A 922746-nucleotide genomic window follows, 5' to 3' on the forward strand; every position below is an offset into this window, starting at 1 on the left:
GCAGAGCAGATTCCGTTAACCATCGCAATCAGGGCGATAAAACCAATCAGCATCGCAGAAACGATAATCGCAACTTTAAACCCAGCAAGAATATATTCACCCAGCATTTCGAAGAAGCTTTGACCTTCATGCAGGCTGCGCATTTGGATCTCTTTTTCCCCTTCTGGTGGGTACGGGTTGATCAGCGATAACACCACGAATGTACCAAACATGTTTAAGACCAAAGCGGCAACCACATATTTTGGATCTAACATGGTCATGTATGCACCCACGATGGACATTGAAACGGTAGACATCGCCGTTGCCGCCATGGTGTACATTCTTCTTTCTGACATGCTGCCTAATTGGTCTTTATAGGCAATAAAGTTTTCTGACTGACCCAACAGTAATGAACTTACTGCGTTGAATGACTCAAGTTTACCCATGCCGTTTACTTTCGACAGCACCGTACCGATGATGCGGATAACGAAAGGCAGGACTTTAATGTGCTGTAAAATACCAATCAGTGCAGAGATAAAGATAATTGGACACAATACTTGTAGGAAGAAGAATGCTAAGTTGCCTTCAATCATTCCGCCAAAGATAAATTTGGTCCCTTCTGCCGCATAACCCAATAAATGGGTAAATACGCCAGCAACACCAAGAACGAAAGACTCACCGATACCTGATTTTAAGAACAGGTAAGCGAGTGCAATTTGGATCACAAGTAATTGAATAACATAGCGAGGGCGGATCCCTCTACGGTTACTACTCGCTAAAATAGCGAGAGCGCCGATGATGACGATGGATAAAATAAAGTGCAGGATCGAGGTCATATTTGACTCCAACAAAGTTACGAATCAGTCTATGCGCATATTCTATGTAATAGACAACATTTAAATGAGATTAACGTCACATTAATATGAAAACTGACTCAGCCTATCTTTCAAAAGTCACGACCAGATCACGTTTCACGAGTAACACATTAATAACAACTGTAAAAATGTTAGCCAGAAAATAAGAAATGCCATTATCACGACGGACGATAATGGCATTGCGCATTAAATATAGGTCACGATTAGATATTCAGCAAACGAATTAATTCTTCTTCATCAATGACTTTTATCCCCAATTCTGTCGCTTTCGCTAACTTTGAACCCGCCGCTTCACCGGCAATCACCAAGTCAGTTTTTTTCGATACACTACCCGCGACTTTCGCGCCTAAGGCAATCAATCTATCCTTAGCTTCATCGCGAGAAAGCGTTGACATCGATCCAGTAAGTACGATTGTTTTTCCAGCAAATGGGCTATCGATATCAGCACTGTTAATCACTTTCACTTCAGGCCAGTGGATGTTCGCGATGGTCAGTAAATCATGAATAACTTGGCGATTGTGCTCTTCGCGGAAGAAATGCACCACATGCTTTGCCACCACTTCACCAATATCTTGAACGGTTTTCAGTGATTCTTCATCCGCCGCCATCACCGCATCTAATGATGCATAATGTGCTGCGAGGTTCGCCGCTGTCGCCTCACCCACTTCACGGATCCCTAATGCATAGATAAAGCGAGCCAGTGTCGTTTGTTTGGATTTTTCGAGCGCATCAATGAGTTTTTGTGCAGATTTCGGTCCCATTCGTTCTAGGCCGGTTAATTTACCCGCTGATAATTGATAGAGCTGCGCCGCATTTTTCACATATTCCGCGTCGACCAGCTGCTCAATAATTTTATCCCCCATCCCATCGACATCCATCGCACGGCGAGAAACAAAGTGTTTCAGTGATTCTTTTAATTGAGCGCCACAGGTTAACCCACCTGTACAGCGAGCCACCGCTTCCCCTTCGATACGCTCAATATCTGAATTACAGACTGGGCAATGGGTTGGAAACAGAATTTCACGACTATCCGCAGGGCGTTTATCCAGCACGACACTCACGATTTGAGGAATAACATCCCCTGCTCGGCGGATCACGACAGTATCCCCAATGCGAACACCCAAACGGTCAATTTCATCCGCGTTATGGAGTGTGGCATTACTCACCACAACACCCGCAACTTGCACTGGCTCTAATCGAGCCACGGGCGTAATCGCCCCTGTGCGCCCCACTTGGAACTCGACATCTTTTAGTAATGTGATTTGCTCTTGAGCTGGAAATTTAAACGCCGTTGCCCAGCGTGGTGCCCGGGAAACAAAACCTAATTCTTCTTGAGTGGCAATATCATTCACTTTAATCACGACACCATCGATATCAAAACCGAGCGTCGGGCGAATTTTTTCAACATGGTGATAGAAATCGAGCACTTGCTGGCAACCAACACGTAGCTGTACATGCTCACTCACTGGCAGCCCCCACGCTTTAAATTGCATCAAGCGCTCGTAATGGGTATCTGGCAATGTTTTGCCTTCCACCAGCCCTACACCATAGCAGTAGAAGGTTAATGGGCGTTTAGCGGTAATACGCGGGTCTAACTGGCGAAGGGAACCCGCCGCCGCATTGCGTGGGTTAGCAAAAATCTTACCATCCGTTTTACGCGCTTCTTCGTTCATGGCCTCAAAGCCTTTTTGAGGCATAAAAACTTCACCACGAATTTCAACACGGGCAGGAATATTATCCCCCCGTAAACGCAGCGGAATCGCTTTGATCGTGCGTACGTTAGCCGTGATATTTTCACCAACAGTACCATCACCACGGGTAGCTGCTTGAACTAACTCACCATTTTCATACAGCAAGCTGACGGCTAAACCATCTAATTTGAGTTCGCAGCAAAATGTTAATTCAGTGTGGTTATGCAGTCGGTCTTTCACGCGTTTATCAAATGCGAGATAGCTTTCTTCATCAAACACGTTATCTAAAGAGAGCATGGGAATTTCATGGCGAACTGTATCGAATGCAGCTAATGGTGCTGCACCCACACGCTGGGTTGGGGAATCTGTGGTGATCAGTTCTGGATGCTGCGCTTCGAGGCTTTTAAGTTCCTGCATCAGTTTGTCATATTCCACATCAGGAATTTCTGGCGCATCCATAACATGATAGAGGTATTCGTGATGGCGCAATTGTTGTTTTAGCGCGTCTATTTTTTGCGTGAGTGCGTCTGGGGTTTGTTTCGTCGTCATGTTTCACCAATAGATATAAAAAACCCCCTGAATCGGGGGTTTTAATTAACTTAATGTATTTCGAATTCTTGCATGATACACCTCTATTTTTTGAGGTGTCAGTATTTTTCGTTCATCATCCAACACAACACCACCTGCATCTGATGCAATACGTTGTGCCGCTTGGAGCATTAATTTAAAGTTCTGGCTAGCTTCACCATAAGACGGCACCATCATAAAGATAGAGACGCCCGGTGTGGTGAAATCAGACATAGCTTCTGGGTCAAATGATCCTGGTTTCACCATGTTTGCCAGACTAAATAATACTGGACCCGATCCCGCTGGATGAACGTGACGGTGGAAGATATTCATGGCACCGAACTGGAAGCCCGCTTGAAGAATACTTTGCAGTAATGCTTCACCTTCAAGAACCTGCCCGTGATGCGCTGCAACATGCAGTACCAGAACAATTTCTTTTTCACTTGCAACTGCCGCTTTTTCTACTGATGCACTTGGTGCTTCGTGCTCTACTTCACTATGAGGTTGAGCCACAGGTTGTACCGCTTCTTGATGAGCAGAGACTTGTGGTGCAGACTCTGGCTGTGCAGAAACATGGATTTTCGGCTCTGTATGAATGCGTACAGGTTCTGAAACATGCTCTTGTAAATCAGCTTCATCTGCCATATTAATCGTCAATTGCTCAGGGGCATGGCGATTATCAACATGTGGAGCAAACACAGGCTCAGAAGCTGTTGGTTTAACTGGCTTTGAAGCAGGCTGTGGTGAGTGCTCCGCAGTTAAATTAAACTCAGGCTCAGCGTCACGTTGAATTGTATGGGGTTGAGAGACAGGCTCAGCACGCGGCTCCTCTTTCACCATATAGATAGGCTGATCTTCAACAGCGGCTTTTTGTACCGGTTGATTTTCAGTAAACAGAGCAGAATCATCATATTCTGATGAACTTTCCTGCGTGTCATTCTTTCTACGTTTTACAGGTCTGTCGCGAAATAACTTAGAGCGCTCTTTACGGCTGGTCCATAAACCATGCAGTAATAAAGCGACAATGGCTATCGCACCTACGACCACTAATATTAGACGCAAATCCTGCATCGCTGCTATCTCTAGTTGATGAATAATGATGCCATCACGGCGGAAACTACCTTAAGATTATTTCTCAATTGCTCTAAGTGCAACCCTCAGAACGATTTTCTTACAAGAAAGAGAATATTCCGCCTTCGTTTGCTGCTTTTTTAAACAAAATTATCACTAGTCAGTGTAATTTCATACCTATATGATACATGCTCACCCGCAAAGGAGATAATAAGAAGTATGACCCAATCGACATTTTCGCCACAAAAAAATCACTCTGGTTTTTATTACTTTTCACAAGGGTGGCGACTAATCACTCGTCCTGGCATTAAGCGTTTTGTTATTTTACCCCTATTAGCAAACATTCTGCTGCTTGGTGGCGCTTTTTGGTGGTTATACAGCAAGCTTGGCGGATGGATTGAGCAGGTTATGAGCTACATCCCTAGCTGGCTACAATGGCTTGACTATCTGATTTGGCCTGTTGCCGTCATTTCTATCTTACTGATTTTCAGCTATTTCTTTAGCACGATTGCCAACATCATCGCGGCTCCGTTTAACGGCTGGCTATCAGAGCATTTAGAAGCTGAATTGACCGGTAAGCCTGCACCTGATACGGGAATGGCAGAATTGCTAAAAGATGTACCGCGCATGATTAAACGCGAATTTGTGCGAATTGCTTACTATTTGCCACGAGCCATCGTGTTATTGGTGCTGTTCTTTATTCCCGGTATTGGACAAACTGTTGCACCCGTTTTATGGTTCCTGTTCGGCGCTTGGATGATGTCTATTCAATATTGCGATTACCCATTTGATAACCATCGAGTTGGGTTTAACGACATGAAGCAAGCACTCTCAAAAGACCGAGTGAATAATGTTCAATTTGGTGGTGCCGTCAGCTTATTAATGATGATCCCAATTTTGAATTTAGTCATCATGCCGGTTGCAGTTTGTGGCGCAACCTTAATGTGGGTTGACCGTTATCGCGCTCGTTATGCTCGCTATTAGCCCTCATCAAAACTAACGCTTTCTAGGGATATGCAGGTACCTATCTGCATATCCTTCTCCACTGCTCCTACTCTCAAATTCGCCCGATATCAAACATTCCATCTTAGTTATAATAATGCAATTTTAAATAACCCATGGTTATATTCTAGCGTTAAATCATATTTGCAATAATCAGATGTTCGAGTATGTTGAATTCATATTCAATTTTGAAAACACACCTAATTCTTGGCTAACCGTTAATTTTAAGGATGTCCCATGAGCAAAATTTATGAAGATAATTCGTTGACCATTGGAAATACTCCATTAGTGCGTTTACAGCATTTTGGCAACGGTAATATTTTGGCAAAAGTGGAATCTCGTAACCCAAGCTTCAGCGTGAAATGCCGTGTGGGCGCGAACATGATTTGGGATGCAGAGAAAAAAGGCATCCTGACAAAAGATAAAGAACTGGTTGAGCCAACAAGCGGAAATACGGGGATTGCCCTCGCCTACGTGGCCGCGGCTCGTGGTTATAAACTAACGCTGACCATGCCAGAAACAATGAGCGTAGAACGCCGTAAACTTCTAAAAGCCCTTGGCGCTAATTTAATCCTGACTGAAGGCGCCAAAGGTATGAAAGGCGCTATTGCGAAAGCGGAAGAAATCGTCAACAGCAACCCAAGTAAGTATCTGCTATTACAGCAATTTAGTAACCCAGCCAACCCAGCCATTCACGAGAAAACGACCGGGCCTGAAATATGGAATGATACTGATGGCAACGTGGATGTCGTTGTTTCTGGTGTTGGAACTGGCGGGACTATCACAGGTATTGGACGCTATTTAAAGCAGACAAAAGGGAAAAAAGATGTGGTGATGGTTGCCGTTGAACCCGCAACTTCCCCAGTAATCACTCAAGCTCTTGCGGGTGAAGAAATTAAGCCGGGCCCCCATAAAATCCAAGGAATCGGTGCTGGTTTTATCCCTGGCAACTTAGACCTTTCTATTATTGATAAAGTCCTGCAAATTACTGATGACGAAGCAATTTCAACCGCTCGTGAGTTAATGGAAAAAGAAGGTATTCTGGCGGGTATTTCTTCGGGTGCTGCGATTGCGGCAGCCGCTAAACTTGCTGCACTACCAGAATATAAAGACAAAAATATTGTGGTCATTCTTCCGTCTTCAGGAGAGCGTTACTTATCCACCGCACTGTTTGCAGATATTAATGCCGAATAATGATTGTTAGGTTAACATTACGTTAAAAAAGCACCAATTAGGTGCTTTTTTTGTGGGTGAGATCATAGATTAGCACGGATTGGGATGATTTATTATCCGGCATTTAGTATTAAACATAGTAATTATTTCACACCTCGAAATTAATCATTTTTTAGTCACTCATCTATTGAATGGCAAAATACCCACTAAAAGCGTTGTGTGAAATTTAAGCTAAATAAATGATAATTTGGTTGATACCAAACAAAGTAGAAAACCAAATGAATCGTTGATAATCTAAATTATACGCATGCTCAGCATATTTCATCTACAATAGGCTGTGTCATCATAAAAATCTTAAAATCACTGAGGAAATATTATGTTCCAGCAAGAAGTTACTATTACAGCACCTAACGGTTTACATACTCGTCCTGCGGCTCAATTCGTTAAAGAAGCAAAAGCGTTCACTTCAGACATTACTCTGAGTTCAGGCGGCAAGTCAGCTAGCGCAAAAAGCCTGTTCAAACTACAAACATTAGGTTTAACCCAAGGCACCGTAGTCACCATTTCTGCTGAAGGTGAAGATGAGCAACAAGCAGTTGAATTTTTAGTTAAACTGATGGGCGAATTAGAATAACGTTTCACTTTGCCATCTTGTTTTAACGTAATAATTCCCTGTCCCTGAATAATTTATTCGGGGACACCTGCTTAATCACTTATATCTACTGTTGTCTCTGCAACATCAAATCTCCTATCAGTAGTAAGGTAATATTATGATTTCAGGAATTTTAGTATCCCCAGGTTTTGCTTTTGGTCAGGCTCTCATCCTCAAAGAAGATCCTATTGTTGTCAGCACCCGTAAAATCACTGACGAGCAAATTGATAAAGAGATCCAAAACTTCATTGATGGACGTAACAAATCAGCTGAGCAGCTTAGCCTTATCAAAGATAAAGCAGAAAAAAATCTTGGTGCGGAAAAAGCTGAGATTTTTGAAGGTCATATCATGCTGCTGGAAGATGAAGAATTAGAGCAAGAAATTATTTCTCTCATCAAAGGCGATAAAAAAACCGCGGATGCGGCGGTTTACTCAGTCATTGAAGACCAAGCTCAAGCATTAGAAGCATTAGATGACGAATATCTGAAAGAGCGTGCCGCTGACGTACGTGACATTGGTAAACGCCTGCTCAGAAATATTCTTAATATGCCGATTGTCGATTTAAGCGCAATCACCGAAGAAGTTATTTTAGTTGCCCCTGATTTGACTCCATCCGAAACTGCTCAGTTAAACTTAGACAAAGTATTAGGTTTTATCACTGACCTCGGTGGTCGTACTTCCCATACCTCTATCATGGCTCGTTCACTGGAAATTCCTGCGATTGTCGGTACCACCGATGCGACCAGCAAAGTGAAAAGCGGTGATTTTATTGTATTAGATGGCGTGAACAACACCATTTACCTCAATCCATCTGAAAGCGAAATTGATAAGCTGAAAGCCTTCAGAAATGAATACCTACAAGAAAAAGAAGATCTGGCGAAATTAAAAGATTTACCAGCAATGACCTTAGACGGTCATCAAGTTGAAGTCTGTGCAAACATCGGTACTGTGCGTGATGTCGCAGGTGCTGAGCGTAATGGCGCAGAAGGTGTAGGTCTATACCGCACTGAATTCTTATTCATGGACAGAGACGCTCTGCCAACAGAAGAAGAGCAATTCCAAGCGTATAAAGCTGTAGCAGAAGCCATGGGCAGCCAAGCAGTGATTGTACGTACAATGGATATTGGTGGTGATAAAGACTTACCTTACATGAACTTACCGAAGGAAGAGAACCCATTCCTTGGCTGGCGTGCAATTCGTATTTGTCTTGACCGCAAAGAAATTCTACACTCTCAATTAAGAGCTATTTTAAGGGCGTCTAAATTTGGTAAACTGCGTATCATGTTCCCGATGGTTATTTCTGTCGAAGAAGTTCGAGAACTGAAAGCAGAACTTGAGATGCTTAAAGAGCAGCTACGAAAAGAAGGCAAAGCCTTTGATGAAGCGATTGAAGTCGGTATTATGGTGGAAACGCCAGCTGCGGCAGTCATTGCACATCATTTGGCGAAGGAAGTTGATTTCTTTAGTATTGGGACGAATGATCTCACTCAATACACTTTAGCGGTTGACCGTGGTAATGAGCTGATTTCACACCTTTATAATCCGATGTCTCCAGCCGTCTTGAACTTGATTAAACAAGTGATTGACGCTTCTCACGCGGAAGGTAAATGGACGGGTATGTGTGGTGAATTAGCAGGTGATGAACGTGCGACCTTATTGCTGTTAGGCATGGGTCTGGACGAATTTAGTATGAGCGCAATCTCAATTCCTCGTATCAAAAAGCTTATTCGTAATGCGAATTTTGCAGATACTCAAGCGCTAGCGGAACAAGCACTTGCTCAACCAACAGCCGATGAATTGATGAAACTTGTCGATACCTTTATCCAAGAAAAAACGTTATGCTAACAGCAGCACATTAGTTCGGTCCCATATAAAACGATTAGGAGAAGGTCCATGGGTCTGTTTGACAAACTGAAATCACTAGTTTCGGAAGACAAAAGTAGCAGTGGCAATATTGAAATCATCGCGCCATTATCAGGCGAGATAGTCAATATTGAAGATGTACCAGACGTTGTGTTCGCAGAAAAAATTGTTGGTGACGGTATTGCTATCAAGCCTTCTGGCAACAAAATTGTGGCTCCGGTTGATGGTACAATCGGTAAAATTTTTGAAACTAACCATGCGTTTTCTATTGAATCTGATGATGGTATCGAACTGTTTGTTCACTTCGGTATTGATACTGTTGAACTCAAAGGCGAAGGCTTTAAACGTATCGCAGAAGAAGGTCAATCTGTGAAAAAAGGCGACGTTATCATTGAGTTTGACTTAGCCCTGTTAGAAGAAAAAGCAAAATCAGTTCTGACTCCAGTTGTTATTTCAAATATGGACGAGATCAAAGAGCTGAATAAATTAAGCGGTACCGTGACTGTGGGTGAAACAGTCATTATGCGTATTAAGAAATAATTGCGCTAAACCTTAAAAAGCAGCTTAATAACAAACCACCAGCGACATTTTTGCCCTGGTGGTTTTTTGTTGGGTTCTATTTTCTAGACGTTCTATCAACAAACGTTTATTTATCAAAAACACCTGTCGACAAATAGCGGTCACCACGATCACAAATAATCGCCACAATCACGGCATGAGGGTTCTCTTTTGCTACTCGTAACGCACCCGCTACCGCACCACCTGAACTTACACCACAAAAAATACCTTCACGTTTTGCTAAAGCGCGCATCGCGTCTTCAGCTTCTTGCTGATTAATATCGAGTACAGTATCCACTAATTCGCTGTCAAAAATCCCCGGTAAATATTCTGGAGACCAACGGCGAATCCCTGGGATTTGGCTCTTTTCAGCGGGTTGTAAGCCCACAATTTCCACATCTTGTGATTGGCTTTTTAAGTAACGACTCACGCCAGTGATGGTGCCTGTTGTCCCCATACTAGACACAAAATGGGTAATTCGCCCTGCTGTTTGTTGCCAGATCTCGGGTCCTGTAGTTTTAAAATGGGCTAAAGGATTATCAGGGTTATTAAATTGGTCTAAAACCTTCCCTTCGCCTCGCTTTGCCATCTCTTGAGCTAAGTCCCTCGCCCCTTCCATTCCTACTGTCGTACTCACTAAAATAAGTTCTGCATCATAAGCTTGCATAGACGCTTTACGCTCTTGGCTCATGTTATCCGGCATTAACAGCTTCAGTTTGTAACCTTTCACCGCAGCAATCATCGCTAAAGCGATCCCTGTATTGCCACTGGTGGCTTCAATAAGCGTATCTCCCGGTTTGATCTCCCCGCGTTTTTCGGCTTCGTTGATCATCGAAAATGCCGCTCTATCTTTTACTGAACCGGCAGGGTTATTTCCTTCAAGCTTTACCCAGATTTCAGCATCCAAACCTTCCGTTAGACGTTGCAAGCGAACCAACGGCGTATGACCAATAAACTGTTCCAACGTTGACACTGTGTTTTTCCTTATAATAATTTTTTATTGATTGATAATATAATTAACAATTAATTCTAAAATCAATCATCCCTTATTAATCTACGCGCTTTTAGCTAGAGAGGGGAAAAATAATGGCTCTTTACCCTGATAAATTTGTGTTTGTTGGCTGCCGAGGTAGTAATTTTCGCCCCTTGTAGGAACAGTACGCGCATCCTGCCATACCACGGACAAGGTTTCCTCACTCCAACCTAAAGGTTGCACCGTTAATTGCCAAAAATGGCCGCGAGGGCCCGATTCAATGATCCTTACTGGCAATTGGTGTTGTTCATCCCTTTCTTTCTGCAAACGAATATCCCAAGGGCGAATAAATACATCGACCTCCCCTTGCTGAGCACTAACCTGCGCGAGTGGGAAGGTAAAGTTCGCTATCTGCAACTGTGAACCGCGGATCTGTCCAGGGATTTTGTTAACCTCCCCCATGAATTCAAGCACAAAACGCGTTTCCGGTGATTGCCAAATTTCATTTGGAGTACCGACTTGTTCAATATGCCCTTGGCTCATCACGACTATGCGATCTGCAACTTCCATCGCTTCCTCTTGGTCATGAGTCACGAATACACTCGTGAATTTCAACTCTTCATGAAGCTGACGCAACCAACGACGTAATTCAATACGCACTTGCGCGTCTAGTGCACCAAACGGTTCGTCTAACAGCAAAATTTGCGGCTCTACCGCTAATGCTCTTGCCAATGCTACCCGCTGTTTTTGTCCACCAGAAAGCTGAGAAGGAAAACGCTCAGCCAAATGGGCTAATTGCACCATCTCAAGCAGCGCCATTGCTTTTTGCTTAATCGCTGCTTTTGAGGGTCGCTGTTTTCGAGGTAATACCGTCAAACCAAACGCCACATTCTCGAATACCGTCATGTGGCGAAATAGCGCATAATGCTGGAAAACGAAACCGACATGCCTATCTTTCGCATGGACTTGGCTTACATCTTGACCATGGAAACGTAACGAACCGTGGCTTTGTTGCTCTAGCCCCGCAATAATCCGCAACAAGGTGGTTTTCCCAGAGCCAGATGGCCCCAACAATGCCACCATTTCCCCTGAGCCGATATCCAATGAGATATTGTTCAGCACTGATGTTTTACCAAACAATTTACCAACATGATTAATTTCAATACTCATAATTAATGGACTCCTGACTCAGTTTGCTGCCGGCTTAAATGCCATTGCAAAGCACTTTTCACAATCAAGGTAATAATCGCTAATAACGCTAAAATAGCCGCAGCCGTGAACGCACCTACCGTATTGTAATCTTGATGAAGCAACTCAACTTGCAGAGGCAATGTGTAAGTTTCACCACGAATAGCGCCCGATACCACAGACACCGCACCAAATTCGCCAATGGCACGAGCATTGGTTAATACCACGCCATAAAGCAGCGCCCAGCGAATATTTGGCAGAGTGACTCGCCAAAACATTTTCCAACCTGACGCACCCAATAATGTTGCTGCTTCGTCCTCTTGGCTTCCCTGACTTAGCATCAATGGCACTAGCTCCCTGACGACAAATGGGCATGTCACAAAAATAGTCACTAACGCCATTCCCGGCCATGAAAACATCACCTGAATATCAAAGCCTTCTAACCAGCCACCAAACCAACTATTCGAACCGTAAAAGAGTAAATAGAGTAGCCCTGCCACGACCGGCGAAACCGCAAAAGGAATATCAACTAAGGTCAATAACAACTGGCGCCCTGGAAACTGAAAACGCGTCACCAACCACGCCAACATCACGCCAAAAACCAAGTTAACAGGCACTGTGATCAACGCGATAAGAATCGTTAACCCGATGGCATGGAGCATGTCTGGGTTGCTTAAGTTGACGAGTACTTCACCTAATCCCTTCTCAAATGCCGTGATAAAAATCCAGATAATTGGCACCACCAGCAGCAATACCGAGAAAAATAGCCCAATTCCAATGAGTGCCCATTTTCTCCAGTTGATATTTCTGCGTTGAGTGACTGGAAATGGTGTGACTTGTCCCATTAATGCCCTCCTAAGCGTTTACCAAAGCGGCTTTGGATTACATTCACCGTGAATAAAAGAAGCAGTGATACCGCTAAAATTACCGAGGCAATCGCACTAGCGGCAGGGTAATCAAACTGCTGCAATTGGCTGAAAATCATTAAGGAGACCACCTCCGTTTGCCACGCAATGTTTCCGGCGATAAAAATAATCGCCCCAAATTCACCAAGGCTGCGTGTAAAAGATAAAACGGTTCCCGCTATTAGTGCAGGAGAAACTTCAGGTAATACAACACGGCGGAACGTTTGCCAGCGTGTTGCACCTAGCGTTTGTGCAGCTTCTTCGTATTCAGGCCCTAACTCTTCCAGTACAGGCTGAACCGTTCTGACCACAAAAGGAATGCTGGTAAAAGCCATCGCGACGGCGATACCTAACCAAGTATTTACCACTTTGATATCGAACTGATGCAGATACTGTCCATACCAGCCCGATGTGGCAAATAAGGTCGCAAGAGTCAGCCCAGCGACCGCAGTAGGAAGCGCGAAAGGTAAATCCACCAATCCATCTAGGAACAAGCGACCAGGAAAGCGATAACGCGTTAAAATCCATGCCAGCAACATGCCAAAAACCGCATTAAATAGGCTTGCGACCAGAGCCGCCAATAAAGTTACTTTATAAGCAGCAACCACTTGAGGGTAACTGATCACAGCCCAATACTGCTGCCATGTCATATCGGAAAGCTGCACCACGAGAGCGCTTAAAGGCAATAACAAAATCAAACAAACGAAAAACAAGCTACTACCTAACGTCAGTCCGAAACCGGGTAAAAACCGCTTTCCTGATTTACGCATTAACGACGACCTTGTTCCATAAGTTGATCAAATTCCCCTCCCGTCGAAAAGTGGTCATTCATCACATTGTTCCAATTGCCAAATTGTGATTCCACCGTAAACAGCTGAGTTGACGGGAATTTGCTTTTATTCGCTTCCATCACCTGTTTGTCATTCACGCGGTAATTAAAGCGAGTAATAATATTTTGTGCCTCGGGGGTGTAGAGGTAATTTAAGTAAGCTTTTGCCGCTTTTTCTGTGCCATTTTTTTGCACATTTTTGTCAATCCACGCGACTGGGAATTCCGCCAAAATATCGACCGGAGGCACAATCACTTCGTAGTCGGATTCGCCATATTGGCTACGAATGTTATTCACTTCAGACTCAAAGCTAATTAAAACATCCCCTAACCCTCGCTCGATGAATGAGGTTGTTGCACCACGACCGCCCGTATCAAACACTTCAACGTTTTTCAGGAATTGCTGCATTTTTTCGCGTGTTTTAGGGCTATCTTTACCATTTTCTTGGTTAAATGCTCCCCATGCCGCAAGGTAGGTATAGCGACCATTTCCCGACGTTTTGGGGTTTGGAAATACCAGTTTCACGTCACTGCGTGCAAGGTCGTCCCACGTTTTAATGCCTTTCGGATTGCCCTTACGAACTAAAAACGCCATTGTCGAATAATAAGGGGAGCTATTATTCGGTAAACGCGCTTGCCAATCTGCCGGGATTAATTGCCCTTTATCGTGGAGAATTTGCACATCAGTCACTTGGTTAAACGTCACCACATCCGCTTTTAGCCCTTGCAAAATGGCCAACGCTTGCTTCGATGAGCCCGCGTGAGACTGCTTGATTGTCAGTGGATCATTAGGGTTTTCCTGCGCCCACTGCTTTTCAAATTCAGGGTTTAACGCCGCAAATAGCTCTCTTGAAATATCATAGGAACTATTCAGTAATTCAGCCGCCGTCAGGGATGCGCTACTCATTAACGAAAACATCGCCAAACTCGCTAAGCCTGTATTTTTAAAAATTGATTTTTTCATATGATCCCTACTCGTGACTAAACCCAAACATAATCTAAAAAACAATGTATATGTTTTGGTTATAACTTTGTAGTTATCAATCATCTTTTGATATATCAAGTTGGAATAACAAAGAGGTTATAGCAATAAGCCATAAAATTCAGAGGAAATTTAAGACGTTAATGTAATGAGGAAGGTTCATTTAAGCCTAGAATAAAACGTTAAGAATAAACATGCATACTTGCCAAACCTAATTATAGTGTGTATCGTGTGTATATCAGTTGGCGAGATGGAGGGATCTTAAAAAGTTCGGAGCTGATAAATATGTTAGAAAATAATGGATGGAAATTAGAGCGAGTTAAAGGGAGTCATCACCAATTTTCTCATCCAGACTTTTCAATTGTTATCACAATCCCGCATCCTCGAAAGGATTTAAAGATAGGTACACTTAATCAAATCCTTAAAGCGGCTAAACTGAAACATTAATTAAAGACGCGCTCTTTTAACACGCTCCGAGCGCTATCTTTATGGAGACAAAACATGCTATACCCAGCCTTTATTGAAATTGATCATGATGGTAGTGCGAGTGGTTGGTTTCCAGATATTGAAGGTTGTACTTTTGCTGGCGACAATATTGAAAATGCTTACACTGATGCAAAATCAGCACTCGATGCCCACTTTGAATTATTAAGTGAAAAGGGGTTTGAAATTCCTGAGCCAAAATCTCAGCAAGAGCATCTAAATCGTACAAAAGATGAATATCAAAATGGTCTTTGGTTATTCGTTGATATCGACATGGATAAATATGATGGACGTGCAGAAAGGATTAATATTACGCTACCTCATCGCTTACTGCATCGTATTGATACGCTAGTTAAAGCCAATCCCGAGTATGGAAGCCGTAGTGGATTCATTGCTGCCGCAGCACGTAAAGAACTCCAAAAAACCGATCAGTAAACACTTTCAAGCTGCCGCTATCTGCGACAGCTTGAATTGTCTCGATAAGATTATAGGGATAATAATCTTTCAATTGATGGCGCGTAGTAATAGCTACCAGAAACGGCTTTCGTCATACGCAGCAGATCATCATATTTACCATCAGTTTCACCAAACATGCTCAGCAATTGTTGTTCAATATTATGGATGGTTGCGCAGTAGGCAATAAAGAATAAACCATGTTTACCGCTTGCTGTGCCGTATGGCAGGCTATGGCGCATCACAGAAAGCTCTTCGCCCTCTTCTTCAATCACTACGCGAGAAACGTGAGATGTTTTATTACGTGCATCTTCGTCTAATTCAACGCTATCGTGTTTAGTACGACCAATCATTTTCTCTTGTTCATGCTCAGAGAAACGAGACCATTTTTTCAGGTCATGCTCATAGCGTTGTACCATGACATAGCTACCACCAATGTCATCGCCTTGATTAATCAACGTCACTTCAGCAATTTCTTCGCCTTGAGGGTTTTCTGTACCATCAATGAAACCGCTTAAATCTCTATCTTCAACCCAACGGAAACCATGAATTTCTTCAACCACTTCAATGGATGAACCAAATGCTTTTAGCGCGGCTTGCGCCAGAGAAAAGTTAATATCATGACGTAATGATTGAATATGAATAAACATATCGCGCTGAGTCGCAGGCGCTAGTCCTTTGCCGAGCGTGCGAAATGGCTTTAATTCTGGTGAAACAGCTGAGTGTCCGAGCTGCTTCCAAACATCTGAACCAAATGCAATCACTGCACCAAGACGATCATCAGGGAATTTTGCTTGTAGTTTGGTTAATTCATCAACAAAAATCTTGCACCCTGATTTCACCTCTTCGAGCGACCCGGTCACCATGGCTTCAATAAAAATACCAAAACGACTATGTTCCTTCAAAATACCACTTTGGGAATGAGACATGCATAAACCCCTTAGAATGAATAAATTACACAAACCTATACTTTAAATTAGTTTATCGCATTAATAATGATTTTCACCTTGTTTTAACGCAAGAGTTGGCCAGTCTAGGAAATATTAGAAGGGTCTGACGAGAGAAAAGAATAAATAGCAATATTATCAGTAGATTAGAACCGTAAGTTATTGCCTATTAAATCGAATAACTTACGGCCTTTTGTCCAAAATTTTAGCTAAGTAACTTATTTATGCCAAATAATTTGCGACACTTTCCATGTTTTCAACACTTCATCGGCCGGCATTAAATTCTCAGGACCTTGCCATTTTCCGCTGAATTTATAAACCACTTTGCTACTTTGCGGTGCAACACACAGTACCGTCGGTACATTATCAACCGCTTCCCCTAAGGAACATGATCCGTAGGCCTTCTGGTAAATGTCGCTAAACTCAGTACCAATTTGGGTATCCCATTCAGTGAGCATATCAGGATCATTCACGACAATACGAGATACGGTGCCTTTTTCAGGACCAAAGACTTCGACTTCAACGTCTAAATCTTTCATAGCTTGAAACACCGAAACCATTTCTCCATTTTCAAGCTGCATGCCACCACGTATGGCATAGCGGTCATCAAGTTGATTATTAATCACATCACGTTCCATTGGGGTCAGACTTGTGATTGCCCCCACGCCCGCTTCTGAAATCATTAGAGGGCTATGAAACCATGTGGATGGTGAAAATAGGCTTTTACCAGCACAACCCGATAGCATCACCGCGCCACCAAGTAGAGAAACTTTAAATAGGGTTACGAATACGTTTTGGGACATATCATCCTCTTTAGCGGGTCATATAATGCATACTGAGACCGTCCATTTCATAAAAGATTCACGCTGTTTAGCCAAACCTTCAAGAAAATAATCACCAGCAGTTTAGAAATCCACTTCGTGAGTCAATCTTTTTGAATAGATCAAACGCTCAGCTTGCTCTTCTTCATACAACATTTTTTCAAACATGCAGATTGCCGAATCAGACTCTTCGTTGACCAACAATTCGATTCTGCCACAACCACGGGCAATCAATTTTTTCTCTAAACGACTCACTAACGCATTAGCAATACCGCGCCCGCGAAATTCAGGATGTACAGCTAAATACACAGCGGTACCACGAATTCCATCGTAGCCCCCCATAATGGTTCCGACCACTTCACCCGATACCTCGGCGACAAGGAAAAGATCGGCACCGCACTGTAGTTTACGCTCAATATCTAATTCAGGATCACCTGAAATTTCATTCAATTGACAGCGTTCCCACAGCGTAAGCACCTCTTCATAATCATTTTGGCGAAATATGCGTATTTCCATCATCTTGTCCGTTTGAGCTAAACTGTCTGCCATTATCACTGCTTTTGATACACAATCAATAATCAATATGCCTTTTTTACCTCAACGGGGTATACTTTACCCAATTTATTTCTCCCGACGGTTCTATTAAAAAACAATGAATTACCCAGATATTGAACGCATAAAAGCCTATTTGCAAAGCTTGCAAGATACCATCTGCCAAAAAATCACAGAATTAGATGGTAAAGAAACCTTCCTTGAACAAACTTGGGAACGTGCTGAAGGCGGTGGTGGACGCAGCCGAGTTTTAACCCACGGCGCACTTTTTGAACAAGCTGGCGTGAATTTCTCACATATCAAAGGTGAAAAAATGCCTGCTTCAGCGACAGCACATCGCCCGGAGTTAGCAGGACGTAGCTACCAAGCCATGGGCGTTTCATTAGTTATCCACCCTCTCAACCCTTATGTACCGACCACACATGCCAATGTGCGCTTTTTCATTGCTGAAAAAGAAGGTGCCGACCCCGTGTGGTGGTTTGGTGGTGGTTTCGATTTGACCCCCTATTATGGATTTGAAGAGGATGCTGTCCATTGGCATACCGTCGCTAATGAACTTTGTACGCCTTACGGAACGGAGGTTTACCCTAAATACAAGCAGTGGTGTGATGACTATTTCTTCTTAAAACATCGCAATGAGCCTCGTGGCATCGGCGGATTATTTTACGATGACCTTAACCAATGGGACTCTGAGTCTTGTTTTGCATTCACGCAAGATGTCGGCAATGGCTTTTTACAAGCTTATGTACCCATTGTCGAAAAACGTCGAGAAATCCCATGGGGTGAGCGTGAACGCCAATTCCAACTTTATCGTCGCGGACGCTATGTAGAATTTAACCTTGTTTGGGATAGAGGCACACTCTTTGGCTTGCAAAGTGGCGGGCGCACAGAGTCCATTTTGATGTCTATGCCGCCATTAGTACGTTGGGAATATGACTACCATCCAGAAGCCGGTAGCCCAGAAGCTAAGCTGTATACCGACTTTTTGATCACTGGTAAAGATTGGCTCACACACAATAAATAGTACAAACTTCTGTAATTAATCAGATTTCTATCTGCTAGTTTTGATAATAAAAATTAGCAGATATTGATTTAATTGCTTAATTATCATGTAGTTACAATAAAATCACAACCGTTTATGATTCCATTTCGTCAAACAAAATGGAGTTATAAATGAATCAGATACTTGGTCGTTCACTATTATCACCTAGCTTAATCTCTCACTTCTATCAAGAAAGCCAATGCAATGATTTAAAATCAACCTTATTTCATATCAATGACATCATGAGCCGCACTTACACAGAAGAAGATGCGAACTATCAACGTCAATTACTGGCTAGCACTTGTAGCATCGCCGGCGGCACCTACAACCGAGTCATCCGTGATGCCCAACAACGTGTAGAAAATTACACTCACAACCACTCTAGCCTGCCGATTTGTCGCCGCGAAGAAATGCCAGTTGATGAGCATATGGCGCATAACGATTTCGCCGTTATTATGCGAGAAGAAGATAAAGTGGCACCGACTGAACCAGCACATCGCGTGTTCGCTGCTATTGGATTGATCCGCTCATTCCTTAAGGAGAAACTCAATATTGATCAGATGTTTGGTTGTGATGCTGATATCAATGCGGTTATCCATTATGACAAAAACTATTCCAATGCATTTTGGAATTCTCAAGCTATTTTCTTTGGGGATGGTGATGGAACTATTTTTGGCCCGTTCTACAACGATATTGACATAATCGCTCACGAACTCGCTCATGGATACATTAGCTCACAAGCTGATTTTGACTATGTCGATCAATCTGGTGCATTAAATGAATCTGTTGCTGACGTATTAGGCATCATGGTGAAGCAATATGTTCAAAAGCAAACTGCGACACAGTCCAACTGGTTACTGGGCGAAAACTTATTTATTGATAAGAGAAAGGGACCTGCATTACGTTCAATGAAAAATCCGGGTACAGCATACTATTTCACTAAATCAAATAATGACCCGCAAGTGGGACATATGGATCAATATCGCGATTTACCTCGCTATGTCGATAATGGCGGTGTGCATATTAACTCAGGCATTCCAAACAAAGCCTTCTATTTACTGGCAACAAAAATAGGTGGTTATTCTTGGGAAATAGCAGGGAAAATCTGGGTTGCAGCGGTGTCAGATCCGAGCGTCTCGAATACGGCGACGTTTATTGAATTTGCTCAGGCAACAATTCGCTCAGCAAAAAATCTGTTTGGTGATCAAATTGAATTGGCAACTCGCCAATGCTGGCTAGATGTTGGGTTACGTGTTCAATAAAAATGAAGTGTAATAAGTAATTATTACGCCCTTGTCGGCCCACAAAGAGGCTGACTTTTATCTAAGACTTTGATCGAAAATCATAATAAAAAGGCCAAGTACACATGAGTTTTAGGTCACTCATCCTCAGCCTTTTCTCACTTCAATATCTTTTGCTTCATTCTTGCCCAATTAACGTTTTTTCTTTTTACGTCCTGGCTGGGTAAATTTCTTTTTCGGTGGTTCTGCATTAGCTTTCGGCTTTTGGCTACCCGCACCTTGCTTTCCTACTGCTTTCCCGCTACTGCTACGCGCTTGAGATTTTGCCGCTTTTTTAGGTTTAACATCGGACTCTGATTTTTCAATCAAATTAAACAACTCGATAAGCTCATCATCGGTTAAGTCGCGCCACTCCCCCACAGGAATGCCCGTGAGCCTCACATTCATAATCCGCACACGTTCTAACTTCGTAACTTCGTAGCCAAAATGTTCGGTCATACGACGAATTTGGCGGTTTAACCCCTGAACCAGCGTAATACGGAAAACAAACGGAGCCTCTTTTTTGACTTTACATTTCTTCGTCATGGTACCGAGAATTGGTACCCCCGCGCCCATGCCACGAATAAACTCATCGGTCACAGGCTTGTTCACGGTGACAATGTACTCTTTCTCGTGATCATTACCTGCACGTAAGATTTTATTCACTAAGTCGCCATGGTTCGTCAGGAAGATCAATCCTTGGGAATCTTTATCTAAACGACCAATAGGGAAAATACGGGTACTGTGATTCACATAGTCCACAATATTATCTTTTTCGCCACTTTCGGTGGTACTGACAATCCCAACAGGCTTATTCAACGCGATCAAGACTAAATCTTCTTCATTGCGCGGTTCAATTAACTGACCATTGACCTTGACCACGTCTCCCGCGGAAACTTGGTCGCCAATGCCTGCGCGTTTACCGTTAATGAACACATTGCCTTGCTCGATATAACGATCAGCCTCACGTCTAGAGCAGATACCGCTCTCGCTAATGTATTTATTCAGGCGTGTGGTTGAATTGATTTCCATGGTTTTCCTCAGTCATTAAAACAACTTAAATTTTAGGGCTGTGGCGAGCTAATAAATAATAGTAAAAAGCCGTAACAACCTAATTGGGTTACGGCTTTAGTCTGTTTATCGCGCTAACAGTTGGCGATTAGCGTTTTTTCAAGTGCTGCATCAGACGCTTACGTTTACGTAACTGGGTTGGCGTCAGTTTATTTTTCTTATCTGCATATGGGTTTTCACCCTCTTTAAACAGAATACGAATTGGCGTTCCCATTACATTTAATGAACGACGGAAATAGTTCATTAAATAACGTTTATAGCTATCTGGTAAATCAGAAACTTGGTTACCGTGGATCACAACGATTGGTGGGTTATGACCACCAGCATGCGCGTATTTCATCTTCACGCGGCGACCACGGATCAATGGTGGCTGATGTTCATCTTCCGCCATTTTCATAATACGTGTTAACAGTGCAGTACCAACCCGGCGAGTCGCTGATTCATACGCTTCTTGCACAGATTCAAACAAGTTACCCACGCCGCTACCATGTAGCGCAGAGATAAAGTGAATACGGGCAAAATCTACAAAGCCAAGACGAAGTTCCAGCATATCTTTGACATGCTCGCGATCTTCAGGCTTCATGCCATCCCATTTATTCACTGCAATCACTAATGAACGGCCTGCGTTCAAAATGAATCCTAGTAACGATAAATCTTGGTCAGAGATACCTTCACGAGCATCGATAACCAGCAAGACCACGTTAGCATCTTCAATCGCTTGCAGCGTTTTGATCACTGAGAATTTCTCTACAGTTTCAGTCACTTTACCGCGCTTACGTACCCCAGCGGTATCGATGAGAATATATTCACGCTCATCACGCTCCATTGGGATATAAATACTGTCACGGGTGGTACCCGGCATATCAAAGACGACCACACGGTCTTCACCGAGAATACGGTTAGTTAAGGTAGATTTGCCCACATTTGGGCGCCCTACGATAGCCAGCTTTATTGGCAATGTACTCGGGTCAAAATCATCTTCTTCGTCTTCGGAGAATTCACCTTCTGCTTCCAGCTCAGCCCAATACGCAGCATTCGCTTCTTCGTCAGTAAGTTCGATTTCTTCGTCTTCAACCTCAATAAAAGGTTTTAAAGAGTGTTCAATTAACTGAGTGACACCACGACCATGAGAGGCAGCAATAGGGTAAATTTCCCCAAGACCCAGTGAATAGAAATCACCAACAACGATATTGGCATCAATACCATCAGTTTTGTTGGCAACTAAATACGTTTTTTTCTTGCGGCTGCGTAAGTGCTTAGCGATGCCTTCATCCGCTGGCATTAAGCCTGCTCTTGCATCTACCATGAAAAGAACAACGTCAGCTTCTTCAATCGCTTGAAGCGACTGAGCCGCCATATGGGTTTCTACGCCCTCTTCAGTACCATCGATACCACCAGTGTCGATAATAATAAATTCGTGCCCTTCAACTTCTGCACGACCATATTTACGATCACGGGTCAGACCGGGAAAGTCCGCTACAAGTGCGTCACGGGTACGGGTTAATCGGTTAAATAACGTGGATTTTCCTACGTTTGGACGCCCAACCAGCGCTACGACGGGTATCATTCTTCAGTGCCTCACAACTTTAATTAACTAATAGAATTCTGAGGCTAAACTCAGAAAACAAAAAACGAAACGGCCCCTGTATTCAGGAACCGTTTATTTTATCGATAAATTGTCTGCTTGTCAGAAAATTAACGTGTTAACAGGTAAACTGTTCCGTTTCTTGTCTGAACCATCAGTTTATCACTCGCAATGACTGGGCGGCTGTGGATCCCTGAACTGTTCAGTTTATTTTGAGCCACAAAGCCACCTGTGCTGGTATCTAACCAGTGCAGATAACCTTCTTTGTCACCCACAACAATATAGCCGTTATAGACTTCTGGCGCAGATAATCCACGGTTTAGTAACTGATCTTGAGTCCATAATGTCACGCCGTCGCTCTTACGAACAGCCAGCACGCGGTCAGTTTGGTCAACTAAATACAGGTTATCACCCGATAACACCATGTCATTGATGGAGCCTAAATCACGCTTCCATAACATTTGACCTGAACGCATGTCCAGTGCCGCCAATGTGCCGTTATAAGCAATCGCGTACACTTTGCCATCATCAATCACAGGCGTCATATCTACATCGTTCAGACGACCAATTTCTGTTGAACTGGTGACTAAAGAGATGCGTTGTTGCCAAATTAATTGACCTTGAGACAGCAGGACGGCACTCACTCGACCATTATCACCACCAACGATAGCCGCACCAAATGCAACCGCAGGCGCAGACTCACCGCGTAATGACAGTGATGGGGTATCCATATTCACTGTCCACTTAATCGCGCCTGTCGCTGTATCCAGCGCTTGTAATTGACCATTGCTCGTGTGGATGACCACCATGTCGCCACTCACGACAGGCTTGGACAAGGCTTCGCCTGCCACTTCCACATCCCACAACACTTCACCATTTTCTTTATTTAGCGCGATAACTGTACCACGCTCAGTACCGATGAAAATTTTGTCATCAGAAATGGTCAAGCCACCAGACAGTAACGCAGATAAATTGGCAGAAAGAAAACCAGTACGTTTTGATAAATCGACAGACCACAGTTCTTTACCGCTATCAAGTTCTAGCGCTTTAACTAAGCCTTTACGATCCGCAGCGTAAATTGCTGAACCATCCCAAACAGGAGAAAGTTCAGAATAGAACTGCTCAACACCATTACCGACGGATTTATCCCAAACAATAGAAGGTGTAAATTGATTCTCAACCTGTGGTAATGGCGCCATCACAATAGAATCAGTTTCGCTGGAACAACCGGCAAGTAAAGCTGAAGCAACCAGGCCTACCAAAAGAGTTTTGCGCAACTGCATAGTGTGTCGTTTCCTTTCTTCTTATGAATTAGATACGTTGTTCAATTTCAGAGTCAAAATACCTCTGAGTGATTGAGAACCTTCACTTTCTAACCCCTGAGTGTATGCCGCTTTAGCGCCGGATTTATCACCCTTATGGAGTAAAGCATCCCCACGGACATCCTGTGCCGTAGCTTGCCATGACTTACCTTGGATCTTAGCAACAGAGGCGATAGCCGCATCCGCATTACCGAGTGCAAGTTGGATACGCGCTAAACGCAGGTTAATCACATCTTGCAAATCAGCGGTTTTTGCTTTCGCTAATGCGTCAGTCAATGCTTTCTCAGCACCTGCTAAATCGCCTTTATCAGCAAAAACTTGCGCCAGTTCCAGCCCAGTCATTGAACTGTAAACGTCGTTAGTTTCTGCTGCAAATTTTTGTGCAGCTTGAATACCTTCCGCTGAACCTGAACGTAACTGAGTATTGACGGCCTCGTATTTTGCTGCACTTTCTTGCAACACATTCGACTTGTGTGATTGCCAATAGTTCCAACCAAATACACCACCGACACCAATAACCAGTCCAACCACTAAAGCAACGCCGTTGTTAGCGAAAAAACGTTTGATCGCCTCAACTTGATCTTGTTCGTTTGTATAGACTTCCACTTGTCTCTCCTTAACCTAACAGCGTGGCGATACGCGATGCCATTAGTTGCTGTGAAATAGTTTCTTGCTCACCAGTACGTAAATCTTTCAACGTCACTTGGCTATTATTGATTTCGTCTTCACCTAAGATCAGAGCAATTTTAGCCCCTTGCTTATCGGCACGCGCGAGCTGCTTCTTAAAGTTACCACCGCCGTGGTTAGTCATTAAACGCAGAGTTGGCAGTTCATCACGTACTTTTTCTGCAACTAACAATGCAGCTTGTTGGCTATTTTCACCAAAAGAAGCCAGATACACATCGGCAACGGAGGTATCTGCGATGAACTCTGGGTTCACTTCTTGAACCAGCAGAACCATACGTTCCATACCCATTGCAAAGCCAACTGCAGGTGTTGCACGACCGCCCAGTTGTTCTACTAGACCATCATAACGTCCACCCGCACAGACCGTACCTTGGGAACCTAGCGCAGTTGTCACCCACTCAAACACAGTGCGGTTATAGTAGTCTAAACCACGCACCAAGCGTTGGTTAACACGGTATTTAATACCCGCGTTATCTAATAATTTGCACAGTCCATCAAAATGCTCGCGAGATTCCGCATCCAGATAATCAAACAGCGCTGGCGCATCATTTAATAATGCTTGAACGTCTTGATTTTTAGAATCCAGCACACGCAGAGGATTGCTATACATACGACGTTTGCAATCTTCATCCAGCTTATCTTTGTGCTGTTCCAGGAAAGCGACTAACGCATCACGGTAGTTTGCGCGAGCTTCTAATGAACCGATTGAGTTGAGTTCCAGCGTAACATGCTCGCTGATCCCAAGTGCACGCCACCAGCGCGCAGTCATTAAGATCACTTCCGCATCAATATCAGGACCTGCCAGACCAAACACCTCAGCACCTAGCTGATGGAATTGGCGATAGCGACCTTTCTGTGGACGCTCATAACGGAACATTGGCCCTAAATACCATAAGCGCTGTTCCTGATTGTACAGCAAACCATGCTCAATACCGGCGCGGACACAACCTGCGGTATTTTCTGGGCGCAGTGTGAGGCTCTCTTCGTTACGGTCGTTGAAGGTATACATCTCTTTTTCAACAACGTCAGTCACTTCACCAATCGCCCGTTTAAATAACGGGGTCTGCTCTACAATCGGGGTACGAATTTCGCTAAAACCATAACCCTGTAAAATATTCTTCAATGTTGCTTCGATTTTTTGCCACACTCGAGTATCTGCTGGCAAGTAGTCATTCATGCCTCGGATGGCTTGGATATTTTTTCCCACTTTATTTCTCTATTTTCAGAATTACATAAGGTCGATTATAAGAGCGAAATGTCATCAGGTTCAATCAACAAACTGCAAAACCACCGTGGAATCGGGAATTATCTGTTGATTTTGGTCGCTATGGCGTAATTTTAAGAAAAAATGACCGCGATTAACACTGCTAATCACGGTGATAAATAAAAAACTGACTCATGATGAGCCAGTTTCTAAATATTATTTATCTATCTGATTAACATTTATTCGCATGCTTTCGTCTAGCATTGCCGCTTTGGCTCGAATTTTAGCTTCTAGCTGATCAATAATGTTGTCATTATCAAAGCGCTCTTTTTGACGAATACCATCTTCGTAGAATCCACTCTTGGTTTTCGCACCCGCGACACCCAATGTGGACACTTCAGCTTCACCAGGACCATTCACTACACAACCGATGATAGACACATCCATTGGCGTGATAATGTCTTCAAGTCGCTGCTCTAACGCGTTCACCGTGCCAATCACGTCAAACTCTTGGCGTGAACATGTTGGACAAGCAATAAAGTTGATACCACGGGAACGAATACGCAGTGACTTCAGAATATCAAAGCCTACTTTCACTTCTTCAACAGGATCGGCAGCAAGCGAAATACGCAGTGTATCCCCGATACCTTCAGAGAGCAGCATACCTAAACCGATAGCTGACTTCACAGAACCTGAGCGCGCACCGCCCGCTTCAGTAATACCTAGATGAAGTGGTTGGTCAATTTTTTGAGCAAGCAGACGATATGAGCCCACAGCAAGGAATACATCAGAGGCTTTCACACTGACTTTAAATTGATCAAAGTTCAATCTATCCAAAATATCCACATGGCGCATGGCTGATTCAACCAACGCTTCTGGTGTCGGTTCACCGTATTTTTCTTGAATATCTTTTTCCAGCGAGCCGCCATTCACCCCAATTCGAATAGGAATATTGTAATGACGAGCGCAGTCAACCACTTGGCGAATTCGCTCTTCACTACCGATATTTCCCGGGTTGATACGCAAGCAATCAACACCATATTCTGCCACTTTTAAGGCAATACGGTAGTCAAAGTGAATATCAGCGACCAGAGGGACATCAACTTGCTGTTTGATTAATTTAAAGGCTTCTGCGGCATCCATCGTGGGTACTGATACGCGCACAATATCTACCCCAACACGTTCAAGGGCTTTAATTTGGCGAACAGTGGCTTCGACATCGGTTGTACGGGTATTGGTCATTGATTGAACAGCGATAGGTGCGCCGTCGCCAACAGGAACATTACCGACATAAATACGGGTGGATTTGCGTCTTTTGATTGGTGATTCGTTATGCATTTTTGTTTAATTCTCCGAACATCCATGTGCTCATTTTAATACCATGGCGCTCTTTAATATCATGGCATAGTGTATGGTCATTGCTTTAACGCGCCCCACTATACACAAGAAAGCAAACTATAAACTATCACAAAGAGTGTTTTAGGATATAGTTTGCTTCTTTAATTTCGTAATATTTTTATGCTTCTGGCAACTTAAATTTCGCGGAACGTTTCGCTTTGATAAAGCGGCTTAAATCAACGTTTTTACCTTGGAATTGCACCGTCACATTGGCTGGCGCACCGATATTTAAACGATAAGGTTGTGCACCATCCAGCTCTAATTTATCGCCGCCATTTTTCATGCCGCTAAATAAAACTTTATTGTTTGCGTCACGAATTTCTAACCAGCATTGACCAGAGAAACTTAACGTTAAACCATTACCTGTTGCGGCTGGCATATCCGTTGTTTGAGAAACATCTGCTTGGGCTCTGTCAACAGAAGGTGTTGTTTGCGGCGCATTTGGCAGCGGGATCGTTCTCACCCCTTCTGCATCTGTATTCGTTGCTGTTTGGGTATTCGTTGCTGTTTGGGTGTCCGTCAATACTGGTGCAGGATCGACCAGCGGGTCGGTTTGTACAGTGCTATTGTCAGTCGCAAGTGGCATATCAACCGCAATATTGTTTACGGGTTCACTAGTATCTTGTTGAACCAAGGCTTCATTTTGGTTAGCCATCGACAACAAATCTTTCTGTTGAGCATTATGATCTTGCCACCACCAAACGCCAATCATCGCAATTAAAACAATCACGATCAGCCACGTCAATTTCATTAGCCAACCTTCGCGTTTTTTACGCTTTTTGCCTAATGAGTAGCTTTGCATTGGGGAAACATTCGGGGACTGTGCGGGAACATCACTTTTTAACAGAGACGTAATTTCATTTTCAGGGATACCAACCATTCGTGCATACAAACGAATGTAACCACGTAAAAACGTAGGCTCTACGCCCGCAGGATGAATATCTTGTTCTATTTCCTTTACCGTACTCACTTTAAGACACAGTCGCTCCGCAACTGTTTCTTGCGTTAGTCCCATACGCTCGCGAGCGCGGGATAATAATTGCCCTACAGTGATAGAAGTTTGTTCGGTATTATTTTCGATAGTCATTAGCTGGCAACACTATTTCCAAGTTTAATAAATATAAAGCAGATTTCACGCTACTTTACCCGTCTGAGTACGTCATAGTTTCCAACAACAATAGAGAAGATATGCCGCTTTAATTATTGTAGGCGAACCAGGGCGTTTTGCCTAACCATAAAACGCCCCGAATTATAACCTAACTCACTGATTAGATATTATCTATATATCAGACTGATTTTACCTGGATAGGTTCCCCAGCAAGGCGTTTTTTCAAGGTACGTTTCGTCCTATCAATAACATCCCCTGCTAGTTGCCCACATGCAGCATCAATATCATCACCACGAGTCTTGCGAACTATAGTCGTAAAACCGTATTCCATCAATACCTTAGAGAATCTATCAATTCGGCTGTTGGAACTGCGACCATATGGCGCTCCTGGGAACGGGTTCCATGGGATCAAGTTGATTTTGCTTGGTGTGTTTTTCAAACATTCCGCGAGTTGGTGAGCTTGTTCAACACTATCGTTAATATGATCAAGCATCACATATTCAACCGTGACACGTCCCGCATTCGCATTGGATTTCGTTAAATAACGATTCACGCTAGCTAAGAATGTTTCGATATTATATTTCTTATTGATTGGTACGATGTCATCACGCACATCGTCCGTTGGTGCATGCAGAGAAATAGCCAGCGCAACATCAATCATATCGCCTAACTTATCCAGTGCAGGAACCACGCCTGAGGTGGAAATTGTTACGCGGCGTTTTGATAGGCCGAAACCAAAATCATCTAACATGATTTCCATCGCAGGAACCACGTTATTTAAGTTTAATAACGGCTCCCCCATCCCCATCATCACCACGTTAGTGATAGGACGGCGGCCGCTAGACTTCAACGAACCGATGATTTTAGCCGCACGCCAAACCTGTCCGATGATTTCGGAAACACGCAAGTTACGGTTAAAACCTTGCTGGGCTGTAGAACAGAATTTACATTCCAGTGCACAGCCAACTTGAGAAGAAACACACAGTGTTGCGCGATCAGCTTCAGGGATATACACCGTTTCAACCAGTTGATCACCGACTTTGATAGCCCACTTAATCGTGCCATCGGATGAACGTTGTTCATCAGCCACTTCAGGTGCTCGGATCTCAGCGACTTCTGTTAATTTCGCGCGTAGCACCTTGTTGATATCGGTCATTAGCTCGAAATCATCGTAGCAATAGTGGTAAATCCACTTCATCACTTGGTCTGCACGGAACGGTTTTTCGCCGAGCTCAGCAAAAAATTCGCGCATCTGCTTGCGGTTTAAATCGAGCAGGTTAATTTTTTGACCGCTTTTTTCTGGCTGCCCATTTTTTTCTGGCATAGCAGATACAGCAGAAGGAGTTGCACATTGTGCATTGGTAGTCATATCAGACATTGAGTTTGCCTCGTTATTACACTTTCGGCAGTGCGAAAAGCACGACGTAAATTGGGATTGCGATTAGTCGGGACGACTAAAAAATAAATCACCCTGTTAACGCGATGATTAACAGGGCGACATATTGTACAAATATTATAACAATAATGCTAATGCATTATTGAGAACGCCTTAGCGTGGGCAGATTTCGTCAGCAGTGAAGAAATATGCGATTTCACGTGCAGCAGACTCTTCTGAATCTGAACCGTGAGTTGCGTTTTCAGTGAAGCTGTCCGCGTAGTCAGCACGTAAAGTACCTGCTAATGCGTTGTCTGGGTTAGTTGCGCCCATCAGGTCACGGTGACGTTGGATTGCGTTTTCGCCTTCTAACACTTGTAACATGATTGGACCAGAAGTCATGAATTCAACCAGACCATCAAAGAAAGGACGACCTTTGTGCTCAGCGTAGAAGCCTTCAGCTTGTTCACGAGTCAGGTGCATCATTTTAGCAGCAACGATTTTGAAGCCTGCGCTTTCAAAACGGTTGTAAATTGCACCGATGACGTTTTTCTTAACTGCGTTTGGTTTGATGATAGAAAATGTACGTTGAACAGCCATAAATAACCTCTTAGCGATTGACTTGACTTTTACTCTTTATTCTCTGCTTTGTTTCTCTTATTTAACCCAATGTTTCCACTAGAATTTCAAGAGGGGCATATGAAGAACCAAGAATATGTGCCTGTTGTAGTTTTTTATATTGTTTCTATTCCTGATGTTAGGAAGCAGAAAAATAGGGCGTTGATTATAGGGGCTTGGATTACAATTTCCTACAGTCACATCAACATTTTGTTAATCTTTTCATAGCAAAAAATGCTAGATTTTTAATTAAGTCGTCGTTTTATGCTATTACTTCACCTTAAAGTTGATAGCGGTGACCTGTCCGCTCATATCTAAGACAGATATTTGGTAGTTTCCACTTTTTTCGAGCGTCAGCAAAATTGCCCCATTTTGCTCGGTATTGTTCACTTGCTCGCCGTTTAAAAACCACCATTTTTGCCCTTGTCCACCTTGAGTGAGTAAACGCAGGTCTAAACTGGTTTTTCCGGGTAAACGTTGGAGAACCTCCCCTTCGCGGATACCTGAAATTAATAATGGTGGCATTTCAAGATTTAACGGCGGACAAACGGCATCCGGCTTAGGCAGTCGATTTATTCGTTTTTCACTTACAGGCAACCACGACTCTACGGTAATCGGCCATAAATGGATCTCTTTTTCTTGGGCATTTGGGCAATCTGGCGCAACTTGTAGCCCCTGCTCATTCACCCACACTTTTTGTCTGAGTCCAAGAGAGGATTCTTGATCCCGTGCCATTAGCGTTGGTGGAATCGTATTATCTAAAATCCAGCTCAAACGGCGCTGGCGACAATTACTATCTTCTTTCAGTAATGAGGTTCCCCCTGGCCAGCAGATCACGGCTTGGCTAACGCTCGCGGGTCTTGAATCTTTCGGAAGCACTTCTCGAGATTGATAAATTCGCGTCAGCAGCATGTTATTTACTTGGTTCATAATTGGAATTGCTGTGGCGTAGCCAAGCTGCCCTGCAACTGGCGTTGCATCAGGACGCCCAACCCAAACACCAATCGTATAACGTGGGTTCACACCAATAGCCCAAGCATCGCGGTATCCGTAACTAGTCCCTGTTTTCCATGCAAGATTTGGCTGTCCCGATAAATTAGCATCAGGGACTGGGCGGGCTTCTCCTGCCATAATCCGGCGAACAATCCACGCGGCCCCCGGAGACATTAACTTGCGGTCGCGGATAACATCTGTCGGTCGATAACGCAGTGGAGAAACTTCTCCTTGGCGAGCAAATGCACTGTAAGCTGACACTAAGTCTTCCATTCGTGCCGCCGTTCCCCCGAGGATCAACGACAAGTTAGGTTCTCCGCCAACGGGGAAACGCAGTTCTGTGCCCACATTACGTAATTGCGCCGCAAAACGCTTACTGCCATAGACATCCAGCAGTTGCACAACGGGCAAGTTTAATGAGCGCACCAACGCATCACTCACACTGACAGGACCATTAAAGCCGCTATCAAAGTTACCGGGACGATAATCATTAAATCGACGAGGCACATCCTGCAACAGTGATTCGGCGTGGATCAAACCATCATCCATTGCCAGCGCATATAAAAATGGCTTGAGTGTTGATCCCGGTGAGCGCCACGCACTGATCATATCTACGTGACCAAAACGATTATTATCCTGAAAATCAATCGATCCGATGTAAGCTTTCACGCTCATATCCGTATGATCAACCACCAGCAATCCTAAGGAAGTTTGCTTAGGTAATTGGTTTTTCCAGTTCATCGCCATATCTTCAAGCTGCTTTTGCAGGCTAGCATCAATGGTAGTTTCCACGATGGATTCTTGGGAATCTTTGACCATCCGACGCGCCAGTAATGGTGCTAAATGCGGATTTTTACGTGGGGCAAGCCAGATTTGCTCTTGCTTGATTTCATTGACTTTTTCAGTGCTCCAAACTTGGTATTCAGCCAGTCTGTCGAGTACTTTATCTCGTGCTGCTTGCGCCCGTTCTGGGTATCTGTCAGGTCTTAAACGGCTTGGCGCTTGTGGTAAAACCGCAAACAATGCCGCTTCACTTGCGGTCAATTTTGCAGGGGATTTATTCAAATAGACCCAGCTGGCAGCACCTATTCCCTCAATCGTACCCCCATAAGGTGCTCGGTTAAGATACATTTCGAGGATTTCATCTTTAGAATAGTGATATTCCAGCTGTGCAGTACGCCATAACTGTTTGAGTTTGCCACCAAACGTGCGCTCATGTGGGTCAATCAGCCTTGCCACCTGCATTGAGATGGTACTGCCCCCAGAGACAATGCGTCCTGAGCTCACTAACTGCCCTGCCGCCCGCATTAACGAAAATGGGTTAACCCCCGGATGCTGGTAAAAATGGCGATCTTCATAGGTTAATAACGCGTCAATATATTCCGGCGAAACCTCGTCCAACTTAACAGGGAAACGCCAAATTCCTTCTTTATCGGCAAAACGCCATAACGGAGTCCCATCCCCCGCGACGACCGTGCGTGCCATTTCAATCTGCTTGATTGGCAAAGGCCAAATTTTATCTGCTGCTAAAAAGGCCAGTGGCAATACCACGACCAAAACCAGTAGCGTCCACCCAATGCGACGTAGCCATCTCTTCATTCGTCAATATACCGAGAGTTATTATTTGTTTTTATGATACTAAAAAAGAGGGAAACAAACGTTTCCCTCTCAGACCATTAACAAACCCATCAGGTTTGGAAATGGCTCTTTTGGGTTGTAAAATTAACAAGGAAAATCAATTTATTGATTTTCGCCTGATAACACAAAGAGGGAAACACACGCTTCCCTCTTTATCTTCATCTAATTCAATGATTCTCTAATTTAATATGAATTAACGAACCACTTCCAACTGACCATCGGAGTAACCCGTTGCACGCCATTCTGGCACATACATGGATTCCACCTGTGGCACTGGTTTGTTATACACACCCGGCGTAACCGCGCGCGCTAAGTAAACCAGTGTGGTTGGACGATATTGCTGAACTTCCACTGCCGCCACAAAACGGTCATCACGGTATTCCATGTGACGAATTTGCGATTGCTGCATATCATCAATCATCTCTTGCAGATTTGGCGCTGATTCACTGAGGTTAGCGCTGCTATTGGCTAAGTTTTGGTTTTCCAACTCTAAGCCCGCAGGTAATAAATCCACCACCAATGCATCAGGGACAGTTTGGTTGGCATTCACTTCCAACTTCACCACTACCATTTCGCCGCTTCTTAATCTATCGATTGAAATACGGTTGCCTTTCATATCGTAGTAACTGCGTTTGATATCCAGCACATTTGAATATGGCTTCGGTGAACGCATCGGATAGCCGACAACATTCAAACGAGTATACAGTGTGCTGGTACCGCTGTTTTCAACACTATAACCATTCACTAGCTGTTGTTTAGTTAAGAACTCACTCACTGGTTTATCTGAAACCAATGGAGGCTCTTGACCATTCACTAGCGCTTTCCATGGTGTTTCTGTCTCATTGGCATAGAAACGACCCGCTAAGTACAGGGCATTGCTCTCTTGAGTCGAGAAATACTTCTGCGAAGTCAGATTGTTAGACAGCGTTTGCAATTTTTGGTCACGAGATTTTGGCATTAAGTTATATTCATTCAGTAATGCCACGATCATCGCATCATCACGGATAGCTGAGCCGTAATCACCAATACTGCTGTAACGTGCACTTTGTTTCTTCATACCATCAATAATGGCACTTTCACCACGCGCTTTATCACCCATCAGGTTTAATGCAACACCCAGTTGAACTAACGCTAAACCGCTAGTCGCATTGTTAGCTTGACCATAGATTTGACGCAGTGCCCCTAATGGTGCTTTTTGCTGAGTTGCTAGCACTAAGCCCGCATAGGCTTGGATCGCAAAACGGGATGCGTCTGGCTGATCCGTGTACGGATAACTCACTTGGCTACCATCTTGCAGGTAACTTAACAGGCGTGCGTTAGCGTTATTCAATGCACTTTGCGGTACAGAGAAACCACGTTGGTTCGCTTTGTTTAAGAAATCCGTCGCATACGCAGTTAACCAATACTCTTCACGCCCCATTTTATCCCATAGAGAGAAGCTACCGTCATCACGCTGCATGCTCAGTAAGTGCGGGATGCCTAACTCAATCGCTTTATGGCGATCTGCGTCAGTTTGTGAATTAATACCCAGTTTTTGCAGTTCAGCTTGTGTCGAGAACAGTGATGGATACAGCCCGCTCACTGTTTGTTCTAAACAGCCGTATGGATACGCAAACAGCTCACGAATATAGCGTGCAATTTGCAGCGGCGGACGGCTCGTTAACAGCACTTGCCCTTCCAGCGTATCTTGCTGTAAATAAGCAAAATCGTTGGTTGGTAATGACCAAATTTCACCCGGTTCGATCGCGGTAGCAAATGCCACGGTTTCGGCTGGTTGTGCTGGACGCACGCCAACTTTCCAACTGTTTTTGTACTCTTTCTCCGCTTCCCCTTCGACTTTTACGCCGTTGATAGTCATGAATACTTCGCCTTCACCAAAGCCATAATCAGCACTGACTGGCAATGTCACTGTGGTACGTTTGCCTTTGGTCAGTTCAATATCACGAGTTGGTGCACCGTCTAATTTCACCATGCCCGACGCTTTAAATGTGACGGTCACATTCTGCGTGTTGTCGGTCATATTGGTAAGATCTAACGCGAAGTAAGATTTATCGCCACCCGCCATAAATCGAGGCATCGACATTTGCGTCACTAATGGTGCCGCAACAACGACCTTACTGTCTGCATGACCAAAATCTTTTTGGTTCCATGCTTGTGCCATTAAACGCAATTCGCCATTAAAATCAGGAATTGCCAGCGTAATTTCGCCTTCGCCATTTTTGTCTAAGATGACAGGTTGCGCTTGTTCCGCAATGATTTGTACCTCTGTCAGAGGCTTCATGCCACCACGCTCCAGCGCTGCATCTTCACCATCACCACCAAAGCGCAGGTTGGCTAACTTACCTTGACCTTCAATTAAGTGACCATACACATCATATTGGTCAACGCTGTAGCGTTTACGCCCAAAGAAAGCATCGTATGGGTCTGGTGTTTTGAAATCGGTGATATTCAGGACGCCCGTATCCACCGCAGACAGCAACACGTTCACTTTTTCAGGCAGTGGCTTGCCATCTTGAGCAGTAGCTTTGATCTTCACTTTCAGATCTTCATTTGGACGCATTTTTGTCGGTGCGTTCAGCGCCAGTGAAATCTTACGATTTTCATCAGCTAGCGGCAGATGCAATACCCCAACAGCGCGTTTAACGGTCGCCTCTTTGGAGTCATCTCCTGGGCGAACAACCACCGCAGAGATATATAAATCATGGCGCGCCCACTCTTTATTCACCGGCACTTCCACATCTAACCCGCCCGCTGGAACATCAATTTCCTGCCACCATAATGGCGCGCTGCTCGATTCAAGCAGAATGTAACCTTTACCTGCTTTTGGCGCTTCGATACGGACTTTGGCTTTTTCACCCGGTAAGTATGCTGGCTTGTTCAAGCTTAATTTCACTTGGTCAGGGCGAACGGAACCGCTGCCTCCGGTATTATCTTGCCAAGAGAAGCCTGCCCAGAATTGAATGCTGCTGACTAACTCATTTTCAGGGTTGGTAATTTCTAAACGGAATGAGCCCCAATCCACTGGGAATGAGATCTTCGCGGTGCCATCTTTGGCGATAGAAATATTTTCATTCGCCACCACGAGATCTTTCTGATCGTAGTTAGAAACCCAACCACCGCTTTCTGACCAGCTCCAGTAGTAATCGCGACGCTCATACACTAAACGCGCAGTCAGGTTTTCCGCTGCCAGTTTGTGCCCTGCCATATCTGACATGACAATTTCAAACTCAGCTAATGAATTTTCATCGACGTTATAACGCTTCGCGTAGCGGTCTGTACGGTAATCGTAGATCTCTTTTTTCTCAAAGAGAGGACGAATACCCACTAATTTTTTCGCTGGCCAAATCGCTTGCTCAGCACGGCGAGTCACAGGACGACCGCCTGCTTCTAATAAGCTAGCTTGCAGAACTGCTGTAATTGGAGAGCGCGTTGATTCCCAGTTGCTTTGCGGTAAGGAGATCACGGTTTCACCGCTACCATCTAAGGTTAAGTCAAACTCATCCAGCTTACGCGGTAAGCCTTCTTCATTCGTCGCACCGAATTCAAAGCCTGGCAATTTCGCAACCGCTTCACGATTAGCTTTCAGCAACACTTGACCTTGCAACTGATTATCCGCTGCTGGGGCGCCGTAGAGGTAACGACCTTTAATGTCAAAGTCAACGGGCTGCGAACTTAATACTGGCTTTTCACTACCTGTAATATCCAGCGCCATACGCTCTGGCATAAAATCTTCAACATTGAATTTGTAATAACGCAGTGGTGAACCATCACCTAAATCAAAACGCAGCGACCAACCACCCGTTTCAGCATTTTTCGGGATCTCTAGCTGATACTGATACAAACCATCTTGTTTTTCATCCCCTTGCCATACAAAGCTCTTGTAGACCTGACCATCCGTCTTTAAGACATCCACTTTGACTGGCTGAGATTTCACTGGCTGACCATCACCATCACGCAGTAAACCATTCACTAGCAGTAATTCGCCCGGACGATATAAATCACGAGGACCGAACACAAAGAACTGTTTTGCATAGCCTGAAGGACCTGAAATATCAAACTCAGACAGGTCTAATGCGGGTTGAGTCAAGTCAATCATACTGGTTTGCCCTTCGTGGGTTGCCAGTAATAATTTGCCGCCAGCCAGTTTGTCTAACTGAGCATGACCGTCACCATCAGTCGTGCCTTTGGTCACTAATTGACCTTTTTCATCCAAAATCCGCAGCTCGACGCCTTTAATCGCCGAACCTTTGGCTAATGATTGGGTGAAAATATCCACACGATCATGGTAGCTATGTAATGACACGCCGATATCACTAAGCGTAAAGACTGTCGCAGGGAATTGATAACTGTAGCTACCCGCTTTTTGCATGATCGCTAAATAAACGCCATCTTGTTGCAACTCTTTGATATCTTTTAATGGCAACAGAATGGATTGGCGGGTGTTTTTATCTGGGTTTAAATCGAAACGCCCGGTATAGGCTAATTCGACTTTGTCGAGGAATTCATCGGAATACCAATATTCATAGTTACTGCGGTATTGCCACATCGCGAGGAATTGCGGTAATTGTTTTTCATCGACACGGAAGAAATTTACGTCGATTTTATCCACGTTCAGCGCGATGACAGGCAAGCCTTGGGCAACTTTGCTTGGCAGTAAAGAGCCTTTACTTGCGAACCCAACGGTTGGAATAATTTGCGCCGTTTGGAATTTCTTCTCAAAGCTGTTGTTGATGGTACGTTCGTTGACCGCTTTCACTCCCGGATTAACCGAAAGGTTTAATTCTTTCGATGGCGGTAAATGGCGGAAACGTAATTCCATCTGGTTATCAGATAACTCCCAATCTCCATCCAGCTTGCCTGATTTCACATCCACCAGATTCAAATATTGACCAAAGTTTTGATTTGGTTGTAAAGGCACCGAGAATGTCACGACCATGGCGCTTGCACCATCTAGCTGCAATTCCGAGGCATCCAAAATTTCCAGATCTTTCCCGGCATATTTCTTCGCTAACTCGTCATTGGAAAGCTTAGGCGCAGCCTGTTTTTGTTCTGCAACGGGCGCCGTTTTGGTACTCGTTTCTGCCGCTGAGGTTGAGACATTACCCTCTTTTTTCGTGGTATCGTCAGTATTATCGCAGCCCGCTAATGCCATAACGGACGCTAAGGCTAATGCTACATAACGCTTTTTCGTTTTTAGACCCGCCAATGAAGTCCAACTTGATTGTTGTTTCATTACCGCCCCATCCCTTATTAAGTTAATTTATTATGTTCATGAAGCCCAAGAAAATCCTTGAACTTAAATACGTTGCGATGATTGAGCTTAGTGTGTAATCCGCAATAATAAGTATGCGCATTAATTGAATACATAATTTAACAGAATGTAACACCAACACCTATCAGACAAAACGGAAAAAACAGCATGAAAAAATAAAGACGCGGAGAAGTCCGGTCTTTATTTTGAGTAAGGAGAGAATTAGGTATTTTTGATGGGAATACTGTCGCGCAAAAAGCTGCCTAAGCGGCGTTGATAAAATGGCGCAACGTGCTGGGTAATAAAGTGGCTTAACCCTTTTTCGTCTTCGTTAACGATGCAAAAATCAATGGATTCATCCTCATCGATATATTCGCATGCGGTTGCGCCAGCTTCTTGAATAATTTCATCGATATTTTCTGCGCCTGGAACAAATTCCAACGCTATCATCAAAATATCATCAAATTGTTCATCTTCTGCTTCTTGGACCGAAACAATAAACGCGCGTCGTACGACTTTATGTTGTTTAAAAAATTCACTGAGCGCCGCTGTCAATTCTTCAGGTTCTTGTTCGAGAACGCTTAATTTTAATGAAGAGCCTTCTGGCACCGTGAGTTCAGTAAACTGAACATCGGATTGCGAGTCTGTTGTTAGGTTTTGGGATTGTTGCGTCATTCAATATCCTCTACAACCAAAAATAATATCGTCTAAATTCAAAAACCATTCATGTTAAAGAAAAAATCGCAGGCTGCATTGACTGCACCACTGCGATTTCATTATAACGTGAATTATTTTGATTTTTTGAGAAGTAAGTTAGCTAATGTTCTCACACCAATACCGGTTGCCCCTTCAGCCCATAAGCTCACTGGCGATTTACGGTAAGTTGCTGAACAATCGATATGTACCCAGTTTTGACGATAATTTTCAACAAAGTGAGACAAGAAGGCTGCCGCAGTGCTTGCACCCGCAGTATGCGAAGGCGCTGCAATATTGTTCAGGTCAGCAAAACCAGAAGGCAGTTGTTGACGATGGAATTCAGCTAATGGTAAGCGCCAGAATAACTCGAACTCTTCATCTGATGCTGACATTAATTCTGCCACTAATTTGTCATCAAAGCTCAGTACCGAGTGGTAGTCATTACCCACAGCTGTTTTCGCAGCCCCAGTTAAGGTTGCCGCATCGATTAATAACGTTGGTTTCTCTTTGCTTGCATCAATTAAACCATCCGCTAAGACTAAACGCCCTTCAGCATCTGTGTTCATGATTTCAACAGATTTGCCATTACGATAACGGATAATATCCCCTAATTTAAAGGCATTGCCGCTAACCATGTTGTCTGCGATACACAGGAATAATTTTACGCGTTTGTTTAAACCACGCGTGATCGCCAGCGCTAAAGAACCCACTAATGTTGCTGCGCCGCCCATATCTGCTTTCATTGAGTTCATTGAAGCAGATGGCTTAATGCTATAACCCCCTGAATCGAAGGTAATGCCTTTACCGACTAAACAGGCGAATACAGGCGCTTTCTCATCTTTACCTGGGTTGTAATCCAATGCCAGCAATACTGGAGGACGGCTAGACCCACGACCCACAGTATGAATACCTGCATAACCTTGCTCTAATAGGTCATCGCCTTTGACAATGCGGTAGCTGATATCTTGAGCTCCTACTTTGCACAGTAAATCGATTGAACGTTGAGCCAGTTGCTCTGGACCTAATTCTTCTGCTGGCGCATTGATAATATCGCGAACCCAATCAATGGTATTGATGCGCTGTTCTAATTCTTTGCGATCCGCTTCTTGCAATGCTGGCCATTCGATAGTTCTCGCCCCTTTTGGTGCGCGGAAACCTTGCCAAAATGCCCAACTTTTTTCTAAGTCCCAACCTTCGCCCGTTAATGAAACATTGCGAATGCCTTGGCTATCTAACTTACGACCAGCACTTTGTACAGCACACAGCTTACCCGGATGCTTAAGGTGGATAGTCATGCCTTTATCGTTTGAACTTAATAGAGCGCCTTCACCCCAGCATGGTGCCGCAGCTTCGCATGTAATCATGACTGGCATAATTTGTTTGGTCATTATTCTTCTCACTTTATCCACTAAGTTGATTATTGCGGGATCTTGAATTTAGCTTATCACTTTCTGCTATCAATCTTTGCTAATTCGCCAACTATACCCTAAAAATGGCAACGTTATTGAGTTTAGTTTCTATCAGACTAATAGGTTCTTTTGAATCATTTTAATTTCTTATGCAGTCTGTTACAGACGAAAAAAAAACCGGATGCAACCTATTCAGCGCTATCCGGTTTTTTATCCACGAAACTTATTCGTACTCGTCCAGCCAGACTAATAGAATAGCTTCGAGGATTTTTTCGTTAGATTTTTGCGGGTCATCCTCAAAATCTTCTAAGTCGCAGATCCATTGATGCATATCCGTGAAACGCACGGTTTTTGGGTCTGTATCCGGGTAAGCATCATAGAGCGCTTCACCGATTTCACGACTGTTTGTCCATTTTAGGCTCATATTTTTTCCAAATTATACAAAGTCAGTTTTTGGGATTATACCGCTCTAAATAGTTCGTGCTGTAGCTAGGCGGCAAAATAGTTAATCCCTAGGAGCATACACAAGTATGTGACTAGGGTTAACGAATGCAGCTAACAACGCTACAGTGCGAAATATGACGAGCATCAGTGCTCGCGAGCATGGTTAATCGTATACTTCGGAATATCCACAACGAGGTCTTCATCCGCAACACGTGCTTGACAGCTTAAACGGCTTTCTGGCTCTAGGCCCCAGGCTTTGTCTAGCATGTCATCTTCGAGTTCGCTGCTTTCTTCGAGAGAGTCAAAGCCTTCACGAACGATGCAGTGACAGGTTGTACATGCACAGGATTTTTCGCAGGCATGGTCGATTTCAATTCCATTGCGCAGTGCTACGTCTAAAATAGATTCGCCCTCTTGTGCTTCGACTACAGCACCTTCCGGACATAACGTACTATGAGGTAAAAAAACGATTTTAGGCATAATTATATCTCATCCACAGAATGGCCTGACAGCGCCTGACGAATAGATGCATCCATTCGGCGAGCGGCAAATTCTTGGGATTTCTTATCCAGTTGTTTAATTGCATTTTCAATAACAGTAGGGTCTGTACCTTCTACTGCTTGGATTAACTCATTGACCGCATTATCAATTTCTGACTCTTCGGTTGGAGTCAGTAAATGTGCATCTTGCTCTAATGCGCTCGTTAAACTTTCAAGCACTCTTGCCGCTTCAACTTTTTGCTCCGCTAGGCGGCGCGCATTTAAATCATCTTGCGCGTTAGTCATTGAATCTTTAATCATGGTTGAAATTTCGGTGTCAGTTAAACCGTAGGATGGCTTAACTTGAATCGATGCGGCAACACCCGTGGATTTTTCCATGGCACTCACACTGAGTAAACCATCTGCATCCACTTGGAATGTGACACGAATATGTGCGCCACCTGCCGCCATTGGCGGAATGTCACGCAGCGTAAAGCGCGCTAATGAACGGCAATCCGAAACCATTTCACGCTCACCTTGTACAACGTGAACGCTCATGGCGGTTTGTCCATCTTTAAATGTTGTGAACTCTTGCGCACGAGCGACAGGGATGGTGGTATTTCGTGGGATCACTTTTTCCACCAAACCGCCCATGGTTTCCAAACCTAATGATAGCGGGATAACATCCAATAGCAGCATGTCGCTGTCTGGTTTATTACCCACTAAAATATCCGCTTGAATTGCAGCGCCGATAGCCACGACTTTATCTGGGTCGATGGAGGTTAATGGTGTACGACCAAAAAACTCACCCACTTTTTCACGAACTAATGGTACGCGAGTCGAACCACCGACCATCACCACATTTAAGACATCGTCATGTTCTACGCCAGCATCTTTTAAGGCACGGCGACATGCCATTAATGTGCGTTTAATATGGGTTTCAATCAGCGATTCAAACGTTTCACGGCTCACTGTACCCTGCCAATTTGGCAAAGTGATTGTCGCGGAATCAGCGTCACTTAATGCGATTTTTGTTTCGGTGGCAATGTTCAATAATTGGCGCGTTAAATGGTGATCACCCTGAATGGAAAGCCCCGCTTGCTGTGCAATCCACTGCGCTAATACGTGGTCAAAATCATCGCCACCCAACGCCGTGTCACCACCTGTTGCCAACACTTCAAAGACACCGCGGCTCAGGCGTAAAATCGACACGTCAAATGTGCCGCCACCTAAATCATAAACGGCGATAACCCCTTCTTGACCGGAATCTAAGCCATAAGCAATCGCGGCGGCAGTAGGTTCATTCAGTAAACGCAAAACATGCAAGCCCGCCAAACGAGCTGCATCTTTGGTGCCTTGACGCTGGGCATCGTCGAAGTAAGCTGGAACCGTGATCACCACGCCATCCATTTCACCGCCAAGAGTTTGCTCTGCGCGTTTTGCCAACGTTTTTAAAATGTCAGCAGAAACTTGAATAGGATCCACTTGCCCTGCTGCCGTTTGAATAAATGGTAAACCATTTTCGCTAGCAGTTAGCTGATAAGGTAAATCAGGGTAACGTTTTTGAATATCCGCTAATGAACGCCCCATCATGCGTTTCACCGAAATCACGGTGTTGACAGGATCTTGTTCGGATAATTGTTTCGCTTCCCAACCCACAATGCGGTTATCTGCTTGATAATTGACTACAGAAGGAAGCAAATAGCGCCCTTTTTCATCGGGCAATGCAGCAGCTTCACCACTACGAACAGTGGCAATCAGAGAGTGTGTTGTACCAAGATCGATCCCTGCAGCCAACTTGCGTTGGTGCGGCGCGGCAGTCATTCCTGGTTCGCTAATTTGCAATAAAGACATAATCGTTTTCTCTTAAAAGTCGTCTAGTAACCGTTCTTCGAGTTGCTCAGCTTGTTGCTGTAACTTATCGAGAAAACGCAATTTTCGGACGGTATCAGCGGCTTTTTCCCACTGCATCGCATCGAGTTCTGAAACCATCAAAGCGCTGCGCGTCTGCTGCATTTGTTTGACATTTTTCATAAAGGCAGACACCCGTTCAAGGGCTTGTGGGCTATTTTCGATGTTATCTAACTCTTCGCGTAATTCGAGTTGCTCCATCAGAAATGCGGTGTCATGCATGGTATGTTGTTCGTTATTTATATCAAAACCATGTAGTAACAGCATATATTCCGCACGTTTCAGCGGATGACGAAGGGATTGATATGCCGCATTGATAGTTGCAGCATGTTGTAGTGCTTGCATTTTTTCCTGTTCTGAACAGGTTGCAAAGCGATCGGGATGATATTGTCGCTGTAATTCTTGAAAGCGATGTGTGAGTTGCTCACTATCAATCGCGTAATTAGGGGTTAGCCCAAAAAGAGTAAAGTAATCCATAAGTGCTCAGTTTCTCGAACCGGGTACCAATGTAGCTAAGCTTAGCTAAAGATCATGTGGTCATTAACGCCACGTTAGTTACATTGGTCAAAGTCATGCTCATTTGAAGACATTATACGTGAAAACTTTCACCGCATCCGCATTCACTGTTAACGTTAGGGTTATTAAATTTAAACCCTTCGTTTAAGCCTTCTTTTACGAAATCCAGCTCAGTGCCGTCTAAATAAACCATGCTTTTGCCATCGACGATGACTTTAACACCTTTGTCTTCAAAAACGGTGTCTTCTTCATTAATTACATCAGCGAATTCAAGCACGTATGCCATTCCCGAGCAACCTGAAGTTCTTACACCCAAACGCAAGCCTTCGCCTTTACCACGATTATTCAAAAAAGATTGAATTCGTTGCGCTGCACTTTCAGTAAGAGAAATCGACATTGCAAACCTCACTTTAGAAACAAACAAGGCAGATGCTAGAAATTATTAGCATCCGCCTTCAAATCATCGGTACAACTCATTATATTTAAAGTTGCATAATAAATACATCTTTAATTAATTTGAGTTTAACTATCAGTCGTGGGCTGTCTATTTTTGTTGTTTATATGCTCTAAGGTACAGCCCTTACTAACTGATATTTATCTATTATTTGCCTTGGCGTTTGCTTTTGTAATCAGCAATAGCAGCTTTAATTGCATCTTCAGCCAGAATTGAGCAGTGAATTTTCACTGGCGGTAATTCTAACTCTTCTGCGATCGCTGTATTTTTGATTGACTCAGCTTCGTCTAAGCTTTTGCCTTTCATCCACTCAGTTACCAGTGAACTTGATGCAATTGCAGAGCCGCAACCATAGGTTTTAAAGCGTGCATCTTCGATGATACCGTCATCATTTACTTTGATTTGTAACTTCATAACGTCACCACAAGCAGGTGCACCTACCATACCGCTACCCACGCTTGGATCATTGTTATCAAATGAACCGACGTTACGTGGATTTTCATAATGATCGATAACTTTTTCGCTGTAAGCCATTTTTAAACTCCTGAAACTGTCTGATTAATGGTGAGACCATTCGATGCTGTTGAGATCTACGCCTGCTTTAAACATATCCCATAAAGGAGACAGCTCACGTAAGTGGCCGATCGCACCATGAATTTGTTTAATTGCATAGTCAATTTCTTCTTCAGTCGTAAAACGACCGAAAGAGAAGCGAATTGAGCTATGAGCCAGTTCGTCATTCATACCTAAAGCACGCAGCACGTATGAAGGTTCTAAGCTTGCAGAAGTACATGCTGAACCAGAGGAAACTGCTAAATCTTTCAGCGACATCATTAATGACTCACCTTCAACATAGTTGAAGCTGACGTTCAGAATGTGCGGCGCACCATTTTCTAAGTCACCGTTCAGGTAAACTTCTTCGATATCTTTAATACCGTTCCATAAACGTAAGCGTAAACCACGCAGACGTTCAGATTCTTGAGCCATTTCTTCTTTAGCGATACGGTAAGCTTCGCCCATGCCCACGATTTGGTGAACAGGTAAAGTCCCTGAACGCATACCACGTTCATGACCACCACCGTGCTGCTGTGCTTCCAAACGAATGCGTGGTTTACGACGAACATACAGTGCGCCAATACCCATTGGTCCGTACAGTTTGTGTGCAGAGAATGACATCAGGTCAACTTTTAACGTTGACAGGTCGATAGGTAATTTACCAACACTTTGAGTGGCATCAACGTGGAATACGATACCACGGCTACGGCATAATTCGCCGATTGTAGCGATGTCCTGAACAATACCGATTTCGTTATTCACGTGCATGATTGACACTAAAATGGTGTCTTCGCGCATTGCCGCTTCTAACTCTTTCAGGTCAATTAAACCGTTGCTTTGAGGTGCTAAGTAAGTCACTTCAAAACCTTCACGCTCTAATTGACGGCATGTATCCAGAACTGCTTTATGTTCTGTCTTACAAGTAATGACGTGCTTGCCTTTTTTCTGATAGAACTGGGCAGCGCCTTTGATAGCTAAGTTATCAGATTCTGTTGCACCTGATGTGAAGACGATTTCACGAGGATCAGCATTCACTAATTCAGCGATTTGATTACGAGCAATATCTACCGCCTCTTCAGCTTGCCAGCCGAAACGGTGTGAACGAGATGCTGGGTTACCAAAATTCCCATCCATTGTTAGACATTGCATCATTTTTTCAGCAACGCGCGGATCGACAGGCGTAGTTGCTGAATAATCTAGATAAATCGGTAATTTCATTGCTCACATACTCCAAAGGACAAGACAACTTTGCCTTTAATTTTTTAATGATCCCAATGGTGCAAGCCGCTATAGGTTGGGCTTTTTCACCATTTGGTGATCGACTGCAATTTATAATCTATTTTAGGCACGAACATTGATAATGGATTCTGGCGTAATGCCGTTCGGCATTGTTTTACGCTTTTCATTATCTTGCCTATCAGCAACATCCAGAACTTCTTGATTCTTAACCAGCTCATCTAGGCTGATGCTGCTGAGAAAACTGGTGATTCTATCACTTAGGTCACGCCATAATGCGTGAGTTAAGCAGCGGTCGCCATTTTGACAACCTTCTTTATTACCCTGACAACGGGTTGCATCTACGGATTCATCAACCGCAGCAATTACTTCAGCAACAAAGATTTGGTCAGCATCACGCCCAAGCAGATAACCGCCACCAGGACCGCGAACACTAGAAACTAAATCGTTTTTACGTAAACGAGAGAAGAGTTGCTCAAGATAAGAGAGGGAAATTCCCTGACGTTCAGAAATGTCAGCTAAAGGTACTGGACCTGTCTGAGAGTGTAACGCGACATCTAGCATCGCAGTTACTGCGTAACGCCCTTTGGAAGTGAGTCTCATAACATAAATACTCCGTGGTAAAATATGCAGCAATTGTGACATACCCGAGTAATTTGGTCAACTATTTACCTGACTAATTTACTCAAGTATTATGCTCACTTTACCACGGCATTAACCTCATTTTTTCGCCCATTTTTCCATTGATGTCAAAATGCCGCGAAGAATGTGCAACTCTTGGGTTTCAACATGGGCACGGGTAAATAAACGTCGCAGTTTATTCATAATTAACCCTGGATGCGCCTTGCGAATAAAGCCCGATTCATTCAATACGCTTTCAAGATGAACATAGAAACGTTCTAAATCTTCAGCCGGTGGGTATTCTACCTCATCATCGGTCGATGTTTGCGTATTTTTTTCAGCAATTGCCAAATACGCCATGCGGATCTCGTAGCTAACTAATTGAACCGCCATTGCCAAATTCAACGAACCATATTCTGGATTGGTCGGAATATACAAATGGTAATTACATTTTTGCAATTCTTCGTTGGTTAAACCGACGCGCTCACGACCAAAAACAATCGCGACGGGTGACTCTTTTGATTGTTCAACAGATTTCACGCCACATTCACGAGGCTCGACCATTGGCCAAGAAAGTGTACGAGAACGTGCGCTGGTACCAATGACTAATTTGCACCCTTCTAATGCTTCATCGAGAGATTTTACGATTTTTGCATTACCAATCACATCACTTGCCCCCGCGGATAACGCGATAGCATGAGAATCAGGTTCGACGAGTGGATTAACTAGATAGAGATTTGAAAGCCCCATGGTTTTCATTGCGCGAGCGGTTGAGCCCATATTGCCAGTGTGTGAGGTTTCAACAAGAACGATACGAATATTTTCTAGCATGGTTTATACGTTGTCATGAAAAATTAATCGCAAGAGTCTAACACAAAATTGCTTATTGTGACGAACATCTATATACTTTGCGTCTCTTGATTTTCGTTCTTTAACATCCCAGTGGAAAATACCCATGCATCCGATGCTTAACATCGCCATACGTGCTGCACGTAAGGCTGGTAATTACATAGCTAAAAACTATGAAGATCCTCAGAACGTAACAGTAACCCAAAAGGGTGCTAACGATTTCGTCACTAACGTTGACCGTGACGCTGAACAAATCATCGTTGATATTATTCGTAAATCTTACCCAGACCACACTATCATCACTGAAGAAAGTGGTGAGTTATTAGGTAAAGATGATGATATTCAATGGGTAATTGATCCACTGGATGGCACCACCAACTTCACAAAACGTTTCCCTCACTTCTCAGTTTCTATCGCTGTGCGCGTAAAAGGTCGTACAGAGGTTGCTGCTGTCTATGACCCAATGCGTAACGAATTATTTACTGCAGTACGTGGTCAAGGCGCTCAAATGAACGGCTACCGTTTACGTATGGCTGAGAAGCGCGACCTTGAAGGCGCAGTTGTCGCAACAGGCTTCCCATTCAAACATAAGCAACACGCTTCTATCTACATGAACATCATGGGCAAAATGTTTGACCAATGTGCAGATTTCCGTCGCACAGGTTCAGCAGCTCTGGATTTATGTTACGTGGCGGCAGGTCGTGTAGATGCATACTTTGAAATCGGTTTAAAACCATGGGATTTCTTAGGCGGTGAACTGATCATGCGTGAAGCTGGCGGGATCATGACTGACTTCGTAGGTGGTCATAACTATTTAGCATCGGGTAACTTAGTCGCAGGCAGCCCACGCGTTGTTCGCGATATTCTGGCTGCAATGAAAGATGAATTATCTGAAGCATTAAAACGTTAATTTAACCCTCGTTAAATTTGCTAAAAAGGGCGCTAGTGAAAACTAAGCGCCCTTTTTATTATTGCGTTGCGACAACTTCAACCTAAGACTGAGCCGTCACTTTTGGTCGAATAAACAGCGCAGGCACAGCCAAGAGCGCCATCAAATAGAACACAACGCCATGTTGTTCAGGCATACGTTCATAAATATAACCGACCATAATCGTGATCACCGCAAGCCCTCCCCCAGTCGCTAATGCAGAATAAGCGCCTTGTAGCGGAATGATTTCATTTTCTTTACGCGCACTAATAAAGCGCATTGCCGCTAAGTGGCAAACGGTGAAGGTTCCGCTATGTAAGATTTGAACAATAATTAAAACTGGTAATGCGGTAAATGCCCCCATCATTCCCCAACGGACAATCCCACAAACAGCGGATAATAAGAGTAAATTACGTGCGCTCCAACGTCGGAATAATCGATGGCTCAGCATAAAGACAATCACTTCTGCCACCACACCCAGTGACCATAAATTACCGATCACTAAATCGGAATAACCCGCTTCTTTCCAGAACAGTGAAGCAAATCCATAATACGCAGCATGAGCACCTTGCAATAACGTTACACAAATTAAAAACAACAGCACGTTTTTATCGGCAATCAGCTGTTTGAAGGAGACCTTATTTGCGCCATCTATTTTTGCCACACCTGCGGGCATAATTGCTGGTTTTAGCATCGCCCCCAGTAATAAAGCGGCGCAGCTTACCACCAACGCTACCATGATAGAGGTATGTCCCCACACGCCAGCGAAATAGCCCATCGACGATGAGCCAATAATAAAGGCGATGGAGCCCCAAACACGGATTTTGCCATAATCAAAAGTAAACTGTTTTTGCCATGTTCCTGCCAGTGAATCCCCTAATGGCACCATAGGCGCAAAAAAGAGGTTAAACCCTATCATGACAAACATCAGCCACGCCCAATGGGAGCCGAACGAAAATCCAATGGAGAAAATAAGGGAAAGCGCCGCCAGTAATCGTAATGCATTAATCAGCTTGGAAGGCTCTTTGACTTGGGGGGTGATAAACATAGCACCGAGAAAACGCGCCGCAAGCCCGATACCTAACAACAGCCCTATCATTTCTGCATCTATTCCCTCACCTTGTAGCCACACTGACCAAAATGGTAAGAAAATACTGTAGGCAAAAAAGTAGGTAAAATAATCAATCGCTAGCCAACGCGTTGATGGAATAACCATCACTCCTCCCTTATTTTCATATCACCCTCTCGATGAAGGGGTTTACAACTGACAACAAAAAACCCGCTTTTACAAAGTGTAGAAGCGGGTTTATCGTGCTAATTCAGCTTACTTTATGGGCATATCGCCATTATGCATAAACTGGGTATTTTTTGCAGATAGCTAATACTTTCTGTTTAACAGCTTCAATGGTCGCTTCGTCATTGAGGTTATCCAGAATATCACACATCCAGCCAGCTAGCTCGCGTGCATCTGCTTCATTGAAGCCACGACGTGTAATTGCAGGAGAACCGATACGTACACCAGAAGTCACAAATGGGCTCTTCGGATCATTAGGTACGCTGTTTTTGTTTACAGTAATATTTGCGCGACCCAGTGCAGCGTCAGCGTCTTTACCTGTGATATCTTTGTCAACTAAGTCAACCAAGAACAGGTGGTTTTCAGTACCGCCAGATACCACTTTAAAGCCACGTTTTTGGAAAACTTCCACCATTGCTTTCGCATTTTTAGCGACTTGCTGCTGGTAAGTTTTGAACGCAGGTTCCATCGCTTCTTTCAGTGCTACCGCTTTACCTGCGATAACGTGCATCAGAGGACCACCTTGCGAACCTGGGAATACCGCAGAGTTCAAACGCTTGTACAGGTCTTCGTCGCCGCCTTTAGCTAAAATCAGACCACCACGTGGACCCGCTAATGTTTTATGCGTAGTTGTAGTAACTACGTGAGCATGTGGAACTGGGTTAGGATAAACACCCGCTGCTACTAGACCCGCAACGTGAGCCATATCAACGAACAGGTAAGCACCGATGCTGTCTGCGATTTCACGCATTTTAGCCCAATCAACCACACCAGAATATGCGGAGAAGCCGCCGATGATCATTTTAGGTTGATGTTTTTTCGCTTGAGCCGCGATATCGTCGTAATCGATTTTACCGCTTTCATCGATACCGTAAGGAACGATGTTATACAGTTTACCGGAGAAGTTTACTGGGGAACCGTGAGTTAAGTGACCGCCGTGTGCAAGGTTCATACCTAATACTGTGTCACCTGGTTGCAGCAGCGCCATATAGACGGCAGCGTTAGCTTGTGAACCTGAGTGTGGCTGTACGTTTGCGTAGTCAGCACCAAATAACTCTTTTGCGCGGTCGATAGCTAATTGTTCAACCACATCAACGAATTCACAACCACCATAATAACGTTTAGTTGGATAACCTTCCGCATACTTATTGGTCAGCTGAGAGCCTTGAGCCTGCATAACTCGTGGGCTGGTATAGTTTTCAGAAGCAATTAATTCAATGTGTTCTTCTTGACGTTGTACTTCTTTTTCCATTGCTTCCCACAGTTGTGGGTCGTAATCTGCAATATTCATTTCACGCTTTAACATTCGCTTCTCCTGCCTCAGCAATTCAATAAGGTAACAATCAATTCAACTTAATGACTGACAGTGTAAACTCTTTTTCGTCGTTGAGATAGCCCCTAAGAAAAAATATACGCAAACGATTGCATTAATTTTTTTGCTTTCAGATACCTTTAAACAACACAAAATATAATAGCGCACATTTCAATAATACCGAGACGAATATCTAACTTTGCTAGCTACTTCTAATTTTGCGGTGAATTCCCCCACTTTTTGATGCGTTAATTATTTACATTTCCCGCTAAATACTATAAGTTGCATACAAAATACATGTTTATAGATTTATAATATTATGAAAATAATTCAGGAGTACCTGTATGCTTGATCAACAAACTATCGCCACAATTAAATCCACCATCCCTGCCATCGCAGCAACTGGCCCTAAATTAACCGCTCACTTTTATGACAGAATGTTCAAACAACATCCTGAGCTAAAAGGTATTTTCAATATGAGAAATCAAACGAATGGCGATCAGCGTGAAGCCCTATTCAACGCTATTTGTGCCTATGCCATCCATATTGAAACCCCTGAAGCATTAATTGGTGCAGTGGAGAAAATTGCGCAAAAACACGCCAGCTTAAATATCAAACCAGAACATTATCCAATTGTCGGGGAAAACCTGCTTGCTGCGATTGATGAGCTACTGAGCCCGGGTCAGGAAGTATTGGACGCATGGGGAAGAGCTTATGGCGTACTGGCGGATATTTTCATTAACCGTGAAAGCGCGATTTACCATGAAAATGCGGAAAAATCTGGCGGATGGGAAGGTTTACGTGAATTTAAAGTCACTAAAAAACAGCCTCAAAGTGCCGTTATCACCAGTTTTGAACTCACTCCAATAGATGGTAAAGCGGTGGCGGATTATCGTCCAGGGCAATATATTACTGTGTATCTGAATGAAAATAGTTTTGAAAATCAAGAGATTCGCCAGTATTCACTCACTACTGCGCCAAATGGGAAAACCTACCGTATTGCGGTGAAACGTGAAGAGCAAGGCATCGTTTCAGGCTTCTTACATCAAAATCTCAATGAGGGTGATATTGTTCGTTTAGCGCCACCTTGCGGTGACTTTTACCTTGATGTAGAACCGAAAACGCCAGTGACTTTAATCTCTGCTGGCGTCGGTTTAACACCAATGCTCAGCATGCTTAACCACCTCACTATGCACCAACATCAAGCACCTGTGAATTGGTTGCACGCCGCTGAAAATGGGGATGTACACGCTTTTAATCAAGAAGTTAGCCAGTTGATGTCACAGCATACCCAAGGTCATTCAGCGGTCTGGTTTAATCAACCAGCACCACAAGATCAACAGGGTAAAGATTACCAATACCGTGGATTACTGGATTTAACGCAAGTCAAAGAGAAAGTGCTTCAGCCAAATATGCAATTCTATTTCTGTGGACCAGTTGGCTTTATGCAGCATGTTGGAAAACAGCTAATTGAAATGGGTGTCACTGCCGATAATATTCATTATGAGTGTTTTGGTCCTCATAAAGTATTACCATTAAATTAATCGCAGTTATTCATTATAGTGAATTGTTTTTAAAGATTTAGTTTATATAAATTTTTAATTTTTGCGGTAACGGATTCGCATATAAATATATTATCATCCCATGTAAGATATATTTATCCCGTTACCGCATTTTTCATTCTAGTTAACTTGCTAGCCCAAAAGCTAACCGCCAACTAGAACAAAATTAAATCGCTTCTTCGTCCTGCTCACCTGTACGAATACGAATGACGCGAGCAACATCATACACAAAGATTTTTCCATCACCGATTTTGCCGGTTTGCGCCGTTTGCATAATGGTTTCTACACAGCTTTCTACAATATCGTCCGGCACAACGATTTCAATTTTTACCTTTGGTAAAAAATCCACCATATATTCTGCACCGCGATACAGTTCAGTGTGACCTTTTTGGCGACCAAAACCTTTAACTTCAGTCACCGTCATACCGGTGATCCCCACTTCGGCTAACGCTTCGCGCACATCATCAAGTTTGAATGGCTTTATAATTGCATCAATTTTTTTCATTTTCAGTTCCTGTTATGACCAGTTTTTGCGGCCAAAACCTGAGGTAATCGGATAACGACGATCTTTACCGAAATTACGCATTGTGATCCGCGGTCCAACAGGAGCCTGACGGCGTTTATATTCGTTAATATCGACAAGACGCACAACTTTGCGAACAATTTCTCTATCAAATCCGAGCTTGATAAGGTCAGCCACAGATAAATCTTTTTCTACATAACCGTCTAAGATGGCATCTAACACATCGTATGGCGGTAAACTATCTTGGTCTAATTGCCCTGGAGCCAGCTCCGCTGAAGGTGGTCTATCAATCACGCGCTGCGGAATTGCTGGCGATATTGTATTACGATATTTAGCCAGTTCAAAGACCAGCGTTTTTGGCACATCTTTCAGGACATCAAAGCCCCCTGCCATATCGCCATACAACGTTGAATACCCAACTGCAGATTCACTTTTATTGCTAGTCGTCAGCACTAAACGGCGGCGCTTATTGGACATCGCCATTAAGATCACGGCGCGACAACGGGCTTGTAAATTCTCTTCCGTGGTATCCGGTTGAGTCCCTTCAAACATCGGCTGCAATTGTGCCATAAAGGCATCAAACATCGGTTCGATGGAAACGATATCAAACTCAACACCCAGTAATTCCGCCTGCTCTTTAGCATCATGAATGCTCATTTCAGAAGTGTAACGGAACGGCATCATGACCGCTTGAACGCGATCTTTACCGATAGCATCCGCCGCAATCGCCACAGTTAATCCTGAATCTATCCCGCCAGATAATCCTAAAATCGCGCCATTAAAGCCATTTTTGTTGATGTAATCGCGGGTTGCTAGAACTAATGCTTGATACACCTGCGCGATTTGAGACGCTTCAGGTTGCTTCGGCTGCTCAGTCACTAGTTTTACATCTTCAAATGTAACTGTTGCCACTTGCTCTGCAAATTCAGCCATTTGGTAGACTTGCTTGCCTTTATTTGCCAGCACTTTCGAGCCGCCATCAAACACGAGCTCGTCCTGTCCACCCACTTGGTTAAGATAAACAATCGGCAAACCGGTACGCTGAGCATGTTCCACCAGCAAGTCACTGCGAATGTGTTCTTTATTTAAATCATATGGTGAGGCATTGATGGTAAGCACCAATTCAGCCCCCGCCCCTTTCACCGCATCAATCGGCTCGTCATACCAAATATCTTCGCAAATCAGTAAACCGAGCTGATAACCTTTGAATTCCACCACGCAGGTTTTTTCCGCCGCAGTGAAATAACGAGGCTCATCAAAAACACCGTAATTAGGTAGTTCTTGCTTAAAGTAACGGGCTAATAGCTTGCCTTGGTAGAAAAATGATAATGCGTTATAAATTTCATTCTCTTCGTACCACGGATGACCCACGATAATCCCGCATTGGCCGCTAGCTTGTTGTAAACGTTTTAATTGTGTGGTGCATCGCTCTTCAAAATCGTGGCGGAAGAGTAAATCTTCAGGGGAGTACCCTGTTAGAGCCAACTCAGAAAACATGACGATATCAGTATGTTCAGCCTGTTCTTCAACAGTTTGCAACATACGATCGCAGTTGCCTTCGATGTCGCCAACCAGCCAGTTAAGTTGTGCCAGTGAGATATTAAGCTTACGGCTCATAACGTGTTTGTTCTCCCTTAATCCTTTAGGCTAAAAAGGTTTTATTCTTTAAAATCATTCGCTTCTAAATCGTGACGCCCAAGTAATTTATAAAACTCGGTACGGTTGCGTCCCGCCATGCGCGCAGCTTGGGTCACGTTGCCTTTGGTCATCTGCAATAGCTTACGCAGATAATTTAATTCGAATTGGTTACGCGCCTCAACAAAAGTCGGTAGCGCCGTATTTTCTCCTTCCAGCGCTTGGCTAACGAGAGCTTCGCTGATCACTGGAGAGGTCGTCAATGCGACACACTGCTCAATCACGTTCACCAACTGGCGTACGTTTCCGGGCCAGCTTGCGGTCATCAAGCACTTCATCGCATCACTCGAAAAACTACGAACAAATGGTTTATGGCGGCTAGCAGCTTCACGTAATAAATGATTAGCTAATAATGGAATATCTTCCGCGCGTTCATTCAATGCAGGGATCCGCAGGTTCACTACATTCAAGCGATAATAGAGATCCTCACGGAACTCGTTTTTTTCCATCGCTTTCGGTAGGTTACGGTGGGTCGCAGAAATAATGCGGACATCAATATCTAAATCGCGGTTACTACCTAGCGGGCGAACCTTACGTTCTTGCAAAACACGCAGTAATTTGACTTGCAGCGGCATTGGCATATCACCAATTTCGTCTAAAAAGAGCGTTCCACCGCTGGCAGCAAAAAATAGCCCTTCACGGCTACTGACTGCACCGGTAAACGCACCTTTAGCATGCCCAAACAGTTCAGACTCAAGTAATTGTTCAGGTAATGCGCCACAGTTAATTGCGATAAACGGTTTATGAGCACGTGGGCTCACTTTATGAATCGCTTGCGCTAATACTTCTTTACCCGTACCACTTTGCCCATTAATCAGCACGCTCACATCCGATTGTGCCACCATATGAGCCTGTTCAAGCAAACGGATCATTAGCGGGCTACGCGTGACAATGCCAGCGCTCCACTCTTCATCACTAATCGGTGTGGAAGATAATGCTAATGCTTCATCAATGGCTTTATAAAGCGCGTCTTTATCAACGGGTTTGGTTAAGAAACTAAATACCCCGCGCTGCGTTGCCGCAACCGCATCAGGAATCGAACCATGAGCAGTGAGAATAATCACCGGAAGATTAGGATGGGCTTTTTGCACTTCATCAAACAGCGCCATGCCATCCATTTCATCCATTCGTAAATCACTAATCACGAGATCGACTTTTTCTTTCTGGAGTAATTTTAGTGCTTCAGGTCCACTTTCCGCTGTAGAGACTTTAAAACCTTCACTACTCAAACGCATACCAAGCAGTTTTAGCAGGCTAGGGTCATCATCCACCAAAAGTAAGTTAGCTGACTTACGACCGGTCATTGTGCTTTATTCTCCGAGGAATTCTGTTCGGCTGAAGCTGGCTTCGTTTCTGTTGGCGCAGCAACAGCGGCTTCATCTTCTTTTTCAACTTCATTCGCATTTTTCTTACGAGAAGAGAGCTGTCGCTCAATATCCGTTAAGTTTTCTAACTTGCGGGAAGTATTATTAAGCTCAAAACGCAACTTGGCATTATCTTCTTTTAGGCGGTCAAGCTTTGCATCCATCTCTTGCTGCATACGTTTATAACGTGCATTCGCATCTGCAAGGTTGATCGCTTGAACCTGCTGTTCGCGCCACAATTGCAATAATGGGCGAATTGGCGTTGGGAAGCTCAAACTATAGGTGTTGATGCTATCGAGCATTTGGCGACGTTCAGCGATTGTAGGCTCCGCTGAACCTAATAGAATGTTTTTAGTAAATGAAGTAGACCAATCATTCACTTCAATCTTTTTCGCTTCAGCACGCGCTTTGTCAGCATCCATTCTGTCCACACAGCCCATCATGCGTAACCAATAGAGGGCATTTTCCTGTGAGACAGGTTCTTGATTTTCCCAAATTGATTCGCAAGAAGCGTAACGGTAATCCGTGGTTTTCACTTCTGGGATAACAACTTTGGCTAGAGTTTCTAATGGTGATTGACCGTTCTTCGCCACACATCCTGTTAAAATGAGCGAGAATAGAATTATTCCCAAAGGAGTACCAACGCGGGAAGACTTAATACCTGCCCCACGGCGAATTGAGATTGTTTTTGTCTTCGACAGTACTGCATTACACAATACCACCAAGAAATCTGTAGACCTGTTTTGCATTATTATTCGTTCTCTGCGGTTAAAGGCAGTTCAATTCGGAAGCAAACATCCGCTGATTTATGTGGCACTAATGATAATTCACCACCCATCTGCTTAATACAATCTTGCGCGATGCTAAGCCCTAACCCACTTCCTTTGACGGCGCCTTTTCTTTGGAGGCTGCCTTGATAGAAAGGTTCAAAAATCATATTTTGCTCAGACTCAGGGATAGGCGTGCCCGTATTGGCAACCTCAATGAGTAATTTATTCCCTGTTCTGCGACTTGAGATCCAAATATTACCTGATTCGCCACCATAGTGCACCGCATTGGAGTAGATATTATCAATAACCCTTCCGAGTAAGGTCGGTTCTGCAAGGCAACTGTCCACTTTTAAGCGAATATCAGTGGTAATATCTTTCGCTCTTGCGGGTAAATTATGTGCATTAACAATATCTTCAATAAGCTTTTTCAAATCGACTTGCTGGGCAACGGGCGGCTCATCGACTAATTTCCGATTATAGTCAAGAAGCTGTTCAATAAGTTGCTGAAGATGCTTACTACTCTGATCAAGAATATCAACCACCTCTTTTTGCGAGCTAGTTAACGGGCCTGCAACCTCATCTGCCAATAATTCCGTTCCTTCTCGCATACTGGCTAATGGCGTTTTCAACTCATGGGAAATATGACGTAAAAACTCATGGCGCTGGGATTCTAACCAAGCCAACCGCTCACTTAACCATATAATTCGCTGAGCAATGATCCTCAGCTCTCTCGGGCCTTTAAAGCGATCAGTATCATTTTCCAGAGTCAGCCCCGTCCCTAAACGGTTAATCATACGCTCAATGATTTTAACCGGACCGATAATCATACGAGTAAATAAGGTCACCAACAGCGCGCTCAGCAAGAAGAGGATCAGTGTTTGCCAACCAAATAATTGTCCTTTATTGGCAATGGCTTTTTGAAGCTGTTCACCGCGGCTAAAAATCACCTCTCGAGTTTGCTGAACGACAGCCGTATTTTGCGCGGAGAATTGCTCTAACACTTTGGTCGTGGCTTCCATCGGCTCATTATTTTCACAACTAATCGCTTTTAGCTTTTGCAGCCCAGTAAAAAGCCCCAGCACTTCAGGAGTCTCTGGCAAAATAGTTTTTTGACGTTCCAGCATCTGTTCATAATCAGCAAACTGCTTTTGATACTGCGTCTGTAAGGCTTTGTCTTGCAATACACAATACTGGCGATAACTGCGCTCCATTTCCAGTGCGAGGCTACTCATCGCTTCACTGCGCCGAGCATCAAGCAGCGTAGTTTTATTGATATCTGCCGCTTGGTTGCTCAATTGTTCTAGACTTTGATAAGCCTGATAAGCCAGTACCAGTAATGGCAAAAGGACTAACCAAAAAGCCATGACCACTAGCTGCCGCAATGAGCGCGGAAAAAGGCGCAATTTACTCAACGCATTCATCTCTTACCTATTTATATGTAATTCAATGGTAGCAGAACTCCCATTAATGCGAAAAGTGCTGTTTACATTGATGATAGATAAACCAATAGACAGATAGATAGCAATGAACATGCCAAGAAAGTGAGCTAAACGTGAATGATTTCAGATAAATAGATTAAATATACTATGATTGAATGGAAGGATTAATTCGATAGAAAGAATAAACTTGATAGAAAGGAATATTGATGCCCCAGAAATGGGAAGGCGGAGGGAAGAATTGCTTCTCACCTCCGCCAGCGATACTCGGCATTACGCTTGAATGTCGATTTTTTTCATATGACTATGTCTTTCATTAAAGATAATCATATAGGTGGTGCCTCACTCCACGTGTCGCCCTGTGTTTGATAAAGCTCGAAAGCGAATATCGATGATTTGGACGGTAGGCACCTTACTTTGGCATCATTCGGGTTTTATGTGGTATGTTCCCATTTGCTAGGTTTCCCCAAGCTTGGACCTACATAAGCAATTGAATGAGCAACTGATGGATATTATGCACAACCCGTGCCAACTTTTCAATGAGATTTTTATCTAACTGATTTTCATATAAATTTATTTTCTTACTTGTTCATATCATTTTTGAATTGTTATGAGTGATGAAAAATACCACTGACTCACCATGAATCTGTCTCCAATTTAAGACAGTGAATTCCATCATTTTTAAATCACTTGTTTATCAATAAGATAAATGTCTCCTTTTGGAGACACTAGCAAACCCTATTTGTCGCGAATAGTAGACACTCCAGAAAATTTACCTATTTTCTATTATTTATATTCTCTTTAAACCTATCTATTTAGCGTTGAATGGACGGTATATATCGATTCTTGAAGCCCAAATAAAATATTGCCATCCTATTTATTATCGCTATGATCCTGCGCGTTTCATTTCTGATGTACGTCAGAATTTTATGTTATTCCGCTAGCTTATCCATCCCTATATTGATATAAGACTGGCAAATGGTCTCCTACTTACTCTTGACACTATCGTTTCAAAACTACAATGATAAAAATAGCCCTTATTGATGACCATATTGTTGTTCGCTCCGGTTTTGCCCAATTACTGACGTTAGAACCTGACATTAGTATTGTGGGGCAATATGCGAGTGCGCAAGAAGCATGGCCGCACCTAATTAGCCTCGATATTGACGTGGCAATTATGGATATTTCAATGCCAGATGAGAGCGGTTTACAACTGCTAACCCGTTTACGTAAAAAAAAGCCCGACTTTCGTACTATTATTTTAAGCATCTATGACACTCCTGCTTTCGTGCAAAGTGCACTCGATGCAGGAGCCAGCGCCTATCTCACCAAATGCTGCGGACCTGAAGAATTAGTCCAGGCGGTACGCTCTGTTTACCAAGGTGGATGCTACCTGTGCGCTGATGCAATGCGAGCCTTACGCCAAACACCGCAGCAAAAACAAGGTGTTCAAGAGCTTACTAACCGTGAGCGCGAAGTCTTTGATTTACTGGTAGCAGGTCTCAGTGTGAAAGTCATTGCGGAACAATTAAACCTCAGCCATAAAACAGTGCATGTACATCGCGCAAATGTTCTCGGGAAATTGCAATGCGAAAACACCATTGATTTAGTGCACTATGCCTTAGAACACAACATCATTTCTCGATAGACAGACTTTCTTTCCAGTCAGGTAACGCCCTAACAAGGTAAATAGTAATGAACAAAGCGGCTCGTTTAGGATTACAGTCTCTATTCCTATTATTTACCTACTCACTGATTTGGGTGGGATTATGGATCATCGGCTTTTACCTTAGCCAAAATAGCTTCCAAGCCACCCTATTTCTACCACAAGCCTTACGCCTCACCTTGATGATCTTATTATGGCGACGCTACTGGCCAACTGTTTTACTCGCTGAAGGCCTGCTGACTTACTGGCTTGCGCAAGAACAATTACTCACTCAACCTATTTTGCTGTTATCCCCAATATTGAGCCTGCTGGTTGCGATGGTTATCCAAAATATTTGGTGGCGATATACACTTTATTGGCAACGACTTATTTTGTTATTGGCAGGCGTCGCCGCCAACAGCATACTCAATGCCTTGCTGTTTGGGCTGTTATCTCAATATTCCATTAGCCAATTATTCTTAACGACATTTACAGGCGGAATTCTCCTCTCCCCCTTTGTTTATCTTATCTATGAATACTTGCACGAGCAGCACTATCATATGCTGCTCGACTACGGAACCACGGATAAGCAATTACGTACTTCATTGATTATTTGGTGTTTTCTCTTCTGCCTCGTCGGCTTAAGTGCTCAAATTTTCTTTGCCCCAGAAATTGAGCAACTGATTGTTTTGCTGGTCTTTATTCCCAATATTTTCATGGCATATCGTTATGGTTGGCAAGGCGGCGTGTTATCCGCATTACTTGGAAGCCTAATCATCACCTTCGCAAGACAGTTCCAAGGTGCCTTTGATGATCTCCAAGAGCTACAGCTCTTTTTAAGCTCTCAAGCCCTGATTGGTATTGGATTAGGTATCGCTATCAGCCGCCAAAAGCAACTCTCAAGTAACTTACAACGCTACCGCCAGCGATTAGAAGAAGAGCTTCACGCCCGCCGAGACTTGATGCGCCAATTAGTGCACACCGAAGAAGATGTGAAGAAAGATATCGCCCGTGAACTTCATGATGAAATTGGACAAAATATTACCGCGATCCAAATCCAATCGATGCTGGTGAAGAAAACCGCGGCTAACGATTTAAGCTATAACGCCGCTAGCCAAATCAACGAATTGGCACTACAGATCCACCAAGCCACCCGCCATCTATTGCGCCAATTACGTCCGCCCGTGCTCGATGAAATGTCCCTCGAAAGCGCACTCACCCATTTAATCGGTGAATTTGCTTTCAAGGAAAATAATATTCAATGTGACTTTCATTACGGATTAACTGAAACTCCAGCCAATGAAACGGTGTTATTCACACTTTACCGTTTGGTTCAAGAGCTACTGAACAATATCAGTAAGCACGCCAAAGCCACAAAAATCCACATCTCACTAAATCAACAAGGTGACTCGATACAGCTAATTGTTGATGATAATGGTGTGGGCATTCCTTTTAGCAAACGCACATCAGGCTTTGGTTTGCGTGGAATTGAGGAGCGAGTCAGAGCCTTAGGTGGCGACTGGACGCTAACAACCCAAAGTGGTACCAAAATAATTGTTAACTTGCCCACATTTTGAAATGAAATAGTGAAAAACTAGGAATAATTCTTAGCCTCCTAATACCTTATCTCATCCTTTTATTTAAAAACTTCATTACATTCTGCCAAACGGGAGAAACACAATCATGACGGGTACAAGCAAACTGGATCTGGATAACAATTACCGTTTCTGGCGTCGCCGCCTGATGTTTTCCATGATCATCGGTTATGCCGCTTTTTACCTTACCCGTAAAAGCTTTAATTTTGTGATGCCCGTTATGCAGGCAGAACTGTTTTTAGACAAAAGTGATATTGGTTGGATCGCCTCAGCATTTTACCTTGCGTATGGTCTATCCAAATTTATATCCGGTATTTTCCATGACATTACAGGCTACCGTTGGTTTATGGGGGTTGGTCTCGTAATGACAGGGATCCTCAATATCATTTTTGCCTACTGTTTATCGTTCCCTGCACTGTTAGTCGTTTGGACATTAAACGGATTTTTCCAAGGTTGGGGTTGGCCGCCCTGTGCGCGTATTCTCACTCATTGGTACTCACGGAACGAGCGGGGCTTTTGGTGGGGACTGTGGAATATCTCCATCAATCTCGGGGGAATGGCGCTACCGCTGTTAACGGCGCTGTTGGCGACCCATTACAGTTGGCAAATAGCGCTGATCGTTCCCGGAATTATTGGGGTTATTTTAGGATTATGGCTATGTCGCCAGCTTCGGGGTACGCCCAAAGAAGAACATTTACCCACCGTGGGGCAGTGGCGACATGATGCATTAGAGTTACGCCAAGAGCAGCTTTCTCCCCCGCAATCCATGTGGGTGATTTTAAAACAAACTATTGTGTTTAACCCAATGATTTGGCTGCTCGGTTTCACCTACATTTTGGTTTATCTCATCCGTATTGGGATAAACGATTGGGGAAATTTATGGCTAACCGAAACACACGGAAGCAATTTATTAAGCGCCAATGCCACGTTAGCTCTGTTTGAATTAGGTGGTTTATTAGGTGCATTGTGCGCAGGTTGGGGTTCCGACCTCCTGTTTCGAGGACAACGCGCACCGATGATTTTGCTGTTTTCCTTAGGCCTATTCGTTTCTGTGAATGCCCTATGGTTAATACCAATTCATCACTACGGGCTATTAGCTGCATGCTTCTTAGCCAACGGTTTCTTTGTATTTGGACCACAGATGTTAGTCGGTCTAGCTGCTACAGAATATTGTCATAAAAAGGCAGCTGGAACGGTAACAGGTTATCTTGGGTTGTACGCTTATCTAGGGGCTGCAATCGCAGGATGGCCGCTCTCTCAAGTGATTGCCAATTATGGTTGGTCAGGGATGTTTACCTTACTCGCCAGTGCAGCTGCTTTGATGGGGCTACTACTGATGCCTCTTTTAATTGCCAATGTCAGTAAAAGAGAGCATTTAGCCGGTGCAGTTTCACCGACACATAATAATAGTTAATCCGAAAACGTGAATAAAGGACTGACAATGAAACTTAAGACTCTCTCTACACTTGTTGCAGCAGGTTTATCCCTTGCCGCTATTACGACCACTGCAAACGCAGCTGGCCGTTTAGTGGTTTACTGTAGTGCCACCAACGCGATGTGTGAAGCGGAAACACAAGCATTCGCCAAGAAATACGACGTTAAAACCACGTTCGTTCGCAACGGTTCAGGCAGTACTTTAGCAAAAATCGAAGCTGAAAAACGTAACCCACAAGCAGACGTTTGGTATGGCGGAACCTTAGATCCACATTCACAAGCCGGTGAAATGGATCTGCTAGAGCCGTACAAATCCCCTAACCTGTCTCAAATCATGCCGCAATTCCAAGATCCAGCTAAACGCAAAGGTAACTACTCTTCTGCGGTTTATATCGGTATCTTAGGTTTTGGTGTGAATAAAGATCGTTTAAAAGAGAAAGGATTACCAATTCCTACTTGCTGGAAAGATCTGACTAAGCCTGAATATAAAGGCGAAATTCAAATCGCAGATCCACAAAGTTCAGGTACTGCTTACACTGCATTGGCAACCTTTGACCAACTTTGGGGTAACGAGCAAGCTTTTGATTACCTGAAAAAACTGAACTCTAACATCTCCCAATACACCAAATCAGGTATTGCCCCAGCACGTAACGCAGCTCGCGGCGAATCTGCTATCGGTATCGGCTTCCTGCATGACTACTCTTTAGAAGTTGAAAATGGTGCACCATTGGAGTTAATCGCGCCATGTGAAGGGACAGGCTATGAAATCGGCGGGATCAGTATTCTGAAAAACGCACGTAACATGGACAACGCAAAACTGTTCGTGGATTTCGTTCTGTCTAAAGAAGCCCAAGAACTGAGCTGGAAACAAGGTCAGTCTTACCAAATCCTGACCAACACCACCGCAGAGTCTTCTCCACTGTCTCTGAAACTCAAAGACTTAAACTTAATCAACTATGATATGGATAAATACGGCGACGCTGAAGTCCGTAAGAATCTGATCAACAAGTGGGTTACTGAAGTTAAAATGAGTAAATAAGATGTTGGGTGCGGCGCCTGTCGCCGCACTTTACCTGATTGACTCACGTATGACTCGCGAACTTCGCGATTTAGTGTATTAGCTACTTACTATAAAAAATGATGCCAAATAAAAGAGTGTCTGCGCTACGCAGACGGCTCCAGTCTGGCTCACTCATTAGAACGATAATATTAATTAAGTTTAAAATTATTTTCGTTATAAATCATGAAATTAAACCAATGGTTAATTAACTCAATAATAATAAACTTAGGGGAAAAACAATGCCTCAGACCTTAACCCTAACAGCCTCGAAGAAAAAGGACAGTATCTTCCTTTGGATTCTGATAGCTTGGCTGGGCTTCGCTCTGCTACCCTCATGGAGCCTCGACTACGGCTTATTCGACTCAACGCAAGATGAGATCTTAGCTGCCTATGGCTGGAGCAGTGTCAATATTAGTTGGCTATGGTATTTATTGCCGTCTATTTTACTGTTAAGACCAATCACGCCAGCCGATCGTAATCAAAAAACCCGTCACTATCTTGATATCGCGGTTGCCGCCATCACGGCAATTCTCGTGATTATTACTGCTTATTTAGAGGGTAAGGGATTAGGCTATTCCGCCATCACCTTATTTATCGCCCTTGGTATGATAATGACCCACGCCTTGACTCGTTTAGAGTGGCTGGGTGGCGACCAATTTGTTATTGGCTCCCTTATCACCGTCGTCGCACTGATTGCACTATTTATCATCTTTCCCAGTGTGGCAATTTTTATTCCAATGTTTACTGACGGGAACGGAGATTTTGCACCATTTGCATTTGTGGCTATTTTAACCCAGTCGCATATTGTTCAGGTCATCATCAACTCCATATTCCTCTCACTAGCAGTGGGTGTTGGGTGTACCTTCTTTGGTTTAATCCTGGCGATTTACACTACTCGAATTGCTAAGCGCTCCGCTATTATTGGTCGCGTATTCTCGATTTTACCGATTGTGACCCCGCCGTTTGTTGTCGGTTTAGGCGTCACCTTAATGATGGGTCGCTCAGGCTATATTACTGAGTTTTTAGCTACCTATATGGGGCTAGAAAATACTAACTGGTTATACGGCTTTACCGGTATTTGGTTAGCACAAGTTCTCGCGTTCACCCCGATGTCCTTTATGATCCTTGATGGTGCGATTAAAACTATCCATCCATCACTGGAAGAAGCGTCATACACCTTGCGCGCTAACCGCTACCAGACATTCTTCAACGTGTTTATGCCACTGTTGAAACCGGCACTGGCGAACGCCTTTTTAATCGTGATTGTGCAATCCCTTGCCGACTTCAGTAACCCATTAGTATTAGGGGGTAACTTCGACGTTCTGGCGACACAAATCTATTTCTATATCACCGGTTCCCAGCTTGATTACCAAGCGGCCAGTACGTTAGGCGCTTCCTTACTTGTCTTCTCATTGCTAGTTTTCTGTGTGCAATACATGTGGATTGGTAAACGTTCCTACGTCACCGTTTCCGGTAAGTCATACCGTGGCGATGTTCAACCGCTGCCAGTTTCTCTTGTTGCAACAGTGACAACAATTCTCGGTATTTGGGTCGCGTTTAACGTCTTACTGTACGGCAGCATCTTCTACGGAAGCTTCACGGTGAACTGGGGTGTGGACTACACCTTAACACTGGACAACTTTATCAAACTGTTTGGTCAAGGTTTTGATGATGGTGCATGGCCGTCACTGTTAGACACCCTGTTATATGCGGGTATCGCTGCGCCAATCACCGCGATTTTAGGTCTGCTTATCGCGTATATAGTGGTTCGCCAAGATTTCCGTGGAAAGAAAACCATCGAATTTTCCACCATGTTGTGCTTTGCCGTACCGGGTACTGTGGCTGGGGTTTCTTACATCCTCGCCTTTAACGATACACCGTTCTATTTAACGGGTACCGCGGCGATTGTGATTATCTCCATGACCATGCGTAACGTACCAGTCGGTATTCGTGCAGGTATCGCAGGATTGGGGCAAATTGACAAATCGTTAGATGAGGCTTCCCTCAGCTTACGTGCAGGTTCAATGCGGACAATTTTCCATATCCTGCTGCCATTATTACGCCCTGCGATTTTATCTGCGCTGATCTACAGCTTTGTCCGTGCGATCACCACCGTAAGCGCCATTGTATTCTTGGTAACACCAGACACCCGCGTTGCGACAGCGTATATCTTGAACCGTGTTGAAGATGGTGAATACGGTGTGGCGATTGCTTACGGTTCTATTCTGATCGTGGTCATGCTCGCGATTATCTTCTTATTTGACTATTTAATTGGCGAAGCCCGTGTTTCACGTTCCAAAGCCAAAAATGCACAGTAATCATGGAGTCACTGACATGACACAGAAAAGTTTCGTTGAATTAAAAAATATAACTAAGCGCTTTGGCGACAATACGGTCATTGACGATTTAAGCCTTTCCATCCCACAAGGGAGTATGGTCACCCTATTAGGGCCATCTGGCTGCGGTAAAACCACCGTACTGCGCTTAGTCGCTGGTTTAGAAAAGCCTACTGAAGGGCGTATGTTTATCGATGGCGAAGATGTCACCGACCGCTCTATTCAACAGCGCGATATTTGTATGGTATTCCAATCCTATGCCCTCTTCCCGCATATGTCGTTAGGGGATAACGTGGGATATGGATTGAAAATGCTTGGCTTGCCAAAGGCTGAAATAAAAAAACGTGTAGAAGAAGCGCTGGAACTGGTGGACTTAGCGGGCTTTGCAGACCGTTTCGTTGACCAAATTTCCGGTGGACAGCAGCAGCGTGTTGCACTAGCACGTGCCTTGATTTTAAAACCAAAGGTACTGTTATTTGATGAGCCATTAAGTAACTTGGATGCTAACTTACGCCGTAGCATGCGTGAAAAAATCCGTGAACTGCAACAGCAATTTAATATTACCTCACTGTACGTGACTCACGACCAGAGTGAAGCTTTTGCGGTTTCGGATATGGTTCTGGTAATGAACAAAGGTAAAATCATGCAGTTAGGTTCACCTCAAGAACTGTACCGCCAACCTGCTTCCAAGTTTATGGCGAGCTTTATGGGTGATGCGAACATTTTCCCTGCTACACTCAGCAGCGATTCCGTGGATATCTTTAATTACCGTTTACCGCGCCCTGCGCTGTTTTCAACAGATAAAACTCAAGTCACTGTCGGTGTTCGCCCTGAAGCCATCACATTAAGCAAACAAGGTGAAGATAGCCAACGCTGTACCATCACTCATGTGGCTTATATGGGACCGCAATATGAGGTCACGGTAGATTGGCACGGCCAATCAATGCTATTACAGATCAATGCGACTCAATTGCAACCGTCTGTGGGTGAAGATCTTTACCTGCAAATCCACCCATACGGGATGTTTATTTTAGAATAATATTCTCTGTTTTAGATGCATCTTAACCGCCCGATTGGGCGGTTTTTTTATGGATAACAGATAAAAAAACACCCTATAAATCAGGAGATCTATAGGGTGTTTAGTTTTTAGCGCTAAATTAAAACAGACGTTTTAATCTCAGCCTAATTGCTTACGTGCATTACGGAAAATGCGCATCCATGGGCTATCTTCACCCCAGTTTTCTGGGTGCCAAGAGTTGCTTACCGTACGGAAGACACGCTCAGGGTGCGGCATCATAATCGTCGCGCGACCATCCGTTGATGTCACTGCCGTAATCCCATTCACAGAACCATTCGGGTTCGCTGGGTATTGCTCAGTCACTTGACCGTAATTATTCACAAAACGCATTGCCACCAGCGCGTTATTTTCTAACTGCGTTAAATGAGTTGGCGCACGAGTTTCTACTTGGCCTTCACCGTGAGAAACCGCAATCGGCATACGTGATCCCGCCATATCTTGCAGCAGTAATGATGGGCTATTTGCAATTTCAACTAAGCTGAAGCGTGCTTCAAAACGCTCTGAACGGTTACGGACAAAACGTGGCCAATATTCAGCACCAGGGATCAGGTCATGCAAGTTAGACATCATCTGACAACCATTACATACACCTAATGATAAGGTGTCTGGACGATTGAAGAAGGTCGCAAACTCATCACGAACACGGTTATTGAACAGAATGGACTTCGCCCAACCTTCACCAGCGCCTAATACGTCACCGTATGAGAAACCACCGCATGCCACTAGTGCTTGGAACTGCTCCAGAGACAAGTTGCCCGCCAGTAAATCACTCATGTGGACGTCGATAGCATCAAAGCCTGCACGATCCCATGCCGCTGCCATTTCAACGTGGGAGTTAACCCCTTGCTCGCGCAGCACTGCCACTTTAGGACGAACACCCGATGCGATATACGGAGCAGCAATATCCTCTGCGATATCGTAAGTCAGCTTCACATTCAGACCTGGGTCTTGATTGTCTTTCTTCGCGTCATGCTCTTGATCTGCGCACTCTTCGTTATCACGTAAGCGCTGCATCTGCCATGTAGTTTCAGCCCAGCACTCACGTAGAGCACTACGAGAACCATTGTAAACGACAGTATCACGGCTATTAATAATCACCGCATCGTCATGAGTTGCAGAACCAAGATAGTGAACACAGCCTGCCAAGCCAGCATCGGCAAAACACTGCTCTACATATTGGCGTTCGGCACCTTGGATTTGGATCACTGCGCCCAGCTCTTCATTAAACAGTGCCGCTAAGGTGTCTTCATCAAATGAACTGATATCCACGTTAATACCGCAATGACCCGCAAATGCCATTTCCACTAACGTGACAAACAGCCCGCCATCAGAACGGTCATGGTAAGCCAGTAGTTTTTGCTCAGATAACAGTTTTTGGATGGTATTAAAGAAGCCTAACAACAGCGCTGGGTCACGAACATCTGGCGCTTTATTACCTAATTGACGGTAAACTTGCGCCAATGCAGAGCCACCAAGCGCATTGTGACCTTGACCAAGGTCGATTAATAACAAGCCGTTATCTACCGTAGTTTTCAGCTCTGGCGTCACCGTTAAACGAACATCTTCAACACGACCAAATGCACTGATAATCAATGATAATGGCGACGTCATTTCACGCTCTTCACCATTTTGCTGCCAGCGAGTCTTCATTGACATTGAGTCTTTACCCACTGGGATTGTCAGACCTAATGCCGGACACAATTCTTCACCGACCGCTTTAACTGCTTCGTACAGACCTGCGTCTTCCCCTGGGTGACCCGCTGCAGACATCCAGTTAGCAGATAGCTTCACGCGCTTAAGGTCTTGTACATAAGAGCATGCTAAGTTGGTTAGTGCTTCACCCACTGCCATACGCGCAGAAGCGGCAAAATCCAATAATGCCACAGGCGTTCTTTCGCCAATAGACATTGATTCACCATAATAGCTATCCAAACTTGCGGTTGTCACCGCGCAGTCAGCGACTGGGATTTGCCATGGACCAACCATTTGGTCACGAGCAACCATTCCCGTCACAGTGCGGTCACCAATAGTGATTAAGAAGGTTTTTTCTGCCACAGCCGGTAAATGCAGAACACGCTTAACAGCTTCAGTTAAATCGATGGCGGTTCTATCCAGCGATTCAGGCTCGGCTTTCAGTGTTGTCACATCACGCAACATTTTCGGCGTTTTGCCCAACAATACATCCAGTGGCATGTCAATTGGTTGGTTATCAAAATGCTCATCATTAAGGGTTAAATGACGCTCTTCCGTTGCTTCACCGATCACAGCAAACGGCGCGCGTTCACGCTCACAAATTTCAGTGAATAATGCCAGTTGTTCTGGAGCAACCGCCATCACATAGCGCTCTTGGGATTCGTTACACCACACTTCCAGTGGGCTCATTCCTGGTTCATCATTAAGAATTTTACGCAGTTCAAAACGACCACCACGACCGCCATCGCTCACCAGTTCAGGCATTGCGTTGGATAATCCCCCCGCACCAACATCATGGATAAACAGAATTGGGTTTTTATCACCTAGCTGCCAGCATTTGTCGATCACTTCTTGGCAACGACGCTCCATTTCGGCGTTATCACGTTGAACAGAAGCAAAATCAAGATCCGCCGCAGATTGACCGGATGTCATGGATGATGCAGCTCCGCCTCCTAGACCGATATTCATCGAAGGGCCACCCAAAACGATGAGCTTAGCGCCAACGGTAATTTCACCTTTTTGAACGTGATCCGCACGGATGTTACCAATACCACCCGCTAACATAATTGGCTTATGGTAACCACGTAATTCTTCACCATTGTGGCTATTCACTTTCTCTTCATAGGTACGGAAATAACCTAATAATGCGGGACGCCCAAATTCGTTGTTAAATGCCGCCCCGCCTAAAGGACCTTCCGTCATAATATCGAGTGCAGTCACAATACGTTCAGGCTTGCCGAAATCTTCTTCCCAAGGTTGTTCAAAACCCGGAATACGTAAGTTTGAAACGGAGAAGCCCACTAAACCTGCTTTTGGTTTTGCACCGCGACCTGTTGCGCCTTCATCACGAATTTCACCACCAGAACCAGTTGCAGCCCCCGGCCATGGAGAGATTGCCGTTGGGTGGTTATGGGTTTCCACTTTCATCAAAATATGTGCATCTTCTTGATGATAACGATAAGTACGTCCATCTGGCTCAGGGAAGAAACGACCTACTGAGGAACCTTCCATTACTGCCGCATTATCTTTATAAGCAGACAAGACGTGATCTGGCGTTTTTTCAAAGGTGTTTTTGATCATTTTAAACAGGGATTTTGGCTGTGTTTCCCCGTCAATAATCCAATCCGCATTGAAAATTTTATGGCGGCAATGTTCTGAGTTTGCTTGCGCAAACATATATAGCTCAACATCCGTTGGATTACGTTTTAACCCTGTGAATGCCTCTAATAGATAATCAATTTCATCGTCAGCTAACGCTAAGCCCATCTCTTTGTTAGCTGTGTCTAGTGCTTGGCGCCCGCCAGCGATGATATCAATCACTTTCATTGGGGCAGGCTGTTGCTGAATAAATAGTGCCTCAGCTTGTTCAAAAGAGGCAAAGACCGTTTCCATCATTCGGTCATGTAACAGGCTGATAACCAAATCCCACTGCTCGCTTGTCAGTGAATCGGCTTGAATATAGTAGGCAACGCCGCGTTCAATACGTTTAACCTGTGTTAGGCCACAGTTATGTGCGATATCCGTTGCTTTAGAAGACCAAGGAGAGATAGTTCCTGGGCGTGGGGTGACTAAAATCAGTTTTCCAAATGGCTCATGCTCTGCCAGAGAAGGACCATATTTTAATAAACTACTCAGTTTACCTTGCTCACTGCCACTTAATGGGGCTGATAGCTCAGCAAAATGCATATATTCAGCATAGATATCCGTTACTGGGAGCTGTTTTTCAGCAAACAGCGCCAAAAGGCGGGTAATACGAAATGCTGATAGTGCCGGTGAGCCACGCAAAATTTCCATAGTCTTAAATTCTCTCTTTTAAACGCCAGCCCTGATCACGAAAGCAGGGAAACCGGAGTCCATTATAGAGCAATGTTCATCAATACGAAACCGTTTGCGTGACTAAAAATAGAGCGATTAGTTAAATATTAATATGTGCTAAATACGATAATATTAGTTGCACCGATCATCATTGTTAGAGCAAAATACGAAACCACTGGATTTATAACCATGATTAAACAGTTTTTATTAAGCGCACAACACCAGTTCCTGCACGAGAAATAATTATTTGAATAACCTAAAAGTTAACTATTTTATTATCGTGGTCATCGCTTTACTTGCCACCATGATCATTGGCTTCAATGTCCGATGGTCTAATACGCAAAACACCCAAGTCGACAAAATTATCTCTCGGGGTGAGTTACGTATTAGCGCAGTAAGTTCACCACTCATTTATATTGATGAGCAGCGTCAGCTACGTGGCTTTGACTACGAGCTTGCTCAAGGCTTTGCCACGTACCTAGGTATTAAACTCAAAATTATTATTCGCCCGACTATTGAACAGATTTTCGAAGATCTCGATAACGACGATGCCGACATCGCTGTGGCGGGGCTGCTGTATAATAAAGACCGTTTGGAAACCATGAAAACGGGTCCAAGCTATTTGAGTGTTACTCAGCAATTGGTTTACCGTAAAGGTACTACGCGCCCAAAAACCTTTAATGACCTGAAAGGGAAATTAATGGTTATCGCGGGGAGCACTCATGCAAGCACGTTAAAAGCACTTTCAGCGCAATATCCTAATCTTAAGTGGGAAGAAAGCAGCAACTATACACCAAGTCAATTATTAGAAATGGTGGCCGAAGGTGAAATTGATTACACCCTTGAAGATTCTATTGCGGTCTCTTTGCAGCAACGTATTCATCCTAAAGTCGCCGTGGCATTTGATTTGCGCGATGACCATGCCATTACATGGTATTTAAGCCGCCAACATGACAACAGCCTAGATGCCGCCCTGCTCGATTTTTTTAATCTCAGCAATCAGAACGATCTTCTTGCTCGCTTGATTGAAAAGCATTTCAGCCATGTGGAATCCTTCGATTATTTCGATACCATAACGTTTATTAGCGCCATAAATAATAAACTGCCGGATTATCAACCTCTCTTTGAGAAATATGCTGAGACCGTTGAGAGCATCGATTGGAAATTACTTGCTGCAATAGCTTGGCAAGAATCTCACTGGAATCCTCTTGCAACCTCACCGACTGGCGTTCGTGGGATCATGATGCTCACCAAACCAACGGCTGCAACTATGGGAATTGAAGACAGGTTAGATCCAGAGGGGAGCATTAAAGGTGGGGCTGCGTATTTAGCCTATATTATGAAACGCTTACCCGATTCTATCGCTGAAGATGATCGCATTTGGTTTACCCTTGCTGCCTATAATATGGGTTATGGGCATATGCTGGATGTGCGAAAACTAACGCAAAGACTTGGCGGTAATCCTGACCGCTGGCTTGATGTTAAAGCAAATTTACCCTTGCTAACTCAGCAAAAATATTATTCCCAACTCACTTATGGTTATGCCCGAGGACACGAAGCTTATCGCTATGTAGAAAATATTCGTCGCTATCATCAAAGCTTAGTGGGTTATTTGCAAAGTCAGGAGAAAAAGCAGAAAACACTCGAAATTGCCAAGAAATCTCACGTTTACGTTGTAGTGCCAAATGAGAACTCGCCGCTTTCCTCTTATGTGATGCCTGATGTGGTGTCAGCAAAAGTGGATATCACGCCCAAAGCGTCAGCAAATCTCGGTGTGTTTAATGCCAAGGAAAATACTCGTGCACCAAACGACTCTCTAGGGAAATATATTTTGGCAAAACCAACACGTTCGAGTTCCACCGATAATAACGTAGCCTTACAAAAGGAAACATCAATTGAAGACTAGCTTTCGGGATTTTGAGCCTGCTTTTCTTGACGTCTCTGCTCTTTAATTTGTGCTCTGCGCATTCTAAAAAAATCGCTGAGCATGGATGAGCAAGTTTCTTCAAGTACACCACTCGTCACTTCAACATAGTGGTTTAAACCTGGCTGCGACATGATATTAATGAAGGAGCCACATGCCCCCGTTTTAAAATCGTTCGCGCCGTACACCACTCGACCGATGCGGCTATGGATCATCGCCCCTGCACACATAATGCAAGGTTCTAAAGTGACATACAGCGTTGTGTCTAATAAACGGTAATTCTGTAGTGCGGTGCCCGCTTTTTGTAAGGTAATAATTTCGGCATGGGCGGTAGGGTCGTGATTTTCAATGGAGTGGTTCCAGCCTTCTGCTACTAGTTGGTTATCTTTGACCAGTAACGCACCGACAGGAATTTCCCCTGCATCTTGAGCTTTTTTTGCTAGCTCAAGAGCTTGAGCCATCCAATACTCGTCGATTTCTAATTGCGTCACTCTAGCCTCTCATTCATCCACACTCGAAAAGTTGATTATTACGAAATGTTAAAATGACTGCAAATTGAATCTGATATTAATCAACAACTAATTACTAAAAATGGCAAGTTTTGCTGCGAACCCCATAAAGAATGCACCGACAGTGCAATTTCCCAATTTCGCCAAAATCTGCTTTTCCCGTAAAAAGCGCGCTATCAAGTAGCCACTGAATATCAATAAGCTTAGATACAAGAAGCTAACCGTCTCTAAGATAACCGCTAATACCATGTACGGCACCCAAGCATGGCTATAATTGAAGTCGATAAATTGAATAAAGAACGAGATATAGAACAAAATTGCTTTCGGATTCGTTAAGCTAAGTACCAACGCGCGAGTGAAGTAATTTTCTTTTCTTACTTCAATCTGCTCAACCCCTGCTGATAACGATTTTTTCTGCCAAAAAGTTGCATATAAGATTTTGCACCCTAAGTACAAAAGATAAGCTGCCCCTAAGTATCTTACGATGGTAAACAGCGTTGGAGAGGCTTTGATCACCGAGGCAACACCAATGAATGAAAGAAAAATCAGTATTGCATCGCCAGTGAAAACACCGATTGCAGCGCGATATCCCGCTTTAGTCCCATGTGAAGTACTTGATTTTAATACATACAGTGAGTTCGGACCAGGAACAATGATGATAAGCACCAATCCCGCTAAGTAAGTCCAAAAATTCAATACCCCTAGATTTTCAAACATGACTACTTCCTAATTGTTTTTTCTTATTACTATCACAGTTGCGATCCATTGTGAATATTCTACTTTTATTAATTTTTAAATCATTTGAATATATAAAACGAACTAATAATTAACATTATTTTTAAAATCTCTCTCATTAAATATGATTAACCCGCACTTAAGTTTTCATAGTTTAAATAAGAGGAATAAACATGGCTTTTATTAGAAGAACCGTGCAATCAAGTATCTTTGAAGAGTTTTACCCAACAACGCTTGCATTCAGCGCTGCTAAGAAAAATTACTTCTTAGGGCATTCAAAAGATAAATCCTACATGATCTATAACATGACAGATGCCGGAAAAATTGAACCTACCGTTGTCGTACAAAAAGGTAAATTAAAAACCTATCTGCAAAATATTCAAGCTTTCTACGATCCAACACAGAACAAACAGTATCTGTACGGTTATAATCTCGATGAGAAAGTTATCGATGTTTATCAAATCGCTGATAATGCCAGCATCGTGCTAATGTATTCTGAGGAGTTCAACGTTGAAGACTCTATAAAATCAGCGACCTTCTTTATCATTAATGGTGTACTGTGCTTCTATACGCAATCTGATAAAACTAAGAGCTGGTATATCTATAACTTAATTAATTATTAATTTAATATTTGCTATTAACTATTAATTGCTTTCTTCCATAAGAGCTTAAATTAAGCTCTTATTCTATTTGTATAAATAGAGCCTTTTTATATTATTAATTCGACTTTATTTACAAACTATCCACTTTAAATAATACTTAGAACTTTCAATTATTCTGCTTGTTTATCACTGTTTTTTAGTTGGTCATCTCCGTTCACTCGCACATAATTCAGTGTCTAATTGATTTACTTCAGTGTAAAATGACGTTCGAAGACGTATACTACTGGTTTAAATCTGATATAACTAATTGAAATGGCACTATTAATTACTAAAAAATGCATTAACTGCGATATGTGATTCATAGTCTTATATTTCATTTAAAATCAATTAGATAAAACCAAGTGTTACTCATTGTGTTTCAGAGTTTTTGTGTTGCTTCCTCATGATTTGATCTTCTATAACACAAAACCACCTTTCCCTTATTGCAATCTATAAATTTACTGTATATAAATACTGTATAAATAAACAGTGAAATAAGGTTGTATATATGCCGCGTATAGAGATCCTCTTTGATAAAGAATCAAAGCAAAAGCCTAACGATAGAACCCGTGATGCCCTGCAAGAGCAAATCATAAAAAGAATTGGTGAGCGATTTGGTCCATTGAGTTTACGTGTCGCCATGAGTTCGTCACAGTCACTGACTATCAGTGAAACTAAAACAGATGACGAGAAAGAAGAGATAGGTCAAATTTTGGAAGAGATCTGGCAAGATGATTCGTGGGTACCGGCATGAAAAAAGACGAGTATGTAGAACTTGAAGCTGATAACGCAGAATTCATTCCAAAGCTAGAAAAAGCTCAGTTGTCTATTGATAACCCGCCCGGCTTTGTGTTCATGAAATTTGTATTTTCTGATCCTATGTTCAATGAAGAAACTCGAGAAATGCAAAATATAGAAAGGGAGCCGGTGCAATCATTTATGGCAGAAAGTGTCGCTAAAGAATTACTAACCCAATTGGAGAGGCATTTTTACGGTAACTCAAAAGCGGAAAAATTTGAGTCTAAAAAATACCTAATGTGATGAAAAGCCGCGATATGCGGCTTTATTCTTTCCGTAAATATCGTCATTTGATAACATACATATAATCAATGATACTCGCAGCGATGTAAAATAGGCATCTTTATGAAAACAAAAATATTACTATCAGTCATAATCCCTTGCTTCAATAATGGAGAGTATGTATATGACTGCCTGAACTCCTTACCTATATCAGCTACAGATCTAATTGAAGTAATTGTTGTCAATGATGGATCAACAGATAACTCGGAATCGGAAATAGAACGCTTTAAATATTCGCATGAAAATATATCTTCTAATGTTCTTCTGATAAACCAAAAAAATCAAGGCGTATCTATTGCAAGAAATAATGGGATAAAGCATGCGAACGGAAAATATATTGCATTTTTAGATGCTGATGACCTTTGGACACCATCATTATGGGAAACGATTAAACCTGTGATGTTAGATCACAAACCAGATATGATCATATTTAATGCATCTAGATTCTACAATGATAATCCAAAAGAAACATACCCTCTATCAGTAACGAATCTAGATAACGGCTATCACATAGTCAATCAATTAACTGATTTATCAGGGATATTTGAGAAAAACAGTTGGTTTTCATGGTGCCGAGTCTATAAAAAAGAACTATTCGATGATATTAAGTTTCCTTGTGGTCGTGAATATGAAGATTTAGCAATAATTCCAGTTATTACTGCGAAGATAAAAAATATTTTTAGTATTTCTGCCCCATTGGTTTTATATAGAACTAGGTCTACAAGCATAACTGGAAGCCCAAAAGAAAAGCACATTGATGATGTGATGTATGCTATGGAGTCTTTATATTCGATATATTCAAATTCTAATAAGTCCGATAGTGTCATCAATATGTTGGCTAAAACAATGGAGCATGAATACAGCTTACTTAGAAGCATTAATAAAAAAGTACGCGGATATTGTCATTTCAATAATACTCAGATTAAGAATATAAAATCCCTACTAAAACCATTTCAAAATGAATTTAAGTTAAGCATGAAACTTAAAACCAAATTCATTTGGCTTTACAGTAAAATAGAAGAAATAAAAAACCATTAATATGATAATAATATCGCCCATTAGTTGTGGGCGACTATTCTTATACTGGCAACGTCAGAGATTTAATATCATGTAGAGTTGAAGCTCGATTTAGAGAAATCCGATACTCTTTCAATGCTATCAATTTTTCAATTTCCTCACTAGTCGCAACTCCCATATCAAAAGAATCCTGAAGCGGGTCTATAAGACTCGACACTTCATTCATTAGTTGTTTTTTCTTAAGATCAATTTGGGAACGGTTGTAGTTATCTAATGATTGATACTCATATAGTTTTCCATCTTTAATCTTATGAATATCAATATTGACATGGGTATTAGCATCAAGCTCACATATATATGCACCGTCGGGATAAAGCATTGAGACATCATGATGCATTGAAATAATGAATCCATCGTCATCATACAAAACCTTCAATGAGTTATTTGCGAAATTTGATTGCTGTTTGTACCAATCCCCATCGATATTACGCAAATAAATAACATTAGAATAATGATCTTCTTCTGGAATATATCGTTCAAACTTTTTAGTTAGTGACATTTACCCACACTCCATTGACCAATATTTGCAAAGTAGCGGTTCTTATACGGTCACACCAGACATCTCCTGGTCCTCCATTTTTGTTCCTCATGCCAACGATAAATTGGTTAGCTGGAGATGTAGACCAGCCACTATATCCCATTGCAGTTTCAGTATAAGCTGAGATCCTAAAGTTTTTACTGTTAAGGGTACCTCCTATTTTGGAGTCAACTTCTGACTTATTGTATGTTTCTGATTTAGTGTAACTATCTCCATTTAATGCATAATTCCCCGTAGGTTGATAATTTCCCTTCGGTTGATAGCGCCCATCGCCTTCTGCCTTGGTATAGCTTTCCCCTTTGAGTGCATAATTACCTGTCGGCTGATAATTACCTTTCGGTTGATATCTTCCATCTGATTCTGATTTTGAGTAGCTATACCCAGCAGCTTGATAGCTTCCTTTGGGTTGAAATCGACCATCTTCTTCCGCTTTAGTATAGCTTTCACCTTTTACCGCGTAGTTTCCTGCTGGCTGATAACTACCTTTTGGCTGGTATCGACCATCGCCCTCTGCTTTCGTGTAGCTATCACCTTTCATTGCATAGTTAGCAGCAGGAGCATAGTTGCCTTTCGGTTGATAGTTTGTATCAGATTCTGATTTTGAGTAACTATACCCTGCAACCTGATAATTCCCCAAAGGCTGGTATCGCTTATCCGACTCCGTCTTGTTATAAACGTTGATGTCGCCAGCGGTTAAGTCCGCTTTTAATTCAGCCCACTGAGCACCAGCAACCGGCTCTATTTCATTATTCTCAACTTTGGACTGCCACACTTTGTTTTTATGATAAACAATGGCTCGAATAGGATAAGGCTTGCCCTCTTCTGCCCATTTAGGAAAACCGTAATTTTGGATCTCACCCACCGCTTCAGTAATATCGTGAAATATGCCATTCATTTTTTCACGTTCGATATCTTTAGCTGCAGGGTCTGATACTTGATCGCGCTCATAATCATATCCATAGCCTTGCGTGTAAGACACGGCGCCATCGGATTGCACTTCATTGGGAATAGAAGTTCGATCCCCTTGTGTTGCAAAGGGAACTTTAAAGATTTTAGTCATTGTGTTTATGCTCCGAAATTACTGCTCAGGAAGTTTTTGCGGAATTTTCCGTGACCGAAGGATTTCTTCGTCACAATACGATATTTGACGCCAACGCCAGATGGGCGAGGCATGAGATCGAAGTTTTCTAGCAAAAGCCTTAGGCGTTCGTCAGGGTTGTAGTTGAAGACGTAGTACATGTAAGTCATGTCTAGCGGATCTAACACAAAGACTTTGCTGTCTTCTTGCCAGAAAAATCGACGCAGAAACTCATTAATATTGGTCACTGTGGGGCTTTGAGTGAGATTGAAATAACGCATACGGATGATCAGCCGCTTTTGCTCTACCGTCAGTGACAATGTGTAATCTGAATTACGCCGAAAGTTAGCTTTAAAATTGGCTTTCTTTTTACCAAAACCAAGCCCCACTTTCGTTTTATCGCTGGGAGGAACGTCAATCCCTAACGGTACATCGAGGATGCGTGACCAGATATTGAGCCCAAATTCATTTGCCGTGTCGATATTAAAAACATCGCGGTACCAGTTACGCCAAAATTCTATGGTGGAACGCTCAAAGTAATCTGACTTGTATTTTGCTAGTGCCTTGAGGTTTTCAGCCTCTTCATATTGCCAAAGAATGGCTTTTAATAAATCCGAATGAAAATCAAATGATTGTACTGATTTCATACAATCACCACTTGTACAGCACTGCCTTTTATACGAGCCACTTCATTCAGCTTTATCGTGAAGTTATCAGAGGACCACGCTTTACCATCTGTTGAAAGCTCTACGCGAGTAATAAACAGTCTTGGCTCTACGGTATTAATACCGGCTGAAATTTCAAATGGAGAAACATCACGACCAACCACTAAACCACCGTCGCCCTCTACATCACCATTCGCCCAAGACTCGACCGCCTTGGGTATAATAGTTTGCGCATCCACCGTGGCTTTTTTTACCGTTACCCGGCAAAACAACACAATTTCTTTTGCTCTATCGAATTTCACGGGGTACGTTTGACCGCTGATTTTCTCAAGTACCTCAACTTCTTCACTGCCGTTAAAGGCCGCGCCGAGTGTTTTTGTTCTCAGTAAGGATTGGGCAATTTGATTCTTATCTCCCCCTTCAACACAAACGTAAACGCTATGTGGTACCAAAGTGATCCCATCAAAAATAATCGGTGTGTCGCCATAGTTCTCTCTATAAGCTAAAGAGCGTACCCCTTCCAGCTCATAGAGTGCTGATGTGATCGCCTCCCCAACACTCACCGTATTTCGCGCGAGTGTTTGCTTACGCCTGCGTCTCGCGTGCAAATCGGACTCTTCAATCCGCCCTAACGTCGCAGATGTCGGGTTACTGACAGTTTCCCAGCCAAGCACTGAACTGGCTACTTTATCCAACTGACCAACGCCACACTCGATAGCACCAGTCTCAATGGAACGCATATCCCCCGTAGCCGTACCATCTTTACCAAGAATTAATACCTTTGTTGTTTCAAAGATATCGCCTCCCCGTGTCGTTGCCTGTGAACCTTTGGGGATAATGGTACCGGCAACGCCGCTAAACTTAACCTGCGTCAGAAATGAGTGTGTCGCATCAAAGCGCTGACCACCCATCAATGCCCAGATTGCATCAAGAAAAATGCCGCCGGCCAAATCGGGGTTAATTTGATTGGCTAATTCGGCATTGTTACGAGCGACAGCATCTCGGTTCTCCACTTCCATGGTGATCAGAGCGCCCTGCGGCGTTTCGGGGTTAACATCTAAGTCCTGACCAAACACGCCTCTATACTCGTTTTCAACGTCTTCACGTAACTTGCTGGTATCGGGAATAATCACCCCTTGCGATGTAATAAATTGATAATCAGCCATTGAGCGTTATCTCCCCATAAATCGTTTGTATCACTGCAGTGTATTTCAGCGTGTTATCTGTGATTAATGCCGAGAATGACACGACCGATATCACATCATCCAGCTCACGCATACGGTCGCGGAACGCAGATTCAAACAGCGGGATATCAGCCTGTCGTCCAAATGTGGTTTTCCAATACGGAATACCCAAGTCCAACTTATGCAACATCTCTCCGCGCAGTGCCTTCGCGTAATGTTCGCAACGTTTTTCGGATGCCCGTTCACCACTCACAATCGACAAATTTCCATCATTGCCAATGTGGATGTCGTTATTACTGTTGACGTTAAATGTCCTCATACGGGTTCTCCTGTATTACTGTCACCTCTTTGGACTTTGTCATGTTTATGTGTAGACCCGATATCTTTGCCGTTGTGCTTCATCGTGCCGCCATTTGAGTCACTGTTACCATTAACCTCATGATTACCATTGATAATCACATTGCCGTTAAACTCATTTTCTGGGGCATTAGAGATAAATTTTGGTGCATCTAAAACCGCCTTATCTTCATGCAATGATAAGCACACAGAGCCATCCATAGATTGGATCACTAAAGCATCGGCATTTTTTCCATCAATCAGCCAGCCTTTGAGCGTATCGGGATAAAACATGGCATCACTAAAAGTATGCAAACGCGCGGTATTGGGTTCATCTTCTAAGCCGCCACGCTGAAAAATCAAACTGACGTCTCGGTCATTGGCTTTGAGCCAGCCAAAATCCCCCGGCTTAATTGGCATGCGGATAAAAAAGCCACCACCGCCAAAACGAAAAACAGGGATATTCGGTACTGCAGCTCGCCCCATTTTTTGTCCTTCAGTAGAAACCATCATGACTAGCGGTTTAATAACGGCGCGATTGGTATCGTCGTCATAACTCACTACCGTTGCCGGAAGCATGTCATCAATATTCATCAGGAAATTGCGAAATGCAGCCGAGAGCTGCCCTGCCAAGCTGCCTTCGCTAGCAATATCACTATTGGGCTGGTTCATTTCTTACCTTTAAATTAGAGAGAATCGACGGACTAAAAACCGGGAGTAAAAATCCAATTAGTCACAATGAAAACTAATAATTTGATATCAAAGTAGTTTTTAATTACTTAAGCTGGACTAAATTGACTTAAGCACGCTTACAGGTCGCTTGATAGAAAAAAGGATCGTCGTGAGAAGCAATATCGAACTTCAACTGCTCAATAATGTAATCGCCGTTAAGTGCGGGATTAAACTTACTCTCAAGGCGCAGCATGCCGCCGAGCGACGACTCCGCATCAATGAGATAAGTGACATCAACGCCTTTTTCAGTGGCTTTGGGGATGCCTACCATGCCGGATTTTTGGTTTAAAATACGCAGTCGACCCGACAATGCTTTATCCTGGTCTTTGACATACAACACATCATCGTCAATAAACGCTTTTACCTTGCCAGCCTCTTGAAGTTTTTCGACTTGCTTGAGTGCCGACCCGCAAAAATACCAGTTCGCAATGTTCTTATCAGTGGCTTGAAAGTCGAGTTTTACATGACAATCTTGGGCGATATTCTTCGCGATATCACTCAGCTTGTTCATTGCCGAACCGGACGTTGATACCATTTCCCGCGCAGTGGCGTTGTTGGTTTTAGCTTTCAACGTCAGTGTGACATCCGGTGGGGATGCTATTTCAGCACTAACAATATCACCCACATAAATCCGAAATACCCCCGTACTGGCGCGACCGGCTTCAACAATTAACCGGTGTGGCGTTTTACTTTTTGCATATGGACTGGTTTCCGTTAACAGCATATTGCGCGTATCCGCATTTAAACCGTCAATGTTGACCGTACACTCATTCTGTAATGGGTTGGCGTACTTGGTGCCATTGGCTTTTATACGCAAGCCCTCATACCACTGCAGTCGCCCATTTACCTCAATGCCGACTCTAATGCGGCGTAAATCAATCATCGTCACCCCACCACACAAGATAGTGAGCCTTTCCGAACTGCTCCCACCACGGTAACTCATCGTTGTCTGTGATGAATGCAAAATTACCGGTACCGGATAAATAGCGATAGGGGATCAATGGTTGGTTCGGCATCACACGAACGCCCTGTATTAACATGTCGTTATTGCGCTTGATATCACAGAACATGACATTACGCGCCACTTTTATCGTGAGTTCCCACTCATCATCGACAAGGCTCACCCGCAATCGTTGGTTGGGGACTGCATTTAATGGAATCTCTTGCATTACCATCCCCCTAGTGTAAATTCGCCATCAGCAACCTTAGCGGCTGCAGATTTTTTCTTCTTCTCCGGTACCGTCGAAGTTTGAACTTTACCGCGATTCACAGTGCTTGATTGCTCTTTTTTGACAACCTTGCGTGGCGGTAAGTCACCATATTCCGGATCGACCGTTCGCCACTCAGTGAAACGTAATGACAACTTAATCGCGTCTGACATTTCAGGAATTTCATCATGATAGAAATTCACTAACAACATAGGTTGATAGGTTTTAACGCGCGTTTGAATGCCGACTAATTGGTGTTTGTCATACGCTTGCTGCATAAGCTCAAACGCATTTTTCATCTCGCCAGAGAGAATTAAGTCCATACCAATTTCAACCGGTTGAACAACGACATGATCGCTACGCGTCTCGCCTGATTCAACAGCAAACTGCGTCGCTTTATGCTCGTCACGGACATTGATTTGAATCGGGCTTGCGCTTTCAAATAACGTCGTAAAATTATCCACATTGAATATTTTAACTTCGGTGATCATTTGCTTACCCCCGAGCTAGTCTGGTGCCCTAAATCTTGCAACTGTGATTGAAGTGCATCTTTTATACCGTTAGCCATGCCCTGCGCATCCGTCGCTTGTGTTTCAACCTTTATTTCACCAATTGAAAGATTGGTTTCGTTAGTCGTGCTGGACTGATTACTGATTGCTTGGCTAGTGACAGGATTCATCGGGTTAGTCGACATGCCCGTTATTTGTTGGTTAAGCCCTTTCACAAGCAAGGCGGTATCATCTTCAGATAACTTTGGCGTTTCAGGTATAGTGTGCTCAATTGTTCCATCTGCAGAGACTTTACGCTCAACCGTCTGAGTCACTTCCGCATCTTCAAAGCCAAACCAGCCTTTAACCGTACTCCAGCCGTTTTTAATCGCGTCCAGTCCATCATTGATCCAGCCGAGATATTGCTGTATTTGCGCCCACAGCCATTTAAAAATGCCGACGACAGCATCCGATACGGTGTTAAAGACACCCTTGAAATCATTCCCCCAACTGACAATTGAGTTGATACTTACCACTAACCAGTCAATAAACTGATTTAACGCATTGTTCATCGAGTTATAGGCGTTGACGACAATATCGGCGACAAACTTCACCGCAACCATCAGATACTCAAACAGAATTTTAAACGTTTGCCAGAGTCGTAGGATGACTTCTTTTAACTCAGGGTATTCGTCAAGAATACGACCAATCATCGAATCGTTGCCGTCGATGAAATTCATAATGTCGTCATAGACAAACGCAAATGCGGCAGCAAGTAAGGCAATAACAGCAACAATTGCCAATATGGGCCACGTTGCCGCAAGCGTAGCAGTTGCCGCTGCTATCATTGAAGGAACATAGAAAATCGCGACTGCAGAGCCTATCGCAATGAAGAAACCAACCATTAATTGTTTGTTATCTTTGCAGAAACCAACAAACTTATTAATCCATTCCAATCCTTTGGTTAAAACAGGGATCACCATTTCAAGAAAGCTGTTTTTCAGCAAGCCGGAAGACTGCTTAAAACCCTGCATGGCGTTATTGAACTTGATAGATTGCTCAATACTTTCTTTATTGATGCCCGAGTATTCTTTTTGAATACCCATCATCCGTTCAAGCTCTTTACGCCCCTTCATCATGAGTTCGACAGTTTTATCATCGGTCACACCCAGCGCAGATAAAGTCGCCTTGGCTTTATCGAACTTCATTCCCTGCACTTTATCAGCCGTTTTCAGGACTTTTTCCATCGAGTTTTTCGCAAACCCAAAGGATTTTGCCATAGCGGATAAATCGGCTTGAGCCGCATCTCGCGTCCCACCAAGCTCTGCCATTGAGCCTGCAAATGCGTCCACATCGGCTGTGGCTACATTAATTTTTTTACCTAGCTTATCAAGTGATTCAATCTCAGCGGAGCGCGTGACAGATTCGCTCACCATCGCAGTCGCACCCATCAACAAGCCCACAGCACCTAATGCCTTTTTCGCAAAAGAGACGATCGTGTTGCCTGTTTTTTGGTATTTAGCGTTGGTGTTATCTAAGTTTTTTTGAACTTCACCTTGTGCTTTAACTTCGCTATTTGCCGCCTCAATTCCCTTGACTCGCATTTCGTCAACAATACGGATCAGCTCTTGATAATTGCCTTGTAAGGCTTGAATTATCGCGTTAGCTAAACGTTTAGTGGCTACACTTTGACTTTCTGTGTGTTCAAGTTCAGTCATGCCCGTAGATAATTGAGCAATATCACCGTGTAATAATTGGTAATGCTCATCCAGCTCACCCAATGTCGACTGAGTTTCACTCCAACCGGCATCTGTAGCCTCACGCTGCTCATCCAAAGCCACTAAAGCAGTACTCACAGAATCCAATTGTGACTTAACCGCGTCAGTCTGTGCGTTGACCTCTTCGGCATTAGTCGAAAAATCAATGGAGTGTTCACCCGATAGCCCTTGGAGCGATTGCCATAACTCGTTCATCACACTACCGAACGTGAGTGAGCTCTGCTCTGCCGCTTCTTGGGTTTTCTTCATGCCCTCGATAATGTCGTCCGTAGAACGCTGGACTTTGTCAAAGGCTTTATCGGCTTGCCGGGTGTCAAATTCAAAGACCTGAACAAACGTATCCATTAACGACATTATCTATCCTTTGAAGCGGCTAAGGCTTCGTTGTAGCGATTAATGATAGCGATTTCCCACAAGTCCATCGCTTCTTCTAAATCTATTGAGGTTTTGAGCTCTGAGAGGGTGGCGAGGTCTTCGCTGAGGATGACTGCAAAGAACCCATCAGCGTTTTTATAATCGACGGGAGTGAACCGCTTACCTTGCTGAGCAGGTAATGGAGGAAGCCTGAGTTCCCGTCGCCCCCGAAAAAACTGGTGTTATATTTCAGCATTTCCAGTTCTAAGCGGATCAACGATTCACCATCCGGCACGTGGTTATCAATCAAGGTTTGCGTTTTGAGTGGAATTTCATCCCCATCAACCACAACACAGACATACGCCATCATTTTCAGCATGGCTTCTTTACTGACATCGTAATCACCTATTTTCGGTGCGTTAGACAGTGGATATTTAGCCAAAATTTCACGCCCAACCGTTGCTGGCAGTCGGCTGATCACAAATAGCTTTTCGTCACCATCAACGTCTTTGATAGCGACTTCTTTGGGTTTAATTAACATGATGTGAACCTATAAAAAAGGCGGGTAGCCCCGCCATAGTTGGAAGTGAATTAACGGACTCGCGTGCTGTCGAAGTCTTGGAAAACAAAGGTGTATTGCTTCGCTTTCAACTTACCTGCGGATGCCGCTGAATTACCGCGACTACCATTGGTCATTTTTCCGTTACGCGCTGTGACTGTAGAACCATCTCCGTACGATGCTACCATGGTGATCATATCACCGGCATGACGACGCCCTTTTTTCGCTGTATTTGCCTCGAGCAAAATCGACAGGTTTTGGTCTTCTTCGCTACCGGCTAAAACGTTAATTGTCACCGTCTGCGGCGTCGGTGTTGACCAGCTCACCAAATTACCGTTAATGTCCATGCCAGTCTGCGCAATATCTACTGCAGGTAAATCCAGTGGATCGGCATCATCAGCAAATGTGGTGATTAAGATACCGGCTGGAAAAGTTTTAGAGGCTTGAATCGTTAAACTCAAGCCTGTTGCTGAAATGTCGCTCATTATCTATTCCTTACACTAAATTATGTGAGCCTTCGACCTTACGCACCCAGTCGCCTTTTCCGTAAATTAATACGTACTTCATGACATACTCAGGCAATCCACTCTCGCCAGTGCTTTCAAAGATTTGGGCATTGTACCAATAGCCCTTGTCCTGCACGTCATGCCAAGCGAGGTCATCACCGGAAGCATCGGCAATCGCCAGTTTTTGAACTTCAGTAATTGTCTTACCGGCTAAAATCGTGCCGTTACCCAATGCTTTGGTCACTGCGCCAGCAATCACCATGAGCGCACGGGCTTCCCCGTCTTTATTCGCTGGAACACCACGCGTGGAAAGCAATACACTGAACCACTGTTGCGCGATATAGGCTTTTAACCACTGCTCGTTAGCATGGACGCTCATGTCCAATGGATTCGATGGACCACCACACAAGAACCCGCGCTGATAAAAGCGAATCTGCGAACCGGCAACCGCTGTTTCACCGTAGTAGTTCACTCGATATTTATCGTAGAGGTTGGCATCCTGGTCAGTAGTAACCTGTGCCGGGAACGTCACGCTAAATTGACGGAACATATAGTTCGTCGTTGCATTAGTGCGGTCGTAATCTGTTGCGGCCATGATCGCCATTGGCAACGCTTGGACGTAATAGAGGTTTTCTTTTTTAAGATTAAGTCCCACAGAGGCAGTACCGATTAATGCGGCGCTAAAATCTTCAACCTTGCCTTTACTCACACTCAAATGAAGTTGGTACTTCACGTTTTCACCGGCGACATACTGCGCCAGTGGCACCGCTTGCTCTAACGACATTTCATCTAAGAATGTCGCGCTACCAAAGGAATCGGAAACTTGCTCAGCAACCATAAACGCTTCAAGTGGTGTTTGTGCTGGGTTACCTTCAGATGTGGTACCGGATGATAATCCCATCGCATTCGACAGCACGGAATAAGCCACACTGATAGAAGCGCGTTCCTGAACGCCACCACTTAACTCAAAGGCACTATTCAATGAGTTAAACGTCAAATAGCTGTTTGAGAACTGAGGCTCAGGCTCTGCATTCAGTTTCGCTTGGATCATCGATGCAATATCGGCATACGATTTCACCTCGGATAAATCCAAGTCTTTGTAATCTTTGGTGATGGAACCGATAGTGACGGACAAAGTACTATCCGCAATCATTTTTAAATCTGCTAACGCCGCTGCCTTGGTACCAAACAACGTAGGCGCTCGTCCTACTGGCTCATAAGACGCGATTTGCAGCGCTTTAGGCTTGCTAACCGGTGCTGGACTGACATAGCTGAAATACTGACGCGCAAAGTGCGCCTCGGGTGAATCCGCGCCTAACAGTTCATCAACTTGACCACTGGCGAACTCTAAAACTTTACCAGCGGGAATTTTAGGGTTGGTTGAAAATAAGCGACCGATTAGTTTACGCATCGGAACAGCAGACGCGCCAATAACCGCCGATGCGATATCAACGTATCGATTTTGTTTAATTGGCATAGTAAAACCTTATATGCGGTGAATGTCAGGATAGAGCGCACTAACAGCCGCTGTATCGGGAAGTAATGTTCGGGTGAATGAAACAGTAAGGTCGAACGAGGGATTTTGTTCGTAGTTACCATGATCATTAAGAAAATAAGGTCTACGAATGGTGCTTGCGCGTTGAATACCAATACCTTGCTTTCGTAATGCTTCAACAAACGGCAAAGAGTTGGTGATCATTCTGACAGTAGCGGTAATGTCTCCTGCTGTATAATGCTCAGAATCAGTGATTAGAGCTTGAAACTGGTATGTTTTCTCAGATAACTGGCTTTCTTGGTGATTCGCCTTTTCACCTTGAACGTTGTATTTTCTCCCCTGCCATCCGTGGCCATGCTCATCAATAGGGAAAAACATCACCATGTTTTCTTCACGACCTTGCTTCGTCGATTGAAAACCTGCTTTCACTGGGATATCAATTCCTGCCTCTTTAAGTTGAAAAATAAGCTGCTTACGAAGAGCAATATCAACATTGTTATCCGTCATAAGCACCTACCTCAATACAAATCACCGATTTCCAGCCGTCCTGCTCATACCAATCCGCATCGCCCATCACGTCGAATTTCTTGCCATTAAAAACAAGGAAATCGGGAGACGTTCCGCGCTGAATGCTTTTGATATCGTGAGAGGTATAGAAGCGACGATAAACCGTGTTTGAATCAAATCCCATACTTTGAGCATCTTGGGTATCTACCGCTTGCCAACTCCCGCGGATCTCAACCGGTTCATGGTACTGATTTTGGTCGTGCCCTAAATCATCGGGCTCACGGCTTTTGAAGCGAAACCACAAGGCTTTTTGCTGTGGGATATAACGAGAAGCGATACGATGCAAATTACCAAACATTATTTGTCCTCCACGGCACATGACACAGATTGAAGCATTAAACCTTCATTTACCAGCGGCTTAAGACTGACACCAGAAATATCTACCGTTTTATCTTTCTTGCTTCGAGGACCGATAAAATTAGCATCACGATATGCCTGACCAACTGCTTTACCACCGGTCTTAAAGCCTTCTTGCTTACGTCGTTTTCTTAGCAATAGCGTTACCATCGAAAGTGGGGGTGTCTGAATAGAGCGAATAGTCATCTGAATATCACCTACCGCCTTTTCACCAACCTGCTTTAATCCCTCACTTACCGTAATGTTACCTTTTACGGCTGCTTTGGCTGCTCTGCCAATAAGTTGACTGTATTCTTGGCGATGTTCAGACATTGTCGGTCGCATAAACGATCTAGGTGGGATAGCTCCGTGACCTAACTCCTGAATAGCGGCAACATACGCAATGGGCGTACCGTCAGGGTATTTGGAATGCTCAAAGAAACCGACCTTCAGCTGTTTCTTACCCAATTCATCGTAGACTTTTTTCAACTGAGCTAATTTTGCCATTAACGCAACCGACCTCCTCGTGTAAATCGACCACCAACGCCCCTAAATGCCGAGCGCTCACCCGCACCACCAAAGTATTGAGGTACACTGCAGCGTTTAATTAGCGCTAAGAACTGCTGCCCGTAGGTCGTCATTTTGAACCAGTGCGACCAATCAGAACCGGCAGGGGGCGCGGAATATGACACGCTGATTTTGTCCATGGTAACACTGGTGACAACCCCTGTTGGCGCAGCACCCTCGGCGATTTGTTGGTTCAAATCCAACATGTGAGCAACAACCAACATCCACAATTCATTGGTACAAACACCACGACAAGGCGAGAAGTAATTCAACGCAGATTGGGCGATAACATAAACATCATCATTAGGCACCCCGTTGAACTGAGGACGGAGCACACGAAATGATTGAAGGGGAAATGTGCTCGCATCCATGATTATTTCGCCTTTTTGTTGGTTTTCGGGACTTCCTGCTTAGCCGCTTCCAGTGATTCAGCTGTTTCAGGTGCTGAGTTGTCACTGGCTTCCATATTTGTCGCTACCTTGTCTGGATCTTCTTTACGATTTTCCACACTGATAAACCCGTTTTCTTTATGCAACTGAAATACATGGTTATCTTTGAGTTGTGAGTATTGTTCATCACTGATTTCTGTCACACGCCCGCGCGGGGTATACATGTGCTTAGTCATTATGTTGGCTTGACCCGCAATAAACACTTTACCGTCTTTAACGGAGTAGTTTTGGTCGTTTGATAACGTGCAATAAACATAGAGAGACATGGCTTTCTCCAATAAAAAAGCCCTCAAATGAGGGCGTAAAAAAGGAAGTGGTTCGGTTAGATGCCCGTTAGACGGGTGATCGCCCAAGGTCGCGTGACAAAGACACCTGCGGTTGCGTTGGTCGCATCTTCTAAATACCCCTTGATTTGAGCTTGTGAGCCCAGCAATTGGTACTTAACTGGCACGACTTGCAAAATTGTCGCGCTGGTTGCGGTTGAACCATCATCCACAGTATCTGCGAACATATACGCCACATCAGCCCCACCATTCGCCCCGACAAATTCAGGCGAGAACACAAAGCGCATGTTTGGATAGTTCTCTTTCACCCACTGATAAACGGTTTCACCACGCGCCACAGGGTTAGCGACATTTAGCGTTGAACGGTAGCCCAACGGCAACGTCAAGGTGATATTGATGTCATCTTTGATAATACCGCCCGAGGTGATCTCAATGCGTGAGAACATGTCCGTAATATCTTTGGTGATATCCGCAAACGTACCGCCTTTCCACTTTTTCGATGCGGTTTCATAAGCTGGTAAATTAGGCTCATTTAACATACCGAAAACACGGGTTTCGGGGGCATTAAAACCGTAATAACCAATGAGCTCACGACCTTGCTCTAAGGACTCAGCCGCCGCATTACGTTTCTCCGCTGCTGATTCAAACCCTGCTGCAGATTGGCGCGCTTCTTCCAGCTTACCGACTTGGAAACCTTGCTCAAAACGAACAATACCACGACGCTCTTGGTCTTGAATGTAAGACGCTAACGGCACGTTGGTATGATCGCCGTAAAGCTCCGCTTTAGCGGATGGTGTTGCCACGTTTAAGATGATTTCTTCATCGTGCCATTCACCGGCATTCAATACACCGGTGATTTCATCCAACACACGAACACGGGTTGCAGTACGAATCAGACCAGGGAGAACATGTTGCAACATTTCACGCTGAATTAACCCACCCTGCATGGCGGCACCGCTAATCGCGGAGTCCATCGAGGATAAACCACCAAAGCCGATTTGTTCGAGTTCGCGATACGTCCACTTCTGCTCAGGTTGGATATTCAGTTGACCATGCTTGCGAATATCACGACCGGACATATAAAACTTTTGCTTGCTAACTGGCATTATTCACCTTCCTTTACTGCCACTGGGTATGGGATTTCCGTTAAGCGAATAACGCTCAAATGGGCTGATTCACTGGATTCAACGTGACGACTAACAAAACCAATCACGCGGTCGCCAGCTGCTGGAACAAGCTTGGAGGAAAGTGAGCCGTCCGTTTCATCAAAGATAACTGGCGCATTGATCTTACCAACCCCTTCTTCAAGTTCGACATAGGCTTCGCCCATTGCCAAAAACTCACCTTGGGTACCGTTACGCGCGTAACCCACTTCAACGCGATACGCCTTCGGGTTAATCATGATCCCCGCAAACGCCCCCTTACCACCCACTTGGACAGATTCAACGGAATCATCTTTGTAGGTGTAGGCACGACCGAAAATGTTTTGCTTCTCATCCTCTGAACTGAGGATCGCCGCTACTGCTCGAATCGGACCAGCATGACTGATTTCACCTACTACTCCAGACGTTAAGCCATGCGCTACTGATTTAGGAATTGCCATTATTTAGCTCCCCATTTGTCCATAATTGATTTATTGCTAACCGCAGAGTCCATCGTTGATGTGGCTTTCTGAGAATCCGGTACGCGCCCTTGCATCCAAGCATCAAGCGCAATCGCTTCATTGCCTTTACCGCATTGGATTCCGAGCTTATCAACGCCATACTCCGCCACTTGCTGCTTAGTCATCGCTGCATGGTCGAATACGCCAAGAAATGGGGTCAGCTTATGTGCTAATGAATCACGCTCACCGATTTGCTTTAACAGTGCGCCAGTGTCCATGGTCGGTTTGGCTTTTTCTAAGCGGCTCATTTTGCGCTTAAGGGATGCCATTTCATCCATCGTTGTGATGCCACGTTTCAAGCGTTTGATGCGGCGATTTAAGCTGTCAGTCGTTGCTTGGTCTAGCTCTTCCTTAGCTTCTTCCAGCGCTTCTTCAGCCGCTTCAATCGCAACCTCGGCGGCTTCGACGGCTTCGGGGTCTCCCGATTCCGCTTTTTCCGCTTCAACTTCAGCATCTTCAACCGCTTTTTCGACTTCAGCTTCGGTATCTTCCGTTTTCTTTTCGGGATCGGGGTCTTCGTCTGAGGTGTCTTTCTTTTCAGGATCTTCATCTGAGGTTGACTTACCTGCTGCGATTGCCTCAGCGATAATAGTTTTCAGTGCAGCGAGTTGTTCTGGGGTAAACGTCCCCTCATCTTTCGTCTGCTTTTCTTTGTCATCTTCTGGATTCATACGAATAAATTCCTTTGTGTCGATAGTGATAACGAGGTGATCTTGCACAGCAACATCAGGACCGGTTCGTCCTTCATCCACTAATGCGAGGTGATTTCCACGTAGGTGACGCTGAATTGCGTCATAAGGCTGCCCTTCATAAATACCGGAGGTGAATTCATACTTACTGCGGTAGCCGGGTGAAAGGTCGATTTTGCCGCTGTCGATATTGCTAAGTGCGACATCCGAAAAGATTTTGATATTGGCTCTAAGATACGGTGGGTCAAAATACACATTCTCACCAATCACACCTTGAATACCTTTCTTCTCCGCAGGGGTGGCATATTTACCCAGCATTTCATGCTCAATAATGAACGGGGTTAACTTGAAAGAGTTGATAGTTTCTTCGCTCGCCAGCTCTTCTGGCGGACGCAGTACGCGATAGATTTTGTCAGGTATCGGCGCACCAATTTCAGCCCCCAAATAATCAAAAACCCCAACTTTAGAGATGGGGTTATCTTTTACTTCGAGCCAGCCGTTGTTGTCATAGGTTCGTTTTGTCATGTCTCCTCACCAAAATCGATAACGGGTGACCAAAAGCACTTACAATTAGGTAATTGCCCCGGCAATCCGCGTTCGCCCGTTTTTGGGTCAATGATGGGTGGGTTATCTAAATCAAAGACTTTACCATCTAGCTGTAGATGCCACTCTCTAGGTTCAGCGCTGCCACCAGAGTGATGCCAAATAGCCTTGCGTATCCCCGCTGATTTCATGCGTTCATAGTTTGCCGCAGTCGTGATTTTTCGTGTTTGGTCAACGGCGATAAAATTCGCTCGGCTTTCCGTGACGCCTCCAATATCCCGTATTTCATCCAATAACGTTTTAGCCCCCTCTCCGCTTTGTGAGATAGAGCGCAACGCCGCACTTTCGATACGTTGATGAAATTGGCTAGGAATGGATTTAATCAGGGAAACATTTTCAGCCGTGGCGGCAATCATTTTATCTTTTAACGCTTCAGGCATTGCCGGGGTTTTGATTGTGATACCACCAGAAAGCTGTTTAAGGGAATCGTCTAAATTACGATGAGCACCTATGTCGACTTGGGAAACAAACTTATCGGCCATGGCGCTCGATTGCGTCGTAAAGATTTTATCCCACTTGCGCTTTAATCGGTTGAGCCAAATACGCGTTTGACTCGCGATACTGGCGTCCATTGTGGCGCCATCAAAATCATCACTCAGCTCACTAAACACTTTTTCATAGTCTTTAATCATTGAGTTGATTAACTGTGACATGTCACGCTGGTAACGGCTGGACGGTGCTGCTGAATACTGCAGGGGATTGCCCTTCAATACCGCTTGTCGGGAGGCTGCCCACCTTGCCTTTTTCGTTCTGACTCGTATTCGCCTCGACATAATCGCCCTCGTTTACATCAATGCCGTAATAGCTCGAATCTTTATCGACTGCGAGTTTTTTACGAATATCTAACCCATCAATGGCGCCAGTAGCCGCTAAAGCCGCATCCGTTTGAGCAGACTTCAACTCAATATCTGCACTCTCTGCCGCCGTTGGGCTATCGAGTGGCGCCCACGTGACCGATATTTCAGCCAGTGGTAGCTCTTCGCTTCGCATCAACATGTCGTAATGGCGCTGTAAAAGTTCGTCTAAATCGTTTGATTGGACACTTTCTAGCTCTTCACGGTAATTCGACTCTTCATACTCACCAGTGGCATTAAAGCCCTTTGGTGTGGTACCCAGTAACTTAGTGGCGGGTACATTTGCCGCCGCTGCGACTAGCTGGTATTGAGTCATAATAGTGGCATCTAAATCCGCTAGCGAGGTATCGAACTGCTGTGCAACGTCCTCTTTTCCCATCACCTGCACGCCGTAGTTATCGCGCATCTCCATAAAATAAAGCATGTTTTCCTGAATAGTGTTCTTATCTGCACCTTCAGGGTCTGCCATACCGATAGTTAATAACCGTTTGGTCATAGCCAGTTGTGGCGCTTCATTGGCTGTCCGTTCTGATGCATAGACACGCTCATAAATACGCTCTGGTACCGAGACACCAAAGTAGTTATAAAGCGGCTTCAGCACATTAGGCACAGGGAACGGCACAAACTTAACAAAGTGCGATTTATGGTATTTACGACCACCAATCACATAATAAGTGGGGTCGTAAAAATCCATGCTAGCAGGGTCTTGGATATTGGAGTCGGTTAAATCAGGCGTTACCCATTGCGGGTCAATTTGCTTGATCCCCTTGTACATCCCTTTGGTCACACCGTCGATATTAAAGGGATTTTCGTACCATTCTTTCGGATTGGAGGTTTCCACTACGAATAGCGCTAATCGACCGCCATACACGCGCCCAAAGTGAATCAACTCTTTCATATGATGCTGTATGCGATACTTTTTATCACGCTTACGTAACTTTTTACTGATTGCTCTGTCGTCATCGTTATCACAATCAACATCATAACCCTGACGAATAGCATCACGCGCAGGCATGTTACAAGCTTTATCAACTAGCCAATGCTTAGCGATAATCGCGCACATGTTATTGCCAATAAACATTTGCGAGGCATACCAAGCCGCCTGTGACTCGGGTACACCGTAAACTTGCTCACCTTTAAATGACGGCACGGAAGTATCAATACTGTCCATCCCCACACCGCTAATCACCGGCTGAGGCAAATCTATCCCTTTAAATCCCTTCTCTTTTGCTAGCGCAGGATACAAATCTGTTGTAAAAGCCGACCGCTTTGGCGGTGCAATCTGCTCTGCAATTTTTCGCCTTTTAAACGGCCACATAGAATTACCTCTTGGTTGTAAAGAAACCGCCTTTCTTTTTCTGGAACAGATAACGCAATGCCTGTGTCATGGCATCCACAGTGTCATCATGACCAGCAAACGGGAACGTTGTGATTTCATCCACCGTTTCAGTGATCCACGGTGCAATAGCTTTGTGTGGTAGCCAGACGTTTCCGGCTTCCCATTCTGCTGTACAGGCGTGTGCGCGGGCGATTTTGCTACCATCTGGTTCAATCGGAACAAGACCTGAAATAATGGATTTTAGTGAATCAATGACCGCAGGACCGTTAGCTTTATCCTCTACTAGCTTTCTCCTCGCCTGTGGATATTTCTCAACCAATAGCTTCACGGCTTTGAGTGTTTCCGTGAAGCTCATACGCTTACGAATCTGATACAACAAATACGCATTCGCCCCCTTCTTACCCCAGACTTGTCCTACTACATAGTCGGTACCATCGCTATCTTTAAAGGTCATATCCCAGCTGTGAATAATTTCATCAAAGGACTCAGGCAGATCTTTTGGCAAGTAATAGCGCGCAAACTCTTCATGGAAGATTTGACCATCACCCGGCTTAGGTTTTTGTTGATACATGGCAGACCAAAAATAATCACCAAGGATTGCTTTAGTCTCTAGAAGTTTGTCAATTGGGTGCAATTCAGGAACTAGGGCTTCCCCATCGTCATTAATAGCTGGAAATTCTAATACTATCGCCTTTTTGTTATTTTCGATTACACGACCCGATAAATCATCGGTTGCCCATCGTGTAGCCATAATGATCTCGCCACTATTTTTCGATAAGCGGGTTTTAAATGTGGACACATACCAGTTCCAGACTGACTGCTTGGTCGTTGGGCTTAATGCTTCTTTGGCGTTTTTTATGGGGTCATCGATAATACCAAGATCAACTTTTTTACCTGTTAATGGACCACCGACACCCTGACTGATATATGTCCCTTTTCTACCCACAATTTCGAACGTTTCTGAGTTACGCTTTGCTTCTACCTCGATGGTAACAACGCGCTTGGCATTCAAACATGACAAAGGGAACAGCGCAGCGTATTCGTCGCTCATCATGATCCGCTGCACATCACGGTTCATATCACTGGCTAGGTCTTTGCCGTACGACAAACCCGCTATACGCAGATCGGGATATTTACCAAAGATGTAAGCAGGTAAGTAGCGAGAAACAATATCGGACTTACCGTGCTGAGGGGGAGCGCCTAAAATAATCACCGGTCGCTCACCATTCATCATCTTAATGATAAACCTATCGAGCGCATCACACACCGTTTGAGAGAAATGGCTCGTGATGTATTCAGGGTTTATATACTGAATGAATTCATGCAAACTACGGCGTGCTATCTCCCTTTCGATCTCTTCATCAAATAAGCTGAAATCGATATCCATAGCCATACCTAAAATGTAAGAAATAGCCACTTCACTTCAAAAGGACAGTGAAACGGAAAATGAGTTTTTGATAACAAATTAGCAACAAATAAAAAGCCCAAATTCAAAGAGAAGATTTAGGCTTTTATCGGTTTAGAGTGACATTTTAATTGAGTTGAAAAGTCGCAGGGCATGTAAGCACCATTATGTTAAATTAAATCAACTTTTCGATTTTTTTCTCAACTGCATGAGTTGCTCAAAACTTAAGTGGCTTAGGTCGATTCCTGTTGATTGAATAGGACCACCATCTGCACCAGTTACTTCAGTTCTGTTTTTCACCATGCCTAAATGCTGCGCAACCATTTTAAGCGCATCATCTTGATTACGAGTGATCACCTCAACACCAAACTTACCCTCTTTCACGCCGGCGAATAAACGACGAGCTGCGCCGGCTAAATCGCGCGTATCATGAAAATGCGCACGACCAATTCCAGTGCCATTACATCGAGGGCAATCGGGATTAGGATCTAACGTATCATCGTAACCGTAGCCGCCAACATCTTGCGGAGGTGGTTTATTTGCTGCCATGTTTTTTTTCACAGCATCGTCATATTCGACCGCATCACGCCACTGATAATTGAAACCAAAGCCCCAACAATGACGACAACATAATCGGCGATATTCCGTTAGCTCGTTAACGTCTGCAGTCGCAATATCCCACCACATTTTTAATACGGCATCTTGGGTGATTTGAGTTCTGCGTTCACGAGCTGTCAGGGCATCACGAATTGCTCGATTTACCGATACATTCCGATACAAGCGCCTAGCTGCCGCCGCTCCTGTTTCGCCTTGGCTTTTATATCCTGCTCGTTGATATGCTGCGGTCTTATCCATATCGATAAGATACTCAATAACAAACCTCGCCTGCAGTTCGGTAAGTCCGTATTCATCGGGGTTTAGATGCCAATCATCATCGTGCGCATTATCTTGTTCACTACTCTGCGCAGTTGGTATTGTGCTATTACATATAGGCTCTTTTGCGCATTCTTTTTCGTGCGCAGTGCGCAATTTCTTGTGCGCAGTTTTTTGCGCAGATTGCGCATTTGATATCTTGATATATCGACGTGCAGTTGCGTAATTAAGTCCCTGGTTCTCACACCACTCTTTCGGGGATATTCCTGATTCGGCATGAGCGGTGAGGAACTGTTGCTGTAGCGTCCCCCAATCCGGTTTAGCCATCGTGTTTATCTCCTGTATAAATCTCTATCAACGCCACTCTATGAATGACGTTTGTAGATGTTCATAAGTTGTATCCATTAAAAAGCCATCAGTGATTAGCTGATGGCTATTGAGAGTTAAATTATTTAAATTGTTCTTTTAGCTTGGATTAACTATTTTGAATTTAATAGAAATAGCGGAATAGTCATCGACCGGAGGACCTTTCTCGATTCTTTTTTTCAAGCTAGATATGAATCGCGATGGCTCTTCCATGGTGTTTTTAGAGAACCTAGGTCTTTTCTCCCAAAACGAATGCGCTCCATCTGACATTATACAGAGCAATATATCCCCATTTTCATCCATTACATCTTCAATATTTAGTTTAAATATATCGAACATTAACTCACCTTTATTTGAAATAGCTGTAGTAAGTATGTTCTTTCCCTTAGCGTTTTTCAGCTCCCTTGCTGTAAATATTCCTTCATCGATATATGCTTGGTGCTGAGTATGATCTTTTGTTAACTGCTTCAATTTTAGTCCATTCTTTGAATATAATCGGCAGTCACCTATATGTCCAATGAGAACACTGTCATGCTTTACATAACACAGAGTTAGTGTACTAGCAGCTCTAATAAAATCTCTATTTATTTCGCTTAATTTTTGAACATCTTTTTTAAGTCTAGGAAACAAATCAGCTAGTTCATTAGATAACTCACGAGTAAAGTACTCTTCTAAATAAGTGATTACACTTTGCGCGGCCTCTCCGCCACCTTGATAGCCCCCAACACCATCAGCTATAGCAAAAAGATAACCACCCCCCACTCTTTTGGGGGGTAAAATACTATCTTGGTTTATCTGTTCTAATGATTTTGAACTAGAAAACAAAGAGGATGAAAGTAAATTTAACATGCTTATGATGCTCCTCTTATCGTTTCAATGTCAGCAATAAGTTGCTCTACATTAAGATATCTTTTGCCTAATCTTCTATCCGTACATTTATCGATCACATCATCAAAACCATCAATATTTAATTCTTCAATTATAATTCCTACAGAAAAAATATCAGATTGTTTTGAATACCCATGTAAAACAACACTATGTGCGTCAAAATATTTGGGTGTTCTTGGAAATGCTCCTACTTGAGTTAGAATTCTACTAGCATTAGATGGATCCATGTGCCTAGCAATCCCAAAATCAGAAATTTTGTAAGTACCATCTGAAAACTTCAACACATTTAACGGTTTAATATCACGATGATAATATCCTTTTGAATGTATATGCGCCAACCCTTTAGCAATCATTAAAATGATATCTATCTTTTTATTTCTATCCGTTAATGTTTCCGCTTCAATTTCATGGTGAAGAGTGGTTTCGGCTAGCTCCATTACAAACCAAGCTGGGTTTGTTTGCATACTACAAATAAATATCTGAACAACATTCTTATGTAAACATTCATCTTGATACTTAACTTCTCTGATAAATCTGGCTAATAAATCAGGATCTTCTTGCTGATCCATTAAAATTTTTCTTGCATAAAAGCCACATTCAACATCTTGAGTATTTAGAACCCTTACTTTCTCAACATTTCCAAAGCTACCTTCCCCTAAAAAACCAACAGCCTCTATTTTATAGCTTCCATGTAAAATCATATAAACCTCAATAGCCATTCTTTTACTTATAGTAAATATTTATAAGTAACGTGACCAGTGGTATACATCAATAATATTTAATTATTTTAAATTTGCATGGTTGAATCTATTAACCTCAATCTCTCGAATGGCTTTCTTGTCCAAGTTGCACTTTGCTATTGAGTTCATGGCATCAACGAGCAATTGTGGCATATCACCCCAATCAACGTTCTCAGGGATATCGGGTTGCTCACAGTCAGCGGTTAGATGTGCCGGTATCGGTGTCGGCTGAACGGGAATCAATACCTCTTTTGTACTTCCGCAGCTCACTAACAACATCATCGGGCACAGCAGTATTAGCGCACTCATTGTCTTTGAGCACTGTTTTGATAACTGTCTTAACTGTGACATGTTCTGAGTCCTCTAATTGCTTTGCTTTGATGTTATCGAGTGAAACTTGATAGTGAAGAGCGATAGCAGATTGGGTTACTTTATTTAGTAGCTGGCTTACTGAAAGTTCACTAGACTTTTGGTCATATTTAGCCTGCAACTTATCAAAGTCACTCGCTATCCACCAAAGCCAGAATAGTAAAATTGCGCAAGCACTCAGTAACACCTTGGTTAACGTACTTAATTGCTGCCCCATCGCGCTTTATACCCTCTCACATCGATATGTGTGAATGTCTTATAGCGACCAATGCCATAGCTATCAAGGAACTGAGATTCAAGATAATCAGCGACCATTTTCGGCGCTACATCTTTAACCTTGATATCTGCCGCCGTACCTAATAAGTGCTGAGATTTAGGAGCACCACCTACTTTACTATTGTGATTAGTGCAACGACGACCGCTTACAATAATTACTGGCTTGCCGAAATGGGCGCGAACGCCTTCAAGAATTTCAACCAACTTTGGTTCGACTTGATTTGCTCCGCATCCATCTTTACATGCAAATTCATTACTATCGAAATGCTCACTTAATTTCATTTTTTCACCTTGAAAGTAAAAGGTCGCATCATCAGCAACCCGATTGATTTAACTTTTTCTATAAGTTTGCTGATAACAACAATGGACATAATGTTGCCACCAGCAGAGAAAATAACGAGGAAGATGACGCCATCAAAAAGCACATCTGATGGAGCAGAGATACGCTCACCAACTAAGGTCTCGTATATTTGATAAACCCAGCAAATAAACAATGCGGTACCAACAATAGAGTCACGATGTTTGGCATACCGACAAAGAAACACTGTTATTGCAGACGCCAGCAAAAGAAAAACATCGACAGTTTCTAGTGGGTGACTGTCTACCCATAGCGAAATACTATTTAAGTAATTAAGGACGGTACTCATTAGCTACCTCCTTTATTTCGCCAATCTTTAATGGCTTGTGTGATACTGTTGAAGTTTTTATCTATCGAGGTAAATGTACGGCTAAATAATTTTTTGAGGTTATCTCTATTTGCTGCAAGAACGAGAACAGGGATAAGTAATGCCGAAATAACAATTGCCATTATTTTGGGGCTAATATCCCAACTCCATATCTGCGAAATAACATCGGAAGCCTCTTTAGCGATAAGGATCCCCGCACCAAGAGCTAAAATAAAATGAAGTATCTTTCTCCGGTTATTATCTCTGGATGCAATAACTGAGGCTGATGCTCCGATAATAGCTCCTAGCACGACGCCATAGTCGGCACCAATAAGGAACCCACCCATAGCACCGCCACCAGCAGCACCGAGGGTTATCCCTATTGATGTGCTCATAAATTATTTGTTCTCTATGGAATTTAGATAATAAAAAAGCTACGCATTGCGCAGCTTAGAATAAGTGCCAGTTGAGCGACTGGCAGCGCTTTTCCTTATCTGATCATTTCAAATCAAAAACATTCTGTAGGCTCAGAACTACCGTAGGCTGCATTGCTATATTTATCCATACGCATGACCTCTCCCGACGATTGCCTGTATTATATTTACTCAATGAATGACGAGCCAAAAACTAATAATTCCTGTTCTTTTGACAATCTCAATATAAAGACTTTAAATACCTATGAATTATAACTAAGGAAATCATATGAATAAAAAAGCTTTGTACTTCATAGGGGCAGTTATTGCTCTTAGTGGATGTAGTTATAAAAATGAATTTTCTGGCGTAGACAAATCTCACTGCGATACTATTTATAATGAATTTAAAACATCTTTTGATTCCGCAGATGCTTGTATTGATGAGAATTTATCTAAGCTGTATAACGCAGGAACAAATCAGGAGCTTCTCGAAGTTATCTATCACAAATGCAGAAAAGATCTGAACACATCGAATAAAGCGTATCTACATTCTATCTATTGTAAGATGGCGCAGGATAATAACGAATCTTATTTTACAATAAATGAGAGTATTTCTGAGCAAACAGAATACGAGTATTTAAATAGGATAGAGCAAGATACAAAACACGAAATTCTTGAAAAAATAATGAAGTACCGTTCTGAAAAATAAACAAAAAACCCAGCACATTGGCTGGGTTAATTCGTCACGGTTACTAAAACGGCAACTTATACGTAAATAGTGGATCATTGGCTCAAAGAAGTCAACACGTTCTTGCTATTATTTTTCTTTTTCAACTCATTTTCGCGTATTTTAAACGCATCATAGAGATGTGGGTATATTAAATACTCCGCATAAGCAATGATTTCTTTCGATTCACGTCTGCATGTAGACATTGAGGGTCTTCTATATTCAATTGTTCGATTTCTACGGACCATTTGCCGTGGTTGAGAGATACCATAATAATAACGGGCGATAGCACGATCAGAACTCACAAAAGCATAACGTAATAACAGCAATGTAAATGCGACCCTGTCTATATGATAAATTTTATCGACTACTTTGGTAATTAACATTCCGTCATCGTCATTACACATTTCTCTTTCTGGATAGTCGCGTCTTTCGACTGTTGCCATAAATTCAGCGATGATACTACTCTGCCGTTTTTCTAATCTACCGCTGTAAACCCAAGCGCCGAATTTGGATAGCCAACCTTGCAACCAAGCTTCTTGCTCAGCATCAAGTACAAGCCCATCAGAAATATTTTTTATACTCGACATGCTCGCAGCTCCATGACTTCTCTTTTGGTTTGTTCTAATAACTCGATTTCGGTACCGTGAATTTCTTGCCATGTTTTTGGCGCTGCATGAAAACCAGTATCGTAACTAGGTCTGTGATGAGGCGGGCATAACGGTAAAACATCTTTATGGCTAGCTCGCTGCGCCATTCCCTGCCCCGTTCTTACATGATGGATTTCCGCGGGGCTTGCTCCATACCCCATATTACGGCAGCAAATGCAGCCAAGTTCTGCTACATCCGATAGCCACTGTTTATCTTCTTTGGTCTTTGATTTTTTGGTCATTGGTCTTGCCTCTAGGTAAAATCTAATAACTGAGCCGCGGCATTTTCAGCAGCTTTTTGAGTGGGGAATTTACGGAATAGAATGAAGTTCCAAAGCACGTCGAGCGTGGCTTTGTAGAGTTCGCCAAAGGCTAGGTCATCCATTTTGGCAAAGCTGATTGATTTAGCAACGCGGCGTAGGCTGCCATCTGGCATTTCAAAAGTTTCATAGTGACCAGATTGCTCAACGACCCAGTAGCGAAAGGCATCAAAGGATTTAGCGGCTGAAATATTGCGAGCGCGTTTTTTTGCTATATCATCGAGATAAACATCTGCGGTAGATTGGAGGGCATCATCATTATCGGTGTAGTAAGCGAGGAATTTAACGTAACCACGAACTAACTCTTTTTCTTCAGGCGAAATAGTGCCACCGGTTGGTTCCCAATATTCATACCCTAGGTTGAGTAAAGCGAAGTATTTACGGTGGAATCGTGGGTTTCGTGCCTTCTTAAAATCAGCATAAAGCACATCACCACATTTGATTTTTGAATGCAGAAAATCTCTCGCAGCTGGATTAGCAGGTACAAGAGTGTCGTTAGACATTTTGATAAAGCCATGCTGTGCCATAGTTTTTCTCTCAGTAGGCACAGCAAGTGTTAAAATTGGGTGTTCAGACCAATGGTATCTATTCTACTTTCTGACTCAAGAAAAATCCATCAACCAATTATAGTTACCTTGCCTAATTTTCATATTACACACAACGAAATGATCAATAATAAAAAATATATTTAAATGACTTTTATTGCCATTATTATCTCTACGAGATAAATTTTTCATAATTAGATAAAATTCAAACTTTATCTAACTATGAAAATAATTCTATTAGTTTGCCAATATACATACCAACAACAGGAAGAACAGTGACACTATTTGCAGCTATGCTCGAAATTTTTGCCACTTTCTCAAGCCCTTCTTGTCTGTCCTTTACTTGTTTTATGGACTCCACATGAGAAATTAAGCAATCAATCACCTCACAATCTTTCCCTTGCCTTTTTAAATCTATCAATTCATGAACTAACTTATCTACCAGCTCATTAGATTGGACTTGTAAGTTTTGAGTGAAGTTCTCTCCGCTATTCGCTATATTTGCATTACCATTAATAATATTATTAAAAACTTGAGTAACTACTTTCTCATCTAATTTAGACAATTTAACCTCCTCAATATCTGGTAATTTATTTTCCAATTCCAAAACAATGCTCAGCACTTTAGTTTTAACACTATCCAGAATGCCAGACATTAAATGAATAGCTGTTTCATTCCATGCTTCAATACAATACATTCCTTGATATATTTTATCACTGACAAGTCTAGTAGCTTCAGCATTCCAATTACTTTTAACAATTTGAGATTCTGAGGTTTGTAGTAACCCCTCTATAGATGCAACTGTATTAGTAACAACCATTTTACCAAATAATTCAGTATACTCTTCTGGTAGTATACTTAAATCAATTGGAAGGTTTTTTAGTATACCACCATATCGCGAGAAGCTTCCTTTCGAGTGGCATGAAATAATACGGTAATCAGGAACATCGTCATAACTTGGATATCCATCCAGTTCATGTAAAACCCAATTTTTAAAATCATCACTACCAGTTTTACTAGCTAGAAATAAACACTTGCGTAATAAGTCAGCGACTCTTACTTCTGGGTTGATCGCATCATGCTGTATCTCAGCTAAAATAGACATACTAATCCCTCTTTAAATAATTTATATTTTATTCTACCTTCAATTTTAATCCGTGCCACCCATTGGTTAACCAGCATTTAGAATCACCATCAAGGCAACATTCCGTCACTGGTAGACGTTCACCACATTTACCACAACAACGATTGGATAATTCCGCAATCTCGCGCTGAAGTCTTGTATCATCATTCCGTATGAGCATCTGAATATATTCACTCTCATCATAGGAATCACGTCCTGGTCTACGCAATGCACAATTACGCTTAATCATTTCATGTTCTTCTGATTCAACTTGCCACTGCGGGGTAACAAAGCCAGCTTCACGCTGGCGTTTGCGTTGGGCAGCCTTGCGCTCTGCTGCTGATTTAGCCATTGGTCTTGCCTCTTCATATCAATTTGGTTAATGCACTGAGCAATAACGCTCAATAGATAACTCATCTACTCTAGCGCCATTTAGATTTGCCCAAAATGCTATTGTTGAAAGTACATCTTTTTCACTTGAAGCGACGAAAAGAGTTATGAAAGATTTTTCGTCCCATAAACCACTTGCTTTATAAACCGATTTTTTCATTTTCACTCCAACTAACTACATTTAATAACCTTATGACAAGACGGTCTTATATCCGCTATAAAATGTTTAGTTATATGATGGGAGTAATTTTATTTTTTCCAAGTGTGTATGCTTCATACCTGCATTAATTGACGCCAATAGTTCAACCTATCTCTAAAAAACTCTCGATGTACCTCTGGCGCCTTTTCGATTTCCACCAGCACTCGCTCTCTGTTTATTTTTCGATTTTTCAGTTGCCGAATTAGCCGGCTAGCGAATAAATCAAGTTGCTCCAGTTCGCGATATTCTTCTGACCACAAAGTACGATTGTGAGGCAGTCCATCAGGCAAGTAACTTGATTGCCCAGACATTACTACCTCGGCTTTTGTTGTTTCAAAATTTGCTGATATGGCGCCTTAGTTCTTGCTCGCGCAGCTGATTGAATACGCTCAATGTGGCATGGTGTATGATCCAAGCCATCATCAGGTAATATGGGATGGTTACACCGAACGAGTGATTCGCCGGTGATTGGGTCTTTAATTGTCATGGTCTTGCCTCAATAAGTTTTTAAAATGCCTTTTCTGCGTATTTGCGTGGTTTAGCACTCTGTGATTGCTGTTGCATTCTGGACACTTCCGTTGCCGTAATTTGGTCGGTCGGCATGTAATGTCCGTGTTTAAACTCTTGGTAAATGGTACCCGTTTCACCGTGTCGGTTTTTATCCACAATAACTTCAGCATAGTTTTTAGCTGGGCTGTTCGGGTTATAAACCACATCGCGGTAAGTGAATAAGATGTAGTCTGCATCCTGCTCTAAACTACCAGAATCACGTAAATCAGCGGCAACGGGGCGACGTTGATTTAATGGGCGTTTATCAACGTCACGTGATAACTGGCTTAGGGCGATTGTTGGTGTATGAAGTCGTTTTGCCAGCCCTTTCAATGCGGCTGAAATTGCTGCTATAGCCAAGTCGTTACGCTCTGCCTTCGGCTTTTTGATGAGACCTAAATAATCAACGAAGACCCCTTTTAAGTTTGGATACTGCCGCTTATGGTTCTCACTAATTGCGCATATTTGCTCTACTGTTAAGTTACTAGCATCGATGATGTGAATATCTCGATCCATTAAATGCGCTAAGCCAGAACTCAATCTTGCCCAGTCTTCATCATGTAATTGCCCTTTTCTTAGTGTTGATACAGGTAACTGTGATGAACCTGCGATCATGCGTTCCGCTATTTGTTGATTCGCCATTTCCATGGAAAATAGTAAGGCTCCACCGCCATCACGGGTCATACCCTCAATCATGGTTAAAGCAAGTTCAGTTTTCCCCATCCCCGGACGACCACCAATGAAAACTAAATCAGTCGGGTTAAACCCTCCGATTTTATCATCTAATGCTTCTATGCCCGTCTTAATCATTCCACTAATATCTTCACCTAAGTTTCTACGTTCGAGGACTTCGACATATCCTTCAATCAGAGTATTTAGATGAACGGGTAACAAGTTTTGGCTACCGGCAGTGAGCTGACCAATCTGATTTGCGAACTGACCAATCAACTCTTCAGCTTGCTCATGATTACCTGCTTCCGTGATAACAGTTTGATATTTAGCCATCAACTGAATGACTTGGCGAACACGGAAGTAACTATGAACTTTGGATGCGTACCCTTTCAGATTAGCTTTCCATACCGGCGATTTGGCAAGCTCCAGTAAATTGGCTAAATCGCCCTTATCACCTAAAGCATCCGCAATAAAAAACGGGTCAATTAACGAACTCGTTAGTGCTTGTTTTTTTATCTCTCGATAAACACGCTGATAATAACTTGAGCTAAATGCCTCTTCAGGTAATGTAGCCAATACCTCATAAGCATCTTGAGAAGCACCACCAGCAAGAAAACCGCTAATCACAGCCCCCTCTAAATCGCGCTCATCCATCATAAGTGATTACCTCTGCGGTATGTTGCCCAATTGAATGTCAGTACGGTACCACCCTGTAATAATCGGTCTACTACACGTTCACCAAGCATTTCTTCCAGCTCATTCAACGGTAAATTGCTAACTAAAATAGTCGGCAATAAACTTTCGTAACGATCATTAATCACTTCGAACAAAATATTTCGTTCCGAGTCAGTACCGTACTGGACACCGATTTCATCAATTATCAACAGCTCGGGATCACAATATTTTGCTAGCACATCCAGTTCACTAAATTCTGAATTTCCTGACCACGTTCTACGAAATGCGCGAATGATACGCGCCGCTGTGGTGATAAATACCGATTCCTGTAAACCTCCAGCAATCTCACGGGCGATCGATACTGCAAGGTGGGTTTTACCTGTTCCGGGCATTCCGCAAAGTACAAGCCCCTCTCCTGCATTTTTCCTGTCATTCCATGTTGTAACGTACTGTTTGCAGATCATGAGATTATGTTTAGCCGGTTGCGTAGTTGCTTTGAATGTTTCAAAAGTTGCACTAGCAAAACGCGGAGGAATATTCACACTAACCAATAAATCTTGTTCAGGCATTTTTACCTCCAACAAACCAGTGTGGATCCTGAGACTCATAGTGCTTGTCACCAAACCCAGTATGCGAATTAGGTTTGTTAACCTTGGTTATGGATTTCTCTGGAAATATTCCCTGCCAACCATTAGCAATCGAATTACAAATCACAGCATCCGCATCAGAACATCCTGCTAATTTTTTTGCTTGCTGCTTGCACATGGTTTCCGTCAGTGGTTTTTTAATCTCCTTGCGGAAATTAATCCAATCTGACCAAACTTCGTCACTCACGTTTTTTGGTTTCGCCAATTTTGCATCGAATGATTTTTTCGATTTTTTCGGCTCAACCTGAACTGATGGATCCTCTTTTGAATTTACTGATGGATCATGTTTTGAATTTACTGATGGATCGCCTCCAGATTCTGGAGGGTGAAAACCACCTTGAACGCCAGAAACTGGAGGGTCAAACCTCACTTTTTCATTGTTTTCTGTACGGTCAAAATCTGAACGTTCAGAATCTGGATGGTGAAATTTAGATGTTTTTTCGCGCAATTTTCTTAGTTTTGCATTTTCCTCAAGTGCTATCTTTTCCAACTTATCAACATTCAAAAAATACAAATTTGATGCATTTCTATTTCCATTTCTGCGCATCTTTTTAACTAACCAACCATCTTGCTCAAGCTCATTACAAGCGCTACGAATAGTGCTGACACCAGCCCCAATTTGTCGGCTAATCGTTTCTACACTAGGGTAACTAACCCCCTCATCACTCGAGTAGTCTGCCAAGCGAACCATGATCATTAATTTGGTTCCCTTAACGCCAGAAACAGCGCAAGCATCCCAAACATAACCTTGAATTTTATTGCTCACTTCACACCCCCAGCGCTTTAGCTATATCACGGCAGGCGTTCTGGTACTGTTCCGGCGTGAGTTTCTTTGAAAGCAGCTTTTGTTTTTGTTGTTCGTACTGTTCCCAAACGCTTAGCGCAGCAGCTCTTCTACCCTCGAAAACGTCTTCGATTTTCTCTCTATCCGCTGGTTCTCCGTTCAACAAAAAACCATTGCGATAGGTTATCTTCTCAATTGTTCTTAGCATTGGTCTTGCCTCTTGAATTAATGCACGCTGGTCTGACGTGGTATCGCATTAAGCGCATTAACAGCATTATTAATCTGGCGTGACATGTCACGACCCTCTAATAAAATTTCTGTCATTGCTTCAGCAAAGCGCTGTATCGCAATTGACGTTAGATAATTCATCGTGTCGCCACGAATCCTAGCCAACCTTGTGGCTGGTAATGCAATTTCAATCGCCGGCATCAACTCTGCAAACTTTCTGATCGATGCGTTGGAATCACCACGCAGCCAACGAAATATCTGCTGTCGATTGTTATTAATCGCTTTCCAATCTGCATGACCGTACTCATCTTCAATCATATGTAGGCGCACGTTAGTTCTATCTCTAACTAATCGCATATATGCACGACTGATTTCTATTGCTACATGTTCCTGACCTGTTTCTGCTGCCCAGTCCTCAACCTCGGTGCGGACAATGTTGATATCAAAGTTCATATGCTGCGTCTCCTGTCGCTAAAAATTGATTATGAATAATCAGTTTTTTAACTTGATACCTGAAATACTTGAGTTTCATTTGGCAACCCATCGAAGGGGTTAGGGTAATCAATTGGATTTAACTCATGAGGAGTGACTAACCAATTTGTCTTGGATGCCCATTCAATGGCTTTTCTCCCTCTTGGGACATAATTTCCAGCGATTACTTGACTAACAAAACCCTGAGTAACGCCAACCATTCGAGCAAACTCGGATTGGCTAATCTTCTGATTTTTTAAATATAAACTTAGATTCATCTGTTCTCTCCTTTTGAATAAGGACAATATTAGCAATGCTAATTTAATAAATCAATAGCAATGCTATTAGAAAAATATTAGCAATACAAATAAACTAATGCTTATGACTAGAAAAATATCTGATGTCGACAAGAATGCCGCTCATAATCTAAAAACGATTTGGGAGGCAAAAAGGGATACTCTCGGCTTAACACAAGAGAAAGCTGCGGAGGCTTTAGGCTTTTCCACGCAAGGTGCTGTAAGTCAATATCTTAACGGAAGAACTGCATTGAATACCGATACAACCCTAAAGTTTGCGGCTCTTCTGCAAGTACAGCCAGAAGATATAAACCCTGAGTTAAAGGCGCTTTTAGACTATGTTCGTTCTAATAAACAAGCTAGTGTTGCTGAGCATTCCCCTTTAATTACCCGCAATGAGCACAATACGCTAAGATTACTTGATATCTATGCAAAAGCTGGACCTAGTGGGTTTATGAATAACGAGTTTCCAGACACCATAAGATCAATTGAATTTTCGTCAGAGAAGGTATTTGAATTGTTTGGTCGTAAAAGTCTCAAGGGTATAGAAATGATTAATATCAGTGGTGATAGTATGTCCCCCGCAATCAATCCTAGAGATGTTGTTTTTGTTGATACTCATAATGAATACTTTGATGGTGACGGTGTTTATGTGTTTAGCTTTGAAAATGCCTTATTTATAAAAAGATTACAAAGGGTTAAAGGGAAAAAATTAGCTGTTAAATCTGATAATTCTGCATATGAAACCTTTTATATTGAAGAGTCAGAAATGCATGACCTTAAAATTATCGGTAAAGTCATAAAATCTCTCCCGATCAAAATGATTGACTTTGCTTAGTAAAATCAAGTAATTAAATAAAGCCGCATATATATGCGGTTTTTTTTCGCTCAAAATAATTAGCAACGCTATTGACATTAAAAATAGCATTGCTAATATTCACTCCATCAAGACAAACAACACAGCAAGTGTTTAGTCAGGTGTTCAAACCAAATTTAGTTTTGCTGTTATGTCGGAGGAAAACCAAAGCTCTCATCGCGACCTTTCATGATTACCACGACATAACAGTGAATTTTTGCAGTACCAGGGAATTTAATTAGTTACCGACCAAAGCTACAAGGCAAGACCTGACAGCTCGGAAAGACGGGCATTGATTTACAGACGTAAAAAAACCCACCGAAGTGGGTTCCTTTACCTCGGGTCGCCGACCAAAGCTAACCGAGAGTTCTACTAGCGCGACCAAACGCTAGAAGAGGCAAGACCAATGATAAATCACTGATCACAGTTATTTTAAAGGAGCTGCTATGAAAGCACAACCTAAAACCCTAAGTGTCACCCTTTACATTCATGCACAAAAGCAATTCGACGGTTCATATCGATACCGACCACTCCCATTCAAATACGATATGGAGTCAGGTTTAGGTTTCGTTGTATCTGAGCATACCGTTGAAATTCCATTTCAAGAGCTAAGTACTGAACAGTTAGTGAATGCTGAGATTGAGTCCTTACGCGCAGAACAAAACAAAATACTTGCTGATGCGCAAGTGAAGTCCAGCTTACTGGAAGACCAGATCCAAATGCTGCTTTGTTTAGAAGGCAAGCCAATTTCTAAAATTGACGAAGAAATCCCCTATTAAGAGGCAAGACCAATGAAAACTTTTATTTGTGTATTTGAGCCAACGACCGAGGCTCGCTCCAATGGAGCAGTACCATTAACTATCGCTTTAAATGCAACTAACGAAAAGCTAGCTAGCGCATCAGCAATGATCAAGCTTTCAGAATCTTATCCGGAAGCCATGGATAATTTCAACACTGACGAACCTATCGTTTGTGAAGATGCTATGGGCTCCCCTCGCCCTGCTATCGGTGAGTTTGACGAAGTATTTGCAATTGAAAATGAATTTGACGGAACTTGTTGGAAACCGGCAAAACTAGAAGAGTTTAGCAAAATAAATACGACCATCCGTATCGCTGCAATCTTATTGTTTGGTAAGACTCAATTTACTCGCACTGATGTCAGCAAAGCCATTAGCTTTATGAATGAAAGTTCAGAGCAACCAAAAATCCGTAATATCGCTCAAGGCTTGGGAAGAATAAAAGCTCTCGATTCTATGGATGCGAAACAAACATCTGAGATGGCTCATGCTATTTTCGAATATGCTGATGATAATGTTTCCCTCATCGATGCAATCGGTTTAGGTAACAGTTGGTTGAAAGAAGAGCCTAAGGTGGAATTAACCTCTGCAACAAAAAGCGAAGAGGATACGCCAACTCTTAAGCGTGACTATGCCATGCTTGATATGGAAATCGCCCTTGCACTGATTGGTGACGTTGATTTTGACGGCATTCGTAGCGCTGATATCCGTAAAGCTAAAGAATTAATGGCAGCTGAAGATAAAGCATGGAAACGTTTATCAATGGACTTGCGCACACTCCCTAGCGTTCTCGATATCCCTCGCGAAAACATCTTCGCATTAGTGACTGAGGCACGAGAGAAGCCTGAATTATTTGATGATGCCAATGCCCGTAAAGCGTTTATCGATACCAAACTTGGTACCGAAAATCCGAAAGTAACCTCCTTAGGTAATGGTCGTTTTTCGGTTGATAACTTAGGCACTAAACCTGCTAATGATGAAACACCTGAGCAACCGGCTAAAACAGAAAAACCAAAGCGCACCAGCAAGAAGAAAGACACACCGGCTAAAGTAGAAAAAGAACCTGAACCAGTTGTGATTGAAACATCTGTTATTTCTGCGCCAATTGCCAATGAACAAGATGACTTTGAACAACGCGCATCAGTGATTGATGAAGTCATCGACAGTAATAATGATCACCTCAATATTTGGAAACGCGTACAACGCACTGATGCCAGATTTACTAAACCTTTAGAGGGTATGGGCTTTGTTGGTACCAGCATAAACAGTAATTATATGTTTATGCGTGCCACTGAAATATTCGGCCCTATCGGTGAGGGGTGGGGCTATGAAGTACTTGAAGAGAAGCTTATCGATGGTAAGCCAATTATGGAACCGATTCTTGATGAACGTAATAAGCAAGTGGCCACACGATTTTTACGCGATGGGGACGGCTCTTTATTCTGCGAACAAAACCACTCAATCAAGATCCGTTTTTGGTACACCATCGAGTGTGAAACGCGTGGTGAATTTGAAAGTTATGGCGCGACACCATACCGCTATCAAACTAACTATGGAATGAAAGTTGATGGTGAGGCTATTAAAAAATCACTCACTGACGCAATCAAAAAAGCCTTATCCATGCTTGGCTTTAGTGCTGATGTATTCATGGGTATGCATGATAATCCTGAATATGTTGCCAACAACAAGCTCGAATATGAAATCAAAGCTGCGACGGATAACGCCGAAGATGCGACACGCATTCGTAAAGAGCTAGATGAGAAGTTCACGCGGCACACTGAAACCATGCGCAGCGCAGTAACTGCAAACGAACTACGGGGGATCACATCCACTCTCACCCGTGAAATCTCAACCCACGCTAAATTAGCTAAACAACGTGGTGATAGTGAATATGAAAAATATTTAAACGGCCGTTTACGCCGGTTAAATGAAATTGAAAAAGAGTGTTTAGACCAACTTAATCAGAAAGAAGAGGCAATCTAATGACCAAGACAACTGCTATTGCAATGGCTGCTGACTACAGCAAATTACAACAACTCGTCGAAACTGGCGAGTTTACCGCCGAAGATATCGCCGATACGTTGGTCGGTATCGAAGGTGAGCTAGGCGATAAGCTTGATGCAATTATGCTTCATGCCCGTAATTTAGAAGGTCAAGCCAAAACATTGGATGAAGAATCCAAACGTCTGGCAGACCGTAAAAAGTCATTCGAAAATCAGGTTAAGAGCCTGAAAAAATATGCCTTGGATTGCTTGTTAACTTCGGGCTTGGACAAGTTGAAAACAACTAAAAATACATTCACGGCTCGCGCCGGTGTTGTTCGAGTCATCATTGATAATGAAGATGCACTGCCTAATGAGTTAGTCGATGTTCAAACCATTACGGCACCCGACAAAAAAGCCATTAAAGAGGCTATCGAAAACGGCATCGACGTTCCTGGTGCTCACTTAGAAGTTGGTGACCGTTCATTGATGGTTCGTTAAATACTTTAGCGCCCAGCAATGGGCGCATATCAGGAGATATTTTTATGGCCATGAAATTAGAAGTCATCATTACTCATGATGAAACCAGCAATAAATGCAGTGTTGAGTGGTCCACTGATACAACTGAACATGTGACAACCCAAGAAGAACGTACTCTGGCGATGGTAAAAAAAGCTGTTTTACTTCAACTGGGTTACCCAACACAAGCCGTTGTTATTCATTAGTGTGACATGTCACGGGGTATAGATTATGAAAAACAACCTAGAAGATTTACATAACTATTTATTCATGCAATTGGAAAGGCTGTCTGATGAAGATCTTAAAGGTGAGGAACTTAAAGAAGAGATTGGACGCGCAAAAGCTTTATCTGTCGTTGCTTCTCAAATTGTCAATAATGGGCAGTTAGCTATCAGCGTTAAGCGTATGTCTAGCGAAGGGCGCATTAAAGACGCCCCTAACTATCTGGAAGTTAAAAAATGAGTCGGTTTTCTTATAGCGAAGAAATGTGTGATTGGATGCGTCAAAACTATTTATTACCACTTCCTCAACTCACCGCTAACTTTAATGACCGATTTGGTACCACTCGCACAAAAGACATGATCAACGGATTACGCAAAAGCCTTAAATTGAGAACTGGTAGGTCTGGAATTTTCACTAAAGGTCATGTTCCAGCAAATAAGGGCATCAAAGGATTGAAAGGGGCAAATTCAGGATCTTTTAAAAAGAACCATGTTCCTCACAACCGACATGATGTTGGTACAGAGGTGGTTACCACAGAAGGTTATATCAAAGTAAAAACTGGTTTACCTAGCAAATGGAAATTTAAACATATTTTGCTATGGGAGGAGATTAACGGAAAGGTACCAAAAGGTCATGTAATCAAGTTCATTGATGATAACCCATTGAATTGTGTCATTGAGAACTTAATGATGATCACCAAACCAGAACATGGGGTGATAAATCGCTTCTTTTCCGGTGCTCCAGCGGAACATAAACCGACCGTGTTGCAATTGGCCAAAATCAAAATTGCGATCAGAAGCAAAGAAACCAAGAGGCAAGACCAATGCTAAGACATTTTCATAGTAACCAGAGACCAACCGTAAAATTGACCATGCCTGACGGTTCTGTAGGGTTTATAACGACAAATGACCGTTGTTATGTCGTTTATGATTTACCTAAAAATATCAAGATTGAGCCAGTAAAAGAACCTCAATCCAAAGGGAACAAATCATGATATATGCTTTGTTTTTGTTAATTTGTAGTGGTGCTGATTGTTTGTATAAACCATACGGCTATACGTACCCCGATGAACAGAATTGCTTGATGGATAAACATACGCTAACCCAACAAGGTATTCTGTCTGAGTGTTACCCGGTTGACTCGGTTATACCGGCTAAAAATTGATTAAGCTTAATCAGTTTTGTTCTTTAGTAATAATTAATATGGCGGTTTATTCAATAATGAGTAGCCGCCATGAAACAACCGCAATTAACCCCTTGGAAAACTGGGGAACAGTTATTAACTGAATTCGATATCAAACTAGGCAAGTTAGCTTCTAGTGTAAAAAACAGACCATGTACTGAAGCTGAAATAAAACATGCTTGCGACACTACAGATCAAATTATTTCATCAATTATGAGGCAAGACCAAGATGGCAACAGAAAGCGCTTGCGTAGAACGCAAAACAAAAAAAGAAGAGATGAATACCCCTAAAAAATACCATGACGATGATTTATTAAGTATTCAAGAGGTATGTGTTCTCATTGGTGGCATTAGACCTAAAACTTTAGCTGATTGGAATAACAATCATAAACATAGAAAAATACTCGCACCTATTTGTTTTACCGAAAAAGTCGTTAGGTACGAGTATAAAAATGTTAAAGCATTTATTGAAAAATGCCGCAAAGTTTACTAACCCATTTTCCTACGTAATAGCGCTACTTGAGTCAAAATACTATTTTCATGGGCCTCAAATGCCTGACGCTTTAGCGCTATTTCTTCCTGCAGTATCTCATCAGAAAAATCATAGTGTTCGGCCATGCGGTCTTCGCTTCTGTCAGAATGATGTAGACACAAAATACTTATCTCTTTTGTGTCTGAACGTGAGTACCCTTTCTGACGCATTTGAGCAATGATGTTACTTTTGAAAAATTTCCGGCACATCGTATTGAATGCACCAGATTTTCCCTTCACCGTTCCTTCATGCACAACACCTTTCACTGCACCTTTAGGGCTATATGTTTTCACCAACTTATCTAAGGAACGCTTTGAAAATGGCAATAACGGATCCCTTGGTTGTAGAAATACATAATCACGATTGCAATTAACTGCGGATTCACGCCACGATAGCTGCTCCTCAAGTAAAGCCTTCATAGCCTTAGTAATCGGGAACTTAAATTCTTTCTGCGTTTTCATGGCCCCGCGCATGCCCGTTAGCCCTGCGGGATAAGTAATTTCTAGATTATCCAAATCAACATAATCCCAACGCAAATTTGCAATGTTTATCGGTCTAACGCCAGTTAAGATCATATACCTAACCGCATTTTTTTGATGAACGGAAGTGCATGACGCAACGTTAATCCAGAGCGACGAAATGGATTCTATATCCGTATACCGCTTAGTTGGTAAAGGCTTTTGTACTCGAGAAGAAACGTAGTCATCTGGGATGCTCGCTGCAATGTTCATCCCATTGCAATAAATTGGTGCCGCAAACTTCCAAAATCGACGTAATTCCGCAAATAATTCTAGAGCTTGGTTATTGGACTTTGTCTGGATCCATGAATCAATGACTTCAATCAGTCGTGGATATTTCATATCACTGAAAACTTCTCTAGCGCTAAAAGACTCTTTTAACTGCTTTGTTCTGCAACAGTATGTTGAATAGCTATTTTCGCTTAACTTTGCTCGAGCTACTTTACCAGCAAGATCTTGTTCGTATAGTGTAATAAGTTGATGGACAGATTCAGCTCGTAGACCTTGCTCACCGAGTTCCTTGGCTTTTTCTCTGGCAATAGGTAACGATAGTTCCGGCCATTCACCTAATCTTTGACCTTTCACCTCCATATGCTTAGGAAATTCAGCGTATACTGTCACCTTTCCTGCTTTGCTAAAATCAATGCGTAGATAATGCTCTTTTTCGTATTTAGATCGACGGGGCTTATTGATGTGTTTTAAAATGATTTTGGCCGCAGTAACACAGACTTTCATGTGTGTACTTGTGTAAGGGGGCTTGCATGACTCCCAACGCTGTAATGCGTCAGTATATTCATCAGAATTAGTGTTTTCAGGCTTTTGTGTTGTTACTTTCGACATTGAAATACCTCAGTATATCAACACATTAAATTTAAAGCTCACACACTAGGTATTTTTAGAGCAGTAAAATGGGTATGTGTTGCTGTTTTGTGTTACGAATCTAAGTATTCCAATGTAAAACATACTGTATAAAAACACAATAGCCAGACGAAAGTAACGAATACGGAAAGTGATTAAGTTACTGATTATTAACCTTATTGAACGTGAATTATTGATATGTCTTTATTAATTACAAAACGCTGTATCAATTGCGATATGTGTGAACCTGAATGTCCAAATGATGCGATCTTCATGGGGGCGGAAATCTATGAAATAGATTCAAACCTGTGTACTGAATGCGTTGGGCACTATGATAAACCCACTTGCCAATCAGTTTGCCCTATCACTAATACAATTATTACAGATCCTGAACATATTGAATCCCAGGAACAGCTTTGGGATAAATTTGTCATGATCCATCACGCCGATAAAATCTAATTTCATAAAGATGCTGAACAGACTTGTTGAAACGACGATGGTTGAACTCTGCGTTATTTAGCTTTGTTTTACTAAAAACCCATCCGTTGAAGTGCTCTTTCATTAAAAGACTTTTTCATTGAGCTACTATTTCATTGAAACATTGCCGACTGCAGATAAGCCGGCAATGAATAATGACTACAGACTTTCAATAATCACCGTTGCAGCCGCATAGTGTCGTTCATCAGTAATTGAAACATGAAAATGCGTGGCTTTTAAGCTATTGGCTAATTTTAACGCTTCACCGCTCAGTGACAGTAATGGCTTGCCTAGCTCATCGTTTGTGACTTCAAACTGATTAAAAGCCAAACCATTACGGATCCCCGTACCTAATGCCTTAGCCGCCGCTTCTTTCACTGCAAATCGCTTAGCAAGAAAACGCGCAGGCTTAGTTTGTTGCTGGTATTGCGCATATTCATGCTCTGTTAAAATACGCTTCGCTAAGCTATCTGCGGAGCGCTCGATAACAGATTCAATACGCGTAATCTCAACAATATCTGTACCTAAACCTACAATAGCCATTATTTACGTGCTTCTGTGAGTAAGTTTTTCATGTCAGACACTGCTTGAGCTAAACCGCTAAACAGTGCACGCCCAATAATCGCGTGACCGATATTCAGCTCATAAATTTCAGGCAGCGCTGCGATACGTTGAACATTATGGTAAGTCAGTCCATGCCCCGCATTCACTTTAATACCTTTACCTGCAGCATAACTTACGCCATCACGAATACGGCGGAACTCAAGCTCTTGCTCTTGTTCAGTTTTGGCATCCGCATATGCGCCTGTGTGAATTTCAATAAATGGCGCTCCACACTCTTGAGCAGCATCAATTTGTTCATGATCCGCATCGATAAATAAAGAAACTAAAATACCTGCTTCGGCCAGCCGTTTTACTGCGGATGCGACTTTTTGTTTTTGCCCTGCGACATCAAGTCCGCCTTCAGTGGTCACTTCCTCGCGCTTTTCAGGAACCAAACAGCAATAAGTCGGCTTAATACGACAAGCAATGTCAATCATCTCATCTGTGACTGCCATTTCAAGGTTCATACGCGTTTGAATGGTTTGGTTGAGCAGTTCAACGTCTCTATCGGTAATATGACGGCGATCTTCACGTAAGTGGATAGTGATCCCGTCGGCTCCAGCTTGCTCAGCAACAAATGCCGCTTGAACAGGGTCAGGATATTGTGTTCCTCTTGCATTTCTAACAGTTGCAATGTGGTCAATGTTAACGCCCAATAACAGCTCAGCCATGTTTAACTCCCTATGAATAAACAGTCACTTATTTCTTGTCTGCCATATCCTACTGCAATTTATGGAATTGGGGGAAAAAATATCTCTTTCTTCCTTACTGATTCCAAACTAATAATAATATTTCATCAATTACATTCATTTTTTGGGAAGCGCCTCGAAGAAAGTAAATAGCGCAAAAAAATTTGTCTCGCTCACCTTCCGTTTTATGGTTACAACAGTTTGGATGACAGCCATTTGCAATTACAACAGATAAAAATAGCGCCATAAAACAAAATCGAATAATTTCTATGACTTAGTCATGTTCTGAGAAGGGGTAGTAAATTGCCTGAAAAGTTCACGGCTTTTAAGAGGTTTACCACCTAGGTAAGGTTTTAGTGCCATGCGGGTAAACCGTTTAGCAGCTTTTAAGGTGTCGGCATCTGGGAATTCTCGGTCGGCTAACGCTCTTAATTGCTTACCCGTGAACGTGAGTTGGTCAACAACTAGGCTGCCGATAAACCCTTTTTCTTCACGGTAACGGTAGGTCATGGTGTCTGAAACTGGCTCACCACTGCCCGCACAATGTAAAAAATCTACGCCATAACCGAGATAAGACAGCAAAGCGAGCTCGAACTGGCGTAATGCAGATTCAGGCGTGTGTTCACTCCCTGCTAAAACTTGCAAACAATTGAGGTAATCAAAAAATAGAGATGAATAAGGTGTACCGAACTCAATAACCCGAGCGGTAAGTTCATTAAGATATAAACCGCTATATAGAACAGTGCCACTGAGAGGGAGAGCAAGAGAGACAGGGTCAGCATTGATAAGAGTTTTGATTTCACCTTTGCCACTCCAACGGATCAACAAAGGTGTAAAAGGCTGTAAACAGCCTTTTAATGGTGAGCGGTTGCGTCTCGCACCCTTTGCTAGCAAACGAATTTTACCTTCCCCTTCCGTGAAAAAGTCAATTAATAGACTTGTTTCACTGTAAGGACGGGAATGGAGCACAAACGCGCGTTGCCAACCACTCACGGTGTCACCGATTATTTTAAATCGTCAACATAGCCCAGACTGCGCAGTGCTCTTTCGTCATCTGCCCAACCGGATTTAACTTTAACCCAAAGCTCTAAGTGAACTTTCGTTTCAAACAGGCGTTCCATATCAATACGAGCTTCTGTACCAATGGTTTTCAGCTTGCTACCTTTATTACCGATAACCATTTTTTTCTGGCCTTCACGCTCAACTAAAATCAGACCGTTGATATGGTAGCCGCCTTTATCCATCTCTTTAAACTGTTCAATTTCAACAGTCACAGAGTACGGTAACTCATCACCTAAGAAACGCATCAGTTTTTCACGGATAATTTCAGAAGCCATAAAACGCTGAGAGCGGTCTGTAATATAGTCTTCAGGGAAGTGGTGAATAGCTTCAGGGATATGCTGTTTCACAATCTTCGCGATGGTATCAACACCAGTGCCTTTTTCTGCACTGATTGGTACGACATCCAAGAAATTCATTTTTTGGCTGATCATACCGATGTGTGGCAGTAAGCTGGTTTTATCCACCACATTATCAATTTTGTTGATCGCCAAAATAACTGGGCAACGTAAGCTAGATAGCTTGTTCAGCACCATTTCATCATCTGGTGTCCAGTGGGTACCTTCAACCACAAAAATAACCAATTCAACATCGCCAATAGAGCTAGATGCTGCGCGGTTCATCAAACGGTTAATCGCTCTTTTTTCTTCGATGTGAAGACCAGGGGTATCGACATAGATAATTTGGTAATTATCTTCTGTGTGGATCCCCATAATACGGTGGCGAGTTGTCTGAGGCTTTCTCGATGTGATCGAGACTTTTTGCCCCAGTAACTGGTTTAACAGTGTTGATTTCCCAACATTTGGTCGTCCAACTATGGCAACAAAACCACAGTGGGATTGTAATTCACTCATTCAATCTCCAAGATTTTCAATGCTTGTTCTGCTGCGGCTTGCTCCGCTTTACGACGGCTTGAACCTATGCCGTTAATCGGCTCTTCAATGCCGCTCACTTGGCAATGGATCGTAAATTCTTGATCATGAGCTTCACCTTTCACATGTACCACTAAATAGTTCGGCAGTGGAAGATGACGTCCTTGCAGATATTCTTGTAGCCGCGTTTTCGGGTCTTTTTGTTTATCACCCGGACTAATTTCATCCAATCTTACTTTGTACCATGCCAGAATGATCTCTTCGATAGTTTGAATATTACTGTCGAGGAAAATCCCACCAATTAAGGCTTCAACGGTATCAGCTAAGATTGATTCTCGGCGGAAACCGCCACTTTTTAATTCACCCGGGCCTAAACGTAAACATTCACCGAGTTCAAATTCACGGGCAATTTCCGCCAGTGTATTTCCACGCACTAACGTTGCGCGCATACGGCTCATATCACCTTCATCCACCTTAGGAAAACGATGATAGAGATCGTTAGCAATCACAAAACTGAGAATTGAATCACCCAAAAATTCCAGTCTTTCATTATGTTTGCTGCTAGCACTTCTATGAGTTAATGCCTGAATTAATAAATCATTTTGCTGGAATGTATATCCCAGCTTACGCTGTAATTTTTCTAACAAAGAGGGGTTCATGTGCGCCCAACCATTCTACGTTTAATAAAAAAGCACACGCAACAGACCTGTAAAATCAGCTATTTTACAAAACTGTTGCGTTTGCACTGACTTCCGTCGACCATCACTCGTAAGTAATTGATATTCGAAAAAATAACTTTTATGAATTATCGGAATTTAACGAGGATAGTTAATAATTAGGAAGTCAATAATGTTTAAAACAACATTATTGTACACTGGGTAAAATAATAATGCTTATGATAATGCGAGTTTTCTAATGAAAACCCGCATTGTCTGAAATGAATTATAGAGGACCAATTCGGCTAAAGCGAATACCTGTAGGCCATTCGTTCTCTTGTTTATCTAAACTTAACCAAATAAACACTGCACGCCCCACTAAATTTTGCTCAGGAACAAAGCCCCACATACGGCTATCAGAGCTGTTGTCTCTATTATCCCCCATCATGAAATAGTGTTTCTCAGGCACAATCCACTCATTAAGCGGTAAACCTGGTTGTACATATTTTGATTGAGTAATGTAGTTATTAATCGTCAAAATTTGGTGCGTAACGGTATCTAATTTCTCACTTCGACCATATTGGCGTAGTGAGTTATTTGGTAACGCTTGGTCTACTGGGATTTGATAATTACCATATTGATTATCAACCACAGAGCTATTTTCAAATACCATTGTCCATTCACTTGGTTCTAATGGACCATAAGTGACCGGCAATTTTTCTGTGCATTTATTGTCTGCGCAGTTAGGGTAAATGGTCAGCTCTTTCGCTTCTGGGTTATAAATGATTTTATCCCCCGGCAAACCAATAACGCGTTTCACGAAGTCTACATTTGGCTCTTTCGGATATTTAAATACCGCAATATCTCCACGATTAGGCTTACCCGTTTCGATTAATGTGGTTTGAGTAATAGGATCTTTCAATCCATAAGAAAACTTCTCAACCAGCATAAAATCACCAACTAAGAGCGTTGGCATCATCGAACCTGATGGGATTTGGAACGGCTCATAAATAAACGAACGAACAATCAAAACAATGGCTAACACAGGAAAAATTGAGGTTCCCGTTTCCAGCCACGACGGACGACGAACCGCTTTCGCAAGTTCATCTTCGTTCATTGAGCCGTTTGTTACTTCCCGCAATTTTTTAAGTTTCGCTTTACGTGCTGGCGCAAACTTAAATTTATCTAAGCACCAAATAATCCCTGTCACCAGTGTTGCCAGTGTGAGGATCAGGGCAAATGTGTTAGCCATTAAGACTCCTTGTAAACTTAGCTGTCTTTACCAACGTGCAATATAGCAAGGAACGCTTCTTGTGGGAGTTCAACGTTACCCACTTGCTTCATACGTTTCTTACCGTCCTTTTGCTTCTGTAACAGTTTCTTCTTACGGCTAACGTCACCGCCATAACATTTGGCAAGAACGTTTTTGCGCAGCTGTTTCACTGTAGAACGAGCAATAATGTGGTTACCAATTGCTGCTTGGATAGCAATATCAAACTGTTGACGTGGAATAAGCTCTTTCATTTTTTCCACTAACTCACGTCCGCGGTACTGCGAGTTGCCACGGTGAGTGATCAGCGCTAAAGCGTCGACACGTTCGTTGTTGATTAACACATCCACACGCACCATGTCTGACGTTTGGAAACGCTTGAATGAATAATCTAAAGAAGCATAACCACGAGAGGTTGATTTTAAACGGTCAAAGAAATCCAGAACCACTTCTGACATCGGAATTTCGTAGGTTAGAGAAACCTGATTCCCGTGGTAAACCATGTTGGTTTGTACGCCACGTTTTTCAATACACAGAGTGATAACGTTACCTAAATACTCTTTAGGCATCAGCATATGGCACTCAGCGATAGGCTCTCTTAACTCTTCGATGTTATTCAGCGGTGGTAATTTCGACGGACTATCCACATAAACAATCTCGCCGTTAGTTTGCTGAACTTCATAAACTACCGTTGGTGCCGTGGTGATCAGATCAAGATCGTATTCGCGTTCTAAACGCTCTTGAATGATTTCCATGTGCAGTAAGCCAAGGAAACCACAACGGAAACCGAATCCTAATGCTGTTGACGTTTCTGGTTCATAGAACAAAGAAGCATCGTTCAGGCTTAATTTACCCAATGCATCGCGGAAGGCTTCATAGTCATCAGAGCTAACAGGGAACAAACCCGCATAGACTTGAGGTTTAACTTTTTTGAAGCCTGGTAATGCTTTATCTGCTGGGTTACGAGCACCAGTTAAAGTATCCCCGACAGGTGCGCCAGTGATGTCTTTAATCGCACACACTAACCAGCCTACTTCACCGCAGTTAAGCACATCACGGTCAATTTGTTTTGGTGTGAAAATACCGAGGCGATCCGCGTTATACACGTTGCCCGTACTCATCACTTTAACTTTGTCACCTTTTTTCAATGTTCCGCTTTTAATACGGATCAGAGAAACAACGCCTAAATAGTTATCGAACCAAGAGTCGATAATTAGCGCTTGTAACGGTGCATCGCCATCACCTTCTGGCGGTGGGATTTCTTTTACTAAACGTTCGATAACATCTTGGACACCGATACCGGTTTTCGCAGAACAACGAACAGCATCATGGGCATCAAGACCCACAATGTCTTCAATCTCATCAGCAACACGCTCAGGATCAGCGGCTGGTAAATCAATCTTGTTAAGGACTGGAACGACTTCCAAGTCCATTTCAATTGCGGTATAGCAGTTCGCCAAGGTTTGAGCTTCAACACCTTGCCCTGCATCCACAACTAATAATGCGCCTTCACACGCCGCCAATGAACGAGAAACTTCATAGGAGAAGTCCACGTGTCCTGGAGTGTCGATAAAGTTCAGTTGGTAAGTTTCACCATCCGCTGCTTTATAATCGAGCGTTACGCTTTGTGCTTTAATGGTGATACCACGTTCACGTTCCAGATCCATAGAGTCTAAAACCTGAGCCGCCATTTCACGGTCAGTTAAGCCACCACAGATTTGAATAATACGATCTGACAACGTGGATTTTCCGTGGTCGATATGTGCAATGATCGAAAAGTTTCTAATGTTTTTGATTTTCAAGGTAATATCTTCTTTTAAATTGCCTTACAAAATCAGTTTTGAGCAAATTTTGCCACAAAACTAAAATGCTATGATTATCACAAGATTGCTAATTAGCAGCATTTTACATACAAGAACCCACTAACACAAAGATTCAATGTAAAACAACTGTAAACTAGCCAAAGTTGAATGAGTTACTTATTTCATTTTTCTTCATTTTTGAACGACCAAAAACAAAATCGCCTGTAGTAAAAAGCTTATGTCGTGAAAGCTTAGCTACAGGCGATGATGTGAGACAATGGCATTCAACCATGTGTTTGAACGCTGATTTCGCCGGGGGGCAGCCCTATTTGTAAAACGATAGGCTGAAAATCGATTTTATTGCGCCAACGTGAAGCCATTTCTCTCGCAGTGAAAAAGCCAGCAAACCCACCGAAAATGCCTGCTAATGCAACCCATACCTGCTCAAATTCAGCTAATTGAGCCAATGCGGCAAATATAAACAATCCAACCAATGGCGTTAAATAGACTAACATAGCAGAACGTAGCAAGCTTCCTTCAGGAATACCTACTTCAATTTTTTGTCCAACAACCAAAGGCTGTTCAACTTCAATTTCCAATTCATGCTCTGTGTTAGGTCCTATTTTGTTTAAAGCATATGAACCGCAAGCCGCACGAGCGCTGCAACTTCCACATCCGGCTGAAGAGCCATAACGCAATAACGCTCGTCCTTTCTGCCACCTAACTACCGTTGCCCATTCTTTTACCATGATTTACTCCCGAAACTGAATGCTACTCGCAATTAACTGGGATGTTGATAGCGGTAGCTCCCCTATTATCGTAATCACATTTTGCTTTTGAGTCATGGTGTAAATTGTGCGGCGACCATTTTGTAGCGGCTGATCCAGTAAAGGACCTTTCGATGTTTTTGTCACATTAACCGAAAAGGTGAATAACCCATCGCTGAACATCGCTGTTTCAATGATGTCATCATCACTCAATTTTCGCGTAGAGCGAGACACTTCCTCAAAGCCTGGAGGCAGCATTCCCACCCGCCATTTAAATGATGGGTTTTCATTTTTTGGCGATACCAATAATGGTGGTAAATTCACATTACTGAGGGATTTCAATGAATCTTGTACATTTTTGCTATCTAAAACAGTCGAAATTACCCGGAACTGTTCCAGTGTTTGATTATTGTTGTCGAGCAAATCAACACGCAGTGGCAATTTAGTTTCTTCATCGATTAGTAACACATAATTAAATCGAGAATTATCTTTTGAAATAATACGGATGACTAATGCGGGTCTATCACCAATATGCGTACGGCCAGCATCAATAAAATTATAATAAGGCTGAATTTTTTGGTAATCAGCAAAAAGTACCGTAGGTAAGTTATCAATGATATGTTCGCCATTCAGGCTAAACGCATCGAATCCCGGTTCAAAATAACTAATTCGGTTGCCATTTTGTACTATTTCTCGGCGAGATGAATCCATTTGGATCATTTGAGAAATAGGAACACCATTGATAATCGCATGGCGATAGCGCACTGGAACGATATTTTGCGGATTGAATGTCATAAACGACATTTCATATGACAGGTTCTGGGCAGCCGTTCCCATTTCTTTGAAAAGAACATCGGCATCCGTAGATGATGCCGACGCTTGATTAGATATAATCAGGCTGCCCGTCAGGCAGAGGACGGATAACCATTTATTCATTATTGCAGTTTAACCCCTGCTGATGCGGTATTTTTATCACTGTCTTGATGTGGCTGATTCAGCATCGAACGTCTTTCAATTTCATACTGTTGCAGCATGGCATTGATACGTTGATTCTGTTGTTCGATTTGCTGAGACTGTTGCTCAGTGCCAAACAATTGGCTATCTGAAATATTTAAGCTAACTGGCGCACCACGTCCGACAGGAACAGTATTAAATACAGGATCATCCACAGTAGAATCGACGCTATTGCTTTGATTGTATTGTTGAACACCCACAATTACAGCGAGTGATACACATGCAGCCACACCGATTTGCGTAATTTGGCTAGCCCATGGACGAATTTTGTTCCAAAACGGGAAACCACTCCAGCTTGCAGGTTCTGGTTGTGATTCAACAACTGCTTGAGGATTAATTCGCACCGGTTCATTTTCCAGCGCTGCCGCAACTTTACTTGCAATATCAAAATGAATGACATCGCCTGTATCATTACGCAGAGTATCACGAACAAGATGATAGCTCTCCCAACGTTGCTTTAACGTTGAATCACATGAAATGGTGTTAATAAGTTCTAAATCTAGAGCTTCACCATCCATCATTGCGGAAAGTTTCTCTCTTTGCATGCCCAATTACCTTCAGTTAATTGCTCACAGTTAAATGGTAACTCGCGACCCAACCAATTAATGTTGTTGGATCAACGGCTGAACTTTTTCATCAATTGCTTCCCTTGCTCTAAAGATCCGTGATCGAACGGTACCCACAGGGCAATCCATCACTTCGGCTATCTCTTCGTAGCTTAAGCCATCAAGTTCACGTAGCGTGATTGCCATTCGGAGATCTTCTGGCAGTGACTCAATGGTACGGAAAACAACTCGCTTTAATTCATCAGACAACATTAAGTTCTCTGGGTTCGAAATTTCTTTTAATGCGCCGGCTGATTCGAAGTTTTCTGCGTCGCTTGCTTCTAGATCTGACGCGGGAGGACGTCTATCTTGCGCGACTAAGTAGTTCTTTGCCGTGTTGACAGCAATTCGATAAAGCCAAGTATAAAAGGCACTGTCGCCACGGAACGAGCCGATTGCACGATAAGCCTTAATAAACGACTCTTGTGCAACATCAGGCACATCCGCTTGCGGTACATAACGAGAAACGAGACTTGCAACCTTATGCTGGTATTTAATCACCAGTAAATTGAAAGCTTGTTGATCGCCTTTTTGTACTTTCTCAACCAATATTTGGTCTGTCAGCTGCTCGCTCATTCCAGGAACCATCTCCTGAACACAGATTGATAATGACTTAACTTGTTCATCTTCTCCCTTCCTTAAGCAAGCCTAACTTCGAGTAATAAAAACTGATGAAGTTCAATTTATTCCAAAAATAATCGAAAATAATTTCAAAAAATGGGATCGATGTTTCTTAATCGATCTCATTGATCCTTGTGAGCACTACCTAATAGTATACACAAAACAGGCATATCTACGGCATGATTACGTGGAATTTATTCATTCACATTGGCACTTTTCATTTAGCCAATAGTTTTTTCCAAAATAAATGATGATTTTCCAAATAAACTAAAGTGTAGCTAAATAATATAGTTCTTTAAGAACTCAAAATGCGATTAATACATAGTCACAAGCAGCTCGATAGGCTAACATAAAATTCTCTATAGAAACACAACACACAAACACTTATGAACGCATCCACACAGCATGACACTGATATTTTAATCATTGGAAGTGGTGTCGCAGGATTATCAGCCGCACTCCGGCTTGCACCCTTTCATCAAGTTACTATTCTCAGCAAAAGCACCCTCAGTGATGGTGCATCTTATTACGCTCAGGGCGGAATAGCCGCCGTTTTCGATGACACCGACAGCATAGAATCCCATGTTAATGACACGCTTGTGGCTGGCGCGGGGATCTGCGAAAAGAGCGCCGTAGAGTTTATTGCATCAAACGCCAAACATTGTGTTCAATGGCTGATTGACCAAGGGGTTTTATTTGATACCGAAGTCAACGAAACAGGGGAAACTCAGTATCACCTCACCCGAGAAGGCGGACACAGTCATCGCCGTATTTTGCATCATGCAGATGCCACCGGAAAAGAGGTTGAAACCACCCTTGTTAATCTTGCTTTCGAACACCCGAATATCCAGATCAAAGAACGCTACAATGCGGTTGATCTGATCCTCGAAGATAAAACCCAACAAAATACCCGCTCCCGTATTGTCGGTGCCTATGTTTGGAATCGCCAAAAAGAGCAAGTCGAAACTATACGAGCAAAAACTATCGTCTTAGCCACAGGTGGCGCTGCGAAGGTTTATCAATACACCACCAACCCTGATATCTCATCCGGTGATGGTATTGCCATGGCATGGCGGGCAGGCTGCCGCGTAGCTAATTTGGAATTTAACCAGTTTCATCCAACCTGTTTATTCCACCCTCAAGCACGTAATTTCCTACTCACCGAAGCTTTACGAGGTGAAGGCGCTCACTTAAAACGCCCTGATGGTAGCCGATTCATGCCAGATTATGACGCGCGTTGTGAATTAGCACCGCGGGATATTGTCGCCAGAGCTATCGACCATGAAATGAAACGCCTCGGGGCAGACTGCATGTATCTGGACATCAGCCACAAATCCCCTGAGTTTATTCAGCACCACTTCCCCACCATTTATGCCAAATTACTCACCTTAGGTTTAGATTTAACCCAAGAGCCGATCCCGATAGTTCCCGCAGCACACTATACCTGCGGCGGCGTTGTTGTTGACCCGACAGGCATGACAGATGTGCCGAATCTTTATGCTATTGGTGAAGTGAGTTATACCGGGCTACATGGTGCCAATCGCATGGCGTCCAACTCATTACTTGAATGTCTAGTTTATGGGTGGGCTGCCGCAGAAAATATCATCAAAACGATCAACCAGATCCCTGAGGTTTCTGAACTCCCTGAATGGGATGAAAGCCGAGTCCATAACTCTGACGAACAAGTTGTCATTCAGCATAACTGGCATGAGTTACGCTTATTTATGTGGGATTACATGGGGATAGTAAGAACCACAAAACGCCTTGAACGCGCTTTGCGTCGTATTCATTTACTTCAACAAGAAATTAATGATTACTATGCTAATTTCCGCATCTCCAATAACTTACTGGAACTACGCAACTTAGTCCAAGTTGCAGAACTAATGGTGCGCTGCGCCTTAGAACGTAAAGAGAGTCGCGGTTTGCACTATACCTTAGACTACCCTGAACTTTTACCCGATTCTGGTCCAACCGTTTTAACCCGCTAATATTCACCGCCTATCTGTGCATTAGCCGCAGATAGGCTTTTAATACTTAAGATAAAATGGCTGGATCAACGAGATAAACTCATCCGTATAGCTATCATCTGGTTGTTTCAATGTTAAAGACGAAATAACCGGTTCCATCATCTTAATCGTCAACCCTAATAGCATCCGATGATATGGTGTATGGGCTTTATCCTGAACTTGCGCGCGATAGGCTAAATACCAACCACTCGCCATTGCCATCGCTTCGACTTTCTGCCCTACATCATAAGGCAATACCAAACAAAAAATCCCGTCTGGTGCCAAGCATCGTTTCGCGCTATCTAATAATACTTGGTGAGTAAGTGTTCCGGTATAGCGAGCTTGATCGCGTTTTTCATCCCGACACGCTACCGCGGGCTCAAAATAAGGAGGATTACTCACGATTAATTCATACTGATGGTTAGGCTGTTCGCTAAACGTAATAATGTCCTGATGGAACACTCGCAGCCGTTCAGACCATGGAGATTCATCAAAATTTTCCTGTGCTTGTAACGCCGCAGCGTCATCAAGTTCAACCGCATCAACCTGCACTTGCTCACTACGCTGAGCCAGCATTAAGGCAATTAATCCGCTCCCGCTGCCTATGTCCAACGCGTATTTTGTCGAATTAAGAGGCGCCCACGCACCGAGTAATACCCCGTCAGTACCGACCTTCATCGCGCAACGATCATGAGCAACAAAAAATTGCTTGAAGGTAAACCCGCCTTTTCGATAACTCTTTTTTTGTTCGCTCATACTGCCACTCTGGTTTAAATAGGATTTGCGTGAATATTCTCAATTTCAACCCACAAATCTGCAAATTTAATCTAATTCTAATAATATTATTCTCGCATAATGAGAATGTGATTTGTTAGTGATTTTTTTTACTGCTAAGTTCGAGAAAAAGGAGATGCCATGAACAGTATTAATAGAACACTAGATATCTTATCGTTTGTCACGACTTGCGCGTCTCCAATCACACCGCAAACCATTTCCAAAGAGTTAGATATTCCTCTCTCAACGGTTTATCGGCTTTTAACTATTCTCATAAACTGGGAATTTATAACTTACTCTAAGCAATATGGCACTTATACCGTTGGTGCGCAGAGTATCAAAACTCAAGAAAAATACTATCACCACAGTTTGTTGATGACCTCGTCAAAATCAGAGCTGCATGCATTAGCGAAAAAGACCCAAGAAACTGCGGCAATTATCACCGCCAACCTACGGGAAACCATCTGTGTCGATAAAATTGATAGTGAACAAGCCGTACGCTGCTCTTTTATTGTGGGACATGGCAATACCGTGATCCGCGGCGCTAGTGCAAAAACCCTCTTAGCTTACCGTGATGAACAATACCAAGAATTGGTCTTCGAAACTCACGCCAAGCAGCTACACAAAGATAACTATTTACAGAAATTAAAACAGGATCTAATCCAAATCCGTCAACAGGGCTATGGCATTTCTGTTGGTGAAATTGATGCTGGTGTTTTTGGCGCATCGGCACCTGTTTTTAAAGGCAATGATATTTTAGCTGTCGTCTCTGTCATGGCACCCGAATTTCGTGCCGTCAACCGTGTCGATGAGCTGATTAAAGCCACATGCCAAACGGCCCAAAATATAACAAAACTGATTAACTTGGAGTAACTATGACACAACCTTTTCAATGGCAGGGTCGTACTGATGGTGAAACACAGGAACATTTACGCATTCACCAAGTCATCAACCAACATTCACCTGCGGAGTTTGCCATTATCGGCTTCGCTTCGGACGAAGGTGTTCGCCGCAATAAAGGCCGCCAAGGCGCTAAATCTGGTCCTGATACTATCCGTCGTCAACTTGCTGGCCTGCCTATCCACCAGCCACTGGCTATTCGTGATGTGGGAACAGTAAGTTGTGATGATGGCGATCTGGAAGCGGCTCAACGCCGCCTATCCGATGAGATAATCTCAGTGTTAGAACTGCGCCAAAAACCCATTGTTTTAGGCGGTGGGCACGAAGTTGGCTTTGCGAGCTTCCAAGGTGTTTTCGATTTTGTTCAAAAACATCAACCAGAAAAAACCATTGGGATCATCAATTTTGATGCGCACTTTGATTTACGCGAAGCCCCAGAAGCCACATCTGGCACGCCATTTTTACAATCGTCACAACTGTGCGCTAAGCACCAGCGCCCTTTCAATTACCTATGTTTAGGCATCGCAGATCACGGTAATACCAAGGTGTTATTTGATACAGCGGATCGCTTAGGTTGCCACTATATTCGCGATAAAGCTTTAACCGCAAGCTTATTACCCCAAGCAATTGAACAGATTAAACAATTTATAAATTCAGTGGATTACCTGTATGTCACTGTGGATTTGGATGTGTTCTCTGCAGGTATCGCACCGGGAGTCAGCGCGCCAGCCGCTCGAGGGATTTCTACTGAAACATTTGATGAATTATTTAGTGTCATCAAATCTAGCGGCAAGATTGCACTGTTTGATATCGCTGAGTGCAATCCTGAATTTGATATTGATAACCACACATCAAAACTAGCAGCTTACTTGGTTTACCAATATTTATTCTAAAAACAACAAACACAATAAAACGACTGATAAACAACTTTACCTTGTCTTTCAAAATATAAATAAAAGCTTAGTCAACTAAGCAACTAGTTAAAAATAAACAGCATTGTGCCCCTAAAGCTGTAGCACGAAAAACAATTTTATCGTGTCTTTAACAAGACATTTATACCCTTGGATTTCGAGTTACAGCTAGGCGGTGAACGAAGGTAGCCCTAGGAACATACACAAGTATGTGACTAGGGGACCTGAGAGAAACCAACAACGCTGTAGCACGAAAGACAAAGTATAAATAAAGGGAAAAATATGACATTCCAAATCGACACACTCACCACCCTCTTCCTGACTGTAGTTTGCCTACTGATGGGTGTTCACCTCAAAAAACGCATTGAATGGCTGCAACGTTTCTGTATTCCCTCACCGGTCATTGGTGGTTTTTTAGTCAGCTTGCTTATTTGGGGATTAAAGTCTTTCGATTTAGCTGAAATTACTTTCGATACCAGCTTACAGTCATTCTTAATGGTGGCATTCTTTACAACTGTTGGTATTGATGGCAGCTTCCGCGTATTAAAAAGCGGTGGACGCTTACTCATTACTTACCTATTAATTTGCTGGACATTGGTTATTTTCCAAGACACCTTTGGTGCTGGTCTGGCGCATTTATTAGGTATCGACCCGGTTATCGGGATCATGGCTGGCGGTGTTTCCTTAACAGGTGGACACGGTGGTGCGGCTGCCTTTGGTGGTATGGCTGAAGGTCTTGGCGTACAGTCTGCAACTGTTGCGGCTATTGCAGCAGCAACGTTTGGTCTGATTTCAGGAAGCTTATTAGGTGGCCCTATCGCGAGCTATTTAATTAAAAAACACAAAGTCACTATTCAAACCGAAGAACACATTGAAAGCGTGAAAGTTGAAGAGAAATTGGCTGGCAAAATCGATTCTATCGATGCCCATGCATTCTTAAAAATGTTAGCGCTTATTTTAGGTGTAATGGTTGTCGGTCAATTTGCTTCTGCGCAATTTACTAAAGCCACGGGATTCTCTTTACCAAGCTATGTCGGTGCAATGATTATCGCGATTATTGTGCGTAACATTAACGACCAAGTTGAAATTGTTCGTATTAACCAAAAATCCATCAACCTAATTTCAGATGTTTCACTGGGCTTATTCTTAACCATGGCGATGATGTCGCTTAAGATTTGGGAATTGAAAGTCATCGCCCTGCCATTATTCATCATCTTACTGGCGCAAACTATTGCCATCATCCTGTTCGTTGTTTTCGTCGTCTTCAGGCTGTTAGGCAAAAACTACGATGCTGCAGTAATGTGTTCAGGCATGATGGGACATGGTTTAGGGGCGACACCGAACGCAATGGCAAACATGTCATCAGTCTGTGAGCGCTACAAACAAGTTTCTATGAAAGCGTTTATGATTGTGCCATTAAGCGGTGCTGTACTTATCGACCTCGTTGGAATTCCTTACCACACTTGGTTAATTAACATGCTCAGCTAATTCCACTTCATCCCTCTTACCAACCATACGACAGAGTTTGGTAAGAGGGAGCATTACCAGTAAGCCACTTCCTTGTATACCCCCCGCCAACAAAAACAGGTAAACTCTGCACAAAGCTGATTTTTGTGGTGAACAATTTTGCTAACCTGTTTATAATCAGCGCCCCAAATAGAGGTATATCATGACTGCATCCACTTTTTCTGAACTTGAGCTTGATGAGAGCCTGATCACCGCGCTGACCAATAAAGGTTACGAGCGCCCGACGGCCATCCAAGAAGCGGCAATCCCTCCTGCAATGGATGGACGCGACGTTTTAGGTTCAGCCCCAACCGGAACAGGTAAAACTGCGGCGTTCTTATTGCCAGCCATTCAACATTTACTTGATTTCCCAAGAAAAAAATCAGGTCCGCCTCGCGTTCTGATTTTAACACCAACTCGCGAACTCGCTATGCAAGTCGCTGATCAAGCTAAAGAGTTGTGTGCACATAATCATTTAGACGTTGCCACCATTACAGGCGGCGTTGCGTATATGAACCACGCTGAGGTTTTCAGCGAAAACCAAGATATCGTCGTAGCAACCACCGGACGTTTGCTGCAATACATTAAAGAAGAAAACTTCGATTGCCGCGCCGTAGAAATTTTGATCCTCGATGAAGCTGACCGTATGCTGGATATGGGCTTTGCGCACGATATAGAAACTATCGCAGGCGAAACCCGCTGGCGCAAGCAAACCATGTTGTTCTCTGCCACTCTTGAAGGTGAAGCAATTCGTGATTTTGCTGAGCGTCTACTCGAAGATCCTATCGAAATTGAAGCAGATCCTTCACGCCGTGAACGCAAGAAAATCCAACAATTTTACTATCGCGCTGACACGTTAGAGCATAAAACTGCGCTGCTGTGTCACCTTATCAAGCAAGAAGACGTCACCAAATCGATAGTCTTTGTGCGTAAGCGTGAACGCGTTCGTGAAGTTGTCCAATGGCTGCGTGAGGCAGGGATTGAACCTTGCTATATCGAAGGTGAAATGGTGCAAGCGAAGCGTAACGAAGCTGTTCGCCGCTTAGTGACTGGACAAGTTAAAGTCCTCGTTGCAACAGACGTGGCTTCTCGTGGATTAGACATTGAAAACGTCAGCCATGTTTTTAACTTTGACTTACCGCGCACCGCGGATGTCTATTTGCACCGTATCGGTCGTACCGGTCGTGCTGGACGCAAAGGAACTGCTCTGTCTTTAGTTGAAGCACACGATTTCCCTCTACTGGGTAAAATCACTCGCTACATCGAAGACCCAATTAAGATGCGAGTGGTAGATTCATTACGCCCAACAACCAAAGCGCCTTCTGAAGCGATGCTGAATAAGCCAAAACCCTCTAAGAAAGTGCTGGCTAAGCGTAAAGAGAAGAAAAAAGAAGAGCAAAGCAAGAAAAAAGAAAAAGTACGCCATCGCGATAAGAAAAATATCGGTAAACGTCGCACTCCAGCTATATCATCTACAACTACGCCATCTGCAACTGCGTCTGCGCCATCTAAAGCTGCACCGTCTGCAAGCGCAGCAGATAGCAATAAAACCAAGTAAAACTCAATCGAGTGATACTGACAAAAGCGGGCTTCGGCCCGTTTTTCATTTATTAACTTAAGTTCATTAACTTATAAACCTTCTCTCTCATAACCCGACTTTCATTGGTTAACGCTTCTGCTTTTATCATATGATTATCTAAAATATCTCGGCAGTTATAACCCTGATTATTTTCCATTCGCCAATCTGCGCCATTTGATAATAATAATTCAGCAACATCTAAAGAGTGGCTATTTAAAGCGTCATGCAACGGGGTATTTCCCAAATTATCTCTCACGTTGACCATTAAACCATTACTCAGCAAAATTTCTGATTGAGCCACTCTCCCGCTTTGAGCTGCTAAATGTAAAACTGTTTTTTGCTGAGCTAGCTGCATTTTTTTAATTCCCTGCCCGTATGGAGATTCCAATAATACTTTTATAAATTGGCTATTACCTGCACGAACAGATTGCATTGCCAGTTTATCAATATCACAGTGCTTATTTTTCATTGAAAGTAGCACTTTAAATTCACTAATATTTTCTTTCTTAATTGAATTTTTACAACTTTCTTGCCAATTAAAACTTTGGTTTTGCTCTACGTTAGGAAATTCATTCAACATAGAATCCGCTGTTTTATCAAATTCACCTGTAATCGCATTCCAATTATTCCATGGTTTATGTTTGCACATCATCCTAATAATCTTAACCATTGAATGTGCAATAAAGCTCCTGGTCAACAAACGGTGTGGTAACCAGTCTTTCCAAGAATTATGTTCGCTGTAAGCCATTTTGATACGGTTTCCCAACGCAGAAGGGATTGGTAACGTGTTTTGAAGTGCATCAAGCCAATCATATTGAACAGTATAAAAGCGTATCAAACCTTCATCTGCTTGTTGCTTAGCAATGTTATAATCCATTCCAATTTTATGTACTGTATTTTGTGCAAGCCCTGAAGGACTAAATGAAATACAAGGTGATTGACTCGCCAATGCGGCTATTGATGCAAGACCGCCCCCTAGAGAGTGCCCTGTACAGATAATATTACCTTTCACGGCTCGATATAGAATATTAGTTAACCCTACCGCCTGAAAGAATTGAGGTTCGTAATATCCTAGCCCTTGCCGAATATTGGCATAAAAATCGACAATATCATTCGTTCCCGCAAAGCAAATAATATACAGACCATTAAAACAACAAATATTCGATTGAAAACCTGTAAATTCATTATTTAAAAGTTCTGCATCTATGCCTAATTCATTAATTTTTGACGTGCTGAGTTTTTCTACTCCTTGAATATCACGCCAATTACTATGATAAGCACCTTGTGATAGTAACGCTAAAAGATAATCTTTATTCTGTGCATCTCTTCCTAGAAACTCCTCTCTCGTAACATTTTTAGACCATTTATCACGAGGGCTACATAATGAATCCGAAAATGTATTTTGTTGATATAAATTTAAACCTTCTTCAACAAAAGAAAGTTCGTCCTTACTTACTGTCTGCTGTATTGCTGTACTGAATGGCATAAATTCTCCCTAACAAATGCTGTATGCTGGAAGAATATTGAAATATAAATAACCAAGGGGGGAAATAATCAACTTTGTTAGGGGCAAATAAAAAAGCCATTGAGAACAATGGCTTTTAGAATTTATTAAGATAAGAGATCTATTGACCCCTTAATGTTTATTACAGGCTTTCAGTGAAAGTACGAGTAATAACGTCACGCTGTTGTTCAGGTGTTAATGAATTAAAACGCACTGCATAACCAGAAACACGGATAGTTAATTGCGGATATTTCTCTGGGTTTTTAACTGCATCTTCTAATGTTTCACGGCTTAATACGTTAACATTTAAGTGCTGGCCACCTTCTACGCGAACAGTTGGTTTCATTTCCAAAGGAACTTCGCGGCTCTCAAAAGCACCCAATTCATCTTTAGGAACAACCTGACCTTCGCTATAATCTGCTTTCGCACACACGCAACGAGCTTCATTTGTCTCGCTATCGATTAACCAGAAAGAGTTCAGCAGTGCTGCATTGTCACTTTTAGTAATTTGAATACCAGTAATCATCTCGACCTCCACGTTCGAATCAGATTTTGATCAATCTTTGCTAACTGTTTTTAATCGCTGTTGATTGGATAATTGGTCTAACCAACCTGTTTATCTAATATATACCAGCTAGAACCCCCAGATTCTTTGATATTTATCAAATGTTTCGTATGGTAATTAACCAGAGCGGTGCATCTTTATGATTTAAATCAATATTCATATTTAGACTTTTTAATTATTTTTTGTAAATTTTCAAATTAATTTGAAGTGCTTTTAGGGAGTTAGCGCGGAACAACACTTTATCTATGCGTCATGAACCAGTAAGCTACGAACTATAAAATACATCACTATGGGATCATTCATGTCAAATACGATGACTTGGCACGACGTAATTGGTGCGGAAAAATCACAAACCTATTTCAAAGAGACTCTCGCGTTTGTCGCAAAAGAAAGAGAAAGTGGAAAAGTAATCTACCCACCGCAAGAAGATGTTTTCAATGCGTTTCGCTATACCGAATTAGCGGACATCAAAATCGTGATCTTGGGGCAAGACCCTTATCATGGACCAGGACAAGCACACGGATTATCCTTTTCTGTACGTCCGGGAATTAAAGCACCGCCTTCACTCGTCAATATGTATAAAGAGCTTGAAAAAGATATTCCTGGGTTCGTCCGCCCGGGACATGGGTACTTGCTTAGCTGGGCGCAACAAGGGGTTTTACTCCTCAATACAGTATTAACTGTAGAACAAGGCAATGCGCACTCACATGCACATCTAGGCTGGGAAACGTTTACAGATAAAGTGATTCAGGCGATTAATGACCATACTGAGGGCGTGATTTTTCTTTTATGGGGCTCTCATGCACAGAAGAAAGGTCGCATTATCGATACTAAACGCCACCATGTGCTTAAAGCACCTCACCCATCACCACTTTCTGCGCATCGAGGCTTCTTAGGATGTGGTCATTTCTCGAAAGCTAATCAATTGCTTGAACAGCAAGACCGCGCACCTATTGATTGGTATCCGGTTATTCCTGAATAGATGCATTCTATAGCGATAAAATGCATTGGTGATAAAGTTCGTAGAAGTTCGCAATAGAAAAATGGGATGCTCAGCATCCCATTCTCGTTATATACCCTAAAACTATTTATGCTCTAAACTTATTTAGAAACAATGACCATTGCAGGACGCAACAGACGGTTATTCAAGGTATAACCCTTTTGCATCACGTTAATCACTTGACCTGCACTATGATCTGGGGATTCAATCATGGTCATTGCTTGGTGAACTTCCGGGTTGAATGGCACATTTGCCGCATCAACAGGCTCAATACCAAACTTAGAAACGGCATCTAAGAACGTTTTCAACGTAAGATCTAGGCCTTCTAGCATCGCTTTGGACTCTTCGTTGTCACGATCAGCTGCCTCAATTGCACGCTCTAAGTTATCAATAACAGGCAACAATTCATTGGAAAACTTCTCAAGCGCAAACTTGTGGGCTTTTTCAATATCTTGTTCTGTACGACGACGAATATTTTCGATTTCAGCGTGAGCACGTAACATCGCTTCGCGTTCAGTTTTACGGGAAGCTTCAAGTTGCTGTTCAAGCTCAGCAATACGCGCTGCTAACGCTTGTTCTTCGGCTTGTAAATCAGCTTGTTGAGTATCAACTTCTTGCTCTGCTTGCACTTTTTGTGTTTCATTTTGCTCAGAAGCTTGCTCATCATGCATGTTTTGTTCTTTACTACTCATGAATATCTCCGCGTATTTAGCAATAATTCTATCTATGGGAGTATTATGGGGATCTAATACAGGGATTCAAGGGAAGTCATACAACGAGGAGTTAAAAAAGTATGCAAAAGGCTAAGATGACACCATCTTCACAATTTAAAACTATCGGTATTGTCGGACACCCAAGGCACCCTGAAGCACTGGCGACCCATGAACTTATCTATCATTGGCTGATTTCAAAAAATTACCACGCAATAATTGATAAACAAGTGGCTAAGGATTTGAAATTAAAAGATGCCAATACAGGAACTTTAACAGAAATCGGTCAACAAGCCGATTTAGTCGTTGTGGTTGGCGGCGATGGCAACATGCTTGGGGCCGCGCGAATTTTATCCCGCTATAACAATAAAGTTATTGGCGTAAACCGCGGTAACTTGGGTTTTTTAACCGACCTAGACCCCGACAATGCCCTTCAACAACTGTCCTGTGTTCTTGATGGGGAATATCATGAAGAGCAGCGCTTTTTATTAGAAGCTCAAGTAATCAAGGCAAATCAAAAAGCCCGTAAAAGTAGCGCCATCAACGAAGTGGTTCTGCACCCAGGTAAAGTCGCTCATATGATTGAGTTTGAAGTTTACATTGATGAAAAATTTGCGTTTTCACAACGCTCAGATGGCTTAATTATTGCGACCCCGACAGGCTCAACAGCCTACTCTTTATCCGCTGGGGGACCTATCCTTACACCAAATCTAGACGCTATTGTACTCGTGCCGATGTTCCCACACACCCTATCGTCTCGCCCATTAGTTATCAGCAGCGACAGCAGTATCCGCTTAAAATTTTTACGAACCAATATTGATTATGAAGTGAGTTGCGACAGTCAAATTATGCTACCTATACAGGATGGCGAAGAGGTGATTATAAAGCGCAGCTCGAAGAGTCTGAATTTAGTTCACCCAAAAGATTACAATTATTTCAATACATTAAGTTCAAAACTCGGTTGGTCTAAAAAAACTTTTTAAATTTTTTGCACTGCCTCTTTACTGTATAAAAAAACAGGTTAAACTGTACAAAAACACAGATGTGTATTTAAACAGGAGAGCGCAGATGCTAACCCAACTAACCATCAATAATTTTGCTATCGTTCGTGAGTTAGAAATCGATTTTCGTAGCGGTATGACGACAATTACAGGTGAAACCGGTGCGGGTAAATCCATTGCTATCGATGCTCTTGGTTTATGTTTAGGTAACCGAGGTGAAGCCAACATGGTTCGCCCTGGTGCTCAACGTGCCGACTTATGTGCTCGCTTTTCACTGTCTGACGCTCAAATGGCAGCAAATTGGCTCATTGAGCATCAACTTGATAATCAAAATGAATGCTTACTGCGCCGCACCATCGCAACCGATGGGCGCTCTCGAGGCTTTATTAACGGTGTCTCCGTTCCCCTATCACAATTACGTGAACTTGGCGCATTACTGATCCAAATTCATGGTCAACATGCTCACCAGCTATTATTGGATAATGATCATCAACAATCCCTACTTGATGCCTATGCTAATCAGCAAGAATTACTCGCTCAAATGAAGCAAACGTGGCAAAAGTGGCATGAGTCTTGTCAGCAATTAGCTATTTTTCAAAAACAGATGCAAGAGCGTGAATCTCGCCAGCAATTGCTTGATTATCATTTAAAAGAGTTAAATGAGTTCCTACCCGTTCAAGGGGAGTTTGAGGAAATTGATCAAGAATATAAACAACTTGCTAATCACGGGCAATTTTTAACTATTGGGCAAACAACAGCACAAATTCTGACAGAAAGTGACGATGCGAACGTTATCAGCCTTCTCAATATGGCAAAAAATGAGCTTTCTGATTTAGTCGCTCTGAATCCTAAATTTTCAGGGTTATTGGATATGCTAGAAGAAGCGGCCATCCAAGTTAGTGAAGTCAGTGACGAAATTAAACATTACTGCGATCAATATGAATTAGACCCAAATCGTTTATTCGAATTAGAGCAGCGAATTTCCAAACAAATTAGTTTGGCACGTAAGCATCACGTCACACCTGAAGCCCTACCTGAACTTTTTCAACAATTAGTTGAAGAACAAAATCAGATAGCTAACCAAAATGAAGATTGTGAAGCTTTAAATGCGCAGGTCATTGCTGACCACCAAAAAGCGTTAGAATGTGCAGAACGTTTACATCATGTACGTCTGCATTATGCACAAGAGCTCAGCCAGCTAATTACCAGCAGTATGCACCAACTTTCAATGCCTCATGGCCTCTTCACGATTGATGTAAAATTTGTTCCTGAACATTTACAAATTGATGGCGCCTGCAAAGTCGAATTCAATGTCACCACTAACCCAGGACAGCCACATCAAGCATTAGCGAAAGTCGCATCAGGTGGTGAGTTATCTCGCATCGCTTTAGCCATTCAAGTGATCACCGCGAAAAAAATGGATACTCCAGCTTTAATTTTTGATGAAGTGGACGTGGGGATCAGTGGTCCAACCGCCGCTATCGTCGGGAAATTACTCCGTGAACTTGGTGAGTCCACCCAAGTTATGTGTGTAACTCACTTGCCTCAAGTTGCAGGCTGCGGTCATCACCATTTTTATGTTAGTAAAGAAACGAACGGTGTGGAAACCGAGACTCATATGCAGTTACTGGATAAAAAATCCAGATTACAAGAACTTGCACGGTTACTCGCTGGTTCAGAGGTAACAAAAAATACATTGGCTAATGCAAAAGAGTTGCTCGCAGCTTAAATTTCGACAACTTTTTTTATCTCCTGTTGTCTTAGAGTCGATCTGGAAGGTTTTAAATTGTATCAATGTCGATTATCATTGATGTTCTGACTCCAAAAGGAATGAGATATCCATGCGTTATAAATTGTTAACTGCTGCAGCACTATCATTCGCATTAATGTCCACGGGCTGTTCAATGATGGAACGTCTTGTCTATCATCCGGATATTAACCAAGGTAACTACCTAACGGCGAAAGATGTTGCGAAGATTAAAAAAGGAATGACACAGCAACAGGTTGCTTATGCTTTAGGCACGCCAATGATGACTGACCCGTTTGGTTCTCAGACTTGGTTTTATGTTTTCCGCCAAGAGCTGGGGCATGACCCAGTGAAGCAAGAAACATTGACGCTGACGTTTGATCGCAACGGTATCCTGACAGATATCAAAAACGAAAAAAACCTTGAAGCACAACAAGCCATGGAAGCTGGTGAAGTTAAAGCATCAGAACCAAAAGCAGCGGAATAACACCCTATATAGCGTAATGCTTGAGCGTGTATAATTTGAGTATATAAGTAACTACCTGCCCAATTATATGATGGGATAACAAACAGGTAGTTACTTTAGTGCTTTTATTTATCCCTTTATAGCTTCTCGCCAATACTCCTCTACGTTCTAGCCTATCAATCGACGCATCCATCGCACCCGCAAAGAAAAAACCTATATATTTGAAACAAAAAAACCGAGCTTTCACTCGGCTTCATATCATATAGATGCGTTCACTACGCAATATCTTATTTATTATTCTCTTTCGATTTTTCAGCTCGCTTGCGGCGTAACTCTTTCGGGTCGGCAATCAATGGGCGATAAATTTCGATTCTATCCCCTTCTTGAACGACATCACCCAATTTCGCAGGCCGACTATAAATGCCCACTTTATTTTTCTTTAAATCGATATCTGAACGCAACGTTAAAATACCCGATGCAATAATTGCATCTTCAATCGTGGTTCCTTCTGCAACTTTTACAGGAAGCAAAAATTGCTTTTCAGGTAATGCGTAAGTCACTTCAATATTGATGTCAGACACGGTAAACGACCTTAGCACGAGATGTAAATGCTTGAACCATATTGTTGGCCAGCTCTTTGAATATTTTACCGAATGCCAACTCAATCAGCTTATTCGTAAATTCAAAATCAAGATGAAACTCAATTTTACAGGCGTCAGCACTCAAAGGAATAAACTGCCATCCCCCAGATAGAGTTCTAAAAGGACCTTCAACTAACTGCATTTGGATACGTTTATTATCTTCCAGCGCATTTTTAGTAATGAAGGTTTTGCTAATTCCCGCCTTTGAAACCTCAACTGATGCCGTCATTTCTTCTGAATTTTGGCTAATGATTCGGCTTCCAACGCATCCTGGTAAAAAACTTGGATATGAAATCACATCATTCACAAGTTTATACATTTGTTCTGCGCTAAAAGGGACTAACGCAGAGCGACTAATCTGTGGCATATCAATTCCTATCCCCAAAAACTGCGCATATAATAGCACCATTGATGGGTTACTCAAAAAACAAAACCCGTGCAGGGCAAGAAATGCACAATCGCAAAAATATCAGTGTTGAACGATTTCATTCAACGCATCTTAACGTATAATGAATGAACTATGACAAAGAAAAAACCATATAAACCCGGTTCAGCAACAATTGCTATGAACAAACGTGCTCGCCACGAATATTCTATCGAAGAGGAGTTCGAGGCGGGTTTATCCCTACAGGGTTGGGAAGTTAAATCATTACGTGCGGGCAAAGCCAACATTGGCGATAGCTACGTTTTACTGCGCGATGGTGAAGCCTATCTGTTTGGTGCCAACTTTACACCACTGACAGTCGCATCATCCCATGTTGTCTGCGACCCAACCCGCAGTAGAAAACTACTTCTTAATCAACGTGAATTAGATACCCTTTACGGTAAAGTTAACCGCGAAGGCTATACTGTCATCGCTCTTTCCTTATATTGGAAAAACGCGTGGTGCAAAGTGAAAATTGGCGTCGCCAAAGGTAAAAAAGCCCACGACAAGCGTTCTGATATCAAAGATAGAGAGTGGCAATTAGATAAAGCACGTATAATGAAACATTCTAATCGCTAAGTCCTAGCTTTATAGAGTTATTTTCTGTTATACTGCACTCACAACTTGGGGCTGATTCTGGATTCGACGGGATTTGCGAAACCCAAGGTGCATGCCGAGGGGCGGTTGGCCTCGTAAAAAGCCGCAAAAAAATAGTCGCAAACGACGAAAACTACGCACTAGCAGCTTAATAACCTGCTTAGAGCCTTCTCTCCCTAGCCTCCGCTCTTAGGACGGGGATCAAGAGAAGTCAAACCCAAAAGAGATCGCGTGGATACCTTGCCTGGGGTTGAAGCGTTAAACTTAATCAGGATAGTTTGTTGGTGGCGTGTCTGTCCGCAGCTGGCAAATGAAATTAAAGACTAGACTAAGCATGTAGTACCGAGGATGTAGAAATTTCGGACGCGGGTTCAACTCCCGCCAGCTCCACCAAATTATCTTCCAAGAACGTCCAAAAAAGACTGAAAAGCCCGCTAACTCAATAAGTTGCGGGCTTTTTTATATCCTACACTGTCCTATTTTATCCCACCCAAGCTAATTCCTTTAGGCCCATTGATAGGCCCAACGAAAAGAACTAACATCTTTGTTGGGCCTAAACGCATGGAGATTTTTCATGGCAAGAAAAACTAAGCCATTAACTGATACCGAAATCAAAGCAGCTAAACCGCAGGACAAGGACTATCAGCTGTATGATGGTGATGGACTCACACTGCTAATCAAATCTAGCGGAAGCAAGTTATGGCAATTCCGTTACTACCGCCCTTATACAAAACAAAGGACCAAACAAAGTTTTGGAGCCTACCCAGCTGTCACACTTTCGGATGCTAGAAAACTTAGAGCGGAGTCTCGCTCATTACTGGCAAAAGATATTGACCCTCAAGAATATCAGAAAAATCAAATAAGAAACTCTCAAGAAGCTAAAACCAATACCTTTCAACTTGTTGCTGAACGTTGGTGGGAAGTGAAGAAGTCCACCGTCACAGAGGACTATGGTAATGATATCTGGCGTTCACTTGAACGAGATGTGTTTCCCGCCATAGGCGATATCAGCGTCACCGATATCAAAGCTCACATATTGGTTCAAGCGATACAACCGGTACAAGCCAGAGGCGCGCTAGAAACCGTTCGCCGTCTTTGTCAGCGCATTAACGAAGTCATGATCTATGCTCAAAATACTGGCTTAATTGATGCCGTTCCAAGTATCAACATTGGTAAAGCTTTTGAAAAACCAAAGAAAAAAAATATGCCAAGTATTCGTCCAGAGCAGTTACCGCAACTGATGCAAACAATGCGTACAGCTAATATTATTTTGCCTACCAGATGTTTGTTTATGTGGCAGCTACTTACCATATCCCGCCCTGCCGAAGCAGCTGAAGCCCGTTGGGATGAAATCAACTTTGAAACCAAGGAATGGAAAATACCCGCTGCCAGAATGAAGATGAACCGAGAACATACAGTTCCGTTATCTGACGCTGCTTTAGCTATTTTAGAGCTAATGAAACCACTCAGTGGTAACCGTGAGTTTATCTTTCCTAGCCGTATCAAGCCTACCCAACCAATGAACAGTCAAACCGTCAATGCGGCTTTAAAACGTGCCGGATTCGGTGGCGTATTGGTTTCACACGGTCTACGCTCAATTGCTAGTACGGCACTCAATGAGCAAGGATTTCCACCTGACGTTATCGAAGCCGCCCTAGCCCACGTTGATAAAAACGAAGTTAGACGCGCCTATAATCGCAGTGACTACCTAGAGCAAAGACGCCCCATGATGCAATGGTGGGCTGATTTTATTGAGGAAGCAGATAGGGGGAGTATTATTGAAGGCGGGATAAGAGGGATATCGCTAGTTGGGTAATTTGTGTGTACCCGCTCTAATCTGAGCGGGTACTATAACAACACAGAGCTATACATCATCCAAACGTCGGCTCTGTGACAAAAGCAGACGTTTAAATATCCTATCCTATTGTAAGTTATAAAAAAGCGATGTAGTGTTCTACACATTAAATTTACAAAGGCCGAAAAGTCCGTGTTTAAAAACGGTTCTTTCCGCAGAATAAGTGTAGTGATGTGATGGACGTCCCTCTATGTAAGTTTTGCCATACTTATGTTGAGCGATTTTATTCACAGAGGTACTACATCATGAACGAAATTAAAGTTATCGGTATCGATCTGGCAAAATCTGTCTTTCAGGTTTGTTCTGCACAACAAAGGACAGTGCTAGTCAGCGCTTGAGCTGTTGCGAAGAGAATTTGCTTACGAATAGTTCTTAGTTGATTAGTTAAAATAGCCTTATTGATATCTATATAAGTAATAAAAAAGTATTTTAAATAATCAATTAGTTTGAAAATAAACAAAATTCTACGTTCAAAACATAACATAGGGTTCACCTACAATCTGTAACCATCTATTAGTGAAGTAAACCCCCATATATTGACAATACTCTACCACCCCCAACGAAGTTTATCATACATTGCAGCTAATTTTCTGTAGCTACTTGCATAAGTCGATATTGAATAATCAAACTTAGATTGATTATCTATTAAAAATTTTTTTAATAGTGTTAAATTAATTTTACTAACAGATAAAAATGGAATATATGCGCAAGCATTTTCAGGAGTGCATAAATCAATTATTTGCTCCATACCCATATGCCTATAAGTTCTAAAAAATGTTTTTTGGTAACTTTTAGATCTAAATGATGTAATTTCTCTATTTACCACTTTATCCAATTTATATGTGCTACCATCGTAATCTGATTGATTTTTTATACCTAATTTATTTAAATAAGTAAATACTGGAACATATGGGGTGTACCTTGATTCAGCTGGCGCTACATGTAAGAGTATTTGTTCGGGGTCAAATGTATTTTCTTCATCTAAAAGATTTCTAAATAAGTCTAGTACTTTTATAGTTTCATAACCTTTTGAAGCTAATCCATTGTGTTCTTGGTGGGCCACCCCAACACCAACAAGAAACTCAACATCTTCTTTTGAATCAATTTGATCAATATCTACAACACATATCTTTTTTTCTGGCTCAGATGATTGAACGAGCTCATATAGCTGTTCTTTACAATATCGTAAAACCCTCGCTGGAATTTTACGCTTTGTTGAATCAATCGCTCTATATACCTCAGAATAGTCATTTGTTTTTACTAAAACCAATGGAATCTGAATGCCGTCAATAGTTAGATAAGTATCTGATACATTGGGTTCTTCGCCCTCTGAAAGGCGCTGTATGAATATTAAGTTTTTCCTTAGTTGTTCTACATTATCTCGCCCTATACATGCAGAAATAGCTGATAACAAACTACTGATATTTTCATCAGATATTGAATAACCTATAAATACAATTGGGTGCTCAACAAATAAAGTGATCAACTTTGCTGCTAAATATGTATTTTTCTCATTAAATGATTGGTAATCAGAACTAGTTAAAATTAATGAGTCTGGTTTTGTAGCACAGCCATGAATTTTATATATCTCACCAATTTCTTGTGGATTAGAAAATAATAGTTCTTCTTGGCCAATATATGTTTTATATTCAGGAAATAGCTGTTCTATGAATAAATCCCAGTTAGTAGTAATAACTCCATCAACATTTAGATTAGCTAATAATGTGATTTCATCAGCATGTTCAGATTTTATCGCTTTTGATTGATCTAACGTTTTAAGGTAGTTTGTTATTTCTATTCTCAGCGCAGAAGTTTCATCTAAAATTTTGGATTTATATCTTTCTACACTATTTGAATATTCACTTGATGACCACCAGTATTCATTAAAATCTTTAGCTAGTAACGATGCTATCTTAGGGTAGTTACCATTTGCCGAGGCTAAATAGTATTCAAAAGGCTTTCCTGCAACACAAAACTTGCTCAGCAAGCCTCTCCAATCCTCTAGCCCTAGATATCTCCTAGAGAATCCAGACCCGAGAAAAAGAAATGGCCCAGCAGTGCGACTACTAAATATTTCTATTAATTTCTGTTCTATCGTCATATCAAGCCCTCAAATAATAAATATTTTAGATATCATATCTGATATAGCAGTTAAGAAAAAATATGTAATATCAAAATCTTTTATTAAATTATAACAAGAATGACATTTGAGCCATTACTTAGCGGTATATTTTTTCCTTTTTGATTTCTTTTATAGCATTTAGTTACTCATACGCTTTTGTTAGTGCTGGCAGCAGAGAATCAATCCGTAGTACTGAAACTGGTGGTAGCTAACACTGGCTCTGTTAATGTTTTGGGTATCAGCGTACATTACCCGTAGTTCGTGGATATACTTAAGCAACCCACCAACAATAGGCTGAGGCACAAAAAATCACAAGTAGGTTCCTTTTTAAAAATCGCTCCGTTTTCAATGAGTTTCCTCTGTAATTAGGCCTTTATTTGAATGCCATAGTGATAGGCAATAATTGCGATTTGATTAAATCGATTTAATTGAAATGACTGAGCCGTAATGATTTGGCTCTTATTGCTATTATCCTCTTTCAGCAACTAATTATTTTTATGTTCAGAAACAGCCAGCCTACAAGCCTAGGAACACAATCATTAAGAAGAACTAGAATGAGTTATCTATTTTCATAACTTCACCTGCTCTTCCTTGTAATAATTAATGGCGCTCTGGCATCATTTTCCTAAGTTGGCTTATCACTGCCACATGTGTTAATTGTCATACAGTAAGCACCGCGAGCAAGTATTGATATCGAAAGTAGCATAAAGAAAATTATAGCAACTATCGGTTTCTATAACATATAACAGCCTCCGCTTCTCCGCGATTAACTAATCCACGCGAGACCTTTCCACCTACATAAACCCATTTTTTATTTTTTCAAAAGCACCATATTGCTCGTCAGTGTTTAGCTTTTTAAGCATTCTAGAATTTCGTCCAAAAAATCAGTTTCACCTCATCTGAATGGCAAAGTTGAACGTTCCCAAAAGACAGATAACGCTGACTTTTATGCTGCCATAAACATCCCAACTGAAGGTCTGAATGAGCTGTTGGCAGCATTATTATAATTGGGAACAGTCTCGCTCCTCGCTCAGACCAGCCGGTCAGGCTTAGTTATGTTCTACCCAACAAAACCTGTTAGTTCAAGTCTGAGCTAATACCTCTCAATTAAACCTGACTGGTTCCAAAGTTTCTAAAGTCAGTAATGAGCTCCTTGGTATTCATTTTAGCCAGATACGTCATGCGTAATAGGAAATCAAAATAATTAGAATGACGGGCCAGAGCATCTCGTCTATCAAATCGAAATACGGGGTTCTCTGGAAAGTTAACTAATGGTGCATAGTCTGGGTACGCTAAGCCAATGGCGCTACACCATGCCCGTTGTATTCTAGTCGCCATATTATTGGCATCATCTTGTAAATAGTTGCCTAAATAGCCGTATATATCACGATTAAATAACAAAACTAAATGGTAGTGAGGATATTCACTTTCATTACGTTCTCTTACCCAAGCATAATAAGGGAGTGCTGGTGTACCTGAACGCCCCGTACGATGATGTGCGGCTCTCAGTTGGCTTTTCAGTGACTCGATAAAACGGGTAATGGCTCGCTCATCTGTGCGTTGAAAACATATAGGCATATCTGGGGCATCAGGACTACTATCCTGAGCGAATCGTAAATCAACTCGGATTGCAAATACTCGGTTATGGTGTTCTAGTGTATTCTCAACCACTGCCAGTAATCGACGAAGGATATAATACGATATCGAGGAATCATAGCGATCACTCGCGATAGTTATCAGTTGATCCAATTCTGTTTCAGTTAATGCATAATCTGACATTTTTATTACCTTACTATCATAGAAATAGCGATATCTGTATTCGTGTTTAAGTACCTATCGCATCCATAACACAGTGAGTTATAGACACAATAGGTACGGTGATTAAATAAACATTGATTTGTTGATTGATAGGTGTTACTGTTATAAATTAGTATTGTATTTAGTAAGATGTTATATATTACCTATACCGACATCATTCCATTTAATAAAAGACAGACTCAACCCTCCCTAAAGCCGCAATAACCCTAGCTTGGTGATATAATCCTACTCACTGATATTATTAAAAATAACTCTGAAGTTATCCTTATCTTGGTGAGTTATTGAGTATGAATACTCCTCTGCTACTCAACGGAATATTCAATCGTTCGGCTAGCTCTTCAGGTGCCATTCTTGCCCCCGTAAACTTGACATAGTTAATCCCATTTTTTTCGAATAATTGAACTTTAGCTTCCTGCTGTAGTTTTTCTAATGCAGGCCGCAAACGGTCAGAGCGTCTCAGTGAATAGGGACCATTTTTAATGATGTCATTTCGCCTAAAATCATAAGATTTATTACTGACAAGATGCTCCTCCAACCATAACAGGAGTTTTTCAGCATCACTGACTTCCTTAAAATTATCTATTTTTTTGATAAAATGATTAAGATGCCACTGAGTAATATAGACTGCCGACTCCAGCGTTTCCAACGTAACAACAGTGGAATCGGGTGTCATAAACATTTGCATCACCCCAGCAATTCGTGAAGCATGCTCCATAAAGCGCGATGCGTAATCATCATAAGCATGTAATTCCCCGCCGGGCTCCATCATCTTTTTAACAGCTTGATAATAGCCATTCCACGCCCCTTGGGCATCATGTGCTAAAGTAATACAATGGCGTTCTTCATCATTTTCCCGACGTTTTATTCCTTTTTGTAAATGGTTTATCAACGTAGCCGATAAATCTGCTAAACTTAATTCAGTTGAATGTGAAACATTTTTTATCTCACATAATTGCTGAATTTGATCTAGATCCACTAATAAGCTGCGAGCTAAAAAACCTGAACTCTTTGCTTTCTTTCCTTTTTTATCCATAAAGCTGTCAAATAACGCTGGCTGGACCATAAGTAACAGACTAAAACGGCAATCTTTGATGACATAGTTATCTCTAGATGCTCGGCTTACCGATTTCCCCTCTGCGCACCAAAGCGAATTTAGTAATGGTGTTTTTCGCAATAAACTACTTTCAAACAATTCACCCGCCTCATCTGACATCAGCGACAATACGGGATATCCATCCCCCAACTCCTGAGCCAGACCTTCACTTGTTGAATCATTGATTACTAAACGTTTTTTTATTGGTGCTACTGGTTTTTGAACAAGGCACTCTTCTAAATTCAATAAAGCTTCATTCACTTTTATTCCCTGATTCAGCGCTTTTTGATAGCATTTATTCAATGCGCTAAATTTTATATTCCATAGCACCAGACTCCGCTCATAATTATCTTTTTCAATATAGAAATCCTGTTCGAGTTGTTGCTCAAATTCTGAAATTGCTTTTGTGAGCAGTTTATAAACAGTAGATTTTCGGCACCCCGACCTCGCCAAAACAACATGATAAAGTGACAGTGGATATTTTCGTCCACTTATCGGTTCAATATCAAAGCTATCCTGACACGACAGGGACATCACACTTAACAGAGTAGGCAAAATAATTTCAGCCGCCGCTCCTGTTTTTATATGTACTTGCTCAATCATGCGTTGAAAATAATCTGGTAATTTCTCTATGTTTAAATATAACTCTTCATTTTTTTGTGACATTTCATCCGCCTTATTGATTAAACCATTCTTGAAGTTAACCATTTTTCAACTGAAGCGTATTGCCAGCCAACTGATGATGCACCAAGTTTGATCGGTTTAGGAAAATCTGGATCGTAGTACTTAGAGCGAGGGTTCAATTTTTCATAAATGCTCGATCTGGATATCCCTAGCATTACCGTTAACTCTGTCATACGTAAAATACGTATAGGCAAATTATTCTGATTCATATTTTCGTTTAGATGATGCATTTGATTCTCCATTGATTCACGTTCTTAAGAGATATTCATTTTCCACATCATCTGGCAATATGTCCTCGTAGAAAATTGGAAACCAACTGGAGAATGTCATGTACACCCATATTTTTGCTAATATCATGTTAACAGCCTACGATATAACAGTTTTAAATAAGGAAAGAATAGAAAAAACCAACACAAAAGAAAGAAAAAATAAAAATAAAAAATATAAAGCGCTAAATCTAGCTAACCAGAGAAAAATTGAAAATTTTTCATTACATCAAGATTTTTTTGCAAAAACAGGTAATCTGAAAACGCAGGAATATGGTGATGACAACATCAATACTAAAGAAACTTATCAAAAATTGATTAATATCATCGATAGCAAAGCAGTCTTTACTCAGACAGAAAGACAGATGTTTTTCTATAAATATGAGCAACTGTATAACGCATTGATTGCTCAATACGTTGTGTCTAATTTAGAAAAAAAAGAAATATTAAGAAAATATACAAAAGCCACCATACCGGCCATTGTGGCATTAGATATGTATAAAACGCTGAGTCTTTCCGTCGATAAAGAACAATTACATTTTTACAGTCATATCCATCATTTTATACTGAGTGAATACTACGACAATCATCACAATAATCTCGAATCGCTCTGTAAGGGGGTGAGAGCCTATCTCAAATACTACATCAAGACATTAGCGTTCAACCCCATTGTTAATCTTTTTGAAATTACAACCTCAATTAACAATATAAGAACCTCATCATTCACAACAATTTGTAACATCGATACGATTATTGATGCTTGCAAAAAAGAAGCGAGCGAGATAGGTAAACCACACGATACCCAATTTGAGCAATTGAGAGTTGCTTATACTTCTCTTAGTGTCCTGCTCGCCTTTCAAAAAATCACTCACCTACTGACGCCACTTGTATCAAATTATAAAAAATTACTTGAAGATAAACTTGAAGCGCCAGATCCCCTCTTCTTTTTAGAACAGTATCTTTACCAAAATGTTGAAAATGATCCTATTTTTTTGGGGGAAAATGCACTGTATGAGTATATCGAGGTGTTAATTTCTCACGAGAAAATAGATATCTCTAGTTGTGAAGACGACTATGATTGCGGCCAAGGCTCTGAATGTGAGTGTCAATGTATCCCTAGTTATTGTTACGGTATTCTTACTATTTTAGAAAACTTTATATTTGAAAATAAATCTCATCTGCCTTTACCTACTCTTGTGCCTTCCATAAAATTATCTAAGTTTTCCCCCCCAAAAAAAATAAGCATTTTTGAATTATCATCACACTTAGATGAGCTCTGTGACGAAGTGCCATCTCTTAAATTATACAAAGAAATCCCTTATATTCTTGAGCTACTTTACGCTAACGAGTTAGATAACATAAGAGAGGTTATTAACGAAATCTCATTTGAAGAATTCCCATTAGGTTTTTTTACATCTACACTTGCTATTATCAATCTCGCATTAAAAATAAAGTTTGAACCAAAATCGATTCGATACGGATCATTGCTCTCCTATATCAATCCTATTTTAACAAATCAAGGTGTATATAATGAATATATCATTGTTACCCCCGATATTAAAAACACCACTCAGTCAGTTTCTAATATAGAAAACCCTGTAATTAATGATCCCAACAACCAAACAGTTCTGCATTCAATCATGATATATAATAGAATGATAAAAAAAATGATTATTTATGATAATGATCACTCCGAGCTCATTGCCCCACAATCCGTTTATGGGCTTCTTGATTCGGTTGAGCTCGCCCTTAAAAAATTAAGGGAAGCTTTTTTTCAGGGGAAAATGTTGCATACAGATAAAGAACTGGCAAGCCTTATCATTCAAAATAAAGTATTAACGAAACACGAAACCAATGATAATCTGATAGGTATACTCAATGAGGCTACATTATATAATTGCCTTGGTTGCCTTTCTTATTTATATAAAAACCTAGCGGGTTATGGCGAATCACTTCCAAACATATTATCATTCGTAGGGATATCAAAAGATGAAAATGAAGAAAGAGAAACATTACGTCGTGCATTACGCATCGTAAAAGAAAAACAGACTAATAAAGATAACTAATCTTATTCATGTCAATCAATGCACCTGCAACAGCTGCTACATGTAGCAGCTGTTGCAGGGTATACCTTCTATTTTAAATTTTATTGGCTAGTGGGCGGCCCGTTAACTTGTTATTAATTCGTTTTATGATTTTTAAGTTGGGCAATACCTACTTGATGGCAGGGAGGAATATTATAGAGCAAAAAAATATCATAGAGTTACGCAACTTATCTTATCAATTTGAATTATTGCATTAGCTAATTCCTGAGTATGTTTTGTATCGAGTTGATGGAGGGATTGGACGCGTTCTTGATAATCTTCATTGACTTTGACTTGTTCGGTCAGCTCAACAAGCAATTCGGAATTCTTAGTGTTTAACTCACCTATCCTTTCGTGTTGTTTCCACATTCCCCATATGGCTAGGCTATAGTCAGTACTAGAAGCTGCTTAGGCAGGTAGTGGGCGCGATCTGCCTTTTAAAAGGGTTCCACTGATAGCCGCCATCTTCGTCTGTTAGGGACTAGTCTGATACGAGCTTACCAATATCATGGAACAAAACGCCGAAGGCCACTGAAACACGCCACACGCCACCTTGGTTCAAGCTCTTTTATCTCAACAGGTGTGCCACTGGTGTCAATGATCTTCAAAAAATCACCAAATCAATTTCCACATACTGAGCTCGTATCAGGCACTATTCATGATTTGAGTTTTTGACAAACGTATCCTGGTGTTTGTGAAGAAACGAGTTCACTTGGGACTTATCCAGCCCCAGCTCCTTGGCAATTTGACGTCCTTTCAGGCCTGGTGCCCCACCTAATAACTCTGAGACTGCCTTCAGCAAACCATCACTCCTTTCTACCTACCTACCATTCGTTGCATACTTTGCGTCCACGAGGCTTTAAATGCTGAATCTCCTGCGAACAACTTGTAGAGCTCAAGTTCATCTTTACGGCGTTGCAGCATGATTTCCTTGAGCATTTTTTCGAAGGCCAAATCTCGATTATGGGGATCTGGGTTGTTTTTGTATTTCGATTCGAAGTCAGGGTGATTGCGGATACTTTCAGCGATGTTCACGAACTTAACCTTTTGCTCTTCAGGTGTGGCACTCCAGCCCTGGAACCATCGCTCATTAAATGTGCGAATGATTTCATCCAGCGGGTCAGTTTCTTTTTCACCGCCATGCGCCCCACGTGGGTTCGGATTTTGAGGATCAAGCTCCGCTTCTTGGTCACTAAGTTTAATGCTGTGGTTAAGCTTCACACGTTGCAAACCGTATGAACTCAGATCAACAGAATCGAGAAGCTCATCAATAGCATCAGCATCGGGATCTTCCACTTTCAATTTCGGTATTAAAAACTTCAGGAACCAAAACAGTTTTTCCCAGCTGACCATTTCATAAGGCATGATAGAAGCCATCTGCCCATAGATTTTAACGAACTGTTTGGCTTTAATCTTAAAGTCCACTTTAGCTTCAGCTTCAAGATCTAGTTCATGGTCAAACCGCGCTGCGGCAATATCAATGATTGGACTGAGTGTTTGGGCGTCTTCATTCTTGAAATAACGCGTCACAAAGTCTTCAACTTCATACCACTCGTACACACCGACATCGTCCATTTCATCTTTCAACTCGTGCAGCACGTTTATATCTGTAGCCTGGGACAATGACGTTGCTGTGTAGAAAGGATCGAATGCTGACTGAATATCTTCAACTGAGTTAAAAAAATCCAGGATAAACAAGTCTTCTGTTTTCTTCCCTAGCTTAGGTGCACTGCGATTGAGCCTAGATAGCGCCTGAACACACAAGACACTGGCGAGCTTCTTATCTACATACATGGCGCAAAGTTTAGGCTGATCAAACCCAGTCAGATACTTGTTCGCAACCACTAAAAGTCGATACTCATCGGTATCAAACATATCTTTGGTATCTGACTCGGCAAAACCATTAATATCTGCTTCGGTATATTCAATACCATCAACTTCTTTGGTTCCTGAGAAAGCAATGGCAACTTTAAAGGGGTTCCCTTGCTCCTCAAGTATTCGCCTTATCGCTTTGTAGTATCGAATGGCCGTCTCAATATTTTGAGTGACCACCATTCCTTTACCTTTACCTTTGAGCTTTTTCGTATTCACGACATGCGGAACAAAATGCTCCAGCATAATCTCTGCCTTGGTATCAATTGTTTGCTGGCTTCGTTCTACATAAGCTCTGAGTTTTTTCTGCGCCTTTTTGGTATCAAACTCAGGGTTATCAGTAATTGATTTCTCAATCTCATAATAACTTTTGTACGTCGTATAATTTGCCAGCACATCCAAGATGAAGCCTTCTTCAATGGCTTGTTTCATCGAATACAAGTGAAACGGCTTGTAAGAGCCATCTTCTTGGCGTTGACCAAATTTCTCCAAAGTGCTGTTTTTGGGTGTCGCTGTAAATGCCAGGTACGACGCATTCCCGCGCATCTTGCGTGATTTCATCGCCTGAAGGATTTTATCCTGAGCATCTTCTGCCTCTTCGACTTCAGACTTGCCCATCGCTCGGTTCATATTGTCATGCGCCGAACCAGACTGTGAGCTGTGTGCTTCATCGATGATCACCGCAAAGCGCTTGTCACTAAGATCGGCGATACCATCAATAATGAACGGAAATTTCTGAATCGTCGTTATAATGATCTTTTTGCCATTCTCCAGCGCCTGCTTAAGCTCAGAAGACTTGTTCGCCGGGGCAATAATGTTCTTTACTTCAGAAAACTCTTTAATGTTATCCCGCAGCTGCTTGTCCAATAGGCGTCTATCGGTAACCACAATTACAGAGTCAAATAACGGCTGCTCCAAGCTTTTTCCGCCTGCTACATCAGACGAAGCAGGATAGGTTTCAATTAGCTGATAAGCTGCCCAGGTAATCGAGTTAGACTTACCTGAACCGGCAGAGTGTTGAATTAAGTAAGTCTGACCGACACCGTGCTGGGCGGCATGGTCTACTAATTTTCTCACCACATCCAATTGGTGGTATCGAGGAAAAAACAGGGTTCGCTTTGGTAATGGATCTTTGCTTGACCCATCCAGACGCACAAAATGCTGAATAATATTCGCCAAGCTTTCTTTAGTGAATACTTCTTGCCATAGGTATGCCGTTTTATGGCCAGATGGATTCGGCGGGTTGCCTTGCCCAAGATTGTGACCTTTATTGAACGGCAAGAAGAATGTACTGCTACCTGATAACTTGGTGGTCATATACACTTCGTCGGTATCGACCGCCATATGCACTAGGCAGCGGGCAAAGGTCAGCAATGGCTGAGTTGCATCCCGATCATCTCGATACTGCTTTTGGCCGTGATAACGTGCTGTTTGCCCGGTCCATGCGTTCTTCAACTCCAGCGTTATCAATGGTATTCCATTGATAAACAATACCATGTCTATTTCTTGTAGGGGATTTACCATGGAATAGCGCACTTGGCGAGTACAACTAAACACGTTATCTGCAAAGTTTTGCTTTACCTTCTCACTACTACTTGCCAAAGGGGCTGGATAGAGCAAATTGAAATGAGCATCGTCTACGCTTAGCCCTTTCTTAAGTAAATGAAGAATGCCATGCTTCTTAATCAGTCGGTCAAATCGTTCGAGTAACTTACGTTGCCAATCTGAGGGGTTGTTCTTTTGCAGTTTGGCCAACTCTACTTCTTGTGTCTTTTGCAGAAATTGCCAGAAAAAACGTTCATCAATGGCATATTTTATATTGAAATCAGATGGGGAGCCTGATGAGTAGCCGCAATGGCTCACTCTATATGGCATAACAAGACCATCAGAAATGCCTGTTTTTTGATCTTCAAGGCAATGACCAGTGAGTGCTCTTTCAATACTAGCCTCTAACGCCTGCTCGTTAGTGTTACTAACCATTGATAACTCCTTGCATGTAATGTTTTTCTAATAATTTCAACATCCTCTGCTGATGTTTATCTATTTCGATAGCAGACCATTGGTTATTTGATTGTGTGTACGTCTCAAAAATATCTTTCAGCTTCAACGCGTCGTAACGCGGCTTAGAATCAAAATCTGCTTTTTTCTTTGCTACCGTTTGGTTGCTATACGAAGAGTTTTCACCTGGACTTAGAAGCACTAAATTTCCAAAAGAATTTAGTGGGCTATTTTCTAGCTCACGATGGTACTCTTCTTTTTGAGGGTGAACATGTTCAACCGAATTTTTCGAAGTAATCCGATAACGTTTTAACTTATCATCATTGGCTTTTTCACTGTTTTTCCAGAGCAAGTATTCCAGCTTCTGAAACCAATAATGCTCGAATCGAGTTCCTAAAGGGCTTTTAAGATATGTGGCTTGTTCTTCCCAGGGTATCGTTTGTGGCGATATGTCTGATGCAAGTTTAAAGCTGGCTTCTTTTTGCGTTTCCCTAGCAAGTGACATTTTGTTATCGATGCTCTCCAATAGCGTAACTACGTCTTCATCTTTCACTTTCGGATCAGCAACCAATCGACTTAGAAACGCAGTTAACCAATACTGGGCTGAGTGATCACCGGTAAAGTTACGTACGGCTTGCAATTGTGCCAGTAAACCAAGTTCTTTGGCTTTACGGTTGATATAGGTTTTATTCTTGCTAATCGAGGTTAAACGTAACTGAGCATCTTCTCTATCATCATGCTCTACCCATTTCACAACCCAAGTGTCGAACTGATACCGAACCTGCCATAACAACTCGATAAACGATTTAATGGTTCGTTCATCTTGTTGTAGTAACCTTTCAAAACACGACATCAAATTACTAGCACGGATACGAGGAGCAAGATCATCCCACGATTTTTGGGTGCAAAAAATTCTGAGCGTATGAATCAATAGCAACTCAAAACTGATTATTGAACGACAATAAACGGTCTCATCATCAAAATCATCACTTTGATTTTGAGTTTGTTCGGGGTCGACATCAAAGTCTTGTAAACCTGATGCTATCTCAGCAATTGATTTACCGACTCGTTGAATATAGTGACTAGAACCGACTAGAGGAAATAGCCCTGCCTGATATTTGGCAAGATCTGAATACTCCAGCGTTTGCCAGTCGGCATTTTTGAATATCTGCCTCAGATTGCGTTCAAAATAGTTGTCTGTATGTTCACAGGCTTGCCAAATACTACTATAAACGTCCTTATCTGTTATTATGTGTTTGAACAACTTTGCCTTCAATAAATCGACCGGTTCTAGCTGTATGCCACCCGTATTAAAACTCGAAAACATCCGGTTCAGATCCATCGATGCTGGAACAATATTGTTGACCCATTGCACTTGCTCAAAAATATATTTAGCAAAATCATAAATATCGAAGTGTGGCTGTTTTGCTAACTTATCAACTTGCTGCTTCAAAATGGTGAGGTTAGCTTCTAGATGTACTAAGTACTCATCTTTGCGAATATCTTCTTCACCAGGTTTCGTAATCTTTTCCAGTCCCGCATAACTGCCAAGTAAGTTGCGAACCGACTCTCTAATTTCAAACGTTAACCTCGGATTTTCACCTTTGATACTCACATGAGCCAACTGAGTCTCGATCCCTACCGACTTGAAAGCAAGTGATAACAACATCAATGTTGTGGTTCTTTGCTGCCCATCGATCAACTCATATTCGCTTTTATCACCATTTAACGCACTCAAAACACTACCAATAAAGTAATGGGGCTCTTTAGCTAAATAAGCATCACGAATATCGTCAAATAACTTGATAACTTCTTCTTCACGCCAAACGTAAGGACGCTGATAGCAAGGAATAACGAAGCCCAAATCTTTTGACGCAATAGCTCGTAATGAGAGCAGCTCCGTTTCAACTTTTGAACTCATGTTTTCTCCGTCATTTTGGTGATATTGAAGGTTAATAAGTTAGCAAATGAAGTCGCGTACTGTTCTGGCGACAAAGCCAGTTGGAAATGCTTACTTACTTCTGTAATAAAGCGCTTCTTAACACTATTGGTATCTGAATCTAAATTGCTAGGATCGACGGCCAAATCAAAAGCATCAAAAAAAACAAAGCACTGCTTAGGCGTATAGCTCAAGGCAATCCAATCCAAGACGGGATAGTCCTTCACAAACCTTGAAATTGAATTTTCTCTCACTGCTTTCTGATTACTCACTCTGCGTGAGTAAACGACTCTGAATATTTTTTTCGCGGCCAACTCCAACTGATATTCACCAAACTGGCTGATATACATCATCAGACATGCTTCATATAAACCTTGTAGATAACCACATCCTTCCAACCCCTTAAGCCAGCAAACAAAACGGTTGTAGCCTTCTTGATGGGGCAAAGTTGGATGAACCCAGTATCGCTGATACAGGTTTTGAAAATACGCCAGATAACGAATAGTGTTGACACCAGCATTAAGCGGTTGTCTGATTTCGTATCCTTGTTGCGCGGCTTTTTGAACAACATCCCCACCAATCCCGGTTAACCGCAGTACTTGTCCATAAGCAATGTCGTCACCATCAGTCGTTTGTTCACCTAGTTCGGAGACAATTTGATCCCTTACCACTTTTGTCTGCTGATGTGGTGCAAGATCTCGCATATTCAACAGTTGCCAATATCGTCCTTTCAAAAGAAATTTTACGGAGTTATCTAAATTACCCAATCCTTCCCATTGGAGCGCAAATCTTGATTGATGAACCTTAGGAACAGCTCTTAAGTGATGAGCTTTGATAATGTCGGGACCACCAAGTCTCACACCGCCAGTATTTTGCGTTTCAAAAAAGCGGTATGCATCATCTTCTGACTCAGTAACCACCAATGAAAATTGAATACGCTCAAAATTGATAAGCTTCGCCCATTTCGCCTTATGATTTTCTAACCAATTAAGATTTGTCTTGATTTGTTGTTGACTACGGGGAGACTCAAAACGTAGATCAAGCTGTTGGTGTTGTTGAGATAGAAAACTGAATAAAGCTAATGTCGTAATACGCTGTTGACCATCGATAATTTTCAGCTGTTGTTCATCGTGGTGAAGAATAAGGCTACCCAAATAATACGATAGCTCATTATGCTTGCGAAAATGTGCATCTAAATCTTCTAGCAAGCTATCAATTTGCTGGCTTTGCCAACAATATGGCCGCTGATACTCAGGAATAACTAACTCTCCAGTAATCTGTTTGCCATTATTTCCCTGTATTTTCTTGCCTTCAAAAAGTTGTTGCACTGAGCAGGTTGCGACACTTACCGTCATTTCATTTCCTTATGTTTTAATCTGTTAGAAGATTGCAGCAGTGGTGCCTTAACCACAGTGCGGTGCTGGCCACTTCTTTGCGAAAGTTTGCCGCAATTAATATGATGCGCTGGCTATTTCTTCGGTTGAGTTTTAACTTATCCAGGTCAGGCGTATCCAAAAACTCACATATTCTCGCCGAGGCACTTGCAGGGGCATTTAACAGGTCAACCTCTCCTGTTACAGGCTCATAGCGGTCTAAATACTGTTGGTAAATGTCAACTATTTGCGCTTTGGTTAAACTGGCACAGTACGAGGCATATTTAAGCGCTTGCCACACCACATCTCGACCACTGTCGTCCAGCTTGTTTTCAATAATGACCAAGTTGCCATCTTTATCCAGTACCAGTAAATCTAAACGTTCACGGGTGTCATCAAAGCCATCGAACTCCTTTTGAATAATCAGTAGCTCTTCACCCAGTGCGGAAGGCTCGTGTGCCAACCATTCCTGAAGATTTTTGCGCTCAGTAAAGCCCAACTCACTGAATCTCTTCGTCTTAACCGGACTAATCCTGTTGGTCTGATGATTTACCGTGAACATATTCGCTTCCTATTGCTCAACCATTTCTGGGGTGATCTTGATTTTTCCTGTCACGGCGCTGTTGATCAGGGTGGTTTTGTATTCTTTAAGCCTTTCGATTTGTTGCAGTTGGATCTCAATGGTCTTTTCGAATTTTAACGTTTCAATTCTGAGAAACCCAACTATCCTATCTTGTTCAATTTTTGATGGGCACGGCAATAAAAAATGTTTAAAAAATTCATTATTCAATATCGGCAAAGTAGTATAATTTGCCACTTTAAGCATTACGCTTGAATACATACTAATCAGATAATACATGAACTCTGCGTTTTCATGGCGTGAACTAAAACCCGTTATTTGTTGGTTAAATGCCGAAGAACTCTTGAGGTAAGCAGTCTTACCACAAGTTGCACCTATACCAACAATCAAGACTGAATCACCTGGAAATATCTTTGCTTGACCATGTTTAATTGCAAGTTCAGATATAGTCTTTTCTGACTTATCAAGATAACCAGCATTTAAATCTTTGGGATTATACCAATCAACATCTCCATCGAAATATTTTGGCTCAGAAGTTACCGGGGTCGTACCAGTCTGAATAGAGTCAAAAATGAATTTCATTTTTTTTACTTCCCAATGCGCTGGAATCTTACCAATCCAATCCACACCGGAGTCTTTCATTGGCACATTGGGATCAAGCCCTTGGGTCACCGCCTGTTGGATGATGATCTGCTTACGCTCTTTTAACAGATTAATTTGCTTTTCTTTGATCGAAATCGCTTCGTCGATTAGAGCGGTTTTCTTGTCAAGAAAGGCGGCTATTAGGGATTGTTCTTCTAGAGGTGGAAATACCAGCAAGCTATTCGCAATATGGTTAAAACTAATTGTTTGTCGTACCCCTGAACCCAACAGCTTCATATAAGCAACATCATATCTGTGCAAAAGATATTTGAAATACTGCTTTTGCAGTTCTTCCTTTTCTCTAATGACGATATATCCTGCACTAACAACCACATCGACTTCTGAAAGAGCAATTCTCAAACTGATCAAGTCATAATTTAGATTTAACGGATTTATTAAAAACTCACCAGATAATACCTCCTGATAAGAGGCTTTAGTGCTTAGTAAAATCTTTTCATCATCTTTTGTAACCACTTTTCCAAAACTAATAGCACCGCAATTCAAGCTCATATTTGGCCTATGCTTCTTTTCATAAAAGAGATGCTTTAACTTTCTAATATCCCAGTGTTCCGGTACATCACCAATCCAGCCCTCGGTAGAGTCCTTGTAAGTTTGATATTTAGGCATTTCAGAAATCTTCATCATAACGACTTACCCCTGAACCTTTTTTACTTCCGCACCAAGAATCTGCGCAATCAAACCTTCGGCTTTTTGTTCTAGGTTGATGATGTCGGTTGCGACCTCTTCTAAACTACGCAGCGGTTTATGACGGTAGAAATACTTATTGAAGCTGATTTCATAGCCAATTTTTACCGTATCTAGGTTTATCCATGCTTCATCGACATGAGGCTTCACTTCATCTAGGAAGTACTGGTAAATGCTTTGCTTTAATGGAACAGATTCTGTATCTCGCAGGTCTGAATTGGTCTCGTAAGTGATATACTCGCCTTTTTTACCGCCTTCTGCTGAAGGAACGGGGTAATAACCAAAATCTGGCAAGTCAGCGACTTCACACTCATAGCGCTCCAGCAGGTCGTTTAATTTATCACCCGTTAATTTAACTACCTTTTTAACCACTTTCTTGGCGGTTTCGTCATACCAGCTCACCGCGTGAAGAATGGCATTTTTCTCAGGTGCTGAAAGCTTAATAGCATGGGCTTTTAGCGATTTATCAACTTGGGTTTTAAAGCTATTGAAGTCATCAAATTCAATGCTACCGATGTCAGCCATCAGCGTTTGTGCAGTTTCAAGCAATGCTTTTAGCGCCAGCCAGTGTTTCACATCAAGCAGTTTGGCCTTAGCCTTAGCATTGAGACTGATGTCGTTATCTTCACACCAAGAAAGAATGTCTTTCTCGATGGATTTTAAGAAGCTCTTTTTCTGATCTGACCCGTAGCCAGTTTTTTCGTAAACACGTTCGCCGTGCTCTGCGTACACGTACTCCATCACTTCACTAAGTTGCTTATCAAAACGCAGTGGGGCTATGGCATCTTGAGTAAACTTGGCTTTGCGGCGATCTGGGCGCTCGATAGTGACTTTGTAGTAGCCAAAATCGTCATTGCTGAATACCTTACTGGCGATGCCAACAGGATCATTGTTTGCATCCAGTGCTCTTTCAACATCCTTACACGCGAGGTAAGTATCGGTAATTTCCGTGATGTGCTCAGGCGCAAATTCGCAGTTTTTGTTACCTAAGTTCTTGCGCAACTTACGGTAGAGCAAGCTGGCATCAATTAATTGCACCTTACCTTTACGCGCCTCAGGTTTATTGTTGTTCAACACCCAAATGTAAGTGGTAATGCCAGTGTTATAGAACAGGTTATTAGGTAACTGAACGATGGCATCTAGCATGTCGTTTTCAATGATGAAGCGACGAATATTACTTTCGCCACCGCCCGCATCACCGGTAAAGAGCGATGAGCCGTTATGAACAGAGGCAATCCGGCTGCCTAATGGACTTACGCTCGGATCTTTCATCTTGTTGACCATCTCCATTAAGAAAAGCAGCTGGCCATCACTCGAACGTGGCGTGGCATCCACCACTTCGAGATTTCCCCAATAGTCTTTCAGGCTAACCTTAAAACGCGGGTCAATCACATCACTGCCGTCTTTAATATACTTCTGTTCAGACGCCCAACTCTTACCGTATGGCGGGTTAGACAACATAAAGTCAAAGCGTGAAGCCGCAAACTCGTCGGTAGACAAGGTTGAGCCTACTTTGATGTTCTCAGGGTTGTTACCTTTGATCATCATGTCCGATTTACAAATCGCGTAGGTCTCGTCATTGATCTCTTTGCCGTAAAGATACACATCACGGTTATTACCAAGACTTGGATATTTTTCTTCAATAAATTTCTGAGATTCAGTCAACATACCTCCGCTACCACACGCAGGGTCGTAAACGGTCATGGTCAATGGTAGCTGCTCTTTCACTGGGTCAAAAACCAAGTGTGTCATCAGCTCAATCACTTCCCTAGGTGTAAAGTGCTCACCGGCTTCTTCGTTGTTTTCTTCGTTGAACTTACGGATCAACTCTTCGAACACGTACCCCATACCCAGGTTAGTAAGAGCTGGCATCTTGTTGCCATCTGGGTCTTCGACCGTTTCATGAGTTAAGTTGATGTAAGGGGAAACAAACTTTTCGACGACATCAAGAAGGACTTGCTTTGAGGCCATGTGACGAATTTGCGACTTGAGGTTAAAGCATTCAATGATTTCTTTAACATTATCGCTAAAGCCAAGCAGGTACTCTTCAAAGTTGGCGAGTAATATCTGTTGGTTATTCGTTGCGGTGTTGAACAGGGATTTCAGGGTCCATTTAGATGTATTGTAAAAAACATAACCACTAGCCGCCTTCAATGGTTCATCATCAAGCTCCGTGGCTTGCATCTCTTCTTTTTGGAACTTGACCTCTTCAAGCACGGCTTCTTTGGTGGGTTCAAGTAACGTATCTAAACGTCGTAATACCACCATAGGTAAAATCACATCGCGGTACTTACCGCGAACGTACACATCACGTAAACAGTCGTCGGCAATGTTCCAAATAAATGAGATGAGCTTGTTATGTACACTATGATCCATTTTCTTTTCCTGTTCAGTGTTGGTTGCACCCCACAAAGTTGCTGCAACGGCTTCACTATAAATTTAAAATTCTGTTCTTTCTGTAACGCCTAAATGGCCGCTACATCGTTCGATTAACTTGTTCTACCCGGCGCTAGATTTAAGTTTATGACACCATAAAGTGCCTGGCTGTTACGCAACCAAAGCTGATACTCAAAGCCCATTAATGAGTGTTCTGTAGAACAATCCACATGCCATTGGCGAAGCAAATAGCCAGCGGTAGCCGCTCTAATCTCAACTTTCATCACGCCACCCGTCATGCCATAGTCTAGCTCAATCGCTTCGCTGTGCTCAATACGAGGATGCGGCACTAACTCTAGCTCTACAAATCGGTTCCATTGCCGGTCTTGGGGTTCGAGCTCCGTTTCAGACAGCGTGGAATCGTCAAGCACAATAGCTGCTTTAATTCGAGTCAGTACAAAGTCTCTGAACTCACTATGCTCGCGGTCAAAACCACGAACATGCCAACGCAGGCCATTGTCCACCAGCGTATGCGGCACAATTTCACGTATTGTTTCACCGCTCGATAACGACACATAGGTGATACGCAAGGCTTTGCCTTTATGGATGGCCTCGGTAACTTTCGCCACTATCGATAAACTCGGCTTGTTAAGGTGATAAGGCGCTTCACACGCAAAAGGCGGTTTTATCTTGCCAGTAAAGCCATCTCCGAATCCTTGGCTAATCGTCGCCAATGTTCGAACGACGTCGTAGTCGAACAAGGGCTCAAATGCTTCACCTCGCTTATGCAGCTTGAGCTTTTGGTCATACTCAATGTTACCTGGTGCAAGCACTCTGTATAGAGTGAAATCTTTCGTTGCTTGTGTAGCAGCTATGCTGAAGCGATTGACTAAATCTGCCCGTACCGCTTCACCCTTAAACAATAAGGTGAAATCGATGTGAGCAATGCGATCCCGGATTGCTTGTGGCAACTGTGCTATCTCCGAAAGCCTATCTGACTTCGCCCCTACCGTTTGTTTCAGCCCATCATTTGTCATGCGTCTTGTTTATCCCATTCAAGCAATGTCTTAATACTCTGTTTATCAAGTCATGACTGGCATCGCATAATAACATTAAACTGATCCGCTCAACGCGGTTATTCATCCACAATGACTCAATCATCTCTACGGGCTGAAGCTAGACTGAGGGATATAAAACACGGAATAGGCTCCAACCTAATTAATTTTATTAGGCATTATCCTATCATAAATTATTTTGTAAGGAAGACTAAAAACCTACCGCAGAAGGGATTGTCAGAATGTCGTAACGGGCAATTTCTGAAGGTGAAAATATGACAGGTAGCAGATTACGGATCAGCGATGAACTCTGAAAAAAATAGCACTGCTTATTCCTGAGCACAAAACTAATCATCCGCTCGGCACTCACCGTAAACGAGTTGATAACCGTGCTGCCATGAATGCCATATTCTTTGTGCTCAGGACTAGCGACTAGAGGAACGCCCTGAATGCCACGGGATATGTTCTTCGAGGTCTACACATCGGCGCTTCCTTGAATGACGTGATACCGGTGTCTTTGAACGCTTTTGGCAGAACGGTTTGCTTGCATGTAAACAGCTGGACGGTAGGCTCTAAGTATATGCTACAGCTGCTACATGTAGCAGCTGTAGCAGGTTACCAATTTTTATTTCACAAGCATCAATGAAAAAATTTATTCATCATCAATCTTATTTACTATATTCAAATCCCCCCCCACAATTTGGTGATATATTCAATCTGTTGAGTAACCTTAGTTAAGCGTATACCCCCCATCGCTGACTATCTTCATTGAGCAAGCAGGAGTATTGATTATTCCATTTGATAAAGAATTAGGTAGCTAAAGAGATCCCTGATAGAAAGAACATGTAGATAATCTAGTGTAAGCGACTCATGATATATTTAATAAGAGCAACTCAGTATTACAAAAAATCTCAGATATATATTATCTCCTTGAATAGCTATCATTTTCTTTTATTTCAAGGAGTAATATGCATCAGAACGCTCACTTTAAAACCCTCCTATCGACTCTACCGACTTCATTCCAAACCTCTTTTTTCAACCAACTCAGTCACCTAATCAACTACTCTCCCATCATCGGTTTGATGGGTAAAACGGGAGCGGGAAAATCCAGTCTGATCAATGCACTGTTTCAATCGTCATTATCACCTGTGAGTGATGTTTCAGGCTGCACACGCCAAGCCCAACGCTTCAGCATGACGATGAACAACCATACTCTCACTTTTGTAGATTTACCCGGCGTGGGGGAAAGCCTTGAGCGGGATAAAGAGTACCACCAGCTCTATCGCAACTTATTACTAGAATTCGATTTAATCATTTGGGTACTCAAGGCCGATGACCGAGCATGGTCTTCTGATGAACAGTGCTATCGCTTTCTCACGCAGAAATGCGGTTACCAACCTAATCAATTTCTATTTGTCTTGAACCAAGCCGATAAAATAGAGCCTTGTCGCCAGTGGGATGAATACAAGCATCAACCATCCTCAGAGCAGGCCTATAACTTAAAATTAAAGCAACAAGCCGTCATAACCGCCTTTAAGCCGCATCACCCTGTGATGACGGTTTCTGCGACAGAAGGTTTTCAACTCACTGAATTAGCTGAGCAACTCATACAGGCGTTACCGGCGCAAGCCAGTAGCGGAGTAGCTAGGCAACTGAACACCCCTTACCGGACGCAATCGGTGGAGAACGCCGCCCGTAACGATTTTGGTCAATGTGTCAGTGATATTGTGGATACCTTAATCAATATCATTCCCTTGCCACCATTGATAAGAAGTACGATTAGCACCGTTAAAAACAGTATCGTATCCGTCGCTAAATCCCTGTGGAGCCTGTTCTTTTAACCTCTTACATTACCCCATTAATTATCACTCTCAGCGTCAGTCCTTAACAGGATTGGCGCTTTTTTATTTCTTTTTCTTGGAGTATCAACTGATGAATAATTCAACTGAATGTGCAATTACAATGACACTCGTTCCCGATGAGCAACGCCTGGATTTTTGGAGCAACCACTTCGGGAGCGTGAAAGGCTGGACCACCTTTGAAGTGGTCATATTTACCACTATGGGACAGTTTTGTGAGGACTACCACGGCGGGTATTGGGAATATTGTACCTTATCCAATGGTGGCGCCTTTATTTATCCCGATTTACCTCAAGAGACACTGACGCTGTTCAACCCACATAACGGTAACGAAGCCAACGTCAGTTGTGAAGCCGCAGGCATTGCCGTGTGTTTGATGATGTACAGTTTATGGTCATTTCAAACGGAAAGTGACATCCTCGTCGATCGCTTTTATCAATTGCGTGATTATGCGGCGCAACACCCAGAACGTTCCGCCATATTCCATCTAATCGATTAACCACGTCCTTATTTACGCCTTCGTATTATCTGATTCATTATAAAAGCATTATCAGACTAACCCATTAATTAACTTACATTTATTTTTATATCTATATTATTTTAGTGAATCAATCATCAGAATGAGTCACTAAAAATGATACTCAATATACCTATCATTTCTAGAAAGCTCTGCACCGCAAGGTGTAGGGCTTTTTTGCTTATTACTGTCTATCAATATCGACTGAATTGGAGTTCTATTATGTTTACCTTACAAGAGCAAGAATCAACTGTTATCAAAACCAACCTCGTCAATTCCCGTGGTCGTAGTACCTTCTGGCGTTTCTATTTCAGCACAGTACCTGATTGGCAGCGTTTAGAAGGCGATATCTTTAATCTGATGGATAAGATGTGTGAGGTCTATCATGGAGCCTTCTGGGAGTTCAGTATGCTGTCTAATGGCGGCGCATTTATCTGGCCTGATATGCTCGAACCCTCCCTGCAAATGTTTAACCCGCATAACGGAAATGAAGCCGAGTTAAGCCCGGAGGCAGCTGGTATTGCAGTCTGTCTAATGGTGTATAGCATCTGGTCGTTTAAAACCGAGAGTTCTGTGCTGGTAGAGTATTTTTACCAACTTCGTGACTATGCGATGCAACATCCCGAGCAAGCACAAATCTTTCACCTAATTGACTAAGTTAGTGATAACGCTTTAATACAGCGTCCACCAGCTTATCACCTCACTTATTTCCTTTATCTTATTTTAATTTATCAGTGTTATCACTGAGGAGAACCCCTATGTCTCGTTTAGCTTCTCGCTTTGGTGCGGCAAATAGCATTCGCCGTGACCGCCCGTTAACCATTGAAGAGTTATTTCGCACCGTACCCAGTGTGTTTTCAGAAGAAAAGCATGAATCTCGTAGCGAAAAGTACACGTATATTCCTACGATTACCTTACTCGATAGTTTACAGAAAGAAGGTTTTTATCCGTTCTTTGCATGCCAAACTCGTGTGCGAGATGACAGCCGTCGTGATCATACTAAGCATATGTTACGGCTCCGACGTCATGACCAAATTACGGGTAGCCAAGTGCCTGAAATCATCTTACTTAATAGCCATGATGGCTCATCGAGTTATCAGATGTTACCGGGGATGTTCCGATTCGTTTGTCAGAATGGCTTAATTTGCGGACAAACCTTTGGTGAGGTGCGTGTACCGCATAAAGGTGATGTGGTGGAAAAAGTGATTGAAGGAGCTTATGAAGTGTTAGGGCTATTTGAACGCATGGATGAGCAACGTGATGCCATGCAGTCCCTATTATTACCGCCACCAGCCCAACACATCTTTGCTCAATCTGCTCTCACATATCGTTATGGTGAAGCGCATCAACCTGTGACCGAAGCGCAAGTATTACAGCCACGCCGTGTAGAAGATAAGAAGGACGATCTTTGGACGGTGTACCAACGTTTGCAAGAAAATTTAATTAAAGGGGGATTATCAGGCAGAAATGCGAAAGGTAAACGCGCTCGCACGCGTTCAGTGAATGGGATTGATGGTGATGTGAAGCTTAACCGAGCCTTGTGGGTGATGGCTGAAAATATGCTTCAACTAGCCTCGTAATGATGGAGATATTAACGATGGAGAGTATCAATACTTATACGAATACCTTAACACTGCTTCCTAATGAACAACGTACTATCAAACGTGCGTTGAGCATACTGGATAAGTATCTGCGTGAACCGGGTATTGCTTTTACATCAACGCAAAATGTGAGGGATTGGTTACGGCTAAAAATGTCAGCATTAGAGCGTGAAGCGTTTATTGTGCTCTACTTGAATCAACAAAATCAGTTGATAAGCAGTGAAACCCTGTTTGCTGGCTCGATTAGCAGCACACAAGTTTATCCTCGTGAAGTCGTCAAACGAGCACTTCATTTTAATGCTGCTGCCGTTATCTTTGCACACAACCATCCGTCAGGCGATATCACGCCAAGCCAAGCGGATAAATCTATCACGCAACAATTAATAAAAGCATTGCAGCTAATTGAAGTACGAGTACTTGACCATCTGAGCATCGGTGGTCAGCAAATCTTCTCTTTCGCTGAGCATGGCTTAGTATGAGGTGAACCATGAATATCATCCGTAAATCCGCAGCAATGAAGATCCATCAGCAACATTTAGGCTCTCGCCTTGCTCGTTATTGTGCAGGAAAGTATAAATGGGTTGGTAATAGCGAGCATTATATTGGTAAGGAGGTGCCAGATTGTCGTGGCGTGTTAGCTGTTTACGTTGAACGTCGCCAAGACAGAGATGGCCCTTATGCGTGTGTCATGTGTGTGACATTGAATTGAATAAGTACTGATCACTTTGAGTTTATCCTATATTGGATGGATAAATTAAGCCTACTTCCACTTTGATTAGTATTTTTATAAAAAATGGGTCACGCATCCAAAGGGTTGATGGCATTTCAAACGTAATACTCTCGCTCAATGAAAGTCCCAATGATCTTGTCATGCATGCCAGATGATTTTGAATACCCTAACGTCTTGCGATTAAGTCGTTTCAATCGGTTACGCAACGTCAGATTTTCACGCTCGATTCGCTGGAGAAAAAAGACTGGATTCGATGGAATACATCAAACCATTGGGTCTTAACGGAGTTCGGTTTTCATATCGATAACATGAGTAAACGGCGTTGCTTATAAAGCGTTAGCGCTAACATAAAGACTTATCCCGTATTTTGGTACTTGATAATATCGAGCATACCAACCTATTCAATAAAGGAGAGCATTCTTTAAACATCATTTTATTCCTGTCCATTTTGACTCACTCTCTCATCAACGCTTTTTCTTATTTAAGCACCAAAACAACAATTGATCGATTACGCCGATCGATAACCGTTTATTGATAGTTATGATCGATATTACCGATCGTATTTTAATTATTGATAGGTAAAACAGATCGATTAAGTTAAACTGTCTCACGCTAAATTATCTTTATGTCAGTGATATTAAGGTGATTGAGTCAAATCTTTCATGCCTTCCACTGACATAACGCGATTCAACCATACTTAATGTGATATTGATTAAAAGGAAATCAATCATGAAAAAAGCGTTTATTGTTCCCGCCCTGATGGGGTGCATTTCATTACCGGCATTCGCGAATACGGATGACAGTAAAACGGGGCTTTATGTCACGGGTAAAATGGGCGCATCCATTGTGCAAATGTCTGGTCAGCAGTTTGTCTACAGCGGCTATGCTGATGCCGGTGATAATGGTACAAAAAATGGAGATAGCCATCGTACTGGCGTATTTGGCGGTGGACTTGCGTTAGGTTATGACTTTTCCAATCAGTTTGATATCCCTGTTCGCGCTGAATTGGAATTTATGGCGCGTGATAAAGCGAATTCAACCTACAACATCCGCGACCGTGTGCGTAATGGCGTACATCAAACTCGTGATATTAAAAACCAAATCAAACTCAATACGTTAATGGTCAATGGGTACTACGACATTAAAAATAGCTCAAATTTCACGCCGTATATCTCTGTAGGGCTAGGCTATGCGGCCGTGGATTTTAAAACCACCCGTGCTGATGCTTATACCCCAGGACTCTCTCTGCATGATACTCACACGCATACCGCCAATAACTTTGCCTGGAGTATCGGTGCGGGGGTGAACTATGCCATCAATGACGATTGGGATATGGGGCTAAGTTATCGCTATTTAGATGCTGGAAAAGCCGACATCACGACAGCGGTAGGCGATGGGGAAAACACCTCAAAAATCAAAGTGAAGGCCAATGACATCATGCTTGGTTTGACTTACCGATTCTAATACCTGGCATTCAGCCTTATAGATTACCCTCAACTTACCTAGCCAACATGCCTTTTTGATGTTGGCTATTTTACATCCTAAAAAGGCGGTTACATGAACTCATCTTATTTTATTAAATACCTGCTAATTGCTTTTGTCATTAGCGCAATTGTCGTTGTTTATAATTGGATTTCGCCTACCGGTCATATCTACGGTATTTGGGCGGGGATTAAGTTTTTCGTTGTCATGGGATTAGGCACCGGAGTGGGCATGTTTATCGGTAATGCTATACGACTCGCGATTATGCCAGATTACATCACAACACGCGAAGGTGCGATAGGGCTGATACAAGCCAAGCTCTTTTGGGCTATCGGCCCTCAAATCATTGGCTGGTTTGTCGGGCTGATCCCTGTGTACTCTTTCTTTTATGGCTGAATATCCAATGAAAAATCGCAACCTATTTCGTTTATATCTGCTTATTGTAAGCTTATTCCTGATAACCAGTTGTTCAGAGTCGCCCAAAGAGGTTTTTATGCATCAATGTGTTAACAACAGTAATACCTTTAATAAACAGGAATGTGAATGCGCATTCACTCTTCTGACTAAAAAATTCCCTGAAGACAAACTCGCCCAATTTATGACATCAAAAATCAATACGGCACAATCATTAACGGAAGAACAACGCCAATATCTCGGTTATTCCGCCAAAGCGCTTCAATATTGTTCTCGATATCGTAGAGGTTAAATGATGATGAAAAAAATACTATTAGCCTGTGTTCTCATGAGCGGCTCACTAAGTGCATTCGCTATCCCCAATTATTGGTCGGCAACCTTCGCACAAGGCTATATGGAGTACGGCATCAGTAATGATAAACATCTCAGTGTTATTCTTGCCTGTAATATTGCTGCTGATGAGGAATATGATAATGGCGTTTATCTTTATCAAGATGGACATCCTATCGATACAAACAATCTCGCCTTTGTTATTGACGATGAAGTCTATTACATTCCGGAGGAAACCAAAACGCGTAGTGAAGGTAATGCCTGGACTCTCTTTACGCAAGCGATAACAAAAGCGGACTCATTTGCAGTGTACGCCAATGATAAACCGATTGGTCAGTTTACCCCCAATCCCAAAAACAGGGCAAAAATTTTTGCCGACTTTGATTGTAATGCCGTATTTTATCGCGATATTGCCCGCTGATCCCCCTTCTATTTTGTTTATCGGCCCATCAAAATTGGGCCATTTTTCATTGATATCAATCATCTCGTTCATTATTATTTCAAGAGTTCAAATAAACAGGTCTCCATATGGATCCCTGTCCTTTTCGAGATCATATTCTCAAAAAAGAGACCATTTTGGTGCTCGGCAAATACCATTTTAAAAGCTGAGGGCACAATTGAGGGTATAAATTAAACAGAACTAAATTAATCACTTTAACTATATGATGTTATGATGAAAAGTCGATTCCCAATCCGCCACCTTTATTTCTACAGTGGCATCCTCAAGTCAAATAAACTCCTTTATATTCCTTGTATTATCACTCATATAACTTCACCGAACTCAGCACCTGACAGATACAGACTTCCAAACCTAAAGACAAAGAGTATAAGCTCTCTGATGAGCGAAGACTTTACCTTTTCGTTAAACATAATGGCACTCGTTAGTGACGAATGAAATATCACTTCGCAGGTAGAAAGTGTTCAGAATTCTGTGTCACTTTATTTTAATAATTTACGATCTATTTGTATTTGCCCCTATATTTCCAGACATTTCATATCAATCTCTTTTACTTAAAGAAAAATAGCTCTCTTTCTCAAAATATCCCCATCAATTAAACTCAATACATCAATAATAGGACATGAATATGCACATGACAGCAACGGCTTCCCCATGCCTAAAATCAGGGATTATCTCTGTTTTTATTACGAATTTAGGAAAATATAACGAAGGCGAACTGGTCGGTGAGTGGCTTGAGCTTCCGGCAACATCAAAAGAAATAGAACACTGTTTAATGCGGATTGGCATTGATGGTATTCACTATGAAGAGTATTTCTTGACCGACTATGAATCCTCAATTGATGACCTTTCGTCCTACATTTCAGAATATAGCCTTTTAGATGAGTTAAACGAGTTAGCCACACAATTAGCCATGTTATCGCCTGATGAAATTGACCTTTATCAGGCGGCAATTGAAATCGGAGCTTCAGCGAGTTCAATTCATGATTTAATTCATTTAGCGGATAACTTGGATTCTTTCCAGCAATTAGCGGGGGTCAATAATGAATATGACTTAGGTTATTACTGGATAGAAGAAAGTGGTTGTTATGATTTAGCACAACTTGGGCATTTATCCCATTACTTTGACTATGAACGCTATGGACGTAATGTTTGCCTTGAACAAGGAGGAATTTTTCACAGTGGAGGATATGTTTATCATATAAGTGGGTAGATAGGGTAACAGAATGAGAGTCAAGCTGCTTTCATCCCTTAAGGCGGGAAATAAAGAATGTCGTGGTACCCCAATGAAATCCATAAGCTAGAACGTTAATCAAACTAAACTCTATTTTAAGCCATCTTTACGGATATCCGTGAAGATGGCTATTATGGTATTCTTTTTTTATTTAATTCAAACCATTACATGGATATTTATCTTACTGTGATGACAAATGCACTAGTAGAAGCAAGATAGCCACATATTGGCTTTCAACATAACACCCTATGCACCATACCCCTTGGCGTAAGTAGAATGGACAAGTGTTAATCAGGTGGCCTTGCGCACATTGCAGTTTCAGCTTTTGGTTGTCCTCTTCCGGGTTAAGCCATACACCACCCTAGACCGCCACGATTTGGGCTATTTTGGCCTTAAGCTATTCAGAATAGGCTTGGATACTTTGCCCCACATTACTGGGCCAATGCACAATCACAGCAAGAAAAGCATGCTGTTGTTCCGGCGGCGCATGACGCAGAGCAAAACCCGCTTTTTCGGGTAATTTAATGAATGTCATTAGTTACCTGCTAATCATATCATCGTGACTCGTTATCTTATTAGTCAACTTAACCGATATTTTCATTATTGGCCGACGTTTGATGTTAAGTCGTTGGTTGAAAATATTGTGTATAAATTAACATTGTCTTCTCTTTTAAAACACCGTGAGTCACCTCCGGCTTAAAAGGACTTTTAGCGAAAATCTCACCACTGCATAACATGATGTTAAACCCCGCAATCTCAGCTAGCTCATCATGAGAAAGGCAATAAACCATCCGACCTGATTGACTCCATACCATCGCACCGGAGCACATACAACAGAGCTCACAACTGGTATACAGCGTGTACTCAGATAAATTCATGATTTTATGTAATGAACGCATCCCATCTAACTTGACTAGGTGCACAAAAGATGAGCAGTAAGGTGCGGAGCCTCATAGATTTCCGGCATCATAGTGCCCGATACGGGATGCATAAAGCTCCCTCAGACTGGAAACTCCACAACATGAAATATACACCGATTGGCGTTGATATCGCAAAGCATTTGATCCAAGTTCACTTCATTAATGAATATACAGGTGAAGTGTTTGATAAACAGATCCGTTGTCAGGATTTTCTGACGTTCTTTAGTAACCGGGAACCTTGCCTGATTGGCATGAAGGCCCGTGGAGGCTCACAGCACTGGGTGCGTGAGTTGAAAAAACAGGGTCATGAAGTGCGATTATTGCAAGGCCGTTTTGTAAAAGCATTCGTCATGTGTCACCGATCATATCAGTATCAGACCCTATTAATCGCTGATACTGATAAACATTAACGCTTAAAAAAGGGTGAATACTGAAAGGTTGCTCTGGTGGCCAGCGTGATGACAAAGACAGGTAAAACCGGGACTCATTAAACCTGAATGATTTTTTGAGCTTGAAGCTCGCAGAGGAAATGAGGTGTGAGTCAGCGAATTACATAGGGGCTCGCAGCTTTATGGCTGCAAAAAATCGGATATAAAGCTGCAACCTACCCGTCAATGTCAAAACAATGAATGCTGTTGCAAACGGGATGCGTTCATATAATAAATCATGATTAAATACGTATTCATTTTCATGACTTTTTGCCTCAATTTTACCGCGAGCGCCTTTAACACGAATGTATTTGATACCGCCATCGATAAAAGTGGTTTTACACCAATGTGTAATAACCAAGCGATTGCCGATAAGGATTGTCGTGTTGATGATTACCTCGAGGGACGTTATGTCGTCACGAGCACAGTGAATCTGGGCGCTAAATGCGCCTTTGTGATTGCCGAAGTGATTGATAGTCAAACCAACTATTTAGTACATCAACTGGCGATTGTGAAGACGGCCCTCTCGATACCTATTACCGCTTATCCCGTATTAACAAAAAAGTGTGGCTGGATGCTTACAGTCAAGGAAAACACATTGACCATGTGGAGGTTATCTTTCAATGAAAAATCGCACATTAAACAGCCTTCCTTTCGTGGGAATTATTGCTGTCGTCACGTTGGGAATTTATTACGGCGAACAAACTAAACCAACTTATCGAGATTGTGTTGAGCTCAGCTCATCTCCTGCCAATATGCTTCAGATTTATGAGCAACCTGATAGAACGTCCAAGTCTATCAACTATCAGCCCTCATCAGGAAAAGAACGATTCTGGGTCGCTGAATGAACAGCTGATGAACAATGGATGCTATTGGATGATCTCCATTCATGAAAATACCCACTCACTATTACATATGTAAATTATCAGCACCTGATGATTCCAACTAAAAAAATCACTCATTCTCTATCAGACATACACAAATTAAATATTGTCGACATTGAAATTAATTGTTTTTTTAATATTTTATATATTGTATAATTTTATTATGCATTAACATTCACTATAATCACTTTATCAATCGAGGGTGTCACATGGACATTCATTGTTTTATTGGAATCAAGATAAAAGCAAGGCGAAAAGAATTAGGACTCTCGGGTGCTAATTTAGCCAAAATATTAAATATTAGCCAACAGCAAATATCTCGCTATGAAAAAGGAATCAACAAAATACCTTTAAATAATCTAGTTAGTATAGCTGTCGCCTTAAAGTGCCCTATAGACTGGTTCTTTCAAGACTATATTTCTGATGAGTATCATTCAATTCAAGATACTAATATGGATATCAAAAATCAAGAGTTAAAATATACAGCAGAAAGCATTATCGTCCATAATAAAATATAATTTAATATTTCATTTAAAATTATCATGGTTTTCATTACTCTTTTTGCACCATACAGTCATACCCTCAAAATTTGAAATAAAATATAAAAATAACATAGCAAATTGAACGCTATGTTATTTTTATATTTTATTTTATTATCTAACAATAAAAAACACTCCTAACTATACATTAGAAGTGTTTTATTTATTTTAAATGAAATATTTTTAATTATACTGTACTTCATAAGTGGCATAACTTGCCATTAAACCTGTTGTCACCGTTTTAGGGGATCCTGTTGTATACCCGATATAATATTCAAATATAGCATCCTTATTATCGGAAACTTTAGGAATGACTTTAAGCTGAGCAGGATCAGCAGGCACAATCTTATTATCTGCATCTAACGTTGTATTATTATTAATCGATAGTGCAAAATTAATATTTTGAGCTCCATCTGCTAACATATTTTTTAGCAACCCTGATGTTTCAAAATTAGTTTTAGGTACCAAGTAACCATTTGACCACGCTACACTAATTTTATTTAAATCAGCATCAACGACTTCACCATTATGACTAATCGATTGGCACTGTGATAGTTTAATGGTAAACATTTTAGACTTCATATAAGCCCCGCCTTCACTATTATGAATTTCAAATAATGAAATGGGAGCTAGATAAATATTCGCATCACTACCTTGATCGTTAACTGAAATCTCACAAGAAATATCAACGACTTTCCCTGCGAAATTGACCAGACCTTCATCATAATTTGCTTCCAACGCAGCCGTAGCATTTGCACAGCTCAACACAGACAGGAGCATTATTAGTAACCAGTTTTTCATTAGGTATCCCCTGTTAGTCATAAGTAATATTGAATAACATTTTAGCTTCGACTTCACCGGCAGAAATTTTTGAGCCAAACTGATAATAACGAGCGATATAATTCATACGAATTTCTTTATTTTGCGCGCTAGTTAACTCACCGACCTTATAAATTTTGCCCCATTCTAGCTCTTTGTTCTTATCCGTTAGTACTTGAACACCAATCCCCTGAGCCATCGAATTTTTTGCCGCATTATCTAATACACCTTTATTTATTGGGGTATTAGGTGCTTTGGTTCCATCAAAGGTCATATTCACGGCAATAGAATCAGGGGAAATGCTGATCCCACCATTGCAAAGTAAATTAATTGGGAATTGTTTTTCACCAGTCGTTGTTCCTACACCTCTAAACTCTGTACGGTTCACCGGCGGTAAGATCACATCTTGATTTTTACCTGTGGTAATTTTACAAGAGGGTGACACGATGGTAATAGCATCCGCTGATAAATAGGTAATGATTGCAGGCTCAACCGTTTTAGGGTTATACCCATAACGGGTGTACTCCCCTTGAGTTATGCGCCCTGAGCCCGTATTTTCTGCCGTTTTGATAATTTCTAAACTAAAGGTTGAACCTGCTAAATATACGTTTACTTGGTCCTTACTATTTCCTTTAACTTTAAATTTATCAGGATAGGTCATTGATACTGCTCCCATCCTTTTAAAACGTAATCCAATACCAGGAACGTTAGTGTTATAAACTTTATCAGCCCCTTCCGTTACTCCTGATGCCGTCACTACCGCATCAAGAAGAGTTCCGCCATAACATTTAGCCCAATATTTACCCGTTTCTTCCATTGACCAAGTTTTTGATTGGATCACGCTACCAACATCTAAATCCGGAGAAACAACTACACGGCCAAACTGCATGTCAATACGCTCTGCGGCAACACTCATGTTTCTTGTACAGGTTGCATATGCAGGTATACTTGATAGCACTGCCGCCAGCGCTATCCCATTACGTAAAATCACATTTATCGACATATACTATCCTTACTGGTTCCGGCTTCCAGAGAAAATACGCACTGACCGTTATCCCATTTCACATAAGCATTTTTTGCTTCTTCATTACTAATAAATACTGTACCGCCTTGTCCAACTACACCAATTGATTCGCCTTGCTGGTTAGTCACTTCAGCGCCGAATGGCATTGGTTTTTTATCGAGACGTACAACATTAAAGGTACGATTGCGCTCAACTTTTGTGCCAAATTTTACTTTAACAATACTGCCTTCATATGGAACCACTTGTTCGGAGGTATTATTAAACACAATATCTTCAGGGCTCCCTTTAGGGTCAATTTCAATATTGTTGATGCGATAAGGTCTAACATAAGGTGCTAAAGCATAACCCCCCTTATTCACCCGCACACCCGGCGCACTTGTAATTGATGCCCCTTCAGCCCCTTCGGCTTCAATCAAAGCCATCGTCACAGACGTATTTGGTGTAAGAACCACACCGCCCGAATGTATAACGACAGAGCCGTTAGCGCCTAAGCCATATTGCCTATAGCCTTCGCCTTGGCTGTAGTTAGCATTGGTATTAACATACGGTGAACGATAACCAGTGTTCATTGCAACACTATACTCACCACCATTTGCTGCCGCAGTGTTGAGCCCGTAAGTCCAGTTATTTTCGTCATCAAATGCACCATTAACCCCAAGCTGAGTAGAGCCAAATTTTTCGTTATTAAACGTTGTATTTGATGTTAGTGTCGTGCTTCGGCTATCGCCATAATAAAGGGGAAGATTAATATTTAAGCTAATACGGTCATCTTTCTTTCCATTATTATTGTCCGAATAAACACGCATAAAGTTAATAGAATAAGAAACTCGTTGAAATTGATTGTTGTAGCTAAATTGATATTGCTTTTCCGTTCCTGAACGTTCCCAATAACTAGAGATACGCCCAGTAAAATAAAGTCCCCCAAACCCTTCAGGCAGATTTTGGTTTACCGTATAGCTAAAACCATTCTTTTCGCGCCATCTGTTATTTGCAATACCACGTTTATCATAATCAATTGCATATAATGCATCGTTTACGTTGAAGTAATCTTTCGTTGAATAACGATATGCAGCTAGCGAGATATTCGTATCTGTTTCAGTAATTAAACGGTTAAACGTTACTCGGTAACTTTGACCATTATCAGTACGGTGTTTTAATGCTGTTCGTGATTGTGTAACGTCAACTGCAACAGCACCAATACCCGTATTTACACCCGTCCCAATTAAATAGGCTTGATAATCATCAAACGCAGTCACACCACCATAGAGTGAAAAGGTATTATTTAAGCCATGTTGAATTGTTCCCTGCACAATATACGGGCGATTATGCAAACCATCAGTATCTGATTTCCCCGCAGCGACTTGGTAACGAGTAAACCCTGGACGTAACAGTTGTGCTAACGATGAATAAGGCACGCGAAAGCTACTTTCACTACCATCTGCTTCTTTCACCGTAACATTTAAATCATTACCGTAACCCGATGGATAAACATCGTTCAATACAAATGGTCCGGGTGGTACTGAGGTTTGATAAATAATGGAACCGTTCTGACTAACAGTCACCAATGCATTACTTTGTGCGACACCACGAATTTCGGGTGCATATGATGTCATTCCATCTGGATACATGCTGTCATCAGTAGCAATTCTTGCCCCGCGTAACCCAATACTGTCAAAAAGATCACCATCCGTATAAAACTGGCCGGCAGTCACTTTTGATTTGATATCAGCAATCGGCTTTTGCAGATAGGTTTGGTTACTGTTCCAACTCGTACTTCCTGAACGCTGCCAACTTAAATTACCAATATGTTTTAGTAACCAGCCATCAACCGATAAACCTGCATTAAGTCCTAAATAAGCACTGGCATCATTTTGACCTTGAGAACCGCTAGTATGGCTATCATAATAATTAGCCATATACGCTAAATTTAACGCAGGAATACCTTTTTCCCAAAATTGCGGAGCGACATAACCACGAGATAAACGCTGCTCGTAAATTTGTGGAACTGAAATATCTAGACGTAGGTTCGAAGAACTGAAAGTATCGTTTACGTCCTTCATTGCATTCCACTCATTCAACGAGGAACAAGTAGACTCTTGCGTATTCAATTGCGGATTTAATTTTTCTGAATTAACGCCAAAATTACTCAACATAGCGGGTGTATAACAGACACCTAATTTGCCATCTTTTTGTTGAACAACATTTAAATCATAGCGACCTTTCCAATTTCCGTTAGTATATACATCAACAGAGTACTTACCTTCACTGATTGCAGTCGTGTTGAAGCGTTCTAAATCAACATTATCTTTACTGCCTACTATGAACCCACTATTAAATTCGTAGGTTGTGCCTTCAGCACTCCATGCATAAAATGTTGGCATCATACATACGGTGACGAAGCAGGTCACAGAGAGTGTATTGCTATATTTATTTATTAACTCTCGCTGTTTCATTTTTCTATCCTATTTAGCAGTCGTTTTTACTGCTATATCCGCACCGTAATCATTGATATTGTTCAAAACAACACTTTCACCTGCTCTAATTGCTTTTTTCAATACCACTGACGTTTGACTTTTAGGTGCTAACATTACCGCCTTATCCGTTAATCCATTTTTGCCATCGGTTGAAATTTTTGTAATGGTAATAAAAAATGGCGTAGGATTATTAATAGTCAGATTATTGCCATTAGCATTCACAACTAATTGTTCTGGTGCTAATTCGCGACTACCTAACCCAACAGGGCGATATATAAATTTAAATCGAGAACGAATTGCTAGCTGTAAGAAGTTTTGATCTTCCTTTCCTGCTGTTTTTACTGTTGGTGGAATATCTAAGATATTCAGCCACCATAAACTTTCCTTATCTTGTGGGATCCCATTTTTATCCATCAATTTAATGCGTAGTGTTTGACCACCTTTTGCATCCAGACGAGATATTGGAGGTGTAATTTGAAATGGTGTTTTTATTGTATCTGGAGTTTCCGATGCATCACCGGTATCTAACCATGCTTGTGCGACCGCTGGCCTATCCGCCGTATTATTTAATTGCACGGTAATTTCTTTTTCATTTCCAGGATAAATAAATCGCGTGCCGTTAACAATAATATTATTCGCTAATGAAGATGCACTGAAAACGAAGCAGAAGAATAAAACAATTGCTTTCATTTGAACCTCTAAATAAAAGCGGCAGTAATCACTACCGCTTAGATAAATACTACTTTTGAAATAAATATTATTCGTAAGTAATTTCGTAAGTTGCATAACTTTCTACGATACCAGATGTAACATCTTTAGGCGTTGAAGTTGCATATCCTACGAAATAAGTGAAACGGCTACCGTCAGTAATTTCAGTTGTTGTTGCTTTAGGTTGCTTTGCACTATTAGGATCGATTTTATTTTCTAACTTAGAGCTAGCATCTGTTGCTAAAACTAATTGTATATTTTCAGCTCCGTCCGCAGCACCAGTAACAGTGTTAGCTAAATAACCAGCATTAATACCTGAAGCACCATTTAATACGTTACCACCAGTCCAGTTAACCTTTAAAACGGTATCATCGTTAACACCTTGACATTGTGTTACATCAATAACAAATGGTTTTGCTTTTAAATAAGTATTTGCACCTGCTTCTTGAACTTCTTTTACTGAAACTGGCGCCAAATAAACTTTAGCATCACTACCTTGACCATCAACTGAAACAGTACAAGAAACGTCTGTCACTTTACCATAAAAATTAACTTGACCACCACCTGCATTTTCAGTTGCAGCGTAAGCAGATGATGCACCAATAATTGTAGTAGCAACTGCTGTCAATAATACTTTTTTCATTGTCATTTCCTAGTATGAAGGTTTTATTATTACATTTAAAAGAACTTATTTAATATCGCACTATTATTTAATAAATAATTAACATGGGGTTCCGACCATATATTAAATATGGTTATACAAAATCATTCGACATAATTTAATATCTGGTAATAGTTTAATTAATCATATTGCTTTATCTCAATGAGTCCATTTTTGAATTAATAATCATAACGTGATCTATATGATTTCGAACAAAGAATACATCAAAACTTAAATCAAATTAAATCGTTTTTTTCTCAGATGCTAAGCTTTTTGATAGCTAAAAACTATCAAGAGCTTAGTTTATACAATATTACTGATTAGTTAAATTCACCAAATTACACGAATTGAGACAATATATTAAATTAATAATTTAATATCTACATCAAGGGAAGGATTAATATTTAAAAAAAAACTTAATTTGATATATTATAAAAAGCAAACCCACCAATATAACTCCAAATAAGAGCATCAAAATATTACATAGATACACTAAATTTATATATTCACCATAAATACCAGTCTAATTCGTACAGTAACGAATTAATTAACATAAATTTATTTTATGATTTTACCAATTTAAGATTAGTGATGCTTATCAATTCATTTATTATATAATGTATGCACATCACATTTTGACTCATGGCGCGCAAAAGGAGTATTCTTGCACTTGTAGATGCAAAAACAATGCTTGCAGAGAAAATAACCATTCTAAATGCTACAATTAGAATTTAACCTTCGCTATATCCAACTAAATAGCAGAATTATTGATTTTAAAAATACGCCATTTCAAAAATTATTTTTAACCCACAATTTTATCTCTTGCTATGCGTAAAAATGCTTTATTTAAAATAATCATTTTCTACTCTTTTTGTTAGTAAACATTATCAATTAATTTAACTAGCCTTCAGTTTTACTTGATTGGATTTTATTTATTCAAATTAATTTGAAAGTGTAACTATTTGATTACTAATATTAAAAAATAATTTAATTCTAGAGTATGAGCAACTAACTGTAATACGCCAGACAACTTTAAGAATATTCCTAAAACTCACATAATGAGCATAAACCGCGTATTATTTCACCAAACAAAATAGACATTCAAAAAAAGATTGAGCAGCATAAACAAATTATAATCTATCTAAAAATGTAGTCGTTAATTGTCAGAATAGCCATATAAAATACATTTAATTTAGGCCATAACATAAAATACACGTCACATCTTGATCATCCATAATCTCCAAAAATGAGAGCAAGGCCTCTTACCGTTTTATGTATAGTTTATTCTGTAACCAAACCTATGATCTGCTTTAATCAAACAGGACACTTTAATAATGGAATATAATCCAATTATTGAGGTGTTAAATGAAAAAACGAACAAATAGGTTTTATACCGCAGAACAACTTAGTCTGTACCGTAAAGCCAAAGCCATCTTTGGAGAGAGTCGAAATAGCTTAGGTTACAGAACGTTACGTAAACGGTTATGTTAAGAGGGCTTTAGCGTGAGTGCTTATGGCATTCAAAAGCTAATGGCTCAGATTGGCCTAGTTGTCACTCAGCGCGTTGCTTACAAAGTCACCACAAAACGCAAACACAGTGATGCCGTAGCCGATAATTTGCTCAATCAAAATTTTAATCCTCACGCACACTAACGAAGTGTGGGCAGGTGATGTGACCTATTTAAAAAGAGGGGAAGGATGGATGTATTTAGCCATCGTGATGAACTTATACTCATGCCGTATTGTGGGTTGGCACATCGATAAACGAATGACGGCAGATTTAGTTAGTAAAGCCTTGATGAAAGCGTATAACTTACACCATCCCGAAAAAGGCTTAGTCTTTCATAGTGATAGAGGCTCTCAATATACGAGTAAGCGATATAGCCGCTTGCTAACAAGCTATGGTATTCGAGCTAGCATGGGCGATGTTGGAGCCTGTTAGGATAACGCCGTTGTAGATCGATTTTTTGGCAGTTTAAAACACAATTGGGTACTGAAAACCCCACAACCGACTCGGAAACAGATGAAAAAAGATGTTACCGCGTATATGCCCTATTCCAACCTAGAAAGGCTTCATACTACCAACGGTGATCTGTCCCCCATTGAGTATGAACAAAATTCTTTAAGAAAAGTGTCCTGATTTTGTTGTGCAGAACACAAACCGATGACTTGATTAACCCATACAAACACTGAGATAGCAAATTTAATTTTCACTCTCACCATAAAAGCGTTGATTTCGCTTAAGACACCACACATTCATCATCAATAACTTTTCTAAATAAATAATATTGATAGCCAATTTATTATCAATCCAATTATTTTTGCAATAGTATTGATTTGATTAACTGAGGTTGCATATGAAAAATCCTCGCTAGGTGACTTATGTAAATATGGATGATTTCGTTTATCCCGACAGTTATACGCTCACATAGCTTTTAGGTTCAATATTCATATGACTGGAAGAACCAATCATATGAATAACTTTGAAATTCTAGGCATTATTTTTAATATCATAACCCATATCGCAGTCTTAATGACTGAGGATAAGGATGGAAATATTTTTGATTATTCAAATAGTTATCAGGATACTCAGATAAATAGTGCGTAATTAATGTTAATGGAGCCAATAAAGGCTGTGTTCCTTGGCGGTATTCGAGGATTAACTTACTCAATGCTTGCCTTTGGTTTGATGTCAGATAGCGTTTAAAGTAACCTTGGATATGCATAAGCACATTAGTGTGATTGCGCCTAGTCGCTTGGTGTTGTAATAAATTCATAAACTTATTTCGATACTCATCAAAATAAGAGTCGATTGAATCCCATTCATTGTTACTAGCAACAAAACGACCAAGTTCTCGATAAAGAGGTTGTGAATGCGCCAATAAAAGGAGCTTATATCGAGTATGAAAGTCGATTAATGAGTGACGATGGAAGGCGTTTTTCTTTAGTTCATTTAGCTCATGAAGAGCAAATACCCGTATAATAAAATTTTCGCGAATATGAGGATCGCTTAACCTGCCATCTTCCTCAACAGGCAACCAAGGCATTGCTTTGAGTAATTGTTCAGTAAAAAGCCCCATTCCAGACTTTTTATTACCATTGCCAACAGAATCATACACTCGAACCCTTTCTAAACCACAGCTAGGTGAGTTTTTACATACAATATAACCACTTAAATCTGAAAGCCTACTCAAATAGTCAGTCGAAAACTGAACCATTTCTTCAGTTAAATCGCCTTCCCGACCATCACTGAATTTGAGTCTAACGTTATTTTCTTCAGATTTAACTAGCCTCAATGCGGGTCTAGGTGTTGGTAAGCCAATTGCCATCTCTGGGCATGCTTGTTGGTATTCGAAATAATCTGATAACTCATCTACAGCAAAATGAAAGCGCTTATGACCACCATCAAATCTAACGCTATCACCCAATAAGCATGAACTAATACCTACAGTGATTTTTTTACCTAATGTATTGGTCATATCACTAGAGGTAAGAAGATTAACCATCATTGCCACCTTATATGAAATCACTTATATACGAAATTGATTTATAATAATAACTGAATTCATATTAGTAACATTGCACTTTATTTACTAGCTTTATAAATCACTACTCCACACTCTAATAAAACAAACAAAAAAGCCCCACTGAAGTGAGACTCATAAACTGCTGACGTTGTAGTCATTCTTAGGCTATTCTAGTGCTAATGAAACCACTCAGTAGTCATCGGGAGTTTATCTTCCCAAGCCGTATCAAGCCTACCCAACCAATGAACAGTCAAACCGTCAATGCGGCTTTAAAGCGTGCCGAATTCGGTGGTGTGTTGGTAGACAGGAGATCTAAGTGGCCAGTCTAAAAAGTAACCGATCGGGAATATAAATAATAATATTCTTATCATCAAAAACTTAGCGCCTATTGTGTATCTCATTTTCTCTGCTCTACCTGAATAGAAAATATTAAATCGAGTGAACATCCCGCTGATAATCTGAAAACAAATATCAGTCGAACCAATATTCAAAGATAATCTTTTTCTGACGGAAATAGAGTAACCATTAACTCTTTTGGCGATATATCCAACACCTCGCAATAACGAAGTATTGTTTCAATTGAAAGACAGCATCCCCCTCTTTCATATCGGGATATTTGTTGTTGGCTGACGCTCATTTTTTTCGCAACTTCTATTCCCGTCAATGATTCAGAAATACGTTTACTCCTAAAAAACTCACCTAATACAGCATTAATATTTCTCATATCATTTAAACCTATCTATATGACATTAAATGTTTTATGTATATTTTAAATTACCAAGGTTATTTTTGATTGTGACTTTCAGTCTGTATGATAGCATGGCACACATTTTAGGTGTGCCATTAATTGCAAATAAGGTGTATCAACTCGGACTATTCCAACCCAATAACCGCTTAAAAATGGCAACCCGCAATGATCTCTAACAAAACAAATAATTTTTTTGAAAGCCCTTTTAAGGGGATCCCTTTAGACAAACAATAACCAATAAAAATATCATCGTTGGTCGATACAGTTATTACTCCGGTTACTACCACGCCCATGACTTCAATGATTGTATTCGCTATCTGATGGCTGATACCGAAGTGGATAAATTAATCATAGTCAGTTTTTGCTCTATTGGATCGTGAGCTTCTTTTATCATGGCGGGAAACCAAGGTCATCGGCATGATTGGGTAAGCACATTCCCTTTTAACTGGCTAGAGGGTTATCCTGAGTTTGAATCTGCGAATAATGTTTACATCCCCTCTGGAGATACTGTCATCGGCAAGGATGTTTGGATAGTTACGGAATCGATGATAATGCTGGGTGTACATATCGGTGATGGTGCAATCATTGGTAGTAGGGCACTTATCACACACGATGTTCTGATCTGCTTTAATCAAACAGGACACTCTAATAATGGAATATAATCCAATTATTGAGGTGCTAAATGAAAAAACGAACAAAATACATCTATTGCATTACCTGTGGGAAGTAATTTACCTGTTTTACAACCTGCGGAATTTAGGAACGTCAAACCAATTGGAGCAGCTACCCCCGGCACACCATCAATTTGGGTATCCCCTTCATAAGTCACTTTGAAATCAGGAGTCTGAACTTCAACATTAACTAATGTTCCAGTATTGAGATTCCGAATACGCACTGTCGTAACTGGATTTTTCGGAGCAATTAGCCCCTTTTCAATAGCGAATGGACCAACTGCACATAACATATTTCCACAATTTGGAGTTGTATCGCCCCTTCGTTCTTTCACCATAACCTGAGCAAAAAGATAATCAATATCAGCATCAGGGCTATCTGAAAGACTCACAATGGCTACTTTACTGGATTACGGGCTACCTCCACCGATACCATCAATTTCAAGATCATGGCCTGAGCACATCAAAGCTAGCAAAACGGCATCTCGTTCCTGAATATCATCTGGTAAATCAGTCGATAGAATAACTGGCCCTTTAGAAGTGCCACCGCGTATCAGAACACAGGGTATGCTGAACATACTTTTTCTCTTCCTACAGATTAAATGATACGTTAAGCATCCCATATGCGGATAAATAACTCTAATGCAAAGAAACAAAAGATTAATGCATTTTACACATTAATAAGACTTCAGTTATTATGGTTTAATTTCTCTATAAGCCTGAGGGTTGAAAAATGCAGCAAGAATTACAGGGTATCCAATCTTTCGTAAAAGTTGCGGAAATGGGATGTTTTACAAAAGCATCTCATTTTTTACACATCTCTCAACCCGCATTGACGAGACGAATAAAAAACTTGAGGATAGTTTAGGTACAGCACTATTTGAACGCTCAACAAGACGAGTAAAATTGACTGCTGTAGGGAGAGATTTTCTACCTCATGCAAAAAATCTCATCGATTTTTATGAAAGCTCGATACTCAGTATTAAAGAAATGGCAACACATCAAACAGGGACAGTGACTTTATCTTGTTTACCTACAGCAGCCTTCTATTTTTTACCTTCCGTTATTCGTGATTATAACGAACATTACCCGAATATACGTATCCGAATACTTGAACATAGTGCTATCGACTGCCTTGAGGCGGTACTTAATGGGGATGCAGATTGTGAATAAATATGATTAACATCACACATTCTAATATAGAGTTCACACCTCTGGTTAATGAGCCTTTCGTTCTTGCCTGTAAACGCGACCATGAGCTTGCCAAAAAAAATCTCGTGATGTGGGAAGATCTTGCCGGACTCAAACTTATTGGAGTCCGAAAATCGAGTGGTAATCGATATCTAATTGATCAGGCTTTAGAAAGATTTAACTGGAAACCAAACTGGTTTTACGAAGTAAGACACCTATCCACATCACTCGGGATGGTTGAAGCTGGGCTTGGTGTTGCTGTTGTACCAAGTCTGGCAATGCCTACGGATGAGCACCATATACTGGTTAGTCGACCACTTATAGAGCCTGTGATCAGGAGAACACTTGGATTAGTGTTTAGAAAGGATGATACCTTAAGCCCTGCAGCCGATAAATTTCGTGAAGTATTGATGAAGCTTTGGTCTCAGGACAATACCAGCCCTTGGGTCAGTAGATTCAGCCGCTAGTTACACCATCTATATGTCAGCTCTGTGCCCAGACTGTGTAAAAACCATGATCTTACCCAAGAAATACCAATTTGAGTTGCATTTAAGCACTCGAATAGCTCTCATTTCATTCATAATATTCTGTTCAAGATTGGTGATTTGTAATATGGAGTCTTTTAAAAGCAGCGTGTCTTGAACGTTAGGGGGCAAATTTTGATGAAACTAAGCGACTTTATCACTTAGTCTAGATTGATGGCTGTCATCAAACCTGCAATTCCCAGTATGGTCATCATACGTTTCAGGTTGTAAGCAAGAACACTAAGACTGATTTCAGTGCTCACATTTTTGAGGCGTTTAGTCAAAAAGTGAGTCGCTCCCATCCACATTTTTATCGTGCCAAATGGGTGCTCAACACTCTGTTTCCTTATCTCTGGGAATTCAGGGTTTTCGTCCAACCGTCTTTGCATATCATCAATAATCGATTCATGTATCCATCGTCTTATACGCCGTGGCTCTTTCTTTGATGTCGTACATTGAGATCGGATTGAACATTCATTACACGCTAAATTGTTAAAGTAAACATTCAGTTCAACGCCTTTCTCTATAACCTTCATTCGCTTTTGTAAACCTTTACCCGCAGGGCAAATGTATAAATCACTGTCGTTATCGTACTTGAAGAGAGACTTGTTAAAAATGCCTTTACTTTCTGAGCCTGAAGTATCAGTTTGCGGCACATTCACCGTGATACCTTGATCATATGCGTCTTTGATGTCATTTCGACTGAAATAACCTTTATCAGCTAACACTGTAATCAGTTTTTTTCCCCAAAACCTTTTGGACTTGCTCGGCAACTAATGTCAGTTGACCTCGGTCTATTGTCATGACGATATCGTGATAAACGATGAGATGGTGCTTTGTATCGACTGCTGTTTGCACGTTATAGCAGACTTGTCTTTCCATGTGGTGTGTTTTCATCAAGCGGGCATCAGGATCTGTCTGTGATATCTGTTTGTCTGGATGCTCATTAACTTGTTTTTCGAGTGCTTTTAGCTCAACTAAGCGCTACTTTAACCAAGCTAATTTCGATGCTGAGACGGTGGAACCAGACTCTTTTTCGTTCTCATCCTTGGCATCCATCTGGCTTAAATATTTCTCGATGCTTTTTTCAACTCGCTCGATATGAAACTGTACTTTACTGGGAGTATAATTTTTGGATTTATTATTGACTGCTTTGAATTTACTCCCATCGATAGCGAACACGGCATCTTCAAACATGTTGAGTTGTCTGCATAACTCGACGAATTTACGGCAAACGTTTTTAATTCCCTTGGCATTATCCTTTCTGAAGTTTGCAATCGTTTTGAAGTCAGGAGATAAACGTTCAAGTAGCCACATTAACTCGACATTGCGGTTGCATTCCTTCTCTAACCGCCGCGATGATTGAATTCGATTTAAATAACCGTAAATATAGAGCTTGAGCATCATGGCAGGATGATAACTAGGGCGGCCAGTTGACTTGGGGGTCACGTTTTCAAAACCTAAGTCGAGTAAATCGAGGTGTTCAACAAAGACATCAATAACTCGCACTGGATTATCTTCGCTAACAAAGTCGTCCATGATTTCTGGAAAGAGTGTGGATTAATGCCTTGATTGACCTGTAATATGGTGAGACATGCGAGAATCTCCATGATTATGCTTACCAATCCGATAATACTGGATTTTGCTTTGAAATTGGATCGGTAGCTAAGACCAATTATTCATAAGTACATCGCACTTAGGCCAAAAGGTGATCAAGAGTTTTTACACAGTCTGTGGCAGGAGCGGACGTCACATACGCTACGGTACGTTAGGTCAGATATCTAACAGCACATAGTCCACTTAGGTGAGATATTTACAGTAAAATTCCTTGCTTGTTGTATTGCTGTTCCAATGACTAGAAATCGAAAATGTCATTTTCTCTCAACCCAAGCCACTTTTCGAGATATCTAAGCAGCGTTCGCAGGGCCTCTTCATGCTCAGGGAACTGGGCAGGATTAATCGCATCACACTTAGCCTTCGCCACATCAATGCCAATAAAGTCGTCAATTGTCTCTTTATTGAAACTGTTGTACTGCGTGGAGACGCGATCACCATAAGTATTGCTCGTACCTCGGATCATTAGGCGTGTGACCATGGTTGCGAAGCCCAAGTCGGTTTGAATTGCTTTCCTCACCCACTCTCGGGGTTCGTCCATGGAATCTGTATATTTTTTCCAGCTATAGAGCAGTGATATGAGATCCGGTTCAGCAATCATCGCGTGGTCTGCTGCGTGGATCCTTATCAACCGTAGCCATTCAGTCTTCATTGCCACAACGGTATTGAGATCTAACGCTGGGTCGAACGCTCCACTCTCGCCCTCATTCAGATCGGTGGGATCGCTGAGATGGATCAGGATTGAGGCAACGGATAGAGCTTCAGTTTTACGAAGTGCTTCGAGAACCAAACCGCCTCGAATATTCTCAGGAATCCGCTTCAGATACCAACTTGTCGCTCGCCATGCTGCTACATATGATGAGTCGAAAGAGCCGCTGTTAGTGTCTGCGAGTTTTTCAGCAAGTCGGAACATCCCTGGGAGCAGAACAGCAGCGTTCTCGATTGGTAATCGGTCAACGGATTCGTCGAGCCTCGCAACGAGTGAATTCAGCATCCCGTCAGCTTCGACGGCTGCGATTTCAGCAAAGAGCTCGTCCTCTGTCGCTGTTGCATCGAGAAAATCAACGAAACGGTGCTCAGATATTTCTCCGACCGTCGTCTGGAGTTCAAAGTAACGAGGGAAATAGCGCGAAGTGCATACTCGTTTCTCCGTCAACCACCGGCGATGGAAGCCGTCTGCATAGTTTGTCCCCCCATACGCCCATTCTAGGGGAGGAAATAAGTCTTTAAGCGCATCACAAATGATATTGCGGCGCTTCTCTGAGACGATCTCCAGAAGTTCCTTAGCAGCTGCTTGGTCCACATCCTGTCGACCATCACGGGAGAAGCGTCCTTCCTGGAGAACCAATCCTCTCTCACGGAACAATGCATCGTGGAGATCAGGTTCGAAGACCCGGAGTGTTTCCAGAAGCAGGAAGTCTACAATGTTCACCTCGAACACGTCGCCGACCACATGCAGGGGCATGTGTACAGCAATGGATGAGATGAGACGACGCGCATCGCGCATGTTGCGAAGCAGGGGCTGAATGCAGCCAATGCAAGCGTTACCCCAGCGTCTCTGAGAGAACCCGTTGGCTTCAGTTGCGTATGGGCCCGCTATTTCAGAGAGTTCTTCCTCGAACATACGATGCACGAAAGATGTCGGTACGGCTGGTAAATCAAAGTTAGTCTGCACTATCTTTTCAAGAAAGGCTCGACCGTCGTTGTCGGCAACCGGATCTAGCGCTCGTTCTACGATACTGGGCTGGAATAGGAGCACAAAAACAATATTCGGTAGATTAGCATTCGCCTTTACCTGCCGAAGCAACATCCTGATCTGCTCAGGTTCAAGCCGGTCAAAATAGCCGACGCGATCGTTATAACCGAGGCATTTGTGAGAACTGTCGATATTAGAAAGCCTGAACTCACAGCCTCTTTAAGAGGCTTACTAGCCCCGGTAAGGATCGCTCCGTAACGTCGAAATGCTTGGGCTCGGTCGAGTGCTGCCTTCGAATGCTCGCCTCCCAAACGATCTGCTATCTGGCCAAATAGCGCGCGGGCGATTGAGTCACCATCACCCCATTGCCATGGGTTAAAGTCGAGCCAGTCCGCTCCACTGCTCTTAGCATCGAGCCGTTCGGTAATTAGGTTTTTCAGTGATGATTTGCCAAAACCCCATCCCCCACGAATAGCGAACACTCGGCCTTCGCGCAAGCTAAGCTCCGAAAGTACGTCGGCTATACGAGCCGCGAATCCAGCCCTTCTAAGGCGATCTTCGGATGCTGCCCGAATTGGAGCCTCAGCCCCAATCCCTCCGTCTGGCCGTTCGTTCCTTATCATGTCAGCATTATGCTTCGCGCGACGACGAGCGCGCCATGTCGCCAGACGGAAAAATAGCTTACTCATCGCACACCATCCCTAAAGAACGCATGTATCAATTCAAATTGCCCTTTTTCTAGAAGCTTCATTGGTTAAATTTTGTTTATGCTAGCTAACTGAAGAGAGTTCTCAGCTACAATTGTGGGACAGTATAGCAGTTTTGGCTTTTCAACGTGTAATGGAACTCGGGCAACTAAATCAACTGAGTGGACTGACCCCACGCCCGCAGACAAATTCTGTCCTCACGATGAAGCCTGTTCAAAGGCCTCTGGATTGACGCCACCGAGATGACTGTAGTGCCGGACCCGATTGTAGAATGTTTCAATGTAATCGAAGATATCAGCCACGCCATCCTGTTATTTAAAAAGCAACGATTTAAGTATTGCTTTTATCAAACTGTGGACTTCCGCTCCTCGCTCAAAGCAGCCCACCAAATCTTATTGCTCACTTCACTAATCAACCATGTTAGAATAGCAAACAACTTTTTAGCTCACATCTCAAAAATATCAAAATAAACTTTAGGCCCAACAATAGGCCCAAACTAAAACTTGAATTGCACTTTGTCACTTAAAAATCAATAAAATAAAAGCCTAGTTCAGACTCCGCCAGCCCGCCAATTCATCATTAGCGGGCTTTTTTTATATCCTACGCAGCCTAATATAACCTAACTACCACAACCACTTTAGACTGCCTCCAACAACCCATCAATGATGCATCATTTCATGCACAATATCCTTACCGCTCATAGAATATGGATAATACGTTGGCCAATTATCTAATTGAGTCAATAAAACCTCTTGAGATTCATTTCCCATATAGAGATGAAAATGCCCAGCTTTTTCTGGCGCAATAATATGATCACTAAATTGAATAAACTTAGGGGCTTGGCTATCTTTATCCTTACACTCAAATAAATAACGGACGCCCTTCTTACCTGAAGAATAATTTAAAACTCGGTAACCCGCGTAATCATATTGGCACTGAGAGACTTTATCCCCTCGGTGAAATTCAATAATATTATTCTCAATGCCAATCATATCCACATCAGTTTTATACCCTTTGGCATAATAATCTCGATATTCTTGCGCTGTTTTATCCTTATTCTTTGCAGCCTTATTCTGCATTACGGGATCTAACGTTCCATTAGCAAGATAAGGCTCCAAAGATTGCCAAACACCGTCCCAATCACTCAATTGACGGTCTTTAACATCACTATTATCAAAAATACCTTTTGCAGCATTGCGTTGTGCTTCCGTTTGCGGCTTATCATGATGATGTTCATGCGCCATCGCTGTGTAACTGAATAAACTAGTAAGCACAAGCAATGAAAGAATATTTTTTACCATCATTTTTCTTCTCTCGTTTGAACAAAATTCCCAAAACGCTTATTAAAGCGAGCAACATTCCCTTCCTGTGAATGGGTTTTCTGTTTCCCTGTATAAAACGGGTGTGAATGAGAGGACACATCGAGAAGAACATATGGATAACTTTGCCCTTCAAACTCAACAGTTCTCTCTGTTTTTATCGTCGACCCAACTTTGAAATACACATCAGCAGCGGTATCGTGAAAAATCACTGTCCGATAATCCGGATGAATATTCGGCTTCATAGCCTCTCCAATTGTTATGTTATAATATAACAATAATATTTTTTTTCATCGTTGACTACTCTTTTTTAGCCTTAATATTTGTATGGTTTATTCAGTTTATTGTTGGCTGATGATTAAAAATACCAAACAGTACGATCGGAAAGCCAAACGAGGACGATGAAACAAATCCAAAGTTGATGGTAAAAATTGCAGTCAATGATGAGTAATGAAAGCGTTTAATGATCAATAGCAATTCATTTTTATAAGAAGAGAATTAAGGTAGAAGCAATTCTAAACTCTCGATTTTGATAACAATTAATACTCCGCTATCGCCCTACCCATAGAAAATTCACCGTTCCAAACATCATGTTAACTATATATTTCTCATCAAGGGCTCCAACTTGACAGTATTTAATCCGACATAACTACTATTAAGTTACTATTTAGATAAAACAACTGTATTTTTGAATTGGTAAGGATAAACATCCGTATTTTATCGTATCGTTTACCTGAAAAATGACGCCCTGCTCTATGATTGTTTCATTAAATTTAATATAAGAATAAAGAAATAACCTAATTTAGTCTGAACTAAACAATTTTAATAAAAAAAACTAATGATTATTTTTATATCTTACTCGTCTACGCATTTGAGGTTTTATACTTATTTAATTAGAATTTTTGCCTATTGATGTTAAGCACTACTCAAACTTATATGTCATGAAGGAAATGAAAATGACAGGAAAATATCCTATTGCCAAAATAGTGGGGAGCAGAATAAAGAAACTTAGAAAAGAATACGGATTAACAGGAACAGAAGTAGCAGCGTATCTCAATGTGAGTCAACAACAGTATTCTCGTTATGAGCGTGGTATCAATAGAATTGATATAGATTCGCTCGTTATAATAGCTGACTTCTTCAAAATAAGTATACATTACTTCTTTGAAGACATCTCCATCGCACAAGTAAATAACAGAGCGGTGCAAGCAGAAATATATTAATAATGAATACCTGCATTCGAAGTTACGCTCTAAATTTTAAGGATCTCCTTATATTTATCCTATCATTTAACGAATAATCTATGCTCATATTTTCGGGCACTATAATTCATTAGAGTTAATGAACATTACGCTTCCATTAAATTACTGTGGTATCAATATATTGATATCACGTTATTAACCTGCTAAGGCACAGTCTTAGCCTATTAAAATTAGTATTACATAAAGGATTTAAAAATGAAAAAGACATTATTAACCACTTCAATTATCGCATTAACTTTAGGTGCGGCGTCGACTGCATTTGCAGCTGATGTAGGAAGCGGCACAATTGAATTTAATGGCACAGTGAATACCGGTGCTTGTACTATTGCACCTTCTTCAGTAAATAAAGAAGTTCAATTAGGTTCTGTACCAGTAGCATCATTGAAAACAGCCGGAGCACAAGGTCCAAACGTTGACTTCACATTAGAATTATCTGACTGCGTATTAGATCCAACTGAAAGTGAGACAGATTATTCTAAAGTTAAAGTAAGCTTTACTGGCCAAATGGATACCGCTGGTAACTTATGGGCGAGTACAGGTACGGCACAAAACGTAGGTGTCTTATTCCAAAATGATGCTGGTCAAAGCATCAAAACTGGCGACACTATTACTCAAAATCTGAACGCAGGTGCAAATACAATTCACTTATCTGCACGCATGCAAGCATTAGGTCAAGCAACTTCAGGTTCTGTTAAATCAACTGTTGCATACGTTTTAGATTATCAATAATTTTTAATATTACTATTCATTGTAATAAACTTTAATTAGTAATTAATTTACTGGATATGCTACGCCTAAAATTCATAGCATATCCAGTTATTATTTAAATAAAAACCTATAACAATAATACTTTTTATATAATATTCCGGTCAATTAAAATGAACAAATTTAAACAAAACATAGTGACGAGTTTAATATCTAGCTTATTTTTATATTCAAACTATGTAAATGCAGACTCTGTTCAATTTAATCAGGATGCTTTATCTATTTCTGGCGATACAAATATTGACTTGAGTTCATTTGAAAAAAATCACTCACAGGAAGGCGCTTATTTTTCTAACGTATCAATTAACGGTAGAAGGACAAACTTTTTTGATAAAATTGACTTCTTTAATAAAGAAGGATCTATACAACCCTGCATTTCACAAAAAATAATAGACGTTATTGGCTTAAAAGAAGAGTTCATCAATAAAATACCAACATGGTCAGATGGCCAGTGCTATGATTTATCAGCACAGGACGATAATATTTCATCACTCTTTGATGATGAAAAGCAAGAACTTTCATTATCAATACCGCAAGCTTATTTCCTATACTCAGATGAAAACTGGGTGCCGCCTATGCAACGTGAAGTAGGCATTAATGCACTAGTATTTGACTATAATATAGTAGAAAACTACATAAAATATAAGAATGCTCAAGATACAAATAACTTAAGCTCATTTGGTGCTATTGGTACAAATATGGGACGTTGGAGATTCCGTAGTAACTATCAATTCCAAAAAGATTTTAATAATAGCAACAATGATAGTTTTAAATGGGTTCAAACCTATCTTTTTACTGATTTACCTGACTTATCAGCTAAGTTCTTTGTAGGAAAATATTATACAGCTAGCCAGATTTTTGATTCTGTACGCTTTAATGGCGTAAGTGTTTTCACTGACGACAATATGCTGCCATCAATTCTAAGAGGTTATGCACCAAATATAACCGGTACAGCAACCAGTAACGCGACTGTCGTTATTTCTCAGAATGGACGTATATTAAGCCAAGTAAAGGTTGCTCCGGGACCTTTTTCTATTGATAACTTGAGTTCTGCTTTATCGGGTACCTTAGACGTCAAAATTACGGAAGAAGATGGTTCTGTTAGAGAGTACCAAATATCATCAACTAACATTCCATTTTTAACTCGACCAGGTATGTTTCAATATAAATTAAATGCCGGTCGATTAGCACCAATGGGTGAAAATAATGTTGATAATGATTTTATTTCAACCGAATTTTCTTGGGGATTATTTAATAACTTATCCGTTTTTGGTGGTTTATTTTCAACATCAGATAGTGAATATATTGCTTATAATGCGGGTCTAGGTATAAACATGGAGCGCTTAGGTGCAATATCATTTGATATTACACAGTCTAAAAATCGCTTACATACTACAAATTCAAGTACAGGTGAAAGCTATAGAATCAATTATGCAAAACGATTCTCTAACTCCAGTCGACTCGATTTAACTGGATATCAGTTCTCAAATGAAGGATTCATGTCCGTTAATAATTTTATTTATACGAAAGGTAATCCATCGAACCATCATTTTCGCCAGAAAAATGTTTTTACAACATCATTTACTCAGCAAATACCTGATTTCAATGCTGATGTAAGCTTAAGTTATTCAAGAGAAAGTTATTGGAATGAACCTAAAAACAACGATACTTTAAGTGTATCGTTTAATAAAACAATTAAAAATGACTTTTTTGATAATGCGCTTTTATCATTATCAGTCAGTGAAAGTAGTTATGTGAGAGGAAGTAAATCTAAGCAGGCTTATCTTTCATTAAGTATTCCTTTTGTTGGCGAAAAGAATTCGCGATTACAATATTTTAGTTCATACAATGACCAAGATAAAAAATACAGTAATAATGTTAATTACCATACAAAAATCGATAGCAATAATCTAAGCCTGGGACTTTCGACAAGAGACTTTTTTGAAAATACAACGATAAACGCATCTGCATCTCGTGATACCCAATATGGGACAGCACAGATAACGGGTTCATTTGGTGATGATTATCGTACATTAAGCGGAACGCTAGATGGCTCATTAACGATTACAAGCCAAGGTCCTGTTTTACATAGAAGAGTCTATGACAATCAAGCAAGAATGGTGATTGATACCGATAATGCTAAAGATGTTTCAATCAATCAAAACGAGTCAATTACAAATAGATTTGGCTTAGCGGCAATTAGTAATGTGCCGACATATTACAAATCAACTCAATATGTTGATCTGAATAATATACCTGAAAATGTCAGTGTGGATGATAGCGTCATTGAATCAACTTTAACTGATGGTGCCGTCGGTTATGCAAAACTCAATACGATTATTGGCGAAAAAGCATTAATTACCATCAAGTTTCCTGATGGAAAAACACCACCGTTTGGAGCTTTAGTTTATGACTCAGCAAAAGATACCGTATTAGGTATGGTTGCTGAGAATGGTCAAGTTTATTTAACCGGAATTCAACCGAACCAAAAATTAATCGTTAAATGGAATGGTGGGCAATCATGTCAGTTAGTGACGGATAGCCAGATCATTCAAAATATCAATAATGTGATTTGTAATAAAGAATAAAATATTATGAAAAAATTTAAATTAATTATCAGTAGCTTATTACTAGTTAGTGCATATACACATGCATCAATTTCAGCAGACCGTACACGAGTCATTTATAATGAAGCCAGCAAAGGCGTTAGCATTGTTGTAGAAAATACTGACAGTAAAGACCCTTTTTTAGTTCAATCTTGGATTGAAGATGAAAATAGCCATAAAATTTCTGATCCATTAATAGCATTGCCATTATTGCAGCGTATTGAGCCCAATCAAAAGAAGCAAGTCAGGATCAGCACTACGAAAAATAATTTGAAAGCTCCAAGTGATAAAGAATCATTATTCTATTTTAATGTACTAGGAATACCGCCAAAAAGTGAACTAGAGAATGCGGTTGAAATTGTTATTCAATCTAGATTTAAACTTTTTTATCGACCAACAGGATTGAAAAAATACCCTGATAATAACTGGCAAAAAGAATTAAAAATTGAAAAAAGTGGTAATTCATTAAAGTTAACAAATCCAACTCCTTACCATGTTGTGATTATTAACATTAATGATAATGCGAGTAAAGTTGAAAATTTCCAAGAAATAGTTATTAAACCAAATAGTAATGCCAGCTACTCCTTGAATGATAAAAAAATAAAGTCATCCAACATGGTATTAACGTATATTGATGATTATGGAACACCAAAACTATTAAATTACACCTGCCAAAGTGCAACATGTTCATTAGTTAATGAAAAATAGGAAGAGATCATGAAACCCTATTTTAATAAAGTAGTATCAATTATTATAATTTCGCTTTCGTTTTTAAGCTTTAATGCACTTGGAGCCGTAGCAAACTGCAAACCCGCGGCTGGTGGAACATCGATACAACAAGATATTAAATTTGATATTACAAGCAATAGTAGCGCTATAACAACCGGAACACAATTAGCGACTGCATTATCTTCTTTTATGTCTTTACAATGTGATTTTACAGGAAGCGTAGCTACACCTAATCACGTTTATTTTAAAAATGTTGTTCCTCAACAAACTAAAACACTATTAATAAATAGCGGCGTTACCGTTACTCAGCAAAGCGCAATTGGTGGGGGTACAATTGCAACAATTACCAACGCCAGCGTACCTAATATTGACTTAGGATATTGGAGCCAACCTTCAGTAGGCACTGCTGTAAATATTGGTATCATGTATAATTTTGCCGTCCTAAAAGGTAGTAATGCATTAAAACCATTTGATACAGGTAATTTTTTATTAGGTTATCATGAAGATTATCAAGGTAAATATATTGGTGCTCCTGTATATGCACATATCATTGGTAATTTAACGTTACTCTGCCCTACTCCTGAAGTCAGTGTGACTACATCAAATGGAGGAACTGTTGGCTTTGGTACTATTTCGCCAAAACAAATGAATGCTGGGGAAGTTGTCAGCCGTACATTTAATATAGACATGTCAGTTCCACAAAATTGTGAAACAGGGTTAAATGTATCTGTTCGATTTGAACCAAATAATAATTCTATATTGGGAAATAAATACCTTGATATGGGAAATGGATTACAGACCGTAATTAAAAGTAATTCAACCGAACTCGAATTTAACCAAAATTATGCTATTGGCGAAATTAAACCGCAATCACCTGTAAATGTGCCATACACTGCAACCTTAAGTCAAATTAGCGGGCGCTCAATTACGTCTGGTCCATTTTCTAAAACAATACGTGTCGTAGTTTCTTATTAGTAATTCGAGGCATCTGTGATAACTGCGTTTTTATCATTAATGCCTTTCTTTAAAAATAGCCCTAAATAGACGATCGTTATTTGACATTTTTTGGGTGTTGCTGTACTAAGTACAAGTACACATAATAAGGAGTAACTTAGATGAAAAAGTTAACCTTAGCCTTAGTTGATGACCACCCGATTGTCTTATCAGGCTTAAAAGAAACACTATCCCAATCACACAACTTATCCATCGAAGGTGCATTTACCAGCGATGCTGAGTTGTTTTCTTTTTTAAATCACCATACTGTTGATGTCATTGTTACTGACTATATGATGCCCAATAACACGCAATCAAGTGATGGGCAAAATTATATCCAATTTCTACAGCGTAAATACCCAAATACAGCGTTAGTGGTATTAACGATGATATCTAACCCCATGATTATTCAAACGTTATACGATAACAATGTCAATGCGGTTGTCTCGAAGGAAGCGCCACTACCAGAGCTAATCAAAGCCATTACCTTAGCGGGTCAAGGAAAACAATACCGTCAACCTATTGCAGATTTAACGACAACAATAAAAAGCCGTAAAGCTTCGACCCTTGATGAAAGAGTGAAAACACTCTCGCCTCGAGAGTTAGAAGTATTGCGCTTATTTGTTCAGGGAAAACCGATTGTTGAAATCGCCAAATTGCTCAATAGAAGTGATAAAACCATTAGTCTGCAAAAAAATGCAGCCATGCGTAAATTAGGTGTTGAAAATAACCAAGCTCTAATCAGTTATTGCATTACACACCATTTGTTTGACTAAGCTTATTTAGCCAAAACGTTAATTCATCGCAAATCACTTTATAGGTATCGGCTATGTTTAAGTTTGGTTTTTCCATATTCAACAACTCTTCAAGCACGTGAAGTCTACTAGCAAGTTCACGCTGTTCCACGCTCACTAATGCGCCCCGAATACGATGTGACAGCTGTTTTACTGCCTCTATGTTATTATTTTTCACCGCTTCGCAAAGATCATGAATATCAACAGTAAAATGTTGAATAATATTATCTCGGTCATTGCTATCAAGTGGGTTAATAAATACCATAGTGGCAGAATCAGAGAGAAGCGTAGAAGAATAGGTAGGGAAGAAACGGTTGAATAATTGCGCTAAAGTATCTAGTTCAATTGGCTTAACTAACCAGGTATCCATCCCTGCGGCTAAACAGCGTTCTTCTTCATCCTTCAAACCATTTGCCGTAACACCAACAATCGGGCAAGTTTCACCTTCACTCCGCAGCTGTTTAGTTAACTCATACCCATTACGGTAAGGCATATTGACGTCAGTTAAAACAATATCAATGACTTCATTATCCCAAATAACTAAGGCCTCTTCGCCATCGCTAGCCATAAAGACTTCGCAACCAAGTAATTCTAACTGCTCTTGCAGTATAACCTGATTTATTGGGTTATCTTCTGCAACTAAAACACGCAATGAGTATTCATTCGCATAAGATGGTGTCTGTTGAATTGGACAGCTTAAAGGCAATATTGAATTTTCATCATTTTGCAGTAAAAAAAGCTGTTGATTTAATTCAGATAAACGGAAGCTTGCTTCATCACTTATCCATATTTTCCCTTGCCAATTTTTAGGTAATGAAAAGTTCTCGATTAAAATACTTACGGCAATGACCAATGATGAGTCTTCAGGCAACTCAGCCTCTGTGAAATAGACTTTTGCTCCCCAACGAGTTAGCCAATCATACACATTGTTGGTTAGTAGAGGATCTATTGTCCGCAGCCAAATATGTGAACCCGTTAAACTCTTCCAATGTATATTGTTGTGATCTAGTTCTAACGGCAATGTCACTTTAAAAGAGCTACCATGCATCAGCTCGCTTGCTACGCTGATTTCGCCCCCCATCAGCTTGACTAATTTTGAGCAGATAAATAAACCTAAGCCTGTTCCTCCGTAGGTATGGTCTCCAGAGTGTGCTTGATAGAAAGGTTCAAATAACTTTTCTTGTTCTTCTTTACTAATTCCAACGCCAGTATCGTTTACAAACAATATGATATTGTTATTGTCACCATTTTTTAATTCAATCGTCACTTTACCATGATGTGTAAACTTAATAGCGTTACTGACTAGGTTACCAAATATTTGTTGTAATCGTGCTGAGTCACCAATTCTAATGGCATAGATATTAGGATCAATAATGGCAAATAACTGAAGTTTCTTCTGTTGAGCTAGGCCTTGATATAACTGAACGGTTTGCTGTATTAAATCGAGTAGGTCAAATGACTGGTGTTGAATATGAATTTGATTGGCTTCTATTTTACTGATATCAAGAATATCCCCGATAAGATGCATTAATAAATGCGATGTTGTAGACATTCTATCAAGAAAATGTTTTTGCTTAGGAGTTAATGCTGTATTTTCTAATAATTCTAATGTCCCAATAATACCATAAAGCGGAGTTCGTATTTCATGGCTCATCGTGGCTAAAAAGGTTGATTTAGCTTGGTTAGCTTCTTCAGCTAAACGCTTAGCATGATTAAGCTGTGCTTCTGTTTCTGCTTGTATAGTGATATCAGTAAATGCACATAAAATAACTGGGCGTTGCTGATAATGGGTTGCAGTGCTAACAATATAGATAGCGTGCTTCCCTGATTTTAAAACAGTCGTAACCTGCTTCTGATCAGAAATAACACGGCGAAGTAATTCATTATATTCAATAGAATCATAAGGATGAGAAGTATCTGGAATTTTTAACCAGTGCTGAGCTAGTTCATTAGCAAAACGAAGTCCTAGTGTTTCTTTATCAATAACACAAAGCCCTATCGGTGTGGTTGCAATCAATGTTTGATTGAACTCTTCACTTTCTAAAATAACTTGTTGTGAATGTACCGCAGGCTGTAATATTTTTTTATGGTACCAATGTTTATAACCCCAGCCGCAGAAAATACTAAACAGAAGAGATATAACAAGGCTAATTGGCAACCATAAGTTATCTTCAAAAAATGCGGCATAACTAATTCGGTAATAGCCCACCCAATCTGTATTTTCAAAACTTAATTTCATCACCAAGCCATTTTGTGTATAAAAAATACCTTCTAATGGCTCAACAGGAACAGCTGACTCTCCCAATAATAGGCCAAAATCTTCATGCAAAAGCCAGAGTTCATGCCTCAATGTTGGGTTTAACATTTTCTCTAGCATACTAAGATGATCTTTACTTAACAGAGAAACTGCATAAATATCTTTTGGTGAAAGATGAGCACTTTGCCACAAATCAGCATTGAAGCCTGCTGGAACAATGCCCATTAAATTATTTTTAAAATTTTCTGCTTTTAGCCAAATAACTGGGGGTTCTTGCTCGTCTTGTTTTATATCAGCAAACTGCTTATTTATTAATGATAAATTTTTTCTAACACTATCGGTTACTGAGCGAAATAATTCAGGCGAAATAGCCTCTCCCCCCATTAAAGTACCAACTGATGGAACGCTAATGCTAATATAGTCATGCTCGTTAACAAAAAATACAGCTGCGGCTGGATAGTATGAGCGCCCCCAAAATGTGGAGTAAAAATCTGCTAAATAAGCCCCTAATGAAAATAAAATACTCGGAACTCTGGAGCACTCTAAATTGGTTCCACAAGCTAAAGTGAATGGCATAGCAACGATAGACTCTTTACCTTCTAATAGTCTTAATGGCCATTCTTTCGGTAAAAATTGATCATTGATGGAGTAAGTTCGACTTTCAAGCAGTTCAGATAAATCTTGATTCTGTTTATTTAGTGCTTTTAAAAAAGTTTCTTGTTCAATCAAATAACCAATAAAAGATTTGAATTCAACTTCTAAACGCCTGGTTTCTTGCTGAACAATCCTATCAGCACTCCAAAATAATGTTGTGATTAATACAAATAAAAGAGGCAGAGTAACTGTTAATATACTATTAGTACGCCCAGAACTGCGCGTTATACGAGAAAAAGCAGTTGGTGATTTATTTGGCATCGTACTATTCTCTGCTATGATAGGGACAATCCAATATATCTATCATAATATAAAATAAGCCAAGTAAACAGAAAAGTTTTTACTTTAATATTTATACAATTGCAGATGTATAATAATCTTTTAAGTCATCTAGTTCCCAACCAAAACCATTTAAACCTGAAATATACATAGATAATTTAGGATGACGCCCAATTATATAGAATAACCGATTATAAAACTCAGGAAAATTAACTTCAATAATTAATAGATATTTGAATAACACATCAACTGTAAGCGCATTTTCACCACGCTCATATCTTGATAATTGTTGTTGACTAATACCTAACTTTTTTGCAACACATTCCCCACTAATACCTTTTTCAATGCGATACTTTTGCATACACTTTCCTACCAGTTGACTGATATAATATAGTTTTTCTTTTTTCATGATAGATAACAACCTTAATGTCATAAATTAAATCTACTGCCTAGCGCCAAATTATACTAGGTTAGAATCCCTATAATATAAGGTATTCCTTATTTGATGATCGACAAAGATAATGAATTGAAAACTAAGAATTTTATATTAATCAATTAAACAATATCATTACAAAAGCACAGTTCACCCTTTACTTATAAAGTATAGTAAATACGTAAGGCGAATATTAATGAAAAGTTTCAATCTTTCATACAACACTATATTTTATTTAAATATTCGTTAAGTACAACAACATATCATAAAAAATAATATTCTGTTTTTTTTAATTAAAAACCCTGCTTGCTTGTATATAAAAAATCACTTTTATATACATAAATAAAATAAGTCACTCAACCAAACACCAATAAAGAGTGATGATAAGTATTATTCTTACGCTTACAACGCTGAACTTTAGACTAAAAATACACCGGTATAGCTTTAAGCATTAAAATATAAACTAAATCAAGAGATAAAGCTGATGGTGTTCCAAAAAAGACTTTTATATGAATTTAATAAATAAAATTTACATATCACACCATAAAAACATAGCTAGGTAAAAAAACCATTTTGACAAAAAGTGCGAAAGATTCCTTCACTATTTTCGTACCATAGTAAATACAATAGCTTAATTAATTATCAAAATAAAAAACTTCATATTACAATCATATTTTACTAGTAAAAGATTCAAAGTAGCAGACTAGAACATTAAGAATTCAATATTATTTAAATATAAAACTAATATTTTTGCCATCTGATCAGCTCAAAAAATGAATTGCATTAAATCGTCAACAAGCACATAGAGTCAAAGTGAAACCCATCTATTTACCTCCCCTCATCATGAAATTTCTTCATGTTCGAAGTGAAATTAAGTCGCTTTAACTCCCTGCCTCGCTCTGGCATAAATTAAACATATTAACTTACTGGCTACATAAAATTGATGAATGAGAAAACGTGCAACATCTCTGTAATCAAGAAATAAACGCCGTTTTCCTATTAGAGCTAGGATGCAAAAATCATGAATACAGAATTTACCTTTAATATTACGCGCAGCATTTTTGATGAAAATTACAACCCATCGGAAAACACGCGGATTACTACCAACTTTGCAAATTTAGCCAGAGGCAAAAGCCGCCAGGAAAATCTGCGTAACGCATTGTCGATGATCAACAACCGCTTCAATTCATTGGCGTATTGGGATAACCCTAAAAACGATCGCTATGCTGTTGAGTTGGAAATTATCTCTGTCGAGATGAATATCGAAGAAAAAGATAGCGCCTTCCCTGTCATTGAAATATTAAAAACCAGCATCATCGATAAAAAAACGCAGCAACGTATTGAAGGGATTGTAGGGAATAATTTTTCTTCCTACGTGCGGGACTATGATTTTAGCGTTTTACTTTTGGAACATAACAAAGACCAAACAGAGTTTAGTATTCCTACTAAATTTGGCTGCCTGCATGGCAATATTTTTAAATCGTTTATTAATTCCAAAGAGTACAAAGCGAACTTTAATAAATCACCGGTGATCTGTTTAAGTGTCTCAAATAGAGATACCTACCATCGCACTGGGAATCAACACCCTATATTAGGTATTGAATATCAGCCAAGTAACGCTTCTTTAACGGAGCAATACTTCGCAAAAATGGGCTTACAGGTTCGTTACTTTATGCCAAAAAATAGCGTTGCTCCTTTGGCCTTTTATTTTACGGGAGACTTGCTGAGCGACTACAGCAACCTTGAGTTAATCAGCACTATTAGCACCATGGAAACGTTCCAAAAAATTTATCGTCCTGAAATTTATAATGCCAACACGGTAGCGGGTGAATGTTATCAACCGAGCTTAAATCAGCAGGATTACTCATTAACAAAAATTGTTTATGACCGTGAAGAGCGCAGCCAACTTGCCATTGAACAAGGTAAATTTACTGAAGAGCACTTCATTAAGCCTTACCAAACGATCCTTGAAAAATGGTCTGCAAGCTATTCCGTTTAATAAAAATCGGTCAATTTAATAAAATCGCGTATTTATAAAAAATAAAATAAAAGGTCACCTGCAATGAAAATATTATTACCTACTTCCACAGCCGGTAGCTTACCGAAACCATCTTGGTTAGCTGAACCAGAAAAGCTTTGGTCCCCATGGAAACTGAACAACGAAGAACTTATCACCGGCAAACAAGATGCCCTGCGTTTATCACTGGACGATCAATTACGTGCGGGTATCGACATCGTGAGCGATGGCGAACAAACTCGCCAACACTTTGTGACCACCTTTATTGAACACTTGAGTGGTGTGGATTTTGAAAAACGCCAAGTGGTAAAAATTCGTGACCGTTACGATGCCAGCGTACCAACCGTTGTGGGCGCTGTTGCTCGCCAAAAGCCAGTATTTGTGGATGATGCTAAGTATCTTCGTCAACTCACTGACAAACCGATTAAATGGGCATTACCGGGTCCAATGACCATGATCGACACGCTCTATGATAACCACTATAAAAGCCGTGAAAAATTGGCGTGGGAGTTTGCTAAAATTCTTAACCAAGAAGCCAGAGAGTTAGAAGCCGCAGGTGTCGATATTATCCAATTTGATGAACCCGCATTTAACGTATTTTTTGATGAAGTCAATGACTGGGGGATCGCTGCCCTCGAAAGAGCCATTGAAGGACTGAAATGCGAAACTGCAGTACATATCTGTTATGGTTATGGCATTAAAGCCAACACCGATTGGAAGAAAACATTAGGTTCTGAGTGGCGACAATACGAAGAAGCTTTCCCGAAACTGCAAAGCTCAAATATCGATATCGTTTCACTGGAATGCCACAACTCCAATGTCCCGATGGACTTGATTGAGCTTATCCGTGGTAAAAAAGTGATGGTCGGTGCAATTGACGTGGCAACCAACACTGTCGAAACTCCGGAAGAAGTCGCCAATACATTGCGAAAAGCCCTACAATTTGTTGATGCAGACAAACTTTACCCATCAACTAACTGTGGCATGGCGCCATTATCTCGCGATGTTGCCAGAGGGAAACTCAACGCGTTAAGCGCAGGCGCAGAGATCATCCGAAAAGAACTTGGCGCAAAATAAATTACCCCAGATTTGGCGATCTCATCCATCGCCAAATCTCATCATTTTTAAACCCTTCATCGCCACTCACACCCTTTATTCGTATTTACTGAAAATCTCTGAAATTCTTTCAGCCATTATCACAGAAACCCTCTATCAATGTTGCTGTCTAGACATTTTCCCTCCTATACTTTTTTTGCTCAAAAAGTGACTAATAACAAAATAACTGGAAGGAAATAATCATGAAATTATCTCTACTAGGATGTTTATTGGCAGCTTCATTTTCTTTGCACGCTTATGCCGCAAGCGAGCCACCAATCCGATTAGTGATCCACGGGGGAGCCGGTACTATTACCAAAGACACCATTACTCCAGCACAAGAAAAAGAGTATCAAGAAAAACTGACCGAAGCCTTAGAAGCAGGCTATGCGGTACTCAATAAAGGCGGTAGTAGCCTTGATGCGGTACAAGCCTCTATTAATGTGATGGAAGATTCCCCGCTATTTAACGCAGGAAAAGGCGCCGTTTTTACCCACGAAGGCAAAAATGAAATGGATGCGTCGATTATGGATGGCAGCAACCGTAAAGCAGGGGCTGTGGCAGGTGTCACCAACATTAAAAACCCGATTAATGCCGCTTATGCCGTCATGACCAAAAGCCCTCATGTCATGATGGTTTCTAAAGGTGCTGAGCAATTCGCCGCAGAACAAGGTCTTGAAATCGTTGACCCATCCTATTTCCGCACTGACTTCCGTTGGCAGCAACTTCAAAAAGCCAAAGAAAAAGAAAAAGTGGTACTCGACCATGACGGTAAAACTGCCGCTCTCTTTATTGATCCAATGATGTATGACTACAAATATGGCACTGTTGGCGCGGTCGCTCTCGATAAAAACGGTAATATCGCCGCAGGGACATCCACAGGTGGCATGACCAACAAACGCTTCGGTCGCGTCGGTGACTCCCCTATCATTGGTGCAGGGAACTACGCTGACAACAATACCGTCGCCGTTTCAGCCACAGGCTCTGGCGAAATGTTCATCCGTACCGCAACCGCCCACAATATCGCTGCTCAAGTCAAATACAACAAAACGCCTATCGACCAAGCAGCCCGTAATGCACTGGATGAAGTCAAAGAGCTAAACGGAAGTGGCGGTGTGATTGTGTTGGATAAAACCGGTAACTACGCGATGGAGTTTAATTCAGAAGGGATGTACCGCGGAACAATCGGTAATGATGGTAAACCGCAAGTCGCGATTTATAAAAACGATTAAGTTCCTAGTATTTAAATTTGCTACACCATAAAAATACAAAAGCCCACCAATGTGGGCTTTATAAACGATATCTCTATAAGCTCGTCTCTATAAACCATGCCTATATAGACAACAGCTTTCAGCCTAATGACTTTTCAACTGCGCCACTGGCCAAATACCCTTTATGGAACGCAGCTTGCCTTGGAGAGATACGCGCAACCGCCTCTGCTGAGCAAGAGGCATCCACCAGTACAAAACTGGCATCATCCCCTTTTGCTGGCCACACTTGCTTGCCCTTTTCATCCAGTGGCAATACATTGCCCGTGGCGATAGCAAGGGAGCGAGATAATGCCAACTCATCAGGGCGCGTGTACAACTGCGCATATAGATTGGCTTTTTCTAACATGTCCCCGAGACCAAATGGCGACCAGTGATCAATCACACTGTCAGTCCCTGTCATCACAAACACACCATTTTTATTCAGCGTTTTTAATGGCATATGTAATGTACCGATAGGCACTGTCGACGCTATCGTAATCTGCTGCTCAGCCAACCGTTTTGCCATCACATCGGCATCTTCAGGATTTAACATAGCTAACGCAAATGCATGGCTAATCGTCACCTTGCCACGCAAGCTGCGGTTTTCATCCACCGTTTTTATCATATAGTTGATAGCAGCAAGTCCTGCCGGGCTTGTCTCATGCAGATGGATATCAACCCCTTTGTTGTAATCCAGCGCAATCTGGAACATCGCATCAAGGGATTTTTCCATCGCACCATCCACATTGGTCGGATCTAACCCTCCCACATAGTGTGCACCCGCTTGCATCGCTTCTCGCATCAAAGGGACTGATTTTGACAGCAACAAGCCATGTTGAGGGAATGCCACAATTTCACACGTGAGATCTTGCTGACGTTTATCCAACACTTTTTGCAGTGCTTCAAGGTTTTTTAATCCAGAAACAGGCTCAATATTGCAATGGCTGCGCGCGATGGTCGACCCGTGAGATTGAATCAAATCAATCAGCGCATGCGCTCTTTCTTGCGTGAAAGGCTGCAATTCAGGCAACATTTTCTGTTCAAGGGCTATCATATCCATAATGGTTTTACCTTCACGGGACTGTGGCGCTTGCCATGCTCCTCCGTAAAAGGTTTTATCCAGATGAATATGCATATCTCGAAATGCAGGAAGCATCAATTTGCCTTGCGCACTGTACGCATTCAGAACGGTATTTGGATGCTGTTTATTGGGTAACACCGCCACGATTTTACCATCATTAATTTCGATAGTTTTTAGCTCAGTTTGTGTCCCCATTACCGTACTATCACGGAAATTAAAACCTGTTTCGAGTAACGCATCATCAAGATAATAATGTTTATCTGTGATACGAGAAACACCAGACTGCGGTACGCTTTGCACCGCCGCCCCCGCAGATACTGAACCTAATAATGTACAAGCCGCCACCACTTTTGCGCTTGTCGTCAGAAACTCTCTGCGACCAGATAACTGTTCTGTATTCATAGCAACTCCTTATCATCGAGAGTTCGACCTTATCGTATGAGGCCGAACGAGTGAGACTTAGCCTTGAATAATATGGGTTCCCGTCTCGCCACGTAATGCTGCTGGCAGAGCTTCAGGCGTCGTGATAATCACGCGCTTACCGCCATTAGCGATAAACGATAAACTGGCTTCGATTTTCGGTAGCATGCTTCCTGCTGGGAAGTGCCCCTCTGCCATATAGCGTTTCATATCCGTCGTTGAAGTTTCACCAAGGGCTTTTTGTTCCGGTTTGCCAAAGTGAATACACACCTTTTCAACGCCCGTGGTGATGATTAAAATGTCCGCATTGAGCTCTTTCGCCAGTAGCGTAGTCGATAAATCTTTATCAATAACAGCATCCACACTTTGATAACCGCCCTGTCCATTATTCACAACAGGGATCCCACCGCCGCCAGCCGCAACAACCACATAATCATGTTCGGTCAATGTACGAATTGCTGCTGACTCAATGACTCGTTTAGGTTCAGGGGATGCCACCACGCGGCGATATCCGCGTCCTGAATCTTCAACAAAGTGCCAATCAGGGTTTTCCTGCTGCAATACATCAGCTTGTTCTTTACTGAAAAATGCGCCAATCGGCTTAGTCGGAGCCGCAAAGTTCGGGTCATTTTTATCAACTTCCACTTGGGTCACTACCGTTACTGCTTGGCGATGTTGCTGTTTCGCTAATACGTTAGTAAGTGCTTGCTGGACTAAATAGCCAATCCCCCCTTGAGTATCCGCCACACAGTTAGCCAGCGGTGTCAGTGGTAATCCTTCCGTCACATGAGCAATTTCAGCGCGACGTAAATCCAACCCCACCTGCGGTCCATTGCCGTGAGTCAGCACAATATTGTAATTACCTTTAAGCATATCGCTGATGTGCTGAGCCACTTCCTGAACCGCTTTTTCTTGAGCTTCAATGGATTGGCTGCTGTTATCTTTAATAATACTGTTGCCCCCGATGGCAACAACCACGAGTTCTTTCATGATTAAGGATCCTGATACCGAATATTTAGCAGATAGTGGGTGTATCGCGTACACCCACTATAAAGATTGGCTTATTACGCTGATTTACTAAGCTTTTCAGCTTTTTCAGCTTGTTGCTGCTCCACTGATTGGCGACCATCTAAAAAGTGTTTGATAACAAACAAAGCCGCCATCATGAGGTATGCGTAGACAAACATCAATGCCGAACCTGTTGCAATACCCACAGCCGGAGAATGGATGATGCCAAAGAAGACCAATACTGCACCCACTGCCGCCGCAATCGCGCCACGTAACGGCTTGTTTAAGATAGCGAAGATAGCGATACAGCCCCATAACATACTTGCCAACGGTGCACCGTTACCTAAGTGAACCAGACCTTGATAGTAAACGCCTTTATGTAACAGAACTTCCGTACCAATCGCGCTTGCAGACGTACCTGCCGCTCCCATGACACTGTTAACCATCGTCAATGCCCAGTTCGCAATCCATGGGAATAGACAGATGAAAATCACAGGTACTTCGACTTTCGGTGTTTCTCGCACCACTTGGTTAGCGGTCACTACACCGATAAACACTAAGATAGGGACAATGGCCGTCATTGGGATCACTGCGAGCATAAATGCGCCAATACCAAATAACGGGACGATAAACATGGTGATACCGGATGCTAAGGTATAACCCACACTCGCGCCCATCGCTTTCCAACCCGCATGACCCACATACACTGTCACAGGGAATGGATTACCCAGCACAACACCCACGGTTGAAGATAAACCGTTTGCCAGCATCACTTTACGTGTGTTGTATTCATCACCCGCTGCGTGAGCACTTTCAATATTTTCAAGGTCAAAGATGTAGTTCGCTAAACCTAAAGGTACCGCTGAGGCTAAGTACGGCAGTGCATGAGGTAAACCTTGGAAGAAGCTATCCACATGGATGCTTGGCGGGTTAAAACCAAATGACGCCATGGATGCCGTAATCGCTTCTGGGCTTTGTAAACCCGAAATCCATGCTAAGGCAGAACCCGCGATAAGCAGCAGCAACCCTGTAGGAATACGTGCAAAGATAGGCTTTTTACCAAACCAGTTGATGAAAATTAACAGTAGGACAATAAACGATACCGTTGGTGCTTCAAATGCTTGCAGCATCGGGTTCATTGCCAGTAACAATAATCCGAGACCCGATAAACACGATAATAATACGGTACGCGGGATCATCTTACGGATGGTTTCACCAAGGAAAGAGCCCCCCACTAAAATCATTGATTCCACAAAACACCAGACCAACGCAATTTGCAGAGCAAATTCAGGATCTTTGGTGGTTTGGTAAACCGGCATGATCACTAAGAAGGTCACGGTGAAGATAGAAGGCGCACTTGGACCTGATGGTAGTGCCGTAACGTCATTTCGTCCTGTTTGCTTGATCATCTGCTGACCAAAGTAAGCGTAACTTACACTGGCAAGCAATACAGCAAAACCAAACGCTGGCGCGATACGACCATAAACAATTTCCGCTGGGATGCCGACAACAAAAATCAGTAAGCCCATCATGGTGAGTAGGTTCGTGAGGTTATTTGTCATCAAACCAAAATAGGCCGCCAAATCACCACGTTTCCATTTAATATTTAATAGACTCATATTCTTACTCCCATTCCCCTCACACCTTAGCAGCACGTTGTTGACGGTCTATCTCTTATGCCACTGAATAATTCAGGGAATGCGTTGCTTTATTTTTATCGCCCGACCGAAGCCGGGCATTATTTTTTGCTTAGTGAGTTTTGGGCTCAATACCACTATGCATAGTGTTTCGCGTAAGAAAGCATCGCTTTTTCGAAGCAATCAAACGGAGGATGTACAATCCCTGCCCCAATCATTCCAATACCTGCATCTTTATGCGCAATCGCCGTGTTAATCACCGGAAGAATGCCACTAGCTGCAACTTTCGTGATATCAATCGCTGTCGGAATTCCCATGAAACCTAGCAATGGAATGGTGACGTTCGGGTTCTCACCAAGGGTGATTTCACGCATTTGGCGAGAGAAATCCACCGCTTCTTCAACGGTTCCCCCAACGAGCGCCACGATAGCCGGTGCTGTTGCCATCGCAAATCCACCAATCCCGTAAGTTTCTGTGATAGCCGAGTCACCAATATCTAAACCTGAATCTTCCGGTTTATAACCCGCGAACATTGGACCAATAACTTGCTGAGAAGGACCTGTAAACCACTGCCCCGGTAACCCGCTAATGCGTAAACCAAACTCATAACCATTACGTGCCATGGTAGTCACGACAGTACTGTATTCAATGCCGTGCGCCGCATCCATTGAGGCTTTACACATTGCCATCCATGTAGGACCCGAGAAATAGTCGCTACTTGCCACGAAATCAAACACTTCTTTTTGCTGTGCAACCGTAAAATTGGTTTGAATAATTCCCGTGGTCAGCGCTTGGATCAGCAATGTTGTTCCCGCATTGTTACGGTTATGGCATTCATCACCCATATGTAACGCTTGTGCCAACATTAAGCGCAGGTCGATTTCACCGACGATTTTCATGGCGTCACGCAGCATTGGACCCAGCACATCACGCATCCAATTCAAGCGGTCAATAACGCTTTGGTCATTGGCACCCATGCGCAAGATTTTTGCCATCTGCTCACTCAAGTTAGTGAATGCGCGGTTGCCGTAAGTTTTGTTTTCGACAATGTGCATAAACATCGATGCCGATGTCACGCCCGCCATTGACCCTACGCAATCATGTTCATGGCATGGGGAAAAGATAATTTCACCCGAAGCTGCAACACGTTCCGCATCCGCTAAGTCTTTCGCCAATCCTTCAAAAACTAAAGCACCTGTCACCGCGCCTTTCATCGCGCCACACATATCTTTCCATGCCACTGGTGGACCGGCATGTAGAATGGTGTTTTTCGTCATGCCCGGTACCACATTAATGGCTTGGTCATAACCCACGAGCACAGGCTGGGACTGAATAATACGCTCAAGCGCTTGTGCGTTCGCCACTGCAATTTTTTCTTGTAACGCCGCGTTGCCTTCAATTTGGTCAAGCGCGCGGATCACAGCAACGTTACCTTGCCCCGGCGGCGTCCAATTCAGCTGAGTCACCGGAACGTGCTGTTTTTTCAGATCATCACTGAACATCTCAATGCCGATATTGATAACGTTCAATGGTTGTTTAAATAATGAAGTCATTACGCTTTCTCCCCTTTCCAGACAAACTCACGTCCTAATAAACCTGTATTGGTACTGCTACTCGCCCAAATCACACCTGCGTCAGTGAGCATCTTGACCTGTGCATCCATCGATGGCGTATCTTGGTCAGTACCCAACACATAGCCAAGGATCACCAGTTCACGTCCTTCTTGTTTCGCTATCGCTTTTGCTGTTTTGATAGCGTCAATCATCACGCCGACCGGATCTTCATGAGAGCCAAAGCCAAGCACGAAATCCATCATGATCACACCAACTTCCGGGTCACGAGCTTCTTGCAGTAAACGCTCTATTCGGTTTGTTGGATCAATCATTGGGTGTGGCTTACCATTGGTAAAATCATCATCACCAAAGTCGAGGAAGGTATGGGCGACACTTTTATTGATATCTTTCAGACGGTAGTCAGGGTTAGGTTGAATATTGCTGTAGACGTCATCGTATTTTTCCAGCGCTGCAAACATGGCTTCATCACACAATGTGCCGCCACAGAAAAGACCACGAATGTATTTTTGTTCCGGTTTAAGTAACGCTCTAACTTCATCAATTAAAGGTAAGTTGAGAGGATGAAGGTCTAAATCCTCTTTACGAATACCTGTCAGTAAAACCGCTTTCAGAGCAGCTTCTTTGGTGCCTTGGGCAAAGGTTAAGCCGGGTTTATCATCCGGTAACGGTTGACTTCCTAAGAAACAAACCACCACTGGCTTATGGCATTTTTCAGCTTGTTCTAACACTTTTTTGGCAACCATAGGTGCTGGTGGCTTAGAAATGAGTGCAATGACTTGGGTTTCATCATCCGCATCCAGCATTTTGAGTGCATCAATCATCATGATGCCGCCAATTTTTTCACTTAGGTCACGACCACCCGTACCGATTAGCTGAGAAACTCCAGCACCAAATTCATGGATTCGCACGCTCAGTTCTTGGCTCCCCGTACCGGATGCCCCAATAATTCCGATACTACCGCGACGAACATTGTTACCAAAACACAAGGCTGTCCCATTGATGATCGCTGTCCCGCAGTCTGGTCCCATCATCAACAACCCTTTTTGGCTCGCCAACTGTTTCAGTGCCAGCTCATCGTCTATCGAGACGTTATCGGAGAACAGCATCACGTTGAGATCATTTTCCAGTGCAATACGCGCTTCACGAGCCGCAAATTGCCCATTAACCGAAATAACCGCTAAGTTGGCATCAGGAATGTGCGTTTTTGCAGAGTTGATTGTGGCGTATTTGGCTTCATGCTGCCCACCGCCTTGATTTTTCTTATTAAACAGCTCTTCGATAGCAATCAATGTCGCATCATTGGCTTCATCGCTAGATCCTTTAATCACTATCATTAAATCGCCGTTTTTGGCTTCTTCTAATTCTGGTGTTAATAAACCTAAGTTTCTTAATACGCCTTTATTCATTTCTGTTGCCATTGCCACAAAGGCTTGCTCAACATTTTCAAGTTGGTTGGCTTTGGTGGAAATAGACATCAATGACACGGAATCAAAATAGGTATTCTTTTTTATGACCACTTTAGTCGACATGTGTTTCTCCGAAATAATGAGTCAGAAACAGCGCATCGCGAATGCCAAATAGCATGTCGCAACCTGAACTAGACCCGATATTTAAAATCTCTAAAATTTGTGGATAAATATTTGTTTCTCGCCCATCAACTAAACATTGGATCAGTTGATGCATATTTTCGCGATACTCTTGGTTTAATGCTTTTTCTAACGTGATGGCACTGATGGGTGTTGTATTCGCCTTGCTTTGAGAAATCCCTTGATAAAAGCTCGGATAGCAGGAATTCGCAGGGTGATGTTTCAACAACAAAAAAGCCATTAGTCCCACTAAATAATCATCTCCCGAAGGTGTTAACCCAATTCCTAACCCAACAAACTGGCTCACAATATGAGTTAATGCTTGGTACCGTTTATTGATTAATAAATTAATTAAGCTAGAGCGTAATTCATTTAATTTTTTTGATGATTCAAGATAAAAACAATTATCCCCTTGGTAGTTAAACAGAGAGTGTGTTTTATCATTTAAAATAGAATCAATTTCGTTAATTTTAGACTGAAGAAAATAACGGTACTTTTCTTCTGTTAATTTTTCATTAATAAAATAAACCGTTGGTGGGTTCCATTTCTTACATAATAAAAATGAAATAGTATATTTCTCACTAATATGGATTTCATTATTTAAAATATAAACAGAATCCCCCGCAGTAATATTTAATGGTGAAAAATCCTTATTAATAATTCGGCAGCTATTAGGAGCATTATCCGTTTGCGAGCCAAGCAAGGTATAAAGTTGATTATCAATTGAAAAATTAATGGCTTTATTAAAAACCTGCTCTATATTCCCTGTTAATGATGGCTGATGCAAAAGATGCAAGAAATGTGCATCAGCCGTTAATCCATAAATGCTTTGCCGCTGAGATTGGTGTCTGTTCACAATCCCCCTTATGGGTGGTTACGCACCCGCTGCAATCAGTAACTCAGCAATTTCGTGATAGCCTTTTTCCTGTGCCAGCTCTAACGGCTTTTTACCGTATTTATCTGTCATATGTGGGTTGGCACCATGATCTAACAGCATTTTTACGATTTGCTGCTGTTTTACGCCACCATCATTCAGCACAATCGCTTCTAGCAACGGAGTCCAGCCGACAAAGTTGGTGTGATTAACATTAATGTCCGTGTTTTCCAGTAATTCACGCACAATTTCCACATGCCCTTTTTCACTCGCTGGCGTGATCCCAACACCACCAAAACGGGTTAGTAAATCTAAATTAGGCTTAGCAGGTAATACTAAACGTAATAATGTTAAATCATTATTTAGGCAACTTAATAAAAATGGGTTAAAACACGTTTGGTCTTGTTTATTAATATCAGCACCCGCATGAATAAGAAAATCAACGCACTCATAGTGCTGATTTAAACTGGCATTCACAATAGCAGTGCGACCTTGTCGATTGGTACTATTAATATCAACACCTTTTTCAAGGCAATTTTTTAAAATAGCTAATTGACCTTGTTCTGCTGCTTTAAGAAAATCTTGAACGAGTGTGTTTTCTGTCATAATGCTCTCCACATTTAGCTATTTAAATTTCCTGATAGCCAAATTAAATATGAATTAAAGATTATTTAGCATGGTTAGAGCATAACAATTGCCATTAATAAATAGAATCCATTTAAATTTAATTCATCAATCTGCCACCTTATTATTGATTTAAATTCAACAATCGAGCATTTTTGTGCGTGAAAGCATCCTTCACTGACCTTTATCGATGTTTTTTCGTCTATTTTATATGCAATTTGACCAAATAATTTTGTTAATCTTTTTGCCAATTTTTTCTTTCTTCAATTTTGTGACAGCCATCAAATCAAAGGTTTTAGAATTGTTAATATTGTGATTTTTTTGTTTATGAACTCGATATCCCCTAATGGCTATTTTTTCATTTAATTCAATAATATTAATTAGTTTGAATGTAAACATGCGTTTCATTAGTTGCTTTTTTGAGTGACATAAATTAAATACTATTTATTGTACAGAATAGATAAATATCCCCGAAGAGGGCTATTAAAAACAATCGATAAAAAGCCTGTTTTTTAAGCTATTGAATTGTATTCACAGAAAACGTTATTTAGGCTAATTTTCACGCACTTTGGGACACGACACATGAACTCTATTTTTACTGAAGAAAATTTATTGACCTATACCACCGCGGCTAAATTTGCCAGTTTCAGTAAAGCAGCCGAAGAACTTGGGATTACCACCTCCGCGGTGAGCTACACCATAAAACGTATCGAAACTTATTTAGATGTCGCACTGTTTATTCGCGATACCCGTAATATTGAACTGACCGAAGCGGGATACTATTTTTATCGCAAAGCCACAGACCTTCTGAATAATTTTCATCTCATCAAAAAAAGTATCGACTCCATTGAACAAGGGATTGAAGCCCGTGTTCGCATCTGTATCAATCAGTTGATCTACACCCCTTACCATACGGCGAAGTTGCTACAAATCTTGAAAAAGCAATTTGGTACCTGCCAGATCACTGTGACCACAGAAGTGTATAACGGTGTTTGGGATGCCATTATCAATAACCATGCGGATATTGCGATTGGGGCGCCGGGTACACTCATGGATGGCGGCGGGATTGATTACACAGAAATTGGTGCCATACACTGGCAGTTTGCCATAGCATCTAGCCACCCTTTAGCCTTAATGCCTGAGCCAATTGCCGAAAGCCAGCTTCGCCTCTACCCAAATATCATGGTGGAAGATACGGCGCATACCATCAATAAACGTGTTGGATGGCTACTGCACGGGCAAGAGGCGATTCAAGTGCCTGATTTCAACACCAAATGTCAGTGCCAAATTTTAGGTGAAGGGATCGGATTCCTACCCGACTATATGGTCAAAGAACATGTAAAAACCGGAGTCCTAGTCACTAAGCAAATACAAAACCCAAGGCAGGATTCTCACATGTTATTAGCTACTCAACACTCTGCGACAGGGCTAGTCACCCAATGGATCAGAAAAGAGTTTATGGCAAATGGGATCTTAACGGAACTTTACAGTGATTTGCTCAAGCCCATTGCCAATTAACGCGGTTCTAATTGATGAGCTAACTGCTCCGCCAATACCGAAACCATCTCCGATGATTCTTTGTGAAAATGCATCGCCAGTTCCATCTCTTGGGCAGGAGGGAAACCCTCTTCTGCTGTCAAGATTCGATGCTGGGATAATTTCGCACGTACGGGTAACAGGCTAACGCCTAATCCGTCGGTAATCGCACTTTGGATACCTGCCAGACTAGTGCAAGTATAAGTAATGTGCCAAGGGCGTTGTTCATTATCTAACAACCTAAACATATCATTCCGGTACAGCCCATTCTCTGGAAAAACAATCAGAGGAACAGAATCTGTGGGAAGAACATGTTGCTGGCGACTCGCTAGCCAGCAAAGAGGCTCTGACCAATGATAATCACTATGAAACTCCCCTTTTCGTTGTTTCACAATGATCAAATCCAACTCACCATGTTGATAGCGTTGCTGTAGTTGGCGACTCAACCCGCTAGTCACCTCTAATCGGACATTAGGATGCGCTTGCATAAATGCCGCCAATGTTGGTGTCACTAATCCCGACGTCAAATCTTCAGGAAACCCTAATCGCAGAGTTTGAATAATCGCATTGCCTGTTATTTTCATAAAAAACGTATCGTTAAGTGCCAGAATATTTTTCGCGTACCCAAGCAACACTTCCCCTGTTTCTGTCAGGGTTAACATCCGATGCCCCCTTACAAACAACGGCTGTCCAATAAGACTTTCTAATCGCTGAACTTGCTGACTTAACGTCGATTGCGTTGAATTTAATTGTTGTGAAGCCACCGTAAAATTTCCCGTTTCTGCGACGGTAACGAATGTTTTCAATAATACAAAATTAAGCAACGAATTCATTTTTTTAATACCTGAGATTTAATTATTTAATTTTTAAATATCACAGTTTTTGATTAGATTGAAGGGAACAACGCATTTGATGGACATTACTGAAATGACACCATGTCAACTCATCAGTAATCTTATTAGAATACTCGATAAATCAGGAGCACAAACCATGCTCGATAAACAATTTTTACAACATGCAATCACCCTCGCCGCTGACAATGTTGCCGCAGGTGGGCGTCCATTTGGTGCAGTGGTCGTCAAAAATGAGCAAATTATTGCCACTGGCGTGAATCAAATGTTGGAGCGACACGACCCTACCGCACACGCTGAATTACTCGCATTACGCCAAGCAGGAGAGGTGCTAAATAGCGTCAGACTCGATGATTGCACCGTTTATGCTAGCGGTCAGCCTTGTCCTATGTGCCTTGCTGCGATCCGCATGTCTGGCATTAAACGTGTTGTTTATGCCTATTCGAACCAAGATGCTGAACCTTTTGGATTATCAACAGAGGCGATAGCTGAGGCATTAAGAGTCTCTCCTGACCAACAAAGTGGTTTGCAATTTATCCAATTAAAACCGAAGGATGAGACGCAATCCATGCTGTATCAAACTTGGTGGCAACAGCATCACGCGTAAACATGAAAAAACCACTTTCTGCCTCTTTTGGCTTGATTCTGACGATTGCCCTTGTCGGTATTAATTTACGCCCCTTTATGACAGGACCTGGGCCAGTCATCGAAAATATCATTAAAACCACCGGAATGAGCTACCAGAGCGTTTCACTGTTAACGCTGATCCCCATGTTACTCATGGGTTTTGGAGCTTTGGTCGTCCCCGCATTAAATCAAAAATTAGGTGATAAGTGGGGTATCAGCCTCGCGATGCTACTGCTGCTGATAGGCTCTTTCTGCCGATTATTTGTTTCTGATGCGAACGCACTGTTAATGACCGCATTTTTGTGTGGAATGGGAGCGGCTTATATTCAAGCGGTTTTCCCCGGTTTGATAAAATTTTCGTTTCCACAAAAAATGGCCGCCATGACGGGATTATATTCAGCTACCTTGATGGTCGGTGGCGCGCTGGGAGCGCAATTAACACCGCTAATTACCCACCTTTCAGGGAATTGGCAAAGTGGGCTAGCATGGCTTGCATTTCCAGCACTGATCGCCCTGATTGCCGTCTTCATGAATATTCGCTCTTCGAACACGAAAAATACGCCAGCTCAGCTGAGTGTATTAACTTATCTTAAGCTGCCCAGAGCATGGCTATTAATGGCGGGATTTGGTTTAGTGAATGCGGGTTATGCAACTGCCGTGACATGGCTGGCACCTTTCTTTCAACAACAAGGATTTAGTGCTACAGAAAGCGGTTCTCTGGTGGCGATTTTAACCGTTTTTCAAGCTGCTGCGGCACTGATGATCCCGGTATTAGCATCCCATAATATTGACCGTCGCTTTTGGCTCACTGTCACGCTGGTGAGCCAAGCATTGGGATTTGCCGGGTTAATCCTGTTTCCTAATACACTACCGTTGCTGTGGGTAGGTCTGCTGGGCTGCGGACTGGGTGGCTGCTTCGCCTTAACCATTATTACCTCTTTAGATCATATCCCTCATCCTGCTAGCGCGGGGATCCTGACTGCCTTAATGCAAGCAGGCGGTTTTATCATCGCCGCTTTTGGACCTTTGGTTGCGGCAGCATTACAGCAATTTAGTCACAGTTTTACCCCTGTTTGGTTGCTGCATTGTGTCCTAGTTATGATGACATTACTGCTATTTTTGCGTTTAAATCCTAAAAGATATCACCAGATTTTTAGCGTGAAATAAGCTTAGTTACCAAGGAGATGGCCTCATTGCCATCTCCTTCACGCTACGCAGTGGTTTTTTCTTGCGCCAATGCAGATTTTGGTAACCCAAAAATTTTGTCAAATGCCCAGTTAAAGAAAAAAGTATAAATCGGGATAAAGATAATCAGGGCAAAATCTAAAATAAGTGCCTGCCAGAGCGATATTGATAACCACCATGCAATCAATGGGATCAAAAATACCACCAGCGTTAGCTGGAATAACACCGCATGAGCAAAACGACGTCTAAACGTTCTAATCCTTGATTTCTGCTTTGATTCCCAATATTCAAATACCACATTGAAAATAAAATTCCATGTCACCGCAATCGTGGTGATCACCAGTGCTAAAGGTCCTGTGGTTCCCGCGGAATTCCCCGAAAGAAAAGCCAGTGCCAACGATGAAATCATCCAGCCAATAACTTCGTAGCTCGTAATAAAAACCACTTTACGTTTAATACCTTGCATTTTTTATCTCATATTCTGTTTGCCGAAGGCTGGTAAATTAAATCAATATTAATGATAATAAAAGTCAGCTACTATCAACAAAACTGAAAGGTCTAAGATGCCATTTAATAGTGAAAACCTGATGATTTTCTTAACTGTGCTCGATAAAGGCTCTTTTTCCGCAGCGGCAAGAGCACTTCATCGAGTCCCTTCCGCGATTAGCATGGCAATTGCCAACCTTGAAGCAGAGCTTGGTTTTTCGCTGTTTGAGCGCCATACGCGAGAACCCAAACCTACGGAACAAGCGCTTTCCCTCGCCCCCTATGCACGAAATATTGTGGATAACTTACGTCAGTTGAATGTTTTCTCACGAGAACTCACTCAGGGGGTGGAGAGTACACTCACAATCGGGGTCGCCGAAGGGGTTAATCCCAATGTGTTAGTTGATACATTGCACGCTCTGAGCCAACGTTATCCGTTGATGCATGTGGAGCTGATCACCGCTCCTCAAGATGATATTTTGCCACTATTGCACAGTGAGCGCGTTCAATTGGCTATCGCTTTTGGTGGGTTATATGTCAATGCTCAGGAACAGTTCGAATGTATTGGTTATGAATCATTAACAGCGACCATCAGCGCCGATTATCCCTCTAATAAACCGAATAATGCGCTGTATATCGAAGATCTTGTTCAAACACGCCAGATTATTGTCGCTAGCCCTCACCACCCTATCAGTGATTTCCGCTCTATTGTTTCTAGCCATTATTGGCGTACGGATAGCTTCACGATGGCGTTAGAATTAGTTAAAAAAGGGATGGGTTGGGGAAATTTACCGGCTTCATTAATCAAAACTGATTTAGAGGCAGGTTTACTCAAGCGTTTAGAATTTAAAAACACCCCGAATGGCTTAGTACTTCCTGTCCATGTGGTCTGTTTAAAAGGTCAAGTACTCAAACGCGGCGCCCAAGAGTGTATCGAGCTTTTAAAAACAAATATGTACTAACAAATCTCAGTAATTTCAGGATCGGCTCAATCCCCCTCCAAAAGTTAGGTAAATCCCCATTTACATCATAAAGGTAGCCCGTATCCGCGATACGGCTCTTTTGTTGGTAAACAGTGTTTGTTGATCAATTGTGAAAATCACTTGATATTGCCAATGCTTTTAAAGATAATAATTATCAATATCATTCTTATTGACAACAAAATTTCTGTGGTGAACAACATGACCAAGCCACTTTCTGACATTATTGAAGAAACCACAAAATCAACCTCACTGACTGATTTTGCTGCTAAAAATGGGCTTATTGAAAGCCAAAAATTATTAGGTGCATCAGGCAAAATTGCCATTGAACACCGCGGTGAAATTTATCAATTGCGCCAAACTCGCACAGGTAAATTAATTCTGACCAAATAGTTTTTAGTCTTCACAACGCAGTTTGCTTTAAAAGTACTGTTTGTTTCAAAAATACAATTAGCTTTAAAAACACAATATATCTCGCAAGCCACCTAAGTCGTCATACTAGGCAGCCAGCTTAACTCTATACATCAGGACACAGTTTCTTATGGTGTTTATTACGGGCTTTGCTGCTGTAAATCTGGATAACCTCAAGGCGAACTTTCGAACCCTATCATCACTTGTTGGGTTCAAATACCCCTTTTCCCCTATTCCGTTGAAAGCGTCTTTGTCTCAACACCCTATAAACACGCCATAACGCTCTGATGATAAGTCAGTTTTTAACGGTGCATCGCACTCATCAAAGAGTTAACAATTTTTAGGGAGTATCACCTGTATGTCTCAAGTATTACGCTTATCTGTGCTGGCGAGTGCCTTGCTGCCTCTAATGGCAACCGCACAGACTGAAAAATCTCCAACTAACAATAACCATTTAACTAACAGTCACCACGATGTGATGACTGTTTATGCCACGGGTAATGAGCGAGATAGCTTTAATACGCCGATGATGGTTACCGTCATTAAAAATGATTCACCAGAAACCAAAACAGCCAATAATGCTAACGATATTTTGCGGAAAGTGCCGGGCATTGCACTGACAGGAACTAGCCGTACTAACGGTCAAGATATCAGCATGCGCGGATTTGACCGTCGTGGAATTTTGACGTTAGTCGATGGCGTTCGCCAAGGTACGGATACTGGGCACATTAACGGAACATTTCTTGATCCCGCGCTTATCAAACAAGTGGAAATCATTCGCGGTCCATCAGCGCTTTTATATGGCAGCGGCGCGATGGGTGGCGTGATTGCTTGGGAAACCGTGAATGCGAAAGATTTACTGCGTGAAGGTCAAAGCCAAGGTTTCCGCGTTTTCACTCAAGGCGCTACCGGGGATCACAGCTTTGGCTTTGGCGGCTCCGCTTTTGGTAAAACCGATGACTTTGACGGGCTATTCAGCTTTGTGACGAAAGAAAGCGGTGATGTTCGTCTTGGCGGCGGCGAGAAAATGGATAACAAAGAAACCATTGCCAATATGCTCGGTAAAGGCACATGGCAACTGGATGATGCGCAAACCCTGTCGGGACAAATTCGTTATTACAATAATGATGCTTATGAGCCAAAAGACCCGCAACAGCTCGCCACCAGCAACGATAATAAGAAGGTTAACCGCACAACGCGTCAGCGTGACTTGCAAGCAACCTATCAGTTAAATCCAGACGATAATTCATGGCTCAATTTAAAAGCGACTCCGTATTACTCTGATGTGAATATCACCTCCAAAGGGAAAGAGTCTAACTACGAAGGGCGCAGCCAAAAAACGTATGGTATCAAATTGGATAACCGCTCCGATATCTATGAGTTACCACTCGCTGCACACAACTTTACCTACGGTACTGAAGCGTATCGTCAAAAACAGACCCCTTACGCTGGAACCACTCAGTTCCCTGATGCAGAGATCACCTTTGCGGCTGGCTTTATTCAGGATGAGATTACCTTAAAAGATTTGCCTGTTTCCTTCATTTTGGGAACTCGCTATGACAACTACAAGTCCACCGCCAAGGGCAATAAAGATGTCAAAGAAGATCAATGGTCATCAAAAGCGGCAGTGAGCATCACCCCAACCGATTGGTCAATGCTGTTTGCGTCATACTCTGAAGCTTTCCGTGCTCCAACAATGATGGAAATGTACAACGATTCCCTGCATTTCCAACAAGGCCCAATGACTAACTACTGGCGCCCTAATCCAGACTTAAAACCTGAGTCCACGCGTACTGCAGAATATGGTTTTGGTTTACGTTTTGATGACTTACTTATGGCTCGCGATAACCTGCGCTTCAAAGCCAGCTATTTCGATACAAAAGCCAAAGATTATATTGATACTCATGTCAATTTTGACCGCTTTAACCTGAAAAATAACTACACCACATCCATCAATACCAAGCGTGCCAAAATTTGGGGAACGGATGTGTCATTGGATTACACCACCGACTACTTTGCGTGGGGTCTAGCTTATAACCACACCGTCGGCGTCAATGAATATACAGGCAAAGCCATTGAATCCATTAAACCGGATTCACTCACCAGTAACCTCTCCATTCCAGTTGCAGACAGCGGTTTCTCTGTGGGCTGGTTAGGTGAGTTCACTACTCATACCGATTTCGATAAAACATCCAAATTGAAGCAACAACCGGGCTACGCCGTTCATGATTTCTATCTAAATTATCAAGGAGATGGAAGTCTTAAAGGGTTAGATACCAGTGTTGTTTTAGGAAATGCTTTTGACAAAGAGTATTACTCCTCTCAGGGGATTCCCCAAGATGGTCGTAATGCTAAGCTGCTCGTCAGCTTCCAATGGTAATTCACACTATATTGGTAATTCACACTACATAAAGGAGAAACCTGTGAATTCAGCACTTTTCGAACGTTATCAACAAGCCAAAGCAGATAATAAAGCTAGGTATGCGAGAGACCTCGCTGCTTATCTGAATGTTTCTGAAGGGGAATTACTGCATAGCCGCGTTGGGCGCGATAAGGCTAAACGCCTGAGCATTGATGCGCCAACGTTATTAACTGCTTTGGAGGCTGTCGGTCCAGTCAAGGCTATTACCCGTAATGAGTATGTGGTCCATGAGCAAGTCGGGCGCTATGAGAATGCTAAATTTAGCCCTCACGGTGGTTTAATTCTTAATCCACGCGCACTGGATTTGCGTATGTTTTTCTCTCATTGGGACAGCATTTTTACGCTCTCTGAAGAGGCTAAACGAGGTGAGCGTCATAGTATCCAATTCTTTGATAAACATGGCGATGCACTGCACAAAGTGTATACCACCGATGAAACCGATATGGATGCATGGAATGCGCTTATCGAAAAATACGTAACCACCGAAAACCCACTATTATCCGTTGAAAAAGTGCAGCCACACCACGCTCAGCCAATTAGCGATGAGCTAAAACAACAGCTTGACCAAGAGTGGCGCAATATGACGGATGTTCACCAATTTTTCATCTTATTGAAGAAAAATAACTTAAGCCGTCAACAAGTGTTCCGCGCTGTCAGTGATGATTTAGCTTGGCAGGTGCCAAATGATTCATTCAATCAGCTGGTTAATACAGCTTTCGCTGATCAAAACGAAATTATGATTTTCGTAGGTAACCGTGGATGTGTGCAAATTTTCACAGGCAAAATCAAACGCTTGATGCCACACCAAACTGAAGGTTCTGACATCAAATGGCTGAATATTTTCAACCCTGATTTCACGCTGCATATGATTGAAAATGGTGTTGCAGAGTGTTGGGTCACTCGTAAACCAACGGAAGATGGTTTTGTGACAAGCCTGGAAGTGTTTGATGACCAAGGCAATCAAATCGCACAAATGTACGGACAACGCACTGAAGGGACGCCAGAGCAAGAACACTGGCGCCAGCAAGTCATGTCCCTGCCAAGAATCTAACACAGGTATTTGACGATGAAACAATGGCTTCTAATGGTAATCACACTGGCAACCTCATTGGTTGCCCATGGCGCTGACCGTTTAGTGACACTCGGTGGCGATGTAACTGAAATTGTCTATGCGCTCGGCGCACAAGATAGTCTGGTTGGGCGCGACAGTAGCAGTTTACATCCCGAGCAAGCAACTAAGTTGCCCGATGTCGGCTATATGCGAACACTGAACCCAGAAGGCGTGCTCTCTTTGCGTCCAACGTTGGTGCTCGCCAGTGAGCTTTCCCAACCTTCAATTTCATTAACCCAAATAGAAAAAAGCGGCGTTAAAGTGATTAAAGTGACAGGAAAACCGAAATTAGAAGCCATTCCTGAGAAAATCACCACTATCGCGCAGGCAGTGGGATTACCCGAAAAAGGGAAAATATTAGTCGAACAATTTAATGCCGAGCTACTCGCCATCCCCACTAGCCCTCTGAATAAAAAAGTGGTTTTCTTAATGAGCCATGGTGGAATACAACCGATGGCAGCTGGGCAAAAAACGGCAGCCGATAGCATGATCAAGGCCGTTGGTGCACAAAATGCCATGCAAAACTTCTCTAGCTATCGTCCGCTATCTCAAGAAGGTCTTATTTACAGCCAGCCAGACATCGTCGTGATCTCTGAGCAAGGTGTGAAATCCTTAGGTGGCGTTGACAAAGTTTGGGAATTACCGGGGTTAGCACTCACTCCTGCAGGAAAAAATCGTGCTCTTTTAGTCGTGGATGATACTGGTATGTTGAGCTTCAGCTTAAGCACCCCCAAAGTCATGCAGCAGTTAAGAGAGGCGTTAGAAAAAAGCGAATGAGCCGTTTTAAGCACCCTTTATTTAAAATTTTGATGTTATTGGTGTTACTGGGAGCAGTCACTTTGGCTGCCTCTACCGCTGGTGCAATTAACTTACCGTTAAAAGTGCTTTGGTTTGCACCATCCACCGATCCTGACTGGCAAATTTGGCTCACCATTCGTCTACCAAGAGTGTTACTCGCCATTTTAGTGGGATTGGCTTTAGCGGTTTCCGGTGGGATGATGCAAGGGTTATTTCGCAACCCTCTCGCTGACCCCAGTTTATTAGGGGTAAGCAGTGGTGCCGCATTGTGTGTGGCAGCATTCATCATTTTACCGTTCTCCTTACCCACATTAATGCTCAATTACGGTCATCTTGGCGCAGCATTCGTTGGCAGCTTAGCGGTTTCACTGATCATTTTTAGCCTCAATCGTATGTCTAATGGCAATTTGGCACGGCTGCTATTAGCAGGAATTGCCATCAATGCCCTATGTATGTCACTAATTGGGGTACTGAGCTATATGAGTAATGACCAACAGTTACGCACATTTAGCTTGTGGATGATGGGGTCATTAGGCAATGTGAATTGGACATCGCTAGCGATTGCCGCCAGTGTGATTATCCCCACTTGCTTACTCTGCTTTTGGCAAGGCAATACATTGAATATTCTGCAATTAGGGGATGAAGATGCACACTATTTAGGGATAAATGTTGAACGCAGTAAGTTTGTTTTATTATTCCTAAGCGCCCTATTAATTGGCTGCGCCGTTGCTATGAGTGGTGTGATTGGCTTTATCGGGCTCGTTGTTCCTCACTTAATACGTATGACATTGGGACCCGATCATCGTTGGCTTATTCCTGGTTCTGCCATTGTGGGTGCTTGCTTACTCTTAGTTGCCGATACCCTTGCTCGCACTTTAGCCGTTCCCGCAGAAATCCCCGTGGGCTTATTAACGGGTTTGATTGGCGGACCTTACTTTTTATGGCTAATACTGCGCCAACCTGCCGGAAGGATCTAACCGATGCCCAATTTACTCGATGCTAAAAACCTCAGTTATCGTATTAATAATCGAACATTAATCGATGATATCAGTTTGTCTATACAGCAAAATCAAATGGTGGTGATTATTGGTCCTAATGGTGCGGGAAAATCCAGTTTATTGAAATTGCTCACAGGCTACACCTCCCCCTCTCAAGGTGAGTGCCAGCTAGAAGGTCGCCCATTACCTGAATGGGAACCTCAAAGCCTCGCTAAAAAACGTGCCGTGATGAAACAGCATAGCCATTTACAGTTTGCGTTCAGTGTTGAGGATGTTGTGGCGATGGGAAGAACTCCTTATGGTTCTGAACATAAGCAACGAGCCATTGATATTGCTATGGAGCAAACCCACTGCACCCCACTACGCCATCACGATTATCGCCAATTATCCGGTGGTGAACAGCAGCGTGTTCAGCTTGCGCGAGTGTTAGCTCAATTATGGCAACCGGAACCAACACCAGCCTGTTTATTCCTTGATGAGCCTACTTCTGCCCTTGATTTATACCATCAACAGCACAGTTTGCGGCTATTACATCAGCTTACCCGTGAAAGACCGCTAGGCGTTTGTTGTGTGTTGCATGATTTGAACCTCACCGCACTCTATGCCGATAAAGTGTATCTTATTCATCAAGGGAAATTAGTTGTGGCTGGAACACCACAAGAAGTGTTAACTACCAAGAATTTAACCCAGTGGTATCAAGCGGATTTAGGGGTACAGCCGCATCCGGAAACGGCAACCCCTCATGTGTATCTACGCCATTAATGGCTAGCCGCGGTCTATTTTTCATAGCCAATATTATGTAGCTCAATATTACATAGCTCAATATTGCATAGTGAAAGCCGCGGCTTAGAATCATAATAAATTGAAGTATTTATTTGGCTTCGGTGGTGGTGGTAACTGCTTAGCATCAATCATATCAAGAGCATTGCGTTCAAGCCCGTTACATAATGCATTCAGTGGCAAGCTGTTGTCCAGCACATCGAATGGGTCTTCCAATTGTTCCGCTAATGCATCCCACGCCAAGAACGTATAGGAAACAAACACTGAAACCAAAGGCGTCATGTAATGTAAATCCCCCACTAACGCAAACGGTAATAATGTACAAAATAAATAGACCGTACGTTGCAGGATCAATGTATAAGCGAAGGGGATCGGCGTATTCGAAATACGTTCACAGCCGCCTAAAACTTCAGATAACCCGTTCACATCTTTATTGATAGACTGAAACAGCACATCGCTGATCAGATTGTTATCTCGCAATGCCCCGACACTCAAACCAATATGCATAAGAATTCGGCTGGTGGGAAAAGGGCTTCTAATAACATCTAAAAAAACATCTCGCGGCAATAAACGATACAAATCTATATTTGGGTTAGTACGTCTAAGTTCGTGATTTAAGCTCCAACTAAACGCAATCAACAAATTAGCAAATGTGCGATGCGCTTCAGGATCATTCGGCAATAATCCTTTTATGTTTCTTAAAATATTACGTTGGTTGGTTAATATTGCGCCCCAAAGCGTTCTTGCTTCAACTAAGCGGCTGTAGCAGGCGTTATTACGGAACCCCAAAAAGATAGCTATTGCTATCCCTAATAAGCTAAATGGGGCTATTGTCAGATGGATCCCTAATTGCTCGTACCATTGATAGATTAAAATAGCGACAATGGACATCATAATATTAAGCGATAATCTAAAGGTGATTTTAGACAGCACGGAACCGTGCCAGTCGAACAACCTAAAGAACCAGTGTTGATGCGGGCGAATGACCATAAATTAATAATAATTGAAAGGATAGTTATGTGTGATGATTATCACATAAATTATTTTGGCAATCCATATTTTGATGATCTCATCAGTTTACTCATCTTAAGCTAAATAGTTTAGTAATAAACTATTTAATTGTTTATCTATTCTATCATCTATTTATTATTTTTCATTTTTTAAGATTTCAGGTATTGACTCAGATTAATTTATAATTAATTTAACCTAGGCAATACTAGCATTTGAAATGCTTATTTAATTTAAAATTAATAACCAAGTAAATTAAACAATTTATATACAGCACGCAAATATAATCAATTGATTAATTTTTGGTTATATTTTGATTAAATATCAAATAGCTAGCATTGTATTAAGTTAAATTCTTAAGGAACTCTTAATATTAGCGTCAATATTACCGTTATCATTTAATCATCATTTAAAAAATGATTAATATAATTCCAATTATAAAAAAATTAATAAAATTTTAATTTATTAAGAATGGTTGTTTGTTTATGAAAAAAACAGAATATTTTCTAAAAAAATTCCGTGCGCTAATCATGAGTGACAAAAGTTATCTCACGAATAAATTTATTAAAAAATTAGGGTATTACCCTAACTTTAATGCGCCGAAAAGCTTTAATGAAAAAGTGAATTTCCGTATGATCCATGACCGAAATCCACTGCATAGTCAATTCGCCGATAAACTCGCGGTGCGTGACTATGTTACGCAGACTATCGGGCAAGAACATATCGTTCCTATTCTCGCCACTTATCAACATGTGGATGAAATTGATATTACGAAACTGCCCCAGCGCTTTGTATTGAAATGCACCCACGACAGCGGCAGCAGTATTATTTGCACCGATAAATCACAGTTTGATTTACAAAAAGCCAAAGACAAGCTGTCATTCCATTTACTCAAAAATCTCTATTACATTACTCGTGAACGCCATTATAAAAATATTCCTGCGCAGATTATTTGCGAGGAATATATCGATTTGTTTGAGCAGAAAAAGAGAAAGCTAGTACCCGAAACCTGCCGCATTCATTGTTTCTCGGGTAAACCCGTTTACGCAGAAATCGATTATACCGACGAAGATGGCACCGAGTTTATCAACCTTTATGATACGGAATGGCAATTGCAGCCGGTCAGTTTTGGTTATCCTCAAATGCTAGAACCGGTCAGTGAACCAACACAATTTAGAGAGATGCTAAGATTAGCTGAAATTTTAGTGACGCCATTCGATTATTGCCGAGCTGACTTTTTAATGGCAGAAAACAAACTCTATTTTAGTGAACTTACCTTCGCACCCAATGCGGGACGTACCGTGATCAGCCCACTCTCTTGGGACTTTAAACTTGGAGAGTTATGGGAGCAGAAAATCACAACGCCAAACATGCTTCATTCACGCAAACCTGAGCTCGTACTCGCCAACCTCAATAAGAAAAAATAGCCATAAAAAAACGCGCTACTCATTCAAGATAGCGCGTTTTTTTTCATTACTAGTGGCGAGCAATTTATCAAGCACGGTCAGTTTGCCAATACACTTGCCTTACGACGTAAACTTGCAATCAGCATATAAATTGCCGTCACTAACAGCACAATAAAGAAGAAATTCGTTAACCCGCTATGTTGTTCTAACATTGTTCCCGCTGCGATAGGTCCCATCGCAGAGCCTACACTATAACTAAATAACATCACTTGGGTCGCTGCCACAATAAATGACGAATCCAAGTTATCACACGCTAAAGTGATCGCTATCGGATACAAGGCAAATGATGACATTCCCAGCAGGGCGAGCGCTACAATCATCACCACATAATCTGATGAGATGTAAATCATGCCCATCGCAAAAACACCTAATAATGAAACCATAGCTAATAATAAGGTTTTGCTCATCATTACTGACAATTTACTGATCACTGGCTGAATTAACATGCCACCCAAAATAATGGATGCCATCAAAACACCAACTTGATCCGTCGTAAAATTATCTTTTTTCAGGGATAGCGGCATTAGCCCATAAATGGTTCCCATCACGATACCGGATACCATGCAGCCCATAATGGCTGGCTTACTTAAACGAGTGATCTGCTTAAATGATAATTTTTGATGCAAGCCACTTGCTGGTTGCCCTTGGCGTACCAATAAAGGCGGTAAAACTGCCACTAGCAGTAAGCCGAGTACCACAATAAAAGGAACAACGCCCTGAGTACCAATCACACCAATAGCAAGCTGCCCGAGTGTTGTTCCCCCATATAATGAGGTCATATAGAAACTCAGTCGTTTTGCTCGCTCTTTTGGGTTATCGCCAATCAGTAACCAAGATTCCACCACGACAAAAATTCCTGCTACCGCAATACCTGCAATTAAACGGTTTGGTAGCCAAGCTTCAATTGTCGGTGTCCATGGCAGTAAAACAACCGTTGCTGCCAACATTAATAAGAAACTAATAAAGGAGAGACGGTGACCAATTTTTGCGATCACAGGCTCAATCATCATTGAGCCAATTAATAAACCAATATAGTAGGCACTCGCTAACCAGCCTGCATATTGCGTATCAATGTCAAAGCTACCCATTGATAACGGGATCAAGCTCATCAAGTAACCTGAAGCAATAGCAAATAGTGTTAAGCCTGCAACAGGTACAAAGGTATTGTCGCCTTTACGCATTAACATGGTGGACATTTTCACGTCCTACTCTCCAAAAATAAGATAAATATTGTGCGCTGCAGACGTCGATAATCACGGCAAAATCATTCATAAAAATGAATATATTTTAGCGACTGGTGCAGTGATGAAATTAAATAGATGAGGCTAATTTGAGCGCAATATAGATCTTTCAAGACCGGAATGACAATGAGAAAAACTAATGATGACTAGTAAATTTATTTATGTGAGAAAAATCACGTTTTTTTATGCAGTAAAACCCCCTAGAAAATCGCCATAAAAACAAACAATTAATTTAATATCAATATCATAAAAAGAAAACCGAAAAATCCCTATCGTTACTTTTTGAAACAAAACTTCCCACTTCTATCCTCTCTTTCAAAATATATTTATCACTTTTCTTAAAAAGAAATCTATTCAAAACTATTTTTGCTAATTAATTAGCCTCAGGCTTATCAATATACTTAATTAGTGGTATTTATTACTCAAACACCCATTTTTATAAATTATTATTATCTTGTTTTAATAATTGCCCTCTAACTTCGAGTTGTCTTCTAACTAGTTTTTGCTGTGGCAAGGCGGTAAGCATCAGTTAGCCTGGGGAGCATACATAAGTATGTGACTCAGGTAACTTATGCGAAACCAACACAGCCACAGTGAAAACTAGGACGAAGACAAGCGTCGCCATAAAGTTGTCCGACTGATACCGAGAAACTCCGCCACCGCCTTACGATCCCCATTAAGCCTTGCCATCACTTCCTCTAGCGTCTCGGTTCCTTCCTGCGTCTTTGCCGGATTTACCTTTGTTTTCCTTTCTGGCGATAGCATCTTGAGCATGTCTGGATTGATGCTTTTATCCGCATAGGCACTACAATAGAGCGCGACACGCTCCATTAAGTTACGTAATTCTCGTACATTGCCTGGCCATGAATAGGAGAGAAAAAAGTCTCGACAACTGAGAAGTTGCTTAACTCTAAAGGCTGGAAGAGGCAGTTGTAATCCGGCAAAAGCAAGTTTCAATAATCGTTCTGCAAGCGTGAAAATATCCTCATTACGCTCTGATAATGCGGGAACTTTCATGCGAAGAACACCTAGGCGATAGAAAAGATCGCCACGGAATTTGCCTTGCGCTACCCATTCATCAAGGTCGCAGTGGGTCGCACAGATAACACGAACGTTAACCTGTAGCGGTCGATACCCTCCTACTCGTACCACGGAACGCTCTTCTAACACCCGCAATAACCGAGTTTGTAACGCTATTGGCATCTCGCCGATTTCATCAAGAAAAAGGGTTCCCCCATTCGCTAGTTCAAACAACCCTGCTCGACCGCCTCTACGCGAGCCAGTAAATGCGCCTTCTTCGTAACCAAACAGTTCCGCTTCCAGTAATGTTTCAGGAATGGCACCACAGTTGACGGCCACAAATGGCATTTGCTGTTTACTGCGTTTTTGCTGATTAAACAAACTGTATTCGTGATGAATAGCTTGGGCCACCATCTCTTTCCCCGTGCCACTTTCACCTTGTATTAACACCGTGGCATCTGAACGGGCATACAACATAATGGTTTGACGAACTCGCTCCATTGCAGGCGACAAACCAATCAGATCATTAATCGTGTGTCTAACTTTTGCTGTATTCAGCTGAGGATAACGTGATTGCTCAGTCACATGGCGATGGGACATTCTGCTGAGCTCAATCGCATCAGAAAAGGCTTGTCGAATGGTCTGTGTCGAGTAGATAAAAATCCCTGTCATACCCATTTCTTCAGCAAGATCGGTAATTAATCCCGCTCCCACAATGACTTTTACCCCCATGGCTTTTAGTGCTTTTAGTTGTGCTCGAGCATCTTCGGCAGTGACATAGCTGCGCTGTTCAATCTGTAATCCAAAATTATGTTGAAACTGCTCTAATGCAGGGATAATTTTTTGATAACTAATAATGCCAACTTTATCGCTAATTTCCCGAGCCTTCGCTAATGCTTGCATCACATCAAAGCCGTTAATATTCACAATAATAACGGGAACCGAAACATGACTTTTTAAATATGCCCCATTAGAGCCTGCGCTGATAATCGCGTCACAATGCCCCTCCTTTAAACGGCGTCGAACTTCTTCCGCGGCTTGCTCAAAACCGATATTCAGTGGAGTGATGTCAGCTTGTGCACTAAATTCAGGGCTAATATCACGAAATAGCGTGTAAAGACGAGATACTGACACCGTCCAAATAATGGGTTTATCCATTGTTCTCCTCCACAGGGTTTACTTCTACGCGGGGTTTGCTTCGCGCTGTGATGTTTCACTTTTGTTTCATGAAACAATATATCGACTCAATGAAACATGCTAACCAATTGGTTAAAAAATGGCTTTCTTGTCACATAAAAATAAAAGCTTTTATCTTATTGATATTTAAAACTTAATAATAACCTCACGCTTTCCTTCTGAACTGGCACGTCAATTGCTACCTAACTATAGTTAGTAAAAGTCATATCGTTAGTAAAAGTCATTTACACATGATTAACCAACTCCGAGGTGTTTATGTCTAGCCGTTCCGCAGGTCAAAAATTTCGAGATGCCGTTAACAGCGAATCCCCTCTTCAATTGGTCGGTACTATCAATGCAAACCATGCTCTTCTTGCTCAACAAGCTGGCTATAAAGCCATTTATTTGTCTGGCGGCGGCGTGGCGGCTGGTTCATTAGGGATCCCAGATTTAGGCATTTCTACACTGGATGATGTGCTGATTGATATTCGTCGCATTACTGATGTCTGTGATTTACCGTTAATGGTGGATGCGGATATTGGTTTTGGTCCTTCCGCATTTAACGTAGCCCGTACCGTCAAGTCGATGGTGAAAGCGGGTGCTGCTGGGCTGCACTTGGAAGACCAAGTTGGCGCGAAACGTTGTGGTCATCGCCCTAATAAAGAAATTGTGTCCACTCAAGAAATGGTTGACCGAATCAAAGCTGCTGTCGATGCAAGAACAGATGAAAATTTTGTCATCATGGCACGCACTGATGCGCTGGCCGTTGAAGGGCTTGAGGCAGCTTTAGAGCGAGCAAGTGCTTACATCGAGGCGGGTGCCGATATGCTGTTTCCCGAAGCGATTACTGAGTTAGGCATGTATCAGCAATTTACTCAACATACGCAAGTGCCTGTATTAGCTAACTTAACTGAATTTGGTCAAACTCCGCTGTTTACTTTAGATGAGTTACGAAGTGTCGGCATTGCCATCGCCTTGTATCCACTTTCCGCTTTTCGTGCCATGAATAAAGCCGCTGAGCAGGTATATAACACCTTACGCCAGCAAGGCACCCAGAAAAATGTCGTGTCACTTATGCAGACTCGTGAAGAGCTCTATAAATCCATTAATTACTATCAGTATGAAGAAAAACTGGATGCGTTATTTTCACAAAATAAAAAACGCTAATTTCTTTTCTTGCAGCACATAAACCGTGAATCGAGCAAGTTGTAATCTCTTCTGCCCCCTACAAGGAATCAATGATGAATGAGCAACTTAAAAGTACTGGTTTCAAACCCAAAAAATCAGTCGCCTTATCAGGCGTAACCGCTGGCAATACGGCACTTTGTACCGTAGGTCGAAATGGTAATGACCTCCACTATCGGGGCTATGATATCCACGATTTAGCCACTCAGTGTGAATATGAAGAAGTCGCCTATTTACTTATCCACGATAAACTCCCTAACCGCACTGAATTGTCAGCGTACAAAGAAAAACTTAAACCTCTAAGGGGTTTGCCGACAAATGTAAAGCAAACATTAGAGTCCATCCCTGCCAATACGCATCCGATGGATGTCATTCGCACTGGCGTTTCGATGATGGGCTGTGTATTACCAGAAAAAGATGTGCATACCGTCGCTGGCGCTAAAGATATTGCCGACCGATTACTTGCATCTCTGGGTTCCATTTTGCTGTATTGGTACCACTTTAGCCACCATGGTCGCCGTATTGAAACCATGACTGATGATGACTCCATTGGCGCCCATTTTTTGCATCTGTTACACGGTAAAAAACCGTCTGCTCAGTGGGAAAAATTCATGCATATTGCCTCTATTTTATATGCAGAACATGAGTTTAACGCCTCAACATTTGCAGCTCGTGTGATTGCTGGAACGGGCACCGATTTTTACTCAGCAATTACAGGTGCCATTGCGGCGTTAAGGGGACCGAAGCATGGTGGCGCCAATGAAGTTTCATTAGAAATTCAGCAACGCTATGCCTCTATTGAGGAGGCGGAACAAGACATCGTGGCTCGAATTAAAAACTCAGAAGTTATTATTGGCTTTGGTCACCCCGTTTATACCTTGGCTGATCCCCGCCATCCAATCATCAAATCCGTCGCCTTACAGCTTTCAGAACAAAGTATGAATCGGCATTTGTACACCATTGCAGATCATATTGAATCCGTTATGAAACGTGAAAAAAACATGTTTCCTAATCTAGATTGGTTCTCTGCGGTGGTTTATCACTTAATGGGCGTTCCTACGGCAATGTACACCCCATTGTTTGCCATCGCACGGATTGCGGGATGGTCAGCTCATGTGATTGAACAACGCCAAGATAATAAAATTATTCGTCCTTCAGCAAACTACACTGGCCCAGAAAATAAACTCTTTGTTCCCATTGAACAGCGCTAATTAAGGTAAAAATAATGACCACGCAAACTCAAATGACCCCACATGTTCAATTTGATAAAGTGATGACGGATATTGTCGATTATGTTATTGATTTTCCTATCACTTCAACGTTAGCTTACGATACCGCCTATTACTGTTTACTGGACACACTAGGCTGTGGAATGGAATCACTTGAATATCCGGCTTGCAAAAAGTTATTAGGCCCTATCGTCCCTGGTACACACGTCCCAAATGGCACAAAAGTTCCCGGAACACAATTTCAATTAGACCCTGTTCAAGCTGCATTTAATATTGGAACCTTATGCCGCTGGTTAGACTTCAACGACACTTGGCTAGCCGCGGAATGGGGACACCCTTCCGATAACCTAGGTGGTATTTTAGCCACCGCGGATTGGCTTTCTCGTGAAAATCTCGCTAGAGGCAAAAAGCCGTTAGTGATCCGAGACGTCCTCACAGCCATGATCAAAGCTCATGAAATTCAAGGCTGTATCGCTCTCGAAAACGCGTTTAATAAAGTCGGTCTTGACCATGTCATTCTGGTCAAAGTGGCATCAACCGCCGTCGTGGCTCAAATGCTAGGACTCTCCCGTGAGCAAATTCTCAATGCTGTTTCCCTTGCATGGGTTGATGGTCATAGCTTACGTACCTATCGACACACTCCAAACACAGGCTCCCGCAAGTCATGGGCAGCAGGTGATGCCACCTCGCGCGCAGTTCGCTTGGCACTCATGGCGCAAAAAGGAGAAATGGGCTATCCAACTGCATTAACTGCCAAAACATGGGGCTTTTATGACTCTCTGTTCCGTGGTCAGCCGTTTAAATTCCAGCGACCTTATGGCTCTTATGTAATGGAAAATGTATTGTTCAAAATTTCTTTTCCGGCAGAATTTCACGCTCAAACCGCAGTTGAAGCCGCTTTACAATTGCATGAACAACTTAGTTCAATGGGAAAAACCGCTGACGATATCGAGTCTATATCAATTCGTACCCATGAAGCTTGTGTGCGCATTATTGATAAACAAGGACCATTACAGAACCCGGCAGACCGCGATCATTGCATTCAATATATGGTAGCAATTACGCTTATTTTTGGTCGCCTTACCGCATCTGACTATGAGGATAGTATCGCTCAAGATAGCCGAATTGATACGCTGCGTGCCAAAATGCATTGTCATGAAGACCCTGAGTTTACACAGGATTATCATGATCCTGACAAGCGCTCTATCACCAACGGTCTGACTATCACATTAAAAGATGGGCAAACCTTGAGTGAAGTCGTTATCGAATACCCTGTTGGTCACAAACGCCGTCGTCCAGAAGGTATGCCTCTATTACTTAAAAAGTTCAGAACCAACTTAGCGCGTCAATTCCCAGAAGCTCAACAACTGAGAATTTTATCTGCATCATTGGACAAGCCATTGTTTGAGAATATGCCTGTTAATGAATTTCTCGATTTATGGGTGATTTAGTTTTGTTATTTTTTTTGATTTACAGACAGTCAAAGGCTCCGCTCCATCGAATACCGTTGACTGTCTGCTCATCACAAATACCCCGGTTTATGGCATTTGTGGCACAAGTGTAGAAGTATCATCTTGTCCCGTGGCAATATTTTCCGCTGGTCCTAATGACGCCATCACTTCTTCCCTTAACTTTTCGACCTCTTCATCAATTTCTTGACGCATTTCTGGTGAACATTTTTCTAGTAACTCGCTTAACGTACCCATAATCCCTCCGGTCTCACTAAGTGAGATGCATATTCCGCATCTGCTGATTTAATCAACTTGATATAAAATTGACTCTCGTCACAACCCTTTTTATTACCTGCACATAACACAATTCCACAACTTCTTGGATCAAACGCAAAACAAACTCGAATGGGTACCCCCGAAACTGGGATCCTGAGTTCTTTCATATGAATAAATTTAGAAAGTTTTAATCTATCTGCATAAGGGCGCCCTAAATGAGGTCCATATTCAGAAAGAATCAAAAGCATCGAAAGTACTTTCTTTTTTACTTGATAGTTTTGAATCTCTAACCAATCGTCAAACAAAATCCTCGTTCTTATCGTCCATGTCAACAAATTAAACTTCCTTACTTTGAGAAAAAAATTCAACTCTCTGGTTATTAAGAAAAACTCATTTTCTAAAAAAACAGAAATCAAATAACCGATTAAATACGGGGTATTGCTGTTATAACGAAAAAATTAAGTAGATTAAATAAAAAAAGAAACTCGATAAAATGAATGGAATGCGCTTCGCAGAAATCGCGGCAAGAATAAAACAGGCGAAATAATATCAAAGTAAATTATTAAGTTTTATTTGCTTATTTTGATTATGATAGAAACAAAAAAGCCCCAGTTTACTCAACTAGGGCTTCAAAAATGTCAGTCTAGGAATTTACTTTAGCAATCTCGCTCTCACTGATTTGCCTTTGATTTTACCTTGCTGTAATTGCTTCCACGCTTTGTTCGCCACTGATTTTTTAATAGCGACATAGGCATGCATGGGGTGAATCGCAATTTTACCAATATCATCCCCTTCTAGACCAACCTCTCCAGTTAATGCGCCCAGAATATCCCCAGGACGTATTTTGGCTTTTTTACCGCCATCTAGGCATAAGGTTGCCCATTGGGCTTCTAATGGTGTAATGCGCAATCCTGTTGGCTCTGGCAGCCAATTCAGCTTCATGTTAAGCATCTCTTCGAGCACGTTTGCGCGTTGAGCTTCTTCAGGTGAGCATAGGCTTATTGCTAAGCCGCTTTGTCCTGCACGAGCTGTACGACCAATGCGATGAACATGCACTTCAGGATCCCAAGACAATTCAAAGTTAATCACCATTTCCAGTGCTTTAATGTCTAAACCTCGAGACGCCACATCCGTCGCGACCAAGACTCGGCTACTACCATTTGCAAATTGGACTAAGGTTTGGTCGCGATCGCGCTGTTCCATATCACCATGCAAGACTAGGACACTTTGACGGCTATCCATTAAAGCATCATAAACCGCCTGGCAATCCTTTTTCGTGTTACAGAACACGACACAAGAAGCTGGCTGTTCACGGCTTAACAGCTTTTGCAGTAAGTCAATTTTGTCATGTCGAGACACTTCATAAAACTGCTGCTCCACGTCAGGTAATTCGTTAACCGAATTAATTTCAATGGTTTGTGGATTATTTTGGATACGTCGGCTAATTGCTGCAATGCTATCCGGCCATGTTGCTGAGAATAAAAGTGTTTGTCTATCTTCTGGCGCGAAAGAGATTACTGCGTCAATATCATCCGCAAACCCCATATCTAACATTCGGTCGGCTTCATCAAGTACCAGTGTCTGTAAATGATCTAACCGCACCGTTTCTTTATGTAAGTGGTCAAGCAAACGCCCTGGTGTTGCCACCAAAATATGTGCTGCATGCACTAAAGAATCACGCTGAACACTAAAAGGTACACCGCCACATAAAGTTAAAATTTTGAGATTAGGAATATAACGCGCTAAACGGCGTAATTCATTCGCGACTTGATCCGCTAATTCTCTTGTTGGGCATAAAACGAGGGATTGGGTATTAAAGTTTTTTGCATCAATACGTTGTAATAGCCCTAGACCAAAAGCAGCTGTTTTTCCACTCCCCGTCTTAGCTTGAGCTCGCACATCTTTGCCAGCAAGGATAGCGGGTAATGCCGCTTCTTGAATTGGGGTCATGGTTAGAAAACCCAATTCATTGAGATTGGAGAGCTGCTCCGCAGGAAGCGCATTTAGTTCAGCAAATGAAGTCACAGTTAACATTCCGAATAAAATAAAAGAGATCATCACGAGGGATCATAGCCCCTCGTACATGATACTAAAAAATAAATTGATAGCGAGTTTGACTGGTATAAATATGATTAGCTTTGGCAATGATAGGGTTTGCGCCATCTGATTCATCATGCCCTAAACCATCAAATGGGTATTGCGGAGCCAACACTATTCCAGAAAATGGCGTATAGGTTTTACTTTTACCTAAAACGGAGACTAAATGGTTCCCCGTATACAGATGGATTGCAGGTGATGTACTCATCATATTCATTTGTACATCACCATTGGGAGAACCCAGTGTCGCCACAATTTGTTGCCCGTCGACTACTGGCTCATCAAACACAAAAGTATGATCGTATCCACCTACCGCTTGTTGCTCTTCGTCTTGTAAAAAGTCACAACCAATGCGTTTCTTTTGCCTAAAGTCGAAATAAGTGTCAGTAACTTCACGCCACTCTCCCGTTGGAAGCCCTTCATTATCTTGTGGCAAGAAATACGCAGCCTGCATTTGGAGATCATGCTCAAATGCAGTACGATCTGATTGTTCACCCGCAAGATTAAAATAGGTGTAATTAGTCAGGTTAACCGGGCAATCTTGGTTACATTGATATCGGTAGTTAATGACTACTTGGTTATCATCAGTGAGCTCATAATGCACTTCAACTTTTAATTCCCCCGGAAAACCTTGGTCACCATCAGAAGATACAAGGGTAAAAATCGCTTGCTGTTGGTCAGGTTGAGCGATTGACCACACTCGATAACTAAAGTTATCACGCCCACCATGCAAACAATGTGCACCTTGATTATGTGCAAGTTGATACTTACGACCTTCAAGATCAAAAGTGGAATTTGCAATACGATTTGCGACTCGTCCTACCGTTGCGCCAAAATAGACTCGCTGCTCCATTTGAGCGGCCATATTAGGCGATCCTAAAATGATATCGCGTTTACCACTCGCCAACGGTAATATACAACTCACCCAGCTGGCGCCTAAACTACTCAAAATAATTTTCATTTCCTGTTTATTTGTGAGTGCTACGACCTTCGGTGTGCGCAGAGTGTGACGTTGTTGCTTGGTAAACTGCATTTTTCCCTAATATCCCTTATATTTCCACTTATCGTGTAACCAACATAATTTAACAATAATAAAACGAATTCTCGATGACGTAAAAAGAAAAAAGCTGAGCGCATAATACGTCAGCTTTTTCAAAAGTGCTTAATGATTAAATAAGAATTAATGCAAACAATCTTTATCATAAGGGTCTAAGTGGGTCATAACATCCAGTACTTGTGGGTTTTTCATTAATTGTTTCCTTACGTTTACCGCTATATCATGCCCTTCTAGAATTGTCATTTGACCATCTAACTCTAAATGAACATCCACAAGGAAAAAGTCGCCAGATTTGCGTGTCTTCAAATCGTGGAATCCTTTAACTCCCGGAATACCTCGAAGAACATCGCTCAATTGTTCAAGCGTTTCTTCATCAGCCCCTTTATCCATTAAGTCTTGCATAGATTGATAAGTGAATTTGAATCCCATTCGGAAGACAAATGTCCCCACAATTAAAGCAGCAATAGGGTCAAGAATGCGGATACCGCATAAACTACCAATAATCCCGATAGCGACGACTAATGAAGAGGCTGCATCAGAACGCGCATGCCAAGCATTCGCCACTAACATGCTAGAATTAACTTTATTTGCTACATGCAGCATGTAGCGGAATAAGCCTTCTTTCGCAACCAAAGCCGTTAATGCAGCAACTAATGCAATCGTATGAACTTCTGGGATTAAATCTGGGTTAATCATTTTTTCGACCGCAGACCACCCCATTCCCACACCCACGATCAACAAAATAATCCCTAAAATAAGGGATGCACCATTTTCATAACGGAAATGACCATATGGGTGATCAGCATCTGGCTTCTTATGGCTTTTTTTATTCGCAATAAGGACAACAAAGTCTGCAACTAAATCCGAAAGTGTATGAATACCATCAGCAATTAAGCCTGAAGAGTGGGAAAATATCCCAACAATAATTTGCCAAATAGACAATAGAGTATTCACCGCCACACTGATCAAAGTGCTTTTTTTTGCGGCTTTAAATTTCTCTTGTTGCAATTCGAATTCATTTTTCCCGGAAGCTGGGATTTCATGTTTATGCATAGTTTATTTTCTTAATGAAAAACAAAACAATTATCATTTAAATATAGTTTATTTTCAATGACTTAATCAAGCTCAATGATATTCTCATATTGTTTGTTAAATGTCTCATAATAAATTGTAAATAATTGATTATATTGATTGAGAATGGTTATTCTTTATTTTTCTATCCTTGATAAGATAAAAAGCCATAATCAGATAAAAGCTATAAAGGAAGATATTCATAACTAACCTATCCTCTATTATAGATAGAGTGTAGGTTCATCTTTATTAGATAGCCATGTTACTGTGAATTCAATATCACAAAATCATAAGTGTAATATGACTTATAAAATGATAGGTATATAATCAAATTAAAATAACAAATGAAGAGGTGGCTATGTATAAGAAAATATTGGTTCCTATTGATCTGTTAGAAGATGATTTAAATTCAAACATCATCAAACATGTGGAAGATTTGGCAACGTTGGGGAAGCCTGAGATTCACTTTTTCTCGGTGATCCCAAGTGTAGAACTATTTTTTGGTATTGAAGTCGCTATCTTACCTGAAAGCCATAAAAACTCGGCTGAGCGTGCAACACTCGCAATGCGGGCATTAGAAGAAGTGATCAAAGATACTAAAATTCCAAGTTCTCAAATTACATGTCAAGTGAGTATTGGTTCAGCAAAAGACGAAATTTTAGATTACTCAAAAACCATTAATGCCGACCTAATTGTCGTCGGTTCTCATCATCCAAGCACATCCACTTATTTATTAGGTTCGACTGCATCCGCCATTGTGCGTCATGCGCAAACATCAGTGTTTGTCGTTCGTTAATCTAAAGCTTACAAAATAAAAATGCCGCATCATAGAAAACTGACGCGGCATTTTAATGCATTATTTCTTAACAGAGTTCATTAATTTATCGTCTGTCGACCAAATGCGGTATTTCACTTCCATATCTTTTGGCGCATAAACAACAATTGGAAGTTTGCTGTTATAACGAACAAATGCTTCATCACCTAATTGAGTGGTAATAAAGCGGTCTTTTGCAGGTTCGCTACAAGCCATCATTGTTGAGGCAGGTCCTTTGACTTCGTCTAATTTGTAGTAGTTATATCCCCAACCCTCTAAGGTTTTTTCTTCTAAGTCACCCATAAACCATTGGCGATTACAATCTGCTTTAATGGTTTTTCCGATAACCAGCTCAACCATGTAGTCATATTCATTTTGCTGAGTATCAAGCTGGATCACATGACGAGTCATACCAGATTCTGCTTTCGGGTAAGGCGCGATCTTTCCTAAATCTTCAGTCGCCATTGCACAAGAAGACACTGCTACCGCAGCCATTACAGACAAAATCGCTTTTTTCATCATAAAATTCCTATTGGTAAAAAAATAACAACATTAAAAACTAGGGTTTGATACATAGTAGGTCAATTCAACCACTTTAATCACTATAGATGATTCTTAATTACAAAAATATAGATAACTCATTAATCCTTTAGTGATAATACTTAATATTAGTATAAGGATCATAAAATTAATAAAAATTATGTAAATCCGCCCCATCAATATGTACATAAAACAATCAATGGTTATACTGAAAGTGAGGCTTAATTCATTATGAGGAGGTAGTATGTTATCTGCTGATCAAGATTTAGTTTCACAATTAATCTCCACACACCCCCGCTTTCAATCTCTCTATGAGAAGCATCACCAATTAGATAAAGAAATTAGCAAGCTTGAAGGACCTTCAGGTGCCGGCTATAACGAACAGGTTGCCAAACTTAAAAAAGAAAAATTGCATCTAAAAGATGAAATGCAGAGAATAATGCAAACCAGTCGATAAGGTGCCTTTAAACTGCAGCTAATCTTACTTTATCAAATACATTGGGGTCTTAGCTTCAATGCATTAGGCTCCAATAAGTTAGCTACAACACAATTGGCGATAATACAGTGTTAATGGCATAAGAAATTTCTCTTATGCCATTTTTGCTATTAATGGGGGGAAAATGCTTTTATATTGATTTAAGCGCCTATAAATAGTTGCTATAAAGATATATATTAAATATATCTTTATTTGAGGAGAAGCGATGATGGTGGGTAAAAGAATATCGAGGGAAATCGTAACGATAGAAAAAATGATAAAAATCTATGAAAAGGCACATCCTGCTCCTGAAGACAACCCAGAACATTACCAAATACTTTTTTCCTATGCCGTAAAACGCCTAAATAAATGTCGTTATGGTGAAGAAAAACCAGCCTGTAAACAATGCCCTATACATTGCTACCAACCAAAGCAACGTGAACAAATGAAAATCATTATGCGTTGGGCCGGCCCTAAAATGCTATATCACCATCCTATTTTAGCAATTCGTCATCTCATTGATGATAAAAAACCTGTCCCGGAGCTACCTAGTCGGGAACGTACTACATCCAACCTGAAAAAATGATCTTATCAACAGAATATTTCACCACACCAATTCGGAATTACATCACTGAGAAAAACAAATTTATCGGTGTAAATGTTAAATATATTTAACGACAACTTGTTCGTTAGCCTCGTGTGTTTTTTTTCACTATCTTATTGGTTTTTTATCAGTTTTTAAACTCACTCACGTTATCTTCTCAATTTTCATCGAATCTCGATAAAATGACTTTAGCTCTCTATCATGTTTCTATTTCCAGAAATGACGTTCATATAAAAATTAGTAACCGAACATAATTAATAATCAAAACCCATGCTTATGAAAAATACAAAAATGATAACACTGCTCAATTAATACTAAAAATGAGATATACATCTCAATATTTAGCTTAAAACGCATGTTTTGATAAAAAACAAAAATCAATATGATTTAATAATTTTATCAATAATGTCATTAACAATTTTATACATTAGATAAATTTATTATTGATACTTTTAACGAATATACCCTAAATAATTTGCATCACTATTATTTATGATAAGACACAAATAATGACTACTTACCTTTAAAAGATAAAAAAACAATGAAAAAGCGTAAAAAAACACAAAATATTAAAATCTAAAAAATATCGAAAAACTGGAATTTAAAACCACATTTACCGGTAACTTGTAGAATAAGTGAATAGAACACCAAATAGGTTACTCGGAAAAACCGATCAGTTTTCCTATAAGCATCGTAAAAAGCATATTTCGAAACATTTATTAATACTTTAATTTACGATATGACATATAAAAAAACAGCTCATATAATTTCAATCATCAAGGTTATAGTGATTTTTTATATCAATAGAATTTAAAAACTTGATATTTGATTTCGACTATTACTTAAAGAGCTAATTTTAATAAAGGTGCTACCATGAACAGTCAATTAAGTCATCAGGTGATAAAAAAAGTACGCATAGATAAAAGTAACCCACATGCGATACTCGATTTAACCTCTAAGGGTCTTATCATAATAGAAAAAGGGTCAATATTGCTGGAAACTCCAGCCGCAAATGAGAGCCTACATGAAGGTGATATTCTCTACCATAAACAGGGGTCATATTCGTTTAAAACAGAGAACAATACACTAGATGGTGAATTCTTATGGATCTCATTGGATGATAAGTTTTTACGTGAGTATTTATCTCATTACGGATCACAATTAAGTGAGATTGAGCGAGCTGACAATGTCGCTAATGACATCATCAAGTTTACAACAAGCCCATTGATTAATGAGTTAAAAAATAGCTTAGAATCATTTATTCAAACTCAATATCCTGAAATGATCCTTAAATTAAGGATTAATGAGCTACTCTTGTTATTATCTTATAGTGAGCAAGGTGCAACTCTGTTGTCCAATTTACGACAACTCAGTAATCGTCAAGCTGAGCGTTTGCAGACATTCATGGAAAATAATTATTTAAAAGAGTGGAAGTTAAATGAGTTTGCCAGAACGTTTGGCATGGGCTTAACAACATTCAAAGAGCTATTTCATACTGTTTATGCAACATCACCTCGTTCTTGGATCAGTGAGAAGCGCATCATGTATGCACACCAATTATTGATAAATACGTCGATGAGTATTGTAGAAGTTTCTATGGAAGCCGGCTTTTCAAGTCAGTCTTACTTTACTCAAAGCTATCATAAGCGCTTTGGTTATACCCCCAGTAGGTCGCGTAAAGCCGCCTAGTACCTTCCTCACGTTATATGCCCTGTCAGTATAGGATTAATGTCTTAGCTACACTGACAGAAAGGCAACCCCGCAATAAATCATATCGTTGAAAATAAAAAAAGAGCCTACTATTTAAGTAAGCCCCTTCTTTTTATTTAGAACCTTATTAATCAGTTCGCTTGAATCACTTTCAAATCAATAATTGACATTGAGTTTGGCGGCACTTCACCGGGAATACCTTCTGGGCCATAACCACCTTCAGGCTCAATATAAATTTTGACCATTCCGCCAACACCCACTTTCTCTACGAACGAGTTCATGGGTGGTGGAAGTTGATCATAAGGTAACACCATTGGATTTTTTTCTGTATGCATAACGGTCACCTTGCCATCGGTAAGTTGTTCTCGCATGATCAATGTGATTTTTTTGTCTTTCACATTTGTAATTGGTGTACCTTTTTGTAAAACCTTATAATAAGTATAATTATCTAACTTACTGTATTTCTGCTGTTTTATATCCTGCAGGATCTTCTGATTCCGCTTTTCATTCTCTTTGGCAATAGTCGTATTATCCGCAGATGGGATTTGGATAATGGTCGGCGCTTTACCTGTAGGTGACTTTTTGCTCGTTCTTAATGCATCATTCTCTTCACGTAACTGAGTCACGCGCTGATTAAGATCCCTAATTTGCGCTTTCAGTCCCTCATCTGTTGAAAATGATTTCAAGGATGCCAACTCATCTTTTGCTTTCTTCAAACTATCTTGAACACTAGCAAGCTCCAGCTTAGATTTGTTATCCGCAGCTGTTTTTTCATCGAGCTGCTTCTTGAGTTGAAGCAATTCCTGATCTTTTTTCGAGAGATTCTCGGCATTAAATTTTTCAGCATCTAACTTTAACGCATTCAATTGTTTGTTCGCATCTAGCAGCTTTTGCTCGATGTCTGCTTGCTGTTTGTTGCGATTGGCAATGTCACCTTCAAGCTTAGCAATCAATGCTTCTTTTTCTTTGGCTTGTGACATCAATTGAGTATTTTGAGACTCTAGCTGCTGTTTATCAGACAGTTGCGCTTTTAACGAATCTTGAATGCCTTTATTCTCTTGATCTAACTTTGTTAAAGCTTCTTCTCGGCCTTTGAGTAAGCTAATTTGCTTATTCAATTCCGCAGTTAATTCTTTGACTTGTAGGTCAGTATCTTTGCCTGCAAGTTCAGTCTGTTTTTCTAATTCAGCACGCAGTTTTTGCACTTCAGTATTTGCTTGTGCTAACTGTTTTTTCGCATCCGCATAGCTTTGCTCATTCGATGTTAGCTGCGCTTGTAACTGTGCGTACTGATTTTGGCTATCCGCCAGTTGCTTAGCTATTTTTTCATGGGCATTTTGCTGAGTAACCTGTTGTTTCTTCGCTTCTGCTAACTCAACATCCAGTGCATTTTTTTGCACTAACTTAGCGGTTTGCTCAACTAATGTTGCTTGAATTTTATCGTTCTGCTGTGATTTTTCAGCGAGTTGAGTCAAAAGCTTCTGGTTTTGCTCAGATAAAGCTTTAACTTGTTTGTCGCTAGCTTGAGCCATCAACGCGGCTTTATTTTCCAGCTCTTGCTTCACGTTTTGCAAGTCTGTACTAGCCTTAGCTAGCAGCTGCTTAGATGTAGCTAATTCAGCTTCTACCACAGATTTTTGTTTTACTTTATCTGCCAGTTGCTGATTTTGTTGTTCAAGCTGCTTAACCGCGTCTTGCTGTTGTTTCAGTGCTAATTGGACATCATTTTTTTGCGCTTGAGCCTGCTTTAGCTCATCTTCACGCTGTTTCAGTAAGGCTTGTTGCTGTACTAAGTTGGCACTTACAGACTTCAGCTGTTCATCAGTATTACCAGATGACTGCAATTGCTGCTTCGCGTCAGATTGCAATTTGGTAATCTCGGAGGTTAATTGCTCGATGCGCTGATGAGCATCCGTGACTTGTTTGTCTTTGTCAGCCAACTGCTGCTTCATTTGCGCGGTCAGTTGCTGATTCTGTTGTTCAAGCAGCTTAACCGCATCTTGCTGTTGCTTGAGTGCTAATTGGACATCATTTTTTTGCGCTTGAGCCTGCTTTAGCTCATCTTCACGCTGTTTCAGTAAGGCTTCTTGCTGTACTAAGTTGGTACTCACAGACTTCAGCTGTTCATCCGTATTGCCGGATGACTGCAATTGCTGCTTCGCGTCAGATTGTAGTTTGGCAATCTCGGAGGTTAATTGCTCGATGCGCTGATGAGCATCCGTGACTTGCTTGTCTTTGTCGGCAAGTTGTTTTTTCGCATTTGTCGCTTCAATCACACCATCACTCAGCTGTTTTTCCAACTGTTTGATAGTGTCTAATGACTGGCTATTTTGTTTGGTAAGGTTATCCAGATTAGCTTGTTTTTCAGCAATCACTTTCTGCGATTTAGCTAATTCACTATTCAGCCCATCGATAACAGCTTTATTATCAACAGATTTTACAACACTTTGTAATTGCTCAATTTGCAACTTACTTGCTGCAATGTCGCCACTGAGTTTAGCTATCGTCGTTTGCTTTTCAGTAATGATGCGATTTAATTCAGCAATGTCTTTATTGTAGTTAGTCAGTTTAGTGACTAACTGACCATCAGTTAGCAGCTTATTGTACGAAATCAGCTCACCAACACCTTGAGCAACGCCAAAGCGATACAGATTTTTTAATTGCTGTTGCTCAATGAGCTTTGCCAACTGAGCCAGATTGACTGAGTTTTCAGTCCCTGCTTTCTTCGTGAAATTCGAAGAATATAAGCCAAGAGGATCAATAATGACTTGGTATTTGGCAAAATCCTTCGCCAAATACTTAGGATTCCATTGATTACCTTGTAGCAAATAGGAAGATGCAGGCTGGTAAGATTGAGACTCAGAAGGCAACAAACAGACGTCGATAGCAGGTTTGATATCTGTGTCTGCTACTTGAGCTGGTTCTGCTACTTGAACAGGTGTTTTAGGCTCAATAGGTGTTGATGCCGATGCTTTTGTATTTTGAGATTCAGATGACGTCACCGCATTCGATGATCGCTGAGCCACCTTTTTCTCTTTAGTATTCTTTACTTTACCCGCCGTAACTTGACGGTTTTCTTTCGGCACAGGAACTGGCGAAAGAGAGGATAAGACATCATAACCTTGGGCTTGTGATTTAACACTCAGTGGTACTTCGACAGGTCGAGGCTTTGGTTTTTGACCTTCATTTTCAGATTGAAGGTAAGTATCAAAGTCATCGATGACATTGTTAAAACGCTCCGCGTAGGAAGCTGTTGAAAAACATGTCGAAAAAAGTGCCAGAGAGACACAAAGCCTTAGGTTAAGTCTCATAATCCATTAATTTTCTGCAAAGTTGATTCCGTTGATAGCACTGCGTTGTAACGCACCTTAGCACAAAGAACTTTTGTTTTAGATTCAATAGCCATTTGCAATAGCTCAATGGTATCTGGGCTAGCAGTTGCTTCGATTTGTTTGTATAGCTGATTAATTTCACTCACTTCTTTAAATGAGCCTACCAGACGGTTGTAACTTTCTGGTGATAGCGTTTTCAATGAACTGAGTTCTTTAATACAAGTATTTAGTGGCGCAACACCCTGCTGCTCAACAGCATTTGGTGAACGATCTAAAGCATTATTTAAAACGTTCTGAGATTCAGGGTAAGAATCATCAGCCTTACTATTTTGCTGTGAATTATTCGTTGCTGCTGTGGTGGTTTGAGAATCAGCTAATGCCGTCTTTTGCGCATTTGGACCAGTGACACAGCCAGAAAGTAAAGCCGTGCTTACCGCAAGCAAAGACGCGACATAAAATTTATTTTTTAAAAACATATATTTACCTTACCAGTACTTTTCTTCGCTATTATTATGATGTCCTAGAAACCTAGTGTAAGCTAAAAACTCGCTATTTTCTATATAGCCGAATAGAGAAATAGAGACTTCTCATAAATCTTATGCATTTTTATTTTGTGCCAATTTAGTTTTACAACCACGGAATTGTTATTTTAGTACATTAATACTCATATCTCTCTAAATAAGATATCGCATACCTGTGTATATTGATTATTCTTGCACATTAATTAACATCAAAAACACATTTTATTAGTAATAAATCAAAACAAGCGTTGCTCGCTCATCCTATCCCTCAAGTTTTTATCAACTTAATCTAATTAATTAAATTAAAATCATGATATTACAAGCAGGTACATTTACTCAGTCAAAAATTGAAAATACTCATATTTTGAAATGTCTCAATGAAATGATAAAGATCACTTCGATAACAAAGCTAGGTATTGAATAAAATAAAATCCTACACTTATTAAATCAGCCAATGAATAGCAGTTATCTTAAAAAGATATTGAGCTTAAATTAACGCATAACGTGATGTAACGCAGATTTTTATTTTAATACTGGAAAGGTACAACAAATTAATTGTGGGTTTGAATGAGAGAATTAAATAAAAATGCCATGATTAATTGAGAAGATTCATGCCCAGTTATTAACTGGGCATGAAAAACAAAACTTAAGCTTTGCTAGGACGTAATGCAGGGAATAGGATTACATCACGAATAGTATGGCTATTAGTAAATAGCATGACCATACGGTCAATACCAATACCTAAACCTGCTGTTGGTGGTAACCCGTGCTCTAATGCGGTCACGTAATCTTCGTCGTAGAACATCGCTTCATCATCACCTTCGTCTTTCTGACGAACTTGTTCAGCAAAACGTTCTGCTTGGTCTTCTGCGTCATTTAACTCAGAGAAACCGTTACCAATTTCACGACCACCAATGAAGAATTCGAAGCGATCAGTAATGAATGGGTTATCATCATTACGGCGCGCTAATGGAGAAACTTCAGCCGGATATTCTGTAATAAAGGTTGGTTGAATTAAGTGGCTTTCAGCAACTTCTTCAAAGATTTCGCACTGAACACGACCTAAACCCCAGCTCTTCTCAATCTTGATTCCGATAGACTGCGCGATCGCAACCGCTTTATCCATATCATCCAGGTCAGCAACGTTAGTTTCTGGACGGTATTTGCAGATAGCTTCTTTCATCGTCATTTTGGTAAATGGTTTACCAAAATCGAACTCTTGTTCACCATATTTAACAACGGTATTACCTAATACTTTCTGCGTTAAAATACGGAATAAGTCTTCAGTCAGCACAATCAGGTCACGGTAATCGGCATACGCCATATACAGTTCCATCATCGTGAATTCTGGGTTATGACGAGGAGATAAACCTTCGTTACGGAAGTTACGGTTGATTTCGAATACGCGTTCAAAACCACCGACAACTAAACGCTTCAGATACAGTTCCGGCGCAATACGCAGATACATATCAATATCTAATGCATTATGGTGAGTCACAAATGGACGTGCAGAAGCACCACCCGGAATAACTTGCATCATCGGAGTTTCTACTTCCATAAATCCATGTTCGACCATGAAGTTACGAACTTCCGCTAAGATCTTAGAACGGATGATGAAAGTGTTACGAGATTCATCGTTAGCAATCAGGTCAAGGTAACGTTGACGGTAACGTGTCTCTTGGTCTGATAAACCGTGGAATTTATCTGGTAATGGACGCAGAGCTTTAGTCAGCAAACGAACTTCATGACAGTGAACGGTCAATTCGCCAGTTTTAGTTTTAAATAAACGACCTTTAGCACCTAAAATGTCACCTAAGTCCCATTTTTTGAACTGTTCGTTGTAGATACCTTCTGGCAGATCATCGCGTGAGACGTAGATCTGAATACGGCCACCAACATCTTGTAATGTTGCAAATGACGCTTTACCCATGATACGACGAGTCATCATACGACCCGCAATAGTCACTTCAATGTTCAGGTCTTCCAGCTCTTCTGCAGATTTTTCACCAAATTCAGCGTGAAGCTTATCAGAGACATTTTCACGACGAAAATCATTTGGGAATGGAATACCCTGTTCGCGCAGCGCAACCAGTTTTTCTTTACGGGCTTTGAGTTCGTTATTTAAATCGGGAGCTTGTTCTGCACCCTGTTGCTCTTGAGACATTTTTTCCTCACAGGCCAGCTTTTAAACTAGCTTCAATGAATTTATCCAAATCACCATCCAGCACGGCTTGCGTGTTACGCGTTTCCACACCAGTACGTAAGTCTTTAATGCGTGCATCATCAAGGACGTAAGAACGAATTTGGCTTCCCCAGCCAATGTCCGATTTATTCTCTTCCATCGCTTGCTTATCTGCGTTCTTCTTCTGCATTTCCAGTTCGTATAATTTCGCTTTTAACTGGCGCATGGCTTGATCTTTGTTTTTATGCTGTGAACGGTCGTTCTGGCACTGAGTCACAATGTTGGTCGGTATATGGGTGATACGCACCGCAGACTCAGTTTTGTTAACGTGCTGACCACCGGCACCCGAGGCTCGGTATACGTCGATACGTAAATCAGCAGGGTTAATTTCGATATCAATATCATCATCAACTTCAGGATAGATAAACGCTGAACTAAATGAAGTATGACGACGACCGCCGGAGTCAAATGGGCTTTTGCGCACTAAACGGTGAACACCCGTTTCTGTTCTTAACCAGCCATAGGCATAATCACCGATGATTTTAATTGTTGCAGATTTTAAACCCGCCACATCACCATCTGACTCTTCGATAATTTCTGTTTTGAAGCCTTTTGACTCAGCCCAACGCAGATACATACGCATGAGCATACTTGCCCAATCTTGCGCTTCTGTACCGCCAGAACCTGCTTGTAAGTCGATATAGCAGTCAGCGCTGTCATATTCACCGGAGAACATTCGGCGGAATTCAAGTTGCTCTAACTTGCCTTGCAGTGCTTCTAACTCAGCGCCCGCTTCGTTGAACGTTTCTTCATCATCAGCTTCTACCGCCAATTCCAATAAACCTTCTACGTCTTCAATACCTTGGGTCAGTTGGTCAATTGTCTCAACAATCGCCTCAAGGGAAGAGCGTTCTTTGCCAAGTGCTTGAGCGCGTTCTGGTTCATTCCAGACATCCGGCTGCTCAAGTTCTGCATTCACTTCTTCTAAGCGTTCTTTCTTGGCATCATAGTCAAAGATACCCCCTCAGAACCGTTGTCCGTTCAGACAGGTCCTGAATTTTGCTTTTTACTGGGTTTATTTCAAACGTCATTTTCACTATCTTATAGTTGATCAATAAAGATAAATATTTTCATTCACGAACCGTTTAGTATAACGGAATTCCTGTCAGGTTTATAGGGCATCAATCCTCTATTTCTGAACGAACTTTTACCGTGGTTTTAATCGGGCCAAATGTGTTCAATCATCAATTGCACATTTTTATTTCCGCGAAACTCGTTCACATCTAACTTAAACGCGATTTTCGCTTTTTTGACGCTATTATCTGGCCATCTACGGACATCAATATTGAACATAATGCCATCCAACATCGGCCCTCCATTCACGGGTTCTAACATCAATTTTAAATGTTTCTCGCCCACCAACTTTTGTTGCAATAACTGGAAATGCCCATCAAATACAGGTTCAGGAAAAGACTGCCCCCACGGACCGCTTTCGCGAAGTAATTCCGCCGTCTCTAATGACAGTTGATTACGCAATAATTCGCCGTCACTCCAAATAACGCCCGATAATTGCTCAGGTTGAATAAGTTCTCCCATCAGCATTTCGAAATGGTATTTGAATGCGTCAAATTTGCTCTCTTCAAGCGACAGACCCGCAGCCATGGCGTGTCCACCAAACTTTTGCATTAACCCCGGTTGCAGCGTATTTAATCGCTCTAATGCATCGCGCATATGAACGCCCTGCACTGAACGACCAGAGCCTTTTAATAACCCATCTCCGGCAGGCGCGAACGCAATAACGGGGCGATGGAATTGCTCTTTAATTCGTGAAGCTAAAATCCCAACCACCCCTTGATGCCATTCGGGATGATATAGCGCTAAACCATTCGGTAACTGATTTTCGCTGTATTCGATTTTGTTAAATAGCACCAATGCTTCTTGCTGCATACCCGCTTCAATTTCACGGCGGGTCTGATTTAAACCATCTAACTCATTGGCTAGCTGGCGTGCATGTGCCATATCATCCGTCAACAGTAATTCAATACTGACAGACATATCATCCAGCCGACCAGCCGCATTAAGTCTTGGTCCCAGCGCAAAGCCAAAATCATTCGCGACCAGACGAGAGGCATCTCGCTTAGATACCTCAATTAACGCTTTGATCCCAGCACAGCAGCGCCCTGCTCTCACTCGATTCAACCCTTGATGTACCAGAATGCGGTTGTTCGTATCCAATGGCACCACGTCTGCTACGGTACCCAGCGCGACTAAATCAAGGTATTCCGCTAAATTAGGCTCGCTGATCCCTTGCTTTTCAAACCACTGCTGTTGGCGTAAATGGGCTCTTAACGCTGACATTAAATAAAACGTTACCCCAACACCAGCCAGTGATTTCGATGCAAATTGGCAATCATTAAGATTCGGATTGATGATAGCATCCGCCGTCGGTAGCGTTTCTCCCGGTAAATGGTGGTCGGTAATAATTACCTTCATCCCATACTCGTGAGCAGTCACCACGCCATCATGAGAAGAGATACCGTTATCTACCGTAATAATCAGATCCGTTCCCTGCTTATAGGCTTCGTCCACCACCAATGGCGTTAAACCGTAGCCATTTTCAAAACGGTTTGGAACGATATAGTTTAAATTCCTATACCCCATCGCTTTAAGCGCACGGATAGCTAATGCTGTACTCGTTGCACCATCAGCATCAAAATCCCCAACAATAGTGATTTTTTGGTGCTCCACCAGCGCCAAATAGAGCAGCGTTAGTGCATTTTCAACCCCTGATAGCGAACGGTAATCAAGCAAATTAGACGCTTTACGCTCCAATTGAGCGAGAGAAGTTATCCCTCTAGAGGCATAAATGCGCTGCAAAAGTTCAGGAACATTAGGTAATGCCGCGGCATTACCTGTTAATTCTCGTTGACGTAAAAAAGTTTCGACATTCACAATGATGATTATTTCTGTTCAAGTATTTGGAGTAATTCGTCAGGTTTTAAAAAGCCAGGGAGTACTTGTCCGCTTGGTAAAATAATGGCAGGCGTTCCTGTAACTTTAAATAATTGACCTAATTTCAAATGATTGCCTAAATCGATTTTACAGTCATCAATCATGGCAACTTCGTCACCTTTGAACGCTTTAGTCAACGCATCTTTTGGTAATGCATTACACCAGATTGATGCCATCTGTTTTGCTGTGTCGCTCTTCATCCCTTGACGCGGGAAGGCTAAGTAGCGCACAGTCACCCCTTTGCTGTTTAACTCACCCACTGTTTCGTGTAATTTCTTACAGTAACCACAGCTAATATCAGTAAAGACCGTTATCGCATATTTTTCATTGGGTGCTTTGAAGATGATCATCTCGTTTTTCAACGCTTCCATCTTCTTCAACAAAGGCTGGTTACTGATGTTCACCGGAACTTTTCCGCTGAGATCATAAATTGGGCCTTGTAACAGGTATTTACCATCGTCCGTCACATAAATTACGCCATTATCCGTTTCCACCGTATTTAATCCCACAATTGGGGAAGGCTTAATGGATTCCACTTGCATATTATAATGTGCCAGTTTTTCGATAATCAGTTTTTCTTCCGTTGCGCCATAAACCGATGCCGTTAATGACGCGATACAGGCGGCTAAAACAAGTAGTTTGCGTTTCATATTTATCCTTTCACCCATCACCCTCTCGGATGATGCTGCTCATGTAAAGCACGTAGCCGCTCAGTAGCGACATGTGTGTAAATTTGGGTTGTGGATAGGTCGCTATGACCTAACAACATTTGTACAACGCGTAAGTCCGCGCCGTGATTCAATAAATGGGTTGCAAATGCATGCCTTAATACGTGAGGAGATAACGCATCCCCATCAATATTAGCAAGTACGGCATAATATTTTATTCGGTGCCAAAATGTCTGGCGGGTCATCTTTGTACCACGTTTGCTTGGAAATAAAACATCGCTAGTTTTCCCATTCAGTAAATCTGGGCGCCCTTGCGCTATATATTTTTCCAGCCAGTAAATCGCCTCTTCTCCCAGAGGGATCAAACGCTCTTTATCACCTTTACCAACGACCCGAACGACGCCTTGACGCAAGCTGATATCCGAAAATGTCAGCCCTGTCAGCTCAGAAACCCGTAAGCCACAAGCATACAATACTTCCAACATGGCTTTGTCCCGTAACTCGAGCGAGTCTTCAGTCGCAGGTGCATTAAGCAAATCTTCAACTTGTTTTTCACTGAGATCTTTGGGTAATCGCTGCGGAATTTTTGGTGCTGCGATTACCGCGGAAGGATCATCCGCTCTTATCTTTTCGCGATAAAAATATTGAAATAACCGGCGAATCGAACTTAATAAACGCGCAGAACTTGCAGCTTTGTATCCGCCATCAATACGTTCCGCGAGAAAAGATTGTAAATCAATCGACTGAACACTTTCCAAATGCAATTGCTGTGCATCCAGCCATCTATCTAACGATTGGAGGTCATTACGATAAGATGCCAAAGTGTTTTCAGCAAGATCTTGCTCCAACCAAATTGTATCAAGAAACTGTTCAATTAACGGATTCAGTTGTTTACTTTCCACGCCAGATCCTATGCCTCTTTATTATTACAGTGCAATCTATTATGCCTGATTGTAGCACCATCTGTTACAATACGTCCCTCGTGATAAAAACCAGCGCTGGATATAGTAATAATATATATGAAAATAGGTCTTTTTTACGGTTCAAGTACCTGCTACACCGAAATGGTCGCAGAAAAAATACGTGACATTCTTGGTGATGATTTCATTACCCTCCATAACGTCAAAGATACACCGCCAGAATTAATGGAACAGTACGATGCTCTTATTTTGGGTATCCCTACGTGGGATTTCGGTGAAATTCAGGAAGATTGGCTAGAAATTTGGGAAGCGCTTCCCAAACTTAACCTTGCGGATAAAATGGTCGCAATGTATGGCATGGGTGACCAAGTTGACTATAGCGAATGGTTTTTAGATGCACTTGGCATGCTCTATCACCAGCTTAAACCGACTGGCGCACAGTTTATTGGCTTTTGGCCGACTGAAGGTTATGAATTTGAAAGCCCGAAACCGCTCACGGAAGATGGTGAGATGTTTGTGGGTCTTGCATTAGATGATGTGAACCAGTTTGAACAAACCGATGAGCGAGTCGCACAATGGTGTGAGCAGATCCTACAAGAAATTGAAGCTGCTCTTTAAGCGCCAAAGACAACTAACTGCAATATCAAATATCAGGGTATTGCAGTAGTAATTGATTGAGATTGCGCCAATTCTCTTCGGAAACAGAATCCTTTGCAATCCACAAGCGAAGCTTCTGAGGCTTACCTTGCAACGCATTAAGCGTTAATAAAATACCAAAACGGCTACACCATGGCGCTTTGATAATTTCCCACTCATTCTTTTTCCATTGAAGCTTGTTGCCATTCACCAATACAGCCACACCTTTGACTTTAGCGATATTTTTTTGGCTTTTTGCCCAACTAGCTACCAACACCACTAATAATGGCAGCCAAATCATTGAATTACCTGGAGCCCATGGTGCAACAAGCAAAATAATGCCCGTTACCCCATGAAGACAGGTGGAAAAAAGCTGAGTTTTCCATGAAATGGAAAGATTAGATTTCCACAGGACCACGATTTTTATTTCTTTCTTGAATGAGTTTAATCATAGAGAACAGTTCTTCGTCCTCCGGACGCCCGTGATTCATCAACCAATTGAACAAATCTGGGTCTGGACATTCGAGCAGGCGCACAAAAACACGCTTATCGTGGTCTGTTAGCTCGTCATATTCATATTCAAAAAATGGCATGATAGAAATATCAAGCTCACGCATGCCTCTCCTGCACGCCCAATGAATTCGCGCCTTGTTATTGATATCGATTTGACTTTGCCCGCTAGGCATTCCATTATCCATTTCACTACGACCTTTTGTTGCAGTTGACTGATAAGATTGATTATTTTAAATACTCTATCAGATAATCTGTCAATAAAACATGTCACACTCTACATAGTTCACATTTTAGGTTGTAAAATACCGTTTTTCTACAAACTATTTACCCTCTTATGCTGAATAATAGGTTAATGGCACTTTAGTTCGGTTTGAGGCTTGCAATGTGACCTAGCTATTTTACCATTAAGCACCATTATCAAATAAAGAACAACAGGTGAAATCATGACTTCCCATGTAGACAACGCACAACAGTTTCCCCTCGATTCTCAGTCTTTACCCCTTGTTTTGATTTCACTGGAAAACTGGGAACTTATCCACCTACACGGCGCTGATGCAGAAAAATATCTGCAAGGACAAGTCACCGCCGATATCAGCACACTTGAGCATGCACATACACTAACCGCTCATTGCGATCCAAAAGGAAAAATGTGGAGTGACCTACGTTTATTCCATCACTTAGCCGGTTATTCTTATATTGAAAGACGCAGTGTTGCTGATGCCCAACTCGCAGAGTTAAAAAAATACGCTGTTTTCTCTAAAGTCACTTTTGAAAAGAAACCAGAACTGAAATTACTGGGTGTGGCAGGCCAAGGCGCACGAGAAGCGCTTTCATCTGTGTTCGCCACACTACCCGATACCCAAAACCAAGTCATCGCAGAAGGCAACAGTACCCTTCTACATTTTGACCTTCCCGCAGAGCGATTTTTAATTATTACAGACGAAACGACTGCTCAAAACATCACCGAGACCTTAAATGCGACATTGGTTTCTGACCAACAATGGTTAGCATTAGAAATTGCGGCGGGCTTTGCCGTTATCGACCAAGAAAACAGTGCCCAACATCTGCCACAAGCTGCAAATTTACAAGCCATCCCTTACGGAATTAGCTTTAAAAAAGGCTGCTATACCGGGCAAGAAATGGTCGCTCGCGCCAAGTTCCGTGGTGCCAATAAACGCGCTATGTATTGGCTAACGGGCACAGGCTCCTCACTTCCAACTATCGGAGATGGTGTTGAGTGGCAACTGGGTGAAAACTGGCGCCGCACCGGAACAGTACTTGCCACCGTGCGTTTAGGGAATGGAGAACTCAGCATCCAAATCATCATGAACAACGATATGGAAGCTGATAGCGTGTTTCGCGTTATGGGTGACGAGCAAAGTCGCCTGACCATTGCACCACTGCCTTATTCATTAGAAGAAGATAAATAATTGGGGTTTTTATGTCATCTGCAATAAGTAATAAGCCACTCGACGTTTTGAATTTTGGGGCTTTTACTGAAGTCGTCCAATTTTTGATGGAGCTCGATAAACTGAAAAGCGTTTATCGCAAAAATAAGTTATTAAACCGCGAAAGACACGAAAACACCGCCGAACATAGCTGGCAATTTGCGGTTGCTGCGATGGCTTTTGCTCCTTATGTGCCAGGTGTTAACCTCGAACGCGCTATTAAACTTGCGCTCGTTCATGATATCGTTGAAATCGATGCAGGTGACGTTTTGGTGTTTGATAATGCCGCTCGTGAAGCCATTCATGATGACGAGGTCAAAGCAGCTAACCGCCTGTTTAATCTACTGCCAAGTCCGCAAAACGCTGAGTTCTTAGCATTATGGAATGAGTATGATGCCGTCGAGACATTGGAATCGAAATATGCCAATGCCATTGATAGAGCTATGCCGATGTTATTGAACTTGCATAATCAGGGTCAAAGCTGGGTTGAAAACCATATTCGTCATGAGCAGGTCGTCAGTAAATGTGACTATATTCAGGAGATCCTCCCTGAATTTTGGTTGCAGCTTAAACAGCAATTAGAGCAAGCCCACCAAAAAGGCTGGCTGCTGTAGTAAAAAAATAAAACAAAAAACGCCAGATAAATATCTGGCGTTTTCGTATTAAAAAGCTAGAAAATTAATTACATATACTCATCGATAGGCACACAAGAGCAATGTAAATGGCGGTCGCCATAAACATCATCAAGGCGTTTTACCGCTGGCCAGTACTTATTCACTCGTGTTGCGTGAGATGGGAATACCGCCAATTCACGGCTATAACCATGATCCCACTCTTCCGCCAACTCAGTTTGAACGTGTGGCGCATTGACTAACGGGTTATCTTCCAGCGGCCATTTACCTTGAACCACTTGGTCAATCTCATCGCGGATAGCCAGCATTGCATCGATAAAGCGATCGATTTCCACAATACTTTCTGACTCAGTAGGTTCGATCATCAACGTACCTGCCACTGGGAATGACATGGTTGGCGCATGGAAACCATAGTCAATCAAGCGCTTAGCAATATCCAGCTCACTGATGCCTGTATCTTTCTTGATTGGACGCAGATCCACGATACATTCATGAGCTACATAACCTTCTTGTCCGGTATAGAGGATCTCATAGCGACTCGCTAAACGCTTCGCAATATAGTTCGCGTTTAAGATTGCCACTTGGCTGGCTTTTCTCAGCCCATGAGAGCCCATCATTCGGATATACATCCAGCTAATTGGCAGAATAGAAGCGCTACCAAATGGCGCAGCAGAAACCGCACCTTGTTCGGTTAGCATTTCTTGAGTGACGACAGAGTGCCCTGGTACAAACGGTGCTAAATGTTTCTTCACACCGATAGGTCCCATACCTGGGCCGCCACCGCCATGAGGAATACAGAAGGTTTTATGTAAGTTCAAGTGAGACACATCCGCGCCGATAAAGCCCGGTGTTGTCAGCCCCACTTGTGCGTTCATATTCGCGCCATCTAAGTAAACTTGCCCGCCATATTGGTGGATAATTTCACACACTTCGCGAATGCTCTCTTCATACACACCGTGAGTTGACGGGTAAGTCACCATCACGCATGAGAGCGCTGTACTGTGCTCCTGCGCTTTTTCTCGCAGGTCAGCAAGGTCAATGTTACCTTCATCATCACAGCGTACCACCACCACTTCCATACCCGCCATGTGAGCAGAGGCTGGGTTAGTTCCGTGAGCAGAGGCTGGGATCAAACAAATATTACGTGCGCCTTCATTGCGGCTTTCATGGTAACGACGGATTGCTAACAGACCCGCATATTCCCCTTGAGCCCCTGAGTTAGGCTGCATACAGACAGCATCATATCCCGTCAATTGCACTAGCCAGTGGGAAAGCTGCTCAATCATTTGATGATAACCTTGCGCCTGCTCCGGTGGACAGAACGGGTGTAACTCACCAAATTCAGGCCACGTAATTGGCAGCATTTCCGCAGCAGCGTTAAGTTTCATAGTGCAAGAACCTAATGGGATCATCGCTTGGTTCAACGCTAAATCCTTACGCTCTAAGCTGTGCATGTAGCGCATCATTTCCGTTTCGCTATGATAACGATGGAAATTTGGATGGGATAAAATCACGTCATCACGCAACATGGCTGCTGGAATTGCACTTTCACTTTCCGAAACTTGCTTATCTAATTTTTCGAAATCCAGTTTTTGGTCAGTACCCGTGATCACAAAGAACAGTTCGTTGAGATCTTGGCGAGTGGTAATTTCACTGAACGTAACACCCACTGCACCGTGAATATCTGTCCGTAAGTTTATTTTTGCTTTTTCAGCGCGCGCTAAAACCGCCGCTTTGTCTGCTACTTCGATAGCCAGAGTATCGAACCACGTTTTATGGCGCAGAGCGATGCCTGACTCTGTAAGCGCTTTCGCAAAAATTGAGCTAAAGCGATGAATGCGCTGAGCAATCATTTTCAAGCCTTCAGGCCCATGATACACCGCATACATCGCGGCAATATTGGCCAGTAAAACTTGGGAAGTACAAATGTTGGAGTTCGCTTTTTCACGGCGGATATGCTGTTCACGAGTTTGCATCGCCATACGTAGCGCAGTATGACCTGCAGCATCACGAGAGACCCCGATAATGCGTCCCGGCATCGCACGTTTGAATTCATCTTTACACGCAAAGAATGCAGCATGAGGGCCACCATAACCCATTGGTACACCAAAACGCTGCGCTGAGCCGAAAACAATGTCAGCCCCTTGTTTTGCAGGTGCTGTCAATAACACTAATGCCATCATATCGGCAGCCACACAGCTGACAATATTCTTCGCTTTTAGTTTGGTAAATAACTCGCTGTAATCATGAATATTCCCTGTGGTGCCAACTTGTTGCAGTAATGCACCAAACACACCTTCGTGTTCCAGCACTTTTTCCGCACTGTCGACAATCACTTCAAAGCCAAATGTGCCTGCACGAGTCCGCACAACATCAAGGGTTTGAGGATGGACGTCATCCGCAACGAAAAAGCGTTCTGCATTTTTCAATTTACTGATGCGTTTTGCCATCGCCATGGCTTCTGCTGCCGCTGTCGCTTCATCCAGCAAAGAAGCTGATGCTAAATCTAAGCCCGTTAAATCAATCGTTAATTGCTGGAAATTCAGCAGTGACTCAAGACGACCTTGGGAAACTTCGGGCTGATAAGGGGTATAAGCCGTATACCAGCCTGGGTTTTCGAGCAAATTACGTAAGATAACAGGAGGAAGGATCACTGGGGCATAGCCCATGCCGATATAACTTTTATAACGTTTATTTAGGGAAGCAATCCCTTTTAATTCTGCGAGCGCTTCTTGCTCAGTTGCACCACCGCCGACTCTTGGTGGCTCAGGCAGTAAAATGGCTTTCGGGACAATTTTGTCCATTAAATTATCGAGGGAAGTCGCGCCAACAGTACCTAACATGGTTTTTATTTGTTGTTCTGATGACCCTATATGGCGCGAGATAAATTCTGAACGGTTTTCTAGTTGACTCAGTGACATCGACATATCTGTGTTCCCATCCTTTTTGCTATGCGTAGCGTAGGTTATAAGACTCTAGCGATGATAAAACCTATTGATAAACTGCGAGATAAGTAGACTAGTTCAAACTAACCTTGGTTAAAAATATTCATTATGTTCTTGATATTTCGCACTGTAGCAAGCGATCACACTACAGTGCGAAACATGATGCTGTGGATTACTCTTCCGCAGCGATCATGCTCAGATAACCTTGAGCATCGATAAGGTCAGCTAACTGAGAGTCATCGCTCATCTTAATACGGAAAATCCAGCCTTCTTGATATGGCGATTCGTTCACCAGCTCTGGAGAGTCGCTGAGTGCACTGTTAACTGCAATAATTTCACCACTAATCGGTGCATAAATATCGGATGCTGCTTTCACAGATTCAACGACAGCACAGTCGTCCCCTGCGCTCACTACATCACCCACATCGGGTAAATCAACAAACACCATGTCGCCTAAAGTTTCTTGCGCATGTTCAGTAATACCCACAGTGAACTCACCGTTTCCTTCATCACGCAGCCATTCGTGTTCGCGGGTATATCTTAATTCTTTAGGTGCATTGCTCATTTCTAGCCTCTCTTTTGATTCTGACCATATGTTCTTGAGAAAAAGTTTTTGAGAAAACGTTTTAAAATCAATTTGTATTAGAAAATATCTAATTACACTAATGCCTTACCTTCACGGACAAATCCTGGTTTTACCACTTCAACCGGCATTTCCCGCTGACGAATTTCAACGATGGCGTGATTTTTAATGTCACCCGGTACACGCGCTAGCGCGATACTGAAACCTAACGTTGGAGAGAATGAACCACTAGTGATCACTCCCTCATGCAATTTACCTGATTCATCCGTAAAGCGCACAACCTGTTCAGCACGTAAAATGCCTTTTTCGCGCATCACAATACCCACCAGCTTATCGGTACCTTTCGCTCGCTGTTTTTCCAACGCTTCACGGCCAATAAAGTTTCTGTCTTGCGGCTCCCAAGCAATTGTCCACCCCATATTGGCCGCTAATGGAGAAATAGACTCATCCATATCTTGCCCATAGAGATTCATACCCGCTTCAAGACGCAGAGTATCACGAGCGCCTAAACCTGCTGGATGAACGCCTGCCTTCAGTAATTTATGCCAGAAATCCACGATATGCTGTTTCGGCATCGCAATTTCATACCCTTTTTCACCGGTGTAGCCTGTGGTCGCAATAAACAGATCGCCAGTTTGAACACCATAAAAAGGCTTCATATCTTTGATGGCAGCACGTTGTTCTTCAGTCAGCAACGTGTGAACTTTTTCTTGAGATTTCGGACCTTGAACGGCAACTAATGCCAAATCATCACGTACAGTAATCGCGACCGCATAATCTTTCGCGTGCTGCTCAATCCATGCTATGTCTTTGTCTCGCGTCGCAGAGTTAACCACAAGGCGGTAGAAATCATCTTCAAGGTAATAAACAATCAGGTCATCAATCACACCACCTGATGCATTCAGCATACCTGTATACAGTGCGCGACCTTTGATGGTGAGCTTAGCAATATCATTGGCGAGAAGATAACGAAGAAAATCGCGGCAACCTTCGCCATGTAGGTCAACAATCGTCATGTGGGAAACATCAAACATTCCTGCATCAGTTCGAACAATATTATGTTCGTTGATTTGTGAACCATAGTGCAGTGGCATCATCCAGCCATGAAAATCCACCATTTTTGCGCCGCAGGCTATATGCTCATCATATAGAGTCGTTTGCTTTACCATGAATACCCTCTTTACATTACTGTGTCTGATGGGGTGATTGCGTAATGAACGGCATAAATTTTTTTCTGTGAACCCCGTTTCATCAAAACGCAAATCATCGGATTTGATTCAAAACCGCTAACATTCAAAATTGGATGCTATAAATAAAAATAGGGTGATGTACTCTCTGTATTACTGATTGCGCCCTCACATTACCAGTGGTTTTTGTTAAATAATTGAGAACGATCACTCAATCCCTTCATATTTGGCTTATTAGTGCGCAAAAAATCATCGTAATTGAGACTTAACCCAAAAATGTGGACAAATTCAGAAAAACACATAAATTAGAAAAACTAATCCGAAATTATGAGTAAATTAGTTTTTCTCAGCTATTGCTAGGCAAGACTAGTTGCGAACAAAATGGAAAGAGAAATAAAAAACCTGAGTATTTAAAATTAAACACTCAGGTTATTTGGAAGAGAAAATTCAGGCGGAATTAAGCGTTATTAGTCGGTAGTTGCTTTAGCCATTTTGGCATATCCGATAAGCCCATCGCGTGGTTTAGTAGTTGAGGCTTAACACCCGGTAAACTGTCAGCTAAAACAAGACCAATATCTCGCAGCAATTTCTTCGCAGGGTTGTTGCCATCAAACAGTTCACGGAAACCTTGCATTCCCGCTAACATCACCGCTGCGCTGTGCTTGCGGCTACGTTCATAATCACGCAAATAGAAATATTGACCAAAATCTTTGCCTTCACGATGTAGCCTTCTGATTTCACCAATCAGCATAGCGACGTCCATAAAACCAAGATTCACCCCTTGGCCCGCCAAAGGATGAATGGTGTGAGCCGCATCCCCGAGTAGCGCTAAACGCTGCGCCGCAAACTGACGCGCATAACGTCCGGTTAATGGGATAGTTAAACGGTCGCTTTCTAATTGGCAAAAACCTAAATTAACATCAAATGCAACGGTCAATTCTTTCTCAAATTCTAACTTATCTAAATCTTGACGACGCGCAGCGGCTAAGTTTGGCTGAGACCAAACAATCGAACATAAGTGCGGGTCGCTTAGCGGTAAGAACGCGAGGATGCCTTCCCCATTAAAAGCCTGGCGAGCAATACCTTCATGGGAACGTTCGGTTCGAATAGTTGCTACCAGTGCGGTATGTTCATAATCCCAGAAAGTGAGCGGAATATCTGCATGACTACGCAGCCATGAATTTGCGCCGTCAGCCCCGACTATCAAGCGAGCCGTCAGCATATTTTCATCATCTAACGTGATGAAAACGTCATTTTCTCCCCATACCACCTTCTTGATGGTTGCAGGGGCCAGTAAAGTTACATCACGCAATTGGCTGGCTTTTTGCCATAAGGCATCGCGCACCACATTGTTTTCAACGATATGACCTAAATGCGAGAGATTTTGGTCTTTAGCAGAAAAAGCAATACGACCGAAACTGTGGTTATCCCACACTTCCATCCCGCTATAGGCGGCAGCACGCATCCCTTTGATTGCTGACCATACATCTAAATGAGTCAATAATTTTTCACTGGCGGCATTGATTGCCGACACGCGTAGCGCATGGGGATCGTTAGCAGAGAATGGCGTTTTAGGTGGATGGTTTTCAACGACCGCCACACGTAAACCACTGCCTTCGAGTCCACATGCCAGTGCGAGTCCAACCATACCACCACCGGCGATAACCACATCAAACGATTGCATATTTTTATTCCTCTTAGTTTTGTGGTTATTTATGTGCGACCCAGCCAAGGGTTTGGCGGGCTAAAACATCACGAACAGGCGGCAACATCTCCATCGCCATCAGACCTAAATTACGCCCCACAATTAATGGGAAGCAACGATTAGCAAATAAGCGCACCAGACCATCGGTCATGGTGACTGTTTTTTCTCGATCGGCTAATCGGGTTTGTTGGTACTGACTTAGCAATGAATAACTGCCAATATCTTGCTGATTATCATGAGCATTAACGACTAACTCAGCTAATTGCATGACATCGCGGATCCCAAGGTTGAAACCTTGCCCCGCAATTGGGTGTAATGTTTGCGCTGCATTTCCCACCAGCGCAACACGGTGACTGACAGAATTCACCGCTTTTCTTAACACTAATGGGTAACAATTACGTTTACCAGCTTGGGTTATTTCCCCTAAACGCCAGCCAAATGCTTGCTGTAATTTGCGAATAAAGGTTTCATCATCCCACGCATTAATATCGTCAGCATGTTCTTGGCGATGACACCAAACTAACGAGCTACGCCCTTCAGACATAGGTAATAATGCCAAAGGACCAAATTCAGTAAAGCGTTCGAAGGCACGCCCTGCGGGGTCAATCGATGTTTTCACATTAGCAATAATTGCCACTTGTCCATAATCATCTTGCTGCCATTGCATATTGCAAGCTTGACCAATCGCAGAACGGCTACCATCCGCCGCCACTAATAAACTGCCCGTGATTTGCTCACCGCTGTCTAACGTGACAGTCACGTTGTCCACTGTACGCTCAACATGCTCCACTTTAGCAGGACAATAAAGTGTAACGCCGGGTGCTTTACGTAACAGTGAAAATAAACGAGCACCTGCTTCATGCAATTCGATCACATTACCCAATTCAGTGATTTGGTGATCTTCAGCATGAATATTAACAAACCCTGCATGCCCTCTATCGGACACATGAACGTGATTAATGGGGGTAACGCAATCAGCAAATGCAGACCAAACACCTATCGACGATAGGTATTGGCAAGTGCCGTGCGCTAACGCAATCGCTCGTGCATCAAAGCCCGGATGCTGGTTATCCGGTTGAGATGCTTCGATTAGTGATACCGAAACACGTCCTCGACTGAGTGATGAAATTGCCAGTGCCAATGTCGCGCCAGCCATTCCTCCCCCAACAATAATCACATTCATAGGTTGTTAATTACCTTCTATTATTACTTTTTACTGCTTAACCTAAGCGTTTTTTAGCCGCCGCCATTAACGCTTCAATTTCATCAGGATCTTTGACGACCAAGGCCGTTAAGTTTTCATTCCCATCTTCAGTGATAAGAATGTCGTCTTCGATACGTACGCCGATACCACGGTATTGAGGCGGTACGTCAGCATCTGGCGCAATATATAATCCTGGTTCAATGGTCAGCACCATGCCCGGCTCTAAAATGCGGTCTCTTTCTACACCGTAAAAACCGACATCATGAACATCTAAGCCCAGCCAATGGCTTAAACCATGCATAAAAAATGGATGATACGCTTTGTTTTCGATCAATTGTTCGACGTCACCCTGCAAAATGCCTAATTTCACTAAGCCTTCTGTTTTAATGCGAACAATTTGACGAGTCACTTCGTGGATACTGGTGCCTGGGCGGTAAAGTTCTAATGCGGTGTTAATAGATTGAAGCACGATATCGTAAATTTCACGCTGTTCTTTGGTGAATTTTCCGTTCACAGGGAAAGTTCGGGTGATATCCCCTGCGTAACCTTCTAACTCTGCACCGGCATCAATTAGGACTAAGTCCCCATCTTTCATCGCACATTCATTTTCTGTGTAGTGCAAAATGCAGGCGTTTTCGCCACTACCGACGATGGTGTTATAAGATGGGAAACGCGCACCATGGCGAGTAAATTCATACTCAATCTCACCACAAAGCTGGTATTCATACATATTTGGGCGGCAAGTTTCCATCGCACGAATGTGGGCTAATGCTGAGATTTCACCCGCTTTGCGCATGACTGCCATTTCTGCATCCGACTTAAATAGGCGCATTTCGTGCACCATTGGACGCCAATCAATGAGCGTGCGAGGAGCTTTTAAGTTGCGACGGCTTCCTCGGCGCAGGACATCCAATGCACCGAAAACCAGTTTATCCGCGTAATCAAATTCACCTTGAGCGTGATAAACCACATCGAGACCATTGAGTAATTGATAAAGCTGGTCAACGATTTCATCGAATGGCAGCGCTTTATCAATACCTAATTTTTCTGGTGCAGCATCTTGTCCTAAGCGACGCCCAAACCAAATTTCTGCGGTGAGATCGCGAACACGGTTGAATAGCACGGTGTGGCTATGTTTCTCGTCACTTTTTATTAAAACTAAAACCGCTTCTGGCTCACTAAATCCAGTCAGATATAGAAAATCACTGTGCTGGCGATACGGATATTCGCAATCCGCATTACGTTGTGCTTCAGGTGCTGAAAAAATAATAGCAGCACTTGCTGGCGCCATTTGAGCCAATAATGCATTACGACGAGAAATAAATTCCTGCTTATTCATACCGTTATTGCCTTATTATTTGGGTTTTAGATTGGTTGCTTGTTTGATAATTAGCTAAAAATCAAACGGCAATCAGTTCAAATTAGGTAAATCCGTTCCTTAACCGTAGGTGACTGACAATGCAGAAAGCCTACAGTTAGTGGGTCGCTACCTAATATTATAGATTAGTGAAGAACGGGCTTGATATTCTCAACAGCGGTTGGGCCTTTTTTCGGCTCAGCCAATGCGATATAACACAGTTGAACGGCAACTCTCACATATTCAACAACTTCTTCTAATGCTTGCTCTAACTCTTCTTGGTCTTCTTCTTCATCATAACCAAGCATACCGATGTTACGTAGATCGGTAATTACTTCACTAATCTCTTTTTTATCAGTCAGTTTAGGTTGAGCAACACCAATGCCAAGTAAGAAGTGGTTAACCCAGCCAGCTAGTGCATCCGCATGGTCAAACACAGAAGCGTCTTCATCCGGAAATAGCATATTGAATGCAAATTCGGTGTCATCTAATGCTTCAAATGTGAGGTCATACAGTTCACGCAGCGGTTGTGAAACGGTTTGCGGAAACGCAAGTCCGTCATTTGCTAGATCATGAACAAGGGTTTGCCAACCGAGGTCACGGCTTCCTCCACAAATCAGTCCGGTTATTAAACCATGGATCTCGGCGGCAGTGAGTGCGATTGAGTGCTGTTGGAGTAAGTTGTCCAACGATTCATAGTTAGGTAAAGATTTTTGTATAGACATCTGAATTCGTCATGTTAGCTTGGGATTCGTGATATGCTACCACCAAGGATAGCCGCTAGACCAGTCTGCTTTTTTTGTCTGAGTTATTATTAGCTTATTTTTATTCTAAACTAGTAATATATCGCCAATGCCTATCTAAGCATAAGCTATGCAAAAATTAACAACATTTACGCCAAATGTCCTACTTTTATTGGCGAAAAAGATTTTAGTATGGAGGTATCATGTCCGCACAACCCGTTGATATTCAGATTTTTGGGCGCTCTATGCGCGTTAATTGCCCAATAGAACAAAAAGAAGCGCTCTTAGAGTCAGCAAAAGAATTAGAAGAACGCTTAAAAACGTTAAAAGACCGAAGCGGTGTCACTAACACTGAACAACTTATTTTCATTGTCGCATTGAACGTCTGTCACGAATTAGCACAAGAAAAGACAAAAACGCGCGATTATGCTTATAATATGGAAGAGAAAATAAAAGTATTGCAGCAGACGATTGAACAAGCGTTGCACGATCAGGTGAAAATCACTGAGAGGCAGGTATTGCCCCTAGAGTAAATATGCTTATTAATCAATCACTAGTAAAATAATAAAACGAAAAATTAGGTTGCATTTACACTCTAATTTCGTACAATGAAGTCACTGAGTAACGAAAGTTCTCAAAACAAATTTCTCTGAGATGCGCGTCAGTGGGTAAGTCCCCTGAGCCGATATTTCATACCAAACAGAATGTGGTTATTGCGCTGGTGAGCATGCCTGATTCGCTCAGGAAGCCTAAAGGTTGCTAAACTGCGTTCACCTTGAACCAAGGGTTCAAGGGTTACAGCCTACAACGGCATCTTGGAGACCTCCCTTCTATTTAGTCTGCGCTGTATTCTTTGCACAAAATCTCAAACCCACACTAAAAATTACGTATTCCTATTCCTTGCGATATACTGTTTTGTAAATTTTTCCACGAGTTATCAACTTGATATTAGGAATATGATTTATGGAAACGGTTATGTCAGATACGCTATCTTCACTACGTCAGCAAATCCGTAAATCTATTCGAGCTACCAGACGGGAACTGACGCCTGAAGTTCAAGATGATGCGGCACAACGCATTATCGCCCACACACTTAATCACCCAAAAGTCGCACAGGCTAAAACTATCGCCCTATTTCTTTCGTTCGATGGTGAAATTAATACACGTCCATTAATCCAAGCCCTTTGGGATCACGGTAAACAAGTTTATCTTCCCGTTATTCACCCTTTTGATCCTCACCACCTATTATTTTTGCACTACACGCCGAAGACTACCTTAGTAAAAAATAAATTTAATATTGAAGAGCCACAATTGAATGTATTAGATGTATTACCTATCGAGCGACTGGATATTATGATGATCCCGCTGGTAGCTTTTGATAGCCAAGGGCAACGGTTAGGAATGGGAGGCGGATTTTATGATAGAACATTGGCAAATTGGCAACAAACTGGCTTTTATCCTATTGGACTCGCCCATGATTGTCAGTTAGTTGAAGATTTACCTGTCGCGCACTGGGATATTCCATTACCAGAAATTATTACTCCGAAAAAAATATGGCGCTGGTAGATACCAACGCCACTGTGCTTTTAATGAAATGTTTTTAATGCATCGACTGATTAGAACAGCAGACGAGCGCGGATGGTGCCTGGTAGAGATTTTAATTTCAGTAATACTTCATCCGCTTGGCTTGGTGACTGCGTCAACACATCAATAACCACATAGCCCACATTCCCTGAGGTTCGCAAGTATTGCCCAACCACGTTAATGTTATTTTCAGTAAACACTTGGTTGATACTGTTCATGATACCAGGGCGGTTTTCATGAATGTGCAGTAAACGGTTAGTATCATCCATATGCACTGGCAGCGAAACTTCAGGGAAGTTAACCGCAGATAATGTTGAACCGTTATCTGAGTATTTTGCCAGTTTACTTGCCACTTCTAAGCCGATATTTTCTTGCGCTTCTTCCGTTGAACCACCGATATGTGGAGTCAGGATAACGTTATCGAATTTAATCAACTCAGAAATAAATGGGTCATTAGGATCGTTGTTTGCTGCTGGTTCCGTTGGGAAAACGTCAACCGCTGCACCTGATAATTTCTTGCTTTCTAACGCTGAACTTAATGCAGGAATATCAACAACAGTACCGCGTGATGCGTTGATGAAAATCGCACCTTGCTTCATTTGCTCAAACTGCACTTCGCCAAACATGTTTTTCGTGCTGGCCGTTTCAGGCACATGTAAGCTCACCACATCGCTCATTTTTAATAATTCTGGTAATGAACGAACTTGAGTTGCGTTACCTAATGGCAATTTGTTTTCGATATCATAGAAGTAAACATCCATACCGATACCTTCAGCTAAGATCCCTAACTGTGTACCGATATGACCATAACCGACAATACCTAAGCGTTTGCCACGAGCTTCAAAGCAGCCTTTCGCTTGTTTTTCCCAGATCCCGCGGTGTGCTTGCATATTCGCTTCAGGAATACGACGTAACAGAAGTAATAACTGACCTAATACCATTTCCGCCACGGAACGGGTGTTGGAGAATGGTGCATTAAAGACAGGAATACCGCGCTTCGCTGCAGCATCGAGATCAACTTGGTTGGTTCCAATACAGAAACATCCCACAGCCACCAATTTTTCTGCTGCGGCAAAGATCTCTTCCGTCAAATGAGTACGGGAGCGGATCCCCACAAAACGTGCATCTTTAATCGCTTCTTTTAATTCTTCGTCCGACAGCGCACTTTTGTGATATTCGATATTGGTGTAACCCGCTGCTTTGAGGTTATCCACAGCACTTTGGTGAACACCTTCAAGCAGTAAAAATTTAATTTTGTCTTTCTGCAAAGATACCTTGACCATTTACCCTACCCTATCGTACTTAATTTTTGACCGATGAATTTCGTATGAACTCAAAATAATTCGAGATGCACGCCATGAAATTAAGGCACTCCAGCCCCCTCACATGCACCTTGAAATAAAACGAGAATACCAACATAGCAAAATTCAGCGCAGTAGCAATACAAACGATTGCTTAGACTCTGCTAAAAAGTGTGATGAAAAAGAAGTTATGTGGTGGAAAATCTAGAGCGGTAACACAAAATAAGCATTTTGCCCACCCAATGGGCATTTGTGTGAGATATATCACCAAAATAACGGAAGGTAAAAAAAATTTAAATAATTTTCATGTTGATGATATTTACAAAAGTCATTAACCATCAAACTATTTAGTTAAAAACACGCTAATCAAAAACAAAATAAGCCAGTGAACTCAAAAAGCCACTGGCTTATCATTACATTCTGATTAATTACAACTTAATGGTTTTTACGCCATCAGCCGTTCCCATCAGCACAACATCCGCACCACGGTTAGCAAATAACCCGACTGTTACGACACCAGCAATGCCATTGATTTTATTTTCTAATGCGACTGGGTCGAGAATTTCTAAATTGTGAACATCTAAAATAACGTTGCCGTTATCCGTCACCACGTTTTCACGGTAAACCGGCTGACCACCCAGTTTGACTAGCTCACGAGCCACATAGCTACGCGCCATTGGGATCACTTCCACTGGTAGAGGGAATTTGCCCAGTACGCCCACCAGCTTAGATTGGTCTACGATACACACGAATGTTTTAGCAATGGCAGACACGATTTTTTCACGGGTTAACGCTGCACCACCGCCTTTGATCATGTTCATATTACCGTCAACTTCGTCAGCACCATCAACATAAACATCTAATGAATCCACGCTATTACAGTCAAAAACGGGAATACCCAAGGATTTTAATTTTTGCGTTGATGCTTCAGAGCTAGAGACTGCGCCTTCGATTTGCCCCTTCATTGTTGCTAATGCATCAATAAAATGAGAGGCAGTAGACCCCGTACCAACACCAACAATGGTGCCTGGTCTAACATATTCTAATGCTGCCCAACCTACTGCTTTTTTTAATTCATCCTGAGTCATGCGAGAGCCTTATACTGAAATAATGAGTCATTAAGTAGATGCTCAATAGTATATACCGGACACCCAGCAAGTTGCAGTATTGTTATTAGGGATTGTGCACTACTTCTTATGAAAAATACCCTTTAGGAATATTTGCAAGTGTTATCCCTAAAAATATGGCATAGTGATTGGCAGAATAACAAGAAGGAGAGTTTTTGATGAAGCGCCCTGATTATCGCGCCTTGCAAGCACTGGATGCCGTCATTCGTGAACGCGGATTTGAACGAGCAGCACAAAAATTGTGTATCACCCAATCTGCGGTTTCTCAACGAATCAAACAGTTAGAAAACCTTTTTGGTCAGCCTTTACTCGTGCGCACCGTTCCGCCACATCCGACTGAACAAGGTCAAAAACTGCTAGCGCTGCTTCATCAAGTAGAATTACTCGAAGAACAGTGGCTTGGAGATGAAAACAGCGGCTCTACCCCATTATTGCTCTCCTTAGCGGTCAACGCCGATAGCTTGGCAACCTGGTTCTTACCTGCATTGAATCCAGTTCTGGGCAACACCCCTATTCGCTTGAATATTCAAGTGGAAGATGAAACTCGTACCCAGGAACGTTTAAGACGCGGTGAAGTAGTCGGTGCTATCAGTATTCAGCCACAAGCGCTACCGGGCTGTTTAGTCGATAAACTGGGTGCTCTGGACTATATTTTCGTGGCATCTCCTGGCTTTGCGGCTAAATATTTCCCTGAAGGTGTAACTCGCGCATCGCTACTAAAAGCACCTGCCGTGGCTTTTGACCACTTAGATGATATGCACCAAGCCTTTGTACAACAAAACTTTGGTCTATCGCCAGGTAGTGTCCCTTGCCATATCGTTAACTCATCGGAAGCGTTTGTGCAGCTAGCAAAACAGGGCTCAACATGCTGTATGATCCCACACTTGCAGATTGCCAGCGAATTAGAAAATGGTGAACTAATCGATTTAACACCGGGGTTATGCCAGCGCCGTATGCTTTATTGGCATCGTTTTGCGCCAGAAAGCCGCACAATGAAGAAAGTGACTGACGCCCTGCTAAAAACAGGACGCCAGATGCTAAAACAAGATGATGAAATTGCGGCTGAAATTAACGCTTAATTTCAAAAACCACATCGACTTGGTCATTAAAATCAATACTTTGTTGCTCATAGGTCTCATCAACATTGAGATCTTGAGCAGCGGCTTTCAATGAACCGCCACGGCTACGCATCGCCATTGGGTATGGCACATCTGATGGAGCATTGTAATTAATGCTGTAAATCGGTCCTAACTGCGCATTAAACCCTTTCGCCAACGCTTCAGCCTGCTGTTGAGCATTCTTCATTGCTTGGTCACGCGCAGCATTACGATATTTCTGCGGATCATTCACGCCAAATTGGACTGAATTAATTTCATTCAATCCTGCCGCTAATGCACCATCGAGTAGAACATTCAGTTGATCCAGTTTTCTCACTTTCACTTCAACAGTTCTTGTCGCGGTATAGCCTTTTAAGGATGCTTTCGCAGACGAACTATAATCATAATTTGGTTGCGTACGCACATTGGCAGCTTCAATATCTTGCTTTTCAATGCCATTTTTCTTTAGGAATTCATAGTATTCAGCAACACGCTTATCAACGGCGGTTTTCGCAGCAGCGGCATCTTTATTGGTTACTTGCACATTAATGCTCAGCGTGGCCATATCTGGCGCCACTTTCACAGCACCACTTGCTGATGTCGAAATATGCGGCCCCTCTGGTGCGGCGCTTGCCAATGACATGGTTGGTACCGCAAGACCTGCCAGCAGGGCAGCAACAACGATAGATTTCAATTTCACAGAACCTCCCAATGGTATTTTTCTCTACAAGAAAAAGGAAGTTCATCATAAACTTCCTTTGATTAAGGTTCACATTATCATATTCAGCGCAAACTGCGATTCAGAATAATGCTAATTAATAACCCAGACCATGCATCGCGAGTTTAAATGCAATAAACCACATGACACAACCGACAAACAGGTTAATAAAACGCTGAGAGCGTGGTTTATTCAGTATAGGAGAAAACCAAGCGGCTAACATGGCTAATAAGAAAAACCACACGAATGAAGCCGTTAAGGCCCCTGCTGTAAACCATGGGCGTAATTGGCTTTCTAATTGCCCACCCACACTACCTAACACCACAAACGTATCTAAATACACATGAGGGTTAAGCCAAGTGACCGCAAATAAAGTCACAATCACTTTCCAGCGTGTCATCGTTTTGCTTTCTAGCTGTAAGACCTCATCATCTGGGGTCATGGCGGTACGAAACGCACCATAGCCATACCACGCTAGGAAAGCGACCCCAGTCCATGTAATTAATGCCATCAATAACTCAGACTGGCTTAATAGCGCACTACCGCCAAATACACCAGCAATAATTAAAATCGTGTCACTTAGCGCGCATAATAATGCACTCATTAAATGAAACTGTTTGCGACTACCTTGTTGCAACACAAACGCATTTTGTGGCCCCAAGGGCAATATCATTGCAGCCCCAAGCAGAGCCCCCTGAAAATAAATTGTAAACATGCAATTTTTCCTAATAATTATTCAGATTATCTGCAAAGAATGATATCCAGAAAAAATTATTAGTGAAAACGATTAACTCTAATGGACCATAAGTAGGGCTAATCAGGATTGGCAATAACGAAATGATGAAAAGTCAGGATGAAGTTAAGGACAAAGTGCAAATAAAAATGGCGCAACTTTTAGATCGCGCCATTTTTAAAGATAAATACGTTAATACTTATTCAGCAGAAATATTTTTTGCGCTGGTATTAACTTGGTGAAGATGAACATCCATTTGCGGGAATGGAATACCAATATTGTGCTTATCAAGAGCACGCTTAAAGTTTTCCATTAAATCCCAATAAACTGGCCAAGTATCGCCATTCGTTGTCCAGAAACGCACTAAATAGTTTAATGAAGATGGTGCCATTTCATTTAAACGGATAGTCACGCCTTTATCGTGCAGAATGCGCGAGTCAGCAGCAACGATATCACCCAATACTTTTTTAACCACATCAATATCAGAATTGTAAGCAACACCGACCATAATATCTTGGCGACGAAGCGGCTCACGAGTCACGTTAATGATGCTGTCACCAATAATTTTACCGTTTGGGATCACCACAATACGGTCATCTGCCGTTCTCAATGTAGTTGAGAAAATTTGCACGCTTTGTACTGTACCGTCAATCGCACCAATCTTAACAAACTCACCCGCTTTTAATGGTCTGAATACCACCAGCAGAACGCCCGCAGCAAAGTTACCTAATGAATTTTGTAATGCTAAACCAACCGCTAAACCGGCGGCACCCATTACCGCGATGACAGAGGCAGTTTGTACGCCAATTTTGCCCAGCACAGCAATTAGGGTAAATGCCACAATGGTATAGCGAGCAATAGCAGATAAGAATTCGCTAACAGTGGAGTCAATTCCTCTCATTGTCATCACGCGATTCAAACCACGGCTAACCCATTTAGCAATCATCAAACCCACAATTAAAATAACAAGTGCGGAAACGATATTGACGACATACTGGACTAGCAGATCCTGATTTGCCACAAACCAATTTGTTGCATCATTCAATGCGCCTGTAACATCATCAGTATTCATATGTATATCCTTTTCGATCAAATTTAGACTAGGAAAACTCGCTCAATTCAATTAATAACCTTGGAAACTATTAGTAAATAATTGAATAACACGCTTAAAATAATAGCTATAAATTATCAAAATATAAAATTAATCGATAAATAAAATGCTATTTATCGATTTTCGATAACAAACTCACGGTAGTCATCCAACATGTCGAAAAAGTCATTTACACCGCAAAAGGCAATACTTTCATTATCATAGTAACTCATGCCTTCTTCTAACCCATCCGTCTCAAAAGCTAATTGGTTCGCACGGATCATCACTTCCTCATCATCAAGAATAAGTGTGTATTCGTGACCAATAAACTCCCATTGCTTTTCACTGCCTTTAATCAGTTCATAATTTTCTGCGATGGTATCCAGTAAACTGAGATCATTTTTGATTTCCTCATTTAACCAGTAACCGATAGCTTCATGATCCATTGAAAATTTAGCGGTAATACTTCCTGTAATATCCTTTAAAAATTGGTAGTCCATATGCAATACCTCACACTTTGCGTCTTTGAATTAAGTATAACGCGAGTCAAGCGGGTTTGCTTAGCGCTATTACGGACTGTCAGAAAAAATTAATGGTCGTGACTATTACGCTGCATAAATATATTTATTCGATTAAGATTGATACACACTCCCCAACTCGGTAATAGGAACGTTAATGATTAATCGATTAGACCATTTAGTCTTAACCACCACAGATCTTGATGCCTGCCTTGATTTTTACCAACGTATTTTAAAGATGTCTGTGATCACCTTCGGTGAACAACGTTTTGCCCTGCAATTTGGTCAGCAAAAGATAAACATTCACCAATATGGGAAAGAGTTTGAACCTAAGGCACATTTGCCTGTTCCAGGATCGTTAGATCTCTGCTTTATCAGTGATATGCCACTAATAGCAGTTCAAAAGCACATTGAGCAGCAAGGTGTGAAAATTATAGAGGGTCCAGTACAACGAACTGGTGCTATCGGTAAGATTATCTCTTTGTATATCAGAGATCCTGATTTGAATTTGATTGAAATTTCACAATATCTTTAACGCTCACCTAGCTATATTCGTATTCTTTGCTAAAAGCAAGATAGAAAAAACCCCAAAAATTGAATTCTCAATTCTTGGGGTTAAGTCAGTATGATTCTATCTACTGCTGATTAAACAGCAGTTTGGAAAATCACACCATCGGCTTTTTCAGTGTACTGATCCAGTCGGTCAAAGTTCAGATAGCGGTATGTATCTTCCGCAGTCTCGTCGACTTTATTCATAAACTGTTGGTACTCAGCTGGCGTTGGTAAGCGACCTAACAGAGAAGCAACTGCGGCTAACTCTGCGGATGCCAGATACACATTCGCCCCTGTACCTAAACGGTTAGGGAAGTTACGAGTCGATGTAGAAACGACTGTCGCACCATCAGCCACGCGTGCTTGGTTACCCATACACAGTGAACAACCTGGGACTTCGATACGCGCTCCGCTCTTACCAAATACGCTGTAATAACCTTCTTCAGTTAATTGCGCTGCATCCATCTTGGTTGGTGGCGCAACCCACAGGCGAGTTGGTAATTGACCTTTATGGGAATCCAGCAGCTTACCTGCCGCACGGAAATGACCAATGTTAGTCATGCAAGAACCAATGAATACTTCATCGATTTTTTCATTCTGAACATCAGACAGTAAGCGCGCATCATCTGGGTCATTTGGTGCACACAGAATTGGTTCCTTGATCTCATTAAGATCAATTTCAATCACTGCGGCATATTCTGCATCGGCATCGCCTTCAAGTAACTCAGGGTTCGCTAACCAGTTTTCCATACCTTTGATACGACGCTCAATGGTACGACGGTCGCCGTAACCTTCTGCGATCATCCATTTCAATAGGACGATGTTAGATTGCAGGTATTCGATGATTGGCGCTTTGTCCAGTTTGATAGTACAGCCCGCTGCAGAACGCTCGGCTGATGCATCCGCTAATTCAAATGCTTGCTCAACTTTCAGCTCAGGAAGGCCTTCAATTTCCAGAATACGACCAGAGAAAATGTTTTTCTTACCTTTTTTCTCAACAGTCAGTAAGCCATCTTTAATCGCATACAGTGGAATAGCATGAACAAGGTCACGTAATGTGATACCCGGCTGCATTTGTCCTTTGAAGCGAACTAATACAGATTCTGGCATATCTAGAGGCATAACACCGGTTGCTGCGGCAAAAGCCACTAAACCAGAACCTGCTGGGAATGAGATACCAATTGGGAAACGGGTATGTGAGTCACCACCAGTACCAACAGTATCTGGCAATAGCATACGGTTTAACCAAGAGTGAATGATACCGTCGCCCGGACGTAGAGAAACCCCACCACGATTCATAATAAAATCAGGCAGCGTATGGTGCGTGGTAACATCGACAGGTTTTGGATAAGCTGCCGTGTGACAGAATGACTGCATGACTAAATCTGCAGAGAATCCTAAACACGCTAAGTCTTTCAGCTCATCACGCGTCATTGGACCCGTAGTATCTTGAGAACCGACAGACGTCATTTTAGGTTCACAGTATTCGCCTGGGCGAATACCTTGGCGACCGCATGCACGACCGACCATTTTTTGTGCTAATGAATAACCACGATTGCTTTGTGCAACAGGTTTTGCAAGACGGAACATATCCGTTGCACCTAAACCTAATGCTTCGCGTGCTTTTGTGGTTAAGCCACGACCGATAATCAGAGGAATACGACCACCAGCACGAACTTCGTCGATTAACACATCCGTTTTTAATTCGAATGTTTCTAACAATTCGTTAGTTTCGTGATTACGAACTTCACCTTTATATGGATAGATATCAATCACATCGCCCATATTCAGCTTTGATACATCCACTTCAATTGGCAGTGCACCCGCATCTTCCATTGTGTTAAAGAAGATAGGGGCAATTTTACCGCCCAGCACCACACCGCCGCCACGTTTGTTAGGCACGAATGGAATATCATCGCCCATAAACCATAAAACAGAGTTTGTTGCTGATTTACGAGAAGAACCCGTACCGACAACGTCACCCACATAAGCCAGCGGGAAACCTTTTTTATTCAGTTCTTCGATCTGTTTAATTGGACCTACGCTACCTGCTTCATCAGGAACGATACCATCACGCGCGTTTTTCAGCATTGCTAAAGCATGCAGAGGGATATCTGGACGTGACCATGCATCTGGTGCAGGAGATAAATCATCTGTGTTTGTTTCGCCAGTCACTTTAAATACAGTCACTGTCATTTTTTCAGCTAATTCAGGACGTTCGTTGAACCAATCGGCATTCGCCCATGATTCAATCACTTGCTTAGCATGTGCATTTCCCGCTTTCGCTTTTTCTTCGACATCGTAGAAGTTATCGAACATGAGTAAAGTATGGGAAAGTGCTTTCGCTGCGATGGCTGCCAATTTGGCATCATCAAGAGCTTCGATTAGTGCGTGAATATTGTATCCGCCCTGCATGGTACCAAGCAGTTCAATAGCTTTTTCAGGGGAGATCAGAGGGGAGGATGTTTCGCCTTTTGCGATCGCGGCTAAAAATCCAGCTTTAACGTACGCTGCTTCATCGACGCCCGGTGGAACACGGTTGGTCAGCAGGTCTAACAAGAAATCTTCTTCACCTTTGGGTGGGTTTTTCAGTAACTCGACTAGTGCAGCTACTTGTGACGCATCTAATGGCTTAGGGACAATCCCTTGAGCGGCACGCTCGGCTACGTGCTTACGGTATTCTTCTAGCACGACGTTCTCCTCGCTTCTTTGTTATTTATATACCCGGCTGTCTGCACCATCCTGAAAAAAATTATCATCCGGTGCCAGGTCAGAGGAATTTGCTCACATAATCTCAATGGCGATAAAATTATGTCCAGCTTCGGGCAATCAGCATAGCAGAATTTAAACGTAATGTTAATTCATTCACAAGAAAGTAACATTCTTCTGCTAACTTAACCCATTAACAAACTTTATAGGGCAATTTTTAAGCTTGAAACATCATAATCCATTATAAACATCCATTAAGACCCTACTTTTTATAATCCATTTCATGGCTGAAAGCACTCTAATTAGTGCCTTTTTTCATCCCTTATCACAAATTATATTTAATAACTCATTTTTACTTATCTGACTAATTGATAAGGCAAATCATTGCGATTGGTTTAAAATTTTTTAACGGATTTTATGGGGTTTATTGGTCTTTTTAGTTCAACCAGATTACTGAGGGGAGGCAATAAAAAAGAGCCTATGAAAATCTAGGCTCTGGGTCAGAAATAGATAATGTGAATTAGTTAGATTCTTTTTCAGCTAAGTAGCGAAGAATCGCTGAGATATTTTTTAAATTGTAGCGGACTAAAATGTCTTTTTCTTTAGCCTCGCATAGCATCTTATAGTCATCTTCTAGTTGCCCTATATCTAGCTGCTGTGGGTCATTATAAATGTTATAAAGAGATTCAGATGGTACGTTCCAATAAAAATCAGAATCTAGCTTAATGCTCTCGATTCCATGCTTTTTCATTTCATCGAAGATTGTATTGATTGCATCCTTAAGTACATTGAGGTCGATATTCATAAATTATCCTTTTTTAATTTTATCTATATTTTCTTTAAATATTTTAATTTCGTGCTCTAAATGTCTAATCCGACCATTAATAATTTTTTGTCTAGCTATGATATTTGGAGCATTTTTTAAGTAACCTAGATTATCAAATGCGTCAGGATTACGCCTGTAGGCTGCCAATTTCTCTTCATGTAATCTAACTTGCTCCCTAAGCGAATGAATAGATCGATTATCAGAAATACTCAATTTCTTGCCGCTAATGTTAGCACCATCTGGATCCCATTCGGGAGGTGTACCTGAACCAGTACCACCTAATTCTACTTTATCTGAATTTGAAAGTTCTTTTCCAAGATTGGGATTTTTAGCTGCCTTATCCAAATCCGATGCACAAGCAAGTCCAAAGGTACATTCAAATGTTTCTGCTAGTTTATCGCCAGCCGCATTAAGTTTGTTTTCAATTGTTTGAGCAAAATTTGCATCCATCCTTGTTTTTTCATCAGATACGGAGTTTCCATTGTGTACAGGGATTATCGGTGTTGGCATTGTTAAAATACTGCTTTTTTCAATGCTAATTTTAATGTTTCTTAATTCATTTTCATTAGACTGAATTTCTTTTGTTAATTGAGTATGTCTTTCCTGAGTTTCTAGCAGATGATTTCTTGCTGATAATTCTGCGTTTCTCTCAATAGCATTATAAAAAGGTTGAGGATCAAAAAAATTTAATTTTGGTATATCTACAGGGCTATCACCAAAATCATCCGAAAGTAAGCGTTCTCTATCTTGTATTGAACTAAATTTAACATTTGCAGTGATATTAAGATCTGGTGATTTAAAAACCCATTGATAATTACATGGGTATTTCTCCGGATCAGTCAAAAACTTCCATTCATAACTTTTTTTCTAAATTACTTTTTTCTTCTTTTAGCACCTTTATTCTATTTGAGATCTCCTGATGATTTAATTCTAGTTTTTCTTGAGGAGACAGTTCCTGTGGTGATGGTAATGGCATGTTTACTGCCTCCTCTGATGCTACCTTTTCTCGATTTACATCTCTATCTCTAGATATCTCCGGTTTATAATTATCATTCTCTATAATTCTTGTAATAGTTTTCAAATGGTCATATTGCTCATTTATACTATTATTATTAAAAGCATAATCACCATTAAAAAAATCATCATTCGTTACATCAGTAAAATTAAAAGGGACTGGATTAGCATAAACAGTCATTGTATCTATATAGAGCATAATTAACATCCTTGTTGTTATTTAAAAACAGCAAAGAAACTAAATTTAAAATTTTTTATAGTCAACTAATTGTAAATATAAAAACTATAGCCATTATAATATTTATATAATTAATAAAATAAGCTAATACTATTTGTTAATTGAAATAAAAAAGACCAAAACATTTCTGCTTTGGTCTTCAATTCGCTTATTTTTTGCTAAAAAAGAAAATTATTTTTTCTTTTTCGCTTTAGCGTTTGGTAAGTCAGTAATGCTACCTTCGTAGATCTCTGCCGCCATACCAATTGATTCATACAGTGTCGGGTGAGCATGGATGGTTAATGCTAAATCTTCAGCATCACAGCCCATTTCGATTGCCAGACCGATTTCGCCCAGTAATTCACCACCGTTAACACCAACAACCGCACCACCGATAATACGGTTAGATTGCTTGTCAAAAATCAGCTTAGTCATACCTTCAGAACAGTCAGATGCGATTGCACGACCTGATGCAGCCCATGGGAATGTTGCTGTTTCGTAGCTGATGTTTTTCTCTTTCGCTTCTTTCTCAGTTAAACCAACCCAAGCAACTTCTGGCTCAGTATAAGCGATTGATGGAATCACTTTAGGATCGAAGTAGTGTTTCAGACCAGAGATAACTTCTGCTGCAACGTGACCTTCGTGAACACCTTTGTGAGCCAGCATTGGTTGACCAACGATGTCACCGATAGCAAAGATGTGCGGTACGTTTGTACGCATTTGTTTATCAACATGGATGAAACCACGATCATCAACTTCAACGCCAGCTTTACCTGCGTCTAAGTTCTTACCGTTAGGTACGCGACCGATAGCAACTAACACAGCGTCATAACGTTGTGGTTCAGCCGGTGCTTTTTTACCTTCCATTGAAACGTAGATACCATCCTCTTTCGCTTCAACAGCAGTCACTTTAGTTTCTAACAGTAAGTTGAATTTCTTGCTGATTTGCTTAGTGAATACTTTAACCACGTCTTTATCCGCAGCTGGGATAACTTGGTCAAACATTTCAACCACATCAATTTGTGAACCCAGTGCATGGTATACAGTACCCATCTCAAGACCGATGATACCACCACCCATTACCAGTAGACGCTCTGGAACTTCTTGCAGTTCTAATGCATCTGTTGAATCCCAAATACGTGGATCTTCATGAGGAATAAATGGTAACTGAATTGGACGTGAACCCGCAGCAATGATCGCATTATCAAAGTTGATAGTGGTGCTGCCGTTTTCGCCTTCAACAACCAGTGTATTCGCACCAGTAAATTTACCCAGACCGTTAACTACGTTAACTTTACGACCTTTCGCCATACCCGCTAAGCCGCCAGTCAATTGAGTAATCACTTTTTCTTTCCACAGACGAACTTTGGAAATGTCAGTTTTTGGCTCGCCAAATACGATACCATGTTCAGCTAATGCTTTAGCTTCTTCGATAACTTTAGCAACGTGCAGTAATGCTTTAGAAGGGATACAACCAACGTTTAAACAAACTCCACCAAGAGTTGAGTAACGTTCTACCAAAACAGTTTCTAAACCTAAGTCAGCGCAACGGAATGCCGCAGAATAACCTGCTGGGCCTGCACCAAGCACAACGACTTGGGCTTTAATTTCAGTACTCATCATGACCTCTTTTTGTTTTGTCCAGCGGGGCCGCCGAATAAACGAATTTTCCACTGGTAAAGTACACACCGCAAGCAGTTTACAGAATTGTTAACATCCTGAAAAGGCTGAATACGTGACGTAACTCCCAACCTTTCGTTGCAACAGCGAAAAACTCTGCCCCAGCCTAAATAAAACAGACCGGTCAATTGACCGGTCTTATTAGTTACATTACCAGGCGGCGAATATCGCTCATCAGTTGTCCAACTAAAGTGATGAAGCGCGCACCATCAGCACCATCAATCACACGGTGGTCAAATGACAGAGACATAGGCAGCATTAGGCGTGGAACAAACTCGCTACCATTCCAAACTGGTTTGATAGAAGAGCGAGATAGACCCATAATTGCCACTTCTGGTGCATTCACAATCGGTGCAAAACCGGTAGTTCCGATACCACCTAAGCTAGAAATAGTGAAGCAACCACCTTGCATGTCAGCGGCGGTCAGTTTGCCTGCACGTGCTTTCTTAGACACTTCACCCAGCTCACGAGATAACTCCATAATGCCTTTTTTGTTCACATCTTTGAAAACAGGAACAACTAAGCCATTTGGTGTATCTACAGCGATACCGATGTTGATATATTTTTTCAGGAACAGACGCTGTGCATCTTCTGAAATAGAGCTGTTGAAGCGTGGCATTTCTTCCAAAGCACGAGCAACTGCTTTCATCACGAAGACCAGTGGCGTGATTTTCACATCCAGTTTTTTCTTCTCAGCTTCTTTGTTCTGCTGTTTACGGAACTCTTCAACTTCAGTGGTATCCACTTCTTCCATCAGAGTTACGTGCGGGATCATGACCCAGTTACGGCTCAGGTTAGCGCCAGAAATTTTCTGGATGCGACCCAGCTCAACTTCTTCAACTTCACCAAATTTGCTGTAATCAATTTTCGGCCATGGAAGCATACCCGGTAAACCACCGCCAGCTGCTGCTGGTGCTTCTGCACGTTTAATTGCATCTTTAACGTAAGCTTGAACGTCTTCACGTAAGATACGACCTTTACGGCCTGTACCTTTCACTTTCGCTAAGTTCACGCCAAATTCGCGAGCTAAACGACGAATTACTGGTGTTGCGTGAATATACGCATCGTTCTCAACAAATTCATTTTTGCTATCAGCTGCTTTAGCTGGCGCAGAGGCTACTGGCGCGGCTGCTGGAGCTGCAACTGGTACAGAAGCAGGAGCTGCTGTAGGTGCAGGTGCTGCACCCGCAACTTCAAAAGTCATAATCAGGGAGCCAGTTTTGACTTTATCGCCAGTCGCAATCTTAATCTCTTTAACTGTACCTGCGAATGGTGCCGGTACTTCCATTGATGCTTTGTCGCCTTCAACGGTGATTAAAGATTGTTCAGCAGTTACGGTGTCGCCAACTTTTACCATTACTTCGGTAACTTCAACTTCATCACCACCGATATCTGGTACGTTAACGTCTTTGATTGCCGCTGCTGCTGGTGCCACAGCGGATGCTGCTGGAGCAGAAACCGCTGCCGCAGGCGCTGCGCCTGCAACTTCGAATACCATGATCAGCGAGCCAGTTTTCACTTTATCGCCAGTCGCAATCTTAATCTCTTTAACTGTACCTGCGAATGGTGCCGGTACTTCCATTGACGCTTTATCGCCTTCAACGGTAATCAGAGATTGTTCAGCCGTGATTGCATCACCTACTTTAACCATGATCTCAGTGACTTCAACTTCATCACCACCGATGTCTGGTACAGCAACTTCTTTCAGTGCTGCAGTAGCAGGAGCAGCTGGTGCCGCCACTGGAGCCGCAGGCGCTGCTGCTGGTGCAGATGCACCTTCTGCTGAATCAAAAATCATGATTAATTTACCAGTAGTAACTTTGTCACCCACTGCAATTTTAATCTCTTTAACCACACCCGCTTGTGGAGATGGGACTTCCATAGAAGCTTTATCACCTTCAACAGTGATGAGCGATTGCTCTGCTTCTACTTTATCACCAACTTTTACCATTACTTCGGTGACTTCAACTTCATCAGCACCGATATCTGGCACTTGGATTTCAATAGACATTGATTATTACCTCTTATGCCAAACGTGGGTTAACTTTATCTGGGTTGATGTTGTATTTTTTAATCGCTTCTTCAACGACTTTAACATCAATCTCACCACGTTTAGCCAATTCACCTAACGCTGCAACGATGACATACGTTGTATCCACTTCGAAGTGGTGACGTAGGTTCTCACGGCTATCAGAACGACCGAAACCGTCAGTACCTAATACACGGTACTCACTGGCTGGAACATAAGTACGGATTTGCTCAGCAAACAGTTTCATGTAGTCAGTCGATGCAACAGCTGGTGCATCATTCATAACTTGCGCTACATAAGGTACACGTGGCGTTGCTGATGGGTGCAGCATGTTCCAACGCTCACAGTCTTGACCATCACGCGCCAATTCAGTGAATGAGGTTACGCTGTATACGTCAGAACCAATTCCGTATTCCGCAGCCAAGATATCGGCAGCTTCACGAACGTGGCGCATCATAGAACCAGAACCTAATAACTGCACTTTACCTTTGCTGCCTTCAACTGAAGCCAGTTTATAGATACCTTTACGGATACCTTCTTCAACGCCTTCCGGCATTGCGTGCATGTGATAGTTTTCGTTCAGAGTCGTGATGTAATAGTACACGTTCTCTTGTTTCTCACCATACATACGCTCTAAACCGTCTTGCATGATAACCGCAACTTCGTAAGCGTAAGCTGGGTCATAAGAAATACAGTTAGGGATAGTCAGTGATTGAATATGGCTATGACCATCTTCGTGCTGTAAGCCTTCACCGTTTAGTGTTGTACGACCAGAAGTACCACCAATCAGGAAGCCACGAGCTTGTTGGTCACCTGCTGCCCACATTAAGTCACCAATACGTTGGAAACCAAACATAGAGTAGTAGATATAGAATGGGATCATAGGCAGGTTGTTAGTGCTGTATGATGTTGCAGCCGCTAACCATGAAGAACCTGCGCCCAGTTCGTTGATACCTTCTTGCAGGATCTGACCTTTAGAGTCTTCTTTATAGTAAGCAACTTGCTCACGATCTTGCGGTGTATATTGCTGACCTTTCGGGCTATAGATACCAATTTGACGGAATAGACCTTCCATACCGAAAGTACGTGCTTCGTCAGCGATAATTGGTACTAAACGCTCTTTGATTGAGTTGTTTTTCAACATGACATTCAGTGCGCGAACGAATGCAATTGTTGTTGAAATCTCTTTAGATTGTTCTTCCAGTAATTGACTAAAATCTGACAGAGCTGGAATTTCCAGTTTTTCATCAAATTTAGCGCGACGAGCTGGTAAGTAACCGCCCAGAGCTTGGCGACGTTCGTGCAGATATTTGTATTCTTCAGAATCTTTATCGAAAGTGATTAATGGCAGTTTTTCGATTTGATCATCAGCAACTGGCACATTGAACTGATCACGGAAGTGGCGAACGCCGTCCATGTTCATTTTCTTAACTTGGTGAGCAATGTTTTTACCTTCTGCTGTTTCACCCATACCATAGCCTTTGATGGTTTGAGCTAAAATAACAGTTGGTTTGCCCTTGGTTTCTTGTGCTTTTTTAAATGCTGCATATACTTTCTTCGGATCGTGACCACCACGGTTCAGCGCCCAAATTTCGTCATCAGTCATATCTTTCACTAATGCAGCCGTTTCTGGATAACGGTTGAAGAAGTGTTCACGTACGTATGCACCATCGCGTGATTTAAATGTTTGATAGTCACCGTCAAGGGTTTCGTTCATCAATTGAACCAGTTTGCCGGTTGTATCTTTACGCAGCAGTTCATCCCAACGGTCACCCCACATAACTTTGATAACTTGCCAGCCAGCACCACTGAAGATGCCTTCTAATTCGTTAACGATTTTACCGTTACCTGTTACTGGGCCATCAAGACGTTGCAGGTTACAGTTAATAACGAAGACTAAGTTATCTAACTTATCGCGAGTTGCGATAGTAATTGCACCTTTAGATTCTGGCTCATCCATCTCACCATCACCTAAGAACGCATAAACACGCTGTGCTGAAGTATCTTTCAGACCGCGGTTATCCAAATATTTTAAGAATTTAGCTTGGTAGATAGCATTGATTGGCCCCAGACCCATCGATACGGTTGGGAACTGCCAGAAGTCAGGCATTAATTTAGGGTGCGGATAAGAAGACAGGCCATTGCCACCAATTTCTTGACGGAAGTTATTCATCTGCTCTTCAGTTAAGCGGCCTTCTAAGAATGCACGCGCATAGATACCAGGGGAGATATGTCCTTGGAAGAAGACTAAGTCACCACCGTCATTATTGTTATGAGCACGGAAGAAGTGGTTGAAGCAAACTTCATATAAAGTTGCGGAAGACTGGAATGATGCCATATGGCCACCCAGTTCTAAATCCTTTTTAGATGCACGCAGAACGGTCATTACAGCGTTCCAGCGAATTGCAGAACGGATACGGCGTTCTAAATCCATGTTACCAGGGTATGCAGGTTCATCTTCAACAGCAATTGTGTTGATGTAATCAGAACTACCAGATGCACCAGCGGCAATGTTAACACCGCCTTTACGTGCTTCGCTTAATACCTGTTCGATAATAAACTGTGCACGATCAACACCTTCTTCACGGATGACCGATTCAATCGCCTGTAGCCAGTCGCGAGTTTCAATCGGATCCACGTCATTTTTTAACATATCTGACATGGTGTATTCCTTATCTGTTATCTATTTTATATGGTTATGTGGAGCCTATCTTTCTGCCATTTTCTTCATGTTAATGAAAACAGCAGGAAGATAGGCCCTAATGTAGTTGCCGCTTTATCTCTAATTAAGAGTACTCACAGTAATGTAGACGCAGCAGTCAGGATCTACACTACCAATTTTAAATCTGGTCTAGCTTTGAAGCTGATCTAGATCTGGATGTTGCTGTAAGCGACGTAATGAACGCTCTCGGCGAGTTTGCTCACGTCCAATGTCCAGTAGCAAATCTTCAATAAAAGCAAGATGTCGATGAGACGCTTCTCTCGCTTTTTCCGGTTCCCTTGCGACAATAGCAGAAAAAATCTGTTCTCTATGCTCGCTTACTGCGTTGTACATCTCTTTTCGGGTATATAGGAACTCAAAATTCTGGCGGATATTTTGCTCTAACATAGGGATCATGCAGCGTAGCAAATGTAACAGCACTACATTATGAGCAGCTTCCGTTACAATCAGTTGATACTGTAATACCGCATCTGATTCCGCGTTAAGATCACCACTTTTCTGAGCTGATTTAATCAATTCATAGCTTTGGCGAATACGCTCTAAATCTTCTTCCGTACCACGTAATGCCGCATAGTAAGCAGCAATGCCTTCTAATGCATGGCGCGTTTCAAGAAGATCTAATTGAGATTCTGGGTTACCAGCAAGTAATTCGGTCAATGGGTCACTAAAACTTTGCCACATCTGTTTTTGTACAAATGTGCCACCACCTTGACGACGAGATAGAAGACCTTTGGCCTCTAAGGTTTGAATAGCTTCACGCACTGATGGTCTTGAGACATCAAATTGCTTAGCAAGTTCACGTTCAGGAGGCAGCTTTTCGCCGGGGCGTAAAGTCCCCTCGAATATGAGATGCTCAAGCCGCTGCTCGATTACATCTGATAACTTTGGTTGGCGAATTTTACCGTAAGTCATAATCTGCCATTTTTATAGTGAGTAATTATTGATTATCTAGTACCCAGTGTTAATTGGTCATACCAATTATTTTATGGCTTAATAAAGTAACAAAGTATTCACTATCTGTCCATAAAGACCTTGAGCTAAATCATAAAATCCTGCAAGTTTTAACGGTTTATTTTAAAAAAAGCATTAATTAATAACCAAGCCTTGATTAAACAACACACAAATTTAACAAAAAATATGACTTTTTATGCCAATGAAACCAAAACTGAACCGTTACAGCTTACCAATTTTAGAATAAAAAATCACAATAATTGAATAACCACCCAAAAAGTAAACATTGCGTACATTTTTACAAAAAAATGCCCTGAACATGGTTAATAATTTGTTAAATTCATAATTAACAAAAATACACTTACGCAATCAATCAAATGAAAACTTCATACCAATGGTAAAAAAGTATTCCGTAAATATTCAGTGCAATTCAATAATCATGAAAGAGTGTTCAAAATATAATCGCTATCTATATAGTCATTCATTTTTAGGGGGGAGATGTATAATCTATCCCCCTTATCTTTGTAGCCTCTCGGTCTAGCAGCCTAAATTAGCTCAGACTAGCTTTCAGGTTCAATGAATCGCATTGAGAGATCTAATGCCTGAATGTGTTTCGTCAATGCGCCTACTGAGATGAAATCAATACCTGTCAATGCAAACTCTCTAATCGTTTTATCTGTCACATTTCCTGATACTTCTAAAGCAGCCTTGCCATCCGTGAGAACAACGGCATCTTTCATCATGTCAGTCGTAAAGTTATCAAGCATAATAATATCCGCTTGAGCTTTGAGAGCTTGTAGCAGCTCTTCTAGATTTTCGACCTCTACTTCGATAGGAACATCTGGGTGTGCTTGGCGAGCAAGCGATACTGCTTGGGAAACAGAACCTGCCGAAATAATATGATTTTCTTTGATTAGATAAGCATCAGACAAACCTAATCGGTGATTATATCCGCCCCCCATGAGCACTGCATACTTTAATGCGCTCCGCAAACCAGGGATAGTTTTGCGAGTATCTAATAACTTAGTTCGAGTACCTTCAAGAAAAGCCACATACTTTGCAGTCACAGTGGAAACCGAAGATAGAGTTTGTACAAAATTCAACGCTGTTCTTTCACCAGTGAGTAGAATTTGAGAAGGTCCTCGCATCTCGCATAATACTTGGTTTGGTGAAACCTTATCGCCATCTTGAACCTTCCAATTCACCTTAACTTTATTACCGAGTTGGTAAAAAACTTCTTCTAGCCATTTTTGCCCGCAAAAAACCCCCTCTTCACGAGTAATAATTCGAGCTGTAGCTTGGGAATCTTCATTTAATAGCTGCCCTGTAACATCCCTTTTATAATCAACGATCTGGCCGAGATCTTCTTTTAGAGCAACACTGACCATAAAAGGAATATCGGTAATCAATCTTGCCATTAACAGTTTGCGTCTTTCTTGTTCATCATAGCGTCGTGTAGTCATTATTTACTCCAAAATATGCACCCGTATGGATCTCAACTATGCTAATCTTTCTTAATTACGGGTACTTACAAAAAAGAAAAGAGCATACTATGGATACTGATATGAAAATACATGATGGTTGGCTAAATAATGTGACTCATATCCCTTCCCCACATCATGATGACCGCCCAGAGGACGAAGAACCTTCACTTCTCGTCATTCATAATATCAGCCTTCCACCAGGGCAGTTTGGTGGTCCATATATTAACCAACTATTTACCGGTACTTTAAATCCCGAAGAACACCCTTTTTTTGAAGAAATTAAACATCTACGTGTTTCAGCCCATTGCCTCATCCGTCGTGATGGAGAGATTATTCAATATGTTCCTTTCAACAAGCGCGCATGGCATGCAGGGCAATCTAATTATCAAGGGAGAGAAAAATGTAACGACTTTTCTATTGGTATTGAACTTGAAGGTACGGATTATCAAGCTTTCACCGAAGCTCAATATATAACGTTGGCCAAGCTCACTAAGTTACTGATAGCTGAATTCCCTCAGATCAAACAGAATATTACAGGTCATAGCGATATTGCTCCCCATCGAAAAACTGACCCAGGCCCTTATTTTGATTGGCAGCACTATAAAAACGCACTCTAAACTTTGCCAATTGATAATTTTACGAATCATCCGCCTATTATCTTAGCTAATGAGGGTAACCACCCCATTAGCCCTCTTTCTGATATGCCTCTATTTATATCAACCTGACAAACTCATTTTTATTAGAAAAAATATTCTTGATATATTTTTGCGAGAGCGCTCGAAATAAAATGAGACAACCCACCATTTGCAAGATCACTTTACAAAGCCACTCGTAACCTAAATTTTCAATTCGTATTTTCACTAAAAATGTCTTTTATGATGGAACCTCACACTATCAGAGAGGTTTTACTTATGGATCAGAAAGGATTTTCCTTAATCGAAATAATGGTTGTTATCGCAATAATTTCAATACTCAGTGCCGTTGCTATACCGGGCTATCAAAGCTATATGCAAAAAGCAGCCATGACCGATGTACTACAAACTATCTTGCCTTATAAAAACAGTGTAGAACTGTGCAGCTTTAACCAAGGCCTTTTAGCTAAATGTAATTCAGGAAAAGAAGATATACCGAGCAATATAAAAGGAAAGTATCTAAAACAAATTGATGCAAAAGCAGGCGTCATTACCTTTGTTGGTGACAAAACCTTAACTGGTCTTACGGGTATATTGACACCCACCAGCTCAACAGCCACATCGCCATTTTCATGGGGTATCAGTTGCCAAGCTGATACTAATGCAGATCTAAAAAAACTTTGTGAAAAAACACTGAGCTTCTAATTAAGGGATTAACATGCGCACATCTAGGGAAAGCCATTATATTTTCAAAGAACTCAAAGTGCTTTGTGACAAAAACTATATCGTGATTATCGATTACAACGAAAAAAGGTTATCTATCGCCACCATAGAAAAACCCAATGATAATTTAATATCCACATTACGTTTTATTGCCAGCGTACCAGTTTGTTATGAAATATGGGCTAAAGAAAAAATTGATCATTATTTCAATCGCCATACTTTAGAAATCAATGAAGATGAAAATGCTTATCCGACTAACACTATTGAACCTATCAACGTACCATCTCCTGCCGTTGATTTTGTCGATGATTTATTAAAGATGGCTGTAAGAAAGCGAGCATCTGATATTCACCTTGAACCAACCAAGCATAGCCTAAAAATTCGCCTTAGAGTGGATGGGAAACTCTACGTTATTCCTTCACCACCACATGAAATAAACAATGAGGTTATTGCTCGAATAAAAATATTGTCAAAAATGAATATTGCGGAAAAAAGAATACCGCAGGATGGGCAAATGAACTGGAGCTTTGAGCGTAAGAACTTTAGCATCCGCCTTTCCAGCATGCCCACACTTCATGGTGAGAAATTAGTTCTGAGATTATTAAATACACAGTTGAAATACTCTCTCGAACAAATTGGAATGTGCCCGACTTTATTACCCCTACTAAAAAGCACATTACAAAAACCGCAAGGATTGATTCTCGTGACAGGTCCCACAGGTAGCGGTAAAACTGTCACACTTTATAGTGCGCTGGAATACCTTAATCAAACATCAAGAAATATATCCACCATTGAAGACCCTATTGAGATCCCCCTAGGGGGGATCAATCAAACACAGGTACACGAAAAATATTCACTTACTTTTGCTTTTATTCTTCGTGCACTACTTCGACAAGACCCTGATGTTATTATGATTGGTGAAATTAGAGACGAAGAAACGGCTCAAATAGCTGCTAGAGCTGCACAAACAGGTCATCTTGTTCTCTCAACACTCCATACCAATTGTACCGTTAGCGCCATTACACGTATGGAACAGCTAGGCGTTAACAGAAACCAGCTTCAATCCTGTTTAAAAATGGTTATCGCTCAGCGATTAGTTAGAAAACTTTGTACGTACTGTAAACAAGAAACGGCACGCATTACACCGATAAACTCAATACAGAATATTAACGAATATCACTCTACAGGGTGCGAACACTGTTTTTCAGGATTTATGGGGCGTACCGCAATTTATGAACACCTTGATCAAACACAACTCGACTTTCTATTAAAAGATAATGGTAAATTAACTGATAATTTCAAAAGTCTATTTCAGGCAAGCCTTGAGCGAGTTGAAGCTGGAGAAACAACATTACAAGAAGTTTATTCTGTTATAGGACAAGGAGAGTAAATTAATGTTTGTATATCATTACACTTCACTTGAAAATAATTCGTATATAACTGATAGCTTAGTAGCAAAAAACAAGCAACAAGCTTTCTTAGAGATAATCAAACGAGGTCAAACGCCAATATCAATAAAATTGAAATCTATATTTATATTGGATATGGAAAATTTAAACTACAGAATTCATTTTTTTCATCAGCTAAATATACTATCTTCCTCAGGAATTAGTTTATTAAAATGCTTTCAATTACTTCAACTTAATTGTCATTTACCTTTTTGGAAGAATCTCATTAACCAAGCGATCAATGATCTAGAAAAAGGTATTAACTTTATTAAAAACCTAGAAAAGCATCCGCATGTTTTTAACAGTACAATAATTAGCTTAATCGTAATCGCCGAAAAGACAGGAAAATATGATGAAAGCTTTTTGATTATCAAAAATATGCTTGAACATAACCAGAAAACATCAATCTTAATAAAAAAAGCCCTACGTTATCCAGTTACCCTCGTAGGGTTTTCAAGCCTATTACTTATCATCATGCTAGTTTTCGTCATCCCTCAGTTCATTGAAATTTACGAAAGCTTTCAACAGGAATTACCCTCTATAACAAAGGTAGTCATTATAATATCGAATACTTTGATTGAGAATATTCAATGGATACTGTTAACACTGTCCTCAACCATATTTTTATTTATTAAATATAAATCCTTTGCATCCAAAAAACTGAGTCAGTTAATGCAATATTTTCCTTATATCAATAACATCATCAAAGCCAAAAATTTGAACATCTACTTTTTAACATTATCTTCAACATTAAAATCAGGACTGCCTCTCTTGGAATGCCTTGATTGCTCAACTAAAACGATAGTGCATCATAAATACAAGAAAGAATGCCATGAAATATATCACGCTATCCTTAGAGGAGCCTCACTATCTGATGCAATGAAAAATACACAATTTTTTCCAAAATTAGCAATTCAGTTAATTTCTTTGGCAGAGGAATCTGGCAAGCTAGAATATTTTACATTATATTTATTTAAGTATTACTCACAGCAATATAAGACTATTACAGAGCATCACCTTAAGAACCTTGAACCTATATTGCTCTTATTTATAGCTATCATTATCTGCCTAATAATGTTTGCAATGTATTTACCAATATTTAAATTAGGCTCAGTCATCTCTGGAATGTAACTTATTGCCTAAAGAAAGTAGTTTAATTTAGATAGTAAAAATAGATTGGAATCACACATATATCCATAACATGATAACTTGACTCAATTGTATACAGACAAATTAAAACTTTCAGTGTAACCTGACTTATTTCCCGTGAACTAATGAATCATTTATGTCTTATATAGTTGCCCTCACTGGGGGGATAGGAAGCGGTAAAACAACCGTTGCCAACGAATTTGCTAAACTTGGGGTACCCCTTGTTGATGCTGATATCATCGCACGCCAAGTGGTTGAACCTAATACCCCTGCATTGATCAGCATTCAACAGCACTTTGGTCAAAATGTGTTAAACCATGATGGCACCTTAAATAGAGGCTTTTTACGGTCAGTTGTTTTTTCCGAACCAAAAGAAAAAGCGTGGCTAAATGCGCTGCTTCATCCTTTGATACAACAAGAAACGCAGAAACAACTTCAGCAGATTAACTATCCTTATGTTTTATGGGTAGTCCCCCTGCTTATTGAAAATAAAATTTCGCATTTAGCAGATCGTGTTCTTGTCGTAGATGTAACAAGAGAAGAGCAAATAGAGAGAACCATCAAACGCGATGATACTAACCTAGAGCATGTTATTAATATATTAAATGCTCAAGCATCTCGAGAAGAAAGGTTGTCGTATGCTGACGACACCATCACTAATCATACAAATAATACTGAGCTGCCAAATAGAGTTGCAGAACTACACAAACAATACCTAGCACTTGCAGCACAAAAAGAATAGGAATGAGCATGAGCGAAAAAATCGAAACGACTTTGGTTACTTATGAATATCCAATGAATGAAAAAATTCGTTCTTGGCTGCGGCTTGAAACATTATTAATGCAAATCTATGAACAGAGCCATATAACTTCCTACTCTTCTGGAATCGCCTTTTTCCGTTCTGTTTCTGAACTGATTGAAATTTTAGATAGAGGTGAAGTTCGCTCTGATCTTATCAAAGAACTCGAAAAACAAAAAAGTAGGCTACTCAGTTGGGCCGATGCCCCAAATGTTGATAAAACATTAATCACCTCTCTTTTAAATGACCTAACGCCGAAAATAAGCAGTTTAATGTCCGCACCTCGATTTGGTCATCAGCTACGTAACGATAAAATTATTAGTATGGTTCGCCAACGCCTCAGTATTCCCGGTGGATGCTGTAGCTTTGATTTGCCCACCCTTCAACTGTGGCTAAATATTCCCCAATCAGATAGAGATAATGAAATCAAAAACTGGCTAAATAGTTTAGATCCACTGCATGATGCCTTACAAACCGTGTTATCACTAATCCGTCAAAATGGAAGTTTTGAATCTGCCGAATCTCACAATGGTTTCTTTCAAGGTAATGTCGAAGGAAAAGAGCTTTTACGTATTAGGTTATCGCCAGAGCATTTGATATACCCTCAAATTTCAGGACATAAAACGCGCTTTGCCTTACGTTTTCTTCATATCGATAGCGAGAATGGTATACTCCCAGACGTAATTCGTTTTCAGTTAGCCTGTTGTTAGTTTGAGAGTCCATGTATGAATGAAATTATTGAAGTCAATTGTCCGACTTGCCAAAAAGTCGTGACTTGGAATGAATCCAGCCCTTTCCGCCCATTTTGCAGTAAGAGATGTCAACTGATTGATTTAGGCGAGTGGGCCGCAGAAGAAAAACGCATTGAAAGCCAAGGTGATATCTCCGATAGCGATAATTGGAGTGAAACACCTGAGCACTAATTTCACTTTATCTGTGTTGATAATGAAAATAGCCAAATCGCTGCATTAGGCTATTTTCATCTTCATTACTGACGACTTGCTGTTATGCATCCTTGGTCAGCATATCAACAATCACGCGATTAGCTGGTGGAAACTCATCAGCGATTAAGCTTTGCTGCTCAATCCAACGTGATTTTTGCCCTTCTTTTCCATAGGGATCATTATCCCAGCCTGAAACCATAAAGAAGTAGAGCGTAATAAATCTATCGTCAAATTCATGATCAACTTGATGGAATAAATCACAGTCAATCACCGCAATACCCACTTCTTCTTCCAATTCTCGGATCAGTGCGTCCTTGGGGTCTTCCCCTTTTTCTAGCTTCCCACCAGGAAATTCCCAAAACCCGGCCATGTGTGTGCCTTCAGGTCGCTGAGTAATAAAAATATGTTTCTGAGCATTACGAATGATCCCAGCGGCAATATGCAGATGTTTTTTTTCCATAATTTCTTCACTAAAAAGGCGGGTTTCCCCGCCTTTATTGATTATTTATTGAATTCTAAATTAGTTTAAGCGGCCGTGGCACTGCTTGTATTTTTTACCGGAACCACAAGGGCATGGATCATTACGACCAATTTTATTACCTTGGGTTGCAATCTTCGCTTCTGCTTCTGTCATTAAAGATTCAGCTTCAGCTTCATGGCTTAAATGCTGTTTCTTCGCCAGACGTTCAGCTTCTTCACGACGTTGTTGCTCTAACGCTTCAACTTCTTCCGGTAAACGTACTTGTACTTTTGACAAGGTACTGATCACTTCATATTTCAATGCTTCCAACATATTGGCAAACATACTGAAGGATTCACGTTTGTATTCTTGTTTTGGATCTTTTTGTGCATAGCCACGTAAATGGATACCTTGACGTAAATAGTCCATGGAAGCCAAATGCTCTTTCCATAATGTATCCAGCGTTTGCAACATAACGCCTTTTTCAAAATTACGCATTGCTTCAGAGCTAACGATCTCTTCTTTACGCTGGTAAATTTCAATCGCTTTTTCCATGATACGTTCGCGCAAAGTTTCTTCGTGAAGTTCAGGCTCTTTGTCTAACCACTCTTGAATTGGTAAGTCGAGGTCAAAATCGTTCACTAAACGTTTTTGCAGACCATCAATGTCCCACATTTCTTCCAGTGATTGAGGCGGAATATACGCATCAATAATAGTGGTAAAGACATCCTCACGAATACTGTCTACGGTTTCTTTAATATCGCCGCCATCCAGCAATTCATTACGCTGAGTATAGATAGCGCGACGTTGGTCACTTGCTACATCATCATACTCAAGTAATTGTTTACGAATATCAAAGTTACGGCTTTCAACTTTACGCTGTGCGTTAGCAATTGCTTTTGTGACCCAAGGGTGTTCGATAGCTTCGCCCGGTTTCATACCCAGTTTTTTCATCATCCCCGTTACACGGTCTGATGCGAAGATACGCATTAAAGCATCTTCCATTGACAGATAGAAACGTGATGAACCAGCATCACCTTGACGTCCCGCACGACCACGTAACTGGTTATCGATACGGCGAGATTCATGGCGCTCTGTACCGATGATATGTAAACCACCAGCTGCTAACACTTCATCGTGACGAATTTTCCAGTTCGCTTTGATTTCGTCAATTTGTTCTTGCGTTGGGTTCTCTAACGCAGCCACTTCTGACTGCCAGCTTCCCCCTAACATGATATCGGTACCACGACCCGCCATGTTAGTTGCGATGGTTACAGCGCTTTTTTGCCCCGCGTTAGCAATAATGTCAGCTTCCATTGCGTGGAATTTCGCATTCAAGACGTTATGAGCAATTTTTGCTTTAGTCAGCGCATGAGAAATTAATTCAGATTTTTCAATCGAAATAGTACCAACCAGAACTGGCTGACCTTTGGCGGTTTTATCACGGATATCTTCAATAATTGCTTCAAATTTGTCTGCTTCAGTCATATAGACTAAGTCAGGCATGTCTTTACGAACCATTGGACGGTTAGTTGGGATAACAATCGTGTCCAGCTTATAAATTGAGCTAAATTCGAATGCTTCGGTATCCGCAGTACCGGTCATACCAGCTAGTTTTTCGTATAAGCGGAAATAGTTCTGGAAAGTAATCGATGCCAATGTTTGGTTTTCATTATGGATCTCAACACCTTCTTTTGCTTCAACAGCTTGGTGCAGACCATCAGACCAACGACGCCCTTCCATTGTACGGCCAGTATGCTCGTCGACAATGATAACTTGGTTATCTTTAACAATATAATCAACATCACGAGTAAACAGCGCGTGGGCACGTAAACCGGCCATGACGTGGTGCATCAGCATGATGTTTGATGGTGAATAAAGCGATTCACCTTCATCCATTAAACCTGCTTTTGCTAGTAATTCTTCAACGAGAACTAAACCGCGCTCTGTGATTGTTACCTGACGAGATTTTTCATCAACCGAGAAGTGACCTTCGCCTTGGAAAGTGTCCGAGTCTTCTTTTTCTTGGCGAACTAATTTCGGGATCAGTTTATCCACTTTAATATACAGGTCTGAGCTATCTTCCGCAGGACCAGAAATGATCAGTGGCGTACGTGCTTCATCGATAAGAATGGAGTCCACCTCATCCACTAATGCATAATGCAATTTACGTTGAACGCGATCTTCAGGGCTAAATGCCATGTTGTCACGTAGATAGTCGAAACCAAACTCATTGTTGGTACCGTAAGTAATATCTTCCGCATAAGCTTGGCGCTTAGCAGGCGGAGCCATACCCGATAAGTTAATACCAACGGTTAAGCCTAAAAACTCGAATAATGGACGGTTATTTTCCGCATCTCGTTTTGCTAGGTAGTCGTTCACCGTAACAACGTGAACCCCTTTGCCTGATAATGCGTTAATGTATGCTGGTAGCGTTGCAGTTAGTGTTTTACCTTCACCTGTACGCATTTCTGCGATGCAGCGCTCGTTCAGTACCATACCACCGATTAACTGAACGTCGAAGTGACGCATACCAAAGACACGCTTACTTGCTTCACGCACTGTCGCAAACGCTTCAGGGATCATATTTTCAATACTTTCGCCTTGTTTTAAACGCTCACGAAATTCTACGGTTTTGGCTTTCAGCTCGTCATCCGATAATTTCTCAAACTCAGGCTCTAGCTTGTTAATTTTTTCCACTTCTTTACGCAGACGGCGCAGAGTACGGTCATTACGGCTACCAAATACTTTGGTTAATAATTTAGTTAACATATTTTTTCTCAGGTAAATCAATTAATTATTTGAATCGATGATTTTTGACACGATGAGAAACGACCCAATGGTAGGCTTAACATCGTTAAATGGATTTAAGCAAAAAAGGGTCCAGCCCGAATGCCGTGTACCTGAGCAACCCAAATCGCGGGCTGATAAACAGTAAAGAGAGGGTAGATATGTTCGCTAGCTTGAGTCGTTGCCACATCCCATTGTAAAGATCGCTGCGCCAACATCGCGTACAGCGTATCTAACATTAATTGAGGGGCAAATAGCGTCTCTTTTTGTAGCTTACTTTTGTCAATATCTTCATCTTCTGTCGCTGAAAAGGCAAAAGTCAGTTGGCGGATAACATTACGTACCGCATGCTGCTGCCAGTAATTGACGGAGTAAGAAGATGAGGATGAAGAGCGTTGAGAATTCTGCTGAGCAAATAAGTTATCGAAAGCATTTACAGCTTGGCTTTGTCGATTGGCTGGCGCAGAATTAACTTGAGCCTGCTGAGATTCTGATAAGGCATTTAAAATTGTAGGCAAGCCAACACCCGTAGCCACAACACCTAATAACAGGTGGGACCAAAAGTATCGTCTACCTAAATGTCGCCAAAAATTTAAAATGCCCATCAAACTCTTATATAATTTATAGATTAAAGTATGATTCCCAATTATGTTCTGACATCTTTAGCAATCGCGTAAAATGAGAGTTCACAATGAGAGATAGTCATCCACAAGCACTTTTCGATGTTCTCGAAGAGTCTCTGGCAAAAACATCAAACACTTTACAAACTATTCAGCGAAATGCAAAAGCTATTCTAAAATTGAATCGTGTTGTAAAAAGTTTGCTGCCAGCGGAAATTAAACCCATGTGTCGAGTGGCAAACTACCGTAATAACATTATGGTTATCGAAGTGGCTAATGCCAGTTGGATGACTCGCCTTAACTATGAAAAAATAAACCTTCTTTCTGCATTAAGGTCGTCTATTCTACCATCTTTATCTTCCATCGACATCAGAATCAACCCCGATCTTATACGAAAATCTAAGCAAAATAGCTCATTGAATAAGCAATCAGTGAATCAAAAAGAAAATCGCAATCAAAGAAAGATTAGTACGCAAACCGCAGAGCAGTTATTAAGATTAGCGAAAAAGAGTCCGAAGGGATTAAAAGAGAAGTTTGAGCGGCTGGCTGCATTAGCCGGAGAGAGTACTAATGCAACCAACAGAAAAGACTAACTCTGACTGGCAGAGATAGCCACATAATAGAAACTATTATGCGAATACAGTCGAAGGCGCTTTGAATGCCAGAGGTAATTCAGCTTCGTCTTCAAAGGTGACCAGATCCCAAGCAGATTCTTTAGCCAGAACCGCTTGCAGCAATTTGTTATTCAGTGCGTGACCCGATTTGAATGCAGTGAATGCACCAATAATGTTATGTCCACACATGAATAAGTCACCAATTGCATCGAGCATTTTGTGACGAACGAATTCATCTTCAAAGCGTAAACCATCTTCGTTGAGTACTTTATAGTCATCAACGACGATAGCACAGTCAAAACTACCGCCTAAGCATAGGCCTTTCGATTGCAGATATTCAATGTCACGCATGAAACCGAAAGTGCGCGCGCGGCTAATTTGGTTTACAAAAGATTCCGCAGAGAAATCCATTGCATAGCGTTGCGTGCTGCTATCAATTGCAGGGTGTTGAAAATCAATAGTGAAATCAAGGCTAAAGCCATTGTATGGAGACATTTCTGCCCACTTATCACCATCTTCAACACGTACAGTTTCTTTAATGCGTAAGAATTTCTTCGCACAATTTAATTCTTCAATACCGCCATCTAGCAGTAAGAAAACAAACGGTGCAGCACTGCCATCCATAATCGGGATTTCAGGCGCATTGACTTCAATAACAATGTTATCGATGCCTAATCCTGCTAAAGCAGCATTCAAATGTTCAACCGTCGAAATACGTACGTTATCTTCGTTGACTAAGCAAGTACATAACATCGTATCGCGAACTGATTTCGCATCTGCCGGAAAATCTACCGGTGGATTAAGGTCAGTACGACGGTAGATGACCCCGGTATTGGCCGGTGCCGGACGTAAAGTAAGCGTAACTTTCTTGCCGGTATGTAAACCAACACCAGTCGCTTTAATAATACGTTTAAGTGTCCGTTGTTTGATCATCGTATTTTCTCGCAATGTTATAAGTCCTACTGGCTATCTTAATTGATAACCAGTAGAAAATTTTAGCACAAAAAGCGGAAAAACCAATCTAATTAAAAATTAATCGGCCTGTTTACGCAAGAAAGCTGGGATATCTAAGTAATCCGGCTCTTTATTTACTTGTGTATTTTGGTCGTTAACGGCTTTTGCAGCTGGTTTTTCATCATTTAATGAAGACATGCTATTTTGCATTTGCTGATAGCGTTGCTCCATAGAAGCTTGTTGAGACATTTTATTGCTCACTAAAGTAATTTCTGGACGTTTGTCCATACCAATACCAGTAGCAACAACAGTCACGCGCAATTCTTCATGCATTTCTGGGTCTAAAGAGGTACCGATTACGACAGTCGCATTATCTGATGCGAATGCACGAATGGTATTACCCACTGTTTCAAACTCATCCAAGCGCAGGTCAAAACCAGCAGTGATGTTGACCAGAACACCGCGCGCACCAGACAGGTCGATATCTTCCAGAAGTGGGCTAGAAATTGCCATTTCAGCAGCTTCTTCCGCTCTATCTTCGCCACGAGCGACACCTGAACCCATCATCGCGTAGCCCATTTCTGACATCACAGTACGTACGTCAGCAAAGTCCACGTTCATTAAGCCTGGGCGAGTGATCAGCTCAGCGATACCTTGAACTGCACCTTTTAATACGTCGTTAGCCGCACCAAAAGCATCCAGTAAAGAGATACCACGACCAAGTACTTTCAGTAACTTGTCGTTAGGGATAGTGATCAGCGAGTCAACGTGCTTAGACAGCTCAGTGATACCCGCTTCCGCGAATGCCATACGCTTTTTGCCTTCGAAATTGAATGGCTTAGTCACGACAGCAACGGTTAGGATACCTAATTCTTTAGCCACTTCAGCAACGACTGGCGCTGCACCCGTACCAGTACCACCACCCATGCCTGCAGCGATGAACACCATATCTGCGCCATCAAGAGCATTGCGCAGTGCTTCACGGTCTTCTTCTGCCGCATTACGGCCGACTTCTGGGTTTGCACCCGCACCCAGACCTTTAGTAATACCGGTACCGATCTGAATGGTTTGTCCGACTGCGGTTTTACGCAGGGCTTGTGCGTCGGTGTTGACTGCGAAGAATTCAACACCCTCGATGCGCTCGCGTACCATGTGTTCAACGGCATTTCCGCCGCCGCCGCCAACGCCGATGACTTTAATCACCGCATCGTTGGTTAGCTCCATTGGTTCAAACATAATGTCTCTCCGTTTTGTGCTTACTATTGAAGCTAATAATATGCTTCTAAATAAAAATTAAAATTCTTTTCTCAGCCAGCTGGTGAGCTTACTAAACCACCCACTAACTGAAGCACGTTTTTCCGTCTCGGTATCATCGCCAAGGTGGCTTTCTTTACCGTAATGCAGAAGCCCTACCGCTGTGGAGTAGTACGGCTCCTGAGCATAATCCGTTAATCCTGTTATATTAAGTGGGGTACCGATTCTGACCTGTGTATGGAACACTTTTTGAGCGCATTCAACTAGCCCGTCAATCTGTGCTGCCCCACCCGTCAAAACTATCCCTGCCGCTAAGTGGTGTTTGACACCTTGCTGGCGTAACTGTTCCTGTAAATTTAAAATTTCTTCATTCACTAAATTTAACAGCTCAGTATACCGTGGCTCAATCACTTCCGCTAAGGTTTGACGCTGTAAACTTCTCGGTGGACGACCGCCAACACTCGGTACTTCCACCGTTTCATCTTTACTCACAATCGAACCGACTGCACAACCGTGACGCACTTTAATCGCTTCGGCATCTGTTGGCGGCGTACCAAATGCGTAAGCGATATCACTTGTCACCACATTACCTGCATATGGGATCACTTTGGTATGACGCAAAGCACCACCCGTATATACTGCCATGTCCATTGTGCCGCCACCGACATCAACAACACAGACACCTAATTCGCGCTCATCTTCAGTCAACACACTGTAGCTTGCAGCAAGACCGGCAAAAATAAGCTGATCAACTTTTAACCCGCAACGCTCAACAGCTTTCACAATGTTCTTTGCCATATCGTTATGGCAAGTGATCAGATGAACTTTAGCTTGCATACGAACACCAGAAAGACCGACTGGATTTTTAATGCCTTCTTGGTAGTCAATCGCGAATTCTTGCGGGATAACATGCAAAATTCGGTGTTCGTCTTTAACTCGGACAGATTTCGCCGTATGAACGACGCTGTCTACGTCTTCTTGTGTCACTTCTTCTTCTGAAATTGGCACCATACCAATTTCATTTTGGCAGCTCACATGTTTACCTGATAATGCAAGGTAAACAGAAGAAATTTGGCAATCTGCCATTAATTCAGCTTGGTCAATCGCTCTTTGGACGCATTTAACAACCGACTCAAGATCGTTAACGCCACCTTTGTCCATTCCGCGAGATGGACAGCTTCCCACCCCAATAATATTAACCATACCATCGGGCAGAATTTCTCCTACAAGGGCTGACACCTTGGAAGTTCCAATTTCAAGGCCTACCACTAATTTTCTGTCCGTTGCTTTAATCATTTGCTTCTGCCTATCTGCCTAATTTGAGTTATTAGCAATTTGTCTTATTGGAAGCCTTGCGGTGCGTCAACTAATAGAGGAGCCCACCCCACCGCTGCCCCACTGGTATAACGCAAATCAACATAGTCGACGCGTTTATCAGTCGTTTGCTGTAAGAGCGGATAAAGCTCGAGAAAACGGTTTAACCGCTCTAACACATCTTTTTTCCCAAGTTCGACTCTTACATCATTATCTAAAATAATCTGCCATGCATGGCGCGCTGTCATAGAAACGGATTTTAGTTTCAAGTTATTTTTCGCCAAAATACCACTTAGCACAGCAAATTCTTTCAAAACCTCTGTTTGGCTTCCTTGCGGACCATACAGCAACACATAATCGCCTTTACCATTTTGACTTGGTGGAAGGGTAAATACGCGCCCTTCTTGGTCGACCATGTTTTGGTCATTCCATCTTGCGTAGGGTTTGTACTCCGCAATATGGATTTTTAATTCATCCGGCCACTGTTTACGCACTGTCACTTGGCGTATCCACGGCATCATACTGATTTGGTTTTGAATCGCATTCACATCCACCGTCATAAAGGTTCCCGGCTGACCTAATGACAAAATTGCCTTTCGCACATCGTCATTGGTGGTGTAGTTACGCTCTCCCGTTAATATCAGTTTGGACATTGGCAGCCTATCGGCATCCTTCATCCAGTTCATCACAGTCCAGCCGCTCCACACAATGGTGCCGACAACCATCAGGAAGAAAATCAATCCGCCCAGAAAAGCCCCATTACTTGGTCTTGAGCGCGGATCTTCATCTTGCTGACCGCTATTGTGATTATGATGCCTTACGTTTAACGCTGCCTGTGACATATCAACTAGCCAATTCCAAAATACGTACCACTAACTGCGAAAAATCCAAACCTGCTTGACGCGCAGCCATTGGAACTAAACTGTGACTGGTCATTCCTGGCGAAGTATTTACTTCGAGCAAATAGAATTCCCCGTCACTATCTTGCATCACATCAACCCGTCCCCAGCCACGACAGCCTACCGCTTGATAAGCTTGCATTGCGATATCTGCCAGTTTCGCTTCAAGGTCGCTTGTTAAACCACTTGGGCAGAAATATTGAGTCTCATCGGACAAATATTTTGCTTCATAATCATAGAAAATACCCGGTGGCTGAATACGAATCGAAGGCAAAACTTCGTCCCCCAGTACCGCTACCGTATACTCAGGACCACTTAACCACTTTTCAATCAACAACGTATCGTCAAACTGGAAAGCAAGCTCAATGGCTTCTGGCAGTGCATCTAGAGCGTCAACTTTGCTCATTCCAACACTGGAACCTTCCAAACTCGGTTTAACGATAAGTGGCAGTCCTAAGTGCTTAACTTGCTGAGCTAACTGCTCTTTTTTAATATTAGTATATTTCTGCTTGTTAAGTGAAATATATGGAGAAACACTTAGTCCAGCACCTTGCCAAAGTTGTTTGGTGCGTAGTTTATCCATACTCAGTGCAGATGCCATTACGCCACTGCCGGTGTATGGAAGCCCCAGAAACTCAAGCATTCCTTGGATCGTACCGTCTTCCCCGCCACGACCATGTAAGGCGATAAACGCTTTATCAAACCCAGCTTCTTTTAATGTCACAACAGGAAAATCTTGGGTATCAATTGGATGCGCATCAACGCCCGCTTGGCGTAATCCCGCCAATACAGCATTGCCAGACTGAAGTGACACTTCACGTTCAGCAGATGTGCCGCCAAAGAGAACCGCGATTTTTTCTGTCATGCTTATTCCTCAACCATCGGTGGCTGTAATTTCGTTTCTGCTAGGTTTTTGGCTATTTTACCAATATTTCCTGCGCCTTGAACTAAAATTAAGTCGTTATCATCAAGAACTTGTGCCAGCATATGTGAAACTTGTTCAGGTTCTGCCACAAAAATAGGGTCAACCTGCCCACGACCGCGGATTGTACGACATAATGAGCGGCTATCAGCTCCTGGAACTGGCTTCTCACCCGCAGAATAAACTTCCAGCATTAGCAAGACATCTACCTGCCCTAGCACGTTTGCGAAATCATCGTATAAGTCACGAGTACGCGTATAACGATGAGGCTGGAAAACCATAACGATACGTTTATCTGGCCAGCCTGCTCGAGCGGCTTTAATCGTGGCATCCACTTCTGTTGGATGGTGACCATAGTCATCCACCAGCATCACTTCGCCTTCTTTACCATTCACATTACGCAGCGCGTAGTTACCTAGGAAATCGAAACGACGACCTGTCCCTTGGAATTCCACGAGTGCGGACAGAATGTGTAAATCGTCGATGCCTTCTTCGGTTGCTACCGCAACAGCTGCCGTTGCATTGAGCGCATTGTGGCGACCAGGTGCATTTAGCACAACAGTTAATTCTGGCATGCCTTCACGAGCAATCGTGAAAAAGCCTTGATTCCCTTTTTGCTCGTACTTGGTGATACGAACATCCGCATCGTCACTAAAGCCGTAAGTGGTAATGTAACGACCGATTTTTGGTAATAATGAGCGGATCACTGGGTCATCGATACACATCACTGCACGGCCATAGAATGGCAAGTTATGCAGGAAGTTGATGAAGGTATCTGTCAGGTTTTCAAAATTGCCCTGATAGGTATCCATGTGATCAGCTTCAATATTTGTCACAACTGCAACAAGTGGCTGTAAATGCAAAAATGATGCATCACTTTCGTCCGCTTCAGCGATTAAATAACGGCTGCTACCTAAGCGAGCATGGGTTCCCGCTGATTTCACTAATCCGCCATTCACAAATGTTGGGTCTAAGCCTGCTTGAGCGTAAATCCCAGAAATCATTGCCGTTGTCGTTGTTTTACCGTGAGTTCCCGCCACTGCGATACCATGACGGTAACGCATTAATTCAGCCAGCATTTCAGCACGGCGAATCACTGGGATACGCAGCTCTTTTGCAGCTTGAATTTCAGGGTTCTCTGCAGAAATAGCCGTAGAAACGACTACCACACTTGCGTTTTCAACGTTTTCAGGACGATGGTTAAAATAGATAGTAGCGCCTAACTCAGTCAGTTGCTGAGTCACTGCATTAGGTGCTAAATCTGAACCACTAATTTCATAACCTTCGTTAGCCAACACTTCAGCGATACCACCCATGCCAGCACCACCGATGCCGACAAAATGAATGTGCCGTACTCTACGCATTTCTGGCACCGATGTTCTTAATTTCGCTAACTGTTGTGTATTCACTGTATTTCGCTTCTCTATAAATTCTGTCTACATTCTATTTTGTATGGTCAGGCTATTTCGCAACATCGCAAATAACCGCCGCAACACGTTCGGTTGCATCCGTGATGGCACAGCTATAGGCTTTATCTGCCATCGACAATAATTCGGCTCTATCCCACTTGTTGAGTAACTCAACAACAGCTTCGGGTGTAAATTGCGGTTGTTCAATAATCTTCGCAGCCCCTGCTTGTTCTAAAGGCAGTGCATTCCAATATTGTTGGCGGTCTTTATGCTGGAAAGGAACAAAAATCGCAGGTAAACCTGCCGCAGCTATCTCACTGACAGTTAATGCACCTGAACGACAAACCACAATATCAGCCCATGCGTAAGCTTGCGCCATATCATCAATAAATTCAGTCACTTTAAACTCAGAATTGCCTGAATTTTGCAAGCAATCATTATACAGTGCTTCTGTCGATTCCTTACTGCCTTTTCCAGCCTGATGCCAGATATTTAACTGTTTGCTCACATTTCCAGCGACTACAGGCATGACTTGATTTAAAATTCGTGCCCCTTGGCTACCACCTACAACTAATACGCGTATCGCGCCTTCACGACCAGCTAAGCGCTCTTGTGGCGCCGGCAATGCCAATACATCTTCACGCACAGGGTTACCTACAACGGGTGCCTCAGGGAATGCGCCAGGGAAAGCTTGTAAAACACGTTTAGCGATTTTTGATAACCATTTATTGGTTAATCCCGCGATCCCATTTTGTTCATGGAGAACAACAGGGACGCCACATTGCCAAGCCGCGATACCGCCGGGGCCAGATACATAGCCGCCCATACCAAGAACGGCATCAGGTTGATAGCGCTGAATAATCGCTTTCGCTTGGCGAATGGCTTTATAGATACGCCAAGGTGCACCAATTAATGCACCAATGCCTTTGCCTCTTAAACCCGAGATCTGAATAAACTCAATATCAATACCGTGTTTCGGTACTAAGGTGGCTTCCATGCGATCCGCAGTACCTAACCAGCGAATTTCCCAACCTTGAGCCTGCAAATAATGCGCCACAGCTAAGCCGGGAAAAACGTGTCCCCCAGTTCCGCCTGCCATAACGAGTAATTTTTTTGCCTGACTCATTTGGAACTCCTTACAAACGCCTGAGCTTTCTCAAGTCGTGTTTCATAATCAATTCTAAGTAACACAGCGATCGCCGCTGACATCACTAATAAACTCGACCCCCCGTAACTGATTAACGGGAGTGTTAAACCTTTCGTTGGCAACATGCCTGCCGCAGCTCCCACGTTAACCAATGCTTGGAAGGTAAACCAAATACCGATGGCACACGCGAGATATCCACCAAATAATTGCTTTGTCAGTAGCGCTCTACGTCCTACCATCATCGCTCTAAACGCCAGCATGAATACCATCAGTAACACCAGAACCACACCTACATAACCCAGCTCTTCAGCTAGTACGGAGAAAATAAAGTCAGTGTGTGCTTCCGGTAAATATTCTAATTTCTGTACTGAGTTGCCCAGACCTTGACCAAGTAGCTCGCCTCGACCAAACGCCATCAAAGATTGCGTTAACTGATAGCCACTACCAAACGGGTCATCCCACGGGTTTAAGAAGGATGTCACGCGGCGCAAACGATACGGTTCAAAGACAATCAAAGCCAGTACGCCTACACCACAAGCCGCGATACCGATGATAAACGGCGCTAAACGCGCACCGGCTAAAAACAGCAACCCTAACGTAGTCACAACCAGTACAACTACCGTTCCTAAGTCTGGCTGCAACAGCAGCAATAACGCCATCATGATCAAAATACACATCGGTTTTACGAAGCCGAAAAACTTGGTGCGCACTTCATCTGACTTACGAACTAAATAGCTGGAAACGTAACAAAACAACGCGAATTTCGAAATTTCTGCGGGCTGAATTTTTACAATACCGATGTCAATCCAACGTGATGCCCCGTTGACGGAACTACCAGCCACCAGCACCACTGCCAGCATGCCCAATGCGCCCATCAGCAAAATAAAACTGTATTTTTCCCATGTTGCCATCGAGACCCGCATTACCCCTAAAACCAGAAGAAATGCGACGACCAAATACACCACGTCACGCTTAGCAAAATAGAATGGGTCATCCGTTAATCGTTGTCCTACAGGCATCGATGCGGAGGTAACCATAATGAAGCCGATTGCCGCCAGACCGAATGCTAACCAAACCAATGTACGGTCGTAGAGCGTCGTGCCTGAAATCACGCCATTCTTTTCACCGATGATCCAGTTTTTTAAACGCAAAGCACCCGGTATGGTCATTAACCTAACTCCTTAGCGAGTTGAGCAAAAACATCACCTCGCTGCTCAAAACTTTTGAACTGATCTAAGCTGGCACATGCAGGGGATAACAGCACCATGTCGCCCGATTTTAACAACGGCGCAATTTGGCGCATACTCTGTTCCATCGTATCTGTCAGCACAGATTTTTCTGGTGCGAGTTCCGCTAATTGCTGACCGTCACGACCAAAACAATATAAACGGTAGTTATCTGCCGAAATGTATTCTTTGAGCGGAGAAAAATCAGCTGACTTGCCATCACCACCCAACAATAAGTAAATGTTACCATCCACATGTAACCCATTGAGTGCAGCTTCTGTACTGCCCACATTGGTCGCCTTCGAGTCGTTGATCCAACGCACACCTCGGTTGAAAAAGACCAACTGGAAGCGATGAACTAAACCGGCATACTCTTTTAAGACTTTAAGGCTCGCATCACGCGGGATTGCCACGGTATCAGCTAAGGCTAATGCAGCCAGTGCATTCATATAGTTATGCTGCCCAGTCAGATGCATTTGCGCCACATCCAACACCTCTTCACCTTGAGCAACTAAGACACGTTTTTGCGTATCAAAGTAGTAATCACCGCTATTTAAACCAAAACTGGTGTATTGGCTAACACTCTGGTCATGTGGGAGCGTTAGCGGGTCTTGCGCGTTCACAATACAGTGTTGCGCATTATCATAAATACGTAATTTTGCTGCGCGATATTGCTCAAGCCCCAATGGATAGCGATCCATATGATCTTCAGTCACATTCAACACGGTAGCAGCTGCTGCACGTAGGCTAGACGTAGTTTCCAATTGGAAGCTAGACAGTTCCAACACAAACAAGCTATGCCCTTGATTGAGCAAAGAAACTGCAGGAATACCAATATTCCCGCCCACACCAACGGAAATTCCAGCTGCTTTCGCCATTTCTCCCACAAGGGAAGTTACCGTGCTTTTACCATTAGAACCTGTGATTGCGACAATCGGCGCATCCGCCTCACGGCAGAACAGCTCAATATCTCCCACAATTTCAATACCGTTGCTTGCAGCTTCCTGTAACTGTGGCGTTGCTAACGCAATGCCTGGGCTGGCAACAATCAGATCCGCTTGTTGCAGCCATTCATTATTTAAGCTGCCACTATGACAAACAACATTCTCAGGCAGTTTATCAACACCAGGTGGCACAGCGCGGGTATCCATCACGCGAGGAACAACCCCACGAGCAAGGAAAAAGTCAACGCAGGAAAGACCGGTTAAACCTAAGCCGATAATCACTACGTTTTTACCCTGATACTGCTGAGCCTGTGAACCAATCATCTTAACGCACCTTCAATGTTGCTAGTCCAATCAGAACTAACATGAGAGAGATAATCCAGAAACGCACGATAACGCGTGGTTCCGGCCAACCTTTCAATTCATAGTGATGGTGAATTGGTGCCATACGGAAAATTCGTTGACCACGTAATTTGAAGGAGCCAACTTGTAAAATCACCGACAGTGTTTCAACCACAAACACACCGCCCATGATCACTAATAAGAATTCTTGGCGCAGTAAAACAGCGATAGTTCCTAATGCTCCACCTAATGCCAAAGAGCCTACATCACCCATAAATACTTGTGCTGGGTAGGTGTTGAACCATAAGAAGCCTAAACCTGCCCCAACAATCGCCGTACACACAATCACTAATTCCCCCGCGTGCGGTAAGAATGGAATGTGTAAATAGTTAGCAAAGTTAACGTTACCCGTTGCCCATGCGACTAACGCAAAACCTGCGGCAACAAACACGGTTGGCATAATCGCTAAACCGTCTAACCCATCGGTTAAGTTAACGGCGTTACTGGTTCCAACGATAACGAAGTAAGCCAGTAAAATGTACAGCACACCTAATTGCGGCATCACATCTTTAAAGAATGGAACCACTAACTGAGTTGCTGGTGTATCTTTACCAATCGCATACATAGAGAATGCAACAACGAGCGCCAATACTGATTGCCAGAAGTATTTCCAACGTGCAATCAAACCACGGGTGTCTTTTCGAACGACTTTGCGGTAATCATCAACAAAACCAACAATACCGTAGCCCACTAAAACCAGCAGCACACACCAGACGTATGGATTATCCAAACGCGCCCATAACAGCACTGACATGCAGATAGAAAATAGGATTAAAATCCCACCCATCGTTGGCGTGCCACGTTTACTAAAGTGAGATTCAGGGCCCTCGTTACGTACCACTTGCCCAATTTGCATTTTTTGCAAATAAGCTATCAGGTGCGGCCCCATCCACAGAGCAATAACTAATGCTGTCAGCAAACCGACAATGGCTCTGAACGTCAAATAGGAGAAGACGTTAAAAGCAGAAAATTTATGAACCAATAATTCGGCTAACCAGACTAACATTCGAAGCACTCCTTCAATGCATTCACGACATCTTCCATCGCGGAGCTGCGTGAACCTTTAACTAAAATAGAAACAACATCATTCTGCTGTGCTAGCGGAATTAGTCGGGTTAATAAATCTTGTTTCGCGGTAAAATGCTCACCACGTTCGCTAGATTGGCTAATGATTTCGCTTAACTGTCCAACACTAAGAACTTTATCCAAACCCGCTTGCTTCGCGGCTAAACCAACACGTTCGTGGCACTCATGGGCATAATCACCAAGCTCCCCCATGTCACCGACAACCAAAATGCGATAGCCCGGCATTTTCGCCAGCACATTAATCGCTGCAATCATCGAACCATCATTGGCATTATAGGTATCGTCCAGTACGACTTTCGTTTCACTTAAACTCACTGGGAATAAACGCCCAGGTACCGCTTTCGTGGTAGCTATACCTTGTTTGATATCTTCTAAGGTTGCTCCCACAGAAATGGCTAATGCACTTGCCGCTAAAACATTGGCAATGTTATGTACACCCGGTAATGGCAATGTGATCTCAACCTGCCCTACCGGCGTATGTAGCGTAAAATCGGTTGTCAGCTGTTTGATTTGAATATCTGAAGGATAGAAATCCGCTTTTTCAGTCAGCGAGTAATACCAAATGGTTTGACGAGGGTTAAATTGCCACTTATCCGAGTAGCTATCTAAGTTCACAATCGCCGTGCCTTCATCTGGCAGACCTTGGTAGATTTCACCTTTGGCTTTAGCAACGCCTTCTGGGGAACCAAAACCAGCAAGATGCGCACCAAATAAGTTATTCACTAATGCAGTTTCTGGCTTAACGATATTGGTTGTGTATTCAATTTCATGTGGGTGATTAGCCCCCATTTCGATCACGGCAAATTGGTATTCATCCGTTAAACGGAACAGCGTCAGTGGAACACCAATATCATTATTCAAGTTACCTGCGGTATATAAGGTTTTACCGCGTTGCGCCAGAATCGAGGCAGTCATCTCTTTCACAGATGTTTTGCCGGAAGAGCCAGTCAACCCAACCACTCTCGCTTTAGATTGTTGGCGAACCCAAGCGGCGATTTGCCCCATCGCGATACGCGTATCTTCAACAATCACCTGTGGGCAGCTCACTTCCAGTTGATGGTCAACTAACAGTGCTGCGGCACCCGCATCCACCACTTGAGCGGCAAAATCATGGGCATCAAAACGCTCGCCTTTTAAGGCAATAAACAGGCAGCTAGCGTCGATTTTACGGCTATCGGTACTCACGTTTAATAACGCTAATTCGTTATTGCTCGCTTTTTCAATACGACCGTGAGTGATTTGTGCCAGCTGGGTTAAGGTCATCGGGATCATGCCATCACCCCCAACAATCTTGCGACAGTCAAGCGGTCTGAATAATCTAAACGGCGAGAACCAATAATTTGATAATCTTCATGACCTTTACCCGCCACTAAAATCACATCATCAGGTTGTGCTTGTAAGATAGTGTTGGTAACGGCTTCTGGGCGCCCTGGGATCGCAAATACGCGGCTAGAATCCAAAATACCCGCCATGATGTCGTTGATAATATCCAGCGGATCTTCGCTGCGAGGGTTATCGTCGGTGATCACGACTTTATCAGCGTATTGTTCAGCAGAAGCACCCATCAGAGGGCGTTTGCCTTTATCTCTATCACCGCCACAACCAAAGACACACCACAGCTTGCCTTTACAATGTAAACGCGCAGCCGCTAACGCTTTTTCTAATGCGTCAGGGGTATGAGCATAATCCACAACCACAGTTGGTTTGCCTGCAACGCTGAAAACTTCCATACGGCCACAGACTGGCATTAATGCGCCGGTTGTCGCTAAAAGCTTCTCTAATGGATAATCCATCATCAATAGCGTCGCCATCGCCAGCAATAAGTTGCTTACGTTAAACGCCCCCATTAATGGGCTTTCAAACGAACCTTCACCCCAACTTGACATGAAATGAATAGTTGCGCCTTTATCGTGATAATCCACGTCGGTGGCTTTTAACCATGGGCCTTGCCAGTTAGCTGGAATACGATTCTCCATCGTCACCGCACAAGCTTGCGGCAAACGCTGCAACCACTTCAGCCCGACTTCATCATCAGCATTAATAATTTGAGTTTTGGTTTGATGAGTAGAAAACAGTAACCATTTAGCGGCTTCATAGTTAGCCATATCACCATGATAATCAAGATGATCACGGCTTAAGTTAGTGAACACTGCCGCATCAAATTGCAGCGCAGCAACACGACCTTGCACCAAGCCATGAGAAGAAACTTCCATCGCCGTCAACGTCGCTTTTTTATTCAGTAATTGAGTCAGTTCTAATTGGATATCAACAGCGGAGCCTGTGGTGTTCTCGCTTGGAGAAACTTGCCCCAGTAGCCCATTACCTACCGTTCCCATCACTGCTGATGTTTCGCCTAATCCTTTTGCCCATTGCGCAATTAATTGCGTGGTGGTGGTCTTACCATTGGTCCCCGTCACACCCACTAATTTCATTTGGGATGAAGGTTGGTGGTAAAACTCACCCGCTAATGCGGATAAACGATTGTTTAGGTCGTTAAGATAAATGACAGGCACACCATGAATAAAGCGAATTTCGCCTTCTTCTGCTTCGCCTTGTGCTTCTGCGATAACCGCAGAAACCCCTTGTGCGATAGCTTGAGGAATATAGTGTCTACCATCTGACTGATGGCCTTTTATAGCAATAAACAGATCGCCCGCGGCAGCCTTTCGACTGTCTAGCGTCATCTCTCGTAAAGAGATATTTGTTGTACTCACACCAAATGGGGCGAGGAGTTCACAAAGATTACGATCTGCCACTTTTAACCTCTTTTTGACTGTTCACGATTTCACTTTTATCGTCTGTTTGCAATGCATCAGGCTCGACGTTCATGAGACGTAAAACCCCGCCCATGATAGAACCAAAGATAGGTGCAGATACTGCACCTCCGTAGTACTTACCGGCTTTTGGATCGTTGATTAACACAACGAGGGCATAGCGCGGGTTGCTTGCGGGAGCAACCCCTGCGGTATAAGCGATATATTCATTGATATAGCGCCCTTCAGGTCCGACTTTTTTCGCGGTACCTGTTTTAATTGCAATACGATAGCCTTTAATTGCGGCACGTGTTCCCCCGCCACCTGGCAGAGCAACACTTTCCATCATATGCACAACGGTGCGCATTATTGGCTCAGGAAACACTCGCGTCCCCGGAACAGGCGGGTCGACTTTAGTAATCGATAACGGGCGATATATCCCAAAACTACCGATCGTTGCATAGGCACGCGCAAGTTGTAATGGAGTCACCATCTGCCCGTACCCGAAAGAAAAGGTGGCCCTTTCTAAATCTGACCACCGTGTTTTTTTACTTGGAAAGATGCCACTACTTTCCCCGACTAACCCCAGATTAGTCGGCTTGCCAAACCCAAAGCGGCTATACACGTCCACCAGCTCTGTAGCAGGCATCGCTAACGCTAATTTTGAAACACCAACGTTACTCGACTTCTGTAAAATACCCGTAATGGATAACTCTGCGTAACGCGCAACGTCTTTGATTTCATGACCATTAACGCGGTACGGATAGGTATTTAATACGGTATTTTCTTTTATAATTTTGTTTTGTAGCGCACTCATGACGACAAGTGGCTTCACGGTTGAACCCGGTTCAAAAATATCCGTGATAGCACGGTTACGCATGAAATCCATCGGCGTACCCGCGAGATTATTTGGGTTATAGGATGGACTGTTTGCCATCGCTAAAATTTCCCCAGTATTCACATCCACCAGGATTGCCACACCGGACTCAGCTTTGTTCTCTTGAACGCCTTTCGTCAGCTCGCGATACACAATAGATTGAATACGCTCATCAATACTGAGCATCAAATTATGTGCTGCTTGGCTATCGACGGAAGAGACGGTCTCAATCACGCGTCCATTACGATCTTTACGTACCGTACGTTCACCCGGAGAGCCTTTTAACCAACGGTTAAAGCTTTTTTCCACCCCTTCAATGCCTTCACCATCGATATTTGTTACGCCTAATAAGTGGGCTGTAACCGGACCTGATGGGTAATATCGGCGAGATTCTTTACGTAAATAGATCCCCGGAACTTTTAGTTTGCGGACATATTCACCGATGGAGGGATTAACTTGACGAGCGAGGTAAACAAAGCGCCCTTTCGGGTTAGCAGAAATTTTGGTGGTGATTTGCTCAAGAGGAATATCTAATGCATCGGCGAGCGCTTTCCAGTGTTCATCGTTACTGACGCCGCCTTTTTCAAAAACTTCTTTAGGATCAGCCCAGATAGCGTTAACCGGAACACTGACTGCTAATTGGCGACCTTCACGGTCACTGATCATTCCTCGAGCCGTTGATACTTCTTGAACGCGAAGGGAGCGCATATCTCCCTCTTTAACCAGTTTTTCAGGGGCAATAATTTGTAGGTACGCAACGCGAGTCAACAACCCTGCTAGTGCCAACCCAATACATCCACACAACAAAACAAAACGCCAGCGAACAAAGCTGGTGACTTCTTCTGTTTTCTTGTTCTTAGCGGGTTTGGTTGCTTTCATTCTTAACCTTCGTTATTGCTTGGAAACAATAATGTTTTCTTGGGATGGCTCCACATGAACCATTTGTAATTTCTCAACAGATAAACGCTCAACACGGCTGTGACTGGCTAACGCATTCTCTTCAAGAATCAAGTTTCGCCATTCGATATCGAGAAAATCTTTTTCTTCGTACAACTTATCTTTGGCGGCGGTCAGCAGTCGTGTTTCATGAGCGGTGGTCACCACAAACACAGCGCTAATCACTATCGCGGCTAGCAAAATCATCGGAATAATTCCGTAACGAAATAAATCGCGACCGATGACTCTGGCTAAACTGTGTCTTTCTGGTGTCATTACTCTACCGCTCTCTCTGCAAAACGTAACACCGAGCTACGTGCTCGTGGGTTTTCGTCAACTTCAATCTCGGAAGGCTTCATTTTGCCTAATGCGCGTAATTTAGCGGCACCTAGCTCTTTGATTTGCGCTTCTGTCAGCGGGATCCCCGCAGGAACAGAAGGTCCGGTACTGTTTTGACGAATAAAGCGTTTTACTAATCTGTCTTCCAATGAATGGAAACTGATCACGGATAAACGCCCTTCAGGTGCTAAAACAGACATCGCACCATTTAATGCTTTCTCAATCTCTTCCAGCTCGCTATTGATATAAATACGAATCGCTTGGAAGCTGCGGGTTGCTGGGTGCTTATGTCGGTCTTTAATTGGACTGACTTTGGCAATCAGCTCGGCCAAATGACGCGTACGCGTTAGCGGCTCTTCTTCTGGATTATGGTTACGCTCAACGATGGCTCTTGCGATGCGCTTTGCAAAACGCTCTTCACCAAATGTTTTTAATACCCATGCGATGTCGTCAGCTTCTGCCGTCATCAGCCATTGCTGCGCTGATTGACCACGCGTTGGGTCCATTCGCATATCCAGTGGTCCATCACGCATAAATGAGAATCCACGCTCTGGGTCATCTAACTGCGGCGAAGAGACACCGAGATCCAGCAACACACCATCAATCTTGCCCACTAAGCCTTCTTCTTCCACATAATCTGCAATTGCTGAAAATGGGCCATGCTTAATCATAAAACGTGGGTCATCAATTCCTTGAGCGGCTTTAATCGCCTCTGGGTCACGGTCAATGGCAATCAAGCGACCTTGCTCTCCCAGTTGGCTTAAAATCAAGCGAGAGTGTCCACCGCGACCAAATGTGCCATCAATATAGATACCATTTGGTTTAAGATTTAAGCCGTTCACTGCTTCATCGAGCAGTACTGTTACATGTTTAAATTGCTGCTGTGTCATTGTTATAGTGACAAATCCTGTAGACGGGCGGACAGCGGTTCGTCGGCTAGACGCTCAGCAGCGATGTCATTTTCCACTTGCTGGTACCACATCTGTTCATCCCAAATTTCAAATTTATTTATTTGGCCCACCAACATGACCTCTTTTGTTAGCCCTGCGTGTTGACGCAGCGTGCTAGCTAGCAAAAGACGTCCTGCATTGTCTATCTGACATTCACTGGCATGACCAAGTAAAAGGCGCTGTACTCGACGTTCTGCGGGATTCATGGTGGATAACTTAGATAGTTTTTCCTCAATGATTTCCCATTCGGGTAAGGTATAAAGCAGCAGGCATGGCTGGTGAAGGTCAATGGTACATACCATTTGCCCTTTCGATTCCTCGCTCAGCATTCCTCGATAACGAGTAGGCACGGTTAGCCGCCCTTTGCTGTCGAGATTAACCAGTGTAGCCCCACGAAACATACCTGATTTTTCCCCTTTATTTCCAACTGCCCCACTTTACCCCACAATTCTCCACTTATAAAGTTTACGAATGGTATGAAAACGTTGTCAAGCCAGCCGCACGTAGCTTTAGCTTTATTTACAGAACGTTTTAGAAAAGAAAAAGTGGGAAAAAATCTTACTTGGAAAGAAAAAGAGAAATAACGAGTTGATATAATTCACTTATTTATAAAACGCAGGTAAAACATATTTAAATCTATTTCATTGCTGCAAAATCATACAAATTTGAGTAAATGATATATACGTCTCATTTTTAATCAGTTTATTTCGTGTCTATTTTTTACCTTTTGATCATCATTTATTGATGATTATTTAAACAAAACTACCAAATAATACGTATTTCAATATAAAATCATTATATTTCAACACATTAAATAACTGTTTTAATTCACAGTGTTATTTTGCTGACAATAATTTGCTCATTGTATTTATCGGTTTTTTTATGGGTAAAAAAAAATTAATTTGTCAAAAAAACAATCGATGCAAAATAATCAAAAAAAGTATTAGGAAAACTCCTAAAGTGAAATATTTACAGGATAACGCAATAAAAAAAATCGCAATCACCCATAAATTTCACCAAAAAAAAGCCCCTAATAGATAGGGGCGGATATATTACTAAGAATCTTGGTTAACATCACTAACTATTAAACTGGTTTTTCACCATTGGGTAAGGTTTATCCACTACTGTTTGCGACCTAAACTACCACGGCGACATAAGTCCCTGCGAATTCGACGAATTCCAGTTTCTGGCTTCTGCTTCTCATCTAGGCTGGCTAATACCAATTCTAAAATACGCTCTGCGATATCGCGGTGACGCTGAGCAAGAGACAGCACAGGGCAACCGAGGAAATCCAGCAATTCGTTATCACCAAAAGTACTGATAACCATATTTTCGGGTAACCGACCATTGCGTTTCAATGCCACATCCAACACGCCTTGCAGCAAAGAAAATGACGTTGTAAATAACGCATCCGGCATCGCGTTACCGCTATCTAGCCAATGAGAGAAAACATCTGCTGCAGCATCGCGCTCATAACTATTGGCGTAGAGATAATTGACTTCACGAGAGTCCCCTTCCCATGCCTTACGGAAACCTTGCTCACGTAAATAGCTAACAGAAAGTTCAGGTAATGCCCCGAGATACAAGACCGATTCAGCTGAGAATTTTCGTAATTCTTTAGAGATCATCAGCGCATCTTCTTGGTCATCACCGACCACGCTAATGAAATGCTCTTTTTCTAATGCTCTATCCAGCGCGATGATAGGTAGTGAACGGTTTGCCCAACGCTGATAAAACGGATGTTCAGGAGGTAACGCGGTAGACACAATAATCGCGTCAACTTGGCGCTGAAGCAAATGTTCCACGCAACGAATTTCGTTGTCAGGTTGGTCTTCTGAACACGCAATTAAAAGCTGATATCCGCGCTGACGAGCCTGTCTCTCCAGATAATTGGCTATACGGGTATAGCTCGTATTTTCAAGATCAGGGATCACCAACCCGATAGAGCGAGTGCGACCTGCGCGTAACCCTGCAGCGACTGCGTTTGGATGGTAATTGTGCTCTCTGACGACTGCCATCACTTTTTCTACAGTTTTATCGCTGACTCGATACTGCTTGGCCTTGCCGTTGATCACATAACTAGCCGTTGTGCGGGAAACACCCGCTAGACGGGCTATCTCATCCAGTTTCACGTTAACCTCTTTGCAATTTGGGAAACAGCCCCGAGTCATTCGGGGCTTTAATCCGCTCTATTCTACCTGCGGCGGATAAATTTTTCATCGCATAATTTTATCGCCACGAGAAACGCCAACGATCCCTGAGCGTGCAACTTCAACAATTTCAGCAACACCACGCACAGCTTCAAGAAATGCATCTAGTTTATCGCTTGTTCCCGCGAGCTGAACGGTGTACAGCGTTGGTGTCACATCCACAATTTGCCCACGGAAAATATCGGCACTTCGCTTAATTTCATCACGTCCATAACCGGAGGCTTGCAGCTTCACTAGCATGATTTCACGCTCGATATGGGCTGACGCAGTCAGCTCGCTCACTCGCAGCACATCCACCAGTTTATGTAGCTGCTTTTCAATCTGCTCTAGCACCTTGGCATCCCCTTTTGTCTGGATGGTCATCCGTGACAATGTCGGATCGTCGGTCGGTGCTACGGTCAAGCTTTCGATGTTATAACCGCGCTGTGAAAAAAGCCCAATCACGCGAGATAGTGCCCCTGATTCATTCTCTAATAACACTGATAAGATACGACGCATGATCAAGTCCTCTCCGTTTTACTTAACCACATTTCATCCATTGCTCCACCACGGATTTGCATTGGGTAAACATGCTCAGTTTCATCAATATTAATATCTACAAACACCAGACGCTGGTTTTCATTCACTTCGACTAGCGCTTGTTTCAGCTTATCTTCAAGTTCATCTGGGGATGCGACTGAAATACCCACATGCCCGTAAGCCTCAGCTAATTTTGTGAAATTCGGCAATGACTGCATATAGGATTGCGAGTGACGACCTTGATAAATCATGTCCTGCCACTGTTTTACCATGCCAAGGAAACCGTTATTCAGGTTCAAAATCAACACCGGCAAACCATATTGCAGCGCGGTCGAAAGCTCTTGGATGTTCATCTGAATACTGCCGTCGCCAGTCACGCATACCACGGTGGATTTCGGGTGAGCCAGTTTCACCCCCAAGGCTGCAGGTAAACCAAAGCCCATGGTGCCTAAGCCCCCTGAGTTAATCCAATGACGCGGTTTATCAAACGGATAATAAAGCGCAGCGAACATTTGGTGTTGCCCCACATCTGACGTCACATAGGCTTCACCGTTGGTTAAGCGGTAAATAGCCTCAATGGCTTGTTGTGGCTTCACTTTGTTTGGATTTAATGCATATTTTAGACACTGTTTTTCGCGCCAAATACCGATTTCCTTCCACCATGCTTGTAGTGCCGCAGTATCTTGCTCGGCAGCTGCATGGTCTAGTTGAGCAATCATCTGTTCTAACGTGAGTTTTGCATCACCAACAATAGGAATATCCGCTTTGACTGTTTTCGAAATTGAGGTTGGATCCACATCAATTTGAATCACAGTGGCATTCGGACAATATTTTTCTAAGTTATTGGTTGTACGGTCGTCAAAGCGAACACCAACAGCAAAAATCACATCAGAATGATGCATCACTTTATTGGCTTCGTAGGTACCATGCATGCCGAGCATACCCACAGATTGTTGGTGAGTTTCAGGGAATGCGCCTAGCCCCATCAATGTTGATACCACGGGTAACTGAAGTTTTTCAGCTAATGTCATTAGCTCCGCAGAGCAATTGGCATTGATCGTACCGCCACCGATATACATCACGGGCTTCTTCGCTGCGACTAATTTGGTCAGCGCTTTCTTAATTTGACCTTTGTGCCCCTGTAAGGTCGGATTGTATGAGCGCAGTGAGACGGATTCAGGATAGCGATAAGGGAATTTAGCGGCAGGATTCACCGTATCCTTTGGAAAGTCGATCACCACAGGTCCTGGGCGCCCACTCGCCGCAATATAAAACGCTTTTTTGATGGTTTCAGGGATCTCTTTCGCGTGTTTAATGAGAAAACTATGCTTCACGATTGGGCGCGAAATACCCACCATATCGCACTCTTGGAATGCATCGTTCCCAATCAATGAGCTGGCAACCTGCCCCGATAAAACCACCATGGGTACGGAGTCCATATATGCGGTAGCAATACCTGTTATCGCGTTGGTTGCGCCAGGTCCTGACGTTACCAACACCACGCCGACATCCCCTGTTGAGCGCGCATAGCCATCTGCCATATGCACCGCAGCTTGTTCGTGACGCACTAAAATATGCTCTACGCCACCCACGGTATGCAGTGCATCATAAATATCGAGAACTGCGCCCCCCGGATAGCCAAATACGTGCTTAACTCCTTGGTCAATCAATGATTTGACGACCATTTCTGCTCCCGACAACATCTCCATGAGTTTGCCCTCAGACTATTTGCAAGTTAACAGAGAGCCGTACGACCCTCTTTAATTTTTATTAAGTTAGTCATAAATTCAGCTATTAACATATCCCTACCATTTGTGGGACGCAAATTTGATTTCACAGAGAAATTAAGGAAGATTTCATTTTGTCTTGAACATGAAAATTCGGCAGATTCATTGACTAGTTTTCAATCAAAATAGAGCGGAAATAACTAAAAGGTAAGCAAAAATAGTGGCAACGCGATTTTACATAAATAGCAGGTAAAACAAAGCCCTTCAGGGATAACTCCTGAAGGGCTTGGAAAATATGATTAAATATCAAATTACTCTTGATACATGGATTCAATTTCTAATCGGTAGCGCTCTGAAATAATTTTACGGCGTAATTTCAGTGTAGGCGTTAATTCCCCTTTCTCCATTGAGAAGTTGCTTGGTAACAGTGTAAAACGCTTCACTTGATGGAAGTTTTCCAGATTTTTTTGCAGCTCTTTGAGGCGACCTTCAAACAACGCGACAATTTTAGAATCTTTTAACAGTTCCAAACGATCACGGTATTTTAAGTTAATTGAATTTGCATACTCTTCAAGGCTGTCATAGCAAGGCACAATCAGCGCAGAGACAAATTTACGTGCATCGGCAATGACGGCAATGTGCTCAATAAAACGATCTTGACCTAAAACACCTTCGATAACCTGTGGCGCAATATATTTTCCGTTAGACGTTTTCATTAAATCTTTTAGTCTATCCGTAATATATAAGTTGCCCTGCTCATCGATTTTTCCGGCATCCCCTGTACGTAACCAGCCATCAGCCGTGAATGTATCTATCGTTTCTTGTGGGCGATTATAGTAGCCTTTCATAACGACAGGGCCTTTAACTTGGATCTCGTCATTTGCTCCAATACGCACAGAAATGGCAGAAAGCGGCGTACCAATAGAGCCTAATGGGTATTTATTCGCTTCCCAACACGAAACTGTCGCGCAGGTTTCACTCATCCCATAGCCATATTTAATATCCACACCCGCAGATAAAAAAAATGCAATCACATCATCATCGAGACGCGCGCCCGCCGCTGGCATAAAACGAATACGACCACCGAGCCCTTGGCGAATTTTGCTCAGAACCAGCTTATCTGCCAATGCATATAAGCGGTTGTTGATAAATGAAAGTGATTTACCTTTTGCCATCGCCTTCACTTTTTGTTTCCCTATCGCAATCGCCCATTTGAAAATTGCACGACGCATGAAAGGCGATTGCGATACTTTACTTTGTACTGCACTGTAAACTTTCTCATAGAAACGCGGTACGGCACACATCACCGTTGGTTTAACATCAGTAAGAGCCTCTTTCACCAAATTAGTATTGGTTAAATAGACATTGCGCGCGCCGCTGTGCATGACATAAAAACTCCATGCGCGTTCAAAAACGTGGGAAAGTGGTAGGAAACATAATGAAACATCGTCTTTGGACAGTTCTAAACGGTTGTCATGAAGATAAAGCTGGGCTGCCATATTGTAGTAATCCAGCATCACCCCTTTCGGTTCACCCGTGGTGCCCGAGGTATAAATAATGGTGAATAAATCACTTAAATTTTGAGCCGCAATTCGCGCATCTAATTCAGCTTGATATTGAGGCTGAGCGAGGGACATAAATGTCGATAAGTGCATGCTGTTAGCCACTTGCCCATCTAATGCAACATTATCGTCTAATGCAATGATAGCGGAGAGCTGTGGGCAATGTGTGAGTAATTGGCAAGCAACTTGGTATTGTTCTTGAGCACCAACAAAGAGGATCTTAATGTTGGCGTCATTAATGATATAGGCGGCTTGATCAATGCTGCTTGTGGCATAGAGAGGTACCGTCACGGCTTTGATTTGTAGTGCCGCGATATCGACCAAAGACCAATTCATACTATTATGAGCAAAAAGCCCAATATTCTCTTGCGGGGCAACGTTCATCGCCAAAAGCTGACGGGCAATCGCGGTGGTTTTAGTGTCTACTTCCGCCCAAGTCAATTCTGATTGATGTCCGTTGTCCCATTGACTGAAAGCTATCCGATCCGCTGACTCGCTCGCGTCCATTCTGGAACGTATGCGGTTAACAATATGATATGGATATAGATTTTCAGTAATCAAAGTGTATTCCCTATAGGTCATTAGAATTTTAAGTCATTCGGCAAACTCACAAACAACCTAATCTTAATACTTTTTATTATTTCAGCTTACATCTGTTAGCTGAATATTTTGAGTGTATAGCGGAAAGATAAACGAGGAAAGGAATAAAGTGTAAATTTTTTGCAAATGCTACAGACACAACAAAACTCGCCATTTTTTTCATCATGGCGAGTTAGTATTTAGGGGAATATGCTAAGGTTGCCTTAGAATGAATTGAGCCAATTTAGCTTACAGCTGTTCTATCATTTGGCAAAACTGCGCTTTCATCCATTGATGGCCTTTATCTCGCGCCGTCGATTCATGCCACGTTAAATAACATGGGCGAGAACTCTCTTCCCAAGGCAATGATAAGGTACGCAGTTGCAGCTGACTTGCATGATGTTCCACTAACCATTTGGGGGCAATAGCCACTAAATCTGTTTGTGCCACAATGTTCAATACACTGTTTAAGTCAGTTCCTTGATAACTGACAGTGTGGGAAAGTTCCGTATTATGGTAATATAGTTTGCTAAATGACCCAATATTATCCATTGCCATAATAGCGTGTCTTTCACTCACTAACATTTCTTGATTAATAGTATCTTCAATTCTTGGATGTTGATTAGCGACAACTAAAACCAATTCATCATTAAATAAAACCTGATGTTGATACTCGGGTTTTTCGAATTGATTATATCCCAAGAAAAAATCTATCTCTTGGTATTTTAATTGATGCGCTATGTTATTTCCTAAAAAAGAATGAATAAAAACTTGAACATTTGGCGACGCAATTTTAAATTTATCAACAATTGTTGCCGCTAAGCGAATATCTAATGGAGAGCAAATAGATAAGCTAAATGCTCTTTCGCTTTGCTTAGGATCAAACCCTGCCCCCGGTAATTCATTATGCACCAATTGAAGAGCTTGCCTTACTGGTCCAAATAATTGTTTTGCGCGCGAAGTCGGTTGAATTCCACGCCCATAGCGAACAAATAATTCGTCATTGAACATGGATTTCAAGCGGGATACGGCGTTACTTACTGCAGGCTGAGACATACCGAGAACTTGCGCTGCACGAGTGACATTTTGCATTTGCATCACAACATCAAAAACAGTTAATAAGTTCAAATCAACATTGCGCAGATGAATATCGCTACTTTCTTTTTTTGCTGTTGAGATCGTATCAAAATCAGTCATTTTTAACTCCACTAAATATATTTATCATTTTTAATTAATGAACATGATCCATCAAAGCAATATTGACGAAAAATATAAAATCATTAAATATTATTTTTAAAACAACTTATACATGATAAGTTATTTCGCTTTCCCTGCATTTATTAAAACGACGCTTCTATTCTTTTTGCCCATAAATTAGAATCGAGGTATAGATATCATCATAAAATGCAAATATTCATCAGTGTAATGGGTACATGTAACTTATTAAAGTCAGCATCATTCCGATAAAAATAATAAAACAATTTCAAGAATAAATCATAATAAATCTCTTCTATAAACGCGTTTGAATCTCATTATCAGATTAATTTTTAATTATTTATTTATTAGATAATTAACCTTATTTGAAGCATAGCCACGATCAATACCAATGAAGTCTGATATCTAACCTCTGCATACTTTCATTACATAAACATAATAAAAATCATTACGTTATAGAAATATAGTTATGCTACTAATTTTTAGGTGAAATTTTAGCCTGCTTTTTACTCCCTTATATAGGCAAAAACATCATGAAAATTATAAATATCAGACGTAAATTCCAATAATCAGTAACAACGCACTTCCAAGCATTTAACGCTCAAAAAATTAAGTTTGACATTATTATTGGAATCACGTATCAATAAATACAGATTATTTGAAATCCAAAGAGAGACAGTTAACCATGACATCTTCTATCCGCCTACTAAGCCTACTACTACTCGCAACCAATTTGCGCGGTATGCTTATGGATGGAAAGTAAAACAAATACTGTCCACAAACATAAAGAAGCCCGCGCAACCAGCGGGTTTTTTTATGCCTGCGGCTAGATGGGAATCCAACAAACAGAATTAAAAACAACAAAATTTAGTCTATGAGGAACGCATTATGAGCAACCAAGTTATCATCTTCGACACAACCTTACGTGATGGCGAACAAGCCTTGCAGGCCAGCTTATCAGTTAAAGAAAAATTACAAATTGCTTTTGCATTAGAGCGCTTAGGTGTCGATGTTATTGAAGCTGGGTTCCCTGTCTCATCCCCGGGTGATTTTGAGTCTGTTCAAACTATCGCCCGTGAAATTAAAAATAGCCGTATCTGTGCATTAGCACGCTGTGTTGAAAATGATATTGATGTTGCAGCAGAATCGTTGAAAGTGGCTGAAGCATTCCGTATTCATGTTTTCTTAGCGACATCCAATTTGCATATGCAGAAAAAGTTAAACAAAACGTTTGATGGCGTGATGGACATGGCAATTAACTCTATTAAACGAGCGCGCCGCTACACTGATGATGTGGAATTTTCATGTGAAGACGCGGGTCGTACAGATATTGATAACTTATGTCGCATTATCGAAGCTGCCATCGGCGCAGGCGCAACCACCATTAATATCCCAGACACTGTCGGCTACACTACCCCATATCAATTCGGTGGCATTATCTCTTCTTTATATGATCGCGTACCTAACATTGATAAAGCCATCATCTCCGTTCATTGCCATGATGACTTAGGCATGTCAGTCGCTAACTCCATCAGCGCCGTTCAAGCTGGAGCTCGACAAGTGGAAGGTACCATTAATGGATTAGGCGAACGCGCAGGAAATACCGCATTAGAAGAAGTGATCATGGCGATTAAATTACGTGAACAGATGTTAGGTGTGCACACCAATATCAATCACAAAGAAATTTACCGTACCAGCCAGTTAGTTAGCCAATTATGCAATACCCCAATCCCTGCTAATAAAGCGGTTGTGGGCAGCAACGCATTCGCGCACTCATCAGGGATCCACCAAGATGGCGTGTTAAAGAATCGCGAAACTTACGAGATTATGACCCCTGAATCCATCGGCTTAAAAGAGCAACAATTAAACTTAACGTCCCGTTCAGGTCGCGCCGCCGTTAAACACCGTATGGAAGAGATGGGCTATAGCGAAGGTAAAGATTTTAATTTAGATGAGCTGTATACCGCATTCTTGAACTTAGCGGATAAAAAAGGGCAAGTATTTGATTATGACTTAGAAGCTTTAGCCTTTTTCGCGAAACAGCAAGACGAAACTGACCACTTTGTCATGGATTACTTTAGTACACAGTCAGGTTCAAGCATTGTTGCCACTGCGACCGTCAAAATGCAGTGTGGTGAAACAGAAAAATCAGAGGCGGCAACCGGAAATGGTCCTGTTGATGCTATCTATCAAGCGATTAGCAAAATCACAAACTACCCAATGAAATTGGTTTCTTACCAATTGTCCGCAAAAGGTCAGGGTGAAAATGCCTTAGGACAAGTGGATATCGTCGCTGAATGCTTTGGTCGTCGTTTCCACGGTATGGGATTAGCAACGGATATCGTTGAATCATCCGCAAAAGCCATGGTGCACGTATTAAATAGTATTTGGCGTGCAGAACAAGTCGAAAAAGAAAAACAAAAAATCTCAGACCAAGAATTACAAATTAATACAAAGGAAGCGGTGTAAACATGTCTACGAATTTTAATATTGCGGTATTAGCGGGCGATGGAATCGGCCCCGAAGTGATGGCTCAAGCTCATAAAGTCTTGAACTCAATTAGCAAGCGCTTTGCTATCACAATTTCAACCAAAGCCTATGATGTGGGTGGCGCCGCCATTGATAATCACGGCGAGCCATTACCGCAAGCAACAGTCAAAGGTTGTGAAGAAGCTGATGCCGTGTTATTCGGCTCAGTCGGTGGTCCAAAATGGGAACATTTGCCACCGGACAGCCAGCCTGAACGTGGTGCATTATTACCATTGCGTAAACATTTTAAATTATTCAGTAATTTACGCCCTGCTCGTTTATATCAAGCATTAGAAGCATTTTGCCCATTACGCGCCGATATTGCCGCTCAAGGGTTTGATATTTTATGTGTCCGTGAATTAACTGGCGGGATCTATTTTGGTCAGCCAAAAGGACGTAAAGGTGAAGGCGCTGAAGAATATGCTTTCGATACCGAAGTTTATCACCGCTATGAAATTGAACGCATTGCCCGTATTGCCTTTGAATCTGCGCGTAAACGTAGCCATAAAGTGACATCTATTGATAAAGCTAACGTTTTACAAAGCTCCGTATTATGGCGCGAAGTGGTTAACCAAATTGCCAAAGAGTACCCAGACGTTGAAGTGAACCATATGTATATCGATAACGCGGCGATGCAAATGATCAAAGCCCCTTCTCAGTTTGATGTGGTGCTGTGCTCGAACTTATTCGGTGACATTATTTCCGATGAGTGCGCCATGATCACAGGATCAATGGGTATGCTGCCTTCCGCCAGCTTAAATGCTGATGGCTTTGGCTTGTACGAGCCTGCTGGCGGTTCAGCGCCAGATATCGCAGGCAAAAATATTGCCAACCCAATCGCACAAATTTTATCAGCATCCATGTTATTACGCTTCAGTTTGAACCAAACGGAAGCGGCAGATGCTATCGAAAGAGCCGTGAATAAAGCATTAGAAAATGGCTATCGCACTGCGGATTTAGCAGGCAATGGTCAATCAATCAGTACCAGTGAGATGGGTGACATTATCGCCCGTTATATTGAAGAAGGGGTTTAACATGTCGAAGACTTTATACCAAAAATTATATGACGCTCACGTTGTCCGTGAAGTTGAAAACGAAATCCCTTTAATTTATATCGATCGCCATCTGGTACATGAAGTGACTTCACCGCAAGCGTTTGATGGTTTAAGAACCAAAAACCGCCCGTTACATCAACCAAGCAAAACATTTGCAACCATGGATCATAACGTGTCAACGCAGACTAAAGACATCAATGCCTGCGGCGATATGGCGCGAATTCAAATGCAAGAGTTGATGAAAAACTGCGAAGAGTTCGGCGTAACTTTATACGATTTAAACCATCCATATCAAGGTATTGTCCATGTTATGGGACCAGAGCAAGGTATCACTTTACCGGGTACAACCATCGTGTGTGGTGACTCTCATACTGCCACTCACGGCGCATTCGGCGCATTAGCTTTTGGGATTGGAACATCCGAAGTTGAACACGTCATGGCGACTCAAACTTTGAAACAAGCGCGAGCCAAAACCATGAAAATTGAAGTGGTGGGTAAAGCGCCTGCTGGGATCACGGCAAAAGATATCGTCTTAGCTATCATTGGTACAACAGGTAGCGCAGGTGGAACAGGCTACATTGTCGAATTCTGCGGTGACGCGATTGAAGATTTGAGCATGGAAGGTCGCATGACCGTCTGTAATATGGCGATTGAATTAGGCGCTAAAGCCGGCATTATCGCTCCCGATGAAACCACCTTTAATTATATGAAAGGTCGCCAATTTGCACCGAAAGGCCAAGATTGGGATGATGCTGTCGCGTATTGGAAAACGTTAAAAACCGATGATGATGCGAAATTTGACAAAGTGATCACCATCCAAGCCGAGACGATTGCCCCGCAAGTCACTTGGGGTACCAACCCAGGGCAAGTGATCGCTATTAACCAACCGATCCCTGCTCCAGAATCGTTTGCCGACCCCGTCGAACGCGCTTCTGCGGAAAAAGCCTTGGCGTACATGGGATTGGAATCAGGTATTAAGTTATCCGACGTGAAGATTGATAAAGTTTTTATTGGCTCTTGCACTAACTCACGTATTGAAGATTTACGCGCTGCGGCTGCCATTGCTAAAGGTAAAAAAGTCGCATCTGGCGTACAAGCCATTGTGGTACCGGGTTCAGGCCCCGTCAAAGCCCAAGCGGAACAGGAAGGCTTGGATAAAATCTTTATCGATGCGGGCTTCGAATGGCGCTTACCGGGCTGTTCAATGTGCTTAGCGATGAACAACGACCGCTTGAATCCGGGTGAACGCTGCGCATCCACCAGCAACCGTAACTTTGAAGGTCGCCAAGGTCGAGCGGGTCGAACCCACTTAGTCAGCCCTGCAATGGCTGCTGCCGCAGCGATTAACGGTCATTTTGCTGATGTTCGTGACATTCAAATCTAAAGGAGAAAACCATGGATAAGTTTATTAAGCATGTTGGGATTGTCGCCCCTTTAGATGCCGCAAACGTCGACACCGATGCCATTATTCCAAAACAATTTTTGCAGAAAGTGACGCGCACAGGCTTTGGTCAGCACTTATTTAATGACTGGCGTTTTTTAGATGATAAAGGTCAGCAACCTAACCCTGATTTTGTCTTGAACAAACCGGTATTTAAAGGCGCTAGCATTCTGTTAGCCCGTGAAAACTTTGGTTGTGGTTCATCTCGCGAACACGCGCCGTGGGCATTAACCGATTTCGGTATCCAAGTGGTTATTGCACCAAGTTTCGCCGATATTTTTTACGGTAACTCGTTTAACAATCAGCTGTTGCCAATCAAATTAAGCGAACAGCAAGTGGATGAGATGTTCAGTTATGTGAACAGCCACGAAGGTTGCCAGTTTACTGTCGATTTAGAAGCGCAAACCGTCACAGCCGGCGAGAAAGTGTATACTTTCGAGATTGACAGCTTCCGCCGTCATTGCATGATGAATGGCTTAGACAGCATCGGCTTGACGTTACAGCACGTTGACCAAATCAAGGATTACGAGCAAAAGCTCCCTGCCTTTATGAATTAATCCCCAGCCCACTTCGGTGGGCTTTTTCTTGCCTATTTGTATTCATAAAAGTAGAACTCAACTCCAATAAACCGTACCAACCAATAAATCCTTCCCCATTAATTCCTAATATGCAATTATTCAATTAATTGCCTTTTTATATTTTTCAAAATAGTTCGCGTTGTGGCAAGGCGGCAAAATGAGGATATCTTGGGGAGCATACTTTAGTATGTGACCTGAGTAGCCGAGTGAAGCCAACGCAGTCACAGCGTGAAATATGAAGAAAAAAGAAAAAAAGCCGATATGCATTCACATACCGGCTGGTAAAAATACCATTACTCAATAAAAGGGGGAGTAAACCTGCAACAGACAGGTCAATAGAGCTACTTACTGCCCCCTATTATCTACGGAATATAGGATATTAAAATTGATGCAATTTATTCTGGAGTTCCTCTTTTATGTCTAATTCTCGATTACAAACGCAATTTGTACGCTTGTGGCAGCATTTTCAGGGAAAAAACAGTGAAACCACATTGCAAGATATTGCCGATATTTTGTTTTGCTCTCGCCGTCATGTTCGCACCCTGCTCAATAATATGCAGTCCCATGGCTGGCTCAGTTGGCAAGCAGAATCAGGACGAGGAAAACGCTCCACATTAATTTTTCATATCAATGGATTAGAGCTACAACAAGCACAGGCTGAGCAGCTTTTAAAAGAAGAAAGTATTGAAAAACTCGTGGCGCTCGTTGGCGATAAAGAGACTATCCGCCAAATGGTCTTATCTGAGCTTGAGCGAAGTTATCGACAAGGTAAAAACTTACTGCGCATCATTTATTACCGTGATTTTCCTAACTTACTTCCTGGCACCCCAATGCGCCGCTCTGAAATCCACTTAATGAGCCAGATATTTAATGGATTAACTCACTTAAATGAGGAAAAAGGGGAAGTGGAAGATGGTATTGCTCACCACTGGCAAGCCATTAACGAACAACATTGGCGCTTTTATTTACGTCCAGCTATCTATTTCCATCATGGACGTGAAATGCAAGTCGAGGATATTATCCACTCGTTATTACGATTAAAGCAATGCTGGCCGTTATTCTCACATATTCACTCGGTCACTTCTTCGCAGCCTTATGTGATTGACGTCCATCTGAGCCATCCTGATACACAATTTCCGTGGTTACTGGGTAGCCCACATGCCGCCATTCTCCCGAAAGAGTGGGAAACAATCAGCGGCTTTAGTCAGCGCCCTATTGGTACGGGTCCTTATGAAGTCGAAACCAATATCCCGCAGAAACTCACCATCAGCGCTTTTGACCGCTATTTTGGTTATCGCGCATTGTTAGATGAAGTGACCATTTGGGTTGTTCCCGAACTTTCTGAGCAGATGGTATGTACCACATTAAAAATGGATGGAGATAAGCGCCACAATGACTCCCTTGAAAGCCGCATGGAGGAAGGTTGCTATTTTCTGTTATTCGACCAACGCTCCGACATTTCTCAACGGGAAGATGTGCGTAAATGGCTGTGCAGCTTTTTAACTCCCGTCAACCTACTGGCGCACTGTGAATCCTTCTATCAGCGCCACTGGGCGCCTGCTTACGGGTTATTGCTTCATTGGCATCACAGTAAAATGCTTTCCCAGCGAACCAAACCTGAAGATTTAACTGAACTAACTGTCACTTTTTATCGCCATCATCATGAATTCTATGCCATTAGCCAAATCATGAAGCGAGTATTAGAAACTCAGGGCGTGACGCTTAAAATTAATATCGTTGATTATGATGATTGGTTTAATGGAGATGCTAAAAGCGATATCTGGCTCTCCACCGCCAACTTTTATAAGCCTCTTGAATTTTCTATCTTCGCTACGTTGTACGAGATGCCGCTATTGCGTCAATGTTTGGGGAAAAACCTCGATGAAGAGTTACAACTTTGGCGCCAGCAAAAATTGGATGTGGAATCTTGGTGTGAGGGCTTGATTAATTCCCAAATCTTCCACCCAATTTTTCATCACTGGTTAGAGCTACAAGGGCAAAGAACGATGCGGGGGGTTCGTATGAATACTTTTGGCTGGTTTGACTTTAAATCAGCTTGGTTTAAGCCAACTGAGGATAATGCACAGAATTGGTGATAGTTATAAACAGTTAGAGTGAGCAAAATGGATTTTATTCACTTTTTCTGTGGATATCCATGTGAACAACCAGATAGTAATCAGGGTATATCCCAACTGTTCATTTCTAACAAAAAACCACACTAAAAAATAAAACATTATAAATCATAGTAATAAATGAATTTCACACCAGATATCCACTGTGAGTTTTTCCGTGTTTTTTTGTTAGGAGTTCAACTGAGCAAAGATCAATCAATGCATGTTTTATCCACAAGGAATGTACTTAACTTACTCGCTTTTTGTGACGAGCTTCAATAAATGACATTAGTCAAGGCTGTAAATGCACACAGTAATCGCAGTTTTTCACAGTTATCCAGAAATCCTGTGGATAACCTAGTGCATGATCCTGTGATTATCTTGGGATGAAGTTGAATAACCTTAAATATTCATAATCCCGTCTGTGATTATTATCTAATATCCATATATATATCATGAAGTTAAATACGGTGACTAAAAAGTGTTATACTCACCCTATCTTGTGACCATTTTCTTGGTTATTTTTTAAACACAATGAAGTTCAGTCGACTATGTCTTTTATACCGCCTTCACCACCAGAAAATGAAACCGTCTTATTAGCGCGAGCCCAAGCCCTTGCTGGCTATACGCTTGGTGAGCTAGCAACTATTGCAGGTATCCCAATTCCCCCCGATCTTAAACGAGATAAAGGCTGGGTCGGGACATTGTTAGAGTTTTTTTTAGGTGCGACCGCAGGCAGTAAAGCCGAACAGGATTTTGCAGATATTGGCGTGGAGCTTAAAACAATCCCAATCGATCGCCATGGAGCACCATTAGAAACGACATTTGTCTCTGTCGCACCACTCACGGGCAATAGCGGTCTAACATGGGAAAATAGCCATGTACGCCGCAAATTATCTCGCATTTTGTGGTTTCCGATTGAAGGTGAGCGTCAAATACCACTTGCCCAGCGACGTATTGCCAACCCTCTGATTTGGAGCCCTTCTGCGCTTGAAGAACAACTTTTACGCCAAGATTGGGAAGAGTTAATGGATTTAATTGTGCTGGGAAAAGTCGAAACCATCACGGCTCGTCACGGACAAGTTTTACAGATTCGCCCCAAAGCGGCGAATAATAGAGCACTAACCGAAGGTATAGGAGAATTTGGACAGCCTATAATGACATTACCGAGAGGTTTCTATTTAAAAAAAGATTTTACGGGTCCATTATTAGCGCGGCACTTTAACCTCGGTTAATTGATCAAGGCATCGCCTGTGCCAAACAGACGATTTTTTATTCCATTTTTAAGGCAATAAGATGTTTGAGTGGTTCTTAGATCCCCATGCTTGGATGGCATTGGCAACATTAACAATTTTGGAAGTCGTACTGGGTATCGACAATATAATTTTCTTAAGTATTGTCGTCAGCAAATTGCCCGCCCATCAACAAAATAGCGCCAGACGTATTGGGTTAATCGCGGCAATGGGAATGCGTTTGGCACTACTAGCATCTATTGCTTGGCTAGCTCGCCTCACCACGCCACTCTTCACATTAGCTGAACATACCGTTTCCGCCCGCGATTTAATTTTGTGTGCAGGTGGCTTATTCCTCATTTGGAAATCGAGTCAGGAGATTTTCGATACCATTGAAGGGGAAGACGATGAGGGGATAGCCCAGAAAAAAGTCACTTCATTCTGGGGAGCCATTATGCAAATCGCAATTTTAGATATTATCTTCAGTTTAGATTCGGTGATCACTGCCGTGGGGCTATCTGACCATCTGTTTATTATGATGGCAGCAGTGATTATGGCGGTCATGATCATGATGTTCGCCGCGAAACCTATTGGTGATTTTGTGGAGCGCTATCCTTCCGTCAAAATCCTCGCACTCTCTTTCTTGATCCTTGTGGGCTTCACTTTGTTACTTGAAAGTGTTCAGGTACATGTATCAAAAGGCTATATCTATTTTGCTATGTTCTTCTCCATGTCAGTGCAAATGCTTAATATTCTGCGCAGCAAAAAGTGGAAAATGAAAAACAAGCAATAAATGAAAAATAAATAGTCATAGCCAAGTTAGCGTAAGGCGTCCTTTGCTGCTGCAATAGCGCCTTCCACCGCTTTTTTAGCTTGAGGGCTGTTTTTCCAACAACTTGACCCCGTTAGTGCAGCACCCGAAATTAAAATTTCATCGTAAGAAGCTTCACTTAACTGCGCTAAAGACGAAAACCCCATTTGTTCTAATCGGCTAATGACCGTTGATCCAACACCCTTCACTGCTAATAGAATTTGCTTTTCTGAGTCTGAAAATGGCATAAATCATCCTTTTGGCTGTAAAACAGCCGTAATTGAGCGTATATTTTGTAATTAACCTATTTCTTAATCTAAAATTCTGAGCGGTCTATAACAGGTTGAGTTACCTGCCCTATATATCTGTTTTAGCAAATAGGAAATAACAACGGTAAAGTCATTGACGACTCGCGATAGAAACTAACATGTCGCACTAAAAATTCTATCTTGTAGGTATTTATTATGTATAGCAACAAAATATCCAATACTCGCCATATGTCGATGACATTATCTGATGGGCGCCTTTTGTGTTGGTATGAATCTGGCCCTGAACAGGGGTTCCCCGTGATTTTTTGTACTGGCGCAGGGATGAGCGGTACACTGGGCTTTGGTATTGACCGTCTTGATGAGCTAAATATTCGCTTAATCACCCCTGAACGTGCCGGGCTGGGTCAATCCACCTTTGATGAGCATAAATCCCTACAACGCTTTGCTCAAGATATTCAAGAACTTCTGAATGCTCAAAAATTGCCGTCATTTTCCGTTATCGGTTTCTCTCAAGGTGCCGTTTTCGCCATGGCACTCGCCCGCTACGCTTCCCCTGTTTCATTATCACTTGTGTCAGGGCAAGACCAATTTGAGTTTCCTGCAATCCGAGCGCAATTAAAGCAAGATGTCATTAATATGCAGGAACAAGCCATTCATACCCCCGAGGCTTTATCAGAATGGTTGATGCGCAATGTGACTTCACAATGGTTACTGGCGTTTATTCTTAACTGTAGCGCAGAGGTAGACCAGCAGGTTTATAGCGAAGAGAGCTTCTTAGCCGCCTACAGTGACTGTATGGAACGTGCATTTATGCAAGGTAACCAAGGCTATGTTCAAGATCTCTTAATCGCCTTACAGTCTTGGCAGTTCAATCCTGAAGATATCCGTTGCCCTGTCGCCCTGTGGTATGGCGAACAAGATGTGAGTTCTGTGCACTCCCCTGATTTTGGCAAAACACTGGCTCAGCGCTTTCCTGATAGCGAACACTTTTTGTTCTCACATGAAGGCGGCTCAGTTCTGTGGACACAAGCCTATTCCATTCTTGCCCAATTGAAAGAACACCGCTTTTAAGTATGAAACATTGCTTTTAGGCATAAAAAAAGGTGCCCAATGAAACATTAGGCACCTTAAATAACGGATTAAAACTTATTTCTTAGACGCTTGGATATACAACAGTTCCAATGCAATCGTTGCTGCGGCTAATGCCGTAATTTCTGATTGGTCATAGGCTGGTGCGACTTCCACCACATCCATCCCAACAATATTCAGTGACTTAATGCCACGCAGTAGTTTTAACGCTTTATCAGATGTTAACCCACCAATCACTGGCGTACCGGTTCCTGGTGCAAAGGCAGGATCCAGACAGTCAATATCAAACGTCAGATAAACGGGCATATCACCCACGATCTGTTTGATTTGAGCAACCATGTCATCAACACCACGGTCATTCGCTTGAGCGGCATCCAATACCGTGAAACCGTTGTCAGTATCATGTTCAGTACGAATACCAATCTGCACAGAATGATTTGGATCGATCAGACCTTCTTTTGGCGCATGATAGAACATGGTGCCGTGGTCATACAGACTGCCATTACCGTATGTGTCAGTGTGCGCATCAAAATGCACTAACGCCATTTTACCGAAATGCTTCGCGTGGGCGCGCAGTAATGGCAATGTCACAAAGTGATCGCCACCAAACGTTAAGCAACGTTTACCGGATTCCAACAGCTTTTCAGTGTGAGCTTGCAGTTTATCGCACATATCTTGCGCGTCACCAAATGCAAACACCACATCACCGCAGTCAACCACGTTGAGTTTGTTTTTTAATTTAAAATCCCACGGCCAACGGTGGCTTTCCCACGCAAGGTTCGTGGAAACCTGACGAATAGCAGCAGGTCCATGACGGCTACCCGCACGTCCTGAGGTTGCCATATCAAATGGAACACCCGTGATCACCCAATCAGCATCGGAGCTGTATGGTTGGAAATTTAACGGAAAACGTAAAAAACCAAATGCGTTTGAAACCAGTGAATTATCAACCTGATTTCCTAATGTGCTATTAATCATCACTGTTCCTTAATCATTCATCTTCTAAGTAAGTGTAACCGTACAACCCACTTTCAAACTCGTTCACAAAATCTTTTTGCAGCTCGTCACTCAGCCCAGTGCCTTTCACTTGCTCAATAAAGCTTTCTAACAGCACTTCAGGAACCAGCTTCACGTATTGCAGCATATCGGCAACTGAATCGCCCTCTTCACTTTGCAAGTAACGAATGCTGCCTTGGCTATCAACCCACACATCAATGGCGGCAGTATCGCCGAATAAGTTGTGCATGTTGCCTAAAATTTCTTGGTATGCCCCAATCATAAAGAAGCCAATCATCGGTGGATTTTCTGGATCATACGCTGGCATTGGCATGGTGGTTTCCACTCCATCACCGTCAACATAATGATCAATAATACCATCTGAGTCACAAGTGATATCTAATAATACCGCGCGTCTGTCTAACGGTTTATCTAAACCTTCAATTGGCAAGACTGGGAACACTTGGTCAATACCCCAAGCATCAGGGAGCGATTGGAACAGCGAGAAATTCACATAGAATTTATCCGCCATACGCTCTTGCAGCTCATCAATAATTGGGCGATGGGCGCGGTTGCTAGGGTCTAAATCTTGCTGAATACGGCGACAGATATTTAAGTATAGCTCTTCTGCCCATGCGCGTTGTGTTAAGTCCAACACGCCATGCGCATACTGGGTATGTGCTTCTTGCAAGTCAAACTGGCTATCGTGCAACCATTCACGCAGAGAACGGCTATTGCCTTGATGCTGCATGGATTCCCACGTTTCCCATAACGAAACCAGTGAACGTGGTGCGTCTTCGCTCGGAGGTGTGGTTTTGGTGAATTCGTTACGCTCAACCCCAATCACGTTAGAGACTAGCACGGTATGGTGAGCGGTCAATGCACGCCCAGACTCCGTGATCACTGTTGGGTGTGGCAAGTTAAATTCTTCACACGCATCGCCAATCGCCCAAATCACGTTGTTCGCGTATTCGTTCAAGCCATAGTTAACCGAACAATCTGACTGAGAACGCGTACCTTCATAGTCAACGCCTAAACCACCGCCCACGTCAAAGCACTGAATGTTGACACCTAATTGATGCAACTCGACGTAGAAACGGGCTGACTCACGAACACCTGTCGCGATATCACGAATATTCGCCATTTGAGAGCCTAAATGGAAGTGCAATAATTGCAGGCTATCCAAACGGTTCGCATTACGTAAAATTTCGACTAATTGCAGAACTTGTGTTGCTGCCAATCCAAATTTAGATTTTTCACCGCCACTCGCCTGCCATTTACCTGAACCTTGGGATGCTAAACGAGCACGAACACCTAAGCGAGGCGTCACTTCCAGCTTCTGGGCTTCTTCAAGTACCATCTCGATTTCAGACATTTTTTCGATAACCAGGTACACTTTGTGACCCAATTTTTCGCCAATTAGTGCCAGACGAATATATTCGCGATCTTTATAACCGTTACACACAATCACAGTGCGAGTGCGACCTGCGTTGGCTAATACAGCCATTAACTCCGCTTTTGAACCCGCTTCTAACCCTAAAGGCTCGCCAGAATTCACTAGAGATTCAATCACACGGCGTTGTTGGTTAACTTTAATTGGGTAAACTAAAAAATAGTCGCCCTTATAACCATAAGATTCGCGCGCACGTTGAAACGCTGCGTTAATTGAACGCAAACGGTGTTGCAAAATTTGAGGGAAACAGAACAGTGCAGGTAAACGTAAATGTTCCTGTTCTTCTTTAACTTGGTAGACTAAATCAGCTAAATCAACAAAGGTGTCAGGGTTTTCAGGATTCGGGCAAACACAGACATTTCCGCGCTCATTCACCTGATAGTAACCACCGCCCCAATACGCAATATTGTAAGTTTGGCGCATCTTGCGAGCGATATTATCATTCATAATAAACTCCTAGTATGGAGGGGTGAGTGATGCGTTCTCCTTCCAGACAAGCAGCGACCAAGCGCATGATGCAACTGGGCAGTAATGTCAGGGAAACAGCGATACTCAGATTGTAATTAAAAGTGCTTAGAACTTCTAAACGGTGACAATATATATCCACAGACTTAGCAGATTACTCTTTGAGATTACTGACTAAGCATTAAGGATCTATGATAGGTATGACGGTAACTTCGCGATGAAGTCAACATAGACAGGAAAGTAAAAGCCAATGTCACACGGCGATCCGCGTAAGACGGTTGGATACTGTTATTCAGCAGATTATGGATCATCGCCCATTAACCCCCAATATAACTGTTTTCCCCTTAAAAATTTTAATTAATATTAAAATTCAACCGGTTATAAACATTCCTGATAGAAAGCAGACTCATGGCTGACCTGCTGGTATATAGCGGGAAATTACAACCATCCGCTACGGTCGCAGTTTATACCTCGAATAGCCCCAAAATGCAAAAGCAAATTATCTAAAATTTCACATTTACAATAAAACTAACTGAATTAACCATTTATGCGCTTATCATTTTAGGCTTAAAAACAGGTAGAAATTATTCATTGAAAAGTCTAGAATAGCCGTCTAGATGTTAAAACATCCAACTATAATGTTCTTTGAATTCTTAAGGTATTAATCTCATGTCTACACACCTCTTTACTTCTGAGTCCGTATCAGAAGGGCATCCTGATAAAATTGCAGACCAAATTTCTGATGCGGTCCTTGATGCTATTCTTGAACAAGACCCAAAAGCGCGCGTAGCTTGCGAAACCTATGTCAAAACCGGCATGGTCATGGTTGGTGGTGAAATCACTACCAGTGCATGGGTCGATATTGAAGAAATTACGCGTAAAACCGTTCGTGAAATCGGTTATACCAGTTCAGACATGGGCTTTGATGCCAACTCTTGCGCAGTATTAAGCGCAATTGGTAAACAATCACCAGACATCAACCAAGGTGTTGACCGTGCAGATCCTTTAGAACAAGGTGCTGGCGACCAAGGTCTCATGTTTGGTTATGCAACTAACGAAACTGACGTATTAATGCCAGCACCGGTGACTTATGCACACCGTTTAGTGCAGCGCCAAGCTGAAGTCCGCAAAAATGGCACACTGCCATGGTTACGCCCTGATGCGAAAAGCCAAGTTACCTTCCAATACGATGACAACAAAATTGTCGGTATTGACGCGGTAGTTCTGTCCACACAGCACTCAGAAGATATTGACCAAAAAGCTTTACACGAAGCTGTAATGGAAGAGATCATCAAACCAGTTCTGCCTGCTGAATGGTTATCTCCAGCCACTAAATACTTCATCAACCCAACAGGTCGTTTCGTTATCGGCGGACCAATGGGTGACTGCGGTTTAACGGGTCGTAAAATTATCGTTGATACTTACGGCGGTATGGCTCGTCACGGTGGTGGTGCATTCTCTGGTAAGGATCCATCAAAAGTTGACCGTTCTGCTGCCTATGCTGCGCGTTATGTTGCAAAAAACATCGTTGCTGCTGGTCTAGCTGACCGTTGTGAAATCCAAGTTTCTTATGCTATCGGTGTCGCAGAGCCTACCTCTATCATGGTAGAAACTTTCGGTACTGGTAAAGTTGACGAAGCATTGCTAGTGAAATTAGTCCGCGAATTCTTTGATTTACGTCCTTACGGCCTGATTCAAATGCTGGATTTATTACACCCAATGTACCAACAAACAGCTTCTTACGGTCACTTTGGTCGCCCACAATTCCCGTGGGAAAAAACCGACAAAGCGGCACAACTGCGCGAAGCTGCTGGTCTATAATTTTCGCTAACGGTCACTGACGCTAAGCGTAAAAATCAGCTTAAAAAACCCATCTTAATGATGGGTTTTTTTTGTATCTAAAATTGCTCACTGATGTGATGAGTTAAATAACTTTTCTATTCGCCTCATATTTTGGGTCGAATAATCCCATTAATTGACTCATTCATCTTGATTGCTTTTCGGTGCATTGAAACTTACTTTTCAGTACGTTGAAATAACTGGAAAATGGCCATTCCTGCTATCATTGCCAACGCAAACAAAATACCTTGAGTCAGCCCCATACCGGTTAATAAAATGGCAGGTCCCGGGCAAATTCCCCCAAGCCCCCAACCTAAACCGAACAACACGCTGCCTATCACTAATTTTTTATCAATAACTTTACTGGTTGGGATCTGCAATGGGCAATTCAGTACACTCGTTTTGCGCTTTTTCACTAACTGGAATGCGATACCGCTTATCACCATTGCCACTGCCATGGTAACCAACAAAGAGGGATCCCAATTCCCCGTGATATCCAGAAATGCCAAAATTTTTGCGGGATTACCCATACCAGCTAGTAGTAAGCCCAGTCCAAATAAAATACCGGAAACTAACGCGATAATAATTGGCATTACTTTATCCCCTTAACCCAAAGTGGTTAATCACAGCGACCGTGATAAATGCCACCAGCATAAAAATAACGACCGCCACCATGGAACGACGGGAAAATCTCGCCATGCCACAAATGCCATGCCCACTGGTACAACCGCTACCTAATCGTGTCCCAAAGCCCACTAACAACCCCGCAGCTATCAGTAATGGCGTGCTCGTTGCGATAGTGACTTCTGGCGTATACACAAAGGTAATAAACAGCAATGGCGCAACTAAGATCCCGACAATAAACGCCAGTTTCCATGCTGTGTCTCCTTTAGTGGGTTTAAGGACTCCCGCTAAAATCCCGCTGATCCCTGCAATTCGCCCATTAAAAATCAATAATATTGCCACCGCTAAACCAATCAACACACCGCCAATCGCCGCAGAGCCTGGCGTAAAATGCGCCCAATCAATCGTCATTTTAATTCCCCTTCACAGGACAATAGAGTTGATACAACGTATTGAGTAAGGTGAATAATTTCTCATCCGCAATAGAGTAATAGATTCGCTTACCTTCTCGACGCGTCGCGACTAATCCTTCATTTCTTAATACGGTTAACTGCTGGGATAACGTCGGCTGCACAATCCCTAACGAGGCTTCTAAATCACTCACACAAGCCTCGCCTTGTGTTAACTGGCACAGCAATAATAATCGGTCTGGATTCCCGAGTGTTTTTAATAATGACGCAGTTTGCGTTGCTGCTTGAGTCATTGCTAAAAGCAGCTGTTCTGAGTTTGGTTGTTCACTCTTTGACATCATTGGATCTCTTGTTACTATGTATAATATTATACTATTTAATAATATATGTTTTGATATATTGAATGTCAATTATCACTTGTTGTTACTATATGACTTCACGTATTCTTGAGGACATGAAAACAATCCGAGTACCCATTCTGCTTCAACAGCGAGTGATGAAAACCCTACGTGAAAAGCTCGCGTTAGCTGAAGAAAAACTGGAACAGAAATTTCCAGAGCCCGCTATCAACTATAAACAGCGTGGAACCACCGCGGGCAGCGCCTATTTAAAAGATTGGGAAATTCGCGTTAATCCTACGTTGTTAATTGAAAATCCAGACAATTTTGTGGACGAAGTGATCCCCCATGAGCTCGCCCACTTGCTGGTTTACCGTGTATTTGGACGTAAAGGGGTCGCCCCTCATGGCAATGAGTGGAAATGGATGATGCAGACTGTTTTAGGGGTAACGGCGAAACGGACTCACAACTTTGCGGTGACCAGCGTCAAAAGCCAAACTTTTCGTTATCTTTGTGGTTGCGACACAATTCATGAACTTACCATTAGAAGACATAACAAAGTTGAGCGCGGGGAGAATCAGTATTTATGTCGAAAATGCGGGGAAATTCTCAAGCGAGAAATTGAGCCAGCGGCAGAGTGTTAATTCCCTGCCGCATCAAGAGGTAGAACCGAACTTAAGCGAACTCCGTCATCACTAATTTCGCGATTTCAAAGTAAATAATCAAGCCAGTACCATCAATAAATGTCGCGATAAATGGCGCAGAAACCACCGCTGGGTCAACCTTCAGCTTCTTCAGAACCATTGGAATAATAGAAGAAACAATCGCGCTCCACACGGTAATAGCCACAATCGTTAAGCTCACCACGATAGTCACTTCATGACCCACACCTAAGATCCAAGCACGAATTAACGCCGCGCCACCAATGGTGACAGCCACTAAGAACGAGGTTGACACTTCTTTTTTCAATACCGCACCGAGGTTACGTAAACTCACCTCCCCCAACGCCATCGCTCTCACGAGGGTCGATGTGATCTGAGTTCCGCTGTTTCCGCCGGTACCAATCAATAATGGAATAAAGAACGCCAGTGAAATAGCGGCTTCAAGTTGCTCTTCGAACGCTTTTAGCACGGTTCCAGTATAGGCTTCCGCCACAAACAACATTAATAACCACACAACACGCTTACGCCATAAAGTGACTGGACTGGTGGTTAAATACGGCTCTTCGAGTGGCGTAGTAGCCCCCTGCAATTGTGCATCGAGGGTATTTTCGTCTTCAATAAGTTCTGCGATATCTTGAGGACGTAATACACCCATTAACTTGCCGAACTGAACAACAGGGATCATATCCAAACCACTATGATTAATTAAATCATAAACATCATGGCGTGATTGTTCAGGGGAAACAGAGAAATAATTGTGGCGCATAATATCCGACACTAATAAATCTTCTGCTGAGGCAAGTAATGATTTAACGGACAGAATTCCATTTAAATAGTTTTCACTATCTACGACAAATAAATACGTTGGAATTTGTTCGCCTTCGAGATGTTCAATAAGACTTTTCTTCACACATGCCACAGAGTCGGCAACCGATACTGGCAAATATGATTGGCTCATATAAGCGTGAACAGTTGAATCATCAATTTTAGTTGGCTGTGATTGATTAGACTTTTGACGAGCGTCTTTCATCGCGGACTGTGCAATAGCTACTGCACCCGCTTTGTTCTGGGTAGAAAATGACATTTTTTTAGTCCCTATTACTGTTGTTTACTCAAACAGTACTCACATAGGGGCGAAACCAGATGAGAGAATGCGATTGCTATCTCTTCGTCTCGGTTTTAGCACTATACAACGTATCCTGAATCAATCAGGAAGTTACATGGGGATATACCTTCGGTCGATATATCCTGTCCTAATCTTGGGCGTCTCTCGACGTCGTCAGATCAGTAACCTATGTTTGTATAGGAGCCTCGCCTAACGAGTTACTGCACTTTGGATGCGGCGCGAATTATACCCACTGAGTGTTCAATTACCACCCTTTTACCCCTCTCTTTTTTTAATAGCCCACCCTCGTTTAAGTTTTGTTTAAGTTAATGTATATCAAGAATTCACCGTGTAACCATTTGTAACTTTAATAGAAACTTATATTATTCATAATACATAAAGTCATAATCACGCTATAAATTACTTTATTATTTTTTGATTATCTTTTGCCGCTAAAATACATGGATTAATAAACAAAAAAGCCACCTTATTTATATTCATAATAAGATGGCAATTAATGAGGCATTTAATTTTATATTATCGAAAATCGATTAAGCGATTTCTGTGTCGCCTTGTAATTGGCAACTGCACGCTAAAACATAGCCATTAGCAATTTCGTCTGCGGTTAATGTCATGGTGCTACTGGTTGTATAATTCCCCGAAAGCACTTTGGTTTTACAGCTACCACATACCCCTGCGCGACACGCGGCAATCACCGGTTGTTTATTCTGTTCTAACGCAGACAAAAGCGATGTTCCCACCGGTACAGTGAAATTCGCTAAACGGTGACGAATTTTTAAGTTCAGTACCTCTTCACTCACGGCTTCATCACCACCAGTAGTAAAGCGCTCCATAAAGAAGTGATCCGCTGGCACGCCTAGTGCCTTAGAAAATTCCTGCACATTTTTCATATATGGAACAGGCCCGCAAGTCATTACCACTCGCCCATGAATATCCGGTACTAACTCCAGCAATTTTTCTTGGCTTAAACGACCTTGTGCAACACCGCCGTTATCAGGTGTTTCAGGCATGATGCACAGTTGCAAACGTTGCGGATATTGCTGCACCAATTTTTGCCACTCATTGGCAAAAATAACCTGCTTTTCATCTCGCACATTAAACAGCACTTTGACATCCGTTTCCGGGCGATTCGCCATCAACCAACGGGTCATCGACATAATCGGCGTGACACCACAACCCGCTGCTAGCATTAAATATTGGTGGCTTTGAACATTGGCACAAGTAAACTCCCCTTGCGCCTCAGACAACCAAAGATAATCCCCTGGTTTTACTGCTCCAGTCAACCAACAAGAGCCTGTCCCCTCGTCTAATCGTCTCACTGTAATGGAGATAAAACGGCTTTGCCCCGGCGATGAAGACAAGGTGTAAGCACGCATCACGTCATCACTGTTTTTGATACTCACCAGCGCATACTGTCCTGGTTCATATTGGTAAAAATCATGATTAATCAGATTAATAGTCCAAACATCTGGGGTTTCCTGCACAATCGAGTGAATTTGCATTCTGTTCGGACATAGGCTTGTTGGCATGGTCATGGGTTACTCCTTGCAAGGGGGAAAGCCGCTTCCCCCTTGGTTTCCATCAAATTACGCAGGCAGGATTTCCGCCAGATCTTGTTCAACCGTGGTAATGCTGCGCATACCGAATTTTTCATTCAGAATGTTTAGCAGATTTTCGGTTAAGAAGCCCGGAGCCGTTGGACCGGTGTAAATGTTTTTCACACCCAGAGCAAGCAGGGTTAACAAGATCACAATGGCTTTTTGCTCGAACCAAGAGAGAATCAGGCTCAGCGGTAAGTCATTTACACCACAACCTAATTTCTCCGCTAAGTTCACCGCTAACATAATGGCAGAATAGGCATCGTTACATTGACCCACATCCAGTAAACGCGGTAAGCCTTCTAAGGTACCAAAGTCCAATTTGTTGAAACGGTATTTACCACAAGCTAGCGTTAAAATCAGGCAGTCTTTCGGTACGCTGCGAGCGAAATCCGTGTAGTAACTGCGCTCACCACGGCTACCGTCACAACCACCGACTAAAAATACGTGGCGTAATTTTTTCTGAGCAACAAGATCAATCACCGCATCCGCAGCGCCCAGCAGGGTTTGACGACCAAAACCGACGGTAATTTTGTGTTCGATTTCAGTGTATGGGAAGCCCGCCATTTCCTGCGCTTGCGCTATCATTTCCGCAAAACTGTCGCCTGTAATGTGTTTCACACCCGGCCAACCCACAATGCTGCGAGTCCAGATACGTGCTTTATACTCACCCACATCAGGGTCGATAATGCAGTTAGAGGTCATTAAAACAGGGCCCGGGAACTTAGCAAATTCCACTTGCTGATTCTGCCAGCCACTGCCGTAGTTACCCACTAAATGAGGGTATTTTTTCAGTTCAGGATAACCATGAGCAGGCAGCATTTCACCGTGAGTGTAAATATTAATGCCTGTGCCTTCGGTCTGTTCTAACAACATTTTTAAATCTTTCAGGTCGTGACCTGAAATCAAAATACATTTACCGGCAACTGGGCGCACGTTAACTTCCGTTGGAACTGGATGACCAAATTCTCCGGTTTCACCTGCATCCAGAATTTCCATGATTTTGAAGTTCATCATGCCGATAGCCATTGCATTGTCGAGCAGCTCATTCATATCCGCTGGCAATGTGCCTAACCACGCCATAATTTCATGGTATTGAGCATAAATCTGGTTATCAAACTGACCTAAAACGTGGGCATGCTCCATATACGCCGCCGCACCCTTCAAGCCATACAGGCACAGCATACGTAAACCATGAATATCATCGCCAATTTGCGCTTTATCGACATCTAACGCAAATTGTGCCGCTTGCTGTTGCAGAGTCGCAATATCCTGCCCTGCTAATTGCAGGTTGATTAGCGGGTGATTAAATGCCACTGCGCTATTCACTGACAGGCAGTGTTTGATTAATTTATCACGCAGATAAATGGCTTCACGGGCATAACCGATAATACGTTCAGAATCGAAGTTAACGTTGGTCAATGTAGAGAAGAAAGCGCGCGGTGCGAAACTGTCCACATCATGATCAATAATGCCCAGTTCACGAGCCACCACCGCACTTGCAGATAAGCTTTGCAGGACAGCAACTAATAAATCTTGCAGGTCTGAAGTTTCAGCGGTTTTACCGCACATACCTTGCGAATAAGCGCAGCCATTGGTTGCTGGAGTTCTAATTGTTTGTTCACATTGCACACAATACATGGAGGAAACCTCTTTAAGTTGCATTTCATATACAACATTAAGATTACCCCTTTTAAATAAATAGAAAAGCACCTTAAAATTCTATTTGCAGGTTTGTTGATCTACATTAACTTTCACTATAAATAAGAATTATTCAATGTTGTAAAATAGGCAGTTTCACTAAGCCCAGTTGATTTTTTGCTGGGGTTTCAAAGCAGTATTGCTATACTATGTTTATCATTCATACTTCATAAGTTATTGTTGTTAAATCATTTTAAGAGAATCAAAAAGCGATGATGCAGGCTAATTCGACTCCAAAATCAGACAACAAAACCCATTTTAGTTTTTTACGTCACGTGAAAGAATCCGATAAAACACCACTCAAAGTGCTTGTTTTAGCGGCTATTATTGGTGCCGTCGTTGGGCTGATAGGCTCCCTGTTTATGCTAGGGACTGAGTGGGTCAGCAATATTCGTATCGCATCTGTTAACCAATATGTCACCAACAAATGGTTGGTGATTCCTTCCATGTTTGTGGCTTCCGCCCTATTAGCCATGCTTGGCTACTATTTGGTTAAACGCTTTTCACCTGAAGCGGGAGGCTCTGGGATCCCAGAAATCGAAGGGGCACTGCAAGATTTGCGCCCTGTCCGTTGGTGGCGAGTGATCCCAGTGAAATTTATCGGTGGGTTAGGTACGTTAGGCTCCGGCATGGTGCTCGGTCGTGAAGGTCCCACCGTGCAACTGGGGGCGAACATTAGCCAAATGTTTTATGACCTATTTCGCCTCAAAGATAATGAATCTCGCCATACATTATTGGCTGCGGGTGCCGCTGCAGGCCTTTCTACCGCCTTTAATGCCCCATTAGCGGGGATACTGTTTATCATCGAAGAGATGCGCCCACAATTTAAATACAGCCTTATTTCCATCAAAGCCGTGTTTATTGGCGCCGTCAGTGCCACCATTGTCTTTCGCCTAATTAATGGCGAAGCCGCGGTATTAAACATTGGGCAATTCTCCTCTGCCCCCATGGAAACCCTGTGGTTATATCTGATTTTAGGCATGTTATTTGGAATTGTGGGCATTGGCTTTAACCGCTTCTTGCTCTATCTGCAAAGCCTATTTTTAGCTTTCTACCAAAATAAAGTATCACGGTTTGTTTTGATGGGTGGTTTGATTGGGGGTAGCTGTGGCGCTATCGGTGTATTTGCGCCAGAAGTTGTGGGTGGCGGCTATAGCGTGATCCATCAAATGGTCGCCAATAGCTTTACTATCACCATGCTGATGGTCTTTTTTGCCCTGCGCTTTTTAACCTCAACCATCAGCTTTAGTTCTGGTGCGCCAGGTGGGATTTTCTCGCCGTTATTAGCCCTTGGCACGCTATTTGGAGGCATTTATGGTTATGCGGCACTGGAGCTGTTCCCAAATTATTCGATTGAAGTCGGTACCTTTGCAATAGCCGGCATGGGAGCGTTGTTTGCCGCGACAGTGCGTGCGCCATTAACGGGCATTGTCTTAGTGTTGGAAATGACCAATAACTATCAATTGATTTTACCGATGATTATTACCTGTATTGGCGCAACAATGGTGGCGCAATTCTTAGGGGGTCGACCACTTTATTCTGTGCTGCTCGAAAAAATCTTAGAGCGCAGCGAAAAACAAGCAGCAGCGTCCAAGCCCTAAAATTCATTTTTTCCCTAACCATAGAACGCATAATGGGTTGCCTAGGCAACCCATTATGTTGATGACAAAGAGGGATAAAAGCGTGGTTTTTCCCTCTTTGTGTTATCAGGCGAAAATCAATAAATTGATTTTCCTCGTTAATTTTACAACCTATTATCTTCGCTATCGCAGGTTATTTTTTCTTAGCAATCAGCGTCGCAAAGTTCAGTTTAATCCGGTTACCTTGCGCATCCGTTCTGTGCAAGTGTCCTGGGTTTTCATTGTATTTGAGGATTTCCCAGTCTTGATAATATTGCTGTAATTCACCCGGTTTTAAGAAGCACTTAAATGGCACCATATCCAGTGGCGCATCTGGCGTTTCTACCGCGCATACCACAATATTAATTCCACCCTCTACAGTGTGTGATTGCATATCCGCGATAATGTCAGCAATTTTATCCCGTTGTAAGAACATCAACACGACGGTAGAAATAATCAAATCATAGTCACCTTGGATTTGGTGACTATTAATGTCATACAGCGCGGTATGGATGTTCTCTATGCCCGATTGCTGCTTAACAGTTTCGATGGCTTGAATATGGTTTTGGTTAATATCCACTGCCGTCACATCATACCCTTGCTGGGCAAGGTAGAAGCTATTACGCCCACGACCTGAACCTAAATCCAATACTTTGCAAGGTTTTGCTAAGTTATTCTCGCAAAGATAGCGCACTTCAGAGTGAGGCACGCTGAGATCATACCGCTTATAAAACTCAATTTCAGGGCGGCATAAAAAAGAGAGTTGGCAACGCATATCATCGCTGCAATCAGCAATACGATGCCAGACTTGAGGCTCAATCACGGGTGGTTGGTTTTGCGTATCAAACGTAAATTTTTGCTCGCTACCGTCTTCATCAAAAATAATAAAATCGAGGGAGCCTTGTAACACTTTCAATTGGGCGAATGTATCTTCTTTGGTGTTATGGCGGTCTTGGAACATTAATGGAACCGAAGCCTTATCCCAAACAGGCATGGTTTTGTAGCACACTAATTCAGTCATGGGGTCACCTTTAAGTTGCATATTAAATACATCTTATGCCGTTCATCTTAATAGTGCAACGTTTTCATAGATAAAGAATGAATGAGTTGATGTGCATCAACCTCCTGCTGTACAGGAGGTTAAACTCGGGATCTTGGACTTAGTAGCCCAGCTGCTCTGCACTCAGTCCCAAAAATTCAAACGGTTTGGTATCAACATATTGCGCGGTCGCATCACCCGAATAAATATGGCTTTGCTCTTCACCGAGATCTAATTTTTTCACTTTTCCGGTCTCATTGGAAAAATCAATTTTCTTTAGATCCGTCCAAAAAATATTTGGCGTTAAAGCAGACTCAAAGAAATAGAGTTGACGCTTACTATCAACCAGTGTGCGCCAACGGGTAGATGAAATCTCAGGGGACGTTTCAGACGTTAAACCGTATGGAACAGACACATTACGAATAACCCCAAACACACTGGCAACCGCTTTATTTGGCGTTGTTTTTTGTGGAATAGCATTAATGTAGAACTGCGCTCGAGCGAAACGATCCGCTGAGCGGTTGGTCCCTGGTAGCATTACCGTGCCACCAATACCTTGCCAATACTCTTGCATTGCTAACTGCTTTTCATAAGCCGGAGAGTTAGTCATGACTTGGTATTTACGGCTATGGTGAATGACTTGTTTGCCATCGATATATTCGATAATCGCGCTATCACCACTCGCATCGGAAAGCGACAAGTGCAAAGTCGCTAAGCGATTTTGTCCCGGAACCTTATCAGTCGCGACTATCAGAGGCGTTTTTTCTAATGCGGCAACCGCTTCTTCAACCGTGGCATAGTTATCCAACATATATTGCGCCCATAGTGAAATAGACAATGCGGGCTTTTTATTATCTAACTCAGGGTATTTCGATTCGGCCAGCCAGAGTAAGTTTGCTACTAGCCCTTTTTCATTAACACCATCCGTCGTAGAAATATCGTAACCTGACGCTATCACGCTACCGTATTTGGATTTCCATTTGAGTGATTGTGGTCCTGCTGCCCCACTTCGCTCCATTCCTCGTGGAAAAATCCATAAATTGGTACCCACATCATATTTCCAATCCATGGTTCTACCGGTCATAATTTGTTGGTCTTCCCCGAGATAAACAACGCGGGTACAAGCCTGAGAAACCATGGCAGGAACATAAATTGCAGCGATGGTTAAGAGCGTTACAATGCTTTTCTTCACAAATCGCATCTTGCCTCCAAATGGTATTGAATGAGTAGCGCAGATAAGCCACGCGAATAAATAACCACTATTTATATTAGACAGTATATCGTTTTCAGCGTGTTATTAGAGGATAGATATTGAAACAAAATGCAACAAGGATTAACTCACTCGATCAAACCGTTGACGTTTTCCAGTGAGTTAATCCTATTAAAAGATGGAATGGATTAGCCGGCGCTATTATTTTTTCTTTGCAGAAAACCATGAGCGCAATAATGCTGCTTTTTTCTGATTGTCAGGAATATTTAGCGCGGAGTCATACAAGCTAATTGAAATTTGGCAAACTGTTGCAGGTGATTTTTTCCCAGCCTTTACATCAATCAGCATGGTAACGTCATTTCCGTATTTTTCCGTTAATCCGATTCTCAGGGAGTCCATCAATGCCTGATACTCTTCTTCAGATAACGTTGTACGCTTCTCGCTTGTTTCGCTAGAAATCAACAAGGCATTGATTGCACTCACTTGTTTTAATAAGACATCTTGGCTTTTTTGTGGCGGAATGACATCCTCAGGATCCCTTAACTGTGGGAATAACGCGTCATAACACATTTTCCCGGATGGGTCTTGCTCTAACAATGATTTGATATTGTCGTTCACTTTAGCGACAAAATTAATTACTGTTTCATCGGAGGCATAAGGCATGCGCTCAACGACCAGATTCATTGATTGGCTAACAACCTGATCCAATAATTGACGACGTAAGTCTTCGTTAGCAGGATCATATTGAGACATTAAAGGCTCAAAGCTCTGGTAAGTGACAGGGCTTAATTTTTTGATAGTGACTAAAATCGGCAGTTCTTTTTCAACTTGAGCAATGGCCTCTGAATGAATTTCGCTATTACTTTCCGTCGATAGTACGTTGTTGTCTTTACTTAACCAGTAAAAACCCAGCGCAAAGATAATAAAAATGATGCTAACGACTACTGCGATTTTGCGTGAACTGTTTGTATTCAAAGTGAATCTGCCTTTTAACAATCTGTCTTTTAACAATTTGTTGTTAACAACAAAAGCCAAAAAACCAATACTCAATAATAAACTCTTATTATTATTCTAGTCGTGAATGCGACCATATCGCTATAGGAATAGGAGTAAATGCGAAGAAAAAAGTAGAAAATTAACAGTTCTAATCAGAATTAAGAATGAAAAAACCGCAGACACTTATTTCAGTCCCTGCGGCTTTGATAAATTGAAGGAAACGCATTTCAAAAATACGAATTACTTAACTTGAACACCTTCAACAGACAGCATTAACTCAACTTCTTGAGATTTAGGACCTAAATCAGATTTGATATTAAACTCTTTCAGTTTAATGTTCCCTTTTGCTTCGAAGCCTGCACGGTAGCCACCCCAAGGATCTTTACCTTCACCCGTTAATTTCGCATCTAAAGTGATTGGTTTTGTCACACCGTTTAAGGTGAAGTCTCCTGTTACGAGGTATTTGTCACCCTCTTTTTTCACTTCTGTGGAGACAAATTTCGCTTCTGGGAATTTTGCTGCATTTAAGAAATCTGGGCTACGTAAATGCTTATCACGCTCTGCGTGGTTAGTGTCGATGCTGCCAGTTTTAATTGTCACTTCAACTTTATCTTTTGCAGGATCTTTCGCATCGTAAGTAAAGTTACCATCAAAATCTTTAAAGCTACCGTATAACCAGCTGTAACCTAAATGCTGGATACGAAATTCAATAAAACCGTGTTGACCTTGTTTATCAAATTGATAATTTTCTGCCAATGCAGATCCTGCCGATAATAATAAAGTACCCGCAGCAAGACCTAAAATAGATTTCTTCAACATAACTCTCTCCACGTTATTTATCGGGATTAAAACCCAACATTCTTTTTAAAGTAATATCACCATCAAAGAAATGGTGTTTTAAAGCTGCAAATGCATGCAGAACAGATAACAAAACAACAGCCCAAGCTAAATAAAGATGAATTTCACCTGCTGTATCCGCTTGTTCTGCTGCACCTGTAAATAATGCTGGCACTTCAAACCAACCAAATACGCTTATTGCTTGTCCATCCGCAGTTGAAATTAAATAACCGCTGATCAAAATAGAGAATAAAATAATATAAATTAAAAGCTGAACCGTAATGGAGGCAAATTTCGTTAATTTGCTATAGCTCGATAACGGCTTAGGTGGTGGAGAAATAAATCGCCAAACCACACGAAAAAGCATGATAAAGAATAGCAACATTCCTATGCTTTTATGTATTTCAGGAGCTTGATGATACCAGGTGTCATAGTAGCCTAATGACACCATCCATAAGCCTAATGCAAACATTCCATATACGACAATTGCGACCAACCAATGAATGAGCAGCGAAAGATGCCCATAACGAGTGGCGTTATTTTTCCATTGCATAATTTAAAAACCATATAGTTTTAAAGGTAATTACTTGTTTTACCAAGTAGGAATAATCATAAGGTTAATCTGGCTTTATTCCTATCCCAAAGTTAAACAAATATTTTGTCGAAGATATTCAAATAGTATCATCATCATGATGAAAAATAGATGAATTCTATTTTTCTTATTACAAGCGTAAACCTTTAATAAAGAATCTTCTATTTATGTAAATAAATTACATCTAATAGCGCCTAAGATTATTTAATCTGCTGATTTTCTTATTGCCAATCATAATATGATAGATGAATTTGTTATAAATATAGTTCAGCTTTTCTAAAATAGGTAGGTGAAATTTTTATTTCCATAAATAAATTAATCTAATTTTCTCTATTCCTGCTAAATTGGTACTCTGTCTATGGGTTGTTTTTTCTTTATTCTTAGAGGCTAGCGTATGTATACATTATGGATTGCCAACAAAAATTACTCTTCATGGTCTCTAAGACCTTGGATCCTGTTAAAAGCATTACAAATCCCTTTTGAAGAGAATATTTGCTTCTTCGAAAATGGCAAAAGTAGCCATGAAAAATTTAGCCGTTTTTCACCTTCAGGCTTAGTACCATGCCTGATTGATGGCGATAAGACCATTTGGGACTCTTTGGCAATTTGTGAATATGTTGCCGAAGATTTCCCTCAAGTTTGGCCCACTGAAAAATCAGCGAGAGCCTGGGCTCGCAGCGCGAGTGCTGAAATGCATGCTGGTTTTACCGCACTACGCCAACAGTGCCCGATGAATGTGACAAGAAATGAGCCTCTCACTGAAATTTCACATGAACTGCAAGGAAACCTAAATCGCATTCAGCAATTATGGCAGGAAGGTTTTGATAAATTTGAAGGACCTTGGTTAGCAGGAAAACACTTTACTGCCGTCGATGCATTTTTTGCACCTGTAGCATTTCGTATTCAAAGCTACCAATTAAAAGTCAATGAGCAGGTTCAACAATGGATTGAGCGCATTATTGCATTACCAGCGATGCAAGAGTGGAAGCATGCCGCAGAAATCGAGCCGTCTATCGAGCACTAAAAAAACACCTGTACGAGCATCAAAATTAATTTTTGAGCAGTTTGAGTAATAAGCAGACCCAAACTGCTCATTTTAATCACAAATCACCTAGAGGCTTTCATCCCAAGGATCGGCAGTCATCACATCCCCCGTTGGGGTATGCAGCGTTACTTGGTCATTTTTAAACCATTCCGCTAAAGAAAACCCACCTTTCGGTGTTTCCACATGAATATCAATTGGGCAATATGGCGTATTGGCTTTGATTGCAAACTGCGCAAAGTCTTCTTTTTGCTGGCGAGTTGGGCATCGGATCACCACATCAAGGTCGCAATCTGTCAGCATACTTTGAATATCCGTCGCCAGTGTATAAGCGCAGCTACCCGTCACTCCCCACTTCCAAGGCCAATTGTGCTGAGAAATTAGCAATAAAACTTGGATAGGCGGTAACGCAATAAACATCGAACGTTGCAGTTCAATGGAATTCGACACTAAAGATTCCACATTCATGATGTGCGTAATGGCCGATTTTGAAATTTGGGTCGTCACACGCTGATGGGGCTTAATACCACGAATAGCCACGGTGAGTTGGTTTTCATCAGCTTTTTCTCGGTGCACAATAAGGGGTAGTTTACTGTTCCACTGCGTTTGAACCCATTCCGGCAGAGTATCAAGAGGGACATCGCTATTACTACCAACCCAAACAAAATCATGGGGATTAATTATTTGCATTTATTCTTCCTTATCATGACGACAAATTGCTCTCGCTCTGCGCTATTATGCATTTTTTCAGGTAGATGAATACATTCACTCATAATCAACATCTTTATTTGTACCATTAAAAACAAAGGTTAATATGTTATTAAAGGGGAAATTTGTCTTCAAATAGCAATATGTTATCATAGAATACTCTTAATAATTAAAGAGTTAGACTACGAATTTTGAGCATCATAATATGAAGAAAATCCCTGCTATCCATGACGGAATTCTGTTCAGCAGCTGCTTAGTTTTAAGCGCTCTCACAGCATTTGCACTGATCGACGTTCAGGCCGCCATGTGGGCAGCATTTTCAACGCTCTACTCATTTAACCTATTTAATGCCGCTAAAGAATATAAAAATTACCTCTATACTGCTTTTTGGCTATCCATGATTCTAGTCGCCATCTATATTGGCGATACGCTACGCTTAGGCACTGGGTTTTATATTTATCTGGCGATATTCTCATTTATCTATTATCAGCTCTATGGCACAGATCCGATCATGGACTTAACCATGAAATTCATGATTATCATGTCCACCATTGGCACAATCTTGCCTGAAGTATCAAAAAGCCTGACCTTAGGCTTTTTAATTGGCAGTGGTGTTACCTTGCTCACCTATTATTTTCTCAGCCACAAAATGACTCGCCATTCCATTATTACGCCACTTACTGTGGAAAAAAATCTATTTACCCTACGTAAAAATATTATCCCGCGGTCAATGACCTATACCATTGGATTACTATTAACTTTGGCTATCCCTCGGATGGTAGATTTAGGGCATTTCTATTGGACATTGCTGACTTTTGTTTTTGTATTACACCCAAAATCTGAAAGCATTGTACGCATTACACTGCAACGGGTGGCGGGTAGCTTAATTTCCGTGTTATTCCTATTTCTATTATTTAATACCCCGTTGATGCCTTATATTGGGTTAGTGGCGATTTTGGTTTTCGCCTTTTTGCTGCCAATGAGCTTTCATCACGGCTATACCTTTATGACTTTTGTCGTCACCAGCCTAATCCTCTCCGTTCTTGAGCAAGTGGTTTATTGGCGTCATCCTGTTTATACATTATTGTTTGATCGCGTTCTTGAAACTGCATTAGGTGGGGCTATCGCTATCATTACCAGTATTATCTTGAAATTATTTAGAGAAAAAAGCCCGGAAAGCTAACACTATTCGGAGGTATAGCGCTAACCATCCAGACTTTGTTTATAGATTAATTAGGTTGATATCTCGCTGAAGCTCTACCCGACTTCACCATGGTAATGACGCATTTTCCCCATTCGCGTGCTCGCCGTAATACAATGACGGCAAGAAACGAGACAAATAGGTAAATTCGTTATAACAGTGGCGCATTAGCTCTAGTCCAATTTCATCGGACAGCTGTGTGCGCGGATCCTCAAGAGATGCGCCTAGCAAGAAACGGCTACGTAATACACAACCAAACTCAGTATCACGGGCTAGATGCATCATTTTCCCATCAATAGGATACCCCTTGGCATCTATTTCAATATGCTCACCAAAGCCAATCGAAGAGCAAACTGCACCGGAAATATGCCCCTCTTTGATGGCTTTTTCATAAGCTGAAGCCTCAAAGAAATCCGTTGGTTCTCTAAATTTTAACTTCGCAGCAACAGGCGGGATCGCACCGAGAGATTCAACCGCATGGATGGAAGCGCCAATAAAACTTTGCCCTTTTTGCCATTTATCATCCCAGCCGTGATGAGCAACATGGTCATGGGGATGCCACCAGCGGATATGTTGCGTGGTTTCAAAAAAGGTAAACCACCACGTTAACATTCGGCCTTTACAACCATGCAAATCGGTACGAACTGCGACTGTTAATAACCCATTTTCATCACGCTCAATACCCATTTCCATACGTAACGGATGTGGAAGTAACAACTGATTTATGTCGTCAACTGCCCATGTTTGATTTGTTTTCATGATGACCTACCTATCTCGATTTATTAGGAAACTTATTTTGTCTCCTAATTAGTTTTGAGCTAAAATGAAAAAAAGTCAAGATAGCAAAATGAGGTAAGCCATTTATGTCAAACAACAGCGAGAAGAAGCCAACTCGAGGTCGCCCAAGTATTCCTGAGGCGCTTCTCAAAGAAAAAATCATGAATGCAGCGCTGAATTCACTACTTGAAGATGGATACCAACTCACCAGTATTGATAATGTGGCAAAACGTGCAGGCGTAGCTAAAAAAACCATTTATCGGTTTATGGAAAATCGTGAAGAACTCGTGGAAAGAGTCGTACTCAATTGGACGGATAGCTTTGTACCCTTGTTTGAACATAAAGCCACGACCCGCGATGAGCTATTTAGCCTATTGCAGAATAATTTAGAAATTGTCGCAAAAACTGTTCTTTCCCAAGAAGCTGTTGGGCTGTATCGCTTATTGCAGACAGATTTTGTGCACAAAGAATTGCTATTAGAAAAATACCAACAAAACGGTATTGAGCGCAGTCGCCAATTACTCAATCAATGGTTAACCCGCCATGCGCAAGACGAAATTATCCAACAGCATGATTTTGCCATTATCAGCGATTTGATCCTCTCTATGACGATAGCTGAACCATTACGACAAATTTCATTAGGGCTTTCCCCGGCTGGGCTGACACCCGAGTTTCAGCAAAGGATCACCCATGTGATTGATTTTTGTCGCTCTAGAGTTTAGAGAAAAAACAACCAAATACATTTTCATGCTCTATACTTTCATTAACATTCATCAAGCCTGACAAATGAAAGGCAGCTGGAGCTAAACATGAAAATATCGATCCTAGGAGCTACGGGTTTTGTCGGTAAAGCGTTGGTTTCTGAAGCCTTAATGCGTCATCATCAAGTTACTGCAATTTCTCGTCACAGCAATCAGCTCGCCCAACATGCTCATTTAATTGCTGAATCAGGAGATATTACGGATGTGGCATGGCTAACATCCCGGCTTAAAGGTCAAGATGTGGTGCTTAGCGCATTTAATGGAGGATGGAGTAACCCTAATCTGTACCGCGATACGGTTGCAGGTAACCAAGCAATCTTAGATGCCGTAAAAAGGGCGGGTATAAAACGATTTATTGTAGTTGGTGGTGCCGGCAGTTTAGAAATCGCCCCTGGTGTTCTATTGCTCGACTCCCCCGATTTTCCAGCCAATATTTGGCCTGGAGCCCAAGCTGTCAAAGAATTTAAAACGACGTTGGAATCTATCGATAGCTTAGATTGGACATTTGTTTCTCCTGCCGCGATGCTTGAAGATGGCGCTCGGACAGAAACATTTCGCCTTGGTGGAAAACAGCTATTAATGAATGGCAATACCCCCGCAAAAATATCCGTTCAGGATTTAGCGGTAGCGATATTAGATGAGGTAGAGCGACCACAATTTATTCGTCAGCAGTTTACAGCTGCATATTAATAACAAATGGATTCCGAGTAAATCATGACTAAATGTATCTGTTTATTTGTTTAACATAAAAAGTAATACAATCATTAACGTTTAATGAATATTCGTATATTCCCGTATAAAAATATGATTACTCACTTATAAATAATTAAATTAAGATTATCATCATTTAAATAAAGTTAAGTTTAGCTATCAATATAATTTAAACTTGTGCGTTATTAATTCATATTGAGACTAGAGTTTTATTTTATTTTTAGGTGCGATGATTTTGATGAGCTTTATGAGATTATTCATAATAGGCAGTTATTGTATGCAGATATAATCTAAAAGCAGAGTATTAAGCCGGAAGAAACAACCTATAATAGTAAAACAGATAATCTCTTCCGGTCAGACGATTAAATTCATGGAGTCCCTTTTATCAAAGCAGGGTCGAAAATAGAGAATTTTTGCTTTCCTAGTGATAGCTAACTATTAAAAATAAAGAAAAAACATAACATACTGATATTTTTAATGAAGTGTACTACGAGCGCCACTATTTATGTTCACAACACCATATAAGAATGATGCGGGTTCCAAGTTAAATAAATAGGCAAATTGAAAAAGTGAATCAACATCAATGCAGCTTTCTCCACTCTCGAAACGATTCATTTCATCTTCAGAAACACCAATTAAATCGGCCGCTTGCTGAATACTCATTTTATGACTTTCTCTTTGCATACGGATCTTAATCCCTAGCTTTTTCGCAATTTCATTTTCATTCATAAATGCTCCTTTTACTATTAGATTGAATACCAATTATGAGGGAAGCTAAATTATCATCACACCAAGTTTAATTAATTGACTTATGTTAATAAAATACGACATACATCACATTATTTAGTGACACTCATAAATAGATATTTTTCACTTAAAACTGCAATTGGTTGATTTAAATTACAAATAAAACCAATAATCCATGTAATATAAAAATAAAAGCGTGATAGCAATCACATAAAATTCAGATTAATACCTGTGTATATTTACTTATTATGCCCATCAAATAATGATGCAAAAATTTAATTACTCATTTAATGATGATCTGCAGCATATGGCTATATTACAAAATCACAAAAACAATGATCAAGGATTATCTTAACTTTTTTCAAATAATGATAGCTTACGTTTATATACTTAAATTTATTCTTATATTTTAAATCATCTACTAATGACATATTCACTTAAACAACATGCAATATCATAATAATAACTGACTAAATCATCTATCACTATCAGAATAATTTTTTATCATTTATTTAACTTTTCTCAAATAACTTATTTTGTCATACAAAATATGAATATTAATGAATGATGATTGAATTATATTCACACCAACTGAATCGAGTAACCTATTGAATATTTGCTTTAATTCGATTCATTTGTTAAACGCTTTAATTCTATTTATATGAATAGCATTTTCTTTGCATAAAGACTGAGTTAACAAAAAATGCGTTGTAGACTATCAAAAAATTCAGCGTATTCCTAATACGTTACCTCTGTTTAATAGCCTAACCAACCATCATTTCGAGTGTAAAAACCCAATTAAAACTTACCTAACTTCACATTGCATATAAAAAAATTGCCAGTAGACATGCTATCCTATGTTCAATTACGATGAGTTTTATCTAACTTTAATGCTCAGATTTGGCGCTTACTTAAAAATAACGCCTGTTGTAAAAGTAACAGGAAAGGTAACCATGCTACAAGAAAGTGTTATCAGGGAAATTATTCTCTGGATCGAACAAAATTTAGAGTCACGGCTCTCCCTTGATACCGTGGCTGATAAATCTGGATACACTAAATGGCACTTTCAACGATTATTTAAAGCCCAAACAGGTCTTGCGTTAGGTGCTTATATTCGCGCTCGTCGTTTATCCTGCTCTGCGGTTGCTTTACGCTTGACGAGTGATAGCATCATGGATATTTCACTACGCTATCGATTTGATTCACAACAAACTTTTTGCCGTGCATTCAAGAAACAATTTGGTGTAACGCCTTCAGAATATCGTAAACGCTCAGGCTGGCATATTGAAGGGTTCTGCCTTCCTCTGCGTGAAAGTAAAGAGCTCGAAGCTCATGTGGAATTAGTTGAGTTGAAAGAGATCCACTTAGTAGGAATGACTCATCGCTACACACAAGGCATTAACGAGTGGAACTTAAAAACTGAAGAGTTACGACGCCAGTATTGGAAAAGCTTTTTAGATAAAAACAAGATTGTTGCCAAAAACTTATATGCTATCCACGGGGTTGATAAAAGCTCCGATGAAGAAGGCCGCTTCCTCTATTCCACTGCATTTGATGAAAACGATCTTGATGTTATGCCACCATTTACTAAAAAATTGATGGTGCCTGCCGGCAATTATTTGCAAATTAAATTTATCGGTAACTTACAAGGTACTGACTATAACGACATTATTTATACCGTTTATGGAAAGGTGCTCGCCGAGATGGATATTGCTCGCGGCTTAGGCGCTGATATAGAACATTATGTTTTAAAATCAACGCCAACTTATGAGGATTTTACTAGTCACCCTCATACTTACATCCAAGAGCTGAATTACTATATTCCTGTGATTACATAAAAACTAACAACCCGCTTTTACACGGGTTGTTAGCTTCATTCAGTACTGAATAAATTAGAACGTGACGTTCAGTTTACCCCAGAATGTTCGACCTGGCTCATTTACAGGGCTATTGGACGAATAACCAAATCCACTGTTACCCGCTAAGTTCAAGTGCTCACTGTAGGTTTTATCAAACAAGTTATCAACACCCGCACTCAGTTTTACACTTTCATTAATACGGTATGCAGTATTCATCGAAAATACCGTAAAACCTGCACTTTCGCTGAAGTCTTTTCCAACCACGTTACCTTCGTTGATTGCTACGCGATCTTGACGACTCACCATGCGCACCAACCCCGTCGTTGTCCAATCGCCTTTTTCCCACATTAAACCTAAACGGCTTTCCAATGGCGGCATTTGAGGCAGTGCACGTCCATCAGTTCTATTTTTCCCCCAAGAATACGCAAGGCTTGCATCAGCTTTCCACTCATCGCTGAGTTGATAAGCGACGCCCATTTCACCGCCCATGATCATCGCATTGACGTTTTCAACTTGGCTCATTCTGGCGTTAGTTGGGCTATAGCGGAATAAAATAAAATCATCAACGCGCCCTACATAAGCAGAAATCCATGCATTGGCTTTATCATCATTGTATTTCGCACCAATATCTAACTGTGTCGTTTTCTCGGTTTTCACATTGTCGAAAACATTTTTGCTGCCATTCGGACCCATTTTTGGCGAGAATAACTCCCAATAATCTGGGAATCTTTCTGTATACCCTACCCCTGCGTATAACATCACTGGCGTTTCAGGTAATGCATGTTCATAGCGAACGAATCCTGCTGGCATGACTGTGTTACGACCGGAAGACCCTACATCGGTGTAATTATCCACCAATACGCGGTCTAAACGTCCACCACCAATCACCTTACCTTGCTCGCTCGCAGTCCAAGTGACCTCACTGAATACGCCATAATCTTGAAATTCTGCATCTTTTTTCCAGCTATTATTGCTGTTTTTACGGTGCTTATTGGTCTGCATATCTGCACCAGTACGCAGCTCATAATCACTCCATAACCACGTCCCCATGACTCGACCGCCCATCGTCTCGCGGTCAACACGCATTTTCATTGGCATATTCATCATCATACCGTGCCCGCCATGGCCACCGCCCATATGCCCACCGCCAGATCCCATTGTGCTCGTTGGGCTACGCAGTGAATAGTTATCCATAATATGGTCGGCGTAGTTGTAGTAAACATTCCCTTCGATTTTATCGAATACCTCACCGATATTGCTTTTCTCGAAACGTAATCCTAAGCTTTCACGCTTGAATTGAGAGCCATCCATTCCTCGCCCTGCATATCGCGCTTCACCATCACCTTTCCCTGCGGAAAGCTCGAGTAATGTGTATTCATCCGGCGTCCAGCCCACTGCAACATCCGCATTCCATTTATCCCATTTAGACGGTACTTTGTTCCCGTTTCCATCTTTATAGTCATTAGAGTGAGATTTATTGCCAGTCAGGCGTACATAGCCTTTCTCATTGCCCAAGCTCACATCCGCATTAGCATCCCAACGCTGGTTCGATGCCGTCAATGCACTCGCATTACCTTGAATGCCCCCCTCCGTAAAGACAGGTTTTTCACGCTCAAAACGCACCGTTCCCGCCGAGTTTCCAGGTCCCCATAATACGGTTTGAGGACCTTTCACCATGGTGAGCAAGTCAAAGTTTTCCGGTGAAATATAGGATGTCGGCGCATCCATACGGGAAGGACACGCTCCCAACATTTCACTGTCATTCGTCATGATCTTAAGACGAGAACCAAACATGCCACGAAAAACAGGGTCGCCATTTGTTCCACCGTTACGGATTTGGGAAAAACCGGGGATCGTTTTCAAGTAATCAGAGCCATCACTCGCAGGTACTGGCTGTCTTGGGGTTTTAGGCGATGTTGAAATAGTTAACGGCGAGTCCACTGGCGCGGTGACAATCATCACTGAGCTATCGGTGATTGAGCTTTGATTTTCTTCTTTGGCGAAAGTGGATGTTGACGCGATAGCCGAAATCACCAGCGCAGTCATAGGTGCAAATTTAAAATTAATTGAGTTCATTTTTAGCCTATTTTTATCTGTTTCTTACTGCTATTAACTCAAGGAGTTAATGACCACTCAGCTTCTTTTGAAAAACAGCCTAGCCTCCTGAAAATGAAGCTAAATTTCAGGATAAGCGAAGTGGTTTTGTCCATTGAAGACAAAATGCAGTTTTAAATTACGTTAAATAAAGAAATAAGAATCAATAGGATGTCGGTGGTGCTCGAGCTAGCTGTAATGACCAAGGACGGAAAATTCGTAATTGAATACAACGTTCGAAAGGAACAAAGATAGCGAGGGTTGCTAATTGGCGGATCACCGCAGCAACAAATAAAATCAAAAATGGGAAGTGAACAAGTAGTTGGCAGTAACCACACGCGATGTCTTCCATCGGTGATTGCCCGATTCCCGTCATCAGCATATGGTTCATCGCACCGCCATCTTCGCAATGTTCAGACAATGGCATTTCGTGATGCTGCTGCATCGAATGCTCCGCCATTTCCCCATGCCCCATCGAGCAGTTGTTCATATGTGACATTGATTTTGAAATCAATGGCGCAACGAACAGCATCGCAACAGCGAGTAAGGCAAGGTAAGCGGCAAATTGTCGAATCGCGTGACGTAAATGCAACGGTTTTCCGGTGTTTCATAACCTATAGATGGGCGCAGATTGTATCTTAATAAGAGGCTTATTGTTATTGTTTTTTGGCATTATTGTTAAGGCAAAATGCAGCTCGCAAGCCTGACAAAAAAACTAACTAACTTGGGTTAAGCAATACAGAGTTAATTAATATTGGTAAAATGTACCCGTTAGTTTTTCTTCTTCAAAAAGACTAAAGCGACACTAGTAAAAATCAAAACCATTCCAATCAACATATTCACGTTTATTGCTTCACCTAAGTAGTAATACGAAATAAGCACACTCATCATCGGTGAAATAAGAATCGAATAAGACGATAGTTCAGCCCCGCCATTATCAATCATGTAAAACCATAAAATGTAAACTAATACCCCATTTGCTACACCGATAAAAATCACGGGAATCAGCAATTCCGTCATCAATCTATGGTAACTCAATCCATAGCTTGTCAGATCTAAATTGACAGATAGAAACATCGTAAAAATCAATATAATCAAAAATGAAGTGATATTTTGATAAAGCACCTTTGAAAAAACATCAACGCTGACGGCAACGTGTCCTGATAGAAAGGTTCCTAGCGCCCATGCAAATGCACTCAACAATATAATCACTTCACCATAGCTCATCGCATCAAATGAGGTAAAAAACAGAATTCCAAGCCCACAAAGTACCGAGACAACCAACGAGTTCAAGATTATCTTCCGCTGGCTTATCATCACAAAGCAAGACGTTATCGCTGGCATGGTATAGACCAATACCGATGCCTTAACGGAGTCCGTAAATTGGAGCGCAATGTTGTTTAATATTGGCACGAGGAACATATTTAAAATGCCAAGAGGAATGCAACGAATAAAATGACTCACTATAAATTGCTTTTTGTATATAAAGAAAAATACAAATAACAGCACCAGCAAAGCTATCAATGCGGAATAGAATCGGAATACCCATGCCCCAACAATTCCAATACCGATTTTCGAGATCGGAAACCCCATCCCCCACAGTATAGATATTATCGCTGCAAATATAATGACCGTATTTTTATGCGTCATATCGAGCAACCACCGCCATTCTTTTAGAGCCTCTAACACCTACCGAACTCACCATTGAGACAAAATGGGGAATGCTTTTTTCTCCCGTATCAATAATTAATGTACTCAAATACGTTGGTACTAATGCTTCTATGATGTTTTCTTTCTGTTTATCCAAAATAAAAGTCAAGCCACCATGGTTATGTTCCCAACCTTTCGTAAAGTTAATGACAATATTAATGCAGAAACCTGAATCGCAGTGTGTGGTTAGGAAATCCCCTAAATCAAACCAGCTTAAATAACATAGCAATAATGTATTGATACTTTTTTTCGTTATTTCAGACAGAAAGGATTTGAATTCTGTGCTATCTAAAAAGGTCTTAATCGCTAAAAAAGATGACACTGACTTTCTTTGTTGGTTATCAGTTATTCGCCTAAATGAATAGCAAAAATTCCCTTGGTGATATTCTTGTAGTGCTTTTTCTCTTTCTTGTTCTATCTCAAGCTTAGAGTGCTTATTTTTATAGTAATCCACTGGAGCAAATTTATTTTTTATAATAAATGACCATTCAGCATCATTAATATCAAGAAAATCATCATAAAATTTATCTAACTCTGAAAAGTATTGTTCCATAGGAAACTGAACATATCCTTTGTTATTAAAACTATTAGTTAACTTATGAATTTCCCTCACAAAAGCTCCTCAGTCATTTTAAAGTCTCTTAGCGAAAAGAATATTTTCCTATTTTTCAATACCATATCATCATAGCCAGTAATTAACTTAACAATTTGGTCTGTTACTAATCCTGACATGACCGCAAGAGATGGCGTACTTTGCCAAGCGTTTACTTTTCTCTTGCCATTTAAAAACTGGTGTTTCATTCTTGCTAATTGAAATTTTTCAACTTCATGATTCTGGCTATAGAATTTATTTCTAATATTATTTTTTACCGCATGATAGCCTGAATTGTACCCATCATTTAAATAAATAGGTCCAACTGAAATGTCTAAAGGATCTCCCCCCAATTCAATTACCGGTATTTCTTTTTCATGGGCGATATCATGAATAACACCTTCAACTGTATTTTTTCTAAAATAACCTAAACTAGCCCATGCAATTAAAATGACATCTACGCCATCTAAAACTTCCATCAACCGATCTCTATCTATCGTTGCAAACTCATTGTACTTCTCAACCTTGGTATATCTATTATGCCGTTTAATACCTATTTCAGCAGCTTCAACTTTTGCGCTTCCAATATCATCAAAAGTATAAAGAACTTGTCTATTTAAGTTAGAAAGCTCAACCACATCACCGTCTACCAACCTCAATGTACCTATACCTAACATAGCTAACTGCATTGCGCATTGCGCATTGCGCACCACGTACCCCATCCTCCCATACCTAGAATCAAAACTCGGCTATTTTTGAGTTTTTCTTGATACTTTAAACCACCTACTTTTTGACTATCAATTAACGAAAATTGTAATAACTGCCTATCATATAAATTTATTTCTTGTTGACTAAGAATATCCGAATAAGTATCTGAAATTTCAATGACGCCTAACTGATTAAGCTTATTAATAAACTCAATAATACATTCTTTATCAACGTTAAATCCTAAAGATTTCAATTCCTTTACTATTCTGGGAATAGTATGCTCTCCATCAAGTTTGGGTAATAACGATAGTACCCACCCTTCCGGACTTTTAATAATACAACCCTTTTGAGGTATTTCCCCTATGCAAATATCGCCATCATCAGATATTAAAATATGATGTGAGCATTTAATTAATGGTTTTAGTAACGAAAAATCCATATTTAGCCTCCATTAAGAAAAGCCGCAATTAGCGGCTATTCAATATAACTTATTATTCTAATTCGATAGATTCATCTTCGTTGTACATCGCATTTTCTTCATTAATAGCAGAAACACGTTCATTAAGAATGACAAATTCCATAAAGATCACCTCATGTGTTATTTAAGATAAAGTTTCAACAAACTACGCATTAAAATTAATTAACAAAATAGCATGCTGTCAACATTTATTTAAGAAATGAAAAACATAGATATATAAACATCTATTTATATATAGAATCATTTATATCAGTCACTCTAGTAAATTACTTAATGCTTTGATAATAAATAGATTTAAATAACAATCATAATAAATCAATAAAATACAGACGCTTTTTTATAATAGAACATCTAAATAATATAATTTTAAAAAACCATTTAGTTTTAAAAGAACGCCAATACTACATTGCATCCTTATATCAAAAATAAAGGGAGCCTAAGCTCCCTTTATTCAATCACATTAATGCCAGATGCCCCGAAAAGCGTTATTTACCTTCCGGTGTCTCTTTCTTCTCATGCAGCATCATCAGCGATTGCTCGACACTGCGCTCAATAATCGCTCTGCGCTGATCATTCTCAGGCAACAGCTTTAACATCATCTGCCAAGCCGAAATTGCTTCGGGATAACGCCCTTGTTCGAACGCATTAAACGCAAATATACTGAGCGCTTTAACGTTAGTTCGGTTCTTCGCAATCAGCTTTTTGAGTAGCTCATTACCTTCTTGGTTATCACTTGGGTCTGACGAACGGGTTAATACTTCCGCATAGCCTAATGCGACCGCATCATCGTCAGGGGATAAGCGGTAAGCACGACCATAAGCATCGGTTGCCATGGTGGCGTTCCCTAATACCATCCCAATGCGACCAAGCATCACCCAGCCATCAATATTCTGTGGATCCTCTTGAAGGCGAGTACGTAAACCTAAAGCCAAGTTCTCCATCTCTTCATTATTCAGTGGAAGCTCATTGGCATTCAGCGCTCTATCTAACAATGCTGGCGCTTGCTGATAAGCCACATTCCAATCTTTCACTTTGCTGTAGCTACCCACTTCATAATACGCAGCACCTGCGACACCCAACGCTATCACAATGCCAGGAACATACACCCAAGCACTCACACGGCTCGCTTCAGGCAACGGCTCGTCATCATCGTTTTGAGCGACTTGGCTGGCTCTGACACGTTTTTTAGAACGGGCGTAAATCAACCATCCCCCAACGGCGATAGCCACAAATGGCATCCCCCATAACATTACGGTCAGCGGCGTTAATGGCGGGTTATACGTCACGAAATAACCATATCTCGCCACCATATAATCGACGATTTCATCGCGGCTTTTTCCCTCTTGCATCAGCTCATACACTTTCTGGCGCAAATCGAGAGCGATCATCGAGTTGGAATCAGCAATACTGTTGTTTTGGCATTTCGGGCAACGTAACTCTTCCGTTAATTTACGAAATTGCTGCTCTTGCTGTTCATTTTCAAACGTGAAAACTTCCGTGGAAGCCAAGCTTACACCTGCACTGAGCGCCCACATCATCAAGGCAATCACATATTTCATTGATTGGCCTCCTTGCTATAACGATCCCACAGCGGCTTCAGCTCGTTTTGCCAAACTCGCTCATCAACCGCACCGGCGTGGCGATAACGAATAATCCCTTGCCCATCAATTAAGAAGGTTTCAGGCGCGCCATACACACCGAGATCAAGTCCCAGCATGCCTTGTCCATCGAATAAACTTAATGCGTATGGATTACCCAATTCGCGCAGCCAGCCGATCGCTTTTTGGCGATCATCTTTATAGTTCATTCCCACAACGCGGATCCCTTGCGATGCTAACTGATTCAAATATTGGTGCTCAGCACGGCAAGTCGGGCACCATGTCGCCCAGACATTCAATAAAATTGGCTGCCCTTGGATCAGTACCTTGGTGTCATATTCCTGCCCCGGATTTTCCAAGGATTCCAAACGGAAAACAGGCACTGGCTTACCAATCAAGGCAGACTCTAGCAAGCGGGGATCATCCCCTTCCGCATTACGTACCAATTGCCATAACAGCACGGCAGCAATCGCCGCAAAGATAACAAAAGGAATTAAAAAGACTTTGCGATTCATACAGCTTCCCCTTGTAGCTTGCGACGACGATAACGCGAATCAAACAAGCAGCATAACGCGCCTACTGCCATAAATACGCCACCCGCCCATATCCAGCGGACAAACGGTTTATAGTACAAACGCAGTGTCCACACATTTGGGGAGATCTCCTCACCCAGAGCCGCGTATAAATCACGGGTGATCCCGCCATCAATAGCGGCTTCTGTCATCACTGCACGGCTGGTGCTATAAAAACGTTTTTCTGGATGCAACGTGGTGAGCACCTTGTCATTCTCTTTCACCGTGATAGTACCAATCACCCCTTGATAGTTTGGACCATCTGCTTCATGTACCCCATTAAATACAAAGGTATATCCACGAATAGCAATGCTATCATCCGGCTTCATTTTCACATCACGTTCAATACTGTAATTCTGGCTAAAGGCGATCCCCACGATAGTCACCGCCAAACCAAGGTGAGCCAGTACCATTCCCCAATAGCTTGAGGTCAGTTTGATTTTTTTACTGATGCGCACCTTCATTTCAGCGAAGGCCAAAATAACAATCCAGCACGCCATCATTAAGCCCAGCACTGTCAGCGCTTCAACTCGGTCTTGCATTAGCCAAGGCAGCAAGAAAGAGAGAATGAGTGTCAGCACTAACGCCATCAGCAGCAATTTGCGGATAGCCGCAGGACGATCACGTCCCCAGCGCACTAGCGGTCCAATACCTAGTAACAGCGCAAAAGGTACCATCAAGGCGATAAACATAGTGTTGAAGAACGGCTCACCAATCGAAATCGTTCCCAAACCAATTTGTTTATGGATAAGCGGCAGCAATGTGCCTAACAACACCACCAACATGGCGGCGGTTAAAATCACGTTATTCCCTAATAGCAGGGATTCCCGTGACCATAATGCGTTGTTCACCTTAGAACGTACTTTATGGCCACGTATCGCAAAGACAAGCAGCGAGCCGCCGATCACCAACACCATAAAGGCAAGAATAAATAGCCCTCGAGCGGGGTCAGAAGCAAAGGCGTGCACCGAAACCAATACGCCTGAACGGACTAAGAATGTACCCAATAAGCACAATGAGAAGGCAAATATCGACAATAATAGCGACCATGCTTTGAAGGTGGCGCGCTGCTCAGTGACTGATAATGAGTGGATTAAGGCAGTTCCCACTAACCACGGCATAAAGGAGGCATTTTCTACCGGATCCCAGAACCACCAGCCCCCCCAGCCTAATTCGTAGTATGCCCACGCCGACCCTAACATAATTCCCAGTGTTAAGAAGAACCATGCTGCTAGCGTCCAAGGGCGTGCAAAACGGGTAAAGGAGCTATCTAAGCGCCCACTGAGTAATGCAGCGATGGCGAAGGCGAAGGCCACCGAGAAGCCCACATAGCCCATGTACAGTAATGGCGGGTGGAAAATCAGTCCTGGATCTTGCAGCAGTGGGTTCAAGTCACGACCTTCAATCGGGAAGGAGGGCAAGGTGCGAGAGAATGGGTTTGAGGTAAAAATGATAAACAGCAAAAAACCGACGCTCACCATACCCATTACCGCGAGCACTCGCGCCACAATATCCAGAGGCATACGATAACTGAATAACGCCACCGCAAATGTCCAGCCGCTCATGAGCAGTACCCACAGCAATAGAGACCCTTCATGAGCGCCCCATGTTGCCGCCACACGGTACCAAATCGGTAATTGCGTGTTGGAGTTATTTGCCACGTAAGTGACGGAGAAATCATTTACCACAAAGGCATTAATTAAGACTAAAAATGCCCCTGCGATAAACAGGAAAAGCAGCCAAGCTAGTGGTCTAGATGCCGCCATCAGGCGGGCATCATTACGTGCCACACCCCACAGAGGATAAAAAGAGAGTAATACAGAGACCCCTAATGCTAAACACAGAAGGATATTACCAATCTCAGGGATCATGATGCATTGTCCTTATACATTGCAGCAGGACGTTTATGGTTTTCTTGCATCGCTTGCTCAATTTCTGGTGGCGTGTAGTTTTCATCATGTTTGGCTAACACTTCTTTCGCCATCACATGGTTATTTGGTTCTAATTCCCCTTGCACCACCACACCCTGCCCCTCTTTGAATAAATCAGGCAAGATACCGTCATAGCTCACGTCAATTTCGGCTTCCGCATCATAAACGGTAAAAGTCACTTTCAGCGAGTCTGGGTCGCGCACAACGGAGCCAGGCATCACCATGCCACCCACGCGTAAACGCTGCCCGACTTCAGGTACTTTTTGCGTTTCTCGCTTCCCGTAAATCACTTCACCAGGGGTATAAAACAGGTCGATACTGGAACTTAAGGCGTATAGCACCAATGAAAAAGTCAGCCCAACACCTAAAATAATGGATGAAACCAACCACAGTCGGTTACGGCGACGAATATTCACATCCCCTCCCTGCGCGCTCTAGCGGCTTTTTGTCTTGCTTCTCGCGCTTGTTGCTGAACAATCGCGCTAAAAATCATTTTTCGTTGAATATAGGTATGGATACACAATGCTGCTAATGGCAAAAGGGTTAGCGCAACAGCTAACCAAACATAAAATCCATATCCACCCATGGCGATGAAGTCACTCCAAGAGGCAAATGCACTATTCATTATGATTTCCTCTCATGGCTATTTTCTCGCTTAGTCATCAGTTCCAGTACCCAAGGTCGGTTACGCTCTAACATTAACAGTTGGTTACGCAGACGAATTAGTGTCAACGAAATAAACAGGAATAAATACCCCAAAATAGCTAAACGTAATGGTGTACGCATCGCTGGGTTAATGCTTTCTTGCATACGTGTTGATGGTTGATGCAGAGTTTGCCACCACTCAACTGAGTAGTGAATAATCGGCAAATTGATCACCCCAATTAACACTAAAATGGCAGCCGCTTTTCCTGCTGTACGGCGGTCATCAAATGCGTGCCACAGGGCAATGATCCCAACATATAAGAATAACAGGATCAATTCAGATGTCAGGCGCGCATCCCATACCCACCAAGCTCCCCACATTGGTTTACCCCATGTGGCGCCGGTGACAAGCGCGATAAAGGTGAATACAGCGCCGACGGGTGCCATTGCAGCAATAGCTAACTCAGAAATTTTCATCTGCCACACAAGACCGATGAACGCCGTGATAGCCATAGTGGCATAAATCCCCATCGACCACATGGCCGCGGGGACGTGAATATAAATGATCCGGTAGCTATCACTCTGTGTTTTATCGGTTGGTGCAAAACCAAAGCCCCAAACCCAGCCCACCGCCAGAAAGATCACACTTAACACAATGAACCATGGAGCCAGTCGCCCACATATTCTATATAAGTTCATTGGAATTGCTAATTGGTGAAGCTTTTTCCACATAGTTAATAGCCCCGATTTATCTCACAAAATGCTGTGCATTAATAATAGCTACAATACACAAAAACCACGTAATTTTATTGATTTATCACAAATACAACTTAGGCTAGCTGACTCAATTAGCCAGCTAGCCTATTTCTTAGAAGCCTGGTTCCACTTCTCGCATATCTGGTAACTTATGCGCAATACCTTTATGGCAATCAATACAGGTTTTTCCGTCTTTTAACGCTTGGTCATGCATTTTTGCAGCGACACTTTTTTGAGCGGTAAAATCCATATAGTCGAAGTTGTGGCAGTTACGACACTCTTGGGAGTTATTATCCTTCATCCGCCGCCACTCGTTCTGCGCCATTTCTAGACGATGAGCTTCAAATTTTTGTGGTGTATCAATCACGCCAAAAATCTTACCGTATAACTCTTTACTGGCTTTGATTTTTCTCACCATTTTTGGCACAAACTCATGAGGTACGTGGCAATCAGGGCATGTCGCTCTCACCCCACTACGGTTAGTATAGTGAATGGTATCCATATACTCTTCGTAGACGTTTTCACGCATTTCATGGCAGCTAATACAGAACTCTTCCGTGTTCGCTTTTTCCATTCCGGTATTGAAACCGCCCCAGAAAATAACACCGCCAACGAAACCGATAATCAACAACGTTCCCAACGCTAAACGGCTTGGGCGCCACCACCACTGCCAAACTCGGCGAATGATCCCCGGTTTATCACTTTTATTAGTCATATCCGCCCCTTATTTCCCGAAGCCTTTAGATGGGGTAAAGGTATTATCGATAATCGGCGCAGTATCAGATTGAGGAACATGACACTGTAAGCAGAAATAACGATTTGGTGCCACTTCACCTAATACTTTACCAGTTGCATCCATAAAGTGTGTTGGGCTAATACGTGGTGCGCCAGTGGTACGATAATTTTCCACACCATGGCACTGCAAACAACGGTTTGTGTTCGTGGTAATTTGATACCCTTCAACACTGTGAGGGATCATCGGTGGCTGGTTAACGTAGTTCAGTGCCATTTTTTCCTGCTCTTTAGGAATATGAATGCCACTTTCTGGTGTGCCTGACACTTCTGGTGATTGAGCCAGATCGACGCCATTCGCCGACCATGCAAAACTGCTCACGACAACGGCCATACCCGCTATCCAACGGCTTAAAGTTCTTTTCAGGACAGGGTTTTTCATGATTTAGCTCCCGAACTCCATTTTAGTGTTATTTTAAAAACGTCCTCAGAACAGACATCAATACAGCGACCACACGTCGTGCAATCTTTCGCCGTGATCTGTGCTGGGGCTTGTTTATCAAGAACCGGAACGCGCAAAACTTGCGGCTCAGGACAAACGTGGAAACAATCCATACAGCGATTACACTGCTCTTTTTTATGGGCGGTCACGACTAAAGCCCCTTTACACCCCGCGACACCATACAGTGCGCCGAGTGGGCATAAGTGACCACACCAACCATGTTCCACGACCAATAAATCGAATAAAAAAAGTGCAACTAAAACTAAAGCGCCGCTACCAAAACCAAAAATCAAGCTACGTCCCATCAGAGAAACGGGGTTAATCCATTCCCAAAGCAACGTACCTGTTAATGCCGATCCCAACAAAATGACACCCAGCAAAACATAGCGGATGTAACGTGGGATCGTGGCGGATTGATTGAATTCGAATTTTCGACGTAGCCATGCCGCCGCATCCGTGACCGGATTAACAGGGCACACCCAACTACAGAAAACCCGTTTTCCTAACAGGGCATACACCCCCAAAACAATCCCGGCACCGATTAACGCGGAGATCCCCGGTAAGTAACCACTTGCTAAGCTTTCAAGAGTAATTAGCGGATCCGTCAATGGGATCGTATCCAGCAATAAACTGCTACTGTAATTACCATGTAAGATCCACACGCCTAACCATGGACCACTCAAAAACATGGCTAACACTAACAACTGACTGGTACGTCTTAATACCAACCATTTATGGCTTCCCCACCACCCTTTTTTCGCCAGAGCCTCACGTCCGGCATCGTGCTTACGATTTGCCATTGTTTCCCTCCAGCCAACCAAAACGGTAATGGTGACCTAATTCCCCTTTCGCCAGCGAACGTGGCAATACTTTAATTGCTGATTCCTCAAGCACACACGCTTGTTCGCATTTACCGCACCCCGTACAGTAATTACTGTTCACAGTCGGCAAGAAACGCGCGTGTTTACCGGTTCGATGGTTTTGTTCAAGTTCCAGTGTGATAGCTTCGTCAATCACAGGGCAAACTCGGTAGCACACATCGCATCGTAACCCTTGAAAGTTCAAGCAGTTCTCTTGGTCGAGTAACACTGCTAGCCCCATACGAGCATCATTGATAGAAGCAATATCCTTATCCAACGCACCACTTGGGCACACTTTGGCGCAAGGAATGTCTTCACACATTTCGCACGGGTTTTCGCGAGCAATAAAATACGGTGTACCCGCTGCCATGCCAGACGCCAACGTAGCAAGCTTCAACATGTCGTAAGGACACGCTTGCACACATTGACCACAGCGTACACAGGCACTTGCAAAGGCACTTTCGTCTAAGGCACCCGGCGGGCGAAGATGCACTCCGCTCGCTCGGGAGGTTTGTTGCTGAAGCCCCAGTACCACACCAACAGCCGCCAGTCCACCCGCTGCGCGAGCAACATCACGCAAAAAACGGCGGCGACTATTCTGGGAACTCGGTTTCTGGGACATACGCAATTACACCTTTTCCAATTTAACTGCACATTTCTTGTAATCCGTCTCTTTCGATAGCGGATCCGTTGCATCCAGAGTGAGGTTATTCACTAACTGAGATGCATCGAAGAATGCCATATAAATCAAACCTTTTGGTGGGCGGTTACGACCACGAGTTTCCACGGTTGAGAGCACTTCCCCACGGCGAGAAAGCACTTTCACTTTATCCCCACGGCGCAAGTCTTTCGCTTTTGCATCCAGCGGGTTCATAAACACCACGGACTCAGGGAATGCACGGTGCAACTCAGGCACGCGGCGAGTCATACTGCCGGTATGCCAATGCTCAAGAACACGTCCGGTGGATAACCATAAATCGTATTCAGCATCTGGCGCTTCTGCGGCTGGTTCAAATGGCAGTGCGAAAATCACCGCTTTACCATCTGGCTTGCCGTAGAATTGGAAACCTTGTCCAGCTTTTACGTAAGGGTCATTACCTTCGCTGTAGCGCCATTGGGTCTCTTTACCATCCACAACTGGCCAGCGGATACCGCGAGCTTTGTGGTATGCATCGAAATCCGCTAAGTCATGACCATGACCACGACCGAAACTTGCGTACTCCTCAAACAGCCCTTTTTGCAGGTAGAAGCCGAGTTCACGAGATTCATCATTCAGCTGGTCAGCCGCCAGTTCTGTAATTGGGAATTTGGTCACTGATTCGTTAGCAAACAGAATGTCGTATAACGTTTTTCCGCGATATTCTGGTTTCTTCGCTAATAACTCTTCCGGCCAAACGTCTTCCGCTTTGAAGCGACGAGAGAACAGCACCATCTGCATTAAGTCAGATTTTGCTTCGCCCGGTGCTGGCACTTGTTGACGCCAGAATTGTGTACGACGCTCTGCGTTACCGTATGCCCCTTCTTTTTCTACCCACATCGCTGTCGGTAAAATCAGGTCAGCAGACAGTGCGCTGACAGTTGGGTATGGGTCTGAAACCACAATAAAGTTGCGTGGGTCGCGCCAACCTGGCATACGCTCTTCATTAATATTTGGACCCGCCTGCATATTGTTATTGCACATCACCCAATAGAAATTGAGCTTGCCATCTTTTAATGCGCGGTCTTGAGCAACAGCGTGTAATCCCACTTTTTCTGGGATAGTTCCCGCTGGTAATTTCCACACGTTTTCCACTTTTTCACGGTGTTTTTCGTTGGTGACCACCATGTCGGCTGGTAAACGGTGAGAGAACGTCCCCACTTCACGCGCAGTACCACAGGCTGACGGTTGACCTGTTAAGGAGAACGGTCCACAACCTGGTTGAGAAATTTTACCGGTCAATAAGTGCAGGTTGTATGCCAAGTTATTCGCCCAGACGCCACGCGTGTGCTGGTTGAAGCCCATTGTCCAGTAGGAAACGACTTTCACGTTAGGATCTGCATACAGCTTAGCTAGCGCTTCTAACTGATCTTTCGGAACACCCGTCATTTCAGCGGTTTTGTCGAGGGTATATTCCGCAACAAACGCTTTGTAATCTTCGAATGTCATTGGCTCAGAGGCATCCGAACCTGGGTTTTTCGCCTTTTGCTCTAAAGGATGCGTTGGACGTAAACCATAACCAATATCAGTAACCCCACGACGTAAATTAACGTGTTTATCAAGGAAGTCCTGATTCACCGCATTGTTTTGAATAATGTAGTTAGCGATGTAGTTGAGGATCACTAAGTCTGATTGCGGCGTAAAGACAATGCCGTTATCCGCTAATTCGAAGCTACGGTGTTTAAATGTAGACAGTACAGCGACACGAACATCAGGGTTAGATAGACGACGGTTGGTGATACGCGACCATAAAATTGGGTGCATTTCCGCCATGTTCGAACCCCACAGCACGAAAGCATCTGCATGTTCGATATCATCGTAACAGCCCATCGGTTCATCCATACCAAAGGTACGCATAAAGCCTACAACCGCTGATGCCATACAGTGACGTGCATTTGGGTCTAAGTTATTTGAACGGAAGCCACCTTTAAATAGTTTGGATGCAGCATAACCTTCCCAAACCGTCCACTGACCGGAACCAAACATTCCGATACCTTCAGGACCTTTCTCTTTGAGGGTGGTTTTGACTTTCTCTTCCATCACATCAAAGGCTTTTTCCCATGTAATTGGGGTAAATTCACCGTTTTTATCGTACTCACCGTCTTTCATACGCAAAAGCGGTTGAGTTAAACGGTCTTTTCCGTACATGATTTTTGGTAGGAAATAGCCTTTGATGCAGTTCAGACCACGGTTTACAGGAGCTTCAGGGTCACCTTGGCTCGCAACGATACGTCCGTTTTGCGTTCCAACTAAAACCCCACAGCCTGTACCGCAGAAACGGCAAGGTGCTTTATCCCATTTAATGCTTTCTTGCTGACCAACCACTGCTTTCGCAATACTTGGTACGCCAACGCCTGCCGCCGCAGCAGCGGCCGCTATCGCATTGGCTTTCATAAAGCTACGACGACTGAGTTTCATACTTTTTCCTCACATTGCTCATCCTGCTGGTGATAAACCAGTGAAACATCCAATACACCATCGATATCACGGATAAAATCGATAGTATCTAAAAGCGTTTTGCTGTCTTCCCCTTCCACAACCACAATTAACTTGCCATTTTCAGGGGAGGAAATAGCCACTTCGCAGTTGGGTTCTTGATGTAATTCATCTGTCACAGCTGGAATGCGTTCACTTTTGACTTGAACAATCAAACTGCAAACTTGCCAGTTATTGTGCATCTTCATGCTCCATGGTAATGGCTGATACAGGACATCCTGCGACACATGCGCCACAACCTGTACAACCCTGCATATCAATGTTTGGCTGGTAAATACCGGCCAGTGATGGACGAAAGGCGATCACTTGAGGCTCACAACTGTCTTCACAACGACGACATTCAATCGATTTGTACGCCAGACAGTGTTGCCCAATGGCAATCTTGATATTCCAAGGCTGGGTATTTTGAGGAAGGAATATAGGCTCAGGACAGGCCTCTGCACATGCATAACAGAATGTGCATTCACCACGCTGAAAATCGACCATGGGATAGCCACCAGGACCTGGTTGCAAAATTGCCGTTTCACAACTCTTGATACACTGGTTACAACGAGTGCACTGTTCAATAAAACGTGCTTCGCTACCACTCCATGGTGGTCGAATTACGGGTGCAGCATTACGCCAAGCCCCCGTTAAAACTCCCCTACGGGTGATATCAACCATGTTTATTTCCTTTACATTGCCCAACCAAAAACTGCTAAAAGAGACTGATAAACCGTACTTTTTATATGATTATTTATTGTGAATATTAATTAGCTAACTATCAAAAATACATACTACCTAGTAGGTAAACTAACTTTTGGCGTTATTATGAAGAAAATAGTCATTCTTTGACGTTTCACATCGAAGACACTGTACAAATATCGAGAAAGGCAGATTTGAGGTCGTTTTATAATTATTCATTAACATTTAATAAATATGATTTGCGAATTTAAACCTTATTTTTAATAGTCAAATTTATAATTAATGAAAATATATACCACTAAAGTAGTATATCATGAGCACTTTTACAAAAAACTATATTTACTTTTTTTGATTTTACGCACGTTTTAATTCAAAAATTAACCAACTTATTAATCCATTGTATTAGTAAAAATATAATTAATTATAAATATCAGCATGATAATGAAAAACTCAAAGTGTAAATAACAATCATTATTATTTAATGATTTAATCCATACTCTGCGTTAAAAAATAAAATTTAATATTTTTTTATTTATTCAATTTTCTCCATTTTTATTATTTTTCATCGATTAAAAAGTAAACTCATTTTAATTATTGATCAAAGACAATATTTTTTGTGTGGTTTTTTGCTAATTATATAAGTTGGCAATTGTCTGATAGCAATAGTGCGATTGTTATCAAATATAAAAATAAATACAGCTAATGGGATGGCTGGCTTAAAAACACTCGAGGCCCTTATGGCAAAGATAAGAAATAATGCACTGTACCTACTGAGTGTGCTTGCAGGGATATTTCTATTTACCTCTGTACAGGCACAAACTCCAACAAAAGATTCCACATCAACCATCAACGCTCGAAACGAAACGTTTGAAGCGGCACACCCTGATCAATACCATTCATGGCGAGCAACTTCAGAACAATCACAACGAGAAGATGCACTGGCTGAAGATCCTCGCCTCGTCATCTTATGGGCAGGTTATCCTTTCTCTCGTGACTACAATAAACCTCGTGGTCACGCCTATGCGATTATCGATGTTCGTGAAACACTGCGGACTGGCGCGCCAAAAAATGCTGAAGATGGTCCTCTTCCTATGGCATGTTGGAGCTGTAAAAGCCCTGACGTTGCTCGATTAATTCAGGAACATGGGGAAGATGGCTACTTCAAAGGCAAATGGGCAAAAGGAGGCCCTGAAATCGTCAACGTATTGGGCTGTGCAGATTGCCACAAAACAGACTCACCTGAGTTTGCCAAAGGTAAGCCTGAACTCACTCTTTCTCGCCCATACGCAGAACGTGCCATGGAAGCTATCGGTAAACCATTCGATAAAGCGAGCCGCTTCGACCAACAATCTATGGTATGCGGTCAATGCCACGTTGAATATTATTTCTCTGGCGAAACTAAAGCCGTGAAATTCCCTTGGGATAACGGCACCAAAGTCGAAGACATGGAAGTGTACTACGACAACATTGCCTTCTCTGATTGGACAAACTCCCTGTCTAAAGCCCCAATGCTCAAAGCCCAACACCCTGAGTATGAAACTTGGAGCGCAGGTATCCACGGCAAAAACAATGTGACCTGTATTGACTGCCACATGCCAAAACTGCAAAACGAAAAAGGGGAACTGTATACCAGCCATAAAATCGGTAATCCATTCGATAACTTTGAACAAACCTGTAGTAGCTGTCATACCCAAAGCAAAGAGCAACTTCAGAGTATCGTTGCTGAGCGTAAAAAAGCTATCCAAGAGATGAAAATCAAAGTGGAAGATCAGTTAGTACGCGCTCACTTTGAAGCTAAAGCAGCTTGGGATGCAGGCGCAACCGATGCTGAAATGAAAGATATCCTTGCTGATATCCGTCATGCGCAGTGGCGTTGGGATTTAGCTATCGCGTCACACGGTATCCACATGCATGCACCAGATGAAGGGTTACGTATGCTTGGTGGGGCAATGGATAAAGCCGCAGATGCCCGAGCCAAACTGGCGCGTTTACTGGGTTCAAAAGGCATTACTCATGAAATCGCGATCCCAGATATCTCCACCAAAGATAAAGCGCAACAAGCCATCGGCTTGGATATGCAGAAAATTAATGCCGAAAAACAAGAGTTTTTAAAGACTGTGGTACCTGAATGGGATGCACAAGCTCGTAAAAACGACCTGTTAGCCAAATAACCACTCACCCCAGTTCGCTGGGGTGCGATAACCAATGGAGTGAATATGAGCGTACTACGTTCGTTATTAACTGCTGGGGTGCTGGCGTCAGGCTTGTTATGGGCGATATCCGCGTCGGCAACACCACAAATGGCTGAAGAAGCTAACAAAGACGGTCGTTGGCAAGTTACGCAGCAGCGTAATCCAGACAATGCTTGCCTTGATTGCCATAAACCCGATAAAGAAGGGATGCATGGCACTCATGCTGAGGTCATTAACCCGAATAATAATTTGCCGGTGACGTGCACCAATTGTCACGGCAAACCGGGTCCCAATCACCGTGAAGGCGTCAAAGACGTCATGCGGTTTAATGATCCAATGTACAGCGTGGAACAACAAAATAGCGTCTGTTTATCTTGCCACTTACCTGAACAACTGCAAAAAGCGTTTTGGCCCCACGATGTTCACGTGACCAAAGTGGCTTGCGCGAGTTGTCATGACCTCCATCCTAAGCAAGACACCATGAAAGTGCTGAACGATAAAGGTAAGGTCAAAATCTGCGTGGATTGTCACTCAGATCAGCGAGATAACCCGAACTTTAACCCCGCTGCGGTGAATGTTCTTAAGGAGCAGCCATGAGTTGTTCTCGTCGTCAATTCATAATCTATTCAGGCGCACTGGCGGCGGTAGGCGGTGTGGCGGGGCATTCTCTCGCCAATACCATGAAAGTTGACGGGGTGCGATATGGCATGATCCACGATGAAACACTGTGTATCGGCTGTACCGCCTGTATGGATGCATGTCGGGAAGTCAACCAAGTTCCAGAAGGCGTATCACGCCTAACGATTATTCGTAGTGAACCCATCGGCCAATTTCCTGACGTCAAATATCGGTTCTTCCGCCACTCTTGCCAACATTGCGAACATGCCCCTTGTGTCGATGTCTGTCCTACAGGGGCTTCATTCATCGATAAAACCACGGGGATTGTGGACGTAAACCCTGACCTATGTGTTGGTTGTCAATACTGTATTGCCGCCTGCCCTTACCGCGTCAGATTTATTCATCCCATCAGCAAAACCGCCGATAAATGCGATTTTTGCCGTAAAACCAATCTCAAAAAAGGGAAGCAACCAGCTTGTGTCGAAGCCTGCCCAACCAAAGCGTTGGTGTTTGGTAATTTAGATGATCCAAACAGTGCGGTATCACTAATGCTCCATGAAAAACCGACCTATCGATTCAAAATTGCACTGGGAACGAAACCCAAAATGTACCGAGTTCCCTTTAAATATGGGGAGGTTAGCCAATGACAACCACTTCAGCTTTTCATTTTGAGTCGTTAGTCTGGGACTGGCCTATCGCCGTTTACCTGTTTTTGATTGGTATCTCTGCGGGGTTAGTGGTTCTGGCAGTATTGATGCGCCAATATGTACCCAATGCTGCCACCAGCAATAGTACTATCATGCGTACAACGCTAATTTTAGCGCCGACCACCATTATTCTTGGTCTACTGATCCTCATTTTCCACTTAACCCGTCCATGGACGTTCTGGAAATTGATGTTTCACTACAGCCCAACTTCTGTGATGTCCATGGGGGTAATGCTGTTCCAAGTTTACATGGCGGTGTTAGTGGTTTGGCTGGCTAAAATTTATGAGCAAGAACTCGTTGGGCTACAACAAAAATGGCTACCTAAGCTAACGATAGTGCCTCGCATTTTAGGCTGGCTAAGTCACATCATGCGCGGGTTAGATATTGCTATGCTAGTCTTAGCCGTATTACTGGGCGCTTATACGGGATTCTTGTTATCAGCCCTCAAATCCTATCCGTTCTTAAACAACCCAATATTACCGGCTCTATTTCTCTTTTCGGGAATTTCGTCGGGACTGGCGGTGAGTTTACTGGCAATTGCCCTACGCTATCGCAAGAATGTTCATAACCCTGAAACGGTCTTTTTACACCGCGTAGAAAGCTTCGTTGTCTGGTTAGAGATATTTTTGCTAGCGGCCTTCTTTGTGGGGCTAGCGCTCGGTGATGATGGCAAACTGCGTTCATTAATTGCGGCATTAGGCGGAGGTTTCTGGACGTGGTGGTTCTGGCTTGGCGTCGTGGGGATTGGTTTTGTTATTCCCCTCCTGTTGAAAAAATGGCAACAACAAGGTAGCCAAGCTTTTCGGGTTATTGTGGTCAGTGGCGCAAGCTTAATTGGCGTGTTTTTCCTGCGTTTTTTCGTCCTGTACGCAGGGCAACTGACAGTCGCATAACCGACTTAAAATAAAGGTGATACTTGGAAATTTTCCTTCCCGAAATAGGGTTTATCAGCTTGCTACTGGCGCTGTGTATCACCGGCTATCATACCCTATTGGGGTTTATCGGCGTTTTCAGGCACGTCCCGAGGCAAATGTCTCAGGGCGTGCTCTGGACGTCTTTGCAATTCACTTTTTTATTAACTGCGTTTCTCTGTTTAACCGCCAGCTTTGTATTCAGTGATTTTTCCGTTATTTATGTGGCTCAGCATAGCCACAGTTTATCCCCCCTAGTGATTAAAATTGCTGCCGTTTGGGGAGGGCACGAAGGTTCGCTGCTGCTGTGGGTTCTGTTTTTCTCTGGCTGGACTACCTTATTTGCATGGCGTTATCGCCGCCAAAATAGCCCATTTTTCCCTTTAACGTTGTGTGTACTGGCTGCTATATGCACGACGTTATTGCTGTTTGTTGTGTTCTATTCCAACCCATTTGAACGCCTGTTTCCGCCTGCAATTGAAGGTCGCGACCTCAACCCGATGCTGCAACATTGGGGACTAATTTTACACCCGCCGCTACTTTACCTTGGTTACAGCGGATTGATGCTAGTGGCAGCGTTAGTGCTCGCATCATTAATGGCGACACCTACCCTACTTCCCGAAAATTTCAGCCAGACTATTGCTCAGTTGTGTTGGCGATTTGCGGTACCAAGTTGGTGCATACTCACTAGCGGTATCATCCTCGGTTCTTGGTGGGCATACAGTGAATTAGGCTGGGGAGGATGGTGGTTTTGGGATCCTGTTGAAAACGCCTCTTTACTTCCTTGGCTTTCTGCCACGGCATTACTACACAGCTTATCTATCTATATCGCCACTGGAGCCTGTTGCTGGCGATTATCACATTAATTTTAGCGCTGCTCGGTACACTGATTGTCCGCTCTGGGATCTTAGTGTCCGTTCATGCATTTGCCTTAGATAACGTGCGTGCCGTTCCGCTATTTTTACTCTTTAGCGTTTTAAGCCTTGGTGCTCTGTTTATTTATGGTTGGAAGGCGAAATTTCCCCCTCAAGAGCCTCGGCGCAAAACATCGCGAGAAATCTATTTATTACTGACTTTGATTTTGTTTACCGCGGTTTTATGTATCGTACTGACTGGCACCTTATACCCGATGCTCTATGGTTTATTAGGGTTAGGTAAGATCTCGGTGGGGGCTCCCTATTTCAATCAGACATTACTGCCATTTGGCCTGTTGATGCTGGTGGTAATAGCGCTTGCCACGCTCAAATATCGCGATATTGCCAAGAACGGAAATCACAAACTACATCAGCGACTGTCGATGATTGTTCAGCAAAAATTCCCTGCTATTGTCGCCCACGCTGGGGTTGTGATGTTCGCTATGGGAATTGCCCTTTCCTCAACACAGAAATCAGAAATCAGCCAAAATATCGCCGTCGGGCAATCAATCTCAGTTGGCGGATATCAATTCCAATTTCAACAATTACAACTGGCAGCTGAATCTAACTACACCACCGAGAAAGCGCTGATCCACGTCAGTCAAAATGCAGGTCAAAATGGCTTTGATCTTATCACTGAACGCCGCCTGTATATGGCTCGCCAGCAACTGATGATAGAACCGGGGATCCACTGGGGATGGTTGCGATCTTGGTATGTGGTGCTGGGAGAAAAAACGGGCACTGAGCGCTATGCGATGCGTTTTTATGTACAAGAAGGCATTCAATGGATTTGGGGTGGTGGATTTGTGATGTGCTTAGGTGCGCTGATGAGTTGGTTTAGGGGGCGGAAGCATGATTAAAAAAATCGTTATGCTGTTTCTGCTCTTGTGCTCCTTGAATGTTCACGCCCAAATAGTGGATACATGGGCATTTAATTCCAATGAGGAGCAGGAATTATCCTTGCAGATTGCTTCACAACTACGTTGCCCGCAATGCCAAAACCAAAATTTATTAGAATCTAATGCACCTACCGCGGTCAGCATGCGCCATCAAGTCTTTAAAATGGTTTCTGAAGGAAAAAGTGAATCTCAGATTAAACGCTATATGACCGAGCGTTATGGTGACTTTGTTTTATATAATCCCCCATTAACGCTTAGTACCCTACTATTATGGTTACTTCCCGTATTTGCTGTTCTTTGTATTATCTTTATTTTATGGAAAACATTAAAAGTAAAAAATAAAATTAATCAGCCCATTATTTTATTAGATAATGCGATTCCATTAATAGAAAAATACAACCAGACTCACTCTGACATACAGTTATTACCGGCTATCAATAATGAAAAAACACTTCAGCATTCTCATTGGAATAAGATAAGTAACACCCTTATTCTCATCATAATCTGCATTATGATAGCGGGATATTTTTTATTACCGCGATTCCATTCAACACTTGATTTATATCAAAGACAAAATGACCCTATCTTGCTATTCACACCATTGGAGCGTGAAACGCAGGATCTACAACGTTTACAAGCAGATATTCGACAATCCCCTGAAAACAGTGAGCTTTGGGCTGTTTTAGGTGAATACTATCTTTATCAAAATAGCTATGAAAATGCCTTAATTGCCTATGGCTACGCACTCAAATATCGCGGAGAGAATGCCCAACTCTATGCCGCAATTGCCACGGTGATGTATTACCAAGCCGGACAAGTGGTTACAAATGACACACAAAAAATGATAGACAAAGCATTAAGTCTAGATAAGAATGAAGTCACCGCATTGATGTTATTAGCCTCAGATGCCTTTATCAATGCCAATTACACAACGGCGATTAATATCTGGCAAAACCTACTTGATAGTAATAATCCTAGAGTCAATCGCGCTCAAATTATTGAAGCCATTCACATGGCTAAATTAATGGAAAATAGTGGGAAACAGTGAATACAAATAATAAAGGCTCCTGAACCTTTATTACCTCGCGGTATCCATAATTGATAAAAAATAATAATAAGTTTATTTATTAAATATAATAATCTAGAAAAATATCATGACGAATAAGATGCTTTCTATCTTAGTGATTATTCTTATCGCAGGAGGATCATTTCTTGCAGGAGTAATGGCTAACTACACACCTGATTTAGATGTTATCAAGAAATCAGAGCGGGCTGTGGAAGACCTGCTGAGTTTCCCTAAAACCGTCGAATTTAAAGATGTGAAATACCATGTCATCAGAGAGACCTCTGATCGCGGTATGCTAGGCTATGTTTGTGGTCAAGTTCTGGTATTTGATGCAAAAAATAGCTATAGCTACAAACGTTTTATGGTGAAAACGTATCTAAATGAAGATGGTAGAAATGTCGTTTCTATTCCACTATTGGATAGAGACGAAATGGAGTTTCCGATCGAGGAATTTAATTATTTGTGGCGTAAAAATTGTCAGAATAGATAATTATACTTAATTGAATATTATCTATCCCCTACGAAATTAATGATTTTTCTCGGTACTTTATTTACAGCAACATGAAGGCTTGCCTGTTAATTCTGCTTCTTGGATTGGCGGGCATTTCACTGTGCCATAAGAACAAAATACGCAGCAATCCCCTTCTAATGGCTTTAATAAGACGCCGCAACCTGTACATTCATAAAACCACTGACAAGCATTGGTTGGCATCTCTTCCATTTTCAAACACCCACATTCTGGGCATGTAATTTCAGACATCAATTCAATTTTGGCTTGACTCATTTGATACTCGATAGGGTCTTTCACAATAAATAATACTATTTATCTTACAAAATCATGTTGCTCTTATCCTTGCGCCAAATTAGGTTTCCCACACAAAATAAAAATGCAGTTCCAATAGCATTTCCCGCAAGGTTGATATACAGTTTTCCACTTTTTTTAAAGCACCCTAGATTTTGGAGGCGAAATGTTTATTGGTTTTGACTACGGAACATCTAACTGCTCCGTCGCAATCATGAAAGATGGTAAACCGCAATTGTTACCCCTTGAAGGCAGCAATTTTTATATTCCATCAACCTTGTGTGCGCCGACAAGAGAATCGGTTTCAGAGCACTTATTTCGCCATCTGAATATTTCTCCGACAGACTCAGTTGGTCAGCAAATCCTCCGACGCTCTATTGCGTTTAATCAGGATGAAGGCATTGAACTGGAGCCGGAAGATATTGTTTTCGGGCAAGCTGCGCTGGACTTATATTTAAGCGATCCTCGTGATGTCTACTATGTAAAATCACCTAAGTCTTTTTTAGGTGCATCAGGCTTACACGAAACCCAAGTCAGTTTCTTCGAAGATTTAGTGTGCGCCATGATGGCAAATATCAAGCATACTGCCGAAGCAAGTACCCAACAAACCATCACTGACACCGTGATTGGTCGCCCAATTAACTTCCATGGACGTGGTGGCGAGCTAGCGAATCAGCAAGCGGAAGCTATCTTATTAAAAGCCGCTAAACGTGCTGGATTTCAGAATATTGCGTTCCAGTTTGAGCCCGTTGCCGCAGGGTTAGAGTATGAATCCACCCTCACCAAAGATCAGACCATTTTAGTGGTGGATATTGGTGGGGGAACCACCGACTGCTCACTGATCCAAATGGGGCCTAGTTACAAAGATAGCCACGATCGTACAAGTTCTTTGCTAGCACATACAGGTCAACGTGTTGGCGGAAACGATCTGGATATTTTCATTGCCTTAAAACAGTTAATGCAGCTTTTTGGTATGGAAAGCCAATATCAATCGGGAATCAAAATGCCTCTATTGCAGTTTTGGAACCCGATTGCCATTAATAATGTGGAAGCGCAAAAAGAGTTTTATTCTCGCGCGAACCTCAATGCATTAACCCGCTTACAACAAGATGCTCAAGAGCCAGCCTTGCTGGCACGTTTGCTCGAGGTTTATCACCAAACGCTGGGTTACAGCATAGTACGCAAAGCGGAAGAGGCGAAAATCGCACTCTCTGATGAGCAAAATTACTTGGCGAAAATTGCATTATCAAAAGAGCTGCTTGAAGTGAATATTGGACGTGATCAGTTAATTGATGCGATTGAATCACCAAAAAGCAAAATGATTGAGTTGGTGAAAGAAGCCGTTGTACAAGGAGGCGTTCAACCGGACGCTATTTTTGTCACCGGGGGTAGCGCTCGCTCGCCTATCTTACATCAAGCGATTCAAGAGCAACTGCCGAACATTCCTATTGTTCGTGGTGATGACTTTGGCTCGGTTACCGCTGGATTAGCCCGCTGGGCGCAAACCTGCTTTAAATAATCGACTTCCCAATGCCGTTTGTGCGGCATTGGGTTTTCACGATCCTCAACTATTCCTCGAGTAAACGCCCCTCTTTTAAGTAGCTGATTTTATTTGCCATTAACTGAGCTTCATCTTCACTATGAGTTACCAACAGTGCTGTTTGCCCCGCCGCACGTAAAATATCCCGCACTTCTTGCCCTAAGCGTTTTCGGCTATCTGGATCAAGGCTAGAAAGCGGTTCATCCAGCAACAGAACCGCTGGCTGTGGCGCTAACGCTCGTGCTAATGCAATACGCTGCTGCTGACCACCCGACATTTCGTGAGGATAGCGTTCCGCTAAACCGCTCAATTCAACCAAGGTTAATAGTTGTTGAACGCGAGCGTGTTGCTGCTCTTTAGGCTGTTTTCTTAGCCCAAATGCCACGTTCTGCGCCGCCGTTAAATGAGGAAACAAGGCATAATCTTGGAAAACCATCCCAACATTACGCTGCTCAGGCGGCAAATGAAGGTTTGGACCCGCAACACAGCGCCCACCCACGTAGATGGTTCCTTGCTCTACCTGCTCAAACCCAGCAATCGCTCTCAAGGCAGTGGTTTTTCCGCATCCTGAAGCCCCAAGTAAACAGCCAATTTCCCCAGCATCAATATGCAAAGAGAAACCATTAAGTACATGGTTACGTTGATGTTTGCTGCCATAAGAAACATGGACATTGTCAAGAACTAAGGTTGAATCAGACACCGAAGACATTCCTTAACATAATCATTTTTATTGAGACGACCGTTTTGATTGAGATGATGTCAGCTGACTGCGCGCTAGGAGGATCACAGGCAATGTCCCTGCCAGCACAATTAATAGTGCCGCAATCGCGCCCTCTTCATAGGTTCCTCGCGCTGCCTCTGCATATAATGAGGTTGCTAACGTCTCAAAATTCACCGGACGTAAAAGTAATGTGGTCGGCAACTCTTTCATCGCATCCGCAAAAACCAATAAAGCACTGGTGACAAGTGCCGGACGTAATAGCGGAAGGTGCACTCGAAAGAACGTTCGCAGCTCGCTTTCCCCTAACAGCCTTGAGGCTTGTTCCATACTCGGCGGAATACGGGTTAACCCAGCATCAATCGCCCCAATGGAGATCGCCATAAATCGAATTGAGCAGCAGATAACCAATAAAATTCCCGTAGATAACAGCGGTAATCCTCGAAAATCCAATAGCTCCGCCAGAAAATTATCCAGCGCCATACCCGGTGTTAACAAACCAATCGCTAATACCGTTCCTGGTACTGCATAACCCAGCGACGCAATTTTCATTAAGGCTCGTCGCCATTCTTGAGATGAACCAGAAATTGCACTCGCTCTGGCATACCACGCTACCACAATGCTCACCAACGTCACCACGACGGTGACACCCGCCGCTAGCAATAATGAGTTTTGTAGTGATTGCAACAGGCTGCTTGAGATTGTCATGCTGTCACTGATGCGTTTAAGGCTTTCCCATCCCAAAAAAAGTGCCGGTGCTAAAAAGCCTAACACCACCGGTAGCGCGGTGACACACGTGGCTAATATAGCTCGCCATCCAGTTAAACGCGATGGCAAGATCCCACGCATTTGCCGCCCAGTACTGTAACGCTGATTTTTTCGACCGTAATATTCTAACGCTAACAGCAAGATAATCACTGTTAACATCGAGCAGGCAATTTGCGCCGCAGCGGGTAGATCAGAGCGAGTCACCCATGTGGTGTACACCGTCACGGTCAATGTATTCACACCTAAAAATTCCGATGCGCCGATATCATTGAGGGTTTCCAGCAGAGCGAGGCTAGTACCCACTACTAAAGCAGGGCGCGCCATGGGTAACGCCACTCGGAAAAATGTTCCCGTGGAACTGAGCCCAAGGGTTCGAGCCGCTTCCAGCAAATGGGCTGGCTGGCTCATAAACATGGCTCGCATGGTCAAGTAAACATAGGGATAAAGCACCAGTCCAAGCAACAAAATGGCGCCCGTCATTGAACGAAGATCAGGGAGGCGGAATTGGCGCGGCGAGTCGTACCCTAACACGCTACGAATAAATTCTTGAATCGGTCCAATAGGATGCAGTAAATCTAACCATGCAAACGCCACAATATAGGTTGGCATCGCAAGGGGCAGTAGCAGCGCCCAGCTAAACAGCTTTCGACCAGGAAAATCAAACGCGGTCACCAGCCAGGCACACCCCGCCCCAATGGTCATCACCATGGCACCAACACCCAGCAGTAAAATTAAGGTATTTAAGGTGGCATCGGGAAGCACATAGCGCATCAAATGTTCCCAATGGCTGAATCCAGAGCTTGCGGCCAGACCCAATAAAAACAACAAAGGGGTCAGAACGCCAAGCGTAATGACCACCACGGAAAGAGTTAATGGCGAGAAACCGACGCGCGGCAGCCCGAAAGCCCCGCGCGTAGAGGTTAAGCCAGTTTTATTGATCGAATCCAACTTTATCTACCAACTGACTCGCTTGTTTACGGTATTTCACAATTTCAGTAAGTGGGAGGGTATCCACATTGATTTCCCCAATTGCGTTATTGATAGTGGCATCCAGTGGAACGCCTTTGCGAATTGGGTATTCATAGTTTGCTTGCGCGTACAGCTGTTGTGCAGGAACAGAAACCAGATATTCCATCAACTTAACCGCTTCTGCTTTATGAGGAGCATGGCGCGCAACGGCTGCACCAGTGATGTTGACGTGCGTACCGCCATCGGTAAAGGTTGGCTGAACCACTTTGATAGCATCTCCCCATTTACGTGCGTCAGTGCCCTCTTTGGCATTTTTCATGTGACCCACATAGTAAGAGTTCGCTAAACCGACATCGCAGATACCGCCAAGGATATCACGAGCGACATCACGGTCTCCGCCCGTTGCTTTACGTGCTAAGTTAGCTTTCACACCGCGTAACCACGCTTCCGTTTTCGCTTCACCGTCGTGGGCAATCATTGCTGCCACTAACGCTGTGTTATACGGGTGCTGGCCTGCGCGGATACAAATTTTGTCTTTCCATTTAGGGTCGGCTAAATCTTCATACGTGATGCTAGTTAACGGTAAATCTTTTTCCGCATACAGCACTCGAGCACGCATCGATAAACCAAACCATTGGTTATCTTTGTCGCGTAATGAAGCTGGAATAGCATCAGTTAATACTTTTGAATCAACAGGCTGCGTAACACCTGCTTCAACTAAATCGATGAGGTTACCCGCATCCACCGTCATTAATAAGTCTGCGGGAGAGTTTTTACCTTCCGCTTTGACGCGCTCTAACATGCCGTCTTTGACATAGACAGTGTTGACGTCAATGGCAGTTTCTTTGGTAAAGGCATCCAGCAGTGGCTGGATCAGCCCCGGCTCACGAGTGGTATATAACGTTAGGGAATCTTTTGCCATGGCAGGCAATGCGCAGGTAACAATAAGCGATGAGGCCAACGTAATTAAACGCGTTTTATTACGTAAAAAATACATTTTTTTCAACATGTTGCTATCTTCTCCAAGGTGAAGTGATGCTTAAACTAGTATATTGAGTATTTTTAACTGGTCGAAAAAAGTATATTGATAACCAATCTCGTTTGCAAATTATTTTCATCTGTTAATAATACGCATTAATGATTATTAAAATTTATTTATAATTTATTATTTGGCATTTATTCTTTTTTGAAGGATTTTTTGTGGGTGGTCTGGGGTCTGTATTCAGAGTTTGTAAAATAAAATCCAAGATTACCAAAACGATAATAATGACCATATTCTACAATAATATTAATAGGTTGAGGTCTCTGTGATGGGAAAATGATAAAAGATCTACTGCTCCCCTATCACAACGGATCATCCGAATTTCTGCTGAGCATATGAATCTTTATTTAACGCAAAAAGGCTCAAGATATTTCTTCTTGAGCCTTTTCATCTATCTAATTCAATTCACTAATCGTACATAAATGTCACGCCAATCACCGACTGCACTTTCCCTGCCGTCACCTGACCTTGGGTTCTTGAATATCGCGCGCTTAGTCCTAAGTTCACCGCTGAACTTCCTACTCGACCTAACTGAACGTTTTGGTTTGCTGGAATTGCATTACCATTGCGAACCATTTGGATCCCTACTCCTTTTGCGGCATTAGCACCAGACAGTGTATTAGCAAAAATATTGCTGCTCGTATCGGTTGTTCCCGTTAAATAGTAGGAGATATTTTGGCTCGAAGCACAATAGATAGATAACGGTACCGGCTGAGCGCTTCCTGGATATTCCGGTAAGTTAACGACCACATTACGCGAAGAAACATCACAACCACCAATAGGTACCACAACATCATTGTTGGCATACAAATTCCATGTAAAGGTCGATGTATTGACGTTACCGCCCCCTACTATGTTAGAACCAACTTGGTACATTACCAATGTCGCAAAGTGGGTTCCTCGGTTAACCACTACACCACCCGCCGCAGAAATTGGAGTTAAATACAATTGGGTATTCCATGCTGTGTAATTGCCCGATGGAAAATCTTGCTGGTGAGTTGGGTTAGTCAAAGGGAACGTATAGCTTGAGCCATAATACCGTAATGAGCCTCGAAAGTTATTCAATACTCCACCATAAGCGGAACCACGTATCATGTTCACTTGGTCACGTCGCGCTGATGGGTCATCGTTCTTACAAAATATTGAATTCGACAAATCGACCACTAAGTTTTGACCAGCTTGAACACTTGGCTGCAAATTAACATACGCATTAGCAGTCACTGGGCTTTGTGTGTAGCTTAAAACGTTTCCTGTTGAGTCGTAACAGGTAAAAGCATACACCGAAGAAACACCGGCAAAATAGATAAATGTGTTAACAAAGATTAATTTAACTAGCTGTTTTATATTCATAATATTGCTCACAGATACGTGTAGGTGACATCAATTGCCGCTTGGATGGTGCCTTGTGTCGCCCCGCCTCTCACCGATATTGCCCTTACCTGTAAAGGAAAACTGGTTGAAAGCGTTGCATCGCTGACTGGCATGCGTTTTTGTGCGCCGTTATTTAAATTATTGCCCGATGAATCTTGAAGTTGCAGCTGAATATTGCCTGCCGTACCTTGGTTTTTGTAGTATCCCACCGAATCAGCGACACCTTTAAAAGTCGCCATAACCACTGATGTACCAACAGGACAATTGGTCAAATCCAGCGACACCGTATGCCAATCCGATGCTGATCCCGGAGAGGTTAAATTGAACGTGTAAAGATCACCCAGATCCACATTAGCTGTCTTGGTTGATACCGTACAAGGCTTCGCAACAACGCTCCCATTAACCGTCACGGTTACGTCAGCCGCGTGTGTGGAGGTTATTGATGAAGATAACAGCCCCAAAAATAAAGCTGTCATCATTGTTGATTTATACGTCATTCATCGCATCCTCTATTTACTGGAATTCAAGCGTAAATGTGGCGGTTGCTCGAATATGCCCTGCCGTAACGGGCAATTTTGACGCCATTAAACGTGCATTGAAATTGAGCGTATTGGCTTTTCCTGCCACTAAAGGCGTCCATACAATATTATTTGAGTCCGCATTGAGGACTAATGGATTTTTAGCACTGTCTAAAATCTGAATGCCTGCCCCTGTCGCATTTGCACTACCGGGTTCTAATGCCAGCAAGGTTTTGTTACTCGAGTCTGCAATACCGACAAACCCAACCTTGACCGCCGTTACCGCAGAACCGCAAGGTGTTAGCTCAATACGAAACGGCACTGTTGGCGTCACTTCCCCCACTGAGTGCAGCTGTTTCACCGCATTCAGGAGCAAATCCACCACTTGATTTTGTGAACCAGGAGCCACGGCACAAGTGTTATCTCGTACATTGCCTGTAATGTTAATGGTGCTATCCGCCGCCAATGCATTGGAACACAAGCACAAAGAGGTCAACATTGAGGCAAAGAAAATATTCGATTTATCAAACACTATGGGCTCCTTAGAGGCACTCGGCACTATACTTACTGAGGATTTCATATTGGCTTTCTGCTGGCAGTGTGTAATTGACCTTACACTGAGCATCCGCTCCATCTCCCCAACGTGCGATTAATTGTCCGGTTAACGGCAAACCAGTTAAGTAAACTTGCCCATCTTCCGCCACAATGTTGCCACCACTATTTTCACCAAAAGAAACAACCGAACCGAATGGCACTGGTTTTCCATGGCGAGTTAATGTCATCAGAACTTTGACCCCAACTTTCGGTTGGAAATCAGCGCGAACGACAGCACCACGAGTTGGCACCACATTCAAGACAGGATCATCCAGATCCACGTTGTTCGCCAACGTATTGGTATTCAAAGCAATACGGTTTTCACGATATTCAGTGGCATAAGGTAATACCGCATAGCCCCGCCAGTCAGTCTCAACCCCTGTTTGGTTTTCGACTTTCACATGTCCCGCACCTGGCGCTTTCACTAATACCACGGTATCGTTCATTGGCTGGCTCAGCGTTAATCCATTTTCATGAGCTAAGACGCCCCCACTCACACCGTAGTAAACTTGGCGAATGTTATCGGCATAGCTATAACCGACGTTGGCATTTCCATAAGCCCCGCGATAGTTCAGTGACGTATAGCCTGTCCCCGAAGAGTTACCTTGACCACCACCAGCATACCCGGCTTGAACGCTATAACTTAAGTTATTGTCTTCCAATAACGTTCCGTATAAACCGGCGGTGTTGTTTACGCGACCTTTGAGATCGTGAGAAACGTTGTAACTTGCGCTGGCATTACGCCAGATAGACTGACTGTCCGAACGTAACCAATGGCTAAAAGGAATGTTGACGTTCAATGCCAGCATTTGGTCGTTGCCATCCTGCCATGAGTTTTTGGACAGACTGTAACTTAATCCCCAACTAATCCCTTTAATCAGTGTGTTAATCCCTACCTGTAATTGCTTATCCGCTTTACTGGTATTCCAATACGTTTCATGACTTCCCGTCACATACATAGTGGATTGCTCACCCAACTGCTGGGTTAGAGTTAACTGAATTTTTTCGCGCTTGTTATAAGCTAAGTTGTAATAGTCAGAAAACTTAGGTGTCACTTGGATAATGCCGTCTTGCGTCGCAAGGTTATACCCTGACATCCGTTTGTACGTCGTATCCGCAAATGAGTAGTAACCCTTTGTTGAATACCGATAACCCGCCAGCTGAATAATCGTGCCCGTTTCATTCAGAGATTTGTTATATAAGAAACGAATTGACTGACCTTGATGGTTGCTGTCATCCGGTAATTTGGCATTGGCATGGGTAATATCGATAGATAGCGCCCCAAAGACACCGATATTTTTACCTATCCCTGCGTTAAAAGCTTGGTAACGATTGGCTAACTGAGTTCCACCATAGAGCGTCCAGCCATATGACAAACCGTGCAGTAACGTGGTTTGTAAGAATGTCGGTTTTTCCTGATTGCCGCTTCCCGAACGGTAATCCCCTACAGTGACGGCATATTGAGTATGCCCTTCACGTTGGAGCAACGGAACGGATGAATATGGCACGGTGAAGCTCTGTACGGATCCATCCGCTTCCGTGATCGTCACATGCAAATCACCACTATTCCCCGCAGAATAGAGATCGTTAATCACAAACGGTCCCGGTGGGAATGTGTTGCGATAGATCTCATAACCATTTTGCTTAACAGAGACATCCGCTGTACCGCGAGCGATCCCTCGGATCACGGGCGCAAATCCTTTTTGGCTTTCAGGCAGCATATTATCGTCCGAGGCTAATTGAATGCCTCGGAAGTTAACACTGTCGAAAATTTCTCCCGGAGTGTAGCTATCACCCAGTGTTAAACGAGAGCGGATCACATTGATGCCACGCTCTAAATAGGTATTGATATGCTCCCAGCGAGTTTCGCTATTTGCTGTGCCTGTGCTGTGGCTCCATGTGGAGTTATCCCGTAAGCGCCACGCACCAAAGTTTAAACCACTTTGTAGATTCAAATAGTTATAGCTACTGTGCTTTCCGTCTTGATTACGTGCGCTGCTTCCCGTCAGGCTATAGTTTAAAATCCCTGCCGTGATCCCTGAATCCCAAAGCTCTGGAGGAATAAAACCTCGCGCTTTGTCTTTCATAAACAGTTGTGGAACGGTGATATATAACCGTTGCAAGCCCACATCAAATCTCGCCGTTGAATCCTTCACGGTGGATGATAATGGTTCACAGGTATCTTTGGGCTTCGTCTGTAATTCTGGCAGCGCTAATGTATTGATCCCCATCTTGGCCAATTCATTAGGCGTCAAACAAGGGGACAGCTGTTTATCATTTTTATCCAGAACAAAATTCACATCCCGGGTGAGTAAATAGCCATCATTAAGATAAACATCAACACGATAAGTCCCTTCAGGAACTTCTTGCCCTTGTTCAAACGCAGATAAATCTGCGACTGCTGAAGGATCATCCGCTAAGAAACGAGGGTTAAAATATAACTCTGCCGTCGCCCATGTTGGATAAAGGCATGCGCCTATCAAGAATGCCAGCGGAACCAAAGGAAAATGGCGTTCGAATCTGCATCCCAAAAATGATCCTTTTTTTGAAATTAATAGCCCTTTTTCAGATGTCAGATGTGACATGTCCCCTCCGCTCAACAATGTTGCTCAGCAAATTTCCAATTTGGAATGATGTTTAATTATTTTCGAGAAATAAAAACGTAAGTTTTTACTGCATTTTTCCTGTCATTTTCGGCGTTAGTGCGCCGTAATCATTAATGGTTTGGTAGCTAATAGCACCATTTCCATTGGAAGGAACATTCACTGACGCATCACCAAATGGAGGAACAAGCACGTTATCCAATTTTGCTGCACCGATTTTTAAATCTGTAACTGTGGCAAAATAAGGCGTTGGGTTAACCACAATCAGTGAGCTACCTTGGCGCTTAAAGCGTAATTCTTCAGCCACTTTATCCGGCGCAATAGAGAGACCTGTAGGACGGTAATACAATTTAATGCGGCTAATAATCGCTAACTGCAACGTATTCTCGCTCATGTTCGCTTTGTCCATTGCTGGAATCGCTTTCACATTCAGCCAAAACAGCGTTTCTCTATCTTTCGGTAATTGGTTATTGGTCGCATCAATAATGCGCAATGTATTTTCTTTAACGCCTTTCATCGTAAAAAGAGGCGGAGTGATCGCAAATTGGCTATCTTTTTGACCATTGGCATTTTCAACCCACGATTGGATCAGAAAAACGCCCTTTTCATCATTATTGGTCACGGCAAGTTGAACCTGCTTTTGATCCGCAGGATAAATCACTCGCGTTGCACCTAATGCAACACCTGCATAAACCTGAGTGGATACGGTCGAACAGAGTAAAAGTAATAAGGCGGTAATGAACTTATATGTTTTTCTGGTTTTCATGTTTACATCTGTCCTTTTTTTACTAAAAAATGAAATAAATATGTCACTGTCTTTTTCGATATTTTTATTCATAAGTCAGTGAGAATAGTGCTTGAGCATTCGCTTTTCCGCCCATGATGTTCTCGCTTGTCGAGCGATACTTAGCAACAAAGTGCAATGTCATATCCCCATCACGCAGATTCGCCACTTTACGTGGAGCACTATTCACCGGAATTAAGGTATTTTTTGAATCAAAAATGGCAACTCCCACACCTTTCGCGGTGTTAGGCCCATCACCGATGGAAAAAATATCTGGGTTCCTTTCATTAGCCACACCGTTGAAGGTAATGGATACATACTCGCTAACTGCATTGCTACACTCTCGGAGGTGAAGATCAAACGCAGTCGGTGCTGAATCTTGACCTGGAGCCTTGAATGCATTGGTGCGCACTTGTCCCATATTCACTACCAAATTACGGTCTGAAGTTTCAACAGTGCAGCCTTCTGCAATTAATTCCCCTTGAAAGCGCATCCCACCACCAGGAAGTTGAACTTTCCATTTATTCCCAGCGTGCAAAAATGGAGAAAACAGAAGGAGTGAAACTGCCAGCAGCTCTCTCATAAACTTCCACCTTTTGGTTCGTGAATAAAAGCCATCCTTGGCTTATCAAATGGGATATCCCTAATCCTTTTTAGTGATTACTCGTATTGAACAGCGAAGGTTGCATCTGCGTTAGCAACACCAGCAGTTGTTGCACCAAGTGCGAAGTAACGAGCTTGGAATGGCAGAACGTTTGCACCGTCATTCAGAGTGATAGGGTTACTGAATGTTGCACCATCCAGACCCAGAGGCGCGCTCTTACCATCTAAAATTTGGATACCAACGTTAGTCGCTGCACCTGAAGCTGAAGAAGCTATAGATAAAACAGTTGGGTTAGTTGCATTTGCAGCAACACCGGCAAAGGCAACTTTTGCAGAAGTAGCAACTGTTGTATCACAGTCGTTTAATTGGATGTTGAAACCAACAGAACCACTGGTATCGCCCAATTTAGCTAATTTAGCTGTACGAACTTGACCTAAACGAACAGTTTGCTCTACAGAACCAGCATCAACAGCACACGCTGCATTCACTAGCTCACCTTTAAAGTGTACCTGGCCGCCGTTTACGGTTGTTGTTGCAGCCATTGCAGCGACTGAACCTAAAGATAAAGCTGAAATAACAACAAGTGCTAGTGATTTAACTTTCATAATATTTCCTTATGTATATTTATTAAGTACAACTTGATAGAAAAAAACAAATACAGACTTCATGACACCATAATTAAAACGACCGAATTTAATTAAATTGCCTAAAACAATTTAATTAAATTTGAATGATTTTAAAAAATAAGGGCCTGTCACTCTATTTTCGAGTGTTTGTATACACTAGAATCAAACAGATACTTCATTTTTTCGAAGAAAACATCAATATCTCGACTACTCATCTCAAGTGCATTAAATAGTATGATAAGCTTGTCAAATGATATATTATTCACACCGTTTTCATATCGAGATATTTGCTGTTGGCTTACATTAATACGCTTTGCCAATTCACTTCCTGTTAATCCTGTGCGCCTACGGTAGTCTTTTAACATCCTGCCAATATTATTTGATAATGGTTCATAGTCTCGCATTTCAAACCTCTCAGATCATATTTCGCTGATTATTTTTTTATATTATCGATATAGGAAAATACGCTTCAGCTGTTATTAAGTTATAGAATTAAAACTGTAGTTAAAAATTGTTTTTTTCGATCGAAAAAGAGCTATTTGATATACGCAGGCTATCAATCATAAATATTAATTCATTTAAATCAATAAATAATCAAATATGAGTAAAATAATAAAACATAAAAATCAACACTTTATGAGAATCTAAAAATACCAAAATAAATAATTGAAGATATTTCTTTAAATGAAATAAGGCGCGCATAACACGATATACATGTTAAATAGACACAATAATTTACAATAAGGACCATTATATAAAAATAAAACCGTTAATTAATGAAAAGCAATAACCACAAAATTACAATTAATTCGCAAAGATAAAAATAAAAACAAATCAAAAAAAGATAATCAATATTAGAATATCAAATAATTTATAATAAAACAGCATAAAATACCAATAACCCCAAACCCCAAACCCCAAACCCCAAACCCCAATTACGAGTTGAAAACAACTTTCAATAAAAACAAAAAACTGAATTCATTATAGCTGCATATAAGAATAATCCTAGTAAGAGTTAAATAAATATGTAAGTAATTATTACATCCACTATTTCACCTTTATTTCGTGTTTTTGATTATATTATTTAAATTAAATTTAATAATTTTATAACCTTGTGTGTTAAATAACCAAGAACACATAAAAAAACATCAAAAAAACCTATTCATTAATTAAAAACTATTTATTTAATGATTTATTTCACTCGAGTCATTGAACTAAACGAACAAGATACACATTAAAGATAGTTTAGAAATAGTAATACAATTGATCAGTATAAATACTAGGTAATATTGAATGAATTATTTATAGAGCTCCTAGGAACGCTGGCTCGCCAATGTTGTGTGAGTTGAGCCGATAGGATTAGAAAATGATTGGATAAGAAAAGCAGTAAAGATACTCGGAATAACAGAAGGGAAATCGGTGTTATTTAGAAATGTCGTTGATATGCCTTTAGAGGATCAAATAAACCACCCACATAGGGGTGGTTAGAATTTAAAACAATTAGGATACTGCACTTACCTTCTCTAAAATTACTGGAATATTTTTATACGCAGGAATACCACATTGAGGGTCAAAGTTATCAAGTGCTATCAAATTATTTGCTTCAGGAAAATAAGTGGCAACACAGCGATCAGCCATATCATAGATAACCACTTTTAGGTTATCTAAACGACGTTTAGTCCTATTTTGCCGATTATCTAAGGCAATAACATTGACTCTATCACCAGCAGATAATTTTTGTTTTTTTGCCTGAGCTTCACTGATAAAAATGACGTCTCTCTGTCCAAAAACACCACGATAGCGGTCATTCATTCCATAAATAGTTGTATTGTACTGGTCATGACTACGTATAGTTGCCAAAACTAATTCGCTATGTGTCGCAGACTCTGGATCTTCAATGACACCTTCAGTTGTTATAAAGTTTGCTTTACCTGATTGAGTTAACCACTTACGCTGAGCCGCTGCATTTGTTAAATGAAAGCCTCCAGGAATTCGGATTCTTTTATTGTAATCTTCAAAACCTGGTAATACAGCTTCCATTGCATCACGAATTTTATCGTAATCATCAATGAAATCATCCCATTCAACTTTTGAGTTAGGAATCGTCGCTTTGGCAAGACCAGCAACAATTGCACATTCCGATTTTAAATATGGGCTAGCAGGTTTTAGCTTGCCATGTGAAGCATGTACCATTGACATAGAATCCTCAACAGTAATGCTTTGCGGACCTGATTTTTGAATATCTACTTCTGTACGACCTAATACAGGAAATAAAAATGTATTCTTTGCCGTCAACAAATGTGATCGATTAAGTTTGGTCCCAATATGAACAGCCATATCAAGTTTTTTCATTCCGCTGTAGCATGCATCTTTATCTGGCATAGCAACTGCAAGGTTTCCCCCCATACAAATCAATGCGTTTACTTTGCCTTCAGAGATTGCTTGCATGCTAGCCACGGCTGCATGACCAAAAGCGATAGGAGGCTTAAAACCAAAGCGTTGCTCAATTTTGTCGATAAAAGATTGGCTTGGTTTTTCGGTTATTCCAACAGTACGATCGCCTTGCACATTAGAATGCCCTCTCAATGGGCAAATTCCCGCACCATCTCGACCAATATTACCTTTCAATAATAAAAGATTGATTAGTTGCTGAATATTTTGAGTACCATGCTGGTGCTGCGTAATTCCCATGCCATAACAGATAATGGTATTTTTTGCCTCGATATAAAGTTGAGCAATTTGTTCTATTTCATCACGAGTCATGCCACTCACCGATAAAATATCATCCCAAGAAGTAGTGAGCACATCTTGCTTAAGGTTATCAAAACCAACGGTATGAGTACTTATAAATTCACTATCTAATATAGGCGCTTGACCTCTTGCTATAGCCGCATCGTGGTACTCAATAATAATGCGAATGACACCTTTAATTAATGCAGTATCTCCACCGATTCTAACTTTATAGTAATATCCTGCGAGAGGCGTGGACTCTAGCGTCAACATTTCAATTGGATCTTGCGGATAAGCAAATCGTTCTAATCCTCTTTCTTTTAAAGGGTTAATTGCGATAATTTTGGCACCTCGTTTTGATACTTCACGAAGTGAGCTGAGCATTCGAGGATGATTAGTTCCTGGATTATGTCCAATACAAATTACTAAATCAGCCTTGTCAAAATCATCAAGTAATACCGTACCTTTACCCACACCTATTGAGGCTGCAAGACCGACACTTGTCGGCTCATGGCACATATTTGAACAATCCGGAAAATTGTTAGTTCCATACTCTCTGGCAAAAAGCTGATATAAAAACGCAGCTTCATTTGAAGTTCGACCTGAAGTATAAAATTCAACCGAATTAGGATCTGAGTAATTTGATAACCGCTGACCTATTTGAGCAAAAGCATCGTTCCATTCAATTTTTTCATAGCGATCTGTTTGCTCATTATATTTCATTGGGTGAGTTAGACGACCTTCATTTTCCAAGTCATAGTCATCCCACGTTAACAATTCACTAACGGTATGTTTCGCAAAGAACTCAAGTGTTGCTCTCTTTGCCGTGGCTTCCCATGCCATCGCTTTTGCACCATTTTCACAGACATCAAACGATGCACTATGTTTAGGGTCAGGCCATGCACAACCGGGGCAGTCAAAACCTTGAGGCTTATTCATTTCAAACATAGTAATAATATCGGGTACAATATCCATCTGCTCGCGTATAGCTTCAGCGACAGCTTTAACTGCTCCCCAGCCTGCCGCAGGTCCAGTGTAATTTTCGATTTTTTCTTTCATTTTCATTACTCTTTTAAATTTAAATGTAACAAGAAATAAACGTTATTTTATTACAGTGTAATTATGATTAATGTGGAGTGACGAATACCGACTTATCTTTTTTTGAATATAATTCAAAAATAAAATGTTATTTCATAGATAACATATCAAATAGGATTATTAATAATAAGGAATTATCTTCCATTAATAACTTTTATTTTATTGGCTATAGATTAAAACTCTAATGAATTAAAAAAACATAACATTATCAAATGAATACGGGATTTTATATACATAATCTTGCTCTATTTTAAACAAAAAGGACGTTTTTCAATATAATATAATTCAATTAATGAAGTGTTAAATAACAAAATTAACAGTTAAATATTATATGGTTTAGTTTGAGCAGAAAGCACCATATTCATCACCTAACAAGGATATCAACATCCAAAACCCACAACTATTTTAGGTATTAATGATGAATTACCTTATAGTTGAATAGGTAGACGTTAATTGAACGAAGAAAGGCTAAAATCAGCTGATTCAATGAATTTCAGGCATAAAAAAAGACATCCTGTGATGTCTATTGATATGCGCTTGCTTGAGAATGGTACGCCCTACAGGATTCGAACCTGTGACCTACGGCTTAGAAGGCCGTTGCTCTATCCAACTGAGCTAAGGGCGCATTGTGTGCGCAAACAGCCTATCTGGCTGATGGCGTTGAATTATACGGTTGCTGAGCGCCGAGTCAATGGCTTTTCACTACTTAAATAACGATATGCTTACTTTATCTATCAGATAGACCTGACATTGCTAGCAAGTTCTGACAAAATAGAGGCATCCCCCGTGTCTCATATATGGATTAAGTTACAGATGTTAGCAAAAATTATTGATGGGAAAACGATTGCGCAAGCAATTAGACAGGAAGTTGCTCAAAAAGTACAAACTCGTATTGCCAATGGTAAACGAGCTCCCGGGCTTGCCGTTATTCTCGTAGGCGCTAACCCCGCTTCTCAAATTTATGTTGGCAGTAAGCGACGTGCTTGCGAAGAAGTTGGCTTTATTTCTCGCTCCTATGATTTACCAGACACGACGACTGAAGCTGAACTACTCAAGCTTATTGATGACCTTAACCAAGATAATGAAATTGATGGCATCTTAGTTCAGTTACCATTACCTGCTGGCATTGATAACGTCAAAGTGATTGAACGCATTCATCCCGATAAAGACGTCGATGGTTTTCACCCTTATAACGTCGGTCGTTTATGCCAACGTGCGCCTCGCCTGCGTCCTTGCACCCCAAGAGGGATTGTTACCTTACTTGAGCGTTATGACATTAATACTTATGGTTTAAACGCCGTTATCATTGGCGCATCAAATATTGTTGGTCGTCCGATGAGCCTTGAATTATTATTAGCGGGCTGCACCACCACCGTTACTCATCGCTTTACCAAAGATCTCGAACAGCATGTCCGTAATGCGGATTTACTAGTCGTGGCTGTGGGTAAACCTAACTTTATTCCAGGCGAATGGATCAAACCGGGCGCTATCGTTATCGATGTCGGTATTAACCGCTTAGAAAATGGCAAAGTGACTGGAGATGTTGATTTCGATGAAGCGTCAAAACGCGCTGCATGGATCACGCCAGTTCCGGGCGGTGTTGGGCCAATGACCGTGGCTACACTGATTCAAAACACGCTACAGGCGTGCGAAGAGTACCACGATATTTAATGTAATTTGGAGTCACAATGGATATTTTTCATCTTGATGGTCATCCCCATATCGAGTTATGCGACCTGCTAAAAATTGAAGGTTGGGCAGAAAGTGGCGCGATGGCAAAATCAATGATTGCTGATGGCTTAGTGCAAGTTGATGGTGTTGTTGAAACACGCAAACGCTGCAAAATTGTCGCAGGCAAAGTCGTTTCTATGGGAAGCGAACAAATCAAGGTACAAGAGTAGTTCTCACTGCATCCTTGATAGAGGTAAGCTGAGCCCTATTCAGCTTACCTTTTGTTACTCAATCAAAAAGCCCACTTACCGATGGTTCTTGTTGGGGATAATGGCACATTTGTGAATTCTTGTAATTGCCGATATTGCGCTTCATTTTGGACCATATTCGGGCTTCCTGTCTCCCGCAATGCTAATACGATATTTTCCATCGATAGTTTATTTCCTGCCTTTCTCCACTGCATGCATGCCGCTAATACCCCTGTTCGACCAATGCCAGCTTTGCAATGAATAACGGGAAGCGGTTTATTTCTTCCTTCTATATCTACTCCTTGATTTTTATAGAGTTCAAATAAGCTACCTTCATTGATGACTCTAATAAGCTGGTTTAATTTAACTAACTCCTCCGTTGTTACCGTTCCCCCATCATTCCAATTAGTCACGTGGATCACAGGGATTGAATGCTTTTTATGACCATTAGAAATCTCCATTTTATATTGGCTAAATTCCAACGGGTTCGCCCCTGTGCTTGTTTTTTTAGGTTCTACTTTATAGTTCTTTTTTTCTTGTTCAAAAGTGACTTCAATGGCGCCATATTTTTGATTACTCATAAAGTAAGGTGGGAGCTTCTCTCCTTGCAAGATAGAATTATCAATCTCTTGTTTTGATGCTAAGACAACTAATATCGGAGTTTTGTTTGCTATAAGCATAGACAAATGATTTTCAATGGCTTGGTCATTATCTTTGGGGTATTGGCAGCGGATGGCTAAATTTTCTCCCCCCACTTGGAGCCGATTGGCAGCTAAGGTGACAAGAGATTTGCAAGAGTTTTGTATTGAAATTTGAGTCTGTTTTGCACTACCAATATTGGGATATCTCTGCCCCCTACTCTCTGTATCGTATTCAATGTTTTTCACCAGTAACTGTGTTTTTTCAGCCAATTTATCGAATGCCGTAGCTTTAGTAGCGACTCCTATATTTAGTTTTAGCTTTAACCTATTTCTTTTGACGGGAGTTGTTTCAGCCAAATGTGGGCTAAGTTCGGAGATATTTTGGATAGACTTAATACGTTCAGGGAGATGGCTTGTATTTGATGATACTGGAAATTCTGTCAATGGCGATACAGTTAGTCGATTAGTGTTTATTGGAAACATATTTATCCTTACCTATGTTTTCATTGTGAGTGAATTCACCGTTTTGGTGACCCAATGTTAAATTCCACTGTCTATATTTCACTGGGTAGTATCGACAACTGTCATCATCCTCGCTTGCAAATTTAGCCACTGCAGCCATAAAAAAACCCACCAAAAATAGATCCTTTTTAGTGGGTTTTATTCTTATTTGTTAAGCTAGTTAAGCTAGTTAAGCTAGTTAAGCTAGTTAAGCTAGTTAAGCTAGTTAAGCTAAATTCTCTAAATTATTCGAATTGTAAGCAAACCGGTATTACGTGAAAAACGATAAAGGACAATATTCTAAATAGTTCGTGTTGTGACTAGGCGGCTAGCAAGGATATCTCGGGGAGCATACATGAGTATGTGACCCGAGTAGCCGAGTGACGCCAACAACGCCACAGCGCGAAATATGGCGAATATTATTTGCGACGCCATGTCGTACCGGCAGACGAATCCTCCAACACAACCCCCATCGCCGCTAACGCATCACGCGCCTGATCCGCCAGAGCCCAATCCTTACTTTGACGCGCATCATTACGCTGTTTAATCAACCCTTCGATTTTCGCGACTTCCGCATCATCTTCGCCTTGTGCTCCAGCTTGCAGGAAAGTTTCAGGATCTTGCTCTAACAGTCCCAGCACTTTTGCCAGTTCACGTAATTGAGCCGCTATGCCGTTCGCTGCATCCATATTTTCAGTTTTCAGGCGGTTTAATTCACGCGCCATATCAAACAACACAGAATAAGCTTCTGGTGTATTGAAGTCGTCATTCATCGCTTCACAGAAACGATTCTTATACTCTTCGCCGCCTGCTGGTACAGCCGATTTATCCGTGCCGCGCAGCGCTGTATATAAGCGTTCTAACGCGGTACGCGCTTGCTTTAAGTTCTCTTCGGTATAGTTCAATTGGCTACGATAGTGACCTGAAAGCAGGAAGTAGCGTACAGTTTCCGCATCGTAGTACTCTAATACATCACGGATGGTAAAGAAGTTGTTGAGAGATTTAGACATTTTTTCTCTATCAACCATCACCATACCGGAATGCATCCAGTAATTAACATAGGGACCATCATGGGCGCAGGTAGATTGCGCAATTTCATTTTCATGATGCGGGAACATTAAGTCAGAGCCGCCGCCATGAATATCAAAATGGTTGCCTAACTCTTTACTGTTCATTGCCGAACATTCGATATGCCAACCTGGGCGACCTAATCCCCACGGAGATTCCCAGCTTGGTTCACCCTCTTTGGACATTTTCCATAAAACGAAGTCCATTGGATTACGTTTTACATCAGCCACTTCAACACGGGCACCCGCTTGAAGTTGGTCTAAGTCTTGGCGAGATAATAAGCCGTAGTTTGGATCAGTTTTGACTTCAAACATCACATCGCCATTATCAGCAACATAAGCATGACCGCGCTCAATCAAGCTTTCAGTTAGCTCAATGATTTCATGAATATGGCGAGTGGCACGCGGTTCGCTGTCTGGACGTAGGATATTTAATGCATCAAAATCTTTATGCATTTCCGCTAACATGCGCGTAGTTAATTCTTCCACGCTTTCATTATTTTCAGCGGCACGTTTAATGATTTTGTCATCAATATCTGTCACGTTACGCACATAATTCAGGTCATAGCCTAAATAGCGTAAATAGCGGCTAATTGCATCGAAAGCCACAAAGGTACGACCGTGACCAATATGACACAAATCGTAAATGGTGATGCCACACACGTACATCCCAATCTTTCCAGCATGGATGGGTTTAAATTCTTCTTTTTGACGACTCAGTGTATTGAAAATCTGCAGCATCTTTTTATTTCCATTTTATTAGTACGTGTATATTTATCATACATCAGATTATCGCGATGTTGAGGATAAAATATCCAGATTCAACCTTACGAAAATAGCACGGTATTGAATCGCGATCACCCGAAGAAAGCAAGGTTAGCGCCTGACTTTATCGCCTGATTTATTAGGTCACTGTTATGGGATAACCTATTTTGCAAACACACTGTCGCTTCAAGTCAGGTTTTATCTGTGATATAAACTTGCTGATCTCAACGCTTTCGCAAGTTAGCGCATAAAAAACAATTATTCAGGATAGCTATTATGGTTACATTTCATACCAATCACGGTGACATCGTTATCAAAACTTTCGCAGACAAAGCACCTGTCACTGTCGAAAACTTTTTAACTTACTGCCGCGAAGGTTTCTACAATAATACCATTTTCCACCGTGTTATTAACGGCTTCATGATCCAAGGCGGTGGTTTTGAGCCAGGCATGAACCAAAAAGACACTAAAGCGCCTATCAAGAACGAAGCTAATAACGGACTGAAAAACAGCCGCGGTACATTAGCAATGGCTCGTACTAACGATCCACACTCAGCAACAGCACAATTCTTTATCAACGTCGCTGACAATGACTTCTTAAACTTCCGTTCAGAGCGCCCAGATGGTTGGGGTTACTGCGTATTTGCTGAAGTAGTTGAAGGTATGGACGTTGTTGACAAAATCAAAGGCGTTTCTACTGGTCGCAGTGGCTTCCACCAAGACGTACCTCGCGAAGATGTTGTGATTGAAAAAGTGACTGTCAGCGAGTAATCCCTGAATTTATGTCCACTTATATCATTGCAGATTTGCATTTAAGTGAAGATGAACCGGCGATCACCGCCGGTTTTCTTACATTTATTGAACAGCAAGCCATCCACGCCGACAGCCTGTATATTCTCGGTGACTTTTTCAATTATTGGATTGGCGACGATGATAATACCCTCTTGCATCAGCAAGTGGCTCAGGCTCTAAAACAGCTGAGTGAACGCGGTATCCCTTGCTATTTCATTCATGGCAATCGCGATTTTTTATTGGGTCAACGTTATGCAAAACAGTGCGGAATGACCATTTTGCCCCAAGAAACCCTACTTGAACTATATGATAAGCGTATTTTAATTATGCACGGTGATACCTTATGCACCGACGATGCTGCTTATCAGAACTACCGTAAAAAGGTCCATACTCCTTGGATCCAACGGGTATTTTTACTGCTACCGCTCTTTATTCGCCGTCGCATCGCACAAAAAATGCGTCACAATAGCCAATATGCCAGCAGTATGAAATCCGAAGCCATTATGGACGTCAATTCCGACGCGGTAGTTGATGCCTTAAACCGCCATCAAGCACAATGGATGATCCACGGACACACGCATCGCCCTGCTATCCACGAGATTAATCTCGGTGGTCAACTTCATTTTCGTGGAGTTTTAGGCGCATGGCACAGCGAAGGCTCAGCCTTTGTGATCAACGAAAACGGCGTTGAGCTTATTTTCTTTCCTTTTTAACATTCCTATCTTGATAAAGACACGCAGATAAATTGTTGGTCGTCAGTATGACTGTTTGCTTATTTTATAATCACGCAAACGTTTTCCTTACCTAATTACCGTGATATGATCGGGGCAATTCACATTCCCACCCTTAGGGTGATATTTTTCAATACAGGGATCACACCAAATGACTGCCCAAGTTCCTGCTCAATCTGCGGCAAAAATCGCCATTGTTATGGGTTCTAAAAGTGATTGGACAACCATGCAGCATGCCGCTGACGTGCTGACCGAACTGCAACTGCCTTTCCATGTTGAGATTGTTTCCGCACATCGCACGCCAGACAAACTATTTTCCTTTGCTGAAAATGCTAAACAAAATGGTTTTGATGTGATTATCGCTGGTGCCGGTGGTGCCGCCCATTTACCTGGAATGTTAGCCGCAAAAACGCTGGTTCCCGTCCTTGGTGTCCCTGTACAGAGCGCTGCATTAAGTGGTGTCGATAGCCTGTATTCTATCGTTCAGATGCCAAAAGGCATTCCTGTTGGCACACTTGCCATTGGGAAAGCGGGCTCAGCTAACGCCGCACTGCTAGCAGCACAAATTTTAGCCAATCATGACAGCGAGCTATTCAATCGCTTATCCACATGGCGTGAAGCACAAACCAACGACGTATTAAATAACCCAGATCCGAGGGAAGCGTAATGAAACCGGTTTGTGTCCTTGGTAACGGTCAATTAGGTCGCATGCTGCGCCAAGCAGGTGAACCGCTGGGCATTTCTGTTTTTCCTGTTGGATTAGATGCAGAGCCTGAAGCCGTTCCTTATCAGCAAAGTGTGATCACCGCTGAAATTGAACGTTGGCCTGAAACCCCATTAACCAAAGAGTTAGCGCGTCATAATGCGTTTATTAACCGTGATATTTTTCCACGTTTAGCTGACCGCTTCCCACAAAAAAGCCTGTTCGACTCATTAAATTTATCGACGGCACCTTGGGCGCGATTAGAATCGCCAGACCAGTGGCCAGAATTGTTCGCCACTCTGGGTGATTTTTTAATCGTCAAGCGTAGAACCGGTGGCTACGACGGTCGTGGTCAATGGCGTGTTCGCCCTGGTGATGAACAAGCACTCCCTGCGGAAATTTACGGTGAATGCATCGTCGAGCAAGGGATCCCATTTGACGCTGAAGTCTCCGTGATTGGAGCCCGTAGCCAATCCGGTGAATCTGTGTTCTACCCAATCACCCATAATCTTCACCAAGAAGGGATTTTACGCACCAGCGTGGCTTTTCCTGATGCAAACTCTGTCCAGCAGCAACAAGCACAGACGATGCTCAGTGCCGTGATGGATGAGTTAGGATATATCGGTGTGATGGCAATGGAGTGTTTTGTGGTTGGCGATAAACTGCTGATCAACGAAATCGCCCCTCGCGTTCATAATAGTGGGCATTGGACTCAAAATGGCGCTTCCATTAGCCAATTTGAGCTTCATTTACGCGCGATTTTAAATTTACCGATGCCGACACCAGAAGTTTTCAGCCCTGCGGTGATGGTCAATTTAATTGGAACTGATATTAACCAAGAATGGTTAAATCTGCCTTTAGTCCACTTACATTGGTATGAGAAAGAAGTGCGCCCTGTACGTAAAGTGGGTCACTTAAATCTGACTCATAGCGATATTCATCAACTCGAAAATACCCTCGATAGTTTGATCCCAATGCTGCCAAATGAGTATAAAAGTGGCATTGAGTGGGCAAAAACAAAATTAGGCTGGTACTCTCGCCAAAAATAGGGAAAATAGCGCTATTCGTGCCCGAGAGTGATATTTCGGGCATTGTGCTATTTTTGCCCTACTTTTATAGTGATTACTTGTGAGTGATGACTAACTCACTAGGGCGCCACTGGAGTGCATATGCCAGAAACACAAGCCTCACCGTTTAGTCCGTTATACCAATGGTCAATTCTTATTCTCCTCGGACTGGTTTATTTCCTTGCTACCGCCACCACATTTACCTCATTAGGCGTAGTATTACCAAGCATGATCGGCGAATTAAAATGGAGTTGGACTGAGGCAGGCTTTGGTTTTACTTTACTCGGTTTAACCTGCGGTTTAGCGAGCTTTCTACCCTCATTGCTGATACGTAAAGTCGGTGTTCGTCTCACGCTACTTTTAGGCATGCTCGTATTCTGTTCTGGCTTTTATAGCCTCTATTCCACCGAAGCTATCAGCACCTATTTCTTAGGTACCGCTTTGATTGGTATTGGATTTACGCTATTAGCGACCGTTCCGGGTACCTATGTACTTTCTCGCCTATTTGAAAAACAATCTCTGGCATTTGGATTGTATTTCACGATTGGCGGATTAGGGGGTGTTGCAGGTCCTTGGATTTACTTCTACGCATCGAATCAATTAGGCTCTTGGCGGATGCACTGGGTATTATGTGCAGTTTATCTTAGCATCGTCACCATCATCACTATCTTGGCATTACGTGAAGGGAAAAAAGAACAAGACCACGCCAAAAAAGTAATGCAAAAACAAATCAGTCATGCGAATAAGCCTATTTATCGTACCGCTGAAGTTTGGACAGTTCGCCGCGCATTACGTACTTGGCAATTCTATTTAATTGCCGCGACTTATACCTCTTTTTTATGGTGCGGTATTACAGTAAACAGTTTTGCAGTGGCGCACATTGAAGAGCGTGGATTTGGTATGACCATCGCGGTTTCTCTGCTAAGTACCATGGCGTTTGTAAATGCATTTTCGCGCTTCTTAGGCGGCGCGGCGGGTGAATGGTTGGAGCCGAAACGTTTACTGATTGGTAGCCTAATTATTATGGTGCTTGGCGTAGTGGCACTGAGTATCTCCACATCATGGTTCTGGCTGATTTTGTTCGTGATTTGCGTGGGTGTTGGCTACGGTATGACCTTCTTAGCGTCCAGTGTTTTACTGTCCAATTATTTTGGTCGCGGACCTTATTTAGAGTTGTTCTCCGTCGTCAATTTAATCTCAACCATTGCCTGTTTAGCGCCATTTATCGCAGGTGCAATTAAGGATATTACAGGCAGTTTTACCCCTGCATTTTTAACCATCGCAGCTCCTGTTATCGTGATCCTATTCTTTACTTTAATGATGAAGCCCCCTGCTTTAGAAGTAAAAAAAGATTAACCCCTAAAAAGAAAAACGCTCGGGGATAACCCGAGCAAATATCAAACCAAGGGAAAAACAAGGATCCATTTACACGTTCTACTTCTTATCGGCATAACCGATTACGCATTACTTCAATAACTCTGGTACTTTCAGCAAGATAAATTCATTATCATCCGCTTGATTAGGTTCACGACTGGAAGAGAATGGGTAGTTATTATCGTTACCGACAATAATATGTTCATTATCCACCACATCCACGTTTTCAATCGTAAAGAATGGGAAGGTAAATACCCCATCATTTAGCGGTTTTCTGGCTAGCTTGTTAGGGTCTTGGATGTTCATTAAGTCAACATAGGCTTGTTTATCCACGGCTCCGCCTGCATTGTTATCCGAAAATTCAATGCGATAAATACGTTTGAATTTTGCTAAGTTGCTAAAGCAGTTTTCTTTGTTTTTTTCGCCTTCAGCGCACGCTTTATCCGCGGTGCCTTCCCCATTATCACGTTCGATAATCAAACCGTGAGTGTCATCAATCAGGTTAAAATCACCGATGGCATTTTGATTATCTTCAAAAACATATAACCAACTGCGCCCAGTCCAATCTTGCTTTTTCACATCAAATTCAAGAATACGTACCGCTTTTTTGCCGTTCACATTCTCATAGTCTTGTTTATCTTCTTGCCACAAAGCCCCTTCCAACATCGGATAAAGTTTGGAGCCATCCGGCGATGATGCCATTCCCTCAAAACCTTTTGAGCGATTGACTTGGAAAATCACTTTATCCGCAGGTTTACCCGGCGTTGTCAGTGTGTAGTGGTCAGGGGAAACGACTTTCTTGCCTTCAACTTGTGTTTCAAATAGCGCCAACACCTTGCCATTTAAATCCATTTTGATGAGATAAGGCCCAAATTCATCACCCACCCATAAGGCACCATCGGCAAATTGAAAACTTTCTGGATCAAAGTCACTTCCCGTCAAATAACGCTTTTCACTGCTTTCGTTAATAATATGAAAAGGAATAATTTTGTTGGGATCGTGGAAGAAAATTGTTTTCAACGGGTTGGCTTTCCCCGTTTTAAAATCAATATCATACTGAGTTAAATACAGCATAGAGTCAGGGGAATTCATTTTATTCCCAAAACCGTTATCTGTGAGCACCCAGTAGGTACCATCAGCCATACGCTTGATACCTGAATGACCTTGTAACGGTTGCCCCTTGATTGGAACAAACTTACCTGTTGGGCGCCCATCGGATTTTCCCTCCACTTTATTCAGTGTATCAACGCGGGTTCCTGTAGTGTATTTGCCACTATGTTGCATATCCGAAGGTGCATTTTCCGGCGTTGGTACTGTCGCATCCACCGATAAAATGGCATGCCCAGCAAGTGTGGCTGGCACTTGTTTCTGTGAAATTTGTTGAGCAACCCCTGCGGTGCTAAATGAGAGTAAACCAATTAATAAAGAAAGGGATGTTAGTTTGAAAGTTATTGGTGTAAGGCGAACCATTGTTATTTTCCTATTTCATACCATCAATAATTGATGGCGGAATCATAACCGTGGCGAATGAAGGTTTTGTGAAGGATTAGAGACAGTTCGTTTAACCAATCACACTAACAAAATAATATTTATTTGATGTCGGATACATCAACTTAAAAAATCTATACAGCGAAGCTCAAGCATCCGATTTTCATTTTTAAGTAGAATAGCCACCTTCGTGACTATTCTACTTTTTATACATTTAACCGTTCGATAATCGACGATGCTGATTGCCAGTGCCGATTAACCTCAGCCCCAGCCAACTGCCACACACCGATAACAAGAACCCAGCACAGAGCGGCAATAACACCCACAGGCGCCATTCTGGCTGCCACGGGAAATCAAAGACCTTAGTTTGCAGTAACCATAGTGCCACTTCAGCTCCAAATGCCGCGGCAAGCCCTGCCATTCCGCCGAGTAAGGCAAATTCACTCCATAAAGTACGGCGCATCAGTTTTTTGCTCGCACCTAGGGTACGATACACCACCAACTCACGCTCTCGTTGGCTCATACCCACTTGAATCTGTGCGAGTAACAATAATACGCCACAGAAAATCACCAAAACCACCATCACTTCTAAAGCTTGGCTTACCTGCTGTAAAATCTGCTGAATTTGCGTGATGATAGCGCCCGTATCCAACACATTAATAGTTGGGTACTGATGACTCAGCTGTGTTAACAACTGCCCATCGCCATCATAATGGAAGCTACTCAACCATGTTTCTGGCATTGGCGATAATGTTTCTTCCGCAAAAATAAAGTAGAAATTTGGGCGCAAACTTTCCCAATCCACTTTACGAATACTGCTCACTTTAGCCGTGAAAATCTGCGAGCCAGCATTGAACGTCAATTTATCGCCGATTTTTAGTCCTAACTCTTTAACGACAGTTTGCTCAATGGAAACTTCCCCCGCTTTTGGTGGCCAGCTCCCTTGCTCTAACTCGTTTGCAGGCGGCAATGTTGATTGCCACGTTAAGCTTAGCTCTCGCCTAACCGTATTATTATTGGGATCGCGAGCATCCGCCCACTCAATCGCAGACTGGTCATTAATTTCCGATAAACGCGCTAACACAACTGGATTAAACTCCGTTGGTGTAACCTCGTACTGTTTCAACAGCTGCGTAACAGGATCAAGCTGAGACTGAGTCATATTAATCAGAAAATAATTCGGGCTATCCGCCGGTAGCTGCTGTTGCCAGCGATCTAAAAGATCCCCTCGAACCAAAATCAACAATGCCAATAACATAAATGACAATGAAAATGCGCTCATCTGGGTAATAGTTTGCAATGGCTGACGCAATAAGCGGCTCACTGATAAACGCAGACTGAGCTGGCGAAACTGTACTTTTCTCAGCAACCACAACCCTAGCCAACCAATCAACGCAAGGAGCACCGCAACCACAACAATTCCCAGCAAGATTGACCATAATAGTGGGTTTACCCCTGCAAACAGGAATAACCCGCCGACCACTATCAACGTAACCACAGGCAGATAATAATACAGTGGCCAAATTGGTGATTTGGCATCTTCCCGTAATACACGAGAAGGTTGAGTACCCATCAATTGATAGTAAGGACGGATCCCCACAATAATCGCGATAATAAACAGCGTTGCCACCGCCCAGATCCACGGCCAAAAACTGGCGCTCGGCAAGGCTTTAGGTAACATTGCCGACAATATCTGCATTAAAATGCCTTCAAAAGCCAGCCCCAGCAAAGACCCTAATAATGCCGCTGCCACTAAAATCACTAACCACTGACCAATGATCCACTTACGTAGCGCACCTCGGTCTGCCCCCAAGGTCTTCAATACCGCTATCAGTTGGTGACGGCTTCGACAATAATGAGTCATCGACACCACCACCGCAGCAATCGCCAATAACAGCGTTAGCAGCACCGATAGCAGCAAAAACTGCTGAGCGCGCTTAAAGGTTTTCCCGACCGCACCGCTGTCATCATCCAAGGTATACCAGCGCTGATCGCTACGTAACTGAGCATCATATTTCTCTTTAAATGCATCAATCCCTTGGCGAGAACCCGCAAACATATCGCGATACGTTAAACGGCTTCCCACTTGAATAGCCCCAGTTAATGGCGCATCTTCAATCGAGATCAACACCCTTGGCGCAATTTGAAAGGGGTTAAAACCACTATCAGGTTCCTGAATTAACGTTCCTGAAATCGTAAACGTCCCATCGCCGATATCAATCTGTTCGCCAACCTTTAAGTTCAGTAATTCCAATAATCTCGGGGCGACGAGAATATGCCCTTTAGTGGGTTTTAACCCCGCAGGCTCGGTCACTAAGTCACCGTATAGTGGATAACTCGCATCCGCCGCTTTCACTAACACTAACTGCGGGCGCCCTTCTTCATCAGCGGTAGAATACGCCATAGTTGAAAATGAAATTTGCTGGCTCAATGTCAGGCCTGCTTGCTGCGCTGCGGCAAGCCATGTTGGCTCACTCGGATGGGAAGAACGCAGCACCAAATCTCCCGCGAGTAGCTCTTGGCTCTGATAGCTCATGCTATTTTCAATGCGATCGCTGATCCGCCCTAACGCCAGCACACAGGCGACTGCCAAGGTTAATGCTAACCACACAATCAACAAAGACGGCGTTTTCCATTCACGCCAAAACCAGCGCCAAATCATGACTCTTCCCTCAATTGCCCATCAACTAACCGTAATCGACGTTGGCAACGGGCGGCTAACTCATTGTCATGGGTAACCAAAATCAGCGTAGTACCGTGCTCTTTATTCATCGCAAATAACAAATCGGCGATTTTATCTCCCGTATGGCGGTCAAGATTTCCTGTAGGTTCATCAGCAAATAAGATTTGAGGCTGACCATTAAACGCCCGAGCCAATGCCACACGCTGCTGCTCACCGCCTGAAAGCTGAGCTGGCATATGTTTTAAGCGATTTCCTAACCCTAAATCCGTCAGTAAGCTCACCGCCTGCTGATGACTCTTGGTTTCTGATTCACCGCGCAGTAAAGAAGGCAATTGGACATTTTCAAGGGCGTTCAGCGTTGGAATTAACATAAAAGATTGGAAAACAAAGCCGACACTTTGCGCCCGTAATCGCGCCCGAGCTTCTTCGTCCATGGTCGTTAAGTCTTGATCAAGCAACTTCACGGTGCCGCTAGAGCCATCATCCAACCCAGCAATAATGCCTAATAAGGTGGACTTTCCTGAACCTGACTCACCAATTAAAGCAATTGTCTGGCCAGACTCGACAATTAGCTCGACTCCTTGCAATATAGTCAGTTCATGTTCACCTTGACCAACACGTTTAATGAGATGATGAACTTCAAGAATATTTTGCGCCGACATATATTGGTTTTTCTCCTGTTAGTTACCGCTAGTGGACAAACACTCGCTGCAACGAAACTATTGATCCTCGGCGATAGTCTTAGTGCAGGCTATCGAATACCCGCCGAGCAAGCTTGGGCAACATTACTTGCCGAACGTTGGCAAAAAAAGTCGCCACCGATTTTAGTTATTAATGGCAGTATTAGTGGAAATACCGCCTCTCAAGGGTTAGAACGTCTCCCCACTCTTCTAGCCCAGCACAAACCTGACTGGGTGCTGATTGAGCTGGGAGCTAATGATGGTTTGCAAGGGCTATCTGTTGAACAGTTAGGTATAACATTACAACAGATTATCGACCAAATAGAGCAAAATGGTGCTAAACCGCTCTTAATGCAAATTCGTATCCCGCCAAACTATGGTAAACGCTACACATCCAGCTTCGAAAAAGTGTACCCAACGCTGGCTGAAAAAAATAACCTTTCGCTGATCCCATTTTTTATGGAAAGCGTGATCACCAAACCGGAATGGATCCAACCTGATGGTATTCATCCCACTGAGCAAGCCCAGCCAACGATTGCAGATTTTATGGAAAAACAGCTATCGCCCTATTTATTAACCAAATAATGTTATTAACCAAATAAAGTTATTAGCCAAATAAAGTTATTAGCCAAATAAATTTGCTAGGTAAATAAATTATAATGAACCAATATGATAGCGAACATTTAGCCCAGAGTAGGTAAAGTTATGCAAAAAACGGTATTAGTGACAGGGGCGTCAAGTGGCATAGGGTTGTGCGCTGCGCAGACTTTAAAACAGCGTGGTTATCATGTGATAGCCACCTGTCGAAAACAGGCTGATATTGAACGATTACAATCACTTGGCTTCGAAACCGTGACGTTAGATTTAGATGACCCGGTAAGTGTTGAGACCGCTGCTCAGCAGGTTCTGACGCTCTGTAATGGAAAACTTTTCGGATTATTCAATAACGCCGGATTCGGGGTATATGGCCCATTGAACACCGTGAGCCGCCAGCAATTGGAATCCCAATTCTCCAGTAATTTTTTCGGAGTTCACCAATTGACCTTCCTGCTGCTTCCCGCCATGCTGCCACACCATGAAGGTCGTATTGTGCAAACTAGCTCCGTGATGGGCATTATCTCAACGCCAGGTCGTGGAGCCTATGCCGCCAGTAAATACGCGTTGGAAGCTTGGTCAGATGCATTGCGTTTGGAATTACAAGGCTCTGGTATTCACGTCAGCTTAATTGAGCCCGGTCCCATCCACAGTGCCTTTACCCAAAATGTGGCGCAAACTCAGCAAGATAAGCCAGTTAAAAATCCGGGGATTGCCGCAAAATTTACGTTATATCCTGAAGATGTGGTCAAAAAATTGATTTTGGCATTAGAGAGTCCGCGTCCACGTGTACGCTACTCTGTCACATTATTAACGGTTTTTGTGCGTATACTAAAACGTGTATTACCCGATAAGCTAATGGACAAAGTCCTCGCGGGTCAGGGCAAGAAAGATTGAAAAAACAGAACTAAGCCCCCATTTCATTGACATGATTAATAACGAATTTTAAAGAGACTGTTTATGTTAGCTAACGCACAAATTATTGATATTAACGAGACCAACCTACACCAGACCATCGAACAATCCATGAACATGCCTGTCATGTTCTACTTTTGGTCACCACGCAGCCCTCAAAGCTTAGAATTCACCAGCATGTTAGAGCGTATTGCTCAAGACTACGCAGGGCTATTTATCCTCGCAAAAGTTAACTGCGATGAAGAACAAATGATCGCCAGCCAGTTTGGCTTAAAAGGCGTTCCAACGGTTTATGTGCTGCAAAATGGTCGCCCAGTTGATGGCTTCGAAGGTCCACAGCCTGAAGAAGCTGTGCTGCAAATACTCTCTCGCGTATTACCAAGCCCAGAAGAGTTAAAAGCTGCGCAAGCCGCTGAATTAGTGGCGGAAGGCAAACTTCAAGAGGCTCTGCCATTACTGAAAGAAGCCAACCAACTTGCGCCTAAAAACAGCGATATCACGTTCTTATTAGCTGAAGTGCAAATTGGTCTACATTTAATTGATGATGCAGAAGCCTTGTTAGCTACCGTGCCAATGCAAGATAAAGACAGCCGTTATCAAGGATTAGTGGCTCAAATCGAATTAACCAAGCAAGCTGCGGATACCCCAGAAATTCAGCAGCTGATAAAAGAATTCAATCAAGATCAAGAAAATACTACGTTAGCCGTTCAACTGGCGTTAAAGCTTCACGAAGTCAATCGCAATGAAGAAGCGTTAGACATGCTGCTCACCTTCTTACGCAAAGACTTAAACGCAGGGGATGGCGCAATCAAAAAAACCATGATGGATATCATGTCAGCAATGGGAACAGGTGATGCACTTGCGAGCAAGTTCCGTCGCCAAGTTTATTCATTACTTTACTAGTTAAGGATTACCTATGGATTTGTTCGCGTCTGGTGCACTACCAGTTGTTATTCTTGTCATTATTGCTGTTGTTATCGTTACCACCTGCGTAAAAACGGTACCGCAAGGCTTCCAGTGGACAGTTGAGCGCTTTGGGCGTTATACCCGCACTTTACAGCCGGGTTTACACCTTTTAGTGCCATTTATGGATAAAATTGGGCGCCGTATCAATATGATGGAACAAGTCCTTGATATTCCATCCCAAGAAGTTATCTCTCGTGATAATGCCAACGTGACCATTGATGCAGTCTGCTTTATTCAAGTGATTGACCCAGTGCGTGCGGCGTATGAAGTCAGCAATTTAGAATTATCCGTTCTGAACCTGATCATGACTAACATCCGTACGGTTCTTGGGGCGATGGAGCTGGATGAAATGCTCTCCCAGCGTGATTCTATCAATGGTCGCTTACTGCACGTAGTGGATGAAGCCACCAACCCGTGGGGCGTAAAAATCACCCGTATTGAAATTCGTGATGTCAAACCGCCAAAAGAACTGGTCAGTGCGATGAACGCCCAGATGAAAGCAGAACGAACCAAACGTGCCGATATTCTGGAAGCGGAAGGTATTCGTCAAGCGGCTATCTTAAAAGCGGAAGGTGAAAAGCAGTCGCAAATTTTGAAAGCGGAAGGTGAACGTCAATCTGCCTTCTTACAAGCAGAAGCGCGTGAGCGAGCGGCTGAAGCAGAAGCCAAAGCGACTCAAATGGTTTCTGAGGCGATCGCCGCCGGTGATATGCAGGCTATCAACTACTTTGTGGCACAAAAATACACTGACGCCCTTACTAGCATTGGCTCGGCAGAAAATAGCAAAGTGATCATGATGCCATTAGAAGCCAGCAACTTAATGGGCGCGATTGGTGGGATCACTGAACTCATTGGCGAAAGCAAAAAAATGGGTGCAAGCAAAAAGCAGGCTAAAGAATGATAGAATTTATCAGCACTCAACCCGTCTGGTTTTGGCTATGTCTTGGGGGATTACTGCTGATTGCTGAACTTCTTGGTACAGGTGGCTACCTACTTTGGTCCGGCATTGCCGCCGTCACCGTTGGGGTGCTCACCTTTGCATTGCCATTCCTCAGTTGGGAATGGCAAGGTATCTTATTTGCGGTATTTACCGTCGTTTCTGCGATTTTATGGCGAAAATGGCTCAGCCACCGCAAAGCCAGCCGTGCCGATGATGTCAACCAAATCAGCCACCAGCTGGTTGGTGTTAGGGCACGCTTGCTAACTGATACCGAAGAGGGGTTTAGCCGCGTGCGCCTCGCCGATGGCAGTTGGCGCATATACAGCGACGTCCCATTAAAAGCGGAAGCTGAAGTGGAAGTAACCGCCGTAGACGGAAACACCCTAAAAGTTAAGCCTTACCATGGTGACAACAGCCACGCGCCAGATGATCAATAATCGGGCAGTCTGCCCCTTCATCACCGGGGCAGACATCCACTAATTCTTGTAACGTATCCCGAATAGCCGACAGCTTTAAAATCGTCTGCTGAATTTCATCAATTTTCGCTATCGTCGCACTTTTCACATCCGCACTGTGGCGGCTTGGATTACGAAACAATCCCAGCAACTCCCCGCACTCGTCCAGCGTAAACCCCACATCTTTAGCTTGTTTTAAAAGCATCAGCTCATCGAGATGTCTGGCTTGATAATAGCGATAACTATTATCCCCGCGTTCCGGTGGTGTGATCAGCCCTTTATCTTCATAAAAGCGAATTGCTTTGGCAGTCAGACCGGTTTTTTTGGCAATTTCACTAATATTCATAATTCCCCTTGACCTTCCCCTTGTGGGAAGGTTTAACCTTAATTACATAGCGGATTATAGACTGATTTTGTGTACAAATTATAGCCCCTCGTTATGAGAAGGCCCGGAGAATCAAAAATGAAAATAATTCTATCCTTACAAGGTTTGAGCTGCATGCATTGCGTCGGCTCCGTGACAAAAGCACTGCAAGCACGCCCTGATGTTGAATCAGTCAACGTCACGATTGATTACGCGGTGATTGAAAGCAGCGCTAGCGTCGAATCCCTCATTCAAACCATTGTCGATGCAGGCTATGAAGCCACTGAAGCAACTGCGCCAAATGTAGAGTTACAACTCTCTGGCTTAAACTGTATGAAATGCGCAGGGAAAACTCAGCAAGCATTAGAAGCTGTTGAAGGCGTTGCTGCCGCGGTAGTAGATACTCAACAGGCTAAAGTTTATGGCACTGCCTCTACAACCGATTTAATCGCCGCGGTAGAAGGCGCAGGATTCCACGCAGAACTTGCCCAAGAAGGTGCTAGCTCCCCAAAAACTGAGCCGCTGAAAACATCAATTGAACAGCCGGAAACGGGTTCAGCGGCAGTTTGTGATATTCCGGCACAAGAGTCTGACCTTGGCGAACAGCCTGACATTGCCGTGACCGATGACAGCATTCAATTATTACTCGATGGCATGACCTGCGCCAGCTGCGTCAGTAAAGTGCAAAAGGCACTTAATAGCGTACCTGGCGTGGAAAATGCACGAGTGAACTTAGCGGAACGCAGTGCGTTAGTCACTGGAACCGCGAAGCCCGATGACCTCGTCGAAGCGGTCGTAAAAGCAGGTTATGGCGCTGAAATCATCCAAGATGAAGCTAAGCGTCGTGAACGCCAGCAAGAAGTGGCTCAAGCGAATATGCGCCGCTTCCGTTGGCAATCTGCGCTAGCCCTTGCTTTAGGTGTGCCCGTGATGATTTGGGGGATGATCGGCGACAACATGATGTTAAGCGCTGATAACCACAACATTTGGCTCACTATCGGGGTATTAACGCTGCTGGTGATGATTTTTGCCGGTGGGCATTTTTATCGCAGTGCATGGCAAAGCTTAAAAAATGGCAGTGCCACCATGGATACCTTGGTTGCCTTAGGTACTGGGGCAGCTTGGCTCTATTCGATTGTCGTCAATATTTGGCCTGAGATGTTCCCAGAACAAGCTCGCCATCTTTATTACGAAGCCAGCGCCATGATCATCGGTCTGATCAACTTAGGTCATGCCCTTGAGCAGCGCGCACGCCAGCGTTCCTCCAAAGCCTTAGAGCGATTATTGGATTTAACGCCGCCAACGGCCCGCGTTGTCACCGAGCAAGGGGAAGTTGATATGCCCCTTGCTCAAGTGAAACAAGGCATGGTTTTACGCTTAACCACAGGGGATCGTGTCCCTGTCGATGGCGAAATCATTGAAGGCGAAGTGTGGCTGGATGAAGCGATGCTAACGGGTGAGCCTATCCCGCAGCAAAAAAGCCGTGGCGATGCAGTACACGCAGGAACCGTTGTGCAAGACGGTACCGTGTTATTCCGCGCCGCCGCAGTGGGTAGCCAAACCACGTTAGCGCGTATTATTTACTTAGTACGCCAAGCGCAAAGCAGTAAACCGCAAATCGGGCAATTGGCTGACCGAATTTCGGCGGTGTTTGTCCCGGTGGTAGTGGCTATTGCAGTGATTTCAGGGGCAATTTGGTATTTCGTGGGTCCCGCTCCACAAATTACCTACGCGCTGGTTATCACGACCACGGTACTGATTATTGCCTGTCCGTGTGCCTTAGGTCTTGCAACACCGATGTCGATTATATCCGGTGTCGGTCGCGCCGCAGAGTTTGGGGTATTGGTGCGTGATGCCGATGCCTTACAGCAAGCTAGCGAGCTCGATACCATCGTCTTTGACAAAACAGGTACCTTAACTGAGGGCATGCCACAAGTTACTGATATTCATCTGTTCAACGGTTTTAATGAGTCACAAGCTCTGCAATTTGCGGCGTCCCTCGAAAGTGGTTCTAACCACCCGCTGGCTCGTGCAATTGTTAGCCGTGCAAAAGGGCTGGATATTGTTGCCAATCAGCAATTTAGAACTTTGGCTGGATTAGGAGTCACCGCGGTTGTTGAAGGTAAAACAGTTTTACTTGGCAATCAAAAACTGCTGACTGAAAACCAAATTGATACCCGTGAAATCGATGAAACGCTCCATCAGCAAGCGTCTCTTGGGGTCACACCAGTGCTATTGGCGGTTGATGGTCAGATTGCAGCACTGCTGTCTATTCGCGACCCATTACGTGAAGACAGTGTCAGCGCCCTCGCCCGTCTGCATAAACAAGGCTTCCGCTTAGTAATGTTAACCGGGGATAACCCAGTCACAGCCAAAGCGATCGCCAAAGAGGCTGGCATTGACGAAGTGATTGCGGGAGTGATGCCAGACGGAAAATCTGCGGCGATTGAAGCTTTGCAAGCCAAAGGTCATAAAGTAGCAATGGTGGGTGATGGTATCAACGATGCTCCTGCTCTCGCTCGTGCTGATGTCGGGATTGCCATGGGGGGCGGCAGTGATATTGCGATTGAAACTGCGTCAATTACCTTAATGCGCCAAAGCCTACACGGCGTTGCCGATGCAGTGTCTATCTCCAAAGGGACTCTGCGTAATATGAAACAGAACTTGTTTGGAGCCTTCGTGTATAACTCGCTAGGTATTCCGATTGCCGCTGGTATTTTATACCCAATTACTGGCACGTTATTGAACCCTGTAGTGGCAGGAGCCGCCATGGCGCTCTCTTCCATTACCGTGGTCAGCAACGCCAACCGTTTATTACGTTTCAAACCTGAAAAATAGCCTTATCAAGCCACCTTTACACCTTAAAGGTGGCTTTTCCAACATTTTGACTCAACGCAATAAATCGCCCGAATACCTCAGTGCCTTCATCATTCCTGTTCTATAATTAAGTGATTCTAATTATTTTCACTGTTTGAGGGTTCCATGTTAAATATTAATCGCGAAAAGCTCACCAACTTAGCCAATGGTGACGTGAAAAAGCAACGTAATATTTTGGCGGTTCTCGCCGTGTTATTACTGCTAGGTGGTATCGCCTGTTTAGCTAATCCAGTTGCCTCTGGTATTGCCGTCAGTGCTATTGTGGGCGTGCTATTAATCTTAAGTGGCGTCGGTGCCATTGTGAGCATCCTGAGCACCACTATCTATACGGGCTGGTCTCGCCTCTTTGGGTTTGTCATCGGGATTATTTACTGCATCGTCGGTTATGCATTTATCAAAGAGCCTTTACAGGGCTTAATCGCCATGGCAATGGTGATTGCGGCGCTGTTTATTATTGGCGGGGTAATGCGCCTATATGCCGGTATCCAACAAATTAAATCTGCAGGTGGTTGGATGCAGATTATCATCGGGGTTCTGGACTTCTTTATTGCTTACTTATTAATTGGCAATGGTCCTATTACCTCGATTGCGCTGTTAACCGCATTAATCGGTATCGAATTAATTTTCAGTGCGTTTGGTTTATTTTCTCTATTAAGCCTATTAAAGCGCAAAGACTAATTTGCATAATGACTCACGCAATATAATTAATAGCGCCTGATGATGAGGCGCTATTTTTTATCTGCAATTCTTCTGTTTAGTAATAGGCAATATTTTAGTAATAGACCGTATCGTGCGGTGTGATTCGCAAATTCCTACAAGATTGTTTACTCTGTTTATCTCAGTCGTTAAATCAGGATAAATATCAGATGGGAAAACTACTCGAAAACTTAAAAAGTTGGCTGCACCGGGGAGTGGCTCCGAATTATCCTTATCCTGCTGTTGATGTTCGCTTACCTAATAATATAAAGCTGCACATTGTCGGCAGTATTCATATGGGAACAGAAAATATGTTTCCCTTATCCGCAACCTTGCTCGATAAAATCAACCACGCAGATGGGCTGATTGTTGAGGCGGATATCACGCAAGCAAACTCACCTTTCCCAACATCTACAGCCTTGATAGCACCGGTTTCCCATAGATTAACGGACGCTGAATTTGCCCTGTTTTTACAATACTGCCAAGAGATACGTCAATCCCCCACTCAGTTTGACCATCTTCCCTCTTGGCAAGTCGCCCTGACGATGCAAGCCACACAAGCGCAGTTATTGGGTTTACGAGGTCACTATGGAATTGACTACCAACTGATCCATAACGCACTAGCCCAAAATAAGCCCATTATTGAGCTAGAAGGTGTAGACTCCCAAGTGCAATTACTGCTCGATTTACCCGATGATGGTTTGCCATTATTGCAAGATACCCTAATTCATTGGCGCGCCAATGCCCGCTCCTTGCAAACCATGATTAGCTGGTGGCTGGATTTTCAACCGGAAAATTGCGTTACATTACCGAATACCTTCAGCGAAGGGGTTTATAATGTGCTGATGACTCAACGCAATCAGGAATGGGCGAGAAAACTGAAAACCTTGCCTGCGGGTAATTATGTGGTCGCCGTAGGCGCACTGCACTTGTTTGGTGAACAGAGCTTAATTGATTATTTACGAAACGATAATTGATCAAATCCAGTCATTGAAAAAGAAAAGGAATAATTATGACTCCGGCAGTAAAATTACTGGAAAAACAAAAAATTAAATTCACGCTACACCCTTATGATCACGACCCCAATGAGAGTAATTTTGGTGATGAAGCCGTCCAAAAATTAGGCTTAGATGCCAAGCAAGTCTTCAAAACCTTATTAGTCGCGCTTAATGGCGATCAAAAAACCTTAGCGGTGGCTGTCACTCCAGTTTCTGGGCAGCTCGACCTCAAATCTGTTGCTAAGGTATTTAAAGTCAAAAAAGTCGAAATGGCCGATCCGCAAATTGCCCAAAAAACCACGGGGTATTTGCTAGGAGGGATCAGCCCATTAGGTCAGAAAAAACGCCTTCCGACCGTGATTGACAGCCAAGCTCAAGAATTTACGACTATGTTTATTTCCGGTGGCAAGCGCGGTTTGGATTTAGAACTCGCCCCAAGCGATCTGGCAAGTGTACTAAATGCCAGCTTTGCGGATATTAAAAAAGAATCGTAAAAAACAAAAAGCCCCAATTAAGGGGCTTTTTCACACTCATTACCGATTATTTATTTTTATAAACAATCTCGCCTTTTGGCTCGTAATCAGCGGCTTTTAATGGAGAATGTTTCTCAATATAGCCTTTGAGCACTTCCGCATCCACAAAACCGGTGTTGACGTAGTTTGGATGATTATCGATAGCTGGATAACCGTCACCGCCAATCGCGTTAAAGTTTAATGTCGCCATACGGTAAGTTTTGTTCTTATCGACCGGTTTGCCATCAATCTTCACATCGCTGATTGTGCCGTCGGCATTCAGAGTCAGGCTCACATTATAGAACTGACCGTAAGCACCTGAGTCAGGTTTCATGTTAGCGACCGCTTGCAGATACGGCAGAACCTCTTCGCCTTTAAAGTCCACATAGACTAATTCGTTAGCAAATGGCTGAACTTTCAGGACATCTTTATAGGTAATATCGCCGCTTTCGATGGAATCACGCACGCCGCCGCCGCTCATGATGGCAAAATCAGCCCCTGCACGCTCTTTTTGAGCCGCCAGTAGTAAATGCCCCATATTGGTTTGCTCAAAGCGCACTTTATTACGGTCACCCACCAGCTTGCCTTCCACTGAACCGACTTTCACGCCTAATTGCTGGTCGCCTTTATCTTGATAAGGGGTTAGCAATTTTGTCATTTCAGGGTTATGCGCAATTTCCTGTGTGTAGTAGACGTAATCCGATGAACCGTCGTCTTTCTTCACTTTTTTCTTCAGGTTAATTGGGATCAGCTGATAGTGTTTTAAGGTGAATTTACCGTTTTTGAATTCAAAGTCGGCACGACCTACATATTTACCCCACTCATGGGCTTGAACAATCCAGGTGCCATTTTGGTTGTCTGGCGCACATGGGGTTCCTGGCACATAGTCTTCTTGTTTGTAGTTTTTGTTCTCTTGAGACATACAAACAGGGTCTTGTGAGTGACCACCCACTATCATATCTAAATAGCCCGCAGGTAAGCTGCGCGCCATTTCCACATCCCCCGGTGCGTTAGAACCGTGGTTGCCATCATCATAGTGTCCCATATGGGTTGCCGCGATAATAATGTCTGGTTTCTCAGTCGCACGTAGCTCTTCCACCACTTTTTTGGCTTCAGCAGCAGGGACGCGGAATTCAACATCAGGGAAGTTCGCAGGGTTACCGATTTTCGCGGTATCGTCAGTTGTTAAGCCTAAAACAGCAATTTTTACACCTTGCTTATCAAAGACTTGATAAGGTTTAAAGAGACGTTTACCTGTGCTGGTTTGATAAATGTTGGCAGATAAGAATGGGAACGTTGCCCACTTTTCTTGCTGCTTGAGGACTTCTAGCGGGTTATCAAATTCGTGGTTACCGAGCGCCATCGCATCGTAGCCCACCAAATTCATCCCTTTAAAATCAGGCTCAGCATCTTGCAAATCAGACTCTGGTACACCAGTATTAATATCCCCACCAGAGAGTAATAAAACACTGCCGCCTTGCTTCGCCACTTCGTCACGAATTTCATCAACCACGGTTTTTTGTGCCGCTAATCCATACTCACCTTTTTCATTGTGCCAAAAATGACCATGATGATCGTTAGTATGCAAAATAGTGATGTTGTAGGTTTTATCTTTTTCCCACGCATTTGCCATCGCTGCGGGTAACAGCGCTAACGAGACAGTTAATGCGCATGCGGATGCCTTAAATGTCAGTTTCATACATTCTCCCTGCTGGTATAGAAATCTCTACCGATTACGTAGTTTTTTATGCGTAATAAGCTTATGAGTTAATAAGCCATGTGTTAATAGACTCAGTCTTATAGCATAAAAATGACGGCAAGATCTGAGCGGCTATGCACAAACAGAACGCTGTTACAAAGAAATGAGATCTGGATCGACTAATATTTTCCATCAATTTACCCATGCCACTCATATTGCCATTTAAATAATTTCTATATTAGTTATATTGGTTACAATTACGCAACAAACTAAAGTGATGATCATGAGTGAGCAAACAGCAGCGAATGGCGGCGCCAAACCCGCCAATAAAACGGGAAAAACCGTTTTCAGTATCCTGACGGCAATCAGTGTCTCTCATTTACTCAATGACATGATTCAGTCGCTAATATTAGCGATTTATCCCTTATTACAATCTGATTTTTCCCTTAGCTTCGCTCAAATTGGGATGATCACCCTCACTTACCAAGTCACGGCATCACTTTTACAGCCGATTATTGGTTATTACACGGATAAACACCCTCAACCCTATTCCTTACCGATAGGCATGAGCTTTACCTTGTCGGGTCTATTGCTATTAGCCATGGCAGAAACCTTCCCAACCATCTTAATCGCTGCCGCGTTAGTGGGGACTGGCTCTTCTGTCTTCCATCCTGAATCATCAAGAGTCGCACGGATGGCATCTGGTGGACGCCATGGTTTAGCCCAATCCTTTTTCCAAGTGGGCGGCAACCTCGGAGCATCATTAGGTCCTCTACTTGCCGCACTGATCATTGAACCTTATGGTAAAGGCAACATCGGTTGGTTCTCGTTCGCGGCACTACTCGCCATTATTATTCTTTTGCAAGTTAGCAGTTGGTATAAACAGCAGCATCGCGCTGCAAAGAAAAAGCCCGTCATTCACGGAGAAGTTAAAGTGCTGCCTCGCAAAGTCGTGGTTGGCTCACTCAGCGTTTTGTTAGTTTTAATTTTCTCAAAATATTTCTATTTAGCGAGCATTAGCAGTTACTACACTTTCTATTTAATCGATAAGTTTGGTGTTTCGGTACAAAACGCCCAAATTCACTTGTTTGTATTTTTATTCGCCGTTGCGGCGGGAACCATGATTGGTGGTCCTATTGGCGATAAAATTGGGCGTAAGTATGTTATCTGGTTTTCTATCCTTGGCGTTGCCCCATTTACGTTGATTTTACCTCACGCGTCACTCTTCTGGACGGGTGTCCTGACGGTGATTATCGGGATGATTTTAGCCTCAGCATTCTCGGCTATTTTGGTATACGCACAAGAATTGATCCCAGGTAAAACAGGGATGGTTTCAGGGCTATTCTTTGGTTTAGCCTTTGGTATGGGGGGCGTTGGTGCTGCTGTCTTGGGTCATATTGCAGACCAAACCAGCATTGAGCAAGTTTATCAATATTGTGCCTTTCTACCATTATTGGGTATTTTTACTGTATTGTTACCAAATATAAACAATAAATAGGCTTATTACCTTATTTTATCCATACTTATGTTTTTATAAGTATGGATAACCCTTCCTTTATTTCACAAAAGACTTCCATAAAAACGACTAAAATAAAAAGCTTGTAACGATTTAGCCCTATCAGCTCGATTTTTTTTTAGAAACTAGGCAATTTTTTAAAGAAATTTGTTTTCAAAACCGCTAAAATAGATAAACACGCAATTTGTATTTCAAAATGGTGATTAACGTCATCAACATTTTGAAAGCCAAAGGCATGTACCCACCTTTTTATTCATAAACAAACCAGAGGAGACTTAATGGAGCATTCAACGCCCTTAATTACAACCATTGTTGGTGGTCTCGCCCTTGCATATATATTAGGCATGCTCGCGCAGCGCTTAAAAATTTCGCCACTTGTCGGTTATCTTGCCGCGGGTGTATTAGCGGGTCCTTTTACCCCCGGTTTTGTTGCAGACACCACCCTAGCCCCTGAACTCGCTGAAATCGGGGTTATTCTTTTGATGTTTGGTGTTGGTCTACATTTCTCATTGAAAGATTTATTAGCCGTAAAAGCAATTGCCATCCCCGGCGCCATCGCTCAAATAGCCGTCGCGACTTTATTAGGTCTTGGCTTATCGATGTTATTCGGTTGGGGCGTATTTACGGGAATTGTCTTTGGTCTCTGTCTGTCAACAGCAAGTACCGTTGTATTACTACGTGCACTTGAAGAGCGGCAACTCATTGAAAGTCAACGCGGGCAAATCGCTATTGGCTGGTTAATCGTTGAAGATTTAGCCATGGTTCTCGCCTTAGTACTGTTACCTGCTGCCGCAGGGATCATGGATAGTAATGAAGCCAGTTTTGGCGAATTAGCCATGAGCCTTGGATGGACAATAGGTAAAGTCGTTGCCTTTATCGTCATTATGATTGTCATCGGGCGAAAAGTTATCCCATGGATTTTATCTCGCACAGCATCAACAGGTTCTCGTGAACTGTTTACGCTTGCGGTTTTAGCGCTTGCATTAGGTATCGCCTATGCTGCTGTCGCGATTTTTGACGCTTCCTTCGCATTAGGCGCATTCTTCGCAGGCATGGTGCTGAATGAATCAGAGCTGAGCCATCGTGCGGCTCAGGACACTTTACCGCTACGCGATGCGTTTGCAGTACTGTTCTTCGTGTCTGTCGGGATGTTATTCGACCCAGTGGTTCTCATTGAGCAACCGTTAGGGATCATCGCTGTTCTCGGTATCATTATTATTGGTAAATCTGCCGCCGCGCTGGTGCTCGTACGCATGTTTGGGCACTCACGCCGTACAGCATTAACCATTTCTGTCAGCTTGGCTCAAATTGGTGAGTTTGCCTTTATTTTGGCGGGAATGGGTCTGGCACTCGGGGTAATGGATAAAGACGCTCAAAACTTGGTATTAGCCGGTGCGATTGTCTCTATCATGCTAAACCCAGTGTTATTCAGCCTGTTGGATAAATATCTGGAAAAAACCGAGACCATCGAAGAGCAGCTTCTGGAAGAAACACTGGAAGAAGAGACTCAGATCCCAGTGGATATTTGTGGTCATGCAGTGATAGTTGGTTACGGTCGCGTTGGTGGCATGCTGGCTGATAAACTGCGTCGTCGTGAAATCCCACTGGTTGTGGTTGAAGATACCCGTGCACGCTTTGAAGAGCTGGCTGAAAATGGTTTCAGTGCCATCTTAGGTAATGGTGCCAGTAAAGATATCCTAAGCCTTGCCCGTATTGAATGTGCAAAATCCCTGTTACTAACCATTCCAAACGGTTATGAAGCAGGTGAAATTGTGGCTACCGCCAAAGAGCTGAATCCGAATATCACCGTGGTCGTACGCGCCCACTATGATGATGAAGTCAGCTTTATTAGAGAACGCGGTGCAGACCACATTATTATTGGTGAACATGAGATTGCAAAATCTATCACCACGTTAATGTGCAATGATGTGGCTGAATTTGGTTGTGCTATCCCAGATGATAAGGATAAAGATAATCACAACCCAGATGGCAAAAATTTGGATGAGTATCTAAAACCGAGCCACTAAGTTCAGTGTCAATTAAGTTCATTTTTAATTGAAAACAAAAAAGCCGTAACTGATTAACGTTACGGCTTTTTTTATTATGAATTCAGCATTTGTTCAGCAAATTCACTGTCAGTCCACACAGGTAAACCTTTATCTTTGAAGAATTGAATTTCTGCGGCAACACCGCCACTTTTTTCCCATCCCGCCAGCGTCAGAACAATCAAACCATCGCAACGCTTTAAAAATTCCATATCAATCGCTGACCATGCCACTTTTTGCCCTTGCGAAGCTAAGTACTGATTGATCGGGTGAGTCATGGTAATTTGGCTATAGGTTGCAATTCCTTTAAGCGCTAATTCCGCTGCATATTGGGTACAAGCTTGAAAACGCATTTCCACAACATTGCTATCAGGATCAGAATATGGGCACGCAATAAAATAAAGTTTCATTTTAATTCCTAGTGTCGTATTTAACGAATTTTGAACAAAGTAATCCTATGAAAAATAAATGAATTATTTTCCATAGGGTATAAATTAAATGGGTAATGCTTTGATTTTTATGGCTTACAGAATATCTGCAATAATAATTTTGGTTTTCGGGCGTTTTTTATTTTCAGCTAATTTAAAGTCTTTAGTGGTAGTAATGAGATAATCAATATTATCCCACCCAGCCACAAAGTTAATCGCATGCTTATGGGCTTTTGTTCCATCAGCTAACACCATCAGCTTATCGCTGTTTTCCTGCATTTTTTGTGCAATGGCAGCCTCATCAACGTGTTGATCCATCACACCATGCTGAGGATGAAAAGCGCCAGCGCCGATAACCGCATAATCTGCGAAAAATTCCGTAATATTCTTTAATGCGATTGCGCCTAAGCAGGCATTTTGTGCCGCATTAAATTGCCCACCAATCAAAATCGTTTCGATGGTAGGGTTTTCCTGCAATGTGCTAGCTAATAACGGTGAGTTTGTTATCACCGTTATATTATCAATCGACTTAATGCGTTGGCTAAACTCGAAGGTCGTCGTGCCAAAATCAATAAACAGTGTGTCTCCAGGCTTAATTAACTCCGCCGCTTTTGCTGCTATCGCTTTCTTTTCATCAACAGCCGCTTGCGCTCGTTCTGTAAAATTACGCTCAAATTTGGACTGAACATTGACAGCCCCACCGTGAACTTTCTTTAATAATTTTTGAGTTTCAAGCTTGCTCAGATCACGGCGAATAGTTTCTTGCGCCACATTAAAATGCGTTGCAAGCTCCTGTACATACACCTGACCTTGAGTCGATAACATCTCAATGATGGTTTGGTGTCGTACTTTTGAGGAGCGTCCCTCACACATAGTTTAATCCTTCTGACCATTTAACATTTCCAGCACTATACAACAGTGACAGTAATTTCAGTAGCACTCGCTTGGATTTTTGTTAAATCGATATTTTTCAGCAAAATACGACGAGTCGGTAAGCAGCGACGACGCTTTTCATATAGCACGGTATTACCTGCCATCACACGGATTGTTCCCGTTATCGCCGTGTTGACTTGAATGTTGAAATCCGCATTTTTCGCCGTATTTTCGGACATATTGATACATGCAGGTACTGTAAAACGAATTGGCTCAGCAAATCGAATCGGCAATCTATTCCCTTGCTGTACATCCGTTTGATGGTGATTGGCTAATAAATCATCTGCAATATATCCGCCGGTGATCTCACCTTCTTGGTAGCACTGATCCCCCATATCCGCAGGGTGCAGCATGTTACCCGCCGCGTAATAGCAGACATCAGAACAGCGGCTACGTTGGTCAGTGACGGGTTTGCCTGTACTAGCCTCAAAACTCAAGTGGCTTTTACGAATTAACGTATTTTCACCCACAAAGCCCCCGGTAAAAATCACAGAGTCGCACTCAATTTTGCGTATTTGCCCTGCGGTTTCCACCATCACATATTCGACTCTTTCTAAGCCGCCAATTTCCGTGATTTTGCTATTCACATACACCGGGGTTCCCATGGCTTTAGCAAACAATGAAGCTGGTTTGAATGCCAGAATTCGTTCGCCACTTTCAATCATGGCTTTCGCTTTTACGCCCGCATTTTTTAATGTCCATAATGCAGAGAAACTGACTAACTCACTGCCAACGATCACTGGGTTCAAACACGGTTTTTGCCCTTTTAAATAGACAAATTGCTGTAGCGCACCCGCAGTTAAAATACCTTGAGGACGCAAGCCAGAAACTAAGCGTGGGTGACGTGGTGTTTCGCGAACGCCTGTTGCAATCAAAATGCGTTTACCGCGCATCTCAACCACGCCATCAGGAGTTGTGACTGTTAAAGTGCCATTAGGTTGTAATTGCGTCACAGTACAACGCGTTAGTATTGGTGTATCCCCTAAATTATTAACAATTTTTTCCGCAAACTGGTTGCCTTTCATTGGGCGTTTAAACACTAACAAACCGAAAGTGGGATGTTGGCAATGACGAGGAACACCACCTGCATGGGCTTCACGCTCTAAAATCGCAATATTATGAATACCACGGCGACGTAATGTTTGTGCTGCCGCGATACCCGCCGGCCCTGAGCCAATAATGATCACATCGTAATTTAAGCTCATTTCACTGCCTCCACCGATAAGGTATTGTCAAAGCGACCGTTAATAATTTCAGCGACCTGACTACTACAATAAAAACCGTTACAACGCCCCATCATGACGCGAGTTCGGCGACGAAGTGCGCCTAAACATTCTGGTGGAATGTCAGAATCAAACGCGGCTTCAATTTCTCGTTGAGTCACTAATTCACAATGGCACACAATGCCGCCATTATTTTTACATTGGTAATCACGTTCATCATATTCAGAGAGCATCGGCATCTTAGGCCAAATTAATTCAGTTGGCGGTGATAGCTCAAATAATGCGTCAAAATTCTCTTGGTAAAGTTTCCCTAAGTGATTGGCGACCCCCAACGCTGCCGTTAAGCCCGTTGAGCGAATTCCCCCAGCACATATCCACTGCTTTTCGGGGTAATCATTAATTCGATAATATTTTTCTTCCGTGGCTGGGCGTAATCCAGCATAGGTGGCCGTCACACTGTAATTATGCAGTGATGGCAACATGCGAGAACCTTGGTCGATTAAATCTTGCAAGACTTCTTGCTTCACTTCCGCTTTCCAGCGGTCTTGTTGTTCTTCCGCTGTCGGGCCTAACAATAAGTTACCGAAAATGGTTTTCGATAGCAGAACACCTTTCGTAATCGCGGTGGGTACTGGCAAAATGATCGCATTGATATCTGCCGCTGCTGCTTTGTCGTATACCAAAAATTGACCTTTACGCGGTTTAATCTCAAATGGTGATGGGTGGCAGATAGATTCCACGATATCCCCATTAATCCCGGCACAGTTAATCACTAATCGGGCAGAAAATTCACCTTTTGATGTGGATAATGTCCAAATTCCCGCATTTAGCTCACCCTCAGTCACTTCACAATGAAATTGGTACTCTGCACCGTGTTTTACGGCTTGAGTTAAATACGCCAGTGGCGTGCTCCATGGATCAATCACCGATTCACCCGGAACTTCAACCGCTGCCAGCGCACCCTCCGCTAAATGAGGTTCTCGACGATAAAGCTCTTCTTTATCTATTATTCCCACATCCATGACGTTGTTAGTGTGTGCTTGCTCTACAATACCCGGCAGCTTATTGAGCTGCTCTTCGTTCCAAGCCACGACTAACGCGCCTGTTTTGAGTAACGGTAAATTCATTTTTTCTCTAATATCAATGAATTCCTGATACCCATCTTGCATGCATTCCAATTCTAATGTCCCTGGTGTGGCATCAAAACCGGTATGTAACAACGCGCTATTTGCTTTACTTGCTCCTGATAAAATATCGCCACCACGCTCTAACAGCAGTGTTTTAGCGCCCATCAATGTGAATTTTCGGGTCACTGCACAGCCAATGACACCCCCACCGATGACAATGACATCCCACATTTTTTTATTATTAGCATTCATGGCTGAAATCCTTAATATAAAACTTGGACACATAAAACCACATAATCCCCACAACCTCAACATATAAAACAACACAAATCACAATAACACTCCAAAAACTTCCCACATTGTTATCTTATTGTGACAGTTCTCACATTCACAGAAGTTATTGTGAGTTTTTTGTGGATTTTATTTCCGATTAAACGATAGTAAGCAAAAAAACAAACCTATTTACAACATTTATAACACTGGGAAATTCAGCGATGCTCAATCAACGTTATGCCGCTATCGATCAGGGAACAACGGGAACCCGGGTCGTCGTCTTTGAAGAAGGCGGCCATTACCATTCCCCGATGAGTATTCCACACAAGCAAATCACCTTAAACAGTGGTTGGGTTGAGCACGATCCTGAAGAGATCCTAACGAACATCATCAAGTGTCTGAATAGTTGTGAAGTTGTTGATGCTATTGGTATTTGTCATCAAGGCGAAAGTATTGTTGCGTGGGATGCTCAGACCAAGCGCCCCCTTTATAACGCGATTGTTTGGCAAGATCTGCGTACTGAAAAAACCATCCAGCAACTTAAAGATGCGGGGCTTGAGCCGCTTGTCCAATCTAAATCGGGACTGCCCTTAGATCCTTATTTCTCAGCCAGTAAAATGGGATGGATTCTGGAGAATGTGGTGGGTGCCAAATCTCTTGCGGATAAAAACCGCCTACGCATAGGCACTATGGATGCATTTTTCCTTGACCGTTTATGCGATGTTTTTGTGACGGATTATAACTCCGCATCACGTACCTCTTTACTCAACATTCATACCCTCGAGTGGGATCCACAGCTGTGTGAGATTTTTGGGGTGCCGATCCACTGCTTGCCGCCGCTGCGCGACAATATCGGTGACTTTGGCGCCGTCAATCTCGACGGACATCTCACGCCAGTCACCGCCATTATTGTCGACCAATTTGCGGGAACATTTGGTCATGGTTGCCGCCAAAAAGGGGATGCCAAAATTACCTTTGGTACTGGCGCTTTCTTGCAAGCCTTGACGGGGAGCGATATCCCACAAACTCATCAAAGCGGGTTGTTACCCACACTTTGCTGGAAATTCCCGGGTGAAGCCCCTGTTTTCGGCTTAGATGGTGGCGTGTATAACGCTGCCTCAGCAATCAACTGGGCACGTAAAATCGGCCTATTTGAGGATTTTGATGAACTTTCAGATTTTCGTGATGAACCCGCGATTAAACGTGGTTTAGCGTTTGTACCTGCACTCTCAGGTTTAGGCTGTCCTTATTGGGATCGCAGCGCTGCCGGCTTATGGGCGGGACTCTCATTAGATACCGATAAGAAAGATATGATGCAATCGGTCTTAGAAGGAATAGCCGCCCGCTCCGCCGAAGTTATTTTCGCAATGGAGAAAATCTCTCCATTAGGTCAGTCCATTTCAGTCGATGGAGGGTTATCGTCAAATCAGTACTTTAAGCAGTTTTTAGCCAATTTATTACAAAAAAATATTGAAGCACCAGCAAATCGTGAAGTCACAGCACTCGGGGCTGCCTTGCTTGCTCGTAAAGGTTTGGGAATAAGCCATGAAATGGCGATACGACGCAACACCAGTGTCACGCGCCCAGACGGCACCAACATGCAAGGCGTAATGGAACAGTATCGCGACATTATTGCCCGTTCTCGCCAGCTAAGAAATTAATTCTTCCAACAATAAAAAAGAAAGGAAACCCTACTATGGCCGAATTCGGAAACTATATTATCTACTTAATCATGTGCGGCGCCGTGATTGGCGCTGTTGCATCGATTGTCAGACCTGCCAGCGACCTCGGAAAAGAGTTTGTAAACGGTATTTTTTCTATTGGTCCCGTGTTTCTCGCTCAAGCAGGGATCATGGCTGCCGTTCCGCTACTTTCACAATTGATATCTTACATCTTAGGACCAGTATTTAGCTCTGTTGGCTCTGATGTTTCTATCGCAGCACTATCCATTATCGCGGTAGATATGGGCGGATATCAGTTAGCAGACGCCTTAACGACGAATCGCGATATGTGGATCACTGCGATGTTGATCGGTTATACATCTGGGGCAACCATTGTGTATCTGATCCCCGTTGGTTTAACGATGTTAAATCGTAAAGATCACAAATATTTAGCCTTAGGGGCAATGGCAGGATTGATCTCAATCCCATTCGGGGTATTGGCTTCATTGCTGTTGATCACACTGAATAATATCCCTGTTCGCGATATTATTTCGACGAACTCCCCAGCGACTCATCAACTCACTCTTGATTTCTTGACGATGCTGCAATATTTAATGCCGCTATTCGTTTTATGTTTCTTGCTGGCTGCGGGATTAAAATATCGTCCAATGCTAATGGTTACGGGCTTTCTGATCTTCGGTAAGATCATGGATGCATTCGTGAAATTAGTATTAGCCTTCTCCATTGTGGAACATTTTACCGGCGTATTTAGTAAAGTCTTTGGGGCTTGGGGATTCGATCCACTATTTGCCGATCAAAATGAGTTATTCCGTGCGATCGAGATTGCAGGTTATATCGGGATCATGCTCGCAGGTACATTCCCTATCTGTTACCTGTTCCAACGTTACTGCAAGCCACTAGTCAGCGCACTCAGCCGCCGATTAAAACTGAGCGATACAGGTTCTCTGGGTTTCATCATGGTGATGGCAAATATCATTGCAACTTACCACTTATTCAAAGAAATGCGTGCAAGGGATAAAGTGTTGTGCGTAGCCTTTGGGGTCTGTGCTCAAGCGACGATTGGCGACCACTTAGCCTTTACCGCAAACTTCCAACCCACATTGGTGCTACCAATTCTGTTAGGTAAATTAGTGGGCGGTTTCTTAGCGGTATTTATTGCGATTAAAATCTCTGTTCCACAAGCGATGCGCTATGAACAAGAAGATGAGAAAGCGGTTGAGGCGGTTAAAGCTGAGCACCCTGCGGGGATCGCCAAAGAAGCGTAATAGTTAGCATCATGATAAAAACAAAAACACCTCATTCGAGGTGTTTTTTTATTTCAGCATTACTTATTCCAAGTTAGCGATCCCAATAGGACTCTTCTAAGCTATCTTCTTTTTCTGGTAGCCCGCGAGTTAAGCGCGGTGAATGCTGAGAAAGCACTTGATAACTTACACGGTTCGCATACTTACACACCTGTGCCAGTGAGGAATAAGTGAGATATTGACGCTCGTGCTTACTGGAATTAGGTACATTTGAACGGTGATATGAATTCGCCGTAATATCATGCAGTAACGCAGATAATGCACCATCACCCGCACCATTGGTATTCATGATTTTTTCGGGACCGCCCATATACGGCTCAATATGGGAGAAGATACGACGAGGTTGTTTACAATCTTGCATGCGCATCGCGCGGCTAAATTCATACAGGTTAAATTCAGCAATTGCTCCCGGCAGTAATGGGTGCTGAGTTTTACGTTTATATTCTTCTTCCGTAAAGCCTGCCATATACAGCCCTGAAGGTCCTGCTGTACACAGAACAAGGTCAACCCAATCCAGCGCCATATTAGATGCCAATAGGGGATCGCTAAAGCCAGTTAATTCCAAGGCTTCATCTTCGTTCATGGCGACTACTGATACATGATCTTTAAGGAAATCACGCCAGAATTGCGGATCTTGAGCGATAACAAACTTGGTTCCCAATGTCAGTACCACGGGAACATTATGTTTTTTCGCATAATGGATAGCTTGCATCGTCGCATCCGGCATCGTTTCCCCCGGCTTACAACGCACTAAATAAGCCGTTAATACCAACGCTGATGCGCCTGCAATAATCTCTTCAGGTATGCTATCAGGGTGCAAGCGGTTCATATGTCCAGGGCTAATTGCAAACGTACGTTCACCGTTATCAGTGACGAGCGTAAAACAGCGCCCAATAGGACCATCTACCCCTTGTAGGTAGTTTAGATCCATACGGCTTGAAGTATGGCAGAGGTAGCGATAAGCATAACTACCAATCTGAATATTGTTGCACATCGTGCCCAATAAGACGGAGCGGTCATCGGCTAAGACAGAGTAATTGTGAAGCGTATTTCCTATCGTACCGCCTGCAAATTCATGGGTGATCAGTTTCTTATCGGTGAGCTCTTTGTAGAGCGCTTCAGCCGCATCATCTTCGATGACTAAAGAGTGACCTTTACTTAATTGATAACGTTCAATAAATTCATCATCAATTTTGGCTTCGATATCGACGAGTGTTTGGTCGATACCCACAATATACGATTTGCAGTTTTCATCATCAGAGAGCATCTCTTTCATCGGTTGTAAAAGAGGATCTCTGAGGGAGACGGGAAAGTAATGTTTAGATTTGCGTTGACCGGGGAATTTCATATTGGGAACATTAAAAAAGGAACATTTCCGTATTCTAACACGATAAAACAAAACCAGCACCCTTCGATAAAAAGGTGCCGGTTAGGTATTTATAATGCTTTAGAGTGATTACTTACGGCGAGTATTTTGCTGATTATAGTTACGGTACAGGTCACGACCTAGTACAAACGCACAGCTCATAATAAAGCCAAGAATAGCGCCTAATGCCACGATAAGCATCGATTTAGGGGAATCTTTAGTAATCGGTAAATCTGGAGTCAGAATAAATCTGATAGGCTCAAAATCTAATTCTTTAGTTGTGAGTGAGTTTAAGTTTTCAATATAGACTTTTGCATTTTGCAGTTTTTCACTGATCAGCGCTAAGTCGCGGTTCTTTAACTCAATCCCCAATTTTTCTTCTAACGCTTCTGAACCTAATGCAATTGGATAATCAGGGTCATCATTAATGGCCACTGAATCTCTTGCGATAGGACGCGTAATTCCAGCGGCTTTCGCGATAGTAATAGCGCGTTTTAAACGCTCAATTTTAACGTCATAAGAAATCTGGATTTTGTTGGTATCTTGTTTTAATGCTTCAACGCTATAAATCAGTTGGCGTGAAATTGCATTATCCACTTCTGTTTTCATTCTTTTACGGACAATACTCGCTGTATAACGAATATACCCATCCATTAAATCTTGCGCTTCAACCGCTGTTGGCGCGGTAAATGACAGAACGATATCGCTATCATCACTGTCTTTTTCTTTACCGTTGTATTTAAGTTTAATCGAATCCGCAATAATGCGATTCACTAAGCGTTGAACCTCAAGCGGATCATTTTTATTCTCAAGCTTATCAAGCAGTGTTTTAAAATAATCGGTGCTTTTAACGAAGGCTTCTTGGTTAACTTTAGAGCGGTATTGAACAATAAATTCGTTGTAAATACGCTGAGAACTTAAGTCGACTTCCATGCCTAATGCATTTAAGCGCGCTGAAAATTCATTAGCTTCTTTTACCTCTTCAGACGTTGGCGGGATAATAATCGCTTCACTCGTCCACTTCTGAGGTAACATTTTGACAACCCCAATACTCAGTGCGGTAACAATGACTGTTGCAATAATAATCAATAATTTATTCTTGAACAGAACCGCTATCAACGCCATGAGATCTATTTCATCATTGTGCTGCAATTTATATTGCGGATCTTGCTCTAGCTGTTTTTTTAATTCTGGAGATAAATTAGTTTTTTCAGTCATGTTAATTCCAAACAACGCACTCTAAATTGTACCATTGAATATTGAGGTCATAATTATAGTCAAAATTTAAGTTTTGGATATAACCATTAACCTTCTTTATGAAATTAGCTATAAAATCACTCTTTCTAAGTGATTTTTCAGAATTAACTGAATCATATTAATGCTGATATCGCTGTCATTCAGTGCAGGAATATAACGATATTGCTCACCACCATTATGTAAGAAAAATTCTTTATTTTGCTCGCTAATTTCTTCTAATGTTTCTAAACAGTCCACCGAAAACCCTGGGCAAACCACTTGCACTGACTTAACCCCCTCTGACGGTAGCTTTTTCATCGTCTGATCCGTGTATGGGCTTAACCATGGTTCACGACCAAATCGAGATTGGTAAGTAATTAACACTCGGTCACTTGGGAATTTCAGGGCTTGCTTTAATAATTCGGTGGTTTGCTCACACTCTTTATCATAAATATCCCCTGAGTCGCAGTAACGCTGCGGGATACCGTGGAAAGAGAGGATCAACCTATCTGGTTCACCGTGTTTAGCAAAACTGGCTTCGATGGATTCCGCTAAGGCTTGAATATACGCTGGATGAGTGGCGTAACTACGGATAAATTGCACCGACGGGATAGTCCGCATAGGTTTAAAAGCGCGAGTGATAGCCTCATAGACGGCAGCCGTCGTGGTGCAGGAATATTGTGGATACAGCGGTAAAACCACTAATTCCGTCACATCTTGCGCAATCAAGCTGTCGATAGCACTCTTTATTGACGGCGAGCCGTAAGTCATTCCCAGCTCAATCGGTGTATTAGGAAAAAATGCAGATAATTTTTCTTTTTGACGCTGTGAATAAACTAATAATGGCGAGCCTTCATCCATCCAAATTGAGCCATAAAGTTTTGCCACTTTGGAAGCGCGGATTGGCAAAATAGCACCATATAAAATAGGCTTCCAAATCAATGGGGAAACATCAATAACACGCGGGTCAGTTAAGAATTCAGCTAAATAGCGTTTAACGGCTGTTGTTGTTGGGGCATCGGGCGTTCCCAAATTTACCAATAGAATTCCATATTTTTTTTCTAACATTAGAACAGCTCCTAATTGATAATTATTCCCAACAATAACAGATTTTAATAACTAATTTTGCCAACTTGTGGCACAAAAAGAAAGGCAGCGATTAACGCTGCCTTTTTATATGATGCGTTAAAAATTAGCCTAAAATTTTTGCTAACTCTGCGCTCACTTCAGTCACTTTACGAGTACCGTCTAACTTGAAGTACTGAGTGCTGCTCGCTTTCGCTTCATTTTGATAGTAAGCGATTAATGGCGCAGTCAGTGCATGATATTCAACTAAACGTTTACGAACCGTGTCTTCTTGGTCGTCTTTACGGATAGTTAATTCATCGCCAGTTACGTCATCTTTGTTTTCAACTTTAGGTGGGTTGAAAGTGACGTGGTAAACACGACCTGAAGGTGCGTGAACACGGCGACCAATGATACGCTCAACAATGATTTCGTCAGGAACATCAAATTCTAAAACGTAATCAACGTTGATGCCTGCTTCTTTCATTGCATCCGCCTGAGGAATGGTACGCGGGAACCCATCCAACAAGAAGCCATTGCGACAGTCATCTTGTTTGATGCGCTCTTTCACTAATGCGATAACCAGTTCATCAGTCACTAATTTGCCGTTATCCATCAGCTCTTTAGCTTGTAAACCTAATTCGCTCCCTGATTTTACCGCGGCACGTAACATGTCGCCGGTTGAAATCTGAGGGATCCCAAACTTCTCCATAATAAATTGAGCTTGAGTGCCCTTACCAGCGCCTGGAGCGCCAAGCAGAATGATACGCATTGCGTAAACCCCTTGCTATTTAGTTTTTTATAATTTGAAAAGAAAACGCTCTACCATACCATTAGCATGGCATCTGACTCAAGAAGACACGTAAACGTTTTCCCATTTATCTTTTTTCGCAAAAGAAAAAAACCACGCAAAAAATCGCTTTTTTACGTGGTTTATGTTCGAAAACGAAAATACCTTAATGGACTACTTTAAAAGTAATTCGTTGATTTTTTTGATGAATAAGTTTGGATCTTCCAGCGTACCACGCTCTGCCAGTAGGGCTTGGTCTAGTAGAACATCCACCCAATCTGCAAACACGCTTTCATCTTCCACTTCAGATGCTTTTTTCACCAATGCATGGGTCGGGTTCAGCTCGAAGTTATATTTAACTTCCGGCGCCGCTTGACCCGCAGCAGCGAATAATTTCGCCATTTGGGTACTCATTTCATCCGCATCGGTGGTCACAATGGCTGGCGTATCAGTTAAGCGATGAGTCAGTTTCACCTCTTTCACACGGTCGCCCAAGAAGGTTTTCACGCGCTCAACAAACGGCTCTAACTGCTTCTCTGCTTCTTCTTGCTCTGCTTTGTTTTCATCCGCTAACTTATCTAATGACTCGTCGGCTTTGCTCACAGATTGGAACTGTTTACCATCAAACTCAGAGAGATAGTTCATCATCCATTCGTCAATGCGATCAGATAACAGCAGAACCTCGATGCCTTTCTTACGGAACAGCTCTAAATGCGGGCTGCTTTTCGCAGCGGCGTAACTATCGGCAGTAATAAAGTAAATCTTATCCTGACCTTCCACCATGCGGCTTACGTAGTCTTCCAGTGAAACATTTTGTACGCTACTGTCGTTATGGGTGGTCGCAAAGCGCAGCAGTTTTGCAATCGCTTCACCGTTCCCCATATCTTCCGCAGGACCTTCTTTCATGACCAGACCGAATTGCTGCCAGAAAGTTTGGTATTTCTCTGCATCGTTTTTCGCCAGTTTTTCCAGTGTTTGCAGAACACGTTTTGTCAGTGCACTGCGCAAGTTACGCGTCAGAGCGCTGTCTTGCAGAATTTCACGGGAAACGTTCAACGGTAAATCGTTAGAATCCAATACCCCACGAACGAAACGCAGGTAATTAGGCATAAATTGCTCAGCATCATCCATAATAAAGACGCGTTGAACATACAGTTTTAAACCATGGCGCTGGTCGCGGTTCCACATATCAAATGGCGCTTGAGATGGAATATACAGCAGGCTGGTATATTCTTGCTTCCCTTCCACACGGTTATGCGCCCAAGTTAGTGGGTCTGCGTAGTCGTGGGAGATATGCTTGTAGAATTCCACATATTCTTCATCCGAAATTTCAGATTTACTGCGAGTCCACAGCGCTTTTGCTTGGTTAATTTTTTCCCAAGTAACCGTGCCGTCTTCTTCGTTTTTCTCTTCGATTTCAACGGGCAGTGCAATATGGTCAGAATACTTGCTGATAACAGAACGTAAGCGCCAGTTATCTAAAAACTCTTTTTCGTCATCACGTAGATGTAAGGTGATTTCGGTTCCGCGATCGGCTTTTTCGATATCTGCGATAGTGTATTCACCTTCGCCAGCAGATTCCCAGAATACCCCTTCGCTCGCTTCAGCACCTGCGGCGCGGCTACGAACGGTGACTTTATCCGCGACAATAAACGCAGAATAGAAACCCACACCAAACTGACCGATCATTTGGCTATCTTTAACTTGGTCGCTGCCTAATGATTCTAAAAATGATTTAGTGCCTGATTTAGCGATGGTTCCTAAGTTTTCAATCACTTCTTCACGGCTCATACCGATGCCGTTGTCACTGATAGTGAGAGTACCTTTGTCTTTGTCTGCGCTAATACGCACACGCAGTTCGCCATCATTTTCATACAGTTCAGGCTTAGATAATGCACGAAAACGCAGTTTATCCGCCGCATCGGATGCGTTGGAAATTAGCTCACGCAGAAAAATTTCTTTGTTTGAGTAAAGAGAGTGGATCATCAACTGGAGCAGTTGTTTGACTTCTGATTGAAACCCACGAGTTTCTTGTCCTTTCATACTCATTAATCGCCTCTATATCATCAATCTAATAGTTAGTTTTGACTTATCGATGGAAACTAATTTGGGGACAAAAAAATAGAATTCAACCACTAACCACAAATTAGCAGCCAAATTAATATGAACAAAAGGAAATGACCAAAAACTACGATGCTTTTGCTTGGAAGGTTTTGCTTTAATATTTTTGCTTTGAGGGGTTTGCCTTTAAATTTTAAAAACAACTCCCCACCATCATCCTCTAAATAGTTCAAAGTTGTAGGTAGGCGGCAAGCAAGCTTATCCCTAGGAGCATACTGAAGTATGTGACTAGGGTGAGGTTGTGCAGCCAACACCCCCTACAATTTGAAATATGACGAGGATGCTACAATTTCGAGCGGCCTGACAACGAATGAGAAAGCGTCGTGCTGTCGACCATTTCTAACTCACCGCCGACAGGCACCCCATGCGCAATCCGGCTCGCCGCCACCCCATACTGCGCACACATCTGCCCAATATAGTTCGCCGTCGCCTCCCCTTCTACTGTCGGGTTGGTCGCCAAAATCACTTCAGTGATGTTTTCCGATGCCAGTCGTTCTTCGAGCCTATCCAGCCCGATATCCATCGGTCCAATGCCGTCTAATGGCGACAAATGCCCCATGAGTACGAAATAGCGCCCCGAGAATTGCCCGGTTTGCTCGATAGCGTAGATATCTGCGGGACTTTCCACTACGCAAATCAGCCCATTTTGCTGACGACGCGGGTTATCGCAGATATTGCAGGTGTCTTGCTCAGTAAATGTGCGGCAGTCGCGGCAATGCCCGATTTCGGACATTGCACGAGTCAGCGACTGAGCCAAACGCATTCCGCCACTACGGTCACGTTGCAGAAGTTGGAAAGCCATTCGCTGCGCTGACTTGGGTCCCACACCGGGGAGACAGCGCAGCGCTTCCATCAATGATTCAAGAAGCGGACTCGTTTGCATTAGAATGGCATCTTAAAGCCTGGTGGCAGTTGCATACCGCTAGATACGCTAGCCATTTTTTCTTTTTGCGTTTCTTCGATACGACGAGCTGCGTCGTTGAATGCCGCAGCAATCAAGTCTTCCAGCATATCTTTGTCGTCTTCTAACAGGCTAGGATCGATTTCAACACGGCGGCAGTTATGTGAACCATTGATGGTCACTTTGACTAAGCCAGCACCAGATTCGCCAGTAGCTTCGAGTTGAGCGATTTCTTCCTGAACTTTCTGCATTTTATCTTGCATTTGCTGGGCCTGTTTCATCAGGTTACCCAATCCACCTTTACCAAACATAGTTTTCTCTCACAACTGAGGCTACAGATTCGCAACTGTAGCGTTAAACGGGGCGAATACTCTCTTCATCCAACTGCGCATCAAACATGGCACGCAATTTTTGAATTGTTTTATCCGCAATAATAGACTGACGGGCTTGCGCCAGTTTCTCTTCATAAATCGCCTGACGCCATTCCAACGGCGTTTTCACCGCCGTATTATCATCGTGAACGATTTTCAGTTCAACAGGGCGACCATAATGTTCACTCAACGCATCTTGTAACGCTTTTAGAGCGCTAGGTTTATCAAGATGGCGTTGAGCGGAGCGCAAGTGCAATACAATTTGCGACTCGTTCAATTCTTCTTTATATGAATTCAAAGCCAATTGTTCAACTAGCTTCGGAATATTTAATTGCGCGATTTCCCCCGACCAACTATCACGTTCACGCCCTTCTTCGGTGATTTTTATTGCTAATTCAGGGGTTTTTTCATATTCCAACGCCTCTTTGATCTCAGTAGGCGTCGTCACTGCGTCTTTTGCGTCGAGAACCTCACCATTTTGAGGCTTCCACTGGTATGGCTTCGGCTTCGCAGGCTTTGTTTTCTGTGACGCTTTTTCCATCACATTTTGCTGATGTTTGCTGGTTACCGCGGCCAGCCGCTCAAGTGCTGAAACCGCCGGCTTAGCCCTTTCGGACGTCACCGGATGAGTCTTTTTTGGACTCGGATCCTCACTTTGTGGCGTTTGTAGTGCCTGTCTGGCTTTCAATAGCTGCAATGTTGGGCTATTTTCTGGTAAGTTCTCTGCGCTCGCCGGTTGCGGGGCTGGGCGCCTTACCGTTGATGGTGCAGGTTCCGGCTGAAAAGCAGGAGCTGGCACGCTTGAAACTAATTTCGGCGGCAATTCCACTTCTTCAATAATGCTCTTTGGATGGAAGGCTAACGCTCTTAATAATGCCATTTCCACGCCCATGCGTCTTTCAGGCGCGAATGTCAGTTCTTTGCGCCCCACCAGCAAGGTTTGATAAAAAAGTTGAAGATCCGCTGGGGAAATTAATCGTGCCACTTGTCTTAGGCGCCCTTCCGTAGAGGAAGGATCCGTTTCTTGTTCCGCGGGCAGCAGCTGGATCATCGCGATACGATGAAGCTGAGAGAGTATTTCAACCAGTAGGTTTTCCCAATCAGCGCCACGGGAAGCGGCTTGATCCACTTGAGCCATCACGCCAAGACCATCTGCACGAACGAGGGCTTCAATAATGGCAAGAGGCTGCTCATCGTCAAGCGTGCCCAACATTTGGCTCACGATATCCGCAGTGACCTTACCTTGCCCCATAGCAATCGCTTGGTCAGTCAAGCTCAGCGCATCACGCAAACTGCCGTCAGCGGCGCGGGCAATCAACTGACGAGCACGAGTATCGTGCTCAATATTTTCCGCATTCAGGATCAACTCGAGCTGTTCACTGATTTGTGGGACATCCAGCGCTTTCAGGTGGAACTGTAAACAGCGGGATAAAATCGTGACAGGCAGTTTTTGCGGATCGGTCGTGGCAAGTAAAAATTTGACGTGTTCCGGTGGCTCTTCGAGTGTTTTAAGCAGCGCATTGAAACTGTGGCGCGACAACATGTGAACTTCGTCTATTAGGTAGACTTTAAAGCGACCACGCGCTGGCGCATACTGGACGTTATCCAGTAACTCTCGCGTATCTTCGACTTTAGTGCGTGATGCCGCATCAATCTCAATCAGGTCAACAAATCGCCCCTGTTCAATTTCCAAACAGTTGGCGCATTTTCCGCAAGGCGTTGCCGTGATCCCCGTTTCGCAGTTTAACCCTTTGGCAAACAAACGGGCGATCGTGGTTTTCCCGACACCGCGGGTACCCGAGAAAAGATAAGCGTGATGAAGCCGTTGGTGCTCAAGCCCATTAGCAAGTGCAGTCAACACATGCTGCTGACCAACAACGTCTGAAAATTTTTGGGGGCGCCACTTACGGGCAAGTACCTGATAGCTCATGGATTCCACTGTTATTCAACATGGGACATTGATAAATATAATAATAGTACCATGCTACCACAGCCTCAACCCATTGGGCGAGACTGCAGTAAAAATAGTAAGAAGAGTGCGGAGCAGATTAGTGGCCTGGGAACTCAACAAGACTGTAGGACGTAACGCCTTCTTTAGCTAAACGCTCAACACCGCCTAAATCTGGCAGTCCGATAACGAAAGCAGCATCCACCACTTTTGCGCCTAGCTGTTTGATCATTTTCACGGTTGCTTCGACAGTACCACCGGTTGCTAATAGGTCATCTACCACCAGTACGTTGTCTTGTGCGGTAATGCTGTCTTTGTGGATTTCCAGTGTGTCGGTGCCGTATTCCAGATCATACGTCATACTTAAAACTTCACGCGGTAATTTGCCTTTTTTACGCACAGGCACAAAACCTACGCCTAAGCGTAATGCAACAGGAGCGCCGAACAAGAAACCACGGGCTTCAGTACCAACAATTTTGGTCACACCTTTGTTTTGATAATGCTCAACCAGCATATCGATTGTCGCTTGATAAGCCGCCGGGTCATTTAACAGTGTGGTAATATCGCGAAACAGCACACCCTCTTTTGGATAGTTAGGGATAGTCGCGATACTTTCTTTAATCAATTGCAGTTGTTGCTCTTTAGCGGTCATAATAAAAACCAATATAGTAAATACGAAAGGGTAGAATCTATGCAAACTACCATCAAAATGCAATAAGAAGCCGTCTATTTGCTGTAAGTTTTATTGTTGGATATCAATATTCCGCCACTTTTCACATTTATTGAGAATAAAAAATGAAAACACAGGCTCTGTTAGAGGCATTGAAAAAGCAGATTGATGAATTAGCGGAGCGCGTGGCTCCCATCAAAGACCATGAGTTTTCACACTCCCGATTTGATATGCAGCTATTTAGCCATAAATCCACCAAGTTAGGGGATTGCCAGAAAGAGCTCAATACCTTGTATCAGCAATTGTGTAATAGCGTTGCCCTTAACCATGCCCAGCAAGTGAATTTTTTAACCGAAAAAATCGTGCATCAAATGCAAGCTATCTCCCGAGAACTGTCTACACAAGGGCTACGGGAAAAAGAAGATTCTTTTCGGTCGAAAAAGGAACAGGTTGATTTATATGAACGTTTATCACAACATCAAGATTATGAACGCCGTTTACAAGCAATGGTGAGCGAAAAAGAGCTCTATTTAAGTGGCTTAACTGACTCACATTTACAGCACCAGTGCCAAAAAGAACTCGCCGCGTTGGCTGGTCGTTTATATCGCTGTAGACAAGCATTAATGCGTATTGAAAAAGCCATCGAACACCAAGAAAACCAATTTTTTGATTAAAGGATCGCGAATGGAAACACTGGACACTGCACCACTCGAAACCCAACTCGCGGTAGATTTAATTTACTTGTTAGAATCGGCTGAAGTTGATACCAACACAGTCCTAAAAGCATTAGAGATGGTTAAGCAGGATTATCTCAACAAACAGGCCGCCGAAGCAGCCTGTCAGAATGATAATTAACGCAGGTTATTTTTAATCGCCATTTTTATCATTATCTTTATCTTTGATAATCTTGGTCACTTCCTGCACTTCATCCCCTTGATTGTTATGCAAATGCACTTCCAATTGATTGAAGGCGATATTGATATCGTTTTCACGACATAACCGGTCAATTTCACGGTTCACTTCATCACTGGTGATAGTACGCTCACCGATTTGGCGCACATAAAAACGTAATTCGTGATCCAATGTGCTGGCACCAAAACTTAAGAAATATGCCGCTGGCGCAGGATCCGTCATCACTTTACTGTTAGAGGTGGCTGCTTGCAGTAATACGCGCTTCACTTTTTCCAAATCTGAACCATACGCGACACCTAAAGAGATCGTAATTCGCGTGACCGTGTCTGAGAGCGACCAGTTGATTAAACGCTCAGTAACGAATGCTTTGTTCGGAATGATCACCTCTTTGCGATCGAAATCCACAATCGTGGTAGCACGAATACGGATCTTACTGATTGTTCCCGAGTAAGTCCCGATGGTGACGGTATCCCCAATGCGAATCGGTCTTTCGAACAGTAAAATAATCCCCGAAACGAAGTTCGCAAAAATTTCCTGTAAACCAAAACCGAGACCAACGGTTAAGGCAGCAGCTAACCATTGCAACTGATTCCACGTGACCCCTATCATCCCAAGGGATGCAATTGCCCCGATACTGACAATCACGTAGGTCAGCATGGTGGTGATGGCATAGGTGGAACCTTGGCGCAGTTTGAGCCGCGATAATACCAACACTTCCAGTAACCCTGGTAGGTTGCGTGTCATGATCCACGCCACTACCACAATCACCACCGCTAAAATCAAGTTCGCTAAGGTCACATGCTGCATGATATTCGCCCCTTCCGCTGATGTGGCGGTATAGCTCCAGAGTTGGACACTATCGAGGAAGGAGAAAATCGTAATAAAATCAGACCAAATGGCGTAAAACGCAAACGCAAAAATAATAAACAGCACCATTGTGGTTAAGCGCAGAGACTGCTGGCTAATCAACTCAATGGTCATTGGTGGCTCTTTGATAGGCTCGTTTTCAGTATCTTCTTGCTGTTTTGACTGCGCTCGGCGCTCAAGCGCACGCTTATACGCCAGTTTTCTTGCGCCTAAACTTAACCCACGTAAACAAACATTATATGTGATGTACCAAAGCACCAGCAGGTACAAGCTATCTAACCAACGGTTGGCTAAACGGAGTGTGGTGTAATAGTATCCCGCAATCATCAAGCCGATTAAAATCAGCGGAGAGAATGTCAGTAACGTAATCAAAATCGAGCGAGTTAAGTGGCTCCCCGTTTCCTTCCACACCTGTTTACAGAACGGGATAGTAAAAATACACAATAATAATAAACAGATAGAAACCACTAGCTGCCCAATCACATCCTCAGACACCTTCAGCGGGTTAATCATTCCATAAGTGGAAAAGAAGATAAGCGGGATCAGCGGTACTGATAAACGCACCATTCGACGGCGCATACGCTGAGCATTTTCATGTTCAATATTAAAATGTTTCTCTGCAATACCTTGAGGTTTTAACACCCTGAACGTTAATTCAAATAGCGCCCAGAAAATAGCGAGTTGCAAGAAATAAGACCAAATAAACTCCCCTTGCAGGTTACCGGTTTTTAAGAACCAGTAACCAATGGCGATAACCACTAATGAGATTGGGATGGTTTGTAGCAACGTGAGAAACAGCGCCAACGGTGTATTCAATACGCTGTCGTTACGCAGACTGGATAAACGCAGGTCAATATCATGTAGACGTTGGGTGATTTTTCGATTCAACCAGATAAAGATCAGTGCCGCCAATAATAAAGGGATCGTCACCCACAGCGAGCTCAGCAAGCCTTTTTTCAGGCTAGAGAATGAAAAATCAAAATCGAGGTGAGTTAATTGATTTGTGGCCGCTTCTGGAAACGCTTTTAACCACTCGATATCCATCGGTTTATTACTGTTTACCCAGAAAATCTGCTGAGCCAAAGTATGCTCAAGCGAGCTGACCACACTCAATAATTGGTTTTGATCCAGTTGCAAATTAATGGCTTGGGAAATTTGCCCACCTAGCTGTAAATTCAATTCATCCAATAATTCACGGCGAACATCCAAGATTTTTACCAGTGCCGCTTTATCTTCTGGGGTAAACAAGCGAGCATTTTCTTGCTCTCCAACCTTAACCGCTTGCTCATGCTCCAGAGTATTAATGTAGTCAGTAGGTTGGTATAACGCATCACGCTGCTGGTTAATATCAAATTGCTCCAAACGCAGGTCGGCGATGGTGACAGGTAAGTTTTTGGTTAAGATATCAGCGGGTAAATCAATTTGTTGCTGAAAAAGAATTCGCGATAGCAGCAAACTTCCGCGTAATACGTTGATTTGCTCTTTTAAGTTTCGTTCTGACTGTGTGGCACGTTCTAACCAAGTTTTTACTCGGATGCCATTTTGCACCATTTTGTTGCCGTCTTGAGTCACTTCAATCAAGCGGTTGCTCAGTTTGTTATTGATCTCCACCTCTTTTTGAATAATCGGATTTTGCTGTACGGTATCATCCGTAGAGGTGTTTTGTGCTTCACGGACTGTCGATTGGGAATCACTGAGACGCTCTTTGCTAATCGCTTCTTGGATCACCTGAATTCGCGCATCGAGTTGCTCAATGTACGCCGCCGTGTAATCACGCTGTTTCTGTAAAACATCTTGGAGTTGCGTATTGGCTTGAAGAACGCGCTTTTGAAATTCGTTTTGCTGCTGTAGAAGGTATTGCTCCAGTTGCAGCATATTCACTTGTGAGGGGCGAAGCTTGTTGGAGTCAGTCAATGTGCTGTTAAGCTCATTGCGGATCTCTTGCAGCCTTCTCGCATTATCCAACATGATAGCTTGGGCGCGCTCAGGTTGAGTTTGCAAACCGATCAGTTGGCTGTTGTACGTGGCGAGATCATTTTGCTCCGCTTGCAGGTTATCCAAATGGGTTGCCAACATGGACTCTAATTGTTGTAGGCTGCTATTTTCAATTTGATGCTGAAAGTTAATATCAGGATTTTCATTCTGATTTTTTATTTGCAATAAACCTTGAACCGCTTTTTTTGACTCTTCACCGGAGTGACTTAATTTTTTTTGCAGTTCGTCTGAACGCTGATCGAGTTTTTCCAGCTCATCATAATAATTTAATGACTTTTCCAAATCGGCAATAGTGAATTTATCTTCTTGCCCCGCATTGTTTTTTTTATTTAGCGAATTGAGCTCTGTTTTTATCTCGTTTTTGCTGGGAAGGTTATTAATTGTTGCAGCGGAAATTTGAAAAGAGAAAAAGGTGATGGCAAATGCCAAAAATATTCTGATTGAATATAACCACACTTTTCTATATTGCATCAGTGAGCCCATGATATCTCGTTGTCATCCTACTATTATTTAGCACTTAAATTGTTTAGCGCTAATACCAATTAGTTCTAACTTGCTATTTGAGCTGCAATTTTGGCAAACCGCAGCTCAATTCTCAAAAAGCTTTTTTAATCAATAGCGATAAAATTAAAAGGTGAGAACTTTTTCGGCGTCTAATGTCCACGCAGCTAAATCAACCAGTGTACCGATTTCGACGCCATCAATTAATGGCAGCTCACTGATACCACGAGCATCAGTACAGGTCTTGCATAATTTAACAGGTACGTTTTGCGCGGTTAAAATCTCTAACATTTGCTGAAGGTTATACCCTTCTTTCGGTTTTTGTGCAGTGATCCCTGCAGTGACGGCATCGGACATTAGGAAAATTTTCAGGTCGGTTTGAGGGTGTTGCTCTTTTATTGTGATAGCTAAGCGCAGAGAGTTAAACAACATTTCACTTCCGTAAGGTGCGCCATTCGCAATGATCAAAATGGATGACATGGTTTTCTCCGATTATTCGTTTGGCGTCGGTTTGACTCGCAGCGAAACGCTATTTTTGAGCGTTTCTAATAGAGTATCAACTAACGTCGTTGTATGTGCGTCTATAATAAAACGCTCTGGCTGTAATAACCAGTTTTCAAGTAAGCCCGACATCAGTGCGCGGATCATAACCGCACTACACGCTAAATCTAAATCGGCAGGAAGTTGCCCTGCATCCACACAGTCACGTAAATTCTTAATAATCCGCTGTTCGCTTGCCAGATAATTTTCACGTTTAAAATCAACGACAGAAGCCATTTCTCCGACGAGCTCACATTTTAAGAAAAAGATTTCCATTAACGCGCGGTTTTTAGGAGTACTAATAAAATCGGTAAGAATATATATTAGCAATTCTCTTAGTATTAAAAGTGGATCATTGGTATATTTCGAACGATAATAATCCTCAGCTTGAGTAATTTGATTATCGCTAAATTCGCAGGCTTGATGGAACAGATCCACCTTATTTTTAAAATGCCAATATATAGCTCCACGGGTAACGCCCGCAGCTTTGGCTATATCGGCTAATGATGTGGCTGTTACTCCTCGTTCAGAAAATGTTTTGATGGCTGCATCTAATATTTCCTGACGGGTTTCTTCAGCCTGTTGTTTAGTTTTTCGTGCCATTGACGCTCGTTTTTATCGAAAGCTGATTTACATACATTAGTGTATGTTTGTACTATAGCATAGTGATAAATCATATAATTTGCTTTTTTTCTTAATTTTGTTTTGAACTCATATCGATTAATTGAGGTTAACTTATGCGAAAAAACAGAGGGGTGTTACCTCTGGCTCTGTTGGTCCTTTCAGGCGGCTTAGCGTTATCTGGTTGTAACGAAGAACAGAAAGGTGGCGGTGAACGCCCGGCGCCTGATGTAGGAATTGTTACGCTGAAAGCTGAACCTCTGACCATTAAGACCGAACTCCCAGGCCGTACATCTGCATTTCGTATTGCAGAGGTTCGCCCACAAGTAAGTGGCATCATCCTAAAACGTAACTACAAAGAAGGTAGCGATGTTGAGGCTGGCGTATCGTTATATCAAATCGACCCGGCACCTTTCCAAGCAACCTACAATAGTGCTAAAGCAGAATTAGCCAAAGCGCAAGCAAATGCTAATCTCGCCGCATTAACTGTTAAACGTTATAAGCCACTGCTTGGCACGAATTACATTAGCCGACAAGAATACGATCAAGCGAACTCAACGTATGCTCAATCACTGGCTGCAGTAAAAGCGGCTGAAGCGGCAGTTGAAACAGCACGTATTAATTTGAATTACACCAAAGTCACTGCCCCTATCAGTGGACGTACTGGTAAATCCAACGTGACTGAAGGTGCTTTAGTTTCAGCTGGTCAAGCAACTGAACTGATGCGCGTTCAACAGTTAGATCCTATCTACGTGGATGTCACTCAGTCGAGCGAAGATTTCTTACGTTTAAAAGCTGAAATCGAAAATGGTGCTCTGCAAAAAGAACCGGGTAAAGCGCCTGTTAGCTTAGTCATTAATGGCGGGCAAGAATACGCGCAGAAAGGGCAATTAGAGTTTTCTGACGTTACTGTCGATGAAACCACAGGTTCCATCACGATGCGTGCAGTATTCCCTAACCCGAACAAAGAGCTGATGCCGGGTATGTTTGTTCGCGCTATTTTAGAAGATGGTGTGAAAGAAAACGCGATTTTAGTCCCACAACAAGGTGTTGCACGTACTCCGCAAGGTGATGCGCAAGTGATGGTTGTTGGCGCTGAAAACAAAGTTGAAGTACGCAAAGTACAAGTCGCACAAGCGATTGGCAACAACTGGTTAGTAACTGAAGGCATGAAAGATGGCGACCGTGTCATTGTGATTGGCTTACAGAAAATCAAACCAGGTATGGTTGTTGTGCCGAAGCAAGCAAACTTAGAAACCCAATCCATTGTAGACACTCAGGCAAAACCTGAAACCGCGTCTAAATAAGGGAGCGATTGATTAATGCCTAAGTTTTTTATAGATAGACCAATTTTTGCGTGGGTAATTGCGATTATCACCATGCTTGCGGGTCTGCTGGCAATTATCAAGTTACCTGTCGCTCAGTATCCGACGATTGCACCGCCGGCTGTTTCCATTTCAGCTAACTACCCAGGGGCGGATGCGTCAACGGTACAAAATACGGTGACCCAAGTTATCGAACAGAATATGAACGGTATCGATAACTTGGTGTATATGTCATCAACCAGTGATTCATCAGGTTCAGCAAGTATTACGCTGACTTTTGAAGCGGGTACTGATGGCGATATCGCCCAAGTACAGGTACAGAATAAGCTGCAATTGGCTATGCCACTTTTACCTCAAGAAGTACAGCAACAAGGTATTAGTGTGGATAAGTCAACCAGCTCATTCTTAATGGTTGCAGGCTTTATTTCTAAAGACGGTTCAATGGGTCAATACGACATTGCCGACTACGTAGGTTCGAATATTAAAGACCCTCTTAGTCGTGTTAATGGTGTTGGTGAAACCCAGCTGTTTGGTACCCAATATGCAATGCGTATTTGGTTAAAACCAGAGCAACTTGTTAAGTACAACATGGCAACTTCGGATGTCATTAATGCGATTCGTGTACAGAACAACCAAGTTGCAGCCGGTCAATTAGGGGGAACTCCTCCTGTTGGCGGCCAGCGTTTGAACGTATCAATTATTGCTCAAACTCGCTTAAGCAACGTTGAAGAGTTTTCTAACATCTTATTACGCGTGAACCAAGATGGTTCTCAAGTTCGTTTGAAAGATGTCGCTACTGTTCAATTAGGTGCGGAAAACTACAGTACAATTGCTCGTTTTAACGGCATGCCAGCTGCGGGTATTGGTATTAAACTCGCAACGGGCGCAAACGCACTGGATACGGCAAATAACGTCCGTGCAGCATTAGCTGATATGGAACCGTTCTTCCCTGAAGGGTTAGAAGTTGTTTACCCGTACGATACAACGCCATTCGTTAAGATTTCAATTAACGAAGTAGTTAAAACGCTGGTCGAAGCAATTATGTTGGTTGTTGTGGTTATGTATCTGTTCTTGCAGAACATCCGTGCAACATTGATCCCAACAATCGCGGTACCAGTGGTGCTGTTAGGTACCTTTGCTATCTTGTCAGCCTTTGGCTACTCGATAAACACCTTAACCATGTTCGCGATGGTACTTGCCATCGGTCTTCTCGTGGATGACGCCATCGTTGTGGTTGAAAACGTTGAGCGTGTAATGCAAGAAGAAGGTCTGCCACCAAAAGAGGCGACCAAAAAATCTATGGGGCAAATTCAAGGTGCTCTGGTCGGTATTGCAATGGTGCTGTCTGCGGTATTTATCCCAATGGCCTTCTTCGGCGGGTCTACAGGGGCAATTTACCGTCAGTTCTCTATCACCATCGTTTCATCGATGCTGCTATCAGTATTAGTTGCGATGATCCTGACCCCTGCACTGTGTGCAACTATGTTGAAGCCAATTGAAAAAGGCAGCCATGGTTCCACAAAAGGGTTCTTTGGATGGTTTAACCGCGTATTTGAAAAGCAAGCTCACCATTACACAGACAGCGTAAGCCGTATGTTGAATGGTACAGGTCGTTACCTTGTGATCTACGTTTTACTGGTAGTGGGTATGGCATTTATGTTCGTTCGTCTGCCATCATCATTCTTACCAGCAGAAGACCAAGGGGTGTTCTTATCCATGGTGCAGTTACCACCAGGATCAACTCAAGAGCAAACCGAGGTCATCTTGGATGAAGTGAGTAATTACTTCAGAGTAGATGAAGGTAAAAACGTTGAGTCTGTATTTACTGTTGGTGGCTTTAGCTTTGCAGGTGCAGGGCAAAACATGGGTCTTGCGTTCGTCGTTCTGAAAAACTGGGATGAGCGTAAAGGTGACGAAAACCATGTGGATGCGATTGTTGCACGTGCAAACGCAGCACTATCCAAAAAACAAGGCGCCTTCATTTATGCCTTTAACTTACCAGCAATCGTCGAATTAGGAACATCAAACGGTTTTGACTTTGAGTTGGTAGATAAAGCAGGTTTAGGTCATGAAAAACTGATGGAAGCACGTAATCAGTTACTTGGACTAGCCGCTCAGCACCCTGAAATTTTGCAAGGTGTACGCCCGAATGGTCAAGATGATACCTCACAGTATCGAATCTACATTGACCAGCAAAAAGCACAGGCGCAAGGCGTTGCGATCAGCGATATCAACGCAACTCTCAGCTCCGTGTTTGGTGGATCGTACGTCAATGACTTTATCGACCGTGGTCGTGTGAAGAAAGTTTACGTACAAGGTGACGCGGAAAGCCGTATGTTGCCGTCAGATATCAGCAACCTGTATGTTCGTAATAACCAAGGAAAAATGGTGCCATTCTCGGCATTCTTAGATACATCTAAAGATCCTTGGAAATACGGTTCACCACGTTTAGAACGTTATAACGGTGTTCCAGCGATGAACATTCAAGGTCAAGCAACAGAAGGTCAAAGTACCGGTGCTGCAATGTTGATGATGGAAAAACTGACCACCGAAAACCTACCTGCGGGTATCGGTTATGAGTGGACAGGTATGTCGTATCAAGAGCGTTTGTCTGGTAACCAGGCACCTGCCCTGTATGCGATTTCCCTGATTGTTGTATTCCTGTGTCTGGCTGCACTGTATGAAAGCTGGTCTGTACCGTTCTCGGTTATGTTAGTGGTTCCACTTGGGGTTATCGGTGCGTTACTCTTCACCTCAGTCCGAGGCTTAGATAACGACGTTTACTTCAAAGTAGGTCTGTTAACCACCATTGGGTTATCGGCGAAGAACGCAATCTTGATTGTTGAATTCGCCAAAGACTTGATGGAGAAAGAAGGTAAAGGATTGATTGAAGCAACATTAGATGCAGTTAAAATGCGTCTAAGACCAATCCTGATGACATCACTGGCATTTATGTTGGGTGTTATCCCTCTGGTATTCAGTAATGGTGCAGGTTCTGCAGCACAGAACTCCGTCGGTACAGGCGTACTAGGTGGTATGTTCGCAGCAACATCATTAGCTATCTTCTTCGTTCCGGTATTCTTTGTGGTGATCCGTCGCCGCTTTGCAAAGGCACCAGAACACGTTGATAACAATCAGCCACCAGCAGCTCATTAATCGCTAGTGCGTTAAAAAAGCCCCCTTAATTGGGGGCTTTTTATTTATATGACTGCCATCAATAGCATTTAATGTGTTTTATATTGAATCATATCTATAGAAGAAATCTCTGGGCCTCGCGTATTCATCTGTACATTATCATATTGTAAATAACTAAAATCTTTGTTTAATGTTATTTGGCTACAACTTTCAGCTAAAAAAGCCAGCTCTTCATTACATCGTGGCTTCTCTTCAAAATAGCTTAATAAATACATGGCACCACGATGATCGGTAACCGTTTCTGCAAGTTCACTGATATTTAAAATGCCATCATTAAAATGAATCATTAAATGTCGGCTATTTGATGAATTATCTCCATAAATATTATGCAAAATTAGTGAAGTCTGATTAATGGAGTCCGTAAAAATTAAATCATTATTCAGTCGATTAACAAAAATTGCATTGTTCTTCGCATTGATTGGTATAGCAAGATAATCCATTTGCTTATCTTGTGATTGATTATCAATAACAATAGTCTCATGGTTTTGCCAATCTTCTATTTTCAAGTGATAAATATCTTTACCTTCCCCACCACTCAATATTAATGTCTTAACCGTATTTAACTGTCTTGGTGCAAGAATATCATCATTATTTGTTCCTTTAATAATAAAGGATGAGCCTAATGGTTCACTTTTTGATAATGGATGAAAAATAATTTGGCGTTCTCGAGAAGATAACATTAACCCCCCATTTATTTTCTGAACATGTTCAAGAGAGACATCTGGATATAATTCAATATATTCTGGTAAATGTTCCGAAGGCTTTAAAGATTTATCATCATCAAACATAGTCGCTAGCAGCACACTAGAGATTGCCTTTTGTTGATATAATTTTTTGGCTTGTGTATCAAAAATAATTCCACTGTCATTATGTAAGTCAAAACCCAAAAACTGTAATGTATTTTCAGATGGTAAAGACTCACTAACAATCACTTTGCCTTTGAAATACCACGCTGATAAAGATTGTTTTCCATCTTTTACTTTTAAACCAAACAGTGTGATTGGATGAGGCTCATTAATAAAACCGCTTAAATTTTCCCAATTAAAGGATTCATTTTCAAACCAGTTTTTATTTATTGCAACAGTATCTGCACTACCATTAACATTAAGTTGTTTCACCACTCCGCTTTTTTGGATAACTAATAAATTACCATGCCAATCAAAAACTGTTTCTATTTCATCAAAGCTTAATCGCTTAGCGGTTGGATTCTTAAGATCAATATCCTTTTGCCCTAGCCCTTCTTGACGAAAAATTGTATCTGACTCTTTGCTATAAAAGAAAAAGACCTCGCCTCCATTATCATCAAATAGACTACCTACCAATGTGAGATCGGTTGGCGGTTTCCAGTTCCAAGTATCCGTGAGCGGATCAAATTTTTCAAAGCATGCCCCCACTATTTTTAATAATGTAGGCTCTGTATTTGCCACCCTAAATCGCTCTTCAACACCTAACAATATCCATTTGTTTGTAAAACCAGCATAAGTAGGATCTAATACATCCTTGAAAGGTTCACCATTTGCAAGCCTACGATTCATATAAGCTAATTCGTCAGGGTTAGTAGAAAACCAGTGCATTGTTTGAGATATGTTATCAATTTCCTTTTGATCATGATCATCTGGTCTGGCTAAATTAGGTTTTATTAATACGCCGTCACGAGTACGTAGCCAATAAACAGACTGGAAACCTAAATAGTTTGTATTTTTTATCATCACAGTTGGAGCGAGGTTTGGCGAAGGGGCTGTTATTAATGATGTTATTTGTGATGCATTTTTATCCTCCTTACTCGCTCTAATATAGTTATCATTAACTAAATAATCATGATTTAAAAAATATTTTTTCTGCTGTGGTGACATTACTGGATTTATTTTGGCTAATTTTTCCATTAAAATAAAGTCATTTGAAATATTCGCCAATTTCAATTTATTATCCACTAAATAATAAACGACATTCACTTCACTACGTCTATTTCTATTTTTTAACTCAACAATAATCACATTATTTTTTATCGATATATTTTCAACGCTTGAGTTATTACCTAAAATATCAAAAAAATCAAATCTCCCATATAACTCGCCATTATTAGCGTTAGTTGACCAGATTATATTCTCAGCTTTAGAATAAAAATATGCCGTGTCATCAATAATCGTAATCAACATTGCAGATTGGTTTTCTTTATTAGATGAGTTGGTATGTAGCATGCGCTGGTTAGCGACATCATAAAATGCCCTGCCAACATTCATTCCGTTAACTTGATAATTATCGATAATGACATATTGTTTATGTAACTGATTTTTATTATCTAAATCATCAAGATAGGATTTAATGCTGCTTTTTTCCGAATCCCACAGCTTACCATTCAGACGAACGATATCTATAGTTTTATTATTAAAATCAACTTCTCTGATCTCATGCTGACTATTTATAATCTGAAATTTATTGGACTTAGCCGTACCATCAATATAAATAACTGTATTGCCAATTTTAATATCATTATCATTAATTTTAATTGGCAGAGCTTTATTACCATCAATATAACTAGTATCAATAATCCACGTAGACTGGCCAGTCGTAAGAGGAGATTGTTTCAGTCTTAAAGAAGCGCCTTGATTTATTGTAATCCGATATTCCCCTCCGCTCCCTGTAATTGCATGCTCTATATAGCCATGCCAAGATTCTGGAAGCATAGGAACAATTAAATGTTTATTTTTAGAATCTAAAAAAACTGAAATAGGCGTAAAAACATACTCAGGTCTTAATTCTGATATAGCAGATTCTAGAGCACAATAAAAATAGTCAAAATAAAACTGATAATCCTCCTCTATTTTTCTAAGAACCGAAAAACCATAGTCGTTACGACTTGTAACACCCAAAAAAGAGGAATACTTGTAACTTAAATAGCATTCTGGTATTACAGGTAATACCAGAATATTCGATTGAAAGGGATTAAATTCCACCTCATTTTGCGAAACACCAACTGCTTCTCTAATATTGATCGCTTCATCTTTATTGATATCAGCTCGTGGACGTGATTGAAAATCGTGTAAAACACTATGTCCAAAAATCCATGTTCTTTTTTCACCTCGATAAATATAGTGACTACCTAGCGTAAAGCTCCCATCAAGAAAGTTAATTTCCTTAATAACAATGCCTTCTGTTGGAATTAATAATTTTTTCTCCTCATCATAACTGATAGCTGCATTCTGATAGTGATCTTTATATTGAGCAAAAATAATCCCAACTTCTAGCGTTTCTTGTGCATGACGCTCATTAATTTTGACTAATTCAGTGATACCAATTCCAAGACCCGTTAAAGGCACAGCTAATGGCATAGCGACACCAGCAGCAGTTTCAGCTCCCAATAGCGAAGCCCCATACCCCATAACGCTTGTCGCCAGCGCTGCAGAATCAAATGCCAACTGAGTCCCAATAATAGTTTTCTGAGGTTCATTTTCTGCATTTGCAAGTTCATAAATATCAAACCCGACCATTACCCCTTGAAAAACCGTACCAACCCCTTCATTTGCTGTTCGTAAAATTGATGATGAAAAGCTATTCATTTCTGTTTTTACAACCTCAGCCCCCTCTTTCCAAAGTGCCCCCGCTAAACGCACAACCCGTGATACATCATTTAGCGCCCCATGAGCCATCATTGTATAACTCACATATGCATGGATTTTCAAAGCACTTTCTAAGTTAGAAGGATTACCCGAAGCAACCGACTGACGATTGCGATTTGCTGACCATTCAATCAATGCCTTAATACCAATGGCTGAATTAAGCCCATCCACATGTTCAGTACCAGAAAGACACTCTTCATGTTGTAACTCTAAATCATTAAATGTGTAATGATCACTAAAATAACGCATTGATTCATAAGAATATTGTTTAAATTCAAAAAACGTTTTGTCATAGGTTTCAATCCAACGGGAAGATTCTTCGTTGTCTTTATGAACAAACTGAATTTGATACCGCCCATCCTCTAATTTATCCGTGCTAGCAAAAACAGGTAGCCAGTGTTCATCTAATTGATGCTCTTGCGTGATTTTATCAAGTGATGATTCTAAGCGGCCTCCCCATTGCTCCGCTTTTAAAATACTCAAAGACGATTTTATTTGCCTATCTTTTGCCAATAACCTTTGATTTTCAATAAAGTTTATTGTTTCTTGGCGCCTCGGAATAACCTCAGATAACTCAGAGGAAGACACTAAATCTTCGACTTTTAACCCTGAGCCAACATCTACGTTTGCCATTTGCTCTACATCAATCGATACGAGATCAAAAACAGGCACAGACTCTTCCATTAACACATCGTATTGATATACCATTTTTTCTTTGATCAAAAAGTTATTTAATGAATTAAATAATTTTTTAGGGTTATCAAAAACGTAAAGACCAAAATTTGGATCATAAAAATAGTAATGAGTTTTACCATTATAATTTTTTTTCCCTATTAGCATTGAATGGCTTCGGGTATTTAAGGCATACATCTGAGTCCCATTAGATTCAATGAATAGTTTTTTTATCTCCTTTAAATTAAGTAGACCAATTGAAGAGGAAGCTCCTACAGCTTGCGTATTAAAATGTAAGTTTTGCAGTGATGATCTCAATAAAACTGAGTTTCTATCTTCCGGTGATGCCGCTGCAGTAAATAGCTTATTGAAAAGTTCATCAGAACCATAAGTACCATCATGTAGCGCTAATGCAACAGACATGGATCTAACGAGAGGATAGCAGCGCCCTCCTTCATCATCCCCCATTAATTGTAAATAGAAATCTTGAGGAGCAAGGCGCTGATAAATGCTTCCTCCATCCTGAAATAGGGTATTTGTTTTTAATGTGAAATTTAAAACATTTTCTATGTATTCAGACTCTTCCTTTATTTTAATATATTGAGATAGAGCACCACGCTCATTAGCATTTAACCCACCCTTAATATAAAGCTCTCGCATTTCTGATGAAGACATTTTATCATCGAAACCGCGGATACTTTCTTTTTCATATTGTTGAATCCCATTATTAAAATCACTATTATTTTTCCATATATCATTACTTAATAGGACATTATATTTTTTTCTATCTCTGGTGTTTTCAGATTGAACACCTGATTTAATAGTCGCTTGATTTACGTTAATCACAGTATTTTCACCATGATTGTTTTTTATTTGCAACCATAGCCAACTACGTTCTACAGATAAACTTTCAGATAGAATAGAGTTATACTTTTGCTTATAATATTCTTTCAACCTCTGATTAAATTCAATGATTTTATTTAATTCATCTATTCTAACTTTATCTTCATGAGTGATTTCTGTTTGATTTAACTCGGTTCTTTTATTTTGTAAGCTACTAAGTTCCTTTTTTGCATCCTCTATTTTTACATCTATTTTTTCTCTCTCAATATTGAGATGTTTTTTTATTTCATTTCGAAGATTTACCCAAGGAAGAATCGCAGGATGTTGTGATGAAAAGTCACCGCCCTCATAAACACCATCTTCAATATGCCCCGTATCAATATTAAAATCCCGAGCAAGATTCACTAATTCTTGGTGAGTATCACTACGGTATCGATTAAATTTCTCTAGATTTGATTGAGATAATTCTTCATCTGGATATAACTGACTTATTGTTTCACCTTGTGTTCGTCGTTGTGGTGTGGGAATGCCATTAATAACCTCATATTGCTGACGCTGTAAAATTAACTCCCATTGACCTTCATTAAACCGCATATAAACCATTGCCAAACCTTCATCTGTCCCGGCAACTTGGTAATCAATAAAATCAAATGCCATGACCACATTGTCATATAATATCGAGCTATTAACTCTTCCATCATGGTACACACGATACGTCGTATCATTATGTTTTGTAACGATAACTGAGCATCCCGTTAAAGACCCAGTAAAGAGAAAGCTTTCTTCCGCTGCCTGTATAGGTATATCAACATAAGCTGGTTTTGTACTTGATTGATTAGCGCCGTTATACCCTAAAAAGTAAGCATTAACGATTAGCTCTGGGCTAAGATTTGAAGCACTGGAGATGGGTTCAATGGTGTAAGTATTTGGTGATTTCTGCGTCAATTTCACAAAACCTTGTGAGGGGAGTTTCCCCGCTCTTGTCATGCTATCAGCACTAATTGTATTGGTATTAGAGAACGATATCGCATTCTCCTTAAATAGCTTAATATCTTGACTTGCAGAAGTTTCTTGAGCTGATCTATTCCACCAAAAAGGTGATCGTAACGCCAAATCACGTAATGCCTGAGATATGATTCTAGGGTTAATGTTATTTTTTTTAGAATAAAAAGCAGATGAACAATGAAAATCAATTTTCATTTCTATAACTCCATTTATTTAATAAAAAAATGTAATAATTAAAAAATTATTCTAATTTTAATTATTGCACAATAGTTTTAAATAAATAACAAAATCCATCTGTGAAATTAAATTTAAGATCAAATATAAAACCATACCAATTCATTTTCATTAAAAATAGAGGTATTAAATAGCATTGGTGTTTTTAATAGCTCTCTCTTATTTTTTGATAACGTCAGAATAGAAAATTAGCGTTATAGTCATCTGCGTTAAGGACATTTAATAGCAAGGAACTTATAACAGATGATTCACACAATAATGCTAACGAACCCCTTTCTGCTCAGTTGGAACATTCTTTCAACAATAGTCATTGAGCATAATTTTTTCTTGAGTAATGAGAATCATGGTCAGCGGAGTTTGACCATTCAAATCGCCAAGATGATGTGGGCGAAAATACCCAAAATGGAGAACCACTTTCCAAAACAACGAGTCATAAAGCTAGTTAATTCAAGTTCATCTAGCCAATCTTCATTATCCTCATCTTTTCAATTAGCAAAACCTGTCTTGTTTGCTAATCGCTTCAGTCATCAAAACACCCCTTTTATCACTTCTTCGAAACAACACAACTTCAATCCATCAAACACTCTATTCACTCCCCTTCATGACGGTATTTTGAGTGCAGCTCGTTATATGAAAATCGAGACTTTTCATCAACAAGCACACCATCTTGTGACAGACAAGGACGTCACGATTTTCGGTAATATCCGCCCTCTTGAAAGCCATCAAACATTATGCAAAGCATGTCTTCTTTGCCCGCAAAATATAATTGATATTAAAGGATTCACTCAAACTAGAAATTCCTTACTACGTGGAAATAGTGAGATTTCAATATTCAGAACAGGAGACTTTCAGCTAGGGAAGAATCAATAGATGCATGTCATATCAACAGCATCAGAAAATAAAAACGGCCTCATTCTCTGAGGCCGTACTATTATTACGTTGCTATTTACGGTATTGCGCTTTATTAACAACGTCTATTTTGTTGAATTTTCCGGGGGCTATTACAGCCAGAAGAACCAAGCAAATAAAGAGATGACAATGATACATGCCACGTTCAATACAGCACCTACACGTACCATTTCAATTTGTCGAATATAACCCGAACCAAATACAATCGCATTCGGTGGTGTCGCGACAGGTAACATAAAGGCACAAGATGCACCGATACCGATAATCATGGTTAACGCCATAACAGGCATACCTAATGCTTCCGCAACCGTTGCAAAGATTGGAACCAACAGCGCCGCACTGGCTGTATTACTGGTAAATTCCGTCAGGATGATAATAAAAGTCGTCACCGCAAGAATGATTACAAACCAATGACTTTCACCAAATGTCATTTGCATCCAATCTGCCATGATTTTACTTGCACCAGATGAGCTTAAAATCGCGCTCAGTGTCAAGCCACCACCAAACAGCATCAATACGCCCCACTCGGTATTTTTCTGGATTTGTGACCAACTCGCCACCCCCGTAATACCGATTAATACTGCCGCGCTCAATGCAATGATGGTATCTAAATCTTTCACACCACCAAGAGCATCACTAATAAATGTACTAGTGATCCAGCAAACAACTGCCAATAAGAAGATACTCATCGCAGTAATACGCTTGCCATTCCATTCAACTTTTTCTAATTCAATTTCAAAACGGTGTTTTAAGTTTGGACGCAGCATCATATACATCAAAACAAACATCATTGGCAGTAAAACTACCATGATTGGAATACCGTATTTCATCCATGATAGGAAATCTAAGCCAAGAGCAGAAGCTGCAATTGCGTTCGGTGGGCTACCTACGATGGTTCCTAAGCCACCAATACTGGCACTATAAGCCACACCCAATAATACGAATACAAACGTATTGCGCTCATGGCGAACATCAAGGTTAGAAAGAATACCTAAAACCAGTGGTAACATCATTGCGGCAGTTGCCGTATTACTGATCCACATCGATAACCCTGCGGTCACCCCGAACAACAAAATCACTGCAACAGATAAGCGTCCACGTGCTGCCATCAGCAGGCGGTTAGCAATCAGGCGGTCAAGACCTTGAATATGCAATGCAGTTGCTAGTGCAAATCCACCAAAGAATAAGAAGATAATTGGGTTTGCGAATGCTTTTAAAGCATCCCCTGTTCCCATTAATCCGAGACCTACTGCCAATAATGGGATACAAAGTGCGGTAATGGTCACGTGAATAGCCTCTGTCAGCCAAAGCACACCGACAAAAACCATTAAGGCCAGCCCAGCGTTTGCTTTGTCATCAAAAGGCAAATATTTCAACAGTAAAATCAGTAATACAACATCAACAGCTAAAATTATCCAACCACGCTTATTAGAAGGGGTTGGAGGAACTGCTGGTGTCAAAGATTCAGAAGCATCCATGTTTACTCCATAGCTCGGAAGCAATTTAAGTTTTCAAGTAATTTTTGTTAATCATTTTTTACAGGAGGTAAAATATAGAGTTAATTTAATGAGATGGAAATGTAGATAACCTAAAACTGCGATCTGAGCCGCGCAATTTATTTGCTTTATAGCTAAAATCTTAAAAATCTCGCTAGCGATTCACAAAAATCGCAATTTAATTACCGAAAACAAGGTATAGGCAAGCATAACTCACTACCTTCCCTTCTATAAATTATTCTCTTTAAAAATATATAACAATTTGATAGTTCAGATAAATCGTCCTATATTCATTTTGTGAACTGTAAGCCAGCTAATTGTGTAACTTAGACTGGCTTACATTTTTCTTTGTTATCTTAGGAAGGGGAATTTAACAGGCTATAATATAGTCTCTTTTGAGGCAGCTGCTCAGTCTGCATTCCTGATACCCCTAAAGATTCTTTTTGTTCAAGACTGGATGTGTACCCTGACAATAGTGATATATCCACGTCACTCTCTATATCACTGTAGTTTGGTATGCTAATGTTTGTTTCTACCAAGTCGTCAGTCATTATGAGCAGATGCTGACTCATAAATTCCTCAAGAGGAATACTATTTGGCTGGTTAATAAAACGTAATTGCAAATGTTGATGAGACGCTTTCTGATCCCCAAAAACCTGACGTAAAACCAGTACAGTATTTTGGCTAACATCCGTAATCAATAAATCATCCCCATGTTGATTCACGAGTAGCTCATCTATGTTTTCAATGGGTAATATCAATGTATCCAACTTTAAGTCATGTGAATTATTATCAATGATAATTCCATGATAGTGCTGCCAAACTTCTTGTGAAATCCAGTAAGTGTCCTCACCCTCACCTGCGCTTAATACGATATTTTTGACATTCTTAATGGTCGATGGAGACAATACATCATTCTCTCTTCCACCACGTATGACTAGCGAAGAACCTATATGCATTCCATTATTTTCTAGTATATCGATATAGATAATCTCACCGCTCACCGCTGAAAGTAATAGCCCGTGACCAATCTGTTTAATATTTGAAAATTGCAAATTGGGATAAATATCCTCAGCAGAAGGTAGATCCTCATGCTTTAAAAGTGTTGAGCCTTGCGCAAACGCCAATCGTAATTGGCGTTCACTCACCACAGGCTGCCTATACAATTTTTTTGTCGTAGAATCGAAAAGTAAAGCACTTGATTTCTGTTCATCAAAACCCAAAAATTTAATCTCATTTTTCAGTGATAATTCGTGTGCTATCACAATTTCAACATTAACAAACCAACCGGGAAAGGAGTCTTGACCTGTCGAATCCTGTAATCCAATTAACATAATAGGCTGACAGCAGTAGTAATCACCTAATGCTTTCCACCATTCCGCTCGTTGATTAAACCAAGTTTCATTGATTGCAACCACATGGAATTTCCCTTCTGCATCAATCCGGCTGACAATTCCATCCGCATCAGACATAAAAATTTTCCCCTGTAAGAACACCACATTTTGTAAACTAAAAGGGGTATTTAAGAACCATGCGGTCGGTTTAATCACATTAAGTACATCTTGTCCTGGCCCTTCTTGGCGATAAACTTCCTTATTCTTCTTGCTATAAAAATAGAAAATCTCAGTACCTTGTTTATCGAACAAACTACCAACTAATGTGAGGTCAGATGGAATAGGCCAATGACTTTGGTGTAATCGAATATTTGTCGGTGTTTCTCCATAGCCTAAAGAAGGGGATAAATTAGGTTTGATAAGTAAACCATCCGTTTTTCTCAACCAATAGCGGTGCAATGCTTGATTGCCATCGACGCCTGAGATAGTAACTGTTTGACCTAAAATCGCATCCATATGTTGTACTTGTTGACCATGTAATTTATAGGTACTGCTAAGCATATAACTCTGTAGAAATGAGTGAGGGGATTGTGATGAAGATTGAGTCTGCGTTTCTGCAAGACGCATTAATAATCTTGAATCTGCATTTAAACCCAATAATTCGACTTGATTTTCCTTAAGCTGAAAATTGGCAACTTCATAAGTATCAGAATAACGGCACGAAAAATAAATATGTCCATCACCTTTCCATAATTGTAGTATTTCAAAATTCCGATTATTTTTATTTTCTAATTGGTATTCAGCATTAATCACACCTGTAGCAATATCAACTTCCCATATCTTTTTCTGTTCCGGCAAGTAAAAATAAGCATTTTGACCAACAGTTGTGCTAAAAACTGCATTTTGTTTATTTTCATTCGTACTACTAATAAAAATATAGCGCTGAGAACTGACTTCATAGAACGCCCGCCCAACATTTTCATTATTATATTGATGATTTTCTATCACAACATATTGCCCATGATTTTGATTCTGTTCAGCGTAATGTTGTAAATGTTGAGTTAAACCTTGTGGCCCCTCTTTCCATTTTTTTTCATCTTCACTAAGGATACTCATTTGTTGTGATGAGAAAGTAACTTTTTGTATTTCATTATTTTTATCAATAAATAGTATCATTCCTTGAATACTACTGGAATCGACATCAATAATGATTCCATCTACTATCAACTGACCATTTTTTATCTCAACATAATTACTTCCTAACTGACTAATATCAATAATCCACTTAGAATGTTGATTATTAGATGAATCATCAGTTAGCTTAATTTTGACACCTTTATTCAACGTTAATTTATATGTACCGCCATAGCCTTGTATATGATACTCAATCTTTCCATACCATTCCGATGCTAATTGAGGTATAACTAAATTACGGTCCTTTTTATCAAGAACAATATTTATAGATGTATCTACATATTCATGAAAAATTTGGGTAATCGTATTTTCACTTGGGAATATGTAAAAGTCATAATCAAAGTTATCTTTTTTCTCTAAACGCCTAATAACATTAAAGCCACTATCATTACGCGATGTACAACCGGGCCATAAGTTATAACTGTATTTTATATAAGACTTAGGTATAACTGGAAGGATTATTGTGTCCACATGTTGAAAATCAATATCACGCTCTTTGTTTTCATAACCAATTCCTTGACGAATATTTATGGCTTTAGATTTATCCAATAGCATCGAGGGAAAATTACCAGCCCAAAAGATATAATTTTTCCGTCCACCTCCTGCTGAATTCGGTTTTGTACGATATATATACTGACTATCAAATTCAATTTTACTATCTCTAAGAGAGATAGTACTAAATACCGCACCAAATTTTGGAATGAGCATATTTTTATCTGAAATATAATCAAAACCATTACCTTTATAAGCTTCATCTAGTGTGTAAAAATAGCGTCCAACTGCCTTTGCATCCTCACCAATGATTGCAAAATTACGTGCTAATCCAACAAATCCGATACCTAACCCTGCCACAAGAACACTAGCGCTCCCTAAAGCACTTGCGGCCCCTGTACATCCAGCAATACCTAATCCTATTCCTCCAGAGCCTGCTGCAAAACTAGCAGAGTCAAAAGCAAGTTGAGTGCCAAATATAATACGTTCAGGATCATTTTCCGCATTTGATAATTCATAAGCATCAAAACCAACTAAGGCCCCACTAAAAATAACTGTCATTCCTTCATTCGCTGTTTTTGTCATTGATGAAAAGAAAAAATTCATTCCTTTCCCTGCTATTTCATTTTCTTGGGCTAGCTCTAATTTAACAATATCATTGATTTTTACTATGTCATTCATTGCACCATGTGCCATCATTGAGTAATTAACATAGCTATGAATTTTTAATGCTAAATATAAATTTGATGATATTTTTCCTTTTGATACATTATTATGATTCTTTTCTTCTGCCCATTGAATTATTGATTGGATTGCAATACCTGCATTTAATCCATCAAATGATGAAGAACTTGCTTCACCAAACTTTTCACGTAGATGGTTTTCTTCAAATGTGTAATATTGTCTGAAGATTCCCATTTGTTCTAAGGAATGGCGCTGAAATCGCATAAAAACACTATCTTTAGTTTCAACCCAACAAGTTAACTTTGAGTCCTTAATATTAACGAACTGAATTTTGTAATTTTCATTACCCAATGACTCTACTGACGAAAATAATGGTATCCAGTTTTCATCCAATTTATTTTCTGTTGTTAATATTGTTAGCGATTGATCGATATTTTCAGCCCATTGCTCCGCATCTAAAATCACTAAGGATGTTTTCAATTGAGTGTCATGGGTAATTTCATTTTGTTGATGGAATAAATCCTCGATTTCCTTTTCTCTTAATGACTTTATTGATAATTCTTCAGATGAAACTAAGTCATTTACAGTCAAATGATTACCGATAGGAACATCTTTCATACGACCGACATCAATAAAGACTAACTCAAATGCAGGATTATTATTACGCTCAAAAGCGCTATAATAACTTACCATTTTCTTATCAATAAAAAAAATCTTTAAGGCTGCAAATAATCGTTTACTATTTTTGAAGGAAAATAAACCAAAATTAGGATCGTAAAAATAATATGTACTTTTCCCATTTTCTACAACCTTCCCAACTAGCATCGAATGGCTTTTACTGTTCATTGCAAACATTTTTGTTTCTTCATTGATATCTAGTAATGTCTGTATTTTCTTCAATTCCATCACGCCATGAGAAAAGGAGGATTCAACCGCACTAACATTGGAATGAAGATTTTTGAGTGACGATTGTAATAATAGCGCATCCTTACTTTCAGGCGCTGCCGCTGCCATATATAGCTTATCAATAAATCTATCAGCACCTGTATGTCCATTAAGAGCTAATGCTACAGACATCGTTCTCACTAAAGGGTAACAGCGACCACCTGAATCACTTCTTATTAATGATAAATAAAAATCTTGTGGTATTAACCGATTTGTTTTGCTGCCTAAAGAAGAAAATAACTCACTAATCTTCCCTGTTTGATTTAAAACCTTTGAAATATATTCAGAATAACTTACATCTTGAATTTGGCGATATAGTGCACCTCTTTCTTTTGCTGTATATTCTCCAGTAACATACAATTTCTTTAATTTATTTGAATTCATTGATACATCAAAACCAGGAATATTAATCTCTTTATAATTTTCAACACCTAGATTAAATTCATTTTTAAATCGTAGGTTTCGAGTTAACTTATGTAAATAAATTAAATTTTCATAGCGTTCATTAATAGTAAGGTGGTATTCGGAGCTGGCATTTACTTCTATATTTTCATCATAATCAATTGTTTGAATAACAGCATCTGCCCCATGTTTTTCTTTAGTACTGATCCATATCCAACTCCGTTCCACCTCTCGTAAAGCATAAAGTAAATTCCCGTATTTTCTTTTATTCAATGAAACAATCGTTTTATTCGTTTTAATAATACTTTCTAGATACTGTCTTTTATTGCTATCGGTTGTATTGGAAAGTTCAAATTCTAAGAATTTACATTTTTCATTTAGCTTATTATTTTGGATATCTAATTTTAATTTTACACACTCACCTATATCCAACCAAGTGTTTACTGATGCACTTTGCTCTAATGGCTCTTGCAACATATCTTCACTTTCAGGTATATCACTAAATGTAATATTTAGATTACTAGCCAAATCTTTCAGTTCTTGATGTATTTTATTTCTATAAATATAAAAATCATGCATTCTTTGCTTTCTTGAGTAATCTCCAGGCTTTTGCCTTATAACCATATTACTTTCTGGATTTAATGAACTATCGTTTCTTTGCGGCTGAAAAATAAGGCTCCACTCTCCATCATTATAATGCATAAATACGCTAGCTTTAGTAATATTATGTTCTTTAATATTGTAATCTCGCTCATCAATAGCCATCACGACATTATCATATAATAAAGATGCATCACTTCGATTATCCCTATATACTCGATATGTTTCACTATTCAATTCTGTAACAATAATAGAACCACCACGCAATTGCCCTGTAAATAAAAATTGTATTTCCGAATTTTTTTTAGGGATATCTACATATTCAACTTGTTTACTATCTTTACTTCTCATTTTTGATTCTAAAAAATAGCAATCAATAGAATTAAAGTCATCATTTCTATAACTATCATCTACATACTCAATAAAATAACCGTGACCAATCTTTTTATTAAAAATAACTTTGCCTTCCGATGGTAACTGTAAAATTGTATTCAATTCTTTCGCATTCAATATATACTGCTGAGAAAAATTTATAGGATCCTGTTTAAAAATATTAATATCTTTACTGGGTAATACCTCTACCCCATGATTGCTGCCAGCTAAACTAATATCATGACTAGCCTCGCGAACGGATTGAGAGATCAATGCTGGATTTTCAACTGAATAACCATAGATACTTAGCTGATGGTCAAGACACTCCTCTACAGGCGTCCCTGTTAATAATGACTCGGACACAGCTTTAGCCATTATCTCTGCTCTTACTTCTCCATGGCTGCTCGATTGATTTTTCAAGGTTTCAGAATAAGAGATTCCCTTATCAATACGGTGCATCCCTATAGGTACATGTTCAACAAATGCATCTTCAGGTAATAGTTCCTTTAATTCATTCGCAATCTCAATTGCATCTTGTAAATTTGCATTGGGAAAATAAATAACAGCTTGATCTGTTAAGTTACCTAATTTTTTAGGTCCCATAATCTTTGACTGCATAATTTTATTATGAGGATCTCGTTCATACAAATAGACTAGTGCTTCAGCTAATGAAAAGTAATGCTCTTTTTTCACATTAATTGTTAATCGTGACATTAACATCGAATTATTTTTATATCGCCCATTGAAGTCCTTGGGTAAAAGACGATAAGCATCACCATCTAAGAGATCACTATCCGATAAGTGACTAAAATAGTCTTCATTTTTTCCTTGAATTCTAATTTCAATATTTGGATTATTTTCAGCTAATAATTTAAACTTATCCAAATATTCTTTTTGCTCTTCACTAGTTAAGCTGCTTGCATCTATAGGCTTATTTGAACTGTATTTTTTATATATAAAATTTGAAAGATTTGATTCTATTATTTTTAGTTTTTTAACTGAAGATGAACTCCAAGATCCATTATTTTTATATTCTGTCTTTATCTCCATCACTAATTTCTTAATAGCCGTATTACTATTGGCATATTGATAAAGATGTTTTGTTTCAGTTAACAATGAATTACGACTATTTGTCGGCATAATTATATCCCTATTTAGTATTCATATTAGTTAATACAACAATCCTATTAGATTGTTATCCTATTACTAACACAAACTTTCAAAATGACTAAATAGAGTTAATCTGTATTATTTATAGATTTTAAATACTTTCAAAAGCATTTTTTTTAAATAAAAAAAAGGGACGATTTCTCGTCCCTTTTCTCAATTTAATCTAAGCGAATATAAATTACGCTTGACCTTTAACTTCTTTCAGGCCGTTGAATGGTGCGCTGTTACCCAGAGCTTCTTCGATACGGATCAGTTGGTTATACTTAGCAACACGGTCAGAACGGCTCATAGAACCGGTTTTGATTTGACCTGCAGCAGTACCAACCGCCAAATCAGCAATAGTTGCGTCTTCAGTTTCACCTGAACGGTGAGAGATAACGGCAGTATAGCCAGCATCTTTCGCCATTTTAATCGCAGCTAATGTTTCAGTCAGAGAACCAATTTGGTTGAATTTGATCAGGATTGAGTTAGCGATGCCTTTCTCGATACCTTCTTTTAAGATCTTAGTGTTAGTTACGAATAAATCGTCACCAACTAATTGGATTTTGTCACCAAGAACTTTAGTTTGGTATGCGAAACCATCCCAGTCAGATTCGTTTAAACCATCTTCGATAGAAACGATTGGGTATTGTTTAGTCAGTTCTTCTAAGTAATGAGTGAACTCTTGTGAAGTGAAGGTTTTACCTTCGCCTTTCAGTTCATAGTTGCCAGTTTCTTTGTTGTAGAACTCAGAAGCTGCGCAGTCCATCGCCAGAGTCACATCTTTACCCAGAACATAACCCGCTTGCTCAACCGCTTCTTTAATAGCAGCCAGTGCAGCAGCGTTAGATTCTAAGTTAGGTGCATAACCACCTTCATCACCAACAGCCGTATTCATACCTTTAGATTTCAGTACTTTTGCTAAGTGATGGAAAATTTCAGAACCCATACGTACCGCTTCTTTCAGAGTCGGTGCGCCAACAGGTTGGATCATGAATTCTTGGATATCAACGTTGTTATCTGCGTGCTCACCACCATTGATGATGTTCATCATTGGCAGAGGCATAGAGTATTGACCGTGAGTACCATTCAGATCAGAAATATGCTCATACAGAGGCATACCTTTTGCCGCAGCTGCTGCTTTTGCGTTTGCTAAAGAAACTGCCAGAATTGCGTTTGCACCGAATTTAGATTTGTTTTCAGTACCATCTAAGTCAATCATGATTTTATCGATATTTGCTTGATCTTTAGCATCTTTACCGATAACTGCTTGAGCGATTGGACCGTTAACAGCGGCAACAGCTTTCAGAACACCTTTACCCAGAAAACGTGATTTATCACCATCACGCAGTTCCAGTGCTTCACGAGAACCTGTAGATGCGCCTGATGGAGCCGCAGCTAAACCAACAAAACCACCTTCTAAATGTACTTCAGCTTCAACAGTTGGGTTACCACGAGAATCAATGATTTCACGACCGATCACTTTAACAATTTTGGACATTAGGTTTTCCTCAGTACAAGTTAAATTTCGGGAAGTTGGCGAAAATTGCCGACTTCCCCGTATCTTATTTCAACTCACCTTTCTGGTACTTACCAGCGGCTTTAACAAAACCTGCAAACAACGGATGACCATCTCTTGGGGTCGAAGTGAATTCAGGGTGGAACTGGCAAGCCACAAACCATGGGTGGTTTGGATTTTCAATGATTTCAACCAGTTTATTATCCACGGAACGACCTGCAATGTTCAGACCCGCATCTTCGATACGTTTCAACAGCAGATTATTCACTTCGTAACGGTGACGGTGACGTTCAACAATTGTTTCTGCGCCATACATACCGCGTACTAAACTGCCATCGGTTAAATGACATTGCTGACCACCAACACGCATTGTACCGCCAAGGTCGCTCTCTTCAGAACGCACTTCAACGTTGCCATCTTCATCACGCCATTCAGTAATCAGCGCAACAACTGGGAATTTGCAATCTGCATCAAACTCAGTGGAGTTCGCGTCTTTCATATTCGCAACATTACGTGCAAATTCAATGAGAGCGACTTGCATTCCCAGACAAATACCTAAATAAGGAATTTTATTCTCACGGGCATATTGTGCCGTCAGAATTTTGCCTTCAATACCACGAGAACCAAAACCGCCAGGAACTAAAATCGCATCCAGACCTTTGAGTAACTCAACGCCACGGGTTTCGATATCTTGAGAATCAATCAGCTTAATATTCACTGTTAAGCGATTTTTCAGACCCGCATGTTTCAGTGCTTCGATAACTGATTTGTATGCATCTGGTAATTCTACATATTTACCCACCATACCAATGGTAACTTCACCTGCTGGATTGGCTTCTTCGTAAATAACTTGTTCCCACTCAGATAAATCAGCTTCTTTGCAGTCAAGACGGAAGCGATTACAGATGTATTCATCTAAACCTTGCGCCTTCAGCATGCCAGGGATTTTATAGATTGAATCTGCGTCTTTCAGAGAGATAACCGCTTTTTCTGGAACATTACAGAATAGGGCAATCTTCGCGCGCTCATTCGCAGGAATGACGCGATCTGAACGACAGATCAGCACATCTGGCTGAATACCAATTGACAGTAGCTCTTTCACAGAGTGCTGTGTTGGTTTTGTTTTCACTTCGCCCGCAGCCGCTAAGTATGGCACCAAGGTTAAGTGCATATACAGTGTGCGCTCACGGCCCACTTCCGCAGCCATTTGACGAATAGCTTCTAGGAATGGCAGAGACTCGATATCACCGACTGTACCGCCGATTTCGACTAATACAACGTCATGACCTTCACCACCACGGATGATGCGATCTTTGATTTCATTAGTGATATGAGGAATAACTTGGATGGTCGCGCCTAAGTAGTCGCCACGACGCTCTTTGCGCAGGACTTCAGAATAAACACGTCCAGTCGTAAAGTTGTTGCGACGTGTCATTTTGGTACGAATAAAACGCTCATAATGACCTAAATCCAAGTCAGTTTCAGCGCCGTCTTCTGTAACGAAAACTTCCCCGTGTTGGGTTGGGCTCATTGTGCCTGGATCTACGTTAATGTAGGGATCCAGTTTCATAATGGTCACATTGAGTCCACGGGCTTCGAGTATAGCCGCCAAGGAGGCTGCGGCAATGCCTTTACCCAGAGAGGATACGACCCCGCCGGTCACAAAAATATAATTAGTTTTCATGCTGAACCTGAACGTTTAGGTTTAAAAGATGATGGATATAACAGGACGGGAAAACAGTATACCCGAACCTTAAATCTCCTACAAATGTTCTAAGCGCAATAAGGCTAGTTTTCATTAATACCTTAAATAAATCAGCAAGTTAAAAATAAAAATATTTATCGTTTGATAAATAGTCACTTTCTAGGGTGCTATTCAACTGTTTTGCAAGATTAACACATTTTTGTGTAAATGCTAAATCCTTTCAGCTTAATCTATCACTGAAAAAACATCATTTTGCCGATTGTTTGATTTTGAATAACTATTTCAATCCGTGACTATCATTATCGACGAGCATTCTTTGCAAAATTTAGCTGTCTGAATTGGGTTATTCATTTAATTTGATAGACACCCACAATGCTTCCATCTCATCAAGTGTAGCAGTTTCTGTCGATTTGCCAGTTTTTGCTAATCGTCTTTCGATTTCACGAAAACGGCGTTCAAACTTACTGCACGCTTTTTGTAAGGCAAGCTCAGGTTTGTGCCCTAAATGGCGGGATAAATTCACTGTCGCAAACAGTAAATCACCAATTTCTTCTTCAAGATGCTGTTCATCCACTACTGCTTGAGTGGCTTCTTCCATCACTTCCGCTAGCTCTTCGGTGACTTTACCAGCCACAGGACCCAGTGTATCCCAATCAAAGCCTACTGAGGCACAACGTTTTTGAATTTTATAGGCTTTCATTAAGGCAGGAAGTGCATTCGGGATATCATCCAACACTGAGTATTGGTCTTTCTCTGCTCGCTCTTTGGCTTTACGATGCTCCCAACCTGCAATGGCTTCTTGGCTGCTGAGTTGGTTGTTTTCGTCGAAAATATGAGGATGGCGGCGTTCAAGTTTGTCGCTGACAGCTTGGCAAATATCATCAAAATCAAATAGATTTTGCTCTTGTGCCATTTGCGCGTAGAACACCACTTGAAAGAGAAGATCCCCCAACTCGCCTTTTAAGTCGGTAAAATCTTCTCGTTCAATGGCGTCTAGAACTTCATAGGTTTCTTCAAGGGTATAAGGGGCAATGGTTTTAAATGTCTGTTGCGTATCCCACGGACAGCCATTTTGCGGGTCTCGCAAACGCGCCATAATAGTGAGTAACCGTTCAATTTGTTTATTGCCCTGCTGCATATTTAACCCTTATCAAAAAATAATTACATGGTGTTTTAATGAGGGTTATACCTTAACCAAATTGAATTGAATACGCTAAATTTTCAGATTTTTATTAACTAAACAACGAAAAAACTCTTTTCAAGATCATACCCAAATATACCGAAAGTAGATTTTCAAAATAGTTTGGATGTGCAGCTAGGCGGCAAGTAAGCAAGACCCTAGGAGCATACATAAGTATGTGACTAGGGCGAGCGCGCGCAGCCAACAACGCTGCGCGCCAAAATATGAAGAAAATTAGGAAGAGTGGCGTTTCGCCTCGATAACATCCGGCAACTGATTCAGTTTCGAAAGCACCCTTCCCAACACCTCGATATTATACAGCTCGATGGTCATATCGATAGTGGCGAGCTGCTGCTTCACATCGCTGCGGCTGCTTACCCCTAGCACGTTGACTTTTTCGTTCGCGAGGATTGTCGTAATGTCGCGCAGCAATCCACTGCGGTCATTGGCTATCACTCTTACCACCAACGAGTAACCACTCGAGTAGTTTTCACCCCAAACTGCATCAATTACACGCTCTGGCGCGTGGCTTTGCAGCTCGGCAAGCTGTTCACAATCCGCACTGTGAATCGAAATTCCACGACCTTTGGTAATAAAGCCGACGATTTCATCACCCGGAATTGGTTGGCAGCAACGAGCAATATGGTGCATCAAGTTGCCGACCCCTTCGACCACCACACGCCCACTACCGTGGGATGGTGCTCTTGGGACACCGGATTTATTCTCCAGCGACTTCATCGCAGCGCGATCTTCTTCCTCTGCCGTCGCTTTATTAAACTTAGCTTGTAGGAAGTTAACCAATTGGTTGATACGAATATCACCGCCGCCAATTCCCGCTAACACTTCATCCAGTGAGTGCACGTTATAGCGGGCAATCAACTGTTTTTCTGCGTCTCGTAAACTAATATCTAGATGAGATAATTCGCTGTCGAGAATTTGACGTCCCGCCAGAATATTTTTATCGCGGTCTTGTTTACGGAACCAGTTTTGAATTTTCGCCCGTCCACGGCTGGTTGTCACATAACCGAGGTTAGGATTGAGCCAGTCGCGACTCGGGTTTGGGTGCTTCTGGGTGATAATTTCAATCTGATCGCCCATTTGCAATTGGTAGCTAAATGGCACGATACGGCCACCAATTTTCGCTCCAATACAGCGGTGTCCGACATCACTGTGAATATGGTAAGCAAAATCGAGCGGCGTTGAACCTGTTGGTAAATCCACCACATCGCCTTTTGGCGTAAACACATACACTCGGTCATCAAACACTTGGCTACGTACTTCATCCAGCATTTCACCAGAATCTGCCATCTCTTCTTGCCACGAGATGAGTTTACGCAGCCATGCAATGCGGTTTTCGTAGCTGCTGCCCTTACCTACGCCACTTGCACCTTCTTTATATTTCCAGTGCGCAGCAACGCCCAGCTCTGCATCTTCATGCATTTGGCGGGTACGGATTTGGATCTCTAGTGTTTTACCATTTGGACCTAAAACCACTGTATGGATCGACTGATAGCCATTTGGCTTTGGGTTCGCTACATAGTCGTCGAACTCATCGGGTAAATGACGGAAATGAGTATGCACAATCCCCAGTGCCGCATAGCAATCTTGTAGGCGTTCAACCACGATACGTACCGCACGCACATCGTATAACTCGCCAAATGCTAAGGATTTCTTCTGCATTTTGCGCCAAATACTGTAAATGTGTTTTGGTCGGCCATACACTTCAGCTTGAATTTGCTCTTTGAGCATATATTTGCGCAGTGTGCTAACAAAATTGTCGATGTATTCTTCACGATCAATACGGCGCTCGTGCAGCAATTTCGCAATTTTTTTGTATTCCTCAGGGTGCAAATAACGGAAACAGAAATCTTCTAATTCCCATTTTAATTGCCCGATCCCTAAGCGGTTTGCCAACGGTGCATAAATGTTGGAACACTCTTTCGCTGCTAAGACGCGCTCATCTTCGCTGGCATCTTTGACTTCACGTAAATGAGCGATACGCTCGGCGAGTTTAATGACCACGCAGCGGAAGTCTTCTACCATCGACAACAGCATACGGCGGATGTTATCCACCTGTACGGAACTGGTTTCGTTAGATTGAGTAGCTTTAAGTTCGCGGATGGCATCCATCTCAATCACGCCTTTTACCAGCGCATGAATGGATTGACCGAAATCATCAATAACGGATTGTTCGTCGAGTTTTCCCTCTTCAACTAAAGGGAACAGCAACGCAGCTTGTAAGCTACCAATATCCATGCTGAGCGTGGATAGAATTTCGGTCATTTCAATGCCGCGCCACAGTAGCAGAGGCGCAATATCCTGCCCCGATAATTTATCGTGACAATACTGCCAGGTATGGATGAGTTTTTCTTCTGATTGTTTATTATTCAAACCCAAATCATTAACCCATTTTTCGGGGGCAAATTCACCTGCTGGGGTTAAATGCGCACTTCTTACTGCAACCATATATTCTCCCTACCTGTTACACCTCTGGGCTACGAACAAATAGCGCCATGGATTCCAGATGACTAGTTTGCGGAAACATATCCAACATCCGCAATTGAGATAACTGATACCCGCCTTCAAGCAAAACTTTACTGTCTCTTGCTAACGTTGTTGGATTACAAGAAACATAGACAATTTTTTCTGGCATCAGTTTAATTAAATGTTCCATTACACCAGCGGCGCCTGCTCGAGCAGGATCTAGCAGCACTTTATTGAAACCTTCTTGCGCCCACGGCTGAGTGTGAATCTGTTCTTCCAAGTTTTCATTATAGAACGCCGCATTCTCAATTGAGTTGCGCTGGGCGTTATTTCTGGCTTGATTGACTAAATTTTCAACACCTTCAACGCCTACCGCCATTTTTGTTAAGCGGGCAATTGGCAGCGTAAAGTTACCCATCCCACAGAAAAGATCCAATACCCTATCTTCTGGGCTTAGATCTAACCATGCTAAGGCTTGTGCCACCATATGCTGGTTAATTTCACCATTCACTTGAATAAAATTGGCAGGGCTAAATTGTAAGGTTTCACCCGCCACCTGATATTCAGGTAAAATGGAGCCAGCCTCAAGCGGGACTAACTGACCTTCATTCCCTGCTAACCAAATACTAAGTCCATGAGACTTGGCAAATTCTAGCAAGTGTTTTCTATCAGATGCGTCAACAGGGGTTAAATGGCGTAGTAGGATAAGATTGCCGTTATCCCCGTGAATCAGCTCTACATGCCCTAATTTGCTGGCAATCGATAGCTGATTTAAACAGATGGACAATGGCGCTAACAGTGCATCAAGTTCTGCGTGCAATACTGAGCAACTTTTAATGTCCACCAGCGTGTTGGTTTGCGTTTGGCGAAATCCCATCATTAAGTGATTAGATTTATTTTGATATTGCAGCCCCAAACGCGCGCGGCGGCGATAACCATATTCTTCACCGCCAATCACCGAAATAGGTGGCAGTACAGAGCCAGTCTCCCGCCCCATTAAATGTTGTAAAGCCTGCGCCTTGCTTTCGCGTTGAAGCCCAATCTCTACATGCTGCTGTTGGCAGCCACCACATTGATTAAAATAACGGCAGCGGGGTTTCACTCGTTGCGGGCTAGTGCTAAGGCGTTTAATGACTTTGGCTTTGGCAAAATGACGTTTATCTTCCGTCAGTTCGACTTGCGCCTCTTCCCCTGGTAATAAACCAGTGATAAATATGGCTTTGCCATCATGACGAGCTACGCCTTGCCCAGCAGCATCTAAACTATCGACATGAACCGTGATTTGACGGCGTTGGGTGGTGCGGCGATTTGGCGAGTAAAATTGGGCCATAAGTAGTCACTAAACGGAGTTAAATAAATTCTATTTCAAGCCACAGGTGGTAAGCCCATAATTACTTTATAACGGCTTACTTTATCACTGCGACTGCCTGATAATTGGGTAGACAAATTAGCGGGCTATCATAGCATTTTTTTACCAAAATTAGTGACCACTTAGTTTTTTTGTCACGCTATATACTGACTTTTTTTATCAGCGTTAATTCGTCACCATAAATTTTCGATACTCTTCATAAGCATAATGGTCAGTCATTCCGCTAATGTAGTCTTGGAGCAGTCTGGCTCGATAATAAAACTCTAGCATCGATTTATCCGCATCGCTGGTGACTGAAATTTTTTCCAAGGCTTCGTTATAGGAGAGTCGATGTTTATTCGATAACTTATGAAATAGGCGAGTTTCGATAAAAAAGTGTTTATGGTAATTTTGTGCCACTAATGCCGCAAAATCCTCTCTATCCATCATCAATAGTGGGCTGTAAACATCTAACAACCCGCTAATAATTCGGTAGCCTTGTAGCTCTAACTCTTCCACTTCATGGTGATTAAACACATGCTTAAACGCCACTGTTTTTAAAGCTTTTAAGAGGCGATGCTCTTGGCTTTTATCCTCAAGTAACGCGCTGTTAAAGCTGCCGTGATAAATTTCAGGCAGGTTTTGAATAAAGCGCTGAGCACTGTAATGGGCGAGTTTTCCTGTAATATTGACACGCAAATACATAAAAAACTGATCTTGCTGAATGCGCCTTGTGTGGTTATCGCTGATATTATTGAATGCCCGCAAAATAGTTTGGTCGAAGAGATCCCCAGATTTTACCTCGCCCCACTCCGCTTTTAGGTATTCAATTAGCTGCTCAACGGTATAAATGCCCTTTTCTGCTGCATCGTCTAAATCCGCGATACAGTAAGAAATATCATCCGCAGCTTCCATGATATAAGAGAGCGGAAAACGGCAATATTTACCCATTTCCAATTTTTTACTTAACTCGCTGACAAAATCCGCTTCAGACCAGTAATAGCCCGGTTTTTTCATTAAATAATCAAATTCTGGCGGGATAGGCTCAAGGTCATAAGCGCCGCGAGTGTATTTCAAAATAGAGCCAATTTGGGCGTAGGTTAAATTCAGCTTGAGCAGGCGATGCGCCATGCGCAGCCCTTGAGCGTTCCCTTCAAACGAGCATAAATCACGCTTAAGCTGACGACGAAATAGATCCTGTTTTTCATTACCAGTCAGTTGTAACGCTTTAATTTTGCAAGGGTCTGTCGTTTCTGGCGTGAAGAGATAATCTGGCGATAACAATTTACTGAACCAGCGTTGAATAGCCGCTTCACCGAAATGCCCAAACGGCGGGTTGCCAATATCGTGCATCAAACACGCCATTTCCACCAGGCTTTCAAAGGCATCACAACGGTCCGTTAACCCATATTCATCAAGCATTTTTTTCTTTTTCAGCTCACCCAACACCGTTTTACTGATGTAGCGCCCAACTTGTTGGACTTCAAGAGAATGGGTTAAACGGCTGCGTACGGCGGAGTTTTGTTCAAGGGGAAAAACTTGGGTTTTCTGTTGTAAACGACGAATCGCAGCGGAGTTGATAATCCGCCCACGGTCACTTTCAAAGAGACGGTTTACGGCATCTTCATCATCGGGTGAGACTTTTTGATTTTTCGCACTGCTCATATAGTTACGCTGGAAACTCAGTTTTTTAACAAAATTAATCTTTTTTCCCGCCATGCTAGCCTCTATGCCTTACCGTTTTATTCCTGAATCTCCAAAGAAAAGGCAGAGGAAAACCCACCTTTCGATGTTACACTTTAGCCATCTACGACATAAGTGTCTAATTAATCAACAGTGAGTATGACATAATGAAAATCGGTATCATAGGTGCGATGGAGCAAGAAGTTGCGACCCTGCGCGAAAAAATTGAAGGTTGCCAAACATTGAGCCTTGCTGGCTGTGAAATTTATACAGGGAAAATAAACGGCGTTGACGTCGCTTTATTAAAATCGGGCATCGGTAAAGTCGCAGCGGCAATCGGTACCACATTATTGTTAGAACACTGCAAGCCTGATGTTATCATCAATACAGGTTCTGCGGGCGGTTTAGATCCACGTTTAAATGTAGGTGATATCGTCGTATCTACCGAAGTGCGCTACCACGATGCGGATGTCACCGCATTTGGTTATGAGCCTGGTCAAATGGCACAGTGCCCACCGGCATTTATTGCTGATGCAAAACTCATTGAAACTACCGAACAGTGCGTGAAAGCGTTAGATATGAACGCCGTTCGCGGTTTGATTTGCAGTGGTGATGCTTTCATCAACGGAGCTGAGCCTTTAGCGCGTATCAAAGCGACATTCCCAACCGTTGCTGCCGTTGAAATGGAAGCCGCGGCTATCGGTCATGTCTGCTACCAGTTTAAGGTACCTTTTGTGGTGGTTCGTGCAATTTCAGATGTGGCAGATAAAGAGTCCCACACTAGCTTTGACGAGTTTTTACCTGTCGCTGCACGCCAATCATCCTTTATGGTTGCTGCGATTGTCACAGCATTAGCGTAATTTATTTCTCACTTTCTAAGGCATAACTGACCTTCATTTATGCCTTTTCTAATACCTCTTTGTGAAGTAATGCTATGAATCTAACGACCAAACTCATGCGCTCACTGATTGGTTTTCTATTTTTCTTAACCCTAACCAATAGTGCATTCGCCACCCCCAAATCCCGAGTCATTAGTTTATCACCTGCCAATACGGAGCTGGCTTATGCCGTAGGGTTGGGAGATAGCTTAATTGCCGTAAGCGCCTATTCCGATTACCCAGAATCTGCCAAAAAACTTGAGCAAGTAGCGGATTGGCAAGGGTTAAATGTGGAACGAATTATTGCCTTAAAGCCGGATTTGATCTTGGCGTGGCGAGGCGGTAACCCGCAGCGACCTCTGGATCAGCTTGCATCGTTAGGGATTCCAATTGTCTATTTTGATCCGCAAAGCATTGATGGGGTTATCGCCTCACTAGAGGAGCTTGCACAATACAGCCCTCACCCAGAAGTGGCAGAGAAAAATATCACCCAATTGCGCAGTACGTTAAAGATGCAAAAAGATAAATTAGATAGTAATAAAAAACCTAAGCAATTATTTATCCAACTCGGCACGCAGCCATTATTTAGCACAGGAGATAATACTCTTCAAAATGATGTCGTTAAGACTTGCGGCGCTCAGAATATTTTTGAAAACAGCGCTGTCCAATGGCCTCAAGTCAGCCGTGAGCAAGTCCTCGCTCGCAAACCTGATGCCATCATTATGACCGGTTCCCCCGAGCAAGAAAAAGCCGTCAAAGCCTTCTGGAGTACTCAACTCAATGTCCCTATTATTCGCTTAAATGAGGATTGGTTCCACCGCGCCGGCCCCCGCATCATCAATGCCACCGAGCAGCTATGCAATCAGCTAAACGCTCTACCAAACTAAGAAAAGAAATTAAGAATCTAAGAATCTAAGAATCTAAGAATCTAAGAATCTAAGATTACAGCAGGATTTTTTGAGCAGAATTAATACAACAGGACAATAATATAATCGAACTAATTTTTTTCGTTTAAAATCTCACGAAAAAAGATTTTTCTAAATAGTTCGAGTTGTAGCAAGGCAGCAAGAGAACGAGGCCCTAGGAGCATACACAAGTATGTGACTAGGGCGAGAGAGCGTAGCTAACGAAGCTACGGCTTGAAATATGACGAAAAAAGATTTTTCTAAATAGTTCGAGGTGTGACAAGGCGGCAAATGAGGAAATCCCTAGGAGCATACACAAGTATGTGACTAGGGTTGACGAATGAAGCCAACACAGTCACAACTTGAACTATGACGAAAAATCAGACGCTGAAGGAAGAACCGCACCCACACGTAGATTTCGCATTCGGATTCGTCACAATAAAGCGCGATCCTTCTAACCCTTCAGTGTAATCCACACTTCCACCCACTAAATATTGCAGGCTCATTGGGTCTACAACCAGTGCGACACCTTGTTTTTCGATGGTCATATCCCCTTCGTTGATTTGATCATCAAAGGTAAAGCCATATTGGAAGCCGCTGCAACCACCGCCCGTAATATAGACGCGCAGACGCAGGTTTGGGTTATTTTCATCGGCAACTAAGTCTTTTACTTTGGTTGCAGCTGCATCGGTAAATTGCAGAGGCAGAGCTACATCATCACTCATTTATTACTCCAGACCGGTGACCGGTAAATTCATAGGTAAGGCAAAGCCTACTTAGATCAATTTCTCAATTATCCGTCACCTGACTCATTGGTTCAAGTGTTGTTACACAATTGAGCACAGAGTTGCTATTCATCCTTATGATTGATCCATCATTGTGATTGATAGCATTGGTTTAATCGTCCTTGTGCTTTAGAATAGCGGCAACTTTTTATTTAGTCTCTTTTCAGGAGCCCTGCAATGCACCATTCCGAAGAATTATATAATGAAGCCCAACAGCTGATCCCTGGCGGTGTTAACTCCCCTGTTCGCGCCTTTAATGGTGTGGGTGGTACCCCGTTATTTATCGAGCGCGCTGATGGCGCTTACATTTATGATGTCGATGGCAAAGCTTACATTGATTATGTGGGCTCTTGGGGTCCAATGGTATTGGGTCACAACCATCCCGCTATCCGCGATGCTGTGATCAAAGCCGTCAATAAAGGCTTAAGCTTTGGTGCACCAACCGCTGCTGAAGTGGAAATGGCAAAACTGGTGTGCGAATTAGTCCCATCTATCGATATGATCCGTATGGTCAACTCCGGTACTGAAGCCACTATGAGCGCGATTCGCCTTGCTCGTGGTTATACTGGCCGCGATAAAATTATTAAGTTCGAAGGTTGCTACCACGGTCACGCTGACTGCCTATTAGTGAAAGCCGGTTCCGGTGCACTGACCATGGGCGAGCCTAACTCTCCGGGCGTACCTGAAGATTTCGTTAAGCACACATTGACCTGCACATACAACGATTTAGCCTCTGTTCGCCAAGCTTTCGAAAACTACCCAGAAGAAGTGGCATGTGTGATTGTTGAACCTGTCGCGGGTAACATGAACTGCGTTCCACCAACCGCAGAATTCCTGCCTGGTCTGCGTGCATTATGTGATGAATTCAACGCACTGCTGATCATCGATGAAGTGATGACAGGCTTCCGTGTTGCACTCGGTGGTGCTCAAGATCACTACAACGTACAACCGGATTTAACCTGTTTAGGTAAAATCATCGGTGGCGGTATGCCTGTGGGTGCATTTGGCGGTCGCTATGAAGTGATGGAAAAATTAGCGCCTATCGGCCCTGTTTACCAAGCGGGTACACTTTCTGGTAACCCTGTTGCCATGGCGGCGGGTTTAGCTTGCTTAAATGAAGTGTCTCAGCCGGGTGTTCATGCGCGTTTAACGGAGCTGACCGATAAACTGGCTCGTGGCTTAACCCGTGTTTCTAAAGAGCAAGGCGTGCCTATGGTTATCAACCATGTGGGCGGGATGTTTGGTCTATTCTTCACTGACGCCGAATCAGTAACGTGCTACCAAGACGTGATGAAGTGCGATGTGACTCGCTTTAAGAAGTTCTTCCACTACATGTTAGAAGAAGGCGTTTACTTAGCACCATCTGCATTCGAAGCGGGCTTTATGTCTGTCGCCCACAGCGATGAAGATATCCAGCGCACCATAGATGCCGCGGAAATTGCACTGGCAAAAATCAAAGCCGAATAATCCCCGCAATAATCCGCTCAAAAAAATAGGCGCCATCTACATAAGACGGCGCCTATTTTTTTATCTATTTTTTGGTCTTTTTTCGTTTTCAATCAAACAAATTATTCTCCTAAATCCCGTGCGCTGTAGCTAGGCGGCAAGTGAGCTAAGCCCTAGGAGCATACACAAGTATGTGACTAGGGTTAGCGAGCGCAGCCAACAACGCTACGGCGTGCGGGATGACGGAGAATCGCCAAACATATCCTTCACCCAGTCAGGAGCTGCTCCATCTTCTTGCGGCGCCTCACCATTCCCATTCAAATTCCACGCTGGATCTTGCGATGCTGATCCTTGGCACAGGCTTTGCGGGTCTTCAGTCCAGACTGGTAACATTCTGCCGCCACCTAAATCAGAGCAGCTAAATTGCCCATCCATCATGACACGCATATCGGTTATCCCTTCTGGTGCTCGATTGATCAGTGTCAGTGGCGTTTGGTTATCTAAATAGCGCTGATAAACACGTAATGCCCCTGTTGAGCCTGTTAACTGTGTTGGTCCGTTGTTATCGCGACCGACCCAGACAATAGCCACTTCCTTACCGTCAATACCCGCGTACCAGCTATCACGCAGGTCGTTGGTGGTACCCGTTTTACCCGCCAGATTGTATTTACCATATTTATTCAGTAATACGCGCCCAGTCCCTTGCAGCACTACTTGCTGCATACCAAATAGCGTTAAATAAGCGGCTTGAGATGGTACGGCACGCTCTGCGGATGGGTAACTTTGATACAGCTCTTTACCATCACCATCAATCACGGAACGTAATGCCGATAATTTTGCGCGATTACCTTCGCCACCAATGGTTTGGTACACTTGCGCCACTTCAGCTGGCGTTAAGTTCACCGCACCTAACAACATCGCAGGTACTTTTTCCATCGCACTTTCTGGCGCGCCTAAACGGATAAACGTATTCATCACTTGGTCGAGACCAATTTCCATCCCTAAGTTTACGGTTGGAATATTTTGTGATTTCGCTAATGCATCCACCAGCATCATACGACCATTGAAGTTACGGCTATAGTTTCGTGGGCTCCAACTTTGATTACCGACCTTGATGGTCAACGGTTCATCGGATAGCCACGTATTTAAGCGGAAACGGTCCGGCTCACTTAATGCCGTTAAATACACCGGTGGTTTTGCTAAAGAACCAATGCTGCGACGGGCATTTAGCGCTCGGTTAAAGCCTGAGAATTGTGGATCAGAGCCACCGACCATCGCACGAACTTCACCGTTAATACGGTCGACAACCACCATGGCACCTTCGATATCATCCAATTTACGTGCTTTACGTAAATCAGCCACGCCGAACTCGACTGCATTTTCCGCCGCCGTTTGCGCTACCGGATCTAAGGTGGTAAAGATTTTCGCACCCGAGAGATCTTTAACTTTATCCCCAAGCTTCTCGCTCAGTTCTTGTCTCACCATCTGCATAAATGCGGGTTGAGATGCGACTAACCCTTCTTTGTTTTTCACACCGAGCGGTCGAGCACTTAGAACTTGGTACATCTCATTATCGATAACACCACGGGTTTCAAGGATTTTAAGCACAATATTACGGCGTTTAATCGCATTTTGTGGCTTAGTCCACGGGTTAAAGGTTGATGCACCTTGCACCATTCCCACCAGCAATGCTTGTTGGTCAAAGCTTAACTCATTGATTGGTCGACCAAAGTAATACAAACTCGCCAGCGGGAAGCCACGAATTTCATCATTACCATTTTGCCCTAAATAGACCTCATTCAAATACAGTTCAAGAATGCGTTCTTTGCTGTAGTTATAGTCTAAAATCAATGCCATAAAGGCTTCATTAGCTTTACGTTTCAGAGTTCTTTCGTTGGTTAAAAATAGGTTTTTCACCAACTGCTGCGTTAAGGTACTTCCCCCTTGTACGGAACGACCTGCAGTGACGTTCGCTACCACCGCACGACCGATAGAATATAAGCTAACACCATCATGCTCATAAAAATTTCTATCTTCCGTTTCGAGGAGGATTTTTACCAGGGATTCAGGGAAGTCCGCCATTGGCAGCACTAAACGCTGTTCATTATTCGCAGATTGCATCATGGTGATCAGTTTCGGATCTAAACGGAAGAAACCGAACGAGCGCCCATTTTCAATATTTTCAATCTTGCTCAACATGCCATTTTCAAACACCAGACGCGCGAGGACTTGCCCCTCTTTTTGGTCTGGAAAATTAAATGGACGACGCAAAATTTCAATGGTATTGCCTTTCACCACAAACTCACCAGATGTGGTGATTTTGCTGACTTTACGGTACTGCATTCCTTCGAGCAGGTTGGTCATTTCAGCTTGGCTGTAATCCATACCGGGCTCAAGGTTTACCATGCGTCCATATACCGCCGCAGGCAAGTCCCACACCTTACCATCAAGGCGTTCTTTAATTTGTTGGTTTAGATAAAAACCGTAAGCCGCCAGTATGACTGCAAGTACTAGCATTAATTTAACTAGCAGCCAGAACCAGCGCCATTTACTCTTGCGAGGTTTGTTCTTTTTTGAGCCTTTTTTGGTCATTTGCTCTTCTTCATCGTCTTCATCATCAAGATATTCATCATCAATATCTTCATCATCGTAGAGATCTTCATCATAATCATCGCGGCGTCTACGGCGGCGTGAAGAGGATGACGATTTCTCAGCAGCGCGTCTTTTACGTCTGCCAATGGGTTCAAAATCTTTACCGGACATGGTCGCTCCATATCTCCTATACCTAAATAGGCATTAAAATCTAACTATACATACACAAGTACAACTACAGATACGTAGGTGTAACATAAGGCTAATTTTGGCTCATAATTCAAGGAATTTCACGGAAGAAAGCTCCTAATTACACTTCCTTACGCTGCCTATTGGGCGCCATTGCCTAATTTACAGCCCGTTATTAGAGCACAAAATTAGGTTATTTCGCACTCATCATCGCTTTTTTTGTTTGTCGCGTTGGTTCGGCATTCGCAGGGTCATCTGGCCAAGGATGTTTTGGATAACGCCCTTTCATCTCTTTTTGTACCTCTTTATAGCTCCCTTGCCAAAATGCACCGAGATCTTGAGTTATCTGAATAGGGCGCCTTGCCGGCGAAAGTAGCGATAATGTTAGCGTCACTTTACCATTTGCCACGGTTGGATTGGCTTTTTCACCAAACACTTCTTGCAAGCGAATTTCAACCACTGGCGGCTTGTCTAGCGCGTAGTGAATACTTACCTCGCTCCCAGAAGGAGCGATATAGGTCACAGGGAACGTGCTGTCGAGCCATTGACGCTGCTGCCAATCCAATCGATTCAATAATAAATTCATTAAATCAATTTCTTGCAGCTTTTTCTTGCTTGTCACACCATTAAGATAAGGGGCTAACCATTCATCAAGCGTCTCGAGTAAAGTCTCATCATCCATTGCAGGCAATGGCGAGTCAGGAAAATAACGCGCCGCTAACTCACAACGAATGCGCAACTGTAGGGTATTTTCTTGCCAATTTAACTGTTGCAAACCATTTTGCTGAAGCCAGTACACCAGTGCATTTTTAATCTCTTCCAGCTCTGGATTAGTCAGCCGTTGAGATTTGACAACTAACTGCCCGCATTGTAAGCGCCGCCATGCCAGTAAGCTCCCCCGCTGCTCATCCCATTCAACTGTCTCTTGAGTGTCAAAAAGATGCGGGCAATCCTGTTGAAGCTTTTCAATTTCAATAGGATACGCCAGTGAGATACGCGCATCCGCCGAGGTTTCTGACTGCCATAATGCCGCCACCATCAGCCATTCACTCCCCATTAACGGGTCATTGTCGTTCAGTGTTGCCCCTAACCCACTGGCTAATTGATAACGAGCTTGATGGTCACGGGATTTCGCTATGTAGTCTGGAAACCCTGCGGCAAGTAATGTTGGTAACCACTCACTAATCAACCCAGTGGCTTTCCCTAAAGAATGGGTAACCTTGTCACCACTTAAGATAGAGGCACGTTTGCACCAGTTCTCCGTCGGACGTTCTAAATGGGTATGTAGGTCGATCACTCCGCCACGGGGAGGTTCTTCAATAATTGCAGTTAATAATGCAGCAAGTTGAATAACGGGTTTATTTTGAGTTTGCTGTGCGTGATACAGCATGGCGGCAGTACGCACTGACATTCCCGTTCCCGCCATTTTATTGCCCATCGACGTGAGTTTCCCTTGGGCATTGGTGACACCCAATTTGAATAACAGGGTTTTCGCTGCTGATAATGCCGCCTCAGGGGGAACATCTAACCATTGGAGTTGAGAAATATCGTGACAGCCCCATTGAAGGAGCGCTAACCATAACCCGCTTAAATCACTATTATTGATTTCTGCTTCACTAAATTGTGCTGCTCGTTCGGCTTGTTCAGCACTCATTAGATGCCAGCACACACCCGCTTCTAAACGCCCTGCTCGCCCCGCACGTTGGGTCATTGAAGCTTGGCTAATGCGTTTTTTAATTAGCTTTGTCAGCCCACTTCTCGGGTTAAATTGTCCCACGCGCTCAAAGCCGCTATCCACCACTAAACGGATCCCCTCGATGGTGAGACTGGTTTCCGCAATGTTGGTCGCCAGCACGACCTTACGTTTTCCTTCAGGGGCAGGCAGAATCGCTTGTTGCTGAGCTTGAATTGATAGCGCGCCATACATTGGGCATAACATCACATCGTCAGTCACTAACCCTTCTAACTCGCTTTTCGTCCGCTCAATTTCGCCCACTCCCGGTAAAAAGAGTAACAAAGAGCCACCTTGTTGCTGCATCAGTTGCCAAACCGCGCTCGCGACTTCTTGATGAAACGGTTTATTCGGATTGATGGGCTTATATTCCCGTTGAACAGGGAATGTCCGTCCTTGTGAACTGATCACCGGCGCATCAGAAAATAGCTGGCTAAGCCCTTGATCATCCAGCGTAGCGGACATTAGCAAAATTTTTAAATCATCCCGCAGTGCTTGCTGAGAATCCAACAACAGCGCTAACCCTAAATCAGCCTGTAAATTACGTTCATGAAATTCATCCAAAATGACCAATCCGACACCTTCAAGCATCGGGTCATTTTGTAATTGGCGAGTGAGAACCCCTTCCGTCACCACTTCCAAACGCGTTTTTGCGCTCACTCTGCTTTCTGAGCGCATACGCAAACCAATGGTTTCCCCTACCGATTCCCCTAACTGCTGCGCTAAGCGAGCGGCGACTGAGCGTGCTGCAATACGCCGCGGCTCTAACATAATAATCCGCCCATCTATCTGCCCACTTTTGAGGATTTCTAACGGCAGTACCGTTGATTTCCCTGCCCCCGTCGGCGCATGCAACAGAACTTGAGAGGATTTCGCTAGAGCAGCGAGTAAGTCATCACTTACTTCTAAGATAGGGAACACTAAGGGGTAACTCCATGAGGTTTAACTTTCTATGTGAAGCATTGTAGCATTAACAAATTGTAGCATTAACGAATATGACGCATTAATACTGTCTATGAGCTAACACCATATATAGGATGGTGTAATGTTATGTCACGAACAACGCGGTAAACGGAGAAAACATGGAATTTATCCCCCCTTTAAAATCAGCCACATTAATTAAACGCTATAAACGTTTTTTAGCGGATGTCGTCACACCCGAGGGAGAGGAAATGACGATACACTGCGCAAACACGGGGGCGATGACAGGCTGTGCAACTCCAGGGGATACCGTGTGGTACTCCACTTCGGATAACCCAAAACGAAAATATCCGTACAGTTGGGAGTTAACGCAAACCAAAAACAACCATCTAATTTGTATTAACACGCTACGAGCTAATCAATTAGTGGCAGAAGCGTTGGCAAAAAAGCATATTCCAGAATTATCTGACTACAGTATAGTGACCCCTGAAGTGAAGTATGGAAGTGAAAACAGCCGGATTGATTTTTTACTCACTCAAGAGGGCTTAACTGATTGTTTTATTGAAGTTAAATCAGTGACTTTGTTGGAAAACAACCATGGCTATTTCCCTGATACTCAGACAATACGAGGACAAAAGCACCTTAGAGAGCTGACTTTGATTGCTAAAGAAGGAAAACGCGCCATACTTATGTTTGTCATTTTACATAGCGGTATCCACGTAGTATCCGCTGCTGCACATATTGATCCTAAATATGCAGCGTTGTTAGAACAGGCTATAACCAATGGCGTCGAAGTTCTGTGTTATCAAGTGGATATATCTAAACAAAAAATGCAAATAGGGACATCAATTCGCTTCACCCCGACTAAGTCATTTTAGTTTAGTCGATATTTAAACAAGGTCATCGAGTTATGAGTGCTTGTGAAGGGAAGAAACACGCTTGTCTTCACAGCATTACAAAACTCATCACATGAACGATTGCCAAGACGGCTGTCTTCTGATATTTATAGCGACCTTAAATTTTCCCCCTTGGGGTTTTTGTAAAATTTGCGTGTGTAGGAGAAGCATTATGCAAGAAGGGCAAAAACGTAAGACATCGTCCTTAAGCATTCTCGCCATTGCCGGGGTTGAGCCCTATCATGAGAAGGCTGGCGAAGAGTACATGAACGAAGCCCAATTGGCGCATTTTAAGCTCATTCTCGAAGCATGGCGCAATCAACTCAGAGATGAAGTGGACCGGACTGTTACTCATATGCAAGATGAGGCAGCTAACTTTCCAGACCCCGTTGATAGAGCCGCTCAGGAAGAGGAATTCAGCCTCGAATTACGTAACCGCGACCGCGAACGTAAATTGATCAAGAAGATCGAAAAGACGCTGAAGAAAGTTGAAGATGAAGATTTTGGCTACTGCGAATCTTGTGGTGTGGAAATTGGCATCCGTCGTTTGGAAGCGCGTCCAACAGCAGATTTGTGCATCGACTGTAAAACATTAGCAGAAATCCGCGAAAAGCAGATGGCTGGCTAATTGTTGTTTTGGGAGTCCTCAACGGCGCATTAACCCTGCGCCGTTATAAGGATTCGCACCCTCAAAAAAGTTTAAACTCCCCTTTACCTCATCTTTATTTCTCTCATTTTCTCTCATTTGTTATCGTTTGCGTCTCGCGCAAAAAGCTACAATTTGTATAATATTCACTGGTTTAATTGATATAAAAAATAATTAGCCATGACTTTTATTCGTTTAACCATTCTCAAAGAAACTTCAGTGAGCTATGATTAGCCGCTTATTTTGTTTAATGAATCTATGTAATGACATCGAGGTGTACTATTTTTAACCGAGTAGCAAATTTCTGCCGCAATATTTTATCTCGCAATGAACCAGCATCGTCCGCAGAACAGGACTCGATGCCAAAGCGTGGTGCGCGAGACACACAGGCAGCCGGTGAAAGGCCAGTCACTCCTTCTGCATCAGAGAAAAAATCTGAGAGGAAAACTCGGCATGAGCAGAATACTAGACATGACCAGAATACGAGACAAACAAAGAAAACGGTTCGTCCCTCTAAACGTTCCGATGCTCAAACACAGAAGCGAACATCCGTGACGAAACAAGAATCGATTACCGTTATTCCACGCGCTCAACACATAATTTCGCGTGATGACATTAGTGAAAACGCACTAAAAGTATTGTACCGCCTTAATAAAAATGGCTACGAAGCCTATTTAGTTGGCGGTGGTGTGCGTGATTTGTTATTAGGTCAAAAGCCAAAAGATTTCGATATCACCACCAATGCAACCCCAGAACAAATTCGCAAGCTATTTCGTAATTGTCGACTGGTTGGTCGTCGATTCCGCCTTGCGCACATTATGTTTGGTCCAGAAATTATTGAAGTCGCCACCTTCCGCGGTCACCACGACCAAGAAGTCGATGATAAAAACCTGTCATCTCAAGCGCAAAATGGCATGCTGCTTCGCGACAATATTTTCGGTTCCATTGAAGAAGATGCTATCCGCCGTGACTTCACTGTCAACAGCCTGTATTACAACATTGATGATTTCTCCGTACGCGATTATGTCAATGGATTACAAGACTTAAAAGAAGGCGTCATTCGTCTGATTGGCGACCCAGAAACACGCTACCGTGAAGATCCCGTTCGGATGATCCGCGCCGTGCGTTTCGCCTGTAAGCTGAATATGCGTATCGAGCCAAATACCGCAGAGCCGATTCATCGCTTAGCCCCATTGCTGCGTGAAATCCCTTCTGCGCGACTGTTTGAAGAGTCATTAAAATTACTTCAAGCCGGCTATGGCTACGCCACCTATAAAATGCTGAATCAGTACCATCTGTTTGAACAACTGTTCCCTGTGATTGCGAGCCGCTTCACTGAGAATGGTGATTCACCAATGGAAAAAGTCATTGAACAAGTGTTAAAAAACACCGATTTCAGACTAAAAAATGATAAGCGCGTCAATCCTGCATTTTTATTTGCAGCCATGTTATGGTATCCCGTCACTGAACACGCAGAAAAACTATCACAGGAAGGCGGTCTTGCTTACTATGATGCCTTTGCGCTGGCAATGAATGATGTACTGGATGAACAGTGCCGCTCTATTGCAATCCCAAAACGTATCACCACCACCATGCGTGATATCTGGATGTTGCAATTACGCTTACCTCGTCGCCAAGGGCGTCGGGCGAATAAATTGATGGAGCACCCGAAATTCCGTGCTGCCTTTGATTTATTAGAGCTTAGAGCCAATGTGGAACACCGTAATGAGCTACAAGAACTCGCTTTATGGTGGAATGACTTCCAACAAGCCAATGCCCAGAAACAGCGTGAAATGATCTCGGAGCTCGGTAGTGCGCCAACTCGTCGCCGCCAGCGTCCGCATCGTTCATCACAATCCGGTAATAGAAAACCGAATAAATCATAATGGTATTCATCACAGCGGCTTAAGCGGTCGCTGCGATCACCATAGAGAGATTAAGATAGAGAGATAAAGAGATGGAGCAAGTGTACATTGCCATTGGCAGCAACTTAGGCGAGCCACTGAAGCAAGCACAACAAGCGATTGCCGCATTAGATGCGATTCCAAGCACTCGCGTTGTGAGCACTTCCTCTATTTATCGAACTAAACCCCTCGGCCCACAGGATCAACCTGATTTTCTCAATCTGGCAGTTTTGCTGGAAACCGAACTTGAGCCTGAAGACTTACTCAATCATACCCAAAAAATTGAATTGGATTTAGGACGCGTTCGCAAAGATGAGCGCTGGGGACCGAGAACATTAGATCTCGATATCATGCTGTTTGGCAATCGAGTGATCCACACCGAACGCTTAACCGTTCCACACTATGGGCTAAAAGAGCGTGAATTTATGCTGTACCCGCTCAGTGACATTACCCCTTCCCTGATTTTTCCTGATGGTGAAAAACTGTCAGAAAGACTTACACACGTCCCTCAAAATGGCCTAATGCTTTGGGAATAAATTCCTAATGTGTTTAACCTCGTTCAGGTATGGTCATAAGAGAAATCATTTCCGGAGGTTATTTTAATGAAACCCATTTCTCTCGCTGATTTGTGTCAATATAAAAAAGAGAAACACAAATTCGCTACCATTACAGCCTACGATGCCAGTTTTGCTCAACTGTTTGCTGAGCAAGGTATCCAAGTGATGCTGGTTGGTGATTCCTTAGGTATGACTATCCAAGGCGAAACCAGTACCCTTCCTGTCACTGTCGAGCAGATTGCTTACCACACTCGCTGCGTACGTAAAGGCGCCCCTAACGCATTTATCATCGCCGACATGCCTTTTATGAGTTATGCCACGCCTGAGCAAGCCTGTGCCAATGCCGCTATTTTGATGCAAGCTGGTGCGAATATGGTGAAAATCGAAGGTGGCAGCTGGCTATGTGAAACCGTCAAAATGCTGTGTGAACGTTCCGTACCAGTCTGCGGCCACTTAGGCTTAACGCCACAAGCGGTAAATGTACTTGGGGGCTATAAAGTCCAAGGTCGTGATGAAGTCACTGCCAATCAGCTTATCAAAGATGCGATTGCCCTCGAGAATGCAGGCATTCAGCTGTTGGTTCTTGAATGCGTACCAACATCCCTTGCTAACCAAGTCACTGAAGAATTACTGTTACCTGTCATTGGAATTGGTGCCGGTAATGGCACTGACGGGCAAATTCTCGTGATGCATGATGCGTTAGGGATCACCGCCAAACCGCCAAAATTTGCGAAAAACTTTTTGGCTGAAGCAGGCAATATTCACGATGCTATTCGCCTATATATTCAAGAAGTTGAGCAAGAAATTTACCCGAGTGACGCTCACTCATTTTCGTAATTCTGTATGAAATATAACGATAAGGATGGGAAGTATGCGGATCGTTGAAACATCGCCAATCTTGCGCCGTGAAATTCGTCGCTGGAAACAAGAAGGCAAACGTATTGCGTTTGTCCCAACGATGGGCAATTTACATGATGGGCACCTGACACTGATTGACCAAGCTAAACAGCAAGCCGACATTGTCATTGCCAGCATTTTTGTCAATCCAATGCAGTTTGACCGTCAATCCGATTTAGCCAATTACCCTCGTACCTTGCAGGAAGATTGCGAAAAATTGAAACGTAAAAGTGTCGATTTAGTTTTCGCACCGTCTGCCGCCGAGTTTTACCCTGAAGGTATGGACAACCAAAGTTACGTTGAAGTACCTGAAATTTCTACCATGTTAGAAGGTGCTAGCCGCCCAGGGCATTTTCGTGGCGTTGCGACAGTACTGACCAAGCTGTTTAATCTCGTGCAGCCTGATATTGCATTATTTGGTGAAAAAGATTATCAGCAGCTTCAGTTAGTGCGTAAATTGGTGACTGACCTTTCTTTCGATATTCAGGTTGTCGGTGTCCCTATCGTTCGCGCTAAGAATGGCTTAGCCCTGAGTTCACGCAATAATAATCTGTCTGCCGATGAGCTAAAAATCGCCCCTCAGCTGTTTGCGATTATGCAAAAAGCAGGTGAGAAGCTCGCGGACTCTCCCGCGGCAGCAACCGGTTTAATTAGTGAAATGGAAGAATCTTTGCGCCAAGCAGGATTTACCCCTGACGAACTCTTTATTCGCGATGCCGATAACCTCGGCGAACTGACGGTTTCCAGCCGCCGCGCCGTGATTTTAATGGCTGCATGGTTAGGTCAAACCCGTTTAATCGACAATCTGCAAGTCGAGTTACCGCTCGATATCGCTTAAAAACAAAATACTTTAGATTCAAGTTACCTAATATTTATTCAAACTCATTGCTGTCACAGCTAGGCGGCAAGTAAACGCGACCCTAGGAGCATACATAAGTATGTGACTAGGGCAAGAGAGCGCAGCCAACAACGCTGTGGCATACAATGAGGAAGAATAAATGTGACTAGGTAAGAGCACACAGCTAACAACGCTGTGGCAGCAATGAGGAAGAATAAGGAAGAAGAAATGCAAAGAAAAATGCTATTAGGCAAACTTCACCGTGCCACCGTCACTCAAGCTGATCTTCACTATGAAGGTTCTTGCGCCATCGATCAGGATTTTTTAGATGCCGTTGGCATTTTAGAATACGAAGCTATCGATATTTATAATGTGGATAATGGCGAACGTTTTTCAACCTATGCGATTGCAGGGGAACGCGGTTCTAAAATTATCTCTGTCAATGGTGCTGCTGCACGCCGTGCGGCGGTTGGTGATAAGCTGATTATTTGTACTTACGGTATGTTACCTGATGAAGAAGCCCGCCAGCATCACCCCAAAGTGGCTTACTTTGATGCGAACAACACCATGAGCCGGATTGCTAAAGCGGTACCGGTACAAGTCGCCTAATTTAATATAGAAATGCCCCTATTAGGGGCATTACGTTGATGACAAAGAGGGATAAAAGCGTGGTTTTTCCCTCTTTGTGTTATCAGGCGAAAATCAATAAATTGATTTTCCTTTAGGGACATTTATTCCAACCTCAGCTCAGCCGATTTGCTAGGTTAACTTCTTAACCCGCGACCTTGTTCAATTAAATACCATGTCAAAGCATAGAAGATAATTAAAAACACCATTAATACGCTCAAAGTCACGACGATGGACACATCCGCAATGCCTAAAAAGCCATATCTAAAGCCGCTTATCATATACACAATCGGGTTGAGTTTAGAGACAGCCTGCCAGAATGGCGGCAGTAAAGATAACGAATAAAAAACCCCACCCAGATAGGTCAGTGGCGTTAAAACGAATGTTGGAACAATGCTGATATCATCGAAGGTTTTAGCAAAAATCGCATTTAACAGACCCGCAAGGGAGAACACAATCGCTGTTAATAACAGCGTGATCACCACCATTGACCATGAATGAACCTGCAATGGGATAAAGAACAGAGATACGATAGTCACCAAGAATCCGACTAAAATCCCACGCGCAACCCCACCGCCAACAAAACCGGCGATAATCACGTGAGTCGGTACGGGAGCAACGAGCAACTCTTCAATATTTTTCTGGAATTTAGAACCAAAAAATGACGAACAGACGTTGGAGTATGAGTTAGTGATCACCGCCATCATAATAAGACCAGGGACAATAAACTGCATATAGTCTACACCGCCCATATCGCCAATTCGTGAACCAATTAAATTTCCGAAAATCACAAAATAGAGCGACATGGTGATTACAGGTGGCAGCAACGTTTGCACCCAGATACGACCAAAGCGAGTGACCTCTTTGATCCAAATCGTTTTTAAGGCAACCCAATATAGCGAGATCATTGCGCACCTTCCTGCTCTGAAACTTGGCTATCTTTCTTCACTAAACTGACAAACAGCTCTTCAAGGCGGTTAGCCTTATTGCGCATACTCAAAATTTGAATTCCTTGGTCACTTAACTGGCTGAAGACACCATTGAGCCCTTGCTCACGCTTCACATCCACTTCGAGAGTTGACGTATCTACTAAACGGGATTCATACCCCGTTAAGCTTGGAATTGGGCTTTTTGGCATTAAATCGAAAATAAACGTTTCTGACTCTAGCTGGCTTAAAAGCTGCTTCATGCTGGTATTTTCCACCAGCTCACCATGCTGAATGATCCCGATATTACGGCACAGCATTTCCGCTTCTTCCAGATAGTGAGTGGTCAAAATAATGGTGGTACCCTGCGCATTCAGCTTTTTCAGGAACGTCCACATAGAACGACGCAGTTCAATATCAACACCGGCTGTCGGCTCATCGAGGATCAACAGTTTTGGTTGATGCATCAAGGCGCGAGCTATCATCAGGCGGCGTTTCATCCCACCGGATAAATTACGCGCACGCTCATTACGTTTCTCCCACAAATCTAACTGAGTAAGATATTGCTCAGCGCGCTGGTTTGCCACATTACGAGGAACACCATAATAACCCGCTTGGTTTAAAACAATCTGTAAGACCGTTTCAAACGGGTTAAAGTTGAACTCTTGAGGCACTAACCCAAGTTGCTGTTTAGCCAGTACAACTTGCTTATCTAAGTCATAGCCAAACACTTTCACTGAGCCACTGGTTTTGTTGACCAATGAACTAATAATGCCAATCGTTGTTGATTTTCCTGCACCATTCGGTCCAAGTAAGGCATAGAAATCACCATCTTCCACGCTTAAATCAATGCCACGCAACGCTTTCACGCCACCTGCATAGGTTTTGGTCAGCTGCGATAGTTCGAGTGCGTAAGTCATATATTAAAAATACCTTTATTCTTGGGGCTGTTTGGAGGCAATATAGATTAATGATGCCACTTTTTCCTGTCGGATGTTATGCAGAAAAGTGATAATAATTTAACAATATATTATTCAACATCCCCCTTAATGAGGGTTGTCATGTATAAATGAGTGGTTCATCATAGATGTGAAATTAGTATAACTAATTATTATTTAATCAATAAATGCTGTATAAGATTTTATCGCAAAGTCACACAACTAGGCTATAAGTCATGATGAGAAAAATTGAAGAGCTGTTTGCTAATAACGAAGCATGGTCAGCGTCTGTAAAAGAAAAAGATCCTGAATTCTTTAAAGAATTATCAAAAGCTCAAAAACCAAGATTTCTATGGATCGGCTGTTCAGACAGTCGAGTGCCTGCCGAAAAACTGATCAACGCAGCCCCTGGGGATCTCTTCGTTCACCGTAATGTGGCGAACTTAGTTATCCATACGGACTTAAACTGTTTATCAGTTATTCAGTATGCGGTTGATGTTCTGGAAGTCGAACACATTATTATCTGTGGTCACTATGGATGTGGTGGTATTGAAGCAGCGGTGGATAACACCGAATTGGGCCTGATCAATAACTGGTTATTACACATTCGAGATATCTGGTATCGCCATAGCTCTATGTTAGGTGAACTGAAACCGTGCGAGCGCTTAGATCGTCTTTGCGAATTAAACGTGGTTGAGCAAGTGTATAACTTAGGTCACTCCACTATCATGCAATCCGCATGGAAACGTGGTCAGAAAATCATGATCCACGGCTGGGTTTACGGTATCAATAATGGTCGCTTACACGACTTACACATTACCTCAGATAGCCGCGAGAAGTTAGAGTTAGGTTATCGTGAGGCTATCTCTAAGCTCACACAGAAAAAATAATCTTTCGAAAATAAAATAGCAAAAGAGCAGCCTAGGCTGCTCTTTTTATTGCTAAGAATACAGTTTAAAAAACTTACTCTTCCAGCAGAGTGACATGCCCAATGTACGGCAGATGGCGATACTGCTGCGCGTAGTCGATACCATAACCGACAACGAATTTATCTTCGATTGAATAACCAATCCACTCAACCGGTACATCCACTTCACGGCGAGAAGGCTTATCCAACAGAGTACAGATTGCCACAGATGCAGGCTCACGCAGGCCAAAAATTTCACGGACTTTATTTAACGTGTTGCCTGAGTCAATGATATCTTCAACGATCAGCACATGCTTACCGCGAATATCTTCATCTAAGTCTTTCACGATTTTCACATCACGGCTTGATGTCATTGCATTGCCGTAGCTTGATACGGTCATGAAATCAACTTCATGAGGTACGGTGATTTTACGGCATAGATCTGCCATAAAAATGAAGGAGCCTTTTAACAGACCAACCAGCACTAAATCACCTTGTTTGTCTTGGTAATGAGCACTAATGCTGTCTGCTAATTCACTGATTCTTTGAGCAATCTCTTCTTCAGAGATCATTACATCCAGAGTATGTTTCATCATCTATTACGCATGTATGGGAAAGGAAAGCGCGTAATTTTAACATAAGCCACACAAAGACGCGACGACAAAACAAATGGCAGTGACCACATCGCCACTGCCAATTTCGATGACCTTAACCTACGGTAAAGCCCATCATCATGCCAGTATCTTCATGCTCCAGTAAGTGACAATGTGCCATATAAGGGTGCTGTGGCGTCGCAGTATGTTTAAATTCCACTAAGACTTCGCTCACTTGCCCTTCCACTTTCACAATGTCTTTCCAGCCTTGGCGATGCGGTTCAACCGGGCGACCATTTTCTTTAAGGATCCTAAAACGCGTTCCGTGAACATGGAATGGGTGCAGCATCATATCACCACGCCCTGAAATCACCCAAACCTCTTGCTGATTTAGCGGCGCATTAAACGCAGGGTGTGTCATTGAGAAAACTTGTCCATTGATGGTATTCGCATTATGAATATCCAGATCACCTGTGCCCATACCGCAATGACCGCCAGTACTTTGCGTACCGGCTGCCATATTGCCATGACCCATATTGCTGTTATTCATATTGCCATGGTTCATGTTTCCACTTCCCATATTGCTACCATTCATATTGGAATGATCCATATTCCCCATCATACCGCCATGCCCCCCCATGTTCCCCATCGCCTGCGGACCATATTTTTCGCGCAGCATCATCATGCCTTGCATATCCAAGCGCATATCCATCATCAAATGGAATTTACGGCGATTTAGCCCCGTCAGTGAAGGAATGGCAGCAATCGTTGCTAATTGCTCAGGTAATTTTCCAGCTCCCGCACTCAAGGTAGTTTCAATGCGTAAAACAGGCAGTGGCTGATCAAATGGCGCGATGGTCATTCCCATTTGCCCAACAGGTAAAGTGACAAGGTCGAAGGAACGACCGTCAGAGGCATCAATCAATACTTCAAAGCGTTCGCCCATTAAAATCGGTAATTCAGTTAATGCGATAGGTTCAGCCAGTAATCCTCCATCACTGCCCACCACATACATTTTACGCCCATCACTGGTCGATACATTCAAGCTACGTGCGTTACAACCGTTGAGTAAACGCAGGCGGATCCAACCTTTCGGCGCAACATGTTTAGGATAAACCGCTCCGTTGGTTAGCATCATATCCCCAAACCAGCCCACGGCAGCACTCATGACGTCTAATTGATAATCAATTTGTCCGTCATCTTTTAAGCGCTTATCTTGCAGAATAACGGGAATATCATCGACGCCCCACTCGCTCGGTAAGCTATGTTTTTGGCTGTCTTCATCTTTAACAAGCACTAATCCCGCTAGTCCCATCGCCACTTGGTAACCAGTTTTTCCGTGAGTATGAGGATGGAACCAGCAAGTGGCTTCAGGTTGGTTGAGAGTGAACTTGACTTTACGGCTAGCACCGGGAGCGATAATCGCTTGAGGTCCGCCATCTTGCTCGCCGGAAATTTCCAATCCATGCCAGTGTACGGTTGTCTCTTCAGGTAATTGGTTGGTGATATTAATGTTTACTGACTGCCCATTTTTCAGGCTAAGTGCTGGACCCAATAAATCGCCGTTATATCCCCACGTTGTAGTTTTCTTGCCCGGTACAAACTGTGAAATACCTTGCTTGATAGCGATTTGAATATTCCCTTGTGCATCCGGTTCTACAAGTGGTGGAATAGCCAATGTGGGATAATTCCCAGCAGCAACAGCCATGCGGCTCCAAACTGGCAGTGCGCTCGCAGCATAAGCGATAGCACTCAGCTTCAGAAAATCACGACGTAACATAGATAACCTTCCTTTTATTTATCAAAATCAACAATCAGTGAGCACGGTATGACAAGTCTGAAATTGCCCTTGCCAAGCAAAACGTGGTTTAATGATTGGGATGATAAAGCTTCCCCTTACAGGAAGGTCAATAAACCCATGCATCTAATATGGGTTTATTACATAGATTTAAGAAAGTTAGAATTGACTAACGAATCTATACACAAAATAATCTAAAGTGCTTAGTATCTATAGAGTACATCGTAGTCATAAAGAAATCAGGCAACTTGATGTAATGCGAGTATGTTCTTATGCTAATGTTACTTGACATAAAAACCAGATGAATATCGAATGCAAAAATTTATATTGATGTCATGCTTAATGATGCTTTTGGGGCTAACCAATACCGCCAAAGCACTCTCTACCAATGAAGCTGAAGACCTCGCTGATCTGACCGCTGTATTTATTTATTTAAAATATGATTGCGGCTATTCCCAAATTCCTGACAGAGAAATTGAACGCGCCATTGTTTACTTTGCGAAAAGTAATAAATGGGATTTGGGAAATTACAACTCCGATAAAATGAGTAAGCTGAATAAAGAAAGCTACGATGATTTAAAAGGTATTCCATTGACTCAAGAGTTTAAATGCCAATCTTTGGCAAGAGACTCTTTAGGGCTATTTGCTTACGTAAAATAAGCCTAAAATCCCAGCGGAAACATGTCGATGCCCTTTATAATCCACATCGATACATGTTTCCTCCTTATCCCTCTTTCTTCCCTTTTCGCTCCTGCCAAAACAGTACTACCGATGGAATCGTTTGGATAATCACCATCCGAATAATATGGTTGGACATGACAAAGCCAGCATCCAAATTCATCGTTATTGCCGCGAAAGTCATGGCTTCCATACTTCCCGGAGCCCAAGCCAACAATAACACCGCAATATCATATCCCGTGATCCACGCAGCAAACACCGTGATCAAAAAGGTCAAAATAATATTGATGATCACCACTTGGGCTGAAGAGTAGATATTTTTTATCAGCGCGGATAGCGGGAATACAATGAAATGATTACCAATATTCATCCCAATTAAAACCATACTCAGTTCAGTCAGCATCAATGGGAAATGGAGCTGAACATCAATCCAACCTTGAATTAACGTTGCCGCACCAAGGGACGTTAACATAAAAGGCGCCGGTACTCGCAGGCGTTGCAAAAACATCCCGACTACCACACCCACCGTCACAATCACCAATAACCAGAACGTGGATTCAAGCGTTAACGTTGGCCATTCAATTAGTGGCTGAGGATCGCCCTCACTTCCTACCACTAAACCTGCCAATAAAATAAGGATGATTAAACGGATAGTATGGGAGATAACAATTTTTTGCGGCGGCGTATGGGTGTGATCCGTTAAGGCAAGGATGGCCGCCATCGCTCCAGGCACTGAGCCCAACATCGCTTCTTGTTTTGTCCACCCGACCTTGCGGTGAAACCAAAAAAAACTAAATGAAAACTGCACGGCTAAACAGACCACCAACATCAATAACAGTAGCAATAAGTTATCTGCATCCTTCAGCGACACTTGATTAAACATCAGACCTACAGAGGTTCCGAGCGTCACTTGAACAAAAGTAATAGTGTGTTTAGGAGTGGGGAATGAGAAACCAAAACGATGGAAAATAATAATGGCGATAATCGGACCGAACATCAACGCTAAGGGAATGCCGATATAAGTGAGTGAGCCGCCAACAATGGCACAAAGAATGATCCCAACACTCATTTTTATCAGCTTTATCATCGGACAGTAACCATTGATATAATTAATCATGAGATTAAGTTATATCACAATCATTCAAGCTCATGAGGCTAAGAATGCTGAAATGAGCGTCATGCCTGTTTTTCGTGAAGGTTTAACCGATAATCCTACGAAGTGCATAAAATCCCCCTATAGACAGGAGGATATTAGGCGAATTTGAGAGGGGGGAAATGTCTATGGTTTTTCAATCTGCTGCTTATCCGCAGTAGCTTGATTAATAATCGCTTTTGCCATCCATTGAGCGATTTCAGTTACCTGATCATTATCCAGTTTCCAGATATCTTTTAATACCAAGAAAATTTCCGAACCGTAGATCACGGAAAACGCTTTGATGACTTTATCAATCACTTCATTCGGGAACTCAGATTTCATCGGTGATGTCACCATCGCCAAAATATCTTTACGATTACCACGCTCTAATCGTTTCTCTTCAGGTTCTGGTGAAGGTGATGAACGCCCAAGCGCCCACTGTTGAAGTGATGTTTGTAACGCCGCACGCAAAACCCCTTCGTGAGCAAACATACGCGGGAATGCATAGCGTAACAGTTCATCAATTCGCTCTTCTGTTTTTTCGCTTTGCGGCTTCCACGTCAAAATAGGACCGAGGCTAACATTCACCGTCGCGGCAATCAGGTCACTTTGCGTTGGAAAATAACGATACGCAGTCGCACGCGAAACGCCCGCTTCCATTGCTAACTCAGATACTGACGGCATTGCCCCTTTTTCAAATAGCTCAACTGCCGTTGACACGAGTAAGTTATAGGTACGTTTGCGCGTTCCTTTATAGTCTGGCATAAGATGGCTCAGTGGCATGTCTTTATCCTTAAAATCGCCTTTCTATGAGTGTAGACAATATCTTTCACAGTACATATTCGCCGATAAGCATTCTTAATCATCTGACGAGTATATCGTGTGCTCGCTTTCGAAATTACGCTATAAATACAGCACGGTAAATCATTATATTTAAATATTCAGGGACAAAAACCATTACTCTGATTTAACTATTTTATGATAACCACTCTATTTATAATGTTTTATCAACAAGATACAAGTCATCGTCTAAAGAACCAAGCAGATAACGCCAATAATGAGACTACAGTCTCATTATTGACTTATCGCAAATGATACTATAGTCTCATTGAGATGAAAAATTCAACACACCCTACACATATTAAGTAACCAAACAACGTTACATAAAAAAACAAAGGATTTTTCTATGCCAAAGCATCAGGGTTTTATTTATGTTGCAAGTACCCTAGACACCAAAAGCGCTGAACTTTTTTATGTCAGTGACTTAATTAAAAATGCAGGGCTTGCTGTACGTACCGTTGACTTGAGTACTCAGCCATCATTATTAGAAAAAAATGCGGATGTCACCGCCGAAATGGTTGCCAGTTTCCACCCTCAAGGCGCTGGTGCCATTTTCTGCGGGGATCGCGGAAAAGCGATAGAGGCGATGGCACAAGCCTTCAGCCTCTATCTTGCTGCACAAACTGACGTCGCCGCAATACTTGGGCTAGGCGGCTCAGGGGGGACGGCACTGATTACACCAGCAATGCAAATTTTACCTGTCGGTGTGCCAAAACTCATGGTCTCCACCATGGCCTCGGGAGATATTTCCGGGTATATCGGCGCAAGTGATATCTCCATGATGTACTCCGTCACGGATGTTTCTGGACTCAATGTTATTTCACGTAAAGTCCTGAAAAATGCGGCCAACCAAATTGCCGGCGCAGTCTGGTTTGATAACGGTGAAGGCGATACCGCTGAAAATAAACCCGCTATTGCCTTAACCATGTTTGGTGTCACCACCCCTTGCGTCCAGCAATTAACGGCAAAATTAGAACACGACCATGACTGCCTAGTATTCCATGCAACGGGAAGTGGCGGCAAAGCCATGGAAAAATTGATTGATAGCCGCTTATTAGATTCTGTTTTGGATATCACCACCACGGAAGTGTGCGACTACCTGTTTGGTGGCGTATTGGCGTGCGATGAAGACCGCTTTGGTGCCATCGCGCGAACCCAAACACCTTGCGTATTATCTTGCGGTGCGTTGGATATGGTGAACTTTGGTCGCCCTTCCACCGTGCCAGAACAGTATAAAGATAGACAGTTTTATCACCATAATGCCCAAGTCACACTGATGAGAACCACCGTAGAAGAGAACCGTCAGATGGGACATTGGATTGCAGAAAAGCTGAATGCTTGTGAAGGCGAAATTCGCTTTATTATCCCAACAGCCGGTTTTTCCGCATTAGATATCGACGGAGCGCCATTTTGGGATCCGCAGGCAGATCAAGCCTTTATCGACGCATTAACACAGCACTTAGTCACGACAGAAAAACGACAATTAATATTAAGCCCGCATCACATTAATTCACCTGAATTCTGTGAGCAGGTAATTGAATTACACCAGAAAATAGTAAACAAGTAGAGGTTCATCAATGAAACATAACCGCGAAGACTTACTGAAAAATTTCAGAGAGATGATTGCTCGTGGAGAACCCATCATTGGCGGTGGCGCAGGTACTGGTCTGTCCGCTAAATGTGAAGAAGCCGGTGGCATCGACTTAATCGTTATTTATAATTCAGGTCGTTACCGTATGGCAGGACGCGGCTCTCTCGCCGGCCTGCTGGCTTATGGTAATGCCAACGAAATCGTGATGGATATGGCGAAAGAAGTTCTCCCAGTCGTGAAGCACACCCCTGTGCTTGCTGGAGTTAACGGTACAGACCCATTCTGTCAGTTCGATAAATTTCTTGATGATATCAAGGCGACTGGCTTTGCTGGGGTACAAAACTTCCCAACCGTCGGGCTGATTGACGGTAACTTCCGTGCCAATTTAGAAGAAACAGGCATGGGTTACGGTTTAGAAGTCGATATGATCCGCATGGCGCATGAAAAAGGGTTATTAACCACGCCATACGTCTTTAGCCGTGAAGATGCCATTGCAATGGCACAGGCAGGTGCGGATATTATTGTGCCACACATGGGTCTAACCACTGGTGGTAACATCGGTGCGGAAACCGCTGTCACACTGGCGGATTGCGTTGAACTTATCAATGATTGGGCGAAAGCCGCAAAATCTGTGCGTGATGATGTGATTATTCTGTGCCACGGTGGTCCTATCGCCACGCCGGAAGATGCAGAATATATTTTAGCGCACTGCCCTGATTGCCATGGCTTCTACGGTGCAAGTTCTATGGAACGCTTACCGACAGAAGTGGCATTGAAAGAGACCACACAGCAATTTAAATCAATAACTCGCTAATTTTCATTCTGTATTTTTTGTTTTACTTTATTTTTGCCAACACCAGGACGCCTACTTCGGTAGGCGTTTTTCTTTCTATTTTTTATTCAACTTATTGGCTATCCACATCGGTCATTTGGTCTTTTTTCTTTTTGCGTAAACTCATTAGCCCAAATAATGCTGGCAAAACAACAGGCAACGAAAAATAGAGCACGCCAAACGCAAACGCCACATGCGGCTTTTCAGGGAACTCCCCGCCCGTACCAATAGAATCTAAATAATGAATGGATTCAAGATACTCTGGAGTAAGCCCTCCATACGGCACCATCCACGATAACAACAGCGCAGTAAAGATACTAAACATAAAGTTCATTGCCATTAAGGCGGAATAACCCATATTTTCTTGGCGTTCTTGGTCGGTTCGACTGGTTAATCCAAACAGCATCCGGTTTACCACCGTCGCACTGTAGAGATATAAAATGACAGGAGAATCTCCCAGAACTGACATATTAATGGCCAGTGCAAAAAGACCATAAACCAAGGCAAATCCTAATATCACAAAAAAATTCTTAAATACCGACATAAATACGCCGGAGTGCACCAGAATAAACTCGAATATAAGGATCAGCGTGAGGTTATAAATAATCTCGATACTGTAATTTTCAGGAAAAAACCAAACTGAAATAATAAAACCCACATAGAATATTGAAAATCCATAATTTATCATTTTTGAAAAAGCACGAATGACACTAAATGAATTTTGGGTCTCTTTGACGCTTTTTACCCCTTTATTTTTAGGGAAAAAGCTTGCCGCTGAGGATTGGCGCCCTTTATTTTTATTCGTAACCGGTTTCTTTTCCTTTGGTGTTTCCATTCCATTTCTCCGCTGACACTCTTATATGCTTATGTCGTACCAATCGTAAATAATGGCGTTATTCTGAAGGGGAATAAAATAAAAAGCGAGGAGAGAAAATGGTACGCGGTAGCAATGCTATTTATTATGCTGCGCACCATTAATCAGTGATTAAAGCATTTAAAAATTAAACCAGCTTAGCGATTAAACTATCTAAATCACCTTGCAGGAAATTCACTGGTGGGATTTCAATAACGGTATAAGCTCCCGCAGGCTGTTTCATGGTTGCACGTGCGGCAGATACCATAAACTGCGATGTTAATGCAGGGTTATTGATGCGCATTGAGTATTCGAATAACTGATTATGCGTCGCACCGGAAACCCCTTTATGGGTCATTTGAACGCCGTGCCCCACATCTTTTAAGGCATCAATGCTATCTACTTGGCGAATATGGGTTTCATCGGAAGAGAAATAACTATCTAGCTTGATCCCACGCACCACATCATCAAAACTTGCACCCGCTTCCAACTCAACATACACCATACGGCGATGGACACCAGTGCCTAGAGGGATGGTGACTGAAAGCGCATCTTTCACGCCATCAACCGCTTTCGCAGCTACACTGTGCCCCATGCTCATGCCTGGTCCAAAGTTCGTGTAAGTCACCCCTTTTGGTGCCATTGCCAGCATCAAGGTACGCATGATGGAGTCAGAACCAGGATCCCAGCCTGCCGATACAATTGACACACTGTTATGTTTCTTCGCGACACTATCAAGCTGGTGTTTTAATGCCACGATATCCGAATGTACATCGAAGCTATCTACAGTATTAATCCCTAGGCTTAAGATTTTCTCTGCTAAAGTTCCGATAGCGCGTGTAGGGGAACAAAGTAACGCAACATCCACACCATCTAATTTTTCGATGTCATCAACCACTTTATATCCGGCTAATTCCGCTGGAATATCTTGGGTATTACGGCGTACAATTCCGACTAATTCGAAATCATCAGCGGCTTGAACAGCTTCTAGTGCATAACGACCTATATTGCCGTAACCCACTATTGCTGTTTTAATTTTTGTCATTGTGACTCCTCGGTCATTCTGATGTCATATTTCAAATACAAGACACATATCAATAACAAATTTATATAGATTAAACAAAGCCTAATTATCTAAAAAGTTCCGACTTTTATTACTAGGTTACTTTATCAATTAGAGGTAGAATCCGAGCAAATCTCGTTCTTTTCTCTAATTTCAACGAATACAAAGGTTCTTAATGCATCAGCCCGATGTCACTGAGAGGTCACTCTATTCCCTCAGTTGGCCAATCTTTATTGATATTTTCCTTCATTTGGCCACCTTATTAATTAATACCTACATGGTGAGCCATGTATCGACTGCCTACCTCGCCGCAATGGGGGTCGGGAATCAGGTCTTTGACCTATTTATTACTATTTTTAACTTTATTAGCGTAGGGTGTAGCGTCGTTATCGCTCAATATTTGGGTGCAGGTCGCCGTGATAAAGCCAGCCAAGCTATTCATATTTCCATCGCCTTTAACTTTATATTAGGTTTCTCCAGCGCCTTAATTGCACTCTTTTTTGGCTACAAAATTCTGACCATTATGAATACTCCATCCCATTTAATGGATGATGGGTACGCGTATTTGCACATTTTGGGTATCTGTTTAATTCCAGAGGCGATCTCCATCATTCTCGCGGCTTGTTTACGCGTTTATGGTAAAGCTCAGCCGGCGATGTGGGTCACGTTGATTGCCAACATCATTACCGTGATTGGTAATATGATTGTGCTGTATGGCTTCTTTGGTTTACCACAATACGGTCTGGAAGGCGTTGCATGGTCAACGGTGGTTGGGCGCGTTGTAGCGGTCATTTTACTGTTCTGCCTACTATTCTATGGTTTAAGGATCAAGTTTACCCCGATGATGCTGATCCGCTGGTCCAGCAAAATGCTCAGTAAAATCCTGCATATTGGTTTACCAGCAGCAGGCGAAAACTTGGTGTGGATCCTGCACTTTATGACCGCATCCGCCTTTATCGGCTTAATGGGTGAAACTGCCCTTGCGGCGCAAACCCTCTACTTCCAGCTTTCCCTATTTATTATGCTGTTTGGAATTTCCATCAGTATTGGTAATGAGATTATGGTTGGGCATTTGGTGGGCGCTAAGCGCTTTGAAGATGCCTATCGTCGTGCGTTTAAGAGCTTGAAATGGGGCTTTTACGTCACTATCGGCGTGGTGTTTGTGTTCTGGTTATTCCGCGCGCCAATCCTCGATAGCTTAACGGACGATCAAGGCATCATTCAGCTATTACTGCCAATTTTCTTATTATCCGTGTTCTTAGAGCCGGGGCGTACTATCAACATCGTCATGGTAAACGCCCTTCGTGCCTCTGGTGATGCGAAGTTCCCATTATTGACCGCCGTGCTCTTTATGTGGGGGATCGCCATTCCATTGGGCTACTTCCTTGGCATAAAAATGGAAATGGGGTTAATCGGTATCTGGATTGGATTCTTTGTCGATGAGTGGGTTCGCGGGCTCACCAATGCGTGGCGCTGGCGTTCACGTAAATGGCAAAGCAAACGCCTCGATTTAGAAAGCTAAGCTTACGGTATCCTACCTATGAAAATAGGTAGGATTTTTGTGATCGGCATCATATTTGAAAATATTTACCCCCACTAAACCATATTAGAGATAAATTTTCTCTCTTATCCCCATTTATCCATAAACATTGTGAAGTTTTTCTCCGTCCTCTTCATTAAAATAATTCCATCACCACATGACTTTTAGGGATATAACCATGGCAACGCAAACTGAAGAACTTCTCTGGCAATATTTTATCAATGCCGTCAAACAAGACGTTAAACCTGCACTGGGCTGTACTGAACCCATTTCCCTTGCTTATGCAGCGGCAAAAGCAGCGTCTTATTTGTCATCGCCAGTGATCCGCGTTGCCGCATTTGTTTCCCCAAATCTCATGAAAAATGGTATGGGTGTCACCGTTCCGGGAACAGGAATGGTGGGATTACCGATTGCTGCGGCGCTAGGTGCTGTGGGTGGTGATGCTGATGCTGGGTTAGAAGTATTAAAATCCGCGTCGCCTGAAGCGATTGCACGCAGTAAAGCGATGCTCGCGGACGGTTCCATCACCGTTGATATTAAATCCCCTTGTGATGATGTTATCTATTCAGAAGCAACAGCCTACAGCGACAATGATTCTGCCACGGTGATCATCGCAGGCTCTCACACTCATATTGTCAAAATTATCCACGGTGATCGGGTTCTATTCGATATTACTGAGAATAAAACAGAAACTCGGGATCCCGTTGATTGTGGTACCGATGTCAGCTTACCGAAAGTCACCGCTAAGGCGGTTTATGAGTTCGCAACTCAAGCACCATTAGACGATATTCGTTTCATTCTTGAAGCCGCACACTTAAATGATGCGTTATCTCAAGAAGGTTTGCGTAATAGCTATGGTCTGCATATTGGTAAAACATTGCAGGCTCAACGTGACCGCGGTTTATTGTCCAAAGATTTATTATCCGAAATTATGATCCGCACAACGGCAGCCTCCGATGCACGTATGGGCGGTGCGGTATTGCCCGCCATGAGTAATTCCGGTTCCGGTAACCAAGGTATTGCAGCCACCATGCCAGTTGTTGTCACCGCAGATTACCTGCAATCTACCGAAGAACAGTTAGCTCGCGCGCTAATGCTCTCCCATTTAATGGCCATTTATATTCATAACCAACTGCCTGCACTTTCTGCATTATGTGCGGCAACCACCGCAGCAATGGGTGCTGCCGCTGGGATTGCATGGTTATTAGAAGCTCGCTATGACGTGGTCGCAATGGCAATCTCAAGCATGATCGGCGACGTCAGTGGCATGATCTGTGATGGCGCATCAAACAGCTGTGCAATGAAAGTCTCCACCAGCGCAAGTGCGGCATACAAAGCCGTATTGATGGCGTTAGATAATAGCTGTGTAAGAGGCTCGGACGGAATTGTGTCGGATGATGTGGATCAGTCGATTGCGAACTTGTGTTCGTTGGCGGCGGGTTCTATGCGGCATACAGACATTCAAATAATCGAAATAATGTCCTCCAAAGCTCGCTAATTCTTCGCTCTTCGAGCTGTCGCTGTGTTGGCTGCACTCATTAAGGCTAGTCACATACTTATGTATGCTCCTAGCCCTTAACTCGATTACCGCCTTGCGACAACTCGAATATCTTTGAATTAGAATCTTCTGTTAGCTTCTTCTTTGTTTTTATTGAGTTTCTAGTGCGGCGAATTTTTCGCGAATTTCGACTTCGGGAAGATCCATGCCGATGAAAACGAGGACGCTGCTGCGCGGTTCATCTTCGCCCCAATCTCTATCCCAATCGGCACTATAAAGGCGCTGAACACCTTGGAATAATAGGCGTTTTGGCTCGTCGACAATGGATAAAATTCCCTTATAGCGTAATAAATTATCTGCAAAACCGAGTAGTAAATCTTCCATCACTTGGGAGACGGCCATCAGCTCAACCGGATAATCAAACTCCAGCACAATCGACCCCACCTCATTTTGCTGCTTAGGGGCAAAACGGAACGTCGGTTGCTTAACATTGAGCTTTGAATCCAGCAAAAAGCCTTCAATATCTAACAGCAAATCTAAATTAATATCCCCATGAACCACTGGATAAATTGGTGCTCGGGCATTAATACGCTGCAAACGCTCAATCAGCGCATCGGTATTTGGCTCAATGTCGGTTTTGGTAAGAAGAATTCTGTCAGCATAGCCAATTTGCGCTTGAGCAATGGCGAAATCATTAAGTTGCTTATCGGCGTGAACCGCATCCACCAAGGTAATAATGCCATCCAATAAATAACGCTCGCACAGTACTTCATGGGAGAAAAATGTTTGTGTAATCGGACCTGGATCTGCCATTCCCGTGCACTCAATCACTAAACGCTCAAAATCGAGTTTGCCGCTGTCTAAACCGTCCAATAAATCCAACAACGCATTTTCTAACTCATTAGAACGGCTGCAACAAATACAACCATTACTTAAGGTGGTAATTTGCGTGGCACGGTCACCAATCAACGCATTATCGATAGGAACTTCGCCGAACTCATTTTCGATCACGGCAATTTTATGACCATGATCCGCGTTGAGAATGTGGCTCAATAGCGTGGTTTTTCCTGCACCCAAAAAGCCCGTTAAAATCGTTACATTGATTGGTTTCATTATTGCCCTCATCATGCCATTCATTGATAAGAAAGTTGGTTAACAGCAGCGAAATCCGCCTTTACCACTGCCGCCGTAGCGAGCATCTTGTCGTTCACGGAAAAACTCTTTATAGGTCATCACAGGTTTATCGGGGTGATTATCTTTCATATGCTGCACATAGGTATCGTAATCGGGGATCCCCACCAGCATACGCGCCGCCTGCCCTAAATATTTACCGGTTTTACCCAAGTTTCCAAACATAACCATCTCCAAAGGCAAAATGCCCGACATTGTTTTTTCGTACAATGTCGGGCTTCCCTTACTGTTTCGAGTGAAACTCAACTCGACGCATTATTCTGCTCTTAGTGTGAAGATGACACTTTCACACCCTCTTTAGGAACAGGAACATAGGGGGTTTCTTTATCTGTACGATTTGGGTTTTTATGGGCTTTCATTCCCACTCGAATACCGTAGAAGATAATACCGTAAACCACCACTAAGAACAGAATACTCAGACCCGCGTTAGTGTAGTTATTAATAATAATGTGATTCATATTAGTAATTTCTTGTGCCGTTAACTCAGCACCACCCGCGGCGATTTTCTCTTTGTAAGATTTCGCTAAGTATAAGAAACCTTCCAGTTGAGGATTATCACTGAATAATTTCAGTCCTAGTGCCCATGTAGTACAGATTAATAACCATACCGCTGGCAACACAGTCACTAAGATGTATTTACTGCGTTTCATCTTAATTAATACAACCGTACTCAGGACTAACGCTACCGCTGCCAGCATCTGGTTGGAGATACCGAACAGTGGCCACAAGCTCTTAACGCCGCCCAGTGGGTCAACAACGCCTTGATACAGTAAGTAACCCCACAAACCTACACATCCTGCTGTACCAATGATCCCTGCAAACAGAGAATCGGTTTTCTTCAGGAATGGCACGAAGTTACCCAGTAAATCTTGCAGCATAAAGCGACCAGAACGGGTACCCGCATCCAGAGCCGTTAAGATAAACAGTGCTTCAAACAGAATACCGAAGTGATACCAGAAGCCCATGTTGGCAGCTGGCATAATTTCGTGGAATACAAACGCAATACCGACAGCTAAGGTTGGCGCACCACCTGCACGGTTTAGAATCGAAGGCTCACCAATGTCTTTTGCTGTTTGCATGATTTGTTCTGGGGAAATGACAAAGCCCCATGAACTGACCGTTGCTGCCGCATGAACAGACACATCTTTCAGTTGCGCCATAATTGCAGCGCCATCTGGACCACCCAGCTCATGCAGGTTAGGCATAGTGATACCTAATGCTGATGGTGGGGTGTTCATTGCAAAATACAGACCTGGCTCGATGATAGAAGCTGCGACTAACGCCATGATAGCGACGAAAGATTCCATTAACATCGCACCGTAGCCGATGTAACGAGCGTCTTTTTCGTTCGCTAACAGTTTTGGCGTCGTACCGGAAGAGATCAAGGCATGGAAACCGGATACCGCACCACACGCAATGGTGATGAACAAGAATGGGAACAGTGTACCTTTCCAAACTGGACCAGAACCATCAACAAACTGTGTCACCGCTGGCATTTTCAGCTCAGGGTTCAGGATAACAATACCTACAGCCAAACCAACGATAACCCCAATTTTCAGGAATGTCGCTAAGTAGTCGCGAGGCGCCAAAATCAACCATACTGGCAGTAACGCGGAAACAAACGCATAACCGACTAATGCATAAGTAATCGTCGTATCTTTAAAGGTCAGTGCTGGACCCCAGTAAGGGTCATGAGCAATCACACCACCAAACCAAATAGAAGCGACTAACAGTGCAATACCGATAACGGCAATTTCACCCACACGCCCTGGTCGGATATAGCGCATATATATCCCCATAAAGAGCGCAATCGGCACAGTGGAGCAAACTGTGAACACACCCCATGGGCTTTCTGCCAGTGCCTTAACCACGATCAGCGCCAATACTGCGAGGATGATGATCATAATTAAGAAGCAGCCAAACAGTGCTAGCGTACCTGGGATTGGACCCAATTCTTCTTTAACTATCTCACCAAGAGATGCACCGTTACGGCGTGAGGAGATAAACAGCACCATAAAGTCCTGTACCGCACCCGCAAGAACAACCCCAGCCAATAGCCACAATGTTCCTGGTAAGTAACCCACCTGAGCCGCTAATACTGGCCCAACTAATGGACCCGCCCCTGCGATAGCCGCAAAGTGGTGACCAAACAGAACGTTTTTATTGGTTGGAACATAGTTTAAGCCGTCATTATTAATGACCGCCGGTGTAGCACGCGTTTCGTCCAACTTCATCACTTTTTTAGCGATATATAAGCTGTAGTAACGATAAGCAATCAAGTACACCGCCACAGATGCGACGACGATCCACAATGCACTAATGTGCTCGCCGCGTCTTAGCGCGACAACCCCTAAACAGATTGCACCGATGATCCCGAGGATCATCCATGGAATGTGTTTTAAAATACCATTTTTGTTCATAGAACACCCTTCTGAGGTAGAACGAACATGCCATTAATACGTAATTACCGTTTATTAAACTGCGAAAACGTTGTTTTTAATCGTTTTCGATGAATAACAAATGATTTTTTAATAGGCAGTGGTTGAATGATTTTGAATGTAAAAAATTGAGTTCTGCCATAGTGGGTATGGTAAAAAATTACTATCAGGAAAAGCGAAAAGTTACCTTGAGTGGTGGCATACAGAATTAAGCGGTTAGTTTTTTGCGGTGAATGGTTTTCAAGAGTCGCTAAACCCTCAAAAAATGTGATCTGAGTAACAAATATTTTTCATTTCAATAAGTTAAGTAACTTTTAAAATCATATTTAGATTGTGACTTTTGTTAAATTCCTGAGGTTAATGCATGAATAAAACGCTAATTTTCCCTACTCAGTGGATTAACAATTTCTTGCCATTCGCCCCCAACCCACCAGCTATGTTCTCCGTCGGTTTGTCGCTCACACTTCTTGCCTACCTTGGCTTTACTGTTTTCAAATGGATATGCACAATCATAAATCGGCTCAATCACAATCTCTCCGGTTTGGGCGTTGGCATAACCTATTTTTTCCCCCTGACGAATTCGGTATAGCCCTTCACTCGCAGGGTCGAGACCATTATCAAAATAGTAAAATTGATACACTTCATTACCCTGCTTATCTACGAGCCTGATACCACCTTTTTTGTATACGCTTCCTTTAAGGCAATACAAGAAAGGTGAAGAAGGTTCAAAGCAGCGGATTTTTTCGCTTTCATCTTCCGCCATTAACTGAAACTGTTCTTCGAGTGGCATGGCAGCTGCCATCGTCGTCAACACACAACCCATCAGCATGCTTTTTATTAGTATCGCTTTCATTCGTAAAGATGCCTCTCATTTTATTAGGCGTTCAGCATCCCTTAAAGCATTCCCAATGAGTATCAGATAATCACGCAATTTTTTTCTATGCATCTTTTTCGTTCGCACTATTTTTCACTAAGAATAAACCAATTAATAAAGCATTAACTTATTAATGAAATTAAAAATAAGACTAAAAAGTTATGAGATTAATATTTTCCTTTTAAATAACAATAATTAGAGAAAATTAAAAAATAGTTACTTAGGAAATTATTTTTGAAGCGAATCACACTAACAGAACATTATTTATACATTAATAACCTAAAGGCGTTATTGTTAAAGAAATGATGATTGAATGTTAATTTCAACAGGGAAATAAAATGAGCACACAAAAATATGACTATATTATTGTCGGTGCAGGCTCCGCAGGTTGTGTTCTCGCCGCACGTCTGATCCAAGAAACCCAAGCTCGCGTGCTGCTTATTGAAGCGGGCGGTAGCGATAACCATATGTTTATCCGTATGCCTGCTGGTGTCGCTAAAATTATTGCCCAAAAAAGCTGGCCATATGAAACCGAACCTGAACCTCATGCCAACAACCGCAAAATGCAAATTGCTCAAGGTCGCGTGCTGGGGGGCAGTAGTTCAGTCAATGGCATGATCTACATTCGCGGGCAAAAACAGGATTATGATAACTGGGCACACAAGTACGGATGCGAAGGCTGGGGTTACCAAGATGTTCTACCGTGGTTTAAAAAAGCCGAGCGCAATGAAAGCTTAACCGGAGAATACCACGGCACGGAAGGACCTCTTCCCGTCAGTGAAAACCGTTATCGCCATCCACTTTCTATGGCATTCATTCAAGCGGCTCAAGAACATGGTTTACCATACGTTAATGACCTTAATGGAGAGAGCCAGCAAGGAACCAGTTTCTATCAAACCACAACTCACAACGGGGAAAGAGCCAGTACATCCAAAACCTATTTGAAATCAGTAGCAAATAGCGACCGTTTAACCCTCAAGCTCAATACCCAAGTTAACCGCATTATTATTCGCGATGGACAAGCAGTCGGCGTGGCTTACCAAGGTAAAAATGGTCACGAAATCGAAGCCCTAGCGCGTGAAGAAGTGTTGGTTTGCTCCGGTGCAATGGGGTCAGCGAAGTTGTTGATGCTCTCTGGTATCGGACCTGAAGAACACCTTTCCTCTTTAGGGATCAAAACCGTGGCAAATTTACCGGTGGGCAAAAACTTTCACGATCATTTGCATATGTCTATCAACGTCACCACCAAAGAGCCAATCAGCTTATTTGGTGCCGACCAAGGCTTTGCCGCTATCAAACATGGTTTTGAGTGGATGGCATTTCGCAGTGGGCTACTCGCTTCTAACGTTTTAGAAGGCGCTGCCTTTAAAGACAGCTGCAACCAAGGTCGCCCAGATGTGCAAATTCACTTTTTGCCTATTTTAGATAGCTGGGATGATGTACCGGGGGAGCCGCTACCCGCCGCTCACGGTTTTTCACTGAAAGTCGGTTACTTACAGCCTAAATCACGCGGGGAAATTTTACTGCGTAGCCAAAACCCGCAAGATCCGTTAAGAATTCACGCCAATTACTTGGCTGAACCAGAAGATATGGAAGGTTGTAAACGTGCGGTGAAATTCGGTTTAGAGGTATTAAGCCAGCCATCATTGCAAGCTGTCAGTAAAAATACATTAATGCCGCCAGCCCAAGTTCAGCATGATGAGGGGCAATTAGAAGAGTTTGTGCGTAATTTCTGTAAAACAGTTTATCACCCCGTTGGCACCTGCCGTATGGGTACCGATACCGCAAATTCCGTCACTGATTTACGTCTTCGCGTTCATGGGATCAACAAACTACGAGTGGTGGATTGTTCGGTGATGCCAGAAATTCCAAGTGGCAATACCAATGCGCCAACCATCATGATTGCGGAGCGTGCAGCCGCGATGATTATTGAAGATAAACAATAATCCCCCTAAAAAGCCCCCCGCCAGAACCTAACAGGCGGGGGATAATCACTATCCTGTTACTTTCACTCGAGCCGCCGCTGTTTTTGCCATCTCTAGGGCTTGCTCAATCGAATCTCCGACCGCAAGCGCTACACCCAAACGGCGAGTTCCCGCAATTTCCGGTTTGCCAAATAAACGCAATTGAATATCAGAACCGAGTGCCTCGTGAATGCCCGAAAAAACCACATTCCGACTATGCAGCTCAGGTAAAATCACAGCCGATGCGCTGGCACCATACTGACGAATAGTGCCAATCGGTAAGCCTAAGAAAGCACGAACATGTAATGCGAATTCAGACAGGTTTTGAGAAATCAACGTCACCATGCCGGTATCATGAGGGCGAGGAGAAACTTCGTTGAAAATGATCTCATCACCACAGACAAACAGCTCCACACCGAATAAGCCGTATCCCCCTAAAGCGGTGACAATTTTCTTCGCTACGTCCTGTGCTTTTTGCAAAGCAGCATCACTCATCGCTTGCGGCTGCCAAGATTCGCGATAATCACCTTTTTCTTGGCGATGCCCAACTGGTGCACAGAAATGCACACCGTCTGCCGCGCTAATGGTTAGTAATGTAATTTCAAAATCGAAATTCACCATTTTTTCAACAATCACGCGCCCTTGACCTGTACGCCCGCCTTCTTGGGAATAATTCCACGCACTATCAAGCTGCTCCGCTGAGCGAATGATGCTCTGCCCTTTCCCCGATGAGCTCATGACTGGTTTTACAATGCAGGGAAAGCCAATTTCATGGGCTGCGGCTTCAAAATCCGCTTTCGTTTCCACGAAGCGGTATTCCGACGTCGGCAGTTGTAGCTCTTCGGCAGCTAAACGACGGATCCCTTCACGGTTCATGGTTAGGTAAACCGCATTGGCAGATGGCACGACTTTTTGACCTTGCTTTTCGAGTTCCACCAACGTTTTGGTGGCAATCGCTTCAATCTCAGGAACGATAAAATCTGGTTTCTCACTTTCAACAAGTTGGCGTAGTGCCTCACCATCCAACATATTGATGGTGTAGCTGCGATTAGCAACATGCATCGCAGGTGCATTGTCATAGCGATCCACCGCAATCACTTCAATACCCAAACGCTGGCACTCAATCGCCACTTCTTTACCTAACTCCCCCGAACCGAGAAGCATAACTTTTGTCGCGCTAGAACAAAGTGCAGTACCTAATTGGCTCATGATAATGACCTTATATCCCCAGAGATAAATGCAGCTACATAAAAGATAATGTCTAAAAAGATGGCAGGATTATATACGCAATCGTTTGCTTTGACTATGATAGAAGCATAGCCCGTTAATAGTATTATCTGTAAAACAGGCTAACCCATTAAAATTAAAAGTTAAATTTTGGGAGATTCATCCCGCCCAGTCACATACGGTTGATGGCGGGCACCTTTGCCATAGCGTTTATGGAGTAGCGCTAATACACAAAACAGTAAGCCAATCCAAATCAAGGTAAAACTGACACCTTTGACCCAATCGAAAATTTCATTAAACAGGAAAACCGCTAACAAGAATTGAATTGTTGGCTCGATATATTGCGCTAAACCAATCACCGTTAATGTGGTGCGTTTAATGGCTGCCGTGAAAAAGAGTAATGGAATGATAGTCACAGGCGCCGCCAACATGTACAGCATTTTGGTTTGCCAATCACCATTTTCTACCGCGCTCATTCCATGTGCGGATAACCACCATGTAATACCTATCGCCAAGGGTAATAACCAAAGCGCCTCTAAAAACAGCGAGGTGATAACATCAAAACGAATAAATTTACGGATCAAACCATAAACTGCAAAAGCGCTCCCCATCACTAACGCTAAAACGGGCAATTCCCCATATTGTATGATTTGGTAGGCAACACCTGAAAAAATAAACACAACCGCCAGTTTTTCAGCAAAGACTAAACGCTCTCGCAAGAAAATCACACCTAGCAAGATTGAAAACAGCGGGTTAATAAAATACCCCAAGCTCGCAGCCAGTACTTGCCCATGAGTTAACGCATAGGTGAAGGTTGTCCACGATACCGCCATAATCGAGGAACTAAAAAAACATAACACAATTGAACGTTTATCCGCCCACACTTGCTTCCACAGGGATTTATTCTTGATAAGCAACCGAATGAAAAATAAGAACGGAAGAGACCAAATCAATCGTTGCGCCAGTAATTCCATGGCTTGTGCATCAGGAAGTAACCGATAAAACAGCGGGGTTATCCCCCAAAGAATATAAGAAAAGATAGCTAATGCTACCCCGGAACGCAGCAACATAATTTATCCGTATGAAAGTGTGGTTGATTTTTCTTCTCTATAATACGCCAATAACGGAAAGATAATAGGTTGAAGTGCAAACTATCACTAAGGTTATCGATCAATTTATTCACACTAAACACTTTTATTAATCATACGAAAACCTATAGTGCAATATCTTTTAAGGAAATCATTACGTGTATTCACTCACTTTTTTAGAGTACTTTGCAATTTTACTGAGATAATTTTAATGACTTAACCACAAAACTTAAAAACAGAAAAAAATTATCAAGGAGGATGATTAATTAAATTTCATAAAATTGCTAATAGTGCTTTTTATGACTACCATTTTGCGATATTATTACTTAGCTAAATAACATTATTTTCATGTTATCTAGAAAACATAATAATCGTAAGACAAGCTTAAAACTCTATCTTGTTACAAAACATTAAACAGATGTTACGTTTTGACACATACTTTAACCTTTGTTTCTTTTTTATATTAAAATTAGGCAAGTACTTTTTTTAATATCATTTACGTTCAGCAATAATCTATAAAAAAGAATAGTTGAAAATATATTACCATTTCCATCGGTGAATTATTCTCATTCTATTAAACTACGTTAATTTGAATGTCAAATCCGTTTAACAGGAGTTTGGTGATGAATAGCGCCATTCATGTAATCGTTGAAAACGATAATGTCTTTAAGAATAAACTGAAATCAAAGATGGAATCTTTTGATTTTATATTTAAATTCTATAATGACGAAGAGGTATTTATTAGTACTTATACTTACCCTAAAGAAGATAATGCAAAGGATTGTGTTTTATTATTCGTAGGCAATAACTCCAGTCATATTAATAAATTAAAAAACCTTACTCAATCTTTAGCCGTTGTTCCTGTTATCGTCATCGCAGAAGAACCTTCTGCTGCACTATGCAGAGACTACTTCAAGGCTGGAGCCTTTGATTTCTACGCATTTCCATTTGATGACAGAGTGTTTCTAAGCGCTATTCAGGGAGCTAATGAACACTTCGATAAACAAAATGAAAATCATAAAAAATATATCTATTTAACCAATAAATTCGACCGTCTCTCAGCTAGAGAGCGTGAAATTATGGACATGATTTTAGACGGAAACACCAGCCGAGAAACGGCCGAAAAACTGTCATTATCACCAAGAACCGTAGAAGTGCACCGTTCAAATATTTATACAAAACTAGGAATAAAATCACTACCTCAATTAATCCAAGAGTATGAATATATTAATACTTATTCTGCAAACGCTTAATTCTCTTTATTCACCAGACACCCCCTCTGCCTAATGGTTTATCAAAAAACCATTAGGCATTTTCCGTTCGCAAAATCACCCAGAAAAATATAATTAAATTTAGATTTTTATTTAGATAACTATTTAATTTAATCATTTAACTTAACTATTCACTTAACTATTCGGTTAACTATTTTTCACTATCAAACTTAGCATAATGATTATGCTTTCTATTCCTCTTTATTAATCTATCATCCTAAAATAACTATTTTTTAAGCAATAGTGGAAAATCAAATAAATTGCACTATCATTTTTATACAGGAAAACTGTTACTCTAGTTATTAATGATAAAAATCGCATTTATGGCTAAATATAAAATTAATATATTTAGTTTAAAATAAAATATAAACCTATATATATCCCCGCAACCATTTACTCCAACTGTGAGTATGTGAGTTCACTGAAATAAAAATCTATAACATCAAATTAAAACCAATTCCTAAAAAAAAGCGTACTGAGATCAACATACTTAACAACAAGATAGGTTGATAATCTTAGCTCTTTTTCATTTCTTCTCTTTCGTTTCGCTGAAAGGCGTGACTGAGCCCGCAATCAATATGCATTGATATGTTGGGCTTAGTGATTACCGTAAGGCTGTGTGATTTGAATGCTTCGAACGTTTTCAGCATTGCTGCAGAAAATCAGTAGAAGCTTTTTTTATTGGCAGGGCTGTTTTTATTGGCGGACTATTTTTATTAACTGGACTATAGCTTGTATTCGCGAATATCAATCTGATATTGCTTCAGCTTGCGCCACAGTGTAGTACGCCCCATGTTTAATGCTTGATGCATCTCCTGAATTTTTCCACCGTACGCCAACGCGGCTTCGATGATTAGCGCTTTTTCCACTTCATGAATGTTCAAGTCGTGGAATAGATTATGTCCGTGTGTTTTCTCTGAAAGTTTTTGCCAGTAAAAGTGACACTTTAGCTTTTCACTAATTTCTCGCCCTAGGGTAAGAGTGAGAGCTAACAGTATATTACTGCTGGTTGACTCCCCACGTAACACCAACGTGGCTAACAAGCGCGTTTCATCATAAATAGGGGCGAAATAGTAAGTATGTCCTTGTGAGTTAATTGGCTGGTCATCTAGAGAAGTGACCTGTATTTGAGAGAATATCCAAGATGGCAACATGGCGCTGCAGTCTGATTTACGGTTAGACCATAAAGTTTGACCGTATTTATCCAACAACATTCCTTCAATGTCGAAATCATGGATAGGTGATAAACCATTTGTGATGGCTTCACTTGCCAGTTGTATCAATAACTCCGGATCAATGGAGCATGATGATTTTTCTGTAAGCTGTGCGAGTTTGGGAATTGTAAAATCAATAGTCATAATCAGCCTTATTCTTCGATAAGTATTCTCCCTGATTATGTCAAGTTATCAGTTAAGTTTTATATCCTAGATCAAGTTATGATTTGATAGATTTTGGCGGGATGATATAGATCAAGTATTTGAAATATAGAAAAAACCCCAAATAGTGGGTTATATCGAAAAAAGCCTGCGAAAATGATTCGCAGGCTAAATTTTGAGCCAGATGATAGCCTATTTTTTATTCGCTAACAACGGTACCCCACAGGTCATATTCATCAGCATGCTCAATCAGCACTTTAACGATATCCCCTGCCTTCACATCAAACTCGCCATTGAGGTACACCATACCATCAATTTCTGGCGCATCGGCCATACTACGACCCACTGCACCTTCGTCATCGACTTCATCGATAATAACTAAAAGCTCGCGACCCACTTTCTCTTGTAAGCGCTGAGTGGAGATCTCTTGCTGAAGCTGCATAAAACGATGATAACGCTCTTCTTTAATCTCTTCAGGTACTTGGTCAGCCAGTTCATTCGCTTTTGCGCCTTCAACTGGGCTGTATTTAAAGCAACCAACTCTATCTAATCGCGCTTCTTGTAAGAAATCCAACAGCATTTGGAAATCTTCTTCTGTTTCACCAGGGAAACCAACAATAAACGTCGAACGTAATGTCAGCTCAGGGCAAATTTCACGCCAGCGCTTAATACGCTCTAACGTTCTTTCTACCGCTCCTGGACGTTTCATCAGTTTTAAAATTTTCGGACTGGCGTGCTGTAATGGAATATCCAAGTAAGGTAACACTTTACCTTCTGCCATTAATGGGATCACATCATCAACATGTGGGTATGGGTAAACGTAATGCAGACGAACCCAAACACCCATAGAAGCTAGCTGCTCACATAATCCAACCATGCTGGTTTTCACCGGCTGACCATCCCAGAACCCCGTACGGTGTTTAACATCCACACCATAAGCAGACGTATCTTGAGAAATCACCAGTAACTCTTTAACGCCTGATTCCACTAAACGCTTAGCTTCATTTAATACATCACCAATAGCACGGCTATCTAAGTCACCACGCATAGAAGGGATGATGCAAAAAGTGCAACGGTGGTTACAACCTTCCGATATTTTTAAGTAAGCGTAATGTTTTGGCGTTAATTTTACGCCTTGCTCTGGGACTAAACTAAAGAACGGATCATGCTCTGGTTTTGGCACATAGTGGTGCACGTGATTTAACACTTGTTCATAACTATGTGGACCCGTAATTTCTAATACCTTCGGGTGAACTTCACGGATTTGGTTCTCTTTTGCGCCCAGGCATCCTGTCACAATCACTTTACCATTTTCGTTCAATGCTTCGCCGATAGCTTCTAACGACTCTTGAACGGCACTATCAATAAAGCCACAAGTATTCACGATAACCAAATCGGCATCGTCATAGCTAGGAACGACTTGGTAACCATCAGTACGCAGCTCCGTTAAAATACGCTCTGAGTCAACGAGGTTTTTTGGGCAGCCAAGTGAAACAAAGCCAATCTTTGGCACTGAATTCGTATTTTGCGACATAGCTCACTTCTTTATTATGTTATAGATATTGTTTTAAAAAATGGGCTGGATTTTACCTGAAGTATAGCGGGAATTGTATATTTTTTTAGCGATGAAAATGATATTTCGAGCGAAATTCCCGCACCATTTCGAGCCCGGGAATTTCACTCAGAAAAACAGCAAAGATTAGCGGTTAATTGAGCGGGCGATACGGGAATAGGTGTGTCTAACACCGCGGATCACAATACTGTAATTCAAGATATTCTCCGGTAAGGCAATGCCGTTATAACCTGAGTCACCAATATGATGTAAATCTGTTCCTGCCATTTTGCACATTAACGCAATCTGGCGGATGGTTTGTAGGTCAGCCCCTTCTTGGGATGTGCCAATCGCGGTCATGGTCATCACTCGCTGAGAATGGCAATAACCCACCATTCTTTGCACAAATTCCGAGGATATGCCCGGAACGGTACCCGGTGCTGGCAATAAAATAATATCCGCACCACTCTTAATAAAGGAATGAATATCCTCTTCGGTAATTAACTGCTCAGCAGACGCATTGAGGACTCCCGCCGCATGCATTTTTCCCGTAATAAGAACAATCTCTTCCCCCACCACCGCTTTGAGTTCTTTGAGGCTTTGGTTGATTTCTTGATTAGTGACACCATTGCCCGGATTCCCAGTCAGGACAATAATATCTGCCCCCATCTGCTTTAATTTCAGGGCATTTTTGACAGTGGCCAAGCGCCCTTCAGAAATTTGCCACTGTTTATCTTGATGGGGATTATTAAATCCTGCTGGCACTGGTTCCAAATTCACGCCAATCGCGCGTCCTGTTAAGTGCTTTAAGGTACGGATAATGTCATCGGGTGCAATGCCTTCTGGTAAACCTTGCATCACCGGATTATTCACATCAAAAACATTCAATAGCAAAATATCTGCGCCTTGGCTTGCTGCCAGTTCCGCATTAGTGACATTCATCAAGACTGGCTGAATAGTCCCGATAGTTTCACTCACCAGTAATCGCCCTTCGCTGGCTTTAATCGCTTCCAGTAAGCTTTTCTTATTCATTTTCGCAATTTCAGAAGCGGAACAATCCAAATAACGTTTTTGCATCTCCAGTACCTCGACTTTATACCTAATAAATACCGTTCAACGTTTCGACTATAGCATGTGAAACCGACTACAGTGTCTGAAGCAAATCACCTTTCTAATACTTATTTTTTATCACTAAAAAAGAAAGTATTAACACTTTGATTAATATTAAATTTAAATATATTCATAGTAAGGATTGGATATAAGCCTAAAACATTCTGCTTGTTTTTGATTAATAGTAATGATTATCATTATGCTTCTAACTTCATTCAGGTAAGGATGTCACAATGAAATTCGCTTATCAGGCAGCCGTTTCGGGCTTAGCCTTATTCTCTCTATCCGCCTTTGCTCAAGAGTATCCTCTCGGTCACCCAGTCATTAAAAACGGCATGGAAATCCAAGGTGTTTATTTACAGCCTATCACCATGGACACCGAAGAAGGCCACCACAAGATGGCTCACCTGCCAGCGGATAAAGCCGACGTTCACTTAGAAGCCGACATCCACGCAGTAGAAGATAACCCGAACGGCTTTGCAGAAGGTGATTGGATGCCTTACTTAACCGTCGAATATACCGTCACCAAACTGGGCGATAAGCCACAGACTCAATCAGGCACCTTTATGCCGATGGTAGCAAGCGATGGTCCTCACTACGGTGAAAATATTAAACTGGACGGCAATGGTAAATATCGCGTTACCTACAAAATTTACCCACCTTCACACAATCAACAAGCCGCTTTCGGTCGTCACATTGATAAAGAAACTGGGGTTGCCCCTTGGTTTGAACCGTTTGAAGTCTCTTGGGATTTTGACTATGCCGGCATAGGTCGCAAAGGCAGTTACTAATTTTTCAATGATGCGCTGAGGGCTTTCGCGGGGGTAATATTCCGCGCGAGCCCTTTTTCGCTAGTAAGGAACTCTCAATTTTCAATAAGTTTGAGCCAACAATGAAAACATTACTCAGCTTTTTACTGGTTTTTATTTGTGCATTACTTCCGCAATCAGCCTTAAGCGCCGAAAAATATACCGTTGAATTAGAAATGAAAAATGGGGATTTAATCCCTCGCGTTCTGGAAGTGCCAGCGAAAACCATTATTCGTATCAAAATTACCAATACCGGCACTGAACCCGCAGAGTTTGAAAGTTTGCAACTGCGCAAAGAAAAAGTATTAGCACCCGGCGCCAGTTCCGTGGTGGTCATTGCACCGTTAAAACCAGGTAGTTACACATTTTTCGACGATTTCCATCTGTCACATCCAAAAGGCGAGATCATCGCTAAAGAGTAGGACTCAACATGGGACAAGTTCTCTTTGTAGTTTGGCGCGAAAGTTTTGAAGCGCTGTTAGTTATCGGCATCATTTATGCGTGGATCAAACGCCACCCTGACGCTCGCAATGGAATGAAATACCTGTGGGGCGGTGTTGGGCTGGGTATCGCCACGTCCATCTTACTCGCACTGCTGATTTACGGCGTATTCAATGTCCTTGATGACACTGGGCAATCTATTTTCATGATAGTCATGGAGATCCTCGCCTGTATCTTGATTGTTCAAATGGTCTATTGGATGAACAAAAGCGGCGGCTCGATGAAAAAAGAGCTGGAATCAGGTATCAATCGTAATGCAGAACACCATAGTTGGTGGGGTGCAACCTTGATTATCGCTATCGCGATTGCCCGTGAAGGTAGCGAAATTGTCGTTTTCCTTTCCAGTTTTATCATGTCGTTGACCGCTGAAAATGCCAACGAATTTATCTTTGAAGTTGCAGCGGGTGTCGTTATTGCGGGTATGACGCTATATGCCTTCTTATTAACTAACCGAATTATTTCATGGAAAATTTTCTTTAAAGTCACTGGCGTGATTTTACTGTTCCTTGCCCTCTCCTTGCTGCTTCGAGGCGTTGAAGAAATTTCAAACTTAATGATTGAGTTTGACTATCCAATTCCGGAATTTTTAATCTACCCAGCATGGGATACCAGCGCATTACTGGATGATTCTGGTGTAGCTGGCAACTTTATATCATCATTCTTTGCATATCGTTCACAGCCAATTTGGCTCAGTGTTATCACCTTTGTTGTCTATTGGATTGTGATCCTCGCACTGTTTGTTTGGAGCAAAAAACATGCCGCTAAACGGAACTTACAAAATGCGTAAAATCACCCACTTAGCCATTAGCGTAATCGTTGCTTCACTCGTGGCATCTACCGCCTATGGAAAAGCCCTACGCTCCCCTGTGCAAACAGGGGACAACATCATTATTGCTAAGGGGGATATTCCCACCCCTGAAAAATATCAGCCTGCCATTCAAGAATACTTATCCTTCGTCAACAAGGAGTTAAGTGAAATGGTGGAGCAATTAGAAAAACTCAATCAAAGTGTGCAAAAAGGTCAATTAGCGCAGGCGAAAGCGGCCTATATTCAAGCCCACCAGCACTATGAAACCGTGCGTCCGATCATTGTTTTGTTTGGTAATACCGACCGAACCATCAACCCTCGTGCGGATTATTTTCTGGATAAAGAAAAAGACTACCGCTTCGTGGGATTTCACTTGGTTGAATACCTTTTATTTGCCAAGCAAGATCTCAAAGCAGCGCTGCCAGCATCTGATGAGCTGTTATTAAAAGGAAAAGATTTACAAAAGCGTGTCTTAACCGAAACCATTGAGATTCCGAAATTGGTGCAAGCCTCCGCAGATTTTATGGAGATGATCCTAGAAACAAAACTGTCGGGACAAGAGAATATTTATAGTCTCTCTGACCTGTCAGATATGGCGGCTAATGCCAAAGGTTCTCAAGCCATCATCGAGGTGATCAGTCCGTTTATTGAATCCAAGACCCTCGATCAGATAAAAGAAAATGATCAGAAAATTAATAAAATAGTGCGGTCATATCAATTAGTTAAAGGCCAATACAAGCCTTACAGCCAACTAAAACAACAAGACAAAATGGCGCTCTATTCCCTGTTAACGCAACAAGCCGAACTGCTCGCGACATTGCGCGCTCAGTTAGATGTTGATGTTTACTATAAATATTAAGGCATAAATTTATGCAAGCTAAACTAAAAAGCGAGTCACAACCTTTGGGGTTTTCTCAATCTAAAGTTTCTCGCCGCCATGCGCTAAAAACCTTAGTCATGGGAGGTGCAATCCTCGCCGCCCCCGCCCTCAGCGCAAAAGCATCCATTGCGGATTGCGAACTGACTTATGATAAAAGCATCAATTATTTAGGTTCACACCAAGCGGGTGTGTTAACCCCAGAACAGAAAAATGCCTCGTTTATCGCTTTTCGAATCACGTCAACGACCCTTGATGAGCTGCAAGCGCTGTTCTCGGTATTAACTCAACGCATTGCTTTTCTGACCCAAGTACAAAAATCCACGCCAAATCAGAATGATAAAATGCCTCCCGCTGAGTCTGGGATTTTAGGCACGCTCATTCAACCTGACGCCCTGAGTGTCACGGTTTCCTTGGGAGATAGCTTATTTGATTCACGCTTTGGATTAGAAAAGCTTAAACCGAGTCAATTGGTGGAAATGACCAGCTTCCCGAACGACCGTTTAGAAGACAAATGGTGTGGTGGTGATGTGGTGCTGCAAATTTGTGCCAATAGCCAAGAAAGCGTGATTTATGCGCTGCGCGATATTCTCCGCCACACTTCACCTTATTGGTTCCCGCTATGGAAAATCGATGGGTTCTTACCATCACGGGATATCGATAGACGCTCTACCCCAATTAATTTATTTGGCTTTAAAGATGGCACTGGTAATGCACCAGCCGACGATAGCAAATTAATGGATGAGCTGATTTGGGTGACTGAGGATAACAAAGAGCCATCATGGTGTGTCGGCGGTACCTACCAAGCGGTTCGCCTAATTCGTTTTAATCTCGAATTTTGGGATAGAACACCGCTGGAAGACCAAGAAAATGACTTTGGGCGCCATAAAGCAACAGGTGCCCCCATGGGGATGAAGCACGAAATGGATGACCCTGCATTCGACAAAGATCCGCATGGTGACCGCGTGTTATTTGACTCCCATATGCGCCGTGCCGAACCAAGAAATCCAACGCGCCACACCGCCAAGTTACGTCGCCGTAGTTACAGCTACTCTCTTGGCTTAACTGATAACGGCGCTCTGGATATGGGACTGATTTTCGTTTCATACCAAAAGAACTTAAAAACCGGCTTTATTGATACTCAAAAACGGTTAAATGGCGAACCACTAGAGCGCTATATTAAACCGTTTGGTGGGGGTTACTATTTCGTTTTACCCGGCATTCAATCAGAGCAAGACCAACTTGCTAAAGGGTTATTTGCCGCGCTGAAAGACACTAAATAGCACCATAAAAAAGCCCCGAATATTATTTCGGGGCTTCTAGCTCGTTCATTTACAGACTGATTTTATTATCTTCTTATTTTTTGCGATCCTTCGCGTCTTGCTCAACTTCCTGTTTCCATTCCTCTGATATTGGTGCAGCATTCTGTTTGGCTTCTACGGCTTTATTGACTGCTTTATATGCCTTATCGTAACCCGTGCCATCTTGAACATAACCTGTAGCATTCGAACTCTTAATACCGATATTATCCGCAGCCGTAATCGCATCAATATTGGCACCTAAGAAAATAAAGTCCCACTTATCTTCAACTTCTGCAGATTTAATCATAGATTTAATCTTAGCCTGACTATATTTGGTGCTACTGTTCTCTTCACCGTCAGTAATAATCACAAACAAAATATTATTGTTCTTGGTGATTTTTCTATTCTCACGCATTTTCACCATGGTATCGCCAATGGCATCTAATAATGCGGTGTTTCCACCGACAGAATAGTCATCTAGCGTGAGGTTTTTCACTTTATCAATAGGTTCTCTGTTGTGTAATAAACTGGTTTTATTATTAAACAACACCGTGGTAATAAAGGTTTTACCCGCTTTATTTCTATTTTCTGTCAGCACGCTGTTATATCCACCAACAGTGTCAGATTCAAATCCTGACATTGAACCGCTTTTATCCAAGATAAACACCAAATCTAATACTTCAGAATCTTTAGCGGGTTCAACAATGGATTTAGCGCCAGAAACGCTAGAAAAAAAGAGTAGGAATACAGCAGATATTGCAGTAAAAAATGAAGTCTTAAATAAATTCATCACTGAGCCTCTTTATAATATTATCCTGACGAAACTACCTTTTAGTTTCCGTGTTTCAGCGGGATATCACATAAGATTACTCTGCTTAATTTATAAGCAAATTCTTAATTATAAAGACACTCAGATAAACTTAATGGAATATACTTACCTTACCCACACACCATAATTTCTGAGTTTGTTAATTTCTTTAATAAACCCATTAAGTTTTATATATTCCTCAGCCATATTGCTCGAAGGACTTTCAGTATACGTTTCCACTAACTGAACAGTTAATTGATGATATTGTTTATTTAAGTCTTGATGAATATCGACTTTGTTCGCATTTTTCAGCGTTTCTGTTAACGCTATAATCTCATTCGCCACCGATTGAACCTGTGGATCACGGAAGGCCGCTTGAGGAACTTGATAACTTAAGTGCTGGCTAATTGAATTATTTTCTTCATTTTGCGGTGAATTAGGTACTAAATTTTGATCGTGTTCGTTCGCAAAATATTCAATTAACTCAGATTGATCAAAACATTTTGATTTAATATCTTCTTGCTTGTACTGCTTATTCTCTGCCCCCGGCAACGCTTTGCCAATTGGGTAAGTACAACGGAATAAATTGCCATCAATCACCACGGCATCACTGCTTTTGATAGGTAAGCTTAATTCATGCCCATAAATAGTGACATTTCGCGGCGCGGGTTGATACCCCTTTTTATCTTGCTCGGTATACACTTCAGAAAATGTGTAATACACCCCATGATTAGGGTTTAGGATCCCGCCTGAGTTATGTTCAAACACCATAAATTTGGTGACATGACCTGTATTATCTTCAAGTGTATGTTCACCACTGGCTAATGATACTGATCCATACTGACTAGGCTCGACCAGATAATCTTTACCATCCACTTTAAAGGAAATCGTGTTTTCTGTTGGATTGCTATAATAGAACTTTCCTTTATTTCCCATAATATCGAGATCACCACAGGCAGTAATCAATAGCATTACTGTTGTGAGCAGGCTGACTTTCAATATAGCTTTCATGTATATCCTCAACATATTACACATCAAAAAAATAGACCAAAAAACAAACAGTCAAGGGTAGTAATCTTATTCATCCCAATAAAAATAGTTTTACGATTAGTGCTTAACACTTCTTACTTGTTGAAAATCAATCAATAATGACGAACTATAAAAAATTAGATATAGAAAAGCGCTGTAAAACTAAGATTGATGAGTGGGCGTACGACGTAATGCTTTAAATAATAGCTGGAAAACAGATTCCATTGTCGGTGTTAGCGTTTGGTTATTACGCATTAAGGATATTGAACGCGTTAATGCGGGTTGTTGTAACTGTAAAACTTTTAACTCAGGATCCCGTAAATGCACCGTATATAACTGAGGCAAAATGCCAATCGCTAATTTCGACCTGACTAAACCATATAAGGTTTCAATATAATCGACTTGATAACGCGGATTAATATTAAAGCGATTACTTTCAATTGTAGCGCTCACTAATCGATTAATATTTCCTTTCGAAAACATAGCAATGTCACGGTTATTTAAGAACTTCCACGGTAGATGAAATGCATTATCTGAAATAAATTCATCACGGTGGATTACTGCAACAAATGGGTCATCTTGCAAAGGATATAAAGTTAACTCTTCAGGAACCGAGCTATCCAATACACCTACCCCAAAATCAATTTCGTTATTCACTAATTTATTCACTAGTGTATCATTCGTTTGGTCATAAAATTCCACATTCAGTTTAGGAAAATGTTGCTGTAATTGTTCAGGAATAATCGGGAATAATAACGAACTGACAGAAGGAACCAATCCAATGCGTAATGTGCCATCACCGCCCTCTTCGATAATTTTTTGAATATCACTGAAGCCTCGGTGGGAGACACTTAAAATACGCTCTGCATGAGGTAAGATTGCGGCGCCTAGCTCCGTCAATGTTACTGACGCTGCCGTACGGTTAATCAACTTACCGCCAATTACGGTTTCAATCTGCCGTATCGCACTGCTCAATGCAGGCTGACTCACCGCTAAGCGATTTGCGGTTTCAGTAAAATGACGCAGATGTGCAAGAGTCACAAAATATTGCAACTGCTTTAGAGTTAATGCCGGAAGGCGCTGCCATGGCTCAGTCATTGTATTTCCTCGCAAATTGGATCGTCATTCTTATCATGATGCGCTTCATTATAACCTCTCTTTATGATTCGATAAATTTTATCATCTTGGCAAACGTTTGCCTTGCTCATAAAGTAGCGACATAAATCTTTGAGATGGTGTTTTATGAAGCTAACAAATCAAACTCGACGTCGAGCCGTACAAGCCGCAAAAGGCGAAGTACCTTTTGACCTTTTACTCACCAATGCCAATATTATTGATATGGTCACTGGGGAAATTCGATCTGCGGATATCGGTATCATTGAAGGGCTGATTGCCAGCGTACACCCAACAGGAAGTCGTACTGATAGCCATGAAACCCATAATTTATCAGGAAAATTTATTTCCCCAGGTTTTATTGATACCCACGTTCATTTAGAAAGCTCCCATCTTCCCCCTGCTCGTTATGCTGAAATTGTCCTCACACAAGGCACCACCGCCGTATTTTGGGATCCCCATGAACTTGCAAACGTATTGGGATTAGATGGCGTACGCTATGCCATTGATGCTAGCCGTAATTTGCCCCTTGATGTGATGGTTGCAGCCCCTTCTTCTGTGCCTTCAACACCAGGATTGGAAATGTCAGGTGCAGACTTCGCAGGACAAGAGATGTCCACGATGTTGAGCTGGCCGGAAGTACGTGGTGTGGCAGAAGTGATGGATATGTTCGGCGTGCTAAATGGCAGCGAACGCATGGAAGAGATCCTCGACGCCGGATTAAGCTCAGGAAAAATCATTGAAGGTCATGCCCGCGGATTAAAAGGTGCTGATTTACAAGCTTACCTCGCTGCTGGCGTTACCTCCGACCATGAACTCACTTCCGCAGAAGACGCCCTCGAAAAATTACGAGCGGGGCTAACACTGGAAATCCGTGGTTCTCACCCTTACCTGCTACCTGAAATTGTGGCGGCATTGCAAACACTGCCGCATTTATCCTCACAAATCACGGTATGCACAGACGATGTTCCGCCAGACATATTGATTGAAAAAGGCGGCGTGATTGCGCTGCTGAATTTATTAATTGAGCACGGAATGAAAGCCACTGATGTGTTGCGCTTTGCGACATTCAATGGCGCAATTCGCTTACAGCGCAATGACTTAGGTTTGATAGCCGCAGGTCGTCGCGCCAACTTAGTGGTTCTTGATTCTCTCGATACCTTAAAAGCTCAGCAAGTTTATGTCGATGGCAAAAAAGTGGCAGAGAATGGGCAACTTTTTTCGCCGATTGCCACTGAAAATACGATTTTACCGCCACGCGATACCATGCACCTAGCGCCAATCTCGGCTCAAGATTGCCAGCTTCAATTAGCTGACTTGCAAAATGGTACTGCGCGTTTACGTCATATTAGCGGTGCCCGCTTTACTCAGTGGGGAGAGGTCGATGTTCAAGTCGAAAATGGCATCGTGCAACTGCCTGATGAATTTAGTTTGATCCGCGTACAACATCGCCATGGACGCCATAACGCCAAACCACAAATTGCCTTACTAAAAGGATGGGGAGAATTACGCGGCGCCATTGCCACCAGCTACTCCCATGATTCCCATAACCTTGTAGTGCTCGGACGTGATGCCAACGATATGGCAATGGCAGCCAACCTGCTGATTGAAAGCGGTGGCGGTATGGCGTTAGTTCAAGATGGTAAAATCCTTGCTCATGTGGCGATGCCCATTGCAGGTATGCTCTCGGAATTACCTGCACCTGAGCTGGCAGAACAATTTCGCCAACTCAGAGAATTGAGCAGCCAAATTGCTGACTGGGAACCCCCATATCGTGTATTCAAAGCCATCGAAGGCACTTGTCTTGCCTGCAATGCTGGCCCACATTTAACCGATTTAGGACTGACTTGCGGTACCACTCGCCAGATAGTTGATGCCGTCTTAGAACGTGCTGAAAGTAATAGCGGTATTAAAAACACTCATCCAATAAAAAATAATGATAGGAGCGCCAATTAATGGCTAACGATTCTCTTCATCAGCCAACATCAGGGAGTTGGTTAGAAAGGCGTTTTGCGCTGCGTGAACGTGGCAGTTCAATCAGAACAGAATGCCTCGCCGGAGCCACTGGGTTCCTTGCAGCAGCCTATTTGCTCGTAGTTATTCCCGGACTGTTAGCCGCAGGCGGCATGGATAAAGGCGCAGCGACCACAGGCACTATAATCGTGTTTGTACTCGCTAGCCTATTAATGGCGTTCTACGCTAACTTGCCTTTTATTGTGGGTCCCGGTATTGGTGGCTCGGTATTAGTGGGGATTACCCTTGCAGGCAGTGAAGGAATTGATTGGCAAATCGGTTTAGGCATCGCCTGCTGGTCTGGAATTTTATTTTTCCTGCTCACCAAATTCGGTTTACGTGAGGTTGTGACTCGCTCCGTACCACAATCCATCAAATTAGGCTTAACAGCATCTATCGGTCTGTTTGTGGCAGTGTTGGGCTTTCGTAATGCAGGCTTAGTATTAGCCAATCCAAAAACCAACGCATTAATGCTGGGGGATTTTCTCTCTCCGGGTGCCTTAGTCGCTCTTGCGGGCTTCTTTGTGGCTATCGCATTGCAAGCTCGCCGCATTCCCGGTGGGATCTTATGGGCGATTTTGTTCGCCACCGTGTTAGGCATTCCGTTCGGCGTCACAAAGTTACCAGAAAGCTTTATTGGCATGCCGCATTCTATTGCGCCAGTTTTAGGTCAGGTGGATTTAATCGGCGCCTTAAATATCGCCTTCTTGCCTTTCTTATTTGTGTTCTTCGCCGCGGAGTTTTTCTCTACTATGGGAACCACATTAGCCGTCGGTGGCGAAGCCGGATTGCTGGATAAAGAAGGCAACATGCCAAATATCAACCGCCCGTTTATTGTCGACTCCATCGCCGCGGCGTTAGGTCCAATGGTCGGTATTCCAGCGGCAACCGCATTAATTGAATCTTCAGCAGCCGCTGAAGCAGGCGGTAAAACCGGTATGACAGCATTAGCGGCGGCGTTCATGTTCCTGCTTATGTTACTGTTTACCCCAATCGCACTAATGATCCCGGCACAAGCTACCGCTCCTGCATTAATTTTAATTGGCTTAAATATGTTCAGCGGATTACGTAAAGTGGACTTAGCGAACTTTACCGACGGTCTGCCAGTATTAATGATGGTGATGATCACTTTAATCGCGAACAGCTTTGGTACAGGGATTGCAGGTGGGTTACTGTTTTATATCTTAATTAAAGCGGTGGCAGGCAAGTGGCGTGAAATTCCAATCAGTCTGTGGATCCTCGCTGTGCCATTAGTGTATTACTTCTCAACGTTAGTGAAGCACTAAGCCTGCTCATCCCTATTTTTTTCTAACTGAGCCGGATTATTTCGGCTCAATGTCTCAAATGACTTTTTACTAAATATGACATCATCGGCTTCATAGATTGTGATCTTTGAGGCCACCTTAGTTCCATTCTTGATGTTAATAGCTTCTATTAGCGAAGCTTTTAATTCATTGAAAAAATTCATTTTATTCTCAAAAAATAAAGAGAATACAAAACATACACTAAAGAGACAATCTTGGTAATAAAAATAGCCTCTATTTGAGGCTATTTTTCTATTTGCATCTTATTTAAATCTGCATATTAAATCAGTGGGGGAATTTGAGGCTGAATTGGCACTTCGATCACCGTTGGGCCTTGACGCTTAAATGCCTCACGGCAAGCCGCTTTGACCTCATCTACCGTCGTGGCTTTTAACGCCGTGCAACCATAACCTTTACCCAGCGCCACAATATCCAAGTTTGGAATATCCAGCCCCGGAACTCCTGGCGTTTCTTCTAACACCGCGAAGGATTTCAAAATGGCGTACTCGCTATTTCGTGGGATCACAAACACAATCGGTAAATTATGTTGTGCCGCACTCCATAGCCCTTGAATCGAATATTGCATCGAGCCATCACCAATAATCGACATCACAGGGCGGTGTCGACCACTGTCTTTTTCCGCTAAAGCGATTCCCACGCTTGCTGGTAAGTTCCAACCTAATGATCCACTGGCAAAGGTATAGAACGAATCCGGTGCATCAATTGGCCATTCACGATGTAATTCGCCGAGGTTTGACGGCGATTCTTCCACCAAGATAGTCTCTTTCGGGGAGACTTCTCTCAGCGCTTTAAACAGCTGCGCTGCACTTAATACCGTTGAATCCCCCTTCACCCCTGGTGCGGCAGGGTGTGGAGCCATACCATGGGACTGTTTCTCAACCTTATTTTTCGCTGCCGTTCTGGCGTTCACTAACGGAGTCAGCCCTTCAATCGCGAGTACCGCATCACTGAGTAAGCTATCACCAACCGGTGCTCTTCCTACCTCAATAGGGTCATCGGTAATGTGCAGTAAACGCATGCCATCTGGCAAATAACTCCCTGCTACATAAGGATAATAACGGAAAACAGGCGCCCCGATAATCAACGCCAAATCATACCCTTTTAGCTTATCGGACAGCGGTCCCATCGCGAAAGGCAACCCGCCAGCATACAGAGGATGCGTTTCAGGGAATGGCGGACGTTCCGATGCTGGCGCCGCCCAAACAGGTACATTCAATTTTTCGGCTAACGCAATGCCCGCGTCCCAGCCTTCCCCCCGCGCAATGGCGGAGCCATAAATCAGCACTGGATTTTTGGCAGAATTCAGCGCATCCGCAAATGCTTGTAAACGAACAGGATCATAACCAATGCGCTGGGAAACTTCACGCACAACCGCCTCTTGGGCAACGGCAGGTTTATCCCAATCATCAAGGGGGATTGATAAGAAAACGGGTCCCGCTGGTGGCTGAAGTGCCATCGCATATGCTCGCATAAATGCCGCTGGCACATCTTCCGCACGCTCCGGCTGGTAACTCCATTTGACCCATGGTTTTGGTAAGGTTTCAGGCTCAATATTGGTTAGCCAAGGTTCCATCAGCAACATTTCACGGGTTTGGTTACCCGCCGTGATAATCAGTGGCGTACGGTTCATATAGGCGGTGAGAATATTACTCATCCCATTACTTAGCCCCGCGGAAGTATGCAAGTTGACCATTGCCACTTTGCGCATTCCCTGAGCATAACCGTCAGCTGCTGCTACAGCAGATGCTTCATGTAATGTTTGGATATAACGAAAATCACTCGGAAAATCTTTTAAGAATGTCTCTTCAGTTGAACCAGGGTTACCGAAAATGGTCGTAATATTCAATTGGCGTAGTAAATCAAAAGTCACTTGGCGAATGGTTTTCTTCATTTAAAATACCCTAATTAAGATACCTGAATTAATCCCCATCATAACCAATCCCCCCAATGAAAAACATTTTCCTCTCAGAGAATTAATCTTATTTAAAACCTAAAGATTGCTTTTTATTTTATTTAAATACAATCAGTTAAATAAACATCTTGTTTCGATGATAACAATCCAATGGGAATAAATACTGCACTCTAAGATTTAATCCATATAAAGCATGAAAGATGCTTAAGAATATTGGTCTTTATACTAATTTCAGCTTCAATTTGACGCGTAAAAAGCAGATTAATCGCCAACAAAACTGACTAAAACGTGAGTTATGTAGCAATTTTTTAACATTCATTAACAATATAGCGGCTTTTATGTCACCCATCACATTTCCAACAATTACCACGACTTAGCGCCAGCGCTAATACACCAAAAGAGATGATGAAATCACGTTATTTTCCCACCAGATAAGAGAAATTAAAATGCCTAATAAAATCAATTTGTTATTTTATTATTATTTATTTCTTTGATTAAATCCTCCTCTAGTAATGACTTAAACCAATCAATGAAAGTACTTTTTTCATACGATTTACTTAACTAAAAGTTATATCAACCTCAACAAAACTCATTGTTAAACAAAAGTTAAGCAAAGTAACTTTATTTAACACTAATGTTAAATCGCAAAAGTGAATGCTCTGGTAAACAAATGTGAGGTAAAAATAATGACACTAGATGCCAGCTATACGCTATTGTTTGCATGCTTAGCGCTGCTTATTGGGATGATTGTGGTGAAAATCAGCCCTTTTCTACAGAAAAACCATATTCCTGATGCTGTTGTCGGTGGATTTATTGTTGCTATCGTTTTATTAATTGTTGATAAAGCAGCAGGCTATACTTTCTCGTTTGATACCTCATTACAAAGCACATTGATGATCGCTTTCTTCTCATCAATTGGTTTAAGTTCAGATTTTTCGCGATTAATAAAAGGCGGGAAGCCTCTCGTTATTTTAACACTCGCAGTTACCATTTTAATTGTGATCCAAAATGCTGTGGGCATGGGTATGGCTGTCATGCTAAATGAAAGTCCATTTATCGGTCTGATTGCAGGTTCAATCACATTAACAGGCGGTCACGGTAACGCTGGTGCTTGGGGTCCTATCCTTGCCGATAAATATGGTGTAACAGGGGCTGTTGAGCTGGCGATGGCGTGTGCGACTATGGGCCTGGTTCTTGGTGGGCTTGTCGGTGGGCCAGTAGCACGCCACTTACTAAAAAAAGTGACCATCCCAAAAGCAACTGAGCAAGAAAAAGAGACCATCCTTGAAGCATTTGAGCAACCAACGGTAAAAAGAAAAATCAACGCCAATAACATCATTGAAACCATTTCAATGCTGATTATCTGTATCGTTGCGGGTAGCTATATCAGTGAGTTAGTAAAAGATACGCCAATGCACTTACCAACTTTCGTTTGGTGTCTGTTTGTCGGTATCATCATTCGTAACGTCTTAACCCACGTGTTTAAACATGAAGTTTTCGAACCAACCGTTGACGTTTTAGGTAGCGTGGCACTCTCGTTATTCCTTGCTATTGCGCTAATGTCATTGAAGTTTGGTCAATTAGCTAGCATGGCGGGTCCAGTATTAATCATTATCGCAGTACAAACCGTTGTGATGGTGTTATTCGCCTGCTTTGTCACATTCAAAATGATGGGCAGTGACTATGATGCTGTCGTTATCAGTGCGGGTCACTGTGGATTCGGAATGGGGGCAACGCCAACGGCAATCGCCAACATGCAAACCATTACTCGTGCATTCAGCCCATCACACAAAGCCTTCTTAGTAGTACCAATGGTCGGTGCTTTCCTGGTGGATATCACCAACAGTATCATCATCAAGCTATATATTGAATTAGGCGCAGCCATCGCATAATCCTCAATAGCATATGCCGGCTCATAACCAAAAGTATATGAGCCGGCATTTTTCATTTCTGGTAAGTGACCCCGATATCGGATCCATGACACCTTTTTCTGTAGAATAAGAAAAAATGCAAAGTATTACCTAGTTCTAACCATGGACGACCAATAATGAAGTTAAGGCACCTTGATATCTTTTATGCTGTGATGACCTGCGGTTCACTCACTCGAGCAGCAGAAGTTCTGCATATTTCCCAGCCAGCGGCGAGTAAAGCACTCAAGCATGCTGAACAGCAATTGGGACTCGTTTTATTCCAACGGATCCGAGGGAAATTACTGCCAACAGATGAAGCCAATTTATTATTTGAAGAGGCAAAAGAGGTTTATCAGAATTTAGATAGACTCAGAATTTTGGCACAGAATTTATCTAGAAACCCACAAGGTAAGTTGGCTATTGGGTGTTTACCTAGCCTAGGGCTTAACTTAGTGCCTGAAGTCACCGCACTGTTTATTAAAAAGCATCCAAATATCAAACTCACTATTGGTACCCATCACACCACAGATATTTTGCAATTATTAACTCAACAAGATCTCGATATTGGTATCGCATTTAATTTGGCCATTGAAGGTGGGATCACCGTATTGCCTGTTGCTGATATACCTCTCGTCTATGTGGATAGTCAGGCTCCCGCGAAATCTCCCGTCTCACTGGTGGATATCGACCAAGACCGCTGGATCCACCCAGGCTCCGACTCCCTCTCTCAACTGCTACAGCAGAGGCATGAGTTCCAAGAATCCAATATTAGCGTGCACACTTACCACATGGCTGCGGAGTTTGTTCGTGCAGGCCTAGGTTGCAGTATTACTGACATTTTTTCTGCAGAACATACGCTGCCAGAATCAATGATCTATCCGCTTAAAGAAAATTTGCATTTAGCCGTATCCGTTTTCCATCGAGCAGATAGACCGCTCACGAAAGCCGCACAAAATTATGTAAACACCTTGTCGCTAATACTAAAAAAACGCAACGCAGTAGTTAACCAAAAGTTATACTCCGGTGATGAAAACTCAATTGTTTAGTCTGACTATTCGCCGTTAAATGATAACTCCTAAGTTATTATTGGTTGCGGAATATTATGACTAAACATGTGGTAGTGATTGGTGCTGGAGTGATTGGATTAAGTACCGCATATGCTTTAATTAAAGCGGGTCAAACAGTCACATTAATTGAATCTGATTCTGGCGTTGGCATGGAAACCAGCTTTGCCAATGGCGGACAATTAAGTTATCGCTATGTTTCGCCGCTTGCAGATGCAGGCGTTCCATTACAAGGCTTACGCTGGATGGGTAAAAATGATTCCCCATTAAATTTAAGAATCGATTTTACATTACAGCAGCTTTCTTGGATGACCCAATTCACCTTAGCCTGTAACCGCACCACCAATAAAATTAATGGCGCTCATTTATTACGATTATCGCTACTCAGTCAAAATGTCATGAATACGTGGCGTACGAATGGTGATATTTCCGATTTTGCTTGGGAAAAATCAGGAAAATTAATTATCCATCGCGAACAATCTAGCTTTAAAAAAGCCAGTGAAACCGTGGATAAGGAATTTCAAAAGGTTTTGAATGCCGATGAAATCGTTGAGTTAGAGCCTGCATTAAAAAATATTCAATCACAGTTAGTAGGTGCGATTTACGCTCCCGATGATGAAACCGCTGATTGTTATTTATTCTGCAAAAATATTCTGGCTTATTTATCAACACAGCCGCAATTTACATTATGCCTTGAGCACTCGGTCAAATCCTTTATTAAACTTGGCAATACCATTACGGGTGTAGAAACAAATCAAGGCTCAATTCAAGCAGACGATGTGGTAATTTGCGCAGGTAATGGTAGCCGTGAGTTATTAAAACCCCTTGGCATTGATGTGCCAATTCTCGGTTTAAAAGGCTATAGCCTCAGTGTGGAATATCCACAAATGGCACATATCGTTCCTAAACTTAGCGTGACCGACTACGGCAATAAAATTGTCTACGCCAAACTAAATGATCAATTACGCATCGCTGCTATGGTCGATATTGGTTATGACAAATTTGGATTACGAGAAAACAGAATTTCTGCATTAAAAAATATTATTAAAAAAACATTCCCGGATTTACCTAAAATTGATAAAGCTGAAACATGGTGCGGTTTACGTCCGTCAACACCAAAGGGACCACCAATGTTAGGCAAAACTACACACAGCAACTTATGGCTCAATGTGGGTCACGGCAGTTTAGGTTTTACATTAGCAGCGGGTAGCGCAGAGATATTAACTCAGCTCATTACCCAGCAACGCTCCCCTATTTCATTAGAAGGATTAACGAGGTAATTAATGTCCATTAAACGTAATAACCCAAAACCACGCTTAGCAGACAGCGTTGAATATGCTGGATTAGTTTACTTATCTGGACAAGTGCCTACAGATTTAACCGGAGATATTACCGCTCAAACCCAAGATATATTAAACAAAATTGACACATTATTAGCTGCTAGCAATAGCGATAAAACCCGTATTTTATCAGCTCAAGTGTGGGTAAAAGACATGAAGCGTGATTTTGCTGACTTTAATACCGTTTGGGAAAATTGGATGCCAGCTGAATTTAGCCCTGCTCGTGCCGCTGTTGAAGCGAATATGGCTCGAGATCAAGTACTCGTTGAAATCATGGTGACCGCAGCACAACGCTAATTTTAATTTACTCTATGGCATTCAAAAGACTAAATTTATTCTCTTGAATGCCTTTTTTATGCCTTTTATCATCTTTTTTATCCAATTTCCCTCTTAATAACTCTTTTTATTATCACTTCTAATAAAAAAAATGCTCTCCTCTTGGTTATTCCATCTACTATTATCTATATATATTGAAATAATTGTTTGAAAAATAAAAATAAAACCAATGATTATCGGTTAGTTTTATACCAACGTGGAGAAATTACATGATCCAAACCGTCATTGAGCATGTTTTATCCAGATTACAGTCTCTCGGCATTAATGATATTTTTGGTGTTGCAGGTGATTATGCCTTTCCTATTAATGATGCCGTCTGCGCCTCCCCAAATTTACGTTGGATAGGAAACTGTAATGAATTAAATGCCGCCTATGCTGCAGATGGCTATGCCCGTTTAAAAGGCGCCGCAGCGCTTGCCACTACTTTCGCCGTTGGAGAGCTCAGTGCATTAAATGGCATTGCAGGGGCTTATGCAGAAAGATTACCTATTTTTCATTTAGTCGGTATGCCGGCCAGCCATATCCAAGAAAATCAGGCTATTATGCACCACACTTTAGGCGATGGTGATTTCGAGGTATTTTACAAAGTCGCTCAATCCTTTTCGTGTGCTCACGCGATTTTGACACCAGAAAACTGTGTCAGTGAAATGACCCGTTTAATAACTCAAGCTTTTGCGCAAAGACGCCCAGTTTATATTGGCATTCCGGCTGATCAAGCAATAAAACGCATCGTTGTACAGAACATCAGACCGCTCACATTACCCAGTAGTCGTCCTGATAACTTAAAAAAAGTCATCAGTTTGATAGTCAATAAACTCAGCCACAGCGAATCTCCATGCGCCTTACTGGGTTCACTCATATCACGGTTTGATTTAGTCAAAGAAGCAGAAGCATTTATTAAAGTCACTCAATTACCTTATGCCACCATGTTTATGGATAAAGGCGTTTTAAATGAAACCCACTCACAATATATAGGCATGTACAGTGGGCATTTAATGAATCCTACCATTGCTGAGTTTATTGATAGCTGCGATTGTATTATAAATATTGGCGCAGTAATGAGTGATGTGAATACAGGGTTTTTCACCGCAGATCTTCACGCCAATAATATGATCCATATAATGGATAATTATGTGGTTATAGATTCAACGGTCTATTCTGATGTCTATATCTATGAGCTACTTTCTGAGCTAAAAGATATCCTGACATTTATTCCGAGTAACTCAATAAAAGTTCACGGCTTAGGCGAACCAACCAGCAATGATAACGGAAAAATAACTAGTCATTACTTATACCCGCGATTTGAAAAATTCATTAAGCAAAATGACATCGTGATAGCGGATACTGGGACATTTTCCATGGGGCTAGGCTTTGCACTTCTTCCTAAAGAAGTTTCTTTTCAAACTCAATCCCTATGGGCGTCGATTGGTTGGGCAACCCCTGCGGCACTAGGAGCAGCACTTGCCGCACCTCACCGGCGAGTGATCTTGGCTACCGGCGAAGGCTCCCATCAATTGACAGCGCAAGAAATTAGTTTATTTGCCCGCTGGGGGCTGAAACCACTGATTTTTGTTCTCAATAATGATGGTTATTTAATTGAGCGCCTTTTCTGCCATGAACCCGAGACCTATTACAACGATGTCCACCCCTGGAACTATGCCCAGCTTCCCGCTGCTCTTGGATGCAAAAATTGGTATTGCCAGAAAGTTACCACTTGCGATGAACTCAACCGAGTTCTCAATACACTCGAAAGAATAGATACTGCGGCTTATATTGAAATCATCACGGATAGATATGAAGCCTCAGATTTACTGCGAGCAATGGGAAAAATGATCAAGGCTGAGATACCAAAACATCTAAAATAATGACGCTTAGCCCCCTAGGCTACGGAGGCTCACAATCATAAACGGAGAGATCCTCAGCGTCGCCTCCTGCGGATCCACCAAACTCCAACAATCACCAATACAATAATAGCTAGCCAAGAGAAATGCGGGTGAAATGGGAGCGCAAAGATAAGAGAGCTAACAAAGTAACCGATAGAAACAATCAAGCATCCCCAAATGGCGCCGCCAAGGATATTTAATGCAAAAAATCTGAGTGGATTTACCTTGCTGGCACCAATAATAATCGGTCCAACAGTTCTCATTCCATACGCAAAGCGGATCCCAATAATAATCCAATTTTCATGGCGTTGTATTAACTGCTGAACCCGTACAATCTTACTCTGATGTTTTTGAAATTTAGGCAATACCCGAGCACCAGCATAACGCCCGACAAAAAAAAGCACATTGTCACTGACGACACCACCAAGCGCGGCAAATAACATCGTCAAAGGATAAGAGAGTAATTGATTATGTGCGGCCACTCCCGATAGAAAAGCAGCCGTTTCCCCTTCGAGCATCGCGCCAAGAAATACGGCCCAATAGCCATATTCCATTAACCACTGAGTTAATACTTCAGACATAAGACCGAGATCCCTTCCTGAACAGCTGATAATGGATATCTTTAGCTAAAATCTTAACACAGATAAAATTAAATTTTTGCTTGTATTCTTGGTCATTCAATAAGGTGGGAGCCTTACGGCTAAAACGAATGGCACATAAAAAAACTGCACTTAACGACAACTTAAGTGCAGGGGATCACGACGCATAAAATATAAATATAGACTATTTATTGTATAAGCTAGCATTGATTGAAATATCGTTACCTTCACCTTCAGAGTTCACTGAGGTAATAATAAAGTATTTTGCGCCCGCTTCATCCGCTTTTTGTGAAACCGCATTAACATAATCCGTTGTGGTCGCTGCATTCATTACGATATTAATATTGCCAACTAATTTCATTTCCATGGACTGAACATAATTAATCTCAGTTGCACTCATCGCAAATGGACTTAAAAACATCAAAGAAACCAATGCAATTTTTAATTTATTCATCAACATCACCTTTTATTAAAATAACGCCTTCATTTAATTACATTCTTTTTTAGAGAATGAAATTATGAGCATCGTTAAAAGAATATTAATTTCCTGATAATATAAGACTATATTTACCTATTAAAATAAAGAATGTAGCGATGAATATCAAATTTAATATCGTGTGAAACTTAGCATAAATTGCTTTTATTTATGCGATTTCTGACGTTTTAAATCAGTACTAAAAATATGTCCCAGTCTGATGCTAAAACGAATATAACGATGCCACTGACTTACCTAATTTTTTGGCCAGATCAGAAGAGGCATACCTATCCATGACTATCTCAATATAGGCTGCTGAATCCGCGACTTCCGCTTGTTTAATGACAGCATCTAACTCATCGCAAGTGGTGACTTTTTGACAATACCAATCAGTGCAACCTAATGCAGCTGGCAATTGTGCATAATTCCACTGCGGTAAGTCGTTATAGTATGCTTCAGGCTCTTTACATAATAATCGCTCAATTAAATAACCATCATTATTGAGTACAAAAACAATCGGCTTTAATCCAAAACGTGCAAACTGACTAATTTCTTGCGCTGTTAATTGGTGTGAACCTTCCCCCGTCACTAAGATCACGCGCTTATTGGGTGCTGCTATTGCTGCACCAAATGCCGCTGGCGTTGCCCAACCAATTGAACCCCATAATGTTTGGTTATGAAACTGAGCATCTTTAGGCAGTAAAGCAAAACCTAAACCCATTGATGCAGTTCCTGTTTCGGCCATCACAATATCCTGTTCCTTGAACATTTTCTCTAAACGCGGATACAGATATTGTGCGGTAATTTGACCATTATCGCCTTGTCGAGGCTCACCCAATCCTTGAGCTGCAATACCTTGATGTTTTAACGAAGGTGCTAATGTTTGCAATTTATCCAATACCTCTTTCATCATCACATTTGGGTAAACCGCAGAACCTACTTTCACCTGATCCGCTAAAATATTAATACGTTGCTCAGTAGAGATAGATGCCGTAAAACTGCCGGAGTTAAAGTCAGTTAATACCGCGCCAATGCCTAAAATACAGTCGCAACTTTCAACAAACTCCCCAACTTGAGCATTCATTAATTTGCCATTATAGATTCCCATATACGTCGGGTTAGATTCACTCACAATACTTTTATCCATAAACATCGTGGCATACGGCAGGCCTGTCTTATCAATAATTGCCTGCACATCATCCGAATACCCTAAGCGCGCTGTCAGAATCCCCGGAATAATACAGGCTTTTTGGCTGGCATTAAGTTTATCTAAAATGGCATTCACTGCTGCATTGAGTGACTGCATATCACTTTTCTGTGGCTCAATTTTTTTATGTTTTCCATTGTCAATGACAGGCATCACTGCGTAATCAGATGGGAATCCCATATAGACAGGACGACGCTCTTTTAGGGCTGTTGCAATTAATCGCTCGGTTTCATCAATGCAATTTTCTGGCGTCAATATCGCATGGGCGCAGCTCAAATGTTGGCTCATTTGATAAAACACATCAAAATCACCGTTGCCTAAAGTGTGGTGAACAAGGCGATGATTTTTCTGGACGCCACTCGCAGGCATGCCCACTAGATGAAAGACGGGCAAATGCTCAGCATAAGACCCCGCAAGACCATTCAATGCGCTGAGTTCACCCACACCAAAGGTTGTCGAAAGTGCGGCAACACCTTTGATTCTTGCATAACCATCTGCGGCATAAGCGGCATTTAACTCATTACAATTACCAATCCAACGCAATGAGTCACTTTCACAAACCGCATCTTCAATAGGAAAAGCGTAGTCCCCCGCAACCCCAAAAATTTCGTTGATACCCAGCGCTTGCAAACGTTCAAGAACATATTCGATAACAGTTTTCATAATATCATTCCCAATAATAATTTATGCTGATTGTTCAGCCTTGTATTATTACTAGTCCTAATATTGCATTAGCGGAAATTATTTATAATCATTATTGCTATAACAAAATGTAATAGAGGTCACGATGGATATTCGAGGGTTACGCTATTTTGTCGAAGTGGTACAAGAAAATAACTTTAGCCGAGCGGCGGATAAATTATGCGTCACCCAGCCTGCAATCAGCCGCAGCATTCAAAAGTTAGAGCAAGAACTTGAAGTAACCTTACTGATCCGAGAAACCGATGGCGTCAAACTAACCGATGATGGTGAGATTTTATTCCGTCATGCGCAGCAAATTTTGGCGCAGTTCGACACTCTTAATAACGCACTAAAAGACAAATCGGGTCCACTCACTGGAGTTTTGAAAGTTGGTTTACCACCTGTAATCGCCTCAACCTATTTTGCCGATATCATCATGGCATTTAGTCAGAAATATCCTCAGGTTGAGTTGCAGATCATCGAATTAAGTTCAAACCATATGATGAATGCCATGCTCAAAGGAGATGTAGAAACGGCAGCGGTAATGTCACCATTTGATGAGCAACGATTTAATTTATACCGCTTTGCTACCGACCGATTGATGCTATTAGCGAGCGATAAACATCCATTAGCCACCCAAAATAGCGTTAAATTTGCAGAACTTCTGAATGAGCCTTTTATCTTTTTTCAAGATAGCTTCCGAATTAATGAATTAGTTGTGAGTGCTTGCGGGATCTATGGCAAAAAACCGATTATTGCAGGACGTAGTGGGCATTTAGATCTCGTGATGGCGATGGTGCGCGCAGGTGTCGGTATTACCTTACTCCCTGAAAGTATGTGGAAAAAGAACCATATTGAGGGGCTTTCCATTATTCCAATCACAGAGCCTATTCTTGCCTATGAGCTAGCACTGGCAACATTAAAAGAGTCCCATCAAAGCCGCCGAGCAATAGCATGGAATGAGTTAGCGTTAAAAATGCTGAATACACGCCCATAATTATGAACTATTACAATGGATTATAACTGACAGACACCGACTTGATAGATACCTTTAAGTTAGACAAGCTCGTTTTAGGAAGACATATTGAGAATAACGCGACATGTAGAAATTGAAAGAAAAATGCGAGATTTTATCGGTGCCGGTTAAATAACCGACACCAGAGAAATTAACACCAGCGTTCTGCCGCCCATTCGGCCTGCTGTTGCGCGTCGTGGAATGTCCAGGCCACGAAGCGACTGATTTTTTGCCCTTGCGCCATTTCAATGGTGCGAACTTCGGCCGCACCCACTTGCTTCAACGCGTGATAAATCGAAGGCAACGTCGCGCTTTTAGAAATCAACGAGGTGAACCACAGGCAGTTTTGCGCCAGGCTCACGCTCTCCTCTACCATTTTACGTACAAAGGCTTCTTCACCGCCTTCACACCATAGCTCTTTATTTTTTCCACCAAAGTTCTGTACTGGCGTGCCGGCCTCCTCGCCTTTACCCAGCTTTTGCAGTTTGCGGCGGGTACTGGCTTGCGCTTCCTGTTCAGAGCTATGGAACGGAGGATTACACATTGTGGCATCAAATTTCTCCGCCACGCCGATGATGCCGTTCAAAATAAATTCAGGTTGTTTTTGCAAACGCAGACGCACGCCGTTTCTCAGCGTCGGATTCATCTGCACGATCATTTTGGCCGCATTGAGTGATACTGGTTCAACCTCCGAACCGGTAAAACGCCAGCCGTATTCACGCAGACCAATGATCGGATAAATACAGTTGGCGCCAACACCCACATCAAGGATAGCCACGCCTTTACCGCGCGGGATCTCACCGCCGTTGCTGGTCGCCAGCAGGTCAGCCAGATGGTGTAAATAATCGGCACGCCCGGGGATCGGTGGACACAGATAACCGGCGGGAATGTCCCAATGTTCGATGCCATAAAAATGTTGCAGCAACGCACGGTTAAGCATTTTAACCGCCGTAGGATCGGCAAAATCTACCGAGGTGTCACCCCAAGCGTTCGGTTTGACGAACGGCTCCAGTGCCGGGCAACTGGCGATCAGTGCTGGGAAATCATAGCGCGAGCGATGACGGTTACGCGGGTGTAAGCCGCTTTTCTGCTGCGGGAAGGTTTTCTTTTTTTCCACCGTGACGGGCTCTCTTAAAGGTATTTCTGACGCGTACGATACCATATACCCTAGAGCTTTCAAGTTGCAGCTAACAGCTTGGATGAAACCATATTAAGCCTGCATTAAAAGAATCCCATCCAAGTCGTCGGGCTACGACATGGATCGAGTTAGCGTTGGAAATATTGGATACACGCTCATCATTATGAACCATAATAATGGGTTATAACATTCATCATGAGTTCAATTAAGTTTCGCCCACCTGTAATGCGATTAACATTTCTAGGGATGACAAGCCCACAGAAGAATCTTTTTTAAAGAGGAGCCTTTTCATAATAGCCTCTCAAATTTAAAGGAAAGTGAGTGCCATGAAGTTCTCATTTTATTAGAATTTAATTCAACATCCCGTTTTATACATTTAGTTAAAATTAATTCAATCGATTAATTAATTCATCAACGTATGAGAAGAAACCTTCGAAGTCTCAAAAAAAAACACTTATTTGAAATTAAATTAATTTAATTTATTCCTCATGAAAAAATTTAAATACAATCTAGTTTAATTAATCGCAGCAATAAACACCTCATGTCAATTCAATTAAATATTTATTAACTTCAGAGTTGACATTCAATGTGAAAGTCACATATAACTAATATTCAATTAACGCACCCCCCCATTTCAATCAACATACTGATATATATATGATCTTCATTAATAGAAATAATAAATTCCCTTTTGACTTTAGTTTTGATGTATCAAAAGTACAGATTAACATTGATTCTTTAATAAATATTTCCTTTGATAAACTAAATGCTTTGGTTGATTGTTTGAACCAATATGGATTTACCATTGTTGACTTTGGTGAAAATAAAATTCAACTAGACGAATTCCTACATCTTAAATTTTTATTTGGTAATCCAAAATCACACCCTAGAGCAGATTCTAATGGCGTTGTTCCTATAAATTCATTTAATCCGTTAAAAGGGCATCTTGATTCTACAAATTCAGAACATCTGCTACACACAGATGGTTCTTTTTCATCATCTCCTGGGAATATTCTAGCTCTTCAATGTAATATCGCATCTAAAGTTGGCGGCTTATCGATTATTGCTAGTGCGCAGGCTGCTTACATACATATAAAAGAAAAATTTCCAGATACATATCATTTGGTTCATTCTAAAGATGCGATTGAAATTAAAAGAAATTCACAAAAAACATTAGCACCGATTTATGATCTACATAACGGTAGATCTAAAATTAGATTCCGATTTCCAGATGGTGCAGCAGAGATAACACCAAGCGAGGAAGTGGCACCTATATATAAAGAATTATGTGAATTTTTTAAAAATAATAATAATGTAGTGACATTCCAGCTTCATAACAATCAAATGTTAATTGCTGACAATGGTTCTATTGTCCACGGAAGAACTAAATATCCAGAATCTGAACTAAGGGACCTAAGAAGGCTTAATTTGGATGGTAATGGAATGTTGAATGGAAAAGTTCAATACGGAATAAAATTAGATTAAATAATAAGAGATGAATTATGGAAAATATTATAAAAATAGTTATTACCGGATCAGCTGGTAAAATCGGGTCAAGTATTGCATTTAGAATAGCTGCTGGAGAATTATATGGCTCGGAACAAAAAATAGATTTACATCTTTTAGAAACATCAAAAGGAATGGAAGCTTTAAAAGGTATTGTAATTGAATTAGAAGATTCAGCTTTCCCATTACTAAACAAAATCGTGGCGACGGATGTAAATGATATAGCATTTACTGATGCAGATATAGCACTATTAATAGGCTCGCCCCCTAGAAAAAAAGGAATGGAAAGAGGAGACTTACTTGAAGAAAATGCAGCCATCTTTAGGGAGCAAGGAAAATCTATAAATAAGTGTGCCAAAAAATCAGTGAAAGTTGTCGTTGTAGGAAATCCAGCGAATACTAATGCTTTCATTACCTATAATAATGCAAAAGGTATAAATCCAAAACAATTTACAGCTCTTATGCGTCTCGACCATAATAGAGCGGTATCTCAATTAGCACTAAAAACTAATTCAAGAATTGAAGACATTAATGGTGTAATTGTTTGGGGGAATCATTCTTCAACCCAATATCCTGATCTAAGATTTGCTACTATAAAAGATCAGTTAGCATATTCGATTTTAGATAATAACTGGGTAAAACATACCTATATTAAAAAGTGGCTAATCGTGGTGCTGAAATTCTAGAAACCAGACCTTATTCAGCTGTGCATGGTGCTGTCTCCGCCACTTTAGATCATATGCGTGATTGGATATTCGGTTCGAATGGGAGATGGCGAACTATGGCCGTTATTTCCAACGGTGAATATGGTGTTCCTGCTGGATTAATATTTGGAATGCCTGTGGTTTGTCATAATGGTGACTATCAAATAGTTGATAATATTATCATTGACTCGTTTAGTAAGAATAAAATTGAAGAGTCAATTCAAGAGCTGCAATCAGAAAATTTTCGAGTATCAAATTATTTATAAAGATAAGGTAAAATCAAATGAAATATTCAGTAAAAGCCATATTAATGAGAAGTGGTGTTGCTAGAGGTATTTTTTTTAATGAAAGCGATTTACCTCAAAGCACTGAAGAAAGAAATTCATTTTTTCTATCAGCTTTTTCCTCCCCATTAGACTGCCAAAATGATGGAATAGGGGGAGGTAGCCTTACATCGAATAGGATTGCCATTATAAAAAAATCAAATAATAATGCAGATATTGATTTTACTTTTGCACAAGTGCTACCCAATGAAAATAAAGTTGATTACTCATCAAATTGTGGAAATATGTTAGCTGCTGCAGGGCCATATGCAATAGAGGCTAAAATCATAGTTCCAAAAATAAATAATGATAAAATTAAATTAAAGATTTACAATAAAAATACAGGTTCATCTGTTAATTCAACATTCTGCATTGAGAATGGAACAGTTAAATATGCCGGCGATACTTTATTAGATGGTATTCAACGTAAATATTCACCTATAGAATTAGACTTTGGAAATGCTATTGGATTAGCTACCGGAAAGGTATTCCCAACAGGTTCAAAAATAGACACAATCTGCGGGATAGATACTACATGCATTGATGCCGCAATGCCGATTATTATAATACGCTCAATAGATTTAGGCCTTACTGGCCTAGAATCAAAGCAAGAAATAGATGATAACATAGATTTAAAAAGCAAACTTTTGAAAATACGCCTTCAAGCAGGGATATTAATGGGATTTGATAACGTCAAAGATATGGCTATACCAAAAATTTGTATTTTTACACATCCAAGCGATGGTGGTACCGTTGCTGCCAGATATATTGATCCTATATTCTGTCATCCACAGTTTGGAATCACAGCAGGACTAGCTTTGGCTACTGCTGCTAAAATACCAGGAACTAATATAAATGAATATCTTAAACCAGATAATAATATTGAGAAATTTATAATAGAACACCCAAGTGGTACCCTGCCATTAACACTAAATATAAAAATTGATAATGATGCTATATTTCTAAATAAAGCAGCAAACATCACAACAGCAAAGAAGATATTTAATGGTATTTTATATGCTGAATAGTATTTCATCAGTATTACCACCAGAACTTAGCATTTGGATTATATTCTCTATCATTTTAGTTATTGCGTTATCTTCATTCATTCATGGCTTAATAGGTGTTGGGTTCCCTTTAATATCCACCCCTTTAATCGCTGCTTTGACTGATATAAAAACTGCTGTGATTATAACTATAGTGCCAAATATAATTTTGAATTTGATAATTATTTTCCGAAAGAGTGATTGGAGGAAAACAATAAATAAATTCATCTTCATTGCGACTTGTGTTACCGCTGGCACTATGTTGGGCAGTAAAATTTTGATTCATTCAAGTGAAATATTTTTAAAAGGGATACTTGTTTTCATGTTGGTAATGGCAGTGTTGACAACCAATAAAAAATTTTTTCAATTAAAGCAATATAACTTATCAGGTAAACTTTCACAGTTTCTATTTGGATTTACCGCTGGAATAATGGGTGGGGCAGTAAATATATCCGTTCCTTTTTTAACAATATACTTTACTAATACCGAGTACTCTCCAGCTGTAATGTCTCAAGCATTTAATGTGTGCTTTATATTTAGTAAGATCAGCCAAGCATTTATCCTTGGAATCGATGGAAATTTTGGGTTGTTAGAGATACTGATTGGTATATTCTTAAGCTTGGTAGCAATAAAATCACAAAAACCAGGACTAAAATTACAGGATCGTATTAGCAAAGAGGTTTATAAAAAATATTTAAATATTTTTACTATTTTAATAACACTCTTTGTCTCCATTGATTTTATATATTCAGTCGTTAATCTGTGAACTAGATTTTTGCATTAGCATTATGAAATGAGTTTTTAATCTTCATGGTCCTAGCCCTTTATAAGGGGCCAGGGCCATGCCACTAAAATAGAAAAGTGACTTCTTTAGTACTGTGTAACCTGTAATAGAGAGGAATTTATCATGGAATATTCATAGCCAAAGTCTATGTAAGCTGCATATTTTATTGTCCTCCCCCACCACTCAATAACATTTTGAGGTAAATTCCCCGTTATTAGCAGTACAAGTTTTCCCTTAACTGGGCTACTATGAGGGTCGCAAACGCCCTTTCAACTTTCCGCGAATTCACCCTAACAACAAGATAAAATAGCGTTTACGCCGAAAGTCAAAAGCCCATAAATACATCAAATATTCAACAAGTTAAAAACATGACAGAAAACCAAAGTTTCGAATCCCATACGCCGATGATGCAGCAGTACTTAAAACTCAAAGCACAACATCCCGATATTTTGCTGTTTTATCGTATGGGGGATTTTTACGAACTGTTCTTTGATGATGCTAAAAAAGCCTCTCAGTTACTGGATATCTCTCTCACCAAGCGTGGTCAATCTGCAGGTCAACCTATCCCGATGGCGGGCGTTCCTCACCATGCAGCCGAAAACTATTTAGCGCGATTGGTACAGATGGGAGAATCTGTCGCCATTTGTGAGCAAATTGGTGATCCTGCCACCAGCAAAGGTCCTGTTGAGCGCCAAGTGGTGCGCATTGTGACACCGGGTACCATCACCGATGAAGCCTTACTTAATGAACGCCAAGACAACTTACTGGCAGCCGTATGGCAAGAGTCTCAAGGGTATGGCTTTGCGACCTTAGATATCGCATCCGGTCGTTTTATCATCAGTGAAATTGATGATGAAGAGTCATTAAAAGCCGAGCTTCAGCGTACCCGTCCAGCAGAATTACTTTATCCTGAAGATTTCGCTAGCATGTCATTGATTGAACTTAATAAAGGCTTACGCCGTCGCCCATTATGGGAATATGAATTAGACACTGCAAAACAGCAATTAAACCTGCAATTTGGTACCAAAGACTTAATCGGATTTGGCGTCGAAAATGCGCATAAAGCCTTACGGGCTGCCGGTTGTTTGCTGCAATATGTGAAAGATACTCAGCGAACTGCACTGCCGCACATTCGTAGCATTATCATGGAAAAACAACAAGATAATGTGATTTTAGATGCCGCAACTCGCCGAAATTTAGAGCTAACCCAAAACCTTGCGGGGGGAACCGAAAATACCCTTGCCGCGATTTTGGACAAGTGTGTCACCCCAATGGGGAGCCGTATGCTAAAACGCTGGCTTCATACCCCATTGCGTAACCTCACTGTGTTGAATAACCGCCAGCAAGCCATTGGCGCACTGCAACAATACGACTTTGAGTTACAGCCGTTCCTTCGCCAAATTGGTGATTTAGAACGCGTGCTCGCTCGCCTCGCATTACGCTCAGCGCGTCCTCGTGACTTAACGCGTATGCGCCATGCATTCCAGCAATATCATGATATTCACCAAATTCTGGCGCAATCCGATTGCGACTACCTCGGTGCGTTAACGCAACGTATTGGTCAATTCGATGAGCTTCAAAGCTTGCTCGAAAAAGCAATTGTTGATGCCCCTCCGGTTTTAGTTCGTGATGGCGGTGTCATTGCCCCAGGTTACAACGGCGAACTCGATGAATGGCGAGCGCTGGCAGACGGTGCAACAGATTACCTCGACCGTTTAGAAATTCGTGAGCGTGAAAAACTGGGTATTGATACCCTAAAAGTGGGCTATAACGCGGTACACGGTTACTACATTCAAGTAAGTCGTGGACAAAGCCACCTCACGCCAATTCATTATGTTCGTCGCCAAACGCTGAAAAACGCGGAGCGCTACATTATCCCTGAATTGAAAGAGTATGAAGATAAAGTCCTGACATCAAAAGGCAAAGCGCTAGCTATCGAAAAAGCCTTGTATGATGAACTGTTTGATATGCTGCTGCCACATTTAGCCGCGTTACAAACCAGTGCCGAAGCGCTGGCTGAGTTGGATGTCCTTTCCACCCTCGCAGAGCGTGCAGACACCCTTGGTTACGCCTGTCCTCAATTAACAGATAAACCTGGAATTCAAATTACTGAAGGTCGTCATCCGGTTGTCGAGCAAGTGCTTAGTGAGCCTTTTATTTCTAACCCGCTATCCCTTTCTCCCCAACGCCGCTTGCTGATCATTACTGGTCCCAATATGGGCGGTAAAAGTACCTATATGCGCCAGACTGCACTGATCACCTTACTGGCTTATATCGGCAGTTTTGTGCCAGCCAGTAAAGCCGTTATTGGGCCAATTGACCGTATTTTCACACGCGTCGGAGCCTCTGATGACCTCGCATCTGGGCGTTCAACCTTTATGGTAGAGATGACCGAAACGGCGAATATTCTGCACAATGCCACTGAACACAGCTTAGTATTGATGGATGAGATTGGTCGCGGTACATCTACCTATGATGGGCTTTCTTTAGCGTGGGCATGTGCTGAAAACTTAGTTAATCGCATCAAAGCAATGACCTTATTTGCAACTCACTATTTTGAATTAACCACCTTACCGGAAAAGCTGGAAGGTGCGGTCAATATTCACCTCGATGCGATTGAACACGGTGATACCATCGCCTTTATGCATAATGTGCAAGATGGCGCGGCAAGTAAGAGTTATGGTTTAGCCGTGGCTTCACTGGCTGGCGTTCCAAAAGAAGTGATCAAACGCGCGAAGCAAAAACTCAAAGAACTGGAAGTTATCTCCAATAATGCCAATGCGAGTCATGTAGATAGCGCTCAGCTGAGCTTCTTAGGGAGTGTGGAAGAGGAACCATCTCCAGTATTAGCCGCTTTAGAGGAAATCGACCCTGACAAGCTAACGCCACGCCAAGCCCTTGATTGGCTATATCGTTTAAAGGAAATGGATAAGTAGCATGGATGAGTACGCTGAATTATTAGCGCCAATTAAGCAATTTTTGCAGTGTGAAACTCCCGATGCGTGGATCCACAAAGCCAGTCAGCCTGAAAATTTACCGACGATTTTGAAGGATCATCTGCTGTGTGAATTAAAAGCGGCGCAAAGTGCCATGTTTTTAATTCGCAAATATGCAGTGGATAAAGAAAGTGCGGCGATTTTATTAGAGTGGTTCAAACCCTATGAAGCCTTTGCATATGATCGCATTGGTGATGTTCACACATTGAAGAATAAGAACCAAATTTCAAAACAGATCCTAGCAAAAAAACAGTCTCCGTATAGCCAAGATTTGATAGATAAAATGGTGTTGTTAATCAAAGAGGAATTGCACCATTTTTACCAAGTGCTAGAAATTATGCATCAGCGAGACATTGCGTATGATGGCATCACCGCAGGGCGTTACGCAAAAGGGTTATTCAACCATTTAGATCCTCATGATCCGAAAACCTTGGTGGATAAGCTTATTATTGGAGCTTACATTGAAGCGCGATCTTGCGAGCGGTTTGCCAAATTAGCGCCGCACTTGGATGAACAACTTGCCAATTTTTATACCTCATTACTACGTTCAGAAGCGCGCCATTATCAGGATTACCTACAACTTGCCCAGTTGATTAGTAAAACAGATATTACTGAGCGTGTACGTTTTTATGGAGAAGTTGAAGCGCAGTTGATTTCAACGCCAGATGATAATTTTAAATTCCATAGCGGCGTACCGATTGATTAACTCCACCGACTAAAAAGAAAAGCCTCTGTTATCAATGACAACAGAGGCTTCATGTGTTTTAACACGGCAGATTACATATTGAATAACGCTTCCAGCGTTAAATCTTCGCCTTGTAAAATATCTTTTAGACGTCTTAAACCTTCAACCTGAATTTGACGAACTCTTTCACGAGTGAGCCCAATTTCGCGCCCAACCTCTTCCAGAGTTTCCGCTTCATATCCCAACAAACCAAAACGACGCGCTAAGACTTCACGTTGCTTAGGATTGAGTTCATATAACCACTTAACGATATTCTCTTTTAAGTTGTTATCTTGGATAGTGTTTTCAGGCCCTGAATCATTATCATCCGATAATACTTCCAGCAATGACTTCTCAGAATCCCCTGCGATAGGCGTATCAACCGATGTAATGCGCTCATTTAAACGTAGCATTCGGCTGACATCTTCAACAGGTTTATCTAATTGTTCAGCTATCTCTTCAGGACTTGGCTCGTGATCGAGCTTTTGAGCAAGTTCACGGGCTGTACGAAGGTAAATATTGAGTTCTTTGACGATATGAATCGGTAGACGGATTGTTCGGGTTTGATTCATGATGGCACGTTCAATCGTTTGACGGATCCACCAAGTCGCATATGTTGAAAAACGGAAGCCTTTTTCAGGATCAAACTTTTCAACTGCACGAATCAACCCAAGATTTCCTTCTTCGATCAGATCGAGTAAGGCAAGACCTCGGTTGTTATAACGGCGAGATATTTTTACCACTAAGCGAAGGTTGCTTTCTATCATGCGCTGACGCGATGCCACATCCCCCCGAAGGGCTCTGCGGGCATAGAAAACTTCTTCCTCTGCGGTGAGGAGTGGAGAGAATCCAATTTCACTGAGATAAATTTGGGTTGCATCCAAAACACGTTGACTCGCGCTTTGGAGTAACTCCGTGTCTTCATCCAGTTCTGAAACTAGATCCTCTTCTTTGAATTGACTCTCATCAAATGCTTCATCCATCGCATTTTCATCGAGGTCATTATACAACTCGTTAACTTTCAGCGAACTTTGGCTCATCAGTGACTCCGACCCAAGATAATGAGGACGGAATGTGTCACTCCGCCCAGTTTATCGCTGCGGTAAATAACGCAACGGGTTTACTGATTTTCCCTTATAACGAATTTCAAAATGCAAACGAACAGAACTTGTTCCGGTGCTACCCATAGTGGCTATCTTCTGACCTTCAGCAACATCCTGTTGGTCACGCACAAGTAACGTATCGTTATGTGCGTAGGCACTTAAGTAGTCATCGTTATGTTTTATTATTATGAGATTTCCATATCCGCGCAGTGCATTGCCAGCATAGACGACTTTACCAGGAGCAGCTGCAATAACAGATTGACCGCGAGAACCAGCAATATCAACACCTTTGTTTCCACCTTGCGCATCAGAGAAGCCTTCAATCATCTTCCCATCAGCAGGCCAACGCCATTTAATTGACGAATTGTTGGTGCTACTTCCTGTTGTTGCTGTTGCAGTCGTAGTGGTTGGGCTCGCTGTTGTCGTTGAAACCGTTGAGGCTGGTTTCTTGTTATTCGGCAACATCTTACCTGAATTCTGCCCGCTACTATTTTCAGGATACCCATTAGTTGGTTGAATATCAACCGGGCGCTGTTGACTATTTGACGCCGTTTGTGTGATCGAGCTCACATTTGCATTACCAATATTTATCACCTGACCTACATCCAAGCTGTATGGTTCAGAAATATTGTTTTTCGATGCTAACTCACGGAAATCATTACCCGTTATATAGGCGATATAAAACAGAGTATCGCCGCGCTGAACGGTGTAGGTGTTGCCGTTATAACTGCCTTTAGAAATGCGGCCGTAGTCTCGATTATAAACAATACGTCCATCGCTGCTGGTTGAAACAGGTCTAGAAGTATTATTTCCCATCGAACTATTAGACGACAAATTAGGTCTGTCTGAAGGCATCGCCGTACTCATTCCAGTATTGGACGGAGGATTAGGCACCGTTCTTGGTGCAGATTGTTGGCTAGATGAACCTCCATCATTCACACTCGAAATCGGTGCTGCGGGATGATAAGGCGTTGAGCATCCTGCTAATAAAGCACCGCTAAATGAAAAGATAACCGCCCATCGAATTCTGTTTATTGGGCTAACAATTTTCATATTTCTTCTCCCGTGAAGAAAAATCTGACCTGATACTAAAGGGTTAGAATGCAATTAATGCTTATTGAATATTAGTATCTTAAAATATTTCGCTTATTAAAGCAGAAATATAAAATAATGGACAAGTTAAATGTATCAAAAGTATAACAAATTGAGATTATCACTTAACAGTTTGAGCGAAATAACCCATTAATTCCAAATAACTTAAAGGGCTATTAGCTCAAATCACCGGCAACAAGAGGGACAAAACGTACTTTTTCAATCACATTGGTGTGATAGTCATTACCGCGACGGGTAATTAATTTCAGAGCCTGATCTTTGTCACCGACAGGGAGCACTAGGCGCCCTCCATCTTTTAACTGCTTAAGTAACAATGACGGAATTTCGCTAGGTGCGGCAGTGACAATGATCCCATCAAAAGGACCTTTTGATTGCCAGCCTTCCCAGCCATCACCGTGGCGAGTAGAAATATTGTGTAAATCTAACAACTTGAAGCGACGTTTTGCCGTCCACTGCAAGCTTTTGACTCTTTCGACTGAATACACATGCTCACAAAGATGAGCCAAAACCGCCGTCTGATACCCAGATCCCGTGCCAATTTCCAGCACATGGTCCGTCGGTTTAACCGCCAATAAGGCGGTCATTTTTGCCACAATATACGGCTGTGAAATGGTCTGCCCATGACCAATTGGTAATGGGATATTATCGTAGGCTTGATGAGAGAGCGCTTCGTCAACAAACCGTTCGCGAGGAACTAGCGCGAGCGCGTCTAATAGGCGCTCATCGTGAATTCCCTGTTGGCGCAACTGTGCCAGCAGTTCTTTCATGAGCCCGATTTTCATTTTGCCTTCACTCCTGACTTATCTAGCCACTCTTCTAATACTGACTGAGTTTTATAAGACGTTAAATCCACTTGCAATGGCGTTATTGAAACATAGCCATTTTGTACGGCTTCAAAATCCGTGCCCGGACCTGCATCACGAATTTCCCCAACCGGTCCTAACCAATAAAGCATATTACCGCGAGGATCTTCCAAATTATAAACTTCAGATGCCGCATGACGGCTGCCACAGCGGGTAACTTTAATCCCTTTTAACTCATCATAAGGAATATCTGGCACATTGATATTCAAGATATTTCCCGCACGTAATGGATTTTTTTGCAGCATAGTGAGGATATCGCACGTTACCTTGGCCGCCGTTTCATAATGCACATCGCCATCCAATGAAACCGCAATAGAAGGCAAACCTAAGTGACGCCCTTCTGTCGCCGCTGCAACGGTACCAGAATAAATCACATCGTCCCCAAGATTTGGACCACAGTTAATTCCAGAGACCACAATATCAGGGCGAGGACGCACAACTTTATTCACCCCAATATACACGCAATCCGTCGGTGTACCTTCTTGAACAGCAAGGTCACCATTACTTAATGTTTGGATTTTTAATGGTCTATCCAACGTTAGTGCGTTTGAAGCACCACTACGGTTGCGATCGGGTGCAATCACCTGCACATGATAATGTTGGCGTAATGCCGCCGCCAAAGTTTGAATCCCCGGCGCAGTCACCCCATCATCGTTACTCAATAATATATTCAGCATCCACACAATCCTGATTAATAATTTCGCGTACTACACTCGTGGCAAAACTGCCTGAATTTAGGAAAAAACACAGCTTCACGGTTGACGAGTCTAGCCACTGCCATTGCAGATTTTGCGGCTTAACCAGTACAGCCCGTCTCGCTGGAGACACTCGCTCACTTTTCATTAGTGCCATAAATGGCTGATAATCTTGTAGACAGTGAGTCTCGAAAGCAAGGGCATCATCTTGGGTGCCTAAATCACCATCCCCAGGAAGCGGCGCTGTCACACTTAGCTCAGCAGATTGTAAACGAACTTGCAGAGAGTCTAACTCTTCTGCTGTCGCCACAAACCAGCTACCACGCCCGGTTAATTGCAGTGCATCCCCTAACATTGCGTGTTGCTGTGTCTGATTTGCAATTCGCGCACTGGCGATATCATTAAACATAGCACTTCGCGCGGCAGAGAGATAAAAACTGCGTTTATTTCGTTCACGTACTGTAATTTCTTGATTTGCCCAGCGGCGAGCTTGAACCAAGTTTTGCCCATCCCGACCAAAACGTTGTTCGCCAAAATAGTTCGGAACACCTAAATCAGCCACTTTTTGTAGGCGTTGTTCTACATCATCGGTGTCCGTAATATCCCGCAATGTCACTTCGAATTGATTCCCTTTTAGGGAACCAATACGTAATTTGCGTTTCTGACGAGTGACCGCTAATACACGGCACCCTTCAAGCTGCCAAGCAGAAAAATCGGGCGTGTCTTTACCCGGCATTTGCAGACAGAACCACTGCTCTGTCACCGCATGTCTATCTTTTAATCCCGCGTAACTGACTGCTCTGGCTGAGATTTTAGCAAATTTTGCCAGTTGCTCCGCAACAAATAATGTATTGCAGCCTGTTTTTTCGACGCGAACCATAACGTGCTCGCCTTCGCCATCAAGCTCAAAACCTAAATCTTCTTTCACCACGAAATCTTCAGGAATACTTTTTAGTGTCCCTGAAGAGAGGGGTTTACCATGCAGGTACTGAACATTCATAACTTTCATTACTATTATCTTTGATAAGTAAAACCACAGCGGCGCAAGCAATCCCTTCTTTTCGCCCCACAAAACCCAATTGTTCTGTGGTGGTTGCTTTCACATTGACGTCGTCCATGTGGCATTCGAGATCTTCGGCAATATTCACGCGCATTTGTGGGATATGCGGCAACATTTTGGGCGCTTGTGCCATGATAGTGACGTCGATATTGCCAATCAAATAACCTTTTTTACGTACTTGGCAAAAGGCTTCTCTGAGTAATACTCGGCTATCTGCGCCTTTATATGCCGGGTCAGTATCTGGGAATAATTTTCCGATATCCCCGAGTGCCGCAGCACCTAAAATGGCGTCTGTCAGCGCGTGTAAAACCACATCACCATCCGAATGTGCGATAAGACCTTGTTCGTAAGGAATGCGAACGCCACCAATAACGATAGGGCCTTCACCACCAAACTTATGCACATCAAAACCGTGTCCGATTCTCATTTTTTTTCCTTATGATTTCATTCTTGAAAGATAAAATTCCGCTAGCGCCAAGTCCTCTGGTCGCGTCACCTTAAGGTTATCAGCTCGCCCTGATACTAATATCGGTTGATAACCGCAATGCTCAAGTGCGGAAGCCTCATCCGTGATTACTGCATTTTCTTTCAATGCTTTATCTAAACAGTCACGTAGTAATACTAATGGGAAAAACTGCGGTGTTAAGGCATGCCAGAGCGCTTCTCGCTCAACAGTATGGGAAATACTTTGCGTTCCCTCCACGCCCCGTTTCATCGTATCCCGAACCGGAGCCGCCAGTATCCCCCCACAACAATCATTCTGAGTGGCTAACTGAACGATAGTATTTAAATCATCTAAATGCAGACACGGACGCGCCGCATCATGCACCAATACCCAAGCATCATCATACTCAGGTTGCGAAACCAGATAGTTTAATCCTGATAATACTGAATTTGCACGCTCTTTCCCCCCGATAACCGTGACAACGCGAGGATCTTTGGCAATATCGAGGTGATGGAAATAATCATCTTCAGCGCTTAATGCAACCACGATTTTTTGTACGTCTCCACTGCGCAATAAGGCATCAATGGTGTGTTCAATAATGGTTTTCCCTGCGATCGACAAATATTGCTTTGGGCAATCTGCATTCATACGACTGCCCACTCCGGCAGCGGGGATCAACGCAACAATCGGTGCTGCGCTGGATGTTCTTGGATTTATCATGATTCGAATCTTACATCAGAAATTATCAGGCTCTTGGGTGTGGTCGACCCTACACGATGATTATTGAGATGACGGTGGATTATTACGCTCTTTGACCATTCGATAGAATGATTCCCCAGGTTTTAACATACCTAGCTCGCTACGTGCGCGTTCTTCAATTGCATCCTGACCATCATTCAAGTCATTGATTTCTGCAAATAGCTGCTCATTACGCTGTTTTAAACGCGTATTCACAATTTCCTGCGCAGCAACATCATCCTTGACTTTGACATAGTCATGGATGCCATTTTTGCCTAACCATAAGGAATATTGTAACCAAGCTAATATCGCAATTAATAGTAGCGTTAATTTACCCATCTTGCCCCCTGAAATGATTTGCTAATCATCCCATAACTAAGCGCATGACGCTACTGCGATGCAAATATTGTCTAAAAAAGTCAGAATTGTTCGCGCTAGAAGAGATTAAATATCACCCAATTCCCTATAAATGTAGAAAAGGATGATATTTATGTAAAATCAATTTGCTATAGAAATGATATTTCGCTGTTGCAGCAGTTGAATCACCTGCGCTAAAGAATCATGAATAGGACGCAGGCCATCAAGGTGCAGTTCTGGATTTTGTGGTGGTTGATAAGGCGAATCAATCCCCGTGAAATGAGATATTTTCCCTGCTCGCGCTTGCTGATATAACCCTTTGGGATCTCGCTTTTCACAAACTTCAATGGGCGTATCCACATACAACTCATAGAACTGATCAGGTTCAAACAATTCGCGAACTCGCTGTCTATCTTCTTGATAGGGAGAAATAAACGCCGTCGCCACAATCAGCCCCGCATCCACCATTAACTTTGCAACTTCGCCAATTCGTCGAATATTTTCCTGCCGATCCCCATCACCAAATCCAAGGTCACGACATAATCCATGGCGAACATTATCTCCATCTAGAAGATAGGTTTTGATCCCCAAATTCGCCAATTGTGTCTCTATCGCCCCCGCCAACGTGGACTTTCCTGATCCCGATAAGCCCGTCAACCACAGCACTGCGCCTTTGTGACCATTGTGCTGCTCTCGCCATTGCCGAGTCACATTATGGGAATGCCAAACAATATTCTCCGACCGACCATTTTCCAATGTATCCATAACGTTACTTCCCACCTAACACATCGCGGGCACCCCAATGAGGGAAGTGGCGGCGGATCAGTTGGTTAAGCTCAATTTCGAATTGGCTAAATTCACCACGGTGTACCGTTTCTTCTGGCTGCGCTTCTCGAACTAGCCCTGCCCCCACCGTCACGTTTGTTAGCCTATCAATCAAAATCATCCCACCGGTATCCCCATTATTTTGGTAATTTTCCAGTAGTAACGGTTCATCGAATGAAAACTCCACCAAACCGATGCCGTTCAATGGCAGTTCAGTGGCCACTTTCTGAGTTAAGTTATTCACATCCACTTGATACTGAATGTTTTCAACTTTGCCTCGGCTTCGCTTGCCTGCCACTTTAATATCCACTTGTTGACCTTGCACCAGCGGCTGTTCTGACATCCACACCACATCCACTAATGCATGCTGACTCGCAAGCAGCTCCTCATTTTCAGCGACAATTAAATCGCCGCGGCTGATATCAATTTCATCGTTCAGTACTAGCGTAATCGCCTCACCCGCAATGGCTGAAGGCGGGTTGCCGGAAAATGTCACAATCTCTTTGATGGTTGAAACGCTTCCCGAAGGCAGCACTTTCACTCGTTGCCCTACCTGAACAACCCCCGATGACACCGTGCCACTGTAGCCACGAAAATCTAAGTTTGGGCGATTCACATATTGCACAGGGAAGCGCAATGGCTGTTCAGCGACCGTCTGAGTGACTTGCACCGTTTCCAGCAACGACAATAACGTTTCCCCTTGATACCATGGCAAATTCTCGCTTGGCGATACGATGTTATCCCCATCCAGTGCAGAAATCGGCACAAACCAGACGTTTAAATCCACCGGAAGTTGCTGCGCAAATTGCTGATAATCTTGCTGGATTTTATCAAACACGGACTGACTATAATCCACCAGATCCATCTTATTCACCGCGACGATCAAATGGCGGATCCCCAATAACGTACTAATAAAACTGTGGCGTCGCGTTTGCTCTTGAATGCCTTTTCGAGCATCGATCAACAGAATAGAGAGTGAGCACGTTGATGCGCCTGTCGCCATATTGCGGGTATATTGTTCATGTCCGGGGGTATCCGCGATGATAAACTTGCGTTTTTCCGTCGAAAAATAGCGATATGCCACATCGATGGTGATCCCCTGTTCGCGTTCAGCCGCTAATCCATCCACCAGCAATGCCAGATCCAATTTCTCGCCTTGAGTCCCTATCCGCTTACTGTCGCTTTGTAAAACTGACAATTGATCTTGGTAGATTTGTTGAGTGTCATGCAGCAAGCGTCCAATCAAGGTACTTTTCCCATCATCCACATTGCCACAGGTAAGAAATCGCAATAATCCCTTATGTTGCTGAGCCAGCAAGTAAGCTTCTACGCCACCTTGCTGTTGAATTTGATGCGCCATTGCGTCGTTATACGCTAATTCAGCCATGATGTTGCTCTCCTCACCGATTGATTAAAAATAGCCTTGGCGCTTTTTCAGCTCCATAGAGGCGGATTGGTCACTATCAATCAAACGCCCTTGGCGTTCACTGGTGGTGGATAGCAACATCTCTTCGATAATTTCAGGTAGTGTGCTGGCATTCGACGGCACAGCCCCCGTCAATGGCCAGCAGCCTAATGTCCGAAAACGTACTTTTTTCTTGGCGATGACCTCTCCCGCTTTTAGCTCTATACGCCCATCATCCACCATGATTAAGGTGCCATCACGCTCAATCACAGGACGTTCATCCGCAAAATAGAGTGGGACAATATCGATGTTTTCTAAGTAGATATATTGCCAAATATCCAGCTCAGTCCAATTGGATAATGGGAAGACGCGGATACTTTCCCCTTTATTAATTTGCCCGTTGTAATTGTGCCAAAGCTCCGGTCTTTGGTTTTTCGGATCCCAGCGATGCGAGCGATCACGGAATGAATAAATTCGTTCTTTTGCGCGTGATTTTTCTTCATCACGCCTAGCACCACCGAACGCGGCATCAAAGCCATATTTATCTAGCGCCTGCTTTAAACCCTCGGTTTTCATGATATCTGTATGCTTAGCGCTACCATGAACAAACGGATTGATACCGAGACGCTCCCCTTCAGGATTTCGGTGAATCAATAATTCAAAACCGTATTTTTTCGCCGTCTCATCACGGAACTGGTACATTTCACGAAATTTCCATCCGGTATCCACATGCAGCAAAGGGAAAGGGATAGTCCCAGGGTAAAATGCTTTTCGAGCCAAATGCAGCATCACGGATGAGTCTTTACCAATGGAATAGAGCATCACAGGGTTAGCAAATTCCGCCGCCACTTCACGAATAATATGAATACTTTCCGCTTCTAATTGCTGTAAGTGGGTTAATTTTTTTTCGTTCACGATTTACTCCTCGATTAAGCCAATTCCAGCACGGCTGAGCGCCATTGAATGGTTTCGGATTGCTGACCAAACCACGCCAGCTGCTGATGTAATGCCGCCACTTCACCAATGACGATTAATGCAGGTGCTGGCGCTTGCTGAGCCAATGACTCCAATTCATGCAACGCTCCCACAATCACTTTTTGATTTTGCCGAGTCCCACAACCAATCACGGCTACGGGGGTATCTCGATGACGTCCATATTGAATAAGCTGCTGGCGAATATTGGCGGCTGTCACAGTGCCCATGTAGATAGCCAGTGTTTGGTGACCGCGAGCTAATGCTTGCCAGTCCAACTCCGCTCCTTCTTGTCGGCAATGTCCGGTAATAAACGTGATACTCTGCGCGTGTTCTCTGTGGGTCAGTGGGATCCCCGCATAAGCTGCCGCACCAATAGCGGCAGTGATACCAGGTACGACTTGAAAAGGGATGTTAGCCTCGGCAGCAACTTGCAACTCTTCACCGCCACGCCCAAAAATAAACGGATCCCCACCTTTTAAGCGCACCACCTTTTTGCCTTGCTGGGCATAGTTGACGATCAATCGATTAGTTTCCTCTTGGGAAACGCTATGATTTCCTGCTCGCTTACCCACACAGACTTTGTCTGCATCACGGCGAACAAGATCCAGGATTTCCGTGCTCACCAGATGGTCATACAGCACCACATCCGCATTTTGCAGAACTCTCAAGCCTTTAAGTGTTAACAGTCCCGCATCACCCGGTCCTGCTCCCACTAAGGTCAGTTCCCCTTGGTTATCCGGCTTCGCTAGCTGTTGCTCCAGCTGCTTTTCGGCATCATCCAGTTGCCCGCTTTCCACCAAAGAGGCAAAGCGCCCGCTAAAACTCAATTCCCAAAAACGTTTACGCTCACTGAGCTTAGTCAGATTCTGTTTTACGCGCTCACGCCAGCGCCCTGCAATCTCCGCCATTTTTCCCAACGATGTTGGCAGCAAGGTTTCCAGTTTTTCCCGTAATAATTTTGCTAACACAGGCGCAGTGCCACCCGATGAAATCGCCACCATAATGGGAGAACGGTCGATAATCGAGGGAACAATAAAGGAACAGAGGGGCTGGTCATCCACCACATTGACAAAAATATGTCTCTGCTGTGCATCATGAAAAACTTTCTCATTGAGCGCTTGGTCATCCGTGGCAGCAATCACCAAGTAAGCATCATCAAGGTGATAAGCTTGATAAGGTTGCTGTACCCAGTGCAATTGTTTTTGTTGATAAGCCAACTGCAAGCTTTCGCAAAGTTCAGGGGAAATCACCACCAGCGAGGCATGGGCTTTCAATAATAATTCGGCTTTACGTGCGGCGACCACACCGCCGCCAATCAAGACAACTTGTCTTTCTCGCACACTCACAAATAAGGGTAGGTAATCCATAAATCGCTTCCATCCAACATTTTAATTATAAGAGCAATGAAATTGACTATATGGCGTGAATTGGTCACTTTGAAATGACAAAAAAGCATGAATAGGAACAGAAAGGCATAAGCTAAATAAAGAGGGGAAAACCCAGTAAATTAAGCCTATCTTCCGCGATTTGACATAAATAAAAAATAAAGGGACACCCTTATTTTAGATAAAGGCATCCCTTTGTTATTACACAAATAAATTAACTTTCTACTTATTAGTAATGTAAGTAATTAATTATTTAAACGAAGTCTTTAGTTTTTTAAAAAAACATTAATTTTCATGTAGCCCGCATTCACGCTTTAAACCAAAGAAACGAGTTTGCTCTTCACTCATACCGGGTTCCCATGGACGACTGGTATGAGTATCTCCCACCGATAAATACCCTTTTTCCCATAATGGATGGTAGGGTAAATTATGTTTGGTCAAATACTGATAAACTTCTTTATTATTCCAATCAATCACTGGCAGAATTTTAAAAATCCCGCGTCCAATACTCAGCACTGGTAACGCTGCTCGGCTCGCCGATTGTTCTCGTCTTAGTCCTGAAAACCAACTTTGCGCCTGCAATTCATGCAGCGCCCGCGTCATAGGCTCTACTTTGTTCAATTGGTTATAACGCTCAATTCCTTCAACCCCTTGAGTCCACAACTGCCCATGAATGGCTTCTTGCCATGCAGGGCTGGTTTCCGCTCGGTACACTTTCAAGTTTAAGTTTAACCGTTCCGTTAACTGTTCAATAAACTGGTAAGTTTCAGGAAACAAATAACCCGTATCCGTTAAAATCACAGGAATATTGGGGACCACTTGCGTGACTAAGTGCAGCGCCAAAGCACCTTGGATGCCAAAGCTTGATGACAACACGAATTCAGCAGGAAGATGTTCAACCGCCCATTCAACGCGAGCTAGCGCAGTCATTTCTTCAAGTTTCGCGTTGAATTCCGCTAAATAAGCAACTTGAGCCTGTTTATCTAACGGCTGAACTTGCGCTAATTGAAGTCGGCTCATACCGCCTCCTTGACCTCGTAAAAGTCGATAGCTGAGTTGAGTACTGGCTTCACGACGTTAGCGCGGATCAGGTAATCACCAAAACCTTCATTCGGTTGACGTTCAGCCGCCCAGCGACCAATCAGCTCATTCATGATGGCTAAAATCTCTGCGCTGCTGATATTTTCCTTATACATTCTCGGAATACGCGTACCGATGCGATTTCCACCTAAATGTAAGTTATAACGGTCGAGGGCTTTCCCCACCAGCCCGACTTCTGCCAGCATCGCGCGACCACAACCATTTGGGCAGCCCGTAACGCGTAAAACAATATGTTCATTCGCCACGTGATGCGCCGCCATGATGTTTTCAACTTGCGTGACGAACTCCGGCAAAAAGCGCTCCGCTTCTGCCATCGCTAGCGGACAGGTTGGGAAAGAGACACAGGCCATCGAGTTTTCACGCTGGCGCGTCACTTCATTGCTCATCAAACCGTGCTCAATGGCAATTTTCTCTATTGCCGCTTTGTCTTCTTCCTCAATCCCCGCCACAATTAAGTTTTGGTTGGCCGTCAGGCGAAAGTCCCCTTTATGGATTTTCGCGATCTCGGCGACGCCGGTTTTTAACGGTTTGTCCGCTAAGTCGATTAAGCGCCCATTCTCCACAAATAAGGTTAAATGCCAGCGATTATCAATGCCTTTTAACCAACCAATTTGGTCGCCACGCTCCGTAAATTGGTAAGGACGAATAGCGTCAAACTGCACACCAGCTCGTTTTTCCACTTCCGCTTTAAACACCTCTATCCCAACTCGCTCAAGGGTGTATTTGGTTTTGGCATTTTTACGATCAGTCCGGTTTCCCCAATCACGCTGCGTAGTGACAATCGCTTCAGCAATTGCCAAGGTTTTATCTAAGGGAATAAAACCAAATTCACTGGCAAGACGTGGGAACGTGTTGGTATCGCCGTGGGTCATCGCTAAACCGCCGCCCACCAGCACGTTGAAACCGATCAATTGCCCTTTTTCAGCAATCGCCACAAAGTTCATATCATTAGCATGGAGATCCACATCATTTAGCGGCGGGATCACCACGGTAGTTTTAAATTTCCGAGGAAGATAGGTTTGCCCTAGAATAGGCTCTTCATCGGTGGTCACAATCTTTTCTTTATCCAACCAAATCTCAGCATACGCACTGGTGCGAGGTAGCAAATGCTCAGAGATTTTTTTCGCCCATTCATAGGCTTGCTGATGCAGTTCAGACTGCACAGGGTTAGACGTACACAGTACGTTACGGTTTACGTCATTGGCGGTAGCTAACGCATCCAGCCCCACATGGCTGAGCATTTGGTGCGCCGGCTTCACATCCCCTTTGAGAATACCGTGAAACTGGAATGTTTGACGGTTGGTAATACGAATGCTGCCGTATAACGTGTGCTCAGAGGCAAATTTATCAATATCGAGCCACTGTTTCGGGGTAATGATGCCTCCCGGTAAGCGACAACGCAGCATCATGGCATGACGCGGTTCTAACTTCTGCTCTGCTCGCTCTGCGCGAATATCTCTGTCATCTTGTTGATACATTCCGTGAAAACGGATCAGCAAGAAATTATCTCCGTCAAAACCGCCTGTTAAGCCGTTTTTGAGATCGTCTTTGATAGTGCCTCGTAAATAGTTACTTTGCTGCTTCATCCGCTCGCTGTCAGCGAGCTTTCCTTCAACCACTAAGGCCGGCTGAGGTGCAACTTTTTGATGTTCATTGCTCATTAATAAACGTCCCTCTGATAACGGCGCATCACACGCAGCTCACTTAAAAAGTCATCCGCTTGCTCTTCATCCATGTGCCCGTGCTCGCTGATGACATCCAATAATGCTTGTTCCACATCTTTCGCCATGCGATTTGCATCCCCACACACATAAATATGTGCGCCTTGTTGGATCCAGTCCCACACTTCGCTACCTTGTTCGCGCAATTTGTCTTGCACATACACTTTTTCAGCCTGATCCCGCGACCACGCTAATGAAATATGGGTCAGCAAACCGTCTTTGACATAACGCTGCCATTCGACTTGATATAAGAAGTCGTCAACAAAGTGCGGATTGCCAAAAAACAGCCAGTTTTTACCTTCGCTACCGTCGTTATCACGTTGTTGTAAGAAAGCGCGGAATGGGGCAATTCCCGTTCCCGGACCAATCATAATCACGGGAGTATTTGAGTCTGCGGGTAGGCGGAAATTATCATTATGTTCAATAAACACCCGCAGTTCGTCACCTTCATTGAGACGATCCGCTAAGAAGCCAGAAGCACCGCCTGTTCTTGGACGTCCATCAATCTCATAGCGTACAACCCCGACGGTAGCATGGACTTCATCCGTCGCTTCTGCCTGTGAAGAAGAAATGGAATACAAGCGTGGCGTTAATGGGCGCAGTAAATCCACAAACTCTTGCGCACTTGGTTGAGCCGCCGCTTGGCGTACCATATCAACGATAGGCGTGGTTTGTGCATACTGCATAATGGCTGGCTTATCACTGATCAAGCCTAATAAGCTATCGTCTTTGGATAACTGAGCGTATTTTTCGACGATCAAATGGGTATTTTGGGTCAGTTCCAGCTGGTAAGTTAACGCATCACGCAGCGAATGGCGCTGTTGACCAATAAATACGTCTTCATCCCCTTGTAGCCATAACAGGCTAATCAGCTCATCCACTAACGCAGGGTCATTATCAAACCACACGCCTAGTGCATCTCCCGGCTGATAGCGTAAACCAGAATTCCCCAAATCAATCTCAATATGGCGCACATCTTTGTCCGATCCGCGCCCCGTGATCTTTTGGTTACTCAACAGCGAGGCGGTTAATGGCGCCGTTTTGGTGTATGGGGAAGAATCGAGCTGATTCACACTGCCAGATTGAGTATTGATGAGCTGGCTATCTGACTGAGCAGGTACTCGCGCTTTTAAAATCTGCGTCAAAGAGCTTACCCACTCGTCTGCCAATGCCTGATATTCAACATCCGCATCGACCCGAGGAAGCAACGCACTCGCCCCGAGTTTCTCAAACTGGCTATCGAAATCTTTTCCTGCTTGGCAAAAATGCTCATAAGAAGAATCGCCAAGCGCAAAAACTGCATAATGGGCGGATGAAAGATCGGGTGCTTTCTTCGAATTCAAATACTTATGTAATGCAACAGCCTCTTCGGCTGGCTCCCCTTCACCTTGGGTGGATGCCACAACGATCACCACTTTCTCTTGGTTGATCTGCTTAAACTTGTAATCACCAGCATTGACTAAATTGGCACTGATTTTCTCACTCAGTAGCTTTTCTCGAAGCTGCTCAGCTAAACGACGGGCATTACCCGTTTGGGAGGCTGAAATAATGGTCACGGTTTCTTGAGGCGCATTGCTTGCAGGAACAGATTCACTTTGCGCACTGTTTTGATTCACCATTCCCCACAAATAGCCAGATAGCCAAGCCAGTTGATGGGATGAATAATCCCCCACTGCGGTTTGTAAGCGCCCTAATTGCTCCGTCGAAATCGGTAATGCTGATAATGGAGGTTGCTTGTTTTGCATTATTTTGTCACTCCAACGTGATCCATCATTGAATAGTCAATAAAACGTTATATATGCCATTCTCTATCCCAAATGAAGATAAAGGTTATAACAGCCATAACTAGGAAGATAAGAAACTATAGCCATAACTAATAGCTAAAAATCCTAAAGAAAATATTCGATGATGAATATCGAATAAAAAGATTAGCCAGAAATCGATAAATAACGACATTTTGAGTAAAAATAACAGTAGAATACGCTACTAAACATTAGTAAGGAGAAATTTATGAGCACAACCATCTACAAAGATTTTCACTTTGAAGCAGCCCACCGCCTTCCTCATGTACCCGAGGGGCATAAATGTGGTCGCCTGCATGGGCACTCTTTCATGGTGCGCTTAGAAATCACGGGTGAAATTGATGCGCATACGGGATGGATCATGGATTTTGCTGATGTGAAAAGCGCCTTTAAACCTATCTATGAGCGTCTAGACCATCACTATTTAAATGAGATTGAAGGGTTAGAAAACCCAACCAGTGAAGTACTTGCTCGCTGGATTTGGCAGCAAACCAAGCCACTGTTACCACTATTAAGTGCCATTACGGTTAAAGAAACCTGCAATGCAGGCTGTGTATATCGCGGAGAAGCCTAAGTCAAATAGGTGCTGAGCTGTAAGTTATCACCTACAGCTCAAAGACATAATGATTACTGAATATTTAAATATTTATGGGTTTGAATGGATAGCCGCCAGTTGCGTTGGATGCAGGTATCAATACATAGCTTCGTCGCTGACATTTTTTGGCTAATAGGCTGAAGCGCCACAATCGGTGACTCCCCTTGAGTTCGCAAAGATAATAGCTGATCAAGGGCTTCAATATCCTTTTCACGCGCTACAGGATGCTTGATTTCATTGGCTCGATTAATCGCCTGTTCGAGTACTTGCAATCCACCTTTCATACCCACTTTCGGCGAGACAGTGACCCAGGTATTTTCAGTGCAGATGATTGGGTAAGTGCCGCTGGTTTCAATCTGGCATTGAAACCCATTCGCTTCAAGGGATTGCGTTAAGTTCGTTAAATCATAAATGCACGGCTCTCCACCCGTTATCACAATGTGTTTTGCGGTATAGCCGTTTTGTTGCATCAGTTGGATTAAGCTTTCGGCATCGGACATTGCCCATAAATCACTGTCTTGTGTTTTTAATGCAATATCACCCAATGTGGATTCCTTCGCGGGCTCTTTGTCCCAGGTCTGTTTGGTATCGCACCAACTACAGCCCACTGGACAGCCTTGCAAACGAATAAAAACAGCAGGGACGCCAGTAAAAACACCTTCCCCCTGTAAAGTTTGGAAGATTTCATTAATTGGGTATTTCATATTGCTCCTAGAAGATTCCATTTGGCGCATATTATATTGCAGATATCTATCTCGCGGGCAATGCACTTTGTGATAATGTAGTCACCCTGCGTTCAGGAAAGTACGTCAACTCAAACAACGAAACCGAAACAATATTCGGTACAATATTTCGAAATAAAGTCAATGACAGGAAAAGACATGCAAAGTAGTGAACAAAATCAACTCAGAAAGGGGCTGAGTGTCCGGCACATTCGCTTTATGGCCTTAGGGTCAGCGATTGGTACTGGGCTATTCTACGGTTCTGCGTCTGCGATTCAGGCAGCAGGTCCTGCGGTGTTACTTGCCTACATGTTAGGTGGTGCCGCTGTATTTATGGTGATGCGTGCCCTCGGCGAAATGGCGGTTCATCATCCAGTCCCTGGTTCATTCTCTCACTACGCAAGCCATTATATGGGTCCTCTAGCGGGTTTTTTAACAGGTTGGAACTACGTATTTGAAATGCTGGTAGTCTGTTTAGCCGATATTACGGCCTTCGGGATGTATATGGGCTTCTGGTTCCCGCATGTCGACCAATGGGTATGGGTATTGAGTATCGTGCTATTTATTAGCGCCCTCAATCTTTGCCACGTTAAGATTTTCGGTGAGATGGAATTCTGGCTATCGATTATTAAAGTTAGTGCCATTATTGCCATGATTGTCGGCGGTGCCTTCTTGATGATCTACGGTTTTGGTCAAGAAACTAACCATGAAGTGGGTATCCAAAACTTGTGGGAGCATGGCGGCTTTATGCCAAATGGCATTGAAGGGGTGATAGCCTCTCTAGCCATCGTTATGTTTGCTTTTGGTGGTATTGAGGTAATTGGTATCACGGCAAGTGAAGCGCAAAATCCTGAAAAAACCATACCTAAAGCTATCAATGCGGTGCCTATCCGTATTCTATTATTCTATGGATTAACGCTGTTTATCCTGATGTGTATCTACCCATGGAATCAAATCGGTCAAAACGGTAGTCCGTTTGTCCAAATCTTCGATAGCTTAGGTATTCAATCCGCAGCCAATATCCTGAATATCGTGGTGATCACAGCTGCAATTTCCGCTATCAACAGTGATATTTTTGGCGCAGGTCGCATGATGTATGGTATGGCTCAAGATGGGCAAGCACCGAAAGTCTTTACTAAACTGACCAAAAGCGGTGTGCCATGGGTAACAGTGCTGGTGATGTCCGTTGTGATGTTATTAGGGGTTTATCTGAACTACCTGTTACCAGAAAAAATCTTTGTGATCATCGCGTCAATCGCGACCTTCGCAACGGTGTGGGTCTGGTTAATGATTTTACTGTCACAAGTGGCAATGCGCCGCAAGATGAGCCAAGAAGAAATCAAAAAACTGAAATTCCCTGTACCGTTCTGGCCTGTAGGTCCAGCAATCACCATCGCATTTATGGTGTTTGTTATCGCTTTATTAGGCTTCTTTAAAGATACGCAAGTGGCGCTGATCGTAGGCTTTGTGTGGGTGGCTTTACTCAGTATCACTTTCTTTGCGATGCGTTATTACCAAAAACGTTGATCCCTTTTCATTAAGAGATCAATAAAACAGCCCTACATCGAACAGATCTAGGGCTGTTTTTTTAATGATTTTTGATTTTATGGAACCGTTAGTTCTACTACATCACGCTGACGCAAGCGCCTGTTCAATATCTGCAATTAACTCATCGACATTTTCTAAACCAATAGATAGTCGAATCAGCCCATCACTAATGCCATATTGCAGCCTTTCTTCCGGTGTATAGGTCGAATGAGTCATACTGGCAGGATGCTGCGCCAATGACTCGCAATCTCCCAAACTCACCGCCCTAGAGAACAGCGTTAAATGGTTTAAGAACCGCTTGCCTGCTTCCAGCCCCCCTTTTAGCTCAAATGCAATCATGCCTCCGGCTAATTTCATCTGCTTTTGAGCTAAATGGTACTGCTCAAAACTCGGCAAACCCGGGTACATAATGGTAGCGACTTTTGGGTTCACTTCTAAATATTCAGCAATTTTCTGTGTGCTTTGGACTATCCTATCCATACGAACAGACAAGGTTTTCATTCCTCGAATAATCAGGTTAGCGTCATGAGGAGATAAGCATGCCCCCGTCATATCCTTCAACCCCACTAATCGAATTAGTTTTGCGTACTCTGCCGTTGTGGCTACCGCTCCCCCCATAGCATCCCCATGACCATTCATGTACTTGGTCAACGAGTGCAGCACAATATCCGCCCCCAATGTCAGTGGTGTTTGAATATACGGCGTGCAATAGGTGTTATCGACTACCACTAAGATATTATGTCGATGAGCAATCTCACTCACCGCAGCAATATCCACCAAACGCATGTTCGGGTTAGCGGGTGACTCAAAGAATATCATGCGCGTTTTTTTCGTAATGGCTTGAGCGACACTCTCTGGATCACTCATATCAATGTGCTTAATTTTCACACCAAATCGAGCCAACCCATGATGAAAAAAGGCATAAGTACAGCCATAAACTGTTAAGTCCACTAACAGTTCATCACCCGGATTTAATAATGTCCAAAATGTAGCCGTGATTGCGCCCATACCTGACGAGAACACAATTGCCGCCTCTCCCTCTTCAAGAGAGGCAATTCTATTTTCCAATAGATTTAATGTTGGGTTATTAATTCGGGTATAAATATAGCCATCTTTTTCACCACTAAAACAGGCTGCGCCCTCTTCGACACTTTTAAATACATAAGTCGATGTTTGATAAATTGGCGATGCCAATGAACCTAAATGATCTTGTGCATTATAGTGACTATGAATTGCCCGTGTTTCGAAAGAACGTTTTATATCTAAACTCATACCACCTCCGAAAAATTACCCTCCTTGGGATTGAGATAATCGAGAACCGACAATTTGCATTGTTCGCAAAAGCGTCGTAATTCCACGCAATGTATTTGGATCTTTTAATAATCCATACACTGAGCGAAAGTTAGGATTTTTACTATCATGTATTCCTTCCATTTTTGCCATATTGTAGGCAGTACCTAATTCCCATACAGGCACTAAAGTATCTTCAAAAGAATTTGATAATCGTTCTACTGTACTGTTATCTAATATATCAACAAGGTCAGATACTAGTGAAAGCAGATCCACAATATTGTCTAAGCGATTTAAGTGTAATAACGGTGCTAATTTTTCAGCAAGATGATTACCAGATTCGGAACTTAATAGTTCAACCAATTTACTTTGATTTTCATTATTCGACATTTTTAATTCCTTATTAAACTAAGCCACGGATTGCTGCCCAATAAATACCTCTATTGAAGCCATTTCTTAGTAATCCACCGAGCTTTGTTGGCGGAGTTGGAATAACATCGTGCTTGTAATCGTATTGCAAAGGCATACCCGCCGTTAATCCCATTTGAGCAACAGCTTGTACTCGACCATCATAAATAGCCGCTGGGTAACCATAAATTAACTCACCACAAATATTATCAGCAATAATTGCAGCTTGGTTATGGCAGCTCCCCCCCGCTTTACTAATTGGTAAATCAACTGTATCACCAATAACATAAACACCTTCAACACCATAGACTTGCATTGTTTCATGGTCTGTTGGTAACCAACCTTCACCATTATTGTGTTCACTTAATCCGGTATTTACGACCGCCTCTACTGCGGTAATAGGTGGAGTGCTAATTAATAAATCGAAAGGCTGCTCATCACCTTCTTTGGAATAAGCTAATTTCTTATCTGGGTCGACTTTATTTAAAGTAAACCCTCTTTGAGCTTTAATATTTCGAGCTACAAACACTTCAGGAATGACTTCGCAAACCGGCTGTTGCATGAATAAACAATTACGCAGTAATTGTGCAACCGTTGGATAGGTATAAACAATTTCAATATTATCTCTAACTCGACGTTTACGTAAAAACTCATCAATCATGAGTGTTGTTTCCATCGGCGCTATACCACACTGATGGGGAACGTTTGGTGTTTCAGGAAATGAAACGGTAATAAAAATACGACCTTTTTCAATCTTAGATAATTGGTCGGCTAATTTACGCGAGGCATCATAAGCATAAAAATGGTTACCTATTTCCTTTAATCCTTCAATACGCTCAGGTCTAGGGATACACCCTGTGGCAACGACTAAATAGTCATAGTGATATTTTTTATTATTTCTTGAGTATAATTCTTTATTTTTAAAATCAAATGAGTCAACTTTATCAATGACTAATTCAATTTCTGGTCTTAATAATTCACGCTCAGGTCGGCTTAGTTCTTCTTTAAAGAACATATTAAAAGCCACATACATAAATGCAGGTTTATAATAATGTATCGGATTATCTGTTATTAACGTTATTTTTATTCTTTGAGAAAAAATGTCTTTATTAAGTTTTCTAGCCAAAATATTAGCTAACATGGTACCGCCAGTACCACCACCCACAATAACTATATTTTTCATGATTTAAAATCCTTAAGAAATAAAACAGCCCGATAAATAAAACCTGCTCATCGCCGTGCTTTACACTTAATAAATATAGTTTAATGCCAATAACAACCAATACAATAAATTGCATATAATTCGAGAATCAACAAAAAAAACTAATCACTTTGAGATATTAAAACGCTTTCTCTGGTAAAAGAAAAGTGAAGCATTCATAAGTGATAAAATTAAATTTCATTGCAGCTCATTGAAAGAAAAAGATTAATATGAATAATGTCCAACTATCTTCCATTTAAATAAGACATCCTCAGTAACTTGTCCATATCCAATATTGTGCATCACTAAGTAATATCGACTATTCGATGCTTTGATGGATGTCACAATTCCTATATGTGGACGGCCGTTATCTAAACGCCATGAAACGATATCACCGGGTAAATAATCCTCCCCTTTTACCGTAATAGGTTTAACAGTACCTTTTCGAGCAAAAAAGGTTTCTAAGTTAGGTACTCGCCGATGATCAATATTGGTATCAGGCTTACGAAGCCCCCACATTTTTTGACTTGGATACTGGCTAAAGTTTTTTTTAATATCTTCATGAAGCTGTTTTTGAAGATCAATACCCAACTTACGATAACTGCGTATCACAACATCAGAACAGACACCATAATGGCTGGGAACATCCCCATTAGGGTAATCCATCTGGCGATAAGATGAATCATAAACAACAAGGCGAGGTAATTGTTCGGCTTGTTTTGCCAACTCAAGGTTACTTTTTCCTAATGCATAGGGCATGCAAAATAGTAAAGCGATAGATAGTAATCGTTTCAAGGTATGAATCCCCATAAAATAGAGAATAAAATCTACAATAATTACAGGGATAAATAAGGTGGGATAATCTTAAAAAGGTATTACTTAGTTAATTTAAATTGGGTAATGATAGGGTTATGATCTGACGCATCAGTCTGTAATACGTGGCTTTCCTTCAGTTTTAAGCCGCGGTAAAACATAAAGTCTAATGGACGACCAAAAGCTTTTGTTCGTAAATCTAAATCGTAGAGAACTTCCTTCAAGCCAACTGAACGAATAAAGCGTTTCAATGCATTTACTCGCTGACGGCTCCATGCATTAAAGTCCCCCGCGAGAATAACGGGACCGACATGTTTGCTAATATGAGAACCTAACTTACTCAATTGCTTTCTATACACATCAACACCAAAACTAAAGTTAATGGCATGTACGTTAGCAACCATTAAATGCTTACCATTAGGCAATGGATAAACCGTGATCAAAGCCGATTTCGCTAAACGTAATAGCGGCTCTTTTTCTCGTAATGGACAACAATAAATAGGGTGAGCTGTCGCGAGAGTCATTACCCCTGATGGATGAGGAGAAAAAGGTAAGGCAGGGACTTGGTCTGCTACCAATTGATGTGAAGCAGCAAAAGAAACCAATTCTGGTGACATTTGTGCTTCCTGGAGCAATAACAGTTTTTTCTCTTTAACGAGCTCTGCTAACGTAGATTTCCAATTTGGTCGCTGCTGCTTATAAATATTCCACGTAACCACATCCAGCATTTCACCCGCAGGAAACAGAGGAAGACCAATAGGAAGAGAATCACCTAGCATATGAATTGGCATAGGCTGAATACGTTTTGCAGGCTCGCCAGCAATGTACCGAACAGAATAGGTTCTTTTAGCCACGTACCGGATTCCCTACGAAATTGATAACAACAGTATTATTGGTAGCAACAGTATTGCTGCCAACTATGCTAGTTTAGCATTGGTTTGACTGACTCGCGTACAGTATATCAAATATCTTACCGGTAATCTTAAGGAACTTATTATTCCTTTTTGTGACCTTTCTAAGTCAGTCTGACTATCTCCATCAAATTCTCTATCATTCACCGTGATAAATATTCTAAATAACGGCTTAACAAAAGAAAAAAGTGCGTGTAATGGAGGCATTTTTTGCTGTTTGGTTAGGATATAAAGTAGATAGGGCTCATATGACGGTCGATTTTCACTCAATATGTAGGATAACTTCATTACTGATAATGGTTATTGACAATGAAAGCTCCGTTTATAAGGCGGGAAGCCAGAGCGATATTAGGTCTTTTGGGTAGTTAGCGAGTTACCATCCCCCCGATTTTACTAGTGATAAGTCAATTTATGAAATACCTTTCTGCTATTTTCATTTCCCCTAACGCAAAAAAGCCACCCATTGGGTGGCTTCTCGGCTAATTTAATGTCTGGCAGTTCCCTACTCTCACATGGGGAGACCCCACACTACCATCGGCGCTACGGCGTTTCACTACTGAGTTCGGCATGGGGTCAGGTGGGACCACCGCGCTATTGCCGCCAGACAAATTCTGTTTATTCCCGTCTAAGTTTTCTCTTAAACCAGAACTTCAATCTTGAACAAGCTGTGTCTCCACCTTCCGGCTTCTCACTTTCTTTGAAAATCAACTTAATCTCTCATCTCGAAAACACCTTCGGTGTTGTCAGGTTAAGCCTCACGGTTCATTAGTATTGGTTAGCTCAACGTATCGCTACGCTTACACACCCAACCTATCAACGTCTTAGTCTTAAACGTTCCTTTAGGACCCTTAAAGGGTCAGGGAAGACTCATCTCAAGGCAAGTTTCCCGCTTAGATGCTTTCAGCGGTTATCTCTTCCGCACTTAGCTACCGGGCAATGCCATTGGCATGACAACCCGAACACCAGTGGTGCGTCCACTCCGGTCCTCTCGTACTAGGAGCAGCCCCTTTCAATCTTCCAACGCCCACGGCAGATAGGGACCGAACTGTCTCACGACGTTCTAAACCCAGCTCGCGTACCACTTTAAACGGCGAACAGCCGTACCCTTGGGACCTACTTCAGCCCCAGGATGTGATGAGCCGACATCGAGGTGCCAAACACCGCCGTCGATATGAACTCTTGGGCGGTATCAGCCTGTTATCCCCGGAGTACCTTTTATCCGTTGAGCGATGGCCCTTCCATACAGAACCACCGGATCACTAAGACCTACTTTCGTACCTGCTCGAGCCGTCACTCTCGCAGTCAAGCTGGCTTATGCCTTTGCACTAACCGCATGATGTCCGACCATGCTTAGCCAACCTTCGTGCTCCTCCGTTACTCTTTGGGAGGAGACCGCCCCAGTCAAACTACCCACCAGACACTGTCCGCACCCCGGATTACGGGGCTACGTTAGAACATCAAACATTAAAGGGTGGTATTTCAAGGTTGGCTCCACGCAGACTGGCGTCCACGCTTCAAAGCCTCCCACCTATCCTACACATCAAGGCTCAATGTTCAGTGTCAAGCTATAGTAAAGGTTCACGGGGTCTTTCCGTCTTGCCGCGGGTACACTGCATCTTCACAGCGAGTTCAATTTCACTGAGTCTCGGGTGGAGACAGCCTGGCCATCATTACGCCATTCGTGCAGGTCGGAACTTACCCGACAAGGAATTTCGCTACCTTAGGACCGTTATAGTTACGGCCGCCGTTTACTGGGGCTTCGATCAAGAGCTTCTCCTTACGGATAACCCCATCAATTAACCTTCCAGCACCGGGCAGGCGTCACACCGTATACGTCCACTTTCGTGTTTGCACAGTGCTGTGTTTTTAATAAACAGTTGCAGCCAGCTGGTATCTGCGACTGGCTTCAGCTCCATGAGTAAATCACTTCACCTAATGCCAGCGTGCCTTCTCCCGAAGTTACGGCACCATTTTGCCTAGTTCCTTCACCCGAGTTCTCTCAAGCGCCTGAGTATTCTCTACCTGACCACCTGTGTCGGTTTGGGGTACGATTAATGATAATCTAGAGCTTAGAGGCTTTTCCTGGAAGCGGGGTATGAGCTACTTCGCCACCGTAGTGACTCGTCATCAGACCTCAGCATATAGTGAACCGGATTTGCCTAATTCACCTGCCTACATCCTTAAACCGGGACAACCGTCGCCCGGCCAGCCTAACCTTCTCCGTCCCCCCATCGCAATTATCACCAGTACGGGAATATTAACCCGTTTCCCATCGACTACGCATTTCTGCCTCGCCTTAGGGGTCGACTCACCCTGCCCCGATTAACGTTGGACAGGAACCCTTGGTCTTCCGGCGTGCGGGTTTTTCACCCGCATTATCGTTACTTATGTCAGCATTCGCACTTCTGATACCTCCAGCAACCCTCACAGGTCACCTTCACAGGCTTACAGAACGCTCCCCTACCCAACAATATTTACATATCGCTGCCGCAGCTTCGGTGCATAGTTTAGCCCCGTTACATCTTCCGCGCAGGCCGACTCGACCAGTGAGCTATTACGCTTTCTTTAAATGATGGCTGCTTCTAAGCCAACATCCTGGCTGTCTGAGCCTTCCCACTTCGTTTCCCACTTAACTATGACTTTGGGACCTTAGCTGGCGGTCTGGGTTGTTTCCCTCTTCACGACGAACGTTAGCACCCGCCGTGTGTCTCCCGTGATAACATTCTTCGGTATTCGTAGTTTGCATCGAGTTGGTAAGTCGGGATGACCCCCTAGTCGAAACAGTGCTCTACCCCCGAAGATGAGTTCACGAGGCGCTACCTAAATAGCTTTCGGGGAGAACCAGCTATCTCCCGGTTTGATTGGCCTTTCACCCCCAGCCACAAGTCATCCGCTAATTTTTCAACATTAGTCGGTTCGGTCCTCCAGTTAGTGTTACCCAACCTTCAACCTGCCCATGGCTAGATCACCGGGTTTCGGGTCTATACCCTGCAACTCATTCGCCCAGTTAAGACTCGGTTTCCCTACGGCTCCCCTATACGGTTAACCTTGCTACAGAATATAAGTCGCTGACCCATTATACAAAAGGTACGCAGTCACACCATAAAGGTGCTCCCACTGCTTGTACGTACACGGTTTCAGGTTCTATTTCACTCCCCTCGCCGGGGTTCTTTTCGCCTTTCCCTCACGGTACTGGTTCACTATCGGTCAATCAGGAGTATTTAGCCTTGGAGGATGGTCCCCCCATATTCAGACAGGATAACACGTGTCCCGCCCTACTCGTCGAGTTCACAACACCAACACCTTCGGATACGGGGCTATCACCCTTTACTGCCGGCCTTTCCAGACCGTTCTCCTGATGCTAATGCTGATTAAGACTCTGGGCTGCTCCCCGTTCGCTCGCCGCTACTAGGGGAATCTCGGTTGATTTCTTTTCCTCGAGGTACTGAGATGTTTCAGTTCCCTCGGTTCGCTTCGTTTGACTATGTATTCATCAAACGATAGTGCAACGAATTGCACTGGGTTTCCCCATTCGGAAATCGTCGGTTATAACGGTTCATATCACCTTACCGACGCTTATCGCAGATTAGCACGTCCTTCATCGCCTCTGATTGCCTAGGCATCCACCGTGTACGCTTAGTCGCTTAACCTCACAACCCGAAGGTGTCTTTACCAACTGACCCGACGGCCAGTTGAACACATTCAAGTTGAGATTTTTGAGAGACTCTCACATTGTTTAAGCGATAAACAATGTGCGTTGTTTTCAATTTTCAGCTTGTTCCAGATTGTTAAAGAGCATAATTATTCGCAATAGACTATTTCTAATCTATTCTGAATAATCAGAAAGTTTATGGTGGAGCTAAGCGGGATCGAACCGCTGACCTCCTGCGTGCAAGGCAGGCGCTCTCCCAGCTGAGCTATAGCCCCATAAAGGTAATTCCAGTATCGATTCTCTCACTAAGAAAGAATTTTGAGTTAAATCGAATTTAAGCAAGGCATAACTTGGCGACGTTTACGTCTGGTAAACGAGCTGAGTTATAACGAAGCATCAATTCGATTTTGGTAGGCCTGAGTGGACTTGAACCACCGACCTCACCCTTATCAGGGGTGCGCTCTAACCACCTGAGCTACAAGCCTATCGATACCGTTACTCTATTTCATCAGACAATCTGTGTGAGCACTTCACAAAAACACTTCAATGGTAAGGAGGTGATCCAACCGCAGGTTCCCCTACGGTTACCTTGTTACGACTTCACCCCAGTCATGAATCACAAAGTGGTAAGCGCCCTCCCGAAGGTTAAGCTACCTACTTCTTTTGCAACCCACTCCCATGGTGTGACGGGCGGTGTGTACAAGGCCCGGGAACGTATTCACCGTAGCATTCTGATCTACGATTACTAGCGATTCCGACTTCATGGAGTCGAGTTGCAGACTCCAATCCGGACTACGACGTACTTTATGAGTTCCGCTTGCTCTCGCGAGGTCGCTTCTCTTTGTATACGCCATTGTAGCACGTGTGTAGCCCTACTCGTAAGGGCCATGATGACTTGACGTCATCCCCACCTTCCTCCGGTTTATCACCGGCAGTCTCCTTTGAGTTCCCGACCGAATCGCTGGCAACAAAGGATAAGGGTTGCGCTCGTTGCGGGACTTAACCCAACATTTCACAACACGAGCTGACGACAGCCATGCAGCACCTGTCTCAGAGTTCCCGAAGGCACTAAAGCATCTCTGCTAAATTCTCTGGATGTCAAGAGTAGGTAAGGTTCTTCGCGTTGCATCGAATTAAACCACATGCTCCACCGCTTGTGCGGGCCCCCGTCAATTCATTTGAGTTTTAACCTTGCGGCCGTACTCCCCAGGCGGTCGATTTAACGCGTTAGCTCCGGAAGCCACTCCTCTAGGGAACAACCTCCAAATCGACATCGTTTACAGCGTGGACTACCAGGGTATCTAATCCTGTTTGCTCCCCACGCTTTCGCACCTGAGCGTCAGTCTTTGTCCAGGGGGCCGCCTTCGCCACCGGTATTCCTCCACATCTCTACGCATTTCACCGCTACACATGGAATTCTACCCCCCTCTACAAGACTCTAGCTGACCAGTCTTAGATGCCATTCCCAGGTTAAGCCCGGGGATTTCACATCTAACTTAATCAACCGCCTGCGTGCGCTTTACGCCCAGTAATTCCGATTAACGCTTGCACCCTCCGTATTACCGCGGCTGCTGGCACGGAGTTAGCCGGTGCTTCTTCTGTTGGTAACGTCAATCGCTGATGATATTAGCATCAACGCCTTCCTCCCAACTGAAAGTACTTTACAACCCTAAGGCCTTCTTCATACACGCGGCATGGCTGCATCAGGCTTGCGCCCATTGTGCAATATTCCCCACTGCTGCCTCCCGTAGGAGTCTGGGCCGTGTCTCAGTCCCAGTGTGGCTGATCATCCTCTCAGACCAGCTAGGGATCGTCGCCTTGGTGAGCCATTACCTCACCAACTAGCTAATCCCATATGGGTTCATCCGATAGCGCAAGGACCGAAGTTCCCCTGCTTTGCTCCTGAGAGATTATGCGGTATTAGCTACCGTTTCCAGTAGTTATCCCCCTCTATCGGGCAGATCCCCATACATTACTCACCCGTCCGCCGCTCGTCAGCGAGAAGCAAGCTTCCCCTGTTACCGCTCGACTTGCATGTGTTAGGCCTGCCGCCAGCGTTCAATCTGAGCCATGATCAAACTCTTCAATTAAAAAGCTTGATGCTCAAAGAATGTTACTGTCGTTTGATTTCCGAAGAAACCAAATTACCTATTAGTTCATATATATGAATTAACGTGTTAGTCACTCTTCAAGACTTAAAATCAAATATTTTTTGATAGTGTCCTGTGAGTGCCCACACAGATTGTCTGATAAATTGTTAAAGAGCGGTGCGACTTAATCTTTCGATTATCGACTTTAGGTCGTTGTCGCGAGGTGTCGTATACTACGTTTTTTATTTAGAAAGTCAAGCGATTATTTTCAACTATTTTCTTTCTTCACCTCTGTTATCACGGGGGCTTCGAGGTTTTCTTCGAGCCGGTTTGTCGTGACAACGGATGCGCATTATAGGGAGCTCGAAAAATCTCGCAAGTGTTTTTTTTAAAATAATTTCCAATTGCTGATTTATCACCCAAAATAGTTACTTTGTGATGCTTTTTAAGGCTTTTGGCAGGTCTGCAAGACTATTAATCACCAAATCTGCACTCGCAATAGCGTCATCTGTAACAGGTTCGCCACTTTTTACTAACACATTTGTACCCACAAGAGCCGCTTTACCCGCTTGCATATCTGCAAGTTTGTCGCCAACCATAATAGAAGAAGTCATATCAATGTTTAAAAATTGCTGGGCATCTAAAAGCATTCCCGGTTTTGGTTTGCGGCAATTACATTCTTGCTTATATTCTTCTACTGTTGCATCTGGGTGATGAGGACAGAAGTAGATACCATCTAAATCAACACCGCGGTCAGCTAGAGACCAATCCATCCACTCAGTCAGTGTCATAAACTGGTCTTCGGTATAAATACCACGACCGATACCAGATTGATTAGTCACGACAACTAATGCATATCCCATCTTTTTGAGTTCAATCATGGCTTCAATTGAGCCTTCGATGAATTCGAAGTCATCAATTTGATGTACATAACCATGGTCGATATTAATTGTGCCATCTCTATCTAGAAAGATTGCTGGAATGCCTTTGCTCACTGCTTTACTCCTCAAACTGAAATGGTTTTTAGTATCTCATGAAAAGAAATGAAATGAGAATAGAATAAATCCATCAAACTTTATTGACTTAGACGTCTAGACGCCTTAACATCCAATACAAGTTAGATACAGTATCTTGAATATAATTCGTCAGAGAATAGAAGATAGAATGATAAAGCTCTCAAATATTAATAAAGTGTTCCAGCAAGGAAACCGCAATATACAGGCGCTGACTGATATCAGCCTGCATGTTCCTGCTGGTCAAATATATGGTGTCATTGGTGCATCCGGCGCAGGTAAAAGTACCTTAATTCGTTGTGTGAATATGCTGGAGCGTCCAACATCAGGGCAAGTCATTGTTGATGGACAAGATTTAACGTCTCTGCCAGAGAAAGAAGTCACAAAAGCACGCCGTAGAATTGGCATGATCTTTCAGCACTTTAACTTATTATCTTCACGCACTGTGTTTGATAACGTGTCGTTGCCATTAGAATTAGACAACACACCGAAAGAGACCATTAAACAGCGCGTTGATGAATTATTAGAGTTAGTCGGTTTATCTGAAAAGAAAGATGCTTATCCAGCAAACCTTTCTGGTGGTCAAAAACAGCGTGTGGCTATTGCCCGTGCCTTAGCAAACTCACCAAAAGTATTACTGTGTGATGAAGCAACAAGTGCATTAGATCCAGCAACGACGCGCTCTATTTTAGAATTATTGAAAGATATCAACCGTCGCTTAGGTTTAACCATCTTATTGATCACCCATGAGATGGATGTCGTGAAACGCATTTGTGACCAAGTGGCAGTAATCAGTGGCGGTCAGCTTATTGAGCAAGATAAAGTGAGTGAAGTTTTCTCTCACCCTAAAACACCCGTTGCTCAAGCATTTATTAAGTCAACGTTAGTTATTGATATTCCTGATGACTATAAAGAACGTTTGCAGCCAGAGTCAGGTAAAGATCTCTCCCCGTTATTGAAACTGGAATTCACAGGGCAATCGGTGGATGCGCCATTAATCTCAATGGCTGTACGTAAATTTGATATCGATATTAATATCTTAAGCTCTCAGATTGATTATGCCGGTGGCGTTAAATTCGGTGTGATGCTGGCTGAATTACACGGCTTAGAAAATGGCATTGAGTCCACTATTACATTTTTGAAAGAGCACCATGTGAAAGTTGAGGTTTTAGGTTATGTCTGAGGGAATGATTTCACTGCTTATTTCAGGAACGATTGATACCATTATCATGACTTTCGTTTCTGCAATTTTAGGTTTTATTTTAGGTATCCCGACAGGCGTCCTACTTTATGTCACTCGTCGTGGGCAAGTCATGGAAAATACCGTTCTATATAGCGTTATTTCTGCTGTTGTGAACGTATTCCGCTCAATACCGTTTATTATTTTATTAGTCTGGATAAGCCCTTTTACCAAATTCATCGTGGGCTCTGCAATTGGTATCGAAGGGGCGATTGTTCCATTGACTGTTGGCGCAATTCCGTTTATTGCTCGCATGGTTGAAAACGCATTATTAGAAGTGCCGAATGGTTTAATTGAAGCATCACGCGCTATGGGTGCAACTCCGTTACAGATTATTCGCAAAGTATTACTGCCAGAATCTTTACCGGGGTTAATTAACGCAGCAACCATTACATTAATTATGTTAGTCGGTTATTCCGCAATGGGTGGTGCAGTGGGTTCCGGTGGATTAGGACAAATTGCAATGCAATATGGGTACTATACTTATAATCCATTAGTTATGAATACCGTTCTGGTTCTATTGATTGTCTTAGTATTCATCATTCAGTTTACGGGTGAATATCTAATGAAAAAAGTGTCGCATAAATAGTCCGTAATCTAGATAGTCAGAAACAATAGCAGCGCCAAAAAACGCTACACAGTAGTTAAGGTGCTATAAATAGTGTCTAAAGGGGTAAATTATGTCTATTAAGTTAAAATCAATTGCAGTAGTTGGCGCGCTGTTAGGAACATTAGCTCTCGCTGGCTGTGGTGAAAAACAAAAAGATCCAAATAGCATCAAAGTCGGTGTGATCATGGGCAAAGAGTTTGAAGTTGCTGAAGTTGCACAAAAAGTTGCTAAAGAAAAATATGGTCTGAATGTTGAATTAGTCTCTTTCAATGACTTCGTACTACCAAACGAAGCATTAAGCAAAGGTGATATTGATGCTAACGCATTCCAGCATAAACCTTATTTGGATCAGCAAATTAAAGACCGTAACTACAAATTAGTTCCTGTTGGAAATACCTTCATTTATCCAATTGCAGGATATTCTAAACAAATTAAATCCATTGATGAATTGGCTGACGGTTCACAAGTTGCACTGCCAAATGACCCAACTAACTTAGGTCGTTCATTACTGTTACTGCAAAAACAAGGTTTAATTAAATTAAAAGATGGCACAGGTTTAATGCCTACTGTGTTGGATGTTGTTGAGAATCCAAAAGGCTTAAAATTTGTTGAATTAGAAGCGCCACAGTTACCACGTGCTCTGGATGATCAAAAAATTGCATTGGCTATCATCAACACAACTTGGGCGAGCAGTGCAACACCAAAACTGACTCCAGCAAAAGATGGTCTGTTTGTTGAAGATAAAGATTCTCCATATGTGAACATTATTGTGGCTCGTGAAGATAATAAAGATAGCGAGAATGTGAAGAAGTTTATTCAAGCATATCAATCTAATGAAGTGGCAGAAAAGGCCAACGAAGTTTTCGATGGTGGAGCAGTTAAAGGCTGGTAAGCTTTTCTCTTAAAAAAAATGTGTATAAAATGCTAGGTGACTTTATGTCACCTAGTTTTTTTGTATCATACCGACAAGCATTAAACCGATTTGTTTCAAATAAATTAGCTTTAAACCGATTACATAATTAATGCGCTAGCGCAGATAATAAAAAGGTAATATTTATGAGATTGTTTTTGCTCGCCCTCGCTACATTTGTTTTAGCTGGGTGCGGAATTAATCAATACACCAGTCCAAGCATGAATAAAGGGTTTTCGAGCATGAAATTATCGAAACCTTTACCTGTCGAAACTGAAGAAGATGTCAGCGCAGAAAACATTAAATTAATGAACAGCCCTGAAGAATTATTAGGAATGCCATTTCGTGACTTAGGTATTGTATCTGGTGAGTCATGCAGAAAAAATGCAAAGAGTCCCCCGATTAACCTTGATTCAGCTAAAAACAGTATGTTGACGCAAGCCGCTTATATCGCTGCAGATGCAGTGTTATTACATCAGTGCCAAACCAAATCAGCACCGGGTTGTTACCAAGCAACGGTATGTGAAGGTAGCGCACTTAAAATTGTTGAATAATCAACTTATGCAATCTTTTCAATTTAATGTTATCGGGCATATCGAATCCCCTTATAAAGAAAAGTTTGCTATTCCTCGCCAGCCTGGGCTGGTTCAAAACGGCTTTGGGCGTTTGCATTTACATCCGCCATACAATGACCCCAATGCCGTTAGAGGATTAACTCAATTTAGCCATATTTGGGTGTTGTTTGTTTTTCACCAAACGATGGAAGGTGGCTGGAAATCGCTAGTACGCCCTCCCCGCTTAGGTGGTAACGATAAAATGGGTGTGTTTGCCACTCGTTCAACATTTCGACCAAACCCGATTGGGATGTCGTTAGTTGAATTAAAAGATGTGACTATCGAAAACAACCAAGTCATCCTTGAACTCGGTAGCCTAGATTTAGTTGATGGCACACCAGTGATAGATATCAAACCGTATCTACCTTTTGCTGAAGCTATCACAACCGCCAAAGCAGGTTATGCTCAAGAGGCACCCTCAGAAGATATGCAGGTTATATTTAGCACGCAAGCTCAGCTCGAATGTGATAAATACCAATCTCACTATCCTGGATTAGCGTCTTTTATTGAGCAAGTATTAAAGCAAGACCCACGTCCTGCCTATAAGAAACAATCCAATGAAGCCCGTGATTATGCGGTTCATTTATTAGATTTCAATGTGCGCTGGCGAGTGACTAATAATATCACTGAAGTGTTTGCCATCGAACGTAATGAAAAATCGCGTTAACCTCTTTTGACAAAGCATCGTCACTGGTAGACTAGCTGTTTATTCCGCTGCTTAGCAGCTTTAAATTATTGGGTAGGCATAAGCCCTACCATAATTTGTTGTTCTAATGGAACCTATACAATGCGTACTAGCAAATATCTGCTCTCAACTCTAAAAGAGACCCCTGCGGATGCAGAAGTTATCAGCCACAAGCTGATGCTGCGTGCAGGGATGATCCGTAAACTTGCTTCTGGTCTGTATGACTGGTTACCCACTGGCGTGCGTGTTCTGCGTAAAGTAGAAAACATCGTTCGTGAAGAAATGGAAAATGCAGGCGCTATCGAGGTATCTTTACCCGTCGTTCAACCTGCTGACTTATGGCAAGAAAGTGGACGTTGGGAACAATATGGCCCTGAGTTGCTGCGCTTTGTAGATCGTGGTGAACGTCCTTTTGTTTTAGGTCCAACCCACGAAGAAGTTATCACTGATTTAGTGCGTAACGAGATCACTTCATACAAACAATTACCATTGAATTTATTCCAAATTCAAACCAAATTCCGTGATGAAGTTCGTCCTCGCTTCGGCGTAATGCGTTCTCGTGAATTTATCATGAAAGATGCATACTCGTTCCACACAAGCCAAGAGTCATTGCAAGAAACTTACGATGCAATGTACCAAGCTTATAGCAAAATTTTCACCCGTATTGGCTTTGATTTCCGTGCAGTACAGGCAGACACCGGTTCTATCGGTGGTAACGCTTCTCACGAATTCCAAGTCTTAGCACAAAGCGGCGAAGATGATGTTGTCTTCTCCACTGAATCTGATTTTGCAGCCAATATCGAATTTGCTGAAGCGGTTGCGCCAAGTGTTCAACGTGCAGCGCCAAGCCAAGAGATGCATTTAGTTGATACACCAAATGCAAAAACGATTGCTGAATTAGTTGAACAGTTCAATCTGCCAATCGAGAAAACAGTTAAGACTCTGATTGTCCATGCCGAGAAAGACTCTGGTCATACTTTAGTTGCTCTGTTAATTCGTGGCGACCATGAACTTAATGAAATTAAAGCAGAAAAACACCCATTAGTCGCAAGCCCACTGCAATTTGCATCAGAAGAAGAGATCCGTAAAGCTGTTAACGCAGGTCCTGGCTCTTTAGGTCCTGTGAAAATGCCAATGCCAATCGTCATTGACCGCAGCGTTGCGGTGATGAGTGACTTTGGTGCAGGTGCTAATATTGATGGTAAACACTACTTTGGCATCAACTGGGAACGTGATCTCCCACTGCCGGAAGTTTACGACCTGCGTAATGTGGTAGCGGGTGACCCAAGTCCAGATGGTAAAGGTACCCTGTTAATCAAACGCGGTATCGAAGTGGGCCATATCTTCCAGTTAGGCACAAAATATTCTGAAGCAATGAAAGCCTCTGTGCAGAATGAAGAAGGTCATAACCAAATCGTGACAATGGGTTGCTATGGTATTGGTGTAACACGTATTGTTGCAGCTGCGATTGAGCAAAGCCACGATGAGCGCGGTATTGTATGGCCTGACGCTATCGCACCGTTCCACGTTGCTATCCTGCCAATGAACATGCATAAGTCTTATCGCGTTAAAGAAGTTGCTGAAAAACTGTATGCAGACCTGAAAGCACAAGGCATCGATGTTATTTTTGATGACCGTAAAGAGCGTCCGGGTGTGATGTTTGCCGATATGGAACTGATTGGTGTTCCGTACACTATCGTCATTGGTGATCGTAATTTAGATACTAACCAAGTTGAATATAAATCACGCCGCAGTGATGACAAACAACTAGTTGGTTTAGATAACGTAGTTAGCTTCCTAAAAGAAAAATTAGCTAAATAACCGTTACGTTAGCCTAAATAAAAAGCTCAGAGTTCAGTTTTACTGTCTCTGAGCTTTTTTATTACCACTAAGCCTTTTTACAATATAACCAAAACGAATTCAGGTTATTTGCAGGAGCGGGTTTTATCAAACTGAATATTCCCTGTAGGAATAAATGCAGAATCAAATTGACCGTCTTCCATTGATGGGCGAATTGAATAGAAACCATCCACTTCTAAATACACTGGCGTACCGCCATCCACATCGGTATCACTATAGGCTTTCTCTAGCTCAATACCTGACGTTGCATATTTACGCCCAGAACCACATTCAGTAAATACAGCGGCATCCGCCATATAACGATATTCGCCACGCTTTTTACTTGGAGTGACCTGTTTTAAGGTATGGTTCATTGAGCTCTCAATCGCCTTGCCTTCTAAATCTAGCAGTGTGATTGACTGGTTATCAGGAGATTGTGCAAAGTATGTACGTTCTGCTTTTGAGTTAGTTAATGTTAATACATTTTCCGTGCTAGACCAGTTCCCTGTTTCATGGAACATTTGGTTTCCTTCACGGGTTTCTAAATAAAGCAGTTGCTCAACATAGCTACCATCTGGATTAACTAATAGTGTTGCTTCAATTCCCGAACAATCCGCACAAGGAAGTACACCACTATAAACATGGTCTACAGGCGCAAAATTTGCTTCATTGACACTACTTTGACAGCCGGATAATGCCACAGCACCCGCTGAAATAAGAGCTAATAAAAGTACTTTCTTCATTATAATTCCCTTCAGATCATTCAATTATCACTGTTTCGCTTATTAAGACATCATAACATCTCAACCAATAAAAAAATAAGGTATGCAAAAGTTTACAATCGGATAAATAACCAGCTAAAGATATCAGTTTAGTGAATAAGAATTTTCCTTTTCCCTCGTCACTGATTATAGTTATTAAATTACTATGCTATTATCGAGCCAAGCACTTTTGATTTAGCTTTTTATTTCATCGGTAAATGCTTAGCCGATAATGCTTAGTCGATAAATGCTAGTGTTTTTAGATAATACAAACATGTTCAAGGCGGCAATAACCGCCACTAACACAGTGGTGAGGGAATATGTCTACAGATAATGAATATCAACCAATCAATTGTGATGATTACGAATATCTAGAAATCGCATGCCAGCGTCAATTAAAGCTGCAAATTAAGCTTAATGACGGCGAGAATATTGAAGGGCAAGCCAGTAATTTGCTCCTACGAAAAAAAATTGAGTACCTCGTCCTGATCACACAGGAAGGCACTAAGGAGCTACGACTGGATATTATCTCATCCTTCAGTCATCCTGAAATCGGCACTATCGTTGTCGACCACTCCCACTAATACTCGTTTTTCTGAGTTTCTTCTATGCCCCTTATGATAGTCACAGTCATAAGGGGTTTCTACTTTTTGGATAGTCTATGCAGCTTATTCGCAGGAAAACTCATTGGTATTTATCCAATGTTCGGAATTTTGCCAATCAATAGCAATCCCAACATTGTCTTCTCCCACAAATCCATCAGGAGTAATAAAACATCCCACGGCACAAATTAGTGTTTCGTTATAGTAAATCAGCGGGGTTCTTTCTCGCATCCATGGAGCAACACCCAATTCTTGCCAAATCTTTTTACTACTGCGTGAATGATGGCGACCAACAATATTTAGTGAGCCTTGCAATCCAAAGCGAATTGTCACTTTTTCCGTTTCTTGTGGTGGGCGGATCTGCCCTTCTCCATCCATCACAACCAGTGTTCCCAGTGATTCAGGTAAGAGATAAGCCTCTGGATAATTCCACTGATACTGTTTTCCCATCAGGCTATTAATGCGCTTAACCACCCACAGAGCCCCTTGATAACGGCGAATTTCCACATCACCCAAGCGACAGATAGGTTCTGCATCCTGCCGGGCAAGTGCCACTTCCTGCCAAATTCGTTCTAATTGATTAAATGGCGGCATAGCAAGTTGGTGAAGACCAATCCATCTGCGGATCAAGGCGTTACGCTTGGCTACTGAACAATGGATAAGCCCATCGATGTATAATCCACCGCGATAATCAATAATGTCATCAAGGGAATCTTGTAGCAGTTCATCCAGTAATGCTTCTTGTTCTGCGCATAATAATGCGCTTCGGGAAACTGCATTCGCAAAATGAGGCCAGCGTTCAGATAATCTTGGCATAATATTCAAACGCAAGAAGTTACGATCATATCGGTCATCTTGATTACTATCATCTTCAACCCAAGGAAGTTGATGTTCCGTTCGATAGTTTTCTAATTCATGGCGAGAAATAGAAAGCAAAGGACGTAATAGAACTGTTTTTCCACTTTTTGCTTGAAAAGAAAGTGATTCCGGCATCGCGGAAAGCCCTGCGGGGCCGCTTCCGCGTTTAAGTGCCAGCATAAAGGTTTCTGCTTGGTCATCAAGATGCTGAGCCGTCACCAAAATTTCATCTTCGAGTAGCTCATCACGATATGCCTGATAACGTTCAGTTCTTGCAGCCGCTTCAACACCAATCTGAGCGCTATCTACGGTTACATGCTGGCAAATAAACGGAATATCCCATTGTTGGCATAATGATGCACAATGAGTTTCCCATTTGTTCGCTTGAATATTTAAGCCATGATGAATATGAAAGGCACGGATTTGGAGTAGGGGATTTATACTATTTTTGATTTGGTAAAGGGCATGCAACAGTACGGTAGAATCAATGCCCCCACTGAATCCAACCAGTATTTTTTGAAATCCTTTTATTTTACTGTAAACGTGCTCAACAATACTTGCTGATTGCTCGGCCATTAATCTGCCCATCCCCATTATTTTTACGATTTTTTCTAGCACTGAAACATAATATACCGAACATAATCACAAGCAAAATCAGCATCAAAATTTAAGAGCGTTTGGACTAGAGTGAGATAAAAAGCAAAATATACTTTGTGAGAAAGAAAAACCCCGCCGAAGCGGGGAAGAAAAATTAACGTGACCACTACAATGAAACATCATCCCTTCAGTTCTATATCAGGCGATGTACCGCCTATCGTGTTTCCGTTTTCAAACTCAATGACGATATAAATAGAAATAGTGTCTCCAATACTGCTAACTGCATTAGTCCCAAACTTAATCGAACTGCCATCATCAGTTACTGGTGAATAAGTCCCAGTTTGACCACCAATATAATAACGCTTTGAGTGATGTAAATTACCCTTACCTTTACGGTATTCATTGGTGCTTATTGACTTAGGCTGACCATAACCAAGGTGCGCATAATCTATCTCCATATTATATCCATATCCGGAACGCATCCCTATTTGGTTACCATTAAATATTCCTATTTTCGATGACTCCAGTGTTTTCTTTATTGTGACTTTATTCGATTGAGCTTCCACCCCCGTATTCGGCGCACCACTTAGTGCGCGAGGAGTGACGTTAAAAGAAATGGTGCACCCTACATCGGCATCTTTTATGGTATAGGTTTTAGTCGTCGCCAGAATTTGTGTATTGCTGCTGCGGGAACAGAGCCACTTAAAGCTAGTACCACCGTTAGTTGAAGTATTCTCGAGGTCGCTCGAACCATCCGCATCGTGGTAGTCATACATTCCACTCAGCACCTGCCCTACCTCTGGTGTGCCATCAATTTTCACATCACGAGCCTCTGGTGCCAGCCCTTTAGTGGTAATGGTTGATGACGTAAACGTGGCGCCTATTGCAGGCTCAGTGATTTTCGGATCTGTCTGCGGTGTTACCACCACAGACAGCGTCTTTCCGTTACCATCGCCCGGTACCAGTGTATAGCTTCTTTGCGTAGCGCCTGAAATATCAACACCATCCAATTTCCACTGATACTTTGTGGCTTCCGTCGAGTCATTATCCATATCGGTAATGGTTGGGATAGCTGTTACCTTATCATTGACAGTAGGTTCAGTTTTATCAAATTTAACCTCACTGACTACGGGTTCATGCCCGATGACAGGCAGTGTTTTTGCAGCAACCTCGACCACAGAAGCAAACACGCCTTCTCCGATGACCAGCCCTGCAGTCAACGTTATCAAACGAATAAGAAAGTTAATTTTTGTCCTAACCGCCATTTCATGCATATCCTCTTCTGTTGTCGCAAAAACACCGCAACGGAATTATTCCGCTGCGGTTCATAATGATTATTTGTTAGAAACAACAACTTTAATTTTTCGTTTTTGCTCAGTACCCTTAACGGTGTACTCCTGCGCAGTTGCTGACGCGATATCTTCATATGTACCCGAATTCACAGACTTCTCAATCTGCCACTGGTAAGTCAGATTGCTATCACAGGTACCGTGACAGGTGACATCAGCCTTCAGCTTATCACCGACTAGTGGTCGAGCCCCCGATAGACCTGAGATGGTGACCGATTTCACAATGTTGCCACCCACGGTTGGGATCCCTTGACCGCCAGATACTGGGGTGTTATTGATATCGATGTAAGTTGCCGCTGCCACGGGTATACTCACTGATGGCTCAGTAATCGCAGAATCAGTATTTGTAACCGCTTTAACCGTGATAGTTTTCCCCAGCAATGCAGCTGTCAGTGTCAGCGAATCACCCGTCGTGCCTCTAATGGCATTATTACCGTCAAACCATTCATAGACAGTAGTTGTCTGCTTATCGCCATCCGCATCGCTGAAGTTAAAACCTGATGCCGTCAATTTATCTCCCTCTCCTAACACACCGTCACCATTAACGTCAGTCGCTTTAACAGAACCGGCTGACAGTACTGGTGCATGACCGATAACTGATTGCGTCTCAGAGGAGGTAATTGAGGCAGCGAGGGCTGACGTACTGACAGCCATGCTCAGAACTGCGCCAGTAATCAGAATAGATAATTGGCCTTGGCGGATCATTGGGATTGTTTGCTTATTGTTACTCATCAAATTGTTACCTTTTATTTTAAAAATACCCTATGGGTGTATTTATTGTGCTGTTACGCGCAACTTGCGCTTTTGCATATCTGCTGTAACGGTGTATGTCATGGCGGTAGCGCCGTTTATTGCTTGATACTGTCCTGACCCTTGAGTTGTCTCCACTTCCCACTGCCAAGCAGTCGGTAGAATGCAGTTAACTCGGCAATCAGGCGTTGCTGTCAGTACATCGCCAACCACTGGACTCCCTTTCATGGCAGTGCCGTTACGAAAGATTTGTATTCCCACTGGTGCAGCCATCACTTCTACCACCATCGGAGCCATACTGATCCCCTCTACCTGTGGATTAAAAGTGAGGGTCCCGGGAAGATTTCCGGCGGTTATTGCAGTGGTGTAAACTCCGGGTGCAGTTTCTTTCAATGCAGCCAACTTAACGCCACTTTGTGAAGATGGCAGGGATGGTCCGCCTTTGTGCGTCGTAAAAGTAAATGGCAGCTGAATAGCTGAAGCCAATCCCGTCATTGGTGCGTTTTGGTCATCTCGCACTGTCAAAGTCAATGTGTCAGACTCAGAAACATTCAGTGTGCCTGCACCTACCGTCAGGCTGGAGTGGCGGGTAGAAAGTCCTGCATCTACAATGACCTTTACATAGACCAGTTTTGACGCATTCCCCTTTCCATCCCATGCTCTCGCGCTCAAGGTATAAGTATTGGTAGAACCCGCTTGCCAAGCAGGTAAGCGCATCTGCCAAGCAGTCAAGTTTTTGCCAACAGACTGCGTTTTCCCACCTTTGGCTGAAAATTCTGTCAGCATTCCCCATTCCACGCGATCAGCACCGTATTTTGCTTTCAAAATCGCGTTCACTAACTGTAGGCTTGCACCACGACCGCGGATGACTTGCGGCAGAATGAGGCTGATAAGCTCTTGTTTTTGATACTCAAGTACGATGTGGTTATTACGCTCAACCAGTGCCATCCGGTTGCTCGGGAGTGTACGCAGGTTCGCCACCGCAGCGGATGTGATTTGTTCCTTCCATGGCACGCCGAATGAATAGTTAAGCTGCGCCTGAAGCTGAAGTTCATTCATTCCCTTTCCTTTGCGCCAATCAGCACCGAAAGTCACTAATGGGAAAGGCGTATAATTCACTCCCATCGTCATCGCTTTTGGCGCCTTACTGCGGCTATCTTTGCCTTTCAGTGCCACTTCATCGCCAAAATATTGTTCATATTTCAGCTTGCCGCCGAGCTGTGGATAAGACGGTAACCAGCCACTGGCGGCGATATCAAACCCGTTGGCAGGTCGTTCATCGTAGTCAGCAAAGTCCCGTGACTGATGCCAGCTATTGAGTCGCAGATAACCATTGGCAGATAAATGCAGGTAATCGGACCATAACTCTCCCCCAATACCCGCTCGACGATTATTACCGGTAACATCAATGTCGTAAAAAGTGTTTACTCCATACATCCATTGGTCACTGAATCGACGAACCCCAGCACCTAAGTTCAGGGTGGTACGATCATCAAGGTTTCGACCACCGAATTGGGCAAATACTAGCCAGTCAGGACTCTGATATAGAGGCAACAACATGTCAGCGGATACGGAGATCTGTGATAACTTATCTCCCGGCTGTACGCCAATCTGGGCTGTACCAAACTGATTCAGCCAACTTTCCACTGCGGATGAGGCCTCGCTAACTGCCATATTCTTGGCTTGTCTGGAAAGGTACGATTCGGCACTTTCTGTATTCATAGCCACAAAAAAGTTAGGGGCGGTACGAGACAACCAATTCTGTATCTGGCTATCCTGTTCGTCAGTCAACCTGTTTCCAGTCGTATTTTTGTCTGCTGTCTTTACAGAGTGTGTACTCGAAATATCAATTTCATCTTCTGTAAGTAGGTTTTCAAAAGCACTATGAGATGTACGCGTTTGATTTAGTTTTTTTCGTTCCTCCTTACTCGTCAATCCGGTAGCAAATACTGAGCCGACTGGCATGATGGATGCGGGTAGTAAAATGGAAAGTAATAAACGCATCCGAAATGATTTGATGCTGTAGCGGTTAATACCAAAAAACATTGTTCTATCCTTTATGCTTTCCTTTAAGGTGTTTTTTCATAATGGGTATATTTCCATTGTTAATAGCAGACGAATAAATACTGGTCATCTAAATTAAACAGTGTAGTTACCCTGTGATTTAAATAACGAAAGAAGCACCATAATCATTATTGCTATTTTGTTTCGGGATAGAATTTATATGTCTAGATTAATAATAAAAACGGATTTATTGGGATTAAATATGAAGTAACAAAGAGTAAAGTTAATTAAGGAACGATAATTTATTACCTACTGGGATAGATTACACTGGTTTGTTCCATCAAACTGAGCGTTACTGGTGATATGCGCTGGTAGCATACCCTCGCGACTTACGCATGAAAGCTCTTACTGGCGTATTCAGATAACGTTTTCTTTGTGGAATATTTTGGAATGAAAGATTTATCACGACGGATATTTATATTATTAGAATATTAAATTAATAAAATTAAATGAATAACGTTAAAAATAGAAGTGAGGGAAATATTTTGAATATTGAAGTTTAAAAATCAAATAAGCGAGGTATTAAAAAACATTCTATTTTTTAATACTGATTTTTGAATATAGCACTTTGGATAATTAAGGTTATGAACATTGATTAATAAAAATGAAAACTAAAGTATGAGCCATAAAAAACGGGAGCTGGCTAAACCGACTCCCGTTTCAAAATAGGCTGGATTACACTTAATAGGTTAGCTAATTAGCAGTAACCATATCCCATCAGACGTTGATAACGACGATTTTTCAATGCTTCTTCATCCAGAGTTTCTAACTCATTCAAGTCTTGCGTGATTTGTGCTTTCAGAGATTCCGCAATTTCATCGTAATTACGATGAGCGCCGCCCAGAGGTTCAGGGATCACGCTATCAATCAGCTTCAGCTCTTTTAAGCGAGGTGCTGTAATGCCCATTGCGTCAGCCGCTAATGGTGCTTTATCAGCACTTTTCCACAGAATAGATGCACAACCTTCTGGTGAGATAACGGAATAAGTGCTGTATTGCAGCATATTCACTTTATCACCCACACCAATCGCTAATGCGCCACCTGAACCGCCTTCACCGATCACGGTACAGATCACCGGAACGGATAAGCGAGACATTTCACGTAAGTTACGCGCAATCGCTTCGGATTGACCGCGCTCTTCTGCACCAACACCCGGATATGCACCCGGTGTATCGATAAACGTAATAATTGGCAGGTTAAAACGCTCAGCCATTTCCATCAGACGCAGTGCTTTACGGTAGCCTTCTGGTGCTGGCATACCAAAGTTGCGGCGAATTTTCTCTTTCGTTTCACGACCTTTTTGATGACCAATAACCATCACAGGGCGCCCATCTAAACGAGCTAAACCACCAATAATCGCTTTGTCATCGGCATACGCACGATCACCCGCTAATTCTTGGTAATCTGTAAAAATGCGAGAAATGTAATCCAAAGAGTATGGACGACGTGGGTGACGAGCGAGTTTAGCAATTTGCCAAGCCCCCAGATCAGAGAAAATCTTACGTGTCAGTTCAACACTTTTTTCACGTAAACGAGCAACCTCTTCATCCAGGTTGACTTCTAAGTTGTTATCTTGACGGCTAACTGCAGTTAGGGAATCGATTTTCGCCTCTAATTCAGCAATCGGCTGTTCAAAATCAAGAAAGTCCAGACTCATAATATTCCTATTTTAGTCAAATTCTAATTCTACCTGCTCACTACCCAGCAGAGTTCGAAGGTCGTTCAGAAGGGGATCCACGGGTGTTACACGCCAAACAACGCCAAACTTAAGCTTAGCTCTGGCATCATCCTTCTGATAATACAAGTGAACCGGTATCGTGCCTGAACGGTGAGGTTCAAGCGCATTACGAAGCCGATTCAGTAATTGATCGTTAATCTGTTTATCGGACAGTGAAATTGCAAGGCCGCGCGCATACTTTTCCCTTGCTTCTCCGATATCCATCAATTCGCGCACTGTCATTTTATTACCACCATTGAAATCATCAAAGCTGACCTGACCGGTGGCAATTAAAATATTGTCTTTTTCCAACATATGTTGGTATTTATCCAGCGCATCTGAAAATAACATAATATCCAGACGACCGGAACGATCATCGAGCGTGCAAATCCCAATTCGGTTTCCACGTTTGGTTGTGATCACTTTGGCAGAGAGCACTAAACCTACCACAGTTGTCACTTGACCACGAGGGGTTGGGTTCACATCTTTCAATCTCAAACCATTTGTATAACGCTCTATCTCACTTAAGTATCGCGTTATTGGGTGGCCTGTCAAATAGAGACCCAAAGTTTCGCGCTCACCTTCTAGCACGACTTGCTCAGGCCACTTCGGCACACTCGCGTAAGAACTTTCAACCTGCTCAGGGGCTTCAGCAAGCACTCCAAACATATCCCCTTGCCCGATAGCTTCTGCTTTCGCATGCTGATCCGCCGCTTTTAATGCGTCTTCAAGGGATGACATCAGTGCCGCTCGGTGAGGACCTAAATGATCGAATGCCCCTGCCATGATCAGCTTTTCCATCACACGGCGGTTAATCTTTTTAATATCCACTCGAGCACACAGATCGAAAATTTCTTTAAAGATCCCGCCTTGTTGGCGAGCTTCAATAATCGCTTCGATTGGGCCTTCACCAACGCCTTTAATTGCGCCGATGCCGTAAACTATCTCACCTTCATCATTCACATGGAAGTGATATAACCCACTATTGATATCTGGTGGCAATACTTTCAAGCCCATACGCCAACATTCATCTACCAGCCCGACTACTTTTTCCGTGTTATCCATATCCGCAGTCATTACTGCAGCCATAAATTCAGACGGATAGTGGGCTTTTAGCCATAGTGTTTGGTACGAGACCAGCGCGTAGGCTGCGGAGTGTGATTTGTTAAATCCATAACCGGCGAATTTTTCCACCAAGTCAAAGATTTTCATCGACAACTCACCATCTACCCCGTTTTTGATGGAACCTTCCTCAAAAACGGAGCGCTGTTTTGCCATTTCTTCAGGTTTCTTTTTACCCATCGCACGACGCAACATATCCGCGCCACCGAGGGTATAACCGGCTAAAACCTGAGCAATCTGCATAACCTGTTCTTGGTATAGGATAATACCATAAGTTGGCTCTAGAACAGGTTTTAATGATTCGTGCTGCCAATTTACATCAGGATATGAGATCTCTTCACGACCATGTTTACGGTCGATAAAGTTATCTACCATCCCCGATTGCAGCGGACCTGGGCGGAATAACGCCACCAGAGCGATCATATCTTCAAAACAGTCAGGTTGCAGGCGTTTAATCAGATCCTTCATTCCTCGGGATTCTAATTGGAATACCGCCGTGGTTTCCGAACGCTGCAACATGTCGAAGCTTTTCTTATCCTGTAAAGGAATAGCTGCAATATCAATCGGCTCTAAATTTTTCTTGGCTCGACGGGCATTGATCATCTCCAATGCCCAGTTAATAATGGTCAGCGTACGCAGACCAAGGAAGTCGAATTTTACCAAGCCAGCATATTCGACATCGTTTTTATCGAATTGTGTAACGGGGTTATTACCTTCAGCATCGCAATAGAGCGGTGCAAAATCCGTAATTTTAGTTGGTGCAATAACTACCCCACCGGCGTGCTTACCGGCGTTACGTGTTACCCCTTCAAGCTTACGCGCCATATCGATTAGCGCTTTAACCTCTTCATCTGCCTCATAAATTTCAGGCAGCTGCGGTTCTGCTTCAAAAGCTTTTTCAAGGGTCATTCCCGGGTCAGGGGGAACCAGTTTAGAAATTCGGTCAACGAAACCATAAGGGTGCCCCAGTACGCGTCCCACGTCACGAATAACGGCTTTTGCTGCCATCGTACCAAAGGTAATGATCTGGGATACCGCGTCCCGACCATACATTTGAGCAACGTGATCAATAACTTGGTCACGTTTTTCCATGCAGAAGTCAACGTCGAAGTCTGGCATTGAAACCCGCTCAGGGTTCAAGAAACGCTCAAACAGCAGGTCAAGTTCAAGTGGGTCTAAGTCAGTGATTTTTAGTGCATAAGCCACTAAAGAGCCCGCACCTGAGCCTCGCCCTGGACCAACAGGAACACCGTTATCTTTCGACCACTGGATAAACTCCATTACGATCAAGAAGTAGCCAGGGAATCCCATTTGGTTGATAACGTTGAGTTCGATTTCTAAACGTTCATCATATTCAGGGCGTCTTTCTGCTCGGACTTTTTCATCTGGGAATAGGAATTTGAGGCGCTCTTCCAGACCTTCTTTTGAACGCATGACCAGAAAGTCTTCCGTTTCCATATCCCCTGTCGGGAATTTCGGTAGAAAATATTCACCAAGACGAATAGTGACGTTACAGCGCTTAGCAATCTCTACACTATTTTCTAATGCTTCAGGGATGTCGGCAAACAGCTCGCACATCTCTTCTTCAGTACGTAAGTATTGCTGAGGACTATAATTTTTTGGACGCTTCGGATCGGCTAACGTGAATCCATCATGAATAGCGACACGAATTTCATGGGCATCAAAATCGCTGCTTTCAATGAAACAGACATCGTTGGTAGCCACTACAGGCAGACCACGCTGAGTTGCTAATTCGACAGCAGCATGTAGGTAGCTCTCTTCATCAGGTCGCCCAGTACGAATAAGCTCAAGATAGTAAGCATCAGGAAAGTGGGTTTGGTAGAACGCTAAACTTTCATCCACTAGTGCTTGGTTACCGCGGAGTAAAAACTGCCCCACATCCCCTTTTCGACCGCCTGATAGCAGGAGCAAACCCTCTTTATGTTTGACGAGCCAGTCACGATGAATCGTGGGACCAATTGCGCCATAACCTTTTTGGTAAGCTTCGGAGATGAGTAAGGTGAGGTTTTGATAGCCTTCGTTGTTGCGAGCCAGAACCGTTAAGTGAGCAACCTCATCACCAAGTTGCTCACTTTCCATATAAAAATCAGCCCCAATGATCGGCTTGATACCTGCACCATGAGCCGCACCATAAAACTTCACTAACCCACAAAGGTTAGTAAAATCCGTGATGGCAAATGCAGGCATGCCCATGGCGGCGACTTTTTTCACTAATGGAGCGGTTTTCGCCAGCCCATCAATCATGGAGTAGTCACTGTGAACACGTAGATGAATAAAACGAGGAGAAGCCATTAACTTTATACCTATTTTTCTTATGCCGACTATTTAATGTCTAACGCACGTCTTACAGGCGCGAAGCTTTTACGGTGAAATTCGGTAGCGCCAAACTCAGCTAATTTTTCTAAATGATACGCTGTAGGGTAGCCTTTGTGTTTCGCAAAACCATATTCAGGGAAAGCTTTATCAAGCTCGACCATTTCTCTATCTCGAATCACTTTAGCCAGAATTGATGCAGCGCTGATCTCTTGGACTAAACTATCACCTTTGACAACAGCCTGTGATGGCATGGTCAATTTAGGGCAGCGGTTGCCATCCACTAAGACGAATTCTGGTTGAATTGAAAGGCCTTCTACCGCTCTTTGCATTGCCAACATAGTCGCATGCAATATGTTGAGTTGGTCAATTTCCTCAGGTTCTGCACGGCCAATGCACCAACACAGTGCTTTTTCTTTGATCTCATCGAACAACTTTTCACGCTTTTTTTCGCTAAGTTTTTTCGAGTCAGCAAGTCCTGCTATTGGGTTATTAGGATCTAAAATAACCGCTGCAGTCACTACAGCGCCCACTAAAGGTCCACGCCCCACTTCATCAACGCCAGCAATTAAGTTGGCTTTCGGGTATATAAATTCCATTATTTTCTAACCAAATCTAATACAGCATCAGCGGCTTGTTGGTCTGCATCACAACGAATCAGTTGATGCAATTGTAAGAAAGTTTCCTTCAGCGCGTCTACTTGCTCTCCGCCTTCCAACAATGGAAGTAACTGGTCTGCAAGCTGCTGTGGCTGGCACTCTTCTTGGAGTAATTCTTTCACGATTTCTTTCCCTGCCAATAAATTTGGCAAAGAAACATAAGGCGTTTTGACTAAGCGCTTGGCAAGCCAGAATGTGAAAGGCTTCATGCGATAACCCACTACCATTGGGCATTTGGTTAGCATACATTCTAAGGCCGCGGTGCCAGAAGCAAGTAATGTCGCATCTGCTGCGGTCATTGCATCGCGAGCCTGTCCATCCAAAATATGGACATTCAACTCTGGAGCAACCTGTTGTTTTATTTCATCGAATTGCTGGCGGCGTTTCTGATTTACCAGAGGCACGACAATATGTAGATCGGCAAAGTGGCTACTTAATAGTGTAGCGGTTTTTAAGAAATCAGCGCTAAGCATTTCGACTTCAGAATGGCGACTTCCTGGTAACAATGCTAAACATTTTGCAGTTACGGGGATATTTAAACGTTCACGCGCAGCCTGTTTATCAGGGTTTAAGGGGATTGAATCCGCCATGGTGTGCCCAATAAAACGGCAAGGGACATCAAAACGGTCATAAAATGCTTTCTCAAATGGGAGAAATGCTAAGACTAAATTTGTGGAACGACCAATTTTGAATACGCGCTTTTGGCGCCATGCCCAAACAGATGGGCTGACATAATGAATGGTTTTAATGCCTTTTGATTTTAAGCGACCTTCAAGGGTGATATTGAAATCAGGCGCATCAATGCCAACAAACACATCAGGTTGTAACTCAGTAAAACGCTGAGTTAAATCTTTACGGATGGATAATAAACGAGGTAAACGACCAAGGACTTCAACAATCCCCATGACGGCGAGCTCTTCCATTTCATACCAAGCTTCACAACCTTCTGCTTGCATGAGAGGACCTGCAACACCGACAAAACGGGCATTGGGGACTTGTTGTTTTAAGGCGCGGATAAGTCCTGCGCCTAAGATATCACCAGAGGTTTCTCCGGCAACAAGGCCAATAGTAAGTGGGCGGTTGCTATTCACCAAAATTCGCTCCTTATTAAAGGCCTTTTCTTGTATTCATCTGCAGCAGCAAAAATTAACGAATAATTCCGCGCTTAGATTGTGCTGAGTCTTCTAAGAAATCACTAAATACTTTGACGTGTTCGTCAGTTTTTGCCATTTCAGCAATTTCTTCACGTGCTTCTTCCAAAGACTTCCCTGAGCGGTATAACGTTTTGTAGGCGTTACGAATAGCGTGCAGAGATTCTTTTTCAAAACCACGGCGTTTTAAACCTTCAAGGTTTAAACCAAATGGAGTTGCATGGTTGCCCTGTGCAATAACGTATGGAGGTACGTCTTGTGCAACACCAGAGCATCCACCGACCATTACGTGCGCACCAATCTGACAGAATTGATGCACCGCGGTCATGCCACCAATAATAGCGAAATCACCAAGAGTGACGTGACCACCTAACGTTCCGTTATTCGCGATAATACAGCGGTTACCAATGATGCAGTCATGCGCAATATGGACGTTAACCATCAGTAAGTTATCATTACCAATTTTAGTTAGGTCACCGCCTTGTGTGGTTCCACGGTGGATAGTCACACTTTCACGGATGCGGTTACGGTCGCCAATCTCAACGCGAGTTGGCTCACCTTGGTATTTCAGGTCTTGGTTAATTTCACCAATCGAAGCAAATTGAAAAATAACGTTGTCACGACCAATTTTCGTGTGTCCGTTTACAACAACGTGAGATTTCAGCTCAGTACCTTCACCAATTTCAACATTAGCGCCGATATAGCAAAAAGGACCAATGCGTACATTGGCACCAATAACAGCTCCATCTTCTACAATAGATGAGGGATGAACATAGGCAGTTTTGTCAATCATATCAGACCTCACGACGACGGGCGCACATCATTTCTGCTTCGCAGGCCACTTCTCCATCAACTTTTGCTACACCTTTAAAACGTGCAACACCGCGACGTTCTTTGATAAATTCAACTTCCAGGATCATTTGATCTCCTGGCAGAACTGGACGTTTAAAGCGTGCGTTATCAATCGCTGCAAAATAATACAGCTCGCCAGGTTCAAGTTTGCCTACGCTTTTAAATGCAAGGATACCCGTAGCCTGAGCCATTGCTTCTAAAATTAAAACACCTGGGAAAATTGGTTTGCTAGGGAAATGTCCCTGAAAGAATGGCTCGTTAAAAGAGACGTTCTTTACCGCGCGCAAAGATTTACCTTCTTCAAAATCCAATACACGGTCAACCAAAAGGAATGGGTAACGGTGCGGAAGTAGTTCTAAGATTTCTTCTATATTCAGAGTATGATTATCACTCATCGAAATACTCTTCCTGTCTATTAATACTATTTAATTAATGAATCGGCCCGCTTTAACTCAATAGCGAGTTAACAGGCAGGCCGGAAAAAATGTAACTCAAGAAACTATTTTAGCTTGAATTACCAAATAATTACTGATTTTTTTGATTTTGGCTATCTAATTCACGTTCAAGTGTTTTTAGACGCTTATTCATCTCATTGATGCTTAAGACTAAAGCTGCGGTTTTACGCCATGCTTTATTCGGCTGTAAAGGAATACCGGAAGAGTAAACTCCTGGCTCAGTAATTGGTCGCATGACCATTCCCATACCTGTTACGGTAACCTTGTCACAGATTTCCATATGACCATTGATAACACTGGCTCCGCCAATCATACAATAGCGACCGATTTTTAAACTACCAGCCATAATGACGCCACCCGCAACTGCGGTATTATCGCCTATTGTTACATTGTGCGCAATTTGGCATTGGTTATCGATGATAACGCCATTGCCAATGACTGTGTTATCTAATGCGCCACGGTCAATTGTTGTACACGCACCGATCTCAACACGAGATCCGATGATCACGGTACCTAATTGTGGGATCTTGATCCAATTACCACGATCATTGGCATAACCAAAGCCATCAGAACCGATCACTGTGCCTGACTGGATTAAGCAACTTTCCCCAATCTCAACATGATGGTAAACACTGACATTCGCCCATAAACGGGTGCCTGCACCAATGCGGGTATTTTTACCAATAAAACAACCTGCACCAATCACAACGTTATCACCTAGCACAACGCCACTTTCGATAACGGCATTCGCGCCAATTGCGACATTCTGACCAAGCTGGGCATCATCAGCAATGACCGCTGACGCATGGATATTCTCAGCAGGGGCTGGAGTGGTATCCATAATTTGCGCCATGTGCGCATAAGCAAGGTAAGGATTATCTACAACCAGTGCAGCAACCTTACAAGCACTCAGATCTTTTTCAGTTAATACCACAGCAGCAGCTTGGCAATCTGCCAACTTATCGCTGTAACGGCTATCAGATAAAAAAGTAATCTGCTGATTATTCGCTGAATACATCGGTGCAATACCGGTGATGACGATATCGCCATCACCGTGTAACTGTGCATTCAACTGCTGAGCAAGGTCAGCTAATCGAATTGAAGACATCTATTATTTAACCTGTTTTTGAACCTGACTGGTGATATCGATACCATCTTTTGCATACGCAACTGCGTTTGCATCGATAACAACATCATAGCCTTCTTTCGCTGCAACAGATTTAATAGAATCTTGGATACGGCTCAGGATTTTATTACGCTCTTCAGCTTGACGACGACGATTGTCTTCTTCAAATTTCTGAGCTTTCTCAGCGAACTGGTCACGTTTAGTGATTAATTCTTTTTCCTGCTTTTCACGATCGCTAGTGCTCATAGTCGCGCCGTCACGACGCAGTTTTTCTACGCGTGATTGCAGATCTTTTTCCAGATTCTGCAGTTCAGTAGCACGGCTTTTGAATTCACTCTCAAGCTGTTTAGCAACGGCTTCACGAGCAGGCATGTTCTGGAAAACTTCGCCAACATTAACGATAGCGATTTTTTCAGCATACGCACCCGCAGACATTGCTAAAGCAATACTTACACCCGCTGCACACAACAATTTTTTCACACTAAACTCCTTAACCCATTCTTATGGCTGGAAATTTTGGTAGCCCTCATTATTTTATGAGGGCTGATTTCGATAGAGACTGAATTATTACCAAGTTCTACCAATATTAAATTGGAACTGTTCTGATTTGTCGCCTTCGTAATCCTTGATAGGTTGCGCATAGGAGAAGACCAGAGGCCCAAGTGGCGAAATCCACTGTAAAGCAATACCCGTAGAAACACGGACGTTAGTTGCTGTACCGTAGTCAGGCATACCTGCACGCCATGCTGGGTTAATACTGTTCCAGTTGGTATCCCATACGGTTCCCGCATCTACAAACAGAGATGTACGGATCGTATTCGCATACTTCTCATCGATAAATGGCGTTGGTGTAATCAGCTCAAATGAACCTGCATACATCGCGTTACCACCAACCGCATCGCTGGATGGACTACCTGCTTCAGGTTTTCCTTTTCCAGTAACAGGATCTTTTACAAGATAAACTGCCTTTGGACCAATGTTGTTAGAACGGAAACCACGGATAGTGCTAGAACCCCCTGCATAGAAGTTCTCATAGAATGGCATTTGTTTGCTACCAATACCATCACCATAGCCCGCCTGCGCGCGACCTAACACAACCCATGTTTCATCATCATTCAATGGGAGGTATTGGGCAGTATCAAAACGCAGTTTGTAGTATTCGTTATCAGAACCTGGGACAGTAATTTTACCTGAAACGCTGGTTTTGTTACCCGATGTTGGGAAGAAACCACGGTTTAAGGAGTTATACGTCCAACCTAAGTTCAGTGTAAAGTCATCTGCTCTGAAGCTTTCTTTGTTACGACCATTTTTGGTAATTTCTGGATGTTCACCCATAGAATCCAAATAGTCCCACATTGCAGCTTGCGCACGCATGTCAGACAGGTCGTTATGAACATAACCCGCACCAATACGGAAGGAGTTATTTTCATTGAATGGGAAGCTTAATGTGCTATCTAAACCATACGTTTTGTTGTTATAGCCAGATAAGTCCGCATCTTTCGCACTAAAGTCGTTATAGAAAATACGTCCACCCAGACTCACACCGTTTACAGTGAAGTAAGGGTCTGTCATTGAAAACTCTACGTTTGTTGAGTAGTCATTTCGGCTCGCGTTAATACCAACCGCATTACCTGTACCCAACCAGTTATCCTGAGTTACACCAACTTGGAAGCTAACGCCACTTTCAGTACCGAAACCAACACCAAAGTTCATTGAACCAGTGTTACGTTCTTTAACCTTATAGATAACATCAACTTGGTCTGGGCTACCCGGAATGCGCTGAGTTTCAACATCAACAGTTTCGAAGAAACCAGTACGGTTCAGACGCTCTTTACCTAATTCAACTAAATCGTTACCTAACCAAGCACCTTCCATTTGGCGCATTTCACGGCGTAAAACGGAATCTTTACTGGTATCATTGCCTTGGAAACGAATTTGGCGAACATAGAAACGGTTACCTGCATCAACGTTAACATGCAGCTTAACTGTCTTATCAGCGTCATTAATTTCAGGCTGAGTCATTACGCGCGGATAAGCGTAACCATAACGACCAAACAGGTCTTTAATTTGGTTTTCCATCTGAGTCACTTGCGCACCATTGTATAACTCACCTGGTGTAATAGTGATCAGCTCTTGGATATCCGCTAAATGCTCTGCCGTATTACCATTAACGTCCACGCCAGAAATCTTATATTGATCTCCTTCAGTGACATTAATCGTAATGTAGATATCTTTCTTGTCCGGTGTCAGACTCACTTGCGTTGAGTCGATATTGAAACGTGCATAACCACGATCAAGGTAGAAACTGCGCAGGGTTTCTAAGTCACCCGCCAATTTTTGTTTTTGATATTTTTGGTCAGCCGCCAGGTTCCACCATGGCACATCGTCACGTAATTGGAGCTTATTCACCAATTCCGCTGTTGAGTAGTTTTTATTACCCACAATGTTGATCTGCTGGATTTTTGCAGACACGCCTTCAGAGAACACAAATTTTAAATCCACGCGGTTACGTGGTAATGGCGTGACCACCGCTTTTACTGTCGCGTTGTATTTACCAACACTGTAATAAAAGTCCTCTAAACCTTTTTCAATATTCGCAATTTTAGTGCGGTCTAATGCTTCACCCACACGGACATTGGATGCTTCCAAGTTCTGCTTTAGCATGTCATCTTTTACAGATTTGTTACCTGTAAAAGTGATACTCGCGATGGTTGGTCGTTCTTTAACTTGAACGATCAGCGTATTTCCATCACGCAGGACCCTAACATCTTCGAAGTTACCTGTAGAGAATAGCGAACGAATCGAACGACTGATATCTTCGTTATCGATTGAATCCCCGACCCTGACAGGCATGTTCAATAATGCTGCACCAACGGCGACGCGTTGTAGACCTTCGAAACGAATGTCTTTAACTACGAATCCGTCTGAACCGTATGCAGTGGCGCTACCTAAAAGCAGCGACGCTATGAGCAACTTTTTCATCGCCATCGTTGTTATGCGTATTCCTTACTGGTCCCAAGCTTACAAAATTAGAAGCGAGAGAAATCATTAAAAAGTGCAAGTCCCATTAACAGAATCAATGCCATTGCACCAATTCGAAAACTAAAGTCTTGTACTCGCTCAGACACTGGACTCCCTTTAATTTTTTCAATTAATAAGAAGAGTAAGTGCCCCCCATCTAACACAGGCAATGGAAATAGATTGATGATGCCTAAGTTCACGCTAATCAGCGCAATAAACATCAGATAATATACCAAGCCTGACTCCGCCGAAACCCCCGCACCTTTTGCGATAGATACCGGCCCGCTCAAGTTATTGAGTTTGACATCCCCAACAACCAGTTTACCCATCATATTGACTGTCAGTTTCATCAACTGCCAAGTCTTGTCGCTAGCTTGAAACAGTGCAGATACAGGGTTGTATTGCTGCACCATTTTATATTCATCAGCTAACGGTAATACAGTTAGTTCGACACCTGCAACGCCAAAACGCTCACCTTTTTTACCTTCCTGAACATCAGGAACCAAGGTTAAATCAATCAATGTCGAATCACGTTGCACGGCTAATTTTAATGGTGTCCCCGGATTATTTCGGATTATTCTCGTCACTGGATTCCAAGTATCCAGTAGCTCTCCGTTGACACTAATAATTCTATCTCCCGGTTTTAAACCGGCGCGCTCGCCCGCTAAGCCTTCCGTCACTTTATGGATGACAGGGTCAACCTTCGCAGACACTGGCATAATCCCTATTGATAAAATAGGATCCTGCTTTTCAGGGTCAAACTGCCATGCGCTTAAATCCACTGTTTTAGAAACCGGTTCATTATATCCTTGAGGTAAAACTTGTGCAGTAAATTCCCTATCACCAATTTTACTCACTAGCGCTAAACGAACTGAATTCCAATCAGGTGTTTCGATACCGTCTATCGATTTTAGTTCCATCTGAGGCTCAAAATTTGCCTCAGCAGCAATGGAATTTGGCTTAATGCTATCAATGACTGGGCGAACAGATGGAATCCCAATCATAAAGACAATCCAGTAGACAACAATAGCAAGCAAAAAGTTCGCAAGAGGCCCCGCGCTAATAATGGCGGCACGTTGTCCAACAGTCTTATTATTGAAAGCTAAATGACGGCGTTCTGGGCTTACTTCACCAACACGCTCATCGAGCATTTTGACGTAGCCACCAAGCGGGATCAGCGCTAAAACAAACTCTGTCCCATGTTTATCGACTTTACGCCATAGCGTTTTACCAAACCCTATAGAGAACTTTTCAACATAAACACCGCAACGGCGCGCGACCCAATAATGCCCAAATTCGTGCACCGTAATCAGCACACCAATCGCAATAATAAACGCCGCTAAGCTCCAAATAAATCCCATTAATCTTCCTAAAGACCAAAACCGTTAAAAACTAACAAATTCAGCCCTGCAAATACAGGGATTGCCGCAGTTAGGCTATCAATTCTATCGAGTATTCCACCGTGACCTGGAATTAAATGACTACTGTCTTTAATACCGGATTGGCGCTTAAACATACTCTCTGTTAAGTCACCAAACACAGATACTACAACAACAATAATTGAAGTCACTAGTAAATAATCTGGCATTGCTGGGATTGGCGCATATAAGCTAAATAACCATGAGATAATTCCAGCGGTAATTAAACCACCGATTAACCCTTCCCATGTTTTACCTGGAGAAACTTTTGGTGCCATTTTATTGCGACCAATAGTACGTCCAAACGCATAAGCACCGGAGTCTGCACCCCATACCAATAACATAACGTAGAGCAGCCACCATGCCCCTACAGAGGTATCTGCTTGGTAACCAATGGTTCTTAATACCATCATGCCGCTATAGAAAGGCACGATAGTTAATACACCAAACAGTAAGCGAATGATGACCGATTTACCCCATGAGGCAGAGGCTGGGTATGTCACAACCAATAAAATGGCGGCAATCCACCAGATTAAACCCGCCCATAGGCTATATAAAATAAACGGAGAACTTGAAAGAGCGGTCATGTCTGGTAAAGAGAATTGAATTGCGAGTAATACCGCCGCAAATACAACCGCTAAACCGATGCGTTTAGTTTGTGAATGCCATCCAGCAAATTGAGCCCATTCCCATGCGCCCAACGCACAGACAGCTATCACCACTAAACCGAAATTTGCTGGGGACAGTAAAAAAAGTGCAGCAATAACAATTGGAATTAAAATCACCGCAGTGAGTAAACGATACTTCAGCACATCCATCCCCTTTTATTTGACGAGTTCGTCATCTGATTCTGCTCCACCATAGCGCCGTTCTCGCTTGCTAAAAGCATCGACTGCATCCTGAAACACCATTTCATCAAAATCTGGCCATAAAACGTTGGTGAAATAAAATTCCGCATAAGCAACCTGCCATAACAAGAAATTACTAATGCGATGTTCTCCACCTGTACGGATCACCAAATCAACACACTCTTGGTCATGCATACAAACATGGTCGCTAATCGTACTTTCAGTTACGTCATCAATAGATAACTCACCACGACTCACTTTTTCATAAACTTGTTTAACGCTATTTACAATATCCCAGCGTCCACCGTAGTTAGCGGCAATATTCAGCTGTAAACCGGTGTTACCTGCTGTTAATGCTTCCGCTTTATCAATTCTTTTTCTTAAGGTTTCACTAAAGCGACTAACATCACCAATAATTTTCAGTTTTACGTTATTTTTATGCAGGTTTTTGACTTCATTATCTAATGCAAAAACAAACAGATCCATCAACGAACTGACTTCTTTTTCTGGTCTTTTCCAATTTTCACTGCTGAATGCGTAAAGTGTCAGGGAACGAATATTATTCTTTACTGCAAAACGCACAGAACTACGTACAGATTCAACACCTGCTCGATGACCAGTAATTCTGAATTTTCCTCTCTGTTTTGCCCATCGCCCATTACCATCCATAATGATGGCAACATGCTTAGGCATCATAGAATCAGAGAGATTTTCACCACTAGAGTTCATTAAATGTTAATCCTTGTCTGTACTACTTGGGAAATCCGGCTCAATCATAACTCTTATGATTATAATTGCTGATAAGACACATCCTTAATATGCTTATTGTTGATAAGCTTTCTATTCTCAACACGCCACATATTAAAGATATATTATAGTTATCAGCAACTAAATAAATCACATATCAAGATTAAAATTCTTGAGCAATTAGCTGAGCTGCTTCACGACGAGCACAAGCATCGATTTCTAAGACCTCATCAATAGACGTGGGTTCCGAAAAATCTAATTTATCCATAATCTTGTGATTGATTTTTGCAATATCCGTAAAGCGAATTTTCTCTTCTAAGAATGCACCGACAGTGATTTCATTCGCACCATTTAATACAGTCGTCGCCGCTTGCCCTTGGTGACATGCATCGATAGCCAGTTTCAGGCAAGGATAACGTTGGTAATCAGGCTCCACAAAAGTCAGCGAAGATAACGTAGTGAAATCCAATGGTTTAGCACCCGACATAATACGCTGAGGATAGGCCATGCTGTACGAAATTGGTGTACGCATGTCCGGTGTTCCTAACTGGGCGATAACACTCCCATCACGGTAACGAACCATAGAGTGGATCACAGATTGAGGGTGAATAATCACTTCCATCTGCTTTTCGTTCGCATTAAAGAAATAGCAGGCCTCGATATATTCTAGACCTTTATTCATCATAGTCGCGGAATCTACTGAGATTTTGCGACCCATTGACCAGTTAGGATGATTACATGCCTCATCAGGTGTCACTTGGTCAAAATAAGATAAAGGTGTATCTCTAAATGGTCCGCCAGACCCTGTTAATACGATGCTGGAAATTCCTGAAGCCGTCAGATCGGCAAAGCCTAAATTCAATTGAATTTCTTCAGGTAAGCTTTGAAAAATCGCATTATGCTCGCTATCGATCGGGAAAACTGTCGCTTGGTGCTCTCGAATCGCATTAAAGAATAAACGGCCACTGGTGATCAAAGACTCTTTATTCGCTAATAATATTCTTTTCCCTTTGCGGATTGCTGACAACGTTGGGAGTAACCCCGCCACGCCAGTAATAGCAGACATCACTTGATCCGCATCATCTAATCCAGCAAGTTCAATAGCGGATTCTGTACCGGATAAAACTTCTGTTTTGCAGTTATTTTCCGTCAAAATAGTGCGTAATGCTTTCGCTGCGCTTTCGTCAGCCATTGAGACATATTTAGGATTAAATTCAAGGCATTGACTTGCCATCTCAGTCACGTTTTTACCTGCGACTAATGCAAGAATTTGGAATTTATCAGGATTTTGACGAACAACAGAAAGTGTACTTGTACCGATTGAACCTGTAGAACCCAGGATAGTAAGACGTTTCATAGTGATCAGATACTCTGTATTAATTCAATACTGAGATTATATCAGCTTAGCGATAAGAAAGGATTGTTTAATAGAAATGATAAATAATAAAGCCATGCTAAAGCACACTTTTAAAAAATGTGTTCAGATGGCTTTATTATCAAGATGGATTAAAACTCCATCAGCTCCGCTTCTTTCTGAGCTAATGCTTCATCCACTTTTTTGATGAAGTTATCAGTCAGCTTTTGGATGTCATCCTGTGAACGGCGCTCGTCATCTTCACTGATTTCTTTGTCTTTCAGTAAAGCTTTAACTTTATCGTTCGCGTCACGGCGGACGTTACGAATTGCGATACGACCTTGCTCAGCATCACCACGAACCACTTTGATTAAGTCTTTACGACGCTCTTCCGTTAATGGAGGAAGTGGAACGCGGATAACAGTACCTGCTGAAGATGGGTTCAGACCTAAGTCAGACGCCATGATCGCTTTTTCAATTGCAGGTGACATGCTACGGTCAAAAACAGAAATTGCTAATGTACGTGAATCTTCAACAGTCACGTTAGCTAATTGACGCAAAGGCGTTGCTGAACCGTAATATTCAACAGAGATGCCGTCTAACAGGCTTGGAGAAGCGCGGCCAGTACGAACTTTGCTGATTTGACTTTTTAGTGCTTCAAGGCTCTTTTCCATACGGTCTTGAGCATCTTTTTGGATTTCGTTAATCACGTTATCAACCCTTAAGAACTTGTTATTAAAGGCCGCAAAGCAGCCTCGCTTAAATTGTCTGAATTTATGTTAGATAATACATTCAAACTCAGGTCATGTCTCTGAGTATTAATTGTGAGAAATCAGAGTTCCTTCGTTTTCACCCATCACAACACGGCGTAATGCACCTGGCTTATTCATGTTGAAAACACGAATTGGCAGGTTGTGATCGCGTGCTAGCGTAAATGCAGCTAAATCCATAACTTTCAATTCACGCTCAAGAACTTCTTGATAATTCAGGTTTTCATACAGAACGGCATCAGGATCTTTGGCAGGATCTGACGAGTAAACGCCATCAACTTTTGTGGCTTTCAGTACAACATCAGCTTCAATTTCAATACCGCGTAAGCAAGCTGCTGAGTCCGTTGTGAAGAATGGATTTCCTGTTCCCGCAGAGAAGATAACCACACGGCCGTGACGCAGTAAGCTGATAGCTTCAGCCCAGCTGTAGTTGTCACACACACCATTGAGTGGAATTGCAGACATCAGTCTTGCGTTTACGTATGCACGGTGCAGCGCATCACGCATTGCCAGACCATTCATCACGGTTGCCAGCATACCCATATGGTCACCAACAACGCGGTTCATGCCTGCTTGTGCCAGACCGGCACCACGGAACAAGTTACCACCACCAATAACCACACCGACCTGTATACCCAGTTCTATAAGTTCTTTGATTTCCTGAGCCATACGATCTAAAACGCTAGCATCGATACCAAAACCTTCTGCACCTTGTAGAGCCTCGCCACTTAGTTTAAGCAGAATACGCTGATAAACGGGTTTTGCATTGGTTGCCATGAGTTGTGTCCTAACAGGTCATTATTGGAGTCATACATATAGAATCTCGCTCTATATGCCGAAAAATGTATTTGATACAGAATGCTACACAAAAATAGTTCAAGTTGCAGGAAGTTGAGTCGCTACACCAAAGGAGGCGAATGCATGCAGCTTGAAATATGCAGTGTATTAAAGAAAGGCCGCCAATCGGCGGCCCTTTTCGTTGATTACTTGCTCATTGCAGCAACTTCTGCTGCGAAGTCAGTTTCAACTTTCTCGATACCTTCACCAACTTCAAAGCGGATGAAGTTAGTTACGTTAGCACCTTTTTCTTTCAGTAAGTCACCAACAGATTTGCTTGGATCCATTACGAAAGGCTGGCCAGTCAGAGAGATTTCGCCAGTGAATTTGTTCATGCGACCGATAACCATTTTTTCAGCGATTTCGCGTGGTTTACCAGATTGCATAGCGATGTCTAACTGAATTTGGTGCTCGTGAGCAACAACGTCAGCTGGAACGTTTTCTGGAGTCACATATTCTGGCTTGCTTGCAGCAATGTGCATAGCGATGTGTTTCAGCAGTTCTTCATCTGCGCCTTCGCCAGCAACCAGAACACCGATACGAGCGCCGTGCAGGTAGCTACCTACTTGTGCGCCTTCCAGAATAGCAACGCGACGGATATTGATGTTTTCACCAATTTTCGCAACTAAAGCTGTACGAGCTTCTTCGAATTTTGCTTTCAGAGCGTCGATGTCAGCGTTTTTATCAGCAACAACAGAAGCTAAAACTTCTTTACCGAATGCTAAGAAACCAGCATCTTTAGCAACGAAGTCAGTTTCGCAGTTCAGTTCGATCAGCGCACCAGTTTTACCGTCGTTGAAAACTTCAGTCAGGATAACGCCTTCAGCAGCAACACGACCTGCTTTTTTAGCGGCTTTCGCTTGACCTGATTTACGCATGTTGTCGATTGCTAATTCGATGTCGCCGTTAGCTTCAACTAATGCTTTTTTACATTCCATCATACCTGCGCCAGTACGTTCGCGCAGTTCTTTTACCAATGCAGCGGTAATTCCAGACATGTGATTTATTCCTCGATATGCCTCACGGGACTTTCCCACAAGGATAATTCTGATTCACAGAGACAAAAGGGGCCTAAGTAGGCCCCTTCTAACCAATATATAGCAATACCTGGTTAATAAGGGCTTTTGCCTTATTATTCAGCTTCTACTAAGCTTTCTTCTGCTTGAACAGCCAGATCTTGTGAACGACCTTCACGAACGGTGTTTGCAACAGCGCCCAGATACAGTTTGATTGCACGGATTGCATCGTCGTTACCAGGGATAACGAAGTCGATACCGTCTGGATCAGAGTTAGTATCAACGATAGCGAATACTGGGATACCCAGGTTGTTAGCTTCTTTGATAGCAATGTGTTCGTGGTCTGCATCGATAACGAACAGAGCGTCTGGTAAACCGCCCATATCTTTGATACCGCCTAAGCTGTTTTCTAACTTACCAAGTTCACGAGTACGCATCAGCGCTTCTTTCTTGGTCAGTTTGTCGAAAGTACCGTCTTGTGACTGAACTTCCAGATCTTTCAGACGTTTGATTGACTGACGAACAGTTTTCCAGTTAGTCAGCATCCCACCTAACCAACGGTGGTTTACGAAATATTGATCACAGCTTCCAGCAGCTTCTTGAACGGCTTCGCTTGCAGCACGTTTAGTACCAACAAACAGAATCTTGCCTTTACGAGAAGCAATTTTAGTCAACTCAGCCAGAGCTTCGTTGAACATTGGAACAGTCTTTTCCAAGTTGATGATATGAACTTTGTTACGAGCGCCGAAAATGAAAGGTTTCATTTTAGGGTTCCAGTAACGAGTCTGGTGACCAAAGTGAACGCCCGCTTGTAACATATCGCGCATGGAAACAGTTGCCATTTTATACCTCTGTATATAAGTAATTGGGGTTATGCCTCCACGAATCCCATGCTACCGACTCTATAGCTGCGTCTAAACGCATAAGAGCACCCCGGCGCACGTGCCGATTCGTGTGTGTTATTACACAATTGAGTTTTAATTTACGCACATCCAATCGATGCCTTTAAGATTCACTCACTAATCCAAATTAGATTAAAAAATGAGATAAAGAGAAAAATATGGATTGCCGGCGCGCTTTATACCATAAAATGCAGTTGTAATCCAATAATTGTTGTTTTTTTCGCTGATAAAAACTAAGTGTATTATTCAAATATCAATGAATTTTGCCCGTCACAAAAGAGCCTCCGTGCAAATATGGAGCAACAACAAAGCGATAGCGAAAAATGGTCAAGGCAAAAAATTCACAATCAAAAATCGACTGGCACTTTTGACAAATTGTGCTCTAGAAAGCTCAATTTGAACAAACCACGCCTAAGGCTTGGCTTACCCTGTGCTCCATTATCTGTTTTTAATCTAACTGTGGGCATCTAAACATATCGCCTACTAGTTGGCAGAAAATGCGGTGACTGTTACCATACTCAGCATCAACGGTAAAAATGTCGCAACAATTGCCCATTTCCAAACCCTTTTTTTAACATGTCGCAAATTCCTTGCTGACATATATGGACTGAACTCATGGCTATTATTATCAAAACTGAAGAAGATATTCAGAAAATGCGTGTTGCTGGTCGCCTAGCAGCTGAAGTGTTAGAAATGATCGCACCGCATGTTGTGCCGGGAGTCAGTACAGGTGAATTGGATCGCCTTTGCCACAAACACATTGTTGAGCAACAACAAGCGATCCCAGCCTGCCTTGACTACCATGGTTTCCCTAAGTCTGTTTGTATTTCCGTGAATGATGTTATCTGCCACGGTATTCCAAGTGACGATAAAATTCTGAAAGATGGTGATGTGGTTAACATCGACGTCACTGTCATCAAAAATGGCTTCCACGGCGATACTTCTAAAATGTTCATCGTCGGTAAACCGACTATCCAAGGTGAGCGCCTGTGCCAAGTGACTCAAGAGAGTCTGTATCTGGCAATCCGCATGGTTAAACCAGGTATCCGTTTACGCACTATCGGTAAAGCCATTCAAGAGTTTGTTGAGAAACAAGACCTGTCAGTAGTTCGCGAATATTGCGGTCACGGCATCGGTGAAGGTTTCCACGAGGAGCCACAAGTGCTGCATTATGATGCAGATGACAGCGGCGTTGTGCTGCAAAAAGGCATGACCTTCACTATCGAACCAATGGTAAATACCGGTGATTTCCGTATTCGTACCATGAAAGACGGCTGGACAGTCAAAACTAAAGACCGTGGTTGGTCTGCACAGTACGAGCACACCTTAGCGGTGACTGACAACGGCTGTGAAATTTTAACTCTGCGTAAAGAAGAAGAGCCATTTATTTCTGCGGTTCTGATCAACGAATAATCGTATTTCAAGCTCCTCCTTGGGGGAGCTTAGTTTTTCTGTTCATCCCCCCTAAAAAAACGTAAGCTGATCATAATTTCTGTATGGCTCTCAACACGGACAGATGATGATGACGGCACCTTCAAACAGCTATTTATCTCCCACTCAATTCCAGCCTTCCGATCTTGAACTCTCAACGCTTCGGCAACATGTTGATCAATTTGATGCTTGGTTAGAATCTGCATTTCACCAAGGGCAAAATGTCGTGGATTTACTCCGCGCCCGCAGTGACTATCTTGATGCCTTACTCACCAAGCTTTGGCAGAGTTACCATTTTGACCAATGTTCAGAGATGTCGTTGATTGCCGTCGGAGGCTATGGTCGTCATGAGCTACACCCGCTATCAGACATTGACATTTTAATTCTCAGCCAGCAACCGCTTCCTGAAGAGATTGCCACTAAAGTCGGTCAGTTCATTACCTTACTGTGGGATTTGCGTTTTGATATCGGGCACAGTGTTCGCTCATTGGAAGAGTGCATTCAAGCAGGAAAACAAGACTTAACCACGGCGACCAATCTGATTGAATCGCGCTTAATATGTGGTGACATCGCCCTATTCTTAAGCTTACAGAAAACTATTTTTAGTGATGACTTTTGGCCATCCGCGACCTTTTTTGCCGCGAAACTAACCGAACAACAAGAACGCCATCAGCGTTATCACAGCACTAGCTACAACTTAGAGCCAGATATTAAAAGCAGCCCCGGCGGATTACGGGATATTCATACCTTACTGTGGGTAGGCCGCCGTCATTTTGGTGCGACAACCGTCGATGAAATGGTTGGCTTTGGTTTCCTCACCGAAGAAGAACGCCAAGAGCTTAAAGAGTGTTTATCATTTTTATGGAAAATCCGCTTTGCCTTGCATTTAGTGGTCAAGCGCTATGACAACCGTCTACTGTTTGACCGTCAATTTAGTGTTGCACAATCATTAGGTTACACCGGCGAACGGAACCAACCTGTCGAGCGCATGATGAAAGATTTCTATCGCGTCACTCGCCGAGTCAGGGAATTAAATCAAATGCTGCTGCAACTGTTTGATGAAGCTATCTTGGCATTAAATCCTAATGAAAAACCGCGCCCTATTGATGAATATTTTCAACTGCGTGGCAACTTAATCGATGTGATTGACGAAATGCTGTTTATTAAGCAGCCAGACGCTATTTTGAAAATGTTTTATCAAATGGCTCGCAACCCCAATATTGAAGGGATCTACTCCACCACATTACGTCAATTACGCTTTGCACGGCGCGATCTGAAAGTCCCCTTATGCGAAATTCCTGAAGCTCGCCGCATGTTTGTCAAAATTTTGCGCCATCCAAGAGCTATCAAAGGGGCTTTTGTCCCGATGCACTTACACAGTGTTCTCAGCGCCTATACGCCATTTTGGAGCAATATTGTCGGGCAAATGCAGTTCGACCTGTTCCACGCCTATACCGTAGATGAACATACCATTCGCGTTCTGCAAAAAATCGACAGTTTCACTCAGGAAGAGAACCGCCGAGAGCACCCGCTATGTGTCAGTGTTTATCCTAAGATTTTACAGCCAGAGCTGTTACGCTTAGCGGCGATGTTTCATGATATTGCCAAAGGGCGCTCAGGGGATCACTCCGATCTCGGTGCTGAATTTGTCTATGAATTTGCTCTTCAACATGATTTTACAACCAAAGATGCCGAGCTTGTCGCATGGCTGGTGAAAAATCACTTATTGATGTCCGTGACCGCCCAGCGCCGAGATATTCAAGACCCGGATGTGATCAAACAGTTTGCCGGGGAAGTTAAATCGACAGCGCGCTTGAATTACCTGATGTGCCTAACCGTTGCCGATATTTGTGCCACCAACAGCACGTTATGGAATAGCTGGAAGCAAAGTTTGATCCGTGAGCTTTATCTTTCTACCGAACATCAACTCAACCAAGGCATGCAAAGCACGCCCGATCTTCGTGAACGCATTCGTCATCATCGTTACCAAGCGCTATCGCTACTTCGACAATCGCACATCGATGAAGAGCAGCTCAACACTCTGTGGTCACGCTGCCATGCGGATTATTTCTTGCGCCACACGCCGACTCAACTGGCTTGGCACGCCAATCACCTGCTCAAACATGATTTAACCCAGCCTTTGGTGTTAATCAGTACTCAACCGAAACATGGCGGAACAGAAATTTTTATCTGGTGCCACGACAAAGCGCATTTATTTGCAGCCGTTGCCAGTGAGCTGGATAGACGCAACCTCAGCATTCATAGCGCTCAAATTTTTACTAATAAAGATAATATGGCGATGGATACTTTCGTGGTACTCGAACCTAATGGCTCGCCACTTTCGAAAGATAGATATGAACACATTCGTAAGGCGCTGTTACTGGCAGTTCAACAACCTGAAATTCCATTACCAAAACCGCGAACTCTCCCTGCGAAGCTACGTCATTTCAGCGTACCAACCAAAGTGAATTTTCTACACTCCAATAATGACCGTCGTACCTACATGGAGTTATTCGCGCTTGACCAACCCGGATTGCTCGCCAAAGTGGGGCACATTTTCGCTCAAATGGAGATTTCTTTATATGGCGCCCGCATCACGACTATTGGCGAAAAAGTAGAAGACTTTTTTGTATTGGCAGATAGAGAACACAAAGCGTTAGATAAAAATATGCAACAAGAGTTATCAGAAAGGTTGACAGAAGCCCTTAAATCGAAGGATAAAATATAGTGCCAGTCTAATTTATGGCATGTTACCTGACTGAGAATCATTGAAGGAGAAACAGCATTAATGCAACAATTACAAACAATTATTGAGCAAGCATTCGAAGATCGCGCATCCATTACCCCGAATACTGTCACGCCAACAGTCAAACAAGCCGTGATGGAAACCATCGCTTTATTAGATAGCGGTAAACTGCGTGTTGCAGAAAAAATTGCGGGTGTTTGGGTCACTCACCAGTGGCTGAAAAAAGCAGTTTTATTATCTTTCCGTATTCATGATAACCAAGTCATCGAAGGCGCTGAAAGCCGCTATTTTGATAAAGTTCCAATGAAATTTGCAGATTACGACAAAGCTCGCTTTGAACGTGAAGGCTTCCGTGTTGTTCCACCAGCAGCCGTACGCCAAGGGGCTTATATCGCCAAAAACAGTGTATTGATGCCATCTTACGTCAACATCGGTGCGTATGTTGATGAAGGAACAATGGTTGATACATGGGCAACAGTCGGTTCTTGTGCCCAAATTGGTAAAAACGTTCACCTTTCTGGTGGCGTCGGCATCGGTGGTGTTCTAGAGCCATTACAAGCAAACCCAACAATTATCGAAGATAACTGCTTTATCGGCGCACGTTCTGAAGTGGTTGAAGGCGTGATTGTTGAAGAAGGTTCCGTGATTTCTATGGGCGTTTATCTGGGTCAAAGCACCAAGATCTATGACCGTGAAACGGGTGAAATCTTCTATGGTCGCGTACCTGCGGGCTCCGTTGTTGTTTCTGGCAACTTACCGTCCAAAGATGGTAGCTACAGCCTGTACTGCGCCGTGATCGTGAAAAAAGTCGATGAAAAAACCCGCGGTAAAGTCGGTATCAATGAGTTATTAAGAAGTATTGATGAGTAAGTATAGATCAGTGACTTACTTGTAAGTTACCGAATCAATTACTAATCAAATTCTAAACTCTCTCACCTCCCCTTATAGTTTAAGGGTTGTAAGGTGTAAAACGCGAAGCTACCCCGAAGCGCATGTCCATCAGCGAATCGGGTAGCCGAGTGTCCCATTGAGTCATTGCTCCGCTGATCTATTGATTCACAATGGAAAATCCTGCACCTCAAGCATAAATCTCTCGTTAAGTCAGCAGAAGCCTCTGGGTTATAGATAGATAACGCAAATAATAAAGCAGATTCTATTACAAACAGAGGTTGGTCAAACTGGATTAATCGCGCATAATATGACCGAGAATTTACAGCCCTTGGTCAATTAGCTGCTATTATTAGATGGTTGTTTTGTAACTCATCATTTTATAAGCAATTAGGGCTCAGTAAATGGTTATAAAAAGAGACTGCCTTGTTTATAGCCCTTATTTATAACCCTAAAAGTCATCGACACAGTCCCTTACGATTAAGCGAGCTAACATGTACGATAATTTGAAAAGTTTAGGTATCAGCAATCCGCAAGATATCGACCGCTATTCCCTGCGCCAAGAAGCTAATAACGATATTTTAAAAATTTACTTTCGCAAAGATAAAGGCGAGTTTTTCGCTAAAAGCGTAAAATTTAAGTACCCACGCCAGCGTAAAACTGTTGCAGCAACTGATGGCAGCAACAACTTCAAAGAAATTAACGAAATCAATACTAACTTACGTTATGTGATTGAAGAACTAGACCAAATTTGTCAAAACGACCAAACAGATGTTGATTTAAAACACAAAATTTTGGATGACCTCCGTCATTTAGAACACGTTGTGTCCAATAAAATCGCAGAAATTGAAGCGGATCTCGAGAAACTTACTCGTAAATAGTCCAATTCCTCACTGCACTGTAAGCCGACCTGTTTACAGTGCAGATGCATAAGGCTCGCGATTTACAGCAAATCCGCCCAAGATTGTAACCACACTTTGGCGAACTCTTCCGGCTCTTCCACTTCAGTGGCATCAATAAACAACACATCGCCAATACGGCTGCCAGATTGCTCAGCTAATAACTCATCAAACTGTTTACCCGCTCCGCAGAAGTTCTCATAGCTGCTATCACCTAAGGCAATCACGCCATATTTCAATTCAGGCTGATAGCCGACAACATCTTTAATTTCATAAAAAAGAGGCGCAATGGTATCGGGAATATCACCTTGTCCGGTAGTGGAAGTGATCACCAGAGCAACGCCTTCCCCCGCATTATAGACTTGCCAATCCGCTAGCGTTGGCTCCTCAAACACTGCCACTTCATGACCTTGCTGTTCGAAGATCTCTTGCGCCACTTCCGCAACCGCTAATGCGTTGCCATACACTGTTCCGACAAAAATTCCGATTTTGGACACTACGTCCTCCTTATAAAAATCTATCAAACAGGATAATCAATCACATTAATATCGAGCTTTGAGACAGTATTACCCCATCCAAATTGTTCAACTAATGATAGCCATTGTGCATCCCATGCCGCGACTAACGATATTTTTTCTTCTGTTATAGGGTGAATAAATATTAGCTGGCTAGCGTGCAGCATCAAGCGAGAGACTGAAAAATGCTCACTCACACCGCGGTTTTGACGTAAATCTCCATGTTTACTATCCCCAATAATGGGATGACGTAAATGGGACATATGACGTCTTAATTGGTGTTTGCGTCCAGTTTCAGGCTTAAGCTCAACAAGGCTAAAACGCGCTGTATCATAACGCCCAATTGCCACTGGACACTCGACTGTCGCCAAGGGTTTATAATGGGTGACACACTCTTGTAACCGAGGCTCTTTAGTGGCGTGTTTATCCGCAATTTTGTCGAGTTCCTCAAGTAACGGATAATCTAATCTATCCCCTTCTGTAACGTAGCCCCGCACAATCGCATGGTACACTTTTTCCATGGTATGCTGCTCAAACTGCTCGGCGAGTGACCTTGCTACTTCACTGGATAATGCAAACAACAACACACCCGATGTTGGTCTATCAAGACGGTGGATTGGGAAAACATGCTGCCCAATTTGGTCACGCAGTGTTTGCATCACAAACACCGTCTCTTTGCTGTCGAGCCAACTGCGATGCACCAACATACCTGCTGGTTTATTAACAGCAACCACATACTCATCTTGGTAGATAATATCCAGCATCCGTTATTCGCCTATCACGGTGAATTGAAAGTAGCTATCTAACTCACGCAAATGATCGAGGAATGCAATAAAGCGCCCTTCTTCGTCGTCTTTGTAGATCTCTTCAAAATACGGTGCGATAGCAAAATTGCTCGGCAACATGGCACCTTGATCAATCATTGCTGTCAGTCGAGGGATTAAAATCCACTGCAGCCATTGGGCGGCTTCCATCGTATCGATGGCAAAAGGTTCCACACTCTCAAACGCGTCTGGACTTGGCGGAACCTCTTCCCATAAGGATTTGGCTCTCATCTCTATTTCAAGATGACTGAGTTTCTCAAGGATGCGCTGCTCAATATTCATACTAAAACCTATTCAAAGATAATAATTCAAAATATACCGTATTTTTGGACACAGTGTTGTCGCAAACATGGGGATGAGACAAGCAAAAAACAATCATGCGTCGCCAAATTATGTATCTACGTCCATTTATTCACATTGACTAAAACAATTAATGATTGTTTATCATTCGTTGTATATTCTGCCTTTATTATTGAATGTTTTTCTACACAGTTTGCTTTTTTCATTATTAACATAAAGATGGTTTATCTATGGGACTATTAAAACAGTGGCGTCAACAAAACAAGACATGGAAATCTTTCACGAACAAATACGTACAGCTAAAAAGAAAGATCCGCATTGCTAAGTTGCCTTCACAACAATATCAGCAATATCAATCGATGTGCGATACATACCAAAGCGCCCTGCTATCAGCGACCATCGATGGCGTACCTCAATTTATTGAGCGACCGATTAACAAATACCTGCATAAAACGTGGAGTGGTAAACAGAAATTATCCACTGCAAGCTATACGTTAGATTTAATTGAAAAAACCTTTACGCCTGAAGCTATCACCGCCATGTTTTCGGATAAACGAGACGGCTTAACGGTCGCGAATATTGAGCTAAAATCCGGTGATTTTGCCCAATTAAAAATGATCTATTCTCAATATCCACGTGAAGGCGATCTCTCCATCCATTTACTCAATGAAACGGGTGATGAAATCTATTTGATGAGCTTTTCATTTGGTGAACAAGGTCAGCTTTATGTCTGTTCCCTACAAGGGCCATCGACAGAGCAGAGCGTAGAGCAAGTGAAATCCATTACGAAACAGATGCATGCAATGAGGCCTAAAAATCTTTTAATGTCTGCTATTTATGCGGTAGCTGCTTATTTCCAAATCAAATCTATTCTCGGGATTTCAAATAATAGCCATATCAAAAGCCAGCATTTAAAATCTAGCTACGATACTTTTTGGGAAGAGTGTGGCGGCGTTTTAAATGCCGAAGGTTGGTATCAATTACCACTTCAAGAGCCAATGCGTGATATCGAATCAGTGAAAAGCCAGAGACGTTCCGAATTCCGTAAGCGCGAAGCACTGAGAGAAGCCATGTCCCAAAATATTATTGAGTCCCTCACCCAATATTCAAACTCAGCTCAGAAATAAAAAAAGTAGCCAGTTAAAACTAACTGGCTACTTATCTATCAATTGACTTGCATCCTGCAATGCGACTTCCTGCCGCCTAACATCCTGTTAGATAAAAATTTAGCAGACCAACCGCTCTGCCAGGTTATCCATTTCCTTGTTTTTTATATGTAAAAAAGCTAAACAACTACCCTGTCCAGCCCGATAAGAATGTATTAAATCCATTAAGCAAACAACCTAGTGTTCTACATTCTGATGATTCAAAAAATGATAAAAAACTTAAAATGGATAGTAACGCTATGAAATTAAAAGTTAAATAGTTCTCATTTCGATGATGTGAAAAATTATTAAGATATGGCTTAACCAAATTGTAGGCGATAACCTACAGCACCATGCCATAAATCACTTACCCCTGAGATGATATAACGGGCTTCAGTTGTTGAATAAAGCTCGCAAGATTTTCTGCAATAACTTGTCGTTGCTTGCTCCCAAACGTTTCAACAATAATTTCCCCTGTTAAATTACACATAGAAATCATTTCTAATTCAGAGTCTAATGTGGCAATAAACAGCGTTGGCGGTAACTTTAAGCGCTTTTGAGTCACCAAATGCCCAATCAAGTTTTCCTGTAAGCGAATAAAGTCCTCTTCGCTCCACACTTGCACCAAATTCAATGATAAGTCACCCAACGTCGCGCTCATATCTCCAGCTAACTGAGTGGTATAAAAAGCGTGAATATCGTCCTGTAATTGGAGATCTAGCGCATTAGCGACGTTATTTAAACTTTTCTCTTCTAATGGAAACGGCTTAGGCTCCCAATAAACCACATCATCACCAGTACGAACGATGCAAGGAGAAGGTACCCCATACAGCTCAGCAGACACCGGTGGAAGTCCCGTAGCTTCTTGCCACTTAGCCACATACTGGCTGGTAAAATTTTTAATTAAATCAGAGATTATTGTATTCATCGTTTTTCAATTGTGAGAAATAACATTATTAAAACCAATTCAAATTGGCAGGCTCAATATTATGGATAAGTGGTATTATGACAGAAGTTAACAAACGAATAAAATGCACTCAGTTTGCCAATGTTCAGCACTGACACGCCGAAAAGATAAGGATCACTATGTCTCACTATCAAAATAACCCCGCTCTCGATAATTTAACTCTCGGGAAAAAGACGGCTTATCATGACCAATATGATGCCGCTTTATTGCAAGCGGTGCCGCGTAGCCTTAATCGCGATCCTTTGGATATTCATGCTGATACACTGCCATTCCACGGCGCCGATATTTGGACACTGTATGAACTCTCTTGGCTAAATACCCGTGGTGTTCCTCAAGTAGCGATAGGCTCCGTCAGTGTAGATGCCACAAGTGAAAACTTGGTGGAATCAAAAAGCTTCAAGCTTTATCTCAATAGTTTCAATCAGACTCGCTTCGAAACGTGGGAAAATGTGCGAAGCGTTTTGCAAAATGACCTAAGCCGCTGTGCTAATGGCGAGGTTAAGGTTACACTTTATAAACTTGATGACTTTACTCAGCAAGCCATTCACCAATTCCAAGGTGTCTGTATTGATGAGCAAGAGATTGACATCGATAACTATGAATTTAATCGCGACTATTTGGTCGATTGCACTCAACCAGAGGTTGTCGAAGAAACCCTCGTCAGCCATCTATTGAAATCAAATTGCTTGATTACCAATCAACCTGATTGGGGCTCAGTACAAATTCATTATCGTGGTCCGAAAATTGACCGTGAAGCGTTATTACGTTACCTCGTCTCATTTCGTCATCATAATGAATTCCACGAACAGTGCGTGGAGCGCATTTTCAACGACATAACAATACTGTGCAAACCAGAAAAATTATCGGTGTATGCACGCTATACTCGCCGAGGTGGGCTTGATATCAACCCATGGCGAAGTAATGCACAATTCGAGCCTGACACGGGTCGTTTGGCACGGCAATAAGTACCTACTAAATTGAAAATCAGTGTAATTTAAGAGAATGCTATTTAAATCATTTTCAATGTAATTCACGCGTCAAGAGCCCAATTGGGCAAAGGAGTGTTACTTGATTACTCATATCAGTCCATTAGGATCTATGGATCTATTGTCTCAGCTTGAAGTCGATATGCTGAAACGTACGGCGAGCAGCCATTTGTATCAGCTATATCGAAACTGCTCCTTAGCGGTATTACATTCAGGAAGCTTAACTGACAGCAGTAAAGAGCTTTTAGAAAAAAGTGCAGGTTTTGATATCAACATTTTACGTCGTGAACGTGGTATCAAATTAGAGCTTATTAACCCGCCAGAAAAAGCGTTCGTTGACGGTAAAATCATTCGCTCATTACAAGCGAACTTGTTTGCCGTACTGCGCGATATTTTGTTTGTTCACGCTCAAATCACTAATGCTAAACAACAGTTCCATCTCGATTTAGAAAATAGCACTCACCTCACTAATATGATCTTTTCCATCTTACGTAACGCCCGTGCGCTACATATTGGTGAAGATCCGAATATGATCGTGTGCTGGGGTGGACACTCCATTAATGAAAATGAATACCTGTATGGTCGTAAAGTCGGTAATGAACTAGGCTTGCGTGAACTGAACATCTGCACCGGTTGTGGACCGGGAGCTATGGAAGCGCCAATGAAAGGTGCAGCGGTAGGTCATGCTCAACAGCGTTATAAAGATAGCCGTTTTATCGGGTTAACTGAGCCATCCATCATCGCGGCTGAGCCACCTAACCCATTAGTTAATGAACTGATCATCATGCCAGACATTGAAAAACGTCTTGAGGCATTTGTCCGTTTAGCCCACGGGATCATTATTTTCCCTGGTGGCGTGGGAACCGCAGAAGAGCTGCTTTATCTGTTGGGTATTATGATGGATCCTGAAAATACCGAGCAAGTGCTGCCATTAGTCCTGACTGGACCAAAAGAAAGTGCGGAATACTTCTCTGTTCTTGATGATTTTATTCGCCATACTCTGGGAGATGAAGCGAGCAAACATTACCAAATCATTATCGACAACCCACAAGAAGTGGCACGCGTGATGAAAAAAGGCATGTCTGCAGTGAAAGAGAGCCGTCGTAATACGGGTGATGCATACAGCTTCAACTGGTCGATTAAAATCGCCCCTGAGCTACAGCATCCGTTTGAACCGACTCATGAAAATATGGCGTCACTGAATCTGCATCCGGGTCAATCCCCAGAAAAACTGGCTTCCGATTTACGCCGTGCTTTCTCTGGAATTGTCGCGGGTAACGTAAAAGAAGTCGGTATGAAAGCGATTGAAAAACATGGTCCTTTCAAAATTCATGGGGATAGCGACATCATGAAACGCATGGACATTTTACTCCAAGGTTTCGTGAAACAGCATCGTATGAAGTTGCCGGGTGGCACCGCTTACGAACCTTGCTATGAAATTGTGAAATAATCACCTACGCGCCAAGGAAGGCGCGTTTAACGACCAAACGGCTTATGATCCATTTATTAATTATTGATGCTTTAAACTTAATTCGACGTATCCACGCGGTTCAGGGGAGCCCATGTGGAGAAACCTGTTTATCCGCTATTTCTCAATTGATTAACCACACTAACGCCACCCATATTGTGGCAGTATTTGATGAAGAAGGTCGCCACCATAGTTGGCGTCATGAAAAACTGCCTGACTATAAAGCAGGGCGTCAGCCTATGCCTGAAAACTTACAAGCTGAGTTACCTCAACTCGTTGCTCAGTTTGAAGAAAGTGGTATTCATTGCTGGCAATCTGAAGGTGATGAAGCCGATGATTTAGCCGCCACTCTCGCTAAACGTATTGCCGATTCTGGGCATACCGTCACCATCGTCTCTACTGATAAAGGTTACTGCCAGCTACTCTCTCCAAACCTGCGTATCCGTGACTACTTTCAAAAACGTTGGTTGGACGTACCTTTCATCGAGAATGAATTTGGAGTCAAGCCTGAACAACTACCTGACTACTGGGGTTTAGCGGGGATCAGTAGCAGTAAAGTTCCGGGAGTTGCAGGGATTGGCGCCAAAAGTGCCACTGAGTTACTTCAGCGATTCCAAACTATTGAAAATTTGTACGCCAACTTTGACGCTCTTGAAGAGAAGTGGCAGAAAAAACTAATTAACCGACAAGAAATTGCGCTTATCTGCCGCGATATTGCCACATTAAAAACAGACATTGCCTTGAAAGGTAATTTGAATCAGTTGCGCTATCAAGCTAAATAGCAGGCACAAAAAAGGTCACTTCACAGTGACCTTTTGCTATTCAAACCAATCTAGCTTTAACTTAATAATATTCACGCGCCATTGGGTTTGCAGACCAAACACGTTGTACATGCACAGTAACTTCTTCACGGTCATGGTAAAGCTGTTTCGCTTGGATCAGAACATTGATACCATTCTCTTTCAGCTGAGCTTTCATTTTTTCCAGAATATGCGCCACTTCTTCATAGCGTTTTTTCATCGGCAGCTTCAAGTTAAAAATGGTCTCGCGGCACCAGCCTTCTTGCAGCCACTGAGTCATTAATGCAGCAACCTTGGCTGGTTTTTCCACCATATCACACACTAGCCACGTGATATTTTGAGAGGTTGGCTTAAATTTAAAACCATCTTCACGGTGATGGCGAACTTGCCCTGTATTCATCAGGCTTTCCGCCATTGGACCATTATCTACCGCTTCCACCATCATGCTGCGTTTGACGAGCTGGTAAGTCCATCCTCCCGGGCATGCGCCTAAATCCACTGCTTTCATACCACTCGCTAAACGCTCATCCCACTCTTCATAAGGAATAAACACATGGAAAGCCTCTTCCAGCTTTAACGTCGAACGGCTTGGTGCATCCGATGGGAACTTCAAGCGCGGAATACCCATATAGAAATTCGAACTATTATTCGAATATGAATAACCGGTATAGCAGCATCCCGGTGCAATAAAGAACACATGGACGACTGGGCGCTTAAAGTTCTCCTGCGCCAACAAAACTTTCTCTTGGCGTAACGCATTACGCAGAGGTACCGTAAATTTACGGCAGAATTTCATTAATTCTTTTGATTCATTGGTATCCGCAACTTCAACACGCAGATCCCCCGCTCTCTCAACCTGCTGGCTAAGCGCGTTCACAATCGGTGTGACTCTATCTTCTGGCGGTAAATCTTTTAATAAATCACCCACTACAAACATTTGGCGAGCAAAAATCAATTCACGAAATGGAAGCGTGCGCGCAAGGATGTCTGCATCCTCAGATTGATAACATTCGAAAATAACATAACCGCTATTTTCTTTAACGCGGGCAAAACCGTAAATTTCGCGTTGCCCTGCTTTATCTGTAATTTCTGCAGCGCACTCTTTTTCAAAGCCCGGGCGGCAATATAATGCAATTTTATTACTCATTGCGTGACGCCGATTTCCTTAGACGCATAGCGCCAATAACAACTAAAAGCCAGCCAACGAGGAAGCAAACGCCACCTATTGGCGTAAAATAAGAGAAGTATTTTACCTGCAATAAGGCCATACAATAAAGGCTACCGCTAAAAAGAAGTATGCCTACGGAGAAAAACACGCCCGCCCAATAGAACCACAAAATGACTTTACGCAGTAATACCGCACCCAGCACCATTAATGCAACGGTATGAAACATTTGATAACGTAGCCCTGTTTCAATCCAAGCCATTTGATGAGCGCTCATAATTGGAGAAAGTGCATGAGAGCCAATGGCGCCAAATGCAACAATAAAAAATCCACTAATCCCTGCAAAAATTAACATCAAACGACTATTCACAATAGCACCTTCGTTTTAACTGTTTGATTATTGTATATGCGTCAAATCTTGGTCATTGGTAATAAAGCCAAGCTTTTCTTGCTCACTGGCTGCTTGAGCAAGGATCCATTGACGAAATGCCGCTATTTTCCCTAAATCGGCCTGACTCTCTTGGCAGACCAGATAGAATGCATTTTTACTGACTAATACTTCGCTAAACGGACACACCAATCTGCCAGCATCAATCTCATTCTTTGCCATCACATTATTGGTTAATGCCACCCCTTGCCCATGAACTGCCGCTTGGATCACCATAGCGCTATGGCTAAAAATAGGTCCTTGCTGCACATTCACAATATTTTGCAAATCTAATTGCTTAACATAAGCTTGCCAATCACGGCGAGAAGAATCATGAAGCAACGTATGCTTCGCTAAATCTTCTGGGTTCTTCAGTTGATTCCCTCCGGTCATTAACGAAGGTGAACACACTGGCATTAAATATTCGGCGTAGAGTCTGTCTGTTCTTAAGCCAGTCCAGTTTCCTCTGCCATAAAAAATGGCAACATCCACATCATCCGCTAGTTTATCTTCTTCCCGATCAACGGCTTGAATACGCACATCAATACCTGGGAAAGCTTGGTTAAATCCAGAAAGCCGAGGAACCAACCATTGTATCGCGAAACTTGGCGATAAGCTTACAGTTAGTGCGCCTTTTGCACTTCTGGCTTGAAGCTTTCTCGTCGCTTCATTTAAAGACGAGAAAATTTCTTTAATATCAAGGTAATAACTTTGCCCCTCTTCCGTCAGCAGCAATGAACGATTTCGACGGCGAAATAGCTTTAATCCGAGGAAATCTTCTAAGCTTTTTATTTGATGACTGACAGCTGCCTGTGTCACAAATAATTCATCTGCCGCTTTAGTAAAACTTAAATGACGGGCGGCGGCATCAAACACTCTCAGAGCATTTAAAGGCGGTAATCTTTTAGACATAATCTCTTCGACTCAGCTTCGTTATACGCATTAGTTTTTCTCATCCGAAGCATTATAAATTGTCCCTTGAGGATACGCCAGTAAATACCTATAGTATGCGCACTTCCTAAGCCGGAACGAAAAGTTGCAGAGTTTAGTTACTTTGAAACTTTTGGCTTTGTGGTTGTGATGTTGTGTTTGCAAGTTGTCTGGTTAATCCAGGCTTTGTAGCGATTGCTACTGTTTTTTTCACTTCCTGTACATTTACCCTGTCTGTCCATAGTGATTTTTATAGTGCACCGCCTAAGCGCGGTGCTTTTTTTATTTTGGGCGCCATAAAACCCATTATGAAAGATAAAAAAACATTATCCCATCGGATTTCGAGTAAAAAAGCCCAAAAAACACATCTTAAATTAAATTTAACCATTAGATTAAAAAGCAAACCCTTCATCGATTTAGTACGTTAACTTTTTTCAGGCGCGCAATTATTCAAAAATTTGCGCAAAAATCTTCCTGTTAAGTGTAACAAATTATTTCTAATAATCGATAACTGAATTACATTTTTTATCTCCATCTACTTATTCGCTGTTTTCCGTTATTATCATAATCAACGCATATTCATAACCACAGCCACATTCACCCGTTGGATAGCTAACATCAAAGAATCAGCATAATGGATAACTTTAACGCCCTTCAATTTCGTCAGCAATTTCCAGCCATCGGCTCTGATATTGTTTTCCTTGATAGCGCCGCCACAGCCCTAAAACCCTTGGATATGATCAACGCCTCTGATGATTACTATCGCTTTTCTGGCAGTTCGGTCTATCGAGGGCAATCCCCTGAAGCATTAAAAATTACGCGATTGTACGAGCAAGGCCGCGTATTCACGGCAAAATTGATCCAAGCACCAGACGAAAAATCCATTATCTGGACACGTGGCACTACTGAATCTGTTAACTTGATTGCACAGAGTTATTTCCGTGAAAAACTCCAAGCAGGTGATGAAATTATTGTCAGTGAGACTGAGCATCACTCAAACTTGCTACCTTGGCTGATGTTGGCACAACAGACAGGCGCAAAGATTGTTAAATGGGAGGTGACTCCTGACTTAACCTTAGATCTCAATATGCTGCAATCACTCTTGAACACCAAAAGCAAAATTGTTGCAGTAACACAAATGTCTAACGTAACGGGCTACCAACCAGACATTAACGCGATAACCACACTTGCCCATCAATTTGGTGCAAAAGTCGTTGTTGATGGCGCTCAGGGCGTTGTACACCATCCCCTTAACGTCATGGAAACCAATGTAGATTTCTACGCTTTTTCAGCGCACAAATTATATGGGCCTACAGGTTTAGGTATCTGCTATGGAAAACCCGAGCATTTAGCCAATATGAGCCCATGGCATGGCGGCGGTAAAATGTTGAATCATGTTGATTTTTCAGGCTTCACCCTCGCCCCAATCCCTCAGCGATTTGAAGCTGGAACACCGAATATCGCGGGTGTAATAGCCTTTTCAGCTGTGCTTGAGTGGCTTTCAACGCAAAACTTAACGCAAGCAGAAGCCTATACTTGTGCTCTGATAGACTATGCCTATGAGCAGCTTTCTCAGCTCGAAGGCGCGATTTTCTATCGAACTCAAAATTCACCGCTTTTATCTTTCAATTTCCACAATATTCACCATAGTGATTTAGGGCTTTTCTTGACCGAACAGAAAATTGCATTACGCTATGGACAACATTGTGCTCAACCATTGATGGATTCACTCAATATTAGCGGCTGTTTACGCATCTCAGCCATGCCATATAACAACAAGCAAGATATTGATAAATTTATTGATTCAGTGAAATTTGCACTTTCGATTTTAAATGATTAAAAGGTAATCTAATGACTTTGTCTCGACATGAACTGGCTTCTCATCCATTTGGCACAGAAATTGTCACTCACGAAATCGTTGAACAGTTTTCCAAACAAAAAGCGTGGGAAGATAAATATCGCTTACTCATTCAGCTCGCGAAAAAACTACCCTCTCTCACAGAAGAAGAAAAGCAGCAGACTCAGGAAGTTCAAGGGTGTGAAAACCGTGTATGGATTGGCGCTATTCTCAATGATGATGATACATTCCATTTTTATGGGGATAGCGAAGGTCGTGTAGTGAAAGGGTTATTTGCTATTTTGCTCGCCTGCGTTGAACAGAAAAATGCACAGCAAATTTTAGAGACTGATTTTGAAGATATTTTTAGTCAAACTGGTCTAACAGGGCAACTCAGTGAATCCCGCCAAAATGGGATCCACGCACTAATTACAGCAATCAAAAACATTGCGGGTGAAATGACCCCAGCAGAATGATTATCCCATTGAGGCTACATCGTAGCCTCAATTCTACTGTTTAGCTTCTCTTTGTGCCTTTGCAACCATCTTTTTCAACGCATGGGACACCGCAATAAAGCCAAAACTGGCTGTTACCATCGTGACCGCACCAAATCCTGATGCACAATCCATACGTTTTGAACCATCTGCTGTGCTTTTTGCCGCGCATACCGTTCCATCACTTTGTGGATAGACCAACTGCTCCGTCGAAAACACACAATCGATTCCCAATTTACCTTTGCCATTTTTCACGACATTAAAGTCTGATTTCAAACGTTCGCGTAATTTCGCTGCCAAAGGATCTTGAACTGTCTTTGCTAAATCCGCGACTTGAATTTGGGTCGGATCGATTTGACCACCTGCGCCCCCCGTCGTCACGACAGGAATTTTAAAACGTCGGCAATACGCCAGCAGCGCGGCTTTTGGTCTTACACTATCAATCGCATCAATAACGTAATCAAATCCCAAAGAGAGGTATTCAGCCACATTATCCACCGTAATGAAATCATCGATAACATTCACGGTACACTCAGGGTTGATTGCCAAAATGCGCTCTTTCATCACATCAACTTTAGGTAGCCCCACTGTTGATTTCAATGCATGAAGTTGGCGATTCGTATTTGTCACGCAGATATCATCCATATCTATCAAGGTGATAGCGCCAATTCCTGAACGCGCTAATGCTTCAGCAGCCCATACGCCGACGCCGCCCACGCCAATAACACACACATGTGAACGTGCAAAAAGATGAAGGGCTTGTTGCCCATATAAACGCCCGATTCCAGCGAATCGCTGCATCCACGCATCAGAAAGCTGAGCTAGCATAATCACAAACAACCTTAGTTAAAACGAAAACTTAATAAACAGTAAATAGGGCTACATCGCACTAAAAACAGGTTGGCTTTTTTTCAGAACCCACACTCGACCATAGTGGTTATAAAAACCGGCCATTTTCCCTGCATCGTGCCCTGTTCCATGATAAATATCGAAATGGTGCCCTTTAATTGCGCCGCCCACATCGAGGGCTACCATCATACGCATTTCGTATCTACCCGTAAATTTCCCATTTCCATCTAACACAGGAACTTCGGCTAGCAATGCGGTTCCCGGTGGGATCAAGGTTTTATCCGATGCTACTGATGCTTTTGCCACTAATGGCACTGCACTTGCACCCCTTACAGGGACGAAAGATTGCGGTTTAAAGAAAACAAACGATGGATTACTTTCAAGTAATTCACGCACTTCTTGTTCACTGTGCGTGTTTGTCCAGTCGTGAATAGCCTGTAGGGACATTTTCTCTAAAGGCACTTCGCCTCTATCAACCAGCACCTTACCAATACTTTTATATGCATGACCATTTTTGCCTGCATAAGCGAAGAAATTCAGTGGGCTACCATCGCCAAAGTCCACGTAACCACTGCCTTGCACTTCCATCATAAAATTGTCGACAGGAGAATCGCTGTAAGCCAGGATCAGATTGTTACTGAGCGCGCCATTATATATTTGTGCACGGCTAGGTAAGCGCCCCTTGCTTTTTGACGGCATACCATACAATGGATGGCGGTAATTACCTTGCGGCGAGCGTCGAGCCTCAATCACAGGCGTGTAGTACCCCGTGAATTGGACGTTTCCGTAATTGTCCATCCCTTCCATTTGGAAAGCCGACAAATTGAAACGCGATAATTGAGCAGGATCGCCCCCTGCCATTAACCAGTTTTCTATTGCGTGGTAAGTTTCATTATTGTTGTTGAATAAGCGTGGTGATGCATTTTGAATTTCCGTCACTTGGCGATTAAAATCCGGCGCATTTATTGGTCGTCCTTGCACGTTAACTTGATTAACTTGTTGCAAGTCACTGTGCAATTTACCGTCTTTATATTGTTGCCCTTTATCTGTTGGATGAGATTGACACCCTGCCAATAAAGAAAAGAAGACGCCCGCGATTAACCCTTTCTGCCATGAATTCATCTTTATACCACCTAACACATATCCAATATGAAGCGCACAATAGCAAACCCAAATTGAGAATGAAACGGGTATAAATATTTAGTGGGGTTATTTTTGGGTTAGAAACCTTTAAAGAACAAAAAAACTACATTTTGTGCGATTTTTAAACGCCACTTGATGAAAAATGAAAAAAAAACACGAAAAAACTTGCATCAGATCTCATCCCGAGTATAGTGCCCGCTATCGGACGCGGGGTGGAGCAGCATGGTAGCTCGTCGGGCTCATAACCCGAAGGTCGTTGGTTCAAATCCAGCCCCCGCAACCAATTTCTTGATTTAGTCAAACTTGATTCAGTCAAAGTAAGTTCAGCAGTAAAATCAAAGTAGTATCCCAAAGTAGTGAAATATTCAGGCGCGGGATGGAGCAGCATGGTAGCTCGTCGGGCTCATAACCCGAAGGTCGTTGGTTCAAATCCAGCTCCCGCAACCAATTCCTGATATATTTAACCTCTTCAGTCGCGGGGTGGAGCAGCTTGGTAGCTCGTCGGGCTCATAACCCGAAGGTCGTTGGTTCAAATCCAGCCCCCGCAACCAATTCTTTTTTCTCTTCTTATTTATTCTTTTCTTTGTCTTTCTTAGTCATATCAAAACCCAAACAGATTTTTAATCACTTAATTTCTTGTTTTCACCCAATAAAAAAGGCGACTCACATTACTGTTTGCCACCTTCTTCGACACCAAAAATATCACGATTAATTACGGATAGCTAACTCGCCCCCATTACGGAAATAAGCTTTGATCCCTTCAAAAATCGACTCAGCCATTTGCTGTTGGAACTTAGCGGTTTTGAGTTTACGCTCTTCTTCTAAGTTACTGATAAAGGCTGTTTCCACCAAAATAGATGGAATTTCGGGGGCTTTTAATACCGCGAAGCCAGCTTGGTCCACTTTGTTTTTGTGTAGCCGGTTAACGCGCCCCATACGTTTTAAAACTTCATCCCCAAACTTTAAGCTGTCATTGATCGTTGCAGTTTGCACCAGATCTAACATGGTATGGTCGAGATACGCATCGCCGCTTTTACTCACCCCACCAATTAAGTCAGCTTCGTTCTGCGTTTGAGCGAGGTAACGCGCCGTGTTACTGGTTGCCCCTTTCGTGGAGAGTGCGAAGACCGATGAACCATTCGCTGAACGGTTGGTAAAGGCATCCGCATGAATAGAAACAAACAAATCAGCCTGCATTTTTCTCGCTTTCGCCACGCGGACTTTTAATGGAATAAAGACATCCTCATTACGCGTCATATATGCCCGCATTTTCGGATCTTTATCAATCAGCGTTTTCAAGCGACGGGCGATTTGTAAAACCACATCTTTTTCACGGGTCTTATACTTACCAATCGCACCGGGGTCTTCCCCACCGTGCCCTGGGTCAATCATAATAACAATCGGCCTATCGGTACCCGCTTTCCCTGGTTTTTTCGCCTGTACCGGCATGCTCTCTTCTAAATCACCTTTGTTGTAATCTTCAAGGAGCGCCAATAATGGGTCGTCGTTGGTTTCAACACCTTTACCCGGATAGAAATCCATAACTAAACGGTGTTTAAATTCAGCGACTGGCGGTAGGGTAAAGAATCGAGGAGATACTTTGTTTTTAACTTCAAAAACCAAACGTACCGTTTTAGGATCAAACTGCCCGACTCTCACTAATTTTAAGTAAGGGTCTCGAGACTGAATTTGGCTTCCCATATTCTTAAGAACGTTATTTAATTGAACGCCCTCTAAATCAACAACAATACGCTCAGGATTGTTTAAAACAAACTGGCGATACTTTAAAGGAATGCTGGATTCTAGAGTAATACGGGTATAACTCGAGGCTGGCCAAATACGAACAGCAACAACGCTACTACTGGCAGCAAAACCGAATGGGCTGACACTTAATAGCATAACTGCCGCCGCACCTTGCAATAGGCGACGTTTTGATGGGCTGTGATCTTGATGACTCATCAATAATTCCGAATCTATATCCTGAAAAGTTTAATAATATCTAAGACAAGAGATAATATATTAGCGACTAATTCGCACTCTATCTAGTTCTTCATCCTTTGTCATTACCAATCTATTCTATTTATATCCCAGCACGCATCTATTCAATGCAATATAAACGCCATACTTGCGTAATTTAAATAGTTAATGATGCTCAATTGCCGAATAACATTTATTGGCAATAATCTGATATGCAGATTGCATTGTTGTGATTATATCCATTTATATTTAGAGATATGTAAACCTTAAAAATAAATTTGTTACTTTTATTGTCCTAACTTTTACTTGATATTTCCCGCCAAAAAGAATAAAAATACAGTTATTGCGAATAAAAATTCAGTTAAGAGGGTGATTATGAAAGAGCGCAGCACCGAGTTGGTTGATGAATTTCGCCATTCGGTACCTTATATAAATGCCCACCGTGGCAAGACATTTATCATCATGCTTGGCGGTGAAGCAATTGCGCATGAAAATTTTCCTAGCATTGTCAATGATATAGGGCTACTTCATAGCCTTGGCATTCGTATTGTCGTTGTTTATGGCGCTCGACCTCAAATCGAAGACATCCTTGCTGAGCATAATTATGACGCCATTTATCATAAACATACCCGTGTCACTGATGCGAATACCCTTGAATATGTTAAGCAAGCTTCTGGAGCATTGCAGCTTGATATTACGGCTCGTTTATCAATGAGTTTAGGCAATACGCCATTACAAGGAGCACACATTAACGTTGTGAGTGGTAATTTTGTGATTGCACAGCCTTTAGGTGTCGATGATGGAATTGATTATTGCCATAGCGGTCGTATCCGTCGCATCAACGAAGATGCTATCAATGCTCAACTCGATAATGGATCTATCGTGTTAATTGGCCCTGTGGCAGTTTCTGTAACCGGTGAAAGCTTTAACCTCACCTCGGAAGAGATTGCAACTCAGCTTGCCGTTAAAATCAAAGCCGAAAAACTGATTGGTTTCTGCTCATCTCAAGGGGTGGCTGATAAGGACGGTAATATTCTGTCTGAGCTATTCCCAAATGAGGCAGAAACACGGATACAAGAATTAGAATCTGAAGGAGATTATTACTCTGGAACAGTTCGCTTCTTGCGTGGCGCAGCTTCTGCCTGCCGCCGAGGTGTACGCCGTAGCCACCTACTTAGCTATCAAGAAAATGGTTCGTTGATCCAAGAACTCTTCTCCCGTGATGGTATCGGTACGCAGATAGTCATGGAAAGCTCAGAAAAGACTCGCCGTGCGAATATCAATGACATTGGTGGGATTTTAGAGCTAATCAGACCTCTTGAGCAGCAAGGTATTCTGGTTAGACGCTCACGGGAACAACTCGAAATGGAAATCGATAAGTTCACGATTATTGAGCGCGATAATTTGGTGATCGCCTGCGCTGCACTTTACCCATATCCCGAAGAAAAACTTGGGGAGATGGCTTGCGTGGCAGTACACCCTGATTATCGTAGCTCTTCTCGGGGCGAAGAGCTGCTACAACGCGTTATGACGCAAGCTAAGCAACTAGAGCTGGATAAACTGTTTGTCTTAACCACAAGGAGCATTCATTGGTTCCAAGAACGTGGTTTTATTCCTGCAGAAATTGAGATGCTTCCAGTCAAAAAGCAGGCACTTTATAACTATCAGCGTAAATCAAAAATTTTAATGCTGGATATTAAAAGCCAAGCCGCTTGAAATCTCACAGAAAGTTGGCAAACAAAGTAGTTCGCCATACTCTCTAACTCGCGTCCATAAACCCAGATATTCAAGTAATACTCTGGGTTTTTCTTTAATGTGACCTAATATTAAGTTAAGCGATTTGCACGACTCGGCATTTTTCGCACAGTGGATTTTGCTCTAACAGTGGACGTAAAATCGCTTCCATTTCAGCAAAAGAGGTACCGTAAAAATAGAATGCGGTTTCTGTTGGACCATCCCAAACACCATGGATCCCACCGATATCTTCGACCGCTTCATCAAGCTGATCAAAAAGATCGTTAATATCATTATTTTCATAGACTTCATCAGCTAAATCTGTGCCATTGAAATAAATCGCCAGCCCTTCATCCGCACCAAAGTCGATTTGAACGTCTTCACCATGAATAGTTAAGCGAGAGCCTTTAGGGGCTAACATCGCCGAAAACATTTGAATAATCAGGCTGATGTTTTCATCACTTGCATCACTTAGTGCCAATTCAATATCACACTCAGCAACTTCGCCATTTTCACCTAATTGGGTGCCACCACCACTGACTTGGATTTGCCCCTCTTTGCCTAATTTCTCCATGGCTTGATCAAATGCATCTTCCAAATCTGCACGGCGAGCAGGATCAATTTTGGCATTCAATGTTACTGTCACGGCGGTCATTTGTTGCTGATTTTCCATATTGGTACCTTAAATGTCTGGGAATTAATTTAACTGCTCAAACTGTAGCGCTAAGCCACTACGGCGTTTAGTGGGGGTTTCTATCGCACGACGTAACACTTTTTTACTGCCATACAATGAAAGTTCGTTCTTAGCTCGTGTCATCGCGGTATAGACGAGCTCTCGGGTAATCACCGGCGAATATACATAAGGTAAAACCAAGGCGGTATGAGCAAACTCTGAACCTTGAGATTTATGTACTGTCATCACGTAAGCCGTTTCATGTGCTGGCAGTCGATTTGGTTGGATCCCACGAATAGTGCCATCAGGAAATTGGAAGTAGGCTCTCATCTGGCGCTCTTCATCTAACAGGATAATACCAATATCACCATTAAAGAGACCTAGTGCACTATCATTGCGGCTGATCATAATCGGTCTTCCAACATAGTGCTTATGCTTCAAGTTATATGGTTTTGTAATTAACCCTTGGCGATGAAGTAATTTTTCAAGTTTGTCATTTAGACCTGAAACCCCGTAAGCTCCTTCCCTTAATGCGGCAAGTAGACGGTATTGATTAAATTTATGTAAGACATCAGCAGGTTTTTCCTTCGCTTTAACGGCTAATAAATAGTGCTGATAAAACCCGACCGCATCTAGTAACATATTGGCGTAACTTTCACTCATTTTGGCTTCGGCATCGCTTTCATTATCTGGCATGGCACTAGGGATATAGTTATGAATATCCGTGAAATTCTGAGCAAGAATATCATCCACCCGCTTCACATTTCCGGTATTGACGGCGAAAGCTAGCTGACCAATTCCTGAATCGGCAGAGAAACGATAACTGTGTCTTAATAGACATAAGCTATCACGGATAGCAGGCCCTTTATTTGAGGTGAATTCACTTAATGAGCATCCAGCCAATCGCTCCAGCTGAGCTGCTCGTTCAGGACTATAGCCTTTATTCGCGAAACGGCAGATATCCCCTAAAACAGCCCCCGCTTCAACAGAAGCGAGCTGATCTTTATCGCCTAAAAATATCAGTTTGGCAGAGTCAGGCAGTGCTTCAATAAGCTTGCCCATCATCGGCAAATCCACCATTGAAGCTTCATCAACAATTAAGATATCAAGTGCAAGCGGGTTATCTCGATGATAACGAAACTGCTGGCTTTCAGGTTGAGCACCCAATAGTCGATGTAATGTTTTGGCTTGAGAGGGGAGTAATTCACGCTCATCGTCATTTAACGGTAGTTGTTTCATCGCATACCCTAATGACTCGGTTAAACGGGCGGCTGCTTTACCTGTTGGAGCGGCTAATTCAATACGTAAGCGATGTTGCTGCTGATGGCCTAACTTAATCAGCGCCGCTAAAATTTTCGCTACGGTTGTTGTTTTACCTGTTCCTGGCCCCCCTGAAATGACTGAAACTCGACTCGTTAACGCAACAGCGGCGGCAATTTTCTGCCAATCTATCTGCGTTGACTCAGGGAATAACGTCGTTAAAATCAGCTGAATTTCAGTATTATCAACATCAGATAATTCAGTCTCTGAAAAGAAGTGAGCTACGCACTGCTCGTATTGCCACATACGCTGGAAATAAAGAAAATCACCTGATAGCAGCAATGGGCCAACAGACTCACCTCCGACTTCACACACAGATTCGCTCGATAATAACGCCACTCTGATAGAGGCTTGATTTGGCTCCCCAATCATGTGCCACAATTGCGCTGTAAATTCAGGGTGTCTTCCCATAAATAACACGTCAGGACGAATATCATCCAGTGCTAAACAGACATGCCCAGACATGGTTTCTGCGCTAAGCAGCGCAGCCACTAACAATAAAATCGGGTTATCTTCATTTGCAACGTTATAAGCGAATTGCACATCAAGAGGTGTGAATATACGAGCTTCAATAGCTTGATTAAACAACGCTTTCATCATTGTGGCTCCTTAGATTGAGCATCATGAAATAGCGCATCAAACTCACTGATAAATTCAATTGTTGGTCGATAGAAAAAGACACCATTTTGAGAATCTATGCGTTCCGTACCACGTAAAAAAAGATAATAAACGCCACCAAAATGAGTTTCATAATCGTAATTTGGCATCCTCTGTTGTAAAAAACGGTGTAATGCCAGCGAATAGAGCTGATATTGCAGATCATATCGATGGTCAATCATTGCTTCAGCCATCGCCTCTTGAGTGTAATAAGAGGCGTCTTCGCCTAAATAGTTAGACTTATAATCCAATAAGTAAAACCGCCCTTTCCAACAGAAGGTTAAGTCTATAAAGCCTTTTAAAATACCTTGTACCTGCTCAAAATTAAGCGGAGGACAATGTTTTGACAGAGGATCATACTTGTGAGTAACGCGATCAACATCTTTTGCATTGAGCAAGCTATCAATCGGTAAATAGAACTGCATTTCATCCAATCTATCTTGAGCTGGAATAGCCGACAAACAGAGCCCATCATCGGCTAACGGTACATTCAAAATGGCATTCAACCAGCCTTGTAACATAGGAACCCATTGAGTATCAAAGCCTGCTACTTGCAGTTTTTCTTCTAGCCATTCGGAAGAAATGTCACCTGAAAAATCAATTTCTTCCATTAAGCTATGTAAAAATGTACCGGGTGCAGCGCCTTTAGGAAACTGGTGGGGGGTCAGTTGATTTTCTTGTATTTCTTGTACCTCGACATCATGACTAACTTCAATATCCATCTTAGGGGCTAATGAGTTAGCAAATTGCTCGGCCGATAAGGTTTGATCTTCTTCTCCATGGGATGCGCTATAACTCAAACCCGAATAGCTTGTTACACGCCAGCTATCATCAAAGTGTCGAGAAATCACCCTCGCTGATAACTCATCGCTGGTCTCTTTGGTTAAATTCAGCCTTACCATTTCAGGGGAGTTTATCAGTTGCACATCAATCACATCATTACTGAGTGCATCGAGCATGCTGCTGAGCAAAACACTGTCACCTTCTTGCCCTTTTTGCAGCAAATATCCCAGCGCGGATAGGTGCAAATCTGTATTACCTGCTTTTTTACGGTTACCTTTGATAAGCGGCGCGACTCCGACACTACAGTGATAAATAGCGCGAGTGAGTGCCACATACAATAAACGTAAATCCTCGGCTAAGCGCTCTTCGTCCGCTAATTCGACATACTCTTCGGTATCATCAAGATCGAGTTTCGCTATGTAATCATCACGGTCGTGAAACAGACCTTTTGATTGAGGTAGGAAGTTACTGGCAAACGGTAACCAAACAATTTTATATTCCAACCCCTTGGATTTATGAATGGTGCTGATTTGTACTAAATGCCTATCACTTTCAAGACGCATTTGTTGTGCATCTGATTGATGGTCAGGATGGGCAATCTGCTGCGCTAACCAACGGGTTAGTGTGTGCTCACCTTCAAGCTGGAGAGACATCTCTTGCAGTAATTCCCCAATATGCATGAGATCCATCAAACGGCGTTCACCTTCAGAACCCGATAGCAAGGTTTCAGCAATATGTCTTTGAGACATAATCCCACGTAACATGGGAAGAACACCGCGTTTACGCCAAATTACAGCATAGTGAGCAAACTCATCAACGACATTTTCCCAGGCTTTTTCATCGTAATTTAGGCTATCAATATCTTCTGCCGTTAAACCCAATAATCCCGTCGCTAAGGCACTGCGCAATACCCGTTCTTTTTCTGGTGTTAATACGGCCAATAATAGCCAGAGAATTTCTTTAGCTTCTTGGGTCGCAAATACACTTTCTCGATTTGATTGGAACACCGATGGGATATTAAGTTGATTTAGTGCATCACGGATCAATATCGCCTCACGACGGCTGCGAACTAATACGGTAATATCCGAGGCTTCTACAGGAATTTGCTGCTGTTTGTTTTCAAAGTAGGTTGAACCTTGCAGACCACCAGCAAGATATTGTCCTATTTGCGCCGCACATTGCTGTGCCAGGGCTTGTTCATATTCCGAAACAGAGACCGCTTCAGCATGCTGCTGCCAGAAAGTAAGCGCTTTCACTTCTTTCCCATCATGGATAAGTTTTTTGTGGCTATTATGAGCCGCAAAATTAACGCTTTGAAATGGAATTTGTTCAAAAATAAATGGGTTTTCAGCGTGATGGAAAACCTGATTTACAGCTTCAACCATACGCTGAGATGAGCGATAGTTTGTTTCCAACGTATAGTGAGCACTAACTTGCTTTTTCGCCGCAATATACGTGAAGATATCCGCACCACGGAATGCATAAATGGCTTGTTTCGGGTCTCCAATAAACAGCAATGCAGTGTTATCAGTTTCCCGATAAATACGCTGAAAAATACGATATTGCTGCGGGTCAGTATCTTGAAACTCATCAATCATCGCAACAGGGAAACGCCTAGCAATTGCTTCGGCAAGTAATGCTCCACCATCTTGATGCAGCGCTCTATCTAGACGAGTCAGTAGATCATCAAAACCTAACTCACCGCGTGTTTGCTTCTCATGAGCAATAGTCTGGCGTACTTCACTAATCGCTTGAGGAATAATCAAATCTTTAATCGTCAGCGCTTGGGCAAGCAACTCATCAACTAACCTAAAGACTACATGAGAAGGCCCTGAACCGCTTTTGGATTTTTCATCTAATCGAGATTGCGCAAAACGCTCTAAGATATCTTTTGGCAGTTGATAATCATCGGTGCTTTTCTCTGCCCATTCGGTTATTTTTTCTAACCATGTAGGTAAATAACGTGTGCTGTAGCTGCGTTTATCTACATCTGAATCAGAAATTAGCTTTTCAAAATCAGCGACATTTTTTGTCCATAAATCTTTTAAATTCTGAATTAAACCAATCAAACGTTGATGACGTTCTTCAAGAGTTTCAGGTAATTCCGGCTGATTGATAATAACGGGAATATCCCCTTGCAAGAACGGCTTAATCTCGTTCAAGAGTGCTTCAGGTCCATTCCACTCAGCATGAACCACTTTGGTCATCGAATAATCCAGAGGATAAAAATGACGACGCCAAAAATCCGCACATGCTTGTTTCTGGATAGGAAACTCATCTTGGATCATCGTTTGTTCAAACAAAATGCCTGATTCAAACGCATTGTGCGCTAACATTCGTTGGCAAAAACCATGAATGGTGTAAATAGCGGCTTCATCCATTTGGCGCTCAGCGGCTAATAGCCAATTCGCCGCAAAAGCGCGTTGCTCTTCACTCGGTAACTCCGTTAATAGTGTGAGATATTCTGGTTCCGATTCGAATCCCAAGCCATTACGTAAACACGCCAAACGCATCTTATGGATGCGCTCACGAATACGCCCGCGTAATTCATTGGTCGCCGCCTCAGTAAAGGTCACAACCAGAATCTCTTCAACACTTAAAGGTCGAGGGAATGCATTTTCATTCCCTAAACCTAATAATAGACGCAGATAGAGGATCCCTATCGTATAGGTTTTACCTGTACCAGCCGATGCCTCAATTAACCGCTGTCCACGTAACGGGAGTTTATAGGCATCTAACAATTGGGAACTCATCTGCACCTTATTCACTCAACATTTTCCTTGATAGGTAACATTTTCTGAAGATCTGAAGCTTGTGGGTACAATACCCAGTTTTTCAGTTTTGCATACCCTGATGTCTCATCAACACCCTGACCAATAACTTGAGATGCCATCGCTAAACCTTGGTGTTTTAAAACCGCATTTTCATAATATGCAATCACTTCAGCTTGAGTGGCAGTCTCTAATCTCGATAACACTTTATCTCGGGAGTCAAAACTGAAAATATTACGAGAAAAATCGGAACCATAGCGCCCAACCTCTTCATAGAATGTTTGTGGCGGCTGTTTCATTTCCGTAATAATCGATTGTTTATATTGTTCAAATTCAGCAGAAGGTAATTTTTTCAGCTTATCCAAAGTGACTTTATAGAAATCTTGATAGCGAGTATTGAGATAATCTGGTGTTTTGGCATTACTTTGCAGCAAGAAGCCAATACCCCACTGATCACCAAGCCCCACCTTGAAAGCAAATACGGCATAACCTAGTTGCTCATTGGTCCGTAATTGGTCGTAAAACCATGGCTGAACAATTTTAGATAAAATACCAGACAGAACCGCACCATCGATACGGTCATAACCATCAGGAATAAATAACTCGGCCAATGCGTTATCGCTGCTATTACCTTGCTTATGGAAATCGGCTAGATAGGTTTTATTCACCACAACGATGTCACCACTCCACCAATTTTTACCTTTGCTCTTTAACAGCTTACTGACATCTTGGATAGTTTGAACACTTTGCTGCTGAGTAATGTTACCCACAACTAATGCTTGTAAGGCGGCACCTTCAACGACGGAATTACGGTAGTCCGTAATATCTTTCAAAGTGATCGTGTCTAAAGCAGCTAACCGTTGCTCCTGTTCAAAATACGGAACACTGTTAAGGCGCTGCAATGGCTGCATGGCTAGCTCGTATGCTTTCGCATTGTTTGCCACTTCGATTTGTTCTTTGTACCAAGATTTTGCCTGAATCAACTCTCTTTCTGTTGGCTCAAAACTTAAATACACCTTGGTCATGGATAAAAATAGCTCCGATAAATGCTGAGTATAGCCGCTCGCATTTAACTGTAATCCAACCCCTTGAGAGACAGAGACCGACATCCCAGCAACGGAGGCTTGATACTGTAATTCATCCATTTTTAACGATGAAATATATTGCAGTAAAGAACCTACCACTTGAGATTTTGCTGTTTCATCTTGATCGTTATAACGCAGGTCTAACGTAATACTTGCCTTCGGCTCATCAGCAAAATACTGACTTGGCATATACAGCACACGTATATTCCCTTCCTGATAAATTATTTCAGGATGTTTATACGCTTTATCCGTTTTAATCAGGGATAAGTTATCGGGAATATAAGGGTTTAATTTTGGTAATTTAAAAGTCATTTTTGACTCTAAACCAGCCCATTCCGTGAACTGCTTTTCACTGATTTTATCAACTTGATAAGGCGCATCGACAAAGTAAGCTTTTTTATTACTCGGTTCGTTCGGGCTAATAAACCAAATACGTGCATTTTGCGCAGTCAGTTCAGAAAGTCTCTGTTTTATCGCCGTAGGATTATATTTGTCTGCAACATAATCAGAATCTAGAACGTGATTAACAGGCATAGTGATCATTTGGTCAGAAAGCCATTCGATATAGTTCATGTCTCTGACAATAGAGCCATAACGAAATGATAAATTAAGCACTTTCGCTATTTCATCAAAATAATCTTGGTTAACCCCTTGGTTTTTAATCAAATCAATATAAGCAAAAATAGCCGCGATAACTTGATCTCGTTCCGCTAACCCTTTATCCGTTAATGTGACATAGATAGAGAATGAACCATAATTACGATCTGCATTTGGCGAGGCAGATGCGCTGATACCTTCTGCTAATCCTTGGGAAATAAGCCAATCAGATAACGTTCCCGGACTACGATTTCCAATTAAGTAGCCGATGTATTCATCACTCTTGCTACGAAAATCGGCCATATTGTTTTTGATACTAAATTCGATTTGCAATGCTTTTTGTGGCTGAGAGGGAACATAGTGGATCACAATCCCCTTTTCTTTATCCGTCACTGCGGGGATCGTAACCTCTGGTACTGAAGCATTAAAATTAGGAATACGGCCAAAGGTTTCATTGGCAATTTTCGCTAATTGTTCAATAGATTGGTCGCCATACAACACGCCATTCATCAAGTTTGCTGAGTAATAACGTTTGTAGAAACTCACTAACTCATCTTGGAGCTTGCTATTGGGCTTGTCCTTCAACGTTTCCAGATTTCCACCTGCAAAGCGAGAGTTTGGATGGGCAGGATTTAGCGTTTCGGAACGAATTTGCCAAATACGCATACCATCACGCGCACGAGCCATGGTGAGTTCAGCATTGACAGCATTACGTTCTTTATCTGCATTCACGGGGTCAAGTAACGGCTCAGCGAGTGCATCCGCTAGTCTATCCGTAGCAGCCTCAAGAGCTCCATTTTCAACTTCAAAATAGTAGGCGGTACGATGTGGTGCAGTGCTAGCATTATGGCTTCCGCCGTGTTTTTGTAAAAACTCAGAGAAGCTACTTGGCTCAGGGTATTTTTTAGAGCCCATTAACACCATGTGTTCTAAGTAGTGAGCGAGCCCTAACTGACTGTTCGGGTTTTCAATACTCCCGACGGGTAATGAAACTGCCGCTAACGATTTAGTCGCTTTAGGATCTGAAACCAGTAAAACCGTCATATCGTTGTTGAGTTTGATTGCTTTATATTCTCGCGGATCACTGACGCTTTTATTAATAGTCTCTGGCATAACTTGCCAAAGCGGCTGCGCAGCAATAGCACTACCTATAAATAGTAGTGATAACAAGAATAAATGAGCGATATGTTTCGATAATCGTAACATTCTTAGATGCTCTCCCTTATTTTAAGTACTCTGCCATCGGCAGTAAGAAGCGCCGAGTATTACTCAGCAGCGATTCAATCAACGAACTATTTATGCTTCTGCAAGCTCTCAATACATAATCATCTTCCATTTCACCCACTTTCATTTGGCTTCCTTGTAGGCTTTGCAGTAGCGCGGATAACGCCTTTTGCTGCACATCTTCTGACGTAAAGTCATATTCCTTTGTTTTTTTATCAAAACACGCCGAAATCCAATTCCAACCACTCTGATTTAACAGTATTAGTGGCGTATTCATTCCTTCACAATACCCTTCAATAAGCGTATTCAAGTGTACTTTTGCACGCTCTGAGGATATGGCAGAAAAATGCCAAACACTGTTTTCTCGCCCTAATGCGATGCTTTCACCTTCACGAATAAAAGCATTAAAAAACAAATGTTCTATCCATAATTGCACGCCATCATTAGCAGTAAGATAAGCAGGTCGATAACGCAATATTCCTGACTCGTGAACATTTCGCAATAAGCCTGTAATTTTGATCTCATGTATTTCACACTCAATCGGATAATCGACACGTCTATCGCCGTACTCTTTCACTTTTTCAGCTAATGGAGCAATATCATTTAATTGTTTCTCCCAAAATAGCTGACCAAATTGTTTTGCAGGTAATTGTCCCGAGGCTCTTAGTGCATGATAAAGAGGATTTGGATCTTCATCTTTGACTAACAAATCTAACACTTGGTCATTAATTTTATAGCGTTGCAATCCACCTAATACGAAAGGCTCTTCTTCTGGAAGTTCAGTCTCTTCAATCGAGAAATGAACCTTCAAACGCTGCTGGAAAAACCCACGGATAGGGTGACGGTAAAAACGTAAAATTTGTTCTAACGATAACTCTGTAATAGGTTCACGTTGTTTTAATATTGACGTAAACGACTTAGCCGCTTGCTCTGCACTTTTTGCAGCGGGCAACCATTCTTGCGCGAAGCTTTGATAAAGAGAGCCAGAGGCAAAATTCTCTTTCGCAAATGGCACTCGATTATGTTCAATAATCAAATGCTGTTTTAGCCGCTGTGCACTTTCATCGATATTCAACGATTGGTCGCCATCTAAGCAGAAACTCTGACAGATATACTCCAATAATTCAGTGACTAATACCGATGGATTGCACTCTTGATTATCTCGAATAGAACGTCCGATATAGCTAATATAAAGCCGTTTTGTCGCTGAATTTAATGCTTCTAAGAATAGGTATCTGTCATCATCACGACGCTTTCTATCGCCTCGCTGGACTTTTTCTGCCATTAAATCGAAACCGAGTGGTGGCACATTACGTGGGTATGCACCATCGTTCATACCCAGTAAACAAACCACTTTAAATGGTACAGAACGCATTGGCATTAACGTACAAAAATTGACTGCACCGGCGAGGAAACGCTGGCTAATTTTTTCATCATCAAAACAAACCGATAACTCGTCGCGAATTAAACGTAATGGAATGGCTTCTTGGTAGTTGGCGGTCAACGCATTTTCAATAATTTTATGCCACTGTGTCGTGAGTAATGCTAAGACAACTTCAGTTTCACTATCGACTTTAAAGCAGCTATCGATTAACTGCTGGCAGATTTCTTTCCACTCATCGAGCATGCGTTCTTGCTCTAAGTGTGTTCGCCATTCTCTAAGTGTATCAACGAGTAATGCTAATTTCCCAGCCAGCTGAGCTGCGAGACCACTACATTCATCGTATGGCAGCACACCATTCCATGGACCATTACGGCTATCCATCGCATAGCCAAGCAACATTCGGCTTAAACCAAATTGCCATGTATTTTGCCCAATAACCGGTAGCGATAGTGCTTTGACATTATCATCATCCAGCCCCCAGCGAATTCCGGATTCATTGACCCATCTCCTTAACAAACTCAGTTCACTCTCATCAATATCGAAACGAGCAGCAAACGCTGAAACCTCTAATAGCGTCAGTACTTGCTCCGTTGAAAATCGGCTTTGAGGTAAATCCAATAACATAATAAATGCTTGTAAGATTGGGTGTGCTTGGAGCGCTTTTCTGTCCGAAATGGAGAATGGAATATAGTGTGATGAGCTGGTGTTACCGAACACCGCCTGAATATATGGCGCATAACTGTCGATGTCAGCAACCATGACAATCACATCGCGGGGCGTTAATGTAGGATCTTCTTCAAATAGGGCCAATAAACGATCCTGTAAAACTTCAACTTCACGCTGAGCACTATGGCATGAATGAAATGTCACGGATTGATCACACTGAGGAAGTGAGCGCTTCTGCGAGCTACTTTCATACTCATCTAAAGTCACGCCTAGCTGAGCGTGATTTTCAAGGTCGAGAATATCTTGCTGCAAATTTTCGAGAAGGTTATTTCGCCCATTATCAACAAAGGCCGACACTTCATTGGCGGCCTCTATTTGGGAAATAAAAAATAAATTATCGCGCCCAAGCTTGCCCCACGATGCTAACAGTGGGTTTGCTAAATTCTGCTCACCTTCCGCGTTGAATAAATTGGCTGCATGCTCATCAATTTTAAAGCGGGAAATTTCGTGCTTATCCAAATAGTGGCGCAATTTCCGTTGTTGTAATCGCGCTAAAAAGGCACTGCTTTGAATATCTCCCCAGTAATAACGGCACGGGTTGGTAAACATTAAGTGGATATCTGAGTGTTCAGCAATCGCGTTGAGTGCTTGCAAATACACTGGTGGTAAGGATGAAATACCGCAAATAAATAAGCGTGACGGTAAATTTTTAGCTAACTCTGGTGATGCTTTTAGCTTATCAATAAAACTCTGATACAAGTTTGCTCGATGCCAAGGCGATTGACCAAGCTGCTCTGTATATTCCACCAAACATAACCATAATCTTTTTTGCCACAATTGATTTTCACTGAGCCCGTCAATCAATTCATTACGTTGCCACAGCGCAATCCATTCAGGTCTATAGACCAAATATTGGTCAAATAAATCGGCAATACGCCCTGATAGTTGATGTAATTTACGCTTGTCTGAATCGTCTTGTAGATAGTGACGTAGAGGCTCAAATTCAGTTTCATTAATAACATTTGGCAAAATCGTCATTAACTTCCACGTCATCGCTTGTTTAGTATAGGCGCTCTCTTTGGGGATATCGGGAAGCACTCGACGGAACATATCCCAGATAAACGTAGCGGGTAATGGGTAGTTAATATTGGCGGCTATTCCGAAACGCTTAGCAAGCTCTATCTGTAGCCATTGGGACATACCTGGGCTTTGTACTAATACAATTTCTTGCTCAAAAGGATGAGTGAGAGGGTCATTCTCCATTAAGTGTGCAATTAGCTCTTTGAGCAGATCTAATTGGTTAGAATGATAAACCTGAAACATGACTCTCTCCTTTTGCGCACTGCCAGCGACTTATCGAATACAGTTTCCCGCCCACGAACAAGGACACCTTAGATTCACTACAGCCCCCAAGGCTTACAGAATGCACGATTTTTATCTGTTCTCTCTGGGGCTGATACCCTATTTCCAATGGAATTTTATCATTAAAAGAGCGTTTGCCTTCTAATGTTCCATGTAGAGATCGAATTGCCTGTGAACCTTGATATATTTGATTAAAATTCAAAGCGATATATTGGCTGTAGTTTAGCAGAGCTATCAGCAAGATAGCAAAAATAACCACCGCAATCATCGACTCTACCAGTGCAAATCCTTGCTGTGAATTCTTCATTGGCAAAATCCTTTAATTGCCACTGGGCAGTAATCTATCCAGCCATTTTCACGGGCTTGTAGACGCCCTTCATTCCATATTGGTACAACCCATCGATATATCGTTAGCGATTGATTTTTCGAAAATTCCCCCTTACCCGATAAAATGAATTGATTATTTTTATAATGCTTAAGACAGCTAACCCACCCATGATTTGTTTCTCTCTGACACACCCAAGGACTCACCTTTTCAGCTTTCAATTTCCAATGTTGAGCAAGCCCCCATGACAATGCTGATTCTGCTAAATTAAATGATTGGTAATATTTTTCTTCGCGGATTAATTCATGGCTAGCTCGAGCTTGGTAGTAATGTAATGCCTTTAAGAGTATGAGCCCAACACTCATTAAAACCATTACCATGATTAAGGCAATGTTGCCTTGCTGCGCATTTTTTTCCCTCATGGCACATTCCTTAGCAGTACAGAGGAATGATAATCAAACGTTTTATTAGGCAATAACATGCTTTCCACCGTCATAGATATTCCTAAAATTTTCGTGCTTGGCTGCCACTCAAAAGTCAGCTGATTCACTTTTACCATATTAGGATCAAACAACGACTGCCAGCGGGTACCATCGCAGTTTGTCACATTACGGTTAGACTCGAGCTTATTGTTGTTGAGTCTAAATCCAAAAAAATCAGAATGTAATGAACGGCCTTGTCCTATAACCCATTGCCCAGATAAATCCTGATCATAGGCAAAAATAATGCAAGAATTGGCCTGACGACTTAAGAACTTAGTGCTTATGGTTATTGCCTTTCCTTCACAATGAGGCTTGGAAGGTGACTGGCTGCAATGACCTATTCGACGAAAATCTTTTTCCATATTAATCAACACCTGCCGGACCTCCCTATCCAGTTGATATTGAAAAAAAGCCTGAAATAGTTGCTTAAATAACATAGGGATCGTATTCATCGCTGCAATGCAGACCAAACAGCCAATTAGCATCGCAATCAGTGTTTCTAGCAAAGAAAAACCCTTTTCTGTTTTATGCTTTTTAATGTCATTCAACATTTAGGAACACCTGCCAACGTTTGCTGGCTGCAACTGCGTACCCGACCTGAAGATGAAATAATCACGGATATTTGGTCACTTTCATTACTGAGTTCAATTCGAAAAGGGCTACTTGTTCCTTGCCTACCGTAAAAATGAATTAATTCTCTAGACGCATATTTAAGCTCAATGCTTTCAAATTTATCGCTTTTAAATTGGCTGATTTCTTGCGCAGTCTCTGCATCGATAACAACTAAACGCCACTCTTTTGATGTGAGATTTACCGTCACAATACGGTGCTGATTTAAATAGATGCCTTCCATTAGGTTACTGTAGATAAATTCGGCAGTTTGCCTCGCAGCATCAATAAGCTGTAGCCGCTTCACTTGCTGTTGCCATTGATAAAACGCAGGTAGAGCCACTATTGAGCAAAGAAACAGTACAACCAGAATTTCAATTAAAGTGAATCCCAGCTCATCAACATTGCTTTTTAGCCACTTTACTTTTCCCTGTATCAAACTCGCCTGCTCTGCCATTTCTTTATCCCTGTCACTCGCTCTTTATAAATAAGTTTGGAAGAAAATTTCACATGGCTACAGCCTACATTTTCTCTTCTTCAAAACGCTTCCCAAAAAAAAATGTCACTTTTGCATTTTTCTTAAATGCTTTTGGAAACGGCTTCGCAAAGTTAAGTACCAAGATAAAAAAGTGTTCCCGAAAAATAAGGGAGACAGGTCAGAATAGTTTTCGGGGATAAGGCAAAAATTGGAAATAGCGGAAGTAATAAGGATGAAAGAGAGTAAGCGTTAATCGAGGTGTAAAGGTATGGAGCAGCTTAAAAAATCGAATGAGCCGTAAAGATAATAAAAAACAAAGGCATAAACCGTATTATTTACAGGGTCTATGCGTGTCTATGCCTTTATATCAATCTACCCGCATTAAACCGTAAATGGATATTTTATTGCTTCGTGGCACTGATAACCTTCTAAGATGAAATCATCAGTTGTTACCCACGTTTCAAGATCTTCCAAGGTTTTAATTTCAGGGTTAATCGTCAAGCTTGGAGATGGATATGGTTCACGTTTTAATTGAACATCACGCATTAAAGGCAATTGGTTTTCATAAATATGTGCGTTCACAATTTTATGATAAGCCTTACCGGCTTTGTGACCCGTAATACGCGCCATTAGTGCCAGCAGTACAAAACATTGAACCTGATTAAAATTAAGCCCAAGAGGAACATCACAGCTACGTTGGTATGACGTCAAATGCAGCGTATCGCCAAGTAGTGAAAACGTGTGAGTGTGCATGCAAGGACGTAAGCAGCCCATTTCGAACTCACCAGGGTTATAGAAAGTCACGATTTCGGCGCGGTCATCAATGCCGTTTTTCAGGTTATTAACCACTTTCTTTAATTGGTCAAGATGAGAGCCATCAGGGCGCTGCCATGAGCGACCTTGGACGCCATAAACGCGCCCCATATCATCTTCACCTTTACGATGCGGGTTATCTAACCATGCTTGGTTTTCATTAGCATTGGCATTCCAAGTATTACAACCAATTTCACGGAACTGCGCTGCATTATCATAGCCACGCAAGTACCCTAATAACTCGGCAATAGCGGCTTTATAAAAGCTTTTACGCGTCGTAATTAAAGGGAATTGATTGTTGCCCACATCATATTCGAGGTCGGCATTAATCACGGTTAAACAGCGAACACCAGTACGCTTATTTTCAACCCATTGACCTTCATCGATAATACGTTGGCATAACTCAAGATACGGCTTCATAGTGGCTCTCTTACTCCGAAATACAGGCGGTTTGTGTTATCGAATATCCATCAATAACACAAACCGAAAATGACTTAATTTACTGCTTATTAGCGCGATTTGCTGTCTACATTATTAACAGTCTACGTGACTTGCTATCGACGCTACTTGCTATCTACGCTACTTACTCTCAACGTTTTTAGCGGGCTTATGGGCTGGGATATTTTTACCGTATTTGTAAGCCCAGACAATCATCAATACACCGATAATAATCATCGGAATCGAGAGGATTTGCCCCATACTGATACCACCGAATAAACCTAATTGTGCATCTGGTTGTCTGAAGAATTCAACGATGATACGGAATGCACCATAACCGATAAGGAACAGGCCCGATACGCTCCCCATTGGGCGAGGTTTACGTACAAATAAATTCAATATCAAGAATAAAACGATACCTTCTAAAACCATTTCATACAGCTGGGATGGGTGTCTTGGCAATACACCGTATTGCTCAAGAATAGGCAACAGAGAGGGGTCTTGTGCCGCAAGTTGGATATCTTCACTTCTTGAATGAGGGAATAAAAATGCCCATGGTGTATCTAGGGTAACCCGTCCCCATAGCTCGCCATTAATAAAGTTACCGATACGCCCCATTCCAAGACCAAAAGGAATCAACGGTGCAACAAAATCAGAAACTTGTAAGAAACGGCGTTTCGTGCGATAGGCAAACCACATCATGGCACAGATAACCCCAATCAAGCCACCGTGGAAGGACATGCCGCCATCCCACACTTTGAACAGATACAGAGGGTCATCTAAGAAAACAGGCAAATTATAGAAGAAAACATAGCCAAGTCGTCCACCTACAAATACACCGACAAAACCAATGTACAACAAGTTCTCGACTTCATTTTTTGTCCAGCCACTGTTTGGCTTAGAAGCGCGACGTCCCGCTAACCATAGCGCAAAAACGAATCCGACAAGGTACATAAAACCATACCAGTGCAAAGAGACTGGGCCAATCGAGAACATTACAGGATCAATTTCCGGAAATGCTAAGTAACTGTTACTCATCGTTCCCCACTTTAAAATAATTGAGTCAAAAATTATGTCGCATAATAACACGAGGTTATTGCCAGCATATAATTACATATTAATAACATAGAAGATCAAACTAGATCCCGCCACGCACAAAACCACCAAGTCCATTTCTTTCCATAAACTCGCTAATCTTATGGCGAACATTTTCGCTGGTTTCTGCGCCGAGCAAATCAGGCACTAACTCAGCCATCAATTGAGGATCAAGCTGACGAATTAAATATTTCATGCGAGGAACACTGCGCCCACTCATACTCAAACTACGATAACCTAATGCAATCAGCACCATAGCACTTAATGGCTGTCCAGCCATTTCACCACATACACTAATCGGCAGGCCTATACGCTGACATTCCATATGTACCATGGATAGAAAACGCACCACCGCAGGGTGCAGGTTATCATAGAGCGCCGCCACATGAGTGTTATTACGGTCGACGGCGAGTAAATATTGTGTAAAGTCGTTGGTACCTATCGAAATAAAATCAACTCGCTGCTTTAACTCTGGCAGTAAAAACAGGAGTGAAGGTACTTCCAACATCACGCCAATTGGAGGTAAATCAATCGATTTTCCGAGTTGTTGGCTCACTTCATTTTTGGCGCGATTAATCAGCCCAATAGCCTCATCCACTTCATTAATGCTAGTGATCATCGGCAATAAAATACGTAAATTGCCCGTATCTTGGTTAGCTCTCAGCATAGAACGCAATTGGATTAAAAAGATTTCAGGCTGATCCAGCATGATTCGGATCCCACGCCACCCCAAGCAAGGATTTTCCTCGCTGATCGGCATGTAAGGCAGTTGTTTGTCTGCACCGATATCTAAGGTTCTTAATACCACCGGTTTCGTTGCAAAAAGTTGCAATACATCCCGATATAACTGCTTCTGTTCATCCTCAGATGGAAAGCCATTGTGCAGCATAAATGGCAGTTCGGTTCGATATAATCCAACACCATCCACCCCATCATGAATTTGCTGTTCATAGCGAGGGCTCAATCCGGCGTTGAGGCAAATATCCACATGCTCACCGTTTTTGAGTACTGCATCTTGAGAAAGTGTGCCTTCCGCTAATCGGCTAAGCACATTTTCTTCTTCAATAATTTGCTGGTATTCCTGAGCAATAAAATTTTCAGGCTCAATAAACACTTCGCCACGATAGCCATCCAAAATCAGATGGCGATTATGTAATAAGGAAGGCTCAATATCCGCCCCCATAATCGCGGGGATCCCCATCGCTCGGATCAAGATTGCAGAGTGGGAGTGCGTTGCACCATCGCGCACAATCACACCCGCTAATTGCTCAAGCGGTAATTCAGCAAGAACGCTCGCACTTAGCTCATCAGCCACCAAAATAAAACGGTCTGGCCATTGGCTAGTGGGTGTCAGTGAATCATCGAGATGAAATAATAAGCGCTGCCCTAAGGTGCGAAGGTCAGAGCCACGCTCTCTTAAATAGAGGTCACGTAAACGTGAGAACTGCAAAGCGTAATCTTCGATGACGGTTTTCACTGCCCATTCAGCCACCGCCCCTTGATTAATCGCTGTAAATAACCGCTTTTTCAGTTGGGGGTCATTAAGCAAGTGGTTATACAAGTCGAAAATAGCTGAGCTTTCTTTCGATGAGCTCGCCATAAACCGCTTACTAATACGACGAAATTCTGCCGCCGCACTTTCCAGCGCTATCACTAAGCGTTGACGCTCTTCATCAATATTCAATGTGGTCGCTTGATACACATTGTCTAAAGAAGGTTGAGAGGTATCTTGCCAACCATAAGCCATCGAAATTCCTTGAGAAACAGGGATAGCTTTGAGGCGATTTTGTCGATATTGCCCGAAAATACCTTTTGTTTGCGCTTGGGATAAAATCACCGCTAACTGCATTGATAGCGTGACCATAAAGGACTCTTCCGTCTCGCTGAATAACCGTTTTTCTCGCTGCTGAACCACCAGCACGCCCAGTAATTGACGTCGATAAACAACAGGCACACCTAGAAAGGCTTTGAGCTGTTCTTCTTTGAGTTGAGGGAGGTATTTAAATTGCGGGTGTTCGCGAATATCAGCGAGGTTCAACATTTCCGATTGTCGACCGACTGCGCCAACAACTCCTTCGTCGAATCCTAAACGAATAGCAATCCCGCTAGGCTTTTTCAGCCCGCGGGTTGCCATTAGGTAATAACATTGGCGAGGATGATCGGCTAAGTAAATCGAGCACACATCGGTGCGCATTGCTTTGCACGTCTCATTGACCAAAACTTCAAGAGCTTGAGTCAGACTGGTCGCCATCGCAACCTTTTCGACAATGTCACGTAAACGCGTCAACATAGGCTTACTTAACTCCGCGCCTACGATTATTAAAAACAGGTCGTTGTGGTAATTTCTGTTCCTGCAAAGGCATAACTACGGGAGCGAATTCCTTCATCACGCGGCGATAAACTTCGCGCTTAAAAGAGACCACTTGCCTAACAGGATACCAATAACTGACCCACCGCCAGCCGTCAAATTCTGGCGATTTACTGCGCTGCACGTTTATATCGGCGTCATTACATTGGAGTTGAAGTAAAAACCAACGTTGTTTCTGTCCAATACAAACAGGTTTTGTATCCCAACGCACCAAACGCTTAGGTAATTTGTAGCGTAACCAATTACGGGTAGATGCAAGTAACCTTACATCTTTACGCTGTAGTCCGACTTCCTCGTATAACTCACGATACATCGCTTGTTCTGGCGATTCCCCCGGGTTAATCCCACCTTGAGGAAATTGCCAAGAATGCTGACCATAACGGCGAGCCCATAAGACTTGACCTTGCCGATTACAAATTACAATTCCTACATTCGGGCGGTAGCCATCATCATCGATCACTAGACTACCTCAATAACCAAATTTGAAAGATGCCTAATTGTTTCACACATACCCAAACTGGTAAACCTATATCAATACAGTTTGCAGATATGTCTGAAGTAATTACAATAGTCTGCGTCTCAACGGGGTGCCAATTTGGGCTGAGAAATAACCCGTAGAACCTGATCCGGCTAATACCGGCGTAGGGATTTGAGCTACCGTCTACAAATTATTGTATCGGTCCCTCCTCAAATCCTGTGTTTTTTTATGATTTACGCAGGAATTACAATGACTAAAAATAAACTCTTTACCTCACTCATTGCCTTAACCACCTTAAGTTTTGCTGCATTCGCCTCTGCCGAGAAACCAACGTTGACGGTGTATACCTATGATTCCTTTGCTGCGGAATGGGGACCAGGCCCTCAAATCAAAAAGAATTTCGAAGCTCAATGTGAATGCGAGTTAAAACTGGTTTCTCTAGGGGATGGTGTTGCACTACTGAATCGCCTACGTATGGAAGGGGAAAAAAGCAAAGCCGACATTATCTTAGGGTTAGATAACAACTTACTCGACTCCGCAGAAAAAACCGGCTTATTTGCCCCTGCAGATATCAAAACGGATGCGCTTAAATTACCTATCGAATGGACGAGCAAAACATTCATTCCTTATGATTATGGCTATTTCGCCTTTATCTATGACACCAATAAAATCAAACAGCCGCCAAAAAGCATGGACGAACTGCTTGATAGCAAAAACAATTGGAAAATCATTTACCAAGATCCACGTACCAGCACCCCAGGATTAGGATTAATGCTGTGGATTGAGAAAATCTACGGCGATAAATCGGCTGATGCATGGAAGAAAATGGCAGCCAAAACACTGACCGTGACCAAAGGTTGGAGTGAGTCTTATGGCTTGTTCTTAAAAGGTGAAGGAGATTTTGTCCTGAGCTACACCTCCTCGCCGGGTTACCAAATTTTAAATGATAAGAAAGACAACTACGCGGCAGCACTATTCGATGAAGGGCATTATATGCAAGTCGAAGTGGCGGCAAGATTGAAACACAGCCCTCAACCTGAGCTGGCAAAACAGTTCTTACAATTTATGTTAACCCCTGAATTCCAAGGCACATTACCAACCACTAACTGGATGTATCCGGTTATCGATATGCCGTTGCCTGAAGTGTATAACGTGCTACCACTGCCTGCTAAATCCCTACAATTTAGCGCGGGAGAAGTGGCTAAAGAACGTCAAACGTGGACACGTTTATGGCAAACCGCCGTCAGTCGTTAATCAATTTAACCTTATTACCGGGGGCAATAGCCTCCGGTCTTTTAATCGTCGTTGCCCTGCTCGCTTTTGGGGCGCTGTGGTTTTTCGCACCTGAAATTTCCCTCAGCGAGATAATCGAAGATGATTATTTATGGCATGTCATCGGTTTTACGTTTTGGCAGGCATTGCTTTCCGCTATTTTTTCCATTATTCCCGCTATTTTTCTTGCAAGAGCCCTGTATCGCCGGCGATTTTGGGGAAGAATGCTCTTGCTCCGCTTGTGTGCAATGACCCTTGTTTTACCCGTTTTAGTCGCCGTTTTCGGTATTTTGTCGGTATATGGACAAACCGGATGGCTAGCAAAACTGTGCCTATGGCTTGGTGTTGACTATCAGTTTTCCCCTTATGGTCTGCGTGGCATTTTATTGGCGCATATCTTTTTCAATATGCCACTCGCAACCCGGATGTTGCTGCAATCCCTTGAAAATATTGCCATTGAGCAGCGTCAAAGCGCCGCTCAATTAGGGTTCAATGAGTGGCAACAATTTACCCTTTTAGAGTGGCCTTATTTACGCCGTCAGATGTTGCCAACAGGCGCGCTGATTTTTATGCTCTGTTTTGCCAGCTTTGCGACAGTACTGGCTCTGGGCGGTGGCCCTGCGGCGACCACTATCGAACTCGCGATTTACCAAGCACTGAGCTACGACTTTGATTTAGGGCGTGCCACACTGCTTGCGTTAATTCAGTTGGGATGTTGCGTAGGATTAATGCTTATTTGCCAACGTATTAACCATGCCTTTTCCGTTGGATTTAGCCACCAAACATCATGGTTTGATCCTGCCGATAACCTGTTTCGCCGTTTACGTGACTGGCTGGTGATTGCTGCAGCTATTTTGCTATTAATTCCGCCGTTATTAGCGGTGATTGTTGATGGGCTCAACGGTCAATTACTGGATGTTTTACAGCAATCTGCGTTATGGCAAGCCACATTGACCTCACTGTTTATTGCACTCTGTGCTGGAATTTTGTGCGTGATCCTCACGCTAATGCTGCTATGGAGTAGCCGTGAACTGCGTTTAAGAAATGCATTAAAACTCGGACAGGCCATTGAGCTAAGCGGGCTGATTATTCTGGCGATGCCGGGCATTGTGCTGGCGACAGGCTTTTTTATCTTTTTCAATGAAACCATTGGAATACCCGAAACACCTTATCCGTTGGTGATCATGACTAACGCCTTGCTCGCTATCCCTTACGCGCTAAAGGTACTGGATAACCCAATGCGAGATCTGGCTCAACGCTATAATCCGTTATGCCAATCACTCGAAATTACTGGTTTTAATCGATTTAAAATCATTGAATTACGAGCATTACGCAAACCTATCGCACAAGCATTGGCATTCGCTTGCGTGATTTCGATTGGAGATTTTGGCGTGGTCGCCTTGTTTGGTAATGAAGAGTTCCGTACCTTGCCTTACTATCTTTATCAACAGATTGGCGCGTATCGAACCAATGACGGCGCGGTTACCGCGATGTTATTGTTGTTACTCTGTTTCTGCCTGTTTAGCCTACTCGAACGCCTATCGGGGAAAACTCATGATTGAATTACAAAATCTAGATTATCAATACGATAACCTAAATATGCATTTTGATATTGCGGTAGCTTCGGGGGAACGAGTTGCCGTAATGGGTCCTAGTGGCGCAGGCAAAAGCACGCTGCTCAGCCTAATTAGTGGGTTTCAATTTCCTCGCAGTGGTACTATCACCTTAAATGGTGAAAATCATACATTTACACCCCCAGCTAAACGCCCTGTTTCCATGTTATTTCAAGAAAATAACCTGTTTGCTCACCTAACTGTGAGGCAAAATATTGGGCTAGGTTTACAACCGAGCTTACGTTTGAGTGCATCGCAAATGGCTGAAGTTGAACAAATGGCGCAGCAAGTCAGTTTAACTGAATGTTTAGACCGAATGCCTGCGCAATTGTCTGGAGGACAGCGTCAACGAGCTGCACTCGCCCGCTGTTTAATTCGCAATCAGCCGATTTTATTACTGGATGAGCCGTTTTCCGCCCTTGACCCTGCGCTGCGCAGTGAAATGCTGCAATTACTCAATGACGTTTGCGTTAATAAATCCATCACATTATTAATGGTATCCCATAGTATTGAAGACTCGCTACAAATCGCCCCTCGCAGCTTAGTGGTCGCCGATGGCGCAATTGTGTATGACGGCGATACCGAAACACTATTACAAGGCAAAACCGACGCTTCTGCATTATTGGGCATTTCTAATTAGCTCGACAAATAATACTGTATAAATTCCCACTACTCGCGTATATTAATTTGCAGATTATTTACGCGAGTTTTCTTTATGCCTCAGTCAAACACCCCCGCTGAAAAAGGCTTTATTCTTAGCCGCCATTGGCGAGATACCCGCTACGGTGTCGAGGTAAGCTATTGGTTACTCACGGATAATAAACCGCAAAAAATCATTGTTCCCTATCAACAAGCCGTGGGTTTTTTACCTGAATCCAAGTTTTCCCTAGTACGCCATTTAATTGAAGGGCAAGCGGATATCAGTTATCGCTCCGTGGAACTGCGAGATTTTAAACGCGAAAAAGTCTACGCCATCTATTGCCAGCAATATCGTCAATTACAAAACCTAGATAAAAACTGCCAAGCATTAGGTGTTGAACTGCTGGAAACCGATATTCGCCCTTGTGAGCGTTATTTAATGGAGCGCTTTATTACCGCTCCCGTGTGGTTTTCTCGCAATCATCAGGGGAAATATCAACTCAAACCTTGTGAAGGTTATCGCCCGACACTGCACGCCGTTTCTCTCGATATTGAAACTAGCCAACATGGGGAGCTTTATTCGATTGGGTTATCTGGCTGCGGTGACAATGTGGTGTTTATGTTGGGACCCGATCAAGGTCCTGCTCTGAATGACCAACATCGACTCGTGTATGCCACCAGCCGCCCTCAATTACTTGAAAAATTGAACGAATGGCTGCAACAGTACGATCCCGATGCCATCATCGGCTGGAATCTGATCCAGTTTGATTTGCAAGTTTTACAAAAGCATGCGGAGCGCTATGGCATCCCTCTGTTGCTCGGTCGGCAAGGGAAAAAACTCGAATGGCGAGAACACGGTTTTAAGCAAGGTGTCTTTTTTGCCTCTGCTGAAGGTCGCTTAATTATTGATGGTATTGATGCGTTAAAATCGGCGACATGGAGTTTTAGCTCATTCAGTTTGGAGTCCGTTGCCCAGCAGCTGCTTGGCGAAGGGAAAGCGATTGATACTCCTTATGATCGCATGGATGAAATTAACCGCCGCTTTGCTCACGATAAACCCGCCCTAGCCCATTACAATATTCAAGACTGTATTTTGGTGCATCGCATCTTTGAGAAAACCGATTTAATGGCGTTCTTGCAAGAGCGCTCGACGGTCACGGGGCTCGCCACCGATCGTATGGGAGGCTCAGTAGCCGCCTTTTCCCATTTATATATTCCTCGGCTACACCGCTTAGGGTTTGTTGCCCCAACGCTCTGTGAGCAAAAGTTTCAGCTCAATCCCGGTGGATTTGTCATGGATTCTCAGCCGGGTTTGTATGACTCCGTTTTGGTACTTGATTATAAAAGCCTTTATCCCTCAATTATTCGCACCTTTTTAATTGACCCAGCAGGCATGATTGAAGGGCTTGCACACCCAGAACCTGAACACTCTGTTGAAGGATTTCGCGATGCTTGGTTTTCCCGTACGACCCATTGCTTGCCAGATATTGTCAGCCATATTTGGCAAGGTCGTGATAAAGCTAAACAGCAAAAAAACGCCCCGCTTTCTCAAGCCCTCAAAATTATTATGAATGCTTTTGCGGGGGTTTTGGGTGCCGATGGATGCCGTTTTTTTGACCCACGATTAACCGCGTCAATTACCATGCGCGGTCATGAAATTATGCGAATTACCAAACAATTGATTGAATCCCAAGGATATCAGGTAATTTATGGGGACACCGATTCCACCTTTGTTTGGCTACGAGATCCCCATACTGATGAACAAGCTCAAAAAGTGGGCTATCAACTGCGTGACCATGTAAATAATTGGTGGAAACAGCATCTTAAAGAAGAGTGGCAACTTGATGGTGTGCTCGAGCTTGAGTATGAAACCCATTATCGGCGCTTTTTGATGCCAACAATTAGAGGCACAGACCAAGGCAGTAAAAAACGCTATGCGGGTTTAAGCCAAGATACAATGGTTTTTAAAGGCTTAGAAACCATTCGTTCAGACTGGACACCTCTCGCTCAAAACTTCCAAAAAGAGCTGTATACGCGCATTTTTTATCGCCAGCCTTATCGGGAATTTATTCGCGACTATATTCATGCCATTCGTTCAGGAGAATATGACGATCGCTTGATTTACCGCAAGCGCCTACGGCGTAAATTGTCAGATTATCAACGTAATGTGCCACCTCATGTACGAGCCGCACGCCAAGCCGATGAGTACAATTTGCAATTACAGCGCCCATTGCAATATCAAAATGGGGGGTGGATTAGTTATATCATCACTCAAGCGGGTCCTGAGCCATTAGAGACCGTAACCGCGAAACCTGACTATGAGCACTATATTCTTAAGCAAATCAAACCTATCGCCGATGGAATTCTGCCATTTCTGCAAGATGATTTTGACGCCATTTTGACAGGGCAAATTAATCTTTTGTTTTAAAGCCTAACGAACAGCGTGAATTGTACAATTCTTATTACAATTGCCGCATTTTTAACAGGTGACGATAAGCGAATGTTGAATTAATATAACGCCCCTTTGATATCTCGACCTGTTATACGCACAGCTTGGCGAGAAAATCGGCTATACTCATCATAATTCGAGCAACGCGACTCGAAAGAGAAAAGAGCTATAATTGCCAAACGGCAAAACGATTAAAAAATTTCGCATCACCCTTGGTATATAACCGTTATATCAACACTGGGCAAAGACACCGGTTAGTTGTCTTAAACATCTAAAAATAAACAATCAAAATTATGGAATTAAATTAAACCTATGCCATTTACTCTTGGTCAACGCTGGATCAGCGACACAGAAAGCGAACTTGGGTTAGGCGCCGTCGTGGCTATTGATGCCCGTATGGTGACGTTGCTTTTCCCTGCCACTGGGGAAAACCGACTGTACTCACGTAGTGATGCCCCAATTACCCGAGTGATGTTCAACGAAGGTGATACCATCACTAGTCACGAAGGTTGGCAGCTACAAGTTGAAAGTATTCAAGAAGATAAAGGGTTATTGACCTACACAGGAACGCGTTTAGACACCCAAGAAGCGGATGTCAGCCTGAGAGAAGTGTTCCTTGATAGCAAGCTAACGTTTAATAAGCCACAAGATAGACTGTTCGCCGGTCAAATCGATCGTATGGATCGTTTTGCTCTGCGTTTTCGCGCACGTAAATTTCAAAGCGAACAAGTTAAACACCAATCTACGGGCCTGCGTGGGATCCGCGCGAGTTTGATCCCGCATCAGTTGCATATTGCTAACGAAGTCGGTAAGCGCCACAATCCACGAGTTTTACTGGCGGATGAAGTGGGCTTAGGGAAAACCATCGAAGCGGGTATGATAATCCATCAACAATTGATGGCAGGTCGTGCTGAGCGTGTATTGATCATTGTCCCAGATAGCTTACAGCATCAATGGCTGGTGGAAATGCTACGCCGTTTTAACCTGCGTTTTTCCCTGTTTGATGATAGCCGCTACAGCGAAGCCCAACACGACAGCGATAACCCATTTGAAACTGAGCAATTAGTCCTGTGTTCTCTGGATTTTGTTCGTCGTAATAAACAGCGTTTTGACCAACTCGTCGAAGCGGGCTGGGATATGATGGTGGTCGATGAAGCTCACCATCTGCAATGGAGCGAAACTGCCCCAAGCCGTGAATATCAAGTGATTGAAACCTTAGCAGAACATGTTCCTTCTGTTTTACTGCTAACGGCAACACCGGAGCAATTAGGCCAAGAGAGCCACTTTGCGCGTTTGCGCCTCCTCGACCCTAACCGCTTCCATGACTATCAAGAGTTCTTAGCCGAGCAAGAAAATTATCGCCCTGTCGCCGATGCGGTTTCACTGCTACTTTCAGGCGATAAACTGACGAATGACCAGCAAAACCTGCTCAACGAGCTTATCAAAGAACAAGATATTGAGCCGTTATTAAAAGCCGCTAATCTTGAAGGCGATGACAGCCAAGTCGCTCGCCAAGAACTGATCCATATGCTGATGGACAGACACGGTACTAGCCGCCTGTTATTTAGAAACACCCGTAATGGTGTCAAAGGCTTTCCACGCCGTGAATTGCATTCTTTAAAAATGCCACTGCCAACTCAATACCAAACGGCAATCAAAGTCGCTGGCATTATGGGCACGAAAAAGGATGTGGAAACTCGCGCAAAAGAGATGCTGTATCCGGAACAAATCTACCAAGAATTTGAAGGTGAAAACGCTACTTGGTGGAACTTCGACCCGCGTGTTGAATGGCTGATGGGCTTCTTAACCGCAAATCGTCATGAAAAAGTACTGGTTATCTGTGCCAAAGCCGCTACAGCACTGCAACTTGAGCAAGTTCTGCGTGAGCGTGAAGGGATCCGTGCGGCGGTATTCCACGAAGGTTTATCCCTGTTAGAACGTGACCGTGCTGCTGCATACTTTGCTTCACAAGAAGAAGGCGCGCAGGTATTGCTGTGTTCTGAAATTGGTTCAGAAGGTCGTAACTTCCAATTTGCTAACCAACTAGTGATGTTTGACTTACCATTCAACCCTGACCTGCTTGAGCAACGTATTGGGCGTTTGGATCGTATTGGTCAAAGCCGCGATATCGTGATCAACGTGCCTTACTTGGAAAATACCGCACAAGCCGTATTAATTCGTTGGTACCATGAAGGTTTAGATGCTTTTGAGCATACTTGCCCTACTGGTCGTACTATTTACGATAAATATTACCAACAACTGCTGCAATTTATGGCAGAGCCAACCATCACTGGCGGGTTTGATGAATTTATTAAAACCTGCCGTGAAGAGCACGATGCACTCAAAGCACAGTTAGAGCAAGGTCGTGACCGTTTGCTGGAAATGCACTCAAATGGCGGTGAAGCCGGTAATAAATTAGCCGAAGAGATTGGTGAAGGCGATAACGAGACTGAGCTGGTTAACTTTGCACTGAACCTGTTTGATATCGTTGGGATCAACCAAGAAGATAAGAGCGATAACTTAATTATCCTCACGCCATCCGACCATATGTTAGTGCCTGATTTCCCAGGATTGCCGCAAGATGGCTGTACTATCACTTTTGACCGCGAACAAGCGCTTTCCCGCGAAGATACGCAGTTTATTAGCTGGGAACATCCGATTATTCGTAACGGTTTGGATTTAGTGTTATCCGGCGATACGGGTAGCTGCGCAGTTTCTGTGTTGAAAAACAAAGCGTTGCCAGTAGGCACCTTGCTGACCGAACTGATTTATGTTGTAGAAGCTCAGGCTCCGAAACAGCTGCAAATCAGCCGTTTCTTACCGGCGACCCCAGTTCGCTTATTGATTGATTTAAAAGGTAATAACCTATCTTCACAAGTGGAGTTTGAGAGTTTTAACCGCCAATTAAATGCCATCAACCGTCATATGGCGAGCAAGTTAGTCAATGCCGTACAAAACGAGGTGCATTCTGTATTACGCCTCTCTGAACCGATGGTCGAGAAAGAAGCAAAATCCATTATTGAGAATGCCAAAGAAGCCGCTGATAAAGCCCTGACTCTGGAACTGTCTCGCTTGGAAGCGCTGAAAGCGGTTAACCCAAATATCCGTGATGAAGAACTCGATATTATCGAGGAAGAGCGTCGCCAATTGATGACCAACATCGACCAAGCTTCATGGCGCCTCGACGCTATCCGCTTAGTGGTTGTCACGCATCAGTAGAGAATATAGCTCGACACTTCCCGAGATTATGCGAGTTACAGCGGTGCTGGCTGATAGCAGCCAGCACCGCTACAGCATGAAGAATGAAGGATAAAAAGTAGATATTTATAGTTTGGCTTTTGACTTTATATCTCTATTATTAGCCAAAATTATTCGCGTTGTAGCTAGGCGGCAAACGAAGATATCCCTGGGAGCATACACAAGTATGTGACTAGGGTAGCTAAGAGCAGCCAACACCGCTACAGCGTGAAGAATGAAGGATAAAAGAAAATGTTACCCTATAATCCCCCTACGGAACCATGGCTACATATACTCTACCAAGACGAGCATATTATTGTTGTCAACAAACCTAGCGGCTTACTCTCTGTGCCAGGGAAAGCCCCTGAGCACCATGACAGCATCATGAGCCGTATTCAGCGGGATTATCCTGCGGCGGAGTCCGTTCACCGTTTAGATATGGCAACCAGTGGCGTTATGGTCGTCGCGCTGCATAAAGCGGCTGAGCGTGAACTCAAGCGTCAGTTTAGGGAGCGGGAGCCGAAAAAGCACTATGTGGCTCGCGTGTGGGGTCATTTGGAAAAATCTGAGGGTTTGGTGGATTTACCGCTAATTTGTGACTGGCCGAATCGCCCTAAGCAGAAAGTCTGTTTTGAAACGGGGAAATCGGCGCAAACCGAATACCAAGTTTTAGAATATGAAGAGCAGGCAACGCGAGTCAAACTTTCGCCAATTACGGGACGCTCTCATCAGCTACGTGTGCATATGCTCGCGCTGGGACATCCTATTCTTGGTGACAGATTTTATGCCCATGAAGAAGCATTAGCATTGGCGCCACGTTTGCAGTTACACGCGCAGGAGCTGTATATCACTCACCCTGAGTATGGCACGCCAATGCATTTTACTTGCCCGCCAGATTTCTAATCTAATTGAAGCGCTTAGGCTGGTTTAAGCGCTTCAATTATTTAAAAGCTTAAGTTATTTAAAACTGAAGTTATTTAAAAACTGAAGTTATTTGAAACCCTTCTCTTTTTTAACAAGATCATAAGCCGCCTGAATTGACTGTGCTTTTTGCTTAGCAATTTCCATCATCTCTGGCGGTAACCCTTTAGCAACCAGCTTATCGGGATGATGCTCACTCATCAGCTTACGGTACGCTCGCTTAATTTTCGTTGGGTCATCATCGACGGAAACCCCAAGTACCTTACAGGCATCTTCCAGCGTAGGGCCATTATTTTGTTGGTAATAGCCTCCAGACTGCTGCTGAGAATAACCATGACCAAACTGGCGACCGCTTTGGATCATATCTAAGAATTGCTCAAACTGAATTTGGGAGATACCCAGCTCTTCCGCAATAATAAATAGCACTTTTCGTTCGTTAGGATGTAGGGTTCCATCCGCGAAAGCAGCTTGTAATTGAATTTCCAGAAACATCTGAACAAGGTCAAAACGACCATAACAAGCCATACGTAATTGTTTAAGAACATCACGCAGTGGAAAGTCTGGGGATTTCCCCTCTCTAAAGGCTTGTTGAGCGGCTTTGCGAGTTTCTCCGTGCAGTTGCATTCTGTCCATCAGGTTCGATGCTAACTGGATATCAGTCTCGGTGACACGCCCTTTTGACTTGGTTAAATGCCCTAATATTTGAAAGGTACTTGCGAAGAAAATAATTTGTCTGTCGCGCTTATTGAAGGCGCCAGCGAACTTACGTTGAGCCGAAGCCTTATCAAAACCGTGCCCAATCAGTAAGCCGGCTAATGCTCCCCAAAACCCTAAACCGGAGACAATAGCGAGTATCACCCCAATAATTTTACCCCAATAGTGCATATATCCCTCAATTCTTCAATGCTCAGAATGCAATTTTGCATTATCATACTATCCATTCTGCTTTTGTGCATAACGATAAAGAGCCTAACAAGTTGCTAACTACGTTTATTCCAGTTTTGATATTATACTGGCGAAAACGGGTTGGCTAAGATAGTCTTTGAGCGTTTGCCGACTGTGCCCATTTGACGGACTCCCTATTTAATGATGAAGAAAAGTTATCCCACAATAATCGCCACCATGGTATGGGCGGCTATTTATAGCCAGCAAGCACATGCTGATCTTGCAGCACAATGTATGCTTGGGGTGCCTGTTTATGACAAACCTATTATCTCTGGTGATCAAAATAGCTTACCGATTGAGATTCAAGCTGACGACGTCACAGGGGAATACCCTAATTTTGTCGAATATACTGGTAACGTTGATATTCAGCAGGGCAACCAGACTCTCACAGCAGATAACGTTAAACTGACACAAACCCAAAAAGAGGGTGAAGAACCGGTTCGTGAAGTGACGGCGACGGGGAATGTCCATTACGATGACCCTCAAATTATCCTGAAAGGCCCTTCAGCGTGGTCAAACTTAGATAATAAAAACACTGACGTTGATGACGGTAACTACATGATGGTAGGTCGTCAAGGTCGCGGTGACGCGAAAAAAATGAAAATGCGAGGTGAAAACCGCTATTCCATTATGGAAAACGGGACTTTCACCAGCTGCTTACCGGGCAGTAATACATGGAGCGTTGCTGGCTCTGAAGTGATTATTGACCGCGAAGAAGAAGTCGCAGAAATTTGGCATGCTCGTTTCCGTATCGCAGATGTGCCTGTGTTCTATAGCCCATATATGCAGTTACCGATTGGTAGCAAGCGCCGTTCTGGTTTCTTAATCCCAATGGGAAGCTATTCAAACAACGACGGGTTAGAGTTCACGCTGCCGTATTATTGGAACATCGCACCAAATTACGATGCGACGATTACGCCACAATTTATGACCCACCGAGGCGTAAAATTAAATAACGAATTCCGTTATTTAATCACACCAGGTACGGGGACCATCGCATTTGACTTTATTAACCACGATCGTGCTTATATTAAAGATAAAGAAAATGGTAAGCGTGATGCCCGTGACAGTGATGACCGCTGGTTATTCTACTGGCGCCACTCAGGGACCTTTGCTCAGCACTGGAACTTTGGTGCCGACTACACCAAAGTAAGTGACCGTCAATACTTTACTGATTTTAGCTCTCAGTATGGTAGCACCACCGATGGCTATGCCACCCAGAAATTTAACGTCGGCTATTCTGATACCAATTGGAACATGAAAGTGTCTCACAAACAGTTCCAAATCTTCGTTGATGACCCGAACCGTCGTGCTTATAAAGCTGAGCCACAAATCGATTTTAACTATTACCAAAATGACGTCGGTATGTTGGATTTCCATACCTACGCACAAGCTGCACGTTTTACCAGCGTAGGTGAAAATAACCCAGATGCAACCCGTTTGCATATCGAGCCAGAAGTCAGCATGCCGCTGTCTAACGGTTGGGCGCAAATGAACAACAGCATCAAGCTGATGGCGACGCATTACGACCAAGATATTCCTGATGTCAAAAAAAATAGTAGCTTAGATAAAAATGTCACCCGCGTGCTGCCTATGTTTAAGAGTGATGCGAAGGTGGTATTTGAGCGCGACTTATTCCAAGGCAGTGATTTTGTTCAAACTTTAGAGCCACGAGTTCAGTATTTATATATTCCGTATAAAGATCAGGACAATATCAATAACTACGACTCCGCACTATTACAGTCTGACTATACAGGTCTGTTCCGCGATCGTATTTACAGTGGTTTAGACCGTATCGCTTCTGCGAACCAGTTCACAACTGGTTTAACCACCCGTATTTATGATGAAAATTTAGCTGAACGCTTCAATTTCTCCGTCGGGCAAATTTACTATTTAGAGCGCCCACGTGCGGGTAACTCAAACCTGAAAATCGATGATAAGAGTGATACAGGTTCATTAATGTGGGCAACCGATGCCATGTGGCACATTGATGAAAACTGGGGGATTCGTGGCGGGTTACAATATGACCGCCGCCTTGGTAGCGTCACCATGGGGAACGCAGTTACTGAATATCGCTTTGATGCCGATAGACTGATTCAACTGAATTACCGTTTTGTTGACCGTGACTATATTCAAGCGACGTTCCGCCGTGAAGATACTGCGGGTGGTTATACCTACACATTACCAGAATACCAACAAGGTATTTCACAAGTAGGCACCGTGGTAAGTTGGCCATTAAGTGATAACTGGGGCTTTGTTGGCTCTTATTATTACGATACTAAGCAGCAACAATCGGCGAGCCAGCTTGTCGGATTACAATACAATGCCTGCTGTTGGGCGGTGAATTTAGGGTATGAACGTAAGATTGTGGGTTGGCAAAAAGAGAAGTTCAACAGCGAATATGACAATAAATGGTCTATCAACGTGGAACTTAGAGGCCTAAATAACAATCATAGTTTAGGTAGTCAGGAGATGTTGAAACAAGGTATTATTCCTTATCAACGTGCTTTCTGATAACAAACAACATAACGATCACGATTAGCCCGCATATGCGGAATAAAAGTCAATTTTATAGGACCATTATGAAGAATTGGAGAACGCTTATTCTGGGACTGATGTTCGCAAGCTCTGCAAGTTTAGCTGCGCCACAGCAAATGGATAAAGTGGCTGCGGTTGTCAACAACGGAGTTGTACTTGAAAGCGACGTCCAGAATATGATCAATACAGTGAAGTTGAATGCACGTAATGCAAATCAACAAGTTCCTGATGATCAAACCCTGCGCCAGCAAATCATCGACCGTTTGGTTATGGATAACATCATGTTGCAGATGGCTAACCAAATGCAGATTAATATCCCTGAAGAAGCTGTGAATGCGACTATCGCGGATATTGCTCGCCAAAACAATTTAACCTTACCGCAGATGGAAAAACGCCTGACTGCGGATGGTATCAATATGGGCAAATACCGCAGCGAAATCCGTAAGGAAATGCTGTTAGCGGAAGTGCGTAATAACGAAGTTCGCCGCCGTATCACCATTTTGCCTCAGGAAGTTGATGCATTAGCTGAGCAAATGGATTCTCAAATGAATGCTCAGAAAGGCGTAAATTTAAGCCACATTCTGATCCCACTGCCAGAGAACCCAACGCCAGAACAGTTATCAAAAGCAGAATCGTTAGTTGATAAAATCTTAACTGACCTGAAAAAAGGCTCTGATTTCGGTAAATTAGCGATTGCTTACTCTGCTGACCCTCAAGCACTGAAAGGTGGAAACATGGGTTGGTCACGTTTGCAAGAGCTGCCAGTGGTCTTTTCTGACCAACTGAAAAACTCGAAGAAAGGCGATATCGTTGGTCCAATTCGTTCTGGTGTAGGCTTCCATATTTTACGTGTCAATGACGTTACTGGTGATACTCACCAGCCAATATCCGTCACCGAAGTGAAAGCGCGTCATATCTTACTGAAATCATCACCAATTATGGATGATGCAACAGCAAGACAAAAACTGACTCAACTGGCTCAAGAGATCCGTAACGGCAGAATTTCATTTGAAGAAGCGGCTAAAGAAAACTCCGAAGATCCAGGTAGTGCATTAAAAGGTGGGGAATTAGGTTGGAATATGCCTGATGTTTACGACCCTGCATTCCGTGATGCACTGATGAAACTGAAAAAAGGTGAAATCAGCCAACCTGTACCTTCAAGTTTCGGCTGGCACTTAATTCAGTTAGAAGATACTCGCAGCGTTGATAAAACTGATGCCGCGAAGAAAGATCAAGCGTACCGTTTACTGTTCAATCGTAAGTTTAACGAAGAAGCGCAGACTTGGATGCAAGAACAACGCGCTGCGGCTTATGTGAATATCGTTGATGGTCGCCAAAGCCAATCTAATGATGAACAAGCAAAATAAGCCAATCGTCATCACCCCCGGTGAACCTGCCGGGGTAGGCCCAGATCTTCTGATCCAACTCGCTCAGCAGGCATGGCCTGTCGAGCTTGTGGCTTGCGCAGACCCAGACCTGCTTATTCAACGCGCTAAAACTCTCAATTTACCGCTAACATTACGCGAATATGATGCAAAACAGCCACAGACTTCCGTCGCAGGGCAGTTATCGATTGTTCCCGTTTCACTGAGTGTACTGGCAGAAGCTGGAAAACTCGATGTTCGTAATGGTGAATATGTTACTGAAACTTTAGCCCGCGCTTGTGATGGCTGTTTGAATGGTGAATTTTCTGCCATCGTAACGGGGCCTGTTCACAAAGGCATTATCAATGACGCTGGTATTCCATTTAGTGGACATACCGAATTTTTCGCAGATAGAAGCCACTGTGACCGCGTTGTGATGATGCTTGCAACACAAGAATTACGTGTCGCTTTAGCGACCACGCACCTGCCGCTAAAAGATGTCTCCGAGGCAATTACCCAACAAAGCTTGCATGAAGTGATCACCATTTTGCATCATGACCTGCAAACCAAGTTTGGTATTGAAAACCCGCACATTTATGTTTGTGGGCTTAACCCTCATGCCGGAGAAAGCGGACATATGGGAATGGAAGAGATTGAAACCATCATTCCAGCCCTAGAAACCTTGCGTAAACAAGGTATTACCTTAATCGGTCCTTTACCCGCAGACACGCTTTTCCAACCGAAGTATTTAACCGATGCAGACGCCGTATTAGCGATGTATCACGATCAGGGGCTACCTGTGTTAAAATACCAAGGTTTCGGCAGAGCGGTAAATATTACCCTTGGTCTGCCATTTATCCGTACTTCCGTCGATCACGGCACAGCGCTTGAATTAGCAGGTACGGGTCAAGCCGATGCGGGCAGTTTCGTCACCGCATTGAAATTAGCTATCCAAATGACACAAAAGAATTCATGAATAATCGAGTCCATCAGGGGCACCTTGCCCGCAAACGTTTCGGGCAGAACTTTTTAACTGACCAATTTATTATCGACAGTATTGTAGATGCAATGCACCCACAACCAGGACAAGCCATTGTAGAAATTGGTCCGGGTCTTGGGGCATTAACTGAACCTGTTGGTAGCCGCATGGATAAAATGACGGTTGTCGAACTTGACCGCGACCTTGCCGCTCGTCTGCATGTCCATCCACAGCTGAAAGACAAGCTAACCATCATCCAGCAAGATGCGATGACTGTCGATTTTGGTGAACTGGCGAAACAAGCTGGACAGCCAATACGCGTATTTGGTAATTTGCCTTATAACATCTCAACACCGTTGATGTTCCACCTGTTTACATTCACCAACCAAATTTCCGACATGAATTTCATGTTGCAAAAAGAAGTGGTTAATCGATTAGTAGCAGGTCCTGGAAGCAAAGCTTTCGGTCGTTTAAGCGTAATGGCGCAATATTACTGCAATGTTGTTCCTGTGCTTGAAGTTCCGCCTACTGCCTTTGCGCCACCACCAAAAGTGGACTCTGCGGTAGTAAGATTGATCCCTCACAAGGAAAATCCATACCCAGTGAAGGATATTAAAGTATTGAGCCGTATTACGACCCAAGCATTTAACCAACGTCGTAAAACTATCCGCAATAGTCTTGGGGATTTATTCAGCGTTGAGCAGTTAACCGAACTGGGTATCGACCCGGGAACGCGCGCTGAGAATATCTCCGTTGAGCACTATTGTAAGATGGCAAACTATCTGTGTAATTTATCGGAATAGAGAATCTGAGGAGGCACTATGCTGAATGATCCCAATGTGAGCATCCAAGTTCAAAGTGTCTACATAGAAAGCCAATCCCAGCCCGACATTGCCCGTTTTGTCTTTGCGTATACTATTTGTATCCGCAATTTAGGGCGAATTCCTATACAGTTAATGAGCCGTTACTGGCTCATTACCAATAGTGATGGCCGTAAAACTGAAGTGCAAGGTGAAGGCGTGGTGGGTGAACAACCCGTTATCCTACCGGGCAAAGAATATCGCTATACCAGCGGTGCTATCTTAGAAACACCAATGGGTACGATGGAAGGCTATTACGTTATGCTGAGCGATCAAGGAAATCATTTTCATGTTGATATTCCTGCATTTCGCCTCGCTATCCCAACACTGATTAATTAATTATGTCCACATACATTGTAGGTGATATACACGGTTGTTATCGTGAGCTGCGGGAACTTCTCGATAGCGTGAATTTCGATCCACAGCAAGATACATTGTGGCTAACGGGTGACCTTGTTGCTCGTGGACCCGAGTCATTGCAAGTCTTACGCTATGTGAAAAGTTTAGGCTCATCAGCACGATTAGTGTTAGGCAACCATGACCTACATTTAATTGGTATCTACTGCAAAATCAGTCGCAATAAGCCTAAAGACCATCTTGATGAGCTACTCAATGCGCCCGATATCGATGAACTCATCAATTGGTTACGCCGTCAGCCACTTTTACAAGTCGATGAAGAGCAAAAAATGGTCATGACCCACGCTGGCATTACGCCACAGTGGGATCTCGAAACCGCAAAAATGTGCGCTCGCGAAGTGGAAGCCGTGCTTTCAAGCGATGCATATCCGCTATTTATTGACTCTATGTATGGCGACATGCCAAACAATTGGTCTGAAAGTTTGATGGGATTGGCGCGTTTACGCTACAGCACCAATGCCCTCACCCGCCTGCGTTATTGTTTTCCAAATGGGCAACTGGACATGATCTGTAAAGAGAGCCCAGCTAAAGCTCCTGCTCCACTGAAGCCATGGTTTTCTCTACCAAGTCAATTCCCTGAAGATTACGCCATTTTCTTTGGTCATTGGGCATCATTGGAAGGTAAGTTTACACCGGAACATGTGTATGCGATGGATACTGGCTGTTGCTGGGGAGGGGATTTAACGCTACTTCACTGGGAAACTAAAACATTCCATAGACAGAAATCTCACCAGAAACGTCGCAAAGAGTGAGTGTTTACTCTAGATACCAAATGATAGATAGCAAAATGGCACCTAACAGTGCCATTTTTGTTGACTAGAGCAGCGACGGTTAAACGCGACGAGTCAGAACTTCAATGCAGAAACCGTGGCTATTCGCTTCGTCTGCCTCATGATATTCAGTGAAAATAGAGTCCCATTCATCAGGCTCGTAAGCAGGGAAATGTGTATCCCCAATCACTTCAGCATCCACGTGAGTCAAATAGAGTTTATTCGCCATTGGAAGGAATTGTTGATAAACCTTACCACCACCAATCACCATAATCTCATCAGCACCTTCAACTGCCTTCGCGGCTTCTAATGCTTCTTCAACTGATTTAACCCAGATAACACCAGTTTCTGTGCCTGCTTGGCTACTTAAAACAATATTGACACGCTGCGGTAAAGGACGACCTAGGGCTTCATAAGTCACGCGTCCCATAATCACAGGTTTATTCAATGTTTGACGCTTAAACCACGCCAAATCACCTGGTAAATTCCAAGGCATCGCATTTTCCATGCCGATAACCTGATCGAACGCCATTGCTGCGATTAAGCTAATATTCATCTAACCACCTTAGAAACGAAATATAAAAATTGTGCACACTATACGGAAACAGACATACTTCGTCGACTAAATTTAATCTTCCTTAAATACCACTCAATCCCTTATACTCGAACGACTCAAGTCAATGCACTAAACGATGTTTACAACGCTTTTAGTCCCTTATTACTCAGTTTAGTTCAACCTAAAATAAAGAGATTACATTATGTATCAGACCAGTATCATGGTCGCGACGATTGCCGCCCTTGGCATGATCTCACCAGGTCCAGATTTCTTTTTAATTATCAAGAATGCAGCGCGTTACCAACGTTCCGCAGCCATGATGACCGCCTTCGGTATTATCGTTGCTATTGCACTTCATATGTCTTATTGCGTGGCAGGGCTCGCCGTATTGATTACCACCACGCCATGGTTATTTAATATTCTTAAATATGCTGGCGCGGCGTATTTAATCTGGATTGGGATTAAAAGCCTGATGCCGCAAAAGGCTCAGAGTGTTGATTTAATGAGCAATCAACATGAGCATGTCACATTCAAAAAAGCGTTCATGCAAGGTTTCTTATGTAACGTCTTAAATCCTAAGGCAACTTTATTCTTCTTAGCGATTTTTACTCAAGTGCTTAGTGTGGATTCGACATTCTCAGAAAAGCTCTGGTTCGCCTTTATTATTTGGGGTCTTGCTGTGATTTACTGGCCAATTTTGGTGTGCTTAATTCAAAGTGCCCCCGTTAGAAAAGGGCTAGCGAAAGTACAAAAATATGTGGATAAAGTCCTTGGCGTGGTGCTAGTAGCATTCGGTATACGCGTAGCATTAAGCTAATCTTTAACGTAAAAAAGCCCGCTAATTGCGGGCTTTTTCTAATGTTTCAATTAGTTACTACCATCTTCAGGTGTAATAACCAGTTGTCCCACTGAGCCTAAATCTGCTTTTTCAAGGTTTTGGCTATAAAACAGGAATGGGAAATGGTTGTAAGACGGCTGCAGCATCTGCACAAGTAGTTCACAGCGCCCATCAATCCAAACCGTATCTTTCCATCCAAAGTTATCTGGCTGAGCTGGCTGCCCATTACAGTTGATCACTTTAAAGCGAACACCTTCAATGTGGAAAGATTGAGGCTGTTGACTGCTGACATTCCAACGCTCCCAACTGCCTTGGCGAGAAGTAATATCCACACGCCCCGTATCCAATTTTACGCCATTGATGCCTACTGGATCATTTAGTTGGATATCACGGTTAGTAATCGAGGAGGTAATCTGTGTCGTATCCAAAACTAATTGTTTTGGAACATCATCCGTCACCAATGACATTAATCCCGTCGCTTTGATGGTTAGCACATTGGTGGAAATTAAATTATTCGACGGTTCAAATAGCCCTTTTACGCGATCCATCAACGAGGCAGATTCCCCTGCTGTAATCGTCAGTTCAGCAGTTTTCGCCATATCAATCAGCACTTCACGACGTTCTCCCGGTGCAAGTGAAAGTTCTTGTACGCTGGCAGGCACCGTTAGCAATCCTTGGTCTGATGCTATCATCACGAAAGGACGGCCATCGCTGATTTTCATCACATAGCGTCTGGAGTTAGACGCGTTTAATAATCTTAAACGTACCCAACCACGAGAAACTTCGACATAGGGATCTTGCACACCGTTAACCACTAATGTATCCCCGAGGAATCCATTCTCATCAGTGTGATATTCAGGAACGCCAAAGTTATCCAAACGTTTGTCTTGAATAATAATCGGGAAATCATCTACGCCGTAATGTTTTGGTAAACGTAACTCTTTTGTGGAATCATCATCAATAATCCACATTCCCAGTAAACCATTGTAGATTTGCTGTCCCATTTTACCTTGAGTATTCGCGTGATACCAAAGCGTTGCCGCATTTTGGCGAATAGGGATCACCGGCGACCAATCTGCATTTGGCGAAATTTGTCTCGCTGCACCACCAATTTGCGTGCCAGGGATCTGCAACCCGCTAATCGTCATTGAAACGGCATCCTGTAATCTATTGCTATAGATTAATTTGAGGTCATCTCCGTTTTTTACGCGAATAGTGGGTCCAGGATAAGAACCATTAATCCCTAAAACTTCCGCTGAATATTTACCATCGAAAGACCAATGGATTTTTTGTAATGTTAAAAAGAGTGGCTGTCCCGAACGGGATTCTAGCAAGGGTGGAACAGGGAGTGCGGTCGTTCCTTCTGCACTCGCATAAGTTGATACCTGCAATAAGCACACAGCCAACCCGCTAATCAGCAATGATCGGCAACGACTGAATAACATAGATTCTCCGCTAAATAAAAAACCAGCAAATTATTTTAATAAATCATTACAAATTAGTGATTTATAAGAGTATTTTTAGGTATGTGCTGGTGATACCACTATTTGGAATTCAATAATTTATCTTGCGACAAATTTGCGAGCCATCATATCGCGAAAGGGCATGGAATTCTAAAAATATATGTATCAATAATTAAAATATAATAAATTTGAGTGGTAATAATTACGAGTGGGATTATATGACGGAGAAAATAGTGGAGCAAAAGTCTCGCAGTGAAAATAACATCGCCAGAATAACATAGTGGGAAGTTCTGAATGACCTTCCCACTATCGATATCAATTAACTTAGTAAAATCATAGAACTTAGTAAAAGTATGAAGATTAGCGTTTATTCAGCTCTTCAACTTCTTTATCTAACTCTTTAATTTTAGCTTCCATCAAGTCATGACAATATTCCGACAGCTCACGAACCTGATCTTTAGAGTATTTCGAGGTATCTATCGGATCCAACATTTCAATAATCACATGACCATTATTCCAACGGTTCAAGCTAATTTTGTTTTGTGTTGTAGACACACACACAGGCACAATTGGCACACCAGCAGCAATCGCAGCATGGAATGCGCCCGTTTTAAATGGCAGTAAACCACGACCACGGCTACGAGTTCCTTCAGGGAACATCCAGACTGAAATCTTACGAGATTTAATCTGCTCGGCAACTTGGGAAATAGTGTTATGGGCTTTCGAACGGTTACCACGGTCAATCAAAATATTTCCCGTGATCCAATACAAGAAGCCAAAGAATGGGATCAAAACAAGGCTTTTTTTACCCACAGTAACGGTTCTTGGTTGAACACCATTCGACATAGTGACCATGTCATAGTTATTTTGGTGGTTACCGATATAAATACTTGGACCGTAATCCTTTGCCTTAGCCGGAACACGGTCAATCATTTTAATACCGAACACATGGGACAAACGCCCAAACATACGACCAAACGTCATCACATGTCTTGGATTTCGTGGGCTAAATAGGCAGTAGATACTGCCACCTACACACACACAAATCGTAAATATGATCACAATGATAGCTCTAATTAGCGCTAGCATAATATTCCTTAACTTATGAAAAGGGCTTTAACCAAGCCCTTGAATTATTGTTATTTTTACTCTGTATCCACAGAATCAACATCAATACGTTCAATGTTATGTAAACCACGCGGTAACGATGTTCCTTTACGTCCACGCTCTGCACGGTATTTCTGTAAGTCTTCTGATTTAAATTTCAGTTTACGCTTACCAAAATAGAGTGTGATCGAGGCTTGAGGTGGGATCACCATTAACCAAACCAGTAAGTCTTCACCACTTGCGGCTTGCGCCCCTGTGATGTTAATAATTTTATTCCCCTTCCCTTTGGATAATTGTGGGAGGTCAGACACAGGGAATAATAACATGCGACCGGCTTTCGTGATGGCTAATAACAAATCTTCTTTTTCGTTATTTAGCTCAATCGGCGCCATGACTTTTGCATTTTCAGGCAACGACATCAACGCCTTACCGGTTTTATTCTTCGTCACCAAATCATTAAAGGTGCAAATAAAACCATAACCCGCATCAGACGCCATTAAGTATTTCTGCTCTTCAGGCGCCATCAGGACATGCTCAATCGTTGCGCCCGGTGGAAGTGTTAATTTCCCTGTTAACGGCTCGCCTTGGCTACGTGCAGAAGGTAATTCCAGCGGGTCGACAGAATAGCTACGTCCAGTGGTATCAAGGAATACCGCCGCTTGATTAGACTTACCACGGGCGGCGCCTTTAAAGCTATCCCCCGCTTTGTAGCTCAGATTACTTGGCTCGATATCATGCCCTTTCGCACTACGCACCCAGCCCATGTCAGACAAGACGACAGTAATCGGCTCCGAAGGCAGAATTTCATGCTCGCTAAGCGCTTTGGCTTCTTCGCGCTCTTGCAGCGGCGAACGACGATCATCACCATAGGCTTTAGCATCTGCCTGAATCTCTTTCTTAATCAAAGTATTCAGACGAGCTTCTGAGCCTAAAATGGCTTGTAACTCATCGCGCTCTTTGGCTAATTCATCCTGTTCACCGCGAATTTTCATCTCTTCAAGTTTCGCTAAGTGACGCAGTTTTAATTCTAAAATCGCTTCGGCTTGGGTATCGCTAATATTAAAGCGCGACATTAAGACGGCTTTTGGCTCATCTTCATTACGAATGATTTCAATGACTTCATCGATATTCAAATAAGCGATGAGTAAACCATCCAAAATATGTAGGCGTCTTAATACTTTTTCTAAACGGTGGTTTAAGCGATTGCGTACTGTTTGACGACGATACGTGATCCACTCGGTGAGGATCTCAACCAATCCTTTCACTGCCGGACGGTTATCTAAGCCAATCATGTTTAAGTTAACACGGTAGCTTCTTTCAAGATCTGTCGTTGCAAACAAGTGGGTCATCACTTGATCAAGATCCACGCGGTTGCTGCGAGGAACGATCACTAAACGCGTTGGGTTTTCATGATCTGATTCATCACGCAGATCTTCAACCATTGGCAGCTTTTTCGCGCGCATCTGGTTTGCAATCTGCTCTAGGATTTTAGCCCCGGAAACTTGATGAGGCAGCGCTGTGATTACCGCATTACCATCTTCTTTTTCCCATACCGCACGCATACGCACTGAGCCACGACCGTTTTGGTAAACCTTACGGATATCTTCCGGTGACGAGATAATTTCAGCTTCCGTTGGGTAATCCGGTCCCGGAATAAACTGCATAATCTCATCAAGATTTAACTTTGGTTTTTCCAGTAGCGCCACCAGCGCACTTGCCACTTCGCGCGCATTGTGTGGTGGAATATCGGTCGCCATACCCACGGCGATCCCCGTAGTACCATTTAATAAAATATTTGGCAGACGGGCAGGCAACATTTTCGGCTCATTTAATGTACCGTCAAAGTTAGGTACCCAATCAACGGTACCGTGACCTAATTCGCTGAGCAGAACTTCTGCATATTTTGATAAGCGAGACTCGGTATAACGCATCGCAGCGAAGGATTTCGGATCATCTGGAGCCCCCCAGTTTCCTTGACCGTCAACCAAAGGATAACGGTAGGAGAATGGCTGCGCCATCAACACCATCGCTTCATAACAGGCGATATCACCGTGCGGATGATATTTACCTAATACGTCACCGACGGTTCTGGCTGATTTCTTATATTTTGCCGTGTTGCTCAGCCCCAATTCGGACATGGCATACACAATTCGGCGCTGAACAGGTTTAAGTCCATCGCCGATAAATGGCAACGCTCTATCCATGATGACGTACATCGAGTAGTTCAGATAGGCGTTTTCAGTAAAGGCATGAAGCGGTAAACGCTCCACACCGTCATGAGTAATTTCACTCATTCAATACGTTCCTTACTCTTATTCATCCGATTATGATCAGACCTCAATTTCTGCCGTATCGCCTTTTTCTTGCAGCCAGTTACGACGATCTTCCGAGCGTTTTTTAGCCAGAAGCATGTCCATCTTCGACATAGTTTCTGTGTAATTATCATCATCGATAGTTAACTGAACGAGGCGGCGAGTATTTGGATCTAACGTCGTTTCACGCAATTGTGGCGGGTTCATTTCACCCAGTCCTTTAAAGCGCTGGACGTTTGGTTTGCCTTTTTTACGGCTTAATCTTTCCAATACCGCATTTTTTTCACTTTCGTCTAATGCGTAGTAAGTCTCTTTGCCTAAATCGATACGATACAGTGGCGGCATTGCCATATAGACATGCCCCTCTTTGACCAATTTAGGGAAATGGCGCACAAACAAGGCGCACAGCAATGTGGCAATGTGCAGTCCATCGGAGTCCGCATCCGCGAGGATACAGACTTTCCCATATCGGAGCTGAGAAATATCTTCGCTATCAGGATCCATACCAATCGCGACAGAAATATCGTGAACTTCTTGAGAGGCTAAAACCTCATCAGAAGAGACTTCCCACGTATTGAGGATCTTACCGCGCAGCGGCATGATGGCTTGATATTCACGATCACGAGCTTGTTTTGCTGATCCACCTGCCGAGTCCCCTTCCACTAAGAACAGTTCTGTCATGGAGAGATCTTGAGAGCTACAATCCGCTAATTTACCCGGCAATGCTGGGCCACTCGTGAGTTTCTTACGCACCACTTTTTTCGCCGCACGCAGGCGACGCTGGGCGCTAGATATCGCCATTTCAGCCAATTGCTCAGCAACTTGAACATTCTGGTTTAGCCATAAGCTAAAGGCATCTTTCACCACACCAGAAACAAAAGCTGCACATTGACGGGAAGAAAGACGCTCTTTCGTCTGCCCTGCAAATTGTGGATCTTGCATTTTCACAGATAAAACATAGGCGCAGCGATCCCAAATATCATCCGCAGATAGCTTCACTCCGCGCGGCAAAATATTACGAAATTCACAGAATTCACGCATCGCATCGAGTAAGCCTTGGCGTAACCCATTAACGTGAGTACCGCCCTGCGCTGTTGGGATCAAGTTAACGTAGCTTTCCGTTAGTAGCTCACCACCTTCGGGCAGCCATAATAGCGCCCATTGAGCAGCTTCAACTTCAGCAGAAAATTCACCCGTAAACGGCTTGGCAGGCAGTGCTTCAAAGCCATCCACCGATTCCATTAAGTAGTCGGTTAACCCATCGCTATAGCACCAGCTTTGCTCAGTTTCATTGAGCAGATCCTTAAACGTAATTTGTACGCCAGGGCATAAAACAGCTTTTGCTTTTAAGTTATGAGTTAAGCGCGAAACGGAGAAACGCGGGCTATCAAAATAGCTTTCATCAGGCCAGAAATGGACACTGGTTCCGGTGTTGCGTTTGCCACAAGTACCAATGACTTGTAAATCTTCGACTTTTTCGCCATTTTCAAACGCAATTTGATAAACTTGGCCATCACGGCGCACGGTGACTTCAATACGCTTTGATAACGCATTGACCACGGAGATACCAACACCGTGCAAACCACCCGAAAATTGATAGTTTTTATTGGAGAATTTTCCCCCAGCATGCAGTTGCCCTAAAATCAGTTCAACCGCGGAGACTTTCATTTCTGGGTGGATATCAACAGGCATACCACGCCCATCATCAATCACTTCGAGGGATTGATCGGGGTATAAAATCACTTGGATGTGTCTGGCATGTCCAGCTAAGGCTTCATCGACACTGTTATCAATTACTTCTTGAGCCAAATGGTTCGGTCGGCTGGTGTCGGTATACATGCCAGGACGACGGCGAACAGGCTCCAAACCACTGAGAACTTCAATGTCCTCTGCGTTATAACTAGATTGAGTCATGTTGTCATTCTGCGGTAATAGATGATTAATTGAACTATACCCTAAATAATTCAAGAAGATTGGGTATATTCAATCAGTGAATTACTGTTGATAATAACAGTGTATTGGCGTTTTCGCACTATTTCTCTGCGTTATCAACCAGAGACAAAAAGCGAATGATCTGCGGGAAATAACGTTCAAACCCAACAAATGCATGATCCCCATCCGGTTCCACCGTTTGCTTACACTCTGAAAGATAGGCAACGGCTTGACGATAATCAAGTACCTCATCCCCCATTTGCTGCAATAACCAAAGTAAGTTTGGTGAACGTATCTTTTCGAGATACAACGCCTTCAATTCATGCATATGTTTGGGTTCTAACACATACGTTTCATGGGTATATGGATTGGTATTTTCCCCAAGATAATCGCTGAGCAAATCAAACGGACGTACCGCTGGGTTCACTAATACTGCGGGAATTTGGTAGCGCTCAGAAAAATAAATGGAAAAATAACCACCCAATGAAGAACCCACTAAACCGATTTTTTCATGCTGATGTTCAGCAAGAATATCATCGAGTAATTTTGTCGCTTGCTGCGGAAAATTAGGCAATTGCGGAACAATCATATTGATTTGAGGATAATGCACTGCCAACCACTGTTTAAGATTATTTGCTTTCTCAGACTGTGGAGAGCTATTGAATCCATGAATATACAGTAATGTTGCCATTAGTAACCATCTGAATCAAAGTCAGGACTAAATTCCTGAGTATTTAAACGATAAACTTGGGTTTCAATCACTTTTTCCCCTTGCTCATTCACCGTTAATTCTAGATAGCGCCAGCCTGGAGCAACCGTATCTAAAGCAAAGTTGGTACAGTGTGGCTTGAACTGTACACAGGTCGATGGCGTTGCTAACAGGCGGATGCCGTGCCAGTTTTCATCCATCTCTTGGTGAATATGTCCACATAGCATCGCTTTCACATTGGGGTAGCTTTTAAGATAGTCCGCCAAAATATGTGAATTTCGTAAACTATGCTGATCTAGCCAAGTGCAGCCTGAAGGTAATGGATGATGATGCAGCATAATCAGTGTCGTGCGTGTCGGCTGCTCGTCTAAACACTGCTTCATCCATTCCAGTTGCTGCTCAGAAAGCTCGCCATGAGCAACATCTTGTAATTGGCTATCTAGCATTAAAATTTGCCAGTCATCACAAATAAAGACCTGCTTCGCACTCGAAATACCGGCAATTTTTAAGGTACCGACCATCGCAGGGGGATAATCGTGATTTCCAGGTAGCCAAACACAAGGTGCAGGAATGCGTTCAATCCCAGCCGCAAAATGTTGATAGGCTTTAGGTGATTGGTCTTGAACGAGATCCCCTGTGGCGACGATTAAATCGACAGGTAAGTTTTGTTCTGCAATCGCATCAAGTACCGCCTGATAGCTTCGGTAAGTATTGATCCCTAAAAGGGTGTTTTCCGTATCAGCAAAAAGATGCGTATCAGTAACTTGTAAGATTCTAATAACTTTAGGGTTATTAGCAGTCACTTTAAGCTGGCTGTCCAAAGTATTCCTTTATCCTTAAAAATAGCGCTAAGTATTATCACCTAAACCATCAAGTACATAGGTCACTGATTTTAACCTAACTATCCATTCAATATCTGCTAATCAGCACACACTTCACTAGATTAATGGTTATTTAAATCAGTTTCACCCATTTTTCTTGCAGCTTTTGGTGATTCAGTTGTAGCCATTGAATGGCTATCACGGTTGCCGCATTATCAATTTTGCCCTCTTCAACCCATTGATAAGCTTGCTCTCGGCTCACGACATGCACTCGGATATCTTCATTTTCTGAGGCTAAGCCATGAATGCCTTTTGCCAACGAGCTATCGACCTCTCCAACAAAAACATGAATCCGCTCGCTGGTGCCACCAGGGCTTGATAAATAGCTAATCGATTTTTCTATGCGTCCAATAGTGAGACCCGCTTCTTCCGTTGATTCGCGACGAACCACCTCTTCAGGGGATTCGTTGCCTTCAATCATTCCCGCCACTATCTCTAACAACCATGGCGTTTCGCTTGATTCAAAAGCAGGGAATCGAATTTGCTCGATTAATACGACATTATCGGTTTGTGGATCATAAGGCAGTATTGCCCCCGCATGCCCTCTTTCAAACACTTCGCGAACAATTTCTTTGCTCCAGCCCCCCTCAAATAATCGATGTTTAAATCGATATTCAATCATTTGAAAAAAACCGTTAAATAATTTACGCTTAGATATAATTTCAATATCATTTTTACTGTATTTAATCGGATTTTCGATTTTATTATTCATTGATAGTCTCCTAATCCTTTCATTTTTATACTAACAAAGATGAAAGGATTAAATCAGTTTTTAAGGTTTTTTAACCTTAGATGAGGTAATGTTTAAACAAATTGAGACTAAATGGCACAAAAGGCTACCGTTTTCCGTGCCACACCTCTGTTACAATGTGCGCCATTATTCAAATTTATGAGCAACAATAGGGTCTGTTTTGAGAACGGTCTCTCTTTTCAGAGTTCCAACAGCCTATCATCGTCCTTAACATGATAAGTTTTAGACAACAGGCTCCATATAATTTGCTGTTTAATCAAGGAATCAAAATGAAGAAACTGCTTCCCCTTTTTATTGCGATGAGTTTTGTGGGTCTCAGTGCTAATAGTTACGCAGAAGATTTACTTCAGGTTTACCAAAAATCCAAAGAGAGTAACCCGGAACTCAGAAAATCATTTGCTGAGCGTAATCAAGCTTTTGAGAAAATCAATGAAGCACGTAGCCCGCTGTTACCGCAATTAGGCTTAGGCGCTGGAGCAACCTATGGCAGCGGTTACCGTGATGCTAGCAACACAGAAAGCACAGGTCTTAATGCATCATTGAAATTGACCCAGATTGTATTTGATATGTCAAAATGGCGTCAGTTGGATCTTCAAGAAAAAACCGCAGGAATTTCTGATGTTACCTATCAGACAAGCCAGCAACAGCTTATTTTAGATACCGCAACGGCTTATTTTAACGTATTGAAAGCCATTGATGCGTTATCTTACATCCAAGCCAACAAAGAAGCGGTTTACCGCCAGTTAGACCAAACAACGCAACGTTTTAACGTCGGTTTAGTCGCAATCACTGACGTGCAAAACGCCCGTGCAAATTACGATAGCGTGATTGCACAAGAAGTCGCGGGTCGCAATGATTTAGTTAACGCAGTTGAAAAACTTCGCCAAGTCAGTGGTGTTTACTACAGCCAGTTAGCGTCTTTAAATATCGACCGCTTCAAAACTGCTAATCCAGACGATGTTGAATCTATCTTAAAAGAAGCCGAACAACGTAACCTGAGCTTACTGAGCGCCCGCTTAGCGCAAGACGTTTCTCGTGAAAACATCCGTTTAGCAGAAACTGGTCATATGCCAACTGTAGGCTTAGATGCATCAACTAGCGTAGCAAACACTTATAACCACGGTAGCGGTTACGATCGTACCGGTGGCGCAAATAACAGCTACAATGGCCAAAACAGCATTGGTTTAACCTTAAGCCTGCCATTATATTCAGGTGGAATGGTTAGTTCACAAGTTGAACAGGCACAATATGGTTTCCAAAGTGCGAGTGAACAACTGGAAAGCGTTTACCGTAACGTCATCCAATTGGTTCGTTCATCGTATAACAACGTGACATCATCAATCAGTAGCATCAACGCTTATAAACAAGTTGTTGTTTCAGCCCAGAGCTCATTAGATGCAATGGAAGCTGGCTACCAAGTGGGTACTCGTACTATCGTTGACGTGTTAACAGCAACAACTGCGCTGTATCAAGCGAAGCAAAACCTGTCTAACGCCCGTTACGATTATATGATCAACCAACTGAACATCGAATTTGCGCGTGGTACGTTAAACGAAGATGATATTGCTCGTTTAAATGCTAGCTTAGGTAAAGAGATCCAAACTTCACCTGACAGCATTATTCGCAACTCGACTGCACCCCAAATTAAATAATCATTTAATTTAGTCGATGAAGATAGCTCGCCCAAATGGCGGGCTATTTTTTTAGCTCAATCATCCAGACACTTATTTTAAAATAACGCGAATTTGTCTGTTCTCTAAATAATGAATAACTTACCGTATTATTTATTCATCTAATTCTTAAAATTCAGTCAATTCTGACTGAGGTTAATTGAGACTATAGTCAAAAAATCGTCATAATTAATTTATTGATATCAAAGAAAAATAGGAATTACTCGGCATTAGATTTCACCAACAACATGCAAAAATGGAATCAATTTCGCTAATTCCATCATTTCCCATTATTTGTGCAGCATTTGTACTTTAATTTTTATCCTATATCCCCTATTCTAAGGGCAACATCTCGAACCTCTTACTTATTATTTATTCAAGGTAATTACCATGACCATGAAGCGTACCAAAAATATTAATCAGAACGCCTTCCGTAAGTCTTGGCGCTCATACCGTTTAGCCCCTGTCGCTGTAGCGGTCAGTGCTGTATTTATGCTCTCTGCGTGTGAAGAGAGCGATGAAACTGTGTCTCTGTACACTAACGCTCAAGACTGTAGCCAAGCAAATCCATCTCAAGCAGATCAATGCACCCTTGCGTATAACAACGCATTGAATGAAGCTGCTAAAACAGCGCCAAAATACGCAACTCAAGAAGATTGCGTAGCGGAATTTGGTGAAGCAATGTGTACTCAGGCTCCAGCTCAAGCAGGTATCGCAGGTACAAGCACACCAGCAGCCGGCGAGCCAGCGGCTCAATCACAAAGCAGTGGCAGCATGTGGATGCCATTAATGATGGGCTACATGATGGGTCGTATGATGGGCGGTAGCGCACCATCTCAACCGCTGTTTAGCTCTAAAAACCCAGCAAGCCCAGCAAATGGTAAATTTGTTGATGCAACGGGTAAAAGTTATGGTCCAGCCGTTGCCGGCGGTCGTTCAATGAGCGTACCAAAAACTGCGATGGCACCAAAACCTGCCACCACCTCCACTATTACTCGTGGCGGCTTCGGTGACACAGTCAACAAACAAGCGACAGCGCAACGCTCATCTTCGTCCGCGAAATCCAGCTCATCCTCTTCCCGTTCAATGGGTGGTTGATAAGTAATGAAACGTGTTCCTATTGTAGAGCGTCCTAACTGGCGCGAAAAAGCGGATGAGTTTGGTTTTCACTTCCACACTATGTACGGCGAACCGTACTGGTCTGAAGATGCCTATTACCAATTCACGCTAGCGCAAGTTGAAGAAATTGAAGAAGCTACCGCTGAAATTCACCAAATGTGTTTAAAAGTGGTTGAGCGCGTTGTTGAAAGCGACGAATTACTCGCTCGCTTCCAAATTCCTAAACACTGTTGGGAATTTGTCCGTAGTTCGTGGAAAAGTGAGCAGCCTTCATTATATTCCCGCCTAGACTTAGCTTACGATGGCGTAAATCCACCTAAGCTACTGGAAAATAATGCGGATACACCAACATCACTGTATGAGTCAGCGTTCTTCCAATGGATTTGGTTAGAAGACCAAATCGAAGCTGGAAAACTGCCAGAAAATGCTGACCAGTTTAACAGCATCCAAGAACAGCTGATTGAGCGTTTTGGTGAGCTGAAAGATCAATATGGTTTCCGCTTGCTACATATGGCTTGCTGCCAAGATACCGAAGAAGATCGTGGCACAGTCCAATATCTGCAAGACTGTGCGAATGAAGCTGGCGTAGCGACCGAATTCCTGTATATAGATGAAATCGGGCTGGGTGAAAAAGGTGAATTCACCGATACACAAGATCAGGTCATTAGTAACCTGTTCAAACTGTATCCATGGGAATTTATGCTCAGAGAAATCTTCTCAACCAAGCTGCAAGATGCGGGTGTACGTTGGTTAGAGCCAGCATGGAAAAGTATTATTTCCAACAAAGCGTTGCTGCCAATGTTATGGGAAATGTTCCCTGATCATCCAAACTTGTTACCAGCCTACTTTGCGGATGGTAACAAACCAGAGCTTGAAAGCTATGTGATTAAACCGCTATTTTCTCGTGAAGGTGCGAATATTCGCGTCATCGAAAATGGCAAAGAAATTGCTTCTGCGGATGGCCCTTATGGTGAAGAAGGGATGATTATCCAGCAATTCCACTCACTGCCAAAATTTGAAGGCAGCTATACATTAGTGGGCAGCTGGTTAGTTAACGACCAACCTGCGGGCATCTGTATTCGCGAAGATAAAGAACTGATTACTCAGGATTTATCACGTTTCTACCCACATATCATTATCGACTAATATTTCGTAGTTTGATAAAAATAGGGTATCTGATAAAAAGAAAGCGGCAACGAGCTATTTCGTGCCGCTTTCTTATTTTTTATACTCAGTATTAACCAACTTTAAAGCATTAATCGATTCGAAAATATTAGCCAATTTGCACTGACAACATACTCAGCGATGCAGAAACAATGCCTTCCACAGGCGTAGTTATCCCTTCTTCACCATCCCAAGTTCCTAAAATAGGTAAAATAGGTAAAAAGTGTTCCGGAGATGGATTCGATAATTTACCATCTTCACGATCTAACCCTTTTGTAAGCGGATGCGGCTGCTCGTGACTGCGTAAATTGTCATACACGAACTGCTCAAAAGAGGTTGCCCAAGGATAAGGTGCTGCATTAGCATTTTGCCAATCCATCGCTCTTAAATTATGAACCACGTTACCGCTGCCCATAATCAATACCCCTTCATTTCGTAATGTCGCCAGCTTTTTCCCCAGCTCATAATGCCAAGCCGCCGGTTTCGACCCATCAATACTGAGCTGAATAACGGGGATATCCGCTTGAGGATACATACGGACTAAAATTTCCCATGTACCGTGATCAAGCCCCCACTCCTCTTTATCTTGATAAATTGGTTCTGGAGACAGTAATTCAGCCACCTGTTTAGCCAGTTCTGGAGAGCCTGGTGCTGGATACTCTATTTGGTATAAAGCTTCAGGGAAACCACCAAAATCATGGATAGTTTTCGGTTTAACCATCGCGGTGATCGCCGTTCCACGGGTATACCAGTGTGCTGAGATCACCAAAATCGCACGCGGTCTAGGCAAGGTTTTGCCCAGTTTTTCCCATGCTTCAGTGTATGAATTATGGTTAATCGCGTTCATCGGACTACCATGACCGATAAATACCGCAGGCATTCGATGGGTTAAGTGTTGGTTATTTGTCGACATGATGACCTCAATTCCACAAAAAGGATAATGAGTATCAGCATACCCTTTTTTAGAAAAAACACAGTGGGAGAATTATGAGAATGATCATCAAAAAATTTGAAGAGGCCACAAAGGTGTGCAACTTTGTGGCCGATAACTCTATAAGCAAAACGTTTTAAAAACCTAGCAAATTAGCTGGCTTTTTTTTCCAACTGAAGGCGGTAGTTCACTAAGTCTTCGATAGTCACAACGGTCATGTTGTGCTCACGAGCAAACTTCACCACATCTGGCGCACGCGCCATGCTGCCATCATCGTTGGTTAACTCACACAGTACTCCAGCGGGTTTGAAACCTGCCAGTACAGCTAAGTCGATTGTCGCTTCAGTATGACCACGGCGAGTTAATACCCCACCCTCACGAGCGCGCAGAGGGAATACGTGACCTGGACGGTTAATGTCCGCAGGTACCGCGTTATCCGCAATTGCGGTTTTAATCGTTGTGATACGGTCAGCCGCAGAAACGCCTGTTGTTACGCCTTTTGCCGCTTCGATAGTGACCGTAAAACCGGTTTGGTTTTGGCTGGTGTTTTTCTCCACCATCATCGGAATATCAAGCTGCTTACGGCGTTCTTCCGTAATACACAGGCACACAATGCCGCTGCTATAGCGAATGGTCATTGCCATTTGCTCGGTGGTCATGGTTTCTGCTGCAAACACTAAGTCACCTTCATTCTCACGATCTTCATCATCGAGAACTAAGATACCTTTGCCTTGGCGCAGGGCTTCAATTGCATTTTCAACACGCTCGGTTGGATTACCGAATTCGGAAAGTAGCGTCTGATTCATGGTAAAAACCTTCTTAAATTAACAATATTTGAGTTACCAGAACCAGGGCAGTCTTAGGAGTACGAGAAATGAATAAACATAACGACTTCACAGCCGTTTCGCCATTCAATATGTAGAACAATGTTGCACCCAATAGGTACAAACATGCAGATACAGTGATTCTCTCCCATCCGGACTATAACCGTCGGCTCCAGATTCACACTGGATCTGCTGACCTTTCCTATCCATGACAATAATGCCAAAGATAACAAAGCGCTCGCGGGCTTCATGCGCGATGCATGTTACCGCCGGTGGGGACTTTCACCCCGCCCTGAGATTACGCAATCAATATAACTCCAATAATTCAATGGTGCAACGAACAAACGATAAACTGGAAACTTACTCACACTTTTCGCCAATAAAAACAAGATGAAGCAGTGTGTTTCCATAATAATAGAAGAAGGTGGTTTATTCATAACGCCGCAGGTATTACACTACCCCACATTATTTATTGTGAAACTGACGCTATCTTAAAGCTGATGTTATATTGAAACTGAAGGACCCGCGAATGCTCGATCCGAAAAAAATTGAACAAGTTGCCCGCCAAATTCAAGGTGCATTACCAAAAGGCGTGCGTGACTTAGGTGAAGACTTTGATAAAAAGCTTCGTTCACTGCTGCAATCTCAGCTTGGTAAATTAGATTTAGTCAGCCGAGAAGAGTTTGATATTCAAACACAAGTTTTACTGCGCACTCGCGAAAAACTGATGAAAATGGAGCAGCGCGTTAGCGCACTTGAAGCCCGTTTTTCAGATGAAAAAGTGATTGAAGAAAAACAAGAAGATTGATTCAAAAATTACAGTGCCCTGAATGTTTTAATTAAATTTCAGGGCACGTTTACCTTGCAAATACCTTTTTACTTCGAAATAAGCTCACGTTCTAATAATTGAACAATATATTGATTTTTAGATAAATTATTAGCGGTTGCTATTGCATCTAGACGTGGCTCCAAATGGCTGGGATATCGCAAAGTAAAAGACCTAATCGTCTCTTGGTCTTTAAAGGGTTTAATTCCCTCTTCCTGACAAGTCAGTACATATTCCCCCAGTGAAATTTTCGCTTCTTGTATTAATCCCTCGATACTATCTGAGACAAAATCACAATAGCCTGTTACATCTAAAAACTTACCTCTAAATGCTTTAATTTCAGATTCATAAGCGACAGACGCCGGATGCCCGTCGATTATCATGACATTGCTTCCTTTAATCATATTTCACTCCAATTACATTCTCAAACCATTCACGTAAGCCACTAATAGCACCTTTATCCATTACATTACCTGGATGGGGTTCATGCGTCTGAAACAAAGAGCCGAACAAAATAAATTTTCGCCGTGAACCATTACCATTTTTAACTTTTCCACCTAAATTACAAATTAGGCTTAAGACATCATCCCATTTAATTCCAGATTTTGGCGGTATAGTGAGTATATCCACCATTGTCTTACGGTGCTTAGAAGACAGTTCCATCATTTTTATCATCATCTATCCTATGACATCCAATCTAGTGGTTATAGAATAAATGATGATAGAGTGACGTCAATTATTGACGTCACAATAAGCTAACATTTAAGAAAAACTATCACAAACAAAAAAGCCTAACTTCTGTACGCATTTAAATGCAAACAAAAAGCTAGGCTAATTCACTGACACCAAATAATGTTTAATTATTTGGTTTTCATAATATTTTTGATGATATTAGTGGTTGAAATACCATCTTCGAAATTCAGAACCATCACTTGCCCACCAGCAGCCCACACTTCCTTACTACCGGCAATCTCATCTGGCTGATAATCACCACCTTTTACTAAAATGTCAGGCAGAATTTCGGAGATCAAACGCTGAGGTGTATCTTCCTCGAATGGCACAACCCAATCCACGGCACCTAATGCGCCCAACACAATCATACGCTGGTCTAATGGATTAACTGGGCGAGTTTCGCCTTTCAAGCGACGAGTCGATGCATCGCTGTTTACCGCAACAATCAGGCGATCACCCAATTTACGTGCATTTGCCAAATAGGAAACATGTCCTGCATGCAGAATATCGAAACAGCCATTGGTCATCACTACGCGCTCACCGCGAGCACGCGCATCGGCTACGGCTTGCTTAAGCTGGCTTTCGGTCATTACGCCGAAACCATTCTCTGCGCGACCACGGATCGCATTTTCTAATTCAATAGGGGAAACCGTTGAAGTCCCTAATTTACCAACCACAACACCCGCCGCTGCATTCGCTAATGCACAAGCTTCATGCAATGGACGACCTGATGCAATTGATGCCGCCAATACGCCAATGACCGTATCGCCAGCCCCTGTCACATCAAAGACTTCCTGTGCTTCAGTCGGTAAATGTAGAGGTGCCTCATTGCGACGGATCAAGCTCATCCCTTGCTCTGAGCGAGTAATCAACAGTGCTGATAACTCTAAAGACTCAAGAAGCTGCATCCCTTTTTCTTCAACATCTTTATTATCCTTGCAGCGACCCACTATCGCTTCAAATTCAGACATATTTGGCGTTAACAGGGTCGCTCCGCGATAACGTTCGAAGTTGTTGCCTTTCGGGTCGATAAGAACAGGCACGCCTGCTTTATTCGCCAGCGCAATCATCTTCTCAACTTCGGTTAATGCACCTTTCGCATAGTCAGACAGCACCAATGCGCCAATATGTGGCAGAGCTTGTTCGATGCGCTCTAACATTGGCTGTGCATCCACATTTTCGAACCCTTCTTCAAAGTCGAGGCGGATCAGCTGCTGGTTACGGGATAAAACACGTAACTTAGTAATGGTTGGATGCGTTGGAATTGCTACAAAATCACAGCGCACATTCACGCCATTCAGGTTCTCGGTCAGCGCTTTTGCCGCATCATCAATCCCTGTTAAACCCACTAAGCGAGAATTTGCACCGAGTGACGCAATGTTCATTGCCACGTTTGCAGCGCCACCTGGGCGCTCTTCCACCATGGTCACTTTAACAACCGGAACCGGCGCTTCAGGTGAAATGCGATTCGTAGGTCCATGCCAGTAGCGATCTAACATGACATCACCAACAACCAATACACCTGCTTGCTTATAATCAGGAAGGGTTACTTTCATCCCGCACTCCAGTTATGAAAAGAAAATCTGAAATTAATTGCCGCTAATACTAGCATACTGCGCGATATCGCCTAAATAATTTGCTAGCTAATCAATTACTCAAGCCATTTTTTCCAGCTAGATAGCACCAAGGCTCGTTGAGTCGCAAATTGCTGGCTATCCACCCGGCTTGGTAAAGATTGTAGCGCTAAATGATGTAGTTCGTTACGCATCGTGACATACGCTTGTGTTAAGCCATACGCCTCTTCTTCTGGCATAAAATCATACTGTGCCATTAACTCAAAAATACGCACATTATCAGACCAGCGAGTCAGCGCTGGGTTATCAATAGCAAAACGCAGCACTAAGTATTGAGCAATAAATTCAATGTCAGTGATCCCGCCCGGATCCGCTTTTAAATCAAACTCGTTTTCCTGATGGCTTCCCAAATGCCGATGCATTTTCAGGCGCATATCCCGCACCTGCTCACGCAGCACATCTGGCTCTCTCGGCAAACATAAGGTTTCATGACGAATTTGCGTGAATTTTTGTTGTAGAGAATTATCACCAAATACCATACGAGCACGGATCAGCGCTTGGTGTTCCCATGTCCACGCATCATTTTTTTGGTAGTCATCGAAAGATTGAATTGTGCTGACCAACATGCCCGATTCACCAGAAGGTCTTAGGCGCGCATCCACTTCGTACAATACCCCCGAAGCCGTGCGGGTGCTAAAAAGATGAATAATACGCTGCGCAACACGCAGATAAAATTGGCGAGCCTCGATGGAACGATCCCCTGTTGTCACCGCATTCATCGGGCAGTCAAACAGAAAAACCAAATCCAAATCTGAGCTATAACCCAACTCCCAGCCGCCTAATTTTCCATAACCCAGTACCGCAAATCCGTACTGTTTTTCATCAAACTGCGCTAAGTGATCTGGCTCACCATAACGCTTGACCATCATTTGCCATGCTTGGCGTACCACCGCATCAATAATCGCTTCAGCCAAATACGTTAAGTGGTCACTCACTTTCATCACAGGGAGTACCCCAGAGATATCCTCCGCGGCAATGCGTAATAATTGTGCCTGTTTAAATTGGCGGAGTGCTTCTAATAGCTGCTCTTCGTCATCTTCAGGTACACGCATTAAATATTGGCGTAATTCATCACGGTAAGCGGTGAGCGGTAATGGCTGATACAAGGATTGCGGGTCGAGTAATTCATCCAACAAAAGTGGATGGCGGGCTAACTGCTCAGCAATCATTGGTGAAGCCGCACACAAACGAATAACGTGAGTCAGCACTTCGTCAAATTCGAGCATAAGCTCTAAATAAGTTGTTCGGCTAACAATGCTCAGCAGTAATGGCGTGATGCGCTCAATCACTCTCCCTGCATCTTCGCGCTCACCCACTTTAGCCAACAATTTTGGCATTAATTCATCAAGAACATCACGTCCACGAGGACCGATAGTGCGCTTATTAAGATCATGGCGGAATAGGTTAATTCCGTGGATCATTTTTTCTGCGACGAGTTCATCTTTTGACGGTAAATAACTTGCCAGCTCCTCTTTGGAAAGCTCGCTTTGCCAGAGCGTAATATATGCTTCATGGCACTCTTCTACTTGGTCTTCCTCATCATCGCTACCAATTTGTTCTGCGAAGATTTGGTGTACCGTGGCCATTTTCGTACTCAGTTGCTGATAAAAATCAGCCCAGTTTGCAAACCCCATCCCCCACGCTAAACGCGCCTGGTTTAAAGCATCATCGGGTAATGTTTGGGTTTGTTGGTCATCGATACTTTGCAATAAATTCTCTAACCGACGCAGGAAGATATAGCTGTCTTGCAGTTGAGTGACTTGCTGCGCAGGTAATAATGCAAGTTCTTCAATGCCTTGCAATGCCGTAAATAAAGATTGTGACTGTAATGCAGGTTCTCGCCCACCTCGGATCAACTGAAAAACTTGGGAGATAAACTCAATTTCACGAATGCCTCCTGCGCCTAATTTGATGTTGTTGACCAATCCACGGCGGCGGACTTCCCGCTCAATCATGTTTTTCATATTACGTAGGGATTGGATGACGCTGAAATCAATATAGCGACGGTAGACAAACGGGCGCAATAATTTACGCAACGTATCCGCATAGTGGACGCTGTCAGGCCCCATGATACGGGCTTTGACCATAGCATAGCGTTCCCAGTCACGCCCTTGTTCTTGGTAGTAATCTTCCAAAGCAGAAAAACTGAAGACCAATGGACCGCTATCGCCAAATGGGCGTAAACGCATATCAACGCGATACACGAAACCGTGAATGGTGACTTGGTCAAGAACGCGGATAAGCTTCTGACCTAAGCGCGTAAAAAACTGCGCGTTATCCAGCTCTTTACGTCCGCCTTGAGTAACCCCATTTTCGGGATAAGCAAAAATCAGGTCGATATCAGAAGAAAAATTTAATTCTCTACCACCCAGTTTCCCCATTCCAAGTACTAATAGTGGCTGCGGATTTCCCGCACGATCACACGGCGTTCCCCACAAGAGGCAATAGGTTTTGTATAGCCAGTCTCGCGCCGCAACAATCAATACCTCAGCCAATTCGCTCAGTTGCACAATGGTATCGCGCTGAGTACATAATTCTAAGGTTTGCATCCAAGCGATACGCACTAACATATGATGACGAAAAGTGCGTAAAACTTGCATCAAATAGTCTTCATCCGTCACCGATGCTAGCGCTTCTTCCAGCCATTCCCCATAGCGAGCCCATTCATCGCCTACTGGCGGCAGTGTTCGAATATGCTGTAAAAATCGGGAATGGGTGAGAACCTGTTTCAACGCAAAATCACTGAATGACAGGAAATTCAGTTCAGATTCATTTAACGGAAGCAACTCAGAAGATTGCTCCGTAAACTGCTGAATAATACGTTGGTGTTGGTTCTGCAAAAGCTTGGAAGAAAGCGGCATAGATTCAGTACCTATTCGACATCGGTATATGTTAAGGCGGTTAACCACTGAATAAAGGCTAGTTTGCATTTTAGCCATTGACTACTGTAACAAAAACCTTCTGCGCTGACCGTCTCGTCAGTCACATCCAAACGTAATTGTTCCAGAGGGAGATCATGAACAAAATGCGGTGCAGAGTTTTGGTAATGCACTAAGAAAGCCTGAACAAAGCGTAAGAATTCACTGAGCCCATGACGCGCGTGTTCACCATCCGCTAGCCAATACTGTTCATGCTGCTGGCAAAGTTGCTGCATGTGCAATAGTGATTTTTCAATAGGTTGTTCTTCATAATCAAACACAGACTCAGGACGGACTAAAGGTACTGGCTCATTCGCCAATAATGAGTAGCCTCGCGCCGCTTTACTCAGGGAGGATAGATTCAGGCCATCGATATCTGCGAATTTCTTCGCTAAATTCAGTACATCCGCCACAAAGCCTTGTTTTAGTTCCAGTTCAAATTCTTGAATCGGTAAATCTTTCGCACCTGCAGAGACTTCCCCTTGGTCGAAGACAATTTCAATTTCACTATCTTCGAATTTCACCAACCATGTTTCACGAGTGAAATTGGTGCTAAACAAAACTTCCAACTCATCCTCGAGTTGAGCAATATCCGTTCCTTCTGGCCAGATTTCTGCTGGAAATGCCGCGAGATTGATTTCAGGGGAATCAATTTCCACGTTGAACTCTGGACGCTGGTGTAATCCGCTAATCACTTGCCCAGCCGTTTTCATCGTCATCTCATAACGACCATCACAGCCCCGAATGCGCAATCCCATATCCCATTGGCGTAGCTGTCTTTGTGCCGTATCAAAATAGATATTAGTCAGCTTGCGAGGGGCCGAATGTTGCGGTGAAAGCGTCGAAATACACTGGCGAACAGCATCAATAGCAGAACTCTGAGCCGCTAACTTGAGTTCAACTTCTATGTGGTTCATACATTTCCTTATTTAATAATTTTACTCCATCCATATTACCCCAATCCCTGAGAGCAGAGAAAAGAAACCGCACGGAAACCAAAAATTCTACAAACATAAATTCCCTTAGAGGGTTGTTTCAATAAAATGCTTAAAAATTGTATTATCCAGTGACTTAGGAAGGTTCTCATTCTCATTCAACATTTACACAACTCTATGCTTTAACGTTTGCACCAATAGGCTTTACTTATTAGTATTTAATTAATAAGACACTCATTCACCGTGAAAAGATAAAAACACTATGCGAAAAATTCCACTTTTACTTGTTTCAATCATGGGGTTAGGCCTTTCAATCACAGCAAACGCTGAAACACGCTACGTTTCTGAAGATTTATCGACTTATGTCCGTAGTGGTCCGGGCACCAACTACCGCATTGTTGGCTCTCTAAACGCAGGTGAATCCGTTGAACTGATTTCAGTGGATAATAAATTTGCTCAGATTAAAGATGGCAAAGGTCGCACCGTTTGGTTACCAACGGATCAGCTCAGCGACATCCCAAGTATGAAAAGCCGAATTCCACAGTTAGAAGCTGAAAATCAAAAGCTTCGTCAACAGTTAGATAACATTGATAATACTTGGAATACCCGCACCGCGGACATGCAGCAAAAAGTGGCTGATAATGATAGCGAAGTGCGTCAACTTAAAGCAGAAAATGAAAAACTGAAAAACGAGCTTATCAAAGCGGGTAAAAAGTTAGACATTGCTGAAGTGAATCTGGATGATCGCCGTCGTGAGTTAATTTTACAGTGGTTTATGTATGGTGGTGGTGTGGCGGGTGCTGGATTAATTTTAGGGTTACTTCTCCCTCACATTATTCCACGCCGTAAAAAACGTAATGATGGTTGGATGTAAGAGAGCCTAAATGAAAGTCTATCTCGTCGGTGGAGCGGTACGTGACAAATTACTTGGATTACCCATCTCGGATAGAGATTATGTGGTGGTGGGTACCACGCCAGAGGCGATGCTAGCCCAAGGCTTTCAACAGGTAGGCAAAGATTTCCCTGTCTTTTTACATCCAAAGACTCACGAAGAGTATGCCCTTGCCAGAACTGAACGAAAAATCGGTTCTGGCTATACAGGATTTAGCTGTTATAGCGCGCCAGACGTCACCATCGAGGATGACTTACTGCGCCGAGATTTGACCATCAACGCCATCGCACAAAGTGATACGGGGGAGCTGGTCGACCCTCATCATGGTGTGCGAGATCTCAAAAATCGCGTTCTGCGCCATGTCTCTGATGCTTTTTTGGAAGATCCGTTGCGCGTATTGCGTGTGGCACGTTTTGCCGCTCGCTATTATGAACAAGGCTTTCGAATTGCCCCAGAAACTATGGCGTTGATGCAATCCATGTCGGAATCGGGAGAGCTATCCCATCTCACCCCTGAGCGTGTCTGGACAGAAACGCACAAAGCATTGATGTCCAATTCACCGCAAGTTTACTTTGAAGTTTTACGTGAATGCGACGCACTTGCCGTCCTATTTCCTGAAATTGATAACCTCTTCGGCGTACCAGCTCCGGAGAAATGGCATCCAGAAGTGGACACTGGGATCCATATTTTGATGGTAATGCGCGTGGTGGCAACATTATCGAAAGATATTGATGTGCGTTTTGCTGCGTTATGTCATGACTTAGGTAAAGGTCTTACGCCAAAAGCGGTCTGGCCGAGTCATCCACAGCATGGGGAAGCAGGGATCCCCCTGATCATCGATTTATGCGAGCGATACAGGATCCCAACCAGCACCAAAGATCTCGCCTGCCTTGCTGCAAAATATCACGATATGATCCATGTGATTAACAAGCTCAACGCTGCCGATATTGTGGGGATCTTTGATGGATTAGATAGCTGGCGTAAACCTGAGCGTATTTTTCAGCTTAGTTTAGTGAGTGAAGCTGATGCCAGAGGTCGCGGCGGGTTAGAAAACCAAGCCTATCCTCAAGGAATATTTTTACGCCAATCCTATGAGATAGCCAAAGCGGTTGCCGTAAAATCGATTATCGAGCAGGGCTTCCAAGGCGCACAAATCCGAGAGGAACTAACTAAACAGCGTGTTCAAGCTGTTGAAGAGTGGCTAAAAATACAAAAAGTGATGATTTAAAATAGCTGAAAATATTGGCGGCACATAGACCGCCAACATTCACGAGGCAATCCCCATTAGCTGGTTTTCGTACCACGTTCAATCAACACGCCCATATTAGCAGCACGAGCTACAGCCCCTGGCTTAGATACTCGGATACGCACCCAAGGCGTTAAAAATTCATTCAGTAGAAGTTGAGCAACCTCTTCCGCAACTCGCTCAACTAATCCAAACTTGTTCTGTTCTAAATAGCTAACAATGCGTTCGCTGACATCGGCATAATTCAAACATAATTCAACATTATCGCTCATCGCGGCCTGTTTATTGTCCCATCCCATTTCGATATCGAGCAAAAGTTTTTGTTCAATACCTTGTTCCCAGTCATATACACCAATAGTGGTGATGACTGATAATTGTTCAATAAATACGATATCCATCACGTCATTTTCTCGTTTATGTGCTGAATTGATACCACTTCAGGAAAAATGTGCGTATTATCCAAGACTGAAGTGAATTACATATAAATAGCCTAAACCGTTTTTGGAGTTAGTTATGAGTGCTATCGCGCTTGGCATGATAATCTTCGCCTATCTTTGCGGATCAATATCGAGTGCTATTTTGATCTGCCGTCTGGCAAGATTACCCGACCCTCGTCAACACGGCTCTGGTAACCCCGGTGCAACTAACGTCTTACGCGTCGGCGGCAAAGTCGCCGCTGCCTCAGTACTGATCTGTGACGTACTGAAAGGGATGATCCCTGTATGGCTTGCTTATTATTTAAATGTGCAACCATTCTATCTTGGCTTGGTCGCGATTGCAGCCTGCCTTGGGCATATTTATCCAGTTTTCTTCCACTTTAAAGGTGGAAAAGGCGTTGCTACCGCATTTGGATCCATCGCAGCAATCGGCTGGGATCTTTCGGGACTGGTAGCAGGCACTTGGCTGCTCACCGTATTGCTCAGTGGCTACTCATCCCTTGGAGCGATTGTCAGCGCACTAATGGCACCATTTTATGTGTGGTGGTTTAAGCCTGAATTCACCTTCCCGGTTGCTATGCTGTCGTGCTTAGTGCTTGTTCGCCATCATGGCAATATTCAGCGTCTATGGCGCGGACAAGAAAGTCGAATTTGGCAGAAATTGAAAAATAAAAAGCAAAAAACCACCAAAGAGATAGCTCAAGAGCAACGTGAGGATAACGACGATTAGCTTCCTTCACGAATCACTCTTCTAATAAGTCATTACTTTGATAAACAATAAGGGCTGAATTTCAGCCTTTTTTGTTTCCATTATCTTCCCTTTCTCTTCAATCGCATCCTTCTATACCATCAAAAACTTTCCCTATTTTTTACTACATTGACTCACACTCACCTCACTCATTTTGGTACGTACTTACACTTATTCGCAACGCAGCGCACACTTTTAAAAAATAGTTAAAATATTGCAAATTTATTACTAATGAATAATTAAAAGCTGTCGACTATATAAAGGAAAACTTAACTATAAAAGTGAATATAAAATGAGCAGAACTCCATATGTAACTCAAAATGAACATATCTTAGATGAAGATATCACCTTGATGACCACAAGCGACCTTCAAGGGAATATTATTCACGCTAATGATTTCTTTGTGCAGGTCAGTGGGTATGATCTCAATGAATTAATGGGACAGCCTCACAGTATTATTCGTCATCCTGATATGCCAAAAGCCGCCTTTGCGGATATGTGGCGTACCTTAAAAATGGGAGAGCCGTGGACTGGGATCGTCAAGAACCGCCGTAAAAATGGTGACCATTACTGGGTTCGTGCCAATATCATCCCTATGCAGCGAAAAGGTGTCATCACCGGTTATATGTCCATTCGCCTACGCGCCACCCGAGAAGAAATCGCCGCCGTTGAGCCGCTGTATAAAGCCCTAGTCGAAAATCGCAGCAATCGCCGAATTTATAAGGGGATCGTGCTGCCAAAACGCCGTCGATTCTCACTTTCAACCCTGTCTGTTCGCTGGCGTTGCCGTTTAATTTCCAGCAGCTTATTTGTTTTGTGGATGGCGATGGCAGGTTTATCGGGTCTCTCCGGTAATGCACTACTACTAACCAGCTTATTCACTTTAATAACCCTGCTACTCGGCAATGTAATGCTAGAGCGCAGTTTTGCGAAGCCGCTCGAAAATATTATGTCTCAGGCATTAAGCGTCGCGCGAGGTAACCGTAATAGCATTGACCACATGAGCCGCGTTGATGAAATTGGGCAGATCCTGCGCTCCATTGGTCAGCTGGGCTTAGTGTGTCGTTGGCTAATTAACGATGTCTCTGAGCAAGTGGATAACGTTCGTAAAGGCAGCCAATCGTTAGTGAGCGATTGTGGTGAACTCGATAGCCATACACAGCGTACCGTAGGCTATATGCAGCAAACCGCCGCCACCATGAACCAAATGGCAGTCTCCGTTAAGATGAATGCAGACAATACCCATAAAGCCGATGTGCTATCGAATGAAACCAGTGAAACAGCGGTGAATGGCGGTGCAATGATGGATGCGGTGGTCATCACTATGGACGAAATCGTACACAGCACCAGTAAAATCAATTCGATCACCGATGTGATTAAAGATATTGCATTCCAAACCAATATTTTGGCGCTAAATGCCGCCGTAGAAGCCGCTAGAGCGGGTGAACAAGGCAAAGGTTTTGCCGTCGTCGCCAATGAAGTTCGTAGCTTAGCAAGCCGCAGCGCCAGTGCAGTGAACGATATTCGCGAGCTTATCAATAACTGTGAGAAGAAAGTGAGTTCCGGTAAAGACCAAGTCTACGCGGCGGGGAACACGATGAAAGAAATCGTGGATCAAGTGCAAAACGTAACGCAGCTGATTACCCATATTAGCCATGCTACAACGGAGCAAGCTTCTGGGATTTCGGATATCACACAAGCCGTCAGTGAATTGGAGTCCATCACTCAACAAAGTAGCTTACTCGTTGAGCAGAGCACCGAGACCGCGAATCACGTTAAAGATCGTTCCATTCGCTTAGAGGATGCAGTGACTATCTTGCACTAAAAACGTCTTGCACTAAGCACGTTTTACCATAAAACAGGGGGCTAACGTAATACGCTAGCCCCCTGTTTTCATTATGTTTTAAACATAATAATTTATTTAACAGCACCTTCATCTAACGGTGGCAGCTCTGCAAGCGGCCAGCGAGGACGAACGGTCACGCCTAAATCTGCATTTGCTCCGCCTTTTAAGCGAATTAAGCCCGCGAGAGCAATCATTGCGCCATTGTCTGTGCAAAACTCAGGGCGCGCATAAAATGCTTCGCCGCCACGCTGCTTCAAAACTTCTTCCATTTTGGCGCGTAAAGTACGGTTAGCACTCACGCCACCGGCCATCACTAAACGTTTAAAGCCCGTTTGCTCAAGCGCGCGCTTACATTTAATGGCGAGTGTATCCACAACTGCATCTTCGAAAGCACGGGCGATATCAGCGCGAGTTTGAGGATCATCTGGGTTATCACGAATCGTATTTGCCGCAAAAGTTTTCAAGCCAGAAAAACTAAAATCTAACCCCGGACGGTCAGTCATCGGGCGAGGGAAAACAAAACGCCCTGCTACACCTTGCTGCGCCATACGAGACAACACGGGGCCACCCGGATAATCTAAACCAAGTAACTTCGCCGTTTTATCAAATGCTTCGCCTGCCGCATCATCGATGGATTCGCCAAGAAGTTCGTATTCACCAATGCCCGTCACGCTAATTAGCTGGGTATGACCACCAGACACTAACAGCGCCACAAATGGGAATTCAGGGCTTTTTTCTTCCAGCATTGGGGCGAGCAAATGCCCTTCCATATGATGCACAGCAACCGCAGGTACATCCCACGCAAATGCCAGTGCACGACCCACTGTCGCTCCCACCATCAATGCACCCACTAAACCGGGGCCTGCGGTGTACGCAACAGCATCGATGTCTTCACGGGTTAAATTGGCTTCTTTGAGCGCCGCTTGAATTAGCGGTACTGTTTTGCGGATATGATCACGAGAGGCTAATTCGGGTACAACACCGCCGTAATCAGCATGAACTTTAATTTGGCTATATAACTGGTTCGCGAGTAAACCCAGTTTATCATCATAGATTGCGATTCCGGTTTCATCGCAAGATGTTTCGATACCTAAAACACGCATTGCACTACCCTTGTTTGTTGCATGGGGGCAAGTCTACCACTAAATTTGCGTCATCGCGCCTAAATTTGCGTCATTGCACAATAAAATGTCATGAAACCCCACAATTAATCCCAGCAAAAGGCTGACTTTCCAAGTTGTATAGTCTATAATCAGACCCCTGTAATAAAAATTTCGTGTGGCAAATTCTCATTATTATCTGGTTTTTCTCACTTTATTGAATAAAGTTGAGGTGAAACAGGTGATCTTGCGTGATTCAATTTTATACGGCACTTTACAAACCCGTACTCATTGAAGTAAAATTCCGCACCATTTTAAATGACGGCTGGTGAACAAAAACCAGCAACAAACCGATTTCTATTGAGGTGAGAGGCACATGCCGGTAATTAAAGTACGTGAAAACGAGCCATTCGACGTAGCACTGCGTCGTTTCAAACGTTCTTGTGAAAAAGCAGGAGTTTTAGCAGAAGTTCGTCGTCGTGAATTCTATGAAAAACCAACGACTGAACGTAAACGCGCTAAAGCATCAGCTGTAAAGCGTCACGCTAAAAAACTGGCTCGCGAAAACGCACGCCGTACTCGTCTGTACTAATTGATTGCGATTTTAATCGCAGCCAATACAGACAAGTAAGTAGTTAGCAGTTAAAGGCCGTGCTTTCCTAACGGAAGCGCGGCTTATTATCGTTCATCAACAGGCGAAAAAGAGGCTTATGGCTGGACGAATTCCGCGTTCATTTATCAATGACTTACTCGCTCGTACCGATATCATTGATTTAGTCGATGCAAAAGTCCCGTTAAAAAAACAGGGTAAGAACCATCACGCTTGCTGTCCTTTTCATAACGAAAAAACACCATCATTTACTGTCAATGGTGAGAGACAGTTTTACTATTGTTTTGGTTGTGGTGCCCATGGTAACGCCATCGATTTTCTGATGAATTACGACAAATTAGATTTTGTCGAAGCGATAGAAGAGTTATCCGCATTACATGGTCTGGATGTTCCTTACGAAAAAGGAACCGGAACCAGCCAAATTGAACTCCATCAGCGTCAAAATTTGTACCAATTGATGGAAAAAATAAATCAGTTTTACTGCGCTGCCTTAAATCATCCATCGGCCAATAAAGCCAAAGATTATTTAAGCCAACGTGGTTTAAGTGCAGATATTATCTCGCATTTTTCGATTGGTTTTGCCCCCGCAGGCTGGGACAACCTTCTCAAAAAATTTGCCGTGAACCCAGAAAGCCGTCAGCAACTTGATGAAGCGGGCATGCTGGTCACTAATGATAATGGTCGCGTTTATGATCGCTTTAGAGAGCGGGTCATGTTCCCGATTCGGGATCGTCGTGGTCGCGTAATTGCATTTGGTGGACGGGTGTTAGGCGATGCGTTGCCGAAATATTTAAACTCTCCAGAAACCGATATATTCCATAAAGGTCGCCAACTTTTCGGTCTTTATGAAGCCACACAAAATAGTAGTGAGCTTGCAAAATTACTTGTTGTTGAAGGCTATATGGACGTTGTAGCACTCGCACAGTATGACATCCGCTATGCGGTTGCATCACTTGGCACCTCTACAACCTCTGAGCATATTCAATTGCTCTATCGCTCAACAGATACGGTAATTTGCTGTTATGACGGAGATAGAGCAGGAAGAGAAGCCGCTTGGCGCGCGCTTGAAAACGCCCTTCCCTATCTGACCGATGGTCGACAACTCCGTTTTATGTTTTTGCCTGATGGCGAAGACCCAGACTCATTGGTACGCAAAGAAGGAAAAGACGCCTTTGAGCAACGTATGGAAAATGCGCAAAGTCTTTCCACCTTTTTGTTTGACTCTTTAGTTCCCCAAGTGGATTTAAAAACCCAAGAGGGTCGAGCAAAAATTAGTAAACTTGCTATCCCATTGATAAAACAGATTCCGGGTGAAACTCTACGTCTTTATATGGCACAAGAGCTAGGAAATTTCATTGGTATACCGGATATTTCCCAAGTTCTTGCTATGATTGATAGAGAGAGTACTGAGCCAGTTAACTATCAGGCACCCAAACTGAAACCAACAACAATGCGCATACTTATCGCGTTGTTGGTGCAAAATCCGAACTTTTCGGAGCTTGTTCCCTCGCTAGAGGGAATTGCCCATATCCAAATGCCGGGGCTTTCTCTATTTCAGGAATTGGTTGAAGTTTGCCGTTCCACCCCCGGAATGACCACTGGGCAGTTGCTAGAACGTTATCGTGATAATAATTTCGCGAAACAACTTGAAAAACTCGCAACATGGAACGATATAGAAATAGAGGAAATAGCGGAAAATACCTTTATAGATGCTCTAAATCATCTATTTAATAGCGCCCTCGATGAGCGTTTCGACTATCTGATAGCGAAAGAACGAACACAAAGGCTGACACCTGAAGAGCGCGAAGAAGTCCGTCTAATCACTCTTTCACGAGTGAAAACTTAAAGCATCCAAAAAATAGTATACAAAACGGCTTAAGTGCCGCAAATAACAAGGCAAATGCCTGTAAATGCTACGAAATATAAAGGGCGTAGCGCGTAGTCAAATGTCCCTTTAAATGTTCTTGTTGGCCGTTAGTTTCGCCGACCGACACCAATTTAAATACTCAGAAGTGTGGATACCGTCTTATGGAGCAAAACCCGCAGTCACAGCTTAAGCTACTCGTCACCAAGGGTAAAGAGCAAGGTTATTTAACCTATGCTGAGGTAAACGACCATCTGCCGGAAGATATCGTCGATTCGGATCAGATTGAAGATATCATCCAGATGATTAATGACATGGGCATCCAAGTCATGGAAGAAGCACCTGATGCCGATGATTTAATTTTGGCTGAAAATACTTCCGACACGGATGAAGATGCGGCTGAAGCTGCAGCTCAAGTATTGTCCAGTGTTGAAAGTGAAATCGGCCGTACCACTGACCCAGTCCGCATGTATATGCGTGAAATGGGAACTGTCGAACTTCTTACCCGTGAAGGTGAGATCGACATCGCAAAACGTATCGAAGATGGTATCAATCAGGTTCAGTGCTCTGTTGCTGAATACCCTGAGGCTATCACCTACTTACTTGAACAGTATGACCGCGTCGAAGCTGGCGAAAGCCGCTTATCTGACCTCATCACTGGGTTCGTTGACCCAAATGCGGAAGAAGATTTAGCCCCTACAGCAACCCACGTAGGTTCTGAACTTCCACAAGAAGAGTTAGATAAAGACGACGAAGACGAAGAAGATGAAGACGGCGATGACAGCGATAGCGATGACGATAACAGCATCGATCCTGAGTTAGCGCGTCAGAAATTCTCTGATCTTCGCGAACAATATGAAAAAACTCGCACCCATATTAAACAATATGGTCGTAGCGATGCGAAAACTGCGGCTGCTATCGAGCAATTGTCCGAAGTTTTCAAAGAGTTCCGTTTAGTACCTAAGCAGTTTGACTATTTGGTCAACAACATGCGTGAAATGATGGACCGCGTTCGTATGCAAGAACGTACCATCATGAAACTGTGTGTTGAACAGTGCAAAATGCCTAAGAAGAACTTCATCACCTTATTCAGTGGCAATGAAACCAGCGAAACTTGGTTAACCGCAGCAAAAGCGATGAACAAGCCGTGGTCTGAAAAACTACTGGAAGTGGAAGAAGAAGTTCTGCGTTGTCTGCAAAGACTGCGTCAAATCGAAGAAGAAACTGGTCTGACTATCGAACAGGTTAAAGACATCAACCGTCGCATGTCTATCGGTGAAGCTAAGGCTCGTCGTGCGAAGAAAGAGATGGTTGAAGCAAACTTACGTCTGGTTATTTCTATCGCGAAGAAATACACCAACCGTGGTCTGCAGTTCCTTGATTTGATTCAAGAAGGTAACATCGGTCTAATGAAAGCGGTTGATAAGTTTGAATACCGCCGTGGTTATAAGTTCTCAACTTATGCAACATGGTGGATCCGTCAGGCTATTACCCGTTCTATCGCTGACCAAGCACGTACAATCCGTATTCCGGTTCACATGATTGAGACCATCAACAAACTGAACCGTATCTCTCGTCAAATGCTGCAAGAGATGGGCCGTGAGCCATCGCCAGAAGAACTGGCAGAACGCATGCTAATGCCGGAAGATAAAATCCGTAAAGTACTGAAGATTGCGAAAGAGCCAATCTCCATGGAAACGCCAATCGGTGATGATGAAGATTCACATTTAGGCGATTTCATTGAAGATACCACATTAGAGTTACCGTTAGATTCTGCAACGTCAGAAAGCTTACGTTCGGCAACTCATGAGGTTCTGGCTGGCTTAACCGCGCGTGAAGCGAAAGTCCTGCGTATGCGTTTTGGTATCGACATGAACACTGACCACACCTTAGAGGAAGTGGGCAAACAGTTCGATGTAACCCGTGAGCGTATCCGTCAGATTGAAGCGAAAGCGCTGCGTAAATTACGTCACCCTAGCCGCTCAGAAGTTCTGCGCAGCTTCTTAGACGAATAAGCCGTAAACGTCTTTAAGTCTACAAAATCAAACACCTGCTTCGGCAGGTGTTTTTTTTATCTGTCACTCACACTTAATTTTTTGCTGACGTTTAAACATTAACGCTAATGAAAGCAAAATGGCCAACGCTCCACCAAACATCGCTAAATTAAATCCCGAAACAAAGGCTGAGCGCGTTGCTTGCTCAATCATCGTCGATGAAATATTTCCATGTTGGTTAACGAGCTCGATAATCTGCTCAGTGGAAAGCTGAGTATTAATCTGTTGATTACTCAATAGTAAATCAACCGCTCGGTGAGTCATTAGTGTTCCCAATAAGGCGATGCCCAGAGTCATGCCCGTTTGTCTCAAGGCATTCATCACCGCAGATGCTATCCCTGAATAGGCTTTTTCAACACTCGACATCACCAATGCACCTATTGCCGGCGTCGCCATTCCCATGCCCGCCCCCAAAATAAATAACGTCACTGCAATAGGGAAATAGTCGGTATCCGCATTCACTCGCGTCAATAACATGGATGACAGAGCTATCAGCAAGAAGCCAATAATCATAATGTTACGGACACTGTATCGCCCGGAAAGCCGACCAAAACTGAATGAAAACAGTGCCATCGCGATAAATTCTGGCGCCATCCGTAAACCCGCTTCAAATGCTCCCCAACCTTGCCCTTTCTGTAAGAACAGCGCGATAAAAAATACATTACTGTAGGTGGCAAACCCGAGAGCAAATGACGCCATATTATATTGAAAAAAATCAGAATTTTTCTTGAATAGATACAACGGCAATAAAGGGCGTGGCACTTTCATTTCCACAGCAACAAAACCTAATAATGCCACTGTGCCAAGCGCTAAGCTTCCCAAAGTCGATGGGTTATTCCAACCGAGGTCCCCTGCTTCAATTAACCCATAGGTGATCCCCCCAAGAGCAACAATACTCAGCAACTGACCAACCGGATCCAACGCCGCTTTATCAGGATCAGCACTTTCCGTAATCCCTAATACCCCCAACACCAAAGTCAGCAAACCAATCGGAATATTGATGATAAAGATGGTTGTCCAATCAAAGGTATCTACCAGAAAACCCCCTAAGATAGGGCCAATGATCAGTGATAACGCGCTAACTGCCGACCAGATACCAATGACTTTAATTCGCTCAATATCATTACTAAATGCCTGCGTAATAATAGATAGCGCCCCTGGGATCAGCGCCGCGGCGGCAATGCCTTGGACAGCACGTCCAAATAGCAGCCATTGGATATTTGACGCCAAAGCACAAATTAACGATCCCAATGTGAATATTGCGATCCCCACTAGCCACACTCTCTTACGTCCATAACGATCGCTTAAAGGCCCGACAGAGAGGATCAATGCCGATAAACACAATGCATAAGCATCTATAACCCATTGTAACATTGACAGATTAGTGGACAGTTCTTGCCCTATTGCAGGGAGCGCGACATTCACAATGCTGATATCAAGCGTCGCCATAAACGTTCCCAAGCACACCGCGATAATCAAAAAAATTCGTTTCATTCTCTTATTCCCACTTTCGATCTTTTCCGCATGTTAGATCGCAACTGACCGACGGTCAATCAATATTGAGAATAAAAATTATTTGCAATTAAAATGAGAAATTCTTTGTTAGCTAAGTATAAAAAAACGGTCTATTGACCGTTTCATATTCCACTAAGTAACTATTCTTTCAAAACTTAGGTTATTTTACGGGTGTTTCATGCAGGTATTTCCAAGTGCACTTTTCATTTTCAACATGAATACACGCAGTTGAGATTCGTAACGATGAAACGCCTTCATTGGTCTGTAATTCTTGGTACTGTATCCAGCAATCACTCTCTACCTGCTGTATTGGCACTATATTCTGAATTGCGATGGTCAAATGAGGCTTTTTGCCAGCAAGTTGACTAAACAACGCAATGACATCTTTGTGGGCGATCCCCTGCCCTTGGATCGTGACCATTTTAAAATCAGGAGCAAAGCTATTCAGTAAAAGCGTTAAACTCTCCCCCTGATTGGGCCCTGTAAATACATCCTCAATGACCACATGTAAATCAATCACACTTTGTACTGCCAGCGACATTTTAGCGTCCATCTATTTTCCCTTAATGACTGAAATTAACGATAGCAGCCCCAGAATAGCTGCAATGAAAAACGTATATTGGTAACGAACTAACTCTGAAGAAAATGAAACAAGGTTAAAGAGGGAAATTAATACCACCGTTCCCACACTAAAAGCCACCTGACGGTTAATATTCCACAACACACTACCTTGCAATAAATCCTTATCTTTAAAGTCTATTAATGCACTAATTTGCGCCGTATTCGCACTGATCCCACCGCCTGTTCCCATTAATAAATAAGCCATAATGAGCAACATTAATTGGCTTTGGTTATCGACCCAAAACAGAGTCAAGATCCCAATGCTATGCACAACGATACCCGCAATAAATAGGCTTCGCTTACCTAGACGATGATAAAAATAACCGCCAGTTACCATGGAAATCAAAGCACCCGCCGCATATACCAGCATAAACATGCCCGTTTGTTGTGCATTAAATCCGATATTATTTTGTAGATTAAAAATATTCAGTAAATTAACGCCCGTAAAAATTCCCGGCACCGCGTAATAAACAATAAAACCATTACGTAAATTATAATTCTTGAGTAATTGCAGGTTTAAAATCGGTGCTCGGCATTTCTTTGCGTACTGTAAATATACAATCAGCAAAGCGGCAGAAAGCGCAAAACTCAATAATGCGAGGGCTAAACTTTGGTAATCATTATAAAAGGAAAATGACATCAATAAGCTCAGTAAACTGAAACTGACTAACAGCAAGCCAATAATATCGGGCTTTTCTCGCACCTGCTTTTCACTGGATTTTACCCAGCACCAAGCCAACAATGCCGCCAGCAATGAGAACGGAAGATTAGCAAAGAATACCCACCGCCAAGAAAGAGAATCGATAATCATGCCACCAATTGCCGGAGAAAATGCTGGGGCAATTAAAGCAACCGTCATGATCATCGTGGATATCTTTTGGCGTTCTTGATTAGGAAATAGAGCAAACACTAAAGCCTGCCCAACTGGAATTAATAACCCCCCAGCAATTCCCTGAATAAAGCGCCAGAAAATCAAACTATAAATAGAATCACTAAATCCACATAGCCCAACGGAAAGGGAAAATAGCAGCATTGAGTAAGCAAGTAGCTTACGCTCCCCCAAACGACCCGCTAACCACAGGCTGACAGGCATAATGAGTACGAGCCCTAAAATATAGGCATTTGCCACCCAAGAGACCATCGACTGGCTCGCCGAAAATGCCGAAGCGATATCTGGCAATGCAATGGCAGACATAAAAATATTAATACAATCAATGAAAAAGCCGAGAAGAAATACTGTAGCGATTTGATAACGGTATGACATAGCTACCTCCAGTCGCCAAGAGTAGAGTGCCGCCCTTCTCCTGTCGATGCAAAGGAAGTAAAATCATTGTTTAACGCAATCAAACAATCGAATGGATTATGCAAAAAAATCTCAAGCAAATTACCAGCTTTCTTCAAGTTGTAGACTCGGGTTCATTTACCAAAGCCGCAGAGATCTTAGAGCTAAGCCGTTCGATGGTCAGTATTGATGTTAAACAGCTTGAAAAGAGCTTAAATGTCAGCTTATTGGTGCGAAATACCCGCAATATTGCACTCACTGAGGTGGGGAAATATTTTTATGATGATTTTAAACGGATTCAATTACAGATAGAGGAAGCCTTTGAGAGAAGCCAAAATTTAGCAACCAACATAACTGGCACATTACGTTTCTCTTCAACCAATGAATTTGGGCAACGCTATATTTTGCCTTTACTCCCAGCATTTTGCCGGCAATACCCTCAACTACGCCTACAATACAGTTTTAACTCTTCTTTTGATGACCTATTAGCTGAAAAGCTCGATATTGCGATTCGATTAGGAAATTTAAAAAACTCCTCATTAAAATCCCGTAAGCTCGGAGAATATGCAATTTATTTGGTCGCCACACCCCAGTTTGCCAATCAATGCTCCATTAAAAATATCGAGGACTTAGCGCATATTCCGTGGGTCACACATTCGTTACTGAATTTGCAAGATAGCCAATATATTCTGCAGAATTGTCACGGCGAAAAGTTTGGGTTGCCCTTATTAAACAGCCAATATGAATCCAATTCAGCAGAAACTATCCGCCAGTTGGCATTAGCCTCATTAGGTGCGGCTATTTGCCCCGCGTGGCTGATTGAAGAAGATTTAAAAGCACAGCGATTAGTGCGGTTGTTGCCTGAATTCGAGCTACCGAAACAAAACATTCAATTGCTTTATCCCAATACCCAAACTCTACCCGCCAAGACACGGGTATTTATTGAGTTTTTGGTGGGAAAGTTAAAAGAATAATTAATATCTACGATGAGATTTAGAAATGACACCTATAATTTCATCTGTTCTTTTCACTAAAATGAACTGAGATTTTGATTTTTTAAAAATCATAGCTGTTTTACTGAAACTCTCTTCATGCCCACATTCATGATAATTATTATTTAAACTTAATTCTTTACAGATATTTTTAAATTTATAGTCAGTTAAATCTATAGCGATACTTTTTCCATCAACATCGATTAAATTTATTATAAAATTAAAAATATCTTTATGTTCTAGAACTGATAAAACTTTGCCATCTTTATTCTTCACTAAAATAAATCTTGCTTTAGGTATTTCTGATAAACAGATATTCTCATTTATTTCAATAAAGTCATTATCACATCGTTCACTAAAATGTGGTCTAGGCTCACCAGTCGGACTAGGTGATGTACGCAGCATTTCATTCACAGTGGAATAGTGCTTAACCCATCTACTTGTTTCTAAAGAAATCCAATTAATAACGTCAATTACTTGAGAGTGCAATGTTGAAATATCTAAATCATGAATAGGCTCGTAGTGAGCAATTCTATTTCTAAGTTTATTAATATTTTTAATTATCTTTTGAAATTCTTTTCTTGTGGTTATGTGATGGGGCGTCAATACTTTCATATTTTTCTGCCAAAACACTCTGTCATATTCTGCTCTAAATAAATTAGACCAAAAATCGAAAGATAACTCAGCAATGACATTTTCAGTATGCTTCATATCACACCGTCTAAATGCGGTATCAAGACTATTTAAACTTTCCGATGTTAGATTAGAACGAAACGCCTGTTGATTAGCCCAATCATCGTCATATAATATTTTAAATATTCTATTGATTCGATTTCTTAATGACACCTCTAACATATGTAATGGAAATAAAAAGGCTTTGGAAATTCGGGCATTATATAAATATAAATTAAATGCATATATTTCATTAAAGCCCGCTTTCTTTAAATCAGCCGAAAATCGATTATCCGAAATATTTTCTTTTATTGTATTTATATTACTATCATAAATATAAGTGACTTGACTTTCTGCCATATCCCTCTAGAATCCCTATCAGAGCAGTTGATGTGGTCCCTCTGTAAAACATGCACCCTCAACAATCTATTTAGAGCCCCGAGATAGGCATATTGTCCCTCTCGGGGTTTCGCATTTCTAGGGCATCATAACCTTTTTAAAATAAACCAATCAATATCGAAACCTCTAATACCGCTATTGTGGAGCCACTGTCCACACCTTGGTACATACTTTCTCTAGCAGCGCTTTATTGTGGCTAAAAACAATCATCGCAAGAGGGCGTTGCTGTGAAATACGGATCAAATGCTGCCACACTTCCTTTTGAAGATGGGCATCTAATTGGGCTGTGATTTCATCGGCGATCAACACTTTGGTACGAGGATCGAGGGCGCGAAGTAAAGCTACCCGCGCCAGTTCTCCGCCCGATAACTCGCTGGGGCGTCGCTCTAACCATTGCGGTTTGATGGAAAGATAATCTAACCATTGGGCATCCGGTTCCCACGCATCACGAACACTGGAACCCACGGTACGATAGGGATTAAAGCTTTTTTCTGGGTGCTGGGGGACTAGCTGGATTGGGCAATAACCGCGATGGGGAACTGGCGCACCATTCAATAAAATTTGTCCATGTGTTGGTTGTTGCCACTGACCCAGCACACGTCCTAGCGTCGTTTTCCCAAATCCACTGGGAGCGGAAATACCCAGCCGTTCATTGTCTGCTAATGACAAATTCAGGTTATCCCACAATGTCCTACCCGCTTGCTCAATACGCAGATTTTGAATCTCTAGCATCTGGCTACCTCCACTCATCCAACATCATAAATTGATGTTCAGGCAGGGCATTCCATAAAGATTGGATCCATTGTCCGCCACCACCTTGTTTGAGTTTTTGGCTACTCAGTACTTCTTCAAGCGCACCATTACGCAGTAGTGCCACGCGATCGGCGAAACGCACCGCCATAGAAAGGTCATGAGTTACCCATAACACACCGCGGCCATCGCGGCATAAGGATTTGATATTATCGAGCAACTGCGCAGCATGCTCATCATCCAGCCATGAAGAGATCTCATCGGCGAGAATATATTCCGCGCGAGAAAGCGTGGCGCTGCTCGCCAGTACCCTTTTTGCCATTCCTCCTGAGAGCTGGCTTGGGTAGTGATTCACTAGGCTCGATTGCAAACTGTATTCTTGTAGGTGTCGTGCCACATCGTGCATTTTTATATGCTGCCCACTGAGTACCGCGGCGCGTTCGAGCTGAGGACCAATCTGAATTAATGGATTTAACGCACTCACCCCTTGGGGCACATAGCACAACGAATTCCCGCGATACTGAGATTTGGTTTTCTCCGTCAGGGCTTGACCATTCAGTTCGATATTCCCTTTGCAGCGCATATTCTCTGGCAATAATCCTAATGCGCTTTGTAGTAATAAACTTTTGCCTTCACCACTGCCGCCAATCAGCGCCACCATTTCACCAGGTTGAATATCCAATGAAATATCTTGCAGTAATGGAGACCATTGCTTTTTGCCCAACCAACGATATTGCGCCACATCAATGGTCAGATTTTCAAATTTCAGCATGTTGCTCCCCTTAACCACAATTGTTGAGCCGATTTCGCAAATTGGTCAAATAGTAGAACTAACCCCATCAATGCCGCACCGGGGAAAACGACCATCCACCATGCACCAGTACTCAAATAACGTAACGCTTCAGAAAGCAGGATACCCAGTGATGGCTCATGGGGTGCGAGCCCGAACCCGAGGAAACTTAGTGCGGCGCTGTGTAACACAGAATGCGGAAACATTAATAATGTCCCGACCATCCATTGAGGAAGTAACATCGGTAAATAATGGTAGCGTAAACGCTCAAACGCGCTGTTACCTATACGATGGGATAGCATGATGTAATCAGTTTGCTGAACCCGTAGCAGTTCTGAACGCAAGATTAATGTCAGTTTAGGCCAGTGGGTTAATGCCACCGCCCAAATCACCCCCATCTTTCCGCCACCCAGCGTAAAGCAGATCAGCACCAATAGCAGTAAATGTGGTAGAGCAAGGAGCGCATCAATAATACCGCGTACTACATAATCCATGCTTTTATTGAGCGAAGATAACCCCGCCATCACCAAGGCGATAATGCCGCTGGTTATCGACGCGGTTAAACCAATTTGTAAACTGGTAGCAAGCCCTTGAAATGTACGCTCAAATAAATCGCGCCCTAAATTATCTGTCCCAAATAAGTGCAGTAATGACGGCGCCTGTCGCCTATCGAGCAAGCTCATTTCAATATCAGACGAAAGCAACCAAAAAGCGTAGCCACCTAATAAAATCAGGCAACTTAATGAAAGGATTAATTTAATCAGTGCGCGATTAGGATTATAGGTCATGATTCTCTTATCACTCCCTTATTCACCCGTTTCAATAGCAAATCCGCCATCGTATTACTGAAGAAAATCAGCACGGCGCACAGCATCACAATCCCCATTAACAATGGCACATCTCCGCGTAATCCAGCATCAATGGTGGCTTGTCCTAACCCTGGGTACGCAAACACTTTCTCCGCCAACAATGCGCCACTAAAAAGCTCGCCGACAGAGGCAAACTGCAAGCAAATCGCAGGGGTGATAGCGTGTTTAAGCACATGGAAGCCCATCATTGACCAGCCTTTATCCCCTTGCGCTTGTGCGTAATGAATAAATTCGCTATTCATCACTTCAGCCACTTTGGCGCGGGTGTGTAAGGCAATGGTACCCACGCCCAACATGCCAAGGGCAATGACGGGTAAAATTAAATGCTGAACTTTTTGTGAGAATGTGGCGGTCTGTTCATCTAAGCCTATTGGCCATGCGCAGCAAATTGGCGCCCATTTTAAAGAAACCGCGAACAGAGACAGCAGCAATAAGCCTATCCAAAAGACCGGGATTGAGGCGAGTAAATAACAAAATGCCGAAATGATTTTGTCAGGCCAGCGGTTTAAGTAGCGCCCTGCAACTAACCCAAGCCCGAACCCGACCACGCCGGAAAATACCCACGCACTGCCGAGCAAAGCCAGTGACGGAACAATACGGTCAGAAATCACTTGTAAAACAGGGGTATTGTACAACATCGAATACCCCAAATCCCCTTGAAGCATTTGTGAAAACCAGCGCCAGAACTGCATCCAGAGCGGTTGGTCAAGCCCCCAACGCGCTGCAATCAGTGGGTATTGCTCCGGGGGCACATGCATCAAGTCGTTACCAATATAGGCTTTGATCGGATCAATCGGCGAGTAACTTAGTAGGATAAAAATCCCCAGCGCGGTTACCGTTAATAAGCAGATAAATCGCAATAAAAGCCCAAAGGTTGTTCGCATTACTTACAAGTCCACTTCCATTCATCGACGTTATTCAACACAGACCAAGAGCCGTGAATTTCAGGAGCACTTTTACCTAAATCAACACATTGATTTGATAAGTAAATATGCTGAACATTCATCAACCATGCCCATGCTGCATCCCCTTGAATGCCAACGCCCACTTTGCCATTCCAGTCCACTTGCTGCCATAACGGGATCGCGGCATCCTGGTCTGGCTGACGCAATGCTTCTTCGATAATTTCATCCACTGCAGGATTTTTATAGTAACCGGCGTTATAGAAACCGACACCCGCAGCTTTGCTGCTGTAGTTATGGACTAACTCCATTGGGTCGAGGCTGCCCCAGCCAAACAGTGTCGGGTTAGCATGCATATGCAATTCAACCGTTTCCCAGCTACCTGATTTTAAATCCATTTCAATACCGAGCGGTTTTAAGCTTGAGCGAATGGCTTGGGCTAAATCGCGGCGAGTCGTGTCACCACTGGCATACCACAGAGTGAGTTTCGCCACTTTGCCATTTTTCTCTCTTAAACCGTCTTTATTCAGTTTCCAGCCAGCCTCTTCCAAAATGGCCTTCGCTTTGTCTAAATCCCCATCTTTGAATGACGATTTAGGGTTATTCCAAGGTAACCCAGCAACACCGGTATAAGCCGGAACAGCAAAGCCTTCAAGAACAGATTCCGCGAGCAACTTGCGGTCTAATGCATAGTTAATGGCTTTACGAATAGCCACATCGGAGGTGATATCATTACCGATTGGGTTGCCCTGCGCATCTTTTTCGCCAGCAGGCGGGATTGGGAATGAGATCCCGCGGTTTTCGACGCTGTAACGCTCAATTAGCTTCATGTTAGGGACATTATTAGCATTGCTTGCCACGGCAGGTGGAATGCGCACAACTTCAAGCTGAGCGCTCTGGGCAGCAGCAAATGCGGCATCTTCATCAAGGAACACAAACACCATTTTGCCGTAATCATTTTTAGGACCGGCATAGTATGGGTTTTGCTCAACAATCAGTTGTTGACCCGGTTGGAAAGCCACTAAACGGTATGGGCCTGCCCCAATCGGCTTATGCGCGTAAGTTTTTGCATCGTACTTATCCGCAGAGACGATCCCTAACGATCCCAACACATTGATAAAGGTACTTTGTGGGGAGGATAACGTGATTTTCACGGTCAGCGGATTAACTTCTTCGGCTTTCGCGAAATTACCCATATCCACTTTACCGCCGCTCGCCGCCGCATTGTTGTAGCTGAAGACCACATCTTTTGCCGTTAGCGGTGAACCATCCGAGAATTTCAGATCCTTTTTCAAGGTCAGTATCCACTCTTTACCATCCGCATTATGCGTGTAGCTTTCGAGCATATAACTGTGCCAAGAAAGATCCGCTTTTTGCTTTAAGAGTGGACTATGCAGGAGCAAGTAACTACCGTGGCTCCAACCCAACATTGGGTCAAAACCTTCAGTGGGTTCTGCGCCAATGGCAAGTCGTAAAGTGTGTGTAGATGATGCTGGCTCAGCCGCTTGTGCTTGCAGGGTAAATCCCATTAAACACATGGCAACCGCTAATTTTTTAATCATATATCCCTCTAACCGGTGATTTTTTCATTTCGGTACCCTTTTCAGGTACCGTTTTTAGGGTACAAATAACTAACAAATTCGAGGTAATGGCTCGCTATGCGGCAGATCTAACAGTCGGGAAGCGCCAAAAATGCCCACCAGCTTCACCTGTTTATTCTCTGTCACACAACCAATGGTTTTGGCATTAACGCCTAATGGATGTTGACGCAATACGGCTAAAACTTGCTGTTCCACATCGGGTTTCACCACAATCACTAATTTGCCTTCGTTGGCAAAATTAAGGGGTTCTAAACCTAATAACTCACACACGCCACGAACGGCGGAAGAAACGGGTAAATCCCCTTCATTGATGGAAATACCGCAACCACTGGCTTGCGCAAATTCATGCAAAATAGCATTTACACCACCACGAGTGGCATCACGCAGAGCACGCACACCATCAATATCACGCAAAGGCTCAATAATCGGGGTTAAAACCGCGCAATCACTACTAAGCTGACCTTCCAGGCCTAACTGTTCACGCAAGTTTAAAATGGTCGCACCATGATCGCCCAGTGTTCCACTGACAATCACTTTATCCCCCGCTTGAATTTGCTGAGCGCCCCAATGAATTTCGGTTGGGATCACGCCAATGCCCGCAGTATTGATAAACACTTTATCCGCCGCGCCACGCTGTACAACCTTGGTATCTCCCGTCACGATCTGCACTCCCGCCGCTTTAGCGGTTGCCGCCATGGATTCCACAATGGTTTGCAAATCTGACAGTGGCAGACCTTCTTCAAGGATAAAACCACAAGAGAGGTATTTGGGAACAGCGCCGCTAACCGCTACATCATTCACCGTACCGCAAACTGCCAGTTTCCCTATATTGCCGCCCGGGAAAAAAATAGGGTCAATCACATAGCTATCGGTACTGAATGCTAAACGGTTACCTAATGCGGTCATTTCTGCGAGAGAAAGGCGTGCTTGGTCTTCGCGTTCATCGAGAGCTTGGTTAGCAAAAGCCTGTAAAAACAGCTGTTCAATCAGCTGCTGCATGGCTAAGCCCCCACTACCATGAGCCATAGTGACCACGTTTTTAGAATCCGAGCTCATTTTACGCCTCCCGACGATATTGGTAATACGCGGCGCAGGCTCCTTCAGAAGAGACCATCAACGCGCCAAATGCCGTTTGTGGTGTACAGCGTTGCCCAAACAGCGAGCATTCATTTGGTTTACAGCGCCCCGTGAGCACATCACCACAACGTGCTTGAGGGTCATCCGACACTTGATGAGACTGGATATTAAAACGCAGCTCTGCATCAAAGGTTTGGTAATCAAGAGTTAACTGCACACCTGAACCTGCAATTTCCCCCAATCCACGCCACTCACTGGTGGCTTTCAATTCAAACACATCGTCCAAGGCTTTTAGCGCTAACAGATTGCCTTCATCCGCCACAATGCGCTTATATTGGTTTTCCACCTCACAGCGACCATCCGCAATTTGATCCACCAACATAGCAAGAGATTGCAAAATATCGAGAGGCTCAAACCCAGTGACCACCAGCGGTTTATGGAATTCTTGGGTAATAAATTGATAAGGATGAGCGCCAATCACCATACTGACGTGCCCCGGCGCAAGGAAGCCATCAATTCGCACATCAGGCTGTTCAAGCAGGCTACGAAGGGTTGGGATAATGGTGATATGTTGGCAAAATACCGAAAAGTTTTTCACTTGGCGCAGACGCGCTTGTTGTAGTGTCAGCGCGGTACTCGGCATGGTGGTTTCAAATCCCAAACCGAAAAATACCACTTCACGTTCAGGATTTTGCTGGGCAAGATTTAACGCATCTAAGGGTGAATAAACGATCCGCACATCCGCACCACGGCGTTTCGCATCCAGCAAAGAGCCATTTTTACCCGGCACACGCATCGCATCGCCATAGGTGCAGAAAATCACTTCAGGACGTTCAGCAATTTCAATGCAGCCATCAATTCGTCCCATCGGCAGTACACAGACTGGGCAACCCGGTCCGTGCACAAATTCAATTTCAGGAGGAAGAAGCTGGTCAATACCAAATTTGAAGATGGCGTGGGTGTGACCACCACACACTTCCATTAACTGTAATGGGCGCTGCTTGGCTCTTGGGATATCCGCAATACGCTTGCGGATATGCGCCAATAAGGCTTTTGCCAAGGCAGGGTCGCGAAACTCATCGACGTACTGCATCTGTTGCTCCCGAATTTAGCCCTGTAAAGTCTCCCACTTCATGGTCTAACTGGCTCATCGCCGTTAGCGCATCAAGGGTGGCTTGAGCCTCTTCTTCGTTAATCACACTCATCGCAAAGCCAACGTGTACCAAGACCCATTGACCTAGCAGGTCCGCGGTGTCCCCTTCACAAATCAGCCCAATGTTCACATCGCGTTTTACTCCACAGACGTCAACTTGCGCTAATTGGTGGACATCTTCGCCCACCGCGACGATTTTGCCCGGAATTCCTAAGCACATAGTTGAGTCTCCAACCATGCTAACCAAGCATCCATCCCTTCACCGCTAGTGGCAGAGACTTTGATCACTTGGATATTCGGATTCACCCGTTTTGCATTGGCAATACAAGCGTCTACATCAAAATGCAGGTACGGCAGTAAGTCGATTTTATTAAGGATCATAATGTCTGACGCCGCAAACATATGCGGGTATTTCAAAGGCTTGTCTTCACCTTCAGTGACAGACAGCACCGCAACTTTATGACGTTCACCCAAATCAAAACTCGCTGGACAGACTAAGTTCCCAACGTTTTCAATAAATAGCAGGCTGTTCTCATCCAAACCTAAACGGTCAACCGCATCATGCACCATTTGTGCATCTAAATGGCAACCTTTGCCTGTGTTCACTTGAATCGCCGGCACGCCCGTTTCACGAATACGCTGAGCATCATTGGTAGTCTGTTGATCCCCTTCAATCACCGCGCAGTTCAATTTGTCACGCAGACGCAACAGGGTTTCAGTCAGTAAGGTGGTTTTACCGGAGCCAGGGCTTGAAACGAGGTTCAATGCCAAAATATTTTTTGTCGCAAAATCTTCGCGATTGTGCTCGGCTAGATGGTTGTTTTTATCCAGAACATCCATCTCAATTTGTAGCATGCGTTTTTGGCTAATGCCCGGCGCATGAGTTCCCGCTTCACCTTGTCCATAATCGAGGTCATGGTGATCACCTGCGGGGGCAAAAGTGGATTCTGCTTCATGACGATGATGATGATCATGGGAATGCGGATGCTCGTGCTTATGTTTATGCTTATGTTTTTCAATCTTCACGCCACAGGTTTCGGGCTCAGATTGATAGTAGTGGTTCACATCACCTTGATGATAATAATGATGATGAATAATCACCGTTTTACCACTATGTTCTGCTGCATGAGAGTGGTCATGGTGATGATGGTCGTGGTCATGATGATCATGGTCATGTCCATGAGAATGGTGATCATGGTGATGATCATGGTCATGAGGGTGATGGTGATCATGTCCATGGTGGTGGTCATGATCATGGTGATGTTGGTGCTCATCACCTTCAATTCTGCGCTCTCCCGAAGCACAGCCACAAGTACTACACATAATGATTACTCCATAAGTGAGTGATGAAGTTAGCTTAGTGCAACATCAGAAAAATAGGTTGATTCACCGCAAGGTCAATTCACAATTTTCGCTCTAAATCACACAAAAGGTTCTTAGATCAAAAATCTATTCGATTTCTAATTCTTTGATTCGCAGGCTGTCACCGTTCTCAACTTTGAGGTTAAAACCGTGACATTTAGGGCAAGCGGCGTCGTGAGTGTGGACATCAACACTTTCACTACAATCCCAACACCATGCTTGAGCAGGACGATACAGGATGTGCAATTGACTACCGTGTGCCACGGTTCCGCGGCACGCGATATCAAAACAAAAACGAAGGGCGCTCTCTTCAATACAAGAGAGCGCACCAATTTCCAACCAAACGCCGGTCACCTTTTTCACCTGATGCTGTCTAGCTTGCTGTTCAATGATCTCAACAGCACTTTGGCATAAAGAGACTTCATGCATTATTGGTCTCCCAGATAACGAGCGAACACAGCGCGACGTTCCGGCGATTTAGGGACATTAGGATCCGTCACAGGTAAAGAGAGCAACATCCGCGCGCAGTCATCAGCCAGATGTTCACCCTGCGTTGCAGTTAGCTTTCTGTCTAATGGCGACATTAATGAACACGCCAAATATTGAGTTAGCCCTTCCAGTTCCCCAACGGTGTATGTCATTTCGCCGTAAGGGAGAATCAAACCAAGTTTCTCCCCAACAACACGATGCTCCCAATATTGGTCAGGGCCCGGCAGGATGATCGCACTCAACATCCAAGGGGTGATAACCGCCCCTACCCATTGATTTTCAAATAACGAAAATGCACTGGCATAGATGCCCATTGTCGGATGCAAGAAGGACAAATCATGCATCGATTGTTGAGCGACTCGTTCAAAAGCAGCCTGAACCAGAGGCTGCGGGTTTTGAGAGTAACCTTGGATTTCTTTTGGCATGGATTCACTAGGCATGTAGACTCTCTTCTTTTGCGATAATCTCTAACCCTTCATTGCGTAGCACTTCAATCACTTTTTGCAGTGCAGGCTCTAATGCGGCTTGCCCCGTTTCTGTTAAACCAATTGCTGGTTCTAACGACTCAGGCACAATCCCCACCAGTGTCAGACGCTTCGGAAATTCATCGGTTAGGTGCAGCGCCGATAACACATCGGAAAGCCCTAACTGATGGGGTGAGATTTTACGGGTAAACAGCGCGGGTACTTCAGCATCGCGCAGTACCAAAATGCTACCGGGCTGCTGACTCGACAGCACCACATCCGCAATAATCAAATGGTCACGATCCGCCATAGCGCCAATCAGCTCCATGCCTGCCGTTCCACCATCCAATACCTCAACACATTCTGGTAAGTGATAACGCTCTTCGAGTGCTTCAACAATGCGCACACCGATGCCTTCATCACTCAGTAAAATATTGCCAACACCTAAGACTAATATACGCATTACAGCACCTTCACCTTGGTCACTTCGGAGCCTTCTGTATCGACGATATGCACCGCACAAGACATGCATGGGTCGAAGGAGTGGATCGTTCTGACGACTTCCAATGGTTTAGATGGGTCAGCCACCGTAGTTCCGACTAGCGCCTGCTCATAAGGACCTGGTTCATCATTGAAATTACGTGGACCCGAGTTCCATGTAGATGGAACAACCGCTTGATAGTTTTCAATTTTACCGTCTTTTACCACCACCCAGTGGGATAACAGACCACGAGGCACTTCACCAAAACCAACCCCTTTGATCACCGTATCTTGTGGGAAGTTTGGTTTGATAAAGGTGGTGTGATCGCCTTTACCGATATTATCCACCAGAGCTTGCCATTGAATAGACAAGGTTTCGTTTAATACGCAGCAACGAACTGTACGACCAATAATGCGACCTAATGTTGATTCGAGCTGGTCTTTAGTGATCGTGTTGCCTGTTAAGGTTTGGTATAAACCGACGACATCGTTAAAGTGTTTTTCAGTTGGCTCATGTTTCGCTGCCAGTTTGCACAGCAAGTCAGCCAATGGACCCACTTCCACGGTTTTGTCGTAGAAGGTTGGTGCTTTAACCCAAGAGTATTTACCGTCATCTTCCCAGCCAGTGTAGTCAGGAATAGTGGAGCCTTCCCAAGGGGCTTGCGGCTCGTTATCTTTGTACCATGCGTGCTTGCTGCTCTCTTTAATACCGTTAATCAGGTATTCATCAGTGTGGCTAGTGATTGGGCGATAAGTACTGAAATCCCCATTTTCCAGATAACCACCCGGTAACAAGAAGCTGCCATTTTTGTTGTCCATTGGCATTTCAGGTACACACATATAATGTTTGGCACCTTTACCCATTTCTAACCATTCTGGATAACCCGATGCGATCACTGCCGCGTCGATTTTGTACACTTGCTCGATAAAATCCCCTAAACGGTCAATAAAGGATTTCACGTACATTAAGCGCTCAAGGTTAAGTACACCAAGACCATCAAGGTTGATTGGGTTAGCAACACCGCCCACCGCTAAGTTTTGAATATGCGGTGTTTTACCGCCCAGCAGTGCCACGATACGGTTGGCATCACGCTGACATTCCAGCGCTTGCAGGTAGTGAGCCACCGCAATTAAGTTCACTTCTGGCGACAATTTCATCGCAGGGTGACCCCAATAGCCGTTAGCGAAAATACCTAACTGACCGCTGGCGACTAAATCTTTGATTTTGTTTTGAACACGGGTGAACTCTTCAGGGCTGTTTAACGACCATGTAGAGACCCCTTTAAGCATATTCGCCGCTTTGGTTGGGTCAGCTTTTAATGCAGAAGTAATGTCTACCCAGTCCAGCGCAGATAACTGATAAAAATGCACAATATGGTCTTGGATAGTATGCGCAGCCAAAATCATATTACGGATATATTGCGCGTTAACAGGCACTTCAAGATTCAGTGCGCTTTCAATGGTACGCACAGAAATAATTCCGTGAACTGTGGTACAAACCCCACAAATACGCTGCATGATCATCCATGCATCGCGGGCATCTTTCCCTTTTACAATCTCTTCCATACCACGCCACATGGTGCCGGATGCCCACGCTTTAGTGACTTTTCCATCTTCGATTTCGCAATCAATGCGTAAGTGACCTTCGATACGAGTTACCGGGTCGATAGTTATACGTTGGCTCATGCTTTACCTCGGGCCTGAGAAGGACTTGAATTAGATTTTTTTATTGCTGGAATAATCGGTAATAGGCGAACTAACAAGATGTATGCGCACACCTCGATGGCCACAAAACCGATGGAAATTAATATCTCTTCTGCGGTTGGGAAATAGTCATATCCACCGCCAGGATTGAAGGCGATCAGTGAGTAGCTCATACGCCATAGCGCAGAACCCAGTAACATGCTTAATCCACTGATATATAACCATCTTGAGTCAGTACGCAGGGATGGCATACGGAAGATAATCAGCGGGATCACCATTAATGCAGTCTCAATCCAGAACATCATGGCGTAGAAATCCATCGCCATCACATAGTGCATCTTGCCGCGGTAAATCAGTTCACCGAAACGGCAAACCAAAAACAGCACTAAGAACACTTGAAGGATATTGGTTAACTTAACAAACAGAGGTCGTTCATCAGCCCCTTGCCCTTTTAACGCTGACTGCAATAAAGAGCCTTCAAAAATCACAATGGAGAAACCCATAATAAAGGCGGTCAGTAGCGATAATAACGGCAACATTTCATAGCTTTGCCAAATCGGATGAACCTTGTGCCCTGCGGCAATCATCAGTGAACCCATAGAAGATTGGTGCATCATTGGCAGTAACGCGCCCAATGCGATGATGAAAAACATCACTTTATTCAGGCGTTTTAATGACACTTTCCAATTAAAGCGTTCACAAATTGCAGGGGCAAACTCCAGCGCCATGACACCAATGTAGATAGTCATACACACTGCGGTTTCAAACAGCACAGAGTTGGTATTAAAGTACCCTGGAATATAGAAATAAGGCAGGTTCCAGTAGCGACCCACGTCGATGGTGATAGATAAACCACCGAGAGAGTAACCAAATAGACTCGCCAACAGTGCAGGACGTACTAACGGGTGATATTCACCGCGGTTAAAGACATACACTGCCCACGCTAACGCCCATCCACCACAGGCAAAACCGGTACCAATCAGTAAGTCGAAGGCAATCCAGATCCCCCATGGGTATCCGCCGTTCAGGTCAGAGACTGAACCCAGACCAAACACTAAACGTTTTACAATCAAAATCAGGCACAGGATGACAAACGGTCCGAAGACAATCACTGGCCAACTGACTAAACGCCCACCTAGCGGCTGTTCTTTATCATGCGTTGCCATTAGAGTCGTCCCCCTTGTCCTTAGGATTTTGGTCGTCATGATTTTGGTCGTCATGCGTTTTATTGCCATGAGACTTGTCGTCATGAGAATCATGATTCTTGGTATTGCGATACACTAAGAAACTCAGTCCCGCTAATGCCGCGAGAGGCAGAACCATGCCTTTATACAAGGTGTGCTGAACATTTTCAGAGCGTGCACCGGTTGCCAGTTCATCTAGCTCTGGCAGTCCCAGATTTTGATATGGCACACCAGAAAGCACCATGACCTGAGTACCACCGCCTTCCAATTCACCGTAAATATGCTGTTGGTATTTCGGTGCTGGCATCACGTTCGGGTCATTGTGATGGACAGTTTGGCGAGGGAAGCCATACTCTTCACCCGCTTTCAGCGATAAACGTTTTTTCGCTTCGGCGAGAAGCTCTTCACGGGTACCAAAAATCACCGCACCTGTTGGGCACACTTCAACACAACCAGGTAAACCGCCTTTATCTAAGCGTTCTACGCCTTTTTGGTTACACAGTTCACATTTATGGATGGCACCAAATTTGTCGTCATAAGCATATTTAGGGATGTTGAATGGACAACCCACCATGCAATAACGGCAACCCGTACAGATATCAGGGTCGTAATGCACGATGCCTGTTTTCGGATCTTTGGTGAGCGCAGAAACAGGGCAAACAGAGACGCAGTTAGGATCAACGCAGTGCATACACTGTTTTTTAATGTAGGCGTAGCCATCTTTTTCCTGATCTTTATGCAAGCCTGAGCCATCGCTCCACACTTGAATCACGTTGTTGGTGTATGGCGTCAGTTTGTCATTGTTTGACCATGTTTGAGGACCAACAGGGTTGCGCTCAGGATGGTTAATATCCTGACACTTGGTGACGCACGCCTGGCACCCAACACAGAGTGTCGAGTCATACAACATGCCCAACGCATTTGGAATTGGCGGCCTATTTTCCGCTCCCGCCAAGCTCGGCGAAGTGGTGCTTGCAAGCAGCGCTCCCCCAGCTGAGAGCTTAAGGAAATTTCGTCTATCCACGGTTATTCTCCCCGTGAGTTGGTATCATTTTGACGTTTTTGACGCCCTAACTCACGTACAGCCATCACACTGACACCTGCCACCAGACCGACTACACCACCGATTAAGCCCACGGCAGTTGCAGAAACTTGTCCACCTTCTTTGTTATTCAAATCCGGTTTTTCGGAACGTGGTGTTTGGTTTTCCACATTCGCTAATTGGTGGATACCTTTGTGGAAGCCCACATTTTCTTCGTTACAGCCGTAGCATGGATGCCCGATTGCCACTGGCCACACGCCGCCAACGTCACAAAATTGTAGGGTTGAACAGTTGCCGTAAGTTTCTGGCCCTTTACAGCCTAAATGGTATAAACACCAACCTTCACGGTGACCAGCATCGCCGAACTCTTTTGCGAAGCGCCCCGCATCAAAGTGTGGACGGCGTTCACAGTGTTCATGAATTAATCGACCGTACGCGAACATTGGACGATTTTTGCTATCCAACGCTGGTGGACGGTTATAGGTGATCAAGTGGGCAACTGTTGCTAAGAAGTTATGTGGGTTTGGCGGGCAACCCGGAATGTTGATAACGGTTTTATCTTTGATAACTTCATTTAAGCCAACCGCGCCTGTCGGGTTATCCCCAGCTGCCGCAACCCCGCCCCAAGAAGCGCAAGAGCCGATAGCAATAATCGCAGCCGCGCCTTCAGCAGCCATGCGGATATGCTCAACGATAGGTTTTCCTGCCACCATGCAGTAAATGCCATCATCTTTCAGTGGAATCGAACCATCGACCACTAAAACATACTTACCTTTATATTTTTCAATAGCATTGTGCTTGTTCTCTTCAACCTGCTCACCAAAAGCCGCAGAGAGAACTTCGTGATATTCGAGAGAAATGGTATCGAGAATTAAATTTTCGAGGGTTGGGTGAGTCGCACACAGCAACGATTCTGTGCATCCTGTACACTCTTGAGCACCAATCCAAATGACGGGTGGACGTTCTGGATCACTCACCGCATCAGCCATTTGAGCGGCGGCTTTTCCACTTAACCCCATTGTCGCAGCAAGCGCTGTACACAACTTCATAAAGTCACGGCGATTAATGCCATGGGGAGAAAGAATAGAGTTATCTCCTGCCATTTCTATTTCCTATTATGAGTGGCTTAGAGCCTATTTATTAGGCTATTTTTCTTTACGATTTTGCATTCAAAAAATAAATAAAATCCGCCACATATTAGAAATATGCATAGGAATTTAGGTATTATTTGTATTCAAAATCGCTTCACCAATTACACCTAATAAGCTGAGGCCTTATTAGAATTACCTGATGTGTAAATATAAATGAGATCCTAGTCCTACCGCTTTTTAATCACTTGATCTTCATCAAGAGCCAATAAGAAATTTGGTCTTTTTTAAATTTATGATAGAAAAATCGATTCAGCGACGAGTTAAAAGATTATTTAACTTTTCATACTGATTTCAATTTGTTTAAAAAAATAGGAGATAAAATGTTAAAAAAAGATAACAAAAGGTTGTTATATCATGATGTTAAAATAAAAATCCATCCATTAGGTCTTATAGATAAGTATAATTAACCGAATTTCGAGTAACGTCTTATTTCAATAATGACTATTGTGGTAAAAACAAATAAGAATTAATATCAATTAAATTAAATACGAATGAATATCAAAAATAAATAAAGCTAAATTTATTTATTAATATATGTCTAATAAAAACAAATAAAGCCTGACTATTATTCTCAGTTATTTTTTTTCAATATTGCGGCAGCGATCGCAACTTGCCCCAATGCAAGTCCACCATCTCCCATCGGTAATTGACGAGCATGTAATACCTCAAGAGGCTGTAGATTCTCTATTAGCAAATGACGTAATAATTGGTTATGCAGAACGCCACCAGACAGCACCACTTGTTGAATGCTATACCGTTTCGCTTGTTGCAGCGCTAAATCCGCAAATCCTTGCGCCAAGGCTTGATGAAAAGCATGGGCTCGTTCCGCTCTCGGCGCATCATAAGCCAACCATTCATGCCAAAAGGTGGTTAAATCCAATTGATTATCCACCACCGGCATTGTGACAGGATGCTGCTGAACTGAGCTTTGCAATGCTAGCGCTTCTAACTGACAAGCCCCCTCGCCTTCCCAACTAGTTTGCTGAGGACAAATCCCTAATGCCGCTGCGATAGCATCAAATAATCGTCCTGCCGATGAAGCGGTTGGGCAGTTAAGCTTTCTAGCAATCGCTTTTTGTAATAGTGGATAAGCAAAAGGAGCGAGCGCCGAAGCAATGGGCTTTGTTTGCCAATCAGGCACAAATTTTTCTAGATGGGCCAATAAGTTACGCCATGGTTGGCGAGATGCTAGATCCCCCCCAGGCATGGCAACTGGCGGTAATCCACCAAGGTGCTGGCTAGAGGCATAATCGACAAGTAAGCACTCACCACCCCACAGCCGGTTATCATCACCAAAACCGAGACCATCCAGCGCCAAACCAATTACTTTTTCATTACCTAACGGAATTCCATATTCCGCCATCACCGCCGCAATATGAGCATGATGATGCTGAACGTGCATCATCGGGATATTCAACTGGTCACTTAAGGTATTACCGTAACGATGACTAACATAATTGGGGTGCATATCCCCTACTAGGTATTCAGGTTTAAATCGATAAATCGACTCAAATAGTGCAATAGATTGCTGATATTGTTGATAAATATCGATATCGTCCAAATCACCTAAATGCTGGCTCATCACCGCACTTTTATCTCTAAGCAAACAAAAGGTATTTTTTAAATCCGCACCTAGCGCCAAAATAGATGGTGAGTTTTCAAAGCCCGCTGGAAGGTCAATAGCATCCGGTACATAACCTCGGGCTCGGCGTAACATTTCCGCTTTTCCGGCATGGTAACGCACTAAAGAGTCATCCGCCCGTTGCACAATATCACGATTATGCATCAGCCAAATGTCTGCAATATTTGCTAAATCCGTGAAAGCCGTTTGCTCCGTCAGTACCGGAGGTTTGCCCGATGCATTTCCTGAGGTCATCACTAATGGCCTATTCACCTGCGCCATCAGCAAATGTTGCAGCGGGTTGGAAGGTAGCATTACCCCCACTTCCCGCAAATGTGGTGCGATATTTTCGCTTAATACGCTATTCTCCCATGCGTGAATAAGGACAATCGGTGCCGCCGCACTTTCAAGTAATGCACGTAAACCTTCAGTGACATCAACTCCTTGGTCTTTTAGCCAGTTGAGAGATGGGATCATTACCGCCAGAGGTTTGCTGGGACGGTGTTTACGTTGACGCAATTGTTCAACTACATGGAAATTAGTGGCATCACACGCAAGGTGAAAACCGCCAAGCCCTTTAATTGCTGCAATTTTGCCATTCAATAAGTCCGTCGCCGTTTGTTCTAAGGCTTGATGGTGAACCGCTAGAACCTTGCCATTTTTGTCACACAGCTGGATTTCAGGACCACAGGTTGCACAAGCATTTGGCTGAGCATGAAAACGTCTGTCTGCTGGGTTTTCATATTCTTGCTGACATTCAGGGCATAAAGGAAATGCCGCCATTGAGGTATTTGGTCGGTCATAGGGCATTTGACGAATAATAGTAAAACGAGGACCGCAATGGGTGCAGTTTGCAAACGGGTAATGATAGCGACGATTCGCAGGGTCAAACAGCTCGTCGCGGCAGGCTTTGCAGGTTGCTGCATCGGGGATAACCTGAGTATCCATTCGTCCTGCACCACTATGACGAATCGTGAATTTTTCTGGCAACTCATCCCATTGAAAAGGTTGGGATTGAATAGATTCAATATGTGCAAGCGGCGGGCAGTGTTGATATAAAAGTTGAGTAAATAAAGGGATATCCGCAGTCTCTAGCAGGCGTACCAGCACACCTTCGCCATCATTACAGACGTCACCATTCAAGGCACATTGATGGGCAAGTTGCCAGACATAAGGTCGGAATCCAACCCCTTGAACCTTTCCTTTGATACGTAACTGTATGCCGTTTTTCACTCTAATGCCCTCTGGTGACTGAGATGCTATTCTCGCGCTTCTACGTATAAATAACCTGAGTTCAGATCAAAAAATAAAGCGTTTTTAAGTTTTCTTATGGTATATGAGTTCGAAACTTTATTTTAAAAATAACATTTCATTCATTTTCAAATAATCAATTAAAAGACGAAAATAAATTAATCATTATTCCACCAATAAAAATAAATGTACCCTATAATTAAAAATCAAAAATAAACTTTAAAAAAAAAACGAAATCAACCCAGACAGATAAATAATATCAATATTTGATTGTCATTAATGTAAGCATAGACAATAAAAATGAATACAATGAATAAAAAATTCACATCATTAATTTTACTTCAAATATCTTTTTTTATTTTTTGGAGTTTTTTTCCTATTGGTAATGCTAATGAAAACAAACAAGAACATTGGCTTATATTAGAAAACACATCAGAGCAATCTATTAATGACCTTCCTGAACTGCCAACAGAGCCAATAAATAAACAAGATAACAATCAGAAATTTATTGCTGAAAAAGGAAGCAAGTTAGGTACAATCCTGAGTAGTGAAAATAGCACCAATACTGCTAGAAATATGTTAGAAAATACATTAATGCAGAAGATTAACCGTGATATTAATAATTGGTTTAATCAGGTTGCTTATGCCCGCATTCAATTTAACACGGATAAAAGCGGTAATGCCGCTATCCTCTATCCCTTATATGATAAAGATAGCCATATTGTCTTCACCCAATTGGGATTACAAATTAATGAAGATCGTACAACAACGAATATGGGATTCGGTTATCGTCAGCTTAATAATGATTGGATGTGGGGAGTTAACTCGTTTTATGATTCAACATCTTCAAATAGACGCTTAGGTTTAGGCGCTGAAGCATCCGCTGATTTTATTAAACTATCAAGCAATGGTTATTTTCGCTTGAGTGATTGGCATGGTTCTAAATTAGATAATTGGCGTGATTTTGATGAGCGTCCAGCTAATGGTTTTGATGTTCGATTCGAAGGGTTTCTTCCAGACTATCCTCAATTTGGAGCAAATTTAAAATACGAGCATTATTATGGAAAGAATGTAAATATTAACAATGGTTCATATTTAAGAGACTTAAAAAATAACCCAAGCCTTTATAGTGTTGGCGTTTCTTATACACCAATACCGCTTGTAACGATGAAATTAAACCAGTCCGTAGGCAGCTCCAGCGATACATCTGCGATGCTCCAGATTAATTATCGGTTTGATCTTCCACTGAATCGCCAATTATCTGCTGACTCAGTCAAAAGTATGCGTTCTCTTACAGGATTACGTTACGACTTTGTCGACCGAAACTACGACATCGTCATGCAATATAAGAAACAAGAATTGCTCACCATTTCATTACCTAATGAATTAGAGGTGCAATCAAAGCAACAGATCAATCTAACCGCAACAATTATAAAGTCTAAATATGGCGTCAAAGACATTCAATGGTCAGCCCCTGAACTGATTGCTGATGGAGGAAGCTTTATTAAAACCTCCGTAAACAGTATCAAAATTGTTTTACCTCCCATTCAAAACAACCCTAAAACCTATACGGTAACGGCTATTGCAATCGATAATAATGGGAATAAATCGAATACGGCGACAACCCGTTTAAATGTAAAACCGATGTCAGGAATGATTTCTATTTTTACCGTCGTTCCTCAAGGCTCTGTGACAGCCAATGATTCAGATAACTATGAAGCAACCGTGACAGTCACCGATGCTGCCGGAAAAGCGCTCTCAAATACCAATGTCGAATTTACGTTATCAGGTTTCTCGCCATTATCCGCATTTACTTTATCTGGCAATAATATTTCCAGTGCTTCTCCGCTCACATTACCAACGGACAGTAACGGACAGATTATTATCAATATTTGGGGGCAAAAAGCCCAACAAGGATTATTGATTGCTAAATTAGAAGATGGTTATCAATCCAGCAAGCCTCTCCAATTTATCGCTGACAGTTCCACCGCCCAAATCATATCATCTGATATTGTCGTTATTGAAGATAATGCCGTCGCCAATAACAAAGCCACTAACCGAATTTCTGTACACATCACGGATAAATTTGGAAATTCAATAGAAAATCAATTGATTAGTGTATCAGCAAATAATGGCGCAACAGTGGGTAACATTACCCCTACCGATGCAAATGGCGATACGATTTTCTCTTTAACCAGTTTTAATGCGGGTAATAGTGAAATCACAATAACATTTAATGGCAGTCACCATACCGTCAACGTGATGTTTATGCCCGATAAGAGCACGGCTCAAATTGATAGTGCCAATATGATTTTGGTGAAGGATAACGCGACGGCTAATGGTGTTGATACGAATAAAATTAAAGTTATCGTTACGGATGCCCATAACAACCCGCTTCCAAATCAAGTAATTACAGTGACAGCAGAAAATGGTGCAATTATCAGCGCAATCTCGCCAACCAATAGTCAGGGAGAAACAGAATTTACGCTCACGAGCCTCAAAGCGGCTCAATATCGAGTAACCGCTGAAATTAATGGCAGTACCCAATCCCTAAACGTGACATTTGTTGGGGATAACAACTCTGCGAAAATTGATAAAAATGACATGGTAATCACCAAAAATAATGCTAAAGCCAATGGTGTTGATACCGATCGCGTCAAGGTTATCGTGACGGATAAAAATGGTAATCCACTTGCAGACCAAATCATTACAGTGAGTACCGATACTGGCGTGATTGTAGGTACTGTTTCACCAACGAATACTGCGGGGGAAACTGAATTCTCCATCACAAGCACTGAAGCTAAGCAATACAAAATAACGGCAGAGCTAAACGGCAGCTCACAATCTGTTTCAGTTGATTTTATTGCAGATACCAGTACAGCCCAATTAGATAAAAGTGCGATTACTGTCGTCAAAAATGATGCTAAAGCCGATAAAATCGAAATTAATCAAATAAAAGTCAAAATCATCGATGCCAATAATAACCCTATAAAAGGTCAAAGAGTCACTGTGACTGCGGATCCCCATATTGGCATTGGTCCAATTCCAGAAACCGATATTAATGGTGAAACCATTATTTCCTTGACCAGTAGTCTGCAGGGACCCAGCGTCATTGCCCTGTCGATTAATAATAGTACCCAAGATGTCACCGTCACATTTACCAGTGCTATTGACCCGAGTAAATCAACTCTCACGCTAGATAAAACACGTATCGTCAATTCATCGGGTGCAACAGAGGATGGAAGAACCACAATCACGCTCACTATGCTCGATAAGAATAATCAACCGATTACAGGGGTTAAAAATGATGTGAAATTTACCGCCAATAATAACGAACTTAAGATAAGCAATGTGACAGAAACCCTTCCTGGTCAATATACGGCGGTTGTCACCTCTTCCACTGTTGGTGATTACCAGATCACCGCAACAGTGCTGTATTCAACTTATACTGCCCAGTCACCAACAATTAGCGTGTATACCTATATATTCAGGTTAAGCAATTTAGATCATAAAATAGGAGTGACCGCCCTATATGATTATCAATTATTCGTTAAATCCAGCGATGGTGTAGAAAGTGAAATTCAATTAAATGCTAACCAAGTCAATTGGATATCCAGTAATACCAGTGTGGCGAGACCAATATCTCCGGGGGAAATTCAAGGTCTACAGAAAGGGATCGTCGATATTAGCGTTAGCAGTACTGGTACAGGTTATAAAGGTGTCCCTGTCACCGTCATACCCGCAAAATTGACCGTCAGTGAATTGAACATGTCACCAATATATGGTGATTCCACCAGCAAACCCAATTCAGCCTCTGAATACTTGATAGAGCCTCCTGGATATACGTTAACGGGTCAAGGGGATTGGGTCGTGGATTCTATCGGAAATTCCGGTGGAACGGGAGGAACGGCCACGACCATAACTAACACAGATTCGGTGACAAAAATTGATGTTATTGTGTGCCGCTTCCAAGGCGTACTGGTCATCGGTCAATTAACCTTCTACAAGCCCACAAGTAACCAGGTGATTGGAGAAGCACATAATACCTGCACTAATCCACAAACTTATGTCTACCAAATCCCATCGGGAGAACAATTTATCGGGTTTACAGGATGGAATAGTCAAACTTCATCAATCAATCGTGTTTTCTTGGGTGCAATTCGTTTTATTACCATTGATAGATAAAATGGCAGGGTTTCAGTCTCGATGTATTGACCAAAACCCTGCCATTGTCTTTTATGCTTGAATACTAAGGGAGCTCAACTGATAACAGGAAAATACCTGAATATTCATCCGGAGCAAGATCTTTGGTTTTTCTTAATGTGCTGGAAACATCAAAAGTTTGTTTCACAAATGAATCTACCGAAAGTATGGTTGATGGCGCACCATTGACTTTAATTTCAGACTCTAGCCCATCCGCCATAAAAATGAAGTTATCATTATCTAATCCTGCGACAGCAGAAATTTTAACATCCGTTGGATTTGTGCAGCTGATCGTAAAGTTTTCTCTCACAGTATGACCATTCATCGAGCTATTGGATAATGTGCCGTGGTCAATGTAGTCTGGACCTTCAATATCACAGTTAGTAATAGCAGGGTCTAACGGTGAACAGAGAATTATTGGGTTATCTGCGGTTTGCTCACGCTGCATTTTTTGTCGATACAAAATACCTAAATTGAAGCAGTATCCAACTCCAGGCCTTCTCGGATAAAACTGCCAACGTCCCGGAATTTGCCTATTTAAAACGTTATCTTTTTCTAATGCTCTAGCCACTTCACTGAACGTAACGGGGCTTTCGTCCCATGAACTTCGCTCTCTTAATCTCACTGAGTGAGTATCAAAGTTAACAATGTGTGAGGTACCCGCACCATACCCACCATCTGCATAGGTTCCCCAAGATCCTAACTCTATATCACAAGGACAACTGCCTGTCGTTTGCACAGCCATCGGGCGATTATCGTGTTGTAAGTCCCCGCGTAAAATATATCGTGTGTCCATCCATGCGCCATGGTCAGTAACAAGCTCACCTTGCGCTGCAAATTCAGCCCGAGCAAATTGAAAAGACGATATCGCTAACAAACAGATAAGAATAAGTTTTTTCATAATATCCTTAACAACCGAGTTATTCGTAATAGATATTAAAAGTGGTGGTGGCGCTAAAATCCCCGAGTTTAATACTTTTATTTTTGATTGCGTCTTCTTCCCCCAAAATGGAAGCTTTCAGCGGGATCACGCTAGGGAATTTACTACCGTTCATTCCAACAATAGGGTATTGGCTATTAATATCCACATTGCCATTATCGCTACTCAACACGATGGCATAGCCCAGATCACCGGGGTCACCATCAATTCGCAGCGAACCTTTAATTTTCGGGTTACTGATTCCCGTAAATGACATCGAAAATGAAAAATCAGGTAAAAACTCGCACTCAGAGAGTGTAATTTCAAAGACTTCAGAGATATCTCTTTGACGATAAAGGTCTTTATCATTGACCTCATGAAATGGCACCACAAGCTCCTCGCCGCCATTGACGATACAAGGAATGGCGTGTCTCAATACTCCAGAAAAATTCACCTCATCCGCGAACGCATTCCCGGAGAAATAAAGTAATAGAGTAAAGAAGATTATCTTCATGGATAAGCAACCGTTAATGTCGCGCTAGCGGTAAACTCGCCCGGCTCGACACGAGCAGAACTTGAGCTACTTTTTACTAATGCCGCCTTCAGATCAGGTTTTTTATAGTCAGATTCATAGGTGTATACAAACGTATCGTTCACTCTCAATGTGTCTGAATCATAATAAATTTGCAGTGCAATATCTCTTTGTTCATTAATTGCTAATAAATCATTATCAAAGTAAGAACGTTTGCCTTCAAAACTGAAAATCACATCCATTCCAGATGAGATATTGTCGCATTCCCATTCAAAATCGATATCTTCTATATATTTTGTACCATCTTTGGTCGGCACTAACGAAACCACCAAGTCATCACCAAAATCCACCTCAATCGGGCGATTATTATTGATGACACATGGCGTTCCCTCTATCAAATTTCCTCTAAAGCTCACTTTGACAGCCTGTGCCACACTTGTGTATGCCAGAAATAAAACGAATGATAACAAGAGCTTTTTCATAAGATAATACCTTAATGATATCCTACAGTTAGTGTTGCAGCAGTAGAAAACTCACCTCCAACAGGTCTTATCCCATTAGCCAGTGCCAGTTCTGCGGTTAAAGAAGGTAAAGATTGGATATTATCAATCTCATATTGAGAACCGATATCCATAGGCTTGTTATCAATATACAGTTTGATATTCAAACCCGGTGTATCCGCGACTTTCAGGCTGTTTGAGGTTTCCCCTTTAACGCCTTCAAAAGCAATATACAGCTCATCAAATCGCGAATCACAACTTAAACTATAAGGAATTTCCTCTGTGTATTTACCTGACTCAATTTGCCCAATAACGATGTCATCGCCAAAATCCACATAGATATCTTCGTTATCATTCAATACACATCCGCCAGATAAAACATTCACTCTGACTGTCACAAACTTCCCATCCGCAAATGCAGTCACAGATAAAAAAAACAGTAAACTAAGACAAAACAGGTTCTTAAATTTAAACATTCGATTTATCCATTTCTCTCATTTGCTTATGGGATTAGTTAGCCGCTTGAGCGTGACACTCTGTTGCAGAACAGACAAACGGAACATCAACCTGACCGCCGTAGTCATTGATGTAATTAATCACTGGCGATGAACCTAATTGATCTGCGGTAATTGACAGTTTTTGCTCAGCAAATGGCGCAACGTCTACAGCAACAAAACTTTTTGCTTTCTCTGCGTTGGCACTTTTTCTAATGTTGTTTAATACCACGTAGTAAGCCGTTGGGTTTTTGGCATAAATAGCACCGCCTTTTTTGACTAGCACTAATTTATTCTGCCACGGCGCATTTTTCATTTGCGTGGAATCAACCGCTAAAGAAGCTGGACGATAGAACAACTTCACACGTGTTTGTAATGCAATTTGCAGTACGTTAGATTTTTTACTTGTAGGTGGAATTTCTCTTAAATTAAAGAAAAACAGGCTTTCTCTATCTTGAGGCAATTTCACTATGTCTGGTAAAGCTTCAATACGCAATTGGCTTGTTTGCCCCGCATTAATTCTTTGGATTGGTGGTAAAATCGTAAAATAAGAGGTTAGCTTTTCGCCTTTTTCATCTTGAAACCAGCCTTGCGCCAAATAAGGCAGTTGGTTATTTTTATTACTTACCGTTAATGAGACTGAATTGCTATCGCCATTATAAATAATACGCGTTCTGTCCATTGAAATTGCAGAATAAGCATTCGCAGTCACGAAGCAGCTAAGTAATAATACGGATAATTTTTTCATCATAAACATTAGCCTTCTTTTAAGATTATTATTAATTACATGGTAAGAGCAGTTTGTCGTAAATATTATGCTCTTCGATATTTTGTGGGAATGTAATCGTACATTCAGAACCTTGCCATAATACTTTCATTGCCTCACCCGGTCTTATTCCACCGATGTAAGCTTCACCTTGGTCACCCACAATACCGGTTGTCTTGCCAGCATTATTTTTAATATCCGCAGCAAATGGTGGGTAACTTCCATCTTGTAATCTCAACATCACCATCATTTTGATCCCAGAAATAACATCAAAACTACGATAACCTATTGCCCCTTCAGTGAGTGTGGTTCGTGTTACGGAATCCGCAACCTCAACATTCTTAGGTAATTTATTAATATCAACAACGACGTCTGTCTTATAGTAGCTATTAATATCTGGTACAACGACTTTTCCAGAACCACTAGAGCGTAAATGTGTGCCGTTATATTTTACAGGGACATCTTTAACGCCATTTGTATCAACAAAAACTCGTGTTCCACCTGTTGATGTGACTGGATGCATTCCTATTCCGTACCCCGTCAATGTTATGCCGCCTTGGATATTCGCAGATAATGACATTGAGTTATTACTTATATAGTTATAGCTGGTATTAAAGTCATTCATATTGCCTTTATGGCTATAATAGCTACTAAATATTCCGCTATGTCGATTATTACCGATAGAAAGTGAAAGGTTATCTTTATTTTCAAGACGCTCATTCACTGTCACTTTATTCGTATTATCGTTCTTACCATTATACGTTGAATAATTGACATAAGTTCCTGATGCTAATGGAACTGAAAGGCTGACATAAACTCCGTTATCTTGATAACCCTGCATTTTGCTATTAAACATGTTGATAGACAGACCGATATTATGAAACTTGCTGGTATCAAAATATTTCGAAAAGGTCATGTTATAGCGATAACTATTTGGGCGATTCCAATAGGTTTGGTGCGTGTAGTTTAAATTTATGGATGAACGCCAATCAGTAAAGTTTTTACTTAGTGATGCAGAATAAGAGCCTTTATTGTGTCCTGCATACATAATATCTTTTTGGTCATTATAAGTAAGGAAGTCACTCATCGTCATAAATTCACGATCCATAAAACGGTATGCGGACAATTGAATTTGACTATTACTTCCTTCGAAGCTTTTATAATAATCGACTTTAAATGCTTTGCCTTTTAAGGTCGGTCCATCTGTCAATGCTGCTATTGAATGATTAAATGAAAATGAGATTGCACCAAATTGAAACAAATCACGTCCAACACCAGCAGCAAAAGAGTTAAATCGACTACTATTTAGTGCGCCACCAAAAACTGACCAACCATTGCTAACGCCCCATGAAACCTCGCTTTGTGCGAATGCATCCCCCATAACATGGCGATCCATATCCGTTGGTCTACCTGCGCTCACTTTATAACGCACAGAACCTGGACGAGATAAAAAAGGAATGTTTCCAGCTTCTACTTCAAATTCTGAAACACGCCCGTCACTTTCTTCAACTCTGACTTGTAACGTCCCTGAAATACCGCTATTTAAATTTTGGATTCTAAATGGACCCGCAGGAACTAAGCTTTCATAAATAACGCGTCCATCTTGGCTAATTTTGACTACCGCGTTCGTTTCTGCAAAACCCGTCACCTCTGGTGCATATGAACGTAAGCTCGGCGGTAACATATTGTCGTCAGAACGTAATGAAATCCCAATAAACTTGAAGCTATCAAACAAATCTGTTTGCAGAAAATCTTCACCTAGAGTTAATTTCGATTTTAAGCTGCGAATAGCTCGATAAGCATAAATATTCGTCCATTTAATATCATGAGTATCATCAACTCGACTATTTTGTGCATGGTTATATGAACCTTGCCAAAAACCCCGTAAACGCCAGCTATCAAAATTAGCGCCAACCGCCCCTAATCCTGAAAGGAAAAAAGTATTGTTCGATTTGTTATCACCTAAACTATGGTTATATTGTGAGGTCAGATTATAGTCAAAAATAATACCTTTAATGCCATCTTCCCAACGAGATGCTGATTCCCAGTCGTTGGCTGAATATTCCTGGTAACTTTTAGGAATATTAATAATTAATGTTCCGGTCGATAAATTAGGTGTTACTGACATTCCTTCTAAGCTAGCAATATCTAAACACTCTAAGCCATCAATAGTATTCCACTGTAATACACTTTCAGCTTCCGAATTTAAGTCAAATTTCTCGACAATTTCATCCGTTAAACACGCTTGTGATTTTTCTTCATAACTCACAACGGTTATTTTCTGCTCAGGTATATACGCGTTATTTATACTTAGTTTAAAGGGGTAAATGCCAGGAACAATATAAAGATCTTGTGAAAAAACTGCCAAATTAATATTTTCTCTATCTTCTGCGTTCAATATATTAATATTGAAGTCCACAGCCTCTTCAGAGAGAGCAATTAATGGATTCAGCAGCAATAAAGATACCGTGATGAGTTTTTTCATGACTTTATTTTTTATTAACATTTAAAAACACAGAACACATAATTTTATTATTAACTTTTTTCATTACGATGTCCTTAAATTTTAATAAATTTTCTAAGCTGAAGTAATGATTGGTCTCATTACTTCAGCTTACCGTTAATAACTAATGCATTAAATTAGTTATACGACAATACGAAATCAGTTACCGCTTGGAATTCACCTGCAACAATATCAACCGGAGCTTCTGGTTTACCTTGGCTACCTAAACCTTTCACATATGCAGCAAATTGCAGGGTATTAGTTGTTCCTTGCAGTTTGTGCTCAGATTTAGTGACTTCATTTAATACGATTGGGTCATTGTTGCTATCTACGATCTGGATACCTGCACCTGCAGCAGTACCTGTAATAGCTAATAGTGATTTAGGATCATTTGTAGCGGCCGCGCCTGAAAATGTAATATTCACGGAATCACCTGTTTCTACAGTACAGTCAATTAATTTAATATCGAACATAACTGGTGAAGATTGACCGTCTGAAGTACCACCATTTTTTAACACCACATCAGCGATTTGACCTAAATCTACAGTTTGGTCAATAGAAGATGGGTCAATAGAACAAGGTGCAGTGATGATGCTACCAGTGAAAGTAACTTTACCATTACCGTGGTTAACTGGTGCTGCGTTTGCACCAAAACCAATTAATGTCGTTGCTGCGATAGCCATAAGAGTTTTATTTAATTTCATTTGGTAAATCCTCAATTAAGTCGTAATTTAAAGAAAAAAGATAATAAGAATTCCTGTAATTAATTATTAATTACAATAGAAGCTTAAATTTCAGATACGAGACATAGTTAAATATACTTAGGTAAAACCACGATATATTTATGAATACGTTAATTAAATCTTTTTGCCTTTTGAGCTTTGGTTCACACAAATACTATAATTACACTTAAAAGCTGTAAAGTCGCCATCACCTATCGAAAACAAGAAGTTCAATAGGCAGTTATTTTTTGATACATTTACTCATATTAAGATTATTTTGATACTATATAAATCAATCAGTTACAGATAATGTGTCATTGATTCATACTTAACAACATTTCTTTCACATACATCGGACATTACTTTTTTGCAATTGGTTACATCTTTGACGCGTATTATTATCTTCAATTATCCAATTACCACAATTTAGCGTAATAGTTTTTTTCGGTTTTAATCCAAATTTATATGTATCAAAAAGAAAATGGTTAATTCTAATTTACTCCCATCTGCTATTTTTTCTAATAAATAAGAACTCAGTCTCATTTATTATACCTAATGAGAATTATTCAATGTGAATAAAATATATTCTGGTCTAATCAGTATTTCATTAAGGTACTATTTCACACTCAAATATGATGACCATAGTGATTATTTCAGGGATGTATTGACTGGTATATAAGAATAGCTAGGTAGGAAATTAGAATGGCAAATGCTCTTTAGGTAAAAAGAAACACGAAGGCTCAAATGCATTCATTGAGCCTTTATCAAATCAGATGAAATGCATTGAAACCTGAAAATTCATTATCTAGTGAAGTATTATCCTTCATATGAGTAACCTTTACATAAGTTAAATTGAAACTCATCCCACCTTAAATAATTTGACTTTAGTAGTCATTACAATGGTGACAATCATAATGTGTGATGAAAATAGGATTAACTGCAATACATTGATTTTATTTTTAATTATTTATTACAAACTCATAAGTAACGCATTAAATGCGTTAAAAGCAAAATCATCAGAAGCTATTTCGTATTATTCCGAATGGCTCATTTAAATAACATTTTGATTTAACGCTAACAGATAAATTGCTAGCTAACTTTAGTTCGCACCGATTAAGATTACATTCACCCAGACAACCTGAGAAGCAAGATGACCACCACTTTTATTATTGTTCCTGGCTATACCAATTCCGGCTCTCAACATTGGCAATCCTATATAGAAAGAAAATACCATAATGTTGTGCGCGTCATTCAGGATGACTGGAATGCCCCTAACCATAAATGGATAGAGCGCCTAAACGACATGGTTCAAAATACAGAGGGTGAATTGGTACTGATTGGACACAGTTGCGGAGCCGTTTGTGTGGCGCAATGGGCAAGCCAATTTCCCAACAATCGAGTAAAGGCAATGATCCTAGCCACCCCAGCAGATGTTGATTCCCCTTCTGCCTTACTCGATATTCAACAGCAGAGACCGCTCCCCAATAAAAAGCTTCCAAGCCCTTCTTTGCTTATTTATACCGATAATGATCCGCATCTTGGCACTGAAAAAGCCCATCAGCTTGCCGAAACATGGGGCAGCCAGCTTATGTTGGTTAAAGGCGGTGAGCATTTAAATACTGATGCAGGATATGGCGAATGGCATGAAGGCGAGCGGTTGATTGAAGAGTTTACGGGGAGAGGATTTGTTGGCAGGTAGTTTATTTCCTGTGCTCCAGACACAAAAAAGCCACTTCTTTCGAAGTGGCTTTTTGCGCTGATTTAACAGCTAAAATTTGGTGGCCCCTACTGGACTTGAACCAGTGACCAAGCGATTATGAGTCGCCTGCTCTAACCAACTGAGCTAAGGGGCCAAAGTGGTGCCGATTATACGTGCTGTTTTGGTGAAGGTCTAGTATTTCAATACTGTATGGTGAATTTGTATCCAAGCCATAGCCATGCCATATAATTCAATGGCATGGCATCATCGAAAATCATCATTCCTATCTTAATTATCGAATTTTATTCTAGGATTCCATTCTTTATTAGAACGCCATTTATGAACAAACCTGCGTTAACGACTACCCTATAGTAAATAATCGGGCGTAAAGATTGAGTTTTCCTGTTCTAATTTATTAAGCATTCTTTATTCAATTGATTGATATAAAACAATAATTTTATACTTCATATAGAACATGATGATATTAGACAAACAGCTATAGGACGATAATGATGAAAAAAGTACGTGCAGTTCAATATGGTTGTGGAAAGATGGGCAAATTTCTCATCCGTTACCTACAAGAACACGGTGCTGAAGTTGTGGCGGCTTTTGATATCAACCCTGCCGTGATTGGCAAAGACATTGGTGAAATTGCAGGCACGGCGCCAACTGGCGTAAAAATCCAGCCACTGAATGAAGCGGATAAAGCCCTAGAAACCTTAAAACCTGACGTGGGGATTATTGCGACCCTCAGTACCATGACCGATTTAGAAGATGCATTCTCCCTCTTCGCTCGCCATGGCGTTAATGCAATATCAACAGGTGAAGAAGCTCTCTATCCGTGGAACTCTTCCCCTGAGATCACTGAAAAACTCGATGCTTTAGCTAAAGCGAATAACTGCACTTTAGCGGGCAGCGGCTACCCAGATATGTTCTGGGGCGTGCTTATCGATACCTTGGCGGGTTCTATGCACAAACTGGTCAAAATCAAAGGCTCTAGCTGCTATAACGTGGAAGATTACGGCATCGCGCTGGCAAAAGGTCACGGTGCAGGTTTAACTGTCGACGAATTCAATCAGCAAATTGGTAACTATAACGACCTGCCATACGCGGTTATCGCTGAGAAAATTGAGAGCGGTGAATATGCACCACCGTACATGTGGACACAAAATGGTTGGCTGTGCAGCCGTTTAGGTCTGACCATTACCAATCAAACTCAGCGCTGCGTGCCGCAAATTGCCAAAGAAGATATCTATTCAGATACTTTAAAAATGACGGTGAAAAAAGGCGATGTTTTAGGGTTGTCTGCCGTGGTGATCACTGAAACAGCAGAAGGTGTCACCTTAGAAACGGAATGTATCGGTAAAATTTTAACGGCGGATGAGTGCGACAAAAACAGTTGGCAGCTCATTGGCGAGCCAGATACGGCGATTGAAGTGAATAACCCAGCAACCGTGGAACTCACCTGCGCAAACCTGGTTAACCGTATCCCAGCGCTGATCAACAGCCCTGCGGGCTACACCACCACAGAAAAAATGCCAAATAACGTGTATATGACCAAACCGATGCACGAATATTTATAATCAACTGACTTGATTGAATATTAATCACATAGCCCACATTCCGTGGGCTATTTTTTTGACTTAGCGAGGCTTTGTCATCTGCCATTCTAAGTGGCGACGCACTGCCGGCCACTCATTACTTAAGATGCTATAAACGCAGGTATCTCGTAGCTCACCCGTACGAGTTAGCATATGGTTACGTAAAATCCCATCGAGTTTTGCCCCTAAACGCTCAATCGCTTTACGGCTTTGATGATTTAAAAAATGTGTTCTTAGCTCTACGGCAACACACTCTAATTCTTCAAATGCATTTTTTAATAACAAGTACTTAGCTTCCGTATTGATTGGTGTGCGCTGAGCTTCGGCTCCATACCATGTTGCCCCAATTTCAACACGGCGAACCCCTTGGTCGATCCGCATATACGAGGTCATGCCAACGGCTTTGCCTGTACGTTTATCAATAATCGCGAATGGCACCATCTCTTTATGGGCAAAACGCGCAAGGCGCATATCGACATCTTTCGCGACATTTTCCGGTTCAGGTACCGAGGTATACCACAGGTAATGTAGCTTATCTCGTTCAATAATCTCAGCATAAACAGCATCATGGTGATGAGTCAGTAGCTCTAATCGAACATGGTTGCCTTCTAAGGTGACAGCTTGGCAAATCTCTTTCATCGGCGTATTTCCTGAATAACTCGGTTGTGTGAAGTGAAACCCCATCAAATTATGATGTGAATAACCATTCTTCTTTGTTGTAACCATTTTTTATGACAGAAAAATAAAACAAAAGAAATAGTCCTGTAAGTTTAATTATTCCTCGTAAAACATATGATAAAAATCACAATTTTTTAACATTATTCTTAATTCAATTGCCCATTAGGCTACAGTTAACTCATCTGACCTGTTATTAATAGTCCCAAATGGGAGCCAATATGAGCAATTTTCCACATCTTTTTACCCCACTTGATTTGGGGTATACCGTTCTTAAAAACCGTATTTTGATGGGTTCAATGCACACCGGCTTAGAAGAACATCCCCAAGGAAGCCAGCGCCTTGCCCACTTTTACCGACTTCGTGCAGAGAATGGAGTCAGTCTGATTATTACCGGGGGAATAGCCCCGAACCCCGAAGGAGCTTTAGCACCTCATGGTGCTGTATTGAATCATCAAGACCAATTGCCATTTCATCAACAAATCACCGATGCAGTGCATCAAGCGGATGGAAAAATTGCATTACAAATCTTGCATGCAGGTCGTTACGCTCTACATCCGGCGTTAGTGGCGCCTAGCCCGATTAAATCCGAGATCACCCCATTTCCCCCCCGTGAATTAACTGCCGATGAAGTTCAGAAAACCATCGATGACTTCGTAAATACCGCTAAACTTGCCCAGCAAGCAGGCTACGATGGTGTCGAAGTGATGGGATCGGAAGGTTATTTAATCAACCAATTTATTACATCGCGCACCAATCGTCGAACTGATGAATGGGGCGGCAGCTACCAAAACCGTATCCGTTTTCCGATAGAAATCATTAAACGCATTCGCCAAGCGGTTGGGAAAAATTTCATTGTTATCTATCGATTATCCATGCTTGACCTTGTTGAAGGGGGCTCAACTTGGGATGAAATTGAGCTATTGGCTAAAGAGATTGAAAGTGCGGGCGCCACCATGATCAATACAGGAATAGGCTGGCATGAAGCCCGTGTGCCGACCATTGCGACGCTGGTCCCCCGCAAAGCCTTCAGCTGGGTAACCGAAAAATTAATGGGCAAGGTGAATATTCCACTGATTACCACCAATCGCATCAATGACCCGTTTGTGGCGGAACAAATCATTGCTAGCGGTCAAGCTGATATGGTGTCCATGGCGCGCCCTTTCCTTGCTGATGAAGCGTTTGTGTCAAAAGCCCAAGACGGTCGATTTGATGAAATAAACACCTGTATTGGCTGCAATCAAGCCTGCCTTGACCAGATTTTTAATGGCAAGCTGGCTGGCTGCTTAGTGAATCCACAAGCGGTACGCGAGATGGACTATCCTAATGAATTAGCAGATAAACCCAAAAAAGTGGCAATTGTCGGGGCGGGTCCAGCGGGGCTTTCTTGTGCAATCTATTCCGCCAAACGAGGGCATCAAGTCACGCTATTTGAACGTAGCAACCAAATTGGTGGGCAATTCAATCTCGCTAAACGGATCCCCGGCAAAGAAGAGTTTTATGAAACTTTGCGTTATTTTTCCCGACAACTGCAACTACTCAATGTGGATGTTCGACTCGAGCAGATTGCACAAGCGAATGATTTAACTCAATTTGATGAAGTCATTATCGCCACAGGCGTTATCCCCCGCACTATCAACCTAGCTGGCGCCGATCATCGCAAAGTCATGTCCTATATTGAGGCTTTAAAACAGCCCGATAATGTCGGTAAAAACGTAGCTATTATTGGCGCCGGAGGGATTGGGTTCGATGTGGCGGAGCTCCTTACCCAACAAGGGATCAGCAGCAGTTTAGATGATAATAAATTTAATCATGAATGGAATATTGATACCGCCATCACCACTCGCGGCGGGCTTTTCCCGATGAAAAAACAGTTAGAACCAACGCCTCGCCACCTCTATTTATTGCAGCGAAAAAACAGCAAAGTCGGCGCAGGACTTGGAAAAACCACAGGATGGGTGCACCGCCTGTCATTAATGAAACGTGGTGTTCAGATGTTTAATGGCGTGGAATATATGAATGTGGATGATGATGGGCTTCATATTCGCTATCAAGATGAATATATCTGCCTTGCCGTTGATAATGTCATCCTTTGTGCTGGGCAAGAACCTTATCGCCCATTGAAAGAGCAATTAGAAGATATTGGCATTCACCCACATGTGATTGGAGGGGCGGATGTGGCGTCCGAGTTAGATGCCCGCCGAGCCATTGAACAAGGTATGAAAGTGGCTTATCAGTTGTAAGTTTTCTTGACCCATAAAAAAACCCGCTAATCAGCGGGTTTTCTTTTTTGAACAACGTGAAAGCTTAGTCTTGAGTTTGAGATAACTCAGAATCCGCTTGCGCCAGTTTATCGTCTTCCGATAAACATACCGCCGCAGTGAAAAGCACGTCCGTTGAAGAGTTCAGTGCAGTTTCAGCTGAATCTTGCAGCACGCCGATCATCACGCCCACAGCAACCACTTGCATCGCTACTTCATTCGAAATACCGAACATATTACACGCCAGTGGGATCAATAATAACGAACCGCCAGCAACCCCAGATGCACCACACGCACACACCGCAGCTACCACGCTCAATAACAGCGCCGTTGGGATATCAACAGGAATGCCCAGAGTATGCACCGCAGCCAGTGTTAACACTGTAATGGTGACAGCCGCGCCGCCCATGTTAATGGTTGCACCTAGCGGGATAGAAACGGAATACGTATCTTCGTGCAGATTCATACGGCGGCACATCCCCATGTTCACCGGAATGTTAGCAGCTGAGCTACGGGTAAAGAAGGCGGTTACACCACTTTCACGTAAGCAAGCGAAGACTAATGGGTATGGGTTACGTTTGATTTTCCAGTAAACAATCAGCGGGTTAACCACTAATGCCACGATAATCATACAGCCCAGTAATACCGCCAATACGTGGAAGTAACCTTTTAAAGTTTCAAAACCGGTTGTTGCAATAGTTGACGAAACTAACCCGAAAATACCTAATGGCGCTAAACGAATAACCACACGAACCAGCTGAGTCACGCTTAAAGAGAAATCGTGGATCATCGTTTTGGTGGATTCATTGGCATGACGCAATGCAATACCTAAACCAATCGCCCATGCCAAGATACCAATATAGTTCCCTTTAATCAGAGCATCGACTGGGTTAGCGAAAATATTAATCAACAAACCTTTGAGCACTTCAGCAATGTTACCCGGAGGCGTCAGTTGAGTATCGCCTACAGCTAAGATCAAGCTTGATGGGAACATAAATGAGCCAATCACCGCCACAACAGCCGCGAAGAATGTCCCTAGAATATACAGCACTAAAATTGGACGAATGCTGGTTTTTTGCCCTTGGCGATGGTTAGCTATGGACGCCATAACCAACACCCAAACAAGAATTGGAGCAACCGCTTTTAACGCACTGACGAACAGGTCACCCAGTAAGCCAACGTTTTTTGCTGCCGATGGCCATAACCATGCCAATAAGATACCTGCAATCAAGCCTGCTAGGATTTGTTTGACCAAACTACCTTGACTAATTACTCGCCATAACCCTGCTTTATTTGTATCCATAATAGACCTTTATAATTTATCTTTTTTAGGAATTAAATGTGTTTGCCGAGCCAGTATAAGGAATATTAATCTCCTGAAAAGGCTATTATTCAAAATATACACAATGATTGATTGCAGTTAACATTAATTTTACATATCTGTGATCGCAATAGAGTTTTGTTTCTTATAGGAAACAGAGGACATAGAAAATGAGTGAGGATTTTCAGATAGTTAAAATAAAAAAACACCTCAGATGACTCCAAGGTGTTTTTTTAAATTGTATTGTTTACTACGAGTAAGATTTAACGATTGATTAAATAGCCACCAAAGTAATCTGCTATTTTTGCCTCATCTACTTTTAAATTTCCTTTCCAACCAGCCCAAGGCATTTCCATATCAGAACGCCCTTTCGTATTGTTAAGTTGGTTTTCTGCACTAGTTATATCACCAAAATCGCGCCAACTATCAAGAGACAAAGCGATAAAAGTATTCGGAATAACACCAATCAATGCGAGTGAATGCAATATTCCGCGTAATGTATATCTGTCTCCTTTAACCAATTTTGCCTGCGATAACCGCTTTTCAAACTGCCCTGGCGTCTCATTTTCAGGGGCATGACGTAATAAATCTAATAGTTGATTAAAGACTTTTTTGTCTTCATCGGTAGGTTCTACAGCAGCAACCGTCAGTAAATGTCGGAGATTCAAATAAGTGTAACTTACATTCCCAGTATAGGAATTTCCGTAATATAAACAGTATTGGAAGTAACTATCATTAATATAAATATGCTTATTATGATCGCTACAAACCCAACAACATGCATATTGCGGTTTTTCAAGATATTGATGAGCCGGCAGAGAAAGTAGCTTGTGATAAGCTCCCAAGACTGATCGACCTCGCAAATAACTTCCTCCAACTCCCGCCACGAAAGCATCCAAACAACGCTGGCGAGTAAGCGCTGTTTCCTGTTTTAAACTGTGTAGTTTATTAATGATATCTTCATGATCAGTAAAAAATGCAATCTCATTCGGTAACCAATGAGAATCACTCAATATTTTCCGTTCTTTATCAGATAAAGAGTCCAATGGATAAGTCGATACCGCACGACCTCCATCATATTGGCTATTTTCATACTTATAGAGTTTTCGTAAGACCCGCATGACTTGTTGCACAGAACCGCCTCATCTTTACGCCTATAAATCATTAGATATAAAAAAACTCCCAAAGTCATGATGAAATTATGGGAGTTTTTCTAATTAGGAAAAAGATTATCCGTTAATCAATTTTTTCGCTTCGTTGCGTTTATTCACGATCGTGTTAACCACCAATGTCAGAACTAAGATTGCAGCCACAGTCCCTAACGAAACCGCAGTAGGAATATGGAAAATATCCATCAGCAACATCTTCACGCCGATAAAGCTTAAAATGATAGCTAAACCGTACTTAAGCATTGAGAATTTCTCAGCAACACCCGCTAATAAGAAGTACATTGCACGTAAGCCTAAAATCGCAAACAGGTTAGACGTTAATACGATAAACGGGTCGGTGGTCACAGCAAAGATAGCGGGAATACTGTCTACCGCAAAGATAACATCACTGATTTCCACTAAGATCAGAACCAAAATTAATGGGGTAGCAAACAGCAATCCATTCTTTTTAATAAAGAATTTTTCACCGTGTAACTCATCCGTCATCCGTAAGTGTGAACGAACCCATTTGACCAATGGCTTTTCATTTATCGGTGAATCGTCCTCTTTAGCGAACGCCATTTTGATCCCCGTAAACAGTAAAAACGCACCGAAAACATAGAGGATCCAGCTAAATTGTGTAACTAACCAGCTACCTGCGAAAATCATAATCGTACGCAGGACGATAGCTCCAAGCACCCCGTAAACAAGTACGCGACGCTGTAAATTTGCCGGAATAGCAAAGTAACCAAATAGCATTAACCAAACAAACACGTTATCCACAGCAAGGGCTTTTTCTAACAGATAACCGGTTAAGAACGCCATAGTTTGCGTGTTCGCAACTTCAGGTCCAACGGTATCATTGAAGTACCACCACAGGCCGCCCGCAAAAATCAGCGACAGAGTCACCCACAAGATGCTCCAACCCGCTGCTTGCTTCATCGACATCGCCTGGCCTTTATGTTTTCCTTGCCAAAACATATCGATGAGTAGCATCACAAGGATCATGACAGCAAAGCTGCCCCATAAAACAGGATTTCCAACAGAGTTCATTTTGATTCCTTAAAAAACAAAAAACGGCTGATATCCAGAAGACATCAGCCGCTTAAACTGTTTTCACCCTAAGTTATCACTATACGGTTGTAAACGATGAGCAAACCTCGCCTTCTGGCAAGGTCTCACTTACAACACAGATAACCTAAGACAAGGAAATTGTGGTGCTCGGTTACCGGGTACAATTGTGTGCACCGTAATGACGATAATCCGACAGAAGAAGTTACTCCCCTTTGCTATGCGCACACAATAAGGTAATTAGTCTTAAAAAGCAATGATTAGCTACCAATATGTTCATGCTATTTTTCGTTATCTAAACACAAATATATTGATAAATAGTCAGATTAAATCCTCTTATTCAGCGCCATTCCCGTTTTTTGCCATTTTAGAAAGCCAGTAGTTAAGAACCTAAAATGTAAAAATCAGCCGCAATTTAAATGAATTCTCAAAATAAGCTTAAAATTTACTGTTTAGTTATTTTCTGTTTTGTTAAAGTGATCGGGTTTTACACTAACAGCCCGAAGAAACAGCTGTTTTCTTCCGGCATTTACTTAATCCATTTCTGCCCAACAACATGTTTGTTGCTGTGATTGCCGTTTAGGAAACATTAATGGAATTAGTTAGAGAACTTTTTTTCGCCCTTTGGCACCAAGATTACGAAACCTTATCTAACCCATCGTTGATATGGTCGATTTATTTCATGCTGTTTATGATCCTATTATTGGAGAACGGCGTGCTCCCAGCTGCATTCTTACCCGGTGATAGTTTACTGATCCTTGTTGGCGTACTCATCGCAAAAGGTGCTCTTAGCTACCCATTAACTTTAGTGATTTTAACTGCGGGCGCCAGTATTGGTTGCTGGGTGGGTTATATCCAAGGTCGCTGGCTAGGTAATACAAAAATTGTCAAAGGCTGGTTATCACACCTCCCCGAACACTATCATCAGCGTGCTCATGGGCTATTCCATCGTCACGGCTTAGCCGCATTACTGATTGGTCGATTCCTTGCTTTTGTCAGAACATTACTACCAACTATCGCAGGGCTTGCGGGCTTGCAAAATGGGCGTTTCCAAGTGTTTAACTGGTTAAGCGGGCTCCTTTGGGTGCTAATTTTGACCGCTATAGGCTACGGATTCGGTAAAAGCCCTATTTTCCAACAATATGAGCATCAAATTATGAATGTCTTGATGCTTATTCCAGTTGGATTATTAATTTTGGGTCTGATCGGCAGCATTGGTGTTGTCATCAAGAAAAAATTCGCCCGCAAATAAATAGCCGTCACTGAATCAAATCGAACAGCGGGAATATTTAGCGATTCCCGCTTTCCTCTATCTCAATTCGAAATCTATACCAATTAGTGATTGCACTTAAGCTAAAAAAAGCTATTGTAATGTTATTAAGGTCATACTTTATTAAGGCATTGCGTTATTTTTCTATTGATAGGAGGTTCTACTATGTCATCCAATCATTCTTCTGAAGATCTACGTGCTGAACTTAAATCACTCGCAGACTCTCTCGAATCCATTCTGAATAGTACTCAAGACAAATCAAAAGAAGAGATCGAAAACTTAAAGGCGAAAGCCCGTGAAGCCCTCTCCTCTTCAAAAGCTAAACTCGGTCAAGCCAGTGATAAAATCACCGAGCAAACTAAAGAAATTGCAGGCCAAGCAGATTGCTATGTACGTGAAAATCCATGGAAAAGTGTGGGTATCGGTGCAGCGGTCGGTGTGGTCTTAGGCATGCTGCTCACCAAGCGCTAATCACCGCTTATGGAACAGTCGCCACGTCAAGGACCCGCTAAGCGGGTTCTAGATTCTCTGCAAAGAATTGCGGGTATCGCCGTTAATATGGTTGAAACCCGCATTCAACTTATTGCAGTAGAATTAGAAGAAGAGAAACTCAACCTTGTTCAGTTATTATTACTCGCAGGGCTAACCCTTCTATTTTCTGCATTTGGTCTGATGTGCCTTATTGGACTAATTTTTTGGTCTGTGGATCCCGTCTATCGTTATCAGGCTTTCGCTATCACGACCGGAACACTGATTTTACTCGCGATTATCTTTGCTATTTGGACGTTAAAAAAAGCGAAACAGTCCACGCTGCTAAGCGCAACCCGTGAACAGCTTCGCAATGACGCTAAAGCACTGGCAGGAACCGATGATGAGCAAAAGTAAACGTCAGTTACTTGCAGAAAGAAAATCACGCTTAGTCTCTGATATTGAGCAGCAGCGCATCCAATTATCGGCCAGTAAGAAAGAGTGGCTACAAGCCACTGCCCCTTATGACCGAGCATGGCAAACCCTGATGACCTTTCGCCCAATTGTTATCGCTGCGACGGGTCTTATCTCTATTTTTACCTTAAAGCACCCCAATCGATTTATTTCACTGAGCAAGAAAGCCATTGCGACTTGGGGGCTTATTCGTACCCTAAGAAGCAGCTTAAACAGTTCAAATCAGAAATAACCCATCCCCTTAAGATAAAAATAATCATTATTTGTCAATATGATAGATAAAAGTGCCCTTTAGCACTTTTTTTCGCACTCAATTATACACATTCAATTTTTTTGTCTATCTTTGTTAATAAGCTTAGCTTTTTATTGAATGAGCTAAGTAATAAGATACGCACATCCAAGATTTCTAGCCTTTTCGTGCTGAAACTTAGCTTATAACGCGATATATATCGCACTTTATTTATATTTAATGACCGTATTATCTGGAGAGACTCAATGAAAAATTTAGAAAGTGGAGCTATTTTATTAGCACGTATTATGATGCCAGTTCTGTTCATCGTTGCAGGTTACGGCAAATTAGGCGGGGCATATGAAGGCACTCAGCAATATATGCAAGCAATGGGCGTCCCAGGCTTTTTACTGCCACTGACAATTTTACTTGAGTTAGGTGGTGGGCTGGCAGTGTTATTCGGTCTGTTAACACGTACAACCGCAATTTTCACTGCTGTGTTCACATTCTTAACTGCGATGCTGTTCCATACGAATTTCAGCGTTGAGCCAAACAGCTTGATGTTTATGAAAAATATGACTATTGCAGGCGGCTATATTCTGTTAGCAGTGACTGGCCCAGGCAAATTCAGTATCGACCATTTATTAAATAAGAAATGGTAATGAGCTCCAATCTCCTCGCCTATAGTGACCTATAGGCAGGGAGTTAACAGTACCCTCAAGTCAACATCCTTTTCCATAAGTTAAATGCCTTTGCACCTCCCATCCGAGGTGCTTTTTTTTGCTTTTACCTTTGCTTTCTTTTTATTTTCGCTTTTCGCTTTAAAAAGAATTAAAGAATAGGTGATGAGTGATCTCTAAATAATTCGAGTTGTAGCAAGGCGGCAAGTGAAGTTATCCCTGGGAGCATACACAAGTATGTGACTAGGGTAACTTTATGAAGCCAACACAGCTACAGCTTGAAGTATGACGAGATCACCCCCTAAATAATTTAGGGATTTCGCGGAGACACCACGACTTCGCCTCCCCCATGCTGTCCCGTCGCCACGCCATAATCATATTCGACTCATGGCTAAACTCCGCCCCCACCACTTGCAGGCGCCCTTCCTTAATATCTTGCTCCACCAGCGGGTATGGCATTGTCGCCACCCCGAGCCCTGCAATTAGTGCTTTGCGCTTATCTTCGATGCTCGATACCGTCAATCTTTGTTGTTTATCCAGCAGTTGCACGGTGATCACTGGGCGCTCACGGGCGGTATCTGCCACCGCAATACCTCGGTATTTCACTCGCGTGGTTTCAGAAAGCGGTTCTGGTTCTTGGTGAATAGGATGGTTCGGGCTTGCCACATAAATATGGTTCAAGGTATACAGCACTTTGGAGTTAATTTCAGAAGATGAACGGAAATGCATATCTGGTGCGATAACAATATCCGCACGTCCTGATTCAAGTCGCTCCCATGCCCCTGCTAGCACCTCAGTAATTAAAGAGAGCTGGGTGTCGGATTTCTCAGCCAGTTTGTCCACCAGCGGGAATAAAGACTCAGCCGGAACCAGCGCTTCACACACAATAGTCAGATGAGTTTCCCAACCTTTAGCTAGCGCCTCCGCATCCGATGTGAGTTTATCTGCGGCTTCAAGCAATACGCGCCCACGCTCTAACAGCATGCGCCCTACATTGGTAAACTTGGTTCGATGTCCTGAACGGTCAAACAAAATAACATCAAGTTCTTCTTCTAACTTCTGCATGGTATAGCTCAATGCCGAAGGAACGCGACCTAGCTCTTCCGCCGCTGCCGCAAAGCTGCCACGCCTATCGATTGCATCCATCACCCTTAACGACTCAAGTGTTAATGCTCTCTCTTTGCTCATGATGTATCTCTTTCAGGAAATTTGAATGATGGAAACAGATTAACTGGCTAACAATTCAACGTCCAGATATTTATTATAACAATATATTACTAGCTATATATTTTGAGTGAGGGTTAACCATTATGATGAAATTAAGATCAGTTAACCATTGTGGGAAAGCAGACTACGGTTGGTTACAAGCACGCTATACTTTTTCGTTTGGTCACTATTTTGATCCAGACCTAATGGGTTTTAAAACCCTAAAAGTGCTCAATCAGGAAGTGCTTGCGCCAGATAATGCTTTTCAACCAAGAGTTTATCCTCATGTTGATATTGTGAACATCATCCTGCAAGGTCAAGCTGAATACCGCGATAATTTAGGTAATACCGTCAGTGCAAAAGCAGGGGAATGCGTCAGCTTTTCGCCTCGCCCTGACCTGAGTTACAGTGAACACAATACCAGTGAGACAACGCCATTAACACGGCTCCAGCTGTGGCTAAATGCGTGCCCACAACAGGAATCTATGCCGCCCCAAAAGTTGGCATTAGCGGAGAAAGATAACAAGCTTATCGCCTCACCCGATGGGGACGATAATAGCCTACAACTTCGCCAAAAAATTTGGATAAGCCAGATTTGCCTTGAGCCTAATGAATCAAAAACCCTCGCATTACGAGGTAAAAATGCCTATCTACAATCCATTCATGGTGGTTTACAGGTTAGCGGGAAAGAATCGCAATCTTTATCAATGAGCTGTAACGACGGCTTATTTATCCAAGATGAAAATTCCCTAACGCTCACCAGCTACCGAGCATTTAGAGGTTTATTAATTGATTTAGGCGAATCGTTGTAATCCTATTCAGGAGGCGGAAAAAGTGAATTTACTCCATAAATTGCGCAAAATTTGCGAATAGATTCGCAAATTTCATCATTTATATTTCCGCTATCCCGATATCACTGTGATAGAGTCCAGCCATAAGACAGTTAAAAAACCATCAGTTTTTAACTCCGAACTTTATTTTTTTGATTTTAAAGGGGTTCTTGTGGCTTTATTCATTTTGCAGCGACACAATCAAATTTTCTCTCGGATCCTCAATGAGGTTGTCCCTCAAGATGAATTAGCGAAACAGTTTTCCGTTTCCACCCGTACTATTCGTTCAGACATCAATGAAATCAATGAATTAATTAAAGATCATAGTGCTCATATTGTGTATGAGCGCGGGCGTGGATATCGATTAAAAATCGAAAATGATGAAATTTTTTCTGCATTTACTAAGCTTAATGACAAAAATAACCAGATTCCACGCACCAGCAAAGAGCGTATTGATGCCCTATTGCTCAAACTCTTGATGTTATCCCTGCCCGTCAAGCTCGATGATATTGCCGAAGAGTGGTTTGTTAGCCGCAGTACCATTCAGCAAGATATGGGAGCCGTTCGGGAGCATCTTCATCGCTATCAAGTTCAACTGGAGAGCATTCCTCATCAAGGGATCCGCTTAAATGGCAGTGAGTGGGCTATTCGTGCTTGTATGACCGAAGCACTCTGGCGGCAATTTAGTGAGCAAATCACCCCCGATCTCGCCACATTTACCCCGGAAAGTCTGGATAATCTCGATTTAACCTACATCGATAAAGTAGTTCATAACAGCTTGAATCGCTTTGATATTCGTATCAGCAATGAAGGTCATCTTTATCTTGTATTTAACTGCGCCGTCACCATTTTGCGTATTACCCGCGGTCATGAACTCACTGCCAGCGTCAATAACGAAGAGTTAGAAGAAGTCATTACTCAAGCTTGTGATGAAATTTCTAAAGGGTTAATTTACTTCCTGGGCAATGATTTATCCCCAGCTGAATTGAGCTTTTTGCACGACCAAATCATCGCTCAGCGTATCAGTAACCAGCATGCATCAACACAAAAGCATAATCATCACAATGAATTATCTGAATATATCTTAAATTATATCAACGAGTTGTATAACTATGATTTGCGGAATGATGAAAAGCTAAAGAAAGATCTGAATACCCATCTTTCTGCTTTAATGACTCGCCTTCAATACCATATTTCCACCCCAAACCCGCTGCTTTCAGACATCAAACAGTATTATCCATTTGCTTATGATGTCACCTTAAGCGCCTTAACCAGCGCCAGTAAGCAGCTGCTTCCACATCCCATTAATGAAGATGAACTGGGTTACTTAGCAGTGCACATTGGGGTTAGCCTTGAACGAAATTATGGGGCAGGCTCCGCACGCCAAACGGAAGTGTTAGTGGTCACGGATGCGGGTAACTCCACCTTTCGTGTGGTGGAATCCAAAATTATGCGTGAATTTCCACAGCTCAAATTTAGCCGCGGGTTAACACTGCAAGAGTATGAATCGTTAGATGAAGTCGCAGAAGACTTTGTGATCACCACCGTACGGATCTCTGAGAAAAATAAACCCGTTATTAAAATTGCGCCCTTCCCAACCCCCTACCAGCTCGAACAAGTGGGTCGCTTAGCGATGGTGGATCAGACTCGTCCCTATATTATTGAGCGCTTCTTCGATGAGCGTTTTTTTATGGTTATCAATGAAAAAATTAGCCAAGAGACGTTGTTCAAAACAGTTTGTCAGAAACTGCAACTAGAAGGCTATGTCACCGCAGATTTTTACCCGTCACTACAAGAGCGGGAATCGATTGTCTCGACATTGCTGGGCGAAGGGATCGCCCTTCCTCACTCCTTGGGGTTACTTGCCAATAAAACTATTGTGACAACTATCCTTGCCCCGCAAGGCATCGAGTGGAACAAAGAGACCAAAGAGAACGCCTATGTGATTTTTTTATTGGCAATCAGCAAAACTGACTATGAAGAAGCCATGGCGATTTATGATTTGTTTGTCACCTTCGTCAAAGAGAAAACCACCCGCCGCCTAGTGAATGTCAAAAATTTCAATGAATTCCAAGCAATTGCTAAAGATAGTCTCGCGCGAATTTTATAGTTATCAATAATTCCCACCACCATCCCCCCCACTTCCCATCATTTCCACTTCTCAGTGGAAAAAGGGAGGTGGCCACTATTTACGTGATCCTAACCACAACTCCACCAAATGATTTTTAATCCAAATTGTCCATTTCATGCGTAAACCAACGTAAGTGGAAGTGAAGATTTCCACTCTATATAGATTTCCACAAATTCATTTCCACTTTTATTTATTAACCTGAGAGCTATTTTCACTTATAAAAAATCGATCTTAATGATTTGAATTTAAATGATTTTAATTACTCACTCGTTATTTGATACACCAAACCCCCCCTCGTAATGTGTTAGTTTTTCCAGTTAGCTTCCTGTTAGATCGAAAATTAACCACCATCCTTCCGGTTACACTTCCAAAATATTTCCACTTTGAACTGGAAATTCCCTGTCTGCAAAATTATCCAAGAAGCGATTAAGGTATTAGCCATGAAGAAAAAAGTGATTTGATTTGAAATATTACCTTGGATTTTAAACAGTTATGAATGAATCAGTTGTGGTTTTCAAAATGTTAGAAGACGACCTTGATATCCATCAGGTCACACAAGAACTGCTAGCAGTGATTACTGACTGGCTCAAACTGGAGGGTTGCTACACCACGGATGTACAGCAACAAATGCTGGAATCTCATCTACGTGCCATGGTCGCTCGAGCCAAAACCGGTGAAGCCTTACCGGAAGTGGATATCAGTTTGTTCGATGAAATTTCGAGCTATTCCATTGCATTAGCGCAACGCGTCGTCGATACCTTGCCGGGGCTTGCACCAGAAGAGACTTATTTGCTCTCAGTTCACTTTGAAGTTGCCCGTTCTAATGATTAATTTTTAGCATCTTATTTTTAGTACTCAATTTTTAGCATTCAGTTTTGGAGAATATTTTATGAAACAGATAGTTATTGTTATCGGCGATCGTTTAGGTAAAGGGCAAAAAGTGGCTGCGGGCGTTGAAGCTGCTGGCGGAAAAGCCATTGTTGTTCCCGGTGTCGCTGCTGACATGAAACTGGGGGATGTGATGAACCAAGAACAAGCTGATCTTGGCATTTCATTCTGTGGTAGCGGTGGTGCAGGCGCCATTACAGCTCAAACCAAATATGGCTACAAAGCGCGTTATGGGATGCGTTCGATTGAAGAGGGAGAAACCGCCATTGCTGAAGGTTGCAATGTTTTAGGTTTCGGATTTATGGACAAGGAAGAGTTAGGCGAGCGCTTAGTTAAAGCTTTTAATAAAAAATACGGCAACGCTTAATGAAAAAATCTATCGAAACGACTGTACGGGTGACAGGGCAAGGCGACACAAAGCAAAAAGCGATTGCTGACGCCTTAAATTCGATTCAAAAAACCGTACTTAAGAACAGCACCGACATCATTCTGCGGATAGAACCCAAGGATGTTGAGGTTGTTAGTGCTCACTCTCATTCGCGGACAGAAAAGTTTCTCTTTCTCTTTTTGCCACGCAAACGTGAACATTTCCGAGTTGTTCTCGACGTTTCGCTGGATGTTACCTTACTTTCTGTCAACGAAATTCCATTTACAGAACAATAAAAGCAATCAGGTCTGGAGTAAATTCCATGAGTGAAACTGCATCTTTCTTAGAAATATTGGGCATGTCCCTCATTATCGGCGGTCTCTGCGGCTTTGGTTTAGGCGCAGGGGCAGCACGTATGTTCCACGCGCCAACCGTTCAAGGTATGGGAGCATTCCGTACCCTTGGTGAGTTAAACGCCTGTGAGGGCGACCCCGCATCACACTTCTCATTCGGCTTAGGATTCTTCTTCAACGCATGGGCATCATCAGTCGCTGCGGGTGCCTTTACCCAAGACGTTGACCACCGCATCATCCCTAACTGGGGTGCTGCTGCTCTATTAACTAAAAACCGCAGTGTGGCAGATACCCTGCATAACCCGAAAAAAATGGCGATTGCCTGTGCCATTATCGGGGCATTGGTGGTCGCCTTCTTAAATACCACGGCGTCCGCAGTACCAGCCGCGCTGCAAACCACCGCTATTAACGTGCTGGTTCCGGCAGCTAACTTACTGGTTAACACCGTGATGCCCGTCATTTTCTGGCTAGCCGCGATGGATGCTGGTCGTCGTTCCGGTTTCTGGGCAACCTTATTTGGTGGTTGCGCACAATTAATCATGGGTAACGCTATCCCAGGTTTAGTGTTAGGGATCTTGATTGGTAAAGGCGTGGATGACAATGGCTGGAACCGCATCACTCGTACCATGATGATCACCGTTATTCTGCTGTTCGTTCTCAGTGGCTTCTTCCGCGAATTTGACCTGAAGATGATCACCTCTTTCAACTTAGACAAACCACTGTGGCTTGAATATGTCCACGGACTGCTGAGCGGGAAATAATCATGACAACTGAAATCAATAAACAAGACTTTTGGTACGCAGAATGGTCTTTCCCTATCTTTGTTGGGCTGCTATCAGCGGGGATCTTCGCGGGTACCCATATGTATGTCGTGTACGGGTTTGGCGCATTTAACGAAGTGGCTTTCGTCGCCATGTTACGTGCTGGGTTAGATACGGGGGTTTATGGTGCTGTCGCCGCCTTCGGTGCAAGCTTCCTGTTTGCGCGAATTATCGAAGGGTCTCTCGTGGGGATTTTGGATATCGGTGGTGCACTACAAACCGGTATTGGCTTAGGGGTTCCCGCACTCTTTTTAGCCGCTGGTTGGGATATTTTAGTCACCAACTTCTGGATTTCCCTGATCACTGGTTTATTCCTTGGTGTGCTTATCGGCTTAATTATCGTGTTCGCCCGTAAGTTTACCATTGCGCAAGCTAACTCCACATTCGGTGCGGACGTGATGATGGGGGCTGGTAACACATCCGGTCGTTTCTTGGGTCCATTGATTATCCTTGCCGCAATGGCCGCGTCTATTCCGATTGGTATCGGCGCACTGATTGGTTCACTGATTTTCTATGTATGGCAAAAACCCGTCGCTGGGGGCGCTATCTTAGGTGCAATGTTGTTTGGGTATTTCTTCCCACTCGCCGCTTAATAAATATCTAAGCCCCCTACTTTGGGGGCGAAGAGCAGCCAACAACGCTGCGGTTTGAAGTATGACGAGTATGACTATAAAGAAGGTAATCATGTATTCTCTAATCATCAAACAAGGAAAGCGTATCGATGGCTCAATTATCGATATCCTAATCAAAGACGGAAAAATTCAAGCTGCGGGACCTGAGCTTTCCCACAATCAGCAAGCTGAAAAAATCATTGATCTTGAAGGAAAGCTGTATGTCAGCGCTGGATGGATTGATTCTCACGCCCACTGTTTTACCGAATCGCCAATTTACTTCGATGAGCCTGATCTCGCTGGTGCTGCTGGTGGTGTCACTTCACTGGTTGATGCGGGCAGTGTAGGTGCTGATGATATTGACAGGTTTTATCGGCTCACCACTCAGTCCAAAACCAATGTCTTCTCTCTGCTGAATATTTCACGCATTGGCATTATTGCTCAGAATGAGCTGTCCAACATGGATAATATCGACGATGCGAGTTTCCAAGCTGCACTTGAGCGCCATCCCGGCTTTGTGGTGGGCATGAAAGCGCGCATGAGCAAAAGTGTGGTGGGCGAGAATGGTATTGCGCCTTTGGTTAAAGCCAAAGAAATGCAGAAAAAACACCATCTTCCATTAATGGTGCACATTGGAAATAATCCGCCCAATATTGATGAAGTCGCCGACTTACTCACCCGTGGGGACATCATTACCCACTGTTTTAATGGCAAACCAAATAAAATTTTAGGGGATGATGGATACCTAAAACCATCTATTGCCCGCGCCCTCGCCCGTGGCGTGATCCTCGATGTGGGTCACGGCGGTGAAAGCTTTAGCTTCAAAGTCGCAGAGCAAGCCATGCGAATTGGCACCTATCCAGACATTATCAGCTCAGATATCTATCACCGTAACCGAGTGAATGGTCCCGTCTATAGCCTTGCATTCGTGATGACGAAATTCCTGTGTATGGGCTTTAGCGCCGAACAAATTTTACGCTGTGTCACTGAGAAAGCCGCGGATTTACTGTCTCTTCCTGCTAAAGGTTATTTAAAACCGGGCTTTGATGCAGACATCACCCTATTTGACCTCAAAGAAGAGGCAACCGAGCTGACGGATGCCGACGGCGAGCATCGCATCGGTACCCATCGTTTTGTTCCTGTTGCTGCCATCGTTGGTGGAAAGCACATTATTCCTGCACAAGGCGAATCTGAACATGCAATCAATCTATGAAAAATATCAGTTAAAACACGTTATTAATGCCTCCGGTCGTATGACTATTTTAGGCGTTTCGACCCCAACACCTGAAGTCGTCGAGCGCGTAGCGTATGGGCTGAACCATTATTTTGAAATTAAAGACTTAGTGAACAAAACTGGGGAGTACATCGCTCAACTGCTCAATGTTGAAGCTGCGGTTGTGGTTTCCTGCGCCTCTGCGGGTATTGCTCAAGCGGTGGCGGCGGTGATTGTGCAAGATGATGAGGATTTGCTGCTTAATTTGCACTCCTCCAGCAAATCCGTTCCTCGCGAAATTATTTTGCCAAAAGGGCATAACGTGAACTTTGGCGCCCCCGTGGACACCATGGTCACGTTAGGTGGCGGTAAAGTGATTGAAGCGGGTTTTGCGAATGAATGTAGCGCTGCGCAGTTAGCGGCAAAAATCACCCCGCAAACCGCTGCCATTTTATATATCAAATCCCACCATACTGTACAAAAGAGTATGTTAACCGTGGCGGAAGCCGCCAAAGTCGCTCATGCCCATCAGCTTCCCTTGATCGTGGATGCGGCCGCGGAAGAAGATTTAACTGCCTATTACCAAGCGGGTGGCGACATTGTGATTTACAGTGGCGCCAAAGCAATTGAAGGACCAACCAGTGGCTTAGTTGTCGGTAAAAAACAGTATGTTCAATGGGTAAAACGCCAATCTCAAGGTATTGGTCGTGCGATGAAAGTTGGTAAAGAAGGCATTTTAGGCTTAACACTGGCTATCGAGCAGTACCTCACCGCTACCAAAGAAACTGGGGCGGAAATGATCAGCCGTATGGATAAATTCCTTAAAGATTTAAATACGATAGCCGGTATTTCAGCCCGTATTGTTTGGGATGCCGCTGGGCGTGATATCGCCAGAGCCGAGATCAGTTTCGATGAAAAAGCGATTGGCAAAACCACCTACCAAATCATGGATGAGCTGAAGCAAGGCAATACTGCGATTTATTTTCGTGAGTACAAAGCCAATGAAGGAAAGGTTGAAGCCGATATTCGCAGCGTCAGCACCAAGCAACTTGACGTCATTTCGCAGCAAATTCGTACGTTAGTAGAAGGAATTTAACATGAAGTTGTCACCAAATTTTTACCATGATCGTGTGTGCCTGAACGTTCTAGCAGGGAGCCATCAAAACGCAAAAGATATTTATGCCGCGGCGGAGAGTTTTGTGGTGGTTGGGGTGTTATCTAAAAATTATCCTGACCTTGAAAGTGCCATTGCGGATATGAAGGTGTACGCCAAGGAAGTGGATAATGCGCTGTCTGTCGGTTTAGGTGCCGGCGACCCTAAGCAGTCCGCCATGGTGTCTCTGATTTCGAAAGAAGTTCAACCACAGCATGTGAATCAAGTATTTACGGGCGCACCGATTAGCCGCGCACTACTGGGTCAGAATGAAACGTTTGTGAATGCGTTGATTTTCCCAACGGGTACGGTGGGAATGGTGAAAATCTCAACAGGCCCATTAAGCGCTCAAGCACCCGATGGTATCGTGCCGATTGAAACCGCCATTATGATGCTCAAAGATATGGGCGCAGATTCTGTGAAGTTCTTTAATATGCAGGGCTTGAAGTACATTGAAGAATATAAAGCTATTGCAGAAGCTTGCGCGAAGTTTGATTTTTCTTTAGAGCCAACAGGCGGTATTGATTTAGAGAATTTCGCCGAGATTTTGCAAATCGCCCTCGACGCTGGTGTGAAGAAAATCATCCCACATATTTACAGTTCTATTATTGATAAAGCCACTGGAGATACCCGTCCAGAGGATGTCCGCCAATTGCTAAACATGGTTAAAAAAGCGGTAAATTGATATTGATAGCAGTAAATTGATGTAGCAATAAGCTGCACATAAGAAAATAAATATTAGCGAGATGTAAAAGTACTTACCGTCATAACCATGACAAAGCAGCCAATGCCCCACTCACTTTTCGTGCCGTGGGGCATTTTTCATTCTTCATTTTGAATCAATGACCTATTCCTTTGGCATTCGGTATGATGTGAAACCAATAGTTATCAGGAACTGGGCTATCCCAAACGCCTAGGTAAGCCGCAACCGCGATAGTGGCGAATAAAATACCTAGGGTCAAAATGGCCATCGTCATTCCCGATAAGGGGAATTGGCGTTTTTTAGTCGGCGCTTGTAATGAGAAAGCCAATGTTGACGCCACTGGGCAAGATTCAACGCACGTCATGCATCCCGTACATTCAACCGTTCTGACGTTGATTAATTGATCAACAGGAATGCGTGATGGGCAATTTTTGGCACATTTTCCACAATCAATGCAGCTTTCTACATTGCGGCGAATTTTAACCGGCGAGAATAGCGAAAATATCCCTAGTAATGCACCATAAGGGCAAAGATAACGACACCACGCGTTGCGAATAAACAGGCTAGCGACGACAAGTACAGAAACCGTGATGAGTGAGGCGCTACTAATATAGCGAAAGAAATCCAGCATTTTGACATCGATGATGATCCCATAAGGCGACATCATAAAGTATTGGATCATTTGCGCAGGCATGGAGAGCGAGATATAGAGGAAGAAGGCCAATAGTAGGTATTTTAATCCTCTTAAGGGAATATCGAGCCATTTAGGTACTTTGATTTGAAAACGAAACAGTTTCTGACCTATTTTCCCGATATATTCCGATATTGTGCCTATCGGGCACAGCCATGAGCAAAAGGATTTTTTCAGTAATAAACTGATGATAATAAAGGAAGCCAAGAGAAACATTGCTGCGGCATGTATGGGAGGTAATCCCCCTGTTTCAATGGTGTATTTTAAGTTCATTAACCCCGCAATAGGCAGCCAGCCTTCGATGCCTCCCGGACGCGGAAGATACAACGTCGCACCGCCCGTTTCGTAATAGCGCACCCAGTAATAGAAGGTAATGCCAATATAAATGTTGATCGCCAAAAGCGTGATTTGCACGACTTTCCGCCATGTCGAGGCGTTGCGCCAATCATTCCAAGGGAGTTTTCCGCCAATGGTACCAGGACGGCGAGGGTATCGTACTGAGGGTTTCTTTGCCATGTCCGCCTATCTCTTTAACATGCATTTTAAATACCATTATTGTATTTAAGTCCCCAGCACACATATTGATTTGCATCACTGCCTTGTGATGTTGACGGTGGATATGGCGTGTTGATAGGAAGATAAGTAAATAGAGATTTTTCTAAATAATTTGACTTGTCGTTTTCTTTATATCATTCAAGCTGAGATTTTTTCTAAATAATTCGAGGTGTGCCAAGGCGGCAAAATAAGGAAATCCCTAGGAGCATACACAAGTATGTGACTAGGGTTGACGAATGAAGCCAACGCAGTCACAACTTGAAGTATGACGAAAAAATTGGAGTTGGTCGGTAAGCCGGGTTCTGTCGTGGACAACCATTCATCTAGGCCAGCACTTGCGCACTGGCTCCAGCAACCTACCCGAGTTCAATGCGGGCCGCACCATATGAACCCCTATTTGGTCTTGCTCCGGGTGGAGTTTACCATGCCACGAACTGTTGCCAGTCGCGCGGTGCGCTCTTACCGCACCCTTTCACCCTTACCTGATCCTGTAAACAGGCCATCGGCGGTTTGCTCTCTGTTGCACTTGTCGTAGGCTCGCGCCTCCCAGACGTTATCTGGCACCCTGCCCTATGGAGCCCGGACTTTCCTCCCCTCTACCCGTCTCCCGAAGGGACTACGATAAAGCAGCGGTTGTCTGACCAACTCCGCGGCGAATTATAGGCACTTTGCACTAGCTTGTACAGACTCAATGACAGGCAAATTGCGTCAAAACGTATACTTAGACAAAAAAAACGGCACTTGAACAAAAATCACTCGCCGTCTTGTTGGTCTAGCATCAATTTGTATAACTGATTTTTCTTCAGACCATAAATTTCTGCGGTGATCGCAGCCGCTTTTTTCGGTGGTAATTCTTTTTGCAGTAAGCCCAACGTACGAATAACATCTGGCGTAATCGCCGATTCATCCGTTTGTGGCTTATACCCTTCCACAATGAGTACCATTTCACCGCGATGACGATTTTCGTCTTCTTTTACCCATTCGAGTAATTCACCAACTGGGCGCCCTTCAATCGATTCCCAGGTTTTGGTCAATTCACGGGCTAAAACCACACGACGCTCAGGTCCCCACACTTCTACCATGTCTGCTAAACTGTCTAACAAGCGATGAGTAGATTCATAGAAAATCAGTGTTCGAGTCTCTTGCTCTAAGGATTGCAAAACATCTTTGCGTCCCTTGGTTTTCGCGGGTAAGAACCCTTCATAACAGAAACGGTCTGAAGGTAAACCCGCCGCTGACAAGGCAGTGATGGCTGCACAAGCGCCCGGTAATGGGACAACGCGAATGCCAGCCTCACGGCAGCGATTGACTAAGTGATAGCCAGGATCATTAATTAAAGGTGTACCTGCATCCGAGACTAATGCGATACTATCCCCTTGTTGAAGCTTGCTAATTAATTGATCTGCTTTTTGCTGCTCGTTATGATCATGTAGCGCAAACATGCGCGCATTGATGGCAAAATTCTGTAAGAGAATGCCTGAGTGCCTTGTGTCTTCCGCAGCAATTAGGTCAACATGTTTAAGCACATCTAACGCGCGTTGCGTGATATCTCCCATGTTACCAATTGGGGTTGGCACGATGTACAGCGTAGATGCCATAACCACTGCTTGATTAGGTTGATTCATTGTTTCATCCGAATAGCCGGTTTAAAATTAAGCAATTGAAAAATACACCATTGGATACAGTATGCGTCCTTCAATTTTTTTGCATTTGAAAAAAAGATTAATCTGCACTGCGATGTTGTCCACGTTGGCATTAACAGGGTGCCAAATCGAATCCTCGACAACCTCGACAACAACTCAGCAGCCTAGCGTTTCTGATGCCAGCCATTACCAGTCCGTTATCGATGCCGCTCAAGGCAAACCGTCGATGGATGTCCTACGTGCTTTTATCAGCCAAGAACCTCTGCTAACCGATCCTGTACAACATCAGGCGAATATTGATTCTCTGTGGCAGATGTTAACACAGATGAAGCCAGAACAGATTCAAGGAATCGAAGCTGACGAAAATATTCTACTGGGCTGGGTCGACCTTCTGGATATCTACCAAAATAATAAAGATGACCCAGAGGCACTCCGTACTGGCATCGAAGACTGGAAAACTCGTTACCCACATAATCCAGGCGCCAAAAATCTGCCAAGCGCATTAGTTCAAGGAACCATCACCAAAGTCGGTGCTAACCCACGTATTGCGCTATTTTTACCGATGAGCGGGCAGGGGCAAGTCTTTGGTCAAGCCATCATGCAAGGCTTCCTTGATGCACAAAAAGGTTTACCTTCAGGCCCTGCATCTCAAGCTGCCGCAGCACCGACTGCGCCACAAAGCTCCGGTAATGATGTACTAGACCAGATTTACCAAGAAGTGGCTGCAACGGTTAATGAAAATACCAATTCCGAAGTGGCTTCATCCAGGGTGCGCATTGATGCAGCACCAACCAATACCCAAAGCGTTAAAGTCTTTGATACACAAGGCAAAGCGATCCCTCAGTTAGTCGCTCAGGCCACTTCTGAAGGGTATAACTTAATTGTTGGACCTCTACTGAAATCAGAGGTGCAAGCTATTGCTCAAATGAATGCGCCCGTCAATGTATTGGCACTGAATGAATTAGACGCTAACCAATTACAGCCACGTGCAAATTTATGTTATTTCTCTTTATCCCCTGAAGATGAAGCGAAAAATGCCGCTAACCAAATGAAATTAGACGGTAAACAGATGCCGTTAGTGTTAGTGCCTGCATCCCCATTTGGTGATCGCATCGCAAAAGCATTTGCCGAAGAGTGGCAAGCAAAAGGCGGTGGCACTGCACTGATGCAAACATTTGGTTCTACTGCATCCTTAAAAGAGTCGATCAACCGTGGTCAAGGGATCCGTATGACGGGTACCCCAATCAGTATCGATACCCAAGGAATGGCTCCAACCAGTGGCGGTGTTGATGCGGTTTATATCGTGGCAACACGCGATGAATTAACCCTCGTCAAACCGATGATCGATATGGCAATCAGTTCCCGTCAGCGCCCTGCTTTATATGCGAGTTCGCGCAGTAACCAAGGGAACTCAAATGCGGATTATCGTTTCGAAATGGAAGGCGTGAAATTCAGTGAAGTTCCATTACTTGCTGGTGCAAACAACAACCTACGTAAACAAGCTCAAGGCAAAGTGAATAATGATTATTCGCTGTTCCGCCTGTATGCGATGGGTATTGATGCATGGTCGCTGGCGAATAACTACGATAACTTGCAGCAGCACAGTGATCAGTTCCGTGTTAACGGTGCATCCGGTACATTAAGCGTGCATGATAACTGTGTCATTTATCGTGAATTGCCATGGCTGCAATTTAAGCAAGGGCAAGTAGCGTCTGCGCAATAAATTAAACGAGGTCGCTTTATTGCTGCCTATTTTTCAGACAAGGATGTCATGAAAACCGTTAAAAAATCATTAAAATGGTTGACTGGTCGATATTACGAAAACCAAGCGCTATCCTATTTAAAGCAGCAAGGGCTCGCTTTTGTTGCGCGCAATGTTCGAAATCGTGCGGGAGAAATCGATTTGATCATGCGAGATACATCAGGCTGGGTATTCGTAGAGGTTCGTTTTCGCAAGAATAGTGATTACGGAGACGCACTTTTATCAGTAAACTGGCACAAACGCAGAAAAATATTGTCCACCGCACAATATTGGCTTGCTCAACGACAAGAAAGTTTTGAAACAACACCCTGCCGCTTTGATATCTGTGCAATCACCGGCAAGCAATTTCAGTGGATTCAAAACGCATTTAATCTTAGTGAACAGGAATATAAGTAAGTGCTAGATAGAATAAAAGTTTGCTTTACTGAAAGCATCCAAACTCAAATTGCTGCAGCTGAAGCCCTGCCCGATGCAATTTCTCGTGCTGCAATGATGATGGTACAGTCACTGCTTAATGGTAATAAAATTTTGTGTTGTGGCAATGGCGCATCCGCAGCAACAGCACAGCGTTTTGCAGCAAGCATGATCCACCGTTTTGAAACTGAGCGCCCAAGTTTACCTGCTCTTGCGCTAAATACGGATAATACCGTGCTCACCGCGATTTCAGGAAGCAAGCAGCCAACTGAAATCTATGCAAAACAAGTTCGAGCGCTAGGCCAGCACGGCGATGTATTAATGGCTATCTCAACCCATGGTAACAGTGCCGACATTATTAAAGCCGTAGAAGCCGCGGTAACGCGCGATATGACCATTGTCGCACTCACTGGCTATGATGGCGGCGAGTTAGCAGGTCTTTTAGGACCACAAGATGTTGAAATTCGTATTCCATCCCAGCATAGTGTCAGAATTCAAGAGGTACACTTACTCACAGTGAATTGTTTGTGTGACCTTATCGATAACACGCTCTTTCCTCACCAGAACGACTAAGGAGACAAAATGCGATTACTTCCGATTTTTGCCATAGTGTTTAGCGCGGTTCTTTTACAAGGTTGTATTGGTGCTGCCGTTGTGGGTACTGCCGCAGTAGCTACCAAAAGCGCTACAGACCCTCGTTCTGTTGGTCAGCAAGTTGATGATGGCACATTAGAAGCCCGAGTCAGTGGTCAACTTAACAAAGATAAAGATATCACCAGCAAAGCCCGTATTATTGCAACGGCGTATAAAGGTAATGTCTTGTTAACTGGACAATCTCCCGACATGTCATGGGCAGATAAAGCCAAACAAATCGCCAGTAACGTTGATGGTACAGAAAAAGTGTATAACGAGGTTCGACAAGGTCAGCCCGTTGATTTAGGTACCGCGTCAAAAGACACTTGGTTAACCACCAAAGTAAAATCTAAGATTTTAGCCAGTGACGAAGTGAAATCAGGCAGCGTTAAAGTCATCACTGAGAATGGTGAAGTCTTCTTATTAGGTGTACTCACTCAGCAAGAAGGTGCTGCAGCAGCAAAAATTGCGAGTGAAACGGATGGCGTTCGTCGTGTAACGACGGCATTTACTTATCTCAATTGATTATAATTAGTAACCTATTGTTACAAAGCATCAAGCCATGAAGTCAAATTCATGGCTTTTTTTTTATTCCTCACCTATATCGTTATTTTTCAGATAATTCCTATCTCCTAATAAGCTCATCTGATTAAGTATCCACGCTTGCCTTTTTAAAACATATGAAGATGGATTTTTCACATGAAATCGATGAGGATTAGGTAAAACAGCGGCTAAAAGTGCAGCTTCCTTCCGGGAAAGCTTACTAGCAGGCTTATTGAAGAATTTATTTGCGGCCTCTTCAACACCAAAAACCCCTTCTCCAAACTCCGCAATATTAAGATAAACAGTAATGATCCGAGTTTTTGACCACATCAACTCCATAACTGGCGTCATTGCTGTTTCAAGCCCTTTTCTTATCCAGCTTCGTCCATCCCATAACCATAAGTTTTTCACTGTTTGCTGAGAGATTGTTGAAGCCCCTCTAACTGTCTGTTTATTACTCGAATTATGTTTATATGCTCGCTCAATTGCATCAAGATCAAATCCCCAATGATGAGGAAAATTTTGATCTTCAGAAGCAATGACAGCGAGATAAAGATAGGGAGAAATCTGTTTTTCACTCACCCAAGTCGAATGAGAAATATAAGAAAAATTAAAGTTTACCCATGCAGAAAGCTGTCTTTCGACCATCACTGCAGAAAAGGGAACAGGTATAAATTTGAAGATCACAACAGACACTAGCCAGAGGGCAAGTAATGAAAGTGTGATCTTCTTTAACCAATACCACAAGCGAGAAACAAACTTTTGCATTGAGTTAATTACGCCATTTCTAATACTTTCTCAACCAGCTTATTGATACCTATATTTGCCTCAGCAATGGATTGAGCCAGCATATAAGCAGGGGTTGTAACAACTTTGTTATATTCATCAACCACAATGTTATCAACCGTGCAAACAACATGCTGTCCACCCATCTTTTCAATTTGGGCAATCGTTTCAGTATCATTACCAATCGTCAATTTCACTGATGTATTTAACATCTTCGGTAGCATGACAGGAGCAATACACATCAGCCCTAGCGGCTTTTTCTGTTGGTGCATTGCCTGTACTAAACTTAATAGTTGTTTATTAATTTCACATTCGCTTCCCTTCACCGCAAAATCACATAAATTTTTTGCCACACCAAAACCACCAGGAATTATAAGGGCATCTAGCTTAGAGGCGTCTGCTGATGACAAAGGCGCTATTTTTCCACGAGAAATACGTGCAGACTCTTCCATTTGGTTACGTTTTTCTGTTTTTAATCCGCCATTAACATGATTAATTACAGTAGCTTGATAATCATCTGGCGCATAAAAGTGAACTTCTGCATTATTTTTACTTAAAGCAAGCATAGTTAATACTGATTCATGGATCTCGCTTCCATCAAAAACACCACAGCCACTTAAAATTACCGCAATTGATTTCATATCTTCGTCCTTTTGTAGTAAATTACTCCCCAGAGCGAAAGCAGACAAACATCAATCTTCATCACAGATTTTAATGAATCTTGTAACAGGTTCGATAAATTTTGGTATCTTGATAACGTCTGAGTCGTGACAAATGCATTTTAATGATTCGCCTAAGATAAAAATTATAAGCGAATCAATGATTTCCCTGGTGTTGGCGCAGTATTCGCGCACCCCAACTTAGGTTGGGGTTATTTTTTTGTACGACCATCCACCCAGTTTCTTAATGTTTCTATATCTGATTTCCAATCCTGTTTTAACTCATCAACCCACTCTTGCACATTGTCCCACCATGCTGGTAATTCAGGGGATTGGATTTGCTGAGCGAGTTTCTGTAAATTTTTCAGACCAACTGAACCCGCGGCACCTTTAATTTTGTGAGCTTCCTCAACAATTCCCTTCTGATCTTTAGCCACCATATTGGAATCGAGAATCGCTAAATAGCCCGGTAGCATTTTTTCAAACACCTCTAAGCCGTCATAAATCAGTTTTGGCCCAACTAATTCAATGTATTGCTCTAACATTTCACAATCTAAAATTGACTCATCAACTTCTGCCATATCCACTTGCTCCTCATGCTTGTCATTTGAAGATGCATTCTCGCCCCAGAATTGCTCAATCACTTGAGTGAGCGCAGGAACCGATAATGGTTTGCTCAGAACACCGTCCATTCCCGCATCGAAGTACTCTTTCTTATCTTTGAGGACATTCGCGGTAAGGGCGATTAATGGTGGTAAATCATCCTTATCATACTGTTGTTTAAGCTGTTTAGAGATATCTAACCCCGTCATGTCAGGAAGTTGAATATCCAGTAGAACTAAGTCATATTCCCCAGGTGCAAACATCTCTAGCGCGTCTTTACCTGTCATTGCAACATCAACTGTGTTGCCAAGGTTCTCCAGCACAGAACACGCCACAACCACGTTTAGTTCAATATCTTCCACTAGTAAGATATGGAGCGCTGGTAATGGGTAATCATCGTCGTGCTGTTGCTGCTCTTCGATTTCAGCCTCAACTTCAGGGGCTATAATCGACAAAGTAAATGTTGAACCATGTCCAATATCGCTTTCCACACGAATATCGCCCCCCATACTTTGTGCTAACCTACGGGATACAGAAAGCCCAATCCCCGTTCCCGTTGCAGGACGTCCACCTGCGGAGTCACGGACCTGATAATACATAGCAAAGATTTTATCTAATTCATCTTTCGGAATACCGATGCCACTATCTTTGACTTGGAAAAACAGCTTGTCATCCGCTTCACGCCAAATGCTTAATTTAACTTCACCTTTCTGAGTAAATTTCACCGCATTACCGATTAAGTTCCACAGAATTTGGCGTAAACGCGTGCCATCCGTCAGAATGGTTTTAGGTAAGCCGTGTGCGACATCCATAACAAACTTCAAGCCTTTCGGCTGAACCAGTAGCCCGCTTAAGTTTTCTAAATCGTTCACAAATTCAGGCAATGTCACAGGTTGGTTATCCAATTGGACTTTGCGACGCTCAATTTTGTCCATTTCAATCACATCATTAAAAATATTGCCTAAAGTGACGGCACTGACGTGAATGGTTTTTAAATAGCTTGATTGTTCTTTGGTAAGCTTAGTATCCAGTAAAATGCGGCTAAGCCCCACAATGCCATTAAGCGGCGTACGAAGCTCATGGCTGATAGTAGAGATAAAGGTGGTCTTCTCTCTACTAGCGTTCTCTAACGCCTCCTGATAACGCTTACGCTCGGTAATATCACGTCCAAACCCCATTAGCCCGTGACGTTTCCCTACGCGGTCATAAAATGGCACTTTTCGCAGCTCAAAACAGGCTTTTCGCCCATCAGGGTAAACTAACCACTGTTCATAGGTTAATGCCACATTGTGTCTGAAAACTTTTTCATCCGTTTCCATCACTTTGGCAGCAATTTCTTCATCATAAATGTCCAATGGTGTTAAACCGACTAGCTGTTTTTCACTCTTACCGGTGAGCAGCTCCATCGCACGGTTACAGCCAGAAAATTCATTGTTTTCATTGCGATAATAGACAAGATCAGGGGAAGCATCGAGGAACGAACGCAGTAAAACAGATTGCTGTTCAAACTCAATTTGAGTCTGTTCACGGTATTTCATTTCTTGTTTGAGTTGCTCTAACAACTCAAGATGGGCGCTTTCGGCTTTTTCACGCTCTAAAATTTCTAAGTTAAGTTGCTCAATATTGCCTTGCAGCTGAGTATTCAGTTCCGCATCACGCTTTCGCATCACTTCGAGCTTATCAACCATGCGCGTTAAACGCTGGCGAGACTCTTCTAATTGTTCTACCACCACCGAAAGAAAATAAACTGCTAATGGCGTAATAATTAAGCCAAAGAAAATGGAGCCAACCATATCGAGGCTATCGACTTGCCCCCGAAGAAAAATCGCTACCGCCATTTGCATTATCATGGCGAGCACAACTAACGCTGACGCGAGAAGCAAAGAGAAACGCACTAAGCCTAGCTTCATCATCAGGTCAACATAGTATTGTGCAAGACCGCGAAGTACTTTCATAACCACCCCTTAGTTAAATTCTCACTGAATCATATATCAAACAGGGCTGTTTCGGATGGGGTTTCATACGAAATATCGATCCTGCTCATTAAATCGTCGGTCACAATGGGATATTCACCCGTGTATTAGTAACTTTATTACAATAATCACTATTTATATCAATGCTATCAAAGTAAACTTTAATTTATATCATTCCCGTAAAAGAATTTGGCTGGAAAGGTGCCTATGTCCTCTTCAAATATGGGTTCGCCCCGTCTTGAACCTCGTAAAAAAGCGCTGACGATCCGCAAAATTGAGTTTGTGGAAATTTACCAGCCAATGAGTGGCATTGAAGCTCAGCATCAAGCCCTGCGTTGCTTGTCTTGCGGCAGCCCCTATTGTGAGTGGAAATGCCCGCTCCACAATCCTATCCCGAATTGGTTAAAGCTGGCTGGAGAAGGTCGAATTCTTGAAGCGGCAGAACTTTGTCATCACACCAACAGCTTGCCTGAAATTTGCGGTCGAATTTGCCCACAGGAACGATTATGTGAAGCCGCTTGTGTCCTGAATGAAACCTTTGGTTCCGTCACGATTGGGCATTTGGAGCGCTATATTACCGATAGTGCATTTGAGCAAGGTTGGCGGCCTGACCTCTCTCATGTTAGGGATACAGGTAAACGAGTCGCGATTATCGGCGCGGGCCCTGCGGGTCTTTCCTGTGCCGATGTGTTGGCTCGTCACGGCGTTCAAGCAATAGTATTTGATAAACATCCTGAAATCGGTGGGTTACTCACTTTTGGTATACCCGCATTTAAGTTAGAAAAGCAGATAATGCAGCACCGACGACGGATTTTTGAAGAAATGGGGATTATCTTTGAACTTAATACTGAGATTGGGCTGCATATCCCGTTAGAAACGTTACTCAATGAGTTTGATGCCGTTTTTATTGGAACCGGCACCCATCATCCAGTTTCAGGCAATCTCCTCAACGAAGATGCCATAGGCGTTTATCAAGCGCTTCCTTATTTAGTGGGTAATGCACGTCACTTATTAGGTTACGCCGACGATCCCCAATACCCTTACGTATCACTAGCAAATAAGAATGTAATCGTGTTGGGCGCAGGAGATACCGCGATGGATTGTGTCCGCAGCGCTATCCGCCAAGGCGCAAGCAAAGTCAGTTGTATCTACCGCCGAGGCACTTCGGAAATGCCTGCAACACCGCGAGAAGTCTTACACGCTCAAGAAGAAGGCGTACAGTTCCATTTTCACTTACAACCCATTGGGATTAACACCGATGTCGAGGGACAAGTTGTCGGTATCCATTTCGCTAGCACATTATCGAATTCCACAGAATCGGAAGAAATTACACATTCTGCCGATGTGGTCATTATTGCGTTTGGTTTTGAATCTGACGATATGCCGTGGATTAGCACACATGCCATACAGCGCGATATGAGCGGTAGAATAGTGGCACCTCGTCATCATCATTATGCTTACCAGACTTCGCACTCTAAAATTTTTGCAGGGGGAGATGTAGTACACGGTTCTGATTTGGTGGTAACAGCGATTGCCGAAGGGCGTGGAGCCGCAGAAGGGATCATGAGTTTTCTTCGAGTATAAAAAAAGAGGAATTTCTTCCTCTTTTTAGCATTTACTATATCAGTCTTAGCTGCCACGATTTGTGCTTATTTCACAACCCGTAACGCTGGACGACCTTTCGGTGGCCTTGGTGGCTCATCGTCTGGGGATGAAGGTTCTTCTGTTTGAGTGGCTTCATCATGAACCAATACGATGTTGTCAGACAGTGCTTCATCAGTGCTGTTGTCTTCTCCATCAAAGTGCTCATCATAAGCCGCTTCAGGTTCAAACATCATTCCAGCGCCATTTTCACGCGCATATACCGCCATGATAGCCGCCATTGGAACATATACCTGACGAGGTACACCGCCGAATCGCGCATTAAACCGCACTTCTTCGTTGGTAATTTCAAAGTTACCCACTGCACGCGGGGCAACATTTAAAACAATTTGCCCATCACGCGCAAATTCCATTGGAACATTCACCATGGGAAGAGTGACATCAACCACCAAATGCGGAGTCATATCGTTATCCAGCAACCACTCATAGTGGGCGCGCAGCAGATAAGGGCGACGTGGTGTCATTGGTGCCATTTCCATCATCCGACTTAGCCTCGTGCTGACAGGCGCATTTCACGCTCTAATTCAGTTAATGATGCTAAAAATGCATCGCGCTCAAATACACGCTGCATGTACATCTGTAAATGTTTGCTGATTGCAGGCTTTAATTCGATACCTAAAACAGGTAAGCGCCATAATAGCGGTGCTAAATAGCAATCAACTAAGCTGAACTCATCACTCATAAAGAATGGCATTTCAGCCAGTACAGGTGAAACTGCAATCAGTTCTTCCGCTAATTGGCGACGAGCTGCATCTGCTTCTTGTGCTGTACCCTTCTCGATTTTAGCCATCAATGAGTACCAGTCTCTGCGAATACGATGCATCAGCTGACGGCTAGTACCACGAGCCACTGGGTAAACAGGCATTAACGGTGGATGAGGAAAACGCTCATCGAGGTATTCCATAATGATATCTGGATCATACAAAGTCAGGTCACGATCCACCAGCGTTGGAACACTTTGATATGGGTTAAGATCAATAAGGTCTTGAGGCATATGACCAGGCTCGACATGTTCAATCTCAACGCTAACACCTTTTTCAGCAAGCACAATACGTACTTGATGGCTAAAAATATCAGTTGGGCCTGAAAACAATGTCATTACCGAACGTTTATTAGGAGCAACAGCCATTAAAACCTCCAAATGATAAAAATAATGATCCTTAAATAAGGATTAATTCATTATTTTCATTTTTAAAATCCCATGTACTCAACCTTCAAGATCCATTTTGAAAGTCAGCACAACCCTCTCGCTTCATGAAAGCGAGAAATAATCAAATAAAAAACTGGGACATAGTCTAACAGATTTTGTACAGCTTAGGGGGCTAACCTAGAGAAAATCATCGGTTAATTTTATTAGAGAGGAATAATTCCATCAAAACCAGCCCTATCAACTTTAAATTTATAATAATTTAAAATTAAAACCTTAAAGTTAACTCCATTGTTGATGGGTTATATTTTTACTGCATTTGAGATATGACACAAAAATAGAGTGGAATAATAAAATAATGTCTTCTGTCTGTCTTTATTTTAATTAAATAAGAATGGCTCAATATTTGATTTATTTTAGACAATAAAAAACCCGCCATAAAGACGGGCTTTTTCATCAATTTTATGCCCAGAGGGCAATAAATTAACGTTTGGAGAACTGTGGACGACGACGTGCTTTACGCAGACCCACTTTCTTACGTTCAACAGAACGCGCATCACGGGTAACAAAACCAGCTTTACGCAGATCAGAACGAAGAGTCTCGTCATAAGCCATCAGTGCACGTGTAATACCGTGACGGATTGCGCCTGCCTGACCAGAGATACCACCACCTTTAACAGTGATGTAAAGGTCCAGTTTTTCTAACATTTCAACCAGTTCTAACGGCTGACGAACTACCATGCGCGCAGTTTCGCGACCAAAGTATTGTTCCAGTGTACGTTGATTGATTGTGATGTTACCGCTACCCGGCTTAATAAAGACACGAGCAGATGAGCTTTTGCGGCGACCAGTGCCGTAGTATTGATTTTCAGCCATTGCTATAATCCCGATTAAATGTCAAGAACTTGCGGTTGTTGTGCCGCGTGGTTGTGCTCATTACCTGCGTAAACTTTCAGTTTACGGTACATTGCACGACCCAGAGGTCCTTTTGGCAACATGCCTTTAACCGCGATTTCAAGCACACGCTCAGGACTACGAGCAATCATCTCTTCGAAAGTTGCTTGCTTGATTCCACCAATATGGCCAGTGTGGCGATAGTAGATTTTGTCTTCGCGTTTTTTGCCGGTAACAGCAATTTTTTCTGCATTCAGAACGATGATGTAATCACCAGTATCCACGTGCGGAGTATATTCCGCTTTATGCTTACCGCGCAGACGGCTAGCAATTTCAGTTGCAAGACGGCCTAAAGTTTTGCCATCTGCATCAACAACATACCAGTCGCGTTTTACGGTCTCTGGTTTAGCTGTAAAAGTTTTCATTAAAACTTACCCAATATTGAAGTTACACGTTGTGTGAACACTCATGTTCGTAAAATATAGCGAGGTTCACGCGACTCATTGTCCAGCAAACCCACCCCTTCGAGCAGCCTAGCTGGCATTAATGCGTTATTTTTTGGGAAATAAAAAACAACGCCGTAACGTGGGGTCGCAAGATTATAGAGAAGTCAGCAACAAAAATCGACCCCAAATGCATTTTTTTTACGTTCAAATAAATAATTAGTGTCGCCTGTTCAAAAAGCACACATAAATCCAGAGAGAAAACGACGTCCTTGAGACTCATTTCCTCTTTGGCCTCTATGATAAATGCGGGATTTTCAAATATTCTTCACTTTGCATTTCTTGCAAGCGAGAAAGGCAGCGCTGATATTCAAACGCCAAAAGTTGCCCTTGATAAAGTGAATCCATCGGCACCTGTGCATTGATCATCAATTTTACCTTACGTTCATAGAACTCATCAATAAGCGCGAGAAAACGTCTGGCAGGATTTTCATCTTTCAGCCCCATCACAGGGACGTCATAGAGCAATACCGTATGATAACAATTTGAGAGGTAGATATAGTCATTTTGGCTGCGAGGCTCTTCACATAAAACCTTAAAGCTGATTGCCAATACTCCTTCCGCGGAGCGAATTGCCTGCATTTTCCGATGATTAACTTCTAATACCGGATTTTGCTGACCTTCTTTACCTGCCAGTTTTACAAACACTTCATCTAAATGATGGCGATTTTGTTCGTTTATTGGCGATAAAAATAGATGCGCTTGAGTCAGCGTACGCAAGCGATAGTCAATCCCCGCATCCACATTCATTACATCGCAATATTTTTTTATCTGTTCTATGGCTGGCAAAAAGCGAGCGCGTTGCAAACCGTTGCGATAAAGGTTGTCAGGGATGATGTTGGATGTCGCGACTAACGTGATGCCTCGCGCAAAGAGCCCTTCTAATAAGGTTCCTAGAATCATCGCATCGGTAATGTCCGAGACAAAAAACTCATCAAAACACAAAATATCCGTCTGTTTTTTAAATTCATCAGCGATAATGTCGAGCGGATTTTCCTGTCCTTGCAGCGCCATTAAGTCTTCCTGCACTTTCTTCATAAAGCGATGAAAGTGTAAACGCAATTTGCGCTCTCCCGGTAAACTGTCGTAGAACATGTCCATCAACCACGTTTTACCGCGACCTACGCCCCCCCACATATATAACCCCTGAACTGGCTCACAGGTTTTTGTGGATGATTTCCCTAACAAGCGCCCAAAGCGCTGTTTTAGACCGTTTGGTTTTTCATTTGGGAAGCAAGGCGTAGCGCTACAAAGTTGCTGATAAATCTTGTCTAATCGCTCTACGGCTTGTTTTTGTACGTCATCCGGCTGGTAATTGCCTTGCTCAAGAGCTTGTTGGTAACGCATGGTAGGGGTCATCGGTGACATCAACTCAGTGATCCTTAAAATTTTCGGTTTTTTTTACCGTTATATGATATACACTGCCTTTATTATAACCAGATTCTGTTAGCATTTAACTTTCGATTAACTATTCGGCATAGAGTAAGGAATTTCGCTTTATTATTCCACTCTTTAGCATTAACAGATTTGCTATTAGCAGGTATAGTTAGGGTAATCGAGCTAAATTTTGGCGACCATTTTCTGTGAATTTTGATTGAAGTAAACGAAGGAGTTAGCATGACTTGGGAGTATGCACTAATAGGATTAGTTGTTGGCTTTATCATCGGCGCATTGGTTGTGCGTTATGGCAATCCAAAACTTCGTCAACAAAAAACAGCACAAGCTGAATTAGACAAAAAAAGCACTGAGCTGGAAGAGTATCGTAAAGAACTCGTTAGCCATTTTGCTCGCAGCGCAGAGTTATTGGATAAAATGGCACGCGACTATCGCCAACTGTATCAACATATGGCGCAAAGCTCTTCCGAGTTAATGCCGGATATGCAAGATAACCCATTCCATTATCGTTTAACTGAATCTGAAGCCGATAATGACCAAGCACCGGTTAAAATGCCACCGAGAGATTACTCTGAAGGTGCTTCAGGGCTGTTCCGCCCTCTCGATGAAAAAGAGAAGTAATTTTTGATTATGCCACCAGTAGCGCCCGTTACTGGTGGTGTTATTTCCCTCACTGTATCATTCCAATTCCGAATAAAATCTTATAGTTAGTTTAGCTACTGTATAGAAGTTAGCGTTTCACCTAAACATCATGTAAATGGATGTAAAATTGTGGATAAGTACTATCCGCATAGGGAACTTTTCCGCATAATCCGTGGTCATAGTCATCAGTAAAATATTATTTGAGACCCCAAAATACCTCCGCCCATATGACCTTAGTGTACCGTTTATAGGTACCATTCATATGAGCTGATATTTTCTATTGAGAGAATCTACGGAATGATGAAAAGAAAAAATTTTTTTCTGACAGCAGTCGCAATGAGTTTAGGTTTAACCCTGTCCACGATCCCAGCAATCAGCAGCGCCGCCTTACCGGCCACATTACCGGCAACCGCACAAAGCCAAAACATGCCGAGTTTAGCGCCAATGCTGGAAAAAGTCCTGCCTGCCGTCGTGAATATCCATGTTTCAGGCACCCGTGTACAAAATCAACAGATTCCTGAAGAACTCAAATTCTTCTTTGGTCCAAATGCACCTTCACAACAACAAAGCGTGCGCCCATTTGAAGGTTTAGGTTCTGGTGTCATCATCGATGCGACACAAGGTTATGTTTTAACCAATAATCACGTTATTGATGGTGCCGACAAAATCCAAATTCAGCTCAATGACGGTCGTGAAATTGACGTTAAACTGATTGGTAAAGATCCACAAACTGACATTGCACTGTTAAAAATCAGCAATGCAAAAGATATCAAAAACCTCACCGCGGTTTCTATTGCGGACTCCGATAAACTGCGTGTTGGTGATTTTGCCGTCGCTGTTGGTAACCCATTCGGTTTAGGACAAACTGCCACATCCGGGATTATCTCTGCGTTAGGTCGTAGTGGATTAAATCTGGAAGGCTTAGAAAACTTTATCCAGACCGATGCCTCAATCAACCGTGGTAACTCTGGTGGTGCACTGGTTAACTTAAACGGTGAGCTGATTGGGATTAACACTGCAATTTTAGCACCGGGTGGCGGAAATATTGGCATCGGCTTTGCTATCCCGAGCAACATGGCGAAAAGCCTGAGTGAGCAGCTGATTAAACACGGTGAAGTTAAACGCGGAATTTTAGGTATTAAAGGTACAGAGATGAACTCTGATATCGCTAAAGCCTTCAATATCGATGCTCAGCGTGGCGCTTTCGTCAGTGAAGTGATTCCAAAATCGTCAGCGGCAAAAGCAGGCATCAAATCGGGTGACGTTTTAGTCTCTGTTGATGGTAAACGTATTAATAGCTTCGCTGAATTAAGAGCAAAAATTGGCACCAGCCAGTTAGGCAAAGAAATCACCCTTGGTCTGATCCGTTCAGGCAAACCAATGGAAGTGAAAGTAGTACTAGAAAGCGATGAAGGCTCTGCAACCAACGCGGAAAAACTGAGTGAATCCTTATTAGGCGCCACCATTTCCAATGCGGTTGTCAGCAATACCAAAGGGGTACAAGTTGACAGCGTAGCACCTAAGTCTCCGGCTGCTGCGGTTGGTTTAGCGAAAGGCGACCTGATCTTTGGCGTGAATGACACTCGCGTAGAAAGTATCGACCAATTTCGCAAAATCATCGATAGCAAACCACCAGTATTAGCGATGAAAGTGCTGCGTGGCGGTGAAACGCTCTACTTATTAATGAAAAACTAATTCATTAAGTTACCGCACATAAATCAATAAAACGGGTACAGTATCACTCTGCTGTACCCGTTTTTTTATGTTATGCTCAAAGTATCTCTCTGTCTGTCATTTCCATCATAGCGAACTTGGTAACCTTTAACATGGTCAAAAAGCTGCTTGTGTCTGTCCTGCTTGGATTGGTCACTGCCTCAATCATTATTGTGGCTGTCCCCTCATTGCGCCCACAGGGACTGGCTGATTTACTGTATGGGAAAACCAATAGCGAGCCTGTAAGCTATAACAAGGCCGTACGCCGTGCCGCGCCTGCGGTGGTGTATGTCTATAGCAGCTCTAAAGGGAGTTTTTCCCAATCGGGTCGGGAATTACAATCTCTTGGATCAGGGGTGATATTAAGCGCTAATGGTTACATAGTGACCAATAAACATGTGGTGGATAACCCTGACCAAATCCTTGTTGCCCTACAAGATGGTGCGATTTTCGATGCACTTTTAGTCGGCTCAGACCCCTTAACTGACCTTGCAGTCTTGAAGATAGAGGCTGAAAATCTTCCCGTTATCCCAATTAATACTAAGCGCATCACCCATGTTGGGGATGTGGTTTTAGCCATTGGAAACCCTTATAACCTTGGACAAACAGTCACCCAAGGGATTATAAGCGCGACGGGACGTGTCGGTTTAAGCTCCACACGTCGCCAAAATTTCCTACAAACCGATGCCTCGATTAACTCGGGTAACTCCGGTGGCGCCCTTATCAACACGGAAGGGGAATTGGTTGGCATAAACACCCTTTCATTCAGCGCAGGGCAAGGAGTCAGTTCCGAAGGATTGAGTTTTGCTATTCCAACCGCCCTAGCAACCAAAATCATGGAAAAACTGATCCGTGATGGTCGTGTCGTGCGAGGCTACATCGGCATTACGGCTCGTGAATTACCGCAAATTCGCACAAATACAAATAATATCAACCAAATTCAAGGGTTAAGGGTTTTCCAAGTTTCAGCCAATGGACCTGCTGCAAAATCAGGCATTGAGCAAGGGGATGTTATCTTATCCTTAGATGGAAAACCTGCCGTTTCTGCCGCAGAAACCATGGATTATGTCGCCGAAATTCGCCCCGGAACAAAAATTCCCGTTCAGATTTTACGTGATGGTAATGTGCAAAACATCGATATCGTGATTGAAGAACTTCCTGAAGGGCAAGCAAACTAACCCCTCAATTCTGCCCAGTCAAATCTTTCACCCAAAATAAGCCCAAAAAAAAAGGTTGTTCCGATAAAGAACAACCTTTTTTGTTTCTGCAATCTTGTTTTTGCAATGATATCAACGCAATCTGGAATTAGTCTTCAGATTTAACGCGTTGAATATTAGCGCCTAACGCATTTAATTTCGCTTCAATATTTTCATATCCACGATCGATATGATAAATACGGTCAACTGTCGTTGTTCCACCCGCGATACAACCTGCAATCACTAAACTTGCTGACGCACGTAAATCTGTTGCCATCACTTGCGCACCAGTGAGCTTTTCAACACCATGGCACACAACGGTATTACTCTCGATATCCGCGTGCGCACCCATACGAATTAACTCAGGAATATGCATAAAACGGTTTTCGAAAATGGTTTCTGTGATAACACCGGTACCTTCAGCCACCAAGTTTAATAGGCTAAATTGCGCTTGCATATCAGTAGGGAAACCAGGATGTGGAGCTGTACGCAATGTAACCGCTTTTGGACGTTTACCATGCATATCTAGACTAATCCAATCTTCACCCGTTTGAACATCAGCCCCAGCTTCACGTAATTTCGCTAGCACCGCATCCAGAGTGTCTGGACGTGCATTACGGCAAACTACTTTACCGCGAGAAACCGCTGCAGCAATTAAGAATGTACCTGTTTCAATACGATCTGGCAGAACGCGATACACACCACCACCTAAACGAGCCACTCCTTCAATGACAATACGGTCAGTTCCTGCACCAGTGATTTTCGCACCTAATGCATTTAAGAAATTAGCAGTATCTTCAATTTCAGGCTCACGAGCGGCGTTCTCGATGGAAGTGTTTCCTTCAGCAAGCGCAGCAGCTGTCATGATACTGATAGTGGCACCAACGCTGACTTTGTCCATCACGATGTCAGCGCCTTTCAGGCGACCATTCACCGTTGCCTTAACATAACCATCTTCAAGGACAATATTGGCACCTAACTTCTCTAACCCGCTAATATGTAAATCCACTGGACGAGCGCCAATGGCACAACCACCCGGTAAAGAAACTTCACCATGACCAAAGCGTGCAACCAGCGGCGCTAATGCCCAAATAGAGGCACGCATGGTTTTTACTAGATCATACGGTGCACAATATTCAGTCACATTGCTAGCATCAACAAAAATCGAACCATTACGCTCGATTTTGACGCCAAGTTGGCTGAGTAACTTAATTGTGGTGTCGATGTCTTTCAGTTTAGGGACATTCTGTAATTCAACTGGCTCTTCAGCCAGTAAAGCAGCGAACAGGATTGGCAGTGCGGCGTTTTTAGCGCCTGAAATAGAGACTTCACCCTCTAAGCGGGTTGGCCCTTTAACTAAAAATTTATCCATTCTGGTATTCTCGTGTGTCAGATTTTTACAAACTGTTCGCTTACATTTTCAAACTTATAGGCCGCTCAGCTTACGATCACGCTCCCACTGCGCTGGGGTATAAGCTTTGATTGAAAGCGCATGAATTCGATTGTCCGCAATATATTCCATTAACGGCGCATAGACTGCTTGCTGCTGTTTAACACGGCTCATGCCGTCAAAAAGGCTGCCAACAGCGATAACTTGAAAATGACTGCCATCGCCATTCACTATCACTTCATCCAGTGACAGCTTTTCCATTAAGACTTGTTTAATTTCGTTGGTATCCATAATGACTCAATTTTGTAATTAATTATGATAATAAATATAGCCATCTATCCTAAAGGATTCAGCTTAACACTTAAACTAAAGAAAACGCTTCTGGTGTATAAAAACACTCAGAAGCGCTATTTTTTACATAACTTGACTTAATCCATCAGCAGGGATTTTACCCCGTACAATTCCATCAAGGTATTCAAATTATCACTCACACCAACAATACCTAAATGGCTTTGTTGGGACTGATACTCACCTTTTAAGCGTACTAGCATTGCCAGTCCGGTAGAATCCACATGAGTTAAAGCAGAAACATCAACTTGCTCAACTTGGGTCAATAGTGTTTGGCGCTTGTCCCAAAATTCAACCAGAGAATCGCGATTTAAAATACCGGAAAAAGCCAATGTTTTGTTATTTTTCGTCCAAGATAACAGACTACTCATCTTAATTGTTCTCTTCTAACGTAATCGGCACCTGAGCACTACGTTGTAATTGAGCAGTCAATCCATCAATACCTTGCTTACGCAGAATATCACCCCACTCATTTTGCTTGGTGGTGATCATACTCACGCCTTCTGCAATCATGTCATACGCCTGCCAGTAACCTGTTTTACTGTTTTTGCGCCATTGGAAATCCAAACGTACTGGAGGGCGGCCATTAGTATCATTGATGGTCACACGGATAGCGACAATATTTTTGTCGCCAATCGGCTGCTCAGGAGCGATGGTGTACGTTTGACCGTGATACATTGCCAGCGCTTGACCGTAAACTTGCTCAAGATAAGACTCAAATGCTTTAAAATACGCATCACGCTGAGCCGGGGTAGCATCTTTATAATAAGTTCCTAATACCAACGCGCCCGCATATTTAATTTGTACATATGGCAGTAACTCTTCACGCACGATGGTACGTAAGTAATCTGGGTTTTGTTTGATTTGAGGCTGCTGTGCTTTTAAGCGATCGAAAGTTTTCGCTGCGGCTTCTTCCATAAGCTTATAAGGATTAGTTTGGTCAATCGCCATCGCAAATGGCGCAACCACTAACATAGCTATCATTATTAAACGTTTAAACATAATTCATTCCTTTTAAGTTCACAGGGAATTACAACTTAGTGAGCAACAGGCTCTGACGGTGCCGCAACATGAGCCTCTGGCGCAGCTGCAGAACCTTGGCTATCACCACTCTTATACAAGAATTGACCAATTAAATCTTCCAGTACCATTGCCGGTTTGGTGTCTTCTAAACGACTGCCATCTTTTAACATCGCAATTCCCATATCTTCATCATAAGGACCGATATTCATGGCGATATACTGTTCACCAAGCAGGCCTGAAGTACGAATTGATAGCGAGCTGGAATCAGGAATATTGTCATATTCGCTGAGTAAATCGATTTGAACGTCAGGAATATAGTTCTTTTTATCTAAAGAAATATTCGCAACCCGTCCCACGACAACGCCACCGACTTTGATTGGAGAGCCAACTTTTAAGCCACCCACGTTTTCAAAAGAGGCGGAAACTCGGTAAGTTGACTGACTACCAATCGATTGTAAATCCGCCACTTTTAAGCAGAGGAACACAATTGCGGCGATCGCCAGCAACATAAAACAACCCACCCATATTTCACTTTTTTTACTTTGCATGACTTAGTTCCCAAACATCAGTGCTGTCAGTACGAAATCTAACCCTAGAACCGATAATGATGCATGCACAACAGTTTTCGTCGTTGCACGGCTAATTCCTTCCGAGGTTGGAATCGCATCATAACCATTAAATAGTGCAATCCACGTTACCGTGATTGCAAAGACTAAACTCTTGATAAAACAGTTCACTAAATCGAGTCGCCACTCGACGGAGGACTGCATGGACGACCAGAAGAAACCGGGGTCAATCCCTTTCCAATCCACACCAACAATGGCTCCGCCAATAATACCTACGGCGACAAAAATCAGTGATAACAACGGCATGCTAATGAACCCAGCCCAAAATCTTGGGGCGACAACACGACGCAGAGGATCCACCGCCATCATTTCTAAACTCGAAATCTGCTCAGTAGCTTTCATCAAACCAATTTCTGCGGTTAATGCCGAGCCAGCTCGCCCCGCAAACAACAGCGCGGTGACCACCGGTCCCAGTTCGCGTAATAGCGAAAGCGCTACCATCATGCCAAGACTGGCTTCTGCACTGAACGTCGTCAGTACCAAATAACCTTGTAAACCGAGCACCATCCCGATAAATAGACCAGACACCGCCACAATGAGCAGAGACTGAACCCCTACCGAATAAAGCTGTTTAACTAACAGCGGCCACTGCTTGCCAAACTCAGGTTTGCCAAATAGTGCACCAAATAATAAATAGCCTGCTCGACCAAAAGCCGCAAATGTTTCAATCCATCGACGTCCGAAGGCAGCAATCGCCTTAATTATCATGTTCATTTACCCTAATAAATCAGCCGAATAGTCATTGGCAGGAAAGCGGAATGGCACAGGACCATCAGCAATTCCATCCATAAACTGTCTGACGCGCGGATCTTGGTTCTCGCGTAACTCTTCCCCAGTTCCTTTCGCAATAACATGTTGCTGCGCCACAATATACGCTTTATCGGCAATACTTAGCACTTCAGGAACGTCATGGGAAACCACCACGCAGGTTACCCCTAACGCTTGGTTGAGTTCATCAATCAGTTTGACCAAAACTCCCATCGTAATCGGGTCTTGCCCCACAAACGGCTCATCAAACATAATCAGGTCAGGATCCAGAGCGATAGCTCTTGCCAGCGCCGCACGGCGAGCCATTCCACCTGAAAGTTCTGATGGCATTAATTTTGCGGCTCCGCGTAACCCCACCGCTTCTAATTTCATCATCACCGTCGTATGAATCAATGATTCCGGTAAATTCGTGTGCTCACGCAAAGGGAAAGCCACATTATTGAAAACGTCCATATCGGTAAACAAGGCACCGGATTGGAATAACATGCTCATTTTTTTACGCGATTGGTATAACTTAGAACGAGACAGCGCAGGAATATTATCCCCATCAAACCAGATTTCCCCTTCCTCTGGGCGCAGTTGCCCACCAATCAGTCTGAGCAATGTGGTTTTACCAATCCCTGAAGGCCCCATAATCGCAGTAATTTTACCACGAGGCACAGTTAGGTTAATATTTTCGAATATTTTCCTATTGCCCCGCGTAAATGACATGTTTTTGACTTCGATTAAGTTCTCTGTCTGTGCTTGCATCGTTTAATAGCTCGTTATAGGTCAAACTATGATTCTGCCTAAATAAATTCAGGGTTTTACAGAAACATAAACCAAATAGTATTAACTAATATTTTACCTAATTAATAGAAGATAGCTCTTAGAAATTTATATATCCAACCATAAGGGTAAGAGAATTAAAAAAATTTTTTTTGGGCATCGGTGCGGTTAATCCCTAAAAGGCTCTTTTGAGCTCAAATCGCTAATAAAGACTCATAACTATGACATTCATAAAAGCTTAGAGACAAAATACTTACTGATACTAAGTATTCGTTATACAATCCGATTTCTCTTTTTTGATCTAACCGAAACTTTGGATCCAACCGACACTTTTGATTCACCCGAAAACACACATGGAATTAGACATGTCAAATATCGATTTTCAGAAAGTAGGTAAAGAAGTTCTCCATATCGAACGCGAAGGTCTGAAAAACCTAGAACAATATATTAATCATGACTTTGATCTTGCTTGTCAGCAAATCTTTGCTTGTCAGGGAAAAGTGGTCGTTATGGGGATGGGGAAATCAGGGCATATTGGACGGAAAATTGCGGCGACGCTTGCCAGCACAGGAACGCCTTCATTTTTCGTGCACCCTGGGGAAGCTAGCCATGGCGATTTAGGGATGATCTCCAATAAAGACGTTGTATTAGCGATTTCGAACTCTGGTGAATCAGGAGAGATCTTAGCCCTACTGCCAGTGTTAAAGCGTATCAAAGTCCCACTGATCTGCATGACCAATAATCCAGACAGTAACATGGGCAAATATGCAGATATCCACTTATGCATAAAAGTACCACAAGAAGCCTGCCCGCTAGGTTTGGCACCGACAACAAGTACCACGGCAACATTAGTGATGGGTGATGCGTTAGCCATTGCATTATTAACCGCCCGCGGCTTTACAGCAGATGATTTTGCACTATCTCATCCAGGGGGCGCACTTGGGCGCAAACTTTTACTCTTAGTTCGTGATTTAATGAGTACCGGTGACGATGTCCCTCATATTCCGAAAAGTGCCACATTACGCGAAGCCCTTGTGGAAATTACCCGTAAAAAGCTGGGTATGACCGTCATTTGTGATGACGATATGAATATTCAAGGGATATTCACGGATGGGGATTTGCGCCGTATTTTTGATATGGGCATCGACCTTAACAATGCCAAAATTGCCGATTTAATGACGCCGGGCGGTATTCGAGTCGCGCCAGGTATGCTAGCTGTTGAAGCGCTGAACCTGATGCAATCTCGCCATGTCACGTCGTTATTAGTGGCAGATGGCGACCAATTAGTGGGTGTTCTCCATATGCACGACCTACTGCAAGCGGGTGTGGTATAAGTCGAAAGTATACATAAAGGAAATAGAATGAACCCTAATTATCAGAATACTTGCTATGGGTCTGTAGCAAATTCTGTGATAGAAAAAGCGACCAAAATTAAACTGCTTATCTGTGATGTCGATGGCGTGATGTCCGACGGTTTAATTTATATGGGGAATAATGGCGAAGAATTAAAAGCCTTTAATGTCCGCGATGGGTATGGCATTCGCTGCCTATTAACCTCAGGTATCGAAGTCGCTATTATCACCGGACGCAAAGCTAAATTGCTGGAAGACAGAGCCCAAACGTTAGGTATTACATATCTTTACCAAGGACAAAGCGATAAGCTTTTGGCGTATCGCGAACTGTTAGATAAACTACAACTAACAGAAGAGCAAACAGCTTACATTGGTGATGACCTCATTGACTGGCCCGTGATGGCAAAAGTTGGGTTATCCGTTGCGGTTGCTGATGCACACCCTTTGTTATTACCTAAAGCAGACTATGTAACACATATTGGTGGCGGAAAAGGGGCAGTACGTGAACTCTGCGACCTTATTCTGTTATCCCAAAATAAACTGGAAGAAGCTAAAGGCTTGTCGATTTAAAGAACAGATATCATTCATGAGCAACGCAAAAAAGTGGTTAATCACTGTTTTATCCCTCATTGTATTGGGGCTAATTGGTTGGAACTTTTCGGTTTACGATGACTCCAAACCATTAACAACCGAAATCAATGACGGGAAACCTAATTATCAAACTGATGATTCAGTAACTTTCGTCTATAATCCAGCGGGTGATTTAGCCTATAAACTCGCCGCGAGCAAAGTTGATAATTATACCGATGGGAAAATCACGTGGTTTACCAATCCGGTATTAACCACTTATAACGATGCGGGTACGCCGACTTGGACGGTGAAATCCATTAAGGCAAGATTAACCAAAGAGCGTGTGCTCTACCTGTATAGCGATGTTCAAGTTGACAGTTTGACTCCTGAGCCTCAAATCCAGCGCATTACCACAGATAATGCGGTGGTCAATCTAGTCACACAAGATGTTTCATCTGACGATAAAGTTACCATTATCGGACACGGGCTAAATTCAACGGGCTTAAAAATGAAGGGGAACCTTCGTACAAGAACCGCTGAATTAATTGAAGATGTTAAAACTCACTATGAGTTACAACCAAAAGAGCAACACAATGAATCAAGTAACTAAGAAAAGTTTTATTCAAGGGGCTATTGCAAGTGCAATTTTGGCTCTTAGCCTACCGGCAATGGCACTGAAAACAGATACCCAACAACCGATGACCATTAATTCGGTTAAGCAATCTCTTGATTTAGAAAAAAATATCACCACATTTACTGATGACGTTGTTATCAAGCAAGGTTCCATTGATATTCGTGCCAACAAAGTTGTTGTGACTCGCCCAAGCAGCGATTCCGATAAAATCGTCATTGAAGCATTTGGTACGCCAGTGACTTTCTTCCAGTTACAAGACGATGGCAAACCAATTAAAGGTCACGCATCCAAAGCACGTTATGAAGTTGATCAGCAGCTGGTGACATTAACGGGTGATGCCTACCTTGAGCAGCTCGATAGTAATATCAAAGGCGATAAGATCACTTACGTCGTTCCAACACAAAAAATGGAAGCGTTCAGCGATAAAGGCAAGCGCGTAACAACTGTCTTATTACCAGCCCAGTTACAAGAGAAAGGCCCAGCAGCGCAGGGTTCATCAACAAGTAAGAGTAAATAATTGTTATGGCAACACTAACCGCAGAGAATCTGGCGAAATCCTATAAAAAACGCAGCGTAGTCACTGACGTCAGCCTGGAAGTGAAATCAGGGGAAATCGTCGGTCTCTTAGGCCCTAACGGTGCGGGTAAAACGACCACTTTTTATATGGTAGTCGGCATTGTTCAGCGGGATGCTGGTAAAATTTTAATTGATGGTGAGGATATTAGCTTACTTCCTCTGCATGAGCGCGCTCGTCGTGGCATTGGCTATCTTCCTCAAGAAGCATCTATTTTCCGCCGCCTCAGTGTGTATGATAACCTGATGGCCGTGTTAGAAATTCGTCCTGACTTAACCTCAGAACAGCGCAAAGAGCGTGCTGAAGAGCTGATGGAGGAGTTCAGTATTACTCACCTGCGTGATAGCGTAGGTCAGTCACTGTCCGGTGGTGAGCGTCGTCGAGTGGAAATTGCACGCGCCCTCGCTGCTAATCCAAAATTTATCCTGTTAGATGAGCCGTTTGCAGGGGTTGATCCGATTTCCGTTTTGGATATCAAAAAAATCATCCAACACTTGCGTGACTATGGGCTTGGTGTGTTAATCACCGACCATAACGTCCGCGAAACTCTCGATGTTTGCGAGCGTGCTTACATTGTCAGCCAAGGGCACTTGATTGCTCACGGCTCACCAGAGATGATCCTTGAAAACGAGCAAGTGAAACGTGTTTATTTGGGTGAAGGCTTTAGACTGTAGTTTGTAGACTATCGCTTGTAGACTGTCGTTTGTAGTATTGCCTTGTTGGTTGTCATGACATTGGTTGTGTAAGTGGTAATGGAGAATAAAGCACATTCATGAAGCAAAGTTTGCAGCTCAGAATCAGTCAACAACTTGCAATGACACCTCAATTGCAACAGGCCATCCGCCTGTTGCAGTTATCCACACTTGAGCTTCAACAAGAAATTCAACTCGCACTTGAAACCAACCCTCTGCTTGAACAAGAAGAGTCATCCTCTGAGCAAGAGAACTTAGATAACCTAGGCAACGACACTGACAGCAGCGAAATCGATACCAAAGATGCCCTTGAAAACGCGGATATGCCCGATGAGCTTCCCCTAGATGCTGATTGGGATGAAATCTATACAGCAGGTACCCCGTCGGGCACTAGCAACGACTACAGCTTCGATGAACTTCCTGTTTACCAAGGGGAAACTACCCAAACACTGCAAGATTATCTAATCTGGCAAGCGGATCTCACCCCGTTTACCGATACCGATCGCGCGATTGCGACTTCGATTATCGATTCAATTGATGATTCAGGCTATCTCACAAGCTCAATCAGTGAGATCCACGAAGGGATTGATGACCCCGATATCACCTTAGAAGAAGTCGTTGCCGTTTTAAAACGTATCCAGCATTTTGACCCATTAGGCGTGGCAGCTCAGGATCTCAAAGAGTGTTTGTTGATCCAGCTCTCTTTATACCCAAAAGAGACAATTGGTCTGCAAGAAGCTAGACTGATTATTAGCAATCATATTGATTTACTGGCAAATCGTGATTTTCGGCAACTGAGCAAACTGACCCGCTTAAAAGAAGATGCGCTGAAAACAGCAATTGACCTGATCCTTACGCTGAATCCCAAGCCAGGGCAGTCAATCAATACGGGTGAATCGGAATATGTTATTCCCGATGTGCTGGTGAAAAAAGTCGGTGGGCACTGGCAAGTTGAGTTAAATACAGATAGCATCCCTAAGTTAAGCATCAATAATCATTATGCTTCAATGGCAAATGATTCAGCCAGCGAAAGTGACACGCAATATATTCGCAGTCACTTGCAGGATGCGAAATGGCTGATTAAAAGCTTAGAGAGCCGCCATGAAACATTACTTAAAGTGGCGACCTGTATTGTTGAGCAACAACAAGAATTTTTTGAGTTAGGCGAAGAGTATATGAAACCAATGATTTTGGCAGACATTGCCTATCAGGTGGACATGCATGAATCGACTATCTCCCGTGTGACAACTCAAAAATTTCTGCATAGTCCACGAGGCATTTTTGAGTTGAAGTATTTTTTCTCCAGTCACGTCAGCACGGACACCGGAGGAGAAGCCTCCTCCACTGCGATTCGTGCGCTGGTGAAGAAGCTGGTTGCTGCGGAAAACCCAGCAAAACCATTGAGTGACAGTAAATTGACGAGTATGCTGGCAGAGCAAGGTATACAAGTTGCTCGTCGAACTGTTGCTAAGTATCGTGAGTCATTATCTATTCCGCCATCAAATCAACGTAAACAGTTGGTTTAACCCAATAATATAAGGAAGATTGTATGGAATTTCAGATTACTGGACACAATATTGAAGTTACACCGGCATTGCGCGAAACGGTTGAGAAAAAACTCAAGAAATTAGAGCAATTGTTTGATCGTATTAACAGTATCCAAGTTGTTCTGAAAGTGGAAAAAGTTCAGCAAATTGCTGAAGCCACCCTGCAACTCAACGGCGCAGAAATTCACGCATCAGCGGAAGACGACGATATGTACGCGGCACTTGATTTACTCCTTGATAAGCTGTCACGCCAATTAACCAAACATAAAGAAAAACTGAGACAACACTAATACATTTAGCCAGTCGTTGACTGATTAATGTTCTGAACCAGATGGTGGCATACATCATCTGGTTTTGTAGTCCTAAGTGAATAATAAAATGAATAGTGATATAGAAATCCAATTAAGCGATGTTTTATCCGCCAGTTGCACACGTAATAATTTAGTTTGCACCAGTAAGAAGAGAGCATTAGAAATTATTAGTGAGTTAGCGGCCGCCGAGTTGGGATTACCGGAAAATACGGTATTTGAAGCGTTACTAACCAGAGAAAAAGTTGGCACCACGGGTATTGGTGGTGGAATTGCAATCCCTCATGGCAAACTCAATGAAGGCGACAGTGCACGCGCCGCTGGCGTATTTTTGCATTTAGAAGAGCCCATTGCGTTTGATGCGATTGATAACCAACCTGTTGATCTGCTTTTTGCATTACTTGTTCCATCGGATCAATGTAAAACTCACTTACATACGTTGTCTCTTATCGCTAAAAAATTAGCGGATAAAGCGTTCTGTAAGCGTCTGCGTAGTGCGCAAAGTGACGAAGAGTTATACCAGATCATCATTGAGTAAGTAATAACTGATATGTGTTGATGCCAGCCTAATGATATTGTTATGATTTCTTTCATTCGGCATCGTAAAACACCGCAAAATGCAAAATAGTCAGACGTGTTTGATCAATTAGAAATGTGTGATCAGTGAGAAATCGATCATTAAGATATAAATCCTTAAGAGACAGAAGGGAGTTAGCTCATGGTGCTGATGATTGTCAGCGGCCGTTCCGGTTCGGGAAAATCCGTTGCCCTACGCGCGCTGGAAGATATGGGTTTCTATTGTGTGGATAACCTGCCGGTAGTCTTACTGCCGGAATTGGCTAATTCACTTGCCGATCGCAATATTTCTGCGGCCGTGAGCATTGACGTGCGTAATATGCCCGACAATCCAGAAGTGTTTGAAGAAGCGATTGATAAACTGCCATCAACCTTCTCGCCACAACTGCTATTTCTGGATGCAGATCGCAACACATTAATTCGTCGTTACAGTGATACTCGTCGATTACACCCACTTTCAAGTAAAAATTTATCCTTAGAAAGTGCCATCGACGAAGAAAACGAGCTATTAGAACCGCTACGCTCCCGCGCTGACTTGGTCATTGATACCTCAGAAATGTCAGTGCACGAATTAGCGGAAATGCTCAGAACCCGCTTAATGGGCAAACGCGAGCGTGAGCTGACCATGGTGTTTGAGTCCTTCGGTTTCAAACACGGTATTCCAATTGATGCTGACTACGTTTTCGATGTGCGCTTTTTACCAAACCCACACTGGGATCCTAAACTGCGCCCAATGACCGGTTTAGATCGTCCCGTTGCGGCCTTCTTGGACAGACACACCGAGGTTCATAACTTTATTTACCAGACTCGTAGTTACTTAGAGTTATGGTTACCGATGTTAGAAACCAATAACCGCAGCTACCTCACCGTCGCCATCGGCTGTACGGGAGGGAAACACCGTTCGGTGTATGTGGCAGAACAGCTGGCTGATTATTTCCGCTCCCGAGGGAAAAACGTCCAGTCACGCCACAGAACGTTGGAAAAACGCAAGCAATGACCGTCAAAGCAACGATTACGCTAAAAAACCGCCTTGGTATGCATGCCAGACCAGCAATGCTTCTCTATGATTTAGTTAAACAATTTAACTCTAGAGTCATTTTAAAAAATGACAGCCAAATTGAGGCCGAGGCGGATAGCGTTATTGCGATGTTGATGTTAGACTCGGAACAAGGTAGTAAAATTGATATCGAGGTTAGCGGACCCGATGAAGATTTGGCGTTATCCGCAATCATTAAACTGTTTGAAAGTGGATTTGACGAAGAGTAGTCCAACTCATTGCGTCATTACATCTTAGCGAACAGAGCGATATACATGGTTTTACACGCATAGGCACCGAGTTCGTGATCCCGATCTCTTCCCTTTAACGCCTATAGCGCCTAATATTTTACATAATCTATTTTCTAGCAAACACCCCCTGCCTTCTGGGTGGGGGGTGTTTGCTTTGTACGTCCCTATTGGAGTGTGGTATGACAAAGCCAACAATTATTATCAATGATTTAGATGCAGAACGCTTAGATGCCCTGATGGAGCAAGCCGCTTATGCGGGTACGCCTGTTGCTGAAGCACTAAACGACGAATTAGACCGCGCAGATATCGTATCTCCACAAGAGATCCCTGCGGATGTGGTCACAATGAACAGCACTATTCGTTTCTTAGATTTAATCAGTAACGAAGAGCGCACACGCACATTGGTTTACCCTGCCTCTCTCAAAGATAGTGCAGAACAACTGTCCGTGATGGCGCCAATCGGTGCAGCTTTATTAGGTTTACATGTTAACGACGAAATTAGCTGGGCGCTGCCAAACGGCGTAGAAACCCGTGTTCGTGTGTTAGAGATTGTTTATCAACCTGAAGCGGCTGGCGAGTTCCATCGCTAGTTGCGATGCTCAACAAGAGAAAGAAGACTAGCCGAAAAAAGTTTCCATCAAGAAACTGTCGTTAGTCTTCAGGCGGTATTCAGGCACTCATTGAGTGCCTTTTTGCTATTTAGCGCTTATTGTTCAACTAGAACTTACTGCCCTGCAATACTCATTTCAGGGATCAACACAGAACCACACTGAATATTGCTGCGCGTTTCGATATCATCGGCGATAGTCACCATGTTCATCCACATATCCTTCAAATTACCTGCAATGGTAATTTCGCTCACAGGATACTGAATTTCGCCATTTTCTACCCAAAAACCGGATGCCCCACGGGAATAGTCCCCCGTAATTCCACTCACACCCTGTCCCATCAGCTCAGTGACTACTAAGCCGGTCCCCATTTGCTTCAACAAAGCATCAAACGATAAGCCTTGTCCTTCAATGCGCCAGTTATGAATCCCACCCGCATGACCTGTGCTTTGCAGCCCCAGTTTACGCGCAGAATAACTGGTCATCAGCCAGGTTTGCAGAACGCCATTTTCCACAATATTGCGTTCAGTAGTACGTACACCTTCACTGTCAAATGGGGATGAGGCTAAACCACCCATCAAATGCGGCTGCTCATTAATAGTTAACCAGCTTGGTAAAATTTGTTTGCCAAGGCTATCCATTAAGAATGATGATTTACGATAAATGCTGCTGCCACTGATAGCACCGACTAAATGACCAAATAACCCCGTCGCCACTTCTGAGGCAAAAATAACGGGAGCTTTCATGGTTGGCAATTTACGTGGCGATAAGCGAGATAATGTACGACGAGCACACTCTTGACCTACCCACTCAGGGGATTTTAATGCCTGCATGCTGCGTGCGATGGTATACGCATAATCGCGCTCCATTTCACCATTTTGCTCGGCGATTACGCAGCTCGACATCGAATAACGGCTAGAACTGTAGCTCTTTAATAGACCTAGAGAGTTACCAAAGACACGGATACCATAGTGTCCATTGAAGCTACCGCCTTCCGTATTCACAATGCGTGAATCTGCATTTAATGCGGTCATTTCCGCAATTGATGCCAGCTTGATGGCTTCCTCAGGGGAAAGCTCTGTAGCTTGGAATAGGTTTAAATCCGGCGCATCAAATGCCAGTAATGATTTGTCAGCAGGGCCTGCACACGGGTCTTCAGAAGTATAAGACGCAATATCAATCGCGGCTTGAACTGTACGCTCAATGGCTTCGTCGCTTAAATCCGTTGAAGATGCACTGCCTTTGCGTTGTTTATGGTAAACCGTGATCCCGAGCGCCCCATCACTGTTAAATTCCACATTCTCCACATCACCTTGGCGCGTGCTCACGCTAATGCCGGTGCTTTTATTGACTGCAACTTCAGCGCCATCACAACGGCTTTTGGCGAATTCCAATGCGTGGGCGACGGCTTGTTCTAATTGTTTACGTTGTTCGGCAACTTGTTCAGTAACACTCATGCATTTTGTCCAATAAAGAGGGGAAAAGTGATTTTCTACCTCGACATATCAATGTCAGGTAGTCATAAGGGGGTTTTCCCAGTTACAATAGAGTTAATCTATAAATGTTAACACTCACAACGCCGTAAATCATGCTAATTACTCGTAATTACACGGCGGCGTTTAGTAAAAAGGAAAATCCCTATGGCCAAACAGCCTGAAGATTGGCTGGATGATATCCCAGCGCCCCAAGATGATGAGGACGATGAGATTATTTGGGTCAGCAAAAGCGAAATTAAACGCGATGCCGAGATCCTCAAAAAACTGGGGGCGGAACTTGTTGATTTAAGTAAAAGCGAGCTTGAGCGCATCCCATTAGACACGCAATTACTTGAAGCTATCGAATTAGCGCAAAAAATTAAACGTGAAGGTCGTCGTCGTCAATTACAACTTATCGGTAAACTACTACGTTCTCGTGAAGTTGAACCGATCACTGAAGCCCTTGATAAGCTGAAAAACCGCCATAACCAGCAAGTTGTTATTTTGCACAAGCTGGAAGATCTGCGTAACCGTTTATTAGCCGATGGCGATGAAGTCATTGAAGAAGTCGTTGCGCTATTCCCACAAACTGATCGCCAGCAACTGCGAGCATTAGTCCGTAATGCGAAGAAAGAGCGTGATGGAAATAAACCACCAAAAGCATTCCGCCAGATTTTCCAATATCTGAAAGAACTTTCTGATAGCAACTAATCATCTATTCCCCTATACCCACAGTGGTTTAGGGGAGTATTCTTAAAAACCCACCCCATTGTTGCTTGCGATACCAAATCGCACTATCATCTTCAACGTCATATTTTGACCCGTATTATCGCGGCTGCTGAACCACGATAAATTAATGAGGCAAATATGGATAACACCCGAAATAGAGCTTGGCGTCGAGCCAAAGATCGTATTAACAAATCACGCGACAATTTAAATTCACAAGAAACCCAATGTTTTACTCCAGAAAAAAACTGGAAGCATTTGTACCTTCGAAGTGAAAAATTGGCTCGTGCCACACAACTAGGCATTGATTATCCTCAAGTGAGTAACGCGTTACTAGCGCGACGTAGCCTTGAAGATATGCAAAATGACAAATGAACCTTTTATTCATCTGCAGTCGAAATCAATGGCGTAGCCCTACCGCTGAACAGATCTGGCGCAATCACCCGCGCTGGGTAACTCGTTCAGCGGGAACTAGCCGCAATGCCAAACGCCCCATCAATGTCAATCTCATTCGCTGGGCGGATGTTATTTTTGTGATGGAGCTGAAACATAAAAATCGGCTCATAGCCGATTTTTCTCGTTTACTTGAACATAAGCCTATCCATGTACTAGATATTCCCGACGACTACCTATATATGGATCCTGAGCTGATTCAACTATTTGAATCCTCTGTGCCGAGTTATCTAAAGTAAATAAATTCAAAATATTCAGATCCCCCTATGTGGTAAAAACATAGGGGGATTTTTTAATACCAAAATCGTAGAAGATTGAGTAATGCAGGAAGTCGAGTATAACCTTCTCTATCAAGAAAATGCCCAGCACTTTCCACCATCGTGACAGAGGTTTTTAATGCTTTTGCTAACTCAATTGAAGCATCAGGATCCACGACCCAATCATTGGAAGAGATAATCGAAGCTCGCTTATCCGTTATGCCAATCAGCTTATTATAATCCAATGAAAACTGAGTATGGTCAGCCAACTCAGACAACGAATCCAGCGAGCGATCAAACCCAGAAACTAGCACATAGCCGCCAATTTTAGCCCCTTCTGGCGCATTATTTTCCAGAAAGCGTAATACCGTAATGCACCCTAAACTGTGCCCAACTAAAATAGTATTTTCATCAAACTGAATATTGGCATCAAGTAAACATTGCTGCCATTTTTGCGGGTCAGGAGAATTTGATTCTGGTAATGCAGGTACATCAACCGTCGCCCCTACCGCTTCTAATTCATCTTTTAACCAGTTAAACCAATTATCATTCGGTGATGCTGTATAACCATGAACAATGATAACTTTTTTACCGTCCACTTAATCGTCCTCAATATTAATCGCCACAAAAAATGGCTAAACGCAGAATCATTTCGCAAATCTAGCATGGGGTTTGTGAAGCATCATTCTCATTATTCGTGATATCTATGAGAAAAATAAACGCTTCATCTAGCTCTTCTTCTGCTTCATTCATCAATTCAATCACCGATGAAAATTGCGTACGCTGAACCGCCTTTAAATGGCTAAAAATCAGCGTAACGGGTAACTCTATTTCCCCAGTAATCACATCCCATAACCCATCGAGATTATGGCCAAACCATTTAGGAAGCGAGAACTGTTGCTGAAATTGCCGATAAAATTCCTCAAGGCTATCTATTTCACGAAAATCAAAAACGACGGTCTTGCTCATCGCTATCCCCCAATCATTTAACTTGTTGGAACGTTTTATAATGGTCTGTACTAACGAAGATCATTCCATCAGAGGAATAGAGTAGACGGTCTGCACCACGATGCCCGCAACGATAATTTATATCAGCTTCAAACCACTGTCGCCCATCGGCAATAGGCAGGCCTTTTTCACGGTTAGAAAAGCGGTCGCCACCGATGGCTCTACCGGGCAAAACTTCACATAAATTCCCTTTTTTAGCATCCCAACCCGCTTCTCTTGCCTGCTTTTTTGTCATGTAAAATGCGGGGAGTTTTTGATATTTTTCCATAAAACTGACCACATTGTTCTGAGCGGTCAGCTGATCAATCGTTTTTGGCGTTTCACGCGGAGTTATCGCTTCGCGGGAAGGCGGTATGCTTTGTGTACTTGATATAGTTTGTGTGGTTGATGATGTACCAGAAGATGGTTCCGGTGCGCCCTGCTCGCCACCTTTAAAGTACAGGCTAACCGCAATCAAAATTGCCATTAACACTAAAGAAATAATACGCTTATTCATAACGCCTCAATTATTTTTGCTGTGCGGATAAATAATCGCCCCAGTCACATTCGTGACTAGGGCGAAAAATAAAAGACTATCTTAACGTGTGATTACGCGGTGCCACCCACGGTCATTTTATCGAGTTTCAGTGTCGGTTGCCCCACACCCACTGGCACGCTTTGCCCTTCTTTACCACAAACACCTACGCCTTTATCCAACGCCAGGTCATTACCTACCATGGAGATCTGCTGCATAGCTTCAACACCAGAACCAATCAAGGTCGCCCCCTTCACTGGTGAAGTAATTTTACCATTTTCAATTAAGTAAGCTTCAGAGGTTGAAAACACAAATTTACCCGATGTGATATCCACCTGACCACCACCGAAATTCGGCGCATACAACCCTTTATCAACACTGGCAATAATCTCTTCCGGTGTTGATTCACCCGCTAACATATAGGTATTTGTCATGCGAGGCATTGGTAAATGAGCGTAAGATTCACGACGCGCATTCCCAGTTGGCGCCACACCCATTAAACGCGCGTTATGTTTATCTTGAATATAGTTACGTAGAATTCCATTCTCAATCAACACATTGTATTGACCAGGAACCCCCTCATCATCAATAGCTAATGAACCGCGACGCCCTGCGATGGTTCCATCATCCACCACGGTACACAGGGAAGATGCGACTTGCTCTCCCATTTTTCCTGAGAAAACAGAGGTGCCACGACGGTTAAAGTCACCTTCTAGACCATGACCTACCGCTTCATGGAGTAGAACACCTGGCCAGCCTGCACCTAATACTACAGGCATCATGCCTGCAGGAGCGGCAACTGCAGATAAATTCACTAACGCCATGCGTACCGCTTCACGGGCATACTGCTCCGCGAGTACTTGCCCTTGATGGATTTCGAGGAAATATTCATAACCATAACGACCGCCGCCGCCGCTTGCTCCGCGTTCACGTTTGCCATCATGTTCCACCAGCACACTCACCGATAAACGCACCAGAGGGCGAATATCCGTTGCTAATGTGCCATCGGTGGCAGCGACTAACACTTGCTCATACACGCCAGTTAAGCTGGCATTCACTTCAATTACGCGAGGATCTTCAGCGCGCGCCACTTGGTCAACGCGATGCAGCAATTCAATTTTCTGCTCACGCGGTAAGCTACGCAAAGGATCCACTTCAGAATAGAGTTTTTTGTAGTCTACATTGGTTAAAATCTGTGACTTTCCAGAGCCTTGTTCAGTCACGATACTACGGGCTGCAGTGGTGCTTTGGGTTAGTGCCAGCAATGAAATTTGGTCTGCATAGGCAAAACCCGTTTTTTCACCCGTAATCGCTCGAACCCCAACACCTTGGTCAATATTGTAGGAGCCATCTTTAATGATTCGATCTTCTAAAACCCATGATTCATGGTAGCTAGACTGAAAAAAGAGATCCCCATAATCAACACGGCGCTCAGATAGCAGCCCTAAAATATCATACAGATTATCTTGACCAAGACCGTTGGCAGCCAGCAAATGTTCGCTGACAGAAGCTAAACTCATATTCATTACTCTTATTTAGTTTATTTTTTAATCAATGATGTTAATTGTGGTCTAAAGCGGTTATGTTTCACCACTCGGATCTGTTCACGCATCACTTTTAAGCTGTCTGGCTGGACATTCACGACCAACGCGGAAACAGCATCCACATTCTTTTTCATCACCTTACCCCAGCCATCTACGGCGAGAGTATGTCCCCATGTACGACGCGTACCATGCACCCCAACTTGCGCTGGCGCTAAAACATAGCACTGGTTTTCAATCGCACGGGCTCTTAACAGTGGCTCCCAGTGAGCTTGTCCAGTATAACGAGTAAACGCCGCAGGGACGGAAATAATCTCCGCACCTTGTTCACGTAATGCTTGGAATAAGCCAGGGAAACGTAAATCATAACAAATGGTTAAACCTAAGCGACCTACTGGTGTATCAACCACAGTCAGGTGCTCACCACGTTGATAAATAACCGATTCGTTATACTCGCCTTGTTCATCTTCGATGTTCACATCAAACATATGAATTTTATCGTAACGCGCAGTGATATTCCCTTTCGCATCAAACAGTAAGCTACTACTGGTAATACGTTCAGGATCTTCACGGCTAATCAATGGCATTGACCCAATCAGAATCCACACATTGTAACGGATAGCCATCCCACGGATAGCGTCTTGTAATGGGCCATTACCTTCTGTTTCAGCCTGTTTACGATAGGTTGCAGCATCAGCAAATAGTAATGCATTTTCAGGAGTAAGAACTAACTGCACGGTATCAGGCAACTGTTTAATTTGCTGCTCTATCTGTGCCAAGTTGTGTTTTGTATTCTTACCACTACATAACTGCAAAAGTGCAACATTACCCGTTTTCATTACTCTTGAGTCTCCTTAAGCTGACGTAGTACTTCATCAATTTTAGGTTCATCCAGACTACCGCTTACGCGATAGCGAATAACCGAAATTTTACTCCACAACGGACCAAGGACCTTCGATGCCGCAAATACTGCCGCGCCCGCAAACGGGTTAATCACGAATGCGGTAGCTACACCTACTGTAGCAGAAATTTCAGGGGTAATGACCGCTTCCGCATTAATTTGGCGCTTAACAAGGTCAATATCCCCATTCAAGGCAATATCCGCGACTAATCCATCAATATAAAGATCCTTCGAGGTTAGAATACCTTGATTGATGACCGCATTGCCTTTAATCGAATCAAAGTTAAAGTCATTACTAAACGTATCCCGGAAATCTAATTGAAGTTTGCGCAATAACGCATCAAAACTGACTAAACGTAATAACTGCCCAGCACGCCCGCCCCCCATATGGGCAATCGCACCTTTCCCTAATTTTGCTGACATTTTCCCATTCAGTGTCGCAACCTCAGGCTCCCAAGGAACCTGCGCCCAGTTCAGGTCAAATTCAATCGAATATGGAGAGTCGATAATCGGCACCAAGACACCAAAATAAGCGGCAGTTTCATCGAAAGCCTCGCCAGTTAGCGAGCCTGCAATCTCAGTTTTATTGCCATCATTACTGCGCCATAAGGCATCAAGCTTTAACTCACTGGCACTGTTTTTCAGTGAACCTGCGGTTAATTTTAAAGTGTGCTGCCCCACTGGCGTGACTTGCGCCGAGATTTCTCCCAGTTTTTGCCCACTCACCCAACACTCGGCACAATGGATGTTCACTTTAGGCCACTGACTAAAGTCGAATACTTCCGATGAAGGGGTCTTTTCGTTTGACGCTAGCGAACCTTCAGGATTGTAATACAGGTATTCAATATCCAGCGCCCATGGCTGCTGTTTCCAAATCTGTAGCTGCCCTTTTAGGTTTGCACTTTCTACATTAATTTGCTGTTCATCACGGTATAAATCATAAGAGAAGCTCAAATCTTTCCAACGCTGACCTGCCAAATAAACGGATGGCGCTTTAACCTCAAGGGTATCTGGGTAGCCAATTTGCCCCACATGTTCGCTGGCAGAAGAAGATAAAAAGCCACTCGCTAATTTCTCCCAATTGACATCTTCTACCGCAGGTAAATCCACTAAAATGGTTGAGCCGTTTGGTAATGCAGGAACCTGATTATTCCATGGGGCAATGTGAGCTTTTTGTAGTTTCAATGGCGAGCTGGTGAGCGACCACTGAGAATTAAAACCAAGACGCTGACCAATATCACCACCTACCGTTAATTGCTCCGTCGTGCCTTTTGCTTGAATATTCATCTTACCAAGCTGTTGCAGTAGTTCAGTATTCAGTGCAGGTAACTGGCTTTTTAGCTTATTTAATCCTGCAGCTACCTCAATCTGTAAGCCTGTCGCTTGCTTGGATGATTCTGGTAACGTGATATGAATTTGGCTTTTCCAATCACTCACGCCAGAGACTTTCCCTTTGATATCACTTGGCAGCATGGGAACTTTATTTAGCTCCCAATTTCCGCCAAGGTTAATATCCACCAAATAATCTTTCGGGCGCGTTAATGTCGTGAAATCCAAAGAAACTGGCTGTTCTAACCATTGCCCCGTGATGTTATCACTGACTAAATCCCCATTGGTAAATTTGAAGCTGCCAGTCAATCCATGCAATGTGCTATCGATTGGGCGTACAAACACATTATTTTTATTAAGATTGACTTGCCCTTTCGCGACAACATCTTTTCCAGCCGATAATGGAATCGCGAGATTAAGCTTACCGGTTACGGTACCATCAATTTGTAGCTCATCCAGCGTATCGCCAAGGGAATGTTTGAGTGGTGTATGGGTGAAGTATTGTTGGATCTGTTTTCCCGTGCCACTCACTCCCGCATCGATATATAACATTTCATCGAAGTAATCATGAATTACTGCATCGAGATTTTCTGCCGTTGCATCCCCTAATTTCACCGAGTCCGTATGCATCGCTAAACTTGCGCGGCTAAAATCTAAATCGAGGTTTAAATCCAGTAATGCAGGCCATTGGTCATCGTATTCGAATGTGCCATCACGCAGCGGCACATACACTTGGAACTGCCCGTCATTTTTATAGTAAGGATAATGTGCAGGGTCGCCTTTATACACCAACGTCGCATTGTCTACATGTCCAGCAATGATCGCTTTGGTCAGATAATCCGCTAGCTCCTGCCCCATCAGCTTTTGAGGGAAATAGCGCCAAGCTTCCCCTGCATCATCGGTGCTGATCCCCGCTAAAATAGCCAAATCGGCAATATCATGCTGCTTCGCTTTCGCATAGCTAAAGTCGCCATTGGCTTTGACGGCCTTAGCTTGCAAATTCACACCGGAACTCCACAATTTGAATTCGCTGCTGTTATTGATCCAATTTAATTTGCCGCTGGCGTTACTAATCTCAAAAGGTGCTTTAAATTCATCGCGATAATCCACGATACTATCTTTCAGCGAAAATGAAAGGATCCCTTGTTGAGCACCGCCAATAAGTACCCCTGAGAAATGGTTTACAGAAGGAAGCTCTTTCCATTTTTTCCAGCTAACATCCTGCCAGTCCATACTTATTTGTGTATGGTCTTCAGTGCCTTGCGTTAGGTCGAGGGCAAATTCCGAGACTAATCCCGTCGGCTGACGATGCTGCCAATCTTGCACTAATTCTGGCGTAACAAACGAGAATGTCGGCAAGACTTCACTTAGACGTTCTAGCTCAATATTTTTTGCGCGAATGCGCCAGTGATCTTTGTTTTGATATTTTGCCGATGAAGGCAAATACAGAACGGAGACACTCCCTTGCGGCCAGATGTATTCATTGGTTTTCAGGGTATCTAGCTCAGGAATATTAAACAGCCAACCGTTGCCTTGGCGCTTCATGCGCACCAGTAAATCATTCACTTGAAGATTTTGCGTCAGAGGCTCTTCCCCCCAGTTCGCTTCACCTTGACGTAGCTGGATCAGACCATTATCTATACGATTATTCTTGAGGGTGATCCACGATGATAAACTGAAGTTGGCGTCCCGCAGCCCCGTATTATCCCGTAACCACTTGCTGAGCCAAGGCTGCATATCAATGTTATCAGCCTGCAAATAGAATATGCCGTCACTGAGTACGCCGTTTTTATCCGACACATCCAGCTTCACTTGCAGATAACTATTTTGCTTATTTAGCGTTTCAAGGCTAACGAAACCTTGGGCGCGGTGGCGGGCATCTTGGTTAAGCCATGAAAGTTCAGGCAATAGTAACGTCATCTTTTGGTCTGATGGCGTCAAAAATGTCAATTGGCTATCTTTTAAAATAAAATGGTCAAACTGCCGTAAAAACAGGTCATCCACGCCATCATAGTTCGTGGTTTCATCTTCCGGTCCATCAAAACTCAGCGGGACTTTATAATCCACATTCAGTTGATAAAACGTCAAATCACGAAAACGCCAACGCAAAGATAATAGCGAATTCCAAATATCTAATTCGATAGTGATTTTGTTGACTTGTATATCGGTTATTGGGTTTTTGGCAACAACATCGGAAATGATAAGCTCGGGACCATAATAGCGCCAAGCCCCTTCAATCTGACCAATATCCAGTGAGATATCACTGTGATTTTCAACGTAGGTGATAATTTCTTGGCGATAATTATCAATATTGGGTAATAGAAAACGCAAACTGGTGAGTACCAACGCACACAGCAACAATACGGCAGCGGTTGTCACGAGTACGATACGTGGCAGTCGTTTCACCAGTTTCTCCTTCAAGCAGAATGCTACATCATGACGACATCAAAGCGTTCTTGGCTATATAACGGCTCAATCTGCACTTTAACTTGTTTCCCTACAAAGATTTCAACTTCCGCTAATGCGTGAGATTCATCTCCAGTCAACACATCCACCACCGCTTTTGATGCGTAAACTAAGAATCTATCAGCATCGATTGTGCGGTGAACTCTCACGATTTCACGCAAAATTTCATAACATACGGTTTCAACCGATTTTACCGTACCACGACCTTGGCAAGTTGGGCAGGTATCGCACAGCACATGCTCCAAGCTTTCACGGGTTCTTTTACGTGTCATCTCAACTAATCCTAGCTGAGAGAATCCATTAATGGTGGTTTTTACCTTATCTTTACTTAGAGCTTGTTCAAGTGAGGCTAACACACGGCGGCGATGTTCTACATCAGACATATCGATAAAGTCGATAATAATAATACCACCGAGATTTCTTAATCGTAATTGGCGCGCAATGGCTTGAGTCGCTTCAACATTCGTATTAAAGATAGTTTCTTCTAAATTACGGTGACCCACGAATGCGCCGGTGTTGATATCGATGGTGGTCATCGCTTCAGTTTGGTCAATGATAAGATACCCGCCCGATTTCAATTCAACCTTTCTGTCCATCGCGCGTTGAATTTCATTTTCCACATCGAACAAGTCAAAAATAGGTTGATTGCCTTGGTATAGCTCAAGCTTCGCCGTCATTTCCGGCACATATTCCGCAATAAACTCTTCCAACTGCGTGTAGGTTAAACGAGAATCCACACGAATACGGTCGAGGGATGCGCCAGCAAAGTCGCGAATGATACGGTATGCCAGTGAAAGCTCACCGTAAATTTTAGTACGCGTGACATTACGTTTTTTGCGTTCAATCACTTTCGCCCATAAGCGTTTTAAAAATGCAGCATCCTGTTTAACATCCTCTTCAGCCACACCTTCTGCGGCGGTACGAATGATAAACCCGCCGTTTTCATCGCAATATTGTGCGACACACTCTTTTAAACGCTCTCTTTCTTCTTCACTATCAATACGCTGAGATACACCAACATGGGAAGCTCCCGGCATGAAAACCAAGTAACGAGAAGGCAACGTAATGTCTGTGGTGAGTCTTGCGCCTTTGGTGCCAAGTGGGTCTTTAACCACTTGGACAATTAAATCTTGCCCTTGCTTCACCAGCTCAGCGATATCTCTAACATGAAAGTTTTTCTGCTCGTCACCCGCAATGCATTCGGTGTGAGGCATAATGTCCGAGGCGTGTAAAAAGGCTGCTTTATCCAGACCAATATCAACAAAGGCCGCCTGCATACCAGGTAAAACTCGGCTCACACGACCTTTGTAGATATTCCCTACTAGCCCTCTTTTCGCCTCTCGTTCGACATGTATTTCTTGTAAGATCCCACCATCAATATAAGCTACGCGCGTTTCAGATGGTGTTACGTTTACTAATAGTTCCGTAGTCATGAATTCCCCTTCCCATCACCTAACGCTAAAAATCGTTGTATTAATTCTTCTGTTTCGACCAATGGTAAGCCCACCACTGCATGATAGCTGCCATTAATGCATCGAATAAAACGTCCACCGAGACCTTGGATACCGTAAGCGCCCGCTTTATCCATTGGCTCGCCAGATTGTATATAATCCTGTATTTCCAGCAAAGATAACTCGCGGAATGTCACATCTGTCGTAATCAATGAGGTTAGAGTCTCATGCTTGTTCGACACAGCAATGGCGGTCATTACCTGATGTGTTTTACCAGAAAGGTCACTGAGGATTTGCTGAGCATGGACCGCGTCTCGCGGTTTTTCTAATATTTTACCGTCAAGAACCACAATAGTATCTGCACCCAAAACTGGATGATCCGCAGGAGCAATTGCTACACCCGCTCGGGATTTATCTCGCGCTAAGCGCTGGACATACGCCTGAGGCGATTCCCCTTCTTGCCATTTTTCTTCCACTTCGGGACGCAAGATTTCAAAGGAATAACCTAGCAGTTGGACTAATTCACGTCGTCTCGGTGAACCTGATGCAAGATAAATTAAGCTCATAAATTGTCATTCCAGTTATCATCAACGACCACAATCTTAACATACTGAAAATTGGCGGCGAATTTTTCGTAACAGTAAAAATAACCATGGCCACAGAATACCATTCACCAAACTATTCCAGAATACTTGTGGGTGGAATAAGACTTGTGAGGAAAGGAATTCTGCCCAGAAAACAGCAAGGTCTTGCACCACCGTTAATGCAACAATAATCAAAGCTTGCTGCCACAGTGCCATGTTACGTAAAAGCTGATGCTTGTATGCCACGAGATAACAAATGATGCTGAAGGAGAGCGCATGTACGCCCAGAGCTGATCCTTGAATAGAATCGACAATAATTCCTAAAATAAAGCTGGTACCCACACTGACGCGATGCGGTAATGCCATTACCCAGTATATTAAAATCAGCAGTAACCATGATGGTCGGTAAAATGCCAATTGTTCAGGCCATGGCATTACCTGCAAAATCAGTGCAATAAAGAAAGATAGCCAGATAATGATGCGCCCATTACCGCGATACTCATCCATTATGATTTCCTCTCCACCCTTTCATCATACCGTTTCCCTCACTCTATCTTATGGCTGAGGTTGAGGCTGTGTAGGTTGCATGGACGGTGGTAATGGTGGTCCTTGAATCTCGCTTGGTGTTGGTAACACCTGCGGCAACACTTTCATTAAACGCTCATTTGCAGCCCGGTAAACATCGGATGGCTGTAATGGGGTTTTCGGATCACTTTCATTGCCCCACAGCAGGAGTAAATAACGTAGACGTTGTAACTCAGCACTTGGTCTTGCAGAGATGATAGTATAGGCACGTTGAGTATCATGCTTCACCGCTGAAACAACAGCAACAGGATACCCTTCAGGGAATCGTCCACCTAAGCCCGAAGTCACTAACACATCACCAACACGAATATCTGTATTTCCAGGAAGTGGCTCTAATTGCAGGTCATCCGCACATCCTGAGCCCGCAGCAATAACACGGATATCATTACGTAAGACTTGCACAGGCAATGCATGGGCAGTATCGCAAATTAATAAAACGCGGCTATTAAAATTACTGGTACCAACAACCTGACCTACCACGCCTTTATCGCTGATAACTGGCTGGCCTTCATAAACGCCGTCATTACTGCCTTTATCTATCACGACTTGGTCGCGATAAGGCGTGTTCGCACCTGAAATGACTTGCGTCACCATCATATGTTCATCTTGGCGTAATGGGGAACCTAACAGTTCGCGTAAACGGGCATTTTCTTGTTTGAGTTGCTCAAGCAGCAAGTTATCCGCTTTTTTTAATAATAGCTCTTGGCGTAGAGCCTTATTCTCAAACTGGAGCTGATCCCGCGTTGAAAGGGTGTCAGAGATATTATCAAGGAATTGACGTGGTCCGTTAGCTAAAAAATAGAATGGGCTAACCGCCGTGTCTAAATAATTACGGATTTTATTGAAAGGCTCAAATCGATGGTCAATCACCACCAGCACCAATGCAATTATCACTGCAATAAAAATGCGTAACTGTAGGGAAGGACCTCGCCTAAAAATTGGCTTCATGTATGGCTAAGTTTCGCTAATGGTCGGAGAATAAAAAAATAGTCAAAGCGACTGGAGCTAAAAAACTCCAGTCGCTTATGGCGTGATTTAGTCTTCGCTAAACAGGTCACCGCCGTGCATGTCAATCATCTCTAACGCTTTACCGCCGCCACGAGCAACGCAGGTTAAAGGATCTTCAGCAACGATGACCGGAATGCCAGTCTCTTCCATTAATAAACGATCTAAATTACGCAGAAGAGCACCACCACCCGTTAATACCATACCGCGCTCTGAAATATCAGATGCTAATTCTGGTGGGCACTGTTCTAACGCTAACATTACCGCACTCACGATACCGGTCAGTGGCTCTTGTAATGCTTCTAAAATTTCGTTGGAGTTCATTTTGAATCCGCGAGGTACACCTTCAGCCAAGTTACGACCGCGAACTTCAATTTCATAAACTTCATCAGTTGGGAAAGCAGAACCGATACCATGCTTGATACGCTCAGCTGTTGCTTCACCAATTAAGGAACCATAATTACGACGCACATAGTTGATGATTGACTCGTCAAAACGGTCACCACCAATGCGAACAGAAGAAGAGTAAACTACACCGTTCAGAGAGATAACAGCGACTTCAGTGGTACCACCACCGATATCGACAACCATGGAACCTGTCGCTTCAGAAACAGGTAAACCAGCACCGATTGCCGCTGCCATTGGCTCTTCAATTAGGAAAACTTCGCGGGCACCTGCACTTAATGCAGATTCACGGATAGCTTTACGCTCAACTTGAGTTGCACCAACAGGCACACAGACTAAAACACGAGGGCTTGGACGCAGGAAGCTGTTGCTATGAACTTGCTTGATAAAGTGTTGTAACATTTTTTCAGTTAAGAAAAAGTCTGCAATCACACCATCTTTCATTGGTCGAATTGCGGAAATGTTACCCGGTGTACGCCCCAGCATCTGTTTCGCTTCACCACCAACCGCAGCAACGCTTTTTGGCGAGCCCGCGCGATCCTGACGAATTGCAACTACAGAGGGTTCATTTAATTTGACGCCTTGTCCTTTGACATAAATGAGGGTATTGGCCGTACCCAAGTCAATCGACAGGTCATTAGAAAACATGCCACGAAATTTTTTAAACATAACGAAAGGATTATCCTGCAAGCTGGGGACGAATAAAAACCCGTCTACTCTACCAACCACTTGAAGCTGCCTCAAGGCGTAAATCAATCACTTCATAAATATGGTTAATTCATCTATTTTCACATACTAAAATCGTACATGCTTCTATAACAAAACGAAGCAGATAAAAACCCCGAAAATCACCCTTAATTCAAACGCCTTTGAAATTTTTCATCATTCGCGCACGAAAAATGGACAGCCCTCTGGTTGTTATATACTCCATCTTTGCGTTCTTCCCAGTGTGACAAGCGATTACGTCTACAAGTTCAAATAAATTTTTTATATTTTAATTATTGCTATACATCTAGCTTTTTAACAACAAAATAAGTGAACTTAAATTTCGCTGATTCTATTATCAACTTTAAATTAAGCCATAACCATGTCGACACGCTGATGTATTAGTCAGAGTAGGACATTTTGCATGATAAAAGCCTAGTTATGCTAGAAAAAAATGCATTTTTACAAATTAATTACATAAGTAATAGCTTGAATACCATTCTGGCGTCAATGAAAACGATTTTACCTGTGTGTAAATTAAAAAAAACACTTATTTAATCATAAAATTAGGGGTGGATCATGAAAGCGCTCGTTTTACAGCAACAAGACGATAAAATCGTCCCAGAAATCCTCAATGTACCTACTGAGTCATTACCCGCTGGCGATGTCATCGTCGATATTCACTGGTCGACAATTAACTATAAAGATGCGCTAGCTATTAATGGAAAAGCAGGCGTTGTCCGTCAATATCCAATGGTACCCGGAATTGACTTTTCTGGCATCGTTCATCACAGTGAAGATCCCCGTTTTCATATTGGCCAACACGTATTATTAACAGGATGGGGAGTTGGCGAAACACACTGGGGTGGACTCGCCACACAAGCGAAAGTTCCCGCCGATTATTTAACGCCTCTTCCTGAAGCATTATCACTGAAACATGCCATGATCATCGGCACCGCTGGATTTACCGCCATGTTGTGCGTGAATGCCCTTGAAGATGCAGGGATCACTCCTGAAAGTGGAGAAATTGTAGTGAGCGGCGCCAGTGGTGGTGTTGGGAGTGTCGCAATCCAATTACTTTCTATATTGGGCTATCAAGTTGTGGTGATTTCAGGTCGCGCAGAAAATCACGACTATTTACTGAAAATTGGTGCGAAAAGCGTACTACCTCGCAGTGAATTTACTCATCCAGCCAAACCGCTTGATAAACAGCGTTGGTCAGGCGCTATCGACACGGTTGGTGGTGACGTGCTGGCCAATATCTTGGCGCAAGTGAACTATAATGGAGCTGTGGCTGCATGCGGGCTGGCTGGCGGGTTCTCACTGCCAACAACTGTTATGCCATTTATTTTGCGTAATATCCGTCTGCAAGGGGTCGATTCCGTTTACTACCCTGCGGCAAAACGCCAAAAAGTGTGGGAACGCTTAGCGCAACTCTTACCTGATGCGTTTTATGATCAAGTTAGCTGCGAGATTTCATTAGAAGAGTGTGTCGAACACGCAAAAAAACTCTTAAAAAACGAAGTCACTGGGCGTACCCTAGTAAACCTTCAAAATTAAATCATCAACACGCGTGATTGTGTCGCCACAATGTGGATTACGGCACAATTTATAAAATAAATTCGGGTAATTTCTCTGATAAGACCAGTATTTTGCTGCTATATGCAACGAAATAATTATAATGCTCTTCCTTGTCAGTGGAAAATCTATTTATTTTTATGATAAAAGATGACAAACCGTCGACATCGCGTTATGTTGTCGGATTATTGACATATCGTCGGAGTTAGCAACACAATGACAGAAGATACTCATATTTTGCTCCTTAACGGCCCGAACTTAAATATGCTGGGTTCCAGAGAACCTGAGAAATATGGGGCTCGACCGCTTTCTGAAATTGTATCGAACCTGATGCAAGAAGCAGAAAAATTAGGGGTGAAACTGAGCCATTTTCAGTCAAATGCAGAGCATGAACTTATCGATAGAATTCATGCAGCACAAGGTAATGTTGATTATATCCTAATCAACCCGGCCGCATTCACGCATACAAGTGTTGCTCTGCGTGATGCGCTATTAGCAGTTTGTATCCCATTTATCGAGATCCATCTGTCTAATATTTATGCTAGAGAACCCTTTCGTCATCACTCCTATTTCTCCGATATGTCCAATGGAGTTATTTGTGGTCTTGGCGCAGATGGTTACAGTTTTGCATTACAAGCCGCGGTTAATCGTGTGCGACTAATTAATTCAATTCAAATATAAGAGTACGGAATCATATCCATGGATATTCGTAAAATTAAAAAGCTGATCGAACTTGTTGAAGAATCTGGCATTTCTGAACTGGAAATTTCTGAAGGTGAAGAGTCAGTACGTATCAGTCGTGTATCACCAGCACCTCAAATGATGGCTGCACCTCAACAGTTCTACTCAGCACCAGTTGCTCAACAACCTGCATTAGCTAACGCGGTTGCTCCAGCACAAGAAGCAGCGGCTCCAGCAGCACCTGCGGCAGTTTCTGGTCACCAAGTTCGCTCACCAATGGTTGGTACTTTCTACCGCTCACCAAGCCCAGAAGCAAAACCATTCGTTGAAGTTGGTCAAACTGTCAAAGTTGGCGATCCTCTTTGCATCGTTGAAGCGATGAAAATGATGAACCAAATCGAAGCAGATAAAGCTGGTGTTGTTAAAGCTATTTTGTTGCAAAACGGTGATGCAATAGAATTTGACGAGCCATTAGTTGTCATCGAATAACGAGGCGTTTCCATGCTGGAAAAAATTGTTATCGCTAACCGTGGGGAAATTGCACTGCGAATTCTGCGTGCATGTAAAGAACTCGGCATCAAAACTGTTGCGGTTCACTCCACGGCAGATAGAGATTTAAAACACGTATTGCTGGCAGACGAAACTATTTGTATTGGTCCGGCTGCCTCAGCAAAAAGCTACTTGAATATCCCTGCTATCATTGCTGCGGCTGAAATTTCAGGCGCACAGGCGATTCACCCAGGATACGGTTTCCTGTCTGAAAACGCTGACTTTGCAGAACAAGTAGAACAATCAGGTTTCATTTTTATCGGCCCAAAAGCTGAAACTATCCGCCTAATGGGCGACAAAGTTTCTGCGATTAGCGCGATGAAAAAAGCAGGCGTTCCATGTGTACCAGGTTCTGATGGTCCATTGGGTAACGACACTGAAAAGAACAAAGCAATTGCTAAACGCATCGGCTTCCCAGTTATCATCAAAGCATCTGGTGGTGGTGGTGGTCGTGGTATGCGTGTGGTTCGTAATGAGAAAGATCTCGAATCTTCCATTAACCTGACCCGTGCAGAAGCAAAAGCCGCATTCAACAACGACATGGTTTACATGGAAAAATTCCTTGAAAACCCACGTCACGTTGAAATCCAAGTGATGGCAGATGGTCAAGGTCATGCTGTTTATTTAGCTGAACGTGACTGTTCAATGCAGCGCCGCCACCAAAAAGTGGTTGAAGAAGCACCAGCACCGGGGATCACCCCAGAAATTCGCCGTAATATCGGTGAACGCTGTGCAAAAGCCTGTATCGAAATCGGCTATCGTGGCGCTGGTACTTTTGAGTTCTTATTTGAAAACGGCGAATTCTATTTCATCGAAATGAACACCCGTATTCAGGTTGAGCACCCAGTGACCGAAATGATCACCGGCGTTGACTTAATCAAAGAACAGCTGCGTGTAGCATCTGGTTTACCATTATCTGTGACTCAGGATCAGATCAATGTTCACGGTCATGCGATTGAATGTCGTATCAACGCAGAAGACCCGCATACATTCCTGCCTAGCCCAGGTAAAATCACTCGTTTCCACTCTCCGGGTGGCTTCGGTGTTCGTTGGGAATCTCATATTTACGCAGGCTACTCTGTACCTCCGTTCTATGACTCAATGATCGGTAAATTAATCACTTACGGTGAAACTCGTGAAATCGCGATTGCTCGTATGAAAAACGCGTTAAACGAACTGATCATCGATGGGATTAAAACCAACATCGAATTACAACAGATGATCATGAATGATGAAAACTTTGCCAAAGGTGGAACCAATATCCACTATTTGGAGAAAAAACTCGGTATTCAAGAATAATCCCCTGAATAATCGATATTTTCGTCATTAAAAATAAATACCGGAAAGTCAATTTCCGGTATTTTTTTGCCTATAAATGGCAGGATTATCGGTTTTATTACGCTATTTTTCACACTCCCCCTTCAGATTGTCGTACAATCCCCGATTATTTTTGTCAACATGAGGAGGAAAAGCGGATGGACAAACGTTTTCTTCAATCAAACAGGGAAGCTCGTTGGGCGCTATATCTGACTATTGCCTACATGATAGGTTGGGTACTTTGTGCTTATCTACCCAGTAACACACTTGGTGTTACCGGATTACCGTTATGGTTTGAATGGTCATGTCTGATTCTCCCTATCATCTTTATTTTGCTATGCATCATGATGGTTAAACTCGTATTCAAAGATATCTCGCTGGAGGAGAAAGATGCAGACTGAAGTTCTCCTGCCCTTAATCGGCTATCTGCTCCTCGTTTTTCTCCTTTCGCTCTACGCTTATAAAAAACGCACGAAAGGCGAATTTCTTAACGAGTATTTTCTAGGTAATCGCTCGATGGGCGGCTTTGTCTTAGCCATGACCATCACCGCAACCTACATCAGCGCTAGCTCCTTCATCGGAGGTCCCGGTGCCGCCTACAAATATGGGTTAGGCTGGGTACTCCTCGCCATGATCCAACTACCTGCGATCTGGCTCTCTTTGGGCGTACTTGGCAAAAAATTTGCTATCTTAGCTCGCCGCTATAATGCAGTTACCCTTAACGACATGCTCTACGCCCGTTACCAAAGTCGTTTTCTCGTTTGGTTTGCTAGCGTAAGTTTATTAGTCGCGTTCTTTGGGGCAATGACGGTGCAGTTTATCGGTGGCGCACGACTACTCGAAACCGCAGCCGGCATTCCTTATACCTATGGATTGATGATTTTTGGTATCTCTATCGCGCTGTATACCGCGATTGGTGGTTTCCGAGCCAGTGTCCTCAACGATGCGTTGCAAGGGCTGGTCATGTTGCTTGGCACCGTTATTTTGCTGGTTGCCATTATCTACCATGCGGGAGGTTTACCTGCTGCCGTGGAAAAAATGCATGCTATCGACCCGAAACTGGTCTCCCCAGAAGGAGCCAACGATATCCTCAGCGGACCATTTATGGCCTCATTCTGGGTGCTAGTCTGTTTTGGGGTTATCGGATTACCGCACACTGCGGTGCGCTGTATCTCCTACAAAGACAGCAAAGCCGTTCATAAAGGTATTATTCTGGGCACCATCGTGATGGCCATCTTGATGTTTGGTATGCACTTCGCGGGTGCCTTGGGGCGTGCCATACTACCGGATTTAACCATTCCAGACCAAGTGATCCCGACCTTGATGGTTCAGGTTCTTCCACCATTTGCCGCGGGGATTTTCCTGGCAGCACCAATGGCCGCAATTATGTCCACCATTAACGCCCAGTTACTGCAATCTTCAGCAACGATCGTGAAAGATATCTACCTTAACGCCGCACCTGAGCAAATTAAAAATGAGAAAAAACTGGCGCGCATTTCCAGCTTCTCAACGTTAATTTTAGGGGCGCTATTATTGATTGCTGCGTGGAATCCACCACAAATGATTATCTGGCTGAATTTATTAGCTTTTGGTGGATTAGAAGCAGTATTCCTGTGGCCATTGGTTCTCGGATTATATTGGGAAAAAGCCAACGGCACTGGCGCCCTGAGCGGCATGATTGTTGGCGGTGTTTGCTACGCTATTTTCGCCTCATTTAAGATTGAAATTATGGGCTTCCACGCCATTGTGCCATCACTGTTCCTGAGCCTGATTGCCTTTTTGATTGGTAATCTTTTTGGCAAAAATCCAGTACAATCGGCACCAAATGAACAGGTAACTAGCACTCATTGATTTTGACTTTACCTAATGTAAATGAACAAATGTAATGCTCTCAATATTGACGTGAAACATAGCAAACCATTTTAGTGCTCTAAATAATTCGCGTCATAGCTAGGCGGCAAACGAGCTAATCCCTAGGAGCATACACAAGTATGTGACTAGGGTTAGCGAGAGCAGCCAACAACGCTATGGCGTGAAGAGTGAAGAGCAACGCTATGGCGTGAAGAATGACGAGAATTTTAAAAGAGAAAAAACAATGCCTTGGATACAAATCAGACTAAACTCAAACGCAAAAGACGCAGAAGCCCTTGGCGATGAACTCATGGAAACAGGCTCCGTGTCCGTCACCTTCCAAGACAGCCACGACACACCTGTTTTCGAGCCACTTCCTGGAGAAACTCGCCTGTGGGGCGATACCGATGTTATCGGTCTATATGACGCTGAAACTGATATGAAATGGGTGGTCACTCAGTTAGAAAACAGCCCATTACTCGGCGCCGGCTTCGTTCATAAAATCGAACAAATTGAAGATAAAGATTGGGAGCGCGAATGGATGGATAACTTCCACCCAATGCGTTTCGGTCAACGTTTATGGATCTGCCCTAGCTGGCGCGATGTGCCAGATCCAACTGCAGTTAACGTGATGTTAGATCCTGGCTTAGCTTTTGGCACGGGAACCCACCCGACGACTTCATTATGCCTTGAGTGGCTGGATGGATTGGATCTTGAAGGCAAAACCGTTATCGATTTCGGTTGCGGATCAGGGATCTTAGCTATCGCAGCATTAAAGCTCGGTGCAGCGCGTGCGATCGGGATCGATATCGATCCACAAGCGATTCTTGCGAGCCGCGATAATGCGGAGCGTAATGGCGTCTCAGAGCGTCTGTCGCTCTATTTACCCAAAGACCAACCTCAAGACCTTCAGGCTGACGTCGTAGTCGCTAACATCCTTGCAGGCCCTTTACGTGAGCTTGCACCGATGATCAGTGTGCTACCGCGCGCCGGTGGTCATTTAGGTCTGTCTGGCGTATTAGCCAGCCAAGCTGAAAGTGTTGCTGATGCTTATCGTGCTGACTTCAATATTGACCCTGTTGCAGAGAAAGATGAGTGGTGCCGTATCACTGGTGTCAAGCATTTTTAATGGGTTTGCGGTAAAAATCAAAGAATAATTTCTTTGAAATTAATTGCAGAATGGATTATCTTACAGCTCAAATATTGCTCAATAGCTGATGATAATCTGTTCTGCTCGAGAAGTGAGTCTTGGATATTCAAAGTAATCGTTATTTTTAGCGCCTGTTGTTAAAAAACACCTAACAACTTGTTAAATAACACTAATTTTATTATTTTCTAAAAAGCAAGATAAAAAAGTTAGTGATAAATAACCGTTTGCTCAAAGTTTGTCCTTTCATATCTCGTAAAAAATGCGTAATATACGCGCCCTTGCAGTCACAGTATGGCCCCCATTTAGTTATGCGAATCGGACAATATCAGTTGAGAAACTGTCTTATTGCTGCCCCCATGGCAGGCATCACAGATAAACCGTTTAGGTCCCTGTGTTATGCGATGGGTGCTGGAATGACGGTATCGGAGATGCTTTCTTCTAACCCACAAGTTTGGAAGACAGATAAATCGAGACTCAGGATGGTTCACCGCGATGAACTCGGGGTACGTTCCGTTCAAATAGCTGGCAATGATCCCGATGAAATGGCTGCTGCAGCTCAAATTAACGTTGAGAGCGGCGCTCAAATCATTGATATCAATATGGGCTGCCCAGCTAAGAAAGTGAATCGTAAGCTAGCAGGCTCAGCCTTACTGCGTTATCCGGAGATTGTAAAATCAATCCTAGAGACCGTTGTAAACGCTGTGGATGTGCCAGTCACACTGAAAATCCGCACAGGCTGGTCACCTGAAGAGCGTAACTGCATAGAGATTGCCCAATTGGCCGAAGATTGTGGTATTCAAGCCCTGACCATTCATGGCAGAACCAGAGCCTGTCTGTTCAACGGCGAAGCTGAATATGACAACATTCGGGCAGTTAAGCAGACTGTTTCCATTCCGGTTATTGCCAATGGCGACATTACTGACCCGCTAAAAGCCAGGGCTGTTTTAGACTACACAGGGGCGGATGCCTTGATGGTAGGACGAGCAGCTCAGGGAAGACCTTGGATCTTTCGGGAAATCCAACATTATCTGGACACAGGTGAAATATTGCCACCGATGCCAATGGCTGACGTGAAAAGCATTATGTTAGGGCATGTACGGGAACTGCACGACTTTTATGGTCAAGGCAAGGGAGCCCGTATAGCGCGCAAACATGTTTCTTGGTACTTACAAGAACATGCACCTGATGACCAGTTTCGGCGCTCCTTCAACGCCATTGAGGATGCCAGCGAACAGCTGGAGGTGTTGGAAGCATTTTTTGAAAATTTTTGCGTAAATAAAAGATAAGAGCTGACAGAACTATGTTCGAACAACGCGTAAATTCTGACGTACTAACCGTTGCTACTGTAAATTCACAAGATCAAGTAACTCAAAAACCGTTACGTGACTCAGTTAAGCAAGCACTGAAGAACTATTTTGCTCAATTAAATAATCAAGATGTTAACGATTTATATGAGCTGGTATTGGCTGAGGTAGAACAGCCTTTGTTGGACATGGTTATGCAATATACCCGTGGAAACCAGACCCGTGCAGCCCTGATGATGGGTATCAACCGCGGAACTCTGCGTAAGAAACTGAAAAAATACGGCATGAACTAATCCTAGTCGGTTAATGCAGTGTTTTTAGAAGCCCTTTCTGATTTTAGAAAGGGCTTTTTTTGTCCTTGTCGATCTGAACACGATCCCCCTATTTTTAATAATCATCCTTCTTTCTAATTCGCAAATCATATATTTTATAAATAAATTCATCTTGTTTTAATCCTAGCCTTTATTCATGAGCATTATCACAATTAATAAAATCCTCATTTTTATATCTTGCCATTTTCTATCTAGGTTTATAAATTCAAAAATCTTCTTGTTCTCATCAATGAAAACTAAAAGGACTTAAATGGTAACTATCGATTTAAGAAGTGATACGCTAACAAGGATAAATAAAGAGGACCTAAATAATATCAATTTTAATTATATTAGCGATGATTGTTATAATGAAGATATTTATGTCAAAAAACTAGAATCCTATATCTCAGAATTATTTAATAAAGAAAATGCGCTATTTATGCCATCAGGCACAATGAGCAATCAGATTGGTTTAAAAGTTTTATCCACTATAGGTGATGAAGTCATTACTGAAGTCGGCTACCACATTTGTTTTTTTGAATCATCCCAAACCTCAGCATTAAACGGCTTAATTATTAATAATGTTAAAACACAAAGTGGTATTTTAACTGAACAAGATGTTATTCAAGCAATTAATCATAAAGCTCGTTGGTCAAATTTATACTCTACTCCCAAAATCATTGCGATAGAAAGTAGCATCAGTACCTACGGTGGAATCGTATTCCCATTAGCAGAAATCAAGAAACTCAAGCAGCTATGTATTGAAAAAAACATGTCTTTGTTTTTAGATGGTGCCCGAGTATTAAATAGCTGCATCTCCCTTAATATTCCTCCGCAAGAATATACCAAAGATATCGATCTTCTCAATATCTGCCTATCAAAAGGCATTGGAGCGCCATTTGGTTCAGTGTTAGTAGGAAGTCAGCATCATATAGAAAACGCTAAACGATACCGAAAATGGTATGGTGGAGCGCTACATCAATCAGGATTACTGGCAGCTATTGCCTTAAATAAGCTGGAACATTATGACTCTCGGTTACACACCGATCACCAAAATGCAGTTCATCTCGCGTCTATTCTTTCACGTTATTTTCAACTCGCTTATCCAGTCGAAACTAATATCGTTATGATAAAAGTGCCAGATGCTGAGCACGTTGTTCAAAAGTTAAAAAGCCATGGGGTGTTAGCCACCGCTTGGACAGCTGATATTGTGCGTTTTGTCACTAGCAGCAATATTTCAGAGACAATGCTCTACCAACTTGAGCTATTATTAAAAAAAAATAGAAAGCATACAATATGATAAATAAAATTATGACCACTCGATTTTTATCGGGTACCTCTTTTTACAGTTTTCTACCTTTTTTCTCCCTCTATCTTATTCACTATAAAAATATCAGTGAGAGTGAAACCGCAATTATTATTTTTGTCTTCCTTTTCATTAGCCGTGCCTTTTCTCTCTTCACCCACTTTATTATTGATTTTCTTAATTATAAAAAAACGCTATTTTTAAGCTATCTAATTTCCTCAACATCTATTATTTCACTCTATTTCATTTCAAATTTTTACCCAATTCTGTTATCTGCCGCATTGATTGGTGCGGGGTTTTCTATTGCGAATGTCAGTACCAGTTTATTTATTGCTGAAAATAATAATCACTCAGAAAGAGTGAAAAGTTTTTCAATCTTAAATGTCATTGTGAATATTTCGTCGGCAGTCGGTGGTGCTGTGGGCGAATGGTTTTATCATAGTTTTTATTCCGGAGTGATCTTTCTTCCTGCCGCCATTATGTTCATTGCTGCCCTGTACTCATTAACCTTAACGAATACAAAACATACTCAACCAACACAAAGCCAACAAACGAAAGCCTCTGCCAGCTTTTTAGAATGGGGGATTTTTCTCTGTTATAGCGCCATTCCTTTCTTTATGCTGGGGCTTGTATTCCGCAATTTGGCTTACTTATTTGAGCTAAATTATCAAAATGCTAGAGACTATATTACGGTTTCTTATCTATTCGCTTTGAATGCCTTTATGATCATTTTTTTGCAAATCAAAGTGACCCAATATATTGATAAACAGAAAAAATCCCATCAATCTATTATCTACAAATTCAGCCTTCTTCTGATTGCGAGCCTGCTTTTATTTTTAAACTTCAGCGCATTAATCACACTTTATTTGCTGATAATCCTATTTACCTTTAGCGAATTAATTTGGAGTCCCTATAACAACAGTTTAGCGATTGAAAAATGCCCGTTCACCCGTAAAAAACTCTCGTTATCTATTTGTATATTCTGTTGGGGGTTAGCTGAGTCCCTTGGTGCTTATATTGGTATTATTGCTAATCACACTCAAATGCACACCTATATCCCTACTAGCCTACTTTTAATCCTCATTGTTCTATTCACCGCTGAATATTTTATCCATTTAAGGAGCACTGATGAAAACCATCCTATTTCTCGAATGTAATATCTCCGGTACTGGCGTCAGCGCCATCAAATTGGCAAAAGAGAGAGGTTATCACACGGTTTTATTCACCAAAGAACGTCATTATTATGCTCAACTGGCTGATAACCCAATGCTCTATATTGATGAAGTTGTGGAACTAAATACAGACTCCATGGCAGCGATTTTAAACCATGCCCTGGACTATAACCTGTACGGTATCGTCGCTTTCGATGACTATCGATTAATCAATGCTGCCGCAGCATCCCACGCCTTCAATTTACCTTCGCCAAGTTTAATTGCCCTAACAGCCTGTCGTTACAAGCATCTGACTCGGCAGTATTTACACCAACATAATGCCAATTGTCGCTACAAAGTTGGCAATATCCATGACAAGTTTGACCTGAACAATATGCAGTTCCCTGTAGTGATAAAACCCTGCGATGACAGTGGTAGCAACCAAGTAACAATATGTTATTCAGAGGAAGATGCACTCACTGCTGTGCAGGCGTTATCTGAATTTCGGGTTAACCGTCGAGGATATCAGCTCTCCCCTCATTATCTTGTTGAAGAGTTCATTGAAGGGGATGAATACAGTGCAGAAGCTTACTGGGACTCTAAAGATAACGAGTGGACAATACTCGGTGTCACCAAAAAATACACCACATCAGGGCAATATGCTGTCGAAATTGGTCATGACTTTCCCGATGACACTCTTGATATCGAAAACATCACGAAAACGATCATAGCGTGGCTCACTCAAATCGGCTTATCCCACACCGTTGCTCACGTTGAATTCAAGCTTAGTCACAGTGAAATAAAACTCATTGAAATTAACCCCCGCGTTGCCGGGGGGATGATTGATACCCTTTGCTATCAATCAACAGGGTTTGATTTAGTTGAGTGCTACCTTTCTTTGCACGTCAAAGACATGGTGTACACCCCGAAACTCTGCGCCAATAAACAGTATACGTCGATTCGTTTTCTAACCTCAGAGAAACCAGGAACAATTATCGGGTTTCATGCCAATCCTCAATTAAGTGCCCCTCTACTGTTTAATTTTGTTCCCACACCAATACATGTAACAACCTTGAAAGACAGCTACAGTCGACTGGGTTACGTAATAACAACCGCCTCTGAGCGGTATTTAGCAGGGAAGAAAGCGGAGAGTTGGCTTAATCATGTAAAACTCCTCTATAAATAAAAAAACCCAGTACAAACGCAAATTCATACTGAGTTTTGGCTTCTCAAACCGATGCAATGGTTGCCAATATTAGGCAACCGTCACTTCGGTAAAATTACGCTCATTATTTGTTAACTGAAATTTACTGACTGATTCCTGCAGCTCTTCAGTTTGATGTTCTAATGAACTTGCTGCTGTTGCCACTTGCTCAACTAAAGACGCATTTTGCTGTGTCACACTGTCCATTTGAGTGATGGCAACCCCCACCTGTGCGATACCTTTACTCTGCTCCTCCGAAGCTGTCGTGATTTGTTTCATAATCGCCGTCACCTCGTTGATCCCTTGCAGAATATTGCTCATTGTCGAGCCCATTTCATGAACCAAATGCGTGCCTTTTTCCACACACGAACTTGATTCCGCAATCAGCTTTTCAATTTCCATTGCCGCATCGGCACTGTGGCTAGCAAGCTTACGAACTTCGGCAGCAACCACCATAAATCCACGACCATGAACCCCTGCTCGCGCCGCTTCAATGGAGGCATTCAGTGCCAAAATATTGGTCTGGAAGCTGATGTCATTCATCATGCTGATGATGTCAGAGATTTTTTTGGCGCTCTGGGAGATCTCATCCATCGTGCTCACCACGGAATCAACAATCGCATCCCCTTGATTAGCCACTACAAAGGCCTCAGCGGCTAATTGGTTAGCTTGATGGGTATTTTCCACATTCAGTTGTACTGCAGCTGTAATTTGCTCCATACTCGCTGCGGTTTCTTCCAACGCTGCGGCTTGCTCTTCCGTTCGTGAGGAAAGGTCACTATTGCCGTTAGATATTTCTGTCGCACCACGATAAATACTTTCGCTACCATTGCGGATCGTCAACACCGCATCACGTAAACTGTTCTGCATCTCTTCTAACAGAGGAAAAAGTTTACCCACACAGTTACGACCAAATGGCTCGATTGGCTGGCTTAAATCCCCTTTCGCAATCTTATCGAAGTATTGACGTATCAGCTCCAGCGGTCGTTGCATCATCTTAGCGAGATAGCGGTCAGTGAAGATCAAAATCAGCAAACCAAAAATGGTCGCAATAATAATCACTATCCGCGTCATATTCATATGTTCATCAACTGCTTCTCGCGTGTGCTCAATCATCACATCCGCAGTTTGGTTAAACTGGGTGATAGCCGCGCCGAATGTGCGGCTCAATGCTGGCGTGACATTATGGGCATGTGCCAAATAAGCCGCCTTATCATCCCCCATGGAAATGGCTAATTGTGGTTTCACGCCTTCATCTAGCAGCGCTTGCCAGCTATTAATCACTTGATCGGAAATGGCTTTATCCATCGGGCCTGGGGAAATTGACTTCATCTCCTCAAGATAACGCTCCATGTTCACAAGCGCGTCTTTGACTAAGGCGTAATCCCCTTCTTTGCCCTCATTTTTGGTTTCCATCACACGGGTTAAGCGAGTGACAAAACGAAAATATTGGTCATTGCCCTGACTGAGTACCGTCATCTGTTTCACCAGTTGTCGGTCAACATGGATACCATCAGAAATGCGCGATAAGGACCAACCGCTATACAGGCTTATGCCCCCAAGGTTTAGGCATAAAATGCCAAGTAGTACGAGCATCACAGCACGTATTGAATAATTTCGAAGTTTCTGCATGGAATTTCTCTTTTGATAAAATAAAATGATCTTTGTTTAATTTATCGGCGGTAAAAGAGAAAAATTTAATTATTTTCAATTGCTTTCTAACTTTTAGACATCAAAAAAAGCTCAAAATAATCCGATTAAAAATTGGCTTAATGATTGATTTTAGAGACATAATGCCTGTTTTTTATCCATGTGAGTTCTATTTTCATACAATTACCCTATCTTCCAGTTTGTGATTGACCTCCCAAAGTATTGCTCTGTTTCTGTAAGAAAACGCCATCATCAGGTTCTGTAAATATAAGCAAAAATCTGTTTTAGCTCTTGAGCTTCCCCCTACGGGAAGCTTTATGGTTCAGAGGTTCCATAAGAACTCGAATAAGAGAAATACAAACCTGCTTAAATTTCGCACCCTTATTTTTTTATTTAAATAACAATGTCTTATTTTTGGAGTAATACTGATATGAAAAAATTGTTATTCACTGCACTATTGGCAGCGTCATTTTCCTCTGTTGCAGCAAACCAAGTTGTTGACCTGTACAAAGAAGAAAGTTGCGGTTGCTGCCATCTTTGGGGTGAAGCAGTAAAAGCCGCAGGTTATGACGTAAAAATTCACGATGTCACCTATCAAGAGATCGATAAAATCAATCAAGAAGCCAATTTACCTAACTCATTACGCAGCTGCCATACCGCCAAAATTAATGGCAAGCTGGTTGTTGGTCACGTTCCTCTCGATAGCTTAGCGAAAATCAATACACTACCCGATGACGTTGCGGGTATTGCTGTCGGAGGCATGCCTGCAGGCAGTTTAGGAATGGAGCAACCAAGCGGATTTAAACAAGCCTATTCAGTGATGAGTTTTAAAAAGGATGGTAGCCAATCCGTATTTGCTCGTTATTAGTTTTCCATAAAAAAGGTACAGCAAACCCTCGCTGTACCTTTGGCAGTGATTACTGCATCTTAATTTGAAAAATTAACGGTATATCGGTAATACATTAAACTGCGCTAACAACTGACAAATAATACCAACAACACCAAAGGCTATAACTGCATAGATTAGCCCTTTGCCTCCCCACACTTTAAAGGTCGAGTTAGGGAAACGCTCTCTCACTTTTAATGCCATGACTGCCGGGCAAATAATTGCCCAGATACACGCCGCCATCCCCGCATAAGCAATCGCAATTAAGAAGCCATTTGGGAATAACATGCATAAAACTAGAGGAGGTATAAAACATAACAGTGCTGCTTTCATTCTGCCTGAAGAGTTATCATTAAAGTTTAGTGACGCCAGAATGTAGTCGAATAAACCAATCGCAACCCCTAAGAATGAACAAAATACAGCACTAATCGAGAACCATAATAAGAACGTCGCAATATGTGGGCTACTTAATACTGCATACAGTGACTCAATAAACGCATCGAGGTTTCCGCCTTTATTAATTATGGTGAGGAATTCTGTTCGAGGTAAATTTCCCATGGTGCCTAATATCCAAAGGAAATAGAGTATTAAAGCCAGTACACAACCAATCACACAACTTTTAACCACTTTACGTTCATTTTCATGATACAGCTTATACAAACTACAGACGTTACCGTGATAACCAAACGAAGTAATGGCATAAGGAATAATAATAAAGACAAATGGTAGTAAAGATAACTGACTATCTCCCACTGGAGATGTTAATAATAAATCAGTTTTTACAATTAAGAATAACCCTGAAAAAGCGAGAATAAATAAAACAATTTTAATAAATAAAAATAATGATGTTAATCGACTTGCAGCAATACCACTCCACCAAATACTTGCGCCCAACAGTAAAGTGAAGACAACAAATATCACTCTTAAGTTAACATCAAATCCATATATTGCCGACGCTTCTTTGATAACGGATCCGGCTGCAGAAATATAAGCATATATCAATATATATAAAACAAATATTAATGCTGCATTGGCAATATAGCAGGCCCATTTAGGTAATAATTCTTTAGAGATATAAAAATAGTTAGTGCCGGCTCCATATTTGGATATACATTCTAAAATATAGATCCCTGAGTGAAACATAAAGAAACAAACAATCAGTAATATTACAATCGAGTTAATAAACCAAGCCCCAGCCATAATTGTTGGCAAGCTAAACATACCTGCCCCGATCATGGCTCCGCCTAGCACAAAACCCCCTACCATTATGGAGGGTTCTTTCTTGGCTGCCGAATTGTTCATGTTGGTCACCTTAAAAATAAGGGATAAGGTTCCCGCATTGCACGGGAACCCGCAGAGCTGCCTATTACAGAACTACCTATTATTTGATAGGTTTTAATCTTGCAGTGAAGTGTCTTAATACTGGTGGCTCATATTCGAAATCTAAACCTTTCAGCGTTGCGAATTTATCTTTCAAGCCAATCAGAGCATCTGCAATGTAATCCATATGGTCGTTGGTATAAACACGTCGTGCGATAGTTAAACGCATGAATTCCATATCAGCATGTTTTTGTTTGCCCGTTTCAGGATCACGACCTAATAGGAATGAACCAATTTCAACAGCACGAACACCTGACTCTAAATACAGCGCGTTAATCACAGCTTGCGCAGGGAATTGGTCACCTGGGATCTGTGGAACCAGTTTTTTACAGTCCACGAATACAGCGTGTCCACCAGTAGGATACTGAATTGGAATACCGCCTTCACGTAAACGGTCACCCAGATATTTCACTTGACCGATACGATAATGCAGGTAATCTTCCCCAGCCCCTTCTTCTAAGCCTTGTACCATTGCCGCCATATCACGACCCGCTAAACCACCGTAGGTCACGAAGCCTTCCATTGGTACGCAGCGCTGTCTTGCCAACGTAAAGATTTTCTCGTCATTCTTAATACAGACCAGACCACCAATGTTTAACAGTGGGTCTTTTTTCGCTGACATAGTGAGCGCATCAGCATATTTATACATATCCAGAATGATTTCTTTAATTGTGGAATTTTTATATTTTGGATCACGCTCTTTGATGAAATATGCGTTTTCACAGAAACGTGCAGAGTCCATTACCACAAAGATATTATGCTGTTTTGCGATTTCATAAACTTCTTTCAAGTTATCCATCGCAACTGGCTGACCACCCGCACTGTTACAGGTAATGGTAGAAACAATTGCTACCACGTTTTCAGCACCATGTTTTGCAATATTATCTTTTAATTTTTGAATATCGAAATTACCTTTCCAATCATCATAAGTTTCTGAGTCATAGGCTTTTTCGGTAACAATGTTAATCGCTTTACAGCCATTTAATTCAACGTGAGCAGCAGTAGTATCAAAGTGGAAGTTAGAAATAAATACCGGCTTTTTCGCGCCGCCTTGTTCTTGTTTCACTTTCAGTAAAACAGGGAATAACATGTTCTCAGCACCACGACCTTGGTGAGCAGGAATAACATAGTCGTAGTCAAACATCTCTTTAACTTTATCTTTTAAATCATAATAGTTACGAGAACCCGCGTACGCTTCATCACCCGTGATCATCGCTGCCCATTGGTGGTCGCTCATTGCGTTAGTACCGGAGTCCGTTAACAGGTCAATATATACAGCACTACTCGGTAACAAGAATGGGTTATAACCCGCCTCTTTTAATGCCGCTTCGCGTTCTTCTCTTGATGGAATACGGATATTTTCTACCATTTTAATACGGAACGGTTCTACGATTCTTTTAGCCATGATAATACCTTTAATTTTTCATTAAATAATAAAAACAGAAATTCGAACTTATAAAAATAAGCGAATAAATCTTGAGAGAGAGAAAAAAGAAAGGTTATTTTTGCGGAAAGAAAAAGGCTAAAGAAATATCAATATTGAACCATTTCTTCAAATAGAAGAAGCGCCTCGACATTAACAACTCACTTAGAAGAAACATACTATGGCTCCCATTAGCAAGGAATTAGTACAACCTTGAGTATGGTATATAACAATTCTTAGATAAATATAATAGCAATTGTCTATTATTTGTATCCGCATCACAAAAAGCTTTAAATCCTACTCCGCACTATGACTATGGTCACAATATTATTTATTTTAATCACTATTAAACAAACGTTAATAAATTGAGGTTATTTTATAATTAAATAATAGATAGTAATATTAAACTTAATTTTTTAACGTTAAAAACGTCATTTAAAGTCAAATCTATTTTAATTAAGTAAAGCCTTATACAAAGGCTTTACTTTTAGTAAGGATTTTAACAATCTAAATATAACTATTGTTTTCCAAACAGTTTTTGAGTGTATTCTTTGGACTCTGCGCTTCGCTTACCATCCGCCTCAAAGTAACGGTCCACATGGCATTTTTGCTCGTTAATATCGCAGAAAATTCCATTGGCAAACGTCATGGCTGTTTTATCAAAATCGCCACCTTGCTCAATCGCTTTCGCTCGTTTATCACCTAGGTATTTTTTCGTTAGTGCAACAGAAACGCCCTCTTTGGCGCTAACGCACACATATTTATCGCATAACACATTCTTTTCTGGGGATTTTAATGCTGAAGTTGATTGTGCTGACGCCAACATTGGCAATGCTGCGATCGCAAACCCTACGAGACACACTGCTTTTAAGTTCATATAACGCCTTTTTTTTGAGTAATAACACAACTGCAATATCACATTAGAGTTTTATTTTGTGGATAAATTCCCAGACGTCATCACTATTTCATGTTTACTGCTAACTCTATCCACTTAGTGCATGATTTTAACTTTTCATTAACACTTTCAATTGTTATTTATTGCAGAAAAGATGAGTGTATAAGCGGCAATTTAAATAATAAAAATACCTGCAACTCTGCATTCAACCCAACAAAGCACCCCATAAGAGAGTGATGTATGACAACAGAGACAGTCGCGATTAAATCTTTTGGCACCACAAAAACCACCTCGAAAGTGTTATTTATCTGCTGGATGAGCATTCTATTTGAAGGCTATGATGTTGGCGTGATGGGCGCTGTTCTTCCCACTCTCGCAGAATATAAACAGTGGAACCTCACCCCTTTAGAACTTGGCGCTCTCAGTAGCTACGCTTTAGTCGGAATGTTTTTTGGGGCATTTATTATCGGTACGCTGAGTGAACTTTACGGACGCCGCCGTATGCTTTTAGCCTGCGTCACACTCTTTTCATTGACGATGCTTGCCGCTGCCCTTGCCCCAACACCTTGGATGTTTGGGCTAATGCGTTTTATTGGTGGCATTGGACTCGGGGGTGTTATTCCCGTCGCAGCTGCGTTAACCATCGAATATTCTCCTGCTGAAAAACGTTCTTTTAACTATGGCATTATGTATTCCGGTTACTCATTGGGGATCCTCAGCGCAGCACTGGTCGCCATGTGGTTGCTAGAACAATTTGGATGGCGCAGTGTGATTGGCTTTGGCGCATTACCGCTTTTGTTAATTTGGCCAATGGCACGCATCTTGCCTGAATCCCTTGAATTTCTGACCCACAAAGGGCGCCACACCGAAGCACAATCTCTGGCGCAGAAATTAGAGGTTGAATATCAAGCACCACCCGCACAGCAAAAACAGCAACCTCAACGTTTAAAAGAGATAGTCTCCGTAGTTTTTGCGTGGACACATTTGCGCGCAACCGCATGTTTCTGGATAGCGCTATTTTGCGGCATGTTGCTGGTGTATGGCTTAAATACGTGGCTACCGTCGATTATGCGCAAAGAAGGCTATAACTTAGGTTCCAGCCTAACTTTCCTTGTGGTATTTAGCTTAGCATCCGCATTGGGGGGCTTATTTTTAGGAAAAATTGCAGATAAACGCGGCGTTCGCGGTTCGGTTGCCTTTTTCTTCTTGCTCGGCGCAATAGGCATTGGCTGCATGGTTTTCAAACAAAATATCTATATTAACTATTTACTTGTAGCATTTGCTGGGGTCGGCAGTATTTCCGCAGCGCTGATTTTAACAGGCTACATCGCCAATTATTACCCATCAAAAGCCCGCGCTTCAGCGACCGGCTGGGCATTAAGTTTCTCTCGAATTGGTGCGATGACAGGGCCTATGTTTGGCGCGTATATCGCCAGTTTGGGGATAGCGACCAGCTGGAACTTTATCGCCTTTTCGGTAGTGGCAGTGATAGCAGCAACAGCCGTGATTTTACTACCACGAAAACGCCCATAGATAACCGAGTAGTTAGCAAATAGGGGCATATCGCCCCTATTCTATTTTGAAACTAATACTTTGAAATTAATACGCGAGACGATAATGCACCTTCTCGCCCGCGGTTAACTCTGGTGAATCAGTGTAATTACTTGATAATTCGATGAATCCACGTAATTCAGGAATATATAATTTTTGATACCACTCTAACTCTGAACGGCGGTGCAATTGATTGCTGGTAAAATCAAGGATCAAACATTTCTGCCCGCTTCTCGCTGATTCCATCACCAGCAAGCCATCACCCCAGATAACCATATCTTGCAGATGGTTATAACCCGCTTCTTTGATCAGCTTAAAATTGCCACCTTGATACTGATAAAGGGAAAATAATCGGCGGGAAGGCTCCTGAGCCGCCAAATAAATATCCCCATTCTGATTCTGAACCGCCTCATTAATACGAATAGGCAACCATCGATGGCTCACCACGTTGTTCTGTACGATGTTCACCACCACTTCAAGAGACCCCATTTCGTTACCGTAGCTGTACCACACAATCACATTGCCATCATGAACCGCATAAGAAAATGTCGAATTATCCGCGATTTCTTCAGGATAAAAACGCTTCACAAGCTCGCGAGGATCCATTAAATATTGCCACGTAAGCCCTTTATCCGCGCTGGTGAAGATCTTTTGGTTGTCGATCAGGACATAAGGTTCCCCCTGACCACTTTGGTACATTTTCCCGGTAATTGCCGCATAAATGTATTCACCATACCCATCTTTCCAAGGCGTTAGAGGCGTAATCGAATTACCCGCTAAGTTCACAATTCGATACCCATCGCGCACCATTAAAAGGCACTGAGACTCTTCACACACCGCGTTATAAAAACTGTCGCTAAATTGTGTGATAAAACGCACGCCATCTTTATTGGCAAATAACACCTGATAACTATCTTCCTGTTCAGGCGAGAACAAATCTGACCGGTTGTAATAGTAGGATGAACGACCATTTTTCTGCGCAATAATCAGTGTGCCGTCTTTCGCAGGATACGTTTTGGCGTAATCATAATCCGCAATATAAGCATTGCTCTCTTGGCTGTTCTCTTTCCACTGCCATGACGTATCATTTCCACCAAATACCAGTATCAGTGTTGATCCTAAACACACCAAGAAAACGGCACCCGTCACCAGAAAACGCCAACTTAGAAATGGATTCATTAACGAACCTCCATGACATAAGTATCTTTACCTTGTTGGCGTCGTAATGCGCTCAGGACAGCTTGGGTTTGGTAATAGCCATTACCCCGTTTCGAAAACCGATAATACGCCGCCATACCAAGGGCAATTAAGAAACAGATACCCAGGGTTATCGAGCTGGCAAAACCAATGAATATCAGGTCATTATCGAGTAAATACAGCCAATCCCAATAATCCCAGTGATTTCCCCTGTCGACAACATCGCTAATTGCTGTCGCGCCAAAAATCGCCAAGAATAGCGCCAAGATAATGCCCGTGATCCCCCACAACGCCAGATACAGACCACGTTCTTGCGCCATACCTCGAGCAGACAGCGTATAAGCTAAATTATCTTGGTGGTTATATAGGCCAAATACGACGCTCTCGGGAAAACCATCTTCAACTTTGGAGTGATAGACTTCTACCTCATCTCCTTGAGCGAGAAAAAAGCTGTGGTTATTAAAGAAAGGTTTTGAGCCATCTAACTTGAGGTTCAAATGGCTTTTATTCACTTGAAGCTCTATTTCATTGCGGGTGTATGTTCCCCCGCGATAATAATATTCAATCGTCTTGATACTCTTAATATTTACTTTGCCTTTTGTCACCTGTAATGATGTTTCAGGGATAGGCTTTTGCTTTCGAGAATCTATTTTGAGCGGTTTGAATTTCGGGTTTTTAATTCCCTCAATCTGAATCAGATTTTCGCCAGAAATTACCTGAAACTTGCCCACTATGACTAAATCTAATGCGCGTAAGATGGTTTTTCGTTTTCGGCTAAAAATAGTGAAGGTTTGTGAAATACACATCGACAACAGAACGGCACCCACAAAAGCCGCCATGCCTAATAATGACCCTAAAACAATTAACCATGTACTCTCTTCATCATTAAACACGCAAAAAAACGCGGGGATAAAAAGTGCAGCAAGTCCAAATGATAGCAGGTATTGCTTTACTAACCCTTTGTCGAATTTAAGGTTTCTATCGGGTTCCAAACGTCCATGTTCTGGGTGATACACCCAATTAAGCCAATAGCTCCCATCATTCAGTTGTTCAGCAGAAATAATCAACGTATCGTCTTTATTCAATCGTTCCAAAAATATTTGGCTGTTTTCAAAATCTTCAGCATTGAAAAAAAACACCTTATCCGAAGTTATTAGCCTCACCATGCCCTCAGGTGAAACCTGTTTATAATCGCACTGAATTAGCTTAACGTGAAAATATTGAACACCCATCAATGATGCCTATTTGTTATAGTTAATTTAACATTATGATAATAAATAAAGGTATATTGCCCTAGTTAAACTTACCCTATAATAGAACAATTCAGATAATTACAGATTCAAAGCTATATCAGTTAAAAGCTGATAAATGCCTGTTTTACTCTTAAAATGCAACCAGGCTCTAGTAAAGGAAATAATTACTGCTAGACTGGCGCAGATGAGTTATTTTGAATACATTACATCCCAAGAAACCGTTATTTTATCCCTACCGTTAACCACAAATTTGAATAAACGCGATGACATCAAAACCGGCCTACAAGCAAATTCAATCTTACATTCTGCGGAGTATTGATTTAGGGATTTTCAAACCTGAAACTCAGATCCCCACTGAACTTGAGTTATGTGCCCAGTTTAATGTTAGCCGTATGACGGTAAATAAAGCGATTTCTGAACTCAGTCAAAAAGGCATCTTAAATCGGATTGCAGGAAAAGGGACTTTTGTCGCCACTCAAAAGCATGAGCTTCCCGTCACTAAAGCCTTTGATATTTTTGATGAAATTTCAGTTAGTGGGAATAAATATGCTGGTCACCAGTTACAGCTAAAAATCATCCCTGCCACCGCAGAAATTGCCCTACAACTTGGTGTCACAGAAGGCAGCGATATTGGCTACTGCAAAATGCTACATTTTGAAAATGACATTCCGCTGATGCTAGAAGAACGCTATGTAAATCATGGGATTGCCCCTGAATTTGTTCAGCAGCATTTTGGCAATAGTGAAACCCCAAGCGGCTATTTACAGCGCCATTTCCCTGTTAGTGAAATGGAGCACACCATTGAAGCAATTTTAGCCAATAAGCCTATCGCTCAGGCTTTATCCATCAAAGAACATGCTCCTTGTTTGCAGCTAAGTCGCCGCACATGGACGGGTAACACGTTGATCAGCTACGTCAATATGATCAGCGCAGGCTCACGCTATAAATTGAAATTACATTCCCGCATTGAGAATTAATCTTCAGCGCTAAGCCGTCATAAAATATAACAAGCATAAAAAATGGGGCACTCTGGCCCCAAAACGACTGATAAACAACTAAAATACCGTTCGATAATCTCCACATCACAGACATTACGTCAGGTATCAACACATCAACATCACAACAAACGATATCGTCACAATAAACTACATACCTTGATAAATAGGTCCTTCTCCCCCTTGAGGTGCTGTCCACGTAATATTTTGCAGAGGATCTTTAATATCACACGCTTTGCAATGCAGGCAGTTCTGTGCATTTATTTGCAGTTTCTCCTGCATCTGCTCACTCACTATTTCGTACACCCCCGCAGGGCAATATCGCGTTTCCGGTGAAGCATAAGTGGATAAATTCACGCGAATAGGAATTTCATTATCTTTTAAACGTAAGTGGCAAGGCTGCTCTTCCGCATGGTTTGTATTGGATAAAAACACCGATGAAGGTTTATCAAATGACAACTTGCCATCCGGTTTTGGGTAGTGGATCGGCTGAAATTCACTGGCAGGTTTAAGCCCTTGGTGGTCATCCAGTTTGAGCTTCAGTGTCCAAGGGCTACGCCCCTTTAATAACCATTGCTCTGCTCCGAACATCAACGACCCCATAACTAATCCTTTTTTCATATACGGCTTGAAATTACGGGTCTGATAAAGCTCGTCATACAACCAGCTTTGTTCGAATTTTTGCTGAAATTGACGGGTAAATTCCACATAATCGACGACATCTTCGGCGAACGATTCAAATAAAGCCTCTGCCGCTAACATGCCGCTTTTCACCGCACAGTGGCTGCCTTTAATACGTGCTGCATTCAAAAAGCCCGCATCATCCCCAATTAAGGCACCGCCAGGGAAGCTTAACTCTGGTAATGCGGGTAAGCCCCCCGCCACCATGGTACGCGCCCCATAACTCACGCGCTCCCCCCCTTGCAAAAAAGCACTGAAGGCAGGATGGGTTTTCAAGCGCTGGAATTCATCGAATGGGGATAAATAAGGATTCTCATAATTTAGCCCTACCACCAGCCCCACCGCGACCAAGTTTTCTCCATAGTGGTAAGCAAATCCGCCCCCATAGGTTTGGTTATCCAGCGGCCAACCGATTGAATGTACCACTAGCCCCGCTTGATGTTGCTCTTTGGGAATTTGCCAAATTTCTTTGAGACCCAGTCCATAAGTCTGTTTACCGCGGTTTGCCGCTAAATCGAAGCGGGCAATTAACTGTTTACCCAGTTGCCCTCGGCATCCTTCCGCAAAGAAAGTCATTTTGGCTAACAGATTCATACCTGCTTGATACAAAGCCGTTGGGTTGCCCTGTTTGTCTAGCCCCATGTCGCCAGTGGTGACGCCAATAACCTGTCCTGCATCATCAAAAAGGATTTCGGTAGCCGCAAACCCTGGGAAAATATCGACACCGAGTTGCTCCGCTTCCGCTGCAAGTGCTGCGCTGACTTGCCCAAGGCTACCAATCACATTACCTTGGTTTTTCAGGCAAGTAGGTAACAAAGATAATGGCAACTTGCTGGTTTTATTTTCTTTGAGCCATAAAAAACGATCTTCACTGACGGAGGTGAGCGAAGCAGAAACGGTTTGCTGCCAGTCGGGTAATAACTCATTCAGTCCTCGGGGGTCGATCACTGCCCCCGATAAAATATGCGCCCCGACTTCGGCGCCTTTATCAATTAAGCAAACGCTGAGCTCCCGGTCTGTTTGTAACGAGAGTTGTTTAATGCGAATTGCCGCCGATAATCCTGCGGGCCCACCACCGACAATCAGGACATCAAACTCCATGGATTCTCGCGCACAAGACGTCGAAACATTCGCACTATTGTCGATAGTCATTTTGCTCTCTCCTACGCCAGCGCTTTATCGAATTCAGGTAAGATCTCAAACAGATCCCCCACAATGCCGTAGTCAGCCACTTGGAAAATAGGTGCTTCAGGATCGCTATTAATCGCGACGATCACTTTGCTCTCTTTCATGCCCGCAATATGTTGAATGGCACCGGAGATCCCAACCGCAATATACAGATCTGGCGCGACGATCTTGCCCGTTTGTCCTACTTGATAATCATTTGGCACATACCCCGCATCCACTGCCGCACGTGAAGCCCCCACCGCAGCCCCTAGTTTGTCGGCAATGGTTTCCAGTAAAGCAAAATTCTCACCGGAACTTAAACCGCGTCCCCCCGAAATCACCACTTTGGCAGAGCTTAATTCCGCACGGCTCATCTGGGTTAATGACTGGCTAGTCAGCTCCGAAAGTTGAGTTAACTGCGTAACAGAAACGGGTTCTATCACCACCGGTGATTGGGTCGCAGTCGTCCCTGAAAATGCCGAGCTACGTACGGTGATCACCACTTGATTGCCATTGTTTTGCACCGTTGCCAATGCATTTCCAGCATAAATTGGGCGAACAAATGTTTGTGCATCTACCACTTGGATAATATCCGATATCTGAGAAACACCCAGCGTGGCAGCGACGCGAGGGGCAATATTTTTACCAAATGTGGTCGCTGGGAAGATAATGTGGCTATAGCCCTGCGCCACGGCAACCACCGCGCTTGTCATTGATTCTGCCAGCGCATTTTTGAGCGGTTCTGCATCGATGGTTATGACCTTTTCGACGCCGAGAATGGATGCCGCGGATTGTGCTACCGCAGCCACTTGGCTTCCCGCCACCAGCACATGCAGGCTTCCGCCCTGTGCAATGATTTCGCGTGCCGCCGTTATGCTGTTATAGGTTGAAGATTTAATGGTTTGGTTATCGTGCTCAACAACGACTAAAACGGATAATTGGCTCATGTTCAGGCTCCCTGTTAAATCACTTCTTTAGCTTGCAGTTCAGTCACTAACGTGGCGGCATCATTCAACATGGTGCACTGCCCAGAACGCTTTTTCGGCTCAGTCACGTTGACGATTTTTACTTGCCCTAATGGGCTAAAATTCAGTGTAGAAATATCGATGATGTCTAATGGTTTTTTCTTTGCCTTCATGATGTTAGGTAATGTGGCATAGCGAGGCTCATTTAAGCGCAAGTCTGTGGTCACAATCGCAGGCAATCCCATAGATAAGGTTTCTAAGCCACCATCGATTTCGCGAGTGACTTGCAGCTTCTCCCCCTCGACTATAATGTGCGAAGCAAAGGTGGCTTGCGCGCAACCCAATAGTGCCGCAAGCATCTGCCCAGTTTGGTTGCAATCATCATCAATGGCTTGCTTGCCGAGTAAAATTAAATCCGGTTGCTCCTGACTCACCACCTGCTGTAAAAGGCGGGCAATATCCAGCGGCTCTAGTGCCATCTCGGTGGGTTTTTGAATCAAAATGGCTCGGTCAGCCCCAATTGCCATCGCACTACGCAGCGTATCTTGCGCCGTGGCTTCACCGATGGAGACCGCCACCACTTCAGTGACTTTGCCTGCTTCTTTTAAACGTACCGCCTCTTCTACCGCAATCTCATCAAAGGGGTTCATCGCCATTTTGACATTCGTCAGCTCCACTCCCGAGCCATCGGCTTTAACCCGCACTTTAACGTTATGGTCAATCACCCGTTTTACTGCGACTAAAATTTTCATAACTACTCCTATCGCGTACTTTGTTACGGCTATTTTTGAGTTGAGGGAGCCCATAGCAGTGAATATTTTCACTGCTAGGACGCCATCACTGACTATTTTTATCGTTGGAAAATTAAGATGTTACCTAAGAAATAAACCTTATTTGGTTTCTGGCAATATCAGGCTTGGCGCCACTGACATTGGCCAAATTTTTACCGCGACATAGTAGATGATACTGGTGGCAACTAAACCGACGATCCACGAAATATCCACGCCGCCCAAGCTATCAACCAGAGGTCCGGTGTAGAAACCTGTGGCAATAAATGGCATTTGGATCAATACGCCAACCACATAGGTGATGATCCCCACTTTGTTCCAGCGACCATAACGGCCATTCGGATTGGATAATTGCGGGACATCGTAGCGACCTTTCGTCACCCAGTAGTAATCCACTAAGTTAATCGCACTCCATGGCGTAAAGAACGCTAATAAAAACAGCAAGAAAGCCGAGAACAGTTTTAAGAATGAATGTTGCCCTGCCAGACCTAACGCCGTCGAAAAGCTCACCATAAGGATAATAAAGAACAGACGCTGACCACGGGAAATCTGATGCTTACCACGGAAACCACACCAAATCGCTGCCATCGACATAAAGCTACCGTAAGCATTCAGAGCCGTAATCGTCACTTTGCCAAAGAAAATACTGATATACAGCAGCGCTGCAATTAAGCCCGTGCTGCCTAAACCAACAATGTAGGAAACTTCATGACCCGCAAATTGATTGCCAGCAAGCGCTGCCGCAAACACCCCTAGGATCATCGAGGCTTGAGTCCCAATCACTGTCCCTGAACCTACGGCTAAAAATGCTTTGATGGTTGGAGTTTTGGTCGGTAAATAACGGGAGTAATCCGCCACATAAGGACCAAATGCAATCTGCCAAGAAGCCGACAGCGACATAGCTAATAGGAAATTCGTCCAGCTGAAATGACGATTCTCTAATAACACCGAAACATCATTCATATAGAACAGACGGAAGAATAGATAGAAGAAGGCGATAACGCCAACGACACTCGCCACTTTACCGAGAATATGGATGATGCGGTAACCGCAGATAGTGATACCGATGATCACAATCCCGAAAATCACGATCCCCATCCAATCACTGACGTTCAGTAATTGCCCCACCGCCTGCCCAGCTAATACTGTCCCACTAGCAGAAAATCCGACGTACATCATACAGACCAATAAAATCGGGATGACGGCACCATAAACCCCAAATTGCACGCGGCTGGAGATCATTTGCGGCAGACCCAGTTTCGGACCTTGTACTGCATGGAGCGCCATAACCGCGCCCCCCAATAATTGACCGATAAACAAGCCAATCAACGACCAAAATACATCCCCCCCCAACACAACCGCTAGGGCACCGGTGACGATTGCGGTGATTTGCAAGTTAGCCCCAAACCACAGCGTGAATTGGCTCGACAACGTCCCGTGTCGCTCAGATTCAGGAATATAGTCAATGGAACGTGCTTCGATAAGCGGAACATTATCTTGGCGAGACTGCTTTTGCCCGATGATATCGTTGGAAACTGTCATGGTAATTCCTCTTTAAGCAAGGCTGGCTTAAAGAATGGACCAATTAGTCGTCAGCAATGAATTCTCTATGTTGTGAGCACAGACATTTGACGTGATGCAGGTATGTTATTGTTTTATCTACCCGTCATTAATAATTGAAATACATTCTTAAACCTGATTGTTGTTGTGTTTTTAAGTCCATGATCCTGTTGTCAGGGTAGTGCTCCTGTTATTGCTTAGATACTCATAGCTGGAAAAACCCCGATAAGTCCTGTCTTACCTATCGGGTCGAACTCATCAAAATTAAGCGTCGAGAACGGCGCGCGAAATAATGATTTTTTGAATTTCTGACGTCCCTTCAAAGATACGCAAAATACGAGCATCTCGTACATAGCGCTCTAGGGGTAGATCGCGAATATAACCATACCCCCCATGCAGTTGCAGCGCGGCATCCGTCACAAAACCTGCGCATTCCGCCGCAAATAGTTTTGCGGTGGCAGATTGCAAACTAAAGCGCTGCCCAGAATCTCGCAGCTCCGCCGCGTTCCATGTCAGCATTCGTGCCGCTTCCAGCTGTGTATGCATATCGGCGATTTTCCATTGAGTCCCTTGATAGGCCGCCAGCGGCTTCTTACCAATTTGACGCTCTTTCACCCAGCCTAATGTGCTTTCCATGGCTGCACGAGCGATCCCCAATGACGTTGCCGCCACTTCCACACGACCTTTATCCAGCACTTCCATCGCCGTATGGAACCCTTTGCCCTCTTCTCCCAGCAATGCCGATTCAGGTAACCAGCAGTTGAGTGCTAATTCATAGATAGTGCTACCACGCAGCCCCATGGTTTTTTCTGGGTGAGAAAATGCCACGCCTTCTGTTCCTTTCGGGATCATAAACGCGCTAATGCCACGAGCACCTGCTTCAACATCTGTTTTGGCGTACAGCACAATAAAATCCGCTTCTTTGGCATTGGTAATATAGTGTTTGTTACCGCGAATGCGCCAACCGCCATTTTCACGGGTTGCTGTCGTGCGCATATCCGCGGGGTTTGAACCTGCGGCGGGCTCTGTTAATCCAAACGCACCCAGTAATTCACCGCTTGCGGCTTTTGGTAACCAATAATTTTTTTGCTCTTCGGTTCCGCCAATCAGGATAGAATCAGTCGCTAAGAAATGGGCGGTCAATGCGGATGATGTCGAGGCGCAGGCAGCCGCCACAGCTTCAACAATCATGCTCATGGCAATACTGCCAATGCCAAAACCACCGTATTGCTCTGGTAAGTTAATTCCCCAGCAGCCCATTTCACCCAGTGCGGTTAAGCTTTCCGCACAGAAAATTTCTTCTTCGTCATAACGTTGAGCGTTCGCTTGCAGAATATCGCGACACACTTTTTCAACGGCCTCTACAATGGCGTATTCGGTTTCATTAATATCAAAACTCATTGCATCGTCTCCGCGCTTTTTATTGTTGTGGTTATGGTAGTAGCTGCCGATTTATAGCGTTCATTGCCTTCCCCAAGAGCAGGGGCTCTTTGGGTGACTTTCGGTTTCACACCATTAAAGAAAACCGGCTGAGAAATCAGAGGGGTACCGCCATCATTTAAGTGGGTTAATACCTGACGAACTTCGGCATGCTCGCTTTGCGTTGCTTGCTGTAAATTGTGAATCGGTGAGGCTGGAACCCCGGCATTCAGCAATAAGTCACACACTTCCTCGACACGCTTTGTTCCTGTCCAGCTTTCAATTTCTTGACGTAGCGCCGCTTGATTGATCGTACGAACTGGGTCGCTCAAGTAACGCGCATCTTGGGATAACTCCGGTTTCCCCATACATTCACAGAAACGTTGGAACAGTTTTTCACTGGCAATCGCAATCACCACCAAACCATCTTTTGCTTGGTAAGTATCAAATGGCGTTGAAACAGGATGGCGATTACCCACTAAACTTGGCGCCTTGCCATTGGCAAATAAATTAGATAGTCCAGTAAGCTGCATACTGAGCAGCACATCCACCATGGCAACATCCAAATATTGCGCACCTTCACCATGACGTTCGCGAGCAAACAGTGCGCTGCTAATCGCCCATGAGGCAAATACGCCCGCACAGACATCCCCGATGGATTCACCGCTGCGCGTAGGACCCGACTCAGGGGAACCTGTCACGCTCATCAACCCAGACATAGCCTGTGCCACAATGTCATAAGCTGGGTAGCTCGCAAGGGGGCTGTTTTGCCCAAATCCTGAAATGCTGGCGTAGATAATGTTGGGATTAAGCTGTTTAACGCTGTCGAAATCGATCCCAAGACGCTTGGTGACTCCGGGGCGGAAGTTTTCCACCACCACATCACTCTCTTTGATCAATTGAAATAAAATCTGACGATCACCATCGTCTTTAAGATCTAACTCAATGCTGCGTTTTCCGCGATTGATCAGCCCGTAATAAACACTTTCACCGTCAATAAAAGGACCAAGATGACGGCTATCATCACCATGATCAGGCACTTCGATTTTGATCACTTCTGCGCCCAAGTCTGCCATCATGCCCGTGCAGTAAGGCCCTGCGAGCACACGGCTTAAATCAATCACTTTGATCCCAGCTAGCGGTCCGTGTGGTTTTTGAGTCATTGCCGCATTCATCGTGAATTCCTTATGTGAGGCTAAAAGGTGCCGACTCCATAGAGCCGGCATTCGACATTACTTGACCATTGGCAAGTTAAGACCTTGCTGCTTCGCACAGTTAATGGCGATGTCATAACCGGCATCCGCATGGCGCATGACGCCAGTTGCAGGGTCGTTGTGCAGCACACGAGCAAGACGTTTGTCTGCGGCATCGGTACCATCACACACAATCACCACGCCAGCGTGTTGCGAGAAGCCCATTCCAACGCCGCCGCCGTGATGCAAGCTCACCCACGTCGCCCCGCCTGCGGTGTTCAACAGCGCATTAAGTAATGGCCAGTCAGAGACGGCATCAGAACCATCTTTCATGGATTCTGTTTCACGATGCGGGCTGGCAACTGAGCCAGAATCAAGATGGTCACGCCCAATCACGACAGGGCCTTTTAGCTCCCCATTTTTCACCATCTCGTTAAACGCGCGCCCCAATCTTTCCCTGTCTTTCAGTCCTACCCAGCAAATACGCGCCGGTAAACCTTGGAATGCAATACGCTCGCGCGCCATATCCAGCCAGTTATGAAGGTGTTTATCATCAGGGATCAGCTCTTTGACTTTTTGGTCGGTTTTGTAGATATCTTCTGGGTCACCCGACAGTGCCACCCAACGGAATGGACCAATCCCTTCGCAGAACAGCGGACGAATATATGCAGGCACAAATCCTGGGAAATCAAAGGCATTATTCACGCCTTCATCTTTGGCCATCTGGCGAATATTGTTGCCGTAGTCGAACGCGGCCGAGCCACGTTTTTGCATTTGCAGCATGGCATCCACCTGCACTGCCATGCTTTTCTTCGCGGCTTTCGTCACTTCAGCTGGCGCAGTTTGTTGCTTGTCGCGCCACTGGGCTAATGTCCAACCTTGTGGCAAATAACCGTGTACAGGGTCATGGGCGCTAGTTTGGTCGGTGACTGAATCCGGCGTGATATTGCGTTTGACTAACTCGCTATATACATCCGCCGCATTGCCTAATAAACCCACGGAGACTGGCTTACCACTCGCTTTGGCTTCTTCGATATAGCCCAACGCTTCATCTAGCGAAGTCGCTTTTTTGTCTACGTAACGGGTTCTTAAACGGAAATCGATACGGCTTTCATCGCACTCAACCGCAATCATGCTAAAGCCAGCCATGGTGGCCGCTAAAGGCTGTGCGCCCCCCATACCGCCTAAGCCGCCAGTTAGGATCCAACGCCCTGCTGGGTTGCCGTTAAAATGCTGTTTTGCCAGAGAAACGAAGGTTTCATAGGTTCCCTGTACAATCCCTTGTGAACCGATGTAGATCCATGAGCCGGCAGTCATTTGCCCGTACATCATCAAGCCTTTGCGATCTAATTCGTTGAAATGATCCCAATTTGCCCAGTGAGGAACAATGTTTGAGTTAGCAATTAAAACGCGTGGCGCGTCTACATGAGTGGGGAACACTCCGACTGGTTTACCGGATTGCACCAGCAGTGTTTGATCGTCTTCGAGGGTTTTTAAGACATCTAAAATCTTGTCGTAACATTCCCAGTCACGGGCTGCACGTCCAATGCCACCATACACCACCAAGCTTTGCGGATGCTCAGCAACATCTGGATCTAAGTTATTTTGGATCATGCGGTAGACGGCTTCAGTCAGCCAGCTTTTGCAGCTCTTTTGGCTACCGTGCGGGGCACGGATCACGCGCGTTGAATCTGTACGGTTTAACATTCTTTTATCCCCTATCCATCCACTTGGTTTAACGCAAAATTAACAATTTCGGTTATTTATCATTGTTGAGTTAGTGGCTAACAGATCATTCCCACACCGTGGGAATCTTTGAATTTAACATTTAAATCAATTCATTAAATAAAAACAAAGAACGATTAAAAATGATCTTTTTGCCCTGTTTGCTTAGTTGATAATTAAATATATATACATTTAATTCACAAAGTATATACATTGAAATTTGAATTTTTGTCGCAACAGTGGAGAAGGGATGTGGAGAAAAGTTAGACAACAATAACTAGGATGCTGTTTCTACACAAAAACTTGTATATACATTTGATTTTCTATGCAGAAACAAGCAAATAACAAAAATGGGAGAAGCCTCACATTAAGCTGATAGCCGTTACAGGCGATACACGCGTTTCATACTTAACCTTCCGCATTAATCGCCACCAAATAAAACACCCCATAAATATCCGATATATTTTATGGGGTGTTTTTGCTTGATGATTGTTAACTGACGATACGGTTAAACTATCCGCCTAAATAAGCGCTGCGTACCGCTTCATTCGCCAGTAAGGCTTTTCCGGTATCTTCCAAAACAATATGCCCATTTTCTAGCACATACCCACGGTCAGCGAGTTTCAGTGCTTGGTTGGCATTTTGCTCCACCAAAAAGATGGTCATCCCCTCTTCCCGTAGCTGCAAAATGGTGTCAAATATTTGCATAATGATAATTGGCGCCAGCCCCAATGAAGGTTCATCCAATAACAGTAATTCAGGCTGACTCATCAGCGCCCGCCCAATGGCAAGCATCTGCTGCTCTCCACCGGACATGGTTCCTGAGCGCTGGCTACGACGTTCATGCAACCGTGGAAATAACGAATAAACCCGTTCAATACGCTCGAGATATTGGTGGCGATCCGCAAAAAAACCACCCATCGCTAGGTTTTCCTCAACGGTCATACGAGAAAATACCCGCCGACCTTCCGGCACTAGCGCAATGTCTTTGCGCATAATTTGTGGTGTCGGTAACTGAGTAATATCCGCTCCGCGATAAAGCACCTGACCTGAGGAGGCGCGAGGGTCGCCACATAACGTACTGAGTAACGTGGTTTTTCCTGCACCATTGGCACCAATCAGCGTGACAATCTCACCTTTTTGAATATTTAAGCTGACATCATGCAGCGCCTGTATTTTCCCATAATGGGTGGAAACTTGTTTAAATTCCAACATCAGTAAGCTTCTCCCAAGTAGGCTTTGATCACATCAGGATGCTGGCGAATTTCGTTTGGTGTTCCATTCGCCAGAGGTGTTCCTTGGTTCACCACATAAATTCGATCAGAAATGCCCATCACCAATTTCATATCATGCTCTATCAATAAGATAGAGACATTATGATGGGTTCTCAGCTCCGCAATTAGCTCATCCAGATCGTTAGTTTCCTTCGGGTTTAACCCTGCCGCTGGCTCATCCAACATCAAAATTTCAGGTCGCGTCACCATGCAACGGGCAATTTCTAGGCGACGCTGTTGACCATACGCCAGATTCCCCGCTTGGCGGTTAGCAAACTCAGAAAGATTGACCCGCTCTAGCCATTTCACCGCATTATCCACCGCTTCGGCTTCTGCTCGGCGAAATGCTGGCGTTTTCAGTAAGCCTGAGAAAATACCGCTTTTCAGATGTTGGTGCTGAGCCACTAATAAGTTTTCAATCACCGTCATCTCTTTGAATAAGCGAACATGCTGGAATGTACGGATCACCCCAAGGCGAGCAATAGCTTGACCCGGAAGCCCTTCAAGATGCTTATCTCGATAGAGGATCGCCCCGCTCGTTGGCTTATAAAATCCAGTTAAACAGTTAAATATGGTGGTTTTTCCTGCACCATTGGGACCAATCAGTGAAACAATTTCCCCTTGGTTTAACGTCAACTCCACGTTGTTGACCGCAAGCAAACCACCAAAGCGCATGGTTAAGCCACTGACTTGCAATAACGGTACAGCCGAAGGCTGAATAGGCGTCGTCATGATCCGCCTCCCTGCACATTTTTCAGCTTCATTTGACGGCGCTGCATCGGCAATAAGCCTTGTGGGCGCCAGATCATCATCAGCACCATCAATGCCCCCAGCAGCAACATGCTGTATTCATTCAGATCGCGCATCATCTCCCTTGATACTACCAAGATGATCGCGGCTAAAATCACCGACATTTGCGATCCCATCCCACCCAGCACTACGATCGCCAGTACAAAGGCTGATTCAGCAAAAGTGAAGGATTCAGGGCTGATAAACCCTTGTCGTGCAGCAAATAATGCTCCGGCAAACCCTGCAAATGTTGCACTGATCGTAAAGGCGGTTAATTTAATACGCGTCGGGCTTAAGCCTAATGATCGACATGCAATTTCATCTTCACGTAGCGCTTCCCACGCACGTCCTAATGGCATCCGTAACAAGCGGTTGATCACGATCAAGGTGATCACCACCAGCAACAGCGCCACAAAATAGAGGAAAATGATCCGGTCACCAGGGTTGTAATCTAACCCAAAGAAGTTATGGAATGTGTCCCAACCATCTTTAGCGGTACGGCTAAATTCTAAGCCAAAGAAAGTTGGTTTTGGCAGTTGGCTGATCCCGTTAGGGCCACCGGTGATCTCCGTATTATTTAATAATAAAATACGTACGATCTCCCCAAACCCAAGGGTGACGATCGCCAAATAGTCACCCCGTAACCTCAGCACAGGGAAACCTAATAAGAACCCAGCTAATGCTGCCGTTAAGCCGGCAATCGGTAAGCTTTCCCAGAAACCAAAATCATAATAGTGATTGAGTAAGCCAAAGGTGTAAGCGCCGATAGCGTAGAAGCCCGCATAGCCGAGTACCAATAATCCTGACAATCCAACTACGACGTTTAAGCCTAGCCCCAACATCACGTAGATCAGGGTTAATGTGGCAATATCGACGCTGCCGCGAGACACCAAAAATGGCCAGATGATCGCCCCAATAATGATAGCGATCCCAATAATTTTTTGTCTAAGCGAGCCACCGTCAAAATCCGGTAACGCCCACGATTTTTTGGGTACGCCTTGCCACACTTTGCTTAATGCAGGGCGAATTAATTGATACACAAAGATAATGGCGATGCCGACAAAGATCCAATTCCAACGAACGTCTCCCCCTGATTCCACTATCAGCTTAGTCCCATCGAGTCCTAATTTTAGCCCCATCATAAATACGGCTAAAATAAAGAAGGTGACGGAGGCAATAATGGCACTGATCCAATTTTCTTTTCTCATACTTTTTCGACCTCCGGGCGACCCAGAATGCCAGTTGGCATGATCAACAGAACACCAATCAATAAACCAAATGAGACGACATCTTTATATTCCGTACTTAAATACGCCGAGGTCATGGCTTCCGCTACACCAAGGATCAAGCCGCCCAGCATCGCGCCAGGAATACTGCCGATTCCACCTAATACGGCTGCGGTGAAAGCTTTCATTCCCGCCATAAAGCCAATATACGGGTTAATTACGCCGTAGAATTGCCCTAGTAATACACCTGCAACCGCCGCCATCGTTGCGCCGATCACGAATGTCAAAGAGATCACGCGGTCAGTGTTGATACCCAGCAGACTTGCCATTTTTAAATCTTCCGCACACGCACGGCAAGCGCGTCCCATACGGGAATAGCGGATAAACAGCGTTAATGCCAGCATCGCAAGGAAGGTCACAATCCAGATAGTCAGCTGCATTTTGGTGACAATGGCAGAGAAGCCATCACTTTCACCTAATACCCACTGCCCAGTAATCAGGCTTGGCAACGCGAGATCGCGGGATCCTTGAGATAAACTGACGTAGTTTTGTAAGAAGATGGACATCCCGATAGCTGAGATCAGCGCAATCAGGCGCTTAGAGTGACGAACGGGACGGTAAGCAACCCGCTCGATACTCCAACCATAGGAGCTTGATACCACAATTGCCGCCACAAATGCCGCTGCAATGAGGATCCACCCCACATCGATACCGAGCATCATTAAGCCCGCAATGACAATGAACGAAACGTAGCTACCAATCATGTACACTTCACCGTGGGCGAAGTTGATCATCCCGATGATGCCGTACACCATGGTATAGCCGATAGCGATCAGCGCGTAAGTGCTTCCTAACGTTAGGCCATTGAGGAATTGCTGAATAAAATACAGAATTTGGTCTGACATAAGATTATCCTTTCAAACTACTGTCCCTCTATGGAGAGCAGAAGCTGGAAGCCCGTTACCAAGCTCCCAGCTCATCACTGAATATCATTTCTCAATACAGATGAGAGTTACTCTTGTGCAGTAGAGGTTCCGTCTTTGTGCCATTCAAACACACCGAATTCGAAACCTTTCAGGTCACCATTTGGCTTCCAGCTTAATTGCCCCATGACGGTATCCACTGGATTAGCTTTCAGATCTTTCGCCAGCACATCAGGTTCCGTGCTGCCTGTACGCTGCATCGCCGTGGTTAAGCCTTGGATTGCGGCATAAGTTGTCCATACAAATGGACCTGTTGGATCTTCTTTTTTCTTTTTAATCGCATCGACGATGGATTGGTTAGCTGGAAGTTGGTCATAACGTTTCGGTAATGTCACCAGCATGCCTTCAGAGGCGTCGCCTGCAATATTCGACAGGGAGGAGTTACCCACACCTTCAGGTCCCATAAAGCGAATGTTCAAACCCGATTGTTTCGCTTGGCGTAAAATTTGCCCCATTTCTGGATAGTAGCCGCCGAAATAGACAAAATCGACGTTCTCTTTTTTCAGCTTAGCGACCAGTGCAGAGAAATCTTTATCACCCGCAGTGACCCCTTCAAACATCACTTCTTTCACGCCCGCTTTGTTCAAGCTTTCACGTACTGAGCGAGCCAAACCTTCACCGTATTGCTGTTTATCATGTACCACTGCAATACGCTTAGGTTTGATTTTTTCGATAATGTATTTCGCTGCGGTTGGACCTTGGTCAGAATCCAAACCTGTTGTACGCATGATCAACTGGTAGCCACGTGTGGTTAAATCCGCATTGGTCGCTGCAGGGGTAATCATCAGAACGCCTTCGTCTTCATAAATATCTGAAGCGGGCTGAGTGGAGGAGGAGCATAGGTGACCAATAACATGTTTAATGCCATCGTTAATTACTTTGTTGGCGACCGCAACCGCTTGTTTTGGATCGCAAGCATCGTCGTATTCAACGGCAACCAATGTATCGCCGTTAATTCCACCCTTCGCATTAATATCCGCAATAGCTTGGCGAGCTCCCGTAAATTCCATATCTCCATACTGAGCAACGGGACCTGACATAGCGCCGACGACTGCAATTTTAATCTCTTTCGCCCATCCTGCTGGGCTTAATGCCATTGCGATACAACCCGCTAATAATGCTTTATTAATATTCTTCATTCGTGCGTCCCCGCCATCAATATTGTGTATGATTGTGAGTGTTTGTGATTGATTTATAATCAATTATTATAGGTGACAGGTTCAATGCCTGATATTTCAAAACATAGCCAATAAGGCTATATATTTCAGACCATTAAACAAGAGAATTATGCTAAATAGCAAATGAATGAGGCAGCTATTTACATCAATTGCAGAATAAAAAGCTAATGATAAAACGTGTATTTTTTGTAAATGCTAGTGTTATATTCCGGTTAAATTTGGCTTAATCCGAGGGAAACTCGGAAAATTCATCAATACCAAATTTTTCTCTTTGAAATTAAAAAATCGGTTACAGATCACTCTGCTGTTAGAATAGCGTGCAACATGCACCATGAAATGGATCAAAACAACATGAGACTTACCATCATCCCTCTGGTCAATCCTACTGAGCAACAATACATCGACTTATCGAAAATCTGGCTAGACCAGAGTCGAACTCAACTCGAACAAAATCTTGAGTCTGGTGTACGTTTTTATGGAGCGCGTTTTAATGAGCGATTATTAGCAGCGGCTAAAGTGGTTATTTATCAACAACAAGGTACGATCTGTGATTTTAATGTCCGTGAAATCACTCGCCGTCGCGGCGTTGGGTTATATCTTTTACAGGAAATTTTCCGTCAACAACCTGAAATCCGCCATTGGATCTTTGACTTGCAGGGCGTGGAACCGCAAAACAAAATCGCTTTGGAGAAATTTCTTGTTGCTTGTGGTTTTCAACCCGCCGAAGAAACTCATCATTGGCAGCTAAATATTGAGCCATTAGTATGAAACTTAATAAAATTCATCACGTTGCTATTATTTGCTCCGATTTTGCTAAGAGTAAGCATTTTTACTGTCAGATCCTTGGATTGCAGCTTCTCTCAGAATATTACCGTCCAGAGAATGACTCATGGAAAGCAGATTTAGCTTTTGGAGAGCATTATCAGATTGAGCTGTTTAGTTTCGCCAATCCGCCCAAAAGACTCAGTTACCCTGAAGCGACTGGATTACGTCATTTAGCGTTTGAAGTGGATAATATCGAGGAATGGATTGCCTATTTGGCACAAAATCAGGTGGTGTGTGAGGGGGTAAGAATCGATCCGTATACTCAGAAGCGTTTTACCTTCTTCGCAGATCCGGATGAGCTACCTTTAGAGCTCTATTCCCGTTAATTACTAGAGGAATAAGTTATCTGCATCTATTTTCCAATCAGAGGAAATAAATGCAGATAACGTTGATGAACACGAGAGATTACATCTCGTCGTCTTCATCTTCCATAGCAAGACGCAGCTTTTTCATGGCATTCTTTTCAAGCTGACGAACACGCTCGGCAGAAACGCCGTATTTGTCGGCAAGCTCTTGCAGCGTGGTTTTGTTGTCATCATCCAACCAACGAGCGCGAATGATATCTTGGCTGCGCTCATCTAATGAGGCTAACGCATCAGCTAAACGGTCAGTTGCATGACTTTCCCAGTTATCATCTTCAATGGTATTGGCAAAATCAGAAGACTTATCTTGGAGAAAAAGCACGGGGGCAACGGGACCACCGAAATCACCGCTATCGTCGTCGTCAGACATATCAAATGCCATGTCTTGCGCCGCCATTCGGGATTCCATTTCCAGCACATCTTTGGTGCTCACGCCTAGCTCTTGCGCAACCATATCCACTTCTTCTTGGTTAAACCAACCAAGGCGTTTTTTATTCTTTCTCAAATTAAAGAATAATTTACGCTGGGATTTTGTTGTTGCGACTTTAACAATACGCCAGTTACGTAAAACGTATTCATGAATTTCCGCTTTGATCCAATGCACTGCGAAAGACACCAGACGCACACCCACTTCAGGATTAAAGCGACGCACAGCCTTCATCAGACCGATATTGCCTTCCTGAATTAAGTCAGCTTGTGGTAAACCATAGCCTGCATAGCTACGCGCGATGTGAATAACAAAGCGCAAATGGGATAGAATCAGTTGCTTAGCAGCTTCGAGGTCACCATCGTAATGCAGCCTTTCTGCCAGTTCCTTTTCTTCCTCTGCGGTCAGCATCGGGTAAGCATTGGCAGCTCGCATGTAAGCTTCAATACTTCCTTGTGGAACAAGCGCTAATGATTGCATGTCTTTGGTCATTAAGATCCTCTATGAATTGTACTGAAATGGGAGAGATTCGATACAGACAAACCGTAGTCTATCAGCTTAGCCGCGTTAAATAAATTATATACAAGAATAGTTAACCGCAGGTCAATATCTGACACATAATTAGAAAAGAAGTTCGTAGAAATTTATTTTTCCCATCGGGACCAATAAGTTAGCACCGATGGGAACAATTAAATTATTCAGGTCTGAAATGGCGTAAGTGTTGTAATGTTGCCAGCCATGCTGCTACCCAGCCCACAATTGCAGACATTAGAATAATCAACAGAGCCTCTTCCCACAACAGCCCTTCAATGTGGAATTGCGTACCAAATACACTTGCTACTTGCGCCACTAAATCAGACAACTGCCACACAAGTAAGAATGTCATAATGAGGGCGATCACCGCACCCAATGCGCCTAACACAACCCCGCCATTCAAGAATGGCCGCATGATAAAGCCATCAGTAGCACCAATCAGCTTCATCACATTGATGGTATCGCGACGGGCAAAGATATTTAACCGCACACTATTACCAATCACTAAGAACAATGAAACAATCATCAAAATGCCAATCACTGATGCAACTTGCCCTACCAACCGTGTTAATGCCGCTAGGCGTGAGAACCAGCTATCATCCATTCGAACTTCTTCAATACCGTTAACTTGGCTGACACGGTCGCGCAGTGTTGCTAGAGCATTCGAACCTTCAAAATCCAGTTTCGGGGTGATAATTGCCACCGCTGGCAGTGGATTCTCTTCTAGCATATCTAATGCGGTGCTAAAGCCAGACCAGCTACGGAATTCAGATATCGCTTGGTCGCGAGATAAGTAATTCACATGAGCAACGCCATCAAGGGCTTCAAGCTGGGTCACCACATTTTGTCCACCTTGCTCATCGAGAGACTTATCCAGATAGACCGTCAACTGAGGCGTCGGGTACCACTGTTCAGCTGCTTGGGAAACGTTCTTCCAAACGATATAACACAGGCTTGGTAACGCTAATGAAATGGCAATGACCATCACGGTTAAAAAAGTTGCCAGCGGTTGACGTAGCATGTCAGCCAGCGCATTTAACCAAGAGTAGCGCCACTGCTCACGCCAGCCGCCTTTGAGTGCTTTGCTTTTTGATTGCATGGCACGTTCTGGCTTCGCTTTGCGGACATTCTTAGCCATGTTGACCTCCAAGCATCCGACCTTCGCTTAAGGTCAATACACGCAAATTACGGCGTTCAATCAACGCAATATCGTGGGTTGCCATTAATACGGTCACACCCACGCGGTTAAACTCTTCAAATAAACGCATAATGCCTTCAGATAACTCGTTATCAAGGTTACCTGTCGGTTCATCCGCGAGAAGCATCGTTGGCTTATTCACCACTGCACGCGCAATTCCCACACGCTGCTGTTCACCACCAGACAGTTGGATTGGGAAATTTCTCGCTTTATCCAACAAACCGACTTTATCCAATGCAGCGCTCACACGTCGGCGAATATCTTCGCTACTTGCACCAGAAATAATCAGCGGCATCGCCACGTTGTCATAAACTGTGCGGTCAAATAACAGATGGTGATCTTGGAAAATCATGCCGATCTGTCTGCGCAGAAAAGGGATCTCTCTGTCTTTTAGTCGGCTGATATCATGACCATTAAACAGGATATGACCCGCGCTTGGGCGCTCAATACCACAAATCAGTTTAAGTAATGTACTTTTACCTGCGCCTGAGTGACCCGTTAAAAATGCCATTTCCCCAGGGCGTAGATGGAAATCTACCCCTTGGAGCGCTTGGCGGCCACCGCGATAAGCTTTACTCACATGTTCAAAGCGGATCATCGAAAATTATTCCTCTCGGGCAAATAGAGCCTCGATAAAATCATCGGCTTTAAATGGGCGTAAATCTTCAATACCTTCACCAATCCCGATATAACGGATTGGAATACCGAATTGATCAGCGATTGAGAAGATTACGCCACCTTTTGCTGTACCATCGAGTTTTGTCAGTGTAATACCGGTTAAACCTACGGCGTCATTGAAAATTTTAGCCTGACTAACCGCATTTTGTCCCGTGCTCGCATCGAGGGTCAGCATAATTTCATGAGGGGCTGACTCATCAAGCTTTTTCATCACGCGGACGATTTTTTTCAATTCTTCCATTAAGTGCGCTTTATTTTGTAAGCGCCCTGCAGTATCGGCGATCAACACATCGACACCTTTTGCTTGAGCGGATTGAATCGCATCAAAAATCACGGAAGCAGGATCAGCACCAGTATGCTGAGCAACAACTGAAATATTGTTACGATCGCCCCACACTTGCAGTTGTTCAACCGCCGCGGCACGGAATGTATCACCCGCTGCCAACATGACGGACTTACCTTCTGATTGATACTGACGTGCTAATTTACCAATTGTTGTTGTTTTACCCACACCGTTAACACCAACCATCAGAATAACATAAGGTTTTTTACCTTCGATCTCTAATGGTTTGTCTACCGTGGCTAAAATATCAGACATTTCTTCACGCAGCTTACCGTACAACGCTTCGGCATCTTTTAACTCTTTACGGGAAGCGTGCTGAGTCAAGTTATCAATGATTTTACGGGTAGTTTCAACACCGACATCCGCAATTAATAACTGCTCTTCTAGCTCTTCAAAAAGATCGTCATCGATTTTTTTGCCCTTGAATAGACCAAGGAAACCCGAACCTAGATTTTGACGTGTTTTTAATAAGCCTTTCTTTAGACGGCTGAAAAAGCCTTCTTTTTTCGGTTTCTCTTGCTCAACTGGCTGAGCTTTAGCTGCTTCTTCCTCTGCTAAACGTGCCGCCTCGGCCTCTTCTTCTGCTATACGAGCAGCTTCTTCTTCCGCTTCTTTGATAGCAGCAAGTTCGGCTTGACGTTGACGCTCAGCTTCTTCTTCCGCCAAACGAGCCGCTTCGGCTTCTTGGCGTTCACGTTCCGCTTTCTCTTCCGCTTCTTTGATAGCAGCGAGTTCAGCTTGACGCTGACGCTCAGCTTCTTCTTCCGCTAAACGAGCCGCTTCCGCCTCTTGGCGTTCACGTTCCGCTTTCTCTTCCGCTTCTTTGATAGCAGCGAGTTCAGCTTGACGTTGGCGCTCTGCCTCTTCTTCCGCCAGACGGGTGATTTCCGCCTCTTGTCGTTCGCGATCAGCTTGCTCTTGCGCTAAACGAGCGGCCTCCGCTGCTTGGTATTCACGTTCCGCTTTTTCTTCTGCGGCTTTGATAACGGCTAACTCAGCTTGATGCTGACGTTCAACTTCTTCTTCGGCAGCTTTAATCGCAGCCTGCTCGATTTGACGTTGGCGTTCCGCGGCTTCTTCAGCTTGGCGTAAAGCCTGGGCTTCTAACGCTTCTCTAGCCGCTTTTTCTTCTGCTATACGCTTTTCTTCTGCCGCTTGACGCTCTTGCTCTGCATTTTCTGCCGCAATGCGCATCGCCTCTAATTGCGCTTTATGCTGGCGTTCAGCTTCTTCAGCAGCAGCCGTAATCGCATCTTGTTCAGCTTGATATTGGCGCTCTGCTTCATCTTCCGCCGCTTTAATTGCATCAAGCTCTGCCTGATGTTGGCGCTCAACTTCTACTGTGGCGGCATCCTGTTGCTCAGTATCATGAACAACATCATTTTTCAGTTCGACATCAGGTTGCTGGGTTTCTTCTTCATTCTTACGACCAAATCCCAACCATGAGAAAAAGCCTTTTTTCTTATCTTTAGCCATCAGCCACTACACTCCTCGCGGTAAAAACATGGCGTTTAAAAATTAAATCGCAATAAAATTACATGCAGTCTATCATTTCATCGCGCAGCAACACATATCTGAAAGAAAAATCCTGACAATTTATTCTTATTTTTCTGTTAAAACCGTGAAACCGAAGCGCTACAATAGTCCCCAATAATTTATACATTCCTCAATGAACTAAGCAACTATACATATTATGGCAAAAAAACCACAAACAGCCTCCTTGGGGCAAATTCGTATCATTGGTGGTAAGTGGCGTGGGCGAAAACTACCTGTACGCGATAGTGAGGGCTTACGTCCCACCACAGATCGCATCAAAGAAACGCTCTTTAATTGGCTAATGCCAGTGATCCGTGATGCTCGCTGTCTTGATTGCTTCGCAGGTAGCGGTGCTTTAGGTTTTGAAGCCTTATCTCGCTTTGCCGAGCACGTCACGTTTATTGAACTTGATAAACAAAATGCCAAGCTTCTTAGTGAGAACAAAGTTCGCTTAGAAGCTGATAATGCGAGCGTTATTAATAACAGCAGTCTCAGCGTTCTCAGCCAAATAGGAACGCCTTGTGATGTGGTATTTATCGACCCTCCTTTTCGTAAAGGGCTACTTGGAGAAACCATCACGCTCCTAGAAAAAAATCAGTGGTTAGCTGATGAAAGCTGGATTTATGTAGAGTCAGAAGCGGAGTTACCACTTACTGACATTCCCGCAAACTGGCAGCTACACCGTGAAAAGGTCGCTGGCCAAGTTGCGTATCGTCTGTTTATTCGTCAATCTGTTCATTCATCAAGTATGCAGGGAGAAAAAGATGCTGATTAATATCGGACGTCTGCTTATGATTTGTGTTTGGGGCTTTATGATCTTTAATATTGTGCATCCATTCCCTAAGCCATTGAAATATTTTATGGATGTCGCAATGGTGTTTATGATTTTCATGCATGCATTACAAACTATCTTCCTAAAAGCTAGCTTACCGAAAGATCAAAAGCTAACAGGGCTCCAACAAACAAAAATTTTCTTTTTTGGCGTATTTGAAATGCTCGCGATGCATAAGAAAACAAAAGCGGCTATTGAAGCCGCTAAAAAGAAATAACCGTTTATTCAGAGGGTTCGAAGCGAATAAATCGCGTACCTTGTAGGGTTAGCTTACCTTTAGCACCCAATTCAACACCTTGGTACTGCTCTTCGCTGACGATCACCTTAATCGTTTCTCCTGAAGCTTGAGTCTGAAAATAAAGTTCATAGCGAAAAGTTTCAGGGGATACCACATCGCGCTCCCGAGAACGCATATTTGGATAAGGGTAATCTTTTTTCTCTTTCACGAACACTAACTGACTGACAGGCAATGAATTATCGTTAATTTCATTCTGTTTCTTTTGGTCAAAAAAACGCTTAGTGGCTAACACGGCGATAATCGCGAGAACAATAATTAAGAGAATTGGCTTATTCATAATTTATATATTTAGCTTAGAATTATCATAAGTATATACCCTCTATCGCTCAAATTGCAGATAAACGCCATACAATTTATGCGAGACGCGGTATAGTTCATTTATATTTAATCGCTCTTAGTGATTTCTCTTTTCCAGAAACTCTTAAGGATATGTGTATGATTAGTTGGCCATTCCTCGCTGTTTTATTTTCTGGCTGGCTGTACGTTGATGCAGCCTATCGTGGCCCTGAGTGGCAACGTTGGTTATTCCGCCCTATCACTTTACTTCTTCTACTATTCTGGGGATGGAGTTCTGACGACTTAAATGCGCAAACTTACCTAATTTTAGGCGGTTTGGTGCTTTCCTTAGTTGCCGACCTTTCGAGAATGTTTTCTAGTGAGCACTTGCTTACTTCTTTAGGGCTGATGTTCTTAAGCTATTTGGTCTACACCATTAGCTTTGGAATGCAATTCAACTTTGGTCTGTATCTGCCTTGGCTTATCGTCCCTATTGCTATCGCAGCCGTCACCTTGGTGCTGATTTGGGGAAAACTGGAAAGCCAACAGCCTGTAGTTTTCGCCTCTATTATTATGAGCATGATTATGATGTGGGTAGCTGGAGACCAATACTTTGGCTTAGGTCGAGAATTTAATTTCTCGATTATGGTGGGCGCTTCTATGCTGTTTTTATCTCACTGTATCTGGTTAATTGCTCATTTCCGCTTCCCATTCAAAGCCTCTAAAGCCGTCGTGGCAGCATTCTACTTCCTCGGTCAGTTCTTTATTGTTCGCGCCATTTACTTGTAATTCCCCGCCAATTGATAAAACGTGCTATTTGAGAATTTTATCAATTGGCTTCCCCTTTTTCATTTGACTCTAGAGTCTACTCCAAAGTGTAGACTTAACCTTAATTAGAGAACATGGTTAAAAACGCATCAAGAAAAAGGGGGCGCTTATGCACTCACACTCTCATAAAGATACCCATGCACACAGCACGTCTTGCTGCTCAGGAAACACTTGCTCATCCGCAGCTGTAGAGAATAGCAAAGCTGTGAGCCATGACGCATCATCCCATGAACATCATCATGGCGATGACAAAAATCATGCTCATGATGATGACGATGAAAAATCCCATCAACATGGTAGCTGCTGCAGCTCAACATCCGCTGCAAATGATGATGTAGAGCCTACCCAAACCGCTAAACAGCGTTTTAGCTGGATTGTACGCGGGATGGACTGCCCAAGCTGCGCGGCTAAAATCGAAAACGCGATTTCCCAAATTCGCGAAGTCGCTCAAGCCAAAGTCCTCTTTGCCACTGAAAAACTCGTCGTGGACGCTGACAAAGACGTTACTGCCGTCGTTCGTTCAACTGTCGAAGCCGCAGGTTACGAACTACATGATGTGGGTAGCGCGAGTGCAACATCAGCACCGCCACCCAGCTTATTGAGTGAAGCGAAGCCCGTCATCATTTTAGCTATCCTGATGGCAATCAGCTGGGGACTTGAGTTTGTTAATCCACAGCTAGGTAACGTGGCGTTTATCCTAACCACGTTATTTGGGTTATACCCTATCGCGCGTAAATCGTTACGTTTGATTCGTACTGGTACACCATTTGCAATTGAAACCTTGATGACCGTTGCCGCTGTAGGGGCGATTTTCATCCAAGCAACTGAAGAAGCCGCCATGGTTATCTTGCTGTTTATGCTGGGTGAAATGCTTGAGTCCTACTCTGCGGGACGCGCTCGCCGAGGTGTTAGCGCACTCATGGCTTTAGTCCCTGAAGATGCCGTGCTTATCAAGGATGGACAAAAAACGTCAGTTCCTGTGGCACAGTTACGCCCAGGGGACATCATTGAAATTGCACCAGGTGGTCGATTACCAACCGATGCGGTGCTGGTTGCAGGATTTGCGAGTTTTGATGAAAGCGCATTAACGGGTGAATCCGTCCCTGTAGAACGCAGTGCTGGGGAAAAAGTGGCTGCGGGCTGTTTGTCTGTCGATAAAGCCGTACAAATGGAAGTGGTATCAGAGCAAGGTCAAAATGCTATCGACCGCATCTTGCAACTGATTGAAGAAGCAGAAGAGCGTCGTGCGCCAATTGAGCGATTTATTGACCGCTTCAGCCGCATCTATACTCCAATTATCATGCTGATTTCGGCCTTAGTGATAGTGATCCCGCCAATGTTCTTCGGTGCAGCATGGGATACTTGGATTTACCGTGGTTTGACTCTGTTGTTAATTGGTTGCCCTTGCGCATTGGTTATCTCAACCCCTGCAGCAATCACCTCAGCACTGGCAACCGCCACTCGCCGTGGAGCTTTAATTAAAGGTGGTGCTGCATTAGAACAATTGGGAACTGTCACTACAATTGCACTAGATAAAACGGGCACACTAACGGAAGGCAAACCACACGTCACCGATATCGTTCCCGTTGAAGGTCTGAGTGAAAGCGAGTTAATTCGTATCACTGCATCAGTTGAAGTCGGCTCTCATCACCCACTGGCTAAAGCTATCGTCAACAAAGCTGAAGAGTTATCTATCACTGTTGAAGAAGCGTTAGAGCGTAAAGCACTAGCAGGTAAAGGGGTTGAAGGCTCTTTTAATGGTAAACAAGTGTTAGTCAGCGCACCATCAAGGGTTGAGCCTCCATTAAGCAGCCAATGGCAAGCGAAAGTAGAAGCGTTAGAGGCGCAAGGTAAAACGGTTGTCGTCACGTTAGAAGATGACCAAGTTATCGGCTTAACCGCCCTGCAGGATACCTTACGTGGCGATGCTGCTGATGCAATGGCTATGTTGAAATCACTGAATGTTAATGCCGTGATGCTAACAGGTGATAACCCACGTGCCGCCAGCGCCATCGCAAATCAGCTAGGCATGGAGTTCCGTGCAGGATTATTACCAGAAGATAAAGTCACCGCGGTGATGGAGCTTAATCGCGATCACAACACCATGATGGTAGGTGACGGTATCAACGATGCTCCAGCCATGAAAGCGTCAAGCATTGGTGTTGCAATGGGTGGCGGTACTGACGTTGCTTTAGAAACTGCGGATGCCGCTTTAACCCATAACCGTTTGACTGGATTACCTGAAATCGTCGCATTATCCAGAGCCACACGGAAGATCATCCGCGAGAACATCACTATCGCCTTAGGCTTAAAAGCCGTTTTCTTGGTAACGAGCTTGTTAGGTATCACTGGGTTATGGGTTGCTGTGTTAGCGGATTCTGGCGCCACGGCATTAGTCACAGCCAACGCGGTTCGCTTACTGCGCGTTAAGTTGCCCGAAATCAAAAAATAGCCTTTCTTTAGTTTGATATCTCAACGCCGTAATGGTCATCATTACGGCGTTTTTTTATGCGAAAGAAATCTAAAATAATCAGTTATAGCAAAGAGTTACACAAACCATTCACCAACTGAATTTAAGACTAACTTTTCTCCCGCACACAGAAATATTGGGTAATATCTCGGTCATTAACAACATTTGCTGAGCGTGGATATGACTAATAATGCAAGTTCAATACCCCATGATGCCGCCTTTAAAGGCTTTATGACAAAGCAGAGTAATGCCCGAGATTTCTTTGAGCTTCATTTACCTGAACACATTGAACGCTTGTGCGATTTCGATACGCTTACCCTCATTAATTCAGCTTTTATTGATAGCAAATTGAGAACCCAGTTTTCCGATGTTCTCTATTCTGTTCAAACAAAAACGAGGGGTAGTTATATCTATCTGTTAGTCGAACATCAGTCGACACCTGACAAGTTGATGGGCTGGCGTTTAATGCACTACGCGTTTATGGCAATGAATCAACATCTACAGCAAGGGCATAAAACCTTACCGCTCGTTGTCCCCATTCTGTTTTATCATGGGGAAACATCCCCCTATCCTTATGAAGGTACATGGACACAATGCTTGCCCCACGCTGAAATAGCTCATGATCTGTATAGCAGCCCTTTCCCGTTGGTGGGCATCACCGTAGTTGAGGATACCGAAATAGTTAGTCACCGCAAAATCGCTGTGATGGAACTCGCAATGAAACATAAAAAACTACGAAATGACCACCAGAGAGTCACTGAGCACTTCGTTCAAATATTAAACAGCCACTATAATGACAAAGATGATGTGATCACTATCTTGAATTACTTATTTATCATCATGGATTCACCCTACTACACATACATTGTCGAAACATTAATCGACCAAGCCGAAAACCATCGAGAAACTATTATGAATATTGCACAGCGGTTAAAAAACGAAGGAAAAGAAAAAGGAAAAGAAGAAACCTTACAACAGGTTGTATTAAAGAGCTTACAACTTGGTTTAAGCATTGACGTTATCCGCAAACTCACTGGGTTATCAGACAGTGAAATTCAAGCCCTTAATTAAACAACAAATTATGTAAGCATCGGGGATAAATAGTTATGAATATTGCCACACGTTTAAGATATGAAGGATATAAGAAAGGATTTGCACAAGGATTTGTAGAAGGATTTGAGGAAGAATTCACAGTGGGACTACAAACAGCGCTCAAAGTAGGTAAAGCCATCTGCCAACAAGAGATAACCTTAAATGCACTACAACTTGGCTTAAACATAGAAACTATCAGTAAAATCACTGAATTATCAATCAGTGAAATTCAAGCACTTATGGATCGCCCATCAACAATAGCCTCCTGCGAAGCAAAAAGGCTATCTATCATCAATGCCGCTGACTAGGTATTACAGGCCGCTGGCTTTTTTGCGCAATAAATAACGATACGGTGCATTCTCCGCTTCAACCGCCAGCAGTTCGTGTTCCATAAAACGGCAAAAACCAGGAATATCGCGGGTGGTTGCGGGGTCATCTGCAATGATTAACAGCGTATCTCCGTCCGCCATATTGCGTACGGTTTTACGCACCAGCATCACAGGTTCAGGGCAGCGTAGCCCTAGCGTATCAAGGGTTTTCGTTGGATTAGAAAATAAGTCAGACATAACACCACATTCTCTTGGTCATCAATGCGCTTATTGTAAAGCCACGCGCAGTGGATGAACAGTTTTGATTTTGTTGCGCAACGAGAGTATGATGCGCTCTTCCCAATTTAGGGATGTTATTCATGGGTTCCCTCACCCCATTGCCACTAAAAAGGTACAATATGTTTACGTTTACTCCGCAGCAAAAAGCCACTGCGTTAATTTGGCTATCGTTATTTCATATTTTAATTATTACATCCAGCAACTACTTGGTTCAGTTACCCATTAATATTTTTGGGTTTCATACCACTTGGGGTGCGTTTACCTTTCCCTTTATATTCCTTGCTACGGACTTAACGGTTCGCATCTATGGTGCGCCATTAGCTCGTCGAATTATCACTGCGGTCATGTTACCAGCATTATTAATTTCGTATGTGATTTCTGCTCTGTTTTTCCAAGGAGAATGGCAAGGTTTCGCGGCTATCATGACATTTAACCTGTTTGTTGCGCGTATCGCGGCAGCAAGTTTTATGGCATATGTCCTCGGCCAAATCTTGGATGTCAGCGTATTTAACCGCCTGCGCCAAAACAAACGCTGGTTTGTAGCACCCGCCTGCGCCATGTTTTTTGGTAACTTGATTGATACTATCGCGTTCTTCTTTATCGCGTTTTATCAAAGCAGCGACCCGTTTATGGCAGCAAACTGGATGGAAATCGCTCTCGTTGATTACGTCTTCAAGTTATTAATTTGTATGCTGTTCTTCTTGCCAGCTTATGGTTTATTACTGAACTTTATTTTGAAGACTTTCTTCGCTACCGCCAGTAAGAAACAATTATCCCCGCAGCACTGAGATAAAAAAGGGAGATAAGCCATCACTTATCTCCCAAGGGGTTAACTTGATTAATACCTAACTACTTTTCACATTACTCAACACAACAATTGATTATTCGAGCGCGCGAGCCAGTAGTGAAATTGGGTGTTCACATTTCTTACTGGTGGACATTTCAATTTGCCATTTACAGGTTTCACAGTCAGTGATCACCATATCCGCACCGCTCTCTTCAATTTGACGGAACAGCCCAGCCCCAATACCTTGGGAAACTTCGTAGTTCTCTTTTTTGAACCCGTAAGTTCCTGCAATACCACAACATTGTGAATCTAAAACAATCAGCTCAACACCCGGTACACGCTTAATCAGCTCAAGGGTGTAGGACGTCCAACCCATTTTTTCCATATGGCATGGTGTGTGATAAGCCACTTTTAATGGTGTGTGTTTCAGTTTCAGTTCACGCCCTTCTTCCAGCAGACGATAAATATAGCGGGTCGCTAGCTCAATGTTATCGCGCATCTCAGAGGTATCGACATCCAGCACATGGGTATATTCATCACGAATGGTAAATGTGCAGGTCGATGAGGTCGCCACGACGGGAATATGTTTCTCCAGAATCGTCTCTTGGAGTGATTCCAAATTCACATTCGCTTGGCGTTTCGCTTGCTTCATAAATCCGTTTGCGATCAGTGCCACACCACAACATTTTTCACGTTTTAACAGCTGAACACCGATATTCATCCCGTTGAAAACTTTGATTAAATCTTTACCCAATTGTGGATGGTTATAGTTCACGTAACAGCCGTGGAAGAATGCCACCTGTTCCTCAAATTTCGCCTGCTCTGCGGCTTGTTTACCGTACCAACGACGGAAAGTCCCGAATGAGTATTTCGGTAGCTCACGGCGATGGTCAATTTTAAGGGCTTTATCCAGAATTTGGCGAACGGGTTTTAAGCCTGTAATGGTGTTGACTACAGGGGCAAATGGGGTCGATAAAGAGCCCATGATGTCTGTATGGCTTAAAATCGCATCACGCAGTTTCGGTTTCTGCTGGCTATAGGTATTACGAGCGCGCGCGATAATGTCGCCTATCTTCACATCAGACGGGCAGGCTACTTCACAACGCTTACAGTTGGTACAGAATTTCAATGCATCATCGTACATCATCGGATCTTTTAAGCGTAAACGCTCACCATCAGGACCCGCTTGTTTTGGTCCCGGATACAGAGGGTTCGCTTTTGCCACTGGGCAATAGGTGGTACAAACGGTGCACTTTATACAGCTTTCAAAGCTTGCATCTTGAATACTCATTGCGCCACCTCCGCCTGCATGGCTTTATCTTTAGCAAATTCATTCACGATTTCATTCGCGGCATATAAGCCACTGACCAGTGAAACCCCTGCGCCACAACCTTGAGTCAGCGGATCAAACCCGCTTAATACTGCACCCGCAACATACAGGTTTTCGATGGTTTCACCGTGTTTTTTACCGCGTAAATTTCCGTCGGTTTGTACACCAAATGCCATGTATGGCTGAGATGCGAAGAACTCTTTATTTGTCCATTTGGCGCGGTCGCCGATTTCGCCTAAATCCAAATGCATCAAGGGTTCATACACTTGGTCAAATTTCGCCACCAAACCGTTATTAAAGAAACTTCCCGTCGCCAACACAAAATGTTTAGCTTTCAATGAAATATTGCCGTGATTGCGGGTTTGCACTGATTCAATGCGTGATCCCACGAAATTGACGGAAGTGACTTTATCACCCGGCATCATGATCCCACCTTGACGGCGGAACTGGCGTAATAGCATTTCATGAAGGCGAATACCTAATAAAGATGGCGGTAATGTTGGCAGTAAAAATAGCGGCTTACCTAAACGTTTCTGCAACTCTAACATTGGCTCTTCACTGTCAAGACCAATACACGCAGGCATAAACACCGCATCCGCGTTGGCGACTAATGGTGCAATTTCTTCCACGATTTGCGCCATATTTTCAGGTCTATCTAACCAGCGCGCTACGTTAATCGCTCGGAACTCGCTTGGGTTTTCTCTTAAACGATCAAGCAGTGGCAAGTGAACATAGCACGCCTCAGCTTCTAATCCTTGGCGATCCAACTCATCCGCCACCATTTGCGGTTGAAAATCGAGGAAACCTTCAATGCCCACAACCGCAATTTTGCCTAATTCCATCGGTTGATGAAGTGCAGTTGTTGGCACCGATTCAGGACTGAGCCATGTCATTCGCTTATGGCCTAACGGTGTAATACGGTAATGGTTTTCTTCGCAAGAACCTTTTAGATGTAGCCCTGCTTGCTGTAGTGTAGTCTGTGCCAATTGAGCCAGCTCAGCGACTTTTTCTGCCCCAATTAAACTGTACGGATGACTCGGTGCTTGTTGTTCTAGCGCTTCCAACATGGACAGCGGTTGCTCGACTTGAGTACCATCAGGAAGATGCGTTAATAAATCCAATGAACCCGACGAGAAATGCAGTGCGTTCTGCCCTGCACTCACGATGGCACAAGAAAGTCCTGATTGAGTCAGACGAATTCCACAGATAAGACCGGCAAGGCCTCCGCCCATCACTACTGCATCATATTTCATTCTCTGCCTCCTTCTGAGCAGGCTGGCTCAATGTACTTTCATTCATGCCACATAATCCGTGATACACCCAACTGGTAAACTCGCTTTCACGCAAAGCATCCCCCCAAGCAATTGGTCTCACCCCTTTCCAACGCTCATTTAAGAAGTGCCCCAGCTGCTGCTCGGTTTCATGTGGTGTAGTAACGTTAAAACGATTGAGTAATCCCGCCGCGCGGCAAGCACAAAGTTCACCTTGGCACGTCCCCATACCCACACGGGTACGACGACGTAAATCAAGCAAGTTGTTGACGGTTAAAGATTCCACCGCATAACGAACCTCACCCGCCGTCACCGCTTCGCACTCACACACTAAGCTTTTATCTAAACGATTAGCGCTGAGGATCGCAGACGCCCTATCACCATGACGATAAACCGCAGAACCGCGAATAGGTGCAGGGATAGAGACCACATTACGCAGCGCTTCTTCTGCACTGTGTTGAGAGCCCGGCAGTGGTGCTTCCGCCGTCGTGCATGGGGTTGTGACACCCAATTTTTCACAGACTTTATTGGTCGCCCATTCTGCCATTAAGCGATAAGTCATTAACTTACCGCCCGTAATGGTAATGAAACCATCTAAACCATCGCGTTTTGCGTGGTCGAGTAACACGATACCGCGGCTTACGTTACGCCCAGAAGGGTCATCATCACTCGCCACTAATGGGCGAACACCCGCATACGCGCGTAAAATGCGCGTTGTCGCTAATGCTGGTGACAACATAGAACCTTCGCGGATCAAAATATCCACTTCTTCTGGTGTCACATACATATTATCGATTTGGTCATATTCGATGTGCGTTGACGTAGTACCAATCAGAGAAATGGTATCCCCCGGAACCAGAATGTCCGCATCTGCCGGTTTACGACAGCGGTTGATCACCATATTGTTAAGACGGTGACCTAAAATAAGTAATGCCCCTTTCGCTGGGAACATTTTGATTTTCAGATCGGCGTATTCGGCAATTTTCTGTCCCCAAATTCCGCCAGCATTCACCACGATTTGTGCATGAATATCATATTGGCGCTTAGCTTGATGGTCATAAACCGTCACGCCGCGGACTTTATCCCCTTGGCGGATCAAGCCAATCACTTCATGGTAAGTCAGCACTTTAGCGCCATGTTCGCGCGCATCGAGCATATTCGCAGCGGTTAGACGGAATGGGTCGACAGTACCATCAGGCACGCGAACCGCACCAATTAAACGCGGGTTAACTGAAGGCTCTAAGCGAATAGCTTCCGCGGGATCAATCGCTTGAGCATCGATGCCAGCGGATTGGCAAGCGGTGATAAATTGCTGCTGATATTCGAGACTATCTTCAGGTAGGGTAATAAAGAGTCCATCGGTTTTTTCAATACAATGATGGGCAATACGCTTAAGAATTTTGTTTTCTTCTATACACTCTCTTGCCGATTCACTATCTGTCACGGCATAACGAGCACCACTGTGTAGCAAGCCATGGTTACGCCCTGTTGCACCTGTCGCAATATCATGCCGTTCTAGCAAAACTGCTTTTAATCCACGGCGAGCGCAGTCACGAGCGACACCTGCACCTGTTGCGCCACCACCGATAATGATGACATCCGTTTCAGTCACAGATGAGCCATTCATGTCGCATTCCTCACGTTAATCAATCTTCACTATTCGATAAGTATAGTTTCTATTTTTATAGTCTATAGTTAATATAAGCTCAAAAAAGCGCTCAATGTTTGATAAGGAACAAAAACGAAAGTCAAAAGTACAAATTAGGTACATCAAAGCGCGGAAGCGTGATAATCCTCACAAAATAATTCACAATTTTAGTTCCATTCCATTCACAAATCGCATTAACTATGCAGCCAGATAAACAAAATCAATAATTGTGCGTTAGATTACAGATAAAATGTTTTTTAACGATTAAGATTTAGCGCAATTAGAAAATAAAAGCGCTTAAAGAAACTCGATTGTTTTCGTTTTTGTTACTTCTCCCATAATAAACGCTCAACAACTTCACAACATATGTGAAATGAAGAGCATATAACTACTGACATGCCATCGGAGGCTTTATGTTACGCATGTTTAAACCCGCCGCTCATATCGAGAGGCTGCCAGCGGATAAAATAGACCCCGTCTATCGTAAATTACGTTGGCAGATTTTCCTGGGGATTTTCTTCGGTTACGCAGCATACTACTTAGTTAGAAAGAACTTCGCCCTTGCAATGCCTTATCTTGTTGAACAAGGTTTCTCTAAAGGTGACCTTGGTTTCGCATTATCTGGGATTTCAATCGCCTATGGTTTCTCCAAATTTATCATGGGCTCATTTTCCGACCGTGCTAACCCTCGGTACTTCTTACCGGCAGGTTTGATCCTCGCTTCACTTGTCATGATATTCATGGGCTTCGTGCCATGGGCAACGTCTAGCATCATGATCATGTTCGTGTTGTTATTCTTATGTGGTTGGTTCCAAGGTATGGGTTGGCCTCCTTGCGGACGTACCATGGTTCACTGGTGGTCACAAAAAGAACGTGGCGGAATCGTCTCTGTTTGGAACTGTGCGCATAACGTCGGCGGTGGTCTGCCTCCATTACTGTTCCTGTTAGGTATGGCATGGTTTAACGACTGGAAAGCTGCGCTGTATATGCCAGCATTCGCGGCTATTTTAGTGGCAATGATTGCCTTCGCATTAATGCGTGATACTCCGCAATCTTGTGGTCTGCCACCGATTGAAGAGTACAAAAACGACTATCCAACAGACTATAAAGCCTCTGATGAAGAAGAATTAACCGCTAAAGCTATCTTCATGAAGTATGTATTCCCTAACAAACTTCTGTGGATGATTGCTATCGCTAACGTGTTCGTATACTTACTGCGTTACGGTGTTCTGGACTGGTCACCAACTTACCTGCGCGAAGTTAAACACTTCACAATGGATAAATCTTCATGGGCTTACTTCCTGTATGAATATGCGGGTATCCCAGGAACACTGCTGTGCGGTTGGATGTCGGATAAAGTCTTCCGTGGTAACCGTGGTGCGACAGGCGTGTTCTTCATGACCTTAGTGACTATTGCAACTATCGTCTTCTGGATGAACCCAGCGGGTAACCCAGGCGTTGATATGGCATGTATGTTGATTATCGGCTTCTTAATCTATGGTCCTGTCATGCTGATTGGTCTGCACGCTCTTGAACTTGCACCTAAGAAAGCAGCGGGTACCGCCGCAGGCTTCACCGGTTTATTCGGTTATCTTGGTGGTTCTGTTGCCGCAAGTGCTATCGTCGGTTATACCGTTGACTACTTCGGTTGGAACGGCGGTTTTGCTGTGATGATCGGTGGTTCTGCACTGGCTGTTGTTTTACTGTTCATCGTTATGCTGAGCGAAAGTAAACATAAACGTGAACTCGCTAAAAACCAATAAGCGACCGCTTATGTTGAGTTGATTAGCTAGATTGATGGGTTATATCAAGAAAAGGATATAGCCCATTTTTTTACCCAAAATTTGTTATCGGCACCATTTTATATTTGCAAAAGTATTTATCTATAAATTTATCTACCTATAAAACTGTTTACCTACAAGTTCTTTACTTACAAAGAATGATTACCAAGGAGATTTACTGATGAATTTTCAATTAAAAACATTAGTCGCAAGTATGGTCTTAGTGATGTCAGTGTCTGCGGCTGCCGAAACGGCAGGTAAAGTGGTGATTGCCCATCGTGGTGCAAGTGGTTATTTACCTGAACATACCCTCCCAGCGAAAGCGATGGCGTATGCACAAGGCGCGGATTTCTTAGAACAAGATTTAGTGATGACCAAAGATAATGAACTGGTTGTTCTTCATGACCACTATCTGGATCGCGTCACTGACGTAGCGGATAAGTTTCCAAATCGCGCACGTAAAGATGGTCGCTACTATGCCATTGACTTTACCCTACCAGAAATTAAGTCTCTGAAATTCACGGAAGGTTTCGACATTGTTGATGGCAAAAAAGTCCAAAGCTATCCAAACCGTTTCCCTATGGGTAAATCTGATTTCCGTGTCCACACCTTCCAAGAAGAGATTGAATTTATTCAAGGTTTGAACAAATCAACGGGTAAAAATATCGGTATCTACCCTGAAATTAAAGCCCCTTGGTTCCATCAACAAGAAGGCAAGGACATCACCAAGAAAACCTTAGAAGTCCTGAAAGAGTATGGCTATACCAACAAAGATTCTAACGTTTATCTGCAATCTTTCGACCCGATTGACCTAAAACGCATCAAAACAAAACTGATGCCAGAAATGGGAATGGATTTAAAACTGATCCAATTAATCGCTTACACCGATTGGGAAGAGACGCAAGAGCAGAAGCCAGACGGTACTTGGGTGAACTATAACTATGATTGGATGATGAAGCCGGGTGCGATGAAAGAAATTGCAACCTACGCAGATGGTATTGGCCCTGACTATCATATGCTCATTAGCGAAGATTCTACGCCAACCAATATCAAAGTGAACGGTATGGTGAAGGAAGCTCACGCGAACCATATGGCGGTGCATCCATTTACTATCCGTGTGGATAAACTGCCTAAGTACGCGAAAGATGGTCAGCAGTTATATGACATTATTTATAACCAAGCGGACGTTGATGGTGCCTTTACTGACTTCCCTGATTTAGGGGTTAAGTTCTTAGAGCAGCAAAAGCAGAAGTAACTCTCCCTCACTCTCTCGAGTCAATTGCAAGTCAATGACTCGAGAGAGTCTTTTCAATCAGAATAACGACTCTCTTACTTAGACTTTAAACCTGAATTTGCTGCAATAAAAGTTGCGTTTCATGTTGCTGAGCGATCAGACTGTGGTGCGAATATTCACACGCTAGTGACAACGCCACTACATGACGCGCGATACCACCTTTACCTAAAAATGAATCGATATCATAAAGGTGTTCAGATAATTGAGGTACATTCTGTAGCGCATAACTTTCGATGTATTTCCCTTTATCACTCTCTTTCACGCCACTGTGCCAAACCCTATCCAGCTGCTCTCCTGAATATTGAAATTCACACTGTGTTTTTAATGCTTCAGGAAATGACGCTAAATCCGTGGATATTGGACGTAAAAGTTTCGCTTGAACTGGCGCTCGTAAACTCTCATAAACCCCTTGAGGGGCAAGTAACATACTGGCGGCTTCTTCACTCGCGGTCGAATCTAACTGAAACGCCAAAATAGCGTATAGCTTGGGTTCAAAGGCATTTTCATACAATGTTAATAACCATTGACTGAACGATTCTGAGGGTAATATCTCAACGGATTCCAGCGTCAATGACAAACGCGCAGCTTCCTGCTCAATCAGTTCCTGCCAATTAGACTCATTGTCTTCAGCTTGCCAATATAGGGTAATCGGCTGGGAGAGAGAATGTTGATGGTAATACTCAGCAATGGGTGCGAATAATTTTTGCACCACTATTTCTTGTTTTTCCCATGACGAAAGCGATTTCAATGATCTTAGCGTCAATACATTATCTTTATTGGGTGGCAATGAAGATAAAGAAATACCATTTTGCTGCTCTTCATCGATTTGCGTTAATCGAGTATGCGTTAGCACCCCAAGGTGCTTGCCTGCCCAGTAACGCCATTCTCTGCGAGCATCATCTAACATATTGGTAAAAAGTTGATGGCGATAAGCAGCTATTGAGTAGATAAAAAAACGAATAAACCCCACCAACAGTGCGGGGCAAATAACGAATACAATCATCAGCATGGTGTTGCTGGTAGTTGGCGATAGCATTTCATTTGTGGATAAATAGAGACTCAGCCCAAATCCAAGAGCCCCCACAATCAGCATAATCAAAAACCAAAGCATCCAACGGGGTACTTTAGGGGCTGAAGGGTGCTCTAATGATGGAACTCTCCAGCTCATCATGATTGTTCACCCGACGATGATAAGCTCGCAATAAGCGTACATCCACATTCAGTTTGGAAACCATTCAGTGCCGCTTGACGACCGGATATTAAAATGCGCGTTGAGCCGGGTAAAATCGCATTGACACCATGTCCTTTTTTAGGGCAATCCACTTTGTCGCCCACTAAAGCGATGGGTTTACCATACATAACCGAGCCAGATGCAGTAATCACTTCACCGCCATGAGTGGTTTTGTCACCTAAACGAACAAGTGCGCGCATGATAAAATCCTTTTATTGATTATCCTGTTGTTTTTTATATTCAAACGTACCATCCCATTCAGGGAGTTCAGCAGGGGGAAGTGGAACGATTTTATCGATATCGGGGAACTTGGCGGTTTCGTCAGAAGCATCCATTTCTTTGACTATTGCATAATAACGTAATGAACGTTCTTTATCAGGTTTTACGCCAAGATAATCAATACTTCCTAATATTGTTTTTGGATCAAAAGCGCCAGTTAAAGTTGATGCAGCATGTCGATACCCATTTTTCGTTGATAATTGATAATATTTTAATGAACCATGTAAGTCCTCATTTACATTTTTCAAATAACTTGCTAATCGGTACGCCGCTTCCCCATTACCTTGATTTGCTGCACAATCTAACATCTTTACCCCAATTTCAGGGCGATAGGCTGGGTTATCTCTATCCGATAAGCGTTGAGCAACAAAAATTCTCCCAAGGACATATTGGGCTTCAGGGCTACCTAAATCAGCTGCTTGACGAAAATAAGCTAAGGCTATGGTGCGGTCTGCAATAACTCCATAGCCCGTATCGAGATAGTGCCCCATCTGGTAATAACCGTAACTGATATTCAATTTAGCCATTTTTCGGATAATATCCCACACTTCTTGTGCTGGGCCTTTACCTTCAACCGGGGGGACTTTTCCATAACTGATTAAGTTACTGAGATTCAACATGGCCTTGGGGTGATTACGTTCTGCGGCTTTACGGTATAGCTCACCAATTTGCTTATAATCCCGTTGGTGTTTATTGATTTTTTCAAGCTCACGCGCTTGTTTAAACCAAATATCGGCTTCCGGATCAACGGGCGGTAGCGTGTCTTTTTCATACACACAAGTGAAGGCTAAGTCGGGTTCTGTTTTTTGAGCCGGCGGCGACTCTTCTTTTTTATCCATCGGGTTGCAAGCGCTCAGTATCAACATGCTACAAGTCAATGCACCACATTTAAATATGCCGCGAGCAATGGATTGATGATGAAATAAAAAGGAGAGATTCATCTTGGTTATTGCCCCTCCGCCTGTTTTTTATATTCAAACGTACCATCCCATTCAGGGAGTTCGGCAGGTGGTAGCGGGACAATATTATTGATATCAGGGAATTTAGCGTAGGGATTATTACTCAATTCTTGCTCAATCAGTTTATAGCGTCTAACACGTCCAGGATCGATTTTTTGACCGAAATAATCTAGTTTATTATTAGGATCACTGGTATCAAAAATTTTAGCGAGTTTATAAGCACCTAGTTCATGACTATATTCGGCAGATTTTTGATAGAAGTATATAGCCTTAGCATAATCACTATTAGAGTAATTAGTTCCTAATCGATAGGCTGCTTCAGCATAACCCTGTTCTGCTGAACAGGCTAACATTGTACGCCCAAGATCTAGTCGATAAGATTGTGGTTTAGTGGCATCCATGAAGCGAAGACCTATCACATACTGACCATCAGGGTTTCCCATCACGGCAGCTTTAAGCATGTATTGGAATGCGGCTTCTGAGTCCTGTTCAACGCCATACCCTTGCTGTAAGTAAGTTCCCATAATGAAATAACCAAAGGGAATGTCCATTTTGATTAAACGTTCAACAAGCTCAATCACTTCCTGCTGTCTAAATTGACCTTGTGATGGGGCTACATCGCCCGCCGCTATCAGCGCTTGTAGATTCCCCATGGCTTTAACGTGGTTTTTCATGGCAGCTTGACGATATAACGCTCCAATACGGGCATAATCTTTTTTACCTTTCTGCTTTTCTAAATTTCGAGCTTCCTTAAACCACGCATCCGCTTCGGGATCGAATGGAGGAAAATGCTCTTTTTCTTGCGTACAGGTAAATTGAAAGTTTTTTAAATTGTCATTCATTTTAGGTTTCGCTCCACAACCGAAAAGAAAAAAAACAGTAACGCAAATGGTTAAAATACGGGACGAATTCAATGATTGCCCTAATCTAATGCTGACCATGATGTGTTCTCATCTAAAAATTCAATTAAAGACGCGATAGGTCTGATATTATTAAGTTTATTATCTTTATTCTTATTAATTATATCTCCCCAATCTTTATATGTTTGTTCTGGATCATCCGTTGCAACCCCTGTGTGGAGTTGCCATAAATGTCGGCGCATCGGGGGGATCAGCCCTATTGGGTCACTGTCTTGCAGTACAATATTGAGTTCGCTGTCAAAGCGCATACTGCGTAAGTTGATATTGCTGGATCCGAGGGTTAAAAAAACATCATCTACCATCATCACCTTACTGTGAACATACACGGGTTGCCATAATGATGGCTTTAATGGATCTGGCTTCGGCGACACTAAGCTACACACATGCACTTTTAAGCCTTCAATGTTTTTGGCATTTGCCGGCGCTGTTTTTTCTAATTCAGGGTGAGCTTTACGGTGGTAATTAGGCACCACATCAGGACGACCGAGGGCTTCTAACATGCGGTAGGTCATATAGCTTCCTGATTGCAAAGCTTTTTCTTCGGTCGAGTTGGTGACCACAAACAGATATAGCGGTTTGTCATACCCCCGCGCTTGGCGCTCCTCAATGGCTTTTTTGATTTTTGCCACAAACGGAGAATAACGAAAATATTGGTTTTCCATGTAGATATATTTACGCGCTAAACACAGAGCATTGTTATACAAGGTTTCCACTTCAAAACATTTGTTTTGAGGCTGTGTGCGGCAAATTTGTGCCATGGTTGGTTTTAAAGGAAAGTTCGGGTCTAAGTCTAATCGCTGGTTTAGTCCCTTCATTTTCTCTTCACTGAAACAATGCTGAGCTGCGGTCATAGTGCTGTATTGATTGAGTTCTGGCTCGGAACCAATATTTTTTTCCCATGCTTCTACAAAGTTATGATAAAGATGGGAAACGACCCCACCACAGACACAGGATGAATTATCTTGCCACGGGGTTTCCCCATCCCGTCCTTCGGACGCTCTCACCTGAATACCTTGATGGTCATCTTTATCCCAATATGCCGAAAGCATATTGTGTCCCATCAAAAACCCCACGGCATTTTCAGGCTCTTGATAATCAATCACCACCACCTTTTGGTGATGGGTGGGGTATAAGGTGAGCAATAGTTTTTGGCGTAACGAGGGGTCAGGATAACACTCTGTTAATTTATCATTAGCCTGCTGTATCGCGTCGTCGTTCCCTTGCTTACCCAGCGCTGCAATTAAATCGTCAACTTCCTTTTTATTGCATTCTTCCTTCATGGCATTAAGCCGCTGACTGGCTTCTTTTCGGTCTTTACCCCATGACATTTCACGGTGTTCAACAATGAGGTTGCCTTTACCGATAAGCTTTTTCTTGACGTTATAATGCCACTCTTTATCGTATTCATAATCTGCTTTGGTTAGCACACTGGTTTTAACGCCGTCCGCACCATAGCCGGGGACATAATCCCCAAAAATATCTTTTTCTGTCCGCTGAGTTTTAAAAGCACCATAGCCGGGAAAATTTGGGTCAGTGAGTTGTCCGAGTTGGGTAAACCACACTAGAACACGCACTTTGACGTTGCGAACCTCCGCCGCCTCTTTGAGCAAATCCCCTAAGCGCTTGGCGGTTCCTCCGCGGGTAATATACATGGAGGATTGAAATCCCCATGTAATGATATTGATGCTGTGCTTGGCTTGCTCGATGGCAGAGGCTAAGGCTTTAAACGCACGTTCACCGTTGATGAGTGGCGCAAATCCGGTCTGTTGCGGTGAATATTCTCCACTTGCAAACCATTGTGGCGTTAAGACAACACAGGTGCCGACTCGTGGCACAATATTGATGGTTTGAGTGGTCTTCTTCATGTTCACAATACGTTCCTTATTTTGTGGTGTCATCAGGGTTTAGCAGCGGATTTAAAAGCTGATGAAAAACACTTTTATGGGGCAATCCAGCTTCACTTTTATCCATCATGTTCAGTGGTGGTTCAATCACTCTAAACCCTTGCTGGGCCACATCCTCTTCATCAGGTTCATCCTTTTCTGGCTGTAGATGAATATCAAAATTTTCACCATCCATCAGTTCAACACGGTATTTTGCTATCGAAACATCATGTTCAATCTGAATATTGCCATGTTCATCCGTGACGCCTTGCGTCAAGAGCGCGCCATTGGCATAGAGTGTATAGGGCTCAAACGCACGGCTCATCATCGAACTCTGCGGTGATGCACTCAGTTGAAAACGCAAGGTTTGTTTTGGCATCGACTGCGGAAATTGTGGATGGGTGACATCCATCGAGGCGGCACCTTCAACCACCCAGTTGGTCGCTTTGACCGTTTGGTTGCTGGGGCTGCCGTACTCAATTTGCCCGCCTTTTAAACGAATATAGGCACCACCGCAGGTCAGTAGCAGTTCGTCTTTGGCTGCAACCACAGTTTTGCCACCTGTACTGGTGACCGTCATATCTTTAAGTGAGGTTAAGTGCATTTCATCACTTTGGGCTTGAATTTCGACTTTGCCTTTAGCCGCAAAAGCTTTAATTCCTAGGGTGTGAGCAAACAAGCTGATTGCCTTACCTGCCGCTAAGGTGATTTTTTTCCCCACTGAAATATCTGCCTGTTTGTTAGCTGTCAGGGTGATATTTTCACCGCTGCTCGCCTGTACCGTTTTCGGGGAGGTTAATGCGATACCCGCAGGGGAACTGAGTAACATTGCCGCTTGTTGCAGTTCATTAATCGATTGGTTGAGTAAGGTTTGTTGGGCGTTTAAATCTGCCAGTTCGGCTTTCGCCACTTCGGCAGCCTCCCGTAAAGAACTCACCAAATTCAGCGCATCATCCAATTGCTGCTTGGCTTCGCGCATATCCAGTTGTTCAGAAGCGGCTTTCGTGCGCAAGTCGGTGCTGATAAACAGCCCTTTGCCTGCGCGTATTGCCCCCCAACTGTCGGTACGCAGTTCAAAACCATCACCGCGTTTTTCACGCCCTTGGTTAACCAAATGCCCTAAATTCAGTTGGGATTTACCGCCGTATTCGGTGCTGAGTTTGATGTGCTCTTCCCCGCGCTTATCTTCCATACGAAGCTTATTATTTGCCGGAGTACGAATCACGTTGCGAGTATTATTTTTGTCAGTGATGTGGTCGGGGCGATGGGAATCATGCAAGGCATGGGCGATATACGGTCTATCTGGGTCGCCTTCATGGAAGGCAATCGCCACTTCCGTTCCTTGAATTAACGGGAAGTGTATTCCGTAGGTATCGCCTGCATAGGGTTTTGCCAGCCGCACAGGCATGCTTTCATAGCCCGTCGGTTTTTCATCACGGTCTGCATCGAATTTCACCCAATAGAAACCGTGCTCATTTTGGTGGGCATAGATATCATGGGATTTTGCACTGGTAATGCGTGCCATCAAAGTCCCTGCAATCACAGGGCGAGGCTTTAGAACAGGCCGCCAGCACAGTGCTTCAGTGTACGGTGCGGCATCAAACTGAATCACTAACGCGCTGCTGCGACTGCCTGAAAAACGCAATCGCGTGATTAAGATTTCGGATTGAAAGTCCGTGGGTAAGGTTGACGGCAACTGGCTATCGATGACTTTAAAAATCATCAACGGCGTTAAGCGCGGTGAATTGCTTTTGCCTCGCAGCAGTGTTTGACGTGCGAGAAAGCGTTCATGGTCTAGCCGTGACCAAAAATGGGCGGTTTCCGTTTCAGGTTGGTATTTCTCACCGCGCTCAAGATGGCGGGCTTTGTAGTGGTAAACATCGCCATAGTTTATATCGTCCCCATCTCCGCGAGTCATGTCCGTTTCAATGGATAGCAACGTTTGCATCGCTTGCCGGTGATTATAATCTTTAGTCACGACGCTGCGTTCCACCACTTGGTGACGTAGCGATAGCCCCCACACGCTTTCAACGCCATTGTCATTCATGCCAGAAGGGCTATTGAGTGGCAGTTATAAATCATACACATAGGCGCGCTGGCTATCCCCAAAGTGAATAATTTCCGTCTTCGTGTCGGTCTGGAGACTAAAGGAATAGAAAATGCCCACTTCACTGAGCAAACGCTCAATAAATTGCCAGTCACTCTCATTGATTTGGTTTATTTGCTCCCGCTTGGGATATTGTCGTTGCAGGTGAAACTCAAACTCCCAGCCCTGAATTTTGTGTTCACGCAAGATAAACTCAATCACTTCCGGTACAGATTTATTGAGGAAAAAGCGATGGGAACGCATCTGATGACGCAGCAACGAGACAAACGGCTCAATCACAATTTGGTACTGGGCTTCATCTGCTGAACCAGATAACCGCTTAAAATGTGTGACGACCCCATGAATTCGCTTTTGCGGTTCACTCAGTGAATCTAATGCCGCCAGCGGAATAGTGGGAGATGAAAAGGTAAAATGGGCGGTACGACGAAGAAACTGTTGGGCTAGTAGGTTTTGGGCTGAGGAGGTGAATGTTATCTGATAGCGATAGGTTTCACTAATGGCTTCTCGCCCAATGAAAGATTCAACATCCAATGGAACGCTACAACCTTGAACGCCTAATTGATAGCGATTATGGAGTGGAGCGATTTTTAAAGCGAGATCCTGTAAGCCCATTCTATTCATGCTCCTTTTCTGCTTATTCCATAGCAACCTGTCATAGAAGCAAAGGCAGAAAGGTCACCAATCCAAATTCATTTTATTTAGCTTAAGTCAAACAGAAGACCAGCAAATGAACTTGAAATCAACCATAATTTTCAGGAATGGGACTTATAGAAGAATTATCCGAAAGCATTTAATCCGTTTTTGGTAGAACGGGCAGGAAAGAAAAAGCACCTTCGTCAATCAATGATCAACGTTCAAGGTGCTTTTTAATGTTATAGATAGAAACTGAGTTTTAAGCAATCGTCACTGGGAATGCAATCACATCACTGATTCGTTCGGCATTCAGTGCCAGCATGATTAAGCGATCAACACCAACAGCCACACCGGAACATGCCGGTAAACCGTGCTCAAGCGCTGCAAGCAAGTTTTCATCAATCGGTTGAACGGGTAAACCCATTGCAGCACGCTTGCGGTTATCTTGCTCAAAACGTTGGCGCTGTTCGCCCACATCGGTCAGTTCATGGAAGCCATTCGCCAGCTCCATGCCCTTAAAATAGACTTCAAAACGTTCGGCTACACGGTGATCTTCTGTGCTAATCACCGCTAATGACGCTTGCGTTGCTGGGAAGTGATAAACCACCGCAGGCTTCTCTTTACCAATATGTGGCTCCACGCCCATGGTAAACAGTAGTTGTAACAAGGTGTCGCGGTCTTCTTCATTGTCCGCCACATTGCTTAAATCTAAACGGGCTGCCACTTCGCGTAACTCGCTTTTTTCCGCAGAGAGCGGGTCAATATCTAGGTGGCGTAAAAATGCTTGCTGATAAGAGAGTAGCTCGGCACTTTCGCATTCCAGCACTTGTTGCAGAAGGTCATCCACTTCATTGATTAAGCGATACATGTCAAAGTGTGGGCGGTACCATTCCAGCATCGTAAATTCAGGGTTATGGTGTCTTCCCGCTTCTTCATTACGGAAACTGCGGCACATTTGATAGATAGGCCCACTTCCCGCTGCCAGTAAGCGCTTCATATGGTATTCAGGGCTAGTCATCAAATATAAATTGATGCCCTGAGCCGCGCCAGGTCCCACAAAGCGAGTTTCAAATGGAACAAGATGAATGTCAGTCACCGTGGCCTGACTCATTGCGGGTGTATCTACCTCAAGTACACAGCGATCAGCGAAAAAACGTCTGATTTCCGCAACAATTTTTGCGCGCTGTAACAGGTTAGCGATGGGGGCTGTAGGCAGCCAATTCGCTACTTCACTCATTAAAATAACTCCAAAATAAACTTAGTCGTGCAGTGTACTCACCTCCCCCTTAACACACAATGGAATATTGTGGATATTATGCGCTATCTGAGTATCGATAGGGGATATGATTCAAGGCGAGAAAAGATGATGTGATTATCTCCTGCTTTATACGATTAGGCAAAAAAGCTTTATTATTAACTTTTAACATTTGGTTAAAAAAAAACAAAAACATGATTTTTTCTTATCGCTTGTGATGCAAATGTTAAAACCGAACTTCACTACTCACCTTATTGATACAATTTAAATCTGTTTTTTAGCATTAAAAATTAAGCGACTTTCTAAACAGTGAACTCTTTCGCAATTTTATCTTCGATATGATTCTAGAATTTCCTCGAGGAACACCAGATTATCCACTGTTAGAAAGAAAAACCTGACGATTTTAGTTGGTTTTAAATGCTAGGAATTCCGTTAAATTTAATGATAATTATTTGAAATTCCTTTTTATTATTTTCGGTTTCTCTGCAATTTCTTGACACCCAAAAACAATTTACAAAAAGAAGACGCAGATCACACTTTAGGGGTAATATCACCCAAAACACCTTTCTATATCAAATTTATCCCCGCCACTATTCGTTATAATTCCCAACATAATAAGTCGTTATTAGCTATTATATATTTACGATTAAAAAAAGATTCTTTGCAGATTTGCCTAAAGGCAAACCGAAACTGAAATAGCTAAGCACTAAAAGTATTTAAAAGAATTTATTAATTTAACACTTTACACTTGAACAATGGAGAAGCGCAGTGCAAACCTTCAATGCCGATTTAGCGATTATCGGGGCCGGGGGCGCAGGCTTACGTGCAGCAATTGCTGCTGCTGAAGCAAATCCCAATATCAAGATTGCTCTGGTCTCAAAAGTTTACCCAATGCGTAGTCACACCGTGGCCGCAGAGGGGGGATCAGCAGCAGTTACTCAAGCCCATGATTCCTATGACTATCATTTTAATGATACCGTTTCTGGTGGTGACTGGCTGTGTGAGCAAGATGTCGTCGATTATTTCGTCGAACACTGCCCAACAGAAATGACCCAGCTGGAACAATGGGGATGCCCTTGGAGCCGTAAACCAGATGGTTCAGTTAACGTTCGCCGTTTCGGTGGGATGAAAATTGAACGTACTTGGTTCGCAGCCGATAAGACTGGCTTCCACATGCTGCATACCCTGTTCCAAACTTCATTAAAATATCCTCAAATCCAACGTTTCGACGAGCACTTTGTTCTCGACATCATTGTGGACGAAGGTCAGGCGCGTGGTCTGGTTGCTCTGAACATGATGGAAGGTACGAAAGTTCAAATTCGTGCCAATGCTATTGTTATGGCAACAGGTGGTGCGGGTCGTGTTTACCGCTATAACACCAACGGCGGTATCGTAACCGGTGACGGTATGGGTATGGCACTGCGTCATGGTGTGCCATTACGTGATATGGAATTCGTTCAATATCACCCAACAGGCCTGCCAGGTTCCGGTATCCTGATGACTGAAGGTTGTCGTGGTGAAGGCGGTATCTTGGTCAACAAAGATGGCTATCGCTATCTGCAAGACTACGGAATGGGCCCTGAAACGCCACTGGGTAAACCAGAAAACAAATATATGGAACTGGGTCCTCGTGACAAAGTTTCACAAGCATTCTGGCACGAATGGCGTGCAGGTCGCACCATCAGTACTCACCGTGGTGATGTTGTGTATCTGGATCTACGTCACTTAGGTGCTGAAAAACTGCATGAACGTCTACCATTTATCTGTGAGCTGGCAAAAGCTTACGTGGGTGTTGACCCTGTAAACGAACCAATTCCTGTTCGTCCAACAGCTCACTACACCATGGGTGGTATTGAAACTGACCAACGCACCGAAACTCGTATTAAAGGTCTGTTCGCGGTGGGTGAATGTTCATCTGTTGGCTTACACGGCGCAAACCGTTTAGGTTCTAACTCACTGGCAGAATTAGTGGTATTTGGTCGCTTAGCGGGTGAAGAAGCGGCACGTCATGCTGCTGAAGCTACCCCTGCAAATGCAAGCGCTATCGAAGCACGTACTCGTGATATCGAAAATGACCTGCAAAAACTTCTGAACCAAAAAGGTAAAGAAAGCTGGTCGAAAATCCGTGATGAAATGGGTATTTCGATGGAAGAAGGTTGCGGTATCTACCGTACACCTGAATTAATGCAGAAAACTGTTGATAAACTGGCAGAGCTGAAAGAGCGCTTCAAGCATGTTGAAATCACTGACCATAGCAGCGTCTTCAACACTGACTTACTGTACACCATCGAATTAGGCTTTGGCTTAGACGTGGCGGAATGTATGGCTCACTCTGCGATTAACCGTAAAGAGTCTCGCGGTGCGCACCAACGTCTTGACGAAGGTTGCACTGAGCGTGATGACGTCAACTTCCTAAAACATACTCTGGCGTTCTATAACCCAGAAGGTGCACCACGCCTTGAGTACTCTGATGTGAAAATCACTAAATCACAACCAGCGAAACGTGTGTATGGTGCTGAAGGGGCAGCTCAAGATAAGGCGAATAAGGAGCAAGCTAATGGATGATATGAAACACTTAAAAATGGAGATCATGCGTTTCAACCCAGAAACGGACAATGAACCCCATTTAGTGACTTATGATGTCCCTTATGACGAGCAAACCTCTTTGTTAGATGCTTTGGGCTACATCAAAGATAACCTCGCGCCAGACCTGTCTTACCGTTGGTCTTGCCGTATGGCTATCTGCGGCTCTTGCGGCATGATGGTGGACAATGTTCCTAAACTGGCTTGTAAAACATTCCTGCGTGATTATCCGCAAGGAATTAAAATTGAGCCACTGGGTAACTTCCCTATCGAGCGTGACCTTATTGTTGATATGACAAGCTTTATCGAGCGTTTAGAAGCTATCAAACCTTACATTATTGGTAATGATCGCAAACCTTCTGACGGTCCGAACAAGCAAACTCCAGCTCAAATGGAGAAATATCATCAGTTCTCTGGCTGTATTAACTGCGGTCTGTGCTATGCAGCGTGTCCACAGTTTGGTCTGAACCCTGAGTTCTTAGGCCCTGCGGCAATCACCTTAGCAGAGCGCTACAACCTCGATAACCGTGACCACGGCGCGAAAGAGCGTATGCCATTATTAAATGGTGACAACGGTGTATGGAGCTGTACGTTTGTAGGTTACTGCTCTGAAGTCTGTCCTAAGCATGTCGACCCGGCGGCGGCTATCCAACAAGGTAAAGTTGCGAGTGCGCAAGACTTTGTTATCGCCATGCTGAAGCCACGATAAGGAGAATTGAAGTCATGACAACTAAACGTAAACCCTATGTCAGGGAAATGAAAGGCGACTGGTGGCAAAAGCTGGGTTTCTACCGCTTTTACATCATGCGTGAAAGTACTTCCGTGCTTCAGGTTTGGTTCAGTATTTTAGTCCTGTACGGCGTATTTGCTCTGAAAAATGGACCTGAATCATGGGCGGGCTTTGTTGGGTTCTTAAGTAACCCAATCATTCTGATCATTAACATTGTGACACTGGCTGCGACGCTGCTGCATACCACAACGTGGTTCAAACTGGCGCCAAAAGCTGTCGCTATCATTGTTAAAGATAAGAAACTGCCAGATGAGCCAATTGTAAAAGGCTTCTGGGCACTCACTATAGTCGTGACTGCGGCTATTTTAGCAATCGCATTATTATTTTAATCGAAGGAGAATCTGATGAATCTAACGCCTAAACGTTCCGATGAGCCGATTTTCTGGGGATTATTTGGTGCAGGTGGTATGTGGAGCGCCGTTATTGGCCCTGCAATCATTCTCTTACTGGGTATTTTAATCCCATTAGGTGTCGCACCAGAAATGCTGAGCTATGAGCGCATCATGGCATTTAGCCAAAGCTTTATTGGACGCATTTTCTTATTACTGATGATTATTCTGCCTGTATGGTGCGGTATGCACCGTATTCACCACACCCTGCACGATTTTAAAGTGCATGTTCCAGCTACAAAATGGGTGTTCTACGGCAGCTCAGCAATCATTAGCGTTATCGCAATCATCGGTGTATTCACACTGTAATTGTTGATTAACTAAGTAAATTGATAGCAAGTACCCCGTCAATGCACTGCATGATGGGGTATTTTTTTGCATTACTTATGGCTTTCCAACCCTGAAATCAGCGCGGTTAAACCGTATAAAAATGCCGATTCCCCCTCATCACCATCCATAATGTCTAATGCTTCTTTCAATAGTGGTGGCACATTTTCATCGGTACTAGGCTCGACGTCCCGCTGAGCGGCTACATGCTCTTGCTGTTCCAGCACCGCCCCTAGCGTAAAATGCCCTACAGCACTCAAAGCATACAATCCTGCTTTTAGCGAAAAACCATTGTCCAACATAAACTGTAATTGGGTTTCAATCGTGGTGTATTGGCTTTGTGTTGGGCGAGTTCCTAGATGTACTTTGGCACCATCTCGATGGCTTAATAGCGCTCGGCGAAAACTCAGCGCGTTATTGCGTAGAAACTGCTGCCATGTTTCCCCTTCTCGCGGTAATCCATGATCATGATGACGAACGAGCATTTCCACCGCCAGCGCATCCAATAACGCACGTTTATTTTTCACATGCCAGTATAACGTTGGTTGTTCAACCCCCAACTTTTGCGCGAGCTTGCGCGTGGTCAGCCCTTCCATGCCCACTTCATTCAACAAATCCAGGGCGGCGCTAATAATGGTGTCTCTGTCTAATCGAGCCATTAAGTTCTCCTCATCATTTCTGTTGACACTCTATCACTGATAGGGATATATTCCAACTCTATCGATGATAGAGAAAATATATTATGAACAAAACCGCTGTTATTGCTTTAGTCATCACCGCCCTCGACGCGATGGGAATTGGGCTGATCATGCCTGTCTTACCCACACTATTACGGGAATATGTCACGCTGGAGCAGCTCGCTAACCACTATGGGATCTTGCTGGCACTGTATGCCGTGATGCAGGTCTTCTTTGCGCCACTGCTAGGAAAATGGTCGGATAAATGGGGACGCCGCCCGATTTTGCTACTCTCCCTTGCCGGAGCCGCGATGGATTACACCTTACTCGCGCTTTCAAGCACACTTTGGATGCTCTATTTAGGACGCTTGATTTCAGGGATCACTGGGGCAACGGGAGCCGTGGCCGCTTCGGTTATCGCCGATTCCACAAAACCTGAAGAGCGTACAACTTGGTTTGGTCGCTTAGGTGGCGCGTTTGGTATTGGTTTAATCGCAGGTCCTGTAATTGGTGGATTTGCGGGGAATTATTCTGCACATTTGCCGTTTATTATTGCAGCGATCTTAAATGCATTTACCTTCATCATGGTATTCACCCTGTTTAAAGAGCCAAAGAAAAACGTAGAATCCGAAAATCATGTAGATGCGCCACAAAACAGTCTCTCATTTATGCAGGTTGCTAAGCCTATTTTGCTGCTACTTACAGTCTTCTTCACTGCACAGTTGATTGGGCAGATCCCTGCAACGACGTGGGTATTGTTTACCGAAAGCCGCTTCCAGTGGAGTAGTGTTGAAGTTGGTATATCTCTTGCTGGGCTGGGCTTGATGCACGCCATTTTTCAGGCATTTATTGCAGGAACCATCGCCAAACGATTCAGTGAAAAAGTCACCATCATTGTGGGCTTTATTGCGGATGGCTGCGCATTTATGGTGCTAGCATTTATCACCCAAGGATGGATGATTTACCCGACATTAATTTTACTGGCTGGCGGCAGCATCGCCCTTCCCGCATTACAGGGGTTAATGTCTTCCCAAGTTAGCCAAGAAAATCAAGGTAAGCTGCAAGGAATGCTAGTCAGCTTAACTAATGCCACGGGGGTTATTGGTCCACTGATGTTCAGCATTATTTTCGGTCAAACACTCGGTATTTGGGATGGCTGGGTCTGGATGATTGGTACACTACTTTATCTCGCTCTGATTAGCTGCTTTTTACTGTTTTATCGCCCTCAACATATATTGAAAGGACATTCCGGTATTTCGGACGTAAAATGTTATTAAGTCTTCAATGAAAATAACGCGATAAGAGCCCTATTTATGTTAACGCCACCGAAAAAGCCAAGAACCAAGCCAGCAGAAGAGCGTTTGAACGACCTGATGAATGCCGCTGAAAACCTATTTCTTTCCAAAGGATTTCTCGCCACAACCGTGAGTGAAATTGTGGCCGTCGCGGATGTGGCAAAAGGGACGTTTTATCATTATTTTGAATCAAAAAACGAAATTATGGATGCCTTGCGCACCCGTTATATGGATTGGTATTTAGGGCATATTGCAGATGCGCTTTCACAGCATCAATCGGCGTCTTCACAGTTAAAATCATGGTGCGAAAACAGCGTTAAATACTATGTTGAAAAGCAGACACTACACGACATGCTCTTTCACGACGAATACCATGGTCACACTAACAGCCATGAACAACGTGCCGTTGAACAAATTAAACAGATTTTATCCCTTGGTGAACAGCAGCAAGCTTGGCATGCCGCACCACCAGAGCTTATCGCCACGATGATCTATCATTCAATGCATGCGGCAGTAGATAACCTCGCCACAACCCATGAATACAACCAAAGCAATTTGGGTGAATTGCTGTATGGGCGTTTTGTACGTCTTTTGGCGCAATAAATTGCAGTAGAGTGCCCCACGACTCAGTGGGGATTCACGACTTAATTTTGATCACTTCAGTCTCATTTGGCGATAACGTTTTTCCATCGTGTGAAAGCGGGTACATCGCCGGAATGGGGCTTTGAGTCTGTTTATCTATCAAAATAGAGTGTGGTTCTCCCTCTCGAAATAGATTCACTTCCCCCCATTGTCTTAATGCAACCACGATAGGAAAAAGGCTTTCCCCCGCCTCGGTTAACACATATTCTTGGTAAGCAGTGCCATCTGATGCATCCTTCAGTTCGAGAATATTTGCATCGACTAATTTACGTAATCTGTCTGACAGAATATTACGCGCTACCCCTAAACTTCGTTGAAAATCACCGAAACGTCGTACGCCATCAAAAGCATCACGCACAATTAATAACGACCAGCGATCCCCAATTAAATTTACGCTTCGAGCCACAGGGCACGGGGATCCTTCCATTACTGTATTCGACGACATGACTCCCCCTATATTTAATATCAAATAATTAATACCAAAAAATCTAGTTGCATTTTAAAACCAAGTGACCTAGCATTCAACTGGTTTCAAATCAAAACCAATTTCAAATTAAAACTAGATGAGTGTGCAAAATGAAAAATTCCCTTTCATTACTCCATTCGGCTATTGAGCAAAATAGCCTTCAAAATTCATTACCGAAAGGGTTAGTTTATCTCTTCGCAGTTGCCAGTGGATTAAGTGTCGCTAATGTTTACTATGCGCAACCATTGCTAAATTCACTTTCTCGTGACTTTCATATTAGTGATGCTGCTATTGGTGGCGTTATCACCGCTACTCAAGTTGGCAGTATTCTCGCGCTGTTATTGTTAGTCCCTCTGGGCGATAAAATGAAACGTCGCCACTTGATGGGATGGCAGCTCAGCGCACTTGTTCTGTCTTTGCTCATTGTTGCTATAGCAAAAACACCCGCCATGCTTCTCATAGGAATGCTCGCAGTTGGCATGCTAGGAACCGCCATGACACAAGGATTGATTTCCTATGCAGCGAGCTCAGCGGGAACTCATGAGCAAGGGCACGTAATTGGCACCGCACAAGGTGGTGTGTTTATTGGGCTTTTACTTGCAAGAGTCTTTTCTGGTGCAATAAGTGACCTAACCAGTTGGCGTGGCGTTTATCTCTCTTCTGCACTGCTGATGCTCGCTATTGCCTACCCCCTTTGGCGATATCTACCGCAGATTGATCCGCCAAAGAATGTCATGAATTACCCAACATTGCTGCGCTCAATGGCAACGTTATTTAAGCGCCAAAAAATCTTACAGGTTCGCGGTTTCTTAGCGTTACTGATGTTTGCTGCATTTAATATTTTCTGGAGTGCACTAGTCATTCCCTTAAGTGATGCGCCCCATTATTTTTCTCACACTCAGATTGGTGCGCTTGGTCTTGTCGGTGTAGTCGGTGCGTTGATTGCTTCAAGAACTGGGCGTTTAGCGGATTATGGATACGGGCAAATAGTCAGTTTTATTGCTCTGCTATTATTAACATTATCTTGGTTACCCATTGCGTTTATGGATAGCTCACTATGGGCGTTGATCATTGGGATTATTTTGCTCGATGTGGGCGGGCAGTCGTTACATGTGACGAATCAAAGCATGATTTATTGCTCAGAGCCTGAAGCACATAGCCGTCTAGTGGGGCTGTATATGATGTTTTATGCGGTCGGGAGTGGTTTTGGTGCAGTCAGTTCAACGTGGATTTATGCCCATGCGGGCTGGAATGGTGTTTGTCTATTAGGGGTCGGTGTGAGTGCCTTTGCGCTTATTTTCTGGTGGCTGACTCGCCACATTAGATAGGTAATTTAAAATGAAACGGGTAAGCCATCACTCACCCGTTTTTTATTCTCAGAAGCTTAACTAGAAAGTTTTAACCCAATTAGCCCCATCACAATCAAGCCAAGGCTCAATAAGCGGAACATATTGGCGGATTCACCAAGGAAAATAATCCCGAAAATTGCGGTGCCAATTGCACCAATTCCTGTCCAAATCGCGTAAGCGGTTCCGGCAGGCAAATCACGCATCGCATAAGCGAGTAAGCCCATACTGGCGATAATGGCGGTGATAGTGATAATGCTAGGGGTTAGGCGCGTAAAACCATGGGTATACTTTAAACCCACTGCCCAAACAACTTCTAATAAACCTGCGAATAATAAGATGATCCAAGCCATGGTGGATGTACTCCGTCAACTTCTCGGGGTCGTCCCCATTACTTAAACGTGATGATTTCAGGTCGTCCTGAACACGCGAAATGAAACCGTATTATAAACGTTCAATTTCAGAGACTCAAGTCACTTAAAATAATAATTAACACTAAATTAACACCCATATTTATCCTATTCATGCTGAATTTGAGTCCTGACATGCAATATCGTCGCACAAATCCCAAAGCACAGGTAAAGTAGAGATCCTCCGCCAATTCTGTACCGAGAAAACACCATGCGTATCAAAGATATATTACTTGCCCTGTGTGTCGTGATTATTTGGGGCGTCAATTTTGTGATCATCAAACTTGGCGTAACCGCCTTACCCCCACTACTCCTCGGTGCCTTACGTTTTGTGTTTGTGGCCTTCCCTGCCATTTTCCTATTCAAGCGTCCCAAAATTCCGCTGAAGCTCTTACTGATTTATGGGCTAACCATTAGTTTTGGACAGTTTGCGTTTCTATTTTGCGCCTTGCGTGTGGGCATGCCAGCAGGCATTGCCTCGGTGATTTTACAGTCACAAGCTTTCTTCACTATCTTGCTCGGTGCCGTGATCCTTAAAGAATCCCTACAGCCAACCCACTTTATCGGTATGTTTATCGCCATAGCGGGTCTCGGGATTTTAGCCAATGGCGCAACCTCTGGCGGAATCGATGATATCCCACTGTTGGGCTTGATCTTTATTTTGGTCGCGGGGCTTTCTTGGGCGTTCGGTAATATCACCAACCGCATCATTATGCAGCATCAAGGCGAAGAAAAATGCAGCGCCCTTTCCTTGGTCAGTTGGAGCGCCCTAATTCCAATTATACCTTTCTTATTAAGCTCTTGGATTTTCGAAGGCGAAGATGCCATTGTACAAGGCTTAGCAGGGTTTGATTGGTCTGTACTCGGTGTGATTTTGTATCTTGCCTACCTTTCCACTTTTGTAGGTTATGGGTTGTGGGGCGTGCTGCTCGGACGCTATGAGGCATGGCGCGTCGCACCATTCTCTTTATTGGTGCCCGTTTTTGGGTTAAGCAGCAGCGCATTATTCCTTGGCGAGCACATTAACGGCATACAAATTGCTGGATTAATTTTGATTATGTTAGGGCTAATCACGACATTGTTTGGTAAAAAAATTATTCAGGTGATTCGAAAGTAACCGCCAACGCATTCAAATACCGGAAATTTTCTTCCGGTATTTTTTTGTCTGTTTGATTATTTTCAGTAAAAACCCCACACACCCACGCGGATTTATAATCTAAAATTAAAATATTAATTAGGATATAAAACCAATCAATGAATTAACGCTAGACCAAAACAAGATAAAATCCAATATTAACTTCAATTTTAGTGATGCGAATTCCAATATTGGAATTTATCTACAATTTCAATTAAGTGTCTCGATTTAGCTACTTTTTCTTTCCCCCAACTCTCGCTATATCTGTTTGAGTTTTTACTTACATAAATAACTAATAAAGCTCGTTAACGAAATGGATGGGGAAAGGCTATGGGTAAACAATTGATTTGGATTGTTCTCGCTCTGCTCGGCGCGTTTTCGCTCGGTTATATTGCATTAAATCGAGGTGAACAGATCAACGCCCTGTGGATCGTGGTCGCTGCGGTCTGTATTTATTTGATCGCATATCGTTACTATGGACTGTTTATTGCGAAAAAAGTCCTGCAAGTGGACTCCACACGTATGACGCCAGCCATTCGTCATAACGATGGTCTGGATTATGTACCAACCGACAAAAAAGTGTTATTTGGTCACCACTTCGCCGCCATTGCTGGCGCAGGTCCATTAGTCGGTCCTGTACTTGCTGCACAAATGGGCTATTTACCGGGTATGCTGTGGTTGCTCGCAGGAGTGGTATTGGCAGGGGCTGTACAAGATTTTATGGTGCTGTTCGTTTCTACTCGCCGCGATGGCCGCTCTTTGGGTGAACTCGTTAAAGAAGAAATGGGCAATACAGCGGGCGTCATTGCGTTGATTGCTTGCTTTATGATCATGGTGATCATCCTTGCTGTGCTCGCGATGATTGTCGTGAAAGCGTTAACACACAGCCCATGGGGAACTTATACCGTTGCCTTCACCATCCCACTGGCTATTTTCATGGGGATTTATACCCGTTATATTCGCCCAGGTCGTATTGGTGAAGTTTCAGTTATTGGTCTGATTTTCTTAGTTTTTGCGATTATTTCAGGCGGCTGGGTCGCAGAGAGTGAAACATGGGCACCTTACTTTGACTACACTGGCGTACAGTTAACATGGATGCTGGTTGGCTATGGTTTTGTGGCTGCGGTTCTACCAGTTTGGCTGTTATTAGCCCCTCGTGATTATCTTTCTACTTTCTTGAAAATTGGGACAATTATCGGTTTGGCGATTGGTATTTTGATTTTAAATCCCAATCTACAAATGCCGTCATTAACTAAATATATTGATGGAACTGGTCCTGTGTGGGCTGGGGATTTATTCCCATTCTTATTTATTACTATCGCTTGCGGTGCCGTTTCTGGCTTCCACGCCTTAATCTCTTCCGGTACCACGCCGAAAATGCTCGCCAATGAAAACCAAGCTTGTTTTATCGGTTATGGCGGGATGTTGATGGAGTCATTCGTGGCTATCATGGCGTTAGTCGCAGCTTGTGTGATTGACCCAGGCGTTTATTTCGCGATGAACAGCCCAATGGCGATGTTAGCGCCAGCAGGAACGACGGATGTTGTGGCTTCCGCGGCGCAAGTTGTCAGCGGTTGGGGCTTCCAAATTACCCCTGAACAATTAACGCAAATTGCCAACGAAGTCGGTGAAACCAGCATTATTTCCCGTGCAGGGGGCGCTCCAACACTGGCAGTCGGTATGGCGTATATTCTTCATGGCGCATTAGGCGGGTTGATGAATGTGGCATTCTGGTACCACTTCGCTATTCTGTTTGAAGCACTGTTTATCCTGACGGCGGTGGATGCCGGAACCCGAGCGGCGCGCTTTATGCTGCAAGATTTACTGGGTGTGGTTTCACCATCATTGAAAAGAACGGATTCCCTACCCGCTAACCTGATAGCCACTGCATTGTGTGTGCTGGCTTGGGGTTATTTCTTGCATCAAGGCGTCGTTGACCCACTTGGTGGTATTAACACCTTATGGCCGCTGTTCGGTATCGCTAACCAGATGCTGGCAGGTATGGCGCTGATGTTATGTGCGGTCGTTCTGTTCAAAATGAAGCGACAAGCCTACGCATGGGTCGCGCTATTACCAACAGCGTGGTTATTGGTTTGTACAATGACCGCAGGCTGGGAAAAAACCTTCAGTGAAGATGCCCGCGTTGGTTTCTTAGCAGTCGCGAATAAGTTCCAAGCGATGTTAGATAGCGGCAACTTGCCGCCGCAATATACAGAATCTCAGTTAACTCAGTTGGTTTTCAATAACCGTTTAGATGCTGGTTTAACGATTTTCTTTATGATTGTGGTTGTAGTTCTCGCCCTGTTCTCTATCCGTACCGCGTTAAAAGCATTGAAATCTAAGGAACCGACCGCCAACGAAGTTCCTTATGAGCCAATGCCAGCCAACTACGAAGAGATTGTGGCAAACACCCGCCATCATTAATACACCGGAGATTGAGAGCTGAGAATTGAGAATCTATTAACCTTTTTACTTCAGTTTTGTATTTTAGATTTTTGATTTAGATGTTTTTCAAAACTCACTCTCTTTCTCCAAAATCGCTAGCTACGATGCAATCCTCTAAATAGTTTGTGTTGTAGCAAGGCGACGAGTTTGATAAACCCGAGGAGCATACATAAGTATGTGACTTGGGTTTAACTAACGAAGACAACACAGCTACAGCGCAAAATATGACGAGGATTTATGTTTGGAAACTTAGGGAAAGCGGCCCGTTACTTAGGCCAAGCCGCCAAAATGATGGTCGGCGTCCCCGACTACGACAACTACGTCGCTCACATGCAGCGTACCCATCCAGACCAAACGCCGATGACTTATGAAGAGTTTTTCAAAGAACGGCAGGATGCTCGCTACGGTGGTAAGGGTAAAGGCGGGTTTAAATGTTGTTAATCATTGCTCTTATTGAGCACCGCAAATAAAAAAGCCGAATACAGTACGAAACTGCATTCGGCTCTTCTTGATCTCACTTCGCCACTCACTATAATGGCTGGCTTGATCTGTCGACGATTATTTCACGCGTGAAACGTATTCGCCTGAACGAGTGTCAACTTTGATCACTTCGCCGATCTGAACAAACAGAGGAACTTTAACCACTGCACCAGTGCTTAACGTTGCTGGCTTACCACCAGTACCTGCTGTGTCACCTTTCAGACCTGGATCTGTTTCGACAACTTCTAATTCAACGAAGTTCGGCGGAGTTACCGCGATTGGACGACCGTTCCACAGCGTTAAGATACAATCAGCTTGGTCGATCAGCCATTTTTCGTTGTCACCGATAGCTTTCGCATCTGCTGCCAGTTGTTCGAAAGTTTCGTTGTTCATGAAGTGCCAGAACTCACCGTCGTTGTACAGGTAAGTTAAGTTCATATCCATGACATCTGCGCCTTCAACAGAATCAGTAGATTTAAAAGTTTTTTCCAACAGTTTGTTAGAAATCAGTTTACGCAGACGAACGCGTGCGAACGCTTGACCTTTACCCGGTTTAACGAATTCACTTTCAAGAATTGCACACGGCTCACCATCTAACATGATTTTAAGACCTGAGCGGAATTCATTGGTACTATAAGTAGCCATGGAGATCCTCTATTTATAAACTAAAAATGGCATAGCCAAAAAATGGTCGATATTATAACTCAAAATACCTCATCCAGAGAAGTCTGGATACAACAACTTGCCGAAGCAGTCACTAATCCGGATGAATTGCTGCAATTACTAAACTTAGAAGACCATCAGCCATCGCGAGAAGGTCATGAAGCACGTAAGTTATTTCCTTTACGTGTTCCGCGTCCTTTTATTTCGCGAATGAAAAAAGGTGATCCACTAGACCCTCTGTTATTGCAGGTATTAACCGCAAAAGCAGAGTTCGATATACATCCAGGTTTTTCTACTGATCCACTAGAAGAGCAGGATAACGCGATCCCGAGTTTACTCCACAAGTACCGTAACCGCGCATTAATGCTGGTTAAAGGGGGTTGTGCAGTGAACTGTCGATACTGCTTTCGCCGGCATTTTCCTTATGAAGATAACAAAGGAAATAAAAATAACTGGTTGATGGCTGTGGATTATATAAAAAACCACAGTGAACTCAATGAAATCATCTTCTCTGGCGGTGATCCTTTAATGGCAAAAGACCACGAACTTGACTGGTTAATTAGCCAACTTGAGGAAATTCCACATATTACTCGCTTGCGAATTCATTCTCGCTTGCCAGTGGTAATTCCAGAAAGAATTACAGATACCTTTTGCCAGCGTTTATCTCAGTCACGTTTGCAGGTCATTATGGTGACTCACGTTAACCATGCTAACGAGATTGATGATGAATTTACGAAAGCGATGCAGAAATTAAAACGTGCAGGCGTCACACTGCTCAACCAAAGCGTATTGCTCCGCCAAGTTAATGACAATGTCACTGCTTTGGCAAACCTGAGCAATGCCCTATTTGATGCAGGAATTTTACCGTATTACTTGCATGTGCTCGATAAAGTCCAAGGTGCTGCCCACTTCTTAGTGAGTGATATTGAAGCTCGACAATTAATTCGTGAATTGTTAAGTCAGGTCTCGGGGTATTTAGTACCGAAGTTAGCGAGAGAAATTGGCGGGGAGCCAAGCAAAACCTTACTCGATTTAAACTTGCGCCAAAGCTAGTCTGAGTTAATAAACATCAAAACTAATAGGCATAAAAAAACCCGCTTAACTGATTAAGCGGGTCTTATTGATACATGATTATTGGCACTTATAAACTTGGCCAACCATTTTGCTATCAACAGGAACAAAGCTAGATAGGACAGTTTCGCTTGGGCTTGAAGCACCAAAAATCACGTTACCACCCATTGCTGCAGCTTTGTTACGTAAATCATTTGCTGCGCCGCGCATGGAGCTAGATTCGTTATTAACGCCGCTCAACCAGTTGCTTTGAGTTCCAGTGACTTGACCAAGAAGTTGACATTCGCTTCCCGGTTGATTTTCAACAAAACGAACTTGTGAGCCTGCCGCAGTCAGATCATTGGTTGATGTACAACCTGCTAAAGTTAGTAATGCAGCAGCACCAAGCAAGACTTTAATTCGCATGTTTTCCCTCATTTTTTATTGTGTTTTTGCAGCTGGTTGTTGAACCTTTATAGCTCCAATCACTCAAAATTCTGTTTTATGACAGTAAATTAGCGTACTAGATATCCAAGTAGGCTTGATAAAAACTGTCAATCGCTCAGAGTTTATCACAAAACAATCAATACGCTTGTGATGTTCTTTACTTATTTAAACTATTTTTTACCTTGGGTTAAATATAACCCGATGAGTTACCTTAACGCAAAAATAAGTAATAAACCTCACAAATACAAAGCACGAAAGCATTAATTTGATTACCTATAAAAAAACCGGCACCACTCGATAATTCATGGTGCCGGTCTTATTTTGGCTGGTAGCCACTAGTTAGTGGCTACTGGCGCACAATGTTTGCCTACTGGCTTACATCATGCCGCCCATTCCGCCCATGCCACCCATACCCGCTGCGCCTAAATCAGGAGCGTCAGATGCTGGCATATCAGTGATCATCGCTTCAGTCGTAATCATCAGACCTGCGATTGATGCTGCGAATTGCAGAGCAGAACGAGTAACTTTAGTTGGATCCAGAATACCCATTTCGATCATGTCGCCATAAGTATCTGTTGCTGCATTGTAACCGTCGTTGCCAGTTGCTGCTTTAACATTGTTAACAACAACAGAAGCTTCTTCACCTGCGTTAGTGACGATTTGACGCATTGGCGCTTCCATCGCACGCAGAGCAACACGGATACCTACGTTTTGTTCTTCGTTATCGCCTTTCAGTGCTTCCAGTTTAGCCGCAACGCGAACTAACGCAGTACCACCACCAGCAACAACACCTTCTTCAACCGCTGCGCGAGTTGCGTGCAGAGCATCGTCAACGCGAGCGCGTTTTTCTTTCATTTCAACTTCAGTTGCTGCACCCACTTTAATTACCGCAACACCGCCAGCTAATTTCGCTACGCGTTCTTGCAGTTTTTCACGGTCGTAATCAGAAGAAGACTCTTCGATTTGTTGACGGATTTGAGTCACACGACCTGCGATTGCAGTTTCGTCACCGATACCATCGATGATGATAGTGGTGTCTTTGTTGATAACGATACGTTTAGCTTGACCTAAATCTTCTAACGTTGCTTTTTCCAGCTCCATACCGATCTCTTCAGAGATAACAGTACCGTTAGTCAGGATAGCGATATCTTGCAGCATTGCTTTACGGCGGTCACCGAAACCAGGCGCTTTAACCGCAGCGACTTTCACGATACCACGCATGGTGTTCACGACTAATGTAGCCAGTGCTTCACCTTCAACATCTTCAGCGATGATCAGCAGTGGTTTGTTCGCTTTAGCAACGCCTTCTAATACTGGCAGTAATTCACGAATGTTAGACACTTTTTTGTCGACTAACAGGATGAATGGGTTTTCCAGTTCAACAACGCCAGTTTCTGGTTTGTTGATGAAGTAAGGAGATAAATAACCGCGGTCAAACTGCATACCTTCAACCACGTCTAATTCGTCTTCCAGACCAGTACCTTCTTCAACGGTGATAACGCCTTCTTTACCGACTTTCTCCATTGCTTCTGCAATTAATTTACCAACAGTTTCGTCGGAGTTTGCAGAAATAGTACCAACCTGTGCGATTGATTTAGTATCTGAACATGGAACTGACAGAGTTTTCAGTTCTTCAACAGCAGCAACGACTGCTTTATCGATACCACGTTTCAGATCCATTGGGTTCATACCCGCAGCAACTGCTTTCAGACCTTCGGTGATAATTGCTTGAGCTAAAACGGTAGCGGTTGTTGTACCGTCACCCGCTGCATCGTTAGCTTTAGAAGCAACTTCTTTCACCATTTGTGCACCCATGTTTTCGAATTTATCTTCTAATTCGATTTCACGAGCAACAGAAACACCATCTTTAGTGATAACTGGTGATCCAAAAGATTTGTCTAAAACAACGTTACGGCCTTTAGGACCTAAAGTTACTTTAACTGCATCAGCAAGAACATTGACACCACGAAGCATTTTTGTACGAGCGTCATTACCAAATCTAACGTCTTTAGCTGCCATTATCTCTTTCCTTTAAATTCTTTTCGTTTGATGAAAGTTTTAAGTGAAAATTCTTATTCAACGATTGCTAAGATGTCGCTTTCGGACATGATTAACACTTCTTCGTTGTCGATTTTTTCAGCTTTTACGCCATAACCGTCGTTAAAAATTACGATATCGCCAACTTTCACATCCAGCGCTTTAACGTCGCCATTTTCGAGGATGCGGCCTTGGCCCACAGCGATAACTTCACCACGAGTTGATTTGCCCGCAGCACTGCCAGTTAACACGATACCACCAGCAGATTTAGATTCGATTTCTTTACGTTTAACGATAACACGGTCATGCAATGGACGAATTTTCATTAATAGTTCTCCTACAAATAAAGTCCATACGGGTAAAAGGTCGATACCAAGGTGATCTTCACCAGTACCATGTTTCAGGAGATTGGGATGAATAACTAAGACTTCAAGGGGTGGGAGATAAATTTTTTTATTATTTATCTCCCTACAGTTCAAAGGGAATTAAGGTTTAGGCGGGTTATCTTGGTTGGAATCTGAAGATTTATCGTCAGGAACACGATGGCTTTCACCATCAATAGTTCTTTCGCGATCAATAGTATAAGAAGGGTCATCTTGCTTGCGTTGGTACTCGCCTTCAAAAGTATTGCCATTTTGATAGCCACCACCCTGAAAACCATTTCCAGGTTGGTAAAACTTGATGTGCGGGATTAAACGCATCACAAATAATTTTTGTACTGGTGGTAGTAATAAAAGTAATCCAATAAAGTCCGTAAAGAATCCAGGAACAATAAGTAAAAATCCTGCTAACACTAACGCCACACTTTTAATCATTTCAGCGGCAGGACTTTCACCACTCATTAATTTTTGTTGTATTTGCATGACATTTTTCATCCCTTGGTTCTTCACAAGTGAAACCCCCAAACAGGATGTGAGCACCACTAAAATTAATGTCATCAATACACCAATTTCAGCCGCAACTCGGACAAAAATGACCGACTCTATATACACCAAAATACATATCAGAATTAGTGGTAACCAGCGCACAAGTACTCCTTAATATCAATAAGCTACTGCATTTTTCGGGGCTAAATGAAAACCTTTGTGAACTATCTCTAAGAGACTACTATTCATATTCGCTTTTTTCATCAGTATAGCCATAATAATTGGGTCTCTGATCGTGATTTTCAACTCATGGACTAAGATCATTAACAAGGCTTATCTGTGATTTAAATCACACAATATAAATTCTATTGCACTAATCAATCCATAAAATGATCTAGGTTCAAGGTATGGGGTGATAAAGGGCATATGATCACCCCATAAGTCAGTAGAACATAATACTGATAAAGGAGTAATAGGTGGTAATCACCTAGAAGTTTAGTTTTAGGATATATTTTTAAAAGCGCATAAACGGACAGTAACTGTAATCTAATTAAGAAGGTTCTCATGTCAAACAATACTCGTATCGAAGAAGACCTGTTAGGTAAAAAAGAAGTTCCAGCCGATGCCTATTATGGTGTTCATACTCTGCGTGCGATTGAAAACTTTTATATCAGCGACCGCACCATTAACGATGTCCCAGAATTTATTCGCGGCATGGTAATGGTAAAAAAAGCAGCCGCACTAGCTAACAAAGAACTGCACACTATTCCTCGTAATATCGCAGATACCATCATCAAAGCATGTGACGTTGTTTTGAATGAAGGCAAATGCATGGATCAGTTCCCAGTTGACGTATTCCAAGGTGGTGCGGGCACATCACTGAACATGAATACCAACGAAGTTCTGGCAAACATCGGTCTTGAACTGATGGGTCATAAAAAAGGTGAGTATGAATTCTTAAACCCAAATGACCATCTGAACAAAAGCCAATCTACCAACGATGCATACCCTACCGGTTTCCGTATCGCGGTTTATAACTCTGTTCTGAAATTAATCGATTCTGTTACTTACCTGAAAAAAGGTTTTGAAAGTAAAGCAGAAGAGTACAAAGACATCCTGAAAATGGGTCGTACTCAATTACAAGACGCAGTACCAATGACTGTTGGTCAGGAATTCCATGCTTTCGCAACTCTTCTTAAAGAAGAAGAAAAAAATCTGAAACGTAGCATCGATTTACTGCTCGAAGTTAACTTAGGTGCAACTGCTATCGGTACTGGCCTGAACACAGCCCCTGGTTACCAAGAACTGGCTGTTAAAAAATTAGCAGAAGTAACAGGTTTAGCATGCGTACCATCAGAAGACCTAATCGAAGCAACTTCTGACTGTGGTGCTTACATCACTGTTCACGCTAGCCTGAAACGTTTAGCAGTTAAACTGTCTAAAATCTGTAACGACTTACGTTTACTTTCCTCTGGTCCTCGCGCAGGATTGAAAGAAATTAATCTGCCAGAATTACAAGCAGGTTCTTCTATCATGCCAGCAAAAGTTAACCCAGTAATTCCTGAAGTTGTTAACCAAGCATGCTTCAAAGTTATGGGTAACGACATCTGTGTAACGATGGCTGCTGAAGCAGGTCAATTACAATTAAACGTAATGGAACCAGCAATCGGTCAAGCGATGTTCGAATCCATTTCTCTGATGAGCAATGCATGCCGCAACTTAGTAGAAAAATGCGTTAACGGCATCACTGTTAACAAAGAAATCTGCGAAGCGTTTGTATTCAACTCTATCGGTATCGTAACTTACCTGAACCCATTCATCGGTCACCACAACGGTGATATCGTGGGTAAAATCTGTGCAGAAACAGGTAAGAGCGTACGTGAAGTTGTCCTAGAACGCGGACTGCTGACCGAAGCGCAACTGGATGATATCTTCTCTGTTGAGAACCTAAAACATCCAGCATATAAAGCAAAAAGATTTGACGACTAATTATTTATGTTTAGCATAAATAATTCTTAAGAATAAGGGCACGACTTTCCACCGGATAGCGTGCCTTTTTTCATGAATGCACACACAAATAATTAACATAACAGTTTCATAATTTTCATTTTTGTCGAGGAGTAAACACTATGTTAGCCGTAGAATTTGTCATTGTTCTGCTGGCCATTTTTTTAGGGGCCCGTCTTGGAGGGATAGGTATCGGTTTTGCCGGTGGCCTTGGTGTTCTGGTGCTCGCTGCAATTGGCGTGAAACCGGGAACCATTCCTTTTGACGTAATCTCTATCATCATGGCAGTTATTGCCGCCATCTCTGCAATGCAAATTGCGGGTGGTTTGGATTACTTGGTTGCTCAAACAGAAAAACTACTGCGTCGCAATCCAAAATACATCACTATCCTTGCCCCTATCGTGACCTATTTCCTGACTCTGTTCGCAGGTACAGGTAATATCTCATTAGCAACTCTGCCAGTTATCGCAGAAGTGGCGAAAGAACAAGGCGTGAAACCATGTCGCCCACTGTCTACGGCGGTTGTTGCAGCTCAGATTGGTATCACAGCATCTCCAATTTCTGCGGCGGTTGTTTACATGGCATCTGTCATGGAAAACCCAGCAATGGTTGGCGCTGGTAACACCGTTAGCTATATCACGCTGTTAGGTATTTTATTACCAGCAACTTTCTTAGCTATCATCCTGATGTCTTTCATTATCTCTTGGACATTTAACTCTAAACTGTCTGATGACCCAATCTACCAAAAACGTTTAGCTGAAGGCTTAGTTGAACTGCGCGGTAGCCAAGTTAAAGAGATCAAACCAGGTGCTAAAGCGTCAGTTCTGCTGTTCTTACTTGGCGTTGTTGGTGTAGTTTGCTACGCAATCATCAACAGCCCAAGTTTAGGCATTGTGGCAACCCCACTGATGAACACCACTAACGCTATCCTGATTATCATGCTGACTGTGGCTACGTTAATCACTGTACTGTGCCGTGTAAACACTGATGCAATCCTGAACTCTAGTACCTTCAAAGCAGGTATGAGCGCATGTATCTGTATCTTAGGTGTTGCATGGTTAGGTGATACTTTCGTACAGCACAACATTGATTGGATCAAAGAAACTGCGGGTGACTTAATCCACGAACACTCATGGATGTTAGCGGTTATCTTCTTCTTCTGTTCTGCGCTTCTGTACTCTCAAGCAGCAACAGCGAAAGCACTGATGCCGATGGCTCTGGCACTGAACGTTAGCCCATTAACCGCTATCGCTTCATTCTCAGCCGTATCTGGTCTGTTCATCCTGCCTACTTATCCAACTCTGGTTGCGGCAGTACAAATGGATGACACCGGTACAACTCGCATCGGTAAATTCGTCTTTAACCACCCATTCTTTATTCCGGGTACCATCGCTGTGGCACTGGCCGTTACCTTCGGCTTCCTGTTCGGCGGTATGATCCTGTAGTCATCAATGCAATGACTTAGGAACAGAGAAACCGTGGCTTTCGAGTCACGGTTTTTTTATGTCTGCACCAAATCTTCCACCCATTTAAAGCATCTAAAAGAGATAACAATTATGCTGACTTTATCTTATTAAAGAAAAAAACAGCCTAATCACGCTTAAATTTAAGTAGTTACAACTAATCAAATAAACCTATTCAAAATAGAACAATTCTTTTCATTTAAACAAACTGAAATAATTTGTCATATTTAAAATTGAATGAAATGCTAAAAACAAATAACATAACATAATGAAAAATAACAATTAATAGATAAAAAAAGATGATTTTGAGCGCAAGAAAGGATTGATGCGTCACAGTTTAGTGACCAGTTGTTAATAAATGTAAAAACCAGAATTATACTCTTTATTATATACCGATAACGAATTAAATAAGATTATATCACTATTTAATAAAGATGCTCTCAAAGAGTCCACTCCCCTTATCACCACCTAACGCTAGCTTTATTATTTTATATTACTCACCTTATGTGTTTAATTTAAAATTTTCGACTATTTCACTATAGTTGCATTATTTGATTTTATAAAAAACGTCACGTAAATTAGTTAGAAGAAAACGGAGTGAAATAATTTCCTCACACAACGTTTTCATCAATCCTTCGTATTCACCTAAATACGACTTTTATTAAGTGATGCTGTTTGGAAGGAATGCATACAATGAAAGAAACAGACGGTAATAGCCCTTCACCCAAGAAGGGTATAACTATTTATACAAAAGCAGTGGGTTATGAAATTTATTTATTACGAAAGCGTCGTTCGCTCAGTGGAAAAGATTTAGCAAATTTATTGAATATCTCTCAACAGCAAGTTTCTCGTTATGAACGAGGTATCTGCAACATTACAATAGATATGCTAGTACAGGTTTTAAATGTACTAAAAATGCCTATTCAGGACTTTTTGGATAGAACCGTTATTCGAGTTTCCATAATGAAATTTAAG

812 protein-coding genes, 7 tRNA genes, 3 rRNA genes, 3 other RNA genes, 13 pseudogenes and 3 riboswitches (2 of these 841 cut by a window edge) are annotated in these 922746 nt (G+C 42.7%); of the genes and pseudogenes, 324 read left to right on the forward strand and 514 right to left on the reverse strand.

Annotated elements, in window-relative coordinates:
- The 3 genes from ACIH2S_RS12575 to zipA form a co-directional block, all read right to left on the reverse strand.
- On the reverse strand, positions 1 to 815 hold the 5' portion of the coding sequence (locus ACIH2S_RS12575) for a NupC/NupG family nucleoside CNT transporter (protein ID WP_036949543.1). Its footprint begins 370 nt before the window's first position; 815 of the gene's 1185 nt are visible here — the first part of the coding sequence; it begins with the start codon at positions 813 to 815; the stop codon falls past the left edge of the window.
- A gap of 242 nt (positions 816 to 1057) precedes the next feature.
- Positions 1058 to 3094: an NAD-dependent DNA ligase LigA gene (gene ligA, locus ACIH2S_RS12580; RefSeq protein WP_108478550.1), complete on the reverse strand. Its 2037-nt coding sequence runs from the start codon at positions 3092 to 3094 to the stop codon at positions 1058 to 1060.
- 45 nt (positions 3095 to 3139) lie between these two features.
- Complete coding sequence (zipA, locus tag ACIH2S_RS12585) at positions 3140 to 4183, reverse strand: cell division protein ZipA (RefSeq protein ID WP_108478549.1); 1044 nt, start codon at positions 4181 to 4183, stop codon at positions 3140 to 3142.
- A 219-nt stretch (positions 4184 to 4402) separates the two neighbouring features.
- Here zipA and cysZ point away from each other — a divergent pair, with 219 nt between their 5' ends.
- From cysZ to crr, 5 genes are all read left to right on the forward strand, one after another.
- On the forward strand, positions 4403 to 5167 hold the full coding sequence (gene cysZ, locus ACIH2S_RS12590) for a sulfate transporter CysZ (protein WP_036949537.1): 765 nt from the start codon (positions 4403 to 4405) through the stop codon (positions 5165 to 5167).
- A 255-nt stretch (positions 5168 to 5422) separates the two neighbouring features.
- Positions 5423 to 6379 carry a cysteine synthase A gene (cysK, locus tag ACIH2S_RS12595; RefSeq protein ID WP_036949535.1) on the forward strand — a complete coding sequence of 319 codons (957 nt, stop codon included), beginning with the start codon at positions 5423 to 5425 and terminating at the stop codon, positions 6377 to 6379.
- A gap of 355 nt (positions 6380 to 6734) precedes the next feature.
- Entirely contained in the window at positions 6735 to 6992 is a 258-nt protein-coding gene (gene ptsH, locus ACIH2S_RS12600) for a phosphocarrier protein Hpr (RefSeq protein ID WP_006658608.1), read from the forward strand.
- A gap of 136 nt (positions 6993 to 7128) precedes the next feature.
- The gene (gene ptsI, locus ACIH2S_RS12605; RefSeq protein WP_430247517.1) at positions 7129 to 8856 is read left to right on the forward strand and encodes a phosphoenolpyruvate-protein phosphotransferase PtsI; all 1728 of its coding nucleotides are present in this window, start codon (positions 7129 to 7131) and stop codon (positions 8854 to 8856) included.
- Between the two features lie 48 nt (positions 8857 to 8904).
- Entirely contained in the window at positions 8905 to 9414 is a 510-nt protein-coding gene (gene crr / locus ACIH2S_RS12610; RefSeq protein ID WP_430247519.1) for a PTS glucose transporter subunit IIA, read from the forward strand.
- 106 nt (positions 9415 to 9520) lie between these two features.
- Here crr and cysM read toward each other — a convergent pair whose 3' ends face one another.
- The 5 genes from cysM to ACIH2S_RS12635 form a co-directional block, all read right to left on the reverse strand.
- Entirely contained in the window at positions 9521 to 10405 is an 885-nt protein-coding gene (gene cysM, locus ACIH2S_RS12615) for a cysteine synthase CysM (RefSeq protein WP_430247520.1), read from the reverse strand.
- Between the two features lie 81 nt (positions 10406 to 10486).
- Positions 10487 to 11575 carry a sulfate/thiosulfate ABC transporter ATP-binding protein CysA gene (gene cysA, locus ACIH2S_RS12620; RefSeq protein WP_036949529.1) on the reverse strand — a complete coding sequence of 363 codons (1089 nt, stop codon included), beginning with the start codon at positions 11573 to 11575 and terminating at the stop codon, positions 10487 to 10489.
- Between the two features lie 2 nt (positions 11576 to 11577).
- Positions 11578 to 12438 (reverse strand): sulfate/thiosulfate ABC transporter permease CysW, encoded by an 861-nt coding sequence (cysW, locus tag ACIH2S_RS12625; protein ID WP_430247521.1) that lies wholly within the window; start codon positions 12436 to 12438, stop codon positions 11578 to 11580.
- A complete protein-coding gene (gene cysT, locus ACIH2S_RS12630) occupies positions 12438 to 13268 on the reverse strand; it encodes a sulfate/thiosulfate ABC transporter permease CysT (RefSeq protein WP_036949525.1) in 831 nt (276 codons plus the stop codon). Before cysT ends, cysW begins: the two co-directional genes overlap by 1 nt.
- Positions 13268 to 14290 (reverse strand): sulfate ABC transporter substrate-binding protein, encoded by a 1023-nt coding sequence (locus tag ACIH2S_RS12635; RefSeq protein WP_036949523.1) that lies wholly within the window; start codon positions 14288 to 14290, stop codon positions 13268 to 13270. The genes cysT and ACIH2S_RS12635 overlap by 1 nt, the downstream gene beginning before the upstream one ends.
- A 303-nt stretch (positions 14291 to 14593) precedes the next feature.
- Between ACIH2S_RS12635 and ACIH2S_RS12640 the strand changes: the two genes are divergently transcribed.
- Both ACIH2S_RS12640 and ACIH2S_RS12645 read left to right on the forward strand, forming a co-directional pair.
- Entirely contained in the window at positions 14594 to 14755 is a 162-nt protein-coding gene (locus ACIH2S_RS12640; RefSeq protein ID WP_108478547.1) for a type II toxin-antitoxin system HicA family toxin, read from the forward strand.
- Positions 14756 to 14809: 54 nt separating this feature from the next.
- Complete coding sequence (locus ACIH2S_RS12645) at positions 14810 to 15226, forward strand: type II toxin-antitoxin system HicB family antitoxin (protein ID WP_036949521.1); 417 nt, start codon at positions 14810 to 14812, stop codon at positions 15224 to 15226.
- Between the two features lie 50 nt (positions 15227 to 15276).
- Here the strand turns inward: ACIH2S_RS12645 and ACIH2S_RS12650 are convergent, their stop codons facing one another.
- The 3 genes from ACIH2S_RS12650 to ACIH2S_RS12660 form a co-directional block, all read right to left on the reverse strand.
- The gene (locus tag ACIH2S_RS12650) at positions 15277 to 16173 is read right to left on the reverse strand and encodes a Dyp-type peroxidase (protein ID WP_036949519.1); all 897 of its coding nucleotides are present in this window, start codon (positions 16171 to 16173) and stop codon (positions 15277 to 15279) included.
- 236 nt (positions 16174 to 16409) lie between these two features.
- Positions 16410 to 16994, reverse strand: a complete 585-nt coding sequence (locus ACIH2S_RS12655) for an RpoE-regulated lipoprotein (RefSeq protein WP_108478546.1) — start codon at positions 16992 to 16994, stop codon at positions 16410 to 16412.
- Between the two features lie 102 nt (positions 16995 to 17096).
- Complete coding sequence (locus ACIH2S_RS12660; protein WP_036949558.1) at positions 17097 to 17528, reverse strand: GNAT family acetyltransferase; 432 nt, start codon at positions 17526 to 17528, stop codon at positions 17097 to 17099.
- 136 nt (positions 17529 to 17664) lie between these two features.
- On the opposite strand from ACIH2S_RS12660, the gene hemF reads away from it, so the two are divergent.
- Positions 17665 to 18588: an oxygen-dependent coproporphyrinogen oxidase gene (gene hemF / locus ACIH2S_RS12665; RefSeq protein WP_108478545.1), complete on the forward strand. Its 924-nt coding sequence runs from the start codon at positions 17665 to 17667 to the stop codon at positions 18586 to 18588.
- 149 nt (positions 18589 to 18737) lie between these two features.
- Complete coding sequence (locus ACIH2S_RS12670) at positions 18738 to 19868, forward strand: M4 family metallopeptidase (protein WP_108478544.1); 1131 nt, start codon at positions 18738 to 18740, stop codon at positions 19866 to 19868.
- A gap of 171 nt (positions 19869 to 20039) precedes the next feature.
- Here the strand turns inward: ACIH2S_RS12670 and rluF are convergent, their stop codons facing one another.
- The 22 genes from rluF to trmJ all read right to left on the reverse strand — a co-directional run bounded on the left by rluF (position 20040) and on the right by trmJ (position 47288).
- The gene (gene rluF / locus ACIH2S_RS12675) at positions 20040 to 20918 is read right to left on the reverse strand and encodes a 23S rRNA pseudouridine(2604) synthase RluF (RefSeq protein ID WP_036949512.1); all 879 of its coding nucleotides are present in this window, start codon (positions 20916 to 20918) and stop codon (positions 20040 to 20042) included.
- 127 nt (positions 20919 to 21045) lie between these two features.
- Positions 21046 to 22524: a ribosome biogenesis GTPase Der gene (der, locus tag ACIH2S_RS12680; RefSeq protein WP_036949510.1), complete on the reverse strand. Its 1479-nt coding sequence runs from the start codon at positions 22522 to 22524 to the stop codon at positions 21046 to 21048.
- Positions 22525 to 22652: 128 nt separating this feature from the next.
- Positions 22653 to 23825, reverse strand: a complete 1173-nt coding sequence (bamB, locus tag ACIH2S_RS12685; RefSeq protein WP_108478542.1) for an outer membrane protein assembly factor BamB — start codon at positions 23823 to 23825, stop codon at positions 22653 to 22655.
- Positions 23826 to 23846: 21 nt separating this feature from the next.
- On the reverse strand, positions 23847 to 24470 hold the full coding sequence (locus tag ACIH2S_RS12690; protein WP_036949506.1) for a YfgM family protein: 624 nt from the start codon (positions 24468 to 24470) through the stop codon (positions 23847 to 23849).
- Between the two features lie 10 nt (positions 24471 to 24480).
- Positions 24481 to 25758, reverse strand: coding sequence for a histidine--tRNA ligase (gene hisS / locus ACIH2S_RS12695; RefSeq protein WP_036949504.1), 1278 nt, complete (start codon positions 25756 to 25758; stop codon positions 24481 to 24483).
- Positions 25759 to 25971: 213 nt separating this feature from the next.
- Complete coding sequence (gene ispG / locus ACIH2S_RS12700) at positions 25972 to 27093, reverse strand: flavodoxin-dependent (E)-4-hydroxy-3-methylbut-2-enyl-diphosphate synthase (RefSeq protein ID WP_036949502.1); 1122 nt, start codon at positions 27091 to 27093, stop codon at positions 25972 to 25974.
- Positions 27094 to 27271: 178 nt separating this feature from the next.
- Positions 27272 to 28240 carry a cytoskeleton protein RodZ gene (rodZ, locus tag ACIH2S_RS12705; protein ID WP_036949501.1) on the reverse strand — a complete coding sequence of 323 codons (969 nt, stop codon included), beginning with the start codon at positions 28238 to 28240 and terminating at the stop codon, positions 27272 to 27274.
- A 199-nt stretch (positions 28241 to 28439) separates the two neighbouring features.
- Entirely contained in the window at positions 28440 to 29585 is a 1146-nt protein-coding gene (locus tag ACIH2S_RS12710; RefSeq protein ID WP_410431076.1) for a bifunctional tRNA (adenosine(37)-C2)-methyltransferase TrmG/ribosomal RNA large subunit methyltransferase RlmN, read from the reverse strand.
- 225 nt (positions 29586 to 29810) lie between these two features.
- Positions 29811 to 30236 carry a nucleoside-diphosphate kinase gene (gene ndk, locus ACIH2S_RS12715; protein WP_036949497.1) on the reverse strand — a complete coding sequence of 142 codons (426 nt, stop codon included), beginning with the start codon at positions 30234 to 30236 and terminating at the stop codon, positions 29811 to 29813.
- A gap of 288 nt (positions 30237 to 30524) precedes the next feature.
- A complete protein-coding gene (gene pbpC / locus ACIH2S_RS12720; RefSeq protein ID WP_349487910.1) occupies positions 30525 to 32846 on the reverse strand; it encodes a peptidoglycan glycosyltransferase PbpC in 2322 nt (773 codons plus the stop codon).
- 232 nt (positions 32847 to 33078) lie between these two features.
- Complete coding sequence (locus ACIH2S_RS12725; protein WP_108478538.1) at positions 33079 to 38118, reverse strand: alpha-2-macroglobulin family protein; 5040 nt, start codon at positions 38116 to 38118, stop codon at positions 33079 to 33081.
- A 240-nt stretch (positions 38119 to 38358) separates the two neighbouring features.
- Complete coding sequence (locus ACIH2S_RS12730; protein WP_036949492.1) at positions 38359 to 38811, reverse strand: enhanced serine sensitivity protein SseB C-terminal domain-containing protein; 453 nt, start codon at positions 38809 to 38811, stop codon at positions 38359 to 38361.
- Between the two features lie 113 nt (positions 38812 to 38924).
- Positions 38925 to 40220, reverse strand: coding sequence for an aminopeptidase PepB (gene pepB / locus ACIH2S_RS12735; protein ID WP_036949490.1), 1296 nt, complete (start codon positions 40218 to 40220; stop codon positions 38925 to 38927).
- Between the two features lie 244 nt (positions 40221 to 40464).
- The gene (iscX, locus tag ACIH2S_RS12740; protein ID WP_006661301.1) at positions 40465 to 40665 is read right to left on the reverse strand and encodes a Fe-S cluster assembly protein IscX; all 201 of its coding nucleotides are present in this window, start codon (positions 40663 to 40665) and stop codon (positions 40465 to 40467) included.
- Between the two features lie 164 nt (positions 40666 to 40829).
- Positions 40830 to 41165 (reverse strand): ISC system 2Fe-2S type ferredoxin, encoded by a 336-nt coding sequence (gene fdx, locus ACIH2S_RS12745; protein ID WP_036949488.1) that lies wholly within the window; start codon positions 41163 to 41165, stop codon positions 40830 to 40832.
- A 2-nt stretch (positions 41166 to 41167) separates the two neighbouring features.
- Positions 41168 to 43018 (reverse strand): Fe-S protein assembly chaperone HscA, encoded by a 1851-nt coding sequence (gene hscA, locus ACIH2S_RS12750; protein ID WP_036949486.1) that lies wholly within the window; start codon positions 43016 to 43018, stop codon positions 41168 to 41170.
- Positions 43019 to 43030: 12 nt separating this feature from the next.
- Positions 43031 to 43552 (reverse strand): co-chaperone HscB, encoded by a 522-nt coding sequence (gene hscB, locus ACIH2S_RS12755; protein ID WP_036949485.1) that lies wholly within the window; start codon positions 43550 to 43552, stop codon positions 43031 to 43033.
- A gap of 112 nt (positions 43553 to 43664) precedes the next feature.
- Positions 43665 to 43988, reverse strand: a complete 324-nt coding sequence (iscA, locus tag ACIH2S_RS12760; protein ID WP_036949483.1) for an iron-sulfur cluster assembly protein IscA — start codon at positions 43986 to 43988, stop codon at positions 43665 to 43667.
- A 204-nt stretch (positions 43989 to 44192) separates the two neighbouring features.
- Positions 44193 to 44579, reverse strand: coding sequence for a Fe-S cluster assembly scaffold IscU (gene iscU / locus ACIH2S_RS12765; protein ID WP_036949481.1), 387 nt, complete (start codon positions 44577 to 44579; stop codon positions 44193 to 44195).
- 24 nt (positions 44580 to 44603) lie between these two features.
- A complete protein-coding gene (locus ACIH2S_RS12770; protein WP_036949479.1) occupies positions 44604 to 45818 on the reverse strand; it encodes an IscS subfamily cysteine desulfurase in 1215 nt (404 codons plus the stop codon).
- A gap of 123 nt (positions 45819 to 45941) precedes the next feature.
- Positions 45942 to 46439 carry a Fe-S cluster assembly transcriptional regulator IscR gene (gene iscR, locus ACIH2S_RS12775; RefSeq protein WP_036949477.1) on the reverse strand — a complete coding sequence of 166 codons (498 nt, stop codon included), beginning with the start codon at positions 46437 to 46439 and terminating at the stop codon, positions 45942 to 45944.
- 117 nt (positions 46440 to 46556) lie between these two features.
- Complete coding sequence (trmJ, locus tag ACIH2S_RS12780; protein WP_036949475.1) at positions 46557 to 47288, reverse strand: tRNA (cytosine(32)/uridine(32)-2'-O)-methyltransferase TrmJ; 732 nt, start codon at positions 47286 to 47288, stop codon at positions 46557 to 46559.
- A gap of 124 nt (positions 47289 to 47412) precedes the next feature.
- On the opposite strand from trmJ, the gene suhB reads away from it, so the two are divergent.
- Complete coding sequence (gene suhB / locus ACIH2S_RS12785) at positions 47413 to 48216, forward strand: inositol-1-monophosphatase (protein ID WP_108478536.1); 804 nt, start codon at positions 47413 to 47415, stop codon at positions 48214 to 48216.
- 82 nt (positions 48217 to 48298) lie between these two features.
- Here the strand turns inward: suhB and ACIH2S_RS12790 are convergent, their stop codons facing one another.
- On the reverse strand, positions 48299 to 49450 hold the full coding sequence (locus ACIH2S_RS12790) for a 3-phenylpropionate MFS transporter (protein WP_036949471.1): 1152 nt from the start codon (positions 49448 to 49450) through the stop codon (positions 48299 to 48301).
- A gap of 130 nt (positions 49451 to 49580) precedes the next feature.
- Positions 49581 to 50834 (reverse strand): serine hydroxymethyltransferase, encoded by a 1254-nt coding sequence (gene glyA, locus ACIH2S_RS12795; RefSeq protein WP_036949469.1) that lies wholly within the window; start codon positions 50832 to 50834, stop codon positions 49581 to 49583.
- A 350-nt stretch (positions 50835 to 51184) separates the two neighbouring features.
- Between glyA and hmpA the strand changes: the two genes are divergently transcribed.
- Positions 51185 to 52384, forward strand: coding sequence for an NO-inducible flavohemoprotein (gene hmpA, locus ACIH2S_RS12800; protein WP_430247524.1), 1200 nt, complete (start codon positions 51185 to 51187; stop codon positions 52382 to 52384).
- A 184-nt stretch (positions 52385 to 52568) separates the two neighbouring features.
- Here hmpA and glnB read toward each other — a convergent pair whose 3' ends face one another.
- Genes glnB through ACIH2S_RS12825 form a run of 5 tightly spaced genes read right to left on the reverse strand, consistent with a single transcriptional unit; the run spans position 52569 to position 58175 of the window.
- Positions 52569 to 52907: a nitrogen regulatory protein P-II gene (glnB, locus tag ACIH2S_RS12805; protein ID WP_004921424.1), complete on the reverse strand. Its 339-nt coding sequence runs from the start codon at positions 52905 to 52907 to the stop codon at positions 52569 to 52571.
- 12 nt (positions 52908 to 52919) lie between these two features.
- Positions 52920 to 54542 (reverse strand): NAD+ synthase, encoded by a 1623-nt coding sequence (locus ACIH2S_RS12810; RefSeq protein WP_154609825.1) that lies wholly within the window; start codon positions 54540 to 54542, stop codon positions 52920 to 52922.
- A gap of 41 nt (positions 54543 to 54583) precedes the next feature.
- On the reverse strand, positions 54584 to 55924 hold the full coding sequence (gene glrR / locus ACIH2S_RS12815) for a two-component system response regulator GlrR (protein ID WP_036949464.1): 1341 nt from the start codon (positions 55922 to 55924) through the stop codon (positions 54584 to 54586).
- On the reverse strand, positions 55921 to 56733 hold the full coding sequence (gene qseG, locus ACIH2S_RS12820; RefSeq protein WP_108478534.1) for a two-component system QseEF-associated lipoprotein QseG: 813 nt from the start codon (positions 56731 to 56733) through the stop codon (positions 55921 to 55923). Before qseG ends, glrR begins: the two co-directional genes overlap by 4 nt.
- Before the next feature lie 2 nt (positions 56734 to 56735).
- On the reverse strand, positions 56736 to 58175 hold the full coding sequence (locus ACIH2S_RS12825) for a sensor histidine kinase (RefSeq protein WP_036949462.1): 1440 nt from the start codon (positions 58173 to 58175) through the stop codon (positions 56736 to 56738).
- Positions 58176 to 59211: 1036 nt separating this feature from the next.
- Between ACIH2S_RS12825 and ACIH2S_RS12830 the strand changes: the two genes are divergently transcribed.
- From ACIH2S_RS12830 to fbpC, 6 genes are all read left to right on the forward strand, one after another.
- Positions 59212 to 59838, forward strand: coding sequence for a response regulator transcription factor (locus ACIH2S_RS12830; protein ID WP_036949460.1), 627 nt, complete (start codon positions 59212 to 59214; stop codon positions 59836 to 59838).
- A gap of 47 nt (positions 59839 to 59885) precedes the next feature.
- The gene (locus ACIH2S_RS12835; RefSeq protein WP_321146483.1) at positions 59886 to 61412 is read left to right on the forward strand and encodes an MASE1 domain-containing sensor histidine kinase; all 1527 of its coding nucleotides are present in this window, start codon (positions 59886 to 59888) and stop codon (positions 61410 to 61412) included.
- A gap of 106 nt (positions 61413 to 61518) precedes the next feature.
- Complete coding sequence (gene uhpC, locus ACIH2S_RS12840; RefSeq protein WP_108478532.1) at positions 61519 to 62844, forward strand: MFS transporter family glucose-6-phosphate receptor UhpC; 1326 nt, start codon at positions 61519 to 61521, stop codon at positions 62842 to 62844.
- 27 nt (positions 62845 to 62871) lie between these two features.
- Positions 62872 to 63903 carry an ABC transporter substrate-binding protein gene (locus ACIH2S_RS12845; protein ID WP_036949455.1) on the forward strand — a complete coding sequence of 344 codons (1032 nt, stop codon included), beginning with the start codon at positions 62872 to 62874 and terminating at the stop codon, positions 63901 to 63903.
- Positions 63904 to 64163: 260 nt separating this feature from the next.
- Entirely contained in the window at positions 64164 to 66242 is a 2079-nt protein-coding gene (locus ACIH2S_RS12850; protein WP_108478531.1) for an ABC transporter permease, read from the forward strand.
- Positions 66243 to 66258: 16 nt separating this feature from the next.
- Positions 66259 to 67299, forward strand: a complete 1041-nt coding sequence (fbpC, locus tag ACIH2S_RS12855) for a ferric ABC transporter ATP-binding protein (protein WP_108478530.1) — start codon at positions 66259 to 66261, stop codon at positions 67297 to 67299.
- 138 nt (positions 67300 to 67437) lie between these two features.
- On the opposite strand, the gene purL is transcribed toward fbpC, so the two are convergent.
- A complete protein-coding gene (gene purL / locus ACIH2S_RS12860; protein WP_349487913.1) occupies positions 67438 to 71325 on the reverse strand; it encodes a phosphoribosylformylglycinamidine synthase in 3888 nt (1295 codons plus the stop codon).
- A 268-nt stretch (positions 71326 to 71593) separates the two neighbouring features.
- Here purL and mltF point away from each other — a divergent pair, with 268 nt between their 5' ends.
- A complete protein-coding gene (mltF, locus tag ACIH2S_RS12865; protein ID WP_036949448.1) occupies positions 71594 to 73252 on the forward strand; it encodes a membrane-bound lytic murein transglycosylase MltF in 1659 nt (552 codons plus the stop codon).
- Here mltF and tadA read toward each other — a convergent pair.
- Positions 73249 to 73761, reverse strand: coding sequence for a tRNA adenosine(34) deaminase TadA (gene tadA, locus ACIH2S_RS12870; protein ID WP_036949447.1), 513 nt, complete (start codon positions 73759 to 73761; stop codon positions 73249 to 73251). The two genes, mltF and tadA, sit on opposite strands and share 4 nt — an antisense overlap.
- A gap of 87 nt (positions 73762 to 73848) precedes the next feature.
- The gene (gene leuE, locus ACIH2S_RS12875; protein WP_036949445.1) at positions 73849 to 74496 is read right to left on the reverse strand and encodes a leucine efflux protein LeuE; all 648 of its coding nucleotides are present in this window, start codon (positions 74494 to 74496) and stop codon (positions 73849 to 73851) included.
- 191 nt (positions 74497 to 74687) lie between these two features.
- Between leuE and ACIH2S_RS12880 the strand changes: the two genes are divergently transcribed.
- The 4 genes from ACIH2S_RS12880 to ACIH2S_RS12895 all read left to right on the forward strand — a co-directional run bounded on the left by ACIH2S_RS12880 (position 74688) and on the right by ACIH2S_RS12895 (position 77273).
- Positions 74688 to 75137, forward strand: a complete 450-nt coding sequence (locus ACIH2S_RS12880) for an XRE family transcriptional regulator (protein WP_108478528.1) — start codon at positions 74688 to 74690, stop codon at positions 75135 to 75137.
- 526 nt (positions 75138 to 75663) lie between these two features.
- Positions 75664 to 75909: a DinI-like family protein gene (locus ACIH2S_RS12885; protein WP_006814729.1), complete on the forward strand. Its 246-nt coding sequence runs from the start codon at positions 75664 to 75666 to the stop codon at positions 75907 to 75909.
- A complete protein-coding gene (locus ACIH2S_RS12890; protein ID WP_006814730.1) occupies positions 75906 to 76196 on the forward strand; it encodes a hypothetical protein in 291 nt (96 codons plus the stop codon). The genes ACIH2S_RS12885 and ACIH2S_RS12890 overlap by 4 nt, the downstream gene beginning before the upstream one ends.
- Positions 76197 to 76298: 102 nt before the next feature.
- Positions 76299 to 77273: a glycosyltransferase family 2 protein gene (locus ACIH2S_RS12895; RefSeq protein WP_006814731.1), complete on the forward strand. Its 975-nt coding sequence runs from the start codon at positions 76299 to 76301 to the stop codon at positions 77271 to 77273.
- Between the two features lie 40 nt (positions 77274 to 77313).
- On the opposite strand, the gene ACIH2S_RS12900 is transcribed toward ACIH2S_RS12895, so the two are convergent.
- From ACIH2S_RS12900 to ACIH2S_RS13050, 31 genes are all read right to left on the reverse strand, one after another.
- Positions 77314 to 77811: a tail fiber assembly protein gene (locus ACIH2S_RS12900; RefSeq protein ID WP_006814732.1), complete on the reverse strand. Its 498-nt coding sequence runs from the start codon at positions 77809 to 77811 to the stop codon at positions 77314 to 77316.
- On the reverse strand, positions 77798 to 78910 hold the full coding sequence (locus ACIH2S_RS12905; protein ID WP_430247527.1) for a hypothetical protein: 1113 nt from the start codon (positions 78908 to 78910) through the stop codon (positions 77798 to 77800). The genes ACIH2S_RS12900 and ACIH2S_RS12905 overlap by 14 nt, the downstream gene beginning before the upstream one ends.
- 5 nt (positions 78911 to 78915) lie before the next feature.
- Positions 78916 to 79575: a DUF2612 domain-containing protein gene (locus ACIH2S_RS12910; RefSeq protein WP_006814734.1), complete on the reverse strand. Its 660-nt coding sequence runs from the start codon at positions 79573 to 79575 to the stop codon at positions 78916 to 78918.
- A complete protein-coding gene (locus ACIH2S_RS12915) occupies positions 79572 to 80759 on the reverse strand; it encodes a baseplate J/gp47 family protein (protein ID WP_006814735.1) in 1188 nt (395 codons plus the stop codon). Before ACIH2S_RS12915 ends, ACIH2S_RS12910 begins: the two co-directional genes overlap by 4 nt.
- Positions 80752 to 81096 carry a hypothetical protein gene (locus tag ACIH2S_RS12920; protein WP_006814736.1) on the reverse strand — a complete coding sequence of 115 codons (345 nt, stop codon included), beginning with the start codon at positions 81094 to 81096 and terminating at the stop codon, positions 80752 to 80754. Before ACIH2S_RS12920 ends, ACIH2S_RS12915 begins: the two co-directional genes overlap by 8 nt.
- A complete protein-coding gene (locus ACIH2S_RS12925; protein ID WP_006814737.1) occupies positions 81093 to 81785 on the reverse strand; it encodes a Gp138 family membrane-puncturing spike protein in 693 nt (230 codons plus the stop codon). Before ACIH2S_RS12925 ends, ACIH2S_RS12920 begins: the two co-directional genes overlap by 4 nt.
- A 127-nt stretch (positions 81786 to 81912) precedes the next feature.
- Complete coding sequence (locus tag ACIH2S_RS12930; RefSeq protein WP_006814738.1) at positions 81913 to 82728, reverse strand: baseplate hub protein; 816 nt, start codon at positions 82726 to 82728, stop codon at positions 81913 to 81915.
- Complete coding sequence (locus tag ACIH2S_RS12935; protein WP_039855060.1) at positions 82721 to 83014, reverse strand: phage baseplate plug family protein; 294 nt, start codon at positions 83012 to 83014, stop codon at positions 82721 to 82723. The genes ACIH2S_RS12930 and ACIH2S_RS12935 overlap by 8 nt, the downstream gene beginning before the upstream one ends.
- Positions 83014 to 83544 carry a phage baseplate protein gene (locus ACIH2S_RS12940; protein ID WP_430247529.1) on the reverse strand — a complete coding sequence of 177 codons (531 nt, stop codon included), beginning with the start codon at positions 83542 to 83544 and terminating at the stop codon, positions 83014 to 83016. The genes ACIH2S_RS12935 and ACIH2S_RS12940 overlap by 1 nt, the downstream gene beginning before the upstream one ends.
- Positions 83541 to 85673 carry a hypothetical protein gene (locus tag ACIH2S_RS12945; RefSeq protein WP_430247530.1) on the reverse strand — a complete coding sequence of 711 codons (2133 nt, stop codon included), beginning with the start codon at positions 85671 to 85673 and terminating at the stop codon, positions 83541 to 83543. Before ACIH2S_RS12945 ends, ACIH2S_RS12940 begins: the two co-directional genes overlap by 4 nt.
- An 82-nt stretch (positions 85674 to 85755) precedes the next feature.
- Complete coding sequence (locus ACIH2S_RS12950) at positions 85756 to 86214, reverse strand: hypothetical protein (RefSeq protein WP_006661498.1); 459 nt, start codon at positions 86212 to 86214, stop codon at positions 85756 to 85758.
- Between the two features lie 50 nt (positions 86215 to 86264).
- Complete coding sequence (locus ACIH2S_RS12955; protein WP_006814742.1) at positions 86265 to 86717, reverse strand: phage tail fiber protein; 453 nt, start codon at positions 86715 to 86717, stop codon at positions 86265 to 86267.
- 10 nt (positions 86718 to 86727) lie between these two features.
- A complete protein-coding gene (locus tag ACIH2S_RS12960) occupies positions 86728 to 88215 on the reverse strand; it encodes a DUF3383 domain-containing protein (RefSeq protein ID WP_430247531.1) in 1488 nt (495 codons plus the stop codon).
- 9 nt (positions 88216 to 88224) lie between these two features.
- Positions 88225 to 88740, reverse strand: a complete 516-nt coding sequence (locus ACIH2S_RS12965) for a phage gateway protein (RefSeq protein ID WP_430247532.1) — start codon at positions 88738 to 88740, stop codon at positions 88225 to 88227.
- Positions 88730 to 89098 carry a phage collar protein gene (locus ACIH2S_RS12970; RefSeq protein ID WP_323086234.1) on the reverse strand — a complete coding sequence of 123 codons (369 nt, stop codon included), beginning with the start codon at positions 89096 to 89098 and terminating at the stop codon, positions 88730 to 88732. Before ACIH2S_RS12970 ends, ACIH2S_RS12965 begins: the two co-directional genes overlap by 11 nt.
- Positions 89098 to 89643, reverse strand: a complete 546-nt coding sequence (locus ACIH2S_RS12975; protein ID WP_323086233.1) for a hypothetical protein — start codon at positions 89641 to 89643, stop codon at positions 89098 to 89100. Before ACIH2S_RS12975 ends, ACIH2S_RS12970 begins: the two co-directional genes overlap by 1 nt.
- A complete protein-coding gene (locus tag ACIH2S_RS12980) occupies positions 89643 to 90074 on the reverse strand; it encodes a DUF4054 domain-containing protein (protein WP_323086232.1) in 432 nt (143 codons plus the stop codon). Before ACIH2S_RS12980 ends, ACIH2S_RS12975 begins: the two co-directional genes overlap by 1 nt.
- Before the next feature lie 2 nt (positions 90075 to 90076).
- Entirely contained in the window at positions 90077 to 90418 is a 342-nt protein-coding gene (locus ACIH2S_RS12985; protein WP_323086231.1) for a hypothetical protein, read from the reverse strand.
- A 56-nt stretch (positions 90419 to 90474) separates the two neighbouring features.
- Entirely contained in the window at positions 90475 to 91542 is a 1068-nt protein-coding gene (locus tag ACIH2S_RS12990) for a major capsid family protein (RefSeq protein ID WP_006661491.1), read from the reverse strand.
- A complete protein-coding gene (locus ACIH2S_RS12995; protein WP_006661490.1) occupies positions 91542 to 92039 on the reverse strand; it encodes a structural cement protein Gp24 in 498 nt (165 codons plus the stop codon). Before ACIH2S_RS12995 ends, ACIH2S_RS12990 begins: the two co-directional genes overlap by 1 nt.
- The gene (locus ACIH2S_RS13000; protein ID WP_430247534.1) at positions 92039 to 93313 is read right to left on the reverse strand and encodes a DUF2213 domain-containing protein; all 1275 of its coding nucleotides are present in this window, start codon (positions 93311 to 93313) and stop codon (positions 92039 to 92041) included. The genes ACIH2S_RS12995 and ACIH2S_RS13000 overlap by 1 nt, the downstream gene beginning before the upstream one ends.
- Positions 93310 to 94023, reverse strand: coding sequence for a phage minor head protein (locus tag ACIH2S_RS13005; protein ID WP_430248578.1), 714 nt, complete (start codon positions 94021 to 94023; stop codon positions 93310 to 93312). Before ACIH2S_RS13005 ends, ACIH2S_RS13000 begins: the two co-directional genes overlap by 4 nt.
- A gap of 22 nt (positions 94024 to 94045) precedes the next feature.
- The gene (locus ACIH2S_RS13010; RefSeq protein ID WP_430247536.1) at positions 94046 to 95563 is read right to left on the reverse strand and encodes a DUF1073 domain-containing protein; all 1518 of its coding nucleotides are present in this window, start codon (positions 95561 to 95563) and stop codon (positions 94046 to 94048) included.
- Between the two features lie 4 nt (positions 95564 to 95567).
- Entirely contained in the window at positions 95568 to 96971 is a 1404-nt protein-coding gene (gene terL, locus ACIH2S_RS13015) for a phage terminase large subunit (protein ID WP_039855062.1), read from the reverse strand.
- A 198-nt stretch (positions 96972 to 97169) separates the two neighbouring features.
- Positions 97170 to 98189, reverse strand: coding sequence for a terminase small subunit (locus ACIH2S_RS13020; RefSeq protein ID WP_430247538.1), 1020 nt, complete (start codon positions 98187 to 98189; stop codon positions 97170 to 97172).
- 138 nt (positions 98190 to 98327) lie between these two features.
- Positions 98328 to 99077, reverse strand: a complete 750-nt coding sequence (locus tag ACIH2S_RS13025; protein WP_430247540.1) for a PP2C family protein-serine/threonine phosphatase — start codon at positions 99075 to 99077, stop codon at positions 98328 to 98330.
- Positions 99078 to 99079: 2 nt separating this feature from the next.
- Positions 99080 to 99835, reverse strand: a complete 756-nt coding sequence (locus tag ACIH2S_RS13030; protein ID WP_430247542.1) for a protein kinase domain-containing protein — start codon at positions 99833 to 99835, stop codon at positions 99080 to 99082.
- Positions 99836 to 99898: 63 nt separating this feature from the next.
- Positions 99899 to 100207, reverse strand: a complete 309-nt coding sequence (gene lysC, locus ACIH2S_RS13035; protein WP_430247544.1) for an Rz1-like lysis system protein LysC — start codon at positions 100205 to 100207, stop codon at positions 99899 to 99901.
- A gap of 219 nt (positions 100208 to 100426) precedes the next feature.
- Positions 100427 to 100783, reverse strand: coding sequence for a D-Ala-D-Ala carboxypeptidase family metallohydrolase (locus ACIH2S_RS13040; RefSeq protein WP_036965929.1), 357 nt, complete (start codon positions 100781 to 100783; stop codon positions 100427 to 100429).
- Positions 100780 to 101148 (reverse strand): hypothetical protein, encoded by a 369-nt coding sequence (locus ACIH2S_RS13045; protein ID WP_278979201.1) that lies wholly within the window; start codon positions 101146 to 101148, stop codon positions 100780 to 100782. The genes ACIH2S_RS13040 and ACIH2S_RS13045 overlap by 4 nt, the downstream gene beginning before the upstream one ends.
- Entirely contained in the window at positions 101148 to 101561 is a 414-nt protein-coding gene (locus ACIH2S_RS13050; RefSeq protein WP_225575557.1) for a putative holin, read from the reverse strand. Before ACIH2S_RS13050 ends, ACIH2S_RS13045 begins: the two co-directional genes overlap by 1 nt.
- Positions 101562 to 101868: 307 nt before the next feature.
- Between ACIH2S_RS13050 and ACIH2S_RS13055 the strand changes: the two genes are divergently transcribed.
- Positions 101869 to 102288 (forward strand): hypothetical protein, encoded by a 420-nt coding sequence (locus ACIH2S_RS13055; protein ID WP_225575558.1) that lies wholly within the window; start codon positions 101869 to 101871, stop codon positions 102286 to 102288.
- A gap of 74 nt (positions 102289 to 102362) precedes the next feature.
- On the opposite strand, the gene ACIH2S_RS13060 is transcribed toward ACIH2S_RS13055, so the two are convergent.
- The 14 genes from ACIH2S_RS13060 to ACIH2S_RS13125 form a co-directional block, all read right to left on the reverse strand.
- The gene (locus tag ACIH2S_RS13060; RefSeq protein ID WP_225575559.1) at positions 102363 to 102896 is read right to left on the reverse strand and encodes an antiterminator Q family protein; all 534 of its coding nucleotides are present in this window, start codon (positions 102894 to 102896) and stop codon (positions 102363 to 102365) included.
- Positions 102884 to 103198: a Ref family recombination enhancement nuclease gene (locus tag ACIH2S_RS13065; protein WP_196718783.1), complete on the reverse strand. Its 315-nt coding sequence runs from the start codon at positions 103196 to 103198 to the stop codon at positions 102884 to 102886. Before ACIH2S_RS13065 ends, ACIH2S_RS13060 begins: the two co-directional genes overlap by 13 nt.
- An 11-nt stretch (positions 103199 to 103209) precedes the next feature.
- Positions 103210 to 103803 (reverse strand): DUF1367 family protein, encoded by a 594-nt coding sequence (locus ACIH2S_RS13070; RefSeq protein WP_006814766.1) that lies wholly within the window; start codon positions 103801 to 103803, stop codon positions 103210 to 103212.
- Between the two features lie 238 nt (positions 103804 to 104041).
- On the reverse strand, positions 104042 to 104926 hold the full coding sequence (locus ACIH2S_RS13075) for a hypothetical protein (protein WP_006814768.1): 885 nt from the start codon (positions 104924 to 104926) through the stop codon (positions 104042 to 104044).
- Between the two features lie 28 nt (positions 104927 to 104954).
- Positions 104955 to 105296: a hypothetical protein gene (locus tag ACIH2S_RS13080; RefSeq protein ID WP_006814769.1), complete on the reverse strand. Its 342-nt coding sequence runs from the start codon at positions 105294 to 105296 to the stop codon at positions 104955 to 104957.
- Positions 105297 to 105323: 27 nt separating this feature from the next.
- Positions 105324 to 105494 carry a hypothetical protein gene (locus ACIH2S_RS13085; RefSeq protein WP_006814770.1) on the reverse strand — a complete coding sequence of 57 codons (171 nt, stop codon included), beginning with the start codon at positions 105492 to 105494 and terminating at the stop codon, positions 105324 to 105326.
- Positions 105495 to 105607: 113 nt separating this feature from the next.
- Complete coding sequence (locus ACIH2S_RS13090; protein ID WP_430247547.1) at positions 105608 to 105844, reverse strand: hypothetical protein; 237 nt, start codon at positions 105842 to 105844, stop codon at positions 105608 to 105610.
- A 2-nt stretch (positions 105845 to 105846) separates the two neighbouring features.
- Positions 105847 to 106020 (reverse strand): palmdelphin, encoded by a 174-nt coding sequence (locus ACIH2S_RS13095; RefSeq protein WP_430247548.1) that lies wholly within the window; start codon positions 106018 to 106020, stop codon positions 105847 to 105849.
- A 20-nt stretch (positions 106021 to 106040) separates the two neighbouring features.
- A complete protein-coding gene (locus ACIH2S_RS13100) occupies positions 106041 to 107411 on the reverse strand; it encodes a replicative DNA helicase (protein ID WP_430247549.1) in 1371 nt (456 codons plus the stop codon).
- Entirely contained in the window at positions 107408 to 107998 is a 591-nt protein-coding gene (locus ACIH2S_RS13105; RefSeq protein WP_323085810.1) for an ATP-binding protein, read from the reverse strand. Before ACIH2S_RS13105 ends, ACIH2S_RS13100 begins: the two co-directional genes overlap by 4 nt.
- Positions 107991 to 108842: a helix-turn-helix domain-containing protein gene (locus ACIH2S_RS13110; RefSeq protein WP_323085809.1), complete on the reverse strand. Its 852-nt coding sequence runs from the start codon at positions 108840 to 108842 to the stop codon at positions 107991 to 107993. The genes ACIH2S_RS13105 and ACIH2S_RS13110 overlap by 8 nt, the downstream gene beginning before the upstream one ends.
- 1 nt (position 108843) lies before the next feature.
- A complete protein-coding gene (locus ACIH2S_RS13115) occupies positions 108844 to 109068 on the reverse strand; it encodes a hypothetical protein (protein ID WP_006814777.1) in 225 nt (74 codons plus the stop codon).
- A 17-nt stretch (positions 109069 to 109085) separates the two neighbouring features.
- Positions 109086 to 109541 (reverse strand): toxin YdaT family protein, encoded by a 456-nt coding sequence (locus ACIH2S_RS13120; RefSeq protein ID WP_006660860.1) that lies wholly within the window; start codon positions 109539 to 109541, stop codon positions 109086 to 109088.
- Positions 109542 to 109588: 47 nt separating this feature from the next.
- On the reverse strand, positions 109589 to 109837 hold the full coding sequence (locus ACIH2S_RS13125) for a helix-turn-helix domain-containing protein (protein WP_430247551.1): 249 nt from the start codon (positions 109835 to 109837) through the stop codon (positions 109589 to 109591).
- A gap of 103 nt (positions 109838 to 109940) precedes the next feature.
- Here ACIH2S_RS13125 and ACIH2S_RS13130 point away from each other — a divergent pair, with 103 nt between their 5' ends.
- From ACIH2S_RS13130 to ACIH2S_RS13165, 8 genes are all read left to right on the forward strand, one after another.
- Entirely contained in the window at positions 109941 to 110693 is a 753-nt protein-coding gene (locus ACIH2S_RS13130; protein WP_430247552.1) for a LexA family transcriptional regulator, read from the forward strand.
- Positions 110694 to 111157: 464 nt separating this feature from the next.
- Positions 111158 to 111490 (forward strand): hypothetical protein, encoded by a 333-nt coding sequence (locus tag ACIH2S_RS13135; protein ID WP_225575571.1) that lies wholly within the window; start codon positions 111158 to 111160, stop codon positions 111488 to 111490.
- Between the two features lie 12 nt (positions 111491 to 111502).
- Entirely contained in the window at positions 111503 to 113491 is a 1989-nt protein-coding gene (locus ACIH2S_RS13140; protein ID WP_430247554.1) for a hypothetical protein, read from the forward strand.
- Positions 113491 to 113991, forward strand: a complete 501-nt coding sequence (locus ACIH2S_RS13145) for a siphovirus Gp157 family protein (protein ID WP_430247555.1) — start codon at positions 113491 to 113493, stop codon at positions 113989 to 113991. The genes ACIH2S_RS13140 and ACIH2S_RS13145 overlap by 1 nt, the downstream gene beginning before the upstream one ends.
- Before the next feature lie 44 nt (positions 113992 to 114035).
- Positions 114036 to 114215: a hypothetical protein gene (locus ACIH2S_RS13150; protein ID WP_430247556.1), complete on the forward strand. Its 180-nt coding sequence runs from the start codon at positions 114036 to 114038 to the stop codon at positions 114213 to 114215.
- A gap of 25 nt (positions 114216 to 114240) precedes the next feature.
- Positions 114241 to 114471, forward strand: coding sequence for a hypothetical protein (locus ACIH2S_RS13155; RefSeq protein ID WP_430247557.1), 231 nt, complete (start codon positions 114241 to 114243; stop codon positions 114469 to 114471).
- Positions 114468 to 115061, forward strand: coding sequence for an HNH endonuclease signature motif containing protein (locus ACIH2S_RS13160; protein ID WP_430247558.1), 594 nt, complete (start codon positions 114468 to 114470; stop codon positions 115059 to 115061). Before ACIH2S_RS13155 ends, ACIH2S_RS13160 begins: the two co-directional genes overlap by 4 nt.
- A gap of 581 nt (positions 115062 to 115642) precedes the next feature.
- A complete protein-coding gene (locus tag ACIH2S_RS13165) occupies positions 115643 to 115906 on the forward strand; it encodes a hypothetical protein (RefSeq protein ID WP_430247560.1) in 264 nt (87 codons plus the stop codon).
- Here the strand turns inward: ACIH2S_RS13165 and ACIH2S_RS13170 are convergent.
- Positions 115903 to 117303 (reverse strand): tyrosine-type recombinase/integrase, encoded by a 1401-nt coding sequence (locus ACIH2S_RS13170; protein ID WP_430247562.1) that lies wholly within the window; start codon positions 117301 to 117303, stop codon positions 115903 to 115905. The two genes, ACIH2S_RS13165 and ACIH2S_RS13170, sit on opposite strands and share 4 nt — an antisense overlap.
- Before the next feature lie 216 nt (positions 117304 to 117519).
- Here ACIH2S_RS13170 and ACIH2S_RS13175 point away from each other — a divergent pair, with 216 nt between their 5' ends.
- Complete coding sequence (locus tag ACIH2S_RS13175) at positions 117520 to 117780, forward strand: YfhL family 4Fe-4S dicluster ferredoxin (protein ID WP_187129431.1); 261 nt, start codon at positions 117520 to 117522, stop codon at positions 117778 to 117780.
- A 177-nt stretch (positions 117781 to 117957) separates the two neighbouring features.
- On the opposite strand, the gene acpS is transcribed toward ACIH2S_RS13175, so the two are convergent.
- From acpS to rpoE, 11 genes are all read right to left on the reverse strand, one after another.
- On the reverse strand, positions 117958 to 118341 hold the full coding sequence (acpS, locus tag ACIH2S_RS13180) for a holo-ACP synthase (RefSeq protein ID WP_036949441.1): 384 nt from the start codon (positions 118339 to 118341) through the stop codon (positions 117958 to 117960).
- Positions 118341 to 119072 (reverse strand): pyridoxine 5'-phosphate synthase, encoded by a 732-nt coding sequence (gene pdxJ, locus ACIH2S_RS13185; protein WP_108478527.1) that lies wholly within the window; start codon positions 119070 to 119072, stop codon positions 118341 to 118343. The genes acpS and pdxJ overlap by 1 nt, the downstream gene beginning before the upstream one ends.
- Positions 119073 to 119357: 285 nt before the next feature.
- Complete coding sequence (gene recO, locus ACIH2S_RS13190) at positions 119358 to 120083, reverse strand: DNA repair protein RecO (RefSeq protein ID WP_430247564.1); 726 nt, start codon at positions 120081 to 120083, stop codon at positions 119358 to 119360.
- Positions 120084 to 120094: 11 nt separating this feature from the next.
- Positions 120095 to 121003: a GTPase Era gene (era, locus tag ACIH2S_RS13195; RefSeq protein WP_036949437.1), complete on the reverse strand. Its 909-nt coding sequence runs from the start codon at positions 121001 to 121003 to the stop codon at positions 120095 to 120097.
- The gene (rnc, locus tag ACIH2S_RS13200; protein WP_036949435.1) at positions 121000 to 121680 is read right to left on the reverse strand and encodes a ribonuclease III; all 681 of its coding nucleotides are present in this window, start codon (positions 121678 to 121680) and stop codon (positions 121000 to 121002) included. Before rnc ends, era begins: the two co-directional genes overlap by 4 nt.
- Positions 121681 to 121963: 283 nt before the next feature.
- Positions 121964 to 122929 (reverse strand): signal peptidase I, encoded by a 966-nt coding sequence (lepB, locus tag ACIH2S_RS13205; protein ID WP_036949433.1) that lies wholly within the window; start codon positions 122927 to 122929, stop codon positions 121964 to 121966.
- A 17-nt stretch (positions 122930 to 122946) separates the two neighbouring features.
- On the reverse strand, positions 122947 to 124743 hold the full coding sequence (gene lepA, locus ACIH2S_RS13210; protein WP_036949554.1) for a translation elongation factor 4: 1797 nt from the start codon (positions 124741 to 124743) through the stop codon (positions 122947 to 122949).
- Between the two features lie 290 nt (positions 124744 to 125033).
- A complete protein-coding gene (gene rseC, locus ACIH2S_RS13215; RefSeq protein WP_036949432.1) occupies positions 125034 to 125498 on the reverse strand; it encodes a SoxR-reducing system protein RseC in 465 nt (154 codons plus the stop codon).
- Between the two features lie 3 nt (positions 125499 to 125501).
- Positions 125502 to 126452, reverse strand: a complete 951-nt coding sequence (gene rseB / locus ACIH2S_RS13220) for a sigma-E factor regulatory protein RseB (RefSeq protein ID WP_036949430.1) — start codon at positions 126450 to 126452, stop codon at positions 125502 to 125504.
- Complete coding sequence (rseA, locus tag ACIH2S_RS13225; RefSeq protein ID WP_036949428.1) at positions 126452 to 127075, reverse strand: anti-sigma-E factor RseA; 624 nt, start codon at positions 127073 to 127075, stop codon at positions 126452 to 126454. The genes rseB and rseA overlap by 1 nt, the downstream gene beginning before the upstream one ends.
- Before the next feature lie 57 nt (positions 127076 to 127132).
- The gene (gene rpoE, locus ACIH2S_RS13230; RefSeq protein WP_006661282.1) at positions 127133 to 127711 is read right to left on the reverse strand and encodes an RNA polymerase sigma factor RpoE; all 579 of its coding nucleotides are present in this window, start codon (positions 127709 to 127711) and stop codon (positions 127133 to 127135) included.
- Between the two features lie 431 nt (positions 127712 to 128142).
- Between rpoE and nadB the strand changes: the two genes are divergently transcribed.
- Positions 128143 to 129744, forward strand: a complete 1602-nt coding sequence (gene nadB, locus ACIH2S_RS13235) for an L-aspartate oxidase (protein WP_036949425.1) — start codon at positions 128143 to 128145, stop codon at positions 129742 to 129744.
- 39 nt (positions 129745 to 129783) lie between these two features.
- Here the strand turns inward: nadB and trmN are convergent, their stop codons facing one another.
- Positions 129784 to 130518 (reverse strand): tRNA(1)(Val) (adenine(37)-N(6))-methyltransferase TrmN, encoded by a 735-nt coding sequence (gene trmN / locus ACIH2S_RS13240; RefSeq protein WP_108478523.1) that lies wholly within the window; start codon positions 130516 to 130518, stop codon positions 129784 to 129786.
- Positions 130519 to 130677: 159 nt separating this feature from the next.
- Between trmN and ACIH2S_RS13245 the strand changes: the two genes are divergently transcribed.
- The 4 genes from ACIH2S_RS13245 to srmB all read left to right on the forward strand — a co-directional run bounded on the left by ACIH2S_RS13245 (position 130678) and on the right by srmB (position 135411).
- On the forward strand, positions 130678 to 131409 hold the full coding sequence (locus tag ACIH2S_RS13245; protein ID WP_036949422.1) for an IclR family transcriptional regulator: 732 nt from the start codon (positions 130678 to 130680) through the stop codon (positions 131407 to 131409).
- Positions 131410 to 131411: 2 nt separating this feature from the next.
- Positions 131412 to 132329, forward strand: coding sequence for a formimidoylglutamase (gene hutG / locus ACIH2S_RS13250; RefSeq protein ID WP_108478522.1), 918 nt, complete (start codon positions 131412 to 131414; stop codon positions 132327 to 132329).
- Positions 132330 to 132629: 300 nt separating this feature from the next.
- On the forward strand, positions 132630 to 133835 hold the full coding sequence (gene gltS, locus ACIH2S_RS13255) for a sodium/glutamate symporter (protein WP_036949418.1): 1206 nt from the start codon (positions 132630 to 132632) through the stop codon (positions 133833 to 133835).
- Between the two features lie 181 nt (positions 133836 to 134016).
- Positions 134017 to 135411 carry an ATP-dependent RNA helicase SrmB gene (gene srmB / locus ACIH2S_RS13260; RefSeq protein WP_230082521.1) on the forward strand — a complete coding sequence of 465 codons (1395 nt, stop codon included), beginning with the start codon at positions 134017 to 134019 and terminating at the stop codon, positions 135409 to 135411.
- Positions 135412 to 135463: 52 nt separating this feature from the next.
- Here srmB and ACIH2S_RS13265 read toward each other — a convergent pair whose 3' ends face one another.
- Positions 135464 to 136918 (reverse strand): ankyrin repeat domain-containing protein, encoded by a 1455-nt coding sequence (locus tag ACIH2S_RS13265; RefSeq protein ID WP_154634645.1) that lies wholly within the window; start codon positions 136916 to 136918, stop codon positions 135464 to 135466.
- Positions 136919 to 137078: 160 nt separating this feature from the next.
- Positions 137079 to 137462: an autonomous glycyl radical cofactor GrcA gene (grcA, locus tag ACIH2S_RS13270; protein WP_108478520.1), complete on the reverse strand. Its 384-nt coding sequence runs from the start codon at positions 137460 to 137462 to the stop codon at positions 137079 to 137081.
- 340 nt (positions 137463 to 137802) lie between these two features.
- Between grcA and ung the strand changes: the two genes are divergently transcribed.
- Positions 137803 to 138483 carry a uracil-DNA glycosylase gene (ung, locus tag ACIH2S_RS13275; RefSeq protein WP_349487917.1) on the forward strand — a complete coding sequence of 227 codons (681 nt, stop codon included), beginning with the start codon at positions 137803 to 137805 and terminating at the stop codon, positions 138481 to 138483.
- A 119-nt stretch (positions 138484 to 138602) separates the two neighbouring features.
- On the opposite strand, the gene grpE is transcribed toward ung, so the two are convergent.
- Complete coding sequence (grpE, locus tag ACIH2S_RS13280; protein ID WP_036949413.1) at positions 138603 to 139193, reverse strand: nucleotide exchange factor GrpE; 591 nt, start codon at positions 139191 to 139193, stop codon at positions 138603 to 138605.
- Positions 139194 to 139309: 116 nt separating this feature from the next.
- Here grpE and nadK point away from each other — a divergent pair, with 116 nt between their 5' ends.
- The 3 genes from nadK (at position 139310) to bamE (ending at position 142446) form a co-directional block, all read left to right on the forward strand.
- A complete protein-coding gene (gene nadK / locus ACIH2S_RS13285) occupies positions 139310 to 140194 on the forward strand; it encodes an NAD(+) kinase (RefSeq protein ID WP_181478775.1) in 885 nt (294 codons plus the stop codon).
- A gap of 85 nt (positions 140195 to 140279) precedes the next feature.
- The gene (gene recN, locus ACIH2S_RS13290; protein ID WP_108478518.1) at positions 140280 to 141941 is read left to right on the forward strand and encodes a DNA repair protein RecN; all 1662 of its coding nucleotides are present in this window, start codon (positions 140280 to 140282) and stop codon (positions 141939 to 141941) included.
- 112 nt (positions 141942 to 142053) lie between these two features.
- Complete coding sequence (gene bamE, locus ACIH2S_RS13295; RefSeq protein WP_036949409.1) at positions 142054 to 142446, forward strand: outer membrane protein assembly factor BamE; 393 nt, start codon at positions 142054 to 142056, stop codon at positions 142444 to 142446.
- A gap of 266 nt (positions 142447 to 142712) precedes the next feature.
- Here bamE and ACIH2S_RS13300 read toward each other — a convergent pair whose 3' ends face one another.
- A complete protein-coding gene (locus ACIH2S_RS13300) occupies positions 142713 to 143006 on the reverse strand; it encodes an RnfH family protein (RefSeq protein ID WP_108478517.1) in 294 nt (97 codons plus the stop codon).
- Complete coding sequence (locus tag ACIH2S_RS13305; RefSeq protein WP_036949406.1) at positions 142999 to 143433, reverse strand: type II toxin-antitoxin system RatA family toxin; 435 nt, start codon at positions 143431 to 143433, stop codon at positions 142999 to 143001. The genes ACIH2S_RS13300 and ACIH2S_RS13305 overlap by 8 nt, the downstream gene beginning before the upstream one ends.
- Before the next feature lie 153 nt (positions 143434 to 143586).
- Here ACIH2S_RS13305 and smpB point away from each other — a divergent pair, with 153 nt between their 5' ends.
- The 3 genes from smpB to ACIH2S_RS13320 all read left to right on the forward strand — a co-directional run bounded on the left by smpB (position 143587) and on the right by ACIH2S_RS13320 (position 145903).
- Positions 143587 to 144069 (forward strand): SsrA-binding protein SmpB, encoded by a 483-nt coding sequence (smpB, locus tag ACIH2S_RS13310; RefSeq protein WP_006814817.1) that lies wholly within the window; start codon positions 143587 to 143589, stop codon positions 144067 to 144069.
- A gap of 47 nt (positions 144070 to 144116) precedes the next feature.
- Positions 144117 to 144480: a transfer-messenger RNA gene (gene ssrA, locus ACIH2S_RS13315) on the forward strand.
- Positions 144481 to 144661: 181 nt separating this feature from the next.
- Positions 144662 to 145903 carry an integrase gene (locus tag ACIH2S_RS13320; protein ID WP_150375714.1) on the forward strand — a complete coding sequence of 414 codons (1242 nt, stop codon included), beginning with the start codon at positions 144662 to 144664 and terminating at the stop codon, positions 145901 to 145903.
- A gap of 586 nt (positions 145904 to 146489) precedes the next feature.
- On the opposite strand, the gene ACIH2S_RS13325 is transcribed toward ACIH2S_RS13320, so the two are convergent.
- The gene (locus ACIH2S_RS13325) at positions 146490 to 148043 is read right to left on the reverse strand and encodes an SIR2 family protein (protein WP_430247567.1); all 1554 of its coding nucleotides are present in this window, start codon (positions 148041 to 148043) and stop codon (positions 146490 to 146492) included.
- Positions 148044 to 148945: 902 nt separating this feature from the next.
- On the opposite strand from ACIH2S_RS13325, the pseudogene ACIH2S_RS13330 reads away from it, so the two are divergent.
- Positions 148946 to 149093, forward strand: a pseudogene (locus ACIH2S_RS13330) (IS481 family transposase); the annotation flags it as partial.
- Positions 149094 to 149171: 78 nt separating this feature from the next.
- Here the strand turns inward: ACIH2S_RS13330 and ACIH2S_RS13335 are convergent.
- From ACIH2S_RS13335 to ACIH2S_RS13345, 3 genes are all read right to left on the reverse strand, one after another.
- On the reverse strand, positions 149172 to 149843 hold the full coding sequence (locus ACIH2S_RS13335) for an inovirus Gp2 family protein (RefSeq protein WP_196555589.1): 672 nt from the start codon (positions 149841 to 149843) through the stop codon (positions 149172 to 149174).
- Between the two features lie 304 nt (positions 149844 to 150147).
- A complete protein-coding gene (locus ACIH2S_RS13340) occupies positions 150148 to 151641 on the reverse strand; it encodes a YfjI family protein (RefSeq protein ID WP_349481494.1) in 1494 nt (497 codons plus the stop codon).
- A gap of 17 nt (positions 151642 to 151658) precedes the next feature.
- A complete protein-coding gene (locus ACIH2S_RS13345; protein ID WP_373371100.1) occupies positions 151659 to 151889 on the reverse strand; it encodes a helix-turn-helix transcriptional regulator in 231 nt (76 codons plus the stop codon).
- 98 nt (positions 151890 to 151987) lie between these two features.
- Here ACIH2S_RS13345 and ACIH2S_RS13350 point away from each other — a divergent pair, with 98 nt between their 5' ends.
- On the forward strand, positions 151988 to 153991 hold the full coding sequence (locus ACIH2S_RS13350; protein ID WP_430247569.1) for a hypothetical protein: 2004 nt from the start codon (positions 151988 to 151990) through the stop codon (positions 153989 to 153991).
- An 834-nt stretch (positions 153992 to 154825) separates the two neighbouring features.
- Here the strand turns inward: ACIH2S_RS13350 and ACIH2S_RS13355 are convergent.
- The 7 genes and pseudogenes from ACIH2S_RS13355 to ACIH2S_RS13385 form a co-directional block, all read right to left on the reverse strand.
- On the reverse strand, positions 154826 to 157861 hold the full coding sequence (locus ACIH2S_RS13355) for a type I restriction endonuclease subunit R (protein WP_430247570.1): 3036 nt from the start codon (positions 157859 to 157861) through the stop codon (positions 154826 to 154828).
- Positions 157854 to 159800, reverse strand: a complete 1947-nt coding sequence (locus ACIH2S_RS13360) for a DUF262 domain-containing protein (RefSeq protein ID WP_430247571.1) — start codon at positions 159798 to 159800, stop codon at positions 157854 to 157856. Before ACIH2S_RS13360 ends, ACIH2S_RS13355 begins: the two co-directional genes overlap by 8 nt.
- Positions 159797 to 161173, reverse strand: a complete 1377-nt coding sequence (locus ACIH2S_RS13365) for a DUF262 domain-containing protein (protein WP_430247572.1) — start codon at positions 161171 to 161173, stop codon at positions 159797 to 159799. The genes ACIH2S_RS13360 and ACIH2S_RS13365 overlap by 4 nt, the downstream gene beginning before the upstream one ends.
- Positions 161174 to 161222: 49 nt before the next feature.
- Positions 161223 to 161753 (reverse strand): annotated as a pseudogene (locus ACIH2S_RS13370) (DUF4268 domain-containing protein); the annotation flags it as partial.
- Positions 161754 to 161762: 9 nt separating this feature from the next.
- Positions 161763 to 163058, reverse strand: a complete 1296-nt coding sequence (locus ACIH2S_RS13375; protein ID WP_430247573.1) for a restriction endonuclease subunit S — start codon at positions 163056 to 163058, stop codon at positions 161763 to 161765.
- A 6-nt stretch (positions 163059 to 163064) separates the two neighbouring features.
- Entirely contained in the window at positions 163065 to 165494 is a 2430-nt protein-coding gene (locus tag ACIH2S_RS13380) for a type I restriction-modification system subunit M (protein ID WP_430247574.1), read from the reverse strand.
- 113 nt (positions 165495 to 165607) lie between these two features.
- A complete protein-coding gene (locus ACIH2S_RS13385) occupies positions 165608 to 166465 on the reverse strand; it encodes a WYL domain-containing protein (RefSeq protein WP_430247576.1) in 858 nt (285 codons plus the stop codon).
- A gap of 359 nt (positions 166466 to 166824) precedes the next feature.
- Here ACIH2S_RS13385 and ACIH2S_RS13390 point away from each other — a divergent pair.
- The 7 genes and pseudogenes from ACIH2S_RS13390 to ACIH2S_RS13420 all read left to right on the forward strand — a co-directional run.
- Positions 166825 to 167113, forward strand: a pseudogene (locus tag ACIH2S_RS13390) (transposase); the annotation flags it as partial.
- Positions 167114 to 167517: 404 nt separating this feature from the next.
- The gene (locus ACIH2S_RS13395) at positions 167518 to 168390 is read left to right on the forward strand and encodes a GTPase family protein (RefSeq protein WP_430247578.1); all 873 of its coding nucleotides are present in this window, start codon (positions 167518 to 167520) and stop codon (positions 168388 to 168390) included.
- Positions 168391 to 168481: 91 nt separating this feature from the next.
- Complete coding sequence (locus tag ACIH2S_RS13400; RefSeq protein WP_154631727.1) at positions 168482 to 168907, forward strand: antirestriction protein; 426 nt, start codon at positions 168482 to 168484, stop codon at positions 168905 to 168907.
- 240 nt (positions 168908 to 169147) lie between these two features.
- Positions 169148 to 169582, forward strand: a complete 435-nt coding sequence (locus ACIH2S_RS13405) for an antirestriction protein (protein ID WP_006814844.1) — start codon at positions 169148 to 169150, stop codon at positions 169580 to 169582.
- A gap of 101 nt (positions 169583 to 169683) precedes the next feature.
- A complete protein-coding gene (locus tag ACIH2S_RS13410) occupies positions 169684 to 170505 on the forward strand; it encodes a DUF932 domain-containing protein (RefSeq protein WP_430247580.1) in 822 nt (273 codons plus the stop codon).
- A 17-nt stretch (positions 170506 to 170522) separates the two neighbouring features.
- A complete protein-coding gene (locus tag ACIH2S_RS13415; RefSeq protein WP_430247581.1) occupies positions 170523 to 171005 on the forward strand; it encodes a JAB domain-containing protein in 483 nt (160 codons plus the stop codon).
- An 8-nt stretch (positions 171006 to 171013) separates the two neighbouring features.
- Positions 171014 to 171235: a DUF987 family protein gene (locus tag ACIH2S_RS13420; RefSeq protein ID WP_036941096.1), complete on the forward strand. Its 222-nt coding sequence runs from the start codon at positions 171014 to 171016 to the stop codon at positions 171233 to 171235.
- 116 nt (positions 171236 to 171351) lie between these two features.
- Here the strand turns inward: ACIH2S_RS13420 and ACIH2S_RS13425 are convergent.
- A pseudogene (locus tag ACIH2S_RS13425) lies at positions 171352 to 171495 on the reverse strand (IS1 family transposase); the annotation flags it as partial.
- Positions 171496 to 171985: 490 nt separating this feature from the next.
- Between ACIH2S_RS13425 and ACIH2S_RS13430 the strand changes: the two are divergent.
- From ACIH2S_RS13430 to ACIH2S_RS13450, 5 genes are all read left to right on the forward strand, one after another.
- Positions 171986 to 172720, forward strand: coding sequence for an outer membrane protein (locus tag ACIH2S_RS13430; protein ID WP_222669523.1), 735 nt, complete (start codon positions 171986 to 171988; stop codon positions 172718 to 172720).
- A gap of 93 nt (positions 172721 to 172813) precedes the next feature.
- Complete coding sequence (locus tag ACIH2S_RS13435; protein ID WP_072063290.1) at positions 172814 to 173134, forward strand: hypothetical protein; 321 nt, start codon at positions 172814 to 172816, stop codon at positions 173132 to 173134.
- A gap of 97 nt (positions 173135 to 173231) precedes the next feature.
- Positions 173232 to 173444 (forward strand): hypothetical protein, encoded by a 213-nt coding sequence (locus ACIH2S_RS13440; RefSeq protein WP_237585619.1) that lies wholly within the window; start codon positions 173232 to 173234, stop codon positions 173442 to 173444.
- Positions 173445 to 173903, forward strand: coding sequence for a hypothetical protein (locus ACIH2S_RS13445; protein WP_161729466.1), 459 nt, complete (start codon positions 173445 to 173447; stop codon positions 173901 to 173903).
- 664 nt (positions 173904 to 174567) lie between these two features.
- Positions 174568 to 175152 carry an antirestriction protein ArdA gene (locus ACIH2S_RS13450; RefSeq protein ID WP_239407434.1) on the forward strand — a complete coding sequence of 195 codons (585 nt, stop codon included), beginning with the start codon at positions 174568 to 174570 and terminating at the stop codon, positions 175150 to 175152.
- Positions 175153 to 175570: 418 nt separating this feature from the next.
- Here the strand turns inward: ACIH2S_RS13450 and ACIH2S_RS13455 are convergent, their stop codons facing one another.
- Positions 175571 to 175708 carry a hypothetical protein gene (locus tag ACIH2S_RS13455; RefSeq protein WP_239407435.1) on the reverse strand — a complete coding sequence of 46 codons (138 nt, stop codon included), beginning with the start codon at positions 175706 to 175708 and terminating at the stop codon, positions 175571 to 175573.
- Between the two features lie 486 nt (positions 175709 to 176194).
- Between ACIH2S_RS13455 and ACIH2S_RS13460 the strand changes: the two are divergent.
- The 3 genes and pseudogenes from ACIH2S_RS13460 to ACIH2S_RS13470 form a co-directional block, all read left to right on the forward strand.
- Positions 176195 to 176458 (forward strand): annotated as a pseudogene (locus tag ACIH2S_RS13460) (IS110 family transposase); the annotation flags it as partial.
- 686 nt (positions 176459 to 177144) lie between these two features.
- Complete coding sequence (locus tag ACIH2S_RS13465; protein ID WP_230086673.1) at positions 177145 to 177369, forward strand: hypothetical protein; 225 nt, start codon at positions 177145 to 177147, stop codon at positions 177367 to 177369.
- Positions 177370 to 177614: 245 nt separating this feature from the next.
- Entirely contained in the window at positions 177615 to 177923 is a 309-nt protein-coding gene (locus ACIH2S_RS13470) for a helix-turn-helix domain-containing protein (protein WP_430247584.1), read from the forward strand.
- Between the two features lie 204 nt (positions 177924 to 178127).
- Here ACIH2S_RS13470 and ACIH2S_RS13475 read toward each other — a convergent pair whose 3' ends face one another.
- From ACIH2S_RS13475 to ACIH2S_RS13495, 5 genes are all read right to left on the reverse strand, one after another.
- Entirely contained in the window at positions 178128 to 178745 is a 618-nt protein-coding gene (locus ACIH2S_RS13475; protein WP_154638881.1) for a fimbrial protein, read from the reverse strand.
- Positions 178746 to 178758: 13 nt separating this feature from the next.
- Positions 178759 to 179766, reverse strand: coding sequence for a fimbrial protein (locus ACIH2S_RS13480; protein WP_430247586.1), 1008 nt, complete (start codon positions 179764 to 179766; stop codon positions 178759 to 178761).
- The gene (locus ACIH2S_RS13485) at positions 179757 to 182240 is read right to left on the reverse strand and encodes a fimbria/pilus outer membrane usher protein (protein WP_430247587.1); all 2484 of its coding nucleotides are present in this window, start codon (positions 182238 to 182240) and stop codon (positions 179757 to 179759) included. Before ACIH2S_RS13485 ends, ACIH2S_RS13480 begins: the two co-directional genes overlap by 10 nt.
- A 9-nt stretch (positions 182241 to 182249) precedes the next feature.
- On the reverse strand, positions 182250 to 182951 hold the full coding sequence (locus ACIH2S_RS13490; protein ID WP_070929587.1) for a fimbrial biogenesis chaperone: 702 nt from the start codon (positions 182949 to 182951) through the stop codon (positions 182250 to 182252).
- A gap of 67 nt (positions 182952 to 183018) precedes the next feature.
- Positions 183019 to 183612 (reverse strand): fimbrial protein, encoded by a 594-nt coding sequence (locus ACIH2S_RS13495; RefSeq protein ID WP_079549463.1) that lies wholly within the window; start codon positions 183610 to 183612, stop codon positions 183019 to 183021.
- A gap of 1389 nt (positions 183613 to 185001) precedes the next feature.
- Between ACIH2S_RS13495 and ACIH2S_RS13500 the strand changes: the two are divergent.
- A pseudogene (locus tag ACIH2S_RS13500) lies at positions 185002 to 185770 on the forward strand (IS3 family transposase); the annotation flags it as partial.
- Positions 185771 to 186140: 370 nt separating this feature from the next.
- On the opposite strand, the gene ACIH2S_RS13505 reads toward ACIH2S_RS13500, so the two are convergent.
- Complete coding sequence (locus ACIH2S_RS13505; RefSeq protein ID WP_154638158.1) at positions 186141 to 187136, reverse strand: YbgA family protein; 996 nt, start codon at positions 187134 to 187136, stop codon at positions 186141 to 186143.
- A gap of 185 nt (positions 187137 to 187321) precedes the next feature.
- Here ACIH2S_RS13505 and ACIH2S_RS13510 point away from each other — a divergent pair.
- Positions 187322 to 187459, forward strand: a pseudogene (locus ACIH2S_RS13510) (integrase); the annotation flags it as partial.
- 185 nt (positions 187460 to 187644) lie between these two features.
- On the opposite strand, the gene ACIH2S_RS13515 reads toward ACIH2S_RS13510, so the two are convergent.
- Entirely contained in the window at positions 187645 to 187881 is a 237-nt protein-coding gene (locus tag ACIH2S_RS13515) for a helix-turn-helix domain-containing protein (protein ID WP_154638153.1), read from the reverse strand.
- Positions 187882 to 188070: 189 nt separating this feature from the next.
- Here ACIH2S_RS13515 and ACIH2S_RS13520 point away from each other — a divergent pair.
- Positions 188071 to 188522, forward strand: a pseudogene (locus ACIH2S_RS13520) (type B chloramphenicol O-acetyltransferase); the annotation flags it as partial.
- Between the two features lie 80 nt (positions 188523 to 188602).
- On the opposite strand, the pseudogene ACIH2S_RS13525 reads toward ACIH2S_RS13520, so the two are convergent.
- Positions 188603 to 189154: pseudogene (locus ACIH2S_RS13525) on the reverse strand (PrpF domain-containing protein); the annotation flags it as partial.
- Between the two features lie 155 nt (positions 189155 to 189309).
- Here ACIH2S_RS13525 and ACIH2S_RS13530 point away from each other — a divergent pair.
- A pseudogene (locus tag ACIH2S_RS13530) lies at positions 189310 to 190234 on the forward strand (LysR substrate-binding domain-containing protein).
- Between the two features lie 218 nt (positions 190235 to 190452).
- Here the strand turns inward: ACIH2S_RS13530 and ACIH2S_RS13535 are convergent.
- The 5 genes and pseudogenes from ACIH2S_RS13535 to ACIH2S_RS13555 all read right to left on the reverse strand — a co-directional run bounded on the left by ACIH2S_RS13535 (position 190453) and on the right by ACIH2S_RS13555 (position 195872).
- A pseudogene (locus ACIH2S_RS13535) lies at positions 190453 to 191830 on the reverse strand (IS1182 family transposase).
- Positions 191831 to 192146: 316 nt separating this feature from the next.
- A complete protein-coding gene (locus ACIH2S_RS13540; protein ID WP_230086614.1) occupies positions 192147 to 193715 on the reverse strand; it encodes a P-loop NTPase fold protein in 1569 nt (522 codons plus the stop codon).
- On the reverse strand, positions 193697 to 194290 hold the full coding sequence (locus tag ACIH2S_RS13545; RefSeq protein WP_430247589.1) for a P-loop NTPase fold protein: 594 nt from the start codon (positions 194288 to 194290) through the stop codon (positions 193697 to 193699). Before ACIH2S_RS13545 ends, ACIH2S_RS13540 begins: the two co-directional genes overlap by 19 nt.
- A gap of 677 nt (positions 194291 to 194967) precedes the next feature.
- Positions 194968 to 195609, reverse strand: a complete 642-nt coding sequence (zinT, locus tag ACIH2S_RS13550) for a metal-binding protein ZinT (RefSeq protein ID WP_430248579.1) — start codon at positions 195607 to 195609, stop codon at positions 194968 to 194970.
- Positions 195609 to 195872 carry a type B 50S ribosomal protein L31 gene (locus ACIH2S_RS13555; protein WP_036951056.1) on the reverse strand — a complete coding sequence of 88 codons (264 nt, stop codon included), beginning with the start codon at positions 195870 to 195872 and terminating at the stop codon, positions 195609 to 195611. Before ACIH2S_RS13555 ends, zinT begins: the two co-directional genes overlap by 1 nt.
- Before the next feature lie 711 nt (positions 195873 to 196583).
- Here ACIH2S_RS13555 and ACIH2S_RS13560 point away from each other — a divergent pair.
- The 6 genes from ACIH2S_RS13560 (at position 196584) to ACIH2S_RS13585 (ending at position 202758) form a co-directional block, all read left to right on the forward strand.
- Complete coding sequence (locus ACIH2S_RS13560; protein WP_036951058.1) at positions 196584 to 196850, forward strand: helix-turn-helix domain-containing protein; 267 nt, start codon at positions 196584 to 196586, stop codon at positions 196848 to 196850.
- 234 nt (positions 196851 to 197084) lie between these two features.
- Positions 197085 to 197618: a fimbrial protein gene (locus tag ACIH2S_RS13565; RefSeq protein WP_036951059.1), complete on the forward strand. Its 534-nt coding sequence runs from the start codon at positions 197085 to 197087 to the stop codon at positions 197616 to 197618.
- Between the two features lie 149 nt (positions 197619 to 197767).
- Positions 197768 to 200242: a fimbria/pilus outer membrane usher protein gene (locus ACIH2S_RS13570; RefSeq protein ID WP_108478248.1), complete on the forward strand. Its 2475-nt coding sequence runs from the start codon at positions 197768 to 197770 to the stop codon at positions 200240 to 200242.
- A gap of 6 nt (positions 200243 to 200248) precedes the next feature.
- The gene (locus tag ACIH2S_RS13575) at positions 200249 to 200968 is read left to right on the forward strand and encodes a fimbrial biogenesis chaperone (RefSeq protein ID WP_036951062.1); all 720 of its coding nucleotides are present in this window, start codon (positions 200249 to 200251) and stop codon (positions 200966 to 200968) included.
- 9 nt (positions 200969 to 200977) lie between these two features.
- The gene (locus ACIH2S_RS13580; RefSeq protein WP_430247592.1) at positions 200978 to 201964 is read left to right on the forward strand and encodes a fimbrial protein; all 987 of its coding nucleotides are present in this window, start codon (positions 200978 to 200980) and stop codon (positions 201962 to 201964) included.
- Positions 201965 to 202104: 140 nt separating this feature from the next.
- A complete protein-coding gene (locus ACIH2S_RS13585) occupies positions 202105 to 202758 on the forward strand; it encodes a response regulator transcription factor (protein WP_036951066.1) in 654 nt (217 codons plus the stop codon).
- Here ACIH2S_RS13585 and ACIH2S_RS13590 read toward each other — a convergent pair.
- Both ACIH2S_RS13590 and ACIH2S_RS13595 read right to left on the reverse strand, forming a co-directional pair.
- Positions 202736 to 205948, reverse strand: a complete 3213-nt coding sequence (locus ACIH2S_RS13590) for an ATP-binding protein (RefSeq protein ID WP_430247594.1) — start codon at positions 205946 to 205948, stop codon at positions 202736 to 202738. The genes ACIH2S_RS13585 and ACIH2S_RS13590 overlap by 23 nt on opposite strands.
- A gap of 91 nt (positions 205949 to 206039) precedes the next feature.
- On the reverse strand, positions 206040 to 206375 hold the full coding sequence (locus ACIH2S_RS13595; RefSeq protein ID WP_036951070.1) for a helix-turn-helix domain-containing protein: 336 nt from the start codon (positions 206373 to 206375) through the stop codon (positions 206040 to 206042).
- 1045 nt (positions 206376 to 207420) lie between these two features.
- Here ACIH2S_RS13595 and ACIH2S_RS13600 point away from each other — a divergent pair.
- From ACIH2S_RS13600 to ACIH2S_RS13610, 3 genes are all read left to right on the forward strand, one after another.
- Positions 207421 to 208398, forward strand: a complete 978-nt coding sequence (locus ACIH2S_RS13600; RefSeq protein WP_349487940.1) for a DUF1852 domain-containing protein — start codon at positions 207421 to 207423, stop codon at positions 208396 to 208398.
- Positions 208399 to 208461: 63 nt separating this feature from the next.
- Entirely contained in the window at positions 208462 to 209493 is a 1032-nt protein-coding gene (locus ACIH2S_RS13605; protein WP_036951072.1) for a methionine synthase, read from the forward strand.
- Between the two features lie 221 nt (positions 209494 to 209714).
- The gene (locus ACIH2S_RS13610) at positions 209715 to 210743 is read left to right on the forward strand and encodes an isoaspartyl peptidase/L-asparaginase family protein (RefSeq protein ID WP_036951074.1); all 1029 of its coding nucleotides are present in this window, start codon (positions 209715 to 209717) and stop codon (positions 210741 to 210743) included.
- Positions 210744 to 210861: 118 nt separating this feature from the next.
- Here ACIH2S_RS13610 and ACIH2S_RS13615 read toward each other — a convergent pair whose 3' ends face one another.
- The 7 genes from ACIH2S_RS13615 to ACIH2S_RS13645 all read right to left on the reverse strand — a co-directional run bounded on the left by ACIH2S_RS13615 (position 210862) and on the right by ACIH2S_RS13645 (position 219547).
- The gene (locus ACIH2S_RS13615; protein ID WP_036951076.1) at positions 210862 to 212244 is read right to left on the reverse strand and encodes an amidohydrolase family protein; all 1383 of its coding nucleotides are present in this window, start codon (positions 212242 to 212244) and stop codon (positions 210862 to 210864) included.
- Positions 212245 to 212301: 57 nt separating this feature from the next.
- Positions 212302 to 213252 (reverse strand): carbamate kinase family protein, encoded by a 951-nt coding sequence (locus ACIH2S_RS13620; protein WP_036951077.1) that lies wholly within the window; start codon positions 213250 to 213252, stop codon positions 212302 to 212304.
- Between the two features lie 74 nt (positions 213253 to 213326).
- Positions 213327 to 214889: a xanthine permease gene (locus tag ACIH2S_RS13625; RefSeq protein WP_108478250.1), complete on the reverse strand. Its 1563-nt coding sequence runs from the start codon at positions 214887 to 214889 to the stop codon at positions 213327 to 213329.
- Between the two features lie 155 nt (positions 214890 to 215044).
- Positions 215045 to 216460, reverse strand: a complete 1416-nt coding sequence (locus ACIH2S_RS13630) for a DUF1116 domain-containing protein (protein ID WP_036951080.1) — start codon at positions 216458 to 216460, stop codon at positions 215045 to 215047.
- Complete coding sequence (gene fdrA / locus ACIH2S_RS13635; protein WP_036951081.1) at positions 216460 to 218010, reverse strand: acyl-CoA synthetase FdrA; 1551 nt, start codon at positions 218008 to 218010, stop codon at positions 216460 to 216462. Before fdrA ends, ACIH2S_RS13630 begins: the two co-directional genes overlap by 1 nt.
- Complete coding sequence (locus tag ACIH2S_RS13640) at positions 218000 to 218923, reverse strand: DUF2877 domain-containing protein (protein WP_349487941.1); 924 nt, start codon at positions 218921 to 218923, stop codon at positions 218000 to 218002. Before ACIH2S_RS13640 ends, fdrA begins: the two co-directional genes overlap by 11 nt.
- Before the next feature lie 18 nt (positions 218924 to 218941).
- On the reverse strand, positions 218942 to 219547 hold the full coding sequence (locus tag ACIH2S_RS13645) for an ankyrin repeat domain-containing protein (RefSeq protein WP_036951084.1): 606 nt from the start codon (positions 219545 to 219547) through the stop codon (positions 218942 to 218944).
- 600 nt (positions 219548 to 220147) lie between these two features.
- On the opposite strand from ACIH2S_RS13645, the gene ACIH2S_RS13650 reads away from it, so the two are divergent.
- Positions 220148 to 221083, forward strand: a complete 936-nt coding sequence (locus ACIH2S_RS13650; protein ID WP_036951088.1) for a LysR substrate-binding domain-containing protein — start codon at positions 220148 to 220150, stop codon at positions 221081 to 221083.
- Here the strand turns inward: ACIH2S_RS13650 and ACIH2S_RS13655 are convergent.
- Entirely contained in the window at positions 221080 to 221934 is an 855-nt protein-coding gene (locus ACIH2S_RS13655) for a LysR substrate-binding domain-containing protein (protein ID WP_108478253.1), read from the reverse strand. The two genes, ACIH2S_RS13650 and ACIH2S_RS13655, sit on opposite strands and share 4 nt — an antisense overlap.
- Positions 221935 to 222091: 157 nt before the next feature.
- Here ACIH2S_RS13655 and ACIH2S_RS13660 point away from each other — a divergent pair, with 157 nt between their 5' ends.
- Positions 222092 to 222559, forward strand: a complete 468-nt coding sequence (locus tag ACIH2S_RS13660) for a nucleoside deaminase (protein ID WP_036951092.1) — start codon at positions 222092 to 222094, stop codon at positions 222557 to 222559.
- 2 nt (positions 222560 to 222561) lie between these two features.
- Positions 222562 to 223746 (forward strand): cyanate transporter, encoded by a 1185-nt coding sequence (locus tag ACIH2S_RS13665; RefSeq protein WP_272533226.1) that lies wholly within the window; start codon positions 222562 to 222564, stop codon positions 223744 to 223746.
- Positions 223747 to 223789: 43 nt separating this feature from the next.
- Here ACIH2S_RS13665 and ACIH2S_RS13670 read toward each other — a convergent pair whose 3' ends face one another.
- Positions 223790 to 224230 (reverse strand): PACE efflux transporter, encoded by a 441-nt coding sequence (locus ACIH2S_RS13670; RefSeq protein ID WP_036951098.1) that lies wholly within the window; start codon positions 224228 to 224230, stop codon positions 223790 to 223792.
- Positions 224231 to 224327: 97 nt separating this feature from the next.
- On the opposite strand from ACIH2S_RS13670, the gene ACIH2S_RS13675 reads away from it, so the two are divergent.
- The 7 genes from ACIH2S_RS13675 (at position 224328) to ACIH2S_RS13705 (ending at position 231732) form a co-directional block, all read left to right on the forward strand.
- Positions 224328 to 225212 (forward strand): LysR family transcriptional regulator, encoded by an 885-nt coding sequence (locus ACIH2S_RS13675; protein WP_036951099.1) that lies wholly within the window; start codon positions 224328 to 224330, stop codon positions 225210 to 225212.
- A 219-nt stretch (positions 225213 to 225431) separates the two neighbouring features.
- Positions 225432 to 225623, forward strand: a complete 192-nt coding sequence (gene hemP, locus ACIH2S_RS13680) for a hemin uptake protein HemP (RefSeq protein ID WP_036951101.1) — start codon at positions 225432 to 225434, stop codon at positions 225621 to 225623.
- Positions 225624 to 225999: 376 nt separating this feature from the next.
- Entirely contained in the window at positions 226000 to 228021 is a 2022-nt protein-coding gene (locus ACIH2S_RS13685; protein ID WP_154600028.1) for a TonB-dependent hemoglobin/transferrin/lactoferrin family receptor, read from the forward strand.
- Between the two features lie 43 nt (positions 228022 to 228064).
- Positions 228065 to 229114, forward strand: coding sequence for a hemin-degrading factor (locus tag ACIH2S_RS13690; protein ID WP_036951104.1), 1050 nt, complete (start codon positions 228065 to 228067; stop codon positions 229112 to 229114).
- Between the two features lie 15 nt (positions 229115 to 229129).
- Positions 229130 to 229951, forward strand: a complete 822-nt coding sequence (locus ACIH2S_RS13695; protein WP_430247599.1) for a heme/hemin ABC transporter substrate-binding protein — start codon at positions 229130 to 229132, stop codon at positions 229949 to 229951.
- The gene (locus tag ACIH2S_RS13700; RefSeq protein ID WP_036951108.1) at positions 229948 to 230949 is read left to right on the forward strand and encodes a FecCD family ABC transporter permease; all 1002 of its coding nucleotides are present in this window, start codon (positions 229948 to 229950) and stop codon (positions 230947 to 230949) included. Before ACIH2S_RS13695 ends, ACIH2S_RS13700 begins: the two co-directional genes overlap by 4 nt.
- A gap of 3 nt (positions 230950 to 230952) precedes the next feature.
- Positions 230953 to 231732, forward strand: a complete 780-nt coding sequence (locus ACIH2S_RS13705) for a heme ABC transporter ATP-binding protein (protein WP_349487942.1) — start codon at positions 230953 to 230955, stop codon at positions 231730 to 231732.
- Positions 231733 to 231822: 90 nt separating this feature from the next.
- Here ACIH2S_RS13705 and ACIH2S_RS13710 read toward each other — a convergent pair whose 3' ends face one another.
- Positions 231823 to 232740 carry a bestrophin family protein gene (locus ACIH2S_RS13710; RefSeq protein ID WP_036951111.1) on the reverse strand — a complete coding sequence of 306 codons (918 nt, stop codon included), beginning with the start codon at positions 232738 to 232740 and terminating at the stop codon, positions 231823 to 231825.
- Between the two features lie 503 nt (positions 232741 to 233243).
- Between ACIH2S_RS13710 and ACIH2S_RS13715 the strand changes: the two genes are divergently transcribed.
- Positions 233244 to 234185, forward strand: a complete 942-nt coding sequence (locus tag ACIH2S_RS13715) for an ATP-grasp fold amidoligase family protein (protein ID WP_036951112.1) — start codon at positions 233244 to 233246, stop codon at positions 234183 to 234185.
- 77 nt (positions 234186 to 234262) lie between these two features.
- Here ACIH2S_RS13715 and ACIH2S_RS13720 read toward each other — a convergent pair whose 3' ends face one another.
- On the reverse strand, positions 234263 to 235405 hold the full coding sequence (locus ACIH2S_RS13720; RefSeq protein ID WP_036951232.1) for an MFS transporter: 1143 nt from the start codon (positions 235403 to 235405) through the stop codon (positions 234263 to 234265).
- Between the two features lie 660 nt (positions 235406 to 236065).
- The gene (gene prpR / locus ACIH2S_RS13725) at positions 236066 to 237643 is read right to left on the reverse strand and encodes a propionate catabolism operon regulatory protein PrpR (protein WP_430247601.1); all 1578 of its coding nucleotides are present in this window, start codon (positions 237641 to 237643) and stop codon (positions 236066 to 236068) included.
- A gap of 294 nt (positions 237644 to 237937) precedes the next feature.
- Between prpR and prpB the strand changes: the two genes are divergently transcribed.
- From prpB to ACIH2S_RS13740, 3 genes are all read left to right on the forward strand, one after another.
- The gene (gene prpB, locus ACIH2S_RS13730) at positions 237938 to 238828 is read left to right on the forward strand and encodes a methylisocitrate lyase (protein ID WP_154600030.1); all 891 of its coding nucleotides are present in this window, start codon (positions 237938 to 237940) and stop codon (positions 238826 to 238828) included.
- 74 nt (positions 238829 to 238902) lie between these two features.
- Positions 238903 to 240057, forward strand: a complete 1155-nt coding sequence (prpC, locus tag ACIH2S_RS13735; RefSeq protein ID WP_108478260.1) for a bifunctional 2-methylcitrate synthase/citrate synthase — start codon at positions 238903 to 238905, stop codon at positions 240055 to 240057.
- Between the two features lie 14 nt (positions 240058 to 240071).
- Positions 240072 to 241526, forward strand: a complete 1455-nt coding sequence (locus tag ACIH2S_RS13740; RefSeq protein WP_321146661.1) for a bifunctional 2-methylcitrate dehydratase/aconitate hydratase — start codon at positions 240072 to 240074, stop codon at positions 241524 to 241526.
- 87 nt (positions 241527 to 241613) lie between these two features.
- Here ACIH2S_RS13740 and ACIH2S_RS13745 read toward each other — a convergent pair whose 3' ends face one another.
- The 5 genes from ACIH2S_RS13745 to ACIH2S_RS13765 all read right to left on the reverse strand — a co-directional run bounded on the left by ACIH2S_RS13745 (position 241614) and on the right by ACIH2S_RS13765 (position 246009).
- The gene (locus tag ACIH2S_RS13745; protein WP_154600033.1) at positions 241614 to 241781 is read right to left on the reverse strand and encodes a hypothetical protein; all 168 of its coding nucleotides are present in this window, start codon (positions 241779 to 241781) and stop codon (positions 241614 to 241616) included.
- Positions 241769 to 242137, reverse strand: a complete 369-nt coding sequence (locus ACIH2S_RS13750) for a type II toxin-antitoxin system RelE/ParE family toxin (RefSeq protein WP_430247604.1) — start codon at positions 242135 to 242137, stop codon at positions 241769 to 241771. The genes ACIH2S_RS13745 and ACIH2S_RS13750 overlap by 13 nt, the downstream gene beginning before the upstream one ends.
- 316 nt (positions 242138 to 242453) lie before the next feature.
- Entirely contained in the window at positions 242454 to 243827 is a 1374-nt protein-coding gene (gene dbpA, locus ACIH2S_RS13755; protein ID WP_036951234.1) for an ATP-dependent RNA helicase DbpA, read from the reverse strand.
- Between the two features lie 64 nt (positions 243828 to 243891).
- Positions 243892 to 244932 carry a galactose-1-epimerase gene (locus ACIH2S_RS13760; RefSeq protein WP_321146662.1) on the reverse strand — a complete coding sequence of 347 codons (1041 nt, stop codon included), beginning with the start codon at positions 244930 to 244932 and terminating at the stop codon, positions 243892 to 243894.
- Positions 244933 to 245079: 147 nt separating this feature from the next.
- Positions 245080 to 246009: a cation diffusion facilitator family transporter gene (locus tag ACIH2S_RS13765; protein WP_036951121.1), complete on the reverse strand. Its 930-nt coding sequence runs from the start codon at positions 246007 to 246009 to the stop codon at positions 245080 to 245082.
- Between the two features lie 376 nt (positions 246010 to 246385).
- On the opposite strand from ACIH2S_RS13765, the gene ACIH2S_RS13770 reads away from it, so the two are divergent.
- Positions 246386 to 246823 (forward strand): universal stress protein, encoded by a 438-nt coding sequence (locus tag ACIH2S_RS13770; protein ID WP_036951122.1) that lies wholly within the window; start codon positions 246386 to 246388, stop codon positions 246821 to 246823.
- Positions 246824 to 246883: 60 nt separating this feature from the next.
- On the opposite strand, the gene eco is transcribed toward ACIH2S_RS13770, so the two are convergent.
- Positions 246884 to 247360: a serine protease inhibitor ecotin gene (eco, locus tag ACIH2S_RS13775; RefSeq protein WP_036951124.1), complete on the reverse strand. Its 477-nt coding sequence runs from the start codon at positions 247358 to 247360 to the stop codon at positions 246884 to 246886.
- Between the two features lie 265 nt (positions 247361 to 247625).
- Here eco and ACIH2S_RS13780 point away from each other — a divergent pair, with 265 nt between their 5' ends.
- The 3 genes from ACIH2S_RS13780 to ACIH2S_RS13790 all read left to right on the forward strand — a co-directional run bounded on the left by ACIH2S_RS13780 (position 247626) and on the right by ACIH2S_RS13790 (position 250149).
- Complete coding sequence (locus ACIH2S_RS13780; RefSeq protein WP_036951125.1) at positions 247626 to 247838, forward strand: DUF465 domain-containing protein; 213 nt, start codon at positions 247626 to 247628, stop codon at positions 247836 to 247838.
- Between the two features lie 247 nt (positions 247839 to 248085).
- Complete coding sequence (locus ACIH2S_RS13785; protein ID WP_036951235.1) at positions 248086 to 248442, forward strand: nitrous oxide-stimulated promoter family protein; 357 nt, start codon at positions 248086 to 248088, stop codon at positions 248440 to 248442.
- Positions 248443 to 249333: 891 nt separating this feature from the next.
- Complete coding sequence (locus ACIH2S_RS13790; protein WP_036951126.1) at positions 249334 to 250149, forward strand: helix-turn-helix transcriptional regulator; 816 nt, start codon at positions 249334 to 249336, stop codon at positions 250147 to 250149.
- A 152-nt stretch (positions 250150 to 250301) separates the two neighbouring features.
- Here the strand turns inward: ACIH2S_RS13790 and ACIH2S_RS13795 are convergent, their stop codons facing one another.
- The 7 genes from ACIH2S_RS13795 to xerD all read right to left on the reverse strand — a co-directional run bounded on the left by ACIH2S_RS13795 (position 250302) and on the right by xerD (position 260787).
- Positions 250302 to 253481: an FKBP-type peptidyl-prolyl cis-trans isomerase gene (locus ACIH2S_RS13795; protein WP_230480632.1), complete on the reverse strand. Its 3180-nt coding sequence runs from the start codon at positions 253479 to 253481 to the stop codon at positions 250302 to 250304.
- A complete protein-coding gene (locus ACIH2S_RS13800) occupies positions 253478 to 253978 on the reverse strand; it encodes a hypothetical protein (RefSeq protein WP_108478264.1) in 501 nt (166 codons plus the stop codon). The genes ACIH2S_RS13795 and ACIH2S_RS13800 overlap by 4 nt, the downstream gene beginning before the upstream one ends.
- Before the next feature lie 691 nt (positions 253979 to 254669).
- Positions 254670 to 256187, reverse strand: a complete 1518-nt coding sequence (gene lysS / locus ACIH2S_RS13805; RefSeq protein WP_036951129.1) for a lysine--tRNA ligase — start codon at positions 256185 to 256187, stop codon at positions 254670 to 254672.
- Positions 256188 to 256194: 7 nt separating this feature from the next.
- Positions 256195 to 257296 (reverse strand): peptide chain release factor 2 gene (gene prfB / locus ACIH2S_RS13810; RefSeq protein WP_108478266.1). Its coding sequence is split into 2 segments (ribosomal slippage): positions 256195 to 257217 and positions 257219 to 257296, totalling 1101 coding nucleotides; the frame shifts between segments, so codons are not numbered across the junction.
- Between the two features lie 127 nt (positions 257297 to 257423).
- Entirely contained in the window at positions 257424 to 259157 is a 1734-nt protein-coding gene (gene recJ / locus ACIH2S_RS13815) for a single-stranded-DNA-specific exonuclease RecJ (protein WP_036951130.1), read from the reverse strand.
- 8 nt (positions 259158 to 259165) lie between these two features.
- On the reverse strand, positions 259166 to 259867 hold the full coding sequence (gene dsbC, locus ACIH2S_RS13820) for a bifunctional protein-disulfide isomerase/oxidoreductase DsbC (RefSeq protein WP_036951131.1): 702 nt from the start codon (positions 259865 to 259867) through the stop codon (positions 259166 to 259168).
- A 17-nt stretch (positions 259868 to 259884) separates the two neighbouring features.
- Complete coding sequence (gene xerD, locus ACIH2S_RS13825; protein ID WP_036951132.1) at positions 259885 to 260787, reverse strand: site-specific tyrosine recombinase XerD; 903 nt, start codon at positions 260785 to 260787, stop codon at positions 259885 to 259887.
- A gap of 117 nt (positions 260788 to 260904) precedes the next feature.
- On the opposite strand from xerD, the gene fldB reads away from it, so the two are divergent.
- The gene (gene fldB, locus ACIH2S_RS13830) at positions 260905 to 261423 is read left to right on the forward strand and encodes a flavodoxin FldB (RefSeq protein WP_036951134.1); all 519 of its coding nucleotides are present in this window, start codon (positions 260905 to 260907) and stop codon (positions 261421 to 261423) included.
- Between the two features lie 25 nt (positions 261424 to 261448).
- Here the strand turns inward: fldB and ACIH2S_RS13835 are convergent, their stop codons facing one another.
- Together ACIH2S_RS13835 and sdhE are read right to left on the reverse strand one after the other, a co-directional pair.
- A complete protein-coding gene (locus ACIH2S_RS13835; RefSeq protein ID WP_036951135.1) occupies positions 261449 to 261859 on the reverse strand; it encodes a protein YgfX in 411 nt (136 codons plus the stop codon).
- Entirely contained in the window at positions 261840 to 262106 is a 267-nt protein-coding gene (sdhE, locus tag ACIH2S_RS13840) for an FAD assembly factor SdhE (RefSeq protein WP_036951240.1), read from the reverse strand. Before sdhE ends, ACIH2S_RS13835 begins: the two co-directional genes overlap by 20 nt.
- A 291-nt stretch (positions 262107 to 262397) precedes the next feature.
- Between sdhE and ygfZ the strand changes: the two genes are divergently transcribed.
- Together ygfZ and ACIH2S_RS13850 are read left to right on the forward strand one after the other, a co-directional pair.
- Positions 262398 to 263384: a tRNA-modifying protein YgfZ gene (gene ygfZ / locus ACIH2S_RS13845; RefSeq protein WP_108478267.1), complete on the forward strand. Its 987-nt coding sequence runs from the start codon at positions 262398 to 262400 to the stop codon at positions 263382 to 263384.
- Positions 263385 to 263395: 11 nt separating this feature from the next.
- Entirely contained in the window at positions 263396 to 264016 is a 621-nt protein-coding gene (locus tag ACIH2S_RS13850) for an HD domain-containing protein (protein ID WP_036951137.1), read from the forward strand.
- A gap of 68 nt (positions 264017 to 264084) precedes the next feature.
- Here the strand turns inward: ACIH2S_RS13850 and gcvP are convergent, their stop codons facing one another.
- From gcvP to ACIH2S_RS13885, 7 genes are all read right to left on the reverse strand, one after another.
- The gene (gcvP, locus tag ACIH2S_RS13855; RefSeq protein ID WP_430247609.1) at positions 264085 to 266961 is read right to left on the reverse strand and encodes an aminomethyl-transferring glycine dehydrogenase; all 2877 of its coding nucleotides are present in this window, start codon (positions 266959 to 266961) and stop codon (positions 264085 to 264087) included.
- 190 nt (positions 266962 to 267151) lie between these two features.
- Positions 267152 to 267544 carry a glycine cleavage system protein GcvH gene (gene gcvH, locus ACIH2S_RS13860; protein WP_036951141.1) on the reverse strand — a complete coding sequence of 131 codons (393 nt, stop codon included), beginning with the start codon at positions 267542 to 267544 and terminating at the stop codon, positions 267152 to 267154.
- 92 nt (positions 267545 to 267636) lie between these two features.
- On the reverse strand, positions 267637 to 268731 hold the full coding sequence (gene gcvT, locus ACIH2S_RS13865; RefSeq protein WP_036951142.1) for a glycine cleavage system aminomethyltransferase GcvT: 1095 nt from the start codon (positions 268729 to 268731) through the stop codon (positions 267637 to 267639).
- 475 nt (positions 268732 to 269206) lie between these two features.
- Positions 269207 to 270433, reverse strand: coding sequence for an FAD-dependent 2-octaprenylphenol hydroxylase (gene ubiI, locus ACIH2S_RS13870; RefSeq protein ID WP_108478269.1), 1227 nt, complete (start codon positions 270431 to 270433; stop codon positions 269207 to 269209).
- A gap of 25 nt (positions 270434 to 270458) precedes the next feature.
- Entirely contained in the window at positions 270459 to 271637 is a 1179-nt protein-coding gene (gene ubiH / locus ACIH2S_RS13875) for a 2-octaprenyl-6-methoxyphenyl hydroxylase (RefSeq protein ID WP_108478270.1), read from the reverse strand.
- 37 nt (positions 271638 to 271674) lie between these two features.
- On the reverse strand, positions 271675 to 272997 hold the full coding sequence (gene pepP / locus ACIH2S_RS13880; protein ID WP_108478271.1) for a Xaa-Pro aminopeptidase: 1323 nt from the start codon (positions 272995 to 272997) through the stop codon (positions 271675 to 271677).
- Positions 272998 to 273161: 164 nt separating this feature from the next.
- Positions 273162 to 273740 (reverse strand): YecA family protein, encoded by a 579-nt coding sequence (locus ACIH2S_RS13885; RefSeq protein ID WP_036951150.1) that lies wholly within the window; start codon positions 273738 to 273740, stop codon positions 273162 to 273164.
- 221 nt (positions 273741 to 273961) lie between these two features.
- Here ACIH2S_RS13885 and zapA point away from each other — a divergent pair, with 221 nt between their 5' ends.
- The 3 genes from zapA (at position 273962) to ACIH2S_RS13900 (ending at position 275324) form a co-directional block, all read left to right on the forward strand.
- Positions 273962 to 274291 (forward strand): cell division protein ZapA, encoded by a 330-nt coding sequence (gene zapA, locus ACIH2S_RS13890; RefSeq protein ID WP_036951152.1) that lies wholly within the window; start codon positions 273962 to 273964, stop codon positions 274289 to 274291.
- A 110-nt stretch (positions 274292 to 274401) separates the two neighbouring features.
- Positions 274402 to 274584, forward strand: a non-coding RNA gene (gene ssrS, locus ACIH2S_RS13895) — 6S RNA.
- A 137-nt stretch (positions 274585 to 274721) separates the two neighbouring features.
- Entirely contained in the window at positions 274722 to 275324 is a 603-nt protein-coding gene (locus tag ACIH2S_RS13900; RefSeq protein ID WP_230083136.1) for a 5-formyltetrahydrofolate cyclo-ligase, read from the forward strand.
- 50 nt (positions 275325 to 275374) lie between these two features.
- Here the strand turns inward: ACIH2S_RS13900 and serA are convergent, their stop codons facing one another.
- Together serA and rpiA are read right to left on the reverse strand one after the other, a co-directional pair.
- Complete coding sequence (gene serA / locus ACIH2S_RS13905; RefSeq protein ID WP_036951154.1) at positions 275375 to 276625, reverse strand: phosphoglycerate dehydrogenase; 1251 nt, start codon at positions 276623 to 276625, stop codon at positions 275375 to 275377.
- Positions 276626 to 277071: 446 nt separating this feature from the next.
- Positions 277072 to 277731, reverse strand: a complete 660-nt coding sequence (gene rpiA, locus ACIH2S_RS13910; RefSeq protein ID WP_108478272.1) for a ribose-5-phosphate isomerase RpiA — start codon at positions 277729 to 277731, stop codon at positions 277072 to 277074.
- A gap of 197 nt (positions 277732 to 277928) precedes the next feature.
- Between rpiA and ACIH2S_RS13915 the strand changes: the two genes are divergently transcribed.
- Entirely contained in the window at positions 277929 to 278849 is a 921-nt protein-coding gene (locus ACIH2S_RS13915) for a LysR family transcriptional regulator ArgP (protein ID WP_036951157.1), read from the forward strand.
- Here ACIH2S_RS13915 and ACIH2S_RS13920 read toward each other — a convergent pair.
- From ACIH2S_RS13920 to ACIH2S_RS13935, 4 genes are all read right to left on the reverse strand, one after another.
- Positions 278839 to 279567 (reverse strand): oxidative stress defense protein, encoded by a 729-nt coding sequence (locus ACIH2S_RS13920; RefSeq protein WP_036951158.1) that lies wholly within the window; start codon positions 279565 to 279567, stop codon positions 278839 to 278841. The two genes, ACIH2S_RS13915 and ACIH2S_RS13920, sit on opposite strands and share 11 nt — an antisense overlap.
- 115 nt (positions 279568 to 279682) lie before the next feature.
- A complete protein-coding gene (gene argO / locus ACIH2S_RS13925; RefSeq protein ID WP_108478273.1) occupies positions 279683 to 280300 on the reverse strand; it encodes an arginine exporter ArgO in 618 nt (205 codons plus the stop codon).
- 217 nt (positions 280301 to 280517) lie between these two features.
- Entirely contained in the window at positions 280518 to 281390 is an 873-nt protein-coding gene (mscS, locus tag ACIH2S_RS13930; protein ID WP_036951161.1) for a small-conductance mechanosensitive channel MscS, read from the reverse strand.
- A gap of 152 nt (positions 281391 to 281542) precedes the next feature.
- Positions 281543 to 281908: a YacL family protein gene (locus ACIH2S_RS13935; RefSeq protein ID WP_036951163.1), complete on the reverse strand. Its 366-nt coding sequence runs from the start codon at positions 281906 to 281908 to the stop codon at positions 281543 to 281545.
- A 175-nt stretch (positions 281909 to 282083) separates the two neighbouring features.
- On the opposite strand from ACIH2S_RS13935, the gene ACIH2S_RS13940 reads away from it, so the two are divergent.
- Positions 282084 to 282461 (forward strand): VOC family protein, encoded by a 378-nt coding sequence (locus tag ACIH2S_RS13940; RefSeq protein WP_036951165.1) that lies wholly within the window; start codon positions 282084 to 282086, stop codon positions 282459 to 282461.
- Positions 282462 to 282571: 110 nt separating this feature from the next.
- Here ACIH2S_RS13940 and acnB read toward each other — a convergent pair whose 3' ends face one another.
- The 9 genes from acnB to nadC form a co-directional block, all read right to left on the reverse strand.
- Complete coding sequence (gene acnB, locus ACIH2S_RS13945; protein ID WP_036951167.1) at positions 282572 to 285169, reverse strand: bifunctional aconitate hydratase 2/2-methylisocitrate dehydratase; 2598 nt, start codon at positions 285167 to 285169, stop codon at positions 282572 to 282574.
- 538 nt (positions 285170 to 285707) lie between these two features.
- Positions 285708 to 285992: a hypothetical protein gene (locus ACIH2S_RS13950; RefSeq protein ID WP_036951169.1), complete on the reverse strand. Its 285-nt coding sequence runs from the start codon at positions 285990 to 285992 to the stop codon at positions 285708 to 285710.
- Between the two features lie 3 nt (positions 285993 to 285995).
- A complete protein-coding gene (locus ACIH2S_RS13955) occupies positions 285996 to 286856 on the reverse strand; it encodes a hypothetical protein (RefSeq protein WP_231138096.1) in 861 nt (286 codons plus the stop codon).
- A 10-nt stretch (positions 286857 to 286866) separates the two neighbouring features.
- The gene (locus tag ACIH2S_RS13960) at positions 286867 to 287226 is read right to left on the reverse strand and encodes a hypothetical protein (RefSeq protein WP_231138097.1); all 360 of its coding nucleotides are present in this window, start codon (positions 287224 to 287226) and stop codon (positions 286867 to 286869) included.
- A 210-nt stretch (positions 287227 to 287436) separates the two neighbouring features.
- Positions 287437 to 288864 carry a dihydrolipoyl dehydrogenase gene (gene lpdA, locus ACIH2S_RS13965; protein ID WP_036951171.1) on the reverse strand — a complete coding sequence of 476 codons (1428 nt, stop codon included), beginning with the start codon at positions 288862 to 288864 and terminating at the stop codon, positions 287437 to 287439.
- A gap of 205 nt (positions 288865 to 289069) precedes the next feature.
- Complete coding sequence (gene aceF / locus ACIH2S_RS13970) at positions 289070 to 290935, reverse strand: pyruvate dehydrogenase complex dihydrolipoyllysine-residue acetyltransferase (protein ID WP_430247610.1); 1866 nt, start codon at positions 290933 to 290935, stop codon at positions 289070 to 289072.
- Between the two features lie 13 nt (positions 290936 to 290948).
- Complete coding sequence (aceE, locus tag ACIH2S_RS13975; RefSeq protein ID WP_036951175.1) at positions 290949 to 293615, reverse strand: pyruvate dehydrogenase (acetyl-transferring), homodimeric type; 2667 nt, start codon at positions 293613 to 293615, stop codon at positions 290949 to 290951.
- Positions 293616 to 293804: 189 nt separating this feature from the next.
- Positions 293805 to 294587: a pyruvate dehydrogenase complex transcriptional repressor PdhR gene (gene pdhR / locus ACIH2S_RS13980; protein ID WP_036951176.1), complete on the reverse strand. Its 783-nt coding sequence runs from the start codon at positions 294585 to 294587 to the stop codon at positions 293805 to 293807.
- Between the two features lie 599 nt (positions 294588 to 295186).
- The gene (nadC, locus tag ACIH2S_RS13985) at positions 295187 to 296089 is read right to left on the reverse strand and encodes a carboxylating nicotinate-nucleotide diphosphorylase (protein WP_036951178.1); all 903 of its coding nucleotides are present in this window, start codon (positions 296087 to 296089) and stop codon (positions 295187 to 295189) included.
- 101 nt (positions 296090 to 296190) lie between these two features.
- Between nadC and ampD the strand changes: the two genes are divergently transcribed.
- The 7 genes from ampD to yacG all read left to right on the forward strand — a co-directional run bounded on the left by ampD (position 296191) and on the right by yacG (position 301784).
- A complete protein-coding gene (ampD, locus tag ACIH2S_RS13990; protein WP_108478393.1) occupies positions 296191 to 296727 on the forward strand; it encodes a 1,6-anhydro-N-acetylmuramyl-L-alanine amidase AmpD in 537 nt (178 codons plus the stop codon).
- A 294-nt stretch (positions 296728 to 297021) separates the two neighbouring features.
- Positions 297022 to 297447, forward strand: a complete 426-nt coding sequence (gene ppdD, locus ACIH2S_RS13995; protein WP_323086274.1) for a prepilin peptidase-dependent pilin — start codon at positions 297022 to 297024, stop codon at positions 297445 to 297447.
- Positions 297448 to 297460: 13 nt separating this feature from the next.
- Positions 297461 to 298855: an ATPase, T2SS/T4P/T4SS family gene (locus ACIH2S_RS14000; RefSeq protein WP_430247612.1), complete on the forward strand. Its 1395-nt coding sequence runs from the start codon at positions 297461 to 297463 to the stop codon at positions 298853 to 298855.
- A 4-nt stretch (positions 298856 to 298859) separates the two neighbouring features.
- A complete protein-coding gene (locus tag ACIH2S_RS14005; RefSeq protein ID WP_430247614.1) occupies positions 298860 to 300044 on the forward strand; it encodes a type II secretion system F family protein in 1185 nt (394 codons plus the stop codon).
- 154 nt (positions 300045 to 300198) lie between these two features.
- Positions 300199 to 300804 (forward strand): dephospho-CoA kinase, encoded by a 606-nt coding sequence (coaE, locus tag ACIH2S_RS14010; protein WP_430247615.1) that lies wholly within the window; start codon positions 300199 to 300201, stop codon positions 300802 to 300804.
- Between the two features lie 8 nt (positions 300805 to 300812).
- Positions 300813 to 301571, forward strand: a complete 759-nt coding sequence (gene zapD / locus ACIH2S_RS14015) for a cell division protein ZapD (RefSeq protein ID WP_036951246.1) — start codon at positions 300813 to 300815, stop codon at positions 301569 to 301571.
- A gap of 15 nt (positions 301572 to 301586) precedes the next feature.
- The gene (yacG, locus tag ACIH2S_RS14020; protein ID WP_036951185.1) at positions 301587 to 301784 is read left to right on the forward strand and encodes a DNA gyrase inhibitor YacG; all 198 of its coding nucleotides are present in this window, start codon (positions 301587 to 301589) and stop codon (positions 301782 to 301784) included.
- Between the two features lie 82 nt (positions 301785 to 301866).
- Here the strand turns inward: yacG and mutT are convergent, their stop codons facing one another.
- The 3 genes from mutT to secM all read right to left on the reverse strand — a co-directional run bounded on the left by mutT (position 301867) and on the right by secM (position 305660).
- Positions 301867 to 302265: an 8-oxo-dGTP diphosphatase MutT gene (gene mutT, locus ACIH2S_RS14025; protein WP_036951187.1), complete on the reverse strand. Its 399-nt coding sequence runs from the start codon at positions 302263 to 302265 to the stop codon at positions 301867 to 301869.
- A 60-nt stretch (positions 302266 to 302325) separates the two neighbouring features.
- Positions 302326 to 305037 (reverse strand): preprotein translocase subunit SecA, encoded by a 2712-nt coding sequence (secA, locus tag ACIH2S_RS14030; protein ID WP_036951189.1) that lies wholly within the window; start codon positions 305035 to 305037, stop codon positions 302326 to 302328.
- A gap of 95 nt (positions 305038 to 305132) precedes the next feature.
- Entirely contained in the window at positions 305133 to 305660 is a 528-nt protein-coding gene (gene secM / locus ACIH2S_RS14035) for a secA translation cis-regulator SecM (RefSeq protein ID WP_349487953.1), read from the reverse strand.
- Positions 305661 to 305746: 86 nt separating this feature from the next.
- Here secM and ACIH2S_RS14040 point away from each other — a divergent pair, with 86 nt between their 5' ends.
- Positions 305747 to 306268 (forward strand): DUF721 domain-containing protein, encoded by a 522-nt coding sequence (locus ACIH2S_RS14040; protein ID WP_108478280.1) that lies wholly within the window; start codon positions 305747 to 305749, stop codon positions 306266 to 306268.
- Between the two features lie 36 nt (positions 306269 to 306304).
- Here ACIH2S_RS14040 and lpxC read toward each other — a convergent pair whose 3' ends face one another.
- From lpxC to leuO, 21 genes are all read right to left on the reverse strand, one after another.
- The gene (gene lpxC, locus ACIH2S_RS14045) at positions 306305 to 307222 is read right to left on the reverse strand and encodes a UDP-3-O-acyl-N-acetylglucosamine deacetylase (RefSeq protein WP_006660764.1); all 918 of its coding nucleotides are present in this window, start codon (positions 307220 to 307222) and stop codon (positions 306305 to 306307) included.
- Between the two features lie 99 nt (positions 307223 to 307321).
- Positions 307322 to 308479 carry a cell division protein FtsZ gene (gene ftsZ, locus ACIH2S_RS14050; protein ID WP_036951193.1) on the reverse strand — a complete coding sequence of 386 codons (1158 nt, stop codon included), beginning with the start codon at positions 308477 to 308479 and terminating at the stop codon, positions 307322 to 307324.
- Between the two features lie 57 nt (positions 308480 to 308536).
- Complete coding sequence (ftsA, locus tag ACIH2S_RS14055; RefSeq protein WP_036951194.1) at positions 308537 to 309793, reverse strand: cell division protein FtsA; 1257 nt, start codon at positions 309791 to 309793, stop codon at positions 308537 to 308539.
- Positions 309794 to 309837: 44 nt separating this feature from the next.
- A complete protein-coding gene (gene ftsQ / locus ACIH2S_RS14060; RefSeq protein ID WP_036951195.1) occupies positions 309838 to 310653 on the reverse strand; it encodes a cell division protein FtsQ in 816 nt (271 codons plus the stop codon).
- Between the two features lies 1 nt (position 310654).
- The gene (locus tag ACIH2S_RS14065; protein WP_036951196.1) at positions 310655 to 311575 is read right to left on the reverse strand and encodes a D-alanine--D-alanine ligase; all 921 of its coding nucleotides are present in this window, start codon (positions 311573 to 311575) and stop codon (positions 310655 to 310657) included.
- A 2-nt stretch (positions 311576 to 311577) separates the two neighbouring features.
- Entirely contained in the window at positions 311578 to 312996 is a 1419-nt protein-coding gene (gene murC, locus ACIH2S_RS14070) for a UDP-N-acetylmuramate--L-alanine ligase (RefSeq protein WP_154600130.1), read from the reverse strand.
- Between the two features lie 97 nt (positions 312997 to 313093).
- Positions 313094 to 314167, reverse strand: a complete 1074-nt coding sequence (gene murG, locus ACIH2S_RS14075; protein ID WP_036951198.1) for an undecaprenyldiphospho-muramoylpentapeptide beta-N-acetylglucosaminyltransferase — start codon at positions 314165 to 314167, stop codon at positions 313094 to 313096.
- A complete protein-coding gene (gene ftsW / locus ACIH2S_RS14080) occupies positions 314164 to 315357 on the reverse strand; it encodes a cell division protein FtsW (RefSeq protein WP_036951199.1) in 1194 nt (397 codons plus the stop codon). The genes murG and ftsW overlap by 4 nt, the downstream gene beginning before the upstream one ends.
- The gene (murD, locus tag ACIH2S_RS14085) at positions 315357 to 316682 is read right to left on the reverse strand and encodes a UDP-N-acetylmuramoyl-L-alanine--D-glutamate ligase (RefSeq protein ID WP_036951200.1); all 1326 of its coding nucleotides are present in this window, start codon (positions 316680 to 316682) and stop codon (positions 315357 to 315359) included. Before murD ends, ftsW begins: the two co-directional genes overlap by 1 nt.
- Before the next feature lies 1 nt (position 316683).
- A complete protein-coding gene (gene mraY / locus ACIH2S_RS14090) occupies positions 316684 to 317766 on the reverse strand; it encodes a phospho-N-acetylmuramoyl-pentapeptide-transferase (RefSeq protein ID WP_036951201.1) in 1083 nt (360 codons plus the stop codon).
- Positions 317760 to 319118, reverse strand: coding sequence for a UDP-N-acetylmuramoyl-tripeptide--D-alanyl-D-alanine ligase (murF, locus tag ACIH2S_RS14095; protein ID WP_108478286.1), 1359 nt, complete (start codon positions 319116 to 319118; stop codon positions 317760 to 317762). Before murF ends, mraY begins: the two co-directional genes overlap by 7 nt.
- Positions 319115 to 320602: a UDP-N-acetylmuramoyl-L-alanyl-D-glutamate--2,6-diaminopimelate ligase gene (gene murE / locus ACIH2S_RS14100; RefSeq protein WP_036951203.1), complete on the reverse strand. Its 1488-nt coding sequence runs from the start codon at positions 320600 to 320602 to the stop codon at positions 319115 to 319117. The genes murF and murE overlap by 4 nt, the downstream gene beginning before the upstream one ends.
- Positions 320589 to 322355 (reverse strand): peptidoglycan glycosyltransferase FtsI, encoded by a 1767-nt coding sequence (gene ftsI, locus ACIH2S_RS14105; RefSeq protein ID WP_036951204.1) that lies wholly within the window; start codon positions 322353 to 322355, stop codon positions 320589 to 320591. Before ftsI ends, murE begins: the two co-directional genes overlap by 14 nt.
- Positions 322356 to 322367: 12 nt before the next feature.
- Positions 322368 to 322688, reverse strand: coding sequence for a cell division protein FtsL (ftsL, locus tag ACIH2S_RS14110; RefSeq protein ID WP_036951205.1), 321 nt, complete (start codon positions 322686 to 322688; stop codon positions 322368 to 322370).
- Positions 322688 to 323641: a 16S rRNA (cytosine(1402)-N(4))-methyltransferase RsmH gene (rsmH, locus tag ACIH2S_RS14115; RefSeq protein ID WP_108478287.1), complete on the reverse strand. Its 954-nt coding sequence runs from the start codon at positions 323639 to 323641 to the stop codon at positions 322688 to 322690. The genes ftsL and rsmH overlap by 1 nt, the downstream gene beginning before the upstream one ends.
- Before the next feature lie 2 nt (positions 323642 to 323643).
- Positions 323644 to 324102, reverse strand: coding sequence for a division/cell wall cluster transcriptional repressor MraZ (gene mraZ, locus ACIH2S_RS14120; protein ID WP_036951207.1), 459 nt, complete (start codon positions 324100 to 324102; stop codon positions 323644 to 323646).
- 720 nt (positions 324103 to 324822) lie between these two features.
- Complete coding sequence (gene cra, locus ACIH2S_RS14125) at positions 324823 to 325833, reverse strand: catabolite repressor/activator (protein ID WP_036951208.1); 1011 nt, start codon at positions 325831 to 325833, stop codon at positions 324823 to 324825.
- An 84-nt stretch (positions 325834 to 325917) separates the two neighbouring features.
- Entirely contained in the window at positions 325918 to 326409 is a 492-nt protein-coding gene (gene ilvN, locus ACIH2S_RS14130) for an acetolactate synthase small subunit (protein ID WP_036951209.1), read from the reverse strand.
- Positions 326410 to 326411: 2 nt separating this feature from the next.
- Entirely contained in the window at positions 326412 to 328139 is a 1728-nt protein-coding gene (gene ilvI, locus ACIH2S_RS14135) for an acetolactate synthase 3 large subunit (RefSeq protein ID WP_036951210.1), read from the reverse strand.
- Between the two features lie 329 nt (positions 328140 to 328468).
- Positions 328469 to 330226: an AMP-dependent synthetase/ligase gene (locus tag ACIH2S_RS14140; RefSeq protein ID WP_430247619.1), complete on the reverse strand. Its 1758-nt coding sequence runs from the start codon at positions 330224 to 330226 to the stop codon at positions 328469 to 328471.
- A 321-nt stretch (positions 330227 to 330547) separates the two neighbouring features.
- Positions 330548 to 331495, reverse strand: coding sequence for a transcriptional regulator LeuO (leuO, locus tag ACIH2S_RS14145; protein WP_108478288.1), 948 nt, complete (start codon positions 331493 to 331495; stop codon positions 330548 to 330550).
- A gap of 906 nt (positions 331496 to 332401) precedes the next feature.
- On the opposite strand from leuO, the gene leuA reads away from it, so the two are divergent.
- The 7 genes from leuA (at position 332402) to ACIH2S_RS14180 (ending at position 341252) form a co-directional block, all read left to right on the forward strand.
- Positions 332402 to 333982, forward strand: coding sequence for a 2-isopropylmalate synthase (gene leuA, locus ACIH2S_RS14150; protein ID WP_430247620.1), 1581 nt, complete (start codon positions 332402 to 332404; stop codon positions 333980 to 333982).
- A 2-nt stretch (positions 333983 to 333984) separates the two neighbouring features.
- Positions 333985 to 335076, forward strand: a complete 1092-nt coding sequence (gene leuB / locus ACIH2S_RS14155) for a 3-isopropylmalate dehydrogenase (protein ID WP_036951214.1) — start codon at positions 333985 to 333987, stop codon at positions 335074 to 335076.
- 1 nt (position 335077) lies between these two features.
- Positions 335078 to 336481 (forward strand): 3-isopropylmalate dehydratase large subunit, encoded by a 1404-nt coding sequence (leuC, locus tag ACIH2S_RS14160; protein WP_036951215.1) that lies wholly within the window; start codon positions 335078 to 335080, stop codon positions 336479 to 336481.
- An 11-nt stretch (positions 336482 to 336492) separates the two neighbouring features.
- On the forward strand, positions 336493 to 337095 hold the full coding sequence (gene leuD, locus ACIH2S_RS14165) for a 3-isopropylmalate dehydratase small subunit (RefSeq protein ID WP_036951216.1): 603 nt from the start codon (positions 336493 to 336495) through the stop codon (positions 337093 to 337095).
- A 437-nt stretch (positions 337096 to 337532) separates the two neighbouring features.
- The gene (sgrR, locus tag ACIH2S_RS14170) at positions 337533 to 339212 is read left to right on the forward strand and encodes an HTH-type transcriptional regulator SgrR (RefSeq protein ID WP_430247622.1); all 1680 of its coding nucleotides are present in this window, start codon (positions 337533 to 337535) and stop codon (positions 339210 to 339212) included.
- A gap of 566 nt (positions 339213 to 339778) precedes the next feature.
- A complete protein-coding gene (mutH, locus tag ACIH2S_RS14175; RefSeq protein ID WP_108478291.1) occupies positions 339779 to 340462 on the forward strand; it encodes a DNA mismatch repair endonuclease MutH in 684 nt (227 codons plus the stop codon).
- A 61-nt stretch (positions 340463 to 340523) separates the two neighbouring features.
- Entirely contained in the window at positions 340524 to 341252 is a 729-nt protein-coding gene (locus tag ACIH2S_RS14180; RefSeq protein ID WP_036951219.1) for a TerC family protein, read from the forward strand.
- Between the two features lie 26 nt (positions 341253 to 341278).
- Here the strand turns inward: ACIH2S_RS14180 and ACIH2S_RS14185 are convergent, their stop codons facing one another.
- A complete protein-coding gene (locus ACIH2S_RS14185) occupies positions 341279 to 341518 on the reverse strand; it encodes a Pathogenicity locus (protein WP_036951220.1) in 240 nt (79 codons plus the stop codon).
- Between the two features lie 216 nt (positions 341519 to 341734).
- Here ACIH2S_RS14185 and ACIH2S_RS14190 point away from each other — a divergent pair, with 216 nt between their 5' ends.
- Entirely contained in the window at positions 341735 to 342610 is an 876-nt protein-coding gene (locus ACIH2S_RS14190) for an alpha/beta fold hydrolase (RefSeq protein ID WP_036951221.1), read from the forward strand.
- 75 nt (positions 342611 to 342685) lie between these two features.
- Here the strand turns inward: ACIH2S_RS14190 and speB are convergent, their stop codons facing one another.
- Together speB and speA are read right to left on the reverse strand one after the other, a co-directional pair.
- Positions 342686 to 343606, reverse strand: a complete 921-nt coding sequence (gene speB, locus ACIH2S_RS14195) for an agmatinase (RefSeq protein ID WP_006815030.1) — start codon at positions 343604 to 343606, stop codon at positions 342686 to 342688.
- A 13-nt stretch (positions 343607 to 343619) separates the two neighbouring features.
- Positions 343620 to 345524 carry a biosynthetic arginine decarboxylase gene (gene speA / locus ACIH2S_RS14200; RefSeq protein ID WP_036951222.1) on the reverse strand — a complete coding sequence of 635 codons (1905 nt, stop codon included), beginning with the start codon at positions 345522 to 345524 and terminating at the stop codon, positions 343620 to 343622.
- 687 nt (positions 345525 to 346211) lie between these two features.
- Here speA and metK point away from each other — a divergent pair.
- Positions 346212 to 347363 (forward strand): methionine adenosyltransferase, encoded by a 1152-nt coding sequence (gene metK, locus ACIH2S_RS14205; RefSeq protein WP_006661136.1) that lies wholly within the window; start codon positions 346212 to 346214, stop codon positions 347361 to 347363.
- Between the two features lie 194 nt (positions 347364 to 347557).
- Here the strand turns inward: metK and ACIH2S_RS14210 are convergent, their stop codons facing one another.
- From ACIH2S_RS14210 to ACIH2S_RS14220, 3 genes are read right to left on the reverse strand one after another with little or no spacing between them, the layout of a single operon-like run.
- On the reverse strand, positions 347558 to 347974 hold the full coding sequence (locus ACIH2S_RS14210; RefSeq protein WP_036951223.1) for a DUF6691 family protein: 417 nt from the start codon (positions 347972 to 347974) through the stop codon (positions 347558 to 347560).
- Positions 347975 to 347978: 4 nt separating this feature from the next.
- Positions 347979 to 348416: a YeeE/YedE family protein gene (locus ACIH2S_RS14215; RefSeq protein WP_187129519.1), complete on the reverse strand. Its 438-nt coding sequence runs from the start codon at positions 348414 to 348416 to the stop codon at positions 347979 to 347981.
- Position 348417: 1 nt separating this feature from the next.
- Positions 348418 to 348753: an ArsR/SmtB family transcription factor gene (locus ACIH2S_RS14220; RefSeq protein ID WP_132496803.1), complete on the reverse strand. Its 336-nt coding sequence runs from the start codon at positions 348751 to 348753 to the stop codon at positions 348418 to 348420.
- A gap of 116 nt (positions 348754 to 348869) precedes the next feature.
- On the opposite strand from ACIH2S_RS14220, the gene ACIH2S_RS14225 reads away from it, so the two are divergent.
- Entirely contained in the window at positions 348870 to 349397 is a 528-nt protein-coding gene (locus tag ACIH2S_RS14225; RefSeq protein ID WP_148444781.1) for a SprT family zinc-dependent metalloprotease, read from the forward strand.
- A gap of 31 nt (positions 349398 to 349428) precedes the next feature.
- Here the strand turns inward: ACIH2S_RS14225 and ACIH2S_RS14230 are convergent, their stop codons facing one another.
- The 3 genes from ACIH2S_RS14230 to hcp all read right to left on the reverse strand — a co-directional run bounded on the left by ACIH2S_RS14230 (position 349429) and on the right by hcp (position 353780).
- The gene (locus ACIH2S_RS14230; RefSeq protein ID WP_036951226.1) at positions 349429 to 350499 is read right to left on the reverse strand and encodes a magnesium transporter; all 1071 of its coding nucleotides are present in this window, start codon (positions 350497 to 350499) and stop codon (positions 349429 to 349431) included.
- Between the two features lie 73 nt (positions 350500 to 350572).
- Positions 350573 to 350745: riboswitch (M-box (ykoK) riboswitch) on the reverse strand.
- Between the two features lie 326 nt (positions 350746 to 351071).
- The gene (hcr, locus tag ACIH2S_RS14235; protein ID WP_108478293.1) at positions 351072 to 352076 is read right to left on the reverse strand and encodes an NADH oxidoreductase; all 1005 of its coding nucleotides are present in this window, start codon (positions 352074 to 352076) and stop codon (positions 351072 to 351074) included.
- A gap of 51 nt (positions 352077 to 352127) precedes the next feature.
- Entirely contained in the window at positions 352128 to 353780 is a 1653-nt protein-coding gene (gene hcp, locus ACIH2S_RS14240; RefSeq protein WP_108478294.1) for a hydroxylamine reductase, read from the reverse strand.
- 272 nt (positions 353781 to 354052) lie between these two features.
- On the opposite strand from hcp, the gene clcA reads away from it, so the two are divergent.
- The gene (gene clcA, locus ACIH2S_RS14245) at positions 354053 to 355441 is read left to right on the forward strand and encodes a H(+)/Cl(-) exchange transporter ClcA (protein WP_430247624.1); all 1389 of its coding nucleotides are present in this window, start codon (positions 354053 to 354055) and stop codon (positions 355439 to 355441) included.
- Between the two features lie 172 nt (positions 355442 to 355613).
- Here clcA and tehB read toward each other — a convergent pair whose 3' ends face one another.
- The 5 genes from tehB to ACIH2S_RS14270 all read right to left on the reverse strand — a co-directional run bounded on the left by tehB (position 355614) and on the right by ACIH2S_RS14270 (position 360094).
- Positions 355614 to 356501 (reverse strand): SAM-dependent methyltransferase TehB, encoded by an 888-nt coding sequence (tehB, locus tag ACIH2S_RS14250; RefSeq protein WP_036952043.1) that lies wholly within the window; start codon positions 356499 to 356501, stop codon positions 355614 to 355616.
- 118 nt (positions 356502 to 356619) lie between these two features.
- Positions 356620 to 357699, reverse strand: a complete 1080-nt coding sequence (locus ACIH2S_RS14255) for a linear amide C-N hydrolase (RefSeq protein ID WP_036952046.1) — start codon at positions 357697 to 357699, stop codon at positions 356620 to 356622.
- A 210-nt stretch (positions 357700 to 357909) separates the two neighbouring features.
- Complete coding sequence (locus tag ACIH2S_RS14260; RefSeq protein ID WP_036952237.1) at positions 357910 to 358683, reverse strand: hypothetical protein; 774 nt, start codon at positions 358681 to 358683, stop codon at positions 357910 to 357912.
- A 261-nt stretch (positions 358684 to 358944) separates the two neighbouring features.
- Positions 358945 to 359523: a YceI family protein gene (locus tag ACIH2S_RS14265; protein ID WP_036952050.1), complete on the reverse strand. Its 579-nt coding sequence runs from the start codon at positions 359521 to 359523 to the stop codon at positions 358945 to 358947.
- Positions 359524 to 359536: 13 nt separating this feature from the next.
- Positions 359537 to 360094, reverse strand: coding sequence for a cytochrome b (locus ACIH2S_RS14270; RefSeq protein ID WP_036952053.1), 558 nt, complete (start codon positions 360092 to 360094; stop codon positions 359537 to 359539).
- Between the two features lie 433 nt (positions 360095 to 360527).
- On the opposite strand from ACIH2S_RS14270, the gene ACIH2S_RS14275 reads away from it, so the two are divergent.
- Entirely contained in the window at positions 360528 to 361157 is a 630-nt protein-coding gene (locus ACIH2S_RS14275) for a glutathione S-transferase family protein (RefSeq protein ID WP_108478298.1), read from the forward strand.
- Positions 361158 to 361244: 87 nt separating this feature from the next.
- On the opposite strand, the gene ACIH2S_RS14280 is transcribed toward ACIH2S_RS14275, so the two are convergent.
- A complete protein-coding gene (locus tag ACIH2S_RS14280; protein ID WP_036952061.1) occupies positions 361245 to 361865 on the reverse strand; it encodes a malonate decarboxylase holo-ACP synthase in 621 nt (206 codons plus the stop codon).
- A gap of 223 nt (positions 361866 to 362088) precedes the next feature.
- On the opposite strand from ACIH2S_RS14280, the gene ACIH2S_RS14285 reads away from it, so the two are divergent.
- A complete protein-coding gene (locus ACIH2S_RS14285; RefSeq protein WP_036952064.1) occupies positions 362089 to 363066 on the forward strand; it encodes an FUSC family protein in 978 nt (325 codons plus the stop codon).
- Between the two features lie 84 nt (positions 363067 to 363150).
- Here ACIH2S_RS14285 and ACIH2S_RS14290 read toward each other — a convergent pair whose 3' ends face one another.
- On the reverse strand, positions 363151 to 363843 hold the full coding sequence (locus ACIH2S_RS14290) for a DAPG hydrolase family protein (RefSeq protein ID WP_036952066.1): 693 nt from the start codon (positions 363841 to 363843) through the stop codon (positions 363151 to 363153).
- Positions 363844 to 363947: 104 nt separating this feature from the next.
- On the opposite strand from ACIH2S_RS14290, the gene ACIH2S_RS14295 reads away from it, so the two are divergent.
- Both ACIH2S_RS14295 and ACIH2S_RS14300 read left to right on the forward strand, forming a co-directional pair.
- Entirely contained in the window at positions 363948 to 364583 is a 636-nt protein-coding gene (locus tag ACIH2S_RS14295; protein WP_036952069.1) for a TetR/AcrR family transcriptional regulator, read from the forward strand.
- An 87-nt stretch (positions 364584 to 364670) separates the two neighbouring features.
- On the forward strand, positions 364671 to 365312 hold the full coding sequence (locus ACIH2S_RS14300) for an NAD(P)-dependent oxidoreductase (protein WP_036952072.1): 642 nt from the start codon (positions 364671 to 364673) through the stop codon (positions 365310 to 365312).
- A 495-nt stretch (positions 365313 to 365807) separates the two neighbouring features.
- On the opposite strand, the gene ACIH2S_RS14305 is transcribed toward ACIH2S_RS14300, so the two are convergent.
- Positions 365808 to 366062 (reverse strand): helix-turn-helix domain-containing protein, encoded by a 255-nt coding sequence (locus ACIH2S_RS14305; RefSeq protein WP_036952076.1) that lies wholly within the window; start codon positions 366060 to 366062, stop codon positions 365808 to 365810.
- A 971-nt stretch (positions 366063 to 367033) separates the two neighbouring features.
- On the opposite strand from ACIH2S_RS14305, the gene ACIH2S_RS14310 reads away from it, so the two are divergent.
- A complete protein-coding gene (locus ACIH2S_RS14310; RefSeq protein ID WP_036952078.1) occupies positions 367034 to 367918 on the forward strand; it encodes a helix-turn-helix domain-containing protein in 885 nt (294 codons plus the stop codon).
- A gap of 54 nt (positions 367919 to 367972) precedes the next feature.
- Here the strand turns inward: ACIH2S_RS14310 and ACIH2S_RS14315 are convergent, their stop codons facing one another.
- The 20 genes from ACIH2S_RS14315 to napF form a co-directional block, all read right to left on the reverse strand.
- Positions 367973 to 370015 (reverse strand): TonB-dependent copper receptor, encoded by a 2043-nt coding sequence (locus tag ACIH2S_RS14315; protein ID WP_430247626.1) that lies wholly within the window; start codon positions 370013 to 370015, stop codon positions 367973 to 367975.
- 181 nt (positions 370016 to 370196) lie between these two features.
- On the reverse strand, positions 370197 to 370625 hold the full coding sequence (locus ACIH2S_RS14320; protein WP_108478301.1) for a DUF2946 domain-containing protein: 429 nt from the start codon (positions 370623 to 370625) through the stop codon (positions 370197 to 370199).
- A gap of 179 nt (positions 370626 to 370804) precedes the next feature.
- Positions 370805 to 371722 (reverse strand): DMT family transporter, encoded by a 918-nt coding sequence (locus ACIH2S_RS14325; protein ID WP_234413541.1) that lies wholly within the window; start codon positions 371720 to 371722, stop codon positions 370805 to 370807.
- Complete coding sequence (locus tag ACIH2S_RS14330) at positions 371673 to 372356, reverse strand: hypothetical protein (protein WP_430247628.1); 684 nt, start codon at positions 372354 to 372356, stop codon at positions 371673 to 371675. The genes ACIH2S_RS14325 and ACIH2S_RS14330 overlap by 50 nt, the downstream gene beginning before the upstream one ends.
- The gene (locus ACIH2S_RS14335) at positions 372353 to 373045 is read right to left on the reverse strand and encodes a HesA/MoeB/ThiF family protein (protein WP_430247630.1); all 693 of its coding nucleotides are present in this window, start codon (positions 373043 to 373045) and stop codon (positions 372353 to 372355) included. The genes ACIH2S_RS14330 and ACIH2S_RS14335 overlap by 4 nt, the downstream gene beginning before the upstream one ends.
- The gene (locus ACIH2S_RS14340; protein ID WP_321147014.1) at positions 373015 to 373482 is read right to left on the reverse strand and encodes a hypothetical protein; all 468 of its coding nucleotides are present in this window, start codon (positions 373480 to 373482) and stop codon (positions 373015 to 373017) included. Before ACIH2S_RS14340 ends, ACIH2S_RS14335 begins: the two co-directional genes overlap by 31 nt.
- 52 nt (positions 373483 to 373534) lie before the next feature.
- Positions 373535 to 373624 carry a pantocin A family RiPP gene (locus ACIH2S_RS14345; RefSeq protein ID WP_071992151.1) on the reverse strand — a complete coding sequence of 30 codons (90 nt, stop codon included), beginning with the start codon at positions 373622 to 373624 and terminating at the stop codon, positions 373535 to 373537.
- 382 nt (positions 373625 to 374006) lie between these two features.
- The gene (locus ACIH2S_RS14350) at positions 374007 to 375080 is read right to left on the reverse strand and encodes a cytochrome c-type biogenesis protein CcmH (protein ID WP_036952087.1); all 1074 of its coding nucleotides are present in this window, start codon (positions 375078 to 375080) and stop codon (positions 374007 to 374009) included.
- Positions 375077 to 375634 (reverse strand): thiol:disulfide interchange protein DsbE, encoded by a 558-nt coding sequence (dsbE, locus tag ACIH2S_RS14355; RefSeq protein ID WP_036952089.1) that lies wholly within the window; start codon positions 375632 to 375634, stop codon positions 375077 to 375079. Before dsbE ends, ACIH2S_RS14350 begins: the two co-directional genes overlap by 4 nt.
- A complete protein-coding gene (locus ACIH2S_RS14360) occupies positions 375631 to 377562 on the reverse strand; it encodes a heme lyase CcmF/NrfE family subunit (protein WP_108478304.1) in 1932 nt (643 codons plus the stop codon). Before ACIH2S_RS14360 ends, dsbE begins: the two co-directional genes overlap by 4 nt.
- Entirely contained in the window at positions 377559 to 378038 is a 480-nt protein-coding gene (gene ccmE, locus ACIH2S_RS14365) for a cytochrome c maturation protein CcmE (protein WP_036952093.1), read from the reverse strand. Before ccmE ends, ACIH2S_RS14360 begins: the two co-directional genes overlap by 4 nt.
- Entirely contained in the window at positions 378035 to 378247 is a 213-nt protein-coding gene (ccmD, locus tag ACIH2S_RS14370; RefSeq protein ID WP_036952095.1) for a heme exporter protein CcmD, read from the reverse strand. Before ccmD ends, ccmE begins: the two co-directional genes overlap by 4 nt.
- The gene (locus tag ACIH2S_RS14375) at positions 378247 to 378999 is read right to left on the reverse strand and encodes a heme ABC transporter permease (protein WP_036952096.1); all 753 of its coding nucleotides are present in this window, start codon (positions 378997 to 378999) and stop codon (positions 378247 to 378249) included. Before ACIH2S_RS14375 ends, ccmD begins: the two co-directional genes overlap by 1 nt.
- A gap of 136 nt (positions 379000 to 379135) precedes the next feature.
- Positions 379136 to 379738 (reverse strand): cytochrome c-type protein NapC, encoded by a 603-nt coding sequence (gene napC, locus ACIH2S_RS14380; protein WP_036952097.1) that lies wholly within the window; start codon positions 379736 to 379738, stop codon positions 379136 to 379138.
- A 9-nt stretch (positions 379739 to 379747) separates the two neighbouring features.
- Complete coding sequence (napB, locus tag ACIH2S_RS14385; protein ID WP_036952098.1) at positions 379748 to 380197, reverse strand: nitrate reductase cytochrome c-type subunit; 450 nt, start codon at positions 380195 to 380197, stop codon at positions 379748 to 379750.
- Positions 380194 to 381057 (reverse strand): quinol dehydrogenase ferredoxin subunit NapH, encoded by an 864-nt coding sequence (napH, locus tag ACIH2S_RS14390; protein ID WP_036952100.1) that lies wholly within the window; start codon positions 381055 to 381057, stop codon positions 380194 to 380196. Before napH ends, napB begins: the two co-directional genes overlap by 4 nt.
- Positions 381044 to 381739 carry a ferredoxin-type protein NapG gene (gene napG / locus ACIH2S_RS14395; protein WP_036952102.1) on the reverse strand — a complete coding sequence of 232 codons (696 nt, stop codon included), beginning with the start codon at positions 381737 to 381739 and terminating at the stop codon, positions 381044 to 381046. The genes napH and napG overlap by 14 nt, the downstream gene beginning before the upstream one ends.
- Before the next feature lie 6 nt (positions 381740 to 381745).
- Positions 381746 to 384232 carry a nitrate reductase catalytic subunit NapA gene (gene napA / locus ACIH2S_RS14400; protein ID WP_036952103.1) on the reverse strand — a complete coding sequence of 829 codons (2487 nt, stop codon included), beginning with the start codon at positions 384230 to 384232 and terminating at the stop codon, positions 381746 to 381748.
- Positions 384229 to 384498 (reverse strand): chaperone NapD, encoded by a 270-nt coding sequence (gene napD / locus ACIH2S_RS14405; protein WP_006660695.1) that lies wholly within the window; start codon positions 384496 to 384498, stop codon positions 384229 to 384231. The genes napA and napD overlap by 4 nt, the downstream gene beginning before the upstream one ends.
- Positions 384482 to 384973: a ferredoxin-type protein NapF gene (gene napF / locus ACIH2S_RS14410; RefSeq protein WP_108478306.1), complete on the reverse strand. Its 492-nt coding sequence runs from the start codon at positions 384971 to 384973 to the stop codon at positions 384482 to 384484. The genes napD and napF overlap by 17 nt, the downstream gene beginning before the upstream one ends.
- Positions 384974 to 385731: 758 nt before the next feature.
- On the opposite strand from napF, the gene nrfA reads away from it, so the two are divergent.
- The 7 genes and pseudogenes from nrfA (at position 385732) to ACIH2S_RS14445 (ending at position 392791) form a co-directional block, all read left to right on the forward strand.
- Complete coding sequence (gene nrfA, locus ACIH2S_RS14415) at positions 385732 to 387165, forward strand: ammonia-forming nitrite reductase cytochrome c552 subunit (protein ID WP_430247631.1); 1434 nt, start codon at positions 385732 to 385734, stop codon at positions 387163 to 387165.
- A gap of 45 nt (positions 387166 to 387210) precedes the next feature.
- A complete protein-coding gene (gene nrfB, locus ACIH2S_RS14420) occupies positions 387211 to 387783 on the forward strand; it encodes a cytochrome c nitrite reductase pentaheme subunit (protein WP_036952108.1) in 573 nt (190 codons plus the stop codon).
- Entirely contained in the window at positions 387780 to 388451 is a 672-nt protein-coding gene (gene nrfC, locus ACIH2S_RS14425; protein ID WP_108478307.1) for a cytochrome c nitrite reductase Fe-S protein, read from the forward strand. The genes nrfB and nrfC overlap by 4 nt, the downstream gene beginning before the upstream one ends.
- Positions 388448 to 389404, forward strand: coding sequence for a cytochrome c nitrite reductase subunit NrfD (nrfD, locus tag ACIH2S_RS14430; protein WP_430247632.1), 957 nt, complete (start codon positions 388448 to 388450; stop codon positions 389402 to 389404). The genes nrfC and nrfD overlap by 4 nt, the downstream gene beginning before the upstream one ends.
- Before the next feature lie 23 nt (positions 389405 to 389427).
- A pseudogene (locus tag ACIH2S_RS14435) lies at positions 389428 to 391196 on the forward strand (heme lyase CcmF/NrfE family subunit).
- Complete coding sequence (nrfF, locus tag ACIH2S_RS14440) at positions 391189 to 392283, forward strand: heme lyase NrfEFG subunit NrfF (protein WP_036952112.1); 1095 nt, start codon at positions 391189 to 391191, stop codon at positions 392281 to 392283. The pseudogene ACIH2S_RS14435 and the gene nrfF overlap by 8 nt, the downstream one beginning before the upstream one ends.
- A gap of 106 nt (positions 392284 to 392389) precedes the next feature.
- Complete coding sequence (locus tag ACIH2S_RS14445; RefSeq protein ID WP_036952113.1) at positions 392390 to 392791, forward strand: hypothetical protein; 402 nt, start codon at positions 392390 to 392392, stop codon at positions 392789 to 392791.
- 57 nt (positions 392792 to 392848) lie between these two features.
- On the opposite strand, the gene ACIH2S_RS14450 is transcribed toward ACIH2S_RS14445, so the two are convergent.
- The gene (locus ACIH2S_RS14450) at positions 392849 to 393085 is read right to left on the reverse strand and encodes a GDCCVxC domain-containing (seleno)protein (protein ID WP_036952115.1); all 237 of its coding nucleotides are present in this window, start codon (positions 393083 to 393085) and stop codon (positions 392849 to 392851) included.
- Positions 393086 to 393269: 184 nt separating this feature from the next.
- Between ACIH2S_RS14450 and yegD the strand changes: the two genes are divergently transcribed.
- Positions 393270 to 394622, forward strand: coding sequence for a molecular chaperone (yegD, locus tag ACIH2S_RS14455; protein WP_036952117.1), 1353 nt, complete (start codon positions 393270 to 393272; stop codon positions 394620 to 394622).
- 49 nt (positions 394623 to 394671) lie between these two features.
- On the opposite strand, the gene ACIH2S_RS14460 is transcribed toward yegD, so the two are convergent.
- The 13 genes from ACIH2S_RS14460 to ACIH2S_RS14520 all read right to left on the reverse strand — a co-directional run bounded on the left by ACIH2S_RS14460 (position 394672) and on the right by ACIH2S_RS14520 (position 409693).
- A complete protein-coding gene (locus ACIH2S_RS14460) occupies positions 394672 to 395343 on the reverse strand; it encodes an ABC transporter ATP-binding protein (RefSeq protein ID WP_036952118.1) in 672 nt (223 codons plus the stop codon).
- A gap of 27 nt (positions 395344 to 395370) precedes the next feature.
- On the reverse strand, positions 395371 to 397077 hold the full coding sequence (locus ACIH2S_RS14465; protein WP_108478310.1) for an ABC transporter permease: 1707 nt from the start codon (positions 397075 to 397077) through the stop codon (positions 395371 to 395373).
- Positions 397061 to 398095 (reverse strand): Fe(3+) ABC transporter substrate-binding protein, encoded by a 1035-nt coding sequence (locus ACIH2S_RS14470; protein ID WP_036952248.1) that lies wholly within the window; start codon positions 398093 to 398095, stop codon positions 397061 to 397063. Before ACIH2S_RS14470 ends, ACIH2S_RS14465 begins: the two co-directional genes overlap by 17 nt.
- 453 nt (positions 398096 to 398548) lie before the next feature.
- Complete coding sequence (locus ACIH2S_RS14475; RefSeq protein WP_108478311.1) at positions 398549 to 399490, reverse strand: fimbrial protein; 942 nt, start codon at positions 399488 to 399490, stop codon at positions 398549 to 398551.
- Positions 399491 to 399498: 8 nt separating this feature from the next.
- On the reverse strand, positions 399499 to 399990 hold the full coding sequence (locus ACIH2S_RS14480; protein ID WP_036952250.1) for a fimbrial protein: 492 nt from the start codon (positions 399988 to 399990) through the stop codon (positions 399499 to 399501).
- 34 nt (positions 399991 to 400024) lie between these two features.
- Complete coding sequence (locus ACIH2S_RS14485; RefSeq protein WP_132496805.1) at positions 400025 to 400528, reverse strand: fimbrial protein; 504 nt, start codon at positions 400526 to 400528, stop codon at positions 400025 to 400027.
- Between the two features lie 43 nt (positions 400529 to 400571).
- A complete protein-coding gene (locus tag ACIH2S_RS14490; protein ID WP_154600065.1) occupies positions 400572 to 403208 on the reverse strand; it encodes a fimbrial biogenesis usher protein in 2637 nt (878 codons plus the stop codon).
- 85 nt (positions 403209 to 403293) lie between these two features.
- A complete protein-coding gene (locus tag ACIH2S_RS14495; RefSeq protein ID WP_036952256.1) occupies positions 403294 to 403992 on the reverse strand; it encodes a fimbria/pilus periplasmic chaperone in 699 nt (232 codons plus the stop codon).
- 64 nt (positions 403993 to 404056) lie between these two features.
- Positions 404057 to 404593 carry a fimbrial protein gene (locus ACIH2S_RS14500; RefSeq protein ID WP_154600066.1) on the reverse strand — a complete coding sequence of 179 codons (537 nt, stop codon included), beginning with the start codon at positions 404591 to 404593 and terminating at the stop codon, positions 404057 to 404059.
- Between the two features lie 77 nt (positions 404594 to 404670).
- Entirely contained in the window at positions 404671 to 405219 is a 549-nt protein-coding gene (gene fimA / locus ACIH2S_RS14505; protein WP_108478313.1) for a type 1 fimbrial major subunit FimA, read from the reverse strand.
- Between the two features lie 149 nt (positions 405220 to 405368).
- Positions 405369 to 405644: a helix-turn-helix domain-containing protein gene (locus ACIH2S_RS14510; RefSeq protein WP_036952128.1), complete on the reverse strand. Its 276-nt coding sequence runs from the start codon at positions 405642 to 405644 to the stop codon at positions 405369 to 405371.
- A 1096-nt stretch (positions 405645 to 406740) separates the two neighbouring features.
- Positions 406741 to 409029 (reverse strand): FdhF/YdeP family oxidoreductase, encoded by a 2289-nt coding sequence (locus ACIH2S_RS14515; RefSeq protein ID WP_036952130.1) that lies wholly within the window; start codon positions 409027 to 409029, stop codon positions 406741 to 406743.
- Between the two features lie 587 nt (positions 409030 to 409616).
- A tRNA-Arg gene (locus ACIH2S_RS14520) sits at positions 409617 to 409693 on the reverse strand.
- Between the two features lie 188 nt (positions 409694 to 409881).
- Here ACIH2S_RS14520 and folD point away from each other — a divergent pair.
- Positions 409882 to 410739, forward strand: coding sequence for a bifunctional methylenetetrahydrofolate dehydrogenase/methenyltetrahydrofolate cyclohydrolase FolD (gene folD, locus ACIH2S_RS14525; RefSeq protein ID WP_036952132.1), 858 nt, complete (start codon positions 409882 to 409884; stop codon positions 410737 to 410739).
- A 17-nt stretch (positions 410740 to 410756) separates the two neighbouring features.
- The gene (gene ybcJ / locus ACIH2S_RS14530) at positions 410757 to 410969 is read left to right on the forward strand and encodes a ribosome-associated protein YbcJ (RefSeq protein WP_108478314.1); all 213 of its coding nucleotides are present in this window, start codon (positions 410757 to 410759) and stop codon (positions 410967 to 410969) included.
- A gap of 62 nt (positions 410970 to 411031) precedes the next feature.
- Here ybcJ and ACIH2S_RS14535 read toward each other — a convergent pair whose 3' ends face one another.
- The gene (locus ACIH2S_RS14535; protein ID WP_231138100.1) at positions 411032 to 412111 is read right to left on the reverse strand and encodes a protein-tyrosine phosphatase family protein; all 1080 of its coding nucleotides are present in this window, start codon (positions 412109 to 412111) and stop codon (positions 411032 to 411034) included.
- 437 nt (positions 412112 to 412548) lie between these two features.
- Positions 412549 to 413937, reverse strand: coding sequence for a cysteine--tRNA ligase (gene cysS, locus ACIH2S_RS14540; RefSeq protein WP_036952136.1), 1389 nt, complete (start codon positions 413935 to 413937; stop codon positions 412549 to 412551).
- Positions 413938 to 414237: 300 nt separating this feature from the next.
- Here cysS and ppiB point away from each other — a divergent pair, with 300 nt between their 5' ends.
- The 5 genes from ppiB to ACIH2S_RS14565 all read left to right on the forward strand — a co-directional run bounded on the left by ppiB (position 414238) and on the right by ACIH2S_RS14565 (position 418610).
- Positions 414238 to 414732: a peptidylprolyl isomerase B gene (gene ppiB / locus ACIH2S_RS14545; protein WP_006659258.1), complete on the forward strand. Its 495-nt coding sequence runs from the start codon at positions 414238 to 414240 to the stop codon at positions 414730 to 414732.
- An 11-nt stretch (positions 414733 to 414743) separates the two neighbouring features.
- Entirely contained in the window at positions 414744 to 415466 is a 723-nt protein-coding gene (gene lpxH, locus ACIH2S_RS14550; protein WP_108478317.1) for a UDP-2,3-diacylglucosamine diphosphatase, read from the forward strand.
- A 169-nt stretch (positions 415467 to 415635) separates the two neighbouring features.
- Positions 415636 to 416151: a 5-(carboxyamino)imidazole ribonucleotide mutase gene (purE, locus tag ACIH2S_RS14555; protein WP_036952140.1), complete on the forward strand. Its 516-nt coding sequence runs from the start codon at positions 415636 to 415638 to the stop codon at positions 416149 to 416151.
- The gene (purK, locus tag ACIH2S_RS14560) at positions 416151 to 417236 is read left to right on the forward strand and encodes a 5-(carboxyamino)imidazole ribonucleotide synthase (protein WP_108478318.1); all 1086 of its coding nucleotides are present in this window, start codon (positions 416151 to 416153) and stop codon (positions 417234 to 417236) included. Before purE ends, purK begins: the two co-directional genes overlap by 1 nt.
- A gap of 120 nt (positions 417237 to 417356) precedes the next feature.
- Entirely contained in the window at positions 417357 to 418610 is a 1254-nt protein-coding gene (locus tag ACIH2S_RS14565; protein WP_430247634.1) for a CynX/NimT family MFS transporter, read from the forward strand.
- Between the two features lie 108 nt (positions 418611 to 418718).
- On the opposite strand, the gene ACIH2S_RS14570 is transcribed toward ACIH2S_RS14565, so the two are convergent.
- The 3 genes from ACIH2S_RS14570 to ybbA all read right to left on the reverse strand — a co-directional run bounded on the left by ACIH2S_RS14570 (position 418719) and on the right by ybbA (position 423461).
- Positions 418719 to 420098: an esterase-like activity of phytase family protein gene (locus ACIH2S_RS14570; RefSeq protein ID WP_430247635.1), complete on the reverse strand. Its 1380-nt coding sequence runs from the start codon at positions 420096 to 420098 to the stop codon at positions 418719 to 418721.
- Positions 420099 to 420330: 232 nt separating this feature from the next.
- Entirely contained in the window at positions 420331 to 422778 is a 2448-nt protein-coding gene (ybbP, locus tag ACIH2S_RS14575) for a putative ABC transporter permease subunit YbbP (protein ID WP_036952146.1), read from the reverse strand.
- Positions 422775 to 423461, reverse strand: coding sequence for a putative ABC transporter ATP-binding protein YbbA (gene ybbA / locus ACIH2S_RS14580; protein WP_036952147.1), 687 nt, complete (start codon positions 423459 to 423461; stop codon positions 422775 to 422777). The genes ybbP and ybbA overlap by 4 nt, the downstream gene beginning before the upstream one ends.
- Between ybbA and tesA the strand changes: the two genes are divergently transcribed.
- The 5 genes from tesA (at position 423429) to ACIH2S_RS14605 (ending at position 427331) form a co-directional block, all read left to right on the forward strand.
- Complete coding sequence (gene tesA, locus ACIH2S_RS14585) at positions 423429 to 424064, forward strand: multifunctional acyl-CoA thioesterase I/protease I/lysophospholipase L1 (protein ID WP_272533104.1); 636 nt, start codon at positions 423429 to 423431, stop codon at positions 424062 to 424064. The two genes, ybbA and tesA, sit on opposite strands and share 33 nt — an antisense overlap.
- Positions 424065 to 424184: 120 nt before the next feature.
- Positions 424185 to 424970: an SDR family oxidoreductase gene (locus ACIH2S_RS14590; protein WP_154609478.1), complete on the forward strand. Its 786-nt coding sequence runs from the start codon at positions 424185 to 424187 to the stop codon at positions 424968 to 424970.
- Positions 424971 to 425033: 63 nt separating this feature from the next.
- Positions 425034 to 425891, forward strand: a complete 858-nt coding sequence (locus tag ACIH2S_RS14595; RefSeq protein ID WP_036952152.1) for a co-chaperone YbbN — start codon at positions 425034 to 425036, stop codon at positions 425889 to 425891.
- Between the two features lie 13 nt (positions 425892 to 425904).
- Positions 425905 to 426855 carry an SPFH domain-containing protein gene (locus ACIH2S_RS14600; protein WP_036952154.1) on the forward strand — a complete coding sequence of 317 codons (951 nt, stop codon included), beginning with the start codon at positions 425905 to 425907 and terminating at the stop codon, positions 426853 to 426855.
- The gene (locus ACIH2S_RS14605) at positions 426852 to 427331 is read left to right on the forward strand and encodes an NfeD family protein (protein WP_108478322.1); all 480 of its coding nucleotides are present in this window, start codon (positions 426852 to 426854) and stop codon (positions 427329 to 427331) included. The genes ACIH2S_RS14600 and ACIH2S_RS14605 overlap by 4 nt, the downstream gene beginning before the upstream one ends.
- On the opposite strand, the gene cueR is transcribed toward ACIH2S_RS14605, so the two are convergent.
- Entirely contained in the window at positions 427285 to 427695 is a 411-nt protein-coding gene (gene cueR / locus ACIH2S_RS14610; protein ID WP_036952159.1) for a Cu(I)-responsive transcriptional regulator, read from the reverse strand. The two genes, ACIH2S_RS14605 and cueR, sit on opposite strands and share 47 nt — an antisense overlap.
- Before the next feature lie 117 nt (positions 427696 to 427812).
- On the opposite strand from cueR, the gene copA reads away from it, so the two are divergent.
- From copA to ybaK, 4 genes are all read left to right on the forward strand, one after another.
- Positions 427813 to 430551, forward strand: a complete 2739-nt coding sequence (copA, locus tag ACIH2S_RS14615; RefSeq protein ID WP_036952161.1) for a copper-exporting P-type ATPase CopA — start codon at positions 427813 to 427815, stop codon at positions 430549 to 430551.
- Positions 430552 to 430695: 144 nt separating this feature from the next.
- Entirely contained in the window at positions 430696 to 431268 is a 573-nt protein-coding gene (locus ACIH2S_RS14620; RefSeq protein ID WP_036952163.1) for an HdeD family acid-resistance protein, read from the forward strand.
- Positions 431269 to 431456: 188 nt separating this feature from the next.
- A complete protein-coding gene (locus tag ACIH2S_RS14625) occupies positions 431457 to 432263 on the forward strand; it encodes a TraB/GumN family protein (RefSeq protein ID WP_108478323.1) in 807 nt (268 codons plus the stop codon).
- A 35-nt stretch (positions 432264 to 432298) separates the two neighbouring features.
- A complete protein-coding gene (gene ybaK, locus ACIH2S_RS14630) occupies positions 432299 to 432778 on the forward strand; it encodes a Cys-tRNA(Pro)/Cys-tRNA(Cys) deacylase YbaK (protein WP_036952167.1) in 480 nt (159 codons plus the stop codon).
- A gap of 46 nt (positions 432779 to 432824) precedes the next feature.
- Here ybaK and ushA read toward each other — a convergent pair whose 3' ends face one another.
- The gene (gene ushA / locus ACIH2S_RS14635; RefSeq protein ID WP_036952517.1) at positions 432825 to 434495 is read right to left on the reverse strand and encodes a bifunctional UDP-sugar hydrolase/5'-nucleotidase UshA; all 1671 of its coding nucleotides are present in this window, start codon (positions 434493 to 434495) and stop codon (positions 432825 to 432827) included.
- 283 nt (positions 434496 to 434778) lie between these two features.
- Here ushA and ACIH2S_RS14640 point away from each other — a divergent pair, with 283 nt between their 5' ends.
- Positions 434779 to 435993: an MFS transporter gene (locus ACIH2S_RS14640; RefSeq protein ID WP_108478325.1), complete on the forward strand. Its 1215-nt coding sequence runs from the start codon at positions 434779 to 434781 to the stop codon at positions 435991 to 435993.
- 296 nt (positions 435994 to 436289) lie between these two features.
- A complete protein-coding gene (ybaL, locus tag ACIH2S_RS14645) occupies positions 436290 to 438038 on the forward strand; it encodes a YbaL family putative K(+) efflux transporter (RefSeq protein WP_036952523.1) in 1749 nt (582 codons plus the stop codon).
- Between the two features lie 74 nt (positions 438039 to 438112).
- Here ybaL and ACIH2S_RS14650 read toward each other — a convergent pair whose 3' ends face one another.
- The 4 genes from ACIH2S_RS14650 to ACIH2S_RS14665 all read right to left on the reverse strand — a co-directional run bounded on the left by ACIH2S_RS14650 (position 438113) and on the right by ACIH2S_RS14665 (position 442019).
- On the reverse strand, positions 438113 to 438466 hold the full coding sequence (locus ACIH2S_RS14650) for a DUF1937 family protein (protein ID WP_036952526.1): 354 nt from the start codon (positions 438464 to 438466) through the stop codon (positions 438113 to 438115).
- A gap of 114 nt (positions 438467 to 438580) precedes the next feature.
- Positions 438581 to 439357 carry a DeoR/GlpR family DNA-binding transcription regulator gene (locus tag ACIH2S_RS14655; protein WP_430247638.1) on the reverse strand — a complete coding sequence of 259 codons (777 nt, stop codon included), beginning with the start codon at positions 439355 to 439357 and terminating at the stop codon, positions 438581 to 438583.
- Positions 439358 to 439392: 35 nt separating this feature from the next.
- Positions 439393 to 440622, reverse strand: a complete 1230-nt coding sequence (locus ACIH2S_RS14660; protein WP_108478326.1) for an NAD(P)/FAD-dependent oxidoreductase — start codon at positions 440620 to 440622, stop codon at positions 439393 to 439395.
- Positions 440619 to 442019, reverse strand: coding sequence for an NAD(P)/FAD-dependent oxidoreductase (locus ACIH2S_RS14665; RefSeq protein ID WP_349487961.1), 1401 nt, complete (start codon positions 442017 to 442019; stop codon positions 440619 to 440621). The genes ACIH2S_RS14660 and ACIH2S_RS14665 overlap by 4 nt, the downstream gene beginning before the upstream one ends.
- Before the next feature lie 242 nt (positions 442020 to 442261).
- Here ACIH2S_RS14665 and ACIH2S_RS14670 point away from each other — a divergent pair, with 242 nt between their 5' ends.
- On the forward strand, positions 442262 to 443701 hold the full coding sequence (locus ACIH2S_RS14670) for an FGGY family carbohydrate kinase (RefSeq protein ID WP_036952535.1): 1440 nt from the start codon (positions 442262 to 442264) through the stop codon (positions 443699 to 443701).
- Positions 443702 to 443736: 35 nt separating this feature from the next.
- Complete coding sequence (gene eutH / locus ACIH2S_RS14675) at positions 443737 to 444987, forward strand: ethanolamine utilization protein EutH (protein ID WP_430247640.1); 1251 nt, start codon at positions 443737 to 443739, stop codon at positions 444985 to 444987.
- A gap of 73 nt (positions 444988 to 445060) precedes the next feature.
- On the opposite strand, the gene ACIH2S_RS14680 is transcribed toward eutH, so the two are convergent.
- From ACIH2S_RS14680 to apt, 9 genes are all read right to left on the reverse strand, one after another.
- A complete protein-coding gene (locus ACIH2S_RS14680; RefSeq protein WP_036952541.1) occupies positions 445061 to 446374 on the reverse strand; it encodes an inosine/guanosine kinase in 1314 nt (437 codons plus the stop codon).
- A gap of 108 nt (positions 446375 to 446482) precedes the next feature.
- Positions 446483 to 447610: an LPS O-antigen length regulator Wzz(fepE) gene (gene wzz(fepE), locus ACIH2S_RS14685; RefSeq protein WP_108478327.1), complete on the reverse strand. Its 1128-nt coding sequence runs from the start codon at positions 447608 to 447610 to the stop codon at positions 446483 to 446485.
- 108 nt (positions 447611 to 447718) lie between these two features.
- On the reverse strand, positions 447719 to 448696 hold the full coding sequence (hemH, locus tag ACIH2S_RS14690) for a ferrochelatase (protein ID WP_430247642.1): 978 nt from the start codon (positions 448694 to 448696) through the stop codon (positions 447719 to 447721).
- Between the two features lie 124 nt (positions 448697 to 448820).
- Positions 448821 to 449465: an adenylate kinase gene (gene adk, locus ACIH2S_RS14695; protein ID WP_036952549.1), complete on the reverse strand. Its 645-nt coding sequence runs from the start codon at positions 449463 to 449465 to the stop codon at positions 448821 to 448823.
- Between the two features lie 192 nt (positions 449466 to 449657).
- The gene (gene htpG, locus ACIH2S_RS14700; protein WP_430247644.1) at positions 449658 to 451532 is read right to left on the reverse strand and encodes a molecular chaperone HtpG; all 1875 of its coding nucleotides are present in this window, start codon (positions 451530 to 451532) and stop codon (positions 449658 to 449660) included.
- Between the two features lie 355 nt (positions 451533 to 451887).
- Complete coding sequence (recR, locus tag ACIH2S_RS14705) at positions 451888 to 452487, reverse strand: recombination mediator RecR (protein WP_036952553.1); 600 nt, start codon at positions 452485 to 452487, stop codon at positions 451888 to 451890.
- Positions 452487 to 452816: a YbaB/EbfC family nucleoid-associated protein gene (locus ACIH2S_RS14710; protein ID WP_006659291.1), complete on the reverse strand. Its 330-nt coding sequence runs from the start codon at positions 452814 to 452816 to the stop codon at positions 452487 to 452489. Before ACIH2S_RS14710 ends, recR begins: the two co-directional genes overlap by 1 nt.
- Before the next feature lie 43 nt (positions 452817 to 452859).
- Positions 452860 to 454806, reverse strand: coding sequence for a DNA polymerase III subunit gamma/tau (gene dnaX / locus ACIH2S_RS14715; protein ID WP_108478330.1), 1947 nt, complete (start codon positions 454804 to 454806; stop codon positions 452860 to 452862).
- Positions 454807 to 454924: 118 nt separating this feature from the next.
- Positions 454925 to 455476: an adenine phosphoribosyltransferase gene (gene apt, locus ACIH2S_RS14720; protein ID WP_036952557.1), complete on the reverse strand. Its 552-nt coding sequence runs from the start codon at positions 455474 to 455476 to the stop codon at positions 454925 to 454927.
- Positions 455477 to 455619: 143 nt separating this feature from the next.
- Between apt and priC the strand changes: the two genes are divergently transcribed.
- The gene (gene priC / locus ACIH2S_RS14725) at positions 455620 to 456168 is read left to right on the forward strand and encodes a primosomal replication protein PriC (protein WP_036952559.1); all 549 of its coding nucleotides are present in this window, start codon (positions 455620 to 455622) and stop codon (positions 456166 to 456168) included.
- Positions 456169 to 456178: 10 nt separating this feature from the next.
- Positions 456179 to 456349 (forward strand): DUF2496 domain-containing protein, encoded by a 171-nt coding sequence (locus ACIH2S_RS14730; RefSeq protein WP_036952561.1) that lies wholly within the window; start codon positions 456179 to 456181, stop codon positions 456347 to 456349.
- Between the two features lie 12 nt (positions 456350 to 456361).
- Here the strand turns inward: ACIH2S_RS14730 and mscK are convergent, their stop codons facing one another.
- The 3 genes from mscK to acrR all read right to left on the reverse strand — a co-directional run bounded on the left by mscK (position 456362) and on the right by acrR (position 460912).
- Positions 456362 to 459751 (reverse strand): mechanosensitive channel MscK, encoded by a 3390-nt coding sequence (gene mscK, locus ACIH2S_RS14735; protein ID WP_108478331.1) that lies wholly within the window; start codon positions 459749 to 459751, stop codon positions 456362 to 456364.
- Positions 459752 to 459895: 144 nt separating this feature from the next.
- Complete coding sequence (locus ACIH2S_RS14740) at positions 459896 to 460249, reverse strand: DsrE/DsrF/TusD sulfur relay family protein (RefSeq protein WP_036952565.1); 354 nt, start codon at positions 460247 to 460249, stop codon at positions 459896 to 459898.
- Positions 460250 to 460261: 12 nt separating this feature from the next.
- The gene (gene acrR, locus ACIH2S_RS14745) at positions 460262 to 460912 is read right to left on the reverse strand and encodes a multidrug efflux transporter transcriptional repressor AcrR (RefSeq protein WP_036952567.1); all 651 of its coding nucleotides are present in this window, start codon (positions 460910 to 460912) and stop codon (positions 460262 to 460264) included.
- Between the two features lie 134 nt (positions 460913 to 461046).
- Between acrR and ACIH2S_RS14750 the strand changes: the two genes are divergently transcribed.
- The gene (locus ACIH2S_RS14750) at positions 461047 to 462237 is read left to right on the forward strand and encodes an efflux RND transporter periplasmic adaptor subunit (protein ID WP_036952569.1); all 1191 of its coding nucleotides are present in this window, start codon (positions 461047 to 461049) and stop codon (positions 462235 to 462237) included.
- 15 nt (positions 462238 to 462252) lie between these two features.
- Complete coding sequence (locus tag ACIH2S_RS14755) at positions 462253 to 465411, forward strand: efflux RND transporter permease subunit (protein WP_036952571.1); 3159 nt, start codon at positions 462253 to 462255, stop codon at positions 465409 to 465411.
- Positions 465412 to 465479: 68 nt separating this feature from the next.
- On the opposite strand, the gene ACIH2S_RS14760 is transcribed toward ACIH2S_RS14755, so the two are convergent.
- A complete protein-coding gene (locus ACIH2S_RS14760; protein ID WP_108478332.1) occupies positions 465480 to 471782 on the reverse strand; it encodes a TcdA/TcdB pore-forming domain-containing protein in 6303 nt (2100 codons plus the stop codon).
- Positions 471783 to 472064: 282 nt separating this feature from the next.
- Here ACIH2S_RS14760 and ACIH2S_RS14765 point away from each other — a divergent pair, with 282 nt between their 5' ends.
- A complete protein-coding gene (locus ACIH2S_RS14765) occupies positions 472065 to 472691 on the forward strand; it encodes a hypothetical protein (protein WP_036952573.1) in 627 nt (208 codons plus the stop codon).
- A 131-nt stretch (positions 472692 to 472822) separates the two neighbouring features.
- On the opposite strand, the gene ACIH2S_RS14770 is transcribed toward ACIH2S_RS14765, so the two are convergent.
- From ACIH2S_RS14770 to dgt, 8 genes are all read right to left on the reverse strand, one after another.
- Entirely contained in the window at positions 472823 to 474208 is a 1386-nt protein-coding gene (locus ACIH2S_RS14770; RefSeq protein ID WP_036952575.1) for an SLC13 family permease, read from the reverse strand.
- 374 nt (positions 474209 to 474582) lie between these two features.
- Entirely contained in the window at positions 474583 to 481389 is a 6807-nt protein-coding gene (locus tag ACIH2S_RS14775; protein ID WP_430247647.1) for a TcdA/TcdB pore-forming domain-containing protein, read from the reverse strand.
- Positions 481390 to 481597: 208 nt separating this feature from the next.
- Positions 481598 to 482899 (reverse strand): phosphopyruvate hydratase, encoded by a 1302-nt coding sequence (gene eno / locus ACIH2S_RS14780; RefSeq protein WP_006659306.1) that lies wholly within the window; start codon positions 482897 to 482899, stop codon positions 481598 to 481600.
- A gap of 64 nt (positions 482900 to 482963) precedes the next feature.
- Positions 482964 to 484601, reverse strand: coding sequence for a glutamine hydrolyzing CTP synthase (gene pyrG, locus ACIH2S_RS14785; RefSeq protein WP_036952584.1), 1638 nt, complete (start codon positions 484599 to 484601; stop codon positions 482964 to 482966).
- A 364-nt stretch (positions 484602 to 484965) separates the two neighbouring features.
- Positions 484966 to 485760, reverse strand: a complete 795-nt coding sequence (gene mazG, locus ACIH2S_RS14790) for a nucleoside triphosphate pyrophosphohydrolase (RefSeq protein ID WP_108478335.1) — start codon at positions 485758 to 485760, stop codon at positions 484966 to 484968.
- 276 nt (positions 485761 to 486036) lie between these two features.
- Entirely contained in the window at positions 486037 to 488268 is a 2232-nt protein-coding gene (gene relA, locus ACIH2S_RS14795; protein WP_036952589.1) for a GTP diphosphokinase, read from the reverse strand.
- A gap of 16 nt (positions 488269 to 488284) precedes the next feature.
- The gene (gene rlmD, locus ACIH2S_RS14800) at positions 488285 to 489616 is read right to left on the reverse strand and encodes a 23S rRNA (uracil(1939)-C(5))-methyltransferase RlmD (RefSeq protein ID WP_036952592.1); all 1332 of its coding nucleotides are present in this window, start codon (positions 489614 to 489616) and stop codon (positions 488285 to 488287) included.
- Between the two features lie 204 nt (positions 489617 to 489820).
- Positions 489821 to 491353, reverse strand: coding sequence for a dGTPase (dgt, locus tag ACIH2S_RS14805; RefSeq protein WP_036952594.1), 1533 nt, complete (start codon positions 491351 to 491353; stop codon positions 489821 to 489823).
- 131 nt (positions 491354 to 491484) lie between these two features.
- Here dgt and mtnN point away from each other — a divergent pair, with 131 nt between their 5' ends.
- Entirely contained in the window at positions 491485 to 492177 is a 693-nt protein-coding gene (mtnN, locus tag ACIH2S_RS14810) for a 5'-methylthioadenosine/S-adenosylhomocysteine nucleosidase (protein WP_430247650.1), read from the forward strand.
- Positions 492178 to 492272: 95 nt separating this feature from the next.
- Positions 492273 to 493082, forward strand: coding sequence for a vitamin B12 ABC transporter substrate-binding protein BtuF (btuF, locus tag ACIH2S_RS14815; protein WP_430248582.1), 810 nt, complete (start codon positions 492273 to 492275; stop codon positions 493080 to 493082).
- Positions 493083 to 493480: 398 nt separating this feature from the next.
- Here btuF and erpA read toward each other — a convergent pair whose 3' ends face one another.
- On the reverse strand, positions 493481 to 493825 hold the full coding sequence (erpA, locus tag ACIH2S_RS14820; RefSeq protein ID WP_036952599.1) for an iron-sulfur cluster insertion protein ErpA: 345 nt from the start codon (positions 493823 to 493825) through the stop codon (positions 493481 to 493483).
- Between the two features lie 237 nt (positions 493826 to 494062).
- Here erpA and hemL point away from each other — a divergent pair, with 237 nt between their 5' ends.
- Complete coding sequence (hemL, locus tag ACIH2S_RS14825) at positions 494063 to 495352, forward strand: glutamate-1-semialdehyde 2,1-aminomutase (RefSeq protein ID WP_036952602.1); 1290 nt, start codon at positions 494063 to 494065, stop codon at positions 495350 to 495352.
- 204 nt (positions 495353 to 495556) lie between these two features.
- Here the strand turns inward: hemL and mrcB are convergent, their stop codons facing one another.
- Complete coding sequence (gene mrcB / locus ACIH2S_RS14830) at positions 495557 to 498094, reverse strand: bifunctional glycosyl transferase/transpeptidase (protein WP_108478341.1); 2538 nt, start codon at positions 498092 to 498094, stop codon at positions 495557 to 495559.
- Between the two features lie 211 nt (positions 498095 to 498305).
- Positions 498306 to 500765 carry an ATP-dependent helicase HrpB gene (gene hrpB, locus ACIH2S_RS14835; RefSeq protein WP_196712439.1) on the reverse strand — a complete coding sequence of 820 codons (2460 nt, stop codon included), beginning with the start codon at positions 500763 to 500765 and terminating at the stop codon, positions 498306 to 498308.
- Positions 500766 to 500926: 161 nt separating this feature from the next.
- Between hrpB and sfsA the strand changes: the two genes are divergently transcribed.
- From sfsA to panD, 7 genes are all read left to right on the forward strand, one after another.
- Positions 500927 to 501643, forward strand: a complete 717-nt coding sequence (gene sfsA / locus ACIH2S_RS14840; protein ID WP_036952609.1) for a DNA/RNA nuclease SfsA — start codon at positions 500927 to 500929, stop codon at positions 501641 to 501643.
- A 190-nt stretch (positions 501644 to 501833) separates the two neighbouring features.
- Positions 501834 to 502289 (forward strand): RNA polymerase-binding protein DksA, encoded by a 456-nt coding sequence (dksA, locus tag ACIH2S_RS14845; protein ID WP_006659320.1) that lies wholly within the window; start codon positions 501834 to 501836, stop codon positions 502287 to 502289.
- Positions 502290 to 502666: 377 nt separating this feature from the next.
- Positions 502667 to 504193 (forward strand): polynucleotide adenylyltransferase PcnB, encoded by a 1527-nt coding sequence (gene pcnB, locus ACIH2S_RS14850; protein WP_207910782.1) that lies wholly within the window; start codon positions 502667 to 502669, stop codon positions 504191 to 504193.
- A gap of 71 nt (positions 504194 to 504264) precedes the next feature.
- On the forward strand, positions 504265 to 504747 hold the full coding sequence (gene folK / locus ACIH2S_RS14855) for a 2-amino-4-hydroxy-6-hydroxymethyldihydropteridine diphosphokinase (RefSeq protein WP_108478344.1): 483 nt from the start codon (positions 504265 to 504267) through the stop codon (positions 504745 to 504747).
- Between the two features lie 66 nt (positions 504748 to 504813).
- Entirely contained in the window at positions 504814 to 505605 is a 792-nt protein-coding gene (gene panB, locus ACIH2S_RS14860) for a 3-methyl-2-oxobutanoate hydroxymethyltransferase (RefSeq protein WP_036952616.1), read from the forward strand.
- A gap of 34 nt (positions 505606 to 505639) precedes the next feature.
- Positions 505640 to 506503 (forward strand): pantoate--beta-alanine ligase, encoded by an 864-nt coding sequence (panC, locus tag ACIH2S_RS14865; protein ID WP_108478345.1) that lies wholly within the window; start codon positions 505640 to 505642, stop codon positions 506501 to 506503.
- A 228-nt stretch (positions 506504 to 506731) separates the two neighbouring features.
- Complete coding sequence (gene panD, locus ACIH2S_RS14870) at positions 506732 to 507112, forward strand: aspartate 1-decarboxylase (protein WP_036952622.1); 381 nt, start codon at positions 506732 to 506734, stop codon at positions 507110 to 507112.
- Positions 507113 to 507267: 155 nt separating this feature from the next.
- Here the strand turns inward: panD and ACIH2S_RS14875 are convergent, their stop codons facing one another.
- Both ACIH2S_RS14875 and ACIH2S_RS14880 read right to left on the reverse strand, forming a co-directional pair.
- Entirely contained in the window at positions 507268 to 508038 is a 771-nt protein-coding gene (locus ACIH2S_RS14875; protein WP_108478347.1) for an ABC transporter permease, read from the reverse strand.
- Positions 508035 to 508976, reverse strand: a complete 942-nt coding sequence (locus ACIH2S_RS14880) for an ABC transporter ATP-binding protein (RefSeq protein ID WP_196712440.1) — start codon at positions 508974 to 508976, stop codon at positions 508035 to 508037. Before ACIH2S_RS14880 ends, ACIH2S_RS14875 begins: the two co-directional genes overlap by 4 nt.
- Before the next feature lie 254 nt (positions 508977 to 509230).
- On the opposite strand from ACIH2S_RS14880, the gene can reads away from it, so the two are divergent.
- Complete coding sequence (gene can, locus ACIH2S_RS14885; RefSeq protein ID WP_036955599.1) at positions 509231 to 509884, forward strand: carbonate dehydratase; 654 nt, start codon at positions 509231 to 509233, stop codon at positions 509882 to 509884.
- Positions 509885 to 509957: 73 nt separating this feature from the next.
- On the opposite strand, the gene hpt is transcribed toward can, so the two are convergent.
- Positions 509958 to 510494 carry a hypoxanthine phosphoribosyltransferase gene (gene hpt, locus ACIH2S_RS14890; protein WP_108478397.1) on the reverse strand — a complete coding sequence of 179 codons (537 nt, stop codon included), beginning with the start codon at positions 510492 to 510494 and terminating at the stop codon, positions 509958 to 509960.
- Positions 510495 to 510609: 115 nt separating this feature from the next.
- The gene (cueO, locus tag ACIH2S_RS14895) at positions 510610 to 512274 is read right to left on the reverse strand and encodes a multicopper oxidase CueO (RefSeq protein WP_430247654.1); all 1665 of its coding nucleotides are present in this window, start codon (positions 512272 to 512274) and stop codon (positions 510610 to 510612) included.
- Positions 512275 to 512604: 330 nt separating this feature from the next.
- On the opposite strand from cueO, the gene ACIH2S_RS14900 reads away from it, so the two are divergent.
- A complete protein-coding gene (locus ACIH2S_RS14900) occupies positions 512605 to 512952 on the forward strand; it encodes a YacC family pilotin-like protein (RefSeq protein ID WP_036955602.1) in 348 nt (115 codons plus the stop codon).
- A gap of 64 nt (positions 512953 to 513016) precedes the next feature.
- On the opposite strand, the gene ACIH2S_RS14905 is transcribed toward ACIH2S_RS14900, so the two are convergent.
- Together ACIH2S_RS14905 and ACIH2S_RS14910 are read right to left on the reverse strand one after the other, a co-directional pair.
- Positions 513017 to 514057 carry an AbrB family transcriptional regulator gene (locus ACIH2S_RS14905; protein WP_036955818.1) on the reverse strand — a complete coding sequence of 347 codons (1041 nt, stop codon included), beginning with the start codon at positions 514055 to 514057 and terminating at the stop codon, positions 513017 to 513019.
- A 192-nt stretch (positions 514058 to 514249) separates the two neighbouring features.
- Positions 514250 to 514888, reverse strand: coding sequence for a TetR/AcrR family transcriptional regulator (locus ACIH2S_RS14910; protein WP_036955604.1), 639 nt, complete (start codon positions 514886 to 514888; stop codon positions 514250 to 514252).
- 403 nt (positions 514889 to 515291) lie between these two features.
- On the opposite strand from ACIH2S_RS14910, the gene ACIH2S_RS14915 reads away from it, so the two are divergent.
- Together ACIH2S_RS14915 and ACIH2S_RS14920 are read left to right on the forward strand one after the other, a co-directional pair.
- Positions 515292 to 516512, forward strand: coding sequence for a Tm-1-like ATP-binding domain-containing protein (locus ACIH2S_RS14915; protein WP_036955606.1), 1221 nt, complete (start codon positions 515292 to 515294; stop codon positions 516510 to 516512).
- A gap of 10 nt (positions 516513 to 516522) precedes the next feature.
- Positions 516523 to 517350 (forward strand): phosphoenolpyruvate hydrolase family protein, encoded by an 828-nt coding sequence (locus ACIH2S_RS14920; RefSeq protein ID WP_036955608.1) that lies wholly within the window; start codon positions 516523 to 516525, stop codon positions 517348 to 517350.
- A 91-nt stretch (positions 517351 to 517441) separates the two neighbouring features.
- Here ACIH2S_RS14920 and ACIH2S_RS14925 read toward each other — a convergent pair whose 3' ends face one another.
- Entirely contained in the window at positions 517442 to 518203 is a 762-nt protein-coding gene (locus ACIH2S_RS14925; protein WP_036955611.1) for a hypothetical protein, read from the reverse strand.
- Between the two features lie 166 nt (positions 518204 to 518369).
- Positions 518370 to 519266: a diaminopimelate dehydrogenase gene (locus ACIH2S_RS14930; RefSeq protein ID WP_108478351.1), complete on the reverse strand. Its 897-nt coding sequence runs from the start codon at positions 519264 to 519266 to the stop codon at positions 518370 to 518372.
- A gap of 193 nt (positions 519267 to 519459) precedes the next feature.
- Here ACIH2S_RS14930 and ACIH2S_RS14935 point away from each other — a divergent pair, with 193 nt between their 5' ends.
- Positions 519460 to 520806, forward strand: a complete 1347-nt coding sequence (locus tag ACIH2S_RS14935; protein ID WP_036955617.1) for an MATE family efflux transporter — start codon at positions 519460 to 519462, stop codon at positions 520804 to 520806.
- A 196-nt stretch (positions 520807 to 521002) separates the two neighbouring features.
- Positions 521003 to 522322, forward strand: coding sequence for a serine dehydratase subunit alpha family protein (locus ACIH2S_RS14940; protein WP_321146636.1), 1320 nt, complete (start codon positions 521003 to 521005; stop codon positions 522320 to 522322).
- A 150-nt stretch (positions 522323 to 522472) separates the two neighbouring features.
- Here the strand turns inward: ACIH2S_RS14940 and yjiA are convergent, their stop codons facing one another.
- From yjiA to ACIH2S_RS14960, 4 genes are all read right to left on the reverse strand, one after another.
- Complete coding sequence (gene yjiA, locus ACIH2S_RS14945) at positions 522473 to 523435, reverse strand: GTPase (RefSeq protein ID WP_349487968.1); 963 nt, start codon at positions 523433 to 523435, stop codon at positions 522473 to 522475.
- Between the two features lie 39 nt (positions 523436 to 523474).
- Positions 523475 to 523678 (reverse strand): YbdD/YjiX family protein, encoded by a 204-nt coding sequence (locus ACIH2S_RS14950; protein WP_036955629.1) that lies wholly within the window; start codon positions 523676 to 523678, stop codon positions 523475 to 523477.
- A 101-nt stretch (positions 523679 to 523779) separates the two neighbouring features.
- Complete coding sequence (locus ACIH2S_RS14955) at positions 523780 to 525933, reverse strand: carbon starvation CstA family protein (protein ID WP_036955633.1); 2154 nt, start codon at positions 525931 to 525933, stop codon at positions 523780 to 523782.
- A gap of 394 nt (positions 525934 to 526327) precedes the next feature.
- The gene (locus ACIH2S_RS14960) at positions 526328 to 526804 is read right to left on the reverse strand and encodes a WG repeat-containing protein (RefSeq protein WP_108478354.1); all 477 of its coding nucleotides are present in this window, start codon (positions 526802 to 526804) and stop codon (positions 526328 to 526330) included.
- A gap of 359 nt (positions 526805 to 527163) precedes the next feature.
- Here ACIH2S_RS14960 and ACIH2S_RS14965 point away from each other — a divergent pair, with 359 nt between their 5' ends.
- Positions 527164 to 528771, forward strand: a complete 1608-nt coding sequence (locus tag ACIH2S_RS14965; RefSeq protein WP_036955638.1) for a GMC family oxidoreductase — start codon at positions 527164 to 527166, stop codon at positions 528769 to 528771.
- A gap of 48 nt (positions 528772 to 528819) precedes the next feature.
- Here the strand turns inward: ACIH2S_RS14965 and purT are convergent, their stop codons facing one another.
- Both purT and rarD read right to left on the reverse strand, forming a co-directional pair.
- Positions 528820 to 529998 (reverse strand): formate-dependent phosphoribosylglycinamide formyltransferase, encoded by a 1179-nt coding sequence (purT, locus tag ACIH2S_RS14970; protein WP_430247658.1) that lies wholly within the window; start codon positions 529996 to 529998, stop codon positions 528820 to 528822.
- A gap of 161 nt (positions 529999 to 530159) precedes the next feature.
- Positions 530160 to 531086 carry an EamA family transporter RarD gene (gene rarD / locus ACIH2S_RS14975; protein ID WP_036955645.1) on the reverse strand — a complete coding sequence of 309 codons (927 nt, stop codon included), beginning with the start codon at positions 531084 to 531086 and terminating at the stop codon, positions 530160 to 530162.
- Between the two features lie 641 nt (positions 531087 to 531727).
- Between rarD and ACIH2S_RS14980 the strand changes: the two genes are divergently transcribed.
- Positions 531728 to 532357, forward strand: coding sequence for a response regulator transcription factor (locus ACIH2S_RS14980; protein WP_036955649.1), 630 nt, complete (start codon positions 531728 to 531730; stop codon positions 532355 to 532357).
- A gap of 743 nt (positions 532358 to 533100) precedes the next feature.
- Here ACIH2S_RS14980 and ACIH2S_RS14985 read toward each other — a convergent pair.
- The 3 genes from ACIH2S_RS14985 to ACIH2S_RS14995 all read right to left on the reverse strand — a co-directional run bounded on the left by ACIH2S_RS14985 (position 533101) and on the right by ACIH2S_RS14995 (position 536380).
- The gene (locus ACIH2S_RS14985) at positions 533101 to 533658 is read right to left on the reverse strand and encodes a helix-turn-helix domain-containing protein (protein WP_230083282.1); all 558 of its coding nucleotides are present in this window, start codon (positions 533656 to 533658) and stop codon (positions 533101 to 533103) included.
- A 292-nt stretch (positions 533659 to 533950) separates the two neighbouring features.
- Complete coding sequence (gene rimO / locus ACIH2S_RS14990) at positions 533951 to 535285, reverse strand: 30S ribosomal protein S12 methylthiotransferase RimO (protein WP_154600113.1); 1335 nt, start codon at positions 535283 to 535285, stop codon at positions 533951 to 533953.
- 165 nt (positions 535286 to 535450) lie between these two features.
- Positions 535451 to 536380 carry a PEP phosphonomutase gene (locus tag ACIH2S_RS14995; protein WP_108478358.1) on the reverse strand — a complete coding sequence of 310 codons (930 nt, stop codon included), beginning with the start codon at positions 536378 to 536380 and terminating at the stop codon, positions 535451 to 535453.
- A gap of 266 nt (positions 536381 to 536646) precedes the next feature.
- Here ACIH2S_RS14995 and ACIH2S_RS15000 point away from each other — a divergent pair, with 266 nt between their 5' ends.
- From ACIH2S_RS15000 to efeB, 5 genes are all read left to right on the forward strand, one after another.
- The gene (locus tag ACIH2S_RS15000; RefSeq protein ID WP_036955660.1) at positions 536647 to 537204 is read left to right on the forward strand and encodes an iron transporter; all 558 of its coding nucleotides are present in this window, start codon (positions 536647 to 536649) and stop codon (positions 537202 to 537204) included.
- A gap of 101 nt (positions 537205 to 537305) precedes the next feature.
- The gene (locus tag ACIH2S_RS15005; protein ID WP_036955670.1) at positions 537306 to 537644 is read left to right on the forward strand and encodes a cupredoxin domain-containing protein; all 339 of its coding nucleotides are present in this window, start codon (positions 537306 to 537308) and stop codon (positions 537642 to 537644) included.
- Positions 537645 to 537652: 8 nt separating this feature from the next.
- Positions 537653 to 538510 (forward strand): FTR1 family iron permease, encoded by an 858-nt coding sequence (locus tag ACIH2S_RS15010; protein WP_430247660.1) that lies wholly within the window; start codon positions 537653 to 537655, stop codon positions 538508 to 538510.
- Positions 538503 to 539390, forward strand: a complete 888-nt coding sequence (locus ACIH2S_RS15015) for an EfeM/EfeO family lipoprotein (RefSeq protein ID WP_108478360.1) — start codon at positions 538503 to 538505, stop codon at positions 539388 to 539390. Before ACIH2S_RS15010 ends, ACIH2S_RS15015 begins: the two co-directional genes overlap by 8 nt.
- A gap of 11 nt (positions 539391 to 539401) precedes the next feature.
- A complete protein-coding gene (gene efeB, locus ACIH2S_RS15020; RefSeq protein WP_154600114.1) occupies positions 539402 to 540691 on the forward strand; it encodes an iron uptake transporter deferrochelatase/peroxidase subunit in 1290 nt (429 codons plus the stop codon).
- A gap of 73 nt (positions 540692 to 540764) precedes the next feature.
- Here the strand turns inward: efeB and ACIH2S_RS15025 are convergent, their stop codons facing one another.
- The 3 genes from ACIH2S_RS15025 to ACIH2S_RS15035 all read right to left on the reverse strand — a co-directional run bounded on the left by ACIH2S_RS15025 (position 540765) and on the right by ACIH2S_RS15035 (position 543644).
- On the reverse strand, positions 540765 to 541499 hold the full coding sequence (locus ACIH2S_RS15025; protein ID WP_108478362.1) for a vWA domain-containing protein: 735 nt from the start codon (positions 541497 to 541499) through the stop codon (positions 540765 to 540767).
- 144 nt (positions 541500 to 541643) lie between these two features.
- Positions 541644 to 542528: a hypothetical protein gene (locus ACIH2S_RS15030; RefSeq protein ID WP_108478363.1), complete on the reverse strand. Its 885-nt coding sequence runs from the start codon at positions 542526 to 542528 to the stop codon at positions 541644 to 541646.
- Positions 542529 to 542708: 180 nt separating this feature from the next.
- Positions 542709 to 543644: a LysR family transcriptional regulator gene (locus ACIH2S_RS15035; protein WP_036955688.1), complete on the reverse strand. Its 936-nt coding sequence runs from the start codon at positions 543642 to 543644 to the stop codon at positions 542709 to 542711.
- Between the two features lie 144 nt (positions 543645 to 543788).
- On the opposite strand from ACIH2S_RS15035, the gene ACIH2S_RS15040 reads away from it, so the two are divergent.
- Together ACIH2S_RS15040 and ACIH2S_RS15045 are read left to right on the forward strand one after the other, a co-directional pair.
- Positions 543789 to 545615 (forward strand): adenine deaminase, encoded by a 1827-nt coding sequence (locus ACIH2S_RS15040; RefSeq protein WP_349487971.1) that lies wholly within the window; start codon positions 543789 to 543791, stop codon positions 545613 to 545615.
- Positions 545615 to 546958: an NCS2 family permease gene (locus ACIH2S_RS15045; RefSeq protein ID WP_036955694.1), complete on the forward strand. Its 1344-nt coding sequence runs from the start codon at positions 545615 to 545617 to the stop codon at positions 546956 to 546958. Before ACIH2S_RS15040 ends, ACIH2S_RS15045 begins: the two co-directional genes overlap by 1 nt.
- A gap of 298 nt (positions 546959 to 547256) precedes the next feature.
- Here ACIH2S_RS15045 and mdlC read toward each other — a convergent pair whose 3' ends face one another.
- Entirely contained in the window at positions 547257 to 548888 is a 1632-nt protein-coding gene (gene mdlC, locus ACIH2S_RS15050) for a benzoylformate decarboxylase (protein WP_154600115.1), read from the reverse strand.
- Between the two features lie 707 nt (positions 548889 to 549595).
- On the opposite strand from mdlC, the gene gltS (ACIH2S_RS15055) reads away from it, so the two are divergent.
- The 5 genes from gltS (ACIH2S_RS15055) (at position 549596) to ACIH2S_RS15075 (ending at position 555424) form a co-directional block, all read left to right on the forward strand.
- Complete coding sequence (gltS, locus tag ACIH2S_RS15055; RefSeq protein WP_036955698.1) at positions 549596 to 550801, forward strand: sodium/glutamate symporter; 1206 nt, start codon at positions 549596 to 549598, stop codon at positions 550799 to 550801.
- Positions 550802 to 550956: 155 nt separating this feature from the next.
- Positions 550957 to 551865, forward strand: coding sequence for a LysR family transcriptional regulator (locus ACIH2S_RS15060; RefSeq protein ID WP_036955699.1), 909 nt, complete (start codon positions 550957 to 550959; stop codon positions 551863 to 551865).
- A gap of 56 nt (positions 551866 to 551921) precedes the next feature.
- Positions 551922 to 553163 carry a D-amino acid dehydrogenase gene (locus ACIH2S_RS15065; RefSeq protein WP_430247664.1) on the forward strand — a complete coding sequence of 414 codons (1242 nt, stop codon included), beginning with the start codon at positions 551922 to 551924 and terminating at the stop codon, positions 553161 to 553163.
- Positions 553164 to 553166: 3 nt separating this feature from the next.
- Complete coding sequence (locus ACIH2S_RS15070) at positions 553167 to 553520, forward strand: RidA family protein (RefSeq protein WP_430247666.1); 354 nt, start codon at positions 553167 to 553169, stop codon at positions 553518 to 553520.
- 248 nt (positions 553521 to 553768) lie between these two features.
- Positions 553769 to 555424, forward strand: a complete 1656-nt coding sequence (locus tag ACIH2S_RS15075) for an alpha-keto acid decarboxylase family protein (RefSeq protein ID WP_430247668.1) — start codon at positions 553769 to 553771, stop codon at positions 555422 to 555424.
- Between the two features lie 53 nt (positions 555425 to 555477).
- On the opposite strand, the gene ACIH2S_RS15080 is transcribed toward ACIH2S_RS15075, so the two are convergent.
- The 3 genes from ACIH2S_RS15080 to ACIH2S_RS15090 form a co-directional block, all read right to left on the reverse strand.
- On the reverse strand, positions 555478 to 556023 hold the full coding sequence (locus tag ACIH2S_RS15080) for a DedA family protein (RefSeq protein ID WP_036955717.1): 546 nt from the start codon (positions 556021 to 556023) through the stop codon (positions 555478 to 555480).
- A 202-nt stretch (positions 556024 to 556225) separates the two neighbouring features.
- Positions 556226 to 556495: a DUF1471 domain-containing protein gene (locus tag ACIH2S_RS15085; RefSeq protein WP_108478370.1), complete on the reverse strand. Its 270-nt coding sequence runs from the start codon at positions 556493 to 556495 to the stop codon at positions 556226 to 556228.
- Between the two features lie 244 nt (positions 556496 to 556739).
- Positions 556740 to 558386: an alpha-keto acid decarboxylase family protein gene (locus ACIH2S_RS15090; RefSeq protein WP_154639519.1), complete on the reverse strand. Its 1647-nt coding sequence runs from the start codon at positions 558384 to 558386 to the stop codon at positions 556740 to 556742.
- Positions 558387 to 558510: 124 nt separating this feature from the next.
- Here ACIH2S_RS15090 and ACIH2S_RS15095 point away from each other — a divergent pair, with 124 nt between their 5' ends.
- Positions 558511 to 559401, forward strand: a complete 891-nt coding sequence (locus ACIH2S_RS15095; RefSeq protein WP_036955726.1) for a LysR family transcriptional regulator — start codon at positions 558511 to 558513, stop codon at positions 559399 to 559401.
- A gap of 169 nt (positions 559402 to 559570) precedes the next feature.
- Here ACIH2S_RS15095 and rlmF read toward each other — a convergent pair whose 3' ends face one another.
- Complete coding sequence (gene rlmF, locus ACIH2S_RS15100; protein WP_321146793.1) at positions 559571 to 560536, reverse strand: 23S rRNA (adenine(1618)-N(6))-methyltransferase RlmF; 966 nt, start codon at positions 560534 to 560536, stop codon at positions 559571 to 559573.
- Between the two features lie 678 nt (positions 560537 to 561214).
- Between rlmF and ACIH2S_RS15105 the strand changes: the two genes are divergently transcribed.
- From ACIH2S_RS15105 to miaE, 7 genes are all read left to right on the forward strand, one after another.
- Positions 561215 to 562042, forward strand: a complete 828-nt coding sequence (locus ACIH2S_RS15105; RefSeq protein WP_349487974.1) for a TauD/TfdA family dioxygenase — start codon at positions 561215 to 561217, stop codon at positions 562040 to 562042.
- Positions 562043 to 562059: 17 nt separating this feature from the next.
- The gene (locus ACIH2S_RS15110; RefSeq protein ID WP_430247669.1) at positions 562060 to 562749 is read left to right on the forward strand and encodes a malate dehydrogenase; all 690 of its coding nucleotides are present in this window, start codon (positions 562060 to 562062) and stop codon (positions 562747 to 562749) included.
- A gap of 20 nt (positions 562750 to 562769) precedes the next feature.
- Positions 562770 to 563033 carry a hypothetical protein gene (locus ACIH2S_RS15115; RefSeq protein WP_430248584.1) on the forward strand — a complete coding sequence of 88 codons (264 nt, stop codon included), beginning with the start codon at positions 562770 to 562772 and terminating at the stop codon, positions 563031 to 563033.
- Between the two features lie 17 nt (positions 563034 to 563050).
- Positions 563051 to 564118, forward strand: a complete 1068-nt coding sequence (locus tag ACIH2S_RS15120) for a PrpF domain-containing protein (RefSeq protein WP_430247670.1) — start codon at positions 563051 to 563053, stop codon at positions 564116 to 564118.
- Positions 564108 to 564902, forward strand: a complete 795-nt coding sequence (locus ACIH2S_RS15125) for a sulfite exporter TauE/SafE family protein (protein ID WP_349487977.1) — start codon at positions 564108 to 564110, stop codon at positions 564900 to 564902. The genes ACIH2S_RS15120 and ACIH2S_RS15125 overlap by 11 nt, the downstream gene beginning before the upstream one ends.
- A 386-nt stretch (positions 564903 to 565288) precedes the next feature.
- Positions 565289 to 567856 carry a DNA mismatch repair protein MutS gene (gene mutS, locus ACIH2S_RS15130; protein WP_154610008.1) on the forward strand — a complete coding sequence of 856 codons (2568 nt, stop codon included), beginning with the start codon at positions 565289 to 565291 and terminating at the stop codon, positions 567854 to 567856.
- Between the two features lies 1 nt (position 567857).
- On the forward strand, positions 567858 to 568622 hold the full coding sequence (gene miaE / locus ACIH2S_RS15135; protein WP_430247672.1) for a tRNA isopentenyl-2-thiomethyl-A-37 hydroxylase MiaE: 765 nt from the start codon (positions 567858 to 567860) through the stop codon (positions 568620 to 568622).
- Positions 568623 to 568693: 71 nt separating this feature from the next.
- Here miaE and rpoS read toward each other — a convergent pair whose 3' ends face one another.
- The 15 genes from rpoS to cysJ form a co-directional block, all read right to left on the reverse strand.
- Complete coding sequence (gene rpoS / locus ACIH2S_RS15140) at positions 568694 to 569680, reverse strand: RNA polymerase sigma factor RpoS (protein ID WP_108478377.1); 987 nt, start codon at positions 569678 to 569680, stop codon at positions 568694 to 568696.
- 51 nt (positions 569681 to 569731) lie between these two features.
- On the reverse strand, positions 569732 to 570796 hold the full coding sequence (gene nlpD, locus ACIH2S_RS15145; RefSeq protein WP_154638859.1) for a murein hydrolase activator NlpD: 1065 nt from the start codon (positions 570794 to 570796) through the stop codon (positions 569732 to 569734).
- Positions 570797 to 571011: 215 nt separating this feature from the next.
- Positions 571012 to 571638 (reverse strand): protein-L-isoaspartate(D-aspartate) O-methyltransferase, encoded by a 627-nt coding sequence (locus ACIH2S_RS15150; RefSeq protein WP_036955749.1) that lies wholly within the window; start codon positions 571636 to 571638, stop codon positions 571012 to 571014.
- The gene (gene surE, locus ACIH2S_RS15155) at positions 571635 to 572396 is read right to left on the reverse strand and encodes a 5'/3'-nucleotidase SurE (RefSeq protein ID WP_036955752.1); all 762 of its coding nucleotides are present in this window, start codon (positions 572394 to 572396) and stop codon (positions 571635 to 571637) included. Before surE ends, ACIH2S_RS15150 begins: the two co-directional genes overlap by 4 nt.
- Complete coding sequence (gene truD / locus ACIH2S_RS15160; protein WP_036955755.1) at positions 572374 to 573423, reverse strand: tRNA pseudouridine(13) synthase TruD; 1050 nt, start codon at positions 573421 to 573423, stop codon at positions 572374 to 572376. Before truD ends, surE begins: the two co-directional genes overlap by 23 nt.
- Complete coding sequence (ispF, locus tag ACIH2S_RS15165) at positions 573389 to 573901, reverse strand: 2-C-methyl-D-erythritol 2,4-cyclodiphosphate synthase (protein WP_108478380.1); 513 nt, start codon at positions 573899 to 573901, stop codon at positions 573389 to 573391. The genes truD and ispF overlap by 35 nt, the downstream gene beginning before the upstream one ends.
- Before the next feature lie 9 nt (positions 573902 to 573910).
- A complete protein-coding gene (ispD, locus tag ACIH2S_RS15170) occupies positions 573911 to 574639 on the reverse strand; it encodes a 2-C-methyl-D-erythritol 4-phosphate cytidylyltransferase (protein WP_036955761.1) in 729 nt (242 codons plus the stop codon).
- 60 nt (positions 574640 to 574699) lie between these two features.
- Positions 574700 to 574996 (reverse strand): cell division protein FtsB, encoded by a 297-nt coding sequence (gene ftsB / locus ACIH2S_RS15175; RefSeq protein ID WP_036955764.1) that lies wholly within the window; start codon positions 574994 to 574996, stop codon positions 574700 to 574702.
- A gap of 159 nt (positions 574997 to 575155) precedes the next feature.
- Positions 575156 to 575779, reverse strand: coding sequence for an adenylyl-sulfate kinase (gene cysC / locus ACIH2S_RS15180; protein WP_108478381.1), 624 nt, complete (start codon positions 575777 to 575779; stop codon positions 575156 to 575158).
- Positions 575780 to 575783: 4 nt separating this feature from the next.
- Entirely contained in the window at positions 575784 to 577226 is a 1443-nt protein-coding gene (gene cysN / locus ACIH2S_RS15185; protein ID WP_108478382.1) for a sulfate adenylyltransferase subunit CysN, read from the reverse strand.
- A 24-nt stretch (positions 577227 to 577250) separates the two neighbouring features.
- Positions 577251 to 578159: a sulfate adenylyltransferase subunit CysD gene (gene cysD / locus ACIH2S_RS15190; RefSeq protein WP_036955774.1), complete on the reverse strand. Its 909-nt coding sequence runs from the start codon at positions 578157 to 578159 to the stop codon at positions 577251 to 577253.
- 14 nt (positions 578160 to 578173) lie between these two features.
- On the reverse strand, positions 578174 to 579586 hold the full coding sequence (gene cysG, locus ACIH2S_RS15195; protein WP_108478383.1) for a siroheme synthase CysG: 1413 nt from the start codon (positions 579584 to 579586) through the stop codon (positions 578174 to 578176).
- Positions 579587 to 579889: 303 nt separating this feature from the next.
- Positions 579890 to 580624: a phosphoadenylyl-sulfate reductase gene (locus ACIH2S_RS15200; RefSeq protein ID WP_036955780.1), complete on the reverse strand. Its 735-nt coding sequence runs from the start codon at positions 580622 to 580624 to the stop codon at positions 579890 to 579892.
- On the reverse strand, positions 580621 to 582366 hold the full coding sequence (gene cysI, locus ACIH2S_RS15205) for an assimilatory sulfite reductase (NADPH) hemoprotein subunit (protein WP_154600122.1): 1746 nt from the start codon (positions 582364 to 582366) through the stop codon (positions 580621 to 580623). Before cysI ends, ACIH2S_RS15200 begins: the two co-directional genes overlap by 4 nt.
- Positions 582366 to 584171: an NADPH-dependent assimilatory sulfite reductase flavoprotein subunit gene (gene cysJ, locus ACIH2S_RS15210; protein ID WP_108478384.1), complete on the reverse strand. Its 1806-nt coding sequence runs from the start codon at positions 584169 to 584171 to the stop codon at positions 582366 to 582368. Before cysJ ends, cysI begins: the two co-directional genes overlap by 1 nt.
- A gap of 265 nt (positions 584172 to 584436) precedes the next feature.
- Here cysJ and queD point away from each other — a divergent pair, with 265 nt between their 5' ends.
- The gene (gene queD / locus ACIH2S_RS15215) at positions 584437 to 584802 is read left to right on the forward strand and encodes a 6-carboxytetrahydropterin synthase QueD (RefSeq protein WP_036955790.1); all 366 of its coding nucleotides are present in this window, start codon (positions 584437 to 584439) and stop codon (positions 584800 to 584802) included.
- Between the two features lie 53 nt (positions 584803 to 584855).
- Here queD and queE read toward each other — a convergent pair whose 3' ends face one another.
- The gene (gene queE / locus ACIH2S_RS15220) at positions 584856 to 585527 is read right to left on the reverse strand and encodes a 7-carboxy-7-deazaguanine synthase QueE (RefSeq protein WP_108478385.1); all 672 of its coding nucleotides are present in this window, start codon (positions 585525 to 585527) and stop codon (positions 584856 to 584858) included.
- Positions 585528 to 585704: 177 nt separating this feature from the next.
- On the opposite strand from queE, the gene ACIH2S_RS15225 reads away from it, so the two are divergent.
- Positions 585705 to 587072, forward strand: coding sequence for an amino acid permease (locus tag ACIH2S_RS15225; protein ID WP_108478386.1), 1368 nt, complete (start codon positions 585705 to 585707; stop codon positions 587070 to 587072).
- A 102-nt stretch (positions 587073 to 587174) separates the two neighbouring features.
- Here ACIH2S_RS15225 and ACIH2S_RS15230 read toward each other — a convergent pair whose 3' ends face one another.
- From ACIH2S_RS15230 to gmhB, 11 genes are all read right to left on the reverse strand, one after another.
- Positions 587175 to 588365 (reverse strand): methionine gamma-lyase, encoded by a 1191-nt coding sequence (locus ACIH2S_RS15230; RefSeq protein ID WP_108478387.1) that lies wholly within the window; start codon positions 588363 to 588365, stop codon positions 587175 to 587177.
- A gap of 15 nt (positions 588366 to 588380) precedes the next feature.
- Positions 588381 to 588773: a hypothetical protein gene (locus tag ACIH2S_RS15235; RefSeq protein ID WP_036955802.1), complete on the reverse strand. Its 393-nt coding sequence runs from the start codon at positions 588771 to 588773 to the stop codon at positions 588381 to 588383.
- Positions 588774 to 588786: 13 nt separating this feature from the next.
- Complete coding sequence (locus tag ACIH2S_RS15240; protein ID WP_108478389.1) at positions 588787 to 589974, reverse strand: NAD(P)/FAD-dependent oxidoreductase; 1188 nt, start codon at positions 589972 to 589974, stop codon at positions 588787 to 588789.
- Between the two features lie 243 nt (positions 589975 to 590217).
- Positions 590218 to 590751, reverse strand: coding sequence for a DUF1287 domain-containing protein (locus ACIH2S_RS15245; protein WP_231138120.1), 534 nt, complete (start codon positions 590749 to 590751; stop codon positions 590218 to 590220).
- Positions 590752 to 590867: 116 nt separating this feature from the next.
- Positions 590868 to 591659 carry an endonuclease/exonuclease/phosphatase family protein gene (locus ACIH2S_RS15250; protein ID WP_430247674.1) on the reverse strand — a complete coding sequence of 264 codons (792 nt, stop codon included), beginning with the start codon at positions 591657 to 591659 and terminating at the stop codon, positions 590868 to 590870.
- Between the two features lie 546 nt (positions 591660 to 592205).
- Positions 592206 to 592321: ribosomal RNA gene (rrf, locus tag ACIH2S_RS15255) — 5S ribosomal RNA — on the reverse strand.
- Between the two features lie 139 nt (positions 592322 to 592460).
- Positions 592461 to 595366: ribosomal RNA gene (locus tag ACIH2S_RS15260) — 23S ribosomal RNA — on the reverse strand.
- A gap of 201 nt (positions 595367 to 595567) precedes the next feature.
- Positions 595568 to 595643: transfer RNA gene (locus ACIH2S_RS15265), tRNA-Ala, on the reverse strand.
- A gap of 133 nt (positions 595644 to 595776) precedes the next feature.
- A tRNA-Ile gene (locus tag ACIH2S_RS15270) sits at positions 595777 to 595853 on the reverse strand.
- 65 nt (positions 595854 to 595918) lie between these two features.
- Positions 595919 to 597458: ribosomal RNA gene (locus ACIH2S_RS15275) — 16S ribosomal RNA — on the reverse strand.
- The 16S, 23S and 5S rRNA genes sit together here with 2 tRNA genes alongside, the layout of an rRNA operon.
- Positions 597459 to 597886: 428 nt before the next feature.
- Positions 597887 to 598453, reverse strand: a complete 567-nt coding sequence (gmhB, locus tag ACIH2S_RS15280; RefSeq protein ID WP_036956395.1) for a D-glycero-beta-D-manno-heptose 1,7-bisphosphate 7-phosphatase — start codon at positions 598451 to 598453, stop codon at positions 597887 to 597889.
- Between the two features lie 169 nt (positions 598454 to 598622).
- Here gmhB and metN point away from each other — a divergent pair, with 169 nt between their 5' ends.
- From metN to proS, 6 genes are all read left to right on the forward strand, one after another.
- On the forward strand, positions 598623 to 599654 hold the full coding sequence (metN, locus tag ACIH2S_RS15285; RefSeq protein ID WP_036956393.1) for a methionine ABC transporter ATP-binding protein MetN: 1032 nt from the start codon (positions 598623 to 598625) through the stop codon (positions 599652 to 599654).
- Entirely contained in the window at positions 599647 to 600300 is a 654-nt protein-coding gene (gene metI / locus ACIH2S_RS15290) for a methionine ABC transporter permease MetI (RefSeq protein ID WP_036968878.1), read from the forward strand. Before metN ends, metI begins: the two co-directional genes overlap by 8 nt.
- 91 nt (positions 600301 to 600391) lie before the next feature.
- The gene (locus ACIH2S_RS15295) at positions 600392 to 601213 is read left to right on the forward strand and encodes a MetQ/NlpA family lipoprotein (protein WP_036956390.1); all 822 of its coding nucleotides are present in this window, start codon (positions 600392 to 600394) and stop codon (positions 601211 to 601213) included.
- Positions 601214 to 601473: 260 nt separating this feature from the next.
- On the forward strand, positions 601474 to 601785 hold the full coding sequence (gene rcsF, locus ACIH2S_RS15300) for an Rcs stress response system protein RcsF (protein ID WP_230082465.1): 312 nt from the start codon (positions 601474 to 601476) through the stop codon (positions 601783 to 601785).
- 7 nt (positions 601786 to 601792) lie between these two features.
- The gene (tsaA, locus tag ACIH2S_RS15305; RefSeq protein WP_036956386.1) at positions 601793 to 602512 is read left to right on the forward strand and encodes a tRNA (N6-threonylcarbamoyladenosine(37)-N6)-methyltransferase TrmO; all 720 of its coding nucleotides are present in this window, start codon (positions 601793 to 601795) and stop codon (positions 602510 to 602512) included.
- A gap of 120 nt (positions 602513 to 602632) precedes the next feature.
- The gene (gene proS / locus ACIH2S_RS15310; RefSeq protein ID WP_036956385.1) at positions 602633 to 604351 is read left to right on the forward strand and encodes a proline--tRNA ligase; all 1719 of its coding nucleotides are present in this window, start codon (positions 602633 to 602635) and stop codon (positions 604349 to 604351) included.
- A gap of 104 nt (positions 604352 to 604455) precedes the next feature.
- Here proS and ACIH2S_RS15315 read toward each other — a convergent pair whose 3' ends face one another.
- Positions 604456 to 605112, reverse strand: a complete 657-nt coding sequence (locus tag ACIH2S_RS15315) for a copper resistance protein NlpE N-terminal domain-containing protein (RefSeq protein WP_036956383.1) — start codon at positions 605110 to 605112, stop codon at positions 604456 to 604458.
- A 338-nt stretch (positions 605113 to 605450) separates the two neighbouring features.
- On the opposite strand from ACIH2S_RS15315, the gene rof reads away from it, so the two are divergent.
- Positions 605451 to 605714 carry a Rho-binding antiterminator gene (rof, locus tag ACIH2S_RS15320; protein WP_349488015.1) on the forward strand — a complete coding sequence of 88 codons (264 nt, stop codon included), beginning with the start codon at positions 605451 to 605453 and terminating at the stop codon, positions 605712 to 605714.
- A gap of 84 nt (positions 605715 to 605798) precedes the next feature.
- Here rof and tilS read toward each other — a convergent pair whose 3' ends face one another.
- The 21 genes from tilS to rpsB all read right to left on the reverse strand — a co-directional run bounded on the left by tilS (position 605799) and on the right by rpsB (position 631619).
- Entirely contained in the window at positions 605799 to 607166 is a 1368-nt protein-coding gene (tilS, locus tag ACIH2S_RS15325; protein ID WP_272535067.1) for a tRNA lysidine(34) synthetase TilS, read from the reverse strand.
- Between the two features lie 200 nt (positions 607167 to 607366).
- Positions 607367 to 608452 (reverse strand): hypothetical protein, encoded by a 1086-nt coding sequence (locus ACIH2S_RS15330; protein ID WP_108478506.1) that lies wholly within the window; start codon positions 608450 to 608452, stop codon positions 607367 to 607369.
- A gap of 69 nt (positions 608453 to 608521) precedes the next feature.
- Positions 608522 to 609268 carry a ZirU family protein gene (locus ACIH2S_RS15335; RefSeq protein WP_349488016.1) on the reverse strand — a complete coding sequence of 249 codons (747 nt, stop codon included), beginning with the start codon at positions 609266 to 609268 and terminating at the stop codon, positions 608522 to 608524.
- A 42-nt stretch (positions 609269 to 609310) separates the two neighbouring features.
- Positions 609311 to 611332, reverse strand: coding sequence for an inverse autotransporter beta domain-containing protein (locus tag ACIH2S_RS15340; protein ID WP_430247676.1), 2022 nt, complete (start codon positions 611330 to 611332; stop codon positions 609311 to 609313).
- Positions 611333 to 612047: 715 nt separating this feature from the next.
- On the reverse strand, positions 612048 to 613007 hold the full coding sequence (gene accA / locus ACIH2S_RS15345) for an acetyl-CoA carboxylase carboxyl transferase subunit alpha (protein WP_036956378.1): 960 nt from the start codon (positions 613005 to 613007) through the stop codon (positions 612048 to 612050).
- Between the two features lie 12 nt (positions 613008 to 613019).
- Positions 613020 to 616502, reverse strand: coding sequence for a DNA polymerase III subunit alpha (gene dnaE / locus ACIH2S_RS15350; RefSeq protein ID WP_430247677.1), 3483 nt, complete (start codon positions 616500 to 616502; stop codon positions 613020 to 613022).
- Positions 616503 to 616531: 29 nt separating this feature from the next.
- Complete coding sequence (rnhB, locus tag ACIH2S_RS15355; RefSeq protein ID WP_036956374.1) at positions 616532 to 617122, reverse strand: ribonuclease HII; 591 nt, start codon at positions 617120 to 617122, stop codon at positions 616532 to 616534.
- A complete protein-coding gene (gene lpxB, locus ACIH2S_RS15360) occupies positions 617122 to 618276 on the reverse strand; it encodes a lipid-A-disaccharide synthase (RefSeq protein WP_036956372.1) in 1155 nt (384 codons plus the stop codon). The genes rnhB and lpxB overlap by 1 nt, the downstream gene beginning before the upstream one ends.
- 52 nt (positions 618277 to 618328) lie before the next feature.
- Positions 618329 to 619126, reverse strand: coding sequence for an acyl-ACP--UDP-N-acetylglucosamine O-acyltransferase (gene lpxA / locus ACIH2S_RS15365; protein ID WP_108478503.1), 798 nt, complete (start codon positions 619124 to 619126; stop codon positions 618329 to 618331).
- Between the two features lies 1 nt (position 619127).
- Positions 619128 to 619580, reverse strand: a complete 453-nt coding sequence (gene fabZ, locus ACIH2S_RS15370) for a 3-hydroxyacyl-ACP dehydratase FabZ (RefSeq protein WP_006658399.1) — start codon at positions 619578 to 619580, stop codon at positions 619128 to 619130.
- Between the two features lie 130 nt (positions 619581 to 619710).
- Positions 619711 to 620748, reverse strand: a complete 1038-nt coding sequence (gene lpxD, locus ACIH2S_RS15375; RefSeq protein ID WP_108478502.1) for a UDP-3-O-(3-hydroxymyristoyl)glucosamine N-acyltransferase — start codon at positions 620746 to 620748, stop codon at positions 619711 to 619713.
- Between the two features lie 3 nt (positions 620749 to 620751).
- A complete protein-coding gene (gene skp / locus ACIH2S_RS15380) occupies positions 620752 to 621246 on the reverse strand; it encodes a molecular chaperone Skp (RefSeq protein WP_036956365.1) in 495 nt (164 codons plus the stop codon).
- 87 nt (positions 621247 to 621333) lie between these two features.
- Positions 621334 to 623754: an outer membrane protein assembly factor BamA gene (bamA, locus tag ACIH2S_RS15385; RefSeq protein ID WP_108478501.1), complete on the reverse strand. Its 2421-nt coding sequence runs from the start codon at positions 623752 to 623754 to the stop codon at positions 621334 to 621336.
- Positions 623755 to 623795: 41 nt separating this feature from the next.
- Positions 623796 to 625148, reverse strand: a complete 1353-nt coding sequence (gene rseP, locus ACIH2S_RS15390; protein ID WP_108478500.1) for a sigma E protease regulator RseP — start codon at positions 625146 to 625148, stop codon at positions 623796 to 623798.
- A gap of 8 nt (positions 625149 to 625156) precedes the next feature.
- A complete protein-coding gene (gene cdsA, locus ACIH2S_RS15395; protein WP_154599812.1) occupies positions 625157 to 626023 on the reverse strand; it encodes a phosphatidate cytidylyltransferase in 867 nt (288 codons plus the stop codon).
- A gap of 6 nt (positions 626024 to 626029) precedes the next feature.
- Complete coding sequence (gene uppS / locus ACIH2S_RS15400; RefSeq protein WP_036956360.1) at positions 626030 to 626782, reverse strand: polyprenyl diphosphate synthase; 753 nt, start codon at positions 626780 to 626782, stop codon at positions 626030 to 626032.
- 181 nt (positions 626783 to 626963) lie between these two features.
- Complete coding sequence (ispC, locus tag ACIH2S_RS15405; RefSeq protein ID WP_108478499.1) at positions 626964 to 628157, reverse strand: 1-deoxy-D-xylulose-5-phosphate reductoisomerase; 1194 nt, start codon at positions 628155 to 628157, stop codon at positions 626964 to 626966.
- 149 nt (positions 628158 to 628306) lie between these two features.
- Positions 628307 to 628864 (reverse strand): ribosome recycling factor, encoded by a 558-nt coding sequence (frr, locus tag ACIH2S_RS15410; RefSeq protein ID WP_036956356.1) that lies wholly within the window; start codon positions 628862 to 628864, stop codon positions 628307 to 628309.
- Between the two features lie 108 nt (positions 628865 to 628972).
- Positions 628973 to 629701, reverse strand: a complete 729-nt coding sequence (gene pyrH, locus ACIH2S_RS15415; protein ID WP_006814045.1) for a UMP kinase — start codon at positions 629699 to 629701, stop codon at positions 628973 to 628975.
- A 206-nt stretch (positions 629702 to 629907) separates the two neighbouring features.
- A complete protein-coding gene (gene tsf / locus ACIH2S_RS15420) occupies positions 629908 to 630759 on the reverse strand; it encodes a translation elongation factor Ts (RefSeq protein ID WP_036956353.1) in 852 nt (283 codons plus the stop codon).
- Between the two features lie 134 nt (positions 630760 to 630893).
- Positions 630894 to 631619 carry a 30S ribosomal protein S2 gene (rpsB, locus tag ACIH2S_RS15425; RefSeq protein WP_036956352.1) on the reverse strand — a complete coding sequence of 242 codons (726 nt, stop codon included), beginning with the start codon at positions 631617 to 631619 and terminating at the stop codon, positions 630894 to 630896.
- A gap of 675 nt (positions 631620 to 632294) precedes the next feature.
- On the opposite strand from rpsB, the gene map reads away from it, so the two are divergent.
- From map to ACIH2S_RS15445, 4 genes are all read left to right on the forward strand, one after another.
- Positions 632295 to 633092, forward strand: coding sequence for a type I methionyl aminopeptidase (gene map, locus ACIH2S_RS15430; RefSeq protein WP_036956350.1), 798 nt, complete (start codon positions 632295 to 632297; stop codon positions 633090 to 633092).
- Between the two features lie 106 nt (positions 633093 to 633198).
- Positions 633199 to 635838, forward strand: coding sequence for a bifunctional uridylyltransferase/uridylyl-removing protein GlnD (gene glnD, locus ACIH2S_RS15435; RefSeq protein ID WP_108478498.1), 2640 nt, complete (start codon positions 633199 to 633201; stop codon positions 635836 to 635838).
- A 60-nt stretch (positions 635839 to 635898) separates the two neighbouring features.
- Positions 635899 to 636726 carry a 2,3,4,5-tetrahydropyridine-2,6-dicarboxylate N-succinyltransferase gene (gene dapD / locus ACIH2S_RS15440; protein WP_036956346.1) on the forward strand — a complete coding sequence of 276 codons (828 nt, stop codon included), beginning with the start codon at positions 635899 to 635901 and terminating at the stop codon, positions 636724 to 636726.
- A gap of 512 nt (positions 636727 to 637238) precedes the next feature.
- Positions 637239 to 637625, forward strand: coding sequence for a DUF3461 family protein (locus ACIH2S_RS15445; RefSeq protein WP_036956344.1), 387 nt, complete (start codon positions 637239 to 637241; stop codon positions 637623 to 637625).
- 62 nt (positions 637626 to 637687) lie between these two features.
- Here the strand turns inward: ACIH2S_RS15445 and ACIH2S_RS15450 are convergent, their stop codons facing one another.
- The 3 genes from ACIH2S_RS15450 to ACIH2S_RS15460 are packed head-to-tail and all read right to left on the reverse strand — an operon-like array spanning position 637688 to position 639264.
- Positions 637688 to 638140 carry a flavodoxin gene (locus tag ACIH2S_RS15450; RefSeq protein WP_036956342.1) on the reverse strand — a complete coding sequence of 151 codons (453 nt, stop codon included), beginning with the start codon at positions 638138 to 638140 and terminating at the stop codon, positions 637688 to 637690.
- A 23-nt stretch (positions 638141 to 638163) separates the two neighbouring features.
- The gene (truC, locus tag ACIH2S_RS15455; protein ID WP_430247681.1) at positions 638164 to 638922 is read right to left on the reverse strand and encodes a tRNA pseudouridine(65) synthase TruC; all 759 of its coding nucleotides are present in this window, start codon (positions 638920 to 638922) and stop codon (positions 638164 to 638166) included.
- 3 nt (positions 638923 to 638925) lie between these two features.
- Positions 638926 to 639264 carry a YqcC family protein gene (locus tag ACIH2S_RS15460; protein WP_108478496.1) on the reverse strand — a complete coding sequence of 113 codons (339 nt, stop codon included), beginning with the start codon at positions 639262 to 639264 and terminating at the stop codon, positions 638926 to 638928.
- Positions 639265 to 639512: 248 nt separating this feature from the next.
- Here ACIH2S_RS15460 and ACIH2S_RS15465 point away from each other — a divergent pair, with 248 nt between their 5' ends.
- Entirely contained in the window at positions 639513 to 640409 is an 897-nt protein-coding gene (locus tag ACIH2S_RS15465) for a VirK/YbjX family protein (protein ID WP_349488020.1), read from the forward strand.
- A gap of 385 nt (positions 640410 to 640794) precedes the next feature.
- Here ACIH2S_RS15465 and syd read toward each other — a convergent pair whose 3' ends face one another.
- Positions 640795 to 641355, reverse strand: a complete 561-nt coding sequence (gene syd / locus ACIH2S_RS15470; RefSeq protein WP_036956336.1) for a SecY-interacting protein — start codon at positions 641353 to 641355, stop codon at positions 640795 to 640797.
- Between the two features lie 158 nt (positions 641356 to 641513).
- Here syd and queF point away from each other — a divergent pair, with 158 nt between their 5' ends.
- The 3 genes from queF to xni all read left to right on the forward strand — a co-directional run bounded on the left by queF (position 641514) and on the right by xni (position 644630).
- A complete protein-coding gene (gene queF, locus ACIH2S_RS15475; protein ID WP_272535086.1) occupies positions 641514 to 642359 on the forward strand; it encodes an NADPH-dependent 7-cyano-7-deazaguanine reductase QueF in 846 nt (281 codons plus the stop codon).
- Positions 642360 to 642462: 103 nt separating this feature from the next.
- A complete protein-coding gene (gene ppnN, locus ACIH2S_RS15480) occupies positions 642463 to 643830 on the forward strand; it encodes a nucleotide 5'-monophosphate nucleosidase PpnN (protein WP_036956334.1) in 1368 nt (455 codons plus the stop codon).
- Between the two features lie 44 nt (positions 643831 to 643874).
- Positions 643875 to 644630 carry a flap endonuclease Xni gene (gene xni, locus ACIH2S_RS15485; protein WP_430247684.1) on the forward strand — a complete coding sequence of 252 codons (756 nt, stop codon included), beginning with the start codon at positions 643875 to 643877 and terminating at the stop codon, positions 644628 to 644630.
- Between the two features lie 61 nt (positions 644631 to 644691).
- Here the strand turns inward: xni and rlmM are convergent, their stop codons facing one another.
- The 3 genes from rlmM to ACIH2S_RS15500 are packed head-to-tail and all read right to left on the reverse strand — an operon-like array spanning position 644692 to position 647152.
- Positions 644692 to 645795 carry a 23S rRNA (cytidine(2498)-2'-O)-methyltransferase RlmM gene (gene rlmM, locus ACIH2S_RS15490; RefSeq protein WP_132496512.1) on the reverse strand — a complete coding sequence of 368 codons (1104 nt, stop codon included), beginning with the start codon at positions 645793 to 645795 and terminating at the stop codon, positions 644692 to 644694.
- Entirely contained in the window at positions 645788 to 646183 is a 396-nt protein-coding gene (locus ACIH2S_RS15495; protein ID WP_036956331.1) for a DUF423 domain-containing protein, read from the reverse strand. The genes rlmM and ACIH2S_RS15495 overlap by 8 nt, the downstream gene beginning before the upstream one ends.
- A gap of 27 nt (positions 646184 to 646210) precedes the next feature.
- Positions 646211 to 647152, reverse strand: coding sequence for a transcriptional regulator GcvA (locus tag ACIH2S_RS15500; RefSeq protein ID WP_036956330.1), 942 nt, complete (start codon positions 647150 to 647152; stop codon positions 646211 to 646213).
- A gap of 652 nt (positions 647153 to 647804) precedes the next feature.
- Between ACIH2S_RS15500 and csdA the strand changes: the two genes are divergently transcribed.
- Together csdA and csdE are read left to right on the forward strand one after the other, a co-directional pair.
- Complete coding sequence (csdA, locus tag ACIH2S_RS15505) at positions 647805 to 649010, forward strand: cysteine desulfurase CsdA (RefSeq protein WP_430247686.1); 1206 nt, start codon at positions 647805 to 647807, stop codon at positions 649008 to 649010.
- Positions 649011 to 649021: 11 nt separating this feature from the next.
- The gene (csdE, locus tag ACIH2S_RS15510) at positions 649022 to 649483 is read left to right on the forward strand and encodes a cysteine desulfurase sulfur acceptor subunit CsdE (RefSeq protein WP_430247687.1); all 462 of its coding nucleotides are present in this window, start codon (positions 649022 to 649024) and stop codon (positions 649481 to 649483) included.
- Between the two features lie 33 nt (positions 649484 to 649516).
- Here the strand turns inward: csdE and tcdA are convergent, their stop codons facing one another.
- Entirely contained in the window at positions 649517 to 650329 is an 813-nt protein-coding gene (tcdA, locus tag ACIH2S_RS15515) for a tRNA cyclic N6-threonylcarbamoyladenosine(37) synthase TcdA (protein WP_430247688.1), read from the reverse strand.
- Positions 650330 to 650380: 51 nt separating this feature from the next.
- Positions 650381 to 651472 (reverse strand): murein transglycosylase A, encoded by a 1092-nt coding sequence (gene mltA, locus ACIH2S_RS15520; protein WP_036956326.1) that lies wholly within the window; start codon positions 651470 to 651472, stop codon positions 650381 to 650383.
- Positions 651473 to 651699: 227 nt separating this feature from the next.
- Between mltA and ACIH2S_RS15525 the strand changes: the two genes are divergently transcribed.
- The 3 genes from ACIH2S_RS15525 (at position 651700) to ACIH2S_RS15535 (ending at position 652044) form a co-directional block, all read left to right on the forward strand.
- Positions 651700 to 651776: transfer RNA gene (locus ACIH2S_RS15525), tRNA-Met, on the forward strand.
- Between the two features lie 87 nt (positions 651777 to 651863).
- Positions 651864 to 651940: transfer RNA gene (locus ACIH2S_RS15530), tRNA-Met, on the forward strand.
- Positions 651941 to 651967: 27 nt separating this feature from the next.
- Positions 651968 to 652044: transfer RNA gene (locus ACIH2S_RS15535), tRNA-Met, on the forward strand.
- A gap of 157 nt (positions 652045 to 652201) precedes the next feature.
- On the opposite strand, the gene amiC is transcribed toward ACIH2S_RS15535, so the two are convergent.
- Positions 652202 to 653452: an N-acetylmuramoyl-L-alanine amidase AmiC gene (gene amiC / locus ACIH2S_RS15540; protein WP_036956325.1), complete on the reverse strand. Its 1251-nt coding sequence runs from the start codon at positions 653450 to 653452 to the stop codon at positions 652202 to 652204.
- A gap of 393 nt (positions 653453 to 653845) precedes the next feature.
- Here amiC and argA point away from each other — a divergent pair, with 393 nt between their 5' ends.
- Positions 653846 to 655186, forward strand: a complete 1341-nt coding sequence (gene argA / locus ACIH2S_RS15545; RefSeq protein ID WP_036956324.1) for an amino-acid N-acetyltransferase — start codon at positions 653846 to 653848, stop codon at positions 655184 to 655186.
- A gap of 115 nt (positions 655187 to 655301) precedes the next feature.
- Here argA and ACIH2S_RS15550 read toward each other — a convergent pair whose 3' ends face one another.
- The 13 genes from ACIH2S_RS15550 to rppH all read right to left on the reverse strand — a co-directional run bounded on the left by ACIH2S_RS15550 (position 655302) and on the right by rppH (position 674794).
- Positions 655302 to 655877, reverse strand: coding sequence for a hypothetical protein (locus ACIH2S_RS15550; protein WP_036956323.1), 576 nt, complete (start codon positions 655875 to 655877; stop codon positions 655302 to 655304).
- 24 nt (positions 655878 to 655901) lie between these two features.
- The gene (gene recD, locus ACIH2S_RS15555; RefSeq protein WP_108478514.1) at positions 655902 to 657794 is read right to left on the reverse strand and encodes an exodeoxyribonuclease V subunit alpha; all 1893 of its coding nucleotides are present in this window, start codon (positions 657792 to 657794) and stop codon (positions 655902 to 655904) included.
- A complete protein-coding gene (recB, locus tag ACIH2S_RS15560; protein WP_430247689.1) occupies positions 657794 to 661405 on the reverse strand; it encodes an exodeoxyribonuclease V subunit beta in 3612 nt (1203 codons plus the stop codon). The genes recD and recB overlap by 1 nt, the downstream gene beginning before the upstream one ends.
- Entirely contained in the window at positions 661402 to 664296 is a 2895-nt protein-coding gene (gene ptrA / locus ACIH2S_RS15565; protein WP_108478487.1) for a pitrilysin, read from the reverse strand. The genes recB and ptrA overlap by 4 nt, the downstream gene beginning before the upstream one ends.
- Positions 664297 to 664312: 16 nt before the next feature.
- A complete protein-coding gene (gene recC, locus ACIH2S_RS15570; RefSeq protein ID WP_108478486.1) occupies positions 664313 to 667687 on the reverse strand; it encodes an exodeoxyribonuclease V subunit gamma in 3375 nt (1124 codons plus the stop codon).
- The gene (locus tag ACIH2S_RS15575) at positions 667665 to 668033 is read right to left on the reverse strand and encodes a prepilin-type N-terminal cleavage/methylation domain-containing protein (RefSeq protein WP_108478485.1); all 369 of its coding nucleotides are present in this window, start codon (positions 668031 to 668033) and stop codon (positions 667665 to 667667) included. The genes recC and ACIH2S_RS15575 overlap by 23 nt, the downstream gene beginning before the upstream one ends.
- On the reverse strand, positions 668030 to 668473 hold the full coding sequence (locus ACIH2S_RS15580) for a DUF2509 family protein (protein WP_108478484.1): 444 nt from the start codon (positions 668471 to 668473) through the stop codon (positions 668030 to 668032). Before ACIH2S_RS15580 ends, ACIH2S_RS15575 begins: the two co-directional genes overlap by 4 nt.
- The gene (locus tag ACIH2S_RS15585; RefSeq protein WP_108478483.1) at positions 668470 to 669084 is read right to left on the reverse strand and encodes a prepilin peptidase-dependent protein; all 615 of its coding nucleotides are present in this window, start codon (positions 669082 to 669084) and stop codon (positions 668470 to 668472) included. Before ACIH2S_RS15585 ends, ACIH2S_RS15580 begins: the two co-directional genes overlap by 4 nt.
- Positions 669078 to 669599 carry a prepilin-type N-terminal cleavage/methylation domain-containing protein gene (locus ACIH2S_RS15590; protein WP_036956315.1) on the reverse strand — a complete coding sequence of 174 codons (522 nt, stop codon included), beginning with the start codon at positions 669597 to 669599 and terminating at the stop codon, positions 669078 to 669080. The genes ACIH2S_RS15585 and ACIH2S_RS15590 overlap by 7 nt, the downstream gene beginning before the upstream one ends.
- 402 nt (positions 669600 to 670001) lie before the next feature.
- Positions 670002 to 670853: a thymidylate synthase gene (locus ACIH2S_RS15595; RefSeq protein ID WP_036956314.1), complete on the reverse strand. Its 852-nt coding sequence runs from the start codon at positions 670851 to 670853 to the stop codon at positions 670002 to 670004.
- A 159-nt stretch (positions 670854 to 671012) separates the two neighbouring features.
- Positions 671013 to 671909 carry a prolipoprotein diacylglyceryl transferase gene (lgt, locus tag ACIH2S_RS15600; RefSeq protein WP_036956312.1) on the reverse strand — a complete coding sequence of 299 codons (897 nt, stop codon included), beginning with the start codon at positions 671907 to 671909 and terminating at the stop codon, positions 671013 to 671015.
- Positions 671910 to 672009: 100 nt separating this feature from the next.
- Positions 672010 to 674256: a phosphoenolpyruvate--protein phosphotransferase gene (gene ptsP / locus ACIH2S_RS15605; RefSeq protein ID WP_430247691.1), complete on the reverse strand. Its 2247-nt coding sequence runs from the start codon at positions 674254 to 674256 to the stop codon at positions 672010 to 672012.
- A gap of 4 nt (positions 674257 to 674260) precedes the next feature.
- Positions 674261 to 674794 carry an RNA pyrophosphohydrolase gene (rppH, locus tag ACIH2S_RS15610; protein ID WP_006659219.1) on the reverse strand — a complete coding sequence of 178 codons (534 nt, stop codon included), beginning with the start codon at positions 674792 to 674794 and terminating at the stop codon, positions 674261 to 674263.
- A gap of 113 nt (positions 674795 to 674907) precedes the next feature.
- A riboswitch (TPP riboswitch) is annotated at positions 674908 to 675000 on the forward strand.
- A gap of 61 nt (positions 675001 to 675061) precedes the next feature.
- Here rppH and thiB point away from each other — a divergent pair.
- From thiB to rluA, 6 genes are all read left to right on the forward strand, one after another.
- Entirely contained in the window at positions 675062 to 676066 is a 1005-nt protein-coding gene (gene thiB / locus ACIH2S_RS15615; RefSeq protein WP_272535110.1) for a thiamine ABC transporter substrate binding subunit, read from the forward strand.
- Positions 676042 to 677646, forward strand: coding sequence for a thiamine/thiamine pyrophosphate ABC transporter permease ThiP (thiP, locus tag ACIH2S_RS15620; RefSeq protein ID WP_108478482.1), 1605 nt, complete (start codon positions 676042 to 676044; stop codon positions 677644 to 677646). Before thiB ends, thiP begins: the two co-directional genes overlap by 25 nt.
- Entirely contained in the window at positions 677639 to 678337 is a 699-nt protein-coding gene (gene thiQ, locus ACIH2S_RS15625) for a thiamine ABC transporter ATP-binding protein ThiQ (protein WP_108478481.1), read from the forward strand. The genes thiP and thiQ overlap by 8 nt, the downstream gene beginning before the upstream one ends.
- Before the next feature lie 75 nt (positions 678338 to 678412).
- Positions 678413 to 680764 carry a DNA polymerase II gene (locus ACIH2S_RS15630; RefSeq protein ID WP_430247693.1) on the forward strand — a complete coding sequence of 784 codons (2352 nt, stop codon included), beginning with the start codon at positions 678413 to 678415 and terminating at the stop codon, positions 680762 to 680764.
- 333 nt (positions 680765 to 681097) lie between these two features.
- Entirely contained in the window at positions 681098 to 684004 is a 2907-nt protein-coding gene (gene rapA / locus ACIH2S_RS15635) for an RNA polymerase-associated protein RapA (protein WP_430247694.1), read from the forward strand.
- 270 nt (positions 684005 to 684274) lie between these two features.
- Positions 684275 to 684925 carry a bifunctional tRNA pseudouridine(32) synthase/23S rRNA pseudouridine(746) synthase RluA gene (rluA, locus tag ACIH2S_RS15640; RefSeq protein ID WP_108478478.1) on the forward strand — a complete coding sequence of 217 codons (651 nt, stop codon included), beginning with the start codon at positions 684275 to 684277 and terminating at the stop codon, positions 684923 to 684925.
- Positions 684926 to 685012: 87 nt separating this feature from the next.
- Here the strand turns inward: rluA and djlA are convergent, their stop codons facing one another.
- On the reverse strand, positions 685013 to 685828 hold the full coding sequence (djlA, locus tag ACIH2S_RS15645) for a co-chaperone DjlA (RefSeq protein WP_036956297.1): 816 nt from the start codon (positions 685826 to 685828) through the stop codon (positions 685013 to 685015).
- A 204-nt stretch (positions 685829 to 686032) separates the two neighbouring features.
- Between djlA and lptD the strand changes: the two genes are divergently transcribed.
- The 6 genes from lptD to apaH all read left to right on the forward strand — a co-directional run bounded on the left by lptD (position 686033) and on the right by apaH (position 692798).
- Positions 686033 to 688402 carry an LPS assembly protein LptD gene (gene lptD, locus ACIH2S_RS15650; protein ID WP_195848682.1) on the forward strand — a complete coding sequence of 790 codons (2370 nt, stop codon included), beginning with the start codon at positions 686033 to 686035 and terminating at the stop codon, positions 688400 to 688402.
- A gap of 68 nt (positions 688403 to 688470) precedes the next feature.
- Complete coding sequence (gene surA, locus ACIH2S_RS15655; protein ID WP_036956295.1) at positions 688471 to 689793, forward strand: peptidylprolyl isomerase SurA; 1323 nt, start codon at positions 688471 to 688473, stop codon at positions 689791 to 689793.
- Positions 689774 to 690766 (forward strand): 4-hydroxythreonine-4-phosphate dehydrogenase PdxA, encoded by a 993-nt coding sequence (gene pdxA / locus ACIH2S_RS15660; RefSeq protein ID WP_108478512.1) that lies wholly within the window; start codon positions 689774 to 689776, stop codon positions 690764 to 690766. Before surA ends, pdxA begins: the two co-directional genes overlap by 20 nt.
- Positions 690763 to 691572 carry a 16S rRNA (adenine(1518)-N(6)/adenine(1519)-N(6))-dimethyltransferase RsmA gene (rsmA, locus tag ACIH2S_RS15665; RefSeq protein ID WP_036956293.1) on the forward strand — a complete coding sequence of 270 codons (810 nt, stop codon included), beginning with the start codon at positions 690763 to 690765 and terminating at the stop codon, positions 691570 to 691572. Before pdxA ends, rsmA begins: the two co-directional genes overlap by 4 nt.
- Positions 691573 to 691590: 18 nt before the next feature.
- The gene (gene apaG / locus ACIH2S_RS15670) at positions 691591 to 691968 is read left to right on the forward strand and encodes a Co2+/Mg2+ efflux protein ApaG (protein WP_036956291.1); all 378 of its coding nucleotides are present in this window, start codon (positions 691591 to 691593) and stop codon (positions 691966 to 691968) included.
- A 2-nt stretch (positions 691969 to 691970) separates the two neighbouring features.
- The gene (apaH, locus tag ACIH2S_RS15675) at positions 691971 to 692798 is read left to right on the forward strand and encodes a bis(5'-nucleosyl)-tetraphosphatase (symmetrical) ApaH (RefSeq protein ID WP_036956289.1); all 828 of its coding nucleotides are present in this window, start codon (positions 691971 to 691973) and stop codon (positions 692796 to 692798) included.
- Positions 692799 to 692877: 79 nt separating this feature from the next.
- Here apaH and folA read toward each other — a convergent pair whose 3' ends face one another.
- Positions 692878 to 693372, reverse strand: coding sequence for a type 3 dihydrofolate reductase (gene folA / locus ACIH2S_RS15680; protein ID WP_036956287.1), 495 nt, complete (start codon positions 693370 to 693372; stop codon positions 692878 to 692880).
- 202 nt (positions 693373 to 693574) lie between these two features.
- Here folA and ACIH2S_RS15685 point away from each other — a divergent pair, with 202 nt between their 5' ends.
- Positions 693575 to 694189 (forward strand): LysE family translocator, encoded by a 615-nt coding sequence (locus ACIH2S_RS15685; protein ID WP_036956284.1) that lies wholly within the window; start codon positions 693575 to 693577, stop codon positions 694187 to 694189.
- A gap of 50 nt (positions 694190 to 694239) precedes the next feature.
- Here the strand turns inward: ACIH2S_RS15685 and ftsP are convergent, their stop codons facing one another.
- The 7 genes from ftsP to nudF all read right to left on the reverse strand — a co-directional run bounded on the left by ftsP (position 694240) and on the right by nudF (position 703326).
- Positions 694240 to 695655, reverse strand: a complete 1416-nt coding sequence (gene ftsP, locus ACIH2S_RS15690) for a cell division protein FtsP (protein ID WP_430247696.1) — start codon at positions 695653 to 695655, stop codon at positions 694240 to 694242.
- A 378-nt stretch (positions 695656 to 696033) separates the two neighbouring features.
- The gene (locus ACIH2S_RS15695; protein WP_036956280.1) at positions 696034 to 696762 is read right to left on the reverse strand and encodes a 1-acylglycerol-3-phosphate O-acyltransferase; all 729 of its coding nucleotides are present in this window, start codon (positions 696760 to 696762) and stop codon (positions 696034 to 696036) included.
- A 56-nt stretch (positions 696763 to 696818) separates the two neighbouring features.
- Positions 696819 to 699074, reverse strand: a complete 2256-nt coding sequence (gene parC / locus ACIH2S_RS15700) for a DNA topoisomerase IV subunit A (protein ID WP_430247697.1) — start codon at positions 699072 to 699074, stop codon at positions 696819 to 696821.
- A 36-nt stretch (positions 699075 to 699110) separates the two neighbouring features.
- Positions 699111 to 701006: a DNA topoisomerase IV subunit B gene (gene parE, locus ACIH2S_RS15705; protein WP_108478475.1), complete on the reverse strand. Its 1896-nt coding sequence runs from the start codon at positions 701004 to 701006 to the stop codon at positions 699111 to 699113.
- A gap of 118 nt (positions 701007 to 701124) precedes the next feature.
- Positions 701125 to 701715: an esterase YqiA gene (gene yqiA, locus ACIH2S_RS15710; protein WP_349488026.1), complete on the reverse strand. Its 591-nt coding sequence runs from the start codon at positions 701713 to 701715 to the stop codon at positions 701125 to 701127.
- Positions 701715 to 702554, reverse strand: coding sequence for a 3',5'-cyclic-AMP phosphodiesterase (gene cpdA, locus ACIH2S_RS15715; RefSeq protein WP_108478474.1), 840 nt, complete (start codon positions 702552 to 702554; stop codon positions 701715 to 701717). The genes yqiA and cpdA overlap by 1 nt, the downstream gene beginning before the upstream one ends.
- A 133-nt stretch (positions 702555 to 702687) precedes the next feature.
- A complete protein-coding gene (gene nudF / locus ACIH2S_RS15720; RefSeq protein WP_272535128.1) occupies positions 702688 to 703326 on the reverse strand; it encodes an ADP-ribose diphosphatase in 639 nt (212 codons plus the stop codon).
- 308 nt (positions 703327 to 703634) lie between these two features.
- On the opposite strand from nudF, the gene tolC reads away from it, so the two are divergent.
- The 3 genes from tolC to ACIH2S_RS15735 all read left to right on the forward strand — a co-directional run bounded on the left by tolC (position 703635) and on the right by ACIH2S_RS15735 (position 707300).
- Entirely contained in the window at positions 703635 to 705017 is a 1383-nt protein-coding gene (gene tolC / locus ACIH2S_RS15725; protein ID WP_036956271.1) for an outer membrane channel protein TolC, read from the forward strand.
- A gap of 408 nt (positions 705018 to 705425) precedes the next feature.
- Positions 705426 to 706133, forward strand: a complete 708-nt coding sequence (locus ACIH2S_RS15730; protein WP_108478472.1) for a DUF1190 family protein — start codon at positions 705426 to 705428, stop codon at positions 706131 to 706133.
- Between the two features lie 6 nt (positions 706134 to 706139).
- Entirely contained in the window at positions 706140 to 707300 is a 1161-nt protein-coding gene (locus ACIH2S_RS15735) for a glutathionylspermidine synthase family protein (RefSeq protein WP_036956269.1), read from the forward strand.
- Between the two features lie 127 nt (positions 707301 to 707427).
- Here ACIH2S_RS15735 and ygiD read toward each other — a convergent pair whose 3' ends face one another.
- Together ygiD and ribB are read right to left on the reverse strand one after the other, a co-directional pair.
- Positions 707428 to 708231 (reverse strand): 4,5-DOPA dioxygenase extradiol, encoded by an 804-nt coding sequence (gene ygiD / locus ACIH2S_RS15740; RefSeq protein ID WP_108478471.1) that lies wholly within the window; start codon positions 708229 to 708231, stop codon positions 707428 to 707430.
- A 170-nt stretch (positions 708232 to 708401) separates the two neighbouring features.
- A complete protein-coding gene (gene ribB / locus ACIH2S_RS15745) occupies positions 708402 to 709055 on the reverse strand; it encodes a 3,4-dihydroxy-2-butanone-4-phosphate synthase (protein ID WP_036956267.1) in 654 nt (217 codons plus the stop codon).
- Positions 709056 to 709209: 154 nt separating this feature from the next.
- Positions 709210 to 709377: riboswitch (FMN riboswitch) on the reverse strand.
- Between the two features lie 225 nt (positions 709378 to 709602).
- On the opposite strand from ribB, the gene ubiK reads away from it, so the two are divergent.
- A complete protein-coding gene (gene ubiK / locus ACIH2S_RS15750; protein ID WP_006662951.1) occupies positions 709603 to 709881 on the forward strand; it encodes a ubiquinone biosynthesis accessory factor UbiK in 279 nt (92 codons plus the stop codon).
- A gap of 68 nt (positions 709882 to 709949) precedes the next feature.
- Here ubiK and ACIH2S_RS15755 read toward each other — a convergent pair whose 3' ends face one another.
- From ACIH2S_RS15755 to ACIH2S_RS15775, 5 genes are all read right to left on the reverse strand, one after another.
- Positions 709950 to 710303 carry a type II toxin-antitoxin system HicB family antitoxin gene (locus ACIH2S_RS15755; protein ID WP_036956266.1) on the reverse strand — a complete coding sequence of 118 codons (354 nt, stop codon included), beginning with the start codon at positions 710301 to 710303 and terminating at the stop codon, positions 709950 to 709952.
- A complete protein-coding gene (locus tag ACIH2S_RS15760) occupies positions 710296 to 710574 on the reverse strand; it encodes a type II toxin-antitoxin system HicA family toxin (RefSeq protein ID WP_036956265.1) in 279 nt (92 codons plus the stop codon). Before ACIH2S_RS15760 ends, ACIH2S_RS15755 begins: the two co-directional genes overlap by 8 nt.
- A gap of 185 nt (positions 710575 to 710759) precedes the next feature.
- Entirely contained in the window at positions 710760 to 712187 is a 1428-nt protein-coding gene (gene hldE / locus ACIH2S_RS15765) for a bifunctional D-glycero-beta-D-manno-heptose-7-phosphate kinase/D-glycero-beta-D-manno-heptose 1-phosphate adenylyltransferase HldE (RefSeq protein ID WP_036956264.1), read from the reverse strand.
- Positions 712188 to 712282: 95 nt separating this feature from the next.
- Positions 712283 to 715126 (reverse strand): bifunctional [glutamate--ammonia ligase]-adenylyl-L-tyrosine phosphorylase/[glutamate--ammonia-ligase] adenylyltransferase, encoded by a 2844-nt coding sequence (gene glnE / locus ACIH2S_RS15770; RefSeq protein WP_349488027.1) that lies wholly within the window; start codon positions 715124 to 715126, stop codon positions 712283 to 712285.
- 11 nt (positions 715127 to 715137) lie between these two features.
- Positions 715138 to 716100: an inorganic triphosphatase gene (locus ACIH2S_RS15775; RefSeq protein WP_036956262.1), complete on the reverse strand. Its 963-nt coding sequence runs from the start codon at positions 716098 to 716100 to the stop codon at positions 715138 to 715140.
- Positions 716101 to 716380: 280 nt separating this feature from the next.
- On the opposite strand from ACIH2S_RS15775, the gene ACIH2S_RS15780 reads away from it, so the two are divergent.
- Positions 716381 to 716992 carry a TIGR04211 family SH3 domain-containing protein gene (locus ACIH2S_RS15780; protein WP_036956260.1) on the forward strand — a complete coding sequence of 204 codons (612 nt, stop codon included), beginning with the start codon at positions 716381 to 716383 and terminating at the stop codon, positions 716990 to 716992.
- 10 nt (positions 716993 to 717002) lie between these two features.
- The gene (locus ACIH2S_RS15785; RefSeq protein ID WP_036956258.1) at positions 717003 to 718238 is read left to right on the forward strand and encodes a multifunctional CCA addition/repair protein; all 1236 of its coding nucleotides are present in this window, start codon (positions 717003 to 717005) and stop codon (positions 718236 to 718238) included.
- Between the two features lie 56 nt (positions 718239 to 718294).
- On the opposite strand, the gene folB is transcribed toward ACIH2S_RS15785, so the two are convergent.
- Positions 718295 to 718654 (reverse strand): bifunctional dihydroneopterin aldolase/7,8-dihydroneopterin epimerase, encoded by a 360-nt coding sequence (gene folB / locus ACIH2S_RS15790; protein ID WP_036956257.1) that lies wholly within the window; start codon positions 718652 to 718654, stop codon positions 718295 to 718297.
- Positions 718655 to 718769: 115 nt separating this feature from the next.
- Between folB and plsY the strand changes: the two genes are divergently transcribed.
- Together plsY and ACIH2S_RS15800 are read left to right on the forward strand one after the other, a co-directional pair.
- Complete coding sequence (plsY, locus tag ACIH2S_RS15795) at positions 718770 to 719423, forward strand: glycerol-3-phosphate 1-O-acyltransferase PlsY (RefSeq protein WP_036956256.1); 654 nt, start codon at positions 718770 to 718772, stop codon at positions 719421 to 719423.
- 310 nt (positions 719424 to 719733) lie between these two features.
- Entirely contained in the window at positions 719734 to 721266 is a 1533-nt protein-coding gene (locus ACIH2S_RS15800; protein ID WP_349488028.1) for a methyl-accepting chemotaxis protein, read from the forward strand.
- A 92-nt stretch (positions 721267 to 721358) separates the two neighbouring features.
- On the opposite strand, the gene tsaD is transcribed toward ACIH2S_RS15800, so the two are convergent.
- On the reverse strand, positions 721359 to 722390 hold the full coding sequence (gene tsaD, locus ACIH2S_RS15805; RefSeq protein WP_036956254.1) for a tRNA (adenosine(37)-N6)-threonylcarbamoyltransferase complex transferase subunit TsaD: 1032 nt from the start codon (positions 722388 to 722390) through the stop codon (positions 721359 to 721361).
- Positions 722391 to 722763: 373 nt separating this feature from the next.
- Here tsaD and rpsU point away from each other — a divergent pair, with 373 nt between their 5' ends.
- The 3 genes from rpsU to rpoD all read left to right on the forward strand — a co-directional run bounded on the left by rpsU (position 722764) and on the right by rpoD (position 726876).
- Entirely contained in the window at positions 722764 to 722979 is a 216-nt protein-coding gene (gene rpsU / locus ACIH2S_RS15810) for a 30S ribosomal protein S21 (RefSeq protein WP_001144069.1), read from the forward strand.
- Between the two features lie 118 nt (positions 722980 to 723097).
- Complete coding sequence (gene dnaG, locus ACIH2S_RS15815) at positions 723098 to 724843, forward strand: DNA primase (protein ID WP_036956253.1); 1746 nt, start codon at positions 723098 to 723100, stop codon at positions 724841 to 724843.
- 182 nt (positions 724844 to 725025) lie between these two features.
- The gene (rpoD, locus tag ACIH2S_RS15820) at positions 725026 to 726876 is read left to right on the forward strand and encodes an RNA polymerase sigma factor RpoD (RefSeq protein WP_036956252.1); all 1851 of its coding nucleotides are present in this window, start codon (positions 725026 to 725028) and stop codon (positions 726874 to 726876) included.
- Positions 726877 to 726939: 63 nt separating this feature from the next.
- On the opposite strand, the gene ACIH2S_RS15825 is transcribed toward rpoD, so the two are convergent.
- The 3 genes from ACIH2S_RS15825 to ACIH2S_RS15835 form a co-directional block, all read right to left on the reverse strand.
- Positions 726940 to 728409: an MFS transporter gene (locus tag ACIH2S_RS15825; RefSeq protein WP_272535142.1), complete on the reverse strand. Its 1470-nt coding sequence runs from the start codon at positions 728407 to 728409 to the stop codon at positions 726940 to 726942.
- A 181-nt stretch (positions 728410 to 728590) separates the two neighbouring features.
- A complete protein-coding gene (locus ACIH2S_RS15830) occupies positions 728591 to 728983 on the reverse strand; it encodes a hypothetical protein (protein ID WP_430247700.1) in 393 nt (130 codons plus the stop codon).
- Entirely contained in the window at positions 728984 to 730315 is a 1332-nt protein-coding gene (locus ACIH2S_RS15835) for an MFS transporter (protein ID WP_108478463.1), read from the reverse strand.
- A gap of 98 nt (positions 730316 to 730413) precedes the next feature.
- Between ACIH2S_RS15835 and ACIH2S_RS15840 the strand changes: the two genes are divergently transcribed.
- The gene (locus ACIH2S_RS15840; RefSeq protein ID WP_430247701.1) at positions 730414 to 731307 is read left to right on the forward strand and encodes a LysR family transcriptional regulator; all 894 of its coding nucleotides are present in this window, start codon (positions 730414 to 730416) and stop codon (positions 731305 to 731307) included.
- Here the strand turns inward: ACIH2S_RS15840 and ACIH2S_RS15845 are convergent, their stop codons facing one another.
- The 18 genes from ACIH2S_RS15845 to hypF all read right to left on the reverse strand — a co-directional run bounded on the left by ACIH2S_RS15845 (position 731308) and on the right by hypF (position 750268).
- The gene (locus ACIH2S_RS15845; protein WP_430247702.1) at positions 731308 to 732357 is read right to left on the reverse strand and encodes an Abi family protein; all 1050 of its coding nucleotides are present in this window, start codon (positions 732355 to 732357) and stop codon (positions 731308 to 731310) included.
- A 174-nt stretch (positions 732358 to 732531) separates the two neighbouring features.
- Positions 732532 to 733128 (reverse strand): ATP-binding cassette domain-containing protein, encoded by a 597-nt coding sequence (locus ACIH2S_RS15850; RefSeq protein WP_195848027.1) that lies wholly within the window; start codon positions 733126 to 733128, stop codon positions 732532 to 732534.
- Positions 733129 to 733132: 4 nt separating this feature from the next.
- Positions 733133 to 733918 carry an ATP-binding cassette domain-containing protein gene (locus ACIH2S_RS15855; protein WP_036956244.1) on the reverse strand — a complete coding sequence of 262 codons (786 nt, stop codon included), beginning with the start codon at positions 733916 to 733918 and terminating at the stop codon, positions 733133 to 733135.
- Positions 733912 to 734724: an ABC transporter permease gene (locus tag ACIH2S_RS15860; protein ID WP_108478459.1), complete on the reverse strand. Its 813-nt coding sequence runs from the start codon at positions 734722 to 734724 to the stop codon at positions 733912 to 733914. The genes ACIH2S_RS15855 and ACIH2S_RS15860 overlap by 7 nt, the downstream gene beginning before the upstream one ends.
- A complete protein-coding gene (locus tag ACIH2S_RS15865; protein WP_036956240.1) occupies positions 734721 to 735689 on the reverse strand; it encodes an ABC transporter permease in 969 nt (322 codons plus the stop codon). Before ACIH2S_RS15865 ends, ACIH2S_RS15860 begins: the two co-directional genes overlap by 4 nt.
- Positions 735689 to 737269: an ABC transporter substrate-binding protein gene (locus ACIH2S_RS15870; protein ID WP_036956238.1), complete on the reverse strand. Its 1581-nt coding sequence runs from the start codon at positions 737267 to 737269 to the stop codon at positions 735689 to 735691. The genes ACIH2S_RS15865 and ACIH2S_RS15870 overlap by 1 nt, the downstream gene beginning before the upstream one ends.
- 69 nt (positions 737270 to 737338) lie before the next feature.
- Complete coding sequence (gene hypE / locus ACIH2S_RS15875) at positions 737339 to 738364, reverse strand: hydrogenase expression/formation protein HypE (RefSeq protein ID WP_272535150.1); 1026 nt, start codon at positions 738362 to 738364, stop codon at positions 737339 to 737341.
- 1 nt (position 738365) lies between these two features.
- Positions 738366 to 739478, reverse strand: coding sequence for a hydrogenase formation protein HypD (gene hypD / locus ACIH2S_RS15880; RefSeq protein WP_430247703.1), 1113 nt, complete (start codon positions 739476 to 739478; stop codon positions 738366 to 738368).
- The gene (hybG, locus tag ACIH2S_RS15885; protein ID WP_036956233.1) at positions 739462 to 739758 is read right to left on the reverse strand and encodes a hydrogenase maturation factor HybG; all 297 of its coding nucleotides are present in this window, start codon (positions 739756 to 739758) and stop codon (positions 739462 to 739464) included. The genes hypD and hybG overlap by 17 nt, the downstream gene beginning before the upstream one ends.
- Complete coding sequence (hypB, locus tag ACIH2S_RS15890) at positions 739749 to 740861, reverse strand: hydrogenase nickel incorporation protein HypB (RefSeq protein WP_108478455.1); 1113 nt, start codon at positions 740859 to 740861, stop codon at positions 739749 to 739751. The genes hybG and hypB overlap by 10 nt, the downstream gene beginning before the upstream one ends.
- Before the next feature lie 126 nt (positions 740862 to 740987).
- A complete protein-coding gene (gene hypA, locus ACIH2S_RS15895) occupies positions 740988 to 741329 on the reverse strand; it encodes a hydrogenase maturation nickel metallochaperone HypA (protein WP_006659165.1) in 342 nt (113 codons plus the stop codon).
- Positions 741329 to 741814, reverse strand: coding sequence for a hydrogenase-2 assembly chaperone (gene hybE / locus ACIH2S_RS15900; RefSeq protein WP_108478511.1), 486 nt, complete (start codon positions 741812 to 741814; stop codon positions 741329 to 741331). The genes hypA and hybE overlap by 1 nt, the downstream gene beginning before the upstream one ends.
- Before the next feature lie 7 nt (positions 741815 to 741821).
- Positions 741822 to 742316: a HyaD/HybD family hydrogenase maturation endopeptidase gene (locus ACIH2S_RS15905; RefSeq protein WP_430247705.1), complete on the reverse strand. Its 495-nt coding sequence runs from the start codon at positions 742314 to 742316 to the stop codon at positions 741822 to 741824.
- Positions 742316 to 744019 carry a hydrogenase 2 large subunit gene (gene hybC / locus ACIH2S_RS15910; protein ID WP_430247707.1) on the reverse strand — a complete coding sequence of 568 codons (1704 nt, stop codon included), beginning with the start codon at positions 744017 to 744019 and terminating at the stop codon, positions 742316 to 742318. Before hybC ends, ACIH2S_RS15905 begins: the two co-directional genes overlap by 1 nt.
- Positions 744016 to 745203, reverse strand: a complete 1188-nt coding sequence (gene hybB / locus ACIH2S_RS15915; protein ID WP_036956223.1) for a Ni/Fe-hydrogenase cytochrome b subunit — start codon at positions 745201 to 745203, stop codon at positions 744016 to 744018. The genes hybC and hybB overlap by 4 nt, the downstream gene beginning before the upstream one ends.
- The gene (hybA, locus tag ACIH2S_RS15920) at positions 745190 to 746245 is read right to left on the reverse strand and encodes a hydrogenase 2 operon protein HybA (protein ID WP_036956220.1); all 1056 of its coding nucleotides are present in this window, start codon (positions 746243 to 746245) and stop codon (positions 745190 to 745192) included. The genes hybB and hybA overlap by 14 nt, the downstream gene beginning before the upstream one ends.
- Positions 746246 to 746247: 2 nt before the next feature.
- On the reverse strand, positions 746248 to 747366 hold the full coding sequence (hybO, locus tag ACIH2S_RS15925; protein ID WP_036956217.1) for a hydrogenase 2 small subunit: 1119 nt from the start codon (positions 747364 to 747366) through the stop codon (positions 746248 to 746250).
- Positions 747367 to 747985: 619 nt separating this feature from the next.
- Positions 747986 to 750268 carry a carbamoyltransferase HypF gene (hypF, locus tag ACIH2S_RS15930; protein WP_108478452.1) on the reverse strand — a complete coding sequence of 761 codons (2283 nt, stop codon included), beginning with the start codon at positions 750266 to 750268 and terminating at the stop codon, positions 747986 to 747988.
- 327 nt (positions 750269 to 750595) lie between these two features.
- Here hypF and ACIH2S_RS15935 point away from each other — a divergent pair, with 327 nt between their 5' ends.
- The gene (locus ACIH2S_RS15935) at positions 750596 to 754471 is read left to right on the forward strand and encodes an Ig-like domain-containing protein (RefSeq protein ID WP_430247709.1); all 3876 of its coding nucleotides are present in this window, start codon (positions 750596 to 750598) and stop codon (positions 754469 to 754471) included.
- 64 nt (positions 754472 to 754535) lie between these two features.
- On the opposite strand, the gene ACIH2S_RS15940 is transcribed toward ACIH2S_RS15935, so the two are convergent.
- The 7 genes from ACIH2S_RS15940 to ACIH2S_RS15970 all read right to left on the reverse strand — a co-directional run bounded on the left by ACIH2S_RS15940 (position 754536) and on the right by ACIH2S_RS15970 (position 760907).
- On the reverse strand, positions 754536 to 755390 hold the full coding sequence (locus tag ACIH2S_RS15940) for a hypothetical protein (RefSeq protein WP_036956210.1): 855 nt from the start codon (positions 755388 to 755390) through the stop codon (positions 754536 to 754538).
- Positions 755391 to 755409: 19 nt separating this feature from the next.
- A complete protein-coding gene (locus tag ACIH2S_RS15945) occupies positions 755410 to 755922 on the reverse strand; it encodes a fimbrial protein (RefSeq protein ID WP_036956207.1) in 513 nt (170 codons plus the stop codon).
- Positions 755919 to 756422: a fimbrial protein gene (locus tag ACIH2S_RS15950; RefSeq protein WP_108478450.1), complete on the reverse strand. Its 504-nt coding sequence runs from the start codon at positions 756420 to 756422 to the stop codon at positions 755919 to 755921. Before ACIH2S_RS15950 ends, ACIH2S_RS15945 begins: the two co-directional genes overlap by 4 nt.
- Before the next feature lie 11 nt (positions 756423 to 756433).
- Positions 756434 to 756916 (reverse strand): fimbrial protein, encoded by a 483-nt coding sequence (locus tag ACIH2S_RS15955; RefSeq protein WP_036956202.1) that lies wholly within the window; start codon positions 756914 to 756916, stop codon positions 756434 to 756436.
- 34 nt (positions 756917 to 756950) lie between these two features.
- Entirely contained in the window at positions 756951 to 757691 is a 741-nt protein-coding gene (locus ACIH2S_RS15960; RefSeq protein WP_108478449.1) for a fimbria/pilus periplasmic chaperone, read from the reverse strand.
- Positions 757692 to 757713: 22 nt separating this feature from the next.
- Entirely contained in the window at positions 757714 to 760185 is a 2472-nt protein-coding gene (locus tag ACIH2S_RS15965) for a fimbria/pilus outer membrane usher protein (protein WP_430247710.1), read from the reverse strand.
- Between the two features lie 155 nt (positions 760186 to 760340).
- Entirely contained in the window at positions 760341 to 760907 is a 567-nt protein-coding gene (locus ACIH2S_RS15970) for a fimbrial protein (protein ID WP_036956196.1), read from the reverse strand.
- A 1168-nt stretch (positions 760908 to 762075) separates the two neighbouring features.
- Here ACIH2S_RS15970 and ACIH2S_RS15975 point away from each other — a divergent pair.
- Positions 762076 to 762624, forward strand: a complete 549-nt coding sequence (locus ACIH2S_RS15975) for an RBBP9/YdeN family alpha/beta hydrolase (protein ID WP_321146964.1) — start codon at positions 762076 to 762078, stop codon at positions 762622 to 762624.
- A 77-nt stretch (positions 762625 to 762701) separates the two neighbouring features.
- On the opposite strand, the gene ACIH2S_RS15980 is transcribed toward ACIH2S_RS15975, so the two are convergent.
- Positions 762702 to 762778 (reverse strand) — tRNA-Ile (locus ACIH2S_RS15980).
- Positions 762779 to 763133: 355 nt separating this feature from the next.
- Between ACIH2S_RS15980 and ACIH2S_RS15985 the strand changes: the two genes are divergently transcribed.
- Positions 763134 to 764207: an NAD(P)H-dependent amine dehydrogenase family protein gene (locus tag ACIH2S_RS15985; protein ID WP_108478447.1), complete on the forward strand. Its 1074-nt coding sequence runs from the start codon at positions 763134 to 763136 to the stop codon at positions 764205 to 764207.
- A gap of 60 nt (positions 764208 to 764267) precedes the next feature.
- Here ACIH2S_RS15985 and ACIH2S_RS15990 read toward each other — a convergent pair whose 3' ends face one another.
- Positions 764268 to 764864 carry a GNAT family N-acetyltransferase gene (locus ACIH2S_RS15990; RefSeq protein ID WP_430247712.1) on the reverse strand — a complete coding sequence of 199 codons (597 nt, stop codon included), beginning with the start codon at positions 764862 to 764864 and terminating at the stop codon, positions 764268 to 764270.
- Positions 764865 to 765121: 257 nt separating this feature from the next.
- Between ACIH2S_RS15990 and ACIH2S_RS15995 the strand changes: the two genes are divergently transcribed.
- The gene (locus tag ACIH2S_RS15995; protein WP_108478445.1) at positions 765122 to 767143 is read left to right on the forward strand and encodes an NADPH-dependent 2,4-dienoyl-CoA reductase; all 2022 of its coding nucleotides are present in this window, start codon (positions 765122 to 765124) and stop codon (positions 767141 to 767143) included.
- A gap of 64 nt (positions 767144 to 767207) precedes the next feature.
- Here the strand turns inward: ACIH2S_RS15995 and sstT are convergent, their stop codons facing one another.
- The 3 genes from sstT to ACIH2S_RS16010 form a co-directional block, all read right to left on the reverse strand.
- A complete protein-coding gene (gene sstT, locus ACIH2S_RS16000) occupies positions 767208 to 768464 on the reverse strand; it encodes a serine/threonine transporter SstT (protein ID WP_036956183.1) in 1257 nt (418 codons plus the stop codon).
- A 281-nt stretch (positions 768465 to 768745) separates the two neighbouring features.
- Positions 768746 to 769615 carry a hypothetical protein gene (locus tag ACIH2S_RS16005; protein WP_234413545.1) on the reverse strand — a complete coding sequence of 290 codons (870 nt, stop codon included), beginning with the start codon at positions 769613 to 769615 and terminating at the stop codon, positions 768746 to 768748.
- Between the two features lie 96 nt (positions 769616 to 769711).
- Complete coding sequence (locus ACIH2S_RS16010; protein ID WP_036956180.1) at positions 769712 to 770683, reverse strand: TerC family protein; 972 nt, start codon at positions 770681 to 770683, stop codon at positions 769712 to 769714.
- Between the two features lie 610 nt (positions 770684 to 771293).
- Here ACIH2S_RS16010 and ACIH2S_RS16015 point away from each other — a divergent pair.
- From ACIH2S_RS16015 to ACIH2S_RS16035, 5 genes are all read left to right on the forward strand, one after another.
- A complete protein-coding gene (locus tag ACIH2S_RS16015) occupies positions 771294 to 771953 on the forward strand; it encodes a DedA family protein (RefSeq protein ID WP_108478444.1) in 660 nt (219 codons plus the stop codon).
- Positions 771954 to 772136: 183 nt separating this feature from the next.
- Entirely contained in the window at positions 772137 to 772442 is a 306-nt protein-coding gene (locus ACIH2S_RS16020; protein ID WP_036956175.1) for a DUF883 family protein, read from the forward strand.
- Positions 772443 to 772451: 9 nt separating this feature from the next.
- Positions 772452 to 772856 carry a phage holin family protein gene (locus ACIH2S_RS16025; protein ID WP_036956172.1) on the forward strand — a complete coding sequence of 135 codons (405 nt, stop codon included), beginning with the start codon at positions 772452 to 772454 and terminating at the stop codon, positions 772854 to 772856.
- Positions 772843 to 773145 carry a YqjK-like family protein gene (locus ACIH2S_RS16030; RefSeq protein WP_036956170.1) on the forward strand — a complete coding sequence of 101 codons (303 nt, stop codon included), beginning with the start codon at positions 772843 to 772845 and terminating at the stop codon, positions 773143 to 773145. The genes ACIH2S_RS16025 and ACIH2S_RS16030 overlap by 14 nt, the downstream gene beginning before the upstream one ends.
- A gap of 263 nt (positions 773146 to 773408) precedes the next feature.
- Positions 773409 to 773804, forward strand: a complete 396-nt coding sequence (locus ACIH2S_RS16035) for a DoxX family protein (RefSeq protein WP_006659138.1) — start codon at positions 773409 to 773411, stop codon at positions 773802 to 773804.
- Between the two features lie 312 nt (positions 773805 to 774116).
- On the opposite strand, the gene ACIH2S_RS16040 is transcribed toward ACIH2S_RS16035, so the two are convergent.
- On the reverse strand, positions 774117 to 775010 hold the full coding sequence (locus ACIH2S_RS16040) for a LysR family transcriptional regulator (protein WP_154599776.1): 894 nt from the start codon (positions 775008 to 775010) through the stop codon (positions 774117 to 774119).
- Positions 775011 to 775132: 122 nt separating this feature from the next.
- Here ACIH2S_RS16040 and ACIH2S_RS16045 point away from each other — a divergent pair, with 122 nt between their 5' ends.
- The 10 genes from ACIH2S_RS16045 to dagF all read left to right on the forward strand — a co-directional run bounded on the left by ACIH2S_RS16045 (position 775133) and on the right by dagF (position 784080).
- Positions 775133 to 775840 (forward strand): pirin family protein, encoded by a 708-nt coding sequence (locus ACIH2S_RS16045; RefSeq protein ID WP_430247715.1) that lies wholly within the window; start codon positions 775133 to 775135, stop codon positions 775838 to 775840.
- Positions 775841 to 776030: 190 nt separating this feature from the next.
- Positions 776031 to 777968: a BglG family transcription antiterminator gene (locus ACIH2S_RS16050; protein ID WP_272535176.1), complete on the forward strand. Its 1938-nt coding sequence runs from the start codon at positions 776031 to 776033 to the stop codon at positions 777966 to 777968.
- Positions 777969 to 778481: 513 nt separating this feature from the next.
- Positions 778482 to 778820 (forward strand): transcriptional antiterminator, encoded by a 339-nt coding sequence (locus ACIH2S_RS16055; protein ID WP_430247717.1) that lies wholly within the window; start codon positions 778482 to 778484, stop codon positions 778818 to 778820.
- 58 nt (positions 778821 to 778878) lie between these two features.
- Positions 778879 to 779244 (forward strand): SFCGS family glycine-rich protein, encoded by a 366-nt coding sequence (locus tag ACIH2S_RS16060; RefSeq protein WP_036956157.1) that lies wholly within the window; start codon positions 778879 to 778881, stop codon positions 779242 to 779244.
- Positions 779244 to 779540, forward strand: coding sequence for a DUF4312 family protein (locus ACIH2S_RS16065; protein WP_006659132.1), 297 nt, complete (start codon positions 779244 to 779246; stop codon positions 779538 to 779540). The genes ACIH2S_RS16060 and ACIH2S_RS16065 overlap by 1 nt, the downstream gene beginning before the upstream one ends.
- 26 nt (positions 779541 to 779566) lie before the next feature.
- Positions 779567 to 780358 (forward strand): DUF4311 domain-containing protein, encoded by a 792-nt coding sequence (locus tag ACIH2S_RS16070; RefSeq protein WP_036956155.1) that lies wholly within the window; start codon positions 779567 to 779569, stop codon positions 780356 to 780358.
- A 2-nt stretch (positions 780359 to 780360) separates the two neighbouring features.
- Entirely contained in the window at positions 780361 to 781011 is a 651-nt protein-coding gene (locus tag ACIH2S_RS16075) for a DUF4310 family protein (protein ID WP_036956154.1), read from the forward strand.
- A 91-nt stretch (positions 781012 to 781102) separates the two neighbouring features.
- Positions 781103 to 782242, forward strand: a complete 1140-nt coding sequence (locus tag ACIH2S_RS16080) for an amidohydrolase/deacetylase family metallohydrolase (RefSeq protein WP_036956151.1) — start codon at positions 781103 to 781105, stop codon at positions 782240 to 782242.
- Positions 782226 to 783338 carry a DgaE family pyridoxal phosphate-dependent ammonia lyase gene (locus ACIH2S_RS16085; RefSeq protein WP_108478441.1) on the forward strand — a complete coding sequence of 371 codons (1113 nt, stop codon included), beginning with the start codon at positions 782226 to 782228 and terminating at the stop codon, positions 783336 to 783338. The genes ACIH2S_RS16080 and ACIH2S_RS16085 overlap by 17 nt, the downstream gene beginning before the upstream one ends.
- A 1-nt stretch (position 783339) precedes the next feature.
- Entirely contained in the window at positions 783340 to 784080 is a 741-nt protein-coding gene (gene dagF, locus ACIH2S_RS16090) for a 2-dehydro-3-deoxy-phosphogluconate aldolase (protein ID WP_430247719.1), read from the forward strand.
- Between the two features lie 154 nt (positions 784081 to 784234).
- On the opposite strand, the gene ACIH2S_RS16095 is transcribed toward dagF, so the two are convergent.
- The 3 genes from ACIH2S_RS16095 to rsmI form a co-directional block, all read right to left on the reverse strand.
- Positions 784235 to 785305 carry a 4Fe-4S binding protein gene (locus tag ACIH2S_RS16095; protein WP_108478439.1) on the reverse strand — a complete coding sequence of 357 codons (1071 nt, stop codon included), beginning with the start codon at positions 785303 to 785305 and terminating at the stop codon, positions 784235 to 784237.
- Between the two features lie 314 nt (positions 785306 to 785619).
- An RNA gene (gene rnpB / locus ACIH2S_RS16100) (RNase P RNA component class A) lies at positions 785620 to 785993 on the reverse strand.
- Positions 785994 to 786096: 103 nt separating this feature from the next.
- Positions 786097 to 786969: a 16S rRNA (cytidine(1402)-2'-O)-methyltransferase gene (rsmI, locus tag ACIH2S_RS16105; RefSeq protein ID WP_036956141.1), complete on the reverse strand. Its 873-nt coding sequence runs from the start codon at positions 786967 to 786969 to the stop codon at positions 786097 to 786099.
- Positions 786970 to 787030: 61 nt separating this feature from the next.
- Here rsmI and ACIH2S_RS16110 point away from each other — a divergent pair, with 61 nt between their 5' ends.
- From ACIH2S_RS16110 to dolP, 4 genes are read left to right on the forward strand one after another with little or no spacing between them, the layout of a single operon-like run.
- Positions 787031 to 788710, forward strand: a complete 1680-nt coding sequence (locus ACIH2S_RS16110) for a penicillin-binding protein activator (protein ID WP_430247720.1) — start codon at positions 787031 to 787033, stop codon at positions 788708 to 788710.
- A 48-nt stretch (positions 788711 to 788758) separates the two neighbouring features.
- Complete coding sequence (locus ACIH2S_RS16115; protein WP_036956136.1) at positions 788759 to 789145, forward strand: YraN family protein; 387 nt, start codon at positions 788759 to 788761, stop codon at positions 789143 to 789145.
- The gene (gene diaA / locus ACIH2S_RS16120) at positions 789146 to 789736 is read left to right on the forward strand and encodes a DnaA initiator-associating protein DiaA (protein ID WP_006659121.1); all 591 of its coding nucleotides are present in this window, start codon (positions 789146 to 789148) and stop codon (positions 789734 to 789736) included.
- 9 nt (positions 789737 to 789745) lie between these two features.
- Positions 789746 to 790321 (forward strand): division/outer membrane stress-associated lipid-binding lipoprotein, encoded by a 576-nt coding sequence (gene dolP / locus ACIH2S_RS16125; protein ID WP_036956134.1) that lies wholly within the window; start codon positions 789746 to 789748, stop codon positions 790319 to 790321.
- A 63-nt stretch (positions 790322 to 790384) separates the two neighbouring features.
- Here the strand turns inward: dolP and mtgA are convergent, their stop codons facing one another.
- The 3 genes from mtgA to arcB form a co-directional block, all read right to left on the reverse strand.
- Entirely contained in the window at positions 790385 to 791107 is a 723-nt protein-coding gene (gene mtgA / locus ACIH2S_RS16130; protein WP_430247722.1) for a monofunctional biosynthetic peptidoglycan transglycosylase, read from the reverse strand.
- An 8-nt stretch (positions 791108 to 791115) separates the two neighbouring features.
- On the reverse strand, positions 791116 to 791766 hold the full coding sequence (gene elbB, locus ACIH2S_RS16135) for an isoprenoid biosynthesis glyoxalase ElbB (protein WP_036956130.1): 651 nt from the start codon (positions 791764 to 791766) through the stop codon (positions 791116 to 791118).
- A gap of 230 nt (positions 791767 to 791996) precedes the next feature.
- Positions 791997 to 794342, reverse strand: coding sequence for an aerobic respiration two-component sensor histidine kinase ArcB (gene arcB / locus ACIH2S_RS16140; RefSeq protein ID WP_036956128.1), 2346 nt, complete (start codon positions 794340 to 794342; stop codon positions 791997 to 791999).
- A 225-nt stretch (positions 794343 to 794567) separates the two neighbouring features.
- Here arcB and ACIH2S_RS16145 point away from each other — a divergent pair, with 225 nt between their 5' ends.
- Positions 794568 to 795944, forward strand: coding sequence for an FAD-dependent oxidoreductase (locus ACIH2S_RS16145; RefSeq protein WP_430247723.1), 1377 nt, complete (start codon positions 794568 to 794570; stop codon positions 795942 to 795944).
- A 65-nt stretch (positions 795945 to 796009) separates the two neighbouring features.
- Here the strand turns inward: ACIH2S_RS16145 and sspB are convergent, their stop codons facing one another.
- From sspB to zapE, 5 genes are all read right to left on the reverse strand, one after another.
- On the reverse strand, positions 796010 to 796501 hold the full coding sequence (sspB, locus tag ACIH2S_RS16150; protein WP_036956408.1) for a ClpXP protease specificity-enhancing factor: 492 nt from the start codon (positions 796499 to 796501) through the stop codon (positions 796010 to 796012).
- An 8-nt stretch (positions 796502 to 796509) separates the two neighbouring features.
- Positions 796510 to 797151, reverse strand: a complete 642-nt coding sequence (sspA, locus tag ACIH2S_RS16155) for a stringent starvation protein SspA (protein WP_036956125.1) — start codon at positions 797149 to 797151, stop codon at positions 796510 to 796512.
- A gap of 501 nt (positions 797152 to 797652) precedes the next feature.
- Positions 797653 to 798045 (reverse strand): 30S ribosomal protein S9, encoded by a 393-nt coding sequence (gene rpsI / locus ACIH2S_RS16160; RefSeq protein WP_004258235.1) that lies wholly within the window; start codon positions 798043 to 798045, stop codon positions 797653 to 797655.
- 14 nt (positions 798046 to 798059) lie between these two features.
- Entirely contained in the window at positions 798060 to 798488 is a 429-nt protein-coding gene (gene rplM, locus ACIH2S_RS16165) for a 50S ribosomal protein L13 (RefSeq protein WP_006659112.1), read from the reverse strand.
- Between the two features lie 315 nt (positions 798489 to 798803).
- Positions 798804 to 799934 (reverse strand): cell division protein ZapE, encoded by a 1131-nt coding sequence (zapE, locus tag ACIH2S_RS16170; RefSeq protein WP_154609980.1) that lies wholly within the window; start codon positions 799932 to 799934, stop codon positions 798804 to 798806.
- A gap of 249 nt (positions 799935 to 800183) precedes the next feature.
- Between zapE and zapG the strand changes: the two genes are divergently transcribed.
- The 3 genes from zapG to degS all read left to right on the forward strand — a co-directional run bounded on the left by zapG (position 800184) and on the right by degS (position 803494).
- Positions 800184 to 800582, forward strand: a complete 399-nt coding sequence (gene zapG / locus ACIH2S_RS16175; protein ID WP_036956122.1) for a Z-ring associated protein ZapG — start codon at positions 800184 to 800186, stop codon at positions 800580 to 800582.
- 321 nt (positions 800583 to 800903) lie between these two features.
- Positions 800904 to 802298, forward strand: coding sequence for a Do family serine endopeptidase (locus ACIH2S_RS16180; protein ID WP_036956406.1), 1395 nt, complete (start codon positions 800904 to 800906; stop codon positions 802296 to 802298).
- A gap of 131 nt (positions 802299 to 802429) precedes the next feature.
- Complete coding sequence (gene degS / locus ACIH2S_RS16185; RefSeq protein WP_036956121.1) at positions 802430 to 803494, forward strand: outer membrane-stress sensor serine endopeptidase DegS; 1065 nt, start codon at positions 802430 to 802432, stop codon at positions 803492 to 803494.
- A 127-nt stretch (positions 803495 to 803621) separates the two neighbouring features.
- On the opposite strand, the gene murA is transcribed toward degS, so the two are convergent.
- The 7 genes from murA to mlaF form a co-directional block, all read right to left on the reverse strand.
- Entirely contained in the window at positions 803622 to 804884 is a 1263-nt protein-coding gene (gene murA, locus ACIH2S_RS16190) for a UDP-N-acetylglucosamine 1-carboxyvinyltransferase (protein WP_108478435.1), read from the reverse strand.
- 54 nt (positions 804885 to 804938) lie between these two features.
- Positions 804939 to 805193: a BolA family iron metabolism protein IbaG gene (gene ibaG, locus ACIH2S_RS16195; protein ID WP_036956119.1), complete on the reverse strand. Its 255-nt coding sequence runs from the start codon at positions 805191 to 805193 to the stop codon at positions 804939 to 804941.
- A gap of 137 nt (positions 805194 to 805330) precedes the next feature.
- Positions 805331 to 805621 carry a lipid asymmetry maintenance protein MlaB gene (gene mlaB / locus ACIH2S_RS16200; protein WP_036956118.1) on the reverse strand — a complete coding sequence of 97 codons (291 nt, stop codon included), beginning with the start codon at positions 805619 to 805621 and terminating at the stop codon, positions 805331 to 805333.
- A gap of 1 nt (position 805622) precedes the next feature.
- The gene (gene mlaC, locus ACIH2S_RS16205; protein ID WP_036956117.1) at positions 805623 to 806252 is read right to left on the reverse strand and encodes a phospholipid-binding protein MlaC; all 630 of its coding nucleotides are present in this window, start codon (positions 806250 to 806252) and stop codon (positions 805623 to 805625) included.
- 35 nt (positions 806253 to 806287) lie between these two features.
- Positions 806288 to 806821, reverse strand: a complete 534-nt coding sequence (mlaD, locus tag ACIH2S_RS16210; protein ID WP_108478434.1) for an outer membrane lipid asymmetry maintenance protein MlaD — start codon at positions 806819 to 806821, stop codon at positions 806288 to 806290.
- 3 nt (positions 806822 to 806824) lie between these two features.
- On the reverse strand, positions 806825 to 807607 hold the full coding sequence (mlaE, locus tag ACIH2S_RS16215; protein ID WP_036956115.1) for a lipid asymmetry maintenance ABC transporter permease subunit MlaE: 783 nt from the start codon (positions 807605 to 807607) through the stop codon (positions 806825 to 806827).
- Positions 807608 to 807613: 6 nt separating this feature from the next.
- Positions 807614 to 808417, reverse strand: a complete 804-nt coding sequence (gene mlaF / locus ACIH2S_RS16220) for a phospholipid ABC transporter ATP-binding protein MlaF (protein WP_006659099.1) — start codon at positions 808415 to 808417, stop codon at positions 807614 to 807616.
- 383 nt (positions 808418 to 808800) lie between these two features.
- On the opposite strand from mlaF, the gene kdsD reads away from it, so the two are divergent.
- From kdsD to rnk, 11 genes are all read left to right on the forward strand, one after another.
- Positions 808801 to 809769: an arabinose-5-phosphate isomerase KdsD gene (gene kdsD / locus ACIH2S_RS16225; protein WP_036956114.1), complete on the forward strand. Its 969-nt coding sequence runs from the start codon at positions 808801 to 808803 to the stop codon at positions 809767 to 809769.
- A 27-nt stretch (positions 809770 to 809796) separates the two neighbouring features.
- Complete coding sequence (kdsC, locus tag ACIH2S_RS16230) at positions 809797 to 810357, forward strand: 3-deoxy-manno-octulosonate-8-phosphatase KdsC (protein ID WP_036956113.1); 561 nt, start codon at positions 809797 to 809799, stop codon at positions 810355 to 810357.
- A gap of 16 nt (positions 810358 to 810373) precedes the next feature.
- The gene (lptC, locus tag ACIH2S_RS16235; RefSeq protein WP_036956112.1) at positions 810374 to 810967 is read left to right on the forward strand and encodes an LPS export ABC transporter periplasmic protein LptC; all 594 of its coding nucleotides are present in this window, start codon (positions 810374 to 810376) and stop codon (positions 810965 to 810967) included.
- Positions 810951 to 811508, forward strand: coding sequence for a lipopolysaccharide ABC transporter substrate-binding protein LptA (gene lptA / locus ACIH2S_RS16240; RefSeq protein ID WP_036956111.1), 558 nt, complete (start codon positions 810951 to 810953; stop codon positions 811506 to 811508). The genes lptC and lptA overlap by 17 nt, the downstream gene beginning before the upstream one ends.
- A gap of 5 nt (positions 811509 to 811513) precedes the next feature.
- Entirely contained in the window at positions 811514 to 812239 is a 726-nt protein-coding gene (lptB, locus tag ACIH2S_RS16245; protein ID WP_036956110.1) for an LPS export ABC transporter ATP-binding protein, read from the forward strand.
- Positions 812240 to 812337: 98 nt separating this feature from the next.
- The gene (gene rpoN, locus ACIH2S_RS16250) at positions 812338 to 813783 is read left to right on the forward strand and encodes an RNA polymerase factor sigma-54 (protein ID WP_036956109.1); all 1446 of its coding nucleotides are present in this window, start codon (positions 812338 to 812340) and stop codon (positions 813781 to 813783) included.
- 23 nt (positions 813784 to 813806) lie between these two features.
- Positions 813807 to 814094 carry a ribosome hibernation promoting factor gene (gene hpf / locus ACIH2S_RS16255; protein WP_036956108.1) on the forward strand — a complete coding sequence of 96 codons (288 nt, stop codon included), beginning with the start codon at positions 813807 to 813809 and terminating at the stop codon, positions 814092 to 814094.
- An 88-nt stretch (positions 814095 to 814182) separates the two neighbouring features.
- A complete protein-coding gene (gene ptsN, locus ACIH2S_RS16260) occupies positions 814183 to 814650 on the forward strand; it encodes a PTS IIA-like nitrogen regulatory protein PtsN (protein ID WP_036956107.1) in 468 nt (155 codons plus the stop codon).
- Between the two features lie 180 nt (positions 814651 to 814830).
- Positions 814831 to 815685: an RNase adapter RapZ gene (gene rapZ / locus ACIH2S_RS16265; RefSeq protein ID WP_036956106.1), complete on the forward strand. Its 855-nt coding sequence runs from the start codon at positions 814831 to 814833 to the stop codon at positions 815683 to 815685.
- The gene (npr, locus tag ACIH2S_RS16270) at positions 815682 to 815954 is read left to right on the forward strand and encodes a PTS phosphocarrier protein NPr (RefSeq protein WP_036956105.1); all 273 of its coding nucleotides are present in this window, start codon (positions 815682 to 815684) and stop codon (positions 815952 to 815954) included. The genes rapZ and npr overlap by 4 nt, the downstream gene beginning before the upstream one ends.
- 200 nt (positions 815955 to 816154) lie before the next feature.
- A complete protein-coding gene (rnk, locus tag ACIH2S_RS16275) occupies positions 816155 to 816565 on the forward strand; it encodes a nucleoside diphosphate kinase regulator (RefSeq protein ID WP_036956104.1) in 411 nt (136 codons plus the stop codon).
- 134 nt (positions 816566 to 816699) lie between these two features.
- Here the strand turns inward: rnk and pmbA are convergent, their stop codons facing one another.
- The gene (pmbA, locus tag ACIH2S_RS16280) at positions 816700 to 818040 is read right to left on the reverse strand and encodes a metalloprotease PmbA (protein ID WP_036956103.1); all 1341 of its coding nucleotides are present in this window, start codon (positions 818038 to 818040) and stop codon (positions 816700 to 816702) included.
- A gap of 183 nt (positions 818041 to 818223) precedes the next feature.
- On the opposite strand from pmbA, the gene yjgA reads away from it, so the two are divergent.
- The 3 genes from yjgA (at position 818224) to ACIH2S_RS16295 (ending at position 819476) form a co-directional block, all read left to right on the forward strand.
- Complete coding sequence (gene yjgA / locus ACIH2S_RS16285; RefSeq protein WP_036956102.1) at positions 818224 to 818769, forward strand: ribosome biogenesis factor YjgA; 546 nt, start codon at positions 818224 to 818226, stop codon at positions 818767 to 818769.
- A 156-nt stretch (positions 818770 to 818925) separates the two neighbouring features.
- Positions 818926 to 819159: a hypothetical protein gene (locus tag ACIH2S_RS16290; protein ID WP_036956101.1), complete on the forward strand. Its 234-nt coding sequence runs from the start codon at positions 818926 to 818928 to the stop codon at positions 819157 to 819159.
- Positions 819156 to 819476 carry a low molecular weight protein tyrosine phosphatase family protein gene (locus ACIH2S_RS16295; RefSeq protein WP_036956099.1) on the forward strand — a complete coding sequence of 107 codons (321 nt, stop codon included), beginning with the start codon at positions 819156 to 819158 and terminating at the stop codon, positions 819474 to 819476. Before ACIH2S_RS16290 ends, ACIH2S_RS16295 begins: the two co-directional genes overlap by 4 nt.
- Positions 819477 to 819529: 53 nt before the next feature.
- Here ACIH2S_RS16295 and ACIH2S_RS16300 read toward each other — a convergent pair whose 3' ends face one another.
- From ACIH2S_RS16300 to ACIH2S_RS16350, 11 genes are all read right to left on the reverse strand, one after another.
- Entirely contained in the window at positions 819530 to 820093 is a 564-nt protein-coding gene (locus ACIH2S_RS16300; RefSeq protein ID WP_036956097.1) for an RBBP9/YdeN family alpha/beta hydrolase, read from the reverse strand.
- A gap of 61 nt (positions 820094 to 820154) precedes the next feature.
- Positions 820155 to 820463: a barstar family protein gene (locus ACIH2S_RS16305; protein ID WP_036956096.1), complete on the reverse strand. Its 309-nt coding sequence runs from the start codon at positions 820461 to 820463 to the stop codon at positions 820155 to 820157.
- A gap of 13 nt (positions 820464 to 820476) precedes the next feature.
- Entirely contained in the window at positions 820477 to 820998 is a 522-nt protein-coding gene (locus ACIH2S_RS16310) for a ribonuclease domain-containing protein (RefSeq protein ID WP_036956095.1), read from the reverse strand.
- Between the two features lie 92 nt (positions 820999 to 821090).
- Positions 821091 to 822536, reverse strand: a complete 1446-nt coding sequence (gene tldD, locus ACIH2S_RS16315) for a metalloprotease TldD (RefSeq protein ID WP_036956094.1) — start codon at positions 822534 to 822536, stop codon at positions 821091 to 821093.
- Between the two features lie 20 nt (positions 822537 to 822556).
- On the reverse strand, positions 822557 to 823396 hold the full coding sequence (nit1, locus tag ACIH2S_RS16320) for a deaminated glutathione amidase (protein WP_108478432.1): 840 nt from the start codon (positions 823394 to 823396) through the stop codon (positions 822557 to 822559).
- Positions 823396 to 827193 (reverse strand): AsmA2 domain-containing protein YhdP, encoded by a 3798-nt coding sequence (yhdP, locus tag ACIH2S_RS16325; protein WP_108478431.1) that lies wholly within the window; start codon positions 827191 to 827193, stop codon positions 823396 to 823398. Before yhdP ends, nit1 begins: the two co-directional genes overlap by 1 nt.
- A 23-nt stretch (positions 827194 to 827216) precedes the next feature.
- A complete protein-coding gene (gene rng, locus ACIH2S_RS16330; RefSeq protein ID WP_036956090.1) occupies positions 827217 to 828686 on the reverse strand; it encodes a ribonuclease G in 1470 nt (489 codons plus the stop codon).
- On the reverse strand, positions 828683 to 829270 hold the full coding sequence (locus ACIH2S_RS16335; protein WP_036956088.1) for a Maf family protein: 588 nt from the start codon (positions 829268 to 829270) through the stop codon (positions 828683 to 828685). Before ACIH2S_RS16335 ends, rng begins: the two co-directional genes overlap by 4 nt.
- Positions 829271 to 829306: 36 nt before the next feature.
- A complete protein-coding gene (gene mreD, locus ACIH2S_RS16340; protein ID WP_036956087.1) occupies positions 829307 to 829795 on the reverse strand; it encodes a rod shape-determining protein MreD in 489 nt (162 codons plus the stop codon).
- Between the two features lie 48 nt (positions 829796 to 829843).
- On the reverse strand, positions 829844 to 830821 hold the full coding sequence (mreC, locus tag ACIH2S_RS16345) for a rod shape-determining protein MreC (RefSeq protein ID WP_036956086.1): 978 nt from the start codon (positions 830819 to 830821) through the stop codon (positions 829844 to 829846).
- An 87-nt stretch (positions 830822 to 830908) separates the two neighbouring features.
- Positions 830909 to 831952, reverse strand: a complete 1044-nt coding sequence (locus tag ACIH2S_RS16350; protein ID WP_006662897.1) for a rod shape-determining protein — start codon at positions 831950 to 831952, stop codon at positions 830909 to 830911.
- Between the two features lie 615 nt (positions 831953 to 832567).
- Between ACIH2S_RS16350 and ACIH2S_RS16355 the strand changes: the two genes are divergently transcribed.
- From ACIH2S_RS16355 to ACIH2S_RS16410, 12 genes are all read left to right on the forward strand, one after another.
- A complete protein-coding gene (locus tag ACIH2S_RS16355; protein WP_108478430.1) occupies positions 832568 to 833548 on the forward strand; it encodes an oxidoreductase in 981 nt (326 codons plus the stop codon).
- A 234-nt stretch (positions 833549 to 833782) separates the two neighbouring features.
- Complete coding sequence (gene aroQ / locus ACIH2S_RS16360; RefSeq protein WP_036956081.1) at positions 833783 to 834247, forward strand: type II 3-dehydroquinate dehydratase; 465 nt, start codon at positions 833783 to 833785, stop codon at positions 834245 to 834247.
- An 18-nt stretch (positions 834248 to 834265) separates the two neighbouring features.
- A complete protein-coding gene (gene accB, locus ACIH2S_RS16365) occupies positions 834266 to 834736 on the forward strand; it encodes an acetyl-CoA carboxylase biotin carboxyl carrier protein (RefSeq protein ID WP_154609985.1) in 471 nt (156 codons plus the stop codon).
- A 12-nt stretch (positions 834737 to 834748) separates the two neighbouring features.
- Complete coding sequence (gene accC / locus ACIH2S_RS16370; protein ID WP_036956076.1) at positions 834749 to 836095, forward strand: acetyl-CoA carboxylase biotin carboxylase subunit; 1347 nt, start codon at positions 834749 to 834751, stop codon at positions 836093 to 836095.
- Between the two features lie 176 nt (positions 836096 to 836271).
- Positions 836272 to 836514, forward strand: coding sequence for a DUF997 family protein (locus ACIH2S_RS16375; RefSeq protein WP_108478429.1), 243 nt, complete (start codon positions 836272 to 836274; stop codon positions 836512 to 836514).
- Positions 836504 to 837964: a sodium/pantothenate symporter gene (gene panF, locus ACIH2S_RS16380; RefSeq protein ID WP_036956072.1), complete on the forward strand. Its 1461-nt coding sequence runs from the start codon at positions 836504 to 836506 to the stop codon at positions 837962 to 837964. The genes ACIH2S_RS16375 and panF overlap by 11 nt, the downstream gene beginning before the upstream one ends.
- Before the next feature lie 244 nt (positions 837965 to 838208).
- Positions 838209 to 839093: a 50S ribosomal protein L11 methyltransferase gene (prmA, locus tag ACIH2S_RS16385; RefSeq protein WP_036956069.1), complete on the forward strand. Its 885-nt coding sequence runs from the start codon at positions 838209 to 838211 to the stop codon at positions 839091 to 839093.
- Between the two features lie 329 nt (positions 839094 to 839422).
- Positions 839423 to 840400: a tRNA dihydrouridine synthase DusB gene (dusB, locus tag ACIH2S_RS16390; protein WP_036956067.1), complete on the forward strand. Its 978-nt coding sequence runs from the start codon at positions 839423 to 839425 to the stop codon at positions 840398 to 840400.
- Between the two features lie 14 nt (positions 840401 to 840414).
- Positions 840415 to 840711, forward strand: coding sequence for a DNA-binding transcriptional regulator Fis (gene fis, locus ACIH2S_RS16395; protein ID WP_004258438.1), 297 nt, complete (start codon positions 840415 to 840417; stop codon positions 840709 to 840711).
- A 289-nt stretch (positions 840712 to 841000) separates the two neighbouring features.
- Positions 841001 to 842029, forward strand: a complete 1029-nt coding sequence (locus ACIH2S_RS16400) for a threonine aldolase family protein (RefSeq protein ID WP_108478428.1) — start codon at positions 841001 to 841003, stop codon at positions 842027 to 842029.
- A complete protein-coding gene (locus ACIH2S_RS16405) occupies positions 842026 to 843192 on the forward strand; it encodes an MFS transporter (RefSeq protein ID WP_234413544.1) in 1167 nt (388 codons plus the stop codon). Before ACIH2S_RS16400 ends, ACIH2S_RS16405 begins: the two co-directional genes overlap by 4 nt.
- Complete coding sequence (locus ACIH2S_RS16410) at positions 843164 to 844372, forward strand: ATP-grasp domain-containing protein (RefSeq protein ID WP_036956063.1); 1209 nt, start codon at positions 843164 to 843166, stop codon at positions 844370 to 844372. The genes ACIH2S_RS16405 and ACIH2S_RS16410 overlap by 29 nt, the downstream gene beginning before the upstream one ends.
- Before the next feature lie 69 nt (positions 844373 to 844441).
- On the opposite strand, the gene ACIH2S_RS16415 is transcribed toward ACIH2S_RS16410, so the two are convergent.
- Positions 844442 to 846022: a methyl-accepting chemotaxis protein gene (locus ACIH2S_RS16415; RefSeq protein ID WP_036956060.1), complete on the reverse strand. Its 1581-nt coding sequence runs from the start codon at positions 846020 to 846022 to the stop codon at positions 844442 to 844444.
- A 448-nt stretch (positions 846023 to 846470) separates the two neighbouring features.
- Here ACIH2S_RS16415 and ACIH2S_RS16420 point away from each other — a divergent pair, with 448 nt between their 5' ends.
- On the forward strand, positions 846471 to 846908 hold the full coding sequence (locus ACIH2S_RS16420; RefSeq protein WP_430247733.1) for a DUF411 domain-containing protein: 438 nt from the start codon (positions 846471 to 846473) through the stop codon (positions 846906 to 846908).
- A gap of 72 nt (positions 846909 to 846980) precedes the next feature.
- Here ACIH2S_RS16420 and ACIH2S_RS16425 read toward each other — a convergent pair whose 3' ends face one another.
- The 3 genes from ACIH2S_RS16425 to ACIH2S_RS16435 form a co-directional block, all read right to left on the reverse strand.
- Complete coding sequence (locus ACIH2S_RS16425; RefSeq protein WP_036956056.1) at positions 846981 to 848228, reverse strand: aromatic amino acid transporter; 1248 nt, start codon at positions 848226 to 848228, stop codon at positions 846981 to 846983.
- A 79-nt stretch (positions 848229 to 848307) separates the two neighbouring features.
- The gene (locus tag ACIH2S_RS16430; RefSeq protein ID WP_036956054.1) at positions 848308 to 849711 is read right to left on the reverse strand and encodes a tryptophanase; all 1404 of its coding nucleotides are present in this window, start codon (positions 849709 to 849711) and stop codon (positions 848308 to 848310) included.
- 535 nt (positions 849712 to 850246) lie between these two features.
- Complete coding sequence (locus ACIH2S_RS16435; RefSeq protein WP_108478426.1) at positions 850247 to 850606, reverse strand: YcgJ family protein; 360 nt, start codon at positions 850604 to 850606, stop codon at positions 850247 to 850249.
- A 258-nt stretch (positions 850607 to 850864) separates the two neighbouring features.
- Between ACIH2S_RS16435 and ACIH2S_RS16440 the strand changes: the two genes are divergently transcribed.
- The gene (locus ACIH2S_RS16440; protein ID WP_036956049.1) at positions 850865 to 852157 is read left to right on the forward strand and encodes an MFS transporter; all 1293 of its coding nucleotides are present in this window, start codon (positions 850865 to 850867) and stop codon (positions 852155 to 852157) included.
- A 66-nt stretch (positions 852158 to 852223) separates the two neighbouring features.
- Here ACIH2S_RS16440 and ACIH2S_RS16445 read toward each other — a convergent pair whose 3' ends face one another.
- Together ACIH2S_RS16445 and ACIH2S_RS16450 are read right to left on the reverse strand one after the other, a co-directional pair.
- Positions 852224 to 853354, reverse strand: a complete 1131-nt coding sequence (locus tag ACIH2S_RS16445; protein WP_108478425.1) for a hypothetical protein — start codon at positions 853352 to 853354, stop codon at positions 852224 to 852226.
- The gene (locus ACIH2S_RS16450) at positions 853354 to 854457 is read right to left on the reverse strand and encodes a hypothetical protein (RefSeq protein ID WP_231138121.1); all 1104 of its coding nucleotides are present in this window, start codon (positions 854455 to 854457) and stop codon (positions 853354 to 853356) included. The genes ACIH2S_RS16445 and ACIH2S_RS16450 overlap by 1 nt, the downstream gene beginning before the upstream one ends.
- 431 nt (positions 854458 to 854888) lie before the next feature.
- Here ACIH2S_RS16450 and ACIH2S_RS16455 point away from each other — a divergent pair, with 431 nt between their 5' ends.
- Positions 854889 to 855602, forward strand: a complete 714-nt coding sequence (locus tag ACIH2S_RS16455; protein ID WP_036956041.1) for a UTRA domain-containing protein — start codon at positions 854889 to 854891, stop codon at positions 855600 to 855602.
- Between the two features lie 168 nt (positions 855603 to 855770).
- On the opposite strand, the gene ACIH2S_RS16460 is transcribed toward ACIH2S_RS16455, so the two are convergent.
- The 12 genes from ACIH2S_RS16460 to ACIH2S_RS16515 form a co-directional block, all read right to left on the reverse strand.
- Positions 855771 to 857453 carry an electron transfer flavoprotein-ubiquinone oxidoreductase gene (locus ACIH2S_RS16460; RefSeq protein WP_036956038.1) on the reverse strand — a complete coding sequence of 561 codons (1683 nt, stop codon included), beginning with the start codon at positions 857451 to 857453 and terminating at the stop codon, positions 855771 to 855773.
- A gap of 11 nt (positions 857454 to 857464) precedes the next feature.
- Positions 857465 to 858415 (reverse strand): electron transfer flavoprotein subunit alpha/FixB family protein, encoded by a 951-nt coding sequence (locus ACIH2S_RS16465; RefSeq protein ID WP_036956036.1) that lies wholly within the window; start codon positions 858413 to 858415, stop codon positions 857465 to 857467.
- A 14-nt stretch (positions 858416 to 858429) separates the two neighbouring features.
- Positions 858430 to 859185, reverse strand: a complete 756-nt coding sequence (locus ACIH2S_RS16470) for an electron transfer flavoprotein subunit beta/FixA family protein (protein WP_108478422.1) — start codon at positions 859183 to 859185, stop codon at positions 858430 to 858432.
- Between the two features lie 138 nt (positions 859186 to 859323).
- Positions 859324 to 860763 carry a purine-cytosine permease family protein gene (locus ACIH2S_RS16475; RefSeq protein WP_036956031.1) on the reverse strand — a complete coding sequence of 480 codons (1440 nt, stop codon included), beginning with the start codon at positions 860761 to 860763 and terminating at the stop codon, positions 859324 to 859326.
- A 282-nt stretch (positions 860764 to 861045) separates the two neighbouring features.
- Positions 861046 to 862182 (reverse strand): acyl-CoA dehydrogenase family protein, encoded by a 1137-nt coding sequence (locus ACIH2S_RS16480; RefSeq protein ID WP_036956029.1) that lies wholly within the window; start codon positions 862180 to 862182, stop codon positions 861046 to 861048.
- Positions 862179 to 863375 (reverse strand): CaiB/BaiF CoA transferase family protein, encoded by a 1197-nt coding sequence (locus ACIH2S_RS16485; protein WP_036956026.1) that lies wholly within the window; start codon positions 863373 to 863375, stop codon positions 862179 to 862181. The genes ACIH2S_RS16480 and ACIH2S_RS16485 overlap by 4 nt, the downstream gene beginning before the upstream one ends.
- Before the next feature lie 57 nt (positions 863376 to 863432).
- Entirely contained in the window at positions 863433 to 865100 is a 1668-nt protein-coding gene (gene hutU, locus ACIH2S_RS16490; protein ID WP_036956025.1) for a urocanate hydratase, read from the reverse strand.
- A 531-nt stretch (positions 865101 to 865631) separates the two neighbouring features.
- Positions 865632 to 866333 carry a high-affinity branched-chain amino acid ABC transporter ATP-binding protein LivF gene (gene livF / locus ACIH2S_RS16495; protein WP_036956023.1) on the reverse strand — a complete coding sequence of 234 codons (702 nt, stop codon included), beginning with the start codon at positions 866331 to 866333 and terminating at the stop codon, positions 865632 to 865634.
- The gene (gene livG, locus ACIH2S_RS16500; protein ID WP_036956021.1) at positions 866333 to 867124 is read right to left on the reverse strand and encodes a high-affinity branched-chain amino acid ABC transporter ATP-binding protein LivG; all 792 of its coding nucleotides are present in this window, start codon (positions 867122 to 867124) and stop codon (positions 866333 to 866335) included. The genes livF and livG overlap by 1 nt, the downstream gene beginning before the upstream one ends.
- A complete protein-coding gene (locus ACIH2S_RS16505) occupies positions 867121 to 868389 on the reverse strand; it encodes a high-affinity branched-chain amino acid ABC transporter permease LivM (RefSeq protein WP_430247739.1) in 1269 nt (422 codons plus the stop codon). Before ACIH2S_RS16505 ends, livG begins: the two co-directional genes overlap by 4 nt.
- On the reverse strand, positions 868386 to 869312 hold the full coding sequence (livH, locus tag ACIH2S_RS16510) for a high-affinity branched-chain amino acid ABC transporter permease LivH (RefSeq protein WP_036956017.1): 927 nt from the start codon (positions 869310 to 869312) through the stop codon (positions 868386 to 868388). The genes ACIH2S_RS16505 and livH overlap by 4 nt, the downstream gene beginning before the upstream one ends.
- Positions 869313 to 869419: 107 nt before the next feature.
- Positions 869420 to 870529, reverse strand: coding sequence for a branched-chain amino acid ABC transporter substrate-binding protein (locus tag ACIH2S_RS16515; protein ID WP_132496626.1), 1110 nt, complete (start codon positions 870527 to 870529; stop codon positions 869420 to 869422).
- 390 nt (positions 870530 to 870919) lie between these two features.
- On the opposite strand from ACIH2S_RS16515, the gene panM reads away from it, so the two are divergent.
- Both panM and gloA2 read left to right on the forward strand, forming a co-directional pair.
- Positions 870920 to 871336 (forward strand): aspartate 1-decarboxylase autocleavage activator PanM, encoded by a 417-nt coding sequence (gene panM / locus ACIH2S_RS16520; RefSeq protein ID WP_108478508.1) that lies wholly within the window; start codon positions 870920 to 870922, stop codon positions 871334 to 871336.
- Positions 871333 to 871719, forward strand: a complete 387-nt coding sequence (gene gloA2 / locus ACIH2S_RS16525; protein WP_108478419.1) for an SMU1112c/YaeR family gloxylase I-like metalloprotein — start codon at positions 871333 to 871335, stop codon at positions 871717 to 871719. Before panM ends, gloA2 begins: the two co-directional genes overlap by 4 nt.
- Before the next feature lie 79 nt (positions 871720 to 871798).
- Here gloA2 and rpoH read toward each other — a convergent pair whose 3' ends face one another.
- The 4 genes from rpoH to ftsY form a co-directional block, all read right to left on the reverse strand.
- Positions 871799 to 872674: an RNA polymerase sigma factor RpoH gene (gene rpoH, locus ACIH2S_RS16530; protein WP_108478418.1), complete on the reverse strand. Its 876-nt coding sequence runs from the start codon at positions 872672 to 872674 to the stop codon at positions 871799 to 871801.
- A 202-nt stretch (positions 872675 to 872876) separates the two neighbouring features.
- The gene (ftsX, locus tag ACIH2S_RS16535) at positions 872877 to 873854 is read right to left on the reverse strand and encodes a permease-like cell division protein FtsX (protein WP_132496629.1); all 978 of its coding nucleotides are present in this window, start codon (positions 873852 to 873854) and stop codon (positions 872877 to 872879) included.
- Complete coding sequence (gene ftsE / locus ACIH2S_RS16540; RefSeq protein ID WP_036956008.1) at positions 873847 to 874512, reverse strand: cell division ATP-binding protein FtsE; 666 nt, start codon at positions 874510 to 874512, stop codon at positions 873847 to 873849. Before ftsE ends, ftsX begins: the two co-directional genes overlap by 8 nt.
- A 6-nt stretch (positions 874513 to 874518) precedes the next feature.
- On the reverse strand, positions 874519 to 876411 hold the full coding sequence (gene ftsY, locus ACIH2S_RS16545; protein WP_108478416.1) for a signal recognition particle-docking protein FtsY: 1893 nt from the start codon (positions 876409 to 876411) through the stop codon (positions 874519 to 874521).
- A gap of 217 nt (positions 876412 to 876628) precedes the next feature.
- On the opposite strand from ftsY, the gene rsmD reads away from it, so the two are divergent.
- Together rsmD and ACIH2S_RS16555 are read left to right on the forward strand one after the other, a co-directional pair.
- Positions 876629 to 877246 carry a 16S rRNA (guanine(966)-N(2))-methyltransferase gene (gene rsmD / locus ACIH2S_RS16550; RefSeq protein ID WP_036956004.1) on the forward strand — a complete coding sequence of 206 codons (618 nt, stop codon included), beginning with the start codon at positions 876629 to 876631 and terminating at the stop codon, positions 877244 to 877246.
- Positions 877236 to 877520, forward strand: a complete 285-nt coding sequence (locus ACIH2S_RS16555; protein ID WP_036956002.1) for a DUF1145 family protein — start codon at positions 877236 to 877238, stop codon at positions 877518 to 877520. The genes rsmD and ACIH2S_RS16555 overlap by 11 nt, the downstream gene beginning before the upstream one ends.
- Before the next feature lie 4 nt (positions 877521 to 877524).
- Here the strand turns inward: ACIH2S_RS16555 and ACIH2S_RS16560 are convergent, their stop codons facing one another.
- Entirely contained in the window at positions 877525 to 877878 is a 354-nt protein-coding gene (locus ACIH2S_RS16560) for a DUF2500 family protein (RefSeq protein WP_108478415.1), read from the reverse strand.
- A 158-nt stretch (positions 877879 to 878036) separates the two neighbouring features.
- Between ACIH2S_RS16560 and ACIH2S_RS16565 the strand changes: the two genes are divergently transcribed.
- The 4 genes from ACIH2S_RS16565 (at position 878037) to ACIH2S_RS16580 (ending at position 882575) form a co-directional block, all read left to right on the forward strand.
- Positions 878037 to 878666, forward strand: coding sequence for a lysoplasmalogenase (locus ACIH2S_RS16565; protein WP_108478414.1), 630 nt, complete (start codon positions 878037 to 878039; stop codon positions 878664 to 878666).
- Between the two features lie 148 nt (positions 878667 to 878814).
- Positions 878815 to 881157 carry a zinc/cadmium/mercury/lead-transporting ATPase gene (locus ACIH2S_RS16570; RefSeq protein ID WP_108478413.1) on the forward strand — a complete coding sequence of 781 codons (2343 nt, stop codon included), beginning with the start codon at positions 878815 to 878817 and terminating at the stop codon, positions 881155 to 881157.
- Positions 881158 to 881355: 198 nt separating this feature from the next.
- Positions 881356 to 882246 (forward strand): Rpn family recombination-promoting nuclease/putative transposase, encoded by an 891-nt coding sequence (locus ACIH2S_RS16575; RefSeq protein ID WP_430247744.1) that lies wholly within the window; start codon positions 881356 to 881358, stop codon positions 882244 to 882246.
- 35 nt (positions 882247 to 882281) lie between these two features.
- A complete protein-coding gene (locus tag ACIH2S_RS16580) occupies positions 882282 to 882575 on the forward strand; it encodes a hypothetical protein (protein ID WP_108478412.1) in 294 nt (97 codons plus the stop codon).
- A gap of 3 nt (positions 882576 to 882578) precedes the next feature.
- On the opposite strand, the gene tusA is transcribed toward ACIH2S_RS16580, so the two are convergent.
- Positions 882579 to 882833, reverse strand: coding sequence for a sulfurtransferase TusA (gene tusA / locus ACIH2S_RS16585; RefSeq protein ID WP_036955989.1), 255 nt, complete (start codon positions 882831 to 882833; stop codon positions 882579 to 882581).
- Positions 882834 to 882994: 161 nt separating this feature from the next.
- On the opposite strand from tusA, the gene ACIH2S_RS16590 reads away from it, so the two are divergent.
- Complete coding sequence (locus ACIH2S_RS16590; protein WP_036955987.1) at positions 882995 to 883663, forward strand: 7-cyano-7-deazaguanine/7-aminomethyl-7-deazaguanine transporter; 669 nt, start codon at positions 882995 to 882997, stop codon at positions 883661 to 883663.
- Positions 883664 to 883756: 93 nt separating this feature from the next.
- On the opposite strand, the gene glpC is transcribed toward ACIH2S_RS16590, so the two are convergent.
- The 3 genes from glpC to glpA are packed head-to-tail and all read right to left on the reverse strand — an operon-like array spanning position 883757 to position 887890.
- Complete coding sequence (gene glpC / locus ACIH2S_RS16595) at positions 883757 to 884953, reverse strand: anaerobic glycerol-3-phosphate dehydrogenase subunit GlpC (protein WP_006659019.1); 1197 nt, start codon at positions 884951 to 884953, stop codon at positions 883757 to 883759.
- Positions 884950 to 886245, reverse strand: a complete 1296-nt coding sequence (glpB, locus tag ACIH2S_RS16600) for a glycerol-3-phosphate dehydrogenase subunit GlpB (protein WP_108478411.1) — start codon at positions 886243 to 886245, stop codon at positions 884950 to 884952. Before glpB ends, glpC begins: the two co-directional genes overlap by 4 nt.
- The gene (gene glpA, locus ACIH2S_RS16605; protein WP_006662871.1) at positions 886235 to 887890 is read right to left on the reverse strand and encodes an anaerobic glycerol-3-phosphate dehydrogenase subunit A; all 1656 of its coding nucleotides are present in this window, start codon (positions 887888 to 887890) and stop codon (positions 886235 to 886237) included. The genes glpB and glpA overlap by 11 nt, the downstream gene beginning before the upstream one ends.
- 434 nt (positions 887891 to 888324) lie before the next feature.
- Here glpA and glpT point away from each other — a divergent pair, with 434 nt between their 5' ends.
- Entirely contained in the window at positions 888325 to 889674 is a 1350-nt protein-coding gene (glpT, locus tag ACIH2S_RS16610; RefSeq protein ID WP_036955981.1) for a glycerol-3-phosphate transporter, read from the forward strand.
- A 199-nt stretch (positions 889675 to 889873) separates the two neighbouring features.
- Positions 889874 to 890947, forward strand: a complete 1074-nt coding sequence (gene glpQ, locus ACIH2S_RS16615; RefSeq protein WP_006659015.1) for a glycerophosphodiester phosphodiesterase — start codon at positions 889874 to 889876, stop codon at positions 890945 to 890947.
- An 85-nt stretch (positions 890948 to 891032) separates the two neighbouring features.
- On the opposite strand, the gene ACIH2S_RS16620 is transcribed toward glpQ, so the two are convergent.
- The 7 genes and pseudogenes from ACIH2S_RS16620 to epmA form a co-directional block, all read right to left on the reverse strand.
- Entirely contained in the window at positions 891033 to 892157 is a 1125-nt protein-coding gene (locus ACIH2S_RS16620; protein WP_108478408.1) for a hypothetical protein, read from the reverse strand.
- Complete coding sequence (locus ACIH2S_RS16625) at positions 892154 to 892417, reverse strand: PAAR domain-containing protein (protein ID WP_108478407.1); 264 nt, start codon at positions 892415 to 892417, stop codon at positions 892154 to 892156. Before ACIH2S_RS16625 ends, ACIH2S_RS16620 begins: the two co-directional genes overlap by 4 nt.
- A gap of 12 nt (positions 892418 to 892429) precedes the next feature.
- A complete protein-coding gene (locus tag ACIH2S_RS16630) occupies positions 892430 to 893362 on the reverse strand; it encodes a DUF6396 domain-containing protein (RefSeq protein ID WP_430248587.1) in 933 nt (310 codons plus the stop codon).
- An 80-nt stretch (positions 893363 to 893442) separates the two neighbouring features.
- Complete coding sequence (locus ACIH2S_RS16635) at positions 893443 to 894297, reverse strand: SEL1-like repeat protein (protein ID WP_349488052.1); 855 nt, start codon at positions 894295 to 894297, stop codon at positions 893443 to 893445.
- Positions 894298 to 894377: 80 nt separating this feature from the next.
- Positions 894378 to 896240, reverse strand: coding sequence for a phospholipase D-like domain-containing protein (locus tag ACIH2S_RS16640; protein WP_430247749.1), 1863 nt, complete (start codon positions 896238 to 896240; stop codon positions 894378 to 894380).
- A gap of 16 nt (positions 896241 to 896256) precedes the next feature.
- Positions 896257 to 898977 (reverse strand): annotated as a pseudogene (locus ACIH2S_RS16645) (DUF2345 domain-containing protein).
- Between the two features lie 280 nt (positions 898978 to 899257).
- Positions 899258 to 900235 (reverse strand): elongation factor P--(R)-beta-lysine ligase, encoded by a 978-nt coding sequence (gene epmA, locus ACIH2S_RS16650; protein WP_036955971.1) that lies wholly within the window; start codon positions 900233 to 900235, stop codon positions 899258 to 899260.
- A gap of 786 nt (positions 900236 to 901021) precedes the next feature.
- Here epmA and frdA point away from each other — a divergent pair.
- The 4 genes from frdA to frdD are packed head-to-tail and all read left to right on the forward strand — an operon-like array spanning position 901022 to position 904324.
- Positions 901022 to 902818, forward strand: a complete 1797-nt coding sequence (gene frdA, locus ACIH2S_RS16655) for a fumarate reductase (quinol) flavoprotein subunit (protein ID WP_036955970.1) — start codon at positions 901022 to 901024, stop codon at positions 902816 to 902818.
- Complete coding sequence (locus ACIH2S_RS16660; protein WP_154627795.1) at positions 902811 to 903545, forward strand: succinate dehydrogenase/fumarate reductase iron-sulfur subunit; 735 nt, start codon at positions 902811 to 902813, stop codon at positions 903543 to 903545. Before frdA ends, ACIH2S_RS16660 begins: the two co-directional genes overlap by 8 nt.
- Before the next feature lie 14 nt (positions 903546 to 903559).
- The gene (gene frdC / locus ACIH2S_RS16665; RefSeq protein ID WP_006659010.1) at positions 903560 to 903955 is read left to right on the forward strand and encodes a fumarate reductase subunit FrdC; all 396 of its coding nucleotides are present in this window, start codon (positions 903560 to 903562) and stop codon (positions 903953 to 903955) included.
- Between the two features lie 15 nt (positions 903956 to 903970).
- The gene (frdD, locus tag ACIH2S_RS16670; protein WP_006659009.1) at positions 903971 to 904324 is read left to right on the forward strand and encodes a fumarate reductase subunit FrdD; all 354 of its coding nucleotides are present in this window, start codon (positions 903971 to 903973) and stop codon (positions 904322 to 904324) included.
- Between the two features lie 71 nt (positions 904325 to 904395).
- Here the strand turns inward: frdD and tetR are convergent, their stop codons facing one another.
- On the reverse strand, positions 904396 to 905001 hold the full coding sequence (tetR, locus tag ACIH2S_RS16675; protein ID WP_036955966.1) for a tetracycline resistance transcriptional repressor TetR: 606 nt from the start codon (positions 904999 to 905001) through the stop codon (positions 904396 to 904398).
- 83 nt (positions 905002 to 905084) lie between these two features.
- Between tetR and tet the strand changes: the two genes are divergently transcribed.
- Positions 905085 to 906296: a Tet(A)/Tet(B)/Tet(C) family tetracycline efflux MFS transporter gene (gene tet, locus ACIH2S_RS16680; protein ID WP_349488054.1), complete on the forward strand. Its 1212-nt coding sequence runs from the start codon at positions 905085 to 905087 to the stop codon at positions 906294 to 906296.
- 36 nt (positions 906297 to 906332) lie between these two features.
- Positions 906333 to 906917: a TetR/AcrR family transcriptional regulator gene (locus ACIH2S_RS16685; protein WP_272535297.1), complete on the forward strand. Its 585-nt coding sequence runs from the start codon at positions 906333 to 906335 to the stop codon at positions 906915 to 906917.
- A gap of 34 nt (positions 906918 to 906951) precedes the next feature.
- Here the strand turns inward: ACIH2S_RS16685 and ACIH2S_RS16690 are convergent, their stop codons facing one another.
- A complete protein-coding gene (locus ACIH2S_RS16690) occupies positions 906952 to 907401 on the reverse strand; it encodes a winged helix-turn-helix transcriptional regulator (protein ID WP_108478401.1) in 450 nt (149 codons plus the stop codon).
- 131 nt (positions 907402 to 907532) lie between these two features.
- Between ACIH2S_RS16690 and ACIH2S_RS16695 the strand changes: the two genes are divergently transcribed.
- Positions 907533 to 908750 carry an MFS transporter gene (locus tag ACIH2S_RS16695; RefSeq protein WP_349488055.1) on the forward strand — a complete coding sequence of 406 codons (1218 nt, stop codon included), beginning with the start codon at positions 907533 to 907535 and terminating at the stop codon, positions 908748 to 908750.
- A 56-nt stretch (positions 908751 to 908806) separates the two neighbouring features.
- Here the strand turns inward: ACIH2S_RS16695 and sugE are convergent, their stop codons facing one another.
- A complete protein-coding gene (gene sugE, locus ACIH2S_RS16700) occupies positions 908807 to 909121 on the reverse strand; it encodes a quaternary ammonium compound efflux SMR transporter SugE (protein ID WP_006659000.1) in 315 nt (104 codons plus the stop codon).
- Positions 909122 to 909389: 268 nt separating this feature from the next.
- Here sugE and ACIH2S_RS16705 point away from each other — a divergent pair, with 268 nt between their 5' ends.
- From ACIH2S_RS16705 to ACIH2S_RS16715, 3 genes are all read left to right on the forward strand, one after another.
- Positions 909390 to 910295 carry an EamA family transporter gene (locus ACIH2S_RS16705; RefSeq protein WP_036955957.1) on the forward strand — a complete coding sequence of 302 codons (906 nt, stop codon included), beginning with the start codon at positions 909390 to 909392 and terminating at the stop codon, positions 910293 to 910295.
- A gap of 348 nt (positions 910296 to 910643) precedes the next feature.
- A complete protein-coding gene (cstA, locus tag ACIH2S_RS16710) occupies positions 910644 to 912737 on the forward strand; it encodes a pyruvate/proton symporter CstA (protein WP_036955955.1) in 2094 nt (697 codons plus the stop codon).
- A 258-nt stretch (positions 912738 to 912995) separates the two neighbouring features.
- Positions 912996 to 913199 (forward strand): YbdD/YjiX family protein, encoded by a 204-nt coding sequence (locus ACIH2S_RS16715; protein WP_006658997.1) that lies wholly within the window; start codon positions 912996 to 912998, stop codon positions 913197 to 913199.
- A 117-nt stretch (positions 913200 to 913316) separates the two neighbouring features.
- On the opposite strand, the gene efp is transcribed toward ACIH2S_RS16715, so the two are convergent.
- The gene (gene efp, locus ACIH2S_RS16720; protein ID WP_006658996.1) at positions 913317 to 913883 is read right to left on the reverse strand and encodes an elongation factor P; all 567 of its coding nucleotides are present in this window, start codon (positions 913881 to 913883) and stop codon (positions 913317 to 913319) included.
- A gap of 42 nt (positions 913884 to 913925) precedes the next feature.
- On the opposite strand from efp, the gene epmB reads away from it, so the two are divergent.
- Positions 913926 to 914954, forward strand: coding sequence for an EF-P beta-lysylation protein EpmB (gene epmB, locus ACIH2S_RS16725; RefSeq protein ID WP_036955952.1), 1029 nt, complete (start codon positions 913926 to 913928; stop codon positions 914952 to 914954).
- Positions 914955 to 915032: 78 nt separating this feature from the next.
- On the opposite strand, the gene ACIH2S_RS16730 is transcribed toward epmB, so the two are convergent.
- From ACIH2S_RS16730 to ACIH2S_RS16745, 4 genes are all read right to left on the reverse strand, one after another.
- Complete coding sequence (locus ACIH2S_RS16730) at positions 915033 to 915377, reverse strand: DUF4156 domain-containing protein (protein ID WP_036955950.1); 345 nt, start codon at positions 915375 to 915377, stop codon at positions 915033 to 915035.
- A 396-nt stretch (positions 915378 to 915773) separates the two neighbouring features.
- Complete coding sequence (gene groL, locus ACIH2S_RS16735) at positions 915774 to 917417, reverse strand: chaperonin GroEL (protein ID WP_036955948.1); 1644 nt, start codon at positions 917415 to 917417, stop codon at positions 915774 to 915776.
- Positions 917418 to 917470: 53 nt separating this feature from the next.
- Entirely contained in the window at positions 917471 to 917761 is a 291-nt protein-coding gene (locus tag ACIH2S_RS16740) for a co-chaperone GroES (protein WP_108478399.1), read from the reverse strand.
- Between the two features lie 159 nt (positions 917762 to 917920).
- Positions 917921 to 918463 carry an FxsA family protein gene (locus ACIH2S_RS16745; RefSeq protein ID WP_036955943.1) on the reverse strand — a complete coding sequence of 181 codons (543 nt, stop codon included), beginning with the start codon at positions 918461 to 918463 and terminating at the stop codon, positions 917921 to 917923.
- Positions 918464 to 918865: 402 nt separating this feature from the next.
- On the opposite strand from ACIH2S_RS16745, the gene aspA reads away from it, so the two are divergent.
- The 3 genes from aspA to ACIH2S_RS16760 all read left to right on the forward strand — a co-directional run.
- Entirely contained in the window at positions 918866 to 920290 is a 1425-nt protein-coding gene (aspA, locus tag ACIH2S_RS16750; protein ID WP_036955941.1) for an aspartate ammonia-lyase, read from the forward strand.
- 140 nt (positions 920291 to 920430) lie between these two features.
- On the forward strand, positions 920431 to 921753 hold the full coding sequence (locus ACIH2S_RS16755; RefSeq protein ID WP_036955939.1) for an anaerobic C4-dicarboxylate transporter: 1323 nt from the start codon (positions 920431 to 920433) through the stop codon (positions 921751 to 921753).
- Between the two features lie 711 nt (positions 921754 to 922464).
- Positions 922465 to 922746: the 5' portion of a helix-turn-helix domain-containing protein gene (locus ACIH2S_RS16760; protein ID WP_036955937.1), read on the forward strand. The gene runs 57 nt beyond the window's last position; only the first 282 of its 339 coding nucleotides appear in the window; the start codon lies at positions 922465 to 922467; its stop codon lies off the right edge, out of view.

Origin of the sequence: Providencia lanzhouensis (assembly GCF_050469745.1) — a bacterium.
GTDB classification, from domain to species: domain Bacteria; phylum Pseudomonadota; class Gammaproteobacteria; order Enterobacterales; family Enterobacteriaceae; genus Providencia; species Providencia lanzhouensis.

Excerpts from the sequence above, each read along its gene's own strand:
- ACIH2S_RS15855 (WP_036956244.1), bottom strand. The coding sequence starts at position 733,918 with ATGCTGAAATTTGAAAATCTGACCATTGATGTGGCGCAATATCGTTGG.
- glnD (WP_108478498.1), top strand. The coding sequence starts at position 633,199 with ATGATGACGGCACCTTCAAACAGCTATTTATCTCCCACTCAATTCCAG.
- truC (WP_430247681.1), bottom strand. The coding sequence starts at position 638,922 with ATGCTGGATATTATCTACCAAGATGAGTATGTGGTTGCTGTTAATAAA.
- ACIH2S_RS12635 (WP_036949523.1), bottom strand. The coding sequence starts at position 14,290 with ATGAAAAAATCAATTTTTAAAAATACAGGCTTAGCGAGTTTGGCGATG.
- rsmI (WP_036956141.1), bottom strand. The coding sequence starts at position 786,969 with ATGAATCAACCTAATCAAGCAGTGGTTATGGCATCTACGCTGTACATC.
- cysT (WP_036949525.1), bottom strand. The coding sequence starts at position 13,268 with ATGCGTAAATCAGGAAAGCGGTTTTTACCCGGTTTCGGACTGACGTTA.
- ACIH2S_RS16685 (WP_272535297.1), top strand. The coding sequence starts at position 906,333 with ATGTTAACGCCACCGAAAAAGCCAAGAACCAAGCCAGCAGAAGAGCGT.
- ndk (WP_036949497.1), bottom strand. The coding sequence starts at position 30,236 with ATGGCTGTTCAACGTACATTTTCTATCATCAAACCAAACGCAGTTAAG.
- mlaF (WP_006659099.1), bottom strand. The coding sequence starts at position 808,417 with ATGCAAGCACAGACAGAGAACTTAATCGAAGTCAAAAACATGTCATTT.
- queE (WP_108478385.1), bottom strand. The coding sequence starts at position 585,527 with ATGAAATACCCAATTAATGAAATCTTCCAAACTTTACAGGGGGAAGGT.
- ACIH2S_RS13410 (WP_430247580.1), top strand. The coding sequence starts at position 169,684 with ATGTCTCGTTTAGCTTCTCGCTTTGGTGCGGCAAATAGCATTCGCCGT.
- ACIH2S_RS13030 (WP_430247542.1), bottom strand. The coding sequence starts at position 99,835 with ATGGCTATTGAGGTTTATATGATTTTACATGGAAGCTATAAAATAGAG.
- ACIH2S_RS16560 (WP_108478415.1), bottom strand. The coding sequence starts at position 877,878 with ATGAATAAGCCAATTCTCTTAATTATTGTTCTCGCGATTATCGCCGTG.
- hmpA (WP_430247524.1), top strand. The coding sequence starts at position 51,185 with ATGCTTGATCAACAAACTATCGCCACAATTAAATCCACCATCCCTGCC.
- argA (WP_036956324.1), top strand. The coding sequence starts at position 653,846 with ATGAAAGAGCGCAGCACCGAGTTGGTTGATGAATTTCGCCATTCGGTA.
- ACIH2S_RS15835 (WP_108478463.1), bottom strand. The coding sequence starts at position 730,315 with ATGTCATACCGTTATCAAATCGCTACAGTATTTCTTCTCGGCTTTTTC.
- hemL (WP_036952602.1), top strand. The coding sequence starts at position 494,063 with ATGCACCATTCCGAAGAATTATATAATGAAGCCCAACAGCTGATCCCT.
- ACIH2S_RS14755 (WP_036952571.1), top strand. The coding sequence starts at position 462,253 with ATGCCTAAGTTTTTTATAGATAGACCAATTTTTGCGTGGGTAATTGCG.
- lptD (WP_195848682.1), top strand. The coding sequence starts at position 686,033 with ATGAAGAAAAGTTATCCCACAATAATCGCCACCATGGTATGGGCGGCT.
- tusA (WP_036955989.1), bottom strand. The coding sequence starts at position 882,833 with ATGTCTGACTTATTTTCTAATCCAACGAAAACCCTTGATACGCTAGGG.
- ACIH2S_RS13140 (WP_430247554.1), top strand. The coding sequence starts at position 111,503 with ATGAAAACTTTTATTTGTGTATTTGAGCCAACGACCGAGGCTCGCTCC.
- ppiB (WP_006659258.1), top strand. The coding sequence starts at position 414,238 with ATGGTTACATTTCATACCAATCACGGTGACATCGTTATCAAAACTTTC.
- ACIH2S_RS13960 (WP_231138097.1), bottom strand. The coding sequence starts at position 287,226 with ATGCTCTATATAGATACAATGACTGTTTATGCTAATCCAGTCCCTTTT.
- ACIH2S_RS14470 (WP_036952248.1), bottom strand. The coding sequence starts at position 398,095 with ATGTATTTTTTACGTAATAAAACGCGTTTAATTACGTTGGCCTCATCG.
- ACIH2S_RS13080 (WP_006814769.1), bottom strand. The coding sequence starts at position 105,296 with ATGGCTAAATCAGCAGCAGAGCGCAAGGCTGCCCAACGCAAACGCCAG.
- rapA (WP_430247694.1), top strand. The coding sequence starts at position 681,098 with ATGCCATTTACTCTTGGTCAACGCTGGATCAGCGACACAGAAAGCGAA.
- ACIH2S_RS16485 (WP_036956026.1), bottom strand. The coding sequence starts at position 863,375 with ATGAATGCGGCAATGACTCAAAAACCACACGGACCGCTAGCTGGGATC.
- ACIH2S_RS14315 (WP_430247626.1), bottom strand. The coding sequence starts at position 370,015 with ATGAACTCAATTAATTTTAAATTTGCACCTATGACTGCGCTGGTGATT.
- tesA (WP_272533104.1), top strand. The coding sequence starts at position 423,429 with ATGATGAACTTCAAGAATATTTTGCGCCGACATATATTGGTTTTTCTC.
- ACIH2S_RS13570 (WP_108478248.1), top strand. The coding sequence starts at position 197,768 with ATGAACAAATTTAAACAAAACATAGTGACGAGTTTAATATCTAGCTTA.
- ACIH2S_RS16180 (WP_036956406.1), top strand. The coding sequence starts at position 800,904 with ATGAAAAGAAAAAATTTTTTTCTGACAGCAGTCGCAATGAGTTTAGGT.
- ACIH2S_RS13010 (WP_430247536.1), bottom strand. The coding sequence starts at position 95,563 with ATGTGGCCGTTTAAAAGGCGAAAAATTGCAGAGCAGATTGCACCGCCA.
- ACIH2S_RS13405 (WP_006814844.1), top strand. The coding sequence starts at position 169,148 with ATGTTTACCTTACAAGAGCAAGAATCAACTGTTATCAAAACCAACCTC.
- proS (WP_036956385.1), top strand. The coding sequence starts at position 602,633 with ATGCGTACTAGCAAATATCTGCTCTCAACTCTAAAAGAGACCCCTGCG.
- ACIH2S_RS16575 (WP_430247744.1), top strand. The coding sequence starts at position 881,356 with ATGACTAATAATGCAAGTTCAATACCCCATGATGCCGCCTTTAAAGGC.
- ACIH2S_RS14765 (WP_036952573.1), top strand. The coding sequence starts at position 472,065 with ATGATTCACACAATAATGCTAACGAACCCCTTTCTGCTCAGTTGGAAC.
- ACIH2S_RS14880 (WP_196712440.1), bottom strand. The coding sequence starts at position 508,976 with ATGACTTACGCACTCGAACTATCGCAGCTGACCAAAACCTATGCAGGT.
- ACIH2S_RS14730 (WP_036952561.1), top strand. The coding sequence starts at position 456,179 with ATGGAAACACTGGACACTGCACCACTCGAAACCCAACTCGCGGTAGAT.
- ACIH2S_RS13360 (WP_430247571.1), bottom strand. The coding sequence starts at position 159,800 with ATGAGTTCAAAAGTTGAAACGGAGCTGCTCTCATTACGAGCTATTGCG.
- rsmD (WP_036956004.1), top strand. The coding sequence starts at position 876,629 with ATGGCAAAAAAACCACAAACAGCCTCCTTGGGGCAAATTCGTATCATT.
- ybaK (WP_036952167.1), top strand. The coding sequence starts at position 432,299 with ATGACTCCGGCAGTAAAATTACTGGAAAAACAAAAAATTAAATTCACG.
- ACIH2S_RS12940 (WP_430247529.1), bottom strand. The coding sequence starts at position 83,544 with ATGATCACCGAAGTTAAAATATTCAATGTGGATAATTTTACGACGTTA.
- ACIH2S_RS14300 (WP_036952072.1), top strand. The coding sequence starts at position 364,671 with ATGAAAATATCGATCCTAGGAGCTACGGGTTTTGTCGGTAAAGCGTTG.
- ACIH2S_RS12975 (WP_323086233.1), bottom strand. The coding sequence starts at position 89,643 with ATGGCAAAATTAGCTCAGTTGAAAAAAGTCTACGATGAATTGGGTAAG.
- ACIH2S_RS12905 (WP_430247527.1), bottom strand. The coding sequence starts at position 78,910 with ATGACTAAAATCTTTAAAGTTCCCTTTGCAACACAAGGGGATCGAACT.
- ACIH2S_RS14215 (WP_187129519.1), bottom strand. The coding sequence starts at position 348,416 with ATGACGATTGATTGGGCGCATTTTACGCCAGGCTCTGCGGCGATTGGC.
- hutU (WP_036956025.1), bottom strand. The coding sequence starts at position 865,100 with ATGTTAAACCGTACAGATTCAACGCGCGTGATCCGTGCCCCGCACGGT.
- ACIH2S_RS14140 (WP_430247619.1), bottom strand. The coding sequence starts at position 330,226 with ATGGACGCGAGCGAGTCAGCGGATCGGATAGCTTTCAGTCAATGGGAC.
- ACIH2S_RS14230 (WP_036951226.1), bottom strand. The coding sequence starts at position 350,499 with ATGTCATTTTCTACCCAGAACAAAGCGGGTGCAGTAGCTATTGCACAG.
- ybbP (WP_036952146.1), bottom strand. The coding sequence starts at position 422,778 with ATGATTTGGCGCTGGTTTTGGCGTGAATGGAAAACGCCGTCTTTGTTG.
- gltS (WP_036955698.1), top strand. The coding sequence starts at position 549,596 with ATGACACTAGATGCCAGCTATACGCTATTGTTTGCATGCTTAGCGCTG.
- ACIH2S_RS16690 (WP_108478401.1), bottom strand. The coding sequence starts at position 907,401 with ATGTCGTCGAATACAGTAATGGAAGGATCCCCGTGCCCTGTGGCTCGA.
- gcvH (WP_036951141.1), bottom strand. The coding sequence starts at position 267,544 with ATGAGCAATGCACCTAAAGAATTAAGATATACCCGCGAACACGAATGG.
- mutT (WP_036951187.1), bottom strand. The coding sequence starts at position 302,265 with ATGGAAAAAAAACATCTGCATATTGCCGCTGGGATCATTCGTAATGCT.
- argO (WP_108478273.1), bottom strand. The coding sequence starts at position 280,300 with ATGTTTACAATTTATTTTCAGGGGGCTCTGCTTGGGGCTGCAATGATA.
- ACIH2S_RS14770 (WP_036952575.1), bottom strand. The coding sequence starts at position 474,208 with ATGGATGCTTCTGAATCTTTGACACCAGCAGTTCCTCCAACCCCTTCT.
- pcnB (WP_207910782.1), top strand. The coding sequence starts at position 502,667 with ATGCCAAAGCGTGGTGCGCGAGACACACAGGCAGCCGGTGAAAGGCCA.
- ACIH2S_RS16335 (WP_036956088.1), bottom strand. The coding sequence starts at position 829,270 with ATGAGCTTAATTTATCTTGCATCAGGTTCACCGAGACGACGTGAATTA.
- prpR (WP_430247601.1), bottom strand. The coding sequence starts at position 237,643 with ATGGATAAACCCATTATTTGGACGGTGTCAGTATCTCGTCTTTACACG.
- lpxA (WP_108478503.1), bottom strand. The coding sequence starts at position 619,126 with ATGATTGACAAAACTGCCTATGTTCATCCCTCATCTATTGTAGAAGAT.
- ACIH2S_RS12850 (WP_108478531.1), top strand. The coding sequence starts at position 64,164 with ATGCCTCAGACCTTAACCCTAACAGCCTCGAAGAAAAAGGACAGTATC.
- hybG (WP_036956233.1), bottom strand. The coding sequence starts at position 739,758 with ATGTGCTTAGGAATTCCGGGCAAAATCGTCGCGGTGGGCGAAGATGTC.
- ACIH2S_RS14490 (WP_154600065.1), bottom strand. The coding sequence starts at position 403,208 with ATGTCACATCTGACATCTGAAAAAGGGCTATTAATTTCAAAAAAAGGA.
- ACIH2S_RS13885 (WP_036951150.1), bottom strand. The coding sequence starts at position 273,740 with ATGTCTATACAAAAATCTTTACCTAACTATGAATCGTTGGACAACTTA.
- mreC (WP_036956086.1), bottom strand. The coding sequence starts at position 830,821 with ATGAAGCCAATTTTTAGGCGAGGTCCTTCCCTACAGTTACGCATTTTT.
- prpC (WP_108478260.1), top strand. The coding sequence starts at position 238,903 with ATGAATGAGCAACTTAAAAGTACTGGTTTCAAACCCAAAAAATCAGTC.
- ftsX (WP_132496629.1), bottom strand. The coding sequence starts at position 873,854 with ATGGCTAAGAATGTCCGCAAAGCGAAGCCAGAACGTGCCATGCAATCA.
- ACIH2S_RS12710 (WP_410431076.1), bottom strand. The coding sequence starts at position 29,585 with ATGCCAGAAAAAAATGGGCAGCCAGAAAAAAGCGGTCAAAAAATTAAC.
- ACIH2S_RS15225 (WP_108478386.1), top strand. The coding sequence starts at position 585,705 with ATGCAAAGTAGTGAACAAAATCAACTCAGAAAGGGGCTGAGTGTCCGG.
- cysJ (WP_108478384.1), bottom strand. The coding sequence starts at position 584,171 with ATGCAAAACAAGCAACCTCCATTATCAGCATTACCGATTTCGACGGAG.
- ACIH2S_RS15005 (WP_036955670.1), top strand. The coding sequence starts at position 537,306 with ATGAAAACATTACTCAGCTTTTTACTGGTTTTTATTTGTGCATTACTT.
- ACIH2S_RS15970 (WP_036956196.1), bottom strand. The coding sequence starts at position 760,907 with ATGAAATTAAATAAAACTCTTATGGCTATCGCAGCAACGACATTAATT.
- htpG (WP_430247644.1), bottom strand. The coding sequence starts at position 451,532 with ATGAGTATGAAAGGACAAGAAACTCGTGGGTTTCAATCAGAAGTCAAA.
- thiB (WP_272535110.1), top strand. The coding sequence starts at position 675,062 with ATGACTAAAAATAAACTCTTTACCTCACTCATTGCCTTAACCACCTTA.
- ACIH2S_RS13675 (WP_036951099.1), top strand. The coding sequence starts at position 224,328 with ATGCCATTTAATAGTGAAAACCTGATGATTTTCTTAACTGTGCTCGAT.
- iscX (WP_006661301.1), bottom strand. The coding sequence starts at position 40,665 with ATGAGCCTAAAATGGACAAACAGTCGTGAAATCGGTGAAGCGCTCTAT.
- ACIH2S_RS16660 (WP_154627795.1), top strand. The coding sequence starts at position 902,811 with ATGGATGATATGAAACACTTAAAAATGGAGATCATGCGTTTCAACCCA.
- ACIH2S_RS14565 (WP_430247634.1), top strand. The coding sequence starts at position 417,357 with ATGCCAGAAACACAAGCCTCACCGTTTAGTCCGTTATACCAATGGTCA.
- truD (WP_036955755.1), bottom strand. The coding sequence starts at position 573,423 with ATGAAAGTTATGAATGTTCAGTACCTGCATGGTAAACCCCTCTCTTCA.
- ACIH2S_RS15845 (WP_430247702.1), bottom strand. The coding sequence starts at position 732,357 with ATGGCAGAAAGTCAAGTCACTTATATTTATGATAGTAATATAAATACA.
- thiQ (WP_108478481.1), top strand. The coding sequence starts at position 677,639 with ATGATTGAATTACAAAATCTAGATTATCAATACGATAACCTAAATATG.
- ACIH2S_RS13420 (WP_036941096.1), top strand. The coding sequence starts at position 171,014 with ATGAATATCATCCGTAAATCCGCAGCAATGAAGATCCATCAGCAACAT.
- murG (WP_036951198.1), bottom strand. The coding sequence starts at position 314,167 with ATGAGTCAGGCAAAAAAATTACTCGTTATGGCAGGCGGAACTGGGGGA.
- rpoS (WP_108478377.1), bottom strand. The coding sequence starts at position 569,680 with ATGAGCCAAAGTTCGCTGAAAGTTAACGAGTTGTATAATGACCTCGAT.
- ftsP (WP_430247696.1), bottom strand. The coding sequence starts at position 695,655 with ATGTTATTCAGTCGTTGCCGATCATTGCTGATTAGCGGGTTGGCTGTG.
- napA (WP_036952103.1), bottom strand. The coding sequence starts at position 384,232 with ATGAAACTCAGTCGTCGTAGCTTTATGAAAGCCAATGCGATAGCGGCC.
- lptC (WP_036956112.1), top strand. The coding sequence starts at position 810,374 with ATGAGCAACGCAAAAAAGTGGTTAATCACTGTTTTATCCCTCATTGTA.
- rluF (WP_036949512.1), bottom strand. The coding sequence starts at position 20,918 with ATGGAAATCAATTCAACCACACGCCTGAATAAATACATTAGCGAGAGC.
- ACIH2S_RS13155 (WP_430247557.1), top strand. The coding sequence starts at position 114,241 with ATGAAAAACAACCTAGAAGATTTACATAACTATTTATTCATGCAATTG.
- gcvP (WP_430247609.1), bottom strand. The coding sequence starts at position 266,961 with ATGTCGATGTCACTGAGTCAACTAGAAAACCGTTCAGAATTTATCTCG.
- ACIH2S_RS16715 (WP_006658997.1), top strand. The coding sequence starts at position 912,996 with ATGTTTGGAAACTTAGGGAAAGCGGCCCGTTACTTAGGCCAAGCCGCC.
- metI (WP_036968878.1), top strand. The coding sequence starts at position 599,647 with ATGTCTGAGGGAATGATTTCACTGCTTATTTCAGGAACGATTGATACC.
- ACIH2S_RS15685 (WP_036956284.1), top strand. The coding sequence starts at position 693,575 with ATGTATCAGACCAGTATCATGGTCGCGACGATTGCCGCCCTTGGCATG.
- glpA (WP_006662871.1), bottom strand. The coding sequence starts at position 887,890 with ATGAATGGCTCATCTGTGACTGAAACGGATGTCATCATTATCGGTGGT.
- ACIH2S_RS15595 (WP_036956314.1), bottom strand. The coding sequence starts at position 670,853 with ATGAAGCCGTATCTTGAGTTATGCCAACGTATTATCGATGAAGGTCAA.
- rluA (WP_108478478.1), top strand. The coding sequence starts at position 684,275 with ATGTTACCCTATAATCCCCCTACGGAACCATGGCTACATATACTCTAC.
- ACIH2S_RS13100 (WP_430247549.1), bottom strand. The coding sequence starts at position 107,411 with ATGATGGATGAGCGCGATTTAGAGGGGGCTGTGATTAGCGGTTTTCTT.
- ACIH2S_RS15840 (WP_430247701.1), top strand. The coding sequence starts at position 730,414 with ATGCAAAAAAATCTCAAGCAAATTACCAGCTTTCTTCAAGTTGTAGAC.
- ACIH2S_RS16755 (WP_036955939.1), top strand. The coding sequence starts at position 920,431 with ATGTTAGCCGTAGAATTTGTCATTGTTCTGCTGGCCATTTTTTTAGGG.
- ACIH2S_RS15080 (WP_036955717.1), bottom strand. The coding sequence starts at position 556,023 with ATGTCTGAAGTATTAACTCAGTGGTTAATGGAATATGGCTATTGGGCC.
- ACIH2S_RS14935 (WP_036955617.1), top strand. The coding sequence starts at position 519,460 with ATGCATCAGCCCGATGTCACTGAGAGGTCACTCTATTCCCTCAGTTGG.
- mlaC (WP_036956117.1), bottom strand. The coding sequence starts at position 806,252 with ATGTTTAAACGTTTAATAATGATAGCTATGTTAGTGGTTGCGCCATTT.
- dnaX (WP_108478330.1), bottom strand. The coding sequence starts at position 454,806 with ATGAGCTATCAGGTACTTGCCCGTAAGTGGCGCCCCCAAAAATTTTCA.
- ACIH2S_RS14275 (WP_108478298.1), top strand. The coding sequence starts at position 360,528 with ATGTATACATTATGGATTGCCAACAAAAATTACTCTTCATGGTCTCTA.
- ACIH2S_RS16420 (WP_430247733.1), top strand. The coding sequence starts at position 846,471 with ATGAAAAAATTGTTATTCACTGCACTATTGGCAGCGTCATTTTCCTCT.
- ACIH2S_RS13025 (WP_430247540.1), bottom strand. The coding sequence starts at position 99,077 with ATGTTAAATTTACTTTCATCCTCTTTGTTTTCTAGTTCAAAATCATTA.
- ACIH2S_RS15735 (WP_036956269.1), top strand. The coding sequence starts at position 706,140 with ATGAAACGTGTTCCTATTGTAGAGCGTCCTAACTGGCGCGAAAAAGCG.
- tet (WP_349488054.1), top strand. The coding sequence starts at position 905,085 with ATGAACAAAACCGCTGTTATTGCTTTAGTCATCACCGCCCTCGACGCG.
- ACIH2S_RS13505 (WP_154638158.1), bottom strand. The coding sequence starts at position 187,136 with ATGGTTAATCTTCTTACCTCTAGTGATATGACCAATACATTAGGTAAA.
- map (WP_036956350.1), top strand. The coding sequence starts at position 632,295 with ATGGCTATTATTATCAAAACTGAAGAAGATATTCAGAAAATGCGTGTT.
- mraZ (WP_036951207.1), bottom strand. The coding sequence starts at position 324,102 with ATGTTTCGTGGGGCTACACTGGTTAATCTCGACAGCAAAGGGCGGCTA.
- rpsU (WP_001144069.1), top strand. The coding sequence starts at position 722,764 with ATGCCGGTAATTAAAGTACGTGAAAACGAGCCATTCGACGTAGCACTG.
- nadK (WP_181478775.1), top strand. The coding sequence starts at position 139,310 with ATGACACCATCTTCACAATTTAAAACTATCGGTATTGTCGGACACCCA.
- ftsL (WP_036951205.1), bottom strand. The coding sequence starts at position 322,688 with ATGACACCAGAAAGACACAGTTTAGCCAGAGTCATCGGTCGCGATTTA.
- ftsY (WP_108478416.1), bottom strand. The coding sequence starts at position 876,411 with ATGGCTAAAGATAAGAAAAAAGGCTTTTTCTCATGGTTGGGATTTGGT.
- murD (WP_036951200.1), bottom strand. The coding sequence starts at position 316,682 with ATGATTGGTTCACAGGCTCAGCAGTATCAGGGTAAAAACGTAGTGATT.
- ACIH2S_RS15060 (WP_036955699.1), top strand. The coding sequence starts at position 550,957 with ATGAAGTTAAGGCACCTTGATATCTTTTATGCTGTGATGACCTGCGGT.
- ACIH2S_RS14670 (WP_036952535.1), top strand. The coding sequence starts at position 442,262 with ATGCTCAATCAACGTTATGCCGCTATCGATCAGGGAACAACGGGAACC.
- mrcB (WP_108478341.1), bottom strand. The coding sequence starts at position 498,094 with ATGTCCGGTAAAGATTTTGAACCCATTGGCAGACGTAAAAGACGCGCT.
- ACIH2S_RS15760 (WP_036956265.1), bottom strand. The coding sequence starts at position 710,574 with ATGATAAAAATGATGGAACTGTCTTCTAAGCACCGTAAGACAATGGTG.
- ACIH2S_RS15860 (WP_108478459.1), bottom strand. The coding sequence starts at position 734,724 with ATGACCTATAATCCTAATCGCGCACTGATTAAATTAATCCTTTCATTA.
- leuE (WP_036949445.1), bottom strand. The coding sequence starts at position 74,496 with ATGTTTGAAAATCTAGGGGTATTGAATTTTTGGACTTACTTAGCGGGA.
- cysI (WP_154600122.1), bottom strand. The coding sequence starts at position 582,366 with ATGAGCAATGAACATCAAAAAGTTGCACCTCAGCCGGCCTTAGTGGTT.
- sfsA (WP_036952609.1), top strand. The coding sequence starts at position 500,927 with ATGGAATTTATCCCCCCTTTAAAATCAGCCACATTAATTAAACGCTAT.
- ACIH2S_RS14065 (WP_036951196.1), bottom strand. The coding sequence starts at position 311,575 with ATGACAGAAAAAATCGCGGTTCTCTTTGGCGGCACATCTGCTGAACGT.
- ACIH2S_RS16410 (WP_036956063.1), top strand. The coding sequence starts at position 843,164 with ATGAAAACCATCCTATTTCTCGAATGTAATATCTCCGGTACTGGCGTC.
- ACIH2S_RS13145 (WP_430247555.1), top strand. The coding sequence starts at position 113,491 with ATGACCAAGACAACTGCTATTGCAATGGCTGCTGACTACAGCAAATTA.
- livG (WP_036956021.1), bottom strand. The coding sequence starts at position 867,124 with ATGACGACGCCTATTCAGCCTTCGGCTGTACCGTTATTGCAAGTCAGT.
- ACIH2S_RS13165 (WP_430247560.1), top strand. The coding sequence starts at position 115,643 with ATGGCAACAGAAAGCGCTTGCGTAGAACGCAAAACAAAAAAAGAAGAG.
- ccmD (WP_036952095.1), bottom strand. The coding sequence starts at position 378,247 with ATGAATAGTGCATTTGCCTCTTGGAGTGACTTCATCGCCATGGGTGGA.
- parC (WP_430247697.1), bottom strand. The coding sequence starts at position 699,074 with ATGAGTGAAATTACTCATGACGGTGTGGAGCGTTTACCGCTTCATGCC.
- ACIH2S_RS12670 (WP_108478544.1), top strand. The coding sequence starts at position 18,738 with ATGAATCAGATACTTGGTCGTTCACTATTATCACCTAGCTTAATCTCT.
- ACIH2S_RS13850 (WP_036951137.1), top strand. The coding sequence starts at position 263,396 with ATGTCATCTGCAATAAGTAATAAGCCACTCGACGTTTTGAATTTTGGG.
- sstT (WP_036956183.1), bottom strand. The coding sequence starts at position 768,464 with ATGGATACAAATAAAGCAGGGTTATGGCGAGTAATTAGTCAAGGTAGT.
- yjiA (WP_349487968.1), bottom strand. The coding sequence starts at position 523,435 with ATGAAACCAATCAATGTAACGATTTTAACGGGCTTTTTGGGTGCAGGA.
- ACIH2S_RS14640 (WP_108478325.1), top strand. The coding sequence starts at position 434,779 with ATGAGTGAGCAAACAGCAGCGAATGGCGGCGCCAAACCCGCCAATAAA.
- efeB (WP_154600114.1), top strand. The coding sequence starts at position 539,402 with ATGCAAGCTAAACTAAAAAGCGAGTCACAACCTTTGGGGTTTTCTCAA.
- ACIH2S_RS15960 (WP_108478449.1), bottom strand. The coding sequence starts at position 757,691 with ATGTTTATGATGAAAAAATTATCCGTATTATTACTTAGCTGCTTCGTG.
- bamB (WP_108478542.1), bottom strand. The coding sequence starts at position 23,825 with ATGCAGTTGCGCAAAACTCTTTTGGTAGGCCTGGTTGCTTCAGCTTTA.
- ACIH2S_RS15065 (WP_430247664.1), top strand. The coding sequence starts at position 551,922 with ATGACTAAACATGTGGTAGTGATTGGTGCTGGAGTGATTGGATTAAGT.
- ACIH2S_RS14940 (WP_321146636.1), top strand. The coding sequence starts at position 521,003 with ATGGCAACGCAAACTGAAGAACTTCTCTGGCAATATTTTATCAATGCC.
- aceE (WP_036951175.1), bottom strand. The coding sequence starts at position 293,615 with ATGTCAGATATGTTAAAAAATGACGTGGATCCGATTGAAACTCGCGAC.
- ACIH2S_RS13075 (WP_006814768.1), bottom strand. The coding sequence starts at position 104,926 with ATGTCTATTTTAGCTGAGATACAGCATGATGCGATCAACCCAGAAGTA.
- ACIH2S_RS14185 (WP_036951220.1), bottom strand. The coding sequence starts at position 341,518 with ATGCCATTTTCAGACTCAGAAAAGCAAATTCTATTAGCAGTGAAGGGT.
- ACIH2S_RS16040 (WP_154599776.1), bottom strand. The coding sequence starts at position 775,010 with ATGAGCAAAGAGAGAGCATTAACACTTGAGTCGTTAAGGGTGATGGAT.
- ACIH2S_RS13265 (WP_154634645.1), bottom strand. The coding sequence starts at position 136,918 with ATGCCATTCAGTACAGCAATACAGCAGACAGTAAGTAAGGACGAACTT.
- napB (WP_036952098.1), bottom strand. The coding sequence starts at position 380,197 with ATGAAAAACCCTGTCCTGAAAAGAACTTTAAGCCGTTGGATAGCGGGT.
- dksA (WP_006659320.1), top strand. The coding sequence starts at position 501,834 with ATGCAAGAAGGGCAAAAACGTAAGACATCGTCCTTAAGCATTCTCGCC.
- ACIH2S_RS13085 (WP_006814770.1), bottom strand. The coding sequence starts at position 105,494 with ATGAAAAAATCGGTTTATAAAGCAAGTGGTTTATGGGACGAAAAATCT.
- ACIH2S_RS13340 (WP_349481494.1), bottom strand. The coding sequence starts at position 151,641 with ATGTCACAAAAAAATGAAGAGTTATATTTAAACATAGAGAAATTACCA.
- ACIH2S_RS13055 (WP_225575558.1), top strand. The coding sequence starts at position 101,869 with ATGAATAAAAAAGCTTTGTACTTCATAGGGGCAGTTATTGCTCTTAGT.
- pyrH (WP_006814045.1), bottom strand. The coding sequence starts at position 629,701 with ATGGCAACCAATGCAAAACCCGTTTATCAGCGTATTCTGCTTAAACTA.
- recN (WP_108478518.1), top strand. The coding sequence starts at position 140,280 with ATGCTAACCCAACTAACCATCAATAATTTTGCTATCGTTCGTGAGTTA.
- ACIH2S_RS12730 (WP_036949492.1), bottom strand. The coding sequence starts at position 38,811 with ATGACGCAACAATCCCAAAACCTAACAACAGACTCGCAATCCGATGTT.
- cysW (WP_430247521.1), bottom strand. The coding sequence starts at position 12,438 with ATGGGACAAGTCACACCATTTCCAGTCACTCAACGCAGAAATATCAAC.
- qseG (WP_108478534.1), bottom strand. The coding sequence starts at position 56,733 with ATGCAAAACAGGTCTACAGATTTCTTGGTGGTATTGTGTAATGCAGTA.
- ACIH2S_RS15575 (WP_108478485.1), bottom strand. The coding sequence starts at position 668,033 with ATGAAGAATTCACAGCAAGGATTTGCACTGGTAGAGTCGATGATTGCG.
- ACIH2S_RS15110 (WP_430247669.1), top strand. The coding sequence starts at position 562,060 with ATGGAAAATATTATAAAAATAGTTATTACCGGATCAGCTGGTAAAATC.
- ACIH2S_RS15775 (WP_036956262.1), bottom strand. The coding sequence starts at position 716,100 with ATGAACCACATAGAAGTTGAACTCAAGTTAGCGGCTCAGAGTTCTGCT.
- hemF (WP_108478545.1), top strand. The coding sequence starts at position 17,665 with ATGAATTACCCAGATATTGAACGCATAAAAGCCTATTTGCAAAGCTTG.
- rseC (WP_036949432.1), bottom strand. The coding sequence starts at position 125,498 with ATGGTAAAAGAATGGGCAACGGTAGTTAGGTGGCAGAAAGGACGAGCG.
- ACIH2S_RS12925 (WP_006814737.1), bottom strand. The coding sequence starts at position 81,785 with ATGAACCAGCCCAATAGTGATATTGCTAGCGAAGGCAGCTTGGCAGGG.
- ACIH2S_RS14925 (WP_036955611.1), bottom strand. The coding sequence starts at position 518,203 with ATGGAAACACCAAAGGAAAAGAAACCGGTTACGAATAAAAATAAAGGG.
- ACIH2S_RS15010 (WP_430247660.1), top strand. The coding sequence starts at position 537,653 with ATGGGACAAGTTCTCTTTGTAGTTTGGCGCGAAAGTTTTGAAGCGCTG.
- ACIH2S_RS15755 (WP_036956266.1), bottom strand. The coding sequence starts at position 710,303 with ATGATTAAAGGAAGCAATGTCATGATAATCGACGGGCATCCGGCGTCT.
- srmB (WP_230082521.1), top strand. The coding sequence starts at position 134,017 with ATGACTGCATCCACTTTTTCTGAACTTGAGCTTGATGAGAGCCTGATC.
- ACIH2S_RS15580 (WP_108478484.1), bottom strand. The coding sequence starts at position 668,473 with ATGAGGGAAAAAAATGCGCAGCAAGGCAACATTGCCTTAATCATGGTA.
- ACIH2S_RS16400 (WP_108478428.1), top strand. The coding sequence starts at position 841,001 with ATGGTAACTATCGATTTAAGAAGTGATACGCTAACAAGGATAAATAAA.
- ACIH2S_RS16115 (WP_036956136.1), top strand. The coding sequence starts at position 788,759 with ATGAAAACCGTTAAAAAATCATTAAAATGGTTGACTGGTCGATATTAC.
- hpf (WP_036956108.1), top strand. The coding sequence starts at position 813,807 with ATGGAATTTCAGATTACTGGACACAATATTGAAGTTACACCGGCATTG.
- ACIH2S_RS13355 (WP_430247570.1), bottom strand. The coding sequence starts at position 157,861 with ATGGTTAGTAACACTAACGAGCAGGCGTTAGAGGCTAGTATTGAAAGA.
- tolC (WP_036956271.1), top strand. The coding sequence starts at position 703,635 with ATGAAGAAACTGCTTCCCCTTTTTATTGCGATGAGTTTTGTGGGTCTC.
- ACIH2S_RS13625 (WP_108478250.1), bottom strand. The coding sequence starts at position 214,889 with ATGAGTCTATTAAATATTAAATGGAAACGTGGTGATTTGGCGGCCTAT.
- ushA (WP_036952517.1), bottom strand. The coding sequence starts at position 434,495 with ATGAAACTGACATTTAAGGCATCCGCATGCGCATTAACTGTCTCGTTA.
- ACIH2S_RS13435 (WP_072063290.1), top strand. The coding sequence starts at position 172,814 with ATGAACTCATCTTATTTTATTAAATACCTGCTAATTGCTTTTGTCATT.
- ACIH2S_RS13660 (WP_036951092.1), top strand. The coding sequence starts at position 222,092 with ATGCTCGATAAACAATTTTTACAACATGCAATCACCCTCGCCGCTGAC.
- pyrG (WP_036952584.1), bottom strand. The coding sequence starts at position 484,601 with ATGAAAACTAATTATATTTTTGTGACCGGCGGGGTCGTATCCTCTCTG.
- ACIH2S_RS12835 (WP_321146483.1), top strand. The coding sequence starts at position 59,886 with ATGAACAAAGCGGCTCGTTTAGGATTACAGTCTCTATTCCTATTATTT.
- era (WP_036949437.1), bottom strand. The coding sequence starts at position 121,003 with ATGAGTGAATTACAATCCCACTGTGGTTTTGTTGCCATAGTTGGACGA.
- ACIH2S_RS14225 (WP_148444781.1), top strand. The coding sequence starts at position 348,870 with ATGAAAACAATCCGAGTACCCATTCTGCTTCAACAGCGAGTGATGAAA.
- mscS (WP_036951161.1), bottom strand. The coding sequence starts at position 281,390 with ATGAATACTGATGATGTTACAGGCGCATTGAATGATGCAACAAATTGG.
- ACIH2S_RS16110 (WP_430247720.1), top strand. The coding sequence starts at position 787,031 with ATGCGTCCTTCAATTTTTTTGCATTTGAAAAAAAGATTAATCTGCACT.
- ACIH2S_RS16010 (WP_036956180.1), bottom strand. The coding sequence starts at position 770,683 with ATGAACTCTGTTGGAAATCCTGTTTTATGGGGCAGCTTTGCTGTCATG.
- ACIH2S_RS15025 (WP_108478362.1), bottom strand. The coding sequence starts at position 541,499 with ATGAATTTATTTAAGACTTCATTTTTTACTGCAATATCTGCTGTATTC.
- ACIH2S_RS15940 (WP_036956210.1), bottom strand. The coding sequence starts at position 755,390 with ATGAAAAAACTTATTCTTATCTGTTTGTTAGCGATATCGTCTTTTCAA.
- ACIH2S_RS14495 (WP_036952256.1), bottom strand. The coding sequence starts at position 403,992 with ATGAAAACCAGAAAAACATATAAGTTCATTACCGCCTTATTACTTTTA.
- ftsE (WP_036956008.1), bottom strand. The coding sequence starts at position 874,512 with ATGATCCGCTTTGAACATGTGAGTAAAGCTTATCGCGGTGGCCGCCAA.
- ACIH2S_RS15630 (WP_430247693.1), top strand. The coding sequence starts at position 678,413 with ATGCCTCAGTCAAACACCCCCGCTGAAAAAGGCTTTATTCTTAGCCGC.
- ampD (WP_108478393.1), top strand. The coding sequence starts at position 296,191 with ATGAAAATACATGATGGTTGGCTAAATAATGTGACTCATATCCCTTCC.
- ACIH2S_RS16635 (WP_349488052.1), bottom strand. The coding sequence starts at position 894,297 with ATGAATGACAATTTAAAAAACTTTCAATTTACCTGTACGCAAGAAAAA.
- ACIH2S_RS15330 (WP_108478506.1), bottom strand. The coding sequence starts at position 608,452 with ATGGCGGTTAGGACAAAAATTAACTTTCTTATTCGTTTGATAACGTTG.
- ACIH2S_RS13645 (WP_036951084.1), bottom strand. The coding sequence starts at position 219,547 with ATGACAGAAAACACACTCGTTCAAGATTTTCTTAAAGCAGCAGAACAA.
- ACIH2S_RS14590 (WP_154609478.1), top strand. The coding sequence starts at position 424,185 with ATGCAAAAAACGGTATTAGTGACAGGGGCGTCAAGTGGCATAGGGTTG.
- ACIH2S_RS13720 (WP_036951232.1), bottom strand. The coding sequence starts at position 235,405 with ATGCGTAAAGGCGACAATACCTTTGTACCTGTTGCAGGCTTAACACTA.
- ACIH2S_RS13595 (WP_036951070.1), bottom strand. The coding sequence starts at position 206,375 with ATGAAAAAAGAAAAACTATATTATATCAGTCAACTGGTAGGAAAGTGT.
- ACIH2S_RS13095 (WP_430247548.1), bottom strand. The coding sequence starts at position 106,020 with ATGACAATTAAAGACCCAATCACCGGCGAATCACTCGTTCGGTGTAAC.
- ACIH2S_RS12725 (WP_108478538.1), bottom strand. The coding sequence starts at position 38,118 with ATGAAACAACAATCAAGTTGGACTTCATTGGCGGGTCTAAAAACGAAA.
- mtgA (WP_430247722.1), bottom strand. The coding sequence starts at position 791,107 with ATGCAAAAGTTTGTTTCTCGCTTGTGGTATTGGTTAAAGAAGATCACA.
- ACIH2S_RS16555 (WP_036956002.1), top strand. The coding sequence starts at position 877,236 with ATGCTGATTAATATCGGACGTCTGCTTATGATTTGTGTTTGGGGCTTT.
- ACIH2S_RS15825 (WP_272535142.1), bottom strand. The coding sequence starts at position 728,409 with ATGAAACGAATTTTTTTGATTATCGCGGTGTGCTTGGGAACGTTTATG.
- npr (WP_036956105.1), top strand. The coding sequence starts at position 815,682 with ATGACCGTCAAAGCAACGATTACGCTAAAAAACCGCCTTGGTATGCAT.
- ACIH2S_RS13620 (WP_036951077.1), bottom strand. The coding sequence starts at position 213,252 with ATGAAAGAACTCGTGGTTGTTGCCATCGGGGGCAACAGTATTATTAAA.
- pdhR (WP_036951176.1), bottom strand. The coding sequence starts at position 294,587 with ATGACTTACGGTAAAATTCGCCAACCAAAGTTATCAGATGTAATCGAG.
- acpS (WP_036949441.1), bottom strand. The coding sequence starts at position 118,341 with ATGGCTATTGTAGGTTTAGGTACAGATATTGTTGAGATTACGCGTATT.
- btuF (WP_430248582.1), top strand. The coding sequence starts at position 492,273 with ATGCGCTCACTGATTGGTTTTCTATTTTTCTTAACCCTAACCAATAGT.
- glrR (WP_036949464.1), bottom strand. The coding sequence starts at position 55,924 with ATGACCGGTCGTAAGTCAGCTAACTTACTTTTGGTGGATGATGACCCT.
- rnc (WP_036949435.1), bottom strand. The coding sequence starts at position 121,680 with ATGAACCCCTCTTTGTTAGAAAAATTACAGCGTAAGCTGGGATATACA.
- rof (WP_349488015.1), top strand. The coding sequence starts at position 605,451 with ATGTCTACAGATAATGAATATCAACCAATCAATTGTGATGATTACGAA.
- cysC (WP_108478381.1), bottom strand. The coding sequence starts at position 575,779 with ATGGATACATTGGAAAATGGTCGGTCGGAGAATATTGTTTGGCATTCC.
- ACIH2S_RS13375 (WP_430247573.1), bottom strand. The coding sequence starts at position 163,058 with ATGATGAAGATTTCTGAAATGCCTAAATATCAAACTTACAAGGACTCT.
- metK (WP_006661136.1), top strand. The coding sequence starts at position 346,212 with ATGTCTACACACCTCTTTACTTCTGAGTCCGTATCAGAAGGGCATCCT.
- ACIH2S_RS13105 (WP_323085810.1), bottom strand. The coding sequence starts at position 107,998 with ATGCCTGAACAAGATTTATTGGTTAGTGTGAATATTCCTCCGCGTTTT.
- ACIH2S_RS13785 (WP_036951235.1), top strand. The coding sequence starts at position 248,086 with ATGGTGGGTAAAAGAATATCGAGGGAAATCGTAACGATAGAAAAAATG.
- fldB (WP_036951134.1), top strand. The coding sequence starts at position 260,905 with ATGAAAATAGGTCTTTTTTACGGTTCAAGTACCTGCTACACCGAAATG.
- ACIH2S_RS16045 (WP_430247715.1), top strand. The coding sequence starts at position 775,133 with ATGATGAAATTAAGATCAGTTAACCATTGTGGGAAAGCAGACTACGGT.
- aspA (WP_036955941.1), top strand. The coding sequence starts at position 918,866 with ATGTCAAACAATACTCGTATCGAAGAAGACCTGTTAGGTAAAAAAGAA.
- ACIH2S_RS12915 (WP_006814735.1), bottom strand. The coding sequence starts at position 80,759 with ATGGCTGATTATCAATTTATTACATCGCAAGGGGTGATTATTCCCGAT.
- ACIH2S_RS12980 (WP_323086232.1), bottom strand. The coding sequence starts at position 90,074 with ATGGATGCGAGCACATTTCCCCTTCAATCATTTCGTGTGCTCCGTCCT.
- yjgA (WP_036956102.1), top strand. The coding sequence starts at position 818,224 with ATGGCCAAACAGCCTGAAGATTGGCTGGATGATATCCCAGCGCCCCAA.
- iscU (WP_036949481.1), bottom strand. The coding sequence starts at position 44,579 with ATGGCTTACAGCGAAAAAGTTATCGATCATTATGAAAATCCACGTAAC.
- mraY (WP_036951201.1), bottom strand. The coding sequence starts at position 317,766 with ATGTTAGTCTGGTTAGCCGAATTATTGGTTCATAAATTTTCTGCTTTT.
- ACIH2S_RS13940 (WP_036951165.1), top strand. The coding sequence starts at position 282,084 with ATGATTAATCGATTAGACCATTTAGTCTTAACCACCACAGATCTTGAT.
- acrR (WP_036952567.1), bottom strand. The coding sequence starts at position 460,912 with ATGGCACGAAAAACTAAACAACAGGCTGAAGAAACCCGTCAGGAAATA.
- eco (WP_036951124.1), bottom strand. The coding sequence starts at position 247,360 with ATGAAAAAAGCGATTTTGTCTGTAATGGCTGCGGTAGCAGTGTCTTCT.
- rplM (WP_006659112.1), bottom strand. The coding sequence starts at position 798,488 with ATGAAAACTTTTACAGCTAAACCAGAGACCGTAAAACGCGACTGGTAT.
- ACIH2S_RS13545 (WP_430247589.1), bottom strand. The coding sequence starts at position 194,290 with ATGAGTAAGCTATTTTTCCGTCTGGCGACATGGCGCGCTCGTCGTCGC.
- ACIH2S_RS13415 (WP_430247581.1), top strand. The coding sequence starts at position 170,523 with ATGGAGAGTATCAATACTTATACGAATACCTTAACACTGCTTCCTAAT.
- cysN (WP_108478382.1), bottom strand. The coding sequence starts at position 577,226 with ATGGCTGAATTAGCGTATAACGACGCAATGGCGCATCAAATTCAACAG.
- ACIH2S_RS14310 (WP_036952078.1), top strand. The coding sequence starts at position 367,034 with ATGCTACAAGAAAGTGTTATCAGGGAAATTATTCTCTGGATCGAACAA.
- metN (WP_036956393.1), top strand. The coding sequence starts at position 598,623 with ATGATAAAGCTCTCAAATATTAATAAAGTGTTCCAGCAAGGAAACCGC.
- ACIH2S_RS14535 (WP_231138100.1), bottom strand. The coding sequence starts at position 412,111 with ATGTTTCCAATAAACACTAATCGACTAACTGTATCGCCATTGACAGAA.
- folD (WP_036952132.1), top strand. The coding sequence starts at position 409,882 with ATGTTAGCAAAAATTATTGATGGGAAAACGATTGCGCAAGCAATTAGA.
- ACIH2S_RS15295 (WP_036956390.1), top strand. The coding sequence starts at position 600,392 with ATGTCTATTAAGTTAAAATCAATTGCAGTAGTTGGCGCGCTGTTAGGA.
- ACIH2S_RS16445 (WP_108478425.1), bottom strand. The coding sequence starts at position 853,354 with ATGAATCCATTTCTAAGTTGGCGTTTTCTGGTGACGGGTGCCGTTTTC.
- ACIH2S_RS15105 (WP_349487974.1), top strand. The coding sequence starts at position 561,215 with ATGATCTTCATTAATAGAAATAATAAATTCCCTTTTGACTTTAGTTTT.
- surA (WP_036956295.1), top strand. The coding sequence starts at position 688,471 with ATGAAGAATTGGAGAACGCTTATTCTGGGACTGATGTTCGCAAGCTCT.
- ACIH2S_RS16620 (WP_108478408.1), bottom strand. The coding sequence starts at position 892,157 with ATGATGAGCTGGAGAGTTCCATCATTAGAGCACCCTTCAGCCCCTAAA.
- ACIH2S_RS13475 (WP_154638881.1), bottom strand. The coding sequence starts at position 178,745 with ATGAAAAACTGGTTACTAATAATGCTCCTGTCTGTGTTGAGCTGTGCA.
- ACIH2S_RS12885 (WP_006814729.1), top strand. The coding sequence starts at position 75,664 with ATGCCGCGTATAGAGATCCTCTTTGATAAAGAATCAAAGCAAAAGCCT.
- ACIH2S_RS16730 (WP_036955950.1), bottom strand. The coding sequence starts at position 915,377 with ATGCGAATTAAAGTCTTGCTTGGTGCTGCTGCATTACTAACTTTAGCA.
- ybcJ (WP_108478314.1), top strand. The coding sequence starts at position 410,757 with ATGGATATTTTTCATCTTGATGGTCATCCCCATATCGAGTTATGCGAC.
- ACIH2S_RS14350 (WP_036952087.1), bottom strand. The coding sequence starts at position 375,080 with ATGAAATATGTGATTGCCTTGATGATGTGGGCGCTCAGTGCAGGTGTA.
- ACIH2S_RS15095 (WP_036955726.1), top strand. The coding sequence starts at position 558,511 with ATGGATATTCGAGGGTTACGCTATTTTGTCGAAGTGGTACAAGAAAAT.
- rpoN (WP_036956109.1), top strand. The coding sequence starts at position 812,338 with ATGAAGCAAAGTTTGCAGCTCAGAATCAGTCAACAACTTGCAATGACA.
- ACIH2S_RS16640 (WP_430247749.1), bottom strand. The coding sequence starts at position 896,240 with ATGAAGAAGACCACTCAAACCATCAATATTGTGCCACGAGTCGGCACC.
- gltS (WP_036949418.1), top strand. The coding sequence starts at position 132,630 with ATGACATTCCAAATCGACACACTCACCACCCTCTTCCTGACTGTAGTT.
- ACIH2S_RS14680 (WP_036952541.1), bottom strand. The coding sequence starts at position 446,374 with ATGAAATTCCCCGGTCAACGCAAATCTAAACATTACTTTCCCGTCTCC.
- ACIH2S_RS15000 (WP_036955660.1), top strand. The coding sequence starts at position 536,647 with ATGAAATTCGCTTATCAGGCAGCCGTTTCGGGCTTAGCCTTATTCTCT.
- ACIH2S_RS13900 (WP_230083136.1), top strand. The coding sequence starts at position 274,722 with ATGGAAACGGTTATGTCAGATACGCTATCTTCACTACGTCAGCAAATC.
- queF (WP_272535086.1), top strand. The coding sequence starts at position 641,514 with ATGTCTCACTATCAAAATAACCCCGCTCTCGATAATTTAACTCTCGGG.
- ACIH2S_RS13685 (WP_154600028.1), top strand. The coding sequence starts at position 226,000 with ATGTCTCAAGTATTACGCTTATCTGTGCTGGCGAGTGCCTTGCTGCCT.
- ACIH2S_RS14220 (WP_132496803.1), bottom strand. The coding sequence starts at position 348,753 with ATGTCAAAGAGTGAACAACCAAACTCAGAACAGCTGCTTTTAGCAATG.
- ACIH2S_RS14660 (WP_108478326.1), bottom strand. The coding sequence starts at position 440,622 with ATGAGCTTAAATTACGATGTGATCATTATTGGCTCAGGGCCGGCGGGT.
- ACIH2S_RS12880 (WP_108478528.1), top strand. The coding sequence starts at position 74,688 with ATGGCTTTTATTAGAAGAACCGTGCAATCAAGTATCTTTGAAGAGTTT.
- cysA (WP_036949529.1), bottom strand. The coding sequence starts at position 11,575 with ATGAGTATTGAAATTAATCATGTTGGTAAATTGTTTGGTAAAACATCA.
- bamE (WP_036949409.1), top strand. The coding sequence starts at position 142,054 with ATGCGTTATAAATTGTTAACTGCTGCAGCACTATCATTCGCATTAATG.
- ACIH2S_RS14665 (WP_349487961.1), bottom strand. The coding sequence starts at position 442,019 with ATGAATGCTAATAATAAAAAAATGTGGGATGTCATTGTCATCGGTGGG.
- folK (WP_108478344.1), top strand. The coding sequence starts at position 504,265 with ATGGAGCAAGTGTACATTGCCATTGGCAGCAACTTAGGCGAGCCACTG.
- ACIH2S_RS16460 (WP_036956038.1), bottom strand. The coding sequence starts at position 857,453 with ATGACTATCGACAATAGTGCGAATGTTTCGACGTCTTGTGCGCGAGAA.
- ACIH2S_RS15585 (WP_108478483.1), bottom strand. The coding sequence starts at position 669,084 with ATGTTGAATGACATTAAAAAGCATAAAACAGAAAAGGGTTTTTCTTTG.
- purT (WP_430247658.1), bottom strand. The coding sequence starts at position 529,998 with ATGAGCCAATTAGGTACTGCACTTTGTTCTAGCGCGACAAAAGTTATG.
- cueO (WP_430247654.1), bottom strand. The coding sequence starts at position 512,274 with ATGTTACGTCGTGATTTTCTGAAGCTGAGTGCTATCGCTTATGCTGCG.
- epmA (WP_036955971.1), bottom strand. The coding sequence starts at position 900,235 with ATGAGTGAAGTAGCGAATTGGCTGCCTACAGCCCCCATCGCTAACCTG.
- grpE (WP_036949413.1), bottom strand. The coding sequence starts at position 139,193 with ATGAGTAGTAAAGAACAAAACATGCATGATGAGCAAGCTTCTGAGCAA.
- ACIH2S_RS13495 (WP_079549463.1), bottom strand. The coding sequence starts at position 183,612 with ATGAAAAAAGTATTATTGACAGCAGTTGCTACTACAATTATTGGTGCA.
- pbpC (WP_349487910.1), bottom strand. The coding sequence starts at position 32,846 with ATGAAGAGATGGCTACGTCGCATTGGGTGGACGCTACTGGTTTTGGTC.
- mlaB (WP_036956118.1), bottom strand. The coding sequence starts at position 805,621 with ATGAGTAGTCTGTTATCTTGGACGAAAAATAACAAAACATTGGCTTTT.
- ACIH2S_RS15500 (WP_036956330.1), bottom strand. The coding sequence starts at position 647,152 with ATGTCTAAAAGATTACCGCCTTTAAATGCTCTGAGAGTGTTTGATGCC.
- ACIH2S_RS16515 (WP_132496626.1), bottom strand. The coding sequence starts at position 870,529 with ATGAAGAATATTAATAAAGCATTATTAGCGGGTTGTATCGCAATGGCA.
- hypE (WP_272535150.1), bottom strand. The coding sequence starts at position 738,364 with ATGAGCTCGGATTCTAAAAACGTGGTCACTATGGCTCATGGTAGTGGG.
- adk (WP_036952549.1), bottom strand. The coding sequence starts at position 449,465 with ATGCGTATCATTCTGCTTGGCGCTCCAGGCGCTGGTAAGGGCACTCAA.
- coaE (WP_430247615.1), top strand. The coding sequence starts at position 300,199 with ATGTCTTATATAGTTGCCCTCACTGGGGGGATAGGAAGCGGTAAAACA.
- ACIH2S_RS16290 (WP_036956101.1), top strand. The coding sequence starts at position 818,926 with ATGGATAACACCCGAAATAGAGCTTGGCGTCGAGCCAAAGATCGTATT.
- livH (WP_036956017.1), bottom strand. The coding sequence starts at position 869,312 with ATGTCAGACCAAATTCTGTATTTTATTCAGCAATTCCTCAATGGCCTA.
- bamA (WP_108478501.1), bottom strand. The coding sequence starts at position 623,754 with ATGGCGATGAAAAAGTTGCTCATAGCGTCGCTGCTTTTAGGTAGCGCC.
- ftsA (WP_036951194.1), bottom strand. The coding sequence starts at position 309,793 with ATGATTAAAGCAACGGACAGAAAATTAGTGGTAGGCCTTGAAATTGGA.
- rsmA (WP_036956293.1), top strand. The coding sequence starts at position 690,763 with ATGAATAATCGAGTCCATCAGGGGCACCTTGCCCGCAAACGTTTCGGG.
- ACIH2S_RS14480 (WP_036952250.1), bottom strand. The coding sequence starts at position 399,990 with ATGATGACAGCTTTATTTTTGGGGCTGTTATCTTCATCAATAACCTCC.
- ACIH2S_RS15200 (WP_036955780.1), bottom strand. The coding sequence starts at position 580,624 with ATGAGCCGACTTCAATTAGCGCAAGTTCAGCCGTTAGATAAACAGGCT.
- ACIH2S_RS14295 (WP_036952069.1), top strand. The coding sequence starts at position 363,948 with ATGTCAAACAACAGCGAGAAGAAGCCAACTCGAGGTCGCCCAAGTATT.
- rsmH (WP_108478287.1), bottom strand. The coding sequence starts at position 323,641 with ATGACACAGCAGCAATTTAAACATGTAACAGTACTGCTCGATGAAGCA.
- rpsI (WP_004258235.1), bottom strand. The coding sequence starts at position 798,045 with ATGGCTGAAAATCAATACTACGGCACTGGTCGCCGCAAAAGCTCATCT.
- nudF (WP_272535128.1), bottom strand. The coding sequence starts at position 703,326 with ATGAATAATAAAATCGAAAATCCGATTAAATACAGTAAAAATGATATT.
- ACIH2S_RS14290 (WP_036952066.1), bottom strand. The coding sequence starts at position 363,843 with ATGAAAACAAATCAAACATGGGCAGTTGACGACATAAATCAGTTGTTA.
- ACIH2S_RS13700 (WP_036951108.1), top strand. The coding sequence starts at position 229,948 with ATGAGCCGTTTTAAGCACCCTTTATTTAAAATTTTGATGTTATTGGTG.
- ACIH2S_RS16055 (WP_430247717.1), top strand. The coding sequence starts at position 778,482 with ATGAATGAATCAGTTGTGGTTTTCAAAATGTTAGAAGACGACCTTGAT.
- ACIH2S_RS12890 (WP_006814730.1), top strand. The coding sequence starts at position 75,906 with ATGAAAAAAGACGAGTATGTAGAACTTGAAGCTGATAACGCAGAATTC.
- mlaE (WP_036956115.1), bottom strand. The coding sequence starts at position 807,607 with ATGATAATTAAGGCGATTGCTGCCTTCGGACGTCGATGGATTGAAACA.
- priC (WP_036952559.1), top strand. The coding sequence starts at position 455,620 with ATGAAAACACAGGCTCTGTTAGAGGCATTGAAAAAGCAGATTGATGAA.
- ACIH2S_RS12825 (WP_036949462.1), bottom strand. The coding sequence starts at position 58,175 with ATGAATGCGTTGAGTAAATTGCGCCTTTTTCCGCGCTCATTGCGGCAG.
- ACIH2S_RS12845 (WP_036949455.1), top strand. The coding sequence starts at position 62,872 with ATGAAACTTAAGACTCTCTCTACACTTGTTGCAGCAGGTTTATCCCTT.
- recD (WP_108478514.1), bottom strand. The coding sequence starts at position 657,794 with ATGAAAGCGTTGTTTAATCAAGCTATTGAAGCTCGTATATTCACACCT.
- amiC (WP_036956325.1), bottom strand. The coding sequence starts at position 653,452 with ATGAGTCATCAAGATCACAGCCCATCAAAACGTCGCCTATTGCAAGGT.
- ACIH2S_RS12830 (WP_036949460.1), top strand. The coding sequence starts at position 59,212 with ATGATAAAAATAGCCCTTATTGATGACCATATTGTTGTTCGCTCCGGT.
- ptsI (WP_430247517.1), top strand. The coding sequence starts at position 7,129 with ATGATTTCAGGAATTTTAGTATCCCCAGGTTTTGCTTTTGGTCAGGCT.
- rseB (WP_036949430.1), bottom strand. The coding sequence starts at position 126,452 with ATGAATAAATGGTTATCCGTCCTCTGCCTGACGGGCAGCCTGATTATA.
- ACIH2S_RS15990 (WP_430247712.1), bottom strand. The coding sequence starts at position 764,864 with ATGAAAGAGATTTGCCAAGCTGTCACCTTAGAAGGCAACCATGTTCGA.
- ACIH2S_RS16020 (WP_036956175.1), top strand. The coding sequence starts at position 772,137 with ATGTCATCCAATCATTCTTCTGAAGATCTACGTGCTGAACTTAAATCA.
- ACIH2S_RS14445 (WP_036952113.1), top strand. The coding sequence starts at position 392,390 with ATGACGAATAAGATGCTTTCTATCTTAGTGATTATTCTTATCGCAGGA.
- panB (WP_036952616.1), top strand. The coding sequence starts at position 504,814 with ATGAAACCCATTTCTCTCGCTGATTTGTGTCAATATAAAAAAGAGAAA.
- pepB (WP_036949490.1), bottom strand. The coding sequence starts at position 40,220 with ATGACCAAACAAATTATGCCAGTCATGATTACATGCGAAGCTGCGGCA.
- csdA (WP_430247686.1), top strand. The coding sequence starts at position 647,805 with ATGGATAACTTTAACGCCCTTCAATTTCGTCAGCAATTTCCAGCCATC.
- ACIH2S_RS15935 (WP_430247709.1), top strand. The coding sequence starts at position 750,596 with ATGAATAAAAAATTCACATCATTAATTTTACTTCAAATATCTTTTTTT.
- ACIH2S_RS12655 (WP_108478546.1), bottom strand. The coding sequence starts at position 16,994 with ATGTCCCAAAACGTATTCGTAACCCTATTTAAAGTTTCTCTACTTGGT.
- ACIH2S_RS13365 (WP_430247572.1), bottom strand. The coding sequence starts at position 161,173 with ATGACGGTAAGTGTCGCAACCTGCTCAGTGCAACAACTTTTTGAAGGC.
- speA (WP_036951222.1), bottom strand. The coding sequence starts at position 345,524 with ATGAATGATAATATCGCTCGCAAGATGCGCCAAACTTACAATATTGCG.
- ACIH2S_RS15465 (WP_349488020.1), top strand. The coding sequence starts at position 639,513 with ATGGGACTATTAAAACAGTGGCGTCAACAAAACAAGACATGGAAATCT.
- frdC (WP_006659010.1), top strand. The coding sequence starts at position 903,560 with ATGACAACTAAACGTAAACCCTATGTCAGGGAAATGAAAGGCGACTGG.
- ACIH2S_RS15340 (WP_430247676.1), bottom strand. The coding sequence starts at position 611,332 with ATGTTTTTTGGTATTAACCGCTACAGCATCAAATCATTTCGGATGCGT.
- zipA (WP_108478549.1), bottom strand. The coding sequence starts at position 4,183 with ATGCAGGATTTGCGTCTAATATTAGTGGTCGTAGGTGCGATAGCCATT.
- dsbC (WP_036951131.1), bottom strand. The coding sequence starts at position 259,867 with ATGAAACGCAAACTACTTGTTTTAGCCGCCTGTATCGCGTCATTAACG.
- ACIH2S_RS15075 (WP_430247668.1), top strand. The coding sequence starts at position 553,769 with ATGATCCAAACCGTCATTGAGCATGTTTTATCCAGATTACAGTCTCTC.
- thiP (WP_108478482.1), top strand. The coding sequence starts at position 676,042 with ATGGCAAACCGCCGTCAGTCGTTAATCAATTTAACCTTATTACCGGGG.
- gcvT (WP_036951142.1), bottom strand. The coding sequence starts at position 268,731 with ATGGTAAAGCAAACGACTCTATATGATGAGCATATAGCCTGCGGCGCA.
- ACIH2S_RS14485 (WP_132496805.1), bottom strand. The coding sequence starts at position 400,528 with ATGTTGACCTCTTTGTGCTTGTGTTCCAATGCATTGGCGGCGGATAGC.
- murA (WP_108478435.1), bottom strand. The coding sequence starts at position 804,884 with ATGGATAAATTTTTAGTTAAAGGGCCAACCCGCTTAGAGGGTGAAGTC.
- fdrA (WP_036951081.1), bottom strand. The coding sequence starts at position 218,010 with ATGTCGACTAAAGTGGTCATAAAAAAGAATACCTATTTTGATTCCGTG.
- ACIH2S_RS15905 (WP_430247705.1), bottom strand. The coding sequence starts at position 742,316 with ATGCGTATATTAGTCTTAGGTGTTGGCAATATTTTACTGAGTGATGAA.
- rng (WP_036956090.1), bottom strand. The coding sequence starts at position 828,686 with ATGACTACGGAACTATTAGTAAACGTAACACCATCTGAAACGCGCGTA.
- ACIH2S_RS13345 (WP_373371100.1), bottom strand. The coding sequence starts at position 151,889 with ATGCATCATCTAAACGAAAATATGAATCAGAATAATTTGCCTATACGT.
- hcr (WP_108478293.1), bottom strand. The coding sequence starts at position 352,076 with ATGACCATGCCAACAAGCCTATGTCCGAACAGAATGCAAATTCACTCG.
- ACIH2S_RS15785 (WP_036956258.1), top strand. The coding sequence starts at position 717,003 with ATGAAAGTCTATCTCGTCGGTGGAGCGGTACGTGACAAATTACTTGGA.
- ubiK (WP_006662951.1), top strand. The coding sequence starts at position 709,603 with ATGCTCGATCCGAAAAAAATTGAACAAGTTGCCCGCCAAATTCAAGGT.
- efp (WP_006658996.1), bottom strand. The coding sequence starts at position 913,883 with ATGGCTACTTATAGTACCAATGAATTCCGCTCAGGTCTTAAAATCATG.
- ACIH2S_RS14625 (WP_108478323.1), top strand. The coding sequence starts at position 431,457 with ATGGGAAAACTACTCGAAAACTTAAAAAGTTGGCTGCACCGGGGAGTG.
- ACIH2S_RS13005 (WP_430248578.1), bottom strand. The coding sequence starts at position 94,023 with ATGATTAAAGACTATGAAAAAGTGTTTAGTGAGCTGAGTGATGATTTT.
- ACIH2S_RS13770 (WP_036951122.1), top strand. The coding sequence starts at position 246,386 with ATGTATAAGAAAATATTGGTTCCTATTGATCTGTTAGAAGATGATTTA.
- napF (WP_108478306.1), bottom strand. The coding sequence starts at position 384,973 with ATGGTTGATATCACCCGTAGGGGAGTTTTAACGGGGGCTTGGCGTAAT.
- ACIH2S_RS13485 (WP_430247587.1), bottom strand. The coding sequence starts at position 182,240 with ATGAAACAGCGAGAGTTAATAAATAAATATAGCAATACACTCTCTGTG.
- ACIH2S_RS16415 (WP_036956060.1), bottom strand. The coding sequence starts at position 846,022 with ATGCAGAAACTTCGAAATTATTCAATACGTGCTGTGATGCTCGTACTA.
- fimA (WP_108478313.1), bottom strand. The coding sequence starts at position 405,219 with ATGAAAGTTAAATCACTAGCACTTGTTGTTATTTCAGCTTTATCTTTA.
- lpdA (WP_036951171.1), bottom strand. The coding sequence starts at position 288,864 with ATGAGTACTGAAATTAAAGCCCAAGTCGTTGTGCTTGGTGCAGGCCCA.
- murC (WP_154600130.1), bottom strand. The coding sequence starts at position 312,996 with ATGCGTAGAGTACGGCACATTCATTTTGTCGGCATCGGTGGTGCTGGC.
- nrfA (WP_430247631.1), top strand. The coding sequence starts at position 385,732 with ATGGCAAAGATAAGAAATAATGCACTGTACCTACTGAGTGTGCTTGCA.
- djlA (WP_036956297.1), bottom strand. The coding sequence starts at position 685,828 with ATGCACTATTGGGGTAAAATTATTGGGGTGATACTCGCTATTGTCTCC.
- rlmD (WP_036952592.1), bottom strand. The coding sequence starts at position 489,616 with ATGGCCCAATTTTACTCGCCAAATCGCCGCACCACCCAACGCCGTCAA.
- ptrA (WP_108478487.1), bottom strand. The coding sequence starts at position 664,296 with ATGTTACGATTATCGAAACATATCGCTCATTTATTCTTGTTATCACTA.
- ybaL (WP_036952523.1), top strand. The coding sequence starts at position 436,290 with ATGGAGCATTCAACGCCCTTAATTACAACCATTGTTGGTGGTCTCGCC.
- ACIH2S_RS14910 (WP_036955604.1), bottom strand. The coding sequence starts at position 514,888 with ATGCCACTGAGCCATCTTATGCCAGACTATAAAGGAACGCGCAAACGT.
- leuA (WP_430247620.1), top strand. The coding sequence starts at position 332,402 with ATGAGCAACCAAGTTATCATCTTCGACACAACCTTACGTGATGGCGAA.
- ftsB (WP_036955764.1), bottom strand. The coding sequence starts at position 574,996 with ATGGGTAAATTAACGCTACTATTAATTGCGATATTAGCTTGGTTACAA.
- ACIH2S_RS13740 (WP_321146661.1), top strand. The coding sequence starts at position 240,072 with ATGACCACGCAAACTCAAATGACCCCACATGTTCAATTTGATAAAGTG.
- hemH (WP_430247642.1), bottom strand. The coding sequence starts at position 448,696 with ATGTTAGAAAAAAAATATGGAATTCTATTGGTAAATTTGGGAACGCCC.
- glpB (WP_108478411.1), bottom strand. The coding sequence starts at position 886,245 with ATGAAATATGATGCAGTAGTGATGGGCGGAGGCCTTGCCGGTCTTATC.
- ACIH2S_RS15865 (WP_036956240.1), bottom strand. The coding sequence starts at position 735,689 with ATGCGAACAACCTTTGGGCTTTTATTGCGATTTATCTGCTTATTAACG.
- ACIH2S_RS13150 (WP_430247556.1), top strand. The coding sequence starts at position 114,036 with ATGGCCATGAAATTAGAAGTCATCATTACTCATGATGAAACCAGCAAT.
- dsbE (WP_036952089.1), bottom strand. The coding sequence starts at position 375,634 with ATGAATCGCAAAGTCTTTTTAATTCCTTTTGTTATCTTTGCGGCGATT.
- rnk (WP_036956104.1), top strand. The coding sequence starts at position 816,155 with ATGACAAAGCCAACAATTATTATCAATGATTTAGATGCAGAACGCTTA.
- dgt (WP_036952594.1), bottom strand. The coding sequence starts at position 491,353 with ATGGCGGGAAAAAAGATTAATTTTGTTAAAAAACTGAGTTTCCAGCGT.
- ACIH2S_RS14515 (WP_036952130.1), bottom strand. The coding sequence starts at position 409,029 with ATGAAAGAAAAAATCGAAAATTACACTGGACCTGCGGCAGGCTGGGGA.
- ptsP (WP_430247691.1), bottom strand. The coding sequence starts at position 674,256 with ATGTTGACGCGTTTACGTGACATTGTCGAAAAGGTTGCGATGGCGACC.
- ACIH2S_RS15800 (WP_349488028.1), top strand. The coding sequence starts at position 719,734 with ATGAGCAGAACTCCATATGTAACTCAAAATGAACATATCTTAGATGAA.
- clcA (WP_430247624.1), top strand. The coding sequence starts at position 354,053 with ATGATGCAGGCTAATTCGACTCCAAAATCAGACAACAAAACCCATTTT.
- ACIH2S_RS12935 (WP_039855060.1), bottom strand. The coding sequence starts at position 83,014 with ATGCAAGAGATTCCATTAAATGCAGTCCCCAACCAACGATTGCGGGTG.
- hldE (WP_036956264.1), bottom strand. The coding sequence starts at position 712,187 with ATGAAAGTAACCCTTCCTGATTATAAGCAAGCAGGTGTATTGGTTGTT.
- ACIH2S_RS14620 (WP_036952163.1), top strand. The coding sequence starts at position 430,696 with ATGTTAAATATTAATCGCGAAAAGCTCACCAACTTAGCCAATGGTGAC.
- ACIH2S_RS15460 (WP_108478496.1), bottom strand. The coding sequence starts at position 639,264 with ATGAATATTGAGCAGCGCATCCTTGAGAAACTCAGTCATCTTGAAATA.
- ACIH2S_RS14875 (WP_108478347.1), bottom strand. The coding sequence starts at position 508,038 with ATGATCTCGCTATATTGGGTTGCCTTAAAAACGATTTGGATCAAAGAG.
- ACIH2S_RS16465 (WP_036956036.1), bottom strand. The coding sequence starts at position 858,415 with ATGAGCCAATTATCCGTTTTAGTCGTTGTTGAGCACGATAACCAAACC.
- ACIH2S_RS13335 (WP_196555589.1), bottom strand. The coding sequence starts at position 149,843 with ATGTCAGATTATGCATTAACTGAAACAGAATTGGATCAACTGATAACT.
- eutH (WP_430247640.1), top strand. The coding sequence starts at position 443,737 with ATGGCCGAATTCGGAAACTATATTATCTACTTAATCATGTGCGGCGCC.
- ACIH2S_RS12955 (WP_006814742.1), bottom strand. The coding sequence starts at position 86,717 with ATGAGCGACATTTCAGCAACAGGCTTGAGTTTAACGATTCAAGCCTCT.
- ygfZ (WP_108478267.1), top strand. The coding sequence starts at position 262,398 with ATGACTTCCCATGTAGACAACGCACAACAGTTTCCCCTCGATTCTCAG.
- ACIH2S_RS13555 (WP_036951056.1), bottom strand. The coding sequence starts at position 195,872 with ATGAAGCCGAATATTCATCCGGATTATCGGACAGTGATTTTTCACGAT.
- hypD (WP_430247703.1), bottom strand. The coding sequence starts at position 739,478 with ATGCAGTACGTCGATGAGTTTCGCGACCCTGCCTTGGCAAAAGCCTTA.
- glyA (WP_036949469.1), bottom strand. The coding sequence starts at position 50,834 with ATGTTAAAGCGTGAAATGAATATTGCAGATTACGACCCACAACTGTGG.
- hscB (WP_036949485.1), bottom strand. The coding sequence starts at position 43,552 with ATGGATTACTTTACTCTTTTTGGGCTAACCCCTAATTACGCGATTGAT.
- livF (WP_036956023.1), bottom strand. The coding sequence starts at position 866,333 with ATGTTGGAATTTAAACAAGTTTCCACCCATTATGGGAAAATACAGGCG.
- napD (WP_006660695.1), bottom strand. The coding sequence starts at position 384,498 with ATGAAGATGCACAATAACTGGCAAGTTTGCAGTTTGATTGTTCAAGTC.
- cysS (WP_036952136.1), bottom strand. The coding sequence starts at position 413,937 with ATGCTGCAGATTTTCAATACACTGAGTCGTCAAAAAGAAGAATTTAAA.
- ACIH2S_RS13670 (WP_036951098.1), bottom strand. The coding sequence starts at position 224,230 with ATGCAAGGTATTAAACGTAAAGTGGTTTTTATTACGAGCTACGAAGTT.
- ACIH2S_RS14510 (WP_036952128.1), bottom strand. The coding sequence starts at position 405,644 with ATGCGAGACTATGAACCATTATCAAATAATATTGGCAGGATGTTAAAA.
- ACIH2S_RS14005 (WP_430247614.1), top strand. The coding sequence starts at position 298,860 with ATGTTTGTATATCATTACACTTCACTTGAAAATAATTCGTATATAACT.
- hemP (WP_036951101.1), top strand. The coding sequence starts at position 225,432 with ATGACCAAGCCACTTTCTGACATTATTGAAGAAACCACAAAATCAACC.
- ACIH2S_RS15590 (WP_036956315.1), bottom strand. The coding sequence starts at position 669,599 with ATGGCAGAGCAGGCGAGTTTGATACAGGGAAAAGTAAAGTGGCTAAAA.
- ACIH2S_RS13565 (WP_036951059.1), top strand. The coding sequence starts at position 197,085 with ATGAAAAAGACATTATTAACCACTTCAATTATCGCATTAACTTTAGGT.
- csdE (WP_430247687.1), top strand. The coding sequence starts at position 649,022 with ATGACTTTGTCTCGACATGAACTGGCTTCTCATCCATTTGGCACAGAA.
- ACIH2S_RS15125 (WP_349487977.1), top strand. The coding sequence starts at position 564,108 with ATGCTGAATAGTATTTCATCAGTATTACCACCAGAACTTAGCATTTGG.
- ACIH2S_RS12895 (WP_006814731.1), top strand. The coding sequence starts at position 76,299 with ATGAAAACAAAAATATTACTATCAGTCATAATCCCTTGCTTCAATAAT.
- ACIH2S_RS16095 (WP_108478439.1), bottom strand. The coding sequence starts at position 785,305 with ATGGCAAAGAAACCCTCAGTACGATACCCTCGCCGTCCTGGTACCATT.
- ACIH2S_RS14180 (WP_036951219.1), top strand. The coding sequence starts at position 340,524 with ATGTTTGAGTGGTTCTTAGATCCCCATGCTTGGATGGCATTGGCAACA.
- trmN (WP_108478523.1), bottom strand. The coding sequence starts at position 130,518 with ATGAGCGAACAAAAAAAGAGTTATCGAAAAGGCGGGTTTACCTTCAAG.
- ACIH2S_RS14930 (WP_108478351.1), bottom strand. The coding sequence starts at position 519,266 with ATGACAAAAATTAAAACAGCAATAGTGGGTTACGGCAATATAGGTCGT.
- ACIH2S_RS14920 (WP_036955608.1), top strand. The coding sequence starts at position 516,523 with ATGAAACATAACCGCGAAGACTTACTGAAAAATTTCAGAGAGATGATT.
- ACIH2S_RS15780 (WP_036956260.1), top strand. The coding sequence starts at position 716,381 with ATGCGAAAAATTCCACTTTTACTTGTTTCAATCATGGGGTTAGGCCTT.
- xni (WP_430247684.1), top strand. The coding sequence starts at position 643,875 with ATGATCCATTTATTAATTATTGATGCTTTAAACTTAATTCGACGTATC.
- ACIH2S_RS15965 (WP_430247710.1), bottom strand. The coding sequence starts at position 760,185 with ATGAAAAAACTCATCACGGTATCTTTATTGCTGCTGAATCCATTAATT.
- ACIH2S_RS16355 (WP_108478430.1), top strand. The coding sequence starts at position 832,568 with ATGAAAGCGCTCGTTTTACAGCAACAAGACGATAAAATCGTCCCAGAA.
- ACIH2S_RS13325 (WP_430247567.1), bottom strand. The coding sequence starts at position 148,043 with ATGACGATAGAACAGAAATTAATAGAAATATTTAGTAGTCGCACTGCT.
- queD (WP_036955790.1), top strand. The coding sequence starts at position 584,437 with ATGAGCACAACCATCTACAAAGATTTTCACTTTGAAGCAGCCCACCGC.
- aceF (WP_430247610.1), bottom strand. The coding sequence starts at position 290,935 with ATGTCTATTGAAATCCAAGTGCCAGATATCGGTGCTGATGAAGTTGAA.
- ACIH2S_RS13400 (WP_154631727.1), top strand. The coding sequence starts at position 168,482 with ATGAATAATTCAACTGAATGTGCAATTACAATGACACTCGTTCCCGAT.
- rpoD (WP_036956252.1), top strand. The coding sequence starts at position 725,026 with ATGGAGCAAAACCCGCAGTCACAGCTTAAGCTACTCGTCACCAAGGGT.
- tetR (WP_036955966.1), bottom strand. The coding sequence starts at position 905,001 with ATGGCTCGATTAGACAGAGACACCATTATTAGCGCCGCCCTGGATTTG.
- zapG (WP_036956122.1), top strand. The coding sequence starts at position 800,184 with ATGACTTGGGAGTATGCACTAATAGGATTAGTTGTTGGCTTTATCATC.
- lptA (WP_036956111.1), top strand. The coding sequence starts at position 810,951 with ATGAATCAAGTAACTAAGAAAAGTTTTATTCAAGGGGCTATTGCAAGT.
- ACIH2S_RS13440 (WP_237585619.1), top strand. The coding sequence starts at position 173,232 with ATGCATCAATGTGTTAACAACAGTAATACCTTTAATAAACAGGAATGT.
- ACIH2S_RS16305 (WP_036956096.1), bottom strand. The coding sequence starts at position 820,463 with ATGAGCAAGACCGTCGTTTTTGATTTTCGTGAAATAGATAGCCTTGAG.
- ACIH2S_RS13575 (WP_036951062.1), top strand. The coding sequence starts at position 200,249 with ATGAAAAAATTTAAATTAATTATCAGTAGCTTATTACTAGTTAGTGCA.
- panF (WP_036956072.1), top strand. The coding sequence starts at position 836,504 with ATGCAGACTGAAGTTCTCCTGCCCTTAATCGGCTATCTGCTCCTCGTT.
- ppdD (WP_323086274.1), top strand. The coding sequence starts at position 297,022 with ATGGATCAGAAAGGATTTTCCTTAATCGAAATAATGGTTGTTATCGCA.
- ACIH2S_RS14340 (WP_321147014.1), bottom strand. The coding sequence starts at position 373,482 with ATGGATTTTTCGTTACTAAAACCATTAATTAAATGCTCACATCATATT.
- ACIH2S_RS13070 (WP_006814766.1), bottom strand. The coding sequence starts at position 103,803 with ATGGCACAGCATGGCTTTATCAAAATGTCTAACGACACTCTTGTACCT.
- ilvN (WP_036951209.1), bottom strand. The coding sequence starts at position 326,409 with ATGCGTCGTATCTTATCAGTGTTATTAGAGAATGAATCAGGGGCACTA.
- copA (WP_036952161.1), top strand. The coding sequence starts at position 427,813 with ATGAAAATAATTCTATCCTTACAAGGTTTGAGCTGCATGCATTGCGTC.
- suhB (WP_108478536.1), top strand. The coding sequence starts at position 47,413 with ATGCATCCGATGCTTAACATCGCCATACGTGCTGCACGTAAGGCTGGT.
- ACIH2S_RS13380 (WP_430247574.1), bottom strand. The coding sequence starts at position 165,494 with ATGGATCATAGTGTACATAACAAGCTCATCTCATTTATTTGGAACATT.
- ACIH2S_RS13090 (WP_430247547.1), bottom strand. The coding sequence starts at position 105,844 with ATGTCTGGGCAATCAAGTTACTTGCCTGATGGACTGCCTCACAATCGT.
- lysC (WP_430247544.1), bottom strand. The coding sequence starts at position 100,207 with ATGTCACAGTTAAGACAGTTATCAAAACAGTGCTCAAAGACAATGAGT.
- ACIH2S_RS12960 (WP_430247531.1), bottom strand. The coding sequence starts at position 88,215 with ATGCCAATTAAACAAAATCGATACGTTGATATCGCATCGGCGGTTATT.
- terL (WP_039855062.1), bottom strand. The coding sequence starts at position 96,971 with ATGGATATCGATTTCAGCTTATTTGATGAAGAGATCGAAAGGGAGATA.
- rpoH (WP_108478418.1), bottom strand. The coding sequence starts at position 872,674 with ATGACCAAAGACATGCAATCATTAGCGCTTGTTCCACAAGGAAGTATT.
- ACIH2S_RS14750 (WP_036952569.1), top strand. The coding sequence starts at position 461,047 with ATGCGAAAAAACAGAGGGGTGTTACCTCTGGCTCTGTTGGTCCTTTCA.
- nadB (WP_036949425.1), top strand. The coding sequence starts at position 128,143 with ATGAACGCATCCACACAGCATGACACTGATATTTTAATCATTGGAAGT.
- ACIH2S_RS14600 (WP_036952154.1), top strand. The coding sequence starts at position 425,905 with ATGGATTTGTTCGCGTCTGGTGCACTACCAGTTGTTATTCTTGTCATT.
- tsaA (WP_036956386.1), top strand. The coding sequence starts at position 601,793 with ATGCAATCTTTTCAATTTAATGTTATCGGGCATATCGAATCCCCTTAT.
- iscR (WP_036949477.1), bottom strand. The coding sequence starts at position 46,439 with ATGAGACTCACTTCCAAAGGGCGTTACGCAGTAACTGCGATGCTAGAT.
- recR (WP_036952553.1), bottom strand. The coding sequence starts at position 452,487 with ATGCAAACGAGTCCGCTTCTTGAATCATTGATGGAAGCGCTGCGCTGT.
- pdxJ (WP_108478527.1), bottom strand. The coding sequence starts at position 119,072 with ATGGCTGAGCTGTTATTGGGCGTTAACATTGACCACATTGCAACTGTT.
- ACIH2S_RS16565 (WP_108478414.1), top strand. The coding sequence starts at position 878,037 with ATGATTAGTTGGCCATTCCTCGCTGTTTTATTTTCTGGCTGGCTGTAC.
- ptsN (WP_036956107.1), top strand. The coding sequence starts at position 814,183 with ATGAATAGTGATATAGAAATCCAATTAAGCGATGTTTTATCCGCCAGT.
- ACIH2S_RS14655 (WP_430247638.1), bottom strand. The coding sequence starts at position 439,357 with ATGTGTGAGGGACGCTCCTCAAAAGTACGACACCAAACCATCATTGAG.
- cdsA (WP_154599812.1), bottom strand. The coding sequence starts at position 626,023 with ATGGATGTGCTGAAGTATCGTTTACTCACTGCGGTGATTTTAATTCCA.
- ACIH2S_RS12650 (WP_036949519.1), bottom strand. The coding sequence starts at position 16,173 with ATGTCTCATTCCCAAAGTGGTATTTTGAAGGAACATAGTCGTTTTGGT.
- napG (WP_036952102.1), bottom strand. The coding sequence starts at position 381,739 with ATGTCCCAGAAACCGAGTTCCCAGAATAGTCGCCGCCGTTTTTTGCGT.
- ACIH2S_RS14190 (WP_036951221.1), top strand. The coding sequence starts at position 341,735 with ATGTATAGCAACAAAATATCCAATACTCGCCATATGTCGATGACATTA.
- ACIH2S_RS16455 (WP_036956041.1), top strand. The coding sequence starts at position 854,889 with ATGACATCAAAACCGGCCTACAAGCAAATTCAATCTTACATTCTGCGG.
- rpoE (WP_006661282.1), bottom strand. The coding sequence starts at position 127,711 with ATGAGCGAGCAGCTGACAGACCAAATATTGGTTGAGAAAGTACAAAAA.
- ACIH2S_RS14955 (WP_036955633.1), bottom strand. The coding sequence starts at position 525,933 with ATGAACAAAAATGGTATTTTAAAACACATTCCATGGATGATCCTCGGG.
- uppS (WP_036956360.1), bottom strand. The coding sequence starts at position 626,782 with ATGAACTCTAGTGGTGAAAATCTCTCTGATTCTATGATGCCTAAGCAT.
- surE (WP_036955752.1), bottom strand. The coding sequence starts at position 572,396 with ATGCTGAATATATTATTGAGTAACGATGATGGGGTGACTGCGCCGGGG.
- ACIH2S_RS13450 (WP_239407434.1), top strand. The coding sequence starts at position 174,568 with ATGCACATGACAGCAACGGCTTCCCCATGCCTAAAATCAGGGATTATC.
- zinT (WP_430248579.1), bottom strand. The coding sequence starts at position 195,609 with ATGGTAAAAAATATTCTTTCATTGCTTGTGCTTACTAGTTTATTCAGT.
- ACIH2S_RS14915 (WP_036955606.1), top strand. The coding sequence starts at position 515,292 with ATGCCAAAGCATCAGGGTTTTATTTATGTTGCAAGTACCCTAGACACC.
- ACIH2S_RS15030 (WP_108478363.1), bottom strand. The coding sequence starts at position 542,528 with ATGAAAGCTATATTGAAAGTCAGCCTGCTCACAACAGTAATGCTATTG.
- ACIH2S_RS13465 (WP_230086673.1), top strand. The coding sequence starts at position 177,145 with ATGAAAAATCGCACATTAAACAGCCTTCCTTTCGTGGGAATTATTGCT.
- folA (WP_036956287.1), bottom strand. The coding sequence starts at position 693,372 with ATGAATATTAGCTTAATCGCAGCAATGGCGTTCGATCAGGTTATCGGC.
- ACIH2S_RS16025 (WP_036956172.1), top strand. The coding sequence starts at position 772,452 with ATGGAACAGTCGCCACGTCAAGGACCCGCTAAGCGGGTTCTAGATTCT.
- ACIH2S_RS14475 (WP_108478311.1), bottom strand. The coding sequence starts at position 399,490 with ATGAATATAAAACAGCTAGTTAAATTAATCTTTGTTAACACATTTATC.
- tilS (WP_272535067.1), bottom strand. The coding sequence starts at position 607,166 with ATGGCCGAGCAATCAGCAAGTATTGTTGAGCACGTTTACAGTAAAATA.
- ACIH2S_RS13935 (WP_036951163.1), bottom strand. The coding sequence starts at position 281,908 with ATGGACTACCAATTTTTAAAGGATATTACAGGAAGTATTACCGCTAAA.
- ACIH2S_RS13585 (WP_036951066.1), top strand. The coding sequence starts at position 202,105 with ATGAAAAAGTTAACCTTAGCCTTAGTTGATGACCACCCGATTGTCTTA.
- smpB (WP_006814817.1), top strand. The coding sequence starts at position 143,587 with ATGACAAAGAAAAAACCATATAAACCCGGTTCAGCAACAATTGCTATG.
- ACIH2S_RS16405 (WP_234413544.1), top strand. The coding sequence starts at position 842,026 with ATGATAAATAAAATTATGACCACTCGATTTTTATCGGGTACCTCTTTT.
- ACIH2S_RS13705 (WP_349487942.1), top strand. The coding sequence starts at position 230,953 with ATGCCCAATTTACTCGATGCTAAAAACCTCAGTTATCGTATTAATAAT.
- dusB (WP_036956067.1), top strand. The coding sequence starts at position 839,423 with ATGCGAATCGGACAATATCAGTTGAGAAACTGTCTTATTGCTGCCCCC.
- tcdA (WP_430247688.1), bottom strand. The coding sequence starts at position 650,329 with ATGCTAGCTCAGCTTTCTGATGCGTGGATGCAGCGATTCGCTGGAATC.
- ACIH2S_RS15045 (WP_036955694.1), top strand. The coding sequence starts at position 545,615 with ATGGCTAACGATTCTCTTCATCAGCCAACATCAGGGAGTTGGTTAGAA.
- ACIH2S_RS16480 (WP_036956029.1), bottom strand. The coding sequence starts at position 862,182 with ATGAGTTTTGATATTAATGAAACCGAATACGCCATTGTAGAGGCCGTT.
- ubiI (WP_108478269.1), bottom strand. The coding sequence starts at position 270,433 with ATGCAATCGTTTGATGTGGTTATCGCCGGTGGTGGTATGGTTGGACTC.
- lpxH (WP_108478317.1), top strand. The coding sequence starts at position 414,744 with ATGTCCACTTATATCATTGCAGATTTGCATTTAAGTGAAGATGAACCG.
- ACIH2S_RS14265 (WP_036952050.1), bottom strand. The coding sequence starts at position 359,523 with ATGTTGAAGAAATCTATTTTAGGTCTTGCTGCGGGTACTTTATTATTA.
- rapZ (WP_036956106.1), top strand. The coding sequence starts at position 814,831 with ATGGTGCTGATGATTGTCAGCGGCCGTTCCGGTTCGGGAAAATCCGTT.
- purL (WP_349487913.1), bottom strand. The coding sequence starts at position 71,325 with ATGGAAATTTTGCGTGGCTCACCGGCACTATCAGCATTTCGTATTACC.
- ACIH2S_RS13050 (WP_225575557.1), bottom strand. The coding sequence starts at position 101,561 with ATGAGCACATCAATAGGGATAACCCTCGGTGCTGCTGGTGGCGGTGCT.
- nlpD (WP_154638859.1), bottom strand. The coding sequence starts at position 570,796 with ATGAAAATTGTTAGCCCAATAAACAGAATTCGATGGGCGGTTATCTTT.
- pdxA (WP_108478512.1), top strand. The coding sequence starts at position 689,774 with ATGATGAACAAGCAAAATAAGCCAATCGTCATCACCCCCGGTGAACCT.
- ACIH2S_RS12965 (WP_430247532.1), bottom strand. The coding sequence starts at position 88,740 with ATGACGGATAACAATGTTGATATTGCTCTTCGTAAGCAGCTTATTTTT.
- ACIH2S_RS16310 (WP_036956095.1), bottom strand. The coding sequence starts at position 820,998 with ATGAATAAGCGTATTATTTCTTTAGTGTTAATGGCAATTTTGATTGCG.
- nrfC (WP_108478307.1), top strand. The coding sequence starts at position 387,780 with ATGAGTTGTTCTCGTCGTCAATTCATAATCTATTCAGGCGCACTGGCG.
- ACIH2S_RS14255 (WP_036952046.1), bottom strand. The coding sequence starts at position 357,699 with ATGCGATTTGTGAAGAAAAGCATTGTAACGCTCTTAACCATCGCTGCA.
- sspB (WP_036956408.1), bottom strand. The coding sequence starts at position 796,501 with ATGGAAATGGCACCAATGACACCACGTCGCCCTTATCTGCTGCGCGCC.
- ACIH2S_RS13580 (WP_430247592.1), top strand. The coding sequence starts at position 200,978 with ATGAAACCCTATTTTAATAAAGTAGTATCAATTATTATAATTTCGCTT.
- ACIH2S_RS14570 (WP_430247635.1), bottom strand. The coding sequence starts at position 420,098 with ATGGTTCGCCTTACACCAATAACTTTCAAACTAACATCCCTTTCTTTA.
- ACIH2S_RS13445 (WP_161729466.1), top strand. The coding sequence starts at position 173,445 with ATGATGATGAAAAAAATACTATTAGCCTGTGTTCTCATGAGCGGCTCA.
- napC (WP_036952097.1), bottom strand. The coding sequence starts at position 379,738 with ATGACTAATAAAAGTGATAAACCGGGGATCATTCGCCGAGTTTGGCAG.
- ACIH2S_RS14650 (WP_036952526.1), bottom strand. The coding sequence starts at position 438,466 with ATGAAACTTTATTTTATTGCGTGCCCATATTCTGATCCTGATAGCAAT.
- serA (WP_036951154.1), bottom strand. The coding sequence starts at position 276,625 with ATGGTCAAGGTATCTTTGCAGAAAGACAAAATTAAATTTTTACTGCTT.
- mlaD (WP_108478434.1), bottom strand. The coding sequence starts at position 806,821 with ATGCAAAGTAAAAAAAGTGAAATATGGGTGGGTTGTTTTATGTTGCTG.
- eno (WP_006659306.1), bottom strand. The coding sequence starts at position 482,899 with ATGTCCAAAATTGTTAAAGTGATCGGTCGTGAAATCATTGATTCTCGT.
- secA (WP_036951189.1), bottom strand. The coding sequence starts at position 305,037 with ATGTTAACTAAATTATTAACCAAAGTATTTGGTAGCCGTAATGACCGT.
- ACIH2S_RS16590 (WP_036955987.1), top strand. The coding sequence starts at position 882,995 with ATGTTTACGTTTACTCCGCAGCAAAAAGCCACTGCGTTAATTTGGCTA.
- ACIH2S_RS14995 (WP_108478358.1), bottom strand. The coding sequence starts at position 536,380 with ATGCAAAAACGTTATTTGGATTGTTCCGCTTCTGAAATTGCGAAAATG.
- tsaD (WP_036956254.1), bottom strand. The coding sequence starts at position 722,390 with ATGCGTGTTTTAGGTATCGAAACATCTTGCGATGAAACCGGAATCGCA.
- hpt (WP_108478397.1), bottom strand. The coding sequence starts at position 510,494 with ATGAAACATACTCTGGATGTAATGATCTCTGAAGAAGAGATTGCTCAA.
- rseA (WP_036949428.1), bottom strand. The coding sequence starts at position 127,075 with ATGCAAAGAGAGAAACTTTCCGCAATGATGGATGGTGAAGCTCTAGAT.
- ACIH2S_RS16350 (WP_006662897.1), bottom strand. The coding sequence starts at position 831,952 with ATGTTTAAAAAATTTCGTGGCATGTTTTCTAATGACCTGTCGATTGAC.
- ybbA (WP_036952147.1), bottom strand. The coding sequence starts at position 423,461 with ATGTCGGCGCAAAATATTCTTGAAGTTCATCATCTCATTAAACGTGTT.
- ACIH2S_RS14595 (WP_036952152.1), top strand. The coding sequence starts at position 425,034 with ATGTTAGCTAACGCACAAATTATTGATATTAACGAGACCAACCTACAC.
- ACIH2S_RS16475 (WP_036956031.1), bottom strand. The coding sequence starts at position 860,763 with ATGACAGTTTCCAACGATATCATCGGGCAAAAGCAGTCTCGCCAAGAT.
- dapD (WP_036956346.1), top strand. The coding sequence starts at position 635,899 with ATGCAACAATTACAAACAATTATTGAGCAAGCATTCGAAGATCGCGCA.
- lepB (WP_036949433.1), bottom strand. The coding sequence starts at position 122,929 with ATGGCTAACACATTTGCCCTGATCCTCACACTGGCAACACTGGTGACA.
- ACIH2S_RS14345 (WP_071992151.1), bottom strand. The coding sequence starts at position 373,624 with ATGGAATTTGTCATTCTTAATGAACGTGTTTCTGCTATTAATGAAGAA.
- ACIH2S_RS13130 (WP_430247552.1), top strand. The coding sequence starts at position 109,941 with ATGACTAGAAAAATATCTGATGTCGACAAGAATGCCGCTCATAATCTA.
- mutS (WP_154610008.1), top strand. The coding sequence starts at position 565,289 with ATGACAGAAAACCAAAGTTTCGAATCCCATACGCCGATGATGCAGCAG.
- purE (WP_036952140.1), top strand. The coding sequence starts at position 415,636 with ATGACTGCCCAAGTTCCTGCTCAATCTGCGGCAAAAATCGCCATTGTT.
- frdD (WP_006659009.1), top strand. The coding sequence starts at position 903,971 with ATGAATCTAACGCCTAAACGTTCCGATGAGCCGATTTTCTGGGGATTA.
- erpA (WP_036952599.1), bottom strand. The coding sequence starts at position 493,825 with ATGAGTGATGATGTAGCTCTGCCTCTGCAATTTACCGATGCAGCTGCA.
- ACIH2S_RS13000 (WP_430247534.1), bottom strand. The coding sequence starts at position 93,313 with ATGACAAAACGAACCTATGACAACAACGGCTGGCTCGAAGTAAAAGAT.
- dagF (WP_430247719.1), top strand. The coding sequence starts at position 783,340 with ATGAAGTTGTCACCAAATTTTTACCATGATCGTGTGTGCCTGAACGTT.
- ACIH2S_RS14500 (WP_154600066.1), bottom strand. The coding sequence starts at position 404,593 with ATGAGAGAGCTGCTGGCAGTTTCACTCCTTCTGTTTTCTCCATTTTTG.
- ibaG (WP_036956119.1), bottom strand. The coding sequence starts at position 805,193 with ATGGATACCAACGAAATTAAACAAGTCTTAATGGAAAAGCTGTCACTG.
- pmbA (WP_036956103.1), bottom strand. The coding sequence starts at position 818,040 with ATGAGTGTTACTGAACAAGTTGCCGAACAACGTAAACAATTAGAACAA.
- groL (WP_036955948.1), bottom strand. The coding sequence starts at position 917,417 with ATGGCAGCTAAAGACGTTAGATTTGGTAATGACGCTCGTACAAAAATG.
- ung (WP_349487917.1), top strand. The coding sequence starts at position 137,803 with ATGTCAAATACGATGACTTGGCACGACGTAATTGGTGCGGAAAAATCA.
- lpxC (WP_006660764.1), bottom strand. The coding sequence starts at position 307,222 with ATGATCAAACAACGGACACTTAAACGTATTATTAAAGCGACTGGTGTT.
- ACIH2S_RS13715 (WP_036951112.1), top strand. The coding sequence starts at position 233,244 with ATGAAAAAAACAGAATATTTTCTAAAAAAATTCCGTGCGCTAATCATG.
- ilvI (WP_036951210.1), bottom strand. The coding sequence starts at position 328,139 with ATGGAGATGTTGTCGGGAGCAGAAATGGTCGTCAAATCATTGATTGAC.
- nrfF (WP_036952112.1), top strand. The coding sequence starts at position 391,189 with ATGATTAAAAAAATCGTTATGCTGTTTCTGCTCTTGTGCTCCTTGAAT.
- yegD (WP_036952117.1), top strand. The coding sequence starts at position 393,270 with ATGTTTATTGGTTTTGACTACGGAACATCTAACTGCTCCGTCGCAATC.
- glpC (WP_006659019.1), bottom strand. The coding sequence starts at position 884,953 with ATGAGTATTCAAGATGCAAGCTTTGAAAGCTGTATAAAGTGCACCGTT.
- panM (WP_108478508.1), top strand. The coding sequence starts at position 870,920 with ATGAGACTTACCATCATCCCTCTGGTCAATCCTACTGAGCAACAATAC.
- ACIH2S_RS12910 (WP_006814734.1), bottom strand. The coding sequence starts at position 79,575 with ATGAAATCAGTACAATCATTTGATTTTCATTCGGATTTATTAAAAGCC.
- ACIH2S_RS15240 (WP_108478389.1), bottom strand. The coding sequence starts at position 589,974 with ATGAAAAATATAGTTATTGTGGGTGGTGGTACTGGCGGTACCATGTTA.
- nit1 (WP_108478432.1), bottom strand. The coding sequence starts at position 823,396 with ATGAAAACGGGTAATGTTGCACTTTTGCAGTTATGTAGTGGTAAGAAT.
- ACIH2S_RS13455 (WP_239407435.1), bottom strand. The coding sequence starts at position 175,708 with ATGACATTCATTAAATTACCCGAAAAAGCGGGTTTTGCTCTGCGTCAT.
- hcp (WP_108478294.1), bottom strand. The coding sequence starts at position 353,780 with ATGTATTGTGTGCAATGTGAACAAACAATTAGAACTCCAGCAACCAAT.
- murF (WP_108478286.1), bottom strand. The coding sequence starts at position 319,118 with ATGATCCCGATGACCTTAACCCAGCTGGCACAAATCACTCACGGTCGT.
- ACIH2S_RS15955 (WP_036956202.1), bottom strand. The coding sequence starts at position 756,916 with ATGTTTAAATTTAAGAACCTGTTTTGTCTTAGTTTACTGTTTTTTTTA.
- ACIH2S_RS14775 (WP_430247647.1), bottom strand. The coding sequence starts at position 481,389 with ATGCCGACAAATAGTCGTAATTCATTGTTAACTGAAACAAAACATCTT.
- glnB (WP_004921424.1), bottom strand. The coding sequence starts at position 52,907 with ATGAAAAAAATTGATGCAATTATAAAGCCATTCAAACTTGATGATGTG.
- ACIH2S_RS13790 (WP_036951126.1), top strand. The coding sequence starts at position 249,334 with ATGAACAGTCAATTAAGTCATCAGGTGATAAAAAAAGTACGCATAGAT.
- ACIH2S_RS15120 (WP_430247670.1), top strand. The coding sequence starts at position 563,051 with ATGAAATATTCAGTAAAAGCCATATTAATGAGAAGTGGTGTTGCTAGA.
- ACIH2S_RS14210 (WP_036951223.1), bottom strand. The coding sequence starts at position 347,974 with ATGCCAATTATTATCGCGTTAGTTTCCGGTATTTTATTTGGACTGGGC.
- ACIH2S_RS13615 (WP_036951076.1), bottom strand. The coding sequence starts at position 212,244 with ATGAATACAGAACAGTTATCTGGTCGCAGAGAGTTTCTGACGACAAGC.
- ACIH2S_RS14040 (WP_108478280.1), top strand. The coding sequence starts at position 305,747 with ATGAGAGATAGTCATCCACAAGCACTTTTCGATGTTCTCGAAGAGTCT.
- elbB (WP_036956130.1), bottom strand. The coding sequence starts at position 791,766 with ATGAAATCAATTGCGGTAATTTTAAGTGGCTGTGGTGTTTTTGATGGA.
- ACIH2S_RS13115 (WP_006814777.1), bottom strand. The coding sequence starts at position 109,068 with ATGCTAAGAACAATTGAGAAGATAACCTATCGCAATGGTTTTTTGTTG.
- glpQ (WP_006659015.1), top strand. The coding sequence starts at position 889,874 with ATGAATTTTCAATTAAAAACATTAGTCGCAAGTATGGTCTTAGTGATG.
- ACIH2S_RS16030 (WP_036956170.1), top strand. The coding sequence starts at position 772,843 with ATGAGCAAAAGTAAACGTCAGTTACTTGCAGAAAGAAAATCACGCTTA.
- napH (WP_036952100.1), bottom strand. The coding sequence starts at position 381,057 with ATGGCAAATCGTAAGCACGATGCCGGACGTGAGGCTCTGGCGAAAAAA.
- leuO (WP_108478288.1), bottom strand. The coding sequence starts at position 331,495 with ATGACTGATTTTGATACGATCTCAACAGCAAAAAAAGAAAGTAGCGAT.
- ACIH2S_RS12995 (WP_006661490.1), bottom strand. The coding sequence starts at position 92,039 with ATGGCAATTCCTAAATCAGTAGCGCATGGCTTAACGTCTGGAGTAGTA.
- ACIH2S_RS13120 (WP_006660860.1), bottom strand. The coding sequence starts at position 109,541 with ATGAACTTTGATATCAACATTGTCCGCACCGAGGTTGAGGACTGGGCA.
- ACIH2S_RS14900 (WP_036955602.1), top strand. The coding sequence starts at position 512,605 with ATGCAAAAATTTATATTGATGTCATGCTTAATGATGCTTTTGGGGCTA.
- accB (WP_154609985.1), top strand. The coding sequence starts at position 834,266 with ATGGATATTCGTAAAATTAAAAAGCTGATCGAACTTGTTGAAGAATCT.
- glpT (WP_036955981.1), top strand. The coding sequence starts at position 888,325 with ATGTTACGCATGTTTAAACCCGCCGCTCATATCGAGAGGCTGCCAGCG.
- ACIH2S_RS16015 (WP_108478444.1), top strand. The coding sequence starts at position 771,294 with ATGGAATTAGTTAGAGAACTTTTTTTCGCCCTTTGGCACCAAGATTAC.
- fbpC (WP_108478530.1), top strand. The coding sequence starts at position 66,259 with ATGACACAGAAAAGTTTCGTTGAATTAAAAAATATAACTAAGCGCTTT.
- cysK (WP_036949535.1), top strand. The coding sequence starts at position 5,423 with ATGAGCAAAATTTATGAAGATAATTCGTTGACCATTGGAAATACTCCA.
- ACIH2S_RS14270 (WP_036952053.1), bottom strand. The coding sequence starts at position 360,094 with ATGCAATGGAAAAATAACGCCACTCGTTATGGGCATCTTTCGCTGCTC.
- ACIH2S_RS12640 (WP_108478547.1), top strand. The coding sequence starts at position 14,594 with ATGTTAGAAAATAATGGATGGAAATTAGAGCGAGTTAAAGGGAGTCAT.
- ACIH2S_RS15730 (WP_108478472.1), top strand. The coding sequence starts at position 705,426 with ATGACCATGAAGCGTACCAAAAATATTAATCAGAACGCCTTCCGTAAG.
- ACIH2S_RS13710 (WP_036951111.1), bottom strand. The coding sequence starts at position 232,740 with ATGGTCATTCGCCCGCATCAACACTGGTTCTTTAGGTTGTTCGACTGG.
- ACIH2S_RS13600 (WP_349487940.1), top strand. The coding sequence starts at position 207,421 with ATGAATACAGAATTTACCTTTAATATTACGCGCAGCATTTTTGATGAA.
- kdsC (WP_036956113.1), top strand. The coding sequence starts at position 809,797 with ATGAACCCTAATTATCAGAATACTTGCTATGGGTCTGTAGCAAATTCT.
- ACIH2S_RS16035 (WP_006659138.1), top strand. The coding sequence starts at position 773,409 with ATGAAAAATTTAGAAAGTGGAGCTATTTTATTAGCACGTATTATGATG.
- cysG (WP_108478383.1), bottom strand. The coding sequence starts at position 579,586 with ATGGATTACCTACCCTTATTTGTGAGTGTGCGAGAAAGACAAGTTGTC.
- ACIH2S_RS15830 (WP_430247700.1), bottom strand. The coding sequence starts at position 728,983 with ATGGACGCTAAAATGTCGCTGGCAGTACAAAGTGTGATTGATTTACAT.
- ACIH2S_RS14375 (WP_036952096.1), bottom strand. The coding sequence starts at position 378,999 with ATGTGGAAAAAGCTTCACCAATTAGCAATTCCAATGAACTTATATAGA.
- ACIH2S_RS13430 (WP_222669523.1), top strand. The coding sequence starts at position 171,986 with ATGAAAAAAGCGTTTATTGTTCCCGCCCTGATGGGGTGCATTTCATTA.
- ACIH2S_RS16080 (WP_036956151.1), top strand. The coding sequence starts at position 781,103 with ATGTATTCTCTAATCATCAAACAAGGAAAGCGTATCGATGGCTCAATT.
- fis (WP_004258438.1), top strand. The coding sequence starts at position 840,415 with ATGTTCGAACAACGCGTAAATTCTGACGTACTAACCGTTGCTACTGTA.
- ftsI (WP_036951204.1), bottom strand. The coding sequence starts at position 322,355 with ATGAAAGCAACCAAACCCGCTAAGAACAAGAAAACAGAAGAAGTCACC.
- lysS (WP_036951129.1), bottom strand. The coding sequence starts at position 256,187 with ATGTCTCAAGAGCAACAGGGTGCAGAACAAGCTCCCGATTTAAATAAC.
- ACIH2S_RS12930 (WP_006814738.1), bottom strand. The coding sequence starts at position 82,728 with ATGATTGATTTACGCCGCATTAGAGTCGGCATTGAGGTAAATGGGCGA.
- ACIH2S_RS16625 (WP_108478407.1), bottom strand. The coding sequence starts at position 892,417 with ATGCGCGCACTTGTTCGTTTAGGTGACAAAACCACTCATGGCGGTGAA.
- apaH (WP_036956289.1), top strand. The coding sequence starts at position 691,971 with ATGTCCACATACATTGTAGGTGATATACACGGTTGTTATCGTGAGCTG.
- ACIH2S_RS16085 (WP_108478441.1), top strand. The coding sequence starts at position 782,226 with ATGCAATCAATCTATGAAAAATATCAGTTAAAACACGTTATTAATGCC.
- ACIH2S_RS13125 (WP_430247551.1), bottom strand. The coding sequence starts at position 109,837 with ATGAATCTAAGTTTATATTTAAAAAATCAGAAGATTAGCCAATCCGAG.
- ACIH2S_RS16740 (WP_108478399.1), bottom strand. The coding sequence starts at position 917,761 with ATGAAAATTCGTCCATTGCATGACCGTGTTATCGTTAAACGTAAAGAA.
- dnaG (WP_036956253.1), top strand. The coding sequence starts at position 723,098 with ATGGCTGGACGAATTCCGCGTTCATTTATCAATGACTTACTCGCTCGT.
- ACIH2S_RS12990 (WP_006661491.1), bottom strand. The coding sequence starts at position 91,542 with ATGCCAGTTAGCAAGCAAAAGTTTTATATGTCCGGTCGTGATATTCGC.
- ACIH2S_RS13065 (WP_196718783.1), bottom strand. The coding sequence starts at position 103,198 with ATGACCAAAAAATCAAAGACCAAAGAAGATAAACAGTGGCTATCGGAT.
- ligA (WP_108478550.1), bottom strand. The coding sequence starts at position 3,094 with ATGACGACGAAACAAACCCCAGACGCACTCACGCAAAAAATAGACGCG.
- ACIH2S_RS13760 (WP_321146662.1), bottom strand. The coding sequence starts at position 244,932 with ATGCAGTTTACCAAGCAACAACGTCACACTCTGCGCACACCGAAGGTC.
- ACIH2S_RS13045 (WP_278979201.1), bottom strand. The coding sequence starts at position 101,148 with ATGAGTACCGTCCTTAATTACTTAAATAGTATTTCGCTATGGGTAGAC.
- recC (WP_108478486.1), bottom strand. The coding sequence starts at position 667,687 with ATGTTTCAGGTTTATCATTCTAACCAATTAGATCTGCTCAAAGAGCTA.
- apt (WP_036952557.1), bottom strand. The coding sequence starts at position 455,476 with ATGACCGCTAAAGAGCAACAACTGCAATTGATTAAAGAAAGTATCGCG.
- rodZ (WP_036949501.1), bottom strand. The coding sequence starts at position 28,240 with ATGACTATCGAAAATAATACCGAACAAACTTCTATCACTGTAGGGCAA.
- dnaE (WP_430247677.1), bottom strand. The coding sequence starts at position 616,502 with ATGGCTTCTCCTCGTTTTATTCATCTACGTGTTCACAGTGACTACTCC.
- parE (WP_108478475.1), bottom strand. The coding sequence starts at position 701,006 with ATGACTCAATCTAGTTATAACGCAGAGGACATTGAAGTTCTCAGTGGT.
- glnE (WP_349488027.1), bottom strand. The coding sequence starts at position 715,126 with ATGCCGCTTTCTTCCAAGCTTTTGCAGAACCAACACCAACGTATTATT.
- ygiD (WP_108478471.1), bottom strand. The coding sequence starts at position 708,231 with ATGTCGACAAATAACCAACACTTAACCCATCGAATGCCTGCGGTATTT.
- ispG (WP_036949502.1), bottom strand. The coding sequence starts at position 27,093 with ATGCATAACGAATCACCAATCAAAAGACGCAAATCCACCCGTATTTAT.
- ftsQ (WP_036951195.1), bottom strand. The coding sequence starts at position 310,653 with ATGTCACAGGCAGCGTTAAACGTAAGGCATCATAATCACAATAGCGGT.
- ACIH2S_RS16440 (WP_036956049.1), top strand. The coding sequence starts at position 850,865 with ATGACAACAGAGACAGTCGCGATTAAATCTTTTGGCACCACAAAAACC.
- cueR (WP_036952159.1), bottom strand. The coding sequence starts at position 427,695 with ATGAATATTAGTGAAATTGCCAAAAAAACCGGTCTGACTGCCAAAGCA.
- ACIH2S_RS13490 (WP_070929587.1), bottom strand. The coding sequence starts at position 182,951 with ATGAAAGCAATTGTTTTATTCTTCTGCTTCGTTTTCAGTGCATCTTCA.
- ACIH2S_RS12645 (WP_036949521.1), top strand. The coding sequence starts at position 14,810 with ATGCTATACCCAGCCTTTATTGAAATTGATCATGATGGTAGTGCGAGT.
- ACIH2S_RS13040 (WP_036965929.1), bottom strand. The coding sequence starts at position 100,783 with ATGAAATTAAGTGAGCATTTCGATAGTAATGAATTTGCATGTAAAGAT.
- ubiH (WP_108478270.1), bottom strand. The coding sequence starts at position 271,637 with ATGAATGTGATTATTGTTGGGGGAGGAATGGCTGGCGCGACATTGGCA.
- ACIH2S_RS15985 (WP_108478447.1), top strand. The coding sequence starts at position 763,134 with ATGATGAAAAAAGTACGTGCAGTTCAATATGGTTGTGGAAAGATGGGC.
- fabZ (WP_006658399.1), bottom strand. The coding sequence starts at position 619,580 with ATGAGTGATAATCATACTCTGAATATAGAAGAAATCTTAGAACTACTT.
- ACIH2S_RS13170 (WP_430247562.1), bottom strand. The coding sequence starts at position 117,303 with ATGTCGAAAGTAACAACACAAAAGCCTGAAAACACTAATTCTGATGAA.
- hypB (WP_108478455.1), bottom strand. The coding sequence starts at position 740,861 with ATGTGTAGTACTTGTGGCTGTGCTTCGGGAGAGCGCAGAATTGAAGGT.
- hybO (WP_036956217.1), bottom strand. The coding sequence starts at position 747,366 with ATGGCAGGAGATAACTCTATTCTTTCTCCCCATGGCATTAATCGCCGT.
- ACIH2S_RS15070 (WP_430247666.1), top strand. The coding sequence starts at position 553,167 with ATGTCCATTAAACGTAATAACCCAAAACCACGCTTAGCAGACAGCGTT.
- ACIH2S_RS15445 (WP_036956344.1), top strand. The coding sequence starts at position 637,239 with ATGTACGATAATTTGAAAAGTTTAGGTATCAGCAATCCGCAAGATATC.
- ACIH2S_RS13800 (WP_108478264.1), bottom strand. The coding sequence starts at position 253,978 with ATGTTTTTAAAAAATAAATTTTATGTCGCGTCTTTGCTTGCGGTAAGC.
- mutH (WP_108478291.1), top strand. The coding sequence starts at position 339,779 with ATGTCTTTTATACCGCCTTCACCACCAGAAAATGAAACCGTCTTATTA.
- mazG (WP_108478335.1), bottom strand. The coding sequence starts at position 485,760 with ATGCAGCAGGGCAATAAACAAATTGAACGGTTACTCACTATTATGGCG.
- arcB (WP_036956128.1), bottom strand. The coding sequence starts at position 794,342 with ATGAAAGTACTTCGCGGTCTTGCACAATACTATGTTGACCTGATGATG.
- uhpC (WP_108478532.1), top strand. The coding sequence starts at position 61,519 with ATGACGGGTACAAGCAAACTGGATCTGGATAACAATTACCGTTTCTGG.
- purK (WP_108478318.1), top strand. The coding sequence starts at position 416,151 with ATGAAACCGGTTTGTGTCCTTGGTAACGGTCAATTAGGTCGCATGCTG.
- ACIH2S_RS13020 (WP_430247538.1), bottom strand. The coding sequence starts at position 98,189 with ATGGCTAAACCGGATTGGGGGACGCTACAGCAACAGTTCCTCACCGCT.
- ACIH2S_RS14950 (WP_036955629.1), bottom strand. The coding sequence starts at position 523,678 with ATGTTTGGAAACTTGGGTAAAACCGGTAAATATTTAGGGCAGGCGGCG.
- ACIH2S_RS16580 (WP_108478412.1), top strand. The coding sequence starts at position 882,282 with ATGAATATTGCCACACGTTTAAGATATGAAGGATATAAGAAAGGATTT.
- ACIH2S_RS15550 (WP_036956323.1), bottom strand. The coding sequence starts at position 655,877 with ATGGAAAATCAGCAACAAATGACCGCCGTGACAGTAACATTGAATGCC.
- ACIH2S_RS16430 (WP_036956054.1), bottom strand. The coding sequence starts at position 849,711 with ATGGCTAAAAGAATCGTAGAACCGTTCCGTATTAAAATGGTAGAAAAT.
- ACIH2S_RS16375 (WP_108478429.1), top strand. The coding sequence starts at position 836,272 with ATGGACAAACGTTTTCTTCAATCAAACAGGGAAGCTCGTTGGGCGCTA.
- ACIH2S_RS13320 (WP_150375714.1), top strand. The coding sequence starts at position 144,662 with ATGGCAAGAAAAACTAAGCCATTAACTGATACCGAAATCAAAGCAGCT.
- prpB (WP_154600030.1), top strand. The coding sequence starts at position 237,938 with ATGTCTAGCCGTTCCGCAGGTCAAAAATTTCGAGATGCCGTTAACAGC.
- ACIH2S_RS16070 (WP_036956155.1), top strand. The coding sequence starts at position 779,567 with ATGAGTGAAACTGCATCTTTCTTAGAAATATTGGGCATGTCCCTCATT.
- ACIH2S_RS16425 (WP_036956056.1), bottom strand. The coding sequence starts at position 848,228 with ATGAACAATTCGGCAGCCAAGAAAGAACCCTCCATAATGGTAGGGGGT.
- ACIH2S_RS12790 (WP_036949471.1), bottom strand. The coding sequence starts at position 49,450 with ATGGTTATTCCATCAACGCGTTGGCTAGCGATTGATTATTTTACCTAC.
- ACIH2S_RS14965 (WP_036955638.1), top strand. The coding sequence starts at position 527,164 with ATGAGCACACAAAAATATGACTATATTATTGTCGGTGCAGGCTCCGCA.
- ACIH2S_RS12770 (WP_036949479.1), bottom strand. The coding sequence starts at position 45,818 with ATGAAATTACCGATTTATCTAGATTATTCAGCAACTACGCCTGTCGAT.
- ACIH2S_RS12945 (WP_430247530.1), bottom strand. The coding sequence starts at position 85,673 with ATGTCGTTAATGGATACGTTTGTTCAGGTCTTTGAATTTGACACCCGG.
- crr (WP_430247519.1), top strand. The coding sequence starts at position 8,905 with ATGGGTCTGTTTGACAAACTGAAATCACTAGTTTCGGAAGACAAAAGT.
- leuD (WP_036951216.1), top strand. The coding sequence starts at position 336,493 with ATGGATAAGTTTATTAAGCATGTTGGGATTGTCGCCCCTTTAGATGCC.
- ACIH2S_RS14905 (WP_036955818.1), bottom strand. The coding sequence starts at position 514,057 with ATGATAAAGCTGATAAAAATGAGTGTTGGGATCATTCTTTGTGCCATT.
- sspA (WP_036956125.1), bottom strand. The coding sequence starts at position 797,151 with ATGGCTGTTGCTCCTAATAAACGTTCGGTAATGACATTGTTTTCAGGC.
- ACIH2S_RS14000 (WP_430247612.1), top strand. The coding sequence starts at position 297,461 with ATGCGCACATCTAGGGAAAGCCATTATATTTTCAAAGAACTCAAAGTG.
- mtnN (WP_430247650.1), top strand. The coding sequence starts at position 491,485 with ATGAAAATCGGTATCATAGGTGCGATGGAGCAAGAAGTTGCGACCCTG.
- ACIH2S_RS12810 (WP_154609825.1), bottom strand. The coding sequence starts at position 54,542 with ATGAGCCGTAAGCTTAATATCTCACTGGCACAACTTAACTGGCTGGTT.
- ACIH2S_RS14980 (WP_036955649.1), top strand. The coding sequence starts at position 531,728 with ATGAATAGCGCCATTCATGTAATCGTTGAAAACGATAATGTCTTTAAG.
- hybC (WP_430247707.1), bottom strand. The coding sequence starts at position 744,019 with ATGAGCCAACGTATAACTATCGACCCGGTAACTCGTATCGAAGGTCAC.
- cstA (WP_036955955.1), top strand. The coding sequence starts at position 910,644 with ATGGGTAAACAATTGATTTGGATTGTTCTCGCTCTGCTCGGCGCGTTT.
- lptB (WP_036956110.1), top strand. The coding sequence starts at position 811,514 with ATGGCAACACTAACCGCAGAGAATCTGGCGAAATCCTATAAAAAACGC.
- miaE (WP_430247672.1), top strand. The coding sequence starts at position 567,858 with ATGGATGAGTACGCTGAATTATTAGCGCCAATTAAGCAATTTTTGCAG.
- zapA (WP_036951152.1), top strand. The coding sequence starts at position 273,962 with ATGTCCGCACAACCCGTTGATATTCAGATTTTTGGGCGCTCTATGCGC.
- ACIH2S_RS14285 (WP_036952064.1), top strand. The coding sequence starts at position 362,089 with ATGAAGAAAATCCCTGCTATCCATGACGGAATTCTGTTCAGCAGCTGC.
- grcA (WP_108478520.1), bottom strand. The coding sequence starts at position 137,462 with ATGATTACTGGTATTCAAATTACTAAAAGTGACAATGCAGCACTGCTG.
- ACIH2S_RS12900 (WP_006814732.1), bottom strand. The coding sequence starts at position 77,811 with ATGTCACTAACTAAAAAGTTTGAACGATATATTCCAGAAGAAGATCAT.
- fdx (WP_036949488.1), bottom strand. The coding sequence starts at position 41,165 with ATGCCTAAAATCGTTTTTTTACCTCATAGTACGTTATGTCCGGAAGGT.
- ACIH2S_RS12950 (WP_006661498.1), bottom strand. The coding sequence starts at position 86,214 with ATGTTAATTAAACCCAAAGAAGTCGCTATCAAAGACGTTGATGGTGAC.
- rpiA (WP_108478272.1), bottom strand. The coding sequence starts at position 277,731 with ATGACTCAGGATGAATTAAAAAAAGCAGTAGGTTGGGCAGCATTAGAA.
- ACIH2S_RS16060 (WP_036956157.1), top strand. The coding sequence starts at position 778,879 with ATGAAACAGATAGTTATTGTTATCGGCGATCGTTTAGGTAAAGGGCAA.
- nrfD (WP_430247632.1), top strand. The coding sequence starts at position 388,448 with ATGACAACCACTTCAGCTTTTCATTTTGAGTCGTTAGTCTGGGACTGG.
- yqiA (WP_349488026.1), bottom strand. The coding sequence starts at position 701,715 with ATGGCAACATTACTGTATATTCATGGATTCAATAGCTCTCCACAGTCT.
- hscA (WP_036949486.1), bottom strand. The coding sequence starts at position 43,018 with ATGTCTTTATTGCAAATTAGCGAACCAGGAATGACTGCCGCGCCGCAC.
- ACIH2S_RS13655 (WP_108478253.1), bottom strand. The coding sequence starts at position 221,934 with ATGAATTCGTTGCTTAATTTTGTATTATTGAAAACATTCGTTACCGTC.
- ACIH2S_RS14280 (WP_036952061.1), bottom strand. The coding sequence starts at position 361,865 with ATGCAAATAATTAATCCCCATGATTTTGTTTGGGTTGGTAGTAATAGC.
- epmB (WP_036955952.1), top strand. The coding sequence starts at position 913,926 with ATGGTCGATATTATAACTCAAAATACCTCATCCAGAGAAGTCTGGATA.
- ACIH2S_RS13350 (WP_430247569.1), top strand. The coding sequence starts at position 151,988 with ATGTACACCCATATTTTTGCTAATATCATGTTAACAGCCTACGATATA.
- ACIH2S_RS16470 (WP_108478422.1), bottom strand. The coding sequence starts at position 859,185 with ATGAAAATTTTAGTCGCAGTAAAACGGGTGATTGACCATAACGTTAAA.
- ACIH2S_RS13780 (WP_036951125.1), top strand. The coding sequence starts at position 247,626 with ATGTTATCTGCTGATCAAGATTTAGTTTCACAATTAATCTCCACACAC.
- panD (WP_036952622.1), top strand. The coding sequence starts at position 506,732 with ATGCAAAGAAAAATGCTATTAGGCAAACTTCACCGTGCCACCGTCACT.
- ACIH2S_RS13795 (WP_230480632.1), bottom strand. The coding sequence starts at position 253,481 with ATGAGACTTAACCTAAGGCTTTGTGTCTCTCTGGCACTTTTTTCGACA.
- ACIH2S_RS13765 (WP_036951121.1), bottom strand. The coding sequence starts at position 246,009 with ATGCATAAACATGAAATCCCAGCTTCCGGGAAAAATGAATTCGAATTG.
- ACIH2S_RS15230 (WP_108478387.1), bottom strand. The coding sequence starts at position 588,365 with ATGAGTTTAGATATAAAACGTTCTTTCGAAACACGGGCAATTCATAGT.
- leuC (WP_036951215.1), top strand. The coding sequence starts at position 335,078 with ATGTCGAAGACTTTATACCAAAAATTATATGACGCTCACGTTGTCCGT.
- rnhB (WP_036956374.1), bottom strand. The coding sequence starts at position 617,122 with ATGGAATTTATATACCCGAAAGCCAACTTAATTGCTGGCGTTGATGAA.
- speB (WP_006815030.1), bottom strand. The coding sequence starts at position 343,606 with ATGATTAATAGCACATTAGGAAATCAGGTTGATAATTCACTGGTTTCA.
- mdlC (WP_154600115.1), bottom strand. The coding sequence starts at position 548,888 with ATGAAGAAAACCATTCGCCAAGTGACTTTTGATTTACTACGCCAATTG.
- lpxD (WP_108478502.1), bottom strand. The coding sequence starts at position 620,748 with ATGTCTTCAATTCGATTAGCTGACCTTGCTCAGCAGTTGAATGCACAG.
- rseP (WP_108478500.1), bottom strand. The coding sequence starts at position 625,148 with ATGGGATTTATTTGGAGCTTAGCGGCGTTTATTATTGCGATTGGTGTG.
- ACIH2S_RS13695 (WP_430247599.1), top strand. The coding sequence starts at position 229,130 with ATGAAACAATGGCTTCTAATGGTAATCACACTGGCAACCTCATTGGTT.
- ACIH2S_RS16145 (WP_430247723.1), top strand. The coding sequence starts at position 794,568 with ATGTCCTCTTCAAATATGGGTTCGCCCCGTCTTGAACCTCGTAAAAAA.
- ispF (WP_108478380.1), bottom strand. The coding sequence starts at position 573,901 with ATGAGAATCGGACACGGTTTTGATGTGCATAAGTTTGGTGGTGAAGGC.
- mreD (WP_036956087.1), bottom strand. The coding sequence starts at position 829,795 with ATGGATGAGTATCGCGGTAATGGGCGCATCATTATCTGGCTATCTTTC.
- kdsD (WP_036956114.1), top strand. The coding sequence starts at position 808,801 with ATGTCAAATATCGATTTTCAGAAAGTAGGTAAAGAAGTTCTCCATATC.
- accA (WP_036956378.1), bottom strand. The coding sequence starts at position 613,007 with ATGAGTCTGGACTTTCTTGATTTTGAACAGCCGATTGCTGAATTAGAG.
- nrfB (WP_036952108.1), top strand. The coding sequence starts at position 387,211 with ATGAGCGTACTACGTTCGTTATTAACTGCTGGGGTGCTGGCGTCAGGC.
- ACIH2S_RS16435 (WP_108478426.1), bottom strand. The coding sequence starts at position 850,606 with ATGAACTTAAAAGCAGTGTGTCTCGTAGGGTTTGCGATCGCAGCATTG.
- ACIH2S_RS12920 (WP_006814736.1), bottom strand. The coding sequence starts at position 81,096 with ATGAGGACATTTAACGTCAACAGTAATAACGACATCCACATTGGCAAT.
- mscK (WP_108478331.1), bottom strand. The coding sequence starts at position 459,751 with ATGGGCTCACTGATGCAATATAGAAAAGTGTGGTTATATTCAATCAGA.
- ACIH2S_RS14360 (WP_108478304.1), bottom strand. The coding sequence starts at position 377,562 with ATGATCCCTGAGATTGGTAATATCCTTCTGTGTTTAGCATTAGGGGTC.
- ACIH2S_RS16295 (WP_036956099.1), top strand. The coding sequence starts at position 819,156 with ATGAACCTTTTATTCATCTGCAGTCGAAATCAATGGCGTAGCCCTACC.
- tehB (WP_036952043.1), bottom strand. The coding sequence starts at position 356,501 with ATGCAACTTAAAGGTGACCCCATGACTGAATTAGTGTGCTACAAAACC.
- hypA (WP_006659165.1), bottom strand. The coding sequence starts at position 741,329 with ATGCATGAAGTCTCTTTATGCCAAAGTGCTGTTGAGATCATTGAACAG.
- ACIH2S_RS14450 (WP_036952115.1), bottom strand. The coding sequence starts at position 393,085 with ATGAGTCAAGCCAAAATTGAATTGATGTCTGAAATTACATGCCCAGAA.
- ACIH2S_RS16570 (WP_108478413.1), top strand. The coding sequence starts at position 878,815 with ATGCACTCACACTCTCATAAAGATACCCATGCACACAGCACGTCTTGC.
- ACIH2S_RS16705 (WP_036955957.1), top strand. The coding sequence starts at position 909,390 with ATGCGTATCAAAGATATATTACTTGCCCTGTGTGTCGTGATTATTTGG.
- ACIH2S_RS12985 (WP_323086231.1), bottom strand. The coding sequence starts at position 90,418 with ATGTCTCTCTATGTTTATTGCACGTTATCAAACGACCAAAACTACTCC.
- cysZ (WP_036949537.1), top strand. The coding sequence starts at position 4,403 with ATGACCCAATCGACATTTTCGCCACAAAAAAATCACTCTGGTTTTTAT.
- ACIH2S_RS15315 (WP_036956383.1), bottom strand. The coding sequence starts at position 605,112 with ATGAAGAAAGTACTTTTATTAGCTCTTATTTCAGCGGGTGCTGTGGCA.
- rarD (WP_036955645.1), bottom strand. The coding sequence starts at position 531,086 with ATGTTGCTGCGTTCCGGGGTAGCATTAGCTATCTTTTCTTATATTCTT.
- zapE (WP_154609980.1), bottom strand. The coding sequence starts at position 799,934 with ATGTCACCGATGACCCCTACCATGCGTTACCAACAAGCTCTTGAGCAA.
- ribB (WP_036956267.1), bottom strand. The coding sequence starts at position 709,055 with ATGAATCAGACGCTACTTTCCGAATTCGGTAATCCAACCGAGCGTGTT.
- ACIH2S_RS15245 (WP_231138120.1), bottom strand. The coding sequence starts at position 590,751 with ATGCCCTATGCATTAGGAAAAAGTAACCTTGAGTTGGCAAAACAAGCC.
- leuB (WP_036951214.1), top strand. The coding sequence starts at position 333,985 with ATGTCTACGAATTTTAATATTGCGGTATTAGCGGGCGATGGAATCGGC.
- rlmM (WP_132496512.1), bottom strand. The coding sequence starts at position 645,795 with ATGAGTAATAAAATTGCATTATATTGCCGCCCGGGCTTTGAAAAAGAG.
- ACIH2S_RS13245 (WP_036949422.1), top strand. The coding sequence starts at position 130,678 with ATGAACAGTATTAATAGAACACTAGATATCTTATCGTTTGTCACGACT.
- ACIH2S_RS15040 (WP_349487971.1), top strand. The coding sequence starts at position 543,789 with ATGAAGCTAACAAATCAAACTCGACGTCGAGCCGTACAAGCCGCAAAA.
- ACIH2S_RS15975 (WP_321146964.1), top strand. The coding sequence starts at position 762,076 with ATGACCACCACTTTTATTATTGTTCCTGGCTATACCAATTCCGGCTCT.
- tsf (WP_036956353.1), bottom strand. The coding sequence starts at position 630,759 with ATGTCTGGAATTACCGCTGCATTGGTAAAAGAACTGCGCGAACGTACT.
- accC (WP_036956076.1), top strand. The coding sequence starts at position 834,749 with ATGCTGGAAAAAATTGTTATCGCTAACCGTGGGGAAATTGCACTGCGA.
- ACIH2S_RS13175 (WP_187129431.1), top strand. The coding sequence starts at position 117,520 with ATGTCTTTATTAATTACAAAACGCTGTATCAATTGCGATATGTGTGAA.
- rpsB (WP_036956352.1), bottom strand. The coding sequence starts at position 631,619 with ATGGCAACTGTTTCCATGCGCGATATGTTACAAGCGGGCGTTCACTTT.
- plsY (WP_036956256.1), top strand. The coding sequence starts at position 718,770 with ATGAGTGCTATCGCGCTTGGCATGATAATCTTCGCCTATCTTTGCGGA.
- ACIH2S_RS13060 (WP_225575559.1), bottom strand. The coding sequence starts at position 102,896 with ATGTCGAGTATAAAAAATATTTCTGATGGGCTTGTACTTGATGCTGAG.
- trmJ (WP_036949475.1), bottom strand. The coding sequence starts at position 47,288 with ATGCTAGAAAATATTCGTATCGTTCTTGTTGAAACCTCACACACTGGC.
- ACIH2S_RS15850 (WP_195848027.1), bottom strand. The coding sequence starts at position 733,128 with ATGCTAGAGATTCAAAATCTGCGTATTGAGCAAGCGGGTAGGACATTG.
- ACIH2S_RS15085 (WP_108478370.1), bottom strand. The coding sequence starts at position 556,495 with ATGAATAAATTAAAAATTGCATTGGTTTCTTTGATGTTTTTAAGTCCA.
- ACIH2S_RS13745 (WP_154600033.1), bottom strand. The coding sequence starts at position 241,781 with ATGGGTACGTTAAGCGAGTTACTAGAAAAATGTTCACCAGAAATGCGT.
- ACIH2S_RS15995 (WP_108478445.1), top strand. The coding sequence starts at position 765,122 with ATGAGCAATTTTCCACATCTTTTTACCCCACTTGATTTGGGGTATACC.
- ACIH2S_RS15090 (WP_154639519.1), bottom strand. The coding sequence starts at position 558,386 with ATGAAAACTGTTATCGAATATGTTCTTGAACGTTTGCAAGCGCTGGGT.
- ftsW (WP_036951199.1), bottom strand. The coding sequence starts at position 315,357 with ATGACCATACCGGGTGCTTTGCGTTTAAAAAACTGGATCATCGGTGAA.
- ACIH2S_RS13395 (WP_430247578.1), top strand. The coding sequence starts at position 167,518 with ATGCATCAGAACGCTCACTTTAAAACCCTCCTATCGACTCTACCGACT.
- ACIH2S_RS15015 (WP_108478360.1), top strand. The coding sequence starts at position 538,503 with ATGCGTAAAATCACCCACTTAGCCATTAGCGTAATCGTTGCTTCACTC.
- syd (WP_036956336.1), bottom strand. The coding sequence starts at position 641,355 with ATGAATACAATAATCTCTGATTTAATTAAAAATTTTACCAGCCAGTAT.
- zapD (WP_036951246.1), top strand. The coding sequence starts at position 300,813 with ATGAGCGAAAAAATCGAAACGACTTTGGTTACTTATGAATATCCAATG.
- ACIH2S_RS13480 (WP_430247586.1), bottom strand. The coding sequence starts at position 179,766 with ATGTCGATAAATGTGATTTTACGTAATGGGATAGCGCTGGCGGCAGTG.
- nadC (WP_036951178.1), bottom strand. The coding sequence starts at position 296,089 with ATGACTACACGACGCTATGATGAACAAGAAAGACGCAAACTGTTAATG.
- ACIH2S_RS15235 (WP_036955802.1), bottom strand. The coding sequence starts at position 588,773 with ATGTCGAATAATGAAAATCAAAGTAAATTGGTTGAACTATTAAGTTCC.
- ACIH2S_RS16075 (WP_036956154.1), top strand. The coding sequence starts at position 780,361 with ATGACAACTGAAATCAATAAACAAGACTTTTGGTACGCAGAATGGTCT.
- rimO (WP_154600113.1), bottom strand. The coding sequence starts at position 535,285 with ATGTCGCAAAATACGAATTCAGTGCCAAAGATTGGCTTTGTTTCACTT.
- ispD (WP_036955761.1), bottom strand. The coding sequence starts at position 574,639 with ATGATAAATCCAAGAACATCCAGCGCAGCACCGATTGTTGCGTTGATC.
- ACIH2S_RS14760 (WP_108478332.1), bottom strand. The coding sequence starts at position 471,782 with ATGAAAATTGATTTTCATTGTTCATCTGCTTTTTATTCTAAAAAAAAT.
- ACIH2S_RS15035 (WP_036955688.1), bottom strand. The coding sequence starts at position 543,644 with ATGACTGAGCCATGGCAGCGCCTTCCGGCATTAACTCTAAAGCAGTTG.
- ACIH2S_RS15335 (WP_349488016.1), bottom strand. The coding sequence starts at position 609,268 with ATGAGTAACAATAAGCAAACAATCCCAATGATCCGCCAAGGCCAATTA.
- ftsZ (WP_036951193.1), bottom strand. The coding sequence starts at position 308,479 with ATGTTTGAACCAATGGAGCTAACCAACGATGCGGTGATTAAAGTCATC.
- ACIH2S_RS16065 (WP_006659132.1), top strand. The coding sequence starts at position 779,244 with ATGAAAAAATCTATCGAAACGACTGTACGGGTGACAGGGCAAGGCGAC.
- ptsH (WP_006658608.1), top strand. The coding sequence starts at position 6,735 with ATGTTCCAGCAAGAAGTTACTATTACAGCACCTAACGGTTTACATACT.
- ACIH2S_RS14960 (WP_108478354.1), bottom strand. The coding sequence starts at position 526,804 with ATGAAAGCGATACTAATAAAAAGCATGCTGATGGGTTGTGTGTTGACG.
- ACIH2S_RS13135 (WP_225575571.1), top strand. The coding sequence starts at position 111,158 with ATGAAAGCACAACCTAAAACCCTAAGTGTCACCCTTTACATTCATGCA.
- ACIH2S_RS13590 (WP_430247594.1), bottom strand. The coding sequence starts at position 205,948 with ATGCCAAATAAATCACCAACTGCTTTTTCTCGTATAACGCGCAGTTCT.
- relA (WP_036952589.1), bottom strand. The coding sequence starts at position 488,268 with ATGGTTGCAGTAAGAAGTGCGCATTTAACCCCAGCAGGTGAATTTGCC.
- dolP (WP_036956134.1), top strand. The coding sequence starts at position 789,746 with ATGCGATTACTTCCGATTTTTGCCATAGTGTTTAGCGCGGTTCTTTTA.
- gloA2 (WP_108478419.1), top strand. The coding sequence starts at position 871,333 with ATGAAACTTAATAAAATTCATCACGTTGCTATTATTTGCTCCGATTTT.
- iscA (WP_036949483.1), bottom strand. The coding sequence starts at position 43,988 with ATGTCGATTTCTCTTACTGAAAGTGCAGCGCAACGAATTCAATCTTTT.
- ACIH2S_RS13560 (WP_036951058.1), top strand. The coding sequence starts at position 196,584 with ATGACAGGAAAATATCCTATTGCCAAAATAGTGGGGAGCAGAATAAAG.
- tldD (WP_036956094.1), bottom strand. The coding sequence starts at position 822,536 with ATGAGTTTAGCTTCTGTCAGCGAACATTTGCTGGCTGCCAACGGTCTT.
- sugE (WP_006659000.1), bottom strand. The coding sequence starts at position 909,121 with ATGGCTTGGATCATCTTATTATTCGCAGGTTTATTAGAAGTTGTTTGG.
- ACIH2S_RS13605 (WP_036951072.1), top strand. The coding sequence starts at position 208,462 with ATGAAAATATTATTACCTACTTCCACAGCCGGTAGCTTACCGAAACCA.
- ACIH2S_RS13470 (WP_430247584.1), top strand. The coding sequence starts at position 177,615 with ATGGACATTCATTGTTTTATTGGAATCAAGATAAAAGCAAGGCGAAAA.
- sgrR (WP_430247622.1), top strand. The coding sequence starts at position 337,533 with ATGTCTAATTCTCGATTACAAACGCAATTTGTACGCTTGTGGCAGCAT.
- yacG (WP_036951185.1), top strand. The coding sequence starts at position 301,587 with ATGAATGAAATTATTGAAGTCAATTGTCCGACTTGCCAAAAAGTCGTG.
- ACIH2S_RS15945 (WP_036956207.1), bottom strand. The coding sequence starts at position 755,922 with ATGAAGATAATCTTCTTTACTCTATTACTTTATTTCTCCGGGAATGCG.
- ACIH2S_RS13950 (WP_036951169.1), bottom strand. The coding sequence starts at position 285,992 with ATGAATATCGACCTCAATGTACTTAAGGATGCAATCAATACAATCTTC.
- ACIH2S_RS14605 (WP_108478322.1), top strand. The coding sequence starts at position 426,852 with ATGATAGAATTTATCAGCACTCAACCCGTCTGGTTTTGGCTATGTCTT.
- hybE (WP_108478511.1), bottom strand. The coding sequence starts at position 741,814 with ATGCCAAAAGAAATCCAAGGTTACTCTCAAAACCCGCAGCCTCTGGTT.
- hutG (WP_108478522.1), top strand. The coding sequence starts at position 131,412 with ATGACACAACCTTTTCAATGGCAGGGTCGTACTGATGGTGAAACACAG.
- ACIH2S_RS13665 (WP_272533226.1), top strand. The coding sequence starts at position 222,562 with ATGAAAAAACCACTTTCTGCCTCTTTTGGCTTGATTCTGACGATTGCC.
- apaG (WP_036956291.1), top strand. The coding sequence starts at position 691,591 with ATGCTGAATGATCCCAATGTGAGCATCCAAGTTCAAAGTGTCTACATA.
- ACIH2S_RS13630 (WP_036951080.1), bottom strand. The coding sequence starts at position 216,460 with ATGACTTCATTATTTAAACAACCATTGAACGTTATCAATATCGGCATT.
- ACIH2S_RS13540 (WP_230086614.1), bottom strand. The coding sequence starts at position 193,715 with ATGTTGCTTCGGCAGGTAAAGGCGAATGCTAATCTACCGAATATTGTT.
- ACIH2S_RS13610 (WP_036951074.1), top strand. The coding sequence starts at position 209,715 with ATGAAATTATCTCTACTAGGATGTTTATTGGCAGCTTCATTTTCTTTG.
- can (WP_036955599.1), top strand. The coding sequence starts at position 509,231 with ATGATGAGAAAAATTGAAGAGCTGTTTGCTAATAACGAAGCATGGTCA.
- secM (WP_349487953.1), bottom strand. The coding sequence starts at position 305,660 with ATGGGCATTTTAAATTTTTGGCGACATTTAGGTAGACGATACTTTTGG.
- ACIH2S_RS12970 (WP_323086234.1), bottom strand. The coding sequence starts at position 89,098 with ATGTTTGGTAATTTGCATCGTATCGCTTCTCGTTATATCCCACAGCAA.
- degS (WP_036956121.1), top strand. The coding sequence starts at position 802,430 with ATGGTCAAAAAGCTGCTTGTGTCTGTCCTGCTTGGATTGGTCACTGCC.
- hybB (WP_036956223.1), bottom strand. The coding sequence starts at position 745,203 with ATGGCAACGCATGATAAAGAACAGCCGCTAGGTGGGCGTTTAGTCAGT.
- folB (WP_036956257.1), bottom strand. The coding sequence starts at position 718,654 with ATGGATATCGTATTTATTGAACAATTATCAGTCATCACCACTATTGGT.
- ACIH2S_RS12660 (WP_036949558.1), bottom strand. The coding sequence starts at position 17,528 with ATGGAAATACGCATATTTCGCCAAAATGATTATGAAGAGGTGCTTACG.
- ispC (WP_108478499.1), bottom strand. The coding sequence starts at position 628,157 with ATGAAACGTCTTACTATCCTGGGTTCTACAGGTTCAATCGGTACAAGT.
- ACIH2S_RS15950 (WP_108478450.1), bottom strand. The coding sequence starts at position 756,422 with ATGAAAAAGCTCTTGTTATCATTCGTTTTATTTCTGGCATACACAAGT.
- ACIH2S_RS14305 (WP_036952076.1), bottom strand. The coding sequence starts at position 366,062 with ATGAATGAAAATGAAATTGCGAAAAAGCTAGGGATTAAGATCCGTATG.
- ACIH2S_RS16695 (WP_349488055.1), top strand. The coding sequence starts at position 907,533 with ATGAAAAATTCCCTTTCATTACTCCATTCGGCTATTGAGCAAAATAGC.
- ACIH2S_RS15695 (WP_036956280.1), bottom strand. The coding sequence starts at position 696,762 with ATGCTAGCGCTAATTAGAGCTATCATTGTGATCATATTTACGATTTGT.
- ACIH2S_RS13650 (WP_036951088.1), top strand. The coding sequence starts at position 220,148 with ATGAACTCTATTTTTACTGAAGAAAATTTATTGACCTATACCACCGCG.
- rcsF (WP_230082465.1), top strand. The coding sequence starts at position 601,474 with ATGAAATTATCGAAACCTTTACCTGTCGAAACTGAAGAAGATGTCAGC.
- der (WP_036949510.1), bottom strand. The coding sequence starts at position 22,524 with ATGATACCCGTCGTAGCGCTGGTTGGGCGTCCAAACGTAGGAAAATCC.
- ACIH2S_RS15870 (WP_036956238.1), bottom strand. The coding sequence starts at position 737,269 with ATGATTAAAAAATTAGCGGTTGCCATGTGTTTAATGGGATTTACCCTG.
- ACIH2S_RS15150 (WP_036955749.1), bottom strand. The coding sequence starts at position 571,638 with ATGAAAATCGGGCTCATGAAAGAACTGCTGGCACAGTTGCGCCAACAG.
- aroQ (WP_036956081.1), top strand. The coding sequence starts at position 833,783 with ATGACAGAAGATACTCATATTTTGCTCCTTAACGGCCCGAACTTAAAT.
- panC (WP_108478345.1), top strand. The coding sequence starts at position 505,640 with ATGCGGATCGTTGAAACATCGCCAATCTTGCGCCGTGAAATTCGTCGC.
- mltA (WP_036956326.1), bottom strand. The coding sequence starts at position 651,472 with ATGAATTCATGGCAGAAAGGGTTAATCGCGGGCGTCTTCTTTTCTTTA.
- pepP (WP_108478271.1), bottom strand. The coding sequence starts at position 272,997 with ATGAATAAGCAGGAATTTATTTCTCGTCGTAATGCATTATTGGCTCAA.
- ACIH2S_RS13915 (WP_036951157.1), top strand. The coding sequence starts at position 277,929 with ATGAAGCGCCCTGATTATCGCGCCTTGCAAGCACTGGATGCCGTCATT.
- ACIH2S_RS16505 (WP_430247739.1), bottom strand. The coding sequence starts at position 868,389 with ATGAGAAAAGAAAATTGGATCAGTGCCATTATTGCCTCCGTCACCTTC.
- ACIH2S_RS14710 (WP_006659291.1), bottom strand. The coding sequence starts at position 452,816 with ATGTTTGGTAAAGGTGGATTGGGTAACCTGATGAAACAGGCCCAGCAA.
- prmA (WP_036956069.1), top strand. The coding sequence starts at position 838,209 with ATGCCTTGGATACAAATCAGACTAAACTCAAACGCAAAAGACGCAGAA.
- ACIH2S_RS13515 (WP_154638153.1), bottom strand. The coding sequence starts at position 187,881 with ATGAGAAATATTAATGCTGTATTAGGTGAGTTTTTTAGGAGTAAACGT.
- ACIH2S_RS13305 (WP_036949406.1), bottom strand. The coding sequence starts at position 143,433 with ATGCCACAGATTAGTCGCTCTGCGTTAGTCCCTTTTAGCGCAGAACAA.
- lgt (WP_036956312.1), bottom strand. The coding sequence starts at position 671,909 with ATGAGTAACAGTTACTTAGCATTTCCGGAAATTGATCCTGTAATGTTC.
- ACIH2S_RS13160 (WP_430247558.1), top strand. The coding sequence starts at position 114,468 with ATGAGTCGGTTTTCTTATAGCGAAGAAATGTGTGATTGGATGCGTCAA.
- ACIH2S_RS16630 (WP_430248587.1), bottom strand. The coding sequence starts at position 893,362 with ATGTTGATACTGAGCGCTTGCAACCCGATGGATAAAAAAGAAGAGTCG.
- ACIH2S_RS14740 (WP_036952565.1), bottom strand. The coding sequence starts at position 460,249 with ATGTCATCCATTTTGATCATTGCGAATGGCGCACCTTACGGAAGTGAA.